General features: G+C 71.5%; 738 protein-coding genes, 8 tRNA genes, 6 rRNA genes, 9 pseudogenes and 2 riboswitches (1 of these 763 running past the window's edge). Of the genes and pseudogenes, 412 read left to right on the top strand and 349 right to left on the bottom strand.

Annotated features, from left to right (window positions below):
- Window positions 1-284: 284 nt before the first annotated feature.
- The gene (locus tag P3T34_RS08560; RefSeq protein ID WP_280665401.1) at window positions 285-1556 is read left to right on the top strand and encodes a hypothetical protein; all 1272 of its coding nucleotides are present in this window, start codon (window positions 285-287) and stop codon (window positions 1554-1556) included.
- 6 nt (window positions 1557-1562) lie between these two features.
- Here P3T34_RS08560 and P3T34_RS08555 read toward each other — a convergent pair whose 3' ends face one another.
- From P3T34_RS08555 to P3T34_RS08530, 6 genes are all read right to left on the bottom strand, one after another.
- The gene (locus P3T34_RS08555; RefSeq protein ID WP_280665400.1) at window positions 1563-2477 is read right to left on the bottom strand and encodes a terpene synthase family protein; all 915 of its coding nucleotides are present in this window, start codon (window positions 2475-2477) and stop codon (window positions 1563-1565) included.
- Between the two features lie 350 nt (window positions 2478-2827).
- On the bottom strand, window positions 2828-3673 hold the full coding sequence (locus P3T34_RS08550) for a helix-turn-helix transcriptional regulator (RefSeq protein ID WP_280665399.1): 846 nt from the start codon (window positions 3671-3673) through the stop codon (window positions 2828-2830).
- A complete protein-coding gene (locus tag P3T34_RS08545; RefSeq protein ID WP_280665398.1) occupies window positions 3670-4206 on the bottom strand; it encodes a DUF6879 family protein in 537 nt (178 codons plus the stop codon). The genes P3T34_RS08550 and P3T34_RS08545 overlap by 4 nt, the downstream gene beginning before the upstream one ends.
- 3 nt (window positions 4207-4209) lie before the next feature.
- Window positions 4210-4416: a hypothetical protein gene (locus P3T34_RS08540; protein ID WP_280665397.1), complete on the bottom strand. Its 207-nt coding sequence runs from the start codon at window positions 4414-4416 to the stop codon at window positions 4210-4212.
- A gap of 169 nt (window positions 4417-4585) precedes the next feature.
- Window positions 4586-4777: a hypothetical protein gene (locus P3T34_RS08535; RefSeq protein WP_280665396.1), complete on the bottom strand. Its 192-nt coding sequence runs from the start codon at window positions 4775-4777 to the stop codon at window positions 4586-4588.
- Between the two features lie 199 nt (window positions 4778-4976).
- The gene (locus tag P3T34_RS08530) at window positions 4977-5852 is read right to left on the bottom strand and encodes a 3-hydroxybutyryl-CoA dehydrogenase (protein ID WP_280665395.1); all 876 of its coding nucleotides are present in this window, start codon (window positions 5850-5852) and stop codon (window positions 4977-4979) included.
- 195 nt (window positions 5853-6047) lie between these two features.
- On the opposite strand from P3T34_RS08530, the gene P3T34_RS08525 reads away from it, so the two are divergent.
- Window positions 6048-6869, top strand: coding sequence for an SDR family oxidoreductase (locus tag P3T34_RS08525; RefSeq protein ID WP_280665394.1), 822 nt, complete (start codon window positions 6048-6050; stop codon window positions 6867-6869).
- A 4-nt stretch (window positions 6870-6873) separates the two neighbouring features.
- Here the strand turns inward: P3T34_RS08525 and P3T34_RS08520 are convergent, their stop codons facing one another.
- From P3T34_RS08520 to P3T34_RS08495, 6 genes are all read right to left on the bottom strand, one after another.
- Complete coding sequence (locus P3T34_RS08520) at window positions 6874-7866, bottom strand: 2-dehydropantoate 2-reductase N-terminal domain-containing protein (RefSeq protein WP_280665393.1); 993 nt, start codon at window positions 7864-7866, stop codon at window positions 6874-6876.
- Between the two features lie 79 nt (window positions 7867-7945).
- Window positions 7946-8851, bottom strand: a complete 906-nt coding sequence (locus P3T34_RS08515) for a polysaccharide deacetylase family protein (protein ID WP_280665392.1) — start codon at window positions 8849-8851, stop codon at window positions 7946-7948.
- Window positions 8852-9001: 150 nt separating this feature from the next.
- Window positions 9002-10576 carry an alpha-amylase family glycosyl hydrolase gene (locus P3T34_RS08510; RefSeq protein WP_280665391.1) on the bottom strand — a complete coding sequence of 525 codons (1575 nt, stop codon included), beginning with the start codon at window positions 10574-10576 and terminating at the stop codon, window positions 9002-9004.
- A 37-nt stretch (window positions 10577-10613) separates the two neighbouring features.
- Window positions 10614-11954 carry a bifunctional GNAT family N-acetyltransferase/ATP-binding protein gene (locus P3T34_RS08505; protein WP_280665390.1) on the bottom strand — a complete coding sequence of 447 codons (1341 nt, stop codon included), beginning with the start codon at window positions 11952-11954 and terminating at the stop codon, window positions 10614-10616.
- Between the two features lie 132 nt (window positions 11955-12086).
- Window positions 12087-12887, bottom strand: coding sequence for a class F sortase (locus tag P3T34_RS08500; protein ID WP_280665389.1), 801 nt, complete (start codon window positions 12885-12887; stop codon window positions 12087-12089).
- A gap of 103 nt (window positions 12888-12990) precedes the next feature.
- A complete protein-coding gene (locus P3T34_RS08495; RefSeq protein WP_280665388.1) occupies window positions 12991-13428 on the bottom strand; it encodes a hypothetical protein in 438 nt (145 codons plus the stop codon).
- A gap of 278 nt (window positions 13429-13706) precedes the next feature.
- Here P3T34_RS08495 and P3T34_RS08490 point away from each other — a divergent pair, with 278 nt between their 5' ends.
- The gene (locus P3T34_RS08490) at window positions 13707-15647 is read left to right on the top strand and encodes a Xaa-Pro dipeptidyl-peptidase (protein ID WP_280665387.1); all 1941 of its coding nucleotides are present in this window, start codon (window positions 13707-13709) and stop codon (window positions 15645-15647) included.
- A gap of 80 nt (window positions 15648-15727) precedes the next feature.
- Here P3T34_RS08490 and P3T34_RS08485 read toward each other — a convergent pair whose 3' ends face one another.
- Window positions 15728-15973: a ferredoxin gene (locus P3T34_RS08485; RefSeq protein ID WP_280665386.1), complete on the bottom strand. Its 246-nt coding sequence runs from the start codon at window positions 15971-15973 to the stop codon at window positions 15728-15730.
- Window positions 15970-17175, bottom strand: a complete 1206-nt coding sequence (locus P3T34_RS08480) for a cytochrome P450 (protein ID WP_280665385.1) — start codon at window positions 17173-17175, stop codon at window positions 15970-15972. Before P3T34_RS08480 ends, P3T34_RS08485 begins: the two co-directional genes overlap by 4 nt.
- A 251-nt stretch (window positions 17176-17426) precedes the next feature.
- Here P3T34_RS08480 and P3T34_RS08475 point away from each other — a divergent pair, with 251 nt between their 5' ends.
- Complete coding sequence (locus P3T34_RS08475; RefSeq protein ID WP_280665384.1) at window positions 17427-18428, top strand: zinc-binding dehydrogenase; 1002 nt, start codon at window positions 17427-17429, stop codon at window positions 18426-18428.
- 7 nt (window positions 18429-18435) lie between these two features.
- Here the strand turns inward: P3T34_RS08475 and P3T34_RS08470 are convergent, their stop codons facing one another.
- Window positions 18436-19860: a pyridoxal-phosphate dependent enzyme gene (locus tag P3T34_RS08470; protein WP_280665383.1), complete on the bottom strand. Its 1425-nt coding sequence runs from the start codon at window positions 19858-19860 to the stop codon at window positions 18436-18438.
- Window positions 19861-19938: 78 nt separating this feature from the next.
- Here P3T34_RS08470 and P3T34_RS08465 point away from each other — a divergent pair, with 78 nt between their 5' ends.
- Window positions 19939-21096, top strand: coding sequence for an alpha/beta fold hydrolase (locus P3T34_RS08465; protein WP_280665382.1), 1158 nt, complete (start codon window positions 19939-19941; stop codon window positions 21094-21096).
- Window positions 21097-21293: 197 nt separating this feature from the next.
- On the opposite strand, the gene P3T34_RS08460 is transcribed toward P3T34_RS08465, so the two are convergent.
- Together P3T34_RS08460 and P3T34_RS08455 are read right to left on the bottom strand one after the other, a co-directional pair.
- Window positions 21294-22706, bottom strand: coding sequence for a HAMP domain-containing sensor histidine kinase (locus P3T34_RS08460; RefSeq protein WP_280665381.1), 1413 nt, complete (start codon window positions 22704-22706; stop codon window positions 21294-21296).
- Window positions 22703-23407 carry a response regulator transcription factor gene (locus P3T34_RS08455; protein ID WP_280665380.1) on the bottom strand — a complete coding sequence of 235 codons (705 nt, stop codon included), beginning with the start codon at window positions 23405-23407 and terminating at the stop codon, window positions 22703-22705. The genes P3T34_RS08460 and P3T34_RS08455 overlap by 4 nt, the downstream gene beginning before the upstream one ends.
- 64 nt (window positions 23408-23471) lie before the next feature.
- Here P3T34_RS08455 and P3T34_RS08450 point away from each other — a divergent pair, with 64 nt between their 5' ends.
- From P3T34_RS08450 to P3T34_RS08440, 3 genes are all read left to right on the top strand, one after another.
- Window positions 23472-24662: a UDP-N-acetylglucosamine--N-acetylmuramyl-(pentapeptide) pyrophosphoryl-undecaprenol N-acetylglucosamine transferase gene (locus P3T34_RS08450; RefSeq protein WP_280665379.1), complete on the top strand. Its 1191-nt coding sequence runs from the start codon at window positions 23472-23474 to the stop codon at window positions 24660-24662.
- Window positions 24659-25666 carry an SDR family NAD(P)-dependent oxidoreductase gene (locus tag P3T34_RS08445; RefSeq protein WP_280665378.1) on the top strand — a complete coding sequence of 336 codons (1008 nt, stop codon included), beginning with the start codon at window positions 24659-24661 and terminating at the stop codon, window positions 25664-25666. Before P3T34_RS08450 ends, P3T34_RS08445 begins: the two co-directional genes overlap by 4 nt.
- Before the next feature lie 65 nt (window positions 25667-25731).
- A complete protein-coding gene (locus P3T34_RS08440) occupies window positions 25732-27756 on the top strand; it encodes a HEAT repeat domain-containing protein (protein WP_280665377.1) in 2025 nt (674 codons plus the stop codon).
- Between the two features lie 10 nt (window positions 27757-27766).
- Here the strand turns inward: P3T34_RS08440 and P3T34_RS39880 are convergent, their stop codons facing one another.
- From P3T34_RS39880 to P3T34_RS08405, 7 genes and pseudogenes are all read right to left on the bottom strand, one after another.
- Window positions 27767-28570 carry a GNAT family N-acetyltransferase gene (locus P3T34_RS39880; RefSeq protein WP_348534641.1) on the bottom strand — a complete coding sequence of 268 codons (804 nt, stop codon included), beginning with the start codon at window positions 28568-28570 and terminating at the stop codon, window positions 27767-27769.
- Between the two features lie 205 nt (window positions 28571-28775).
- Complete coding sequence (locus P3T34_RS08430; RefSeq protein ID WP_280665376.1) at window positions 28776-28946, bottom strand: hypothetical protein; 171 nt, start codon at window positions 28944-28946, stop codon at window positions 28776-28778.
- A complete protein-coding gene (locus P3T34_RS08425; protein ID WP_280665375.1) occupies window positions 28943-29386 on the bottom strand; it encodes an ATP-binding protein in 444 nt (147 codons plus the stop codon). Before P3T34_RS08425 ends, P3T34_RS08430 begins: the two co-directional genes overlap by 4 nt.
- 213 nt (window positions 29387-29599) lie before the next feature.
- Window positions 29600-30146 (bottom strand): annotated as a pseudogene (locus P3T34_RS08420) (HAD domain-containing protein).
- A 14-nt stretch (window positions 30147-30160) separates the two neighbouring features.
- Window positions 30161-30763: a class I SAM-dependent methyltransferase gene (locus P3T34_RS08415; RefSeq protein ID WP_348534750.1), complete on the bottom strand. Its 603-nt coding sequence runs from the start codon at window positions 30761-30763 to the stop codon at window positions 30161-30163.
- A gap of 77 nt (window positions 30764-30840) precedes the next feature.
- Window positions 30841-31731: a phosphotransferase gene (locus P3T34_RS08410; RefSeq protein ID WP_280671897.1), complete on the bottom strand. Its 891-nt coding sequence runs from the start codon at window positions 31729-31731 to the stop codon at window positions 30841-30843.
- A 127-nt stretch (window positions 31732-31858) separates the two neighbouring features.
- Window positions 31859-32608 (bottom strand): hypothetical protein, encoded by a 750-nt coding sequence (locus P3T34_RS08405; protein WP_280665373.1) that lies wholly within the window; start codon window positions 32606-32608, stop codon window positions 31859-31861.
- A 274-nt stretch (window positions 32609-32882) separates the two neighbouring features.
- Between P3T34_RS08405 and P3T34_RS08400 the strand changes: the two genes are divergently transcribed.
- Window positions 32883-33341, top strand: coding sequence for a hypothetical protein (locus P3T34_RS08400; RefSeq protein ID WP_280665372.1), 459 nt, complete (start codon window positions 32883-32885; stop codon window positions 33339-33341).
- 14 nt (window positions 33342-33355) lie between these two features.
- Here P3T34_RS08400 and P3T34_RS08395 read toward each other — a convergent pair whose 3' ends face one another.
- A complete protein-coding gene (locus P3T34_RS08395) occupies window positions 33356-33976 on the bottom strand; it encodes an HAD-IA family hydrolase (RefSeq protein ID WP_280665371.1) in 621 nt (206 codons plus the stop codon).
- Entirely contained in the window at window positions 33973-34962 is a 990-nt protein-coding gene (locus P3T34_RS08390) for a hypothetical protein (protein ID WP_280665370.1), read from the bottom strand. The genes P3T34_RS08395 and P3T34_RS08390 overlap by 4 nt, the downstream gene beginning before the upstream one ends.
- Window positions 34963-35500: 538 nt before the next feature.
- Here P3T34_RS08390 and P3T34_RS08385 point away from each other — a divergent pair.
- Together P3T34_RS08385 and P3T34_RS08380 are read left to right on the top strand one after the other, a co-directional pair.
- Window positions 35501-36499 carry an ATP-binding cassette domain-containing protein gene (locus P3T34_RS08385; RefSeq protein ID WP_280665369.1) on the top strand — a complete coding sequence of 333 codons (999 nt, stop codon included), beginning with the start codon at window positions 35501-35503 and terminating at the stop codon, window positions 36497-36499.
- A complete protein-coding gene (locus tag P3T34_RS08380; RefSeq protein ID WP_280665368.1) occupies window positions 36499-37356 on the top strand; it encodes an ABC transporter permease in 858 nt (285 codons plus the stop codon). The genes P3T34_RS08385 and P3T34_RS08380 overlap by 1 nt, the downstream gene beginning before the upstream one ends.
- 38 nt (window positions 37357-37394) lie before the next feature.
- On the opposite strand, the gene metG is transcribed toward P3T34_RS08380, so the two are convergent.
- The 3 genes from metG to P3T34_RS08365 form a co-directional block, all read right to left on the bottom strand.
- Window positions 37395-39104, bottom strand: coding sequence for a methionine--tRNA ligase (gene metG / locus P3T34_RS08375; protein WP_280665367.1), 1710 nt, complete (start codon window positions 39102-39104; stop codon window positions 37395-37397).
- A gap of 108 nt (window positions 39105-39212) precedes the next feature.
- Window positions 39213-40862: a carboxylesterase family protein gene (locus P3T34_RS08370; protein ID WP_280665366.1), complete on the bottom strand. Its 1650-nt coding sequence runs from the start codon at window positions 40860-40862 to the stop codon at window positions 39213-39215.
- A 79-nt stretch (window positions 40863-40941) separates the two neighbouring features.
- The gene (locus tag P3T34_RS08365; protein ID WP_280665365.1) at window positions 40942-41601 is read right to left on the bottom strand and encodes a response regulator transcription factor; all 660 of its coding nucleotides are present in this window, start codon (window positions 41599-41601) and stop codon (window positions 40942-40944) included.
- 305 nt (window positions 41602-41906) lie between these two features.
- Between P3T34_RS08365 and P3T34_RS08360 the strand changes: the two genes are divergently transcribed.
- Window positions 41907-45014, top strand: a complete 3108-nt coding sequence (locus tag P3T34_RS08360) for a BTAD domain-containing putative transcriptional regulator (protein ID WP_280665364.1) — start codon at window positions 41907-41909, stop codon at window positions 45012-45014.
- On the opposite strand, the gene eccCa (P3T34_RS08355) is transcribed toward P3T34_RS08360, so the two are convergent.
- The 5 genes from eccCa (P3T34_RS08355) to P3T34_RS08335 all read right to left on the bottom strand — a co-directional run bounded on the left by eccCa (P3T34_RS08355) (window position 44994) and on the right by P3T34_RS08335 (window position 67944).
- Complete coding sequence (eccCa, locus tag P3T34_RS08355) at window positions 44994-49019, bottom strand: type VII secretion protein EccCa (protein ID WP_280665363.1); 4026 nt, start codon at window positions 49017-49019, stop codon at window positions 44994-44996. The genes P3T34_RS08360 and eccCa (P3T34_RS08355) overlap by 21 nt on opposite strands.
- Window positions 49019-49525 carry a YbaB/EbfC family nucleoid-associated protein gene (locus tag P3T34_RS08350; protein ID WP_280665362.1) on the bottom strand — a complete coding sequence of 169 codons (507 nt, stop codon included), beginning with the start codon at window positions 49523-49525 and terminating at the stop codon, window positions 49019-49021. Before P3T34_RS08350 ends, eccCa (P3T34_RS08355) begins: the two co-directional genes overlap by 1 nt.
- A gap of 138 nt (window positions 49526-49663) precedes the next feature.
- Window positions 49664-67024, bottom strand: a complete 17361-nt coding sequence (locus P3T34_RS08345; RefSeq protein ID WP_280665361.1) for a hypothetical protein — start codon at window positions 67022-67024, stop codon at window positions 49664-49666.
- Between the two features lie 102 nt (window positions 67025-67126).
- Window positions 67127-67612 (bottom strand): WXG100 family type VII secretion target, encoded by a 486-nt coding sequence (locus P3T34_RS08340; protein WP_280665360.1) that lies wholly within the window; start codon window positions 67610-67612, stop codon window positions 67127-67129.
- An 8-nt stretch (window positions 67613-67620) separates the two neighbouring features.
- The gene (locus tag P3T34_RS08335; protein WP_280665359.1) at window positions 67621-67944 is read right to left on the bottom strand and encodes a WXG100 family type VII secretion target; all 324 of its coding nucleotides are present in this window, start codon (window positions 67942-67944) and stop codon (window positions 67621-67623) included.
- Window positions 67945-68330: 386 nt separating this feature from the next.
- Between P3T34_RS08335 and P3T34_RS08330 the strand changes: the two genes are divergently transcribed.
- The 4 genes from P3T34_RS08330 (at window position 68331) to P3T34_RS08315 (ending at window position 70982) form a co-directional block, all read left to right on the top strand.
- Window positions 68331-68972, top strand: coding sequence for a hypothetical protein (locus P3T34_RS08330; protein WP_280665358.1), 642 nt, complete (start codon window positions 68331-68333; stop codon window positions 68970-68972).
- A gap of 203 nt (window positions 68973-69175) precedes the next feature.
- Window positions 69176-70399, top strand: a complete 1224-nt coding sequence (locus P3T34_RS08325) for a helix-turn-helix transcriptional regulator (RefSeq protein ID WP_280665357.1) — start codon at window positions 69176-69178, stop codon at window positions 70397-70399.
- Between the two features lie 131 nt (window positions 70400-70530).
- On the top strand, window positions 70531-70752 hold the full coding sequence (locus P3T34_RS08320; RefSeq protein WP_280665356.1) for a hypothetical protein: 222 nt from the start codon (window positions 70531-70533) through the stop codon (window positions 70750-70752).
- Window positions 70749-70982, top strand: a complete 234-nt coding sequence (locus tag P3T34_RS08315; protein WP_280665355.1) for a hypothetical protein — start codon at window positions 70749-70751, stop codon at window positions 70980-70982. Before P3T34_RS08320 ends, P3T34_RS08315 begins: the two co-directional genes overlap by 4 nt.
- A 103-nt stretch (window positions 70983-71085) precedes the next feature.
- Here P3T34_RS08315 and P3T34_RS08310 read toward each other — a convergent pair whose 3' ends face one another.
- The 3 genes from P3T34_RS08310 to P3T34_RS08300 all read right to left on the bottom strand — a co-directional run bounded on the left by P3T34_RS08310 (window position 71086) and on the right by P3T34_RS08300 (window position 75584).
- Window positions 71086-71598, bottom strand: coding sequence for a hypothetical protein (locus P3T34_RS08310; protein WP_280665354.1), 513 nt, complete (start codon window positions 71596-71598; stop codon window positions 71086-71088).
- A 93-nt stretch (window positions 71599-71691) separates the two neighbouring features.
- Window positions 71692-74394 carry a right-handed parallel beta-helix repeat-containing protein gene (locus tag P3T34_RS08305; RefSeq protein WP_280665353.1) on the bottom strand — a complete coding sequence of 901 codons (2703 nt, stop codon included), beginning with the start codon at window positions 74392-74394 and terminating at the stop codon, window positions 71692-71694.
- A complete protein-coding gene (locus P3T34_RS08300) occupies window positions 74391-75584 on the bottom strand; it encodes a hypothetical protein (RefSeq protein ID WP_280665352.1) in 1194 nt (397 codons plus the stop codon). The genes P3T34_RS08305 and P3T34_RS08300 overlap by 4 nt, the downstream gene beginning before the upstream one ends.
- A gap of 405 nt (window positions 75585-75989) precedes the next feature.
- Here P3T34_RS08300 and P3T34_RS08295 point away from each other — a divergent pair, with 405 nt between their 5' ends.
- A complete protein-coding gene (locus P3T34_RS08295; RefSeq protein ID WP_280665351.1) occupies window positions 75990-76676 on the top strand; it encodes a response regulator transcription factor in 687 nt (228 codons plus the stop codon).
- Window positions 76677-76729: 53 nt separating this feature from the next.
- Here P3T34_RS08295 and P3T34_RS08290 read toward each other — a convergent pair whose 3' ends face one another.
- From P3T34_RS08290 to P3T34_RS08280, 3 genes are all read right to left on the bottom strand, one after another.
- Window positions 76730-78142 carry an EsaB/YukD family protein gene (locus tag P3T34_RS08290; protein ID WP_280665350.1) on the bottom strand — a complete coding sequence of 471 codons (1413 nt, stop codon included), beginning with the start codon at window positions 78140-78142 and terminating at the stop codon, window positions 76730-76732.
- Window positions 78143-78182: 40 nt separating this feature from the next.
- Window positions 78183-78506, bottom strand: coding sequence for a WXG100 family type VII secretion target (locus P3T34_RS08285; RefSeq protein ID WP_280665349.1), 324 nt, complete (start codon window positions 78504-78506; stop codon window positions 78183-78185).
- 93 nt (window positions 78507-78599) lie between these two features.
- Window positions 78600-78956 carry a WXG100 family type VII secretion target gene (locus P3T34_RS08280; RefSeq protein ID WP_280665348.1) on the bottom strand — a complete coding sequence of 119 codons (357 nt, stop codon included), beginning with the start codon at window positions 78954-78956 and terminating at the stop codon, window positions 78600-78602.
- A gap of 339 nt (window positions 78957-79295) precedes the next feature.
- On the opposite strand from P3T34_RS08280, the gene P3T34_RS08275 reads away from it, so the two are divergent.
- From P3T34_RS08275 to P3T34_RS08265, 3 genes are all read left to right on the top strand, one after another.
- Window positions 79296-79499, top strand: a complete 204-nt coding sequence (locus P3T34_RS08275) for a cold-shock protein (RefSeq protein WP_280665347.1) — start codon at window positions 79296-79298, stop codon at window positions 79497-79499.
- 201 nt (window positions 79500-79700) lie between these two features.
- Window positions 79701-81320 carry a DEAD/DEAH box helicase gene (locus P3T34_RS08270; protein ID WP_280665346.1) on the top strand — a complete coding sequence of 540 codons (1620 nt, stop codon included), beginning with the start codon at window positions 79701-79703 and terminating at the stop codon, window positions 81318-81320.
- Between the two features lie 193 nt (window positions 81321-81513).
- Complete coding sequence (locus tag P3T34_RS08265; RefSeq protein WP_280665345.1) at window positions 81514-81825, top strand: hypothetical protein; 312 nt, start codon at window positions 81514-81516, stop codon at window positions 81823-81825.
- A 44-nt stretch (window positions 81826-81869) separates the two neighbouring features.
- Here P3T34_RS08265 and P3T34_RS08260 read toward each other — a convergent pair whose 3' ends face one another.
- Entirely contained in the window at window positions 81870-82349 is a 480-nt protein-coding gene (locus P3T34_RS08260) for an ATP-binding protein (RefSeq protein WP_280665344.1), read from the bottom strand.
- A 181-nt stretch (window positions 82350-82530) separates the two neighbouring features.
- Window positions 82531-83376, bottom strand: a complete 846-nt coding sequence (locus P3T34_RS08255) for a UbiA family prenyltransferase (protein WP_280665343.1) — start codon at window positions 83374-83376, stop codon at window positions 82531-82533.
- A 79-nt stretch (window positions 83377-83455) separates the two neighbouring features.
- Between P3T34_RS08255 and P3T34_RS08250 the strand changes: the two genes are divergently transcribed.
- From P3T34_RS08250 to P3T34_RS08235, 4 genes are read left to right on the top strand one after another with little or no spacing between them, the layout of a single operon-like run.
- Window positions 83456-84538: a 3-oxoacyl-[acyl-carrier-protein] synthase III C-terminal domain-containing protein gene (locus tag P3T34_RS08250; RefSeq protein WP_280665342.1), complete on the top strand. Its 1083-nt coding sequence runs from the start codon at window positions 83456-83458 to the stop codon at window positions 84536-84538.
- Between the two features lie 9 nt (window positions 84539-84547).
- On the top strand, window positions 84548-85075 hold the full coding sequence (locus P3T34_RS08245) for an isoprenylcysteine carboxylmethyltransferase family protein (RefSeq protein WP_280665341.1): 528 nt from the start codon (window positions 84548-84550) through the stop codon (window positions 85073-85075).
- A 4-nt stretch (window positions 85076-85079) separates the two neighbouring features.
- Window positions 85080-86093 (top strand): NAD(P)/FAD-dependent oxidoreductase, encoded by a 1014-nt coding sequence (locus tag P3T34_RS08240; protein WP_280665340.1) that lies wholly within the window; start codon window positions 85080-85082, stop codon window positions 86091-86093.
- Window positions 86094-86130: 37 nt separating this feature from the next.
- The gene (locus P3T34_RS08235; RefSeq protein ID WP_280665339.1) at window positions 86131-86580 is read left to right on the top strand and encodes a hypothetical protein; all 450 of its coding nucleotides are present in this window, start codon (window positions 86131-86133) and stop codon (window positions 86578-86580) included.
- Window positions 86581-86584: 4 nt separating this feature from the next.
- Here P3T34_RS08235 and P3T34_RS08230 read toward each other — a convergent pair whose 3' ends face one another.
- Both P3T34_RS08230 and P3T34_RS08225 read right to left on the bottom strand, forming a co-directional pair.
- Window positions 86585-87889: an aldehyde dehydrogenase family protein gene (locus P3T34_RS08230; RefSeq protein WP_280665338.1), complete on the bottom strand. Its 1305-nt coding sequence runs from the start codon at window positions 87887-87889 to the stop codon at window positions 86585-86587.
- Window positions 87890-87925: 36 nt separating this feature from the next.
- Window positions 87926-89428, bottom strand: coding sequence for an MFS transporter (locus tag P3T34_RS08225; protein ID WP_280665337.1), 1503 nt, complete (start codon window positions 89426-89428; stop codon window positions 87926-87928).
- A 176-nt stretch (window positions 89429-89604) separates the two neighbouring features.
- Between P3T34_RS08225 and P3T34_RS08220 the strand changes: the two genes are divergently transcribed.
- The 5 genes from P3T34_RS08220 (at window position 89605) to P3T34_RS08200 (ending at window position 96708) form a co-directional block, all read left to right on the top strand.
- Window positions 89605-90030 carry a MarR family transcriptional regulator gene (locus P3T34_RS08220; protein WP_280665336.1) on the top strand — a complete coding sequence of 142 codons (426 nt, stop codon included), beginning with the start codon at window positions 89605-89607 and terminating at the stop codon, window positions 90028-90030.
- 102 nt (window positions 90031-90132) lie between these two features.
- The gene (locus P3T34_RS08215; RefSeq protein ID WP_280665335.1) at window positions 90133-92421 is read left to right on the top strand and encodes a molybdopterin-dependent oxidoreductase; all 2289 of its coding nucleotides are present in this window, start codon (window positions 90133-90135) and stop codon (window positions 92419-92421) included.
- Between the two features lie 65 nt (window positions 92422-92486).
- Window positions 92487-93395: a hypothetical protein gene (locus P3T34_RS08210; RefSeq protein ID WP_280665334.1), complete on the top strand. Its 909-nt coding sequence runs from the start codon at window positions 92487-92489 to the stop codon at window positions 93393-93395.
- Window positions 93396-93457: 62 nt separating this feature from the next.
- Window positions 93458-94870 (top strand): hypothetical protein, encoded by a 1413-nt coding sequence (locus tag P3T34_RS08205; RefSeq protein WP_280665333.1) that lies wholly within the window; start codon window positions 93458-93460, stop codon window positions 94868-94870.
- Entirely contained in the window at window positions 94867-96708 is a 1842-nt protein-coding gene (locus P3T34_RS08200; RefSeq protein ID WP_280665332.1) for an AAA family ATPase, read from the top strand. The genes P3T34_RS08205 and P3T34_RS08200 overlap by 4 nt, the downstream gene beginning before the upstream one ends.
- A gap of 4 nt (window positions 96709-96712) precedes the next feature.
- Here P3T34_RS08200 and P3T34_RS08195 read toward each other — a convergent pair whose 3' ends face one another.
- The 8 genes from P3T34_RS08195 to P3T34_RS08160 all read right to left on the bottom strand — a co-directional run bounded on the left by P3T34_RS08195 (window position 96713) and on the right by P3T34_RS08160 (window position 103459).
- Window positions 96713-98104: an SDR family NAD(P)-dependent oxidoreductase gene (locus P3T34_RS08195; protein ID WP_280671895.1), complete on the bottom strand. Its 1392-nt coding sequence runs from the start codon at window positions 98102-98104 to the stop codon at window positions 96713-96715.
- A gap of 54 nt (window positions 98105-98158) precedes the next feature.
- Window positions 98159-98231 (bottom strand) — tRNA-Arg (locus tag P3T34_RS08190).
- Window positions 98232-98257: 26 nt separating this feature from the next.
- A tRNA-Ala gene (locus P3T34_RS08185) sits at window positions 98258-98330 on the bottom strand.
- 46 nt (window positions 98331-98376) lie between these two features.
- Window positions 98377-98808, bottom strand: a complete 432-nt coding sequence (locus P3T34_RS08180) for a hypothetical protein (protein WP_280665331.1) — start codon at window positions 98806-98808, stop codon at window positions 98377-98379.
- Window positions 98805-99587: a class I SAM-dependent methyltransferase gene (locus tag P3T34_RS08175; protein ID WP_280665330.1), complete on the bottom strand. Its 783-nt coding sequence runs from the start codon at window positions 99585-99587 to the stop codon at window positions 98805-98807. The genes P3T34_RS08180 and P3T34_RS08175 overlap by 4 nt, the downstream gene beginning before the upstream one ends.
- Window positions 99584-100363: a DUF2071 domain-containing protein gene (locus tag P3T34_RS08170; RefSeq protein WP_280665329.1), complete on the bottom strand. Its 780-nt coding sequence runs from the start codon at window positions 100361-100363 to the stop codon at window positions 99584-99586. The genes P3T34_RS08175 and P3T34_RS08170 overlap by 4 nt, the downstream gene beginning before the upstream one ends.
- 265 nt (window positions 100364-100628) lie before the next feature.
- Window positions 100629-101387 carry a DeoR/GlpR family DNA-binding transcription regulator gene (locus P3T34_RS08165; RefSeq protein WP_280665328.1) on the bottom strand — a complete coding sequence of 253 codons (759 nt, stop codon included), beginning with the start codon at window positions 101385-101387 and terminating at the stop codon, window positions 100629-100631.
- 77 nt (window positions 101388-101464) lie between these two features.
- Window positions 101465-103459, bottom strand: coding sequence for a ricin-type beta-trefoil lectin domain protein (locus P3T34_RS08160; RefSeq protein ID WP_280665327.1), 1995 nt, complete (start codon window positions 103457-103459; stop codon window positions 101465-101467).
- Window positions 103460-103911: 452 nt separating this feature from the next.
- Between P3T34_RS08160 and P3T34_RS08155 the strand changes: the two genes are divergently transcribed.
- From P3T34_RS08155 to P3T34_RS08125, 7 genes are all read left to right on the top strand, one after another.
- The gene (locus P3T34_RS08155; protein ID WP_280665326.1) at window positions 103912-105183 is read left to right on the top strand and encodes an extracellular solute-binding protein; all 1272 of its coding nucleotides are present in this window, start codon (window positions 103912-103914) and stop codon (window positions 105181-105183) included.
- 199 nt (window positions 105184-105382) lie between these two features.
- Window positions 105383-106246, top strand: a complete 864-nt coding sequence (locus P3T34_RS08150; RefSeq protein ID WP_280671893.1) for a sugar ABC transporter permease — start codon at window positions 105383-105385, stop codon at window positions 106244-106246.
- A complete protein-coding gene (locus tag P3T34_RS08145) occupies window positions 106246-107091 on the top strand; it encodes a carbohydrate ABC transporter permease (RefSeq protein WP_280665325.1) in 846 nt (281 codons plus the stop codon). The genes P3T34_RS08150 and P3T34_RS08145 overlap by 1 nt, the downstream gene beginning before the upstream one ends.
- A gap of 50 nt (window positions 107092-107141) precedes the next feature.
- On the top strand, window positions 107142-108116 hold the full coding sequence (locus P3T34_RS08140; RefSeq protein ID WP_280665324.1) for an SIS domain-containing protein: 975 nt from the start codon (window positions 107142-107144) through the stop codon (window positions 108114-108116).
- A gap of 118 nt (window positions 108117-108234) precedes the next feature.
- Window positions 108235-109203 carry an ROK family protein gene (locus P3T34_RS08135; protein WP_280665323.1) on the top strand — a complete coding sequence of 323 codons (969 nt, stop codon included), beginning with the start codon at window positions 108235-108237 and terminating at the stop codon, window positions 109201-109203.
- Window positions 109200-110174, top strand: coding sequence for a hexose kinase (locus P3T34_RS08130; protein ID WP_280665322.1), 975 nt, complete (start codon window positions 109200-109202; stop codon window positions 110172-110174). The genes P3T34_RS08135 and P3T34_RS08130 overlap by 4 nt, the downstream gene beginning before the upstream one ends.
- Entirely contained in the window at window positions 110152-110982 is an 831-nt protein-coding gene (locus P3T34_RS08125) for a class II fructose-bisphosphate aldolase (RefSeq protein ID WP_280665321.1), read from the top strand. The genes P3T34_RS08130 and P3T34_RS08125 overlap by 23 nt, the downstream gene beginning before the upstream one ends.
- A 7-nt stretch (window positions 110983-110989) precedes the next feature.
- Here the strand turns inward: P3T34_RS08125 and P3T34_RS08120 are convergent, their stop codons facing one another.
- The 4 genes from P3T34_RS08120 to P3T34_RS08105 all read right to left on the bottom strand — a co-directional run bounded on the left by P3T34_RS08120 (window position 110990) and on the right by P3T34_RS08105 (window position 114324).
- Window positions 110990-111265 (bottom strand): DUF6296 family protein, encoded by a 276-nt coding sequence (locus tag P3T34_RS08120; protein ID WP_280665320.1) that lies wholly within the window; start codon window positions 111263-111265, stop codon window positions 110990-110992.
- Between the two features lie 123 nt (window positions 111266-111388).
- Window positions 111389-112477: a methyltransferase gene (locus P3T34_RS08115; RefSeq protein WP_280665319.1), complete on the bottom strand. Its 1089-nt coding sequence runs from the start codon at window positions 112475-112477 to the stop codon at window positions 111389-111391.
- Complete coding sequence (locus P3T34_RS08110; RefSeq protein ID WP_280665318.1) at window positions 112474-113187, bottom strand: SGNH/GDSL hydrolase family protein; 714 nt, start codon at window positions 113185-113187, stop codon at window positions 112474-112476. Before P3T34_RS08110 ends, P3T34_RS08115 begins: the two co-directional genes overlap by 4 nt.
- A 30-nt stretch (window positions 113188-113217) precedes the next feature.
- Window positions 113218-114324, bottom strand: a complete 1107-nt coding sequence (locus P3T34_RS08105) for an alpha-hydroxy acid oxidase (RefSeq protein WP_280665317.1) — start codon at window positions 114322-114324, stop codon at window positions 113218-113220.
- Between the two features lie 46 nt (window positions 114325-114370).
- On the opposite strand from P3T34_RS08105, the gene P3T34_RS08100 reads away from it, so the two are divergent.
- The 15 genes from P3T34_RS08100 (at window position 114371) to P3T34_RS08030 (ending at window position 129071) form a co-directional block, all read left to right on the top strand.
- Window positions 114371-115687, top strand: coding sequence for a PLP-dependent aminotransferase family protein (locus tag P3T34_RS08100; RefSeq protein ID WP_280665316.1), 1317 nt, complete (start codon window positions 114371-114373; stop codon window positions 115685-115687).
- Window positions 115688-115992: 305 nt separating this feature from the next.
- Window positions 115993-117408, top strand: coding sequence for a class I adenylate-forming enzyme family protein (locus P3T34_RS08095; protein WP_280665315.1), 1416 nt, complete (start codon window positions 115993-115995; stop codon window positions 117406-117408).
- A 103-nt stretch (window positions 117409-117511) separates the two neighbouring features.
- Window positions 117512-117775 (top strand): acyl carrier protein, encoded by a 264-nt coding sequence (locus P3T34_RS08090; RefSeq protein ID WP_280665314.1) that lies wholly within the window; start codon window positions 117512-117514, stop codon window positions 117773-117775.
- Window position 117776: 1 nt separating this feature from the next.
- Complete coding sequence (locus P3T34_RS08085; RefSeq protein ID WP_280665313.1) at window positions 117777-118025, top strand: acyl carrier protein; 249 nt, start codon at window positions 117777-117779, stop codon at window positions 118023-118025.
- Entirely contained in the window at window positions 118018-119139 is a 1122-nt protein-coding gene (locus P3T34_RS08080) for a beta-ketoacyl synthase N-terminal-like domain-containing protein (protein WP_280665312.1), read from the top strand. The genes P3T34_RS08085 and P3T34_RS08080 overlap by 8 nt, the downstream gene beginning before the upstream one ends.
- A 29-nt stretch (window positions 119140-119168) precedes the next feature.
- Window positions 119169-119750 carry a beta-ketoacyl synthase chain length factor gene (locus tag P3T34_RS08075; RefSeq protein ID WP_280665311.1) on the top strand — a complete coding sequence of 194 codons (582 nt, stop codon included), beginning with the start codon at window positions 119169-119171 and terminating at the stop codon, window positions 119748-119750.
- Window positions 119747-121375, top strand: coding sequence for a class I adenylate-forming enzyme family protein (locus P3T34_RS08070; RefSeq protein ID WP_280665310.1), 1629 nt, complete (start codon window positions 119747-119749; stop codon window positions 121373-121375). The genes P3T34_RS08075 and P3T34_RS08070 overlap by 4 nt, the downstream gene beginning before the upstream one ends.
- Complete coding sequence (locus P3T34_RS08065; RefSeq protein WP_280665309.1) at window positions 121372-122667, top strand: beta-ketoacyl-[acyl-carrier-protein] synthase family protein; 1296 nt, start codon at window positions 121372-121374, stop codon at window positions 122665-122667. Before P3T34_RS08070 ends, P3T34_RS08065 begins: the two co-directional genes overlap by 4 nt.
- Window positions 122668-122722: 55 nt before the next feature.
- Window positions 122723-122920, top strand: coding sequence for a hypothetical protein (locus tag P3T34_RS08060; RefSeq protein ID WP_280665308.1), 198 nt, complete (start codon window positions 122723-122725; stop codon window positions 122918-122920).
- Window position 122921: 1 nt separating this feature from the next.
- A complete protein-coding gene (gene hppD / locus P3T34_RS08055; RefSeq protein ID WP_280665307.1) occupies window positions 122922-123809 on the top strand; it encodes a 4-hydroxyphenylpyruvate dioxygenase in 888 nt (295 codons plus the stop codon).
- A 4-nt stretch (window positions 123810-123813) separates the two neighbouring features.
- Complete coding sequence (locus P3T34_RS08050) at window positions 123814-124725, top strand: phytanoyl-CoA dioxygenase family protein (RefSeq protein ID WP_280665306.1); 912 nt, start codon at window positions 123814-123816, stop codon at window positions 124723-124725.
- Window positions 124722-125690, top strand: coding sequence for a thiamine pyrophosphate-dependent dehydrogenase E1 component subunit alpha (locus tag P3T34_RS08045; RefSeq protein WP_280665305.1), 969 nt, complete (start codon window positions 124722-124724; stop codon window positions 125688-125690). Before P3T34_RS08050 ends, P3T34_RS08045 begins: the two co-directional genes overlap by 4 nt.
- Window positions 125687-126652, top strand: coding sequence for a transketolase C-terminal domain-containing protein (locus P3T34_RS08040; protein ID WP_280665304.1), 966 nt, complete (start codon window positions 125687-125689; stop codon window positions 126650-126652). The genes P3T34_RS08045 and P3T34_RS08040 overlap by 4 nt, the downstream gene beginning before the upstream one ends.
- A 26-nt stretch (window positions 126653-126678) precedes the next feature.
- A complete protein-coding gene (locus P3T34_RS08035) occupies window positions 126679-127467 on the top strand; it encodes a DUF3050 domain-containing protein (RefSeq protein ID WP_280665303.1) in 789 nt (262 codons plus the stop codon).
- A gap of 26 nt (window positions 127468-127493) precedes the next feature.
- The gene (locus tag P3T34_RS08030; RefSeq protein ID WP_280665302.1) at window positions 127494-129071 is read left to right on the top strand and encodes an AMP-binding protein; all 1578 of its coding nucleotides are present in this window, start codon (window positions 127494-127496) and stop codon (window positions 129069-129071) included.
- Here the strand turns inward: P3T34_RS08030 and P3T34_RS08025 are convergent.
- Complete coding sequence (locus P3T34_RS08025) at window positions 129049-129876, bottom strand: alpha/beta fold hydrolase (RefSeq protein WP_280665301.1); 828 nt, start codon at window positions 129874-129876, stop codon at window positions 129049-129051. The two genes, P3T34_RS08030 and P3T34_RS08025, sit on opposite strands and share 23 nt — an antisense overlap.
- Before the next feature lie 178 nt (window positions 129877-130054).
- On the opposite strand from P3T34_RS08025, the gene P3T34_RS08020 reads away from it, so the two are divergent.
- On the top strand, window positions 130055-131284 hold the full coding sequence (locus P3T34_RS08020; RefSeq protein WP_280665300.1) for a cytochrome P450: 1230 nt from the start codon (window positions 130055-130057) through the stop codon (window positions 131282-131284).
- Window positions 131285-131665: 381 nt separating this feature from the next.
- Here the strand turns inward: P3T34_RS08020 and P3T34_RS08015 are convergent, their stop codons facing one another.
- The gene (locus P3T34_RS08015) at window positions 131666-132904 is read right to left on the bottom strand and encodes a cytochrome P450 (RefSeq protein ID WP_280665299.1); all 1239 of its coding nucleotides are present in this window, start codon (window positions 132902-132904) and stop codon (window positions 131666-131668) included.
- Window positions 132905-133117: 213 nt separating this feature from the next.
- Here P3T34_RS08015 and P3T34_RS08010 point away from each other — a divergent pair, with 213 nt between their 5' ends.
- From P3T34_RS08010 to P3T34_RS07995, 4 genes are all read left to right on the top strand, one after another.
- The gene (locus tag P3T34_RS08010; RefSeq protein ID WP_280665298.1) at window positions 133118-134068 is read left to right on the top strand and encodes an alpha/beta hydrolase; all 951 of its coding nucleotides are present in this window, start codon (window positions 133118-133120) and stop codon (window positions 134066-134068) included.
- Window positions 134065-135297: a cytochrome P450 gene (locus tag P3T34_RS08005; RefSeq protein ID WP_280665297.1), complete on the top strand. Its 1233-nt coding sequence runs from the start codon at window positions 134065-134067 to the stop codon at window positions 135295-135297. Before P3T34_RS08010 ends, P3T34_RS08005 begins: the two co-directional genes overlap by 4 nt.
- The gene (locus tag P3T34_RS08000) at window positions 135291-136544 is read left to right on the top strand and encodes an MFS transporter (RefSeq protein WP_280665296.1); all 1254 of its coding nucleotides are present in this window, start codon (window positions 135291-135293) and stop codon (window positions 136542-136544) included. Before P3T34_RS08005 ends, P3T34_RS08000 begins: the two co-directional genes overlap by 7 nt.
- A 170-nt stretch (window positions 136545-136714) precedes the next feature.
- On the top strand, window positions 136715-139021 hold the full coding sequence (locus P3T34_RS07995; protein ID WP_280665295.1) for an ATP-binding domain-containing protein: 2307 nt from the start codon (window positions 136715-136717) through the stop codon (window positions 139019-139021).
- A 17-nt stretch (window positions 139022-139038) separates the two neighbouring features.
- On the opposite strand, the gene P3T34_RS07990 is transcribed toward P3T34_RS07995, so the two are convergent.
- Window positions 139039-139692: a 4'-phosphopantetheinyl transferase superfamily protein gene (locus tag P3T34_RS07990; RefSeq protein WP_280665294.1), complete on the bottom strand. Its 654-nt coding sequence runs from the start codon at window positions 139690-139692 to the stop codon at window positions 139039-139041.
- A gap of 163 nt (window positions 139693-139855) precedes the next feature.
- Window positions 139856-140083, bottom strand: a pseudogene (tnpA, locus tag P3T34_RS07985) (IS200/IS605 family transposase); the annotation flags it as partial.
- Between the two features lie 9 nt (window positions 140084-140092).
- On the opposite strand from tnpA, the pseudogene P3T34_RS07980 reads away from it, so the two are divergent.
- Together P3T34_RS07980 and P3T34_RS07975 are read left to right on the top strand one after the other, a co-directional pair.
- Window positions 140093-140317: pseudogene (locus P3T34_RS07980) on the top strand (zinc ribbon domain-containing protein); the annotation flags it as partial.
- 86 nt (window positions 140318-140403) lie between these two features.
- Complete coding sequence (locus tag P3T34_RS07975; RefSeq protein ID WP_280665293.1) at window positions 140404-140646, top strand: hypothetical protein; 243 nt, start codon at window positions 140404-140406, stop codon at window positions 140644-140646.
- A 46-nt stretch (window positions 140647-140692) separates the two neighbouring features.
- Here the strand turns inward: P3T34_RS07975 and P3T34_RS07970 are convergent, their stop codons facing one another.
- From P3T34_RS07970 to mtnB, 9 genes are all read right to left on the bottom strand, one after another.
- Window positions 140693-141121, bottom strand: coding sequence for a hypothetical protein (locus P3T34_RS07970; protein ID WP_280665292.1), 429 nt, complete (start codon window positions 141119-141121; stop codon window positions 140693-140695).
- A gap of 26 nt (window positions 141122-141147) precedes the next feature.
- Complete coding sequence (locus P3T34_RS07965; protein WP_280671891.1) at window positions 141148-143157, bottom strand: galactose oxidase early set domain-containing protein; 2010 nt, start codon at window positions 143155-143157, stop codon at window positions 141148-141150.
- 86 nt (window positions 143158-143243) lie between these two features.
- Window positions 143244-144845, bottom strand: a complete 1602-nt coding sequence (locus P3T34_RS07960; RefSeq protein WP_280665291.1) for a glycosyltransferase family 39 protein — start codon at window positions 144843-144845, stop codon at window positions 143244-143246.
- Window positions 144846-145008: 163 nt separating this feature from the next.
- Window positions 145009-146247 (bottom strand): glycosyltransferase, encoded by a 1239-nt coding sequence (locus P3T34_RS07955; protein WP_280665290.1) that lies wholly within the window; start codon window positions 146245-146247, stop codon window positions 145009-145011.
- A gap of 186 nt (window positions 146248-146433) precedes the next feature.
- On the bottom strand, window positions 146434-147480 hold the full coding sequence (locus P3T34_RS07950) for an inosamine-phosphate amidinotransferase 1 (protein ID WP_280665289.1): 1047 nt from the start codon (window positions 147478-147480) through the stop codon (window positions 146434-146436).
- A 43-nt stretch (window positions 147481-147523) separates the two neighbouring features.
- Window positions 147524-148360 carry an S-methyl-5'-thioadenosine phosphorylase gene (locus P3T34_RS07945; protein ID WP_280665288.1) on the bottom strand — a complete coding sequence of 279 codons (837 nt, stop codon included), beginning with the start codon at window positions 148358-148360 and terminating at the stop codon, window positions 147524-147526.
- Window positions 148357-149052, bottom strand: coding sequence for an acireductone synthase (mtnC, locus tag P3T34_RS07940; protein ID WP_280665287.1), 696 nt, complete (start codon window positions 149050-149052; stop codon window positions 148357-148359). The genes P3T34_RS07945 and mtnC overlap by 4 nt, the downstream gene beginning before the upstream one ends.
- A complete protein-coding gene (locus P3T34_RS07935) occupies window positions 149049-149630 on the bottom strand; it encodes a cupin (RefSeq protein WP_280665286.1) in 582 nt (193 codons plus the stop codon). Before P3T34_RS07935 ends, mtnC begins: the two co-directional genes overlap by 4 nt.
- A 106-nt stretch (window positions 149631-149736) precedes the next feature.
- Window positions 149737-150375 carry a methylthioribulose 1-phosphate dehydratase gene (gene mtnB, locus P3T34_RS07930; protein ID WP_280665285.1) on the bottom strand — a complete coding sequence of 213 codons (639 nt, stop codon included), beginning with the start codon at window positions 150373-150375 and terminating at the stop codon, window positions 149737-149739.
- A 210-nt stretch (window positions 150376-150585) separates the two neighbouring features.
- Between mtnB and P3T34_RS07925 the strand changes: the two genes are divergently transcribed.
- From P3T34_RS07925 to P3T34_RS07910, 4 genes are all read left to right on the top strand, one after another.
- Window positions 150586-151209: a LysE/ArgO family amino acid transporter gene (locus tag P3T34_RS07925; RefSeq protein ID WP_280665284.1), complete on the top strand. Its 624-nt coding sequence runs from the start codon at window positions 150586-150588 to the stop codon at window positions 151207-151209.
- A gap of 35 nt (window positions 151210-151244) precedes the next feature.
- Window positions 151245-151946, top strand: a complete 702-nt coding sequence (locus P3T34_RS07920; protein ID WP_280665283.1) for a type 1 glutamine amidotransferase — start codon at window positions 151245-151247, stop codon at window positions 151944-151946.
- Window positions 151947-152152: 206 nt separating this feature from the next.
- Window positions 152153-153649 carry an FAD-binding protein gene (locus P3T34_RS07915; RefSeq protein ID WP_280665282.1) on the top strand — a complete coding sequence of 499 codons (1497 nt, stop codon included), beginning with the start codon at window positions 152153-152155 and terminating at the stop codon, window positions 153647-153649.
- A gap of 107 nt (window positions 153650-153756) precedes the next feature.
- Window positions 153757-153888 (top strand): hypothetical protein, encoded by a 132-nt coding sequence (locus P3T34_RS07910; RefSeq protein WP_280665281.1) that lies wholly within the window; start codon window positions 153757-153759, stop codon window positions 153886-153888.
- Between the two features lie 19 nt (window positions 153889-153907).
- On the opposite strand, the gene P3T34_RS07905 is transcribed toward P3T34_RS07910, so the two are convergent.
- The 6 genes from P3T34_RS07905 to P3T34_RS07880 form a co-directional block, all read right to left on the bottom strand.
- Complete coding sequence (locus P3T34_RS07905; protein WP_280665280.1) at window positions 153908-154447, bottom strand: DinB family protein; 540 nt, start codon at window positions 154445-154447, stop codon at window positions 153908-153910.
- 123 nt (window positions 154448-154570) lie between these two features.
- Entirely contained in the window at window positions 154571-155287 is a 717-nt protein-coding gene (locus P3T34_RS07900) for a phenylalanine--tRNA ligase beta subunit-related protein (protein WP_280665279.1), read from the bottom strand.
- Window positions 155288-155310: 23 nt separating this feature from the next.
- A complete protein-coding gene (locus P3T34_RS07895) occupies window positions 155311-156246 on the bottom strand; it encodes a class I SAM-dependent methyltransferase (RefSeq protein WP_280665278.1) in 936 nt (311 codons plus the stop codon).
- 32 nt (window positions 156247-156278) lie between these two features.
- Complete coding sequence (locus tag P3T34_RS07890; protein WP_280665277.1) at window positions 156279-157337, bottom strand: diiron oxygenase; 1059 nt, start codon at window positions 157335-157337, stop codon at window positions 156279-156281.
- A 2-nt stretch (window positions 157338-157339) separates the two neighbouring features.
- Entirely contained in the window at window positions 157340-158920 is a 1581-nt protein-coding gene (mtnA, locus tag P3T34_RS07885) for an S-methyl-5-thioribose-1-phosphate isomerase (protein ID WP_280665276.1), read from the bottom strand.
- A 248-nt stretch (window positions 158921-159168) separates the two neighbouring features.
- A complete protein-coding gene (locus P3T34_RS07880; RefSeq protein WP_280665275.1) occupies window positions 159169-160188 on the bottom strand; it encodes a LuxR C-terminal-related transcriptional regulator in 1020 nt (339 codons plus the stop codon).
- A 147-nt stretch (window positions 160189-160335) separates the two neighbouring features.
- On the opposite strand from P3T34_RS07880, the gene P3T34_RS07875 reads away from it, so the two are divergent.
- On the top strand, window positions 160336-161139 hold the full coding sequence (locus tag P3T34_RS07875; RefSeq protein WP_280665274.1) for an aminoglycoside 3'-phosphotransferase: 804 nt from the start codon (window positions 160336-160338) through the stop codon (window positions 161137-161139).
- Between the two features lie 22 nt (window positions 161140-161161).
- Here P3T34_RS07875 and P3T34_RS07870 read toward each other — a convergent pair whose 3' ends face one another.
- The 3 genes from P3T34_RS07870 to P3T34_RS07860 all read right to left on the bottom strand — a co-directional run bounded on the left by P3T34_RS07870 (window position 161162) and on the right by P3T34_RS07860 (window position 162542).
- Window positions 161162-161371: a DUF397 domain-containing protein gene (locus tag P3T34_RS07870; protein ID WP_280665273.1), complete on the bottom strand. Its 210-nt coding sequence runs from the start codon at window positions 161369-161371 to the stop codon at window positions 161162-161164.
- 122 nt (window positions 161372-161493) lie between these two features.
- The gene (locus tag P3T34_RS07865; RefSeq protein WP_280665272.1) at window positions 161494-161700 is read right to left on the bottom strand and encodes a DUF397 domain-containing protein; all 207 of its coding nucleotides are present in this window, start codon (window positions 161698-161700) and stop codon (window positions 161494-161496) included.
- A complete protein-coding gene (locus tag P3T34_RS07860; protein ID WP_280665271.1) occupies window positions 161697-162542 on the bottom strand; it encodes a helix-turn-helix transcriptional regulator in 846 nt (281 codons plus the stop codon). Before P3T34_RS07860 ends, P3T34_RS07865 begins: the two co-directional genes overlap by 4 nt.
- Before the next feature lie 129 nt (window positions 162543-162671).
- Between P3T34_RS07860 and P3T34_RS07855 the strand changes: the two genes are divergently transcribed.
- From P3T34_RS07855 to P3T34_RS07835, 5 genes are all read left to right on the top strand, one after another.
- Window positions 162672-162911, top strand: coding sequence for a hypothetical protein (locus P3T34_RS07855; RefSeq protein ID WP_280665270.1), 240 nt, complete (start codon window positions 162672-162674; stop codon window positions 162909-162911).
- Window positions 162895-163212 (top strand): hypothetical protein, encoded by a 318-nt coding sequence (locus tag P3T34_RS07850; protein WP_280665269.1) that lies wholly within the window; start codon window positions 162895-162897, stop codon window positions 163210-163212. The genes P3T34_RS07855 and P3T34_RS07850 overlap by 17 nt, the downstream gene beginning before the upstream one ends.
- A complete protein-coding gene (locus P3T34_RS07845; RefSeq protein ID WP_280665268.1) occupies window positions 163209-163448 on the top strand; it encodes a hypothetical protein in 240 nt (79 codons plus the stop codon). The genes P3T34_RS07850 and P3T34_RS07845 overlap by 4 nt, the downstream gene beginning before the upstream one ends.
- Before the next feature lie 140 nt (window positions 163449-163588).
- The gene (locus P3T34_RS07840) at window positions 163589-163936 is read left to right on the top strand and encodes a PadR family transcriptional regulator (RefSeq protein WP_280665267.1); all 348 of its coding nucleotides are present in this window, start codon (window positions 163589-163591) and stop codon (window positions 163934-163936) included.
- On the top strand, window positions 163933-164949 hold the full coding sequence (locus tag P3T34_RS07835; RefSeq protein WP_280665266.1) for a hypothetical protein: 1017 nt from the start codon (window positions 163933-163935) through the stop codon (window positions 164947-164949). Before P3T34_RS07840 ends, P3T34_RS07835 begins: the two co-directional genes overlap by 4 nt.
- A 48-nt stretch (window positions 164950-164997) precedes the next feature.
- Here P3T34_RS07835 and P3T34_RS07830 read toward each other — a convergent pair whose 3' ends face one another.
- Window positions 164998-165279, bottom strand: coding sequence for a PASTA domain-containing protein (locus tag P3T34_RS07830; protein ID WP_280665265.1), 282 nt, complete (start codon window positions 165277-165279; stop codon window positions 164998-165000).
- Between the two features lie 464 nt (window positions 165280-165743).
- On the opposite strand from P3T34_RS07830, the gene P3T34_RS07825 reads away from it, so the two are divergent.
- Window positions 165744-166307, top strand: coding sequence for a dihydrofolate reductase family protein (locus P3T34_RS07825; RefSeq protein WP_280665264.1), 564 nt, complete (start codon window positions 165744-165746; stop codon window positions 166305-166307).
- Window positions 166308-166638: 331 nt separating this feature from the next.
- Here P3T34_RS07825 and P3T34_RS07820 read toward each other — a convergent pair whose 3' ends face one another.
- Window positions 166639-167646: an NADP-dependent oxidoreductase gene (locus tag P3T34_RS07820; RefSeq protein WP_280665263.1), complete on the bottom strand. Its 1008-nt coding sequence runs from the start codon at window positions 167644-167646 to the stop codon at window positions 166639-166641.
- A gap of 76 nt (window positions 167647-167722) precedes the next feature.
- The gene (locus tag P3T34_RS07815; protein WP_280665262.1) at window positions 167723-168142 is read right to left on the bottom strand and encodes a hypothetical protein; all 420 of its coding nucleotides are present in this window, start codon (window positions 168140-168142) and stop codon (window positions 167723-167725) included.
- Window positions 168143-168308: 166 nt separating this feature from the next.
- Between P3T34_RS07815 and P3T34_RS07810 the strand changes: the two genes are divergently transcribed.
- The 5 genes from P3T34_RS07810 (at window position 168309) to P3T34_RS07790 (ending at window position 175541) form a co-directional block, all read left to right on the top strand.
- Entirely contained in the window at window positions 168309-169820 is a 1512-nt protein-coding gene (locus tag P3T34_RS07810; RefSeq protein WP_280665261.1) for a tachylectin-related carbohydrate-binding protein, read from the top strand.
- A 68-nt stretch (window positions 169821-169888) separates the two neighbouring features.
- Window positions 169889-170542 (top strand): pyridoxal 5'-phosphate synthase, encoded by a 654-nt coding sequence (locus P3T34_RS07805; RefSeq protein WP_280665260.1) that lies wholly within the window; start codon window positions 169889-169891, stop codon window positions 170540-170542.
- Window positions 170543-170616: 74 nt separating this feature from the next.
- Window positions 170617-172209 carry an MFS transporter gene (locus P3T34_RS07800; RefSeq protein WP_280671889.1) on the top strand — a complete coding sequence of 531 codons (1593 nt, stop codon included), beginning with the start codon at window positions 170617-170619 and terminating at the stop codon, window positions 172207-172209.
- A 125-nt stretch (window positions 172210-172334) separates the two neighbouring features.
- Window positions 172335-173567, top strand: coding sequence for a histidine kinase (locus tag P3T34_RS07795; RefSeq protein ID WP_280665259.1), 1233 nt, complete (start codon window positions 172335-172337; stop codon window positions 173565-173567).
- A 159-nt stretch (window positions 173568-173726) separates the two neighbouring features.
- On the top strand, window positions 173727-175541 hold the full coding sequence (locus tag P3T34_RS07790) for an APC family permease (protein ID WP_280665258.1): 1815 nt from the start codon (window positions 173727-173729) through the stop codon (window positions 175539-175541).
- A 33-nt stretch (window positions 175542-175574) separates the two neighbouring features.
- Here P3T34_RS07790 and P3T34_RS07785 read toward each other — a convergent pair whose 3' ends face one another.
- A complete protein-coding gene (locus P3T34_RS07785; protein WP_280665257.1) occupies window positions 175575-175793 on the bottom strand; it encodes a hypothetical protein in 219 nt (72 codons plus the stop codon).
- A gap of 198 nt (window positions 175794-175991) precedes the next feature.
- Here P3T34_RS07785 and P3T34_RS07780 point away from each other — a divergent pair, with 198 nt between their 5' ends.
- The 3 genes from P3T34_RS07780 (at window position 175992) to P3T34_RS07770 (ending at window position 179662) form a co-directional block, all read left to right on the top strand.
- Entirely contained in the window at window positions 175992-176543 is a 552-nt protein-coding gene (locus P3T34_RS07780; protein ID WP_280665256.1) for a universal stress protein, read from the top strand.
- A gap of 253 nt (window positions 176544-176796) precedes the next feature.
- Window positions 176797-178290, top strand: coding sequence for a hypothetical protein (locus tag P3T34_RS07775; RefSeq protein ID WP_280665255.1), 1494 nt, complete (start codon window positions 176797-176799; stop codon window positions 178288-178290).
- Window positions 178291-178321: 31 nt separating this feature from the next.
- Entirely contained in the window at window positions 178322-179662 is a 1341-nt protein-coding gene (locus P3T34_RS07770) for a DUF2254 domain-containing protein (protein ID WP_280665254.1), read from the top strand.
- Between the two features lie 22 nt (window positions 179663-179684).
- On the opposite strand, the gene kdpC is transcribed toward P3T34_RS07770, so the two are convergent.
- Genes kdpC through kdpF form a run of 4 tightly spaced genes read right to left on the bottom strand, consistent with a single transcriptional unit; the run spans window position 179685 to window position 184232 of the window.
- Window positions 179685-180320, bottom strand: coding sequence for a potassium-transporting ATPase subunit KdpC (gene kdpC, locus P3T34_RS07765; RefSeq protein WP_280665253.1), 636 nt, complete (start codon window positions 180318-180320; stop codon window positions 179685-179687).
- 24 nt (window positions 180321-180344) lie between these two features.
- On the bottom strand, window positions 180345-182480 hold the full coding sequence (gene kdpB / locus P3T34_RS07760) for a potassium-transporting ATPase subunit KdpB (RefSeq protein WP_280665252.1): 2136 nt from the start codon (window positions 182478-182480) through the stop codon (window positions 180345-180347).
- Window positions 182477-184141, bottom strand: coding sequence for a potassium-transporting ATPase subunit KdpA (kdpA, locus tag P3T34_RS07755; protein WP_280665251.1), 1665 nt, complete (start codon window positions 184139-184141; stop codon window positions 182477-182479). Before kdpA ends, kdpB begins: the two co-directional genes overlap by 4 nt.
- A 1-nt stretch (window position 184142) precedes the next feature.
- Window positions 184143-184232 carry a K(+)-transporting ATPase subunit F gene (gene kdpF / locus P3T34_RS07750; RefSeq protein ID WP_280665250.1) on the bottom strand — a complete coding sequence of 30 codons (90 nt, stop codon included), beginning with the start codon at window positions 184230-184232 and terminating at the stop codon, window positions 184143-184145.
- A gap of 238 nt (window positions 184233-184470) precedes the next feature.
- On the opposite strand from kdpF, the gene P3T34_RS07745 reads away from it, so the two are divergent.
- Window positions 184471-185118 carry a TetR/AcrR family transcriptional regulator gene (locus tag P3T34_RS07745; RefSeq protein WP_280665249.1) on the top strand — a complete coding sequence of 216 codons (648 nt, stop codon included), beginning with the start codon at window positions 184471-184473 and terminating at the stop codon, window positions 185116-185118.
- Here the strand turns inward: P3T34_RS07745 and P3T34_RS07740 are convergent.
- The 8 genes and pseudogenes from P3T34_RS07740 to P3T34_RS07705 all read right to left on the bottom strand — a co-directional run bounded on the left by P3T34_RS07740 (window position 185115) and on the right by P3T34_RS07705 (window position 193742).
- Entirely contained in the window at window positions 185115-186290 is a 1176-nt protein-coding gene (locus tag P3T34_RS07740) for an agmatine deiminase family protein (RefSeq protein WP_280665248.1), read from the bottom strand. The two genes, P3T34_RS07745 and P3T34_RS07740, sit on opposite strands and share 4 nt — an antisense overlap.
- 80 nt (window positions 186291-186370) lie before the next feature.
- Entirely contained in the window at window positions 186371-187168 is a 798-nt protein-coding gene (locus tag P3T34_RS07735; protein ID WP_280665247.1) for an ATP-binding cassette domain-containing protein, read from the bottom strand.
- Window positions 187161-188153: an ABC transporter ATP-binding protein gene (locus P3T34_RS07730; protein ID WP_280665246.1), complete on the bottom strand. Its 993-nt coding sequence runs from the start codon at window positions 188151-188153 to the stop codon at window positions 187161-187163. Before P3T34_RS07730 ends, P3T34_RS07735 begins: the two co-directional genes overlap by 8 nt.
- Window positions 188150-189004, bottom strand: coding sequence for an ABC transporter permease (locus P3T34_RS07725; RefSeq protein ID WP_280665245.1), 855 nt, complete (start codon window positions 189002-189004; stop codon window positions 188150-188152). Before P3T34_RS07725 ends, P3T34_RS07730 begins: the two co-directional genes overlap by 4 nt.
- Window positions 189001-189978 (bottom strand): ABC transporter permease, encoded by a 978-nt coding sequence (locus tag P3T34_RS07720; RefSeq protein ID WP_280665244.1) that lies wholly within the window; start codon window positions 189976-189978, stop codon window positions 189001-189003. Before P3T34_RS07720 ends, P3T34_RS07725 begins: the two co-directional genes overlap by 4 nt.
- Window positions 189975-191609: an ABC transporter substrate-binding protein gene (locus P3T34_RS07715; RefSeq protein WP_280665243.1), complete on the bottom strand. Its 1635-nt coding sequence runs from the start codon at window positions 191607-191609 to the stop codon at window positions 189975-189977. Before P3T34_RS07715 ends, P3T34_RS07720 begins: the two co-directional genes overlap by 4 nt.
- Window positions 191606-192637, bottom strand: a complete 1032-nt coding sequence (locus P3T34_RS07710) for an agmatine deiminase family protein (RefSeq protein WP_280665242.1) — start codon at window positions 192635-192637, stop codon at window positions 191606-191608. The genes P3T34_RS07715 and P3T34_RS07710 overlap by 4 nt, the downstream gene beginning before the upstream one ends.
- A gap of 68 nt (window positions 192638-192705) precedes the next feature.
- Window positions 192706-193742 (bottom strand): annotated as a pseudogene (locus tag P3T34_RS07705) (agmatine deiminase family protein).
- A 359-nt stretch (window positions 193743-194101) separates the two neighbouring features.
- Between P3T34_RS07705 and P3T34_RS07700 the strand changes: the two are divergent.
- The 3 genes from P3T34_RS07700 to P3T34_RS07690 are packed head-to-tail and all read left to right on the top strand — an operon-like array spanning window position 194102 to window position 195356.
- Window positions 194102-194674, top strand: a complete 573-nt coding sequence (locus P3T34_RS07700) for a TetR/AcrR family transcriptional regulator (protein ID WP_280665241.1) — start codon at window positions 194102-194104, stop codon at window positions 194672-194674.
- A gap of 50 nt (window positions 194675-194724) precedes the next feature.
- The gene (locus P3T34_RS07695; protein WP_280665240.1) at window positions 194725-194982 is read left to right on the top strand and encodes a hypothetical protein; all 258 of its coding nucleotides are present in this window, start codon (window positions 194725-194727) and stop codon (window positions 194980-194982) included.
- A gap of 5 nt (window positions 194983-194987) precedes the next feature.
- Window positions 194988-195356, top strand: coding sequence for a hypothetical protein (locus P3T34_RS07690; RefSeq protein ID WP_280671887.1), 369 nt, complete (start codon window positions 194988-194990; stop codon window positions 195354-195356).
- 53 nt (window positions 195357-195409) lie between these two features.
- On the opposite strand, the gene P3T34_RS07685 is transcribed toward P3T34_RS07690, so the two are convergent.
- The 4 genes from P3T34_RS07685 to P3T34_RS07670 are packed head-to-tail and all read right to left on the bottom strand — an operon-like array spanning window position 195410 to window position 200169.
- Window positions 195410-197173: an urease subunit alpha gene (locus P3T34_RS07685; RefSeq protein ID WP_280665239.1), complete on the bottom strand. Its 1764-nt coding sequence runs from the start codon at window positions 197171-197173 to the stop codon at window positions 195410-195412.
- Entirely contained in the window at window positions 197170-197886 is a 717-nt protein-coding gene (locus tag P3T34_RS07680) for an urease subunit gamma (protein WP_280665238.1), read from the bottom strand. Before P3T34_RS07680 ends, P3T34_RS07685 begins: the two co-directional genes overlap by 4 nt.
- A gap of 34 nt (window positions 197887-197920) precedes the next feature.
- Window positions 197921-199099 carry an agmatine deiminase family protein gene (locus tag P3T34_RS07675; RefSeq protein ID WP_280665237.1) on the bottom strand — a complete coding sequence of 393 codons (1179 nt, stop codon included), beginning with the start codon at window positions 199097-199099 and terminating at the stop codon, window positions 197921-197923.
- 41 nt (window positions 199100-199140) lie between these two features.
- Window positions 199141-200169 (bottom strand): agmatine deiminase family protein, encoded by a 1029-nt coding sequence (locus P3T34_RS07670; protein ID WP_280665236.1) that lies wholly within the window; start codon window positions 200167-200169, stop codon window positions 199141-199143.
- A gap of 270 nt (window positions 200170-200439) precedes the next feature.
- Here P3T34_RS07670 and P3T34_RS07665 point away from each other — a divergent pair, with 270 nt between their 5' ends.
- The 4 genes from P3T34_RS07665 (at window position 200440) to P3T34_RS07650 (ending at window position 204464) form a co-directional block, all read left to right on the top strand.
- A complete protein-coding gene (locus P3T34_RS07665) occupies window positions 200440-201636 on the top strand; it encodes an agmatine deiminase family protein (RefSeq protein WP_280665235.1) in 1197 nt (398 codons plus the stop codon).
- Between the two features lie 91 nt (window positions 201637-201727).
- Window positions 201728-202354 carry a DUF998 domain-containing protein gene (locus tag P3T34_RS07660; protein ID WP_280665234.1) on the top strand — a complete coding sequence of 209 codons (627 nt, stop codon included), beginning with the start codon at window positions 201728-201730 and terminating at the stop codon, window positions 202352-202354.
- Window positions 202355-202498: 144 nt separating this feature from the next.
- Window positions 202499-204193, top strand: a complete 1695-nt coding sequence (locus P3T34_RS07655; RefSeq protein WP_280665233.1) for a sodium:solute symporter family protein — start codon at window positions 202499-202501, stop codon at window positions 204191-204193.
- A gap of 13 nt (window positions 204194-204206) precedes the next feature.
- Window positions 204207-204464 (top strand): hypothetical protein, encoded by a 258-nt coding sequence (locus P3T34_RS07650; RefSeq protein ID WP_280665232.1) that lies wholly within the window; start codon window positions 204207-204209, stop codon window positions 204462-204464.
- 18 nt (window positions 204465-204482) lie between these two features.
- Here P3T34_RS07650 and P3T34_RS07645 read toward each other — a convergent pair whose 3' ends face one another.
- From P3T34_RS07645 to P3T34_RS07635, 3 genes are all read right to left on the bottom strand, one after another.
- Window positions 204483-205271: a DUF427 domain-containing protein gene (locus P3T34_RS07645; protein WP_280665231.1), complete on the bottom strand. Its 789-nt coding sequence runs from the start codon at window positions 205269-205271 to the stop codon at window positions 204483-204485.
- Between the two features lie 74 nt (window positions 205272-205345).
- Complete coding sequence (locus P3T34_RS07640; RefSeq protein ID WP_280665230.1) at window positions 205346-206545, bottom strand: GDSL-type esterase/lipase family protein; 1200 nt, start codon at window positions 206543-206545, stop codon at window positions 205346-205348.
- A 64-nt stretch (window positions 206546-206609) separates the two neighbouring features.
- Window positions 206610-207179, bottom strand: coding sequence for a TetR/AcrR family transcriptional regulator (locus tag P3T34_RS07635; protein WP_280665229.1), 570 nt, complete (start codon window positions 207177-207179; stop codon window positions 206610-206612).
- A gap of 161 nt (window positions 207180-207340) precedes the next feature.
- On the opposite strand from P3T34_RS07635, the gene P3T34_RS07630 reads away from it, so the two are divergent.
- Window positions 207341-207961: a hypothetical protein gene (locus P3T34_RS07630; RefSeq protein WP_280665228.1), complete on the top strand. Its 621-nt coding sequence runs from the start codon at window positions 207341-207343 to the stop codon at window positions 207959-207961.
- Window positions 207962-208053: 92 nt separating this feature from the next.
- On the opposite strand, the gene P3T34_RS07625 is transcribed toward P3T34_RS07630, so the two are convergent.
- Complete coding sequence (locus P3T34_RS07625; RefSeq protein ID WP_280665227.1) at window positions 208054-209106, bottom strand: NAD(P)-dependent alcohol dehydrogenase; 1053 nt, start codon at window positions 209104-209106, stop codon at window positions 208054-208056.
- 100 nt (window positions 209107-209206) lie between these two features.
- Between P3T34_RS07625 and P3T34_RS07620 the strand changes: the two genes are divergently transcribed.
- Entirely contained in the window at window positions 209207-210064 is an 858-nt protein-coding gene (locus P3T34_RS07620; RefSeq protein ID WP_280665226.1) for a helix-turn-helix transcriptional regulator, read from the top strand.
- Window positions 210065-210071: 7 nt separating this feature from the next.
- Here P3T34_RS07620 and P3T34_RS07615 read toward each other — a convergent pair whose 3' ends face one another.
- Window positions 210072-211415 (bottom strand): chloride channel protein, encoded by a 1344-nt coding sequence (locus tag P3T34_RS07615; RefSeq protein WP_280665225.1) that lies wholly within the window; start codon window positions 211413-211415, stop codon window positions 210072-210074.
- Window positions 211416-211626: 211 nt separating this feature from the next.
- Here P3T34_RS07615 and P3T34_RS07610 point away from each other — a divergent pair, with 211 nt between their 5' ends.
- A complete protein-coding gene (locus tag P3T34_RS07610) occupies window positions 211627-212169 on the top strand; it encodes a gluconokinase (protein WP_280665224.1) in 543 nt (180 codons plus the stop codon).
- Window positions 212170-212194: 25 nt separating this feature from the next.
- Here the strand turns inward: P3T34_RS07610 and P3T34_RS07605 are convergent, their stop codons facing one another.
- On the bottom strand, window positions 212195-213148 hold the full coding sequence (locus P3T34_RS07605) for a DUF389 domain-containing protein (protein WP_280665223.1): 954 nt from the start codon (window positions 213146-213148) through the stop codon (window positions 212195-212197).
- A gap of 287 nt (window positions 213149-213435) precedes the next feature.
- Here P3T34_RS07605 and P3T34_RS07600 point away from each other — a divergent pair, with 287 nt between their 5' ends.
- From P3T34_RS07600 to P3T34_RS07585, 4 genes are all read left to right on the top strand, one after another.
- On the top strand, window positions 213436-214080 hold the full coding sequence (locus tag P3T34_RS07600) for a GAP family protein (protein ID WP_280665222.1): 645 nt from the start codon (window positions 213436-213438) through the stop codon (window positions 214078-214080).
- A gap of 191 nt (window positions 214081-214271) precedes the next feature.
- On the top strand, window positions 214272-215111 hold the full coding sequence (locus P3T34_RS07595; RefSeq protein WP_280665221.1) for an SDR family oxidoreductase: 840 nt from the start codon (window positions 214272-214274) through the stop codon (window positions 215109-215111).
- 104 nt (window positions 215112-215215) lie between these two features.
- Entirely contained in the window at window positions 215216-216694 is a 1479-nt protein-coding gene (locus tag P3T34_RS07590) for a cytochrome ubiquinol oxidase subunit I (protein ID WP_280665220.1), read from the top strand.
- Complete coding sequence (locus P3T34_RS07585) at window positions 216694-217734, top strand: cytochrome d ubiquinol oxidase subunit II (protein ID WP_280665219.1); 1041 nt, start codon at window positions 216694-216696, stop codon at window positions 217732-217734. The genes P3T34_RS07590 and P3T34_RS07585 overlap by 1 nt, the downstream gene beginning before the upstream one ends.
- Here the strand turns inward: P3T34_RS07585 and P3T34_RS07580 are convergent.
- From P3T34_RS07580 to P3T34_RS07570, 3 genes are read right to left on the bottom strand one after another with little or no spacing between them, the layout of a single operon-like run.
- A complete protein-coding gene (locus tag P3T34_RS07580; protein WP_280665218.1) occupies window positions 217731-219311 on the bottom strand; it encodes a GMC family oxidoreductase in 1581 nt (526 codons plus the stop codon). The two genes, P3T34_RS07585 and P3T34_RS07580, sit on opposite strands and share 4 nt — an antisense overlap.
- A gap of 29 nt (window positions 219312-219340) precedes the next feature.
- Window positions 219341-220288, bottom strand: coding sequence for a cyclase family protein (locus P3T34_RS07575; RefSeq protein ID WP_280665217.1), 948 nt, complete (start codon window positions 220286-220288; stop codon window positions 219341-219343).
- A gap of 41 nt (window positions 220289-220329) precedes the next feature.
- The gene (locus P3T34_RS07570; RefSeq protein ID WP_280665216.1) at window positions 220330-222150 is read right to left on the bottom strand and encodes a glycoside hydrolase family 15 protein; all 1821 of its coding nucleotides are present in this window, start codon (window positions 222148-222150) and stop codon (window positions 220330-220332) included.
- 179 nt (window positions 222151-222329) lie between these two features.
- On the opposite strand from P3T34_RS07570, the gene P3T34_RS07565 reads away from it, so the two are divergent.
- Window positions 222330-224096: a cation:proton antiporter gene (locus P3T34_RS07565; RefSeq protein WP_280665215.1), complete on the top strand. Its 1767-nt coding sequence runs from the start codon at window positions 222330-222332 to the stop codon at window positions 224094-224096.
- On the opposite strand, the gene P3T34_RS07560 is transcribed toward P3T34_RS07565, so the two are convergent.
- Window positions 224083-225030: an AfsR/SARP family transcriptional regulator gene (locus tag P3T34_RS07560; RefSeq protein WP_280665214.1), complete on the bottom strand. Its 948-nt coding sequence runs from the start codon at window positions 225028-225030 to the stop codon at window positions 224083-224085. The two genes, P3T34_RS07565 and P3T34_RS07560, sit on opposite strands and share 14 nt — an antisense overlap.
- 301 nt (window positions 225031-225331) lie before the next feature.
- Here P3T34_RS07560 and P3T34_RS07555 point away from each other — a divergent pair, with 301 nt between their 5' ends.
- Window positions 225332-229738: a hypothetical protein gene (locus P3T34_RS07555; RefSeq protein ID WP_280665213.1), complete on the top strand. Its 4407-nt coding sequence runs from the start codon at window positions 225332-225334 to the stop codon at window positions 229736-229738.
- 17 nt (window positions 229739-229755) lie between these two features.
- Window positions 229756-230196 carry a hypothetical protein gene (locus tag P3T34_RS07550; RefSeq protein WP_280665212.1) on the top strand — a complete coding sequence of 147 codons (441 nt, stop codon included), beginning with the start codon at window positions 229756-229758 and terminating at the stop codon, window positions 230194-230196.
- A 92-nt stretch (window positions 230197-230288) separates the two neighbouring features.
- Here P3T34_RS07550 and P3T34_RS07545 read toward each other — a convergent pair whose 3' ends face one another.
- Window positions 230289-230696: a hypothetical protein gene (locus tag P3T34_RS07545; protein ID WP_280665211.1), complete on the bottom strand. Its 408-nt coding sequence runs from the start codon at window positions 230694-230696 to the stop codon at window positions 230289-230291.
- A gap of 224 nt (window positions 230697-230920) precedes the next feature.
- On the opposite strand from P3T34_RS07545, the gene P3T34_RS07540 reads away from it, so the two are divergent.
- Window positions 230921-232792, top strand: a complete 1872-nt coding sequence (locus P3T34_RS07540) for a galactose oxidase early set domain-containing protein (protein WP_280665210.1) — start codon at window positions 230921-230923, stop codon at window positions 232790-232792.
- A gap of 109 nt (window positions 232793-232901) precedes the next feature.
- A complete protein-coding gene (locus P3T34_RS07535) occupies window positions 232902-233804 on the top strand; it encodes an NAD(P)-dependent oxidoreductase (protein WP_280665209.1) in 903 nt (300 codons plus the stop codon).
- A gap of 27 nt (window positions 233805-233831) precedes the next feature.
- On the opposite strand, the gene P3T34_RS07530 is transcribed toward P3T34_RS07535, so the two are convergent.
- Window positions 233832-234233, bottom strand: a complete 402-nt coding sequence (locus tag P3T34_RS07530; RefSeq protein WP_280665208.1) for a tautomerase family protein — start codon at window positions 234231-234233, stop codon at window positions 233832-233834.
- An 82-nt stretch (window positions 234234-234315) separates the two neighbouring features.
- Here P3T34_RS07530 and P3T34_RS07525 point away from each other — a divergent pair, with 82 nt between their 5' ends.
- On the top strand, window positions 234316-234783 hold the full coding sequence (locus P3T34_RS07525) for a helix-turn-helix domain-containing protein (protein ID WP_280665207.1): 468 nt from the start codon (window positions 234316-234318) through the stop codon (window positions 234781-234783).
- A gap of 41 nt (window positions 234784-234824) precedes the next feature.
- On the opposite strand, the gene P3T34_RS07520 is transcribed toward P3T34_RS07525, so the two are convergent.
- The 5 genes from P3T34_RS07520 to P3T34_RS07500 form a co-directional block, all read right to left on the bottom strand.
- Entirely contained in the window at window positions 234825-235292 is a 468-nt protein-coding gene (locus P3T34_RS07520) for an NUDIX domain-containing protein (protein WP_280665206.1), read from the bottom strand.
- Window positions 235279-235443: a hypothetical protein gene (locus P3T34_RS07515; RefSeq protein WP_280665205.1), complete on the bottom strand. Its 165-nt coding sequence runs from the start codon at window positions 235441-235443 to the stop codon at window positions 235279-235281. Before P3T34_RS07515 ends, P3T34_RS07520 begins: the two co-directional genes overlap by 14 nt.
- Window positions 235440-235637: a GNAT family N-acetyltransferase gene (locus tag P3T34_RS07510; protein WP_280671885.1), complete on the bottom strand. Its 198-nt coding sequence runs from the start codon at window positions 235635-235637 to the stop codon at window positions 235440-235442. Before P3T34_RS07510 ends, P3T34_RS07515 begins: the two co-directional genes overlap by 4 nt.
- Before the next feature lie 22 nt (window positions 235638-235659).
- Window positions 235660-236034, bottom strand: coding sequence for a CYTH domain-containing protein (locus P3T34_RS07505; RefSeq protein WP_280671883.1), 375 nt, complete (start codon window positions 236032-236034; stop codon window positions 235660-235662).
- Window positions 236035-236138: 104 nt separating this feature from the next.
- On the bottom strand, window positions 236139-236654 hold the full coding sequence (locus tag P3T34_RS07500; protein ID WP_280665204.1) for an NUDIX hydrolase: 516 nt from the start codon (window positions 236652-236654) through the stop codon (window positions 236139-236141).
- Between the two features lie 250 nt (window positions 236655-236904).
- Between P3T34_RS07500 and P3T34_RS07495 the strand changes: the two genes are divergently transcribed.
- The 4 genes from P3T34_RS07495 to P3T34_RS07480 all read left to right on the top strand — a co-directional run bounded on the left by P3T34_RS07495 (window position 236905) and on the right by P3T34_RS07480 (window position 239772).
- Complete coding sequence (locus tag P3T34_RS07495) at window positions 236905-237105, top strand: hypothetical protein (protein WP_280665203.1); 201 nt, start codon at window positions 236905-236907, stop codon at window positions 237103-237105.
- A 5-nt stretch (window positions 237106-237110) separates the two neighbouring features.
- A complete protein-coding gene (locus tag P3T34_RS07490; RefSeq protein WP_280665202.1) occupies window positions 237111-237650 on the top strand; it encodes a DUF6879 family protein in 540 nt (179 codons plus the stop codon).
- Window positions 237647-238489 carry a helix-turn-helix transcriptional regulator gene (locus tag P3T34_RS07485; protein WP_280665201.1) on the top strand — a complete coding sequence of 281 codons (843 nt, stop codon included), beginning with the start codon at window positions 237647-237649 and terminating at the stop codon, window positions 238487-238489. Before P3T34_RS07490 ends, P3T34_RS07485 begins: the two co-directional genes overlap by 4 nt.
- A 332-nt stretch (window positions 238490-238821) precedes the next feature.
- Window positions 238822-239772: a terpene synthase family protein gene (locus tag P3T34_RS07480; RefSeq protein WP_280665200.1), complete on the top strand. Its 951-nt coding sequence runs from the start codon at window positions 238822-238824 to the stop codon at window positions 239770-239772.
- Window positions 239773-239782: 10 nt separating this feature from the next.
- Here the strand turns inward: P3T34_RS07480 and P3T34_RS07475 are convergent, their stop codons facing one another.
- The 4 genes from P3T34_RS07475 to P3T34_RS07460 all read right to left on the bottom strand — a co-directional run bounded on the left by P3T34_RS07475 (window position 239783) and on the right by P3T34_RS07460 (window position 243743).
- Window positions 239783-240493, bottom strand: a complete 711-nt coding sequence (locus P3T34_RS07475; RefSeq protein WP_280665199.1) for a response regulator transcription factor — start codon at window positions 240491-240493, stop codon at window positions 239783-239785.
- Window positions 240490-241632: a sensor histidine kinase gene (locus P3T34_RS07470; RefSeq protein ID WP_280665198.1), complete on the bottom strand. Its 1143-nt coding sequence runs from the start codon at window positions 241630-241632 to the stop codon at window positions 240490-240492. Before P3T34_RS07470 ends, P3T34_RS07475 begins: the two co-directional genes overlap by 4 nt.
- Window positions 241633-241758: 126 nt before the next feature.
- Complete coding sequence (locus P3T34_RS07465; protein ID WP_280665197.1) at window positions 241759-242478, bottom strand: response regulator transcription factor; 720 nt, start codon at window positions 242476-242478, stop codon at window positions 241759-241761.
- A complete protein-coding gene (locus P3T34_RS07460; RefSeq protein WP_280665196.1) occupies window positions 242475-243743 on the bottom strand; it encodes a histidine kinase in 1269 nt (422 codons plus the stop codon). The genes P3T34_RS07465 and P3T34_RS07460 overlap by 4 nt, the downstream gene beginning before the upstream one ends.
- Window positions 243744-244080: 337 nt before the next feature.
- Here P3T34_RS07460 and P3T34_RS07455 point away from each other — a divergent pair, with 337 nt between their 5' ends.
- The 3 genes from P3T34_RS07455 to P3T34_RS07445 are packed head-to-tail and all read left to right on the top strand — an operon-like array spanning window position 244081 to window position 245779.
- On the top strand, window positions 244081-244623 hold the full coding sequence (locus P3T34_RS07455; RefSeq protein ID WP_280665195.1) for a hypothetical protein: 543 nt from the start codon (window positions 244081-244083) through the stop codon (window positions 244621-244623).
- Window positions 244624-244625: 2 nt separating this feature from the next.
- The gene (locus P3T34_RS07450; protein WP_280665194.1) at window positions 244626-245075 is read left to right on the top strand and encodes a tail fiber domain-containing protein; all 450 of its coding nucleotides are present in this window, start codon (window positions 244626-244628) and stop codon (window positions 245073-245075) included.
- Entirely contained in the window at window positions 245072-245779 is a 708-nt protein-coding gene (locus tag P3T34_RS07445) for a 2OG-Fe(II) oxygenase (RefSeq protein ID WP_280665193.1), read from the top strand. Before P3T34_RS07450 ends, P3T34_RS07445 begins: the two co-directional genes overlap by 4 nt.
- Before the next feature lie 20 nt (window positions 245780-245799).
- On the opposite strand, the gene P3T34_RS07440 is transcribed toward P3T34_RS07445, so the two are convergent.
- The 3 genes from P3T34_RS07440 to P3T34_RS07430 all read right to left on the bottom strand — a co-directional run bounded on the left by P3T34_RS07440 (window position 245800) and on the right by P3T34_RS07430 (window position 250007).
- Entirely contained in the window at window positions 245800-247395 is a 1596-nt protein-coding gene (locus tag P3T34_RS07440) for a serine/threonine-protein kinase (protein ID WP_280665192.1), read from the bottom strand.
- Window positions 247392-247826, bottom strand: a complete 435-nt coding sequence (locus tag P3T34_RS07435) for a hypothetical protein (RefSeq protein WP_280665191.1) — start codon at window positions 247824-247826, stop codon at window positions 247392-247394. The genes P3T34_RS07440 and P3T34_RS07435 overlap by 4 nt, the downstream gene beginning before the upstream one ends.
- Window positions 247827-247985: 159 nt before the next feature.
- Window positions 247986-250007: an N-6 DNA methylase gene (locus tag P3T34_RS07430; RefSeq protein WP_280665190.1), complete on the bottom strand. Its 2022-nt coding sequence runs from the start codon at window positions 250005-250007 to the stop codon at window positions 247986-247988.
- Window positions 250008-250193: 186 nt separating this feature from the next.
- On the opposite strand from P3T34_RS07430, the gene P3T34_RS07425 reads away from it, so the two are divergent.
- The 7 genes from P3T34_RS07425 (at window position 250194) to P3T34_RS07395 (ending at window position 261031) form a co-directional block, all read left to right on the top strand.
- Window positions 250194-250937: a hypothetical protein gene (locus P3T34_RS07425; RefSeq protein WP_280665189.1), complete on the top strand. Its 744-nt coding sequence runs from the start codon at window positions 250194-250196 to the stop codon at window positions 250935-250937.
- Between the two features lie 247 nt (window positions 250938-251184).
- The gene (locus P3T34_RS07420; RefSeq protein WP_280665188.1) at window positions 251185-251976 is read left to right on the top strand and encodes a glycerophosphodiester phosphodiesterase; all 792 of its coding nucleotides are present in this window, start codon (window positions 251185-251187) and stop codon (window positions 251974-251976) included.
- Complete coding sequence (locus P3T34_RS07415) at window positions 251973-253388, top strand: MFS transporter (RefSeq protein ID WP_280665187.1); 1416 nt, start codon at window positions 251973-251975, stop codon at window positions 253386-253388. Before P3T34_RS07420 ends, P3T34_RS07415 begins: the two co-directional genes overlap by 4 nt.
- Before the next feature lie 170 nt (window positions 253389-253558).
- Window positions 253559-254860: a nucleotide disphospho-sugar-binding domain-containing protein gene (locus P3T34_RS07410; RefSeq protein ID WP_280665186.1), complete on the top strand. Its 1302-nt coding sequence runs from the start codon at window positions 253559-253561 to the stop codon at window positions 254858-254860.
- Between the two features lie 219 nt (window positions 254861-255079).
- On the top strand, window positions 255080-256141 hold the full coding sequence (locus P3T34_RS07405; protein ID WP_280665185.1) for a hypothetical protein: 1062 nt from the start codon (window positions 255080-255082) through the stop codon (window positions 256139-256141).
- Window positions 256142-256154: 13 nt separating this feature from the next.
- A complete protein-coding gene (locus P3T34_RS07400; protein WP_280665184.1) occupies window positions 256155-258011 on the top strand; it encodes an HSP90 family protein in 1857 nt (618 codons plus the stop codon).
- On the top strand, window positions 258008-261031 hold the full coding sequence (locus tag P3T34_RS07395; RefSeq protein WP_280665183.1) for a hypothetical protein: 3024 nt from the start codon (window positions 258008-258010) through the stop codon (window positions 261029-261031). Before P3T34_RS07400 ends, P3T34_RS07395 begins: the two co-directional genes overlap by 4 nt.
- 11 nt (window positions 261032-261042) lie before the next feature.
- Here P3T34_RS07395 and P3T34_RS07390 read toward each other — a convergent pair whose 3' ends face one another.
- Window positions 261043-263067 carry a tetratricopeptide repeat protein gene (locus tag P3T34_RS07390; RefSeq protein ID WP_280665182.1) on the bottom strand — a complete coding sequence of 675 codons (2025 nt, stop codon included), beginning with the start codon at window positions 263065-263067 and terminating at the stop codon, window positions 261043-261045.
- Between the two features lie 463 nt (window positions 263068-263530).
- Here P3T34_RS07390 and P3T34_RS07385 point away from each other — a divergent pair, with 463 nt between their 5' ends.
- Window positions 263531-263941 carry a hypothetical protein gene (locus P3T34_RS07385; protein WP_280665181.1) on the top strand — a complete coding sequence of 137 codons (411 nt, stop codon included), beginning with the start codon at window positions 263531-263533 and terminating at the stop codon, window positions 263939-263941.
- A 130-nt stretch (window positions 263942-264071) separates the two neighbouring features.
- Here P3T34_RS07385 and P3T34_RS07380 read toward each other — a convergent pair whose 3' ends face one another.
- The 6 genes from P3T34_RS07380 to P3T34_RS07355 form a co-directional block, all read right to left on the bottom strand.
- Window positions 264072-264869, bottom strand: coding sequence for a maleylpyruvate isomerase family mycothiol-dependent enzyme (locus P3T34_RS07380; RefSeq protein WP_280665180.1), 798 nt, complete (start codon window positions 264867-264869; stop codon window positions 264072-264074).
- A gap of 127 nt (window positions 264870-264996) precedes the next feature.
- On the bottom strand, window positions 264997-267492 hold the full coding sequence (locus tag P3T34_RS07375) for an RICIN domain-containing protein (protein WP_280665179.1): 2496 nt from the start codon (window positions 267490-267492) through the stop codon (window positions 264997-264999).
- A 20-nt stretch (window positions 267493-267512) separates the two neighbouring features.
- A complete protein-coding gene (locus tag P3T34_RS07370) occupies window positions 267513-269492 on the bottom strand; it encodes a hypothetical protein (protein WP_280665178.1) in 1980 nt (659 codons plus the stop codon).
- Between the two features lie 11 nt (window positions 269493-269503).
- Window positions 269504-270352 (bottom strand): carbohydrate ABC transporter permease, encoded by an 849-nt coding sequence (locus P3T34_RS07365; protein WP_280665177.1) that lies wholly within the window; start codon window positions 270350-270352, stop codon window positions 269504-269506.
- The gene (locus P3T34_RS07360; RefSeq protein ID WP_280665176.1) at window positions 270349-271296 is read right to left on the bottom strand and encodes a sugar ABC transporter permease; all 948 of its coding nucleotides are present in this window, start codon (window positions 271294-271296) and stop codon (window positions 270349-270351) included. The genes P3T34_RS07365 and P3T34_RS07360 overlap by 4 nt, the downstream gene beginning before the upstream one ends.
- A 70-nt stretch (window positions 271297-271366) precedes the next feature.
- The gene (locus P3T34_RS07355) at window positions 271367-272695 is read right to left on the bottom strand and encodes an extracellular solute-binding protein (protein ID WP_280665175.1); all 1329 of its coding nucleotides are present in this window, start codon (window positions 272693-272695) and stop codon (window positions 271367-271369) included.
- A 146-nt stretch (window positions 272696-272841) separates the two neighbouring features.
- Between P3T34_RS07355 and P3T34_RS07350 the strand changes: the two genes are divergently transcribed.
- A complete protein-coding gene (locus P3T34_RS07350) occupies window positions 272842-274116 on the top strand; it encodes an ROK family transcriptional regulator (protein ID WP_280665174.1) in 1275 nt (424 codons plus the stop codon).
- 39 nt (window positions 274117-274155) lie between these two features.
- Here P3T34_RS07350 and P3T34_RS07345 read toward each other — a convergent pair.
- From P3T34_RS07345 to P3T34_RS07330, 4 genes and pseudogenes are all read right to left on the bottom strand, one after another.
- Window positions 274156-274284: pseudogene (locus P3T34_RS07345) on the bottom strand (dihydrofolate reductase); the annotation flags it as partial.
- Window positions 274285-274450: 166 nt separating this feature from the next.
- Window positions 274451-275449 carry a hypothetical protein gene (locus tag P3T34_RS07340; RefSeq protein WP_280665172.1) on the bottom strand — a complete coding sequence of 333 codons (999 nt, stop codon included), beginning with the start codon at window positions 275447-275449 and terminating at the stop codon, window positions 274451-274453.
- A gap of 352 nt (window positions 275450-275801) precedes the next feature.
- Window positions 275802-276506 carry a response regulator gene (locus P3T34_RS07335; RefSeq protein WP_280665171.1) on the bottom strand — a complete coding sequence of 235 codons (705 nt, stop codon included), beginning with the start codon at window positions 276504-276506 and terminating at the stop codon, window positions 275802-275804.
- Window positions 276503-278113, bottom strand: a complete 1611-nt coding sequence (locus tag P3T34_RS07330) for a sensor histidine kinase (RefSeq protein WP_280665170.1) — start codon at window positions 278111-278113, stop codon at window positions 276503-276505. The genes P3T34_RS07335 and P3T34_RS07330 overlap by 4 nt, the downstream gene beginning before the upstream one ends.
- 147 nt (window positions 278114-278260) lie before the next feature.
- Between P3T34_RS07330 and P3T34_RS07325 the strand changes: the two genes are divergently transcribed.
- Entirely contained in the window at window positions 278261-279628 is a 1368-nt protein-coding gene (locus P3T34_RS07325; RefSeq protein WP_280665169.1) for a cation:dicarboxylase symporter family transporter, read from the top strand.
- Between the two features lie 21 nt (window positions 279629-279649).
- Here P3T34_RS07325 and P3T34_RS07320 read toward each other — a convergent pair whose 3' ends face one another.
- Window positions 279650-280237, bottom strand: coding sequence for a TetR/AcrR family transcriptional regulator (locus P3T34_RS07320; RefSeq protein ID WP_280665168.1), 588 nt, complete (start codon window positions 280235-280237; stop codon window positions 279650-279652).
- Between the two features lie 179 nt (window positions 280238-280416).
- Here P3T34_RS07320 and P3T34_RS07315 point away from each other — a divergent pair, with 179 nt between their 5' ends.
- Window positions 280417-281382 (top strand): SDR family NAD(P)-dependent oxidoreductase, encoded by a 966-nt coding sequence (locus P3T34_RS07315; RefSeq protein ID WP_280665167.1) that lies wholly within the window; start codon window positions 280417-280419, stop codon window positions 281380-281382.
- A gap of 24 nt (window positions 281383-281406) precedes the next feature.
- On the opposite strand, the gene P3T34_RS07310 is transcribed toward P3T34_RS07315, so the two are convergent.
- The 7 genes from P3T34_RS07310 to P3T34_RS07280 all read right to left on the bottom strand — a co-directional run bounded on the left by P3T34_RS07310 (window position 281407) and on the right by P3T34_RS07280 (window position 288972).
- Window positions 281407-282852 carry an NAD(P)/FAD-dependent oxidoreductase gene (locus tag P3T34_RS07310; RefSeq protein ID WP_280665166.1) on the bottom strand — a complete coding sequence of 482 codons (1446 nt, stop codon included), beginning with the start codon at window positions 282850-282852 and terminating at the stop codon, window positions 281407-281409.
- Complete coding sequence (locus P3T34_RS07305) at window positions 282845-284779, bottom strand: S53 family peptidase (RefSeq protein WP_280665165.1); 1935 nt, start codon at window positions 284777-284779, stop codon at window positions 282845-282847. The genes P3T34_RS07310 and P3T34_RS07305 overlap by 8 nt, the downstream gene beginning before the upstream one ends.
- Window positions 284780-284877: 98 nt before the next feature.
- A complete protein-coding gene (locus tag P3T34_RS07300) occupies window positions 284878-286044 on the bottom strand; it encodes a M23 family metallopeptidase (RefSeq protein WP_280665164.1) in 1167 nt (388 codons plus the stop codon).
- The gene (locus P3T34_RS07295) at window positions 286031-286654 is read right to left on the bottom strand and encodes a hypothetical protein (RefSeq protein ID WP_280665163.1); all 624 of its coding nucleotides are present in this window, start codon (window positions 286652-286654) and stop codon (window positions 286031-286033) included. Before P3T34_RS07295 ends, P3T34_RS07300 begins: the two co-directional genes overlap by 14 nt.
- Window positions 286651-287355 carry a DUF5819 family protein gene (locus P3T34_RS07290; protein WP_280665162.1) on the bottom strand — a complete coding sequence of 235 codons (705 nt, stop codon included), beginning with the start codon at window positions 287353-287355 and terminating at the stop codon, window positions 286651-286653. The genes P3T34_RS07295 and P3T34_RS07290 overlap by 4 nt, the downstream gene beginning before the upstream one ends.
- Before the next feature lie 95 nt (window positions 287356-287450).
- Complete coding sequence (locus tag P3T34_RS07285) at window positions 287451-287855, bottom strand: hypothetical protein (protein WP_280665161.1); 405 nt, start codon at window positions 287853-287855, stop codon at window positions 287451-287453.
- 535 nt (window positions 287856-288390) lie between these two features.
- Complete coding sequence (locus P3T34_RS07280; RefSeq protein WP_280665160.1) at window positions 288391-288972, bottom strand: TetR/AcrR family transcriptional regulator; 582 nt, start codon at window positions 288970-288972, stop codon at window positions 288391-288393.
- 74 nt (window positions 288973-289046) lie between these two features.
- Here P3T34_RS07280 and P3T34_RS07275 point away from each other — a divergent pair, with 74 nt between their 5' ends.
- Entirely contained in the window at window positions 289047-290060 is a 1014-nt protein-coding gene (locus tag P3T34_RS07275; protein WP_280665159.1) for an alcohol dehydrogenase catalytic domain-containing protein, read from the top strand.
- A 248-nt stretch (window positions 290061-290308) separates the two neighbouring features.
- Here P3T34_RS07275 and P3T34_RS07270 read toward each other — a convergent pair whose 3' ends face one another.
- Window positions 290309-292147 carry an FAD-dependent oxidoreductase gene (locus P3T34_RS07270; RefSeq protein ID WP_280665158.1) on the bottom strand — a complete coding sequence of 613 codons (1839 nt, stop codon included), beginning with the start codon at window positions 292145-292147 and terminating at the stop codon, window positions 290309-290311.
- 314 nt (window positions 292148-292461) lie between these two features.
- On the opposite strand from P3T34_RS07270, the gene P3T34_RS07265 reads away from it, so the two are divergent.
- Entirely contained in the window at window positions 292462-292611 is a 150-nt protein-coding gene (locus P3T34_RS07265) for a hypothetical protein (protein ID WP_280672671.1), read from the top strand.
- Window positions 292612-292642: 31 nt separating this feature from the next.
- Complete coding sequence (locus tag P3T34_RS07260) at window positions 292643-292885, top strand: integrase core domain-containing protein (RefSeq protein ID WP_348534640.1); 243 nt, start codon at window positions 292643-292645, stop codon at window positions 292883-292885.
- Window positions 292886-293011: 126 nt separating this feature from the next.
- Here the strand turns inward: P3T34_RS07260 and P3T34_RS07255 are convergent, their stop codons facing one another.
- The gene (locus P3T34_RS07255) at window positions 293012-293776 is read right to left on the bottom strand and encodes a hypothetical protein (RefSeq protein WP_280665157.1); all 765 of its coding nucleotides are present in this window, start codon (window positions 293774-293776) and stop codon (window positions 293012-293014) included.
- 200 nt (window positions 293777-293976) lie between these two features.
- On the opposite strand from P3T34_RS07255, the gene P3T34_RS07250 reads away from it, so the two are divergent.
- The 4 genes from P3T34_RS07250 to P3T34_RS07235 all read left to right on the top strand — a co-directional run bounded on the left by P3T34_RS07250 (window position 293977) and on the right by P3T34_RS07235 (window position 298866).
- Window positions 293977-294555 (top strand): hypothetical protein, encoded by a 579-nt coding sequence (locus tag P3T34_RS07250; RefSeq protein ID WP_280665156.1) that lies wholly within the window; start codon window positions 293977-293979, stop codon window positions 294553-294555.
- A gap of 1026 nt (window positions 294556-295581) precedes the next feature.
- The gene (locus P3T34_RS07245) at window positions 295582-295851 is read left to right on the top strand and encodes a hypothetical protein (RefSeq protein ID WP_280665155.1); all 270 of its coding nucleotides are present in this window, start codon (window positions 295582-295584) and stop codon (window positions 295849-295851) included.
- Entirely contained in the window at window positions 295844-296464 is a 621-nt protein-coding gene (locus tag P3T34_RS07240; protein WP_280665154.1) for a DUF6879 family protein, read from the top strand. The genes P3T34_RS07245 and P3T34_RS07240 overlap by 8 nt, the downstream gene beginning before the upstream one ends.
- Window positions 296465-296673: 209 nt before the next feature.
- On the top strand, window positions 296674-298866 hold the full coding sequence (locus P3T34_RS07235; RefSeq protein WP_280665153.1) for a tetratricopeptide repeat protein: 2193 nt from the start codon (window positions 296674-296676) through the stop codon (window positions 298864-298866).
- An 8-nt stretch (window positions 298867-298874) separates the two neighbouring features.
- Here P3T34_RS07235 and P3T34_RS07230 read toward each other — a convergent pair whose 3' ends face one another.
- Window positions 298875-299741 (bottom strand): formyltransferase family protein, encoded by an 867-nt coding sequence (locus tag P3T34_RS07230; protein WP_280665152.1) that lies wholly within the window; start codon window positions 299739-299741, stop codon window positions 298875-298877.
- Between the two features lie 89 nt (window positions 299742-299830).
- Here P3T34_RS07230 and P3T34_RS07225 point away from each other — a divergent pair, with 89 nt between their 5' ends.
- The 33 genes from P3T34_RS07225 (at window position 299831) to P3T34_RS07065 (ending at window position 360848) form a co-directional block, all read left to right on the top strand.
- The gene (locus tag P3T34_RS07225; RefSeq protein WP_280665151.1) at window positions 299831-300277 is read left to right on the top strand and encodes an NUDIX hydrolase; all 447 of its coding nucleotides are present in this window, start codon (window positions 299831-299833) and stop codon (window positions 300275-300277) included.
- 28 nt (window positions 300278-300305) lie between these two features.
- Window positions 300306-301019, top strand: a complete 714-nt coding sequence (locus P3T34_RS07220; protein WP_280665150.1) for a hypothetical protein — start codon at window positions 300306-300308, stop codon at window positions 301017-301019.
- Window positions 300980-301303 (top strand): hypothetical protein, encoded by a 324-nt coding sequence (locus P3T34_RS07215; RefSeq protein WP_280665149.1) that lies wholly within the window; start codon window positions 300980-300982, stop codon window positions 301301-301303. Before P3T34_RS07220 ends, P3T34_RS07215 begins: the two co-directional genes overlap by 40 nt.
- 63 nt (window positions 301304-301366) lie before the next feature.
- A complete protein-coding gene (gene eccD, locus P3T34_RS07210; protein WP_280665148.1) occupies window positions 301367-302722 on the top strand; it encodes a type VII secretion integral membrane protein EccD in 1356 nt (451 codons plus the stop codon).
- 81 nt (window positions 302723-302803) lie between these two features.
- Complete coding sequence (locus P3T34_RS07205; RefSeq protein ID WP_280665147.1) at window positions 302804-303946, top strand: MinD/ParA family protein; 1143 nt, start codon at window positions 302804-302806, stop codon at window positions 303944-303946.
- Between the two features lie 2 nt (window positions 303947-303948).
- Window positions 303949-307926 carry a type VII secretion protein EccCa gene (gene eccCa, locus P3T34_RS07200; protein ID WP_280665146.1) on the top strand — a complete coding sequence of 1326 codons (3978 nt, stop codon included), beginning with the start codon at window positions 303949-303951 and terminating at the stop codon, window positions 307924-307926.
- Window positions 307927-307966: 40 nt separating this feature from the next.
- Window positions 307967-309385, top strand: a complete 1419-nt coding sequence (locus tag P3T34_RS07195) for a DUF6177 family protein (protein WP_280665145.1) — start codon at window positions 307967-307969, stop codon at window positions 309383-309385.
- A gap of 116 nt (window positions 309386-309501) precedes the next feature.
- Window positions 309502-309834 (top strand): hypothetical protein, encoded by a 333-nt coding sequence (locus P3T34_RS07190; protein ID WP_280665106.1) that lies wholly within the window; start codon window positions 309502-309504, stop codon window positions 309832-309834.
- 71 nt (window positions 309835-309905) lie between these two features.
- A complete protein-coding gene (locus tag P3T34_RS07185; RefSeq protein WP_280665105.1) occupies window positions 309906-310217 on the top strand; it encodes a pore-forming ESAT-6 family protein in 312 nt (103 codons plus the stop codon).
- A gap of 38 nt (window positions 310218-310255) precedes the next feature.
- A complete protein-coding gene (locus P3T34_RS07180; protein WP_280665144.1) occupies window positions 310256-310693 on the top strand; it encodes a DUF6507 family protein in 438 nt (145 codons plus the stop codon).
- Window positions 310690-313461 carry a hypothetical protein gene (locus tag P3T34_RS07175; protein ID WP_280665143.1) on the top strand — a complete coding sequence of 924 codons (2772 nt, stop codon included), beginning with the start codon at window positions 310690-310692 and terminating at the stop codon, window positions 313459-313461. The genes P3T34_RS07180 and P3T34_RS07175 overlap by 4 nt, the downstream gene beginning before the upstream one ends.
- Before the next feature lie 11 nt (window positions 313462-313472).
- Window positions 313473-314324, top strand: coding sequence for an immunity 49 family protein (locus P3T34_RS07170; protein WP_280665142.1), 852 nt, complete (start codon window positions 313473-313475; stop codon window positions 314322-314324).
- 22 nt (window positions 314325-314346) lie between these two features.
- Window positions 314347-315207, top strand: a complete 861-nt coding sequence (locus tag P3T34_RS07165; protein WP_280671881.1) for an immunity 49 family protein — start codon at window positions 314347-314349, stop codon at window positions 315205-315207.
- A 159-nt stretch (window positions 315208-315366) separates the two neighbouring features.
- On the top strand, window positions 315367-316113 hold the full coding sequence (locus P3T34_RS07160; RefSeq protein ID WP_280665141.1) for an immunity 49 family protein: 747 nt from the start codon (window positions 315367-315369) through the stop codon (window positions 316111-316113).
- 410 nt (window positions 316114-316523) lie between these two features.
- Window positions 316524-316979: an HD domain-containing protein gene (locus P3T34_RS07155; protein ID WP_280671879.1), complete on the top strand. Its 456-nt coding sequence runs from the start codon at window positions 316524-316526 to the stop codon at window positions 316977-316979.
- Between the two features lie 169 nt (window positions 316980-317148).
- Complete coding sequence (locus P3T34_RS07150; RefSeq protein WP_280665140.1) at window positions 317149-318015, top strand: immunity 49 family protein; 867 nt, start codon at window positions 317149-317151, stop codon at window positions 318013-318015.
- 45 nt (window positions 318016-318060) lie between these two features.
- Window positions 318061-318912, top strand: a complete 852-nt coding sequence (locus P3T34_RS07145) for an immunity 49 family protein (protein ID WP_280665139.1) — start codon at window positions 318061-318063, stop codon at window positions 318910-318912.
- A gap of 573 nt (window positions 318913-319485) precedes the next feature.
- The gene (eccCa, locus tag P3T34_RS07140; protein WP_280671877.1) at window positions 319486-323415 is read left to right on the top strand and encodes a type VII secretion protein EccCa; all 3930 of its coding nucleotides are present in this window, start codon (window positions 319486-319488) and stop codon (window positions 323413-323415) included.
- Window positions 323416-323525: 110 nt separating this feature from the next.
- Window positions 323526-325004, top strand: a complete 1479-nt coding sequence (gene eccD, locus P3T34_RS07135; protein WP_280665138.1) for a type VII secretion integral membrane protein EccD — start codon at window positions 323526-323528, stop codon at window positions 325002-325004.
- Between the two features lie 10 nt (window positions 325005-325014).
- The gene (eccB, locus tag P3T34_RS07130) at window positions 325015-326367 is read left to right on the top strand and encodes a type VII secretion protein EccB (RefSeq protein WP_280665137.1); all 1353 of its coding nucleotides are present in this window, start codon (window positions 325015-325017) and stop codon (window positions 326365-326367) included.
- Between the two features lie 5 nt (window positions 326368-326372).
- A complete protein-coding gene (locus P3T34_RS07125) occupies window positions 326373-329801 on the top strand; it encodes a hypothetical protein (RefSeq protein WP_280665136.1) in 3429 nt (1142 codons plus the stop codon).
- Window positions 329798-333337 (top strand): right-handed parallel beta-helix repeat-containing protein, encoded by a 3540-nt coding sequence (locus P3T34_RS07120; RefSeq protein ID WP_280665135.1) that lies wholly within the window; start codon window positions 329798-329800, stop codon window positions 333335-333337. The genes P3T34_RS07125 and P3T34_RS07120 overlap by 4 nt, the downstream gene beginning before the upstream one ends.
- A 98-nt stretch (window positions 333338-333435) precedes the next feature.
- Complete coding sequence (locus P3T34_RS07115; protein ID WP_280665134.1) at window positions 333436-333771, top strand: WXG100 family type VII secretion target; 336 nt, start codon at window positions 333436-333438, stop codon at window positions 333769-333771.
- Between the two features lie 77 nt (window positions 333772-333848).
- Window positions 333849-334136 carry a hypothetical protein gene (locus P3T34_RS07110; RefSeq protein ID WP_280665133.1) on the top strand — a complete coding sequence of 96 codons (288 nt, stop codon included), beginning with the start codon at window positions 333849-333851 and terminating at the stop codon, window positions 334134-334136.
- A 6-nt stretch (window positions 334137-334142) separates the two neighbouring features.
- The gene (locus P3T34_RS07105) at window positions 334143-334700 is read left to right on the top strand and encodes a hypothetical protein (RefSeq protein ID WP_280665132.1); all 558 of its coding nucleotides are present in this window, start codon (window positions 334143-334145) and stop codon (window positions 334698-334700) included.
- 166 nt (window positions 334701-334866) lie between these two features.
- The gene (locus P3T34_RS07100) at window positions 334867-337740 is read left to right on the top strand and encodes a hypothetical protein (RefSeq protein ID WP_280665131.1); all 2874 of its coding nucleotides are present in this window, start codon (window positions 334867-334869) and stop codon (window positions 337738-337740) included.
- Window positions 337741-337789: 49 nt separating this feature from the next.
- Entirely contained in the window at window positions 337790-338227 is a 438-nt protein-coding gene (locus tag P3T34_RS07095) for a YbaB/EbfC family nucleoid-associated protein (RefSeq protein WP_280665130.1), read from the top strand.
- A gap of 70 nt (window positions 338228-338297) precedes the next feature.
- Window positions 338298-338672: a hypothetical protein gene (locus tag P3T34_RS07090; protein ID WP_280665129.1), complete on the top strand. Its 375-nt coding sequence runs from the start codon at window positions 338298-338300 to the stop codon at window positions 338670-338672.
- Complete coding sequence (locus P3T34_RS07085) at window positions 338669-355387, top strand: hypothetical protein (protein WP_280665128.1); 16719 nt, start codon at window positions 338669-338671, stop codon at window positions 355385-355387. The genes P3T34_RS07090 and P3T34_RS07085 overlap by 4 nt, the downstream gene beginning before the upstream one ends.
- 212 nt (window positions 355388-355599) lie before the next feature.
- A complete protein-coding gene (locus P3T34_RS07080; protein ID WP_280665127.1) occupies window positions 355600-357084 on the top strand; it encodes a glycosyl hydrolase in 1485 nt (494 codons plus the stop codon).
- Window positions 357085-357246: 162 nt separating this feature from the next.
- Window positions 357247-357990, top strand: a complete 744-nt coding sequence (locus tag P3T34_RS07075; protein ID WP_280665126.1) for a hypothetical protein — start codon at window positions 357247-357249, stop codon at window positions 357988-357990.
- Between the two features lie 96 nt (window positions 357991-358086).
- Window positions 358087-359505 (top strand): glycosyltransferase family 2 protein, encoded by a 1419-nt coding sequence (locus tag P3T34_RS07070; RefSeq protein WP_280665125.1) that lies wholly within the window; start codon window positions 358087-358089, stop codon window positions 359503-359505.
- Window positions 359506-359555: 50 nt separating this feature from the next.
- Window positions 359556-360848, top strand: coding sequence for a hypothetical protein (locus P3T34_RS07065; protein WP_280665124.1), 1293 nt, complete (start codon window positions 359556-359558; stop codon window positions 360846-360848).
- Window positions 360849-360893: 45 nt separating this feature from the next.
- Here the strand turns inward: P3T34_RS07065 and P3T34_RS07060 are convergent, their stop codons facing one another.
- The 3 genes from P3T34_RS07060 to P3T34_RS07050 all read right to left on the bottom strand — a co-directional run bounded on the left by P3T34_RS07060 (window position 360894) and on the right by P3T34_RS07050 (window position 364358).
- The gene (locus P3T34_RS07060; protein ID WP_280665123.1) at window positions 360894-362717 is read right to left on the bottom strand and encodes a hypothetical protein; all 1824 of its coding nucleotides are present in this window, start codon (window positions 362715-362717) and stop codon (window positions 360894-360896) included.
- 403 nt (window positions 362718-363120) lie between these two features.
- Window positions 363121-363369 (bottom strand): hypothetical protein, encoded by a 249-nt coding sequence (locus P3T34_RS07055; protein WP_280665122.1) that lies wholly within the window; start codon window positions 363367-363369, stop codon window positions 363121-363123.
- A 608-nt stretch (window positions 363370-363977) separates the two neighbouring features.
- The gene (locus P3T34_RS07050; protein ID WP_280665121.1) at window positions 363978-364358 is read right to left on the bottom strand and encodes an integrase core domain-containing protein; all 381 of its coding nucleotides are present in this window, start codon (window positions 364356-364358) and stop codon (window positions 363978-363980) included.
- Window positions 364359-364513: 155 nt separating this feature from the next.
- Here P3T34_RS07050 and P3T34_RS07045 point away from each other — a divergent pair, with 155 nt between their 5' ends.
- The gene (locus P3T34_RS07045; RefSeq protein WP_280665120.1) at window positions 364514-365839 is read left to right on the top strand and encodes a deoxyribodipyrimidine photo-lyase; all 1326 of its coding nucleotides are present in this window, start codon (window positions 364514-364516) and stop codon (window positions 365837-365839) included.
- 352 nt (window positions 365840-366191) lie between these two features.
- A complete protein-coding gene (locus tag P3T34_RS07040; protein WP_280665119.1) occupies window positions 366192-367685 on the top strand; it encodes an SDR family oxidoreductase in 1494 nt (497 codons plus the stop codon).
- Between the two features lie 90 nt (window positions 367686-367775).
- On the opposite strand, the gene P3T34_RS07035 is transcribed toward P3T34_RS07040, so the two are convergent.
- Entirely contained in the window at window positions 367776-371540 is a 3765-nt protein-coding gene (locus P3T34_RS07035; protein ID WP_280665118.1) for a CHAT domain-containing protein, read from the bottom strand.
- Window positions 371541-372022: 482 nt separating this feature from the next.
- Between P3T34_RS07035 and P3T34_RS07030 the strand changes: the two genes are divergently transcribed.
- The 5 genes from P3T34_RS07030 (at window position 372023) to P3T34_RS07010 (ending at window position 376477) form a co-directional block, all read left to right on the top strand.
- Entirely contained in the window at window positions 372023-372934 is a 912-nt protein-coding gene (locus P3T34_RS07030; RefSeq protein WP_280665117.1) for a hypothetical protein, read from the top strand.
- 237 nt (window positions 372935-373171) lie between these two features.
- The gene (locus P3T34_RS07025; RefSeq protein WP_280665116.1) at window positions 373172-374269 is read left to right on the top strand and encodes an integrase core domain-containing protein; all 1098 of its coding nucleotides are present in this window, start codon (window positions 373172-373174) and stop codon (window positions 374267-374269) included.
- Between the two features lie 612 nt (window positions 374270-374881).
- Entirely contained in the window at window positions 374882-375304 is a 423-nt protein-coding gene (locus P3T34_RS07020) for an NUDIX hydrolase (RefSeq protein WP_280665115.1), read from the top strand.
- A 6-nt stretch (window positions 375305-375310) separates the two neighbouring features.
- The gene (locus tag P3T34_RS07015) at window positions 375311-375835 is read left to right on the top strand and encodes a helix-turn-helix transcriptional regulator (protein ID WP_280665114.1); all 525 of its coding nucleotides are present in this window, start codon (window positions 375311-375313) and stop codon (window positions 375833-375835) included.
- 54 nt (window positions 375836-375889) lie between these two features.
- Entirely contained in the window at window positions 375890-376477 is a 588-nt protein-coding gene (locus P3T34_RS07010) for a hypothetical protein (RefSeq protein ID WP_280665113.1), read from the top strand.
- Between the two features lie 56 nt (window positions 376478-376533).
- Here the strand turns inward: P3T34_RS07010 and P3T34_RS07005 are convergent, their stop codons facing one another.
- The gene (locus tag P3T34_RS07005; RefSeq protein WP_280665112.1) at window positions 376534-376992 is read right to left on the bottom strand and encodes an ATP-binding protein; all 459 of its coding nucleotides are present in this window, start codon (window positions 376990-376992) and stop codon (window positions 376534-376536) included.
- Window positions 376993-377315: 323 nt separating this feature from the next.
- Here P3T34_RS07005 and P3T34_RS07000 point away from each other — a divergent pair, with 323 nt between their 5' ends.
- The 4 genes from P3T34_RS07000 (at window position 377316) to P3T34_RS06985 (ending at window position 380806) form a co-directional block, all read left to right on the top strand.
- On the top strand, window positions 377316-378758 hold the full coding sequence (locus P3T34_RS07000; RefSeq protein ID WP_280665111.1) for a helix-turn-helix transcriptional regulator: 1443 nt from the start codon (window positions 377316-377318) through the stop codon (window positions 378756-378758).
- 5 nt (window positions 378759-378763) lie between these two features.
- On the top strand, window positions 378764-379474 hold the full coding sequence (locus tag P3T34_RS06995; RefSeq protein ID WP_280665110.1) for a haloacid dehalogenase-like hydrolase: 711 nt from the start codon (window positions 378764-378766) through the stop codon (window positions 379472-379474).
- A gap of 316 nt (window positions 379475-379790) precedes the next feature.
- On the top strand, window positions 379791-380405 hold the full coding sequence (locus P3T34_RS06990) for a hypothetical protein (protein ID WP_280665109.1): 615 nt from the start codon (window positions 379791-379793) through the stop codon (window positions 380403-380405).
- A gap of 233 nt (window positions 380406-380638) precedes the next feature.
- Window positions 380639-380806, top strand: a complete 168-nt coding sequence (locus P3T34_RS06985; protein ID WP_280665108.1) for a hypothetical protein — start codon at window positions 380639-380641, stop codon at window positions 380804-380806.
- Here P3T34_RS06985 and P3T34_RS06980 read toward each other — a convergent pair.
- Window positions 380764-380895: pseudogene (locus P3T34_RS06980) on the bottom strand (transposase); the annotation flags it as partial. The gene P3T34_RS06985 and the pseudogene P3T34_RS06980 overlap by 43 nt on opposite strands.
- Window positions 380886-381233, bottom strand: a complete 348-nt coding sequence (locus P3T34_RS06975) for a hypothetical protein (RefSeq protein ID WP_280665107.1) — start codon at window positions 381231-381233, stop codon at window positions 380886-380888. The pseudogene P3T34_RS06980 and the gene P3T34_RS06975, both read right to left, overlap by 10 nt.
- Window positions 381234-381418: 185 nt before the next feature.
- Between P3T34_RS06975 and P3T34_RS06970 the strand changes: the two are divergent.
- The 9 genes and pseudogenes from P3T34_RS06970 to P3T34_RS06930 all read left to right on the top strand — a co-directional run.
- Window positions 381419-381934, top strand: a pseudogene (locus tag P3T34_RS06970) (DUF6177 family protein); the annotation flags it as partial.
- A 119-nt stretch (window positions 381935-382053) separates the two neighbouring features.
- The gene (locus tag P3T34_RS06965) at window positions 382054-382386 is read left to right on the top strand and encodes a hypothetical protein (protein ID WP_280665106.1); all 333 of its coding nucleotides are present in this window, start codon (window positions 382054-382056) and stop codon (window positions 382384-382386) included.
- 71 nt (window positions 382387-382457) lie between these two features.
- Window positions 382458-382769, top strand: a complete 312-nt coding sequence (locus P3T34_RS06960; RefSeq protein WP_280665105.1) for a pore-forming ESAT-6 family protein — start codon at window positions 382458-382460, stop codon at window positions 382767-382769.
- Window positions 382770-382807: 38 nt separating this feature from the next.
- Window positions 382808-383245 (top strand): DUF6507 family protein, encoded by a 438-nt coding sequence (locus tag P3T34_RS06955; RefSeq protein ID WP_280665104.1) that lies wholly within the window; start codon window positions 382808-382810, stop codon window positions 383243-383245.
- Window positions 383242-385731 (top strand): hypothetical protein, encoded by a 2490-nt coding sequence (locus tag P3T34_RS06950; protein ID WP_280665103.1) that lies wholly within the window; start codon window positions 383242-383244, stop codon window positions 385729-385731. The genes P3T34_RS06955 and P3T34_RS06950 overlap by 4 nt, the downstream gene beginning before the upstream one ends.
- Window positions 385728-386741 (top strand): hypothetical protein, encoded by a 1014-nt coding sequence (locus tag P3T34_RS06945; RefSeq protein WP_280665102.1) that lies wholly within the window; start codon window positions 385728-385730, stop codon window positions 386739-386741. Before P3T34_RS06950 ends, P3T34_RS06945 begins: the two co-directional genes overlap by 4 nt.
- 465 nt (window positions 386742-387206) lie before the next feature.
- The gene (locus P3T34_RS06940; protein ID WP_348534639.1) at window positions 387207-387431 is read left to right on the top strand and encodes a hypothetical protein; all 225 of its coding nucleotides are present in this window, start codon (window positions 387207-387209) and stop codon (window positions 387429-387431) included.
- Window positions 387432-387433: 2 nt separating this feature from the next.
- Window positions 387434-388546 carry an integrase core domain-containing protein gene (locus P3T34_RS06935; RefSeq protein ID WP_280665101.1) on the top strand — a complete coding sequence of 371 codons (1113 nt, stop codon included), beginning with the start codon at window positions 387434-387436 and terminating at the stop codon, window positions 388544-388546.
- 37 nt (window positions 388547-388583) lie between these two features.
- On the top strand, window positions 388584-389711 hold the full coding sequence (locus tag P3T34_RS06930; RefSeq protein WP_280665100.1) for a recombinase family protein: 1128 nt from the start codon (window positions 388584-388586) through the stop codon (window positions 389709-389711).
- Here the strand turns inward: P3T34_RS06930 and P3T34_RS06925 are convergent.
- A tRNA-Leu gene (locus P3T34_RS06925) sits at window positions 389693-389777 on the bottom strand. The two genes, P3T34_RS06930 and P3T34_RS06925, sit on opposite strands and share 19 nt — an antisense overlap.
- Before the next feature lie 449 nt (window positions 389778-390226).
- Here P3T34_RS06925 and P3T34_RS06920 point away from each other — a divergent pair.
- Complete coding sequence (locus tag P3T34_RS06920) at window positions 390227-390766, top strand: ATP-binding protein (protein ID WP_280671876.1); 540 nt, start codon at window positions 390227-390229, stop codon at window positions 390764-390766.
- On the opposite strand, the gene idi is transcribed toward P3T34_RS06920, so the two are convergent.
- Window positions 390738-391367, bottom strand: a complete 630-nt coding sequence (gene idi / locus P3T34_RS06915; protein WP_280665099.1) for an isopentenyl-diphosphate Delta-isomerase — start codon at window positions 391365-391367, stop codon at window positions 390738-390740. The genes P3T34_RS06920 and idi overlap by 29 nt on opposite strands.
- 516 nt (window positions 391368-391883) lie before the next feature.
- Here idi and P3T34_RS06910 point away from each other — a divergent pair.
- From P3T34_RS06910 to P3T34_RS06835, 16 genes are all read left to right on the top strand, one after another.
- Entirely contained in the window at window positions 391884-392639 is a 756-nt protein-coding gene (locus P3T34_RS06910; protein ID WP_280665098.1) for a phosphocholine cytidylyltransferase family protein, read from the top strand.
- Window positions 392627-393688, top strand: a complete 1062-nt coding sequence (locus P3T34_RS06905; RefSeq protein ID WP_280665097.1) for an iron-containing alcohol dehydrogenase family protein — start codon at window positions 392627-392629, stop codon at window positions 393686-393688. Before P3T34_RS06910 ends, P3T34_RS06905 begins: the two co-directional genes overlap by 13 nt.
- A 100-nt stretch (window positions 393689-393788) precedes the next feature.
- Window positions 393789-394526, top strand: coding sequence for a CDP-alcohol phosphatidyltransferase family protein (locus P3T34_RS06900; RefSeq protein ID WP_280671875.1), 738 nt, complete (start codon window positions 393789-393791; stop codon window positions 394524-394526).
- Window positions 394523-395446, top strand: coding sequence for a glycosyltransferase (locus P3T34_RS06895; protein WP_280665096.1), 924 nt, complete (start codon window positions 394523-394525; stop codon window positions 395444-395446). The genes P3T34_RS06900 and P3T34_RS06895 overlap by 4 nt, the downstream gene beginning before the upstream one ends.
- 145 nt (window positions 395447-395591) lie before the next feature.
- Window positions 395592-396515, top strand: a complete 924-nt coding sequence (locus tag P3T34_RS06890) for an ABC transporter permease (protein WP_280665095.1) — start codon at window positions 395592-395594, stop codon at window positions 396513-396515.
- Window positions 396508-397329 carry an ABC transporter ATP-binding protein gene (locus P3T34_RS06885; RefSeq protein ID WP_280665094.1) on the top strand — a complete coding sequence of 274 codons (822 nt, stop codon included), beginning with the start codon at window positions 396508-396510 and terminating at the stop codon, window positions 397327-397329. The genes P3T34_RS06890 and P3T34_RS06885 overlap by 8 nt, the downstream gene beginning before the upstream one ends.
- Window positions 397330-397573: 244 nt before the next feature.
- Window positions 397574-398509 carry a squalene synthase HpnC gene (gene hpnC / locus P3T34_RS06880; protein WP_280665093.1) on the top strand — a complete coding sequence of 312 codons (936 nt, stop codon included), beginning with the start codon at window positions 397574-397576 and terminating at the stop codon, window positions 398507-398509.
- Window positions 398510-398550: 41 nt separating this feature from the next.
- Entirely contained in the window at window positions 398551-399408 is an 858-nt protein-coding gene (hpnD, locus tag P3T34_RS06875; protein WP_280671873.1) for a presqualene diphosphate synthase HpnD, read from the top strand.
- Window positions 399409-399511: 103 nt separating this feature from the next.
- On the top strand, window positions 399512-400930 hold the full coding sequence (hpnE, locus tag P3T34_RS06870; protein ID WP_280665092.1) for a hydroxysqualene dehydroxylase HpnE: 1419 nt from the start codon (window positions 399512-399514) through the stop codon (window positions 400928-400930).
- 152 nt (window positions 400931-401082) lie between these two features.
- Window positions 401083-402105, top strand: coding sequence for a polyprenyl synthetase family protein (locus P3T34_RS06865; RefSeq protein WP_280671871.1), 1023 nt, complete (start codon window positions 401083-401085; stop codon window positions 402103-402105).
- Between the two features lie 7 nt (window positions 402106-402112).
- Window positions 402113-404221 carry a squalene--hopene cyclase gene (shc, locus tag P3T34_RS06860; protein WP_280665091.1) on the top strand — a complete coding sequence of 703 codons (2109 nt, stop codon included), beginning with the start codon at window positions 402113-402115 and terminating at the stop codon, window positions 404219-404221.
- Window positions 404218-404913 (top strand): 1-hydroxy-2-methyl-2-butenyl 4-diphosphate reductase, encoded by a 696-nt coding sequence (locus tag P3T34_RS06855; RefSeq protein ID WP_280665090.1) that lies wholly within the window; start codon window positions 404218-404220, stop codon window positions 404911-404913. Before shc ends, P3T34_RS06855 begins: the two co-directional genes overlap by 4 nt.
- 2 nt (window positions 404914-404915) lie before the next feature.
- Complete coding sequence (gene hpnH, locus P3T34_RS06850; protein WP_280665089.1) at window positions 404916-405944, top strand: adenosyl-hopene transferase HpnH; 1029 nt, start codon at window positions 404916-404918, stop codon at window positions 405942-405944.
- Between the two features lie 132 nt (window positions 405945-406076).
- Window positions 406077-407237 (top strand): flavodoxin-dependent (E)-4-hydroxy-3-methylbut-2-enyl-diphosphate synthase, encoded by a 1161-nt coding sequence (ispG, locus tag P3T34_RS06845; protein WP_280665088.1) that lies wholly within the window; start codon window positions 406077-406079, stop codon window positions 407235-407237.
- A gap of 71 nt (window positions 407238-407308) precedes the next feature.
- Window positions 407309-409231, top strand: a complete 1923-nt coding sequence (gene dxs / locus P3T34_RS06840) for a 1-deoxy-D-xylulose-5-phosphate synthase (protein ID WP_280665087.1) — start codon at window positions 407309-407311, stop codon at window positions 409229-409231.
- Window positions 409221-410621 (top strand): aspartate aminotransferase family protein, encoded by a 1401-nt coding sequence (locus P3T34_RS06835; RefSeq protein WP_280665086.1) that lies wholly within the window; start codon window positions 409221-409223, stop codon window positions 410619-410621. Before dxs ends, P3T34_RS06835 begins: the two co-directional genes overlap by 11 nt.
- A 16-nt stretch (window positions 410622-410637) precedes the next feature.
- Here the strand turns inward: P3T34_RS06835 and P3T34_RS06830 are convergent, their stop codons facing one another.
- The gene (locus P3T34_RS06830) at window positions 410638-410910 is read right to left on the bottom strand and encodes a DUF6343 family protein (protein ID WP_280665085.1); all 273 of its coding nucleotides are present in this window, start codon (window positions 410908-410910) and stop codon (window positions 410638-410640) included.
- Between the two features lie 130 nt (window positions 410911-411040).
- On the opposite strand from P3T34_RS06830, the gene P3T34_RS06825 reads away from it, so the two are divergent.
- Together P3T34_RS06825 and P3T34_RS06820 are read left to right on the top strand one after the other, a co-directional pair.
- Entirely contained in the window at window positions 411041-411286 is a 246-nt protein-coding gene (locus tag P3T34_RS06825; RefSeq protein ID WP_280665084.1) for a hypothetical protein, read from the top strand.
- Between the two features lie 102 nt (window positions 411287-411388).
- A complete protein-coding gene (locus P3T34_RS06820) occupies window positions 411389-411592 on the top strand; it encodes a hypothetical protein (RefSeq protein ID WP_035804446.1) in 204 nt (67 codons plus the stop codon).
- Between the two features lie 54 nt (window positions 411593-411646).
- Here the strand turns inward: P3T34_RS06820 and fabG are convergent, their stop codons facing one another.
- Window positions 411647-412420: a 3-oxoacyl-ACP reductase FabG gene (gene fabG, locus P3T34_RS06815; protein ID WP_280665083.1), complete on the bottom strand. Its 774-nt coding sequence runs from the start codon at window positions 412418-412420 to the stop codon at window positions 411647-411649.
- Window positions 412421-412895: 475 nt separating this feature from the next.
- Between fabG and P3T34_RS06810 the strand changes: the two genes are divergently transcribed.
- On the top strand, window positions 412896-413732 hold the full coding sequence (locus P3T34_RS06810) for a MarR family winged helix-turn-helix transcriptional regulator (RefSeq protein ID WP_280665082.1): 837 nt from the start codon (window positions 412896-412898) through the stop codon (window positions 413730-413732).
- A gap of 78 nt (window positions 413733-413810) precedes the next feature.
- Here the strand turns inward: P3T34_RS06810 and P3T34_RS06805 are convergent, their stop codons facing one another.
- Window positions 413811-414665, bottom strand: a complete 855-nt coding sequence (locus P3T34_RS06805; RefSeq protein ID WP_280665081.1) for an aldo/keto reductase — start codon at window positions 414663-414665, stop codon at window positions 413811-413813.
- A 193-nt stretch (window positions 414666-414858) separates the two neighbouring features.
- On the opposite strand from P3T34_RS06805, the gene P3T34_RS06800 reads away from it, so the two are divergent.
- The 3 genes from P3T34_RS06800 to P3T34_RS06790 all read left to right on the top strand — a co-directional run bounded on the left by P3T34_RS06800 (window position 414859) and on the right by P3T34_RS06790 (window position 416790).
- Window positions 414859-415116, top strand: a complete 258-nt coding sequence (locus tag P3T34_RS06800; RefSeq protein ID WP_280665080.1) for a LapA family protein — start codon at window positions 414859-414861, stop codon at window positions 415114-415116.
- 117 nt (window positions 415117-415233) lie between these two features.
- On the top strand, window positions 415234-416139 hold the full coding sequence (locus tag P3T34_RS06795; RefSeq protein ID WP_280665079.1) for a LysR family transcriptional regulator: 906 nt from the start codon (window positions 415234-415236) through the stop codon (window positions 416137-416139).
- 90 nt (window positions 416140-416229) lie between these two features.
- Window positions 416230-416790, top strand: coding sequence for a cysteine dioxygenase family protein (locus tag P3T34_RS06790; protein ID WP_280665078.1), 561 nt, complete (start codon window positions 416230-416232; stop codon window positions 416788-416790).
- Window positions 416791-416806: 16 nt separating this feature from the next.
- Here the strand turns inward: P3T34_RS06790 and P3T34_RS06785 are convergent, their stop codons facing one another.
- The gene (locus tag P3T34_RS06785; RefSeq protein ID WP_280665077.1) at window positions 416807-418234 is read right to left on the bottom strand and encodes a hypothetical protein; all 1428 of its coding nucleotides are present in this window, start codon (window positions 418232-418234) and stop codon (window positions 416807-416809) included.
- Window positions 418235-418301: 67 nt separating this feature from the next.
- A complete protein-coding gene (locus P3T34_RS06780; protein ID WP_280665076.1) occupies window positions 418302-419102 on the bottom strand; it encodes a TetR/AcrR family transcriptional regulator in 801 nt (266 codons plus the stop codon).
- Window positions 419103-419264: 162 nt separating this feature from the next.
- Between P3T34_RS06780 and P3T34_RS06775 the strand changes: the two genes are divergently transcribed.
- Together P3T34_RS06775 and P3T34_RS06770 are read left to right on the top strand one after the other, a co-directional pair.
- Entirely contained in the window at window positions 419265-419924 is a 660-nt protein-coding gene (locus P3T34_RS06775; protein WP_280671869.1) for a molybdopterin-dependent oxidoreductase, read from the top strand.
- A complete protein-coding gene (locus P3T34_RS06770; RefSeq protein WP_280665075.1) occupies window positions 419908-420546 on the top strand; it encodes a cytochrome b/b6 domain-containing protein in 639 nt (212 codons plus the stop codon). The genes P3T34_RS06775 and P3T34_RS06770 overlap by 17 nt, the downstream gene beginning before the upstream one ends.
- Here P3T34_RS06770 and P3T34_RS06765 read toward each other — a convergent pair.
- On the bottom strand, window positions 420522-421064 hold the full coding sequence (locus P3T34_RS06765; RefSeq protein ID WP_280665074.1) for an NUDIX domain-containing protein: 543 nt from the start codon (window positions 421062-421064) through the stop codon (window positions 420522-420524). The genes P3T34_RS06770 and P3T34_RS06765 overlap by 25 nt on opposite strands.
- Window positions 421065-421129: 65 nt before the next feature.
- Here P3T34_RS06765 and P3T34_RS06760 point away from each other — a divergent pair, with 65 nt between their 5' ends.
- Window positions 421130-422353: a serine hydrolase domain-containing protein gene (locus P3T34_RS06760; protein WP_280665073.1), complete on the top strand. Its 1224-nt coding sequence runs from the start codon at window positions 421130-421132 to the stop codon at window positions 422351-422353.
- A 42-nt stretch (window positions 422354-422395) separates the two neighbouring features.
- Here P3T34_RS06760 and P3T34_RS06755 read toward each other — a convergent pair whose 3' ends face one another.
- From P3T34_RS06755 to P3T34_RS06745, 3 genes are all read right to left on the bottom strand, one after another.
- Window positions 422396-422785 carry a DUF779 domain-containing protein gene (locus tag P3T34_RS06755; RefSeq protein ID WP_280665072.1) on the bottom strand — a complete coding sequence of 130 codons (390 nt, stop codon included), beginning with the start codon at window positions 422783-422785 and terminating at the stop codon, window positions 422396-422398.
- Complete coding sequence (locus P3T34_RS06750) at window positions 422785-424290, bottom strand: aldehyde dehydrogenase family protein (protein WP_280665071.1); 1506 nt, start codon at window positions 424288-424290, stop codon at window positions 422785-422787. Before P3T34_RS06750 ends, P3T34_RS06755 begins: the two co-directional genes overlap by 1 nt.
- A 97-nt stretch (window positions 424291-424387) precedes the next feature.
- Window positions 424388-425341, bottom strand: a complete 954-nt coding sequence (locus P3T34_RS06745; RefSeq protein WP_280665070.1) for a hypothetical protein — start codon at window positions 425339-425341, stop codon at window positions 424388-424390.
- 260 nt (window positions 425342-425601) lie between these two features.
- Here P3T34_RS06745 and P3T34_RS06740 point away from each other — a divergent pair, with 260 nt between their 5' ends.
- The 6 genes from P3T34_RS06740 to P3T34_RS06715 all read left to right on the top strand — a co-directional run bounded on the left by P3T34_RS06740 (window position 425602) and on the right by P3T34_RS06715 (window position 433614).
- Window positions 425602-428559, top strand: a complete 2958-nt coding sequence (locus tag P3T34_RS06740; RefSeq protein ID WP_280665069.1) for an AAA family ATPase — start codon at window positions 425602-425604, stop codon at window positions 428557-428559.
- A 42-nt stretch (window positions 428560-428601) separates the two neighbouring features.
- Window positions 428602-429726 carry an aldose epimerase family protein gene (locus P3T34_RS06735; RefSeq protein ID WP_280665068.1) on the top strand — a complete coding sequence of 375 codons (1125 nt, stop codon included), beginning with the start codon at window positions 428602-428604 and terminating at the stop codon, window positions 429724-429726.
- Window positions 429727-429877: 151 nt separating this feature from the next.
- Window positions 429878-432232 carry a nitrate- and nitrite sensing domain-containing protein gene (locus P3T34_RS06730; protein ID WP_280665067.1) on the top strand — a complete coding sequence of 785 codons (2355 nt, stop codon included), beginning with the start codon at window positions 429878-429880 and terminating at the stop codon, window positions 432230-432232.
- Window positions 432229-432633 (top strand): roadblock/LC7 domain-containing protein, encoded by a 405-nt coding sequence (locus P3T34_RS06725; RefSeq protein WP_280665066.1) that lies wholly within the window; start codon window positions 432229-432231, stop codon window positions 432631-432633. Before P3T34_RS06730 ends, P3T34_RS06725 begins: the two co-directional genes overlap by 4 nt.
- 53 nt (window positions 432634-432686) lie before the next feature.
- Window positions 432687-433037, top strand: coding sequence for a DUF742 domain-containing protein (locus P3T34_RS06720; protein WP_280671867.1), 351 nt, complete (start codon window positions 432687-432689; stop codon window positions 433035-433037).
- Between the two features lie 4 nt (window positions 433038-433041).
- On the top strand, window positions 433042-433614 hold the full coding sequence (locus P3T34_RS06715) for an ATP/GTP-binding protein (protein WP_280665065.1): 573 nt from the start codon (window positions 433042-433044) through the stop codon (window positions 433612-433614).
- Between the two features lie 25 nt (window positions 433615-433639).
- Here P3T34_RS06715 and P3T34_RS06710 read toward each other — a convergent pair whose 3' ends face one another.
- Window positions 433640-434587, bottom strand: a complete 948-nt coding sequence (locus tag P3T34_RS06710) for a helix-turn-helix domain-containing protein (protein WP_280665064.1) — start codon at window positions 434585-434587, stop codon at window positions 433640-433642.
- Window positions 434588-434685: 98 nt separating this feature from the next.
- Here P3T34_RS06710 and P3T34_RS06705 point away from each other — a divergent pair, with 98 nt between their 5' ends.
- Window positions 434686-435717: a saccharopine dehydrogenase NADP-binding domain-containing protein gene (locus P3T34_RS06705; protein WP_280665063.1), complete on the top strand. Its 1032-nt coding sequence runs from the start codon at window positions 434686-434688 to the stop codon at window positions 435715-435717.
- A 17-nt stretch (window positions 435718-435734) separates the two neighbouring features.
- Here P3T34_RS06705 and fahA read toward each other — a convergent pair whose 3' ends face one another.
- Both fahA and P3T34_RS06695 read right to left on the bottom strand, forming a co-directional pair.
- A complete protein-coding gene (gene fahA, locus P3T34_RS06700; protein ID WP_280665062.1) occupies window positions 435735-436958 on the bottom strand; it encodes a fumarylacetoacetase in 1224 nt (407 codons plus the stop codon).
- Window positions 436955-438175, bottom strand: a complete 1221-nt coding sequence (locus P3T34_RS06695) for a cupin domain-containing protein (protein ID WP_280665061.1) — start codon at window positions 438173-438175, stop codon at window positions 436955-436957. The genes fahA and P3T34_RS06695 overlap by 4 nt, the downstream gene beginning before the upstream one ends.
- 363 nt (window positions 438176-438538) lie before the next feature.
- Here P3T34_RS06695 and P3T34_RS06690 point away from each other — a divergent pair, with 363 nt between their 5' ends.
- The 5 genes from P3T34_RS06690 to P3T34_RS06670 all read left to right on the top strand — a co-directional run bounded on the left by P3T34_RS06690 (window position 438539) and on the right by P3T34_RS06670 (window position 444716).
- Window positions 438539-439819, top strand: coding sequence for an extracellular solute-binding protein (locus tag P3T34_RS06690; protein WP_280665060.1), 1281 nt, complete (start codon window positions 438539-438541; stop codon window positions 439817-439819).
- An 87-nt stretch (window positions 439820-439906) separates the two neighbouring features.
- Window positions 439907-440908, top strand: a complete 1002-nt coding sequence (locus tag P3T34_RS06685; RefSeq protein WP_280665059.1) for a sugar ABC transporter permease — start codon at window positions 439907-439909, stop codon at window positions 440906-440908.
- Between the two features lie 26 nt (window positions 440909-440934).
- Complete coding sequence (locus P3T34_RS06680) at window positions 440935-441819, top strand: carbohydrate ABC transporter permease (protein WP_280665058.1); 885 nt, start codon at window positions 440935-440937, stop codon at window positions 441817-441819.
- Between the two features lie 112 nt (window positions 441820-441931).
- Window positions 441932-443662: a glycoside hydrolase family 13 protein gene (locus P3T34_RS06675; protein ID WP_280665057.1), complete on the top strand. Its 1731-nt coding sequence runs from the start codon at window positions 441932-441934 to the stop codon at window positions 443660-443662.
- 1 nt (window position 443663) lies between these two features.
- Window positions 443664-444716, top strand: a complete 1053-nt coding sequence (locus P3T34_RS06670) for a LacI family DNA-binding transcriptional regulator (protein WP_280665056.1) — start codon at window positions 443664-443666, stop codon at window positions 444714-444716.
- Between the two features lie 77 nt (window positions 444717-444793).
- Here the strand turns inward: P3T34_RS06670 and P3T34_RS06665 are convergent, their stop codons facing one another.
- Both P3T34_RS06665 and P3T34_RS06660 read right to left on the bottom strand, forming a co-directional pair.
- Window positions 444794-445978: a transglycosylase family protein gene (locus tag P3T34_RS06665; protein ID WP_280665055.1), complete on the bottom strand. Its 1185-nt coding sequence runs from the start codon at window positions 445976-445978 to the stop codon at window positions 444794-444796.
- A 7-nt stretch (window positions 445979-445985) separates the two neighbouring features.
- Window positions 445986-446189, bottom strand: a riboswitch (cyclic di-AMP (ydaO/yuaA leader).
- Window positions 446190-446659: 470 nt separating this feature from the next.
- Entirely contained in the window at window positions 446660-447664 is a 1005-nt protein-coding gene (locus tag P3T34_RS06660) for a hypothetical protein (protein WP_280665054.1), read from the bottom strand.
- A gap of 474 nt (window positions 447665-448138) precedes the next feature.
- Between P3T34_RS06660 and P3T34_RS06655 the strand changes: the two genes are divergently transcribed.
- Window positions 448139-448375 (top strand): DUF397 domain-containing protein, encoded by a 237-nt coding sequence (locus tag P3T34_RS06655; protein ID WP_035804396.1) that lies wholly within the window; start codon window positions 448139-448141, stop codon window positions 448373-448375.
- Window positions 448376-448541: 166 nt separating this feature from the next.
- Here P3T34_RS06655 and P3T34_RS06650 read toward each other — a convergent pair whose 3' ends face one another.
- On the bottom strand, window positions 448542-449123 hold the full coding sequence (locus P3T34_RS06650) for an ATP-binding protein (protein ID WP_280665053.1): 582 nt from the start codon (window positions 449121-449123) through the stop codon (window positions 448542-448544).
- Between the two features lie 429 nt (window positions 449124-449552).
- On the opposite strand from P3T34_RS06650, the gene P3T34_RS06645 reads away from it, so the two are divergent.
- A complete protein-coding gene (locus P3T34_RS06645; protein WP_280665052.1) occupies window positions 449553-450419 on the top strand; it encodes a helix-turn-helix transcriptional regulator in 867 nt (288 codons plus the stop codon).
- A gap of 56 nt (window positions 450420-450475) precedes the next feature.
- On the opposite strand, the gene P3T34_RS06640 is transcribed toward P3T34_RS06645, so the two are convergent.
- Together P3T34_RS06640 and P3T34_RS06635 are read right to left on the bottom strand one after the other, a co-directional pair.
- On the bottom strand, window positions 450476-451114 hold the full coding sequence (locus P3T34_RS06640; RefSeq protein ID WP_280665051.1) for a TetR/AcrR family transcriptional regulator: 639 nt from the start codon (window positions 451112-451114) through the stop codon (window positions 450476-450478).
- Window positions 451115-451260: 146 nt separating this feature from the next.
- Complete coding sequence (locus P3T34_RS06635; protein WP_280665050.1) at window positions 451261-452826, bottom strand: MFS transporter; 1566 nt, start codon at window positions 452824-452826, stop codon at window positions 451261-451263.
- Window positions 452827-452912: 86 nt separating this feature from the next.
- Here P3T34_RS06635 and P3T34_RS06630 point away from each other — a divergent pair, with 86 nt between their 5' ends.
- The gene (locus P3T34_RS06630; RefSeq protein WP_280665049.1) at window positions 452913-453320 is read left to right on the top strand and encodes a MarR family transcriptional regulator; all 408 of its coding nucleotides are present in this window, start codon (window positions 452913-452915) and stop codon (window positions 453318-453320) included.
- A gap of 16 nt (window positions 453321-453336) precedes the next feature.
- Here P3T34_RS06630 and P3T34_RS06625 read toward each other — a convergent pair whose 3' ends face one another.
- Window positions 453337-454308, bottom strand: coding sequence for a M56 family metallopeptidase (locus P3T34_RS06625; protein ID WP_280665048.1), 972 nt, complete (start codon window positions 454306-454308; stop codon window positions 453337-453339).
- Between the two features lie 124 nt (window positions 454309-454432).
- Complete coding sequence (locus P3T34_RS06620) at window positions 454433-455020, bottom strand: DUF5134 domain-containing protein (RefSeq protein WP_280665047.1); 588 nt, start codon at window positions 455018-455020, stop codon at window positions 454433-454435.
- Window positions 455021-455341: 321 nt separating this feature from the next.
- Between P3T34_RS06620 and P3T34_RS06615 the strand changes: the two genes are divergently transcribed.
- The 6 genes from P3T34_RS06615 (at window position 455342) to rrf (P3T34_RS06590) (ending at window position 464116) form a co-directional block, all read left to right on the top strand.
- Window positions 455342-456733, top strand: coding sequence for a DUF6421 family protein (locus tag P3T34_RS06615; protein WP_280665046.1), 1392 nt, complete (start codon window positions 455342-455344; stop codon window positions 456731-456733).
- The gene (locus tag P3T34_RS06610; protein ID WP_280665045.1) at window positions 456730-457473 is read left to right on the top strand and encodes an SDR family NAD(P)-dependent oxidoreductase; all 744 of its coding nucleotides are present in this window, start codon (window positions 456730-456732) and stop codon (window positions 457471-457473) included. The genes P3T34_RS06615 and P3T34_RS06610 overlap by 4 nt, the downstream gene beginning before the upstream one ends.
- On the top strand, window positions 457470-458543 hold the full coding sequence (locus tag P3T34_RS06605; protein WP_280665044.1) for a low specificity L-threonine aldolase: 1074 nt from the start codon (window positions 457470-457472) through the stop codon (window positions 458541-458543). The genes P3T34_RS06610 and P3T34_RS06605 overlap by 4 nt, the downstream gene beginning before the upstream one ends.
- 438 nt (window positions 458544-458981) lie before the next feature.
- Window positions 458982-460503 (top strand): 16S ribosomal RNA (locus tag P3T34_RS06600).
- A gap of 285 nt (window positions 460504-460788) precedes the next feature.
- Window positions 460789-463909, top strand: a 23S ribosomal RNA gene (locus tag P3T34_RS06595).
- A gap of 90 nt (window positions 463910-463999) precedes the next feature.
- Window positions 464000-464116 (top strand): 5S ribosomal RNA (rrf, locus tag P3T34_RS06590).
- Together the 16S, 23S and 5S rRNA genes form the textbook arrangement of a ribosomal RNA operon.
- Before the next feature lie 129 nt (window positions 464117-464245).
- On the opposite strand, the gene P3T34_RS06585 is transcribed toward rrf (P3T34_RS06590), so the two are convergent.
- The 5 genes from P3T34_RS06585 to P3T34_RS06565 all read right to left on the bottom strand — a co-directional run bounded on the left by P3T34_RS06585 (window position 464246) and on the right by P3T34_RS06565 (window position 467554).
- The gene (locus P3T34_RS06585; RefSeq protein ID WP_280665043.1) at window positions 464246-464620 is read right to left on the bottom strand and encodes a hypothetical protein; all 375 of its coding nucleotides are present in this window, start codon (window positions 464618-464620) and stop codon (window positions 464246-464248) included.
- Window positions 464621-464650: 30 nt separating this feature from the next.
- Window positions 464651-465103, bottom strand: a complete 453-nt coding sequence (locus tag P3T34_RS06580; protein ID WP_280665042.1) for a roadblock/LC7 domain-containing protein — start codon at window positions 465101-465103, stop codon at window positions 464651-464653.
- A gap of 34 nt (window positions 465104-465137) precedes the next feature.
- Window positions 465138-466043 (bottom strand): transcriptional regulator, encoded by a 906-nt coding sequence (locus P3T34_RS06575; protein WP_280665041.1) that lies wholly within the window; start codon window positions 466041-466043, stop codon window positions 465138-465140.
- Window positions 466040-466423 (bottom strand): hypothetical protein, encoded by a 384-nt coding sequence (locus tag P3T34_RS06570; RefSeq protein ID WP_280665040.1) that lies wholly within the window; start codon window positions 466421-466423, stop codon window positions 466040-466042. The genes P3T34_RS06575 and P3T34_RS06570 overlap by 4 nt, the downstream gene beginning before the upstream one ends.
- 351 nt (window positions 466424-466774) lie before the next feature.
- On the bottom strand, window positions 466775-467554 hold the full coding sequence (locus P3T34_RS06565; protein ID WP_280665039.1) for a lysophospholipid acyltransferase family protein: 780 nt from the start codon (window positions 467552-467554) through the stop codon (window positions 466775-466777).
- Between the two features lie 351 nt (window positions 467555-467905).
- Here P3T34_RS06565 and P3T34_RS06560 point away from each other — a divergent pair, with 351 nt between their 5' ends.
- From P3T34_RS06560 to P3T34_RS06530, 7 genes are all read left to right on the top strand, one after another.
- Complete coding sequence (locus P3T34_RS06560) at window positions 467906-468217, top strand: thioredoxin family protein (protein ID WP_280665038.1); 312 nt, start codon at window positions 467906-467908, stop codon at window positions 468215-468217.
- 268 nt (window positions 468218-468485) lie between these two features.
- Window positions 468486-469271 carry an electron transfer flavoprotein subunit beta/FixA family protein gene (locus tag P3T34_RS06555; RefSeq protein WP_280665037.1) on the top strand — a complete coding sequence of 262 codons (786 nt, stop codon included), beginning with the start codon at window positions 468486-468488 and terminating at the stop codon, window positions 469269-469271.
- 41 nt (window positions 469272-469312) lie between these two features.
- A complete protein-coding gene (locus tag P3T34_RS06550; RefSeq protein ID WP_280665036.1) occupies window positions 469313-470275 on the top strand; it encodes an electron transfer flavoprotein subunit alpha/FixB family protein in 963 nt (320 codons plus the stop codon).
- A gap of 91 nt (window positions 470276-470366) precedes the next feature.
- Entirely contained in the window at window positions 470367-471782 is a 1416-nt protein-coding gene (locus P3T34_RS06545) for an acyl-CoA synthetase (protein ID WP_280665035.1), read from the top strand.
- A gap of 70 nt (window positions 471783-471852) precedes the next feature.
- On the top strand, window positions 471853-472800 hold the full coding sequence (locus P3T34_RS06540; RefSeq protein WP_280665034.1) for an ROK family protein: 948 nt from the start codon (window positions 471853-471855) through the stop codon (window positions 472798-472800).
- Window positions 472801-472968: 168 nt separating this feature from the next.
- Window positions 472969-474024 (top strand): NUDIX hydrolase, encoded by a 1056-nt coding sequence (locus P3T34_RS06535; RefSeq protein WP_280665033.1) that lies wholly within the window; start codon window positions 472969-472971, stop codon window positions 474022-474024.
- Between the two features lie 23 nt (window positions 474025-474047).
- Complete coding sequence (locus tag P3T34_RS06530; protein WP_280665032.1) at window positions 474048-474881, top strand: DUF4184 family protein; 834 nt, start codon at window positions 474048-474050, stop codon at window positions 474879-474881.
- On the opposite strand, the gene P3T34_RS06525 is transcribed toward P3T34_RS06530, so the two are convergent.
- Window positions 474851-476224 (bottom strand): dipeptidase, encoded by a 1374-nt coding sequence (locus tag P3T34_RS06525; RefSeq protein WP_280665031.1) that lies wholly within the window; start codon window positions 476222-476224, stop codon window positions 474851-474853. The genes P3T34_RS06530 and P3T34_RS06525 overlap by 31 nt on opposite strands.
- A gap of 359 nt (window positions 476225-476583) precedes the next feature.
- Here P3T34_RS06525 and P3T34_RS06520 point away from each other — a divergent pair, with 359 nt between their 5' ends.
- On the top strand, window positions 476584-477780 hold the full coding sequence (locus P3T34_RS06520) for a geranylgeranyl reductase family protein (RefSeq protein ID WP_280671865.1): 1197 nt from the start codon (window positions 476584-476586) through the stop codon (window positions 477778-477780).
- 13 nt (window positions 477781-477793) lie between these two features.
- Here P3T34_RS06520 and P3T34_RS06515 read toward each other — a convergent pair whose 3' ends face one another.
- Window positions 477794-478774 carry an ArsR family transcriptional regulator gene (locus tag P3T34_RS06515; RefSeq protein ID WP_280665030.1) on the bottom strand — a complete coding sequence of 327 codons (981 nt, stop codon included), beginning with the start codon at window positions 478772-478774 and terminating at the stop codon, window positions 477794-477796.
- Window positions 478775-478844: 70 nt separating this feature from the next.
- On the opposite strand from P3T34_RS06515, the gene P3T34_RS06510 reads away from it, so the two are divergent.
- From P3T34_RS06510 to P3T34_RS06500, 3 genes are all read left to right on the top strand, one after another.
- On the top strand, window positions 478845-480188 hold the full coding sequence (locus P3T34_RS06510) for an MFS transporter (RefSeq protein ID WP_280665029.1): 1344 nt from the start codon (window positions 478845-478847) through the stop codon (window positions 480186-480188).
- 131 nt (window positions 480189-480319) lie between these two features.
- On the top strand, window positions 480320-481090 hold the full coding sequence (locus tag P3T34_RS06505; RefSeq protein ID WP_280665028.1) for an enoyl-CoA hydratase family protein: 771 nt from the start codon (window positions 480320-480322) through the stop codon (window positions 481088-481090).
- Between the two features lie 59 nt (window positions 481091-481149).
- On the top strand, window positions 481150-481908 hold the full coding sequence (locus P3T34_RS06500; RefSeq protein WP_280665027.1) for an acyltransferase: 759 nt from the start codon (window positions 481150-481152) through the stop codon (window positions 481906-481908).
- 63 nt (window positions 481909-481971) lie between these two features.
- Here P3T34_RS06500 and P3T34_RS06495 read toward each other — a convergent pair whose 3' ends face one another.
- The 3 genes from P3T34_RS06495 to P3T34_RS06485 all read right to left on the bottom strand — a co-directional run bounded on the left by P3T34_RS06495 (window position 481972) and on the right by P3T34_RS06485 (window position 484924).
- Window positions 481972-483048 carry a hypothetical protein gene (locus P3T34_RS06495; RefSeq protein WP_280665026.1) on the bottom strand — a complete coding sequence of 359 codons (1077 nt, stop codon included), beginning with the start codon at window positions 483046-483048 and terminating at the stop codon, window positions 481972-481974.
- 128 nt (window positions 483049-483176) lie between these two features.
- Window positions 483177-483683 carry a HutD family protein gene (locus P3T34_RS06490; protein WP_280665025.1) on the bottom strand — a complete coding sequence of 169 codons (507 nt, stop codon included), beginning with the start codon at window positions 483681-483683 and terminating at the stop codon, window positions 483177-483179.
- Between the two features lie 5 nt (window positions 483684-483688).
- Complete coding sequence (locus P3T34_RS06485; protein WP_280665024.1) at window positions 483689-484924, bottom strand: MFS transporter; 1236 nt, start codon at window positions 484922-484924, stop codon at window positions 483689-483691.
- Window positions 484925-485064: 140 nt separating this feature from the next.
- Between P3T34_RS06485 and P3T34_RS06480 the strand changes: the two genes are divergently transcribed.
- The 3 genes from P3T34_RS06480 to P3T34_RS06470 all read left to right on the top strand — a co-directional run bounded on the left by P3T34_RS06480 (window position 485065) and on the right by P3T34_RS06470 (window position 488054).
- Window positions 485065-486252, top strand: a complete 1188-nt coding sequence (locus P3T34_RS06480) for an ROK family protein (RefSeq protein WP_280671863.1) — start codon at window positions 485065-485067, stop codon at window positions 486250-486252.
- Window positions 486253-486381: 129 nt separating this feature from the next.
- Window positions 486382-487485, top strand: coding sequence for a PLP-dependent cysteine synthase family protein (locus P3T34_RS06475; protein WP_280665023.1), 1104 nt, complete (start codon window positions 486382-486384; stop codon window positions 487483-487485).
- Between the two features lie 71 nt (window positions 487486-487556).
- Window positions 487557-488054, top strand: a complete 498-nt coding sequence (locus P3T34_RS06470) for a GNAT family N-acetyltransferase (protein WP_280665022.1) — start codon at window positions 487557-487559, stop codon at window positions 488052-488054.
- 2 nt (window positions 488055-488056) lie between these two features.
- Here the strand turns inward: P3T34_RS06470 and P3T34_RS06465 are convergent, their stop codons facing one another.
- The 6 genes and pseudogenes from P3T34_RS06465 to P3T34_RS06440 all read right to left on the bottom strand — a co-directional run bounded on the left by P3T34_RS06465 (window position 488057) and on the right by P3T34_RS06440 (window position 495289).
- Window positions 488057-488860: a DeoR/GlpR family DNA-binding transcription regulator gene (locus tag P3T34_RS06465; RefSeq protein ID WP_280665021.1), complete on the bottom strand. Its 804-nt coding sequence runs from the start codon at window positions 488858-488860 to the stop codon at window positions 488057-488059.
- Window positions 488861-488988: 128 nt separating this feature from the next.
- On the bottom strand, window positions 488989-491379 hold the full coding sequence (locus P3T34_RS06460) for a right-handed parallel beta-helix repeat-containing protein (protein ID WP_280665020.1): 2391 nt from the start codon (window positions 491377-491379) through the stop codon (window positions 488989-488991).
- 127 nt (window positions 491380-491506) lie between these two features.
- Complete coding sequence (locus tag P3T34_RS06455; protein ID WP_280665019.1) at window positions 491507-492382, bottom strand: MOSC N-terminal beta barrel domain-containing protein; 876 nt, start codon at window positions 492380-492382, stop codon at window positions 491507-491509.
- Between the two features lie 337 nt (window positions 492383-492719).
- Window positions 492720-493202 (bottom strand): annotated as a pseudogene (locus P3T34_RS39875) (DUF6643 family protein); the annotation flags it as partial.
- 325 nt (window positions 493203-493527) lie between these two features.
- Window positions 493528-493968, bottom strand: a complete 441-nt coding sequence (gene mscL / locus P3T34_RS06445) for a large conductance mechanosensitive channel protein MscL (RefSeq protein WP_280665018.1) — start codon at window positions 493966-493968, stop codon at window positions 493528-493530.
- Between the two features lie 136 nt (window positions 493969-494104).
- On the bottom strand, window positions 494105-495289 hold the full coding sequence (locus P3T34_RS06440) for a glycosyltransferase family 4 protein (protein ID WP_280665017.1): 1185 nt from the start codon (window positions 495287-495289) through the stop codon (window positions 494105-494107).
- Window positions 495290-495564: 275 nt separating this feature from the next.
- Here P3T34_RS06440 and P3T34_RS06435 point away from each other — a divergent pair, with 275 nt between their 5' ends.
- Window positions 495565-496350, top strand: coding sequence for a slipin family protein (locus P3T34_RS06435; protein ID WP_280665016.1), 786 nt, complete (start codon window positions 495565-495567; stop codon window positions 496348-496350).
- 75 nt (window positions 496351-496425) lie between these two features.
- A complete protein-coding gene (locus P3T34_RS06430; RefSeq protein WP_280665015.1) occupies window positions 496426-497100 on the top strand; it encodes a thiol:disulfide interchange protein DsbA/DsbL in 675 nt (224 codons plus the stop codon).
- Window positions 497101-497107: 7 nt separating this feature from the next.
- On the opposite strand, the gene P3T34_RS06425 is transcribed toward P3T34_RS06430, so the two are convergent.
- The gene (locus tag P3T34_RS06425) at window positions 497108-498253 is read right to left on the bottom strand and encodes a glycosyltransferase (RefSeq protein ID WP_280671861.1); all 1146 of its coding nucleotides are present in this window, start codon (window positions 498251-498253) and stop codon (window positions 497108-497110) included.
- Between the two features lie 84 nt (window positions 498254-498337).
- On the opposite strand from P3T34_RS06425, the gene P3T34_RS06420 reads away from it, so the two are divergent.
- Window positions 498338-499132, top strand: a complete 795-nt coding sequence (locus P3T34_RS06420; protein ID WP_280665014.1) for an aspartate/glutamate racemase family protein — start codon at window positions 498338-498340, stop codon at window positions 499130-499132.
- On the opposite strand, the gene P3T34_RS06415 is transcribed toward P3T34_RS06420, so the two are convergent.
- Together P3T34_RS06415 and P3T34_RS06410 are read right to left on the bottom strand one after the other, a co-directional pair.
- Complete coding sequence (locus tag P3T34_RS06415) at window positions 499113-500090, bottom strand: polysaccharide deacetylase family protein (RefSeq protein WP_280665013.1); 978 nt, start codon at window positions 500088-500090, stop codon at window positions 499113-499115. The two genes, P3T34_RS06420 and P3T34_RS06415, sit on opposite strands and share 20 nt — an antisense overlap.
- A gap of 186 nt (window positions 500091-500276) precedes the next feature.
- Complete coding sequence (locus P3T34_RS06410; protein ID WP_280665012.1) at window positions 500277-500783, bottom strand: PTS fructose transporter subunit IIA; 507 nt, start codon at window positions 500781-500783, stop codon at window positions 500277-500279.
- 286 nt (window positions 500784-501069) lie between these two features.
- On the opposite strand from P3T34_RS06410, the gene P3T34_RS06405 reads away from it, so the two are divergent.
- The 3 genes from P3T34_RS06405 (at window position 501070) to P3T34_RS06395 (ending at window position 503825) form a co-directional block, all read left to right on the top strand.
- Window positions 501070-501309, top strand: coding sequence for a DUF397 domain-containing protein (locus P3T34_RS06405; protein ID WP_280671859.1), 240 nt, complete (start codon window positions 501070-501072; stop codon window positions 501307-501309).
- Between the two features lie 544 nt (window positions 501310-501853).
- On the top strand, window positions 501854-502348 hold the full coding sequence (locus P3T34_RS06400; RefSeq protein ID WP_280665011.1) for a hypothetical protein: 495 nt from the start codon (window positions 501854-501856) through the stop codon (window positions 502346-502348).
- A gap of 337 nt (window positions 502349-502685) precedes the next feature.
- Complete coding sequence (locus P3T34_RS06395; RefSeq protein WP_280665010.1) at window positions 502686-503825, top strand: acyl-CoA dehydrogenase family protein; 1140 nt, start codon at window positions 502686-502688, stop codon at window positions 503823-503825.
- A gap of 29 nt (window positions 503826-503854) precedes the next feature.
- Here the strand turns inward: P3T34_RS06395 and P3T34_RS06390 are convergent, their stop codons facing one another.
- Entirely contained in the window at window positions 503855-504976 is a 1122-nt protein-coding gene (locus P3T34_RS06390) for an aminoglycoside phosphotransferase family protein (RefSeq protein WP_280665009.1), read from the bottom strand.
- Window positions 504977-505504: 528 nt separating this feature from the next.
- Between P3T34_RS06390 and P3T34_RS06385 the strand changes: the two genes are divergently transcribed.
- On the top strand, window positions 505505-506974 hold the full coding sequence (locus P3T34_RS06385; protein WP_280665008.1) for a hypothetical protein: 1470 nt from the start codon (window positions 505505-505507) through the stop codon (window positions 506972-506974).
- Between the two features lie 10 nt (window positions 506975-506984).
- Here the strand turns inward: P3T34_RS06385 and P3T34_RS06380 are convergent, their stop codons facing one another.
- Complete coding sequence (locus P3T34_RS06380; RefSeq protein WP_280665007.1) at window positions 506985-507158, bottom strand: hypothetical protein; 174 nt, start codon at window positions 507156-507158, stop codon at window positions 506985-506987.
- Window positions 507159-507281: 123 nt separating this feature from the next.
- Window positions 507282-507647 (bottom strand): hypothetical protein, encoded by a 366-nt coding sequence (locus tag P3T34_RS06375; protein ID WP_280665006.1) that lies wholly within the window; start codon window positions 507645-507647, stop codon window positions 507282-507284.
- Window positions 507648-507961: 314 nt separating this feature from the next.
- Between P3T34_RS06375 and P3T34_RS06370 the strand changes: the two genes are divergently transcribed.
- Together P3T34_RS06370 and P3T34_RS06365 are read left to right on the top strand one after the other, a co-directional pair.
- On the top strand, window positions 507962-509431 hold the full coding sequence (locus tag P3T34_RS06370; protein ID WP_280665005.1) for a HEAT repeat domain-containing protein: 1470 nt from the start codon (window positions 507962-507964) through the stop codon (window positions 509429-509431).
- Between the two features lie 182 nt (window positions 509432-509613).
- Entirely contained in the window at window positions 509614-510660 is a 1047-nt protein-coding gene (locus tag P3T34_RS06365; RefSeq protein ID WP_280665004.1) for a helix-turn-helix domain-containing protein, read from the top strand.
- Here P3T34_RS06365 and P3T34_RS06360 read toward each other — a convergent pair.
- The 4 genes from P3T34_RS06360 to P3T34_RS06345 all read right to left on the bottom strand — a co-directional run bounded on the left by P3T34_RS06360 (window position 510651) and on the right by P3T34_RS06345 (window position 514102).
- Window positions 510651-511736 carry a MerR family transcriptional regulator gene (locus P3T34_RS06360; RefSeq protein WP_280665003.1) on the bottom strand — a complete coding sequence of 362 codons (1086 nt, stop codon included), beginning with the start codon at window positions 511734-511736 and terminating at the stop codon, window positions 510651-510653. The genes P3T34_RS06365 and P3T34_RS06360 overlap by 10 nt on opposite strands.
- Before the next feature lie 85 nt (window positions 511737-511821).
- Entirely contained in the window at window positions 511822-512691 is an 870-nt protein-coding gene (locus tag P3T34_RS06355) for a biotin-dependent carboxyltransferase family protein (RefSeq protein WP_280665002.1), read from the bottom strand.
- Window positions 512688-513326, bottom strand: a complete 639-nt coding sequence (gene pxpB / locus P3T34_RS06350; RefSeq protein ID WP_280665001.1) for a 5-oxoprolinase subunit PxpB — start codon at window positions 513324-513326, stop codon at window positions 512688-512690. The genes P3T34_RS06355 and pxpB overlap by 4 nt, the downstream gene beginning before the upstream one ends.
- Entirely contained in the window at window positions 513326-514102 is a 777-nt protein-coding gene (locus P3T34_RS06345; protein ID WP_280665000.1) for a 5-oxoprolinase subunit PxpA, read from the bottom strand. The genes pxpB and P3T34_RS06345 overlap by 1 nt, the downstream gene beginning before the upstream one ends.
- Window positions 514103-514352: 250 nt before the next feature.
- On the opposite strand from P3T34_RS06345, the gene P3T34_RS06340 reads away from it, so the two are divergent.
- The 3 genes from P3T34_RS06340 to P3T34_RS06330 are packed head-to-tail and all read left to right on the top strand — an operon-like array spanning window position 514353 to window position 517191.
- Window positions 514353-515570, top strand: a complete 1218-nt coding sequence (locus tag P3T34_RS06340; protein WP_280664999.1) for a saccharopine dehydrogenase NADP-binding domain-containing protein — start codon at window positions 514353-514355, stop codon at window positions 515568-515570.
- Between the two features lie 32 nt (window positions 515571-515602).
- Window positions 515603-516574 carry a sigma-70 family RNA polymerase sigma factor gene (locus P3T34_RS06335; protein ID WP_280664998.1) on the top strand — a complete coding sequence of 324 codons (972 nt, stop codon included), beginning with the start codon at window positions 515603-515605 and terminating at the stop codon, window positions 516572-516574.
- A 56-nt stretch (window positions 516575-516630) separates the two neighbouring features.
- Entirely contained in the window at window positions 516631-517191 is a 561-nt protein-coding gene (locus tag P3T34_RS06330) for a dihydrofolate reductase family protein (RefSeq protein WP_280664997.1), read from the top strand.
- A gap of 14 nt (window positions 517192-517205) precedes the next feature.
- Here the strand turns inward: P3T34_RS06330 and P3T34_RS06325 are convergent, their stop codons facing one another.
- A complete protein-coding gene (locus P3T34_RS06325) occupies window positions 517206-517784 on the bottom strand; it encodes a TIGR03086 family metal-binding protein (RefSeq protein WP_280664996.1) in 579 nt (192 codons plus the stop codon).
- Window positions 517785-517879: 95 nt separating this feature from the next.
- Between P3T34_RS06325 and P3T34_RS06320 the strand changes: the two genes are divergently transcribed.
- Window positions 517880-518869, top strand: a complete 990-nt coding sequence (locus tag P3T34_RS06320; protein WP_280664995.1) for a YafY family protein — start codon at window positions 517880-517882, stop codon at window positions 518867-518869.
- Window positions 518870-518929: 60 nt separating this feature from the next.
- On the opposite strand, the gene P3T34_RS06315 is transcribed toward P3T34_RS06320, so the two are convergent.
- Window positions 518930-519391, bottom strand: a complete 462-nt coding sequence (locus P3T34_RS06315; protein ID WP_280664994.1) for an SRPBCC family protein — start codon at window positions 519389-519391, stop codon at window positions 518930-518932.
- 336 nt (window positions 519392-519727) lie between these two features.
- Here P3T34_RS06315 and P3T34_RS06310 point away from each other — a divergent pair, with 336 nt between their 5' ends.
- A complete protein-coding gene (locus tag P3T34_RS06310; protein WP_280664993.1) occupies window positions 519728-520924 on the top strand; it encodes a metallophosphoesterase in 1197 nt (398 codons plus the stop codon).
- Between the two features lie 16 nt (window positions 520925-520940).
- On the opposite strand, the gene P3T34_RS06305 is transcribed toward P3T34_RS06310, so the two are convergent.
- Window positions 520941-521423: a hypothetical protein gene (locus P3T34_RS06305; protein ID WP_280671857.1), complete on the bottom strand. Its 483-nt coding sequence runs from the start codon at window positions 521421-521423 to the stop codon at window positions 520941-520943.
- Between the two features lie 281 nt (window positions 521424-521704).
- Here P3T34_RS06305 and P3T34_RS06300 point away from each other — a divergent pair, with 281 nt between their 5' ends.
- The 4 genes from P3T34_RS06300 (at window position 521705) to P3T34_RS06285 (ending at window position 530057) form a co-directional block, all read left to right on the top strand.
- Complete coding sequence (locus tag P3T34_RS06300) at window positions 521705-523228, top strand: hypothetical protein (protein ID WP_280671856.1); 1524 nt, start codon at window positions 521705-521707, stop codon at window positions 523226-523228.
- Between the two features lie 259 nt (window positions 523229-523487).
- Entirely contained in the window at window positions 523488-524363 is an 876-nt protein-coding gene (locus P3T34_RS06295) for a hypothetical protein (RefSeq protein WP_280664992.1), read from the top strand.
- A 113-nt stretch (window positions 524364-524476) separates the two neighbouring features.
- The gene (locus tag P3T34_RS06290; protein WP_280664991.1) at window positions 524477-529048 is read left to right on the top strand and encodes a hypothetical protein; all 4572 of its coding nucleotides are present in this window, start codon (window positions 524477-524479) and stop codon (window positions 529046-529048) included.
- Between the two features lie 145 nt (window positions 529049-529193).
- Window positions 529194-530057, top strand: a complete 864-nt coding sequence (locus P3T34_RS06285; RefSeq protein ID WP_280664990.1) for a class A beta-lactamase-related serine hydrolase — start codon at window positions 529194-529196, stop codon at window positions 530055-530057.
- A gap of 271 nt (window positions 530058-530328) precedes the next feature.
- Here P3T34_RS06285 and P3T34_RS06280 read toward each other — a convergent pair whose 3' ends face one another.
- Window positions 530329-531081 carry a G1 family glutamic endopeptidase gene (locus tag P3T34_RS06280; protein ID WP_280664989.1) on the bottom strand — a complete coding sequence of 251 codons (753 nt, stop codon included), beginning with the start codon at window positions 531079-531081 and terminating at the stop codon, window positions 530329-530331.
- A gap of 376 nt (window positions 531082-531457) precedes the next feature.
- A complete protein-coding gene (locus P3T34_RS06275) occupies window positions 531458-532468 on the bottom strand; it encodes a LysR family transcriptional regulator (protein WP_280664988.1) in 1011 nt (336 codons plus the stop codon).
- Window positions 532469-532588: 120 nt separating this feature from the next.
- Between P3T34_RS06275 and P3T34_RS06270 the strand changes: the two genes are divergently transcribed.
- Window positions 532589-533758, top strand: a complete 1170-nt coding sequence (locus P3T34_RS06270; RefSeq protein ID WP_280664987.1) for an MFS transporter — start codon at window positions 532589-532591, stop codon at window positions 533756-533758.
- Window positions 533755-534042: a hypothetical protein gene (locus tag P3T34_RS06265; protein ID WP_280664986.1), complete on the top strand. Its 288-nt coding sequence runs from the start codon at window positions 533755-533757 to the stop codon at window positions 534040-534042. Before P3T34_RS06270 ends, P3T34_RS06265 begins: the two co-directional genes overlap by 4 nt.
- Window positions 534043-534058: 16 nt before the next feature.
- Here P3T34_RS06265 and P3T34_RS06260 read toward each other — a convergent pair whose 3' ends face one another.
- Entirely contained in the window at window positions 534059-534826 is a 768-nt protein-coding gene (locus P3T34_RS06260; protein ID WP_280664985.1) for an MBL fold metallo-hydrolase, read from the bottom strand.
- 353 nt (window positions 534827-535179) lie between these two features.
- Window positions 535180-535644, bottom strand: a complete 465-nt coding sequence (locus tag P3T34_RS06255) for an ATP-binding protein (protein ID WP_280664984.1) — start codon at window positions 535642-535644, stop codon at window positions 535180-535182.
- A 262-nt stretch (window positions 535645-535906) separates the two neighbouring features.
- On the opposite strand from P3T34_RS06255, the gene P3T34_RS06250 reads away from it, so the two are divergent.
- Together P3T34_RS06250 and P3T34_RS06245 are read left to right on the top strand one after the other, a co-directional pair.
- Window positions 535907-536764 (top strand): helix-turn-helix transcriptional regulator, encoded by an 858-nt coding sequence (locus P3T34_RS06250; RefSeq protein ID WP_280664983.1) that lies wholly within the window; start codon window positions 535907-535909, stop codon window positions 536762-536764.
- Window positions 536765-536791: 27 nt separating this feature from the next.
- Window positions 536792-537001 carry a DUF397 domain-containing protein gene (locus P3T34_RS06245; protein ID WP_280664982.1) on the top strand — a complete coding sequence of 70 codons (210 nt, stop codon included), beginning with the start codon at window positions 536792-536794 and terminating at the stop codon, window positions 536999-537001.
- 8 nt (window positions 537002-537009) lie between these two features.
- Here the strand turns inward: P3T34_RS06245 and P3T34_RS06240 are convergent, their stop codons facing one another.
- On the bottom strand, window positions 537010-537894 hold the full coding sequence (locus P3T34_RS06240) for a hypothetical protein (RefSeq protein ID WP_280664981.1): 885 nt from the start codon (window positions 537892-537894) through the stop codon (window positions 537010-537012).
- A 156-nt stretch (window positions 537895-538050) separates the two neighbouring features.
- Here P3T34_RS06240 and P3T34_RS06235 point away from each other — a divergent pair, with 156 nt between their 5' ends.
- Window positions 538051-539172, top strand: coding sequence for a protein kinase family protein (locus tag P3T34_RS06235; protein WP_280664980.1), 1122 nt, complete (start codon window positions 538051-538053; stop codon window positions 539170-539172).
- A 38-nt stretch (window positions 539173-539210) separates the two neighbouring features.
- Here the strand turns inward: P3T34_RS06235 and P3T34_RS06230 are convergent, their stop codons facing one another.
- The 4 genes from P3T34_RS06230 to P3T34_RS06215 all read right to left on the bottom strand — a co-directional run bounded on the left by P3T34_RS06230 (window position 539211) and on the right by P3T34_RS06215 (window position 545662).
- Window positions 539211-540602, bottom strand: a complete 1392-nt coding sequence (locus P3T34_RS06230; protein WP_280664979.1) for a M1 family metallopeptidase — start codon at window positions 540600-540602, stop codon at window positions 539211-539213.
- A gap of 4 nt (window positions 540603-540606) precedes the next feature.
- Window positions 540607-544512: a Pls/PosA family non-ribosomal peptide synthetase gene (locus P3T34_RS06225; protein ID WP_280664978.1), complete on the bottom strand. Its 3906-nt coding sequence runs from the start codon at window positions 544510-544512 to the stop codon at window positions 540607-540609.
- 334 nt (window positions 544513-544846) lie between these two features.
- Entirely contained in the window at window positions 544847-545242 is a 396-nt protein-coding gene (locus P3T34_RS06220; RefSeq protein ID WP_280664977.1) for an SSI family serine proteinase inhibitor, read from the bottom strand.
- Between the two features lie 42 nt (window positions 545243-545284).
- On the bottom strand, window positions 545285-545662 hold the full coding sequence (locus P3T34_RS06215; protein WP_280664976.1) for a metalloregulator ArsR/SmtB family transcription factor: 378 nt from the start codon (window positions 545660-545662) through the stop codon (window positions 545285-545287).
- Between the two features lie 139 nt (window positions 545663-545801).
- Between P3T34_RS06215 and P3T34_RS06210 the strand changes: the two genes are divergently transcribed.
- On the top strand, window positions 545802-546908 hold the full coding sequence (locus P3T34_RS06210) for an NADH:flavin oxidoreductase/NADH oxidase (protein ID WP_280664975.1): 1107 nt from the start codon (window positions 545802-545804) through the stop codon (window positions 546906-546908).
- 61 nt (window positions 546909-546969) lie between these two features.
- Here the strand turns inward: P3T34_RS06210 and P3T34_RS06205 are convergent, their stop codons facing one another.
- The 9 genes from P3T34_RS06205 to mmuM form a co-directional block, all read right to left on the bottom strand.
- Entirely contained in the window at window positions 546970-547257 is a 288-nt protein-coding gene (locus tag P3T34_RS06205) for a hypothetical protein (RefSeq protein WP_280664974.1), read from the bottom strand.
- A gap of 99 nt (window positions 547258-547356) precedes the next feature.
- Window positions 547357-548157, bottom strand: coding sequence for a rhomboid-like protein (locus P3T34_RS06200; RefSeq protein ID WP_280664973.1), 801 nt, complete (start codon window positions 548155-548157; stop codon window positions 547357-547359).
- 134 nt (window positions 548158-548291) lie between these two features.
- Window positions 548292-549944 carry an alkaline phosphatase family protein gene (locus P3T34_RS06195; protein ID WP_280664972.1) on the bottom strand — a complete coding sequence of 551 codons (1653 nt, stop codon included), beginning with the start codon at window positions 549942-549944 and terminating at the stop codon, window positions 548292-548294.
- A 174-nt stretch (window positions 549945-550118) separates the two neighbouring features.
- Window positions 550119-550640 carry a YbhB/YbcL family Raf kinase inhibitor-like protein gene (locus P3T34_RS06190; RefSeq protein WP_280664971.1) on the bottom strand — a complete coding sequence of 174 codons (522 nt, stop codon included), beginning with the start codon at window positions 550638-550640 and terminating at the stop codon, window positions 550119-550121.
- A gap of 133 nt (window positions 550641-550773) precedes the next feature.
- Window positions 550774-552378, bottom strand: a complete 1605-nt coding sequence (locus P3T34_RS06185; RefSeq protein WP_280664970.1) for a glycerol-3-phosphate dehydrogenase/oxidase — start codon at window positions 552376-552378, stop codon at window positions 550774-550776.
- Window positions 552379-552502: 124 nt separating this feature from the next.
- Window positions 552503-554038, bottom strand: a complete 1536-nt coding sequence (gene glpK / locus P3T34_RS06180) for a glycerol kinase GlpK (protein ID WP_280664969.1) — start codon at window positions 554036-554038, stop codon at window positions 552503-552505.
- A gap of 124 nt (window positions 554039-554162) precedes the next feature.
- Window positions 554163-554882: an MIP/aquaporin family protein gene (locus P3T34_RS06175; protein ID WP_280664968.1), complete on the bottom strand. Its 720-nt coding sequence runs from the start codon at window positions 554880-554882 to the stop codon at window positions 554163-554165.
- 388 nt (window positions 554883-555270) lie between these two features.
- The gene (locus P3T34_RS06170; RefSeq protein WP_280664967.1) at window positions 555271-556035 is read right to left on the bottom strand and encodes an IclR family transcriptional regulator; all 765 of its coding nucleotides are present in this window, start codon (window positions 556033-556035) and stop codon (window positions 555271-555273) included.
- A 129-nt stretch (window positions 556036-556164) separates the two neighbouring features.
- Window positions 556165-557094 (bottom strand): homocysteine S-methyltransferase, encoded by a 930-nt coding sequence (mmuM, locus tag P3T34_RS06165; RefSeq protein ID WP_280671854.1) that lies wholly within the window; start codon window positions 557092-557094, stop codon window positions 556165-556167.
- A gap of 91 nt (window positions 557095-557185) precedes the next feature.
- Here mmuM and P3T34_RS06160 point away from each other — a divergent pair, with 91 nt between their 5' ends.
- The 3 genes from P3T34_RS06160 (at window position 557186) to P3T34_RS06150 (ending at window position 560747) form a co-directional block, all read left to right on the top strand.
- Window positions 557186-558010, top strand: coding sequence for an NUDIX domain-containing protein (locus P3T34_RS06160; RefSeq protein ID WP_280664966.1), 825 nt, complete (start codon window positions 557186-557188; stop codon window positions 558008-558010).
- Between the two features lie 17 nt (window positions 558011-558027).
- Window positions 558028-558576 carry an NUDIX domain-containing protein gene (locus P3T34_RS06155; protein ID WP_280664965.1) on the top strand — a complete coding sequence of 183 codons (549 nt, stop codon included), beginning with the start codon at window positions 558028-558030 and terminating at the stop codon, window positions 558574-558576.
- A gap of 122 nt (window positions 558577-558698) precedes the next feature.
- Entirely contained in the window at window positions 558699-560747 is a 2049-nt protein-coding gene (locus P3T34_RS06150) for an acetoacetate--CoA ligase (protein ID WP_280664964.1), read from the top strand.
- A 51-nt stretch (window positions 560748-560798) separates the two neighbouring features.
- Here the strand turns inward: P3T34_RS06150 and ptsP are convergent, their stop codons facing one another.
- Both ptsP and P3T34_RS06140 read right to left on the bottom strand, forming a co-directional pair.
- A complete protein-coding gene (ptsP, locus tag P3T34_RS06145) occupies window positions 560799-562469 on the bottom strand; it encodes a phosphoenolpyruvate--protein phosphotransferase (protein ID WP_280664963.1) in 1671 nt (556 codons plus the stop codon).
- A gap of 35 nt (window positions 562470-562504) precedes the next feature.
- Window positions 562505-562954: a PTS glucose transporter subunit IIA gene (locus P3T34_RS06140; protein WP_280664962.1), complete on the bottom strand. Its 450-nt coding sequence runs from the start codon at window positions 562952-562954 to the stop codon at window positions 562505-562507.
- A gap of 668 nt (window positions 562955-563622) precedes the next feature.
- Here P3T34_RS06140 and P3T34_RS06135 point away from each other — a divergent pair.
- The 14 genes from P3T34_RS06135 to P3T34_RS06070 all read left to right on the top strand — a co-directional run bounded on the left by P3T34_RS06135 (window position 563623) and on the right by P3T34_RS06070 (window position 579970).
- Window positions 563623-565144: ribosomal RNA gene (locus P3T34_RS06135) — 16S ribosomal RNA — on the top strand.
- A gap of 285 nt (window positions 565145-565429) precedes the next feature.
- Window positions 565430-568550, top strand: a 23S ribosomal RNA gene (locus P3T34_RS06130).
- An 84-nt stretch (window positions 568551-568634) separates the two neighbouring features.
- Window positions 568635-568751: ribosomal RNA gene (gene rrf / locus P3T34_RS06125) — 5S ribosomal RNA — on the top strand.
- A gap of 147 nt (window positions 568752-568898) precedes the next feature.
- Entirely contained in the window at window positions 568899-569510 is a 612-nt protein-coding gene (locus tag P3T34_RS06120) for a CDP-alcohol phosphatidyltransferase family protein (RefSeq protein WP_280664961.1), read from the top strand.
- A gap of 125 nt (window positions 569511-569635) precedes the next feature.
- Window positions 569636-572131, top strand: a complete 2496-nt coding sequence (locus P3T34_RS06115) for a mannose-1-phosphate guanyltransferase (protein ID WP_280664960.1) — start codon at window positions 569636-569638, stop codon at window positions 572129-572131.
- Window positions 572132-572260: 129 nt separating this feature from the next.
- Window positions 572261-573196 (top strand): DUF881 domain-containing protein, encoded by a 936-nt coding sequence (locus P3T34_RS06110; protein ID WP_280664959.1) that lies wholly within the window; start codon window positions 572261-572263, stop codon window positions 573194-573196.
- Window positions 573193-573525: a small basic family protein gene (locus P3T34_RS06105; RefSeq protein ID WP_280664958.1), complete on the top strand. Its 333-nt coding sequence runs from the start codon at window positions 573193-573195 to the stop codon at window positions 573523-573525. The genes P3T34_RS06110 and P3T34_RS06105 overlap by 4 nt, the downstream gene beginning before the upstream one ends.
- 22 nt (window positions 573526-573547) lie before the next feature.
- Window positions 573548-574369, top strand: a complete 822-nt coding sequence (locus P3T34_RS06100; RefSeq protein WP_280664957.1) for a DUF881 domain-containing protein — start codon at window positions 573548-573550, stop codon at window positions 574367-574369.
- A gap of 160 nt (window positions 574370-574529) precedes the next feature.
- A complete protein-coding gene (locus P3T34_RS06095; RefSeq protein ID WP_280671852.1) occupies window positions 574530-575423 on the top strand; it encodes an FHA domain-containing protein in 894 nt (297 codons plus the stop codon).
- Between the two features lie 145 nt (window positions 575424-575568).
- Entirely contained in the window at window positions 575569-576300 is a 732-nt protein-coding gene (locus P3T34_RS06090; protein WP_280671850.1) for a MerR family transcriptional regulator, read from the top strand.
- A gap of 101 nt (window positions 576301-576401) precedes the next feature.
- Window positions 576402-576875: a bifunctional nuclease family protein gene (locus P3T34_RS06085; RefSeq protein ID WP_035792482.1), complete on the top strand. Its 474-nt coding sequence runs from the start codon at window positions 576402-576404 to the stop codon at window positions 576873-576875.
- A 205-nt stretch (window positions 576876-577080) separates the two neighbouring features.
- The gene (locus tag P3T34_RS06080) at window positions 577081-577764 is read left to right on the top strand and encodes a MerR family transcriptional regulator (RefSeq protein ID WP_280664956.1); all 684 of its coding nucleotides are present in this window, start codon (window positions 577081-577083) and stop codon (window positions 577762-577764) included.
- 103 nt (window positions 577765-577867) lie between these two features.
- Window positions 577868-578551, top strand: coding sequence for an ElyC/SanA/YdcF family protein (locus P3T34_RS06075; protein WP_280664955.1), 684 nt, complete (start codon window positions 577868-577870; stop codon window positions 578549-578551).
- 36 nt (window positions 578552-578587) lie between these two features.
- Window positions 578588-579970: a DNA polymerase IV gene (locus P3T34_RS06070; RefSeq protein ID WP_280664954.1), complete on the top strand. Its 1383-nt coding sequence runs from the start codon at window positions 578588-578590 to the stop codon at window positions 579968-579970.
- 67 nt (window positions 579971-580037) lie between these two features.
- Here P3T34_RS06070 and P3T34_RS06065 read toward each other — a convergent pair whose 3' ends face one another.
- Together P3T34_RS06065 and P3T34_RS06060 are read right to left on the bottom strand one after the other, a co-directional pair.
- Window positions 580038-581516 (bottom strand): MFS transporter, encoded by a 1479-nt coding sequence (locus tag P3T34_RS06065; RefSeq protein ID WP_280664953.1) that lies wholly within the window; start codon window positions 581514-581516, stop codon window positions 580038-580040.
- Window positions 581517-581706: 190 nt separating this feature from the next.
- Window positions 581707-582690, bottom strand: a complete 984-nt coding sequence (locus tag P3T34_RS06060; protein WP_280664952.1) for a PRC and DUF2382 domain-containing protein — start codon at window positions 582688-582690, stop codon at window positions 581707-581709.
- A 171-nt stretch (window positions 582691-582861) separates the two neighbouring features.
- Window positions 582862-582967, top strand: a riboswitch (glycine riboswitch).
- A gap of 235 nt (window positions 582968-583202) precedes the next feature.
- On the opposite strand from P3T34_RS06060, the gene gcvP reads away from it, so the two are divergent.
- Window positions 583203-586103 (top strand): aminomethyl-transferring glycine dehydrogenase, encoded by a 2901-nt coding sequence (gene gcvP / locus P3T34_RS06055; protein WP_280664951.1) that lies wholly within the window; start codon window positions 583203-583205, stop codon window positions 586101-586103.
- A gap of 87 nt (window positions 586104-586190) precedes the next feature.
- Here gcvP and P3T34_RS06050 read toward each other — a convergent pair whose 3' ends face one another.
- A complete protein-coding gene (locus P3T34_RS06050) occupies window positions 586191-586382 on the bottom strand; it encodes a DUF5999 family protein (protein WP_280664950.1) in 192 nt (63 codons plus the stop codon).
- 350 nt (window positions 586383-586732) lie between these two features.
- Window positions 586733-587332: a hypothetical protein gene (locus P3T34_RS06045; protein ID WP_280664949.1), complete on the bottom strand. Its 600-nt coding sequence runs from the start codon at window positions 587330-587332 to the stop codon at window positions 586733-586735.
- Between the two features lie 348 nt (window positions 587333-587680).
- Between P3T34_RS06045 and P3T34_RS06040 the strand changes: the two genes are divergently transcribed.
- Together P3T34_RS06040 and P3T34_RS06035 are read left to right on the top strand one after the other, a co-directional pair.
- On the top strand, window positions 587681-589183 hold the full coding sequence (locus P3T34_RS06040) for a glutamate-cysteine ligase family protein (protein WP_280664948.1): 1503 nt from the start codon (window positions 587681-587683) through the stop codon (window positions 589181-589183).
- A 74-nt stretch (window positions 589184-589257) separates the two neighbouring features.
- On the top strand, window positions 589258-590058 hold the full coding sequence (locus tag P3T34_RS06035) for a type II CAAX endopeptidase family protein (protein WP_280664947.1): 801 nt from the start codon (window positions 589258-589260) through the stop codon (window positions 590056-590058).
- 63 nt (window positions 590059-590121) lie between these two features.
- Here P3T34_RS06035 and P3T34_RS06030 read toward each other — a convergent pair whose 3' ends face one another.
- The gene (locus P3T34_RS06030; RefSeq protein ID WP_280664946.1) at window positions 590122-590961 is read right to left on the bottom strand and encodes a PhzF family phenazine biosynthesis protein; all 840 of its coding nucleotides are present in this window, start codon (window positions 590959-590961) and stop codon (window positions 590122-590124) included.
- A 96-nt stretch (window positions 590962-591057) separates the two neighbouring features.
- Complete coding sequence (locus P3T34_RS06025) at window positions 591058-591288, bottom strand: hypothetical protein (RefSeq protein WP_280664945.1); 231 nt, start codon at window positions 591286-591288, stop codon at window positions 591058-591060.
- A gap of 315 nt (window positions 591289-591603) precedes the next feature.
- Between P3T34_RS06025 and P3T34_RS06020 the strand changes: the two genes are divergently transcribed.
- Entirely contained in the window at window positions 591604-591798 is a 195-nt protein-coding gene (locus P3T34_RS06020; RefSeq protein WP_280664944.1) for a hypothetical protein, read from the top strand.
- A 13-nt stretch (window positions 591799-591811) separates the two neighbouring features.
- Here P3T34_RS06020 and P3T34_RS06015 read toward each other — a convergent pair whose 3' ends face one another.
- The 5 genes from P3T34_RS06015 to P3T34_RS05995 all read right to left on the bottom strand — a co-directional run bounded on the left by P3T34_RS06015 (window position 591812) and on the right by P3T34_RS05995 (window position 595411).
- Window positions 591812-592078, bottom strand: coding sequence for a hypothetical protein (locus P3T34_RS06015; protein ID WP_280671848.1), 267 nt, complete (start codon window positions 592076-592078; stop codon window positions 591812-591814).
- A gap of 108 nt (window positions 592079-592186) precedes the next feature.
- Window positions 592187-593500, bottom strand: a complete 1314-nt coding sequence (locus P3T34_RS06010) for an MFS transporter (RefSeq protein ID WP_280664943.1) — start codon at window positions 593498-593500, stop codon at window positions 592187-592189.
- A 123-nt stretch (window positions 593501-593623) separates the two neighbouring features.
- Window positions 593624-594310 carry a dienelactone hydrolase family protein gene (locus P3T34_RS06005; RefSeq protein ID WP_280664942.1) on the bottom strand — a complete coding sequence of 229 codons (687 nt, stop codon included), beginning with the start codon at window positions 594308-594310 and terminating at the stop codon, window positions 593624-593626.
- A 116-nt stretch (window positions 594311-594426) separates the two neighbouring features.
- On the bottom strand, window positions 594427-594585 hold the full coding sequence (locus tag P3T34_RS06000; RefSeq protein WP_280664941.1) for a hypothetical protein: 159 nt from the start codon (window positions 594583-594585) through the stop codon (window positions 594427-594429).
- Between the two features lie 118 nt (window positions 594586-594703).
- Window positions 594704-595411: a pyridoxamine 5'-phosphate oxidase family protein gene (locus P3T34_RS05995; RefSeq protein WP_280664940.1), complete on the bottom strand. Its 708-nt coding sequence runs from the start codon at window positions 595409-595411 to the stop codon at window positions 594704-594706.
- Window positions 595412-595445: 34 nt separating this feature from the next.
- Between P3T34_RS05995 and P3T34_RS05990 the strand changes: the two genes are divergently transcribed.
- Both P3T34_RS05990 and P3T34_RS05985 read left to right on the top strand, forming a co-directional pair.
- On the top strand, window positions 595446-596798 hold the full coding sequence (locus tag P3T34_RS05990; RefSeq protein WP_280664939.1) for an aminotransferase class I/II-fold pyridoxal phosphate-dependent enzyme: 1353 nt from the start codon (window positions 595446-595448) through the stop codon (window positions 596796-596798).
- 192 nt (window positions 596799-596990) lie between these two features.
- Window positions 596991-598169, top strand: a complete 1179-nt coding sequence (locus tag P3T34_RS05985; RefSeq protein WP_280664938.1) for a GDSL-type esterase/lipase family protein — start codon at window positions 596991-596993, stop codon at window positions 598167-598169.
- 33 nt (window positions 598170-598202) lie between these two features.
- On the opposite strand, the gene P3T34_RS05980 is transcribed toward P3T34_RS05985, so the two are convergent.
- Together P3T34_RS05980 and P3T34_RS05975 are read right to left on the bottom strand one after the other, a co-directional pair.
- The gene (locus tag P3T34_RS05980; RefSeq protein ID WP_280671846.1) at window positions 598203-599642 is read right to left on the bottom strand and encodes a glycoside hydrolase family 47 protein; all 1440 of its coding nucleotides are present in this window, start codon (window positions 599640-599642) and stop codon (window positions 598203-598205) included.
- Between the two features lie 94 nt (window positions 599643-599736).
- On the bottom strand, window positions 599737-601095 hold the full coding sequence (locus P3T34_RS05975; protein WP_280664937.1) for an NAD(P)/FAD-dependent oxidoreductase: 1359 nt from the start codon (window positions 601093-601095) through the stop codon (window positions 599737-599739).
- 134 nt (window positions 601096-601229) lie between these two features.
- On the opposite strand from P3T34_RS05975, the gene P3T34_RS05970 reads away from it, so the two are divergent.
- From P3T34_RS05970 to purB, 4 genes are all read left to right on the top strand, one after another.
- Complete coding sequence (locus P3T34_RS05970) at window positions 601230-601997, top strand: HipA family kinase (protein WP_280664936.1); 768 nt, start codon at window positions 601230-601232, stop codon at window positions 601995-601997.
- Window positions 601994-602377 carry a DUF3037 domain-containing protein gene (locus P3T34_RS05965; protein ID WP_280664935.1) on the top strand — a complete coding sequence of 128 codons (384 nt, stop codon included), beginning with the start codon at window positions 601994-601996 and terminating at the stop codon, window positions 602375-602377. Before P3T34_RS05970 ends, P3T34_RS05965 begins: the two co-directional genes overlap by 4 nt.
- Before the next feature lie 65 nt (window positions 602378-602442).
- Entirely contained in the window at window positions 602443-602886 is a 444-nt protein-coding gene (locus P3T34_RS05960; RefSeq protein ID WP_280664934.1) for a MarR family transcriptional regulator, read from the top strand.
- Window positions 602887-602949: 63 nt separating this feature from the next.
- Window positions 602950-604380 carry an adenylosuccinate lyase gene (gene purB / locus P3T34_RS05955; RefSeq protein ID WP_280664933.1) on the top strand — a complete coding sequence of 477 codons (1431 nt, stop codon included), beginning with the start codon at window positions 602950-602952 and terminating at the stop codon, window positions 604378-604380.
- Here the strand turns inward: purB and P3T34_RS05950 are convergent.
- Complete coding sequence (locus P3T34_RS05950) at window positions 604377-605852, bottom strand: MFS transporter (RefSeq protein ID WP_280671844.1); 1476 nt, start codon at window positions 605850-605852, stop codon at window positions 604377-604379. The genes purB and P3T34_RS05950 overlap by 4 nt on opposite strands.
- Before the next feature lie 154 nt (window positions 605853-606006).
- Here P3T34_RS05950 and P3T34_RS05945 point away from each other — a divergent pair, with 154 nt between their 5' ends.
- On the top strand, window positions 606007-607656 hold the full coding sequence (locus P3T34_RS05945) for a SpoIIE family protein phosphatase (RefSeq protein WP_280664932.1): 1650 nt from the start codon (window positions 606007-606009) through the stop codon (window positions 607654-607656).
- Window positions 607657-607660: 4 nt separating this feature from the next.
- Here P3T34_RS05945 and P3T34_RS05940 read toward each other — a convergent pair whose 3' ends face one another.
- Window positions 607661-609145 (bottom strand): MFS transporter, encoded by a 1485-nt coding sequence (locus P3T34_RS05940; protein ID WP_280664931.1) that lies wholly within the window; start codon window positions 609143-609145, stop codon window positions 607661-607663.
- A gap of 107 nt (window positions 609146-609252) precedes the next feature.
- Between P3T34_RS05940 and P3T34_RS05935 the strand changes: the two genes are divergently transcribed.
- Window positions 609253-610224: a YafY family protein gene (locus P3T34_RS05935; protein ID WP_280664930.1), complete on the top strand. Its 972-nt coding sequence runs from the start codon at window positions 609253-609255 to the stop codon at window positions 610222-610224.
- 52 nt (window positions 610225-610276) lie between these two features.
- Entirely contained in the window at window positions 610277-611431 is a 1155-nt protein-coding gene (gene argJ, locus P3T34_RS05930; protein WP_280664929.1) for a bifunctional glutamate N-acetyltransferase/amino-acid acetyltransferase ArgJ, read from the top strand.
- A gap of 82 nt (window positions 611432-611513) precedes the next feature.
- Here the strand turns inward: argJ and P3T34_RS05925 are convergent, their stop codons facing one another.
- The 8 genes from P3T34_RS05925 to P3T34_RS05895 form a co-directional block, all read right to left on the bottom strand.
- Window positions 611514-612347, bottom strand: a complete 834-nt coding sequence (locus tag P3T34_RS05925) for a hypothetical protein (RefSeq protein ID WP_280664928.1) — start codon at window positions 612345-612347, stop codon at window positions 611514-611516.
- A 434-nt stretch (window positions 612348-612781) separates the two neighbouring features.
- Complete coding sequence (locus P3T34_RS05920) at window positions 612782-613033, bottom strand: hypothetical protein (protein WP_280664927.1); 252 nt, start codon at window positions 613031-613033, stop codon at window positions 612782-612784.
- Window positions 613021-613377, bottom strand: coding sequence for a transposase (locus P3T34_RS39870; RefSeq protein WP_348534636.1), 357 nt, complete (start codon window positions 613375-613377; stop codon window positions 613021-613023). Before P3T34_RS39870 ends, P3T34_RS05920 begins: the two co-directional genes overlap by 13 nt.
- A gap of 51 nt (window positions 613378-613428) precedes the next feature.
- Window positions 613429-613674 (bottom strand): hypothetical protein, encoded by a 246-nt coding sequence (locus P3T34_RS39865; RefSeq protein WP_348534635.1) that lies wholly within the window; start codon window positions 613672-613674, stop codon window positions 613429-613431.
- Window positions 613668-614162 carry a winged helix-turn-helix domain-containing protein gene (locus tag P3T34_RS05910; protein ID WP_280664926.1) on the bottom strand — a complete coding sequence of 165 codons (495 nt, stop codon included), beginning with the start codon at window positions 614160-614162 and terminating at the stop codon, window positions 613668-613670. Before P3T34_RS05910 ends, P3T34_RS39865 begins: the two co-directional genes overlap by 7 nt.
- Window positions 614163-614284: 122 nt before the next feature.
- Window positions 614285-614962, bottom strand: coding sequence for a hypothetical protein (locus P3T34_RS05905; RefSeq protein WP_280664925.1), 678 nt, complete (start codon window positions 614960-614962; stop codon window positions 614285-614287).
- A gap of 26 nt (window positions 614963-614988) precedes the next feature.
- A complete protein-coding gene (locus P3T34_RS05900) occupies window positions 614989-615624 on the bottom strand; it encodes a hypothetical protein (RefSeq protein WP_280664924.1) in 636 nt (211 codons plus the stop codon).
- A gap of 589 nt (window positions 615625-616213) precedes the next feature.
- The gene (locus tag P3T34_RS05895; RefSeq protein ID WP_280664923.1) at window positions 616214-622477 is read right to left on the bottom strand and encodes an RHS repeat-associated core domain-containing protein; all 6264 of its coding nucleotides are present in this window, start codon (window positions 622475-622477) and stop codon (window positions 616214-616216) included.
- A gap of 575 nt (window positions 622478-623052) precedes the next feature.
- Here P3T34_RS05895 and P3T34_RS05890 point away from each other — a divergent pair.
- Complete coding sequence (locus tag P3T34_RS05890) at window positions 623053-628032, top strand: LamG-like jellyroll fold domain-containing protein (protein ID WP_280664922.1); 4980 nt, start codon at window positions 623053-623055, stop codon at window positions 628030-628032.
- A 103-nt stretch (window positions 628033-628135) separates the two neighbouring features.
- On the opposite strand, the gene P3T34_RS05885 is transcribed toward P3T34_RS05890, so the two are convergent.
- The 4 genes from P3T34_RS05885 to P3T34_RS05870 are packed head-to-tail and all read right to left on the bottom strand — an operon-like array spanning window position 628136 to window position 630750.
- On the bottom strand, window positions 628136-628774 hold the full coding sequence (locus tag P3T34_RS05885) for a TIGR03086 family metal-binding protein (protein WP_280664921.1): 639 nt from the start codon (window positions 628772-628774) through the stop codon (window positions 628136-628138).
- 11 nt (window positions 628775-628785) lie between these two features.
- On the bottom strand, window positions 628786-629067 hold the full coding sequence (locus tag P3T34_RS05880; RefSeq protein ID WP_280664920.1) for a DUF6158 family protein: 282 nt from the start codon (window positions 629065-629067) through the stop codon (window positions 628786-628788).
- 32 nt (window positions 629068-629099) lie between these two features.
- Entirely contained in the window at window positions 629100-629633 is a 534-nt protein-coding gene (locus P3T34_RS05875; RefSeq protein ID WP_280664919.1) for a hemerythrin domain-containing protein, read from the bottom strand.
- Between the two features lie 55 nt (window positions 629634-629688).
- The gene (locus P3T34_RS05870; RefSeq protein WP_280664918.1) at window positions 629689-630750 is read right to left on the bottom strand and encodes an ATP-dependent DNA ligase; all 1062 of its coding nucleotides are present in this window, start codon (window positions 630748-630750) and stop codon (window positions 629689-629691) included.
- A gap of 61 nt (window positions 630751-630811) precedes the next feature.
- Here P3T34_RS05870 and ligD (P3T34_RS05865) point away from each other — a divergent pair, with 61 nt between their 5' ends.
- Window positions 630812-631819 carry a non-homologous end-joining DNA ligase gene (gene ligD / locus P3T34_RS05865; protein ID WP_280664917.1) on the top strand — a complete coding sequence of 336 codons (1008 nt, stop codon included), beginning with the start codon at window positions 630812-630814 and terminating at the stop codon, window positions 631817-631819.
- Here the strand turns inward: ligD (P3T34_RS05865) and lnt are convergent.
- Window positions 631792-633354, bottom strand: a complete 1563-nt coding sequence (gene lnt, locus P3T34_RS05860; protein ID WP_280664916.1) for an apolipoprotein N-acyltransferase — start codon at window positions 633352-633354, stop codon at window positions 631792-631794. The two genes, ligD (P3T34_RS05865) and lnt, sit on opposite strands and share 28 nt — an antisense overlap.
- 129 nt (window positions 633355-633483) lie before the next feature.
- Here lnt and P3T34_RS05855 point away from each other — a divergent pair, with 129 nt between their 5' ends.
- Both P3T34_RS05855 and P3T34_RS05850 read left to right on the top strand, forming a co-directional pair.
- Complete coding sequence (locus P3T34_RS05855; protein ID WP_280664915.1) at window positions 633484-634002, top strand: histidine kinase; 519 nt, start codon at window positions 633484-633486, stop codon at window positions 634000-634002.
- Window positions 634003-634098: 96 nt separating this feature from the next.
- Window positions 634099-635565 carry a cytosine permease gene (locus P3T34_RS05850; protein WP_280664914.1) on the top strand — a complete coding sequence of 489 codons (1467 nt, stop codon included), beginning with the start codon at window positions 634099-634101 and terminating at the stop codon, window positions 635563-635565.
- On the opposite strand, the gene P3T34_RS05845 is transcribed toward P3T34_RS05850, so the two are convergent.
- The gene (locus P3T34_RS05845; protein WP_280664913.1) at window positions 635566-637350 is read right to left on the bottom strand and encodes a SpoIIE family protein phosphatase; all 1785 of its coding nucleotides are present in this window, start codon (window positions 637348-637350) and stop codon (window positions 635566-635568) included. It lies immediately after the preceding gene.
- Between the two features lie 177 nt (window positions 637351-637527).
- Between P3T34_RS05845 and P3T34_RS05840 the strand changes: the two genes are divergently transcribed.
- The 5 genes from P3T34_RS05840 (at window position 637528) to P3T34_RS05820 (ending at window position 641635) form a co-directional block, all read left to right on the top strand.
- Window positions 637528-637761, top strand: a complete 234-nt coding sequence (locus P3T34_RS05840; protein ID WP_280664912.1) for a hypothetical protein — start codon at window positions 637528-637530, stop codon at window positions 637759-637761.
- 120 nt (window positions 637762-637881) lie between these two features.
- On the top strand, window positions 637882-638181 hold the full coding sequence (locus tag P3T34_RS05835) for an SHOCT domain-containing protein (RefSeq protein WP_280664911.1): 300 nt from the start codon (window positions 637882-637884) through the stop codon (window positions 638179-638181).
- A 165-nt stretch (window positions 638182-638346) separates the two neighbouring features.
- Entirely contained in the window at window positions 638347-639456 is a 1110-nt protein-coding gene (locus P3T34_RS05830) for a substrate-binding domain-containing protein (protein WP_280664910.1), read from the top strand.
- Window positions 639457-639509: 53 nt separating this feature from the next.
- Window positions 639510-640304: an ATP-binding cassette domain-containing protein gene (locus P3T34_RS05825; RefSeq protein WP_280664909.1), complete on the top strand. Its 795-nt coding sequence runs from the start codon at window positions 639510-639512 to the stop codon at window positions 640302-640304.
- 62 nt (window positions 640305-640366) lie between these two features.
- A complete protein-coding gene (locus P3T34_RS05820) occupies window positions 640367-641635 on the top strand; it encodes a sugar ABC transporter permease (protein ID WP_280671842.1) in 1269 nt (422 codons plus the stop codon).
- Between the two features lie 55 nt (window positions 641636-641690).
- Here the strand turns inward: P3T34_RS05820 and P3T34_RS05815 are convergent, their stop codons facing one another.
- From P3T34_RS05815 to P3T34_RS05775, 9 genes are all read right to left on the bottom strand, one after another.
- Window positions 641691-642896 (bottom strand): type III PLP-dependent enzyme, encoded by a 1206-nt coding sequence (locus P3T34_RS05815; protein ID WP_280664908.1) that lies wholly within the window; start codon window positions 642894-642896, stop codon window positions 641691-641693.
- A complete protein-coding gene (locus P3T34_RS05810) occupies window positions 642893-644701 on the bottom strand; it encodes an IucA/IucC family protein (protein ID WP_280664907.1) in 1809 nt (602 codons plus the stop codon). The genes P3T34_RS05815 and P3T34_RS05810 overlap by 4 nt, the downstream gene beginning before the upstream one ends.
- Window positions 644701-645933, bottom strand: a complete 1233-nt coding sequence (locus P3T34_RS05805) for an MFS transporter (RefSeq protein ID WP_280664906.1) — start codon at window positions 645931-645933, stop codon at window positions 644701-644703. The genes P3T34_RS05810 and P3T34_RS05805 overlap by 1 nt, the downstream gene beginning before the upstream one ends.
- Window positions 645930-647654 carry an IucA/IucC family protein gene (locus P3T34_RS05800; protein WP_280664905.1) on the bottom strand — a complete coding sequence of 575 codons (1725 nt, stop codon included), beginning with the start codon at window positions 647652-647654 and terminating at the stop codon, window positions 645930-645932. The genes P3T34_RS05805 and P3T34_RS05800 overlap by 4 nt, the downstream gene beginning before the upstream one ends.
- Window positions 647651-648847 (bottom strand): ATP-grasp domain-containing protein, encoded by a 1197-nt coding sequence (locus P3T34_RS05795; protein ID WP_280664904.1) that lies wholly within the window; start codon window positions 648845-648847, stop codon window positions 647651-647653. Before P3T34_RS05795 ends, P3T34_RS05800 begins: the two co-directional genes overlap by 4 nt.
- Window positions 648848-648888: 41 nt before the next feature.
- Window positions 648889-649899 (bottom strand): iron-siderophore ABC transporter substrate-binding protein, encoded by a 1011-nt coding sequence (locus P3T34_RS05790; RefSeq protein ID WP_280664903.1) that lies wholly within the window; start codon window positions 649897-649899, stop codon window positions 648889-648891.
- 108 nt (window positions 649900-650007) lie between these two features.
- Window positions 650008-650814, bottom strand: a complete 807-nt coding sequence (locus tag P3T34_RS05785) for an ABC transporter ATP-binding protein (protein WP_280664902.1) — start codon at window positions 650812-650814, stop codon at window positions 650008-650010.
- Window positions 650811-651845 carry an iron ABC transporter permease gene (locus tag P3T34_RS05780; protein WP_280664901.1) on the bottom strand — a complete coding sequence of 345 codons (1035 nt, stop codon included), beginning with the start codon at window positions 651843-651845 and terminating at the stop codon, window positions 650811-650813. Before P3T34_RS05780 ends, P3T34_RS05785 begins: the two co-directional genes overlap by 4 nt.
- Window positions 651842-652807 (bottom strand): iron chelate uptake ABC transporter family permease subunit, encoded by a 966-nt coding sequence (locus P3T34_RS05775; RefSeq protein ID WP_280671840.1) that lies wholly within the window; start codon window positions 652805-652807, stop codon window positions 651842-651844. Before P3T34_RS05775 ends, P3T34_RS05780 begins: the two co-directional genes overlap by 4 nt.
- 223 nt (window positions 652808-653030) lie before the next feature.
- On the opposite strand from P3T34_RS05775, the gene P3T34_RS05770 reads away from it, so the two are divergent.
- Window positions 653031-653882: a (2Fe-2S)-binding protein gene (locus P3T34_RS05770; RefSeq protein WP_280664900.1), complete on the top strand. Its 852-nt coding sequence runs from the start codon at window positions 653031-653033 to the stop codon at window positions 653880-653882.
- A gap of 18 nt (window positions 653883-653900) precedes the next feature.
- Here P3T34_RS05770 and P3T34_RS05765 read toward each other — a convergent pair whose 3' ends face one another.
- Both P3T34_RS05765 and P3T34_RS05760 read right to left on the bottom strand, forming a co-directional pair.
- Complete coding sequence (locus P3T34_RS05765; RefSeq protein ID WP_280664899.1) at window positions 653901-654458, bottom strand: GNAT family protein; 558 nt, start codon at window positions 654456-654458, stop codon at window positions 653901-653903.
- Between the two features lie 94 nt (window positions 654459-654552).
- On the bottom strand, window positions 654553-655527 hold the full coding sequence (locus P3T34_RS05760; protein WP_280664898.1) for a LuxR family transcriptional regulator: 975 nt from the start codon (window positions 655525-655527) through the stop codon (window positions 654553-654555).
- Window positions 655528-655872: 345 nt separating this feature from the next.
- Between P3T34_RS05760 and P3T34_RS05755 the strand changes: the two genes are divergently transcribed.
- From P3T34_RS05755 to P3T34_RS05745, 3 genes are all read left to right on the top strand, one after another.
- Complete coding sequence (locus P3T34_RS05755; RefSeq protein WP_280664897.1) at window positions 655873-656055, top strand: hypothetical protein; 183 nt, start codon at window positions 655873-655875, stop codon at window positions 656053-656055.
- A 6-nt stretch (window positions 656056-656061) separates the two neighbouring features.
- Complete coding sequence (locus P3T34_RS05750; RefSeq protein WP_280664896.1) at window positions 656062-656373, top strand: hypothetical protein; 312 nt, start codon at window positions 656062-656064, stop codon at window positions 656371-656373.
- Window positions 656374-656759: 386 nt separating this feature from the next.
- Window positions 656760-658364, top strand: coding sequence for a VCBS repeat-containing protein (locus P3T34_RS05745; protein WP_280664895.1), 1605 nt, complete (start codon window positions 656760-656762; stop codon window positions 658362-658364).
- A 92-nt stretch (window positions 658365-658456) separates the two neighbouring features.
- Here the strand turns inward: P3T34_RS05745 and P3T34_RS05740 are convergent, their stop codons facing one another.
- The 4 genes from P3T34_RS05740 to eccCa (P3T34_RS05725) all read right to left on the bottom strand — a co-directional run bounded on the left by P3T34_RS05740 (window position 658457) and on the right by eccCa (P3T34_RS05725) (window position 665890).
- Window positions 658457-658801, bottom strand: coding sequence for a transcriptional regulator (locus tag P3T34_RS05740; RefSeq protein ID WP_280664894.1), 345 nt, complete (start codon window positions 658799-658801; stop codon window positions 658457-658459).
- Window positions 658798-659433, bottom strand: coding sequence for a hypothetical protein (locus tag P3T34_RS05735; protein ID WP_280664893.1), 636 nt, complete (start codon window positions 659431-659433; stop codon window positions 658798-658800). The genes P3T34_RS05740 and P3T34_RS05735 overlap by 4 nt, the downstream gene beginning before the upstream one ends.
- 43 nt (window positions 659434-659476) lie before the next feature.
- On the bottom strand, window positions 659477-661837 hold the full coding sequence (locus tag P3T34_RS05730) for a hypothetical protein (protein WP_280664892.1): 2361 nt from the start codon (window positions 661835-661837) through the stop codon (window positions 659477-659479).
- Window positions 661838-661933: 96 nt separating this feature from the next.
- A complete protein-coding gene (gene eccCa / locus P3T34_RS05725) occupies window positions 661934-665890 on the bottom strand; it encodes a type VII secretion protein EccCa (RefSeq protein ID WP_280664891.1) in 3957 nt (1318 codons plus the stop codon).
- Window positions 665891-666067: 177 nt separating this feature from the next.
- Here eccCa (P3T34_RS05725) and eccD (P3T34_RS05720) point away from each other — a divergent pair, with 177 nt between their 5' ends.
- The 10 genes from eccD (P3T34_RS05720) (at window position 666068) to P3T34_RS05675 (ending at window position 693739) form a co-directional block, all read left to right on the top strand.
- Complete coding sequence (eccD, locus tag P3T34_RS05720) at window positions 666068-667450, top strand: type VII secretion integral membrane protein EccD (RefSeq protein WP_280664890.1); 1383 nt, start codon at window positions 666068-666070, stop codon at window positions 667448-667450.
- A gap of 53 nt (window positions 667451-667503) precedes the next feature.
- Complete coding sequence (gene eccB, locus P3T34_RS05715; RefSeq protein ID WP_280664889.1) at window positions 667504-668949, top strand: type VII secretion protein EccB; 1446 nt, start codon at window positions 667504-667506, stop codon at window positions 668947-668949.
- An 87-nt stretch (window positions 668950-669036) separates the two neighbouring features.
- Window positions 669037-669375: a hypothetical protein gene (locus P3T34_RS05710; RefSeq protein ID WP_280664888.1), complete on the top strand. Its 339-nt coding sequence runs from the start codon at window positions 669037-669039 to the stop codon at window positions 669373-669375.
- Window positions 669376-669403: 28 nt separating this feature from the next.
- The gene (locus P3T34_RS05705; RefSeq protein ID WP_280664887.1) at window positions 669404-669694 is read left to right on the top strand and encodes a WXG100 family type VII secretion target; all 291 of its coding nucleotides are present in this window, start codon (window positions 669404-669406) and stop codon (window positions 669692-669694) included.
- A gap of 35 nt (window positions 669695-669729) precedes the next feature.
- Window positions 669730-670098 (top strand): hypothetical protein, encoded by a 369-nt coding sequence (locus P3T34_RS05700; RefSeq protein ID WP_280664886.1) that lies wholly within the window; start codon window positions 669730-669732, stop codon window positions 670096-670098.
- A gap of 105 nt (window positions 670099-670203) precedes the next feature.
- A complete protein-coding gene (locus P3T34_RS05695; RefSeq protein ID WP_280664885.1) occupies window positions 670204-672360 on the top strand; it encodes a hypothetical protein in 2157 nt (718 codons plus the stop codon).
- A gap of 148 nt (window positions 672361-672508) precedes the next feature.
- Window positions 672509-672949, top strand: coding sequence for a YbaB/EbfC family nucleoid-associated protein (locus P3T34_RS05690; RefSeq protein ID WP_280664884.1), 441 nt, complete (start codon window positions 672509-672511; stop codon window positions 672947-672949).
- A complete protein-coding gene (locus P3T34_RS05685; RefSeq protein WP_280664883.1) occupies window positions 672942-673241 on the top strand; it encodes a hypothetical protein in 300 nt (99 codons plus the stop codon). The genes P3T34_RS05690 and P3T34_RS05685 overlap by 8 nt, the downstream gene beginning before the upstream one ends.
- Window positions 673242-673275: 34 nt before the next feature.
- Complete coding sequence (locus tag P3T34_RS05680; protein ID WP_280664882.1) at window positions 673276-692973, top strand: EndoU domain-containing protein; 19698 nt, start codon at window positions 673276-673278, stop codon at window positions 692971-692973.
- Window positions 692974-693016: 43 nt separating this feature from the next.
- Complete coding sequence (locus tag P3T34_RS05675) at window positions 693017-693739, top strand: (2Fe-2S)-binding protein (RefSeq protein WP_280664881.1); 723 nt, start codon at window positions 693017-693019, stop codon at window positions 693737-693739.
- A gap of 8 nt (window positions 693740-693747) precedes the next feature.
- On the opposite strand, the gene P3T34_RS05670 is transcribed toward P3T34_RS05675, so the two are convergent.
- Both P3T34_RS05670 and P3T34_RS39860 read right to left on the bottom strand, forming a co-directional pair.
- Window positions 693748-694422, bottom strand: a complete 675-nt coding sequence (locus tag P3T34_RS05670) for an HAD family hydrolase (protein WP_280664880.1) — start codon at window positions 694420-694422, stop codon at window positions 693748-693750.
- Window positions 694423-694433: 11 nt separating this feature from the next.
- Window positions 694434-695771, bottom strand: a complete 1338-nt coding sequence (locus tag P3T34_RS39860; protein WP_348534631.1) for a GNAT family N-acetyltransferase — start codon at window positions 695769-695771, stop codon at window positions 694434-694436.
- Window positions 695772-695922: 151 nt separating this feature from the next.
- Between P3T34_RS39860 and P3T34_RS05655 the strand changes: the two genes are divergently transcribed.
- The 6 genes from P3T34_RS05655 to P3T34_RS05630 all read left to right on the top strand — a co-directional run bounded on the left by P3T34_RS05655 (window position 695923) and on the right by P3T34_RS05630 (window position 704163).
- Window positions 695923-696384: a hypothetical protein gene (locus P3T34_RS05655; RefSeq protein WP_280664879.1), complete on the top strand. Its 462-nt coding sequence runs from the start codon at window positions 695923-695925 to the stop codon at window positions 696382-696384.
- A 139-nt stretch (window positions 696385-696523) separates the two neighbouring features.
- Window positions 696524-697957 (top strand): hypothetical protein, encoded by a 1434-nt coding sequence (locus P3T34_RS05650; RefSeq protein WP_280664878.1) that lies wholly within the window; start codon window positions 696524-696526, stop codon window positions 697955-697957.
- Window positions 697958-698038: 81 nt separating this feature from the next.
- On the top strand, window positions 698039-701428 hold the full coding sequence (locus P3T34_RS05645) for a right-handed parallel beta-helix repeat-containing protein (protein ID WP_280664877.1): 3390 nt from the start codon (window positions 698039-698041) through the stop codon (window positions 701426-701428).
- The gene (locus P3T34_RS05640; protein WP_280664876.1) at window positions 701425-702867 is read left to right on the top strand and encodes a S8 family serine peptidase; all 1443 of its coding nucleotides are present in this window, start codon (window positions 701425-701427) and stop codon (window positions 702865-702867) included. The genes P3T34_RS05645 and P3T34_RS05640 overlap by 4 nt, the downstream gene beginning before the upstream one ends.
- Before the next feature lie 139 nt (window positions 702868-703006).
- Complete coding sequence (locus tag P3T34_RS05635; protein ID WP_280664875.1) at window positions 703007-703426, top strand: hypothetical protein; 420 nt, start codon at window positions 703007-703009, stop codon at window positions 703424-703426.
- A 167-nt stretch (window positions 703427-703593) separates the two neighbouring features.
- Complete coding sequence (locus tag P3T34_RS05630) at window positions 703594-704163, top strand: sigma-70 family RNA polymerase sigma factor (protein ID WP_280664874.1); 570 nt, start codon at window positions 703594-703596, stop codon at window positions 704161-704163.
- A gap of 55 nt (window positions 704164-704218) precedes the next feature.
- Here the strand turns inward: P3T34_RS05630 and P3T34_RS05625 are convergent, their stop codons facing one another.
- Window positions 704219-706192, bottom strand: a complete 1974-nt coding sequence (locus P3T34_RS05625; protein WP_280664873.1) for a BTAD domain-containing putative transcriptional regulator — start codon at window positions 706190-706192, stop codon at window positions 704219-704221.
- Between the two features lie 231 nt (window positions 706193-706423).
- Here P3T34_RS05625 and P3T34_RS05620 point away from each other — a divergent pair, with 231 nt between their 5' ends.
- Entirely contained in the window at window positions 706424-707443 is a 1020-nt protein-coding gene (locus tag P3T34_RS05620; RefSeq protein WP_280664872.1) for a Ku protein, read from the top strand.
- Between the two features lie 46 nt (window positions 707444-707489).
- Here P3T34_RS05620 and P3T34_RS05615 read toward each other — a convergent pair whose 3' ends face one another.
- Window positions 707490-708074 carry a DUF4190 domain-containing protein gene (locus tag P3T34_RS05615; RefSeq protein WP_280664871.1) on the bottom strand — a complete coding sequence of 195 codons (585 nt, stop codon included), beginning with the start codon at window positions 708072-708074 and terminating at the stop codon, window positions 707490-707492.
- A 324-nt stretch (window positions 708075-708398) separates the two neighbouring features.
- Window positions 708399-709295: a non-homologous end-joining DNA ligase gene (gene ligD / locus P3T34_RS05610; RefSeq protein ID WP_280664870.1), complete on the bottom strand. Its 897-nt coding sequence runs from the start codon at window positions 709293-709295 to the stop codon at window positions 708399-708401.
- A gap of 74 nt (window positions 709296-709369) precedes the next feature.
- Here ligD (P3T34_RS05610) and P3T34_RS05605 point away from each other — a divergent pair, with 74 nt between their 5' ends.
- Entirely contained in the window at window positions 709370-710401 is a 1032-nt protein-coding gene (locus tag P3T34_RS05605; RefSeq protein WP_280664869.1) for a PHP domain-containing protein, read from the top strand.
- Window positions 710402-710454: 53 nt separating this feature from the next.
- Here the strand turns inward: P3T34_RS05605 and P3T34_RS05600 are convergent, their stop codons facing one another.
- Window positions 710455-711336, bottom strand: coding sequence for a GNAT family N-acetyltransferase (locus tag P3T34_RS05600; RefSeq protein WP_280664868.1), 882 nt, complete (start codon window positions 711334-711336; stop codon window positions 710455-710457).
- A 275-nt stretch (window positions 711337-711611) separates the two neighbouring features.
- Here P3T34_RS05600 and P3T34_RS05595 point away from each other — a divergent pair, with 275 nt between their 5' ends.
- Both P3T34_RS05595 and P3T34_RS05590 read left to right on the top strand, forming a co-directional pair.
- Window positions 711612-712412, top strand: coding sequence for a DUF4389 domain-containing protein (locus P3T34_RS05595; protein ID WP_280664867.1), 801 nt, complete (start codon window positions 711612-711614; stop codon window positions 712410-712412).
- Between the two features lie 123 nt (window positions 712413-712535).
- The gene (locus P3T34_RS05590; protein ID WP_280664866.1) at window positions 712536-712718 is read left to right on the top strand and encodes a hypothetical protein; all 183 of its coding nucleotides are present in this window, start codon (window positions 712536-712538) and stop codon (window positions 712716-712718) included.
- Window positions 712719-712729: 11 nt separating this feature from the next.
- On the opposite strand, the gene P3T34_RS05585 is transcribed toward P3T34_RS05590, so the two are convergent.
- Both P3T34_RS05585 and P3T34_RS05580 read right to left on the bottom strand, forming a co-directional pair.
- Window positions 712730-713653: an RluA family pseudouridine synthase gene (locus tag P3T34_RS05585; protein WP_280664865.1), complete on the bottom strand. Its 924-nt coding sequence runs from the start codon at window positions 713651-713653 to the stop codon at window positions 712730-712732.
- Window positions 713654-713724: 71 nt separating this feature from the next.
- Window positions 713725-715521: a pentapeptide repeat-containing protein gene (locus tag P3T34_RS05580; RefSeq protein ID WP_280664864.1), complete on the bottom strand. Its 1797-nt coding sequence runs from the start codon at window positions 715519-715521 to the stop codon at window positions 713725-713727.
- Window positions 715522-716250: 729 nt separating this feature from the next.
- Here P3T34_RS05580 and P3T34_RS05575 point away from each other — a divergent pair.
- Entirely contained in the window at window positions 716251-716664 is a 414-nt protein-coding gene (locus tag P3T34_RS05575; protein WP_280664863.1) for a peptidase inhibitor family I36 protein, read from the top strand.
- Between the two features lie 124 nt (window positions 716665-716788).
- On the top strand, window positions 716789-717745 hold the full coding sequence (locus tag P3T34_RS05570; protein WP_280664862.1) for a hypothetical protein: 957 nt from the start codon (window positions 716789-716791) through the stop codon (window positions 717743-717745).
- A 36-nt stretch (window positions 717746-717781) separates the two neighbouring features.
- Here P3T34_RS05570 and P3T34_RS05565 read toward each other — a convergent pair whose 3' ends face one another.
- The gene (locus P3T34_RS05565) at window positions 717782-718807 is read right to left on the bottom strand and encodes a LuxR C-terminal-related transcriptional regulator (protein ID WP_280664861.1); all 1026 of its coding nucleotides are present in this window, start codon (window positions 718805-718807) and stop codon (window positions 717782-717784) included.
- Window positions 718808-719183: 376 nt separating this feature from the next.
- Here P3T34_RS05565 and P3T34_RS05560 point away from each other — a divergent pair, with 376 nt between their 5' ends.
- From P3T34_RS05560 to P3T34_RS05525, 8 genes and pseudogenes are all read left to right on the top strand, one after another.
- Entirely contained in the window at window positions 719184-719381 is a 198-nt protein-coding gene (locus tag P3T34_RS05560; RefSeq protein ID WP_280664860.1) for a hypothetical protein, read from the top strand.
- A gap of 1 nt (window position 719382) precedes the next feature.
- Complete coding sequence (locus P3T34_RS05555) at window positions 719383-719715, top strand: hypothetical protein (RefSeq protein ID WP_280664859.1); 333 nt, start codon at window positions 719383-719385, stop codon at window positions 719713-719715.
- Between the two features lie 261 nt (window positions 719716-719976).
- Window positions 719977-720282 (top strand): annotated as a pseudogene (locus P3T34_RS05550) (transposase); the annotation flags it as partial.
- Window positions 720283-721308: 1026 nt separating this feature from the next.
- A complete protein-coding gene (locus tag P3T34_RS05545; protein ID WP_280664858.1) occupies window positions 721309-721524 on the top strand; it encodes an MbtH family protein in 216 nt (71 codons plus the stop codon).
- Between the two features lie 78 nt (window positions 721525-721602).
- The gene (locus tag P3T34_RS05540; protein ID WP_280664857.1) at window positions 721603-726327 is read left to right on the top strand and encodes a non-ribosomal peptide synthetase; all 4725 of its coding nucleotides are present in this window, start codon (window positions 721603-721605) and stop codon (window positions 726325-726327) included.
- Window positions 726324-729515, top strand: a complete 3192-nt coding sequence (locus tag P3T34_RS05535; protein ID WP_280664856.1) for an amino acid adenylation domain-containing protein — start codon at window positions 726324-726326, stop codon at window positions 729513-729515. Before P3T34_RS05540 ends, P3T34_RS05535 begins: the two co-directional genes overlap by 4 nt.
- Window positions 729512-746269: a non-ribosomal peptide synthase/polyketide synthase gene (locus tag P3T34_RS05530; RefSeq protein ID WP_280664855.1), complete on the top strand. Its 16758-nt coding sequence runs from the start codon at window positions 729512-729514 to the stop codon at window positions 746267-746269. The genes P3T34_RS05535 and P3T34_RS05530 overlap by 4 nt, the downstream gene beginning before the upstream one ends.
- On the top strand, window positions 746259-747569 hold the full coding sequence (locus tag P3T34_RS05525) for an MFS transporter (RefSeq protein ID WP_280664854.1): 1311 nt from the start codon (window positions 746259-746261) through the stop codon (window positions 747567-747569). The genes P3T34_RS05530 and P3T34_RS05525 overlap by 11 nt, the downstream gene beginning before the upstream one ends.
- 9 nt (window positions 747570-747578) lie before the next feature.
- Here the strand turns inward: P3T34_RS05525 and P3T34_RS05520 are convergent, their stop codons facing one another.
- Window positions 747579-749339 carry a lipase family protein gene (locus P3T34_RS05520; protein ID WP_280664853.1) on the bottom strand — a complete coding sequence of 587 codons (1761 nt, stop codon included), beginning with the start codon at window positions 749337-749339 and terminating at the stop codon, window positions 747579-747581.
- A gap of 319 nt (window positions 749340-749658) precedes the next feature.
- On the opposite strand from P3T34_RS05520, the gene P3T34_RS05515 reads away from it, so the two are divergent.
- Entirely contained in the window at window positions 749659-751311 is a 1653-nt protein-coding gene (locus P3T34_RS05515) for an SMI1/KNR4 family protein (protein ID WP_280664852.1), read from the top strand.
- A gap of 70 nt (window positions 751312-751381) precedes the next feature.
- On the opposite strand, the gene P3T34_RS05510 is transcribed toward P3T34_RS05515, so the two are convergent.
- Both P3T34_RS05510 and P3T34_RS05505 read right to left on the bottom strand, forming a co-directional pair.
- Window positions 751382-752155 carry an SAM-dependent methyltransferase gene (locus P3T34_RS05510; RefSeq protein ID WP_280664851.1) on the bottom strand — a complete coding sequence of 258 codons (774 nt, stop codon included), beginning with the start codon at window positions 752153-752155 and terminating at the stop codon, window positions 751382-751384.
- A gap of 165 nt (window positions 752156-752320) precedes the next feature.
- Window positions 752321-752692 carry a VOC family protein gene (locus tag P3T34_RS05505; protein ID WP_280664850.1) on the bottom strand — a complete coding sequence of 124 codons (372 nt, stop codon included), beginning with the start codon at window positions 752690-752692 and terminating at the stop codon, window positions 752321-752323.
- Between the two features lie 250 nt (window positions 752693-752942).
- Between P3T34_RS05505 and P3T34_RS05500 the strand changes: the two genes are divergently transcribed.
- The gene (locus P3T34_RS05500) at window positions 752943-753701 is read left to right on the top strand and encodes a TIGR00266 family protein (RefSeq protein WP_280664849.1); all 759 of its coding nucleotides are present in this window, start codon (window positions 752943-752945) and stop codon (window positions 753699-753701) included.
- Between the two features lie 61 nt (window positions 753702-753762).
- On the opposite strand, the gene P3T34_RS05495 is transcribed toward P3T34_RS05500, so the two are convergent.
- Together P3T34_RS05495 and P3T34_RS05490 are read right to left on the bottom strand one after the other, a co-directional pair.
- Complete coding sequence (locus tag P3T34_RS05495) at window positions 753763-754506, bottom strand: TetR/AcrR family transcriptional regulator (RefSeq protein ID WP_280664848.1); 744 nt, start codon at window positions 754504-754506, stop codon at window positions 753763-753765.
- Between the two features lie 167 nt (window positions 754507-754673).
- Window positions 754674-755087 carry an organic hydroperoxide resistance protein gene (locus P3T34_RS05490; RefSeq protein ID WP_280664847.1) on the bottom strand — a complete coding sequence of 138 codons (414 nt, stop codon included), beginning with the start codon at window positions 755085-755087 and terminating at the stop codon, window positions 754674-754676.
- 113 nt (window positions 755088-755200) lie between these two features.
- Between P3T34_RS05490 and P3T34_RS05485 the strand changes: the two genes are divergently transcribed.
- Both P3T34_RS05485 and P3T34_RS05480 read left to right on the top strand, forming a co-directional pair.
- Entirely contained in the window at window positions 755201-755713 is a 513-nt protein-coding gene (locus P3T34_RS05485; RefSeq protein ID WP_280664846.1) for a MarR family transcriptional regulator, read from the top strand.
- An 86-nt stretch (window positions 755714-755799) separates the two neighbouring features.
- Window positions 755800-757227, top strand: coding sequence for a pyridoxal-dependent decarboxylase (locus P3T34_RS05480; RefSeq protein ID WP_280664845.1), 1428 nt, complete (start codon window positions 755800-755802; stop codon window positions 757225-757227).
- Window positions 757228-757260: 33 nt separating this feature from the next.
- Here the strand turns inward: P3T34_RS05480 and P3T34_RS05475 are convergent, their stop codons facing one another.
- The 7 genes from P3T34_RS05475 to pgm all read right to left on the bottom strand — a co-directional run bounded on the left by P3T34_RS05475 (window position 757261) and on the right by pgm (window position 765465).
- Window positions 757261-757938: a transglycosylase SLT domain-containing protein gene (locus P3T34_RS05475; RefSeq protein ID WP_280664844.1), complete on the bottom strand. Its 678-nt coding sequence runs from the start codon at window positions 757936-757938 to the stop codon at window positions 757261-757263.
- A gap of 75 nt (window positions 757939-758013) precedes the next feature.
- Window positions 758014-758853 (bottom strand): DNA-formamidopyrimidine glycosylase family protein, encoded by an 840-nt coding sequence (locus P3T34_RS05470; protein ID WP_280664843.1) that lies wholly within the window; start codon window positions 758851-758853, stop codon window positions 758014-758016.
- 35 nt (window positions 758854-758888) lie between these two features.
- Window positions 758889-759989: an ABC transporter ATP-binding protein gene (locus P3T34_RS05465; RefSeq protein ID WP_280664842.1), complete on the bottom strand. Its 1101-nt coding sequence runs from the start codon at window positions 759987-759989 to the stop codon at window positions 758889-758891.
- Window positions 759986-761575, bottom strand: a complete 1590-nt coding sequence (locus P3T34_RS05460) for an iron ABC transporter permease (protein WP_280664841.1) — start codon at window positions 761573-761575, stop codon at window positions 759986-759988. The genes P3T34_RS05465 and P3T34_RS05460 overlap by 4 nt, the downstream gene beginning before the upstream one ends.
- A gap of 14 nt (window positions 761576-761589) precedes the next feature.
- Window positions 761590-762642 (bottom strand): extracellular solute-binding protein, encoded by a 1053-nt coding sequence (locus tag P3T34_RS05455; protein ID WP_280664840.1) that lies wholly within the window; start codon window positions 762640-762642, stop codon window positions 761590-761592.
- A 287-nt stretch (window positions 762643-762929) separates the two neighbouring features.
- Window positions 762930-763802: a DUF2785 domain-containing protein gene (locus P3T34_RS05450; RefSeq protein WP_280664839.1), complete on the bottom strand. Its 873-nt coding sequence runs from the start codon at window positions 763800-763802 to the stop codon at window positions 762930-762932.
- A gap of 4 nt (window positions 763803-763806) precedes the next feature.
- The gene (gene pgm / locus P3T34_RS05445; protein ID WP_280664838.1) at window positions 763807-765465 is read right to left on the bottom strand and encodes a phosphoglucomutase (alpha-D-glucose-1,6-bisphosphate-dependent); all 1659 of its coding nucleotides are present in this window, start codon (window positions 765463-765465) and stop codon (window positions 763807-763809) included.
- A 290-nt stretch (window positions 765466-765755) separates the two neighbouring features.
- Between pgm and P3T34_RS05440 the strand changes: the two genes are divergently transcribed.
- Complete coding sequence (locus P3T34_RS05440; protein ID WP_280664837.1) at window positions 765756-766091, top strand: hypothetical protein; 336 nt, start codon at window positions 765756-765758, stop codon at window positions 766089-766091.
- 199 nt (window positions 766092-766290) lie between these two features.
- On the opposite strand, the gene P3T34_RS05435 is transcribed toward P3T34_RS05440, so the two are convergent.
- Window positions 766291-767628: a S53 family peptidase gene (locus P3T34_RS05435; protein ID WP_280664836.1), complete on the bottom strand. Its 1338-nt coding sequence runs from the start codon at window positions 767626-767628 to the stop codon at window positions 766291-766293.
- Between the two features lie 204 nt (window positions 767629-767832).
- On the opposite strand from P3T34_RS05435, the gene P3T34_RS05430 reads away from it, so the two are divergent.
- Window positions 767833-769098, top strand: a complete 1266-nt coding sequence (locus tag P3T34_RS05430) for an aromatic acid exporter family protein (protein WP_280664835.1) — start codon at window positions 767833-767835, stop codon at window positions 769096-769098.
- A 16-nt stretch (window positions 769099-769114) separates the two neighbouring features.
- On the opposite strand, the gene P3T34_RS05425 is transcribed toward P3T34_RS05430, so the two are convergent.
- Together P3T34_RS05425 and P3T34_RS05420 are read right to left on the bottom strand one after the other, a co-directional pair.
- Window positions 769115-769618, bottom strand: coding sequence for a GNAT family N-acetyltransferase (locus tag P3T34_RS05425; RefSeq protein ID WP_280664834.1), 504 nt, complete (start codon window positions 769616-769618; stop codon window positions 769115-769117).
- 250 nt (window positions 769619-769868) lie between these two features.
- Window positions 769869-770816, bottom strand: coding sequence for a GNAT family N-acetyltransferase (locus tag P3T34_RS05420; protein WP_280664833.1), 948 nt, complete (start codon window positions 770814-770816; stop codon window positions 769869-769871).
- A gap of 343 nt (window positions 770817-771159) precedes the next feature.
- Between P3T34_RS05420 and P3T34_RS05415 the strand changes: the two genes are divergently transcribed.
- The 3 genes from P3T34_RS05415 (at window position 771160) to P3T34_RS05405 (ending at window position 774196) form a co-directional block, all read left to right on the top strand.
- Window positions 771160-771251: transfer RNA gene (locus P3T34_RS05415), tRNA-Gln, on the top strand.
- Between the two features lie 322 nt (window positions 771252-771573).
- A complete protein-coding gene (locus P3T34_RS05410; RefSeq protein WP_280664832.1) occupies window positions 771574-773295 on the top strand; it encodes a serine/threonine-protein kinase in 1722 nt (573 codons plus the stop codon).
- A gap of 49 nt (window positions 773296-773344) precedes the next feature.
- Window positions 773345-774196: a hypothetical protein gene (locus P3T34_RS05405; protein ID WP_280664831.1), complete on the top strand. Its 852-nt coding sequence runs from the start codon at window positions 773345-773347 to the stop codon at window positions 774194-774196.
- A gap of 300 nt (window positions 774197-774496) precedes the next feature.
- Here P3T34_RS05405 and gcvH read toward each other — a convergent pair whose 3' ends face one another.
- Together gcvH and P3T34_RS05395 are read right to left on the bottom strand one after the other, a co-directional pair.
- The gene (gene gcvH, locus P3T34_RS05400) at window positions 774497-774877 is read right to left on the bottom strand and encodes a glycine cleavage system protein GcvH (RefSeq protein ID WP_280664830.1); all 381 of its coding nucleotides are present in this window, start codon (window positions 774875-774877) and stop codon (window positions 774497-774499) included.
- 277 nt (window positions 774878-775154) lie between these two features.
- Complete coding sequence (locus P3T34_RS05395) at window positions 775155-775865, bottom strand: tetratricopeptide repeat protein (RefSeq protein ID WP_280664829.1); 711 nt, start codon at window positions 775863-775865, stop codon at window positions 775155-775157.
- 232 nt (window positions 775866-776097) lie between these two features.
- On the opposite strand from P3T34_RS05395, the gene P3T34_RS05390 reads away from it, so the two are divergent.
- On the top strand, window positions 776098-776634 hold the full coding sequence (locus P3T34_RS05390; RefSeq protein WP_280664828.1) for an HAD domain-containing protein: 537 nt from the start codon (window positions 776098-776100) through the stop codon (window positions 776632-776634).
- Window positions 776635-776657: 23 nt separating this feature from the next.
- Here the strand turns inward: P3T34_RS05390 and P3T34_RS05385 are convergent, their stop codons facing one another.
- Together P3T34_RS05385 and P3T34_RS05380 are read right to left on the bottom strand one after the other, a co-directional pair.
- Window positions 776658-777413, bottom strand: coding sequence for a hypothetical protein (locus P3T34_RS05385; RefSeq protein WP_280664827.1), 756 nt, complete (start codon window positions 777411-777413; stop codon window positions 776658-776660).
- A gap of 556 nt (window positions 777414-777969) precedes the next feature.
- Window positions 777970-778233 (bottom strand): Smr/MutS family protein, encoded by a 264-nt coding sequence (locus P3T34_RS05380; protein ID WP_280664826.1) that lies wholly within the window; start codon window positions 778231-778233, stop codon window positions 777970-777972.
- A gap of 340 nt (window positions 778234-778573) precedes the next feature.
- Between P3T34_RS05380 and P3T34_RS05375 the strand changes: the two genes are divergently transcribed.
- The 33 genes from P3T34_RS05375 (at window position 778574) to P3T34_RS05210 (ending at window position 812911) form a co-directional block, all read left to right on the top strand.
- Complete coding sequence (locus tag P3T34_RS05375) at window positions 778574-779293, top strand: alkaline phosphatase family protein (protein WP_280664825.1); 720 nt, start codon at window positions 778574-778576, stop codon at window positions 779291-779293.
- A 94-nt stretch (window positions 779294-779387) separates the two neighbouring features.
- Window positions 779388-781151, top strand: a complete 1764-nt coding sequence (locus P3T34_RS05370) for a recombinase family protein (protein WP_280664824.1) — start codon at window positions 779388-779390, stop codon at window positions 781149-781151.
- A gap of 470 nt (window positions 781152-781621) precedes the next feature.
- On the top strand, window positions 781622-781945 hold the full coding sequence (locus P3T34_RS05365) for a hypothetical protein (RefSeq protein WP_280664823.1): 324 nt from the start codon (window positions 781622-781624) through the stop codon (window positions 781943-781945).
- Window positions 781946-782413: 468 nt separating this feature from the next.
- A tRNA-Ser gene (locus P3T34_RS05360) sits at window positions 782414-782484 on the top strand.
- A 55-nt stretch (window positions 782485-782539) separates the two neighbouring features.
- Window positions 782540-782610, top strand: a tRNA-Ser gene (locus tag P3T34_RS05355).
- 4 nt (window positions 782611-782614) lie between these two features.
- Window positions 782615-782688 (top strand) — tRNA-Leu (locus P3T34_RS05350).
- 1300 nt (window positions 782689-783988) lie between these two features.
- Window positions 783989-784459, top strand: a complete 471-nt coding sequence (locus P3T34_RS05340) for a phage terminase small subunit P27 family (protein WP_280664822.1) — start codon at window positions 783989-783991, stop codon at window positions 784457-784459.
- Window positions 784456-785976 carry a terminase large subunit gene (locus tag P3T34_RS05335; protein ID WP_280664821.1) on the top strand — a complete coding sequence of 507 codons (1521 nt, stop codon included), beginning with the start codon at window positions 784456-784458 and terminating at the stop codon, window positions 785974-785976. The genes P3T34_RS05340 and P3T34_RS05335 overlap by 4 nt, the downstream gene beginning before the upstream one ends.
- A 307-nt stretch (window positions 785977-786283) precedes the next feature.
- Window positions 786284-787393 carry a phage portal protein gene (locus P3T34_RS05330; RefSeq protein ID WP_280664820.1) on the top strand — a complete coding sequence of 370 codons (1110 nt, stop codon included), beginning with the start codon at window positions 786284-786286 and terminating at the stop codon, window positions 787391-787393.
- Window positions 787390-788100, top strand: coding sequence for an HK97 family phage prohead protease (locus P3T34_RS05325; protein WP_348534749.1), 711 nt, complete (start codon window positions 787390-787392; stop codon window positions 788098-788100). The genes P3T34_RS05330 and P3T34_RS05325 overlap by 4 nt, the downstream gene beginning before the upstream one ends.
- A 44-nt stretch (window positions 788101-788144) precedes the next feature.
- Window positions 788145-789485, top strand: coding sequence for a phage major capsid protein (locus P3T34_RS05320; protein WP_280664819.1), 1341 nt, complete (start codon window positions 788145-788147; stop codon window positions 789483-789485).
- A gap of 141 nt (window positions 789486-789626) precedes the next feature.
- Window positions 789627-790511, top strand: a complete 885-nt coding sequence (locus P3T34_RS05315; protein ID WP_280664818.1) for a head-tail connector protein — start codon at window positions 789627-789629, stop codon at window positions 790509-790511.
- A complete protein-coding gene (locus tag P3T34_RS05310) occupies window positions 790511-790978 on the top strand; it encodes a hypothetical protein (protein ID WP_280664817.1) in 468 nt (155 codons plus the stop codon). Before P3T34_RS05315 ends, P3T34_RS05310 begins: the two co-directional genes overlap by 1 nt.
- A 230-nt stretch (window positions 790979-791208) precedes the next feature.
- Complete coding sequence (locus P3T34_RS05305) at window positions 791209-792180, top strand: phage tail tube protein (RefSeq protein WP_280664816.1); 972 nt, start codon at window positions 791209-791211, stop codon at window positions 792178-792180.
- On the top strand, window positions 792177-792605 hold the full coding sequence (locus P3T34_RS05300; protein WP_280664815.1) for a hypothetical protein: 429 nt from the start codon (window positions 792177-792179) through the stop codon (window positions 792603-792605). Before P3T34_RS05305 ends, P3T34_RS05300 begins: the two co-directional genes overlap by 4 nt.
- A gap of 195 nt (window positions 792606-792800) precedes the next feature.
- Window positions 792801-793292, top strand: a complete 492-nt coding sequence (locus P3T34_RS05295) for a hypothetical protein (RefSeq protein WP_280664814.1) — start codon at window positions 792801-792803, stop codon at window positions 793290-793292.
- 145 nt (window positions 793293-793437) lie between these two features.
- The gene (locus tag P3T34_RS05290) at window positions 793438-795744 is read left to right on the top strand and encodes a phage tail tape measure protein (RefSeq protein WP_280664813.1); all 2307 of its coding nucleotides are present in this window, start codon (window positions 793438-793440) and stop codon (window positions 795742-795744) included.
- A 53-nt stretch (window positions 795745-795797) separates the two neighbouring features.
- Window positions 795798-798608, top strand: coding sequence for a hypothetical protein (locus P3T34_RS05285; RefSeq protein WP_280664812.1), 2811 nt, complete (start codon window positions 795798-795800; stop codon window positions 798606-798608).
- A gap of 12 nt (window positions 798609-798620) precedes the next feature.
- Window positions 798621-799154, top strand: coding sequence for a hypothetical protein (locus tag P3T34_RS05280; RefSeq protein WP_280664811.1), 534 nt, complete (start codon window positions 798621-798623; stop codon window positions 799152-799154).
- A gap of 13 nt (window positions 799155-799167) precedes the next feature.
- Entirely contained in the window at window positions 799168-799407 is a 240-nt protein-coding gene (locus P3T34_RS05275; protein ID WP_280664810.1) for a hypothetical protein, read from the top strand.
- A 262-nt stretch (window positions 799408-799669) separates the two neighbouring features.
- A complete protein-coding gene (locus P3T34_RS05270) occupies window positions 799670-799909 on the top strand; it encodes a hypothetical protein (protein ID WP_280664809.1) in 240 nt (79 codons plus the stop codon).
- Window positions 799906-800178 (top strand): hypothetical protein, encoded by a 273-nt coding sequence (locus P3T34_RS05265; RefSeq protein ID WP_280664808.1) that lies wholly within the window; start codon window positions 799906-799908, stop codon window positions 800176-800178. Before P3T34_RS05270 ends, P3T34_RS05265 begins: the two co-directional genes overlap by 4 nt.
- A gap of 221 nt (window positions 800179-800399) precedes the next feature.
- Window positions 800400-802148: a hypothetical protein gene (locus P3T34_RS05260; protein WP_280664807.1), complete on the top strand. Its 1749-nt coding sequence runs from the start codon at window positions 800400-800402 to the stop codon at window positions 802146-802148.
- A 1225-nt stretch (window positions 802149-803373) separates the two neighbouring features.
- On the top strand, window positions 803374-804213 hold the full coding sequence (locus tag P3T34_RS05255) for a hypothetical protein (RefSeq protein ID WP_280664806.1): 840 nt from the start codon (window positions 803374-803376) through the stop codon (window positions 804211-804213).
- 29 nt (window positions 804214-804242) lie between these two features.
- Window positions 804243-805022, top strand: coding sequence for an N-acetylmuramoyl-L-alanine amidase (locus tag P3T34_RS05250; protein WP_280664805.1), 780 nt, complete (start codon window positions 804243-804245; stop codon window positions 805020-805022).
- Window positions 805023-805146: 124 nt separating this feature from the next.
- Window positions 805147-805845: a hypothetical protein gene (locus tag P3T34_RS05245; RefSeq protein WP_280664804.1), complete on the top strand. Its 699-nt coding sequence runs from the start codon at window positions 805147-805149 to the stop codon at window positions 805843-805845.
- A 31-nt stretch (window positions 805846-805876) separates the two neighbouring features.
- Entirely contained in the window at window positions 805877-806110 is a 234-nt protein-coding gene (locus P3T34_RS05240) for a hypothetical protein (RefSeq protein WP_280664803.1), read from the top strand.
- 10 nt (window positions 806111-806120) lie between these two features.
- On the top strand, window positions 806121-806411 hold the full coding sequence (locus P3T34_RS05235; RefSeq protein ID WP_280664802.1) for a hypothetical protein: 291 nt from the start codon (window positions 806121-806123) through the stop codon (window positions 806409-806411).
- A gap of 141 nt (window positions 806412-806552) precedes the next feature.
- Window positions 806553-807083 (top strand): hypothetical protein, encoded by a 531-nt coding sequence (locus tag P3T34_RS05230; protein ID WP_280664801.1) that lies wholly within the window; start codon window positions 806553-806555, stop codon window positions 807081-807083.
- 99 nt (window positions 807084-807182) lie between these two features.
- Complete coding sequence (locus P3T34_RS05225) at window positions 807183-809633, top strand: phage/plasmid primase, P4 family (RefSeq protein WP_280664800.1); 2451 nt, start codon at window positions 807183-807185, stop codon at window positions 809631-809633.
- A gap of 48 nt (window positions 809634-809681) precedes the next feature.
- A complete protein-coding gene (locus tag P3T34_RS05220) occupies window positions 809682-811526 on the top strand; it encodes a DNA polymerase (RefSeq protein ID WP_280664799.1) in 1845 nt (614 codons plus the stop codon).
- 280 nt (window positions 811527-811806) lie between these two features.
- The gene (locus P3T34_RS05215) at window positions 811807-812610 is read left to right on the top strand and encodes a sigma factor (protein WP_280664798.1); all 804 of its coding nucleotides are present in this window, start codon (window positions 811807-811809) and stop codon (window positions 812608-812610) included.
- 61 nt (window positions 812611-812671) lie between these two features.
- Window positions 812672-812911 (top strand): hypothetical protein, encoded by a 240-nt coding sequence (locus P3T34_RS05210; protein WP_280664797.1) that lies wholly within the window; start codon window positions 812672-812674, stop codon window positions 812909-812911.
- Window positions 812912-813135: 224 nt separating this feature from the next.
- On the opposite strand, the gene P3T34_RS05205 is transcribed toward P3T34_RS05210, so the two are convergent.
- Window positions 813136-813330 (bottom strand): DUF397 domain-containing protein, encoded by a 195-nt coding sequence (locus tag P3T34_RS05205; protein WP_280664796.1) that lies wholly within the window; start codon window positions 813328-813330, stop codon window positions 813136-813138.
- The gene (locus tag P3T34_RS05200) at window positions 813323-814156 is read right to left on the bottom strand and encodes a helix-turn-helix transcriptional regulator (protein ID WP_280664795.1); all 834 of its coding nucleotides are present in this window, start codon (window positions 814154-814156) and stop codon (window positions 813323-813325) included. The genes P3T34_RS05205 and P3T34_RS05200 overlap by 8 nt, the downstream gene beginning before the upstream one ends.
- Window positions 814157-814303: 147 nt before the next feature.
- On the opposite strand from P3T34_RS05200, the gene P3T34_RS05195 reads away from it, so the two are divergent.
- The 5 genes from P3T34_RS05195 (at window position 814304) to P3T34_RS05175 (ending at window position 818029) form a co-directional block, all read left to right on the top strand.
- A complete protein-coding gene (locus P3T34_RS05195) occupies window positions 814304-814618 on the top strand; it encodes a hypothetical protein (protein ID WP_280664794.1) in 315 nt (104 codons plus the stop codon).
- Window positions 814619-814998: 380 nt separating this feature from the next.
- The gene (locus P3T34_RS05190; RefSeq protein WP_280664793.1) at window positions 814999-815301 is read left to right on the top strand and encodes a hypothetical protein; all 303 of its coding nucleotides are present in this window, start codon (window positions 814999-815001) and stop codon (window positions 815299-815301) included.
- A gap of 323 nt (window positions 815302-815624) precedes the next feature.
- A complete protein-coding gene (locus tag P3T34_RS05185; protein ID WP_280664792.1) occupies window positions 815625-815876 on the top strand; it encodes a hypothetical protein in 252 nt (83 codons plus the stop codon).
- Window positions 815877-816080: 204 nt separating this feature from the next.
- Window positions 816081-816464 carry a hypothetical protein gene (locus P3T34_RS05180; protein WP_280664791.1) on the top strand — a complete coding sequence of 128 codons (384 nt, stop codon included), beginning with the start codon at window positions 816081-816083 and terminating at the stop codon, window positions 816462-816464.
- 305 nt (window positions 816465-816769) lie between these two features.
- Window positions 816770-818029, top strand: coding sequence for an alkaline phosphatase family protein (locus P3T34_RS05175; protein WP_280664790.1), 1260 nt, complete (start codon window positions 816770-816772; stop codon window positions 818027-818029).
- Window positions 818030-818108: 79 nt separating this feature from the next.
- Here the strand turns inward: P3T34_RS05175 and P3T34_RS05170 are convergent, their stop codons facing one another.
- The 3 genes from P3T34_RS05170 to P3T34_RS05160 form a co-directional block, all read right to left on the bottom strand.
- Window positions 818109-818549: a hypothetical protein gene (locus tag P3T34_RS05170; protein WP_280664789.1), complete on the bottom strand. Its 441-nt coding sequence runs from the start codon at window positions 818547-818549 to the stop codon at window positions 818109-818111.
- A gap of 148 nt (window positions 818550-818697) precedes the next feature.
- Window positions 818698-820365: a WD40 repeat domain-containing protein gene (locus P3T34_RS05165; RefSeq protein WP_280664788.1), complete on the bottom strand. Its 1668-nt coding sequence runs from the start codon at window positions 820363-820365 to the stop codon at window positions 818698-818700.
- A complete protein-coding gene (locus P3T34_RS05160) occupies window positions 820362-822458 on the bottom strand; it encodes a hypothetical protein (protein WP_280664787.1) in 2097 nt (698 codons plus the stop codon). Before P3T34_RS05160 ends, P3T34_RS05165 begins: the two co-directional genes overlap by 4 nt.
- A gap of 180 nt (window positions 822459-822638) precedes the next feature.
- On the opposite strand from P3T34_RS05160, the gene P3T34_RS05155 reads away from it, so the two are divergent.
- A tRNA-Met gene (locus tag P3T34_RS05155) sits at window positions 822639-822712 on the top strand.
- A gap of 50 nt (window positions 822713-822762) precedes the next feature.
- Here the strand turns inward: P3T34_RS05155 and P3T34_RS05150 are convergent.
- A complete protein-coding gene (locus P3T34_RS05150; protein ID WP_280664786.1) occupies window positions 822763-823509 on the bottom strand; it encodes an alpha/beta fold hydrolase in 747 nt (248 codons plus the stop codon).
- Window positions 823510-823675: 166 nt separating this feature from the next.
- On the opposite strand from P3T34_RS05150, the gene P3T34_RS05145 reads away from it, so the two are divergent.
- Window positions 823676-824101 carry a hypothetical protein gene (locus tag P3T34_RS05145; protein WP_280664785.1) on the top strand — a complete coding sequence of 142 codons (426 nt, stop codon included), beginning with the start codon at window positions 823676-823678 and terminating at the stop codon, window positions 824099-824101.
- 69 nt (window positions 824102-824170) lie between these two features.
- Here the strand turns inward: P3T34_RS05145 and P3T34_RS05140 are convergent, their stop codons facing one another.
- The 4 genes from P3T34_RS05140 to P3T34_RS05125 all read right to left on the bottom strand — a co-directional run bounded on the left by P3T34_RS05140 (window position 824171) and on the right by P3T34_RS05125 (window position 828950).
- Window positions 824171-825073: a hypothetical protein gene (locus P3T34_RS05140; RefSeq protein WP_280664784.1), complete on the bottom strand. Its 903-nt coding sequence runs from the start codon at window positions 825071-825073 to the stop codon at window positions 824171-824173.
- 181 nt (window positions 825074-825254) lie between these two features.
- The gene (locus tag P3T34_RS05135; protein WP_280664782.1) at window positions 825255-827912 is read right to left on the bottom strand and encodes a lantibiotic dehydratase; all 2658 of its coding nucleotides are present in this window, start codon (window positions 827910-827912) and stop codon (window positions 825255-825257) included.
- A 442-nt stretch (window positions 827913-828354) separates the two neighbouring features.
- Window positions 828355-828522, bottom strand: coding sequence for a hypothetical protein (locus tag P3T34_RS05130; RefSeq protein WP_280664781.1), 168 nt, complete (start codon window positions 828520-828522; stop codon window positions 828355-828357).
- Window positions 828523-828719: 197 nt separating this feature from the next.
- Window positions 828720-828950 carry a hypothetical protein gene (locus P3T34_RS05125; protein WP_280664780.1) on the bottom strand — a complete coding sequence of 77 codons (231 nt, stop codon included), beginning with the start codon at window positions 828948-828950 and terminating at the stop codon, window positions 828720-828722.
- Between P3T34_RS05125 and P3T34_RS05120 the strand changes: the two genes are divergently transcribed.
- Complete coding sequence (locus tag P3T34_RS05120; protein ID WP_280664779.1) at window positions 828943-829890, top strand: fibronectin type III domain-containing protein; 948 nt, start codon at window positions 828943-828945, stop codon at window positions 829888-829890. The two genes, P3T34_RS05125 and P3T34_RS05120, sit on opposite strands and share 8 nt — an antisense overlap.
- Window positions 829891-829967: 77 nt before the next feature.
- On the opposite strand, the gene P3T34_RS05115 is transcribed toward P3T34_RS05120, so the two are convergent.
- Entirely contained in the window at window positions 829968-830786 is an 819-nt protein-coding gene (locus P3T34_RS05115; protein WP_280664778.1) for a phosphatase PAP2 family protein, read from the bottom strand.
- Between the two features lie 414 nt (window positions 830787-831200).
- On the opposite strand from P3T34_RS05115, the gene P3T34_RS05110 reads away from it, so the two are divergent.
- Together P3T34_RS05110 and P3T34_RS05105 are read left to right on the top strand one after the other, a co-directional pair.
- Window positions 831201-832049, top strand: coding sequence for a serine protease (locus P3T34_RS05110; protein ID WP_280664777.1), 849 nt, complete (start codon window positions 831201-831203; stop codon window positions 832047-832049).
- Window positions 832050-832306: 257 nt separating this feature from the next.
- On the top strand, window positions 832307-834952 hold the full coding sequence (locus P3T34_RS05105) for a hypothetical protein (RefSeq protein WP_280664776.1): 2646 nt from the start codon (window positions 832307-832309) through the stop codon (window positions 834950-834952).
- A gap of 71 nt (window positions 834953-835023) precedes the next feature.
- Here the strand turns inward: P3T34_RS05105 and P3T34_RS05100 are convergent, their stop codons facing one another.
- Window positions 835024-837132, bottom strand: coding sequence for a transglycosylase domain-containing protein (locus tag P3T34_RS05100; RefSeq protein ID WP_280664775.1), 2109 nt, complete (start codon window positions 837130-837132; stop codon window positions 835024-835026).
- Window positions 837133-837874: 742 nt separating this feature from the next.
- On the opposite strand from P3T34_RS05100, the gene P3T34_RS05095 reads away from it, so the two are divergent.
- The gene (locus P3T34_RS05095; protein ID WP_280664774.1) at window positions 837875-838039 is read left to right on the top strand and encodes a hypothetical protein; all 165 of its coding nucleotides are present in this window, start codon (window positions 837875-837877) and stop codon (window positions 838037-838039) included.
- A gap of 95 nt (window positions 838040-838134) precedes the next feature.
- Here P3T34_RS05095 and P3T34_RS05090 read toward each other — a convergent pair whose 3' ends face one another.
- The 3 genes from P3T34_RS05090 to P3T34_RS05080 all read right to left on the bottom strand — a co-directional run bounded on the left by P3T34_RS05090 (window position 838135) and on the right by P3T34_RS05080 (window position 841292).
- A complete protein-coding gene (locus P3T34_RS05090) occupies window positions 838135-839286 on the bottom strand; it encodes a hypothetical protein (protein WP_280664773.1) in 1152 nt (383 codons plus the stop codon).
- Between the two features lie 244 nt (window positions 839287-839530).
- Window positions 839531-840169 (bottom strand): GNAT family N-acetyltransferase, encoded by a 639-nt coding sequence (locus tag P3T34_RS05085; RefSeq protein ID WP_280664772.1) that lies wholly within the window; start codon window positions 840167-840169, stop codon window positions 839531-839533.
- A gap of 127 nt (window positions 840170-840296) precedes the next feature.
- Window positions 840297-841292, bottom strand: a complete 996-nt coding sequence (locus P3T34_RS05080; protein WP_280664771.1) for an RICIN domain-containing protein — start codon at window positions 841290-841292, stop codon at window positions 840297-840299.
- Window positions 841293-841503: 211 nt separating this feature from the next.
- On the opposite strand from P3T34_RS05080, the gene P3T34_RS05075 reads away from it, so the two are divergent.
- The gene (locus P3T34_RS05075; protein WP_280664770.1) at window positions 841504-842445 is read left to right on the top strand and encodes a RimK family alpha-L-glutamate ligase; all 942 of its coding nucleotides are present in this window, start codon (window positions 841504-841506) and stop codon (window positions 842443-842445) included.
- A gap of 74 nt (window positions 842446-842519) precedes the next feature.
- Window positions 842520-843821 carry an MFS transporter gene (locus P3T34_RS05070; RefSeq protein ID WP_280664769.1) on the top strand — a complete coding sequence of 434 codons (1302 nt, stop codon included), beginning with the start codon at window positions 842520-842522 and terminating at the stop codon, window positions 843819-843821.
- On the opposite strand, the gene P3T34_RS05065 is transcribed toward P3T34_RS05070, so the two are convergent.
- Together P3T34_RS05065 and P3T34_RS05060 are read right to left on the bottom strand one after the other, a co-directional pair.
- Complete coding sequence (locus P3T34_RS05065) at window positions 843809-845167, bottom strand: cytochrome P450 (RefSeq protein ID WP_280664768.1); 1359 nt, start codon at window positions 845165-845167, stop codon at window positions 843809-843811. The two genes, P3T34_RS05070 and P3T34_RS05065, sit on opposite strands and share 13 nt — an antisense overlap.
- A 232-nt stretch (window positions 845168-845399) precedes the next feature.
- Window positions 845400-846269 carry a DUF3626 domain-containing protein gene (locus P3T34_RS05060; protein WP_280664767.1) on the bottom strand — a complete coding sequence of 290 codons (870 nt, stop codon included), beginning with the start codon at window positions 846267-846269 and terminating at the stop codon, window positions 845400-845402.
- Between the two features lie 141 nt (window positions 846270-846410).
- Here P3T34_RS05060 and P3T34_RS05055 point away from each other — a divergent pair, with 141 nt between their 5' ends.
- Window positions 846411-846989: a GNAT family protein gene (locus P3T34_RS05055; protein ID WP_280664766.1), complete on the top strand. Its 579-nt coding sequence runs from the start codon at window positions 846411-846413 to the stop codon at window positions 846987-846989.
- A 145-nt stretch (window positions 846990-847134) separates the two neighbouring features.
- Window positions 847135-848451, top strand: coding sequence for a DUF3533 domain-containing protein (locus P3T34_RS05050; RefSeq protein WP_280664765.1), 1317 nt, complete (start codon window positions 847135-847137; stop codon window positions 848449-848451).
- A 124-nt stretch (window positions 848452-848575) separates the two neighbouring features.
- Here P3T34_RS05050 and P3T34_RS05045 read toward each other — a convergent pair whose 3' ends face one another.
- A complete protein-coding gene (locus P3T34_RS05045; RefSeq protein ID WP_280664764.1) occupies window positions 848576-849532 on the bottom strand; it encodes a LysR family transcriptional regulator in 957 nt (318 codons plus the stop codon).
- A gap of 113 nt (window positions 849533-849645) precedes the next feature.
- On the opposite strand from P3T34_RS05045, the gene P3T34_RS05040 reads away from it, so the two are divergent.
- Window positions 849646-850902, top strand: a complete 1257-nt coding sequence (locus tag P3T34_RS05040) for a TDT family transporter (protein ID WP_280664763.1) — start codon at window positions 849646-849648, stop codon at window positions 850900-850902.
- 13 nt (window positions 850903-850915) lie between these two features.
- On the opposite strand, the gene P3T34_RS05035 is transcribed toward P3T34_RS05040, so the two are convergent.
- Together P3T34_RS05035 and P3T34_RS05030 are read right to left on the bottom strand one after the other, a co-directional pair.
- Window positions 850916-851239, bottom strand: a complete 324-nt coding sequence (locus tag P3T34_RS05035; RefSeq protein WP_280664762.1) for a hypothetical protein — start codon at window positions 851237-851239, stop codon at window positions 850916-850918.
- Window positions 851240-851333: 94 nt separating this feature from the next.
- A complete protein-coding gene (locus tag P3T34_RS05030) occupies window positions 851334-851702 on the bottom strand; it encodes an MmcQ/YjbR family DNA-binding protein (protein WP_280671832.1) in 369 nt (122 codons plus the stop codon).
- Between the two features lie 32 nt (window positions 851703-851734).
- Between P3T34_RS05030 and P3T34_RS05025 the strand changes: the two genes are divergently transcribed.
- Together P3T34_RS05025 and P3T34_RS05020 are read left to right on the top strand one after the other, a co-directional pair.
- Window positions 851735-852361, top strand: coding sequence for an HAD domain-containing protein (locus P3T34_RS05025; RefSeq protein ID WP_280664761.1), 627 nt, complete (start codon window positions 851735-851737; stop codon window positions 852359-852361).
- Window positions 852362-852492: 131 nt separating this feature from the next.
- Window positions 852493-853662 carry a serine hydrolase domain-containing protein gene (locus P3T34_RS05020; protein WP_280664760.1) on the top strand — a complete coding sequence of 390 codons (1170 nt, stop codon included), beginning with the start codon at window positions 852493-852495 and terminating at the stop codon, window positions 853660-853662.
- Window positions 853663-854009: 347 nt separating this feature from the next.
- On the opposite strand, the gene P3T34_RS05015 is transcribed toward P3T34_RS05020, so the two are convergent.
- The gene (locus tag P3T34_RS05015; RefSeq protein WP_280664759.1) at window positions 854010-855239 is read right to left on the bottom strand and encodes an FAD-dependent monooxygenase; all 1230 of its coding nucleotides are present in this window, start codon (window positions 855237-855239) and stop codon (window positions 854010-854012) included.
- Window positions 855240-855303: 64 nt separating this feature from the next.
- On the opposite strand from P3T34_RS05015, the gene P3T34_RS05010 reads away from it, so the two are divergent.
- Complete coding sequence (locus P3T34_RS05010; RefSeq protein WP_280664758.1) at window positions 855304-856017, top strand: PadR family transcriptional regulator; 714 nt, start codon at window positions 855304-855306, stop codon at window positions 856015-856017.
- Here the strand turns inward: P3T34_RS05010 and P3T34_RS05005 are convergent.
- The 11 genes from P3T34_RS05005 to P3T34_RS04955 all read right to left on the bottom strand — a co-directional run bounded on the left by P3T34_RS05005 (window position 856006) and on the right by P3T34_RS04955 (window position 867816).
- Window positions 856006-857073 carry a ketoacyl-ACP synthase III family protein gene (locus P3T34_RS05005; RefSeq protein WP_280664757.1) on the bottom strand — a complete coding sequence of 356 codons (1068 nt, stop codon included), beginning with the start codon at window positions 857071-857073 and terminating at the stop codon, window positions 856006-856008. The two genes, P3T34_RS05010 and P3T34_RS05005, sit on opposite strands and share 12 nt — an antisense overlap.
- 4 nt (window positions 857074-857077) lie before the next feature.
- Window positions 857078-858304, bottom strand: coding sequence for a cytochrome P450 (locus P3T34_RS05000; protein ID WP_280664756.1), 1227 nt, complete (start codon window positions 858302-858304; stop codon window positions 857078-857080).
- A complete protein-coding gene (locus tag P3T34_RS04995) occupies window positions 858304-859200 on the bottom strand; it encodes a hypothetical protein (RefSeq protein WP_280664755.1) in 897 nt (298 codons plus the stop codon). Before P3T34_RS04995 ends, P3T34_RS05000 begins: the two co-directional genes overlap by 1 nt.
- Window positions 859197-861971: a PEP/pyruvate-binding domain-containing protein gene (locus P3T34_RS04990; protein WP_280664754.1), complete on the bottom strand. Its 2775-nt coding sequence runs from the start codon at window positions 861969-861971 to the stop codon at window positions 859197-859199. Before P3T34_RS04990 ends, P3T34_RS04995 begins: the two co-directional genes overlap by 4 nt.
- Window positions 861968-862612 (bottom strand): nitroreductase family protein, encoded by a 645-nt coding sequence (locus P3T34_RS04985; RefSeq protein ID WP_280664753.1) that lies wholly within the window; start codon window positions 862610-862612, stop codon window positions 861968-861970. The genes P3T34_RS04990 and P3T34_RS04985 overlap by 4 nt, the downstream gene beginning before the upstream one ends.
- Before the next feature lie 2 nt (window positions 862613-862614).
- On the bottom strand, window positions 862615-863298 hold the full coding sequence (locus P3T34_RS04980; protein WP_280664752.1) for an isoprenylcysteine carboxylmethyltransferase family protein: 684 nt from the start codon (window positions 863296-863298) through the stop codon (window positions 862615-862617).
- Window positions 863295-864215, bottom strand: coding sequence for an AfsA-related hotdog domain-containing protein (locus tag P3T34_RS04975; protein WP_280664751.1), 921 nt, complete (start codon window positions 864213-864215; stop codon window positions 863295-863297). Before P3T34_RS04975 ends, P3T34_RS04980 begins: the two co-directional genes overlap by 4 nt.
- Before the next feature lie 235 nt (window positions 864216-864450).
- Window positions 864451-864984 (bottom strand): NADPH-dependent FMN reductase, encoded by a 534-nt coding sequence (locus tag P3T34_RS04970; RefSeq protein WP_280664750.1) that lies wholly within the window; start codon window positions 864982-864984, stop codon window positions 864451-864453.
- 147 nt (window positions 864985-865131) lie between these two features.
- Window positions 865132-866229 (bottom strand): hypothetical protein, encoded by a 1098-nt coding sequence (locus P3T34_RS04965; RefSeq protein ID WP_280664749.1) that lies wholly within the window; start codon window positions 866227-866229, stop codon window positions 865132-865134.
- A gap of 52 nt (window positions 866230-866281) precedes the next feature.
- On the bottom strand, window positions 866282-866938 hold the full coding sequence (locus tag P3T34_RS04960; RefSeq protein WP_280664748.1) for a hypothetical protein: 657 nt from the start codon (window positions 866936-866938) through the stop codon (window positions 866282-866284).
- A gap of 74 nt (window positions 866939-867012) precedes the next feature.
- The gene (locus tag P3T34_RS04955; protein WP_280664747.1) at window positions 867013-867816 is read right to left on the bottom strand and encodes a metalloregulator ArsR/SmtB family transcription factor; all 804 of its coding nucleotides are present in this window, start codon (window positions 867814-867816) and stop codon (window positions 867013-867015) included.
- A gap of 64 nt (window positions 867817-867880) precedes the next feature.
- Here P3T34_RS04955 and P3T34_RS04950 point away from each other — a divergent pair, with 64 nt between their 5' ends.
- Entirely contained in the window at window positions 867881-869275 is a 1395-nt protein-coding gene (locus P3T34_RS04950; RefSeq protein ID WP_280664746.1) for an MFS transporter, read from the top strand.
- Here P3T34_RS04950 and P3T34_RS04945 read toward each other — a convergent pair.
- The 3 genes from P3T34_RS04945 to P3T34_RS04935 form a co-directional block, all read right to left on the bottom strand.
- Window positions 869239-869820, bottom strand: coding sequence for a dihydrofolate reductase family protein (locus tag P3T34_RS04945; protein ID WP_280664745.1), 582 nt, complete (start codon window positions 869818-869820; stop codon window positions 869239-869241). The genes P3T34_RS04950 and P3T34_RS04945 overlap by 37 nt on opposite strands.
- Window positions 869821-869985: 165 nt before the next feature.
- A complete protein-coding gene (locus P3T34_RS04940) occupies window positions 869986-870222 on the bottom strand; it encodes a hypothetical protein (protein ID WP_280664744.1) in 237 nt (78 codons plus the stop codon).
- Window positions 870223-870459: 237 nt separating this feature from the next.
- Window positions 870460-870762 carry a DUF4193 domain-containing protein gene (locus tag P3T34_RS04935; protein WP_280664743.1) on the bottom strand — a complete coding sequence of 101 codons (303 nt, stop codon included), beginning with the start codon at window positions 870760-870762 and terminating at the stop codon, window positions 870460-870462.
- 447 nt (window positions 870763-871209) lie between these two features.
- On the opposite strand from P3T34_RS04935, the gene P3T34_RS04930 reads away from it, so the two are divergent.
- Complete coding sequence (locus tag P3T34_RS04930) at window positions 871210-871557, top strand: VOC family protein (RefSeq protein ID WP_280664742.1); 348 nt, start codon at window positions 871210-871212, stop codon at window positions 871555-871557.
- Window positions 871558-871582: 25 nt separating this feature from the next.
- Here P3T34_RS04930 and P3T34_RS04925 read toward each other — a convergent pair whose 3' ends face one another.
- The 5 genes from P3T34_RS04925 to P3T34_RS04905 all read right to left on the bottom strand — a co-directional run bounded on the left by P3T34_RS04925 (window position 871583) and on the right by P3T34_RS04905 (window position 878458).
- Window positions 871583-871978, bottom strand: coding sequence for a nuclear transport factor 2 family protein (locus tag P3T34_RS04925; protein WP_280664741.1), 396 nt, complete (start codon window positions 871976-871978; stop codon window positions 871583-871585).
- A gap of 112 nt (window positions 871979-872090) precedes the next feature.
- Window positions 872091-874646 (bottom strand): lysylphosphatidylglycerol synthase transmembrane domain-containing protein, encoded by a 2556-nt coding sequence (locus P3T34_RS04920; RefSeq protein ID WP_280664740.1) that lies wholly within the window; start codon window positions 874644-874646, stop codon window positions 872091-872093.
- 104 nt (window positions 874647-874750) lie between these two features.
- Window positions 874751-875266 (bottom strand): DUF1990 domain-containing protein, encoded by a 516-nt coding sequence (locus P3T34_RS04915; RefSeq protein ID WP_280664739.1) that lies wholly within the window; start codon window positions 875264-875266, stop codon window positions 874751-874753.
- Window positions 875267-875318: 52 nt separating this feature from the next.
- Window positions 875319-876779, bottom strand: a complete 1461-nt coding sequence (locus tag P3T34_RS04910; RefSeq protein WP_280664738.1) for a salicylate synthase — start codon at window positions 876777-876779, stop codon at window positions 875319-875321.
- Between the two features lie 59 nt (window positions 876780-876838).
- Window positions 876839-878458, bottom strand: coding sequence for an AMP-binding protein (locus P3T34_RS04905; RefSeq protein ID WP_280664737.1), 1620 nt, complete (start codon window positions 878456-878458; stop codon window positions 876839-876841).
- A gap of 240 nt (window positions 878459-878698) precedes the next feature.
- On the opposite strand from P3T34_RS04905, the gene P3T34_RS04900 reads away from it, so the two are divergent.
- The 6 genes from P3T34_RS04900 to P3T34_RS04875 are packed head-to-tail and all read left to right on the top strand — an operon-like array spanning window position 878699 to window position 898839.
- A complete protein-coding gene (locus P3T34_RS04900) occupies window positions 878699-889522 on the top strand; it encodes a non-ribosomal peptide synthetase (protein ID WP_280664736.1) in 10824 nt (3607 codons plus the stop codon).
- A complete protein-coding gene (locus P3T34_RS04895; protein ID WP_280664735.1) occupies window positions 889519-895065 on the top strand; it encodes a non-ribosomal peptide synthetase in 5547 nt (1848 codons plus the stop codon). Before P3T34_RS04900 ends, P3T34_RS04895 begins: the two co-directional genes overlap by 4 nt.
- Entirely contained in the window at window positions 895062-896207 is a 1146-nt protein-coding gene (locus P3T34_RS04890; protein ID WP_280664734.1) for a saccharopine dehydrogenase NADP-binding domain-containing protein, read from the top strand. The genes P3T34_RS04895 and P3T34_RS04890 overlap by 4 nt, the downstream gene beginning before the upstream one ends.
- Window positions 896204-897322 (top strand): Gfo/Idh/MocA family oxidoreductase, encoded by a 1119-nt coding sequence (locus P3T34_RS04885; protein ID WP_280664733.1) that lies wholly within the window; start codon window positions 896204-896206, stop codon window positions 897320-897322. The genes P3T34_RS04890 and P3T34_RS04885 overlap by 4 nt, the downstream gene beginning before the upstream one ends.
- Window positions 897319-898071, top strand: a complete 753-nt coding sequence (locus P3T34_RS04880) for an alpha/beta fold hydrolase (RefSeq protein WP_280664732.1) — start codon at window positions 897319-897321, stop codon at window positions 898069-898071. The genes P3T34_RS04885 and P3T34_RS04880 overlap by 4 nt, the downstream gene beginning before the upstream one ends.
- A gap of 60 nt (window positions 898072-898131) precedes the next feature.
- Window positions 898132-898839: a class I SAM-dependent methyltransferase gene (locus P3T34_RS04875; RefSeq protein ID WP_280664731.1), complete on the top strand. Its 708-nt coding sequence runs from the start codon at window positions 898132-898134 to the stop codon at window positions 898837-898839.
- Here the strand turns inward: P3T34_RS04875 and P3T34_RS04870 are convergent.
- The 3 genes from P3T34_RS04870 to P3T34_RS04860 form a co-directional block, all read right to left on the bottom strand.
- Window positions 898808-900115, bottom strand: coding sequence for a cation:proton antiporter (locus P3T34_RS04870; protein ID WP_280664730.1), 1308 nt, complete (start codon window positions 900113-900115; stop codon window positions 898808-898810). The two genes, P3T34_RS04875 and P3T34_RS04870, sit on opposite strands and share 32 nt — an antisense overlap.
- A 140-nt stretch (window positions 900116-900255) precedes the next feature.
- On the bottom strand, window positions 900256-900729 hold the full coding sequence (locus P3T34_RS04865; protein WP_280664729.1) for a hypothetical protein: 474 nt from the start codon (window positions 900727-900729) through the stop codon (window positions 900256-900258).
- Window positions 900730-900814: 85 nt separating this feature from the next.
- Window positions 900815-901273, bottom strand: a complete 459-nt coding sequence (locus tag P3T34_RS04860; RefSeq protein ID WP_280664728.1) for a hypothetical protein — start codon at window positions 901271-901273, stop codon at window positions 900815-900817.
- 320 nt (window positions 901274-901593) lie between these two features.
- Between P3T34_RS04860 and P3T34_RS04855 the strand changes: the two genes are divergently transcribed.
- The 3 genes from P3T34_RS04855 (at window position 901594) to P3T34_RS04845 (ending at window position 905774) form a co-directional block, all read left to right on the top strand.
- On the top strand, window positions 901594-903153 hold the full coding sequence (locus tag P3T34_RS04855) for an NAD(P)/FAD-dependent oxidoreductase (protein ID WP_280664727.1): 1560 nt from the start codon (window positions 901594-901596) through the stop codon (window positions 903151-903153).
- Window positions 903150-905288: a radical SAM protein gene (locus P3T34_RS04850; protein WP_280664726.1), complete on the top strand. Its 2139-nt coding sequence runs from the start codon at window positions 903150-903152 to the stop codon at window positions 905286-905288. Before P3T34_RS04855 ends, P3T34_RS04850 begins: the two co-directional genes overlap by 4 nt.
- A gap of 171 nt (window positions 905289-905459) precedes the next feature.
- Entirely contained in the window at window positions 905460-905774 is a 315-nt protein-coding gene (locus P3T34_RS04845) for a hypothetical protein (RefSeq protein ID WP_280664725.1), read from the top strand.
- A 63-nt stretch (window positions 905775-905837) separates the two neighbouring features.
- Here P3T34_RS04845 and P3T34_RS04840 read toward each other — a convergent pair whose 3' ends face one another.
- Window positions 905838-906440: a sigma-70 family RNA polymerase sigma factor gene (locus P3T34_RS04840; protein WP_280664724.1), complete on the bottom strand. Its 603-nt coding sequence runs from the start codon at window positions 906438-906440 to the stop codon at window positions 905838-905840.
- 85 nt (window positions 906441-906525) lie between these two features.
- Between P3T34_RS04840 and P3T34_RS04835 the strand changes: the two genes are divergently transcribed.
- Window positions 906526-907353, top strand: coding sequence for an alpha/beta fold hydrolase (locus P3T34_RS04835; protein ID WP_280664723.1), 828 nt, complete (start codon window positions 906526-906528; stop codon window positions 907351-907353).
- A 27-nt stretch (window positions 907354-907380) separates the two neighbouring features.
- On the opposite strand, the gene P3T34_RS04830 is transcribed toward P3T34_RS04835, so the two are convergent.
- Together P3T34_RS04830 and P3T34_RS04825 are read right to left on the bottom strand one after the other, a co-directional pair.
- Window positions 907381-907926 (bottom strand): hypothetical protein, encoded by a 546-nt coding sequence (locus P3T34_RS04830; protein ID WP_280664722.1) that lies wholly within the window; start codon window positions 907924-907926, stop codon window positions 907381-907383.
- Window positions 907927-907962: 36 nt separating this feature from the next.
- Window positions 907963-908544 (bottom strand): putative immunity protein, encoded by a 582-nt coding sequence (locus P3T34_RS04825; RefSeq protein ID WP_280664721.1) that lies wholly within the window; start codon window positions 908542-908544, stop codon window positions 907963-907965.
- Between the two features lie 309 nt (window positions 908545-908853).
- Here P3T34_RS04825 and P3T34_RS04820 point away from each other — a divergent pair, with 309 nt between their 5' ends.
- A complete protein-coding gene (locus tag P3T34_RS04820) occupies window positions 908854-909423 on the top strand; it encodes a peptide deformylase (protein WP_280664720.1) in 570 nt (189 codons plus the stop codon).
- Window positions 909424-909441: 18 nt separating this feature from the next.
- Here the strand turns inward: P3T34_RS04820 and P3T34_RS04815 are convergent, their stop codons facing one another.
- The 3 genes from P3T34_RS04815 to P3T34_RS04805 form a co-directional block, all read right to left on the bottom strand.
- On the bottom strand, window positions 909442-909816 hold the full coding sequence (locus P3T34_RS04815) for an ASCH domain-containing protein (protein WP_280664719.1): 375 nt from the start codon (window positions 909814-909816) through the stop codon (window positions 909442-909444).
- Window positions 909817-910122: 306 nt separating this feature from the next.
- Window positions 910123-910542 (bottom strand): nitroreductase family deazaflavin-dependent oxidoreductase, encoded by a 420-nt coding sequence (locus tag P3T34_RS04810; protein ID WP_280664718.1) that lies wholly within the window; start codon window positions 910540-910542, stop codon window positions 910123-910125.
- On the bottom strand, window positions 910542-911165 hold the full coding sequence (locus P3T34_RS04805; protein WP_280664717.1) for an NAD(P)H-binding protein: 624 nt from the start codon (window positions 911163-911165) through the stop codon (window positions 910542-910544). The genes P3T34_RS04810 and P3T34_RS04805 overlap by 1 nt, the downstream gene beginning before the upstream one ends.
- A gap of 103 nt (window positions 911166-911268) precedes the next feature.
- Between P3T34_RS04805 and P3T34_RS04800 the strand changes: the two genes are divergently transcribed.
- Entirely contained in the window at window positions 911269-911619 is a 351-nt protein-coding gene (locus P3T34_RS04800) for a helix-turn-helix domain-containing protein (protein WP_280664716.1), read from the top strand.
- A 21-nt stretch (window positions 911620-911640) separates the two neighbouring features.
- On the opposite strand, the gene P3T34_RS04795 is transcribed toward P3T34_RS04800, so the two are convergent.
- The 4 genes from P3T34_RS04795 to P3T34_RS04780 all read right to left on the bottom strand — a co-directional run bounded on the left by P3T34_RS04795 (window position 911641) and on the right by P3T34_RS04780 (window position 915665).
- Complete coding sequence (locus tag P3T34_RS04795; protein WP_280664715.1) at window positions 911641-912084, bottom strand: GNAT family N-acetyltransferase; 444 nt, start codon at window positions 912082-912084, stop codon at window positions 911641-911643.
- Between the two features lie 67 nt (window positions 912085-912151).
- A complete protein-coding gene (gene efeB, locus P3T34_RS04790) occupies window positions 912152-913438 on the bottom strand; it encodes an iron uptake transporter deferrochelatase/peroxidase subunit (protein WP_280664714.1) in 1287 nt (428 codons plus the stop codon).
- Window positions 913435-914685, bottom strand: coding sequence for an EfeM/EfeO family lipoprotein (locus P3T34_RS04785; RefSeq protein ID WP_280664713.1), 1251 nt, complete (start codon window positions 914683-914685; stop codon window positions 913435-913437). Before P3T34_RS04785 ends, efeB begins: the two co-directional genes overlap by 4 nt.
- Window positions 914686-914777: 92 nt before the next feature.
- The gene (locus P3T34_RS04780) at window positions 914778-915665 is read right to left on the bottom strand and encodes an alkaline phosphatase family protein (RefSeq protein WP_280664712.1); all 888 of its coding nucleotides are present in this window, start codon (window positions 915663-915665) and stop codon (window positions 914778-914780) included.
- 314 nt (window positions 915666-915979) lie between these two features.
- On the opposite strand from P3T34_RS04780, the gene P3T34_RS04775 reads away from it, so the two are divergent.
- A complete protein-coding gene (locus tag P3T34_RS04775) occupies window positions 915980-916597 on the top strand; it encodes a hypothetical protein (protein ID WP_280664711.1) in 618 nt (205 codons plus the stop codon).
- Window positions 916598-916682: 85 nt separating this feature from the next.
- On the opposite strand, the gene P3T34_RS04770 is transcribed toward P3T34_RS04775, so the two are convergent.
- Window positions 916683-916898: an MbtH family protein gene (locus P3T34_RS04770; RefSeq protein ID WP_280664710.1), complete on the bottom strand. Its 216-nt coding sequence runs from the start codon at window positions 916896-916898 to the stop codon at window positions 916683-916685.
- A 194-nt stretch (window positions 916899-917092) separates the two neighbouring features.
- Window positions 917093-918445 carry a SpoIIE family protein phosphatase gene (locus tag P3T34_RS04765; protein ID WP_280664709.1) on the bottom strand — a complete coding sequence of 451 codons (1353 nt, stop codon included), beginning with the start codon at window positions 918443-918445 and terminating at the stop codon, window positions 917093-917095.
- Between the two features lie 257 nt (window positions 918446-918702).
- Here P3T34_RS04765 and P3T34_RS04760 point away from each other — a divergent pair, with 257 nt between their 5' ends.
- Window positions 918703-921588 (top strand): exo-beta-D-glucosaminidase, encoded by a 2886-nt coding sequence (locus P3T34_RS04760; protein WP_280664708.1) that lies wholly within the window; start codon window positions 918703-918705, stop codon window positions 921586-921588.
- Window positions 921589-921647: 59 nt separating this feature from the next.
- On the opposite strand, the gene P3T34_RS04755 is transcribed toward P3T34_RS04760, so the two are convergent.
- Window positions 921648-922746 carry the 3' portion of a hypothetical protein gene (locus tag P3T34_RS04755; RefSeq protein WP_280664707.1) on the bottom strand. The gene runs 254 nt beyond the window's last position, so only the last 1099 of its 1353 coding nucleotides appear in the window; its start codon lies beyond the right edge, outside the window; it ends in the stop codon at window positions 921648-921650.

The raw sequence follows: 922746 nt of genomic DNA, 5'->3' as shown, positions 1-922746 counted from the left end.
GGCACCCGATCGCCCCGCGCACCCGGATAGCCCCAGGTACGCGACGGCACGACACCTCCTGGTGCGCGGTGCCGTGACGCGGTCGGCATCAGCCGCGCGGCGGGGGTGGGCCCGTACAGGGGTCGGGCCCACCCCCGCCGGGCGGCTGATGCCGAAGCACGCGAGCCGGGCCGTCTCAGCTCCAGGAGGGGGGAGCTGAGCCGGCGCCGCTGTGGTGTGACATGGGCGTGATCTGCATCCGCGATGATGTTTGATCTTGCCTCTGCTATCCCGAATGGTTCACCGTGCCCCAGCAGTCCCAGCACCTCTTCCGCACGGCCGGCATCGTGCTCGCCGCCACCCTCGCTGTCACGGCACTGGGTGGCTGCGGTGGCGTCCTCGCTCCGGAGAAGGTCCTGACCGCTGACCAGTTGAAGAGCGAGCTGCTGACCGCACCGGTCGGATCCCGGCCCTACAGCCAGGGCACCCTGGCACCCGGCGGCATCCTGAATCGTGACCAGTTTGTGGGCGGCGTCCCCGGCGATCAGTTCCAGGACACTGAGAAGCGCGACCTCGACGGCGATGGCTTCAAGTACGCCGTCGAGACGAACTGGGATGCGCTGGACGGCACAAACGTCGATGTCTACCTAGTCCAGTTCGCCCGGGACGCGGGGGCGCAGGACTTTGTCAGCTGGGGCTCGGCGAGCGCCGCGATGACGCAGCTGCCGGTCGAATCGCTCGTCGCGGTGCCGGGCATTCCGGGGGCCGAGGCGTACACCGCCGGCGCCCTGGACCAGCTCGGGTACATCCGCAACAGCGCGTGGTTCTCCGTCGGCAACGTCGCGGTCGACCTGCACTACTACACCGACGGCGCTCCCGAGGCCGCAGGACTGAAGCAGCTCTCGCAGGCCCAGTACACCCGGCTGACCAGCCAGGTCACCACCCCCTCGCCGCTGCCGACCTCAGCCCGCACCGCTCCCGCGCCGGTCGCGGCGAACGCGAGCGACCAGAGCCGCCTGGTGAGCGACTTGGTGACTCCGCCCGCCGACTCCCGGCCGTGGCCGGACGACGGCCGGAACGGGCCCACGGGCATCCTGACGCTGCAGCAGTTCGTCACTCGCTTCGCCACCACGGCCAACCAGCCGAAGGTCACCGCCGAGGAGACGACTCGAGGCTTCCAGTACGCGGTCCGCGAGGATTGGGTCGCCTCCGACGGGACTGAGGCGAACGTCCAACTGCTGCAGTTCGCCTCGGTGGCTGGAGCCCAGAGCTTCACCCTCAACGTCCAGGGCGGAACCGGGAACGTCGTTGGCAGCAGCGGCTCGTACGCGATTCCCGACAGCGGTGACGCCCGGGCCTTCGAGCACGCAGGGCTCAACGGCAACGGCAAGGTCTGGACCGAGTCCTATGCCGTGGTCGGCGATATCGCCGTCAACGTCGACCTCTGGGTCCCGGCCAAGGCCGACCGAGCCGCGGCGACGGCTCTGATCCAGCGGCAGTACGCCAAGGTCCTGGCCGACCCGACCATCGCCGCCGCAGCCCAGGCAGCCCCGCCCCTCCCGACCCCGAGCCCCTGACCCTTCTCAGTGGCGGCCGATGACGGTCCGGCGCAGCTGGTGCGCGACCGCGTTCCGTCCCTCCGGCGTGGGCGGTGCGTACCGGGTGCTGGCGGAGGTCCATTCGCGCAGCGCGTGCCGGAATGAGTCGAGGTGCATCGCGAACCGGGCGGTGTCCTCCATCAAACCGTCCCGCGCCGCCGACGGGCGCGCCTCATCCGAGTACTCCCGCAGCGCGCAGCGCAGCCACCAGAAGCGGCCTTCTTCGGCGTGCAGTTGCTCGCGTACTTTCTCCCGGGCGGCGGTGGGCGGCATGCCCTCGCTGCGCGCCAGCGCGTCGAGCGCAGTGAAGGTGTCGCCGGCACCGGCGGCGAGGTCGTTGGCGAGGTACCCGCACGCCGAGAACGCTGCCAACAGCGACTGCACCAGTGGACTCTCCCAGTCCGGCGTGACGACCTGCTGCGCCAACTCCGTCCACATCGCGGCGAGCACCATCCCCCCGTCCGGCGGCCGGATCGTCATGTACTCCCGCAGCGTCGGCACTCGACCCGGCTGCACGAAATCGACCAACTTCCCGTGCGCCGCCTCGATCCAAGCGACCATATGGCCCTGGTACCGGTCCCACCAGTCCCCCGGCATGACCTGCCGCGTCCGCTCGACCAGATCGGCCAGCGCCCGCACAGCGGGATGATCCTCGGGGGTGACCGGCTCACTCTCCTCCACCGTGTCAACCAGACGCCCAACGAACCCGCCCACGTCCAGCGGCGCCGCCTCACGCAACTCCACGTCGAGCACATCGTCCAGCCGCCACGTCAACAACGCCCACTCCACCGCCAGTTGCAACGGCGCCCCCGAAGCCCCCGGCCACGCCCGCAGGCAAAGTCCGACATACCCATGGCCGAGATAGCCGTCCGGCTCCGAGTGAAGCCCGTGCTCCACCATCCACGTCCGGGCCCCAACATGCACATCCGTGTGCCGCCGGTCGGTAGGGATCCCCATCAGGACCCCTCCCCGGTGTGGTCCGCACACGCCACGACGACCCAGGAGAGGCCGTCCACGAGCAGGTGGCCAGCGGACACCAAAGGCGGCCGTGAGCTGCCGCAGCGTACGCATGCCAGTTCGTGTAGCTGGTTGTACGTCAGGATTGTTTCTGCGTACGGCAGCCCGGCGGCGGGCTGCGGCACGGCTACCGCAAGATCTGCCATGGGGGCAACGCTAGGTGAGCGGTTCAACACCTGACGTCGTTGTTTCTCTCTGGTTCTCCGGCCGGTTCCTGTGGTTCGAAACGGTTCTCAGAGAGATCCCAGCGCAGCCCGCGCGCGAGCGATCAGCCGGTGCGCCTCCGCCCGATACACCGCTGACCGCTCCAGGGTCGACCACGCCCGCCCGTACAGCGCGATGTGCTCCGGATCGTCTACCCACAACGACGCGTGCACCGTCTCAACAGTCACACGCTGGTCATCGAAGATCCAGAAACCGTGCTTCAACGTACTGCCGAGGCGGGCGCCAAGCGGGACGATCCCCAGCGCCAGCGTGTCCAGGCCCAGCAGACCGATCAGCCGGTCCAGCTGGGCCGCCATCGCCTCAGCTGGGCATACGAGCTCGTGCAGCACGGCCTCCCAGATCAGCACCTGGTAGCGCCTTCCCGCCTCGTACAGCACATCCTGCCGGCGAAGTCGAGCACGGACGGCCTGCTCAACGTCGGCAGTACCACCGTGCAGCTCTCCGGCCATCGTCAGCACAGCTCGGGCGTAGTCGGCAGTCTGGAGGATGCCTGGTATCACCGTTGCTTCGTAGCCGCGGACCGCCGCCGTCTGCTGGTGGCGGAGGTGCGTGGCCTCCTGGAGCGGCGCGTAGCCAGCCGCGATCTCCCGTTGGACCGACTGATGCTGCGTCTCAAGGCCTCGGAGTTGGATCGCCAGATCTGCAGCCAGCTCGGGCCGACGGGCCGCCGCTGCCCAGTCCTCCAGGTCAGCCACGGTGGCAGTCTGCCTACCAGTCTCCAGTTTCGAGACTTTCGAGTGCGCCGACCAGCCGCAACGGGCGGCGAACTGACGTGCTGTCAGGCCGGTCTCGGCGCGCAGCTCGCGAAGCCGCGCACCGAGCATCTCCCGGGCCCTCTGGTAATCGGTGCTCACATGGTGGACGGTACCGCCCTGGTGAACTCGGCGTGCGGGATGGCGTGATGCCAGGCCGCATCCCGCACCTGGCAGAAACCCAGCACACGAGCGGGGTCTTCAATCAGCTCGATGCCGAGCTGCCGCGAGCCGTCATAGTGGAAGAGCGCCCCAAAGCGTGAGTCGAAGATCCACACGTCGATCCGTGGCAGGCTCAGCCGCTCCGCGTTCGGTCGCCAAAGGTACCGGATGTCCTCGCCGACGGCGAGCGTGAGCGGAGCTCGCGCGAGCAGGTACCGCTCACCATCGGTCGCGGGCTGGCTCACCAGGCGCACCCGCTCGATCCGCCGCCCGGTGTCGATCAGCGCCCGGCGCTGGGCGTACCAGGGGTCGTCGGACTCGTCCGGCCACGACTCTCCACGTAGCCACTGGGCGTATGTCTCAGTGCGCTCGTCAGCCTCGTACGACGGCTGCGACTCCAAGCGCCATGCGGTGTGCTCGAACTCCTCGAAGAGCCGCGACAAAGCCGGTCCGGCCGGCAGCAGGTCGGGCACCAGCTACTGCTTCGGCGCGAAGCGGGTCAGGAGCTCGCGCGGGACGACGACCACTGCATCGGCCTCGCCGAACTTGACCATCTGGGCGAGCTCGTCCGGATCGGTCACGAGTTCACCCTGCACCGCGACCCGATCACCGGGCAGCTCGTACAGAACTGGGCACTCGTTGCGGTCGGACGTGGTGCCGATGAAGCGGAACTCGCGCGCCATGGCGGCCTTCCTCTCTGCTGGTTGAGGCATCAGGATGCCGCACTGGCGCATGGAACGAGGCTGAACCGGTGAAGTGCCGAGACGGAGTGGCCGGAGCGGGTAGCGTCGCCTGGATATCGTCGGCGCCGTCCCCTGCGATCGCGGCACCAGACGCTGAGAGCGGCACCGGTCAGCCCGGTTTTCGTGTCTTCGTAGGGGTCGGCGAATCACCGGTGAAGCCAATGGGGGCTTTGGCTGCCGGCTCGGTCGGATCGCCGAGCAGGCGGAGGGCTGCGGCTTCGGCTTGCCGGAGCAAGGCCGGGCTGGAGCCGTCCAGTTCGATCGTCACGGTGTGGGTGCCGCGGGTTGCCGTGATGCGCATGTCTGCTCCCGGAATGCCGAAAGGCCCAGCCGAAGTCGGCCGGGCCTTTCATGAGTTGGCGCACGTGTGGTGCTGTCGCCATGTTGACACGAGCTGCCGATCACGCGCAAGAAGTCGCTCCGCCCGGGCGCTGGGGGCATTGCGAAGGCCCCGCAGCGGGTGAGTTGACGTCGAGTCAGACGGTCAGTCGGACGGTCGGTCAGGCGGAGGCGGAGGCGGTGTAGTCGTAGAAGCCGCGGCCGGACTTGCGGCCCAGCAGGCCCGCGTCGACCATGCGGGAGAGCAGCGGGGGAGCGGCGTACAGCGCTTCCTTGTACTCGTCGTACATCGAGTCGGCGATCGAGGCGATGGTGTCCAGGCCGATCAGGTCGCACAGGCGCAGCGGGCCCATCGGGTGGGCGCAGCCGGCCTCCATGCCCTTGTCGATGTCGGCGGCGGTGGCGACGCCGGACTCGAACATCCGGACGGCGGAGAGAAGGTAGGGCACCAGGAGGGCGTTGACCACGAAGCCGGCCCGGTCACGGGCGCGGATCGGCTCCTTGCCGAGGACCTGGATGGCGAAGGATTCGACGCGGGCGGTGGTCTCGGCGGAGGTGGTGAGGGTCGGGATGACCTCGACCAGGCGCTGCACGGGGGCGGGGTTGAAGAAGTGCAGGCCGATCACCTGCTCGGGCCGCGAGGTGGACGCGGCGAGCTTGACGATCGGGATCGAGGAGGTGTTGGACGCGATGACGGCGTCGCGGCGCTGCATCACCTGGTCCAGCTTCTGGAAGATCTGGATCTTGATGTCCTCGCGTTCGGCGACCGCCTCGACCGCGAGGTCGCGGTCGGCGAAGTCGGCGAGGTCCGTGGTGAAGGAGAGCCGGGAGAGCGCCTCGTCGCGCTGCTCCTCGGTGAGCTTGCCGCGCTTGACGGCGGTCTCCAGCGAGTTGGTCAGCCGGGTACGGCCGTACTCCAGGGCCTCGCTGCTTGCCTCCGAGACCAGGACGTCCAGTCCGGCCCGGGCGAACACCTCGGCGATGCCCGATCCCATGAGGCCGCAGCCGACCACTCCGACGCGCGCGATGTCGCTCACTCATCTGCCTTTCAAGATTCACTGCCGGGCGGGATCGCCGCCCTTGTCGCTTGACGGTACTACTCCGAGTGGCTGAAGCGCCTACTCGGCCGGAGGTTCGGCCGATCGGATGAGGTGGCCGGGCTTGTCCGTGTGGCCGGGGCGCGGGCGGGACGGGCGGGAGGATGCTGTCGGCCGACACCAAGGGAGCGAGTCATGCGCAGCGGGACGCTGGACGGGCAGGTGGGCCTGGTCACGGGTGGGGGCCGGGGGATCGGACGGGAGATCGCGTTGGGGTTGGCCGCCGAGGGGATGGCGGTGGGGCTGGTCGGCCGCTCGCAGCAGTCCTTGATCGACACGCTGAAGGCGTGCGTGCGGCTGGGGGCCAGGGGAGTGGCGGTGTCGGCCGACGTGGCCCGGCCCGGGGCGGTGCGCGAGGCGGTCCGGGCCATCGAGCGCGACCTGGGGCCGATCGACCTGCTGGTGAACAACGCCGGCCAGATCGACCGGCGCGAGGAGCCGATCTGGGAGGTGGACTCGGCGCAGTGGTGGCAGGTGGTCGAGGTGAACCTGCGCGGGCCGTTCAACCTGATGCGCAGTGTGCTGCCCGGCATGGTGGAGCGCCGGCGCGGCCGGATCCTCAACCTCAACTCCGGCTTTGCGCTGCGCCCCGACGGCCACTACACGGCGTATGCGACGTCCAAGGGCGCGCTGCTGCAGCTCTCCGACAACATCGCCGACTCGCTCGCCGAGCACCATGTGGTGGTGCTGGACATCAGCCCCGGCGCGGTGGCAACCGACATGACGGCCGGGATGCCGATGTTCGCGGGGATGAAGGAGTGGAACAGCATCCCGTACATGGTGGCGGTGGCGGTGGACGCGGCTCGCGGCCGGTTCGACGCGCTGCACGGGCGGTTCATTCACGCGGGGCGGGACAACCTGGAGCTGCTGTGTGCGTGCGCCGAGCAGATCCGGGAGCTGGACGCCCGCACCCTGCGGTTGCGTCCGTACGGGCCCGACGACCCGCTGGGTGGGTGAGAGCTCAGAGCGCGGCCGGCGCGGTGAGCTCCTCCGGCGTCAGGCTCCCGGCGGGGCGGCCGTCGCGGATGAAGGCCGTGGCGAGGTGCTGCAGGCGCTCGTTCAGCGGGGCGGGCACGCCGTGCAGGCGGGCGAGCAGCACGATCTCGCCGTTCAGGAAGTCCGTCTCGATCGAGCCGGCGCCGCGGCTCACGCTCTGCCGGGAGGAGTTGCCGTCGTACTCCACGCCCTCCACCGGGTCGCGCCGCTGGTCGCCGCGCAGTACCTGCTCCTCGGCGGCGGGCAGGTAGTCGATCCCCGCCGCGGTCAGCACCCGCTCGCCCTCGGCGAGGGTGTGCCGGTAGAACTCCATGAGGGGCCCGTCGACGATCGGTCCGGCCAGGGCGTCGATGACGTTCGCCAGGTTGCCGATCAGCTTGCCGTACTTCCAGCGCAGCACGTCCTCCCGCACCGGGGCCCGGAAGTGGGACTTCTCCAGGTCGTCGGCGATCGCGCGGACGGTGTCGTCGGCGCCGGCCGGGTAGCGGCCCAGGGTGAGGATGCCGCTGAGCGGCGCGCCGGGTGCGGCGACGTGCCCGGGCTCCAGGTGGGAGGCGGGCATCCAGAGGCACATCCCGTAGACGCGGCGGAAGCGGCGCAGCGCGAGCCGTTCGCTCTCCACCCCGTTCTGCGCGCAGACCAGCGGCAGCAGGTCGCCGGCCGTGCCGCCGCCGAGCACCGGTTGGCCGGCCCAGGTCTCCAGCAGATCGGCGCTGTGCTGGGTCTTCACCGTCAGGAGCAGGACGTCGTCCGGGTGCAGCGTCAGCTCCTCCGGGCCGCCGACGGCGTGGATGCGCAGCGTGCGGGTGGACTCCGGGGTGCTGAACCGCAGGCCGTCGGCCTGAAGGGCGCTCAGATGGCGGCCTCGCGCGACCAGCACCACCTCGTGCCCGCCCTCGTGCAGCCGCCCGCCCAGGGCGCCGCCGATCGCCCCCGCCCCGATGATCACATAGCGCATGGGGCGAGCCTTTCACGGCCGAACAGCGGAAGGGAAGGGCCGCATGGTGTTCAGGCGTGGGCTCAGTTCAGGCGTGGGCTCAGGACAGCAGCTCGCTGGCGGTCACCGCAGTCAGGCCGCGCTGGCTGAGCGCGTCCAGCAGGTTCGGCAGGGCGTCCACGGTGCCCTGGTGGCCCATGTGCAGGGCGACGATCGAACCGGCCCGGACCGAGCCGAGGATACGGCGCTGGACGACGTCCGCGCCCGGGTCGGAGTAGTCGCGCGGGTCCAGGCCGAAGGAGAGGCAGTGCTCGTAGCCGACCTTGCGGGCCTGCTCCTTGACCGTGGCGGTGGCGTACTGGGCGGCGGAGGGGCGGAACCAGCGGCCGATCGAGCCGGTGAGCTCCTTCAGGTGGTCGGCGCACTCGGCGATCTCGTCGTACGCCTGGTCCGGCGACATGCTGCAGATGTCGAGGTGGTTCTGGGTGTGGTTGCCCAGCTCGTGCCCGCCGTCCAGGATCCGCCGGGCCATCTGCGGCTGCTCCTCCAGCCAGGTGCCGACGGCCAGCACGGTCACCTTGGCGCCGTGCTGCTCGGCGGCCTGCAGGATCGCGGTGGCCAGCTCCGGATCGCCCTGCCCGTGGAAGGTGAGGGCGATCTGCTGGCGGTCGCGCGGGCCGTTGACCACCTCGAACGGGGTGTCATCGGCCAGCGGCACCAGCACCGGGGGCGTGGGCGCCGCGGGGGCGGTGGCCGCCGGCGAGGCCAGCTGGGCGGGCTGGGCCGGTTCGGACGCCTGCAGCCTGGTTAAGGCGGGGGCCACGGTGGGTGCGCCCGGCGCGTCGGGCGCGAGGGGTGGTCGCCCGGGCGCGGCGAAGGACGTGGTCAGCGGTCGGCTCGCGGTGGCGGTGGCCTCCTTCCCGCAGCTGGGAAGGACGGCGCCCGCCGCTGTGAGAGCGGCCAGCTGGGTAGCGGTACGCAGAATCCTGCGGCGGTTGATTGTCATCGTTGGCAGCATAAATACGACATATCAACCGGGCGATTCGGCGAGTGCCCGGGCGAGGGGCTCAGCGGTCCAGTCGGCGCCCGCAGCGGGGGAGCCGGGTTGAGTTCTGCGGCGCCGAGCCAGAGCAGCTCGATCCTTCTTCGGCCTCGCTCACCGCGCCGCCGCCAGTTCGAAGATCCCGTAGGAGAAGCCGGCCGCCCGGACCAGGCCGTCTGCCGCCTCGACCCCGTGCACCGCCAGCGGCAGGAGCGGGAGTTCCAGGGGCAGTTGGGCGGCCGCCCGGCGCGGGTTGACCACCACCAGATGCGTGCCGCCGCGCAGGTGGACGAACGGGTAGTCCTCGTGCAGGACTTCGACGCTGCCGCCCGGCCCGAGCGCGGGGGTGTCGCGGCGCAGCCGGATCAGCCGGCGCACGTGCTGCAGCAGCGAGTCGGGCTCGGCGCGCTGGGCCGCCACGCTGGGACGCCCGGGGTCGGGGTCCAGCGGGAGGTAGAGCTCGGCGGCGGTGGAGAAGCCGGCCCCCGGGCCGTCGTCCCACTGCATGGGGGTGCGCGAGCCCTGCCGCTGCTCGGTGCCGAACTGGCTGCCCTCCTTCTCCGGCAGCCCGGGGACGAAGCGCATGCCGATCTCGTCACCGTAGTAGATCACCGGCAGGGTCGGCCAGGTCAGCAGGAAGGCGAAGGCGGCGGGGAGTTGCTCGTGGGTGCGCGGGCCGCAGGCCAGTCGGGAGAAGTCGTGGTTGGCAGTGGGCAGCGCGATGCAGCCGGTGCCGTCGACGGCGGCCTCGGCCTGCCGCCAGGCGGCCAGGAACTCGGCCGTCGAGCCGCGCCCCTGCGGGTCGAAGAAGCAGGGCTCGCCGTGCGCCCAACTGCCTTGGCTGCCAGTGCCGTTGTCCCAGAGCGAGCGCAGCGCGCGACCGGTGAAGTGCAGGAAGAAGTCGGCGTGCAGTCCGGCCGGGATGGAGACCGCCGGGTCGCCCCACTCGGCGAGCAGCACCCGGTCCGGGTAGTGGGCGTCCAGCCAGTCGCGCAGCTCGCCCCAGAGCCGGCCGGTTTCCAGGTGCCCCGGGTCGTCCTTGACCAGCGAGGAGGCCATGTCGACCCGGAAGCCGGCCACCCCGAGGTCGAACCAGTACCGCATGATCTCGCGCAGCGCCGCCCGGTTGGCGAGCGGTCCGGGCGCGTCGACCGGCTGGCGCCAGGGCTCGGCGGGGTCGGGGCGGGCGTAGCCGAAGTTGAGCGCGGGCTGGATCGGGTAGAAGTTGGCGCGGTAGAAGCCGCCGCGCGCACCCTGGTTGGGGATCCACTCGCCGACCGGCCTGGTGATCCGGTCAGACCAGATGTAGCGGTCGTCGCCGGGGGTCTGTGCGGAGTGCTGGAACCAGGGGTGCCGGTGCGAGGTGTGCCCGGGCACCAGGTCGAGCAGCACCCGGATGCCCCGCGCGCGGGCCGCCTCGACCAGCGCGACGAGGTCCGCGGTGCTGCCGTAGCGCGGGGCGATGCTGAGATAGTCCGCCACGTCGTAGCCGGCGTCGCCGAACTCCGAGGCGAAGCACGGGCTCAGCCACACTGCGGTGACCCCGAGCCAGGCCAGGTGGTCCAGGCGGGCGGTCAGGCCGGGCAGATCGCCGATGCCGTCGCCGTCGGTGTCCGCGAAGCTCTGCGGATACACCTGGTAGAGCACGGCCTCGCGGAGCCAGTCGGGCACGGGCGGTCGGGACGTCATGGCGCCCAGCGTAGGCGCGCCATGAGGGAGTTGTCCGTCAGATCCGGGCGTGGGTGGCGATGTCGGCGGTGAATTCCTCGATCATCGCCGCGCTCACGGTCGGGCGGCAGCGGGCGAGCGTGGCGAGGTAGTCCTCGGTGCTCGCGCCCGCTACCACCTCGCTGCCCGCGCCCGCGCCCGCGCCCGCGCCCGCGCCCGCGCCCGCGCCCGCGCCCGCGACCGCGCCGCCGTGCGCACCGGCCAGGTCGCGTTCGAAGGCGGCCTGGGCGGCGCCGCGGGCGGCGTGCTCGATGTCGGCGGGGGTGAACAGCTCGCTGGCGGCGACCAGCACGTCCACGTCGACATCGGCGCGCTCGGCGGCGTAGCGGCGCCAGATCGCGGCGCGGGCCGCGGCGTCCGGGGTGCCGATCGGCACCAGGTAGTCGAACCGGCCCGGGCGCAGGAAGGCCGGGTCCAGCGACCGCACCGAGTTGGTGGCGCAGACCAGCAGCCGTTCGTCCTGCTCCCGGAAGCCCGGGATGATCTTCAGCAGCTCGTTGGTGATCCCGTGCGCCGCGCTGTCCGGCCGGTCGCCGCGGACCGTGGCGATCTCCTCCACCTCGTCGATGAAGACCAGCACCCGCTCCAACTCGCCGATCCGGGCGAACGCTTCGCGCAGCGCCGCCGCCAGGTTGCCCTGGTCGGCCAGCCGGGAGGGCAGCAGTTCGACGAACGGCCAGCCCAGTCGGGAGGCGATGGCCCGGGCGAAGGTGGTCTTGCCGGTGCCGGGCGGTCCGAACAGGGCGATCGCGCGTGGCGGCCGTACGCCGTGCCGGGCCGCCAGCTCGGGTTCGGCGAGCGGGAGCACGATCCGGCGCTCGATCAGGCTCTTCTCCGCCTCCATCCCGGCCACCGCGTCCCACAGGCCGCTCGGCAGCAGCCGGCCGCCCAGCTCCTCCAGCAGGTCGACCGAGGGCCCGGTCGCGGGCTCGGTCTTCTCGAAGTACGCGGCGGCCGGGCGCCGGGTGTAGCCGGCGTTGCGCAGGCCCTCGCCGAGCAGCTCCTCCTCGGGCAGCACGTACGCGATCCGGCGCACCCGCAGCGCCACCAGCCGGCGCTCAAGCTCGCGCAGCAGGGCGCTCGCCACGCCGAGGCCGCGCCAGCCGGGTGCGATGGCGATCCGCATCACCCAGGCCCGGTCGCCCGCCGTGCAGGCCAGCGCCGCCCCGATCGCGGCGCCGTCGTGCACCGCCACCACCGCCGGCTGGCGCCCGGTCAGCGCGCCGATGCACTCGGCCAGCGAGAACACCGACTCCTGGCCCAGCTCGGCCGTGGTGTCGATCAGGTGGACGACGGTGGCGAGATCGTCCTCGCGGTAGTCGTGGATCAGCCAGTTCATGGGTACCGCCCCTCGCAGCTCGTGGCCCCTGACGCTAAGGGCGGAGCACGTCGCGGGGCGCCCGCCGGGACGGACAACGGCCGGCCCCCAACCGGACGCGGCGGCGCTGGCGCGGTGGCCGGGCGGTAGGCCTCAGGTCGCTCGGAGGGCGGTGAGATGGGCGAAGACGACCACGTTGGCGGTGTAGTCCTTCTTCTTGCGGTCGTACGAGCCGCCGCAGGTGATCAGGCGCAACTGGGCGTCGGGGGTGGGGCCGTAGACGCGGTTGTCGGGGAAGTCGGTCTTGGAGAAGGCCTCGGCACTGTCAACCGTGAACTCGGCGGTGATGCCGTCGTCGCGGGTGATGTCGACCTTGCTGCCCTTGGGCAGGGCGCTGAGGTTCCAGAAGACGGCCGGGGAGGTCTTGGTGTCCACATGGCCCAGGACCAGGGCGGGGCCGCGGTTGCCGGGGACGGTGCCGCCGCGGTACCAGCCGACCAGGTTGATGTTGTCGGGGGGCGGGGCGTTCAGGGTTCCGTCCCGGCCGAGGTCCAGGGAGGTGAACGGGGCGTTCACGCCGATCTGCGGGATGGTCAGGCGCACGGGGTGCGCGTCGGGGGCGGTGCGGGCCTTGACGACGGGCTTGGCACTGCCCGCCGCACTGCTCGCCAGGCTGCCGGGGACGGTCGCCGGGCCCGGGGCGGCCACCGGTCGCTGCGGCAGCACGGTGGCGTTGCCGAGCGACTGGTGGATCATGAACGAGCCGAGGACGCAGGCGCCGACCGCGCCGTAGAGCACGCGGCGCCGCCGGCGGCTCATCGGGTCGGGCGACGCGGCCGGCGCTGCCACCAGGGGTGCGGCCGTGGGCATCGCCGGGAACATGGCGGGGGGCGTGGCGGGGGGCGCGGCCTGGGGGCCGGTTGAGCCGTCGGGTGCCGGAGTCTGCTTGCCCATCGGGGTGCCTCTCTGTGGTCACACGGTCGGGGAAGCGGGTGCGCCCCGCGCGCCGCACCTCCGTGGGGAGGCGTGGCACGCGGGGCGGGGCGACACGGTGGGATCAGACCGGCAGGCCGGACGGCTTGCGGCGGCGCAGCGCCACCGCGCCTACCGCGATGCCGCCGACCAGCAGCGCGGAGCCGGTGGCGAGACCGCCGGTGCCCAGAGCTGCGAAGCCGCCGCCGGTGTGCACGGCGCCGTGCGGCTTCTTGTCGCTCTCCCACTGCTCCTTGCCCTTGGAGTCATCGAGCTTGGAGTCGTCCCACTTCTTGTCATCCGCCTTCTTGTCGTCCGCCTTTTTGGAGTCGTCCCACTTCTTGTCGTCGGCCTTCTTGTCGTCGGCCTTCTTGTCGTCGGTCTTCTTGTCGTCCGTCGTCGAGGTGCTGACCGAGTGGTCGGTCTTGGTGCTCGGGTCGACGTCAGCGTGGGCCAGCGGGGCGGCCATCGTCAGGGCGGCAGCGGCGAGAGTGGCAGCGGCAAGGTGGTGTACACGACGCATGGGGGTGATTCCTTTCGGCGGCGCACCGCGGAGGGCGACGGATCGTCAGCCAGAGGGGATCCAGGTGCGCCTCCCCCACACTCCGTCGCCCAGCGTGTCGACGCGACTTCGGATCGTGCAAACGCGTGACGCTTCGTGGTGGCAAAAGTCGACACGCCATGCCGGTGAGGCAGTATGTCCGGCCGACAACGGCCCGACAACGGCCCGACAACGGTAAATTTTGACGGCATGACGTCAAAAGCCTTCTGACCCCGCGCTCGGCGCCCTACCGTCGTGCCGTGACAATCCGACGCTCCCGCTCTTTAGCGGTACTCGCCGCCCTGCTGCTCGCCTTCGCCGCCGCCCTGGTCGCCCCTGCGGCCGCCAAGGCGAGTCCCGGCCTGCCGCCCTCGGTGCGGCACGGGTCCAGCCAGCCCATCTACTCCTACGCCAATGCCATCCGGGAGACGGTCTGGGTCGACACCGGCCTCGACGACGAGGGCAACGGCAGCAGCGACCGGGTCGCCGCCGACATCATCCGCCCCAGCGAGACCGCCGCGGCGGGCCTGAAGATCCCCGTGATCATGGACGCCAGCCCGTACTACTCCTGCTGCGGGCGCGGCAACGAGAGCCAGGTCAAGACCTACGACGCGCAGGGCAACCCGGTCCAGTTCCCGCTCTACTACGACAACTACTTCGTCCCGCGCGGCTACGCGGTGGTGCTGGTCGACCTGGCCGGGACCAACCGCTCGGACGGCTGCGTGGACGTCGGCGGCCCCTCCGACGTCACCTCGGCCAAAGCCGTCGTCGACTGGCTGAACGGCCGCGCCACCGGCTACAGTTCGCGCGCCGGCGGCAGTCCGGTCACCCCGACCTGGGCCAACGGCTCGGTCGGCATGATCGGCAAGTCCTGGGACGGCACCATCGCCAACGGCGTTGCCGCCACCGGTGTGCAGGGCCTGAAGACCATCGTGCCGATCTCCTCGATCAGCTCCTGGTACGACTACTACCGCTCCGACGGCGCCCCGCTCTACAGCGGCACCCCCGCCGACCTCTCCTCCGAGGTGGAGAGCCCGGGCGCCGCGCCGAACTGCTCGGCCGTGCAGAGCCGACTCGCCGCCGGTTCACCGTCCAACGGCAACTGGAGCCCGCTCTGGCAGGCCCGCGACTACGTCGCGTCGGCGGCGAAGGTGAAGGCCAGCGTCTTCGTGGTGCACGGGATGCAGGACCTGAACGTCCGTGACATCAACTTCTCGCAGTGGTGGTCGGCGCTGGCCTCCACCGGGGTGGACCGCAAGATCTGGCTCTCCCAGACCGGTCACGTCGACCCCTTCGACTACCGGCGCAGCGACTGGGTGGACACCCTGCACGACTGGTTCGACCACTACCTGATGGGCGTGGACAACGGCATCCAGAACGGCCCGGTCGCCGACATCGAGCGCGCGCCCGACAGTTGGGTCCAGGAGCAGACCTGGCCCGCCCCCGGCACGGTCGCCAGCACGCTCAACCTGACGCCGGGCGCGCTGACCACCGGCGCCGGCAGCGGCACCGCGAGCTTCACCGACAACCCCGCGCTGGGCGAGGACAACTGGGCGTCCGAGGCGGACCAGTCGACCTCGGAGAAGACCGTCTTCAGCACCGGCGCGCTCGCCCAGCCGCTGCAGATGTCGGGCCAGGGATCGATCACCCTGAACGTCACGCCGTCGACCAGGAGCGCGCACCTCAGCGCGGTGCTGGTCGACCTCGGGCCGGCCACCATCCGCAACTACAAGGGATCGGCCGAGGGGATCACCACGCTGACCACCCGCTCCTGCTGGGGTGAGAGCACGGCCGGCGACAGTGCCTGCTTCCTGGACACTGCCGCCGACACCGAGCAGGTGGGCTACACGATCTTCAGTCGGGGCTGGGCCGACCTCGGGCACTACGCCGGGCTGAACTCGACCGCCACGCTCACCCCGGGCAAGGCGTACACGATCACCTTCAACCTGGCCGGAACCGACCATGTGGTGCCCGCCGGGCACCGGTTGGCGCTGATCGTGGCCGGTACCGACAACGGGCTGATCAACCCGCCGTCCAGCAAGCCGAAGTTGACCGTCGACCTCGCGCGCTCATCGCTCCGGCTGCCGCTGGTGGGCGGTGCGGGGCAGTTGGCCAGGGGCACCACGTCCGTCGACGGCGGCGCGCCGCTGTATGGCCTGATGAACCGTCAGTCTCCTGCGGTGCGTGACTCGTTGCAGTAGCCGTCACAGTGGAGCCCGGCCCGGGGATCTGGAAGTCCCGGGCCGGGCTCAGCTGTTGGCCGGTGCGCGGTTCGTCCGGTTCACCAACTGGGGGCGATCTGCTCGCCGTTGTCCAGGCGGTGGACGGCCAGCGCCTCCACGGGGCAGAGTTCGGCCGCCTCGGTGACCGCCTCGCGGTCGATGGTGGCCTCCCGCAGGGCGCGGGCGCGGCCGTCCTCGCCCAGCGCCAGCTCGGCGGGAGCGCTGGCGGCGCACAGGCCGGTGCCCACGCAGCGGGTCCGGTCCACCCGGACGACCAGTGCGTCCGGCGCCTGCCGCCCGCTCACCAGGTGACCGGCAGGCTCAGCGGGCTGCGGGTGAGCAGTCCGGTGCGCCACTCGATGTCCTCGGGCTTGACCGCCAGGCGCAGCTCGGGCAGCCGGCGGGCCAGCCGGTGCAGCGCCAACTCCAGCTCCATCCGGGCCAGCCAGGCGCCCAGGCAGTGGTGCGGGCCGGCGCCGAAGGTCAGGCTGGGCGTCGGCAGCGGGGCGAACAGGTCCAGGCTGTCGGCGTCGCCGTAGACCTCGGGGTCCAGGTTGGCGGGCCGGGCGTCGGCGGCCACCACGCTGCCGGCCGGGATCAGCACGCCGCCGATCTCGACGTCCTGGGCGGCCCGGCGCAGCAGCCCGGGCAGTGCGTCGCTGTTGCCGAGCGGGATGGTCCGCAGCAGCTGCTCGGCAGCGGCCGCCGCGGCCTGCTCGCCGGTGCCGATCCGCCGCCAGTCCTCCGGGACCTCGTCCAGCAGGTAGACCAGCGCGTTGCCCAGCGAGGTCATCGTGGTCTCGTGCCCGCCGACCACCAATCCGCAGACCAACGAGACCAGTTGGCGCTCGGTCACCTCGCCGCCCTGGTCGGAGGCCTGCACCAGGCTGCTGACCAGGTCCTCGCCCGGGGACTTGCGGCGCTCGGCGATCAGCTCGGCGGCGAACATGCCGAACTCCATCATCGCCACCTGGACGGCCTGCGGGGGGTAGGCGGTGGTCGAGAGGGCATGGTCGCTCCAGTGGCCCAGCCGCTTGAAGTCCATGCCGTCCAGGCCCATCAGCCGGCTGATCACCGCGATCGGCAGCGGGCGGCTGAAGCCGGCCACCACGTCGGCGGGGCGGCCGGCGTCGGTCAGGTCGTCCAGCAGACCGTCCACGACGGAGGCCACCCACGGGCGCCAGCGCTCGATGGCCCGGGGCGTGAAGGCGCGCTGCACGGTGCGGCGCAGCCGCTGGTGCTCGACGCCGTCCAGGTTGAGTATGCCGTCCGGGTCGTCGAGCAGGTTGGGGGAGTCGGTCAGCGCGGGGGCGTCGGGGGCGTGCAGCAGCGCCCGGTTCAGCCGCGGGTCGGTCAGCACCTGACGGACGTCCGCGTGGCGGCGCACCACCCAGACCGGCGTGCCGGTCGGCAGCGCGGCGAGGACCGGCGGGCCGGGGGCGGTGAACTTCAGGCAGTGCATGGGGATGAGGGCGGAGGCGGCGGTCGCTTCGTCGTCGAGGGGCATCGGGTCTCCTGGTGGTGGCCGGGGCGGATTCGACACGTGCGGTATCTCGGGTGCTACTGACGGTAAACGTCTGACGGCCGCTCAACCAGGGTGCGGAACCAGCCAAATGCTGCGCGCGGGCGCACCCGGCCAGATCTGACGTCCCCGAACCGTAAGACCCTGCCGCTGGCCCACCCGGGGCGACGGGGCGCATCATCGTTACGTTGACCAGGACGTTGACCAGGACTTCTCCCTACCGGAAGGCAACGACGATGCTTGCAGGCCGACTCAACATCAGGACGCGCGTCCTCTCGATGGAGGAGGTGTCCACGCCGCACGCAGGACCGGGCGAGGTGCGGATCAAGGTCGCCGCCGCCGGGGTCTGCCTGTCCGACGTGCACCTCATCGAGGGCAGTCTCACGCCGCTGCGGCTGTCGGGCGACACGGTGACCCTGGGGCACGAGAACGCGGGAACGATCGACGAGGTCGGCGACGGGGTGACGGGCCTGGCGGCCGGGCAGCGGGTGCTGCTGCGAGCCGGGGAGCCGCGCGGCGGCGTCGTCTTCACCCGCGGGGTCGACTACGACGGGGGCTGGGCGGAGTACGCGGTGGCCCGGGCGGACACCGTGGTCCCGATCCCGGACAGCCTGCCGTTCGAGCAGGCCTGCTTCATCCCCGACGCGGTCTCCACCCCCTGGGCGGCGATCACCACCACCGCGCAGACCCGCCCGGCCCAGGCCGTCGGCGTCTGGGGCGTCGGCGGCCTCGGCGCCCACGCGGTCCAGCTGCTGCGGCTGGTCGGGGCGGCTCCCATCGTCGCGGTGGACCCGCTGCCGGCGGCGCGCGAGCGAGCGCTGGCGTTCGGTGCGGACATCGCGCTGGATCCCGCCGATGAGCAGTTCGCCAAGGCCGTGGCGAACGCCACCGGCGGCACCGGGTTGAGCGTCGCCTTCGACTTCGCCGGCGTCCCGCAGGTGCGCGAGCAGGCGATCGGCTGCCTGGGCGAGCTGGGCAAGCTGGTGCTGGTCGGGCTCAGCGACCAACCGATCACGGTGACCGACGGCACCCGCTTCAGCTACCTCGGCCAGCAGATCCTGGGCCACTACGGTTCGCGGGCCGAGCACATCCAGCAGCTGGTGGCGCTCGCCGAGTTGGGCCGCCTGGACCTCTCCCGGTCCGTCAGCGAGATCCTGCCGCTCGCCGAGGCGCCGGAGGCCGTCCGGCGCCTGGCGAGCAAGCAGGGCAACCCGATCCGGATCGTCCTGCGGCCCTGAGCAGCCGTCAGAGCCGGCGCAGCAGCGCCCGCAGCTCGGCCGGGCCGACCAGGCCGACGCCGTACCCGTCGTGCAGCACCACGGCCGTGCCGCAGCCGCGCTCGGTCAGCTCCGCGAGCGCGGTCTCGGCGCGCTCGCCGGTGCCGAACTGCGGGAGCGGGGCGAGGAGATGGTCGCCGACCGGATCGCCCGGCTCGGCCTTGCCGTCGGCCACGGCGGCCTCCAGCTGCTCCAGCGACACCGCGCCGACCAGCTCCGGCGCGGCAGGCTGGCGGCCCGGCCCGATCGGGCACGGACCGACCGACAGGACGGGCTCCGCCCCTTCCGCGTGCCGGGCGCGGAGCGCCTCCAGGGCCTGGCCGACGGTGCGGTGGTGGTGCAGATACGGCAGCGGCCTCGCGCGCAGCTCGGCCGGCAGCGCGTCGCCGACCCGGGCGGCGGACTCGTCCCCGTCCCCGTCGAGGAAGCCCAGGTGCAGCAGCCAGTCGTCGTTGAAGTACTTGGACAGGTACTGCTTGCCGGAGTCCGGCAGGATCACCACCACCAGGTCCTGCGGGGTCAGTCCGGCGGCCACCCGCAGGGCAGCTGCCACCGCCGTGCCGGCCGAGCCACCGGCCAACAGGCCCTCCTCGCGGGCCAGTCGGCGGATCGTCAGCAGCGACTCGCGGTCGCCGACCGACAGGATCTCGTCCACCACGTCCTGGTGGTACGACTGGGGCCAGACGTCCTCGACGGTCTCCGGATGCCGGAAGTGCCCGGCCGCCTCGACGAAGTACGGGCGCCCGTCGCCGCCGCCGTAGACCGAGGCCGCCGGGTCCGCGCCGATCACCCGCACCGCGCCGCCGCTGACCTCCTTGAGGTAGCGCCCGGTGCCGCTGATCGTGCCGCCGGTGCCCACACACGACACCAGGTGGGTGATCCGGCCCTCGGTCTGCCGCCAGATCTCCGGCCCGGTGCTCAGGTAGTGCGCGCTGGGGTTGTTCGCGTTGTTGTACTGCCCGGCCAGCCAGCCGCCCGGCGTCTCCTCGGCGATCCGCGCGGCCACGTTGAACAGGTGCTCGGGATGCTCCGCCGGCAGTCCGCCGCGTCCGACCAACACCTCGGCGCCGTAGGCCCGCAGGGTGGCGACCTTCTCCGCGCTGGCCTTGTCCGAGATGACGAGAATCGCCCGGTACCCCTTGGCCGCGGCCACCATCGCGATCCCGACACCGGTGTTCCCCGACGTGGCCTCGACCACCGTACCGCCGGGCTTCAGCGCCCCGGACTTCTCGGCCTCCTCGATCATGCGCAGGCCGATCCGGTCCTTCACACTGCCGCCGGCACTCAGATACTCCAACTTGGCGTAGACGGCGGCACCCGCCCCCTCAGGCGTGCGCAGGCGCACCAGCGGGGTGTTGCCGATGAGTTCGAGCAGCGACTCGTGAGCTTCCATCGCGCCAGCTTAGTGGTGGCCGCTCGACCTCCTCGGGGGCGGTTCGCGGGGCCTCAGGCGTCCGCAGGTTTTGCCGCCGTGTTCCGCCTGGGAATCGCCGCCACCGCCTCGATGCTGCTCGCCGGGCTGACCCCGACCGGAGCCGCGGCAGGCGTTCCGCTGCCGTCGGTGCCCCGGTTGAGCTGGCAGGCGTGCGCGGACGGCTTCCAGTGCGCGAGTGCCGCGGTGCCGCTGGACTACCGCGACGTGCGGGGCCGGTCCGTGCAGCTCGCGGTCATCCGCCGCCCCGCGACCGACCCGGCCCATCGGATCGGTTCGCTGTTCTTCAACCCCGGCGGTCCGGGCATCCCCGGCACGGAGGCGCTGCCCGCCGTCTACGGGATGTTCCCCGAGCAGGTGCGCGAGCGATTCGACATCGTCAGCTTCGACCCGCGCGGTATCGGCCAGTCCACCGCACCGCAGTGCTTCCCCGACGACGCGACCGAGCAGCGGTTCTTCGCCCAGCTGCCGGCCGGCTACCCGGTCGGCGCGGACCAGCAGGCGAGCTGGGCCGACACGTACGCGCGCTTCGGCCGGCAGTGCGCCGCCAGTGACGGCACGGGCCTGCTGGCCCACCTGTCCACCGCGGACGTCGCCCGCGACATGGACCTGCTGCGCCAAGCCGTCGGCGACAAACAGCTCAGCTACCTGGGCACCTCCTATGGCTCGTACCTGGGCGCCCTGCTGCAGCAGCTGTGGACCGCGCCCTCCACGCGGGGACCACTGCTGACCGGCGGCCTCGCGGGTCAGCGGCCCGAGCAGACCCTCGGCGTCCTGTGCTCCGACACCGCCAACCCCAACCCGCTTGCCGGCGCCGACTATCCGGCGCTGGCCGAGCTCGCCCAGGCACGGTCGGGCGACGTCGGCCCGTACTGGGTCTGGCAGACCGAGCGCTGCGCCGACTGGCCCGCCGACGCCCGGCAGGACCGCTACGCAGGGCCGTGGAACCGTCCGACCTCCGCGCCCATCCTGGTGGTCGCCAACACCGGGGACCCTGCCTGGCCCTACGAAGGCTCCCGCACCATGGCCGACACCCTCGCCCGCGCTCGCCTGCTGACCGTCGACGGCTACGGTCACACGGTCCTCGGCAACCCGAGCACCTGCGCCGCCGGCAGCGAGGAGCGGTACCTGGTGAGCGGTCAGCTGCCGCCACGCGGAACGGTCTGCGAGCCGGACCGCCGGCCCTTCGCCGCCTGAGGCCGTCCACCGGTCCCCTGTCCCACAGACGGGACGCGCCCTGGCACGCCGGCGTCAGGAACAGGTCCAACCTGGTGGCGACCACGTCCTTGGGCGGGGTGAGGCCCAAGTGCCGGTCGCCCGAAGCGGCGTATGGTGCGCGTGATCAGCGGGCCACCCCTGACGGTACGGCGGCACGGTACGGCGAAGTGACGGCCTCAGCGCGCGGCGCCGAGGCCGTGGTCGTCGAAGTGCAGGCGGAAGAGGGCGCCGCCGTCCGGGGCCTGCTCGGCGGTGAGGGTGGCGCTGTGGGCCTGGGCGATCTGGCGGGCCATCGCGAGTCCGAGGCCGGAGCCGGGCAGGGCGCGGGCGGCTGACGCGCGGTAGAAGCGGTCGAAGACGTACGGGAGGTCTTCGGGTGCGATGCCCGGACCGTGGTCGCGGACGGTCAGTTCGAGCGCTTCGAACGGCGAGCCGGTGAGGGTCACCTCGACCGGTCCGCCCGGCGGGCTGAACTTGGCCGCGTTGTCCAGCAGGTTGGAGAGCAGCCGGGCGAGCCGGGCCGGCACGCCCGGCAGCGTGAGGTCGACCGCGTCCGGCGAAACGAGCAGGTCGAAGGCCACCGTGGGCCAGTGGTCGCGGGCCGCCGAGACGCAGTGCTCGACCAGTGCGGCCGGTCGGACCTGCTCCAGCAGCGGCTGCGGCTCCTCGTCGCGTGCCAGCTCGATCAGGTCGTTGACCAGGCCGGTCACCTCGCGCAGCTGGCGGTGCAGCCCGGCGGACGCCCGCTCCCGCTGGGCCGGCGTCAACCGCTCGGCGCGGGCCAGGAGTTCGGCGTTGGTGCGCAGGGCCGTGAGCGGGGTGCGCAGCTCGTGTGAGGCGTCGGCGACCAGGCGGCGCTGGGCCGCGACCGACTGCTCCAGCTCGCCGAGCATGGTGTTGAAGCTGCTCGCCAGTCGGGTCACCTCGTCCTCGCGGCGCCCTGCGGGCGGCCCCGGCGGCAGTTCGATCCGCAGACCGGCGTCGCGGGTCGCCGCGATCCGCTCCGCGGTCGCGGTCAGCCGGGCGACCGGCGCCAGGCCGGTCCTGGCCACCACGTAGCCGAGCGCGCCGGCCAGCAGTACGCCCGCTCCCGCCACCGCCGCCATCAACTCCCCTGCCTGGCGCACACCTTGCTCGACGGAGTCCGAGCGCAGCGCGACCTGGACCGCCTGTCCGTCACCGAACGGCGCGGTGTACATCCGCGCCGGATGCCCGCTGACCTGGATGTTCGTGTAGTACGCGCCGTGTTGGCGGGCAGCGACCTGGCGGGTGGCCGTGGTCACCGGCAGCAGGTACGGCGCGGCCGGGTCGGCGCTCGCGGCGGCCGGCACGATCTGGGTGCACGCGGGCGCGGCGAGGTAGCCGCACTCGCCGTAGGAGACGCCCGGGACGCGGTTGCGGTCCTGCTGCTGCAGCAGGCTGACCTGCTGGACCAGGTGCAGGTCGAGCTGGTGGCGCAGCTCGTAGCGGACGATGGTGAAGGCCGCCGCGCAGACGCCGAGGGCCACCAGGGCGACCGCGGCCGAGCCGGCCAGCGCGAGGCGGGTGCGCAACGGGCGGCGGCGGCGCCAGCGGGCGTGCGCTCTCATGCCGGGTCCAGCCGGTAGCCGACGCCGTGCACCGTGTGCACCAGCCGGGGCTCGCCGCCGGCCTCCAGCTTGCGGCGCAGGTAGCCGATGTAGACGGCGAGCGAGTTGGAGTCCGGGCCGAAGTCGACGCCCCAGACCCGCTCCATGATCACCTCGCGCGGCAGTACCTGTCCCGGGTGCAGCATCAGCAGCTCAAGCAGGGCGAACTCGGTGCGCGAGAACTCCAGAAGTCGGCCGGCCCGACTTCCGGTGCGGGTGGCCGGGTCGATCGTCAGGTCGCCGGCGGCGATCGTGCCGAGTGCGCCGGGCGTCGCGTCGAAGGGGTCGGGGGCGGTGCGCCGGAGCAGGGCGCGCAGCCGGGCGGCCAGCTCGTCCAGGGCGAAGGGCTTGACCAGGTAGTCGTCCGCGCCGGCGTCCAGGCCGTCCACCCGGTCGCTCACCGAGTCGCGGGCGGTGAGCACCAGGACCGGTGTGCGATCGCCGAGTGCGCGCAGCCGGCGGCAGACGGCGAGGCCGTCCAGTACCGGCATCAAGATGTCCAGGACGAGGGCGTCGGGTTGCCAGCGGCTCAGCTCGGAGAGGGCCGCGAGGCCGTCCGGGGCGCCGCGCACCGCGTAGCCCTCGACCGCCAGGCCGTCCTCGACGGCGCCGCGCACCTCCGGGTCGTCGTCCACGACCAGGATCTTCAGCTGGTTGCTCATGGGGACAACCTTCTCAAACTGCGCTATTAGAACTCTCTTAAGTCGGCTGGCCAGGCTGCGGTGCATGCGGACCGAAGAACCGACGACACGACAAGTCGACCTGCCCACCCTTTCGGTGGTGATCGGCGCGGGCGGCACCGGCGGGCACATCTACCCCGGCCTGGCCCTGGCCGAGGCGCTGCGCCGAGCTGAACCGAGAGCGGTGATCTCGTTTGTGGGCACTGCTCGCGGCCTGGAGACCCGACTGATCCCGGAGGCCGGCTACCAGCTGCACACCGTGGACATGATCCCCTTCGACGCAGCCCTCGGCCTGCGCCGCTACCTGCTCCCGGCAGCACTGCTGCGCTCCGGCCGCCAGTGCCAGGAGCTGCTGCGGGCCCAGGGCGCACAGATCGCGGTCGGCATGGGCGGCTACCCGAGCGCCCCGGTGATCGTCGGGGCGCGGCTGGCCGGACTGCCCAGCGTCATCCACGAGTCCAACGCCGTCCCCGGCCGCGCCAACCGCTTCGCCGCCCGGCTCACCCCGCACGTCGCGCTCGCCTTCGACCGGACCAGGGCGCACCTGCCGTCCGGCACCGCGGCCGAGACGGTCGGCATGCCGCTGGTCGGCGCGGTGGCCGGCCTGGACCGCGCCGCGCTGCGGGCCGAGGCGCGCCAGGTGTACGGCGTGCCGCCCGGCGCACGCCTGGTGCTCTTCAACGGTGGCAGCCTCGGCGCGACCCGGTTGACCGAGGCCGCCGTCGAGCTGGCCGCGCGCTGGCGCCACCGCACGGACGTCCGCCTGCTGATCAAGACCGGACCCGCCGCCTACCAGGACGCCTGCGCCCGGCTGGCCCACTCGCCGATCGCCGCGCCCGTCCCCTACCTGGACCGGATGGACCTCGCCTACGCCGCCGCCGACCTGGTGGTCTGCCGAGCCGGCTCGTCGACCGTCGCCGAGCTGTGCACGGTGGGCGTCCCCGCCGTCCTGGTCCCCTACCCGCACGCGCCGCACGACCACCAGACCCACAACGCCCGGGTGCTCTCGGACGCCGGCGCCGGCCTGCTGCTCCCCGACGCCGAGTGCACCGGCGAGCGGCTGGCCGAGCTGACCGAGCCGCTGCTCGCCGACCCCCGACGGCTCGCCGCGATGGGGCGGGCCGCCGACCCCGGCACCCACGCCCGCGCGGCGGACCTGCTCGCGGCCAAGGTGCTGCGGACCATCGGCCGCACCGCCCCTTTCGAAAACCACGCACCAGCATGGAGGAACGCATGAACGCGAACGCGAACGACGAGCAGTACTGGAACGGCCGCAAGGTCCTGGTCACCGGCGCCGAGGGCTTCATCGGCAGCACGCTGGTGGATCTGCTGGTGGCCCGCGGCGCGCAGGTGCGCGCCCTGGTGCACTACAAGCCGTACGCCGAACGCGGCTACCTGGCCCCGTACTTGGCGAGCGGCGAGGTGGAGATGACGGCCGGCGACGTGCGCGACGCGAGCAGGGTGCTGGACGCGGTGGAGGGCTGCGAGACCGTCTTCCACCTCGCCGCGCTGATCGGCATCCCGTACAGCTACCAGGCGCCCGAGGCGTACGTGCAGACCAACGTGGTGGGCACCCAGAACGTCGCCAACGCCTGCCTGCGGCACGGCGCCCGCCTGGTGCACACCTCCACCAGCGAGGTCTACGGCACCGCGATCACCGCTCCGATCAGCGAGCAGCACCCGCTGCAGCCGCAGTCGCCGTACTCCGCCTCGAAGATCGGCGCGGACATGATGGCGCTCTCCTACAGCCACTCCTTCGACCTGCCGGTCTCGGTGGTGCGCCCCTTCAACACCTACGGACCGCGCCAGTCCGCCCGCGCGGTGATCCCCACGATCCTGGCCCAACTGCACTCCGGCGCGGCCGAGATCAGGCTCGGATCCCTCACCCCGACCCGGGACTTCACCTACGTGGGCGACACCGCGGAGGGCTTCCTCGCGGTGGCCGCCAGCGACCGCACGCTGGGCGAGGTGGTCAACCTCGGCACCGGCAGCGAGGTCTCCGTCGGCGAACTGGCTCACGCGCTGATCGCCGCCTCGGGCCGGCAGGCGCAGGTCGTGGTCGACCCGACGCGGCTGCGCCCGTCCGGCAGCGAGGTCGAGCGGCTGCTCTCGGACAACTCCCGGGCGCGCGAACTCGCCGACTGGAAGCCGCGGGTGGAGCTCGCCGAAGGCCTGGCCCGCACCTCGGCCTGGGTCGCCGCCCACCTGCACGCCTTCGCCCCGGACCGCTACCAGGTCTGATCCGGGCTACGCCCGCGTGCGGGCTGGAGCGAATTCGAGCGACAGGACGGCCGGGTTCCTGGACGATGACGGTCGATGACGCGCGGGGCGACGCGGTGGTGAACGGGGTGACGGTGACGGGGATGTCGTTGGAGGCGCTGGACTCCGTGGCGTGGGGCGAGCTTGCGACGGCGTCTCCGAGCGACGGGGTTGAGGACGTACCGCGGACGCTGCGCCTGCTCGCCCTGGCGGGGGCGCAGGCGACGGAGGAGGACTGCTATCCGCTCTACTCCCTCGCCACGGGCGACGGGGCTCGGACGCCGTCCGCAGCGGCAGCCGCCCTGCCGTTCGTCGTCGCGCTCGCCGCCGACCCGGCCATGGGCGCGCGGGTCTCCCTCGTCGAGCTGCTGGTGGTCATGCAGGCACCGGCTCTGACAGACGAGGACTGGACGGGGGCGTGGTCCCTGCTCGCGGATCCCGAGCCGGCGGTGCGGCGGGCGGCGCTGCCCCTGGCAGCCGGGATCGTACGGCTGCTGGAGCGATGGCGGGTGGAGACGGACCCTACGGTACGGCTCCCGCTGCTGCTCGCCCTCGGCGAGGCTGCAGCCGGGGCCGGCAGGGCGGGCGACGGTGTGGACGACGCGCGGGCGGTGCTCGCGGAGGTGCTGGGCGGCGACGATCCGGTGCTGTGGGTCGCGGCCGTGCACGCCTCGGCGGGACTCGACCCGGAGCTGCCGGTCCGGCAGCTGGACCGGCTGATCGCGCTGTTCTCCGATCTCGCGTTGCGGCCACGGTTCGAGGAGGTCTGGTACACCCCGGCCGTCGACGGTCCCTGGACCCGCGAGGACCTGGTCCGGTCGACGGCCTGGCTGCTCGCGCACGACTCCGAGGCTGAACTCTCTTTCGCCGTCCGGCTGGTCGAGACGGCGGACCGCACCGGGGACGCCGCGCTGTGCCGGGAGGCGCTGGACCTGGCGTGGCGGCTCCTCACCAAGCGACGTTCGGCGGAAGCCGCCTTGCTGCCGCTGGCCGGCGGGCTGCTGACCGATCCGGACGGCGCCGTCCGGCTGCGGGCGGCGAACATCCTCGCGGTGCTGGGCCCGCCGGCGGCCCCGTACGCCGACCGGCTCGCCGAACTGCTCGACGACGACGGGGCCGACGAGTACCTCGACGGAACGGTCGGCGAAATCGCCCGTTGGGCACTGGCCCGGATCGGTGACCCGCGCGCCCTGCCGGGCCTGATCGAGCAGCTCCGCGCGCAGGAGGAGGAGCAGGGCCGCGCCTACGTCATCGGTGATCCGCGGCGGCCGGACATCAAGGACGTGCTGATCCCGCTGCGGGCACATGCGGACGTCCTGCTGCCCGCGATGCGGGAGACGGTCCGGCAGGGCGGGGCGCGGGGCGGTGCGACCCGCGGGTTCCTTGAGGTGCTGGAGGCCTGGGGCGAGGACGCCTTGCCGGCCCTGCCCGATCTCCTGCCGCTGCTCGCCGACACCTGGACCTCGATGCACGTGGTCGGCGTGCTGGTGGCGATGGGCCCGGCTGCCGCCGCTGCCGTGCCGGCCCTGCGGACCTGCCAGGTCCTTGACTACCCGGGTAACCACCGGGCGGTCGCTGCGGCCGTCGTGCGCATCGGCGGCGACCGTGCGGCGGCGCTCCGGTTCCTCGGCGACGCGGTCCTGGCGGCCGAGGAGCCCGACTACGGGCCGATCGCGGCCCTGGCCGACTTCGGCCTCGACGCGGCACCCTACGCGGACCGGGTCCGACGCGCCATGGAGAACAGCACGCACTGGCAGCGGCTCACCGCCGCGATCACGCTCTGGTCGATCACGGGCCAGGCCGAAGCGAGCATGCGGGTCCTGGAGGAGTTCGTGCTGCCGATCGCCGACGGCGGTGACGGCTTCCGGTTCTTCCGGGACACGCTCCAAGCCCTGATTCGCATGGGCGAGATCAGCCCGGCGATCCGGGCCGCGCTGCTGAGGGTCCGGCAGTCGGAGCGTCGCCTGTCCGCAGACGGGGGATACCCGAGGATTCTCCGCGACGAGGAACTACGCGGCCTGGTCGAACAGGCCCTCGCGTGTGCGGGTCCCCGCTCGGGCTCGACTCTGTGACTCTGTGGCGCTACGCCTGGTCGAAGGTCCAGACGAAGACCACCTGCTTCTCCTCCGGGCTGCCTCCGGCGCGGCGGTAGGTCGCCCGTGCCGCCGCGTTGTCCTCGCCCGTGATCACCCACATGCCGTAGCAGTTCCGTCCGCGCGCCAGGTCTGCGAGCGCCGACACCAGGGCCCGGCCGACACCGCGCCCGCGGAACGGCTCGTCCACGGCCAGCTCGTACAGGAACATCTCGGTGCCCTTGTCCGGGTCCGTCATCTCGACACCGACCACCATCCCCGCCGGGACGTCATCGACATAGGCGATCAGGAGGTGGTGCCGCTCGTCCGCCAGAAACCTCTCGGTCGCCGCCGGCAGCGGAGGGCCATCGAAGAGATGCCCGGCGTCCTGGACAGCCCCGGCCCGAGTGATGCAGCGGATCTCCATGGGGGGATCGTGCCAGGTCTCGGCGAGCCGCACCGGCTCTGCCTGGGGCCCGGCGTTGCGGAGAACGGACCAGGCGGTGACCGCCGCCGCCTCCGCCGGGCAGCTCAGCTCCGCCCAGGCCGCGACCGCCCAGACCGCCATCACCAACGGAGTGGCCAGCATTCGCGCCGGCCAGCCCGCCGACACCACCGGCATGCCCGGATCGATCGCGACGGTGTTCCAGAGCCTCAACGCCAACCTCACGTTCACCCGTACCGACGACGCGGTGGTCCCGGCCGAGCTGGCGGGCAAGGTGCCGGCGAGCACCAAGGTCATGGTGACCTGCGGCACCGCTGACACCCAGGTGCCATGCTCGACCACCGGGCCGCTGGTCGACGCCCCCGCCACCACCAAACACCCTGGCCCCCGCCGCCCAGCAGGCTATCCACAGCTTCGACCAGCTCTGGCAGTGATCGGGCCCAGCCGGCCCCGAGCGCAAGGACGGCCGGCGAAGCGGCACGGGGAGCGCTCGGCCGACCACGGCCGCTGCGGTGCCAGGACGTCGGCCCCATCGACTTCTCGGTACCCGTGCGCCCGTCCGCGCGGGATTCACTCACGCGGGCAGATCCCGGTCCGGGCAGTGCGCTGCCCCGCACTCGCACCGGGGCCAGTCCGATGCCGTGGGTCGCCGGGAGGCGCGGGCGGCCAATTGCGGGTCGTAGTCGTCCAGTGGGTTGTTGGGCGCCGGCGGCTCGTGGTCGGGCGCGCGGTTCGTGGTGGTCACCGGGCTTCTCCCTCGACGGCCGGGCCGCATTCGCCCCAGACGATCTTCCCCACGTCGAGCCGGGGGCAGCAACCCCAGTGCAGGCAAAGGGACTTCGCCAGGAGCAGGCCACGCCCCGACTCGTCCTCCCCGGTCGCCGCACGAAGCACCGGCGACCGGTCGGCCCGCGCGTCGTGGACCTCGACCCGCAGTCGGACCGCGTCCACCTGGAGGGAGAGCCGCATCAGGCGGCCCCGGGGCGTCCCGTGAAGCACGGCGTTGGTCGTGAGTTCGGAGACCACCAACAGCCCCACGTCGAGGAAGCGGTGGCCGCCGTCGACCTGCGTCAGCAGGTCGGCCAGCATCCGTCGGGCCACCCCCGGCGATCTCCGACTGCGCGGCAGCCAGCAGTTGTTCTCGGCGGCGGGGGAGAGGGGTTGTCTGTCGAGCGATTCGAGCATGGCGAAGCAGCCTTTCAGGTGCAATGACTGATACGCGATCAGGACCGAACAGTGGTCCTGGTGATGGGCAGGCCAAGGCATGAGGATGCCCGGCAACGAGTCGGCATGATCATCTGTGGTGAACGTTGGACTATGCCAAGGTGCAGAGCGGCCCAGCTGGCCGTGCGGCAGTGCCGAGCCGATCTCGGTCCGGTGCCGCGTGGCGGGCCGTCATCAGGCCACCTCCTTCACGGCGGCGGGGTCGGCGGCCCACTCGAGTGCGGCCATGACGTGCTCGGGCTGGATACCGGTGTGCGGGTGGGGCTGGATCAGCAGGGTGGGGTTGCCGAAGGCGGTGCGGTCGGCGGCCCACTGGTGGTCGAGCGGGGTGAAGTCGTCGTCGATCCACACCGCGGGGCCGGTGGCGAGCCAGTCGGCGACGTGGTTGCGCTTCCAGAGGTAGCCGTCGGGGTGGCTGGTGGTGATCGGCAGGTTGGGCAGCTCGATGTGGTCGAAGTCGGGCACGCCCAGCAGCGGGGGCGATGATGCGGCGGGCGTCGAAGCGCCAGCTGGTGCACCAGATGGGGCGGATAAGGCCGGTGCCGATGGCGTCGGCGATCAGCTTGCCGTGGTCGGGGTTGAGCCAGACCGCGAACGGGTCGGGGACGTCGGCGGTGCGGACGAGGTGGCGGGTGCGGGTCGTCGGGGTGCTGCCGTCTGCGGCGGGGAACGGGATGAGGACGCCGTCGATGTCCAGCAGCAGGTACGGGGGTTGGGGCATCGGTGCCTCCCAGGTCAGGAGTTTCGGGGCTTGCATGCGGTGATGAGCAAGGTGGTGGGCCAGGGCGAGTCGGACGGCGCGAAGTGGTGCTGGAGGTCGGTGACTTGCAGGCCTGTGCGGCTGAGCGTCCGGGCCCAGGTCGCCGGGTCGAGTTCCCAGCGCTCGACGGTGGCGGTGCCGCCGCCGGGCAGGGCCATCACCTCGCGGGTTCGGGGGGTGCGGGGGATGACGCCGGTCCGCTGCGGGTGCGGGACGGAGAAGGCCAGGACGCCGCCGGGCGCGAGCCGGCGGGAGGCGGCGTTCAGCAGCGGGGCGGGTTCGGTCAGGCCGATGGCGCCGAAGACCGAGACGATCGCGTCGAGCGGGACACTGCCCCGGGTGAGGTGGCCGAGCGCGGTGCCGAGGTGGAACAGGGCACCGGTGTGGCCGTAATGGGCCAGGGCTCGGCGGATCTGCCCGGCCGAGCTGTCCACGCCGATGATGCGGGCGCCGACGCCGGCGAGGTATGCGGCGTTGTGCCCTGGGCCGCAGCCCAGCTCGATGATCCGGTGCCCGGCAAGGTCGTCGCCTAGGAGTTCGGCGCTGGGGCCGATGCCGGGCAGCTGGGTCCACTCCATGCGGGCCGGTACTTCCAGAGGCCCTGGCGGGGCCTGGGCGAGCCGGGCGGTGGCGTGGGCGTCCCAGAAGCTGCCGGTCACGCTTCCAGCAGTCGAACGGCGGCCTCCAGATGTCCCTTCACGACCTCGATGTAGGCCGGGTCGTCGGCAGGGTTGTTGATCCAGCGGTGGGCCTGTTCCATGAACCACTCGCTGGCCCAGAGGCGGTGCCAGCCGAGCGCCCATGCCTCGGGGGCCAGGCCGCCGCGTTCGGCGAGCGCGTCGCGGTGGCCGCCGGCGGCAACGTACGCCTCGATGAGGCCGCGGAGCCGGGCGGGGTCGGGGGTGTCGATGGTGCCGTGCCAGGAGGCCAGGTCGAGCAGGCTGGGGCCGGTGAACGCGCGGGCGAAGTCCAGCAGGAACCACGCGTCCTGGCTCAGATGGAGGCTGGTGGGGTGGAACTCGGAGTGCACCCAGCCGAACGGTGCGAGCTCCGCGCCCCTCGCGCGCTTGGCACCGGCGGCGGCCAGGACGGTGAGCGACTGGGCGATCTCCTCGGTGCCCTCCAGCCAGCGGCCCGCCTCGCGCAGGCGCCGCAGGTGGGCGAGTGCGAGGGCGGGCAGTGCGGCGAGCGCGTCCTCGTCCATCACCGGCAGCCAGTCGATCGGCTCGGCCTGGTGCAGGGCGACGGCCGCCACGATGCCGTCGGTGTCCCCGGCCTCGCGGACGGGCTCGCCCAGGTCTTCGATGACCATGCCGAGGGTGCCGTCGCGGCTGATGGAGCCGTGGACCTCGGGCACCGGGATGCCTGAGCGGCGGGCGGCCTTGAGGATCTGGTCCTCGGTGGCGAACGGCTCGACGGCGTACTTGTAGATGGCGGTGTCGCCGTCGGGGAAGGTCAGGCGTTCGACGCCGGACATGTCCCAGACCCGCATCTCCTGGCGGGTGGGCTGGCGGCGATGGGTGCTGGTGCAGATGTCGGTGAGGATGGCCGTGACGAGGCTCTTGTCCACGGTGGGGCTCCAGGGCGTTCAGGGGCGATGGTGGTGGGGGCGGGGTTGCCAGGGTCCGGGACGGCGGCGCCTGCCGCCCCGGACCCCTTGGTCAACTCAACTGTCAGGCCGGCGTCACGCGGTGGGAGTAGACCTGGGTGATCCAGTCGCCCCGCAGCTGGGTCAGCTCCCGGTTGAACGCGGCCATGGCGGTGCCGTAGGGGGCGACGACGCCGCCGGACTGGCTGGGCTTGGACTGGCAGCCGTGCACCAGCCGACCGCCCAGCGCGGTGTGGGCCTTGATGCCCTCGATCCGTCGGTGCTCGTTGAACCAGCCGCCGTGGTAGACCTCGTCCAGCATCTCGCCCATGTCGGTGTCCAGGTCGAACACCACCGACGTGGCGGCGGGGAAGAACCAGCACGGGCCGACGTTGGAGATGTGCCCGTCCAGCTCGACCTTGTTGAGGGCCATGAAGACCGCCGCCTCGCGGAGCATCTTCAGGTGCTCGGCGGTGATCTGCGGCAGCCCCAGACCGGCCAAGTGCTCTTCGCGGAAGAGGTAGGCGTACACCTCGTGGGCGATCGTGAGGACCTTCGCCGCGTCGCTGGTGCTGGTGGCATTGGCCTTCACGAAGTCCAGGGCCATCTGCTCCAGCGCGGCCACCTCGGTCTCGTCTGCGTCCAGGATGCCGTTCTTGACGGTCGCCCAGTCGATGACGAGCCAGGTGTTGCTCTCGAAGCGGAAGAAGTACTCCGCGGGGTTGAGGGTGATGCGCTTGCCGTCCACGGCGATGCCGGGCAGGCGGTTCCAGCGCGGGTCGAACGCCTCCGGCAGTTCGACCGTGATCGTTGCGGTGTCGATGGTGGTGGTCACCTGTGTCTCCGTTCCGGGTCGGGCACCCGAGTTGGGGTGCCAGTGCGGCTTGGCCCGGCCGCCCCGGATCGGGGTAATCCTGTCTCGCCCTGGGCGACCTGAAGGCAACAGTGCCGCCCCGGCGAGAGCCGTATCCGCAGCCGGGTTGCGAACCCGCAGCCCGGTTGCGGGTCGGTCTAGACCTGTATCTCGATATGCCTGGTCGGCCGCAGTGAAACAGTGCATCAGCGCGAGGCCCCAACCGCCCGGTCGAGGCACTGGGTAGGGTCGCGGCATGACGGCAGCCAACGCGAAGTGCGAGGCGACACGGCGGGACGCCACACCTTGCCAGAAGGATGCGGTCTGGCGGGTCAGTTACACGGCGAAGCGCCCGGCAGAGACGGCGATGCACCGCCTTTGCTGTCACATGCACCTGGGCCAGATGACTCAGGAGGCGGTGTTCCCGTCCGGCGCGATCTCCATCACGCTTGTCCCGGTGAAGGCAGGGCCTGGCGAGAGCACCTTCAAGGCGTGGGAGCCCACCTCGTACTACTGCGACCGTCACCAACTCGGTCCCCGGCCTGGCGTCGTCCCGACGATGCACTGTGTCCCTGGACAGTGGTTCGGGGTGCTCGGCCCGGACGGCGCCCGCGTCGGCGATGAGTTGGCGTGCGCGGTGCAGGCGATGAACAACGCGTATGCCATGGCCAGATATAGCGGTCAGACGTACGTGGCCGTGCTCCTCGACTCGTGATCAGCGAGGTAGGTTTACCGCAAGGGCACGCCCAGCAGGGCCTCGACCTGCCGTACTGTCTCAGTCGGATCTGTCGCGTGGATGGTGGCGATGCCGAGTTCTTCGGCGGGCGCGAGATTACGGGCCGTGTCGTCCACGAAAACGCAAGCGTCCCCGGGCAGGTCCATCAGGTCGAGCATCGTGCGGTACAGGACCGGGTCGGGCTTGCGGGTCTTGTAGTGCTCGGAGATCAGCACGGTGTCGTACATCCGCTTGATGTCGTAGCCGTCGTAGATGTCGTAGGGCTCGGTGCCGAGGCTGTTGGAGAAGATCCCGACCTTGACCCCGGCGGCCCGTGCGGCTTGGGCCGCTGCGATCACCGACGGCTCCGGGTGCAGGTCCTCCAGGACCCGGCCGAGCAGGTTGGTGCCCTCGATCCCGAGCAGTTCGCCCGTCCGCTCGTTCCACTCCCGCTGAGTGATCGCCCCGCGCTCCAGGTCCGCGTAAAGCGCAGTGCCCTCGGGGTGCTTGGCGATCACCGACAGGAAGGTGCCCTCGGGTAGACCGGCGCGGCGGTCGAAGCCGAGCGCGCAGGCTGCAACGCTGGTGGTCAGCACCCCGCCGAAGTCGAGGATCAGTCCTGTGCGGCGGGTCATGCGGCACTCCCGGCGGTCTTGAGAAGGGTTCGGGTGTCGATCACGTGCTCGCCCAGCGACCGGACGGCAGCGGTGCGATGGGGGCGGAGGCTGCGGTGCAGCTCGGACACGCGGCGCAGGGTCTCGCGGTGCTGGACTTTCTCCACCAGGTCCAGTGCGGCCTGCCCGTCGGCGCACGCGGCCTCGACGTTTTTGGCGCCAGCGTGGGCCTCGGCTCGGGAGATGTAGGCGGTGCAGCGGTGGCGCATCATCTCGTCCGGCAGCCGGTCGATCGCCTGGTCCAGGGAGGGCAAGGCCTCGCGGTAGCGGCCCAGGCGGACCAGGTCGCTGCCCTCGTAGGCGTCGGCCTTGGACAGGTCGAACCAGGCGATCCCGCCCCAGCGTTCGTCGTCCATCGGCCCGGACAGCAGGGTGCGGGCCTCCTGGAGCGAGGAGCCGAAGCCGTGGTCATCGCCGGTCGAGGCGTACATCTCGGAGGCGACCGCGTTCGTCCAGGCCACCATCCGCCGCGAGGCCCCGCGCTCGGCGTGGTCCACTGCGGCGAGCGCGTAGTCCAGCCCGCTGTCCGGGTCGCCGCCGTAGGAGGCGTTGAAGGCACGGCCGCCCAGGACGAGGGCCAGCAGCTCGGGGCTGTCGATCTCCTTGCCGATCTCGTAGCCCAGGTCCATATAGGAGTCCGCCTTCTGGCGGTCGGCCAGGTCCAGGGAGAGCAGGCAGGCCGCCAGGCATGCCATCTCGGCCATGTGCGCGAGCAGCGATGTCCGCAGCTCGGCTGGCTGGTCCTTGGGTCGCAGGGAGAGCACCAGGTCGATCTGGCTGTGCGCCACCGGCACCAGGGTGGCCGCCGGGAAGCTCTTGTAGGAACGGCGGTAGAAGGCGCCGTTGGACCGCAGCTCGTCCACCGTCTCGCGGTCGAGGGTGCCCCGGGACGGCTCGGCCGCTCGCGCTTGGGTATCAGGGGACAGGCCGGCGAGTGCAGTGGTCACGCCAGCAAGGGCACCGAGGTTGAACGTTCGTCGCAGCACAGCATCTGAGCTTTCCGCATCGGGCCTCGCCGTACGTGGCGAAACCGGAGAGGGCCGGTGTGATCTGAGTGACGGCACGTCAACTCCCGCCGTCGGATAGCGCATGTCGAACGCTAGTAGATACGGCGTGGCCAACTCCAGCAGCCCGGCCAGCTTTTCGGCCGTCAGCACGCTGTCGAGGGCGATGGCCCCTCGCTCCACCTGCGAGACCCACGACTCCGAGCGCTCGACCAGGTCGCCAAGGAATGCCTGCGGCCACCCCTTCCGTTTACGAGCCTTTGCGATGCGCGAGCCGATCACCTTGTCGAGCTCTGCCACAGGACAACCCCAAGTCCGTGTCCGAGAAACTACCGACGGCAACCGTACGGCTGGAGTCGTTCTGTTGACAGGGGAACGGCCCGGGATACCTCGACCGAGCGAACCGATCCGGCGGTTGCTCGGGGTGGGGTGGCGGAGGATTGTGGAGGGGTGGTGGTGGGCGCAGGAGTGAGGTGGCGCGGTGGCGACGGCGGAGCGGGCCGGAGTGGTGGGGACGGCGGCGGGTGATGGGGAGCCGGTGATTCGTACCGCCGGGTTGAGCAAGGTGTACCCGAAGGCCGTGGAGCCGGCGGTGGACGGGTTGGATCTGGCGGTGCGGCGCGGGGAGTTGTTCGGGCTGCTGGGGCCGAACGGGGCGGGGAAGACCACGACGGTGGGGATGCTCACCACGCGGGTGGTGCCCACGGCGGGGGCGGCGTGGATCGGGGGGATCGACGTCGTGGCGCGGCCGACGCTGGTCAAGCAGGTGATCGCGGTGGTGTCGCAGCAGAACACCCTGGACCGCTCACTCACCGTGCGGGAGAACCTCTACTTCCACGGGCTGCTCTTCGGCCTGCCCGCCCGCGAGGCCCGCCGCACGGCGGACGCGCTGCTGGAGCGGTTCCACCTGGCGAAGTGGGGCGACGCCTCGGTGTTCGCGCTGTCCGGTGGGATGGCGCAGCGGTTGATGGTGGCGCGGGCGATCTACCACCGTCCGGCCGTCCTGTTCCTGGACGAGCCGACCGCCGGGCTCGACCCGCAGAGCCGGTTGGCGCTCTGGGACATCCTCGGCGAGCTGATCGCCGACGGTCAGACCATCCTGCTCACCACGCACAACATGGAGGAGGCCGACCAGCTCTGCGACCGGGTGGCGATCCTGGACCACGGGCGGGTGCTGGCCCTGGACACCCCGGCCGCGCTCAAGCAGGGCGTCGAGGCCGACACCGTGGTCACCGTCCAGGCGGGCGGGGACCCGGCGGCGCTGGCCGCGCTGCTGTCGCGCGAGATCGCCGGGGTCACGCAGACCCGGCTACGCGGCAGCGGAGTGGAACTGCAGGTCAAGGGCGGCGCGAACCGGCTGCTGCCCCGGGTGCTGAGCGCCGCCGAGGCGGGGGGCTACGAGGTGGCCGATCTGTCGGTCGCCGAGGCCACCCTGGAGACGGTGTTCATCAGTTTGACGGGGAAGGAGCTCAGGGACTGATGACCACTGCCATTACGGTCCAGCCGACCCGCTCGGTGTTCGCCGCCAGCCGCTCCGCGCTCGGCGCGCTGATCAAGCGCGACCTGCTGGTGCTGCGCAAGCACGCCGCCGAGTTCGCGGCGCGCACCATCATGCAGCCGCTGCTGCTGGTGTTCGTGTTCCTGTATGTCTTCCCGACCATCGGACAGGGGGTCGGTGGGGGCGGCGGCAAGGCCGGTGAGTCAAACTTCGCGACGGTGCTGGTGCCCGGGGTGGTGGCGATCACCATCATGTTCCAGGGCATCCAGTCGGTGGCGATCCAGCTCTCCCAGGAGTTCGGCTACACCCGCGAGATCGAGGACCGGGTGCAGGCGCCCTGCCCGCTGTGGCTGGTCGCGGTCGCCCGGGTGCTCTCGGGCGCGACCCAGGGGCTGATCTCGGCGATCCTGGTCTTCCCGATCGCCGCCGTGGTGCACGCGCCCGGCGTCCAGGCGCACCTGTCGGTGCACTGGTGGGTGGTGGTGACCCTGATCCCGCTGGCCTGCCTGGCGATGACCTCGCTGGGGCTGGTGCTCGGGACGACGTTCGAGCCGCGCAACATCGGCCTGATGTTCGGCTTCGTCGTCCTGCCGCTGGTCTTCCTGGGCGGTACGTACTACCAGTGGACCAAGCTGTCGGCGGTCCAGGTCGGCGGCTTCCCGTGGTTGCAGACCCTGGTGCTGGTCAACCCGCTGATCTACATCGCGGAGGGGATGCGGGCCGGGCTGACCGAGGCCTCGCACATGCACCTGTACATCGTCTACCCGGTGCTGATCGGGTTCTGCGTGCTCTTCCTCAGCCTCGGGCTGCGCAACTTCCGCCGCCGGGTGCTCTCCTAGCGAAGTCAGCGAAGGGAGCACCCGACGGCGGCAGCGGCCTACTGGGCGCCGAAGCGCTCGCGCCAGGCGGCCAGGTCGTCGTCGGTGATCTTGGCGAAGAGCACCGGCGGGACGGTGAACGGCGTGCCGGCGGCGACGAAGTCCAGCGCGGCGGCTTGCTCCGCGCTGACCCAGGTCGGCTCGTCCGTCACGCCGGGCGCGAAGACGGCCCGCATCGCGGCGCTGGTGGAGGGGATGAACGGTGCCGAGACGACCCCGTACAGGTGGATCAGGTTCATCGCGGTGCGCAGCGTCAGCGCGGCGCCCGCCTCGTCGGTCTTGATCTCCGTCCAGGGGGCCTTGGACTCCAGGTAGGAGTTGCCCGCGCTCCACAGCGCGCGCAGGGCCTGCGAGGCCTTGCGGAACTGCAGGGCGTCCAGGTGCTGCTGGTACTCGGCGAGCAGGCCGGCGATCTCCTCGCCGAGCCGCTGCTCGGCCTCGCCCGCCGGGTTGCCGACCGGGACGGTGTCGCCGAAGCGCTTGAGGCTGAAGGAGAGCACCCGGTTGACGAAGTTGCCCAGCGTGTCGGCCAGGTCCTTGTTGACCGTGGTGGAGAAGATCTCCCAGCTGAAGCTGGTGTCGTCGGACTCCGGTGCGTTGGCCATCAGGAAGTAGCGCCAGTAGTCGGCGGGCAGCAGCTCGAGCGCGGCGTTGGTGAAGATGCCGTGCTGCTGGCTGGTGGAGAACTTGCCGCCGTAGTAGTTCAGCCAGTTGAAGGCCTTGACGTAGTCGACCTTCTTCCACGGCGCGCGGGTCCCGATGATGGTGGCCGGGAACATCACGGTGTGGAACGGGACGTTGTCCTTGGCCATGAACTCCGTGTAGCGCACGTCGTCCGCCTGGTACCACCAGGACTTCCAGTCGCGGTTGGCCGGGTCCTGGTCGGACCACTCCTTTGTCGCGCCGATGTACTCGATCGGGGCGTCGAACCAGACGTAGAAGACCTTGCCCTCGGCCGCCAGCTCCGGCCAGACGTCGGCCGGGACGGGCACGCCCCAGTCCAGGTCGCGGGTGATCGAGCGGTCGTTGAGGCCCTCGGTCAGCCACTTGCGGGCGATCGAGGAGGCCAGCGTCGGCCAGTCCTTGCCGTGCTCGTCGATCCAGGCCTCGACCTCGCCGGCCAGCTTGGACTGCAGCAGGAAGAGGTGGGTGGTCTCGCGGACCTCCAGCTCGGTGCTGCCGCTGATCGCCGAGCGCGGGTCGATCAGGTCGGTCGGGTCCAGCAGGCGGGTGCAGTTCTCGCACTGGTCGCCGCGGGCCTTGTCGTAGCCGCAGTGCGGGCAGGTGCCCTCGATGTAGCGGTCCGGCAGGAACCGGCCGTCGGCCACCGAGTAGACCTGGCGGATCGAGCGCTCCTCGATGAAGCCGTTGGCCTTCAGCTCGCGCGCGAACTCCTGGGTGATCTCGCGGTTCTGCTGCGAGGAGCTGCGGCCGAAGTAGTCGAAGGAGAGCTCGAAGCCGTCGTAGATCGCCTTCTGCGCGAGGTGCTGCTGCGCGCAGAACTCGTCGACCGGCAGGCCGGCGGCCTTGGCGGCCAGCTCGGCGGGGGTGCCGTGCTCGTCGGTCGCGCAGATGTAGAGCACGTCGTGGCCGCGCTGGCGCAGGTAGCGGGAGTAGACATCCGCCGGGAGCATGGACCCGACCATGTTCCCCAGGTGCTTGATCCCGTTGATGTAGGGAAGCGCGCTGGTGATCAGGTGTCGAGCCATCCTGGGAAGCTCCCATTCCTCTAGGTGTCGCGCGTCGGGCTCCGCACGGAGCGTCGGGCGCTGGTCGGCGGCCGTCGCCGGGGAAAATCGGCGGCCCGCGCGCCGGCGTCACCTGGAAGGGTGCTCGACGCCACGGGCTGTCGTCATTCTATCGGCCATGGCAGGGCAGCCCCTACCGAGTTGTTCAGCCCGCTCGAGCTCGCTCCCGGGCGCGGCGGTGGCGGTCACGTCGAGCGCGGCCATCGGGTGGTCCGCCCAGATCCGCCGGGCGGCCTCCTCGGGGTAGCGGACGACGGCCGGGGCGGCGCCGAAGACGCGGGTGAGCCGCCGCTCGGCGTCGAAGGCGGGCCAGCCGGGGTCGCCGGTGCGGGCGAAGGCGGTCCAGGCCCGCCGGATCGCGGTGCCGAGCGCCTCGGTGCGGGCGCCGGGCGGGTCCGGGTAGAAGGGGTTGGCCTCGCAGAGCCGGTAGTTGCCGAAGACCAGCGGGGTGTCCGCGCCGTGCGGTGCGCCGACGGCCCCGAAGTCGCCGTCGGCCGGCAGGGCGGTGGCGAGCTGGTAGAGATAGGCCGCGCCGCCCGCCCGGGCCTGTGCCTCGGCGAGCTTGAGGGAGGGCATCCGGAAGTACCAGTCGGAGTTGACGTCGTCGAACAGCGCCCCGGCGTCCGCGAGCGGGTGGGCGGCGCGGTAGGCGGCGGCGCCGTCCGGGCCGGGGGCGAAGAGGCTCAGGGAGAGCGCCGCCGCCTCCTCGCTGACCTGGCCGAGCCGATGGCCGGCCGCGGTGCGGAAGGCGAACTCGTCCTTGGTGTGGCCGATCACCAGCGCGATGGAGCGCGCCGCGCCGGCGGCCAGCGCGCTCCACGGGTCGGTGGGCAGCACCGTGCCGTCGACGACGGGGGCGTACGGGGCCAGGGTGCCGATCGCCCGCCCCCAGCGGTGCGCGTGCCGGGAGAACCCGGACGCCAGCCGGCAGCCCGCCGCCACCAGCAGCTGCGGGTCGGTGTCGCGCAGCGCGTCGGCCGTCGGCGCCGCGCCGAGGTCGGCGGCGAGTTCGACGGCGATCTCGCGGGCCAGCGCCGCGCTGAAGAAGGTGCCCGGCACGCTCTGCAGGATCGCCCGGTGCAGCAGTCCGGCGGCTGCGGGCATCGCGAGCAGCGCGGCGATCGATCCGGCGCCGGCGGACTGCCCGAAGACCGTCACCCGCAGCGGGTCGCCGCCGAAGGCCGCGATGTTCTCGCGGACCCAGCGCAGCGCGGCGACCTGGTCGAGCAGGCCACGGTTGGCGGGCACGCCGTCCAGCTGGGCGAAGCCCTCGGCGCCCACCCGGTAGTTGCACGAGACCACCACGGCGTCGCCCTCGCGGGCCAGCCGGGCGCCGTCGTAGGTCGGCACCGAGCAGTCGCCGCTCTGGTAGGCGCCGCCGTGGATCCAGACCAGGACGGGCCGGTCGCCCGCGCCGGGCCCGGGAGTCCAGACGTTGACCGTCAGCCAGCCGTGCTCGTCCGGGGAGCCGGGGGAGGTGGGCGCGCGGGTCGGCGGCGCCGTACCGAACGAGGGTTGCGGCGGCGGCGGACCGAAGGCGGCCGCCTCGCGCACCCCGGACCAGGCCGGCACGGGGACGGGCGCCGCGAACCGCAGCCCGCCGACCGGCGGGAGCGCGTACGGGATGCCGCGGAAGACGGCGACGCCCTCGCCGGCGCGGCCGCGCACGGTGCCGGCCGCAGTGCGGACCTCGGGATCCGGCGGCACGAGCTGGGTCATGGCTGCCCTCTCGGAGCGGTCTGGGCGCGGTGGCCCGGCAGCAGACTGCCCCGAGAGGTACTGGCAAAACCCTAGATATTTAGATGTAGCCCTTGCGCAGGGCGAAGGCGACGGCGTGGGCGCGGTTGCGCAGGTCGAAGCGGGTGGTGATGCCGTGCAGCACGTTCTTCACGGTCCGCTCGGAGTAGCAGAGCCGGCGGGCGATCTCCGCGGTGTCCAGGCCGTCGGCCAGGTGGCGCAGGATCTCGATCTCGCGCTCCGACGGTTCGGCCACCGCCCAGCCCGGGCCCTCGGGCGCGCGGCGCTTCAACCGGCCGACCTGGTTCAGCACCCGGCCCAGCAGGTCGGCCGGCAGGGCGTTCTCCCCCCGCGCGGAGGCCCGCACCGCGCGCAGCAGGCTGTCGGGGTTCGCCTCGTGGCGCCAGACGACGCCGCCGACGCCCCAGGCGACCAGGTCCATCAGCTGGGTCTCGGTGAGCCGGCCGATCACCAGCACCACCCGGCCGGCCCCGCCGTTCGCCAGCCGCCGCAGGCGCGTCGCGGCCGGCTCGTCCAGCTGCTCGTGGACCACCAGGTTCACCGTGTGCTGCGGGCCGCGCTCGTCCTCCGAGAGGAAGACGCCGGGGGCGTGCCGCAGCTGGCCGGCCGTGCCGCTCCTGGTGATGGGGTCGTCGGCGTGGATTCGTACCACGATCGCCGAAGTGCCGACAGGGTGTTCCAGCACCTTGTGCATGATCATGGGCTCCCATCCGATGAGGTCGGGTCGCATCCCGTTCCAGGTCGTCGCCACCGTACCCAGCGGCCGATCAACGCGGAGTCACCGAGCACCGCGCACCGCTCGATGAACCAACGTCCAGGCGTTTAACGGGCGTTGATCGCCTGCGACGAACCAGTCGGCTCAGGCGTCCTGATAGGGGGAAAGAGCCCGGGACGCAGCGGGGTGGAACCCCCGGGAGCTGCGGCTATTCTGATCGATCCGGGGGCGGCGCGCGCATGAAGGCGGGGACGGCAGTGGCGGAAGTGCGGTTCACAGTGCTCGGCCCGATGGGGGTGGATCGCGACGGCGTCGCCCTCGCCACCGGCTCCCCGCAGCAGCAGGCGATGCTCGCCACGCTGCTGCTGCGGCCCGGTCGCAGCGCCGGCATCGGCGAGCTGATCGACGCGCTCTGGGGCGAGGAGCCGCCGCAGGCCGCCACCGCCACTATCCGTACCTACGCCTGGCGCTGGCGGCGGATCCTGGAGCAGGACCGGGAGACCCCACGGTTGCTGGTCTCGGCCGGGGACGGCTACGAGCTGGTGGTGCCGGACGAGATGATCGACGCCCGGCAGGCGGTGTCGCTCACCACGCGGGCCGCCGGCGAGCAGGCGGCCGGCGACCTGGCGGCGGCTGCGGCCCTGCGCGACCAGGCGCTCGGGCTGTGGCGCGGCGAGGCCCTGGTGGGGATCCCCGGCCCGTTCGCCGAGCGCCAGCGCGCCGAGCTCGGTGAGCTGCGCGCCGACCTGCTGGAGGAGCGCTTCGACCTCGACCTCACCCTGGGGCGGGCCGCGCTGGTGGTCCACCAGCTGGCGGAGTTCAGCGCCGCCCAGCCGCTGCGGGAGCGGCCGTACGCGCTGCTGATGCGGGCGCTGTGCCGGATCGGGCGGCGGGCGGACGCGCTGGCGGTGTTCCGCAGTGCGCGCGGCTATCTGGTGGAGGAGCTGGGGATCGAGCCGGGGCCGGAGCTGGTGGACCTGCACCGGCGGATCCTGGCCGGTGACCCCGCGCTCGGCGGGGCGGCGCCGGTCGTGGTCGGCGCCGACGAGCCCGAGCCTGAGTCCGAGCCTGAGCCTGCGGACGCCGCCGACGTGGACATCGAGCCCGAGGACGTCGACGGCCTGACCGCCGAGCCCGTGACCGCCGAGCCGGTCATCGCTGACCAGGCCGTCGCCGTCGAGCAGCCCGCGGTCGCCCCGCGCGCCGAGTCGCCGGCCGGGCCGTCCCAACTGCCGCCCGGCGCGACGGACTTCACCGGCCGGGCGAGCTCGGCGGCAGCGCTCTGCGCGGCGCTCACCGAGACCGGGCGCCAGGCGCTCGCCGTGGTGACCCTGTCCGGCATGGGCGGGGTCGGCAAGAGCACGCTGGCCCTGCACGTCGCCCACCGCGTCCGCGCCGACTTCCCCGGCGGCCAGCTCTACGCCGCCCTGCACGGCTGCGACGGCGTGCCGGCCGACCCCGGCGACGTCCTCGCGGGCTTCCTCACCGCGCTCGGCCACTCCCCGGACTCACTGCCCAGCGGCGTGGAGGGCAGGTCGGCGCTCTTCCGCTCGCTGACGGCCGACCGGCGCCTGCTCGTCGTCCTGGACGACGCCCGGGACGCCGCCCAGGTCGGGCCGCTGCTGCCGGGCTCGGCCGACTGCGCCGTCCTGGTCACCAGCCGCCCCCGGCTGGTCGGCCTGCCGGTCGCCTTCCACACCACCCTGGACGTCTTCGACCCGGTGGACGCGCTGGACCTGCTGGGCCGGGTGATCGGGCCCGACCGGATGGCCGCCGAGCGCGAGGCCGCGCTCAACCTGGTCGGCAGCTGCGGCTTCCTGCCGCTGGCCGTCCGGATCGCCGCCGCCCGGCTCTCCTCCCGGCCGTCCTGGACCGTCCAGACGCTGATGGCCCGGCTGGCCGACGAGCAGCGCCGGATCGACGAGCTGCGGATCGGCGGGCTGGCCGTCGACGCGGTCTTCGAGCTGAGCTACCAGCAGCTGGGCCCGGCCCAGGGCCGCGCGTTCCGGATGCTGGCGGTGTTCGACGGCCCCGATCTCGGGCTGAGCGCCGCGGCCGCCGCGCTGGCGGTCGAGGAGACGGAGGCCGAGGACCTGCTGGAGGCGCTGGTCGACATCGCGCTGCTGGAGTCCCCGGCGCCCGGTCGCTACCGCTACCACGACCTGCTGCGCTCCTTCGCCCGCGGCCGGGCCCGCAGCGAACCCGTCGAGCAGGCACAGGCGTTCGGGCGGCTGCTGGAGTTCCTGCTCGCCACGGCCTGCGAGGCGTTCCAACTGGCGATCCCCGGCGACCCGGTGGCGGGGGTGCTCGGTTCGCTCGGCTCGCCGGGCCTGGGCCTGAGCGACTTCGCCGCGGCGCGCGCCTGGGTCGCCGCCGAGTCGGAGGGCATCGTCGCGCTGGCCGTCCAGGTGGCGCAGGACGCGCTGGCCGAGCAGGGCGGTGCCGGCCGGAGCCCGCAGGGCGCACACCTCCCGCACAGCCCGCAGTCGCGCCGGCTGCGGATGGCCGTCGACCTGCTGATCGCCCTCTGCCCCTTCGAACAGGACGCCTGGTACGGGCGGTTGGCGCCGGCCGCCGACCTGCTGGCGCGCAGCGCCGCGCTGCGCGGCGACACCCAGGCCGAGGGCCGGGCCCGCTTCCTGGCCGGGACCATCGCCCTGCGGGCCACCCGCCTTGAGGAGGCCGAGCGGTCCGAACGCCGTGCCGCCGAGGCCTGCCGGGGTGCGGGCGACGTGGTGATCCTGCGCCAGGCGCTGAACGACCTCGGCCTGATCGCCTACCTGCAGCACCGCTACGACGAGGCGGTCGTCCACTACGACGAGGCGATCATGCTCGCCCGCCAACTGGGCCACCGCTCGGGCGAGGTGGCGACCACGGTGAACGCCGCGCTCGCGCTGGTGCGCAGCGGCCACCCGGCCGAGGCGGTGCCCGCCTGCGAGGGCGTGCTGGCGGACATGCGCCGGATGAACGACCACACCGGCACGGCCTACGCGCTCTATGTGCTGGGCCTGGCGCAGCACGGCCTGGGCCGCTACGAGGAGGCCATCGCCTGGTACGGCGAGTGCCTGGCGGTGTCCGTCGAGGCCTCGATGCTGGACCGCGAGGCGCAGGCCCGCACCCGGCTGGCGGACAGCCTGCGGGCCGTCGGCCGCCTGCCGGAGGCCCGCGAGCAGGCCGAGTCGGCCCTGCGGATCTGCGAGCAGGCCGGCGCCGGCCGCGACCAGGGGCACGCCCTGGTCGCGCTCGGCCGCATCCTGACCGGCCTCGGCGACCGGGAGCACGCCCGGAGCTGCCTGGAGCAGGCGCACACCCTGTTCAGCGACCTCGGCCTGCCGGACGCCGCGGACGTCCGGACCCTCGTGGATGATCTCGCTGCCTCAGGCTTCGTCCGGCGGTAGAGCCAGCTGGATCACCGTGCTGGGGTGCTTGCGGCGCAGCAGGACGCCGCGGCCCGGCGGGCGCAGGGCGGCGCGCTCGTTGCCGAGCAGCACGCCCTCGCGCGGGTCGCCGGAGAGGATCAGCCCCGCGGTGCCCAGCTCGCGCACCCGGCCCAGCAGCGGTTCGGTCAACTGGGTGCGACTGGAGCCGGCCACCCGGCGGGCGGCCACCAGGTGCAGGCCGATCTCGCGGGCCTGCGGGAGGTAGTCCGCCAGCGCCGCCAGCGGCGACTGGCGGTTGCCGCCGACCAGGTCGTAGTCGTCCACCACGAGGTAGAACTCCGGCCCGGTCCACCAGCTGCGCTCGCGCAGCTCGCGGGCCGTCAGCCTGGCCGGGGGCAGCCGCTCGGCCAGCTTGGCACCCACCTGCTCGACGTAGACGCGGGCCGCGTTGGAGTCCCCGGCGTAGGCACCGAGATGGTCCTCGGGGACGCCGCCGAACAGGCCGCGCCGGTAGTCGAAGACCACGAAGCGGGCCTCGGTGGCGGGCTTGCGGGCGGCCAGCTGGGCCATCCACATCCGCAGGAACGCGGACTTGCCGGAGCCAGAGTCGCCGTAGACCAGCAGGTGTGACTCCTCGCCCTCCAGATCCAGGTGGACGGTGGACAGGTCGTCCTCACTGATCCCGATCGCCGTGCCCGTGATCTCCTGCGGGCCTGCCGGGGCCGGGAGTTCGCGGATCTCCAGGCGCTCGGGCAGCATCCGGACGCCCGGTGCGGGAGTGCCCGACCAGCCCGCCGCGATCTTCGCGAGGGCGTCCTGCTGCGCGTCCGCCAGGCCGTCCGCGGTGTCCATCCCGTCCAGGCGGGGCAGCGCCAGCTGGAAGACCAGGCCCTGCGGCGAGAGTCCGCGACCGGCCGGCGCGCCGACCAGCTGACGGGCGGCGCGCCGGTTCAGCTCGGAGTCCGCCGGATCGTTGAGCCGCAGCTCCAGGCGGGCCGAGAAGGCGTCCCGCAGGGCCATCCGCAGATCGGCCCAGCGGTTGGCGGTCAGCACCAGGTGCACGCCGACGCCCAGGCCCCGGCCGGCGATGTCCAGCACCGCCGCGTCGATCCCCTCGATCTCGCCGCGCGCCGCACCCCAGTGGTCGATCACCAGGAAGACATCGGCGGCGCGGGTGCCGGCGGGCAGCTCGCCCGCCTCCCGGCGGCGGCGGAACTCGGCGACCGAGTCGATACCCGACTCCCGGAAGAGCCGTTCGCGTTCGCCGATCAGCTGGGCCACCTCGGCCAGCGCCCGGCGCACCCGCTGCTCGTCGTGCCGGCCGGCCACCCCGCCCACGTGCGGCGCCCGTTCGAAGGGCTGCAGCGTGCCGCCGCCGAAGTCCAGGCAGAGGAACTGGAGTTGGTCGGGGGTGTGGGTGAGCATCGCGGACATCAGCAGTGAGCGCAGGAAGGTGCTCTTGCCGGACTGCGGAGCGCCGACCAGCGCCAGATGGCCGTGCTCCTTGGCGAAGTCCGGTACCAGCGGCTGCTGTTGCTGGCGCAGCGGGATGTCGAGGACGCCGACCGGGATCTTCAGCTCGCCGTGCTGCGGCCACCACTCGGCGCTCAGTCCGCGACCGGGATGCACGGCCACCGGGCCGGTCAGCGCGTCCAGTGGGAGCGCGCCGGGCAGCGGGGGCAGCCAGACCTGGTGCACGGACCGGCCGGTGCGGGCTATTCGCTCGACCAGCACCTGCATCTCGGTCGGCCCGGGCAGCAGCGGGCGAGGCCGCTCGCGGCCCGCCGGCTCGACCACGGCGTCCGGGTCGGGCGCCGTGCGCAGCCCGAAGGCGGCCACCGCCACGCTGCCCGAACCGAGTTCGGCCGCGCGCTGCTCGGCCGTCAGGTGGGCGCCGGAGACATGGGCCACCCTGAACCGTTCGAAGACCGTCTCGGCGACCTTGAGATAGGCCGAGCCGGGGATCGGCGGCAGCCGGTAGGCGTCCGGGGTGCCGATCACCGTACGGGACTCGGCGGCGGAGAAGGTCCGCAGGCAGATCCGGTAGGAGAGGTTGGAGTCCAGACCGCGCAGCCGGCCCTCCTCCAGCCGCTGGGAGGCCAGCAGCAGATGCATGCCCAGGCTGCGGCCGACCCGGCCGATCTGCACGAACAGCTCGATGAAGTCCGGCCTCCCGGTGAGCAGTTCGCCGAACTCGTCGACCACGATCAGCAGGTAGGGCAGCGGCTCCAGCGGCCGGCCGTCGGGCCCGGTCTGGCCGGCCGCCCGGCGCAGCTGGTACTCGCGCACCGAGTCCAGGTTGCCGGCGTCGCGCAACATCCGCTGGCGGCGCTGCTGTTCGCCCTGCAGCGCGTCGCGGACCCGGTCCACCAGCGCCAGATCGTCCACCAGGTTGGTGATCAGGCCTGCCACGTGCGGCAGTTCGGTGACCCCGGCAAAGGTCGCGCCACCCTTGAAGTCGACCAGCACCAGGCTCAGCAGTTCCGGGGAGTGGGTCGTGGTCAGGCCGCTGACCAGGGTGCGCAGCAGCTCGCTCTTTCCCGAGCCGGTGGCGCCGACGACCAGGCCGTGCGGGCCCATGCCGCCCTGCGCCGACTCCTTGAGGTCCAGCGTCAGCGGCCGGCCCTCGCCGTCGAAGCCGATCGGCACGTGCAGCACGGCCTCGTCGTCCGGGGCCACCCAGTGGTCCTCGGGCGTGAAGGTGTCCAGATCCGTCACGCCCAGCAGGGCGGGCAGTGAGACGGTCTGGGCGAGGATCTCCTCGCCCTCGGCGGACAGCCGCAGCGGGGCCAGCGCGCGGGCGATCGCCTCGCACAGCTCGGCCTCCGGCTGGTCGGCCACCGCGTCGGTGACCTGCGCGGCCTGCTCGGCGCGCCGGCCCTCGACGGTGAGCGCGCCGTCCGCCGCGACCTTGACCCGGACGTCGGCCCTGGTCGGCTCGTCCGACTCCTGCTCCACCACGCAGACCACGGTGATCGCGGTGGCCGGCCCGGCCGCCTCCAGCAACTGGGTGGCGATCGCCGAGCGGGCCCAGGCGCTGCGCGGGTCGTAGCGGTCCAGGAAGACCACCAGGCGCTGGCGGGTGTCAGCAGCGCCGCGGTCCGGGGTCAGGCGGCGGCTGGACTGCTGCTCGCGGGCCGCGGTCAGCCGCGCCTGCAGGTGGTCGGCGATGCCCTCGAAGTCCTCGGCGACCAGTGGGACCACGCCCGCCTCGCCGAGGGCGTCGGGCTCGTGGGTGTGCGGGAGCCACTTGGCCCAGGCCCAGTCCTCGCCGGCGGTGGCGACCGCGATCGCCACGTCGTCCGGGGCGTGGCCCACCGCGAGCTGGCAGAGCACGGCCCGGGCCAGCGCCCTGGCCTGCGGCGCGGGGCCGAGCACGCTGACCACGCCGGCCCGGGCGAGGTCGATCACGGCGGGCTGCCGGCCGACCGTCGCCATCGAGCTGATCAGCTGCTCGGCGGCGGTCTTGGCCCGGGCGTCGTACTCCACCGTGGGGTCGTTGCGGGTGGCCAGCCGGATCGGGGTGGCCAGCGGGGCCTTGCCGACGCCCAGGCGCACCTTCAGGAAGTCGGCGTCGCTGCTGCGCCGTTCCCAGACCCGGCGCCGACGAGCAGCTATGGCGCGCAGCCGGTGCGGCGAGGGGTGCTGCCAGGCGGCCACCACGCGCTGATCGGCGGCCACTTGGCGAGCTACCCGGCGGACCTCGATCAGGTGTTCCAGGTAGCGGTCCCGGGCGCGGGTCTTGGCCTTGCGCTGGGTGCCGCGCATCTGCATCCGGACGCCGACGGTGACGCCGATCGAGAGCAGCACGAAGGAGATCCCCAGCAGGATCAGCATCTTCTTGCCGGCCACGATCATGTAGCCGGCCATGCTGACGCTGGAGAGCAGCGGCATCAGCAGCATCACCCAGGAGGCGTTGGAGTCCTTGCCGGCGGGCTGCGGGGGTGCGGACAACACCACCGCATCGGTGGGGAGTTGGGGCGGGTGCACGCGGGCCGGGCGGTGGAAGACGATCCGAGACATCAGACCTCCCGGACGGGGGCGAAGGCGGTGGTCGGGCGCTTCGGGGGCACCAGGGCGGGGGTACTCGAGGTGGGGGCGGCGGACTCCCTGGCGGGTGCGGTTCGGCGGCGGGCGCCGAGGGTGGGCGGCGCGGGGAAGGCCGGCAGGGTCGGCGGGACGGCGGGCCGGGCGGACTGCCGGATGCCGTCCAGGATGCCGTTCAACTGCGAGGTGACGGCGTTCAGTTGCTCGGCGCCCCGGCGCACCGCGCTCTGGTGGGCGCTCTGCACGGCGGCCACCACCAGCTCGGCGAGCCCGTCGGGGTCCTCGGGATCGATCACGGACGAGTCGATCCGCAGGTCCAGCAGCCGGCCGTCGGCCGCGACGGTGGCTGCCACCAGGCCGCCCGCGTCGTGCCCGGTGGCCTGGGTCTGCGTCAGCTCGTGCTGCACGTCGCGCATGTCCGCGTAGAGGTGCTGCGCGCGCTGCCTGAGGGCAGCGAGGTCCGGCTGTCCGGGGTCAGGCATGGGCCGTGCTCTCTTCTCGTACGGGCCGGTGCGGACCACCACCGCACCGGTGGGCCCGCCAGTCGTTCACCGGCCATGATCGCGGCAGGAGGCCGATGCCGCCCAGGTCCCTGTTCGGGGACCCGGGACGGGGACGGGCTAGCTGGTCTCGCAGTTGGTGACCTTCAGGTCGGTGGCCTCGGGGCGCTCGCGCAGCCGCGCGCTCAGGGCGGGGGTGGTGGTGTGCCACAGCGCCCCGGTCGCGTCGAGGGGCTGCAGGCCGAGCGGGTGCAGCAGGTCGGCCTGCTCGGCGCTGCCGCCGGTGCTCACCAGGACGTCCTCGGCGTCCTCGTTGACGGCGACCCGGACTGCGCGCTGCATCAGCGCGTCGGTGATCTGTTGCTGCCGGCCCTGGCTGTCGTCCGGCATCATCGCGTGGATGTGCAGGATCCGGGGCGGTTCGTCGCCGCCCCGGCCGTCGGCCAGCGTGCGCAGTGGGCTGTCGGCGGGGAGGGCTTCGAGGCGGAGGCCGCCCACCTGGTAGCGGAGCAGGCCGCGCGCGCGGCCGTCGTGGGAGGGGTCGCTCTGGTCCCAGGAGACGGCCTCCAGGCGGCCGTTGATCAGATCCAGGGTGGGCAGGAGGGGGACGGGGACGGCCTGCGGTTCGGGCAGCTGTTCCTGCTGCGCGGGTTCGGTGTACTGGTGGGACAGGGCGCGCGGGTCGTCCTCCAGCCGGGCCGGCGGGAGGTAGCCGGCGCCGGTCCGGACGGGCGGTGCAGCGGCGAGCTCTTCCTCGGAGTCGGAACCGTAGTTGGCGTAGTTGGAGTAGTCCGCGTAGCTGTCTGTCGCATAGTTGCTCGTGGAGTAGTCGTCGTAGCCGTAGCTGTCGTTCTCGGTGCTTGGCTGTGCTGGCGTGCTGTCGTAACGGAAGCCGCCGCCGTCGGAGTGGAGTTGGTTGACGACCGCCACCAGACCCTGGCGGACCTGGTCGTTCTTCGGGTTGCGGCCCTGTTCGGCGAGTTCGATGAAGTACTGCGAGACGGCGGACTGCGGGTCCCGTAGCCGGCGGAAGGACTCGGTGACCGTGTCGAGGTGGGTCGGGTCGAGTGGCAGGAGGCCGTTGTCCGACTGGGCGGCGATCAGCTGCGAGAGCCGGTCCGATTCGCCCGCCAGTGCCGCGATCCAGGCGTCCAGCACCGCAGGGGAGGGCGCGGTGGCCGGCGGCCAGGTCGGCAGGTCCGTGAGCGCCCCGGAGTCGGACTGCTGCTGGGCGGCTTCGAGGTCGTCCCGCAGGCCGTCGACCGCGGACTGCCCGACGAAGCCGAGCGTACGGTAGGCGACCTCCGGCGGCAGCTTGCTGCGGGCGCCGGCCCGGGCGGCCTGGTCGGCGAGGGTGCCGAGCAGCGCGTCGTAGCTCTCGATCCGGTCGGCGAGCGCGGCCCAAGTGGGGCCTGCGGTCAGGGCGGTGGCGGTGTCGTGCAGGAGTTGCCGGGCGGCGTCGTCGTGCTCCGAGCCGGTCGCCGGGTGCAGCGGGCGGTCCGTCAGCAGCGGCAGGAACGGGCGGTCCAGGACGCGCAGCAGGTTTGCCGTGCCGTTGGCCATCACCAGGGCGGGCAGGGTGCCTTGGGCGAAGAGCCAGTGGAAGGCGGGCCGGGGCAGGTTGCCGACGTCCAGTAGCAGGACGTCGCCGGGGAGGAGCGCGGTGAGGGTGGTGGTGAGGTCGGGGTCGGTGAGCTTGGTGGTCTGCAGCCAGCGCCGTCCGTCGCTGCTCGGCGCGGCGGTGTTGACGGCGTCGGCCCAGGGCTTGTCGCCCGCGCCGATGACGGCGATGACGGTGGGCGGCGCCTCGGTGGGGAGGGTGGCGTGGAGGCCGTGGGCTGCGTAGCCGAGCAGGGTCCGCACGGGTGTCGCCTCGGCCTGGTGGAGCCCGTAGACCGGCATCAGGTCGACGGCCTGGGCGTCCAGGTGGTCGCGCAGGGCGGTGAGCCCTTGGGCGGCAGGTGAGTTGTGGAGGCCGCTGAGGTCGAAGTCGGTGTTCTCGTGGGCGCGGAACATCGCGCCGGGGGAGAGCAGGGCGTCCTCGATGGGGGGTTCGCCGAGGCCGAGGAAGGCGCCCTGTCCCGGGGTCAGGACCACGGTGGTCGGCTGCTGGCCGGGGCCGGGGCGCAGGATGAACTCGCGGCGGGCGGGCCAGGCGTAGGGCTGCAGGACGAGCAGGGCGTCGGTGTTGAAGTGGTCGAGGACCTTGCTGCGCTGGTCGAGGACGCTCTGCGCGGTGGTGTAGCCGTCGTCGTACTGCGGCGAGAGCCCGTCGAAGGCTCCGGTGATGGCGAGCGCCGACCGGGGCAGGCCGCTGGGCGGTTGGGCGGCCGTCTCGCTGTACGGGTTGAACTCCTCGTCGAGCGGCTGCTTGCGCCAGGGGCCGAGCGCGTCCTGGGGGGCGGAGCGGTCGGGCGCCTCGGTAGGGCCGGGGAGCAGCTGGTCGATCCGGGAGGCGGTGCTCGGCGGGTAGGCGACCACGACCTCGCCTCGGTAGCCGAGATCGCGCAGCGACTTGAGTACGGCGACGGCGGAGGACTGGTGACCCATGCCGGGACCGGCGGAGACGGCGAGGGTGAGGGTGTCCAGGCTGTTGAGGTAGTGCTGGACCTGGGCCAGCTGCTCGGCGGGGTCGAGTTCCAGGACCGGGACGGGCTCGACCGCGAGAGCGGGGGCGGGGGCGGGGGCCTCGAAGGGGTCGAGGACGCTGAGTGCGTCGGAGTCGTCGGACACCTCGCTCGCGGTGTCCGAGCCGACCGAGGAAGACATCACCGCGCCGCTGAAGGTCACCGTCGGGGTGGTGTGGTCTTCGAGGTCGATGGTCTCGATGGTGAAACCGGGGGTGGTGACCGTGGGGCTGGGGGCGGGCGACTCCTCGATCTCGATGGTCTCGACGCTGTACGTGGGCGCGGTGTTGACGGTCAGCGCGGTGACCACCACGGGTGTCGCGGGGGCGCTGGTGGTCTCGGGGGCGTCCAGGTCGATGGTCTCGACGGTGAACGTCAGGATCGGAAGGACCGCCTCGGGCTCCTCGATCTCGATGGTCTCGACCGTGAAGACCGCCGGGGCCGGCAGCGTCGCCGCGGCGGCCGGGGCCGTCACCTGCACGGCGACCGGCGGCCACTGGGTGCCCAGCGGTTCGTCCTTGCTGAAGAAGGTCGCCCGAGGGGCGGTGACCTGCTGCTTCACCTCCTCCTTCGGGATCGAGACCGCGAACGGCACCACCCCGGAGGCCTGCGGGGCCGCCGCCTGCGCCTTCGCGCCGGTGCCGTGGTGGAAGGTGAAGCGGAACTTCACATGGCCGTCGAAGTGGACCAGCGGAATCGGGATCTTGGAGTTCGCGGTCACCCGGCCGCCGGTGGTCTGCTCGCCGCCCTTGCGCCGCCGGTAGCCGCCGCCGAAGGTGAAGATGGCGTTGAACTTGCCCGGCAGCTTGGAGAATTCGGCTCCCAGCTGCGCCATGAACTGTCCGTGCCGGGAGTTCAGCTTGCGCTCGGTGGTGCGTCCGGTGGTCTCGCCGACCAGCGCGACCTCGGCGCCCGGCTCCTCGCGGTGGAACGCGAGGTCGACCACCTCGGCGGTCACCGAGACCCAGGCCGGCCGGCCGTTCACCCGGAAGGTGGCGCTCTTCAGCTCATGGCCGGCCGTCAGCTGCGGCAGGTTCGCCCAGAGCTTCTCGCGGTTGAAGGAATCCATCACCAGGTTGGCGCGCTTGTGCCCGCCGGCCAGCGTCGAATCCCACACACCGGGGTAGTTCCGGCGGCCCTCGGCATCGATCAGACTCCGCAGCGAGCCGACGTCCGGCAGGTCGCGGATCGCGTGGTTCGCCGCGAGGCCCTCGTCCCAGACCTTGGCCGGCGGCACCTGGAGGGTCACCTGCTCGGCGCCGTGCACCGCCTGGACGGCGCGGTCCGTGGCGGTGACCGGCGTACCGGCGGTGAAGTGCGCGTCGGCGGCGTTTGCCACCTTGACGGCGTCGGCGCTCTCGACCAGTGCCTGGAAGCCCACCTTCGCGTAGCCGAAGGCGTGTTCGCGCACGCCGAACGAGGTCTTGGTCATCGCGGGCATCGTGCCGGTGGCCGCGGCGGTGTTGGCCTTGGCCTGGGCGTTCGTCCGGATCCGGTTGAACTGCGCGGCCAGCGCGGCGTCGTAGCGCCGCCGCAGGACGGCGATCTCGGCCTCGGCGCCGACCTGACCGGTCAGTTCCTGGATCTTGGCCTGCAACCAGTCGAGCTTGTGCTGCTGGGCCGGCGTCTCGACGGGGACCCGCTGGTCGACCGTCCGGCCCCACGGCCGCCAGCTGCGGCGGAACTCGAAGTGCAGCAGCGCCACGCCGTCGAAGACGCTGCCGGGCACCTTCGACTTGGTGCCGATGCCGATCCGGCCGGCGCTGACGCTCTCGGCGGTCTGGTCCTGCCCCGAGGTGTGGGTGACCGTGCCGCCGGCCACCACCGCCGCGGGCAGCACGCCGAGCGGGTCGGAGGCGCCGACCACCTGGACGGCGGTGGTCTGCGAGGCGCCCTTGGCGGCCGCCGTCAGGCCGTCCGAGCCGCCGGAGGTGACACCGCTGGTCGCGCCGCTGTTGAACTCGCTGGCCTTGGTGTTGCCGGTGTGCGTCATCTCCTGGACGCTGGCCGTCACGGTGACGCTGCCGTGCTTGAGCGCGATGACCCAGGGCTGGCCGGCCATCAGGGACTTCAGGCGCGGCTGGAGCCGGCCCGCGGTGAACTTCTTCGCCAGCTTGCTCTTGGTCGCGTTCCACGCCTGGGGCGAGCCGAAGACCTGCGTTCCGGTGGCGTCGAGCTGGTCGAGGACGGCGGTGGTGGCGTACTGGTCGCCGGGGGCGCGGAGCAGCGGCACGGTCGCGCTGGCGCTCGTGCCGGTTGTACCGGGGGACGCCTGGGACGCCGGGGGTGCCAGCGGGACGAGCGGTATCGAGCCGACCGGTTGCGGGACGGGCGGCTGCTGGACGGCCGGCGCCTGCGGGGCCGGTGTCTGTGCGGCCGGTGTCACGTTCAGCACGACCGTGGCGGCGTTCAGCACCAGCGAGTTCACGATGCCCGGCGGCGGGCTGTAGTACTGCGTGGGCACCGGCTTCTGCTGCGTCGCCGGGTCGATCGGCAGGTCGCGGATCGGGAAGGCGAACTCGCCACCGCTGTCGGCGGTCAGCGTCTGCGTACCGGTCGGGATGCCGAGCGGGTTGGAGAGCTTGACCTCGACGGTGAACGCGACCCGCCCCTTGAAGAGCGCCGCCGGTTCGACCGTCTTGCTCTTGGAGACCGCGTTGGCGGCGCTGTCCAGCGTGCTGCTGGTCAGGTTGTCCGTGTTGCGCGAGTGACTGGCGGTGGCCGAGATGTGCGGTGCCTTGAGCGCGAGGCCGACCGTCCCGGTCACGGTGCCCAGGTCGTCCGTCATGTCGCCGCTGGTGGCGGAAGACTCGGAGCCGACCTCGAACTCGAAGTCCTTGATCGACTTCAGGTACTCGGTCATCGTCGCCGTGGCCGAGACGATGGTGATCTCCGCGGTGACGCCGCCCGCGCTCACGGTGGTGCCCCAGCGCTTGTCCGCGGTCAGCGCGGGCACCAGCGGGCGCAGCGCGACCGAGTCGAAGTACGGGAGCAGGTCGTGTTCGACCCGGCCCCAGTGGTCGGCGAAGGACGGGCCGAGCGCGGTGTGCAGGGCGTCCAGCACGGCCCGGTCGTCGTGCAGCTTGGTGACGGCGTCGGAGGCGCCGATCTGGCCGTGCGCGCTGACCCGCTCGGGCGGCTGGTAGGCGAGCGGCGCGGGTGCGGTCGCCACGACGGGGGTGGGGGCCGCGAGCAGGGCCGCCGCCTCCGCGCCCGCCCGGGTGAAGATCTGCTGCCCCTCGTCCCCGTCCGCCACCACGTACTGCTCGGCGGAGGACTTGGGCAGCGCCACCACGAACCGCACGTCGGTGTGGCCGGTGACCGCGCCGGTGGCGGACCCGGCCTCGGACACCTGGACGTCCACCCGGGCGGTGGCCAGGTAGGCCACCATCGGCTCGGGGAACTTCGCGCTGGAGACGGTGCTCGACCCCTCGCCCGACCGGGCGCCCTCGCGGTGCCGGTTGGCGTACCCGCCGCCGATCATCGGGATCCCGAGCGAGGTGACCTCGTCGATGGTGTCCTGGTAGCCCACCTGGCCCTGGCCGCCGACCGTGCGCCAGGAGATCATCCGGCTGGCGGTGCCCTCCACCGCCTCGTTGAGCACGTTGAGTTCGGCCTTGTCGATGACCCGCAGGAACGCGAAGCTGCTCAGCTGCGCGGTGGCCGAGACCTGGGCGTCGGGCTTGCGCGGGCGGGTCAGCAGCGGGCTCTGGGCGGGCACGTTGCGGCTCATCGCGGGCAGCAGCGCGGCCACCCGGTCGCGGCTGAAGGAGTAGCGGACGGCCGGGCGCTGCTCCGACCAGTCGTTGGTGCCGAAGAACTCCCCACCCAGGTTGTTGAGCAGTGCGTTCAGGCTGGCGGTCGGCTGCTGCGCGGGGACGGGCAGCGGGCCGGCGAACACGTCGTAGACGACCGCGCTCTCCGGCAGGCCCGCCAGGCCCAGCGGGTCGAGGCCCCAGATCTCCGCCTTCGGCCGCCAGGCGGTGGACTGGGCGGCGACGACCGGCGGCTCGATCTGCAGCGGCGCGGGCGTGCGGGTGGTCGCGTCGAAGGTCTGCGGTGCGCTGACCGGCCTGGCCTCGGCGGCCTCGGTGAGGACCTGGAAGCCCAGCTCGGCGGTGGCCACGGCGGGCGCGGGCCCGGTCGGCACGCTGGTCGCGGTGGTGGCGAGCGCCGGATCGCCGGCGGTGGCCGGGTCCTTGCGGAGGCTGAAGGTCAGCCGGGCCACGCCGTTGAAGATCGCGCCGGGGACCTTCATCTTGACGGCGTTGCCGGCCCGCACCGAGAACTGGTCGATCGACTGCCGGTCACGCCCGTACTGCGCGGTCGCCGAACCGTTGAGCCGTAGTGGCGCCTCGTCGATGCCGGTCTGCTGGGCGGAGAACGGCGTCTGGCCGCTCCAACTGTAGGTGTCGGAGGACGTGATGGTGCGCGTCACGTCCGTTCCGGTGTTGAACTCGCTGGAGTCGGTGTTGCGCAGGTGGGCCAGCGTGGCGACCTGCGCGCTCACCAGGATGGTGCCGCGGCTCTCGCTGAGGGCGACCTCCATCGGTTCCCCGGCCATCATCCCCTTGAGGCTGGTGTGCAGGCTCAACAGGCTGACCTTGCCGAGGAATTCGTCCTTGACGTCGCGCCAGTCGGCGCCGAAGGTACGGGCGCCGAAGGCCTCCAGCGAGGACGACTGGTGGGCGTTGCCGAGCAGCGAGCGGACCCCGCCCTTGGTGCGCCGGCCGTTGGCGTCCACGGTGTAGACGTCCTTGACGACGTCCGAACCGCCGAGGCCCAGGGTCTGCTCGATCCGCAGCGGCGGCAGGTAGTCCTGCATGCCCTTGGGGCGCGGAGCGTGGTCCGCCTCGGCGGCGGGGGTGGCGACCTGCACCGGGAGCACCACGTGCAGTTGCGCGTCCGGGCGTCCGGTGGCGGCGACTTGTGCGCCGACCGGCAGCGCCAGGCCGAACCTGCGCACCTCGGAGAAGTCGAAGTCCAGCCGGATCCCGGCGTTGACGCGCAGCGCGGGCTCGGGGGTCTTGGCGCGGGTGAACATCCGGCCGCTGCTCGCCACCACCCGGCCAGTGATCTTGTCGCGCTGCACGCCGAGTTGGCCGGTCAGGGTGGTCTCGGAGGCGGGCTTGCCCTTGAGGATGAGCCCGCCGCCGAAGCGCGAACGCCCTTCGCGGAATGCACCGGTGGCGTCGAAGGAGTCGCTGCCGTCCTCGAACTCCAGCTTCTTGAAGGTGTCGACGGTGGTGGCGGTGGCGACGGTCGCACTGATCTCGATGTCGCCCTGCCAGCCGCCGACGTCCAGCGGCAGCTTCAGGTTGTCGCCGCGGGTCATCCCGGAGAGCAGCGGCTGAAGCGCGGCCAGGCTCAGCTCGGTCTCCAACTGGGCACGGGCATCCGCCAGTTGGTCCGGGGTGAGGACGCCGGTCAGGCTGTTCAGCAGCTGGACGACGACGAAGTCCTGCGGTCCGACGATGGGCAGCACCCGGTCGGAGGAGCTGAGTTGGCCGTCCACCGTGAGCCGGGTCGGCGGTGCGTAGAGGCCTGGGATGCCGGCCAGGTGGAGGGTGGGGTGCCCGTTCGGATCGTCGCGCAGAAAGGCCTTCACCGGACGGCCGTTGGCCGGACCGGCGGTGCCCAGCAGGGCGTCCTTGGCGGAGCCGCCGTACACCTCGAGGGTGAGGCCGAGCCCGTTGCCGAGCACCTCGGCGAAGAACGCGCGCTCGTCCGGGGTCGAGAGCGTCGCCCAGTCCCGTACCGCGTCCGCGAGTTCGGCCGCCGTCGGAGCCGGGCCTGCGATCGCGAGTGCGTCCGGGCGCAGGCCGGCGAGTGGGGTCGGGTCGTGGTGCTCGACCCAGTCGGCGAGGTGGGCGATCAACAGCGGGCGCAGCGCGAGGAGTTGCTGCGGCTGTGGGTCGTGCCGGAAGTCGGCGAGCACCCCGGCCGGGTCGGAGAGCCAGTGGTAGAGCGGGTCGGTCGGCGCGAGCGCGCCCGAGCCGGAGGCGGCGAGCTGGTTGCGGACGGCCACCGGGTCGCTCACCACGGCGATGTCCATCAGCTCGAACGGGCCTTGTGGGACCAGGACTTCGGGTGAGGACTTGGCCTTCTCGGGTGCCTTGGTCGGTGCCTTCTCCGGCGCCTTGGTCGCGGTCGTGGTTGCGGTCGTGCTGACGACGGCAAGTTGGGTGATGGTGGGCTGGACGGCGGCGGGTTGGGTGGCGACGATGGGCGTCGGGCCGGTCGGTTGCAGTGCCGAGTAGTGCGCGCCGCCGATGCCGCCGGCGTCCGTGCGGTAGAGATGCACGGACGGCAGGCCGACCTGCGGGTCGTAGTCGACGAGCTGGTTGGTCCGTCCGTCCAGCACCACCAGGTTGAGCCCGACCGCACGGGCCGTGACCTGCGGCACCTCGTCGAAGAACTGGGTGGTCCAGAGCGCGGAGTTGCGGATCGCCACGTCGACCATCGCGGACTGCGGCATGGCGCTCAGCAGGGCCGGGTTCAGCAGCTGGGTCGCCGGGCTGCCCGGGGTCAGCTGCAACGGGAGGGTGTAGACCGGCCGTACGAGCAGCAGCCGGTTCCAGGTCTGCCGGGAGCGGGCGCTGGCCGCGCTGATCGCCGCCGCGTCGCCGGAGGCCAGCGTGGCCGAGTCGTGCAGCGCGGTGGCCACCTCGTCGGAGAGCTGCTGGCGAAGCAGCGGTTGGTCCCGGTCGGAGGGCGCCCGGCCGGTGCGGCCGGTGATCTGCCACAGCTCGTCGGTGCGCACGTCGCCCAGCAGGATGTCCAGGTTGCTGCGGCCGGTGCGGTCGATCCCGGCGCGGTAGGCGGCGCCCTGCGGGCCGGTGAACCAGGCCGACGCGGTGTCGCGCAGCCCGGGCTGGTCCAGATCCTGGTGGCCCCAGTCGCCGAGCTGGTGGTGTGCCCCGGTCAGCAGCGAGGTGAAGAAGCAGTCGCCGTCGCCTGCCACGGTGAGGGCCTGGTAGCCGGTGCCACGGATGTCCAGCCCCTGGGCGAAGGTGTTGCGCGGGCGGGAGGCGATGTCGGCGACGCGCTTGACGGTCGGGGCCATCATGACCGCGCCGCTGAACGACACCTCCGCGGCACCTGCGCCTGCACCTGCGGCGGCGCTCGTGCCTGTGCTCGCGCTGGTAACCGGGGGCAGCGCGGAGGCGGAGGTCTGCGGTTCGGTGTCGGTGCTGGCCGTCATGGGCTCGGGACGGGCGGTGGCCCGGCCCGGCGTCGGCAGGAACATCACCCAGGCGCCCGGCCTGCCCTGCTCGTCAGGCAGCAGCCCGAAGCCGGCCTGCGCCAGGTTGTCGGTGACGAGCACGTCGGTCGTCGCCGCCCACACCACATGCCCCGAGCGGTCGGCCACCGACTGGCCGATCGCCAGCCGCTCATCCACGGTCGCGCCGGCCCGGCAGGCCGCCAGGATGATCTGTGCGTCGCCGCCCAGCGCGCCGAGGCTGGGCCGACGGGCCAGCACCTCGCCGAACTCCGGTCCGGCCAGCTCGGAGGTCTGCTGGGCGCCGTCCTCGCCCGTGGTGGAGACGGTCACGGCGACCCCGTTGCCGTGCACGACCGCCGTGTACAGCGGCCGGTCGGTGTCCCACGGGGTCTGCGCGAAAGAGCGGATGTCGTCCCCGGAGAACTGCGTGCGGCCCGGACCGACGGGAGCCAGATGGACGAACTCCGGCTTGCGGGCGTCCAGTCCGGTGAAGCTCAGCTCGGGGTCGAAGAGCCGGCCGATCGCCGAGCTGCTCGGCACGGTGTCGAGCACGCTGCTGATGATCGCGCCCAGCTCCACCGTGCCGCTCGGGAACGCTGGCAGCACGACCGGCAGCTCAGCCGATTGGCCAGTGGTGTCGGGGAGTTCGGAGAGGTCGTCCGGCTGCCGGCTGATCCAGTCCAGCACGTCCAGGTCGCCCCGGCCGAAGATCCGGTGGTGGTCGGCCATCGCGCTGCGCCCGTACCAGTCGCGCACCCGCGCGGCCCCGGCCGCGGACAGCTCCGGGTGCTCGCTCAGCAGGTCGTCCAGCTCCTGCTGTGCGTCGACCCAGGCCTGTTGGCGGCCGGCCTCCGCCGCGAGCTCCTCGGGCACCGCCGACAGCAGGTCCGCGAGGTGCCGCTCGACGGTCGTCAGCGCGCTCTCCACCGCCTCGGGCGCGTAGTTGGCGGCTCGCAGCTGGCCCAACAGGCCAGTGAGCTGCGGGAGTTCGGTGTTCAGACCGGCGGCGATGGCGGCCGAGGCCAGGTGGGCCAGGCCGGCCGAGAACAGGATCCGGCCCGGCAGGCTGTCGGTCAGCTCGGTGATCGTGGCGCCGACCTGCTCGGGTGCCAGCAGCGGGGTGCGCTGCTGGCCGACACCGCCACCGCCACCGACACCGTCACTGCGCAGCGGCTGCCGGTCAGCCAACTTCCTTGCCTCGGAGGCCAGTTCGGTGCTGAGATCGTCGATCTGCGGCTGGCTGAGCTGCTGGTCGGGGCCGTGTGTCGCCTGCCAGTGGTCGATCGCGGTGTTGAGCGCGTCGTCCAGCTGCGGCAGGGCGTCCGCCACCGTGTGGGCGAGCGTCAGGCGGTGGCCGAGGTCGGTGGCGAGGTCGTCCAGGGTGAGCGAGCGCCACTTGGGGTTGCTCTGCAGGGCGGCCGCGCGGAACTCGTGGTGCTGAGCGGTGAGCCAGGGGTCAGAGTGCAGGTCCTGCGGAGTGAGCTGATGGTCGGCCAGGACCTGGTGGAAGCGCTGGTCGACCGCCTGGGCGTGGCTGTGCAGGTCGCTCTGCGCGCTGATGTGCGTGTCAATGTTCTTGACCAGATCCTGGTACAGATAAGGCCAGTTGACGTTCATCTTGCTCACCTCGTACGCGCTCGGCGCGGCGTGCAGGTGCGCGAAGCCGGCCGCGACGCCGGCCAGGAACGAACGCTTGGCCGCATCCCGTACGGGGGCGGGCAGTTGCTCGTGGGCTGGCGAGTCGATGGCCGCCTCCGCGTCCGCGACGGCCTGCGCGATGGCCGCGTCATGCGCGATGGTGTACTCCGCGCGGCCCTGTGCCAGGTTCTTGAGCTGGAGGTACTCGGTGTTCCAGCGGTGCTGCACGGCCTGCGGATCACGCTGGGAGACAGGCGAGTTGAAGGTGCGGGCGAAGGCGCGCTCGGCATCGGACTCGAAGGTGCTGCGGATCGAGTCGAGCTGACTGTTCGTCAACTTGCCGTTGTAGCGCGGGGAGTCCAGTAGCTGGTGGAAGTCGTCCGCGAAGTCGGGGCGGACGGTGTCGAGGTGCTGCTCCTGGGTGATCTTCTCGTGCGCGAGATCGGCGCGGACCTGGGCCGCCGTGCCGGCCTGCTCGGCGGTGTCGAGGTGTTCGGCCGGGGGGAGTTCGCTCGTGAGGTGCTCCGGAGTCGCCGGTTGAACCGGTTCAACCGGCGACTCAACCGGCGACTCAGGCGTCGGCTCCGGTGCGGGCTGCGTGAGGTGCTCGGGGTGCGAGGGCGAAGGGCTGGGCACCGACGACGGCGCGCCCGGGTCCCGGGGCCCCGGGCGGCCCGGGGCGCCCGCCGCCTTGGCGAAGGCGTCCACGCTGGTCTGCTCGCTGCCGAGCCACTTGTCCACGTTGAGACTGCCGTCACCGGCGAGCTTGTCGTGCAGTTCGATCCAGTCGTGCTTGAAGTCCGCGATCTCCTGCGCGAAGCCGGAGCCGGCCGGGTCGCCCGCGTCGATCCCGTACGTGGCCGGGCCACCGAAGGCCTTGTCGAAGGCCTTCCCGGCGTCCCAGAGCGCCCCTTCGAGGTCGCTCTCGTGGGCGACCCGGCGGTCGGCGCCCTTCAGCAGGTCCGAGACGTCCTTGCGGAAGGCCTGGTAGCGGGGGTCCAACTTGTCGTTCACCAGCGGGCGTTCACCGGTCCGCAGGTCGCCGAGGTGCTGGTCCGCGAGTGCGGTGATCTTCGCCGCGTACTCGTCGCCGACCCGGCCGAGGCCCTCGTCGTCGGTGGTCAGGCCGTGGTCGCGGTAGAGCGTGTCGGTCATCGAGTGCAGGCTGTCGTCCAGCTCCTGGTGGAAGCGCAGCCGGTCCTCCAGGGCGTCCGGCTTCAACAGGTCGCCGGGCCGGCCGGGACCGCGCAGGTTCTCCGGCGTCGGCGTCAACTGGTAGCTGTGGTCGGCAAGATGGTCACGGATGGCCGAGCGCAGGTCGCTGTTCAGGCTCTCCTTTGCCTTGGTGACCACCTCGTCCGAGTAGCCGTGGTTCGCTCCCTCGTGGTCCAGCGCCGCATTGGCCTTCGGCAGCACGTCGAAGGTCAGCGAGAAGTGCGCCTGGAGGTCGGCGGTGGCGGCGTCGAGTGCGAGCTCCGCCTTCGGCTGCTCCTCGGAGAGGTAGTCGTGGAAGCCGCTGCCGCTCTGGTGGGCGTCGCCCAGCTTCTTCAGGACGTCGGCCCGGTAGCCGTCCACCGCGTGCGCGGGCAGCGCGCCGCCGGTCCGGGCGTCCGGCCCGGGGCGGTTGTCGCGCAGGGACTTCAGGTGGTCGAGCACATGGTCGGCGTGCTGCTGGACCTTGGCCGCGTAGTCGAAGCGCCCGGGCAGGCTCGCCGCCGGGTCGGCCGCCGGGTCCGCCGGCTCGCCGAGCGGCCGATCAGCTGCTTTGGTCAACTGGTCGGTGGTGTAACGGTCCTTGACCACCTTGACGGTCTCCGGATCGGCCCCCCGCGCGCTCGGGTGCTGGTCGACCTGGGTGTTGGAGCTGTCCTTCAGCTCCGACAGCTCGACCTTGCGGTCGAAGCGGGCGGGCAGCTCGTCCAGCCGGTGCGCGACCTTGTCGGCCCACTCCTGGTGCAGCGCACCGGCCTCGTCCGAGCTGAGCCCGTGCAGGTCGCGGCCGTCCAGCAGGCTGTGGAAGTCCTGCTTCAGCGCGCTGTCCACCTCAGAGAGCACCGAGGCGACGTCGTCCGGGCCGAGCTCGTCGTGGACCAGGCTCGATCCGCCGTCGCCCTCCCACTTCTGGAAGGCGGCGTCGACCTTGTCGGGCAGCGTCTCCAGGTCCCAGTTGCGGCGCTCGGCAAGGGAGATGACGTTCTCGGTGTGGGACATCAGGTTCTGCCGGCCCACGTCGATCAGGTGCTGGGTGGCGGCGTCCGGCGTGGGCTGCGGCCCCGAGTGCCGTCCAGCCGCCCAGCCGCCCGCGTCAAGCTTGCCGCCGGTGGCCACCTGGTCGTAGGCGGCGGCCCAGTCCTGGTGGAACTTCGCCTCCAGGTCGCCGACCGGCCCCTGCTTGCTCAGGCCCGGGTGCTCGTCCGTCATGCTGCGCCAGGCCGCGTGCGACTCCTCACTGACCTTCGGCAGATGCTCGGCGGCGCTGAAGAGCGAGGGCAACGAGCTTTCGACGCCCTTGAGTTCGGAGTCCAGCTTGCCGAGCGCGCCGTCCACCGCCCCCTTGCCGTAGCCCGCGCCGTTCAGCTCGGCGCGCAGGTCGGTGAGCACCGTGTGCAGCTTCACCGCGACCTGGTGCGACACCAGGTCCAGCGCCTCGGGCGAGGGCCGACTGCCGTCCGGTGCACGCCAGTTGGAGGCCGAGTCCAGCGTGGACCCGGTCTTCGGGCCGGCCGAGTCCTCAAAGCGGTAGCGGTCGGGCAGGGTGCTGGAGAGATCGTCGAGGTGCTGCTTCAGCCGGTCGGGCAGCGAGGGCCCGGCGCCGAGCGACTGCGGCTCGCCGGAGAGCTTGTCGAGCAGTGCGCCGGCGTCCTTGGCCGCCGCCGCGGCGGCGGCGCCGTGGGTCTGCGCGGATGGCAGCTCGCCGCCGCGGATGCTGTCCAGTTGCGCGTTGTGCAGGTCGTGCGCGGTCTGCGGCTCGAAGTCGTGCAGCTGCTGGGTGCTGTCCAGCTTGCCGTGCAGCCCCTTCATCAGCTCGTTCTCGATATCGCCCCAGGACTTGCGCACCGCAGAGAGCGCCTTGAGCTGCGCCTTCGCCTCGGCAGCCGGATCGCTGTGCGGCGCATCGCGGAGTTTGCCCAACTCGTCGTTCAGCGCCTGGTGGAAGGCGTCGTCGAGGTTCTTCAGCTGGTCGTTGTGCAGGGCGTCGAGCTCCTGCGGCTTCCACTCCGGGTGGGCGGTGCGCCAGCGGTCCAGCGTCTTGTCAAAGAGGCCCTTGGTGTCGGACAGCAGGTCGTGCGCGGTGGCGTGGAAGTCGCCCAGGCCGCGGACCCCGTAGGCGAGGTTCTCCAGGGTCAGATCCAGGTGGGTCTTTGCGCCGACCAGGTGGAACGGCTTGGACTCCAGCGGGCCGTGGGTCGCGTGGAAGGCGTGGTCCAGCTCGGAGCGGTAGGCGCTCGCGGCCTGCTCGATCGCACCGTCCGAGAGCCCGGCGTCCTTCCAGCCGACCTTGGCCTTGACGACCAGCTTGTCGGACTGGGCCGGCCAGCCCTCCTTGGCCAGGTGCAGCTCGCCGCGCCCGGGGAAGGTGCCGCCCAGCTGCTTGGCGCTCTTGCGGAACGCGTTGTCTGCCTTGCGCCAGTCGGACGGGCGGGTGCCCTCGCCGCCGAGTCCGTCGGTGTGCTCCTCGAAGGCGGCGCGCAGGTCCTGCTCGGCCTTGGCGTAGACCTCCTCGCGGGCGGTCGGGTCGAGCTTCTGCAGGCGCTTGGAGTGGCTGACGTTGCGGTCGAACTTCTGGCGGAACCGGTCGCGGGCCGCGTTGTACTTCTCCTCCAGGGCGAGCTTCTGGTGGTAGTCGGACTGGAGCTGCGTGGTCTTGTCGTGCCAGGCCTTCTGCTGGTCGGGCTCGCTGAAGTGCTCGTCGGGGGCGGTGTGTTCGGGGGCCGTGTGTTCGTGGGTGGGCTCGGCGTGGGTGGGGTCGGGGGCGGGCTGCGCGTGGGCGGGCTCGGCCGTCGCGGGTCGCTCGCCGGGGGCGCCGTCGTGCTCGCCGGGCCGGCCGGCGTCGCCCGCGCTGCCCGTGCCGCGCGCGCCAGCGTCCGCGTGGGTGGTCGTGTGTGGGTCCTCGCCGGGGGCCTTGGCGAGGTCGTTCGAGCTCTGGCCGGTCGGCGGCTTGGCCTCGGCGTCCGGCCGGACCGGGACGGGCTCCTCGGACCGGCTGGAGAGCGGCACCCGCTCGCCGGCACCAGCACCCGCACCAGCACCCGTACCCGCGCCCGCCGCCGGCTCGGCGGCCGCTGCGCCGCCGTCCCGGGTCGGCGCGGCGTCGGCCGAGGTGGCGAGCTTCTCGTTGCCGGTCGGCCGCACGCCGTCGTTGCCCGGTGCGGCCGAGGTCGCCGGCTCCTCCACCGCCTTCGGCGCGTCCGGGGCGGGCTGCGCCGTCCGTCCCGTCCCGGCGTCGCCAGCGCCGCTGACCGCGGTCTGCGTCTGCGGCTTGGCATCAGGCGCCGTGCCCGCAGGTGCTTCGCCGTCCCCGCTCGGCTGGACCGCCGGCCGCTCGTTCGGGCTCGCCGGCGCGGGCCGGGCGCCCTCGGCGGGCGTGCCCGGCTGCGGTCCGTTGTCCAGCCGGGCCGGCACGGGCGTACCGGTCGCCGGAGCGTCGGAGGTGGTGCCGCGCAGGCCGGGCTCGCCCGGCTCGCCGACCGCGGGGGAGTGCGCGCCCGAGCCGGTACCCTCGTCCGCGGGCGTGCGGACGGGCGGCGCCGAGGTCTCCGCCAGCGGCGAACCGTTGCTCTGCGGACCGGACGAGGTCGCCGAAGGGTCCGTCACGACCTCTGCGGGCCCGCTACCGGTGCCGACGGGCTCGTTGACCGGCGCCGGTCGCTCGGTCACCCCCTCCGGCGGGCCCACCGGACGGTTGACGCCGCCGGCCGTCGGCTCGATGACCGGCGCGGGCCGTTCGGTCACGCCCTCCGGCGGCCCGCCCGCGCCCGGTCCGGTGACGGTCTCGCTGCTGGTCGGCGCGTCCGTCACGGGCGCCGGTCGCTCGGGCACGTTCTCCGGCGGCATCGACACCGGCCGGTTGACGCCGTCGATCGGCACGTCCACGCCCGTCGTCGGATGCTCGGTGACCAGCGTGCTGTCCGGGCGCCCGGTGAAGCCGCCGTTCGGGACGTAGCCGCCCGGCTCGCCGCCGAGCACGGGGGTGACCGTCTCCACACCCGCCGGACCATGCACGGCCGGCCCGCCGCCCTCGGTGTGCACCCCGACGTTCGGCGTCGGCTCAGCGGTGTTCCCGAAAGTGTGGTCGCCGAGCTTGGTGATCACCGGTCCGGCGACCTCCGGGGCGTGCATCAGCAGCGGAAGCCCGCCCGCCAGCGCGAGGTTGGTGGCCTCGTTCTTCCAGAAGTCGGGGCTGCTGAAGTCGGTCGGCACGTGGTAGACGGCGTCGCCGATGGCCTGCGAGCCGAGGTCGATGCCCAGCTGGATGCCCGCCTGGCCGATCACGTCGACGACGACGTTGCCGGTGAACTTCACGGCCGACGGCAGGGCCTCGCCGATCGTGCTGCCGACGCTGGAGATGATGTCCACGAAGATGTCCGGCAGGATCTTCGACAGCGCGGCGCCGAGCGCCTCGCCGATCGCGCCGCCGAGGCCAGGGAAGAGCATCAGCGGCAGCGACAGGATGCTGCTGATCAGCCCCGCCAGGCCCTGGGCGTTGGACTGCGCCTCCTCCTGGGCCATCAACTGCACGATGTAGTCGCCGTAGGCGTTGATGTGGTTGCCGATGGCCACCGCCGAGGCGATGGCCGGCTGGAGCTCCAGGTTGTTCAGGTCGGTCCAGGTGTTCTCGACCACCATGTGCCCGTCGCCGGTCCACCGCATGCCGTGCATGGCGGAGTCCATGCCGCTGACCTGCTCCCAGAGCTGGTCGCTGAAGTCGATCCAGGCGTTTCCGAGGTCGTAGATCGGCGAGACGTCGAAATTCGGCTGGTAGTCGCTCAACGCTCATCCACCTTGGGGAACGGGGGTACGGAGGTACGCAGTTACGGAGGTCGGAGGTCGGAGGTCGGAGGTACGGCGGGACGGAGGTACGTGCGGAACGGGTCAGAAGACCTCGGCGATCGAGGTGAACGTCGGGTCGGTGATGTTGGTCGACTCGCCGCCGCCGGTGCCGCCGCCAACACCGTTGTAGGTGTTCCAGATCGCCGTGTCCGAGACGGAACCGGTGAAGTAGAACAGGTCGACGATCGCGTCCTCGGCCGCCAGGTAGTTGTTGCCGGCGGTGTCGAGCGCGGTGGCGACCCGGCCCAGGATGCTGTTCTGCTCGCTGGTCTGGTCGCCGCTCTTGCCGTAGAGCACCGTCAGGCAGGCCTGCAGCCGGTCGAAGAAGTCCTTGGCCTCCTGGGCGGTTTGGCCCGCCCAGCCCAGCTGCAGCGCGTCGAGCGTGGTGAAGATGGTGCTGATGTCCGACCCGATGCCCTGCAGCTGCACCAGCACCTGCTTGCTGAAGTTGAGCAGCAGCTCGGCGTCCACCGAGATGGTGGCGTCGACGCCCGGACCGGCGTAGACGGCGGGGGCTGGCGTGATCACGGCGGCTCCTAGGCTTTGCTGGTCTGGAAGTTGGCGGTGTTGGCCTCCTCGACCTGGACGTACTGGTCGTGGGCCGCGGTCATCCGGGTCACCATCTCGGCCAGCAGGTCGTTGAGGGCCAGCATGTCCTGGGTGAACTCGGCCTGGAAGCTGGCGAAGGACGTCCCGGCCGGACCGGTCCAGCAGCTCTCGGCCTGCTGGAAGATGCCGTTGATGATCGACACCTCGTTGGTGATCGAGTCCTTGCGGGCGCCCACGATCACGATGGCGTCGGCCAGTTGGGCCAGGTCGACCTTGAACTCGGCCGGAGTGATCGTATTGTCGCTGGCCACACTGCGCTCCTCACCGGTCCGGACTGCCCCGTGGCAGCACCCCCGCGCCCGATCGTAGGAGCATGCCCGCCACCAGGGCATTCCCCCTCTTTTGCGCACCCGCCGTCCCCGAACGGGGACTCTCGCCCTGCCCGCGCGCGCCCGCGACAATGGCCTTCAGACCGACCGGCAAATGGTGGGCGGCGTCGCGACGCCCGGGCTGTCGCCTGGACGGCTTCTCCTCAGTCTCCCTCCTTGCCCGGCAACGGGCAGGAGGGGCCCTCAGCTCCGCAGTGGCTCCCTCGTCGGCACCGCCCAGACTCGGCCCGGACGCCGCTCCTTCCTCCACCCACCATTTGCCGGTCGGTCTTAGACCGACTGCTCGCCGGCACCCCCGCGGAGGAACCGTGGCCTCGACACCCCACAACGCGCAGCACGGCCCACCGCGCAACGACGCCACCGACGGGCCCACCGCCGACTCCGGCGGCCCCTCGGGCCCCACGCCCAGCTACGTCCCCGACCCGTACCTGCAGGTGATCTGGGGCGACGCCCCGCTGATCGTCGGCACCACCGGCACCGGCAGCGGAAGCGCCGGCGGTCACCGCAACCACCCCGCCTTCATGGTGGACCTGGAGAGCATCCGGGACGCCGAGAACGGGATCCTGGCCCAGGCCCGCAGCTCGGTGGCCGGCTATATGCACCTCAAGGAGCTGGTCCGCTCCGCGATCGACGGCGGCACCGTCTTCGGCCAGCAGGCCACCGAGACCGTCTCGCACGACAGCAACTCGGTCTACTACGGCGTCTCCAACGGCCCCGGCCCCAGCATCCCCGACACCATCGAGGCCGACGGCCCGGTCCAGCAGGCCGCCAACGCCTACGCGGCCGCGATGAACCCCGTGATGAGCGAGGTGCTGCGCCAGATCGCCGACGCCCTCGAAAGCGTCGGCCAGTACGTGGTGGCCCTCAACGCCGCCGGCCAGCAGTACGCCTCCGCCGACCGCAACTCCTTCTTCCCCGACCCCCCGCCCCCGGTCGTCACCACCACGTAGCCCCGGGCCAACTCCACTGCGCTGACGGGGAAGTCGGCGTCGTCGACCTTTCGGGCCGGCGCAGCGAAGCGAGCGTGACCCTTGCCCGACCCGCATCCGTCGCGTCAGATTCCAACCGGGCGTCAGGCTGCTCTGATCCCTCCCGCCGGACCGGTCAGCGGGCGTACTCTCGGGCGAGGGCCTTGACATCTCAGGAGCGATCGATGACCGAGCTTCCCGCAGAGCTGACGACCGGCGAACGAGTGCGTTATCACCGCGAGCGACGCGGAATGACTCGGCCGGTCCTGGCCGGTCTGGTCGGTCGCTCGACTGAGTGGCTGAAGAAGATCGAGAACGGGGAGCGCCCGCTGCGCAACGTCGGCATGCTGGCACGCCTGGCTCAGGTGCTCCGCTTGGACGATATCGGCGCGCTGACGGGTACTCCCGGCGTGCTCCCGGCCGGATCGTGGGGGAAGCTCTCGCACTCGGCCGTGCCCGAGCTCCGGGAAGCCGTCCACGCTGGCGCGTTCCGTCGCCCGAACGACCTCCCGACCACCCTGGACGAACTCGCCGGCCGCGTCCGGCAGACCTGGAATGTGTGGCACGCCAGCGCCCACAACCGGACCGAGGTCGGCGCGGTGCTCCCCGATCTGCTGCTGACGTGTCACCACACCGCGAGGGGCCGTGAGGGGGCCGAGCGTCGGCAGGCGTACAAGATCCTCGTTGAGGCGTACGCGCTGGCTCAGATGTACGCCGCTCATATCGTGGAGCCCGAGCTGTACTGGGTGCTTGTGGACCGCGCGCGGATGGCTGCTGAAGAGTCCGACGATCCGGTGATGTTGGCCTTCTCAGCGTGGATCGCCGCCAACGGCCTTGCGAGCAGCGGCCACAGCGAGGAGTGCCTTCGGCTGCTGGCCGACGCCGCCGACTCCCTCCGGCCGCTGCTCGAAGACGGCTCGGAATTCCTCCGGGGAACGTTCGGCTCGATCGCGTTGAAGGCTGCGATGACGTCCGCCGAGGACGGCCGCGAAGGGGATGCTTGGCGGTGGTTCGGCGAGGCCGAGCGGACGGCTCAGCTAGCCCCAGGCTACTGGCACCCCTGGAGCGTCTTCGGGATTGCGAACGTGGCCGTCCACGGCGTCACCATGGCGGTTGAGCTGAAGACTCCGGGCTCGGCGCTCCGGCGTGCCTCAGAGGTGGACCCGGAGAGCGTCCCGAGTACTGAACGGCGCTCTCGCCTGTACATCGACGCTGCCCGGTCGGAGTACGCACGCCATGAACCGGCGGGCGCGGTTCACTACTTGAAGCGGGCCTTCGAGGTCTCGCCCGAGGGGGTCCGCTACGTGCCAGCTGGGCGCTCCCTGGTGCTTGAGCTGGCCCGCACCGCGACGGGTCCACTTCGGGCGGACGCCGTGGAGCTGGCCGAGGCGGTGGGGGTCGCGGCTTAGCCTATTCGGGCACTGGTACAGCTTGGGTCCGTCGCTCTGGCCGTTGGCCTCTACCTTCTGATGACTGATCAGGAAGGTAGAGGCCAATGCTCTATGAAGAGGACCGCATCCGGTCCAGGGCTCGGAATCGGGTGTCTGCCAAGGACTCCGCCGCGAACGATCTCCGGGCCGTACTGGAGGCCGCCGGGGTGTCGGTCAGGGTCCAGGGCGGGCCAGCCGTCTTCGAGGAGTCGGGTAAGTCGTGGGTGTCCGTGAGCAGCCTGGAGGAGCACGAGGCCGCAACGGTTGCCGAGCTGCTCCGTCTCGGGCTCGCCGCGAAGGCCGCCGCCACCGCCGAGGCAGTGGTGGCATGAACGAAACCCCGGAGATCGGGGCCGTCGTCGTGGATACCCGGAGCGAGAAGCTGGCGGTCGTGACGGACGTTGACGACGGTCGGCTGACCCTTCGGGAACCGGGCGGGGGCATGCGCGGCGAGTGGGAAGCGGTGAGGCAGCATCTCCGTCCGGCGGACCCGGCCGAGACGCTGCGGGCGCACGTCGCCGAGGCGAACACCACGATCCGGCGAGAGCTGGGCATCCCGTGACCACGAGCTGCAGGGAGCGCCTGCCCGGACGCTCCGGCGGGGGCGCTCCGGCGGGGGCGCCGCCCCGACCCCGGGAGGGGAGGGGCGGCGCTTGGGGGTGGGGTCAGTTGTACTGGATGCCCCACTTGTTGACGTTCGAGCTGAGCGGTGCCACCACGCGGGTGGTGTAGACCTTCGCGGTCGCGCAGTTGGTGTACTGGACCGTCTTGGTGACGTTGGCGTAGGCGGCCTCGTGGAAGAGCATCAGGCGGCCCATGGTGTTGCCCTTGACCGTGGCCGAGTAGCTCCAGGAGTTCGACTCCGTCCACGACTTGGCCACGCTGGCCCCGATGGTGGTGTCCACCTTGGCGAAGATCACGCCCGCGTCCGCGCCGACCGAGACCGAGAAGGTGGCGGTCCAGGTGCTGGTGGACGTCTTGTTGTAGGTGATGGTGACGCCCGGGTCCGCCCAGTCGCTGGAGACGTTGGTGGGCTCCCAGGTGGTGCCCGAGCCGGAGACGCTGTAGAAGTAGCCTCCGTTGCAGATCGGGTGGGCCGACGCCGGTGCCGCTCCGAGTGCGACAACTGCGGTGGTGGCCATGGCCGCTGACGCGAATGCGGCCGCTGTCTTGCGCATGTGCTATCTCCCCGTGGAAATTCAGGCTGATCGCCTGGAGAGGAAGGTAGAGATCATCGGTATCGCGCCGGTATCGCCGGGCGGGGCGGCCGGTTACGCCTCCGTCGGGTTCGGGACGTCGGCCGGGACCAGGGTCAGCAGGTCCTCGGTGGTGGGGGTGTCCAGGTCGGCCACGCGGCGGGCGTGGCGTTCGGTCATCCGCTGGAAGAGCTGGCGGGCGGTGCGACCGTTGCCGAAGCGGTCGTCGCGCGGCACGGCGGCGAAGTAGGCCTCCAGGGCTTGGCAGGTGGGGGCGGGGAGTTCGTAGCGGTGGCGGCGGGCGTTGTCCTCGACGATCTGCACCAGGTCGGCTGCCTCGTAGTCGTCGAAGACCAGGGTCCGGGCGAAGCGCGAGGCCAGGCCGGGGTTGGCGTCGATGAAGCGGCTCATCTCGTCGGGGTAGCCGGCCACGATCACCACCACGTCGTCGCGGTGGTCCTCCATCAGCTTGACCAGGGTGGCGATCGCCTCCAGGCCGAAGTCCGAGCCGCCCTGGCCGGCCGGCACCAGGGCGTACGCCTCGTCGATGAAGAGCACGCCGCCCAGCGCGCGCCGGAAGACCGCGGTGGTCTTCGGCGCGGTGTGGCCGATGTACTCGCCGACCAGGTCGCCGCGGTCGGTCTCCACCAGGTGGCCCTGCGAGAGCAGGCCGAGGGCGGCCAGGATCTTGCCGTAGAGCCTGGCCACGGTGGTCTTGCCGGTGCCGCTGTTGCCGGCGAAGACCAGGTGCCGGCTGAGCGGGGGCGGCGGCAGCCCGGCCTCGGTGCGCCGGCGGACCATCTGCATCAGCTTCACCAGCGTGCCGACGTCGTGCTTGACCCGCTCCAGGCCGACCAGCGCGCGCAGTTCGTCGAGGAGCTCCTCCAAGTCGCCTTCCTGGGAGGTGACTTGGGCGGTGACTTGGGCGGAAGTGGGAGCGAACGGGCTGGGCGCGGCGGCGCGACCCTGCTCGGGCAGCGAGCTGACCTTGACGTCCTCCACCCGGCAGTGCTCGAAGACCGGCGCGGCGTCCTCGGCGAGCTTGAGGTCCTCGTCGGTGGCGTGGATCCGGCAGCCGCGCAGGACGGGCGCGGCGCCCGCGCCGACGTAGAGCGCGGGGTAGCCGGTCGCGGTGATCGCGCAGTCGGCGAACAGGCCGAGGCCGCCGTCGCCGACGTAGACGCCGTTCTTGGCGGCGCGCGCCACCGTGACGGCGCGCAGCCGGGGGCGGGCGCCGGCCCAGAGCACCAGTCCGCTGCCCCCGGTGTCACTGATCTCGCAGTCGCTCAGCCAGGGCGCGGCGCGCTCGCCGATCAGCACGCCGGCCGAGCGGGTGCCGCGGATCCGGGTGTCGACCACCAGCGCCCCGCTGGCCTCGCCCAGCTCCAGGCCGGTGCCGGTGCAGGTGTCCACCTCGCAGTCGTCGATCAGCGGGCGGTGCTCGCCGGTGAGGCTGATCCCGGTGCCGGTGCGGCTGATCCGGCAGCGGCGGGCGGTCAGGTCGCCGCCCTCCACGGTGATCCCGGTCAGCTCGGCCGCTTCGACGGTGGTGTCCTGAGCGTCCAGCAGGGCGTGCTCGGTGACCCGCAGGCCGTGCTGCGGGGTGCCGCGCACCTCGCAGTCGCGCAGCGTGGCGTGTGCGCTGCCGGCCAGGTGGACGGCGGTGAAAGCGGTGTCGGTGATCGTGCAGCCGTGCAGCGCGAGCCGGGCGGTGCAGGCTGTGAAGACGCCGTTGGCGGCTGCCCGGGTGAGCGCGGTGCGCCGCAGTTCGGCGCGGGCGGAGCCGGTGACGGCGAGCGCGCTGTCGGCGCTGTCGCTGATGCTGCCGTCCAGCATCCGCAGCGCCGCCTCGCCGCCGACCAGCACGCCGGCCTTGCCGCTCTCGGCTATCCGGCAGTCGCGCAGCACCAGCACGGCCTGCTCGCCGACCTGGACACCGGTGCCGCCGGTACGCGCGATCTCGCAGCCGATCAGCGTGACGCCGTCCGCCATCACACCGTCGGCACCCTCACTCTCACCCTCACCCTCACCGGCACCGGCACCGGCACCGGCACCGGCACCGACGGCGAGCCGCCCCGCGCGGCCGCTGACGGTCAGGCCCTGGGCGTGGCCGTCGGTCAGCCGGCAGTTGCGCAGCAGCGGGCGGGCGTCGTCCTCGACCCGGACGGCCGCCGCGCTGGTGCCGGTGATCTCACAGTCGGTGTAGCCGCCGCGCGCCGAGGCGCGCACCAGCAGCCCGCTGCCGCGCACCTGGCTGATCCGCAGCCCGCTGACGACCGGCGCGGCGCCGTGCTCGACCAGCAGGCCGATCGCGTCGACGTCGCTGATGCTGCTCTGCTCGACGACGGCCCGGCTGTCGCCCGTCAGGTGCAGGCCGATGGCGCCGGTGGCGCCGAGCTCGCAGTCCCGCACGGTGGGCGCGGCGTCGCCGGAGACCAGCAGCCGGCCGCCGCTGATCCGGCACTGCGTCAGCAGCGTGCTGCCGCCGGTGATGGAGACGGCGGGTTGGTCGGGGTCGCCGCCCTGGACGTCGATGCCGCGGATCTCGCCGGCGCCGCCGAGGACGGTCAGCGCGATGCCGCGCCCGCCGGCCAGCGTGACGGTGCCGGGCCCCTTCTCGGCGACCAGGGTGATGCCGCGGTCCAGCACGATGTTCTCGGCGTAGCGGCCGGGTTGGACCGATATCACCGCGCCCGGCTCGGCGGCACGAACCGCCGAGCCGAGCGTGTGATGCGCCCCCCAGCCTCTGGAGGAGACCCGCAGCAGCCGGGTGCTCACGCGGCGGTGCAGCTGAGCCGGACGGGAGCTGCGGCGTGGTGGGCGTGCTTGGTGGAGGAGGTGTAGTCGATACCGGTGTTGACCATCTTGAGGGTCACGATCCCGGTGCTGACGTTGAACGCCCCCTGGTTGACCCAGCGGCCGCGGTTGTCGACCTGGGACATGTTGAACGTGCCCTGCGGGGTGAAGTTCATGCCGTAGGCGTAGTTCGCACCCCAGAAGAAGTACTGCGTGGGATCGCCGCCGACGTAGGTGATGTCGGAGTTGTCCGGGACGTAGATGGAGAACGCGCAGGTTGCCGAGGTGAACGACTTGCTGAAGTCCCAGCGCCACAGCACGCCCTGGCTCGCGTCGTACTTGTTCGCGTCGCCCGACATCGGCTCGGAGTCGTAACTGCCGTTGCAGCCCTCGCCCTTGTAGCCGCCGTCGCTGGAGGTGAGCCAACCGCCGATGCCCAGCGTGTAGTCGGCGTCCTTGGTGTAGAAGGTGCCGCCGTTGCAGCCGGGGCCGGCCACGGCCGTGTAGCCGGGCTTCGCGGCGAGGGCCTGCGGGGCGGCGGGCATGGCGGCGGGCTGGTTGGCCGGCGCGGCGGCGGGTGCGCCCTGCGGAGCGGCGGCCTGGGCGTTCGGCACGGTCACCGGTTGGCCGGGCTGGCCGCCGAGGGGCAGCGCGCCGCCGACGGCGACCGGCGCTGCGGCGGGCTGCGGCACACCGCCCGGTGGCACCGGCGTGATCGGCGGAGCGGCGACGAGCGAGGGAGCGGCGCCGGCCGGGTGGGTCGGGGCAGCGGGGTGGGCGGACGGCTGGACGGCCGCGGACGCCTTGCCGTCGCCGCTGGCGAGCGCGCCGACCACCAGCGCGCCGAGCCCGGCGACCACGGCGACGGTTGCCCCGATGGCCAGCAGCCGCTTGCCCGAACGTGCCTGGTCGCCCTCGGGGCGGACACCGCCGATGAAGGCGGAGATGAAACCGTGCCGGTCCGCCTCCTCCATCGGCCCGCCCGGAGCCGGAGCCGGAGCCGGAGCCGGGGCGGCGGTGGGCGCGACCGCGGGGGTGTCCGCAGCGGCGGCCGGTGCCGTCTGCTGGACGGGAATCCGCCGGGTCCGGGGGCCGTCCGAGGGGCCGTCCGAGGGGACGGCCGCCGGGGTTCCCGAGGCGGTCGGCTCTGACGATGTTTCCTGCTCGGACACGTGCTCTCCCCATTCGCGGACGGACTCGTTGTGTGGTGGGTCCGTTGCCCCGGACCGGCCAGGGCTTGTGACCCGGAGATTATCGGTGCCAGTGTTTGCGACGGACCGACAATCGTTAAGGCGCGATGAACTCATGACGTTGGTTGGGCTAACAAAATCGCGGCCCGGAGCAGCCGGCCGGCAGCTCGGCGGCGTTCTCGCAGCCTCTCGGCAGCGGTTGCCCGAAGGGGCAAACGCGCTTCCCAAAAGCCCTTCTGATGAACTGTCAGCTCAGTTCGACGGGCTCTTCGGAGGGGCTTTTCGGCTGTCGGAGTGGTCTGCACCTGGTCGAGGCCCGCCGACGTTCGCGTGCGGCATGCTTGCTCTCGCCGGGGGACCGTTCACAGAGCTGGAGGCAGGCTCGTCATGTCCGACGTATCGCAGATCGCCATCATCGAGCACCAGAACCTCGCCCGCTACGGCATGGAGCAGGTGCTGTCGCAGCACCCGGCGTTGCGGGTGGCCGCCACCGTCTGCGAGGTGCGCGAGTTCGCGCTGCCGGCCGGGAGGCTGGACGCCATCGTGTTCGGTCCCGCGCCGCACGCCGACGACACCGCCGAGTCGATCCGGACACTGGCCGCCCTCTCGAACGTCCTGGTCATCTCGGACTTCGCCGGCCCGCACCGGCTGGTCACCGCGATCCGGGCCGGCGCCCTGGGCTGTGTGACCAAGCAGGTCGGCGACCAGGAGTTCGCGCTGGCCGTACGGACGGTTGCGCTGGGCGGTTTCCACGTCTCGCCGGCCCTCGCGCCGCGCCTGCACAGCGAGTTGAACGACCTCGGGCCCTCCGAACACCGGGTGCTGGCGCCGCGTGAGCTGGAGACCGTCCGCTGGCTGGCCGACGGGCTGACGCACGGGCAGATAGCCCGCCGGATGGGCCTGACCGAGGCCACCGTCAGCACCTACGTCAAGCGCATCCGGTCCAAGCTGAACGTCGGCAACAAGGCTGACCTGACCCGTACGGCGATCGAACTCGGCCTGCTGGAGGGCGACTTCGAGCCGTCCACGCCCGGTCGCTCGCCGGCCGGCCGGGTGCTCGCCGCCGCCCGCTGACCGGCCGTCCGCTGACCGGCCGTCCGCTGACCGGTCGGCGCACATCGGGCGGCTCAAAGGTGCCTGCCCATCCCGACCAGGGCGCCGAACACGCCGAAGCCGGCCAGCATCAGCGGGATGCTCAGCGCACCCAGCACGGCCCCGGCGGTGGCGAACCACTCGGGTCGCGGCAGCGCGCGCAGGTCGCGGCGCAGCAGGCGGCGCAGGCCGTAGCCGAGCATCGCCAGGCCCACGGTGGCCAGTGCGGCCGGCACCGTCCAACCGGGCCAGTGCAGGTGCGTGGGGCCGGTCAGCAGCAGGGCGAACAGGCCGGCCGCGCCGGCGGCGGCGCCGGGGACCACCTCGACCACCACCTTGGCCGAACCGGCCCGCAGCAGCAGCGCCACACCCAGGCAGCCGGCGATCGCGGCGCCGTACACCGAGCGCGAGCCGCCCAGCAGGACCAGCGAGCCGCCCAGCACCAGGGCCAGCAGGATGCCCCAGGCCGCGAGCAGCGCCATGGCGGTGCGCACCGCAGCCCGCACCTGCTCGCCCTCGTCCGCGCCCTCGCCGGCATCCGGGCGGCGGCGAAAGGCGGTGGCGACGATCCGCCCGGCCGTCGCGGGGGCCGCGGTGAGCAGCAGGAAGGCGACGATGGCCAGCACGGCCGCGCACTGGTCGGCGTCCGCGCGCAGCGCCGCCAGCAGGCCGGCCGAGCAGGCGCCGATCGCGGCGGCCACCAGCACCGCCAGCGTGGTGACCCCGCTGGCGGCGGCGTAGGCGAGCGCGGCGCCGAGCAGCAGGCCGCCCGCCGCCGCGGCGGCGGCCAGGCCGTCGCCGGTCATCGCCGGATGGGCGCCGGTGGTCAGCGCGGGCGACCAGCGGACCGCCACCAGCGCCCAGCCGGCCACCGCGAGCGCGGGGATCGAGCAGAGCGCGAGGAGCACCCGCACCGCGACCGGAACGGACCACCGCCGCTCGCGGGCGACCCAGGCCAGCAGCGGCGCCAGCAGCCCGCCGGCCGCGGCCACCGCGCCGACCACGGCGGTCGGTACGGCAGTCGGTACGGGCTGCGCGACGGCGAGCGCCAGCACGGCGGCCACCAGCCAGGCCAGGCCGCTGAGCAGCACGGTGGTGGCGCGGCTGACCGCGTTCCACGGCCTGTCCAGGAACTGGCCGGAGGCCTGCGCCACCTGCTCGGCGACGTCCAGCACCAGCGGCTCCTCGAGCTCGCCGGTCAGCAGGTCGCGCAGGTAGAGCACCTGGCCGTCGGCGATGCCGAGTTCGGCCAGCGAGCGCTCCGGCGGGAACGGGCCCCGCAGGCCGGTCGCCAGCGACCAGGCCGGCGGCATGAGGTCGTTCTCCTCCAGCGCGCACAGCTTCGCCAGGTCGTCGACGTAGTCCGTGATGGGCGCTCCGGCCGGAACCGCGAGGTCCAGCTGCCGGCGGTCGCCGACCACGGTGATCCGGCAGTACTCGTCGGCCATGATGTGCGGTCAGATCCTTTCGGGGATACGGGAGTTGGGTCTAGGAGGACTGGTGGCGCCAGGTGGAGACGTTCGCCCACTCCGCGTCGGAGTAGTTGGTGAAGTTGACGTTCATCACCGCCGCGACGTTGCCCAGCACGCCGTCGGGCCCGAACAGGCCCTGCGCGGCGGTGTTCCACTCCTGCTGGAGGATCTCGTAGTCGGCGGCCGCCTCACTGGTGCTCCAGGTGTCCTTCAGTGGACCCAGCAGGGTGATCAGCCGCTGCAGCTCGCCGATGATCTCCTCGGCGGAGGCGTGGATCCGCGGTCCGACCTCGCCCAGCTGCGCGTGGACCAGGATCGATGTGCCGTCGTTGACCGGCATGGCTACTCCTCGGTACTCAGGACTCAAGTCTCAAGGGCGCCAAGGTGATTGGCGCCGAAGGGGAATGCCGAAGGGGAATGCCAGGGGGAGCGCTCAGCCCATCCGGAGCGGCGGCAGCTCGCTCTGCAGCTGGTTGATCTTCTGCATCGCGGAGTCCTCGGACTGGGAGTAGTTGACGTAGGTGCCGCGCAGGCCCTGGGCGATGCCGGTGAGCGCCTGGTGCAGCATGCCGGCGTAGACGTCCCACTCCGCCATGTAGACGTCGAAGGCCTGGTGGGCGCCGCCCTGCCAGTACTGCTCGACATTGGTGCGCACATAGGCCTTCAGCGCGTCCAACTGCTCCTGGATCGTGGTCGCCGTGTTGTCGACCTGGACCGAGGCGATCTGGACCTCTTCGGGGGTGACCCGAAAACCACTGGTCGCCACGCCCGGCTGCCCCTGCTCGGCCATCCGTCTGCCCTCTTCCGTTCCGCTGCCCGCCGTCCGCCTACCTGCGGCCAGCCTGCCAGCGGACGCCGGACGCCCGGCAGTCCCCCGTTCTGATGTCCCAGCCGTCCCCCTCTCCAGCCGCTTCAGGTGGCCGATTTCGACTGAATCTCCCGTCCCGGCCCGCCGCCTGCTACAGTCGTGGTAGTTGCAGTTGTGGTTCCCATGAACTTTGTGTGCGCCTGCTGGTTTGTGACCACCAGGCGCCTTTTTGTTTTTTCCGGCTCTTCCCCGGATGGATCACCGCGGCGACGCGGAGTCCGCACAGTGCGGATTCCGGTCACCCCTTGAAGGAGAATTTCAATGGCTCAGGGCACCGTGAAGTGGTTCAACGCGGAAAAGGGTTTCGGCTTCATCGAGCAGGATGGTGGCGGCGCTGACGTCTTCGCCCACTACTCGAACATCCAGGCCAACGGCTTCCGCGAGCTGCTTGAGGGCCAGAAGGTCGAGTTCGACGTCACGCAGGGCCAGAAGGGCCCGCAGGCCGAGAACATTCGTCCGCTCTAATTTTTCATACTGCATAGGCACCCGCCGCGCAGCAGGGGCCCGCACCGCGCATATGCACGGAGCGGGCCCTCGGCGTTTTCGCCGCCTCGACGGCTCTCGCCTGTCGTGGAGTTCACATTTCTGGCTCGTTCTTGCGATGTCCGCGCGCCCTTGCGCAGCGGAGCCTTCCCGGAGACGTGCCATCCTGAGGAAGGTTTTCGCATGAATCGTTCCACTGGTTCCTCGTACCGACGTTCCGAACCCCGTTCGGGCTCGCGTGGCGATTTCGGTTCGCGCTTCGGCGGCGGCAGCAGCGGCAGCGGCGGTGGCGGGGGCGGCGCACGGCGCCCGTCCGGTCCGTCGAGCCGTCAGCACCGCGCCCCGCAGGGCGAGTTCGCGCTCCCCGTCAGCACCACCCCGGCCCTGCCGGCCGTCGAGACCTTCGACGAGCTGGAGATGCCCCGCGCCCTGCTCTCGACGCTGGCCCGCCAGGGCGTCACCGCGCCGTTCCCGATCCAGGCCGCCACCCTGCCGAACGCGCTGGCCGGGCGCGACGTGCTCGGCCGCGGCCGCACCGGCTCCGGCAAGACCCTCGCCTTCGGCCTGGCCGTGCTGGCCCGGATCGCCGGCGGCCGCGCCGAGCCGCGTCAGCCGCTGGCCCTGGTGCTGGTCCCCACCCGCGAGCTCGCCCAGCAGGTCACCGAGGCGCTCACCCCGTACGCGCACTCCGTGCGGCTGCGGATGGCCACCGTGGTCGGCGGCATGCCGATCAGCCGCCAGGCGCAGGCCCTGAGCCGCGGCGCCGAGGTCGTCGTCGCGACGCCCGGCCGACTCAAGGACCTGATCGAGCGCGGCGACTGCCAGCTCGGCGAGGTCTGCATCACGGTGCTGGACGAGGCCGACCAGATGGCCGACATGGGCTTCCTGCCGCAGGTCACCGAACTGCTGCGACAGGTCGCCCCGGACAGCCAGACGATGCTCTTCTCGGCCACCCTGGACCGCAACGTGGACGCCCTGGTGCGCCGCTTCCTGCGCGACCCGGTCACCCACTCGGTGGACCCCTCGGCGGCCACGGTCAGCACCATGGAGCACCACCTGCTGCACGTGCAGGGCCACGACAAGAACGCGGCCATCGCGCATATCGCCTCGCGCGAGGGCGGCGTGATCATGTTCACCGACACCAAGCACGGCGCCGACCGCCTGGTGCTCGACCTGCTCGCCAGCGGTGTGCGGGCGGCGGCGCTGCACGGCGGCAAGTCCCAGCCGCAGCGCACCCGGACCCTGGAGCAGTTCCGCGCCGGGCAGGTGACCGCGCTGATCGCCACCAACGTCGCCGCCCGCGGCATCCACATCGACGGCCTGGACTTGGTCGTCAACATCGACCCGCCGAGCGACCACAAGGACTACCTGCACCGCGGCGGGCGCACCGCCCGGGCGGGCGAGTCCGGCACGGTCGTCACCCTGGTGCTGCCCAACCAGCGCCGGTCGATGGCCCGGATGATGTCCGTCGCCGGCATCACCCCGCACTCCGCCCAGGTCCGCTCCGGCGACCCGGAGCTGGCCCGGATCACCGGCGCCTGCGTCCCCACCGGCGTGCCCGTGGTGGTCCCGGACCCGGTGGTCGAGCGCCCGCGCCGAGGCCCCGGCGCCGGCCGCAACCGCCGCAGCCGTCCCGCCTACGCCGGGCGCGGTGGCCAGGGCGGTCAGGGTGGTCAGGGCGGCTCGACCAGCGCCGGCGGCTCGACGGGCTCGGTCGGCTCGCGCGGCGGCTCGCAGCGACGCACCGCCTCCACCGGCCGGTCCGAGCGCCCGTCCCGTCCGGAGCGGGCGGACCGCTCGTAACGGTCTGAGCGGTCAGGCGGGTTGCGAGCGCTCGCAACCCGCCCGAGTGCTCGTAACCACCTGTGCGAAGGCGATCCGCTGATCACCCGTCGGATGTATCCGGGCAAACCCGTTCAGACCTCGTCGGCGCTGGGCAGGATCGCTCAGGTGGTCAACCCGGTGGACCACCGCGAGACCCTCGGAAGGGACACCGATGACGGAACTCCTGGTGGAGCTCAACCAGACGCGGATCGACGGCGAGGACATGGCCGTCGTGCTCAGGCTGCTCGGCGACCTCGCGCACGAGGTGGAGCCCGCCCAGCAGCGCGGCAACGAGCACGGGGACAACTGGGTGCTCTACATCCACTGGATGTCCAGCGCGCCGGTCCCGGCGGCGCTGGCGACCGGCCTGCCGCTGGCGGCGGTTCGGATACGCGACTACTTCACCGGCCGGGGCAAGCTCCCGCCCATGCGCGTGGAGCTGCTCGACGCGGACCGGGCGCCGCTGATGCGCATCTCGCCGTGACCCGGTCGGCGGACTGACCGCGCCGACTCCCTGACCGGCGGGCGTCAGTCCCCGGACGGCGGCGCGGCGACCTCCAGCCAGACGGATTTGCCACTCCGGTCCGAGCGCACGGTGACCCCCCAGCGCAGCGACAGGCGGGCCACGGTCACCAGGCCGTGCCCGCCGGGCCGCCCGGGCTGCAGCGGCAGGCGGGGCCGCGGCTGCTCGGGACTGGCATCGGTGACCTCCACCCGCAGCGCGTCCGTGGTGCCGTGCAGCAGCAACTGCTGCGGCCCGCCGGCGTGCTGGCAGGCGTTGGTGACCAGTTCGGAGACCAGCAGCAGGACGTCGTCGGCCATCGCCTGCTGCTCCTCGTCGCCCGCCGGGAGCCAGCCCCAGTCCAGCAGCGCCTGCCGCGCGAAGTCCCGGCAGCGGCCGACCACGCCTCTGGTGCCGAACAGGGCGAGCCGGCGGACCTGGCCGCCGCGCGGTAGCCCGGTGAGCACGGGTCGCGTGCTGGGCGCCTCGGGCCGGCCGGTGCTCATCTGCCCTCACCCGTTCGATTCGACGTGCCGTGCGGCCCGCCAGCGGGGGCCGCGGTACTCATACGGCTGCCCGCCGCACCGGCCTTCAATCGCGCCCGGCCTTCAATCGCGCCCGGCCTTCAATCGCGCGCGGGCCGCCGTTCAGCCGCGCGGGCCGCCGTTCAGCCGCCCGTGCCGCCGTTCAGCTGAGCGTCACCCCGCGCAGCACCAGCAGTGCGACGTCCAGCGCGGCCAGCCCGAGGGCGGCCAGGAACGGGGTGCGCCCACGGGTGGCGGCCGACCCCGTGAGCAGCGCGAGCGCGGCTGCGCCGGCCAGCGTCGCCCAGCCGCCCACCCCGACCCGGCCCGGCGGTCCGAGCACCAGCACCACCGAGGCCGCAAGCAGCGGACCGGCGGCCAGCACCCGGGCCCACCCGCGACCCAGCCGCTGCGGCAACCCGCGCACGCCGGCGCGCAGATCGTCCTCGATGTCGGGCAGCACATTGGCGGCGTGCGCCCCCGTCCCGAGCAGCGCGCCGGCCGCCGTCGCCCAGCCGGCGGGCCAGGGGTGGCCGGGCAGCGCGAGCGTGACGAAGGCGGGCAGCAGGCCGAAGGCGAGCGCGTAGGGCAGCCAGGAGAGCACCGTCCGCTTGACGCCCAGGTTGTACGCCCACGCGGCCGCGACGCCGACCAGATGCGCGCTGCCTGCCGACAGCCCGTTCGCCAGTGACAGCGGCACGCACAGCGCGAGCGCGCCGCCCGCGGCCAGCGCCACCGCGCCCGGGCGCGCCGCGCCGGTGACCAGCGGCTTGTCTCCCCGCCCGGCGGCGACGTCCCGGCGCAGGTCGACCCGGTCGTTGCACCAGCCGATCGACAGCTGCCCGGCGAGCACGGCCGCACCGGCCAGCAGGCTGCCCGCCGCCCCGCGCCCACTGCCCGCCGCCAGCGCGACCGCCACCGCCGTGACGGCGAACGCGGGTGCGGGGTGCGCGGCGAGCAGCAGCCCGCGCGCCGAACCGACCGCCCGCGCGGCCTCGATGCTGTACATCCCGGCATCGTAGATCGGACGAATTGCCGAGCAGCAGCCGATTCCTGACGATTCGTCCGGTCGGCCCTAGGCTGACCTGATGACGCGAATCGCCGCTGTTCAGGGAGTACTCCCGGCACACCGCTATGAGCAGGGCGAGATCGCCGATGCGCTGGCCGCCGTCTGCCTCCCCGACCCCGCCGTTATTGGGGACGCCGCCGACCGGGCGGTGCTGGACCGGGTGCACCGCAGCGCCGCGGTGACCACCCGCCACCTGGCGCTGCCGCTGGAGCGCTACGGCGAACTGAGCGGTTTCGGGCAGGCCAACGACCTGTTCATCGAGGAGGGCCTGCGGCTGGCCGAACAGGTGCTGCTGGCTGCGCTGGACGAGGCCGCACTGCCCGCGCACGCGGTGGACCTGGTGGTCTCCACCTCGGTGACGGGCATCGCCGCGCCCTCGCTGGAGGCCCGGCTGGCCGGCCGGGTGGGACTGCGGCCGGACGTGAAGCGGGTGCCGATCTTCGGCCTGGGCTGCGTGGCGGGCGCGGCGGGTCTGGCCCGGCTGCACGACTACCTCCAGGGCCACCCCGAGCAGGTCGCGGTGCTGCTCTCGGTCGAGCTGTGCTCGCTGACCCTGCAGCGCGGCGACGCCACCACCGCCGGCCTGGTGGCCGGCGCGCTGTTCGGGGACGGCGCGGCCGCGCTGATCGCCGTCGGCCGCGACCACCCGCTCGCCGCCACGGCGGGCGGGCCGACCGTGCAGGCCACCCGCAGCCGGCTCTACCCGGGCACCGAGCGCGCGCTCGGCTGGGACATCGGCGACAGCGGCTTCAAGATCGTGCTCGGCGCCGAACTGCCGGAGCTGGTCCGCCTGCACCTCGGCGAGGAGGTCTCCTCCTTCCTCGCCGAGCACGACCTCAAGCCCTCGGACATCACCGGCTGGGTCTGCCACCCGGGCGGCCCCAAGGTGCTGGAGGCACTGCGCGAGGCACTGGACCTGGACGCCCAGGCGCTGGAGCTCACTTGGCGCTCGCTGGCGCGGGTCGGCAACCTCTCCTCCGCCTCGGTGCTGCACATCCTGCGCGACACCCTGGCGCTGCGCCCGCCACCGCCCGGCACACCCGGGCTGCTGGTGGCGATGGGGCCGGGCTTCTGCTCCGAACTCGTCCTGCTGCGCTGGTAGGCCGGGACGATGACGGCCTACACCGTGCTGATCCTGCTGGTCGCCGTCGAGCGGCTGGCCGAGCTCGTCGTCGCCCGTCGCAACGCCGCCTGGAGTCGGCACAGCGGCGGCGTCGAGTACGGGCGCGGCCACTACCCCGTGATGGTGCTGCTGCACACCGGTCTGCTGGCGGGCTGCCTGGCCGAGGTCCCGCTCGGCGCACGGCCGTTCCTGCCGGCGCTCGGCTGGCCGATGCTGGCGCTGGCGCTCGTCGCCCAGCTGCTGCGCTGGTGGTGCATCCGGACGCTGGGCCCGCGCTGGAACACCCGGGTGATCGTGGTGCCCGCGCTGCCGCTGGTCACGGCCGGGCCGTACCGGCTGCTGAGCCATCCCAACTACCTCGCCGTGCTGGTCGAGGGCGCCGCGCTGCCGCTGGTGCACACCGCCTGGCTGACCGCGACCTGCTTCACGCTGCTCAACCTGCCGCTGCTGGGTGTCCGGCTGCGCTGCGAGAACGCGGCGCTCACCCGCTGCGCCGCCGGGGCGATGAGCGGGTGATCCGGTGATCGACCTGCTGATCGTCGGCGGCGGGCCGGCCGGTCTGGCCACCGCGATCCACGCCGCGCTGGCCGGCCTGGAGGCGGTGGTCCTCGAACCGCGTCCGGCACCGATCGACAAGGCCTGCGGCGAGGGCCTGATGCCCGGCGGGGTGCGGGAGCTGGCCGAGCTGGGGGTCGCCGTCCAGGGCCGTCCGCTGCGTGGCATCCGCTACCTGGACGCCGGCCGCCGGGCCGAGGGCCGGTTCACCGGGGGCGAGGGTCTTGGCGTGCGGCGCACCGACCTGCACCGGGCGCTGTCCGTACGGGCGGCCGGCCTGGGCGTCCCCGTCCTGCCGCTCAAGGCCGGTCCGCTGCGCCAGGACGCCGACACCGTCGGCACGGCCGGCCTGACCGCGCGCTACCTGGTCGCGGCGGACGGCCTGCACTCGCCGATCCGGCGCTCGCTGGGCCTGCGGCTGCCCGACCCGCGCCCGCCCCGGTACGGGCTGCGCCGGCACTTCGCGCTGGAGCCCTGGACGGACTGCGTCGAGGTGCACTGGTCGGCGCGGGCCGAGGCCTATGTCACCCCGCTGGGCCCCGAGTTGCTCGGCGTGGCGGTGCTGACCGCCGACCGCGCGCCCTTCGCCGAGCAGCTGGCCGCCTTCCCCGCGCTGGCCGAACGGCTGCACGCAGCGCCGGCCGGCGCGGTACGCGGCGCCGGGCCGCTGCGCCAGCCCGTCCGGGCCCGGGTGGCCGGGCGGGTCCTGCTGGTCGGCGACGCCGCCGGCTACCTGGACGCGCTCACCGGCGAGGGCGTCTCACTCGCCCTGGCCGCCGCCGCCCGCCTGGTGCACTGCGTGCGCGCCGACCGGCCGCAGGCGTACGAGCGGGCCTGGCGGCAGGTCTCCCGGCGCCACCGGCTGCTGACCGGCTCACTGCTGGCCATCCGCGCCCGGCCGCGCCTCGCGCGGCGGATCGTCCCCGCCGCCGCCCTGCTCCCGCCGGTCTTCGCCGCCCTGGTCAACCAGTTGGGGTGAGACCGGCCCCGGCGGGTACGCGCAGGGAATGAGGCCCGTGAACGCACCCCCCGCGCCCGGTCTGACCGGTCCGACCGGTCTTCGGGTGCTCTCCCTGATCACCGCGGCGGCGCTGGCCGTCGACGCGTATGTGCACGCCGACCTGGCCGCCCGCTACGACCCGATCAGCGCCAGCCTCAGCCAGGGCGACCTGTTCCGGATCGAGGCCGCCGCCGCCTCGCTGGGCGCGCTGCTCATCCTGCTGCGCCCGGCCTCCCGCCTCCTCTGGGCCTACGCCGCGCTGGTGCTGACCAGCGCGCTGGGCGCGATCCTGCTCTACCGCTACGTCGACGTCGGCGCACTCGGCCCGCTGCCCAACATGTACGAGCCGGTCTGGTACCGCGAGAAGGGCTACGCAGCCGTGGCGGAAGGCATCGGCACAGCCGCCGCCCTGGCCGGCCTCACCCTCGCCATCCACCACCGCCACGTCGCCCGCCATCGCCACTGAGGGCTCAGCTGATCGGCTTGTCGAGGATCGCCTTGGTGTGACTGAAGGTGTCGATCGAGTACTCGCCGTGGTAGCGGCCCATGCCGCTCTCGCCGACGCCGCCGAACGGCAGCTCGGGCACCGCCAGGTGGGAGACCGGCAGGCCGAAGGCGAGGGCGCCGGAGGAGGTCTCCTCGGTCAGCCGCTGCTTGGTCTGCTCGGAGTCGGTGAAGGCGTAGAGCGCGAGCGGCTTGTCGCGCTCGTTGACGAAGGCGATTGCCGCGTCCAGGTCGGGCACCGCGATGATCGGCAGGATCGGACCGAAGATCTCCGCCTGCATCACCGGCGACTCGGGGGAGACGTCGGCCAGCACGGTCGGTGCCACATAGCGCTCGGCGCGGTCGTGGCCGCCGCCGGTGACCACCCGGCCGTCTGCGAGCAGCGCGGTGAGCCGGTCGAAGTGCCGCTCGTTGACCACGCGCCCGTACGAAGTGCTGAGCGCCGGGTCCTCGCCGTAGAGGGTGCGGACGGCCTGCGCCAGGTGCGACTCCAGCGCGGTGGCGGTGTCGCCGATGGCGAGGATGTAGTCGGGGGCCACGCAGGTCTGGCCGGCGTTGAGGAACTTGCCGCGGGCGATCCGCTGCGCGGTGGCGGCCAGGTCCACGCCCGGCTCGACCAGCACCGGGCTCTTGCCACCGAGCTCCAGGGTGACCGGGGTGAGGTTCTTGGCGGCGGCGGCCATCACGATCCGGCCGACCGCGCCGTTGCCGGTGTAGAAGATGTGGTCGAAGTGCTGCTCCAGCAGCGCGGTGGTCTCCGGGACCCCGCCCTCGACCACGGTGACGACCTCCGGGTCCAGGTAGCGCGGCAGCAGCTCGGCCATCGCCGCCGAGGTGGCCGGGGTCAGCTCGCTGGGCTTGACGACGGCGGTGTTGCCCGCCGCCAGCGCGCCCACCAGCGGCGCGAGGGCCAGCTGCAGCGGGTAGTTCCACGGCGCGATGATCAGCACCACGCCCAGCGGGTCGCGCACCACCCGGGCCTGGGCCGGCAGGAAGGCGTCCGGGACGGCGGCCGGGCGGGGGCGCAGCCACTCCTCCAGGTGCTGGACGGTGTGGTCCAGCTCGTTCAGGGTGAAGCCGACCTCGCTGCGGTAGGCCTCGGCGGGGCTCTTGCCCAGGTCGGCGAAGAGGGCCTGCTGGAAGGCCTCGGTCTGCTCGGTGAGCAGCGCGCGCAGGGCGCGCAGCTGCTCGAGGCGCCAGGCGAGCGGCTTGGTGCGGCCGGAGGTGTAGGTGGCGCGCAGGCGGGTGACGGTGCTGGTCGGGTCGGTCATCGGGGGCTCCTGGAAGGGGGGTTGGGCGGGGGCGGGTCAGGCCTTGACCGTGACGGCCTCGGCCGGGGCGCTCCCGGCCACCGGGAGGGCGGCTCCGAGCGGGCGGTGGTGCTTGCTCAATCCCACCAGGGCGACGACGGCGGCGAGCAGCAGCGCACCGGCGGCGATCACGAAACTCAGGGTGAACTGGCTCTCGGCGGGCAGCGCGATGCCGAGCTTGGCGTAGCTGATCGTCTTGGAGGCGAGCAGCGAGGTGACCACCGCGCTGGCGATCGAGCTGCCGACGGAGCGCGAGATGGAGTTGATGCCGTTGGCGATGCCGGTCTGGTGCAGCGGCACGCTGGCGGCGATCAGGGCGGGCATCGCGGCGTAGCCGAAGGAGATGGAGATGCCGGTGAGCATGCCCGCGATGATCACGGCGGGGCTGGAGCCGTGGCCCCAGGCCAGCCAGGCGAAGCCGGCCACGCCGACCAGGGCGCCGATCGCCAGGGTGAAGCGGGCACCGATCCGATGCACCAGCTTGCCGCCGAGCGGGGCGGCGGCCAGCGAGATCAGCGCGCTGGGCAGCAGGTACTCCACCGAGGCGCGCAGCACGGAGGCGGTGAAGCCGTAGCCGGCGATCCGCTCGGGCATCTGCACCAGGTAGGAGATGCCGATGAACTGGGCGAAGGAGGCGAAGCCCACGAAGAGGCCGGTCAGGTTGGTGAAGAGCACCTGGCGGTGGACGAACATCCGCATGTCCACCAGCGGGTTGGCGACCCGCAGTTCGACCAGGACCCAGACCGCGGCCATCACGACGGCGCCGACCAGGCACCCGATGGTCCGGCCCGAGCTCCAGCCCCACTCATGGCCCTGCGAGATGCCGAGCAGCAGCAGGACCAGGAAGACCGCGAGGGTGACGGCGCCGAGCACGTCGATCCGTCCGCCGGTGGGCTTGCCGCCGTTGGGGACGAGCAGGGCGACGGCGGCCAGCGCGAGCAGGGTCAGCGCGGTGGAGAACCAGAAGACCAGGTGGTAGTTGGGGTGGCTGCCCTGGGTGAGCAGGCCGGTGGCCACCAGTGAGAGGCCGCTGCCGAACGCCAGGGTGCCGCTGACCAGGGCCATCGCCCCGTGCAGCTTCTCCTGCGGGACCTCGTCGCGGATCACCGAGAGGGCGAGCGGGAAGATCGCGGTGGCGGAGCCCTGCAGGACCCGGGCGATGATCAGCAGGGTCAGCGAGGTGGTGGTGGCCGCAAGGACCGAGCCGATCACCATCACCCCCAGGACGGCGACGAGCGTGCGCTTCTTGCCGAACTGGTCGCCGACCCGGCCGAGCAGTGGCGTGAAGACGGCCGCGGAGAGCAGGGCGGCGGTGGTGACCCAGCTGACGCCGGCGGCGCCGGTGTGCAGCTGCTTCTGGAGCAGGGCGAGGATCGGGACGACCTGGGTCTGCGCCATGGCCACGACCATCGCCGCGAGGCCGAGCGCGAGGATCAGCGGGGTGGCGCCGCGCTCCTTGCTGGTGGATCTGGGTGCGGCGTGGGTCGGTGCGTGACTCATTGCGGTCCTGCGGTCCTTCCGGGAGTGCCCGGCCGGGTGCGGCGCGGGTCTGAAGCTTGAGGCCGGGGCCTGAGGTTTGAGGCTTGAGGGGGTCAATGGTTGATGCACTCAAGCAATGAAATGAAGGTAGTACTCGATCGTTGATGATGTCAAGCAATCTCCCCTACACTGGAGGCATGACCCCCACCACCGCCACGCCCACGCCCCTCCAGCTGATGGACCAGCTCGCCCAGGCCGCCGCGGGCTACTACCGCGCCTTCGCCCGCGTCGCCGCCGAGCGCGGGCTCACCCTGATGCAGGGCAAGATGCTCAGCCTGCTCCGGCAGCCGATGGCCATGCGGCACCTGGCCGAGCTGCTGGCCTGCGACGCCTCCAACGTCACCGGCATAGTCGACCGGCTGGAGGCGCGCGACCTGGTGCGCCGCGAGGTGGACCCGGCCGACCGGCGGATCAAGAACGTGCTGCTGACCGAGGAGGGCGAGCAGACCGTGCGGCAGATCCGCGCCGAGCTGATGTCCAGCCTGACCGGGCTCGAACAGCTGGACGACGACGAGCGGCAGGCCTTCCAGCAGCTGCTCGGACGGGTCTTCCCGGGCGTCTGACCCAGCTCCCGGCTCGCCGGGTCTGCCTGCCGGGTCTGCCTGCCGGGGTTCCCTGCGGCGGCGCCCTGTTGCCGCGCCCGCAGGCCCGCTACCCTCGCACCCATGACCGGGCCATTGATCGCCGCCGAGGGCTTCGAAGCCGTCAGCCACCGCACCTGCCCGCTGTGTGAGGCCACTTGCGGGCTCACCGTCACGCTCGGCCCGGCCCCGGACGGCGGCGGACCGCCCGCGATCTCGGTCCGCGGCGACGAGCAGGACCCGTTCAGTCGCGGCTACCTCTGCCCCAAGGGTGTCGCACTCGGCCAACTGCACAACGACCCCGACCGGTTGCGCACACCGCTGATCCGGCGCGGCGCGACCTGGACGGAGGTCGGCTGGGACGAGGCCTTCGCCGAGGCCGGCCGGCTGCTCGCGCCGGTGGTCCGCGAGCACGGCCGCGACGCCGTCGCGGTCTACCTCGGCAACCCCACCGTGCACAACCACGGCGCCTCGCTCTACACCCGGGTGCTGGTCCAGGCGTTGGGCACCGGCTACCGGTTCAGCGCCAGCACGGTCGACCAGATGCCCAAGCAGGTTGCCTCCGGCTTGATGTACGGCACCGACCTGTCCATCGCGATCCCGGACCTGGACCGCACCGACTACCTGCTGATCCTGGGCGCCAACCCGCTGGTCTCCAACGGCAGTCTGCTCACCGCGCCCGACCTGCCCGGACGGCTGCGCGCGCTGCGCCGGCGCGGTGGGCGGCTGGTGGTCGTGGACCCGCGCCGCACCAGGACCGCCGAAGTCGCCGATGAGCACCTGGAGATCCGTCCGGGCAGCGACGCGCTGCTGCTGGCCGGCCTGGCCCACACCCTGCTCGCGGAGGGGCTGGCCGACCCGGCGCAGGCCACCCCGCACCTCAACGGACTCGCCGAACTCCGGCTCGCCCTGGCTCCGTTCACCCCCGAGGCGGTCGCCGCGGCGACCCGGATCCCAGCCGCGACGATCCGCCGGCTGGCCCGCGAACTCGCCGCCGCCCCCAGCGCCGCCGTCTACGGCCGGATCGGCACCACCACCACGGCCTTCGGCACCGCCGCCAGTTGGCTGGTCGACGTCGTCAACACCCTGACCGGCAACCTGGATCGGCCCGGCGGTGTGCTCTGGCCCGAACCCGCCGCCGGTTCGCCCAACACCACCGGCGAGCCCGGCCGCGGCCGGGGCGTCCGGGTGCCCGGCTCGCGTCGCACCCGGGTGCGCCAACTGGCCAGCGTCTTCGGGGAGTTCCCGGCCGCCGCGCTCGCCGAGGAGATCGACGTACCCGGGCCCGGCCAGCTGCGCGCCCTGATCACCTTCGCGGGCAACCCGGTGCTCTCCACCCCCAACAGCGCCCGACTCGCCGGCGCACTGGCCTCGTTGGAGGCGATGGTCAGCATCGACGCCTACCTCAACGAGACCACCCGGCACGCGCACGTCCTGCTGCCGGCCGCCTCCCCGCTCACCCGCAGCCACTACGACCTGGTCTTCACCGGCTTCGCGATCCGCAACACCGCCAAGTACTCGCCGCCCAGCCTGCCTTTGGCAGCGGGTGAGTTGGACGAGTCCGAGGTGCTGCTCCGGCTGGCCTGCACCGCGTTGGGCGGGGCGCTGAGCCCCGACGAACTGGACGACCTCACCGCCGCCGACACCGCCCGCCGCCTCGCTGCCGACCCCTCCTCCCCGGCGTACGGCCGAGACCCGGTGGAGCTGCTCGCCGCCGTCGCCCACCGGCGGCGCCAGGACCGGCTGCTGGACCTGCAACTGCGCGGCGGACCGTACGGCGACGGCTTCGGCGCCAAGCCGGAGGGCCTGAGCCTGGACGCCCTCGAAGCCGCCCCGCACGGCCTGGACCTCGGCCCACTGCGGCCCCGGCTGCCCGGCGTACTGCGCACCCCCAGCGGCAAGGTGGAACTCGCCCCGCCGCAACTGCTCGCCGAGGCACAGCGGTTGGCCGACCACCTGGCCGAGCTGGCCGCCGCCCCGGCCGACGGCCTGCTGCTGGTGGGCCGACGCCAGCTGCGCTCCAACAACTCCTGGATGCACAACGTCCCGTTGCTGGCCGGCGGCAGCAACCGCTGCACCCTGCAGCTGAATCCGGCCGACGCCGAGCGCCTGGGCATCACCGCGGACGGCCCGGTGACGGTGCGTTCACGGGTGGGCGAGGTCTCGGCGACCGCGGAGATCACCGACACCGTGATGCCCGGCGTGGTCAGCCTGCCGCACGGCTGGGGCCAGGGCGGTCCCGGCACCCGTGGCGCGGTGGCCGCGCGCGAGCCCGGCGTCAACAGCAACCTGCTGACCGACGAGGGCCCGTTGGACCTGCTGTCGGGCACCGCGGTGCTCAACGGCATCCCGGTGGAGGTCCAGGCCGGCTGACCGCTGCGCCGTCCGTCCGCAGGCCCTGGCATCATGACCTGCGGACAGAGGGGGAGCGCGGGATCATGGCACTGGACGAGCCGACGGCCCAGGGTGTGCGGTTTCTGCTGGCGCTGGTCGACGACGAGCTCGCGGGGCACAGTGTCTGCGAGCGCCTGCGGATCAACCCCGCCGGCATGGGCGGACTTGTCCCGAGCGACCCGCGGGTGCGGCGATTGCTGGTGCGGGCCCCGGGCTCGATGCTGCTCTGGATGCTGCAGGGCGACGACCCGGAGGTCAACGCGAGGCTGTACGGCGTGAACCGCCTGCCGCTGGGGCTGCGGCGCGACATCCTGACCGGCGTCTCGTTCGCCGACCCCGCCCCGGCGGCTCGGGTCACGGTGGGTCGGCTCGCCGACGCGTCGAATGCTTTGAATGCTTCGAATGAGGAGTACCAGCAGGCCCTCACGGACCTCGCGCCGGACGGGATCATCGCGCAGCTGTACGAGGCCGGCGGGCGTGCCGGGGGCTCGTTCCGCCGGGCCAGGACGGCGGCCGGCCGGATCCGCAGCGAGCAGTGGCCGGCCGTTCTGCGGGCCCACCAGGACTCCCCGTTCCCCGGCTACGCCCGCTGGGCGCTCTCCCAGCGGATCGACTGCCCGGCGGAGCTGCGCGCGCGGTTCGGGGAGAGCCCCAGGTACCGGCACCGGCTGCGGGAGGCCGGGATCTTCGACGGGCCCGCCGAGTACGTCCAGGCGGCCGCGCCCGCAGCCGAGGTGCTGCGGCTGCTCGGCATCGGCCGCTGGGCCTACCCCGGCCGGCTGGCGCAGGCCGGCGCCGTCCTGCGGCCGCTGGTCCATGCCGACCTTGGCACCCACCTGGAGGCCTGGGCGGTGCTGGCGCAGTTGCTGCCCGACTTCGTCGGCACCCTGCCCGAGCTGATCCGCACAGCCGGCGCCATCGCCGGCCCCGCCCCGCAGAGCACTGCCCGCTGACCCCTGAGCCGGTGTCAGTCGCCTCTGGTACCAATGAGGCGTCGGGATCGAGGGGAGGCGCCATGTCGCACACCGCAGCACCGCAGGCCCACGTGGTCGACCTGACCGACCGCCAGGCGCTGGCGCGTTGGCGGCCGGCGGCGCCCGAGGTGCTGGCCGAGGCGCACCGGCTCAAGGAGGCCGCGCTGCTGGACTTCGGCCTGACCGAGTCCGCCGTCGCCTCCTGGCTCTACACCAAGTGCCATCACCAACTGGCCACCACTGCCGTCGACACCGCCGCCGTGGTGGCCTCGGGGGACGGCAGCTGCCTGCTCCTCTACAACCCGGACTTCTTCCTGGCCATCGGGTTGGACGGGGTCAAGTTCGTGCTCTTCCACGAGGCCAGGCACCTGATCCAGCGCCACCTGCTGGCCGAGCCGGAGCTGCGCGCCGACCCGGTGTTCCGGTTGGCCAACGAGGTGACGATCAACCATGTCGCGCTGACCAGGCTCGGGCGCGGCACCGAACTGCCCAGGTCCGGTGCCGACGGCGAGCCGATCGGCATCGATCCGCGCGACATCCACCACCGCTACCAGGCCGATCTCGCCGAACAGGGGTTGCCGGCGGTGGACTATCCCGCCTTCGTCGACACCGACCAGAGCGTGTACGCCGAGCTCAAACGGATGCGCAACCCGCCGGTGCCGCCCCCGCGCTGCCTGCACCTGGACCCGGACGGCCTGCCGCTGGACCAGGAGGCCATCGACCTGATCGGCTCCTCCGTGCTGCTCAACTCCCTGCTCGCGGCCCGCCGCGGCCACCGGGGCGCCGAGCAGGAGCTGTTGGACCTGATGCATCGCACCGAAGGCGCCTCCGAGCGCACCGCCCGGCTCTGGGGCCGGCTCGGCGCCGGGGTGCTGCGCGGGCAGACCACCCGCACCGGCCGGGTCGACTGGTGGCAGCGCTGGCTGGTGGACGTGCTGGGCAGCCGGCTGAGCGAGGGCGAGCGGCTGGTCTACCCGAAGAAGCGCGGCGCGCTGCTCGCCGCGCTGGGCCACCCCCCGATGCTCTCGCGCCGCGGTCCGGTCCGGCAGAAGGCACTGGTGATCGCCTACGACACCTCGGGTTCGATGCCGCAGAGCGTGATCGACTGGCTGACCGAGCTGGTCGGGCGGATCGACGGCGTCCAGGCGCACTGGCTCTCCTTCGACGCCGTCGTGATGCCCTTCCGCCCCGGCGAGCGGGTCTACGGCGGGGGCGGCACCAGCTTCCAGGCGGTGGCCGACTATGTCGAGGGCAGATCCGCCACCGCCGGGGGCGAGCTCTTCGAGGAGCACGCGGACGCCGTCATCGTGCTCACCGACGGCTACGCCCCGCCCATCACCCCGGCCGAGCCCGACAAGTGGATCTGGTTGATCACCGAGAACGGCACCGACTGGCCCGACCACCACCACCCGCAGATGGCCTGCCACCGCGTCAGCACAGGAGCGACGACATGACCACCACCGCAGCCCCGGCTCGGCCCTGGCGGGCCACCGCGACGTACCCGGCGCCGCCCGAGGGCTGGACGGGCGCCTCCCGGCTGGAGTCCTTCATCGACGCGATGATCGACCTGGGCCAGACCGGCCAGATCTTCGGTGAGCACGGCATCGGGAAGACCGCCACCTTCCACTCCCACCTGGCCCGGGCGCACGCCGACACGGCGTTGGTCGTCGTCCCCGCGGCCAACCTCACGCCCGACGACCTGCTCGCCAACGCCCCCGTTCGGGACGAGGCCACCGGCGCCCTGGTGCTGCGCCAGTTGGTGATGAGCCAGCTCAAACCGGGCCGGCCGTTCGTGCTGCTCATCGACGACTCGCTGCAGGCCGGCGACACCATCCAGTCCCAGCTGATGCAGATCGCCTGCAACTGGACGCTGGGCGAGTACGACCTGCGCGCGCTCGGCTGCGTCGGGGTGTTCCTCGCCGACAACGAGTCGCTGGCCGAGACCAGCGCGCGGCGCAGCGACCTGGCGATCCTGGACCGGATGGTCACCATCAGGATCACCGCCAATGACACCGCCTGGCGGATCGCGCTGGCCGCCCGCCACCCGGACTGGGACCTGCGACCGGTCTTCGCGCTCTGGGCCTCGCTCACCCCGGCGGTGCGCGAGCTGCTCTCCCCGCGCACCCTGGAGCATGTGCTCGCCAACGCGCGCGAGGGGTTCCCGCTGATCTGGGGCCTGCCGCTGGTCAACGGTGAGCGCCTGCGGCTGGCCGAGCCCGATCCGACCGGGCGCCCCGGCCCGGACCGCACGCACGAGATCCTGGACCGCGTCGCCGCCGCGCTCGGCGTCCCCAACCCGTCCCGGATAGCGGACCCGGTGCGGCGCGTCCTGCGGGCCGCGCTGGCCAACCGCTGGGCCGTCCTGCTGCAGGGGCCGCCCGGCTGCGGCAAGACCGAACTGGTGCGCCAGCTGACCCGGGAGAGCCTGGGCCGCGAGCCGCTGTACTTCTCGCTGCCGGTCACCAACGTCGAGGACCTCTGCGCGCCGATCCCCACCTCCGACGGCGCATTGGAGAACCTGCTCGCCGTCAACTTCACCGGTCCTGAGCCCAAGGCGATCATCTGGGACGAGTACAACCGCCCCAAGGACAAGGCCGCCTTCGCCAAACTGATGGAGATCACCCAGGAGTGGTCGATCGCCGGCCACCGGATCGAGGGCCTGCGCGCGCAGATCGCGCTGCAGAACCCGCCCTACCACCTGGGCCGCAAGCTGCAGGTGGCCCGCAACAACATCGCCCAGGCCACCCGCTTCACCGCCTCGTTGGACGTCGACCCCGCCGACATCCCCGCCAACGAATGGCTGATCGCCCGCTACGGACCGGTCGCCGAGACCGTCCTGGACTGGTGGAAGAACGACCTGGACGAGGAGGGCCGCGGCTGGATGAGCAAGCGCACCCTGGAACGCCTGATCAAGCTGCACCAGCGCGAGCTGCCGCTGCAGATGGGCACCGTCTACCTGGGCGACGGCGAGTACGCCCCTGTCTCCCTGACCGCGCTGACCGACCGGCTGGCGAACCGCCCGGCGACCGGGCTGCGCGAGATCGCCGCCGACGCCGCCGGGTGGGAGGCCAGGCTGCGGCGCGCCGCCGAGCTGTCCAGCGAGGGCGGCAATGACACCGACCTGGTCCACCAGGCGATCTCCAACGCCGAGTTGTCCCAGCTGCGCAAGCACCGCAAGGCGGTGATCCGGATGGTCCGCCTGCTGCCGCCGAAGCTGCGCTCGACCTACCTGGTCGGTGCGACGCCGGAGCAGCAGCGGTTCTGGATCGACCTCTTCGGTCAGCTGTCCTGACCGCTCACCAGGCCGCCTGCCGATAGTCCTTGAGGAAGACCCCGGAGACCGGGTCGCCCGCCTCGCCGCGGACGATCGGGTCGTAGACGCGTGCGGCGCCGTCGACGATGTCCAGCGGGGTGCGGAAGCCGCGGGCGGCGATCCGGGCCTTCTTCGGCGCCGGGTTCTCGTCGGTGATCCAGCCGGTGTCGACGGCGCACATGTGCACGCCCTGCTCGGCGAGTTCGGCCGCGCTGGTGCGGGTGAGCATGTTCAGCGCGGCCTTGGCCATGTTGGTGTGCGGGTGGCCCGCGGTCTTGTTGCGCACCGCGAACCGGCCCTCGACGGCCGTCACATTGACGATGTAGCGCCGCGGGTGCGCGGCGGCGAGCAGCAGCGGCAGCAGGCGGTCGCAGAGCAGCGCCGGGGCGAGGGCGTTGACCAGCTGGGTCTCCAGCACCTCGGACGGATCCAGCTCGCCGAGCCGGGCCGACCAGGAGTTGGCGGGGGCCGGGTCCGGCAGCAGCCCGGCCTCGTCCGCTTGACCGCTCACTGCGGCGCCCACTGCGGCACCCACTCCGGAGTCCGGCTGGGCGCCCACCGCGGCGTCCAGCTCGGCGGCGGGCCAGGCGGGCGTCAGCGCGGGCATCGGCCGGAACCCGGGCGCGTGCGAGATGCGGACACCGGGCGGCAGCGCGGCCTGCTCCCCGGCGGCCAGCATCGCGTACGCCTCGGGCGGGCGGCGCAGGGTCTGGGCGGCGTTGTTGACCAGGATGTCGAGCGGTCGCCCCTCGGCGCGCAGGCGCTCGCAGAGGCCGAGCACCTGCCGTGGGTCCCGCAGGTCGATGCCGACCACGGTGAGCCGCTCCAGCCACTGCGCGCTGCCGGGCGCCGCCTGGAAGCGTCGCACGGTGTCATGCGGAAAGCGGCTGGTGACGATCAGTTCGACGCCGTCCCGCAGCATCATCAGGGCCAGCTGGAAGCCGATCTTGACCCGGCCGCCGGTGAGCAGCGCCCGGCGGCCCCGCAGATCGGTGGAGAGCGCCCGGCGGGCGGCGTTGTCGGCGGCGCAGGTGGGGCAGAGCGCGTGGTAGAAGCCGTCGGCCTGACGGTAGGTCGACTTGCAGACATAGCAGCGGCGCGGCCGGACGAACTCCCCGATCGCCTCGCCCGCCGCCGGCAGCAACGCGAGCGGCGCGTCCTCCCGGCGGGCGAGATCCCCGGTGGCGGTCGCCCCGACCAGCACGGCGTCCGCTCCCGCGGCCGCCTCCCGCCGCACCCGCTTGCGCTGCCGCTGCCCTTCGCGCACAAAGGACTCGGCGACCCGCTCGGCCCGCAACCGCGTCGGATCGTCGGCGGGCAACTCCCGCAGCCGGCCGACGGTGCGCGAGAACGCGGCCAGCTCCTCATCCGTCATGTCGACGTGCTGCACCGGCTCTCCCCGTCTACCTGACGACCTGCGTTGGGTCAGTGGTCCCGGCCGGATTCGAACCGGCGTCCACGCCATGCGGATAGCGTTGCGCCTGCCTCTGCGCTACGGGCCCTCGACCTGCGAACAGGCCGATTGCCGCCCGGGCGACCGGATTCGAACCGGCGTACTACCGCATGCCATGCGGCCGCGTCTGCCTCTGCGCTACACCCGGGCAACGCCGTTGATCGTACGGTAGGCGAAACCGCCCCGGCGAACGGCTATCCACCCAGCAGCGTGTGCAGCAGGGCGGTGGCGAAGACCGCCGTGACCCAGGTCCACAGGACGGACAGGGCGAGGTGCCCGGCAGTGCGGAAGCGGTCGCCCCGCCAGATGCGCGGGGAGAAGACCGCGAACTCGAAGAGCCAGCGGGTGCCCCAGAAGAGCGTCTGGCCGGCCAGCAGGGCGGTGCCGAGCGGGGTGCCGGCGAGCAGGGCCGGGGCGAGGAAGAGCGGGAGCAGGCCGAGCAGGACGCAGGTCAGCGCGATGAAGAACAGGTGCACGTAGGAGACTTGGCGGGTCAGCAGGCTGCTGCGGGCCAGGTCGGCGGGCCAGTCGACCAGCCGGGGCAGCACGGCGTGGAAGGCGCCCATGCCGACCAGGGCGGCGCCCACCAGGCGCAGTTGGGTGTCGAGGGTGAGCAACTGGCTCACCGCTGCGGGGCCTTGCTGAAGGCGAACGCGGTGACGAAGGCGGCGATCCGCCGCTCGCCGGTCGCTCGCAGGCGGGCGTGTCCGGCCAGGCGCAGCCATTCGGCGCGCGGCAGGAAGTGCCAGGCGCCGGGGCCGTAGACCGCCGTGTTCGCCGCGTCCCGCAGGTGTTCCACCAGGATCAGAGTGCCGCCCGGGCGCAGCGTGCGGGCGCATTCGGCGAACAGGGCTTCGCGGTCGGCTGGTTGACGCAGTTCGTGGGCGGCGAAGACCAGGAACACGGTGTCCTGGGAGGAGGCCGGCGCGGGCAGCCGCTCCGGGCGGGCGGGTCGGGTGCCGGCGATGGGCGGTACTCGTCTGCGGGCTCGCCTGATCGACCCCTCGGTGGTGAGCGCCGGGTCGTACAGGTCGGCCCGGGACTGCGCCGCGCCGGGGTAGCGGGCGGCGAGCGGCCGGCTCGCCTCGTCGAGGCCGGACGAGACCACGAGATGGTCGCCCGGCCCGTGCGGCAGGAGGTCGGCCAGCCAGCCGAAGGAGTGCAGCTCGGATCGGTCATAGACCCACCAGCTGGCGGCAGTGCTGCTGACCAGCCAGCCGGTGGCGGTCAGCGCGCCGGCGCGGGCCAGGGCGGCCGGCCGGCGGGGGAGTCGGCGGCCCAGCGCCCAGCTGGTGGTGACGGCGAGGCCGCCGGCGAGGTAGCTGGGCCAGTTGTACGCGAAGACCTCACGCACGCCCGAAGGCCGCCGCACCGCCTGACCGCGTGCTGCCTGATCGTCCGTCATCGCTGCGCACCGTTCTCGGCTCGGCGGCGGCCGGCCTCCCAGCCGTAGTCGAGGCCGGCGACATGGAAGGCGTTGGCCAGCAGTGGCTTTGTGTCGGCGAACGGGCCGTGGTCGAAGAACGTCAGCCGGGGCACCTCGACCGCGACCGGAACCGGGTCCCAGCACGCGCGGGTGGCTTTCACCACGATGACGGAGCCGGTCTGCGGCTCGTGGTCGAAGGTGTAGGGCAGCGGGCCGGCGAAGCGTCGTGCGTCCCTGGCATGCGCGAACGGGCTGCCGTCCGGCAGCGGGGCCGGGCCGCCCGCGAGGTCGGCCCGAACGTGGAGATCGGCGCGACCGTCCGCGCTGAGGACCTTGAACTCCAGGGTGCCGTCCACCACCCGGGTGCCGATCCGGGCGTGTCGGTAGTGGTAGCGGGTGAGGGTGTTGCCGCCCAGCTGCATCATCCGGCTGTCCGTGTCGCTGCGCAGGATCTTCAGGCCGCGCATGGTGCGACCGTTCGGCGTCGGGAAGCGGGTGAAGATGCGATAGCCGGTGAGCAGGTAGTCGGCGCCGAACCGGGCGGGCAGGAACGCCGGGCGCAGGGCACGGGTGTCCACCAGGGCGGCCGCGACGAAGCCGTGCTCGGTTCCGGCCGGGTCGGTGTAGGTGTCCAGGGTGAGCCCGGGCGGTAGCAGCGGGGTGAGCACCTGCGGCGGCAGCGCGTAGGTGAGCACCAGGGAGTGCGCGAACCAGGTCCGCATCGGTAGCGGGTGGCGCTGGAGCAGGTACCTCACGCCTCGATCCCCTGGACGGCTCGGCCGGGGGCGGGAAGGGGAGTTCGCCAGGATCTGATCACCGGATCATCCGTTCGCTCGGCATCAACCGAACGGAGCGAACGTCCGGCATGGCCCGGCGCGAGAGCGTGTGTGGCCTCCAGGCCGGTGAGACCTGGAGGCCACCGGCCCAGCCCCCCGCCGGAGTTCCATCATGGCGGATCTTTTGAACATGTTCAACTATTCCTGAGAGGTGCTCGGATCACCCCGCGTCAGGTCCCCCGCGTCACGCCCGTAGGACGTGGACGCCGCGGTCGGTGATGGCCTTTTCCTGGGTCTCGCTGAGGGCGGTGTCGGTGACCAGGTCGTCGATGTCGCTCAGGGGGCAGATCTCGGCGAAGGTGACCCGGCCGATCTTGGTGTTGTCAGCGACGACGACCGAGCGGGCGCTGCTGCGCAGGAAGGCGCGGTCGGTGTGGGCTTCCATCTCGTCGTGGGTGGTGCAGCCCTCGCTCGCGGTCAGGCCGTCGACGCCGATGAAGGCGATGTCCAGGTGGTACTGGCTCAGCATCCGTTCGGCGGCCGGTCCGACCAGTTCGTAGCTGGCCGTGCGGGCGTTGCCGCCGACGACCACCAGGCGGATGTCGGAGCGGACGATCAGGTCGGCGGCGATGTTGACGGCGTTGGTCACGATGGTGAGCCCGCTGCGTTCGGCCAGGACGCGGGCGATCTCGGTGACCGTGGTGCCACCGGTCATGCCGACCACGGCGCCGTCCGGGACGAGGGCGGCGGCGGCCAGCGCGATCCTGCGCTTCTCGGACTGCTGGCGGCCGGCCCGGTGGCGCAGCGGCAGCTCCAGGTTGACCGTCCCGGTCACCGCGCCGCCGCGGGTGCGGTGCAGCAGTCCCTGCTCGTGCAGGGACTGCAGGTCGCGGCGGATCGTCGCGCCCGAGACACTGAGCAGCTCGGTGAGTGCGTGCACATCTGCGCTGCCCTCCTTGGCAATATGGTCAAGGATGCGCGCGGTTCGATCAGCTTTGAGCATGTGGAAAGTCTAGCTCTCGGTCGACGGGGTGGGGTCCGCTGCGAAGACGCATCGCCGCGGACCCCACCCGGAGGGGATCAGGCAGCCGGGGGAGTACTGAAGGGGGCGGCCCAGGTCTGGTTGGTCTGCACGGCGCTCGGTGCGGCGCCGCAGGCGTAGAGGTCGACCGGGGTGCCGCTGGTGGTGGTCGTGCCGCTGTAGACGTCCAGGCACTGGGTGGTGCCGGCCAGCTTCAGATTGCCGTCCCGGTTGTAGGTCCAGGTCTGGTTACCCGGGGCGGAGCCGCAGGGGGCGACGCCGACCCACTGGCCCGACTGGCCGTTGATGGCGCCGGTGGTGGAGCCGCTCTGAGCGGTGAGGCAGAGGTTGGCCGCGCCGCTCTGCATCAGCTGCACCGAGCCGTCGGCATTGCGCTGCCACTGCTGGTTGGAGCCACCGCTGCACGGGTAGACGTCGACCGGATTGCCTGCCGCAGTACCGGAGTTGTAGTTGTCCAGGCAGAGCGAGGCCTTGCTCCAGTCGTCGCGCGAGACGGTGATCTGGCCGCGCGGGGTGACGGTGCCGCAGCCGTTCTGCGGGGTGATCTTCAGCATCGCGTTGTCGTGCGAGCCGATGGTGAGCGGGACGCTGCCGGTGGAGCTGCTGGTGCTGTGCGCCCACAGGTCACGCACGCTGTAGCCGCAACCGGCGCCGCTGAAGCCGAGACTCGACAGGGAGAGCGTGTAGTTGGCGGACGTCGCGCCCTTGTTGAGGACGACGACCGCCCGGCTGCCGTCGGCGAGCGGCTTGACCACGACGTCGATGCCGCTGGTCGCGGCCGGTGTGCCGTCGGCGTTGGCGCCGCCGCCGGAGACCCGGTAGCCGCCGGCGCCCAGCGGGTCCTGGTCGACCGCGATGACCTCGGGATTGCCGAGGATGGCGACCGAGGCGTTCAGGTGCGCCGCCTCGGCGGGGTGGGCGGCGATGTAGGAGGGCTCGAACTTGCGGGCATCGGTGGAGACCACCAGCGGGGCGGCCAGCGCGGAGAAGAGCGCCATCTGGCTGCGCTCCTCGGCGGTGGTCATGCCGTTGTCGCCGATCAGCAGCATGTCGGCGTCGTTCCAGTTGCCCGGGCCCTGGTAGCGGCTGAGCTCAACGGAGTTGTCGAAGCTCTGGTAGGCGCCGATGTTGTAGCCGCCGGGGGCGATCGCCTGGTTCCACGGGTCCTGGCCGTCGCCGTAGGTCCAGATGTCCGGGCCGATCCGCCAGAGCTGGCCGAGGCCGCGCACCGAGTCCATCGAGGCGAACTTGTCCGGGCCGTTGCCCAGGCCTGCCGGGGCGGAGATGTCGAACATGACGTTGGGCGTGGGGGTGCCGGCCTTGTTGGCGTTGGTGACCGCGGTGTTCAGATCGCCGGACATCCGGGCGTCCAGGGTCGGGATGGGCTCCTGGGGGCCGCAGTTGTCGTACTTGAGCTCGTTGACGCCCCAGTAGACGAAGGAGTTGGCGTCGCTCTGCTCGTAACTCTCGCTGCCGTTCGGCAGGTTGGGTGCGGTCGGCGCGGCGGTGCTGCAGGTGTGCGTGCCGGAGGTCTCGTAGATGCCGAACTTGGCGCCCAGGCTGTGCAGGTAGCTGCCGTAGGCGCTCAACTCGTAGTCGAAGCCGGGCTGTTGAGTGGTGTCGCGAACGTCGGTGGCGCCGCCCCAGTTGAGCGCGCCGTGCAGGTAGCCGGAGCTGTTGCGGTACATCCAGCAGTCGTCGACGGTGACCGTCTTGTAGCCCGCGTTGATCAGTCCGGCGTCGGACAGGCCCTTGGCGTTGTCCTCCATGTACTGCTGGAAGGAGTAGGAGAGCTGGTTGGAGTTGTCCAGCGGCGCCTGCGGGGTGCACTGGGCGCGGGCCCAGTTGTTGAAGCCCATCGGCGGGAGCGGGGCGATCGGGGTGTTCGGGGTGGCTGCGGACGAGAAGTTCGCGGCCGGCGCGGTGACGCCGTCGTTGGCGGCGGCCGTACCGGTGCCCAGCAGGCAGCCGGCGGGGATCAGTACGGCGCTGAGAGCCGCGATGAGGGGGGTGCGGAGCATTCGATGTGCCACGGGGGTGGGCTCCTCGGTGCGGGGTGTGGGGGGCTGCGCGATCCGACGTGCGTCACAGGACACGGGCCGGAGAAGGCTCGTCGGCTACCCGGCCGCGGGTAGGTGGGATCTGACGAGTGGATGACATAATCTGCTCATAAAGAGCGCTGCGTCAACAAGAGTGCGCACGCGAATGCGGGGTGAGCACGTCAATGCCCTGGGGATCGTCGGGCGGATCGCGCTCTCGCAACTCTCACAACGGTCCAGTAACGACATCTGGACCTAGGAGTCCAGCTCGTGAATACTTCGCGACGCGGCAGATTGCGTTCGGATCTGCTCAAAACTCGCAAGGTCTGAGCAGAATCACACAGCAGGTGCCAGGCTGACGCACGGCGCCCGGCGAGTCAGACCTGCAACCCTCAGGAGCGGATCCGGTCAGGCGCGGGTCCGCCGGTGCGAAGGCGGTAACGGCAGTGAACAAGCGTGTGCTCAGTTTCGCGGCGGTCTGTGCGGTAGGCACTCTCACGCTCACGGCGTGCGGCAGCAGCGGTGGCGGCGGGGCCTCCGCGGGAGGGACCGTGACCCTCAAGCTGGTCGCGGCCGACTACGGCGACAAGGCGTCCAACAGCTCCACGCTCTACTGGAACGACGTGGCGAAGAACTTCGAGGCCGCCAACCCCAAGATCAAGGTCGACGTCCAGGTCATCAACTGGAACGACATCGACAAGCAGGTCACGACGATGATCCAGAGCGGCAACATGCCGGACATCCTGCAGACCGGCGGCTACGCCGACAAGGTCGCCGACAACCTGCTCTACCCCGTCTCCGACGTCCTCTCCACCAGCACCGCGGGCGACTTCATCGACAGCTTCGCCCAGGCCGGCCAGGTCGGCGGCGTCCAGTACGGCATCCCGTTCGTCTCCTCGGCCCGTGCCCTGTTCTACAACAAGGCGATCTTCGCGCAGGCCGGCATCGCCGCGCCGCCGCAGACCTGGGACGACGTCAAGAACGACGCCGCCCTCATCAAGGCGAAGGTTCCCGGTGTCACCCCCTACGCGTTGCCGCTGGGCCCGGAGGAGGCGCAGGCCGAGAGCATGATCTGGGAGCTGGGCAACGGCGGTGGCCCCACCGACAGTTCGGGCAAGTACACGCTCAACAGCCAGGCGAACATCGACACCTTCAGCTGGCTGAAGGCCAACCTGGTCGACCCGGGCCTGACCTACCCCAACCCGGCCGCCACCGACCGCAAGACCGCCTTCGCCGACTTCGCCGCCGGCAAGGCCGCGATGCTCAACGGCCACCCGTCGCTGATCCAGATGTCCACCGACGGCAAGGTCGACTACGGCGTCGCCCCGATCCCCGGCAGGACCGGCGCGCTCAAGTCCACGCTGGGCGTGGCCGACTGGATGATGGCGTTCAAGAAGAACGGCCACAAGGACCAGATCAAGGCGTTCCTGGACTTCGCGTACTCCGAGCAGAACACGCAGAAGTTCGACGAGACCTACAACCTGATGCCGGTCACCCAGGACACCCTGCAGGCGATGACCAGCAGCGGCAAGCACGCGGACCTGCAGCCGTTCTTCGCGCTGCTGCCGCAGGCCTCCTTCTACCCGCTGGGCGACACCACGTGGGACGCAGTCTCGGCGCAGATCAAGCAGAGCATCGGCACCGCCGTCAGTGGCGACCCGGCCAAGGTCCTCGGCGACCTGCAGAAGAAGGCGCAGGACGCCGTCGCCAACAAGTAGCCGTGTTTGCGGGCGGGAGGGGGTCCGCTCCTCCCGCCCACTCGCTCACACAGCTGTCGCTCACACAGTTGTCGCTCACGCAGCTGTCGTTTACGCAGCCGTCGCACACGCACGGAAGGCACCACCCGTGTCCCATACCTCTACCGCCCCGCAGGCCTCCGCGCCGCCCCGGGGCAAGCCGCCGACCCGGCGCCCGGGCCTGGACCGGCTCGGTCCGCTGCCCTGGATAGCCCCGGCCGTCCTGCTGATCGTGCTCGTGGTCCTGTGGCCCGTCTACGAGATGGTCCACACCTCCTTCCTGCGGATCAGCACCAGCGGGTTCGTCCGCGGCTCGGCCGGCCTGGACAAGTACCGCAAGCTCTTCGCCGAGACCGACCTCGGCCATGTGCTGCTCTCCACGGTGATCTGGACCGTCGCCGTCGTAGGCCTGACTATGGTCCTCTCGCTGGCGCTCGCGCAGCTGTTCAACCAGGAGTTCCCCGGCCGCCGGCTGACCCGCTGGGCGCTGATCGCCCCCTGGGCGGCGTCCGTGCTGATGACCGCCATCGGCTTCAAGTGGATGCTCAACCAGACCGCCGGCGTGCTGAACACCGCGATGACCGACCTCGGCCTGATCAACGGTCCCAAGGACTGGCTCGGCAACCCGTCCACCGCCTGGCCGTGGATGATGTTCGTCGCCGTCTTCGTCTCCCTGCCCTTCACCACCTACACGTTGCTGGCCGGCCTGCAGACCGTCCCCGGCGAGGTCTACGAGGCCGCACGGGTCGACGGCGCGTCCACCTGGCAGACCTACCTGCGGATCACGCTGCCGCTGCTGCGTCCGGCGTTCCTGGTCGGCGTGGTGATCAACCTGATCAACGTCTTCAACTCCTTCCCCGTCATCTGGGGCATGACGCAGGGCGGCCCCGGCAGCCAGACGGCCACCACCACGGTCTTCATGTACCAGCTCAAGGACACCGACATCGGTGAGTCCGCCGCGATGTCGGTGGTCAACTTCGCGCTGGTGGTGCTGATGGTGCTGGTCTTCCTCAAGGTCAGCCGCTGGAACGAGGACGAGAGCTGATGAGCCGTCATATCACTGCGCCAAGGCGCGGCTTGCGTCCGCGCACGGTTGTCGTCGCGGCCACCGCCTGGCTGCTGGCTGTGGTCTTCCTGCTGCCGTACGCCGAGATGGTGATCACCGCGCTGCGGCCCGCCGACGAACTGCGCGACGCGAGCTACCTGCCCCACCACTTCGCCTGGTCCAACTTCATCGACGTGTGGCGCGACTCGACGCTCGGCGACAACCTGCGGGTCACCCTGCTGGTCGCCGGCGGCTCGACGCTGCTGGCGCTGCTGGTCGCGCTGCCCGCCGCGTACTACACCGCTCGGATCAAGTACCGCGGGCGCAAGCTCTTCCTGCTGCTGGTACTGGTCACCCAGATGTTCCAGCCGACCTCGCTGCTGGTCGGGCTGTACCGTGAGTTCTACCAGCTCGACATGCTCAACTCGGTCTGGACGCTGGTCCTTTGCAACGCCGCCTTCAACCTGGCGTTCGCGATCTGGATCCTCACCGCCTATATCTCCTCCATTCCGGTGGAGTTGGAGGAGGCAGCCATGATCGACGGGCTGGGCCGGTTCGGCTCGCTGCGCCGGGTGGTGCTGCCACTGGCGATGCCGGGGGTGGTCACCGCGGTCATCTTCACCTTCATCTCGGCGTGGAACGAGTTCGTGATGGGCCTGACCCTGTCGACCGTGCCGCAGAGCCAGCCGCTCACGGTCGGCATCAACAGCTTCATCGGCGACTACACCGTCCAGTGGAACTACCTCTTCGCCGGCTCGGTCGTCGCCATCGTGCCGGTGGTCGTGCTGTTCGCCTTCATCGAGCGCCAGGTGGTCTCCGGACTGACCGCAGGATCGGTCAAGTAGCCGACCCTGGAAGCCGGTTCCTGTTCATCCCGCCCCGAAGGAGTATCCGCGTGTCCACCACCACACCCTCCCGACCCTCCCGCACACCCTCCCGTACGTCCGTTGAGATCGCCTCCCAGCCCGACTGCTGGCGCCAGGCGGCCGCCTCGCTCGCCGAGCACACCGCCGCCCTGCCGGGTCGCGGCGAGCGGGTCGCGGTCGTCGGCTGCGGCACCTCCTGGTTCATGGCGCAGGCCTACGCGGCGCTGCGCGAGAGCGGCGGCCACGGGCGCACCGACGCCTTCGCCGCCTCGGAGTTCCCCGGGCCGCGCGACTACGACCGGATCCTCGCCATCTCCCGCTCCGGCACCACGACCGAGGTGCTGGAGCTGCTGGGCCTGGCGCGTGCCGCGGGGGTGTCCACCGCCGCGATCACCGCCGACCCGGCGACCCCGATCATGACGGCCGCCGACGAGGTCGCGGTGCTGGACTTCGCGGATGAGGAGTCGGTGGTGCAGACCCGCTTCGCCACCAGTGTGCTCGCCCTGCTGCGGGCGCATCTGGAGGCGGAGGGCGCGCTGCCGGTGGGTGTGCGCTCGATCGCCCGAGCGGCGGAGGACGCCGAACGGGCCGTCGCCCTGCCGCTGGCGGAGGCGGTCCGCGAGGCCGAGCAGTTCACGTTCCTCGGCAGCGGGTGGACGTACGGACTGGCGCTGGAGGCCGGGCTGAAGATGCGCGAGGCGGCCGGCGCATGGACCGAGGCGTACCCGGCTATGGAGTACCGGCACGGGCCGATCAGCATCACCGGACCGGGGCGGGTGGCCTGGATGTTCGGCGCGCTGCCGGTCGGGCTGGCCGACGACATCGCGCGGGTCGGCGGCATCCTGATAGCCGATTCTCATGATGCGGCCGAGGGCCTGGATCCGCTGGCCGACCTGGTGAGGGCCCAGCGCCTGGCGGTCGCGGTGGCCGAGGCGCGCGGCTACGACCCGGACCGTCCGCGCAACCTCACTCGCTCGGTGGTGCTGGATGCACGTCGTGCGTGAGGGCTCTCGTGATGGGGTGGGGATGGCTCGCGTCGTGCGTGAGGGCTCGCATGACGGGACGGGGATGCCAACCATCGTGCGTGAAGGCTCGCACGATGGGATGGGCGCTGCCCGCGTTATGCGTGAGGACTCCCACGACGAGTGCGTGATCGCGTTGGACGTCGGCGGCACCGGGATGAAGGGCGCGCTGCTCGACCGCGCGCTGCGGCCGCTGCTGACGGCGCGCCGCCCCACCCCGCGCGGCGCCGGGCCCGCCGCGGTGGTCGCCGAGATCGCCGCCGCCGTCCGCGAACTCGCCGAGCAGGCAGTGCAGTTGGGGCTGACGGTCCAGCGCGCAGGGTGCGTGGTCCCCGGTATCGTCGACGAGGAGCCGGCCCGCGCGGTCTACTCCGCCAACCTTGGCTGGCGCGACCTCCAGCTCGCCGACCTGCTTCAGGAGCGCACCGGGCTGCCGGTCACCCTGGGCCACGACGTACGGGCCGGCGGCTGGGCCGAGGCCGAGCTCGGGGCCGCGCGCGGGGCGCGCGACGTGCTCTTCGTGGCGATCGGAACGGGCATCGCGGCCGCCGTCATCGCCGACGGCCGGCCGATCCGGGCCGGCGGCTGGGCAGGCGAGTTGGGCCACCTGCTGGTCGAGCCGGACGGCCCGCCGTGCGGCTGCGGCGGGCGCGGCTGCCTGGAGAGCGTGGCCTCCGCGACGGCCGTCGCCGCCGCCTACACCGCCCGCACGGGGCGCGCCGTCGAAGGCGCCGACCAGGTGGCGGCGCTGCTGGCGCAGGGCGACGCCGACGCCCGCGCCGTCTGGGAGCGCGCGACCGAGGCCCTGGCGGCGGCCCTCGCCACCGCCACCACGCTGCTCGCCCCCGAGCTGATCGTGCTCGGCGGCGGCCTCGCCGAGGCGGATGAGTTGCTGCTGGCGCCGGTGCGCGCGAGCCTGGCCCGGCGGCTGACCTTCCAGCGGCGTCCGCGCGTGGTGCGCGCCGCGCTGGGGGACGAGGCCGGCTGTCTGGGCGCGGGACTGTACGCGTGGCAGGCGGAGGCGGCTGAGGTCGGGCCGTCCGGGGCCGGCGAGGTGGCGTTCCGATGATCCTCACGGTCACCCTCAATGCCGCGCTGGACGTCACCTACTTCGTCGACGCCCTGATACCCCACAGCTCGCACCGCGTCGAGGCGCTGCACGAGCGCGCCGGCGGCAAGGGCATCAACGTCGCCCGGGTGCTCGCGGCCCTCGGCCAGCCGGCCGTGGTCACCGGGCTGGCCGGCGGCCCGACGGGCGCGCAGCTGCGCGGCGAGCTGCGCGCGGTCGGCCTGGCGGACGAACTGGTGCCCATCGCGGGCGACTCCCGACGCACCGTCACTGTCGTCTCACGCCTCGACGGTGATGCCACGGTGTTCAACCAGAGCGGTCCGCCCGTCCAGCCGGGGGAGTGGGCGGCCTTCACCGCGCACTACGCCACGCTGGTACGCGAGGCCTCGGTCGTCGTCCTGTCCGGCAGCCTGCCACCGGGCCTGGCGAGCGACGCGTACGCGCAGCTCGTCGCGCTGGCCGCAGCCGCCGGAGCCGCCACGGTGCTGGACACCAGCGGTCCGGCCCTGACCGCCGCGCTCGGCGCCGGACCGGACGTGGTCAAGCCCAACGCCGCCGAACTGGCCGCCGCCACCGGCACCGGCATAGCCGCCGGCAGCAACTCCGCAGCCACCGGCAGCAATTTCGTCGCAGCGGCGGCCGCCCAGCTGCGCGCAGCCGGGGCCCGCGCCGTCGTCGCCTCCTGCGGCCCCGACGGACTGCACGCGATCACCTCGCACGGCAGCTGGCGCGCCACGCCGCCCGAGCAGCTCAGCGGCAATCCGACCGGCGCGGGCGACGCCTGCGTTGCCGCGCTGGCCGCCGGGCTCGCCGCCGGCGCGCCGTGGCCGGACATCCTGCGCGAGGCGGTCGCCCTGTCCGCCGCGGCCGTGCCCTGCCCGGTGGCCGGTGACTTCGACGCCGACACCTATCACCGATTCCGTACCGCCGTCCCCGTGGAGGAAGTCCATGCCGCTCACCCCGACCGATGAGATCGTCCAGGACGCCGCCACGCGGGTGGTGGGCGTCGGGGCGTTCAACGTGGTGCAGATCGAGCACGCCCAGGCCATCGTGGCCGGTGCCGAGGCCGCCGGGCGCCCGGTGATCCTGCAGCTCAGCGAGAACACCGCCCGCTACCACGGCTCGCTGGAGCCGATCGGCCGCGCCGCGCTGGCCATCGCCCGGGCGGCCGCAGTCCCGGTGGCCGTCCACCTGGACCATGCCGAATCGGTCGAGCTCGTCCACCAGGCGGTCGCGCTCGGCTTCACCTCGGTGATGTTCGACGCGGCCACCCTGCCGTACGAGCAGAACGTCGCCGCCACCCGGGAGGTCACCGACTACTGCCACGCCCGCGGCGTCTACGTCGAGGCCGAGCTCGGCGAGGTCGGCGGCAAGGACGGTGCGCACGCCCCCGGTGTGCGCACCGACCCGGACGAGGCGCGTGCCTTTGTCGCGGCCACCGGCGTCGACGCGCTCGCGGTGGCGGTGGGCAGCTCGCACGCGATGCTCACCCGGGACGCCGTCCTGGACTTCGCGCTGATCACCCGCTTGCGCGAGGCCGTGGGCACCCCGCTGGTGCTGCACGGCTCCTCCGGGGTCAGCGACGCCGACCTGACCCGGGCCGTCAACGCCGGGATGACCAAGGTCAATGTGTCCACCCACCTGAACAAGGCGTTCACCCGGGCCGTGCGCGACTACCTCGACACCCACGCCGACGTCGCGGACCCCCGCAAGTACCTCGGCCCCGCCCGCTCCGCCGTCGCCGCGGAGGTGGCGCGCCTGCTCGGCGTGCTGAGCTGACGCACACTCAACTCCCCTCCGCCTCAGTCATATCGGTGAGTTCCGGCCAGGACAGCCGCCGGGCCCGTACGGGCGCGTTCGGGGACTGCTGGCCCCCGCTGGCGAGCATCCGGACGTCGCCGTGCTCGTTGATCTCGGCCCGGATGATCCCCGTCCCGTCCGCGTAGACGGGGTGCCCGCCGGGGCCCTTGGCGCTGGTCGGCCGCATGATGACGACGTCGGGCGGCGTCCGGTCACCGGGCGTGGCGGGGAACGTCAGTGCGTAGCAGTACTCGCCGTCCATGGCAGGCCTCCTCAGCTGTCCCTCCCCAGGATCCCCCGCCATCCGCCGCCCTGCCCCATGGCCGGGCGACGGCGGAGATCGTCACTGAGATGGGGCACGGAGGAGGGCCGAGCCGGGCAGCAGCTAATCGAGGGGCACCGCCTCGATCACGCTCTCGGTGCGGGAGGCGTGGACCGGCGCGGGGTGGACGGAGCTGATCGCGAAGCCCGCGTCCGCCAGCAGGGACCGGTACTGCTCCAAGGTCCGGTCGTGACCGTCGACCATGACCAGCATCAGCAGGTCGATCAGCTTGGCCTGCGCGCTGTACGGGCGGGCCGGGCGGGTCGTGGGTGCCGGCTGGACGTCCTCCAGGTACTCGAAGACCAGCAGTCTGCCCTCGGGCGGCATGGCCTCGCGGACCCGGCGCAGGATGGTGGCGGCGCCCACGTCGTCCCAGTTGTGCAGCACGCGCGAGAGCGTGTAGACGTCGGCGCCCCTCGGCACGGTGTCCGGGTCGAAGAAGCTGCCCGCGACGAAGTCGACCCGGTCCGCGCAGCCGGCCTCGGTCAGCCGGGCGCGGGCCAGGCCGAGCGTCTCGGGCAGTTCGACCAGCACGCCGCGCGCCTCGCGGTGGCGGGCCAGCACCTTGGCGAGCAGCCCGCCCTCGCCGCCGCCGATGTCGACCAGGGTGCCCAGCCGCCCCAGGTCGCATGTGGCGAGCGCGGCGGGGACGGCGGCCGCGCCCATTGCCGTGTGGAAGGTCTCGGCGGCCTGCGGGTGCTCGCCGAGGTAGTCGTAGAAGGGGATGTCGTGCAGCTGCTCGAAGGCGGGCCGACCGGTGCGCAGCGTGTGCATGATCTCGCCGAAGGCGCCGTGCACCTCCTCGCCGAACATCAGGGCGGTGGGCCGGCTGGAGCGCCGGTAGTCCGAACAGAGCAGCCGGGTGGTGGCGGTGAGCGCGTAGGTGCGCGGCGCGGTCTCGCGCAGCAGGTCGCTCGCGCTCAGCGCGCGCAGCGTGCGGTTCAGGGCGCGCGGGTCGGCGCCGCAGGCGGCGGCGAGGTCGTCCGCGGTCCGCGGGCCGTCGGCGAGCAGGTCGGGTACGCCGAGCTTGGCGATCGCGTAGCAGGCCTGGGCGATCCAGCCGCCGGTCAACACCGCGAACAGGGTGGCCCGTTCGGTGAGCCCGGGCTGCTCGACGGGCGTCGGCTCCACCGGAGCCGGCTCGGGCGTCACCGGCCGGCCTCGGCGGTCGAGCCGCCTGCTGCGCGGACCCGCGCGCCGAGCGCGCGCACCGTCTCGGCGGCGGCGATGGCGTGCGAGCGGCGGGTGCCGTGCCGCCCGTCCGCGCTGTACAGGTCGGCGTCCCGCGAGGCCGGGTGGTCGGTCAAGCTGACCTGCACGGTGCCCAGTTGGGCGGCGATCCGCTCGGTGCGGTCGGTGAGGTCGTACAGCCGGGTGCGCAGGCCGGCGCGCAACTCCTCGGGGACGGCGGGGGAGTAGGAGCCGTCGAACATGCTGACGGTGATCACCTGCGCCCCGCCGGCCTGCAGCGCCTCGACGATCGCGCGCAGGTCCGCCTCGATGGCCTCGGGGTCGTAGGAGCGGGAGAGCAGGTTGAAGCCGCCGCAGGCGACCAGCGCGAGATCCGGTCGCAGCTCGAGCGCGGCCGTCAGCTGCTCGGTCCGCACCTGTTCGGCGCGGGTGCTGCGCCGGCCGAGGTTGTGGAAGCTGAACCCGCCCTTCACGGCGGCGAGTTCGGCGGCCACCCGGAAGACCCAGGGGTCGTCCGGGTAGCCGGGGCTGGGCTCGCCCAGCCCCTCGGCGATGCTGTCCCCGACGACGACGAAGCGTCGCCAGGGGTGCCCGGCGAGCAGGGTCGCGGCCTCTCCCTCGCGCAGGCAGTACGGATCGGCGGCTTCGCCGGGTGTCAACGCGATCGGCATGGAGGGTGTGTTCCCTGGTGCGGATGAGGCTCAAACACCGAACTCGGCTTTGGGGGATCGGCTTTCGGCCAGCAGGGTGCGATCCAGCGCGTCGATGGTCGGCCGGCCGCAGAGCTCCATCGCCTCCGTCAGCTCCTCGCGCAGCAGGCCGAGCACCGCGGCCGCGCCCGCCTGTCCGCCGCAGGTCAGCCCCCAGAGCACCGGTCGGCCGAGCAGCGCCGCGTCCGCGCCCAGCGCGAGCACCTTCAGCAGGTCGATCCCGGTGCGGATGCCCCCGTCCACCAGGACGGCGCACTGCCCGGCGACGGCGTCGACGATCTCCGCCAGCACCTCCACACCCGGTACGGCGTGGTCCAGTTGGCGCCCGCCGTGATTGGAGACCACGATGCCCGCCATGCCGTGCGCCACCGCCCGCCGGGCGTCCTCGGCGGTCAGGACGCCCTTGAGCACCAGGGGCAGCGAGGTCTGCTCGCGCAGCCAGGCCAGGTCGGACCAGGTGATCGAGGCGTCGAACTGCTCACGGGAGTGCCGGGCGACGGCGGAGTCGCCGGGCCGGTGGCCATGGGTGGCGGCCATCAGCGCCGGGTCCAGGTTCACCGCCCGGATGTGCTCGGGCAGCGTGAAGCTGTTGCGCTGATCGCGCAGTCGGCGGGCCACCCTGGGAGCATCCACGGTGAGTACCAGGGCGCCGTAGCCGGCGAGTTCGGCCCGCCTGACCAGGTCGAGCAGCGGTTCGCGCCGGCGCAGCCAGTAGAGCTGAAGCCAGCGTGGGCCGCTTCCCGCCTCGGCGATCTCCTCCAGGGTGTGGCTGGCGAACATCGCCGCGATGAAGAGCGCGCCCTGCTCGCCGGCCGCCCGCGCGGTCGCCAGCTCGCCCTGCGGGTGGCAGAGCCGGTGGTAGGCCATCGGCGCGACGCCCAGCGGCAGCGCCAGCGCACTGCCCAGGACCGTGGTCGCCGGGTCGCACCGGGTGACGTCGACCAGGACGGAGGGCCGCAGCCGGACCCGGTCGAGCGCCTCGCGCGCGGTGCGCAGCAGCGACTCGGAGCCGCTCCCGCCGGCCAGGAAGTCCCAGACATCGGTGGGCAGTCGGGCCTGCGCAGGGGCTTCGTACTCGGCTACGGTCAGCGGTTCCATGGCTTTGCCTCTCTGACTCTGTTCTGACTCTGTGGAAAGGACGACCGTGCCGACCAGGGACCGCGTCTGCGCACCGCTCGACCTCGCTTCACTGCACGGCTCGCTCAGCGATCCGCTGCTCGACGCGATGAACTTCCTCAACGAGGTGACCCAGCGCTTCCCCCGTGCGGTCTCCTTCGCGCCCGGCCGCCCGTACGAAGGGCTCTTCGAGACGGCCGGGATCGAGCGCCACCTCAAGGTCTACACCGACTACCTGCGCGAGGAGTTGGGGCAGTCACCGGAGCAGATCAAGACCGCACTCTTCCAGTACGGACGCACCAATGGCCAGATCCACCAGCTGATTGCCCGGACTCTGGAGAACGACGAGGGCATCCGGATCGCTCCCGAGGCGGTGGTGGTGACAGTCGGCTGCCAGGAGGGCATGCTGCTGGCGCTGCGTGCGCTGTTCGCCGGTCCGCGGGACGTCCTGCTGGTCAACTCGCCCTGTTACGTGGGGGCCACCGGCGCCGCCAGGCTGCTGGACATCCCGGTGGAGCCGGTCCGGGAGGGCGCGGCCGGCCTGGATCCGGCGGCGGTGGCGGCCGCCGCGGTGCGGTTGCGGGCGGCCGGCCTGCGGCCGCGGGCGCTGTATCTGGTGCCCGACTTCGGCAACCCGTCCGGGGTGAGCCTCGGCGTGGCGGCCCGGCACCGGCTGCTGGAGGTGGCGGCCGAGCACGATCTGCTGATCCTGGAGGACAACCCGTACGGTTTCTTCGTCCGTGAGGGCGCTCCACGGCCGACGCTGAAGTCGCTGGACACCGAACGCCGGGTGATCCATCTCGGTTCGTTCGCCAAGACCGCCTTCCCCGGCGCCCGGGTCGGGTATCTGCTGGCCGACCAGGAGGTGGCCGACGCCGACGGGCGGCGCAGTCTGTTGGCCGAGCAGCTCTCCAAGATCAAGAGTATGACGACCGTGAACACCCCGGCACTCAGCCAGGCCGTGATCGGCGGCCTGCTGATCGAGAGCGGCTTCCGGCTGCGCGAGACCAACGGCGCGGCCATCGCCTTCTACCGCCGCAACCTCGACGCGCTGCTGCGGGAGCTGGAGGCGCACTTCCCGCCCGAACGCCGGGCCGCGCTGGGGCTGAGCTGGAACCGCCCGGACGGCGGCTTCTTCCTCACCGTCGATGTGGCGTTCCGCGCCGACAACGAGGCGCTGGAGCGCTCGGCGCGCGACTACGGAGTGCTCTGGACGCCGATGGACGCGTTCTATCCGGGGGGCGGAGGTGAACATCAGCTTCGGCTCTCCTGCAGCTACCTGCGGCTTGATCAGATCGCCGACGGGGTCCGCAGGTTCGCCGCTTTCGTGGCCGATGGCCGGTAGCTGAAATAATGGCCGAAAGCAGTCATCATCCACATCAGTTTATGAACTGACTCTCCGCCACCACCAGCCCCAACCCTCCCATCCGGTGCATCGATACCCACGGGCCACACCCCGGAAACAGCTCGCAGATCACGGCGCACCAGCCTCGTGGACCACTCGTCGAGGCCCTGTGCCCGCGCTCGACGAGAGCTCGCATCGTCATCACGAACAGCCTTGACCCGCCCTTGCGGGTGTGGGAATCTCACGGCGCGAGATGGCCATAACCGGCTTCGCACCTGCTGATCGCCCCCTATCCGGGAGACGCGATGTTAGGCACTGCCACCCCCCATCCACCGGGAACCCCGCCGCACGAGGACTGGGTCGACCACTACCTGCTTGCCGGTCCGGCCGACGAATCCTGTCTGCGGCTGGGCCGGACGGTGCACCGCGCAACCCTGCTCGATCTCGTCGACGAGCAGCAGAAACTCTTGTCCCAAGCGGGACTTCGGCGCGGCGGCACGGTGACGCTGTGCCTGCCGCCCTCGCTCGCCTATATCGCCGTCCTGCTCGCTGCCTGGCGCCTCGGTGCCCAAGTCAGCCTGCTGGACCACCGGTTGGCGCAGGCCGAGGTGGATCGTGCGCTGGACCGGCTCGCCCCGCAGGTCGTGGTGGTGGCGGACCGGGTCGGCGGCGCGGCACTGCGCGGCTACAGCGAGGTCACCGCGGTCGCCGCACCGCGACCGGGCGGCCGCCCGGCGGCCGGCGAGCACTGCCTGATCCAGTTGAGCTCCGGCTCGACCGGCCCCAGCAAGGTGATCGCCCGCACCCAGGGCGACCTGGTGCGCGAACTGGAGCGCTACGACCGGCTGGTGGACTATCCGGGCCGTGGCGGGCGGACGGTGCTGCTGGCCTCCGTCGTGCATGTGCTCGGCCTGGTCGGCGGGTTGCTGCAGAGCCTGCACTCCGGCGCCCGACTGGACTTCCCGGAGCGGCTGACCGGCGTCGGCATCCTGGACGCGGTGGCGGCCGACGAGCAGCCGGCCACCCTGCTAGGCGTCCCCTTCCATGCCGAACTGCTGGCCGCCCAGGGCGACTTGCGACGGGTCCCGCAGCTGAGCAGGATGATCGTCGCGGGTGAACTGACCCGGCCGGGCCTCCCGGAGGCCTTCACCGCCCGCTACGGCGTCCCGCTCGGCAGCATGTTCGGGATGACCGAGCTCGGCATGATCGCCACCGATCTGAGTGGCTCCCACTTCCCTGCCGTCGATCCCGCACACGGAATGGAACTGCGAATCCAGGACGGCGAGTTGCTGGTCTCGGCGGCCGCCTCGCCGTACCTTGGGGTGACCGATCCCGCCCGCTGGGCGGACGGCTGGCTGCACACCAGGGACGCCGCCGTCATCGACCCGGCCACCGGCCTGGTGACCCTGCTCGGCAGGCTGGACTCCCAGGTGTCGATCGGCGGTCTCAAGGTCGACCTGACCGAGGTCGAACGCACGGTGGCCGCGCTGCCCGGGGTGGCCGAGGCGGTGATCGTCCACGACGACGGCATCAGCGCCTACCTGGCGCTGGACGGCACCACCGTCGACGCCGTACAGGCCTGCCTGGTCAGGGAGTTGGCCTCCTACAAACGGCCCCGGCGGCTGTATGTGCTGCCCCGGCTGCCCCGCACCACCACCGGCAAGACACTGCGCGACCCGGCCGCCCTGCGCCGCGCCGCGGCCGAGCACCCGGCCGACTGAACCTGCTCCACCCGCCCCACCTGCCCGGACACTCCCACCGGTCGGTGACCCGGGCATCGCACGGCCGTTCACCCACCTACGACGCTACGACGAAGGAGCAGCCGTGAAAGAGGAGATCAGCACGTTCATCGTCCAGTCCCTGCGGGAGATGAACTACGACGTCGACGACGTCACCGACGAGACCGACCTCGGACCCGCAGGCCTCGACCTGGAGTCGCTCGCCCTGGCCGAGTTGACGGTCCAGTTGGAGGACGTCTACGGCATCAAGTTCAGCGACGAGGACATCGAGACGCTGGCGACGCTCAACCTCGGCGAGTTCGCCACCACCCTGGCCGGGCGGCTCGCCGTGTCCAGAGGCCAGAGCTGAGATGGGCCCCACATCGTCGCCCGGCCGCCAGGAGGTGCTCGCGATGCTGGCGACCTTCGGCAACCGGGAACCCCGACAGGTGGACGAGGTCGTCGGCTCCCTCGAACTCACCTGGCTGATCACCGAGGTGGAGCAGCGCTACGCCGTCACGCTCGAGCTGAGCGACGACGATCTCGACCGGATGGGTACCGTGACCGGCGCCACCGAGGTGCTGCGCGAGGCGCTCGCCGGCGGGGCCCGCCATGCATGACCCGAGCTCGCCGCGGCCGCCCGCCCGGGTCGTGGTGGTGACCGGCCTCGACGCGCTCAGCGCGCACGGCCGTGGCGCGGAGCCGGCGAGCCGTCGGATCACCGACGGCGAGGCGGCCTTCGACGAGGTACGGCGGTTCGCCACACAGGGCCGACGGGTGCACCGCGCCGCCCTGCTCCCGGACGCCGGGTCGCTGCTGGATGAACTCACCGGATCGGTCCGACGGGCTTGCGCACAGGCCGAGTTGGACGGCGGCGCACGGGCGGGCTGCCCGCTGCTGCTGGCTGTGCACAGCGACGAGCCCACCCCGCAGGGGCCGCTCTCGCGGGCCGTGGCGGCGAGCTGCGGGCTGCCCGCCGCCACCCGGCTCTACACCACGGCCTGCGTCGCGGGCAGCACGGCCGTTGCCGACGCCGCCGCGCTGATTGCGGCCGGGCGCCTGGAGCGCGTCGTGGTGGCCGCCGGGTATCTGGTGGAGCCGGTGCAGTACGCGCTGTTCGACGCCGGCCGGGCGCTGGCCCGCGACGGCGAGGTGCGCCCGTTCAGTCGGGACCGGCGCGGTGTGCTGCTCGGTGACGGCGTCGCGGCGGTGGTCCTGGAGGCCGAGCAGGCCGCCGCGGCCCGCGGCGTGCCGGCCCTGGCGGTGCTCGCGGGCTGGGGCCGGGCCGGGGACGCCCACCATGTGATCCGGCCGCGCCCGGACGGCGACGGGCTGGTCCGCGCGATCGGCTCCGCGCTGCGCCGGGCCGCGGTCGGCGCCGAGCAGGTCGGCTATGTGAACGCCAACGCCAACGGCACCGCGCTCGGCGACAGCGCCGAAGCCGCCGCCCTGCACCGGGTGTTCGGCGAGCGCGTCGCCGAGCTGCCGGTGAGCTCGACCAAGGGCGCGCACGGCCACGCGCTGGAGGGTTCGGCGCTGCTGGAGCTGGTGGTCACCGTCGGTGCGCTGCGCTCGGGCCGGCTGCCGGTGCAGGCCGGCTACCGCGAGGCCGACCCGCAGTGCCGACTCGACCTGGTGCTCGACCGGCCCCGGCCGAGCGCCGCGCGCTATGCGCTCAGCCTCAACTCGGCGTTCGGCGGCGCCAATACGGCGCTCCTGGTGGGTGCCGCATGAAGCCGGCAGCCGACTGTCGCGCTGATCTCGTGACTGAGGCCGGCGCCAAGGGCCTGGTCGTGCTGGTGAGCGCGCACTGGCCGACCGGCCCGCAGGACACCGTGACCCCCGTGCCCGGGTTCATCCTCTCCGGCTTCAGCCCGCTGGTCGCCGAGGTGGCCGACCGCTGCCTGCGCGAGCGGCCCGCCCGACGCCCCGAGCGCACCGGGGTGCTGCTGGCCAGCGTGCGCGGCGACACGGTGACGCCGGAGCTGGTCGCGGCCGCGCTGGCCGAGGGCCGCCCGGTCGCCCCGCTGCTCTTCTACCAGTCCAACCCCAATGCCGTGGCCGGGCATGTCGCCGCCCGCTGGGGGCTGTGCGGTCCGGTGGTGTGCACGGCTCCGCCCGGCGACGGGCCGCAGTCCGTCCTCGCGGACGCGCTGGGCTGCGCGGCCCTGCTGATCGCGGACGGCGACGCGGACGAGGTCCTGGTCGTGGTGGCCGACCAGGGCCGGGCGGCGGGGGACACCGACCATGCCGTCGCCCTGCTGGTGGGCCCAGCCGAACCAGGTATGACCGCGACCGCGCCCCGAAGACCGATGACCAGTGAAGGAAGGGACCAGCGCTCATGAGCGTCCGTCAGATCCGCGCCAGGCTCGCCGCCGATCCGGAGACCGGCGCCGGGAACGTGCTCCCCGCCCGGATGGCCCTCGGCGTCGGCCTGGACCAGCCGCTGCTGTCCTTCGACACCGAGATCGATGGCATGGCCGCCTGGGAGCCGCTCACCGTAAGGGAGTTGGACCGCCTGGTGCGGGCCCGAGCGGCCGCGCTGGCCGCCGCCGGGATCCGCCCGCGCGACCCGGTGGTGGTGCACGCCGACGCCGCCGCCGACACGGTGCTCGCCTTCCTCGCGCTGACCCGGCTCGGAGCGATCCCCGCGCTGCTCAACCCCCGGCTGGAGCCGGAGAAGGCGGCCCGCTACATCCGGAAGCTGACCGCGGTCGGCCTGCTGGCCGATGAGCGGCACCGCGCCGAACTCGCCGCCCAGGACACCGGCACACCGCTGCTGCCCGATATCGCCACCCTCGGCGCCGCCGACCCGGACGCCGCGCCGCCCGCCTACCGCCACGCTCCCGAGGACCCGGTGGCGATCACCCACTCCTCGGGCACCACCGGCCTGCCCAAGGCGGTGCTGCACTCGCACAGCAGCCTGTACGCGGCGATCCGCTACCGCCTCGCGCTGCCCCGCCCGCAGGGCTCGGACCGGATGCTCAGCGCGCTGCCCGCCGCGCACGCCGCCACCCTGATCGCCCTCAACCTGGCGCTCAGCTCGCAGGCCGAGATCGCCTTCCTGTCCGGCCAGACCGGCTCCGACGTGCTGGCCGCGATCGAACTCCAGCGCCCGCACGGGGTGTTCGGCTTCGCCGCGACCTGGTCGGACCTGGCCAGGCACGACCTGTCCGCGCGCGACCTCTCCTCGGTGGCGCTCTGGTGGAACACCGGGGACTGCGCCCATGAGACGCACATCCGCCACCTGATCGCCCAGGGCAGCCATGAGGCGATGGTGGGCCGCGAGCGCCGACGCGTGCCCGGTTCGGTCTTCGTGGACGGCCTGGGCTCCACCGAGATGGGCCACTCGCACTTCCACCTCACCCACACCTCGGACACCGACCGCTACGGGCGCTGCGTGGGCAAGCCGCACCCGTTTGTCGACTGCGCCGTCCTGGATCCTGCGGGCGAGCCACTGGAGCCGTACCAGGTAGGGGAGTTGGGTACCAGGTCGCCCACCCTGGCGGTGGGTTACTGGAACGACTCGGCGAGCACCTACCGCACCCGGGTGCGCGGCTACTTCCTCACCGGCGACCTGATGTACCGCGACGAGGAGGGCTACTACTACCACGTGGACCGCGCGGTGGACTCGGTCGACCTCGGCGGTGGCCGGCGCCTGCACACCGCGATGTCCGAGGAGCGGGTGCTGGTGGGCTGCCCGGACGTGCTGGACTGCACGGTGGTGGCGGTGCGCGACGGCGAGCGGGTGATCACCGACGTGCTGCTGCAACTCGCCGCCGGCGCCGACCGCGAGCGCGATCGCGGCAAGGAGGTACGGGCCGCACTGGAGGACGCGGTGGCCGCAACGGTGCGCCAGGTGATCGCGGTCGAGGACGCCGCCATCCCGCTCGGGCCCACCGGCAAGGTCCGCAAGGTGCTGCTGCGTGAACGCCACCTGGCGGCCCTCGCCGCCGAGGTCGCCCGGTGAGCGCCGCCGCCCGCCCCGGCGCGGTGGTCACCGGCATCGGCCTGGTGACGCCGCTGGGCCGCAAGCCGGCCGACTTCTACGAGGCGCTGCTGGCCGGCCGCTCCGGGCTGTGCCGCCCGCCGGAGGACCACGCGGTCGGCGGCTGGCTGGAGAGCGCCGGGATCGCCCCCTGGATCGACCCGCTGGAGGTGCTGCCGCGCACCGAGACCAAGGCGGCCGACCGCTTCGTGCTGCTCGCCCTCGCGGCGGCCGACGACGCGCTCGCCGACGCTGGCCTGGTGGTGGGCCGGGATGTGGACCCGCGCCGGGTCGCCGTGGTGGTCTCCACCGGCGGCGGCGGGCTGCAGACCTTCGAGCAGCACTCGCACCGGCGCCTGGAGCGCGGCCGCACCGGCGTCAGCCCGTATCTGCTGCCCGGCATGCTCTCCAATATGGGAGCCGCCCGGATCGCCATCAAGTACGGTATCCGAGGCTACAGTTCGGCCATCGTGACGGCCTGCTCGGCGGGTGCCCAGTCGATCGCCGAGGCGCTGCGGCTGATCCGGGGCGGCGAGGCCGATGTGGTGGTGTGCGGCGCGGCGGAGTCCTCGCTGCACCCGACGATCGCCGCCGCCTTCACCAACGCCCGTGCGCTGTCCAGCGGTTGGCAGGATCCGACGCAGGCCAGCCGGCCCTTCGACCGGCGTCGCAACGGCTTCGTGCTCGGCGAGGGCAGCGCGGTGCTGGTGGTGGAGCGCACCGAGCACGCGGACGCCCGTGGCGCCCGCGGTCATGCCGACCTGCTCGGCTGGGGCGCCTCCACCGACGCCCACCACCCGACCACCCCGCGCCCGGACGGCGAGGGCGCCGTCGACTCCATGCGGGCGGCGCTGGCCTCCGCCGGGCTCGCGCCGGCCGACGTCGACTACGTCAACGCCCATGGCACCGGGACCAGGTTGGGCGATCTGGCGGAGGCCACCGCGCTGCGCGCGGTCTTCGGCGAGCAGGGCCCGGCGGTCAGCTCCACCAAGGGCGCCACCGGGCATCTGCTGGGCGCCGGCGGGGCGGTGGAGGCGGTGGTCGCCGTCCTGGCGCTCTCGGCGGGGGTGGTGCCGCCCACGCTCAACCTGGACGAGCCGGACCCGGCCTGCGAGCTCGACCATGTCCGGGGCACGGCACGGCAGTTGCCCGTACGCGCGGTGCTCTCCAACTCCTTCGCCTTCGGCGGGCACAACGTCAGCCTGGTCTTCGCCGCCCCGAGCAGCAGGGCGGCACGGGACGCCGCCGTGGCCCAGGACCCCCGACTCCCATGACAGCGCACCGCCTGAGACAGCCGGCAGAGCCCCCGCAGAGGACGGTCAACGCAGCATGAGCATCCATCGGATCGACCATGTCGAGTTCCACGTGGCGAACGCCGTCGAGGCGGCCGGCGAGCTGGCCGCAGCCTTCGGATTCCGCACCGGGCGCTGTCCGGGAGCGGCCGCCCTCCCGGCCGGTCGGCAGGCGGTGCTGCTGCACCAGGGGGGACATCCGGCTGCTGTTCATGTCCGCCGAAAAGACCGGTGAGGTGAGTGAACCAGCCGACCCGGTGGCCGAGTTCGTCGCCCGGCACGGCGACGGCGTGGCAGCGATCGCGGTCGGCTGCGACGACGCGGCCGAGTCCTTCCGGACGGCCCTGGCGGCCGGAGCCGTCCCGCTGCGCGACCCGGTGGCCCACCAGGAGGACGGCGTCCGGGTGGTCACCGCGGCGGTGCGCGGCTTCGGCGACGTGGAGTTGAGATTCGTCGAACGCGCGGCCCCGCCGCCTCAGACCGAACCAGCCGGCCTGCTGGTCGAGTTGGACCACGTCGCGATCTGCGTACCGGCCGGTGAGCTGGCCGGCACGGCCCGCTTCATGGAGCAGGCGCTCGGCATGCGGCAGATCTTCACCGAGTACATCCAGGTCGGCGAGCAGGCGATGGACTCGATCGTCGTGCAGAGCCCGTCCGGCGGCGTCACCTTCACGCTGATCGAGCCGGACACCACCCGCGCGCCCGGCCAGATCGACGGTTTCCTGGAGAGCCACCAGGGCGCCGGGGTGCAGCATCTGGCCTTCCGCAGCGAGGACATCGCGCTCGCCGTGGAGACCTTCGAGAAGCAGGGCGTGCGCTTCCTCGACACCCCCGCCGGCTACTACGACCAGCTCCAGCAGCGGCTGGGCGACGGCGCCGTCCCGGTGATCGGTCTTGAGACGCTGCGCCGGCTGAACATCCTGGTCGACCAGGACCACGGCGGCCAGCTCTTCCAGATCTTCACCAGCTCGACCCACCCGCGGCGCACCCTCTTCCTGGAGGTCATCGACCGCCGCGGCGCGCTGACCTTCGGCAGCGCCAACATCAGGGCGCTCTACGAGGCCGTCGAGCGTACCGAGGACCGCTCCGACGCCGGCCAGGTCTCAACGGCAGGAGAAAGGTGAAATCGTGTCGCACCCTGGTGAGTTCACCCTGACCGAGGCGGAGCAGCAGTTGCTCCCCACACCGCAGGACGTCCGCTTCTACGCCGAACACGGCTGGTATCTCTCCCAGCGCCTGCTGAGCGACGAGGACCTGGCGATCCTGGAGTCGGCGAGCGAGCGCTTCTACGCCGGTGAGCGCGACCGCCAACTGCCGCTGCGGCCGCCGCGGTTGGCCGACTGGCAAGGCGCGGACGGCGACGTGCAGCGCCACAACGACTACATCCACTACCAGGACGAGGCGATCGCCCGGGTGCTCTGCCGGCCGCTGCTGGGCGCGGTCGCCGCCCGGCTCGCGCAGGCGCGGGAGATCCGGGTCTTCCAGTCCACCCTGATCCTCAAGCCGCCGCGCCCGCAGGAGCCCAGCAACCTGGTGCCCTGGCACTGCGACCGCCACTACTGGCAGACCTGCAGCTCGGAGCAGATGCTCACCGCGTTCGTGCCCTTCCACCGCTGCGACGAGGAGATGGGCACCATCACCATGGTGGACGGCAGCCACCTGTGGAAGGAGATCGCGGGTGACGACTCCACCCGCCACTTCGCCGACCGCGACCGCCGCGAGCTGGAGGAGATCCTCGCCGAGACCGCCCGCTTCAACGGCACCGAGGTGCGCAAGGTGCCGGTGGTGATCCCGGCGGGGCACGTGAGCTTCCACCACTGCCGCACCTACCACGGCAGCGGCGCCAACGTCTCCGCGCGCCCGCGCCGGGCGATCTCGCTGCACCTGCAGGACGGCGCCAACCAGTGGCGCCCGTACCGCAAGCCCGACGGCACCCAGGTCGTCTACAACCACGACGTCCTGGTGCGCCGGACCGAGGACGACCGGCCCGACTACGCCGACCCGGCGTGGTGCCCGACGCTCTGGCAGGACGCGCGGTGACCACACCCGAAGCTGCGCTGCACTACCGGGGCATGCGCCTGATCCGCTCCTTCGAGGAGCAGGCGCTGGCCCTGGTGAGGTCCGGCGAGATCGTCGGCGGCATCCACCCGTACATCGGGCAGGAGGCGGTCGCCGTCGGCGTCTGCGCCGCGCTGCGCGCCGACGACCAGCTGACCAGCACCCACCGCGGGCACGGCCATGTGCTGGCCAAGGGCGCCGATCCACGGCGGATGCTGGCCGAGTTGGCCGGCCGCGAGAGCGGCCTCAACAAGGGCCGCGGCGGCTCGATGCACGCCGCCGACCTCTCGCTCGGCATCCTGGGCGCCAACGGCATCGTCGGCGCCGGCGCGCCGATCGCGGCCGGCGCCGCCTGGGCGGCGCTGCGGCAGGGCTCCGACCGGGTGGTGGCGACCTTCTTCGGCGATGGCGCACTCAACCAGGGCGTGCTGCTCGAGGCGATGAACCTGGCCGCGCTGTGGCGGCTGCCGGTGCTCTTCGTCTGCGAGAACAACGGCTACGCCACCACGCTGGCGGTGCGCGACGGCGTCGCGGGATCGGCGCTGGGCCGCGCCGCCGCCTTCGGCATCCCCGCCCAGGAGGTGGACGGCATGGACGTCGCGGCCGTGCGCGCCGCCGCCGAGCAGGCGGTGGTCCGCGCGCGCTCCGGCGCCGGGCCGTCCTTCCTGGAGTGCCGGACGTACCGCTTCGAGGGACACCACACCATGGAGCGCCGGGTCAGGGTCAACTACCGCACAGCGGAGGAGATCGACTCCTGGCGGCAGCGCGATCCACTGGAGCTCTGCGGCCTGGATCCCGTGCAGCGCGCGGAAGTCGACCAGGAGATCGCCCAACTGATCGCCGAGGCGGTGCGGTTCGCGCTCGCCGGGGCGCACCCCGACCCGGCCGGCGCGCTCGACCACCTCTACGCCGACGGGCTGCGGCCCAGGGCAGGAGCCCCGCGGTGACCAAGCTCTCCTATGCCAAGGCTCTGAACCGGGCGCTCGCCGACGAGTTGGCCCGCGACCCGGCGGTCTGCGTGTTCGGCGAGGACGTCGGCGCGGGCCTGTCCGGCCTCACCCCCGGCCTGCAGGCCCGATTCGGCGCCGACCGCGTGGTGGACACCCCACTCTCCGAGCAGGCGTTCACCTCGCTGGCGCTGGGCGCGGCGCTGACCGGGATGCGACCGGTGGTGGAGTTCCAGATCCCCTCGCTGCTCTTCCTGGTCTTCGAGCAGATCGCCAACCAGGCACACAAGATCTCACTGATGACGGGTGGTCAGATCGCTGCCCCGGTCACCTATGTGGTGCCGGGCTCGGGCTCGCGCGACGGCTGGGCGGGCCAGCACTCCGACCACCCGTACAGCCTCTTCGCCCACGTCGGGGTCAAGACCCTGCTCCCGGCCACGCCCACCGACGCCTACGGCCTGCTGGTCTCGGCGATCCGCGACCCGGACCCGGTGGTGCTGTTCGCCCCGGCGGGCGCGCTGGGCGTGCGCGAGGACGTCACCACCGAGCTGGCGCCGGTGCCGATCGGCTCGGCCCGGATCCACCGCCCGGGCGAGGACGTCACGGTGGTCGCCGCGGGGCACCTGGTGCACGACGCGCTGGCGGTGGCCGAGGAGTTGGCGGGTGAGATCTCGGTGGAGGTCTTCGACCCGCGCTCCCTCTACCCCTTCGACTGGCCGGCGCTGGCCGCCTCGCTGGCCCGCACCGGACGGCTGGTGGTCATCGACGACTCCAACCGGATGTGCGGCCTGGGCGCCGAGGTGATCGCCACCGTCGCCGAGCAGGGCCACCGGCTGCGCGCCCTGCCGCGCCGGATCACCCGCCCGGACGGCGCCGTCCTCCCGTTCGCCCTCGGCCTGGACCGCGCCGTGCAGCCCGGCCGGGCGCAACTGCGGGACGCCGTACGCGCCGTCCTGTCCTGAACTCCCCATCCGGCAAGGAGAATTCGATGAGCACCAACCGCTACCACTGGGACCGTCAGCACCCCGGACTCGCCGCGCTGCAGCAGGCCATCGACCCGGCCCGCCGTGCCGTCCTCAGCCACCCGATGTACCGGCGGCTGGACAGCCTGGAGGCCGTCCGCGGCTTCCAGCAGACCCACGTCTTCGCGGTCTGGGACTTCATGTCGCTGCTCAAGAGCCTGCAGCGCAGCCTCACCTGCATCTCGCTGCCCTGGGTGCCGAGCGGCCCGACCGCCAGCCGCCGGCTGATCAACGACATCGTGCTGGTGGAGGAGAGCGACGAGTTCGGTGAGGGCTTCATCAGCCACTTCGAGCTCTACCTCGCCGGCATGACGCAGTCCGGGGCGGACACCGCGCCGATCCTCGCCTTCGTGGAGCAGCTGCGCGAGGGCAGGGCGGTGACCGAGGCGCTCAAGCTCGCCGCCGCTCCGCAGGCCGCCGCCGACTTCGTGGCCGTCACCTGGGACATCATCGAGAGCGCCCCGGTGCACTGCCAGGCCGCCGCCTTCGCCTTCGGCCGCGAGGACCTGATCCCGGAGATGTTCCAGCAGGTCATCGGGATCGAGGACGCCCAGGGGCAGTTGGGCAGCTTCAAGGACTACCTGGCCCGGCACATCGAGGTGGACGGCGAGCAGCACACCCCGATGGCGATGCAGATGCTGATCGACCTGTGCGGTGACGACGACGCCAAGTGGTCGGCCTGCGCCGCCACCGTGCGCACCGCGCTGGAGGCCCGGCTCGCCCTGTGGACCGCCATCCACGACTCCATCGCCTGACTCAACTCGCTACAAGGAGTGGCCTGATGACCGTCAACTACGTCGAGCAGACCCTGGAGCTCTTCGCCGCCTGCGGGGAGAAGGAGGCGGTGGTCTGCGGCGAGCGCAGGCTCAGCTACACCGAACTGCGCAGGCTGGTACTGGATCTGGCGTCCGCGCTGCGCCGGCACGGGGTGCGCCCCGGTGCGGGCGTCGCCATGCTGGTGAAGAACCGCCCCGAGTCGATCGCGGTGCAGCTCGCGCTGCACCTGCTGGGCTGCCGCACGGTGTGGATCGCGGGCTACGCGCCCTACCGCGAGCGGGTGGAGTTCATCGAGCTGGCCAAGGTCGAGGTGCTGATCTACGACCCGGAGCGCAGCGGGCGGCTCACCGAGGAACTCACCCGGCGCGAGGAGCCGTTGCAGATCCTCTGCCTCGGCCAGGGCGGGGAGGGCCCCGACCTGCTGGAGCCCGCCCCGCAGGACGAGCCGGAGTTCGTCCGCGCGGCCGACACCCCGGAGCCGTCCTCGCTCTTCTACACCGGCGGCACCAGCGGACAGCCCAAGCTGGTCCACCACGAGCACCGCTTCTTCCTGGCATTGTCGGCCGCCGCCGCGTACTACCGCTCGATCGGCGAGCTGGGCATGCGCCACCTGTCCACCACCGGGTTCGTCCACGTCAGCGGCCAGATGCCGGTGCTGCTGACGCTCTCCGAGGACGGCACGGTCTTCCTGGCCGAGGGCGTGGACCTGGCGTCGTTCCTGGAGACCATCGAGCGCGAGCGGCTCACCAGCGTCTTCATCTCGCCGGCCCGGCTCTCCGAGCTGCTGGACAGCCCGCTGCTGGACGGCGCCGACCTCAGCAGCCTGCGGTACCTCAACTGCGGCGGCGGCCCGATCTCGCCCACCCGGCTCGCTCAGGCGATCGAGCGGCTCGGGCCGGTGATGCGCCCGGTGTACGGGCTGAGCGAGCTGCCGCTGGTCGCCGACCAGCCGTTCATGGCCGCCGACCCGCAGCACCCGCAGCGGCTGGCCTCGGCCGGCAAGCCGTTCGCGGACACCCGGATCGAGATCCGCGGCGAGAAGGACGAGGTGCTCGCCACCGGCGAGGTCGGCGAGGTCTGCGTGGCGGGCTCGCTGGTGATGTCGGGCTACTGGAACCAGCCCGAGTTCACCGCGGAGACCATCACCGGCGGCTTCCTGCACACCGGCGACCTCGGCTACCTGGACGAGGACGGCTACCTCTACCTGGTGGACCGCAAGAAGGACATGGTGGTCACCAGCGTGGGTGCGGCGAACGTCTACACCCGGCCGATCGAGAACGTGCTGACCGCCCACCCGCAGGTCCGCGAGGCGGCGGTGATCGGGGTGCCGGACCCGGGCTGGGGCGAGGTGGTGCACGCCTACGTGGTGACCGTCCCGGGCGCCACCGTCACCGTCGACGAGCTGCGCGAACTGGTCGACCAGGAGCTGAGCGAGCTGCACGCGCCGCGCGGCATCGATTTCGTCGAGTCGCTGCCCCGCACACCGCTGGACAAGGTCGACAAGCTGACGCTGCGGGCCCGGCACTACGACGTGGACCGCGACCCGCAGCGTCGCACGATTACCGACCTGGCACCCCAGTGACCAGCCTGGCCGCCACCAGCGGGCCGATCTCGGCGGCCGGGCCCCGGCGCATCATCAACCGGTGCTCGGTGTCGATCTCGTGACGCTCGATCCGGCCGGTGGTGTAAGGCTGCCAGGCGTCGGCCGAGTTGAGCGGGGCGGTGCGCTCCAGCGCCGCCTTGACGAAGAGCAGGTCACCCCGGAACAGCTCCGGGGTGAACCGCCGGCGCAGCCGCACGTTGTGCAGGAAGACCTGCAGCAGGGCCGCCAGCCGTTCGTCCGGCAGGCTGTCCAGCAGGTGTCCGCGGCCCAGCAGTACGGCCCGGGCGCGCTCCTCGTCCAGCGGGCGGCCGTCGGGGGCGACCAGCCGCTGCGGGTCGCACCCGGCGTTCTCCAGCAGGGTCGTCAGGTACTCGTGGTCGGTGGGCTCCTGCGCCGGGTCGGCCGGGTCGTAGGGGTAGCAGTCGAGCAGGGCGAGCAGCGCGATCCGCTCGCCCTGCGCCTGCAGCCGCCCCGCCATGGTGTGCGCGACGATCCCGCCGAAGGACCAGCCCAACAGGGCGTACGGGCCGTGCGGTTGGACGGCCCGGACCAGATCGAGGAACCGTTCGGCGATCCGCTCCACGGACTCCGGCAGCAGGCCGGGGTCGGCCAGGCCCTCGGCCTGCAGGGCCAGCACCCGCTGCCCGGGCGCCAGGTGCGGGGCAAGCGCCGCGTACTCCCAGGCGATTCCGGCAGCGGGGTGGACACAGAACAGCGGGTCCCCGGAGCCGGGCGAGATCTCGACCAGCGGTTGGAATCCGGGATGGGCCGGCACATTCACCATCAGAACACTCCCTGAACGAGCTGAACGGAACGAGCTGAATCATCGCTTACTCTCCGAGGAGAATGCACCCGAACTCCCGGATGCACAAGGCAGCCGCTCGCGCCCGGATATGTTCCGGATCGCGCTGGCGGCCATTCCCGGTTTTCCCTGAAACGCCGATCCGAATACCAGGTCCACAATGATTCCAGAACCGGTGGAGACGATGGCCGATCTTGAGCCCGATGCTTTTCCCTTCCCGCTGCACCCGGACGAGTTCGGCACCTCCTCGCGCCAGCACCGGCGCCGCCGCGAGGAGTGCCCGCTCGGGGAGGTCACCCTGCCGAGCGGGGACCACGCGCACCTGGTGGTCGCGTACGAGGACGTCGCCCGGGTGCTGCGGGACCGCCGCTTCAGCCGCAACCTGCGCTACCCGGGGGCGCCGCGGATGGTCAGCGAGGCCGACATGTCCGACCACCCGGACGCGATCATCAACCATGACCCGCCGGAGCACGGCCGCTTCCGCCAGGTGATCCAGGGCGCCTTCAGCCCCAGCCAGGAGGCCGTCTGGCGCCCGGTGGTCCAGCGGATCGTGGACGGCCTGCTGGACGCGATCGCCGCCGCCGGGCCGCCCGCCGACCTGGTGGCGGACTTCGCGGCGGTGCTGCCGATCTCGGTGATGTGCGCGCTGATGGGCGTGCCGGCCGAGGACCACCGGCTGTTCCACGACTGGACGGGCGTCTTCTTCGCCACCGACCCGGCCGGCACCGAGGAGCGGCTGCGGGCCAACCGGGAGTTCCTCGGCTATGTCCGGGGCTTCCTGGCCGAGCGGCGCCGCAAGCCCGGCGAGGACCTGGTCGACCTGCTGGTGGCCGCCTGCGACGAGGAGGACCGGCTCTCCGAGGCGGAGCTGATCCAGCTGATCACGGCGCTGCTGATCGGCGGCCACGAGAACACCGCGGCCACCCTGGCCCGGGGCGTCTTCACGCTGCTGCGCTTCCCCGAGCAGTTCGCCGCACTGCGCGCGGACCCGCTGCTGATCGGCCCCGCGGTCGAGGAGGTGCTGCGCTTCGACGTGCCCAGCGAGGGCGCCTTCCTGCGGGTCAGCACCGAGCGGACGGCGCTGTCGGCCGGGAGCGTCGAGGCCGGTCGGGCCGTCCAGGTGTCGATCCCGGGGGCCAACCGGGACCCGCGGCACTTCCCCGATCCCGAGCGCTTCGACCTGCGGCGCTCGCCCAATCCGCACCTCACCTTCGGCCTGGGCGCGCACTTCTGCCCCGGCGCGCCGCTGGCCCGGCTGGAGCTGTCGATCGCGCTGCGCGGCCTGGTGGACCGCTTCCCGGGGCTGCGCCTCGCCATCGCGCCCGAGGACGCCCGGTACGCGCAGGGCGCCCTGATCCACCCGCTGCTGGCGCTCCCGGTGGCCTGGTGACGGGCGCCCGCCCCGGCTCGTGATCGGGCCGGTGAACGGGCGGGTGAACGGCTCGGGCCGGCGGGAGCCGAATCGTCGATTCGGTCCCGCCGGCCCGGCCGAGAGTCCCCGCAGAGCTCCGCACAGCAGCCCAGGGAACTCTTGGGAGGAATTAGTCGCGCTCGGTGACCTCGGCGACGAAGTCCTCGGCCACCTCGGCCACGAAGTCCTCGACGACGTTGCTGCTCTCGGCAACACGCATAGCATGCCTCCATTCGTTGGAACTCTGACAGGGATTTCCGTGGAGCGATTTCAAGGTAGCCGCGAATGGCCGCGCTGCCAAGATGGATGAATCGGACATCGTCATCGGCACAGGCTTGATCGAATGCAGCGGAGGGCTTTTCAGTGCAGCGCCACCGGAAATTGTGCGAAGCCGCGCAGCACCATGCCGCGGCGCACCGGTTCGCCGGCCGGCCGCAGGTGCGGGAACCGGTTCAGCAGCGCCGGGAAGAAGGCCGCCGACTCGATCCGGGCCAGCGGCGCGCCCAGGCAGAAGTGCATCCCGCCGCCGAAGGAGACCGCCGCCGTCCCCGGCCGGGTGATGTCGAAGCGGTCGGGCTCGGGGAACCGCTGCGGGTCCCGGTTGGCGGCTCCCAGCAGCCCGATCACCAGCGTGCCGGCGGCCACCTCGGTGTCCCGGATCGCCAGGTCCCGCCCGGCCACCCGGGCCAGGATCTGGATCGGGGCGTCGTAGCGCAGCGCCTCCTCCACCGCGCCGGGCGCCAACTGCGGTTCGGCGCGCAGCAGGGCGGCCTGCCCGGGGTGGGCCAGGAACGCGGCGGTCCCGTTGACCAGGTGGTTCACCATGGTGTCGACGCCCGCCATGAAGAGCAGCAGCAGGGTCTGCAGCAGCTCGGCCTCGCTGAGCCCGCCGCCCTCCTGCCTACCGCTGTCGTCCCGCACCGCGACCAGCGCCGAGGCGAGGTCCTCGGTGGGCGCCTTGCGGCGGTCGGCGACCAGCGCCGCGAAGTAGTCCATCAGCGTCTCGGCGCCGCGGTCGGCGGCCGCCAACGCGGCTTCGTCCACGGCCAGTTCGACCACCTGCATCATCGCGGACATGGACTGCTGGAGCAGTCCCCAGTCCTGCTCGGGCACGCCGACCAGGGTCCCGATCACCGCGACCGGCAGCGAGCGGGAGAGCAGCGCGTGCAGGTCGAGGGTGCCGCCGTCGGCGCCGGCGTCGGCCAGCTCGTCCAGGGTGGCGTCCGCCAGGCGCACCACCTCCTCGCGCAGCGCGGCCATCCGCCGGGCGGTGAACGCCCCGCTGACCAGCCGGCGCAGCCGGGTGTGGTCGGGCGGGTCGCGGAAGAGCATCGCCTCGATGGTGGCCACCTTGCCGGGCCGCTCGCGCCAGCCGGGGGAGACCCGGTCCATCCAGTCCGGCCCCTGGGCCCGGAAGTCGGGGCTGCGCACCAGCTCCACGCAGTCCTGGTGGCCGGTCAGGAAGATCTGCCCGCGCCGGCTGCGGCAGACCGGCGCCAGCGCGCGCAGTCGGGCGTAGACCGGGTAGGGGTCGGCCTGGCCCTGCGGGGTGGCCAGCCGTGCCAGCAGTTCCTCGGTGGCGCTGTCGTCCTCGCCCATCGGTCAGCCTCCTCGATGTGGGGTTCCCGTGATCGCGCAGGGGTCATTCTGCGGCGGTGGGGCCGGTCGCGTCGAGAGCTGACGATTGATCAATTAAGCCCGGACCGTTGCCTCCGCGTCCATGGTCACCGTAGTGTCCTGGCAGCGGACGGCGCGCGGCAACGATCACTTGCCATACCCCAACTCACCACGCGTACCTCATGGGAGAGCCCGATGCCACTCGATCCACAGGTCCAGGCCCTGCGCGAGCGCCGCGCCGCGGCGGCGACTCCTCCACTGTACGAACTCACCGTCGAGAGCGCCCGCGCCGCCGACCTCGCCGACATCCGCGCCGCCGCCGGAGACCCGGAACCGGTCGCCCAGATCAGCGAGTTGAGGATCCCCGGCCCCGGCGGCGAACTCGACCTGCGGGTCTACCGGCCGGCCGGCGAGGGGCCGCGCCCGGCGCTGCTCTACTTCTTCGGCGGCGGCTGGACGCTGGGCAGCATCGACACCAGCGACGCCATCTGCCGCAGCCTGACCAACGCGGTCGGCTGCACCACCCTGACGGTCGGCTACCGGCTGGCCCCCGAACACCCCTTCCCGGCCGCCGTGCAGGACTGCTGGGCCACCGTGCGCTGGGTGGTCGAGCACGCCGCGAGCCTGGGCATCGACCCGGCCCGGCTGGCCGTCGGCGGCGACAGCGCCGGCGGCAACCTCGCCGCCGCCGTCACGCTGCTCGCCAAGGAGCACGAAGGCCCGGCGCTCGCCCACCAGTTGCTGGTGTATCCCGTCACCGAGCACCTCTGCGACACCCCCTCGCGGCGCGAGAACATCGACCCGCTGCTCTTCAACCGCTACTCGATGGACTGGTACTGGGGCCACTACCTGGCCCGCCCCGAGGACGGCCGCAACCCGCTGGCCTCCCCGCTGCGCGCCGACGACCTCGGCGGACTGCCCGAAGCCACCGTCATCACTGCCGAGTTCGACCCGCTGCGGGACGAGGGCGAGCAGTACGCCGAGCGGCTGCGGGAGTCCGGCGTCGCGGTGGAGGCCACCCGCTACGACGGCATGGCGCACGGCTTCTTCGCGATGTCCGGCGTGCTGGACGGCGGGCGCACGGCGCTCGACCACGCGGCCCGCCGACTGCGGGAAGCCTTCGGTGAAAAGGAGCAGAACCGGTGACCGCGCTCGCCGACGCGCTGGCCGCGCTGAGCACTCCCGAGGGCATCGCCCAGCCGTACCCGCACTACGCGCGGCTGCGCGAGCTCTCCCCGGTGCACCCCACCCCCAGCGGCGTCCTGCTGACCCGCTACGAGGACTGCGTCGCCGTCACCCGCGACCCCGGCTACCACGCGCAGAACGCCGCCTGGATGGACCAGCGCCGACCCGACTGGCGCGAGCACCCCGGGCTGCGGGCCACCACCGAGTCGTTCCTCTTCCTGGACCCGCCGGACCACACCCGGCTGCGCCGCCTGGTCGCCGGCGCCTTCACCCAGCGCCGCGCCGCCGCGCTGCGCACGTACGTCGGCGCGCTCACCGAACGGGTCCTGGACACCATCGCCGCGCAGGGCAAGGACGGCGCCGTCGTCGACCTGCACGAGGTGCTCGCCGCCGGCCTGCCGATCGCGGTGATCGGCAAGGTGCTCGGCGTGCCCGAGGAGGACCAACCCGCCCTGCGCGAGCCCCTGGAGGGCCTGCGGCTCGCGGTGGACGGCGGCGGCAAGGACGCCCACCTGGACGTCATAGACCGCGCCGGAGCAGCCCTGACCGGCTACTTCGGCGAGCTCGCCGCCCGCCGCCGCGCCGACCCGCGCGACGACGTCACCTCCGCCCTGGTCGCCGCCATGGACCCGGGCGCGGACGAACGCCCGCTCACCCAGGACGAGTTGGAGCAGACCCTCACCCTGGTCTTCAGCGCCGCGATCGAGAGCATGGTCGACATGCTGCTCAACGGCGTCGCCGCCCTGCTGGCGCACCCGGAGCAACTGGCGCTGCTGCGCGCCGATCCGGGCCTGATCGGCGGCGCGGTGGAGGAGATGCTGCGCTACGACACACCCGTGCAGGCGATGGCCCGGGTGGCCGGCGAGGACCAGGTGATCGGCGGGGTGCCGCTGCCGGCCGGCCGGCAGGCGGTGCTGATGCTGGGCGCCGCCAACCGCGACCCGGCCGCCTTCCCCGACCCGGACGTCTTCGACATCACCCGCACCGGCGCTTCGGTGCTCTCCTTCGGCGGCGGGGTGCACCACTGCCTGGGCGCGCCGCTGGCCCGGATGCAGGCGGTGGTCTTCTTCCCCGCGTTGCTCGCCCGCTTCCCGCAACTCGCCGCCGCCGGAGCCCCGGTGCGGCGCGGCACGGTGCTGCGCGGCTTCTCCGACTTCCCGGTCACCGTCTCCCCGGCCACCGTGTGCTGAAGCCGACCGCGGACCCGACGACCGAGCAACCACTGCACCGCAACCGCGACTTCAACCTGCTCTGGAGCGGGCAGGCGGTGTCCGCGCTGGGCACCCAGGTGTCCGGCATCTGCTACCCGCTGCTGGTCCTGAGCACCACAGGCTCGGCGGCCAAGGCCGGCCTGGTCGGCGGCGCCACGCTGGTCGGCAGCCTGCTGATGCTGCTGCCCGCCGGGGTGGTGGCCGACCACTACCCTCGCAAGCGGATCATGCTGATCACCTCGGCGCTGCAACTGCTCGCCGTGGCCAGCGTGGTGCCCGCCGTGCTGGCACACCGTATCTGGCTGCCGCACCTGATGGTGGTCGGCATGCTGCAGGGGTGCTCCTCGGCTTTCTTCATGGGGGCCGCGCGCGGCGCGGTGCGCCGGGTGGTGCCCTCGGGCCAACTGCCCGCCGCGATGGCGCTCACCCAGGCCCGCGGCCAGGCCGCCGCGATGATCGGGCCACCGGTCGGCGGCGCGCTCTTCGGCGTGGCGCAGTCCCTCCCGTTCGCCCTGGACGCGCTCTCCTTCGGGGCGATCACCATCACCTCCGCCCTGGTCCGCGGCTCGCTCGACCCCGAGCGCCGACCATCCGACCAGCCGAGCGAGCCGCGCGAACCGTTGCGCCGGATGGTCACCGCCGGCACCCGCTACGTCCTGGCCAACCCCTACCTGCGGATGTACGCACTCTGGGGCGCGGCAGTGAACGCGGTCGCCGCCGGGATGCTGCTGATGGTGATCGTGCTGGCCCGCAGCCGGGGCGCCGACCCGACCGAGGTCGGCGCGATGGTGTCGGTCAACGCCCTGTGCGGGCTGGGCGGTTCACTGCTCGGCCCGCGGCTGGCCGGACTGCTCGGCGGGCGCGCCTGGGTGCTGATCACCTCCTGGCTGCTGCCGGTCTGCGCGGTGGGGATCGCCTTCGCCCCCTGGATCTGGCTGATGGCGGTGCTGGGGGCGGTCAGTACCTTCACCGTGATGCCGGCGGTGATCGTCTTCCAGGTCCGGGCCACCAGGATCACCCCCGACGACCTTCAGGCGCAGACCGGCAATGCCACACAGCTCTTCGGCTCCAGCCTCAGCTGGCTGGCCCCCTCGCTCTTCGGCCTGCTCGCCGACTCCGCCGGCGCGCGCACCGCGATCCTGCTGGCGGGCGCGCTGTACGCGGCCACCGCGGTGTGGCTCCAACGCGACCGCGCTCTGCGCACTTTGGACCAGGAGCCCGCATAACGGACAACGGAGAGGGGGTTACCTGAGATTACCCACTCCTCTCCACTTCCAAGATATAGCGCACCATGGGGCTTGCGGCAAGGCCCTGGTCATGCCGCAGAATCGTTGGCCGAGGCCAGGACCTGCGCAAACGGGAGTCCGAACGCGTGTTGCACGAAAGCGAGTCACCCATGGACCCCACATCGACCAACCCGGGCGACGACGGCGCTCAGCCCTCCGGCGGCTGGCGGGCCGCCGAGCTGCGAGCGGAGAACGCGTACGTCGGTCAGTTGTACGACCGCCTCGAAGCCCAGCGCGAACTCGCGGCCACCCGGCTGCGCGAGCTCCATCTCCAGGACAAGGGCGGCACCCGCCAGTCCCGCATGGAGCGCGACACGCTGGAGATCCACCACACCCACCGGCTGTCGGAGCTGTACGCCGCCGAGTACGGGCTCTGCTTCGGCCGGATCGACAGCGCCGACGGCGAGCGGCGGTACATCGGCCGGATCGCCCTGGCGGACGAGGAGCACGAGCCGCTCCTCACCGACTGGCGGGCGCCGGCCGCGGAGCCGTTCTACCGGGCGACGCCCGCCGCGCCCGGCGGTGTGGCGGGGCGACGGCACCTGCGGTGCAAGGGCCGGACCGTCGTCGACTTCGACGACGACGCCTTCGGCGTGGGCGCCCTGGAGGGCCGGGACAGTTCCGAGCTCAGCGGGGAGGCCGCCCTGCTCGCCTCCCTGACGGCGGCCCGCACCGGGCGGATGGGCGACATCGTCTCCACCATCCAGGCCGAGCAGGACCGGGTCATCCGCTCCGCGCTCGGCGGCGTCCTGGTCGTGCAGGGTGGTCCGGGGACGGGGAAGACGGTGGTCGCCCTGCACCGCGCCGCGTACCTGCTCTACACCCACCGCGACCGGCTGGCCAAGCGCGGCGTGCTGGTCATCGGGCCGAACACGATGTTCCTGCGCTATATCGATCAGGTGCTCCCCGCGCTCGGCGAGAGCGAGGTCGTGCTGAGCAGCATCGGCGAGCTCTACCCGGGCGTGACCGCGACCGACACCGAGCCGTCCGAGGCGGCCGCGGTCAAGGGCGACGCCCGGATGGCGCGGGTCCTCGTCGCCGCACTGGAGGGCCTGCGGCAGCTGCCGGAGGACTCCTTGACCATCACCGTGGGCCGAAGGTCGCCCTACCACGAGGAGTTGGAGATCAGCCGGGCCCTGTGCGAGCGGGCCCACGCCGCCGCGCGCCGGACCGGCGAACCCCACAACCAGGCCCGCCCCGACCTGGTCGAGCGGCTCACCTCCGAGCTGGCCCTGCGGATCGCCAGGGACCGGGGCGGGGAGATGGACCTGGACGACGTGGCGAACCTCGCCGACGCGCTCGTCGACGAGCCTGAGGTGCAGGCGCTGGCCGAGAAGCTGTGGCCGCTGCTGAGCCCGGAGCAGCTGCTCACCGCCCTGCTCGGCTCCCCGGAGCTGCTGGCGAGCGCCATGCCGGACTTCTCCGAGGCCGAACGCGCCGCACTGCTGCGCCGGGGTGAGGACGCCGTCGCCTGGACCACCGCCGACGTGCCGCTGCTCGACGAGGCAGCCGAACTGCTCGGCCCGCTGCCCGGCAGCAGCAGCTCCCGCAAGGCCGAACTCGCGGCCGAGGAAGAGGAGTTGGAATTCGCGAAGGTGGTCCTCGAAGACTTCGGGGTGGGGCTGGTCGAGATGGACGCGCAGATGCTGGTGCGCCAGTACCGCGGTGAGGAGACGCTCCGCCCGCTGGCCGAGCGGGCGGCCGAGGACCGGACCTGGGGCTTCGGGCACGTGATCGTGGACGAGGCACAGGAGCTGTCCCCGATGGCCTGGCGACTGCTGACCCGCCGCTGCCCGGGCCGTTCGATGACCATCGTGGGCGACCTGGCGCAGACCGGCGCGGCGGCCGGGCTGAGCTCCTGGGGCGAGGCGCTCGACGAGTACACGGCGGGACGCTGGCGCACGGTGGAGCTCACCGTCAACTACCGCACCCCGGCCGAGATCATGCAGGTCACCGAGGGCGTCCTGCGGGCGCTCGACCCGGCGCTCACCGCCCCCCGCGCAGTGCGCAGCGGCGGCGTCCGGCCGTGGAGCCTGCGGATCCCCGAGGACGACCGAGGACCGGCGCTACGCGCGGCCGTCGAGGCGGAGATCGCGGCACTGGACGGCGGCCGGATGGCGGTCATCCACGCCCCGCAGTGGCCGGACGAACTGATCGGCGCGCTGGCCGAGTTGGACGGTGTCACGATCGCCGGCGACCCGTCGGCACTGGATTCGCCCGTCGTCCTGATGACGGCCGCCCAGGCCAAGGGACTTGAGTTCGACGCGGTTCTCGTCGTGGAGCCCAGGGAGATCCTCGCGGCGCACTCCCGCGGCGTCAACGACCTCTATGTCGCACTCACCCGCGCGACGAGGAGCCTCGGGGTCATCCACAGCGGGGAGCTGCCGCAGTTGCTTGAGGGCCTGGACCCGCGCTGACCGGGGGGCTTGCGGAGTCAGCCCAGGCCGCGGATCCGGACGCGCGCCGCCGCCGCGCCCGGGCCCGCGGTGGCGACCGCCACCATCAGGCCGTCGAGCACCCCGGCCCCCGCGGCCAGCGGCTCGCCCCCGGGGGCGGCGGTCAGCGTCAGCGTCAGGTCCGCCGTCGGCCAGGCTGCGGGCAGGGCCGAGGGCAGGGCTACCTCGCGCAGCAGGCCGGCGCCGCCACCCAGCCCCTGGCCGAGCGCCTTGGCGAAGGCCTCCTTCTGGGTCCACAGCCAGAGGAACGCCGTGCTCTGCCGCTCCGCCTCCCACCCATCGACCCACGCCGCCTCACCCGGTGGGAACCAGCGGCGGGCCAGCGCCCCGGCCGCGAGCGGACGGAGCGAGCGGAGCGGCTCGACGTCCACGCCGACCGCCAGCTGCTCACTCGCCGCCGCCGCGATCGCCGTCCGGGTGTGGCTGAGACTCACCCGCACCCCGGCCCCGCTCACATACGGTCGCCCGCTCGCCTCCCGCCCGAGCCGCAACCGCTCGACGGGCACCCCGCAGACCTCGGCCGCCAGCCGCAGGGCAAGCGCCCGCGCCGCCTCCCGCTCATCGCCGCCGACCCGTGCGACCAGCACGTCGACCAGTGGTACAAGGGGAGTTGGCGCATCAGTCGGCAGCACCCCGCCAGCTTAGTACGCCGGCGCGGGCCCTCTCCCGGCACTGCGTTCAGTGCCACGGTCTATCTCTGATCTTGGCCAGTGCTCCGCCGTTTGCGGCGGAAGTGAAGGCCGTCCTTGGTCCGGAGGTGCGAAGTGCTGGAGCGCTCTGCGCCTGCGGGGGCGGTCAGCTGGGCCGCTGCTGGCTCTCGATGTACCGGTGGACATCGGTCAGTGGTGCGCCGGCGCAGGACCCTGCGAAGTAGGAGCCGGACCAGAAGTGGCCGCCCCACAGGTTCCGGCGGACGTGGGTGCCGTACTCCTGGCGGAGGTAGCGGGAGCTGACGCCCTTGAGTGAGTTGACCAGCTTGGAGAGCTGGACCTTGGGCGGGTAGTGCACCAGCAGGTGGACGTGGCCCTCTGAACCTCCCAGCGCTGCTCGGCGTGCGGGATCACCACGCCCGGCAGCCGCCAGACACAAGCCCTGTTCGCGTGCAAGAATCTCAGCTGCGGTTGGAGCGGCAACGCCGACTGGAACGCGGCCCGCAACATCCTGCACCTTTACCGGACGGGCCACGCGCTCATCCCGGCTGCCGGAAGGGCAGTCGTCAGGCGCGCCAAGCGCGTCAAGCCCACTGCCGCAAGGTAAGTAGGAATCTCCAGGCCTTGGCCAGGAGAGCACTTCAAGCTCCGAGTTAGGCATCGCATCGGATGTCGGAGGCCGAGGGAGGGCTAGTGGGCGGGCACAAAGTGGTGGGGTCATGGGCACGCTTCACCTTCGATCCGAGCCACTCGGTGGGCCTGTGGGGACTCATGGTCGTGGTGCTGGAGATCATCGCGCTGGCCGTCCTGGTGACGGGGGTGGCGGTGATCAGGTCCACCTCTCGGGCGGCGGGAAAGCCGGTCGACTACCTGCCGGGCCCGCTGATCCTGCTGCTGGGCCTGGCGATCGGCCGACTCGGCTTCTGGCTGATCTGAACCTGAACCCCCCACCATGGGTGGGGGGTTCAGATCACGGCGAAGCTCAGACCCCGGCGTCCCCATGGTCGCAGGCGGTGCCGTCGTGGTTGGTGTCCAGGTGCAGCCGGTCGCGGCCGTGCACGGCGAGCGCGGGGTAGCCGTGCGCGAGCAGCCAGCGGCAGCCGTCGCCCGGGGCGGTGCCCGCGTCGGCGGGCAGGGTCCACGGGACGCAGACGCTGATGTCCCCGTAGGCGTGGTCGCAGCCGTCGGCGCCGGCCTGGATCCGGACCGGCGTGCCGGCGGCCGGCCGGGCCTGCTGCCTCGCCTGCACGGGCAGGCCCTGGGCGAAGTCCATGATGTGCGGGGCGGGCCGCTGCTGCCGGGCCTGGCCGGGCGGCGCGGGGTGCGACTGGGCGCTGCCGGTGGGCAGCGTCAGGGCCACCGCGAGCCCGGCGGCGACGGTGCCGAGCAGCACCATCTTGCTGGTGTTCATGCTGATCTCCTTTCTCCGCAAGGGAGTTACATGAGGTGGACCCACTGCGCGACCGACGGCACACCGTTCGCGTTGACCGTGAAGAGCATGTAGTAGCCGGGCGGGGCGAGGTTCGGGTTGCTGGTCACGTTGAGGTTGACGCTGCCGTCGCTGTTGACGGTCAGCGGCAGGTCCACGAACCGCTGGTTGGGGTCGGAGGAGTGCGTGACGGCGGCCGGGCGGATCAGCTCGGCGCGCACGATCGGCGCGTCCACCGTGATGTGCTGGCTGGACCCGTAGGACCACATGGAGTTGGCCACGCTGGTGATCTGTGGCCGGGCGCCCTGGTAGAGGTAGGGCGGGGTGTAGATCGACACATGCATGTTGAAGGTGCCGTTGCCCGGGTTGTCGCCGACCGTCATCACCCGGCCGTCGGGCAGCAGGAACGAGGCGGAGTGGTAGGTCCGCGGGATCGGGTCGGTGGCCATACCCGGCGTGAAGGTGTTGCTGGCCGGGTCGAACATCGACGCCTCGAAGACCGGGTCCGCCCGGTTGTGCAGGCCGCCGTTGGTCTCGAAGACCTCGCCGTTGGGCAGCAGCACGGTCGAGACGTACATCTTGCCCTGCGCTGCGGTCTCCATGCTGCCGTCCGTCATCGTGCCCTGCGGCAGCAGCGGACCGGGCATGTACATCGGGCTGGCGGCCTTGAGGTCGATGATGTCGGTCTGCCGGCCGGCGTCCACGTTGGAGACGATGTTGCCGCCGCCCACCGTGAGCACCCGCTGGTCCTGGGCCGGCGGCAGCAGCACGCTCATCGACTGGTCGCGGGTGTCCTTGCTCTGCAGCCCGGGGACGCTGGTGATGGTGTTGGCGTTGTAGTCGTAGATCGAGGCGCCGGAGCCGGGGGTGCCGTTGCCGAAGACATGGCTGCCGGTGTAGAAGAGCCGGCCGTCCTGCATCAGCACCATCGAGGGGTACAGGCCCCAGAACGACCAGCTCTGGTGCACCTGCGAGGCCGGCTGCCACGCCTGCGCGGCGGCGGAGTACAGCTCGGTGGTGACGCTGCCGCTGGAGTCGCCGCGCAGGCCGCCGAAGCTGATGATGTCGCCGTCGCCCATCTCGGTGGCCGAGGGGTACCAGTGGCCGTCGTTCATGTCGTTGGTGCGGGTGTAGCTCTCGGTGGCCGGGTCGAAGACGTACCCGCTGGAGAGCCCCTCGTAGCCGTGGCTGCCGTCGGCGGCCGGGTAGGACTTGGTGCCGCCGAGCACCAGCACCCGCCCGTCCGGGAGTTGGACGTGGCCCGAGCAGAACAGGTCGGCGGGCGTGGGGATCTGGGTGAACGAGCCGCTGGCCGGATCGTAGACGGCCGAGGTGAAGGTGCCGGCGGCGAAGGCCATCGGGTCGTTGCCCGAGCCCGCCATCAGCAGCACCTTGCCGTTGTGCAGCACGATGGCGTGCATGCTGCGCACCGGGTTCAGGAACGGCATCACCTGCCAGGAGCCGGTGGTGCAGGCGGCGCCGGCCGTGCAGACGTTGGCGGTGGCGGGCACGGTGGCGTCCGTCATCGTGTAGTCGTCGGTGGTCAGGGTGCCGCTGCCGTAGACCGTGACGCCCCAGGTGATCTGGTCGGTGTTCGGCGGGACCACCGGGGTGCGCACGTTGGCCTGCGCGTACGTGGCGGTGACCGGCAGGGTCTCCAGGTCGGTCCAGTACTGCCAGCCGGTGGCGACATCGTGGCGGAACGCGGTGACCACGGTGTTCGGCGTCGTCGTGGTGTACCAGACGCCCAGGTCGTACTGGTGGTTCGGCGTCACCGCCGGGGCGCAGGACGGGTTCTCCAGCATCATCGCCTTGCGGTCACCGGAGGTGACGTTCGCGACGGTGATCTGCATGGCTCGGCTGCCGCTGTGCGCGGCCGAGGTGACCGAGTAGTTGACGGTGCCGTTGCCCCAGCCGGACTGCTCCCAGCAGACCGGGAAGCCATTGGAGTCCAGCGACTCCAGGCCCGGGTTGGCCAGTAGGTTGACGCCGGCCCAGGCGGGCTGCGCGCCGAGCATCAGGGCCAGCAGCGCGAGCACTGCGGCATAGACGGGCGCCGCGGGGGGTCGGGAGGTGCGTATCACAGGGGGCACTCCTCTCCAGTTCAGTTGATGGTGTGGTCGATGCGGCGGACCTCGATCCGGTCCGCCGCCGTGCTGCCGAAGGAGGCGACGGTGGTGGAGTGGGCGAGGGCCGCGCGCACGGTGGGCAGGGCGCTGGGATCCTGGCGCAGGGTGGGGGTCGAGACGATGTAGTCCAGGCTGCGCCAGCCCTGCGGCAGGGTGGCGGCGACGGCCGGGTCGAGGTCGACCTTGTAGAACCAGATCACCCCGGTGCCCGGGCGGAAGCCGTCGCGCACCAGGTCGAGCCAGAGCGCGTCGTCGACGGTGATCCGGGTGTGCGCCGGGTCGGGGAGGTTCGCGCGGATCCAGCGGGCACAGGCGTCGTACGGCGCGTTGGCGTCGACGGTCAGCGCGGTGCGGTCCCCGGCGTACCAGCGCGGCACCGTCCAGCCGGCCGCGAGGACGGCGGCCAGCGCGAGGACGGCCCAGCGCAGCGGGCGCAGCCCCAGCCGGGGGACGGCGCGCAGCACCTGGCGGGCGAACAGGTGCGCGGCGCCCGCCAGGCTCAGCGCGAGGAAGGGCAGCGCCTGGATCACGTACATCGCCGGGAGGTAGCCCGCGCCCGGCCGCAGCACCACCGCGACCAGCAGCAGGACGGCCAGCGCGGGCGCGCGCAGCCGGCGCGAGCCCACCACCGCCAGGGCGGCGCCGATGCCGCCGAAGATCAGTATTCGGTCGTAGTAGAGCCAGGAGTCCAGCACCTGGCGGGAGCCCGAACCGGGCGTCAGCACCGAACCCGAGCCGACCCGTTGGAGCTGGAAGAGCACCCCGCCGAGCAGCGACACATGGCCCGGGCCGGGCAGCAGTTCGCCCTTGAGCAGCGCGTACAGCGGGTAGCCGAGGACGAGCAGGGCCAGCGCGCTGCCGAAGCCGACCAGCGAGAACTTCCGCGTGCTGCGCCCGCTGTGCTGCCAGAGCAGCAGGACCAGCGCGGGCAGCACCACCGCGATGGTCTCCTTGGAGAGCACCGCCACCCCGGCGCAGCCGCCGGCCGTGACGTGGTGCCACAGGTGCTTGCGCGGCGAGGTGGCCAGAGCAAAGGCCGCGAGTATCCAGAGCACGGCGAAGTTGTCGAGGAAGAGCTCGCGCTGCAGGCCGACCGAGAGCGGGGAGAGCCCGAAGAGCAGCACGGCGAGCGCACCGGCCCAGCGCGGCAGGCCGAGCCGGCGGGCCACCAGGTACAGCAGCAGTGCGCTCGCGGCGGTGACCGGGATCATCGCGACCCGCAGCTCGGCGGTGAACAGGTGGTCGGGCGAGGCGAACAGCCCGGGCAGCCAGGAGAGCACCGCCAACTGCACCCAGCCCAGCGGCGGGTGGTCGTACCAGTAGGTGTAGGGCGCCAGCCCGTGGTGGTGCTGGACGGCCCAGGCCTGGGCCAGGTAGGTGCCCTCGTCGTCGCTGACACCGGGGAAGCCGGAGATGTTCCACCACTGGACGGCGAGGACGGCCGCGGTGGCGCCGACGGCGGTCCAGGTGTCCGGGCGGGCCAGTCGGCGCAGCCGGCCGACCGGGCGCTTCTGCTGCGCCGGCCGGGCTTTCGCGGTGGCGTGCGGCGGTTGGGAGGTGTCCAGGAGCGCGGTCAAGGCGGCGGTTTCCCTTTCCGGGGTGGCCCACTGGCGGCAGGCGTCGAAAATCGGACCGGACGGCTACGGACTACCGTTTTCGGCCACAATGGAGCGTGCGCGATCGATGCTCGGCGGATTCCGGGTCTGGCATGGACCGCCAGGCCATCGGACCGTCAGGCGGTCAGCCCAGGTGTGCGCCGACGTGTCTGGTCAGCTCCCAGGCGCTGTTGCCCCGGTGTTCGCGCCAGACCGCGCGCAGGGCGGCCCCGGCCAGGACCACCTGGTAGAGCGGGCCGCCGGCGATCAGCTTGAGGTAGTGCACGGGCCGCACCGGCAGGTCGTACTGCACGCCGAAGTCGTGCAGGGCGACGGCCTCGAAGGCGAAGGTGGCGAGCGCGGGGACGGCGGGCAGGAAGGAGAGCAGCGCGACCGAGACCGGCAGCTTCACGGTCAGGGCGAGGGCGAGGTCAATCGGGATCACCACACCGGAGAAGGCCTGCAGGAACGGTGTGGTGAGGGTCCACCGGGCGAGCATCCGCTGGCGCAGCGAGGGCAGCCGCTTCCACTCCTTCTTGCGGTAGACCTGCAGGAACCCCTGGTTCCAGCGGGTGCGCTGCTTGAGCAGGCTGTACAGGGTGTCGGGGGTCTCCTCCCGGGTCACCATCGCCGCGTCGTAGGCGACCACCACCTTGGCGCCGCTGCTGGAGAGCCGAACGCCCAGGTCGCAGTCCTCGGCCAGGCAGTCCTGGTCCCAGCCGCCGGCCGCGCGCAGCACCTCGGTGCGGACGAAGACGGTGTTGCCGCCGAGCGGGATGAAGCCCTTGCTCGCGTGCAGGTGCAGCCGGCTGCGGAACCAGAAGAAGTACTCCAGGCAGTTGCGCAGGCTGTACCAGCTGGAGTGGAAGTTGATCAGCTGCACGCCGCCCTGCACCACGGCGGCGCCGCTGGCCCGGAAGGCGTGGTCGACGTGGGCGAGCAGCTCGGGGTGGACCTGGTCCTCGGCGTCGAAGACGCCCACCACCTCGCCCCGGCAGCGCGGTAGCGCGGTGTTCAGCGCTTTTGGCTTGTTCTTGACCTCGTGGGTGTCCGTGACCACCCGCACCCGGTCCGGTCGGCGCTGGGCCAACTCGGCCGCGACCGCGGCCGTCAGCGGGTCGTCGTGACCGACGATGACGAGGATCTCGTACTCGGTGTGGCTGGACTCCAGCAGCCGGTTGACCGTGTGCTCAAGGACGGCCTGCTCATGGCGAGCAGGCACCAGTAAGGAGAACCCCAGGCCGCAGACCCCGTCGGCGACCGCGAAGCTGGTGGCGGCCAGCGTCTCCGGGGTCCGCCAGGCGTGCAGCATCCACCAGAGGGTGAGTGCCGCCATCCAGAAGAGTGTTCCGGACACGACGATCATGAACACAGAAACCGGCATCGTTCCCCCCATCGGCCATCGGCCGACGTCTCACCCCCGGACCAAGACTGGTCCCGCCGAACATTAAATACCTTTAATAAAGCTGATGGTGACGTTTCCTCAGAAATCGGCGACTGTTCGTGGAGGAGATGTGTTTCCGGCCGGTAAACGACGAGTTGGGCCGGCCTGCCGGCCGGCCCTGCTCGCTCAGGAGGAGTAGTCCTCCAGCGAGCCGCGCCGGCGGATGTCGAGCGAGACGCAGTGGAAGCCGCCACTCAGCGTGCGGGCCTGGCGCATCCGCAGCGGTGCGACCTCGATGCCGTACTTCTCGATCTCGCGGATCAGCGGCCCCTGCTGGTCGTTGACGACCGCGAGGTCGGGCCGGACCATCACCAGGTTCATCCCCTGCCAGATCGAGGCGCGCGGATAGGGCCCGACATAGCCGGTGTCGCCCATCTCGGGACACCAGATGACGTCCCAGTTCTTGAAGCAGGCCGGGATCTGCGCCACCGCGATCCGCTCGGGGTTGAGCAGCACCAGGCCGGGCCGCAGCACCGTGATGGTGGTGTCGATATGCGTCCCCTGGTAGGCGTCGCGGACGAAGTGCACCCGGTAGTCGTCGCCGAGCACCTGCTGCAGCCACCGGCCGCCCGACTCGTTGCCGCTGCAGGAGACCAGGTAGACGATGTCCCGGCCGACCCGCAGCACGTTGGCCGCGTCGAAGACCGGCTCCAGGTCGGCCAGCGCCAGGCCCGAGGCGGGGCGGACTCGGTAGGTGTCGTCCAGCAGCCGGGGCTTGGGCGCCGAGATCCAGCGGGCACCGCTTCTGAAGTACTCCAGCAGGATGTCCTTGTAGGCGAGCGGCTCGAAGTAGCGGGTCCGCAGCACCATCGGGGTCTCGATGACGGTCTGCCCCACCGGCAGCAGCACGTCGCGCGGGCAGTAGTTGTACTCGCCGTCGGCCGACCAGTCGGGGGTGGCGAAGCGGGCCGCGTGGTCCGTGACGGCGGGCCGGCGCACCACGACGCCCTCGCCCTGGAGCAGTTCGACGAAGGCCTGCAGGTCCTCGGTGGCCTGCTCGACCACCTGCCTGCGGTACGGGCCGGTGGGGATCTGCTCCTGGGTGTCGTGGTGCTCGCTGTAGTCGAGCGCGAAGAGGCCGCGGTCGGGGGAGGGCACGCGTGCGCCGTCCGCCACACCGACGATCATCTCCTCCAGCGGATCCCACTCGTTGTGCACGTCGACCAGGGACATCGGCAACTTCCTCACGGTGTTGGGTGGGTGGGTGGGTGGGTGGTCAGGGCAGCGGGAAGGGCAGCGTCAGGCCGTCGTGGGCACGGCTGCAGGCGCAGTCGCGCTCGGCGGGCAGGCGCGGGATCACGGCGAGCAGCAGGTGGCGCAGCCGCTCCATGTTGCGGGCGAAGGCCTCGAACACGTCCGCCTGGGTGACGCCCGCGCCGGCCTCCGCGCCCGCGTCGAGGTCGGTGACCAGGGCGATCGAGGTGTAGCAGAGGGCGAGTTCGCGGGCCAGCGCCGCCTCCGGCAGGCCGGTCATATTGACGATCGGCCAGTCGTTGCGCGCGTACCAGCGCGACTCCGCCCGGGTGGAGAAGCGCGGGCCCTCGATGACGACCATCGCGCCGCGCCCGACCACCGAGCTCACCCCGCTCTCCGCGGCCGTCTTGAGCACCGTCTCGCGACCCGCCGCGCAGTACGGGTCGGCGAACGGGACGTGCACCGCGCCCTGGTCGAAGTACGTCTGCACCCGGCCCGAGGTGCGGTCCACCAGCTGGTCGGGGATCACCAGCGTGCCCGGCCCGTAGTCCGGGCGCAGCGAGCCGACCGCGCAGGGGGCCAGCACCTGGCGCACACCCAGCGAGCGCAGCGCCCACAGGTTGGCGCGGTAGTTGATCCGGTGCGGCGGGAACTCGTGGTCCCGGCCGTGCCGCGGCAGGAAGGCGACGCCGCGCCCGCCCACCTCGGTCACCATCAGCGGGCCCGACGGGTCGCCGTACGGGGTCCGCACCGCCACCTCGCGGGCGTCCGGCAGCAGGGAGTAGAGGCCGCTGCCGCCGATCACGCCGATCTCGGGGCTGCTTGCGCTTGTGCTTGCGCTTGCGCTTCCGGTCGTCACTGCGCCTCCAGAGTGGTCAGGTCCAGGCCGTCGAAGCCGCCGACCACCCGGTGGCCCGCCAGCGGCGTCGCGGACCCGTCCGGGCGCCGCACCCCGAGGGTGCGCAGGCCCGCCGCACGGGCGGCGTCCAACTCGCCCTGGTGGTCGGAGCAGAAGAGGATCCCGTCCGGCGCGGCGGCCAGTCGGGCGGCGATCTCCCGGTAGGAGCCGGGCTCGGTCTTGGAGCCGGGGGAGCGGGTGTCGAAGTGCTGGGTGAAGTGCTCGCGGAGGTCGCCGGCGCCGGTGTGCCGGAACCACTCCCGCTGCGCGAGCACCGAGCCGGAGGAGTAGACGTGCAGCGCGGCACCCTGCTCGCGCCAGCGCCGCAGCGCCGGCGGCACGTCCTCGTACACCTGCGAGCTCAACTCCCCGGCGGCGTAGCCCTGTTGCCAGATCAGCCCCTGCAGGGTCTTCAGCGGCGGCGCCTTGACGTCCCGGTCCAGCCAGTCGAGCAGCACCCGGTGGACCTCGTCGAGCGAGGCCGCGGGCCGCCCGGTCCGCTCCCGCACCTCGGCGACCACCGCCGCGACGTCGGGCAGCGGCAGCTCCAGCCAGTCGCGCAACCGCCGGCGCGCGTACGGGAACAGGACGTCCCGTACGTGGGACAGCGAGCTGGTGGTGCCCTCGATGTCCAGCACGACGTGGCCGATCATCGGCGCTCGGCCAGGATCCGGTCCAGCGTGGGGAAGCGCGAGGCGATCGACACCTCGCAGAAGTCGCCGACCCAGCCGTCCGCGCTCTGGAAGAACCGTACGGCCGTGAACTCCGGCTCGCCGCCCATATCGAACCAGTGGGCGGTGCCGGCCGGGACCGACAGCAGGTCGCCCGCCTCGCAGACCACCGCGTGCACCAGCGGGCCGAGGTGCAGGTAGAAGCAGCCGCGGCCGGCGGCGAAGAAGCGCACCTCGTCCTCGGCGTGCCGGTGCTCCTCCAGGAACTTCGACCGGGCGGCGCGCGCCCGCTCGGGCCAGCCCGGGTCGGCGGGGTCCGGGCGCAGCCGCGCGACGTCGATCAGCGTGTAGCCGCCCTCCGCGCCGACCTTGGCGATCTCGGTGCGGTACGCGTCGAGCACCTCGGCGTCGCCCGCGTCGGCCGGCAGGCCGCGTGCGGTGTCCCAGCGCTCGTAGTGGATGCCGTGCTCGGCCAGGGCTGCGCCGATCTCGGCGGGGTCCTCGGTGAGCAGCACGGCCGACTCCGGGTGCTCCTCGTGCATGGTGCGCAGCAGCGTCATCGCGTGGTCCCTCTCATGGCTCGGCGTCTTGGCTCGGCGTCGTGGCTCGGCCTCGTGGCTCGGCGCGCCGGATCAGCGGTGTCGGTGGATCAGCGGTGTCGGTGGATCAGCGGTGTCGGTGGGTGAGCAGGACCAGGTGGCACAGCGCCTCCAGGCATTCGAGCCGGTTGCGCGCCGTCTCCAGATCCGGCCCCCACACGGTGGCGCCGTGATGGGCGATCAGCAGGACGGGCGGCAAGGGCCACCCGGCGCGGCCGGCGTACGCCGCGACATCGGAGCCGATCTGCGGGACGTCCGGCCAGTTCGGGAACACCGGGATGTCCACCGTGCGCGGGTCCTCGACGTCCAGGCCCTTGATCAGCTCGTAGTCGGCCAGCCGCAGCGCCTCCTCGCCGCGCCGGCCCGCCAGCGAGGCCAGCGCGGTGGCGTGCGGCGAGTGGGCGTGGATCACCGCCGCGCAGTCCTTGACCGAGCGGTACAGCGCGGTGTGGATGGCCGTCTCGGCGGACGGCCGCGGGCCGCCGGGATCCACCGGCCGGCCGTCGGCCACCGTGACGGCGACGATGTCCCGGGCAGTGAGCGCGTGCTTGGCGCGGCCGCTCGCGGTGATCAGCGCCCGGCCGCGGTCGCCGGGCGCGAGCACCGAGAGGTTGCCCGAGGTGCCCTCCATCCACCCACGGCCGTAGAGGGCATGCGACATCGACACCAGCTGCGGGGGTGCGGTGGCGGCAGACAGGATGACCACTCCTCAAGATTCGTGCCCGGCACGGTGGTTGGGCCCAGTCCTCAAGAACAACTACCAGGCAACGCGGCCCACCGCACTGGCCGTTAGGTGCCATGGCCAGGGCGGTCACCCGGGCGGCTCGGGAATGGCGATCGCCCGACGGTACGGTCTGATCAAGGGGGAAGCGCCGGTCCGCCAGCCGGTCCGCCAGTCGAGGGGGAGTGGAGTGACGTGAGCGCCGTACCTGTGCTGCAGGGCTTCGCCGTGGGGGCCGGCCTGATCATCGCCATCGGGGCGCAGAACGCCTTCGTGATCCGGCAGGGGCTGCTGCGCAAGCACGTCTTCACGGTCGCGGCGGTCAGCGCGCTCTGCGACGTCACGCTGATCGCGGTCGGCGTCGCGGGAGTGGGCTCGGCCATCGCGGCCAGCCGGACGGTCACCGCGGTGGCCACCTGGGGCGGCGCGCTCTTCCTCGGCTACTACGGCCTGCGGGCGTTCCGCTCGGCCGGCCGGGCCAAGAGCCTGGACGACGTGCAGGGCACCGGGCAGAGCTCCTCGGCCCGCGCGGCGGCCGTCTCGGCACTCGCGCTGAGCCTGCTCAACCCGCACGTCTACCTCGACACCGTGGTGCTGGTCGGCAGCGTCGGGGCCCATCAGGCGGGCTTCGCCCGGGTGTTGTTCGCGCTCGGCGCGATGGCTGCCTCCACACTCTGGTTCTTCGGCATCGCCTACGGCGCCGCGCTGCTCGCCCCGGTCTTCCGCCGGCCCGCCGCCTGGCGGGTCCTGGACGTGCTCGTCGGCTGCATGATGTGGACGGTCGCGGCGGGCCTGCTCATCTCCTACCTGCGGACCTAGCGTCCTCGCGTCCTTCCTTCGAAGGGGTAACTGTGGTGGGAATCCTGATCGTTCAGAACAGCCCCACGGCGCCGGAGGGTGAGATCGGCACCGTGCTGGAGGAGTCCGGGGTGCGCTACGAGGTGGTGCGCGCCTGGCGGCGGCCACTCCCGGACGCGGCCGACTGGGACGCGGTGATCGTGCTGGGCGGCGGACAGCACGCCGCGGACGAGTCGGCGCACCCCTACCTCGCGCCGCAGAAGGCGCTGCTGCGCGAGGCGGTCGCCGCCGGGCGGCCCTGCCTGGGGATCTGCCTGGGCGGCCAGCTGCTGGCACACGCGCTGGGCGCCGAGCTCACCCGGGGAACCAGCACGGAGTTCGGCTTCCAGGCGCTCACCCTGACCGAGGACGGCCGCAGCGACCCGCTGTTCGCCGGACTCGCGCCCGAGCAGCGGATGTTCCAGTGGCACGCGGACTCCTTCACCCTGCCGCCCGGCGCACGGCCCCTGGTGCACGCGGAGCCCGGCGCGGGGGAGCAGGCGTTCCGGGTCGGCCGACGCGGCTACGGCGTGCAGTTCCACCCTGAACTGTCCGAGCACCTGCTCCACCAGTGGCTGGCCGCCGCAGCCACCCCCGAGGAGCGGATACCCCCCGAGGCCCTTGCGAGGGCCATCGCCGACACCGACCGCCACTACCCCGAGTACCGCCGCCAGATCCGCCGCCTGATCGCCAACTTCCTTACCCTGAGCGAACTCTGAGAAGCGTTGTACCGGTCATTTCGTCCGCGCCGGTCCCCGCGTTCTTCCGGGACCGCAGGGTCGAACAGTTGGCCAACATTCATACGTACTCCGGTGTTACTCTCCAGCTGATTTGATCATCGCACGGGCGTCCCGAGCCTCGGCACGGCATGCTGCCCGCACATGGCCGGCCGCGTCCTTGCGACCAAAACAGGGGGGAGAAAACGTTGGAGAAGGAAACCCGCGCGCAGGGGACGTCACGCCGCGCGCTTGTCAGGGGGGCGGCGCTCGGCATCGCGGCGGTCGGCTTCAGTGCGGCCGCCGGGACCTGGGTCGCCGACGCCGACGCCGCGGCGGCGGCCCCGTTCGACCGGGTGCCGCACCTGGACGGTGAGCTCCTCCTCGATGCCGCCAGCAGGGCCGCCGACAGCGTCGACCAGGGGCACATCGTAGCCCGCACGCCGGGTGCGGTCCTGCGGCCCGGCTCCGTCGACGACGTCGCCAAGATGGTCAGGTTCTGCGCGGACCGCGGCATCAAGGTGTCGGCGCGCGGGCAGGGCCACACCACCTACGGGCAGTCGCTCAACGAGAACGGCCTGGTCATCGAGATGCGATGGCTCAGGCAGATCCACCGGGTCGGTCCGCAGGGAGCCGACGTCGACGGCGGCGTGCTGTGGACGGAGCTGATGACGGCCGCGTTCGCCCACGGCCTCACACCACCGGTGTTCACCGGCTACACCGACCTCACCATCGCCGGCACGCTCTCGGTCGGCGGCGCGTCCCCGGGCGCCGGGTCCACCCGCGGCCTGCAGATCGACCACGTCCAGGAGCTGGAGATCGTCACCGGCCGGGGCGAGGTTCTGGTCTGCTCCGGCAGCCAGCACGTCGACCTCTTCAAGGCCGCACTCGGCGGCCTCGGGCAGTGCGGCATCATCGTGCGCGCCAGGCTCGGCCTGGTGCCGGCGCAACCCGCGATGAGGGTTTACCAGTTCACCTACCCGGTCGGCACTGTGCCCGTCGGCGACCTGAGGATCCTCACCGAACGCGGCGAGACACTCGGCGCCTACCTCAGCTGGGCCCTGACCGGGACGTCCTTCGTGGGACGGCTCTTCGTCAGCGCGCCCTTCACGCCCGGCTCCCCGCCCGACGGCCAGCATCTGCTGCGCGGCCTCAGCCAGCCCCCGTCCGCCGCCACCGTCATCGACCTGAGCTACCCGGACTGGGTCACCCAGGTCAACCGGGAAGTCGCCCAGCTGGACGCCGCACTGGACTACGAACACCTGGTCAAACCCTGGTTCGACGTCTGGCTCGGCGACTCGGAGGTCGACCGGTTCGTGCAGGACGTCCTCGCCGGGCTCAGCCCGCACGACTTCGCACCCGGCTCCCTGCTCCTGCTCATCCCCGCGAAACGGACCGGCGTCGACCACCCCGCCTTCAGGGGGCCCCGAGCGGACTCCACCCCGTGGATGTACCTGTTCGACATCCTCGACAACTCCGCCACCCCCGGACCCGATCCGGCATTCACCACCGATCGGCTCCAGCGAAACGCGGAGCTCTACCGCAAGGCCCGCGACGCCGGCGGCTCGCGGTACCCCATCGGAGCGCTCGAATTCACCAAGGCCGACTGGGTCGCCCACTACGGCGACGTGTGGACGGAATTCCAGAACACGAAAACACGCTTCGACCCCCATAACATCCTCAACCCCGGCCCCGGAATATTCTGAAACCGCGCCCGGGACCCGGAAAAATCCGCCCCTGCCCCATGGATCCCGCCTCGTACGGGGTGCCGGCGTACACCGCCGGCCTCGATCGTGCATGACGGCTCGCCAGCTTGGCTGGCGAGCCGTTTCCGCTCGTCCGGGCCGGGACGCCGCCTGCGGCATGCTGCCGACCGGACGCCGCCGAGCGGCTGGTGGACGTCCTGCTCTCGGTCGTCGCCGACGATCGGCAGCGCCCCCGCTGAGTGGTCGGCTCCCGGCGGATCACTCTCCGACGAGGCCGTCCACCGATTCCCGGATGAGGTCGGCGTGGCCGATGTGCCGCGCGTACTCCTCGATCAGGTCGATCAGGATGCGTCGCAGGTTGGGTGACTGGCCGTCGGAGGTCGTGTATCGGCCCAACTGCTCCGGGCCGCCGTGGGTCAGCGCCTCCTCGACCACGGAGCGGGAGCGGGCCACGGCGTCCTGCCAGAGTGCCATCAGCTGCTCGGGGGTGTCCTGGGCGGCTGAGTGCCACTCCCAGTCGGGTTCGGCGTCCCAGTCCACCGTGTCCCAGGGGGCACCCGGGCCTCGCCCGAGCAGCAGCCGGGCGAAATGGGAGTCCTCGACGTTGGCCATGTGCTTGAGCAGGCCGCCCAGGGTCACCGATGAGACGCCGACCGTTGCCCTCATGCCGGCCGCATCCAGCCCGCCGCACTTCCACGCCAAGGTCGCGCGCTGGCGCTCCAGGGAGCCCAGAAGAGCGGAGGTCTCGTCGCCCGCGATGGGAGGTTCCGGGCGCTCTTGTTCATCCGTGTGCGTCATGGGCGGTGAGCGTATCGAAGGGGCCAGCGCCCGGACCAGGGGCGGCGTTCGCGCTGAGCGGCGGCGTTCACCTAAGGGCGCCTAAGGGAGATAAGGATCGGCACGAACGGGGTCTGAGCCCGGTCAGACCACCAGGCGGCTGGTGGTGCGCACGCCCGGGTCGAGCTCGGTGAGCCAGCTGACCAGGTCCGCGCCGGCCCGGAGCAGGGCCTCGTCGTCCATCGGGCCGAGACCGTCGAGGATGAACAGTGCGCGGGTGGTCGAGTCGGTGATCCGGGTGCGGGTGCACTGGCGCCAGTTCCAGCGGCGGCAGGTGACCCCGAGGTCGTCGGCCCAGACCACCTCGCCGGGCTCGGGGGACTCGACCACCGGGCCGCCGTCGGCGGTGGTGTCGAAGCTCTCCGTGCCGGTGGCCCGCAGCAGCCGGGCCGGTCCCTGGTAGTGGTCCAGGTCCTCGCCGCCCAGCGGCAGCACATGGGCGATCGAGACGGCGTTGTAGACGTCGGTGAGGCGGTCGACGCGTGGCAGGCCGCTCTCCAGCCGGCGCAGCAGCGCGTCCACGCTGGGCCGGGTCCGCGAGGGCTTCATCCCGGCGGCCTTGAAGGCCTCGCGCCAGGCGGTGAGTTGCGGGTGGTCCGCGAGCGGCTGCTGCGCCAGCTGCTCGCGCGCGGCCTGCTCGGCCCGTGCCAGCAGCCGCTCGCTGGTCTGGTCGCTGGGCCCCGGCCGCAGTCCCTCGGCGACCACGAGCAGGGCCCGGTAGTCGGGGCGCAGAGCCGAGACCTCGGGTGCGACGGAGGCTGCGGCGAGCCAGTCCTGGACGTTCTCAAGCGTGGAAATCACGCACCCACCCTAGATGATGACGATCAGTCACCGGCAACTCCACCACGCCGACGGGCCTTTCGGTAGACGCCGGTGCCCTCCGTGGTGGGCAGCACCGCGCGGCGGTCGTAGTGCTCGGCCAAGTGCTCGTGGAAGGCGGTGTACTGGGCCTCGTTGGCCGAGATCCTGCGGGCGAAGTACGGGTTGTCGGTGAGGTTCTCCAGGAGCATGTTGTGGGCGACCAGCAGCCCGCCCGGGCGCAGTGCCGGGGTGGTGGCCCGCATGATCGGGTGGTAGATGGCCTTGTCGCGCAGCTCAGGGTCCGCCGCGTCCTTCGGGCCCTCGGCGTCCAGCACGCACAGGTCCACGTCCCGCAGGGTGCGGCCGTACGCGATGGCGTCCCCGGTGACGTACTCGACGCCCTTGGACAGGCCGAGCGCCTCCAGATTGCGCCGCGCCAGGTCCATCGTCTCGGGGTTGATGTCGATCAGCTCGGCGGTGCCGCCGGCCGCGATGATCCCGGGCATCGCCCAGACCGCCCAGTAGCCGTAGTAGGAACCGGGGAAGACGGTCCGGCGCGGGGCGGCGAGGTGCGCCAGCGCGTAGAGCAGCCGGGCCTCCTCGGGGAAGATGTAGGTCGTGAACGGGTGGTGCCGGAAGCCTGCGGACACCTGGGTGAACAGGGCGTCGAACTCCTCGGCGGGGTAGTCGGTGGCGTCGATCAGGCCGGCGGCGTGCAGCTCCCCGAGGATCCGGTCCACGTGGGCCCGGCCGTTGACGGGCAGCCGGGTGGAGAGGTTGAGCTGGTCCTCGGTGAGGCCGATCCGGCCCGGGTCCACCGCGCCCGAGCCCACCCAGGCGCAGTACGCGCTGCGGCTGGTCTCCGCGCGCCGGAACGCCCGGTACTCGGGAAAGGCGCTGAGCGCGTCGTCGATGATGGCGACGGCCGGTCCGCTGACGGCGATCTGGCGAGTGGTCACGGGCTTCGGTCCTCTGCTGTGTGTGGGGGGCGTCAGAGCAGGCCGGCGGCGGCGAACTCCTCGGCCACCTGCGGGATGTCGAGCATGTCCAGGGTGGCGACCAGTCGGACGGTCTGCGCGGCGGCGCTGCGGGCGGACTCCTTCAGCACGGAGTCCGGCAGCACCTCGGCGACGATCTGGCAGGCGGTGTCGGCGTCGAAGCCGTAGCGGCCCAACTCGCCCTGCATGGCGGCGGTGTCGGGGTGCAGGAAGGTGTGGATCAGCTGCGGCACCATCAGCGCCGCGTCGCGCCGTTCGGAGCCGTCCAGTTGGCCCCACAGGTGCTTGAGGAAGATCGAGAAGTAGCGGTGGTGGCGGCCCTCGTCCTGCGCGTGGTCGCGGATCACCTCGCGCACGGCGGGCACCACGTTGCTGTCCTGCGGCAGTTCCGCCAGGCTGCCGGAGATCAGCGTTTCGGAGACGATGACGAACATCAGCTCCATCAGTTGCCGGTGCGCCGCCCCGGCCGTCTCCTGCATCCGCTGTAACCGCCGTAGGAAGTACGGTAGTTCGGGCAGCAGGGGATCGACGCCGGTGCGCCGGCGGACCTGGCGCAGCAGGTCCGCCGAGAAGAGCGCGTGGTAGGCCTCGTCGCAGTAGATCCGGTAGGCGTCGAAGCGCATCTCCTCGGGCAGCCGCAGGCCGACCGAGCCCTGCGCGATGCCCAGCGCCGTCCGGTTGACCACGAGTTGCTCCAGCTTCGTGGTGAAGTCCAGGTAGCGGTAGAGGTGTTGGATCAGCACCTGGTCTAACACCGCCGGGGGGAGCTCCTGGACCGCCTTGTGCTGGGCGAGCGGGACCAACTCCGGTAGGAAGTAGGGGAGATCGACGTCTCCGTCGGCGATCTCGCGCCGCTCCGCGCTGCGCACGCTGGCCCGGGAGTCCCAGCTGCGGAACGGACTCCGATAGGGAGCCTGGGCCTGGTCTTCGGTCTGAGCCGACTCCTGCCCCAGGCCCGGTTCGGGCGCCGCCACCCGCGCGTCCAGCAGCAGCCTTCGCGGACAGTAGGAGAGCGCCGTGCATCCGACGAAGAGCCCGACGATTCCACACATGCTCATTCCCCCAGGACGGTACGTGCGGCGAAGACGGGGACGTTCAGCCGGAGCCGTCCCCCCAGTTCTGCCAACTCGGCGACGACCGCGCAGCCCACCACCGCCGCGCCCGTGCGCTCGACCAGCCGCACCGCCGCCGCCGCGGTGCCCCCGGTCGCCAGCACGTCGTCCACCACCAGGACACGGGCCCCGGCGCCCAGCGCGTCCGCACTCAGTTCGAGGGTGTCCTTGCCGTACTCCAACGCGTAGTCGACGCCGATCACCGGCGGCGGCAGCTTGCCGGGCTTGCGGACGGCGACGAGGCCGCAGCCGGCCGCCCGGGCCACCGCCGTACCCAGCAGGAAGCCGCGCGCCTCGATGCCCGCGACCTGGTCGAACTCCCCGCCGAACCGGGCCAGTACGGCCGCCACCAGGCGGTCCATCAGCCAGGGCTGGGTGTACACCGGCGCGAGGTCCAGGAAGCCCACGCCGGGGATCGGGAAGTCCTCCACCAGCCGGGTGTGCGCGGCGATCCGCTCCGCCAGCGCGTCCGGCTCCTCGGCCCGGACGGCTCCTGGACCCTGTCCCGGCAAGACCGCCCGGACCGGGCCCAGCACCCGCCGGTCGGTGACCACGGCGGTGATCAGCTCGGCCGGGGTGACGTCGAAGGCGGGGTTGTAGACGGCCGCCCCCTCGGGCGCCACCGCCGTGCCCGCCACCGAGGTGACCTCCTCGGCGCCGCGCTCCTCCACCACGATGCCGCTGCCGTCGGCGAGTTGCTCGTCGACGGTGGACTCGGTGGCGACCACCACGAACGGGATCCGGTGGCGGGCCGCCGCGATGGCCAGGGCGTAGGTGCCGATCTTGTTGGCGACGTCGCCGCTGCGCGCGATCCGGTCGGCGCCCACCAGCACGACGTCGACCAGCCCGCCCGCCATCGCGGCGGCCGCCGCCGAGTCCACGCAGATCCGGTACGGGATCCCGGCGTCCGCCAACTCCTTGGCGGTCAGCCGCGATCCCTGCAGCAGCGGCCTGGTCTCGCCCACCAGCACCTGCTCCACCCGGCCGCGGGCGGCGAGTTCGATGATGGCGCCGAGCGCGGTGCCGCCGGCTGCGGTGGCGAAGCGGCCGGTGTTGCAGTGCGTCAGGACGCGCAGCGGCCGGTCCGGGCCGCGCGCCGCCACCAGATCGGCGGCGCGGGTGGCCGCGGCGATGTTGGCCAGCGCGTCGGCCGCCAGGATCGACCGCGCCTCGGCCAGCGCCGCCTCGGGCCCGTCGGGCAGCCTGCCGACGACCTTGGCCACCGCCCAGGAGAGGTTGACGGCGGTCGGCCGGGTCGCGGCGATCCGGGCGGCGTCGCGGCGCACGGCCGCCAGCGCGTGCTCGTCCCAGCCGCCCAGGAGGTCGCGGTGGCGGCGGGCGGAGAGCGCCACGCCGAACGCCCCGGCAATTCCGATGGCCGGGGCACCGCGGACCGCGAGGGTGCGGATGGCGTCGATCACGCCGTCCACCGTGGTGATTTTGATCAGCTGCTCGCGGCGCGGCAGCAGGCGCTGGTCCACGGCGTGGATCTCGCCGTCGTCCCAGGAAATGGAATACCTCAACGAGTCCCCCGCAGAGAGTGTTTGAGCGTTTCCCCCCGACCGTTCTCGATCAATGAGCCAACCATCGCCATGGCCCCGAATTCAACCGCCAACCGGTGCCTGCGGCTGTCCAGAAGCGGCCACGGCGCCCTGCGGCCAGCATGACCGTTGCAGCCCACCCGCTGAGAATGCTTTCTGTTGTCCCCGAGGTGCTGGGCAATTGCGGCAGCACGTTCTACGTAGTGCTGAATCGGTAGGCCAGCCGTCGCTCAGCTCACCAGGGCTTGGACGCTCGGGTGCGGTGACGGCACCAGGCCGAGCTCGGCCGCCCGTACGCCCGCCTGGAACCTGCTCTGGGCGCCGAGTTGCTCCATCACCTGGACGATCAGCCGCCGGAAGGTCCGCTCGGAGACACCCAGCGAGCGAGCGATGGCGATGTCCGTGCGTCCTTCGGAGAGCATCCGGACGATGGTCAGCTCGCGTTCGGAGAGGAACCGCTCGACAGCGGTGGCCTGCTGCGACTCCATCGGCTGGGCGTCCCGCCAGCAGAACGCGAACATCTCGCGCAGTAGCAACACCAGCTCGCTGCCGCGCAGTTCGAGCGCCGTGGGCTCGCCGTTGAGGTCCGCCGAGGAGGTGTAGGCGAGTGCGTCGTCGACCACGAGGAGCCGGAACGGGAGGACCGGTGCGATCCGCACCCCGATCCCCGAGTCGACCAGACCTCGCAGGTGGGGCCGACCGTGCGGCACCCGCATCATCGCGGTGAGATGCACCGAGCGCAGTGCCACGCCCCGTTCCACCGCGCCCTGTTGGCGCAGTCGGCAGCCGGCCAGCTCGGCCGGTGACATCGGCAGGCCCGGGTGCAGGCTGAGGATCTCCCGGCGGGCCCGGTGGACGGCCTCCTCCAGCGCGCCGGTGATCTCCTGCTGCCCGCGCAGCAGCCGCCAGTGGGACGGCGCGTCGCCGCCCGGCCGACCGGAGGCAACGCGCGCACCGAGCACCTCCAGCGCGGCCGACAGCGACTCCTCGAACCGTAACTGGCCTACCAGGTGGTGCTGGTGCGTCTCGATCAGCCGGGTCAGCAGCAGGTCCGGCGAGCCGGCGGCCAGTGCCCCAGCCGGCCCGTGCTCCTTGGCAAGTCCGGCGGCCAGCAGATGCGCGGCCAGTACGGCCGCCTGCTCGCCGGAAACACTGAGAAGATCGGCGATTACTTCGTTGGTCAATGGTTCTCTCGCGTCGATGAGCACCCGCAGCAGCGCTAACTCGCCTGCGTTGATCTCTTCGCGCACGTTCGCCTCCTCTGTGGCGGAACCACTGCCCGGCTCATGCGAATTCGCCAAAAGGCTACGTAGCTTTGTCAAGCCTGACAACCGCGGCCCAGGGCAGCTGCGAACAAAGGTATGGCCCGACGCGGTGGGTGCTGGGAGACTGGTCCGATGATCGCCACATCGCCCCAAGGACCGGTCGAGGTCCCGCAGATCGTCACCGAGGTCGCCGCCGGGCGGCCCGCGCGGGCCGTATGGAAGAACGGGCTCGGCGGCCTGACCTTCCAGCTCGGCGAGGGGGCTGCACGGCAGTTCGTGAAGTGGACACCGGTCGGCAGCGGGATCGACCTGTCGGCCGAAGTGGCGCGGCTGCGCTGGGCGGTGGCGTTCACGGTGGTGCCGGAGGTGCTCGACGAGGGCTCGGACGACACGGGGTCCTGGATCGTCACGGCCGGCCTGCCCGGCCGGATGGCGGTGGACGACCACTGGATACGGGACCCGGAAGCCGCGGTGCGCGCGATCGGCACCGGGTTGCGGGCGATGCACGAGCAAACTCCGGTGGGGGACTGCCCGTTCGACTGGTCCATCGAGACGCGGCTGACGGCGGTGCGGGCCCGGGCGGCAGCGGGGCTGATCGATCCGGCGGACTGGCACGAAGACCTCCGCCACCTCGCCCCGGTCGAGGACGCCCTCGCCGTGCTGGCTTCACCGCCACCGGTCGACCGGCTCGTCGTCTGCCACGGCGACGCCTGCGCCCCCAACACCCTGATCGGCGACGACGGTTCGTACAGCGGCCACGTCGACCTCGGCGCGCTCGGCGTCGCCGACCGCTGGGCCGACCTGGCCATCGCCACCTGGAGCACGCAGTGGAACTACGGCCCGGGATGGGAGGCCTCGCTGCTCGACGCCTACGGGATCGCCCCGGATCCGGAGCGCACCGCGTACTACCGATTGCTGTGGGACATGTCGGACTGAAGGCCCTATGGGGAGTCGCCGGTCAGACGCCCCCGAACTCGCCCGCCTTGATGCCCGCGACGAACGCGGCGAACGCGTCGCTGGGGAAGACCAGCGCCGGGCCGGACGGGTCCTTGGAGTCGCGCACGGGCACGATGCCCGCGAAGCCGTCCGCGACCTCAACGCACTGGCCGCCATTGCCGCTGTAGGTGCTCTTGCGCCATGGTGCGCCGGTCAGGTCCAGGTTGCTCATGCGGGAACTTCCTTCCGGTGGGACAGCACTTCAAGGTGCCCATCTACCCAGCAGCGGACAGACTGAAGCCCCCGCGAGGCCTACGGAGCTTCACGGGGGCCGGTGGAGGCGGGTGTTGTCGGTCAGACGGTCCCGAATTCGCCCGTCTTGACGCCCGCGACGAACGCGGCGAACGCGTCGCTGGTGAGTACCAGGGCCGGGCCGGACGGGTCCTTGGAGTCGCGCACGGGCACGATGCCCGGAAAGCCGTCCGCGACCTCAACGCACTGGCCGCCACTGCCGCTGTAGGTGCTCTTGCGCCACGAGGCGCAAGTCAGGTCAACGCTCATTGTTCGAGTCCCTTCCTCAGGTCGCGGATCATCCGCAGGGAAGCACTACGGGAGAGCGCTTCGGCCTTGAGGCGATCGTATCCGCTGACCAGGCTCGCGACAGAGTCGGTTTGGCGGTCGAGGTAACCGCGTTGCTCGGTCTCGCCGTAGCCGACAACACCGCGATCAGGGAGCGTCAGCAACGTAACAGGGTGGGAGAACGGACGATCCTCCCCCAGCTCTGTCGGCGCGATCTGGATCACGACGTTCGGGTGCTCCGCCAATGCTTCAAGGTGGTGCATCTGAGCAGCCATCACTGTGCGGCCCCCGATTGGACGACGAAGGCAATATTCGTCAACGACGGCATGGACTGCGGGCGGTGGTGTGCGAGCCAGACACCCTTGCCGGGTGAGCAGGAACGCAACGCGTTCGTCCGCTTCGCGCTTGGTGGCTGTGCCCCGGCGGACGTTCCCCGCCTCCCAAGCGGTGGCGTATTCGTTGCACTGGAGGAGTCCGGGGATCACAGCCAGCTCGAACAGTCTGACCGCGGTGGCTTTGGCTTCCAGCGCCGCATACTCCGAGAAGCCCTCAAGTAGTGCGCGGTGCTTGGTGTTCCAGTACAGCAGTTCAAGCGTGCCACCGGTCCCCAGTGCCCTGTCCGCAGCTTGCGCAAAGGGAAGTGTTGGCGGTCGGCGGGCAGTTTCGATGTATGAGACGTAGGTGCCGCTGAACTGGATCAGCCGACCAAGGCCCTTCTGGGAGAGCCCTTTCGCCTCGCGTGACCTGCGGAGTTGTGTTCCGAACGCCTCCTCGGGTGATGACGGAGGGTCAGTCTTTGTTCGGCTCATGTTCGTTCTGTCCATCGCCAACAAACCTCGACTGTCAACGGTTAAGGGCTTCCGATCGTACCGCCGTATGCCGATCCTTGTAACCGAACGACTACACAGGGGAGTCGTAGGGGAGGGGTGTGCCCCGATGGAACGGGAGTTCAGATGTCACAGCTAGGCAAGATCATGGCCGAGAAACGCAAGCAAGCAGCAGACGCCCTAAGCGAGTTGATCGCGGCCCTCGCGTCGGCCGGGGTGGTGCTGCCGTCGGCGGGTGTCGAGTGGCAGTCGGTGCTGACCGGCGAGGTTCTGATCGACCTTGGCAGGGCCAGACCGGATGTGATCACGCTGCTGGCGAAAGTCATCCGGGCGGGCGCGGAGGTGCTGCGTGCTTCCGATTGTTGAGGACGGGGACCAGCGGCGAGCGCGTGAGCACAAGGAGGCGGCAGTTCGGGCGATCCGCTCGCTCGTGGCGGGCCTTGATCTGGCCGGCCTTCCCCAATTCATCTCCCTGGAAGGTGAGATGGCCACCGGTACCCCGTATGGCGGCCATGTCCACGTGGGTGGCGCGAACGCTCGCGTCGTCCAGGCGCTGGCTGACTTCCTGCACGACCACGCCCACTGCACCGGCCGGATCATCTCAGGCGAAATCATGCCCACTCCAGTGGCCGAACTGCCCCCTGTGCGAACGGAACTGAACCCATGAACCACCTCACCCCCGACGACATCCCCCCAACCGGCTCCTACGTCGTCGACCGCAAGTCGCTGCGCATCCTGGTCGTCATGGACAACCGCGCCGGCGAGCTCTACCTCCGCCCGCCCGGCGGCGGCATCGAGATCACCCGCAAGCCCGACCAGATCCGCCCCGCCGACCGCAGTGAAACCCTGCGCGGCCGCGTCGCCAAAGCCAACCTCGACGCCGAACACGGCTGCACCGGCTGACCGGCCCTCACGAGCCGACCGCCGAGTTCGACCTCCCCGGTCGGCCTGGCGATCGGCCGTTCCGGCCTTCCCCGGCGGGAGGCGAGAGGTGGGAGCGGGGCTCTGGACGTCATATGCCGATGAGCGATATATATAGCCACATGACAGAACGCTCCATGCAGGAGCCGACGCTACTCCTGCTCACCGCACTGGCCGACGCCCCACGGCACGGCTACGCACTGATCCAGGAGATCGCCGCGATCTCGGACGGCCGGGTCAAGATGCGCACCGGCACGCTCTACAGCGCGTTGGACCGCCTCCTCCAGCAGGGGCTGATCCGGATCGAGTGCGACGAGGTGATCGACGGCCGCGCGCGCCGGACGTACGCTCTCGCTGACGCCGGGCGGGCCACGCTGGCCGCCGAGGCCGACCGGCTGCGCGCGGTGGTGGCCGAAGCCGACCGTCGTCTGAGCAGCATCCGTCCGACGGCCAGGGGGGCCCTCGCATGAACACCGGCACCACCAGCACCACTTCGCGAGGACTGCGGCTCGCCCTGCGGGCCTACCCCGCCGCCTACCGCGCCGAGCGCGGCGAGGAGATCACCGCCGTCCACGCGGACTCCACCACGGGCGCCGGCCGGCTGGCCACCGCCCGCGAGACTGCCGGCGTCGCCGCGTACGGCCTGCGCGTGCGCACCGGCCTCACCGCCAGCGGCACCGGCGGTCGCCTGCTGGCTACCATCGCGCCGCTGGCCGCCGCCATGGCGCTCGGCCAGCAATTGCACTCCCTGTGGTACCTCCAGCAGGACTGGGACTGGCAGCAGCCCGCGGATCAGTCTCCCATCGTCCACTACCACTTCATGCTGATCGCCTCCGTCATCCCGGCTGTGCTCTGGCTGCTGGTCGTGGCGGCCGGGCTGCTCCGCAAGTGGACCACCGCCCGCGTCCTGGCCGCCCTGGCCGGAGTGGCCGTCATCGCCGCGTGGCTCGCCGAACAGCTCGCCATGAATGGCGGGTGGGAGCCGGGCATGCTGGTGGACGGCACCGACCTGGTCCTCTCGGCCGGACCGGCCGCGGTGTGGGCCCTGCTGGTCTTCGCCGCCCCCGGTGACCTGCTCGACAGCACGATCCCCCGCCGGCCGCGCGCCGCAGCCCTGCCGTTCCTGCTGCTGCTCACGGGCATCGTGCAGGGCAACTTGACCGCCTTCGACCTGCCGCTACAGGACATTGTGACGCTGAGCAACGCCTGCCTGCTGCTGGGCCTACTCTCGCTCGCCTTCCTCCGCTGGGGCCGGTTGCTGCCCACCGCGACCGGACTGACCGTCCTCCCGCTGGCCCTCTGTACCGTCGTGCCCTACTACGGCCCCAAGCTCTTCGTCTGGGAGAACGACACGCTCATCGCCGCGTCCAGTGTGGTCGTCCAGTACCTGCTCGCAGTCACCCTGGTCGCCCTGGTGGCAGCGGCCGCCGTCCGCTACCTGAGGCCCACTCAGGAAGCCCCGAGCCCGCTCGGCCTGGAGTAGCCCCACCCCGCATTCTCCCGACGGCGTCCCGCTTTACCGATCAGCTGCTTACCGATCAGCTGCCCGATCCCCGGCCTCGCCGCCCGGCAGTTCCTTGAACTCGACCACCAGGGAGCCCCGGCGGCGCATCCGGGAGCCGGGGGCGGGGCGCTGGGCAGTGACCACCCACACTCCCGGCCAGGTCAGCGCCCGGACCGGCGGCCCGTCCGGATCGTCACTGGCGATCACCAGGCCCGCCTCCCACGCAACCTCCCGCGCGTGCGTCACGATCAGCCCGACGATGTCGGGAACCGTCACCTCGTCGGCGTTGCTGGGTCCAATCCACGCCATGTCACCCTCCGGCGTCCAGCCTCTCGCTGATCCCCGCCAGAGGGAAGACCGACGGCCGCACCAACTCGACACCGGGCTGGGCAAGGTCCGCCTTCACCTACAGTGCCGTCAAGAGCGCTTCAAGGTCTGTCGTCACCGACGGAGCATGGCCTCTCTCCTTGGCTGTGGGAGAGGTTCGAGCAGGTTCCCGACCCAGCTGGTTCGGCGGATCGTGGCTCGAGCGGTGCCTCCCGGCTTGCACGCTCATCCCCCTGGGTCTGGACGGTCCCTGTCATGGTGGTTCGACAGCGACGCGCAGAGCGCCACTCGTCGAACTCACCAAGGCCTCTTCGAAGTTGGATGGGCAAGACCACTGACTGACTGCCGAGGAGCCTGGCGGGTGCGACGACGTTGCCCGCGAGCCGCGATGAGTCTGCGGCGTCCGGCGGTCGTACAGTCGAACCCGTTACCGAGGAGGACTTCTGATGCGCAGCGTGACCTATTCGATGAACGTCTCACTTGACGGCTACATCGTCGGGCCGGACGGCGACTTCGACTGGACAGCGCCCGACGAGGAGGTCTTTCGCTTCTGGATCGACGAGATTCGAGAGGCCGGCGTCCACCTGTTGGGACGACGGCTGTACGAGACGATGCTGTACTGGGAGACCGCCGACCAGGATCCATCGCTCGACGACTCAATGCGCGAGTGGACCTCGCTCTGGAAGCCGCTCCCGAAGGTGGTGTTCTCGACCACGCTGTCGGCGGTGCAGGGCCATGCCCGCCTGGCCTCCGGCGGCCTGGCGGAGGAGATCGAGCGGTTGCGAGCCGAGCCGGGGGAGGGCGACATCGCGATCGGCGGCGCGACTCTCGCCGCCGAGGCGGCTGCGTCGGATCTGATCGACGAGTACCGGGCCATGGTCCACCCGGTGCTGGTTGGCGGTGGCATTCCGTTCTTTCCCCAGCGCGAGCGCCGGGTGGATCTCGAACTCGTCGAGACCCGCACCTTCAGCTCGAGAGTCGTCTACCTCCGCTACCGCGTGGCGCGTTAGCCGGCTGGTCCAACCCTGGGCTGGCTGCTGATCGCAGCGGTTCGTGGCGAGGTAGTCCTCCTGGGGTTCCAGGCATCGGCCGGTCTTGGCGTTCCGGAGCTGGAAGACACCGGGTGGCAGGTAGCGCGGGCTCGGTGTGGCGGCGTGCGCGCCGGCGGCGGGTGCGGCCAGCAGGGTGAGGCTCGCGGTGAAGAGGGCCGCGAGGAGCTTGCGGCCGGCGTACTGGGTGCTCACCCGTTCAGGCGCCCCCGCTACCGCTATCGCTCACGGCCCGACCCGGCCGGGGGAGTTGCCCGGCCGGGAGCGGCAGTCGAGTCAAGTCAGTTCAGGCTCACGTCAGTTCGAGCACCAGCTTGCCGACGTTCTCGCCGCGGAAGAGCATCTGCAGGGTGGCGGGGAAGTCGTCCACCGTGCCCTGGACCAGGTGCTCCTTGACCTTGATCCGACCGGTGGCGATCCACTGCGCGAGGTCGCGGGCGGCGTCCGCGAAGCGCGGGGCGTAGTCGAAGACCACGAAGCCCTCCATCCGGGCGCGGCGCACCAGCAGCGTCAGGTAGTTCGACGGGCCCTGCACCGCCGTCTCGTTGTTGTACTGGCTGATGGCGCCGCAGATCACCACCCGCGCGTGCATCGCCAGGCGGGTGAGCGCCGCGTCGAGGATGTCGCCGCCGACGTTGTCGAAGTACACGTCGATGCCGTCCGGAGCGTGCGTGCGCAGGGCCTTCCTGACGTCCTCGGAGCGGTAGTCGATCGCCGCGTCGAAGCCGAGTTCGTCGGTCAGCAGGGCGCACTTGTCGGCGCCGCCGGCGATGCCGATGACGCGGCAGCCCTTGACCTTGGCGATCTGGCCGACCATCGTGCCGACGGCGCCCGCGGCCCCGGAGACCACGACCGTCTCGCCCTCCTTGAGCGCGCCGACCTCCAGCAGGCCGAAGTAGGCCGTCATGCCGGGCATGCCCAGCGCGCCGAGGTAGGTCTGGAGCGGGGCGAGGGACGGGTCGACCTTCAGCGCGCCCTTGCCGTCGGACACCACGTACTCCTGGACGCCGAAGCTCCCCACGACGTGGTCGCCGGGCTGGAAACCGGGGTGGTTCGACTCGGTGACCTCGATCACCGAGCCGGCGCGCATCACCTCGCCGAGGCCGACCGGGGGCAGGTAGGACGGACGGTCGTCCAGCCAGCCGCGCATCGCCGGGTCCAGCGAGAGGAAGCGGGTCCGGCCCGCGAAGCGGCCCTCGCCGGGAGCGGTGGCCGGCTCGGTGACGTGCTCCCAGTCCTCCGGCTTGACGTCGCCCACCGGACGGGCGGCGAGACGGACCTGACGGTTCACTCCGGACATGGCTTCTCCTGTGGCTGGCGAGGGGCACTCGGCACGATTCTAAGCAAGCGCTTAGTCATCTGGCCAGGGCCAGGGGTCAGGGGGGTCCTGCACCGGTCGCCGCCTCCAGCAGAGGCCAGCCGTCCAGCTCCACCTCCACCGCCCTCGCGCCCTGCTCTCCCTGCTCGCCCGGCTGCCACCCGCGGGCCAATGCCACATCGAGCAGGGCCCGGACGGCGCCCGGTTCGTGCAGGTTCAGCGAGCCGCCCCGGACGTACCCCACGTCGCCGGAGCCCAGCGGAGCCCCGCCTGGGACGTACCGCCCCGGCCCGTCGGCGAAGACGATGCGCAGCGGGCCGCCGCTGCCGGCCGGCTGCGGGTACAGCGTGAGGGTCTGGCGGCACTCCACGGACCGGTCGCCCTCCGGCACGCGGTCGACGTGGCTGTGGCGGAGCGTCCACAGGTAGGCCCGCCCATCGGCAACCAGCGGGCGGGGCTTCTTCGGATGACGGGCCATGGAGCCGAGGGTACGTGGCCCGGTTCGGCGCTGGCCGGTTCGGTCCAAAGGCGGTTCCGTCCAGCCGAGTTCCCTTCCGATCGAACCGGGTCGAGGCGAGGCTGATACCCGTAGCGCTCGCCGCAGGGCTGAGGACCGCCGCCCGCCCCCGTATTTGGAGTATGAGATGAAACGCCTTGCAGCTGTCGCGCTGACCGTCCTGACCGCGACGGGCGGTGCGCTCCTCGCGCCCGGCGCCGCGTCCGCCGCCACGAGTGCCCCGCCGGTGGTGCGGGTCATGCCGCTCGGCGACTCGATAACCGCCGGCTACCAGAGCTCGACCTGGAACGGCTACCGCGGCCCGCTGTACGACCAGGTGGCCGCCCAGTCCCGGTACCGGGTCAACTTCGTCGGGACGCAGCAGTTCGGCAGCATGGCCGACCCCGACAACGAGGGGCACAGCGGTGCTGTGATCGACCAGATCACCAGCGGCGTGGACGGCTGGCTGACGGCAGATCAACCCGACGTCGTGCTGCTGGACATCGGTGCGAACGACCTCAACAACAACGTGGACCCCACGCACGCGGGGGACCGCCTCGCCACCCTGGTGAACCGGATCTTCGCGGACCGGCCCGCCGTCACGGTGATCATGCAGGGCGTGATCCCGACCTCGCCGGGTCTGCAGACGCTCGCCGCCCAGTACAACGGCCAGGCACGACAGTTGGAGTCCACCGAGCAGGCGGCCGGCCGGCACTTCCGCTTCGTCGACGCGCCCTCCCTGATCCCCGTCGGACAGCCCTCGGCCGAGATGGCCGATGGCCTGCACCCGAATGACGCGGGCTACGTCAAGCTGGCGCAGACCTTCTACGGCGCCTTCGACCAGGCGTTCTCCGCAGACTGGTTCACCGGCGGCTCCGGGGCCGCCACGTCGCCGATGTTCGGTGTCGATGGATCGGGGAATCTCCGCTACTACCAGTACACGGGTGACGGCGGCTCCAACATCAGCTGGACCGGCACGAGCAACAACGTCGTCAGCAACGCTCCGGGGTGGGGGAAGTTCACCCACGTCTTCTCCGGCGGTGGCGGCGTGATCTACGGCATCGACGGCTCCGGCAACCTGTGGTACTTCAACTACACGGGTGACGGAAGTTCCACGGGGGACTGGTCGGCGACGAGCAACAGCATCATCAGCAACGCCCCGGGCTGGGGCAAGTTCACCCAGGTGTTCTCGACCGGCGGCGGCAAGATCTACGGCGTCGACTCCTCCGGAAACCTCTGGTACTACCAGTACACCGGCAATGGCAGCTCCAACTCCGCCTGGTCGAGCACCAGCAACAGCATCGTCAGCAACGCTCCGGGCTGGGGCAAGTTCACCCACATCACGGGTGACCCCACGACCGGCGCCATCTATGGTGTGGATGGTTCCGGGAACCTCTGGTACTACAACTACATCGGCGACGGCAGCTCCAACTCCGCCTGGTCGAGCACCAGCAACAGCGTCATCAGCAACACCCCGGGCTGGGGCAAGTTCAACCAGCTCTTCTCGACCGGCAATGGCGAGATCGAGGGCGTCGACTCCTTCGGGAACCTGTGGTATCTCCAGTACACCGGCAACGGCAGCTCCAACGCGGCCTGGAGCGCCCACAGCAACAGCGTCATCAGCAACGCCCCCGGTTGGAACGGGCTCGCGGCCTTCTGATCCGCGGCCTGCTGAGCCGGTCCGGTCCGCCAGCGGGTGCTGCCTCCCGGGCCGGTAGCGTGGGGTGGGTGAGTGACACGACGCGCAACCGACTCAGGGCCATCCCGGTGTTCGAGGGGCTGGACCCGAAGGGCTTCACCACGGCGGACCTGCCCGCCAACCCGCTGCACGCCGTCGAGGCCTGGATCCTCGCCGCCGCCGAGGCCGGCCAGCGCGATCCGCACGCGATGACCCTGTGCACGGTCGGCGCCGACGGTACGCCATCCAGCCGGGTGCTGATCTGCAAGGACATCGACGAGCAGCGGATCTACTTCGCAAGTCGCTCGGACAGCCGCAAGGGCGTCGAGATCGCCGGGCAGCCCCGGGTCGCCGCGCAGTTCTACTGGCCCACGGTCGGCCGCCAGCTGCGCCTGGTGGGAACCGCCGAGGCGCAGGAACAGGCCGCCAGCGAACGGGACTTCGCCGAACGCACGCGCTCCTCGCAGCTCGCCGCCCTGCTGCACGGCAGCGCCGCCCCCAGCGGACGGGAGGAGATCCTCGCCGAGTACCGGCGGCTCGGCGAGGCCTACCCGCACGAGGTGCCGTACCCGCCGAGCTGGACGCTGTACGGAATCACCGTCACCGAGGCCGAGTTCTGGGAGGCCAGCCCCGACCGGATCCACACCCGGGTCCGCTACCGGCGCGAGGGCGGCAACTGGCAGCAGGAGTACGCCTGGCCGTGAGCGCTGCCGCCAACCGGATGATCTCCCGGCCCGGTTGGCGGGCCGCCCGCAGCGCCGGTGGCAGGCTGGCGGCCATGGATCGCGGCGAGGGGGCGCAGGGCGCCAGGATCGTCCTGCTGACGCTGGGGGCCGGGCAGTTCCTGATGGCGCTGGACAGCTCGGTGATGAACGTCTCGATCGCGACGGTGGCCGCCGACATCGGCACCACGGTGACCGGACTCCAAGGCGCCATCACCGCCTACACGCTGGTGATGGCGATGCTCATGATCACTGGCGGCAAGGTCGGCGCGCTGATCGGCCGCAAGCGGGCCTTCATGATCGGCTGTGTGATCTACGGATGCGGCTCGCTGACGACGGCGCTCGCCCCGAACCTGACCGTCCTGCTGATCGGTTGGTCATTCCTGGAGGGCGTCGGCGCGGCGCTGATCCTGCCGGCGATCGTGGCGCTGGTGGCCGGCAACTTCGCCGCGGAACGACGTCCGGCCGCCTACGGACTGGTCACGGCCGCGGGCGCGGTGGCGATCGCACTCGGGCCCCTGGTCGGGGGCACGGCGACGACCTTCTTCTCCTGGCGCTGGGTGTTCGTCGGCGAGCTCGTGCTGGTGCTGGCCATCCTGCTGCTGGCCCGCCGGGTCGCCGACGCGCCGCCCGGCCTGCGCCCGCGGATCGACGTGATCGGCGCGCTGCTCTCGGCGCTGGGGATCGGCGCCTTCGTCTACGGGGTCCTGCGCTCCAGCGAGTGGGGCTGGTTCCGGCCCAAGCCGGGTGAGCCGTCCTGGTTCTCGCTCTCGCCGGTGGTCTGGCTGATGCTGGCGGGCATCCTGCTGACCTGGCTCTTCTTCGGTTGGGAGCACCGGATGGTGGCGCGGGGCAAGGAGCCGCTGGTCGACCCGGCGCTGCTGCGGAACCGCCAACTGACCGGCGGCCTGACCATGTTCTTCTTCCAGTTCCTGGTGCAGATGGGCGTGTTCTTCGTCGTGCCGCTCTACCTGTCCGTCGCGCTCGGCCTCTCCGCGCTCAGGACGGGCGTGCGGATCCTGCCGCTCTCGGTGGCCCTGCTGGCGGCCGCGGTGCTGATCCCCAAGCTTGTCCCGGACGTCTCGCCGCGGCGCGTGGTGCGGCTCGGGATCTTCTCGATGCTCGTGGGCGCGGTGGTCCTGCTCGCCGCGCTGAAACCGGACTCGGGCGCCGGGGTCGTCACCGTCCCGCTGCTGCTGATCGGCCTCGGCATGGGGGCGCTCGCCTCCCAGCTCGGGTCGGTGACCGTGTCCGCGGTGCCGGACGAGCAGAGCGCCGAGGTCGGCGGGCTGCAGAACACCGTCACCAACCTCGGCGCCTCGATCGGCACGGCGCTCGCCGGATCGATCCTCATCACGGTGCTGACCTCCTCCTTCCTCGCCGGCATCGAGCAGAACCCGGCGGTCCCCGACTCGGTGAAGAGCCAGGCGAGCACCCAACTCATGGGCGGCGTACCGTTTCTGTCGGATGCCCAGCTCACCCGGACGCTCGACCAGGCGGGCGTGGGCGCGGACGTCACCTCCGCGGCGCTGGAGGCGAACGCGACGGCGCGGATCCAGGGCCTGCGGGCCGCGCTCGCGGTCCTCGCCTTCGTCGCGCTGATCGCGCTCTTCTTCAGCCGGCGGATCCCCACCACCCAACCGCGCTGAGTCGCACGGCGGACCGGCTGCGTGACCCGGTTGCGCGATCGGGCAGCCGTACCCCGCCAGGGGACGGGGGTGTCCTAGCCCTGCGGGTCGATGTGCGGCGCTCGCGGGCTCGCTAATGTCCGAATGTGGAGACCTGGATTCGGACCCGCCCCTCGACCATCGGGGCGCTGCTCGACCGCACGCTGATCGACCGCGTGCTGCTCGACCGTGTGTTTTTCGACCGCGTGGTGGCGGGCGCGTTCCTGGCGGCGATGGCCGTCGAGCGGATCGGCGCGGCGTCGCGGCTCGGCATCCCGCTGCCGCTCGCCCTCGCGCTGAGCGCCGTGGTCGCCGGCGCGCTCGCCGTGCGGCGCACCGCGCCGCTGGCGTCGTACCTGGCGGGCTCCGCCGCGCTCGCGGTGGAGGCGCTGTTCGTGCTGCCGAGCCCGGTCTCGCCGTACGCCAACCTGATCGGGCTCTACACCCTCGGCCGGTACGCGAGCCGCGAGCGGTCGCGGCTCGGCCCCGGCATCGTGCTGCTCGGCATGGCCGCGTACTTCGCGGGCGCCGCTCACACCCATCCCATGATCTCCGCCGGGGCGCTCTTCGTCTGGCTGCTGACCTGGGCGCTCGGCTGCGGCGCCGCCCGCCGCCGGGAGGAGCGCGAGGCCGCCCGGCTGCTGCTGCACCGGCGGGTCGCCGACGAGGAACGGGCGCGGATCGCACGGGAGTTGCACGACATGGTCGGCCGCACCGTCAATCTGATGCTGGTCCAGGCCGGCACCGCCCGCCGGGCGCTGCCCCGCGATCCGGGGCAGACCCGCGAGCTGCTGTCCGGCCTGGAGCACTCCGGGCGCGAGGTGCTCGACGAACTGGACCGCGTGCTCGGCCTGCTGCCGTCCGCCGGCTCGACGCCGGACGGCCCGTGGGATCCGCAGCCCGGCCTCGGCGACCTGGCCGGGCTGACCGGACGGCTGGAGCAGACGGGGTCGGTCCAGGTCACTGCCCGGGTCGACCCCGCCGCCGCCCGACTGCCGCGCAGCCTCGACCTGTCCGCCTACCGGATCGTCCAGGAGGCGCTGGCCAACGCCGTGAAGCACGGGCACGCCGACGCCGTCGAGATCACCGTCCGCCACGCCGGGGACGCGCTCGCCATCGACGTCAACGACGACGGGCGGGGCGTCGCCGACGGGTACCGGCCCGGCCGCGGGCTGCTGGGGATAGCCGAGCGGGTCGCGCTGTTCGGCGGCAGCGTGCAGCACGGGGGAGGCGACGCGGGCGGCTTCCGCGTGCGGGTGCTGCTACCGATACCGCGGTCGTCCGGGTGGTCGCCGAAGCCGCCGACGCTCTGCGGCGCACCGGGGTCGCCCGCGCGCTGATGACGCCGCCGAGCACCGGCGGGCCCTGGCGTCCGCCGCGGTGACAGCGGCCCCCGCGGCGGGGCGCGTCGGGCCGGTGCGAGCGGGGGCGCCGGGCAGACTGATCACTGACTGTGCGTCAACCCATGCGTGCGGCAACCACAGCCGGTGAGGTCCCCCATGACGTTCGGCCTGTCGCGTCGCGAGCTCCGGCCCCGGCTGAAGCTGCTGCCCGGCGAGGGCGGCAAGGCCCATCTGACCGCCCTGGAGGGCCTGGCCGCACTGTCGCTCGATGCGCTGAGCTCGGTCGCGTACGGGCCCGAGGCGATCGTCGTGGTGCTGATCGCGGCGGGGACGAACGCGCTGACCGCCGCGCTGCCGATCACCCTGGTCATCACCGCCCTGCTGGCGGTGCTCGTGGTGTCCTACCGCCAGGTGATCGCCGTGCACCCGGACGGCGGCGGCGCGTACGCGGTGGCCAAGAAGGACCTCGGCCCGGCGGTGAGTCTGCTGGCGGCGGCCAGCCTGGTGGTGGACTACGTGCTGACCGTGGCCGTCAGCCTGGCCGCCGGGGCCGCCAGCCTGGGCTCGGCGTACCCCGCGCTCAACGGGCACCTGCTGTCGGTCTGCCTCATCGGGCTGCTGCTGCTCACCCTGGTCAACCTGCGCGGCATCGCGGAGAGCGCCCGGGTGCTGATGCTGCCGACGGTGCTCTTCATCGTCGGCATCCTCGGCATCATCGTGCTGGGGCTGGCGCGCTCGCACCCGCTGGCGACCGTCGGCACCCTCCAGACGGTGCCGGTGACCGAGTCGCTGGGCGTGCTGCTCTTCCTGAAGGCCTTCGCGGCCGGCTGCTCCGCGCTGACGGGCGTGGAGGCGATCGCCAACGGGGTGCCGGCCTTCCGCGAGCCGCGGGTCAAGCGGGCGCAGCACACCGAGCTGATGCTCGGCACGCTGCTCGGGCTGATGCTGGTGGGGCTGTCGATCCTGATCCGCCGCGACCACGTCGCGCCGCGCGGCGGGGTGACGCTGCTGGCCCAGCTCACCGCCGGCGCGTACGGCACCGGGTGGGCGTACTACGCGACCAACGTGCTGGTCGCGCTGGTGCTGGCGCTGGCCGCCAACACCAGCTTCGGCGGGCTCCCGGTGCTGATGAGCCTGCTCGCCCGCGACCACCGCCTGCCGCACCTGTTCGGGCTGCGCGCCGAGCGCCCGGTCTACCGCTACGGCGTGCTGGCGCTGGCGGTGCTCTCGGCGCTGCTGCTGATCGCGGTGCAGGCCGACACCCAGCGGCTGATCCCGCTGTTCGCCATCGGGGTGTTCATCGGCTTCACCATCAGCCAGGTCGGCCTGGTGCGGCACTGGTCGCGCGACCGGCCCCCGGGCTGGCGCCGCCGGGCGCTGGTCAACGGCACGGGGGCGGTGATGACGGCGGTGGCCGCGCTGGTGTTCCTCTTCTCCAAGTTCCTGGAGGGGGCCTGGGTGGTCGTGGTGACGGTGCCGCTGCTGATGCTGCTCTTCGCCCGGGTCCAGCGCTACTACGACGAGGTGGGCATCGAGCTGGGCCTGGGGCTGATCCCCGGACCGCTGGTGCACCGGGCCAGCCTGGTCATCGTCCCGATCGGGGAGGTGAGCAGGCTGACCGCGCACGCGCTCACCGCCGCCCTCGCGCTGGGCGACGACGTGGTGGCGGTGGCGGTGCACGGCGACCCCGTGAAGGCCCAGGCGCTGCGGGAGCGGTGGGCGCAGTGGGATCCGGGCGTGCGCCTGGAGATCATCGACAGCCCGCAGCACTCCCTGGTCCAACCGGTGGTCGACTACGTACGCCGCGAGGCGGAAGGCGGGCGGCAGATCGCGGTGCTGATCCCGGAGGTCGAACCGCTGCACCGCCGCTACCGGATCCTGCAGAACCACCGCGGGATCCTGCTGGCCACCATCCTGCGCGCCCGCACCGACGTGGCGGTCTGCATGCTCCCCTTCCGCCTGCCGATCTGACCCGCCGCCTGCTGAGCCCCGCCTGCTGAGGCACTAGGCCTGGTACTTGCCGGTCTCCCGGTCGCGGTAGATCGCGCCCGACTTGCGCAGCTGCTCCAGGTCCCGCCGTACGGTGCGCGGGTCGGGCTCGACCACGTAGGTCGTGCGGGCGCGCACCCAGTCCCAGTCGCCGCCGCCCTGCCGCATCGCCTGCAGGAGCTGGTCGCGGCGCTCGTTGGCCGAGGTGGGTGCGTCGGGGGTGTTCTCGTTCATGGGGCCCATTCTCGCGCAGGACCGGCGCAGCTCCCAACTCTGCTCCCGCCCGCCGTGCGGCTCAGAGCAGCCCGCCTCCTGTCAAGAACGCATCCGGAACGCCCCGCTGACCGTCAGAGGTGTGTCAACGAGGGGCTGTTCCGTCGCGCGCGTGGCATTGGCTGGATCCAGTCGCAGCCATCGAGGATCGGGACGGACATGGAGCAGGGGAGTCGGCACGCGTCGCAGCGGCGCCGGATCGTCGTCGGAGTGAGCGGATCACTCGGCAGCATCGCGGCTCTGCACCACGCGGTGGCCGAGGCCCGCCGCACCGACGGCGAGGTGCTGGCCGTGCTCGCCTGGGAGCCGGTGGGCGGCGAGTACGGCTACCGCCGCGCGCCCTGCCCGCCGCTGCTCGCGGCCTGGCGCGACGCCGCGGTGGCCCGGTTGCGCGAGGCGCTCGAAGGGGTCGTCGGCGTCGGCTGCGCGGATGTGCCCCTGCATGCCGAGGCCGTCCGCGGCGAGGCCGGCGAGGCCCTGGTCCGCACCGCCGATCGCAGTGACGACCTCCTGGTCGTCGGCGCCGCCGGCACCGGACGGCTGCGCAGGCTGCTGCGCCCCTCGGTGACGGCGCACTGCGTCAAGCGCGCCGAGTGCCCGGTGCTCGTGGTGCCGAAGCCCGCGCTGCAACGCGAGTTGGAGACACTGCAGCGCCGCAACAGCCGGCACCTGCCGATGGTGCCGATCCCCAGCCGCATCGGCCTCCACTAGGGCCTGCCTCACCGGCCGCGCCAAGGATGCGTCAAGACCGCCCCTCCCGGCGCCAAGAGCGCGTCAGGAAAGCCGGGGAGTCGATCTTTGCGGGGATAGCGTCGGCGACAAGGAAACGGCTTCGCCTCGTGGGGGAGACGGGCCGGGACCACGCCGGATGGAACCCTCCATCGGGACCAGCCGGCGGCCAGTATGAGGGAGGGGACGCGCGGCCATGGCAGCGGGTGCATCGGGCAGAACGCTCGTACCGAGGGTGAAGAGTTCGCCGGCGGAGGCGGATTTCGGTACGAGCGGCCCGGCACCCGCGCCGCGCGGCTCCAGGGGGAGGGGGGAGCGGCCGGCCGCCTTCACCCGGGCGTTCTGGACCACCCCGCGCCTGCTCCGCGCACTGACCGCGCTCTGCCTGGTCACCGTCCTGACCACGGCAGCCGTCGCGGCGGCCGTGCTGACCGGAGCCCGGGACGGCATCGACACTGTCGGCCACCAGGCCGCACCGCAGGCCGTCCGGGCCGCCGACCTCTCCTTCGCGCTGAGCGACATGGACGCGCAGGCGGCCGACCTGCTGCTGATCGGCGCGGACCCGGACTTCGCCGCCCTGCGCCAGCAGACCCAGACCACCTATGAGCAGCGCCGCGCGCAGGCGGACGCCGACCTGCAGGGCGCTGCCGAGGCCTCGGCCAACGACCCGGCCGGGCAGCGCGCCGTGCAGAGCGTCTTCGGCGAACTCGGCCAGTACGAAGCGCTGGTGGCCCGCGCCCAGCTCCTGGAGGACCAGGCCAAGGCGCCGGCCGGCAAGCCGTCGGCGGACGCACTGGACGCCTACCGCCAGGCCACCGACCTGCTGCGTCAGCAACTCCTGCCCGCCGCAGGCCAGGTGACCGCCGCCAACGCCGCCACCGTGGACCGCGTCTACGCCGCGCAGCGCGGCGACCTGGCGGCCGGCTGGTGGTGGCTGCTGGTCACCGGCGTGCTCGCCCTGCTGGCCCTCGCCGTCCTGCAGCGCACCCTCGCGGTGCGGTTCCGGCGGGTCCTCAACCCGCCGCTCGCGGCGGTGACCCTGCTGCTGGCGCTGGCCCTCGGCTACGGGCTGAGCCTGGCCTCGCGGGCCGATCAGCACCTGGTGGTCGCCAAGAGCAACGCCTACGACTCGGTGATAGCCCTCAGCCAGGCCCGCGCCGTCGCCTACGACATGAACGCGGACGAGAGCCGCTACCTGATCGACCCGGCCCGCGCGGACAGCTACGAGCAGAGCTTCCTCGACAAGACCCAGTCCATCGTGCGGCTGAAGGGCGCCACCCTGGCCGACTACAACACCGAGCTGGCCCGCGCGGTCGACGCGCACCGGGCCTCCCCGGCCGCCGTGCCCTTCGACGGCTTCCTCGGCGAGGAACTGCGCAACATCACCTTCCCCGGCGAGCAGGCCGCCGCCGACCGGGCCCTGACGACGTTCCAGACCTACCAGGTGGACGACCGCAGGATCCGCGCACTGCGCGACCAGGGGCGTCTCAAGGACGCCGTCACGTTCGACACCGGTACCGCGGCCGGCCAGTCCAACGCCGACTTCGACCGGTTCAGCCAGGCCCTCGGCGATGTCCTGGGGATCAACCAGCGGGCCTTCGACGGCGCGGTCGCCGGCGCCGACGCCGACCTCGGCACCGGGACGGCCGCGATGGGCGCCCTGGCCCTGGCCGCCGCCCTCGCGCTGATCACCCTGGGCGTCCGTCCCCGGCTGCGTGAGTACCGCTGAGGAGGCAGGATCGGTACCAGGAGGCCTGCCCGTGCCCAGATTCGTCTTCGTCCCGGATGCGGACTGGCGGCGGGAGACCCTGCGGACCAACCTCTGGCTGGTCCCGGCGCTCGAGTCGCTGGTCGCGATCCTGCTCTTCATCGTGACCCTGTCGGTGGACCGGGCCGCGTACGACGGCCGCTTCACGCTGCCCACCTGGGTGCTCAGCGGGACGGCCGACGCGGCGCGCCAGATCCTGACCACCATGGCGGCCGCGATCATCACCGTGGTGGGTCTGGTCTTCTCGATCACCATCGTCGCCCTGACGCTGGCCTCCACCCAGTTCGGCCCCCGGATGCTGCGCAACTTCATCCGGGACCGCGGCACCCAGGTCGCCCTGGGCACCTTCGTGGCCACCTTCTTCTACACCATGCTGGTGCTGGTCTCGATCAGCCCGGGGCCGCACGGCGACTTCGTCCCGCACCTGTCGATCACGGTCGCGCTCGGGCTGACGGTGGTCGATCTGGCGGTGCTGATCTACTTCATCAGCCACATCTCCACGATGATCCAGCTGCCCCAGGTGATCGCCGGCATCGCGACCGACCTGGCCCGCGCCATCGAGGCGCAGAGCGGCGAGGACGAGCCGCTGCCGGCCGGCGTCGACGGCGGCCCGGACCGCGAGGAGCTGCTGGCCCGGATGGCCGAGTCCGGCGCGGTGATCCCGACCCCGGCCAGCGGCTACCTCCAGTACATCCGGCACGAGCGGCTGGTCAGGATCGCGGCCGAGACCCACGCCGTGCTCCATCTGCCCTACCGGCCCGGCCACTTCCTGGTCGAGGGGCAGCCGCTGGCGATGGTCTGGCCGGCCGAGCGGGCCGCCGACGTGGCCCACCACCTGCGGCGCGGGCAGGTCACCGGGCCCTATCGGACGCTCACCCAGGACATCTCCTTCGGCGTCGACCAGCTGGTGGAGATCGCCATCCGGGCACTGTCGCAGGCCGTCAACGACACCTTCACGGCGCTGACCTGCATCGACTGGATCGGCGACTGCCTGTGCCGGATCACCACCGGCTGGCACCCGCAGCGCGTCTACCGCGACGCCGACTGGCGGATCCGGGTGATCGCCTACCAGGTGGACTACGACCGGCTGGTCCAGCGGGCCTTCGAGAAGATCCGGCAGTCGGCCGCCGCCATGCCGGCCGTGATGATCCGCCAGCTGGAGGCGCTCTGCAAGGTGATGGAGCAGACCTCGATCCCCGGTCGCCGCCAGGTGCTGCTGGACCAGGGCGCGATGATCTGGCGCTCCTGCGAGGCCACCGTCCCGGAGGCGGCCGACCGCGAGGACGTCCGGCGCCGCTACGAGGCGCTGTGCGTGCTGGGCGCCGAGGAGTGACGCAGTCCGTCGTCCTCGCGGATCAGCCGAGCCGGGCGAGGGCCAGGTTGAGAGTGACCACGTCCACCCGGCCCTGGCCGAGGAAGCCGAGGCTGCGGCCCTGGAGGTGCTGCTGGACGAGCCGGCGGACCGCGCCCGGGTCCAGGCCGCGGGCCCGGGCGACCCGGTCGACCTGCAGGTCGGCGTAGGCGGGCGAGATGGCCGGGTCCAGGCCCGAGGCGGAGCCGGTCAGCGCGTCCGGCGGCACCCGGTCGGGGGCGACCCCGTCGAACGCGGCGATCGCGGCGCGCCGGGCTTTGACGGCCTGGGTCAGCGTGGCGTCGTTGGGGCCGAAGTTGCTCGCGCCGGAGGCCAGCGCGTCGTAGCCGGAGCCGGCCGCCGAGGGGCGCGGCTGGAACCAGCGGGGGTCGGGCCGCGGCTGCTCGTTCGGGTCGGCCGGGTTCTTCTTCGGCAGGTCGAAGGTCTGGCCGAGCAGGCTGGAGCCGACGGTCCGCCCGTTCAGCCTGACCTGCGAGCCGTTGGCCTGCCCTGAGAGGGCCAGCTGGGCGATGCCGGTGATCAGCAGCGGATAGGCCAGCCCGCACAGCACGGTGAAGACCAGCAGCAGGCGCAGCGCGGTGAGGTGCAGCCGGACCAGGGTCGGCAGGTGCCTTGCCATGGTTGTGCCTCCCTTCGGGTCGGTTCAGTGCAGGCCGGGGATGAACTGGACGATCAGGTCGATCAGTTTGATGCCGACGAAGGGCAGGATCAGCCCGCCGACGCCGTAGACGCCGAGGTTGCGGCGCAGCAGCGCGGAGGCCGAGGACGGCTTGTAGCGCACGCCGCGCAGCGCGAGCGGGATCAGGACGACGATGATCAGCGCGTTGAAGACGATCGCCGAGGTGATCGCCGAGGTGGGATTGTGCAGGTGCATGATGTTCAGCTTGCTCAGGCCCGGATAGACGCTGGCGAACATCGCGGGGATGATCGCGAAGTACTTGGCGACGTCGTTGGCGATCGAGAAGGTGGTCAACGCGCCTCGGGTGATCAGCAGTTGCTTGCCGATCTCGACGATCTCGATCAGCTTGGTGGGATTGGAGTCGAGGTCCACCATGTTGCCGGCCTCCTTGGCGGCCGAGGTGCCGGTGTTCATCGCCACCCCCACGTCCGCCTGCGCCAGCGCCGGGGCGTCGTTCGTCCCGTCGCCGGTCATCGCGACCAGCTTGCCGCCGGTCTGCTCGTGGCGGATCAGGGCCATCTTGTCCTCGGGGGTGGCCTCGGCGAGGAAGTCGTCGACGCCCGCCTCGTCCGCGATCGCCCGGGCGGTCAGCGGGTTGTCGCCGGTGATCATGATGGTCCGGATGCCCATCATGCGCAGGTCCTCGAAGCGCTCCCGGATGCCGTGCTTGACCACGTCCTTCAGGTGGATCACGCCCAGCACCTGGGCCGGCTCACCGCTCCGGTGCTGCGCCACCACCAGCGGGGTGCCGCCCGCCGAGGAGATCCCCTCGACCACGTCGGCGACCTCCGGGCCCGAGCTGCCGCCGTTCTCCTGCACCCAGGCGACCACCGACCCGGCCGCGCCCTTGCGGATCCGCCTGCTCTCGCCCTCCTCACTGAGGTCGGCGCCGCTCATCCGGGTCTGCGCGGTGAACTCGATCCACTGGGCGTGGCCGATCTCGTGCTGGGCGCGGGCGCGCAGCCCGTACTTCTCCTTGGCCAGCACCACGATCGAGCGGCCCTCGGGCGTCTCGTCGGCCAGGCTGGACAGCTGCGCCGCGTCCGCCAGCTGCGCCACGTCCGTGCCGCCCACCGGGGTGAACTCGGCGGCCTGCCGGTTGCCGAAGGTGATGGTGCCGGTCTTGTCCAGCAGCAGGGTGGAGACATCGCCGGCCGCCTCCACCGCCCGCCCGGACATCGCCAGGACGTTGCGCTGCACCAGGCGGTCCATGCCCGCGATGCCGATCGCCGACAGCAGCGCGCCGATGGTGGTCGGGATCAGCGCCACCAGCAGGGCGACCAGGACCACGATGGTCTGCTCGGCCCCCGCGTAGGTGGCCATCGGCTGCAGGGTGACGACGGCCAGCAGGAAGACGATGGTCAGCGAGGCGAGCAGGATGTTCAGCGCGATCTCGTTCGGCGTCTTCTGCCGGGCGGCGCCCTCCACCAGGGCGATCATCCGGTCGATGAAGGTCTCGCCGGGCCTGGAGGTGATCTTGACGACGATCCGGTCGGAGAGCACCTTGGTGCCGCCGGTGACGGCCGAGCGGTCGCCGCCGGACTCCCGGATCACCGGCGCGGACTCACCCGTGATCGCCGACTCGTCCACCGAGGCGGCGCCCTCGACCACGTCGCCGTCGCCGGGGATGGTCTGGCCGGCCTCGACGATCACATGGTCGCCGAGCGTCAGCCGCGCGGCCGGCACCACCTCCTCGGCCGGCCGAGGGTCGGCCGGCGACCACGCGCCGACCACCCGGCGGGCCACCGCCTCGGTCTTGGTGCGGCGCAGCGTCTCGGCCTGCGCCTTGCCGCGCCCCTCCGCGACGGCCTCGGCGAGGTTGGCGAAGACCACCGTCAGCCAGAGCCAGACCGTGATCACCCAGGCGAAGACACTGGTGTGGCGGATCGCGGAGTAGGTGGTGAGCAGCGAGCCGACCTCGACCACGAACATCACCGGGTGCTTGACCATCACCCGCGGGTCGAGCTTGCGCAGCGCGTCCGGGACAGCGGCGATCAGCTGACGCGGGTCCAGCAGGCCGCCGGAGACCCGGTGCGCCTCGTGCGGGTGGTCCGGGTGGTGCGGAGGCTGGGCGCCGGGCTGGACGACGGAGTCGGTCATCGGTGCAGGCCTTCCGCGAGCGGCCCGAGAGCCAGGGCAGGGAAGTAGGTGAGGCCGACGACGATCAGCACCACGGCCGACAGCAGGCCGACGAAGAGCGGCCGGTGGGTCGGCAGGGTGCCCGCTGTCGCGGGGACGGGGTGCTGACGGGCCAGCGACCCGGCCAGGGCCAGCACGAAGACCATCGGCAGCAGGCGTCCGAAGAGCATCACCAGGCCGAGCGCGGTGTTCCACCAGGTGCTGGTGACGGTCAGGCCGGCGAAGGCGGAGCCGTTGTTGTTGGCGCACGAGGTGAAGGCGTAGAGCACCTCGGAGAAGCCGTGCGGACCGGTGTTGAGGATGTCCGCGCGCTCGGCGGGGAAGGTCATCGCCACGCCCGTGCCGATCAGCACGATCGCCGGGGTGGTGAGGATGTAGAGCGAGGCGAACTTCATCTCGCGCCCGCCCAGCTTCTTGCCCAGGTACTCCGGCGTGCGCCCGACCATCAGCCCCGCGACGAAGACCGCGACCACCGCCAGCACCAGGATCCCGTACAGCCCGGAGCCGGTGCCGCCGGGGGCGATCTCGCCGAGCATCATGTCGAAGATCGTCACGCCGCCGCCCAGCGGCGTGAGCGAGTCGTGGGCCGCGTTGACCGCGCCGGTGGAGGTCAGCGTCGTCGAGGACGCGAACAGCGACGAGGCCGCGATGCCGAACCGCACCTCCTTGCCCTCCATCGCGGCGCCGGCCGCCTGCAGCGCGGTGCCGCTGTGCCGCCACTCGAAGAAGGTCAGCAGGGAGGCCGAGACGGTCCAGAAGATCCCCATCACCGCGAGGATCGCGTACCCCTGGCGGTGGTCGCCGACCATCGTGCCGAAGGTGCGCGGCAGCGCGAAGGCGATCACCAGCAGCAGGTAGATCTCCAGCCAGTTGGTGAACGGATTGGGGTTCTCGAAGGGGTGGGCGGAGTTGGCGTTGAAGAAGCCGCCGCCGTTGGTGCCCAGTTCCTTGATCACCTCCTGCGAGGCCACCGGCCCGCCGGGCAGGCTCTGCGAGCCGCCGCTCAGGGTGGTGAACTGGCTTGCGGCGTGCAGGTTCTCGATCATGCCCGAGGCCACGAAGACGATCGCGAAGACGATCGAGACGGGCAGCAGCAGCCGCCAGGTCAGCCGCACCAGATCCACCCAGAAGTTGCCGACCCGGTCCGTCAGGTTGCGGCGGAATCCCCGGATCAGCGCCGCCATCACCGCGATGCCCACGGCGGCGGAGAGGAAGTTCTGCACCGCGAGCCCGGCCATCTGCACCAGGTGGCCCATCGTCGACTCACCTGAGTACGACTGCCAGTTGGTGTTGGTGATGAAGGAGGTGGCGGTGTTCCAGGCGGTGGCCGGGGGCACGGCCGGGAAGCCGAGCGAGAGCCAGAGGTGGTTCTGCAGCCGCTGGAAGCCGTAGAGGAAGAGCACCGAGACGGCCGAGAAGGCGAGCACGCAGCGCAGATACGCCATCCAGGTCTGGTCGGCGTCCCCGTTGACGCCGATCAGCCGGTAGACGCCGCGCTCCGCGCGCAGGTGCCTGGCGCTGCTCAGCAGGTGCGCGAGGTAGTCGCCCAGCGGACGGTGCGACAGGGCCAGCGCGGCCACCAGCGCCAGCGCCTGCAGGAACCCCGCGAGGGTGGGGCTCACCTCAGAACCTCTCGGGGTGGATCAGCGCGAGGACCAGGTAGCCGACCAGCAGGGCTGCCACCACCAGGCCCACGATGTTGTCGGCGGTCACAGGCGCTCCACCCCCTTGGCGATCAGGCCGAGGACGGCGAACACCAGAATCGTCAGCCCGATGAAGGTCAGATCGGTCATGCGGGGCTCCACCCAGGGGTCATAGACCGACCAGCACATGGTGGGCGGCGTCGGGGTCGGTCCCCACGATTCTCCGACGGGGTGTCAGCGGGTGCTGAGCTATCCGCCGCCGTTAGGGCGTGCCCTGGGGCGTCAGGGGTCCGCACTAGGGTGGGGCCGTGGCCACCCGTTCTGAGCATTCCCGCCCCCTCGACCTCCCGTCGCAGCCGCCGTCGGAGCCGGCCCGCAAGCCGCGCGTCTCGGCGAAGGGCGAGCAGACCAGGGCCCGCCTGATCGCCGCGGCGCGCAGCCTGCTGGCGGGGGACGGGGACGTCCCGTTCACCACCCGCAACGTGGCCGCGCTCGGCGGGGTGACGCACGGGATGTGCCACTACCACTTCCAGAACCGGACCGACCTGATCGTGGCCGTCGTCGAGTCCATCCGCGGCGAGTGGATCGATCCGATGGAGGAGGCGGTCGGCTCGCCGGGGAGCTTCGCCGAGCGCGCCGAGCGGGTGATCGGGCTGCTGGCGCAGCCGGAGGGCGCCGACCTCTCGCGGCTGCACTCCGCGCTGCACTGGTTCGCGCTGAACGACCCGCGGGTGCGCGAGAGTCTGGAGGCCGAGTACCGGCGGTGGCGGGCCTGCTTCGTCGGCCTCTTCCAGGTGCTCGCGGACGAGCGCGGCGGTGGCCTGGACCCGCGCCCGCTGGGCGAGGCGGCTGCTGCCGCCGCCGACGGCCTGGCCGCCGTCCAGGCGCTGGACGCGACGGTCGAGGCCGGCCCGGTCGTCCGCGCGCTGATCCTGGGCCTGGCCGGTCGGGATTAAACGGAGGTCGACGGCTGCTGCTGGGTCGAGCAGTGGATGCCGCCGCCGCCCGCGGCGATGGCATCGATCGAGAGCTGCACGACCTTGCGCCCGGGGTGCAGGTCGGCCAGCGTCGCCGCCGCCTGGTCGTCGGCGGCCTGGTCGCCGAAGCGCGGCACGACGACCCCGCCGTTGACGACGTAGTAGTTGAGGTAGGTCGCCAGGAAGTCCTTGCTCTGGTTCTGGAGCTTGCTGAAGTCGGGCTCGGCGATCTCGATGACCTTCAGCTTGCGGCCCTTGGCGTCGGTGGCGGAGTTCAGCACCTGCAACGCCTGGTCGGAGGCCTGCGACCAGCTGTCCGGGGGCGTGTCGGCGGCCGGGCGGTGCAGGACGACCACGCCCGGCTCGGTGAACCTGGCCAGGGCGTCGACATGGCAGTCGGTGATGTCCTGCCCGGCGACGCCCGCGAACCAGATCACCCGCTGCACGCCGAGCAGGTCCCTGAGCGCCGCCTCGATCTGGTCGCGGCTCCCGCCCGGGTTGCGGTTCGGGTTGACCAGGGAGCTCTCGGTGGCCATCAGGGTGCCCTCGCCGTCCACCTCGATCGCCCCGCCCTCCGCCGTGATGGGCGCCTGGATCCGGGTGAGGTCGTACTTCGCCAGGAGGTTGCGGGCCACCTGGCTGTCGTTGGCATGCGTCTGCTTGTTCCCCCAGCCGTTGAAGTTGAAGTCGACCCCGGCCAGGCCCCGGGAGCCGGTGACGAAGGTCGGACCGGTGTCGCGGGCCCAGAGGTCGTCCACGGCGAGCTGGACCACCTCGACCGTGGAGCCGCAGCTCTGCTGCGCCTGGTCGCTCTGGTCCGGCCGGGCCATCAGCACGACGGGCTCGAACTGGGCGATGGTCTGGGCCAGTTGGGCGATGTTCTGGCGGACGCTGGGCAGTTGGTCGCCCCACACCTCCTCCAGCGCCGGCCAGGCCATGAAGGTGCGCTCGTGCGGGGACCACTCCGCGGGCATCGCGTACGGCTGCGTGCTCCCCGTGGTGCCGGTTGCTCCGGTCGCCGGGTTGCCGCTCGGCCCGTCCGAGGAACTCGCCGACGACGAGCAGCCGTTGAGCAGTGCCAGCGCGGCGAGGCCCGGGCCGGCGCCCAGCAGCGCCCGGCGCGACAGGTGAGGATTCTGGATGTTCCGCATGCTGAGCGAGAGTAAGGGCCGACCGCCCCCGACCCCGGCACCCCACGCGCCGTCGTTCGGGTGACCATGTGCCGGTCGGTCTACAGCGCCCGGCGGGCCGCGGCGATCCCGTGCGGGTCCCAGCCCGGCAGCGGGACGGAGTCCAACAGCAGCCGGGTGTACGGGTGCTGGGGGTCGGCGAGGACCTGGTCGGTGGGCCCGGCCTCGACGATCCGGCCGTGCCGCATGACGATCACCTGGTCGGTGACGCAGCGCACCACGCCGAGGTCGTGGGTGATGAACAGGTAGCCGATGCCGGTCTGCTCGCGGATGTCGGCGAGCAGGTTGAGGATCTGCGCCTGCACCGAGACGTCCAGCGCGGCCACTGCCTCGTCCAGCACCAGGACGGCGGGTTCGACCGCCAACGCCCGTGCGATCGCGACGCGTTGGCGCTGCCCGCCGGACAGCTGGCGCGGCATCGCCGCCGACTCCCGGGCACCCAGGCTGACCTGGTCGAGCAGTTGATCGATCCGGGTGGCGTGATCGGCGCCGGGGAAGTGCAGTTCGAGCGTCTCGTGCAGCACGTCGCGCACCCGGATGCGCGGATCCAGCGAGAGGAACGGGTCCTGGAAGACCAGCTGGACCTCGCGTGCCCGGCTCAGCCGCTGTGCCCGGCCGCGCCGCCGGGTGATCCGGTCCCGGCCGTGCACCAGCACCTGGCCGGAGTCGGCGCTCTCCAGGCCGACGACGATCCGGGCGGTGGTGGTCTTGCCCGAGCCGGACTCGCCGACGATGCCCAGCGAGCCGCCCTCGGCCAGGCTGAACGACACGTCATCCACCGCCCGCACCCGGCCGTAGGCCCGGTGCAGGGCGCGGACTTCGAGGACGGTCTCACTCATTGGCGGCGTTCCCTTCCAGTCGGTCGCTGTGGTGGCACGCGGTGAGCTGCTTCGGCTCGTCCGCCAACGGCAGCAGGACGGGGGCCTCCCGGCGGCACAGCTCGGTCGCGTACCGGCACCGGGGGGCGAATGCGCAGCCCGTCAACTCCTCGCGCAGACTGGGCGGTTGTCCCTCGATGGCGGCGAGCCTGCGGTGCGGCGTGTCCAGTCGCGGCGTCGAGCCGAGCAGCGCCGCCGTGTACGGGTGGCGCGGCCGGTCGAACAGCGTGGCGGCGGGCCCGGTCTCGGCGATCCGTCCGGCGTACATCACGTACACCCGGTCGCTGATGGCCGCGGCCAGGCCCAGGTCGTGGGTGACGAAGAGCAGCCCGGTGCCGAAGCGCTCGCGCAGGTCGGCCAGCAGGGCCACCACCTCGGCCTGGGTGGTGACGTCCAGTGCGGTGGTCGGCTCGTCGGCCAGGATCAGCGCCGGATCGCCCATCAGAGCGGCCGCGATCATGACGCGCTGCAGCATGCCACCGGACAGCTCGCCCGGGTACTGGCGCAGCGCCCGCTCGCTCAGCCCGACGGCTGCCAGCAGCTCGCCGGCCCGCTCGGTGGCCTCCTCGGGCCGCAGCCCGGCGCCGCGGCGCAGGCTCTCGGTGAGGAAGTCGCCGATCCGGCGCAGCGGGTTGATGGCGGCCCGCGGGTCCTGGAAGATCATCGCCGCCGTGCCGGTCCGCAGCCGGCGCAGCTCGTCCGGGCCCGTGCCCAGCACGTCCTGCCCGGCCACCCGCACCGCCCCCTCGGTGGCCGCGCCCTTGGGCAGCAGGCGCAGCACGCTGCGCGAGGTGAGGGTCTTGCCGGAGCCGGACTCGCCGACCAGGGCGACCGTCTCGCCGGAGCCGACCGTGAGGTCGACGCCGTCCAGCACGGGTCTGGCGGTGTGCGGCAGCCGCAGGCGCAGGGCCTGGATGTCGAGCGTGTTCACGTGTCCCTCGTTCACTGGTCCCTCCGCGCGACCTGGTCGGCCCAGCGCTCGCCGACGACGTTGAAGGCGACGACGGTGAGGATGATCGCGGTGCAGGGCAGGACCGCGGACAGCGGGTAGCCGTGCTGGATGGCGCTCTCGCCGTCGAAGACCATCCGCCCCCAGTCGGGCGTCAGGGCGGGGATGCCCAGGCCGAGGAAGGAGAGGCCGGCCAGGTCGATCAGGGCGTAGCCGAAGTTGATGGTGGACTGCGCGAGGACCACCGGGGCGATGTTGGGGAGCACATGGCGCAGGCAGATCTGCGGGCCGGAGTGGCCCTGCACCCGGTACGCCTCGACGTACGGGCGCTCGCGTTCGGCGAGCACCAGCGAGCGGGTGAGCCGGCTGACGTAGGGCAGGTAGGCGACCGCGAGGGCCAGCACCGGGGCGGTCAGGCCCTCGCCGTAGATCGAGACGATCAGGATCGCCAGCAGCAGGCCGGGGAAGGCGAAGACCAGCTCGGTGCTGCGGGACAGCACCGAGTCGAGCCAGCCGCCGCGCCAGGCCGCGGTGGCGCCGATCGCGACACCCGCCAGGGTGGAGAAGACCACCACGCCCAGCGGACCGAGCAGCGAGGTGCGGGCGCCGGTGATCAGCCGGGAGAGGGTGTCGCGCCCGGAGGCGTCGACGCCCAGCAGGTGGTCACCGGACGGGCCGGCCAGCGCGTTGGAGAGGTCGACGCCGTTGGGGTCGTGCGGGGAGATCCACGGCGCGAGCAGCGCCAGCAGCACGACGGCGGCGACGAAGCCGACGCAGAGCAGCTGCAGCGGTGCGCGCTTGGTGCGGATCCGGCCGAGGCCGGCTCGGCGGACGACGGTGGCGCTCATGCCGTGGACCTCCGGGAGTTGAGAGAGATCCGCGGGTCGACCAGCGGGTGCAGCAGGTCGACGACCAGGTTCACCGTCATGAAGAGCCCGACGATGATCAGCGAGATGGCCTGGACCACGGGGAAGTCCTTGGTGGTGGTGGAGAGTTCGAGCAGCTGGCCGATGCCGCCCACGTTGAACGCGGACTCCACCAGCACGGTGCAGATCAGCAGCGTGGAGATGATCAGGCCGCCGGTGGTGAGCACCGTGCCCAGTGCGTTGCGGAACACATGGCGCAGGATCACCTGATGCTCGGGCACGCCCCGGCTGCGGGCGACGGTGACGTGCTCCTGGCCGAGCACCTCCAGCATCGCGGCGCGGGTGACCCGGGCGAGCATGCCGATCAGATAGAGCGCGAGCGCGACGGCGGGCAGCGTCAGGTGCCACAGCATGTCCGGGAGGCCGCTGCCGGTACCGGCGCTGGGGAACCAGCCCAGCTTGACCGCGAACAGGCCCTGCAGCAGGACCGCGGCCACGAAGGACGGGGTGCCGACCGCGAAGGTGGTGGTGATCAGGATCGCCGAGTCGGTCGCGCCGCCGCGCACCGCCCCGATCCAGCCGAGGGCCAGACCGAAGGCGGCGACCAGGACCAGCGCCATGGCGACCAGCAGCAGGGTGCTGGGCAGCCGGTCGCCGAGCAGGGTGGAGACATTGGTGCGGTACTCGATGGAGCGCCCGAAGTTCCCGTGCAGCACCTGGCCCAGCCAGCGCAGGTACTGCACGGCGAAGGGGTCGTTCAGGTGGTACTGGTCGTTGATCGCCTTCAGCGCCTCGGGCGAGGCGGACCGCCCCGACAGCAGGAAGCTCGCCGCGCTGCCCGGCGCCAGGTACATCGCGCCGAAGATCACGAAGGAGGCGGCGAAGAGCGTGGCGGCCATCTCGGCCAGCCGCCGTACGGCGAATCTCAGGAAGTTCACTGGGCTCAGGAAGTTCATCGGGCGGCCCCCACGTCGGCGGCCCACGGGTAGTAGAGGTAGCAGATGGTGGTCGGCGCGCCGGTGATCCGCTTGTTCAGGAACACGCTGGTGGGCCACTCGGCGACCGGGATCCACAGCACCTGGTCGGCCGCCTTCTGCTGCAGCTGCGCCTCCAGCGCCAGCCGCTTGGCCGGGTCGTAGGTCGCCTGGATCTGCTGGACCAGGCTGTCGTAGCCCGGATCGCTGTAGCTCGCGTAGTTCTGCCCGGCGCCGGTCGAGAAGTTGGTGAGCAGGTCCATCGGGTCGGTGATGGACAGGTAGTAGGTCTCGGGGAACAGGTCGATCCCCTGGCGGGCGGTGGGGTCGGTGAACAGCGCGCTGAAGGCGTCGGGGGCGATGGTCTTCAGCTGGATGTTCAGGCCGATCTGGGTGCCGGCGGCCTGCACGGCGGTGGCCAGCAGCGAGACGTCCTGGCCGATCGAGCTGGTCGCGACGGTCAGTGTCTTGCCAGTCGCACCGGCCTGCTGGATCAGTGCCTTGGCCTGCGCCAGGTCCTGGGTGGCCGAGGGCAGGCCGAACGCGGCCTGCTGGGTCTGGGCCGGGGCGGCGGCCCAGGCGGCCTTGTCGGTGAGCGCGCCGGTGACGGTGCCCACCCCGGCCAGGCCGGTCTTGACGAAGCCGGGGCGGTCCAGCGCCATCGACAGCGCGCGGCGCACCCGGACGTCGCCGAGCGGGCCCTTGAGGTTGGTGATGTTCAGGTTGACGGTGCTCAGGCTCTCGCCGAAGTAGAGCGTGCCGACGCCGCTGCGGCGCAGCCGGTCGTAGCTCTCGGTGGGGATCAGGTAGCCGCCGTCCACCTCGCCGCTGAGCATCGCGTTGGTGCGCGCGGAGGGGTCCTTGAGGAACTGGAAGACCACCTTCTGCGACTTGGCCTTGGTGCCCCAGTAGCCGTCGAAGCGGTCCAGTTCGAGCGACTGGCCCTTGTTCCAACTGCCCAGCTTGTACGGGCCGGTGCAGTCGACGGTCCCGCTGCCCCAGTCCTTGCCCGCCGCCTTGATGGCGGCCTCGCTGGCCACCACACCAGCCGCGGTGGCCATGTACTGCGGGAACTGCGAGTCCGGCGACTTCAGTTTGACGGTGACCTGCAGCGGCCCGGTCTTGCTGATGGAGTCGACGTTCTGGAAGACGGTCGCCCAGGCGGCGGCGTTGTTCGGGTCCATCTGGCGCTGGAGGCTGTAGACGGCGTCGTCGGCCGTCATCACGCTGCCGTCGTGGAAGTGCACGCCGGGGCGCAGGTCGTAGACCCAGGTGGTCGGGTCCGGGTTGGTCGCCTTTTCCGCCAGGCCCGGCTGCTCGGTCAGCTGCGGCGTCCACCGCATCAGGCTTTCGCAGACGTTGGAGAGGATCGTGTTCGACGGGTAGTCGAAGGCGTTGAGGTAGTCCAGGGTGAGCGGCTCGGCGTACAACGCCCAGCTGAAGGAGGCGAGTTGGCCCTTGGCGGCGGGGGTGTTCGCGGACAGCTGGTAGCTCGCGGCGTCGCTGCCGGCCCCGCTGCTCGGCGGACCGGAGCAGGCGGCGACCAGGGTGAAGGCGGCCAGTGCGGCGCCGGCGAGGGCGAGCCGGCGGCTGCTGCGGACTCTGCGGATCATGCGGCGCCTCCTGCTGCTCCTGCTGCGGCTCCTGCGGCCGGGACCTGCTGGGTGATGCAGTGGACGCCGCCACCGCCGTACGCGATCACCCGGGTGCGGACGCCGACCACCTTGCGGCCGGGCAGCGCCTGGGCGAGGACCGCCAGCGCGCCCTCGTCCGCGGGGGTGTCGGCGGTCGGGACGACGACGCCGCCGTTGGCGAGGTAGAAGTTCAGGTAACCGACCTCGGTGCGCTTGCCGTTGACGTCGACGAAGGAGCTCCGCGGCAGGTCGATGATCCGCAGCGAGCGGCCCTGGGCGTCGGTGGCGGCCTCCAGCACGGCGCGGTTGGCGCGCATCCGCTGGTAGTCGGGGTGCGCGGGGTCGCTCGGCAGCTGGACCACCACCGTGCCGGGGGCGACGAACGCGCAGACGCCGTCCACGTGCCCGTCGGTCTCGGTGTCCTCCAGGCCGCCGTACGGCAGCCAGATCACCGTGCTGACGCCGAGTCGGGCGACCAGCTCGGCCTCGATCTCGGCCTTGCTCATCCCCGGGTTGCGGTTGGGGTGCAGCAGGCACTGCTCGGTGGTGATCAGGGTGCCCTCGCCGTCGACGGTGATCGCACCGCCTTCGAGGATCATGTCCGAGCCGATCCGCCGGATCCCGGCGCGCTCCAGCAGCAGGGCGGCGATCCGGTCGTCGGTGTCGTACGGGTGGTGCTTGCCGCCCCAGGCGTTGAAGCGGAAGTCCACACCTGCGCGCTCGCCGTCGGGGCCGAGGACGAAGATCGGACCGGAGTCGCGGAACCACGAGTCGTCGATCGGCAGCTCCACCACCTCGACGCCCTCCCCGCACAGTTCGCGCGCCTCGGCCCCCAGCCCCGGTACGGCGACCATGGTGACCGGCTCGAACTCGGCGATCGCCCGGGCGACTTGCGCGTACTCGCGCTTGGCCTCGTCGTACGTCTCGTCCCACAGCTCGCGCCGGGTCGGCCAGGCCATCAGGCAGCGCTCATGCTCGGTCCACTCGGCCGGCATCCGGAAGGTCATCTGCGTCTCTCTTCTGCTCTCTGGCTGAATATTCAGTCAGTTTGTTGGATATGGCTGAGCTAGGTGGTTCAGGCTGCGGGTGGCACGGCCGGCTGGGACTGCGTGGAGCAGTGGATGCCGCCGCCACCGGCGGCGATGTTGTCGATATCGAGCTGCACGACCGTGCGGCTGGGAAACTCCGCCTGCAGGATCGAGCGGGCTGCGTAGTCCGCGTCCTGGTCGCCGAACTGGGGCACGAAGACCGCGCCGTTGGGTGTGTAGAAGTTGGTGTAGCTCGATAGGAAGTCCTTGCCGGTGCCGCGGATCAAGTTGCGGTCGGGGCCAGGGAGTTCGATGACGGTCAGCGGGCGGCCCTGGGCGTCGGTGGCGCTCTGCAGGACGTTCTTGGCCTCCTGGTACACCTCGACCCAGATCCCGGTGGTGCCCGGTCCGGGCTTGTCGAGGATCACCCGGCCGGGCGCGGTGAAGCGGGCCAGGCAGTCGACGTGGTCGTCCGTGATGTCCTGCCGGCCAGCCCCGCGAGCCAGATGACCTTGTCCATCCCGAGCGTGCCGCGCAGCGCCTGCTCGACCTGGTCCTGCGACATCCCGGGGTTGCGGTTGCTGTTCACCAGCGAGCTCACGGTGGCCAGCAGGGTCCCCTGGCCGTCCGTCTCCAGCGCGCCGCCCTCGCCGGTGAACGGCGCCTGGATGCGGGTGATCCCGCTCCGGGCCAGCAGCGTCGCGGCGACCTGGGCGTCGTTGGCGAAGGCCTGGTAGTAGGGCGTGCCGGTCTTGCCCCAGCCGTTGAAGTTGGTGTCCACGCCCGCGATGGCGCCGGGGCCGGCCAGGAAGGTCGGGCCGAAGTCGCGGATCCACAGGTCGTCGTTGGGGATCTGCAGGAACGTGATGCCCTGCGAGCCGCCGAGGTCGCTGGTGTCGCACAGGTACTGGGCGGACGGGACCTGCGCGGGGCTGACCACCAGCACGACCGGCTCGTAGAGCGAGATCTGCCGGGCAAGGTTGGCGATGTCCCGGCGCACGGCGGGGAGTTGGTTGCCCCAGGCCGCCGTTGGCTCCGGCCAGGCCAGGTAGGTCACGCTGTGTGGATCGGTCTCGGCCGGCATCCGCAGCTTGGCGGTCGTGGGGCCGTCTGCCGCGCGGGCGGTGCCGGGCAGGGTCGCACCGAGGGTCGCACCGAGGGCCATCAACGGCAACGCGGTTGCACCGAACTGGAGGAGGCTGCGCCGAGAGGGATTGGCGATGCCCATGGGGGACTCCTAGTGGGGGAGTAGGAGGGCTGTGATGTCCCGCATCCTGCACCGAACTGAAAATTCAGTCAATACCTTGGGGATTGGATGCCGCCCTGGCTACCGCCGAGTTGGGAGCAGATCCCGCTCTACCGTTGGTGAGCTGGAGGTTTCCCCTGAAATTTCGATCAGGAAATGCGACCAAGTGGCGCGCCGGCCCGGTAGAGTGAGCCCTCGTGTCGGATCGTCGAACAGAAATACTCAGGGCAGCCACCCGCGTCATCGCGCGGCATGGCGTACGCGGGCTGCGCGTGGCCGAGTTGGCAGCCGAAGCGGGCGTCTCGACCTCGCTGATCTACTACCACTTCGCCGACCGGGCCGGCGTACTGCGCCAGACCCTGGAGTTCATCAACGACCGCGCCGACCGCTACACCGCGGAGCGGGACACCGGCGCGGGCCCCCTCGACCCGCGCACGGACCTGGAGCAGGTGCTGCTGCTGGAACTCCAGGACACCCCCGAGGTGCGTGAGAACAGCACCGCCTGGGGCGAGTTGAGAGCGAGCGCGGTCTTCGACCCGGACCTGCGCGAGGAGCTGGCGATGGCCACCCACACCTGGGTGCACGAAACCGCCGACCTCCTCGCCCGCGCCCACCCCACCGGCACCGCCCCCGCCCACGCGGCCGCCGCCGAACGCCTGACCGCCCTCCTGGAGGGCCTCAGCATCCGCTGGCTCAGCGGCTCCCTCCCCCTGGACCACGCCCGCCGCCTCCTCCTGGACGCGATCGACGTGGAACTCCAACGCCCTTGAGAGAATCGGGTGCGTACCCGTATCCGGGGAGTGACGCGAAGGAGTCCCCGATGGCAGACGCCAACATCCGCATCCCCGCCGAAGCGCGCGACCGACTCGCGGAGGTCGCTGCCGCGGAGCACATGTCGCTGCGCGCCTACCTCACCCAGCTCGCTGCCACTCTCCTGACCCCGGCCGAACGGGCCGAGCGCGCGGAGCAGGCCCGACGCAAGCTCGCAGCGTGGAACGGCCACAACCCTGACGCCGATCACACCGCGCAGTTGGATGCCGAGCTCGACCGGCGCATTGCCATGGTCGACAACCGGTGACCGGGCTGCACGTCGTCCTGGACGACACCGCGATGGTCGCGGCCGGCCGCGGCAACCTGCTCGCCTCGCGCCTGATCCACCGTGCCCATGCCGAACCGGGCTGGTACCTGTATGCCCCGGTCTGCGCGCTGGTGGAGGCCGACCGGGCCCGCCCCGGCACGGCCGAGCACCTGGCCGCCATGCCCGCTGTCACCATCCTGGAGCTTGACCTGTCCGCCGCTCGTGCACTGGCCACCGAGCGCACCTGGGCCGAGGCGCACACCGGCTACGCTGCCGCCCCGACTCTGGAGCGTCCGGACGGCGCCATCGTCGCCACGGTCGATCCGGTCCGTTGGAAGGACCGGCCGGTGTGGATCATCGACCTCACCACCTGAGGCTCTGCTGCCGCGCAAAGTCGGCCAGGCTGACTTTGCGCGACAGCAGAGCCTCAGAGGAAGTACAGGCGGCTGAGGGCCACCGACTCTGCCGGGGCGGAGTGCAGGGGGTCGCCGTCGAGCGTGACCAGGCCCGTGCGGGGGTTGACGTCGACCTGGCCGGTGCGGGCGTTGCGGAGCATGTCGCGGGGGCCGATGCCGCGGGTGCCCCGGACCGCGACGCGGCGGCGGCGGGTGGGCAACTGGTCGCCGTTGTCGACGGCGGCTTGGGCGACGAAGGCGACCGAGATGTCGGCGGCCGTAGCGCCGTGGGCGCCGAACTGCGGGCCGAGGACCAGGGGTTCGCAGCGGTCGGTGGAGGCGTTGGGGTCGCCGGTGACACCGTAGGCGGGGAAGCCGCCCTTGAGGACCAGCTGCGGTTTGGCACCGAAGTACTCCGGCCACCACAGCACGATGTCGGCGAGCTTGCCGACCTCGATGGAGCCGACCTCGTGGGCGAGTCCGTGGGCGATGGCGGGGTTGATGGTGAGCTTGGCGATGTAGCGCAGCACCCGCTCGTTGTCGTCCCCGCTCTCCGCAGTGCCGAACGATCCTTCCAGCGGCCCGAGTTCGGCTTTCATCTTGCCGGCCATGGCGAAGGTGCGGCGGACGGTTTCGCCGGCTCGGCCCATGCCCTGGGCGTCGGAGGAGGTGATGCCGATGACGCCGAGGTCGTGCAGGACGCCTTCGGCGGCCATCGTGCCAGCCCGGATGCGGTCGCGGGCCATCGCCGCGTCGCCGGGGAGGTCGAGTTTGAGGTCGTGGGCGGAGACGATCATGCCGAAGTGCTCGGCGAGGGCGTCGCGGCCGAAGGGGAGGGTGGGGTTGGTGGAGGAGCCGATGACGTTGGCGACGCCGGCCATCTTGAGCACGTTGGGGACGTGTCCGCCGCCGCAGCCCTCGATGTGGAAGGCGTGGATGGTGCGGCCCTCCAGGACGGAGAGGGTGTCCTCGACCGACAGGCACTCGTTCAACCCGTCGGTGTGCAGGGCGACTTGGACGTCGTACTGCTCGGCCACCCGTAGCGCGGTGTCCAGGGCGCGGGTGTGCGCGCCCATGTCCTCGTGCACCTTGAAGCCCGAGGCCCCGCCCTCCGCCAACGCCTCCACCAGGGGCGCCGGGTCGGAGGACGAACCCCGGGCCAGGAAACCGATGTTGACCGGCCAGGCGTCGAAGGCGTTGAAGGCATGCCGTAGTGCCCAGGGGGAGTTGACGCCGACGCCCCAGACGGGGCCGAATTCCTGGCCGATGATGGTGGTGACGCCGGCGGCCAGGGAGGCTTCCATGATGCGGGGGGAGAGCAGGTGGACGTGGGTGTCGATGGAGCCGGCGGTGGCGATCATGCCTTCGCCGGAGACGATGGTGGTGCCGGTGCCGACAACCACGTCGACGCCCGAGAGCGTGTCGGGGTTGCCGGCGCGGCCGATCGCGGCGATCCGGCCGTCGATCAGGCCGATGGAGGTCTTGCGGATGCCCTGGACGGCGTCGATGACCAGGACGTTGCTGATCACGATGTCGCAGGTGTCGCGGACGGCGGCGGCTTTGAGGGCCATGCCGTCGCGGGCGGTCTTGCCGAAGCCGGCCAGGAACTCCTCGCCCGGCACCTGCGAGTCGGACTCCACGCGGACGATCAGGCCGGAGTCGCCCAGCCGCACCCGGTCGCCGGTGCGCGGACCGTGGACCGAGATGTAGTCGTGCGGGTCGGTGCTGCCTGCCGGTGCGGCGCCCGGGCGGCCGTGGCAACCGGCGTAGTCGTAACTGCTGTGGCTGCTGCTCATGAGCGCTCCTGGGCCTCAGGGTTGTCAAAGCTGGTCAGGTAGCCGGTGGCACGGGCCTTGGCGAGGGCGGCCTCGCGGGCGCCGGGTGCGTCGAGGGGGCCGTCGACCAGGCCGGCGAAGCCGATGGCGATGCGGTCGCCGCCGATCGGCACCAGCCCGACCTCGACCACGGCGCCGGGGTCGAAGCGCACCGAGGAGCCGGCCGGGACGGCCAGCCGGGTGCCGTAGGCGGCCGAACGGTCGAAGGCCAGCCGGGGGTTGGACTCGAAGAAGTGGAAGTGCGAGGTGACCGAGATTGGCACCGAGGAGGTGTTGTGCACGGACAGCACCACCGTCTCCTCGGTCGGGTCGTAGCCCGCGCCGTCGCCGGGCAGCGCCGCGCCGGGGCCGCCGTCGCCGAGCGAACCGCCGCCCCGGAACGGGTCGTTGACCACCGCAAGGCGGGTGCCGTCGTCGAAGACCGCCTCCACCTGGATCACGGTCACCACATCCGCCACCCCTGGCAGGACATCCTCCGCGCTCAGCACGCTGCGCCCGGCCTCGATGGCCTCGGCCAGGCGGCGCCCGTCGCGGGCGGCCTCGCAGACGGTGTCCGCGATCAGCGCGGTGGCCTCGGGGACGTTGAGTCGAACGCCCCGGGCGCGGCGGGCGCGGGCCAGCTCGGCGGCTGTGAAGATCAGCAGCCGATCCCGTTCGGTGGGGGTGAGTCGCATGATGCCTCATCAGATAAGGGGGAGTTGTGACTGACTAGCCGGCCGGTGTGCCGGGCTGGTCGTGCGTCGAGCAGTGGATCCCGCCACCGCCGGAGGCGATGTTGTCGATCTTCAGCGGCACGATGTCGCGTCCCGGGAAGTGGTCGCGCAGAATCCCCTGCGCCCGGCTGTCCGCGTCGGCGTCGCCGAACCGGGGGAGGAACAGCGACTTGTTGGCGACGTAGAAGTTGATGTACGAGGAGACGAAGGCGTCACCGCGCCCGGTGATCCGGTCGGGGTCCGGCTGCGGCAGCTCGATCACCTGCAGCACGTTGCCCTTGGCGTCGGTGGCGCTCTTGAGCACCTCCTTCGCCTGCGCGGCGGCCTGCGACCAGACGTCGTCGGGCGCACCGGGGAATGGCTGGTCCAGCAGCACGATCCCGGGCGCGGCGAACCGGACCAGGCAGTCGACGTGCGCGTCGGTGATGTCCTTGTCGCGGACGCCGGCGAACCAGATCACCTTGGTGACACCGAGCGCCACCTTGAGGTCGGCCTCGATCTGGTCCCGGCTCCTGCCGGGGTTGCGGCGCTCGTTGACCACCGAGCTCTCGGTGATCATCAGCGTGCCCTGGCCGTCCGTCTCGAACGACCCGCCCTCGGCGACCACGGGTGTCGTGATCCGGTCGATGCCGTACTTGGCCAGAACAGCGCCCGCGAGCTTGGTGTCGTTGCCGTGCTCCTTCTGCTTGTTGCCCCAGCCGCTGAAGTTGAAGTCGACGCCCTTCGGCTTGCCGGAGTCGGCCACGAAGACCGAGATGCTGTCGCGCGCCCACAGGTCGTCGACGGCCAGCGGGACCACCTCCACGCCCGCGCCGCAGGCCCGTTGCGCTGCGTCCTCCTGCCCCGGCCGGGCGAACAGGACGACGGGCTCGTAGCCGCCGATCGCGCGCGCCAGACCAGCGATGTCCTGGCGGACGTCGGGCAGTTGGTCGCCCCAGATCCCGGTGGAGGCCGGCCAGCACATGAAGGTGCGCGCGTGGCTCTCCCACTCGGCGCCGAACACCCGCCCGGGCACGGCCTGTTGGGCCGGCGGCTGCGCAACGCCCGAGCCCGCGGCGGCCGGTGGCTCGTCGTCCTCGGGGTCGGCGGAGCAGGCGGCGGCGCCGAACGCCAGCGCACCGATACCGGCCGCGGAGCGCAGCATCGTTCGACGGGACAGGGAGAAATCGGGCATTGAGCACTCCGGCAGGCAGGGCAGAAAGGAGGAGAACAGGACTACGGCAGCGGTTCGTGCATCGTGGAGCAGTGGATCCCGCCGCCACCGCCCATCAGGCGGTCGACGTCGAGTTGGACGACCTCCCGCCCCGGGAACGCCGCCGCCAGGGCCCGCCTGGCCGCGTCGTCCTTGACCACGTCGCCGAACTGCGCGGCGATCACAGCGCCGTTGACGACATGGAAGTTGAGGTAGGAGTCGACGAACTTGGAGTCCCGCGACCGCACGGTGTCCGGGCCGTCCACCCGGATCACCTGCAGCCGCCGCCCCCGCGCGTCGGTCGCCCCGCTCAGACTGGTGAACTGCTCGCGCGCGTCGCGGGCCCAGACGTCGTTGCGGTCCTGCGGGGGTAGTTGCACCATCACGACACCGGGGCGGATGAAGCGCGAGGTGACGTCGATGTGGTTGTCGGTGATGTCCTTGCCCCGGACGCCGGGGACCCAGATCATCTTCTGCGCGCCGTACGCCTCCAGGACGGCTTCCTCGACCTCGTCCCGGCTCATGCCGCGGTTGCGGTTCTTGTTGACCAGGCTGCTCTCGGTGGCCATCAGAGTGCCGTCGCCGTCGGCCTCGATCGCCCCGCCCTCGCCGACGAACTCCGCCTCGCTGAAGGGGAGTCGGAGCTGCGCGGCGACGGCCCGGGCCACGTCGGCGTCATAGTGGTGGGTCTGCTTGCGGCCCCACCCGTTGAAGTTGAGGCCGACGGTGTCCAGCCCGCCGCGCGCGGTGCGCCGGAACACCGGGGCGATGTCGCGCATCCACAGGTCGTCCGTGGGGATCGAGTCGATCACGGTCGCCCGGGGCCCGCACAGTGACCGCGCCTGCGACGCGCTGTAGTCGTCGGGTGCGCACAGCACGACCTGCTCGTAGCGGGCGATGGTCCGGGCGATCAGCGCGATGTCCTGCTGCACGCCGCCCAGCAGTCGCCGGCCCCAGATCGAGGTGCGCGACGGCCAGGACATCCAGGTCCGCGCGTGCGGGACGTCGTCGCGGTCGACCCAGCTGAGGCGGGGGCTACGGGGGTCATTCATGGGGGTCTCCAGATCGAGTATGACGCGCCGAGGCGATGGGCGGGCCATGTCCGTACTGTGACACTGACTGAAATTTCAGTCAAGGCAGGCTCCATGCGCGCGGACCAATTCTGCGCAGATTATTGACCGAGCGCTTGGTCAGTAATACGTTCCCAGGCACTCGGCAAGGCACCACGAATCAGTGAGGGAGGCCAGGAGATGGACGATCAACTCGAACCGCGCGTCCCGTCCGGCAGATCGACACGGGCACGGGCAGGAGCAGGAGCAGGGGTGGGCATCGACCGCAGGAGCATGCTGGCGATCGCGGGGTTGACCACGGTCGGCGTCGTCTGGGCGGCGAACAGCGGCCCGGCCCAGGTCGCGCGGGCCGACACCCCCGGCTGCCCGACCCCTTCGCCCACCCCGACCCCCACCCCCACCCCCACCGGGACGCCCACCGGCGGCGGGGGGAGCGGCACCCTCGCCGTCCCGCTCGACAGCGTCCCGCACACCCGCACCTGGATGGCCTGGCCCGACAGCACGGCCATCTACGGCAGCAAGCTGGCCGGTATGCAGGCCAACATCGCGCTGATCGCCAGGACCATCGCGAAGTACGAGCCGGTCTACCTCTGCGCCAACGCGGCCAGCGTCTCCAAGGCGCGCTCCGCGTGCGGGTCCTCGGTGACCGTCCTCGGCACGATCCCGGTCGACGACTGCTGGATGCGCGACAGCGGCCCGGTCTTCCGCACCAGCCCGGCGGGCGGCCTCGACGCGATCGGGCTGAACTTCAACGGCTGGGGCAACCACCAGACCCACGCCAACGACGCCCTGGTCGCCGGCCGGGTCGCCTCCTACCTCGGACTGACCTTCACCGCTGCCGGCCTGGTCAGCGAGGGCGGCGCGATCGAGGCCGACGGCGCCGGCACGCTGATGGCGACCAAGAGCAGCATCATCGACCCGAACCGCAACCCGAACCTGAGCCAGGCCCAGATCGAGGCCGCGATGTGCGCCGCGTACGGCGCCTCGAAGGTGATCTGGTTCACCGGGATCTCCGGCCAGGACATCACCAACGACCACGTGGACGCGACCTCGCGCTTCCTGGCCCCCGGCGCGGGCCTGGTCCAGACCCCCAACTCGGCCGACCCGGCGGACCAGTGGTCGAACGACGAGACCCAGCAGTACAACACGCTGTCCTCCTCGACCGACGCGCAGGGCGCGGCGATCCGGGTCACCAAGCTCCAGTCCCCCGACTACAACCTGATCCGTGCGACCAGTCAGAACTTCGTCGACTCCTACGCCAACTACTACGTCTGCAACGGGGCGGTGATCTCCGCCCAGTTCGGCGACTCCACCGCCGACGCCAACGCCAAGGCGGTGCTGACCGCGCTGTTCCCCGGCCGGGTCATCGAGCAGCTCAACATCGACAACCTCGGCAACCAGGGCGGCGGCATCCACTGCGTCACCCAGCCCCAACCGGCAGCTCCGTAGCCCGGCCCGCCACCCTCGGCCGGCGCAGCTCCGGGCGGCCGGTCCCGCGTGTGAAAGGGGTAGGCGGGGGGTGGCGATCTACCGTGGGCGGATGCGACTCATCCCCTGGTGGGCCCTGCTTTCGTCCGGCTGCGCGCCGGTCGTCCTGATCGGTGGCTGGGTGACGACGGGCCTCCTGCGCGGGTCCGACTACAACCCGGTCACCGATACGATCAGCGCCCTCGAGGCCGATGGAGCCCCCGGCCGCTGGCTGATGGTCAGCTCGCTGGCCGCGCTGGGGATCTGCCACCTGGTCACCGCGATCGGCCTGCGCGCCGCCGTGTTCGCCGGCCGGGTCGCGCTGGCGGGTGGGGGAGTGGCGTCGTTCCTGGTGGCGATGTTCCCGCAGCCGCTGCACGGCGGCTCGTTTCGGCACGGCGTGGTGACGGTCCTCGGCTTCTCGCTGCTGTGCGTCTGGCCGTATCTGGCCGCCGTCCGCGGCCGCTCCGCGCCCTGGGGGCTGCGGCCCGTGCCGTCGATCGTGGTGACCCTGCTGATGCTGGCCGGGGCCTGGTGGTTCCTGGTCGCGCTGAACCACCACGGCGCCGCGGGCGTGGCCGAGCGCCTGGTGACGGCCACCCAGGCGCTCTGGCCGTTCGCCGTCGCGGTCTCCTGCGTACGGTTCGCACCGGTGGCCGCTGCCGGTGCGCTCGATCAGCGCAGGCGGCAGCGACGGTGACGGCTGCGGCGAGGGGCGCCGTTCACGCCTGCGCCGACCGGCCCAACGCCACGCCCACGAGCAGGTGACCAGCCGGCCCGGAGTGGCGGGCGCGCTGGTAGGACAGGACACCACAGGCCGGGTGTCCGAGGGGTGGGGTTGGCGATGAACGTCCTAGGCGCCGCGAGCCTGCGACTGGACGCCGGACCGATCGACTACGCCCTGCTCCTCTTCTACTTCGCGCTGGTGCTCGGCATCGGCACCCTCGCCCGCCGCTCGGTCTCCACCAGCCTGGACTTCTTCCTGTCGGGGCGTTCGCTGCCCGCCTGGGTCACCGGCCTGGCGTTCATCTCCGCCAACCTCGGGGCGGTCGAGATCTTCGGGATGACCGCCAACGGCGCGCAGTTCGGCATCCCGACCGTGCACTACTACTGGATCGGCGCCATCCCGGCCATGGTCTTCCTGGGCCTGGTGATGATGCCGTTCTACTACGGCTCCCAGGTGCGCAGCGTCCCGGAGTTCCTGGCGCGGCGCTTCGGCCGGTTCGCCCACCTGGTGAACGCGCTCAGCTTCGCGCTCGCCCAGGTGCTGATCGCCGGGGTGAACCTGTACGCGCTGGCCACCGTGGTCAACGCGCTGCTCGGCTGGCCGCTATGGGTCTCCATCATGGTCGCCGCGGCGATCGTGCTGGCCTACACCTCGCTCGGCGGGCTGTCCGCCGCGGTCTACAACGAGGTGATGCAGTTCTTCGTGATCGTGGCGATGCTGGTCCCGCTCACCCTGGTCGGCCTGCACCGGGTCGGCGGCTGGAGCGGCCTGAGCCACCGGATCCGGGCAGTGAACACCGATGCTGACGCCCAGTTGCACGCCTGGCCGGGCAGCAACCTCACCGGTATCTCCAATGCCACGCTCTCCGTGCTCGGCATCGTCTTCGGCCTGGGCTTCGTGCTCTCCTTCGGCTACTGGACGACGAACTTCGCCGAGGTGCAGCGCGCCCTGGCGGCCCGGAGCATGTCGGCGGCCCGGCGCACCCCGCTGATCGGCGCGTACCCCAAGGCGCTGCTGCCGCTGGTGATCGTGATCCCCGGCATGCTGGCCGCGGTGCTCTCCCCGGAGTTGGCCGCGTACAAGGCCAGCGGGGGGAAGCTGTCCAACGGGGTGACGTACAACAACGCGATCGAGCTGCTGATCCGCGACCTGCTGCCCAACGGCATGCTGGGCGTGGCGATCACCGGGCTGCTGGCCGCCTTCATGGCCGGCATGGCGGCCAACGTCAGCTCGTTCAACACGGTCTTCACGTACGACCTCTGGCAGGCCTACGTGGTCAAGGACCGGCCGGACGCGTACTACCTGCGGGTCGGCCGCACGGCCACCGTGGCCGGCTGCGTGATCGCGATCGGCACCGCGTTCATCGCCAGTGGCTACAACAACATCATGGACTACCTCCAGACGCTGTTCTCCTTCTTCAACGCCCCGCTCTTCGCCACCTTCATCCTGGGCATGTTCTGGAAGCGGACCACCCCGATGGCGGGCGGCATCGGCCTGATCGTCGGCACCGCCTCGGCCGTGACGGTGGACCAGCTCAGCCGGCACCACGTCCTGAGCCTGTCCGGCCAGGGCCCCAGCTTCGTCGCGGCGAGCGCGGCGTTCGTGCTGGACATCACGGTCAGCGTCGCGGTGTCGCTGGTCACCGAGCCCAAGCCGGACAGCGAACTGGTCGGCCTGGTCTGGTCGTTGACCCCGCGGGACACCATCAAGGACGGGGACACCCAGCAGGACGCCGGCTGGTACCGCAACCCGGCCCTGCTCGGGGCGGGGGCACTGCTGATCGCCACCGTCCTCAATGTCGTCTTCTGGTGAGGAAGGCCGTGCCATGACCGACCCGCAGTCCGCGCGCCGCCAGGCGGGGCTCTTCGATCTGCGCTGGATCCTCGCGCTGCTCTTCGGCGTGTACGGCACCGTGCTGACCGTCATGGGCGCCACCGTCACCTCGCGCCACGACCTGGACCGGGCCGGCGGGGTGAACGTCAACCTCTGGGTGGGCATCGCCATACTGCTGGGCGCCGCGGTCTTCGCCGGCTGGGCGCGGCTGCGCCCGATCCAGCTGCCCGAGCCGCCGCCGGACCAGTGAGCCGATCCGACTCCCCACCTACCGCCTCTTCGGGCGCTCGATCCGGTGGCCGTCGATGAAGAGGTCGACCCGCTCGTTGTAGAACGCGATCAGGCCGGCGATGGGCAGCAGTGGCGCGGTGGGGAAGTCGTAGCACCAGGCGACGTCCGGGTGCAGCCGCTCGCCGACCCGGGCGCTCCAGTAGCCGGTGGTCGTCCCCTTGTACGGGCAGGCGGTGACGGTGTCGCTGGGGACCAGACGGGTGAAGTCGACATCGGTGCGGTTGAGGTAGTAGCGCGTCGGCAGACCGGTCTCGAAGACCATCACCGGCGACGAGGACTCGGCGAGCACCGCGCCGTCGCGCTCGACGCGGATCGTACGGGTCGAACGCAGCGCGTCCACCCGCACATACGGGTTGCGCGGGTGGACGAAGACCTGCTCGTCCTCCTCGTACCAGGCGTCGAGGGCGTCCCAGTCGAAGCGCGCCGTCCCGCTGAGAGCGGCGATCGGCGACTCCCGCAGCACCCTGGCCGCGCCCGGCCGATCGGCGCCGCCCGCTCGCAGCCCGTAGCGCTCGACCCTGCCCCGAGGGCTCTCCTGAGGGTCGCCCGCATCGCCCCCGTCCGCCACCAGCAGGTCGGCGCGGACGTCGGCCAGCGGGATGTAGTACTGGGGGTAGTAGGGCACCTCCCAGACGTAGCGGGCCTGTGTCGTGTCCAGGACGGTCTCGCCCGCCAGCACCGCGCGGATCCGCCGCGGCACCGGCTCGACATGGTTGACCTGCGTGTTCACCGCCGGATAGCCCGGCTGCTCCGAGTACTCGCTCACCGCACGCTCCTCACCCAGACAACCGAGAGAACCGGGACAGACGCCGCCGTCCCCTCCAGGGTAGGGCGCGCCGGCTAACGCGGTGCAGGTTCGCCGGAGGGCGGGAAGGGGCCGGCGGCGGTGAAGGCCAGGCCGGCGAAGCGTTCGCCGATGCGGCGGTGGGTCGCGGCGTCCGGGTGGAGCTGGTCGGGCAGCGGGAGGTCGGCGGAGTCGGACGGGCCGTAGAGGCGGTGGCCGTCGAGGTAGTGCAGGTTCGGGTCCTCGGCCGAACGCTGCGCCGTGATCCGGACCAGCTCCTCCCGGATCACGCGCAGGGTCAGCTTCCCGCTCGCGCGCTCCGCCGGATCGCCCGTGGCCCGGAAGAGCAGTCGTCCGGCGCTGAGGGCAGTGAGGTCCGGGGCGCTGGGGCCGGGCGTGTCCTCGTGGATCGGGCACAGGATCGGCGAGACGACAAGCAGCGGTGTGCGGGGGTGGCCCTCGCGGATGGTGTCGAGGAAGCCGTGGACGGCGGGGGTGAAGGCGCGCAGGCGCATCAGGTCGGTGTTGACCAGGTTGATGCCGATCTTGACGCTGATCAGGTCGGCGGGGGTGTCACGCATGGCGCGGGCGGTGAACGGGTCGAGCAGGGCGCTGCCGCCCAGGCCGAGGTTGATCAGTTCCACACCGCCGAGGGCGGCGGCGAGCGCGGGCCAGGTGGTGGACGGGCTCGCGGCGTCGGAGCCGTGGCTGATCGAACTGCCGTGGTGCAGCCAGACTTTGCGGCCCCGGTCCGGTACGGGCTCGACCGGGGCGTCGGTGCGCAGGGCGACGAGTTCGGTGCTCTCGTTGTGCGGCAGCCAGATCTCGACGTCCTTGGTGGCGTCGGGCAGGTCGGTGAAGCGCAGGGTGGCGACCGGGCCGGGCGTGGTGTCGGCGGAGCCGGTGGTCATGTCGATGGTGAGGGTGTTGCCGCCGGTTGCGCCGGCCTGCGCGGCGAGGCGGCCGTCGATGAGCAGGTCGTAGACGCCGTCCGGGCGGGGTGGGGCGCCCAGGTAGACCCGCTTGGTGGGCAGGGTGTCCAGTTCGATGGCGGTCGCGCGGGTCCGGAAGGCCAGCCGTACGCCGGAGGGCTGGGCCTGCGCCATGGCGAGCTGTCCGTCGGAGCACTGGGCGCGGGCCCGGGCGGGCAGCCGGTGCGGCAGCACTCCGCGTGCGGTGCGCTCCAGTTCGAGGGCGCCGCGCAGGATGTCCGCGGTGAACGGCGTGGTGATCCAGTCGAGCTTGATGGTGTGCATGGTCCCCACTTGGTGATCAGAGAGCGGTCCGTGATGCTGGTCCGGGACGCTGGTCCGGGGTGCTTCAGGGCGCGGGCCAGTTCCGCAGCAGGGCGTCGAGCGCGTCCAGGGTGCGTGACCAGGTCTCCTGGGTGTCGGGGGCGCTGTGGCTGAACCCTCCGCCCATCTCCAGCGTCACGTAGCCGTGGAAGACGCTCCCCAGCAGCCGGACCGCGTGGGTCTGGTCCGGCTCCGTCAGGTCGTAGCCGCGCAGGATCGCCCGGGTCATCTGGGCATGCCGGACGCCGGCGCTGGCGGCCGCCGTCTGCGGGTCGAGCCTGAGCTGCGCCGCGGCGTAGCGGCCGGGATGCTCGTGGGCGTAGTCGCGGTAGACGTTGGCCAGGGCGGTCAGGGCGTCCTTGCCGGCCCGCCCGGCCAGTGCGTCGGCGGCCCGGTCGGCGAGTTCCTCCAGGGCGAGCAGGGCGATCCTGGTCTTGAGGTCCTGAGAGCTCTTCAGGTGCGAGTAGAGGCTCGCGACCTTGACGTCGAACCGTCTGGCCAGCGCCGAGGCGGTCACCTGCTCGAAGCCGACCTCGTCGGCCAGTTCCGCCCCCGCCTGGGTGAGGCGTTCCGTGGTCAGTCCTGCGCGTGCCATAGCCTGCCTCTCGTTCGACAGAACTGATTATGTATTTGCCTAATACCTTTAGGCAAATCGACGGCGTTACAGCGGCGGGAAGCGGCGGGAAGCGGGGAAGCAGGGGGGAGAACAGCGCGCCGAGCGCGGGTCCTGGGCGGGCTGCGCGAGAGCATGCCGCTATGGACATCGAAACGCTTGTACGCACCCGCCGCGCGCTGCACGCCGTCGCCGAACTGGTGCTGGCAGGGCCGCAGTTCCGAGCCAGTGGCACGATCAGGCTGCGTGCGGCCCTGGGCGGCTTCGCCACCCGGGCCGAGCCGCACGCGCAGGTCGTCGGGGCGGACCTGGTGGCAGGCGGGCAGCGGCTCTTCCTGGAGCGGGCCACCTGCGCCGATCTGGCGGCGGCGATCGGGGTCACCGGCGGTGCGCCGGCCGGGCTCTACCAGGAGGGCTCCGGCGTCGGCCTTGAGGACGTGATCGAAGCCGATCCGCAGGCCGCGCACCTGATCGCCCAGGGTTTCGCGCTCGGCGACGCCGCGCTGCGCCGGATGTTCGCCGGGGCGGATCCGGTCATCTGGCCCGAGCACTTCGACCTGGGCGTGAGCGTCGGGGCGGTCAACTACGGGGTCTCCCCGGGCGACGACTTCAGCGCCGAGCCGTACGCCTACGTCGGCCCGCACGTCCAGCGGCGGGGGCCGTTCTGGAACGCGCCGTTCGGCGCGGTGGCCAAGATTGGCGAACTCGGCGGCGTGGACGGTGTGCTGGCCTTCTTCGAGCAGGGCCGTCAGCTGACCGCTTGACCGCTTGACCGCATGACCGCCTGAGCAGCCCCGATACGACAAACGCCAGCTCTGCCCCGAAGGGTAGGAGCTGGCGCCGTCGTGATGGTGGATCAGATGGTGGAGGTGTCGATGACGAAGCGGTAGCGGACGTCGCTGGCGACCACCCGCGCATACGCCTCGTTGATCCGGTCGGCGCTGATCAGCTCGATCTCCGTGCCGATGCCGTGCTCCGCGCAGAAGTCGAGCATCTCCTGGGTCTCCGGGAGGCCGCCGATCATCGAGCCGGCCAGCGACCTGCGGCCGCCGATGAGGGCGAAGGGCGAGACCACCGTGGGGTTCTCGGGGACGCCGATCTGGACCAGGGTGCCGTCGGTCTTCAGCAGGCCGAGGTAGGCGTTGAGGTCGAGGTCGGCGGAGACGGTGTTCAGGATCAGGTCGAAGGTCCCCGCGAGGCGCTCGAAGGTCTCCGGGTTGGAGGTGGCGTAGTAGTGGTCCGCGCCGAGCTTGAACCCGTCCTCCTGCTTGCGCAGCGACTGGCTGAGCACGGTGACCTCGGCGCCCTTGGCGTGCGCGAGCTTCACTCCCAGGTGCCCGAGCCCGCCGAGGCCGACCACCGCCACCTTCTTGCCGGGGCCGGCACCCCAGTGGGCGAGCGGGGAGTACAGCGTGATGCCGGCGCAGAGCAGCGGCGCGGCCGCGTCCAGCGGGATGGCGGCGGGGATCCGCAGCGCGTAGCCCTCGTCCACCACCAGCTGGGTGGAGTAGCCGCCGTAGGTGGGCTGCCCGTCACGGCCGGTGCCGTTGTAGGTCATCACCGCGCCGAGCTGGCCGGTGCAGTACTGCTGCAGACCGGCGAGGCAGTTCTCGCACTCACGGCAGGAGTCGACGAAGCAGCCGACGCCGACCCGGTCGCCGACCGCGTGCCGGGTGACGCCGGGGCCGACCTCGGCGACCACACCCGCGATCTCATGGCCGGGGACCATCGGGAAGGTGCCCTCGCCCCAACCGTTGTTGACCTGGTGGATGTCGGAGTGGCAGATGCCCGCGAACGCGACCGCGATCAGGATGTCGTGCTCACCGAGCGCCCGACGGGGGATCGTGGTCCGCTCCAGCGGTGCCTTGGGTGCGGGGGCTGCGTAGGCGGGGACGTTCGTAGTGGTCATGCCGTCCAGCGTGCCTGCTTCCGGTGGTGGTAGCCAGCTCCTCCGTCAACGTACGACCGCCGTTCCTACCACTGGCAGAAGTACCTTCATACTTGCTGCCATGGACCAGCGCACCGAATTGAGCGAGTTCCTGCGCTCGCGCCGCGCCCGGCTGCAGCCGCAGGACGTGGGGATCTCCCACCACGGCGGGCGGCGCCGGGTGCCCGGGCTGCGGCGCGAGGAGCTGGCGCAACTCGCGGGCGTGAGCGTCGCGTACTACACGCGGCTCGAACAGGGGCACGGCGAGAACGTCTCCACCGCCGTGCTGGACGCGATCGCGGGCGCGCTGCGGCTGACCCAGGCCGAGCGCGAGCACCTGAGCCAGCTGACCAAGCCGGTGCAGCGGCGCTCGCGCAACTTCGCGCGCCGGCAGCGGATGCGGCCTGCGCTGCAGCAGCTCCTCGACGCGATGACGGACGTCCCGGCGTACGTCATCGGGCGGCGGATGGACGTGATCGGCTGGAACCGGCTCGCCTGCGCCCTCCTCGGCGACTTCGCCGCGATGCGCCCGGAGCAGCGCAACGTGGCCTGGCAGCTCTTCCTCTGCGCCGACTCCCGCGAGCTGTACGACGACTGGGAGGGCAAGGCCGCCGACGTGGTGGCCGCCCTGCGGGTGGACGCGGGCTACTACCCGGACGATCCCCAACTTGCTTCGCTGGTCGGCGAGTTGTCGATGAAGAGCGAGGACTTCCGACGCCTCTGGGCCGCCCACGACGTCCGGGAGAAGTGCTACGGCGTCAAGCAGCTCCACCACGGCCTGGTCGGCGGGCTGACCCTCACCTACGAGACACTGCTGGTGCCGGCCGATCCGGATCAGATGCTGGTCGTCTACCACGCGGAGCCGGGCTCGCCCTCGGCCGAGTCGCTGCGGCTGCTGGCCAGTTGGACCAGCGACGCGGTCGTGGACGAGCGAGCCTGAAGGACCGTCAGGTCGGCTGCGGGCCCGACGGGGCCGGGACCAGCCGTGAGGCCGTGACGTGGCAGACCACGACCGCCACGATCACCAGCGGCATGACGGTCACGCCGTCCGCCCCCAGCAGCAGGGTGGCCAGCAGGACCGAGGTCATCGGCAGCTTGAGCATCGCCACCGACATCGCCCCCATGCCCATCGCGGCGCCCGCGATGAAGGGGAGTCCCGGCAGGTGCGACAGCGCGAGTCCGCCGGCGGCGCCCAGGAACAGCGCGGGGAAGATCGGCCCGCCGCGGAAGGCCGACAGGCAGACGCAGTAGGCGATGCCCTTGCAGGCGATCAGCAGGGTCAGCGCACCCGCGGTGTAGCCGCTGGTGTGGAGCAGGAGTTGGGGCAGGTCGCTCTGGCCGGAGAACAGCACGTCGGACGAGCCGTGCCCGGTGGCCTCGGCGTAGGCGATGGCGGCGCCCGCCGTGACCAGGCCCATCAGCGGGGTCAGCACCAGCCGCTTGCGGTTCACCTGCGGCTGCAGGCGCAGTGCCAGGCGCTGGATGCCGATGCCGAGGAAGGCCGCTGCGACGCCGATGACCAGCGCCCAGCCGAACTGGCCGACATCGGGCCGGCTCACCGCGGGCAGGCTCGGGATGACCAGCGAGCCGGCGCTGAGCCCGGTCCAGGAGCCGAGGCCGATGAAGATCAGCGATCCGACACCGGCGGCCAGCAGGCCGGGCAGCAGGACGATGCCGAGCATCGGTCCGCCGAGCCCGGACGCCTCCATCAGCAGGAACGCGCCGAGCAGCGGTGAGCCGAGCAGCGCGCTGATGGCGGCGAAGCTGCCGGAGGCCGCCACCACCGCCTGGGTCCTGGCGTCGGCGTCGGGCTTCAGCAGGCGGAAGGCGCAGAGCGCCAGGCCGCCGCCGAGCGCGATCAGCGGGGCCTCCGGTCCGATCACGGCGCCGAGCGCGAGCGAGGCCACCGCCGCCAGCAGGATGCCGGGGAGTTCGGCCACGGTGGCTGCGCCGCCCTTGGTCTTGAGCCCCTCGGCCGGCTGGTGGCCGCCGTTGCCCGGCAGGTACTGGACGGTCAGGGCGACCAGCAGGCCGGCCGTCCCGAGCAGCGGCAGCGGCCACCACGGGGGCGCCCCGACGAAGCCGAGCGACTTCGGCAGGGTGGTGTAGAAGGTCCGCTGGAGCTCGTCGACCAGTTGGAGGAAGCCGTAGGCGCCGGCCGACAGGAAGACGCCCAGCACGGCGGCGATGACGAGGAGTACCAGGTAGCCCTTGGTGCGCAGCGGGCCGAACGGGTCCGCGAGCAGGGCGTCCGCCGCAGCGTCCGCGGTCGGCTCGTTCGTTGACGTCAAGGTGCTCCTCGGTGCCGTCTCGCTGGTGGGTGTCGGCTCTCGGAGCGGACGCGCGCGGCGCGGTGGGAGAGCGGCGACGGTCGGGTGGTGCGGGCCAGTGCCCGGCTTCCGGCTCGATGATGGCAGCAAGCCGCGCTGATCCGCCGCATTCACCGCGGCCCCGGCGCCGGATAACCTGAACGTTCGCGGCCAGCGAGGTGAGGACGGCTCAGTGCAGAGCGACCATGTGGAACCTGTGGCGTACCGGCCGACCGTCATCGTGGTCCTGGGCGTTTCCGGCGCGGGGAAGAGCACGGTGGGTTCGCTGCTGGCGGCGCGCCTCGGATGGCCGTTCGAGGATGCCGACGACCTCCATGCGCCGCAGTCCCGCGCGAGGATGGCCGCCGGCCACCGGCTGACCGACCAGGAGCGCGGGCCCTGGCTGCGGGCGGTCGCGCACTGGATGGACGAGCGGCTGCGCGCGGGCGAGTCGGCGGTGGTGGCCTGCTCCGCGCTCAAGCGGGCCTACCGGGACGTCCTGCGCGACGGGCGCCCGGAGGTCCAGCTGCTCTACCTGCGGGGAAGCCGGGAGCTCATCGCCAAGCGGCTGTCCGAGCGGCACGGGCACTTCTTCCCGGCCGGGCTGCTGGACAGTCAGTTCGCCGACCTGGAGGAGCCGTCGGCGGACGAGCAGCCGTGGGTGGCGCCGCTCACCGACACGCCGGAGGCCATCGTCGGCGCCGTCCTGGAGCGCCTGCGGACCCGCCGCGACTGACCGGGCCGGCTCCGGCGAGCGCGGGTCAGCGGGCGGCCCCCTGGGCCCTGCGGCGGCTGACCCTGCGCCAGAACGCCTTCTGGGTCTTGAGGGTGAGCAGCCCCACCACGATCAGCACCACGATGTTGAGCAGCAGTTGAAACAGCGAACCACGTGCCTCGGTCCAGCTGGAGAACGCGCACGAGACGCCGATGTCGGCAGCCGCCGGGATGGTGGTGACCGAGATGAAGACGCCGAGCAGCGCGCTCGTCCTGGACTGGGTGAGGGAGACGATCCCGACGATGCCGGCCAGTACCGCCACCACGACGGAGAAGAAGTTGGGCGTGTTGATCAGGTTGGAGACGGGCCTGACGCCCAGGTCGAACGCGCGGGGCTGCAGGCCCGCTCCCCGGACCAGCAGAGAGAACAGGAACGTGACGACCACCGCGAGCGAGAAGCCGATCAGCAGGGCGAGCAGGCCCTGCCGGACCCGCACCGCGTTCCGTTTCTCCAGGCCCAGGGCGATGCTGGTGATGGCGCCGTACTCGGGCCCGACGACCATCGCCGCGACGATCAGGATCTGTGAGTTGGTGATGATCCCCACCGACCCGATCAGACCCGCGACGATCAGGTAGAGGTAGAAGCTGGGCAGATAGGTGCCCTCCGCGCGGATGCGTGCCTCGACCTCCTCCCAGACCGGAGCGTGGGCGCGGGGGCCGAGCCGCTGCGCCTCCACCCGGGCCGCCGGCCCGGACAGCGCCATCTCCACCGGATCGACCATGATCGAGCCGCGGCGCTCCACGCCCAGGCTCCGCAGTCGACCCAGCGTCTCGTTCGCTGCGCCGGTCAGCACATCGCACTCGACGGCTTCACCCGCCGGGTTGCGCGCGGCACCGGGGTGGACGAGCAGGTTGAAGACGTAGTGATCGGCCGACAGCAACCCGACCGTCTCGTCGGCCAGTTCGGGCGGAACCACCAGACGCACGTGGATCATGTCCATCCGGCCATCCTCACCCCGGCCGTCCAGCGACCCCGCAGAGCCAACCGGATGTCCACCATACGAGCGACACCGGCTGAGCCGCCCGGGCGCGAGCCGCCCGAGCCGCGCGAGCCGTCGAACGGCCTCGGCCGACGGCATTCGGGGTACGGCCCGCCCTGCCGGCTTGACTCGGCGGACCGGGGCCAACAGAGTCGTGCCGGCAGCACGAACCGCACCTGTCGGCCCCCGACCTCCGCCCGTCGGCAGGTCCCTGTCGTCCGGCGGGCCTTGGGACATGGCAGGCAACGATGATCGCTGACCTTCTCGTCATCGGCACCGCGATCACGCTGGGGCCGCTGCACAACAGCGTCTTCATCCTGCTGCTCTCCGCGGAGCGCGGTGTCCGCAAGGGGCTCGCCTTCATCCTGTCCTGGCTCGCGAGTCTGGTCCTGGTGATCGTCGCGGTGATGCTGCTGACCGGCGGCACGCCTCCGGCGCAGCACGATGCCCCCTCCACGGCCGTCCTGTCGGTGAAGCTGACGCTGGGCCTTGGTTTCGTCCTCTACGGAGAACGCCGACGCCGGCGGCCCAGTCGCCCCCACCGACCGCCCCGGTGGCAGGCGAGGCTGGACGAGGTCTCCGGCTGGACGGCGGCCGGACTCGCGATCCTGCTGCAGCCCTGGGGGATGGTGGGCGCCGGCGCAGCCTCGGCGGTCGACGCGAACCTGTCCTCGGTCGCTGCCACCCTCGCCCTGACGGGGTACTGCGTGCTGGCGACCGCCAGCCTGCTGGTGATGGAGCTGTACACGACGTTCGCACCGGCTGCCGCCGGGGCCCGACTGCGGGGCCTGCGCGATTGGCTGGACGGTCACCAGGAGCAGACGATCGTGACGATCTCGCTGCTCCTGGGCCTCTGGCTGGTCGGCCACAGCATCTACCAGCTCGTCAGCTGAGAGCGGCGCCGACATCGTTAGCCCGGCTGGTGGAGATTCCCTCCCTAAACGGGACGGCGCCGCGTGCCGGTCCGCCCGGCGGGGGTGACCGGTGGTTCCTTTCCTGTTTGGAGGCCGCCGCCCGGCGCTTCGGGGCGGCTGTGGAACAGGCCCGCGAACCCCGCCTCTCAAACGCCGAAGGAGAAGTCGTGGTGGCAGAACGTACCGGTGAGGCCCGCGGAGTGCTCTCCGCCCAGCTCCTCGCCGGGCAGAAAGCACTGGTGACCGGCGCCAATTCGGGCATCGGCAAGGCGACCGCGATCGCCCTCGGCCGGGCCGGGGCGGATGTCGTGGTCAACTACGTGGTCGGCGCGGACCAGGCCGAGGAGGTCGTGGCGCAGATCAAGGGCTTCGGCGTGCGCGCCTACGCGCACGAGGCCGACGTCTCCGACGAGGACCAGGTCGTGGGCATGGTGGCGCGGATGGTCCAGGAGTTCGGCACCATCGACCTCATGGTGGCCAACGCCGGTCTCCAGCGGGACTCGCCCGTCATCGGGATGACGATCGCGCAGTGGCAGAAGGTCATCGACGTCAACCTGACCGGTCAGTTCCTGTGCGCGCGCGAGGCCGCCAAGGAGTTCATGCGGCGCGGGGTCGTGCCGGAGGTCTCCCGGTCGGCGGGGAAGATCATTTGCATGAGCTCGGTGCACCAGATCGTGCCCTGGTCGGGCCATGTGAACTACGCGTCCTCCAAGGGCGGGGTGGGCATGCTGATGCAGACCCTCGCCCAGGAGCTCGCCCCCCACAAGATTCGGGTCAACGCCGTCGCCCCGGGCGCCATCCGCACCCCCATCAACAAGGACGCCTGGGAAACCCCGCAGGCCGAGGCCGACCTGCTGCGGCTCATCCCCTACGGCCGGGTCGGGGACCCGGACGACATCGCCGACGCGGTCGTCGCCCTGGCCTCGGACCTCCTCGACTACGTGGTCGGCGCCACCCTCTACGTCGACGGCGGGATGACCCTCTTCCCCGGCTTCGCCACCGGAGGCTGACCCGGCCCGACGCCGTCGCGCGCCGGCCCCCGGCCCGACGCCCTCGGGCGGGCCGGCTCTCGCTCCACCTCCCGTACGCCGCTGCGCGAACCAGTGAGGCGCTCATGCAACCCACCACCGCCGCCGCCCTCCTGGCGAACGCCCCCGCCCAACTCCTGCCCGCCCGGGAGCTGATGGCCTTCACCCTGGCCTCCCACATCCTGCTGGTCCCGTTCGGCGTGGCGCTGCCCGCCATCACCTTGCTGATGCACTACCGGGGACTGCGCCGGGGCGACGTCGTCGCCCTGAAACTCGCCCGGCGCTGGTCCGCCGTGATGGCCGTGCAGTTCGCCATCGGGGTCGTCACCGGTACCGTCCTCTCCTTCGAGTTCGGCCTGCTGTGGCCCGGCATGATGGGGCGTTGGGGCGACGTGTTCGGGCTCGGGTTCGGCGTCGAGGCCTGGGCGTTCTTCCTGGAGGCCGTGCTGATCGCGATCTACCTCTACGGCTGGCGCCGGCTCAAGCCGTGGACGCACTTCTGGCTGGGCCTGCCCCTGCCGCTGACCGCCCTGATGGGCGCCTTCGGCATCATCGCGGCCAACTCGTGGATGAACACCCCGCGGGGCTTCACCCTCGACGCCGCGGGCAATCCGGTCGATGTCACCGTGCGGCAGGCGATCTTCACACCGATGTTCGGCCCCGAGTACTGGCACTTCGCGGTGGCGATGTTCCTCACCGCCGCGTACGTGGTCGCCGGCGTCTACGCGGTCGGCTGGCTGCGCGGGCGCCGCGACCGCTACCACCGGCTCGGCTTCACCCTGCCGTTCACGGTCGCCGCGATCCTCACCCCGATCCAGTTCGTGCTCGGCGACTCCATCGCGCGCTCGGTCTTCCACAAGCAGCCGGTCAAGTTCGCCGCCCTGGAGATCGTCTGGAACACCGGCACCCACGTGCCGGAGTACATGTTCGGCCGGCTGAACTCCGACGGCACCGTCTCCGGCGGCCTGAAGATCCCCCAACTCGACTCGATCCTGGCCGGGTTCAAGCCCAGCACCCAGGTCACCGGTCTCACCTCGGTGGCAGCCGACGACCGCCCCACCGCCACCCAGGCCACCATCGCCCACTGGGCCTTCGACCTCATGGCCCTCATCGGCAGCGTGCTGATCCTGCTCGCGCTCTGGTACGCCTGGTGCTGGCTGCGCCACCGCGACCTGCCCCGCTCGCGCTGGTTCTTCCGCTGCGCCGCCGTCGCGGGGGCGGCCTGCCTGTTCACCGTGGAGTGCGGCTGGATCGCCACCGAGGTCGGCCGCCAGCCCTGGATCGTCTACTTCAACACGCGGGTCTCCGACGCGGTGACCACCACCAAGTCCGGTTCGCTGTGGACGATGTTCGGCGTCGTCGCGGTGGTGTACGTGGCCGTCTTCGGGTCCTTCCTGGCGGTGCTGCTGAAGATGCGGACCCGCTGGCGGATCGCCGACGCCGCGTCGTCCCCCACCGCTCCGGCGCCGGAGCTCGACACGCCGTACGGCCCGCGCGGTGAGCCGGTGCCCACCGCGGCCGCGCCCGGTGGGAACGGCGAGCGGGCCGACGGGGGCGAGTCCTGATGGCGGACCTGATCGCCTGGGTGCTGGTGCTCGCCGTCGCCGCCTACGCCTGCGCGGGCGGTACCGACTACGGCGCGGGCTTCTGGGACCTGGTGGCCGGGGGAGCGGCCCGGGGCGAGCGCCCCCGCCGGCTGATCGACCACGCGATGGGACCCGTCTGGGAGGTCAACAACGTCTGGCTGGTCTTCGTCCTGATCCTGATGTGGACCGGGTTCCCGACCATGTTCGAGGCCGTCTTCGAGGCCCTGTGGCTGCCGCTGGCCCTCGCCGCCGTCGGCCTGGTGCTGCGCGGCGCGGGCTTCGCGCTGCGCAAGCCCGCCCACCGGCTCTCCCGACGGCGGCTCTACGGTGCGGTGTTCGCGATCTCCTCGCTGCTCACCCCGTTCTTCCTCGGGGCCGTGCTGGGCGGGATCGCCTCGGGCCGGGTCGCGGTCGGCGTCACCGCCTCCGCGGACGCCTGGGCCAACCCCACCTCCGTCCTGACCGGCCTGCTCGCCATCGGCGCGGTCGCTTTCCTTGGCGCCGTCTTCCTGTGCTGCGACGCGCGCCGCTTCGGCGCCGACGACCTCGTCGGCTACTTCCGGCTGCGCGCGCTGCTCGCGCTCGGCGCGATCGTGCTGCTGGCGCTGATCGGCCTGCCGGTCACCCATGGCGACGCGCACTACGTCTGGCACGGGTTCACCGGCGGGCTCGGGCTGCTGTTCGTGCTCCTCGCGCTGGCGAGCGGCATTGTCACCGCCGTGCTGCTGGCGCGCCGCTCCTACCGCTGGTGCCGGTACACCGCCGTGGCGAGCGTGGCGCTCACCGTCTTCGGCTGGGGCTTCGCGCAGCGGCCCTACCTGCTGCCGACGTCCCTGACGGTGGCCCAGGCGGCCGGTGCCTCGACCACCCTGGGCTGGCTGGTGATCGTCACGGTGGTGGCGATCGTCCTGGTGGGACCGGCCGTGGTGCTGCTCTACTGGATGGACACGCACGGCGAGTTGGAGTCCCTCAGCGACGCCGACACCCAGGCCGCGCCGGCCGCTGGCGACAACCTCTAGCGGAGCCGTTCGAGGATGCGGTCGCCGACCCGCAGGGCGTTGGCGATGGCGGTCAGCGACGGGTTCACGGCGCCGATGCTCGGGAAGAAGCTGGTGTCGACCACGTAGAGGTTGTCCAGGTCGTGGGCCTTGCAGTCGACGTCCAGGACCGAGGTGCGGGGGTCCGTGCCGAACCGCACGGTGCCGGCCTGGTGCGCGGTGGCGCCGATCGGCATGCCCTTGTGGAGGTAGAGGCTGTGGTCGAGCAGCCGGTGGGGGTGCATGCCCAGCTGCCCCAGCATGCTCTGCAGCTTGTGCTGCAGCCGCTTCAAACCGATCATGTTGTTCTGCTCGTCGATGCTGAGGTGGATGGCGCCGTCCGAGTCGAGGGTGACCCGGCTGTCCGGCAGCGGCAGGTCCTCGCCGCAGAGCCAGAAGTCGACGGCGTGGTGGGCGAGTACCTCGAACGGCAGGTCGGGTGAGATCTTGCCGGCCCAGCGCGGTGCCTCGCCGTGGATCTGCGCGGCGTCGGACTTCCCGAGCATCTGGATGCCGCCGAGCGGGAACTCGAAGTCGTCCGCGCCGAGGTACCAGTCGTGCAGCGCCAGGGTCTTCTGGAACCGGGTCGGATTGGGCTCCTTGGAGACCGCCATCAGCGCCAGGTTGTTGTGCCGCATGTAGTGGCGGCCGACCATGTCCGAGCTGTTGGCCAAGCCGCCCAGGTGCTGCTCGTTGGCCGAACGCAGTAGCAGTGCGGCCGAGTTGACGGCCCCGCAGGCGACCACCACGAGGTCGGCGGCGAACCGCCCGGTCGAGCCGTCCGCGAGCTCCGTGACCACCGCGGTGACCCGGCGACCGGTCGGATCGGTCTCCAGGCGGCGGACGTTGGCGCCCGTGACCAGCTCGACGTTGGCGTGCTTCAGCGCGGGGTCGACGCAGATCACCTGGGCGTCCGACTTGCCGTTCACCAGGCACGGGAACCCGTCGACCCGGTTGCAGCGGATGCAGACGCTCTCATGGGTGGCCCCGCCCTCGGCGTCCTGGGTGAGGTTGACCCCGATCGGCAGGTGGAAGGGGTGCAGGCCCTGCTTCTCCAGGTCGTCGCTGAGCTGCTGGATGCGGGGCTCGTGCCGCACGGGCGGGTGGGCGTACGGGGCACTGGCCGGTCCCTCGGTGGGGTCCTCGCCGTGCTCGCCGTGCACCAGGTAGAGGTGCTCGGCCTCGGTGTAGTACGGCTCCAGGTCCTCGTAGCGGATCGGCCAGGCCGGCGAGACGCCGTCGTGATGGCGCAGCACACCGAAGTCCTCGGGCCGCAGCCGGAACAGCGCGGCGCCGTAGAACTTGGTGTTGCCACCGACGTAGTAGTTGACCTCCGGCTGGAACGCGCGGCCGTTCGCGTCGTACCAGGACTCGGGAGCGAGGTACTTGCCCTTCACGAAGACGGCCGTGGAGTCCCAGTTGTCGAGCTCGCGGGGCAGGTAGCCGCCGCGCTCCAGGATCAGGACCCGCTTGCCCGAGGGCGCCAACCGATGGGCGAGCGTGCCGCCGCCCGCACCGCTGCCGATGATGATGACGTCGTAGTGCCTGTCGTCAGCCATCTCTCTCCTTATGGGGGTTCAAGGGGATCTCAGAGGATCGCGATCGGATTGACCGGGGAGCCGGTGGCCGTGGGCAGCCGCAGCGGGGCGATCACGCAGAGGAAGGACCACCGGCCGGCGGCTTCGCAGAGCGGCACCAGGTCCTCGAACTGCAGGTAGTCCAGCAGGTGCAGGCCCATCGCGTGGATGCCCAGGACATGCACGGGGAAGTCGACGCCCTCGGTCGTACCGGGGGCGGTGTCGCTGTTGCCGTCGCTGCCCAGCACCGCGACCCGGCGCTGTGCCAGGAACTCCATCGCCGTCGGGTGCAGACCGGCGCGGGCCTGGGCCGTGTTCCACGAGCCGAGCTCGCCCCGGCGGCGGCGGTGGCCCACCCGGACGAAGAGCAGGTCGCCCTCGGTGACCCGGACGCTCTGCGCGGCCTCGGCGGCGCAGAGCTCCTCGCCGGTGACGTGCTCCCCGGGCTCCAGCCACGGCACCCCGCGCAGCCGGGGGATGTCGAGCAGAACGCCCCGTCCCACGATCCCGTCGTGCGCCAGATCGATGGACAGCTCGCTCGCGCCGCCGCTGGTCAGCGTGCTCGCGGGCACACCGCCGTACAGCGTCCCGTCGTAGACGACGTGGCAGAGGGCGTCGATGTGGCTGTCGACGTCGCCGTGCACGTTCATGGCGATCCGGTCGCGCGCGAAGTCCAGCCCGCTCGCTTCGATGGACCCGCGGACGGCGCCCGTCATGAGGTGGTCGCTGGGCTCCGGATTGTCCGGGCCCGGCCGGGTCTCGATCGGCGCGGCCATGGTCACCGTGCGGCCCGACCGGACCTCGCCCACCGCGGCCAGCACCTGCCGGTGAGTGACGGTGGCCAGAGCTCCCTGCGCGGGGCCGCCCGGCCCGCGCTCGCGCCGGACGCGCTCGTACAGCGCGGCGAACTCGGCGGCGGTCAGCGGGGGCGGTGCCGGGCCGGTGCGCGAGGTGGCCATCGGCGGTGCTCCTCTCGGCGGGCGCGCTCGGGGCCGCCCGGTCAGCGGCCCTGCGCGCTGTCGAGCGCCTCGTCGAGGGTGATCGCGGCCATGATCAGCGACAGGTGGGTGAACGCCTGCGGGAAGTTGCCCAGCTGCTCCCCGCTCGGGCCGATCTCCTCGGCGAACAGGCCGACGTGGTTGGCGTAGGTACGCATCTTCTCGAAGGCGTACCGGGCCTGCGGGAGCCTGCCCGCCCGCGCCAGCGCGTCCACGTGCAGGAAGGTGCAGAGGCTGAAGGTGCCCTCGGAGCCGCGCAGGCCGTCCGGTGAGGAGGCCGGGTCGTAGCGGTAGACCAGGCTGTCGGAGACGAGCTTGCGGTCCATCGCGTCCAGCGTGGACAGCCAGGCCGGATCCTTGGGGGCGATGAACCCGACCCTGGGCATCAGCAGCAGCGAGGCGTCCAGGACGTCGCCGTCGTAGTGCTGGACGAAGGCCCGCTCCGACTCGCTCCAGCCGCGCGCCATCGCCTGCTCGAAGATGGCGTCCCGGGCTTCGGTCCACTTCGCGGTGTTGGCCGGCCGGCGGAAGATCTCCGCCGCCTGGAGGGCGTGGTCGAGGGCGACCCAGCACATCACCCGACTGTAGGTGAAGTCCTTGCGCCCGCCGCGCGTCTCCCAGATGCCCTCGTCGGGCCGGTCCCAGTTGTCGCAGAGCCAGTCCAGGGTCTGGGCCAGCGCCTTCCACCCCTGGTAGTTGGCCTGCTGGGCGATGTGGCGGCCCTGGGCGAGCGCGTAGACCGCCTCGCCGTAGATGTCCAGCTGGAGCTGGTCGGCCGCGCCGTTGCCGGCCCGCACCGGGTACGAGCCGCGATAGCCCTCCCAGTGCTCCAGGCTCTCCTCCGGTAGGTCCGGGTCGCCGTCCACCCGGTACATGGTCTGCAGCGGCTCACCCCCGGCGCCCGCCCGCTCGCGCAGCCGGGCGACCAGCCAGTGGATGAAAGCGGTCGCCTCGTCGACGAACCCGAGGTCCAGCATGGCCCGCACCGACAGGGCGCCGTCGCGGACCCAGGTGTAGCGGTAGTCCCAGTTGCGTTCCCCGCCGACCTGCTCGGGCAGGCCCATGGTGGCGGCGGCGATCAGGGCCCCGGTGGGCGCGTAGGTGAGCAGCTTGAGGGTGATGACCGAGCGGTGCACCAGCTCGGGCCAGCGGCCGCGGTAGGTGGAGGTGCGCAGCCACTCGCGCCAGAACTCCACGGTCTCCCAGAGCTGTGCCGTGATGCCGTCGGTCGTGGGGGGCTCTGGCGCCTCGCCGCCCGGCTCGCACACGGTGAACGCGACGCACCCGTGCTCGCCGGCGTTCAGCGTGACCGTCCCCGTCACGTCCTGGCCGTCGCGCTCCAGCGCGAAGGTGCTCTGTACGTACGCGCTGATTCCGGGCGCCCGGAACACGCCGCCCCCGGCACCGAGTTCCAACTGGTGCTCGGCGCGGCCGTAGTCGAAGCGCGGGCGGCAGTCGAGGGTGAACGTCACCGTGCCCCGGACGGCCCGCGCGACGCGGATCATCGTGTGCCGGTCGGTCGCGACAGCAGTCCGGTCCGGCGGCATGTAGTCGAGCACCTCGCCGACGCCGTCCGGCGACATGAACCGGGTGACCAGGACGGCGGTGTCCGGGTAGTAGAGCTGCCGGTAGGTGATGTCGGGGTGCTCGGGCGCCAGCCGGAAGTAGCCGCCCTTGTCGTGGTCCAGCAGGGCGGCGAAGACGCTGGGCGAGTCGAATCTGGGCGCGGCGAACCAGTCGATCACGCCCTGCGCCGAGACGAGGGCGACGGTCTGCAGGTCGCCCACCAGGCCGTGCTCGGCGATGGGTGGGTAGCGGTCCATGGGTTGCTCCGCACTGTCGGGACGCCGTCGGGATGCCCCCTCTGACCACTATCCGGCAGGGCGCGCGGTCGCGCATGGGCTGAGCGGGTTGGGCCCGGCGGGCGAAAAACCGGGGGATTCGAACCCGGATGGACGTGTCCGGTTTGACTCTGCCGACGTGGGCCCGCACGCTCCCGGAGGTGACGACCAATCAGATCCTCGTCGGCGTGGGCCTGACCGTGCTGCTCGCCGTCGGGTCGCAGATTCTGGCGGGTCGGCTGCGCATCCCGGCGCTCATCGTCCTGCTGCCGGTCGGATTCGCCGGCGGCGCGCTGTTCGACGACCTGAACCCGCAGCGGATGCTCGGCGCGGCGTTCTCGCCCCTGGTGTCGCTCGCGGTCGCGGTGATCCTCTACGACGCCGGCCTCGGGCTGGACCTTCGGAAGCTGAAGGGCCACACCCGGCGCGTCGTCGTCCGGCTGATCTGGGTCGGCGTCCTGCTCAGCTGGCTGGCCGGGACGGCCCTCGCGATTCCGCTGCTGGGGATGGACCGGGGGTCGGCCCTGATGCTCGGCGCGATCCTGGTGGTGTCCGGGCCGACGGTGGTCGGGCCGCTGCTCGGCTTCGTGCGGCCCAAGGACCGGCTGCAGCACATCCTGGTGTGGGAGGGCTCGCTGATCGACCCGGTCGGCGGCATCCTGGGCGCGCTCGTCTTCCATCTGGTCGACGCCGGCACCGGGCACCGGTTCGGCACCGGCGCGCTGAAGTTCCTCGGCAGTGTGGGGATCGGGCTGCTCGGGGGCGTCGTCGGGGCCGCCGTGCTGTGGCTGCTGTTCCGGTTCGTGCGGCTCGGCGCGGTGATCGGCACCACGGCGCAACTCGCCGCGGTGATCGGGGTGGCGGCCTTCTGCGACGCGCTGCGCGACGACACCGGGCTGATCGCCGCCGTGGTGATGGGCCTGGCCGTGGCCAACCTGATGAGCTTCGGCGTGCCGGCCCGGCGGGTGTTCTTCGAGACCCTGGTCAGCCTGATCCTCGGCCTGCTCTTCATCTCGATCTCGGCCACCGTGACTCCGCAGTCGCTGAGTCATGTGGCCCTTCCCGCGCTGGCCCTGGCCGCCGTCCTGGTGGTCGTCGTCAGGCCGATGGTCGCTCTGCTCTCGACCCTCGGCACGGACCTGTCCCGGGGTGAGCGGGGCTTCGTCGGGTGGATGGCGCCGCGCGGCATCGTCGCGGCGGCGACCGCGTCGACGTTCTCCGCCAGCCTGGTGGCGAAGGGGATCGGCGGCGCCACCAAGATCCTGCCGGCCACCTTCGTGGTCATCGTCGCGACCGTGACGCTGTACGGGTTCACCGCCGCGGTGGTCGCGCGGCGCCTCGGTGTGGTGCGGCCGTCGCGCTCCCGCCCGCTGCTGGTCGGCGGTGAGCCGTGGGTGGTGGAGCTGGGGCTGGCGCTGCGGTCGGCGGGTCTCGAGGTGCTGATGTGGGCGGGTCTGGAGGAGCAGCGCGAGCGGATCGGTAAGGTCGGCCTGGAGCTGGCGCCGGGGGAACTGCTGGCCGCCGCCACCGGGGAGGGGGCCGAACTGGAGGGCATCACCTCGGTGTTCCTGCTCACGGCCGAGGACGACTTCAACGCCCTGGCGGCGGCCGTGCTGCGGGGGAGCTTGGAGGGGTCGGTGCACCGGGTCGGGGCGCCGCGCGAGAGCGTCGGCGTGGTCGCCCCGTTCCTCGGCGGCGAGGTGCTGTTCGGCACGGAGCTCACCGGGGCGGCGCTGGCCGGCCGGTACCAGGGCGGCGCGGCCGTGGTGGCCCGGCCGGCCGGCCAGCAGGTGCCGGCCCGCTGGGAGACGCTCTTCGTGGTGCGGGGGGATGGCCGGCTGGAGCCGGTCACCCAGGCGCACCGCCCGGTGCCGGGGGAGGGGGACACCGTCGTCCTGCTCTCCCCTTCGCGAGTTACGCCCGGTTGAGGCAGCAGACCCGGCTGATCTGCTGGGCGGCCAGCAGTTCCCGCTCCGCCTCCCGGTAGGCGGCCAGCCGGATCAGCGTCTGGGCCAGGGCCACCCGGACCCGGGCCTCGCCGCTCCGGTCGCCGAGGCGGCGCACCGCCGCCAGTGCCGCGCGCAGCGCGTCCGCCAGGTCGTCCAGCGCGGTCTCGCCGACCCCGCCTCCGACCCCGACGGCGTCCCCGTCCCCGAGCCCCGCGGGTGGGGCCGGCGGGCCGCTCAGCAGGGTGGGGTCGCCGGTCAGGATCCGGTGATGCAACTCCCTTACGGCCGTGGAGGGTTCGACCCCGAGCTCGGCGCGCAGCTCGCGGCGCAGCTGCTGGAAGGCGGCCAGCGCGTCGGCCTGCCGGCCGGCGCCGTACAGGGCGTGCATCAGGTGGCCGTGCAGGTTCTCGGCCCACGGGTGGCGGCGGACCATCGGGCCGAGGTCGGCAATGACCTGGCCGTAGGCGTGCAGTCGCAGCCTCGCCTCGGCGAGCTGTTCGACCGCCTGGAGACGTGCCTCGGACAGCCGATCCGCGCCGGCGGCCTGCCGGGCGCAGGCCCGCAGGCCGACCAGCGGCTCGCCCTGCCACAGGGCCAGCCCCCGGGCCAGCTCCTCGGCCGCCCGGGCCCAGTCGCCGTCCGCCAGTGCCGCCCTACCGCGCCGGGCGGCGTCCTCGAAGTCGTGCAGGTCCAGTTCCCCGGGTCGGACCTCGATCAGGTAGCCGTCCAGCGAGCGCCGGATCCGGGCGGCCCCGCCGTCGCCGAGCAGTCGGCGCAGCCGCATCACGTGGTTGTGCAGTGAGGCCGTGGCCGTGGCCGGCGGCCGCTCGCCCCACAGGGCGGCGACCAACTGCCCGTCCGGCACCGTCCGTCCGGCCTCGGCGAGCAGGACCGCCAGCAGGCTGCGAGTCATCGGCGCCCCGGCGGACAACTTCCCTTCTTGACAGGTCACTGTCACCGGCCCCAGCAGTGTGAACCTCATATCCGTACCCCCGTACGTTCATGCGCCAGCAGCACCACAGTGCCTTGCGGATCCTAGCGAACCGGCGAAAACGCAGGTGACAAGGGGTGGTTAGCACACCGTTACGGGCTGGTGAGTGGGTCGTACCAAGATCTTCCCAAGTCGGGTGAGCGGGCCGCGTCCGGGGACGCAGCCGGTGGACCGGCGCGCCGCGGTGACCCCGCCGCGGCAGTCACTTCCCCAGGGAAACCCTTTGAAAACACGAAACAGAGCGCGCGTACCCATAGCGCTGCTCGGGACGGCGGCCGTACTGGCCGCCTTCGCCCCGGCCGGTCCGGCCTGGGCGAAGACCTCGGACGGCCCGACGGCCGTCCCCGCGGCCGCCGGGCCCGACACCGTGGCGGCGGCTGACCGGGCCGGCGTGCTCGGCAAGGACTGGCAGCACTCCACCGACCGCGCGTGGACCACCTCGGGCGACGCGACCGGATTCCACCTGCTGGTGGCGGATGCCAAGGCCGGCTACACCTGGCGCACGGTGGCCACCCTGGCCGAGCCGGGCCTGGAGACCGACCAGTGGATCGGCAACGCCTGTGTGACCGGTTCGGGCAAGCGCGCGGTCGTCGTCTACGCGCCGCGGTCCTTCACCGACAGCCAGGACCTCTTCGACCGGGGCGGCTTCACCGCCGTGGTCGACCTGGACACCGGGGCGGTCACCAAGCTGCCCGTCAACGCGAGCCTGGCCTACTTCGACCCCGGCTGCGGAGCCGGTGAGACCGCGGTGGTGACCCAGGCCGCCGAGGACGGCACCGGCGCCCAGACCCAGCTGCAGACCGTGGACGCGGCCGCCGGCAAGGTGACAGCCACGGCCACGGTGGACGGGCAGGCCACCTCGGCGGTCCCGGTCGGCGACCGGATCGTCGCGGCGGCCGGGCACCAGCTGCTCGGCATCGCGTCCAACGGGACGGCGACCGCGCTGGCCACCACCAGCGGCACCGCGCTGCGCCTGCACCCGGACGCGGGAGGCGGGGTGAGCTACCTCGACCCGCAGGGCAGTGACGTGACGGCCCGGCAGCTGTCGGCCGGCGACAAGGTCAGCACGCTGGCGCACGGCAAACTCGGGCAGCTGGGGCTGACCGCGGGTGCGCACGGGCAGGTCTTCGTGACCGGGCAGGCGGACTCGGTTGCGAAGCTGCCGTCCGGTCTGAGCCGTAGTCAGGCCCCGGCCCAGGCCCAACTGTCCACCGAGGGAGGGCTGGTGATCAACCAGGCCGCTCCGCTGTCGCTGGCAGCCAAGGTGTCGGATCCGCTGAGCGCACCGGCGGCCGGGGCGCAGCCGGTGCAGATCGCGGCAACCTCGGCGGCCACCGGCAAGGCGGTCAGCTTCACGGTGCCGACGACCGACGCGGTCTCCGGCGGCGCGGGAGCCGCTCCCTCGCCGCTGCTGCCCTATATCGCGGGCGGTGCCCCGGTCGCGGACCGGGCCGCCAAGGCGCTCGCACAGAGCCAGAGTTCAGGCCAGAGCGCGGCCCAGAGCCAGAGTTCAGGCCAGAGCGCGGCGAAGGCCGCCGCCCTCAGCCCGGCGAACGACCCGGTCGACCAGGACCGCTACTGCTCGGTGCCGCGCAACGACCCGGGCAGCATGGTCTACCAGCCCACCCCCAACCAGGTGGAGTGGGCCGCCGACATGGCGATCCGAGGCCTGCTGACCTCGCCCAACATCAGCCGCCCGGCCAACTGGCACCAGTCCGGCCTGCCCGCCTGGTCCCCGCAGACCATGTTCCCGCCGGTGACGCTGACCACCGGCGGCCGGATCCCGGCCCAGGTGCTGCTCGGCATCCTGGCCCAGGAGTCCAACCTGTGGCAGGCCTCCTCGCACGCGGAACCCGGTGAGTACGGCAACCCGCTGGTCGGCAACTTCTACGGGGTCAACATCTACCCCGGCACCAAGGGGTACGACGCCACCAAGATCTGGAAGATCAACTGGGACGGCGCGGACTGCGGCTACGGCATCGGCCAGGCCACCGACGGGATGCGGATCGCCGGCCACGCCAAGCCCGGTGAGGCCCTGCTGCCCGCCAACTCGCAGCGCGCGGTGGCGCTGGACTACGCGACCGGGATCGCCTACTCCGCCGAGATCCTGGCGGAGAAGTGGAACGAGCTGCACCAGCCCGGCAACACCGTCACGCTCAACAACGACGACCCCGCGCGCCCGGAGAACTGGTTCGCCGCCGTCTGGGACTACAACGAAGGCTTCAACTTCCCCGGCGCCGGCGCCGCGAACTGGGGCCTGGGCTGGGCCAACAACCCGGCCAACCCCGACTACCCGGCCGACCGGCCCGCCTTCCTGGACAACAACCAGTACTCGGAGGCCGCGCACCCGCAGTACTGGTCCTACGAGGAGAAGGTGATGGGATGGGGTGCCTTCCCCATCGACACCGGCCGCTCCTACGACGACAACGGTGTGCAGAACAGCGGCAACACGCACGGCTACTCGGCGGCCTACTGGTCCACCGCGGCCAACCGGACGCAGGCGATCCTGCCGCCGCTGGGCACCTTCTGCAACGCCTCCAACGGCTGTGACCCGAACCACCTGACGAAATGCGCCACGCCCGGCTGCTACACCCCGTACTGGTACCACCAGTCCTCCACCGTCTGGAAGAACTGCGCGCTGACCGGCGCCTCGCTGACGCTCAACCAGTGCGGCACCGAGTACCTCACGTACAAGACGGTGCGGCCCGAGCCCGGCAACGCCGATCCGCACCCGGGACCGTGCGACACCGCCGGACTGCCGAGCAACGCGGTGATCGTCGACGAGCTCGCGGACAGCGTGCCGCGCACCCGCTGCGCCACCCGGGGCTGGACCAGCAAGGGCAGCTTCAGCTGGAGCTTCGGTGCGGACGAGAGCAACCACTACGAGGCCAAGGAGGATCTCCAGCAGATCGCCGGCGGCTTCGGCTCGCACTACTGGTTCTCGCACGGCCGCCAGCCCGGTGACTGGAACGACCTGCTGAAGACCACCGGCACCTGGACACCGGTGCTGACGAGCGGGCTGTACCAGGTCGAGGCCTACATGCCGTACCTGGGCAACAAGACCAAGTCCGCGCACTACCAGGTGACCACCCAGAGCGGTCAGGTCTACGACCGGGTGGTGGACCAGAGCGCGGCGATGAACGGCTGGGTCACCGTCGGGTACTTCCCGCTCGGGACCAACGCCAAGGTGGTGCTCACCAACACCACCGACGACACCACCTCGGGTGACACCACGGTGGCCTACAACGCGCTGGCGTTCGTCCCGTACGCCGGGAAGTACGTGCACCGGACGCTGACCGCGGCCTCCGTCTTCGATCCGAACCAGAGCCTGGACAGCAACATCCCGACCGTGATCGACACCCCGCTGCGCGACATGACCACGCTCTACAACTGGGCGATGGAGTGGACCAAGGGCGGCAACGACTGGGACAACCCGGGCTTCAGCCACAACGGCATCCTGGCCAGCCCGCCCTGCCCGGACAAGCAGCACATGGGCCTGAACTGCGCGGGCCCGGCCACCCAGGCCGCCGCCCAGGCCTGGTACAACCAGCTGGTGGCCGGCGGGCACACGCCCACCGCCGACGGCTCGGCGCCGGCGATGTCCGAGCCGGTGTGGATGGGCATGGCCAACCCGCGCCCCGACCCCGCCAAGACGCCGGCCGCGGCCTTCAGCGACCGCAACTCCTACAAGATCAAGTCCGACCTCGACGTCACCTTCGTGGTGGGCGGCGACGGCAAGATCGTCCCGGGCACCCAGCACGTCGACGGCGACACCCTGGTCGGCAACGCGCACCTGCCGAGCTTCGTGGTCAACCTGATCAAGGCGGTCAGCTCCGACTACGGCATCGCGGCCCCGGACCTGCGCTACAACGAGATCGACGCCTACCAGTACAGCGGCGGCAAGACCACCGCGGTCGACCCGCTCGCCGACGGCATCGTGCCCGGCCAGGCGTACCTGCCGCACCTACAGGGAGCCGACATCGACTCCACCGGCACGTGCGCGGAGGTCCGCTACGTGGGCGGAGGTGTGCACGGCTACCGGTCGATGACCGCCCAGCCCAGCACCGACGCCAACTTCCACGCGTGGCTGAACACGGTGGAGGCCGACCCGCGGGTGGAGAGCGGCCTGGGCAACGCGCTGGGCGACATCTACTCGATGTTCTTCAAGAACTCCGGCCCGGACGGCACCAACACCTTCGGCGCCACCATCGGCAACGCGCCGCCGATCTGGCACAGCATCAGCGCGGACTTCTGCGCCGACGGCACGGTCAAGACCACCCAGCAGCACTCGGACGGCGACATGACCCCGGTGGACAGCATCGTCTACCAGAGCTACATGCCCGACCTGTACCTCTACCTGGACGGCAAGCTCGTCGACGGCGCCGGGCACCCGACCAGCCAGCCGATCCACAAGGGCGACTGGAAGGACTTCTCCAACATCCCCGGCGTGAACAGCGACGCGGGCAACGCCTACGGCCAGTGCGACAACTCGCAGCGCGGCAGCGGCGGGAACCCGTGGAACATCGGCATCCCGTTCCCGGTGATCGGCAACGCCCCCGGCGACATCCCCAGCCACGTCGTGCACTGCGACGACCCGCTGACCCCCTTCAACACCACCTACACCCCCTGACCAGGAGGAGAACCCCCATGATCAAGCGCCTCGCGGCCATGCTCTCGCCGCTCGTCCTCGCCGGCGGCATGCTGATCGCCTTCCCCGGCACCAGCCAGGCCGCCACCGACTGCGCCGGGCTGACGCACATCTCCTACGCCGAGCGGTTCAACGACAGCAAGGGTGTGCCGATGGCCACCCTGTACATCTACAACAAGACCTCGGCCGTGATGTCGGACGAGCCGGCCTGCGCGATCCTCTACTCGGAGGGCGCGTACTACGGCCAGGCCAAGTACATGAGCATCACCATCTGCGACAACTACACCGGCGACCCCTGCGTCACCAACCGGGGCACTTTCAAGGACTTCGCGGGCCCGGTGGTGCAGAAGCGCGGTGGCTGCAGCACGGTGACCTACGAGATGAAGAACTCCAAGGGCGTGGTGATCGTCAAGGGGAGCGCCGGGGACCCCTGCGACTGACGCTCCGTTGGCGTATGACAGCTGGCGTATGACGGCGCCCCGCCCCATCCGGGCGGGGCGCCGTCGTACGCCGGGCCGCTACTACTCCCCGGTCAGCCGCCGGGGGTGTTCTCGCCCTGGGTGCAGGCGACATAGAGGGTGAGGTTCGCCGGCTCGTACCGCTTGTGGTCCTCGCTCTGCTGGAACTTGCGGACCGAGACGATCCAGCCGCTGGCGTCGGCGTTGGGCCGGCTCTCCAGCAGGTCGGCCGGCAGCGGGGCGAGGGTGTGGCCGGGCTGCGCGGTCAGGGCGTAGCCGCCGCTGAGGACGCTCTCCTCGGGCGGGCACATCAGCGTGTGCTGGCTGCCGTCGGCCCCGTTCGGGATGACGTCGCCCGTCACGGTCTGCGGCTGGACGGCGCCTCGGGTGGCGGCCGCCGCGCTGGTCGCGCCGGCGGTGCCGACGGTCAGCAGGGCTGTGGCCAGTGCGGCGGCGACCGCTGCGGTACGGATTCTGGACATAGGGGTGCTCCTTCGGTTCGCGCCCGGGTTTCGGCCATCACAGCACGGTCGGCCGCGTTCACCGCAGAGACACGCACGGTGACAGCGTGTCGCGTGGTTCTGAAGCAGCTTCGGCAGTGTCGGCACACGAACTGCTACGGAGAGTGTTGTAGTGGCTGCATAAACCCGTCGGTCGCGCGGCGGGCCGACCTGCCCGCCGCGCGCCGGACCCCCTAGGAGTGCCGATGACACGCAGACCACTGTCGGGACTGCTGGCGGCCTGCGCCGCAGCCCTGGTACTGGCAACCACCACCGTTTCGGCCACGCCCCTGCCCGCCCCGCTCACCGCCGACCGCTTCGGGGACACCGGCGGCCTGCGGATCACCGACGAGCAGGTGCGGGCCGAACTGCGTCCCGGCGAGGTCGAGGCGTTCGGCCGCCCGGCCGCCGAGTCGATGGCGCGCGACCGGCTCGGTCTGCGGGCCGTGCAGACCGACTATCCGCAGACCACCAGGACCAACCGGTTCAACGCGCTGACCGCCTCGCAGGCGCAGCTCAACGCGGCCTTCGACCCCGCGGTCGCGGGCAAGTTCACGGACTACTTCCCCACACCGGAGTTCGGGGCGCACATCGCGCTGCTGCCCACCGGCAAGATCCTCGCGTTCTCCTTCGAGAGCGTCGAGGACAACCCGCAGAAGGAGACCGCGCCCACCGATGTCATCGGCCACCAGAACGCCGGCCGCGCCTACCTGTGGGACCCGTCGAAGGGCAGCGGCCCCGCGGCGTTCAAGGCGGTCCCGCCGCCGGTCGTCGACATGCCGGACGGGACGGGCGAGCCGCGCCCGGCGCCGTTCTTCTGCGCCGGCCACTCCTACCTGTCCAACGGCATGGTCGGCGTCTTCGGCGGCAACCTGGGCGGCAACGGCGGCACCGGCGCCAAGCTCGCCCTGGTCTTCGACCCGTGGACGGAGACCTGGCACCAGCAGCAGGACCTGGCGGTCGGGCGCTGGTACCCGTCCGTGGTCACCGGCGCCGACGGCCGGCTGCTGATCATGTCCGGCCAGTCCGAACTGGGTTGGGGCACTCCGACCCCGCTCATCGAGCGCTTCCCCGCCAAGGGCGTCGACCTCTCCTACACGCCCGGCAGCGTCCCGGACGGCCTCCCGTCGGACCAGTGGAAGACGGACGCCCCATACCGGATGGACTACCCGCACCTCTTCTCGCTGCGGGACGGCAAGGTCTACGGCTTCGGCCGCGACGCCGACCAGCAGTGGACGTTCAACCCCGCCGACGAGTCCCGCGGCAAGCTGCCGGACCGCCCCGACGGCGGACTGCGCAACTACGGCTCCGCCGTCGCCCTGCCGGGCGGCAGCGCCGGCCCCGACTCGGTCCTGATCCTGGGCGGCAACCGCAACGACCGCAACACCTACCGCTTCTCCAACGGCACTTGGACCACCGACACCCAGCGGGCCTTCGGCCGGACCCAGGACGACACGCTGATCCTGCCGAACGGCAACCTGTTCACCGTCAACGGCTCCTACGACATCCGCGACTACGGCAACGGCCCCTACAACCCCAACGCCGACCTCAAGTACCGCCAGACCGAGCTGCGCGACGCCCAGGGCCGCTGGACCCTCGGCCCGGTCCAGCGCCTGCCGCGCGGCTACCACTCCAACGCCGTCCTGCTGCCGGACGGGCGGATCATGGTCACCGGCGACGAACTCCAGCAGATCGCCAACAACCCCGACATCAAGTCGGGCATGAACGGCACCATCGAGATCTACGAACCCCCCTACCTGCACCAGGGCCCGCGCCCGGTGCTCAGCAAGGCGCCCACCCGCGCGCTGGACTACAACTCGAGCTTCAAGGTCAGCAGCAGCACGGCGTCCCAGGTCAGCCGCGCCGTGCTGGTCGCGCCCATCACCTCCACCCACTCGGTGGACACCAGCCAGCGGCACCTGGAGCTTCAGATCACCGGCCGCTCGGGCGACCGGCTGGAGTTGAAGACGCCGCCGTCGGCGCAGGCGGCGCCGCCCGGCTACTACATGCTCTTCCTGCTGGACGCCGCCGGCGTTCCCAGTGAGGCCAAGTTCGTTCACATCGCCCCGGGTTCCTGACCGCGCCCCCGACCCCCTCGTGACCCCTCGGGCAGCCTGCCCGAGGGGTCGCGTCATGCCGCCCTACGGGTACTGGCCGGGTGATCCGTCGGTATGCCAAGCTCTGCCCATGAACTTAGTCTCCGTGGGTTTCATCGGGCTGGGCGTCATGGGCGAGCCGATGGCGCTCAATCTGCTGAAGGCCGGCACCCCGCTGCTGGTCTGGAACCGCACCACCGCCAAGACCCGCACCCTGGCGGCCGCCGGCGCCGAGGTGGCCCCCGACGCGGCGAGCGTGTTCGCCCGCAGCGAGGTCGTCATCCTGATGCTGCTCGACGACCCGGGCGTGGACGCCGTCCTCGGCCGCGGCACGCCGGCCTTCGCCGAGCGCGTCGCCGACCGCACGATCGTCAACATGGGGACGTTCGCGCCGACTTACTCCCAGGAGCTGGCGGCGCAGGTCCGCGCCGCCGGCGGCCGCTACGTCGAGGCGCCGGTCTCCGGATCGAGCACCCAGGCCGCCGCCGGCGAGTTGGTCGGGCTGCTGGCCGGGGAGCCGGAGGTCGTCGCGGCGGTGCGCCCGCTGCTCGAACCGCTGTGCCGCGAGCTCAACTTCTGCGGGCCGGTGCCCAACGGCCTGCTGATGAAGCTGGCGGTCAACACCTTCCTGATCACCCAAGTGACCGGGCTGGCCGAGTCGTTCCAGTTCGCGCGCCGCCAGGGGCTCGATCTCGACCAGCTGGTCTCGGTGCTCGGCGCGGGGCCGCTGGCGAGCCCGACGATGCGGCTGAAGGCGCCCAAGCTGGCCGACGAGGACTTCTCGGTCCAGGCGTCGATCACCGACTCCCAGAAGGTCGCCCGGCTGATCACCGACGCCGCCGCCACGGCCGGCATCGCCGCCCCACTGCTCGACGTCTGCCGAGCGCTCTTCGCCGAGACCGGCCAACTCGGCTACGCGGACGCTGACATGGCCGCCGTCGTCAAGGCCATCGAGGCCCGCGGCCGGGCCGCCGACGGCCCGGCCGATCGCTGAGGCGCCGGGCCGGGTGGGGCGGCGGGGTCAGCGCCAGCGGGCGAGGAGTTCCTCGTCGAGCAGCTGCGCCTGGCCGTTCCCCACCGACCAGTCCGCCGACCCGTTCTCGGTCAGCACCACGAACACGTCCTGCGGCCGCACCCCGACCGCGGCGGCTTCCTCGGCGATGCGTGCGTAGAGCCGCTGCTTGAGCTGCGCGTCGCGGCCGGCGCGGAGCGTGATCTGGACGCAGACGACGTCCTGGCGCGGCACATCGAGGTACTCCGGGTCGAACAGCATCGCGTCGGTCGCCAGCACCTCGATGATCTGGAAGCGGTCACCCTCGGGGATCCCAACTTCCTTGACCAGGGCGCGATGTACGGCGTCGGCGATCGGGCGCCGACTCTCGGCGGGGCGGTCGGAGCTGAGCGAGATGCGGACAAGGGGCATGTCGGTCCTCCTGGCTTTCGAATCGATAGCCAGGAGGTTAGCAAAGCTGGCTTCGTCTTTGAAAGGCAGTTAGAGTGGCGCCGTGCAGTGGAGCGAACAGGACATCAGCAACTGCGGCATCGGCCGAGCGCTTGAGGTGGTCGGCCGCCCCTGGGCCCTGTTGATCGTCCGTGAGGTGTCCCGGGGGCTGGGCCGCTTCGATGAGATCCAGCGCCATCTGGCGGTCTCGGCCGCAGTGCTGTCGCGTCGGCTCGACGAACTGGTCGAGTCGCAGCTGCTGGCCCGCGTCCCCTACCAGGAGGCTGGCCGGCGCACCCGCTACAGCTATCAACTCACGTCGCGCGGCGTGGAGTTGTACCCGATCCTGCTCTCACTCAAGGAGTGGGGAGACCGTCACCGCGCGGACCCCGCCGGCCCGGCGACGGTACATCGGCACGCCGATTGCGGCGGCGATGTGCACGTGGCGCTCGTCTGCGACCGGGGCCACCAGGTGACCGGGCTGGCCGAGGTCGACCTGCGCAGCGGTCCGGGAGCCCGCCCCAGGCCGTAGGAGTCGGGCGACGCAGTCCCAGACGGGCCCACGCAGTCCCCCTACCGGATGACCGGCATCTGCCCGGAGCGCCAGTCGCTGAGCCGCTTTCGGATGCTCGCCACCATGGGCAGGCCGTCCGTCTCTACTGGCGAGAACCAGGCCACCTCGTGCGACTCGTCCGATACCCGCAGCGTCCCACCAGTCGGTCGGCCCAGCAGGCAGATCGAGAACTCCTGGCGCACCTCGCCGTCGTCATAGGCGAAGACGTGGCCCGGGTCCGTGTAGGTCCCTACGATCCCGACGATCTCGACGTCGATGCCGGTCTCCTCCAGAGTCTCCCGGACACCGCAATCGGCCAGGGACTCACCCAGCTCCATCTTGCCGCCGGGCAGTGCCCACATCCCGTTGTCCGTGCGCCGTTGCAGCAGCACCTGGCCGTGCCCGTTGACGACAACCACCGATGCCGCCGGGACAAGGCTGTTCGCCTCAGGCGCCTGCGGGTCGTTCTCGTAGTCACGCCTCGACATGATCAATCTCCCATACGTTGCGGCCCCGGCTCCAGAGCTCCTCGACATGCTCGGCGAAGCGGTAGCGCGGGAGGGCGATCAGGGCAGCGGAGAACTCGGGGGTGTCGGGCGCGCCGCGATCGTAGGAGGTGACGCTGAGAATCCTGCTCACACCGCCGACCGGTAGAAGATCTTCCCCGGGTGGGGCCGCACGCCGAGTGCCTCGTACAGTTCCAGCGCCGGCGGGTTCTCCCGGTCAGCCGTCCACTCCACCCGCGAGCATCCTGCCGCCCGGGCCTCCGCGTGGACCGCTTCCATCAGCTGGCGGGCTACGCCATGGCGGCGATGGCCATCGCGTAAATACAGCTCCTTCAGGTAGAGGCTGGCATCAGCCCCGGCCGCCAGGCCGTAAGAAGCTGACGGACGCCAGGCCGACGACCACCTCGCCGTCGCGGGCGAGTAGCACCGTCGCGGCCGGCCGCGAACCGAACAGCGCGGACCGGACCTGTTCGACCGGCGGCGGCGTGTTCGTCCCGCCGTAGTACTCCTCGACCCGCGTCTCGTGCTCCGGCTTGGACCCGGAGGCCTCATCGACCCGGGCGCCCTTGTACGTCAGGACGGTGCGGGTATCGGTCGCGCCGTGGACGGTGCGGATCCGCAGCTCGCGGTCAGCGCTGGTGAGAGCGCCGACCGGGAGGTCGTAGTAGGTGTCCTGGTAGACCTCGGGGCGCCCGGGGCCGTAGGCCTCCTCCAGTCGGGCCATCACGTCTTCGGGGTTCTGCACCCGGGCCTTGAGCTCGGCCTCGATCGCCACTGCATCTCCTATCGTCAGATGACGCGTTCGCTCTCTTCGGCAACACCTGGTGGTCAGGGCCTTCGGCTGGCGTCCTCCGGGCTGGTGTCCCTCAGTCGGTGCGGTCCCAGGTAGTAGGAAAGCGCTGTGAGTGACGGCCCGTCGGGGATTTCACCGCTGGTCAACAGGCACACGACCTCGGCCTGCGGCAGCCACTCCACCCGGGTGGCCTCGCTGCGGTCGGTAGGGGCGCCGATCAGCTTGCAGCCAGTGGCATGGAAGCACTGGAACCGCATGGTGGAGATCCCCGACAGGGCGTCATATTCGATCAGCGGGACCACGCTGCTCGGCCGCCAGCCGGTCTCTTCCTCGATCTCCCGGCTGATCGCGAGCGCCGGATCCTCGCCGGGCTCCGCCCAGCCAGCCGGCACCTCCCAGCCCCAGCGTCCGGTGATGAAGCGGTGTCGGTACAGCAGGAGGAATTCGCCGTCCTCGTTCGTGACGACCGAGGTCACCGACGGCTTCGGCATCGTGACCACATGATGGTCGACCCGGCCGACACCCGGGATCTCGACGACGTCCAGCCACACCTCGACCCACGGACTGTCGTAGACGCGGCGTCGCCCGTAGCTGTGCCACTCCACGGGGGCCTCCTCATGCGCGTACGAGCTGGCGTTCTGAGGGATGTCGGGCACGCCGCGGTTGCAGGGGACGGCGCCGACGATATCCAGCAGACGCTACCCGCTGTGGCCACTCCGTCTCGGCACTTCGCCGTTTCAGTCCCGCTTCATGCTCCAGCACGGCATCCTGATGCCGCAACCAGCAGAGAGGGAGGGCACGATGAAGCTCAAGTTCCTCGGCACCACTTCTGAAGACGGCAAGTGTCCGACGTTGTACGAGACTCCGACCGGCGACGTCGTCGTCCAGGGTTACCGCCTTGTGGATGAGGAGGCGCTCAGCCAGCTGCGTGACGTGCTGCCCGGGGAGACCTTCGTGGTGGTCCCCCGTGAACTGCTCACCAAGAACGCCCCCAAGGAGTAGATCGCGTGACCGAGTTCATCACCGACGAGCAGTTCGACCACCTCTTCGGCGACGGGTTCCAACACACCGCATGGCGCCTGGAGAGCAGGGCCACGTACGGATCCGACCGAGACGGTGAAGGGTTCCGGCGCTGGGCCCGCGGCGAGGACCCGCTGACTGATCCGGCGCGCCCGTGGTGCCAGAACATCAGGGCGCAGGTTGAAGCTGGGAAGCGGATCGAGAGGGTGCGGATCGCTGACGATCCGATCTCGGCCGGCCAGGCATACCTGTTGGCCGTCGGATGGGCGAACGTGGCCGCTGGGGAGGACATCAGGCATCTGCCACGCCGACTCGCTGCCGACCTGGGAGTGCCGCTGCGCGACTTCTGGCTGTTCGACTCGCGCATCCTGCTGGAGATGCATTTTGACCAGGCCGACAACTACCTCGGCGCGGAGCTGATCGAGGATGTCGCCGAGGTGGCCAGGGCCTGTCAAATCAGGGACGCGGCATGGCATTACGCGGTCCCCCGCGACGAGTTCGCGAAGACGGTACCGTCGGCAGCGTGAGCACCGACTACCAGCGGGCCCGGACGGCCCTCGGCGCGCGGCTGCGCCAACTCCGTGACGACGCCGGACTGTCCGGCCGCGCGCTGGCCGCCGCCGCCGACTGGCCGCACTCCAAAATCTCGAAACTGGAGACGGGACGGCAGACGGCGACCGAGGCCGACCTCACCGCCTGGGCTGAGCACACCGGCCACCCAACGGTGGCAGCCTCTCTGCACGCGGACCTCCGTGGTCTGGAGACTCAGTACCGATCCTGGAAACGCCGCTTGGCGTCCGGCCATCAGGTTGTCCAACATGAGGCCGGCGCGGAAGAGCGCAGCGCCGGTCTCATCCGGGCCTACGAGCCGAACGTCATCCCGGGCATACTCCAGACGCCGGACTACGCGCGCGCGGTCCTGGCCAGTGGGGCTGTGCTCCACCAGTCTCCGGCGGACACCGAGGACGCAGTCCGTGAGCGGATGCGGCGCCAGGATCTGCTGTACGAGCGCGGTCGCCGGTTCCAGTTCATCCTGTGGGAAGGGTCCCTCCACGCCCAGGTGTGCTCTCGTGAGGCTCTGCGCGCCCAACTCGACCGGCTGACCGGGCTCGTGGGCCTCGACACCGTACAGCTCGGCGTCATCCCCTTCTCGGCCACTCTGCCGCTCACGCTGCGGCACGGATTCTGGATCCACGACGACACGCACGTCACGGTAGAGACGATCAACGCGGCGCTGTGGCTGGACAGCGACCACGACGTGGCGCTCTACGCGCGGGCGTGGGCGATGTACGAGCAGGTCGCCCTTGGGGGCGCCGAGGCGCATCGACTGATCGGACGCGCACGGCACGCCCTCGGGAGTACCTGAGAAGCTTCGCGAAGCACAGGCAGCAGCCCGAGAAGCACGGAGAAACATCGCCGGTCAGCGACGAACCGGTGACTTACGGTGCTGGGCATGGCAGATCTTGCGGTAGCCGTGCCGCAGCCCGCCGCCGGGCTGCCGCACGCAGACACGATCCTGACGTACGACCAGCTACACGAACTGGCATGCGTACGCTGCGGCAGCTCAGAGCCGCCTTTGGTGTCCGCTGGCCACCTGCTCGTGGACGGCCTCGCCTGGGTCGTCGTGGCGTGTGCGGACCACGCCGGGGAGGGGTCCTGATGGGGATCCCTACCGACCGTCGGCACACTGATGTGTATGTGGGGGCCCGGACGTGGCTGGTGGAGCATGGGCTTCACTCGGAGCCGGATGTCTATCTCGGGCATGGGTATGTCGGGTTGTGTCTGCGGGCGTGGCCGGGTGCTTCGGGTGCGCCGCTGCAACTGGCGGTGGAGTGGGCGTTGTTGACGTGGCGGCTGGATGACGTGTTGGACAGCGAGTTGCGGGAGGCGGCGCCGCTGGACGTGGGCGGGTTCGTTGGGCGTCTGGTGGACATGGTGGAGGGGAGTGAGCCGGTCACCCCCGAGGATCATCCCGCTGTGCGGGCGCTTGCTGATCTGGTGGAGCGGACGCGGGAGGTGATGCCGGGGGACTGGTGGGGCCGGTATCGAAAGCATCTGGTTGCTTGGGTCGAGGCGGCGCACGGGAAGTTGGTCGGGTTTGTGCAGCCGGGCCGGGTGCCGACGCTGCGGGAGTACATGGTGATCCGACCGCCGGATGGGGGGATGGTGCTGGCCGCGATGTGGACCGAGCTGGCGCAGCAGGTGGTCACCCCGGACTGGAACAGTCCGTTGGTGCAGTCGTTGTTGGCGGCGTTCTCGGCGTGCGGGTACCTGGCCAATGATTTGGCGGCGGGCTCGGGCGACACATTCACCGCGCTGGATGCGCTGGCCCGCACCGAGGGCTTGCCGCCCGACGCCGCTCGGGAGAAGGTGCGCGAGCAACTGCACGCGGAGGAGCGGCGGTTCTGGTGGCTGCGCTGCGCGCTGCGGGAGTACTCCGACGAGGCGCGCCCGTCGATCGCGCGGGACGGCCTGATCGAGGACACCGCCCGGTTCGCGATGCACCTCGACGCGTTCCGGCACGCGCTGCGCGAGTGGACGGCGGCCAGCTCCCGGTATGTGCCGGCGGCGCGGGAGGGGCGGGAGGCGGTCGCGCACCGGCTGCGCCGGACCGTCGTCGGTCGGCATCAGGAGACTGATGGTGGATGACGCGGGAGGGTCAGTTCGCCGATCTGGCCGGGTTGGACGGCTGGGCCGCGACCAGGCCGGACTCGTAGGCGGCGATCACCGCTTGGGCGCGGTCGCGCACGCTCAGCTTGGCGAAGATGCTGGTGATGTAGTTCTTGACCGTGGAGATGCTGATCTCCAGTGCCCGGGCGATCTCGCCGTTGTCCAGCCCGGTGGCGAGCAGGCGCCACACCTCGACCTCGCGGGGCGTCAGCTCGCCCAGGCTCGGGATCGTAGGAGTCGGGCGCCGGGGCGCGGTGACGTAGGTGGAGATCAGCCGGGTCAGCAGGCGCGGTGCCACGGCGGCCTCGCCGGTGCGCACGATGCGTACCGCGGCGAGGAGTTCCTCCGGGGAGACGTCCTTGGGCAGGAACCCGTAGGCACCCGCGCGCAGCGCGGCGACCACGTACTCGTCCAGGTCGAAGGTGCTCAGCGCCAGCACCCGGCACTCGGGCAGCTCCCGGGCGAGTTGCCCGGTTGCCTCGACCCCGTCGAGGACCGGCATCCGGATGTCCATCACCACGACGTCGGGCCGGTGCCGGCGGGCGAGGCCGACCGCCTGCTCGCCGTTCGAAGCCTCGGCCACCACCTCGAACTCCGGGTCGGGGGCCAGGATCAGTGCCAGGCCACGCCGCACCAGCGGCTGGTCATCCGCGATCAGCACCCTGATCCGCTCCCTGATCCGCTCCGGGGATTGCGTCATGCCAGCAGTTCCTCTCCTTCGACCGGGACCAGCGGCAGGCTGGCCGCCACCCGGAAGCCGCCGCCGTCGAGCCGGCCGGCCACCAGGCTGCCGCCCTGCAGCGCGACGCGCTCCCGCATACCGATCAGACCGTACCCGGACCGGCCCGCGGCCCCGGCGGCCGTCCCCACCGGGTCGCCCGCGCCCGCCGGGGTGCCGGCCCCCGGGCCCGTGCCGTCGTCCCGCACTTCGACGGTGATCCGGTCCGGGCGGTACGTCAGTTGGACGTGCACCTGCGCCCGGCTGGCGTGTTTGCGGGCGTTGGTGAGCGACTCCTGGACGATCCGGTAGACCGCGAGGCCGGTGCTCGGCGGCAGCGGCCGCTCCTCGCCGCGGATGGTGAACTCGGTGGGCAGACCGGCCAGTCGGGACTCCTCGACGATGCGGGCCAGGTCGCCGGTGCCGGGCTGCGGCGCCGCGAGCGCCTCCTCCGGCTCGTCGCCGGCCCGCAGCACGTCGAGCAGTTGGCGCATCTCGCGCAGCGCCATCCGCCCGGAGCCCTCCAGAGTGGTCAGCGCGTCGCGCACCACCTCGGTGTCACCGCCGAGGTTGGCCCTGGCGCCACCGGCCATCAGCTGCATGGTGGTGATGTGGTGGGCCACGATGTCGTGCAACTCCCGGGCTATCCGCCGGCGTTCACTGGCCACCGCACGGTCGGCCAGCAGCCGGCGCCGGATCTCCACCTCGCGCTGGTAGCGGTTGAAGACAACGGCCGCGGTGACGACCAGCGCGGCCGCGATCAGGTAGCCCGACAGATCGCCGACCGGCGGGGGCAGCCGCTGTCCCAGGCCCACGAGCGACAGGGCGCAGCAGGCGAGGGCCGCCACCGCGGTCACCGCGCCGCGCTGCGTACGGGCGACGGTGAACAGGGCGACCACCACGGCGGCGCCGAAGTGGTGGGACACCGGGGAGCTCAGATTCACCGTCAGGCCCAGGGCCAGCACGGCTGCCAGCGAGGTCAGCGGGTGGCGACGCTGGGCGAGCAGCGGCAGGGCCGGGAGCACGAGGAGGATCAGCGCGAGCGGTGAGATCGGCTGGTTCGCGTCCAGGCCGCTGAGCGTGTAGCCGGCCAGGTCCAGGATGACCGCCCCGACGGCCACCCTCGCGTCGTTGCGCGAACAGGACCGCGACCAGGACCGCGACCAGGGCCGGGGCCAGGACCGGGCGTCGGCGGTCGGCGAGCGCGGTGCGAGCGGTCGGCTCGTCGGCATGTGGCAGTCCCCTCGTTAGTCGTCGAATCGCACCATACGACCATCGGCTCCCCGCCCCGGGACCACCAGACCGGACTCATATGCGATCACCACCGCGTGGGTCCGGTTCTGCGCGCCCAGCTTGGTCAGCACGTTCCCGACGTGCGTCTTCACCGTCTCCAGACTGACCGCGAGCGATTGCGCGATCTCCGGGTTGGACAGGCCGGTGGCCATCAACCGCAGCACCTCCTCCTCACGCCCCGTCAGCGCCGCCCGGGGCAGCGCCTCGGCGGAGCCCAGCGGGCGGGCGGCGACCATCCGGCGCAGCGCCGCCGGGAAGAGGATCGCCTCTCCCGCCGCCACCACCCGCACCGCCTGGGCGATCTGGCGGACCGGAAGCCGCTTGAGAACGAACCCGCTGGCCCCCGCGCTGAGCGCGGCGGTGACGTAGTCGTCGTTCTCGAAGGTGGTGATCACCACGACCTTCGGCGGTTCGGGCGACTCGGCCAGCAGCTGCCGGGTGGCCTCGATCCCGTTGCGGCGCGGCATCCGCACATCCATCAGGACCACGTCCGGCCGCAGCCGCCGCGCCCGCTCGACCGCCTCGACGCCGTCGGCGGCCTCCCCGACCACCGCGATCCCAGGCTGCGCCGCGAGCAGGGTGCGCAGACCGCTGCGGGTCACCTCGTCGTCGTCCGCGATCACGAGGGTGACGAGGCTGTCGGCGACGGCTTCGCCCGCGTCGGGGCTGGTCATGCCGGCAACCGTACGGGCAGCCGGACCGCCAACCGCCAGTGCTGCGGCCCGTGCGGGCCGGCCTCGAGCTCACCGTGCAGCAGCCGTACGCGCTCGGCCAGCCCGGGCAGGCCGTGCCCGGACGTCGGGAAGGCAGCCGGGCCCGTCCCCGCGCAGGTGCGGTTGACCACGCTGAGCGCCAGCCCGTCCGAGCCGGCCGCCACCCGGACCTCGATCGGACCGCCCGCCCCGTGCCGCAACGCGTTGGTCAGCCCCTCCTGCAGGATCCGGTACGCCGCCCGGGAGAGCGTCCCCTGGACCTGCGCCAACTCGCCCGACAGCTCCGGCTGCACCACCGCCCCGGCGTGCCGCAGGCGGTCGAGCAGCTCGGGCAGGTCGGCCAGGGTCCGGGTCGGCGCCGTCCCCGACTCCTCCTCGCGCAGCACGCCCAGCACGTAGTCTAGGTCCTCCAGCGCGGCCCGGGTCGACTCCTCGATGCTGCGCAGGGCGGCCCGCGCCGCCACCGGGTCGGCCGAGAGCACCTCGCCGGCCACCGCGGCCTGGATCGTGGCCGCTGTCAGCGTGTGCCCGATCGAGTCGTGCAACTCGTGGGCCAGCCGGTTGCGTTCGGCCAGCAGCTGCTCCCGCTGGGCCGCCAGCGCGAGCCGCTCGGCGGACGAGGGCCCCAACAGCCTTGGCGCCAGCCAGCGCAGAGCGTTCGCCACCGCCGCACACACCGCCGGCAGCAGTAGCAGGCAGGCGAGCGCCACCACCCAGCTCCAGCCGCCCGTCACCCGCACCGTCGAGCCGAACAGAGTCACCCGCCCCTCGGCGCCGGTCCAATCCCCGGGCAGGGCCAGGCCCGCGCCGAGCAGCAGCACGCTCACCAGGCCGGCCGTCCACCCGAGTGCCACGTGCAGCAGCAGCCACAGCGGTGTCCGCCAGCGGTCGGCACCGGACGGCGCTGCGGACGGCGCAGCGGGGGCCGGTGCGGCAGGGGCTGGAGCGGCGGGCACGGGATCCGGCAGCGGCACCCTCAGCAGTCGACGGGCGCAGGTGATCAGCACCCGCCGGGTGGTGCGGGCCTGCCCGAGCACGGCGATCAGTGCCGCCCAGACCAGCAGGGTCAGCACAGCCTGAACTCCGTACGGAGCCGATCGCCGGAGCAGCAGCGACGGCAGCATGGCGAACGGCAGCAGCGGAAAGCTCACCAGCGCGCCGCAGGAGGCGAACAGTGCACCCGTGTACGTGGAGCCGCGCAGCAGCGGCCGGATTCCCCTGATCATGATCGTCAGTATGACCGGGCAGCTCATCGGCGGCCTCCCCCGATCGGGGGAGCGTTTTCTCCCGCCTCCCACCTTCCCGCGATGCGCACACCCCACGGTGGTCGGCGCGATCGCTCATCGGTTTGTGTGCGTCGATCATGTTCGTCACCGTGTCGCTGACCGTTCATCAGATGGTGCGAACTCGCGGTTGTCAGCTGGTTGGGCCAGATGGGCGTGTATACGCTCGACCGCGTCGTCCGAAAGGGGCGGCACCCGTTGCGTGTTGCACGCGCCCAGGCGGTTCCGGCCGGCATGCGCCGGCACGGATCACGCTCGGGCGGTTCCCATGGGAGTGGACATGAGTTCTGTACGTCGTAAGACCGTCGCGGTGATGGCCGCGGCTCTGGCATCGCTGGGCGCGGGGAGTGGTGTCGCCGCGTCTGCGACCACCCCGTCGTCCGCGTCCTGCAGCAGCGGGGTGGAATGCCCCAGCCTGAAGCCGACCAGGCTGACGGCCAGCCAGGCCACCTTGAATGTCACCCAGATGCAACTGGAGAACATCAGCGCGATGGCGGCCGACGCGGTGACCGGGGAGCCCATCCGCGGTGCGAAGATCGTGTTCGCCACCATGGGCGGCCGGACCCTGGGGATGGCCTACACCGACGACTCCGGCATCGCCGCGATCGCCGCTCCGGAGGACTTGGGCCCCGGAACGCTCCAGGAGTTGCTGGGCGGCTACGAGGCCGCGCTGGTCGGCGACGGCGTCCACGCCCCGGTCGGGGCCCATGGCGCGATCACCGTCGGCACCGACCAGGGCCCCGGTGTCCCGAACGAGCCGTGCGCCGTCTGCAGTGACCGCGGGCTCAAGCAGGACGTGGTCCCGGTCGACTGGAGCCGGTGAGGATGCGGGTCTTCCGCCGCCGGTCCGGGCCGGCTGACCATGTCGTCCCGGTCCGGCGTTCGGCCTGCGCGCAGGAGAACGGCGCGGTGGAGAACGGCGCGGTGGCCGCGGTCGGCGCGGTCAACGGCTACGCGATCCTGGAGACCGTGGCCGCGCTGCCCGTCAGTACCTGGCGCTACCTCTGGGAGCCCGAGGACGTGCGGCACCTCGGGCCGATGGCCCAGGACTGGCAGGCCGCCTTCGGCTTCAACCAGGACGACACCAGGATCCCCGTCGTCGACGGCCTCGGCGTCACCCTGGTGTGCGTCCAGGCACTGCACCGCCGCGTGGAGGAACTCACGGCCGAGGTCGATCGCCTGCGCGAAGCCGCGAGCACCGGGGGAGCAGGGGGAGCCGGGGCAGTCGGACCTGCGGAACACGAGCCCGCGATCCAGGAGGCAGGACACCGATGACGACAAGGCAGGACACCGTGGCACGACACGACACCGTGACGGGACCGCCCGAGGCGGTGGACCAGCGGTCGCCGCTGTCCAAGGACGCGATCTGGCGGCTCCCGGTGACGGTCTGCCGGATCACCGGGTTCCTGGGCGAGCAGACGGCCGGCGCCCTGCTGGAGCGCGCCATCGCCGCCGCCGGCGACACCCTGAAGCCCTCCCTGATCCGAGACCGGGAGCTGGACCCCGACATCCGCCGCTCCCGCTCGTGCCAGGACTTCGCCGTGCCCGAGTTGCTGGTAGCCATCGATGAGGTGCTGGAGTCGGTCGAGCACACGCTGGGAGTCAACTGCCGGTACACCGAGCCGAGTTACAGCCTCAATGTGCACAACGACGGCGACTTCTACCGGTCGCACCAGGACACCACCACCGAGTTCGCCCCCCGCCGGCTGCTCACCTTCGTGTACTACCTGCATCGCACACCCCGGCCTTTCGAAGGGGGCGCGTTGCGGATGTTCGACGCGGCCCTGCCGCTGCACACCGACACGGCCGGGAAGTGGGAGGAGCGCACCTGGCGCGACTGGGAGCCCGAGCACGACAGCATCGTGTTCTTCCGACCCACCGCCTGGCACGAGGTACGGCCGGTCAGCTGCCCTAGCAGGCAGCACGCGGACAGCCGCTTCGCCGTCAACGGCTGGCTGTGCAGCCCCGATCCAGGCTGAGTGGGCGCTCCGGTCGGCCGTCAGCCGGCCGCGGCCCGGTCCAACCACTCCAGCGTGCGCCGGGATTCGGCGGCGAGCGGGTGGTGGGGGCCGTAGAGCCGCTCGGTGTCCAGGAGCAGCCGGAGCAGCACCGTACGGGCGCCGGTGTGGTCGGCGGTGGCAAGGAGCAGCTGCGCTGTCCGGTGGCGGACCTCCAGTGCGAGCGACGGGTCGGCGGCTGCGTCCCGGTCCAGCTCGGACAGCAGCAGCCGGTACTCGGCGAGCGCCGAGGTGTGGTCGCCGAGCTGGTCGAGGCACTGCGCGGCCTCGACCCGGAAGCGCAGGGCCTGCGGGTCGTTCGGGCCGGCCGAGGCCGCGCGTTGCTCGGCCAGCAGCCGCAACTCGGGCAGCGCGGCCTGGCACTGACCGTCCTCCAGCAGGGTCGTGGCGTACTGCTTGCGCAGCATGTGGACGACGGGTGAACCAGGTCCGTGGACCGCTACGGCGGCGGGCAGCGCGTTGCCGAGCACGCCCACGGCCTGGGTGATCCGGCCCGCGTCCAGCAGGAGTTTGGCCTGCTCGACGGCGGCGGCGACATCGGCCTTGCGGCTGGGCGACAGGGCTGCGGTCGATGGGGCTGCGGGCGGCGGGGCCGCCGCCGACGGTCGCGGAGGCTGCGGCGACGGTCGGGGCAGCGGCGGCGTGCCGTGCCAGGGCGCGTGCGGTTGCCGGAACGGCCGGGTCGGGTCCATCGGCGTGCCGGGGTCCTCGGGGCCGGTCGGGGCCGACCCGGGCAGCAGCGGGGCGAGCGCCCGGTAGACCTCCGCGGCGTCGTCGGGCCGGTCCCGGGGGTCCTTGGCGAGCAGCCGCAGGACCAGTTCCTCCAGCGCCCGCGGCACCTCGGGGCGGATCCGGCGCAGCGGCGGGGGCGGCTCGTGCAGGTGCTGGTGCAGCACGCCGAGGGCCGACGAGTAGGCGAACGGGAGTGTGCCGCTGAGCAGTTCGTGCAGGATCACGCCGAGCGAGTAGAGGTCGGTGCGTGGGCCGACCTCGCGGTCCATGGCCTGTTCCGGCGCCATGTAGGCGGGGCTGCCGATGGGTGAGCCGGTCAGCGTGAGCCGGGTGGTGTCGCTGTTCAGGACGGCGGCGATCCCGAGGTCGAGCACCACCAGGGTGCCGTCGGGGCGGACCATGATGTTGCGCGGCTTGAGGTCGCGGTGCACGGCCGGCACCGCGTGCACGGCGGTCAGGATCGGGCAGAGCTGCGCCGCCACGGCCACGGCCCACGGCCAGGGGTAGGGGTCGTGCTCGGCGAGGTGGTCGGCCAGGTCCGCACCCTGGACGTACTGCATCACCAGGTAGAGGTTATCGCCGTGGCCGGTGGCGTCGTGCACGGTGGCGTCGTGCACGGTGACCAGCCCCGGGTGGTCGACCTGGGCGGTGACCCGGCACTCCCGGGCGAACCGCCGCCGCAGTTCGACGTCCTGCTCCGCCGCGGGCATCCGGTTGGGCTGCAGCAGCTTGACGGCCACCCAGCGGTCGAGGGTGTGGTCGTGGGCCTTCCACACCTGGCCCATGCCGCCCTGCCCGATGAGCGTCGCCAGCTCGTAGCGGCCTGCGACGAGTCGGCCCTTCACGCGCGGTCCTGCTGCTGCAGATAGGCACTCAGTTCGTCGAGCTCGGCCCTGACCTGCCCGATGCGGTCCCGGCGCGCCAGGCCCGGCGCCATGCCGACGGGTCGTCCCACGGGGGCGGTCCGGACGTCGGCCGGGCGAGGAGCCACGTTCGCTCGCCGCGGGCGCAGGTCGGCGGCGGGGAAGTAGGCCGCGACCAGGACCGCCGTCCCGAGCGTGAGCCAAATTCCGGTGGTGGACTGCCAGCTGTTCTCGGCATTGCACCCGGCCAGCACGATCGCGGCGACGGACGCCATCAGCGATGCGCCGAACAACAGCCAGTCACGGACTCGGCGGTGCACGATCGCCAGCCGCAGCATCGGTATCCAGCCGAGCATCCCCAGGCTCAGCACCGGAACGGCGGTGAGCACGATCCGCAGGAGTACGGTCCCCACTCGCGCGCCTCGTCGGCGCTGCGGCGTTGTCGTGACGGGGCCGTACATGGCTCAGCTCCTGGCGGGGGCGGGTGATCGGCGGCGGTTGGCCGGGGTCAGCCTACCGACCCCGGCGCGGCCGATCGTCCGCCGGCAGGCTCGGCCGCTCGTCCGCCGGCGTCAGGACGGGCTGATGCTCCCGTCCGTCAGCCCGTCGTAGAGGCCCTGGACGAGCGACTCGCCGAGCCCGGCGGCCAGCCGCGACGCGTCCTCGAAGGCGGCGACGGCACGGAACCGCTCGCCGTAGCGCCGCTGGTCGGCCAGTGGCAGCCGGGGCACCTGCAGCCGGCGGACGTCCAGCCGGGTTGCGGACGAGGTGAAGCTGCTGGCCTGCCGGGTGTTCGCGGTACCGCGCAGGAACCCGGCGAGGAACCACGGGTCCAGGGTGGCCGGGTCCGGGCGCAGCAGGTACAGGTTGCGGCCCAGCGCCGCGCCCGCTGTGGCCTCGTCGATCACGCGGGCCGCCGTACCCCGGCTGAGCACCGGGATCACCACGTCCCCGACCCGGGTGAGCACCGGCTCCTCATCCTCGCCCTCGGGCAGCGTGCCGGAGGGGGCGCCGCCCGACACGACGTCGTGCTCGGTCAGCACCGGCGGACCGCCGCCCGAGCCGGCTCCGGCGCCGCCGGTGCGCATCAACAGGGCCTCCGTCCTGGCCAGTTCGCCCAGGCTCGTGAGCGCCCAGTGCGCCGGTGCGCGCTGGACGCCGGCCGCCGGAGCCAGCTCCGCGGTGCGGCGCAGGGCGCTGGTCAGGCGGTCGCTCACCTCGCTCAGTGCCGTCTCGCCCGAGCCTGCCGCGCGTACCGGCAGGTGCCGGGCCGGGGTCACGTCCACGTCGTCGTCCAGCAGCTCGACCAGCGGGATGGTCCGGCTGACTCCGGGCTGCTGCGCCGCCGAGCCCTCGCGGTCGAAGGCGTGCCAGTGCTCCAGCACCGTGCTGTACAGCTCCGGCCAGGGCGGATTGTCCCGGCCGTCCGCCCGGTCGGCGACGTTCACCACCAGCAGCCGGTGCGGCTGCGGCGCGTCCGCTGCGGGGCGGCGCAGCACCCACAGGTGCAGCGGGACTCCGTACGGCGGTGCCGCTCCCGCGGGCAGCGCGACGACCGCCCGCAGCGCCCCGCGGCGCAGCAGGTCCGCCCGGATCCGCCGGCCCGACTTGCGGGAGGCGGCGGCGGGCGGCATCAGCAGCACGGCGGTGCCGTTCTCGCGCAGATGGGCCAGGGCGTGCTGCACCCAGGCCAGTTCGGACTCGGTCCGCGGCGGCAGCCCGTACTCCCACCGGGTGTCGTAGGCGAGATCCTCGTGCCCCCAGGAACGGTCGTTGAACGGCGGGTGGCACAGGACGACGTCCGCGTGCAGGCCCGGGTGCGCGTCGGCGCGCAGGCTGTCGCCCACCCTGATCCGCGCGGGGCCGTCGGCATGCAGCGCGAGGCGCAGCGCGGTGAGCGCCGCCAGGTCGGGATCGGCTTCCTGGCCGGCCGCGGTGGCGCCGGGGCCGACGGTGGCGAGCAGGCCGCCGAAGCCGCAGGCCGGGTCCAGCAACAGTTGGGCCGGGCCCGCGAGTTCGGCCATCAGCTCGCAGAGCGGTGCCGGGGTCAGCGTGTACTGGCGGTGCCCGGCTTCCAGGTGACGCCCCAGCAGGAACTCGTACGCCTGGCGGGGACCGAGTTCCTCCGCGAGCTGTGCGGCGCCGCGCAGCAGGGTCGGACGCTCGGTCAGCTCGGGATCCGCGGGCACGGGCACCGCGTGGTCCTCGCCCAGGCGGGAGCGGAGCGCCGCTGCGAGTGCCTGGGGCAACTCGTGGCCGAGGGCGGCGTCCGCGGTGAGCAGCCGCTGCCACTGGGCCGGCCGATCGTGCAGCAGCAGGGTGGCCCCGACCAGGCGCAGGGCGGTCGCCGCTCCGTCCGGATCCCGCTCGACCTGCTGCCAGACCCGCTCGCGCAGCGGCACCTGGTCGAGCTTGCCCTGCTCGCGCAGCCACCGCTCGACCTCGGCCAGCTCGAAGACCGGACTGGCGTCGGTGCCGCCGACCGGCTTGGGGAAGTCGGCATGCCTGCGCCGCCAGTTGCTGACCGCGGCGCGACCGACCCCGGCGAACCGTGCGATCCCGGCGGCGGTGACTTCGGTCCTGCTCTCCGGCACTGAGTGGCTCCTCTGCGGCTTGCGGCTTGCGGCTTGCGGCGGCATGGCGACGTGGCGACGTGACACTGCACCCGATCCTACAACCCGCCTCACACCGTGAACACGTGTTGACGCGGTTCACACGTCATGCTCTTATTGGCGTGCCGCTCACAGAGCTTCAAATGATTGAAAGGTGCACAGCCCGCTATGTCTCAGCAGTCTCGCCGGATCGCCCTGCTCGCCTGCAGCGCCACCGTGATGCTCGGCCTCACCGCCTGCTCCTCCGGGGCCGCGCACCCGTCGGCCGCTGGTTCAGCTGCCCCGCCGGCTGCCGCAGGGGCCCCCGCCAAGTCGCCCGCCGCGGGCACCGACGGTCTGCCCAACGGCAACAAGCTCAACGCGATGCTGCTCCCGGCCGCCGCGATCCCGAGCCAGCTCAAGATCGACGCCAGCGGCACCCGCAGCACCGGCGACGGCTTCAACCCGCCGCTCTCCCCGTCCGCCGCCCCGGCCGGCCATGTCTGCGACGCGCTCAACGCCTCGAATTGGGTCGACGCGGCGGGGATAGCCAGCGCGTCCTTCGCCCAGAACGACTACACGGACGACTCGCAGGACATGTTCGCCCAGGAGCTCGACGCCTTCCGGGGCAACGAGGCGCAGGCGGTCATGGCCGGCCTGAAGCAGGTCCTGACCACGTGTCACACCTACACCAGGGTCCAGAACGGCCAGAACTACACCGTGACCGTCACCCTGAAGAGCCTGCCCGGCGTCGGGGACGAGGCAATACAGGCGGTCGCCACCTCACCGGACTTGGACGGCGGCCAGACGATGGTGGCCGCCCGGGTCGGCAGCGTCGTGGTCACGACGTACGACAACGACCAGAACTCGACCGGAACCGCCGGGGTGGCCCTGACCGAGGCCCTGGTCAAGAACGTCACCGCCGCGCACTGAACGCGGCCCCGATCCGGCGACGCGGCGGCGTTCGCCCGGACCGGGGCCGTACCGACGGCAGGCCCGACGCCCGGAGGGGGGCGCCGGGCCTGCCGCCGTTCCGGTGTCGGCGAACGGCGGGCTGGTTCCGCCCCGCCGCGTACCAGCTGAAGGCGGGGCTACTGCTCACCGGGTTGGGGCGCTACAGTTCCTGCTCCCGCGCTGACCTTGACGTCACCTCCCTCTCGCATGAACCTCGGAGCCCGAGATGCACCCCTTCCTCGACCACCGAGGGCCGCTGGCCTTCGCTCACCGGGGAGGTGCTCTCGGCCATCCCGAGAACTCGCTCGCCGCGTTCTCGGCGGCCGTCGCCCTCGGCTACCGCTACCTGGAGACGGATGTGCACGTCACCGCGGACGGCGTGCTGGTGGCCTTCCACGACTCCCGCCTCGACCGGGTCACCGACCGGGCCGGAACCGTCGGCGAACTGCCCTGGCGCACGGTCAGCGAGGCCCGGATCGGTGGCACCGAGCCCATCCCGCTGCTGGAGGACCTGCTCGGTGAGTTCCCCCGAGCCCGTTTCAACATCGACGTCAAGGCCGCCCCGGTTGTCGGGCCGCTGGTCGACGTGATCCGCCGCACCGGCGCGTGGGACCGCGTCTGCGTCGGCGGATTCTCCGACACCCGCCTCGCCGCCGTCCGCGCCGCCGCCGGCCCCCGGCTGGCCACCTCGCTCGGCCCGCGCGAGGTGGCGCGGCTGCGGCTGCGCTCGCTGGCCGGGCCGCTGCTGCCGGGCCGAGCGGCGTCGTGGTCCGGGGTGTGCGCGCAGGTTCCGGAGCGGCACCGGGGCGTGCGGGTGGTCGACGGGGCCTTCGTGCGCGCCGCCCACCGCGCCGGCCTGCAGGTTCACGTCTGGACCGTGGACGACCCCGCACGGATACGGGCTCTCCTCGACCTGGGTGTGGATGGCATCATGGCCGATCGAATCGACGTCCTGCGCGACGTCCTCGCGGAGCGCGGCTGCTGGACCGACGGAAGCACGGTGATAGGAACCCAATGAACACCGCGACCCACCTGCCTGACCACCCGGCGGCAGCCACCGACACCCGCGCCCTGCGCCGGATGCAGTTCGGCTGGTACATCAACGACTGGGCCAACGCCGCCTTTTCGGCCACGGTACTGACGGTGTTCCTCGGCCCGTACCTCACCTCCATCGCCAAGAACGCAGCCGATGCGGGCGGCAACATCCACCCGCTGGGCCTGACGGTGCGCGCGGGGTCGTTCTTCCCCTACACGGTCTCCTTCTCCGTGCTGCTCTCGGTCGCGGTGATGCTGCTGGTCGGCACGGTCGCCGACCGTACCGGGCGGCACAAGGAGTTGATGTGCGGCTTCGCGTACGTCGGCGCGGTCGCCACCATGGGGATGTTCTTCCTCAGCGGGAACCGCTACCTGCTCGGCGCCGCACTGCTGGTGATCGCCAACATCGCGTACGCGGTGTCGGTCGCGCTCTCCTACGCCTTCCTGCCGGGCCTGGCCAGCGCCGACGAGCGCGACTCGGTCTCCTCCAAGGGCTGGGCCTACGGCTACGCGGGCGGCGGACTGCTGCTGATCGCCAACCTGGCGCTGTTCGAGGGCCACGACGCGCTCGGCCTGTCCTCCGGCACCGCGGTGCGGATCTGCCTGGCCTCGGCCGGTCTGTGGTGGGCGCTGTTCACCCTCGTCCCGCTGGTGCGGCTGCCCTCCCGAGCCGGTGCGGCCCCCGCCCGCGCCACGTCCGACCGCACCGAGTCCGGCACCGAGTCCGGCACCGGGTCCGACGGCCGGCCCGCCGCCGGTAGCCTGCGCGAACTCGCCCGCACCCTGCGCGGCATGCGCCGCTACCCGCTCACCCTGCTCTTCCTTGCCGCCTTCCTCTGCTACAACGACGGCATCCAGACCGTCGTCTCGCAGGCCTCCCTCTTCGGCAGCGAAGAGCTCGGCATGGGCCAGACCACACTGGTCGCCGCCGTCCTGCTGGTCCAGATCGTGGCGATCGGCGGCGCGCTGCTCCTCGGCCGCATCGCCCGCCGGTACGGCGCCAAGCGGACCGTCCTCGGCTCCCTGGTCGGCTGGGTGATCACCCTCGCCCTGGGGTACTTGATGCCCGCCCACCAACCCGCCTGGTTCTTCGCGCTGGCCGCCATGATCGGGCTGGTGCTCGGCGGCAGCCAGGCGCTCTCCCGCTCGCTGTTCTCGCACCTGATCCCGGCCGGCCGCGAGGCCGAGTACTTCAGCGTCTACAAGATCAGTGACCGCGGCACCAGCTGGATGGGACCGCTGGTCTTCGGCCTCGCCTACCAGGTCACCGGCAGCTACCGCTCGGCGATCATCTCGCTGCTGGTGTTCTTCGTCATCGGCTTCGCCGTGCTGGCGAAGGTCCCCGTCCGCCGCGCCATCGAGGCCGTCGGCAACCCGGTCCCCGAGCGCCTCTGACGCACCCCGTCCCCGAGCGCCTCTGACGCACCCCGTCCCCGAGCGCCTCTGACGCCCCCGTCCGACCACACCGAGTTGTCAACCCGGCTAGCCTGAACAGCGGGCCGGGTGCGCAGAAACGACCACGGGGGTGCGCACGGACCGGCCGACGACGCAATGGGGGGTTCCACATGTCCAGAATCATCACCACCGCCATGCCCGCGCACGGGCACACCGCGCCACTGCTGGCGATCACCGCCGACCTGGTCGCACGCGGGCACGAGGTGGTCTTCCTCGGCGGGGCGCGGTTCGCCGAGGCCGCCGAGCAGACCGGGGCGCGGTTCGTCGCCCTGCCGCCGGAGGCGGACTTCGACGACCGCCGGATCAACGACCACTTCCCGGGCCGGGCCGAACTGCCGCCCGGGCCGCAGCGGATGGTCTTCGATGCTCGGCACATCTTCATCGACCCGGTCCCCGCGCAGTACCGGGCGCTGCGCGCGCTGCTGGCCGAGTTCCCGGCCACGGTCGTGCTCGGCGACTGCTTCTTCCACGGCGCGGTGGCCCTGGCACTGGCCCACCCGCGCGGCGAGCGGCCGGCCGTGGTGAGCATCGGGGTGGCCCCGCCGATGCTGCAGAGCGTCGACACCGCACCCTTCGGGCTCGCCCTGCCGCCCCAGGCAGGACCGGAAGGGCTGGCCCGCAACCGCGAGTTGAACGCCGAGGCGGTGCGGCGCGGCGAGCCGCTCCGGCGGTACGCGGCCGAGGTCTTCGCCGGTGTCGGGGCTGAACTGCCGCCGGGGTCACGGGCGGACGCCGCCGTGACCGGGCCCGACCACTACCTGCAGCTGACCGTCCCGGGGTTCGACTACCCGCGCAGCGACGCGCCGGCCTCGCTGCGGTACATCGGCGCGCTGCCGCTGCCGAGCCGGGGCGAGGCGGAACTGCCGGTGTGGTGGCCGGACTTGAAGGAGGACCGGCCGGTCGTGGTGGTCACCCAGGGCACCCTGGCCAACGACGACCTGACCGAGCTGCTGGTCCCCGCGGTGCGGGCGCTGGCCGACCGCCCCGACCTGCTGGTGGTCGCCGCCACCGTCCGCCCGGACGGTCCCGAGCTGCTGGCCGAGGCGCTCGGCGGCCTGCCGGCCAACGTCCGGGCCGCCGGCTACCTGCCGTTCGACCGGCTGCTGCCGCACGCCGATGTGCTGATCAGCAACGGCGGCTACGGCGGCGTCCACACGGCGCTGGCCTTCGGGGTGCCGCTGGTGGTCGCCGGCGGCAGCGAGGACAAGCCCGAGGTGGCCGCCCGGGTGGCCTGGCGCGGCGTCGGCATCGACCTGCGCACCGGACGTCCGGGCGAACCGGAGCTGCGCGAGGCCGTCGACCGGGTCCTGGCCGACCCGACCTACCGCGCCAACGCCGCCGACCTGGCCGCCGAACTCGCGGCCCACCAGCCGCTGACGGCGATCGCCGAACTGGTCGACTCACTCGGCTGACCGAGGCGGGCACCCGCCGCCGCTGCCCGCTGCCACCGGCGGTGGTGGCGGCGGCGAGGGGCCCGAGCAGGGTGGAGCTGATGCATCGACCCTGGCCACGACCGTGTTCCGCGCACTGTGGAGGCGAGGAAAACGCGGTGTCACCTCGTCGGCGCAATCAGATAATCTGCGGCTGCCGATCGAGCGATCTCGCGCTGTTCGGCCGCTGGAAGGAAACTCGTGTCCAACCTCTCGTTGCTGACGCCTGCCGCGATCGCGTTCGCGGTGGTCCTGCGTGCCGCCTCGAAGCGCCGTGCGTCCCCGAGCTCGCCCGCCGCGCGTCCCGCTGGGCCGGCGCCGGTCTCGCTCGACCACGACCACGGCGACCCGGAACTCACCGCGCTGCGCACGGCGGTGACGCGCGGGGACTGGGACGGCGTCGCCGCGGTCCTGCAGCCGTGCCGGGACCGGGGGGACCACGCCCGGCTGACCTCGCTGGTCACCTGCGTCCAGGACATGCCCGGCAACCTCCTGCTGGACATCGGGCGCAGCCGGTCCGATGACCCGCTGGCGCGGACCGTCTCCGGGGCACGGCACGTCGCGTGGGCGTGGGAGGCGCGGTCCCGTGCGCAGGCCTCGCGGGTCAGCCGGGAGCAGTTCGACCTGTTCCACGAGCGGTTGCGCGGCGCCGAGGAGCACCTGTACGCCGCCGTCGAGCTGGACCCGGACTCCGCCGCCCCCTGGACCTTCCTGACCACCGCGTCCCGAGGGCTCGAGCACGGGCACGACGTGACGCGGCGACGGTTCGAGGCCGGGGTACGCCGGGCGCCGACGCACGTGGCGCTGCACTCGGCGCTGCTCCAGCAGGTGTGCGCGAAGTGGAGCGGCTCCCACGAGGAGATGCACGGCTTCGCCCGGGAGTCGCTGGCGAAGGCCCCGCCCGGCAGCGGCCTAGGCATGCTGACCGCGGAGGCACACATCGAGCACTGGCTCGACCTGCCCTCGCCGGACGATGCCGCCTACATGCGCAGCCCCGAGGTGGTCGAGGAGCTCCGGCAGGCCGCGGCCGCGTCCGTGCTGCACCCGGACTACTCGCCCACCGAGTCGCCGTACCCCGCGCTCAACACCTTCGCCCTGGCGTTCTGGCTGGCAGGCGACCTGGCGAGCGCCCGGCAGCTGTTCGAGCGCATCGGTGACCACGCGACCCGCTTTCCCTGGGCCTACTGCGGCAACCCCGGTCAGGTGTTCGCCAAGGCGCGCCAGGAATGCAAGAAGGCCAAGCCGGCCAAGACGGCGAAGTAGGAGAGAAGCCCAAGTGACCACCAACCAGCCGGGCCACACGTTCCAGGTCGACCTGCGCGGCCTCGTCGACCTGCTCTCCCACCACCTCTACTCCTCTCCCAGGGTCTACCTGCGGGAGCTGATGCAGAACGCCGTCGACGCGATCACGGCGCGCCGACTGCTCGACCCCACCGCCCCCGCACGGATCACGATCCGCACCGGCGTGGACGGCGGCATCACCGTCGAGGACTCCGGGGTGGGGCTCACCGAGGCCGACGTCCACACCTTCCTGGCCACGATCGGCCGCTCCTCCAAGCGCAACGCCGCAGGGGACCTCGACCTCGCGGCCGAACGGGCCGACTTCATCGGCCAGTTCGGCATCGGCCTGCTCGCCTGCTTCGTCGTCGCCGACGAGATCCGGGTGGTCTCGCGCAGCGCCAAGGAGCCGAACGCGTCCGCCGTCGAGTGGCGCGGCCAGAGCGACGGCACGTACAGCATCCGGACGCTGCCCGCCGGTTCGGTCGCGCGGCCCGGAACGACGGTCACGCTGAGCCCGCGGGCCGACGGCAGCGAGTGGCTGGAGCCCGGCACGGTCCTGCAACTGGCCAAGCACTTCGGGTCGTTGCTGAAGTACGAGGTCGAGGTCGTGGACCGCCACGGCGATGTGAGCCGGGTGAACGACACGCCGCCGGTGTGGGAGCGTTCGTACCGCTCGCCCGCCGCCCGCCGCGAGGCGCTGGCCGCGTACGGCAAGGCCGTCTTCGACTTCACCCCGCTGGACACCATCGACCTGGACATCCCGCTGGTCGGGCTCAAGGGCGTGGCCTGCGTGCTGCCGACACCCGCGCACCCGACCAGGCGATCCGGCCACCGGGTGCACCTCAAGGGCATGCTGCTGTCCGACCAGGCCACCGAACTGGTCCCGGACTGGGCCTTCTTCGTGGCCTGCGTGGTGGACACCACCGGTCTGCGCCCCACCGCGTCGCGCGAGGCGCTGTACGCGGACGAGACGCTGGCCGCCGTCCGCGACGCGATCGGCGAGCGCGTGCGGCAGTGGCTGACCGAACTGGCCGCCTCCGACCTGGCACTGCTGCGGCGCTTCCTGGACGTCCACCACCTGGCCGTCAAGGCGATGGCCCGGTACGACGACGAACTGCTCGCCCTGCTGCTGCCGTGGCTGCCGTTCGAGACCACGGACGGCACGGTCAGCCTGGACGAGTTCTCCCGCGCGCACCCGGTGGTGCTGGTGACCCAGACCGTGGAGGAGTTCCGGCAGGTCGCGCCGATCGCCGCCGCCGCCGGACTCGGCGTGGTCAACGGCGGCTACGTCTACGACCGCGAACTGGTGCACCAGCTCCCGCGGGTCCGGCCCGGGACCACCGTGACCGACCTGGACCCGGAGACCGTCACCGCGCACCTCGACAGCGTCGACCCGGCCGCTGAGCTGGCCGCCGCGCCGTTCCTGGCCCGCGCCCGCGTGGTCGCGGACCGGCTCGACACCGACGTGACGCTGCGCGCCTTCCAGCCCGTCGGCGTGCCCGCGATGCTGGTGGACAACCGGGAGGCGCGGCACGAGCGCCGCCGAGCGGAGCTGTCCGCCGGGGCGGACGACCTGTGGGCCGGTATCCTCGGTTCGCTCAACTCGTCCGCGCCGCGCGCCCAGTTGATCCTCAACTACCTCAACCCGCTGATCCGCAAGCTGTCCGAGCTGGCGGCCACGGCGGACCCGCAGCTGTCCGAGACGGCGATCGAGGCGTTGTACGGCCAGGCGCTGCTGCTCTCCAGGCGGCCGCTGCGTCCCTCGGACCACGCGCTGCTCAACCGCTCGTTCCTCGGCCTGCTCGAATTCGCGGCCCAGGCGGCCGGCACCAACAAGGAGGAGTCGCGGTGACGACCACACCCAGCACTCGCGACGAGTTCTTCGCGGCGCTGCACGAGAACCAGAACCGGCCCAAGGGGCGGGCCACCGCGGCGATCGCGGAGGAACTCGTCGACGCCGCCGAGGGATTCGGCGACCCCGAGGTTACCGTCTCCACCCTGGTCGAGCTGATGCGCGCCTACTACGGCAGCGGGGAGGTGGTGAAGTTCCCCGTCGCCTTCGCCCGGCTGCTGCAGCTGTGGGACGCGGACCAGAAGACGTTCGACGAGCACGAGGCCCACCGGCTGTTCTGGTACTTCAAGTGGGTCGCCTCCGGCCTGCTGTCCACGCCCGACGTGCCGCTGGCGTCCATCCGCGGCTGGATCGCCGAGATGCGGCGCCGCTACCAGGCCGCCGGGCACGACCTGCAGCCGGTCCACGCCCAGGAGTACCACCTGGCAGCGCAGTTGGGCGAGAACGAGCAGCTGGCCTACGAGTTGTGGGCGACCCGGGGCCGCACGGGGTTCAGCGACTGCGCGGCCTGCGAGGCCAGGCAGCGGGCCGTCCACCACCTCCGTCGCGGCGAGGACGAGCGCGGGCTCGCGGAGCTGCAGCCGACCTTCGACGGCAACCACACCTGCGATGACGAGCCGCACAGCAGCCAGGCCCTGGCCCTGCTGCCGCTGCTGCGGCTCGGGCGGTTCGACGAGGCCCGTGCCGCACACCTCACCGGCTACCGCAAGGTCCGCGGCCAGGAGGCCGAGCTCGTCCCGCTCGGCCGGCACCTGATGTTCTGTGCGCTGACCGGCAACGAGGCCCGCGGCCTGGAACTGCTGGCGCAGAACCGCGCGTCGTTCGGGTTCATGGGCGCACCGGCCGACCGCCTGCAGTTCCTCACCGCCGTCGAGGCGCTGCTGTCGCGGCTGGTCGAGACCGGGCACGGCGCGCTGCCGTGCCCGGGACCGCTGGGAACGGAGTGGACCGCGGCGGCGCTGCGGGACGACGTCGCGGTGCAGGCCGGCGAGCTGGCAGCGCGCTTCGACGCCCGCAACGGCAACGACACGGTCTCCACCCGGCGCCAGGAGCAGCTGGCCCTGCGTCCGCTGGTGGCACAGCTCAACCTGGGCGTGCAGACCTCGGTCCTGGCCCGGCCCACCGAGGCCGCGGCCACCGATGCTCCGTCGACCGACACCTCGTCCTCCGGCGTCCCCGCCGCGGGCTCGACGGAGCTGCCCGAGGACTTCGCCGAACTCCTCGCCGAGGCACGCCGCCTGGACCGCAGCGGCCACCCCCGGGGGAAGGCGCTGTGGGACGCGGTCATCGAGCGCGCCGAGGGCGCGGACGCTGCGGCCGCCGACGAGTTCGTCCGCGGCGAGATCGCCTCGGAGCTGGCGCAGCGCGCCGCGCAGCGCGACGACTGGGCCGCCTGTGCCGCGCGCCTCGGCGAGGCGGTGGAGCTCTACGCGAAGGCCGGGCAGGAGGCCTGGAAGATCGCCGCCGAGGCGCGGGTCGCCTGGTGTGCCACAGTGCGCGAGGACGACGACGCCGCTGCCGTAGCCGCGGCCGAGGCGGCCTGGCCGCTCCTCGACGAGCTGCTGCCCCGCGTCGAGGCGCTCCCGGCGGACGGCCTGGACACCGAGGAGCAGCGCCGCGAACTGCTGAGCCGGCAGCTGGTGGTGCGGCACTGCCGCGTCTTCACCGCCCGGCACGCCATGCGCCACGCCACCGGGCCGGAGCAGCACGCCCGGTGGAGCGGGACGTTCACCACGGAGGCGCAGGGCCTGATCGACTGGGGTGCCGAGGACGGCTTGACCCAGACCGCGGTGGTCCACGAGGTGCTCGCCGAGTTCCGGTCCACCCACGGCGCCGCGGTCGAGGGCGAGGCCAACGCACGCCGCGCCGTCGAGATCTTCGAGGAGCAGGACTGGCGGTGGCGGATACCTCGGGCCCGGCTGCTGCTGGCGCTGGCGCTCGGCGAGCAGGACCGCCACGCCGAGGCGATGGGCGAACTCGAACGAGCCCTTGCGCAGGCCCCGGCGGACCTCCCCGCCGAGGAGCTGACCCCGCTGCACCGGATGCTCGGCGGCATGGCGCTGAGCACCCGGCAGTACCAGACGGCCGTGCGCGCTCTCTCGGAGGCGGCGGCCCGGTTGGACCGCGAGGGCCAGGCGCTGGACGCCCGGGGCACCCGACTCCAACTGGGCCGGGCGCTGTGCGCGCAGGGCTCGGTCGGCGACGGCGTGGCCGTCCTGGAGTCGCTGCTCGACCCGGCAGGACCGGCCGGACAGGCAGAACCGGCCGGACCCGGCGCACCGGAGCACGCGGACGGAGCCGGCACGGACCGGGAACCGTCGCAGTCCGAGCAGTTGACCGCCCAGATCCGGGCCGATCTGGCCGGCGCCCTGCTCTCGCTGGGCGAGCCTCGGGACGCCGCGGTGCAGTACCTGCACCTGGCGGACATCGCCGAAAGGTGGCCGGAGAAGGGGCTGCTGACCTCCGCGGCGGCCGGAGCCGCGGGCGCGTTGGCGCTGGCGGGCAACTGGGACGGCGCGAAGGCGGCCCTGGAGCGCGCGCTCGAGTCCAACCGCGCGGCGCCGGCCCTGCCGGACCTCACCGATGCCCTGCGCACCCTCGCGGTCGAAGCGGTCGACGCACGCGGTGCAGACGCTGCGGGCGAGGCGCTCGGCTACCTGGCCGAGGCCGATCGGTTGCGCGAGGAGTTCCCGGACGCCGCGCGCGAGCAGTTCCGCAGCGTGGACGTCGACCTCGCGCAATGCCTGCACATCCGCGGCCGGGTGCACGCCGCCACGGGCCGGTCGGAGGAGGCGCTGGCAGCGTTCGAGCAGACCATCGCCGTCTACGACCGCGCGGGGCACGCGACGAGCCCGCCGCGCTTCGAAGCGCTGAGGATGGCCGCTCTGATGGAGGGCCGGGCGCTGGAGCGCACCACGGCGGCACGGATCCGCCTGGACAAGGCCGCCGCCGAAGCGGACGCAGCCGGCCTGCCGGAGGCCGCATCCACCCTGCGCCGCCTGCGGAACGGCTTGCAGTAACACAGGGCAGCTCAGTCCAGGCGGTGGCGCAGTTCGGGCTCGTCGCGGTGGCCGAGGGCCTCCATCAGGGCCAGGGCGGAACGAAGGTGGGCGAGGCCCTGCGCGGTGCGCCCGGTGGCGAGCAGGGTGTCGCCGAGGTAGCGCAGGCTCTCGGCCTCGTGGATCCGGTCGCCGATCGACTGGGCGGCGCTTACCGCCTCGGTGAAGGCGGCCAGTGCCTGTTCGTGCTCGCCCAAGCCGAGTTGGGCCCTTCCGAGGCCCTGCAGCACGGGGGGCAGGGCATAGGACATCCCGTGCTCCCGCGCGACAGCCAGGCTCTCCTGGTTGCGCGTGACGGCTTCGGCATGGGAGCCGAGCTGGTGGAGGACGCCGGCGAGGTGGTTGAGCGTGGAGGCGATCCCGAAGGGGTTGCTGCTCTTCTCCCGGGCGGTGAGGGCCTGTTCGTGGGTCGCCACGGCCTCGAGCAGTCGTCCCTGCTGTTCGAGGGCTCTGGCCTTGAGGTCGAGCATCGTTCCGATGCGGCGCTGGTCGTCCAGGTCCTCGAAGATCTGCAGCGCCTCGTCGCAGTACCGGTGGGTGTCGTCGTACCGGGCGGTGTGCAGGTGGACGGCGGCCAGCCCCACCAGCACCCGCCCGACGCACTCCGGGCCGAGGGAGCGTCGTGCGCTGTCCAGGGCGGTGAGGTGCGCCGTGATGGACTCGGACCAGTACATCCCCTGCTCGAAGAAGGGCATCAGCAGGACGGTGGCCTGCCAGACGAACCGGTCGTCCTGCTCGTCCTCCAGTTGGGCGGCCCGGTGGATGAGCGCGAGCAGGTTCGGGTGCTCCCGGGTGCACCAGGCCAGGGCGTCGGCGCGGTCCTCGAACACGGCGGGCAGGGCGGTCGGTTCGGGCAGGGCGGTCGGCAGGGCGGTCGGCTGGGGGCGTGGCAGATAGGGGGCGACGAGGGCGATGGCCGCGTCGAGCGCGCGCAGGTACCAGGCCATGGCTCCCCGCAGCTGTTGCGGCTCGGGAGGGGAGGCGGCGGCGTGCTCGGCGGCGTACAGGCGCACCAGGTCGTGCAGGTGGTAGCGGGGGCCCGTGCGGACCAGGAGCAGGTTCCGGTCCGCCAACCGGCTCAGGGCGTCCTGCGCCGCGGTGTCGGACACCCCGAGCGCCGAGGCTGCGGCCGGGGCGACGATGTCGGAGCCGGGCCAGCCGCCGAGCAGCAGGAAGGTGCGCAGGGCCAGCGGGTCCGCACGCAGCAGGTCGAGGCTGGTGTCCAGGGTGACCCGGACGGACAGGTCCTCGGTGACGAGACCGTCCAGGCGCCGGGCCGCGTCAGCGAGTCCGCGGGTGATCGAGAGGGGATCGCTGCCGGGGGCGGCGAGGCGGGCGGCCATGATGCGGATGGCCAGCGGGAGCCCGCCGCAGTGGTCGAGGATCGCGCTGACGGTCTCCGCGGCGGGGCGGACGGCTTCGGCGGCGGTACGGCCGCGCACACCCCCCAGGAGTTCCCGGCCCTCGGCCGCGGGCAGCGGCGACAGCACCAGGTGCCGGGCTCCCTCGATGCCACCGAGGAACTGACGACTCGTCACCAGTACCGCGCAGGAGGATCCCGCGGGAAGCAGGGGCCGGATCTGCGGGGTGTCCCGTGCGTCGTCCAGCACGATGAGCAGGGCCCGGTCCGCGACCAGGGAACGGAAGAGGGCGGCCTGCTCGTCCAGATCGGCCGGCATCCCGGCGGTCGGGCCCTGCAGGGCGCGCAGGATCCGGGCCAGTAGTGCGGTGGGTGCTTCGGGGGTCCGCTCGGTGCCCTTGAGGGAGAGGAAGAGCTGTCCGTCCGGGTAGTACGCACGGACCAGGTGCGCACAATGGGTGACCAGCGCGGTCTTGCCGATGCCGCCCATCCCGGAGACCGCGACGACCGGTGGTGCGGTGACCGGGTGAGCCTCGGTGCGCATCCGCCCGAGCAGGCCGCGGATCACCGACACCTCCTCCCGACGGCCGACGAAGTCGCCTACGTCACGGGGGAGTTGGGACGGCGGCGAAAGCACGGCCCGAGTCGCTCCGGCGCTCTGCCCGGTTGCGGGGCCGGACGGTCCGCCCGGTGCTGTACCGGGTGCTGCGCCCGGTTCCGGCGGGAGCCGGAGCGCTCTGCTGAGCAGTGTCACCGAGCCCCGCCGGGGTTGGGAGCGACCCGACTCCAGGGCCCTGATGGCCCGGACGCTCACGCCCGAGCGCTCGGACAGCTCCTCCTGGGTCAGCCCGAGTTCCGCCCTGGTCTCCCGCACCAGTTTCCCGAATGACACGACTGCCCGCCCCTGCTAGCCCGCCTGCGTGCCGGTCAGGCTACCCGACCGGCACAACTGCCGGTTCTGCACCGGAAACAGCCGCCGCAACCGCCTGTCACCCACGGACTCCCACTGGTTGATTGGAGCCATGCCCGGGAAGGGCCGGCCGCACTGATGGGCCGACAGGGGTCGGAACGACTCCTGTGTCTTGCTTCTAGGAGAGAACATGCACAAGAGGATGCGCAGGATCGCCGCCGTCGCGGTACCGGTCCTGTTCGCGGGTGCGGCTGTCGTCGGGTCCACGGGCACCGCGAACGCCATCGGCGCCCCGAACCCCACCAAGTGCTCGTCCGCCAAGGGCGTGCAGGTCTGCTGGTGGAGCGGTACCGCCACTGCGCAGATCTGCGACACGGCGGCCGACGGCAACACGCCCTACATGTGGGCCTACTCGACGATCCCGACCGAGCGGAAGTACGTGGCGGTCGGCTACGACGGGTTCGGGAACAACTCCTGCACCTGGGCCTATCCCCCGAGTGACTTCGACAACGGGGGCCTGATCAGCTTCGTGGCCGTCAATGAGACGGCGAGCGGCACGAAGCTGAGCCCCACGGGCCCTACCGTGACGGTCGCCTGGTAGGTCGGGGCAGCGCCTGGGTGCAGGCGTTCGCCGGGCCGCTTTCGCCGGCCCGGCGCCGCTACGGGGGTGCGGCGCCGGGCAGCTCACACCTGCAGGTGGAGTGGTTGAGAGCGGCCCCCTCGGCTACGTCCTACTCCTCCGGCTCCCAGGCGCGGAGCAGGTCGAGCAGCCCTGCGTCTCCGTCAACGTGCAAGGAGTCGGCCGGGATGCGGTCGTACAAGTAGAGGACCAACTCACTGGCCGTGCCATGGACGGAGGCGCCGGCTGCGTCCGAGTCCTCGCCGGTCGCGGCGGTGGGCGCGGGGATGCGGGTGGTGCGTGCGCCGTCGCCGTCGACCGTGAGGCGCCAGGAGCGGCCCTCGGCGGCGTGGAAGTCGAAGGCCGTGGGCTTGTGCGGCCAGGCGCTGGGCGTCGCGCAGACGGTGAACAGGAACTCCTCCACACCGTCGAGTGCCACCTCGACCGGCAGCGGCTGCGGGGCGCCCCCGGTGAGCTGGGCGTCGTAGGTGTGCGCCGCGGTCTCCTGGGCCCGGTGCCGGGCGACTCCGCCGGAGGTCCGCGGCGTCTGCAGGGCACTCCACCACGCCCAGCAGCCGGCGTCCGGGCCCGCCTCCCGCAGGGCGCTCAGCAGCAGCTGCGTCGACGCGGTCAGCCAGGCCAGCAGGGCCTCACGCTCCCGCGGCACTTCCAGGGCGGCGCGCGCAGCGGTGGCCTCGGCCGGGGGAGCGTCGGCAGGCCCCGCGCCGACGATGGCGGCCCAGAAGCGGTCTCCCCCACCCAGGTGCTTCACCAGGTCGAACAGTGTCCACTCGGGGCAGGTCGGCACCTGTACGTCGAGACTGGGCGCGGCGGCGACCGCGGCGCGGAAGGCGGTCGACCGTTCATCGATCAGTCGCAGCAGGTCAGGGAGCTCAAGAGTCTTTTCCACGCCGGATGTCTATCACCTGGCTCCGGTCATAGGACAGCGATTTTCGCAGTCGCTGCCTGATCTCGCGCCCCGGCGGGAGCGAATCCCGCCGGGGCGCTCAGCCTTCTCAACTACAGCTTGCACAAGGTCAGTTGATGCTCCAGTGCTGGAGCGCCGAGCCGGTGTCGGCCTGCTGGGTGACCAGCGAGCCGTCGGCGGTGGAGGCGGTGGTCAGCAGCAGACCGCTCTTCTGGGAGGTGAGGGTGTTTCCGCCGCTCACCGCGGTCACCAGCCAGCGCTGGTTGGTGCCGCCGGTGCAGGTCCACTGGATGACCTGGGCACCGGCGGAGGTGGAGCCGCCGCTGACGTCCAGGCAGAGGCCCGACTGGCCGTTGGTGATCTGGTAGGAGCCGTCGGGCTGCTGGGTGAAGACCCAGTTCTGGTTGCTGCCGCCGTTGGCGGCCCAGGTGATGAGTTGGGTGCCGGCGGTGACGGAGTGGTTGGGGTCGTCCAGCGCCTGGCCCGCGATGGTCAGCGTGTGGGTGCCGTTCAGGGCAGGGGTGACCGACCAGGTGAAGGTGGTCGAGGTGGAGGCGGTGCCCGACGAGGCGGTGACCGTGACCTTCGTGGTCCCGGCCGTGGTGGGTGTGCCGGAGACCAGGCCGGAGGGGCTGATCGACAGGCCCGCCGGGAGCGTGGTCGCGCTGAAGGTGAGCGCCTTGCCGGCCGAGTCGGTACCGGTCAGCTGGAGCGAGAGCGCGCTGCCGGCCTTGCTGGACTGGTTGCCCGGGTTGACCACCGTGACGGTCTCGGCCGCGGTGCCGGTGGGCGTGAAGGTGAGGGTCTGCTCGGCGGCTGTGCGCGCACCGCCGACCGCACTGCCCGTGGTGTCGGTCCAGCTGCGGGTGGGAGTGGTCTCGGCGAGGCGGCTGCTGTCCGAGGAGAGTCCGAGCACCAGGCCGCTGTACCGGTTGACCAGGCGGAAGCCGCCCGCCGTCGAGCTGCCGGCCGTCGAGCTTCCGGGCAGCAGGAACCACTGCTGGCCCACCGACGGGCCGCCCGAACCCGCCGCCGTGACAGTCGGCTTGGCACCCCAGGCGCGGCCGGCGGTGTGGGCGGAGTCGACGCCCAGCAGCTTCCTGGTACCGGAGTTGACGACCTGGTAGGAGCCGTCGCCGTTCGCTGTGAAGTTCCAGCCCTCCAGGGCCGATCCGGTGGGCGCGGCCAGCGAAGTGGTGGCGGAGCCGCCGGAGGCCTGGGCGAGGACTCGGCCGCCTGCGCTGGCGATCCGGTAGGTCTTGCTGGTGTCCACCGGCGCGGCCGGGGACGGGGAGTCGATGGTGATGCTGGTGTACTCGCCGTTGGAGCCGTTCGCGCAGGACCAGGCGCAGTAGGAGCGGAAGGTCTTGCCCACGACGGTGTTGTTCGTCCGGTTGGCGCCGTCCAGGAACCAGCGGTACCAGGAGGCGGTGTGGTAGCTGCCGGTGTCGCCGAGCAGGGACCACTTCTGGGTGGCGAGGTCGGCGGTGGCGTAGAACTGCTGCGGCGCCGAGCCGCTCTGGTCGACACCCTGCGGCTCGCCGATGTACAGGCCCAGGTAGGCGTCGTAGGTGACGTCCATGACGAACAGCGGTGAGGTGGCCGGCATCTGACCGGCCGCGATCTGCTGCTCGGCGGTCCCGGTGTTCGCCGGGTTGTACTCGGCCGAGGGCGGGGTGTAGCCGGTGCTGTTGGAGGAGTCGACGGGCACCATGTTGCTTTCCAGGCCGCCCTGGCCGGGCTGGGACCAGGAGCCGTCGTACCACTTCTGCCAGGAGCCGGGAGCCATCTTCGAGGCGATCGGCGCGCGCGCCGCGTGCTCGTAGAAGGCCTTCCAGCCACCGCTCTTGTCGATCACGCGGGAGCCGTAGAAGACGTAGAAGTAGCCGGAGGCGGTGTCCACGAACAGCCGCTGGTCACCGTCGCCGTAGTAGTAGGTCTGGCCGGGGAACTGCGTGGTGTCGCCGCGCTGGGTGCTGTACGGCGAGGTGATGGCGTGGTCCTTGATGGTCCAGGTGTGGCCCTGGTCGGTGGAGACCGCGTAGTCGATGGCGTCGTAGTGCAGGCCGTCGTTGAACGGCGAGGGGGTGAACTCGTTGTGCACCAGGCCGTACCAGTCGCCGGTGTCGGGGTCGACCCAGGTGCCGACCAGGTCGCAGTAGTTCTTCTGGGCGTAGCTGGTGTTGCCCACCGAGTAGGTCGCGTCCAGGCCGGTGGGGCTGTTGTTGCAGCGCCAGGTGGTGTCGTTGTTCTTGTCGTCGGCGTTGGCGGGGTTGACCGCGTTGTCCAGCGAGCTGTCCGCGGTGGCGGAGTCGAAGTCGCTGCCGGTGAAGAAGCTCCAGGAGCGGTTGTCGGTGGCGCCGTAGAGGGCGTCGGACTCCTGGTAGTGGAAGGTGCCGTCCTTGTCGAGGTACGGCGCGGCCGGGCTGTCGGAGATGTTGCCGAACGGCACGGGCGTGCCGACGCTGACGCCGTACCCGGTGCTGGACACGCCGGTGGAAGTGCCGGCGGGTGCGGCGGCCGCCGGGCCGGCGGCGAGGCCGGCCAGGCTCAGGGCCGCGCTGGTGAGGAGCGCGACCAGGGCGGTGCGGGGTGGGGGAAACACGGATTCTCCTTAGGGTGGAGTCAGTGCCAGTCCACGACCAGCCAGCCGCGGTGCGGCAGGTCCTGGTCGAGGCTCAGCCCGCTGCGGTGCTCGGTGATGCGGGCCGAGGTCGGGGGGAGGAGCGGGGCCAGCAGGGTGGCGCCGGGGGCCTCGGGAGCGGCCGGCAGCGCGATCCGCGGCCGGGCCGGGTCGGCGCTGCCGTTGGCCACGGCGAGCAGCCAGCCGCGCTCGGAGTGGGACAGGTGCGGAATCAGGTGGGGGCCGCCGCTCACCAGGGGCAGGGTGGGTCGCTCGCCCTCCAGGAAGCGGACCATGGCGTGCAGCAGGCGCTGGCCGTCGTCGTCGTACGGCAGCAGCTGGGGTGCGGTCGCGGCCAGCACCGCGACGCGGCCGCCGAGTTCGTTGCGGAACACGAACCGGCCCGGTCCCCAGTACTTCTGACTCGACGTCAGAATGCTGGTCCAGGGCTCGGCCCCGGGGGCGAGGGACAGCAGGGCCAGCGCCGGTTGGACGTTGACGCTCAGGTACGCGTCCTCCCGCGCCACGTGTTCCAGCGCGTACGGGCCGGCCGGGTCGGCGCTCTCGCGCTCGACGAGCTCGCATCTGGTGATCCCCAGCAGGTGGCCGAAGCCCCGCCGGGTGAGCACCTCGGCGGCCGTTCCGTCCAGCAGCAGTCCGCCCGCCAGCATCCGCTCGACCTCGGAGTCCTCGAAGGCCCAGGCGAGTTGGCCGAAGACCGCCTGCACGGGGGCGTGGTCGGCGGTGACCGGGACGCCGTAGCGCAGCAGATGGTCGGCGGCGGGGCCGGCGTCGACGGCGAGTTCGGCGAGTTCGCCACCGGTCCTGGTGCGCACGTGCGCGGCCGCGTGCCGGGGGACCGGCAGGCCGACCCCGTGGGTGCGTGGTGAGCGCGGCTGGCGCTGCGCGACCCAGTCGAGGGCGGGGCGGGTGCGGCGCAGCAGGTCGGCGACGCGCGGGAAGCGCTGGGCGCGGCCGGACTGCATGGGGTGGACGTTGAGGAACATCGCGTCGGATCCGGCGAGTTGGGCGGTGACCAGCTCGGACCAGCTCTGGGTGTCGGACTTGGACCAGGCGGTGTGCGGCCAGTTCTCGATCTCGGGTTCGCTGGTGGCGTGCGCCGGTCGCAGGGCCCGCTGGGCCTCCAGCATCCAGACGGAGAAGCTGAGTTCGCGTCCGGGTGCGTCACCGTAGCGGGCGAAGTGCGGGCGGTGGGCGACCCGGCCGTCGATGCTCAGCGCCTGGAACAGGGCCGGCCAGTCGCGGCCCTCCACCGAGTGGACGCCGAGTTCGGAGCTCATCAGGCCGAGCTGGACGCGTCCGCCGGACTGGGCGCCGACCGCATCGGCGACCAGCTCGGCGGTCTCCAACTGGGCGGTGCGCCAGACCTGTTGCAGCAGCGCTCGCCAGGGGTGGGGTTCCCCCGGGGAGGTGATGGCGGTCACCAGCCGCTCACGGGAGACCCGCCGTCCGACCACCGCCGCGAACCGGTCCAGCATCAGCGGTTCGAAGCCGCCGCCCCAGTGCAGTGGGGCGTGGTTGTGGTAGCGGAAGTCGTCCTCCAGCCACAGGACCCGCAGGTCCAGGGTGGCGTAGCGGGCGTACTGGCCGGCCAGCCAGCTGCGCCAGCGCGGGCAGGCGAAGGAGGCCTGGGCGGCGGCGGCGGTGCCCTGGGGGTCGACCATGGGGGCGAAGCCGAGCCGGTCGGCGCGGCCGCGGTCGGCGTGGCCTGCGGTGACCCAGGGGTTGAGGCTGACGTCGAGGCCGGCCTCGCGCAGGATCGCGGTCGCGGTCGCCGCGGTCTCGAACAGGAGGTCCTCGGCGGGGCCGGTCGGGTGGCCCGTGTAGAACTCCTCGGCGCCGAGCAGCAGCACCACCTCGTCGACGCCGGCCTCGCCGCAGAACTTGGCCAGCTCCCTCGCGTGTTGGGCGGCTTCCGGGGTGGGGTGGAGCTGGAAGCGCAGGTGGTACCTCGCGGACACGCGGGGGCTCCTCACTTGGTGCTGCCGGCGGTCAGGCCGGAGCGCCAGAAGCGTTGCAGGGACAGGAAGAGGACGACCAGCGGGATCGCGGAGATCGCGGCTGCGGTGATCACGATGTTGAACGGCACGGCGCTGGGCCCGATCCCGCGTTGGGCCTGCCAGCCGACGATGCCGACGGTGACCGGCTGGAGGTGGTCGTTGGCCAGCATCAGCACCGGCAGCAGGTAGTTGGTCCAGATCGCGACGAACTGGAAGAGGAAGATGGTCACCAGGGCCGGGGACATCACCCGCAGCGCGATGGTGGCGAAGATCCGGAACTCGCCGGCGCCGTCGATCCGTCCGGCCTCGATGATCTCGTCGGGGACCGAGGAGCCGGCGTAGATCCGGGCCAGGTAGACGCCGAACGGGCTGACCATGCTGGGTAGCAGCACCGCCCAGTAGGTGTTGACCAGGTGGATCTGCGAGAACATCAGGTAGAGCGGCACGGCGAGCAGCGGCTGCGGGACCAGCACCGCGGCGAGGATCGAGTTGAAGGTCAACTCACGGCCGCGGAAGCGGTACTTGGCCAGGGTGTAGCCGGCCAGCGCGGCGATCAGGGTGCTGACCGTCGCGCCGCCGACGGCGTAGAGCGCGCTGTTGGCCAGCCACTGCCAGTAGATGCCGCCCTGCTGGGCGAAGACCTGGTGGACGTTGTCGAAGAGCGCGAAGCGGGCGAACCAGAATCCGTTGCCGCTGAACAGGTCGGCGTTGGTCTTGGTGGAGGAGACCAGCAGCCACCAGACCGGTGCCAGGAAGTAGACCGAGGTGATCAGCAGGACGCCCAGGATCAGCCAGCGGGAGAGTGATTGACGGATGGTCACAGAGCGGCTCCCTTGCGCTGGACCAGCTTGAGGAAGCCGAAGGACAGGACGAAGGCGAGCAGCGCGAGGATCACCGATTCGGCCGCGGCGGCGTTGAAGTTGTTGGCGTTCACGGCGTCGTAGGCGGCGTAGATGGGGGTGTAGGTGCTGGGCAGGTTGGGGGCGACGTTGTGCAGGATGGCGGGCTCGTTGTAGAGCTGGGCGGTGCCGATGATGGAGAAGACGGTGGTCAGCACCAGTGCCGGGCGGACCAGCGGCACCTTGATCCGCCAGGCGATGCCGAAGGCCGAGCAGCCGTCCATGGTGGCCGCCTCGCTCAGCTCGGCGGGGATGGCCTGCAGGGCGGAGTAGATGATCAGCATGTTGTAGCCGGTCCAGCCCCAGGTCAGCATGTTGCCGATGGTGGGCGCCAGCATGGCGTTCGAGGTCAGGTCCAGGTGCAGGCCGAGGTGGCGGGCGGCGGCGCTGATCGGGCTCAGCCCGGGTGCGACGAGGTAGGACCACATGATGGCGCCGACCACGCCGGGCAGCGCGTAGGGCAGGAAGAAGGCCAGTCGGAAGAACCGCTTGAAGAGCGTCGTCTTCGCGTCAAGCAGCAGCGCCAGGCCGAGCGCGAACAGCAGCATCAGCGGCACCTGCACCAGGCCGATCAGCAGCACCCGCAGCAGCGAGCCGCGGAAGTCCGCATCGCCCAGTGCGGTGGCGTAGTTGGACAGCCCAGCGAAGACCTGGGTGGGTGCGGTCAGGCCCAGACCCGAGCGGTGCATCCGGAACAGGCTCTGGTAGACGGTGTAGCCGATCGGGGCCAGGTAGAGCGCCGCGAACGGCACCAGGAACGGGGCCAGGAAGAGGGCGACGGGACGCCCTCGCCTGCGGCGACCGGGGCGGGCGGCGCCGGTGGCCTTGCTCCTGCCGGCTGCCCGCTCGCGCAGAGCGGTGGTCATGGATGTACTGCCTTTCCGGGGGGCGAGCGCGGGGCGGACGCGGGGGCGGGCGCGGTGGTTCGACGGCCGGTCAGCTGCCCGAGACGCTCAGGCCCTGCTGCTTCATGCCGGCCACCGTCTTGGTCTGCACGCCGGCGAGCATGTTCGCCAGCGTGGTGCCGCCGGTGCCGGCCTGGCCGAGACCGTCACCGAGGTCGGTGGAGGTCTGGGTCATGGTCGGGCCCCACTGCCAGTCGGTGTTGATGTGCGAGGTCTCGGCCTTGAACACGTCGAAGATGGTCTGTCCGCCGTAGAAGGGGTCCGGTGCGGAGAGCGTCGCGTTGGACAGGCCCGAGGTGGCGGCCGGATAGATGCCGGTGACCTTGATCAGGTTGCTGACACTGTCCGCGTCGGTGCTCATCCAAGTGGCGAACTCGGTGGCCTCCTTGGCGTGGCCGCAGCCCTTGAGGATCGCGGTGGCGGAGCCGCCGTCGTTCCCGTACACCGGGTTGGCGGCGTCCCAGACCGGCATCGGTGCGACGGCCCACTGGCCCGCGCCGTCCTTGACGCTGCTGGCGATGATCGGCGCGTCCCAGACCGCGTTGACGTCGGAGAGCACCTTGCCGGCGGCCATGTCGCTGTAGAGCGAGGGGTCGTAGCTCGGGTCGGTCTTGAGCAGCTTCTTGTCCAGCAGGCCCTGCCAGTAGCCAGCCACCTTCTGGTTGCCGGCGCTGTTGACGCTCACCTGCCACTGGTCGCCGGACGTGCCGAACCAGCCCGCGCCGGCCTGCCAGGCCAGGCCCGCGTAGTTGTAGGCGTCGTTGCCGAAGTCGCCGAGGTAGACGCTCGGGTCGGCGGCGTGCACCTTGGCGGCGTCGGCCGCGTACTCGTCCCAGGTGACCGGCGCGGTGGTGATGCCGTACTTGGCGAACAGGTCCTTGCGGTACATCAGCGCCATCGGCGCGGTGTCCACCGGGATGCCGTAGGTCTGGCCGCCGATCGTCACCTGCTTCCAGGTCCAGTGGGCGAACTGCGCCTGGGCGGTGGCGGCGAACTTCGTCACGTCCGTCAGCGCGCCGGCGGCGGCGAAGCTGGGCAGCGTCTCGTAGCCGACCTGCGCCAGGCAGGGGGCGTTGCCCGCCTTGGCAGCGGTGAGCATCTTCGTGTAGCCGCCCTTGGAGCCGGAGGCGGTCTTGTCGAAGGTGACCTGGATGTTCGGGTGGGTCCGGTTGAACGCGGCCACCGACTGGTCGTAACCCGGCGCCCAGCCCCAGAAGTCCAGCTTCACGACGCCGCCGGAGGAGCCGGCCGCAGCCGCCGAGTCGTTCGCACCGGAGCCGCTGGAGGAGCAGCCGCTGGCGACCATCGCAGCGGCGAGGGCCACGGTGGCGGCGGCCAGGGAGCGGGATCTTGCCTTCACGGACGTCTCCTGGAGTTTCGTGGGGGGAGCGGCACTGTTTCGATCAGGTTCGATCAAAAACCGAGCATGGCGGATTCGTTCGGCTATTGTTTGAACTAACTCTGGGCAAGTCAATAGGCTGGTCTGCACGGATGAGAGGAGTCCTGGTGAAACAGGCGCTGCAGGGCACGGGCGTACGCGAGCTGGCCATGGCACGCCCGGCCGTCGCGCGGGACCGGTCCGCGTCCCGGCGGGCGAACCTGAGCATGGTGCTGCGGCTGCTGCGCGACGAGGGCCCGCGCTCCCGGGCCCGGATCGCCGAGGACACCGGCCTGCCCAAAGCCACGGTCTCCCACCTGATCGCCGAACTGCTCGACGGCGGCCTGGTCCGGGAGGGCGAGGCCGAACGCGACCGAAGCGCGGTGGGCCGGCCCGGCCAAGCGGTCGACGTGGACGGCAGCGGCGTCCACGGACTGGGCGCCGAGCTCAACGTGGACTACATCAGCCTGCTCGCCCTCAACCTGCGCGGCGAGGTCACCTTCGAGCGCCGCACACCGCTGGACGTACGCGCACTCGGCCCCGAGACGGCACTGGACGCGGTGGCCCAGCTGGCCGCCGAAGGGATGGCCGCAGTACGCGGCGCGGGCGGCCGCATCGTCGGCATCACCCTGGCCACCCCCGGCGCCGTCGACATGGACGCGGGGGTCGTCAAGTACGCGTCCAACATCGGCTGGCGCGAAGTCCCGGCGCTCGCCGGCCTGCACGAGCGGCTCGGCCCCGACACCCCGCAGCTGCATCTGGAGAACGACGCCAAGCTCGGCGCCCTGGCCGAATACGTGTCGGCCTCCGCCGACAACGTGCGCGACCTGGTCTACGTCACCGGCCAGACCGGCGTGGGCGTCGGCATCATCGCCGGCGGCCAACTCCTGCGCGGCACCGGCGGATACGCGGGCGAGGTCGGGCACCTGCGCCTGGTCCCCTCGGACGAGCCCTGCGCCTGCGGGCGGCGCGGCTGCTGGGAGACCATGGTCGGGCGGGAGGCGCTGCTGCGCTACGCCGCCGACCCGGCGGACCTGGTCCGCGACCCGACGATCGACCTCGGCCGGCGCCTGGCCGAGCTGCGCAACCGCGCGCACGCCGGCGACTCGCGCACCCTGGAGGCGCTCAGCCGGATCGCCGACCACCTGGCGCCCGGCCTCGCCCTGCTGGCGGACATCCTCAACCCCCGACTCCTGGTGCTGGGCGGCCACTTCGCCTACTTCGGCGAGCACCTGATCGACGCGGTGACCGCTCAGGTGCACCAGCAGGTGATGGCCCCCGACGCCGGCGGCAGCGAGATCGTCCTCTCCCGCCTCGGCCTGGCGAGCACAGCGCAGGGCGGCGCGCTGCTGGCACTGGACGCTGTGTACCAGGACCCGACGGCGGCGATGACGGGCACGTAGGCCTGCCACCGCCAAAGCCCTTCAGGCTCGGGCGCGGAGCTACGGGCGGGTGAAGGTCAGATGGGTGATGCCGCTGGGTGTCGTCACCGACTCGACCTGAAACCGCTGCTCCAGCCCTTCCAGCCCGTCCCACAGCCGCTCACCGCGGCCCAGGACGATCGGGACGAGCACGCTGAAGTTGTGCACTCGAACACGCGACATGACACTCACGTCCCTCACCCGGACTCCATGGTCGAACCGAGCCTAGACGCGCCCACTGACGTTGAGCCCCGCGCCACAACGTGGCGCCCGCCCCGACCAAGGTCGGGGCGGGCGCCGCTGTTCCCGGTGGCCGTCAGCCCGAGATCGCGCAGCCGCCGGCCGCGTTGCTCCAGGTCGGCTGCATCGCGAAGGAGCCGGTGGGCAGCGATACGGCGGCGAGGTTCTGCCAGGCGCAGAGGTCGCCGTCCTCCTCGCCGTCCGAGGCCACCCAGCCGCTGGACGGCTGCGGGTCGGTCATCGTCTCGGCGTACTCGTGGCCCTCGACGATGCTGAACCCGTCGAGCTGGCTCGACACCGAGCCCGCGCCGCAGCCGGAGCCCGCGTCGAGCACGTACGGCATGTTGGTGTACGAGACGTTGCCGTCGTAGTCGTGCCAGGCGCAGAAGCCGGAGTTGGGGAACCCGTCGGGCTGGGTGCCGCTCGGGCTCATCACGACGATCTGCACGTCCGGGCCGGAGACCCCGAAGTGCGCGGCGCCCGCGTCCGCCTCTGCGGCGATGTCGGCCTGGGCCGCCGAGCCGGGCGCCGCCGAGGAGTCGTCCACCCAGGTGCCGCCGAGCACCGGGCCGCCGAAGGACGGGCCGGAGCCGGAGTTGTCGGTGTACTGCGAGGTGACGGTGGACCAGTTGTCCTGCGAGGTGCCCAGGCCGTTGAACAGGTTGGTCTCGTACTGCTGGACGCCGTTGGAGTCGCTGTCCCACTGGTTGCCCCAGAAGACGAGGTAGACCGACACCTGATGTTGGACCGGGCCACCGTTGTAGCTCAGGTTGCCTGCGGCGGCCGGTGCGGTGCGGCTGGTGTGCGCGGTCCACTTGGCGCCCTTGGCACCCTTCATCGGGACCACGCCGTGCCGGCCGTGGGTCTGCACATGGACGAGCTTGCCGTGCGAGAGCACGACGTGGTTCGCGGCGCCGAGGTCGGCGGCGGCCGGGGCCGCGGTGCTGGTGGTGGCGGTGCCGACCAGGCCGGCCAGGGCCAGTGCGGCCACGGCGGCGGTGTTGCGCAGCTTCCAGGACCGGCCGCGGCTGGTGGCGGTGGTGGCGGGGGTACGGTCTTCGCGCGAGTTGCGCATACCGAGCTCCTTTTGATGCTGTGGGGGACAAAAGGGGCCTTGCTGCCCGGTCCGGGTCCGGTCGAGGTCGTCGATCGGGGAAGGCGGGCCCGGCGATGGGGGGTGCCGGGCCGGGCGCCGTCGGGGCCGCTTGACCGATGCTCATCAAAGCGTATGAGAAGATCCTCAACAAGCTCTCAGGAAGCAACAGTTGGGAGATTTGACGAACCGTTGACCTAAGCGGCCAGTCGCTGGTCAGGGCCGGTGGCGGCCCGCGATCCCGGCCGGATCCGCATGGCCCGAGGTTGGGCGGCCTGCGCGGTTGCTGGGAGCGGGCTGGGAGTACGGCCGCGCGCGCCGCCGTCTCTCCGGCCTATTTCCGTGCCTGGTAGCAGAGTTCGGGCCGTCCGACCTGTCCGTAGCGTGGTTCGCGGACAGCCAGGCCGGTGTCCACCAGGTGTTCCAGGTAGCGGCGCGCGGTGATCCGCGAGACGCCCGCCGCCGCGCCCGCGGCGGCGGCCGAGAGGCTACCGTCCGCCTCCCGCAACACCGTTGCGACGGCCTCCAGGGTGGGCGCGCTCAGGCCCTTCGGCAGGGTGTTGCGCTCGGAGGTCCGCAGCACGGCGAAGGCCTGGTCCACCTCGTCCTGCCCGGTGGCCTCGCCGGCCCGGGCCAGCGACTCGCGGTAGCGGGCGTAGCGGTCCAGGCGCTCGTGCAGGGTGGCGGCGGCGAACGGCTTGAGCAGGTACTGCACCACGCCCGCCGAGACCGCCTGGCGGACCGTCGCCAGCTCGCGGGCCGAGGTCACGGCGATGATGTCGGTGCTGTGCCCGGCGGCCCGCAGGGTGCGGCAGAGCTGGAGGCCGTGGCCGTCCGGCAGGTGGAGGTCGAGCAGGGTGAGGTCCACCGGTCGGCCCGCGGCCCGGGCGCTCTCCAGGAAGCGCAGTGCCTCGGCCGCCGAGTGCGCCGTACCGGCGGTTCGAAAGCCCGGCGCGCGGCTGACGTGCAGCGCGTGAGCCTCAGCCGCCACCGGGTCGTCCTCGACCACCAGCACGTCGATCGTCGCGGGCCGGGTCACCGCAGCGCCCCCGTAGGTTGCAGGGGGAGCCGGACCGTCAGTACGGCTCCCCGCTCACGTCCGACCTCCACGGCGCCGCCGTTGCGGCGGGCCGCCTGGGCGACCAGCGCGAGGCCGAGGCCGTGCCCACGCGCCTGCTTGGTGGACCAGCCGCGCCGGAACACCTCGTCCACCTCGCCCGGCTCGATCCCCGCTCCGGTGTCGGCGACCCGCAGCAGCAGCCGGCCGGCCTCGATCCGCGCGGTCACCGTCACCTCGGGCGGCCCCGGGTGCGCGGCGGAGTTGGCGATCGCGGCGTCCATGGCGTTGTCGATCAGGTTGCCGAGTATCGTCACCAGGTCGCGGGCGGGCAGCTCGGGCGGCAGGACGCCGTCGTCGATGCGGCTGTCCTCGGTGAGCGTCAACTCCACGCCGCGCTCGGCCGCTTCGGCGGTCTTGCCGAGCAGCAGGGCGGCCAGCACCGGTTCGCTGACGGCGGCCACCACGCGGTCGGTGAGTCGTTGGGCGAGTTCGAGTTCGGCGGTGGCGAACTCCACGGCCTCGCGGTAGCGGCCCAGTTCGACCAGGACGACCACCGCGTGCAGCCGGTTCGCTGCCTCGTGAGCCTGCGCGCCGAGCGCCTCGGAGAAGCCCCGGACGGAGTCCAACTCGCCGTTCAGTGACTGAAGTTCAGTGTGGTCGCGCAGTGTGACCACGGTGCCGAGGCCGGGTCCGGGGCCGATTGGCGAGGTGTTGAGAACCACCACGCGGTCCGCCGTGAGGTGCAGCTCGTCATGCGCCGGATCGGCGTCCAGCACCGACCGGGTCAGCGCCTCGGGCAGCGCGAGGTCGGCGAACTGCCGTCCCTCCGCCGGGCCTTCGAGGCCGAGCAGCTCGCGGGCCGCGTCGTTGCAGAGCAGCACCGTGCCTGCCCGGTCGAGCAGGATCAGGCCCTCCCGGACCGAGTGCAGCGTCGCCTGGTGGTAGTCGTAGAGGTGGCTCAGCTCGGTGGCGCCCATGCCGTGGGTGTGCCGGCGCAGCCGCGCGTTGGCCAGGTAGCTGCCGAGGCCGCCGAGCGCGAGCGCGGCCAGCGCGACCCCGGCCAGCATGAGCAGCGGGCCGTGCAGCTGCCGGCTGATCGACTGCACCCTGATGCCGACGCTGACCAGCGCGATCACCCGCCCCCGGTCGTCCTGGACCGGGGTGACCACCCGCACCGACCGGCCGAGGGTGCCGGTGTAGGTCTCCCGGACGGTCCCGCCGGCCAGCGCCTGCTCGATGTGGCCGAGGAAGGGCCGGCCGATCTGCGCCGGGTCGGGATGGGTCCAGCGCACCCCGTGCGTGTCCATCACCGTGACGAAGGCGACGCCCGCGTCCGCGCACACCCGCTGCGCGTAGGGCTGGAGCACCGCGGTGGGGTCCGGTCCGGTGACGGCCTGCCGGACGGTGGGGGAGTCCGCGACCGCGTACGCGGTGGCGGAGACCTGGCCGAAGGCCGCGTCCTGGGCGCGCTCGGCGACCGTCAGGTACGCCAGGACCGCGCTGCCGGCGACCACGGCGGCGACGATCACGATCTGGACGGCGAAGAGCCGCCCGGCCAGGCTGCGCGGCAGTCGACGGATGGGCATGCCAGCCAGTGTGCCCCCGTCGTGAACTCCGCCAACTCCGCCGTGAACTCTATGAACGCAAACGTGACGCCCATCACCTCCAGCGCCGATAGTCGGAGCGGCCCGCCCACCGGGGCCACCAGGACTGCAAGGCAAAGGAGCCGACGCATGGCGATCACCGCAACCGACCGGAAGAGACCGGCCGACCGCACGCACTACCTCTATCTCGCCGTGCTTGCGGCGGTCCTGGCCGGCATCGTGCTCGGCCTGGCGGCGCCGTCGTTCGCCGTCCAGCTCAAGCCGGTCGGGACGGGCTTCGTCAACCTGATCAAGATGATGATCAGCCCGGTGATCTTCTGCACCATCGTGCTGGGCGTCGGCTCGGTCAGCAAGGCCGCCAAGGTCGGCCGGGTGGGCGGCCTGGCACTCGGCTACTTCCTGGTGATGTCCACCGTCGCGCTCGGCCTCGGCCTGGTGGTCGGCAACCTGCTGGAGCCGGGCTCGGGGCTGCACCTGACCCAGGCGCTCGCCAAGGCCGGCCATGCCCAGGTGGTGGCGGGCCAGCAGAGCACCACCGACTTCCTGCTCGGCATCATCCCGACCAGCCTGGTCTCCGCGCTCACCCAGGGCCAGGTGCTGCAGACCCTGCTGGTCGCGCTGCTCTGCGGCTTCGCGCTCCAGGCGCTGGGTGCCGCCGGCGCGCCCGTGCTGCGCGGCGTGGAGCATCTGCAGCGGCTGGTCTTCCGCGTGATGTCGATGATCATGTGGGTGGCCCCGATCGGCGCCTTCGGCGCGATGGCGGCGGTGGTCGGAGCGACCGGCACCGCGGCGCTCAAGAGCCTGGCCGTCATCATGATCGGCTTCTACCTGACCTGCGCGATCTTCGTGCTCGTGGTGCTCGGCCTGCTGCTGCGCCTGGTCGCCGGCGTCAACGTCCTCGCGCTGCTGCGCTACCTGAGCCGCGAGCTGCTGCTGATCCTCTCCACCTCCTCCTCCGAGAGCGCGCTGCCGCGGTTGATCGCCAAGATGGAGCACCTCGGCGTCAGCCGTCCGGTGGTGGGCATCACCGTGCCGACCGGCTACAGCTTCAACCTGGACGGCACCGCCATCTACCTGACGATGTCCTCGATCTTCATCTCGCAGGCGATGGACAGGCCGCTCTCGCTCGGCCAGCAGCTCTCCCTGCTGATCTTCATGGTGATCGCCAGCAAGGGCGCCGCCGGCGTCACCGGCGCCGGCCTCGCCACCCTGGCCGGCGGCCTCCAGTCGCACCGGCCCGAACTCGTGGACGGCGTCGGCCTGATCGTCGGCATCGACCGCTTCATGTCCGAGGCCCGCGCGCTGACCAACTTCGCCGGGAACGCGGTGGCCACCGTCCTGATCGGCCACTGGACCGGCGAACTCGACCACGCCCGGGCGAGCGAGGTCCTGGCCGGGCGGCTCCCGTTCGACGAGACCGTCCTCGCCGACCCCGCCGACCACCCGGCCGCCATCCCCGAGCAGCAGCCGCAGGTGGGGCAGCGGACCCCCGGGTAACCGGGCCTATGTGCCGCGTCTTCAGCAGGCGTTCGCGGCCGCGTGGTAGCGCAGGCCGTCCATGAGGAGGTCGAGGAGGCGTCCCATCCGGGCTCGGTGCTCCGGCGTCGTGGCGGCCAGCGACAGGCCGCTCAGGCTGAACAGCACGTCCTCCGGCTCGGCGTCGGAGCGCAGCAGGCCGGCCGTCGCGCCGGCTTGCAGCAGCTCGGTTATGGCGGTGGTCAGCATCGACCGGCTGTGCGAGAAGGGGTCGCCACCGGAGGCGATGAGGGCGCGCAGTGCGTCGGCCATCCCGCGCTTGGTCGTCATGTAGTCGACGAAGCTGTCCATCCAGGCGCGCAGCGCCTCGTCCGGCTGGTGGGTCGTCAGGAGCTCTGCGGCGGCGGCGCAGAGCTTCGCCAGTTCGCTGCGATAGGCCGCTTCCACCAGCTCCTCGCGGGTGGCGAAGTGACGGTAGAGGGTGCCGATGCCCACGCCGGCCTGCTTGGCGATCGCGTCGAGCGTCACCTCGGGGCCGCCCTGGGCGAAGGCCCGTACGGCCACCTCCAGCAGTCGCTCGCGATTGCGGCGCGCATCGGCGCGGAGCGGCCTGGGGTCGGCGGGGGGCATGGAGCTTCCTCCTTCTGACTCGGCGCGCGGCCGGAGCCTGCTTGCAAACGGAGTCTCCTCCGCTTAGTCTCGAGATATGCGGAGGGGCCTCCGGTTTCCACTCTACAGGTCCCGCTACAGGCCCCCTCGCCTCAGCTCCGGGCCCTCAGCCATGGGCCCTCGGTCAGACGGGAACGACCATGACTGCCAACACTCCCCTCGCACGCATCACCACCCCCTTCGGCGCCGAGTCCACGGCTGCCGAGGTCATCTCGGGCGTCGACCTGACCGGCCGTCGCGCCGTCGTCACCGGTGGAGCCTCCGGGATCGGCGTCGAGACCGCGCGCGCCCTCGCCTCGGCCGGTGCACAGGTCACCCTCGCGGTCCGGGACGTCGCCGCCGGAGCCCGCACCGCAGAGGGCATCGGTGCAACGACCGGCAACCGGGACGTCCGCGTCGCACCCCTGGACCTTGCCGACCAGTCCTCCGTCGCGGCGTTCGTCGCCGCCTGGGACGGGCCGCTGGACATCCTGGTCAACAACGCCGGGGTGATGGCGTCCCCCGAACTCCGCACCCCGGAGGGCTGGGAACTCCAGTTCGCCACCAACCACTTGGGGCACTTCGCGCTGGCCACCGGACTGCACGGCGCGCTCGCCCGGGCCGCCGGTGGCGCGCGCGTCGTGGCCGTCAGCTCCAGCGCCCACCACCGCTCGCCCGTGGTCTTCGAGGACATCCACTTCCGCGAGCGCCCCTACGAGCCCTGGTCCGCCTACGGCCAGTCCAAGACCGCCAACGTGCTGTTCGCGGTCGAAGCCGCCAAGCGCTGGGCCGCGGACCGCATCACCGTCAACGCGCTGATGCCCGGCGGGATCCGCACCAACCTCCAGCGCCACGTCTCCGACGAGGAACTCGCCCGGCTGCGCGCCCAGGCCGCCGGCGGCGCGGAGCTGAAGTGGAAGACGCCCGAGCAGGGCGCCGCGACCTCTGTCCTGCTCGCCGCCTCCCCCCTCGTGGAGGGCGTCACCGGACACTACTTCGAGGACTGCAACGAGGCCGTCCGCGGCGAGCTCGGAGCACGCACCGGCGTGGCGGCGTACGCCCTGGACCCCGAGGCGGCCGCGCTGCTCTGGCAGGTGTCGCACGACACCCTGGCTTCGCGCGACTGACGGCCACCGTGTGAACGGTCCGTTTTATGCGGCGAGGCCACGGGACGGCGGGCGGCGGTGCAGGTGCCGCAGTGCCGAGCGGGCGGCGCCGTAACCGCACATGCCGTGCACGCCGGCCCCCGGGGGAGTGGCGGCGGAGCAGAGGTAGACACCGGGAATTCCGGTGCTGTACGGATCGAGGGCCGGGCGGGGGCGCAGCGCGAGCTGTCGAGCGGTGTTGGCACCGGTGAGGATGTCGCCGGCGACGTAGTTGGGGTTGCCGGCTGCCAACTGCTCGACGCCCTGCGAGACGGTGGCGACGGTTCGCTCGCGGGTGCCCGGCGCGAAGCGTTCGATCTGGTCGAGCACCGCCTCGGTGGCGTCCCCCGACCAGCCGTTCGGCACATGGGCGTAGGCCCAGACGGGTCGCAGCGTGCCGACTGAGCGGGTGGGGTCGGCCAGGTACTGCTGGGCGACCAGGACGAACGGCCGCTGCGGCATCCGGCCGGCGGCGATCTGCCGTTCGGCGTGGGCGATCTCCTCGATCGTGCCGCCCAGGTGCACCGTGCCGGCGCGGCGGCAGCTCTCGTTGCGCCAGGGGATCCCGCCCTCCACCGCCAGGTCGAGCTTGAACGCGCCCGGGCCGTACTGCCACCGGGCGTAGCCGCGCGCCACGCGCGCGGGCAGCCGGTCCCCGCAGACGGCCAGCGCGTCGTGCGGCGCGAGGTCGAGCAGGATCGCGTCGGCGGGAGGGAGTTCGGCCAGCGAGCGGACCCGGACGCCGGTCTGCACGGTACCGCCCAGTTCGGCCAGGCGGGCGGCCAGCGCGTCGGTGACGGCCCGCGATCCGCCCCGAGCGACCGGCCAGCCCCACCGGTGCCCGGCGGCGACGAGCATCAGCCCGATCGCGGCGCTGCCGGTGCTGGTGAGGGGCCGGATGGCGTGCGCGGCGGTGCCGGCGAACAGCGCGCGGGCCGCCGGGGTGCGCCAGGCCGTCCGGGCGAGGGCCTCGGCCGGCCACGCCGCCCGCACCGCGAACCGTGCCAACTGCACCGGGTGGGCGGGCAGATGGAGGGGCGGCTGGAACAGGTCCGCGGCCAGGGCGTCGAAGTTCTCGGCCAGCGGCCCGAAGACGCGCCGCCAGGCCGGTCCGTCCGCACCCAGACCTGCGGCGGTCTCCTCCAACGACCGGTGCATGGCGGCGGCACTGCCGTCGTCGAAGGGGTGGGCCAGGTCGATCTGCGGCCGACACCACCGCAGACCGTGGCGCTCCAGCCCGAGCGAGCGCAGGAAGGGGGAGCCGGCGCCCATCGGGTGGACCGCGGAGCAGTGGTCGTGCAGCAGGCCGGGCAGGGTGAGTTCGCTGGTCCGGGTGCCGCCGCCGATGGTGGCCGCCTGCTCCAGCACGGTGACCGCCACGCCCTCCTGCGCCAGGGCGACGGCGGCGGCCAGCCCGTTCGGGCCGGCCCCGACGACGACGGCCTCAGCCACGGGTGGCGAACCGGCGCAGGTAGTCGGCGCTCGGCGAGCCGAGACCGGTGGCCGCGTCGTAACCGGGCGTGGCCGGCAGCCCGTGGTCGTGGCCCAGGGTGTAGAGGAGGTAGCGCAGGTCGCCGGCGGCCGCGCCCTCGTCCTGAACGACCGTCAGCGGGCGGGAACCTGCGGCCTTGGGCTGGTCCGTGACGTCGTGGAAGACCCCGGTGCCGGCCATCGAGTACAGCAGGGGGTTGGCGAAGCCGAAGGCGCGGCCCTGCTCCTGCTCGGCGTCGGCCTGGATCGCCGCGAACCCGGGGGTGGCGGCGGAGGTGCCGCCGTAGCCGACCAGTTGGAAGGCGCCGTCGACGGTGTAGCCGATCAGCACGGGCATCGCGCCGTCGCCGGCCAGCGCCACGTCGGGGGCGACCCGGTGGCCGCCGGCGAGGTGGTCCGGGACGTGGCCCTTCTGGTACCAGGGCTGCGGGAAGTCGCTGGGGCCACCACCGCCGCCGAAGGCGAAGACCCCGGGCACCGGCGCCCAGTCGCCCGTGCCGTTCGGACGGATCGACAGGGCGTCGCCCATGCTGGTCTCCCAGGCGTAGTTGCCTGCCTTGTCGGTGGCCAGCGAGGTCGCGCCGACCGATGTCACCCACGGGTCGCCGCTGGGGAATTCGGCCTGCGCCTGGGTGGTCTGCGGATCGCAGTTCACGCCGGTGTCGGCGGCGGCGGGCGAGGCGTCGCCGCAGTCGCCGGCGGCGAAGTAGACGCCGATGCCCTCGGCGGCGGCCTGCTGGAAGAGCATGTCCCAGGCGGCGACCAGGCCCGGGGTGAGGTGTCCGGGCTGGGCGTGGATGATCTCGGCCCAGGAGTTGGAGATCAGGTCGGCTGCGTGGGTGTCGATGATGGAGGCCTCGGCGTCCATCAGGTCGCCGTCGAGGCAGGAGTCGGCGCCGGCGTAGAGCACGTTGGCGTCCGGTGCGTAGGCGTGTGCCATCTCCACGTCCAGGGCCTGTTCCCCGGCCCAGGAGGCGGGCGGTGCGCAGGCCGAGCTGATCTGCCAGGCCTTGGGGTCGACGTGCTCGCTGTACTGGCCAGGACGGAAGGGGTGGTCGCCGGTCGCGGCGGCGAAGCGGTTGGCGTCCGCGGCCATGGTGGGCGAGCCGTAGGCGTCGACGACGGCGACGGTGCGCCCCTGGCCGGTGGCGCCCTTGGGCGCGGCTCCGTAGGCGCGCCGCAGCTGGGTGGGCGTGTAGGGGCAGGTGGTGTACGGGACCGGCTGCCCGTAGGCGGGGGGCTGGCCGGTCGCGGGCTGCTGGCCGAAGTAGGCGGAGCAGTGGGCGTCGGCGTTGGTGGCCGGCGTCGTGCTCCGGTGCGCGGTCGGGCTCGCACCGGTCGGCGCGGACAGCCCGTCCAGGGCCACCACGTCCCCTGCCAGCGCGGCGGGTGTGCTGGCGTTCCGGGCGGGGGCCTGGGCGGGGCCCCAGGCGGTGCTGTACCGGTGGATGCTGGTGCCCAGCGCGGTGTTCATCGCCGCTGCGGGGCCGGTCACTTGCAGGTAGTGCGTGGTGTCGGCGGTGATCTTCAGACCGGCTTTGGTGAGCCAGCCGACGACGTCGCGGCGCTGGGCCGCGGTGAGGCCGAAGCGCTGCTGGTACTGGGCCGGGGTGAGGAAGTGCCCGTAGTCGTGGCTCTTCGGGTCGGTGGTGTCGCGCAGGAAGGCGGCGAGCCCCGCCGGGTCCCGGGTGCCGAGGTAGAGCCGGGCGGTCAGGGTCTGCGCGGCCGGTACGGCGCCGAGGTCGTGGTCGGCGGTGGCGTAGGCGGGCTGGGAGCCGTCCAGGACCGCACGGGGTGCGGAAGGGGCGTCCTCGGCCTGCGCGGTGCCCGCCATGGCCAGCAGGATCGCGGTGGCCAGTGCGGCCGTGGTGGTGGGGCGACGTCTCACGAGGGAGCGCTTTCTGTGCAGCGTGGGACCGCCCCGCGGCCGGTGCACGGCGCGGGACGGGAACGGGAGTTGGAAGAGGGGGAGGGGGAGCGGGCGGGTCAGCCGCGGACGGTGCGGCCTCGGTACAGCCCCCCGGTGACGCCGGTGAAGCGCAGGTCCAGGCCTTGGCCGTCGCGCTCGGCGTGCAGGTGCAGATGGGGTTCGCTGGTGTTGCCGGAGTTGCCGACCTCGCCGAGCAGACAGCCGGCCTCGATCTGCTGACCCTCCGTCACAGCGACCGTGCCGGGGCGCAGATGAGCGAGTTTGACGATGGCGTCGCCGGTGTCGATGAAGACATGGTTGCCGTACAGCGGCCCGTACCGGATGACCCCGGGCTGCTGGTCCTCGAACCCGTCGACGGCGGCCACGACCCGGCCCGCGCAGGGGGCGTAGAGCTTCTCCCCGTAGCAGTGGTACGACTCCAGGTGCTGCGAACGCCCCCGGGTGCCGCCCGGCCCGACGCGTACCAGGTCGACGGCGCCGCGCTGTTCCGCGATGCCGAAGTGGTGGTTCAGGCCGCGGCCGCCGCCCTGGGCGACGTACCAGCTGCCGCGCAACGGGAACCGCAGGGGGACTGCGGTGGTCTCCCGCCAGCGGTGCCGACGGGCTCTGACCAGGGACACCGCATTCGCGACCAACAGGACGGCTGTGAAGGTGGGCCCAGTGAGGTCGTGGCCGGTCGGCAGCCCCGGCAGCCGGTAGGCCGAGGCCAGCGTCACCAGTGCGGAGAGCTCCAACGGGCGCCGGAACCACCAGGTTTCGGCCGCCGCCATGCTCCAACCCTCCAGGAGCAGCAGGCCGAAGGCGGTGGTGAGGGCCGCGTCGATCCAACCGGTGAGGTCGGACGCGGTCCAGCTGGAGAAGACCGACCAGCCGAAGAGCAGCAGCCAGAAGGCCCTGCCGCACCAGCGCAGCAGGCCGATCGGCAGCTCCCGGCGCCCGGCCGTGGCCGGGGCTATTCGCAGGGCGGTCAGCCGCCCGTCGGCGTCCAGTTGCACCCAGGCCAGGACCCGCCCGGCCGGTCCGGTGACGGCGAGACCCGCGCGGGTGTCGACCACCTCCCGGACGCCGCCGACCCTGGCCCGGGTGGCCTCCGCGATCGACCGCAGGCGGTCCGCGCCGACCGCGGCCAGCACCTGGGGGGCCAGCTCCGGCCACTGCGCCGGGTCTGCGATCAGGAAGGTCTTCAGTGCGGCGGCCTGGGCCTGCCGGTCAGGCGCTGGCATGGTGCTGCTCCTTGGTCGTGGGTACCAGGTCGAGGCCGGCCGTCGGCCGAATCCGTTGCGCGACAGTGTCCTTGAGCCGTGCCGCCCACCGGTAGAGGGCCCGGTAGTCCTCGTCGCGCAGGCAGGCGCAGTCGGCGCCGATCATCAGCAGCCCGAAGCAGACCAGGCCCATGCAGGCCATGATCCCCAGGTGCATCGCCTCGATCGCCAGCGTGTTGGTCTTGCGCACCCAGGGCCGGGCGGAGAGCACAGCGAACGGGAACGCCAGCTCGGTGAAGATGGTGAAGTAGCAGATCGCGGTGCCCAGGAAGGCGCTGCTCATCAGGTGGGCATAGGTGGTGGACATCTCGAAGCCGGAGAGCCGACTGATGTAGTACATCGCCGCGCCGTCCTGCCAGACCTTGCCGGTGGTCTTCCAATAGCCCGCCGTCAGGTAGAGCATGCAGGTCTGGAAGACGACAAGGTAGGCCGCCAGGTTGTAGTCCGCCAGGCAGTACATGACGGTGGCGAGGCCGATCACGATGCGCAGCAGGGACAGGCCGATCAGCCGACGTTCGTGGCAGGCCAGCCGGAGCACCAGGGCGTCCAGCCGAGCGGTCACCCGGTTCACTGCGCCACCCCCGGAACGTAGTCGAGCCAGGACGTCTCCAGCTCCGCGTCGATCGGCTCGTCGGGTTGCGGACTCGCGTACCGGGCGGAGAAGGGCACGATCGGCCTGTTCTTGAAAGTCGCCTTCACCGCGATGATCTCGTCGTTCGGATAGAGCGTCGCGGCGCGGGAGGAGAAAAAGCGCTGCATTTCCAGGAAATTGGTCGCAAAGGATTTGTCCAGATCGGTCTGGGCAGCGGCCTGCTGATCCGTGGGGAGCTTCTTGATATCGCTCGCCTGCTGCGTGTACTTCTGCGCGTTCTCGTCGAATGCGAGGAGCACGCCGGGCAGTTTCGTCGGATTGATCCGGAAGTTCTGCGGAGCCCGGTCGATGGCGTCCTCGATCTCCACCGGAGAGGTTTCGACCACGGAGCCGGCCGGCGTCTTCACCCGGGCCTCCAGATATACCAGGGAGGTGCTGTCCCCGGGGGTCGGGCCGAACAACTGCCAGTCCTGGGAGAAATACGGCTCCAGGATCCGGGACGCCGCTGCGGCTACCCGGTTGCGCGCAGGGGAGGCGGGGGCGTTGTAGACGACGCACGCGGCGGTGAACACGACGACGGGGACCAGCGCGGCGAGGACCAGCGCGCGGACCCGCGCCGGCACCGGTGCCACGGCCGTTACCATGGCCTCTCCACGGGCTGGGGTGTTGGTTTCGCTCATGACTGGGTGTGCTCGCTCCGTGCGGCTCGGGACCGCGCCCGGCGGCATTAGTGGTGCCGCCGGGCGCGGATGGTGGTGCTACCTCAGGGAGCGGTTCAGCCCTGGTAGTCGAACTGCGCGTCGCCCGTGATGACCCCGTGCGCCTGCGGGGCCGTCACCGGGCCGCCGCTGGAGGAGGACGAGGACTCCGAGGAGGACGACTCCGAGGAGGACTTGACCTTGCTGACCACCTTGGTGGTCACCTTGGCCACCTGCACCGTCGCCTTGTACGTGGCGTAGGTGGCGTTGACGACCTTGGCGGCCTGGGTCGCCTCGTTCACGACGGCGTGCCAGAACTGCGGCTGCGCACCGGCGTCGCTGAGCACGGTCGCGGAGGCCAGCGACTGGGTGGCCGCCACCTGCTGCTGCGGCAGCGCGTCGGCCGAGGCCGGCGTCACGGCGACGCCGGCAAACCCGGTGAGCGGGCGGCGCAGGGGTGAGCCGACGGCAAGGCTGCGCAACGCTCCCGTGCGCGGGGGCGCGGGGGCGCGGGGGCGCGGGGTGAGGCAGCGGGCAGCGGCGACCTGCACGGGCCGGGGCGGGTGCGGTCCGCCGGAACACGACTGCGCGGGCACGCGGGCGCGTCCCGCTGTCAGTGACAGCCCGGATGCCGGCCGACGCGGCCGTCCGCTCCGGTGGGGGAATGACCACCTACCGGCCGCGCGACAGCTCAAGGCGGCGTGAGGACGAGTCCCGTCGAACTGGCGGTGGTCACCAAACGGCGCGTACACATGCTGGGTCCCCCTACTTGCCGCACGACTTCAGGACCCCGTTGCACCTGAAGCGGCTGCAGCACAAGAACGTACACATGGTTGCCAGGCGTGTAACCAGCTTTCGGAAGCGATTGGAAAGTCACGCCGTTCGGCGGGGGTCGTTCGACGGGGCCGCGGGAAGCCGAGGGCTCACCGCCACCGAGGTCGGCGACATCACCCGCTTCCCCTCCGCGCGCAAACTCGCCGGCTGGGCCGGTCGGTTGGCGAGTGGTTCAAGCCCCCCTCAGGAGACCACGGCGGCCCGGAGGAGCGCGGGCAGAGTCGAGCGCAGGGCGGTCAGGGCGATGGTGTCGCCTGCGGTGCGGTCCAGAAGCAGGGCGCCTTCGAGGGCGGCCAGCAGGACCTGGGCCAGGGTCCGTGCTGATTCGGGCGGGTGTCCCTCGGAGCGCAGCTGTGCGGCGATCGCGTCGGTCCAGGCCGCGAACTGGCCGGCCGCCGCACGGCGGACCGCCTCACCGGCGGTGGGCGATTCGACGGCGACCGGGGCGATGGGGCAGCCCTCGAGGCCGCCGGTGGCGTCCATCGTCGATGCCAGGTGGGAGATGAACCGGTCGAGACCGCCAGCGGTGCCCAGGGCGGTCAGGGCCGTGGAGAGCGCCCTGGTGATGTCCTGCCCGGCCTGCATGATCACCGCCAGCGCCACCTCCTCCTTTCCGCCTGGAAAGTGGTGATAGAGGGAGCCCGCCACGGTTCCGCTGGTGTCGAGGAGTTGCTTCACGCCGGTGGAGGCGTAGCCCTGCCGCTTGAACAGCACGCCGGCTGTGGCGAGCAGTCGGCTCCGCGCGTCCGGATCGTCCCTGGCCATCTTGACACCCCTTTCTAGAGCGATCATTCTAGCGCTTACCGTCGAGCTAGAACGATCGCTCTAGAGGGAGTTCCGTGCAGGCACTGTGGTACGTCCGACCAGGCACGTTGGAATGGCGCGAGCAGTCGGCGCCGGTGATCGCGACGCCCGAGGCTGCGATCGTGCGGCCGATCGCGGTGGCCACCTGCGACCTGGACGCACTCATCGTGGGTGGCCGGACACCAGCTGCCGGACCGTTTCCGGTCGGCCACGAATTCGTCGCCGAGGTGGTCGAGGTGGGCCCGCAGGTACGGCGGGTTCAGCCGGGCGACCGGGTGAGCGTGCCGTACCAGATCAGCTGTGGCCACTGCGCGCGCTGTGTGGCCGGACAGACCGGCCGGTGCCGCAGTGTCCCGCCCGGCTCCGGCTACGGACTGGGGGCGATGAGCGACGGGTTGACCTGGGGCGGCGCGGTCGCCGATGCGGTCCTGGTGCCGTACGCGGACGCCATGTGCCTGTCGGTCCCGACCACTGTGGACCCGGGCGCGTTGGCAGGGCTGTCGGACAACCTCGTCGACGGCTGGCGCACCGTCGCCCCGCATCTGCCTGGCGCGGCCGAGCCGCGGGTGCTGGTCTTCGGCGTCAACTCGGTCGGGCTGTACGCCGCCGGGGTGGCGGCGGCCCTGGGCGCACAGGTCACCTACGTTGACCCGGACCCGGGACGTTGCACGATCGCGGAGCGCCTTGGTGCGCGCGTGCTGTGCGAACAGCCGGCGTCGCGCTATCCGGGCCACCCGGTCGTCGTGCACACCATGGGGACCGGGGACGGGCTGCGTTCGGCGCTGCGCTCGACGGCATCGGGCGGCGTCTGCACCGACACCGGCATCTTCTTCGGCAATTCGGTGGAGTTTCCCCTCCTGGAGATGTACGCGAAGGGAGCGACGTTCACCACCGGCCGGGCGGACACCCGGGCGGCGATGCCCGCAGTGCTGGACCTGATCACCACCGGCCGGCTGGACCCATCGGCGTTCGTCACCCGAACCGCCCCCTGGGACCAGGCGCCGGCCGCCTGGGCCGACCACCACGGCCGCCTGGTCCTCACCCACTGAACGCCGACCGACCGGAACAAGGACAAGGACAAGGTGCGGGGCACAAATGGCGCGCCTCACGTGGAGGTTGTCCAGGTGGGTCGACTCGCGTTCAACATCGGAAGGGTCGTCGGGGCCGCCGAGGCCGGCGAAATCACCCACATCTACCTGCAACCGCAGCCGCCCGGCGAGGCCCTCCGCGTACTGATCCAGCACGCGACAACCGACCTGGAGGAAACCCTGACAGTGCACGGGGCTGGGCACGCCGTTCAGCGGGGGTGGACCTCCAGGAAGGCGCGGACCGCGGACTCCAGGGCGCCCTCGATCCAGGCCGGCTTCAGGCTGGTGTGCTCGCCGGCGAAGTGCACCCGGCCCTCCACCGTGCGGGTGGCGGGGTGCAGTTCGTGCAGCTGGCCCGGGGTGAAGATGACCGCCTCGCCCAGCGCGTAGCGGGCCCTGGCCCAGGACTGGCTGACGCCCACACCGGCGTACGAGGTGCGGACGACCGGACCGAACAGCCGCTCCATGTCGTCCAGGGCGAACGCGACCCGCTCGCCCTCGGTGAGGGAGTCCCAGCGCATGGCGTCGTCGGACCAGCTGTACGAGGCCAGCACCACGCCGCCCGGCGATCCGGCCGGGGCGTGCGAGGGCAGGTAGGTGTTGCGGCTGGGGCTGTCGGAGGTGCAGCCCGCGCCGGTGAAGCCGTTCGGGCCCTGCTCCCAGAAGCGGGTCTTGAACTCCAGCAGCACCTTGGTGGCGGAGTCGTAGTGCAGCTCGTCGACGGCCCGGCGCTTGGGGTAGGACATCAGCGGTTCGACGGTGCAGAAGCGCAGTGCGCTGAACGGGATGGTGACGATCGCGTAGTCGCCCTCGAAGCACTCGGTGGGCTGGATCGGTGCGCCGTCGCAGGAGTCCTCGGTGCCGCTCTCGGCGGTGGTCTCGATGCGGACCCCGCTGTCGCTCTGGACGAGGCGGGTCATCCGCCGGCCCATCCGGATGTCGTTCCTGAGCGGCGCGGCCAGGGCCTCGGTCAGGACGTCGAAGCCGCCGACCAGTTCCCAGTAGCGGTTGGTCGGCGTGATCGCCGCGTGGTCCATCAGGGTCGGGACGAGGGAGTAGTGGAGCCGGGAGGTGAGGTTCTCCAGGGTGCCCGCCGCCTGGATCTGCGCCAGGTCCCAGCCGGCCTCCTCGACCAGGTAGCGGTGGGTGGAGTAGTCGTCGTACTTCTGGAAGATGGTCGCCCAGGCGTCGATCTGGTCGTTGATGCTCGCGTCGCCGGAGACGGTCACCGGCTTGAGCGCCTCGTTGAGCGCGTCCGCCATGACGGTGCCGGTGCTCGCGCCGAACGTGCCGTTCACCCGCTGCGGCGTCGCGGCGTAGGCGTCCCGGGTGGTGGTGAGTCCGTTGACGCGGATCAGTCGCTTTCCGCCGGACGCCGGGGGCGTGAAGGTGTGGTCGTCGGGGCCGTTGCTCCAGGTCTCGCCGGTGAAGGCCCGGTAGGTGACCGGCGGTATGGTGCCGGTGGGTTCGGCGCCCGGTGCCACATCGGCGTTGTAGAAGAGCTGGCGCTTGAGCCCGAGCTTGTCCGCGAGCGCGCGGACCAGCGGGTGGAAGTCCGGCAGCCGCATCGCGCCGGCCTCGGCGTACAGGGCCTTGTCCTTGAAGCCGCGGAAGGTCTTCACCCGGCCGCCCACCCGGCTCCCGTTGGCCTCGATGACGACCACCTCGTGCCCGGCCCTCTTCAGGAGTGTGGCGGCGGTCAGTCCGGCCACCCCGGCGCCGACTATCAGAATCTTCTTGCGCGTTGCGCGAGGCGGGAGTTGGCCGTCTATCAGGATCCGCAGGTACTCCAGCTTCAGGTCCTCGCCCTGGTCGCCGACCAGCAGGAGTTTGCGAGCCAGGTCCCGGCTGACCGCCGGGTCGATCCCGTGGGATTGGTCGGCACTCGGCGGGTTGCTGGACGGGCCCCCGGTGAAGCCGGTGGCTCCCGCCACGGCGGCTCCCGCGACCGCGACCCCCGCGACGGCCGAGCCGAGGAAGCTGCGCCGGGCGACTACGGACGGGCCGCTCTCCGGTGAATCGCTGTTCTTGGTGGGCGAGTTCGGCATAAAAGCTCCTGAGACGGAATCAACATTCGTCGGACGAGATCCAACCCCGCCGAATTGATTCGGGCACGTGCCAACCCTTCAATTCACCCAAACGGGTGAAGAAACCCGATTCCCGCCTTGGTTCGGCTCGCCCAGTGACAGGAGCTCAGCCGGACGCGCGATCCACCCGCCGCGTCCGGGAGTGCAAGCGCCGCTCGCTCTGCCTCGTACGAGAACTGTGCTTCCCTGCTTGGCGTTTGCCACTCCACGGCTCGGGTAGCTCTGTGTGCGGTGACCGCTCGCGCGAGAGCGGGGCGAGCCAGGCGGCCGGGGCGATGCCGGACACACGGGCGTTGCGGCCATTGCGACTCGCCACCGAGGGCGCGGTCGACGCCCGCGCCGTGCTGGCGCTGCTGGAGGGCCGACTGCGGGACGCCGGCGTGGCCTTCCTCCCCCCGGTGGAGATCCTCAAGAGCGCACCGTGAGTTCCCCGGATGAACCGCCCACTGCGAACGGGTGATCGGGAGCATCCGGCGTGAGGCCCTGGACCATGTCCTCACCATGAACCAGGCCCACGCCCGGCATGTCCTGGCCGCCTACCAGCGGCACTACAACGAGCACCGCCCCCACCGGGCCCGCAACCAACTACCGCCCGGCGCCCATGAGCAGACCACCGTCGTAGATGACCTCGAAGGCCGCAGACTCCTGCGCAACCGCATCCTCGGCGGCGTCATCAACGAGTACCGATACGCCGCTTGACCAGCGGCGATGGCTTTCCGAGCCTCACAGGATCACCTGCCAGTACTCATCGGGCGACACCAACTGCCCCCACTGGGGCCTGTCCGGCCGATCTTGCCGGACTGGCCCTATCTGCTGAGGGGAGGGTCAACTGTGCGTGCACCACAGCAGGACCTGGACGCAGCTGGGTGAGGCGGTCGCGGTCGCGGTCGCGGTCGGGCTGGGCCGGTTGGAGGTCGGCTCTGCCGAGGGAGTCGGCGCGGGACTGTGCGAGTCAGTGCGGCCGGGTGCGGTCGCACCGCTCGTCGAGTGGGTCGACGGGCCGGCCGACGCGGAGTGTTCCGCGGTGTGGCTTGCCGAGGCCGAGGCCGAGGCCGAGGCCGAGGCCGCGGGCGAACTGGGCGCAGGGTGCTTGGTCGGCGACGCGCTGGGTGATGGACCGGCGGTCTCGGGGTCGGCGTCGTCCGTCGGCGCGGCCTGACTGGCGGAGGGCGAGGTGGCCGGCGCGACCACGCCGTGCGACCCGCCGGACTGCAGCGCCACCGCGCTGACACCGGCGACCGCCAGGCCGACAGCGACGACACCGAGCGCGGCCTGCCACGCCTTCAGCCTGCTCCGCTGGGGCTGGGTCGGGGTGTTGTCGACCTCCTCGGCAGCCAGTCCCTCGGCTATCGCCACGGCGGGCATCGGCACGGTGGGCGCGGGGGCGTCGGGCGCAGGCGCGTCAGACGTGGGAACTGGCGCTTCGGAGGCCTCCGCTTCGGAGGCTGACGCATCGGGGACGGGCGCGTCGGACTCCTGCGTGGCCGGCTCTGGTTGCTGCGCCTCGGGTGTGGCGGCGCCTTCCACGGACTCGACGTCGGCGGAGCTGGGCGAGCCCGCAGCGGCGGGCTTTGCAGGTGGAGTGTCCATGCGATCTTTCCGTAGCTGGCGCGCCACCACATCGGGCTGGTGGTTTGCTTCGATGGCACACGGAACCGTGTGTTCAGGGAGCTTATTGATCAAGCTGTGGAGAAGGCGGACTCGATTGGTGAGACTGCTGAAAAGATCGCACGCACCAGATGTGTCGACTGCTAGCGGTTCAGTTGCACCAGAAGAGGAACTGGGTGCAGGTGGCCGTTGGTGACGGCGTTGGCGTCGGCGTTGGCGTCGGTTTCGGTTTCGGCTTCGATGTCGGTGAGGGCGGGGCCGACGAGGGCGAAGCGGTTCCCGGGTGGGTGCTGGTGCCGCCCGGCCCGGGCGTGGTCGCCGACGGCTGGGCGGCCGGGCTCGAAGCCCCGGGGCTTGCGGACGCGCTGGCGGAGCCGGACGCGGAGTGGGAGGAACTCGGGCGAGTGCTGCCGGCCCGCGGCGCTCCCGCCGTCGGCTGCCCGACCACCTGTACGGAGGTGGCACTCGCGCTCGCTCCGTCCGTCGGCCCGGGCAGCCCCGCGTCGGGAGCGGAGGCCGGAACCGTGGCGCCGTCCGAGTGGCCCGAGGACATCGCCACCGTGCCCAGGCCGCCCCCGGCCACCAGACCGACCACCGACAGCACCAGCGCGCTGCGCCGCCGGCCCGAGCTGCGCCGCTTGCCGCGCCGCCGGTCGACCGCCCGACCTGGCAATACTGGTGCAATTGCGAGCGGCTGCTCGACCTGCCAGGGCTCCTCGAGCGGCGGTTCGAGCAGCGGCCGGACAGGCAATTGGCCATGAGACCGAGTCGGCGGCATGGCTGCCATGGGTGTACCGATAGCGCCGCAACCAGGGCAGGACAGCACGCCGTTGAGATGGCGTCGACAGAACTCGCAGTAGTCCATGCGATCTTTCCGTAGGTGCCGCGTCACCGGATCCAGTGACATCGCGCGGGCGGCGGTACGTACCGTCGCGTGCAGGAGCGTAGGCAGCTCCCTCGCCCGGGCAACAGGCGTGCCCTGTGATGCTTCTGGAGAGATCACGTGGACCTGCCAAGCCCAGGAGCTGTCCGGCCGATCTTGATAGTGAGCCTTCGGATGCTATTCCGGGGACATCCCGCGGTGCGTGCCGCAGGATGGCGCAGTGTGAATCCCGCGCTGCTCGGCCTCGCCGTGAACCCCGCCCTCCCGTCCCACCTGGTCGACCGGCTGATCGACACGGCGGACGAGGAGCTCTGCGCCTGCCGAGAATGTCATCCACGCAGCTCAAGGACATGCTCGGCGGTTGCGGCAGCGCGGCGAGCACGCCGGCGCCCTGCCCTCTGGCCCATCGGATCATGCCGCGCACAGATGTCGCACCGCACAGCTTGGCGCAGGCCGTGAGGCCCAGCAGTATCGGCAGCGGATGGGTGACGAGGTGCTTCGCGCGTGGATCGGGGACCATGCGAATGGCGTCCACCAGCGAAGCGAGCGCTCCCGGGAGGAGCAACTCATCTTCCGTAAGGGTGAGTTCGACCGTGCCGAGGTCGCCGGGAAGGGTGCTGGTGGGACAGAATGGCATGCGGGCACGGTTCCTTTGATCGCGCGGCATCGACTCCACGCGATCAACGAGGGCCGTGCCCTTCGGCTACGCGGGCACAGGGGTTCGACAGTCTCGCATCGTGAGCACGCATCAGCCCTGGGTGAGTGTCGCGAGAGCTGGTGGTTGACTCGCCGATCGAGCGTGATTCGGCCAAGGTTGCTGACGTCGATCACTGAACATTGACGTTGAGTCAGATCAATTTGTACGCTACGTAGCCGCATCGTCACGCGAACTTCTGGAGGAGCGATGGGTCAGCCCTGGGACGCGGATCCCGACGCCGTGCTGACCCGGCGCTTGGGCAAGTCGCCGGCTGAGCTGGGTACGACTGGAGGGCGGGACGGGTGTCCCGACATTTGGGAGCTTGATAATGGCGACATCGCTGTTGTCGGACGCGACCTGACTGCGACTTACAAGGCTCGACTCCCTCAGGACCTGGTTGTCGGCGAGGGGGAGCGCCTCGTGGTCATTCCTCGGATCACCCTCCTCGCCGCGAAGGCGGACCTGCCGGATGCGTGACCCACTCGGCGATGCGCCAGGTGACCGGCTCACTCTCGATGTCTACCGAGATGATTTCCGGAAGCGGGACTTCGCGGTCGACGGCTATGACTCGTGGAAGCTGGAGCGCCGCCAGCATTTCCAGGAGCCTGAGGACGCCAGCTGGCGCGCCTACGTCGAAGGAGACTGTGCGCAGGCGCTGCAGCTGATCGAGGCCAGGCGCGATGACCTGCTCCAGCTCTCCCGCCTGGCCGCTGATCACGAGTGCCGCTTGCTGCGGGTGCGCGTCGTCGAGTTCCCGGTCACCCCCTATCTGGCCTGGGAACTGCAGCTGCTGCGCCTGCGTGCCGAGTGCGGGGAGCTCATCCGCGTCGTCGGCCCTGAGCTGATCGCCCCGTATGAACTGGACGGGCAGCTGCCGGAGCTCATTACCCTGGGCCCGGATACCGTCTACGACATCTCGTACGACGCGGCCGGTCTTGCCGATGGCGCGACGCGCTACACGGATCGCGTGGTCAGGGCGCGGGTCGTGCAGTTCGTCGCCCGCCTGTATGACCAAGGCGAGGACGTCGGCAGTTTCATGGCCCGTGAGGCGGCCAATCTGTCGCCGGCCCGGCTGTCAGCGGAGCGCTGAGAGTGGTGCGGGAGGCACCACAGGGGTCGCCTGGCGATACCAGTTCATCGATGTCGGGGTCGGCCGGGAACGTCGTGCAGGCCCGAGACATACGGGGAACGATCCACTTCCATGCGGCACCGCAGCCTGTCCAGCGCAGTGAGCCTGTTCCGTGGCAGCTGCCCACGGACCTGCGTGGCTTCGTCAACCGGGTAGCGGAGCAGGAAACCATGGACCGCCTGCTGGCCGAGCATCCGCCCGCGGCCCAGGTGCTGGTGATCACCGGCACTGCAGGGGTCGGTAAGACCTCCCTGGCCTTGCACTGGGCGCACGCCGTCCGAAGGCACTTCCCGGACGGGCAGCTGTACGCGAACCTGCACGGCTACGACCCGCAGGCGCCGGTGGCGCCCGCGCAGGTACTCGAGCGCTTCCTGCGGGCCCTGGATGTACCTGCTGCCGCGATTCCCGCCGATCCCGATGCGATGGCGTCGACCTATCGATCTCTGGTAGCGGGCCGCCGGACGCTGATCGTTCTCGACAACGCTTCAAGTGCGGCCCAGGTTCGCCCGCTGTTGCCTGGAGCACCGGGATGTCTGGTCGTGGTGACCAGCCGTCATCGGCTCTCGGGTCTCAGCGTGCGGGAGGGGGCTCGGCACCTGACAGTGGAGGTACTGGCGGAGCATGATGCTGTCGAGCTCCTACGAGCGGTGACGGCCGACTATCGCAGCGGGGACGATCCGGAAGAGCTCGTGCAGCTGGCGCGGCTGTGTGCGCGACTGCCGTTGGCCCTGCGCATCGCGGCCGAACGGGCAGTCGGCCGACCGTGGATGCTGCTGGACCACCTGATCCAGGACCTGCGGGACGAATCCAGCCTGTGGGACGCGCTGTCCAGTGAGGACGAGGAGGAGTCGGAAGCCGTTCGTTCGGTCTTCGCCTGGTCCTATCGCGCCCTGCCCGCCGACGCCGCACGGCTGTTCCGCATGCTCGGACTGCATCCCACCGGCGAGTTCAGCGTCGCGGCTGCCGCAGCCCTCGTCGCCACCGGTCCTCGGCAGGCGCGCCGCCTGTTGGACGGACTCGTCGCGGCCCACATGGTCGACCAGACAGCGCCGGACCGCTACAGGTTCCACGATCTGCTGCGTGCCTACGCCATCGACCAGGCGCGCACCGAGCAGGAGCCACAGGAGAGCGAGCTGGCGGTTCAGCGGGTGTTGGCCTGGTACCTCCACGCGGCGGACGCGGCCCAGGCGAGCATTGCTCCCCACGAGCCGCGGGTACCGTTGGAGCCTCTCGACCCCGGGGTCGAACCCGCGGCCTTCAACGACGAAGCGGCCGCGATGCAGTGGTTCGAGGTGGAGAGCGAGAATCTCGCGGCTGCCACCCGGACTGCAACCACCATGGGCCTGGACAAGTGCGCCTGGCAGCTCGCCATCGTCCTGCGTGCCTTCTACATGATCCGTAATCCGTTTCACGACTGGCTCGCAACCTCGCAGCTGGGTCTGGAGGCTGCCCGGCGCGACGGTGACCGGCACGCGCAGGCGGAGCTGCACGAAAGCCTCGGCATGGCCTATGCCCAGTCCCATCGCCTTGACCAGGCAGCCGAGCAGTATCACGCGGCGCTGACCATCCGTCGAGAGCTTGACGATTCCGTCGGCGAGGCATTGACCCTCAACGGATTCGGCCTGCTACAGCTGCGCCGGCACCAACTGCTGGGCGCGCAGGACGCCCTCGAAAAGGCGCATGCCTTGTTCGAGGATCTTGATGACACCTACTGGGAGCCGCGAACAGCGGTCAACGTCGCCGAGGTCCAGGCGGCGCTCGGTCGACCCGCCGAGGCCGAGCACCTGGTCCACGCCGGCTTGGAGACGTTCCGTGAGAAGGGCGACCGCTGGGCCGAGGGAAACGCGCTGCGGATCCTCAGCCTGATCCAGACCGAAACCGGGCACGAGAGCGAGGCGCTGGACACTGCCCAGAGGGCCGTCGACCTCGCACTGGACCTGAACAGTGCCGTCGCAGAGGGCCACTGGCTGACTCAGCTCGGACACGCCCAACGCGCCGCCGGCCGACCGGCTGATGCTCTCGTCTCCTACCACCGCGCAGCCGTCCTCCAACGGCGCCTCGGGGACCGCAGCCGCGAGGCCCTGGCCTGGGACGGCACCGGACAGGCGTACCTCGAACTCGGCCGCGCGCAGGAAGCGAGCGACTTCCACCGCCGCGCGCTGGCCGTGCACCGTGAGCTCGGTGACCGGTGGCAGCACGCCGCGGCTCTTTGCTGCCTCGGGGAGGCGCTGGACGCCAGTGACGCGTCTGCCGACGTGGAGCAGTACAGACGCGAAGCGCTGACATTGCTCGGCGACTTCACAGACCCGGGCGCACTACGCCTGCGCGAACGCATCACGAACGCGCTGGGCGAAGGCGCCTGAATTTCCCGTCAGCTTGCAGATAGCCAGGCATCCCGCGCTGGCACGGGGACCGACTCCACGATCCACAGCGGACCGTCCTCGCACTCCATCCGCACCCCGTCACCAGGCTCGGTACGGGACTTGAGGACGGATACCCAGCGACCGTTGACAACGGCAAGGGGGCCGGGGACCGGGAACCGCCCGAACCGGAAGGTACGGACGAGATTGTGGACGTCGTGGCGGCTCGCCGACCAGTCGATGACCGCGCTCTGCGGCCCCATCATTCCCTCATAGCTCGCACCTTCCGCGCCCTGCACAGTGCCGATGCAGCCTCTGACAGCCAACTCCAGTGCTTCCGGGAGCAGCTCACGGGAAAGAGCCTGGATCTGCTCGAAGACACTGTCACCATCCAGGTCGCCCGGCAGCCCAATACCTCCGCGCTGGACCAGGATCTTCCCCGTGTCGAAGGACTCGTCCATCCAGTGAACCGTCACACCCGTCTCCGCATCACCATGTCGCACCGCCCAGTGGATAGGCATCGGCCCACGATGGCGCGGCAGCAGCGAGGGATGAACGTTCAGCACACCGAGGCGCGGAACACGCAGGACCTCAGCCGACAGCTTCCAGGGGAACCCGTTGCACACCACCAGGTCCGGCTGGACACCAGCCAACGCACGGGCCAGGCCGGCGAGGCTACGCGGAAGCAACAGGTCCGGGCCCGGCGGCAGCTGCGCCAGGATACTGCCGATCGCTGCTCCCGCCGCGGACGCGGCCTGCCCGCCCGGCCTTTGCGGGGCGGCGTACACGTACGCGACGGGATGATGGCCCGCCGCGACGCAAGGGCCATGGAGGTCGGCGAATCCCTCCGCGCCATAGGACATCAGAACGACCCGCAAGGGATCCGGCACTGTTCCTCCCAGAAGCCAAGTCCGTTGCTGGTGCAGCGTACTTGCTTCGTGGGGTGTTACGTTCGGAAAGACGCCGGATGCCCGTCCGCCAGAAGGAAGCGATGAGCGATTCCCCGTACGTGCCGCGTGTGTTCCCGATTTCCGTCAAGGGCGTTGTGCTGGACGGGGAAGGCAGGGTGCTGCTGCTGAAGAACGAGCGGGAGGAATGGGAGCTGCCAGGGGGAAAGCTGGAGCTGGGGGAGGAGCCTGCGGCCTGCGTGGTGCGGGAGGTTCACGAGGAGAGCGGCTGGGAGATCGGCGCTGGGCCGCTGCTGGATGTGTGGATGTACGAGCCGGTCCCTGGTCGGCATGTCTTCATCGTCACGTACGGCTGCAGGAGGCTCGGCCCGGAGACGGTACCGGCGGTCAGCAACGAGCACAAGGAGGTCGGACTCTTCGCCAGGGATGAGGTAGGCAGCCTCGTGATGCCGCAGGGCTACAAGGATTCGATCTCGCGCTGGTACGCGTATGAGGGCTTGATCTGAGCCCGAACTGGTCTGAAGGGGTCCCTGCATGCCCTGCTCGACCTGGATCGACGACACCGTCGACCTCCTGAGCACCGCCGCCGGCCTCACGTCGAGCACGGGTGCCACCCTCAACGCCGAGGACCCGAAGAGGACGATCAAGCAGCGCGACGCGAAACTCGCCACCCACCGCGCCGCCCTCGAAGCGGGCGCCGACCCCGTCCTCGTCACCGGCGGGATCACCGAAAATCAGGCGACCCGCGCGAAAGCCGAAGTCGCACTCCGCACCGCGCAGTCCGCCCGCCGGGCCCAGCCCACCCGCGACGACATCGCCGCACTCGTCCGAGCCAACACCGACCTCGTCACCGTCCTCACCCGCACCGAGCCGGCGGAACGCGCCGACCTCTACCGGCAGTTGGGACTGGTGCTCACGTACGATTCCGGAAAACAAAAATTGCCCGGTGTCGCCGTACTCCTGGCTGACGGAGGCGTAGCGGTCATCTGGGAAGACGGTGACTTCGATCGCGCTGGTCCCGGCCGTCCCGGTGAGGACTTCGCCTCCCGGTATCCCTGCGATGGGTCGTTCTGGCCTCACACTGACCCCAGCCTCGGCCCTCACATGGCACCCCGGCAGGCCCGTTCTGGCACCAAGAGGATGTGCTTTGGGTGGAGGCATGCTTTATGTTTCACAGGAAAGTTCACGGGGGAGACAGCGGGCGGCGAATGGCACGGGATTACGACAGTCAGTTGCTGGAGTCGGTAGCGGTGCGCCGGCGCAGGTTGCGGGATGCGCTGCTGTTCGGGACGCAGCGGGTGCGGCGGACGGCGGACGAGCGGTTCGGGAAGGTGTTCGCGGGGATCGCGATCACGGCCGTGCTGTGTGCCGGGTGCGTCGGCTGGTCGTTCCTCCAGAGCACGCTGGCGAAGCAGAAGCAGCAGCAGCCAGTTCAGGCGCCGCAGTATCCGGCGGAGCCGTCGCGGTCGCCGGCCTCGTCGGTGCCCCCTTCGCTGTCCCCGTCGAAGGCCCCTGAGCCGGTCCATTCGTAGAGGCTTTGTGGAAAGGGCGTCGGCCCGAGAGGACGCAAAGGTCGCAATGATAGGTTCCTGCAAGTGGTGAGCACAGCAACGACGTCCCCGGCCCGGCTGAGCAGGGTGACCCTGATCGGGGAGCGGCGCCAGGCCGATGTGGTCCTGCCCTCCGACACGGCGATCGGTCTCTTGCTCCCGGACATTCTGCAACTGTTGGACGATCAGGCCGCGTCCCGTCCGACGACCCGCCAGTTGGTGACGTCGGACGGTTCCGCGTTGCCGCAGGACAGCACCCTGGACTCGGCGGGGGTGGCTGACGGCGCCGTCCTGCGTCTGGTCCGGACGCACTTTGCTCCGCCCGCCCCGGTCGTGCACGATGTCGTCGACCTGGTGGCCGACGATCTCGATCTGCGCGCCTGGCGCTGGCGTCCGGCGACCCGCCGGGGCATCGCGGGGGTGGCGACCGTCGCCTTCGCGGTCGCGGCCGCCCTGTTGGCCCGTCACGAGTTCCCCCTGGACGCGTTGGCCGGTGGGCTGGCGGTGGTCGCGCTTGTCCTGGCGTCGGCTGGGGCATTGGTCACCCGGATCGGCCAGGGCAACCGGGGTCTGGCCACCGCGCTGCTGCTCGCCTCCGGCGGGCTCGGCCTCCTCGGCGCTTGGAATGCCGCCGACGCCTTCCACTGGGCGGCGCCGCTGCGGCTGGCCGCCGTAGCCGGCGCGCTGGTCGTCACGGTCGCGATGCTCGGCTTCTTCTCCCCGCTGGGCCGTGGCGGCCTGATCGGTGCGGTGGCCGTCACCGCGATCACCGCCGTGTGGGAGGGCGTTGTCGCCTTCCACACGGATCCAGCCCGGGTGGGCGCCCTCACGGCGGTGTTCTCCATGGTGCTGCTCGGACTGCTGCCGCGGCTCGCTCTGATGGCCTCGGGCCTGACCGCGCTGGACGACCGCCGTTCGAGCGGGGCGTCGGTCAGCCGGCACGAGGTGGGTACGGCGCTGGCCGCGACGCACCTCGGCCTGGCGCTGGCGACGATCGCGACCGCGACCTCGGCCGCAGCCGGGGGCTGGCTGCTGACCATGGCCGTGAAGCCGACGGCATGGACGGTGGTGCTACCGTCGCTCGTCGTGGTGGTGCTGCTGTCGCGGGCGCGGGCGTTCCCGCTGGTCGCCGAGGTGGTGGCGCTGCTGGCCGCCGCCGGGGTGCTGATGGTGCGTCTGGTTGTGCTGTGGAGCGGGCACGGTGGTGGTGCCGGGGCGCTGGCCGTCCTGTGTGTCGCCGCGCTGCTGCCGCTGATCGCGCTGGCCGTGCAGCCGCCGGACCACACGCAGGTGCGGCTGCGGCGGTTGGCCGACCTGGTGGAGTCCATCGGGATGGTGGGACTGTTCCCGCTGGCCGTCGGGGTGTTCGGGGTGTACGGGCAACTGCTCAACAAGTTCTGAGCCGGGCTCAGCCGGTCTCAAGAGTCAACGCAGGCGCTCCGGGCGGGGCGGTAGGTCGGACGTGGAGGGGCAGCGGTAGGCATGTCGAACGGGGAGAACTGGCAGGGGGATGTCCTGCGCGATCTGCGGGCGCAGCTCGACGAGCCCACCTGGAGTGCGGTCCCGCCCGACCCGGTGCTCGCCGCTCCCGTCGAACCGCTGGGCCAGGTGCCCGCCCAGGTCGACGACCGAATCGCGGCGGCCCAGTACCCCGCGGCGGCCCGTGGGGCGTCCCCAGAGCAGCAGCAGGTGACCGCGCGTCGGACGCCCGACTCCCTCCCCACCGTCGAGCGGCGCCTCGCCGCCCTGGGCCGCAAGCCGCGCGGCGGTGAGGCGTTCGCGGCCAAGGTGGCCCGCGCGATCTGGAAGAACGTGTCCTCGTCCGCCTCCCGCGAGGTCGCCGAGATCACGAAGATCGCCGAGGTCCTCCAGCGGCCGGTGACCACCGGCCGCCAGATCGCCGTCACCTCGATCCGCGGCGGCGCCGGCAAGTCGACGGTCGCGGCCCTGCTCGGCACCACGTACGCGCACTACCGCCAGGACCCGGTCCTGTTCGTGGAGGCCGACCCGGCGCTCGGCTCGCTGCCGATCCGGCTCGGCGCCGAGACGGTGCGCTGGACCGCCAGCGACGTCGCCGAGATCGTGAAGCCGCAGATGTCGCTGCTCGACGTCACCGGCTACCTGGTTCAACTGCGGAACAACTCCTGGCTGCTGCCGGGCAGTCAGGGCCAGATCGGCGCGATGCTCGACCCCCGGGGCTATCAGCGGGTGATGGTGGCGCTGCGCCGCTACTTCGGCGTCACCGTCGTCGACTGCCCGACGCTGCCCACCGACCTGGCCCGAGTCGCGCTCTCCGCCGCCCAGGCCCGGGTGCTGGTCACTCCGGCGACCCTGGACGGCGTGGCGAGCACCCAGGCAGTCCTGCAGTGGATGCGAGGCCTGCCCGCGCACGTCATCGTCGGCACAGTGGTCGTGCTCGCCGAACTGACCCCGCACACGGGCCTCGACGTTGAAGCGACGGTGCGCGCCCTGCGCTCCACCGGGACGACCGTCCACGTCCTCCCGTACGACCGCCACCTCGCGGCCGGCGGCGCCATACGCACCGACCTGCTCGCCCGCGCGACCCGGGCGACCGCCACCCAGCTCGCCGCGGACGTCTTCCGGCTCTCCCAGAATCGCCACTGACGATGAGTACCCGACTGATCCACCGCCCGGCCCGGACGGTCCGGCCCCCGGCCACCCCCGAGGCCCGCACCATTGAGGCCCCGCCGAACCTTCCCGAGGGGAAGTCGGGCAACATCGCGATGTCGCTGATGCCGATGGTCGGCCTGATGTCGTCTGTGATCATGATGACGTTCGTCCGCAACAGCCAGTTCGCCGGCCTCGGCGCGATCCTCCTACTCGTCACTGTTGTCGGCTCGGTCGGCATGGCCTTCTCGCAGCGAGGCAAGGCCCAGCGCACCCGCCGCACCCAGCGCGAGGCCTACCTCGCCTACTTGGAGGACCTGCGCGAGCAACTCGCCGTCGAGGAGCGCTCCCGCGCGGACCACGCCGACGTGCTCAACCCGCCGCCGCACGCCCTGTACGACATCGTGCGCGACCCGGCCCGGCTGTGGGAGCGCCGCCGGACCGACGGCGACTTCCTGCAGGTGCGCGTCGGCACCGGCGAGATGCCGGTGCGCGACCTTCGGATCGGCCAGCAGAGCTCGTCCGCGATGACGCCGCCGGACCGCTTCATGCTCAACGAGGCCTCCGCCCTCACCACCCGCTTCCGCACCGGCACCGAACTCCCGCTGACCGTCCCGCTCGACCGGGTCGGCGACATCAGCGTCATCGGGCCGCGCGAGGACTGCCTGCGGGTCGCCCGCGCCCTGCTGATACAGACCACCGCTCTGCACGCGCCCGACGACGTCGCCGTCGCACTGGCCGTGCCGGGCGAACGGCTCACCGACTGGGAGTGGGCCAAGTGGCTGCCGCACCTGCTCGACACCGAGCAGTTCGACGGGCCCGTCGCCGCCCGCCGAATCGCCCCCTCGGTGCCGCAGCTCGCCCGTCAGCTCGGCCTCGAACTGCGCCGCCGCGCCTCCTACGCGGCCGAGATACGCCGCGGCCTGTCCGGCGCGGACGCGCTGTCGATGACGTCCCGACTGCTGGTCGTCTCCGACGGGCACGGCGAGGACGCCGGCGACCTGCCACGCCCCGACGACGCGGTCGGCCTGCGCGAGATGGGCGTCACCGTGCTGCACCTGCTCGAACGGCGGGTCCAGGAACCCGGGCAGATCGGCGTGCGGATCACCGTCGAGGGCGACCAGGTGCTCATCGAGGACTTGCGCCAGGAGCAGCCGATCAGCGCCCACGGCACGGTGGACGAGGTCGGCACCGCCTTCGCCGAGGGCCTGGCCCGGATGCTCGCCCCGCTGCGGCTGTCCGCCGAGTCCCTGGTCGACGCCCCGCTGAGCGGGCCGGTCGACTTCGCCGGCCTGCTGGGCATCGACGACGTCGCCCGCCTCGACCTCGACCGGTTGTGGGCGCCGCGCGGCGAACGCGCCTTCCTGCGGGTGCCGATCGGCATCAGCGACACCCACGAGCCGGTGCTGCTCGACCTGAAGGAGTCCTCCGAGCTGGGCATGGGCCCGCACGGCCTGTGCGTCGGCGCCACCGGCTCCGGCAAGTCCGAACTGCTGCGAACCCTGGTGCTCGCCCTGGTCGCCACCCACCCACCGGAGGACCTCGCGCTGGTCCTCGTCGACTACAAGGGCGGCGCGACCTTCGCCCCGTTCGCGAACCTGCCGCACGTCGCCGGCGTCATCACCAACCTGGAGAACCAGGCCGGCCTGGTCGAGCGCGTCCACGCCTCGCTCGCGGGCGAGGTCAAGCGCCGCCAGCAGGCCCTCAAGGACGCCGGGAACATCGCCGACATCGGATCCTACGCGGTGCTGCGCGCCGAGCGCCGGCCCGACCTGGACCCGCTGCCGCACCTGTTCGTCGTCATCGACGAGTTCGGCGAACTCATCACCGCCAAGCCCGAATTCATCGACCTGTTCCTGTCCATCGGCCGGATCGGCCGCTCCATCGGCGTGCACCTGCTGCTGTCCAGCCAGCGCATCGAGGGTGGCAGCCTGCGAGGCCTGGACACCTACCTGTCCTATCGGCTTGGCCTGCGCACCTTCTCCGCCGACGAGTCCCGGAACGTCCTGGACACCACGGACGCCTTCCACCTCCCTCCGCTGCCCGGCTTCGGCTTCCTCAAGGTCGACACCAGCCACTACGAGCGGTTCAAGGCCAGCTACGTCTCCGGTGCCTACCGCGGCCCGGTCCAGCGCGCCGAGGAGGAGGACGCCGGGCCGCTCGCCCTCGAGTACGGCACCTTCAACTCCCCGGCCGGGCCGGAGAACCAGGACGATCAGGAACCGGCCGCCCGGCGCCGCACCACCGGCCCGACCGAACTCGGCGTCGTCGTCGGCCAGCTGGAGCACGCCGCCGAGCAGGTCCGCCGGATCTGGCTGCCGCCGCTGCCCGTCGCGATCGCCCTCGACACCGTCGCCGGTCCGCTGGACGTCGGTGCGCGCGGCATGCAGCTCACCGGCCGGCGCGGCAGGCTCCAGGTGCCGATCGGCCTGCTCGACGACCCGACCCGGCAGTGGCAGGGCCACTGGTTCCTGGATCTGACCGTCGCCGGCGGCCACGCCGCCGTCATCGGCGGCCCGCAGTCCGGCAAGACCACCCTGCTGCGCACCCTGGTCCTCTCGCTCGCGCTGACCCACACCCCGCGGGAGGTCGGCGTCTACGGCCTCGACCTGGTCGGCGGCGGCCTCCAGGCGCTGGCCGGCCTTCCGCACGTCGGCGGCATCGCGGGCCGCGCCGACCGCGAGCGCGCCGTCCGGACCGTCGAGGAGGTCCGGGCCATGCTCGCCGCCCGTGAGGACCTCTTCCGCGACCACACCATCGACTCCGTCGAGCAACTGCGCACCCTGCACGCCGCGGGCCGGCTGCCGCAGCTCGCCTCGGCCGAGATCGTCCTGGTCATCGACGGCTTCGGCGCGCTGCGCGACGACTTCGAGGACCTGGACGACGCCGTCGCCGACATCCTCAAGCGAGGCGGCGGCTACGGCATCCACGTCGTGGCGGGCATGCTCCGCTGGAACGACGTCCGGATCGCTGTGCAGTCGAACTTCGGCACCCGGGTGGAGCTGCGCCTCAACGACCCCACCGAGTCCAGTATCGAGCGCAAGCTCGCCCAGACCCTCTCGCCCGACGAGCCCGGCCGCGTCCTGACCGACGGCAGACTCTTCGCCCAGGTCGCGCTGCCCCGGCTGGACGGCCTCGCCGACAACGCCGAACTCGGCGCCGTGCTGGAGCGCACCGCCCGGACGGTCCGCGCCACCTGGAGCGGCGAAGTGGCGCAGCCGGTGCGGGTGTTGCCGCAGGTCCTGGAGCCGCACCTGCTGCCGGGGCCGGTCGCCGAGCCCAAGCGGGTGCCGATCGGGCTGGACCAGACGGCGCTGGCGCCCGTCCTGCTCGACCTCTTCGCCCACGACCAGCATCTGCTGGTGATGGGCGACAGCGAGTGCGGCAAGTCGAACCTGCTGAAGACGATCGCCGGCGGGTTGATCGAGCGCCACGGCGACGACGAGCTGGTCTTCGCCGTCATGGACCCGCGGCGCAGCCTGCGTGGGGTGATCCCCGAGGAGTACAACGGCGGCTACGCCTACAACGCCCGGATGTGCGCGGGCCTCGCCGCCGCCGTCTGCGGCGAGCTGGAGCGGCGCCTGCCCGACGAGAACGCGCCGCTGGAGGACCTGGAGCCCGGCCGCTGGAGGGGCGGCGGCCCGCGGATCGTCGTGCTCGTCGACGACTACGACGTGCTCACCACCGCCGGGCAGGTCCCGCTCGCGCCGTTCCTGCCCTACCTCCCCTCGGCGGCGGACATCGGCCTGCACTTCGTCCTGACCCGCCGGGTCGCGGGCGCCTCACGCGGCATGTACGAGCCACTCGTCCAGGGCCTGCGCGAGTCGGGGGCCACGGCGGTGCTGATGGCGGGCGACCGTGGCGAGGGCCAGCTGTTCCCCGGCGTGTACGCCTCCCAACAGCCTGCGGGGCGTGGTGTGCTCATCCGCCGCGGCCAGGCGAGCCGCCTGATCCAGACCGTCTACACGCCCGAGTAGCGAGACTCAACGTCAACGACCCGAAGGACCTCACGACCACATGACCAAGGACGTCATAGCCCTCACCGCGCGGATGCCCGACGCCTGGGTGGTGCTCGCCGGCCTGCTCTCCGGTGGCCCCGACAAGCTCCTGGACGCGACGGGCGAGGGCGCGGTCGTCCGACTCCTCGACGAGCAGGGTCGGCCCCTGGTCTCGGTCGAGGCACCGCTGCTGGTGCAGGTTCCCGGCGAGGCGGAGCGGCTGCTCGGGGCGACCCCGCCGCGCGTCCCGTACTGGTGGACCGAGGCCCGCGCCTCCACCGGCGTCCCCGACGCCGAGAAGCTCGCCGGGACCTTCGCGGCCCGAGTCGCCGACCTGGCCGAGGGCACCGTCTGGCCGCCGCAGGCCGCGCGGTCGATCGCCGTCGTGCAGACCTCCGGGATCAGCGCCGCGCCCACGCCCGCCGCCGCGCAGCCCGCCGTCGACGTGCTGACCGAGAAGGTCGCCGTGGTCATCATGGACCGCCCGGTGGTCGCCATGACGTCCTGGCTCTCCGACGCCTTCCGGGCCGCCGCCGCCTCCAACCGCGGCCTGCAGATCGTCAGCCCGGCCGCAACGACGCTCTCTCCTGCGGTGCGGGCGCACCTGCCGGGCTGGCCGTCGCGCTGGGTCGTGCAGGACGAGCGGGACGGCTACTTCGACGGGATCTCGGGCGCGGTGCTGCGCTGGCAGGAGGGCATGTTCGCCACGGTGATCCCGGCGGACGCGACGGTGCAGGACCCGCGCACTCCGGTGTCCGCCTCGTTCAGGGATGTCTCGGCCACTGGCGAACGGCAGCTGGCCGTCACCTTCCGTACCGTCCACCCCGCGGACGACCGGCTTGTCCTCGGCGGCGCCCTGGAGACGGTCTGGCGCGAACTCACCGGCGAGCCGCCGGCGGGCTGGGGTACCGCCGAACCCGCCAACCTGCCCTGGTCGCCCGGCCGGTTGACCGACCTGGCGTACTCCCGGGCACCCGAGCCGACCTGGTTCGTGGTGGTCGGCAGCCCCGAGCGCCCCGGCCTGGCCACGCTGAAGGTGACCCGCACCGAGGCGGGTGTCGAGGAGGACGTGACCCTGGCCTTCGGCTACGGGGCTGACGAGGAGGTGCCGTTGGATGTCCTGCCGAGGATGGCCGAGGCGCTGGCGACCCGTCACCGTCTCCAGTCGATGCTGCTGCAACTTCGCCGGGCCCGCCGTGACCTTGCGGTGCCTCCTCGTCTCGAAGGGCCGGGTGTGCCGTTGGCGTTCGTGCTGGGTGCGGAGGAGGTCCGGGCGATGCCGGACGACCGCGCCCGCCGGACGCCGTTGTCGGAGCCTGCTGTCAGACTGGGTCCGAAGGCGAGGCCGGCCTTCTACTACCGGTTCCCGGGGGATCCGTCGGACCTGTCGGGGTGGACGGACTTCGAGCGCCTGATGCGGCATCTGAAGGATGCGTGAGGGTCTTGTCGATGTGTCACGCCTTCGTCACACCCTGGTGATTCTGGCTTGCGTCGGGGATATAGGTTGATTGAAATAGACATACGTACGGTTAGTCGGGCGAACGGGGGAGCGGTATGAAGTTCGACATGGGGGCTCAGGCGCTGCAGACGCTGATGTCGGGGTCGCGGGATTCCAGTGGCGATCTGGGCGCGCTGGTCAAGCAGTTGGTGGCGGCCGCGGAGCCGCTGGAGGGCAAGTTCAACGGCCAGGGCAAGATCGCCTTCGACTCGTTCAAGTCGCGGGCGGACGAGATCGCGGGCGAGCTGAACTCGTCGCTGTCGGCGATCCTGGGCGGTCAGTCGGGCATGGAGCAGGCCTTCGGCACGGGTGACCAGGAGCAGGGCCAGAACGCGAAGACGCAGATGTCGCAGGCGAACTTCGACGCGGCCCGCTTCGGCGCCCGCTGACCTGCGCCTTCGCAGGCCTGGGCTTTGGGCGACCTTCATTTCGGGCTTTTCAACGGGGAGTGTGATCTGTCATGACCGGTGGTACGGACCGTCGTTCCTACGACCAGGGCGCGTCGGCGGAGGCGCAGAGCAACATCCAGGTGGTCATCGGCCGTCTGGAGCAGGTGATGGCCGCGCGCGATGCGCAGGTCAAGGCCGTCATGTCGAACTTCCAGGCGGATGGCGTCTCGGACGCGTATCACGGCAAGGAGCTGCGCTGGCAGAGCGCGTCGGGTGAGGTGAAGAACATCATCCACCTGCTGCGCACGACGTTGGAGCAGAACGACGGCACCGCGCAGCAGACGCTGGCGCGTGCGAAGTCCGCGGTCGACAACATCGGCTGAGCGGCCGGTAGGCACTGGCGACAACGGGGGAGCTGGAGATGGCGGGTTCGAGTGGTTGGGACATCCAGCCGCAGGGCGTGCAGGGGCAGTTGAAGATCGTCGGCGGGCATGCGGATGATCTGTCGACGGCGCTGAACACACTGGTGTCGGATATGCAGGCGGCGGCCCAGGCGGCGGGGACCGCGGTGCCGGGTTCGCAGGCGACGGTGAACATCCAGGGTCCGGTGCCGGTGGGAGCCGCGCCTTTGTCGCACGGTGCGCTGGGTCCGGTGGCGGCGGCGTTGTCGCAGTATCTGGAAGGTCGTCAGGGGGAGTTGAAGTCGATGGCCGAGCGGATCGAGGCGTGTCTGACGGGTGCGGTGAAGGCGACCAACGCCTACCTCGACGGTGACCTGACGGCGGCGAAGAACGCGCAGGACGCGGCGAAGAGCGTGAACCTTCAGGCGTTGGGGATCCAGCCGGAGGCCGCGAAGTGAGCAACGATCCGGTCAATCCGGCGGAGGTGCCGGTCTTCACCGGCCACCTGGCGACGCTGGATGTGAAGGTCAAGTCGATCTCGACGGACGGGGCGGCGATCGCCACCGCGGCCGGGGACGTCCACTCCAGTTTCGGCGGTCTCTCGGCGTTCTACCAGGCGCCCGAGGCGGACCAGTTGTTCGCGACCACGAAGCCGGTCTCCGACCTCGGCCTGAAGCTGAGCGGCGACATCTGCACCATCGCCGGCGCTCTGGGCACCTACTCCAGGGACGCCGCTCCGCTGGTCAAGAGGCTTGATGACCTGAAGCGTGAGGCGGAAGCGTTCCAGGCCAAGGCCGACAGTGACCACAAGTGGCGCGAGGACGGCGGGAAGGTCAACGAGAACAACAATCGGCGCAATGAGATCGCCGATGTCTGGACGCAGTTCCAGGCGGTCGAGCGGACCGCCTACGCCACCATCGTGGCGCTGGTCGGCGGGAAGCCGCTGAAGGTCAACGACGGTTCCAACGGCGCGGACATGTACGGCTATGACGCGAAGGCGCTCAAGGATTCGCAGCACCTGCCGTGGGGTGACGCGGTCGACAAGTCGGTTCCGTGGTGGAAGGTGTGGGACCACGCCTACGACTTCGGCAAGGGTGTGATCGTCGACGGTGTGTGGGGGACGATCAAGGGTCTGGGCACGCTGGTGGGCGTGAATGGCTGGGGCGCGGCGGGGCAGGCCTGGACGGGTCTGGCGAAGCTTGCGACGGGTCTGGCCATCACCACTATCCCCGGGGTGGGGCCGCTGTTCTTCATGGTCCCCGACAAGCAGTTGCCTTCCTGGTTGCGTGATTCGCGTACCGCGATGAAGGAGACGGGTAAGGCGTTGTTGGCGTGGGACGAGTGGGGTCACAACCCGTCCCGGGCCGCGGGCGCGGTCACGTTCAATGTGCTGACCACGATTTTCACCGGCGGTGAGGCAGGGGGTGTGGAGGGCGCGGGCAAGGCGGGTGCGGTCGCGAAGACGTTGTCGGTGGCGGGCAAGGTCGGCAGGGCCATCGACCCGATGACGTATGTGTTCAAGGGTGCGGGTTTCGGGATCTCGAAGGTCAGCGATGTGATGTCGGGCCTGAAGGGCATCACCGACGTCAAGATCCCGGAGATCAACGTCGACGGCGCGTTCGCGTTGCCCGAGGGTGCGGTCCACCTCCCGGACGGGGGGATCAGGCTCCCCGAGGGCGCGGCGATTCCCGAGGGCGCGATCAGGACTGCCGACGGCGGCATCAAGGTGCCGGAGGGTACTGTCGAACTGCCGCCCGGTACGGTCAAGTTGGATTTGGGTGGCAGGACGGAGTTCCTGGATCCGCACGGCAACGTCTACGACCACAACGGCAACGTCCTGCAGCGCGGGACCCAGGCCCCGCACGACGGCGCCAACCTCCCGACCGGCGACCACCCCCCGGTCAAGCTCGACACACCCGTCAAGGTCCGCACCCCCGAACTCGTCGGCGTCGGCGCCCGCGACGGCGATCGGGCCGTCCACCTCGGCTCCGACCTCTCCCACCCCCACGACATCCCCGGCCACACCCCCGGCGGCCATGCCCCGGACCACACCCCCGGCGGCCACGCCCCCGAGGGCCCCCGCAACGACCTCAACACCCCCCGCACCGGACACGACACCCCGACCACGGGCGGCCACGACCACCCGACCACAGCCGGCCACGACGGTGGCTCGACAGGTGGGCACAACCACCCGGGCACTGGCGGCCACGACACCGGCTCGACGGGCGGACACGATCACCCTGGTACTGGTGGGCACGATGCAGGCTCTATCGGAGGCCACGACGGCCAGCCGGGCCCCAACAGCGCGGAGCGCGCCGCGCAGCACGCTGAGTACGAGGCCGCCCGCGAGAAGCCGGCCGACGAGCGCACCCCCGCCGAACGGGCCGCCATCACCCGCGAACACGTCCGACTGGCCAACGACGATCCGGCCTGGCGCGCGGAGCACTACGATGCGACCTTCCGCCGTCTCCGCTCTCGAAAGCTTGTCGACGGCCAGATTCTGCCGAAGCTCACCAAGGATCCCCTCGGCGGTTGGATGAACGCCGACCATCTGCCGTTCGCATCTGCGGAGAAGTTCGAGCACGACAGCCTGGTGAGGGGGCGGGACACGGCTCACCCTAATGACCTCCCACATCTCGACGACGTTTCGGCCAAGCGTTCGGCCGGCATGGCTCTGACGGCCGCCGACAAGGCTTTCAAGGACAATGAGACGGCTGAGCTCGCCCGAAGGCTCGCTGATGCGCAAGAGCACTTCGACAAAACGGTCGGTGTGGGAGTCTCGAACAACTCCAAGCTCGGCGAGGCGCTCGGCGAGGAGGCCGCACGCCGGCACATGCTCCTTCAGCCGGAATTCGAGGGAGCCAAGGAGATCACCGACCTCCCCGAGACGGCCAACGGTTCGAAGCGGTTCGACCAACTCTGGCGCGACAAGGACGGGCACCTGATAATCGTCGAGGCGAAGGGCCCTAAGGCGACGCTGGACTGGCGCCTGGGCAACGGTCCTGAGGACCAGATGACGAAGGTTAAGCAGGGAACCCTCGAGTATGTCAGGACAATCGCTGCCGATATGGACGATCGGGCTCTGGTCACGCCCAAGGATGGCGAGTATGCGGAGGAGATTCGGAAGGCGATCGAGGACGGTACTCTGCGATATGTTCTCGTCCAGGCTATAGAGAACAACGGTGAGTATGCTGGGGCCGAGCTCAGCTACCTCAAAATCTTCTAAGGAGAAGCGCATTGGTCTCGATCGTCCCCCGTCACCCTTTCCCCACGGGGAACGCGGAAGAGGGCATCGCCGTGCTCCAGAGAAATTCGCAGCGGCTGATCGACCGGCTGGAAGCGGGTTCTGCCGATCTGGGTGATGCGCTGCGCCTGACCGTCACCTTGGCGAAGTCGCACTGCTTGTTGGACACGGAGGCGTCGCATCTGCCCACGTGGGAGTCCTGGGTAAACGCGATGCAGGTGGGCTCCGCCGTGTTCGCCGTCGCGACCACGACCGACGAGCACGTGCAGTGCCGTATTGCGGACAAGGACCGGACGCTCCAAGCTACCGGCGCGCGTCCATACGTGAACCCGGAGTCCTGGCTCACGGCCCTGTACCTGGCGGTGGTATGCCGTGAGAAGCAGAGGATCACGGCCCTGTGTCAGGTGCCGTTGTCCCTGTTGCGGGAATCCGGTTCGCACTTCGCCGAGCTCGAATTCGCCTGGATCGATGCGCTCCAGACCTACTGGCTCGGAGGCCCTGACCTCGTCTCAAAGTTGAGGGTCGCCATTGACGCCACCGATCCGGAGACCGTTGCCGACCCGGAGACTGTGGCTCACCTGGTCTACCCGCCGATGGAACTGTTCCACCGCTTCATCCGCGGGGACCACGCCAGCTTCAACCGGGCCCTCACCGACGCCCTTGAGTGGCACAAGCGGTACTGGAGCCAGGACGGTCGGGCCGTCCAGGCCTCGGGCCTCGTCGCCCTTGCCCCGCTCGCCATGGCGTGCCTCGCCTATGACACAGGCACCCCCATCGAGGTCCAGTCCGAGTACCTGCCCATCGCCCTCCTCGAGCGCGACTGGTGCGGCGAGTTCCCCACCTAGGATGAGCCCGCACCAGGTGACAATGCGCGTCCCGCGCCATGACTTCGGCACGGCCAGCGCGGACCAGGCCATGGCACCGGTCGTCGAGTCCGCCAACGAGGCCGTTGACGGCATCGAGACCTCCGAGTACGACCGCGCGGACGCGGTCGATATGACGCTCGCTGCCGCGGACTGGCGCTGTGTGAAGGACCCCCGGGTCGGTGCTCTCGCAAGCTGGGAGGCCTGGGTCCTGGCGATGCAGACCGGGGCCGCCCTGTTTGCGGCCGGTACGGCGCAGGAGGGCCCGGTGGAATGCCGGGTCGGGACCGAGGGCGAGGTGCGTAAACTTCCCGCGACCGGCCCGCAGAACTACCTGCACGCGGGCAGCTGGCTGACCGCCTTCTACCTCGCGGTGATCTGCCGTGAGGACGATCGGATCAACCAACTCGCTCAGGTCCCGTTGGAGTTCCTGCGCGCGTCCGGGATGGAGTTCGACGACTACGTCTACGACGGGATCCGGGCCCTCCAGCTTGCCTGGTCCGGCGAGCCCCAGACCTGGGACTCCCTCGTGGCCGCGATCCAGGGCACTGCCCCGGAGAACGCGCGGATCGCCAGCAACGAGCTGATGCTGAAGATCCTCTACCCGCCGATGGAGCTCTTCCAGCTCTACCTGCGTCGGGGGACCGCGTCGTTCAACCAGTCTTTGGTCAACGCCCTGACCTGGCACAAGGAGTACTGGACCGCGAACAAGGGCCGCTCCCTCAGCGCCACCGGGCTGGTCGCCCTCGCTCCGCTTGGCATGGCTTGCCTGGCCCACGACGCCGACATGCCGATCGATGTCGAGTCGGAGTACCTGCCGCACCACCTGCTCCGCCGCACCTGGGTCGGCGAGTTCCCGACGTAGGCCCGGCCCGCGGCACCGTCCCAACACCCCGTCCGGAGAAATGCCTTGGTATCGGTCGTCCCCAGCCATCTCGTGCCCGCGCCCGACGCCAAGGCTTTCGCTGGTCGACTCAGTGAGGGAGTCGCCCGCCGCGTCGACCGTCTCGAACGATCGGCGGACATGATCGACTTCGCGTTCAGTACCGCTCTCCTCGCGTTGCAGGCTCACGTCGTGGCCGACCCGGACGCGGAGCGGCTGGAGACCTGGAAGGCCACGGTCACCGCGATGCAGCTTGGCTCGGCGCTGTTCGCCGCGTCCGGTGCGAGCGAGGGCACCGTCGAGTGCTTCATCGACGACAGGATGCGGACCCTCCCGGCAATCGGCCCGCAGCCGTACGCGAACGCGGGAAACTGGTTGAGCGCGTTCTGGCTCGCCGTCGTCTGCCGTGAGCGCGGGCGGATGACGCAGTTGTGCGAGATCCCGCTGGAGCGCCTGCGCTCGCCGGAAGGTGTGTACGACGAGTTCGTCTACCACTGGATCGACGTCCAACAGACCTACTGGCTCCGCCGGGCAGGACTGCTGGAGAAGCTCGTCACCGCGTTCGAGTCGTCGGAACCTGAGTCTGCGCGCAATACCCCGCTCGACGCGCTGCAGGGCGTGATGTCTCCGCCGATCAGCCTCTTCTACCACTTCGTGCGCAAGCAGGAGGACCAGTTCGGCCCGGCCTTGGTCAAGGCATTGGACCTGCACAAGGCGTACTGGACCGTGGATGAGGAGCGGGCCGTTGACATCGATGGCGCACTCGCCCTGGGCCCGCTTGCCATGGCGTGCCTAGCCCTCGACGGAAGGCTCCCGATCGATGTGAAGTCGCCGCTCATTCCCAAGTACCTTCTCACGCACGACTGGTTGGGCGAATTTCCTACGTGATGACGCGTCATGGCTTCCCTGGCGACGGCTCTGCCGAAGCCGGGGCGTCGATCGTCGCGGCCTTCGGTGGCCGATCTGGAAGATCGTGCCGCCTTGGGTCGCTGAAGGACGGCGAGTACGCCGCGAAGCCCAAGGACGCCATCCAGAACAAGACCCTTCGGTACCTCCTCGTTCAGGCTCGCGAGAACGCGGTCAGTAAACTGGCGCCGAGCTCGTGTGATTGAAGCTATTTGACGCACTCGAAGAAGGAGATCGCGTTGGCCCCGGTTATCAGCCGCCATCCTGTTCCCGCAGGGAACGCGGAAGCCGGCCTCGCCATGCTCCAGGAGGACGCCGAGCGGCGGATCGACAAGGCTGAGACGGACTCCACCGTTCTGGGGGATGTTCTGGGTACTGCGCTCAGAATTGCCATGCCCTATCTGACGTCGGACGAGGTGGAGTCGATCGCCCGCCGTGCTCACGCGGCTCAGGTCGACAAGGCCGGGCGCCCGTATGTGGAGCACCTTGCCGCTGTGGCCAACGGCGTGGCCGAGCGCGGCGGCAGCTCGGAGCAGATCGCTGCCGCGTGGCTGCACGACGCCGTGGAGGACGACGCGCTCTCGGAGGACTGGCTCGCCGGGGCCGCTTTGTCCCCCATGACGAAGGACATTGTGCTGGCGCTGACCAAGCGGCCCGGCGAGACCCTGGAGGACTACACAGCACGGGTCCTGGCCACTCCTGGCGCCCTGCTGGTCAAGGAGGCGGACGTGGCGAACAATGCCGATCCGGCCCGACTGGCCGTCCTCGACCCGGTGACCCGCGACCGCCTCACCGCCAAATACGCCCGCATGCGCCGCCTCCTCGGGCTGATCGCGCCCGCCAACTGATGGCACGTCATACGCGGCCGTCGCACGGTGGAGCCGGGGAGAGTTCGGCCGTCCGATCTGGTGAGCGGGGCCGTGCGCCGGTTCGCTTTGGTGATCCGGATCCTCGACCGGCGCGGCCTGGGCTGGTTCAGTGCTTGAGTATTTCCACATCTAGCCGAAGGGAAAGCTGATGACAACGCGCATTCCGCGCCATGACTTCCGCACGGACAACGCGACTGTGGCCATGGCGCCGGTCATCGCTTCTGCCGAACTGGCAATCGAAGGACTTGAGACGTCCGAGGATGACCGTGCTGACGCGTTGGACCTCGCGCTCGCGGCGGCTGAGTGGCACTGCGTGGAGGACCCCCGGGCGGGCATGAACGAGACCTGGCACGCGTGGGTCCTGGCTATGCAGGTCGGGCCCGCGCTGTTTGCCGCCGGCACGGCGCAGGAAGGCCCGATGGCGTGCCGGGTCGGCACCGAGGGCGAGGTGCGCAGGCTCCCCGCGACCGGGCCACAGGACTACCTGCACCCCGCAAACTGGCTGACTGCCTTCTACCTCGCGGTGATCTGCCGCGAGGACGACCGGATAGAACAACTCGCACAGATTCCCGTGGAGTTCCTGCGCGCGTCCGGTGCCGAGATGGACGACTACGTCTACGAGTGGATCGAGGCCCTCCAGCATGCCTGGTCCGGCCGAGCCCAGACCTGGGACTCCCTGGTCGCCGCTGTTCGCGGCACCAGCTCCGAGAATGCGCGGATCGCCAGCACCGAGCTGATGTTGAAGATTCTCTACCCGCCGCTGGAACTCTTCCAGCACTACCTGCGTCGGCAGAGCCAGGCCTTCAATGAGTCCCTGGTGACCGCTCTGAGCTGGCACAAGGACTATTGGACCGGGAACGAGGCCCGCTCCCTCAGCTGCGACGGCCTGGTGGCGCTGGCCCCGCTTGCCATGGCGTGCCTGGCCTACGACGCCGGCATGCCGATCGAGGTCGAGTCGGAGTACCTCCCGCACCACCTGCTCCGTCGTACCTGGGTCGGTGAGTTCCCGACGTAAGCCCGGCCCGCGCCACCGTCCCAACACCCCATCCGGAGAAACGCGTTGGTCTCGATCGTCTCCCGCCATCCTTTTCCCATGGGGAACGCGGCAGCGGGCCTCGCCTTCCTCCAGGAGGACGCCCAGGAGTTGATCGACGGGCTGGAGGCGGACTCCACCGATCTGGGTGATGCCCTGAGCGTCACGGTCACCTTGGCCACTTCGCGCTGTCTGGTGGACCCGTTGGGGTCGAAGCTCCCCACGTGGGAGTCCTGGGTGACTGCGATGCAGGTCGGCTCGGCGGTGTTCGTGGCAGCGACCACGGCCGAGGACCACGTGGTGTGCCGGATCGCGGACAAGGACCGTACGCTCGCGGCGACCGGCCTGCCGTCGTACGTGCACCCGGAAACCTGGCTCACCGCTTTCTATTTCGCGGTGGTGTGCCGGGAGCGGGACAGGATCACCGCCCTGTGCCGTGTGCCGATGTCGCTTCTGAGGGAGAGTGTTTCGCGCTTCCAGGAGTACCACCTCCTCTGGATCGACGTTCTCCAGACCTACTGGCTCGGCGGCCCCGATTTCAGCAGGAAGTTGGTCGCCGCGATCGACGCCACGGACCCGGAGCTCGTCGCCGACCCGGAGACTGTGGCGCACCTGGTCTACCCGCCGATGGAAATGCTCCACCGTCTGGCGCGCGAGGACAGTGACGGTTTCAACCGCGCCTTGACCGACGCTCTTGAACAGCACAAGCGGTACTGGAGCCAGGGTGACCGGGCTATCCAGGCCTCGGGCCTTGTCGCCCTCGCCCCGCTCGCCATGGCCTGCTTTGCCCATGACACCGGCTTCCCCGTCGAGGTCGAGTCCGAGTACCTGCCCGGCGCCCTCCTGGGCCGCAACTGGTGCGGCGAGTTCCCCACCTGAGATGAGCCGGTATCAGGTGGCAACGCGCCGGTCGCCAACCTGGGAAACGGTGACTCGGAAGACAGGGCGCTGATCGTCGCGGCCGTGGAGACACGGGGCTCCGGTGGCACCTCGACGTCGTGCGACGGGGCCACATGACCGCCGGCCGGCGACGGCGTACCGGGTGCCCGCTGCCCCGACGAGTCCGGAACGTGGTGTCGTCGCCTGAGGGAGAAAGCGAAGCAGGGCACCCCTGGAGTTGGACGGAGTGGAGACCGGAGCTGGCCATTCGTCAAAATCCCTTGGTCAGCGGCTGAAAAGACTGGCCGTCGGTCCAACTCGCCGGAAAGACTTGGCCTGTTCGGGCGAACCAGCCCCGAAAGCGTGCGGCCTGGCCGCATGCCGGAGCGATGCGGAAAGCGAGCGTTGCGCCATGCAGGCGGCACCCGTCCGGACGGCCCCGAACCAGCGGGCTTCGCAACCGGGTTCTGCCACGGTCGAATCCCCAGTCCCGGCCGCAGTCGACGGCGGAGAGCTGACAGAGTCTTGAGCACCGTTCAGGTCAAGCGCAGCCCCCGGGCCGAGGGCCCGGCCATGCCCGAGGGCGAGGTGGAGCTGGCCGAGCCGCCCGTGCTGGGCGAGCCCGCCTCGGCAGATCTCGGTTCCGCGCTCCTCTACCTGCCGATGGGTCTCGGCGTCGGCGCCATGATGCTGATGTTCTCGATGCGCAGCGCCGGGCCGAGCACCTACATGATGTCCGGGATGATGGGCGTGGCCATGGTCAGCATGACGCTGACCCAGCTCGGCCGCTCGGGCGGCGAGCGCCGCCGCCGGATGCACGCCGAGCGCCGCGACTACTTGCGCTATCTGGGCCAGAAGCGACGCCAGGCGCGCCAGGCGGCGGACGCGCAGCGGGCCGCGCTGCTCTGGGACAACCCCGACCCGGCCCGGCTGACCGCCTTCGTGCAGGGCCCGCGCCTGTGGGAGCGCCGGCCCGGGCACGAGGACTTCGCCCGGGTGCGGATCGGGCTCGGACCGCGCCGCGCGGCCCTGGAGTTCCTGCCCCCGCAGACCCGCCCGGTGGAGGACCTGGAACCGCTCGCGGCGGTCTCGCTGCGCCGCTTCACCAAGGCCCACCAGGTGCTGCCCCGGCTGCCGATCCCGGTCTCGCTGCGCCGGTTCACCGCCGTCGAACTGGCCGGCTCCGGCGCCGACGCGCTCGCGCTGGCCCGCGCCGTCATCTGCCAACTGGTCGCCCTGCACTCGCCGGAGGAGCTGCGCGTGGCGCTGCTCGGCGGGCCCGCGGCGCAGGCCGAGTGGGACTGGCTCAAGTGGCTGCCGCACAACAGCCACCGCGGCGAGGAGGACGACGCGGGGCCGCTGCGGCTGGCCGCCGACGACCACGACGCGCTGCTGGACCTGCTCGGCTCCGAGGTGCGCGACCGGCCCGACCACGACCCGGGCGCCTCGCCGAGCACCGCCGAGCCCTACGTCGTCATCCTCGCCCAGGGCCTGCGGCTGCCGGACTCCTCCCGGCTGCTGACCGGCGGCCTGCGCAACGTGCTGCTGCTGGACGCCACCGGCGCGATGACCGGCGGACCCATGGTGCTCCGGCTGACCCTGCGCGAGGGCATGGTGGAGTTTCCCAGTGGGGAGGCCACCGTCACCGCCGAGGCGGACGCGCTGAGCGCCGCCGGGGCGCAGACCCTCGCCCGCACCCTGGCCCCGTTCCGCACCGGCGGCAGCGTGGACCTGGCCGACCGGGCGCTGGAGTCCGACCTCGACCTCTCGGCGCTGCTCGGCATCCGCGACCCGCACGGCTTCGACGTGGCTGCCAAGTGGCGTCCGCGCCTGGAGCAGTCGGCCCGGCTCAAGGTGCCGCTCGGCGTCACCGACGAGGGCGAGGTCGTCGAGCTGGACCTGAAGGAGTCGGCGCAGGGCGGCATGGGCCCGCACGGACTGCTGATCGGGGCCACCGGATCCGGCAAGAGCGAGCTGCTGCGCACCCTGGTCACCGGCCTGGCCGTCACCCACTCCTCCGAGGTGCTCAACCTGGTGCTGGTGGACTTCAAGGGTGGCGCCACCTTCCTCGGCATGGACCGGCTGCCGCACACCTCCGCCGTCATCACCAACCTGGCCGACGAGATCCACCTGGTCGACCGGATGCGCGACTCCATCAACGGCGAGATGATCCGCCGTCAGGAGCTGCTGCGCACCGCCGGGTACTCCTCCCTCTACGAGTACGAGAAGGCGCGCGGCGGCGGCGCGGACCTGGCGCCACTGCCTTCGCTGCTCGTCATCGTCGACGAGTTCTCCGAACTGCTGGCCAGCAAGCCCGAGTTCGTCGACCTCTTCGTCTCTATCGGCCGCCTCGGGCGCAGCCTCGGCGTGCACCTGCTGCTGGCCTCGCAGCGGCTGGACGAGAGCCGCATCCACAAGGTGGAGGGCCACCTCTCCTACCGGCTGGCCCTGCGGACCTTCTCCGCCATGGAGTCCCGTTCGGTGATCGGCGTGGCCAGTGCCTACGAGCTGCCCTCCGCTCCCGGCAACGGCTTCCTCAAGATCGACACCACCAATCTGGTCCGGTTCAAGGCCGCCTACGTCTCCGGCCCCGCCCCGGAGCGGATGGTGGGTATCGCCACCGAGAGCGCCGGGGCCGACGCCGGACTCGAGGTCGTCCCGTTCGCCCTGGCCCGGCAGGGCCGGCTGCTCTCCGAGCGGATCGCGGAGCTGACCGCCGCCCGCGAGCAGCAACAGGAGCGGCCCGCCGTGAGCACCGAGCCGGCCGAGCCCGGCGAGAGTCTGCTCGAACTGCTGGTCGGACGGCTGGAGGAGGCCGGTCCGCCCGCCCGCCAGGTCTGGCTCGCCCCGCTCAACTCCTCGCCGAGCCTGGACGAACTACTGCCCGGCATCGTCCCGGATCCGGCCCGCGGCATGTCCGCGCCGGGACCGGCCGGCACCGGCTCGCTGCGGGTCGCCCTCGGCATGGTGGACCGCCCGTTCGAGCAGCTGCGCGAGCTGCTGGTGGCCGACCTCTCCGGCGCCGACGGCCACATCGGCCTGGTCGGCGCCCCGCAGACCGGCAAGTCGACGCTGCTGCGCACGCTGATCCTCTCGCTGGCGCTGACGCACACCCCCGAGGAGATCCAGTTCTACTGCCTGGACTTCGGCGGCGGCGGCCTCGCCTCCACCTCCGGGCTGCCGCACGTCGGCTCGGTGGCCTCCCGGCTCGACCGGGACCGGGTGCTGCGCACCGTCGCCGAACTCAGCCAGCTGCTCGAACGCCGTGAGCAGGCCTTCGCCGACCTGGGCCTGGAATCCATGACCGCCTACCGCGCGCAGCGCGCCCGGGGCGGCGTCGAGGACGCCTACGGCGACGTCTTCCTGGTCGTGGACGGCTGGTTCACACTGCGTCAGGACTACGAGGACCTGGAGCCCAAGGTCATCGAGCTGGCCGCGCGCGGCCTCTCCTTCGGCATCCACGTGGTCGCCTCCGCCGTGCGCTGGTCCGAGCTGCGGCCCCGGCTGCGCGACCTGCTCGGCACCAAGCTCGAGCTGCGGCTCGGCGACCCGATGGAGTCCGAGGTCGGCTCGCGGGTCGCCCAGGCAGTCCCGCACCGTCCCGGCCGCGGCATCACCTCCGCCAGCCACCATTTCCTCTCCGCCCTGCCCCGGCTGGACGGCTCCGTCACCACCGCCGATCTCACCGAGGCCACCAAGGCGGCCGTCGCCGAGATCGACACCTTCTGGACCGGTCCTGCCGCCCCCGGCGTGCGACTGCTGCCCACCCGCCTGCCGGTCGCCCAACTGCCCTCTCCCGAGGGCGACCTGAAGATCGCCCTCGGCTGGGACGAGCAGCGCCTTGAGCCCGTCTGGCACGACTTCTCCGCCCAGGCCCACCTGATGGTCTTCGGCGACGGCGAGACCGGCAAGACCAACGCGCTGCGCCTGGTCATCCGCGCCCTCACCGAGCGGTACACCCCCGACCAGGCCCGGATCATGGTGGCCGACCCCGGCCGCGGCCTGCTGGCCAGCACCCCGGAGGAGTACCGGGTCGGTTACGCCGTCGAACGCGACGCGCTGGCCGCGCTCGCCACCAACGCGGCCGTCTCCATGAACAAGCGGGTGCCGGGCCCGGAGATCACCCCCGAGCAACTGGCCCGCCGCGACTGGTGGCAGGGCCCGCGGCTCTTCGTGGTGGTCGACGACTACGACCTCTTCGGCGGCGCGGCGGGCACTCCCTCGCCGCTCGCGCCGCTGCTGCCGCTGCTGGCCCAAGGCCCGCACATCGGCATGCACCTGGTGGTGTCCCGCAGTACCTCCGGCGCGATGAGGGCGATGTCCGACCCGCTGCTGCGCCGCATGTGGGAGTTGGGCAACCCGGCGCTGCTCTTCTCCTACCCCAAGGAGGAAGGCAAGTTCATCGGCGAGGCGAAGCCCCGCACGCTGCCCGCCGGGCGCGCCCAGCTGGTCACCCGGCGTTCGGTGCGACTGGTGCAGACGGGCCTGGTGGAGGGCCGATGACGACCACGCAGCTGCAGCCGCCACCGCCGGCCCGCCGCCACCCGCTGCACCGCCTCAGGGCGCTGACCCGCCTCCGAGCCCCGCACCTCCGACGTCCGAACGGGAGCACCATGCCGTCAACCGCAACCGCGCCGACGCTCACCGGCACGGAGGTCTGCCGGCTCACGGTGGTCGGACCCGGCGGCAGCGCCGACCTGGCCGTGCCGGTGGCCACCCCCGTCTCCGCGCTGCTGCCGGTGCTGCTCCGTCAGCTCGGCACCCCCGCCCCCACCGCCGCGCCGGTGCCCACCCAGAACGGGGCAGCAGCCCCGGCCCCCGTCCCCGCCGCCACCGTCGAGCCGGGCACCGCCTGGGTGCTCCAGCGCCTCGGCGAGGACCCGCTGGACCCGGACGGCACCGTCGAGAGCCACCGGCTGCGCCACGGCGAGACGCTGCACCTGCGCCCCGCCGACGATCCGCTGCCCGCGCTGCACTTCGACGACCTCGCCGACGGCGTGGCCCACGTGGTGAACGCCCGTCCCGGACGCTGGGAGCCGCAGACCACCCGCAGGCTCGCGCTGGCCCTGGCCGTCCTCGCGCTGCTGGCCCTGGCCGTCGGACTGCTCGGCGGCGGCCCCGGCACCACCACCGCGCTGGGTGCGGGCGCCACAGCCGTGCTGCTCGCCGCGGCGGCCGCCGCGGCCACGCTCAGCCGTGACCGCGCCGCCGCCGGGGCCCGCTCGGTGGCCACCGTGGCCGGCCTCGGTGCGCTCGCCTTCGGCGGCCTGGCCGGGCTGGTCTTCCGGCAGGGACCGCACGGCGGCTACGCCCCGGGCCTGCCCGGCGTGCTGACCTCCGCCGCCTGTGTCACCGTGCTCGCCGCCGTCCTGCTGGCTCTGCACGTACTGCCCCCGCAGCTGACCGGCACCGCCCTGCTCACCGCCGTGGCCGCCGCCGTCGGCGCCGCATTGATGCAGGCCGCGCACTGGCACGGCGCGCAGGCTGCCGGAATCGTCGCGGGCTGGCTCTTCGTGATCGGACACTTCGGCCCGCGGCTGGCCCTGCGCGCTGCCCGGCTGCGGGTGCCGGCGCTGCCGCACAACGCCGACGAACTGCAGCAGGACCTCGACCCCGAGCCGCAGGAGCGGGTCGAGCGGCGGGTCGGCTTCGCCAACGCCTGCCTGGACGTGCTCAGTCTCGGCTCCGGCCTCGTCTACGCCGCCGGCTTCTGGTATCTGACGCGTGATCACGGCTGGATCGGCTGGGTGCTGCCGCTGGTTCTGGCCGCCGCCGTGCTGCTGCGCGCCCGCAGCCTGGGCCGCACCCTCCAACGGTTGCCCACGGTGCTCTCCGCCGCCTTCGGCCTGGCCGTACTGCTGCTGGTGCGGGCCGTGCCCGGCGGCTCAGGCCACCGGCTGGCCCTGCTCGCCGTGCTGCTGGTGGCCGCCGCCGCGCTGCTGCTGGCCGCGCTGCGGCTGCCCACCGCCCGCCTGCTGCCGATCTGGGGCCACGCGGGCGACCTGCTGGAGACGGTCACCACCGTGGCGCTGCTGCCGCTGCTGCTGGAGACCCTGCACGCCTACAGCTACTTCCGCTCGCTGGCCGGCTGAGGAGCGGAGCATGCAGACCCGACGCGACCACCTGCAGGCCTACCAGTTCGCCATGGGCCGCCTCTCCACCGCACTGCTCACCGGCGACTCCAGCCGTGGCGACCGGCCGGGCCGCCGCGCCGCCCTGGGCACCGTGCTGGGCACCGGGGCGGCGCTGCTGCTCTGCGCCGGGTTCACCGTCTACGGCCTGATCTCGCCTCCTGAGAACGACAGTTGGCGCACCTCGGGCGCCATCGTGATGGAGCAGCAGACCGGCACCCGCTACCTCTACCTCGGCGGCACGCTGCGCCCGGTCCGCAACTACGCCTCCGCGCTGCTGATCCTCGGGAAGGGCGCCGCCCTGCGCGAGGTCTCCGCCAAGGACCTGGGCGGCACCCCCCACGGCGCTCTGGTCGGCATCGCCGGAGCGCCCGACAGCCTGCCCGCCCCCACCGCGCTCACCGGCGCCGTCTGGACCCGCTGCCTGGCCCCGACCGGGGTGGGTGCGACCGGGACCGCCACCGGGGCCGAGCGCGTCGACTTCGCCCCGAGCGCGCACAGCACCACGCTGCCCGCCGACCGCCAACTGCTGCTCACCGGCCCGGACGGACGCCGCTCGCTGCTCTGGCGCGGCGTGCTGTACCCGGTACCCAGCGCCGCCACCCTGATCGCCCTCGGCCTGGACGGCGACCAGCCGCACGCCGCCCCCACGGACTGGCTCGCCGCCCTGCCCGAGGGCACCCCGCTGGCGGCCGCCCCGATCGCGGGCAGCGGCTCCCCGGCCGCCGTCGTCGCGGGCGGGCCCACCGTCGTCGGCCAGCTCTTCCGTACCGGCGCCGCCGGAGCCGACCGCGCGTATGTGATGACCAGCACCGGCGTCGCCCCGATCGGCCTGACCGAGGCGGCCCTGCTCGCCGCCCAGCCCGGTGCGCCGAGCACCCGTCAGGTCACCGCCGCCGAACTGGCCGCCGCCCCCGTCTCCTCCACGGCTCCCGGCGCGGACCTTCCCGAGGTGCTGAACGCCGCCGAGGGCGCCACCGGCACCACCGCTCCCTGCCTGCGCCAGCAGGCGCACGGCACGCAGCTCAGTACGGAGGTGGTCGAGGCCCCCGCCGACGCCGACCCCCGGCCTGTCCGACTTCCGTCCGACGCAGGCGTGCTGGCGGTGGACCAGGACCAGCTGACCCGGCGGCAGACCAACCCGCAGACCTACCTGATCAGCGACCAGGGCGTGGCCTTCCCGCTCGGCGACACGCAGGCCCAGGCCACCCTCGGCCTCGGCAGCGCCGCGCCCGTTCCGCTGCCCGCCGCACTGCTCGCCCTCCTGCCGCAAGGGCCGGTGCTCTCCACCGCCTCGGCCCGGCTCAGCGTCCAGGGCGGGTGAGCCCGATGATCCCGATGAGCTCCGGCACGGCGGCCCTCCGCACCCAGACCCCGCCGCTGCTGGCGCTCCGGCTCCGGCAGGCCGGCGACGCCATGCTGATCCACGCCAAGGGTGGCGCCGACCCGCAGGCCCTCGCCTTCGCGCAGCGGCTGGCCCCCGACACCCAGAACACCCTGGTCGTGGTGGACCTGCCCTTCGGTGCGCTGGAGCCGCACTGGCAGCAGCTGGCCCGGCTGCTCGACCGCCTGCCCGGCAAGGGCCTGCGGCTGGTCTTCGGCCGGGCCACCCCGCAGGAGTCGCGCGCCGTCGGCCAGTTGCTGGCCGAGCGGCTCCAGCGCACCGTGCTCGCCCCCGACGGCGAACTGCTGCCCACCGCCCACGGCGGCCTCTTCATCCCCGCCGACTACGGCGCCGGCTGGCTGCGGATGCGGCCCGGCCACCCCCTGGAACGCGACTCGCTGCGCTTTCCCAAGCCCATGTGGGATTTCTCCACCAGCGACCGGCCCTGGGAGTGCAGCCCCTACGGCGTGGTCGAGGCCGTGCCCAGCGGCGTCTGGGTGCGCAGCGCCCGCCCCAGCCCGCCGCTGGCCGGCTGGCGCCGCCTGGTGGACCGGGTGCCGAGCCACCCGCAGTTGATGAACGTCGTCCTGGGCAGCCCCGGCGGCCCGGCCGTTCCGCTCGACGACATCGTCCGGGTCTGGGACACCGTCATGCACTCGGTGCGCTCCTGGGTCCGCTTCATCCACTTCGGCCCGGTGGCGCTGCCCGAGGGCGGAGTCAGCGTCGGCCAGGAGCTGGCCGACGCGATCGGCCGGCAGGTCGTCCTCTACGCCGGGATGCCCACGATCGAGTCCGGCGACGGCTCGGTCGGCGGCGGCCCGGTCCGGATCATGGGCCTGCGCGGTGACGGCTCGCCCGGCTGGTCGCCGTTCGCCGCCGAACTCGTCTACTCCCCGCGCGGCGCCGCCGCCCAGGCCCCGCCGCCCGGCCTGGTCCGCATCCGGCACCCGCTCACCGAGGTCCACCAACTCGGCCCCGGCCTCTACCAGTACGCCGCCGACGCGGTGCTCGAGGTGATCTCCTCCGGCCTCTGGATCCGGCCCGCCGAGGACCCGGCCGGCGCTGACGACGTCCGCCGCCTGCCCTGCGCTCCCGGCCACCCGGTCATCCTCTACGACCGCAGCACACCCGCCACCGCCGAGCGGATGCGCGCCCTGGCCCAGGACATGCTCTGGCGGCTCGACCCCGAGAGCCGCGAGGCGTTCCGGGTCGCCCCCGCGGACGCTCCCGGCCTGACGGCCGCCGCCGACGACCACGCCTGGACCGTGCCACCCACCGCCGAGGACTGGCGCGCGGTCGCCGCCGCGCGGGCCGCCGAGCGGCGCCCGCTGCACGAGGCCCCCTGGATCCCCCGCGCCGTCGCCGCCGCCCCGGCGGCCGCGCCGTCCGCCCCCGCCGGTGGGATGGCGCTGGGCGACACCCTTGACGCGCCGTCGCCTGCCGGCCCCCGGACGATGCCCACCACCGCCCCGGCCCAGACCCCGTTCCCGCTGCGGCTCCGCACCGAGTCGGACGCCGCCACTCCCGGCAGCGCCCTCGCCGCCGCCCTCGGCGCCCTCTCCTCCGACGGCGCCGTGCTGCCGCCCGCGCCCCCCATGGAGACCGACGCCACCGGGACGGCGGCGGCAGGCCCGCACCACGCCCCGGCCCGAGCGGACGACCCCGCCGGCCCCCGTCCTGGCACGCCCGCGCGGTCCGCGGGGTCGGGCGGCGGCGACCGCGTTCACGAGCCTCGGCCGACCGGACCGCAGACGCCGACAGTGCTGCCGCCGGCCGGGGACGGCCCCTCCCGGGAGCGCCTCAAGGGTGTCTCCCGCGTCGCGGCGGCCCTCGCCGGACGACTTGCGGGCAGCGGCCCCCAGCCGGATTCCGGGCAGCCGGGCGCGGACACGCGTGAGCCCGGTGCCGCCCGGCAGGGCGAGCCGGACGGCGGGCGTGCCGATGCCCCTGGCACGCCGCCGCAGCCCGACCTCCGGGCCAAGGAGCGGGTGAACCCTCCAGCGCCCTTGTCCCACCATGGGGTTGCCCCCCTCGCGGCTGCGGGCCCGGACCTCCCGCTCCCCGCTGGTGGCGCACCCGCCGGTCCCGACACGGTGATCGGCGGCGGCGAACCCGCCCCGCGGCTCGCGCCGGAGCCCCCGACGCGGACCGAGAACGGCGACGGGGTCGCCGAACCCCCGCCGACCGGCCGGCAGGCCCCCGGCGCCATCCCCGCGCCCGTCCCCGGCCCCTCACCGAGTCCGCCCGGAGCCGGTCATACCCGTCCGTTGCCGCGCCTGGTCGAGGCCGAGTCGCCGCCCCCCGTTTCACTGCCGGCCCTTGCGCCGCCCCCCGTTCCCTCGCCGGGTGACACCCCGGCTGAGCCGGCCGCCCCGTCCGCCCCGGCGCCCGCCCCGATGGCGGTGCCCAGGATCCGGATGGAGTCCGGGGCGGTGCCTGAGAGCGTGGCCGTACCGCCACCCGTGCCGGTGCCCGCGCAGGCGGCCCCGGCGCAGCCGGTGGCCGGGGTGCGGGTGCAGACGGCACCCGGGCAGGCGGCCGCCGTGGTGCCGCCCGCGCGCGGGCTGGAGCAGGAGCGGGCGTGGGTGCGGCGTACGTTCAGCGCGCGGTACAACGCCATCGCCGGGACGGTCTCGCGGGTCATGTCCGAGTCGCCGGGCCTGCGCGGAGCCTCGCGCAGCGACGCCGCCGACGCGCTGACCGACCTGGTCGCCGTCCGGCTCTACCTCTCCGGAGACAGCACGGCCGTGGACGACGCCGTCCGCGCCGCCACGACGGGCCCGCACGTGCCGCTGGCCCGCTGCGTCACCGCCGGGCTGCGGCGGCTTCCCTCCTACCGGGGACCGGCCCTGCTGCGCACCCGCCTCACCGCCGCCGAGCGCGCCTGGTACGCGGACGGCCGCACCGCGATCGAGTGGGCCTTCTGCACCGGCTGGACCGCGCCCCCGCCCGCCCCGGCCGGCGGCACCGACTTCCTGATCTGGTCCATGACCGCCCGCCGCACCGCTCTGCTCGACCCGTCCGCGCCGGACCGGGTGCTGTTCCTGCCCGGCACCGCCTTCAAGGTGCTGCGCACCGACGAGTCGGGGGACCGCCCGGTGGTGCTGTTGCGCGAGCTCTCCCCGGCCGAGGCCGCCGCCGACCCGGACGCGGGGGCCGCCGCACTCGCGGACCCGGCCGCCCGGCGGCTGCCGCTGGACGAGATCGCCCTCGACAGTCTCGAACGCTCCGTCACGGCCCTGGGACTGGAGAGCCGTTCGGAGACCTCCAGGACGCCCGGTGTCCTCGGCAACCCCCCGGGCCTGCTGATCGCCCGGGACCGCCTGCGGCCCACCACCGACCGGGGCCAGGCCCCTGAGGGAGCAGCACGATGAGCCGTCACATCCTGGCGGTCTCGCCCGACCGCCCCGGCGCCTACCGGACCATCGCCGCCGCCCTGGCCGCCGCCCAGGACGGCACACTGATCACCCTGGCCCCCGGCCGGTACGAGGAGTCGCTGCTGATCACCCGTCCGGTGACGCTGGCCGCCGACCCCGCCGGCGCGGCGCAGATCCACAGCGCCTCCGGCAGCACCGTGGTGCTGGACGCCGAGGCGGTGCAGCTCACCGGGCTGCTGCTCTCCGGCGCGGACCGGGAGGCCCCGGTGCTGGACGTGCGGCGCGGCCAGGCCGCGCTGGACGGCTGCCGGGTCTCCGGCGAGGCCTGGGCCGCCGTACTGGCCTGGCAGCAGGGCCGACTGGCCCTGCGCGACTGCACGGTGACCAACGCTCAGGGTGCCGGCATCGTGGTCACCTCCGGCGGCGGCAACGTCATGGAGCGCTCGCGGGTGACCGACGTCGGCTCCTCCGCCGTGGTCGTGGCCGAGCAGGGGCGGCTCACCGTCCGGGACTGCACCTTCTCCGGCGCGCGGGGCAACGGCATCTGCGTCAACGGCGAGGGCGCGGCCGTGGTCGAGTGCAGCCGGATCGAGCGAAGCGGCAAGCCCGCCGTCGCGGTCGAGCAGCAGGGCCGCGCCGAGCTGCGCCAGGTGACCGTGGCCGACAGCGTCCACCTGGACGCCTACCTCGCCAGCAGCGCCGCGATCAGCCTGCTGGACTGCGTCTTCACCGGCTCGGCCGGGCAGTCGGTGCACGTCGGCGCCGGGGCGGCGCCGCTGCTGCGCGGCTGCGTGATCAGCGGGGCGGGCGTGGGCGGCGTGCGGGTGGCCGCCGACGCCCGCGCCGTGCTGGACCAGTGCCGGATCGAGGGCACCCCGATCGGCCTGCTGGTCGAGGCCGCCGGTGCGGCCGAGGCGGTCGGCCTGACCGTGCGCGAGGCCGCGGCCGTCGCGGTGCGTGCCCAGGGCCGGGTGACGCTCAGCCTGAACGGCGGCGAGATCGCCGTCCCGGCCGGCGCGCTCGGCGTGGAGCTGGACGGCGAGGTGACCGCGCGGCTGCGCGAGGTACAGCTGAGCGCGGTCGGCGGCACGCCGCTGACGCTGGCCGGCGGTGCCAAGGCCGAGTTCCTCTCCGGTTCGGTGCACGGCGGCGAGACACTGGTCGGCGCGGACAGCGAACTGCGGGTATCTGAGAGCGAGTTCGCGGGCTCCGACGCGGACGGCATCCGGGTCGCCGGCGGCACGCTGACCGCCGCCGGCTGCCGGATCAGCGGAGCCCGGCGCAACGGCGTGCACGTGCAGGCCTCCGGCCGGGCCGAACTGGGTGGCTGCCGGGTCTTCGACAACGGTGCGGACGGCGTGCGCTGCAACACCGACGCGCCGGTGCGGGTGCACGACTGCGAGATCCGCGACAACGGCGGCAGCCCGGTGCACGAGCTGAAGCCGGGCGGCCCGGTCACCGTGGAGCGGCTGGACACCGGCGGCCGGCCCGGCGAGGCGCAGGGCGCCGACGGCACGAAAGCCGACGGCGCGTCGGGCGGTTCGGCCGCCGGGGCCCCGGGCGCACCCGGGAACCTGCGGCACACCGGAACCGGGCCGCTGGCGGACCTGGACGCGCTGGTCGGCCTGGAGTCGGTCAAGCGCGAGGTCACCGGCCTGATCAACGTCAACAAGATGGCCCAGCGGCGGCAGGAGATGGGCCTGCCGATGCCGCCGATGAGCCGCCACCTGGTCTTCGCCGGACCGCCCGGCACCGGCAAGACGACGGTGGCCCGGCTCTACGGCGCCGTCCTGGCCGAGCTCGGCATCCTCAGCAAGGGCCACATCGTGGAGGTGGCCCGCGCCGACCTGGTCGCCCAGATCATCGGCGGCACCGCGATCAAGACCACCGAGGTCTTCCAGAAGGCGCTCGGCGGCGTGCTCTTCATCGACGAGGCGTACACCCTGACCAACCAGGGCCGGGGCACCGGGCCGGACTTCGGCCAGGAGGCGGTCGAGACGCTGATGAAGCTGATGGAGGACCACCGCGACGAGATCGTGGTGATCGTGGCCGGGTACTCGGCGCAGATGGACCAGTTCCTGGCGTCCAACCCCGGCATGGCCTCCCGCTTCGCCCGCAGCGTGGCGTTCCCCAACTACAGCCCGGACGAGCTGGTGACCATCGTCCGGGGGCTGTGCGACAAGCACTACTACGAGCTCGACGAGAGCGCGCTGGAGGCGTTGGTCCGCTACTTCGACCTGGTGCCCAAGGGGGCGACCTTCGGCAACGGGCGGGTGGCCCGGCAGGTGTTCGAGGAGATGATCAGCGGTCAGGCCTCCCGGCTGGCCTCCGGGCCGCCGCAGGACGACAGCGAGCTGAGCCGGCTGACCGGCGCGGACGTGCTGGTCGCCCCGGTGCAGCAGAGTCCCGCGCCGCCGACCGCCGCCACCCCGTCGGCGCAGCCCACCGCGAAGGCGAAGGCCCCGGCCGCCGTGCCGCAGCCCCAACCCGGCGCTTCGCAGCAGCCGGTGGGCTCGCGACCGGCGACCCCGCAGTCCGAGGCCGCCGCGCCGCAGCCCACGCCCCAGCCGCAGGGCCGGCCCAGGACCCCGGCCACCGCCGCAGCTGCCCCGGCGACGGCCCCGACGGAGCCGCTGCCCGGCCTGCGCGCCCTCTCCGAGCTCACCGGCCTGGACAACGCCCGCCAGATCCTGGCCACCCGGCTGGAGGGCCTGACCCGGCTGCACGCGGCAGGCCGCTCCACCGAGGGCCTGGCCCACGCGGTGTTCCAGGGCCCGCCAGGCAGCGGACGCCGGGCCCTGGCCCAGGCGTACGCCCGCTGCCTGGCCGAGCTGGACCTGCTGCCGCACGGCGCCCTGCGCCGGATCGAGATGTCCGCCATCCCGGTGCGCTGGGCGCAGCAGCCGCTGCATCGGCTGGCCGCCGCGCTGACCGAGGCGGAGGGCGGCATGCTGGCCGTGGCCTGGGACGCCGCCTTCGACCGGCGGCCCGCCGAGCACCGGGGGGCCGTGCTGGACGCGCTGGCCCAGCTCGCGGTGCGGGACCACGGGGCCGTGCTGGTGCTCTGCGGCAGCGGCCCCGAGCTGACCCGGGTGCTCTCCGGGCACACCGAGCTGGCCGAGACCTTCGCCGAGTACGTCGAGCTGGACCCGTACACCCCCGACCAGGCAGTGGAGCTGGTGGAGCGTCGGCTGCGCGCCTTCGGCTTCCGGCTGGGGGAGGAGGCGGCCCGGAGACTCGCCGCTGAGCAGCAGTTGAACCCGGCCCCCGGCGGCGCCTACGAGTTGCACCGGCTGGCCGAGCGGCTGACCGCCGCCGCCAGCTCACGGACCGTCGCCGTGGACGAGCTGGCGGAACTGCTGGAGGCGCACCCGGCCGCCGCCCGGCCGTCACCGCAGCGTCACCCGGATGAACCCCCAACTACCAATGGTCAGAGCATGGTTGACCCACAGGCGGGGCAGCAGGCCGCTCCGCAGGCCCAAGCCCCCGAGACGGCCTACCGGGCCGGGGCCGCACCGCTGGTGCGCTCCTGACGCTCCCACCGGCTGACCCCGTACCGACCGACCCGTACCGACCGACCGACACCGTACCCACCGGCCCAGCGCCGACCTAGCAGAGAAGGACCACCGACATGGCACTGACCTCAGTCGAACTCCAGGGAATGACCGCCGCCCAGGGCACCTTCCAGACCGCCCTGGACGAGGCCACCAGCTCCTATGCCCAGATGGACGGCCAGATCGAGGGCCTGCAGGCCAGCTGGAGCGGCGACGCCGCCAACGTCTACACCCGGGCCATGCAGCAGTGGCTGGAGGACTTCAACACGGTCAACGGGGCCCTCCGCACCATGCTGGAGAAGCTGTCGTCCAACACCAACGTCTACGCCAACACCCACGAGAACACCCAGCAGATCGCGCAGCAGGTGGCCCAGAACATCTCCTCCGGCGCGGTCGGCCTGCCCGGCTTCTGAGCCACCCCCGCTCAACTCCGCTCTGCCGTACCGGAACTGACAGACCTCCGCCCCTCTCACCACCAGGAGCCCGTGCCATGGCCACCTACACCGTCCAGATGGAGCAGGTCGACTTCATCGTCGGCGAGATGAACTCCATCACCCAGAAGATCAACCAGACCCTGGCCGACCTCGACAACCAGTCGAAGGTCAACCTGGCCGAGTGGACCAGCGACGCCCAGGAGACCTACGCCCAGGTCAAGCTCCAGTGGGACACCGCAGCAGCGGACATGACCGCCAAGGCCGCCGCCGCCACCCAGATGCTCGGCAACATCAACGAGTACTACTCCAACGGGGAACGCCAGGGCGTTCAGCTCTGGGGCTGATCCGCGATGCCGGCCACGCGGAACCAGCCGCAACCCCCCGCCCACCAAGCCCAGCAGTACAACGGTGGGACCACTCTGACGCCTGGTCAGGGGACCTTCGACAACCCGGACCCGTTCGCCGTGCCGCCGGTGCCCGGCCACGACGGCAGCGGCTCCGGTACCACGGTCAACACCTCGGCGCTGGACGTCTTCGCGGGCAACATCGACCTGCTGATCACGCCCACGAAGACGGCCTCGACCACGCTGGGCGAGGTGAGCATCGCGCCGGGCGCGTTTTACCACGCCAACAAGATCCGGGTCGACGTCAACGGCGCGAACGGTGACGACGGGCTCAAGGCCAAGTACCTGCTGGTGCTCGCCGACCTCGGCCAGGGGCTGGCCGATCTGCGGGACGGGATCAAGCAGTTGAGCCACACGTACACGACCGTCGAGGACGCCAGCCACATGACGGCGACCGACCTCGCGACCGCGATGAACCTCTCCCAGGCCGACTTCACCTCGCTCATCACCGACGGTGGCGGCTCGGGGACGACGAGCGGCCCCGGCCCCGGCCCCGGTAGCTGAGAGCCCGAGCCTCCCGGTGCCGGCACCCCGCCAGGTGTCAGCACCGGGAGGCAGGCCCCGGCCGCCGCACAGCACAGCCCAGCACAGACGGAACAGAACAGAACAGAACAGAACAGGGCGGCAGGCGGTCCGCTGGCGGCCGACACGGAGGGGAGACGAGGGAACCATGGCTGACGACTACAGCGGCAACGGCTTCAACCAGGGCGGTGACGGCGCGGTCTTCGGCGATCCGGGCTCCGATCCGGGGTCGGTCTCCGACTACGACACCTGGGACTGGAAGCAGATCGAGGCCGCCATCAACGGCATGTCCGCAGGCGTGGACGACTCCGGCAACCAGTCGCACGCCCTCTCGGTCTCCGACCCGAACTCGCTGAACAAGGCAGCCAGCGCCTTCTACGCCGTGCAGGTCACCCTCTCCGAGATCGCGGACAGCCTGGCCGCCCAGGCCAAGGCGCTGGCCGGGCCCGACGGGCCGTGGAAGGGCGACGCGGCCGACTCGTTCATGAACATGATGACCACCTTCTCCCGGCAGGTGAAGGCCACCGCCGACGTGCTCTCCGGCGGCGCCACCGGCACCCACTCCATCCCGCAGCAGCTCGCCGACAACGCGGTGAACCTGCTGAACGCCAAGAACAAGATCGTCGAGATCGACAACTGGTATGCCAACCAGGCGATCCTGATGGGCGTCCACCCGATGAGCAACGGGCTGATCCCGATCAGCCAGAAGCCCCAGCTGGTGACGATGATGACCAACGACATGCGGGCCGTGCTCAAGAGCCTGGCAGGGGAGTACCAGGTCACCATCGACTCGGTGCGCTCGCCGCAGCCGATCACCTCGCCGGGCGACAACAACCCGGCCAACCTCCCGGACACCACCCCGGCCCCCCTTCCCGACCCGGGCATCAGCGACTCCGGCCTGCAGCCTGCCGACATGAGCGCCCTTCAGTCCGGCCAGGAGCCCGCCCTCTCCCCCTTCCCCGGCGACCTGTCCACGGGCAACGGCTCCGGCCTGCCCTTCGGCGGCGCGGACCCCGCCCAGATGGATGCCGCGCTCAACCCCGCGGGGGGCCTGGGCGATCCGTCGGCGTTCCCCGGTGGTACGGGCACCGGCGGGCTGGGCGGCCTGGGTGATCCGTCGGCGTTCCCCGGTGGTACGGGCACCGGCGGGCTGGGCGGTCTGGGTGATCCGTCGACGTTCCCCGGCGGCACCGGCGTGGGCACCGGCACCGGTGGGCTGCCGCTGGACGGCTTCACGCCGAGCCCCTTCCCGATCAGCACCTCCACCAAGGGGGCCGGTCAGGTCGGCGAAGGCGAGTTGACCAACCCGCTGACCAGCGGCGCGGGCGAGTCCTTCCCCGGCGAACTGGGCACCGGCGGCGTCGGCGGGCTCGGCGCCCCCGCGTCCTTCCCGGGCGGCCTCTCCACCGAGTCCGGACTCCCCGAAGGGACGGGCCTCGGCTCCGGCCTGGGCGACGGGCTCGGCTCCGGGCTCGGTGACGGCGTCGGCGGTCTCGGGGCTCCCGGTTCGGGTGAGAGCCTGGGCGCCGGTGGTGCGGGTGAGGGCATGCCGTACATGCCGGGTATGGGTGGTGGCGCGGGTCAGGGCCAGGGGCAGAACAACGAGCGCAGCGACGCCTCCGGCCTGCTCAGCGGCGACGCCAAGCCCTGGTCCGGCTCCACCGACGTGGGCGGCGGGGAGGCGGGTTCGCCGCTCGGCGCACTGACCGGCGGCCCGGGCCTGGACGGCCTGGGCGACGGGATCGGAGGCCTCGGCGAGCTCGGAGCCGGGAACGGCGTCGGCGCTCTCGGGGCTCCCGGTTCGGGTGAGAGCCTGGGCGCCGGTGGTGCGGGTGAGGGCATGCCGTACATGCCGGGTATGGGTGGTGGCGCGGGTCAGGGCCAGGGGCAGAACAACGAGCGCAGCGACGCCTCCGGCCTGCTCAGCGGCGACTCCGAGCCCTGGTCCGGCCTGCCCGAGGCGGGGGAGGAGGCCGGCACGCTGCTCGGCGCGGCGGCCGGCGGCCCCGGTCTGCACGGCCTGGGCACGGACCCGTTCACCGCGCTGCCCGCAGGTGAGCAGCTCTCCGAGGACCCGGCAACCGCTGCCGCACTGCCTGATGACGGCTGGTCAGCCGCCGGTGCGGGTGCGGGTGCGGGTGCGGGCGAGGATGGCATGCCCTACATGCCGGGTATGGGTGGTGGCGCAGGTCAGGGTCAGGGGCAGAACAACGAGCGCAGCGACGCCTCCGGCCTGCTGGAGGGCGAGGGCGAGCCATGGGAGGGCGCGCCGGCCGCCACCGGCGAGGCCGGCTCCCCGCAGGGCGCGGCGGCCGGAGCCGGCGGCCTGGAGCTGGGCGCCGAGGCCGCCGTGGCCGAGGCCGTGCTGCTGGCGGAGGCCGCGGCCCTGGCTGCCCGGCAGCACCAGCACCGGCACGACGACCCGGTGGCCGCAGTGCCGCCGGCCCTCGCCGGTGAGGCCGTGGCCTGGGGGGAGGAGCCCGCAGCGGCCGAACCTCCGTCCGGGGCCACCGCGTTGACGCAGGCGGAGGTCGATCCCGCCGCTCTGGCCGGTGAGCCCGTGCCCGCCGCTCTGGCCGGTGGGCCCGGCTCCGGCGCCGGGGAGGAGGTCGCCGCCTGGGACGTCGGCGGCGACACCCTGGTGCCGCTGCTCTGGGGACTGGTCGGCCCCGACGAGGAGCGCGATGTGCTCTCCTCCGGCTACGCCACCGCCGAGGACGGCACCTGGGGCGCCCAAGCCGCCGTCGCCCCTGCCGGGGACGCCGAGGAGGAGCAGGAGGAGGGCCCCACCTGGACCACCTGGCGTCCGGACCGGACCCCCGCGCCGGGTGGTCTGACGGCCGCCGCGATCGCCGCGACCGGTGCGCTCTCCGCCCGCTCCACCGACGAGGTCCCCGAGGAGGACCCGGAGGAGGAGACCGAGGAGGAGCCGGGGGAGCAGCCGCAGCGCCGCAGCATCGCGGACCTGCTGGTCCAGGACGGTGACACCTGGGGCGACATCGACTCGGCGGCGGTCCTCTGAGCCCCCGTGCGACCACCCCCGCGAGCCCCATCGGAACGGAAGGACCGGCATGAGCACCCCGTACGACCAGGAGATCGAGGACCTGCTGGCCCTCTACCAGCGCCAGCGCGAGGCGGCCGCCGAGACCCGGCGGCAGATCAACGAGGTGACCGGTGTCGGCCTCGCGCCCCGGCAGAGCGTCAAGGCCACGGTGACCGCCCAGGGCGAGGTCACCGCGATCGAGTTCCCCACCGGGGCCTGGCGCCGGATGGCCCCGAAGGAGCTCTCCGAGGCTCTGCTCGCCGCCCTCTCCCAGGCCAGGGCCAAGGCCCTGGAGCAGGTGGCCGAGCTGACCGAACTGAACCTGCCGTCCGGGGTCGGCGTCGCCGACCTGATCCAGGGCCGGGTGGACCCCACCGCACTGCTGCCCGAGCAGCCGGGCATGCCCGACCAGGTGCGTGAGTACATCGAGAACGGCCGGTCGGAGGGCCTGCGCCGCCCGGGCTGAGCCGGCGTCGACCCGACCCGTCCCGGCGGCGGGTCGATCGGAGGACCACAGGAGAGGAATGGGGACGGCTATGGACAACGGACGATTCTCGGTCGACACCGACGGGCTGCACCGGCAGCTGCCGTACGTGCGGCAGCTGGCGGAGCACATCCGCTCGGTGGGCAGCAACCTGGAGGCCCGCCTCTCCGCGCTGGGCGAGCCCTGGGGCGACGACGCCAGCGGCCAGGAGTTCTGGAACCAGTACGACAACCCGCACCACGAGCTGCTGGAGGGCATCAGCGGCGTCGGCCAGGTGCTGGACAGCACCGCGGACGGTATCCAGACCATGGCGCTGCGCTTCACCCAGCTGGAGGAGGAGAACATCGCCGCCGCCCGCCAGCTGCACACCCCCGACCAGCCGGATGTCCCGACCGGTGGATCGAGGACGGAGCACGAGCACCTGTGAGTATCGACCTGCCCCCCGAGCTGGGCTGGGTGGCCCGTCTGGCCGTCGGCCAGGCATGGCCCAAGGGCGACGAGGACAAGATGATCGCGCTGGGCGCGGCATGGAACGACGCCGCCCGGCAGCTGGTGAACCTCAGCGCGACCATCGACCCCGCCACCAGCGGCGTGCTCAACAGCATCGGGGGGCAGGTGGCGGACCAGTTCCACGACTTCACCACGCAGCTCCAGTCCAGCCTGCCCGACATGGCCGACGCGGCCGGCCAGATGGGCGAGCTCGGCCACAACACCGGCGTGCAGCTGGAGTACTCCAAGTACATGATTCTGGCCCAACTGGTCTGGCTGGCATACGAGTTGGTTCAGCTCGCGTTCTGGGCCCCGGAGGCGGTGCCGGCCGCGATCACCGCGGCCCGGCTGATCGTGCAGATGATCCTGAAACGGCTGCTCCAGTCCGTGGTCATGGGCGTCGGCTTCATGGTCGGCATGGACGTGGCCATCCAGACCATCCAGTTCCTCAAGGGGGACCGCACCAAGTGGGACGCCTCGCTCACCCTCTCGGCGGTGGAGAGCGGCGCCATCTCCGGCGGCATCGGCGGCATCCTGCACGGCGTGGGCGGTGCTTTCGCGCCGAAGTTCACCGGCTCGCTCATCGGCAAGGGCACCATCGGCGCGGTCACCGGCGTGGTCAGCACGGCCACCATGGACGGGATCTTCGGCGGCGAGGGCGACTGGGGCGCGACGCTCAGCTCCAGCATCATCGGCGCGATGGGCGGGGGCGGTGGCCGCCGCCGTTTCGGCGGGGGCGAGGAGCACGAGCACATCGACGGGGACATCAAGCTCCCGTCCATGCCCGACCTGAACCTGGACCTCACCTCGGACCTGAAGTCGGGCCTGCCAGGGGAGGAGGGCTTCGGCGAGAAGGGACTGCCCGGCCTGGAGCACGAGACCGGGCCGGAGGTCACAGGGCAGCACAGCGCCGAGCAGCACGGCACGGCGACGAACGGCACGGCGACGAACGGCACGGCGACGAACGGCACGGCGACGAAGGGGGCCGGTCGCGGCTTGGGACAGACCGCTCCGACCACTGTGGGGACCGGCAACGGGCAGGTCCACCTGGTTACCGAGGGCAGTGGCAGTGGCAGCGGCAGGGGCACTGAAGAGGAAACGGCGTCGGAGCATGCTCCGGGCCGCCCGGTCGAGGGCTCCACCGGCACTGTGCGGTCGGTGACCAGCGGCGAGCAGGGCACCGTCACGGTCGGGCAGCCCGGCCGGACGACGGTCGACCTGCCGACCAGCACGGTGCGCACGGGCGAGGAAGGCCTGGGACAGCAGGGCGTCGGTCAGCGGGTCACCACCGAGAGCGGCACCGGTGTCCGGCAGGAGGCCGGCGGCGCTGAGCAGACCGAGAACGCGGGTGCGCCGCGCGTCAGCACCGAGGCCGGCGCGGGCGTGCGGGAGCCGGTCAACGAGACGCCGGTCAACGAGACGCCGGTCAACGAGACGCCGGTCAACAGGGCGCCGGTCAACGAGACGCCGGTCAACAGGGCGCCGGTCAACGAGGCACCGCTGCCCAGCACTTCGGGGCGGGGCATCGCCACGGGCACGACTTCCACCGGTGCGGGCGAGCAGCGTCCGGCCCCCGCCGAGTCCACGGCCCCCACGCCCACGCGGACGGGAAACGGAAGCGTCACCCAGCAGCCAGGTGCGGCGCAGGCGTCTCCCCAGGGCGTCTCGCCCCGCGCGCCGCGCCCCGTCACCACCTCGACGGACACCCCCGCCACAGGTGTGCACACGGAGACCCCCGCCCGCCCTGTGCCCACCACCGAGTCGGGGGAAGCGGGGGCCGTGGGCGGCCGTCCTGACACCCCGTCGGGCAGCGGGAGGACGACGGACGGACAGCAGGGCGCTGCCGCGGCGGCTGCGCATGCGGGTCAGGGGGAGGGCCAGGTCCCGCGTCCGCTGGATCCGCCGCGCGGTCCCGGCGAGGTGCCCCCGCCGCGGTTGGATCGGTCGCCGCGGTTTGTGGTGCGGTCGGGGTTCTCGGTGCGTCGGTTCGAGGTGGGTGGGCAGCGGTTCGTTGATCTGTCGGTGCGGGTGGCGTTGCGTGGTGGGGGTGGTTCGTTGGACGGGGATGCGACGTGGTCGCGGGTGGGGCACGGGGTGCGGGAGTTCTTCAATGATCCTGGGCATGTGTTGCCTGGTGGTGAGCGGTTGCATGTGACGGTGGAGCGGGTGGGGCCGGGGGATGCGCCGGATCTGACGGTGGATCTGGTGGCGCGTGGTGCGGGGATGGATCAGCACTCGTGGGAGGTGGGGGCGGAGCCTGAGGCGTATGCGCATGAGATCGCGCATCAGTTGGGTCTGCGGGACGAGTATCGGGATGTGTCGGGTCCGCAGCGTGCGCATGTGCCGGGGAGTCTGTTGGGTGATTTCCGTCAGCCTGCGGTCGGGGGGTTGGCGCAGTCGGGGTTGCGTGGTCGTCATCTCGCGTTGCTGGGTGCGTTGGTGGGTGGTGACGACGCTCCGGGGGGTGCGGTCGGCGCGGGTTCGGTGGGTGTGGGTGGGGTTTCTCCGCGGGGGCCGCAGCCGGGGCGGGGCGGCGAGGTCGACGGTGACGGGGAGTCGACGGATGTCACGCAGCAGGCGGAGGGGAGCCAGGCCGGCGCCGCCCCGCAGCCGCGTCCATTGAGTGCGCAGGACGATCCGGCGTGGCAGCAGGCCCGTGAGCAGGCCGCGGTGGTCCAGCGTCAGCACACCTGGGTCGACCCCGTCTCCGACCCCACCCGCATCCCCCTCCCACCCAGCGAGCCGCACACTCCCGTGCAGGAGCACAGCCCCGAGCCCTTGGCCTCGCTTCCGCGCGCCGAGGAGCCGCCCCCGGTGGTGCCGGAGGTGGAGCCCGCGGAGGTGCCGTCGCACACGCCTGCTCAGGAGCAGGTGGTGCCATCGGTCTCCCGTGTCGATGATCAGGCGACTGTGGTGCCGTCGCACGCCCCTGCCCGGGAGCAGGTGGTGGTTCCTGACCGTGGTGCGGAGTCGTCCGCGTCGGTCACCCGGGTGGACGACCCGGCCGCCGTCACGCCCGAGCCGTCCCGGACGACGCCGGCGGTGGAGCCGCCGTCCGGCAGGGGCTCGCATGTGGTGGACGGAACCACCCCGGTCCGGCAACCGCGTCAGGCCGACCCCTCGGCCACGCCGAGCCGCGAGGACGCCGCCGCCGCGCTGGCCGCGCCGCGCCCGCCACGCGGCGGGCGTCCTCAGGTGCCGGGCGACTCGATGGAGCTGACGCCGCCCCGGCCCGGCCGCACGAGGGTGGATACGGAGAGCTCCGGGAACGGCCGCTCGCTCTTCCGCTGGAAGCGCCCGGCCCGTACGGAGCAGACGGGGCAGTCCAGCCGCGCCGAGTCCAGCAGCGCGGCCACCCGCCGTCCCGCCGACCCGTCCGACACCCGCACGCCCACCACCCACGGCACGCCCACCACCCACGACCCCCGCACCCCCGCGCCTGTCCGTCGTGCCCCCGTCCGCCATGTGCCCGACCCCAACTGGGACGGCCACCGACTCCACGACCCGGCCTTCGCCCCGGCCAGGCGTCCCGCGCCGGACGCCGAGCGCCGGCCGCCCACGCGGATCGCGACCCATCAGCAGCTCGGCGCATCCGACCTGGTGGTCAGCCTGCACGGCCGGGACCGGGACATCGTCCGGCAGATCGAGAGGCACGTCGGCGCCACCTTCGGCGACGACGCGGCCGGCCGGACCATCGCGGACGCGTTCTTCGGCGGGTCGGCGCTCAAGCCCCGGCTCTCGGCTCTCTCCCGGGGCGACGCGTGGGAGGCACCGTTCAAGGCGGGGCCGTGGTCCGGCAAGCTCAAGATGCGCGTCCGCGTGGACGAGACGCTCTACCTGGCCGAGACGACGAAGCCGGTGGAGTTCGAGGGCGGCGCCGAGCAGCACATGACCGTGGGCCGCACTCGCGAGCGGCGCAACCGCTACCTCGCCAACCTCTCCGGCAAGTTCAAGTGGAAGAACGGCGACTTCACCCCCCAGGTCGGCTACGTCTACGACCGGCTCAACACCAAGCTGCGCGGTGACGGGGCCCGCACCATCGCCCGTGGCAAGACCACCGAGGAGGGCTCGCTCTTCGGCGCCAACTTCCGTCTGGAGCTGGACTTCTCGGACGTCACCCGGCTGGGCGAGCTGAAGCACCTGCCGGGGAACCACCGGGTGCCGGTGGACATCTCGGCGACCGTGGCCGTGCCGCGCCTGGAGACCGGGGACCGGCACGGTGCGGCGCCCGTCCCGGACCGGCTCTTCGCCCCGCCGGACCGGGTCGTGAACACGCAGCGGCTGGGCGGCTCGGACATCGTGTTGGACGTGTCGGCCAGGCAGACCCACCCGACGACCCATCAGGAGATCAAGGGCGTCGACGCGGTGCTGCACCAGCTGGACACCGAGGGGCGGCGGGTCTTCGGGAACGACTTCTGGCAGAACACGGTGCGCCCGGAGCTGAAGTCCCAGATCGACCTGGGCGGGCTGCACCAGGACCTCAAGGGGATGATGGCGGGCGACCGGCTGCGGATCGAGGTGCCGGCCAACTTCCTCGGCTGGACCAAGGCGGTGGTCGAGGTGGGCGCGCACGTCCAGACCATGGAGCACCGGCGCAACACCGGCACCACCGAGTTCAACGTCGGCACCGGCGTTTCCCGTTCGCAGCGCCGCCAGGTGCACCGGGGCCATCTGGGGCAGATCCCGGTGGTCGGCAACGTGATGAAGTACCTGCCGGGCATGTTCGGTTTCACCGGCTCCCAGCAGCGCGGCCGGGAGCGGGTGGAGATCGGCGGTTCCTCCCACGACGTCACGGTGACCACCAAGCTCAAGGCCCCCGGCGCGGTCTTCAGCGGGACCAGCGGACTCGACTTCCACTTCGTGCGGGTGGAGAACCTGCACGAGGACCGGGTCGGCGGCGCCACCGCCGAGGTGGACTTCACCGCGCTGGTCGAGCAGAGCGAGGCGCACGAGGTGCAGCCGGCGCCGCACGGCGGGCCCGATCCGACCCGCTTCACCGCCACCGGGGTCAGGACCCCGATGCCCCGGCTGACCCGGAACCCGGGCGACCCGGTCGCGCAGCCCCCGCACTCGGTCTGGGGCGGCCCGGACGCGCACCACCCGCCGGCCGTCCCCTACGGCCTGCGCGACACGGTGACCACCCGCGACCTGGCCGATGTCTCCGCCCTCCACGACCGGCTGGACACCATCGGCCGCCAGCACTTCCCCGACGTGTGGGAGGACGTCCGCGAGGAGGTCATCGACACCTTCGGCCACGCCATGGTCTCCGCCCACCTGCCCTCGATGACCCGTGGACTGCCCCTGGAGACAGGGAAGTTGGGGGAGACGCTGCTGCGGCACGGGCTGCACGTGTCGGCCACGGCGCGCATGGTCGAGATGGAGTACAAGCGGCTGGACACCAAGGCCGAGCTGAACGCGGTCGCCGAGACCGGCACGGCCGAGGCCGACCGCACCATCTTCTCCCGCACCTGGGCCGGTGGCGGGGTCGGCGGCGGCGAGGCGGTGCTGCACCAGGTCATGGCCAAGGACGGTTCGGGCCAGTCCGGTTCGGGTGAGACCGGCGCCGGCCAGGACGCCGGCGGAGGTCACACCGAGACGGCCCCGCAGATGGAGACCGCCGAGGCACTGGACATCCAGGGCAGCTACGCCCAGCAGCGCCGTACCCGGATCGGCTGGCGGTCCGGCCAGGCCGGCAAGGTCTACGCGAACGGCAAGTACGGCCAGCCGCAGGCCCTGTTCAACTCCCGGGTGGAGATCGACCTCCGGTTCAGCCGGCAGGGCGACCCGGTCCGGGAGCACACGGAGCCGCTGAACGCCGAGTTCAGCATGGACGCCCGGGATACCAACGCCGCCCAGGCGGACGCCCACGGAGAGGCGGTGTTCACCCGGCCGCAGCCCGCCGCGGCCGGGCCGGCGGCCCACCCCCCGGCGCCGCCCGCCCCGTTCCTGCCCCGCCCCGCCCCGGCGACCCCGCACGACCCCCCGCCCCGGATCGCCGACCGGGGCGCGATGGGCGCCTCCGACGTGCTGCACAGCCTCGGCCCGCAGGACACCCGGCTGCTCGACCAGGTCGAGCAGCAGTTGCGGACCCGGCTCGGAAACCCCCTGCCGGACGAGCTGCACCAGCAACTGCGGGAACAGCTCGACCCGTTCGCGCTGAAGGGCCAGCTCTCCCGGCTCACCCGCGGCGGCCGGATCGTCGTCAAGGTGGACGCCGGCGGCTGGTCGGGCAGCATCTCGGTGGGGGCCCGGATGGGCCGCATGACGCACACCGAGAACGTCGACAAGTTCGAGTTCGAGCTCGGCAGCCAGCAGCGCTCCACCGTGGGCATCGTGCGCGACCAGCGGGTCCGGCACATCGTCGGCATCCCGCTCAAGTTCAAGCTGCCGCACACCACCGTCAACCTCTCCTACAACCGGCTCTACGACTTCTCGGACAGTATGACCACCGAGGGTTCGGGCTCAACGGTCAGCCGGGGCAAGACGGTTGAGGAGGCCGGTCTCTTCACCGGCCCGGCCGACTTCAGCGTCGACGTCAATCTGAGCCATCACCTGCAACGCTTCGACCACCAGTTCCCGGTCACCCTGCCCGACACCGTGGTGGCCGTGCCGCTGCGCGACGCCCCCGACCCCGCCGCGGTCGCACCCGCCCCCGGCACCGCCGTGCCGGACCGGATCCGGCAGAGCCACCGGCTCGGCTCCTCCGACATCGTCACCGACGTGCACCTGCTCCAGCCCGCCCCCCACGCCCCGGCGCCCGGCGCCGCCCACGCCGGTGGCGGCGGCGCCGGCGCGGCGCCGCCCGTCCCGGTGGGTCGTAACCGCGAGGTCGTCGAGCGGTCGGTCGACCGGCTGAACACCACCGGCCGGGCCACCCTGGGCGGCGACTGGGCGGGCATGCGCCAGAAGATCGTCGACCTGATCCAGAGCGACGGGCTTGTGCCCGCTCTCAAGCCCGCCATGTCCGGCGGCGAGATCGTGCTGCGCCACGGGCGCAGCGAGATCCGGATCAGCTCCGACGTCAGCAGGCTGGAGGTGACCGGCAAGACCGGCACGACCGAGTTCAACACCGGCACCGGCACCCAGCGCACCTTCGCCGAGCACGACGACCACGGCGGCTCCGGCAGCCCGGGCAACGTGGTCAACGCCGGCATCCTGGGCACCTCCAACCCGTTCCCCGACGGCACCTCCGTCCTGGCCGGCGGCGCCGTGGTGCACTCCTGGGGCCACGACGAGCACCTGGCGTCCGTCGGCTCCGCCTCGACCGGTATGACCTCCAAGAGCAAGAACCCCGCGGTGAGCGCGCAGGGCGAGGCCCGGCTGGTCTTCACCATGACCCGCAGGCCGCTGATCCGGCTCGGGCACAGCGAGCGGATCGTGCCGGAGCCGGCCTCCGCCGACTTCCGGCGGCGGGTCACCGACCCTGCCGACCCCAACCGGGTCTACAACAAGCCAGCGGCTCACGGGAATCCGGCGGAGGTGCACGCGCCGGTCTTCAGCATCGAGGGCGGTCGCCCGCTGCCCCCGCGCTCGCTCGGCGGTGTGCCGCACGCCTTCGCCCAGAGCGTGCGCAGCGTCGTCTACGGCGACCGCAGCCACACCATCCGCACCCTGCGCCGCCTGGTCGCGCCCCGGCGCGCCCAGGCCTCCCTCGAAGTGGGCTTCCACGCCACCCTGCTGGAGTCCGAGGCCCGCCCGCTGCGGACCGGCGAGCCCCCCGCCTTCGTGGCCCGCCCCGCCGCGGCCGAGGCCGCACAGCGCAACGCCTTCGAACAGGCGGAGCGCACCCGGCTCCAGGGCCAGCCGGGCGGCAGCAACCCGCCCGGCCCGCCGGTGACGGTGCGGGTGCCCCCGGAGCGGGTGTGGACCGAGGGCCTGCGCGACGTGGACGTCACCCGCTGGATCGGCGACTCCTCCGGCATCGGCGACATCATCCGGATGCGCGGCCCGCGCTTCTTCGGCGGTGGCACCTGGCGGCGGCTGGGCGTGGTCGCCCAACAGGGCCTCGGCCACAGCGGGCTCTCCGCCGGCTTCAACGCCTCCACGCGCGGCGACGACATCACCACGCCCACCGCCGGGCGGCTGCGGCTGCTCACCAACCGGGCCCAGATCCGGGCCTCGGTACGGGTGTTGAACCTCGAGTACCAGTCCACCGACCGCAACGTCGAGCTGAGCCCGGCCGGCGAGGTCTCCGGCACCACCCGCCACACCGCGCTGAGCTGGCACAATTCCGGCGGCCAGCTGCAGATCGGCGCCGAGGGCAGCGCGGGCTCGGCCGAGGCCACCGGACTGCTGACCGGCGGCTACCAGCACCGCAAGCGCGCGGGTGCGCTGCTGGAGCAGGGCGGCCGCGTCATCGCCAGCGGCAAGTTCAACACGCCGATGGCCCGGTTCACCGGTTACGCCGAGGTCACCGTCACCTTCGTGGACGGCGGCCGCCAGGTGCAGGAGCGCGGTGTCGTCCCGGTCACCATCGACATCCCCGAGAACGAGACCGGCACGGCCCAGCGCGGCCCGGGCGACACCATGCTCTTCTCCGACGACCGGCGGGACGGCAGGGCGCCGGCGCCGGTGGTGCCGGTGGTTCCCCGGGGGCGGCCCGCCGACGTCACCGCCGACGTCAACGGGCGGAACGGCGGCGGTCCCTCCACGCGGACGCGGCCGCGTCCCCTGGCCTCCCCCGCATCCTCAGGAGGGCAGCGCAGCAGGAGACTTGAGACCTTCCTGGAGGAGGAGGACCCGGACGACGGGACCCTGTTCGGCAGCTCCTTCGGCAACGGCAGGGGCGGATCGCTCGGGACGCCCCGCCGCTACGACCGGTTCCTGCGCCCTTCCGACGCGGGGTCCTCCTCCGCCGCCGAGTCCTCCACGTCCCGCTCGGCCCGCACACAGACGCCGAGGACGACGCCCCGGGAAACGCCCACGACGGTGCCGAGGACAGGCGGGGGAGAGCAGCAGCGTCCGGTACGGGGCACGGGCCTCGGCACGGGCCTGGGTGCGAACGGCAGCCAGGACGGCACGACTCCCCGACTGACCCCTCGTCAGGCCGAGAAGGCGCCGATGCGCCCCACCGAGCCGCTGCCGCAGCTCCGGCCGCTGCCGGGCGAGCACCACACGCCGCCGCTGCCGCTGCACGCCGACGTCCTGGAGCCTCAGGGCGCGCTCCACCCGACCGTCCTCCCGACCACGGCCGGCTCCGCCGCCGACCTGCCGCCCGCTCCGGTCCGGGACGACACGACCCGGCCCCAGCCGTCCCTGACCGTGCGTCCGCCCGAAGCCGACATACCCCAGCGCCTCGCCGCCCCCACCCCGGCGCCGCTGCGGGAACCCGAGCGGGCCCAGATCCTCGCGCTGGGACTCGACTCGATCGAGGAGCCCGCGATCCGACCCCTGGGCTCGGTACTGGGCACCGTCGAGCCGCCGCGTCTCCCGGCGGTGCCGCACGACTCCGCGTCCGTGACGCCGACCCCTGGGCTCACCCCCGAGCAGCACCCGGTGGTCCGGACGGTCGAACCACAGCCTGTGGTGGCGCGGCCGGACAGTTCCGAGGCGTTGACCGTGCCGCGGCACCCCTCCGAGGAGGGCAACGCCCGGACCCGGCCGCCCCTCACCACCGAAGCGGACGCGGGCGCGCGTGAGCCGGTCCGCGAGGAGTCGCTGCCGAGTGACGCGGACCGCCGCGTCGTGACGCCCGCGGTGACGACCGAGGCGGTCGACGGCCAGCGGCCGTCGCCCGTCGAGTCCTCCTCCGTCCCTGACGCGACACCGCCCGCGCCGAGCGCCCCGACCGTCCTGCCGGAGGACCCCGCGCGTACGGGCGGCGCCCCGCAGCACGGCGCGGGGAACTCCGCGCAGGGCGTCTCGCCACGAGCGCCGCTCCCGGGGACGCAGGCCCCTACGCCGCATCCGGTGGGGGACAGGCAGCCCTCGCGGTTGGATCGGTCGCCGTCGCATGGCTCCGAGTTGGACGAATCGTCGTCGCCGGTCGACGCGCACGGCGAGGATGCCTCGCTGCTGCCGACCCGCCCGACGCCCGTGCTGGACCCGGCGACGCCGACCTTCTCCAGCGCTGCGCGTGCGCTGGACCCCGAGGGCAGCGGCAGTGGTTCGACCGATCACCACGAGGATCCGGCCTCCTCCTCGCCGACGCGTCCGACCGTCGAGAACACTCCCGAGCCGCCCGAGCCGAGCCGCCTGCCGGAGCACGTGGTCGATGCCGCGTCCAGCAGCGCGCCGCGACCTCCCACGCTCCCCGTGGACCGGCCGATCCGCCCCGCGCACGCCGACGCCCCCGAACCGTTCCAGCGGGAGGGCGACCCCACCGGCCGTCCGTTCAACCCGGCGCCGCCGCGCAACGCCCGGATCGGCGACTACTTCGGTCAGCGCCGCCAACTCCGCGACCCGTCGCTCGACCCGGCGCGCGACAGCGCCCTTGTCCGGGACACCCTCGTCCGGGTCGACACCACCGGCAGCGACGCCGACGAGCACCCGACCCGGCCCCAGCCACCCCAGCCGCCCCAGCCCCAGCGTCCGACGCACGCCCAGGCCGCCGATGCGCTCGGCGGTATGCAACCGCCCCGCGACCCGGGCAACCCCCGGCAGCCGGCCGACCGCATCGAGATGACCCGCCCAAGCGAGCAGCGCCGCCGGCCCACCGCGTCGCGTTCGCGTTTCACCGGCTGGTTCACCCGGAGCGCGCCGCGCCGACAGGGTGCCGACGACACGACTCCGCCGCCCGCCCCGCTCCGCCGCCCGGCTGACGACCCGACCGCCACCGATGCCCGGCCCATCAACGCCAGACCCATCACGACAAGGCCCACCGACCCCGCGCCCACCGACCTCACCGCGCCCCGTCGCCCCCGGCACGACGCACCGGCCCAGCCGCCCGCCCCGCCGGCCCGGCCACGCGACCCGAACTGGACCGGCCACCCGCTCTACGACCCCGCCTTCGCCGACCGCACCCCCGTGCCGCCCGGTGACCGGCGCCGGCCGCCCGCCCGGATGGCCGACAAGCAGCAGCTGGGCGCGTCCGACCTGGTGGTCAGCCTGCGCGGTCGGGACCGCCAGATCGTCCGCCGGATCGAGGCGGCGGTCGGCGACGCCCTGGGCGACCACGACGCGGGGCGGACCATCGCGGACGCGTTCTTCGGCGGCGGCGCACTCAAGCCCCGACTGTCCGCGCTCTCGCGCGGCGACGCCTGGGAAGCCCCGTTCAAGGCGGGCGGCTTCATCGGCACGCTCAAGATGCAGGTCCGGGTGGAGGATTCGCTCTATCTCTCGGACGCTCCCAAGCTGGAGTTCGAGGGCGGCGCCGAGCACCAGCTGGTGCTCGGCCGGATCAAGGAGCGGCGACACCGCTGGCTGGCCGGCCTCAGCACCAAGTTCAGCTGGGGCAAGGCGAACTACACCCCCCAGATCGGCTATGTGCACGACCGCCTGAAGCTGGGGCAGCGCAACGACGGCGCCCGCACCATCGCCCGTGGCAAGACCACCGAGGCCGCCTCCCTGTTCGGCACGCGGATGCACCTCACCCTGGACTTCTCCGACGTCACCCGCCTCGGGCAGCACCTGCCCATGGCGAACCGCCGCCCCGAGCTGGACATCGTGACCACGGTGGCGGTGCCGCACGGCGAGACCCGGGGGCCGGGGGCGAACGGGGCACTCCCGCCGACGGCCACGCACTTCCTGGTGCCGCAGCGGGTGGCGGACAGCCACCGCCTGGGCAGTTCCGACATCGTCCTGGACGTCTCGGCCACCCGCCGCGACGGCGCCGGTGCGATCACCAGCAAGGGCGTCGAGTCGGTGCTGCGCGATCTGGACGCCGAGGGCGTCCGGCTCTACGGCAACCGGCGCTGGCACTCCACGGTGCGCCCCGAGCTGGGGGCGGAGCTGGACCTCGGCGGTCTGCACCAGGACCTCAAGGGGATGATGTCGGGCCAGCCGCTGCGGATCGAGATCCCGGGCGGGTTCTTCAGCCGGACCAAGGCCGTGGTGGAGATCGGCGCGTCGGTGCAGAGCATGGAGCATGTCCGCAACACCGGCACCACCGAGTTCAACGTCGGTACCGGAGTGGTGCGTTCGGGCCACGAGCAGACGACGCGCGGCCACCTGGGCCAGGTGCCGATGCTGGTCAACGTCACCCGGTTCATTCCCGGCATGCTCGGCTTCAGCGGCTCCCAGCAGCGCGGCCGGGAGCGGATCGAGATCTCCGGCTCCGGCCAGGACGTCACCGTCACCACCAAGCTGAAGACTCCCGGCGCGGTGTTCACCGGCGAGAGCGCTCTGCGGGTGCGGCTCAGCCGGGTGCGCGGTACCACCGAGCTCGACCACGCGGTCGTCCCCAGTGCGGTGGACTTCACCACCCTGGTCGAGCAGCAGGAGGCCCGGCCTGCCCCGGCCGCCTCGCCGACCGCCGCCGGTGCGGTGAACCCCAACCGGTTCGTCGCCGCAGCGCCGCCACAGCCACGGCGGTTCACCCCGTTCAACGCGGGCGACACGGTGGCCCGGCCGCCGGACACGGTCTGGGGCCCGGACCCGGCCAACCCGCAGGCGGGCCACGGTCTGCCGGACACGGTGACCACGCGCGACCTGGGCAGCGTGGCGCGGCTGCGCCAGCAGATCGACGCCATCGGCCGGACCGAGTACGCGGACATCTGGGAGGACGTCAGGGAGGAGGTGCTCGACACCTTCGGCCACACCCTGGTCTCCGCCCACCTGACCTCGATGACGCGTGGACTCAGCCTGGAGACACCGGAGTTGAAGGCGGTGCTGGGGCGCCACGGGCTCCAGGTGTCGGCCACCGCCCGGGTCACCCGGATGGCCTTCAAGCGGGAGGACGCGGCCGCCGAGCTGAACGCGGTCGCCGAGACCGGCTCCTCCCAGGCGCATCGCACGATCTTCTCCCGCACTTGGGCGCTGGGCACCGTCGGCGGCGGCGAGGCCAACATGCAGCCGCACGTGGGGGGCGAGACCGGCCACCCCGCCGACCACGGCGGCACCAGCACCACCGGCGCCACCGACCCCGCGGGCCCCGCGAACGCCGGCGGTGCGGAAGCGGCCTCGGGCGGCGGCCACGAGGCGGCGCAGCCGCATCTGGCCGACCTCCAGGGCAGCTACTCCGCCCAGCACCGGAGCCGGGTCGGCTGGCGCTCCGGCTCGGCCGGCAAGGTCTACGCCAACGGCAAGTACCAGCAGCCGCAGGCGCTCTTCGACTCCGACGTCACCGTCGACGTCCGGTTCACCCGCAACGACGTGGTGCGGGCGCCGCTGTCGGTGCCGCTGGAGGCGGAGTTCAGCATGGACTCCCGCGACACCCTCCAGCACGTGGTGACCGCGCCGGGCACCGCCGAGTTCCGCCCCCCGGCAGCCCCGGCAGCCCCGGCAGCCCCGGCAGCCCCGGCAGCCCCGGCCCCGGGACCGGCCGCCGCCGGGCACGCCGTCCCGGTCACGGCCCCGGCTCCAGCCCCCGCGCGGGTCCCGTTCAAGACCCGTCCCGCGCTCGCGCAGCCGCTCCAACCACCGCGCCGGTTCACCGACCGGGGCGCGATGGGCGCCTCCGACGTGCTGCACAGCCTCGGCCCCCAGGACACCCGGCTGTTCGACCAGGTCGAGCAGCAGCTGCGGACCGGTCTCGGCGTCACCCGGCTCCCCGACGACCTGCGCCAGCAACTGCGGCAGAAGCTCGACCCGTTCGCGCTCAAGGGTCAGCTCTCGCGGATCACGCGCGGCGGCCGGATCGAGATCGAGGTGGACACCGCCGGGTGGAAGGGCACCGTCGTGGTCGGCGCGCGACTGGGCGCGATGAACCACACCGAGAGCGTCAAGAGCTTCGAGTTCGAGCTCGGCAGTCAGCAGCGCTCCACCGCTGGCATCGTCCGCGACACCCGGGTGCGCCACACCCTGGGCCTGCCGTTCAAGTTCAAGCTCCCGCACGCCACCCTCAACGCCGCCTACAACCGGCTCTACGACTTCTCGCAGAGCATGACCACCGACGGGTCCGGCGCAACGGTCAGCCGTGGCAAGACCGTTGAGCCCGCCGCCCTGTTCACCGGCCCGGTCCACTTCGACGTGGACTTCAACCTGCGCAACGGCGACCGCGCCTTCGCCCCCGGCGCCGCAGGTCCGGTGACCCTGAACCATGCGGTGGTGGCCGTGCCCGAGCGCGACGGCCGCGTCCCCGGCGCGGTGGACCCGGCACCCCGGACGGCGGTGCCCGACCGCATCACGCAGAGCTTCCGACTCGGCTCCTCCGACATCGTCACCGACGTCTTCCCGGTCCACGAGGACCCGGCCGACCTGGCCGCCCGGCAGGCCAGGCAGCCGGCCCCGGCTCCGGCCGCTGCTCAGGGCCACGCCCCCGCCCACGCCCCCAACCCGCCCGCCCCGCCCGCTCCCACCCGGGGCCGCGCCGGCATCGACGAGACCCTGCGCCGCATCGACGACCAGGGCCGGTCGGTCCTCGGCGGCGACTGGGAGGGCATGCGCGAGAAGATCGCCGACTACATCGCCGACGACGGGCTGGTCCCCTCGCTCAAGCCCGCCATGTCCGGCGGCGACATCGTGCTGCGCCACGGCCGCAGCGAAGTCCGGATCAGCGCCTCGGTCAGCACGCTGCGGGTCATCGGCGACACCGGCACCACCGAGTTCAACACCGGCACGGCCGGGCAGCGCAGTTTCGCCGAGCATGACGACCACGGCGGCGCCGGCAGCCCCGGCAACGTCGTCAACGTCAACGCCCTGGGTACCACCAACCCGCTGCCGGACGGCGCCGCCCTCGTCGGCGGTGGCGGCGTCAGCCGGGGCTGGGGCGACGACCGGCACCAGACCACCATCGGCTCCGCCTCCAGCGGCATGACCTCCAAGAGCAAGCAGGACGCCGTCAACGCCGAAGGCCGCGCCCGGCTGGTCCTCACCATGACCAGGCGGCCGCTGCTCAGCGGCCACAACAGCGAGCGCGTCGTGCTGGAGCCGATGTCGGAGCGGTTCAAGGCGCAGGTGCGGGCCAACACCGCGGCCGCCCCGCCGCCGCCGAACGGCCGGCGCGCCCCCGTCCTCACCGACCGGACCGCCTTCAGCTACGAGAACCGGCCCGCGGGCACGCCCGCCCCCGGCGTCGGCGACGTCTTCAAGCGCCAGGTGCGCAGCCTCGTCCACGGCGACCGCAGCAGCACCGTCCGGTCCATCCGGCGCGCCTTCGCCCCCCGGCGCGGCGCGGCCTCCGTGGACTTCGGGTTCACCGCCACCCTCCAGAAGTCCGAGGCCCACGACCTGCAGCGGCACGAGCCGCCGGCCTTCCAGGCCCGGCCCGACGCCGCGCAGCAGGCCCGCATCGACCAGTTCCGCCAGCGCCAGGAGCGGGACAGGCTGCTCGGCGGCGGGCCCGCCCCGGCGCCGGTCCCGGTCCGGGTGCCACCCGCGCGGGTGTGGACCGAGGGCTTGCGCGACGTCGATGTCACCCGCTGGATCGCGGACTCCTCCGGCATCTCCGACATCATCCGGGCGCGCGGCCCCCAGTTCTTCGGCAAGGGCACCTGGCGCCGGCTCGGCGACGTGGCACAGCAGAGCCTCGGCCACAGCGGGCTCTCGGCCGGCCTCGGCCCGGCCACCCGGGGCGACGGCATCACCACCCCCGTCGCCGGCCACCGGCTCTTCGTGAACAAGGCCCAGATCCGGGCCTCGGTCGAGTTGTTGAACCTGGAGTACCAGGCCAGCGACGGCAAGGTCGAACTCAGCCCGGCCGGCGAGGTCTCCGGCGTCTCGCGGCACACCCACCTGACGTGGACCACCACCGGCGTCCAGGGCAGCCTCGGCGCCCAGGCCACCGCCGACTCGGCGGAGGCCCAGGTCCTGGTCAACGGCGGCTACCAGTATCGCCGGCGCGGCGGCACGCTGCTGGAGGAGGGGGGCAGGGTCGTCGCCAGCGGCAAGTTCAACACACCGATGGCCCGCTTCACCGGCTACGCCCGGGTCACCGTCACCTTCGTGGACGGCGACCGCCAGGTCCAGGAGCACGGCGTCATCCCGGTCACCGTGGACATCCCGGAGAGCGAGACCGGCGCAGCCGTCCGCGGCGACGGCGGCACGTACGTGTTCAGCAAGGCCGCCCCGGGCGGCGAGCAGGTGGGCGGCGAGGACTCCGACGACGGCAGCGAGCGCGGCTTCCACGGCGGCCGGTCGGACGACGGACGCAGCCCCTACCGGTACGGCCCGCCCGGGTCCGTACCGCGCCCCGCGCTCAGCTTCGACGCCTCCTTCCAGAGCGGCAGCCGGCAGATCGAGGACGTGCAGGGCGGCACGGTCCAGGGCGCGGCGGCGCGGATCGCCTCGCTCAGCCTGGAGCGGCACGACGCCGGTGCCCCGCTGCCCCGGATCACCGTCTCCAGCCGCGCCGTCGTCCTGGAGGGCGGCCTGCCGCACTTCGGCCGCTCCCTCGTGCTCGGCGACCGCCAGGGCCGCACCCTCGCCAGAGCGGTCCGCGAGGCACTGGCCCTGGAGCTGGCCGACCGTCAAGAGGGAAGCACCACAACCTCGTTGAACCCGGATGCCATTCCCATCGAAGTCACCCTGAACGAGGAGCACGACGGCGCCGAAGGCAGCACCGAGGGCGCCTCCATCCGCGTCTACCTCCCCCTGCCCCCGGACCCCACCGCCTGACCCCGCGCCCTGCCGGCGTTGCGTGGAGCAGCGACGGGCGCCCGCTCCGCGGTCGCCTCGCCGCCGGCCACTGCGTCAGTCGGTCGGCAGCCCAGCCGAGTTGGCGGCGCCCGGCCGTGGCCTGGCCTCCGTCAACGACCTCGCCAACGGAGTTCAGCTACGGTACGACAAGATGTTCACCCACTCGGGAGGGCCGAAAGGGAGTATGCGGGATGCTGGGGCACAGCGGGCTTGGGGATCGGCAGGGCGAATCCACGCTTCGGCCGGACTGGCGCAAGCCCTCCTGGAAGCGCCACGACTCCCACCTGCGGATCGGGGCCTTCGCCGCCACCGTCGTCCTGGTGGCCGGTCTGCTGATCGCGGGCTCCCGGTCCGACGCGGGGCCCGCCCCGGCTTCCGTGCCCGATCCGCGGCTGATCAGCTCGGCCCTCACCGATCGCGATCCGAAGGCCACCGCGAACGCCCAGGCCGTCTACGGGACCCTCGTCGGCCTTGAGAACGCCGCCCGCGGCGGCACCCCTCGGGGCACCATCCTGGGCCAGCACGAGGAACTGCACAACGAGCGGCTCAACCCCGAGTACGGCGACCGCCCGGGGCTCAAGCAGCCGGGCTACTACTACCAGCGGACCGCCGACCTCACCGGTCGCCTCGCCGGGTTCGTCGAAGCCGACCTGGGCCCCGGTTACGGCCAGTCGGGATGGGGGGCCGGAGACCCGCGCAGCTACTCCAGCGGAAAGTGGCCGACGTGCCGACCCGGCTGGCAGTACACCGATGACGTGGTGGACCTGCTGGAGGGGGTCTGGGACGGTCTGCCGCGGCCGGCCGACGGGAGCTACTACACGGGCGGCACCCAGCAGAACTGCGACGGCTCGACCACCACGCTGCCCGAGAACGGCGGCGCCCCGGCGGGAGTCGTCGGGCTCTCCTTCCACGAGCCCTACCCCGGCAGCGCGGTGAAGTCCTTCGACGAGGTGCAGTGCAGCCAGTCCCCGGCCGCGCACGACCCTGGCTGGTTCGACCGGGTCATCGACTGGCACGACAACACTCCCGAGTACCAGGCGCTGCTCGGCGATCTCTCCTACCTGGCCGACCACCTGTCCTATCTGTCCGACCACGGCGTACCGGTGCTGTTCAGGCCGTATCACGAGATGAACGCACCGAGTTGCGCCACCGGCTTCTGGTGGGCGGACCAATCGCCGGAGAAGTTCAAGGCGCTGTGGCGAATCATGTACAACTACCTCGTCAACACCCGGGGCCTGCACAATCTGATCTTCGTCTGGTCGCCGGCGGCCTGGAACGGGGTGACGGGCACCGATCCGGCCGCCTACTACCCCGGCGGCCAGTACGTGGACGTGGTCGGTGTCGACGACTACAGCAGTACTCCTGCGACGGTGGCCAAGCAGTCGGTCTGGACCGCCCAGTGGTACAAGGGCCTTGAGCCCTACCGGAAGCCGCGCATGCTCGCCGAGTCGTTCTACGTCCCGGTCAACCAGGCCCAGCGGGACACTCTGAGTCGAACGCCCTGGGTGATCTGGTCGGTCTGGGGCCAGGCGATCACCGCGGACAACGCGACCGAGCCGCGCGAGCGCAACACCCAGGGGGACCTGATGCTGAGTTTCCGCTCCCCACTGGCCATCACGGGCGGCGGCAGGGCGCAGGGTTCGACCTTCGACTGGCGTCGGCTCCACCAGAGTTAGCACAACCGGGGTAGCACACCAGGGGCCGCGTTTGAAATGATGCTTCTGGTCTAATCTGACCATCCAACATATCGACGACAGCTCCTTGAGGTGAGTGCGATCATCGGGGGAAACCGGAACGATTCCGGTATTGGGTCCAGCGGCGCTGCCGAGGTTCCCACGTTGTACCGGGTCGCGGCCTATGTCGCACTCGGCTGGGCAGGCATCCTGATGGTGCGCGCTCTGTGGAACTGCTTCGCCGATGTCGGCGTCGCCAACTTCCTTCTCGGCATCGTGTACTACGGCTCGACCGACAAGGCCGGCCAGGCGGAGACCTCCAGCCTCAGCTACGCGGTGTTCTACGGCATCGGCGCCTTCTTCATCCTGCGCGGCAGCCACTGGGCCCGTGGTCTGGTGTGCGGTGTCGCGCTGGTCGAGGGGTACAACCGGCTGCGCAGCCTGACCGGGGCTCTCTTCGATCACGCCCAGAAGGGCTGGTTCACCAGTAGCACCCGCGGCGAGCTCCTGCTGGCCACCTTCGCGCTCGGGTTGATCGTCAGCGTCGCTCTGGTGCTGATGCTGACCCGCCGGGTCGGTGTCCATGTGCCATGGCAACCTCCGGTCAGCGCCTGGACGGTCGCCGCTCAGCAGGCGATTGCCGGCCAGCAGGCCATGGCCGGCCCGCAGGCCGCCGCCGGAAACCCTTATGGGGCAGCACCGTTGCCGCAGCAGACCCATCCCTACGGTCTCGCCGCCACTCCCCATCCGTATCAGCACCAGGCGAACCCGTATCAGCAGCAGGCCACGCACCAGCAGCCGCAGCCGGCTGACCAGCCCTGGCCGTACGGCGCCGCGCCCGGCGAGTTCCCGCAGCCCCCCCAGCCGAAGCCAGGTCCCTCGGACCTGCCGCCGCAGCCGCAGCGCTGACCGACCGCCGGCGGCTACCGCAGCACAGGACCTCGAAGCGGTCTGGCCGGCAGCCGGACCGCTTCGAGCCGTTCAGAGGAAGGCAGAACCAACGGCATGTCCAGGAGTACCGACAAGCTGGCCCGCCGGATCTCCACCTGGCGACCCGGCCTGGTGCCGTTCGTCCTGCCGTTCCTCGCGTTGCTCTGCTTCGGGCTGTGGACGTACCGGCCGAACCACACCCCGCTCGGCTGGATCCTCACCGTCATATGGTCGGTTCCGGCGGTCGGCGTCCTGGTGGGCCTGCAAGGTGCGCTGCTGCTCCGCCGCCGCATCCGGCGCAGGCATGAGATGGCTCCCGCGGCCGAGGTGTCCGAGGACTTGCTGATCGTGCTGGTGCCGACCATCGGGCGGCACGACACCTACCCGGCGCTGGAGCGCTCGGTGCAGTCGTACGTCGCTCACCTGCCGGTGTACTTCTCGCAGCTCAGGGTGGACGTCCTCACCGAGGAAGGCTGCGAGGCCGGTGCGCGGATCGACGCCCTGGCCGTCACCGATCCCCGGATCAGGATCGTCACCGTGCCGAAGGCGTACGTCACCGCCAACGGCACCCGCTTCAAGGCCCGCGCCAACCACTACGCGCACGAGCTGCGGATCGCCGAGGACGAGGCCCGCGACGAGGTGTGGGTGCTGCACATGGACGACGACACCGGTGTCGGTCCCGACACCGCGGAGACGCTCGCCCAGTTCATCAACCGGCAGCGCCGGTCCCACCCGGACGAGGCCAAGCACATGGCCCAGGGGATTCTCACCTATCCGCGCGAACTGGCTGTCAACCGCTTCACCTGGCTCGCCGACGCGGTCCGCCCGGCCGACGACATAGCTCGCTTCCGGGCGCTCACCGGGACCGGGACCCCGATCGCCGGCGTGCACGGCGAGCTGCTCCTGCTCCGGGCGTCGATCGAGGCGACCATCGGCTGGGACTTCGGCCCGAAGGCGATCGTCGAGGACGCCCAACTGGCGCTCACCTTCTGCCGTCGTTACCCGGGACGCAGCGACTGGTTCAACGGCCGCTGCTACGGGGCCTCTCCGGCCGGTGTCCGGGACTTCGTCAAGCAGCGGGAACGCTGGTCCTGGGGTCTGGTGGCGCTCTGCTTCAACCGCAGTCTCCCGCTGCGCCACCGCTGGTTCCTGGCGCTGTGTGTGTCCACCTGGATCATCGGCCCGTTGCAGCACATCGCGATGGTGTTGGCCTTCGCCTGGCTGAGCGACAGCCTGAACACCTCTCCGGTGGCCCAGTCCGTCGTGCTGCTCTGGGCGTTGAACTTCGGCTACGTCATCTGGATGTACTGGGAAGGTCTCCGGCTGAACGGGCTGGTCTCCGCCGGTGGGCGGCGGCGCTGGTGGGAGCCGATGGCGGTGATCGCACTGATCCCGGTGTTCTCGATGCTGGAGGGCTTCGGCGGGTTCTGCGGCTTCCTGAAGTTCGTCCGCGGCGAGGAGAACAAGTTCGTGGTGATCGCCAAGCCCGTCTGACCCCGCGCCGCTCACCCGTCCGACCTCGACTCCCAGGAATGCCCGACGCCATGAACAGTTCCCGCCGCCCCTGGCTCGCCGTCGTCCCGCTCGGTGTGTTGTCCGTCGTCGTCGCCGCCCCGCTGGCCTTCGGCAGCCAGCCGCTGCACTGGGTGTCGGGCTCACCGATACCGCGGCTGGGAGGCGCCACCCCCACGGCCACTACCAGCCCGGTGCCGGAGTTCGCCGACCCGGTGCTCAATGCCGCGGACCCGGTGACCCCCACAGCGAGCAGCAGCGCCACCGCGGTGCCGACCGTGGCACATCCCTGGCAGCCCGGGATGCCGCAGTGGGGCGTCCAGGTGTACTGGGAGGACATGCCCTCCGACGGGGAGGCCGAGGTCCGCGGCAAGGCTCGTCGGATCGCCGACTACCTGGTCGGCCTCGGGGCCAACGCGGTGGCGTTGTCCTTTCCCGTCTACGTCGACGCCATCGACTCGAACAGCCTGCACACCGGGCCGAAGACCCCTGCCCCGGCCAGGCTGCAGATGGCGCTGGACACCTTCCACCAGGCCGGACTGCGGGTCACCCTTCGTCCGATCATCGATGAGCGAAGCCTGCTCCCGCAGTGGCGAGGCGCGCTCGCCCCGGCCGACAAGGGCGCCTGGTTCGCCTCGTACGACAGCCTCCTGACGCAGTACGCCGACGTTGCCAGGGCTTCCTCGGCGACCACCCTGGTGGTCGGTACCGAGCTGGTCTCCCTGGAGAGCGCTTCGGACTGGGCGCCGCTGATCGCGGACATGCGCAAGCACTTCCCCGGCGAACTGGTCTACGACACCAACTGGGACCACTACGTCGCCGACAACATCCCGGTGCCGGCGGACCAGATCCAGGTGGACGCCTACTTCCCGGTCGACGTGCCGGACACCGCGAGCGTCGGGCAGATCGTGGCCGGGTGGGACCAGTGGCTCGACCGCAAGCACACCGGTGACCTGTCCGACACCCTGCTCGCGGAGGCCGGGATCGGCGCGGAGAACGGCGCCTTCCAGAGCCCGGGCGACTTCTACCGCTTCGGCACGGTCAATCCCCAGGTGCAGGCGACCTGGTACACCGCCGTGTGCCAGGTCGCGCAGCAGCGGAAGCTGGGCGGCGTCTACTGGTGGTCGGTCAACTTCCACACCGACCCGTCGATCCCGCCGGCCGCGGACCACTCCCGGCTGGACTTCGCCGGACGCCCGCTGAGTGAGCAGGCCATCAGGTCCTGCTTCGCCGGGAGCTACCAGCTGCCGGGCGCCACCCAGCCGACCGCCGCGAGCGTCCCGGGAAGCGGCGGGACCACCGCCACCACGCCACGCAGGCACTGAGCGCGCGAGGCGCCGGCCGCCAGGGCCGGCCAGGGCTGGTGGGACTCAGCCCGCGGTCCTGGCCGGCAGCCGTACCTGCTGCTCCAGCCAGGGGGCGATCAGCGCCTGCCCGTCCGTGGTGAGCCGAGTGCCGTCGACGCCGGCGTAGAACGGACGCCCCTGCGGGGTGCCCTGGCGGCAGGCGTCCACCGGGCAGAGCTCGGCGTTGAGGTCGACCAGCTTGACCTTGCCCTGGTGGGTGTCGGCGAACTCCTTGATGCGCTGGTTGTAGCAGGCCGTACCGATCGGGTCGGCGGCGCTGTTGTCCAGGCGCTCGTTCAGCACGAAGACCGTGGCCTTCGGCACCACCGAATCGATCAGCCCGAGGGCGCTGTCCAGCCGCGCCAGGTACTGCTGGCGGTACTCGGGGGCGCAGGCGGTCTGCTGCTGGCCTGCGACCGTACGCGCCGCCGCGTCCCGCCCGAGGTGCAACAGGACGGCGTCCGGCTCGGTGGCGGTCAGGCTGTCCCGCCACTCCTGCTGCCAGCCGTCGCACCCGGCGTGCCCGTCCGCGGCGGACAGCACGCCGCAGCCGCTGAGTGCGGTGGCGACGCCGTTCGCACCGTTCAGTGTTCCCCCGGAGCGGTTGAGGGCGGTGGCGAAGTCACCGGCCAGCCCGTCCCCCAACCCGAGGACCAGCTCCGGCCCGTGCGGGCGCAACATCTGGGCGGCCCTGGCGGGCAGCCAGTACGCGCCGACGCCGATCACCAGGCATCCGGCCAGCAACAGGGGTATCGCTCGCACCGTGCGCCAAGGCTTGGCGGCGGCTCGCCCGGTCGGGTAGTACACGCAGATCGCGGTCAGCCAGCCGAACCCGATGCCCACGACCACCAGTCCGTACCAGGCGAAATGCGGCCAGCCATGGTGCAGCAGCCAGAACAGGAGCGGGCCGATGAGCAGCACGATGTAGCCGATCCGGCCGAACTCGACCAGCAACGGCCGGCTGAACGCGGAGCGGAGCGGCCCCCGGCCGACGGTCAGGACCAGGGCCAGAGCGGCCGCCGACAGCGCGGTGGCGGCGGTAACCAACAGTTCGGCGGTGGCCGCCGGCACCAGGTGCCGCGCCCACGACTCGGCGTCGGCACCCGACCGCAGGCCCACCGCCACCAGCCCGAAGAGCAGCACGGCCCCGGCCAGGCTCCAGCCCGCAGCCGCCAGGATCCCGCAGTCGGACTGGCGGCTCCCGCGGCGGCGCAGCACGATAGTCGCGCAGCTGGCGGCCAGCGCGCCGAGCAGCAGGTCGAGCAGGCGCTCGGCGCCGGCGAAGAACACGGCGTGGGCGGCGAGCCGCCGCCAGGTCGCGGAAGGCAGCACGAACGGCGTGGCAAGGAGCATCGCCGTCGCCAGCCCGAGGGCCAACGCCAGTGCCCGCAGCGACCGGCGCAGCAGAACCAGCACGATCGCCAGCAACAGCGGCCAGCACAGCGCGATCTGGCCCACGACGCTGAGCGGCCATAGGGCCCCGAAGGGCGCGGGCGCCCAGGAGCCGTCGTAGGCCGCCCGGGGCAGGCTCCCCTGGACGTGGAACTGCGCCCAATCGGCGCCCTGCAGGAGGACCGCCGGCACCAGGGTGCGGAACACCTTGGCGAGCGGGAGGCCACCCATCAGGCTCGCGGCGGCCAGTGCCGCGCCTAGGCCGATCAGCAGGACCAGCGCGTACTGCTTCACCAGGCGCTGCCAGCGCCGGCCCAGCGCCAGACGTCCGGTCATCAGCTGTTCGCGCAACACCGAGAACGTGACCAGGAAGCCGGTCGTGACGAGCAGCAGGTCGACCGCGGGGACCGACCGGCCGGCCGGCACCCCCCCGGCAACGGCCAACAGGCCCAGCACGGCCAGTCCTTGCAGGCCGATCACCGCTGGGGCCCGGTACGAGGCCGACGTCGAGTCAGGTGACCATGGTTTCACGGCCGTCGACGTCTGGGGTGTCTGAGGCGCGAGCCCGGTTGCCGGTGTCCCGGCGGGCGAACCGGCGGCGAGAGCGGCCCGCAGGGCCGGGACGCGGCTGGACCTGGGCTCGTCACCAGACCGGGCCTGAGGCAGCGTCCCCACCTGGTGTCCCTCGGAACCGGATTCGGGTGAACTTGGATCGGCCAGCCTGAACTCAGCCATCTATGGTCCCTGTCCGCCCCTGTTGTCCAGCACCAATTCCCCTGCGGCAGGCCCAGCTTCGTCCGCGGTAGGGGATGCCGTCGAGCGGCAGCCGCAATCCATCCGCCACTCAACCAGTCATTCTTTATACCAAATGGACGCGCTTCCTATCTTCGCGGGTGCTGTGCCCTGTGCCGCCTGCGGCTGTTGGTGCAACCGGACACGGTGCTGCGTTGGCATCGGGACCTGATGAAGCAGCGTCACGCTCGCGCCTGCCGGCCCAGACGACCAGGAGCTGGTAGGCGCGCGCGTTCGCGTTGTTGGCCAGGTCCTTCAGGTCGCCCAGCTCGGACACCTCGACCGGTCCGGCGAGCAGGCGGCGCATCAGGTCCATCGCTTCCGGATCCTGCCGCTATGCCGGGAGGTCGCCGGCGGCCTGCGCCGGCGGGGTGTACTGCTGCCGGATCTGCTCCGCGTTGACGCGGTGGCGCTCCAGGGTCTCGTTGACCAGCGACTCGCAGGCGTCCTCGTCTGGGACCAGGCCGGCAGCATGGTCGACGTCCTGCGCGACGCCAAGCCGGAGACCAGCGGCAGACCTACGCCGCCCTCGGCCTGCGCTGTCAGTACGATCACGCGCAACGCAAAATGCAGGTCAGGATTGCTCCTGACCTGCATTCCCTGGCCAACGATGTTGGCCAGTGGGTTGTGTCCGAGGCCGGACACAGACCGTGAGCCGACGACGGTCGGGGGTGCTGAGGGAGCTGGATCTGGGTGCTCCCCGATGATCGCAGGACTACCAACAGTGATCGAAGTCCAGCTGACTTGAGTGATCATTCTGCCAGCGCCGTGTGGTGGCGTTAGGGGCGACTCCGATTCACTCCTTCGAGTGATGGTAAATCGCATGATGCTGACCCCCGGCTTCAGCCGGGGGAGGAACGAAACTCCCGCGTAGCGGGTCAGCGATAGCCAGACCTGTGCCGCTTGAAAAGTCATCGCCGCTGGTCAAGCGGCGTAGCAGTACTCGTTGATCAGGCCGCCGAGGATTCGGCTGCGCAGTATTCTGCGACTGTCGAGGCCCTGTTCGGTGGCGGGTTGTTCACGGGCGCCGGGCGGTAGTTGGTTGTGGGCCTGGTGCGGGCGGTGCTCGTTGTAGTGCCGCTGATAGGCGGCCAGGACGCGCCCGGCGTGGGCCTCGTTGAGGATGAGGACGTGGTCGAGCGTTTCGCGCCGGATGGTGCCGATGATCCTCTCGCAGTGGGCGTTCATCCGAGGAGCCCGTGGCGTGCTCGTGATCACGTCCAGTTCTTCAGCCTCGAAGACGGCGTCGAAGGCGTCGCTGTACTTGCTGTCGCGGTCGCGCAGCAGGAAGCGTAGGGAATCCATGCGCAGGCCCAGGTCAGCGGTGAGATTCCGTGCCTGTTGCAGGGCCCATTCCCCAGGCTCGCGCCGACCCGGGTACCCGACACCTTTGTCCAGCCGACCGCACACCGGCCGCTCGACCGCTCGCCCAGCCGTACCTACCAGCTCCGAGGCCCCCGATGACCGTCTCCGTCGCCCTGTTCACCCAGGACCTCCGCCTGCACGACAACCCCGTCCTGCACGCCGCCCGCGCCGCCGCCGACCAGGTCGTCCCGGTGTTCGTGGTGGATACCGCGGTCGAGGCCGCGGGCTTCGCCACCGCCAACCGGCGGGCCTTCCTCGCCGGCTGCCTCGCCGACCTGGACGCGTCGCTGCGCCGGATCGGCTCCCGGCTGGTGGTGCGCCACGGCAACGCCGCCGAGCAGACCGCCCGGATCGCGCAGGAGACCGGCGCGGCCAGCGTGCACCTCGCGGTCGGCGTCAGCGCGTTCGCCCAGCGCCGTGAGGCCCGTTTGCGCGAGCTGCTCGGCGGTCGACTGCACGTCCACGACGCCGTGCTGACCGTGGTACCGGCCGGCCAGGTCACCCCGGCCGGGAAGGACCACTACGCGGTCTTCACCCCGTACCACCGCGCCTGGCAGCGCGTCCCTCGCCGCGCCGTGCTGTCCGCCCCCCGGACGCTCCACACCCCGCAGACCGTGCACGGCGATGATCTGCCCACGGCCCCGGCGGCCTCGCCCGCGCTGCCGCCAGGCGGGGAGACGGCCGGCCGGGCGCGGTGGTCGAGGTGGGACCTCGACGACTACGCCTACGTGCACGACGCGCTCGCCGCCGACGGCACCTCCCGGCTCTCCCCGTACCTGCACTTCGGCTGCCTGTCCGCCGGCGAGCTGGCAGCGCGCGCGACGCGACGCGGCGGGGACGGCGCGGAGGCCTTCGTCCGGCAGCTCGCCTGGCGGGACTTCCACCACCAGGTGCTCGCCGCCCGGCCCGACAGCGCGTACCGGGACTACCGCACCCGGCACGACTCGTGGCACCACGACGAGCGCGAGGCCGCGGCCTGGCGGCAGGGCCGCACCGGCTACCCGATCATCGACGCCGGGATGCGTCAACTCGCCCACGAGGGCTGGATGCACAACCGGGCCAGGCTGCTCACGGCCTGCTTCCTCGCCAAGTCGCTCCACCTGGACTGGCGGATCGGCGCCCGCCACTTCCTGTCCCTGCTGGTGGACGGAGACGTGGCGAACAACCAGCTGAACTGGCAGTGGGTGGCCGGTACCGGGACGGACACCCGCCCGAACCGGATCCTCAACCCGCTGGTCCAGGCCGACCGCTACGACCCGGACGGCGACTACGTGCGCCGCTGGGTGCCGGAGCTCGCCCATGTGCCGGGCCGGGCCGCGCACCGGCCCTGGCTGCTTGCCGACCGCCACGGCTACCCGGACCCGATCATCGCCCCGGATGCGCTCACCGACCGGCTGCGGCACGCCCGCGGCCTGGACTGAGCCCCGGGCCGAGACCGCCCCGCCCCGTGCTCAGGACCGGGCGACCCGCAGGGCCCAGGTGCTCGGCGGGGCCTGGTCGGTGCGGTCCACCGCGGCGGCGCGCAGCGGGGCCGGCCGGCGCTGCCAGTCGTACGGCACCCTGACGTTCGCGGGGAGGACCGCCGCGAACGGCCCGGCCGCCGCCGGCGCGCCGGAGCGGCTGTTCCTGACCGGAAACCGGCCGGATTGGTCGGCGGAATCGCCAATCCGCCCGGTTGCGGGCTCCGAATGCCGTGCGAGAGTCTGGGTCCACCGAGTACCCGGGAACCTGGCAGTGCCCGGCGGCCTGCGGCCACCGGGAGGAGGAGCGGGCATGAACCATCAGCCTCACACCCCGCCGCGGTGCCTGGTGACCGGTGCCACCGGCTACATCGGCGGCCGCCTGGTGCCCGAACTGCTCGCGGCCGGCCACGCGGTGCGCTGCCTGGTCCGCGACGCCGGCCGGCTGCGCGACCAGCCGTGGCGGGCGAAGGTCGAGACCACCACCGGTGACGTCACCCGGCCTGACACGCTCTCCGGCGCCTTCGACGGGGTGGATGTGGCCTACTACCTCATCCACTCGCTGGGCACCGGGCCCGGCTTCGAGGAGACCGACCGCGCGGCTGCCCGCGCGTTCGGCGAGGCCGCAGCCGCGGCCGGCGTGGGCCGCATCGTCTACCTGGGCGGGCTGATCCCTCGCGGCGTGCCCGAACAGGAGCTCTCCCCGCACCTGCGCTCGCGCGCCGAGGTCGGCCGCGCGCTGCGGCGCAGTGGCGTGCCCACCGCCGAGCTGCGCGCCGCGGTGATCATCGGATCCGGCAGCGCGTCGTTCGAGATGCTGCGCTACCTCACCGAGCGGCTGCCGGTGATGGTCACCCCGAGCTGGGTGGGGACCCGGATTCAGCCGATCGCTGTACGCGACGTGCTGCGATACCTGGTCGGCGCGGCCCAGCTGCCACCCGAGGTCAACCGGACCTTCGACCTCGGCGGGCCCGAGGTCCTCACCTACCAGGGCATGATGCGGCGCTACGCCCGGGTCGCGGGGCTGCACCGACGCGTCATCGTCCCGGTGCCAGTGCTCACGCCACGGCTGTCCAGCCACTGGGTGGGCCTGGTCACCCCGGTGCCGAACGCCATCGCCCGGCCGCTGGTCGAGTCGCTGCGGCACGAGGTCGTGTGCGGCGAGCACGACATCGCCCGCTGGGTGCCCGATCCGGCGGACGGCCTGACCGGCTTCGACCGGGCGGTGGCGCTCGCCCTGCGCCGGATCCGCGAAGCCGAGGTGGTCACCCGCTGGTCCTCGGCCTCACTTCCCGGCGCGCCCAGCGACCCTCTGCCCACCGACCCCGACTGGGCGGGCGGCAGCCTCTACCAGGACATCCAGGAACGCGCCGTCAAGGCATCCCCGTCCGCCGTCTGGCAGATCGTCGAGGGCATCGGGGGCGACAACGGCTGGTACTCCTTCCCGCTCGCCTGGGCGCTGCGCGGCTGGCTGGACCGGTTGGTGGGTGGTGTCGGCCTGCGCCGTGGGCGGCGTGACCCAGCGCGGCTGCGGGTCGGCGACGCGCTGGACTTCTGGCGGGTCGAGGAGATCGAACCGGGGCGGCTGCTGCGACTGCGCGCCGAGATGCGACTGCCTGGCCTGGCGTGGCTGGAGCTGTCGGTCACCCCGGACGGCGAGGGCGGCACGCACTACCGCCAGCGGGCGCTGTTCCACCCGCACGGACTGGCCGGCCACGCCTACTGGTGGTCGGTCGCACCCTTCCACTCGGTCGTCTTTGGCGGGATGGCCCGCAACATCACCGAGCATGCCCAGGCAGCCTCCTGAGGTGCCGTCCGGCCGGGGCCCGATCGACTGAGCAGCGCCGGTACCGTCACACCGTGACCGGGGGGCCTACACCGACAACTGTGCGTTCGGCTATGCGCCGCTGTGGACGAGTGCCGCCCACAGATCGGGGTGGTCGGGGTATTCGGCGCGCAGGTCCCGGGTGACGTAGTGCAAGGCAGTGGCGGCGTGGTCGGCAGTGGGTGTGGCGGGCAGACAGCGATAGAAGGCGGCTGCGGCGGTGACGGCGAGATGGTCGCTCAGCGGCCAGAGGCTGGCGATGACGTGCCGGTATCCGGCCATCTGGAAGGCAGAGGCGAGATGAAGGGCTTCGTCGGCCAGCCCGGTTCCGCCGTGCGCTGTGGAGCAGGCGGACAGGTAGGCCAACTCGGCGTCGGCGAGATGGAGTCGGATGATGTCAGGCAGGCGCAGGGTGTCGTCGTGCAGGCGCAGCCCACTGTTGGAAGGGATGGCAAGGTCGGCGTGGGCGTGGCACGCGAAGTGCGCCCAAGTGGCCTTGGGTAGTTCGGCCCGAACGCGCGCGATAGTGGCGCCTTGGTCGGCCAGGGGTGGGATACCGGGGTGGAGGGAGTGCAGAGTGGCGGCTTCGGCGGCGGTGCCGGGTAGGTCGGGCAGGTCGGGGGTGTGGGTGAGCGCGACGGTGAGCTGGCGTCGGGCCGTGGCCGGTGGCCTCGCGCGGGTGTGGGCGAGGGCGCGCAGGGTGGGGGTGTAGGAGGACACGACCTTGTCGAGGGCGCCGGGTTGGCCGGGATGGCCGGCCGCGTGCAGAGGGAACAGGCCGAGCAGGCCGGTTGGCAGCCACCACACTCGCGGCGGCTTGCCGGTCTCGCCGACTGCGGGAAGAGCGTCGAGCACGGGTTTGACGATGGCGTCCCATAACCAGCTAAGGACATCGGTCAGCACACGTTGTCGGCGCAGGATCCCTGACAGCGACCCGCTGTCATGAGTGGCTGCCAGCAGCTCCCTCGCGTGGGCATACACGTCATCAAAGACGAGGTCCGGCAATGCGATGCCCTCGGGGTCGGTGTCGCTGGTGATGACGACCGCGTCACCTCGGAGCCTGCTGACGTTGACTAACACCACGGCGCCGCCGGAGGCGGTCGGCCGCAGATCTTCGAGGCGGGGTGGCCGCAGGAATTTTTCGTAGCCGGGGTATTGGCGAATCTGGGTGATCAGCTCGTCGTATTCGGCCCAGATCCGTTGCCGGTTCTCGATCTTGTCGATGGCGCTGTGGCGGCTGGCGCTGCCTGTGGTCGCGTTGAGCTGGTCTCGGACGCGCTGGAACCGCGTGGCCAACTCGGGGTGGGCCTGGCTGAGGTTGGTGAGGTCGGTTCGCGTGTCCATCTGGGCGGCGAGCAGGACGCCCCGGCCCAGTTCGGCGGCTTCGACCGCGCCGGCGGGGTCATCAAGCGCACAGTGAGCGGCCACCGCGTCCCATACGAGGCCCGATTGCTCGCCGAGGCGACGCTCCTGGTCTGTCCACGTGCCCTCGCGGGTTGCGACCAGTGGCAACATCTCGACCGCGGCGTCGAACAGGTCCAGCGCGATGGCGTGCTCGTTCAGCGCCTGCGCCAATCGGCCGATGTTGTGTGTCGCTGAGATCCGAGCGTGCGGCGAGGCTGTCGTCGCTGAGATGGCCTGGGCCGCAAGTGCACGCAGAGTCTGTCGGTTGATCCCTTGCCCAGAGCGCTCGCACCGCGCCCAGTAGACGCGGCCGAGGTTGGCCAGGGACGTGGCTCGATAGGGATGGTCTGCGGGGGAGGCGTCGAGTGCGTTCTCCGCCAGTTCGACCGCCCGATCCAAATCCGCCGCTGTGCCGGCAAGCTCGAACCGGGCCGAGTATGGGCTGGCGAGATTGCCCAGGAGCCATGGTCGATCGGGGTGGCCTGCGGGGGTGGCGGCAAGCGCCTGCTCGCCCAACTCGATCGCCCGATCCAGATCCGCCGCTGCGCCCACATGCGTGAAGCGCACCTGATAGGCGGTGGCGAGGTTGGCCATTGGCCCTGGTCGATCGGGGTGGCCTGCGGGGATGAGGTCGACTGCCTGTTCTGTGAGTTCGATCCCCTGGGCCAGGTCCGCTATCGCGCTGAAATGCCTGAAGCGCGTCAAGTAGGTGCCGCCGAGGTTGGCCAACAGCGACGGCCGATCAGGGTGATCTGTGGGGGTGGCATCGAGTGCCTGCTCTGTCAGCTCGATCGACCGATCCAGATCCGCCGCCACCCCGAGACGATCGAACCGACTCTGATGCGCTCGGCCCAGATCAGACAGGTGCATAGCTCGATACGGGTGGTCTGTGGAGATTGCGTCGACCAACTGCCCACCCACCTCGATCGCCCGTTCCAGGTCCGACTCCGCACCGAAGCGGTCGAATCGCCTCTTGTGGACGAGCTCGAGATTGGCCAGCCGCGACGCTCGGCGAGGGTGGTCCGGGGGCGTGGCGTCGAGTGCCTGCTCTGTCAGCTCGATCGCCCGGTCCAGGTCCGCCGCCGCGCCGTCTCGGTCGTACCACCTCAGGCAGGCGAGTCCGAGATCGGACAGGACCGTCGCTTGACGTGGGTGGCCTGCGGGGGTGGCGGCAAGCGCCTGCTCGCCCAGCTCGATCGCCCGATCCAGATCCGCACCCACGCCGAGGCGCTCGAACCGCTCCCGATAGGTGGCGGCGAGATCGGACAGGACTCCCGGTCGATCGGCATGGTCTTCGGGCGCGGCGTCGATTGCCTGCTCTGCCAGCTTGATCGCCCGATCCAAGTCCGCCACCGTACCCACGCGTTCGAACCGCCTCCGATACGCGGCGCCGAGGTTGGCAAGGTGCCACGCGCGCTGCGAGTGGTCTGCAGGGGTGACGGCGAGCGCCTGCTCACGCGCTTCGATCGCCCGCTCCAAGTCCCCCATCACGCCTACACGGTCGAACCACGCCAGGTAGGCGTCGCCGAGCTTGGCCAGGTGTCCTGCTCGTTCGGGGTGGTCTGGGGGCGCGGCGTCGAGCGCTTGCTCTGTGAGCTCGATTGCCCTGTCCAAGTCCGCCGCTGTGCCAACGCGCTCGAACCGCCTTCGGTAGGCGAGGCCGAGATTGGCCAGCCGCACTGCCTGATGCGGGTGGTCTGCGGGGGCGTCAAGTGCCTGCTCTGTCAGCTCGATCGCCCGGTCCAGGTCCTCCATCACGCCGGCACGCTCGAACCGAACAAGGCAAGCGCGGCCAAGCTCAGCCAGGTGTCCCGCCCGTTCGGGGTGGCCGGGGGGCGCCGTGTCGAGCGCAAGGCCGCCCAACTCGATCGCCCTGTCCAAGTCCCCGTCCAAGCCGAGGCACTGAAATCGCCTGAGGTAGGCGGCGCCGAGGTTGCCAACGCGCCACCCTCGTGCGGGGTGATCGGCCGCAGTGGCTGGCAGGACGGCGGTGAGGAGGATGATGGCGGCCTCAGCCAGCATGATGTCGGCGTTGGAGGCCGCCTCGTCCACCAGGTCGGCGGCGAGCGCGGCTTGCTGGTCAGCATCGGCTTCCGGCCCGAGAAGGGTGTGCATGGCACCGGGGATCGCACCGGGACTGCCGACCAGCGGCGAGCAGAAGACGACAGCGCGAGCGAGATCTGACAGGCGATCGGAACTATTCGGAGCTACGACATAGCGCAGGAAGAAGAGCCATCCCAAGGCTTGGTGGGCCACCGCCAGCCGCCAGCCGTCCTCAGGGTCCGGGCGCGATTTGGCCTGCGGCTGCGCGGCGCGCCACAGTTCATCGGCCTCAGCCAGAGCCACCTCGTCCAGTACGGTGTCGGCTTGCCTCGTCTTCCTGCAGGCATCGACCCGCCGGAGCACCTGCTGCGCAATGTCGTCGAACGACACGTCGAGCCCCCTCGAGCGGTGTTCAGATCGCGGTTCCCACCAAGCCCCAAAGATGACAGTATCGCTATCCGTGGCCTGCGGACGACCCTGCGTTTCCCAACGGCCACCGAAGCGCGAGAAGGGAGGGGCGCGTTGGATCCGGAGGAACGGGCCACGCTTACGATGGTGTGCGCCGAGATAACGGAGCTACGAGCCGAGAGCGCCCACCAATCTGAGCCCCGCCAGCGACTGCTGGCGGAGATCGAGACTCGGGCCAGACAACGGCAACCGATCACGGATCTGCTGCGCCAAGTGCTCGGTGTCAGCAACCAAGAGTTGCGATCGCTCAGCAGTGGCCTTCCCGGTACCGGCCCTGGGCAGGCCGACGAGGAAGTCTTCGGCTGCCCCGACAGCGCTTGTGACCGGTTGTGCACCACCACCCCGGCCGGACCTGTCCCCCGGTGTCCGCTCACCGGCCAGCCAATGGCCCGGCGGTAGCAATTGTGGGCACCTTCTTCCAGGAATTAGCCAAGCAGCTCGCCGAGCGATGGCTGACGCTGTTGCTCCTGCCCGGCGTTCTGCTCGCCGCCGCTGCGGCCACCGCAGTCCAGTTAGGACACCGGCACGCCCTGGACTACGCCCGGCTCGAACGTGCTGCCTCCAAGACCGCTGCAGTAATCGCCCAGCAGTCCATCGGCAGCCAGGCGCTGCTAGCCATCATTGTGCTGTTGGCGTCCACCGGCATCGGCCTAGCCGTCCAGTCCCTTGCGTGCGTCACCCGGAGGGTCTGGCTAGGTCCATGGCTCCCACCACTCGCGGCGCCGCAGCGCTGGCAGGCCGCCCGCCGACGCGCCCGCTGGCGCCGACGCCTTGACCACCGGCGCGCCCTTGAACACGCCTACCCGCGCCCGTCCCGCACCCCCGATCAGCAGCGCGCCATCGACGCCGCTGCCGATAGGACAAACCGCATCGCCTGGGCAGAACCGGGCCGGCCGACCTGGATGGGGGACCGCGTCCACTCCCTGGAGCAAATCGCCCTGCACCGTCACGGCCTGGACCTCGCCTTCGCCTGGCCCCGGTTGTGGCTGGTGCTGCCCGACACCCCCCGCTCCGATATCACGGCCGCAAACGCCGCATTCGCCTCCGCGGCGGCCGTCGCCACCTGGGCCTGGCCATACCTGCTCCTAGGCATCCTGTGGTGGCCCGCCGCACTGGCTGGCGTCGGCCTCGGCGTCACCGGCTGGGCCCGGGCCCGCTCGGCACTCAACGACCTCACGATCCTGTCCGAGTCGGCCATCGATCTCCACGGCCGCGCCCTCGCCATCGCCATCGGTGTTGCAGCCCCCACCACGACCGGTCCACTCACCATCCCCGAAGGCGAACAGATCACCGCCCTCACCCGCAAAGGACGCTAAATCCGCAAACCGTGTCGGCGTGTGTAACTAGCCGTTGCTCTATCGAACTTCGTGGGCGTGAGTTCGAGTCTGCCAACTCGGTCGGGTGATTCTCTGATCAGCAGGGCATGAAAGTGGGGCCTCCCGCACAGCTCGTGGGTGTCGAATCCAGCCGAGCAACAGGAGGCCTGCGCCTGCCGAGAATGTCATCCATGCAGTTCAAGGACTTGGTCGGCGGTTGCGGCAGGATGATCACTCGTGTTGCTTCGCCTGGCATACCTGACTGTCACCAACGCGTTCGCCGCCCTGCGGCTGTTGCCGATGAGCGACCGGGACAAGGATGTGGAGATTCTCGCCCTGCGCCATCAGCTCACTGTCCTTGAGCGGCAGCTCGGTGGGGACACGGCGAGGTTCGCTCCGGAGGACCGCGTCTTCCTCGCGGCGCTCCTCGCCCCGTTACCGCGCGAGGTGCTGCGCCGCCTGCGGCTGTTGATCCAACCGGACACCGTGCTGCGCTGGCATCGCGACCTGATGAAGCAGCGTCACGCTCGCACCTGCCAACCGAAGCGGCCTGGTCGTCCGCCCACCATCCGCTCGATCCGCGTGCTGATCCTGCGTCTGGTTCGGGAGAATCCGTCCTGGGGGTACCGGCGTGTGCACGGCGAACTCGCCGCCCTGGGCATCAAGGTAGCCGCGTCTACCGTCTGGGAGATACTCAAAGCCGAGGGCCTCGACCCGGCACCCGACCGCAGCGCCACCACCTGGGCCGACTTCCTGCGCTCCCAGGCCGACGCCCTCCTGGCGTGCGACTTCATCGAGACCGCCACCCTGACCGGCCAACGCCAGTACATCCTCGCGGTCATCGAACACGCCACCCGCCGAATCCGCATCCTGGGAACCACCGCACATCCCACCGCCCACTGGGTCAGCCAGGCCGCCCGAAACCTCGTCATGGACATCGAGGACACCGGAGCCACCGTCAACTACCTGATCCGCGACCGGGACGCGAAGTTCCCGGCCCTCTTCGACCAAATCCTGGGCGACGCCGGCATCCAGGTCGTGCTCTCCGGCATCCGCATGCCGCGGATGAACTCCATCATGGAGCGCTGGGTACAGACCTGCCGCCACGAACTCCTGGACCGGACCCTGATCTGGAACGAACGCCACCTACGCCACGCCCTGCGCGAGTTCGAGCACCACCACAACGGGCACCGGCCCCACCAGGCCATGAACCAGGCAGCGCCCCTGCGCGCGGTCCCCGAACCGATCACCGATCCCAGGCGAATCGCCCGCCTGGACATACGCCGACACGACCGGCTCGGCGGAGTGATCCACGAGTACCGGCATGCCGCTTGACCTGGCCGGATGAGATAGTCGGCAGGCGCACAGCTCGGCCAGCACGGCGGCGCCGTCGACCAGGGTGCTCACCCCACCGCTCTGGGCAACTTGGGAGCACGCGAGCAGCAGCAGGCGAGGAGGGGCGGGAGTGCCGGACCCCTCGGTGTGCGGCAGCACCTCGCCGCTCCCCAGGCCGGCGAAGCCCGGCCGATCGGCATGGCGGCCAGTGTCGCGAATGACGGTCAGGCCGTCCGGCTCGCTGTCCCGATGCGGGGTCATCGCCATCACCGACCGTGCGAATTTCACCACCGCCGAGCGATCTCCCAGCCCGTCGAGAGTGACGAGCCCGTCCCGCTGGAGCCGCTCCCGGACCCGGCGCACCAGCCCAACTCGGCGTCGGTCCTCGAAGCTTGCGCGGAAGATCCCAGTAGAGCGTTGCGCTGAACCCGGCATCGGCTTCCTTTCGCCTCGGCATGGTGATGAGGGGCACCGAGGACTCTCGGGGAGGCAGCCGGTGACCGTAAAGTGACTGGTTGTCAACCAGGTCAATCGAGGCTCGACCGGCAGTGACGCCATGTCAGCTGCTAGGTTCGAAGAGCCACTGGCTGTCGCCGCACTGCGAAGGAAGCCATGAACGACACCCCGTACGTCCCGCGCACCTTCCCTATCTCCGTCAAGGGCGTCGTGCTCGATCAGCAGAACCGAGTGCTGCTGCTCAAGAACGAGCGCGAGGAGTGGGAACTGCCCGGCGGAAAGCTCGAACTCGGCGAGGAACCGGCGGCCTGCGCCGCCCGTGAGGTCCAGGAGGAGAGCGGCTGGAACGTCGAAGCCGGCCCGCTGCTCGACGTCTGGATGTACCAGCCGATCCCCGACCGCCACGTCTTCATCGTGACCTACGGCTGCCACCGACTCGGCCCGGACCAAGCGCCGGTACTCAGCGCCGAGCACAAGGAGATCGGCCTCTTCCACCGCAAGCAGGTGGCGGAACTGGTGATGCCGCAGGGCTACAAGGACTCTGTCGCCCGCTGGTACGCCGACCAGGGTCTCGGCTGAGCCGAGATGCCGGCGCCCGACTACACCGCGCCCACGACCGCAAGCGCCGCGACGCTCTGGCGCTGGGCCACCCCGCAGGCCGAGCGCGTGCTGGAACGGCGCCGGCTCGGCGAGATCCTCAAGTACCACCGCGCGGTCAACGGCCTCTCGCAGACCGCGCTCGGAGCCGCCCTCGGCTACGACAAGACGTACATCTCGCTGCTCGAGAACGGTCGCCGCACCATTCTCGACCTGCCCTCGCTGCGTCACATCGCCCGGACCCTTGGCCTGCCGGCACACGCCCTGGGCGCCACCGATCCGGCCGACGCCGATTTCGCCGCCGTGCTGCAGTTCGCGGACTCCACGGTGCGCCTCGCCGAGATCGCCAGGCAGAGCGGCAATGCCACCGAAGCGGTGAAGGAGCTCTGGCCCCTGGTAGCCCGGCTGGAGGCGCGCACCGCTGACAGCCACCCTGAGCGAGCCGTCCTGGCGCTGCTCGCCCGAGCGCGGGTGGGGCTGGGCGTGGCACTGGGGCATGTCCTTCCGGAATAACGACTGGCTACGGCGGCCCGCTGGACCGGCACTGGTGTTTCGCTGGCCCGCCGTTTGGACGACCGCTCCTTCCACGCCTACGCCCTGCGGATGCACGGCAACGAGCTCCGGAAGGCAGGGCTGCACGAAGCCGCCCTCGATCGGCTTCGTGCAGCCCGATCGATCGCTTCGACACCGGCGGACCGGGCCGCCGCACTCGCGCTCCTGGCCAGGGCCGCCGGCGCCGCGAACCGTCCGGCTCTCTTCGACGAGGTCATCGAGGAGAGCGGCAGGCTGCTCGACCAGGCGCCACAGGGCACGCTGTTCAACGCCTTTGCGCTGCACGAGATCAAGCTGCGTGGACTCGTAGCGACCAACCGCACGCGGCAGGCCGCCGAGCTGACCGACAACGCGCCGGAGCCCACCGCGCACACCACAGCCCAGTGGCGCATCATCGAGCACATCACCGCCGGACGAGTACTGCTGCTGCGCGGCGATTCGGACGCGGCGCAGGAGCGGCTGACGGCCGGCCTCGCAGGGGCTCAGGCCCATCGGCTGCCGCACCAGCTCCAGCGGGTGCTCCGCGTCAGCAGCTCGTTGCCCGACCTGCGCGACCAGGCCGCGTTGGCACTGCGCGATCTCGAAGTGGAGATGGCGACCTGACCTCTGGTCGGCCTGAGCGAGAAACAATGGAGTGACGGCAAGTTGGAGAATCGTCTTCATGCGGCATCGGTCTTCGGGACGGCCCAGACAACCTTGCCGCCCGGTGCCGGGTGCCAGCCCCACGCCGCACTGAGCTGCTCGACCAGCAGGAGACCGCGCCCGTCCTCGGCGAGGTCGTCGACCTGGCGATGACGGGGCATGCCGGGCGACTCGTCGAAGACCTCGATCAGCAGCTCACCGGCCACCAGCTGGGCGACCAGCCTGATGGCGCCGGCGCCGACGGATGCCGTGACGGCGTTGACGACGAGTTCGGTGAGGATCAGCTCGGCGTTGTCCTGGCCGGTGGAGGTCAGGTGAGTTGCGAAGTAGTGCCTCAGCTGGGCGCGTGCGGTCCGGGCGGCCTTGGTCGTGACGGGCAACTCGCAGCGAAGGACGTTGTCAGTGCTGTCCGGAAGGTCGATCGGGACGAGGTCGGGGACGACTCCCAGACCGTGGGTCGTTCGGGACGACGGCATGGCTACACCTCCTCTGTGGAACGGGAGTTGTGCGGTGCCTGACCTGGCCGCCGACGGATTCGGCGTCAACAGGAGGTGGGGTCGTCACAATCTGTCCCCCAGACGTCGCTGACAGCAGTAGGGTGCTTCGAGAGCGGTTGCCGGCGCACATCACGGCGCGGATATCACTGCTGTGATACGGGGTCGGAAGCCCCGATCGGCGGCGTGGATGAGACCCGGCGAAGCGGATGGGAGAGGCATTGGCCGACGAACGGTGCGGCAGGTGCGGGTGCCGACTCAGCCGGTACAACCCCGGGAGCACGCTGTGCGGACCGTGCGAACGCGTGGCTGCGGCGCCCGTGCCGACGCGGCTTCAGATCCCTGACCGAGTCTGGCTGGACCCGGCGGTGCGCGACGCGCTCGCCCGGTGGGATTTCGGTCAACTCAGCAGGAGGGTCCGGGAATCCGCCTCCCTGCGGCAGGAGGATCTGGCCGCGATGACCGGGCTGAGCCAGGGCTACCTGTCGATGCTGGAGGCCGGCAGCCGCCGCCTGATCAACATCGACAAGGTCCTGGACTTCCTCGTCGGCCTCGGGGTGCCGGCGGACCTGATTAGCCTTCCCCGGCGGGCCGCAAGGGGGACCGAACCCAGCCAGGTGTTCGTGCCGGTGCCCGGCGAGGAGAGTGCGGAAGACCTCCTCGACCCCAGCTTGCCCTGGACCGGCAGTCGTATGGTGGCAGCACTGCACAACGCGGCATTAGGGAAGCCCATGGACCGCCGCCGGTTTCTCGCGCTGTCAGGTACGGCCCTGACCGCGCACATCCACCACTGGGGTATCGCCTACCTGGAGCCATTGCGCCGAGCCGAGAGCGGCGGTCAGGTCACCAATGAGCTGATCACGCACCTCCGGGGCACCGCCGACCAACTGCGGCACATGGACGCCAGCGGCGGCAGTGGGAGGCTCGCTGATCTCGCCCGCGCCCATCTCTCAATGATCGAAGGGATGTTGCGGCACGGAAGCTATGACGAGCCGACCGGCCGTAGGCTCGTCGCCATTGCCGCCGACACCGCCACGCAGCTCGGCTGGTTCCACTTCGACGCCGGCCGTCATGCCGCAGCTCAGCAAGCCCTCCTGGGAGCGCTGCGGGCGGCGCAAGCTTCCGGAGATCCGCGGCTCGGCGCGGGGGCGTTGTCCTACCTCGCGATCCAGAGCTATTCGAACGGTGACCCCCGAGATGCCGTCGGTGCGATGCAGGCGGCTCGCGAGAAGGTCAAGGCCGTCAACTCCCCGTTGCTGAAGGCCATGCTCCTCACGCGTCAGGCTCGCGGTCATGCCAAGCTGGGTGAGCGGGAAGCGTGCCTTCGGGCGCTCGGGACGGCGGCCGAGCTCGCTGCAGCGGGCCCCTCGGAGGAGGATCCCGACTGGCTCTACTGGATCAACGAGGGTGAAATCGCCGGGCAGGCAGGTAGTTGCCAGCTCGACCTTGACGATCCACGACAGGCCGCAGTGAACTTCGAGCAGGCCCATGCCGTCCTGAACCCGGGGGAACGCCGGACACGCGCGCTGTTCGAGGCGCGAGCTGCGTCGGCCTACCTGCGTAGCGGTGAGCGCGAGGCGGGGTACGCGGCCGTCGAGAATGTGCTGGAGCTGGCTGCCGGCGTTCAGTCGCCCCGCCTGTACGAGCACCTCGGTCGCACTGCCGACGATCTGCGTTCCTACAGCAGTGGGTCGCGGACACAAGAGCTGATCGAGCGCTCGACAGAGCTGCTCGCGGAGAGGAGTTGATCCTGTTGGCCGAGTCGCTCGTGCTCTGGGATATCGACCGGACGCTGCTCTACGTCGGCGAGATCGACCGCCGCGTCTACCGTGACGCCTTCGCCCGCGTCGTCGGCCGGCCGGCCGAGCGGCTGCCTGCCCGGGGCACCGGGGTCACGATGCCGCTGGCCGTCCGCCAGCTCCTGCGCGAGAACGGCGTGCCCGAGTTGGACGTCGACACGCTGGCGGAGCGCGTCATCGACCTGCTGCCCGAGCTGTTGGCCGACCGCATGGCGGAGATGCGCGCTGAAGGTCAGCTCATGGCTGGCGCGGTCGGTGCCCTGCAGGCCGTGCATCGGACCGCCGCTCTCATGCCGACGGTGCTCACGGGGAATCTGCGCCCCAACGCCGAAATCAAGCTCAAGGCGTTCGAGTTGAACGGCTACGTGGAAATCGCGATCGGCGCTTTCGCCTCGGACGACGCCCACCGGCCGGCACTCGTAGCAGTGGCACAGCGACGGGCGGGAATGATGTACCGGACGGAGTTCACAATCGCCAACACGGTGATCATCGGCGATTCCCTGGAGGACATTCGAACGGGCCTTCAGGGAGGAGCAAGGGTGATCGGTGTCGCGTCTGGAACGACCAGCGCGCATGAGCTTGCCGCTGCCGGAGCCGACGCTGTCCTGGGCGACCTGAAGGATGCCGATCTCCTTCTCGAGAACATTGCGGCGCTGGTGGCCTGAAGGCTGGCATGACGACTCGCCCCTGCCGAACAATGCCAGAATTCCCCTGGACGGACCGTTAGTTCGGATGTCCTGTCCTCCGCACTCGTGAACTCGTCGGCGACGTGCTGGCCTTGCGGCCGAGGTGGGCAGTAGACCCGTACCTGGGAGTGAGCAGCCTCGGTCGGGTCGGCTGGACAGCTTGTCTGACTTTGCACTCTCCCGTGTGAGAGAGATCGCGTTCGCGATCTTTCTCGGTGTGCAATGGAACCCGCACCGGCGCTGAGGCGCGGCGCAGGTTCTTCGTGAACAGAGCGACGGGTGGGGTGTGTGCAACATGGAACTGATTCGGGAAAGCAGCCGAGGGTCCATCGTGCGGCTGACCGTCGGCCTGATCGGCCTCGTCGGTCTGGCTGGGTGTTCGAGCAACGGAGTGCCCAGCCATCAGGTCTCCGCGCATGCCGGCCCTCCGGCGATGACTGCCGGCGTGGCTGCAAGTCCGAGTTCTCCGGCGCCGTCCGCCGCGCCGTCGTGGACCGGGGTACCCGCGCCGCCTGAGGCGCTCGCAGCCTACGACGCGATGATGCGCGACGTCACAGCGGTGGCCGCGACCTCGGACTACAAGGACCCGCGTCTCGCCGCGCATATGACTGCTCAGGCGCTCTCCTTCTGGACGACGACCCTGGCCGACCAACAGGCCAAGGGCCTCGTAAGCCGCGCCGCGCCACAGTGGAGCCCTCGGGTGACCAAGGTGAGCCCGGACGAGTGCCCCGACCGGGTGGAGGTCGCCGACTGCCTGGACGACAGCGCCTGGCTGAAGTACAAGCCGGACGGGACAGTTGCCGACGACGTCGCGGGCGGCAAGCACGCCTCTGCGGCAGCCATCGTCCGTAAGCCTGACGGCTTGTGGGTAGTGGACCAGCAGGTGATCGGAGCGATCGGCACATGCTGAGACGACACCGTGCTGTTCTCACCATGTGCTGCCTGCTGGGGTTCGCGGTCGGAGCGCCGCAGGCAGCGGCTGACGGGACGCTGGGAACCTCGGGCTCCGCGTCGTGCGCCCAGGGGCAGTGCCAGTTGGCTGCGTCGGCGTCCTCGGCGACGTCAGGGCAGCCGGGGGCACCGGCCCCCGACACGACGGCTGGTGGAACTGCGGGCGGCCGGCCTGTCTGCGCGAGCAAGCCGGTGACCGGCGTGCTGACGCTCGGGGACGGGCATCAAGGCCAGTGGTACGAACTCGACTGCGGCGGAACCCTTCCACAGGGGAACTTCGGCTCGACGCCGTTGACGGGTGGTCCGCTGTGGTCGGACAACGACAGCACCATCTCGTCCACCCCGGGCAAGCGCCGCTGACGCTTACGGGCCAGTTGCGGCTCGAACGTCCCCTCCTGATCCCGAGGCACCGAGATCTCGACGGACCCCACCTCGGTGATCACAGTCTTGGTCGAGGACGATCAAGCAGCGCGACGCCAAACTCGCCACCCACCGCGCCGCCCTCGAAGCGGGCGCCGACCCCGTCCTCGTGACCGGCTGGATCACCGAAAATCAGGCGACCCGCGCGAAAGCCGAAGCCGCACTCCGCACCGCGCAATCCGCACGCCGGGCCCAGCACGCCCACGACGACATCGCCGCCCTCGTCCGAGCCAACACCGACCTCGTCACCGTCCTCACCCGCACCGAGCCGGCGGAACGCGCCGACCTCTACCGGCAGTTGGGACTGGTGCTCACGTACGATTCCGGAAAACCAAAGGTGCTGGTTGAGATGAATCTCAACCAGCACCTTGCGGGAACCCGTGGGCTCACAGTAAGTGTCCGAGGGGGGACACAGACCGTTACCCCACGGCGATCAGGGGTGCTGGGGGAGTTGGACATGGATATCCGCTAACACTTGGAACGGGGTGTCGATGCCCGGGTGCGGCGCTGGTGAGATTCCGTGTGACCAACTCGGTGGTGAGGTGGGCGGCTGAGCGGCAGTTGGCCGACACCTTCCGTACCGTCCACCCCGCGGACGAGCGGCTGGTGCTCGGTGGCGCCCTGGAGCGGTCTGGCGTGAGGTGACCGGGCCTGGCCACGCTGAAGGTGACCCGCACCGAGGCGGGTGTCGAGGAGGACGTGACCCTGGCCTTCGGCTACGGGGCTGACGAGGAGGTGCCGTTGGATGTCCTGCCGAGGATGGCCGAGGCGCTGGCGACCCGTCACCGTCTTCAGTCGATGCTGCTGCAACTTCGCCGGGCCCGCCGTGACCTTGCGGTGCCTCCTCGTCTCGAAGGGCCGGGTGTGCCGTTGGCGTTCGTGCTGGGTGCGGAGGAGGTCCGGGCGATGCCGGACGACCGCGCTCGCCGGACGCCGTTGTCGGAGCCTGCTGTCAGACTGGGTCCGAAGGCGAGGCCGGCCTTCTACTACCGGTTCCCGGGGGATCCGTCGGACCTGTCGGGGTGGACGGACTTCGAGCGCCTGATGCGGCATCTGAAGGATGCGTGAGGGTCTTGTCGATGTGTCACGCCTTCGTCACACCCTGGTGGTTCTGGCTTGCGTCGGGGGGGATATAGGTTGATAGAAATAGACATACGTACGATTAGTCGGGCGAACGGGGGAGCGGTATGAAGTTCGACATGGGGGCGCAGGCGCTGCAGACGCTGATGTCGGGGTCGCGGGACTCCAGTGGCGATCTGGGCGCGCTGGTCAAGCAGTTGGTGGCGGCCGCGGAGCCGCTGGAGGGCAAGTTCAACGGCCAGGGCAAGATCGCCTTCGACTCGTTCAAGTCGCGGGCGGACGAGATCGCGGGCGAGCTGAACTCGTCGCTGTCGGCGATCCTGGGCGGTCAGTCGGGCATGGAGCAGGCCTTCGGCACGGGTGATCAGGAGCAGGGCCAGAACGCGAAGACGCAGATGTCGCAGGCGAACTTCGACGCGGCCCGCTTCGGCGCCCGCTGACCTGCGCCTTCGCAGGCCTGGGCTTTGGGCGACCTTCATTTCGGGCTTTTCAACGGGGAGTGTGATCTGTCATGACCGGTGGTACGGACCGTCGTTCCTACGACCAGGGCGCGTCGGCGGAGGCGCAGAGCAACATCCAGGTGGTCATCGGCCGTCTGGAGCAGGTGATGGCCGCGCGCGATGCGCAGGTCAAGGCCGTCATGTCGAACTTCCAGGCGGATGGCGTCTCGGACGCGTATCACGGCAAGGAGCTGCGCTGGCAGAGCGCGTCGGGTGAGGTGAAGAACATCATCCACCTGCTGCGCACGACGTTGGAGCAGAACGACGGCACCGCGCAGCAGACGCTGGCGCGTGCGAAGTCCGCGGTCGACAACATCGGCTGAGCGGCCGGTAGGCACTGGCGACAACGGGGGAGCTGGAGATGGCGGGTTCGGGTGGTTGGGACATCCAGCCGCAGGGCGTGCAAGGGCAGTTGAAGATCGTCGGCGGGCATGCGGATGATCTGTCGACGGCGCTGAACACACTGGTGTCGGATATGCAGGCGGCGGCCCAGGCGGCGGGGACCGCGGTGCCGGGTTCGCAGGCGACGGTGAACATCCAGGGTCCGGTGCCGGTGGGAGCCGCGCCTTTGTCGCACGGTGCGCTGGGTCCGGTGGCGGCGGCGTTGTCGCAGTATCTGGATGGTCGTCAGGGGGAGTTGAAGTCGATGGCCGAGCGGATCGAGGCGTGTCTGACGGGTGCGGTGAAGGCGACCAACGCCTACCTCGACGGTGACCTGGCGGCGGCGAAGAACGCGCAGGACGCGGCGAAGAGCGTGAACCTTCAGGCGTTGGGGATCGCGCCGGAGGGGGCGAAGTGAGCAACGATCCGGTCAATCCGGCGGAGGTGCCGGTCTTCACCGGCCACCTGGCGACGCTGGATGTGAAGGTCAAGTCGATCTCGACGGACGGGGCGGCGATCGCCACCGCGGCCGGGGACGTCCACTCCAGTTTCGGCGGTCTGTCGGCGTTCTACCAGGCGCCCGAGGCGGACCAGTTGTTCGCGACCACGAAGCCGGTCTCCGACCTCGGCCTGAAGCTGAGCGGCGACATCTGCACCATCGCGGGGGCGTTGGGCGCCTACTCGAGGGACGCCGCTCCGCTGGTCAAGAGGCTTGATGACCTGAAGCGTGAGGCGGAAGCGTTCCAGGCCAAGGCCGACAGTGACCACAAGTGGCGCGAGGACGGCGGGAAGGTCAACGAGAACAACAATCGGCGCAACGAGATCGCCGATGTCTGGACGCAGTTCCAGGCGGTCGAGCGGACCGCCTACGCCGCCATCGTGGCGCTGGTCGGCGGGAAGCCGCTGAAGGTCAACGACGGTTCCAACGGCGCGGACATGTACGGCTATGACGCGAAGGCGCTCAAGGATTCGCAGCACCTGCCGTGGGGTGACGCGGTCGACAAGTCGGTTCCGTGGTGGAAGGTGTGGGACCACGCCTACGACTTCGGCAAGGGTGTGATCGTCGACGGTGTGTGGGGGACGATCAAGGGTCTGGGCACGCTGGTGGGCGTGAATGGCTGGGGCGCGGCGGGGCAGGCCTGGACGGGTCTGGCGAAGCTTGCGACGGGTCTGGCCATCACCACTATCCCCGGGGTGGGGCCGCTGTTCTTCATGGTCCCCGACAAGCAGTTGCCTTCCTGGTTGCGTGATTCGCGTACCGCGATGAAGGAGACGGGTAAGGCGTTGTTGGCGTGGGACGAGTGGGGTCACAACCCGTCCCGGGCCGCGGGCGCGGTCACGTTCAATGTGCTGACCACGATTTTCACCGGCGGTGAGGCAGGGGGTGTGGAGGGCGCGGGGAAGGCCGGCGCGGTGGCCAAGACGTTGTCGGTGGCGGGAAAGGTCGGCAAGGTCATCGACCCGATGACGTATGTGTTCAAGGGTGCGGGTTTCGGGATCTCGAAGGTCAGCGATGTGATGTCGGGCCTGAAGGGCATCACCGACATCAAGATCCCGGAGATCAACGTCGACGGCGCGTTCGCGTTGCCCGAGGGTGCGGTCCACCTCCCGGACGGGGGTATCAGGCTCCCCGAGGGCACGGCGGTCCCCGAGGGCGCGATCAGGACTGCCGACGGCGGTATCAAGGTGCCGGAGGGTACTGTCGAACTGCCGCCCGGTACGGTGAAGTTGGATTTGGGTGGCAGGACGGAGTTTCTGGATCCGCACGGCAACGTCTACGACCACGACGGCAACGTGCTGCAGCGCGGGACGCAGGCTCCGCACGAGGGTGCCAACCTCCCGGCCGGCGACCATCCTCCGGTCAAACTCGACACCCCGGTCAAGGTCCGTACCCCCGAACTGGTCGGCGTCGGCGCCCGCGACGGCGACCGCGCCGTCAACCTCGGCTCCGACCTCTCCCACCCCCACGACATCCCCGACCACACCCCCACCACCCACACCCCGGACCACACCCCCGGCGGCCACGCCCCCGAGGGCCCCAGGGCCAGTCACGAACCCCCCGGCGGCGCCAACCACGGCAACCACGGCGGCCCCGGCCACACCACCGCCGGCCACGACGGCGGCCCCGGCCACACCACCGGTGGCCACGACAGCCACCCAACCCCGGGTGGCCACGACAGCCACCCGGGCCTGGGCGGCCATCAGGAGCCGCCGAGTCCTGCTGCCCACGGCTGGGACCACCCGTCCACCGAAGAGCCGAGGCCCTTCGAGCGTGGGGGTGCGACGGAGCAGGAGATCCGCGACGTCATGCGCGGCTCCAAGGTGAAGCCGGGCGACCTCGACAAGGCCTTGGCCAACCTGGCGGACCACCCTGCGGGCCAGGAGATGGCGGACATGATCGGGTCCGGCCGGTTCAAGGGCATGACGAACTTCGACCAGGTCGTTTCCAGCTTCAGCCAGAAGAACGCGATGTCGGGCGGAGTCGAGCAGCTTCGGCTGGCCGACCGGCTGCAGCGGAACGGCGTCACGGACATCAGTTTCGAGATCAAGAAGGAGACCGAAATCAAGCCTGGGGTCATGACCGGGCCGCGGACCGACATGGACGTGATGGCCCGCGACACGGACGGGACCGTTTACGGGTACCAGTTCAAGGAGATCGCGAATCCCATGAAAGTCGCCAACAAGATGTGGCAGAACATGGGGCAGCTTGCTGACTCCGGAGCCGATGTCAAGGTCTTCGTCGTCGATACCAAGGGAAGCATGGCGGATATGCTGGCATCGGGTATCGAGAAGGACCTCACCAGGATTCACAACGAGCAAGGTGTGATTGTTGTGCTTCGCGTCGAGGACGGCACGCTCATGTATCCGCCCGGCGCCCGATTCATGCCAGGAGGCCAGCCTTGATTGCCAGCACACCCGTTGCGCGGTGGAACTGGGGAGAGTCCGGCCGTCCGGCCGACCTGGTGAGTGAGGCCGTCCACCGGTTCGCCCAGGCGGTCAGGGTCCTCGACCAGCACCGCCTGGGCACTCCGCACGAAGGACGGGTGGCCGTGGCGGTCCCTGAGCGGGGCCACCGGGGCTACCTCCTCAAGACGGACCTCCGGGTCGGTGCGATCGCCGAGGAGGGGGCGGGGGCCACCGAGGAACTGGTGGCGCAGATCAAGACGCGTCTTACCCCGAGTGAGATCGGCGCTGTGGAACTGTTCGCTTCATGCGACGGAATGGTGGACACCGACTGCGGCGCGCAGGCGACGGAGGGAATGTTCACCCTCTCCGTCGAGGTGTCCGAAGGCTTCTTCAACGTGGGCCTTACGGCATTCTCCGACGCCTGGATGCCGTTCGATTTGCGAGGGCGCGGCCAGGAGTCGGTATTCGCGGCGAACGGACCCCGCCTCGCCTCGGCCCTGGCGGAGCTTTCCGAGGCGCTGGACACAGAAGTCGATCCCGACGACCCGACCTGGTTCAGCGTTCCCACGGAATCGGGCGCCCGGAACCACTACGAGGACGACGACGGCACTCCCTCCGACGTGTGGGGACGCTTCGAGATCCCCTACCGGAACGGGATCTTCAGCCAGACGCCGAAATTCACGGCCGGGTACGGGCGACAGGCGTCCGGTCCCGTCCAGTACGTGCCGGTGGTCGGTGAATCGGGGGTATTGGGATACCTGTGGGCGTCGGACGCCGAGAGTGCGGCGAGCTTCGAGGCATGCGACGCCGTGGATCTCGACGGCTATCGGGCCGGCCTGGTCTGGCTGGACCGGTTGCAGAAGGCCTACGACCGAGGCCTGCTCCCGACGGCTGCGCTGGCGGAGCTGATGGCGTACCCCGATGACGCCGAGGCCGGACAGGCGGGCTCATCCGAACCGATCGACGTGGACGAGTTCTGGAAGGTTCGTGAACTGGCACAGTCCTGACAGCTCGTACGCCTGGACCGGGCTCAGCTGCTTCAGGATCCTCTCGGAGGGCGGACGCCACCGGTCTGGGTGATGCCCTGAGCAGCACGGTCGTCCTGGTCGCCTCGCGCTGCCCGGTGGACCCGCTGGGGTCCAAGCTCCCCGCGTGGGAGTCCCGGGTGAACGCGATGCAGGTCGGCTCGGCGGTGTTCGCGCTGACGACCATGAGTCCGCCCCGCGCTCGCGGGGATTCAGGTAGGACGGATCCCGGCGAGCGCGGGACCGATGCGGAGTAGAACGCGTCCGCGAAGTAGGCCTTGGAGCAATTCGGTTGGAGCAGGTGCGGCACTCCAGAATGTAGATCCTGTCGGGCTCGGAAAGTCATCGCTGCAGGTGGCAGCGGAGGCCCGATCTCGGCTGGCACCATGTCCCGGTGATCGTCTCGCTGCTGTACAAGGTGGTCCGCCGGCTGGTGTCCGTCCCGGGGTGGTTCTGCGCCGTGACACAGCGAAGGACGCCGCGCTGCTCGTGCTCCGGCACGAGAATGCGGTGCTGCGCCGTCAGATCGCCGGCCCGGTCCGCTACGAGCCGGAGGATCGATTCTGGCTGGCGGCGCTGTCGCGCCTGATACCCCTGAAGGGTGTATTTACTGCCGCTACGGTTGCTGAGCTGCGGCTTTGCGAGCGGGCGGCTTCTGGGCATGATCGCTGACCGTGGCTCTTCGTCTGCTCTACTTGATCTTCTGCCGGGTGCTGGGCTGGCTGGCCCTGTTGGGTCGTTCCTCCGCCGTGAAGAATGCCGAGATCCTGGCTCTGCGCCACGAGGTCGCCATTCTGCGTCGGCAGGCGGGGAGACCGCGGATGTCCTGGGCGGACCGGGCCGTGCTCTCCGCACTGGCCCGCCAGCTACCGCCGATGTTGCGTCGGCAGCGGCTTGTCACACCGGGCACGCTACTGGCCTGGCACCGGCGTTTGGTGCGGTGGAAGTGGCGCCAACCACCAGCCAAACCCGGCCGGCCTCCGCTGCCCGAAGAGACCGTCAAGCTCATCCAGCGCCTCGCGACGGAGAACCCGACCTGGGGATACGTCAGGATCCAGGGCGAGCTGCGGCGGCTCGGCCACCGGGTCGCCGCAGCCACCATCCGCCGAGTCCTGCGCCGCCTGGGCCTGCCGCCCGCACCACAGCGCGTCGGTCGGCAGAGCTGGCGGACCTTCCTGCAGACGCAGGCTCACACGCTCCTTGCCTGCGACTTCATGCACGTGGACGCTGTCTTCCTCCAGCGCCTCTATGTCTTCTTCGTCATGGAGATCAACACCCGGCGGGTCCACGTCCTCGGCGTCACAGCACACCCGACGGGGGAGTGGGTGGCTCAGCTCGCCCGGAACCTGCTGATGGACCTGGGCGACAGAGCTAGCGATTTCCGGTTCCTCATCCGCGACCGTGACGCGAAGTTCACCGCCGCCTTCGACGCCGTCCTCGCCGGCAACGGCACGACCGTGATCCCGACCCCGCCGCAGAGCCCGCGCTCGAATGCCTTCGCGGAACGGTGGATACGCACCGTGCGCGCCGAATGCACCGACCGTCTGCTCATCGCCGGCGAGCGGCACCTGCGCGCCGTGCTCGACGAGTACACGGAGCACTACAACGCCGGCCGGGCCCACCGCGGCCTGGATCTGCGCGCCCCCAACGACGAACCGAACGTCATCCCCATGCCTGCCACCGTTGTCAGGCGCCGCCGAGTACTCGGCGGACTCATCAACGAATACCACGCCACCCCGCTCAGGCCTCCCTGCGGCCCGGAGGAAACGTCCAGCTCAGCGGCCTGATCGGAGTTTTGACACCCTTCAGGCCGATGGCAAGCGCTTGCACGGGCTGGCGCCCGACCCGGTCACCGCCCTGATCGTCTGGCGGATCTTCTGTGAATTCCTCGCGGGCAAGGGGTTCTTCGCCATCGCCGAGGGCCTGACCGCCGACGGCATCCCCTGTCCCTCGGCCCACGATCCCGCCCGCAACCGGCACCGCAGCGGAGTCGCGTGGGCCAAGTCCGCCGTCCGAGCCATCCTCACCAATCCCCGCTACACGGGCCGTCAGGTCTGGAACAAGCAGCGCAAGGAAGAGACCCTCCTCGACATCGAGGACGTCACCCTCGGCTACACCACCACCCTGCGCTGGAACACCCAGGACAAGTGGATCGTCTCCGACAAGATCGTCCACACCCCACTCGTCGACGACGAGACCTTCGCCCAGGCCCAGGACATCATCGCCTCCCACGCCCGGACCAGCCCAGCCGTCGGAGTGAAGCGCACCACCAGGCTCTACCTGCTGCGCGGGACCTTCATCCACTCCGGCTGCGACCGGAAGATGGAGAGCCACTGGGCCCACGACGAGGCGTACTACCGCTGCCGCTTCCCCGAGCAGTACGCCCTCGCCAACCGTATCGAGCACCCCCGCAACGTCTACCTGCGCGAGAGGGACATCCTGGGCCCGCTCGACCACTGGCTCGCCAAGATCTTCGCCCCGCACCGGATCGACGACACCATCGACCTCATGACCACCGCCGCCGGCGTCACGTCGACCACGGACCCCACCCTCAACGCCGAGCACGCGAAGAAGACGATCAAGCAGTGTGACGCGAAACTCGCCACCCACCGCGCCGCCCTTGAAGCTGGCGCCGACCCAGTCCTCGTCACCGGCTGGATCACCGAGACCCAGGCGACCCGCGCCCGAGCCGAAGCCGAACTCCGCACCGCGCAGTCCGCACGTCGGGCCCAGCCGACGCGCGACGACATCGCCGCACTCGTCCGAGCCAACACCGACCTCGTCACCGTCCTCACCCGTACCGAGCCGGCGGAACGCGCCGATCTCTATCAGAAGTTGGGACTGGTGTTGACGTACGATTCCGGAAAACAGAAAGTGCTGGTCGAGATGAATCTCAACCAGCACTTCGATGATCCCCGTGGGGTATCAGTCTGTGTCCGAGGGGGGACTTGAACCCCCACGCCCGATAAAGGGCACTAGCACCTCAAGCTAGCGCGTCTGCCATTCCGCCACCCGGACAGGGTGTGTGCCTTGGGGGGTTTGTGCTGTCCCCTTGGCGACAGAGAGAACATTACCAGGCAATCGGAGTGCTCTTCACCTGCGTTTGTGCTGGTCGGGTCCGGCGGGGGCCGAGGTCTGGGGGTGGTGGGTGGCGGGGGCCGACGTTGGGGGAGCCGCGCTTGGAGGAACCTCTGGGAGTGTGAACGGTCCTGGAACGTCGGCTGAAGAAGTTCGGAAGTAGATCGGCCAAAGTCCGTCAAGGTACGTCGGGATCGATCCGGCGGGGGCAAGTTCCTCGTCCCCTCGCGGTGGTTCAGGTGGCTCTCCTAGCCTCTGGAGACCAAGGGGAGCCCTGAACGGAACGCCCCGTTCCCGAAAGGTCGGCCGGCGCCGGCGACGCCTCCCGAGTCCTGCACGAAGGGTGGCACGACGTGGATCAGAGCAGCGGGGCGTGGCCGGCGCCGACGATGTCGGGGTCTCCCGGCGGGCTGGAGGAGGCCGGAAAGGGCCTCTGGCGGATCGTCGCGGCCGCCCAGGAGTCCTCGGTCCCCCAGGTCAGACACGCGGTGCGGGACCTGTTGCGCGCGCAGGGCATCACCGGCCCGTGCTACCAGGATGTGACCGACGGACTGCTGCTGATCGTCTCCGAGCTGGTGACCAACGCGGTCACCCATGCCGCCCTGCTCTCGCCTCAGGTGACCACCGAGGTGGTGATTCGGGACGGTCAGGTGCGGGTCGCGGTGGAGGACGGGCACCCGTACCGGCCCAAGGCCGTCCAGAGCGACCATGGGCAGACCGGCGGCCGCGGGCTGATGCTGGTCAAGAGCATCGCGCTGGACGCGGGCGGGTCCTGCGACGTGGAGCGCACCGGTGACGGTGGCAAGGTCATCTGGGCCTCGCTGCCGCTGCCACCGCCCGTCGAGGCGGCCTCGGTGGCCTCGGTGGACGGCGGCAGCGGCACTCCGGAGCCCGGACGGTCTACCAGTCCCGTCCGGCGATCTCCCTGATCCCGGGCAGAGCGGCCTCGAACACCGTGCTGAACCAGACCGAGAACGGTCGCTGCGCCTGAAGCTCCTTGAGCTCCTGGGCGCTGACGAACCGGGTGTCGTCGACCTCGCTCGAGTCCGGCCGCAGCTCGGCGGTGACCAGGCCGACGAAGAGGTGGTTCCATTCGCGCTCGATCAGCCCGGAGGCCTCGTCCGGCAGGTCGTAGCGGACCGTGCCGGCCTCGCAGAGCAGCGCGGGGGCCGCGCCCAGCTCCTCGGCCGTGCGCCGGGCGGCAGCCGCGAACGGGGACTCGCCGGGGTAGGGGTGGCCGCAGCAGGTGTTCGACCAGACACCGGGGGAGTGGTACTTGCTCAGTGCCCGGCGCTGCAGCAGCAGGCGCCCCTGCTGGTCGAAGAGGAAGACCGAGAACGCCCGGTGCAGGTGCCCCGGCTGCTGGTGAGCCCAGAGCTTCTCCGCGGTGCCGATGGTGTTTCCGGCGTCGTCCACCAGCTCCAGCAGGATCTCCTCATCAGCAACCACAGCATCAGCAACCACAGTGGTGTCAGCGGCACTGTCAACAGCGGTGCCAGCGGCAGGCTGGGTCGGTCGGCTCTCGGGCATAGGGCGCCTCTTTCGGCACGGGGACCGGCGCCGCCACCCGGGTGGGCCACCCGAGACGGCCCCCCCGGTCCAGCGGACGGCAGAACGCCCGTCGGTGCGAGCTGCTCCGCGCACCGGTGGGCGTCGGCGACCCAGTCTGCCGTATGGCCGCACCGGCTGGAGGGATTCGCCGCACTGGCCACGGTGTCAGCGGTGTCCGTGCTACTGGGCCCACTGGCCCGGCTCCCGCCAGTACGGGCGGCGTTCGGGCTGGTCGCGGCCGTCGCCTACCATCGCATACGACACGACGACCGCCCGCGCAGCGGGCCCGGGAGGCCGGACGTCGGGCGGGCGGGGGCCCCGATGCCTGCTGACCGGCACGACCGGACCAGCGCACCCAGCACAACCCAGCGCACCCAGCACAACCCAGCGCGCCCAGCACACCGCCGCACGACCCAGCACACACAGCGCACCGCAGCACCGCAGCACCGCCCCACCCGCCCCGTCCGACGCACCCGACGAATCAGGAGACCCCGCATGATCGGCCTCGTTCTGGCGGCCGGAGCCGGCCGCCGGCTCCGCCCGTACACCGACACCCTCCCCAAGGCGTTGGTCCCCGTGGACGGCGAGAAGACCGTGCTGGACCTCACGCTCGGCAACTTCGCCGAGGTCGGCCTGCGCGAGGCCGCGATCGTGGTCGGCTACCGCAAGGAGGCCGTCTACGACCGCAAGGACGCGCTGGAGCAGAAGTACGGGGTCAAGCTCACCCTGGTCGAGAACGACAAGGCCGAGGAGTGGAACAACGCCTACTCCCTCTGGTGCGCCCGCGAGCTCTTCGGCCAGGGCCTGCTGCTCGCCAACGGCGACACCGTGCACCCGGCCTCGGTGCAGCGCACCATGCTGGACGGCAACGACCGGCTGATCGCCGAGGGCCGTGCCCCGGGCATCCTGCTCGCGCTGGACACGGTCAAGAAGCTGGCCGACGAGGAGATGAAGGTCATCGTCGACCCCACCACCGGGGTGCGCCGGATCACCAAGCTGATGGAACCGGCGGACGCCACCGGCGAGTACATCGGCCTCACGGTGATCAACCCCTCCGCCGCCGCCGACCTCACCGACGCGCTGCGCACCACCTTCGAGCGCGACCCGCAGCTCTACTACGAGGACGGCTACCAGGAGATGGCCGACCGCGGCCTGCGGATCGACGTGCAGCCGATCGGCGACGTCTCCTGGGTCGAGGTCGACAACCACGAGGACCTGGCCAAGGCCCGGGAGATCGCGTGCCAGTACTGACCCGGCTGATCCCCTCGCCGCTCTTCGTCGAGGTCCGCCGGGGTGCGCTGGACTCGCTGGCCGGCATCCTCGCCGACCAGCGGCTCTCCAGCGCCGGCCGGATCGCGGTGGCGATCAGCAACGGCTCCGGCACGGTGCTGCGCGAGCGCCTGGAGCCGCAACTGCCGGGCGCCGACTGGTACGAGGCCGGCGACGGCACGTTGGACGGCGCGGTCCGGCTCGCGGAGGCGATGCGGGGCGGGCACTACGACGTCCTGGTCGGCATGGGGGGCGGTAAGATCATCGACGCCGCCAAGTACGCCGCCGCGCGTGTCGGGCTGCCCGTGGTCGCCGTGGCCACCAACCTGGCCCACGACGGCATCTGCTCCCCTGTGTCGACTCTCGACAACGACGCGGGGCGCGGTTCCTACGGCGTACCCGGCCCGATCGGCATCGTGGTCGACCTGGACGTGATCCAGAAGGCCCCGAGGCGATTCGTGGCGGCCGGCATAGGCGACGTGATCTCCAACATCTCGGCCTGTGCCGACTGGGAACTCTCACACCGGGAGACCGGTGAACCGGTGGACGGGCTGGCGGTCGCGATGGCCCGCTCGGCCGGTGAGAACCTGCTGCGCCACCCGGGGACCCTGGAAGATCCAGACCTCCTGACGGCGCTGGCCGAAGCCCTGGTACTGTCCGGCATCGCGATGAACATCGCAGGCAGTACACGACCTTCGTCGGGTGCCTGCCACGAGATCTCGCACGCCCTGGATGTGCTGTATCCCAAGCGTTCCGCCCAGCACGGCGAGCAGGTCGGCCTCGGTGCCGCCTTCGCGAGCTTCCTGCGGGGCGAGCGCGAGTTGACCGCCCTGATCGTCGATCGCCTGACCGCCCACGGGCTGCCGGTGACCGCTGATCAGATCGGTTTCACCGAGGCGGAATTCACCCAGGCGGTGCACTACGCTCCGAATACCCGCCCGGGCCGCTTCACCATCCTTGAGCACCTCGACCTCTCCCCTTCAGCGATCAGGGACGCGTACGCCGACTATGTCCAAGCCGTCAACAGCTGAGCCCCACCAGGCCGCCGAACGCCCCACCGAACGTCCCGCGGTCGACCTCACGGTCCGCCCCTCGATCGAGGAGCTGCGCGCCGTCATCCACCCCGAGGGCATGCTCCAGCGCCGCAGTGCCGAGCACTGGGCGGGCCGGCTCTACATGCGGCGGATCTCGCTGAGAATCACCCGCGTCCTCTCGACGGTCACCGCGATCACGCCCAACGGCCTGACCTACCTGATGATGTTCACGGGTGTGCTGGCCGGGGCCGCCCTGGTGATCCCGGGCCTCGCGGGAGCGATCGCCGGAGCGCTGCTGATCCAGCTCTACCTGCTGCTCGACTGCGTGGACGGCGAGGTGGCCCGCTGGCGCCGGCAGACCTCGCTGACCGGCGTGTACCTGGACCGGGTCGGCCACTACATGTCCGAGGCGGCGCTGCTCACCGGCGCCGGCCTGCGGGCCGCCGACCTGCTGCACAAGCACGGCAGCAGCTCGCACTGGGAGTGGGCCTTCCTCGGCACGCTGGCGGCGCTCGGTGCGATCCTGATCAAGTCGGAGACCGACCTGGTGGACGTGGCCAGGGCCCGCAGCGGGATGACCGCCGTCGAGGACAGCGCCGCGGTGCCGCGGGCCGCGGGGGTCGCCAAGGCCCGCAAGGCGGCGGCCTTCCTGAAGTTCCACCGGCTGGTCGGCGCGGTCGAGTGCTCGCTCTTCCTGCTCGCCGCCGGCATCGCCGACCAGGTCCACGGCGACCTCTTCTTCACCCGGCTCGCGGTCGTCGTGCTGGCGGCCATCGCCATGCTGCAGACCGTCCTCCACCTGCTCAGCATCGTCCTCTCCAGCAGGCTGCGATGACCGAGCAGGCTCCGACCGCGGAGCAGGCCGCCACCAGCGCCGACGGGTTCCGGCTCGGCGCGGTCATCATCACGATGGGCAACCGCCCGGACGAGCTGAACGCCCTGATCGACTCCGTGATCGACCAGGAGGGCCCGGACGTCGAGCTCGCCGTGGTCGGCAACGGCGCCCCGCTGCCGCCGCTGCCCAGCGATGTACGCACCGTCGAGCTGCCGGAGAACCTCGGCATCCCGGGTGGCCGCAACGTCGGCATCGAGCTCTTCGGCCCCAACGGCCGGGACGTCGACGCGGTGCTCTTCCTGGACGACGACGGGCTGCTGCCCAACCTGGACTCGGCCCGCCTGCTGCGCGAGGCCTTCACCGCCGATCCGGGCCTGGGCATCGTCAGCTTCCGGATCGCCGACCCCGAGACCGGCGAGACCCAGCGCCGGCACGTCCCGCGGCTGCGGGCCGGCGAGCCGCTGCACTCGTCGCGGGTGACCACCTTCCTGGGCGGGGCCAGTGCCGTGCGGACCGCGGTGTTCGAGCAGGCCGGCCAGCTGCCCGCGGAGTTCTTCTACGCGCACGAGGAGACCGACCTCGCGTGGCGGGCACTGGACGCCGGCTGGTCGATCGACTACCGCGCCGACATCGTGCTGCACCACCCCGCCACCTCGCCCGCCCGGCACGCCACGTACTTCCACAATGTGGCCCGCAACCGGGTGTGGCTCGCCCGACGGAACCTTCCGGCCCTGTTGGTGCCTCTCTATCTGTGCACCTGGTTGCTGCTCACTCTCGCCCGCCGTCCCTCGGGGTCGGCTTTCAAGGCCTGGTGGGCGGGTTTCCGGGCGGGTTGGCGTACACCATGCGGTGAGCGACGGCCCATGCGATGGCGTACTGTATGGCGATTGACCCGGTTGGGCAGACCGCCGGTCATCTGATCGCACCGGCTGACGGGATCCTGTACAGGCTTCCCGTCGGCCAAACCTCCCCCGTGATCCGCAGGGATCTTCCAGTCGAAAGACCGGCGCCTGCCCCCGGCCAGCAGCCGGACTTCCGAATCCGTGAAGGACGAATGTGTCGACAGTGAGTGAAACGATCAACCTCTCCGCCCCGGGAGGTGTTGATGCCGGACTGAGCCAGAAGCAGCTCGCGGACAAGTACGGGCTGAAGGTCAGCGGCGCCCGGCCCGGACTGGTGGCCTACACCAAGCAGCTCTGGCAGCGCCGGCACTTCATCGTGGCCTTCGCGACCGCCCGCCTGGTCGCGCAGTACACCACGGCGAAGCTGGGCCAGGTCTGGCAGGTCGTGACTCCGCTGCTGAACTGCGCCGTGTTCTACCTGGTCTTCGGTCTGATCCTGGCCGGCAACAAGGTGCCGCACTACATTCCGTGGCTCTGCACCGGTGTGTTCATCTTCCAGTTCACCCAGAGCGCTGTGCAGTCCGGCACCCGGGCCATCTCGGACAACCTCTGGCTGATCCGGGCGCTGCACTTCCCGCGGGCCTGCCTGCCGATCGCCTTCACCGTGATCCAGCTCCAGCAGCTGCTGATCTCGATGGTCGTGCTGGTCGCCATCGTGCTCGGCTTCGGCATGCCGATAAGCGCCAGCTGGCTGCTGGTCATCCCGATTCTGATCATGCAGGCGGCGTTCAACACCGGCCTGTCGCTGATCATGGCCCGGATCGGCTCCAAGACCAGTGACATGTCCCAGCTCATGCCGTTCATCCTGCGGACCTGGATGTACCTCTCCGGCGTGATGTACAGCATCTCGGGCAACAGCGCCCGCTGGCCGTCGTACGTCAAGCTGATCATGACGATAAACCCGGCCTCGGTGTACATGGAGCTGGTCCGGAACGCGCTGCTGCCGTCCGTCTACAGCCCCAGCACGCACAACCACCAGTCGCTCGGACACCACCTCTGGTACTACGCCGCCGGCTGGGCCGTGGTGCTGTTCGTTCTGGGGTATGTCTACTTCTGGAAGTCCGAGGAGGAGTACGGCCGTGGCTGAGACCATCACCGACCGTGCGGCGCGCGACGCCCAGGCAGTCGCCAACGCCAAGCAGCACCGCATCCCCACCGTCGTCGTGGACGATGTGCACATCGTCTACAAGGTGCACGGCGCCGCGGCCGGCAAGGGCAGCGCCACCTCCGCGCTCAACCGGCTGATCGCCAAGAAGCGCTCGCCCGCCATCACCGAGGTGCACGCGGTGCGCGGCATCAGCTTCACGGCCTACAAGGGCGAGGCCGTCGGCCTGATCGGTTCCAACGGCTCGGGCAAGTCCACGATGCTCTCCGCGATCGCCGGCCTGCTGCCGACCGAGCGTGGCGGCATCTACACCGACGGCCAGCCCTCGCTGCTGGGCGTGAACGCGGCGCTGATGGACGACCTCACCGGTGAGCGCAACGTGGTGCTCGGCTGCCTCGCGATGGGGATGTCCCCGGCCGAGGTCAAGGCGCGCTACCAGGAGATCGTCGACTTCTCGGGCATCAACGAGAAGGGCGAGTTCATCAACCTGCCGATGCGCACCTACTCGTCCGGCATGGCGGCCCGCCTGCGGTTCTCCATCGCGGCGGCCAAGACGCACGACGTGCTGCTGATCGACGAGGCGCTCTCCACCGGCGACCAGGCGTTCCAGCGCCGCAGCGAGGCCCGGATCCGCGAGCTGCGCAAGGAGGCCGGCACGGTCTTCCTGGTCAGCCACAACAACAACGCGATCCGGGACACCTGCGAGCGGACCATCTGGATCGAGACCGGCGAGCTCATCATGGACGGCCCCACCGACGAGGTGGTCGGCATGTACGAGCGCGGCGAGCGTCCCTGAGGCGCCCACTGCGGGACAGGGCCGGTGTCCGGACGCGAGGCGTCCCGGGCACCGGCCCTGCCGTGTGCGCCGCGCGGGTGAGCACCCCCGGCGCGCCGGGACCCGGTCTTCCAGCACGCTGCCACGGCTGGCAGGCTGGGCCCGAAGCCGTCGGGCCCGCTGCTGCGGGTGCACGGCTCGGGGGCGCGTGTCCGAATCGGTTTCATGGTCAACAGCGGTGTAGAACGGGGGAGTGACGGTTCCAATGGCTTCGACGCATTCAGAAAGCCGGTCGGCGGGGGACACCCTGGACAAGGCGGCCCGGGAGAACTTCCCGGTCGCTCCCGCTTTCCTGCCCGCCGCCTGGCGGGACGACCTGATGGCCGTCTACGGTTTCGCCCGGCTGGTCGACGACGCGGGGGACGGGGACCTGGCCGATCCGGCCGGGACAGCCGTGCTGCTGGGTGCCGCCGCCCGTTCGGAGCAGTCCGATGAAGTGAGTTTCCGACTGGGTCTGCTGGACGGCCTGGAGCGGGACCTGGACCGCGCCTTCGAGGCCGCGCTGCCCGGTTCCACGGCCGAGCAGCCGCATCACCCGCTGCTGCGCGCCCTGGTCCCGCTGGTCGGCGGCCACGCGCTCACGCCCGATCCGTTCCGCCGCCTGATCGAGGCGAACCGGGTGGACCAGACCGTCGCCCGCTACGCGAGCTTCGAGGACCTGATCGGCTACTGCACACTGTCCGCCGACCCGGTCGGCCGCCTGGTGCTGGCCATCGCCGACGTCTCGACGCCGGAGCGCGTGCAGCTCTCCGACCAGGTCTGCAGCGCGCTGCAGGTGATCGAGCACCTGCAGGACGTCGCGGAGGACCTGGCCCGCGGCCGGATCTACCTGCCCACCGAGGACATGGCGCGGTTCGGCGTCACCGAGGACGACCTCGCCGCCCCCACCGCCGCGCCCAGGGTGCGTGAGCTGGTGGCCTTCGAGGCGGCCCGGGCGCGGACCCTGCTCGACCGCGGCGCTCCGCTGGTGGGTACGGTTCGGGGAAGGCTCCGACTGCTCCTGGCAGGATTCACCGCGGGCGGTTACGCGGCCCTGACGGCCATCGAGGCCGCCGGGTACGACGTCCTGGCCCAGCAGCCGAAGCCCGACAAGCGCCGCCTCGCGTTGAAGGCGGCGGCCATTTTCGCGAAGGGAAGGTGAGCGCCCGAGTGGCGGCATCACCACTGGCGTCGGCGCAGGTCATGGCGGCGTACCGGTACTGCGAGGCGGTCACCGCCCTGCAGGCCCGCAATTTCAGCTACGGCATCCGGCTGCTCCCGGAGCCCAAGCGACTGGCGATGTCCGCGCTCTACGCGCTGGCCCGCCGGGTCGATGACATCGGCGACGGCGAACTGCCCCCCGAGCGCAAGACCGAGCAGCTGAGCGCCACCCGCGCCCTGCTGGACGAGGTCCGGGCCGGCGAGGTCACCGAGGAGGACACCGACCCGATCAAGGTCGCGCTGGCCGACGCGGCCCGGCGCTTCCCGATCCCGCTGGACGCCTTCGACGAGCTGATCGACGGCGTCGAGATGGACCTGCGCGGCGCCGAGTACGCCACCTTCGAGGACCTCAAGGTCTACTGCCGCTGCGTCGCGGGCTCGATCGGGCGGCTCTCGCTGGGCGTGTACGGCTGCGAGGACCCCAAGCGCGGGGCCGAGTACGCCGACACCCTGGGCCTGGCCCTGCAGCTCACCAACATCCTGCGCGACCTTCGCGAGGACGCCGTCAACGGCCGGACCTACCTGCCGTCCGAGGACCTCGCCCGGTTCGGCTGCGAGCAGGGCTTCGCGCTGCCCGCGCCGCCGCTGGGCGCCGACTTCACCGGCCTGGTGGCCTTCCAGGCCGAGCGTGCCCAGGGGTACTTCGAGGAGGGCCTGCGGCTGCTCCCGATGCTGGACCGCCGCAGCCGCGCCTGCACCGCCGCGATGGCGGGGATCTACCACCGCCTGCTCGGCCGGATCGCCGCCGACCCGGAGTCGGTGCTGCGCGGCAGGGTCTCGCTGCCCGGTTGGGAGAAGGCGTACGTCGCGCTCTCCGGCCTGGCCGGAGGCCGTTCTTGAGTCACACGCACACACCGTCACCTGCTGTCAGCGGGGAATCACGCAGCATCATGTGCGTGTTGTCCCTGGGGACGGAGTGCACCACGAGCTGCGCGGAGGGCCGATGACCGGGCGGACACAGACTCGCATCCGCTCCGCCGTGGTGGTCGGTGGCGGCCTGGCCGGCCTGACGGCGGCGCTGCGGCTGGCCGAGGCGGGCCTTCGGGTCACCCTGCTGGAGAGCAGGCCGCGCCTGGGCGGGCTGGCGTTCTCGTTCCGGCGCGGTGAGCTGGTGGTCGACAACGGCCAGCACGTCTTCCTGCGCTGCTGCACCGCCTATCGCGGCCTGATCGAGCGCCTGGGCGCCGGCGCCCAGGTGGCGATCCAGCCCAGGCTGGACGTGCCGGTGCTCGCGGTGGTGGGCGGGCGGCAACGGCTCGGTCGGCTGCGCCGCGCCGCGCTGCCGGTGCCGCTGCACCTGGCCGCCAGCCTGGCGACGTACCCGCACCTGTCCGCGCCGGACCGGCTGCGGGTGGTGCGCGGCGCGCTCGCGCTGCAGCGGCTCGACCTGGCCGATCCGGCGCTGGACGCGACGTCCTTCGGCGACTGGCTGCGCGCGCACGGGCAGAACGCCCGCACCATCGAGGCCCTCTGGGACCTGGTCGGCATCGCCACCCTGAACGCCCGGGCCGACCAGGTCTCGCTGGCGCTGGCCGCGATGGTCTTCAAGACCGGCCTGCTCTCCGACCCGGGCGCCTCGGACATCGGCATCGCCGCCGTCCCGCTGGGCGCCGTGCACCACGACGCCGCCTTGGCCGAGCTCGCCCGCGCCGAGGTCAAGGTGCTGCTGCGGTCCAAGGCGGTGGAGCTGAAGACCGTCTCCACCGAGGAGGGTCCGCAGCACGCGGTCCGGTTGGAGGGCGGTGAGCTGCTGACGGCCGACGTGGTGGTGCTGGCCGGCGCGCAGGACGCGGCCGCCGCGCTGCTGCCGGCCGACGCGATCGAGGGCCAGGCCCGGCTGACCGAGCTGGGCACCGCCCCGATCCTCAATGTGCACGTGGTCTACGACCGCCAGGTGCTGCGCCGCCCGTTCTTCGCCGCGCTCGGCTCTCCCGTGCAGTGGGTCTTCGACCGCACCGCGCACTCGGGCCTGGCGCAGACCCGGCCGGGAGCGCAGTACCTCGCGCTCTCGCAGTCCGCGGTGCACGACGAGATCGAGCTGCCGGTCGCCGAGCTGCGGGCCCGCTACCTGCCGGAGCTGGAGCGCCTGCTGCCGGCCGCCCGCGGCGCCGAGGTGCTGGACTTCTTCGTGACCCGCGAGCGCACCGCGACCTTCGACCCGGCGCCGGGCACCGCCGCGCTGCGGCCCTCCGCCCGCACCCGCGTGCCGGGCCTGCTGCTGGCCGGTTCGTGGACGGCCACCGGCTGGCCCGCGACGATGGAGAGCGCCGTGCGCAGCGGTCACGCCGCCGCCGACGCCGCTCTCGCGGAGGCCGGGGCCCGCGTCCCGGTGGACCGCGGCGACGGACGGTGGCCCCGATGACCGTCCGCGGCCCGGGTGACGACGTTCCACCAGGCGCCGATCGTCCGACAGAGACCAGCACCACAGCTCAGGGAGAGGGAACGTACGTGGAGGCACGCCTCAGCACGGCCGCGAGACCGACCGATTCGGCCGGCCCCGCATCGGTAGCGGAGCTGCTGGCCAGCGGCCGCAGGCTCTGCACCCCGCCGCTGCGCGCGGCGGTGGCCCGGCTGGCGCCGCCGATGGACGCGGTCGCCGCCTACCACTTCGGTTGGACCGACCGCGACGGCAAGCCCGCCGCGGGTGACGGCGGCAAGGCGGTGCGCCCGGCGCTCGCGCTGCTCTCCGCGCAGGCCGTGGGCGCCCCGCTGCAGGCCGGGGTGCCCGGCGGCGTCGCCGTTGAACTGGTGCACAACTTCTCCCTCCTGCATGATGATCTGATGGACGGTGACGAGACTCGCAGGCACCGGGCCACCGCCTGGACGGTCTTCGGTCCGGCCCAGGCGATCCTGGTCGGCGACGCGCTGGCCACCCTCGGCACCGAGGTGCTGCTCGATGCCGGCCTGAGTGGCGACGCCACCCCCGCCGACGCCGCGCGCGCCGTGCGCCTGCTGACCACCGCGACCCGCAAGCTGATCGACGGCCAGGCCCAGGACCTCTCCTTCGAGCACCGCGACGTCGTCACCGTCGAGGAGTGCCTGGAGATGGAGGGCAACAAGACCGGCGCCCTGCTCGCCGCCGCCTCCGCGATCGGCGCCGTGCTGGCCGGTGCGGACGACCGTACGGCCGACGCCCTGGAGCGCTACGGCTACCACCTCGGGCTCGCCTTCCAGGCCGTCGACGACCTGCTCGGCATCTGGGGCGCCACCGAGGTGACCGGCAAGCCGCACTGGGGCGACCTGCGCCAGCGCAAGAAGTCGCTGCCGGTGGCCGCCGCGCTCGCCGAGGGCGGCGCCGCCTCGCGCAGGCTCGCCGAACTGCTCGCCGACCCCGAGGGGCGCGGCGAGGAGACCGAGGAGGTGCTGGCCGGTCGGGCCGCACTGATCGAGCAGGCCGGCGGGCGGTCCTGGACCCAGGACGAGGCCCGTCGCCGTCACAAGACCGCCCTCGCCGCTCTGGACGAGGTGCCGATGACCGGCGAGGTGCGCGAGCACTTCGTCGCACTCGCCGAATTCGTGGTGGTACGAGAGAGGTGACGTCAAGTTGACAGCAACCGCGGACGGCCGGCTCGACCCTGAGTACGATTCCGAGCCGGTCGCGGTGGAGGAGCGGCCACCGGTGGACGCCCTGACCCAGGTGGTCCTGGCAGCCGGTGGTGGCTCGTGGGAAGTCACGGGGTCGGACCTAAACCGACCACCTGATGATTCACCCCCGGACCGTGCGGCGATCGACGACACCCTGCGCCGCGCCACCGCTCACCTGCTGTCCCTCCAGGATTCCGAGGGCTGGTGGAAGGGCAACCTGGAGACCAACGTCACCATGGATGCCGAGGACTTGTTACTGCGTCAGTTCCTGGGCATCCGCACCGAGGCCCAGACCAGCGCCACCGCCGAGTGGATCCGCTCCCAGCAGCGTGAGGACGGGACGTGGAGCACCTTCCACGGTGGGCCACCGGAGATCTCCACCACCGTTGAGGCGTATGTCGCGCTGCGCCTGGCGGGGGACCGGCCCGAGGCCCCGCACATGCTGTCCGCGGCCCGCTTCGTCCGGGAGTCCGGCGGGATCGCGGCGACCCGCGTCTTCACTCGGATCTGGCTCGCACTCTTCGGCTGGTGGCCGTGGGAGCGGTTGCCGGAAATGCCCCCCGAGATCATGTTCCTGCCCAAGTGGCTGCCGCTGAACATCTACGCGTTCGGCTGCTGGGCCCGGCAGACCATCGTGCCACTGACCGTCGTCTCCGCCCATCGGCCGGTGCGGCCGGCCCCCTTCACGCTCACCGAGCTGCACACCGATCCCGGCAATCCGTTCCCGCTGCGCCCGCTCGCGCCGCCCGCCAGCTGGGACGGGCTCTTCGAGCGGCTGGACCTGGTGCTGCACGCCTACCACAAGCGGGCGGTGCGCCCGCTGCGCCGGCTGGCACTCAGTCACGCCGGGCGGTGGATCGTCGAGCGCCAGGAGGCCGACGGCTGCTGGGGCGGCATCCAGCCGCCCGCCGTCTACTCGCTGATCGCCCTGCACCTGCTCGGCTACGAGCTGGAACACCCCGTCATGCAGGCCGGCCTGGCCGCCTTCGAGCGCTTCACCGTGCACACCGAGGACGGCAAGCGCTGGATGGAGGCCTGCCAGTCGCCGGTCTGGGACACCTGCCTGGCGACCATCGCGCTGGCCGACGCGGGCCTGCCGCCCGACCATCCGGCGCTGGTGAAGGCCACCGACTGGATGCTCGGGGAGGAGATCACCCGGCGCGGTGACTGGTCCGTCCAGAGACCGGGCCTCGCCCCGGGCGGCTGGGCCTTCGAGTTCGAGAACGACACCTATCCCGACATCGACGACACCGCCGAGGTGGTGCTGGCGCTGCGCCGGGTCGCCCACCCCGATCCGCAGCGGGTGGCGGGCGCGGTCAACCGGGGCGTCGAGTGGAACCTCGGCATGCAGTCCAAGAACGGTGCCTGGGGCGCCTTCGACGTGGACAACACCAGCACGCTCCCCAATAAGCTGCCGTTCTGCGACTTCGGCGAGGTGGTCGACCCGCCCTCGGCCGATGTCACCGCCCATGTGGTGGAGATGCTCGCCGAGGTCGGCAAGGCGGACGACCCGCGTACCCGGCGCGGGGTGGAGTGGCTGCTTCGCAACCAGGAGGCCGAGGGTTCCTGGTTCGGCCGATGGGGTACCAACTACATCTACGGCACCGGCTCGGTGCTGCCCGCCCTGGTCGCCGCCCAGGTGCCGCTCGGCGATCCGGCGATCCGCCGTGCGGTGCGCTGGTTGGAGGAGCGGCAGAACCCGGACGGCGGTTGGGGCGAGGACATGCGCTCCTACGAGGACCCGGAGCAGTGGTCCGGTCGCGGCGAGTCGACCGCCTCGCAGACGGCCTGGGCGCTGATGGCGCTGCTGGCGGCCGGCGAGGGGCCCGGTGGCCGGTACGCGCCCGAGGGCGGCGGGGGCACCGCGGCCGTCGAGCGCGGGGTGCGCTGGCTGGCGGCCACCCAGTTGCCGGAGGGCAGTTGGGACGAACCGCAGTTCACCGGGACGGGCTTCCCATGGGACTTCTCGATCAACTATCACCTGTACCGGCTGGTGTTCCCGGTCACCGCACTCGGCCGCTACCTGCACGGCAACCCCGTGCTCGGCGCAGACAGGAGGCTGAGGTGAACCCGCTGCTGGTGTGCTGCGCGCTGGCGCCCGAGGAGTGGGCGCTGCGCGGCGGCGACTGGGCGGGTGCGCTGGGCGGCGCACCCGTGCTGGCCCGTACCGGGATGGGCCCCGAGCGGGCCGCCCACGCCGCCCGCGCGCTCTTCGCGCCGGCCGTGCCGGCCTATGGCGCGGTGCTGGTCGCCGGGTTCTGCGCGGCGGTGGCGCCCGGGTTCGCGCCGGGCGACCTGGTGGTGGCCGAGGAGGTGCGGGCCGGTTCGGGCCGCACACTCGCCGTCGACTCGCCGCAGCCGCTGGTCGATGCCCTGCGCCTGCTGGGCCTCACCGTCCACCGCGGTCCGCTGTACTCGGCCGACCACGTGGTGCGCGGCGCCGAGCGCCGGGAGCTGTACCGCGCCGGCTCGGTGGCGGTGGACATGGAGTCCGCCGCGATCCTCGCCGCACTGCCCGCCGCGCTGCCGGTGGCCGTGCTGCGGGTGGTGGTCGACACCCCCGAGCGCGAACTGCTGCGCCCGGGCACCCTCCCCGCCGGCCTGCGGGCCTGGCGGGCCCTGCGCGCCGCGGTGCCGGCCATGATCGGCTGGCACCGCGCCGTCGCCGGACCAGCGGCTCGCGCTTCGATACCCGAGCCGTCCGACCTTCTGCCGTTGACCCACTCTTCACTGCCGACGCTCCCTCAGGAGGCGAGCTAGTCATGGCCATGCCGCTGCGCCAGACCGTGCGGGTCAGTACGTACCTCATGCAGCAGAAGCTCATCAAGCGGCGGGAGAAGTTCCCGCTGATCGTCGAGCTGGAACCGCTCTTCGCCTGCAACCTCGCCTGCGAGGGCTGCGGGAAGATCCAGCACCCGGCCGGGGTGCTCAAGCAGCGGATGCCGGTCGCCCAGGCGGTCGGCGCGGTGCTCGAATCGGGCGCGCCGATGGTCTCCATCGCCGGCGGCGAGCCGCTGATGCACCCTCAGATCGACGAGATCGTACGGCAGTTGGTGGAGAAGAAGAAGTACGTCTTCCTATGCACAAACGCACTGCTGATGCGGAAGAAGCTGGAGAAGTTCACTCCTTCGCCGTACTTCACGTTCACCGTGCACATCGACGGCCTGCGCGAGCGGCACGATGAGTCGGTGGCCAAGGAGGGCACCTTCGACGAGGCGGTGGCCGCCATCAAGGAGGCCAAGCGGAGGGGGTTCCGGGTCACCACCAACAGCACGTTCTTCAACACGGACACCCCGCAGACCATCATCGAGGTGCTCGACTACCTCAATGACGAGCTCAAGGTCGACGAGATGATGATCTCGCCGGCCTACGCCTATGAGAAGGCCCCCGACCAGGAGCACTTCCTGGGCGTCGAACAGACCAGGGAGCTGTTCCGCAAGGCGTTCGCCGGTGGCAACCGCCGCCGGTGGCGGCTCAACCACAGCCCGCTCTTCCTGGACTTCCTGGAGGGCAAGGTCGACTTCGAGTGCACCGCCTGGGGCATTCCCAACTACTCGCTCTTCGGCTGGCAGCGCCCCTGCTACCTGATGGCGGACGGGTACGTCCCGACGTACCGGGAGTTGATCGAGAAGACCGACTGGGCCAAGTACGGCCGCGGCAGGGACCCGCGCTGCGAGAACTGCATGGCGCACTGCGGGTACGAGCCGACGGCGGTGCTGGCCACCATGGGTTCGCTCAAGGAGTCGCTGCGTGCTGCCCGCGAGACGGTGGGCGGAAACCGGGGGCACTGAGGGTGGCCCAGCCCGGCGCGCGCTCACTGCACGCGCCGGGCGCGCCCCTGATCGCGCTACCCAGCACGACGGGAACGGTCCGAGGCCGGACCATGGCACCAAGACGACGAGCACCCTGAGGATGAGCCACTCATGACCGCGATCTCACTTGGTATTCCGTCCCTGCCGCTCAAGCCGCTTGCCACCCGCCGGCACTCCCGGCAGATCATGGTGGGCTCTGTTCCGGTCGGTGGTGACGCGCCGGTGTCGGTGCAGTCGATGACCACGACGGTGACGGCCGACATCAATGCGACGCTGCAGCAGATCGCGGAGCTGACGGCCTCGGGCTGCCAGATCGTGCGGGTGGCGGTGCCGACCCAGGACGACGCGGACGCGCTGCCGGTGATCGCCAAGAAGTCGGGCATCCCGGTGATCGCGGACATCCACTTCCAGCCGAAGTACGTGTTCGCGGCGATCGAGGCGGGTTGCGCGGCGGTGCGGGTGAACCCTGGCAATATCAAGCAGTTCGACGACAAGGTCGGCGAGATCGCCAAGGCCGCCAGGGACGCGGGTGTGCCGATCCGGATCGGTGTGAACGCGGGGTCGTTGGACAAGCGGCTGCTGGAGAAGTACGGGCGGGCGACGCCCGAGGCGCTGGTGGAGTCGGCGCTGTGGGAGTGCTCGTTGTTCGAGGAGCACGACTTCCGGGACATCAAGATCTCGGTGAAGCACAACGACCCGGTCGTGATGATCAATGCCTACCGGCAGCTCGCGGCGGCCTGCGACTATCCGCTGCACCTGGGCGTGACCGAGGCAGGGCCGGCGTTCCAGGGCACCATCAAGTCGGCGGTGGCGTTCGGCGCGCTGCTGGCGGAGGGTATCGGGGACACCATCCGGGTCTCGCTGTCGGCGCCGCCGGCCGAGGAGGTCAAGGTCGGCAACCAGATCCTGGAGTCGCTGAACCTGCGTCAGCGCGGTCTGGAGATCGTGTCGTGCCCGTCCTGCGGGCGGGCGCAGGTGGATGTCTACAAGCTGGCGGAGGAGGTCACCGCCGGGCTCGAGGGCATGGAGGTGCCGCTGCGGGTGGCGGTGATGGGCTGTGTCGTGAACGGTCCGGGTGAGGCCCGTGAGGCGGACCTCGGGGTGGCGTCGGGCAACGGCAAGGGGCAGATCTTCGTGAAGGGCGAGGTGATCAAGACGGTTCCGGAGTCGAAGATCGTCGAGACCCTGATCGAGGAGGCGCTCAAGCTCGCCGAGCAGATGCAGGCCGAGGGAGGTCCGACAGGCGCACCCGCGGTGATCGCGGCAGGCTGATCACAGGACGTTCCGTCAGTACCGCATCGACCCAAGAGAACGACCCAAGAGATCGACCAAGAGGTGGAGCCATGTCACTCCTGTCGTCCGTCCAGGGACCAGCCGACCTCAAGCGGCTGCCGGCCAACCGGCTGCCGCAGCTGGCCCAGGAGATCCGGGAGTTCCTGATCGAGTCGGTCACCCGGACCGGCGGCCATCTGGGACCCAACCTCGGGGTCGTCGAACTCACCATCGCGCTGCATCGAGTCTTCGACTCCCCGAACGACCGGATCCTGTGGGACACCGGGCATCAGACCTATGTGCACAAGCTGCTCACCGGCCGTCAGGACTTCAGCCGGCTGCGGTCCAGGGGCGGCCTGTCCGGCTACCCCTCGCGGGCCGAGTCCGAGCACGACGTGATCGAGAACTCGCACGCCTCCACGGTGCTCGGCTACGCCGACGGCATCGCCAAGGCCCACCAGATCCAGGGCCGCACCGACCGGCAGACCGTCGCGGTGATCGGCGACGGCGCGCTCACCGGCGGCCTGGCCTGGGAGGCGCTGAACAACATCGCGGAGGCCCAGGACCGTCCGCTGGTCATCGTGGTCAACGACAACGAGCGCTCCTACGCCAAGACCATCGGCGGTCTGGCCAACCACCTCGCCACGCTGCGCACCACCCAGGGCTACGAGCGCTTCCTGGCCTGGGGCAAGGAGGCGCTGCAGCGCACCCCGGTGGTCGGGCAGCCGATCTTCGAGGCGCTGCACGGCGCCAAGAAGGGGTTCAAGGACTCCTTCGCGCCGCAGGGCATGTTCGAGGACCTCGGGCTGAAGTACGTCGGCCCGATCGACGGCCACGACATCGCCGCCGTCGAGTCCGCGCTGCGCCGCGCGCGCGGCTTCGGCGGGCCGGTCATCGTGCACTGCCTGACCGTCAAGGGCCGCGGCTACCGGCCCGCCGAGCTGGACGAGGCGGACCGCTTCCACGCGGTCGGTGCGATGGACCCGTACACCTGCCTGCCGGTCTCGCCGGCCGGCGGCACCTCCTGGACGTCGGTCTTCGGCGACGAGCTGCTCGCGGTCGGCGGCTTGCGCCCGGACGTGGTGGCGATCACCGCCGCGATGCTCCAGCCGGTCGGTCTGGCGCCGTTCGCCAAGGCCTACCCAGCGCGGACCTTCGACGTCGGGATCGCCGAGCAGCACGCGGTGGCCAGCGCCGCGGGCCTGGCCACCGCCGGGCTGCACCCGGTGGTCGCGGTCTACGCGACCTTCCTCAACCGGGCCTTCGACCAGGTGCTGATGGACGTCGCGCTGCACCGGCTCGGCGTCACCTTCGTGCTCGACCGGGCCGGGGTGACCGGCAACGACGGCGCGTCCCACAACGGCATGTGGGACATGTCGATCCTGCAGGTCGTCCCGGGCCTGCGGCTGGCCGCGCCGCGTGACGCCGAGCAGTTGCGCGCCCAGCTGCGCGAGGCGCTGGAGGTGGCGGACGCGCCGACCGTGGTCCGCTTCCCCAAGGGCGAGGTCGGGCCGGTCGTCCCGGCCATCGAACAGGTCGGCGGCATCGACGTGCTGCAGCGCACCGTCGTTCCCGGCCGCAGCGGCCAGGACATCCTGCTGGTCTCGGTCGGCACCATGGCGGCGGCCTGCCTGGACGCTGCGGCGCTGCTCACCGCGGACGGCTTCGCCACCACCGTCGTCGACCCGCGCTGGGTCAAGCCGGTGGACCCCGAGCTGCCCAAGCTGGCCGCCGAGCACCGCCTGGTGGTCACCGTCGAGGACAACGGCCGGGCCGGCGGCGTCGGTGCGGCGATCGCCCAGGCGCTGCGCGACGCCGAGGTCGACACCCCGCTGCGCGACCTGGGGCTCGCCCAGGAGTTCCTCTCGCACGCCTCGCGCGGCGAGATCATGGAGGAGGCCGGCCTGACCGGGACGGGCATCGCCGCCGAGACGGCCGTCTTCGCCAAGCACCTGCTGCCTACCCGAGGAGTGAACGAGCCCCGTGCCAGCTGACCACCCGGCCGCCGGCCTCGACCTCGCCGCCCTGCTCTCCGAGCGCGGCGGCGAGCGCTACGAGCTGCACAGCCGCTACCTCAACCCGCAGCTCCCGCGGATGCTGCACACCATCGGCTTCGACAAGACGTACGACCGGGCGAGCGGCGCGTACTTCTACGACGACGAGGGCCACGAGTACCTCGACATGCTGGCCGGCTTCGGCATCTTCGCGCTGGGGCGCCACCACCCGGTGGTGCGCGACGCGATCCGGCAGGTGATGGAGCTCGACCTGCCCGACCTCACCCGCTTCGACTGCCCGCCGCTGCCCGGCCTGCTGGCCGAGCAGCTGATCGCGCGCACGCCCGGCCTGGACCGGGTCTTCTTCGGCAACAGCGGCACCGAGGCGGTCGAGACGGCGCTGAAGTTCGCCCGCTACGCGACCGGTCGGCGCCGGGTGCTCTACTGCGACCACGCCTTCCACGGCCTCACCGCCGGCTCGCTCTCGGTCAACGGCGAGAGCGGCTTCCGCAAGGGCTTCGACCCGCTGCTGCCGGACACCGCGATCCCGCTCGGCGATCTCGGCGCGCTCACCCGCGAGCTGCGCAAGGGGGACGTCGCCGCGCTGATCGTCGAGCCGATCCAGGGCAAGGGCGTGCAGGCGGCCCCGCCCGGCTGGCTGCGCGCGGCCCAGGCGCTGCTGCACGAGCACAAGGCGCTGCTGATCTGCGACGAGGTGCAGACCGGCATCGGCCGCACCGGCGCCTTCTTCGCCTACCAGGACGAGGAGGGCGTGCTGCCCGACCTGGTCTGCGCGGCCAAGGCGCTCTCCGGCGGCTATGTGCCGATCGGCGCCACGATCGGCAAGAGCTGGATCTTCGAGAAGGTCTACTCCTCGATGGACCGGGTGCTGGTGCACTCTGCCAGCTTCGGCTCCAACGCCCAGGCGATGGCCGCCGGGCTCGCCACGCTGCATGTCATGCGGGACGAGCAGGTGGTCGAGAACGCCCGCCGGGTCGGCGACCTGTTCCGCGCACGGTTGGCCGCGCTGGTCGACCGCTACGAGCTGCTGGCCGATGTCCGAGGCCGCGGACTGATGATCGGCATCGAGTTCGGCCGCCCCAAGTCGCTGAAGCTGCGCACCGGTTGGACGGCGCTGCAGGCCGCCCGCAAGGGGCTCTTCGCGCAGATGGTGGTGGTCCCGCTGCTCCAGCGCCACCGGATCCTGACCCAGGTCTCCGGTGACCAGCTCGAAGTGATCAAGCTGATCCCGCCGCTGATCATCACCGAGCGCGAGGTGGACCGCTTTGTCGAGGCCTTCACCGAGGTGATGGACGACGCGCACCGCGGCAGCGGCCTGATGTGGGACTTCGGGCGGACCCTGGTCAAGCAGGCCGTCGGCGGCCGCTGATCGGCCGGTCTGAGGCTCACAGTTCGACCTGGCGGCGCCGGATCACCACCCAGAGGTCGATGGCGGCCACCACGGTGAGGACGAAGCAGACGATCGCGAAGCCGACCAGGGTGCCCCGGCTGGGCACGCTGGTCGGCTTCGCCATGGCCGCGAAGACCGCGAAGGCGGCGGTGATCAACGCGAAGAACGGGGTGAAGATCACCGAGAGCAGAAAGCGCAGTTTCAGGTCGCTGCGCGCGAAACGCGGCTCGGTGCCGCTGCGCCAGCGGCGGGGTGTGGTCGCTCGCATGCCCGTCCACCTCCCTCGGGCCGGCTGAGGGGACGAATCCAGGCTACGCCGGGCGCTACCCTCGGGGGAACGGCCCCGCAAGGGGAGCAGGCAGCCCCTCGGTGGGGGGCGCACAGAAGTGAGGACCGGCGTGAGCATCGCGGTGTGCACCATCTGCACCGGCACCGGACGACTGGCCGGTCTGCAGTGCCGGACCTGCAAGGGCACCGGCACCACCGAACGCGACGGTGGAGGGAACTGCTTCCTCTGCAAGGGCACCGGGACCTACACCCGCTACCGGGTGTCGGCGGACGGCAGCAAGCAGGCGTACCGCGAGGAGCCCTGCCGGACCTGCGACGGCACCGGTTCGATGGCCGGCCACGGCAACGACGGCTGACCGACCGCTGACCGGGGGCGGTCCGGCTGCTGGGACACCCTTTCTGATGCGGCATCAAGACGCTACGGTGGACGTACTCTTCGTACCCGATGCGAGGTCGTCATGGTCGCCACCGTCACCTACTCCCGGTACTGCGCACACTGCGGCGCCCCGGTCTCCGAGGGGCCGGAGGGCGGGTACGTCTGCGGTGCCTGCTTCCACGTGGTGGAGCCGGTCGGCGCGGACGAGGCGCGCAAGGCCCGCCGGGCCGAGCGCGCCGCGATGGTCGCCGAGGCAGCCCGGCTGCGCGCGCTCGCACAGTCGTAGGCCCGGCCGTCCGGCGCTGGTGCGCGGACGACCGGGCCTTGGTGCGCCCGCGCTCTAGTCGAGCGGTCCGCCGGCGACGTAGATGACCTGGCCGGAGACGAAGCCCGCACCCTCGCTGGTGAGGAACGAGATGGTGTGGGCGATGTCCTCGGGGTAGCCGACCCGGTTGACCGGGATCTGGGTGGCCGCGGCCTGCTTGAAGGCCTCGAACTCCATGCCGACCCGGGCCGCGGTGGCGGCGGTCATGTCGGTGGCGATGAAGCCGGGGGCGACCGCGTTGGCGGTGATGCCGAACTTGCCCAGCTCGATGGCCAGCGTCTTGGTGAAGCCCTGCAGCCCGGCCTTGGCGGCCGAGTAGTTGGCCTGGCCGCGGTTGCCCTGGGCGGAGGACGACGAGAGGTTGACGATCCGGCCGAAGCCCGCGTCCACCATGTGCTTCTGCACCGCACGCGTCATCAGGAAGGCGCCGCGCAGGTGCACGTTCATGACGAGGTCCCAGTCGGCCTCGGACATCTTGAACAGCAGGTTGTCGCGGAGCACGCCGGCGTTGTTCACCAGGACGACCGGGGCGCCGAGTTCGGCGGCGATCCGGTCGACGGCCGCCTGCACCTGGGCGGCGTCCGAGACGTCCGCGCCGACCGCGAGCGCCCGGCCGCCGGCCGCGACGATCCGGTCGACGGTGTCCTTGCCCGCCGACTCCTCCAGGTCGACCACCGCGACGGCGTACCCGTCGGCGGCCAGCCGCAGGGCCGTCGCGGCGCCGATGCCGCGGGCCGCGCCGGTGACGACGGCGACCCTGGGAGTGCTGCTCTGCTCGGTCTCGGTCATGGGAATCACTGTCCCTCTCGCTTGTGAACAGGGGTTAGGAGAGCGCTGCCCGGTCACCCTACCGGCGGGTAGGATGGACGGCCAGAGTAGGCCTGCCGCAGCCGGCAGGGTTCGTACACCCGAGTTCTCAGGGTTCGTACAGGCGGGTGTCGGGGTCTCAGGCACGGGACGAAATACCACAAGTCGCCCGAACATCCGTCTACTATCCGCCCCTGCCTGCCGCAACACAGCAAGCGTTTGTATAGTGTGCGCCAGCAGCCGTCGGCTGCACGGCGGAGCTCCCCTCGATTCGGGTCGAAACCACTGCGGTTGGTGACGATCTGCCACCGGGGGAGACCAGCACGCCGCTACTGCCCCGCCCGGGTGTCCCACAGCACGCCGGGTGTGACATCAGGACGGATTCATGGTGCTGGGGGAGATCCCGACGACCCGTGTACCCGGACGACTTCAGCAGTCGCCCGGACACCTCATCCGCGTGGCCCAGCAGGTGCACACCCGGCTGTGGTCCGAACACGTGGGGGCCGAACTGACGGCTCCTCAGTTCGCTGTCCTGCTCACGCTCGCGCTCGAACCAGGCGCCGACCAGCGCACGGTGGGGGAGCGGGCGTCGCTGGACAAAGCGACGATGGCCGAGATGGTCGCTCGGCTGGTGCGGCGCGGTCTGGTGCTGCGCCGCCGCGACCCGGCTGACGGCCGGCGCAAGCTGCTCGCGCTCTCGCAGAACGGCGCACAGGCGGTCCGTGAGGCCACCGGCGGCGTGGTGCGCGTGCAGCGGACCCTCTTCGAGCCGCTGGCACCCGAGGAGCAGCTCGAACTCGTCCGGGTGCTGGCCAAGATAGCCAGGCTGGAGCCGGCCGCGGTGGCCGCGCTCAGCGACGCCCGGCCGCTGCTGGACGCCCAGCGGGCGGTCGGCTACCTGATCAGGGTCGGCCAGCAGGTGCACACCAAGCTCTGGTCCGAGCATGTCGGGGCCGACCTGACAGCGCCCCAGTACGCCGTGCTGGACGCGCTGGAGACCGAGCCGGGCGCCGACCAGCGCACGGTGGGCGAGCTGGCGTCGCTGGACAAGGCGACGATGGCCGAGATGGTCAGCCGGCTGGTGCGGCGCGGCCTGGTGCTGCGCCGTCGTGACCCCTCGGACGGGCGGCGCAACCTGCTCTCGCTCTCGCCGACCGGTCAGGAGCTGCTGCACAGCTCCTCCGCCGCGGTGGCGCAGGTGCAGCGTCAGCTGCTCTCGCCGCTGGAGGAGGTCGATCACGAGAAGGCGCTGGTGCTGCTCGCGAAGGCGGCCCGGCTGTCGCCGGAGGCGTAACGATTCGCCACCTTTTTGGTGGAGATATTGAGGGGGTCCCCACCGGGTGGTGGGGACCCCCTCAGCTGTGACCGGAGGTCAGTTCCAGTCGAAGCCCTGCGGGTCCGGGCCGATCCGCTCGCCGGTCTCGACGGCGGCCAGGGCTGCCAGGTCGGTCGAGTCCAGCACGAAGCCGGTCACGTCCAGGTTCTCCTTGATCCGCGAGGGGGTCACGGACTTCGGGATGGCGATCACGCCGCTCTGCAGGTGCCAGCGGAGCACCACCTGGGCCACCGAGCGGCCGTGCTTCTCGGCGATGGCGGTCAGCGCCGGGTGGGTCAGCAGGTCCTTGCCCTGGCCCAGCGGGCTCCATGCCTCGGTGGCGATGCCGTGCTCGGCGTGGAAGGCGCGCAGCTCGTGCTGCGGGAAGAACGGGTGCAGCTCGACCTGGTTCAGCGCCGGGACCACCGAGCTGGTGTCGAAGAGCCGGGTCAGCTGCTCCTGGCCGAAGTTGGAGACGCCGATCGCCTTGACCCGGCCGTCGGCCAGCAGCTGCTCGAAGGCATGCCAGACGTTGGCGTAGCTGCCGTGCATCGGGCGCGGCCAGTGGATCAGGTAGAGGTCCACGTACTCCAGGCCCAGCTTGCCGAGGGAGTCGTCGAAGGCGCGCAGTACGGCGTCGCGGCCGGCCTCGCCGGACCAGTCGGCCTTGCCGCTGTTCCACAGCTTGGTGGTGATGAAGAGTTCCTCGCGGGCCACGCCGGCCTGCTGGATGCCCGCGCCGGTGCCGACCTCGTTCTCGTACACCGCGGCGGTGTCGATGCTGCGGTAGCCGGTCTCGATGGCGGTGCGGACGGCGAGGGTCGCCGCGTCGTCCGGGACCTGCCAGACGCCGAAGCCGAGCTGCGGGATCCGTACGCCGTTGTTCAGGGTGACGGTGGGAATGGTGCTCACGAGAAGGAGTGCCCCTCTGATGTTGTCGAGTGTTTCCGGAAGGTGAACCTCCGCTGTGCCGGGAGTGTTCCCAGTTGCGCGGGTAAGACCGACCACTAGGTGTCACTCGTGCGGGGGAGCTGATTGCCCTGTCCGGCCCAGCGCGGCGCGTACCGCCGAAGCGGTGGGCGGGCCCGGCCCGCAGACTTCCCCTGTGACCAAGAACCGGGACAGCTCATCCTTCGCGGGCCAGAAGAAGAACAGCGAGATCGGGGGCATCCCCACGCGGGTCATCACCGGTGTGGTGATCGCGGCGCTGGTGCTCTGGTTCCTGCTCGCCAACCTGAACAGCGTGAAGATCCAGTTCTGGCTCTTCACGGTCACCACGCCGTTGTGGATCGCGCTGGCCGGCACGCTGCTGGTCGGCGGGGTGGTCGGCTATCTGCTCAAGGGACGGCGCATCAACGGCTAGCAGGCGTCGGGCAGGGGTCGGGCAGGGGTTGGCAGGGCGGCCGGGTTGCTGGGACTCTGATGATCGGTTGAGCCGATGGTGTGTCCCGTCAGCCAAAGTTCTGCTTATGATTCAGCGATGTTGGACACCCGGCACATCCGGACCTTCCACGAAGTGGTGAACACCGGCTCGTACACCGGCGCGGCCCGGGTGCTCGGCTACACGCAGCCGGCCGTCACTCAGCAGATCAAGGCGCTGGAGCGGGACGTCGGGGTGCCGCTCTTCGCGCGGGCCGGGCGGCGGATGCGGCTGACCGAGGCCGGCGAGACGCTCGCCCGGCACGCCGAGGTGATCCTCGGCAATCTGGGGGCCGCACAGCAGCAGTTACGGGCGCTGTCCCGGCTGCGGGCGGGTCAGGTCCGGGTCTGCGCCTTCCCCAGCGCCAATGCCACGCTGATCCCCGACGCGATGGCCCGGCTGCTGACCCAGCACCCCGGCGTCCGGGTCGAACTCCTGGAGGCGGAGCCGCCGGAGTCGCTGAACCGCCTGCTGGCCGGCGAGTGCGACATCGCGCTCGCCTTCCGCTACCCCGGGATGCGGGCCGAGGTGCCGCCCGAGCTGGTCGAGATCCCGCTGATGGAGGACCTGCTGACGGTGCTGCTGCCGGTCGGCCACCAGCTGGCCCGCCGGCACGCGGTGCGGCTGACCGAGCTCACCGGTGCCCGGTGGATCGCGGGCTGTCCGCGCTGTCGGGCCAACTTCCTGCACGTCTGCGCGGAGGAGGGCTTCCAGCCGGACATCGTCTTCACCACCGATGACAACCTGGCCATCCAGAGCCTGGTGGCGGCCGGGGTCGGCCTGGCGGTGGTCCCCTCGCTGGTGCTCTCCTTCCTCTGCCACGCCAAGGTCACCGGGCGGGCGCTGGAGCCGCATGTGCGGCGCCAGGTCTCGGCGTACGTGCTGCGCGAGCACCTGCCGCTGCCGGCCACCGAGCTGGTGCTGAACGAGCTGCGGGCGGTCGCCGGTGCGCGGTTGGGCTGCTGACGCTCCATCAGGTGTCCATAAGCGGGCCTAGGGGGAGGCGAAGAATCCCTCCTTGGACGGATCGGCTTGGTCGGCCGCAGGCTGGTCGGTATGACCGTGCAGACTGTTTCCGCCCGCACCACGGTGCTGACCGACGCGCTTGTCTCCGAGATCCGGGAGGTCGTGGCCCACGGGCTCGACCCCGAGCTGACCGCCCACCTGGTCGGCGAGCGGCTTCGGCCCTACCTCGGCAGAGCCGAGCTGCTGACCGAGCAGCAGGTCGAGGGCGACCCCGACAGCTACCGGCAGCACGTGCTGCACGCCGAGCCGGACGGGAGCTTCTCGGTGGTCGCGCTGGTCTGGCTGCCCGGGCAGCGCACCTCGATCCATGACCATGTCTCCTGGTGCGTCGCCGGGGTCCACCAGGGGCGGGAGACCGAGCGCCGCTACCGGCTGGTGCCGGATGGCTCGGCCGCACGGCTGACCGCGACCGAGGACGTGGACAACCCGCAGGGTTCGGTCTGCGGGTTCGCGCCGCCCGGGGACATCCACCGGGTGCAGAACGGGTGCAGCTCGACGGCGATCTCGATCCATGTGTACGGGGCGGACGTGGTGCGGCTGGGCACCAGCATCCGGCGGGTGTACCGGCTGCCGGACGGCGCTCTCGACTAGGACGGGCGTGCCCTGGCTAGGAGAACGGGTCCCACGCGGGCGCGGGCGGCATCGGCCGCTCCGCGCCCGTCGTCGTGTCCGGCTGGGGGGCGAAGGGGTCGAAGTCCGGGGGCGGGATGTTGACCGGGGTGCCCTTGCTGCGGGGCTGCTCGGGTGCGGGTGCCGGGGCCACTGCGGGTGCGGACGCCGGCGGCTGGGCGTCGGTGGTGCGGGTGACGGTGCCGAAGGGGTCCAGGGGCTGATCCGCCGTCACCGTGCCGAACGGGTCGAGCGGTTGCCGGGCCGGGGCGGGCTCGGGGATGGGTGCGGGCGCAGGAGCGGGCGCGGCTGCGGGGGGAAGGACCGGCGGGGCCGGTACCGCCGTCTTGAGGGCCGGCCCCACCCCGTCCCAGCCGATCTCGATGCTCTGCAGCAGCTGCGCGAAGACCTCGGTGTACAGCGCCCAGTCCTCGCCCTGCGCGGTTCCCAGCTGCACGGTCAGCACCGACTCGCCGTCCGGCAGCGGCAGGAAGGCCTGCACCACGGACGTCACCAGCCAGCGCCGCGCGCCGTCCTGGGCGAGCACGCCGGGCACCGCCGCCGTCCGCCCCTGGACCAGGACCGCGGCCGGTCCCGACGGCAGGATCACCGTCCAGACCTCGGCCTGCGGACGGGAGTTGGCGAGCTCGCCGGCCAACTCGGCGATCGTGCCGGGGGCGTGGTGGAGTGCGACCACGAGCGAGGCGTTGCTCGGCCGGCCCTCGATCCGCACCGCCGCGACGCCCGCGTAGAGCACCCCGGCCGCTTCGGCCGGATCGGCCAGCGTGGCGCCGACCACGGCCCAGTCCCGCCGTGCGGTGCTGTCGGCGCCGGCGAACAGCTCGTCGGCGACCTCGGCGAGCTGCTCGGCCAGCGCCGCGCCGTCGCCGCGCGCGGTGAGCGCGTGGAAGGCCGGCGGGACGGCCAGCCGGACCTGCACCCCCTGGCCGGTGGGCAGTTCGGCGGGCGTCAGGGTCTGCCGGCCGGCGGCGAGGCGGGCCAGCGGGGCGGCGAACTCGGGGCGCAGCGGGGCACCCGAGGGCTCGGCGCTGACGGGGAGCTGGAAGGCGGCGGCGTCCGGCGGGCCGACCACGCCGCGGACGGGCGCGTGGCCGTAGCGGGCGAGCAGTCGTTCGACGGTCGTCGCCGTGGTCGGGGCAGCGGGCCTGGCCGAGCCGCCGGAGACCAGGGTGCCGAGGCCGCGCACCGCGAGCCGGCCGGGCCCGGAGAGGGTCAGCCAGTGGTCGAAGAGCGCGGGGGCGCGGTCGGCGTCCGAGGGCTCGCGGAAGCCGGTGAGCGCGGCGAGCGGCTGACGGGTGGCGCCCGGGCCGAGCAGGGCGTCCGCCAGCGCGTCCACGCTCGCCGAGATCCGCTCGGCGGCGGCCGCTGCCGCCGTACCGCCGTCGGCGTAGCCGTCCTGCGTCATGGTCCGGAGCCCCCCGTTCTGCCGTGCTCGACTGTGCTGCGGCGTTCCCCCGCCGGTGACTTTTCTATCAGACGGGCTCGGGCTCGCCGCCCAGCACCAGCAGGCCGACGGCTTCGGCCAGTCCGGGGGCCGCCAGCAGCCCGGCCATCCCCTGCACCAGCTTGCCGGTGGGGCTGCCCGCGCGTTCGGCGGCGAGGAAGCCGACCAGGGCCTGCGCCAGCTCCGGCTCTCGCGAGGCCGTCACCACCAGGGCCGCCACGAAGTCCTGGACGAGCCGCAGTTGGAGCTCCTCGCGGGGTTGGCGCCGCCGGTCGGCCAGCCACTCCAGCGCGCTGATCTCGGCGTTGGCGATCCACACCCGTACGGTCAGCCGCAGGGCCGTGCTGGGCCGCTCCAGGGCCAGGTGGGAGAGGATCTGGTCGTGCGCGGCTCGCCGGACCTCGTCGATCACGGCGTTGGTGCCCGGGCTGGCGGCCACCGAGCCGCCGCGCAGCAGGGCCTCGAAGCCGGGGCCGTGGCTCTCCACGAAGTCCAGGTAGCGGCCCATCACCCGGTGCAGCCGCTCGGAGAGCGGACCGGCGGGGGGCTCCTCGAAGCGGCCGGCCAGCTCCTGGCCGGCCCGCCGCAGCGACTCCTCGTAGATCGCCTGCTTGCCCGGGAAGTAGTGGTAGACCAGCGGGCGGGAGGCGCCGGCCGCGGCGGCGATGTCGTCGATCGACACCTCCTCCGGCGGCCGGGAGCTGAACAGCTCCAGCGCGACGGCGATCAGCTGCTCGCGCCGCTCGTCCACGCTCAACCTGCGCCGTTGCGGGGTCCGGGGGGCCGTAGCGGGCGTACGGGGAGCCGTTGCGGGCGTACGGGAAGCCATAGCTGCACACCTTAGACGGCTGGGGCGACGGTCAGAGATGACGAAAGTCTGACGGTAACCCCCCAGGGGTGTCCGGTGGGGTCCGAGCGTGGCCAGAATGGGCCTGTGAACGAGACTCCGCCCAGCAGAGGCACCCCGGTCGGTCGGCGGCTCGTGCTGGGCATGCTCGGCCTGGGCGCGGCCGGGGTCGTGGCCGGGCCCGTCCTGCAGCGGGCGGTGGGCTCGGTGCTGTCCGCGGTCTCCCGGCAGGACCCGACGGGCCTGACCGCCCTGCTGCCCGACTCGGGCGGCTTCCAGTACTACTCGGTCACCGGTGCCGTCCCCGCGCCCAAGGACTACCAGCTGACCGTCGGCGGCCTGGTCGACAAACCCGGCAGCTACGCGCTGGCCGACCTGCAGGCGCTGCCGCAGCACCGGATCGTGCACGATGTGCAGTGCGTGACCGGCTGGCGGGTGCCCGGCACGCCCTTCGAGGGTGTCCGGCTGGCCGATCTGCTGGACGCGGCGGGCGTGCGCCCGGGGGCCACCGCGGTGAAGTTCAGCTGCTTCGACGGCGAGTACACCGAGAGCCTCACGCTGGACCAGGCCCGCCGGGACGACGTGCTGGTCGCGCTGAAGATGCAGGACAAGCCGGTCACCCACGACCACGGCGGCCCGGTGCGGCTGTATGTCGCGCCGATGTACTTCTACAAGTCGGCCAAGTGGCTCTCGGGTATCACCGTGACCTCAAGCGTCGAGCCCGGCTACTGGGAGAACTACGGCTATGACGTCGACGCCTGGGTGGGCAAGTCGAACGGACGCGACGATGCCCCGACCAGCTGAGCCGCCGAGCGGTCCGGACGGCCGGCTGCCGCGCTTCACACCGGCCGAGCGCTGGGCGCACCGGGTCACCGCCACGCTGATGATGACCTGCGTGATCACCGCGGCCTTCCTCTACCTGCCGCAGCTCGCGGTGCTGGTGGGGCGGCGCCGGCTGCTGGTCGTGGTGCACGAGTGGGCCGGGCTGATGCTGCCGGTGCCGGTGCTGGTCGGCCTCGCCTCGCGGGCACTGCGCCGCGATCTGGGGCGGCTCAACCGTTTCGCGCCGTACGACGCGGACTGGCTGCGGGCCGCCCTGCGCCGGCGCTACCGGCGCCGGGCGGGCAAGTTCAACGCCGGGCAGAAGCTCTTCGCGGGCTGGATCGCGGGGGCCACCCTGGTGATGCTGGGGACCGGGCTGCTGATGTGGTTCACCCATCTGTCCTCGCTGACCTGGCGGGTCGGGGCGAGCTTCGTCCACGACTGGCTGGCGCTGGCGGTCGGCGTGGTGGTCGCCGGGCACATCTGGATGGCGGCCAGGGATCCCCAGGCGCGGCTGGGGATGCGCACGGGGAGCGTGGATCCGCTCTGGGCGCGGGCCGAGCACCCGGACTGGGATCCCTACGAGGAGGGCGGGGGCGCGTAGTCCCAGGACGAGCCCGCCGGGCGCTCGAGGTAGCGGCGGTAGGCCTCGCGTCCGTCGGGGACGACGTCCCAGACGTGCAGGCGCTCGGCGACCTCGTCGTCGGTGAGCCAGTCGTACCAGTCGATCTCCGAGACCTGCGGCGAGACCGGGCCGGTCCAGCGGGCCTGGTGGACATCGCAGAACCAGGAATAGGACCCCTGTTCGAAGAGGAACTTGAAAAGGGGCTCCAGGCGTACGCCGGTGACCCCGAGTTCCTCCTCGGCCTCCCGGATCGCCGCCTCCGTGTAGGTCTCACCGGCGCCCACCACGCCCCCGACGAAGACGTCGTACGCCCCCGGCGCGAAGAGCTTGTCGGGCGACCGCCGGTGGACGAAAATCCGGCCCTCGGCGTTTCGGACCAGCACCATCACGCAGCGATGGGTCAGCCCTTGGCGGTAGACCTCACCGCGGGTGGCCGTGCCGATGACCTCGTCCTGCTGGTCGACGATGTTCAGCAGTTCATCCGAAGGATCGCTCATGATGATCAGACTAAGGTTCGAGGGGCGGGTGGGTATGGAAATGAACCGAGTCGAGGCGGCGCGCTGTGGTGGAGATCTGGGGCGAGACGGCCGAGGGGTACGAGCCCGTTCGGGAGGCGTTCGCCCGCAACTTCCGCGACTACGGTGAGCTCGGCGCCGCCTTCGCCCTGTATGTGCGCGGGCGCAAGGTGGTTGACGTATGGGGCGGCGACGCGCGTCCCGAGGTGGGCGGGCGCCCGGCTCCGGCGGTCGCCTGGACGGCCGACACCGCGCAGCTGCTGCGCTCGGTCACCAAGGGGCTGACGGCGGCCAGTGCCCTGCTGCTGGCCCAGCGCGGGCAACTCGACCTGGACGCGCCGGTGGCCGCGTACTGGCCGGAGTTCAAGGCGGCCGGCAAGGAGCGGGTGCCGGTGCGCTGGCTGCTCTCGCACCGGGCCGGGCTGCCCGCGCTGGACGTCCCGCTGCGGGTGGAGGACGTGCTGGCCTGGGAGCCGGCCGTCGCGGCGGTGGCGGCGCAGGCGCCGGCCTGGGAGCCGGGCAGCGCGCACGGCTACCACCCTTACACCTTCGGCTGGTTGGTCGGCGAGGTGGTCCGCCGGGTGAGCGGACGCACCGTCGGCCGGTACTTCGCGGAGGAGATCGCCCGGCCGCTCGGCCTGGATCTGTGGATCGGGCTGCCGGCCGAGGCCGCGCCGCGGGTCGGGAAGCTGGTGGACCTGCCGATGCCGCCGGCCGCCGTCCAGGCCGGTCCGAGCGGGCTGCGGCTGCGGCCCAAGCAGTCGGTGGTCGACGCCTACCAGAACCCGGCCACGCTCACCGCGCGCGCCTTCGCCGTCGTGCGCCCGACCCTGGACCTGAACGACCCGGCGGCCCAGGCGGCCGAGATCCCGGGCGCGAACGGCATCGGCACGGCCCGTTCGGTGGCCCGCTTCTACGCCGCGCTGATCGGCGCCGCCGACCGGCACGGGCGCCCCGGCGAGGTGCTGCCGGCGCTCTTCGACGGGCCGACGCTGGCCGAGGCGGGCGGGCCGGCCTCGGACGGGCCGGACCGCGTGCTGATCGTCAACTCCCGGTTCGGGCACGGTTTCTTCCGGCACGGGCCGACCTCGCCGATGTCCTCGCCGGCCGCCTTCGGCCACCCGGGGCGGGGTGGCTCGCTGGGCTTCGCGGACCCGTCGCTCGGCATCGGCTTCGGCTATGTGACCAACGGGATGCAGCCGGGGGTGACCGGCGACATCCGCTCGCGCAGCCTGATCGCGGCGGTCCGGGGCTGCCTGCCGCCGAGCTGACGCGTGGGCCCCGGCACCAGCGTGCCGGGGCCCACGTCAGGGTCAGCGCGGGCCGAGCGCGGCCGCCTCCTCGTCGGTCAGCAGCCGTGAGCGGGTCAGGAAGCGCTTGCCGGTCGGCGACTCCACCGAGAAGCCGCTGCCCCGCCCCGGCACCACGTCGATGGTCAGGTGGGTGTGCGACCAGTAGGCGAACTGGTCGCGCCCCATCCAGACCTGGACCGGCGCCAGTCCCCGCACCGCCAGCTCACCCACCAGCACGTCGCTGTCCGAGGTCAGGAACTCCCCGGCGGGGTAGCACATCGGCGCCGACCCGTCGCAGCAGCCGCCGGACTGGTGGAACATCAGCGGGCCGTGCTCGGCGGTCAGCTCCCGCAGCAGCTCGGCGGCGGCCTCGGTCACCGCCACCTGGGAGACCGGCGTCGGCGGCGTCATCAGAAGAAGCCCTGCGCCTTGGTCGAGTAGCTGACCAGCAGGTTCTTGGTCTGCTGGTAGTGCTGCAGGGCCATCTGGTGGGTCTCCCGGCCGAAGCCGGAGTTCTTGTAGCCGCCAAAGGCTGCATGCGCAGGGTAGGCGTGGTAGCAGTTGGTCCACACCCGGCCGGCCTGGATGGCCCGGCCGGCCCGGTAGGCGTTGGAGCCGTCCCGGCTCCAGACCCCGGCGCCCAGCCCGTAGAGCGTGTCGTTGGCGATCGCGATGCCGTCCGCGAAGTCCTCGAAGCGGGTCACCGCGAGCACCGGCCCGAAGATCTCCTCCTGGAAGATCCGCATGCTGTTGTCGCCCTCGAAGACGGTGGGCGCGACGTAGTAGCCGCCCGAGAGGTCGCCGCCGAGGTCGACCCGCTCGCCGCCGGCCAGCACCTTGGCGCCCTCGGCCTGGCCGATCTCGATGTAGGAGAGGATCTTCTCCAGCTGGTCGTTGCTGGCCTGGGCGCCGACCATGGTGTCGGTGTCCAGCGGGTTGCCCTGGCGCATCGCCCGGACCCGGTCCAGGCCGTCGGCGAGCAGGCGGTCGTAGATCGGGGCCTGGATCAGCGCCCGGCTGGGACAGGTGCAGACCTCGCCCTGGTTGAGGGCGAACATCGCGAAGCCCTCCAGCGCCTTGTCGTAGAAGTCGTCCCGCTCGGCGGCGACGTCCGCGAAGAAGAGGTTGGGGCTCTTGCCGCCCAGCTCCAGGGTGACCGGGATCAGGTTGCCGCTGGCGTACTGCATGATCAGCCGGCCGGTGGTGGTCTCGCCGGTGAAGGAGATCTTGCGGATCCGGCTGCTGGAGGCCAGCGGCTTGCCGGCCTCGACGCCGAAGCCGTTGACCACGTTGACGACGCCCGGCGGCAGCAGGTCGGCGATCAGCTCCATCAGGACCATGATCGAGGCCGGGGTCTGCTCGGCGGGCTTGAGCACCACGGCGTTGCCGGCCGCCAGGGCCGGCGAGAGCTTCCAGATCGCCATCAGCAGCGGGAAGTTCCACGGGATGATCTGGCCGACCACGCCCAGCGGCTCGTGGAAGTGGTAGGCGACGGTGTCCTCGTCGATCTGCGAGAGGCCGCCCTCCTGGGCCCGGATCGCACCCGCGTAGTAGCGCAGGTGGTCGATGGCGAGCGGGAGGTCGGCGGCCAGCGTCTCGCGCACCGGCTTGCCGTTCTCCCAGCTCTCCGCGACGGCGAGCAGTTCGAGGTTGGCCTCGATCCGGTCGGCTATCCGGCTCAGCACCAGGGCGCGTGCGGCCGGGGCGGTCTGCCCCCACTCGGGCGCGGCCGCGTGCGCGGCGTCCAGGGCCAGCTCGATGTCCTCGGCGGTTCCGCGAGCCACCTCGCAGAACACCTGGCCGGTGACCGGGGTGGGGTTCTCGAAGTACTGGCCGCGGACCGGGGGGACCCAGGCCCCGCCGATCCAGTTCTCGTAGCGGGACTTGTAGGTCGTGGGGGGCTGAAAGATCGTCAAGTCTCTTCTCCCATATGCCTTGCGGGTGGGCCGGGTGGCGCGCGTTCGACACCCTAGCCGCGCTCGGCGCGATCGGCTACGGTACGTGGAGGGATGGTCACGCTGCCCGGTAACGGCCGGTGCTGCCCTCCCAGTCGAGGTAGCCGGTCAGCCAGGCGGTCAGTCCGTCGGCGTAGCGCTGGGCTGTTCGGCGCTCGTCCGGCCCGAGCTCCAGATCCCGGTAGGTGCGGGGTAGTTCGTCGACGATCCGGGTGTAGCGCTGGGCCATCACCTGGGCCTCGGCGAGCACTGCCGCGCCGGCCTCCGGCAGCGAGCAGCCGCGCTCGCGTTGGACGATCATCACCAGGTTGTTGACGTCGCCGCGCAGCGCCTCCTGCGGGAACGAGCGTACGTCGTTGGTCAGCGAGGGGATGTCGGCGGCGAGTTGGCGCAGCTGTCTGAGCTGCGGGCAGTGGAAGGCGGCGGGGGTCACCTCGAAGCGGCCGACCCGCTCCACCATGTCGAGCACCGTCTCCATCGCGGCGGTTCCCCGACGCAGGATCAGATAGCCGTCACGGTCCGGTGGTTGGCCGCCGAGTCGACCGGCCGCCTCGGCCGGGTGGCTGGCGAAGTACCACTCCCAGTTGTAGGTGGCACGGGCTCGCCAGCGGTCCGACATGCCTTCGGTGATCCGCCGCCAGAGGTTCTCGAAGGCCTCCGTGCAGGGCGATCGGCGGGGCGTGGGGCGGCGCCCGTGCAGCACGCCGGTCAGTTCGTCGCAGATGGCGGCCACCTCGCCGGGGCGGCGTCCGAGGGGCCCGTCGAACTGGTCGTCGAAGAGGAAGTAGAACCCCATCAGATCGGTGACGAGGGAGAGTTCCTCGGGCGCGCAGTCGGGGTAGCTGAGAGAGGCCAGACCGGGCACGTCCCAACGGGCGTACCCCGCGCGGTCGAGCCGGCTGCCGAGCATCGCGTACGTGGCGAGCCAGTGCGCGTGCCGGGTCTCGGCATTGTCCCGATGCGGGCTTAGCCGCGGCGGGGACGGCAGCTGAAGTGTGATGGCATCGGACATCGGACTCCCGGGGAGGAGAGGGCCGGCTGGGTGGGTGGTGCCGTTGACGCTGTGTGCTGTGACAGGATCCACTGAGCCCTGGTGGGGCGGCGGAGGTTCTGGTCACACCATCAGATGGCATGACTGTCGCAGCAATTGCCCCCGTCACATGAGCTTGAACCCTGATGAACGCCCCGGCCTGCGCGAATGGGGAACACGGCGGCCGCCGCAGCGCTACTCTCGCTCCAGGATCGCGGAGCGGTGAGGCGGAGGGACCGACAGTGACCGAACAGGGGCACGAGCGGGTGGTACGCGACGAGCAGCCGGAGGGCGCCGAGTCGGCCCTACCGCGGTTGTACGAGCGTGACCACGCCATCCGGGCGGCGAAGCTCGCCATCGACACACTGTGCCTGGACTTCGCGGCCGGCGGCATCCAAATCGGCACACTGCTGCTCTACAGCGCCCAGGCCGGCCTGGGGAAGACCGCGATGCTCCAGCAGGTGCGCAGGCTGGCCCTGCTGCGCGGCGACTGCACGGTGATGAACGCCCGCGGTGGCGAGCGGCGCAGCAAGGAGCCGTTCTCCGTGGTGCGCCAACTGCTCCAACCCGCACTGCTGCGGCTGTCGTCCGAGCAGCAGCGCGAGGTGTTCGGCATCTGGTACGAGACGGCCGGCCCGGCCGTCGGCCTGGTCAAGGGAACCGGCGAGCTGGACCCGCAGAGCGTGCTGGCCGGCCTGGACTACGTGGTGACCCAACTCGCCCAGCTCAAGGCGCCGCTGGTCATGATCGTGGACGACCTGCAGTGGGCCGACGAGGAGTCGCGGGGCTGGCTGGAGGGCTTCGCCCTGCGCGCGCCGGAGCTGCCCGTGCTGCTGGCGATCGCCTGGCGCTCGGACGAACTGCCCGAGCAGGCGCATGAGTTCCGCGCGCTGGTGGCCGCCAACTCGCACCGCCACGTGGAGTTCCAGGGCCTCCAGCCGCAGGCCATCGAGAAGTTGGTCCGGGCGGCCTACCCGGACACCGCGGAGGACTACTTCTGCCGGCAGGTCTGGGCCGTCACCGCGGGCAGCCCCTACCTCACCCAAGCGCTGCTGGCCAAGGTCCGCGAGCGCGGCATCGAGCCGGTCGAGGAGTCCGTCGCGCTGCTGCACGACCTGGCCGCCGAGGCCAAGGGCATGACCCGCGAACTCTGGCTCGCCAAACTCGGCGTGAGCACCCTGACCTTCGCGCACGCGGCCTCGATCCTCGGCACCCAGATCCTGCCGGGCGTGGCGGCCCGGATCGCGGGCCAGTCCCCGACGATCGCCGCCGAGGCGATCTCCGAGCTGCGCAAGCAGCAGGTGCTGAGCGGCCCCGCCGAGGGACCGCTGGAGTTCGTCCACCCGCTGGTCGCCACCTCGATCTACAAGTCGATCCGGTCGGGGACGCGCAGGGCGATGCACGGCAAGGCGGCGGTCGAGGTGGAGAACGCCGGCCGGCCGCTGACCGAAGCCTCCCGCCACCTGCTGGAGACCCATCCGGAGGGCGACCCGGAGGTCGTCGTCAAGCTGCGCCGGGCGGCCAAGGAGCACCTCGCCGTCGGCGCCCCGGTCGCCGCCAAGCGCTGCCTGGAACGCGCCCTGGAGGAGCCGCCGGAGGACGAGGACAAGGCCGAGGTCATCTACGAGCTGGGCTGCTCGGCGCTGTTGACCGACCCGGCCACCACCGTGCGCCAACTGCGCCGCGCGCTGGAGACCGACGGGCTCTCGGACGACCTGCGGGTGGACGCCACCTTCCGGCTCTCCGAGGTGCTCGCGCACAGCGGGCAGTTGGTGGAGGCGGCCGACCTCACGCTCACCGAGGCGCAGCGGACGGCGCCGGGCCCCGGCCGGATCCGCCTTGAGGTGGCGCACTTCATCTGGGCGGCCTTCCAGCGCGAGGAGCAGGACGGCCCGGGCCGTTCACGCCGACTGGCCCAGCTGCAGGAGAGCCTGCCGGGCGACGACATCTACGCACGGGCCGCCCGCGCGCTGCGCGCCTGGGACCTGACGCTGCAGGGCGCACCCGCCGCCGAGGTGCTGGCGCTGGTCGACTCCGCTCTGGAGGACGGCAAACTGCCGCCCGGTCTGGACTGGACGAGCAGCACCTGGGGTCTGGAACTGCCCGCGATCATCGGTCTCACCTACGTCTACACCGACCACCTGGACCGCGCCGAGAAGCTCTTCGAGGACGCCATCCCGGCCTTCGAGGTGGCCGGTTGGGGCGGCGGCCACCTCGGCTTCGCGCACTTCCTGATGGGCCTGGCGCGGTTCCGCCGCGGCGCGCTCGCCGAGGCGGAGGAGTTCCTGCGCAGCGCTCTGCGGATCGCCCGCCGGCTGGGGCCCGGCCTGCCGCTGCAGTGGGACGCCGTCGGGGTGCTGGTCGACACGCTGCTCGCCCGCGGCAAGGTCGAGGACGCCTGCAAGGTGGCCCAGGACTACGCCTTCGCGCCGCCGTACCACCCGACCGCGATGGTGCTGCCGGACGCCCCGACGCTCTACGGCAAGCTGCTGCTGGCCCAGGAGGATCGCGAGGGCGCGGCCGACGTCTTGCGCGGGGTGGGCGCGCAACTGGCCGACCGCGGCTGGCACAACACCATCTGGGCGCCCTGGGTCGGCCATCTGGCGATCGCCGTGCATCCGCAGGACCCGGTCGAGGCACGCGAGTTGGCCGAGCAGAACCTGGCGCTGGCGGAGCGCTTCGGGGTCGCCTCGGCGGTCGGCACCGCGCTGCGCACGGCGGCCGCGGTGGCCGAGGGTCAGCGCGCGGTGGAGCTGCTCGAGGAGTCCGTCCAGCAGCTCGGCCGCTCCCCGGTCGGCTATGAACACGCCTACGCGCTGGTCGACTTGGGCGCCGCACTGCGCCGGGCCGGCCGACTGGCGGACGCCACCGAGCAGTTGCACCAGGGGATGGAGCTGGCGGTGGAGTGCAACGCCGACGGCCTGGTGAAGCGGGCCCGCGACGAGCTCAAGGCCTCGGGTCTGCGCCCCAACCGCCTGCGCACCACCAGCAAGGACGCGCTCAGCCACGGCGAGTGGGAGGTCGCCGAGATGTCCGTCAGCGGGCTGACCGCACTGGAGATCTCCGAGGGCCTCTGCGTCCCGCTGAGCCTGGTCCACCGCCGACTGGCGGCGGTCCACCGCAAGACCGGCACCAACCGCGAGGGACTGGCCGCCGCACTGGGTCTGCAGAGGAACCGCCCGGAGGGCGCCGAAGGCTAGGCTGACGGACAAACCGCACATATCCAGACGAGGAGCAGGCAGATGGCCCTGACGTCCCAGCAAGGAGCAGGCCCGGCAGCGCCCGTGGAGGTCTCGCACGCCCCGCTGGAGTCCGGCGGAGCGGGCGCCGCCATCGAGCGCTGGACGCTGCGGGCCGGGGCCGTCGAGGTCACCGTCCTCAGCCTCGGCGCCACCCTGCACACCGTCCGGACCCCGGACCGGCACGGGGAGGTGGCCCAGGTGCTGCTGGCCTCCGAGGCGCTGGGCCAGATCCTCGGCCCGGCCCGGCACTTCGGTGCCACCGTCGGTCGCTACGCCAACCGGATCGCCGACAGCCGGATCACCCTGGACGGCATCGAGTACCGGCTCGCCCCGACCGGCAACGGCGTCACCCTGCACGGCGGCCCGGACGGCTTCGCCAACCGGATGTGGGCGACCGCACCCGCGGCGGACGGCGACCGCGCGGGCGTCCGGCTGCGGCTGCACAGCGCCGACGGCGACCAGGGCTTCCCCGGCGCGCTGGACGTCGAGGTGGACTACCTGCTGGCCCCGAGCGGCGAGTTGAGCATCGAGTACCGCGCCGTCACCACCCGCCCGACGGTGGTCAACCTGACCAACCACGCCTACTTCAACCTGGCCGGCGAGGGCAGCGGCGACGTCCTGGGCCACCTGCTCACGCTGGACGCCGACGCCTACACCCCGGTCGACGAGCGGCAGATCCCCTACGGCCCGTACGAGCCGGTGGCCGGCACCCCGTTCGACTTCACCACCGCCACGCCGATCGGCAAGGGCATCAGCGACGGCCACCCGCAGCTGGCCGGCCCCGGCGGCTACGACCACAACTGGGTGCTGCGCCCCCGCTCGGCCGACGGCCGCCCGACCCGCGCGGCGCTGCTGGAGGATCCGGTCTCCGGGCGCGTGCTCGAGGTGCTGACCACCGAGCCCGGACTGCAGGTCTACACCGCCAACACCTTCCAGGGCGCGGTGACCGGCGACAGCGGTGTGCCGTACGGGCCGTTCGCGGGAGTGGCACTGGAGACCCAGCACCACCCCGACTCTCCGCACAATCCGGCCTATCCCTCCACACTGCTGCGACCTGCGGAGGAGTTCAGGTCGGTCACCGTGCTGCGCTTCAGCCGCCGTTTCCCCACCGGCAACGCGGTATGACTAGTATCACTGCTTCAGAGGTCCGGCCCCATGCGGTCGGCCGCGCCAGGCCGCCGCCCCTCCTGAGGAGAACCCCCTGCGCGCGCGTAAAGCCTCCCCCCACAGGCGTTCGCGGCTCTCCCTGCGAACAGCGCTGCTCCTGCTGGCCGTCGTGCCCAGCGTCGCGCTCGCCGCGCTCTGGGCCGTCACCACCGGACAGACCATGGTCGCCTTCCACCGGCAGGCGGCCCAGGGCCTGCTCGCCCAGAAGGCGGGCCAGCCCTCCAACATCGTGTACTACAACCTGCAGGAGGAGCGCCGGCTCAGCGCCGAGCAGCTCGCCCAACCAGGCAGCGTCACCGACGCGTTGACCAACCAGCGCCGGCTGACCGACGACGCGGTGCGCACCTTCCTGTCGCTCTCCGCCGTGGACTCCTCCGGCGCGCCCACCGAGATCCGCGACGCGGTCACCGCGGCCCGCCAGGCGATGGCCGAACTCCCGCAGCGCCGCGCCGCGGTCGACCAGGGCATCGCCGACCAGCAGACCACCTTCACCTACTACACCGACCTGATCACCGTCGACCTGCAGCTCTTCACCGCGCTCAGCCACGTCGACAACGGCCAGGTCACCTATATCTCGCGCGCGCTGGTCCAGAGCTTCTGGGCCAAGGAGATGATCGCCCGTGAGGACGCCCTGCTGGCCCGCGGCTGGCCCTCCGGCAAGCTCAGCACCGCCGACTTCCAGCAGGTCCAGCAGTCCATCAACGCGCAGTCGCTGCTCTTCACCGTCGATGTCGCGCCGTATCTGACGCCCAGCGAGTCGGCCACCTGGAAGCAGCTCACCACCGGCGCCGCCTGGCAGGCCAAGGCGGCCGTCGAGCAGGAGCTGCTGCGCCCGACCGCGGCCGACGCCGACGGCAATGTGCCGCTGCCGCCCGACGAGGCCCAGTGGCGCCAGGCGATCGACCTGACCACCCCGCAGCTGGTCGCCCTGATGCAGAGCCGCACCGACGACGTGGTCACCACCGGCAAGGACAGCGTGCTCTCGCTGCTCCTCACCGTCGTGCTGACCAGCTTCGTCGGCCTGATCGCGGTCATCGCGGTGATCATCACCAGCTGGCGGCTGGTCCGCTCGATGCGCCGGCGGATCCGCGACCTGCAGCAGCAGGCCGAGGAGTTGGAGCGCACCCTGCCCGAGGTCGTGGAGCGCCTGGGGCGCGGCGAGCAGGTCGACGTGGAGGCCGAGAGCCGGCCGATCGTCGCCGACCGCGACGGGCGCGGCGGCGACGAGCTCGGCCGGCTGGGCAGCGCGCTCAACCTGGCCCGCACCAGCGCGCTGCAGACCGCCGTCCGGCAGGCCGAGCAGCACCGCGGCTTCGAGCGGCTGCTGCAGCGCATCGCCCGCCGCACCCAGCTGCTGATCGGCCTCCAGCTCAAGAAGCTCGACGAGTTGGAGCGCCGGCACGAGGACCCCGAGGTGCTGCAGGGCCTCTTCGACCTCGACCATCTGACGGCCCGGCTGCGCCGCTACGAGGAGAACCTGGTGATCCTGGCCGGCGGCCAGCCGCAGCGCCGCTGGCGCAAGCCCGTACCGCTGCTGGACGTGCTGCGCGCGGCGCAGGGCGAGGTGCAGGACTACAAGCGGATCATGCTCGACGTCGAGGGCAGCCCGTGGATCTCCGAGCGGGCCGTGGGCCCGGTGGTGCACGTGCTCGCCGAGCTGATGGAGAACGCGGCCGCCTTCTCCAAGCCGCCGCTGCCGGTGGAGGTCCGGGCCGCCCTGGTCGGGCGCGGCCTGGCGATCGAGATCGAGGACCGCGGCATCGGCATGGAGCCCGAGCAGTACGAGCGCGCCAACGAGCTGATCCGCCGGCCGCCCCGGATGGACGTGCTGGAGCAGGCCGACGACGTCCGGCTCGGCCTCTACGTGGTCGCCCGGCTGGCGGAGGGCCTGGGCCTGCGGGTGGAGTTCCGCCCCTCGGCCTTCGGCGGCACCCGGGCGGTCGTGCTGATCCCGGCCGAGCTGGTCACCGACGGCGAGCGCGTCGAACCGGCCCCCGAGCAGCAGCCGGTCGAGCCGCTCGCGCTGCCGGCCCGTACGCGTGGGCGCGCGCTGTCCGCCGCCGTGGTCACTGCGGTGATCACGGACGTGGCTCCGCCGGCCTCGCAGCTCGCCTCGGAGACCGCCTTGGAGCCCGCTTTGGAGCCCACCGCCGTGCGGCCCGAGCTGACGGCCGCCCCGCAGCCCCGGCCTGCCCGCACCGAGGACCACGGCCACCCCGCCGAGGACCCCGAGCAGCCGCTGCCGCAGCGCGTGCGCCAGGCCAGCCTGGTCGCCGAGCTGCGCACCCCGCAGCCGCCGGCCGCCCCCGCCGCCCCGACCGGGCGTCAGGACGGCGCCCCCACCCGCTCCGGCGCGGCGATCGGCGCCTTCCAGCGCCAGTCCCGGGCCGCCCGCACCCCCGCTGACAGCTCCGGCGAGCCGACTCCCACCCCCCACGCCCCTACGACGGAAGACCGGTCATGACGCGCACCATCGCCACTCACCAGGATCTGGACTGGCTGCTGGACGGACTCGTCGATTCGGTGGTCGGCACCCGCCACGCGGTCCTGCTCTCCGACGACGGCCTGGTGGTCAGCCACTCCCGCGACATCGAGCGCGCCGATGCCGAGCGGCTCGCCGCGGTGGCCACCGGCCAGCAGAGCCTGGCGCGCGGTGTCGGCCAGCTCTTCGACGGCGGCCAGGTGCACCAGGTGATCGTCGAACTGGCCGACCTCTGGCTCTTCGTCACCGCGGCCGGCCAGGGCACCCACCTGGCGGTGATCGCCTCCCAGGACGTCGACGCCGAGGTGATGTCGGTGGCCATGCACACCCTGGTCCAGCAGGTCGGGCAGAAGCTCGGCACCGCGATCCGGGGCGGCCTGTAGTGACGGCCCCGCACTGGAGCGAGGACGAGGCGCAGGACGACGGCTCGGAGTCGATGGTCCGCCCGTACACCATCACCCGCGGCCGTACCGCGCCCGAGCGGGACGACCTCACCCTGATCACCGTGCTGACCACCGTTCAGGATGCCCCGGACTCCGCCCGCCCGGGCGGGCGCGGGCTGCAGCCGGAGCACCGGGTGATCCTGGACCGCTGCCGGCAGCCCGCGGCCGTCGCCGAGGTGGCGGCCGACCTGGACCTGCCGGTCTCGGTCACCAAGATCCTGCTGGGCGACCTGATCGCCCAGGGCCTGCTGCTGGCCCGTGCCCCCCTCTCGGTGGCCCGGGCCGGCGGCGGCATGGACATCGGTCTGCTGACCGCCGTACGTGACGGACTCCGGAGACTGTGAAGAGATGACCAGCACTCAGGCGGCCCCCGCCGCCGTCAAGATCCTGATCGCGGGCGGCTTCGGGGTCGGCAAGACCACCCTGGTCGGTACCGTCAGCGAGGTCGCCCCGCTGCGCACCGAGGAGTACCTGACCCGGGCCAGCGTCGGGGTCGACGACCTGGACGGCGTGGACGACAAGGACACCACCACCGTCGCGCTGGACTTCGGGCGGATCACCATCAGCCCCGAGCTGGTGGTCTACCTGTTCGGCACCCCGGGCCAGGAGCGCTTCTGGTTCATGTGGAACGACCTGGTGAACGGCGCGCTGGGCGGGATCGTCATCGCCGACACCCGGCGGCTGGAGAGCAGCTTCGCCTCGATCGACTTCTTCGAGAGCCGGGGCATCCCGTTCGTGGTGGCGATCAACTGCTTCCACGGGCGCAACACCCGCAGCCCGCAGGAGATCCGCGCCGCGCTCGACCTCGATCCGCAGGTGCCGCTGCTGCTCGGGGACGTCCGCGAGCGCGAGTTCGGCCGCGACCTGCTGCTCGCGCTCGTCGACCACCTGATGAACCTGCCGGCCCTGCAGCCCGCGTAGCCGTTGCAGCTCAGGCCGTTGCAGCTCAGGCCGGTCCGGCGCTGCGGAACGAGCGGCGGTAGGTGTCGGGTGGGACGCCGACGGTTCGTTTGAACTGGCGCCGCAGGGTGGTGGCGGTGCCCATGCCGGTGGCGAGGGCGACCGCCTCGATGGTCTCGTCGGTGCCTTCCAGCAGTTCCTGGGCGCGGCGGACGCGTTGGGTCAGCAGCCACTGGAGCGGGGTCTGCCCGGTCACCGACCGGAACTGGCGTCCGAGATTGCGCGGACTGGTGTTCGCTCTGCGCGCCATGTCGACCACGGTCAGCGGTTGGTCCAGCCGCTGCTGGACCCAGCCGAGCAGCTGGGCGAGCCCGTGGTCGCCCCTGACCTGCAGCGGCGTGGACACGAACTGGGCCTGGCCGCCGGCCCGGTGCGGTGACATGACGAGGCGCCGGGCGACCGAGTTGGCGATGGCGGCGCCATGGTCGAGGTGGACCAGGTGCAGGCAGAGATCCACGGCGGCGGCCTTGCCCGCGGCGGTGAGCACGCTGCCGTTGTCCGTGTAGAGCACGTCCGGGTCGACGACGGCGCGTGGGTGGCGTGCACTCAGCTCCGCGGCGTGGGCCCAGTGGGTGGTGGCTCGTCGACCGTCCAGCAGGCCCGCAGCGCCGAGCAGGAACGCTCCCGTGCACAGCGAGGCGACCCGGGCACCGGACGCGTGGGCCGCCCGCACGGCAGCGATCAGCTCGGCCGGCGGCGGCTCGTCGATGTCGGCGCAGGCGGGGACGATCACGGTGTCGGCGCCGACCAGGCGCTCAAGACCGTGGTCGGGCTCGACCGTGAACGGGCCGACCCGTACCGGAGCGGGCCCGCAGAGCAGGACGTCGTACCAGTCCTCCACGGCCTCCCGCGGAGGGTTGCCGAAGATCTCGTACGCCACTCCCAGTTCGAAGTGCAGCAGGTTTCCGGCGGCCAGCAGGGCGACAGTTGGCATGTCCGAAAGTGTACGGGTGATGTCGTTACGGACTATCACGGTCGGGCCCGGTCGGCGCCGAGACTGGGTGCATCAGAAGATCGAGAACGGGGAGAACGATGCGCACAACGGCTGCTGTGGTGGTCTACGGGGCGACAGGGCACACCGGTCGCTTCATCGTGGCCGAACTGCGCAGGCGCGGTTTCGCCACCGTCGTCTCCGGCCGGGACGCGGGTCGGCTGGCGGAACTGGCGGCCCAGTGGCCGGAGGTGACGGTGCGCCCGGCGGCCGTGGACGACGCGAGCGCACTGGACCGGGCCCTCGCCGGTGCGGCGGCTGTCATCAACTGCGCCGGACCGTTCGCGGTGACCGGAGGCCGGGTCGTCGAGGCGGCGCTGCGCGCGGGGATCCCGTACGTCGACGTGGCGGCGGAGATCGAGGCGAATGCCGCGATGTTCACCGACCACGCGCAGGCGGCCCGGGTGGCGGGCACCCCGGTGGTGCCGGCGATGGCGTTCTACGGCGGGCTGGGCGATTTGCTGGTGACCGCGGCGATGGGGGAGTGGACGGCGGCGGACGCGGTGCACGTCGCGTACGGGTTGAGCGGCTGGCATCCGACGGCGGGCACTCGGGTGGCCGGTCAGGTGTCCCATCAGCGTCGCGCGGGCCGTCGGGTGCGGTTCGCGGACGGCGCGCTGCAGTACCACGACGACCCGGCCGTGGTGCAGGACTGGCTCTTTCCGGCGCCGCTGGGCCGGCGGGCGGTGATCGCGGAGTTCACCATGGCCGATGTCGTGACCGTCCCCAGCCACCTGGCCGTGCCGGAGGTCCGCACCTATATGAGCGTCGAGGCCGCGCGGGACCTGGCCGAGGAGGGCACGCCGGAGCCGGCGCCGGTCGACGCCCTGGGGCGCTCGGAGCAGACCTTCGTCGTCGACGTCGTGGTCCGCGCGGGCGGTGTCGAGCGCCGCGCCACGGCCCGTGGCCAGGACATCTACGCGGTCACCGCGCCCCTGGCGGTGGAGGCCGTCCGACGCATCCTGGACGGGCGGACGCGGACCACGGGCGTGGCCTCGGCCGGCGCGATGTTCGACGCGGTGGACTTCCTGCGGGCGCTGGCCCCTGACGTGTCCGTCGAGCTTTCCGACTGACCAGCGCCCGCAGGAACTCAGCCCCGGACGGTGCCGGTGACCTCGCCGAAGCCGATCCGCACGCCGTCCGCGCCGGGGGCGGTAGCCCGCAGCGTGACGGTGTCGCCGTCCTCGAGGAAGGTGCGCGCGGAGCCGTCAGGCAGCGTCAGCGGGTCGCGCCCGTTCCAGGTCAGCTCGATCAGCGAGCCGCGCTGGTCGGCCTCGGTGCCGGAGACGGTGCCGGAGGCGTAGAGATCGCCGGTGCGCAGCGAGGCGCCGTTGACCGTCATATGCGCCAGCATCTGCGCGGGCGACCAGTAGAGGCCGGCGAACGGCGGGCGCGAGACGGTGTGCCCGTTGAGCTCCACCTCGATCGCCAGGTCCAGGCCCCAGGACTGCTTCTCCGCCAGGTACGGCAGCGGCTCGGGCAGCTGGGCGGGGGTGTCGACCCGGGCGGCCTCCAGCGCCGCCAGCGGGACCACCCAGGCGGAGATCGAGGTCGCGAAGGACTTGCCGAGGAAGGGGCCCAGCGGCACGTACTCCCAGGCCTGGATGTCGCGGGCGCTCCAGTCGTTGACCAGCACCGCGCCGAAGACGTGCTCGGCGAAGTCGTCGACGCCCACCGCCTCGCCGAGCGCGGAGCCCGCGCCGACGATGAAGCCGACCTCGGCCTCGATGTCCAGCTTCACGGACGGGCCGAAGACCGGCGCCGGGTCGCCGGGCGCCTTGCGCTGGCCGCTGGGGCGGCGCACCTCGGTGCCCGACACCACGACGGTGCCGGCCCGGCCGTGGTAACCCACCGGCAGGTGCTTCCAGTTGGGCAGCAGCGCCTCGCCGTCGGGGCGGAACATCCGGCCCAGGTTGGTCGCGTGGTTCTCCGAGGCGTAGAAGTCGACGTAGTCGGCGACCTCGATCGGCAGCCGCAGCTGCACCTCGTCGATCCGGTGCAGGTTGGCCTCCACCAGGCGGCGCTCGTCCTCGGTGGTCAGCAGCGTGGTGACCCGCTCACGGACGTAGGCCCACTCGGCCGGGCCGCGGCGCAGGAAGGCGTTGAGCGAGCCGGTGGCCAGGTCGGCGCCGAGCGGGGTGCCCGCCCAGATCGCCGCCAGGTCCAGCACATGCGCGCCGATCGCGACGCCGACCCGCGGCTCGCCCACGGGGTGCCCGCCGCGCAGCGGCGTGAAGACGCCGTAGGGCAGGTTCTGCACCGGGAAGTCGGAACCCGCGGGAACCGGGACCCAGGTCTGAAGGGCCGTCGTCACTTGCTGCCACCGTCCTGCGGGCCGCGCCCGCTCCAGCTCCATGCGTACCTGCCGTCGTCGCTCGCTCGGCCGCCCTCGGCGATCTCCAGCGGGCGGAAGGTGTCCACCATCACCGCCAGCTCGTCGAAGAACTCCGCGCCGATGCTGCGCTCGTAGGCGCCCGGCTGCGGGCCGTGGGTGTGGCCGCCGGGGTGCAGCGAGATCGAGCCCTGGCCGATGCCGGAGCCCTTGCGGGCCTCGTAGTCGCCGCCGCAGTAGAACATCACCTCGTCGCTGTCCACGTTGGAGTGGTAGTACGGGACGGGGATCGACAGCGGGTGGTAGTCCACCTTGCGCGGCACGAAGTTGCAGATCACGAAGTTGTTGCCCTCGAAGACCTGGTGGGCCGGCGGCGGCTGGTGGATCCGGCCGGTGATCGGCTCGTAGTCGCTGATGTTGAAGGCGTACGGGTAGAGGCAGCCGTCCCAGCCGACCACGTCGAACGGGTGGGTGGGGGTCACGAAGACCGTCCCGGCCACGCCCTCGCTGCCGTTGCCGCGGTGCTTGACGTAGATCTCGTGATCACCGCTCTCGTCGCAGAGCAGTGGTCCGACCGGGCCGCGCAGGTCGCGCTCGCAGAACGGCGCGTGCTCAAGGAGCTGCCCGAACTTGGAGAGGTAGCGCTTGGCGGGCGTGATGTGGCTGTTGGCCTCGATCGCGTAGAGCCGCAGCGGCTGCTCGCCGCTGGGCACCCAGCGGTGGGTGGTGGCGCGCGGGATGACGAGGTAGTCGCCCTGCCCGGCCTCGATCGCCCCGAAGACCGTCTCCAGCGTGCCGCTGCCGGACTCCACGTAGACGCACTCGTCGCCTATGGCATTGCGGTAGAGCGGCGAGGGCAGCCCGGCGGCGACGTAGGCGATCCGGACGTCGGCGTTGGCCAGGATCACCCGGCGGCCGCGCACGGCGTCCGTCTGGCGCCACTCCTCCCCGGGGAAGAGGTCGTGCAGCTTGAAGTGGAAGGGCTTCAGCGGGTGGTTCGGCTCGGGCTTGCCCTGCGGCAGGGCCCAGATGCGGCTGTCGACCAGCGCGGACGGAATGGCGCGGTGGTAGAGCAGTGAGGAGTCGGAGGAGAAGCCCTCCTCACCCATCAGCTCCTCGTAGTAGAGGCCGCCGTCCTCGTTCCGGTGCTGGGTGTGCCTTTTGGGCGGCACCGTGCCGACGGTGCGGTAGTACGCCATTGTGCGCCTCCTGAGCGACTGACCACCCTGGACTGCGCCGGCCAGGGCTTCGCCCGCCCAAGGGTTGCGGGCGGACAGGACAATCCCATGGCCAGCGGGCCTGTGGTGTCAAGGACCAGCCCGGCCGATGGGCCGCGCAGCCCTCAGGACGCGCGTCGGCAACTCTGAGGACACGCGGATGTAACGATCGCCCTGATCTTTCAGAAACTTGCTGCAAGGACTTTCAGCCACGATTGCATCGCTGTTACGTTCCTCGACAAGCCCGACGGCCCAGGTCCCTCCCGGGCGCGAGTCGGCGCAGGACGGCCATTATGCGCGTCCACTCACCACCCCCGGGCACCCCCACCCCCTCTAGGAGTTCTCATGCGGCGTGGCATCGCGGCCTCTGCCCTCGTTGCGGCCCTCGCGGTCTCTCTCGCGGCTTGCGGCAGCAGCGGCTCCAGCTCGTCCACTGCGGCCAACGGCCCGGTCACCATCACCTACTGGGACACGTCGAACGCCACCAACGAGGCGCCGACCTACCAGGACGTGGCCAAGAAGTTCGAGGCGGCCAACCCGAACATCAAGGTCAACTTCGTCAACGTGCCGTTCGACTCGGCGCAGAACAAGCTGCAGACCGCCATGGGCAGCAAGGGCGCCCCGGACGTCTTCCGCTCCGACGTCGGCTGGACCGCCGCCTTCGCCAAGGCCGGCTACCTCACCCCGCTGGACGGCACCCCGGCGCTGGCCGACTCCGCCGCCTTCCAGCCCAGCCTGCTCAAGCAGGCCAGCTACCAGGGCAAGACCTACGGCGTCCCGCTGGTCACCGACACCCTCGGCCTGCTCTACAACAAGGCGCTCTTCGCCAAGGCCGGCATCACCGCCGCCCCCACCACCTGGGACGCGTTGAAGGCCGACGCCGCCACGGTGAAGGCCAAGACCGGCGTGGACGGCTTCGAGATGCGGGCCGGCGACGGCTACTACGCGATGCCGCTGCTCTTCGGCGAGGGCACCGACATGGTGAACGCCGCCGCCAAGAAGATCACCGTCAACTCGCCGCAGGCCGCCGCAGCCGTCGAGACCTACAAGTCGCTCTTCACCTCGCCCGGCACCGTCAAGGCCGACCTGACCTCCGACGGCTACGCGCACATGATGGACGCCTTCAACACCGGCAAGGTCGCCGCCATCATCAACGGCCCCTGGGAGATCACCAACATCTACCAGGGCTCGGCGTTCACCGACAAGGCCAACCTCGGCATCGCCGCCGTCCCGGCCGGCTCGGCCGGCAAGCCCGGCGCCCCGACCGGCGGCCACAACATCGACGTCTACGCCGGCTCGGACGCCGCCCACCAGGCCGCCGCCGAGAAGTTCGCCGCCTTCATGACCTCGGCCGCCAGCCAGACCGAGATCGCGCAGAAGAACTCCACGCTGCCGACCCGGTCCGACGCCTACACCCCCGCGCTGACCGCCGACCCGGGCATCGCCGGCTTCCAGGCGATCCTGCCGGTCGCCCAGCCGCGCCCCGAACTGCCGGAGTACAGCTCGCTGTTCACCTCGATCGGGACCAACCTCGGCAAGATCCTGCAGAACCAGGAGAGCACCCAGGCCGGTCTGGACGCCACCGCGAGCGACTACGCGAAGCTCCTGCCGGACTTCACCAAGTAGTCCTGCTCAGCCACCCCGAACGCGCCGCCCGGCCCGCAACCGCCTTGCGGGCCGGGCGGCGACCCCGCTCAGAGAAGGTGTCAACACATGGCAGTCGCCGTCCAGGGCGCGCCCAGCACGGGCGGCCGTGACCGCGAACCGCGTCCCGGCCTGGCCACCCGCGTCAAGCGCTCGTACAGCACGTACTGGTACGCCTACGCGATGGCCGCGCCGGTCGTCCTGGTGCTCGGCGTCCTGGTCGGCTACCCGCTGGCCCGCGGCGTCTACCTGACCCTGACCGACGCCACCAGCCTCAACACCGGCCACACGGTGGGCGTCAACCACATCCCCGACACCTTCAAGTTCGTCGGCCTGCACAACTACGCCGACGTGCTCTGGGGCGACAGCAGCTACGACCGCTTCTGGTCGCATTTCATCTGGACCATCGCCTGGACGGTCATCTGCGTCACCCTGACCTACGGTCTGGGCCTGGCGATGGCCCTGCTGATGCACCAGAAGCTGCGCGGACGCACCGCCTACCGGCTGCTGCTGATCCTGCCCTGGGCCGTGCCGACCTTCGTGACCGTCTTCTCCTGGCGCCTGCTGCTGGCCGACAACGGCATGGTCAACGTCCTGCTCGGCTCGCTGCACCTGCCGCAACCCAGCTGGCTGGAGGACCCGTTGGCGCAGAAGGCCGCCGCGATCCTGGTCAACACCTGGTGCGGCGTGCCGTTCATGATGGTCTCGCTGCTCGGCGGCCTCCAGTCGATCCCCGCCGAGCTGTACGAGGCGGCCGAGATGGACGGCGCGAGCCCCTGGCAGCGCTTCCGCTTCGTCACCCTGCCGGGGCTGCGCGCGGTCAGCAGCACCGTCATCCTGCTCGGCGTGATCTGGACCTTCAACCAGTTCGTCATCATCTTCCTGCTGTTCGGCCAGAACGCGCCGGACGTGCAGATCCTGGTGACCTGGGCCTACCAGCTGGGCTTCGGCCAACAGCCGCGCGACTACGCCCAGTCGGCGAGCTACGGGATCATCCTGCTCTCCATCCTGATCGTCTTCACCGCCTTCTACCAGCGCTGGCTCAAGCGCAACGACCAGGGCGTCATCTGATGGCCGCCGACCTCCGAGGGGCACTAATGAGCACCACCGACCTCCCCGCCAAGGCCGCCGCCCCGCGCGCCCGGGTCCGCGGGCGCGGCGAGACCAGCCGGACCGCCGCCGTCCTCTCGCACGGCGCGCTGATCCTGGCCTCGCTGGTCGCCGTCCTGCCGGTGCTCTACCTCTTCTTCATCGCGCTCGGCCCGGACAAGATGGACTACCTGCACCCGGGCGGCATCTTCGCCAAGGCGACGCTGTCCAACTTCGGCTTCGTGCTGGGCCACACCGACTTCTTCAAGTGGCTGGGCGCCTCGCTGATCGTCGCCGGCGGCACCACGGTGCTCGGCGTGATGATCGCCGCCAGCACCGGCTACGCGGTCTCCCGGATGCGCTTCCCGGGGCTGCGCCCGCTGATGTGGTCACTGCTGATCACCCAGATGTTCCCGGTCGCGGTGCTGATGGTGCCGCTGTACTACCTGCTGGCCGAGCTCAACCTGCTGGACTCCTACCTCGGCCTGATCCTGGTGTACTGCACCACCGCCGTGCCGTACAGCGCCTGGCTGCTCAAGGGCTACTTCGACACCATCCCGGTGGAGATCGACGAGGCCGGCCGGGTTGACGGGCTCACGCCGTTCGGCACCTTCTGGCGGCTGATCCTGCCGCTGGCCCGCCCGGGCCTGGCGGTGGCCGCCTTCTACACCTTCCTCACCGCCTGGGCCGAAGTGCCCTTCGCCTCCACCTTCATGAGCGCCGACCACGCGACCCTCGCGGTGGGTCTGACCAGCTTCGTCAGCCAGTACGAGAGCCAGTGGAACCTGATGGCCGCCACCTCCGTGCTGATCGCCATCCCGGTCTCGGTGGTCTTCTACCTGGTGCAGAAGCACCTCGTCACCGGACTGACCGCGGGCGCGGCGAAGTCCTGATCGGACCTCGCTGACGCGTCGTCAGTTGACACCAGTACTCTGCCTGTTGCCGCGCCCCGGCCGCCGTCGCCACGGCGGCCGGGGCGACACCTAGTCCCCAAGGGATCCGTCCATGACCCAGAACCTGGCCGACACCTCCCGGCCCACCGCCGCCGCCCCCGACCGCGCCGCCACCTCCGGCCCGGCGGCGGCGAACTCCGGTGAGCCGAAAGGCTGGTGGCGGGACGCGGTGATCTACCAGGTGTACCCGCGCAGCTTCGCCGACTCCAACGGCGACGGGATGGGCGACCTGCCGGGTGTCCGCAGCCGGCTGCCCTACCTGCGCGAGCTGGGCGTGGACGCGGTCTGGCTCTCCCCCTTCTACGCCTCCCCGCAGGCCGACGCCGGCTACGACGTGGCCGACTACCGCGCGGTGGACCCGATGTTCGGCACCCTGCTGGACGCCGACGCGCTGATCCGCGACGCGCACGCGCAGGACTTGCGGATCATCGTGGACCTGGTCCCCAACCACTCCTCCGACCAGCACGAGTGGTTCCAGCGCGCGCTGCGCGAGGGCCCGGGCAGCGCGCTGCGCGAGCGCTACCACTTCCGACCCGGCAAGGGTGAGAACGGCGAACTCCCGCCCAACGACTGGGAGTCCCTCTTCGGCGGCCCGGCCTGGACCCGCACTACCGACCCGGACGGTACCCCCGGCGACTGGTATCTGCACCTGTTCGCCCCCGAGCAGCCCGACTTCGACTGGGACCACCCGGCGGTCGGCGACGAGTTCCGCTCGATCCTGCGCTTCTGGCTGGACATGGGCGTCGACGGGTTCCGGATCGACGTCGCCCACGGCCTGGTGAAGGCCCCCGGCCTGCCCGACCTCGGCAGCCACGACCAGCTCAAGCTGCTGGGCAACGACGTGATGCCGTTCTTCGACCAGGACGGCGTGCACGAGATCTACCGCGCCTGGCGCCGGATCCTGGACGAGTACCCGGGCGAGCGGATCGCGGTGGCCGAGGCCTGGACCCCCACCGTCCAGCGCACCGCCCACTACGTGCGCCCCGACGAACTGCACCAGGCCTTCAACTTCCAGTACCTGGGCACCTCCTGGGACGCCGAGGAGCTGCGCGAGGTGATCGACTCCTCGCTCTCGGCGATGCGCCCGGTCGACGCCCCGGCCACCTGGGTGCTCTCCAACCACGACGTCACCCGGCACGCCACCCGCTTCGCCAACCCGCCCGGCGGCACCCAGATCCGCGAGCGCGGCGACCGCGAGCTCGGCCTGCGCCGGGCCCGCGCCGCCACCCTGCTGATGCTCGCGCTGCCCGGCTCCGCCTACCTCTACCAGGGCGAGGAGCTCGGCCTGCCGGACGTCACCGACCTGCCCGACGAGGCCCGCCAGGACCCGTCCTTCTTCCGCGCCAGCGGCCAGGACGGCTTCCGCGACGGCTGCCGCGTCCCGCTGCCGTGGTCCGGCGAGCAGGCCCCGTACGGCTTCGGCCCGAGCGCGGGCGGCCCCAGCTGGCTGCCGCAGCCGGCCGAGTGGGCGGGCCTGAGCGTCGAGGCGCAGACCGGCGACCCGACCTCCACCCTGGAGCTCTACCGCAGCGCCCTGGCGCTGCGCCGCGAGCACCCGGCGCTCGGCGCGGGCCGCGAGGTCGACTGGCTGGACGCTCCGGCCGGGGTGCTGGTGTTCCGCCGCGACGCACCGAGCGGCGGCTTCGTCTGCACCGTGAACACCGGCTCCGCGCCGGTCCGGATGGCGGCTCCCGGCCGTATCCTGCTGGCCTCCGCCGAGGCTGCCGCGGTGGATGGTGAGACGGTCCTGGCAGCGAACAGCACCATTTGGTGGGCGGTCTGACATGGTTGCAATAGGCTCTGGGCTCGTGACTACGGCGCGACTTTCGGATATCGCGGCGCAGGCGGGGGTCAGTGAGGCCACCGTTTCCCGCGTCCTCAACGGCAAGGCAGGCGTCTCCGCCGCGATGCGGCAGACCGTGCTGGCCGCCCTCGACGTGCTCGGCTACGAGCGGCCCACCCGCCTGCGCCAGCGCAGCGCCGGCCTGATCGGGCTGATCACCCCGGAGCTGAGCAACCCGATCTTCCCCGCGCTGGCCCAGGTGATCGAGCAGGTGCTCAGCCGGCACGGCTACACGCCCGTGCTCTGCACCCAGACCCCGGGCGGCTCCACCGAGGACGAACTGGTGGAGATGCTGGTCGAGCGGGGGGTCGCCGGCATCGTCTTCGTCTCGGGCCTGCATGCCGACTCCACCGCCGACCACGACCGGTACGCCAAGCTGACCGGCCGCCAGGTGCCGTTCGTGCTGATCAACGGCTACAGCGAGAAGATCTCCGCGCCGTTCATCTCGCCGGACGACCGCGCGGCGATGTGGATGGCCGTCCAGCACCTGGCCGAACTCGGCCATGAGCGCATCGGGTTGGCGGTCGGCCAACGCCGCTACGTGCCCGTGCTGCGCAAGATCGAGGGCTTCACGGCGGCCATGCAGGCCGTGCTCGGCAAGACGCCCGAGGAGGCCGAGGCGCTGGTGCACCACACCCTCTTCAGCGTGGAGGGCGGCCACTCGGCGGCCGGCGCGCTGCTGGACCGCGGCTGCACGGCGATCATCTGCGGCAGCGACATGATGGCGCTCGGCGCGATCCGCGCGGTGCGCCAGCGCGGGCTGAGCGTGCCGGGGGACGTCTCGGTGGTCGGCTTCGACGACTCGCCGTTGATAGCTTTCACCGAGCCGCCGCTCACCACCATCCGCCAGCCGGTCGAGGCGATGGCCACCGCGGCCGTGGACGCCCTGCTGGAGGAGGTCGGCGGCAACCCGGCCCAGCGTGCCGAGTTCATGTTCCAGCCCGAGCTGGTGATGCGCGGCTCCACCGGGGCCAACCCGCACCGCACGGGCTGAGCGGAGCACATACGGCGGTGGCCCGCCTCCCCCTCGACGAGGGGGAGGCGGGCCACCGCCGTATGTCAGGCGAAGGGTCAGACCCGGCCGGCGAAGTCCGGCGCCCAGTTGGCGATGGTCTCCATGTGGACACCGACGCTCGGGTTGGCGGCCTCGACGTAGGAGCCGTTGCCCACGTAGATGCCGACGTGGTAGACGCCGGAGTCGGCGCCGTTGTTCGACCAGAAGAGCAGGTCGCCGGGCTGCAGCGCGTCCAGCGAGACGTGCGTGCTGGCGGCGGCCTGGTCGGCGGCCACGCGCGGGATGGAGATCCCGGCCTGGGCCAGCGCGGCCTGGGTCAGACCGGAGCAGTCCCAGCCGCCGTTGCCGGTGCCGCCGTAGATGTACGCCTGGCCGACCTTGGACTCGGCGAACGCGACCGCGGCGGCCATGCTGCCGGTGGCCGCCGGGGCGGGGGTCTTGGCGCTGGTGGTGGTCGCCGCGGTGGCGGGGGCCGGGGTCTGCGCCGGGGCGGTGGTGCCCGAGTTGTCCGAGTGGCCCCAGTTGCCGTGGCTCCACGAGGCGGTCGCGGTGGAGCCGCCGAGCGAGAGCTTCTGGCCCGGGTAGATGGTGTCGGGGCCGTGCGTCAGGACCGACTTGTTGAGCTCGTAGAGGTGCTCCCAGCCGCCCTGGACGTCGTGGCTCTGGGCGATGCTGGAGAGCCAGTCGCCGGCCGCCACGGTGTAGCTGCTGTCGGCGCCCGCAGCGGCGTCCTGGTGCCAGCCGGAGTGCTGCGAGGCGGTGTTCTGGCCGGAGGCGGCCGGAGCGGCGGTGGCGGGGGCCGGAGCGGCCGGGGCCGGGGTCGCGGCGGCCGGCGCGGACGTCCCGGTGTTGATGGCGGGGGCCGGGCCGCCGGCGGTCAGGCCGGCCTGGATCGAGCAGACCGGCCAGGCGCCGGGGCCCTGAGAGGCCAGCACCTTCTCGGCGACGGCGATCTGCTGGTCCTTCGTCGCCTGGTTCGCCTCGGGGGCGTACTGGGTGCCACCGAAGGCGGCCCAGGTGGAGGACGTGAACTGGAGGCCGCCGTAGAAGCCGTTGCCCGTGTTGATGCTCCAGTCGCCGCTGCTCTCGCACTGGGCGACCTTGTCCCAGGTGGAGACGGTCGCGGCGGAGGCGGTGGTGGCGGTGATGCACGGGAGGCTGAGACCGAGGCCGACCAGGCCGGTGGCGGCGATGACGCGGCGGGTACGGGTCGAGCTCTTCGAACTGGTGATGGGCAGCATGAAGTCGCGTTCCTCTCCTACGCCTACGAGGTGAGCTGTCGGATTCGGGCTGGAGTTGCCCGGCCGTGCTGAGCACGGCTTCACCCCTAGCTCCGGGTGTCTCGGTCCGAGGACCGTTCCCGGGGCGGCTTACCTGGTTCCCCCGCTCCTGCCGTGGTGCTTGTTGTGCGGTGCCAGCGGGCCCGGTGGCAGGATTCGGCGTCCGGATTGCTGGGTCCGTGTGACCACGAACGGGAGCACGTTAGACAGACTTAAGTTGAAACCGCAAACACCTGTGACACCGGTCACACCAGTCCCAGTGGCCCCTCAAGATCACCCCGGGAGATCAACTGACAGGGCGTCGGTGTCCAGGGTGGGGGCGGATGCTCCGATGGCGAACAATCAGGCGTTCGAGTAAGGGAATTGCCGGTGGTTCAGCTCGGTCGACAGCTGACATCGTGTCCGGCCGGGGGAGTGGCTGACCCGGAATCGGGAGTGCGGCGCCGACCGGCCGAGCGGCCGCGGACGGGACCAAAGACCCCCCGGCCGAAGGTCACGCCGAGGTCACGCCCGGGTCGCCCTGACGCCCCGCCGGGGGTGCGGACATGCCTGTGGGCCGGTCCTCCGTCGCGCGGATGACCGACCCACAGTTCTTACGGGGCGAAAGATTCTGTCCCTTTCGCCCCACTTGACCCCTATGCCCTACTCGCCCTGCTGTTCCTGCCAGTCCTGCTGCTCCTGCTGCTGGTTCCGCTGCTCCTGGGCCGCTTCGGCCTCGGCCGCAGCCGTCCCGACCGCGCCGAGGTAGCCGGCGGCCACCAGCTGACCGATGGTCGGGTAGCCGCCCAGCGCCTCGGCGCTCGGGCAGCCGGTCTCCTCGCCGGCCGCGCGCAGCAGTTCGGCGTCCACCTCCGGGCCGATCACCAGCGCGGCCAGGGCGGGGCGCTGCGAGCCGGTGGCCCGCAGGTGCTCGACCGCCGCGGCCACCGCGCCGGGGACGTCCAGGGCGGCCGCCACCACGGGCACCGCGAGGCGGGCGGCCAGCAGCACACCGGTGATCTCGGCCGCCGCGGCCGCCTCCTCGCCGCCGGCGGTGGTCAGCACCACGCCGTCGGCCGCGGTGGCGATGGCGAACAGCCTGGCCCGGTCGGCGCGGGCGAGGCCGGCCTCGGAGAGCCGTACGTGCACCGCCTCGGCGAGCAGCGGGTGCGGGCCGAGCACGTCGGTCACCCGTGCACCGGTCTCGGCGGCCAGCTTGTGCAGGTCAGTCAGGCACTCGTGCGGGCCGGTCAGCAGCGGGACCAGCACCGGAGCGGGCAGTCCGGCCTCGGCGGCGTTCGCGATCAGCTGGGCCACGCTCGGCATCGGCCGGTCGGTCGGCTCCAGATTGAAACTGACGAAGCCGCTGAGGGCTTCGGCGTCCAGGTCCGCGTGCTCGGCCGGCGTGGCGTCGTCCGCGTCGGGCGCCTCGGCGGCGCTCAGGACGCCGGCGGCGACGGAGATGCCCGGCTGCTCGCCGCGGATCACCGAGAGGATCTCCTCCACCACGGCGACCGCCTCGGGCGTGGCCGCGGCCGGAACGGCGAGCACCAGCCCCGGCGCGCCGACCGGCACCTCGGGCCGTTCGGGCCGACGGTGGCGCCCCCGCGCACGGGAGCCTGGAGTGCGGACGGGCAGTGGTACGCCCGGGGTGGCAGCAGTGCTCATGGCGGAGATCGTAGGACATTCCATCGCGCATTCCGCAGGCGGCTGGCACCACAGCGGTGCAGACCTTCGTCAACTGCCGGACAAACAGGATATATCGCCTCAAATGTCCTATGCGCCATGAGGGTTGTGACGGTGCGTGAGCAATTCGCTGCACGGTTGATCATTCGACTGGGGATCCGGCCCCGCTCCCGCCGTCCGATGCAGGCTTCGCGATCAACGGCCGGTCACCAGCCGGTGTCTGAATAGGGATCATATGTCCGCTTACGCACCGTCAAGCGAACCCGGGGTGGCGACGATTGTCACGTCCAGTACAAGCGCGTGCACGCGCAAAATCGCATGCCGATGCACGTGCACTGGAGTTATCATCACGACAAGTGAGGCATCAGCCCTGCCCGCACGAGCCGGAAGGCGGCCGGCGGTCGGAGCGGTCGGGCGCCGAGCGGTACGAGCACTCCAGGCTCTTGGGAGATTTCTATGCACCACACGTACAACGGCATGGCGGCTGCGGACCTCGATGGCGTGGTCTGGCAGAAGAGCCAGTACAGCAACTCGAAGGGGAACTGCGTAGAGCTCGCGGCGCTCCCGAGCGGCGAGGTCGCCATGCGCAACTCCCGCTTCCCGGACAGCCCGGCACTCATCTACACGCGCGCCGAGATCGCGGCGTTGCTGCTCGGGGTGAAGGACGGGGAGTTCGACCACCTGGTCGGCTGAGCGTGCCGGTCGGTGCCGTGCCGTCGTGGGGGCCTGTGCCGCGGCGGCGTTCGGCGTTGCCGGGCACCGGGGGCAGTGCCGCCGGGGGCGCGGGGGGTGCCGGTGCTGCCGGGAAACAGCTGAACGCCGCGCGGAGGCGCGGCGTTCGGTGTGCAACAGGGTCTCGCTAGGCCGAGCGGCGGTGGCGCCCGGGTGCTGAGAGGTCCAAGGAGTGCCCTGCCGGGCCGTCCACCGCCTCATCAGCCTCGAAGAGCGCCCAGACCACCTTCCCGGCCCCGGCCAGCGGGTGCCAGCCCCAGGAGCGGCTGAAGGAGTCCACCAGGTGCAGACCCCGCCCCGACTCGGCCACCCAGTCGGCCTCCCGGGTCACCGGGCCGTCGCTGCTGGGGTCGCTCACCGCGCAGACCAGCTGGGGGGAGCGGTGCACCAGGCTGATCCGGATCGGCAGCCGGCTGTCCAGGCACTGCTCGGGCCCGGGTTGGCTCGGGAACAGGTGCCGGGCGCCGCCGCCGCCGACCACCGGGGAGCTCCGCAGCTCCGCCGCGGTGGGATCGCCGATCGCGTGCCGCAGCGCGTTGGTGACCAACTCCGAGGCCACCAGGGCGACATCGTCGAAGAGGTCGCTGAGTCCCCACTGCTGGAGGGTGGTTCGAGCGAAGTCACGGGCGGTTCTGACCGCCTCGTAGCGAGGCGCGAGCGTACAGGTGACGACGTCGGGATCGACCGCCAAGGCCGTACCGGTGCCCATGAAGAGCTCCTCCCATAAGGGGGCGGACACGGCTGGACCCGGCGGGGTCATGCCGGTCACCTCCGACTCGCTCGGCCGCTGTGCCTTCGCCATGGTCGATCACGCCCGCACAACGATGCCGGACACGCGGGAACGCGCCCGGCTGCTGTGCGGAACCGCGCGTGGGGTCGACGGCGAAGCCCGCGGACTGTCTCAGGGGTTGTGCAGGTGCACGTGCACCATCGTGCTCTGCGCTCACGGCAGATGCAAGAGTCGATTCACGTGCAGTCGCACTATTGGCATATGCAGAAGCCGGATGCACGTGCATCTGAGCGTGCTGATGGATGTGCCGATGCAGAATTGATAGATCCATCTGTCACTACAGGCACTGTGAGCGCCCGTTTGATGGCAGACTGTGCGCTGTTTTCCCGAGGCGGAGGTTTCCACGGCATGACCACAGTTCAGCCCGGCGGCGGCTCGATGGTGCGCCGGATCCTCCTGGGCTCCCAGCTGCGCAGACTGCGCGAGAGCCGCGGCATCACCCGCGAGGACGCGGGCTATGCCATCCGCGCCTCCGAGTCCAAGATCAGTCGCATGGAGCTCGGCCGCGTCAGCTTCAAGGAGCGCGACGTCGCCGACCTGCTCAGCCTCTACGGTGTCGAGGACGGCGGCGAGCGCGAGTCGCTGCTCGGCCTGGTCCGCGAGGCCAACAAGTCCGGCTGGTGGCACAGTTTCAACGACGTGCTGCCGGGCTGGTTCCAGACCTATGTCGGCCTGGAGGAGGCGGCGGCGCTGATCCGCACCTACGAGGTGCAGTTCATCCCTGGCCTGCTGCAGGCCGAGGAGTACGCCCGTGCCGTCTTCGGGCAGAGCCGCCCGGTGCTCAGCGAGGAGGAGATCGACCGGATGGTCGGCCTCCGGCTGCGCCGCCAGCGGCTGCTGACGGACGGTCAGGGACCGCGCCTTTGGGCCGTGATCGACGAGGCGGCGCTGCGCCGCCCGGTCGGCGGGCCCAAGGTGATGCGAGCCCAGCTCCAGTACCTGATCGACGTCGCGGAGCAGCCCAACGTGGTGATCCAGGTGATGCCGTTCCGCTTCGGCGCGCACGCGGGGGAGAGCGGTGCGTTCAGCATCCTGCGCTTCCCCGAGCAGGACCTCGCCGACGTGGTCTACCTCGAGCAACTCACCAGCGCGCTCTACCTGGACAAGCGCGACGACGTGGACGCCTATGTGCAGGTCATGGAGCGGCTCTGCGTCGACAGCCTGACCCCGGAGCGCACCGTCGACCTGCTCAACTCAATCCTCGCCGAGTCCTGAGGCCGTCTCCCGCGGGTCGTGGCTGCGGTCGTGGGCTGCGGTCGCGGGCTACGGGCTTAGGGCCAGGGCGTCAGCTGCCGACGGGCCGGTGCCTGCGGCTGCGGCGGCGTGCCCAACTCCCAGGCCAGCCCGTAGCGGGCGAACAGATCAGCCCGGATCGGCGGCAGCGGCGTCTGCGCGCCCGGCAGCAGCACGCCGATGCAGGCGCCCATCAACACACTGCGCAGCAGCGCGTGTTCGGCCGCCGGGTCGGCCACGCCCCACCCCGCGAGGACGTCCTGCAGGATCGCGCCGAGCTGCTGCTGCTCCGGGTCCTGCACGAAGGAGCCGGTGTCGGGATCCAGGATCAGCGCGAGGTGCGAGCGCATCACCCGAGGGTGGTCCAGCGCGAGGTTGAGCACCGCGTCGATCACACAGGCGAGCCGGCTCTGCGGCGTCGCGTCGGGGGCCAGCCGGTCCAGCTCCTCGGCCAGCCGCAGGTGCATCAGGCGGTGGGTGGCCGCCTGCATCAGCAGCCGTTTGCCCTCGAAGTAGTACGACACCAGCCCGCGGGCGAGCCCGGCCTCCTCGGCTATGTCGGCCAGCGTGGTCGCCGCGTATCCGCGCCGGTCCACCAGATCGACGGTGGCGCGCATGATGCGCACCCGGGAGCGACGGCGCATCTCCTCGTTGACCGAATCCCCGCGAGGTGCCATCGTGTCAGCTCCGTACGTTGGTTGACCCACGCCAATATACGGACCGGGCCCAGTCCGTCGATGCCGTTTGCCCGAGCCGGGAGCAGGCTTCGACCGGCGCCCTCCGGGCAGCGCGGGGGGCTGCCCGGCGGACGCCGACCCGGTGTTCAGACCAGTTCGGTCGCCGACTCCGCTACCGGCTTCAGCGGCGCGGCGTCCCGGCCGTAGTCGTAGTCCGGTACCGCGTGACCCCGCACCGGGTGACCCGGCAGGCCGGCTGCCCGGCGGCGGTCCAGGACGGCGCCGGTGGCCGTGACGACCAGGCCGACCAGCGCGACCGCGGCGACCAGCAGCACCGCGGGACGGTAGCCGGCCAACTGGGCCTGCGGGTCACTCCCGCCGTGGCTGCCGGCGGTGATCACGGCGGTGACGACGGCCAGCACCAGCGCGCCGCCCACCTGGCCGGCGGTGTTGACCAGCCCCGAGGCCAGGCCCTGCTCGTCGTCGTGCACCCCGTCGGTGGCCGCGATGTTCGCGGACGGGAAGGCCAGCGCGAAGCCGACGCCCAGCAGCAGCATGGTCGGCAGCACCAGCGGGACGAAGGAGCTGTGCGGGCCCATCCGCAGGAAGAGCAGGTAGCCCGCGGTCAGCGCGAGGGTCCCGGCCGGGAGCAGCCTGCTGGTCCCGAAGCGGTCCACGATGGCGCCCATCCGCGGGGCCGAGAGTGCGACCAGCGCGCCGGTCGGCAGGAAGGCGAAGGCCATCTCCAGGGCCGACCAGCCGAGCAGCCGCTGCAGGTAGAGGGTGGCGATGAACTGGAAGCCCGCGTAGCTGCCCATCAGGGTGAACGCGCCCACGTTGGCCCGGGCGACGCTGCCGTTGCGGAAGATCCCCAGCCGCACCAGCGGGTGTGCGGTGCGGGACTCGATCAGCAGGAAGGCGGCGGCCAGCGCGGCCACCAGGACCAGCGAGCCGATCGTGCGCAGGCTCGCCCACCCGGCGCTCTGCGCCTCGGTCACGGTGAAGACGAGCAGCAGCAGCGCGCCGGTGCCGGTGATCGCCCCGGCCACGTCGTAGCCGCCCGAGCCGCGCTCGGCGTCACCGGAGCGGGGGAGCAGCCGCAGCGCGAAGACCAGCGCGATCAGCGCGATCGGGACGGGCATCAGGAAGGTCCAGCGCCAGCCGGCCGAGGTGAGCAGGCCGCTGAGCACCAGCCCGAGGGAGAAGCCGCTCGCGCCGCAGGTGGTGTAGATCGACAGGGCGCGGTTGCGGGCCGGGCCCTCGGCGAAGGTGGTGGTGATGATGGAGAGCCCGGCCGGGGCGGTGAAGGCGGCGGCGACGCCCTTCAGGAAGCGCGCGCCGATCAGCAGCGCGCCGTTGTCGACCAGGCCGCCGAGCAGCGAGGCGGCGGCGAAGACGGCCAGCGCGACCAGGAAGACCCGCCGCCGGCCCAGCAGGTCGGCAGCCCGTCCACCGAGCAGTAGCAAGCCGCCGTAGCCCAGGACATAGCCGCTCACCACCCATTGCAGGGCGGAGGTGGAGAGCTTCAGGTCGGTGCCGATGGAGGGCAGTGCGACGCCGACCATCGAGACGTCCAGCGCGTCGAGGAAGAGGGCGGCGCAGAGCACGATGAGGGCGCCCCAGAGCCGTGGGCTCCAGTGCTCCTGAGCGGATGGGGAGTCAGCGGCTGCTGCGGGGCGGATGGTTGGTCCGTCGGACCGGGCTGTGGTCATGGGCAGAGATTACATGCACGTGCACTCAATGCAAGTAGATATAATGTGGACGCATATAGTTCCTGTGCATGTGCTAGGCTGCGAACGTGTCCACACTCGACCCGGCCGAGACGGCCTCCCTGGTCTCCGAATGGCGCGACCTGCTGGCCCGCCACGCGGCCACCACCTGCGCTCTCGATCGCGAGCTGGGCGAGCAGTACGGCCTGGGCATGAGCGAGTTCGAGGTGTTGGAGCGGCTCGCCGAGGCGCCGCAGGAGCAGAGCGGCCGACGCGTCCAGGAGCTCGCCGAGACGGTGCACCTGAGTCAGAGCGCGCTCTCCCGGCTGATCGGCAGGCTGGAGAAGGCCGGGCTGGTCGAGCGGGTGATGTGCGAGTTGGACCGCCGCGGGATCTATGTCTCGCTCTCAGTCGCCGGCCGGGAGCGCTACGAGGCTGCCCGGCCACTGCACCGCGCGGTGCTGGTACGGACCTTGACGGATCGTCAGGAGCACTGAAGGCGAGGCAACGCGGTCAGTGCGTGTGGTGCAGCCGCTGCACCAGGGCGCTGATCCCGGGCGCCGCCGCGAGCAGGACCACCGCGGCGGGGGCCGCCAGCGCGACCACCGTCAACTGCAGCCGCCGTGAGACCGTCAGCCGGGGTTCGCCCGCAAGCAGCCGGTCCACCCGGCGCGGGGCCTGGGCCAGCTGGCCGGGGCAGCTGAGCCCGAACACCCCGCGCTCGGTGTTGAGTTCGACCATCGCCAGCGCCGTGGTGAGCCGGCCGTGCCGGCGGGCGGCCCGGTCGTCCGCCGCCAGCTCCACCAACTCGCCCACCTGGTCCCGGAAGGCGCTGAACACCCCGACCCGGGGGAAGCCCGCCGCCAGCGCCTGCGCGCACTGCGAGAGCCAGTGGTGCCGGGCCCGGACATGGCCGCGCTCGTGGCTCAGCACGGCCGCCAACTCCCGGGCCGTCAGCCGCTGCAGCGCACCCGTGGTGACCACCAGCCGGGCGCCCGGGCCCGGCAGTGACCAGGCCTCCGGTCGCAGGTTCTCCAGGACCACCAACCGCTCGCGCTCGGTGCGCAGTCGACCGATGCCGGCGGGCAACTCCGGTGCCCGGTGGGCCAGCTCGGCGTGCCGGTGGCCGCGCAGCGCCCGCGCCGAGCGGATCTCCCGGGTCAGCGAGAGCGCCGTGCGCAGCCCGCCCAGCGCCAGCAGGGCGGCGCAGAACCGGCCCCAGCCCTCCGCCCCGGCCAGCCCGTAGGCGGCCTCCACCCCGTGCGGGGCGCCGGTGAAGAAGAGTGCCCGTACCTCCGGCAGCGCCGCCGAGACGGCCAGCAGCAGGCTGAGCACGCAGCAGAGCAGGACGGCCACGACCAGGCACTGCCAGACCAGCAGCGCCAGCACCGGTTCGCGCTCGGCCCAGCGGGCCCGGGCCAGCACGACCGGGCCGGCGGTGGAGAGCAGCACACCGAGCAGCAGCAGGCCGAGCAGGGCCGTCATGGCAGGGGCTCCCCCGGGGAGAGAAGGCGCGACAGTACGCTGAGGGTCAACCTAGGCGCTGCACGGGCGGCGTGGAACCGCTTCACCGCCGCAGTGACCAACGCCACGCGGCCGGCCGGCCCGGCTACATGCTCAGCAGCATGGCGAACATCCCGACACCCATCGCGAGCCGGCACGCCTGGGGCAGATCGCCGCCCTGCAGCACTCCGTGGGTGCTGCGCCCGCTCGGCCCGCCGGGTCCGTTCACGGTGAACAGCCGGCTGCCCGTCCAGAGCGCGTAGCAACCGAAGTAGAGCAGCAGCAACCCGGTGACCAGCGGCACGCCCGGCGACGCCGGGTCCATCGCCATGCCCGGCTGCTGTCGCCCACCCCCCATCGCCAGCACCATGTAGACCATCGCGAGCGCTCCCACGGCGTGGTGCAGCCGGTGCGCCCGCAGGGCGGCCGTCCCGCCGCCCGCTGCGGCCAACAGGGAGACGGCGGCGAGCAGTCCGAAGAGCCCGGCCCAGAGCGGCGGCGGCAGCCGGTCGCCCGCCGCGATCATGACCGCCATGCCGAGGCCCATCGCGGCCTCCGCCGCGGCCGACTCGTAGTCGGACTCGTGAAGGGACCTCCGGCCCGGCTCGGCGCCACGCATCCGGACCAGGCACAGCACGCCGGTGGCGGCCGTCACCATCACCAGCAACCAGCTGAGAACGGCTGCCCCGTGCATCGGCCCCCCCTGTGCGCCGCTCGACTGCGGGTCAAGTACCAAGCGGATACCGACCACGATCAGTGCTCAGCGGCCCGGAGAGCAGGGCGCGTACGGGGGCGTACGGAAGTGCGCGTGGCCGTGCAGTGCCCGTCGCACGCCTGGCGGGAGGCCGGACCAGCGGGTTCACTCGGAGGGGGACTTGACGTCGATCCTTCCGGAAGGCTTCCGGGCAGATGGCACAGGACGTGTAGATTTTCTCACAGGACCCCACTTGAACAGGAGAACCTTTCGTCCTTATCGTGTCCTTGATTCAGTTACTCCTGTCGAGGTAGGTCTCCCATGCAGAATCTTTCGCCGAGGCTCGCTGCGGCGGCCCCCCCGTTCTCCGCCGAGCACCCGGCCTGGCAGCGGTTGAAGCAGGCTGTCGAGGCCCTGCGCCCGCTGCAGTCCAAGGACGGCTCGATCGACCTGGCCGCCGTCCAGCGCCACGCCGTCGACCCGCTGCTCGCCACCGTCCTGGAGTCCATCGCGGAGCTCGCGCCGCACTTCCCGCACGACGCGGCCTACCTGGAGGCCGTCCAGGCGGACCTGCGCAAGTGGGCCGACACCGGCTACCGCGAGCCCGACTTCCTGGACTCGCTGCTCGCCTTCCAGCCCGCTGCCGAGCGGATCGACGGGCTCGACCACCTGGTGGTCTTCCCGATGTACACGCAGAACGGCAACCCGGACCGCAACCTGGAGGCCGTCCTGCTGAGCGTGGTCTGGCCGGAGTGGCTGGCCGAGCTGGAGCGCACCCGCTTCGACAACCCGATGTTCGTCCCGATCACCTTCACGGACTTCACGGCCGGCTACGACACCAACTCCGCGGTGCTCTTCCCCGAGACCGTCGCCGTCCGCAAGGCCCCCGAGCGGTTCACCTGGGGCGGCATCTTCTGCGACCGCGAGGCCGCCCGCTTCCGCGCCGTCTCCGCCTCCGCCGTCGACATCCTCGGCCTGGAGATCCCCGCCGACGCCGCCGCGCTGATCGCCGACCAGGAGCGCGCGCAGCAGACCTTCGTGCTCTGGGACCTGGTGCACGACCGCACCCACAGCCACGGCGACCTGCCGTTCGACCCCTTCATGATCAAGCAGCGCAGCCCGTTCTGGATGTACGGCCTGGAGGAGCTGCGCTGCGACCTGACCGCCTTCAAGGAGGCCGTCCGCCTGGAGGCCGAGGGCTACACCCAGGGCCGCGACGTCCAGTACGCGATCCTCTTCGACCGGATGTTCCGCTTCACCGTCACCGGTGACCGGGTGCGCAACTACGACGGCCTCGGCGGCCAGCTGCTCTTCGCCTACCTGCACAAGCACGACGCGCTGCGCTGGCGCGACAACCGCCTGAGCATCGACTGGGACGTCGTCGCCGACGTCACCAACGCGCTCTGCGGCGAGATCGAGGACCTCTACCGCGCGGGCATCGACCGGCCCAAGACCGCGCACTGGATCGCCGCTTACGAGCTGGTCGCCCGCTACCTGACCCCGCACCCGGCCTCCACCTGGGCCAAGGGTCCCGCGGCCCTTCCGCTCGACGCCGCCAACGGCAAGGCGCTGAACAAGGCGCTCTGCGACGCCGTGCTGCCGGACGAGTTTCCGCTCAGCATGTTCTTCGAAGCACTCAACAAGAAACTGAGCGGCGTCATCGCCGCCACCGCCGGCATCACCGGCGCCGGCATCCAGGGAGCTGCGGCATGAACCACCTCGACGGCAAGATCATCGCGGTCGCCGGAGCCAGTGGCCCGGCCGGCCAGGCCACTCTGCGCCGCCTCGCGGCCGGCGGCGCGACCGTGATCGGCGCCGACATCGACCAGCGGCGCCTGGACGCGGCGGTCGAGGCGGTACGGGTCGGCGTGCCCGGCGCCAAGATCAGCGGCCAGGTCATCGACCTGCTCGACCCGCAGGAGGTCCACGACTGGGCCGACCACCTGGAGGCCGAGCACGGCCGGGTCGACGGCATGCTCCACCTGGTCGGCGGCTGGCGGGGCAGCAAGACCTTCCACGAGTCGCGCATCGACGACTGGGACTTCCTGCACGACACCGTGGTCCGCACCCTGCAGCACACCTCGCTCGCCTTCCAGCCCGCGCTGCTGCGCAGCGAGGCCGGCCGCTTCGCGATGATCTCCGCTTCTGCTGCTCACAAGCCCACCGCCGGCGGCGCCGCCTACGCGGCCGCCAAGGCCGCCACCGAGGCCTGGACCCTGGCGATGGCCGACTCCTTCGTGAAGGAGACCACCCAGGCGGACGGCACCCCGACAGCTGCGGCTGTCATTCTGGTGATCAAGGCCCTGCTCTCCCCTGAGATGCGGGCCGAGAAGCCGGAGGCCAAGTTCACCGGCTACACCGCAACCGCCGACCTGGCCGACACCCTGGCGGACCTCTGGTCCCGCCCCGCGGCAGAACTGAACGGACAGCACCAGTGGCTGACAGCCCGATGACCCAACCCACGGACGCCCAGCGCCGGCACGACCCCGCCGTCCGCGGTTTCGCCAGCGACAACTACGCCGGGGTCCACCCGGAGATCCTCGCCGCGATAGCGCTCGCCAACGACGGGCACCAGGTCGCGTACGGCGAGGACCAGTACACCGAGCACCTGCAGAGCGTCTTCCAGGCGCACTTCGGCCCGCAGGCCGAGGCGTACCCCGTCTTCAACGGCACCGGCGCCAACGTGGTGGCCCTGCAGGCCCTGCTCCCGCGCTGGGGCGCGGTGATCGCGGCCGGCAGCGCGCACATCAACGTCGACGAGTGCGGCGCGCCGGAGAAGGTCGCCGGCATCAAGCTCCTCACCATCCCCACCGAGGACGGCAAGCTCACCCCCCAGCTGATCGACCAGCAGGCCTGGGGCTGGGGCGACGAGCACCGCGCGCAGCCGCTGGCGGTCTCGATCACCCAGAGCACCGAGCTCGGCACCCTCTACACGGCGGACGAGGTCAAGGCGATCTGCGAGCACGCCCATGAGCGCGGCATGCTCGTGCACATGGACGGCTCGCGCCTGGCCAACGCCGCCGCCTCGCTGGGCGTGCCGTTCCGCGAGTTCACCACCGACGCCGGGGTGGACGTGCTCTCCTTCGGCGGGACCAAGAACGGCCTGCTGTTCGGCGAGGTCGTGGTGGTGCTCAACCCGGAGAAGGTCCGGAACATCAAGTACCTGCGCAAGATGTCGATGCAGCTCGCGTCGAAGATGCGCTTCGTCTCGGTCCAGTTCGAGGCCCTGCTCACCGGGGACCTCTGGCTGCGCAACGCCGGCCACGCCAACGCCATGGCCGCCCGCCTGGCGGAGGCGGTGCGCGGCATCGACGGCGTGACGCTCGTCCGCCCGGTGCAGTCCAACGCCGTCTTCGCGCTGCTCCCGCGTGAGGTCAGCGAGCGGCTGCAGAAGCGCTACCGCTTCTACTTCTGGGACGAGCACACCGGAGAGGTCCGCTGGATGGCGGCCTTCGACACCACTGAGGCGGACATCGACGCCTTCGCCGCCGCGATCGCGGAGGAGATGGGACGCACGGCCTAGGGCCGTTGTACCCGTCCTGACCTGCCGATCGTCCCTCCCCGGGCTCCCGGGGAGGGACGATTTGCTTGTGGCGGGGGAATCCCCGTACAGTTCCGGAGTCGCACCGAGAGGGGCGGCAAAGCGGGTCAGGAAAGCGAAACTCCGGTAAAACGGAGTGAAACAAATCTGATAAGCTGAGCGAAGAACGAAACGAAGTACTGAACGAAGCGCTCGGAGATACTGCGAAGGCAGTTCGAAGAAAGCGTCCGTTCCTTGAGAACTCAACAGCGTGCCAAAAGTCAACGCCAGATATGTTGACATCCCCGGCCTTGATCTTCGGATCGGGGTTGGAGATTCCTTTTGAAGTAATACACAGCGAGGACGCAGTGCACGTGGCCACCCTATTCCGGTGGTTGTCGTGCCGCTCAACGCGGGTGTGGGTCGGATTACCGACAGACATTCACGGAGAGTTTGATCCTGGCTCAGGACGAACGCTGGCGGCGTGCTTAACACATGCAAGTCGAACGATGAAGCCTTCGGGTGGATTAGTGGCGAACGGGTGAGTAACACGTGGGAAATCTGCCCTGCACTCTGGGACAAGCCTTGGAAACGAGGTCTAATACCGGATATGACCTGTCCTCGCATGGGGATGGGTGGAAAGCTCCGGCGGTGCAGGATGATCCCGCGGCCTATCAGCTTGTTGGTGGGGTAATGGCCTACCAAGGCGACGACGGGTAGCCGGCCTGAGAGGGCGACCGGCCACACTGGGACTGAGACACGGCCCAGACTCCTACGGGAGGCAGCAGTGGGGAATATTGCACAATGGGCGAAAGCCTGATGCAGCGACGCCGCGTGAGGGATGAAGGCCTTCGGGTCGTAAACCTCTTTCAGCAGGGAAGAAGCGCAAGTGACGGTACCTGCAGAAGAAGCACCGGCTAACTACGTGCCAGCAGCCGCGGTAATACGTAGGGTGCGAGCGTTGTCCGGAATTATTGGGCGTAAAGAGCTCGTAGGCGGCTTGTCGCGTCGGATGTGAAAGCCCGGGGCTTAACCCCGGGTCTGCATTCGATACGGGCAGGCTAGAGTGTGGTAGGGGAGATCGGAATTCCTGGTGTAGCGGTGAAATGCGCAGATATCAGGAGGAACACCGGTGGCGAAGGCGGATCTCTGGGCCATTACTGACGCTGAGGAGCGAAAGCGTGGGGAGCGAACAGGATTAGATACCCTGGTAGTCCACGCCGTAAACGGTGGGAACTAGGTGTTGGCGACATTCCACGTCGTCGGTGCCGCAGCTAACGCATTAAGTTCCCCGCCTGGGGAGTACGGCCGCAAGGCTAAAACTCAAAGGAATTGACGGGGGCCCGCACAAGCAGCGGAGCATGTGGCTTAATTCGACGCAACGCGAAGAACCTTACCAAGGCTTGACATATGCCGGAAACGGCCAGAGATGGTCGCCCCCTTGTGGTCGGTATACAGGTGGTGCATGGTTGTCGTCAGCTCGTGTCGTGAGATGTTGGGTTAAGTCCCGCAACGAGCGCAACCCTTGTTCTGTGTTGCCAGCATGCCTTTCGGGGTGATGGGGACTCACAGGAGACTGCCGGGGTCAACTCGGAGGAAGGTGGGGACGACGTCAAATCATCATGCCCCTTATGTCTTGGGCTGCACACGTGCTACAATGGTCGGTACAAAGGGCTGCGATGCCGCGAGGCGGAGCGAATCCCAAAAAGCCGGCCTCAGTTCGGATTGGGGTCTGCAACTCGACCCCATGAAGTTGGAGTTGCTAGTAATCGCAGATCAGCATGCTGCGGTGAATACGTTCCCGGGCCTTGTACACACCGCCCGTCACGTCACGAAAGTCGGTAACACCCGAAGCCGGTGGCCTAACCCGTAAGGGGAGGAGCCGTCGAAGGTGGGACCAGCGATTGGGACGAAGTCGTAACAAGGTAGCCGTACCGGAAGGTGCGGCTGGATCACCTCCTTTCTAAGGAGCACACGGCCGATTGTGAGCACCTGTCTCGCACGGTCAGCTCATGGGTGGAACGTTGACTATTCGGCACACACGGTTGGTTGATACCAGTACTGCACTTCGGTGCGTGGAACGTATCGGCGGGTCGGGTGTGTCGGGCACGTTGTTGGGTCCTGAGGGAGCGGCCGGTTATGGTCGTTGCTTCAGTGCCGGTCCCACGGACACTGCTCGAGTCTTCGAGTTGTGTAGGTGGGTGTCTGGTCGTTGTTTGAGAACTGCACAGTGGACGCGAGCATCTGTGGCCAAGTTTTTAAGGGCGCACGGTGGATGCCTTGGCACTAGGAACCGATGAAGGACGTGGGAGGCCACGATAGTCCCCGGGGAGCCGTCAACCAGGCTTTGATCCGGGGGTTTCCGAATGGGGAAACCCGGCAGTCGTCATGGGCTGTCACCCGTACCTGAATATATAGGGTATGTGGAGGGAACGAGGGGAAGTGAAACATCTCAGTACCCTCAGGAAGAGAAAACAACCGTGATTCCGGGAGTAGTGGCGAGCGAAACCGGATGAGGCTAAACCGTATTGGTGTGATACCCGGCAGGGGTTGCCAATGCGGGGTCGTGGGAAAGTTCTTCAGTCGTCTGCCGGCGGCTGGGTGAGTCAGAAACCGTATGGATAGTCGAAGGACATGCGAAAGGTCCGGCGTAGAGGGTAAGACCCCCGTAGACGAAATCTGTGCGGCTCACTTGAGCTTCTCCCAAGTAGCACGGAGCCCGAGAAATTCCGTGTGAATCTGGCGGGACCACCCGCTAAGCCTAAATATTCCCTAGTGACCGATAGCGGATAGTACCGTGAGGGAATGGTGAAAAGTACCGCGGGAGCGGAGTGAAATAGTACCTGAAACCGTGTGCCTACAAGCCGTGGGAGCGTCGGACACCAGCTTGCTGTGTGTCTCGTGACTGCGTGCCTTTTGAAGAATGAGCCTGCGAGTTTGCGGTGTGTAGCGAGGTTAACCCGTGTGGGGTAGCCGTAGCGAAAGCGAGTCCGAATAGGGCGTTTGAGTTGCACGCCCAAGACCCGAAGCGGAGTGATCTAGCCATGGGCAGGTTGAAGCGGAGGTAAGACTTCGTGGAGGACCGAACCCACCAGGGTTGAAAACCTGGGGGATGACCTGTGGTTAGGGGTGAAAGGCCAATCAAACTCCGTGATAGCTGGTTCTCCCCGAAATGCATTTAGGTGCAGCGTCACGTGTTTCTTGCCGGAGGTAGAGCACTGGATAGGCGATGGGCCTCACCGGGTTACTGACCTTAGCCAAACTCCGAATGCCGGTAAGTGAGAGCGTGGCAGTGAGACTGTGGGGGATAAGCTCCATGGTCGAGAGGGAAACAGCCCAGAACACCGACTAAGGTCCCTAAGCGTGTGCTAAGTGGGAAAGGATGTGGAGTCGCACAGACAACCAGGAGGTTGGCTTAGAAGCAGCCATCCTTGAAAGAGTGCGTAATAGCTCACTGGTCAAGTGATTCCGCGCCGACAATGTAGCGGGGCTCAAGCACACCACCGAAGTCGTGTCATTGCAGCAATAGGGCCAACGCCTGCTGTGATGGGTAGGGGAGCGTCGTGTGCCGGGTGAAGCAGCGGAGGAATCCAGTTGTGGACGGTTCACGAGTGAGAATGCAGGCATGAGTAGCGATACAAGAGTGGGAAACTCTTGCGCCGATTGACCAAGGGTTCCTGGGTCAAGCTGATCTGCCCAGGGTAAGTCGGGACCTAAGGCGAGGCCGACAGGCGTAGTCGATGGACAACGGGTTGATATTCCCGTACCCGCTTTGAAGCGCCAACGTCGAACCAGATGATGCTAAGCCCGTGAAGCCGGCCTGGAGTCTTCGGACGAAGGGACGTGGTGGAGCCGGTGGCCCAAGTCTGTAGTAGGTGAGCGATGGGGTGACGCAGGAAGGTAGTCCAGCCCGGGCGGTGGTTGTCCCGGGGTAAGGGTGTAGGCCGAGTGATAGGCAAATCCGTCACTCATTAAGGCTGAGACCTGATGCCGAGCCGATTGTGGTGAAGTGGATGATCCTATGCTGTCGAGAAAAGCCTCTAGCGAGTTTCATGGCGGCCCGTACCCCAAACCGACTCAGGTGGTCAGGTAGAGAATACCGAGGCGTTCGGGTGAACTATGGTTAAGGAACTCGGCAAAATGCCCCCGTAACTTCGGGAGAAGGGGGGCCATTCCTGGTGATGAGTCTTGCACTCTGAGCTGGGGGTGGCCGCAGAGACCAGCGAGAAGCGACTGTTTACTAAAAACACAGGTCCGTGCGAAGCCGTAAGGCGATGTATACGGACTGACGCCTGCCCGGTGCTGGAACGTTAAGGGGACCGGTTAGTCCGACTTCGGTCGGGCGAAGCTGAGAACTTAAGCGCCAGTAAACGGCGGTGGTAACTATAACCATCCTAAGGTAGCGAAATTCCTTGTCGGGTAAGTTCCGACCTGCACGAATGGCGTAACGACTTCTCGACTGTCTCAACCATAGGCCCGGTGAAATTGCATTACGAGTAAAGATGCTCGTTTCGCGCAGCAGGACGGAAAGACCCCGGGACCTTTACTATAGCTTGATATTGGTGTTCGGTTCGGCTTGTGTAGGATAGGTGGGAGACTTTGAAGCGGCAACGCCAGTTGTCGTGGAGTCGACGTTGAAATACCACTCTGGTCGTGCTGGATGTCTAACCTGGGTCCGTGATCCGGATCAGGGACAGTGTCTGGTGGGTAGTTTAACTGGGGCGGTTGCCTCCTAAAGAGTAACGGAGGCGCCCAAAGGTTCCCTCAGCCTGGTTGGCAATCAGGTGTTGAGTGTAAGTGCACAAGGGAGCTTGACTGTGAGACCGACGGGTCGAGCAGGTGCGAAAGCAGGGACTAGTGATCCGGCGGTGGCTTGTGGAAGCGCCGTCGCTCAACGGATAAAAGGTACCCCGGGGATAACAGGCTGATCTTCCCCAAGAGTCCATATCGACGGGATGGTTTGGCACCTCGATGTCGGCTCGTCGCATCCTGGGGCTGGAGTAGGTCCCAAGGGTTGGGCTGTTCGCCCATTAAAGCGGTACGCGAGCTGGGTTTAGAACGTCGTGAGACAGTTCGGTCCCTATCCGCTGTGCGCGTAGGAATATTGAGAAGGGCTGTCCCTAGTACGAGAGGACCGGGACGGACGAACCTCTGGTGTGCCAGTTGTCCTGCCAAGGGCATGGCTGGTTGGCTACGTTCGGGAGGGATAACCGCTGAAAGCATCTAAGCGGGAAGCCTGCTTCGAGATGAGTATTCCCACCTCCTTGAGAGGGTAAGGCTCCCAGTAGACGACTGGGTTGATAGGCCGGATGTGGAAGCCCAGTAATGGGTGGAGCTGACCGGTACTAATAGGCCGAGGGCTTGTCCTCAGTTGCTCGCGTCCACTGTGTTGTTCTGAAACAACGACCCCATATCCCCGCTTGGTCGGGGGTGTGGTGCGGTTGACAGTTTCATAGTGTTTCGGTGGTCATAGCGTGAGGGAAACGCCCGGTTACATTCCGAACCCGGAAGCTAAGCCTCACAGCGCCGATGGTACTGCAGGGGGGACCCTGTGGGAGAGTAGGACGCCGCCGAACAATCTTTGAATACCAGATAACCCCCATCCGATTCCTCGGACGGGGGTTATCTGCGTTTATGGAGCAGTTGAACGGCTGGAGGGGCCTGCAAACCCGCGGGTTGCAAAGCCCCTCCAGCCGGCAGGGCCCTCAGACCTCCAGGTCGGCCTCGATGCGTGCCAGCTGGTGGCGGGCCATGGCGAGGTTCGCCCGGCGCTTGTCGAGGGCCAGGTAGAGGAACAGTCCCTTGCCGGAGCGTGAGGTCAGCGGCCTGATCAGGTGGTACTGGGTGCTCAGGGAGATCAGGATGTCCTCGATGCCGTCGCTCAGTCCGAGCATCTCCATCGTGCGCATCTTGGCGCGCACGACGTCGGTGTTGCCGGCCGCGGCGACCGTCAGGTCCAGTCCGCCCGGGCCGTCCACGGTGCCCAGGGCCATTCCGCTGTTGTAGTCCACGAGTGCTGCCCCGATGGCGCCCTCCACGGTGTTCATGGTCTGTCGGAGTGCGCCGTCAACGTCTGCCATGTCAATTCCTTGTTCGCTGGTGATGGTTCGTCAGAGTGATGGGTGGTCATGCGGGAGGGGCGGGGGCGGAGTCGGGCCGGCCAGTAGGCGGCCGATGCGCTCGGCGGACCGCCGGGATTCCAGGTGCAGGCGCCCGACGTTGACGTCCGGGTGGGAGAGCACGGTGAGCACGCAGACGGGACCTGCCGCATACGTCGCCACATAGCCGTGCTCGCCGCGCACCAGCGACTCCCGGAACTCGCCCTGGCCGGTGGCATCGGCCAGGCGTTGGGCCAGCCCGAGCGACGCTGCCGTCATCGCGGCCAGCCCCTCGGGTTCGGTGTCGTGGGTGTCATGGGCCATCAGCAGGCCGTCCAGGCTGGCCACCAGACCGCCTGCCAGATGCGGGACCCGGGTCTTCAGGGCGCGGAGTTCGGCCAGCAACTCAGTCTCCAGGGCGATGGGTTGCCTCCTTCCGGTGCGCTGCTTCAGCGCCCGCCTCATGGCCATGAGGCCGTGGCCGCGGACGGAGAGGAAGTCAAAGTCGAGCCTCCAGTGCGTTTCGGACCCGGGTCAGCAGGGCGATGTCCGGGTTGTCGGCGAACAGCGGATGAGCCGCCGCCCGCTGCGGATCGGGGGAGTCGGCCCGGCGGCGCAGTGCGGCGCCGGGGGTGCGGCGCTGGAGCGGAACAGCGGCCGACTCGTGGAGTGGTTCGGTGGGTGGTTCGGTGGGTGGAGTGGCGACGACCCCGAGGGCGGCCAGCCGGCGCACCTCGACCGTCGTGGAGAAGGCGGAGCGGCCCAGCAGCCGTGCGAGGTCCGCCGGAGTTCTTCGGCCGTCGGCGTGCCGCAGCAGTTCACGCTGGCGCGGGGTGGTCCGGCTCCGGCAGCCGGTGGCGGACAGCGCAGGCACCACCGGCGCACTGTCCAGCTGCGGGCAGGGCCAGATCCGCTCCAGCAGGTCCCGACGCCGTACCGTCTCGCGCCGTAGCAGCCGGGCGCTCACCCGGCTCACCGGTCCGAGCCAGTGCCGCACCCCGGGTTCGAAGGAGGCGGCCGGGGACCGCGCGCCCAGCGTGAAGAAGGCGGCGTCGTGCAACGCGCCGAGGTGGCAGAGTTCCAGCTCACCCTGCGTCAGCTGGCCCTGCTCGACGAGCATCCGGCCGACCCGGTGCTCGCGGCCGAAGGCACTCAGCGATGCCCGCCAGGCGTCCGGTGGTATTCGGCCGCACCGGGTCAGCAAGGTGTCCAGGCCGGTGGCCAGCTCGCTCTCGGCGTGCACGACGATGCCGGCCTCCAGATAGACCGCTCCGCTCTCGCAGCGCAGCGCGCCGGTGGCGTGCAGCGCGGCCAGCCGTTCGACCTTCTCGCCCAGAGGTTCCACCAGAGATTCCACCGGGGACTGCCCGAGGCACTGACGCGTGTACGGCCTGTCAGTACTCATCCGAGGACCAGCTCCTCGGCGATCGCCTGCAGGCGGAAGCGCGCGACGGCCAGGTTGCCGTCGGCCCGGGCGAGCCAGAGGTGCAGGGCGAGTCTGCTGTCGAAGACGGTGCCGACGAAGCAGAGCAGGTGGTAGCTGCTGCGCGAGGTGACGATGATGTCCCGCACGGGAGTGCGGGGATCCGAGGGGTCGGCGAAGGTGGGGCTTTCGGCGGCGGCCCGGGCCAGGTCGGTCGCCTCCGCGGCCGTCCCCTCGTGGTCTCCGGTGGGGCTGTCCCCACTGGTCCCGAGCGTCAGGCCGCTGCTCCAGTCGATGAGGCTCACGCCGCGCGCGCCGGCGATCGTCATCGCCTCGGACAGGCATTCGTCGATACCCGGCACACGGGCTCCTTCAGGGGTTGCGGCGGCAGGTCACAGCACACGGCTCTGCTACGCCGAGTCGCGGTCACGACACGGAAGGCTATCGACGCCGGGATGGTGAAACGAAAATGTCATCGGCATATTCGCTATCGCAGCGAAGCTTTTCGGCCATGGTCACGCGTAGTCCCGAGATGGAAACCCGCTGTAAGGGCGAAAGGGGCGACAAGGCCCGGATCGCCCACCTGGCTAAGGACGTTGGCTGATTCACGACGGTTTCGGACCGGTGTCCGCCCAAGCAGAAGCCCCGGACGGCTACGGTGCGTCCGGGGCTTCTGGTGATGCTGAGCCGATTCCGACCGGCGGCTAGCCCTGCTAGCTCTGCGCTGCCGCCGCCGCGCGGCGGGCCGCCTTGGCGGCCGCCTCCTGCTCGTCCTCGGCCTCCGCGACCTCCAGGGTGGGGGCGGTGCCGCCGAGGTGGGCCGGCATCCACCAGGTGTCGTCCGGTCCGGTCGGCTTGCCCGGGTACATCTGCTGCGCCTGGTCGAGCATCTCGGTCATCGCCGCCCGCAGTCGCCGGGTGACCATCACCGGCTTGTCCTCGGGCTGCAGGTGGATCGGCTCGCCGATCATGATGATCACCGGGACGTGCCGCTTGGTCAGCGTCTTGGGCCGGCCCTTGGTCCAGAGCTGCTGGGTGCCCCAGAGGATCACCGGGAGCAGCGGGGTGCCGGAGTCGGCGGCCATCCGGGCCGCGCCGGTCTTGAACTTCTTGAGCGTGAAGGAGCGGGAGATGGTGGCCTCGGGGAAGACGCCGACCACCTCGCCCGCCCGCAGCGCGCGCACCGCCGCCTCGTACGCGGGCTGGCCGTCCGTCCGGTCGACCGGGATGTGCTTCATGCCGCGCATCAGCGGGCCGGAGATGCGGTGCTTGAAGACGTCGTCCTTGGCCATGAAGCGGGTCTTGCGCTTGCTGCCGCGCACCATGCCGAGGCCCGCGAAGAGGAAGTCGAGGTAGCTGATGTGATTGCTGACCAGGACGGCGCCGCCGGTCGCCGGGACGTTCTCGGCACCGATGATCTGGATCTTGCAGTCCAGTGCACGAAAGACGGTCAGCGCGGTCCGAATCACCGGCGGGTATACGAACTCTGCCACGATCAGCCCTACTTCTTCCCACGGGCGCGAGCCCGGTGCGGCGGCACCCGCGCGTTCGTGGTGGACCGGGCTCGGAGCGCGGCACGCCGCGGCTGCCACGGGTGATTCTCCGACGATCGTCCCTCGAATGAGTGCCATCTGTCACCTGCGCGGCCCTGGGTGGAGGGAGACGGTGGTCACATCCGTGTCACTCGGGGTGCGGCGGCGGCCAGGGTGGTGCTATCGGGCGGCCGGTGCGCCGCAGCGGGTGCCGCACACTGGACGCACCACCGGCTGGCCGGTGTGCGTTGCGGCGCTCGCCCGGCGCGATGGAGGCTGCGCGCGCCGCGGGCGTGCGGGAGAGGCGATGCCGTGCTGCTGTCCGCCGCCGACCTGGGCGAGGGGGCCGGGCTGGGGGAGCGCGCGACGCTCGTCCAGTTCTCGACCGCCTTCTGCCAGCCCTGCCGGGCGACCCGCCGGATCCTGGCCGAGGTCGCCGCGATGGTCGAGGGAGTCGCGCACGTCGAGATCGACGCCGAGCGCCGGCTGGAGTTGGTCCGCCGGCTGGAGATCCTGCGCACGCCCACCGTCCTGGTGCTGGACGCCTCCGGCCGGGTGGTCCGCCGGGCCTCGGGGCAGCCGCGCCGGGCGGACGTGATCGCCGCGCTGGGGGAGGCATTCTGAACAGCGGTTTCCCGGTGGGTTGCGGCACCCGGGAGGCCGAGAGCTTCGTCACAATGATCAGGCGGTGAAGCGCCCCGTTATTGCGGGAAGATGTGGGCGACCGGTATTTAGATACTGACGAGTAACCAGAGCGGGATACTGCCGAGTATGCTGCGGAAGTGCCGGTCGGGCAGCAGGAATGCGCTGCCCGAAGCGGGAGGCGTCTGCGTGCGCGCCCGTACGTTGCACCGCCGCAGCCGCCGGACGAGACCAGTACAGGAGACAGGCCGTGAGCTTGAGGATCGTTGTCTGTGTGAAGTACGTGCCCGACGCGACCGGTGACCGTCGCTTCGCGGACGACACCACCACCGACCGGGAGGCCGTCGACGGCCTGCTGTCGGAGCTGGACGAGTACGGCGTGGAGCAGGCGCTCCGGATCGCCGAGGCTTCGGGTGACGCCGAGGTGACCGTCCTCACCGTCGGCCCCGACGACGCCAAGGACGCGCTGAAGAAGGCGCTGTCGATGGGCGCCGACAAGGCCGTCCACGTGAACGACGAGGACATCCACGGCACCGACGTGATCGGTACCTCCGCGATTGTCGCCAAGGCCCTGGAGAAGACCGGTTTCGACCTGGTCATCTGCGGTATGGCCTCCACCGACGGCACCATGGGCGTGCTGCCGGCCCTGCTGGCCGAGCGCCTGGGCCTGCCGCAGGTCACCCTGCTCTCCGAGGTCTCGGTCGAGGGAGGCACCGTCAAGGGCCGCCGCGACGGCGACGCCGCGACCGAGCTGGTCGAGGCCGCGCTGCCGGCCGTCGTCTCGGTGACCGACCAGTCGGGCGAGGCCCGCTACCCGTCCTTCAAGGGCATCATGGCCGCCAAGAAGAAGCCGGTTCAGTCCTACGACCTGGACGACCTGGGCATCGAGGCGGACGAGGTCGGCCTGGGCGGTTCCTGGACCGCCGTGGAGACCATCACCGAGCGCCCGGCCCGCACCGCCGGGACGATCGTCAAGGACGAGGGCGAGGGCGGCAAGGCGCTCGCGGGCTACCTCGCCGACCAGAAGTTCATCTGACCCGCCGTCCGGACCTCACGCTCAATCAGGAGTAACGAATCATGGCTGAAATCCTGGTTCTCGTGGACCACGCCGACGGTGTGATCCGCAAGCCCGCCCTCGAACTGCTGACCCTGGCCCGCCGCATCGGCGAGCCCTCGGCCGTCGTGCTCGGTGCCGGCGCCGCCGCCGCCGACATCGCGGCCAAGGCCGGCGAGTTCGGCGCGGCCAAGGTGTACGTCGCCGACGCCGCCGAGTTCTCCGACTACCTCGTCGTCCCCAAGGTCGACGCGCTGACCCAGATCGCCAAGGCGGCCGACGCCGCCGCGGTCCTGGTCACCTCGTCCGGTGAGGGCAAGGAGATCGCGGCCCGCGTCGCGCTGCGCCTGGGCTCGGGCATCATCACCGACGCCGTCGACCTGGAGGCCGGCGACGGCGGCCCGGTCGCCACCCAGTCGGTCTTCGCCGCCTCGTTCCAGGTGAAGTCGCGGGTGTCGCACGGCGCCCCGGTCATCACCGTCAAGCCGAACGCGGTCGGCCCCGAGGCCGCCCCGGCCGCCGGTGCGGTCGAGAACGTCACCGTCGCCTTCACCGGCAACGCCGCCAAGGTCACCTCGCGCACCGCGCGGGTCTCCTCGGGCCGCCCCGAGCTGACCGAGGCCGCCATCGTGGTCTCCGGCGGCCGCGGTGTCGGTGCCGCCGAGGGCTTCAGCGTGGTCGAGGCGCTGGCCGACTCGCTCGGTGCCGCCGTCGGCGCCTCGCGCGCCGCCGTCGACGCCGGCTGGTACCCGCACAGCAACCAGGTCGGCCAGACCGGCAAGCAGGTCTCCCCGCAGCTGTACGTCGCGGCGGGCATCTCCGGCGCGATCCAGCACCGGGCCGGCATGCAGACGTCCAAGACGATCGTCGCGATCAACAAGGACGCCGAGGCGCCGATCTTCGAGCTGGTCGACTACGGCGTGGTCGGCGACCTCTTCGAGGTGCTGCCGCAGCTGACCGCCGAGGTCAAGGCGCGCAAGGGCTGACAGCCCAGGCGCGGTATCCGCAGGGCGTGACCCTCCTTCTGTAAGGAGGGTCACGCCCTGCGGCGTTCCCACCCGTCGTAGAGTGCCGACCGTGGAACTCTTGACGGCACTTCAGGGCGGGTACGGCGACGCCGCCGACGCGCTGCGGATCGACGGTCGGGCGCTCTCCCGCGAGCGGCTGCTCGGGGCAGCCTCGGCAGTGGCCGGCCGGGCGGCGGGAGCCTCGGCGCTCGCCGTGGTGGCCCGGCCGACGCCGCACACCGTGGTCGCGCTGGTCGGCGGGCTGCTGGCCGGCGTGCCGGTCGTCCCGATCCCGCCGGACGCCGGGCCCAAGGAGCGCGACCACATCCTGCGCGACTCCGGCGCCGACCTGCTGGCCGTCCCGGTCGGCGAGGCGGCGGACGAGCTCGCGGGGGCCGTCGCGACGCTGCCGGTGGACGTCGACGAGACCACCGCCGCGCGCCGGCCCGAGCCGGCGCCGCAGAGCACCGGACTGGTGATCTACACCTCCGGCACCACCGGGCCGCCCAAGGGCGTCGTGCTCTCCCGCGCGGCGCTGGCCGCCGGGATCGACGCGCTGGCCGCCGCCTGGGACTGGACGGCGGAGGACACCCTGGTGCACGGGCTGCCACTGTTCCACGTGCACGGCCTGGTGCTCGGCCTGCTGGGCGCGCTGCGCACCGGCAGCCGCCTGGTGCACACCGGACGGCCCACCCCGGCGGGCTACGCCGAGGCGGGCGGCAGCCTCTACTTCGGCGTCCCCACCGTCTGGTCGCGGATCGCTGCCGACGAGGAGTCGGCGCGGGCGCTGAGCGGGGCCCGGCTGCTGGTCTCGGGCAGCGCGCCGCTGCCCGTCCCGGTCTTCCAGCGGCTGGCCGCCGTCACCGGCCATGCGCCGATCGAGCGTTACGGCATGACGGAGACGCTGATCACGCTCAGCACCCGGGTGGACGGCGAGCGCCGGCCCGGCAGCGTCGGCCTCCCGCTGGACGGTGTGCGCACCCGGCTGGTCGGCGAGGACGGCAGCACCGCGGTGCCCGGCGACGGCGAGAGCGTCGGGGAGCTCCAGGTCAGCGGGCCGACCCTGTTCGACGGCTACCTCGGCCGTCCGGAGGCGAACGCCGAGGCCTGGACGCCGGACGGCTGGTTCCGCACCGGCGACGTGGCCACCATCGGCCCGGACGGCTTCCACCGGATCGTCGGCCGCGCCTCGGTGGACCTGATCAAGAGCGGCGGCTTCAAGATCGGCGCCGGCGAGGTCGAGGCCGCGCTGCGCGACCACCCCGCCGTGCTGGACGCCGCCGTGGTCGGCGCCCCGGACCCGGACCTCGGCCAGCTGGTGGTGGCCTATGTGATCCCCGACGGCCCGGTGACCGGCGACCAGCTGACGGCGTTCGTCGCCGAGCGGCTCTCCGTCCACAAACGCCCGCGCCGGGTGGTGCTGGTCGACGAGCTGCCGCGCAACGCGCTCGGCAAGGTGCTGAAGAAGCGCCTGCTGGAGGGCTGACGGAGCCTGTTCGGCGGCCCTACCCAGGTAGGGTCGGCGGGCTGGGCAACCCGAGCTGGAGGGCAGGCGGATGAAGACCGGTCAGGCGCTGGTGGCGGCAATCGACATCGGCGGGACCAAGATCGCCGGGGCACTGGTGGGCGCCGACGACGGCTCGCTGCACCACCGCACCCAGCGCCCGACACCGGCCGGGGCGGACGGCGTGAGCGTCTTCGCGGCGGTCGCGGCCGTGCTGGCCGAACTGGCGGCGGGACCGGACTGGGAGCGCGTCGAGCTGGTGGGCCTGGGCAGCGCGGGCCCGGTGGACGCGGTGCGCGGGCTCGTCAGCCCGGTGAACATCCCCGGCTGGCGCGACTTCCCGGTGGTGGCCCGGGTGGGCGGGCTGTCCGGCGGGCGGCCGGTCGTGCTGACCGGCGACGGCGTGGCGATGACCGCCGCCGAGCACTGGCTCGGCGCGGCCCGCGGCTTCGACAACGCGCTGTGCATGGTGGTCTCCACCGGCGTCGGCGGCGGCCTGGTGCTGGGCGGGGCGCTCTACCCCGGGCCGTCCGGAAACGCGGGCCACATCGGCCACATCAGCGTGGACCTGGACGGCGACCCGTGCCCGTGCGGCGGCCGCGGCTGCCTGGAGGGCCTGGCCAGCGGGACGGCGATCGCCCGGCACGCGCTGGCGGCAGGCTGGCGGCCCGCGGACGGCGCCGCCGGCGGCACAGCCGTTGCGGTGGCGGCCGCGGGCCGAGCGGGCGATCCGCTGGCGCTGGCCGCCTTCGACCGGGCCGGGCAGGCGCTGGCGGCGGGCATCGCGGCCACCGCGACGCTGGTCGAGCTGGACGTGGTGGTGATCGGCGGCGGCGTCGCGCAGGCGGGGGAGCTGCTGTTCGGGCCGCTGCGGACGCGCCTGGCGCAGTACGCCACGCTCGGCTACGTCCAGGGGCTGCGGGTACGCCCGGCGGAGCTGGCCACCGACGCCGGGCTGGTCGGCGCCGCGGCCGCGGCGCTGCGGGCGACCGCGCGCTAGGTCGGATCGGCAGGCTTGAGGGGTCGGCCGGAGCGGGTACCACCTGCTGTGGTGCCGGACCGCCGGTGCGTCGGGTGCCTCCGGTCAGGCCGGGTCTCCCGCGCGCCGAGCGGTCCGCGGACCACCCGGCGCGAACGGCGCCGGGGACATCGGAGGTCAGGGGAACTCGTGATCGTCTGGGTCAACGGGACATTCGGTGCGGGCAAGACCAGCACCTGCCGGGAGCTGGTCGAGCTGCTGCCCGGAAGCACGCTCTACGATCCCGAACAGGTCGGCTACGCGCTGCGCCAGCTGCTGCCCACGCAACGGCTGGCGCAGGTGAAGGACTTCCAGGACCTGCCGTCCTGGCGCCGGCTGGTGCCGGAGGTGGCGACCGCGCTGCTGACCGAGGTGCCCGGGCCGCTGGTGGTGCCGATGACCTTGCTGCGGGAGGACTACCGCGACGAGATCTTCGGCAGCCTGGCGGCCCGCGGCCTGCCGGTGCACCACTTCGTGCTGCACGCTGAGGAAACGATCCTGCGGGAGCGCATCGCGCTCAGCGAGGAGGTCCCGGGCGACGCCGAGGCCAGCGAGCGGGTCCGCCGCTGGCGGCTGGCCCACCTGCCCGCCTACCGGGCCGCGCAGCCCTGGCTGCACCGGGACGCCCACGTCGTACGGACCGACGGCCGCACACCGCGCCAGGTGGCGCAGACGCTGCTCGCGCTGGTCGGCCAGGGGGCGGCCCGCTGCCCGATCGTCCAGCAGGCACCCGGCGCCGGGGACACCGTCGCGGCAGCGGTGCTGCTCTTCGACGAGCAGGAGCGGGTGCTGCTGGTGGACCCGGTCTACAAGCCGGCCTGGGAGTTCCCCGGCGGCGTGGTCGAGCTCGGCGAGGCGCCGACCCGGGCGGCCGTGCGTGAGGCGGAGGAGGAGCTCGGCCTGCGGCTGGACCCGGGCGCGCTGCGGCTGCTGGCGGTGGACTGGGAGCCGCGCACCGGCCAGCGGCGCGGCGGGATGCGCGTGGTCTACGACGGCGGCCGGCTCACGCCCGCCCAGGTCGAGGCCTTGCGGCTGCCGCCGGACGAGCTGCGCGCCTGGCGCTTCGTCACTCTGGCCGAGGCCGAGCGGCTGCTGACGGAGGGCCGGTTCCGCCGGCTGGCCGGAGCCCTCGACGCCCGTGAACGCAAGGAGGCGCGCTACCTGGAGGCCGGCCGCCCGGCGGCCTGCGGCCTGGGCGAGGTCTAGGTGAAATGAGGCACGATGGACGGGTGCCCTTCACCTTCAGCCACCCCGCCGCCGTCCTGCCGCTGCTGCGCGGGGTGCGCGGGCGCGGGCCGCTGATCGCCTCGGCGCTGGTCGCCGGGTCGATGGCGCCCGACCTGCCGTACTTCGCCGAGTCCTGGCTGCCCGGGGTGTACGGGCAGGGCGCGCTGACGCACCGCTGGTGGGCGGTGGCGACGGTGGACGTCGCGCTCGCGGGCGCGCTGCTGGCGGGCTGGCACGGGGTGCTGCGGGCGCCGCTGCTCGCGGCGCTGCCCGAGCCGTGGGGCGCGGCCGCCGATGCCGCCACCGCGCGGCGCGGGCAGCGGCGCGGGCGGCGGCCCGGGCAGTGGCCCGGCGGCGGCGAGGCGGCCGCGTTCGTGCTGTCCGCCGCCGTCGGGGCGGCCACCCATGTGGGCTGGGACGCCTTCACCCACCAGGGCCGGGCCGGGGTGCGGCTGCTGCCGGCGCTGAACCGGGAGGTTGCGGGGGTGCCGCTGTACGCCGTGCTGCAGTACGGGACCTCGGCGGCGGCGCTGGCCGTGCTGGGCCGCCACCTGGCGCGCGAACTGCCCCGCCCGGCAGCCCCGCCGCAGCCCGCGCCGGGGCGCCGGGCGGCGCGGATCGTGCTCGGCGCCGGCGCCGTGCTCGGGGCCGGTGAGCGGGTCGCCAGGTCGGCGCGGGCCCGCGCGACCGGTCAGCGGTGGAACGTGATCGCCGACCTCTGCTTCGGTGCCGGCGCCGGAGCAGCGGTCGGCGCGACCGCGCTGTCCCTGCTGCCCCGCCCGCTGCTGCCCCGGCGCCCGACCGGTCAGGCCCGCTCGCTCCAGGCCTTGGCGTAGCCGCGCAGGAAGAGTGCCTCGGAGAGTGTCATCAGCTCCAGCTCGGCCGGGTCCAGGCTCTCGTTGACCGCGTGGATCTGGGTGGTCGGCTCCTCCACACCGATCAGCACGATCTCCGCCTGCGGGTAGAGCGTGCGCAGCGTGTTGCAGAGCGGGATCGAGCCGCCCATCCCGGAGACCGCCATCTCGACCCCGTACGCCTCGTGCATCGCCGCGCCTAGCGCCTCGTACGCCAGTCCGCTGGTGTCGGCGCGGAACGGCTCGCCGCTCGCCAGCCGGTTGAGGGTGACCCGCACGCCCCACGGCGCGGCCGCCTCCAGGTGGGCGACCAGCGCGTCCTGCGCGGTGGTCGTCGCCATGCCCGGCGGGATCCGCAGGCTGACCACGGCCTTGGCGCGGGCCTGCACCGAGGAGGTGGCGCCCACCGTGGGGGGTACGTCCATCCCGATCACGGTCGCCGCCGGGCGTGCCCAGAGCCGGTCCGCGACGCCGCCGGTGCCGATCAGCCGCACGCCGTCCAGCACCTTGGCGTCCGCGCCGAACCGCTCCTGCGGGTACGCCACGCCCGGCCAACTCTGGTCGCACTCCAGGCCCTTGATCGTGGTGGCGCCGTGCTCGTCGTGCAGCGTGGCGAGGATCCGGATCAGCGCGAGCAGCGCGTCCGGGGCGGCGCCGCCGAACTGGCCCGAGTGCAGGTTGCCCGCCAGCGTGGCGACCTCGATCTCGACCTCGGTGATCCCGCGCAGCGTCGCGGTGGCGGTCGGCAGGCCGGCCGCGAAGTTGCCGACGTCGCCGACCACGATCACGTCGGCCGCCAGCAGCTCGGGGTTGGCCAGCGCGTACTGCTCCAGACCGCCGGTGCCCTGCTCCTCCGAGCCCTCGACGATCATCTTCAGCCCGACCGGCAGGGCGTCGCCGTAGGTGGCACGCAGGGCCCGCAGCGCCGTCAGGTGCATCAGGATGTTGCCCTTGCAGTCCGCCGCGCCGCGCCCGTACCAGCGGCCGTCACGCTCCGTCAGCTCGAAGGGCGGCGTCTGCCAGGCGGCCTCGTCCAGCGGCGGCTGCACATCGTAGTGCGAGTAGAGCAGCACGGTCGGGGCGCCGGCCGGGCCTGCCAGCTCGGCGTAGACCGACTGGGTGCCGTCGGGGGTGTCCAGCACCTGAACATTCGTCAGCCCGTCGGCGGCGAAGGCCTCGGCGACCCAGCGGGCCGCCGCCTGGCACTCCTCCACCGGGAACACGCGCGGGTCGGCGACCGAGCGGTACGCCACCAGCTCGGCCAGCTCCGCTTGCGCACGGGGCATCAGGGAACGGACGGCGGCGGCGAGCTCCTGCGAGGTCATGGGGGTCTCCGTAGGGGTGGATGACGGCATCCCGGCGAGCATAAGACCGACCGGCACATGGTGGGCGGCGTCGCGACGCCCGGACTCTCGCCTGGACGGCTTCTCCTCAGTCGCCAATGCTCCGCAGTGGCTCCCTCGTCGGCACCGCCCAGACTCGGCCCGGACGCCGCTCCTTCCTCCACCCACCATGTGACGGTCGGTCTCGGCGGCGCGGAGCGGGCAGGTTTGGTGGCGGGGCGCCACCAGCGGTGGAGGGCCGCCTAGGATTGCTCGACGTGACAGTTTCCGGAAGCCCACGCGACCCCAGCCTGCCCGTCGAGCCGAGCCTGCCCGGCACGCCCGCGGCGACCCCCGATCCGTTGGACGGCGTCGTCGATCCGCTGGACGGCGTCTGGGACGTCGTGGTGGTGGGCGCCGGACCGGCCGGCTCCTCGGCCGCGCACGCCGCGGCCACCCACGGCCGCCGGGTGCTGCTGCTCGACAAGGCCGAGCACCCGCGCTACAAGACCTGCGGCGGCGGCATCATCGGCCCGTCCCGGGACAGCCTCCCGCCGGCTTTCAAGATCCCCTTCCAGGACCGCGTGCACGCCGTCACCTTCGCGCTGGACGGGCGGTTCACCCGCACCCGGCGCTCGAAGCGGATGCTGTTCGGGCTGGTCAACCGCAACGAGTTCGACCTGCGCCTGGTCGAGGCGGCGCAGCAGGCCGGCGCGGTGCTGGTGACCGGGGTGACGGTGACCGGCGTCGACCCGCAGGGCGGCCAGGACCGCCGCACCGTCGCCGTCACGCTGGCCGACGGGCGCAAGGTGCAGGCCCGCGCGGTGGTCGGCGCGGACGGCAGCGCCAGCCGGATCGCCCGGCACGTCGGGGTGGCGTTCGATCAGATCGACCTCGGCCTCGAGGCGGAGATCCCGGTCCCCGAGCGGGTCGCCCAGGCCTGGGCGGGCCGGATCCACCTGGACTGGGGGCCGCTGCCCGGCAGCTACGGCTGGGTCTTCCCGAAGACCGACTCGGGCTCGCTGACGGTCGGGGTGATCTCGGCGCGCGGCGACGGGGAGCGGACCAAGCAGTACCTGGCCGACTACATCCGCCGGCTCGGCCTGGCCGGCTTCACCCCGTCCGTCGAGTCCGGCCACCTGACCCGCTGCCGCACCGAGGACTCGCCGCTCTCCCGCGGCCGGGTGCTGGTGGCCGGCGACGCGGCCGGGCTGCTGGAGCCGTGGACCCGCGAGGGCATCTCGTACGCGCTGCGCTCGGGCCGCCTGGCGGGGGAGTGGGCCGCCCAGGTGGCCGAGGCGGGCAGCCCGACCGAGGTGCGGCGCCAGGCGCTCAACTACGCCTTCGCGATCAAGGCCGGCCTGGGGGTGGAGATGCGGGCGGGCCGGGTGATGCTGGAGGCCTTCGAGCGGCGCCCGCACCTGTTCCACGCGGCGGTCTGCCTGGTCGCCCCCGCCTGGCGGGCGTTCGCCCGGACCACCCAGGGGCAGACCACCTTCGCGCAGATCATGCGCCAGTACGCCGCCGCCCGCCGGCTGGCCGCCCTGGCCTCGCGCTGACCCGCGGCTGCGCCTACCGGTACAGCTCGTCGCCGAGCGGGCTGCGCAGGTAGAGCACGGCGCGGCCGTGGCGGGCGCTGGTGACCAGGCGGGTCTGCCGCAGGACGGCCAGGTGCTGGCTCACCGCACCGGCGGTGACGCCCAGGCGCAGGGCCAACTCGGTGGTGGAGACCGGTTCGTGGAGCATCGCCAGGAGCCGGGCCTTGGGGGCGCCCAGCAGCTGTTCGAGGGCACGGGTGGTCGGCGGCGGGTCGAGCGCGTCCGCCATGGTGCCCTGGCCGCGGGCTGGGTAGGTGATGGCCGGCGGTTGGTCGGCGCCGATCGAGGTGACCGCGCCGCTGGCGAAGCAGCTGGGCAGGAAGACCAGGCCACGGCGGTCCACCCGGACGTCCGCGTCCCGGGCCGTCCAGTTCCGGCGGATCGCCAGGACGCCGTCCGCCCAGTGCAGTCGCGGGTCCAGCTCGGCGAACATCGCGCCCGCGCCCTGCTGGGCCAGCGTGCGGGCGCGGTGCACGACATCGGCCGCCAGGACGGAGCGGGCGCGCGGCCACCAGCCGGGCGCCAGGCAGCGCTCCCAGTACTCCTCGATCGCGTCGCAGATCGCCGCGAGCAGCCGCTGCGGATCCTCCAGCCCCGCTGCCAGCGGGAGCGGCAGCGCCCGGTCGTGCGGCAGGAAGGTCTGCTCCAGCTCTGCGCGCAGCAGCTCGGGGGCGGTGGCCCGGACGGTCGCCAGCTCAGCCCGGAACGCGGGGAAGGGGCTGGTCGGGCGCGGGGTGAGGAAGTCCGGCAGGTACCGGTTGGAGGAGACCAGCGAGCGCAGCAGCTCGCTGTCCAGGCGTTCGAAGTCCGGCCGGATCCGCCGGAACCACGGCTGCTGGGCCGGATAGATCCCGGGGTGCGTCCACATCCGGATGCTCAGCACCGCCTCGTGCAGCGGTGAGCAGGCGAAAGAGGCCGAGGCGAGATCGGCGAGGCTGAGGTGAAAACGGTGCATAGCGGCCTTTCGATTCAGCCGCAGCCTAAATCAGTTCTCCCAGGGGAGGTTGGCGCGCTGTGATCTCGTCATGACGACGACAACTGAGGCGCTGTCCGCCGCGCCCTCTTCCGAAGAGTTTCCCGATCAGGCCTCAGAACAGCCCTCCCGGGCCTCCCGACTGCTGCCCCGCGACCCGGTGCTGCGGCTGCTGACCTGGACGACCCTGGTCAACTGCCTGGGCAACGGGCTCTTCCTGACCGTCAGCACGCTCTACTTCACCCGGATCCTCGGCTACGGCGTCGGCGCGGTCGGCCTGGTGCTCACCGGGGCCGGGCTGTGCGGGGTGCTGGCGAGCATCCCGGCCGGGCGGGCCGCCGACCGGCTGGGCAGCAAGCCGGTGTTGATCGCCCTGGTCGCGCTGGAGGCGGTGGGGACGGTCGGGTACGTCCTGGTGGGCGGCAGTTTCCTGGCGTTCGCGGTGCTGACCTGCCTGGTGACGACCGTCGACCGCGGCGCCTCCGCCGCGCGCGGTGCGCTCTACGCCGAGGTGCTGGCGCCCGACCAGCGGGTGGCCGGCCGGGCCTACCTGCGGGCGGTCACCAACGTGGCGATGGGCGTCGGCTCGGTGCTCGCCGCGCTCACCCTGCAGGCCGACAGCCGGGCCGCCTACACCGCCACCATCGTTGCCGACGCGGTCTCCTATGCCGTGGTGGCGTTGGTGATGCTGCGCCTGCCCCGCACCGCACGCGCGTCGGCCGCACGGGAGACGGCCGACCGCCGGTCCACCACCGGGGAGCGGGCCGAGCGGGCCGAGCAGGCCGAGCGGCGCAACCCGGCGCTGCGCAACCTGCCCTTCCTGACGGTCACCGGCCTGAACGCGGTGCTCACCCTCCAGTTCGCGATGCTGGAGATCGGTGTGCCGCTGTGGATCGTCAAGGACACCGCCGCGCCCCGGGCCCTGGTCGCCGCGACGCTGGTGGTCAACACCGTGCTGGTGGTGCTCTTCCAGGTCCGGGCCACCCGCGGCACCGAGCTGCCGGGCGCCGCCGCCCGTGCCTGCGCCCGCGGCGGCCTGCTGCTGGCCGCCTCCTGTGCCGTCCTCGGCCTGGCCCATGGCCTGTCGGCGGTGCTCGCCTCGGCCGTCCTGGTCGCGGGCGTGGCGCTCCAGGCCGGTGGTGAGGTGCTCAGCCAGGCCGGCGGCTGGGCGCTGAGCTACGACCTCGCCGGTGACGGCGCCCACGGCTCGTACCAAGGGGTCTTCAACACCGGCGTGTCCGCCGCCATGATGATCGGCCCGGCGCTGGTCACGCTCGCCGTCGTCGGGCACGGGCTGCTGGGCTGGCTCCTGCTCGGGCTGCTCTTCGCCGCCACCGGCGCCGCCATGAGCCCCGCCGTCCACTGGGCCGCTCGCCGCACCGCCGCTGCCGCCTGAGGCCGCCGGCGCGCACCACCGCGGCCGGACGGAATTTCGAGTACTGGTCGGCGAGGCGGTCGGCGTGTCAGAGTCTTCCCCAGCCGTCCGACCCACCCTCATATCGGATTCCGGAAAGCAGGTCCACCACGATGACCAGCGCAGCACCCCTCGTCCGCGTCACCACCGCGGGAGTCGTCACCACCCTTGAGCTCGACTCACCGCACAACCGCAACGCGCTCTCCACCCGGCTGATGGCCGAGCTGGAGCAGGGGCTCGCCGAGGCGGCCAAGGATCCGGCGGTGCGGGTGGTGGTGCTCGGGCACACCGGCAAAGTGTTCTGCGCGGGAGCGGACCTGTCCGAGGCGACCGGGGCCGACCCGACGGTGGGGCCGCGCGGGCTGGTCGACATCCAGCGGGCGATCATCGACTGCCCCAAGCCGGTGATCGCGTACGTCAACGGGCATGTCCGGGCCGGCGGGCTCGGGTTGGTCGGCTCGGCCGACCTGGCGGTGGCCGGTCCTGCGTCCACCTTCGCGTTCACCGAGTCGCGCCTGGGCCTGGCGCCCGCGGTGATCTCGCTGCCGCTGCGGCCCAAGCTGGAGCCGCGCGCGGCCGCCCGCTACTACCTGACCGGGGAGACCTTCGACGCCGCCGAGGCGGCCCGGATCGGCCTGGTCACGCTGGCCGCCGAGGAGCCGGAGGTGGCGCTGGCCGAGCTGCTGGCCGCGCTGCGGCTGGCCTCCCCGCAGGGGCTCGCGGAGTCCAAGCGGCTGGTCAACGCGGATGTCCTGCGCTCCTTCGAGCAGGACGCCGAGGCCCGGGTGGAGCTGTCCGCCCGGCTGTTCGGCTCCGACGAGGCGCAGCAGGGCATGCGCGCCTTCCTGGACCGCCGGCCGGCCCCCTGGGCGGCGGCCGAGTAGCAGTGTGACCTTGCTCGCCCGAGCGGCCGTCGGGGGAGCGCGGCGGATACGGTGAGCGCATGCCGATCACTGCCACCGTGCTCTCCGCCGTCCGCTCGCGTGCCCGCCGGGTGGCGGGGCGGGTGGTGCACCGCGGGTGGCGCTGGGTGCAGGAGAGCGGTGCGGTGTCCAACCAGAACCCCGGCCCGTACCGCTTCCACACCCTGGGGGACGGCAGCAAGTTGGCGTTCCCGCTGGGGACGGTCTTCAACGAGCAGTCGATCGCGATCGGGCCGTTCTGCATCATCGGCGAGCGGGTCACCATATCGGCGGGTTTTCTGCCCGGTCTCGACCTCGGCCCCGAGCCGGTGGTGCGGATCGGCGGCGGGTGCGTGATCGGCCGGGGCAGCCACCTGGTGGGCCATCAGTCGATCGTGCTCGGCGACGACGTCTGGACCGGTCCCAACGTCTACATCAGCGACCAGGCCCATGAGTACCGCGACACCAGTCGGCCGATCGGCAAGCAGTGGCCGCGCAACGAGCCGGTGGAGATCGGTTCGGGCAGCTGGATCGGCACGGGCGCGGTGATCCTGCCCGGCGCGCGGCTGGGGCGCAACGTGGTGGTGGCAGCCGGCTCGGTGGTCCGCGGCGAGATCCCCGACCACAGCGTGGTGGCCGGCGCCCCGGCCAAGGTGGTGCGCAGCTACAGCGAGATCGAGGGCTGGCAGCCGCCGTTCCGCTACGACCCGCCCCGCCCGCTCCCGGAGGGCGTCACCGCCGAGCAGCTGCGCGCGCTGGTGGGCTGGGACCTGCATGTGCCGACGGACGAGCCGTCCTGAACGGCACGGGCGGGGAACGTCGGACCGGCCGACTTTCCCCGCCCGCGCCGGCTCCGACTGCTCCTACTGCTCCTGCGTGAGCGAGTTCCAGAGCGTCACCGAGCGGTCCGGCACCACGATGCGGTCCTCGTGCGCACTGCCGTCGGCGATGCTGACGATCCGGTACCTGCCCTGGTGGAAGACCCAGTACGTGCTCACCCCGTCGACCCGCTGGCGGTCGGGCATCGCCAGGATGCAGCTGATCCGGTTGATGCCGGAGAAGCAGCTGAAGTCGGAGATCCGGGTGTCGGGCACCTCCAGCACGTCCGTGTGCTGGGTGCCGTCGGCGATCGAGATCACCCGGTACAGCTGGTCGCCGTTGATGGTGTGGAACAGCCAGAACCAGCTCTTGCCGTTCTTGCGCTGCATGTCGGGGTAGGGCAGGAAGGTGTCGACCGGCTGTCCGGGCTCGGTCTGGTCCTGGTCGGGCAGCCGGCCCTCGCCGAGCGCGCGCAGCGTGGTGACGGACGGGCTGAAGGCGTACACGGCGCCCTCGGTCCGCACGAACTGCTGGTAGCTCAGCATGACGGGCTTGCTGCCGTCCTGGTCCCAGACGATCGTGCCGGCCTGCCCGACCATCGCGTCCGGGCCGGGTTCCTTGGCACGGGGGGCGGCGATGGTGAGCACCGCGTGGATCCTGTCCTCGGACTTGTTGTTGCCGAAGACCCAGCGCGAGGGGTGGTTCTGCCCGGTGTCGCCGAGGTCGGCGGCGCGCTCCACCGGTCCCTGCTGGAAGGCGCCCAGCGTGGTGTTCTTGGGCGCGTCCGGGTACGGCTTGCGGTCGGTGAGCTTCCACAGGCCCTGGTAGGTGAAGCTGATGCCGAGCCAGGTGGCCTTCAGCCCCGTCGGGTCGCCGCCGGAGCGCTGACGGGCGTCGCTGAAGGCCTTGTTGAAGGTGGCGACCTGTCTGGTGGTGGCGATCCGCGGGGTCAGCCGCTGCAGCCAGCTGCGCGCTCTGATGCCGTCCTCGAACTTGAGGAAGAGCAGGACCATCTGGTCCTTCTTGAATCCGGCGATCACATCGCCCTGGATGTCGTCGTTCTCGCGCAGCGGGAGATCGGTCTTCGCAGGGGTCAGGGAAGTCGGGGTTTGCGTGGTCATGGGTGCTCCAGCCGTAGGAACTCCGCGATTGCGGAGCGTCACCACGACTGCACGATACGTATTCGAACAAAGCGCGCAGGACAGCGCATGCGCGTCGTGCTCCGCAACGCTCCGTAGCGAAGGGTGGGCTAGTCGAGGGGTGGCGGGCCGACGGTCAGCACCACGGCGTGCCGCACCTGCGCGGTGTCGGGGTGGGTGAGCTGGACGGCGTCGTGGCCGGCCAGGGCGACGACCAGGGCCACCGCGCCGGGAGCCGGGCTCACCAGCACCGCGCCGGCGCCGCTGAGCTCGACCGTCACGGGCAGCCCGTGCGCCGCCATGACGTTGAGCGCGGTGACCGGCCCATCGATCAGCCGCCCGGTGGTGGGCAGTTCGCCGGGGAAGGGGAACGGGTGCAGCGGCGGGACGGGGGCGGGCGGCCGGTCGCCCACCGTCAGCTCCAGGCCCGCGCCCTCGACCACGGTGAGCACCCGGTCAAGGCCGGGGAAGGTCGAGAACGGCCCGTCCGCCGCCACCTCGGCCAGGCTCACCCGCCAGGATCCGTCGGGCGCGGCGGCTACCTCGCGGGTGAGCCCACCTCCGTTGCGCCAGGGGGTGGTTGAGCGGTCGGCGGCGGGGAGCTGGTGCAGGGTCACGCGGGTCAGGCTATCGCTGACGGGCCCGAACGGCGCGGCCGGTGCGCCAGCGTGGCCAGCAGCGCCGCGCCCGCGCCGGCCGCGGCGACCGTGGTCAGCGCGAGCGGCAGGCTCGCCGCGTCCGCGAGGAAGCCGATCACCGGCGGCCCGATCAGCATGCCGCCGTACCCCAGCATCGAGGCGGTGGCCACCCCGCGCGGCCCGCCCTGCTGGCCGGCCCGGGCGATGGCGAGCGGAAAGAGGTTGGCGAGCCCCAGTCCGACCAGCACGAACCCGCCCAGCACCAGCGGCACCGAGGGCGACAGTGCCGCGATCAGCATCCCGACGCAGGCGGTCAGCCCGCCGGCCGCCATCAGCCGGGCCGGTCCGAAGCGGACGGCCAGCCAGGTGCCGCTCAGCCGCCCGGTGGTCATCGCGAGCGCGTATGCCGCGTAGCCGAAGGCCGCCAGGCCCGCGCCCGCGTGCACGTCGTCGGTCAGGTGGAGGGTGGCCCAGTCGGCGAGCGCGCCCTCGCCGTAGGAGCTGAAGAGCGCGGTCAGCCCGAGCAGCAGGACCAGGAAGCGGGCCGGCACCACCGTGGCGGCGGCGGCGCCGACGGTGGCCCCGGCGGTGGCGGTGACGGGCCCGGCCTTGGGCTGGCGCAGCAGCACCGTCCCGGCGGCCGCGGTGACGGCGGCGCCCAGCGCCCCGCTCAGCGCCAGCGCCCAGCTCGCGGTCAGCGTGTCGGCGAGCAGCCCGCCGACCGCCGCGCCCAGCAGCCCGCCGAGGCTGTAGCCCGCGTGGAAGCTCGGCATGACCGGGCGTCGCAGCTCGGCGACCAGCTCGACGGCGGCGCTGTTCATCGCGACGTTGGCCGAGCCGTACCCGGCGCCGAAGAGCACCAGCACCGCGCCGAGGGTGGGCACCGAGTGGGTGTGCGGCGGCAGCAGCACGGCCGCGCTGAGCAGGCCGAGCGAGACGACGGTGACCCGGCGGCTGCCGTAGCGCACGCAGAGCCGGCCGACCAGCGGCATCGCGGCCACCGCGCCCGCCGAGATGCAGAGCAGCGCCAGGCCGAGCGCGGAGTGCGAGGCGTGCACCTGGGCCCGGATGTCGGGGATACGGACCACCCAGGCGGCGAAGAGGAAGCCGTCGACGGCGAAGATCGCGGTCAGCGCGATCCGGGCGGCGGACAGTCGGCGGGCGGGAGGGGTGCGGGCTTCCGAGCGAGTGGGGCGTGGTGTTTTGTTTAGGAGCGGCACAAAGTCACAATAGAGGAGTGCCGCACACTCCTTCAAGCCCCGGGCCCACGGCTGCCGCCGCCCACGCGCGGTTCACCGCCGACTCGCAGCCCACCGTCGCCGAGCCCGCCCGCCGTCCCGCGCCGGACCGCGGGCGCACGCTGCTCGGCCCCGCCCTGACGCTGATCCACACCGGCCGAACGCCCACCCGCTCCGCGCTCACCGCCGAGCTCGACGTCACCCGCGCCACCGCCGGCGCCGTCGCCGCCGAGCTCGCCGCCCTCGGCCTGGTCACCGTCGACCCGCACCCGATCGGCACCGGCCGCGGCCGCCCCTCGCACCGGCTCGGCATCACCCCCGACGGCCCGCTCGTGCTGGCCGCCCAACTGCACGCGGACGGGCTCAGCGTCGCGCTCGCCGGCCTCGGCGGCGTCCTCGGCGAGCCCGTGCACCACCCGCTGCCCGCCGACACCGGCCCCGAGCAGGTGCTCCGCGCGATCGCCGAAGCCGGCGCCGCGCTGATCCGCGGCACCCGCCGCCGCTGCCTGGGCGCCGCCCTGGCGCTGCCGCACCCCGTCACCGAACCGGACGGCACCGCGCTCGCCGCCCTGCACTTCGGCTGGCCCAGCGGCACCCCGGTCGGCGCGCTCTTCGCCGAGCTGCTCGCCGAGCAACTGGCCGCCGCCGACCTCGGCCCGCGGGTGCGCCACCCGCTGCCCACCGCCGTCGCCAACGACGCCAACCTCGCCGCCCTCGCCGAGTACCGCCACGGCGCCGGCCGGGACGCCCGCCACCTGCTGCTCGTCACCGCCGGCCATCGCGGTGTCGGCGGCGCCCTGGTGGTCGACGGCCGCCTGCACACCGGTAGCGCCGGGCTCGCCCTGGAGGTCGGCCACCTGACCGTCGACCGCTGCGGCCGCGACTGCCCGTGCGGCAACCGCGGCTGCCTCAATGTGGAGACCGACCCGCAGGCGCTGCTCGCCGCCGCCGACCGCACGCCCGCCCCCGGTGTCCCGCTGCTCGCCCAGGCGCAGGCCGTCATCCGCGCGGCCGACCACGACCCGCGCGCCCGCGAGGCCGTCGACCAGGTGGCCAAGCTGCTCGCGATCGGCCTGGCCGGCCTGGCCAACATCCTCAACCCCGACCGCATCGTCCTCAGCGGCCTGCACCGCGAGCTGCTGGCCGCCGCCCCCGACCGGTTGCGCGCCATCGTCGCCGACCGCAGCCTGTGGGGCCGGGTCTGCCAAGTCCGCATCGTCGCAGCCGAACTGGAGCACGCCGAGCTGGTCGGCGCGGCGGAGTTGGCCTGGCAGCCGTACCTGGCGGACCCCCAACTGGCGGCGCGCTGACAACTACTGCGTAGACCGTGCTGTTCTCGTGGATTCGGGTAAGCGGGAGACGTGAGGGGGCAGTGCGATAAGGGGGGCCTAGGGGTGCACTAAAAGTTACTTATCGTAGTAATTTGTTACGATGAGTTCATGAAGACCCTGGATGTTGACCGCACTGATGCCTCCTACCGAGCCTGGCTCAAGGAGGCCGTCCGCAAGGTGCAGGCCGACGCCAACCGCTCGGCCGACACCCACCTGCTGCGCTTCCCGCTGCCCGAAGCCTGGGGCATCGACCTCTATCTGAAGGACGAGTCGACCCACCCGACCGGCAGCCTCAAGCACCGGCTGGCCCGCTCGCTCTTCCTCTACGGGCTCTGCAACGGCTGGATCCGGCCCGGCAAGCCGGTGATCGAGGCGTCCAGCGGCTCCACCGCCGTCTCGGAGGCGTACTTCGCGGCGCTGATCGGGGTGCCGTTCATCGCGGTGATGGCCAAGTCCACCAGTCAGGCGAAGATCGACCTGATCGAGTTCCACGGCGGAACCTGTCACCTGGTGGACGATCCGTGCGAGGTGTACGAGGTGTCGATGCGGCTCGCCGCGGAGACCGGCGGGCACTACATGGACCAGTTCACCTACGCCGAGCGGGCCACCGACTGGCGAGGCAACAACAACATCGCCGAGTCGATATTCGCCCAGCTGAGCCTGGAGCCGCACCCGGAGCCGGCCTGGATCGTGGCCACCGCCGGCACCGGCGGCACCTCGGCCACCATCGCCCGCTATGTGCACTACCAGCAGTTCGACACCCGGATCTGCGTCGCCGACCCGGAGAACTCGGTCTTCTTCGACGGCTGGCTGAAGCACGACCCGGACGCCACCTCCGCGCACGGCTCGCGGATCGAGGGGATCGGCCGCCAGCGGATGGAGCCGAGCTTCGTGCCCGGCGCGATCGACCGGATGATGAAGGTCCCGGACGCCGCCTCGATCGCCGCCACCCGGGTGCTGGAGCGGGTGCTGGGCAAGAAGGCCGGCGCCTCCAGCGGCACCGGGCTGTGGAGCGCGCTGAAGATCGTCGCGGAGCTGCGGGCGGCGGGTGAGCACGGCAGCGTGGTCACGCTGATCTGCGACCCGGGCGACCGCTACCTCGACAAGTACTACTCGGACGAGTGGCTCGCCGAGCAGGGCCTGGACATCGCGCCGTACTGCGCGGAGCTGGAGGCCTTCCTGGCGGAGAAGGAGGGCCCCTGGTCCGCGTAGCCATGCCGGGTCCAGCGGACTGGCGAAAGCGAAATAGCCAGTGAGCAGGGCGGTGTGATAGTCACTCTGCCATGGATGATCTTCTGACTGAGCGCCTGATCCTGCACCCCCTCACCATCGCCGAGGCGCAGCGGGTGGCCGCGGGCGAGGCCGGCCCGGACGACAGCTGGGCCGCCGACTACCCGGCCGAGGGCGAGCGGGTCGGCGCCCGGATGTTCGTCAAGGGCCACGCCGCCGTCGGCGGCGACACCCACCCCTTCGGCGGCTACGAGATCCGTCACCGCACGGGCGGCCAGGCCATCGGCGGCATCGGCTTCCACGGCGCCCCCGACGAGGACGGCGCGGTCGCGATCGGCTACGGCCTGGCCGAGTCGGCCCGTGGCCAGGGCTACGCGACCGAGGCCGTTCGCGGCATCCTGGCCGCGGCCGGCGGCTGGGGCGTGCGCAGGATCCTGGGCGACACCACCCACGACAACGTCCCCTCGCAGCGCGTGATGCTGGCCGCCGGCCTGGCCTTCACGCACGAGGACGAGGAGCTCAAGTACTACGCCGCGGAGCTGGCACAGTAACCTCAGGCCCCGGCCAGCACCAGCTCGCGGACGTACTCGCGCGCCGTCTCGGCCGCGTCGGCCGGGAGCATCGCGTCGGTCACCCAGGTGTCCACCTCGGCCAGTTCCGCGAAGGTCGACAGGCCGACGGTGGCCCACTTGGTGTGGTCGGCGACGACCACCACGCGGCGGGCGGAGGCCACGAAGTTCCGGTTGGTCTCCGCCTCGGCGAGGTTCGGGGTGGAGAGCCCGGCCTCCGGCGAGAGCCCGTGGGTGCCCAGGAACAGCAGGTCGAAGTGGAGCGAGCGGATCGCCCGGTCGGCGACCGGCCCGACCAGCGAGTCGGAGGGCGTGCGCACCCCGCCGGTCAGCACCACCGTGCTGCCGACCCCCTCGCCCTGCTGCTTGGCCCGCTCGAAGACGTCGGCGACCCGGACCGAGTTGGTCACCACCGTGAGCTGCCCGACCTGGGTGAGGTGCTGGGCCAGCGCGAAGGTGGTGGTCCCGCCGGAGAGCGCGATCGCGCTGCCGGGCGTCACCAGGGCGGCCGCCGCGCGGGCGATCTCCTCCTTGGCGGTGAGCTCCAGCGAGGACTTCGCCTCGAATCCGGGCTCGTGGGTGCGGGCCTCCTCGACCGGCACCGCCCCGCCGTGCACCTTCTCGATCGCGCCGATCTTCGCCAGCGCGTCCAGGTCGCGGCGGATCGTCATGTCCGATACGTTCAGCCGCCGGGTCAGTTCGTTGACCCGCACGCCGCCACGCCGGCGCACCTCGTCCAGGATCATCGCCCGGCGCTGCTCGGCTAGCAGGTTGCTGTTGTCGGCCACGTACGCCGTCCCGCCTCTCAGTGATCCAACTTTTCTCTCCATCCTGCCACGCCTGGAGCGGGCCGTGGCCACCGTTGGCGGACGGATTGCCTCACGAACCGCCGCGGCGACCAACCCGGGGGCGCTGGTCAGGAGTTCCGCGGCAGCGGCAGATCGGCGGGAACCAGCAGCTGGAGCTCGTGCGTGGAGGGGTCGGGCAGCTGTGCGACGCGCATCGCGTGGCGCTCCACCATGGTCTCGAAGACCTGGCGCGCGGTGCGGCCGTTGCCGAAGTTCGGGCCCCGATGCAGGGTCGCGAAGTGGCCGAGCAGCGCCTCGGCGGTGCTGTCGGCGAGCTCGTACTCGTGCTCCGCGCACTGGGTGCGGGCGATCTCCAGCAGCTCGGCGTCCGAGTAGTCGGGGAACGCGACGGTGCGTGAGAACCGGGACGAGACACCGGGGTTGGCGGAGAGGAAGCGCTCCATCTCGGCGGTGTAGCCGGCCACGATCACCACCACCTCGTCGCGGTGGTCCTCCATCAGCTTCACCAGGGTGTCGATCGCCTCCCGCCCGAAGTCCCGCGCGCCGTCCTCGGGGGCCAGCGCGTAGGCCTCGTCGATGAACAGCACCCCGCCCCTGGCCTGGTCGAACGCGGCCTGGGTGCGGATCGCGGTGGAGCCGATGTGCTCGCCGACCAGGTCGACCCGGGCGACCTCCACCAGGTGCCCGCGCTGCAGCACCCCGAGGGAGGCGAGGATCTCGCCGTACAGCCGGGCCACCGTGGTCTTGCCGGTGCCGGGGGAGCCCGTGAAGACCAGGTGCCGGCGCAGCGAGGGCGCCTTGAGCCCGGCCTGCCGGCGGCGGCGGCCGACCGCGATCAGGTCGATCAAGGTGCGCACCTCCTGCTTGACGGTGGCCAGGCCGATCAGCGCGTCCAGCTCGGCCAGCGCCTCGTCGGCCGGGCGGCAGTCCGGGATCGGCGCGATCTGGGCCAGCGGGGCGAGGGCCGGCGCGGTGGTCAACTGGGCGGTGCGCGGCGCAGGGACGCTCTCGGCGGACGGTGCGCTCGGCGCGATGTCGTCCGAGGTGCAGGCCTCCACCACCGGGCCCGGTTCGGAGAACTCGAAGCCCGCGCGGGCGTTCTGCTCGGCCCGGCAGCGGGTGAGCGCGCTGCGGCAGCCGTCGATGATGTGGAAGCCGAAGCCGTTGCCCTGGGTCACCCGGCAGTCCTCGAAGCTGCCGCGCCCCTGCGCCGAGACATACACGGCGGCCTCCGCGCTGCCGCGCACCACGCAGTCGCGCAGCACCGGGTCGGCGCCCTTGGTGACGATCACTCCGGTCGCCACGTCGGAGATCTCACAGCCTGTCAGCACCCCGCCGCTGCCGTGGTCGCGGAACCACAGGCCGGTCCCGGCCTCCTGGACCCGGCAGCGGTCCAGCGCGACCGAGGCGCCCGAGCTGACCGAGACCGCCGAGCTGCGGATCCGACTGAACGAGGTGTCCGTCACGGTGGCCCGGGAGTCCCGGTCCAGCACGAAGAGGGCGTCCGGAAGATCGTGCAGCGAGCAGTCGGCCAGGGTGAGTTGGGCTCCGTCGCTGACCCAGATCGCCGGGTAGTCGCCGGTGCTGTCCTCGATCTCGCAGCCGGTCGCCTCGGCCCGGGTGCCCGGGTCCCAGACCGAGAGGGCGCCGCGGCCGAACGCCCGGATGTTGGTCTGCTCCAGCGTCAGCAGCGAGCGGCCGCGCAGGTCGGCGGCGTTCTCCGGCAGGTCGTGCAGGCGGCAGCCGACCAGGGTCAACTCGGCCTCGGTGTCCAGCGTCAGGCCGTTGCCGGTGACCCGGTGGATCTCGCACTCGGTCAGCCGCCCGGCCGCCTTGGCCTCGGCCTGCACGCCGCTGCCGCGGATCTCGTAGATCTCGCAGCCGGTCAGTTCGGCCCGGCTGCCCGCGTCGGTGAGCAGCACCCCGGCGCCGGCCGCGTGGTGCAGGCGGCAGCGGGTCAACCGGGCGCTCGCGCCGCCCAGGACGGCGAGCCCGGCCTGCCCGGCGGCGGAGACCTCGCAGTCCTCGAAGACGGCGCTCGCTCCGCCGCGCAGCCGCAGGCCCAGGCCCGCGGGGTTGGCCACCACGCAGCCGGTCAGCGTGGGGCCGGCCCGGCCGTCCACCTCGACGCCGACCGCGGAGTGGGTGTCCACCCGGCAGCCGCTCAGCTGGGCGGCTGCCTCCGGGCCGGTGATCAGCACGGCGGCGGCCGAGCTGTCGTAGCCCTCGATCACCAGGTCGCGCACGGTGGCGGCGGCGGTGATGGTGAGCGCGACGCCGGACGGCGGGTCCAGACGCACCGTGCCGGGGCCCTCGGCGGGCAGCAGGGTGACGGGCTTGTCCAGCAGGACGTTCTCCCGGAACACCCCGGGGCGCAGGGTGAGGGTGTCGCCCGGTTCGGCGGCGGCGAGCGCCTCGGCGAGCGTCTCGTACTCCCCGGCCCGGCGCCGCCAGCGCGAGCCGCTGTCCTGCGTGACCCGGACCCTGTGCTCACCCATGACGATCCGTCGTCCTCGCCCTCTGCTGCTCGCTCTCCGCCACCGTAGTCGGCCCACCGTAGCGCGCTCGGAGCGGCCGTCGCGCCAGTGGATCTTCCCTGGGAGCGAGCTGAATGCGCGGGTGCGGCTACCCGGCGGGGAGCCGGTCGCCGCGTTCCAGGACGGTGACCTGGTCACCCACCCGGACGGTGCCCAGGACGTCGCCGCTCACTCCGTGGGGGCGTTCGGGGATCAGGTTGACGCCGAAGGCCGCCTTCTTGTCCAGCCGATGATGCCTGGCCAGCGAGGCGAGCGGCTCGGGGCCCTTGCGCTCGCCGGTCTCCTGGTCGGTGGTGGTGATCACGCAGCGGCCGCAGAGTTTGACGGCGCGGAAGGTGAGCTCGCCGACCTGGACCCGCCGCCAGCCGTCCTCCTCCCAGGCCTCGGTGCCGTCGACCACCAGGTTGGGGCGGAAGCGCTCCATCGGCAGCGCCATGCCGCCCCCGTCCGCCATCCAGGAGTTGAGCACCTCCAGCGAGGCGAGCGTGGTGGCCAGCAGCGGGAATCCGTCGGCCATGCTGACGGTGTCCCCGGGGGAGGCGAAGTCGGGTTTGACGGGCCGGGCCCGCGGGTCGTCCAGGTGCAGCAACCGGACGTGCTCCAGGCGGCCGGCCAGCCGCTCGGCGAACCAGAGCTGCGCCTTCTCCTCCGCTTCGGCGGCGGCGAACCGGGTGCCGAAGATGATGCCCTCGACCGCCTGCGCGCCGGCCGGGACCGACGGCGCCGGCACCCGCAGCTGATCGCCCCCGGGGGAGGTCACCAGCAGCGCGCCGTCCTCGGCCAGGTCGGTGCGGAACTGGCCGAGCGAGGGCTCGTCCCGCTGGGTGATCGCCAGGCCGGTCCGGTCGGCGAGCATCCAGCGCCGGTCTCCGGTCAGACCCCACGGTTCGACGGTGGCGGTCGCCGGGCTCAGCCGGTACATCGACTTGACGGGGTAGCGGTGCAGACCGGTGAGGATGGGCATGGCGCCATTTTGCCAGCGCCCGGCGGTCGGACAGTCCGGGGGGTACGCGCACGGGCCGCCCGGGACACCGTGGTGCGGTGTCCCGGGCGGCCCGTGGATGACCGAAATCCCCCTGGAAATCCCCTCGGATCCCTTTCGGTCAGTAGCCCTGCCCCTGCTGGGGCTGCGCCTGCTGGCCGTACTGCTGCTGGTGCGCGTACTGCTGCTGGCCCTGCTGACCGAACTGGCTCTGCCCGAACTGCCCCTGGCCGAGCTGCCCTTGGCCGAACTGGCCCTGTCCGAACTGCCCCTGCGCGTACTGCTGCTGCTGGGGCTGCGCCTGCTGTCCGGCCTGCGGGCCGCCCTGCTGGCCGGGCTGCTGGAAGAACTGCGGCGGCGGCACCGGGCGGACGGGGGCCACCGGAGCGGCCGGCGACGGCCGGAATCCGCTCTGGGAGTCCCAGCCCTGCGGCGCGGGGTAGCCCTGCTGCGGCTGCTGGGCGGGCACCCGCGGGCCTGGCAGGTACGGCTGGCCGCCGTAGCCCGGGACGGGGGGCTGCGGCGTGGCGTACGACGGTGTCGCGTACGCGGGACCGCTGCTGGGGCCGGGGCCGAGTGCCAACCGGGCGGGCGGCAGGGCCGGCAGCAGGCTGGTGCTCTCCAGCGGAGAGCTGTAGCCGGAGACCGGTTGGTGAGGGGCCGGGGGCAGTGCCGCCGGCACGTTGATCGGCGCGATCTGGGGGACTCCGCGCTCTGCGACCAGGCTGTCGTAGATGGGCGTGCCCGACGAAAAGGACGGAGCGTAGTAGCCGACTCCGTCGTAGGAGCGGGGCGAGGTCATGGGGCATACCGTAAGCCCAGAATGTGCCACTTGAGGAGTGTGGGAGGGGGGGAGTTCGAGTGTTTACACAGTCTTCGCTCTCGCAATGCTCCCAAACCGCGGAAATTCGGGCATTTCGCGGACGGTTTCAGGCCGTTCATGCTCCGGATGCGAGCTGTTCGGGCGCTGAGGACACCGTCAGGGACGGCTGAGCCCCCCGCATTTCGGGGGGCTCGCCGTGGCCTATCCTGAGCACGTCACCGCCGACGGAAGGGCTCTGCCCTGCTCGCGGGCGGGTGTGTCCGGTTCGGATCGGGCCGGTTCGGGGCTGCTTGCTCCGCCGCTGCTACTTGCTCTGCAGCGCCTGGGCGGGGAAGCCGGGCAGCGGCGCCAGCTCCGAGGTGCAGTGCGAGCAGCGCGCCGCCGCGGCCGGGATCCGGCTCAGGCACTGCGGGCAGTCGATCTTCGGCTGCTCGTTCTTCGGTGGCTCGAAGCGGGCCTGCAGCTTGCCGACCGGCAGGACGACGGCGAAGTAGATCACCGTGGCGATCAGCAGGAAGCTGATCAGCGCGTTGAGGAACGCGCCGTACGGGAACGCGGTGCCGCCGACCTCGAAGGTCTTCTGGGTGAAGTCGCCGATGGTGCCGGTGGCGACCCCGATCAGCGGCGTGAGGAACGCCGTGACGAACCCGGTGACGACGGCGGTGAACGCCGCGCCGATGACGATACCGACTGCCAGGTCTACTACGTTTCCGCGCAGCAGAAAGCTGCGGAAGCCCTTGAACACGGCTCTGAACTCCAGATGGATCGACGGAGGGTGAAGACCTCACCCCCTTGGTCCGCCATCCTGGCCACAGCGGAGCGGCGCGGTCCAACCCGCCTCACCCGCTTCGGCTAACCCGGAAACCAAAGTTGACGCTGAGTCAGATCATCCGTGCACGCACCTGCGCGGCCAGCGTGCGCGGGGAGCTCAAGGAGCGCTCGTAGAAGTCGACCATCTGCCCGGTGACCTGGTGCAGCGTGAAGTTGGTCAGGAAACGGGCCCGGGCGGCCTGCACCCGGCCGACCGAGCCGGCCGGATCGGCCAGCACGGCGCTCAGCGCGGCGGCCAGCTCCTGCGGCGCCTCCGGCGGCACCAGGACGGCGTAGTCCGCCGAGCGCACCGTCTCGCGCAGGGCCGGCACGTCCGAGCAGACCAGCGGGACGCCGACGCCCATCGCCTCCACGGCGGCGCTGCCCAGGCCCTCCCAGCGCGAGGGCACGGCGAACACGTCGGCGGCGGCCATCAGATCGGGGACGTCGCCGCGCACCCCGAGGAACCGCACCTGCCCCAGCATCCCCGGGGCCGCGGCGAGTTCGTGCAGCCGCGGGCTCTGCGGCCCGGTGCTCCCGGCCAGCAGCAGGACGGCGCCGGGCGCGCCGCGCAACACCTGCGGCCAGGCCGCGAGCAGCACGTCGAGCCCCTTCTGGTACACCTGGCGCGCGGCCGCCAGCACGACCGGGGTGTCCGGCGCCAACCCCAGCGCCTCGCGCACCGCGACTCTGCGCTCCGGCGTCACGGTGCCCAGCAGCTCCGGGTCGCGTCCGTGCGGCACCACGTCGATCCGACCGGCCGGGATCCGCAGCCGGCTCGCCATAGCCCCGGCCACGTGCCTGGTCAGCGCGTGGAAGCGGCGGGTGCCCTGGGCGGTGGCGGCGTCCATCGCCTGCGCGGTGCGCACCCGCCAGGGCCGCAGCCCGAGCGCGTGCAGGTGCTCGGGGTCGTAGGCGGAGCTGACCAGGCTGGAGACCACCGGTGTGCGGGCGGCCAGCGCCGCGGCCCGGCCCAGCACGTCCGCCTCGTGGAGCGTGGTGTGCACCAGGTCCGGGCGCCGCTCGCGGACCAGGGCGTGCAGGGCGGCGGCGGTGCGGCCGCGGCCGCGGTGGTGCACGCCGAAGACGGTGGCGCCGGCGGCCGTCAGCTCGGGTTGGAAGCCGCCCGGGGACGGCGTCAGATAGGCGACGTCGAGCTTGATGCCCGATCGCACCAACTGCGGTGCCAGCGCCAGCAGTCCCTGCTCGGCGCCGCCCACCCGGTCGAGACCGTCGATCACGTAGAGCACATGCATCCGACTCAATCCCCCTGACGCGAGACGTGGTCGGCCTCCCATGCCGACCCGCGCCCGGGCCCTAGCATCGCAGCCCGGGCGGCTCACCCGCCAGGGAATCCACGGCAGGAGCGCCGGGCCTGCTCGGGCCGGTCCCGGACTGGTTATCAAAGTCCTTGCCCCACCCTGTTGTTGGCGCAGCTGCGGGCGCATACTGGCCCGGCGCGGGATGCGTCCGCACGACAGGACCCGCAGGGCCCGGTGTGGGCGCGCCGCCGAGGGGCGGGCGAGGAACCATGCCGGTGGTCGCGGGACTGGTCGTGCTGGCCGTGGTGTTCTGGCTCGTCACCGGGGTCAAGGTGGTCCAGCAGTACGAGCGGGGAGTGGTGTTCCGGCTCGGCCGGGTGCGCAGCCAGGCCAAGGATCCGGGGCTGATCCTGCTGGTGCCGGTGGTCGACCGGCTGCGCAAGGTCAATGTGCAGATCATCACCATGCCGGTGCCGGCCCAGGATGGCATCACCCGCGACAACGTCTCGGTGCGGGTGGACGCGGTGGTCTACTTCCGGGTGATCGACCCGATCCGGGCCTCCGTCGACGTGCAGAACTACACCTTCGCGATGTCCCAGGTGGCCCAGACCTCACTGCGCTCGATCATCGGCAAGAGCGAGCTGGACGACCTGCTCTCCGGCCGGGAGAACCTGCACCGGGGTCTGGAGTTGATGCTGGAGAGCCCGGCGACGGACTGGGGCGTGCACATCGACCGGGTGGAGATCAAGGACGTCGCGCTGCCCGACTCGATGAAGCGCTCGATGGCCCGGCAGGCCGAGGCGGACCGCGAGCGGCGGGCCCGCATCATCACCGCCGACGGCGAGTTCCAGGCCGCGGGCAAGCTCGCCGAGGCGGCCCGCACGATGGACGCCACGCCGTCGGCGATGCAGCTGCGGCTGCTGCAGACCGTGGTCGAGGTGGCGGCGGAGAAGAACTCCACGCTGGTGCTGCCCTTCCCGGTGGAGCTGCTGCGGTTCTTCGAGCGGGCCGCGGAGCGCGAGACGGCCGCCGTGCCCGCCCCCCGTACGGAGTAACGCGCGCTGCGCCGATCGGGCGACTTGGTGGGGCACAAGTGGCCAGCGGGGCAGCCGTGCTGACACGGTGTCGGCATGAGGTCCGTCCAGCGTGCCGCCGTCCTTCTCCTCTCCGCCGGTCTCACCCTCGGGGTGGCCACCGCGCCCGGGGCGGTGGCCACCGCGCCGGTGCCCCGCGACGGCGCGCCGTACGAGCGGCTGCAGCATCCGCAACCGGTCCGCGACCCGGCGGTCCGCGAGGTCGTCGAGGTCTTCTGGTACGGCTGCTACCACTCCCAGCTGCTTGAGCAGCCGCTGGAGGCCTGGGCCGCCCGCCAGCCGTCCGACGTGGTGCTGCGGCGGCTGCCCGCGGTGTGGCCGGGGGAGAGCGACCAGACCGTCGAGCGCGGCCACGCCCGCCTCTACTTCACCCTGGAGCGGCTCGGCGAGGTGGACCGGCTGCAGCTCGCGGTCTTCCACGCCGTGCGCGACGAGGGGCGCGACCTCACCACCGAGGACGGCGCCGCCGGCTGGGCCGCCCTGCAGGGAGTGGACCCGCAGCGCTTCCGGACGGCCTACGAGTCCGACGAGGTCGGCCGGGAGACCGCGCAGGCGCCCGCGGACCTGGCCCGTTACGAGACCGCCGAGCTGCCCACCGTCGTCGTCCAGGGCACCTACCGCACGGGGCCGACCCTGGCCGGCGGGGTAGAGGCGATGCCCGCCGTGCTCGACGACCTCCTCAAGCAGGTCCAGCCGGCCGCCAAGCACTGAGCAGGCGTCAGTAAGTGCGCCCTTTCCAGGCGGCGCCGCGGCCGCGCCAGTGCTGGACGGCCGAGTCGACCGTCATCAGCAGGTAGAGCAGCGCGGTGAAGGGCAGTAGGGCCGCCGCGGGGGCCGGCCGGTCGTAGTAGCGGGTCATCGGCAGATACGTCCCGGCCATCAGGGCCCAGGCCGCGGCCCCGACGGCCAGCAGCGGCCAGTCCCCGCCCACCAGGCCGGCCAGCACGGCGACCGCCGGGACCAGATAGACCACCGCCAGGCCGAGCACGGTGCCGAGCAGCAGCGCCGGCGAGTGCCGCAACTGGGCGTACGCGCTGCGCGAGACCATCCGCCAGAGCGGCGCCAGGCCCGGGTAGGGGCGCACGCTGTCCACCCGCAGCGCCGCCGGGCGCTCGGCCAGTCCCAGCCAGGTCCGCCCACCGGTGCGCTTGACCGCGCGGGCCAGTGACACATCGTCGATCACAGCTCCGCGGATCGCCTCGATCCCCCCGGCGCGCTCCAGCGCGTCACGGCGCACCAGGGAGCATCCGCCGGCGGCCGCCGCCGTCCGCGCGCCGGGGCGGTTGCTCCGGCGGAAGGGGTACAGCTGGGCGAAGAAGTACACGAACGCCGGCACGATCAGCCGCTCCCAGCCGGTCTCGGTGCGCAACCTGGCCATCTGGGAGACCAGGTCGAGCCGGTGCGTCTCGGCGGCGGCCACCAGGGCGGCGAGCGTGTCGGGGCCATGGCTGATGTCGGCGTCGGTGAGCAGCAGGTACTCCACCGGGCCCGCCTGCTCGACGCCGTGCCGCACCGCCCAGAGCTTGCCGGTCCACCCCGGCGGCAGCGGCGGGGGCGTGCAGACGGTCAGCGGGAGCCCGCCGCCGCTCAGCCGCCCGGCGACCCGCGCCGTCCCGTCCGAGCTGTGGTCGTCCACCAGGATCACCCGGGCCGCCCCCGGGTAGCGCTGCGCCAGCAGCCCCGGCAGGCTCAGCGGCAGCACCTCGGCCTCGTCCCGGGCCGGCACCACCACCGCCACCGACGGCCACCGCGCCGGCTCACGCCGCTCGGGCAGCCGGATGTCGGTCCGCCAGAAGAAGCCTTGGCAGCCCGCCAGCCAGAGCCAGCACAGCAGGGACAGCACACTCACCCACAGCAGCACCATCACGGTGGCAGTCTGTCGCAGCCGAGCCGCCGCCGGGGCCGCGACGCCGCCCACCATGTGCTGGTTGGTCTAAGGTCGACTCTCGTGAAGATCGCACTGCTGGACTCTGGAATCGGGCTGCTCCCGGCGGCCGCCGCGTTGCGCGCCCTGCGCCCGGACGTCGACCTGGTGATCACCAACGACCCGGACGGCATGCCCTGGGGCCCGCGGACCCCCGCCGACATCACCGAGCACGCGCTGGCCTGCGCACGGGCTGCCGCCGCGCACCGGCCGGACGCCCTGGTGGTGGCCTGCAACACCGCCTCGGTGCACGCGCTGGAGGCGCTGCGCGCGGAGCTGGAGCCCGGGCTGCCCGTGATCGGCACCGTCCCGGCGATCAAGCCGGCCGCCGCCAACGGCGGGAAGGTGGCGATCTGGGCCACCCCGGCGACCACCGGCAGCGCCTACCAGCGCGGCCTGATCAGCGAGTTCGCGAGCGGCGCCGAGGTCACCGAGGTCCCCTGCCCGGGCCTCGCCGACGCCGTCGAGCGGGCCGACGACGCGGCGATCGACGCGGCGGTCAAGGCGGCGGCGGCGCTCACCCCGCCCGGCACCGAGACGGTCGTGCTGGGCTGCACGCACTACGAACTGGTGGCCGAGCGGATCCGCGCGGCCGTCGCCCCGGACCCGGCCGCCCCGCTGGCGCTGTACGGCTCGGCCGAAGCCGTCGCCGCCCAGGCGCTGCGCCGCGTCGCCGCCGGTCCGGGCGCGGGCGCCGCCCTGGGCAGCGGAAGCCTGACCGTCCTGCTGAGCGGCCGCCCGGGCACCCTGCCGGCCGCGGCCGAGCACTACCCGCAGGGCCGCGCCCTGCTGACCACCCTCACCCGCGCCAGCGGCTGAGCGCCGGGTCGAGGCCGGAGAGCACGGTGTCGAAGTGGTCCCGGCCGCCGGCCGCGTCCACCCGCAGTCGGCTGACCAGCAGGGCCTGCTCGGGCAGCCGCCGGCTCAGCCGGTGGTCGGTGAGGAAGCCCAGCCGGTAGCCGAGCTCGCGCAGCACCTCCGCCGCCCGCGGCTCGTAGCCGCCGCCGGGGTAGGCGAAGGCGGTCGGGGCGGTCCCCAGCCAGCCGGTCAGCGCCTGGTGCGCCGAGGCGATCTCGGTGCGGACCGTCGCGTCGTCGCAGCGCCGCAGCTCGGCGGCGCCCAGGCTCTGGCTGCCGATCGCCACCCGAGCGGCCGCCAGCACCCGCAGGTCCTGCGGGGTCAGCCGCTGCTGGCGCGGCGGGCGGGCGCCGGTGCTGACCCGCAGCTCGTGCAGGCTGCGCCGGCGGTCCGGGTCGGGCAGCGCGGCGAGCTGGGCCAGCCGGCGGGCCTGGCCGTCGGCCGTCAGCGCCCGCGCCTGGCCGCCGTGCGCGGTGAGGAAGGCCGCCTCCTGGCGCCAGCAGGGCAGCTCGGTGCCGATCAGCTCGGTGACCACGAAGGCCACCGCCGGCAGCCCGCGGGCCTCCAACGCGGGCAGCGCGTGCTCCAGCACCCCGCGGTCGGCGTCGTCGAAGGTGATCAGCACGCTGCGCGGCGGCAGCGGCCGCCGCTGCGCCACGGCCTGCTCCAGGGTCCGCAGCGAGATCGGTGTCGCCGTCCGGCAGAGCCGGTCCAGTTGCGCGCCGAAGCGCCGGCGGTCGGTCACCCGGCGGTAGGCGAGCACCGCGAGGCGGCGTGCCGCGTGGGCGCGGAAGAGCGGCTGGGCGGGGGAGTAGCGCAGCCAGTGGTTCAGCCGTCCGGACGGGCCGCCGGCCGCTGACGCCGAGTGGTCGGTCAACGGCCCGGTCGGTGACTTCGGCGTGCTGTCCGGTCGCGGCACGGTTCCCTCCAGGCACGGCCGGACTGATCCGGCATGAGATCGCTTGACGCAGTCAAGACGCGCACGCTCGACGAATGGTTGTATGCCGGATGGACAGGTCAGTGGCATGAGCCAGCGGCGACGAGTGCACAGATCGTAGCCGAAGGAAAGCGCTGCGTGTTGGGTGGTCCGCCTGCGTGCAGGCTCTCAGACCTTGCCCTGCCGGTAGGTCTCCTCGGCGGCGTCCAGCACGGCCGCCAGGTCGCCGCCGGCCGAGGCGGTGAGCACCGCGGCCACCGCGCCCTCCACGAACGGGGCGTCGGCGAAGCGGACCGGGAACGGCAGGCCGTGCTCGTCCGCCGTCGCCAGCAGCGCCTGCACGGTGTGCACGGCGGCCGGCAGGTCGGCCAGCACCGCGACGCCGTGGCCCTGGTCCACCCGGCGGGCGGCCGCCGCGATCAGCAGCGCGCTGCTGCCCAGTCCGTCGCCGGGGTGGCCGCCGGTGGCCGCGACCGGTGCGGGGTCGTCGGTGGGCACCAGCGTGCGGGCCAGATCGGCGACGTCCTCGGCCAGATCCCGGCTCTGCGAGACCAGCACCACGCCGACCCGCCCCAGCGCCGCCGAGCGCACCGGCGTCTGGCTCGGCACCCGTACGGCCGAGGGCGCGTCGAGGATCGGGATGACCTCCGCATCGGTACTGTCCCGGTGGCCCATCGGCTGCTCCAGCTCTCTTCGGTGGAACCGGTCGCCCCAGGGGCACCGGCGCTGCCCACCGCCACTCTCGCAAACCGCGCCGCCCGCGTCCCGCGCCCGCGCCGGTCCGGGCGGCACTTCCGCAAAGCGCGTCGGACCGACCGGCAAGGGGTGGGTGGACCGTCCTCCGAGCGGAGGAGTCCCGGCCAAACGCACTACAGGTCCGGTCGGGGCCCGGATACCCTGGCCCTCCGGATCGTCGGGAGGAGCAACAACAGTGACAGCCGATATCGGTGCCAGCGAGACTGTGAACGCCTCGGAGGCGCTGCCCAGTTCGCGAAAGCCCCAACTGGACGTGACCGACGCCACCTGGCTCTCCAGCAGCCAGGGCGACGGGAAGTCCGGCGATGTGCAGATCGCCTTCGTGGACGGCTACATCGCCATGCGGGACGGCCGGTTCCCCGACGGGCCGGTGCTGGTCTTCACGCCGGCCGAGTGGCGGGCCTTCGTGCTCGGCGCGCGTGACGGCGAGTTCGATCTGACGTAACGCCAGCTGCTTGGAGAGGCAGACAGACAGACGCCGTGCCGACCGCCCCCACGCGGTCGTGCACGGCGTCTGCTGTGTGACCCGGCTCGCGAAGCCGGGCCGCCTCCCGCGGTTTCCCCGATGCAGGCCCCGGAGGACCGGCAGTCGCCGGGAGGTCGGCAGCGGAGCCAGTGGCTCGGCTGCCGTGCCCGGGATCCGAACGCCCCCACGCGTCGGTGTCCCGGGCTGGTCCGCGAGCGCGAACGGGTCGGGGAACCCGCGAACCAGGCTTGGGTGAAGGTGTTGCCAAGGGTGCTGACCAGGCGGGTGCTGCCAGGTCATGCAGCGGCTGGGTACCACGAGGTGCGATGGGAGGAAGGGCGCACATAGGTACGCCACAGCAGACCACCCCCACGTGGAAGACGCCCACAGCAGCTGCCGTACATCCGCGACCGTAGCCCGGACGGTTGCTCAGAGTCAACATTCGTCTCGGAGCGTGGAGCTTGCGGGGGCCGACGGGGCGCCCGGTGCCGGTGTGGGGAGCGGGTGCACGTACGATGGCGACATGTCTTTTCTCCGCCGACGTTCCGGCACCCCAGCGGGCCCGGACTTCGACGTACTCGCGATGGATCCGGGCGACTGGCCCGGCCACTTCGGCGCCGCGATCATGAGTGGTCCGGACGGCAGCTGCCAGGGGATCTTCCTCCGGTACGACCTGTTCGGCGGCCGCGGCCCGGCGATGTTCATCGGAAACCTGCCCGAGGGCTCACCGGCCCGCGACACCGAGGACGGCGTGCCGTTCGAGGTCAGACAGCTGCTGGCGGCGCTGGAGAACGACGAGCCGGTGGAGCTGGTCTCGGCCGAGGACTTCCCGGTGATGCTCGGCGACGACCTGCTGATCGTCAAGAAGGTCAAGGTGTCCGAAGAGCGGGTGTTCTGCGCCCAGTTCGACCGCAGCGACAGCGTGCAGGTCACCATCGCCTCCTGGGACCGGCCGATCGCCGACGACCTCTACCAGCTGCTGAAGCCGCTGCCGGCGGACCTCTTCCAGCAGGGCTGACAGGGGCTGTTTCCAGCCGTTCTGCGTCGCGGGCGCCGCTGCCGGTGCCCGCGACGGCGCTTGACGCTATCGATCAACACTTCGTACAGTCACCAGCATGTCGCCTCGCCGCCCGCTGCTGATCCTCTCCGCGCCTTCGGCCGGGAGTGCGCGCTGCGGCTGTCCCGGTCTGCGGCGTACCGCCGGCGCGGTCTGTCCGTAGGACGCGCCCCTGGCGCCGGCCCCGGTGTCCCCCTCTTCCCGGTCGGCCGTGCCTGCCGTTCGCACGCTCCCCACAGCTCGCGCAGCCGACGACGGCTGCCGCGCGTCCCCAAGCCGGCCGCCCGGAGGCAGCGCCATGAGTCCCGTCACCGATGACACGTCACCCCTGGACGCCGCGATCGCCGGCCTGCCCCGGGTGGTGGATCTGCTGACCGCCCGCGCCGAGGAGCACGACCGGGACGCGACCTTCCCGTACCAGGGGATCGAGGCGGTCCACGAGGCCGGGCTGCTCGCCCTGACGGTGCATCAACGCTACGGCGGCCCCGGCGGAACGCTCGCCGACACCGTCCGGGTGCTGGCCGAACTCGGGCGCGGGGACGCCTCGGTGGCCCTGGTCACCGCCTTCACGCTGTTGCTCCACGCCGAGCAGGGACGCAACCTCGGTTGGCCGGCGTCGGTCTACCGCCGGCTGCTCAACGAGTCGCGGCGCGGCCCGGCGCTGGTCAACACGCTCTGGGCGGATCCCGCCGAGGGCCCCGCCGCCGTGGCCCGCCGCGACGGCGACGGCTGGCTGCTGACCGGCCGCAAGACCGGCTGCACCGGCGCGGAGGCGCTGGCCTGGATGGCCGTGCGGGCGCGGACCGACGAGCCGCAGCCGCGCACCGGCACCTTCCTGGTACGCGGGGAGAGCGCCGGGGTGCAGGTGGACCCGGTCTGGGACCAGGTGGGCCTGCGGGCCAGCGCGGGGCACGATGTGCTCTTCGACCGGGTGTCGGTGCCGGCCGAGGCGGTCGTCGACCTGCGCGCCGAGCCGGACGCCGAGGCCGACGCGGTCGGCACCGCCTGGCGGGATCTGGCGCTGGCGGCGGTCCAGCTCGGCGTGGGCCGGGCGGCGCGGGACTGGCTGGTGCGCTTTCTCCAGCTCGGCGGGGGTGCGCCGGGTACCCGGTCGTGCCGGCAGGCTGCCGTGGGCGAGTTGGAGAGCGCGCTGATCGGCGCCGAGGAGTTGCTGACCGGCCTGGCGGCCCGGATCGACGCCGGGGACCGGCAGGCCGCCGACCGGACCGGCCCGGTCCATCTGCTGGTTACCCGGGCCGTGGTGGAGTCGGTCCAGCAGGCCGTCGCGCTTGCCGGCAGTGCGGGTCTGAGTCGGCGCCACCCCCTGGAGCGCTACCTGCGGGACGCGCTGAGCGGGCGGCTGCACGGCCCGTCGCAGGAGTCGGTGCTGCGGGCGGCCGGGGGCGCCGCGCTGGACGGGTGCCGTCCGCGCGGCTAGCCGGTCGGTCTGGCCCCACGCTCCCGTGCTCAGCGCGTCCCCACCGCGGCCCGGACCGCGCGGCGGGCCAGCGCGGCGTCGTCGTAGAGGCGGCGGATCAGGATCCGCTGCTCCTCGCCGGCCCCGGGCACGTCGTACAGCCGCAGCTCGCGCATCAGCACCAGCACCAGGTTGACCAGGAACGCGTCCCGGGCCAGCGTGCCGCCGGCCTGGGCGAGTTGGCTGATCTGGCGGCGCGCCGCGGTGTCGCCGGAGAGCACGCTCCAGAGCACCGCCAGGTCGTAGCCGGGCAGGTACCAGCCGGCCTGCTCCCAGTCGACCAGCACCGGGCCGGAGGGCGCGAGCAGGATGTTGGAGAGCAGCGCGTCGCCGTGGCAGAGCTGCTGCGGCATGTGCGACAGGCCGTGCAGCAGCTGGCGCAGGTCGCCGGCGTCCCGGTCGGTGAGCTGGCCGACCGAGTGGTAGCGGGCGGTCTCCCAGTGGTAGTCCAGCGGCTGCTGGAAGACGTCGGCGGGCGGGCGCCACAGGTTGAGCGCGCGCACCGCGCCGAGCATCGCGCGGACCTCACCGGGCGTGGGGGAGTTGGCCGGATGCCGCTCCAGGGCGGCCGGGCGGCCGGGGATCCGCTCCATCACCAGGACGCAGCGGTCGTGGTCGGCGGCGACCAGGCGGGGCATCCGGACCGGCGGGCGGTGCCGGACGAAGGCCCGGTAGACCGCCACCTCGCGGTGGAACTGCTCGACCAGGACGGCCCGCCGCTCGCTCTGCGCGGCCTGCGGGGAGAGGCACTTGGCGACCACCGCGGTGCGCCCGATCAGCCCGGTGATGAGGATGTGCCGGCTGTCCTCGCGCAGCACCTGGCGCGCGGAGAACGCGGGACATATCCGCGTGACGTGGGCGAGCGCCGCCCGGACCGACGGGGTGGCCAGCGCGGCGGTGTCGGCCCGCTCGATCAGGGGGGCGGTCTGCGGGGCGCGGGGGCGCAGCAGGCGCTCGGCTCCGGCGCGCGGGGCGAACCCGGGTGCCTCGATGCGCCCCGCGGGACGGGCGGGAAGTACCGGCTTCGGCCCGGGCCGGCGGACCGCCACGGACGGCGGGCGCTGGGCGGGGCCGGTCCGGGGCGCGGTGGGGGAAGTCGCTGTGGGGTACATGGGGTGGTGGAGATCCCTTCCTTGCCGGTGGCATATGTCAACCAGTGCGGATGCCACTGGTCTTCTGCGTCTTCTGCGCGGAACTGAGGTGCGGCCTGCGACGTCTGCCGGTGCTTGGGGGGCGTGCTCCGGCGTACAGCGGTGGAGGACGGCGCGCGGGTGGGTCGGCCGGCGGTCGTCCGTCCTCCGGGAGGTGTGCTCGGTGCCGGCCCGGTCCGTCCCCGCCGGTCCGCGCACCCCTGGGGAAATGCGTCGGACCGCCGGAGCGGAAGGGCTCTGCGCCAGTCGCGCCACCCGGTCGCGCCACCCCCTTCGCCGGGCCGCCGGAGCGGTCGGCGGACGGCCCGGAGGGTCAGCCCTGGCCCGTCGTTCCGGCCCTGTGGACCGGGTGGGGTTGGTGCACCTCTATCTGAGCTTGCCTAGCCGGTAGCTAGACAGCTGGCGAGCCCTGGCGAAGCCTGGCGAATGCTCGCGTGGCACATGACAGCGCATTAGTCTCGAACCAGCCGAGGAGCCTGGGGGCTTGACGTGAGCAGGGAACCCAACGCCCGACTGGCCGACCTGTTCGCCCTGACCGGATGGTCCAAGGGCGAGCTGGCCCGGCTGGTCAACCGCCGGGGTGCCGCGATGGGGCAGCAGCAGCTGTCCACCGACACCTCGCGGGTGCGCCGCTGGATAGAGCAGGGGGAGATCCCGCGCGATCCGGTGCCGCGGGTGCTGGCAGCCGTGTTCACCGAGAGGCTCGGCCGTGTCGTCTCCATCGAGGATCTCGGTCTGGCGCGACACCGGCGACTCGGGGCGGGCACAGCGCAGTACGGAGCGCCCCCGGAGCCGGAGCGGACGGCTGAGATCCTCACCGAGTTCACGGGAATGGACCTCATGCTCAACCGACGCGGACTGGCCAGTGCGGGCACCGCACTGCCCGGCGGCTCCGTCATCCCCGAATCCCTCTACGACTGGCTCAACGGGAACAGCGTCGCCCACGCGGCCGCCCGGCCCGGGCCCCGGCAGGTGATCACCGGTTCGATCGCCCGCCCGGTGGTGGACGTCTACGAGCCGGGCCCGGTGGGCCCGGAGGAGGTCGATGCGCTGGAGCGCTCCGTCGACGTGTTCCGCTCGTGGGACGCCTCACGCGGCGGCGGGCTGCAGCGCAAGGCAGTGATCGGCCAACTGAACGAGGTGGGCGGCCTGCTGACCCATCGTCATCCGCTCGAGCTGGAGCGGCGGTTGTGGATCATCGCGGCCAATCTGGCGGTGCTGGCCGGCTGGATGTCGCACGACGTCGGCCTGGAGCCCACCGCCCAGCGGTACTTCGTGATCGCCGCGCAGGCGGCCAAGGAGGCCGGTGACCGGCCGCGGGCAGGTGAGGCGATCTCCCGCGCCGCCCGCCAGCTGCTGCACCACGGCCGGGCCGACGAGGCCCTGGATCTGATGCGGCTGGCCCAGGCCGACGGCAAGCAGCGCAGCCAGCCCCGGACCAGGGCGATGCTCAACACGGTGGAGGCCTGGGCACAGGCCTCGCTGGGGCGCTCACAGGAGGTCGGGCAGCTGCTCGGCGAGGCCGAGGAGCTCTTCGTCCAGGAGTGCGCGGAGCCGGCGCCGAGCTGGATGCAGCTCTTCAACGAGTCGGAGCTGCACGGGATGCAGTTCCTGGTCTACCGGACGCTGGCCGAGCACGATCCGGGGGCCGCGCGGCTGGCCCGGCAGCACGCGGTGGAGGCGATGCGGCTGCGGGCGAAGAAGGGGCAGGAGCGCTCCACCGTGCTGGACCTGCTGACGCTCGCCTCGGTCTACTGGATCGCGGGGGAGCCGGAGGAGGCGCAGGTGCAGGCCAAGCTGGCGCTGGCCGCGATCGGCGACACCTCCTCGCACCGCACCTGGGACCGGCTGCGCGAGATGTACCGGCTGACCGGGCGCTACCAGGGGATGGCGCAGGTGGCGGAGCTGCGGGAGGAGATCAGGGCGGCGGTGCCGCCGGCCCGCCGCCCCCCTGAGTGACCGCCTGCGCTCAGACCGCGCCGTTCTTGGTGTGCACCTGGTCCCAGGCCTCGCTGACGAAGCGCTCGCGCTCGGTCAGGCTCAGGTCGGGGAAGTAGTCCTTCAGGCGCTCGACCACGACGGCCTCGGGCTCGTGGCACTCGTGCAGCAGGAACGCGGCCTTGTGCAGGATCTTGCTGTCCATGATGGAGTCCTCCCTCGCGCACGTCCGCCCTGTGCCGACGATGCGGCCACAGCATATGTGCGCCGCCTCGCAAGCATGTGCACGGGGGCGACGCCCGGCAGGTGGCAGGGGGTGCGGGCAGGCTCAGCCGGCCCGCAGCAGCATCCGCAGCGAGACGACGTGGCCGTCCGGCCCCAGCGCCGGACGGCCCGAGCAGCGCACCGCGACGGCGGCCTCCTCGTGCCGGCCGACCCGCACCACGCCGTCCAGCGCGCGGCCGTGCACCAGGGCCTCGGTGACCATCCGGCACAGCGCCGGGCGGTCCTGCGGGACCAGGAGGGAAGGGAGTTGATCGAGGGTCAGCGGACCGAGGCCCGGCTCGCGGTCGAGCAACCGGTAGGCGGCGGGCGACCAGTGCACCGTGTCGGCCATCAGGTCCCACTCGGCGGAGGCGACCTGGACGGGGGAGGTGCGGGCGCCGGCCGGAGCGGTGGTCTGGAGGTGACTCATCGGCCGTCCCACAGGGTGAGGGTGGTGGGTGGTGTGCTGCGTCACGACTCTTCCACACCCTCACCGACGGTGAGGGGTGATTGACGGAAAAGTTGGCAACTTCCCTCTGGCATATGCCGAGCGAGAGGTCCGGAGCCCGCCGCGCGGTCCCCGGCCTGTTCGAGACGGATCCGTACGGACTGTGTGCGTATGGGCCTTTCAGACGGTAACCTACGGTGATTCCGGCGCCCGGGCGCCCGCCCCAGCGTGACCACCAGACCCCCGGCGACGGAAATCCCGTTGCCACTACGACCGCCGCAACGGATGCTGACCTCATGTTCGAGCCCGTGATAGCCCCCAGTGCCAGCCTCCTCGGCCTCCTCCAGCGAGGCCGCGGCGACGGGCAGCTGCATGCGCTTGCCGCGGACCGGGACGAAGCGATCGCTGCCCTTGAGGAGTGCGTCACCAGCGACCCGCGGGCCGACTGGCAGGTCGAGAGCCGCTCCCTCTACTACGCACGCGTCTACATGGACCTCGAGGCGCCGCTCGGCGGCCTGGAGAGCCACCTGAACCACCCCGAGGACCTCCTTGACCCGGACGAGAGCCGCACCGGCCTCGCCCTGGCCGTGCTCGGCCACCTCGCCGCCTACGGGCGCCGTGACGCTCTGCTGCTGCTGCGCCAGTACGCCGCCAGCGGCGGCAACTGGGCCTGGGCGCTGGACGAGCTGGCGCTGCGCGACGACGACCAGGCGCTGCTCGCCCTGGCCCCCGCCGTGCTGAACCGCTTCCCGGCCGGCCCCGAGGGCGAGGCCGCGCTGCGGGCTGCCGTCCGCGCCGCGTACGAGCCCCGGCCGTGGCGGCTGTGGGCCGCGCACCACCCGCGGATCGCCGCCGCCAGTGAGCAGTCCCCCTTCGACCTCTGGCAGCGCCAGCTGGGCCGCAGCGAGGTCACCCCCGGCTGGAGCGTGGCCGACGTCCTGGCCTGGGCCGACCACCGGCCGACCGGCGGCGGGCCCGAGCAGGTCGAGCTCGACGACCCCCGCCGCGACCCGGCCGCCGTCGACCGCCGCTCCGCCGCGGCCGCCCGCTGCCTGGCCGCCGTCGCCCGCCCCGAGGACCGCGGGACGCTGCTGGACGCGGCCCGCAGCGGCGCCGAGGGCGCCCGCCGGGCCGCCCTGCGCCACCTGGTCGACCAGGACGACCCGGCCGTCCCCGAGCTGATCGAGGCGGCCGCCGCCGACGCGGACGACCGGATCGTCCGGGCCGCGCTGGAGACCCTGGGCCGGATGCGCGGCTCGCGCGCGCTGGAGCACGCCCGCCGCTGGGCCGACCCGGCCACCGGCGGCGACGACAGCGCGCTCGGCGAGGCCGCCGTGCTGCTGCTGGCCGACATCGGCGAGGCCGGCGACGCCGCCTCGGTGGTGGCCGGGCTGCGCCGCTGGATCATGGTGCACGGGGTGTCGGGACCGGGTATCGGCACGCTGGTCGACGGTGCGGGGCGGCTGGCCGCCGCCGCTGCCGTCCCGGCCCTGCGCCTGGTCTACGGCGAGGCCGGCTCCTCCGAGCTGCGGGGCAGAGCCGCCAGGGCGCTCGCCGTCACCGACCGCTTCTTCGCCTCGGGCCCGGCCGTCGAGTGCCTGTGGGACTGCGAGGAGAGCACCCGCGAGCTGGCCGCCCGCCACGTGGTGACCACCGGTGACGCCCGGGTGCTGGAGCGGCTGCGCCGACTGGCAGCCGACCCGGCCGAGGAGGCCGAGGTGCACGCCGCCGTACGCGGCCGGCTGACCTCGCGGGACCGGGGTTAGGGCTTTCCGGGCGGGCGATGCACGGTGGGTCGACCAGCTGGTCGACCCACCGTCGGTGATCGCCGGGTAGGGGTCCCCCGTCCCTGCCGGACCGTGCGCAGGGCCTCCCCGTCGGTCGCAAGAACAGTCTCGCCTCGGTCCGTACAGGTGTCATTGGCGTGGAGTGCAAGGTTCTTGACACCATGCGCACAGCGGACCGAAGGGGCGGGATGGACAGGGTCGAGTTGCGCACGGCGGACGTGCCGCAAGGTGAGCGGTTCGAGTGGTGGTGCGAGCTGGTGGACCAGGACCTCGCGCCCACGCACATCGTCAGTGAGCATCGGGGGGATTTCCAGGCGTCGGCCGTCGGGTGGGAGCTCGGGCCGGTGAGCGTGTCGGGATTCTCCTGTCCGAGACTGCGCTCCGAGCGCACGCCCGAGTTGATCCGGCAGTCGGACCCCGAGATGTGGGAGCTGGGGTACGTGGTCGACGGGGCCATGGTCATGGAGCAGGACCGCAGCCGGGCCCAGGTCCAGGCGGGCGACCTGCTGCTGTACGACACCTCCCGGCCGCTCACGGCGCAGGTGGTGACCGACCGCAACCGCGTCACCATCCTGCACCTGCCGAAAGCGGCGCTGCCGCTGCCGGAACGCTCGCTGCGGCAGCTGCTGTCCCGCAGGCTTCCCGCGCACGGGAGCGGGGCCCTGCTCGCGGAGTTCCTCCGGGGACTGACGGGTGAGAGGTGGACCGGGTTGGAGGCCGAGCACCTCGGCTCGACCGCGACCCAGCTCGCCTCGGCGTTCCTCGCCGGCATGGCGGACCGGGAGGGGCTGCTGCCACCGGAGACCCGGCAGACCGTCCTCCTACGTGAGGTGAAGACCTTCATCGGAGAACACCTGGCGGACCCTCGGTTGTCGCCGCAGACGGTCGCGGACGCGCACTGCATCTCGTTGCGCTACCTGCACCACCTGTTCCAGGAGGAGCAGCAGACCGTCAGCGCCTTCATCCGGGAGCTGCGGCTGGACCGGTGCCGAACGGACCTGGCACAGCCCGGACTTGCGAAGCACGCCGTCGGGACGATCGGCGCGCGGTGGGGCTTCGCGGACGCGGCGGCGTTCAGCCGGGCGTTCAAGGCGGCCTACGGGGTGCCCCCGGGTGAGTACCGCAGGCGGGCCGGGGCCCGGGGGCATCACCGCGGACGGCCGATCGGTCCCAGCGCCCGATCGGCTCTGGCGTCCGCTCACTCCTGACGTTCGACGACGTCGGCGACCGCGCAGGCGATGTTGTCCGGCCCGCCGGCCCGGTTGGCCAGTGCGATCAGCTGCTGGACGGCCTGCTCGGGCTCGCTGATCGTGCTCAGCGCGGTGTGCAGCCGGTCGGTGGGGACCACCGCCGACAGGCCGTCGGAGCAGAGCAGGTAGCGGTCCCCGGCGCGCGCGGTGTGCAGCGAGAGGTCGGGGCGACCGGCGCCGGAGCCGTCCAGGGCGCGCCGCAGCAGCGAGCGCTGCGGGTGGGACGCTGCCTCGTCCGCGCTCAACCTGCCCTCGTCGATCAGGGATTGGACGTGGGTGTGGTCATGGGTGATCTGGTACAGCTCGCCGTCGCGCAGCAGGTAGGCGCGCGAGTCGCCGATGTGCACCAGCGCGAGCTGTGAGCCGGACCAGAGCAGCGCGGTCAGCGTGGTGCCGGGCTCGCCTTCCGCGGGGGCCGCTTCGCGCAGGTCGGTCATGGTCTGCTGGACGGCCTGTTCCAGGGCGTTGAGCAGCTCGCCGGGGGACAGGCCCTCGGCGGGCAGCTCGGCGTCCAGGCGCTTGAGCGCGTCGATCGCCGTCGTGCTCGCCCAGTCGGCGCCCGCGCCGCCGAAGCCGTCGGCCACCGCGAGCAGCCGGGGCCCGGCGTGTGCCGCGTCCTCGTTGCGGGCGCGGACCAGTCCGATGTGGGAGCCGGCGGCGTAGCGGATGGCCAGGGCAGGGGTGGTGTTCGTCATGGTGACCTTCCGGTCGGACAGGTGGTCGACGAGGAAGTCGGCGAGGTCCTGGCGGGCCATGGTGTCGGCCATCACCCGCGACCAGTAGGCGGCCACCTCTTCGGCGGCCTGCCCGGGCGGCAGTTCGCAGACCAGCCGGATCCGAGCCAGCGGCATGCCGAGCCGGCGAAGCCAGGCGACCAGCCGGGCGCGCTCCAACTGCTCCGGGTGGTAGAACCGGTAGCCGGAGCTCGGGTCCACCTCGGCCGGTCGCAGCAGCCCCAGCTCGTCGTACAGCCGCAGCGCCTTCGGCGACAGCCGGGACGCGCGGGCGAAAGCCCCGATCGTCAGCAGCTCCACGGGCCGCCCCTCCTCTTCGTACCGGACGGGTCGTCCGGTACGACCGATGCTGGGCCTTCCCCCCGGGGGAAGGTCAACCCCGGCCCTACCGGGGCCCGCTGACCACCGTGAACCGTACCGGCGTGCCCGGTCTGACCTGCGCGGCGGCGTCCAGGTCGGCCTCCGGGACGACGCCGAGCACGGGGTAGCCGCCGGTCGTCGGGTGGTCGGCCAGGAAGACCACCGGCTGCCCGTCCGGCGGGACCTGGACCGCGCCCAGCACCATCCCCTCGCTCTCCAACTCGCCGTGCCGCGCGCGCGGCAGCCGAGGGCCCTCGGTGCGCAGGGCGACCCGGTTGCTGGCCGTGCCGACCCGGTAGTGCGCGGCGGCCAGCGCCAGCGGCGTCCGCGCCTCGAACCAGTCGGCGCGCGGGCCCAGTTGCAGCCGCAGCACCAGGGTGCCCGGCACCGCGGGCAGCGGGACCAGCGCGGGCAGCCGGTCCGCGGTCCCCGCGGTGCCCACCGGCAGCCGGTCGCCCGCGCGCAGCGGCGCCGGGCCGAGCCCCGAGAGCACGTCGGCCGACCGACTGCCCAGCACCGGCTCCACCGCGATCCCGCCGCGCACCGCCAGGTAGCCGCGCACCCCGGCCACCGCCGCGCCCACCTCGAGCAGCGCCCCCGCCGGCACCGGCACCGCCGTGCCCCAGGCCGCCGGGCGCCCGGCCACCGTGATCGGCGCGGGCGCTCCGGTCACCGCCACCAGCAGCGGCCCGTCCACCGCCCGCAGCGCGACCCCGCCCAGCGTGGTCTCCAGCGTCGCCGCGCCCGCCGGATTGCCCACCAGGCGGTTCGCCGCCCGGTGCGCGGCGGCGTCCAGCGCGCCGGCGCGCGGCACGCCCAGGTGCGCCACGCCGCGCCGTCCCAGGTCCTGAACGGTGGTCAGCGGCCCGGGCCGCACCACCAGCAGCGCGCTCACAGCCGGGCCCGGGTCGGCACGAAGCGCACCCGCGTGCCCGGGGCGAGCAGCGCGGCCGGGTCGCGGCGCTCGTCCCACAGCGTGGCGGCGGTGCGTCCCAGCAGCTGCCAGCCGCCCGGGGAGGAGCGCGGGTAGACCCCGGTGTACGGGCCGGCCAGCGCGACCGAGCCGACCGGCACCGACGGGCGCGGGGTGGCCCGGCGCGGCACGGCGTAGCGCTGCGGCAGCCCCGTCAGATACCCGAAGCCGGGCGCGAAGCCGCAGAACGCCACCCGGTACTCGGTGCCGCTGTGGATCGCCACCGCCTGCTCCTCGCCGACCCCCCAGAGCGCCGCCACCTCGGCCAGGTCGGCGCCGTCGTAGACCGTCGCCAGCTCGACCAGCGGCCCGGACGCCGGCTGCGCGCCGGTCACCGTCCAGCCGCGCAGGGTGCGGGCGAGCGGCGCGGGGGCCGCCACCCCGTCCAGCAGGACGGTCCGCGCGGCCGGCACGATCTCCGCCACCTCGCCGAGCCGACCCGCCGAGCGCTCCGTCAGCAGCCGGGCGTAGAGCGCGGCCACCTGTTCGGGCGTGTCGACCTCAAGCAGCAGGGCGCGCCCGCCCACCGGACGCACGCCTACGCCGCCCGTCGCCATCAGGTGAACGCCTCGACCCGGATGCCGGCCGAGGCCAGCGCCCCGCGCACCCGCCAGGCGAGCTGCGCCGCGCCGGGCGTGTCGCCGTGTACGCACAGCGAACGGGCGTCCACCGCGACCGGCTCGCCGCCCACCGCGGTGACCAGCCCGTCGCGCGCCATCCCCACCGCCCGCGCGATCACCGCCTCCGGATCGTGCACCACCGCCTCCGGGTCGCGGCGCGGCACCAGCGTCCCGGCCCAGGTGTAGGCGCGGTCGGCGAAGGCCTCGGTCACCACCGGCAGCCCGACGCCCTCGGCGACCGTCAGCAGCCGCGAGCCGGGCAGGCCGAGCACCGGCAGCGGCCCGTCGCAGATTGCTCCGGCCCGCAGCACCCCCGCGACCACCGCCTCGGCCTGCTCGCTGTCCGACACCACCCGGTTGTAGAGCGCGCCGTGCGGTTTGACGTAGCTCACCCGCGAGCCGGCGGCGCGGGCGAAGACCTGCAACGCGCCGATCTGGTAGGCGATCTCGTCGGCCAGCTCCTCCGGTGGCACGTCCATCGCGCGGCGCCCGAAGCCGGCCAGGTCGCGATAGGAGACCTGGGCTCCGATCCGCACGCCGCGCTCGGCCGCCAGCGCGCAGACCCGGCGCATCGTCGAGGGGTCGCCGGCATGGAAACCGCAGGCCACATTGGCGCTGGTGACGACGGACAGCAGCGCCTCGTCGTCGGTCAGCGTCCATCGTCCGAACCCCTCGCCGAGGTCCGCATTGAGATCGATCACCGCGCCGGTCACGGCCGTCTGCCTCCCAGAAGTGATAGGTCCTGTCGGGATCGTAGGGCTTCACCCGTGGGCCGGTCGCCGGGGACCGCCACCTCGCGGGGCGCACCCGGCCGCGCCCTCCCCCGTCCGGCCGAACGCGCCGGGCCTCGGCGCCACCGGTGCGGGGCTGGTGCGGGGCTGCTGGGGGACTGAGCAGCGTTGACAGCGGGCCGGTGGCCTCCTAGCCTGGCCGCCACCCATTACCGGCCGGTAGGAACCCCAGATGCGCGCCGAACGCCCGTATGACCTCGTCCTGTTCGGCGCCACCGGGTTCACCGGAGCGCTGACGGCCGAGTACCTCGCGCAGCACGCGCCGGCCGGCTGCCGCTGGGCGCTGGCCGGCCGCAACCGGGCGAAGTTGGAGGCGCTGCGCGGGCGGCTGGCGAAGCTGGCACCCGGCTGCGCCGACCTGCCGCTGCTCGACGCGGATGCGGCGGACCCGGCCTCGCTGCGCGCGGTCGCCGAGTCGGCCCGGGTGGTCATCACCACGGTCGGGCCCTACCTGCGCTACGGGCAGCCGCTGGTCGCCGCGTGCGCGGAGGCGGGCACCGACTACGTCGACCTCACCGGCGAGCCCGAGTTCGTCGACCGGATGTACCTGCTGCACCACCGGCGGGCCGCCGAGACCGGTGCTCGGCTGGTGCACGCCTGCGGGTTCGACTCCGTCCCGCACGACCTCGGCGTGCTCTACACGCTCGGCCGGCTGGCCGAACTGGACGCGCCGAAGGACGCGCCTATCGAGGTTGAGGGCTTTGTGCGGGCCGGCGGCACCTTCTCCGGTGGCACCTTCGCCTCCGCCCTCACCGCCGCCTCGCGCCCGCGCGCGATGGCGCGGGCCGCCAAGGAGCGGCGCGCCGCCGACCCGCAGCCGACCGGACGCCGGATCAGCACCTCGGGCGGGCGGCCGCGCTGGTCGCGCGAGGCGCGGGCCTGGGTGCTGCCGCTGCCCACCATCGACGCCCAGGTGATCGGCCGTTCGGCCGCCGCGCTGCCCGAGTACGGCACGGCGTTCCGCTACGGCCACTACGCCGCCGTCAAGCGCCTGCCGATCGCGCTGTCCAGCACGGCGGGGCTTGCGTTGCTCGTCATCGCGGCCCAACTGCCCCTGCTGCGCCGGGCGCTGACCGCGTTCCGCAAGCCGGGGGAGGGGCCGGGCGCCGAGCAGCGCGCCAACTCGTGGTTCACCGTCAGGTTCGTCGCCGAGCAGGGCGGGCAGCGGGTGTTCACCGAGGTCTTGGGCGGTGACCCCGGCTACACCGAGACCGCCAAGATGCTCGCCGAATCCGCCCTCTGCCTGGCCTTCGACGAACTCCCGCCCACCGCGGGCCAGGTCACCACGGCCGCGGCGATGGGCCCCACGCTGATCGACCGCCTCTCGGCGGCCGGCCTGCGCTTCACCACCCTGACCGCCGCCCCGACCGCCGCCCCGGCGCGGGGCTGAGCTCACAGCACCTCGGGCGGCATGATGGACCGGTGGACTTCGAGCCGTACCGGGGCGAACTGACGGCGTACTGCTACCGGATGCTGGGCTCCTACCAGGACGCCGAGGACCTGGTGCAGGAGTCGCTGCTGCGCGCGTGGAAGGCGCGGGAGCGGTACGAGCCGGGCCGCGCGTCGGTGCGGACCTGGCTGTACCGGATCGCGACCAACGTGTGCCTGACCGCGCTGGAGGGCCGCGCGCGGCGTCCGCTGCCGTCCGGACTCGGCGCGCCGGGTGAGGACCCGGGGGTACCACTCGTGCCGGCCCCGGACATTCCCTGGCTGGAGCCGTTCCCCGATGCCCGCTTCGACCTGGAGCTGCGCGCCGACCTGCGGCTCGCCTGGGTGGCGGCGGTCCAGCTGCTGCCGGCCCGGCAGCGGGCCGTCCTCGTGCTGCGTACGGTGCTCGGCTTCAGCGCCGCCGAGGTCGCCGGTCAGTTGGAGACCACGGTCGCGGCGGTCAACAGCACCCTGCAACGCGCGCGGGCGACACTCGCCGGCGCCGCCGGGCGCACCGAGCTCACCGAACTGACCGAGCCGGACAGTCCCGAGGAGCGCGAGCTGGTCCAGCGCTACGCCCGCGCCTTCGAGGCGGCCGATGTCCCGGCGCTGGTACGGCTGCTGGCCGAGGACGCGATCCTCGAAATGCCGCCCGTCCCACTGTGGTACCTCGGCCGCCGGGACTACGGCAGGTTCATGGACCAGGTGTTCGAGAGGCGCGGCCGAGGCTGGGCCACCCGGCAGCTCACCGCCAACGGCCAGCCCGCGCTCGCCACGTACCTGCCCGAGACGGGGACAGCGGACGCCTTCCGACTCCACAGCCTGCAGGTCTTCACCGTTCGCGGCGACCGGATCACGCGCAACGTGGTCTTCGCCGATCCACGACTGCTGAAGGCCCTCGGTCTTCCCGCGCGGACTTCCTGCGAAAAGCGGACTTCCTGCGAAAAGCTGCGCCAGGAGCGATGAGTCCGGTCGATGTCGCCGGTACGTACTGGTGAACACCACACCGAAGGAGACTCGTCATGAGCGTCATCGTCATCGCGTTCACCACCCTGGACGGGGTCGTCTCCGACCCCGACGGCTCCGCCGGCACGCCGGAGGGCGGCTGGATGTTCCGGTTCGGCCGAGAGGAGATCGACGGCGACAAGTTCCGGATCGGGAGCACGCTGGAGAAGGGCATCCTGCTCCAGGGACGGGGGACCTGGCAGCACTTCGCGCAGCTCTGGCCGCACCGCGAGGGCCCGTTCGCGGCGCAGATGAACGCCGTCCCGAAGCTGGTCGCCACCCGCACCCTGACCGACACCTCGGCCTGGGCGAACTCCCGCCCCCTCGACGGCGAACTTGTCGACGCCGTCAAGCACGAGGACCGCGACGTGGTCGTGATGGGCAGTCTCAGTATCGTGCGCCGGCTGATGGCCGAGGACCTGGTCGACGAGTACCGGCTGATGACCTTCCCCACCGTCCTCGGCGCGGGCCGGCGGCTCTTCCCAGCCGACGGCCCGCACACGAATCTGGAGTGCCTCTCGGCGGAGCAGGTCGGCAACCTCGTCCTCACCCGCCACCGCAGAGCCGCCGCCCGCTGACCCTGCACGGGTCCTCAGGCCGCCCGACCCACCGCCCGACCCAGCCAGCCTGCCAGGCGGGCGTAGGCGTCCGCGTCGGCCGGCACCTCCTGCAGCGGACCGAAGGGCAGCCCCTCGCGGCTCCGTTCGGCCGGGATCACCTTCTCGGCGATGCCCAGGGAGACGAGTGCCAGCTCCTGGTCCAGGGCAGTGTCCGGGGCGACCACCTGGGTGATGTCCCAGGTGTGGGTGGCGGCCTCCATCACATAGCCGCCCAGCGCCATCCGGCCGGGCATCGCGCCCCAGGGGACCTCCACGATCCGGTCGAGCGTGGCGTCGTCGGCCCAGGCGGCGGTCGCGCGGGCCCGGGCCCGGCCGAGGGCGCCCGACCAGTCGGTGTCGTCGATCTCGCCGACTGCGGGGGACACATCCAGGGCGCGGCCGCCCTCGCCCACGTACGCGATCCGGTGGATCCCGCCGATGACGTGGCCGAGCAGCGCCCGGAGGTCGTACTCGGTGCACGGGGTGGAGCGGCTGAGGTCGGCGGGGGTGATCCCGGCGAAGACCTTCTCCAGCTGGTCGAGGGTGCGGATGTAGAGGGGGCGCGGGTCCATCGGAGCAACTCCTGTTGTGCGCAGCGGCGTTCTTCCTTGCGAGGGACACTCTTCCGGCAAAACCTGACAACCAGCGTCAGGTTTAATGGGATCTCGTGAAGTCCGACCGACTGCTGTCGATCCTGTTGCTGCTCCAGACCCGCGGCCAGGTGCCCGCAACCGAGCTGGCCGAGCGCCTGGAGGTCTCCGTGCGCACCATTTACCGGGACGTGGAGGCGCTGTCGGCGGCCGGCGTCCCGGTCTGGGCCGAGCGCGGCCGTCACGGCGGGATCAACCTGCTGCCCGGCTACCGGACGGACGTCACCGGGCTGACCAGCGACGAGGCTCGCGCGCTGTTCGTCCTCTCCACCCAGGGCTCGCACGAGGCGCTCGGCCTCGGGGACGCCATCGCCTCGGCGCTGCGCAAGGTGATGGCCGCCCTGCCGGCGCCACACCGGCCGGCGGCCGAGCGCACCAGCGAGCGGATCCTGATCGACCCGGCGCGCTGGATGCAGCAGCCGGTCGACTCGGCGGCCCTGGGCGAGCTGCAACAGGCCGTCTTCACCGACCGCCGACTCTCGCTGACGTACCGTCACAGCGGTGCCGGCGAGCCGAGCGAGTACACCGTCGACCCGTACGGGCTGGTGAGCAAGGCCGGCGTCTGGTATCTGGTGGCCGACCTGGACGGCGATCCGCGCCTGTTCCGGGTGGACCGGGTGCTGGCTGCCGCCGTCAGCGACGATCCGGTGTGTCACCGGCCCGGGCTCGGTCTCGCGGAGGTGTGGACGGTGCTCCGCGACCAGGTCGAGCGGATGCCCGAAGGCGTACGGATACTCGTCCGGGTCCGCCGCAGCCGCCTCGACATGCTGCTGCGCATCCACGGCTCCCGGATGGCCGCTCCGCCCGCTTCCGCTTCCGCTTCTGGTGCCGGCGACGGTGAGTGGGTGGAACTCACTTTCGCCTTCCCGGTCGTCCGGGCCGCCCGCACCTTGCTCTCGTTCGGCAGGGACGTCGAGATCCTCGCCCCGCCCGAGGCGCGCGCCGAACTCGCCCACGCCGCAGCGGAGGTCACGCAGCTGTATGGCCGGCCGGGCCGAGCCGGCTGAGCAAGCCGCTCCGGCATCCGTTCGGCCATCCGTTCGGCGACGCCCGTGGGCCCGCCGGCCTCAGTTGCCGCGGCCCAGCCGCCGGGCCAGCACTCGGCCGCGCTCGGCCTGGACCGCTCCGGCCTTCCCGGCCGCATAGTGGAGCAAGCCGAACGGCGTGTACAGCCGCAGTCGATCGACCACCAGGGAGCCGCCGTCGTCCCGAGCGGTGACGGCGAAGCGGTAGTCCATCCGCACACCGCCAGGACTGATCACCTCGCCGCTGACCGTCGCCTCATCGGGCAGCCGGGCGTCCTCGGTGCGCAGGCTGACCTGGATGACGTTGTCGTGCCGGACCAGTCCGAGGAATCGGAAGCGCTCGACGGCCACGTAGTGCGTGACCCCGCCCTCGCACCGCACGTCCCGCACGTCCACGAGCAGCGGGGAGAGCCCGATGTAGTTCTCGGGGGCCGCCAGGTGGGCAAGCACAGCGGCGGGCGTCGCCGCGATGTCGTAGCTGTGGCTCAGTTCGGTGCTGGGCACGTCCAACTCCCCTGTCCAGTCCGGCTCCGGCCGCCATCCTGGACCGGGAACGATCGGTGGATGATCGCACCATCCTGCCGGGATCCGCCAGGCTGTCGCGCTATCGCTCTGTCGCGCTATTGCTTTATCGCTCTATCGCTCGAAGCTCCGCGGCGGGGCAACGAGACCCGGACGATTCCCACGGCCGACGGGTGCCGGATGATGGGGACAACGGACGTGAGGGGCAGGGCAGTGACAGACAGCGAATCCATCGGGTCGGAGTCGGACCTTCGGTCGAACGGTAGGGGGCCCGAGACCGTCGTTGCCGTCGCCCGGTCCGAGGCCGGGGAGGTGCCCGTGCCGCGTGCGGAGACCCCGGGCGAGAGCGCGAGGCCCCGGCGCTCGCTGGGCCGGCGGCTGGCCGTGATTGTCGTGATCCTTGTGGTGCTGTGCCTGCCGCCCTGGTGGACGCTGTTCGCCTCTGGTGTCGACTGGCCGTTCCCGGTCCTCCTGGCCGGCACGGTCGTCCTCGCCGTGTGGTTGGTCTCCTTCCCCTTCCTGATGGTCGCGGGCCACGGGGCACGGCGGAGCGACCGGGCCGCGCGCGTCGCGGACACCTCGCTCGGGGTGGTCTGGGTGCTGTTCACCTGGTCGGTGCTGGGTGGCTTGGTGGACCTCGTGCTGAGCGGGCTGGACATTGGCGGTGCCGGTCGGGCCAGGGCGGTGGCCGTGGCCGTCGCGGTGGTCTCGGCCGGGCTGCTGGCCTGGGGCCACTACGAGGCGATGCGTGTGCCCCGGGTGAAGCGGCTGGACGTCCACGTCCCGCGGCTCGGCGGTGGCCTGGACGGGACCCGGGTCGTGGTGCTGGCCGACACCCACTACGGGCCGATCGACCGGGCGAACTGGTCGGCGCGCGTTGCCGAGGCGGTCAACGCGCTCGACGCGGACGTCGTGGTCCACGCCGGCGACATCGCCGACGGCACCCCCGCCCAGCGCCGGGAGCAGTCCGCGCCGCTCGGAACGATCCGGTCGCGGCTGGCCAAGGTCTACGTCACGGGGAACCACGAGTACGGCAGCGAGGCCCAAGGCTGGCTGGACCGGATGGCGGACCTGGGCTGGGAACCGCTGCACAACCGCCATGTGGTGGTGGAGCGCGGCGGGGACGCCCTCGTGCTCGCGGGCGTAGACGACGTGACGGCGGAGTCCTCCGGTCTGGCCGGACACCGCGCGAACCTGCTCGGCGCGCTGGCGGGGGCGGACCCGGCCCGACCGGTCCTGCTCGTCGCCCACCAGCCCAAGTACGTCCCGCAGGCCGCTGCCGCCGGCATCGACCTGCAGATCTCCGGGCACACCCACGGCGGCCAGATCTGGCCGTTCAACTTCCTGGTGCGACTGGACCAGCCCGTGGTGCACGGCCTGAGCCGGCACGGCGAGCGGACCCAGCTCTACACCAGCCGGGGCACCGGCTTCTGGGGGCCGCCCTTCCGGGTCTTCGCACCGAGCGAGATCACCCTGCTCACGCTGCGCTCGGGCGGTACGTCGCCCGCGGCGTAGCGCTCCGGGGCTTCCGTCACCACGGACGGCCTCCGGAGCCCTGCACCGTCGCCTCCAGGCGGCGGATGCCGCGCAGGACGATCAGCAGGGGGATCGCACCCAGGACGCCGAAGGACATGTCGACGCAGCTCCAGAAGAACGGAATGCCGCGCACCGGTCCGCAGAGCAGCGCGAGCGGGATGATCCCGGCGCAGGCGCCCAGGGCCCACTGGATGACCCAGACGTTGCGCACCGGATCGCGCAGTGGCCCCCAGAAGGCGCCGGCGATCACCAGGTGGGCGAAGGCCAGCCAGTCGGTCCCGTAGGCGAGGAACGGGTAGCGCGCGTCGGTGTCGGCGACTCCGGTGCGGATCCGCTCGATCCAGGAGAGCAGCGGGGGCGGGGTCGGCAGGTGGTGCGCGGCGGCGGCGAGCCAGCCGGTCTCGGCGCGCAGCGGGAAGGCCGTCAGGCCGCTCAGCACCAGGCAGACGACGAAGATCCGCAGCCAGCGGCGGACCATCCGCAGGGTCGCGTCCCCGCCCAGCTCCCCGCCCAGCTCCCTGCCCAGATCCCTGTCCAGCTCGCTGCCCAGCTCCTCGCCCGTCTGGTCGCCGTTCGCGCCGGTCCGCGCACTCGGTCCCCATGCGGCAGCAGACATCGCACAGCCCCCCCATCACCCCCGGCGATCAGCACCGGCTGAGGCAGACTCTAGACCTGATTTTGAACACGTTCAAACGCCTCCGGGAGCTCCCGTTTCGGACCTGTCGCTCCGGGGCCCTAATCTTGTGCACCGTGACCGTCATCGCTGATCAGCCCGCCGAGCGCGAGCTCAGGCCGCCTACCGCAGGCGTCCGCCCCGCGCCCGGCCCGGCGGCCGACGAGGGGCTGGCCCGCCGTCTCAAGGCGCTCGCCTGCACCGCACCGCTGCACGACCTCGACAACCGCAAGGTCAACCTGGCCGGTGAGTACGGCGGCTACGCGATGGCGGAGGTCGGCCTGGCCGCCATCGACCTGGTCACCCTGCACATGGACTTCGACACCGGCGCCGACCGCGAGATAGTCCTCGCCCGCCTGCTGCCCCGGGTCGCCGCGCAGAGCCCGGCCCGTCCGGCCGCCGAGCACCAGCGGGTGGCCCGCTGGGTGCTGGAGTCGCTGATCAACGTCGGCAGCGTCGACCGCGGCTTCCGCGCGGTCTACGGCACCTTCGCCGCCGACGGCGCGTACGTCCGGCGCGACTACGACTTCAAGCTGATCGAGGAGGTCCCGGGTCCGGACGGCGGGGTCTACCTGCGCACCACCGACGAGGCGGTCAACGTCCTGGTCGGCGCGCTGGACACCGACGTGACCTCAGCCCAGATCGCCGCCGAGGTCAAGCTGGAGGTGCTGATCCGCCGCGGCCGCCTGGCCGACGCCCAACTCGCCGCCGAGCAGGCCCGCTACCGCACCGTCCAGTACGCCGAGACGCTGCGCAAGGTGCTGGACGCGACCCGGCGCAACGTGCGCGCCGTCGACTGGATGCAGGCCGTCCCCGACCTGATCGACGAGGCGCTCGACCACATCGCCGACCGCTACCGGCACGAGAACGCGATCCTCACCAACATCCGCCGCGCCCGCGACGAGGCCGAGGAGCCGTCCCACAAGCGGCAGGCGGCGGAGCTGGTCGACATCGTCAAGGACTGCATCCGCCGGCACACCCAGTTGCAGGCCCGGCTGCTGGAGGCCGGCCCGCTGTTCCGCGCCGAGCAGGACCGGCAGGCCTTCGCCGCCCCGGCCGCGCGCTCCGGCATCGACCTGTACGGGCACCTGCTCGCGCCGGTGCTGCGGCTGCCGATCGAGCAGGCGATCCGGCCCACCGACGCGTTCTTCGCGCACGGCGCCGGCCTGCGCCACCCCACCGCCGTCCGGATCTGCGACCTGGTCGACCTGCTGCTCACCCCGCCGGTCGAGCGGGAGAACCTGGGCGCCGAGCTGCCGGACCCGGACCTGGTCGCCACCCCGGACGGCAGCCGGTTCTCCGAGGCGCAGCTGGAGGCCGCGATGGAGCTGCTCGACCTGCCGGCCGATGCCCCGCGGCGGCTCTCCGGCCTGCTCGCCGAGGCTCGTCGGCAGGATGCCGAACTGCCGTACCTGGTCGCGCTGCTCGCCGTGCACGCCGCCAGCCCGCCGGTCGGCACCGCCTACCGCCAGGGCGAGCAGCGGCTGCTCTTCGCTGTGGACGACGGCGCCACGCTCGCCGATCCGGAGTTCGGCGGCGCGGACCTGATCGTCGGCAGCGCACTGCTGGACGCCGCCGGGATGGCCGCGGACCGCAAGGACGCACGATGAGAGCGGACACGCATGATGAGGGCGGAGCGCGACGAGAATTGGCGCGCACGATGAGAGCGGACACGCGCGATGAGGGCAGAGCGCGATGAGTAGAGGCGCGCACGATGAGAGCGGACACGCGCGATGAGGGCAGAGCGCGATGAGTAGAGGCGCGCACGATGAGAGCAGACGCGCGCGATGAGTGACGGCGCATGCTATGAGAGCGGCCACGCACGATGAGCGCCGCCAGGACCACCAACAGCACTGAGGAGCAGCACCCGTGACGACCCCGCACGACGCGTCCTGGACCGCCGCCGAGGCCGAGCCCGCCCCGGCGGCGCTCAGCGCGGGCGACGTCGCCGACGCCGCCCGGCTGGTCTCCTTCGGCCTGCAGTCCAAGCTGCTGCCCGCCCGCGACGCCGAGTACACCGAGCTGGTCCGCCGCTACCGCGAGGACCCGGCCTTCGCCCGGCTCGCCGACGCCGTCGCCACCGGGCTGAACCTGGTCGTCCTGGAGGTCTCCCCGCGCGCCGGTATGGCGATGGCGGCGGCCGAGGACTCGGTGTTCGCGGTCAAGATGGGCGACTACTCGCGCCGCGCCGCCTCCGAGACCACCGACCGCTTCCTGCACGGCCTGGCCCACCTGGCCGTGGCCGCGATGGCCTTCCCGCGCCCCGAGGATCTGGCCGACGAGGGCTACCTCGGCCGGATCACCGTCAACGGCGTCGACGCCTTCGTCCGCCAGGCCTGCCGCCGACTTGAGGAGCAGGCCGAGCTGAGTGGCGACAACACCGACCCCAGCAGTGACGCGCCCGGCCTGGAGGCGGCCTGGCGGGTCTGGGCCCGGCGCTCCACCACCGGCGCCACCAAGGACGCCCGCCGGCTGGCCGGCTCCACCATCGGCATCACCGGCAAGGCGGTGGCCTTCCTGGTCGACTCCGGCTTCCTGCAGAAGGCCTCGGACGACGCCGGCGGCACCTACCGCACCACCGCCCGCTACCAGCTCCAGGTCCGCGACCTGGCCGGCAGCGCCGCGATGGGCGAGCTGCTCGACCTCGGCGTCGTCCCGGTCACCGACGGCAGCGCCACCCTGCTGCCCGCCGACCACAGCGACGAACTGGTCGCCGACGCCGGCCTGCCGTTCCACTCCCTCTGACACTCCTTCTGAAACTCCCGCTGACCGTCCCCTCCGACTCCGCTCCCGACTTCCCTCCTCTCCCGACTTCCTCACCGACTCCCCTCCAACCAACCCCCTGCTGAAGGCGATTCATGTACGAGCTCAACCGGGTCCGCCTCTACTCCATCGGACCGGCCGGCGCCCGCTACGCCGACACGGTGCTGGACCTGCGCGGAGTCGGCGAGCCGGTGGCCAATCCGGCCCCGCAGCAGCCGGGCCTGTTCGGTGAGGAGCCCGAGGGCCCGCAGCGCCGGCCCGCGCCGGCCGGCGTGCTCTTCCTGGAGAACGGCGGCGGCAAGTCCGTCCTGCTCAAGCTGATCTTCTCGGTGATGCTGCCGGGCCACCGCAACACCCTGGGCGGCGCCAGCTCCGGCGTGCTGCGCAAGTTCCTGCTGGCCGACGACTGCGGCCATGTCGCGCTGGAGTGGCAGCACACGTTGACCGGCGAGCTGATCGTGGTCGGCAAGGTCAGCGAGTGGCGTGGGCGCCAAGTCTCCTCCGACCCGCGCAAGTTCGCCGAGACCTGGTACTCCTTCCGGCCGGGCCCTGGCCTCACCCTGGACGCGCTGCCGGTCGCCGAGCGGCCCGCGCTGGGCGGCGAGCAGCGCACCCGCGGCCGCCGCCGCACCATGAAGGGCTTCCGCGACGCGCTCACCGAGGCCGGCAAGGCCTACCCGTACCTCGACCTCACCTTCGAGGACGGCCACGAGCGCTGGACCGAGCACCTCGGGGACCTCGGCCTGGACCCCGAACTCTTCCGCTACCAGCGGGAGATGAATGCGGACGAGGGCGAGGCGGCCGGCCTCTTCGCGGTCAAGCACGACTCCGACTTCACCGACCTGCTGCTGCGCGCCGTCACCGACACCCGGGACACCGACGGCCTCGCCGACCTGGTGCACGGCTTCGCCGCCAAGCTCGGCCGGCGCGCCGAGCTCACCGCCGAGCGCGACTTCACGGCCGGCTCGCTCGACCTGCTGCAGCGGATCGTGGACGCCACCGCCGCCCGCGAGTCCGTCCGCGAGACCCACCGCGCCGCCGAGCGCCGCACCCGCCGGCTCGCCCAGGCCCTGGCCGCCCGGGCCGGTGCCGAGCGCGAGCGGGCCCAGGACCTGGCCATCGAGGTGGCCGCCGCCGCGAGCGCGGTGACCGCCGCCGAGGCGGACCGCACCCGGCACTCGCTGATCACCGCCGAGCTGACCCACCGGCACGCCACCCTCGGCCTGGCCGCCGCCACCGCCGAGGCGGCGGGCCTGCGCCGCGAGCTGCTCGACGCGCGCACCCTGCACTCCGCCTGGCAGGCCGCCGAGGTCGTGCTGCGCCACCGCGCCGCCGCCGACCGGGCGGCCAGGGTCGCCGCCGCCATCCGCGAGGCCGAGCTGGACGCCGCCCCGGCGCTGGCCGCCCGCGCGCAGGCCGCCGGGGCCCTGGCGCACGCGCTGGAGGCCGCCGCCGGTACGGCCGAGGAGCGCGCCGAGACCGAGGAGGCGCGCGCCGCCGAGCTCCAGGAGGACGGCTCCCGGGTGCAGGCCGACGGTCTGGCCGCGGCCACCGCCGCCCAGAAGGCCCGCAGCGAGGCCGACCACCTGCGCCAGCGCCTCGCCGAGGTCGAGCAGGAGACCCAGGCGGCCGTCCAGGCCGGCTGGATCGACGCCGGCACCGAGGAGCCCGACCCGGCCCGCGCCGCGCTGCACGCCTCCGACGCCGAGCGGGCCGCCACCACCGCCCTCGACCAGGCCCGCGCCGCCGCCGAGCAGGCGACCGCCCGGACCCGCGAGGCGGCCGCGCAGGAGGGCCGCGCCGAACTCGCCGCCGCCCGCGCCAGCGACGCCCGGACGGCCGCCCAGCGCGCGCTGGGCGGCGAGCAGCGCACCGCCGCTCAACTGGCCGCCGAGCCGCGGCTGGCCGAGCTGCTCTCGCTGGCGCCGTACCAGGGCGGCAGCGACGCTGAGAGTGGCAACTCGTCACGAGAGCTCACTCCCGTCCTGCTGGACGCCGCCGCCGAGGACCTGCGCGAGCTTCTCGACAGCTCGGTCGCATCAGCCGAGCGCACTCTCTTCGACCTGCGCACCGCCGCCGCCGACGACTCGCGGATCCTGGCCGCACTCGGCGACGGCGGCCTGCTGCCGCCCGGCCCGGACGTACTGGCCACCGTCGAGTACCTCGGCGAGCACGGCATCCCGGCGCTGCCCGGCTGGCGCTACCTCGCCCAGTCTGTCGACCCGGCCGACCACGAGGCGATCCTGGCCGCCCGCCCCGAACTGGTCGACGGCGTGGTGGTCACCGACCCGAGCTCGCTGGAGCGCGCCCGCGAGGCCCTGCAGGCCGCCGCCCTGCTGCCGCGCTCGACCGTCGCGGTCGGCACCGCCGCCTCGCTGATCGCCCCGATCACCGCCGAGCCCGCGTTCTTCCTCGTCCCGCCGAACCCGGCCATGCACGACGAGAGCGCCGCCGACGACGAGCGCCGCGAGCTGCGCAGCCGCGCCACCGCCCGCGAGGAGCACATCCGCGAGCTGGCCGCCCGGCTCGGCGGCGACCGCGCGCTCGCCGCCCGGCTCGCCTCCTGGCACGCCCAGTGCCCGCCCGGGACGCTGGCCGAGCTGGCCGCCGCAGCCGTCGCCGCGGCCCAGGCCGCCGAGCTCGCCACCGCCCAGCTGGCCGCCGCCCGCGCCGAGCACAGCGAGGCCGAGGCCGACCGGGCCACCGTCGCCGCCGTTCACGAGGAGCGCCGGGAGGCCGCCCAGCGCGCCCGCCGCCGCGCCGACGCGCTGGCCGGCCTCGCCTTCCGGCTGCGCGAGCGGGCGGGTTGGACGCGCGCCCTGCGCGAACTCGCCGAGGACGTCGCCGAGTGCGAGCGCCGCCAGGCCGGCTGCGCCGAGCGCGCCCGGGCCTGCGACGAGGACCGCCGGGCCGCCCAGCGCGCCGCCGACGACGCCCGCCGCACCGCGCGCACGCTGCGCGCCGAGCGCGCCGAGCTCTCCGGCACGGTGGCCGCCACCGACGAGCTGCCCACCGCCTCGCTGCCCGCCCTGCGCGAGGCCTACCGGGCCGCCGCCCAGCTCTACGAGAAGGTCGGCGTCGGCGCCGACCTGCGCGCCGAGCAGGCCCGCGCGGAGAGCGACGAGACGGCCGCCCAGGCCGAACTCGACCGGCTCACCAACAAGGTCCGCACCCGCGCTGAGGAGCTGCTCTCCAGTCCCGACGGCGCCGACGGCCCGGCCCGGCAGGCTGCCGCCGCGCGCGCCGAGGAGCTGGTCGCCACCATCGAGGCCCGCTCCGCGACCGCCAGCGAGCAGCTCGGCCGGCTGCGCGGCGAGGTCGAGCGCTCGGCCCCCGCGAGCGGCGAGGCGCACACCGAGCTGCCCGAGGAGCTGGTCCCGGCCGACCCCGAGCACGCCCAGCAGCTGCTGCGCGGCGCCACCAGTCGGCTCGCCGAGCGGCGCGAGCTGGTGGAGAACGCCCGGATCGAGCACGCCGACCTGCTGCGCACCCTGGAGTCCGCGCAGTCCTCGGCCGCCGACTTCGACGAGGCCGCCGCCCAGCTGCGCGACGGCCTGCGCGACCACACGCCGGACGAGAGCGAGCAGCGCGCCGAGCCCTACCTCGACAGCCTGGCCGAGGCCCGCTCGGTCGCCACCGAGACCCGCCGCACCCTGCGCACCGCCGCCGCCGAGCTGACCGCAGCCGAACTCGCCGTCCGCGACGCCTGCGACGCGCTGGTGCGGCACGCCAACGCGGCCCGCTACGAGGCCGTCCGCACCCCCGCCCGCCAGCAGATCCGCGAGCTGCCGGCCGCCGCGCTGCCCGACCACGCCGGCGCCTGGGCCGACGCCTTCGCACCGCGGCTGCGGGTGCTGTCCGACGAGCTCGAACAGCTGGAACGCAACCGCGGCGGCATCGTCGACCGCTTGCGCGGCCTGGTGGAGAGCGCGCTCGGCACGCTGCGCGCCGCCCAGCGGCTCTCCCGGCTGCCGGAGGGCCTGGGGGAGTGGTCCGGGCAGGAGTTCCTGCGGATCCGCTTCGAGGACCCGGACCAGACGCTGCTGGTCGAGCGCCTGGGCGAGGTGATCGACGAGGCCACCCGGGCAGCCGTCAGGAAGAACAGCGACCTGCGCCGGGACGGCATGTCGCTGCTGCTGCGCGGTGTGGCGGCGGCGATCGGGCCCAAGGGCGTCAGCGTGGAGATCCTCAAGCCGGACGCGGTGCTGCGCGCCGAACGGGTGAGCGTGGGTCAGATGTCGGACGTCTTCTCCGGTGGCCAGCTGCTCACCGCGGCGATCGCGCTCTACTGCACGATGGCCGCGCTGCGCGCCAACGACCGCGGCCAGTCGCAGCTGCGGCACGCCGGCACGCTCTTCCTCGACAACCCGATCGGCCGGGCCAACGCCACCTACCTGCTGGAGCTCCAGCGCGCGGTGGCGGACGCCCTCGGCGTCCAACTCATCTACACCACCGGCCTGTTCGACACCACCGCGCTCGCCGAGTTCCCGCTGGTGATCCGGCTGCGCAACGACGCGGACCTGCGGGCGGGCCTGAAGTACATCTCGGTCGAGGAGCACCTGCGCCCCGGCCTGCCCACCGCCCAGGACCCGGACGGCCCGGCGATCCACGGCGAGATCACCGCGACCCGGATGTTCAAGCGCCCGGCGGAGGTGCCGACTTCCTGACCCGGTAACCCGTACGGATCACCCGCGCCCGGGGCGGGCGCATGCCCTGCTCGCCACACCTCAAGGTGCTGCCCTGCAGCGGGCTGGTTACGCTGCCGAAACGGCCCGGCAGACCCGCTCAGCGGCATCACGAGGGGACCCACCCATGACGACCGACCCGGTTACCCCGGTTACCCCGGTGACCCCGGTGGCCTTGGCGCGGCGGATCGCCGCCCGCCCCGAGCGGGTGCTGTCCGTCGTCGCCGGCCCGCTGGACGGCCCACCGGCCGTCCTGCGCAACGCCGACGTCCCGCACCAGGCGGCCAGCACCATGAAGGTGGCCGTGCTCGCCGCCCTGTACGCGAGCGGACTGGATCTGGACGCCGAAATCCCGGTGGTCAACCGCTTCGCCTCGGCCGTCGGCGGCGGTTTCTCCAACGATCCCGACTGGGACAGCGACCCGGAGCCCTGGCGGCTGCTCGACTCCGGTACGGCCCCGCTGCGCTGGCTCGCCGAGCGCATGATCACCCACTCCTCGAACCTGGCCACCAACCTCTGCCTGGCCCAGGTCGGCCATGACGCGGTGGCCGAGGTGTGGCGGCGGGCCGGCGCGAGCCGCAGCGCGAGCCCGCGCGGCATCGAGGACCACCGCGCCCGGGCAGCCGGAGTGGACAACCAGGTCACCGCGCTCGACCTGGCCAGGCTGCTGCGATCCCTGTCACCGGAGCTGCTCGACCTGCTGGAACGCAACACCTGGCGGGTCGACTTGGCGGCCGGCCTGCCGCCCGGCACCCGCATCGCCTTCAAGAACGGCTGGATCCCCGGGGTCCGCCACAGCGCGGGCGTCGTCCGCCCGCCGGACGCCGCGCCGTACGTGATCGCCGTCTGCTACACCGGTCCGCTGGCGACCGGCCACGACGAACACGACCCGGCCGCCGGCCTGTTGGCCCGCATCTCCGCCCGCGCCTGGGCCCGCCGCCGCGAGCCGGCCGCCTTGCTCGCCCAGTCGGTGGGTCAGAACGGCTGGTAGGCAAGGAAGTTGCGGTCGAGCGTGATCACCCCGCTTCGGCCGATGGGCCGTTGGCGTCCTTCCGTACCGCTAGGCTCGATCGCGCTGTGCAGTTGACCGCTAACAGAAGGTGTCACACCGAGGCGCTACACCGCCGAGACCCTGGATGCCCTTCGCCACGACGGCGGCTCAGCAGGCCGAGGCCTGACGCCTGGCGGCTGGCGCCTGATGTGGACGGGCCCGGGCCTGCGAGGGGCGCTCGCAGGCCCGGGCCCGGTCATCGACGTGCGGATCAGGCGTGCAGCCAGCTGATGCTGAAACTGCCGCTGCCCAGTGCCGAGTTCTTGGTCAGCAGGGTGTTCCTGCGCTCGATGCTGGTGGCGTTGGCGGTGCCCGCGCTCGCGAATGCGACGCCGTTGGCCGTCAGGTTGGTGAAGTTGACCGACCCGAAGCCCGCGACCTGCGGGATGTTGCTGCCGAGGTCCTCCAGGATGGCCTCGGCGGAGGACAGGGCGTAACTGCCGGTCTCGTGGTAGGTCTTGGACCAGCCCTGGGTGGTGTCGGACTCGGTGAGGGTGAATGTGGTGCCGCTGACCGACACGGTCGCGTCGATGTGGTCGCCGGCCTTGACCGTCTCGGTGAAGTAGATCGAGTTCGCCGGGTACATCTCGACCCATGGGAAGTAGCCGGCGACGCCGTTGGTGCAGTCCTGGTCGAAACCTATCTGCTCGACGCTGCTCGAGCTCCAGCCGTCGATGCCGATCCACGGCGAGACCGCGCTGTTGCGGGTGGCCGAGCAGTTGAGCGTCGGGACTGTCCAGCTGCCGGTGACCGAGGTGTAGGTCTCACCGGTCATCGCGTAGCCGCCCCAGATCTGGTTGGCGTGCTGGACGGGCTGAGCGTGCAGGGCGTGGTCGTAGTGCGTGGGCGCTGCGGGAGCTGCGGGAGCGGCGGTGGCCGGGCCGGCCGCGCCGAGCGCCGCCGTCAGCAGCAGCGGGGTGATCGTGGCCAGGGCGGTGATTGCACGGCGTCCGTGAATCTTCATGGGGGTCCCCTGTCGCGTTGTGGTGGGGTTGAGATGCGCTTTTCGGGCACAGCGAAGCCCGCTCGGAATTCGTGGGGGTGCGAGCGATCGTTTGCTGAGGCCCGGTGCGGGAATGTCCGGAAACCCTTGAAATATTAAGGATCTATTCACTGGCATACAAGAGTGAATAATCCATATCTTTGGAGTTATGGGTCGGTGCTATGGGCCGGAAACCGTCAGGTTTGCGCCCAGTCACCCCGCCCTGACCTGGGCATATATCAGTCCGCTTCGGCGCGATCCCGGCAATTGCGTCGAAGTCGTGCGAATTCCCGCAGACCTGCCGAAAGGCGCCCGGGATCGCACGCCCGCTGTCACGAGCCGCTGTCACGAGCGGAGGTCAGGCGCCTGAATAGCGCGAGTTCCGCCGCCCGTCCTGCCGGGCGCCGTGAATCACGACGTCCCGCTGCGCCCGCCACCACGGCGCCGCATGCCGGCGCGAGAGGACGAGTTCCCCGTAGCCGGCCACCAGGGTGCGGGCCAACTCCGCGGCGCAGTGCGCGAGCGGGGAGGTCCCGGGCCAGGCCAGCAGCACCCGGCGGCGCAGCGGCGCGCCGAGCGGTTCGAGGACGGCCTCGCCGCTCGCCGCCACGATCGTCGGATAGCTGCCGCACACCAGCCCGTCGGCGACCGCCTCCAACGCGATCTTCTGGTCGGAGGTGTAGCAGCCGACCCGCGGCGAGAACCCGGCCCGCAGGCAGGTGGCGAGGAAGTACTCGTGCCACCCGTCGTCCTCGGGCAGCGGCAGCACCCAGTCGTCCCCGGCCAGTTCCGCCAACTCGACCAGCCGGTTCCCGGCGAGCGGGTGGGTGCTCCGGACGATGACGAACTTCGGCTCGGCCGCCAGCAGTTGCGTGCTGGCGACGGACTCGGGCAGCACCAGCGGATGGCCGGGGATCTCGTGCAGGATCGCCGCGTCGACCTCGGCCCGGTCGAGCATGGTGATGATCGCCGACCTGGGCATCCCGCTGAGGCTGACGATCCGGCACCCGTTGAACCGCCGCTGGACCGCCTGGGCCAGCAGCACCGTGGTGAACGCGCTGGACACGCCGGCGATCCGTACGTCCTGCGTCGACTTGGCCTGCGCCGCCAGTGACCAGGACGCCTGGCACAGTTCCTCGAACTGCTCCAGGATCCCCCGCGACCGCGCAACAACCTCCCGCCCCAAGGGAGTCGGCGTCACCCCGGCACTCCCGCGCTCGAACAGCCGACCACCGAAGGCCTGCTCGATGCGCGCCAACTGCGCCGTCAGCGCCGGCTGCGCGATCCGCAGTGCCGCCGCGGCCCTGGAGATGCTCCCCACCTCGGATACGGCCAGCACGACCTCAAGATGCCGTCGCTCGATCCGCATCCCGCCAAACTAGTGGGCGGCCCGGCAAATAACGAGGCTCACGGCATGAGTACTTCATGAACACCTCAACCCGGCTCGCCGCGCCGGGATCACGCCGGACCGCGCCGGACCGCGCCGGACATGGGTCAACTCACCACGGCGGGTTCGTCGTTGATCCGCCTGCTGCCCGGGGCCCACCGCCCGTTGTTCGCCGACCGGCGCTTCTGCCGCCTGCTGCCCGTGTTCACGCTGTCCGACCTCGGGGAGGGGATGAGCACCGTCGCGGTCGCCTGGCTCGCCCTGGCGCTGGCCCCCGCCTCCGCGCCGGGCGTGCTGGTGGGCGCCGCGGTGGCCGCCTACATCCTGCCCGGCGTCCTGGGCGCGCTGGCCCTGGGCCGTTGGATGCGCCGACTGCCCGCGCGGCAACTCCTGGTGGTCGACGGGTGGTTGCGCGCCGTCCTGCTCGGCGCGGTCCCCGTCGCCTGGGCAGCCGGGGCGCTCACACCGGTGCTGTACGTCAGCCTGCTGGCCGGGTCGTCGCTGCTGCACGCCTGGGGCAAGGCCGGCAAGTACGCCCTGTTCGCGCCCTTGCTGCCCGACGACCAGCGGTTGGCCGCGAACACCGTGCTGAGCACCAGCGTCTGGACGTCCGTCATCGTCGGTCCCGCGCCGGCCGGGGTGCTGGCCGACGCCGTCTCCCCGGCTCTGATCATCGGACTGGACGCCCTCACCTTCGCCGTGCTGGCCCTCCAGGCCGGCGCCGTACCGCTGCCGCCCTCCTCCTTTTCCTCCTCCGCCTCGCGCCACGCGGCGGGTGGGAGTACCCGCCAGGGGATCGGAATACTCCTGCGGCAGCGCGAACTACTCGGCCTGCTGGCCGTCACCTGGTTCTTCAACCTCTTCTTCGGACCGGTCGAGGTGGCGCTTCCCCTCTTCGTCACCCACGACCTACACGCCGGCTCCGGGCTCCTCGGGTGCTACTGGGCGGCTTTCGGCGCCGGTGGCGTCCTCGGAGCCTTCGGCCTGGACCTGGCCCGACGCCTGCTCCTGTGGCCGGTCATGCTCGGCATCATCGCCGGCCACGGACTCGCCCTGCTGCCCTTCGCCCTGCACACCAACGCAGCCGCCGCCTCACTGGCCGGCTTCGCCGCGGCCGGGATCGTCTACGGCCCGTACTCCGCCCTCTCCTTCACCCTCGTGCAGGACCGCACTCCCGCCGACTCCCTCACCACCGTCCTCGCCGCCGCGGCCGCCGCCGTCCTCGTACTCCACGCCCGGCGACGACGGCCGGCGGGCAGTATGGGTCCATGACAGCCGCGCAGGGACAGCCCCCGACCGCCAGCCACACCGTGACCGCGAGCACCGACGGTGTGTCACGCACGTACAGCTGGGAGGAGGACGCGCGGATCAGCGTCCGGAGCTTCGGTGCCGAGCTCGTCATCGAGGCGAACGCCGCCGGCCTGCGCACCCTCGCCGGCCACCTCCTGACGCTCGCCCAGGACGGCACCCCGGACGGCAGCCACCTGCATCTGGAGGAGAGCAACGGGCTCGAGGACGGTTCGGTCAGCCTGGTCCTGGAACGGAACGACGAGTAGCTCCGCGTGCTCCGTCTCAGAGCTCCAGGCGGTCGCCCGGGCGCGGCAGGTGCAGCTGAGCGGTGGTGGCCGTCTGCTCGAAGGCCTTCAGCAGCGTGTCGGCGCCCTCGGTGAAGTGGCCCCAGTGCTCGAAGTGCAGCGGGATCACCTGGGATGCGCCGAGGATCCCGGCCGCGGTGGCGGCGTGTTCGCTGGTCAGGGTGAGCGGCCCGTCGGCGACCGGGGTCCGGGCGGCGCCGGCGAAGAGCAGCGCGATGTCGACGGGTCCGAGGCGGTCGGCGATCCGCTGGACCACCGCGAGCGAGGCGTTGTCGCCGCTGACGTACACGGACGGCAGCCCCTCACCGGTCAGCACGAAGCCGGTGACCTCGCCGACCAGATGCTCGCTCCCGTCCGGCCCGTGCTGCGCGGGCACACCGGTGACCCGCAGCAACCCGCCATCCGGGCGCGGCAGTTCGACGCTCTCCCAGTTCGCCAGCGCGCGGACGGCGCCGCCGAGCCGCTGCTGCGCGGAGGCGGTGCTCAGTACCACGGCGGCGCCGGCCAGGTAGTCGCGGCCCGCCCGGTCGAGGTTGTCGGGGTGCTGGTCGTGCGAGAGCAGTACGGCGTCCACCGCGCCGACCTGGTCCGCTGTCAGCGCCGGCCCCGCGTTCTTCACCAGCACCCGCGCCCCGATCGGGTACTCGCCGGGCGGGTCGAAGGTGGGGTCGGTCAGGAGCCGCAGCCCACCGATCTCCAGCACAGCACTCGGGCCACCGATGTACTGCACGGCGAATCGACTCATCATGTTCCCCCTGAATACCAGTGCATTTGTCACGCTAGATCTCGATCCAGTACCGCCGTGCGGGGCCGTGTTCGGTGTCCCACACGCCTTCGACGCCCGGGTGGCCAGGCTCCGCCAACGTCGGCGGATCCGACTTCTCCGTCAACTGTGCCACCCAGGCTGCGAACCCGGTTGGCGAGTCGACCCCGTCAGACGGCCCCAGCCCGAATCCGTCATTGCTGGGCGCTTTACGGAGCGTACGCGGACGCGGAGAGCTCGCTCTGCTTCGAACGGGCGCTGCAGCAGGGCCGGAGCGCAGTGGGACCCTGGGGCGCGCGGCCGGCGGTTCGCAACCGCTGCCGCAACCGCTGCCGCTACCGCTGTAGCGCGGACTGGCTCAGCGGTAGCTGCTCCGGGATCCCGCCCGCCGGGGCCAGTACGGACCAGACCTGCTTCCCAAGGCCCTGACGCGGTGCCCAGCCCCAGTCGGCGGACAGCTGGTCCACCAGCAGCAACCCGCGCCCGGACTCACCCTGCGGCGCGGGACTCAGTCGGGGCGCTCTGTTGTCGGCGTCCTCCACCCCGATCCAGAGCCGGTCGCGGCCCGCCTCGAAGCTCACCCGAACCAACTGGCCGCGCCGCGTGCCATGCACCAGCGCGTTGGTGACCAGCTCAGATAGCACCAACTCCCCGTGTTCGGTGAAGCGTTCGCCGTCCTGCATGCGCGCCAGCAGCTCCCGCAGCAACTGCCGGGCGATCCCCGGCGAGCGGTTGCTGCGCGGCAGCCAGCAGCTTTCCTGGAGGGTGGGTGCGAGCGGCTTGCGCTGCGACTCGGACATGGCAGAGCTCCCTCGGGTACCGGGCCACCGACAGGGATCGAGCAGAGTGCGCTCGCATGACGGCCGACAGCGAGCATGGGAATGCCCGAGTGACGGGCCATCAGCATCACTGATCGTGGCGTAGTGGCCTACTGTCGGTAAGCATGCGCCTCTTGCAGTGCAACTCGCAACCGAAACAGTTGCAACCATGCAATATTGGCTCCAGTAGACCCTGACGCCTCGTCAGCGGGGAGACTGAGCAAAATCAAGAGAGGAACCGACCATGTCCGAGGAACCCAGGCCGACTGTGCGCGGGCGCCGTCTCGGCTCTGAACTCCGTCGACTGCGCGACTCCGTGAACAAGACGACCGAGGACGCCGCACAGGCGCTCAAGTGCTCCCGCGCGAAGATCAGCCGGATAGAGACGGGCGCATCCGGCATCCGCAGGCTCGATCTCGGCATCCTGCTGGATCTCTACGGCGTCACCGAACAGCGCGATCGTGACTCCCTCGAAGCACTGGCGCGTGACAGCAGGAAGCGTGGCTGGTGGCACGACTACGGCGACACGATCCCGCCGGCCTACGCCGACTTCCTCGGCCTCGAAGGGGATGCCCGCTACATCCGCACGTGGCAACCCCTCGTCGTACCAGGGCTGTTGCAGACGGAGGGGTACGCCCGCGCCCTGCTGGAGGCTAATCCGGCCGCTGTCCGCCCGGAACGTATCGACCAGTTGGTCAGAGTGCGGATGGAACGGAAGGACGTTCTCTCGAAATCGGACCCGGCCCGCTTCTGGGCGATCATCTGGGAGCCGGCGCTCCGTTGCCCGGTCGGCGGCAGGGACGTTCAGCGCGCCCAGTTGGATCAGCTCACGAAGGCGGCACAGCTCCCCAACGTCACGCTCCAGGTCGTACCGATGGACGTCGGTGCTACCGCAGGGGCATGCGGTGCGTTCGTGATGTTCGGTTTCACTGACTCGCCGACCCCCGGAGCTGTGTTCCTGGAGACGCTGACGAGCAGCCACTACCTTGAACAGGAAGCCGAGTTGGACGGGTACGGGCTCGTCTTCGAGTACCTTCGCTCGGCGGCACTCAGCCCCGCGAAGTCGCTGGATATGATCTCCAGCATCGCGGCAGAGCCGTGAGTGCAAGATCGGACAAGGGGTGAGCACATGACCGTGCCGGAGACCGACGTTCAGGACTGGTACAAGAGCAGCTACAGCGCTCAGGCGAACGACTGCGTGGAGACCGGGCGCACCGCCGTCGGTGGAATGGCCGTCCGTGACTCCAAGGACCCGCACGGCCCCGCGCTCGCCTTTCCCGCGGCCGCGTGGTCGGCGTTCGTCGTCGGCGTCAAGGCGGGTGGGTTCCCGCTCGGCTGAGGTGGTGGCTAGACGCTGCCGATGCTGCGGGTGAGCTCCAGGGCGAGTACGCGGTCGATCGAGGCGAAGGTCTCGAAGCGGGCACCGTCGGCCAGGTCCGCGGTCGCTTCGACCTGGGCGAGGAGGGCGAGGACGGCGGGGCTGTCGAGGTCGCGGGTGAACGCAGCCTGGGCCTGGCGCTGCAGCTCCGGGGGTACCGGCTGCGACGGGGACCGCGCCCACTCGGCGACCCGGTGTCGCCAGCGCAGGACCGTCTGTTCCGCGTCGGCGAGCACCGCCCGGGTGAGCGTTATGGGCTGCGCGTACGGCTGGGTGAGGAGCGCCAGGCGCAGGGCGGACGGGTCGGTGTCGCCGTTGGCGAGCCCGCCGGCGTCGCCAGCGCTGTCGGCTCCGTCGAGCGCACCGCTCACCGCGCCCACCCGCACCTGCACGCCTGCCGTCGTGAGGTCCTGGACGTCGGCGCCGTCCGCGATCACGTGGACGTCGGGTGCGCCGCCGAGCGGAGCCGAGTCCAGCGGGGGGTGGACGCCGAGCGCGGTGATCGCACGGTTGAGGACCTTCGCCTGCTCCGGTGCGAGGGCCGGGCCGGCGAGCACATGGAACAGCTGCAGCCCCTCCGCCTCCACGGTGCGCTGCAGGATGTCGGCCGTCACCAGCGCCCGCAGATCGCTCGCGGCGACCACACCCCCGGGACAGGCCAGCACCAGCGCCACCCGCAGCAGGCCCACCCGCGCGGGCCGGACGTCGGCGAGCCGACCGCCGCTGCGCCCGTCGGCGAGCCGCACGACGGCGTGACCGCCCGCAGCTGCCCTGGGGACCGCCTCGAGAGGGCGGCCGAGGATGCCGCGATCGTCCGGGCGACCCTGGGAGCGGGAGCCGCTCACTCCGGTCACGCGCATCACCTCCTCGGCTCAGTGTCCGCCGAAGGGCGAGGAGTGACAACCGAGCGTCGGCGGGTCGCCGCGGGCGCGAAATCACTGGCGGTCGGCTCTGATCAACGTCAGAGTGGGCCGGTTGGACCGGCCCGTTACCCCGAGGAGCCCGCACCCATGACCCACCCGGACTCGGCCCCGCACTCGGCCCCGCATCCCGCCCCGGAGTCGCTGCTCAGCACGCGGACGGCGGCCCACCTGGCAGCCTCCACCCACCTCGCCCTGCTGAGCGATCGACGCCTGGTGGAGCTGCTGGCTGGAGCAACTCCCCTGGGGAAGGGGATCGGTGGGTCCTCGGCGCGGTTGGAGGTCGCGGGTCTTCCGGTCTTCGTCAAGCAGATCCCGGTCACCGAGCTGGAGTTGCGCCCGGAGAACCTCAGGTCCACGGCCAACGTCTTCGAGCTGCCGGGCTTCTACCAGTACGGCGTGGGCTCGGCGGGCTTCGGCGTCTGGCGCGAGCTGGCCGTGCACCTCATGACGACCAACTGGGTGCTCGGGAACGGCTACCAGGGCTTTCCGCTGCTGCACCACTGGCGGCTGCTGCCGGGCCGACCGATGGCCACTACCGCCGAAGTCGACGCGAAGGCCCACGACTTGGCGGGCCTCGTCGACTACTGGGACGGCTCGCCGGCCGTCCGCCGCCGGCTGGAGGGCCTGCGCGACGCCACCGCGAGCCTGGTGCTCTTCCTTGAGTACGTGCCGCAGACGCTCGGCAGCTGGCTGGCCGCCCAGCAGCCTGACGCCTACCCGCAGGTGGACGAGGCGGTGGCAGCCGGTGTCGCCTTCATGCGCGGCCAGGGCCTGGTCCACTTCGACGCGCACTTCGAGAACATCCTGACCGACGGCCGGCGGCTGTACTTCACGGACTTCGGCCTCGCCCTCAGTTCCGGCTTCGAACTGTCCATCGAGGAACGTGAGTTCCTCACCCTGCACGAGGACTACGACTGCGCCCTGACGGGGGCCCATCTGGTCAACCGCCACCTGGCCAAGCGCTTCGGCGCAAGCACCGCAAGCACCGGCGGGCAGTTGCCCCCGTTCGTCCGTGACTGGGCCGAGGGCAGGCGGCCCGAAGGACTCCCCGCCCCCGCCGCCGCGACCCTCACCCGGCACGCCGCGACGGCCGTCGTGATGGGCGAGTTCCGCCACCGCCTGGTCGAGGTGTCCAAGCGGACGCCCTACCCGGCAGTGGAGCTGCGCCGCAGCTGCGCCAGGAACTGCCCTGCGGGTAGCAGCACTTAGGTGCCAGCACCTAAGACCTAACGAGTGCTCTCGAAAAGCTACCGCCAGGCCGGCCAGGCCGGCACCCGGAAGCCCCTGCCGCCCCCAGGCAGCGGCGGCAGCTCCGGCCGGTACAGCCAGGCGTCGAACAGCTCCGTCAGCGACTGCTCCGTGTACCGCTGCGCGTGCGCGGTGAAGTCCGCGGTGCTGACCACCCCGTCACGCCGCCCGGTCGCCCAGTCCCGCAGCATCCGGTGGAACGCGTCGTCGCCCAGCGCGGTACGCAGCGCGTGCACGGTCAGGCCGCCGCGCTCGTAGAGCCGGTCGTCGAACATCAACTTGCGCCCGGGGTCGGCCAGTCGCATGTCCTGCGGCAGCGTGCTCAGCAGCCGGTGGGCGTCGGCGGCGTGCGCCTGCGCGCTGCGGCCGCCCGACCGCTCGGCCCAGAGCCACTCCGCGTACTTGGCGAAGCCCTCGTTGAGCCAGATGTGCCGCCAGTCCGCGACGGTGACGCTGTTGCCGAACCACTGGTGGGCCAACTCGTGGGCCACCAGCCGCTCGGAGCCGCGCACGCCGTCCAGGTGGTTGGTGCCGAAGACGGCCATGGCCTGCGCCTCGACCGGGACGTCGAGCTCCTCGTCCGCGATCACCACCACGTACTCGCTGAAGGGGTACGGGCCGAACAGCTCCTCGAACAGGTGCATCATCTGCGGCTGGCGCCCGAAGTCGGCGGCGAAGCGCGCCGTCAGGCCGGCCGGCACATAGCCGCTCTGCGGGACGGTGCCCGGGTCCTGATCGCCGAACAGCACCCGCTCGTACGCGCCGATCGCGATCCCCACCAGGTAGCTGGAGGTGGGCGCCGGCTGGTCGTAGACCCAGGTGGTACTGCTGGCCCGGGTGGTCCGGGTGAGCAGCCGCCCGCCCGCCACCACCGCGTACGGCGACGGCGTGGTCAGCGAGATCAGGTACGAGGCCTTGTCGGCCGGCCGGTCGTTGCACGGGTACCAGGACGGCGCGCCGACCGGCTGGCTGGCGACCAGCGCGCCGTCCGTCAGCTCCTCCCAGCCGAGCCCGCCCCACTGGCTGCGCACCGGCTTCGGGTTGCCGCTGTAGTGCACCTCGATGGTGAACGCCGCGCCCGCCGTGACCGCCCGGGCCGGCCGGATCCGCAGTTTGCCGGCCCGGTGGGTGTAGTGCGTGGCCTTGCCGTCCACCAGCACCCGGCCGATCCGGAAGTCCGCCAGGTCGAGCGCGAACTCGCGCAGCGGCTCGGGACCGGCCAGCGCGCTTATCCGGGCGGTGCCGCCGAGCCGGTTGGGGCCGGGGCGGTAGTCGAGGGTCAGTTCGTAGCGGTGCACGCGGTAGCGCGGATCGCCGCTGGCCGGGAAGTAGGGATCGACCTGCTTGGGGGAGCTCAACGCTTCGTCCGCTTCCTGTGCCGTACCGAGCATCTGGCTATGCCTGCCAGGCTTCGATCGGATTGCCCAGCCACCGGGTGTCGGCCGGGACGGACTCCGCGCGCATCACCAGCGAGGCCGGCCCGAGCGTGCTGCGGGCCCCGATGGTGCTGCCGGGCAGCACGATTCCACCCGGGCCCAGCGTGGCGCCCTCGCGGAGGATCACAGTATCCATGCGCATGATCCGGTCGTGGAAGAGGTGGGTCTGCAGCACGCAGCCGCGGTTGATGGTGACGCCGTCGCCCAGCGTGACCAGGTCGGCCTCCGGCAGCCAGTAGCTCTCGCACCACACGCCGCGCCCGATCTTCGCGCCGAGCGCGCGCAGCCAGACGTTGAGCACCGGGGTGCCCGGCACGGCGCCGATCAGCCATGGCACGGCGAGCACCTCGACGAAGGTGTCGGCCAGCTCGTTGCGCCAGACGAAGCCGCTCCACAGCGGGTGCTCGACGGCCCGGAACCGGCCGACCAGCAGCCACTTGGCCGCCGCCGAGACCACACAGGCGACGAGGCCCGCGCCCAGCAGCACGACACCGCCCAGCAGCGCCACCAACCACGCCGAGCCCGCGGAGCCCGCCGAGCCCGCCGAACCCAGCGAGCCCACCGCGCACAGGGCGCCCAGGGTCAGCACGGCGAGCGCGGCCGAGCAGAACACCGGCAGCAGCCGGCAGAGCTCGACCAGGCCGCGCGCCCAGAGCAGCCGGGCCGGCGGGTCGTAGGTCAGGCTCTGGTCGCCGGTGGCGGCCGCGCGCGGCAGCTTCATCGGGGGCATCCCGAGGTACGAGCTGCCCTTCTTGGCCTTCTTCGGGGTCGCGGACAGCACGCCGACCAGCCCGCGGTCGGGGACGGCCCGGCCGGGCGCGGTCATCCCGGAGTTGCCGAGGAAGGCCCGGCGGCCGATCTCGGCCCGGCCGATCCGCAGCCAGCCGCCACCCAGCTCGTACGGGGCGATCAGGGTGTCGTCGGCGAGGAAGGCGCCGTCGCCGACGGTGGTCAGGCTGGGCAGTGCGAGGACGGTGGAGACCTCGGCGCCGACGCCGACCTTCATGCCGAGCAGGCGCAGCCAGACCGGCGTGATCAGCCCGGCGTAGAGCGGGAAGAGCACCTCGCGCGAGAGGTCCATCAGCTGGCTGACCGTCCAGGCCTGCCAGGCGGTGCGCCCGTACAGCGGGTGGTAGCCGGTGCGCAGGCCCAGGCTCAGCAGGCGGACGGCGGCCAGCACCAGCAGCGCGTAGCTGAAGCCGTAAGCGAGAGCAGCAGGCGCAACAGAGAGCAGTGCTCCGGTTACCGCCGAGCCCAGCCCCTCGCCGGGCCGCACGAAGAGGCTCGCCACCAGCAGCGCGGGCAGCGCGGCCAGCACCGGCAGCAGTGTCAGGACGATCTCGGTGGCCCCGTAGACGGCCGCCCAGCGCCTCGGACGCGGCGGACGCCGCTTGGGCCAGCCGCGCTCGGCCTTGCCCAGCTTCGCCGCCGGAGCGCCCGCCCAGCGCTGCCCGGTCGGCACCTGCCCGGTGACGCCCGATCCCGGCGCGATCTCCGCGCCCTTGCCGACCCGGGCCCCCGGGAACAGCGTGCTGCGGGTGCCGACCACGGCGCCCGGGCCGATCTTGACCGTGCCGATCTCCAGCCGGTCGCCGTCCAGCCAGTAGCCGGACAGGTCCACCTCGGCCTCGACCGCGCAGCCCCGACCCAGCTTGAGCAGCCCGGTCACCGGCGGCAGCGCGTGCAGGTCCACCTCGGGCCCGACCTTGGCGCCCAACGCCTGCGCATAGCGCAGCAGCCACGCGCCGGAGAGCGAGGTGGCGCCGCTGGCCTCCACCAGCCGCTCGGCGGCCCACAGCCGCAGGTGCACACCCCCGCCGCGCGGGTAGCTGCCGGCCTTCACTCCGCGCAGCAGCAGCCGCGCGCCCCCGGCGCCGATCGCCAGCCGCCCGGGCGGGCTGAACAGCAGCACCGCGCCGGCGCCCACCACCCACCACGAGGCGGTCGGCGCCCATGGATAGGAGCCGAACCAGCCCAGCACGTTGCCCAGCGCCAGCAGCCCCACCGTCCAGCGCAGCCCGACCAGCGTGAACAGCGGCAGCAGCAGGAGCAGCTGCACCACCTTGGCGCGCAGCGGCGTGCGCGCGATCGTCCGGGTGGAGCCGTCGCCCTGGGCGGAGCGCTCCAGCAGCCGGGCCAGCTTGCGCAGCACCGGCTGCTGGTAGATGTCCAGCACGGCGGCGGACGGGTAGCGGGTGCGCAGCAGCGTGGTCAGCCGGGCGGCGGCCAGACTGCCGCCGCCGATCGCGAAGAAGTCCTCCTGCGCGCTGGTCACCGGCACGCCCAGGATCTCGCTCCACTGCTCGGCCAGCCACGCCTCGGTGCCGTAGAGCTGCTCGGCCGGGCCCTTGGTCTGCAGGCCGGGCAGCGGCCAGGGCAGCGCGTCGCGGTCGACCTTGCCGGAGGTACGGGTCGGCAGCTCCTCGACCGGCGCGAGCAGCGGGACGAGGGCCGCGGGCAGCTCCTCGCGCAGCCGCTTGACGGCGGCCGCCTGGTCCCAGCCGTCCTGGGTGACCAGGTAGCCGACCAGCAGCTGGTTGCCGCCGCGCGCGGTGCGCACCGCGGCGGCGGCGCCCGCCACGCCGGGCAGCGCCTGCAGCGCCGCGTCGACCTCGCCCAGCTCGATCCGCCGCCCGCCGAGCTTGATCTGCTCGTCGCCGCGGCCCAGGAAGACCAGGCCCTCGGGCTCGGCCCGGACCAGGTCGCCGCTGCGGTAGGCGCGCTCCCAGCCCAGCGACTCCAGCGGCGCGTACTTCTCGGCGTCCTTGGCCGGGTCCAGGTAGCGGGCCAGCCCGACGCCGCCGATCACCAGCTGTCCGCTGTCGCCCATCGCGACGGGCCGCCCGGCCTCGTCGACGACGGCCAGCTCCCAGCCGTCCAGCGGCAGGCCGATCCGCACCGGGCCCTCGCCGGTCAGCAGCGCACCGCAGGCGACCACGGTCGCCTCGGTCGGGCCGTACGTGTTCCAGACCTCGCGGCCCTCGGTGACCAGCCGCTCGACCAGCTCCGGCGGGCAGGCCTCGCCGCCGAAGATCAGCAGCCGGACGTCGCCCAGCGTCTCGGCGGGCCACAGCGCGGCCAGCGTCGGCACGGTGGAGACCACGGTGATCTCCTGCTCGGCCAGCCACGGGCCGAGGTCGGCGCCGCTGCGCACCTGCGAGCGGGGGACGGGCACCAGGCAGGCGCCGTAGCGCCAGGCCAGCCACATCTCCTCGCAGGAGGCGTCGAAGGCCACCGAGAGCCCGGCCATCACCCGGTCGCCCGGGCCGATCGGCTCGTCCTGGAGGAACATCGCGGCCTCGGCGTCCACGAAGGCGGCGGCGTTGCGATGGCTGACGGCGACGCCCTTGGGCTTGCCGGTCGAGCCGGAGGTGAAGATGATCCAGGCGTCCTGCTCGGGCCCGGGACGCCCCGCGGGGGCCGAACCCTCGCGGGTGGCGGTGAGCGAGCGCCCGGCGCCGAGCACGGCGCGCACCTCGGCCTCGCCGAAGACCAGCTCGGCGCGCTCGTCCGGGTCCTCGGCGTCCACCGGCACGTACGCGGCGCCGACGGCCAGCACGGCCAGGATCGACACATACAGGTCGTTGGTGCCGGACGGGACGCGGATGCCGACCCGGTCGCCCAGGCCGACGCCGGCCGCGGCCAGCTTGCGGCGCAGCCCGTCGATCTCGGCGGCCAGCGCGCGGTAGCTGAGCACGGTGCTGCCGTCGTCCAGCGCGGGCTCCTGCGGGTGGTCGCGGACGGCGGCGTCCAGGATGTCCACCAGCGTGCGCGGCGCGGGCGCCGGGCGGCCGCCGAAGAGGGCGGGCAGGGCGGGTGCGCCGCTCGGCTCCTCGCGGTCGCCCGGCGTGCTGGTCTGCGTCATCACTGCCATACGGTCCTTCGTCCCTCGGTCCCCCACCACGACCGGCGTGGACGCCTCACGACCTGCGGTATCCGCATGCTCCGGCGCTCTGCTCCGGTCCTGAGCACAACAACCTGATCGATGGTACTCCGGTTCTGAGCTGGGACGATGGCCGATCATGGCGCCAACTGGGCGTTTCTTGATGGAAACTGACAGATCATCAGTTTCTACGATCCTGCCCAGCAAGGGATGCTGACGGACCGTCAGTCGAGTTGACGACCCGTCAGTTCAAAAGTCGACGATGTGACTCAGCTCACACCGATCAGTGCCCCAGGGCCCGGAATCCTCAGAATCCTCAGAACCCGAAGACCGCCGCGGTCCTGGTGTGCAGGCCGCAGCTGTTCGCGAAGGTGTGCTGCCACTGCACGCGGCGCCCCGCCCAGCTGCCCGTGGCACTGGCGGTGACCGGCTGGTACAGCTGGTTGCAGAACGTCCCGGTGGTGCCGGTGAGCCTGTCCGGATCGCCGTTCGCCCGGTCCAGCGCGTCGCAGGCGTCCTGGGCCTTGGGGTGGCTGCCCAGGGCAGGGTGGCAGATCAGCTCGACCCGCCGGTCGCCGCGGGTGCCGCCGTCCTGGATGGCCAGGGTCAGCCGCCAGGGCGGACCGGCCGGCAGCGCCTGCACGGGGGTGGGGAAGGAGAGCACGGCGAACACGGCGGCGGCCAGTGCCGCGCGGATACGGAAGGAAACCATGGGTCAGAAGTAGCACCGCCGTGCCCACCACGCCCAAGGTCGTCACCCCATCGTGGGCGTTTCGGCCAACTCGCCCGGCGCGCGGGCCTCTTCGCCGGCCGCCCCGCTCAACACGCTGTCCAGCAGGCCCGGGAAGAGCGCCGCCAGCTCGCCGCTGCGCAGCACGCTCATCCGCGACGTCCCGCGCCGGTGCTGACGGATCACCCCGGCCTCGCGCAGCACCCGGAAGTGGTGCGTGCTGGTCGACTTGCTGACCGGCAGGCCGAACGCGATGCAGGACATCTCGCAGTGCCCGGCGGCGAGTTCGCGTACGATCCGCAGCCGTACCGGGTCCGCCAGCGCGTGCAGCACGGTCGCCAGGCGGATCTCTGCGGGCGCCGGCTCGGGGAGGGCGCTGTCGGCTTCGGTCTCGGAGGTCACGGTCTCATCGTACGACAGCGCTCGTAGTATGACGCTTCTCGTAGTACGGTAAATCTCGTACTTGGCAGTGCAGCCCTGCTGCCAACCCTTCTGCCAACCCTGCTGCCAGCACCTTCTGCCATGCCTTCGAGGAGTCGTCGTGAGTGCCCTGTTCTCGTCCCTCACCCTGCGCGAGCTGACCATTCCCAACCGCGCCTGGATGGCGCCGATGTGCATGTACTCGGCCGCCGCCGAAGGCCCCGAGACCGGCGTCGCCACCGACTTCCACCTCACCCACCTGGCCTCCCGGGCGGCCGGCGGCGCCGGCCTGGTGATGACCGAGGCCACCGCCGTGCTGCCGGAGGGCCGGATCAGTGCCCACGACCTCGGCCTGTGGAACGAGCGCCAGCAGCAGGCGCTGACCAAGGTCACCGCCGCGATCCGCGGCTACGGCGCGGTCGCCGCGATCCAGCTCGCCCACGCCGGCCGCAAGGCCTCCTGCAACCCGCCGCTGCTCGGCGGCACCCCGGTCACCGTCGCGGACGGCGGCTGGCAGACGGTCGGCCCGAGCGCCGAGCCCTTCGGTGGCAACCCGGCCCCGCACGAGCTCACCGTCGAGGAGATCGCCGAGGTCGTCCAGGCCTTCGCCGACGCCGCCCGCCGGGCCCTGGCGGCCGGCTTCCAGGTCGTCGAGGTGCACGGCGCGCACGGCTACCTGGTGCACTCCTTCCTCTCCCCGGTCTCCAACCGCCGCACCGACGCGTACGGCGGCTCCTTCGAGAACCGCACCCGCTTCGCCCTGGAGGTGGTCCGCGCGGTGCGCGCGGTGTGGCCGCAGGAGCTGCCGGTCCTCTTCCGCACCTCGGCCACCGACTGGCTGACCGAGAACCCCGAGGACGGCCGCGACGGTTGGACCGGCGCCGACACCGTCCGCCTCGCCAAGGAGCTGGCCGCGGCCGGCGTCGACCTGCTGGACGTCTCCACCGGCGGCCTGGTGCCGGACGCCAGGATCCCGGCCGCCCCCGGCTTCCAGGTCCCGTTCGCCACCGAGGTCCGCCAGGCCACCGGCCTGCCGACCGGCGCCGTCGGCCTGATCACCGACCCGAGCCAGGCCGAGCAGATCCTCACCAGCGGCGAGGCCGACGTGGTCCTGCTCGGCCGCGAGCTCCTGCGCAACCCGTACTGGCCGCACCGCGCCGCAATCGAGCTGGGCGCCGACACCAACTGGCCCACCCAGTACGGCTGGGCGATCGCGCGCCGCGGCTGACGTTGACAGCGGGCGGCTCCACACCACCCGGAGCCGCCCGTCAGCGCCGCGCGCCCGAGCGTCAGCGCCGCGAGCCGCGCGCCCGACTCTGGGCTATCGGCGAGTCGCGGCCCGGTCCGCGCCGGCGCTGCTCGGCGATCTGCCGGGAGACCATGATGTCCAACAGGCAGTAGGCGATGGCGAACACGCCGACTCCGCTGGCCATCAGCCCGGGCGTCAGCACCCAGCTGTGCGCGAACGAGGCCAGCGCCGTGATGGTCAGCAAGACCAGCGTGAGCGCAAGAAAGAGCACCGCCCGTACGGCGGCTGAGCGCACCTCGTCCGCCATCCGGCGGCGTGCAGCGGGCATCGTCGGCGACCCCCCAGGTCCGGGCGGGGTGTCTCCAGCGCACCCCGCCCAGTTCTGCCCAGGCGGGCCCCGGGCAAACCGTCGACTTCAACTCCCCGTCTATTGCCCGTGATTCGCCAGGAATCGGTGCGGCGCAGCGCTGCTGGGGGAGTCCACCCGGGGCAGCACCGGCACCCGGACCCAGCGGCCGTTCGTCCGGGCGCGGACGCTGCGGGACCGGCTCAGCGGGTACAGCAGCGTGCCGATCGCCACCGCCAGGCAGTGTCCGAGGTCGGTGAAGGTGTGGCTCTCCACGTACTGCGAGATGAACCAGGCGGCCAGCGCCGCGAATCCGAGCAGCCGCCACCTCAGCGCCAGCCGGTAGCAGAGCAGCGCGGCCACGCACCAGGTGCCGTAGCTGACGCCCACGTCGACCGTGCGGGCGATCGAGGGGGCGAGATGCCCGTGCGCGACCTGGTACTCGATCCAGATCGCGGTCAGCAGCGTCGCGCCGATGTGCCCGGCCAGGAAGGCGCCGACGAACCGCGCCGTGCCCAGCCAGCGTTCGGCCGGCCCGAGCACCAGCAGCGCGGTGATGGTCAGGGTGAGCAGGTCGGAGGCGTTGGTCCACATCGCCGAGGCGAAGAGCACCGTCACCGGGTCGTGGCTCAGCCCGGAGAGGTTGGTCGAATGCACCCGCAGCACCGACTCGCCCAGCTTGTTCGGCAGGCCGGCCAGCATCCAGGAGTGCAGCGCGACCAGCACCCAGAGCGTGGCGGTGGCGGGATTGGCGCTGGCCCACACCCAGGAGGCGCGCGCCGCGGATCTCAACTGCCGCCCGCCCGGCCACTGGTAGTGGATCGCCATCCAGCCGCAGAAGACGACGAGGACGACGAAGGACTCGATCCACCTGGTGGGCATGTTGTTCCGAGCTGCCGGTGACGGGGGACGCGCAGAATCTTACTCGACGTGAGGAAGTCGTCGCGCTGTGCTTGCCCGGGCCCGGGCGCGCGCACGGCTACGCGTACGCACGACCCGGGCTGGCGGGGGTCGAATCAGCGTACCGGCAGCGTCTGAGTGTTCTCTTTACGGACGGCCTGCAGGGCCCGCGGGTCCAGGCCCAGCAGGCGCAGGATGGTCGGCGCGATCTGCTTGGTCTGCACCTGTGCGGAGTCCCGCACGCCACCGGGCGTCCCCGCGCCCGAGACGACCAGCGGCACGTCCAGGTCGTCCGCGTGCGCGCCACCGTGCTCGGCGACCTTGCCGGTGCCACCGGTGTAGACGACGCCGTACTGGGCGATCCCGAAGACGTCAGGCACCCGCGCGTCACCGGGCTTCACGCCGAAGTAGTCGGCTGCGGCCTCCCCGGCGTAGACCTTGCTCAGCCCGCCGTGGGTGAAGGCCTTGGGTGCGCCGTTGACGTCCGTCCCGGTGCCGCTCTGCGCCAGCAGGTAGTTCTGGGCGAAGGAGGTGGCCGCCGCGGAGCGGTCGTTCAGCCACAGCAGCACGCCGTCGTCGTCCACCGAGTGCGCCACCAGGTCGCCCGCAGTCGGGTGCAGCTTCTTCCACGCGGCGTTCAGGCCGTCCAGCAGCGGACCGTCATTGACCCGGGTGAGCGCGGCGGGGTCGGTGGGCGACTGGCCGTGCTTGGCGGAGAGGATGATCGTGGTGTCCGAGGCCAGGTGGTCCTTGTGCAGCTCGGCGGTCAGCGCGCCGATCTCCATGTTGACGAAGTCGAGGTTCTTGGCCAGCAGCGGGCTGGGGACGTCCTTGGCGGTGTAGCCACCCGGCAGCCCCTCGGAGCTGGGCAGCTTCTGCGCGGTGGAGACCGACTGGAAGTTGAGACCGAAGATCGCGGGGGTGCCGACCCGCTGGCTGCGGCTGTGGTCGTAGCCGTCGATCTCGTTGAGCACGGCCTGCACCTTGTAGCCGTCGTACTGCTCGGTGGCCTTGTTGTCGGTGGTCCAGTCGTTGCCCGCCGGGTAGCCGAGCGCGTCGCTGTTGATCTCGGGGGTGAAGAGATCCTGGATGCCGTCGCCGGACGGGCCGTTGAGGATGTCGTACGCGGCGTGCTTGTCGGACCACGCGGTCCGCAGGCCGGCCGAGCGGGCCACCTCGAAGATGGTGTTGACCTGTAGATACGAGTGCGGGTACACGGGCTTGCAGGTGTGCGGGTCGACCGGCAGGGTGCTCGGGTTGATCAGCGAGGCCGGGTCGCCGGTCATCGACAGGATGCTGCCCGGCAGGTTCGCCAGGCCCTGGCCCGCGTCGATGGAGGCCTTGTTCTTGTCCAGGTCCTCGGTGAGGTCCACCTCCACGCCCGGCTTGACGCCCGCGCAGTGGGTGGTGCCGGCCGGGAGCAGCGCGGCGTTGTACGTGTCGTCGTAGTAGACGCCGGTGGTGCCGGGGCCGCCGCCGGTCGCCTGGGCGACCATGCCGGGGAAGGAGTCGGACGGCGTCGTGGTCTTGGCATCGGTGTACTCCACGCCGCCGCCGACCAGTTGGGCCAGCGCCGAGTGCGGGTGCAGCGAGGTGTACCAGGCCAGGTCCGACTGGTGCAGCCCGTCGACGGAGATCAGCAGCACGTGCTTGGCGGGCGCCCGGTGGCCGGCGCCCGCCGTGGCGGCGGTCGCCTGCGCGGTGGTGGCGCCGGCCAGGGCCACGGCGATGCCGAGAACGGCGGCACGTCGAACGGAACGTCGAGTCACGAGGTCTCCCGAGAGCTGCTGGGGCGGATCGGTGCACGCGCCATGATGGGCGCGGCCCGTGTACCACCGGCGGCAGCCGACTGAACACCTCGCGAAGACCGGGCCGACAGGACGAGGGCCGAGAGGACGAGGACCGGCGGGACGAGGCCTCACCTCGCCCCGCCGGCAGGCCGGTTACTCGTTCTCGTACGTCGCGATGATGCTCGCCCGGCCCACCGCCAGGAAACCCAGCGTGCCGCTGACCGCGGCCGGCGAGGTATCCGCGTCCAGGCCCAGCTTGTCCACGCTCAGCGCGTGCACGGTGAACGCATAGCGGTGCGGGCCGTGCCCGGCCGGCGGGGCGGCACCGCCGAAGTTCTTGCTGCCGTAGTCGTTGCGCGCGTGGATCGCCCCGGCCGGCAGTCCGGGGAAGTCGCCGCTGCCGACGCCGGCCGGCAATGCGGTGACGTCCGCGGGCAGGTCGAAGAGCACCCAGTGCCACCAGCCGCAACCGGTCGGGGCGTCCGGGTCGAAGCAGGTGACGGCGAAGCTCCTGGTCTCCGCCGGGAAGCCCTCCCAGCGCAGCTGCGGAGAGAGGTCGCCGCCCGCCAGCACCTGCGCCTGGGACAGCGTCCCGCCGTCCGGCACGTCGTCGCTGTGCAGGGTGAACGAGGGGACCGGGCGCAGGAACTCGTGCGGAAGGGGTGGCCTGGGCATGCTGATGAGCCTCCTCAAGAAGGGGAATCCTGCCCCGAGCCTAGGCCCTGCCCTTAGGCCCTGCCCCAATGCCCTGGCACACGTCAAGGGCGGGCATCCCCCCGGGACGCCCGCCCTTGACGTGCCGTCAGCCTCAGCCCTGCGTGCGCCCGGCGCGCTTGGCCAGGAAGTCCGCCACCTGCTGCTCGATCTGCGGGGTGTCGAACCCGCGCACCGTCATCGTGGTGCGCCGGCGCAGCACGTCGTCGGTGGTGTAGGCCCACTCGCTGTCGGCCGCGAACGCGACCTGCGCCCAGACGTCCGGGCCGTCCGGGTGAATCGGCTCACCGAGCGCGGGGTCGTCGGCGATCATCTTGGCGATCTCGAAGGAGAGCGTGCCGTAGTGGCTGGCCAGGTGCCTGGCCACCAGCGGCTCCATCCGCGAGCCGGGCTCGCGGTCGATCAGCAGCCGGTGCGCGACGGCGTTCGGCGCGCCGATGCCGGGCAGCGGGACGGTGGCCGGGATCGGCGACATGTCCTCGGAGAGCCCGGTGCCGCGCACATGCGCGAGCTTCTCCAGCACGGTGCGCCCGATGTGCCGGTAGGTGGTCCACTTGCCGCCGGCCACCGACAGCATGCCGCCGCGGCCCTCGGTCACCACGGTCTCGCGCTTGGCGGCGGCGGTGTCGCCGGGGCCGCCGGGCAGCACCCGCAGGCCGGCGAAGGAGTAGGTGATCAGGTCGCGGTCGAGGTGCTCGTCCTTGATCGCGTGGCCGGCCTCGTCCATGATCTGGTCGATGTCGGCGTCGGTGGCCCGGACGTCCTTCGGGTCGCCGGTGTACTCCTCGTCCGTGGTCCCGAGCAGGACGTGGTCCTCCCACGGGATGGCGAACGAGACGCGGTACTTGTCGATCGGGATGGTCAGCGCGGCGCGCCACGGCGTGCGGCGCTTGACGACCACGTGTGCACCCTTGGACAGCCGGATGCTGGGCGCGGCGCCCTTGTCCTCCATCGCCCGCAGGTGGTCGACCCACGGGCCGGTGGCGTTCAGCACCAGCCGCGCGTTGACGCCGAACTCGCTGCCGTCCAGCCGGTCCTTCAGCTCGGCGCCGGTCACCCGGGTGCCGGTGAAGCGCAGGCCGGTGACCTCGGCGTGGTTGAGCACCACGGCGCCCGCGTCGACGGCGGCGCGCACCGTCATCACGGCCATCCGCGAGTCGTTCATCTGGTGGTCGCCGTAGACCGCGACCGAGCGCAGGCCCTCGGTGCGCAGCGCCGGCACCTGCTGGGCGGCGTGCGCGGCGGTGGAGACCCGGCCCATGCCGTCGCGGAAGGCGGAGAGCGCGGAGTAGAGGAAGACGCCGGCGCCGAGCTTGGGGGCGCTGTGCGGGCCGCCCTTGTAGACCGGCACGAAGAAGGTCAGCGGGTTGACCAGGTGCGGGGCCACGTCGGTGGCCAGCGCCCGGCGCTCCTTGTGGTTCTCGGCCACCAGCTTGACCGCGCCGGTCTGCAGGTAGCGCAGGCCGCCGTGGACCAGCTTGGAGGAGGCGCTGGAGGTGGCGCCCGCGAAGTCGCCCGCGTCCACCATGGCGACCTTGAGGCCGGCCTGCGAGGCGGTCCAGGCGACCGCTGTGCCGAGGATGCCGCCCCCGATCACCAGCAGGTCGTAGGTGGCCTTGCCCAGCAGCTCACGGGTCTCGGCGCGGGAAGCGGTGCGGCCGGGGGTGCGCTCGGCGCCCAGGGTCGGGATGGTTGCCATGGTGTGTGTTTACGGCGCTCGGTGCGGGCGGGCGCCGTTTCTCCTCTCGATGTGCGGTACGGCCTCCTCAGAGGCCGGGGAACACGCCGGCCGGGGCGTCGGAGCGCCCCGGCCGGCGGACGTCTCAGCTCTCGTCGTCCTCCTCGACCCAGCCCATGGTCCGCTCGACGGCCTTGAGCCACTTCTTGTACTCGCGCTCGCGGGTGGCGTCGTCCATCCGGGGCGTCCACTCGGCGGCGCGGTGCCAGTTGGCCCGCAGGGTGTCCAGGTCGGGCCAGAAGCCGACCGCGAGGCCGGCCGCGTAGGCGGCGCCGAGCGCGGTGGTCTCGGCCACGTACGGGCGCTCGACCGGGGCGTTCAGGACGTCGGCGATGTTCTGCATCAGCAGGTTGTTGGAGGTCATGCCGCCGTCGACCTTGAGTGCCTTCAGCTCGACGCCGGAGTCCTTCTCCATGGCGTCCATGACCTCGCGGGTCTGCCAGGCGGTGGCCTCCAGCACGGCGCGGGCCAGGTGGCCCTTGGTCACGTAGCGGGTCAGGCCGGCGATCACGCCGCGGGCGTCGGAGCGCCAGTACGGGGCGAACAGGCCGGAGAAGGCCGGCACGAAGTAGGCGCCGCCGTTGTCCTCGACGGTGTTGGCCAGCGTCTCGATCTCGGCCGCGGTGGAGATGATGCCGAGCTGGTCGCGCAGCCACTGCACCAGCGAGCCGGTGACGGCGATCGAGCCCTCCAGGGCGTAGACCGGCTTCTGGTCGCCGATCCGGTAGCCGACCGTGGTCAGCAGCCCGTTGTAGGAGTGGACCACCGTCTCGCCGGTGTTGAGCAGCAGGAAGGTGCCGGTGCCGTACGTGCTCTTGGCCTCGCCCTTGTCGAAGCAGGTCTGGCCGAACAGCGCGGCCTGCTGGTCGCCGAGCGCCGAGGCGACCGGGACGCCCGCCAGGTCGCCCACCGCGTGGCCGTAGACCTCGGCGGAGGAGCGGATCTCCGGCAGCACGTTGAGCGGCACGCCCATCGAGTCGGCGATCTTCTCGTCCCACGCCAGCGTGTTCAGGTTCATCAGCATGGTGCGCGAGGCGTTGGTGACGTCGGTGACGTGCTTGCCGCCGTCGACGCCGCCGGTGAGGTTCCAGATCACCCAGGTGTCCATGGTGCCGAACAGGATGTCGCCGGCCGCGGCGCGCTCACGCAGGCCCTCGACGTTGTCCAGCAGCCAGCGGATCTTGGGGCCGGCGAAGTAGCTGGCCAGCGGGAGGCCGGTCTCGCGGCGGAAGCGGTCCTGGCCCACGTTGCGGCCGAGCTCGCGGCAGAGGCCCTCGGTGCGGGTGTCCTGCCACACCAGCGCGTTGTGGACCGGCTCGCCGGTGTTCTTGTCCCACAGCACGGTGGTCTCGCGCTGGTTGGTGATACCGATCGCGCGGATGTCGTCCTTGGTCAGGCCGGCCTTCTCCAGCGCGCCGCGGACCACCGACTGCACCCGGGTCCAGATCTCCGCGGCGTCGTGCTCCACCCAGCCCGGCTGCGGGAAGATCTGGCTGTGCTCCTGCTGGTCGACGGCCACGATCCGGCCGTCGGCACCGAAGATGATGCAGCGGCTGGACGTGGTGCCCTGGTCGATCGCGGCGATGTAGTTGCCGGTGAGCTCGGTGTTGCCCGTGGTCATGATGTCCTCGGCTCGTGTGAGGGAAGTTGAGGGGGAGAGGGGACGGTGCGGCTGACGCAGTCTCAGTCCCCGCGCCCGGGTGAGGCGCAAACCCCGCCCGGGCGCCGATCGGTCGAGCGACCGGTCAGAAGCAGAGCTTGTACAGCAGGCCGGAGAGCAGGCCGCCGATGACCGGGCCGGCCACCGGGATCCAGGCGTACTTCCAGTCGGAGCCGCCCTTGTTCGGGATCGGCAGCAGCGAGTGCACGATGCGCGGGCCGAGGTCGCGGACCGGGTTGATGGCGTAGCCGGTGGGGCCGCCGAGCGAGAGACCGATGCCGACCACGGTGAAGGCGGTGATCAGCACGCCGATGCCGGACAGGCCGACACCCTTGCTCAGACCCTGGGTGAGGATCGCCATGCAGAGCACCATGGTGGCGATGACCTCGGTGAGCAGGTTCTGGATCGGGTTCCGGATCTCGGGACCGGTCGAGAAGATGCCGAGCGTGGGCTCCTCGTTGGCCTGGAACTGGCCGAGGTAGACCACCCAGACGAGGACGGCGCCGATCATCGCGCCGAGCAGCTGGGAGCCGAGGTAGAGCGGGACCTGGCTCCAGTCGCCGCTCTTGACGGCGAGGGCCAGCGTGACGGCCGGGTTGAGGTGGGCACCCGACTTCGTCGCGACCATGTAGGCGGCGATCATGACCGCGAAGCCCCAGCCGAAGGTGATCGCCAGCCAGCCGGCGTTCTGGGCCTTGGACTTCTTGAGCGTGACGGCGGCGCAGACGCCCCCGCCGAGGAGTATCAGCGCGGCGGTGCCGAGCGTTTCGCCGACGAAGATGTCGCCGTTCGAGAAGGCGGACACAAAGACTCCTTTGTCCGTATGGCCGATGCCTTGTGGGTCGAGCCCGTGGCAGGCGGGTGGGGGATCGCCACGGTGGGGGAGAACCGTGGCGGGGCGGGCGTCCCGTCCCTGGGAGGGGTCCCTGCGGTTGGGGGTGGCGACCGGCGGGCGGAGGACCTTCCGTGGGGTGAGGTCTCCGCGGCCACCGTTCGACATTGTCGACCGCTATGCGGAAGCTTTCCCTGGTATGGGCCCCCACGTCAAGGCCGGTGACCGCCCTGTGACCAGGCCCTCTCGGCGGAGGATGCCGACGAGTGGGAATTACCTGCCCAAACCAGCCTGATAGCGGGCAAAACACGGACGGCCGGGCAGCAGTGCCGCCCGGCCGTCCACAGTGCTTCGCAGGGTCTCAGAACCGCCCGGCGCCCAGGTCGCGGGAGATCGCCCGCGCGGCGCTGCGCACCGAGGCCACCAGCTGCGGGCGGACGAAGCCGTCCTCGCAGACCCGCTCGACCGCACCGCTGATGCAGACCGCGCCGACCGGGTTGCGCCGGCGGTCCTGGATCAGCGCGCCGATCGAGGCCACACCCTCCCAGGTCTCCTCGATCGCGTCCGCCCAGCCGCGCTCGCGGATCAGCGCGCACTCGGCATCGATGTCACCCAGATCGGTCAGCGTGCGCGGGGTGTACGCCTCCAGCGGGCCCTCGCCCAACTCGCCGCGGGCCACCGGGTCGTAGGCCAGCAGCACCTTGCCCAGCGCGGTGCTGTGCAGCGGGTGCATGCTGCCGACCTCCAGCACCTGGCGGGTGTCGTCGGGGCGGAAGACGTGGTGCACGATCAGCACGCCGCGCTGGTGCAGCACGCCGAGGTAGACGGTCTCACCGCTGGCCCGGGCCAGGTCGTCGGCCCAGACCAGGGCGCGGGCGCGCAGCTCGTGGACGTCCAGGTAGCTCTGGCCCAGCCGCAGCAGCTCGGCGCCGAGCTGGTACTTGCCGCTCTCCGGGTCCTGCTCGACGAAGCCCTCCATCTGGAGCGTGCGCAGGATGCCGTGCGCGGTGCCCTTGGCGAGGTCGAGCGAGGTGGCCACCTCGGACAGGCCCAGCCGCCGCTCGCCGCCGGCCAGCAGGCGCATGATCGCGGCGGCTCGGGAGAGCGACTGGATCGGGCCGGGCATGGGGACCTCCACTGACGGGCGGTCGACAATGTCGCACAGGTAGTGATGATGTCGACTGCGAGGGCATCGACCCGAGTCTGCCAGGCCGACCCCCGCGCACGCACGTCGCCTGCCGTTTCCCGGCTTCTTTCACCCTGCTCGGGTACTGTCCACGCCGATCTCCGCCGCCAGCGCGGCGATCTGATCGGGCCCCACCCGGCAGCACCCGCCCACCAGCCGCGCCCCGTCCGCCACCCACCCGCGGGCCGCGCCGGCCGGCGCGGTCGGCGCGCCGAACCAGGCGCGCGCCTGCGGATCCCAGCCCTCACCGCTGTTCGGGTAGGCCACCACCGGCTTCCCGGTGACCCGCGCCGCGATCCGCACCGCCGGCCCGACGTCCTCAGGGGCGCAGCAGTTCACTCCGACGGCCACCACCTCCGCCGCCTCGGCCGCCACCGCGAACGCCTCCGCCAGCGGCTGGCCGGCCCTGGTCCGGGTGCCCGCGATGCTGTACGACAGCCAGGCCGGCACCCCGAGACCGCGCACGCAGCGCACCAGCGCCTCGGCCTCCACCAGGTCCGGCACGGTCTCCAGCGCCAGCACATCCGGCCCGGCGGCGGCCAGCACCTCGATCCGCGGCCGGTGGAACCGCTCCAGGGCGGCCACCGTGAGCCCGTAGCGGCCGCGGTACTCCGACCCGTCCGCCAGCACCGCCCCGTACGGACCGACCGACGCCGCCACCCAGCGCGCGCGCCCCGTCGCACGCTCCCCGGCCGCCTCGCGCGCCAGTCGCACGCTGGACGCCAGCAGCCGCGCCGCCCCGGCCCGGTCGACGCCGCGCCGCGCGAACCCCTCGAAGCTCGCCTGGTAGCTGCCCGTGATCACCACCTCGGCGCCCGCCGCGTAGTACGCCCGATGGGCCGCCACCAGCGCCTGCGGGGCGTCCGCCAACAGCCGCGCCGACCACAGCTCGTCCGCCAGGTCGTACCCGGCCGCGGCCAGCTGGTTCGACAACCCGCCGTCCAGCACCAGCGGCCCGCCCAGCAGGGCCCGCGCGAACCCGCTCTCCGACACCGGCATCACCACACCACCGCCTCCCAGCTCCCCCTCCCGAAACTCTAGGTCCTGCTAGGTTGCCCTCGGGACGAGAACAACCTGAGCAAGGGGCGCCATGTCCGATCACGAGCCCACCGACCACGAGCCCACCCTCGACGCTCCCGACGAGAGCGCCTTCCTCGCCGCCTACGACCCGCGCGCCTTCACCCCGGTCGCCGTGACGGTCGACGTGGTCGCCCTGACACTCCGTCAGGGAGCCCTGCACGTCCTGCTGGTGGAGCGCGGCGCCCCGCCGTACCAGGGCCGCTGGGCACTGCCCGGCGGCTTCCTGCGCGCCGGGCAGGAGGACCTGCCGACCGCCGCCGCCCGCGAGCTGGCCGAGGAGACCGGCCTGGCCGCCGAGGACGCCGCCCTCGGCCGAGTGCACCTCGAACAGCTCGGCACCTACGGCGCACCCGGGCGCGACCCGCGGATGCACGTGGTCTCGGTCGCCTACCTCGCCTTCGCCCCCGACCTGCCCGACCCGCAGGCCGGCAGCGACGCCGCCGCGGCCGCCTGGCACCCCGTCCCCTCCCATGAGGCCGCCGCGCCGCCCGTCGAGCTGGCCTTCGACCACGCCCGGATCCTCGCCGACGCCCTCGACCGGGCCCGCGCCAAGCTCGAGTACACCCCGCTCGCCACCGCCTTCCTGCCACCGGACTTCACCATCCCGGAGCTGCGCGCGGTCTACGAGGCCGTCTGGGACGACAAGCTGCACCCCGGCAACTTCCACCGCAAGGTGCTCTCCGTCCCCGGCTTCGTCGAGAGCACCGGCGCCACCACCGAACGCGGCGGCAGCCGCGGCGGCCCGCGCGCCCGCACCTACCGCGCCGGCGCGGCCCGACTCCTGCACCCCGCCCTGCTGCGCCCCGACTCGACCCAGCCATCCACTCGGACCTGACGGCTACCATCCACCCCATGAGCACTCACGAGGCCCAGGTCGCCAAATCCCCTGGTGCGCACTGCCACTGGTGCGGCACCGCCTACCCGGCCGGGACGACGGCCTGGCCGCGCACCTGCCCCGGCTGCGGTGAGATCAGCTACCGCAACCCGCTGCCGGTGACCGTCGCCCTGCTCCCGGTCAACCGCCCCGACGGCGGCCAGAGCCTGGTGGTGATCCGCCGCACCATCGAGCCCGGCTACGGCCTGCTCGCCCTGCCCGGCGGCTATGTCGACTACGGCGAGAGCTGGCAGCAGGCCGCCGTCCGCGAACTGCGCGAGGAGACCGGCATCCACGCCCGCGCGGACCAGGTCGCGCTGGTGGCCACCGACTCGGACAACGCCGGCGGCTTCCTCTGCCTCTTCGCCCTGCTGCCCGCCCAGGACCGCGCCGACCTGCCGCCGTCGAAGCCCACCGACGAGACCGAGGGCTGGCAGCTCATCGACACCCCCGTCGAGCTGGCCTTCCCCTTCCACACCCGGGTCACCAAATCCTGGTTCGACGGGGACTACGCCCACCTGGCCTGACGCCCGTACCCCCCTGGCGCACCCGACGATCACATGGCAGGGTCTTGCACCGTCAGTACGCAATGGACGGGCCGCGCCACCAGCGCCCACCCCGCCCTCACCTCGGCCGGGAGACCACCACCGTGAGCACCCCACCCCAGGACCAGAACCACCCGGACGCCCCGGCGCCCGGCGAGCCGCTCTGGCGCCCCGACCCCGCCGCGGCCGCCGGCACCCGGCTGGTCGCGTTCCAGGCCTGGGCCGCCGAACACCACGGCGCGCCGGCCGCCCCGCTGGCCCCGGTGGCCGACGACGCCACCGCCGCCGAGCGCTACGCCGCCCTGCACAGCTGGTCCACCGAGGACCTCGACCGCTTCTGGACCGCCGTCACCGACTGGTTCGACGTGCGCTTCTCCACCCCGCCGCAGGCCGTCCTCGCCGACCCGGCGATGCCCGGCGCCCGCTGGTTCCCCGGCGCCCGCCTCAACTACGCCGAGCACGCGCTGCGCTTCGCCGAGGACCCGGCGCACGCCGACCGCCCCGCGATCCTGCACCTCGACGAGACCACCGACGAGCCGATCGCGCTGAGTTGGGCCGAGCTGCGCCGCCAGGTCGGCGCGCTCACCGCCCAGCTGCGCGCCCTGGGCATCGGCCCCGGCGACCGGGTCGCCGCCTACCTCCCCAACATCCCGCAGGCCATCACCGCGCTGCTCGCCACCGCGGCCGTCGGCGCGATCTGGACCTCCTGCGCCCCCGACTTCGGCGCCCGCAGCGTGCTGGACCGCTTCCAGCAGATCGAGCCCGCCGTCCTGTTCGCCGTCGACGGCTACCGCTACGGCGGCAAGGCCCACGACCGCACCGACGTGGTCGCCGAGCTGCGCCGCGAACTGCCCACCCTGCGCGCCGTCGTGCACGTCCCGCTGCTCGGCTCGCCGGCCCCCGAGGGCGCCCTGCACTGGGACGACCTCACCGCCGGCGACGCCGAGCCGGTCTTCGAGCAACTCCCGTTCGAGCACCCGCTCTGGGTGCTCTACTCCTCCGGCACCACCGGCCTGCCCAAGGCCATCGTGCAGAGCCAGGGCGGAATTCTCGTCGAGCATCTCAAGCAGACCGGCCTGCACCTGGACCTGGGCCCCGAGGACCGCTTCCTCTGGTACACCTCCACCGGCTGGATGATGTGGAACTTCCTGGTCGCCGGCCTGCTGGTCGGCGCCACCGTGGTCACCTACGACGGCAGCCCGGGCCACCCCGACACCGGCGCGCTCTGGCAGGTCGCCGCCCGCAGCCGCGCCACCGTGCTCGGCACCTCGGCCGCGTACGTGATCGCCAGCCGCAAGGCCGAGCTGCACCCGGGCCGCGACCTCGACCTCAGCGCCGTCCGCTGCCTGGGCACCACCGGCTCCCCGCTGCCGCCCGACGGCTTCCGCTGGATCTACGACGAGGTCAAGCCGGACGTCTGGCTCGCCTCGGTCAGCGGCGGCACGGACGTCTGCAGCTGCTTCGTCGGCGGCGTCCCCACCCTCCCGGTGTACCTCGGCGAGATCCAGGCCCCCTGCCTCGGCGCGGCCGTCGAGTCCTGGGACGTCCAGGGCAAGCCGCACACCGACGAGGTCGGCGAGCTGGTGGTCACCAAGCCGCTCCCCTCGATGCCCACCGGCTTCTGGAACGACCCCGACGGCGTCCGCTACCACGACAGCTACTTCGAGATGTTCCCCGGCACCTGGCGCCACGGCGACTGGATCACCGCCACCTCGCGCGGCACGGTGATCATCCACGGCCGCTCCGACTCCACCCTCAACCGCCAGGGCGTCCGGATGGGCTCCTCCGACATCTACGAGGTGGTCGAGCGCCTCCCCGAGATCACCGAGTCCCTGGTGATCGGCCTGGAGGAGGCCGAGGGCGCCTACTGGATGCCGCTCTTCGTCGTCCTCGCCCCCGGCGCCACCCTCGACGACGAGCTGCGCGCCCGGATCCACACCGCGCTGCGCACCGAGCTCTCGCCGCGCCACGTCCCCGACGAGGTCATCGCCGTCACCGGCCTCCCGCACACCCTCACCGGCAAGCGCATCGAGGTCCCGGTCAAGCGCCTGCTCTCCGGCACTCCGCTCGACCAGGCCGTCAACCCCGGCTCCGTCGACAACCTCGACCACCTGCGCTTCTTCGAGCAGCTGGGCCGCGACCGCCGCAGCTGACACCAAGGAGGGCGTCCCCCACCCGGGGAACGCCCTCCTCGCCCCTTCCCCCTACTCCCCGGACAGCACGTGCTGCGCCGCGGCGCGCGCCTCGTCCGCGCCGTCCGTGGCACGGGCCGCCTCGGCCGCCCGCCGGCACTGCGCCAGCGTGTACTTCGCCAGCGACGCCCGCACGTACGGAATCGACGCCGCGCCCATCGACAGGCTGGTCACGCCAAGACCGGTCAGCACACAGGCCAGCAGCGGATCGGCGGCCGCCTCGCCGCAGACACCGCAGCTGCGCCCGGTCGCCTGCGCCGCGTCGGCGGCAGCCGCGATCAGGTCGAGCAGCGCCGGCTGCCACGGGTCCTGCAGCCGCGCCAGCGAGCCGACCTGGCGGTCCGCCGCAAAGGTGTACTGCGCAAGGTCGTTGGTCCCCAACGACAGGAACTCGACCTCCTGCAGGATCGAGCGCGCCCGCAGCGCGGCCGACGGGATCTCCACCATCGCCCCGAACTTCGCCTGCAGCCCCGCCTTGCGGCAGGCGTCCGCGAACGCCCGGGCGTCCACCCGGTCGGCCACCATCGGCGCCATCACCTCCAAGTGGACGGGCAGGCCCTCGGCCGCCCTGGCCAGCGCCCGCAGCTGGGTGTCCAGCACCTCGGGGTGCTCAAGCAGCGTGCGCAGCCCGCGCACGCCCAGCGCCGGGTTCGGCTCGTCGGCCGGCGTCAGGAAGTCCAGCGGTTTGTCCGCCCCGGCATCCAGTGCCCGGACCACCACCCGGCCCTCGGGGAACGCCTCCAGCACCTTCCGGTACGCCTGGACCTGCTGCTCCTCGCCCGGTGCCTTGGCCGAGTCGTCCAGGAAGAGGAACTCGGTCCGGAACAGCCCGACGCCCTCCGCCCCCGCAGCCAGCGCGGCCGGCACGTCGCCGGGCCCGCCGACGTTGGCCAGCAGCGGCACCCGGTGCCCGTCCGAGGTCTGCCCCGGACCGGACGAGGAGGCCAGCGCGGCCTTGCGCTCGGCGGCGGCCCGCCGCAGCTCGGCCTGCTTCTGCTCGCCCGGCTCGATCAGCACCTCGCCGCTGCTGCCGTCGACCGCGACCACCACACCCTCGGCCACACTGGTCGCACCGGGCAGCGCGACCACGGCCGGCACACCCATCGCCCGCGCGAGGATGGCGCTGTGGCTGGTCGGCCCGCCCTCCTCGGTGACGAAGCCGAGCACCAGCGCCGGGTCCAGCAGCGCGGTGTCGGCCGGCGCCAGGTCCCGGGCGAAGAGCACGTACGGCTCGTCGCTGTCCGGCACGCCCGGCATCGGCACACCGAGCAGCCGCGCGACGATCCGGTTGCGGACGTCGTCCAGGTCGGCCACCCGGCCCGCCAGGTACTCGCCCGCCGAGGCCAGCAGGGCGCGGTAGGCGGCAAAGGCGTCGTAGACGCCGCGCTCGGCGCTGCTGCCCACGGTGATCCTGCGCCGCACGTCCGCCATCAGCTCGGGGTCCTGGGCCATCAGGGCCTGCGCCTCCAGCACCCCTTGGGCCTCGCCGCCGGCCAGATTGCCGCGCGCGATCAGATCGGCTGCCACCGCGTCCACGGCCTGCTGGGCGCGGGCCTGCTCACGCGGCGCGTCCGCGGTCGGAATCTGCGTGGCCGGCGGCTCCAGCACCGCGGTGCCCATGTGCCGTACCTGGCCGATCGCCACCCCGTGGCTGACACCTACGCCGCGCAGCGTCCTGTCCATGCTTCAGTCCTGTCGTTGCTTCGAGGGGGTTGTTCTCAGTTCCAGGTGAACAGCGTGCCGCCACTGGCGACGTCACCGGCCTCGGCGACATCGCCCAGCGCATCCACCGCCGCCTCCAGCGCGACGATCGGCGAGATCGGCGACTTGCCCGCGGCCTCGACCGCGGCGGGGTCCCACTTGATCACCGGCTGGCCGCGCTTCACCTGGTCGCCCTTGCTCACCAGCACCTCGAAGCCCTCGCCGTTGAGCTGCACGGTGTCGATGCCGAGGTGGGTGAGCACCCCGTGGCCGTCCTCGTCCATCACGACGAACGCGTGCGGGTGCATCGAGACGACCAGGCCGTCCACCGGGGCGACGGCCGACGTGGGCTCACGCACCGGGTCGATGGCGGTACCGGGACCCACCATCGCGCCGGAGAAGACGGGGTCGGGCACGGCGGCGAGCCCAACGGCGCGGCCGGTCAGCGGCGACGTCACAGTGGTCATGGAGGAGCCTCCCAGGTGCGGAGTACAGCGAGGTCTGAAGCCTAAATCATGCCAACTTTGGACATCTCGGGACAGAAGCAGCACAGCTCCCGGTCGGTCGCACCCGACGAGCGGTACTCGCCTCGCCGTCGGTCACGGACCCGACTCCGGGCCGGTCAGACCGTTTCGGATCCCAAGTGGTCTAGTCCTCTTGCCGGACGCGCCGCACTCTACGGCATCCGAGTGAGCCCGACGATTGCCCCCGACCCCCTCCCGCACGGGCCCCACCCCCCACACCGACACGACGGCCGCCACGCTCGATTAGGCGCACCGCCACAGAGGGGCTATCGTTACTCAGGTCGCCGCGAGGTGATGGTGAATACAGCGAGTCAGCAACGTGAAGTCCGAGTGAAATCGGAATGAAACAAGTCTGATACGCTGAGGACACGAAGAACGAAGCGCCCGGAGATACTGCGAAGGCAGTTCGAAGGAAGTGTCCGTTCCTTGAGAACTCAACAGCGTGCCAAAAGTCAACGCCAGATATGTTGACATCCCCGGCCTTGATCTTCGGATCGGGGTTGGAGATTCCTTTTGAAGTAATACACAGCGAGGACGCAGTGCACGTGACCGCCCTATTCCGGTGGTTGTCGTGCCGCTCAACGCGGGTGTCACCCGATTACGGGTATACATTCACGGAGAGTTTGATCCTGGCTCAGGACGAACGCTGGCGGCGTGCTTAACACATGCAAGTCGAACGATGAAGCCTTCGGGTGGATTAGTGGCGAACGGGTGAGTAACACGTGGGAAATCTGCCCTGCACTCTGGGACAAGCCTTGGAAACGAGGTCTAATACCGGATATGACCTGTCCTCGCATGGGGGTGGGTGGAAAGCTCCGGCGGTGCAGGATGATCCCGCGGCCTATCAGCTTGTTGGTGGGGTAATGGCCTACCAAGGCGACGACGGGTAGCCGGCCTGAGAGGGCGACCGGCCACACTGGGACTGAGACACGGCCCAGACTCCTACGGGAGGCAGCAGTGGGGAATATTGCACAATGGGCGAAAGCCTGATGCAGCGACGCCGCGTGAGGGATGAAGGCCTTCGGGTCGTAAACCTCTTTCAGCAGGGAAGAAGCGCAAGTGACGGTACCTGCAGAAGAAGCACCGGCTAACTACGTGCCAGCAGCCGCGGTAATACGTAGGGTGCGAGCGTTGTCCGGAATTATTGGGCGTAAAGAGCTCGTAGGCGGCTTGTCGCGTCGGATGTGAAAGCCCGGGGCTTAACCCCGGGTCTGCATTCGATACGGGCAGGCTAGAGTGTGGTAGGGGAGATCGGAATTCCTGGTGTAGCGGTGAAATGCGCAGATATCAGGAGGAACACCGGTGGCGAAGGCGGATCTCTGGGCCATTACTGACGCTGAGGAGCGAAAGCGTGGGGAGCGAACAGGATTAGATACCCTGGTAGTCCACGCCGTAAACGGTGGGAACTAGGTGTTGGCGACATTCCACGTCGTCGGTGCCGCAGCTAACGCATTAAGTTCCCCGCCTGGGGAGTACGGCCGCAAGGCTAAAACTCAAAGGAATTGACGGGGGCCCGCACAAGCAGCGGAGCATGTGGCTTAATTCGACGCAACGCGAAGAACCTTACCAAGGCTTGACATATGCCGGAAACGGCCAGAGATGGTCGCCCCCTTGTGGTCGGTATACAGGTGGTGCATGGTTGTCGTCAGCTCGTGTCGTGAGATGTTGGGTTAAGTCCCGCAACGAGCGCAACCCTTGTTCTGTGTTGCCAGCATGCCTTTCGGGGTGATGGGGACTCACAGGAGACTGCCGGGGTCAACTCGGAGGAAGGTGGGGACGACGTCAAATCATCATGCCCCTTATGTCTTGGGCTGCACACGTGCTACAATGGTCGGTACAAAGGGCTGCGATGCCGCGAGGCGGAGCGAATCCCAAAAAGCCGGCCTCAGTTCGGATTGGGGTCTGCAACTCGACCCCATGAAGTTGGAGTTGCTAGTAATCGCAGATCAGCATGCTGCGGTGAATACGTTCCCGGGCCTTGTACACACCGCCCGTCACGTCACGAAAGTCGGTAACACCCGAAGCCGGTGGCCTAACCCGTAAGGGGAGGAGCCGTCGAAGGTGGGACCAGCGATTGGGACGAAGTCGTAACAAGGTAGCCGTACCGGAAGGTGCGGCTGGATCACCTCCTTTCTAAGGAGCACACGGCCGATTGTGAGCAAATGTCTCGCACGGTCAGCTCATGGGTGGAACGTTGACTATTCGGCACACACGGTTGCTCTTTGCGAGTACTGCGTTTCGGCGCGTGGAAAGCATGGTTGCGGTCGGGTGTGTCGGGCACGTTGTTGGGTCCTGAGGGAGCGGCCGGTTATGGTCGTTGCTTCAGTGCCGGTCCCACGGACACTGCCCTGTCAAGGGGTTGTGTAGGTGGGTGTCTGGTCGTTGTTTGAGAACTGCACAGTGGACGCGAGCATCTGTGGCCAAGTTTTTAAGGGCGCACGGTGGATGCCTTGGCACTAGGAACCGATGAAGGACGTGGGAGGCCACGATAGTCCCCGGGGAGCCGTCAACCAGGCTTTGATCCGGGGGTTTCCGAATGGGGAAACCCGGCAGTCGTCATGGGCTGTCACCCGTACCTGAATATATAGGGTATGTGGAGGGAACGAGGGGAAGTGAAACATCTCAGTACCCTCAGGAAGAGAAAACAACCGTGATTCCGGGAGTAGTGGCGAGCGAAACCGGATGAGGCTAAACCGTATTGGTGTGATACCCGGCAGGGGTTGCCAATGCGGGGTCGTGGGAAAGTTCTTCAGTCGTCTGCCGGCGGCTGGGTGAGTCAGAAACCGTATGGATAGTCGAAGGACATGCGAAAGGTCCGGCGTAGAGGGTAAGACCCCCGTAGACGAAATCTGTGCGGCTCACTTGAGCTTCTCCCAAGTAGCACGGAGCCCGAGAAATTCCGTGTGAATCTGGCGGGACCACCCGCTAAGCCTAAATATTCCCTAGTGACCGATAGCGGATAGTACCGTGAGGGAATGGTGAAAAGTACCGCGGGAGCGGAGTGAAATAGTACCTGAAACCGTGTGCCTACAAGCCGTGGGAGCGTCGGACACCAGCTTGCTGTGTGTCTCGTGACTGCGTGCCTTTTGAAGAATGAGCCTGCGAGTTTGCGGTGTGTAGCGAGGTTAACCCGTGTGGGGTAGCCGTAGCGAAAGCGAGTCCGAATAGGGCGTTTGAGTTGCACGCCCAAGACCCGAAGCGGAGTGATCTAGCCATGGGCAGGTTGAAGCGGAGGTAAGACTTCGTGGAGGACCGAACCCACCAGGGTTGAAAACCTGGGGGATGACCTGTGGTTAGGGGTGAAAGGCCAATCAAACTCCGTGATAGCTGGTTCTCCCCGAAATGCATTTAGGTGCAGCGTCACGTGTTTCTTGCCGGAGGTAGAGCACTGGATAGGCGATGGGCCTCACCGGGTTACTGACCTTAGCCAAACTCCGAATGCCGGTAAGTGAGAGCGTGGCAGTGAGACTGTGGGGGATAAGCTCCATGGTCGAGAGGGAAACAGCCCAGAACACCGACTAAGGTCCCTAAGCGTGTGCTAAGTGGGAAAGGATGTGGAGTCGCACAGACAACCAGGAGGTTGGCTTAGAAGCAGCCATCCTTGAAAGAGTGCGTAATAGCTCACTGGTCAAGTGATTCCGCGCCGACAATGTAGCGGGGCTCAAGCACACCACCGAAGTCGTGTCATTGCAGCAATACCTCCAACGGGGGCTGTGATGGGTAGGGGAGCGTCGTGTGCCGGGTGAAGCAGCGGAGGAATCCAGTTGTGGACGGTTCACGAGTGAGAATGCAGGCATGAGTAGCGATACAAGAGTGGGAAACTCTTGCGCCGATTGACCAAGGGTTCCTGGGTCAAGCTGATCTGCCCAGGGTAAGTCGGGACCTAAGGCGAGGCCGACAGGCGTAGTCGATGGACAACGGGTTGATATTCCCGTACCCGCTTTGAAGCGCCAACGTCGAACCAGATGATGCTAAGCCCGCGAAGCCGGCCTGGAGTCTTCGGACGAAGGGACGTGGTGGAGCCGGTGACCCAAGTCTGTAGTAGGTGAGCGATGGGGTGACGCAGGAAGGTAGTCCAGCCCGGGCGGTGGTTGTCCCGGGGTAAGGGTGTAGGCCGAGTGATAGGCAAATCCGTCACTCATTAAGGCTGAGACCTGATGCCGAGCCGATTGTGGTGAAGTGGATGATCCTATGCTGTCGAGAAAAGCCTCTAGCGAGTTTCATGGCGGCCCGTACCCCAAACCGACTCAGGTGGTCAGGTAGAGAATACCGAGGCGTTCGGGTGAACTATGGTTAAGGAACTCGGCAAAATGCCCCCGTAACTTCGGGAGAAGGGGGGCCATTCCTGGTGATGAGTCTTGCACTCTGAGCTGGGGGTGGCCGCAGAGACCAGCGAGAAGCGACTGTTTACTAAAAACACAGGTCCGTGCGAAGCCGTAAGGCGATGTATACGGACTGACGCCTGCCCGGTGCTGGAACGTTAAGGGGACCGGTTAGTCTAGTTTCGACTAGGCGAAGCTGAGAACTTAAGCGCCAGTAAACGGCGGTGGTAACTATAACCATCCTAAGGTAGCGAAATTCCTTGTCGGGTAAGTTCCGACCTGCACGAATGGCGTAACGACTTCTCGACTGTCTCAACCATAGGCCCGGTGAAATTGCATTACGAGTAAAGATGCTCGTTTCGCGCAGCAGGACGGAAAGACCCCGGGACCTTTACTATAGCTTGATATTGGTGTTCGGTTCGGCTTGTGTAGGATAGGTGGGAGACTTTGAAGCGGCAACGCCAGTTGTCGTGGAGTCGACGTTGAAATACCACTCTGGTCGTGCTGGATGTCTAACCTGGGTCCGTGATCCGGATCAGGGACAGTGTCTGGTGGGTAGTTTAACTGGGGCGGTTGCCTCCTAAAGAGTAACGGAGGCGCCCAAAGGTTCCCTCAGCCTGGTTGGCAATCAGGTGTTGAGTGTAAGTGCACAAGGGAGCTTGACTGTGAGACCGACGGGTCGAGCAGGTGCGAAAGCAGGGACTAGTGATCCGGCGGTGGCTTGTGGAAGCGCCGTCGCTCAACGGATAAAAGGTACCCCGGGGATAACAGGCTGATCTTCCCCAAGAGTCCATATCGACGGGATGGTTTGGCACCTCGATGTCGGCTCGTCGCATCCTGGGGCTGGAGTAGGTCCCAAGGGTTGGGCTGTTCGCCCATTAAAGCGGTACGCGAGCTGGGTTTAGAACGTCGTGAGACAGTTCGGTCCCTATCCGCTGTGCGCGTAGGAATATTGAGAAGGGCTGTCCCTAGTACGAGAGGACCGGGACGGACGAACCTCTGGTGTGCCAGTTGTCCTGCCAAGGGCATGGCTGGTTGGCTACGTTCGGGAGGGATAACCGCTGAAAGCATCTAAGCGGGAAGCCTGCTTCGAGATGAGTATTCCCACCTCCTTGAGAGGGTAAGGCTCCCAGTAGACGACTGGGTTGATAGGCCGGATGTGGAAGCCCAGTAATGGGTGGAGCTGACCGGTACTAATAGGCCGAGGGCTTGTCCTCAGTTGCTCGCGTCCACTGTGTTGTTCTGAAACAACGACCCCGTCCCATGGCCATGGGGCGGTGCGGTTGACAGTTTCATAGTGTTTCGGTGGTCATAGCGTGAGGGAAACGCCCGGTTACATTCCGAACCCGGAAGCTAAGCCTCACAGCGCCGATGGTACTGCAGGGGGGACCCTGTGGGAGAGTAGGACGCCGCCGAACAATCTTTGAATACCAGTGAAGCCCCTTTCGAATCCGAAAGGGGCTTCACTGCGTTGTGCTGTCGCACGTGAGGCTGTCGCCCGCACCGGCGGCGGCCGGGTAAAGTCAGCCGAGCACCTTACGTCGTACCGGACAGGAGGCCCCCGGGTGGAGGTCCAGGAGACGCGCGTCCAGACCGACCGCGTCCTCACCATCCCCAACCTGCTGAGCATGGCCCGCCTGGTCGGCGTTCCCGTGTTCCTCTGGCTGATCCTCTGGCCGCAGTTCGGCGGGCCCAACCACGACGGTTGGGCCGTAGCGATTCTGATGGCCAGTGGCGTCAGCGACTACCTCGACGGGAAGCTCGCCCGGAGGTGGGGTCAGGTCAGCCGGCTCGGCCAGCTGCTGGACCCGGCGGCGGACCGGCTTTACGTGGTCTCCACACTGGTCGGCCTGACGTGGCGGGAGATCCTGCCCTGGTGGGTGACCGCGATCCTGGTGGCCCGTGAGGCGTTCGTCCTCGGCGTGCTGTTGATCCTGCGTCGGCACGACTACGGTCCGCTGCAGGTCACCTTTCTCGGCAAGGCGGCCACCTTCAATCTGATGTACGCCTTTCCGCTTCTGCTGCTGGGGCAGGGCGAGGGCTGGTTCCACTCCACGACCGCCGCTGTCAGCTGGGCGTTCATCTGGTGGGGAACCGTCCTCTACTGGTGGGCCGGCATCCTCTATGCCGTGCAGGCGCGGCAGATCATCAAGGCCGACGCCGTGGTGATTGGCTGACGCACTGTAACCGCGGCCCAGTTAAACGGTCCATCCGCGCGTCGGATCATTTCTGCCGGGTAGAGGTCTCCTGGAACGGTTTGATGGACGACGAGTCCATTGCCGCGAAGGAGGACGCACCCGCAATGAAAGCCGTTGTGATGGCAGGAGGCGAGGGAACTCGTCTCCGACCGATGACTTCGAGTATGCCGAAGCCGCTGCTACCCGTGGCCAACAGGCCGATCATGGAGCACGTGCTGAGATTGCTCAAGCGGCACGGCCTCACCGACACCGTCATCACTGTTCAGTTCCTGGCGTCCCTGGTCAAGAACTACTTCGGTGATGGCGAGGATCTGGGGATGAACCTCACCTACGCCAACGAGGAGGTCCCGCTCGGCACCGCCGGCTGCGTCAAGAACGCCGAGGACGCACTGCGCGACGACTCCTTTCTGGTGATCTCAGGGGACGCGCTCACTGATTTCGATCTTTCCGATCTGATCGCTTTTCACCGTCGCAAGGGTGCGCTCGTCACCGTCTGTCTCACCAGAGTTCCCGACCCGTTGGAATTCGGAATCACGATCGTCGATGACGAGGGCCGGGTCGAGCGCTTCCTGGAGAAGCCCACCTGGGGTCAGGTCTTCTCCGACACGGTGAACACCGGCATCTATGTCATGGAGCCCGAGGTCTTCGACTACGTGGCCGCCGGGCAGTCGGTGGACTGGTCGAGTGACGTCTTCCCGCAGCTCCTCAAGGAGGGCAAGCCCGTCTACGGCTATGTGGCCGAGGGCTACTGGGAGGACGTCGGCACACACGAGAGCTATGGCAAGGCCCAGGCGGACGTGCTGGACGGCAAGGTCGACGTCGAGCTGGACGGCTTCGAGATCTCTCCGGGGGTCTGGGTGGCCGAGGGCGCCGAGGTCGATCCGGAGGCGATCCTGCGCGGTCCGCTCTACATCGGCGACTACGCCAAGGTCGAGGCCGGCGTCGAGTTGCGCGAGCACACCGTGCTGGGCAGCAACGTGGTCGTCAAGCGCGGGGCGTTTCTGCACAAGGCCGTGATCCACGACAACGTCTACATCGGGCCGCAGACCAATCTGCGGGGCTGTGTGGTCGGCAAGAACACCGACGTGATGCGCGCGGCCCGGATCGAGGACGGCGCGGTGATCGGGGACGAGTGCCTGATCGGCGAGGAGTCGATCATCGCGGGCGGCGTCCGGGTCTATCCGTTCAAGACCATCGAGGCCGGCGCCTTCGTCAACACGTCGGTGATCTGGGAGTCCCGGGGGCAGGAGCACCTGTTCGGGGCGCGCGGGGTGTCCGGCATCCTCAACGTCGAGATCACCCCGGAGCTGGCCGTGCGGCTGGCCGGCGCGTATGCGACGACATTGAAGAAGGGCGCCACCGTCACCATCGCGCGTGACCACTCACGCGGTGCCCGTGCGCTCAAACGGGCGATGATCTCGGCGCTGCAGACCAGCGCCATCGACGTCCGGGACCTGGAGAACGTCCCGCTGCCGGTGGCCCGCCAGCACACCGCGCGAGGCAGCGCCGGCGGCATCTTCCTGCGTACCACGCCGGGGGTGCCGGACTCGCTGGACATCCTCTTCTTCGACGAGCGCGGCGCCGACCTCTCCCAGGCCGGCCAGCGCAAGCTCGACCGGGTCTACGCACGGCAGGAGTACCGGCGGGCCTTCCCGGGCGAGATCGGCGACCTGACCTTCCCGTCCAGCGTGTTCGACTCCTACGCGGGCAATCTGCTGCGGGCGATCGACACCACCGGGGTGCGGGAGGCCGGGCTCAAGGTGGTGGTGGACACCGCGCACGGCAGCGCCGGTCTGGTTCTGCCGAGCATCCTGGGGCGCCTGGGCGTGGAGGCGCTGACGGTCAGCGGTGGGATGGACGAGGCCAGGCCCACCGAGGACGCCGAGGAGCGACGCGCCGGGCTGGCCCGGCTGGGCGCCCTGGTGGCGTCCTCCAGGGCGGCCTTCGGGGTGCGCTTCGACCCGGTCGGCGAGCGGGTGTCCTTTGTGGACGAGCTCGGTCGGGTGATCGAGGACGACCGGGCGCTGCTGGTGCTGCTGGACCTGGTGGCGGCCGAGCGCCGCAGCGGCCAGGTGGCGCTGCCGGTGACCACCACGCGGATCGCCGAGCAGGTGGCGGCCTACCACGGCACCCAGGTCTGCTGGACGTCCACCTCGCCGGACGACCTGGCCAAGGCGGCTGCCTCCGAGGAGACGATCTTCGGTGGTGACGGGCGCGGCGGGTTCGTCGTTCCCGAGTTCAGCGGCCTGCTGGACGGCGCCGCCGCGTTCGTCCGGCTGGTCGGGCTGGTTGCCCGCACTCAGCTGACCCTGAGCCAGATCGACGCGCGGATCCCGCATGCCCACATGCAGCGGCGTGACATCGCCACGCCGTGGGCGGCCAAGGGCATGGTGATGCGCTCGGTGGTCGAGGCGGCCGGGAGCCGGCGCCTGGACACCACGGACGGTGTCCGGGTCGTCGAGCCCGACGGGCGCTGGACGCTGGTGCTGCCGGACCCGGCGGAGGCGATCACCCACCTGTGGGCCGAGGGGCCGGACGATGAGGCGACCCAGGGCCTGCTGGACGAGTGGGCCGGGGTGGTGAACGGCGCCGGACGCTAGTCGGCCGGGTACCGCAGGTCGGCCGGGCACCCCCAATGGGGTCGTCCGGCCGACCGTCCGTTCTGGGGCTGGGAACGGCGGCCGGGGGCTGTTCACGGGCTGCTGCGGGGCCATGGGACGATGTGGCGCATGTCAGCGCAGCGACCGCCGAGCGACCCGGAGGGACGGTTCTCCCGTCCGGACGCCTCGATGTCCTTGCTGACCAGCGTGATGGACCACAGCCTGGACGAGGGGTACGCGGAGGCCGCCGCGGCTCGCGGCGCTGTGGGCAGCAGTCGGATACCCAGCAGCACCAAGGGGCGACTGGTGCTGGCGCTGGGCCTCGCACTGGTGACCGCGGTGGTGACGATCAGCGCGGTCGACGCGAACGAGGACCGTCCGACGCTGGCGAAGGAGCATGACGCGCTCGTCCAGCGGGTCACCGACGAGACCACTGCGGCCGACACGTTGCAGCACCAGGTGGAGTCCCTGCGCGACCAGGTGGACCAGGCCCAGCAGCGAGCTCTGAAGTCGGCCGGTGGGGACGGGGGGCTGGCGGTCCTCGCCGGCTCGGTCGGCACGGGAGCGCTCCGCGGACCCGGCCTGAAACTGGTGATCGACGACGCGGCGGGCACCGACAACGCCAGCGCTGTCGACCCGCGCACCGCCGACGGCTTCAGTGGCGGGCGGCTGCACGACCGGGATCTCCAGCTGGTCGTCAACGGACTCTGGCAGGCCGGCGCCGAAGCGGTCTCGATCAACGGCCAGCGGTTGACCGCGCTCTCCGCGATCCGCGCCGCCGGGGACGCCATCCTGGTGGACAACCGGCCGCTGGTGCCGCCCTACACGGTGCTCTCCATCGGTGACTCCCGGAAGTTGACCGCGGATTTCCAGAACGGGGTGGACGGCCAGTACCTGCGGGTCCTGCAGACCAGCTACGGCATCAAGTACAGCGTCGCCGCCCAGCACTCCTTGGACCTGCCGGCCGCGGTGGGCTTCACGCTGCGGCTGGCCCAGCCCGACGTCGTCCTGCCGTCTCCGTCCGTCTCTCCCGGCCCTTCTTCGACAGGAGCATCAACACCGTGATCGCCATACTGGGCCTTGTGGCCGGCGTCGTCGTAGGGCTGTTCGCGCAACCGGAAGTGCCGAGCGCGGTCGTCCCCTACCTGCCGATCGCTGTGGTGGCGGCGCTGGACGCGGTGTTCGGCGGGGTGCGGGCGATGCTGGACGGGAAATTCGACGACAAGGTCTTCGTGGTCTCCTTCCTCTCCAACGTGGTGGTGGCGGCACTGATCGTGTTCCTGGGTGACCAGCTCGGGGTGGGCTCGCAGCTGTCGACCGGTGTGGTCGTGGTGCTCGGGATCCGGATCTTCTCCAACGCGGCCGCCATCCGGCGCCATGTGTTCCGGGCCTGAGACCGGGGACGGAGTGCCGCAGATGACCAAGGAAGCGATGGAGCAGCAACAGGACGAGCAGGAGACCGAGAAGGAGGTCTCCGAGCCCGCTGCTGAGCGCGTTCCCACTCCCGTGCCGGCGTCCGACGGACGTCGGCGGCTCCGGGCCGCGCTCTGGCCGCCGAGGCTGTCCCGCGGGCAGCTGGTGGTCGCGCTGCTGCTCTTCTCGCTCGGCCTGGGCCTGGCCATCCAGGTGCGCTCGACCAACGACCACAGCGCACTGCGCGGTGCTCGCCAGGACGATCTGGTCCGGATCCTGGACGAGTTGGACAGCCGCCAGCAGCGCCTTCAGCAGGAGAAGGCCCAACTCGACCAGTCCTACGCCCAGTTGGAGAGCAGCTCGAACCAGGCAAAGGAGGCCGAGCAGCAGACCCGCCAGAAGGAAGCGGAACTTGGCGTGCTGGCAGGTACGGTGAAGGCGACCGGACCGGGGATCGTACTGACGGTCGATGACCCGCAGGGGCAGGTCAAGGCGGATATGCTGCTCGACACCCTGCAGGAACTCCGAGCGGCGGGGGCGGAGGCGATTCAGATCAACGATGTCCGTGTGGTGGCCGACACCTACTTCACCGACGCGCCGTCAGGCGGTGTCCAGATCGATGGCAAGGGCGTGACGCAGCCGTACCGCTTCACGGTGATCGGCAACGCGCAGGATCTGACGCCGGCCCTGAACATCCCCGGCGGCATCGTGCGCACGCTGGAGCGTGAGCAGGTCGGTACGTCGATCACGGAGCAGCAGAAGGTGACCGTGGACGCGCTGGCCGCGCCCCGGCCGCCGCAGTACGGCAAGCCGGCGGCGCAGTGACGGGCCGCTTGTCTCGGCTGACGGTTCGTCGGCCCCATGGCCTCTCACCTGCGAGTGGCCCCCGGTGCCAAGTGCACAGAGCGCGTCGGCCACACTGTTCAGTACCACTCCCGCAGTCCCGGCCCGATGCCGGGCCCGCAGCCTGTCCGAGGTTCTCACCCTGCCCCGCGGGCGGGTCTGTTTCACGCAAGGGGATTCGCCCGTGAGTCTGTTCTCGAAGCTGTTCGGTCGCAACAAGCGCAGTGCTGCGGCGGTGGAGATGCCCACCGCGCGCCACCGCCGGGATGAGGAGGGCCCCGGCTCGGTGCCGGGCATGAGGAGCCCGTCGCAGGACGGCTACCAGGCGGTCGGCGACCGTCCGCTGTTCCGTGAGGGGGGCTACGGCGCGTCGGTTGACCCCTCGGGTTCGCCGCGCATAGGTTTCCAGTCAGGACCCTCAACCTCTGGTGGAGGGTTTGCCCCGGATCCCTACGCCGGGCATGTCCCAGCGGGACTGCCGCGCCAGGAGGCTGCGAACATGACCGGCCCGATCGTCTGCGTTCGGTGCGGCAACCCGAACCCGGCCACCGCCCGGTTCTGCAACAACTGCGGCTCACCGCTGCGCAGTCCCGGCTCGCCGGAGCTGCCCGCCGAGACCACCTCCACCATCTCGATCTCCGGCCTGGAGTCGTACGACCCGCACGCGACCAGCACCGGCGCCACGCCGGCGCTGTCCTCCGAGGTGCTGGCCGCGATCGACGCGCTGCCGCCGGGTTCCGCGCTGCTGATCGTGCAGCGCGGTCCCAACTCGGGAAGCCGCTTCCTGCTGGACGCGGACATCACCACGGCGGGCCGGCACCCGCAGGGCGACATCTTCCTCGACGACGTCACCGTCTCGCGCCGGCACGTGGAGTTCCGCCGCCAGCCCGGTGGCTTCTCGGTGGCCGACGTGGGCAGCCTGAACGGGACGTACGTCAACCGTGAGCGGATCGACGAGGTTGGTCTGAACAACGGCGACGAGGTGCAGATCGGCAAGTACCGGCTGGTGTTCTTCGCGGGACCGCACCGCTACTAGGGCATGTCCGCGGTCCGGGCCCAGGCGGGCCCGGACCGCAGGTCCGGTCGCACTCAAGGCGGGGGTCCCTCACCACGACGTCGTCAGGAGAGCCCGAGTGACCGCGAATCAGACCGTGACCCAACCCAGGCAGGCCCCCGGGACGCTGCGGCGCTCCGGCGAGCGCCGCGGGCAGGAACTGCTCAGCATCGGGGCGGTGCTCGCCTTCCTGCGCGACGACTTCCCCGAAGTCACCATCTCGAAGATCCGCTTCCTGGAGGCGGAGGGCCTCGTCGAGCCGCAGCGCACTCCCTCGGGCTACCGGAAGTTCGGGCCCTCGGACGTCGAGCGGCTGGCCTATGTGCTGCGGATGCAGCGCGACCACTACCTTCCGCTGCGGGTGATCCGCGAGCACCTGGACGCCATCGAGCGGGGTGAGGCGCCCCCGGCGCTGCCCGTCGCCGAGGCCCGTCCCGGACCGCTGGAGGAGGCCGACCGCGAGTTGGTCGCCGCCGCCGTCGCGCCGTCCGGGGTGCGGCTGGGCCGGGCCGAGCTGCTGGCGGCGGCCGGCGCCCAGGAGCGGGACCTGGTCGAGTGGGAGTCCTACGGCCTGGTGGTCGCAGGCGCGGACGGCGGCTACGACGCGGAGACCCTGCAGATCGCCCGGCTGGTCGCGGAGCTCGGCCGGTTCGGTCTTGAGCCGCGCCACCTTCGTCAGGTGAAGGCCGCCGCGGAGCGCGAGATCGCGCTGGTGGACCAGGTGGTGGCCCCGCTGCGCCGGCACCGCAATCCGCAGACCCGGGCGCACGCCGAGACCACGGCCCGCGAGCTGGCCACCCTGGCGGTCCGCCTGCACGCCACGATGGTCCAGGCGGGGTTGCGGGTACGGCCGCAGTAGCGGCAGCGCGGGCACCCCGAACGGCTGCGCACTGGCCTCAGCAGGCCGCGTCGGGGAGGGCCGCGCTTTCATATCTGGTGGAGGGGCCATAGGGTTGCCTTGTGAATGAGCTCGACGTTGTAGGTGTCCGGGTGGAGATGCCCTCCAACCAGCCGATCGTCCTGCTGCGCGAAGTGGGGGGTGATCGGTATCTGCCGATTTGGATCGGCCCTGGTGAGGCGACGGCGATCGCCTTCGCCCAGCAGGGCATGACGCCGGTGCGGCCGCTGACGCACGACCTCTTCAAGGATGTGCTGGAGGCGCTCGGCCAGCAGCTGACCGAGGTCCGGATCACCGACCTGCGCGAGGGAGTGTTCTACGCCGAGCTGGTCTTCACCGGTGGTGTGGAGGTGAGCGCGCGCCCCTCGGACGCGATAGCGCTGGCGCTGCGTACCGGTACGCCGATCTACGGTGCCGAGGAGGTGCTCGCCGAGGCGGGGATCGCCATCCCGGACGAGCAGGAGGACGAGGTGGAGAAGTTCCGCGAGTTCCTCGACCAGGTCTCGCCGGAGGATTTCGGCGGCAACGCCCAGTAAGGCAACGCCCAGTAATGTGCGCCGTTTTGCCAAAACTGTTCGGTCCTACCCACACTGGGGGCACGCGAAACCACTCTCTGGAGTGACACGGTTTCGCCAGCCCGGCGTGGCGATCGTTGACGCGTCTCGGACGACTGCCTACCGTCAGGGGTGGCCTACCGGGATGCACTCCCGGCACCCGGGGAACGACTGGACGGAGGTTGGCATGAGCAGCACCGGCGATGGAGCGGCCGTGGGAGGCCCGTGCGCCCTCCACATGCCGCGCGGCAACCGTACGCCGATCGGCCGTTCCTGGGAGCAGCCCGAGCCCGAAGTGGTGGCCGAGCTGCCGCGGGTCGGCCGGTTTCCGGCCGTCCAGGCCGGCCAGCCCGCCATCGAGCGGATCACCCCCTCATCTGCGCTGCTGGGCTACCGCGGGCCGACGGCCTGCGCCGCGGCCGGTATCACCTACCGTCAGCTGGACTACTGGGCGCGTACCGGCCTGTTGGAGCCCAGTGTCCGCACGGCCGGTCCGGTGGGCGCGCAGCGGCTCTACAGCTTCCGCGACGTCCTGGTCCTCAAGATTGTCAAGCGGCTGCTGGACGCCGGGGTGTCGCTGCAGAACATCCGAGTGGCCGTCACCCATCTGCGGTCCAGTGAGCAGTCCGACCTGGCCGGGTTGACCCTGATGAGCGACGGCGCGACGGTCTACGAGTGCACCTCGCCGCAGCAGGTGGTCGATCTGCTGAAGGGCGGTCAGGGCATCTTCGGCATCGCCGTCGGCGCGGTCTGGCAGGAGTTGGACGCCACCTTGGGGCGCTTGCACGCGGAGCGCACCGACACCGGCGAGACGCTGCTGGGCAACGACCCGGCGGACGAGCTGGCCCAGCGGCGCAACCGGGCTGTCTGAAGCAGCGGAGTGTCCTTGGCAGGGCCCCGGGCGGGGAACCGCTCGGGGCCCTGCCGTCGTCCGCCTTCGTGAGTGGATCACCGGGATCCTCGGGGGAGGGCGTATGCGGGCGGTGGCACGGCTGGTGGCCGGGCGGCGCGGACAGCGGCGGGCGTTCCAGGCGCTGGTGCTCTTCTGCGCCGTCGCGCTTGCCCCCACGGCCTGGCTGTACGGCAGCCAGGGCAGCCGGATCCGGACCGTCGCCGATGCCCCGACCGAGCCGGTGGCCGTGGTGTTCGGCGCCGGGGAGGTGAACGGGGTGGCCTCGGACTACCTGGCGCACCGCCTGGACGTCGCGCTGGCGCTCTACCGGGCGCACAAGGTGCAGGCGATCCTGGTGACCGGTGACAACAGCCGGAAGGGCTACGACGAGCCGGGCGTGATGTACACGTACCTGGTGGCCCGGGGCGTGCCCGCGGTGCGGGTGGTGCGGGACGACGCCGGCTTCGACACCTGGGACTCCTGCACCCGGGCCCGGCGGATCTTCGGCGTCGACCGCGCGGTGCTGGTCAGCCAGGACTACCACGTGCGCCGGGCGCTGGCGGACTGCCGGGCGGCCGGGATCGACGCCTACGCCGTCGGCGCCGCCGAGACGCACGACGCCACCTGGTACTACGGCAACCTGCGGGAGATCCCGGGAGCGGGCGAGGCGGCGCTGGACGCGCTGTTCCACCCCGACCCGGCGCTGCTGGGCCGGCCGGAGAGCGGTGTGGCGCGGGCGCTGGCGGACGCGGCACGACAGGACTGACCGGGTTCTGTCGGACCCGTGCGCGATGATCGCAGCGTGCGGACAATGCCGAGCATCATCCATCTCGACATGGACGCCTTCTTCGCCTCGGTGGAGCAGGCGGCCAAGCCGAGCCTGCGCGGCAAGCCGGTGATCGTCGGCGGTCTGGGCGGCCGAGGGGTGGTCTCCACCTGCTCGTACGAGGCGCGGGTCTTTGGTGTGCACTCCGCGATGGCGATGGCCACCGCGCGCCGGCTCTGCCCGAACGCGGCGTTCCTGGTGCCGCGGTTCACCGCCTACCGCAGCCTGAGCGAGCAGGTGATGACGATGGTGCGCCGGCTCTCGCCGCTGATGGAGCAGCTCAGCGTGGATGAGGCGTACGTCGACCTGGAGGCCGGTCCGTACGGTCCCGCGCTGGAGGCGGCGGGGGCGGGCGAGGCGGTCGAGCTGATCCGGGCGATCGCCCAGGACCTGCGGGCCGACATCAAGGAGCGGACCGGCCTGACCGCCTCGGTGGGGGCGGCCGGCTCCAAGCTGATGGCGAAGATCGCCTCGGAGCAGGCCAAGCCGGACGGGCTGGTGCTGGTGATACCGGGCCAGGAGCGCACGGTGCTCGGTCCGATGTCGGTGCGGGCGCTGCCGGGCGTGGGCCCGGCCACCGAGCAGGTGCTGCGCCGGGTGGGCCTGAACACCGTCGCCGACATCGCCGAGCTGCCGCAGAAGGAGCTGGTGCAGCTGCTCGGCAAGGCGCACGGGGTCGGGGTCTCGCTGATGGCGCGCGGGCTGGATGAGCGTCCGGTGGTGCCGGACCGGGACGCCAAGTCGGTCTCGGTGGAGGACACCTTCGCGGTCGACCTGGCCGACCGGGCGGTGGTGCTGCGCGAGCTGGACGTGCTGGCCGCGCGGTGCGTGCACCGGCTCAAGGCGGCGGGGCGCTCGGGGCGGACGGTGGTGCTCAAGGTGCGCCGCTTCGACTTCAGCACGCTGACCCGCTCGGAGACGCTGCGCGGTCCCACCGACGACGAGCGGGTGATCATGGGGACGGCGCGCCGGCTGCTCTCCCAGGTCGACATCACGGGCGGGATCCGGCTGCTGGGGGTCGGTGTCTCGCAGCTGGCCGAGTTCACCCAGGAGGACCTGTTCGCGCAGGCTGCGGCCGAGGCGCAGGAGGAGGCGGCGGAGGCGGAGCCGTCGGCGGGCGAGGGGCCGCCGGAGCCGGCGGCAGCGCCCGAGGCGGCGTCCGCGCACCGGATGTGGCTGCCTGGCCAGGACGTGACGCACCAGGGCTTCGGCCCCGGCTGGGTGCAGGGCAGCGGGGTCGGCCGGGTCACCGTACGGTTCGAGACGCCGGACAGCGCGCCGGGCCGGGTGCGGACCTTCCTGGTGGACGATCCGCTGCTGGCGCCCTCCGACCCGCTGCCGTTGCGCCCGCCGTCCTGAGGGCCGGCACAGCACTGCGGCGCCACCCGGTGGTCCGGGGGGCGCCGCAGTGGGGGAGTGCTGTTGGTCAGGCGCCGGTCGTGACCGGCTCGCGGTCGGCCTGGCCCGCGGCGGCCGGGGCGGCCGGGCGGATCTGGCGGATCGCGAAGGGGACGGCGGCGGCGACCAGGCAGACCACCGCGGCGACCCAGTAGGCGTGCTTGTAGGCGTCCAGGGTCGGGATCTGGATCGGCAGCGGGATCGGCAGCTTCATGGTGTCGCCGGTCAGGATCGCGCCCATCACCGCGGTGCCGATGGCGCCGCCGACGGTGCGCAGCACCGCGTTCATGCCGTTGGCGATGCCGCTCTGCTCGGCCGGGACGGCGCCGTTGATGTAGGCGGGCATCGCGGCGTAGGCCATGCCCACGCCGAGGCCGAAGACCGCCGAGGCGAGGTAGATGTTCCACTGCTGGCTGTGCTGGAGGGCCAGGAAGATCATCGAGGCCGAACCGAACACGCCGCCGAGCACCAGCGGCAGGCGCGGACCGCGCCGGGCGATGAGCAGGGCGCCGAGCGGGGCGGCGACCATCGAGCCGAGGGCGGAGGGCAGCAGCATGACGCCGGCGTGCAGCACGGTGGCGGTGAAGCCGTAGTGCGCGATCTTCTCGGGCGTCTGGGTGAAGTTGCTGATCACCAGGAACGAGCCGTACATCCCGAAGCCGATGAGCAGGCCGGAGATGTTGGTGAACGCGACGGCCGGGCGGGCCATCATCTTCATGTCGACCAGCGGGTGGCTGACCCGGGTCTCGATGATGCCCCAGATCAGGGCGATCACGGCGGCCACGGCGAACAGGCCGAGGGTCTTGTTGGAGGTCCAGCCCCACTCGTTGCCCTGGCTGACGGCGATCAGCAGCGCGGAGAGCCAGCCGGCCAGGGTGATCGCTCCGAGCGGGTCGGCGCCGCCGGCCTTGTCGACCACCGGGTCCTTGGGGACGCGCAGGGCGACCAGGGCGAGCGCGATCAGACCGAAGACCAGGCCCATCCAGAAGATGGACTTGTAGTTCCAGTGCTCCAGCAGCAGGCCGGTGGCCACCAGGCCCAGGCCGCTGCCGACGCCCATGCTGGCGCTGATCGCGGCGACGCCGCCGGTGACCTTCTGCTTGGGCAGCTCGTCGCGCACGATGCTGATGGCCAGCGGCAGCACGCCACCGCCGGCGCCCTGCAGCACGCGGGCGACCACGAGCCAGGTGAAGGAGTGGGTGCACACCGCGAGGCCGGAGCCGAGCACCAGGCCGCCGAGCGAGATGAGCAGCATCGGCTTGCGGCCGCGCAGGTCGCCGAAGCGGCCGAGCAGCGGCGTGAGGACGGCGGCGGAGAGCAGGTTGGCCGTCATCAGCCAGGTGATGGTGGAGCCGTGGACGTTCAGCTCCCGGGCCAGCGACGGCAGGATCGGGACAACCGCCGTCTGCACCACGCTGAACGCCAGCATCGCCAGTACCAGGGCGGGGAGCACCCGGGAGGTGCTCTGCTTCTCGGCCGTCGCGGTGGGCTGTGGTGCCTCACTCACGGTGAATCCTCCAGTGCATGTGCTTCGAGCGAGCTGCTTGAAGCTGGTGAAAGTCAATGAACTGAAGTAACCATGCCGAGAATGCTTCACCATGTCAAATATCTACCGGTGAATCTTCTCCCCCCAGGGAACGGACATGCCACGGCCCGGACCTGACGGTGCAGGTCCGGGCCGTGGCGGTGGCTTTCGGCTAGGTGGGGCCGCCGTCGTGGATCTCCACCTGCTCGCGCCGCAGCTCGTCGCGGACCACCTCTTCCTCGGTGTACCGCTCGACCATCAGCCGCACCCGCTCCATCGGCGCGACGTACTTGCGGACGACCGGACGCTCCTCGTGCAGCGTCACCTCCTCCACCGCCTCGAGGATCTCCTGCTCGGAGAGGGCGGCCTGCTCGGCCTCGCCGACCGGCACCCGCTCCACCCGGACCCGCTCGCGGACCACCGGCACCCGGCGCTCCACCGCCTCGGTCACCACGTACTTGCGCAGGCGTGCGGTGCCGATCACGTGCCACTCGTTGGTGATCTCCAGACGCTCCTCGCGCAGCGTCAGCTCGACCGGGCCGGGTGGCGGCATGGTGGCCCGGCTGTGGGTGGCGTCGGTGGCAACGGCCGCCGTGGTGGCGGCCTTTGGTGCGGTGGCGTGCACGGGGTCGGGGGTGGTCGTCCGGCTCTGGCTGACCGGCTTGTCCAGGCCGACGGTGGGCGGCGGGGCCGTGGCCGAGGCGGCGTGCGACGTCGAGGTGGCGTTCGCCAGCGGGCGGGCCATGGTGGTCGCGGCCCCCGCCGGGACGGCGCCGAAGTCGAGATCCTCCTGCTTGCGCCGGCCGGCGGCCACGGGCTCGGCGCTCGCCGGGCGGGCGGCGCCGGGGGAGTCCAGGCCGTAGTAGCGGTAGAGCTGGAGCTCCTGGGCGGGTGACAGGTGCTGACCGACGCCGAAGTCCGGGGAGTCCTTGATCAGCGACTTGTCGTAGGGGACCCGGAGTTCCTCGCCGGAGAACTCGCTGGTGGTCAGCGGGACGAAGGCGTCCCGCCCGAAGATCCCGGTCCGCACGGCGGCCCACTCCGGCTCGCCGGTCGCGTCGTCGAGGTAGACCTCGTCCACCGTGCCGATCTTGTCGCCGTTGCGGTCGACGGCCTTGTGGCCGATCAGGTCTCGGGGGTCGATGTCGGTATGCACGCTATTCCTCCTGTGGGCTGCTACGGCCTCCGTTCACACCAAAAGCCATGAACCGGACAGCGGCGAGCGGAGCGCCGCCGTCCGGGCGTGAACTGGGCTGTTCAGGTGAGTGGTCTCGCTCACCTCAGCGGTGATCGAATGCGTCTCCGCTGGTACCCTGGGCGCGACCGCCGAACCCGCTCGGGAGAGTCCTCGCCCCTCGAAAAGGAGGGGATCGAGGCGCCGAAGGAGCAACTCCTCCCCGGAATCTCTCAGGCATCCGTACCGTGTGGGATAGGTCACTCTGGAAAGAAGGGCAGGACCGCCGGCGAGGGAGCCGACGGCCACCACCCTCACCGACGGTGCAAGCCGACGGGGCGACCGCCCCGCGCGGGCGAAGCTCTCAGGTCCCGATGACAGAGGGGGAGGCCTGTCGGGCTCGTCCGTCCCAGGGTCGATCCGCTGCGCGCAGCGGCGACGGCCTACCGGCGTGCGTGCCCCCGCCGGTCCGTGACCAGGAGGCCTCGACCACCATGAATGCCCAGCCGACCGCCGGTCGCCCCCACAGCTCCGCCACGCTCAGCGAGCTCGAGCAGGCCAGCCCCTTCGAGTCGCGCCACATCGGCCCCGACAGTGCCGCGCAGGCCAAGATGCTGGCGCACGTGGGCTACAGCTCGCTCGACGACCTCTCCGCCGCCGCGGTGCCCGAGGCGATCCGCAGCATCACCGGTCTTGACCTGCCCGACGGCCGCAGCGAGGCCCAGGTCCTCGCCGAGCTGCGCGAGTTGGCCGGCCGCAACCAGGTGCTCACGCCGATGATCGGCCTGGGCTACTACGGCACCTTCACGCCGCCGGTGATCCTGCGCAACGTCATGGAGAACCCGTCCTGGTACACGGCCTACACGCCGTACCAGCCGGAGATCTCGCAGGGCCGCCTGGAGGCGCTGCTCAACTTCCAGACCGTGGTCTCCGACCTGACCGGTCTGGACACCTCCGGCTCCTCGCTGCTCGACGAGGGCACCGCCGCCGCCGAGGCGATGGCGCTGGCCCGCCGGGTCACCAAGGTCAAGGGCGGTGTCTTCCTGGTCGACGCCGACACGCTGCCGCAGACCATCGCGGTGATCCAGACCCGCGCGGAGCCGACCGGTGTCGAGGTCGTCGTCGCGGACCTGTCCGGCGGCATCCCGGCCGAGATCGCCGAGCGCGGCGTCTTCGGCATGCTGCTCCAGTACCCCGGCGCCTCGGGCGCGGTGCGCGACCTGAGCGCCGTGATAGAGCAGGCGCACGGCCTGGGCGCGGTCGTCGCGGTCGCCGCCGACCTGCTGGCGCTGACCCTGCTCAAGTCCCCGGGTTCGCTGGGCGCCGACATCGCCTGCGGCACCTCGCAGCGCTTCGGCGTCCCGATGGGCTTCGGCGGCCCGCACGCCGGCTACCTGGCCGTGCGCGCCGAGTACGCCCGCAACCTGCCCGGCCGCCTGGTCGGCGTCTCGGTCGACGCCGACGGCAACCGCGCCTACCGGCTGGCCCTGCAGACCCGCGAGCAGCACATCCGTCGCGAGAAGGCCACCAGCAACATCTGTACCGCCCAGGTGCTGCTCGCCGTGATGGCCTCGATGTACGCCGTCTACCACGGCCCGGACGGCCTGGCCGACATCGCCCGCCGCACCCACCGCTACGCCGCCGCGCTCGCGGCCGGCCTGCGCGCGGGCGGCGTCGAGCTGCTGCACGGCGAGTTCTTCGACACCGTCACCGCCCGCGTCCCGGGCCGCGCCGCCGAGGTGGTGGCCGCCGCCCGCGAGGCCGGCGTCAACCTCTACCAGGACGGCGCCGACCTGGTCTCGGTCTCCTGCGACGAGACCACCACCCGCGAGCACCTGGACGCGGTGTGGAGCGCGTTCGGCGTGATCGGCGCCGAGGTGGACGAGAGCGCCGACGTGCTGCCCGCCGCGCTGCTGCGCGAGGACGAGTACCTCACCCACCCGGTCTTCCACAGCCACCGCTCGGAGACCTCGATGCTGCGCTACCTGCGCCGCCTCTCGGACCGGGACTACGCGCTGGACCGCGGCATGATCCCGCTGGGCTCGTGCACCATGAAGCTCAACGCCACCACCGAGATGGAGGCGGTCACCTGGCCGGAGTTCGGCCAGCTGCACCCCTTCGCCCCGATCGAGCAGGCGCAGGGCTACCTGACGCTGATCCGCGAGCTGGAGCAGCAGCTCGTCGAGGTCACCGGCTACGACGCGGTCTCCATCCAGCCGAACGCCGGTTCGCAGGGCGAGCTGGCCGGCCTGCTGGCCGTCCGCGCCTACCACCACGCCAACGGCGACACCCAGCGTGACGTCTGCCTGATCCCGGCCTCGGCGCACGGCACCAACGCGGCCTCCGCCGCGATGGCCGGCATGCGGGTGGTCGTGGTCAAGACGCTGACCGACGGCGACGTGGACGTCGAGGACCTGCAGTCCAAGATCGAGAAGCACCGCGACGAGCTCGCGGTGCTGATGGTCACCTACCCGTCCACCCACGGCGTGTTCGAGACCCAGATCACCGACATCTGCGCGGCCGTGCACGAGGCCGGCGGCCAGGTGTACGTGGACGGCGCCAACCTGAACGCGCTGGTCGGCCTCGCCAAGCCGGGCAAGTTCGGCGCGGACGTCTCGCACCTGAACCTGCACAAGACCTTCTGCATCCCGCACGGCGGCGGCGGCCCGGGCGTCGGCCCGGTCGCGGTGCGCGCGCACCTCGCGCCGTACCTGCCCAACCACCCGCTGCAGAGCGAGGCGGGCCCGGCCACCGGCGTCGGCCCGATCTCGGCGGCGCCGTGGGGCTCGGCCGCGATCCTGCCGATCTCCTGGGCGTACGTCCGGCTGATGGGCGGCGAGGGCCTCAAGCGCGCGACCCAGGTCGCGGTGCTGAACGCCAACTACATCGCCAAGCGGCTCGCGCCGTCGTTCCCGGTGCTCTACACCGGCCCGGGCGGACTGGTCGCGCACGAGTGCATCATCGACCTGCGCCCGCTCACCAAGGCGACCGGCGTGACCGTGGACGACATCGCCAAGCGTCTGATCGACTACGGCTTCCACGCGCCGACGATGTCCTTCCCGGTGGCCGGCACGCTGATGATCGAGCCGACCGAGTCCGAGGACCTGCACGAGATCGACCGGTTCTGCGCCGCGATGATCGAGATCCGCGCGGAGATCGAGAAGGTCGGCAGCGGCGAGTGGGACGCGGTCGACAACCCGCTGCACCACGCTCCGCACACCGCCGCCACGATGGCCGGCGACTGGGCGCACGGCTACTCGCGTCAGGAGGCGGTCTTCCCGGCGGGTGTGAACCCGGCGGACAAGTACTGGCCGCCGGTGAGCCGGATCGACGGCGCCTACGGTGACCGCAACCTGGTCTGCTCGTGCCCGCCGATGGACGAGTACGACGCCTGAGTGGTCCGGCAGGCATGACGTGGGCCCGGCGGAAGTCCTTCCGCCGGGCCCACGGTGCGTTCGGGGAGGCTGGGGCCTGTCCGGGCGCTAGGCGGCGATCGCCAGCGGGCGGTGGGGTGCGATCACCCGGCCGTCGGGCAGCAGCTCGCCGGTGTCCTCGAAGAGCAGGACGCCGTTGCAGAGCAGGCTCCAGCCCTGCTCGGGGTGACGGGCGACCGGGATGGCCGCTTCCCGGTCGGCGGACTCGGCCGACGGGCACTCAGGTCGGTGCTGGCACATCTTCGTACCTCGCTCTGTTCGCGATCCTCGCCCCCGCAGCGGCGCCGTGCCCCAGGGGGCCGCGTTGCCGTGCCGATGATCGGATCCTGTCCGGCCGGCCCAGGTGTGAGTCGGCAATTCAGTGGGTAGGAAGTCTGTCCTTCCACGCTGGTTCCCAGTGTCGGTGTCCTGGGGCGATCCCGCAGCGGTTTGGTGACTTGCGCCACAACTCCGGGGCAGAGATCACCCATTCAGATGGTCTGCGGGGCCTTGGGATGACGAACGGGCCACCCGGTCGGTGATCCGACCGGATGGCCCTGGGTAGCCCGTTCGGGCAGTGCGCCAGAAGTCAGTGCAGACCGTTGAGTGCGCTAGAAGGCCGGGACGGCGGCCAGCGGTGCGGCGGCGGCGACCGTGGTCGTGGTGGGCCGGGCGAGCAGCGCGAGCAGTTCGGCGGCGGGGTAGGCGCGGTGGGCGGTGACGCCGAGCGGTGCCGGCGCCAGGGGGATCAGCAGATCACCGTCCGGTGCGGTGTCGGTGGAGTGCAGCCAGAGCGCGGTGGCGTAGTGGCCGGGCATCGACAGCAGCCGGGGCTGGTGGCGGGAGCGCAGCGGGTGGGCCAGCTGCCAGGCCTGTGCGAGCGCCTGCACGGTGGAGTCCAGGTAGGGGCCGGCGGCGAAGTGCGAGAAGGTGTGGCCCTCCGCGGCCCGCACCACCTCGGCGGCGGCCACCACCTCGCCGCCGTGCTTGATCAGGAATCGCCAGCCCGTCCGCGGCGCCGAGTCCAGCGCGCGCGTCGTGCCGGCTCCTGGCGGCAGCTGGTGCACGGCCAGGGGATGGGCCGGCAGCAGGGGGCCGGTGGGACTGCGCAGCGGGCCGGCCCCCGACTGCCGCAGCGCGGCGTCGGAGGTCAGCGCGGCCAGGACGGCGCGCAGGGCACTGGGCGGGGGCTGGGGCGTTTGCAGGGTCATGGCTGGTCGCCTCTCCGTGCGAGATCGGCGTGCGAATGCGGCATACCGGCGTGGCGCGACAGGGCCGGGTCCGGTTGGGCGTGATCGCGTGGCTGGGCGCGGGAGTGGACTCCGCGGCACGCAAGGGGGCCGGGCCGGCTCGGGGCCGGATCGGCTTGCAGCGCGCAGTCTACTCGAACAAGTGCGCAGGGTGACCTGTTTATCACCTTCCGTTCGGACCGGCAAGTCGGGGAACGGCTGACGCATCGTCAGCTCCCGTGTGGTGCACGGCATTCACCCGCATCGGGTATCGATCTTCCGGCTGGGCATGATGCATGCACGGTGGATCCGGCCGAGGAGGGCACACCCATGGGGGAGAAGGTCGTCGCGAGTCGTGCGGACCTGTCGGACCGGCAGCAGTACCGGCGCAAGCTGCAGTCCTGCCTGGAGGCACTGGAGCGGATGCTGCGCGAGGGCCGGTTCGACCGCCCGAGGGCCATGATGGGTTTGGAGATCGAACTGAACCTGGCCGACGAGCAGGGCCTGCCGGTGATGCGCAACACCCAGGTGCTGGGTGCGATCGGTTCCAGCGACTTCCAGACCGAGCTGGGGCAGTTCAACATCGAGGTCAACATCGCCCCGCACCGGCTGACCGGCCATGTCTTCGAGGAACTGCGCGAGGAGATCGACACCGGACTGCGCTATGCCGACCGGCAGGCCGCCGCGGCCGGGGCCCGGATCGTCATGGTCGGAGTGCTGCCGACGCTGGGCGTCGAGCACACCGGCCTGGACGCGATGTCGCACAACAACCGCTACACCCTGCTCAGCGACCAGATCATGGCCGCCCGCGGCGAGGACATCGCGCTGGACATCGAGGGCGTCGAGCATCTGATGCTCGATTCGGTGTCGATGGTGGCCGAGGCCGCGGCGACCTCCTTGCAACTGCACCTGCAGGTCACCCCCGACCGCTTCGCCTCGGTCTGGAACGCGGCCCAGACGATCTCCTCCGTGCAGGTGGCGCTCGGGGCCAACTCGCCGTTCCTGTTCGGGCGGGAGCTGTGGCGGGAGACCCGGCCGGTGCTCTTCCAGCAGGCCTGCGACACCCGTTCGGCCGAGCTCAAGGCGCAGGGCGTACGGCCCATCACCTGGTTCGGCGAGCGCTGGGTGGACTCGGCGCTGGAGCTCTTCGCCGAGAACCTGCGCTACTTCCCCGCGCTGCTGCCGATCTGCGACGACGAGGACCCGATCAAGGTGCTGGCCTCCGGCGGGGTCCCGCAGCTCGCCGAGCTGCGCCTGCACAACGGCACCATCTACCGCTGGAACCGCCCGGTGTACGACGTCGCCGGCGGGGTCGCGCACCTGCGGGTGGAGAACCGCTGCCTGCCGGCCGGCCCGACGGTGGCCGACACCCTGGCCAACGCCGCCTTCTACTACGGGCTGGTCCGCGCGCTGGGCGAGCAGCCCCGGCCGGTCTGGAACCGGTTGCCCTTCGACCGGGCGGACCGCAACTTCGAGACCGCCGCCCGCTACGGCATCGAGGCGTCGCTGGCCTGGCCCCGGCAGGGACGGGCGGGCCGCGGCGGGCTGACCGAGCTGCCGGTGGTCGACCTGGTGCTCGGCGAGCTGCTGCCGCTGGCCCACCAGGGCCTGGACGAGTGGGGCGTGCAGCCGGCCGACCGGGACCGCTACCTGGGCATCATCGAGCAGCGCTGCCTGCGCCGCACCAACGGCGCGTCCTGGCAGGCGGCCACCGTGCACCTGCTGCGCGAGCGGTACGGGATGGACCGCGCGGCCGCGCTGGCCAGCATGACGCGCCGCTATATGGAGTACTCGCGCAGCGGGGAGCCGGTGCACAGCTGGCCGGTGGCGTGAGGTGGCGTGAGGTGGTCTGAGGTCGCCAAGGCCGTACAGGGGCGTCTCATCCCGGTGTGACAGGATCATCGGCCATGACGATCGCACCGACCGAGCACCCCGCGGACGCCCAGCCGTGTCCCCCGTCGCGCAGACTGCTCGGGATCGAGCTGCTCATCGTCCTCGGGCTCTCGCTGGGCGCCAGCGGGCTCGGCGCGGTGATCAGCTTTGTCGACTCGGCGACCAGGAAGACGGCGCTCGCCCAGCAGATCGCGCCGCTCAACTCCTCCTTCGCGCCGGGTCGACCGTGGATCGACCTGGCCTGGCAGCTCTACTACATCGGCCGCGGCCTGATGCCCGTGGTGCTGGTCGGGTACCTGCTGGTGCGCGAGGGCAGTTCGCTGCGCGCCATCGGCTTCGACCTGCGACGCAAGCTCAGCGATCTGGGGCGCGGAGCGACAGTGGCCGCGGTGATCGGCGGCTCGGGGCTCGCGCTCTACCTCGGCTCGCGGGCGGCCGGCTTCAACCTCACCGTCGTCCCCTCCGGCCTGCCGGACGTCTGGTGGCGGATCCCGGTGCTGATCGCCTCGGCGTGCCAGAACGCCGTGCTCGAAGAAGTGGTCGTGCTCGGCTACCTGGTCCGCCGACTGGGCCAGCGCGGTTGGGGATGGCCCGCCACGGTGGCCGCCAGCTCGGTGCTGCGCGGCTCGTACCACCTGTACCAGGGGGTCGGCGGGCTGGTCGGCAATATGGTGATGGGCGCCGTCTTCTGCCTGCTGTACCGCCGTTGGGGGCGGGTGATGCCGCTGGTGGTGGCCCACGCGCTGATCGACACGGTGGCCTTCGTCGGCTACGTGCTGCTGGCCGGGCACGTCAGCTGGCTGCCCACCGGCTGACGTCCGGCGGGGTGACGTCCGGCGGGGTGACGACTGGCGGGGTGACGACCGGCGGCCGGCGGCTCAGGGGGTGCTGTGCAGGATCCCGTCCACCACGGTGACGGCGTGGCCGGAGAGCAGCACCCGGTCCCCGTGCAGCCGGCAGCGGATCAGGCCGCCGCGGGGCGAGGCCTGGTAGCCCGTCAGGGTGTCGTCGAGGCGGTCGAGCCGCTCGGCCCAGAACGGCGCCAGCGCGGTGTGCGCGCTGCCGGTGACCGGGTCCTCGGCGACACCGGCGGCGGGCGCGAAGTAGCGGGAGACGAAGTCGTAGCCGCCCGAGGGGTCCTCGGCGCGGGCGGTGACCGCGATGCCGCCGGTGTCCTGGCGGGTGATGCCGGCGAAGTCGGGGGCGAGCCCGCGCACGGAGTGCTCGCTGCGCAGCAGCACCAGCAGGACGTCCAGCGGTCCGGTCGTCCAGCAGCCGGTGACGCGCGAGCCGAGCGCCTCCTCCAGGCCGGCCGGGATCTCGGCGGGCAGCAGGGGGGCGGCGGGGAAGTCCAGGCAGACGGTGCCGTCGCCCGGGGCGGTGGTGGTCAGCACCCCGCTGAGGGTGGTGAAGCGGGCCGGGCCGCTGTCGATCAGGCCCTCGGAGCGCAGCGCGTGTGCGGTGGCCAGCGTGCCGTGGCCGCAGAGCGCTACCTCGGTCATCGGGGTGAACCAGCGCAGTGCCCACTCGGCTCCGACCTGGGCGGCCTGCTCGGCGGGCAGCGGACGGACGAACGCGGTCTCCGAATGCTTCATCTCGCGTGCCACCTGGCGCATCCACTGCTCGGCGGGCCACTCCGGCCCCTCCAGCAGGCAGACGGCGGCCGGGTTCCCGGCGAAGGGGCGCTCGGTGAACGCGTCGATGATTTTGATCCGCATCCGCTGAGCTTAGACCGACCGGCAAATGGTGAGTGGGCGGGGAGCGGCCGCTCCCCGCCGATCCGGCAACCGGCAGGGGCCAGTCGGCTCCGGGGCCTAGAAGAAGTCGCCGTCGATGATCTCCTCGCGCTCGACGATCTCCTCGCGGCCACCGCCGAACAGGCCGTCGAAGAGGCCCGGACGCTCGATGATCTGCTCGCGCTCGATGATCCGCTCGCGACCGAAGCGGTCGCGCTCCACGATCTGCTCGCGCTCGATGATCTCCTCGCCGCCGAAGAGGCCGCGGTCGCGCTCGATGAACTCCTCGCGCTCATAGAACTCGCGCACGATGTCTCCCTGTCTAGGTGCGTGTTGCTGACGATCCGACACGCGAGACCATAACGCACCCGGCTGAGGGCCTTCGCGGCACCTCGGCTCCGGCGGCCGGCCGCTGTCGATCATGGATCGGGCAGGTCACGGCCGTACTGGCCGAACGGGTGACAGGTTCCATGGGATGGGTGCAACGAACTGGCGCACGAGCCGTGCGTGCCGTACATCTGGCGCTGCTTCGTCAACGAAGTACCAATCCTCTGTTGCCTCTGGAGAACTGACCCTGCCGGTGACCATCTGGACGCTCAAGGTCGGATCTTCTACCCCGGCGGGATGACCCTCGATCAGGCCAGCACCTCCACCCACATCGAGCTCGTGCCCACCTGGATCCGGCTCGTACCGCAGCCCGGCTACTCGGTCGGCGTCCATGTGAACGGCGCGGAGGTCAGCCCCGAGACGCTGCTGGCCTACACCACCCCGGCCGAGGTCATCGCCAACGGCCGGCCGACTCCATGTTCGGCGCGCTGACCCCGAGGTTCGACTACATCCCCTCCTGATCCGGGCGGGAGCCGCCCGGCTCACCGGCCGGGCGGTATCCGATGGGAGTGAGCGGGCGGATCCGCGCGCTGTCGAAGAGATCCAGCGCCCTGGGCAGTGGGCCGGCGTCGTGGTGGTGCAGCGCGGACCAGAAGAGGTCGCCGGGCAGGGCGTCCTCGGGTGCGTAGACGCGGTAGGTGTAGCGGCGGCCGTCGACGCCGGCCAGCTCGACCAGCCAGCAGGCGTCGACTGGTGCTGACGCATCGTCAATAGTGAAGCAGAGAACGGCTCTTGGCAACGGGTCTCCCTCCCGGAGTGGTGCAACGCCGCTTGGTTGGACCAGCGTTGCGTACGGAAGGTTGCGCGCGCGGCGAAACGTTCAGGCTGCGCCGACCGAGACCTTGGCCGGGACGGCAGCGGCCGGTGCGGGGGTCGGGGCCGGGGTCGGGGCCGGCGGCGAGCTGCGGGCAAGCCGGCGGACCTCGGGGACGGTCAGCACCAGCAGCGAGAGCAGCGTCATCAGCCCCGCGCACGCCCACAGTGCTCCGTCCAGCCCGAGCCCGCCGGCCAGCGGGCCCGCCACCGCCGTGCCGACCGGGGCCAGCGCCACCGAGCCGCACCAGTCGTAGGCCGCCACCCGGGAGAACTTCTCGGCCGGGATCTCCTGCTGGAGCGCGATCATCCAGCAGACCCCGAAGAGCGTCCCGCCGGTCCCGGAGGCGAACATCGCCCAGGCCAGCACGGGCAGCGGCGCCCCGGCGGCCAGCGCGCCGGCCGGTAGCGCGAAGAGCAGCACGCCGACGTTGCCGGCCAGCAGGATCCGGCGCGGCTGCCAGCGCACCATCAGCAGCCCGCTGGCCACCAGCCCCGCGCCCATCGCGGCGTTCGCCAGCCCCCAGGGCCCGGCCCCGCCGAGCCGCTGATCGGCGGCGATCGGCCCGAGGACCGACTCGGCGGCGAACAGGCAGGCGTTCACCACGCCGTACTGGACCACCACCGTCCACAACCAGCGCCGCGAGGTGAACTCGTGCCAGCCGTCCCGCAGGTCGGCCAGCATGCCGGGACCCGCCTCGCGCCGGGGCGGCGGCGCGCTCGGGCGCAAGAAGAGCCGCAGCGCGCCCGCCGCCGCGAAGCAGAGCGCGTCCAGCGCGAGCACCCAGCCCGGTCCGACCGCCGCCACCAGCGCGCCACCGAGGGCCGCGCCGCCGATCAGTGAGGAGTTCAGCGCGGTGCGGAACAGCGCGAACGCGCGCGGGGCCTGCCGCTGGTCGACCGACTCCATGATCACGCCCTCGGCCGCGGGCGCGAAGAACGCCTGGCCCACCCCGCCCGCCCCGGAGAGCAGCACCAGCTGCCACAGCTGCACCGAGCCGGCCAGCACCAGCGCGGCCAGCGCGCCCTGGGAGAGCGCGTTGCCGACGTTGGCGGCCACCATCACCCGGTGCCGGGGCAGCCGGTCGGCCACCGCGCCGCCGATCAGCAGGAAGACCAGGGTGGCCAGCAGCCGGGCGCCGGTGACGTATCCGATCTGGCTCGCCCCGCCGCCCAGGTGCAGCACCGCGAAGGCGGTGGCGATCGGTGCGCCGGCGTTGCCGAGGCCGCTGACCACCGTCGCGCCGGTCTGGATCAGGTAGCTGCGCCCGGCCCAGCCGAAGCGACGGGTCGTCGGGTCTTCGTCGGTTCGGTTCGCCACCCGTTCGACTATGACGGGGGCACAGGTCTGTGTCCACGGTGCGAACGACCTTGGATCAGGCCCGCCCCCGATCATCGGCGGGCAGGAGTGCGCTGCTCGCAGGGGTCGGGGCAGGTGCTCCGGTCAGCCGAGGTGGCCGCGCAGGAAGCTGAGAGTCCGCCGCCAGGCGATGCGGGCCTGCAGCGCGTCGTAGTCGCCGTGCGGATTCTCGTCGTTCATGAAGCCGTGTCCGGCAGGGTAGAAGTGGAACTCGGGGCGCAGGTCGGTGGCTTCGCCGATCCGGATCGCCGCCTCGTCCACGGCGGCCGTGGCGAGTTGGTCGTCGTGCTCGCCGAAGTGGCCGAGGACGTGCGCCGTCAGGCCGCGGTAGTCGTAGTCGGGATCGGCGGGCAGCCCGTAGAAGGGGACCACGGCGGCCACCCGGTCGCCCTCCCGCGCGGCCAGCTCCAGGGCGAGGCCGGCGCCGGCGCAGAAGCCGGCCACCGCCACCGCGTCGCCCTGCAGCTCCGGCTGGTCGAGCAGGAAGTCGACGGCGGCGTGCAGGTCGCGGACCTGCCCGGCCGGGTCGGTCGCGGCGCCGCCGGGGTCGGGAGCGCCGTCCTCGTCGTGCAGCGCGGGTGCGAGGGCGACGAAACCCTCGGCGGCGAACCGCTCGATCAGGTCGGCGACCCGGCTGGTGGGCCCCCACCACTCCTGGATGATCAGCAGGCCGGGCCCCTGCCCGCTCGGCGGGAGCGCCAGGTACCCGTGGGCCCGGCCTCCGTCGCCGGGAAAGGTGACATGGTGCCGGGCGGCGGCGGAGTCGGCCATCGGGAGCTTCTCCTGGTGAGCCGCGAGCGCGGCGGAGCGGCGCCGCGCACAGCGCGAGCGGCCGGGCCTGGCGGCCCGCGGGGACGATGCTATGCGGGCGGGGAGGTGAGTGTCCGTCAGTCCGGATCGCCCGTCGGCGTGTCGTGGATCACGTCCGGGGCGGTAGGAGAAAGGTCCTGCGGGCAGCCGCTTGCCCGCAGGGCGTTGCGGCGCAGCAGCTGGGTGCGGGCGCCGGCGTCGAGCAGGGCGGGCCCCTCCTGCCCGTCGGCGGGCAAGGAGGGCGGGTGGGGACCAGCAGCGGCCCCTCGGCGGAGTTGGCGGCCGGCAGGCCGAAGTCGCGCCCGGCCAGCCAGTCGCGCCACTCGGCCTCGCTGCCGCGATCCCAGGAGCGGATCAGCACCCGGGCTCCTGGGACGTGAAGTCCTTGAGGTAGTCCGGGACTTCGGGGTTGCTCCCGGGGTGCGGAACGGGCTCGCCGTAGACGGTGGTGACGGGGACGACGCCCGACCAGTACGGCAGCTCGAGGTCCTCCTCGTCGTCGTTGGCGAGGTCCGCGCGGACCTTGGCGGAGACCTCGTCCAGCACCAGCCGGATCACCGCGGTCTGGGCCAGCTCCTTGGTGTTGCCGGGGCGGCAGTCCGCGGAGCGGCCGGGCACCGCCTGCTCGACCAGCGCGTTGAGCGCGATCGTCCGCTCCTGCGGGTCGGTCACCTGGTGGGCGACGCCGTGCGCCACCACGGAACGGAAGTTGACGGAGTGGTTGAAGGCGGACTTGGCCAGCACCAGGCCGTCCACCTGGGTCACCGTCACGCAGACCGGCATGCCCTCGTCGGCCCCGGCGCCGCGCAGCGGGCGGCTGCCGGTGGAGCCGTGCAGATAGAGCCGGTCGTCGACCCGGGCGAAGATGGTCGGCAGGACAACCGGGGCGCCGTCGGCGATGAAGCCGAGGTGGCAGACCCATGCGCTGTCCAGTACGGCGTGGATCTCCTCGCGCTCCCAGCTGGCCCGCTCCTTGTAGCGGGTGGGCGTGGTGCGCGCGGTGCGGGCGTACTGGGCGGCGGCGTCCGGTGCTGCGGCGCTCGCCGAGGATTCGGTCGACATGACAACCTCTATGTACTAGTGCATACTGGTGTTTGTGCTAGGAGAGTATCGGATTCAGGGACGTCGCGCCACGGAGATCGCCGCCGATGTCGAGCGAGCGGTGGCCGCCGGTGAGCTGCGCCCCGGCGAGGCGCTGCCCCCGCTGCGCGAGCTGGCCGGCGAGCTCGGGGTCAACCCCAACACCGTGGCCGCCGCCTACCGCCTGCTGCGCGACCGGGGCGTGATCGAGACCGCCGGACGCAAGGGCAGTCGGATCCGCTCCCGGCCCACCACCGCGCCGCGCGATCAGCTGCGGGTGCCCGTCCCGCCCGGTGCGCGCAACCTGGCCACCGGCAACCCCGACCCGGCGCTGCTGCCGGCCCTCGCCCCGGCGGTGGCGGCGGCCGCCACCGCGCTCGACCGCGACCCCGTGCTGTACGGCCACCCGGCCGCCGAGCCGCAGCTGCTCGCGCTGGCCGGCGCGGCGTTCCGCGGCGACGGCCTGGCGGACGGCGGGCTCGCGGTGACCGCCGGCGCCCTGGACGCCATCGACCGGATCCTCGCCACCCAGCTGCGCCCCGGCGACCTGGTGGCCGTCGAGGACCCGGGCTGGGGCAGTCTGCTCGACCTGCTGGCCGCACACGGGCTGCGGGCCGTCCCGGTCGCCCTGGACGACAGCGGTCCGCACCCGGCGGCGCTGGCGGCGGCGCTGGCGGCCGGCGCCCGGGCGCTGATCGTCACCAACCGGGCGCAGAACCCGACCGGCGCCGCGCTCACCGCGGAGCGCGCGGCCGAGCTGCGGACGGTGCTGGCGCAGTACCCGGCGACCCTGCTGATCGAGGACGACCACGGGCACGGCATCGTCGACCTGCCCTTCCAGGCACTCTCCTGCGATCAGGACCGACGCACCGTCACCACCCGCTGGGTGGTGATCCGTTCGATGGCCAAGGCGTTCGGCCCCGATCTGCGGCTGGCCGTGCTGATCGGCGATCAGGACACCGTGGACCGGCTGCTCGGACGCCAGCGGCTGGACACCGGCTGGGTGAGCCACCTGCTCCAGCGCACCGCGGCCGAGCTGTGGCAGAGCGACGCGGCGCCGGTGGCGCGGGTCGCCGGCGCCTACCGGGAGCGCCGGGAGGCCCTGATCGACGCGCTGGCCGGGTACGGCGTCGCCGCCCGGGGGGTGAGCGGGGTGAACGTCTGGATCCCGGTGCCGGACGAGACCGGCGCGGTGCTGGGTCTGGCGCAGCGCGGCTGGGTGGTGGGAGCGGGTGCCCGGTTCCGCCTCCAGTCGCCGCCCGGACTGCGGGTCACCGTGGCCGGGCTGGAGAACGCCGAGGTGCCGCAGCTGGCCGCCGCCATCGCCGAGGTGCTCGGTTCCGCGGCTGCGACCTCGCGCCTTGTCTGAAGAGGCGGCGGCTGCGGCGGCGGAGTGACTCAGCTGAACCGGCCGGTAACAAAGCGAGAAAAGTGCTGCAGATACCTAGCGGTAACAACCGCGGGCATGTCACATTCTCAGCGCCACCGGCCGGCGGCTCACCCTCACTCGTAGCGCCTCCCTACCCCACACCAGGGCGGCGCTGATCGCAGGAGTTCCGCCGTGCTCGAAACCTTCAGCAGCACCACGCGCGTTTTCGGGTCCAGCAGAGTGCTGGCCGGCCTGCTTGCCCTTCCGCTCTGCGCCACCAGCCTGCTGGCGCTCTCCGTCCCGGCCCAGGCCGCCTCGCTTCCCACGGCGAGCGTCAGCATGGGCGACAGCTACATCTCCGGGGAGGCGGGCCGCTGGCAGGGCAACAGCGACACCGCCGACGGCAGCCGGGACGGCACCGACCGCTCCTGGAACGGCAGTTCGTACGACCCGGCCGAGATCTACGGATCGACCTATGCCAGCGGGTGCGACCGCTCGGACTCGGCCGAGGTCCGCAGCGCCACCGGCATCGCCCAGAACCAGATCAACCTGGCCTGCTCCGGCGCCACCACGGCCAACGTGTTCACGGCCGCTGACGGCGGTCAGGGCCTCAAGGGCGAGGCCCCGCAGGCCGACCAGCTGGCCACCGTCGCGAAGCAGTACAAGGTCACGCTGATCACGCTCTCGATCGGCGGCAACGACCTCGGCTTCTCGGACGTGATCACCACCTGCGCCAAGGACTACATCTTCTGGGGCTCCAGCTGCCAGAGCGACGAGCAGTCCGCCATCGACGCCGCCATGCCCGCCGCGATGGCGGGCGTGGGCAAGTCGATCGACGAGATCCGCTCGGTGATGGCCGCGGACGGCTACCCGGCCTCGTCCTACCGGATCGTGCTGCAGTCCTACCCCTCGCCGATCGCGCGCAGCGCGGAGAACCGCTACGCCGAGAGCGGCTGGGACCGGGTCGACGTCGGCGGCTGCCCGTTCGGGAACGCCGACTCGGACTGGGCCCGGGACTCCATGGTGCCGGAGGTCGCCGGCAAGCTGGCCGCGGTCGCGGCCGACCGCGGGGTGCAGTTCATGGACCTGCAGGACGTACTGCAGGGCCACGAGGTCTGCTCCACCGCTGACCAGATGGCCGCCCCCGGCGTCGCGCCGTCCGCCGTCACCAGCGAGTGGGCGCGCTTCGTCGACGAGGGCCTGTCGTCCTCGCAGGGCACCACCCAGGAGTCGATGCACCCGAACTACTACGGCCAGCTCGCCCTGGGCCGCTGCCTGACCCTGATGTACGGCCAGACCAGCGGCAACTACGCCTGCCGCAACACGCCCGGCCAGGACGCCTCGGGGATGTACCTGAGCCCCGTCTCCTGACCTGCCACTCCCTGCGGCGCCGCCCGCCCCACCTCACCGGGGGCGGACGGCGCCGCGCAGGACCTTGCCCTCGGTGGAGAGCAGGCCGTTGCGGTAGTCGAAGCGCGGTGTGTTGGCGAAGATCAGATAGACGTACTTGAGGTTCTCGGCGAAGAAGTACCCCGGGGTGAGGTCGCCCAGCCTGATCGGCGAGCTGCTGACGTCCTCGGCCACCGTGTAGCCGCCCGGCACCCGCAGGTGCGTGCGCAGACCGTCGAACCAGCGGTACGCGCAGTGCTTGTACTCCTCGTCGCCGGTCAGCCGCCACAGGTCGAACGCCGAGTTGGCGTACTCCGGGCGCAGGTCGTCGCGGACCGAGGTGAGCGCGCCGCTCGCGAAGTCCAGCTCCTCGGGCAGTACGGGGTGGCGCTCCAGCACCGCCGTCCATGAGCGGAAGTAGGCGCGGGCGGTGGCCAGGTCGCCGCCCTTGCCGAGCAGTCCGGCGTAGAACGCGGCCAGCTCCGACTGGCCGTACCCGAGCACCGTGCCGTCGGTGGCGCTGACCTGCTGGAACCAGGGCAGCCCGGCCCGCAGGACCAGCTGGTGGCGCAGCACCGCGTCGGTCAGCAGGCGGTACCAGTCGGTGAGTTCACGGTCGCCGAGCAGCTCGCCGCCGCCTTGCAGGTACTCGTAGAAGGAGTCCACCGGCGGGTTGGGCGCGCAGGAGGTGGTGTCCAGCCACTGGCCGGTCTCGGTGTGCAGGCTGGTGCCCAGCAGGTCCAGCGCGGAGCGGCGCTCCAGCACCGCGCGGTAGGCGCGCTTGGCCGCCTGGTAGTAGCGGCTGTCGCCGGTCAGCTCGGAGAGCAGGCCGAACTCCAGGATGTTGCTGCCGATCTCGGCCAGCGGCGGGGCGGTGCCCGACACCGCGCCGGTGCGCAGGTTCACGTGGGTGTACGGGATGCCGGTGGGCGAGGCGGTGAAGGCCGGCAGCAGCCGGTCGGTCAGCTCGCGGCAGCGGGCCAGCAGGCGCTCCCGACCGGTGCACAGATAGCCTGCGAGCAGCCCTCCGACCAGTCGGATCACCGCTTCGAAGACGTGCACCTCGGCGTCGACGGCCGGGTCCAGGTGCGCCTCGATCCAGTCGGCGACCCGGGCGACCTCGGCGTCCTGTTCCATCAGGTACAGGGTGTCCAGCGCCTCGAGGGCGGAGAGGCCGAAGGTCTGGCCGTCGGCGAAGAAGTCGTTGTGCCCGCAGGAGAGCGGCCGGACCTCGTCGTAGCCCCAGGCCGCGCGCCGGTACCCCTCCCAGGCGTGCAGGAACTCCTCCCGCACCTGGCGGGCCACCTCGGCGTCGGGCGGCAGCCGGTACGGGGCGGCGGCTGCGGCGGCGGAGGCTCGGCCGGTGGAGCCGGGCAGCACGGACGCGACCGCCGCCGCACCGAGGACGGCGCGGCGGCGGGGGAGCGGGACGGGGCGTGCGGGCAGGGGGCGCATGGGCACCGGACGGTAGCCGTCCGCTCCGGCCGTCGACCGGTCGGCTCACCGAGGGGAGGTGCCGAACCCCACCTTCGGCTCAGTGGTCAGTGGCTCAGTGCTTGGACAGCAGCTCCTGGGCGCGCTCGCGGCACTGCTCCTTGGTGAGGTACGCGCCGGTGTACTCGAAGTCCTGCAGCCGGGCGGGCTGGCGGGCCAGGAAGCCGGTCCGCACGAAGTCGTCGCCCGCGGTCGCGTTGAGCAGCCAGTTGGCGCCCACCCGGAACTTCGAGGCATTGGTCCGCATCGCCATCAAGTGGTAGCCGCGAGCGACCAGTTGGGCCGGCACGCCGGTCATCTCCACGTGGACCGGCTTGGAGACGGCGTCCTTGCCGCCGAGGTCCACCACCAGGCCCATATCCTTGTGGAAGTACGGCTGCAGCGGCTGGTTGCGCAGCGTGGCGACCAGGTTGTCGGCCACCCGCTTGCCCTGGCGGGCCGAGTGCTGGGCGGTCGGCGGGCAGACCGCGCCGTCGTCCTTGGACAGGTCCGGCACCGCCGCCGCGTCGCCCAGCGCGAACACGCCCTCGAACTGCGGCACCCGCAGCTCGGCGGTGACCGCGATCCGCCCGCGTACGGTCTCCGCGTCCAGGGTGCCGATCAGTGGGCTGGCCGCGACCCCGGCCGTCCAGATCAGGGTGCGCGAGGGGAGCACCCGTCCGTCGGTGAACTTCACCGACTCCGGGCCGACTTCGGCCACCGAGACGCCGAGCGAGACCTCGATGCCGCGCCTGCGCAGCACCTGCAGCGCCCGGTTGCCGAGGTGGTCGCCGAGCTCGGGCATCAGCTTGGGCGCGATGTCGATCAGGTGCCACTTCATCAGCCGCGGGTCCAGCCGCGGGTAGCGCTTCAGCGCGGCGGTGGTCAGCCGCTGCAGGCAGGCGGCCGTCTCGGTGCCCGCGTAGCCGCCGCCGACCACCACGAACTGCAGCCGCGACTCGCGCTCGTGCTGGTCCAGGGTGGCGGAGGCCAGGTCGAGTTGGGCGATCACGTGGTCGCGTACGTAGGTCGCCTCGGCCAGCGTCTTCATGCCCCGGGCGTAGTCGCTCAGGCCGGGGATGTCGAAGGTGCGGGTGACGCTGCCGGGAGCCAGCACCAGGTAGTCGTAGCGCTCGGCGACCACCTCGTCGGTGATCTTGCGGATCACGCAGACCTTGGCCCGCGGATCCACCCCGATCGCACCGCCGGGGATGATGTCGGTCCGGCGCAGTGTGCGGCGCAGCGAGACCGCGACCGACTGCGGGGTGAGCACCCCGGCGGCCACATGCGGCAGCAGGGGGAGGTAGAGCTGGTAGCTGAACGGGGCGACCAGCGTGATCTGCGCCTCCGTGGGGGCGAGCTTGCGCTCCAGCCGACGGGCGCACTCCAGTCCGGCGAATCCGCCGCCCACCACCAGGATCCGAGGTCGTTCCATGACGTGTGCCTCACAATGCCGGTCCGGTGCCGGCCGGGCGCTGATGGTCTGTCCCTCCGGCCGCTTGCTCGCCACCCTGGCACGGGTGCAGGGGCCCCGCCACCGCAACACTGCCGATGGGTAGGGTGGGGCGCGTGCTCCGAGAGGTAACGGCGATCCGGTATGTGACGCCACTGCGAGAAGGCGGCTCGATGCCGGGCCTGGTGGAGGCCGACGACCACCGGCTCTACGCGCTGAAGTGGTCCGGCGCGGCGCAGGGCCGCAAGGCGCTGGTCGCCGAGGTGCTGGCCGGCGAGCTGGCGCGCGGTCTCGGCCTGCCGGTGCCCGAGCTGGTGCGGGTCGAGCTGGATCCGGTGCTGGCGCGCAGCGAGCCCGAGCAGCAGATCCAGGAGCAGATGCGGGCCAGCGGCGGGCTGAACGTGGGCCTGGCCTTCGTCAGCGGCGCGCTCAACTTCGACCCGCTCTGCTTCGAGGTGGACGGCGAACTGGCCGGGCGGGTGCTCTGGTTCGACGCGCTGATCGGCAACGTCGACCGCTCCTGGCGCAACCCCAATCTGCTGGTCGAAGGCGGCCGGCTGGTGCTGATCGACCACGGCGCGAGCCTGATCTTCCACCACAGCTGGTCCGGCGCGGCCAACTGGACCCGGCGTCCGTACGACGCCGGGGACCACGCGCTCGCGCGGTTCGCCCCCGACCTCGTGGCCGCCGACCGGGCGCTCGCCCCGCTGGCCACCGCCGAGCTGTTCGCGGCGGCCGCGGCGCTGGTCCCCGACGAGTTCCTGATCGACGAGCCGGGCTTCGACAGCCCGGACGCCGTACGGGCCGGCTATGTCGCGCAGCTGTCGGCACGGGTGGCCGGGCCGCGCGACTGGCTCCCCGTGCCGAGCGAGGTGGCGCTGTGAGCGAGCTGCACGACTACGAGTACGCGGTGATCCGCGCGGTGCCGCGGGTGGAGCGCGGCGAGTGCGTCAACGTCGGCGTGCTGCTGTACTGCCGGCAGGCCGTCCGGCTGGAGGCCAGGACGCTGCTGGTGCCGCAGAAGCTGCTGGCGCTGGACCCGGCGGTGGACCTGGCCGGGGTGGCCCGGGCGCTGCGCGGCATCGAGGGGATCTGCGCGGGCGGTGCGGCGGCCGGGCCGGCCGCGCAGGACAGCGCGGGCAAGCGGTTCCGCTGGCTGACCGCGCCGCGCAGCGCCGTCGTCCAGCCCGGACCGGTGCACACCGGGCTCACCGATGACGCGGTGGCCGAGGTGGAGCGGCTCTTCGAGCAGCTGGTCCGGTAGCTGCCGCGGTAGCTGCGCGCGGTGGAAAATGGAGTCATTAAAGCTTTTATGCGTACCCTGATCGCATGGCTCCGATGACGACCGCCGCCGCACCGAATGTGACCACCGCCGAGCTCATGGAGGCGGTGGCCGCCGTGGGCGCCGCGTACTTCCTGGACTTCGCCGCGAGCGCGGGCCGGCACGGGCTGAGCTCCTCGCAGGCCAAGGCGCTGGCCGTGGTGCTGGAGCCGGTCCCGATGCGGGCGCTGGCCGGGAAGCTCGGCTGCGACGCCTCGAACGTCACCGGCATCGTCGACCGGCTGGAGGCGCTCGGCTACGCCCGCCGGGAGGCGGCCGCCGCGGACCGCCGGGTGAAGATCGTCGCGATCACCGAGCCGGGCGCCGAGGTGCTGCGCGCGATCCGGGCCGACATGAACCGCACCCACCAGGCCTTTGACGCGCTCGGCCCCGAGCAGCGCACCGCCCTCAACGACCTGTGCCGCCAGGTGCTCCCGCTGCTGGCGGCCTGACACCGCCCGTCGGGCCCACCGCGGGGCCGGAGTCGCTGACCTCGGCTGTTAGGCTTCCGAAGCGTGAGCGCGAAGCCCCAGATCCCCAATGTCCTGGCCTCCCGGTACGCTTCGGCGACCCTGGCCCAGCTGTGGTCCCCCGAGCACAAGGTGGTTCTCGAACGCCACCTGTGGCTCGCCGTCCTCAAGGCCCAGCAGGATCTCGGGATCGCCGTCCCCGAGACCGCCGTCGCCGACTACGAGCGGGTGCTCGACCAGGTCGACCTGGAGTCGATCGCCCGCCGTGAGCGGATCACCCGGCACGACGTGAAGGCCCGCATCGAGGAGTTCAGCGACCTCGCCGGCCACGAGCAGATCCACAAGGGGATGACCTCCCGGGATCTGACCGAGAACGTCGAGCAGCTGCAGATCCGGCAGTCCCTCGAGCACGTGCGGGACCGCACGGTCGCCGTCCTGGTCCGGCTGGCCCGGCTGGCCGCGCAGCACGCCGAACTGGTGATGGCCGGCCGCTCGCACAACGTCGCCGCGCAGGCCACCACGCTCGGCAAGCGCTTCGCCACCACCGCGGACGAGCTGCTGGTCGCCTTCGCCCGACTGGAGGAGCTGATCGCCCGCTACCCGCTGCGCGGGATCAAGGGCCCGGTCGGCACCGCCCAGGACATGCTCGACCTGCTCGGCGGGGACGCCGAGAAGCTCGCCGAGCTGGAGCAGCGGGTGGCCGGCCACCTGGGCTTCGACAACGTGCTGACCAGCGTCGGCCAGGTCTACCCGCGCTCGCTGGACTTCGAGGTGCTCTCCGCGCTCGTCCAGCTCTCGGCCGCGCCCTCCAGCCTGGCCAAGACGATCCGGCTGATGGCCGGGCACGAGCTGGTCACCGAGGGCTTCAAGGAGGGCCAGGTCGGCTCCTCCGCGATGCCGCACAAGATGAACACCCGCTCCTGCGAGCGCGTCAACGGCCTGGCCGTCATCCTGCGCGGCTACGCCTCGATGACCGCCGAGCTGGGCGGCGACCAGTGGAACGAGGGCGACGTCTCCTGCTCGGTGGTGCGCCGGGTGGCCCTGCCGGACGCCTTCTTCGCCTTCGACGGCCTGCTGGAGACCTTCCTGACCGTCCTTGACGAGTTCGGCGCCTTCCCCGCCGTGATCGAGGCCGAACTCGACCGCTACCTGCCGTTCCTGGCCACCACCAAGGTGCTGATGGGCGCGGTGCGCGCGGGCGTCGGCCGGGAGGCCGGGCACGAGGTCATCAAGGAGCACGCGGTCGCCTCCGCCCTGGCGATGCGGGCCGGCGCGCGGCACAACGAGCTGCTCGACCGGCTGGCCGCCGACGAGCGGATGCCGCTTGACCGGGCGCAGCTGGACGCGCTGCTCGCCGACCGGCTCTCCTTCACCGGCGCGGCCGGGGCCCAGGTGGCCGAGGTGGTCCGCCGCGTCGAGCTGGTCGCCGCGAGCCACCCCGAGGCCGCCAAGTACGCGCCCGGCGACATCCTCTAAGAGGTAGGTTCCGGCCCCGCCGGTGACCCGTGTCCCGGGTCCACCGGCGGGGCCGTCGTGCCGCAGTACCAGGAGGTGTCCGGCTCGGCCTCGACGGCCGGACGGCGGCCCGGCACGGTGGCCGCCGCGAGCAGCCCGGCGCCCGCCAGCAGGCCCGCGCAGATCAGCATCGCGGTGCGGAAGGCGGAGTCCACCGCCGTCGGCTGCCGGTACTGCTCGCCGCTCAGCCCGGCCAGCAGCGGCAGCGCCGCCACCGCTAGCAGCCCGGCCGCGCGGGCGGCCGCGTTGTTGACGCCGCTGGCGATCCCGGCCCGCCGGACGTCCACGGCCGCCAGCACGGTCGCGGTCAGCGGGGCGACCAGCAGCGTCAGCCCGATGCCGAAGACCAGCGCGGCGGGCAGCACGTCCGCCCAGTACGAGGCGCCGGCGCCGATCCGCAGCATCAGCAGCACGCCGGCCGCGCAGACCAGCGGCCCCGCGGTGAGCGGAACCCGCGGGCCGATCCGGGTGGCCAGCCGGCCCGCGCGGGCGGAGAAGAGCAGCATCAGCACGGTGACCGGCGCGAAGGCGACCCCGGCGACCAGCGGCTCGAAGCCCGCCACCGTCTGCAGCTGCACCTGCAGGAAGAAGAACACCCCGCCCAGCGCCCCGTAGACGCCCAGCGTCACCAGGTTGACGGTGGTGAACAGCCGCGACTCGAAGAGCTCCAGCGGAAGCATCGGCTGCGGGCTGCGTTGCTCGACGCGGACGAACGCCCAGCCGAGCAGCAGCCCGGCTGCGCCCGCCACCCAGACCCCCGCGGACGCCCCGCCCCCGGCGGCGGTCAGCGCGTACGTCACCCCGCCGAGCGCCAGCGCGGCGAGCACGGCGCCGGGGACGTCGAAGCGGCCGGTCGCCTGCTCGTCGCGGCTCTCGGGCACATGGCGCAGGGTCACCAGCGCGACCACGGCGGCCACCGGCAGGTTGATCACGAAGATCCAGCGCCAGCCCGGCCCGGTCACCAGCCAGCCGCCCAGGATCGGGCCGATCGCGGTGGCCACCCCGCCCAGGCCCGACCAGGCGCCGACGGCGGCGGAGCGGTCGTCCGGGTGGAAGGTGGCCTGCAGCAGCGCGAGCGACCCCGGGGTGAGCAGCGCGCCGCCGATGCCCTGCAGGGCGCGGGCGGCGATCAGCACGCCGACGGTGGGGGCGAGCGCGCAGAGCCCGGAGGCGGCGGCGAACCAGCAGACGCCGATCACGAAGACCCGGCGGCGCCCGTAGCGGTCGCCGAGCGAGCCGCCGAGCAGGATCAGGCCCGCCAGGGTGAGCAGGTAGGCGTTGAGCGTCCACTGCAGGGCGGCCAGCGAGGCCCCGAGGTCGGCGCCGATCCGCGGCAGCGCGACGTTGACGACCGTCCCGTCGAGCATCGCCATGCCGGAGCCGGCCGCGGCGGCCGCCACCACCCAGTGGCCCTGACGGCTGCTCAGGCGCATGCTGCCGGCCGGGGTGGCGTCGGTCCGTCGGATGTTCACGTCCCGATCCTGCGCGACTTGGCGGCGCGGCGCTACCCGCTGGGCCGGATCACCGCTCCGCGGTGCGGCTGCGAGCCGGGCGGGAGCGGCGGTCGCGGGGTACGTTCTGGGTGTGATGAGTGAGGTGCCCGCCCCGCATGTCGACCCGCTGGAGGCGATGGCGGCGACCGGGATCGGATGCTTCGAGTGGGATCCGGCCACCGGCCGGTTCACCCTGGACGCCGGCGGCCTGGCCGTCTTCGACCTGCGCCCCAGCGAGTACGACGGCACCGCCGCCGACCTCGCCCAGCGGATTCCGGTGGAGTACGAGACCCAGCTGTTCTCGCTGGTCGAGGACATCATCGCGGGACGCAGCGACTCCTACAGCAGCTACTTCAAGATCCAGCGGCGGGACGGCACGCTGCGCTGGACGCACACCCAGGGCCAGGTGGTGCACGATCCCGGCCGCCCCGGGATCCGGGTGGTGGGCGTGGTGCGCGACGCCACCCGGGAGCTGACGCACTCGGCGCTGCGGCTGCTGGCCGAGGACGACCGCCGCCGCCAGGAGGACGAGCTGCGCGAGGTGGCCCAGGCGCTGGGCGAGGCGCTCACCGTCGAGGACGTGGTGGGCGTGCTGACCGGCGATCAGAGCATGCGGCGCCTGGGCGTCCAGGGCATCACGCTGGGCGTGGTGGACCAGGGGCGGGTGCGGCTGGTCGGCGCGGTGGGGGAGGTGAACGTGCGGGTGCGCGAGGTGCAGCGGGCCCGGCTGTCCGAGCCCTGGCCGCTGAACGACGCGGTGCGCAGCGGCGAGCCGCTCTTCTTCACCTCCCGCTCGGTCTTCCTGCGCCACTACCCGGTGCTGACCCCGTACGTGGGCGACAGCCACGCCACGGCGGCGGCCTTCCTGCCGCTGATCGCGCAGGGTCGCCCGATCGGCGCGATCGCGCTGGTCTACGAGGGCAAGCGGGGTTTCAGCAGCGAGGACCGCACCCTGCTGACCGCGCTGTCCAGCGCCATCGCGCAGTCCCTGCAGCGGGCGATGCTGGTGGACCAGTCCCGGGAGATCGCGGCCGGGCTGCAGAGCGCGATGCTGCCGCGCCGGCTGCCGTCGGTGCCCGGTGGCAAGCTGGCGGTGCGCTACCGGACGGCCCGGGTGGGGACCTGGATCGGCGGCGACTGGTACGACGCGGTGCCGCTGGCGGGCGGCGCGGTGGGCGTGGCGATCGGCGACGTCCAGGGCCACGACACCGAGGCGGCCGCGGTGATGGGGCAGCTGCGGATCGCGATGACGGCGTACGCGGCCGAGGGGCACAGCAGCGAGAGCGTGCTGAAGCGGGCCTCGGCCTTCCTGACGGAGCTGCACGCGGACCGGTTCGCCACCTGCCTGTACGCGCAGGTGTCGATGGCCACCGGCGAGGTACGGGCCGCGAACGCCGGGCATCTGCCGCCGCTGGTGCGCCATGCCGACGGCACGGTGGAGCGGATCGAGGTGGCCGGCGGGCCGCCACTGGGCCTGCCGGCCGAGTGGGGCCCGGTGACGTACCCGCGGACGACGTTCCGGCTCGCCGCCGGGGACACCCTGCTGCTCTACAGCGACGGCCTGGTCGAGCGGCCCGGCGAGGACCTCGACCAGGGCCTGGACCGGCTCGCCGAGGTCTTCGCGGCCGGGCCCACCCGGCTGTCCAAGCTCGCCGACCACGTCCGCGACACGCTGAGCGAGCGGCTGGACGCCGAGGACGACGCGGCGCTGCTCCTGCTGCACCGGGACGCCGGGCCGCACTGAGGGGCTAGTCGGCGTCCTGGTCACTGTGCGGGCGGGACTTCGGCGGCAGCGCGAGCAGCAGGACGAAGAGCAGCAGCAGGCCGCCGGCCACCCACCACATGGCGTGGGTGAAGGCGTCGGTGAAGACCGCGCTCACCGGCTGGTGCGCCAGGTCGGCGTGGTCGACCACGCTGAAGAAGGCCACCGAGACCAGGCCGAGGCCCAGCGCATTGCCCAGCTGCTGGGTGGTGTTGATCAGACCGGAGGCGGAGCCGGAGTGCTCGCGCGGCACCTCGGAGAGCACCGCGTCGGTCAGCGGCGCGACGATCAGGCCCATGCCGGTGCCCATCACGACGAGCGGCAGCGCCATCTGCCACGGGTGGATGCCGGCGCCGTACCGGTTGGCCTCGGCGAGGTAGAGCAGCACTCCGGAGGCCATCACCAGCGACCCGGCCTGCAGCACCTTGCGCCCGAAGCGCGGGACCAGCTTGGCGACCGAGAGCCCCGCGGCGGCGGACACCGCGATCGAGAACGGGATGCCGGTGGTTCCGGCGCGCAGCGGGCTCCAGCCCAGGCCGAGCTGCATGTACAGGGTCCAGACCAGGAAGAAGATGCCGCAGACCACTCCGAAGGTCAGCTGCACGCCGACGCCGGCCGCGAAGCTGCGCACCTTGAAGAGCGAGAGCTCGACCAGCGGGGAGCCGTCCCGGCGGGTCTTGATCCGCTCGTAGCGGACGAAGAGCGCGAGGACCAGCGGGGAGCAGGCCATCGACACGAACCCCCACAGCGGCCAGCCCGACTCGCGTCCCTGGGTGAGCGGGTAGAGCAGCATCAGCAGCCCGAGGCCGGCCAGGGCCATGCCGACCAGGTCCAGCCGCAGCGCCTTGGGCGCGCGGGACTCGGTGACGTAGCGGTGGCCGAGCAGCAGTCCGGCGATGCCGACCGGGAGGTTGATCAGGAAGATCGGCCGCCACTCCAGGCCGAACAGGTTCCACTCGGTCAGCAGCGCGCCGAGCAGCGGGCCGGAGACCGCGCCCAGGCCGATCATCGCACCGAAGAGTCCGAAGACCTTGCCCCGCTCGTGCGCGGGGAAGGTGACATGGATGATCGCCAGGACCTGCGGGACCATCAGCGCGGCCGTGGCGCCCTGCAGGATCCGGGTGGCGACCAGAACGGCCGGGTCGCCGGCCAGGCCGCAGAGCGCGGAGGCGAGGGTGAAGCCGGCGACGCCGATCAGGAAGATCCGCTTGCGGCCGTAGATGTCGCCGAGCCGGCCGCCGGTGATCAGGCCGATGGCGAAGGCGAGCGCATAGCCGCCGGTGACCCACTGGATCGCGCTGAACGAGGCGCCGAGGTGGTGCTGGATGCTCGGGACGGCGATGTTGACGATGGTGACGTCGACCAGGTCCATGAAGGACGCGGTCATCACCACGGCCAGGGCGATCCAGCGGCGGCGGTCGCCGGCCGCGAGCGCCGGTTCGGCGGGGGCTATCGGGATGGTGGCGGTCATTGGGTGCGGCCTTTCCGGGGCGGGGGGTCGGCTCCGACGGTTCGGGGTCCGACGGTAGACCCCATCTAGGACAGTTCCTGTCCCAGATGGCCGCGATACTGGACCGTATGACCGACACCCCCGCACGTCTGCTGAATCTGCTCTCGCTGCTCCAGACACCGCGCGAATGGCCGGGCAGCGAGCTGGCCGAACGGCTCCAGGTCAGCCCGCGCACCATCCGGCGCGACATCGAGCGGCTGCGGGACCTGGGCTATCCGGTGCAGGCGACGCTGGGCGCGGTCGGCGGCTACCGGCTGGCGGCCGGCGCCGCGATGCCGCCGCTGCTGCTGGACGACGAGGAGGCGGTGGCCATCGCGGTCGGCCTGCGGACGGCGGCGGGGGCGGCGGTCACCGGGATCGAGGAGGCCTCGGTGCGTGCGCTGGCCAAGTTGGAGCAGGTGCTGCCGGCGCGGCTGCGCCGCCGGGTGGGGACGCTGAACGCGGCGACCGTCCCGCTGGCCGGCGGCGGGCCGCGGGTGGACCCAGAGCATCTGACGGTACTGGCCGCGGCGGTGACCGGGCGGGAGCGGGTGCGCTTCGACTACCGGGCGGGCGACGGCGCCGCCAGTCGGCGGCTGGTCGAGCCGCACCGCCTGGTGGCGGCCGGGCGCCGCTGGTACCTGGTCGCCTTCGACAACGACCGGGACGACTGGCGGATCTTCCGGGTGGACCGGCTGAGCGACCCGCGCTCGACCGGTGTGCGGGCGGTGCCGCGCACCCTCCCGGCGGACGACGCGGCGGAGTTCGTCAGCCGCAAGCTGCAGAGCCGCGCCCGTACCTACCGTGCGGTGGCGGTCCTGGAGCTGCCCCGGGTGGAGGCCGAGCGCCGGTTGGGCGGCGCCGCGGCGGCCCTGCAGCTGGAGGAACTCGACGAGGGGCGCTGCGTGCTGCGCACCGAGGCTGACGCGTTGGAGTGGCTGGCCGCGCGGCTGCTGATGCTCGGGTGCGAGTTCACCGTCCAGGAGCCCCCGGAACTGGCCTGGCATCTAAGGGAGTTGGGGGAGCGGGCGATCCGGGCGGTGGTGGCCCCGACCTTGTGATATATGCTGAGCGACGCATATATATGCAGGACTTTATGGGAGGGGATACGTCATGGAGCTGCCAGTACCGAAGGGGTTTCGTTCCTGGACGGCGAATATGGGCCTCAAGGATCGCGAGGACGACTTCGCTGCGGTCTTCTCGGAGGTTCCGGCGGTGTCGGCCGCCGTCTTCACCAAGTCCCGGTTTGCCGGGCCCAGCGTCGTACTGAGTCGCACCGATGCAGGACGTCAGGATGCTCGCGGGATGATAGTGATCTCTCGTAATGCCAATGTGGCCACCGGACCTGACGGTGCCCGGCACGCCGAGGAGGTGCGCCGGCTGGTGGCGCGGCGGGCCGGCCTCGCCGCCGAGCAGCTGGTGATCGGCTCGACCGGGGTGATCGGGCGGCCCTATCCGATCGAGTCGATCCGAGCCGGCATCGCCGACCTCCAGGAGCCGGCCCCGGCAGCCGACTTCGAGGCCGCCGCCCGCGCCATCATGACCACCGACACCCGCTCCAAGTGCGTCCGGCTGACCTGCGGGGACGCGGTGCTGGTCGGGATCGCCAAGGGCGTCGGGATGATCGAGCCGAACATGGCCACCCTGCTGACCTTCTTCTTCACCGACGCCGAGCTGCCGGCCGGTGAACTGGACGCGCTGTTCCGCCGGGTGATGGACCGCACGTTCAACGCGCTGAGCATCGACACCGACACCTCCACCAGCGACAGCGCCGCGGTCTTCGCCAACGGCCTGGCCGGGCCGGTGGATCCGGCCCGCTTCGAGGAGGTGCTCCACGAGGCGGCGCTGACCCTGGTGCGCGACATCGCCTCCGACGGCGAGGGAGCCTCCAAGCTCATCGAGGTGCGGGTGACCGGGGCCCGGGACACGGCGCAGGCCAAGCGGGTGGGCAAGGCGGTGGTCAACTCACCGCTGGTGAAGACCTCCGTCTACGGCGCCGACCCGAACTGGGGCCGGGTGGCGATGGCGATCGGCAAGCTGGACGACGACACCGATCTCGACCCGCGCAGGACCACCATCCACTACGGCGACCTGGAGATGTTCCCGACCGAGCCGACCGAGCAGCTGCTGGCGGCCGCGCGGCTGGAGCTGTCCGCGCCGCAGGTGCTGATCCGGATCGATCTCGGCCTGGCGGACGGGGAGTTCACCGTCTACGGCTGCGACCTGACGCCCGGCTATGTGGAGCTCAACTCCGGCTACACGACCTGAGACGGCCCGCACAAAACCCGCAGCCACCGGCGGAGAGCCGGTGGCTGCGGGGTGGTACGGGGGTGGTGCGGGGTGCTGCGGGTCAGCTCTTGGCGGACCGGCGGCGAGCGAAGACGACCGAGCCGGCGCCGAGCACCAGCAGACCGGCCGCTCCGGCCGCGACCTCGGCCAGCGCCGAGCCGTTGGTGCCGGTGAAGGCCAGGCCCTTCGTGGTGGTGGAGGCCGGGGTGCTCGGGCTAGCCGTCGGCGCGGTTGCCACGGTGGAAGCCGACGCCGACGCCGACGCCGACGGCGATGCGGGCGGCGTGGTCTTCGGGCCGGCCGGCGCAGGCTTGGTCGGGTTCACCGGCGGCGGGGAGGACGGGGTCGACGTGCAGGCGGTGCCGCCGTTCCACGCGGTGATCAGAGCGTGCGGGAACACCGCGTTGGGGTACTTGGGCAGCGGCCCGGCGATGCCGTCGTGCTTGACGCCCGTGCCGTAGAGGTCGATCTGGCCGTAGCACTTGGGCGTGTTGCTGCTGACGTCGAGCGTCGCCTTCGGGTTCTTGTTGTCGAGCGTCGTGGTGTCCCAGCCGAGGAAGGTCTGGTTGCCGGAGGTTGCCCAGCTTGATCCCTCGGTGCTGTACGAGGCGAGCGAGATCGGGTACTCGCACCCGTCGGACGTCTCGCCCGTGAGGCGGACGACGAACTTCGTGGCCATGTCGTGCAGATGGCCTGCCTGCGACCAGGTCTGGCCGCCGTCGTTCGAGTGCGACTGCGTCCAGCTCTGGCCGCCGTCGGTCGAGTACTCGATGCCGACCGACGAGCACGGGCCCGAAGCCTCGGCCTGGGCGGGGGTGATGGTGAGGAGCGGAGCGGCGATGGCTATACCGGCGGCTGCGAGCGCCGGAAGCGTCCTGCGAAGAGATCGGTGCACTGAGCGTTGCTCCCTGGGAACGTGGTAGGTGCTGATCCTGAGGCAAGCCGGTCCAGCGCTTCGAAGCGCGACCGATGCAGTACCTCAAGACCGTGAGACGGTACATGACTGAGCTGGCGTCACTCCGACCGGGTGGTGTGGTGAGCTGGCACAACGCGATGGCATGACGCGAGCCGCCGGACGGTCTGGGCCCTGGTCGCGGCCGGACCGGAGCCCCCGTGTCTCCTGAGTGCACGCTGGCCGTGCGGATGTGGTGTCTTGCGGGTGCTGTGCAGCACAAGGACTGAGAAAGAAGTCCCGATGCCCCAAGGCGACCGTTTCCGGGGTGATGGCCTCGGTGATGGAGTCGACGGCGAGTTGGTCGGTGCCCTAGCTACTGAGCTTCAACTCGTGATGTCGGCCCAGGGTCTCGCCGTGCTGCCAGGACGGCTGCTCTACGATCCTGTGCTTGCCAGGCGTGAGGCGACGAGCGTCACGAAGCGCTGGAGGACGGCGAACGGCAGCGTTTGCGTTGCGTCGAAGTAGACCTCTGCCGGCTTCTCCTCCTCGGGTGCGTAGGCAAGCACTGTCACGGCGGTCGGCCCTGGAGCCGGTGAAGCAGGCATAGAAGAGGCTCCGCCCGGAAGCATGCGGGCCTCGCTGAGGCAGAACAGATCACGGTCGTAGTCCCAGGTCAGCAGAGACATGGCGATGATGCTGCCACACCTGGCGCCGTCAGCGGTCGGGCATTTGCATCACCGCAACGGTCAGGGGCCAGATCCATGCTCAGGCCAGTGCCGGCGAGACAGCCGTCGATGACCTCCGGCCGATACTGGAGCATCTTGAGTTTGCGTTTCACCGCGCGGGTGACCTGGCTGAGGTCGGCGGCGGCCAGGTTGCCGATGTCGCATTTGACCAGCGACCAGACGCCCTCCTGCGGATTGAGGTCCGGGGCATATGTCGGCAGTTGGAACACGGTGAGCCAGTCGGTGTTGGCCTCGAAGAACTCCCGCAGCGGCGCGACCAGGTGCATGCGCAGGTAGTCCCACACGAGGACGATCGGGCCGCCGAGCTGTGCGCGGGCGCGGAGGACCAGGTCGCGCTAGTCCTTCCAGCCGAAGCCCTTCGGTTCGTCCTTGCGGCCCCGGTACTCGCGGATCGCGTAAATCAGGCGGGACCGCTCGCCGGGTTTGTAGCAGGTCATCCCCGCCATGGAGACTCGGCCCGAACCACGTCCGCGCACATGGACGACCGGGGTACTGCCTTGGCGGCCCCAAGTCCTGGCGCGCGGCGGCGTCATCGACTGGCCGGCTTCATCCTCGAAGACCACCCAGGCATTGTTCACCACCGCGGTGCTCTTACCCGCGGCCAGACCTCCCGCTTCCACAGCTCCACCGCGCTGTCATCGCGCTCGATCGCACGTCGGGCGGGCTTCTGCCAGGACCAGCCGTGCCGCCTCAGCAGCCGCCACGTCCCCTCCACGGTGTACGACACGTGGAACAGGCGGCCGATCATCGTCTTCACCCGGGCCAGCGTCCACCGCTGGTCGGTCCACCCGTGGGCCAGCGGGCCGCGCTCCAACTCCCGCTCCAGTCTGGCTATCTGTATGTCCGACAGTCGAGGCCGGCCGGGCGACCCCTTCGACGCCACCCCGGCCAGGTCCTCCTCGCGCCACTGGCGCCGCCAGCGTTCCACCGACCGCTCCGAGACCCGCAACAAAGCAGCGATCGCCCGATTCTTCTCCCCGCCCTCGAAGCACGCCACGGCCCGCAGCCGGACCCGCTCCCGCGCGGCCCTCTCAGCGTCAGTCAAGCCACCACCCTGCGGATATCTCACCCCACCAGGACTACCGAAGCCACCTGCGCGCTGTCCGGCGAACAACCCGACATCACCTGATTAAGTTCAGTAGCTTCTAGCTAGTACATCGGCCATGAAATAGGCAGGACTTACAGATTGTTTCACGAAGTGGGGTAGCCAGTTGCTGCGATCTCATCGACTACCGCTTCAAGTGAGCACTCAGGGTTCAGCGCCACGACCATTTCTGGTGTAATCCTGGCTAGCTGCAGGATTTTGCCGACTGCGTCGATGGCCAAGGGCGGGGAACTGACCGAAAGGGTTTCCACATAGGCCGACGGATCCGGGTCCGTTAGGAAGCCGAACAGCATGACTGAGCCATCCGGGCAAGTGTCGCCAGAATCTGACGGGAAGCCGATATCGCCCGTTCTCCACTTCGCCTCGCCTGCTGGCAGCCACGCACAGCACGTTACGAGCGGAACGCCATCGTGCAGAAACTCTGGCAGGTCGGCGAGGATCTCCGAATATGCCTCTGGAATAAACTCCAGCATGCCCGGCCAGGGCGCTACTGGCGTAGATGAGTACGGGCTCATTTCAGATTCGTGATCAAATCCCAAGATTATTACGCCATACGGACCGAAGGCAACTAGATAGCCGTCCCCTCCACCATTTTCCATCGTTGCGATATCGATCCCCAGGGCCCACTCTTGCTCGAAAGCGTAGTCCTGCCTGAGGGGATCTGGTGCGCTAACGATGATATCCAACACGGATAGAGCCACGCAGATCCGTCTGAGCGCATCCGCAGCCGGCAGGAATTTCGCCACGTCAATCATGGTCTTCATAGTCGGCACAACCCCTCAATTCTATTCTAGTTATCGACCAGCAGCCCGCTGGCCATCTCCGCAACCGCCTTGCCCATCCACTCCGATCGACTAGCCGGCGCCTGGCCCGTTACTACGACAAAGGCACCTGCGGCATGTGCTGTTTTCACAAGAATCTGACGCCATGCCACCCCTTCGTGCTGGTATGCAAATTCTACAGATTCCATTTCCGGAGTCGATGCGTGAGATACAACAGTCTGACCGGGCGTGGCCAAGCTATACAATGGTGCGAGCTCATCGCCGGATACAGGGCCCTGGATGAAGATCAGCTCTGACTCCTGACCCCAAAGCAGGAATGGCGGACTCTCACCCGGAGGAGGAGATTCAAGCGTAAAACCAGTCGGCCAGGGAATCGAATACTGAGAGGTCTGGATCAGCCAGTGCGATTGGTACGGCACAGGCAGCACGTCGGCGACCGGAATCGCGGAATCGGCACCAGCTGGCACCGTCGAGCCATCGTCGGAACCACTGAAAACGGCACGCCGCTCAGATCCATCGCGCAAATGCCTGACGACCTCAATGTCCACCGTCCCCGCAGGGCTCTTTATAAGGTCGGCAGAAAACGGTGGCAATGGCGTAACGGCCACACCAAATCCCACTACGCGTGCATACGTATGGGCCATCTCATCCCCTTGTCGGCTGTTTTCCTATATACGACAAACTAATTAATTCTGACGCCTGGACTCAGTCGGCTCGCTGTGGAGCTTACGGCCTGGAGGACAACCTTGGCGTGACTGGGTACTGTCGCCAAACACGCAACCCTGCGGTAGCGGTTCAGTGTGAAGCTATCGAAACGGTCCGAGACCACCCGGGGTCGGCTCCAGGCGCTGGCAGCTGCCGAGGATGCAGCGTAGGGAAGAGCTGGCATCTGATCCAACTGACGATCCCCCCAGTAGCTGCGTGGCTTCCGGAACTGAGCTTCGCACGGTCATGTCAACCTTGTCGATCCTCCTGTCGATGCCTCGATGCCCCGGTGCCTCCTCTACTAGGGCTCGAGAGGGCAGCTAGGGCCCGAACGGGGCTAGTCACGGTTGCGTCTGCCGCCGCGACCAGCCCACGCTCGGTGCAATCAGTTTGAGTTCTTCGCTAGGAAGCCGATGTTAATTGAAAATATCTTAGACATGGAGACGGTCAAATCATTCCGTGGCAACTCGGGCGATTTCGAGTCTATAGCATGCCTGGCATTTGGCCTGTCTGGCACCAGACTTGTGCTCAGAACCAGTCTTCAATTCCTCTAACTGCAGAGGAGGCGATGTTGCTGCCTATCAAGCCGCCGACTATTCCTCCGACTATTCCTCCGACAAGGGTTCCGACCACCGGAACCATGGTGCCAATGGCAGCCCCTGCCTCAGCACCGTAGGCGGCTCCCGCAAGGCCTCCTGCAATACCCGCCGAGTCATTGACTGCAGTTTTGACCTTTTGGCCTTGCGGTGCGTCTTCGACGTCTTTAGCGGCAAATCCGACTGCCACGGCGACACCTAGCATTCCGAAAGCACCTCGAATGCTGATCGAACCGGCGTCTGAGCCTGCCGCCGCATCCCTGGCGGCTTGTCGGTCCAACCAGTTTTGATTGCGGTTTAGCCTGCGCTGGGACGGCGGGTTGGGGCTACCACAAGCATACCTCTCCCGACATGACATTCCGGGAGAGGGTCGCCCACGGTCCTGTGCACTGCTATTACATGCCCAGCCTTCTGCACACAGGTTCTTATCGGACAGGTTCCCACCCTTGGAACGAGGATAGTTCCGATGGCCGGCTGCGACATCCTTCGGATCAGAGAAATTGTAGCCGCAGCGCCAGCAGTCCCACGTTCCGTCCGCACTCTGGTCGCGCCTCAGGATATCGGCAGATCGCCCCTTCCACGAGCTGACTGGCTTGTATTCTGTGCCGTCAACTTTAGCCGCAGCGATCAGATCTTCGTCTGTCGCGTTCTCGCCATCGCTCAGAACCCTGTCTCCCAAGTCCGGATCGCGCGACAACCCTGTCGGGTCTGCGCCAGTTACCGGATCGTTGCCGGCATAGTCGTAGCCGTTAACTTGAGTTGGGTCGTTGGCTTGGAAGTCGGAGTCGTTGCTGAGGAAGCGGCCGGAGACGGGATCGTAGACGCGGGCGCCGAGGGTTTCGAGGCCGGTGGTGGTGTCGTTGTGGCCGTTGATGTAGCCGTTGTCGCCGGGCCAGGTGGTGGGGGTGGTGCCGCGGGTTTGGCCGAAGGGGAGGTATTGGCGGCGGGTGACGGCTTGGGTGGTGGCGTCGATGGTGAGTTGGTCGGTGCCCTGGCGGTCGGGGGCGAGGTAGTCGACGGTGTTGCTGCTGGTGCGCAGCGCGGTGGTCTTGCCGCCGATGGTGTAGGAGCGGGTGCCGGTGACGGTGGTTCCGGTCAGGACGAGTTGGGTGTCGCCGGCGTAGAGGGTGGTGCTGGCGGGGTCGCGGCGCAGGAGCTGGTTGCCGTCGGCGTCGTAGACGTAGGTGGTGAGGCCTGCGGCGGTGGTGTCGCTGGCGAGTTTGCCCTGGTTGTTCCAGGTGAGGGTCTGGTTGCCGAGGGCGCCGCCGTTGATGGTGCTGGTGTTGCCGGCCGCGTCGTAGGTGTAGGTGGCGGTGTTGGCGGTGGCGCCGGGGCCGGTGGCGGTGGTGTTGGTCAGGGTGTGGGGCTGGTCGGTGCTGGATCCGGCGGTGGGGTACTGGTAGGTGGTGGTGGTGTCGTTGGTGGTGTTGCCGGTGGTGTCGTGGTCGGTCTGGGTGGTGCGGTTACCGGCCGCGTCGTAGGTCCAGGACTGCCAGTAGGGGGCGATGGGGCCGCCGACGGTGGCGCTGCTGCCGGTGCTGGGGGTGGCGGTGCAGTTGTCGGTGGCGGTCCAGGCCTGCTGGGCGCGGGCGGCGTAGTCGTAACTGAAGCACTGGGTGTCGGTGGTGGTGTCGGCGTTCTGCTTGTCGGTGGTGGAGACGAGCAGGCCGGCGCCCTTGGAGACAGTGGCGTTGGTGTAGCTGTAGCTGAGGTCGTCGATGGTGCCGGAGACGGTGGAGGCGCTGGTCTGGATGTCGGTGATGTCGCGGGTCTGCGGGTCGTAGGTGTAGCTGGCGGTGGCGAAGTTGCCGGAGGTGCCGAAGGAGTACTGCACGGGCTGGCCGTACTCGTCGTAGCCCACCGCGCGGACGTAGTCGCCGCTGCCGGAGCTCATCGTGGTGGGCTCACCGAACTGGTCGTACTGGTAGGACAGGTTCTCGGCGGGCAGGCCGCCCTCTGCGGGGTCGTTCTGGTTGGTGAGGCGGCCGGTGAGGCTGTAGCCGTAGCTGGTGATGTATCCGGCGGTGGGGACCAGGGCGGTGCCCTCGCCGGTGAGGTTGATGCGGTTGGCGGCGGGTTTGCCGAGGTTGTTGTAGGCCAGGACGGTATTGGTGTAGGTGTCGCCGTTCGAGTAGGAGGTGGTGGCGGTGGGCAGGCCCTTCTTCAGCGTGTCGTACGTCCAGGCGGCCAGCTTGTTGGAGGCGGAGAGCGTCTGGGTGGTGCTGGTGTCGTAACTGGCGGTCTTGCGGCCGTCGAGGTCGTAGGTGTACGTGGTCTGCTTGCCGCGCGCGTCGGTCGAGGCGGTGAGCTGTCCGGCGGCGTCGTAGGTGCTCTGGCCGTGGCCGGTGTCGGGGTCGTAGGCGTCGGTCTGCTGGCCGAGCAGGTCGTAGTTCCACGACCAGGTGTTGCCGGCCGGGTCGGTCTCGGTGGCCTGCTTGCCAGCGGGGGTGTAGGTGTACTTGGTGTCGGTGTAGTCGGCGGCCGGGTCGTTGACGTAGTCGGTCGGCATGCCGGTCTTGTACTGGATCAGGTCGGTCTGCTGGCCGCGTGCGTCGGTGACGACGGTGGTGGGGGTCTGGCCGGCCGGGGGGACGGTGGTGGTGAAGTTGCCGCCGTAGCTGGTGGTGGTCTGCCAGGTCTGGGTGCCCAGCGCGTAGGCGATGGCGGCGGTCTTGCGTCCGGCCTGGTCGTAGCTGTAGCCGGTCTCGGAGGGGACCTGGCCGACCTGCGCCTGCACGTAAGTGGTCGAGACGGCACCGGAGTTGTAGTACGGGTCGGTGGTCTCGGACTGCCAGCCGTCGGTGTTGTACATCGTGTCGGTGATGGTCCGCCCGCCATCCACGGTCTGCGTCTGCGTCTCACGGGACCGCAGCATCGCGTCGTAGAGGGCTTCGGTCAGGCGGTAGGAGTCGTCGTCGTTGAGGGTGTAGGTGTCGACGACGGAGGGGCCGCTGTTGGAGACGGTGTAGGTGTACTTGAGGTTGGGTGGGCTGGGTGCGCTCTGGCCGGGCTGGTAGACGGCGGTGAGGCGGCCCAGTGCGTCGTACTGCTGGGTGGTGACGTAGCCGGCCGGGTCGGTCTTGACGAGCGGCAGGTCGCGCAGCGGGTCGTAGCTGGTGGTGGTGGTGTGGCTGAGCGGGTCGGTGACCGCGACCGAGGTGGGTTCGGCGCCGGTGGCCGGGGTGTAGGCGGTGGCGGTCTTACGGGCCAGTGCGTCGTAGGCGGCGGTGGGTCGGCCGTACTGGTCGACGGTGGTGGTCTGCATGGTCGTGTAGACGGGGGTCGAGCCGGTGTAGGACGTCGCGTGCTGGGTCATGGTCGCGTCGCCGATGGTGGGCGGGGCGCCGAGGGTGGTGGAGGAGTCGTAGAAGGTGAGGTCGTCGCTGACCGCGTTGGCGGGCAGGGTGGGGGTGGTGGTGCAGTTGACGGAGACGGTCTTGGATTCGGCGGTCTTGTCGAGGATCCAGGCGGTGGTGTTGTCGGCGTAGCTGACGGTGGTGCAGAGGTCGTCGGTGGTGGTGGAGGTGTCGCCCTGGTCGTTGGTGGCGGTGACGCGGCCGTAGGCGTCGTGGGTGTAGTCGGTCTCGGTGGTGCGGGTGGTGCCTGCGGCGAGTGGGGTGTAGGTCTTGGTGTCGGCGGTGCCGGTCAGGAACGCCTGCTGGGCGGGCAGTCCGCCGGTCAGGGTGTGGGTGGCGGTGGCTGGCGACGTCCAGGGGTCGGTGATGGTGTCGGTGACGGTGGCGGAGCCGTTGAACTCCTGCGTCTCGTACGTCGATCCGGCGAACTGGTCGGAGTCGGTGACGGCCGGGTCGCCGCGGGAGTCGGAGACGGTGGCGGTGCGGGTGCCGGAGTTCGGCAGGGTGTCGCCGTTCATGCCCCGGAAGTAGGTGTACTGGGTGCGGGTGACCGGGTCGGGGGCGGTGCCGGTGGAGACGGTCATGCCCTGGTAGCCGCGCCACTGGTCCCAGGTGCGCTGGGCGGTGGGGGTGAGCGGGTTGTCGTTGTAGTGCCAGGCGGGGTTGCCGACCGGGGTGTAGCTGGTGACCACGGTGTCGTTGGCGGAGCCGCCGGTGGGGTCCTGCTCGGTGACGGCGGTGACGATGAACTTGTTGAACCAGTCCAGCATCGGCGTGGTCTGCCCGGTGGGTGTCCAGTAGTCCGGGAAGCAGAGCGAGCCGTTCTGCGAGGCGTCCGAGGGCGTGCCGCCGGCGCAGGCCGCGCTGGAGTAGCCGACCGTGATGTTCTCGCCGGTCTCGGTGGTGATGCCGGTCAGGCGCTGGCGGGTGAGCGGCGGGTAGCCGTTGGTGACATTCACCCGATTCGACAGCGGCCGGCCGGTGAAGACCACCGGCGGCATGGTGATGGCGCTGCTCGAACCGCCTGCGCTGGTGTCCTGGCCGGTGTGGGTGATGGAGTTCAGCCACAGCGAGGGCGTGGTGGAGTCACCGGTGGCGGGGAAGGAGTACGTCATCGCCCAGGAGTCGACGGGGGTGAGCGTGGAGCCGACCAGCGCCGAGGTCTGCACCCCGGTCAGCTCCTCCTGGGACCAGAACGTCGGCGACTGCGTCTGGCAGGCCGCGCCACTGGCGCAGTTCAGGTCGTAGGGGACGTCGGGGAAGTTCGCCGCCGTCGAACTGTTCAGCGTCGAGGGGTCGCAGCCGGTGGGGGAGGTGTTGCAGCGCCCGTTGACGGTGAAGGACACCTGGCCGGCGGGCTGGGTGGCGTAGACCTGGCCGGCCCGCTGGCCGTACTGGATCTTGGAGAGGTAGCCGCCGCGGGTGTAGGAGGCGCTGGCGGTGGTGGTGAGGTCGGGCGCGTAGGAGCCCTGCTCGGTGGTGTAGAAGTACGAGACCGCGTCCTGGTGGGTGTCCACGACGTAGTCGAGGTTCCACCGGTAGGCCTGCTGGCAGGAGGAGTTGGCGAAGGTCGCGTTGTAGCAGGGCTGCCCTGCGGCGGTGGCGTACACCGGTTCGGTCCACACCGAGTTCGTCGCCGCGTTGCCCGACACCCAGCCCGGCAGCTGGTTCATACCGAAGTAGTACTGCGTGCCGTCGGTCGTCGTGACCCGGAAGTACTCCCCGCCCTGCGCGCCGTTCGCGGCACCGGTCAAGTAGTCGATGCGGTCGCCCGAGTCGCCTTGGGCGCGGTAGGTGCCGGTGGTGTCGTCCTTGATGAGGGTGGTGGTGTTGCCATCGAACGACAGGGTGAGGGTGTTGCTGTTGGACCAGCAGTTGTCGCCGGTCTGGGTGGGGCCGGCCGGGTTCTGGCTGCACGAGGCGTAGGACCGCTCGATGAAGGACTGCGGCAGCTGCCAGCCGTCACCCACCAGTGAGGCCTGGTTGTTCGTGGAGGACGTCAGCCCGTCCACGCCCTGCGAGTCGTAGGACAGGCCCAGCTTCGGCTCCAGCCCGCCCGGCACCGCGGGGGTGGGCAGCTGGTAGGACCAGTTGAACGCGTCCGCGGACCCGCCGGCCTGCCAGGAGCCGGACGGCTTCAGGCTGGTGGCCGTGAAATCACCGCCGCCCCCGCCCGAACCCGAGCCGCTCGCGGCTGCCGCCAGCACCATCGGCGCCGCCGCCGCCCTGACCGCGAACGCGCTCGCCCCCGCCGCCTTACCGCTCTGCGCGGTGGTCTGCGTGGCGGCCGGTGGGACCGCGAGGTCCGCCTCCAGACTCTGGCCCTTGACGTCGTTGTGGAAAGCGACCGGCGTCTCCACACGGCACGTGGCCACACTCGGTGTCGTCAGCGCACACGCCGGCAACTCCACCAGCGACAGCCGCGAGGCCCAGTCGCCACCGAAGGCGTCCTGGAACTGACCGTACGACAGCGCCACATGCGCCGCCCCCGACACCGCCCCGGCGTCACCGCGTTGCACCGACCACAAAACGCCGTTCACCCCGGCAGCCGAAGCAGCCGCACGCGGCGCCACCGTCACCTGCACACTCGACGGCGAGGCAGCCGCCAGCGCGGACGGGCTCAACGGAACCCCCTGCGCACGCCCCACCGCCTGCCCCACCCGCACCGGCAGCGAACCGGCCTGCACCGCAGCACTCGCCTTGGCCCCTGGGGCCGCTAGCACCGCGGCCGCACTGCCCGACGGCCAGACGGTCTTCGTCGGCTGCCACTTCGGCATCGGTTTCGGCTGCTGGTAGTGGTCCTTCACCGCCGCCACCGGTATCGACTTGTCGTGCGCCACAGCTGGCGCCGGATGCACCCCGGCGGCCAAAGCCACCGGCGCCGCCACCACGCTCCCAGCCGTCAACGCACCCGCCACCAGAGCGACCAGGGAGGCACGCGCCGATCCACGCAGACTTCCCGCCCACGTCGCTGTATCGCGTTTCCCGGTCCGGCCCATGCCGAATACCACAGTCCCCGCCCCTCGCCATCACAATGCCCGATGATCATGCCAGTCAGGGCGCGACGGTATCAGAGAAGAGAAGTCGGGAAAACAATTTCCGAGTCGCCCTCGCAGATCTATTCAGCCAGCCAGCAAATGCGGTCAAGTGGACTTTTGGCCCTAAGGGTGACAAGGCGTCAGGGGTCACCTCATACCCTCGCTGACCTGCTGGTTTTGGCGACAATCGCGCCAGATGGTGCCATATCGGACGCACCTTGCCCCCTGATTTACCGGCACCGTAGTGTCTCGACCTGCCGCTACTGCGACCCGTCGCAGCAGGGGCTTTGCAAATATCTAGCAAAGAGGATTTCGTGTCCAGCAAAAGCACTAAAAAGATCGGATATTCTCCGGTTGGTAAAAAGGCGACAGCATTCGTGGCCGCGGGAGTACTCGCCGCCACCGTGCTCGGCGCGGCTCCGGCCGCGTTCGCCGCCACCCCGGGCTCGCCCGCAGGAGCGCCTACCCGCCATACGGCGCCCGCAGTGCCCGCGCCGCCCTCGGCACCCACCCCCGAGCAGCCGACCAATCTGTCCGCGATGGAGAGCGGGCAGGGGCCCACGGTGGCGGAGAAGGCGGCCATGGTCGCCGCTGCCGCCCAGGCGCACACGAGCGGCAAGCCGGTCGTGGTGGACGCGCTGACCACCGAGAGCCAGCAGGTGGTGGCGCAGCCCAAGGGCGGGTTCGCGCTGACGGGTAGTCCGAAGCCGGTGCGGACGAAGGAGTCGGGCGTCTGGAAGCCCGTCGACACGACGCTGCGCAAGGGCGCGGACGGCATGCTGTCGCCGGTGGCGACCGCGTACGGCTCGGTGCGGTTCTCCGGTGGCGGTAGGGCTCCGCTGGCGGTGACGTCCTCCGGTGGCGCCAGCTACTCGGTCTCCTGGCCGACCGCGCTGCCGACGCCGACTGTCAGCGGCGGCACGGCGACGTACGCGGAGGTCCTGCCGGGCGTCGACCTGACGGTGTCGGCCACCGTGAGCGGCGGCTTCAGTGACGTACTGGTCGTCAAGAACGCTCAGGCCGCGAAGAATCCGGCGCTGGCCGGGCTCAAACTGGCCGCGCAGGTGGCCGGTGGCAAGCTGGCCGCCGCCAAGGCGCAGGACGGGGTCGCGGTCACCGGCGGCGCGGACGGCGCGGTGCTGGAGTCGGCCACGCCGATGATGTGGGACTCCAACACGACCCTGCCCGCCGCCGCTGCTCCGCAGGCCAAGAGCGCGGCGCGCGCAGGCGCCCTGACTCAGAGTCAGGCGGTGACTGCCAAGGTCGCCCCCGATGCCTCGGATGCCGCCCATCCCGGCGCCGCCGCCCGCATCGCCGTCGTCGCCACCAAGGCCGATGCCCACTCGCTGACCCTGATCCCCGACGCCAAGTTCCTCACCAACGCCGCTGCGGCGTTCCCCGAGTTCATCGACCCGACGTTCAACTGGCACCCCGCGTCGGCTAATTCACCCGCCTTCGACGAGGTGAAGCAGGGCTCGCCCTGCAACGGCAGCTCACTCTTCAACAACACCGGCTCCGCCGGCGACGGCGGGCAGCTCGGTGTCGGCGTCAACGGCTGGAGCACGTGTCAGGGCATCATGCGGACCTTCTACCAGTGGTCGCTGCCGACGGTGATCTGGGGAGCGGACATCAGCTCCGCGACGGTGAATGCCACCAAGGTCTACTCCGCGTCCTGCAGTGAGAATCCGACCGTCTCCCTGCACTGGGCGGGCGGCATCGGCTCTGGTACGGACTGGAACAACCAGCCCGGCTATGGCGGTGATATCTCCAGCGCCCAGTTCGGCCCCTCCTACAACGCCAACTTCTGCCCGGGTAACGGCTCGGTCACCCACGGGCTGGACGTCACGTCCCCGATCGCGCAGTCCGCGTCCGGGCACTGGGGCCAGTTCACCGCGGCCCTGACCGAGGACTCCTACGAGTCCTCCCGGAACGACCTGGGCTTCTCCCGGTTCTCCGACAACCCGAGCCTGCAGATCTTCTACAACCTGCACCCCAACACCCCCGGCGCCAGCGACCTTTCGGCCGTCACCGGAGCGGACAACGCGGGCTGCGCCACCAGCACTCCGTACCCGTACATCGGCAAGACCATCGCCTCCAACACCCCCGTCCTGAACGCCCACATCTCCGACCCCGACGGCGACGCGCTGCAGGCCAACTTCAAGTACTGGGTGGATGGTTCCTCCACCAGCGCCAGCGGCCTGTCCGGTGACAATCTCGCCAACGGCAGCACGGCGGCTTACTCCCTGCCCTCCTCCTTCATCTCCTCGCTGAGCAACGGCAAGACCGTCGACTGGCAGACCCAGGTCACCGACGGTGAGGCCTGGTCCGGCTGGTCCCCGGTCTGCCACTTCACCGCCGAGCCCACCGGCCCGGACAACCCCACCGTCCAACCCAACCCCACCTACCCCAACACCGACAAGGGCGGCAAGACCGGAGCCCCCGCCGGTACCAACGCGACGTTCGTCATCAACGGCTCCACCACTGGTGCGGCTGCGGCGAAGTTCATCTACGGCCTCGACCAGCAGCCCGCCACCAGCAACACGCCGGCCAACCAGACGATCGCGGCCACCAACAACGCGGCCAGCGTCAGCGTCACGCCGCAGTCGGCGGGTCCGCACACGCTGTGGGTCGCCGCCGTTGACTCTGCCAACGACCTGTCAGGCATGAACGCCTACCGCTTCATGGCCGCCGGTCACGCCAACACCACCTGCGCCAGCCTTGCGGCCTGCTTCAACAACACCGCGATCAGTGCCGACGCGAACATGAGCGGCGGCGCGGCGGACGGATTCTCCAGCTTCTCCGCCACCGACCTGGCCAACGCCGGCTGGACCTCCGGCGGCAAGGTCACCGTCAACGGGGCGCCCTTCACCCTTCCCGCGTTCGGCAGCGGCCAGCTGGACAATGTGCTGGCCGCCAACCAGACCATCACCGTCAACGCCGCGGCTCCTGCCAGTAGCGGCAGCGCGCTGATGTTCCTGGCGACCTCCACCAACGCGAACCTCGCGGCCCCAGGCGCCGTCAATAACGAGGCGGCACCCTACGTGCCGGCCGGCACCGGAGTGTCGGGCACGTACTGCTTCGACTCCACCAACCCGTCGGCGTACTGCCCTGCCAGCGGCGTGATCAAGTACACCGACAACTCCACCCAGCCCTACTCCCTCGTTGCCCCGGACTGGATCACCGGACCCGTCTCGCTGGCGGCGATGAGCCTTCCGCACGAGAACAGGCCGTCCGGGCAGGTCGCGGCGAGCCCGAAGATCTACCCGTTCTCGATCCCGCTGACCCGCGGCAAGACCGTCGCCTCGGTTACCCTGCCCGACGTGGGGAACCAGGCAGGTATCCAGGGCCTGCACATCTTCGGACTGTCCACCCGCAACACCACCACCGGCACTGCCGAGGCGAACGGCGCCACCGCGGCCGCACCCAACGGCCAGTCCTGGACCGGCGCCTGGGGCAGCCCGACGGTGGCCGACTACACGATCGTCGCCGGTCAGAGCAACGGCAACCAGACGTTCCGTACGGAGATCACGCCGTCGATGTCCGGCAATACCGTGCGCATCAAGCTCGACAACGCGATGGGCATGTACCCCCTGGTGATCGGACACGCCACCGTCGCCGCCGCCAACACCTTCGTCTCCGCCGCTGTCCCGGGCGGTGCCACCACGGACCTGAAGTTCGGGGGGAGCCAGGGTGTGACGGTGCCGGAAGGCGGCATGGTCTACAGCGATCCGCTGCCCTTCAACGTCCAGGCACAGCAGTTCCTGCTGGTCTCCTTCGACGTCACCAACACGATGTCCTACATGCCGATGAACCCGGCCTCCAACACCTCCTACGGGTTCATCTCCGCACCCGGGTCCGGTGACCACGCCGCCGACACCGCCGACACCGCCTTCTCCGTCGCCGGTGCCACAGCCGGGTCGGCCTACACCGACTTCCTCACCGATGTCGACGTCACCACCACCGGCGTGCCCACTCAGGCCGTCCTGGGCGACGGCCTGGTCGACCCCGGACAGCCCAACACGACCCAGGTCACCGCGACCGCCGCCGTCCACCTGGCCGCAGACCTGGCACAGGCCAGCCCCTCCACCACCAACCCCTACGGCACGGTCGACGAGGGCATCCAGGCGAACCAGATCATGACGGACACTCCGGCCGGAACTGTCAACGCATCGGCGCTCTCCCGCATCGACCGCGACATTCTCGACCAACCCGGACTGAACGCAGTCGTCCTGCAGCAGGGCCTTGAGGACATCCTGCACGGCCAGAGCTCCGACAACCTCACCGGCAACGGCTACACCCAGCTGCTGACCTATCTCCAGGCCTCGGGCGTCAACGTCATCGCCGTCGGCCTCACTCCCTGCGACGGCTACGCCGGTGATGGCGCCACCGGTGCCAACGACCCGTGCACCAGCAGCATCGACAAGTACCGCACCACCATCAACACCTGGCTCAACAGCTACCCCCTCGGTCTGGCCCCGTGGAGCACCCCCGCTCTCAACTACATCGACCCGGACCAGCTCCTCGGCACCCCCGACACCACCAACATCGGCGAGGTCAAGCTCACCCCGAACGCAGCCTTCGACACCGACAACGCGAACCTCAACAGTTCCGGCTACGGCGCGATCGCCTCCGGCGTCCTCGGAGCACAGGACACCTGGCCTCTGAACGATGGGAACTCCAGCCCCACCGGGACTGACACAGCCTCCAACACCGGCAACGCCTACCTGGCCGCCAACCCCGCCGTGGGCCAGAACCCCGTCACACTCAACGGCGGCGCCAGTTGGGTCGCCGACCCCACCCAGGGCACCGGCACCGTCCTCAACCTCGACGGGACCAGCGGCTACGCCGCCAGCAGCGGACCTGTCGTCAACACAAGCGGCAGCTTCACCGTGTCCGCCTGGGTCAACCTCAGCTCCACGCCGACCTCGAACGCCACCATCGTCGCTCAGAACGGGAGCCAGGCCGCCAGCTTCGCCATCCAGTACGACGTGACCCAGGGGGCCTACTGCTTCGACTTCACCTCCAGTGACACGGCTAACGCCACCGTGGTGGGAACGCCCGCCTGCTTCGCCACCAACAACGGCCTCGTCCCGGGTGACTGGACCAACGTGGTCGTCAGCTACAACGCCACCACCAAGACCGCCGAACTCTACGACGACGGTATGGGGATCTTCGCCAGCGAGTTCGGCGTCACCCCCTGGTCCGCCAACGGCACCCTCACCATCGGCTCGGGCCAGGTCAACGGTGTCCAGACCGGCTTCTTCCCCGGCAAGGTCAGCGATGTCCAGGTCTGGAACTACGCCTTGAGTGACAACCAGGTAGGTGCCCTCGACCCGCAGGTCACCCCGATCCACTGATCGCCCCGGCCTGCGCAAGCCAGGCCATGACCGAAGCGGTGGCCCCGCCGCCCGACAGAGCTGTCGGGCGGCGGGGCCACCGTCGTTGTAACTGGGCGGGGGTCTACCAGGTGAACTCCGGGTCGACCTCGGAGCAGGTGCCGACGTCGCGGCCGAGCAGGGCCAGCAGGCGGGTCTGCGGGTCGGCGTCGGGGGCCGAGGTGAGGGCCGGGCCGAAGCGGCCGGTGCCGGCCGGGTGCTCTGCGAGTCGGTTCGCCTCGTGCAGGGCGAACTCCACCAGCTCGGGCGCCAGATGGGTGTCACCGCCGGTGGCCCGGGCCAGGTCCCAGGTGTGCACGGTGGTGTCCAGGATCAGCTCCGCGCAGTAGTCGAGCCCGCTGCGGTCGCCGCGCGCGAGGTGGACGGTCCGGTCGAGCGCGCCCGGCACGGCGAAGGCCTCGCGGGCCGCGTTGGCGGCGGCCGTCCAGCCGTCCGCCGGCCGGCTCAGCCCGCCGCCCAGCACGTCGCCGTGGAAACGGTCGCCCACCTCGGTCAGGGTCGCGCCCATCAGCAGTTCGGGTACCCACAGTTGTTCGGCGGTCAGGTGGTTGACCAGGTCGTACACCGACCAGGCGACGCACGGCGTGGGCACCGACCACTGGTTGGCGGCCACCAGGTGCACCCGGCGGCCGAACGAGGCGAGCGCCTCGTTGTAGAGCCGCAGCACCTCGCGCTGCAGCCGGGTGGTGGTCTCGGGCGTCATCGCGCGCCGCCTCAGTGCGGGGCCGCTTCGGCCCGGGCGGCGGCCTCCCGGGCACGGGCGCCGGCCCGGGTGCGTCCGGCCGTCACCATCCGGATCGGGAAGCGCCGGATGTACTCGGCCTCCAGCTCCGCGGTCCGCTCGGTGTGCCGCCGCAGGGCGTCGTCGGAGCCGTACAGGAAGGTCTCGTGCCTGGTCCGGTGCAGCTGCTCCAGCTCGTGCAGCAGGCGGTCGCCCATGAGGTCGCCGGCCGCGATCCCCTGATGAGTGCCGGGCGGGAAGTCGGAGATTCGCATGGCTGTGCCTCCTCGGTGCCGATCGTCCTCGTCTACCGGGTGCCCCCGGGGGAGTCCTGGAAACCGCTGGGGCTCGAAGACGGGCGAGGGGCCGTCTCGCGGACCGCGAGCAGCTGGGTGCCGATGTCCTGGAGCGCCTTGCGGCTCACCGCGCCCCGGACCAGCGGGAACCACTCGCGCTCCTCCTCCTCGATGCGCCGGCTGACGGTGTCGATCAGCTCGACGATCCGGGCGTCGCGCGCCGCGCGGACCTCGGGCGGCTCGCCGTCCGGCGGCTGGGCGGAGAGCTCCTCGCAGAGCTGGTCCGCGGTGCGGTGCTGCTGGTAGCTGCGCAGCACCTCGTGCTCGGGGTCGCTCAGCAGGGCCCGCAGCCGCGGGTACAGCACCTCGTCCTCCAGATACGTGTGGACGGTGAGGAGGTGCACGATCCGGTCGGCGAGGTCGGCCCCGGCCGCGTGGTCGGCGCCGCCGGCGTCCCGCTGTGCCAGATATGCCCGGTAGGCCCCGAAAAGCCGGAGGATCTCCTTGCGGTCCTCCTTGAGCAGCACGATCGCGTCGTTGGACATCCGCGCTCACCTCATCGGTCATGCCCCCTGGTAACGATGGTGCCAAATCCGCGCCCTAGCTGCCGAGCAGCTGAGCCAGGTCGTAGCCGACCGGCTCCTCCAGCTGGCGGTAGTCGCAGCTCTGCGGGGTCCGGTCCGGGCGCCAGCGCCGGAACCGGGTGGTGTGCCGGAACCGGGTGCCCTCCATGTGGTCGTAGGCGACCTCGCAGACCAGCTCCGGGCGCAGCGGCACCCACGAGGCGTCCTTGCCGCCGCTCCAGCGGCTGGGCGCGCCGGGCAGCCGGGCGCTCTCGTGCGCGGCCTCCTCGGTCCAGGCCGCCCACGGGTGCCCGCCCGGATCGGCCATCCGCAGCGGGGCCAGCTCCTCGGTCAGCTCACGCCGGCGGGCCGCGGTGAACGAGGAGCAGACGCCGACGTGCTGCAGTACGCCCGCCGCGTCGTACAGGCCCAGCAGCAGCGAGCCGGCGCCGGAGCCGTCCTTGTGCTCGCGGTAGCCGGCCACCACGCAGTCGGCGGTCCGGCCGTGCTTGATCTTGAACATCGAGCGCACTCCGGGCCGGTACGGCTGGTCGAGTGGTTTCGCCACGATCCCGTCCAGTCCGGCGCCCTCGAAGCGGGTGAACCAGCTCCGGGCGAGCTCCCGGTCGGTGGTCGCCGGGGCGGTGTGCACGGGCGGGCGCGCCGTGGCCAGGGCCGCCTCCAGCGCGGCGCGCCGGGCGGCCAGCGGCTGGTCGGCCAGCGAGGCGTCGCCGAGCGCCAGCAGGTCGAAGGCGATGTACGAGGCGGGGGTGCGTTCGGCCAGCGTGCGCACCCGGGAGGCCGCCGGGTGGATCCGCTCCTGCAGCTCCTCGAAGTGCAGCCGCCCGTCGTGCGCGATCACGATCTCGCCGTCCAGCACGCACCGTTCGGGCAGCTCGGCGCGCAGCACCTCCACCAGCTCGGGGAAGTAGCGGGTCAGCGACTTGCCGGTCCGGCTGGCCAGCTCCACCGCCTCGCCGTCACGGAAGACGAGCGCGCGGAAGCCGTCCCACTTGGCCTCGTACTGCATGCCCGCGGGGATGTCGTCCACCGCCTTGGCCAGCATCGGCTCGACCGGCGGCATCAGAGGGAGGTCCATGCTCCGATGGTGCGGCGCCGCACGCCGCGCCGCCCGCCGGGCTCGCGCCTACGGTGGATGCATGGCTGAAGTGGTGGAGCTGGAGGTCGGCGGGCGGGCCGTACGGATCTCGAACCCGGGCAAGGTGTACTACCCCGTGCCGGGGTTCACCAAGTTGGACGTCGCCCAGTACTACCAGGCCGTCGCGGAGGCGGCGCTGCGCGGGCTGCGGGAGCGGCCGACCACCCTGCAGCGGTTCCCGGACGGCGTCGAAGGCGAGTTCTTCTACCAGAAGCGGGCGCCCAAGAACCTGCCGGACTGGATCCCCACCGCGCGGATCGCCTTCCCCAGCGGCCGCTTCGCCGACGAGATCTGCCCGACCGAGCCGGCCGCCGTCCTGTGGGCGGCCAACCTCGGCTGCCTGACCTTCCACCCCTGGCCGGTCCGCCGCGCCGACACCGACCGCCCCGACGAGCTGCGCCTGGACCTCGACCCGCAGCCCGGCACCGACTTCCGCGACGCCGTCCGGGCGGCCCACGAGCTGCGCGCGGTGCTCGGCGAGCACGGCCTGCGCGGCTGGCCCAAGACCTCCGGCGGCCGCGGCCTGCACGTCTACGTCCCGATCCGGCCGGACTGGACGTACCCCGAGGTGCGCGGGTGCGCGATCGCGCTCGGCCGGGAGCTGGAGCGGCGGCTGCCGCAGGCCGTCACCACCGCCTGGTGGAAGGAGGAGCGCGGCGAGAAGGTCTTCGTCGACTACAACCAGATGGCCCGCGACCGCACCATCGCCTCCGCCTACTCGCTGCGGGCCAGGCCTGAGGCCACCGTCTCGACGCCGCTGGGCTGGGAGGAGCTGGACGACGCCGGGCCGCAGGACTTCACGCTGCGCACCGTGCCGCCGCGGCTGGCCGCGCTCGGCGATCCCTACGCCGAGCTGGCCGAGCACGCCTTCGGCCTGGGGTCGGTGCTGGAGCTGGCGGCGCGTCAGGCCCACGACGAGGGGCTCGGGGAGCTGCCGTACCCGCCCGACCACCCGAAGGCGCCGGGCGAGCCGCCGCGGGTTCAGCCCAGCCGGGCGCGCAGGAGCTGACGCCTTCTCGGCGCCCGGTCGTCGGCCGGCCCGCCGGGCAGGCGCCGGCCCGGGTGTCGCGCGCAGGCCGCAGCGCACGCGCTGACCAGGACGGCTGTCCACGGCACGACGTCGCCCAGCCGGTCGTACCAGGTGCGCCAGCGCGGGTCGGGCAGCGCCAGCCGGACGGTGAGGGCGCCGGTGCGCCCGGTGCCGTAGCGGGCGAGTTGGCGGCCCTGGGCGTCGAAGGCCACCGAGACGCCGCTCAGCGCCGCCTGGACGACCGGGCGCCCGGTCTCGGCGGCGCGCAGTGCGGCCAGCGAGGCGTGCTGGTCGGGGGCCGAGGTGTGCTGGAAGCTGGAGGTCGCCGACTGGTAGACGATCAGCTGGGCGCCCTGGTCGGCCGCGGTGCGGGCCATGTCCGGGAAGGCCGACTCGAAGCAGATCAGCACCCCGAGCGGCAGCGGGCGACCGGCCTGGTCGGTGGGGTGCAGCAGGTGGAAGTCGGCGCCTGGGGTGCGGTTCTCACCGGCCGCCCGGCTGATCCCGGCGATCCAGCCGAGCAGCGGGCGCAGCGGGATGTACTCCCCGAACGGCACCAGGCGCATCTTGGCGTAGCGCGCCCGGATGCCGTCGGGGCCGATCAGCACGGCGTCCTTGGAGATGTGCCCGTCGGCCTTGCGGGCGTCCTCGTTGACGATCAGTTGCGCGCCGGCGTCGGCGGACAGCGCGCGCAGCCGGCCCAGGGTGGCCGGGTCGCGGGCCAGGTCGGTGCCGACGCTGCTCTCGCCCCAGACGATCAGATCCGGATGGCCGGCGGTCAGGTCGGCGGTGATCCTGGCGGAGGCGTCCAGCCGGGCGGCGGGGTCCGCGACGATGCCGGGCTGCACCAGGGCGACGGTCTCGGTGCGGACCGGGCTGGGCCCGGCGCGCAGCGCGAAGAGCGCCGGTCCGGCCAGCAGGACCAGCGCGCCGCTGACCGCGCCGACGGCCCGTACCGCCGTGCGGTCGGCCAGCAGGATGATCAGCACACCGGTGTTGACCGCCACCACGGCGGCGCTGAGCAGCCAGACCCCGCCGAGCGAGGCCAGCGCGAGCACCGTGGGATGGCGCCACTGGGTGGCCCCGAGCAGCGCCCACGGCCCGCCGAGCGCCTGCCAGGAGCGCGCGAACTCGCTGACCACCCAGGCGGACGGGATCACCGCCAGCGCCGCCGCGGCCCGCCCCGGCGTGAGCGGCGGGCGCAGCAGCGTCCAGACCGCGAGGCCCACCCCGCCCTGCAGCGCGCCGAACAGCGCCGCGATCAGCAGCAGGCCCGGGCCGACGGTGGGGACCAGCCAGTACATCGCGGCCAGCACGAATCCGGCGCCGAACCACCAGCCGCGCACACCGGCCTCCCGGGCGCTGGGCGCGCGCTGCATCAGCAGCAGCCCCGGCACCAGCGCGACCCAGGCCAGCGCCTCCAGGTCGAGCGGTGGGAAGGAGAGCACGGGGAGCGTGCCCGCGGCCAGTGCGCCGTACCGGACAGGGTCGGAGAAGGCGGCTCGCAGCGACATGATCCGATTGTCGGGCGCGCAGGGCCTTGATCACTACGGTGCGGACGCACCCGATCGATCGTGTCGCACCGGTCGCGGACAGACCCTAGGGTGCTCGGTGTACTGCCAGGCACGTCGAGAGGCCGTCCGATGCCGGAGTCCCACACCATGCTGTTCGTCACCTTCCGTGACCAGGCGAGCGTCCGCGCCGCGTACGAGGAGGTGAAGGAGCTGCACGGGGTCCGCCAGGCGGCGGTGCTGGAACGGTCGGCGGACGGGCTGCTCGACGTGCCCGAGAGCTGGGTGCGCGGGGCCGGCGCGACGACGGTGGCCGGCGGGCTTGTCGGCGGCCTGGTCGGGCTGATCGGAGGTCCGATCGGCGTCTTCCTCGGCTGGACGGCGGGCACCATGCTGGGCGGCGCGGCCGAGATCCAGCACTTCCAGGACGCCGCCGAGGGGCTGATGGTCTACAGCCGCGGGCTCACCGAGGGCGGCAGCCTGCTGATCGCCGAGCTGCGCGAGCACAGCCCCGACGCCGTCGACGCGATCGCCCTGCGGCACGGCGGCACCGTCGTGCGCCGTCCGGCCGAGGAGGTGGCGGCGGAGGTGCAGGCGGCCCAGACGGCGGCGGAGGAGGCGGTCCGCAGCGAACAGCAGGGGGACGTCTGAGCTGGAGAAACGTACGGGAGGGCGGCGGATCGGCCGGTGTAAATCAGACATTCGGCTGGTTTCGCCCATGCCTGTGCGCACGTCACGCTGGCACGCATGAACAAAAGCTCCACGGCGGACGGTCCAAGCCACAGCCTCATCGAGCAGCACGGTGTCGACACCATCCCCGACGCGGAGCGCACCAGCACCCCACGGGACGTGTTGAGCATCCTGATCGGCTCCAACCTGGCGTTCGGCGTGGTCGTCTTCGGCTGGCTCCCGGTCTCCTTCGGGCTCTCCTTCTGGGCCAGCTGCACCTCGCTGATCCTGGGCACCGCGGTGGGCATCGTGCTGGTCGCGCCGCTGGCGCTGGTCTCGCTGCGCACCGCCACCAACCTGTCGACCAGCAGCGGTGCGCACTTCGGGGTGCGCGGGCGGCTGATCGGCTCGGTGGTGGGCCTGCTGCTCTCGCTCGGCTACACCGCGCTCGCCCTGTGGGTGGGCGGCGACGTGGTGGTCGGCGCGCTGAACCGGATGATCGGCCTGCCGGCCCACGGCCCGGCGTACGTGGTCACCTACACCGTGCTGGCCACGCTCAGCGCGACCTTCGCGGTCTTCGGCTACCAGCTGCTGCTGAAGCTGGAGAAGTGGCTGATGTGGAGCATGTCGGTGCTCCTGGTGCTGGGCCTGTTCGCCTTCCTGCCGCACTTCAACGCCTCCACGCACGGCCACTACCTGCTGGGCGGCTTCTGGCAGACCTGGCTGCTGGCCGTGGTCTCGGCCGGGCTGAGCGGCCCGATCGCCTTCATCACCCTGCTCGGCGACTACACCCGGTACGTCTCGCCGGTGCGCCACTCCAGCCGCAAGGTGCTCTGGGCGACCTGCGGCGGGCTCTTCCTCGGCCTGCTGATCCCGCAGCTGTTCGGCACCTTCACCGCCGTCGCCACCGGCGCGGGCGACAACTACGTGAGCGGGCTGCTGGCCGGCGCACCGGCCTGGTTCCTGCTGCCGCTGCTGCTCAACGGGCTGATGGGCAGCGCGGGCAACTCCGGTCTGATGCTCTACAGCATGGGCCTGGACCTGGACGCGATCCTGCCGCGCGCCACCCGCCTGCAGGCCACCTATGTGGTGGCCGGGATGGCGACCCTGCTGGTGTTCCTCGGCCACTTCGTCTGGAGCGCGCAGGACGCGGTGACCTCCTTCGTGCTGGTGCTCACCGCGATCGGCACCCCGTGGGCGGTGATCACCCTGATCGGCTTCCGGCGCTGCCGGGGCGACTACGACCGGCCCTCGCTGCAGGTGCTGAACCAGCGCACCCGCGGCGGAATCTACTGGTACCGCGCGGGCTGGAACGTCCCCGCCACTGTCGCCTGGGTGCTGGGCGGGGTGGTCGGGCTCTGCTCGGTCGACACGCCCGTCTACCAGGGCCCGCTGCTGGGGCTGACCGGCGGGATCGACGTGAGCTTCCTGCTCTCGGGCGCCGTGGCGGCGCTGGTCTACCTGGGCCTCTCGCACCGCTCGCGCGGGCGGTCCGGCGGCACGCCGCTGCCGGTGGCACCGGAGGTGGAGCTCACCCGGGGCTGATCACCCGGGGCTGATCAGCCGGGCGGCGAGGACGGCGACGTCGTCCTCGCCGTGGCCGGCCGCCAGGGCGGTCAGCGCGGTGTCGATCAGGTGCTCCAGCGGGTCGGCCGGGTCCAGGGCCAGTGCGGCGAAGCCGGCCAGTGACTCCTCGATGTCGGTGCCGCGCCGCTCGACCAGGCCGTCGGTGTACAGCAGCAGGGTCGAGCCAGGCGCGTACGGCATGGTCAGCTGCAGGTAGCCGCCGCAGCCCGTCCCCAGCGGCGGGCCGACCGGCACGTCCAGCAGCCGACCGGCCCGGCCCGGCTCCAGCTGGAGCGGCGGCAGGTGGCCGGCGCTGGCGAAGGAGGAGGTTCCGGCGGCGGGGTCGATCAGCACCAGCAGGCAGGTGGCCACCCGCTCCACCTCCAGCGCCTCGACGATCCGCTCGGCCTCGCGCAGGATCTCGTCCGGCCGGCGTCCCTGCAGGGCCAGCGCGCGCAGCAGCGTGCGGTACTCGCTCATGGTCGCCGCGGCGTCCAGGCCGTGGCCCATCACGTCGCCCACCACCAGCAGGGTCGAGCCGCCGGGCAGGGCCACCGTGTCGTACCAGTCGCCGCCCACCTCGGCGCTGGCGCCGGCCGGCAGATAGCGGCTGGCGCACTCGACGTCCGGGTGCGGGGTCATCGGCTCGGCGAGCAGGGCGCGCTGCAGGGCCAGCGCGGTCTCGTGTTCGTGGGCGTAGCGCTGCGCGTTGCTGATGCTGGCGGCGGCGCGCCGGGCCAGCTCGGCGACCAGCTCCACCTCGTCGGGGGTGAAGCCGGGGGAGTCGCCGGCCCGTACCAGGACGACCACGCCCACCACCTGGCCGCGCGCGGTGAGCGGCACGAAGACCGCCGAGTGCAGGCCGAGGCGGCGGTAGCGGGCCGCCCGGGCGGCGTCCGAGATGCCCTGGCGCAGCTCCTCGTCGGTGGGGAAGTTGAACAGCACCGGCTGCTGCTCGGCCAGGCAGCGCGCCGCGGCGGCGGAGGGCTGCGCGGTGAACTGGAAGCCCGGCCCGCCGATTTGCCGGCCCGCCTTGACCATCGCGCCGGTGGTGCTCAGCGCCAGCCGGCGCATCCGCAGCGGGGCGGGCGGGCGGGCGCCGGCCGGTGGTCCGTCCGTCTCCAGGACGTCGACGACGGCGAGGTCGGCCAGCCGCGGCACCAGCAGGCGGGTCAGCTCCTTGCAGGTCTGGTCCACGTCCAGAGTGGTGCCGATCCGGGTGGCCGCCTCGTCGAGCAGCGCCAGCCGGGTGCTGGCGCGGGCGAGCGCCTGGCGGATCCGGCGGTCCTCGGTGATCTCCAGGACCATCGCCACCACGCCCACCACCTCGCCGTCGGGGCCCTCGAGGCGGTGGTAGGCGTTGTGCCACCAGCGCGGTTCGGTGGCCGGGCCGGAGGCGGTGGTGCCTTCGACGGTGTGCACCCGCGGCTCGCCGTCGGCCAGTACCGAGCGCAGCGCCGTCTCGGCGGCCGCCACGTCTATGCCGGGGACGACGTCCTCCAGGCACTTGCCGAGGTGGTCGGCGGCGGCCACGCCGTTGATCTCGGCCAGCGTCCGGTTGACGTAGCGGTAGCGCAGTTCGGGGTCGAGGACGGCGATGCCCAGGCTCGCCCGGTCCAGGATCTGGCGGACCAGGTGGTAGTCACCGAGCATCGGGAGCAGCCCGGCCGCCAGCTCCGCGGTGCCGAGCGCCGCCAGCAGGGCCTGTGCCTCCTGATCGCCGAGCACGGTCGGGGCGGGAGTCCGCGGCTCGTCCTGGGCCATCGTCCCTCCTGCCGAGCTCGGCGGGCGGCGTGCGGCCGCACGCCGTTCATTTCTCCGATCATCGCACCGAAGCTGCGGGTGTTCCTCTGGTCGGGGTGCCCGCCGCTGGACACCGGCCGCTGCTCCGTACGGACGCAGAACGTGCAGGGCGGGGCGGCTCGCCACAGGCTTGGCTGCATGAACAGCACCAGCAGCCCGCGCGACGTCCTGGTCGAGGTCGCGGAGTTCCGCACGGACAGCCGCTACCGCCTTGTGCACCTGAAGGGGGTGGGATGGGAGCCGCTGGCTCCCGAGGAGTTCGAGCCGCGCCTCAAGCAGCTCTTCCCCGGCATCGACCTCGACGACCCGCACCAGGTCCACTGGGCCGACCGCCCGGGAGAGTGGCCGCGCTGGCACGCGGGCGAGGCATAGAACACAGGGTTCACGAACTTCTCATCCGGCTGAGCGTCGCCGGTCAGAGCCCCGGAGCACACTGGAGGTGCTGCGGAGACGTGCCCGCCCCCGCAGTGGACTTCGAGGAGGCGGCGCGCCATGTTCGTGCGATTCCACCACCATGCCGGCTTGATGGGCGGCTGGGGAGGCTGGGGCTTCGGCCTGCTGGCGCTCGGCGTCCTGCTCCTGATCGCCATCGTCGTGCTGATCGCGCTCGTCTACCGGCGCCAGGGCGCCCGCCAGGCGAATTCCGGCTCCTCCCCGATGCACTGGTCGCCGCCCGACGCGGGCCGCAGAGGGCCCGACGCGGCTCGGATCCTCAGTGAGCGCTACGCCCGGGGGGAGATCGACGACGAGGAGTACCAGCGCCGGCTGAACCTGCTGCGCGGGCCGGAGTAAGACCGACCGGTCTAATGCCCGGTCAACCCTCGGCGCCCGGCTGCTCGGCCGGGCGCCGAGGGCTGCGGGGGACCGGCACGCACATTCGGCCGAGCACCGGTGGCAGGAACCGACGGGGCGTCAGAGACTCGGAGCCCGGGGGGCCCGACGTCTGGAGGCGTTCCCTTGAAGCTCGGCCTTTCTCGTGCCGCCATCGCGGCCACGGTGGTTTCCCTCGCCCTCGTCACCGCCTCGTGCAGCAGCGCGAAGCAGTCCTCCTCCGGCGGCTCGACCGCCTCGGGCGGATCGTCCACCGCGGCGATCAAGATCGGGCTGCTGCTGCCGGAGACCAAGACCACCCGCTACGAGCAGTTCGACAAGCCGCTGATCGAGGCGCAGATCAAGTCCCTGGACCCGAACGCGCAGATCGACTACTACAACGCGAACCAGGACGCGACCACCCAGCAGACCCAGGTGGACACCGCCCTGACCAAGGGCGACAAGGTGCTGATCGTGGACGCGGTGGACGCCAAGGCGATCCAGTCCTCCGTGCAGAAGGCGCATGACGCGGGCGTCAAGGTGGTCGCCTACGACCGGCTGGCGCAGGGGCCGGTGGACGCCTATGTCTCGTTCGACAACGTCAAGGTCGGCGAGCTGCAGGGGTCGGCGCTGGTGGCCGCGGTCGGCAGCAAGGCCTCCACCGGCAAGATCATCATGATCAATGGCTCGCCGACCGACCCGAACGCCGCGCAGTTCAAGCAGGGCGCGCACAGCGCGATCGACGGCAAGCTCACCATCGGCAAGGAGTACGACACCCCGAACTGGGACCCCAACAACGCCAACCAGGAGGCCGCCGCGGGTATCACCGCGATCGGCGGGCCCAACGTGGTGGGCGTCTACTCCGCCAACGACGGCATGGCGGCCGGCATCGCCACCGCGCTGAGCGCGGCGAACCTGAAGGTGCCGCTGACTGGGCAGGACGCCCAGCTGGACGCGGTGCAGCGGATCCTGGTGGACACCCAGACGATGTCCATCTACAAGCCGTACAAGCCGGAGGCCGACACCGCCGGGACGATGGCGGTCGCGCTGGCCCAGGGCCAGCCGGTGCCCGCCTCCGCGACGCCGACCACCGCGACCAGCGGCAGCGGGCAGTCGGTGCCCTCGGAGCTGATCACCCCGATCGTGCTGACCAAGGACAACATCAAGACCACGGTGGTCGCCGACGGCCTCTACACGGTGGCCGAGATCTGCACGCCGCAGTACGCCTCGGCCTGCACCGCCGCCGGCCTTCAGTAGTCCGTTCCCCCTCAGTAGTCCGTTCCCCCGGTCGGACAAGGGAGTTGGTACCCGTGACAGTCCCATCCACGGCAGCCGGGCCGGTCCTGGCACTGCGCGGGATCTCCAAGCGGTTCGGTGCCGTCCAGGCGCTCACCGACATCGAGTTGGAGGTCCCGGCGGGCCAGGTGGTCGCCCTGGTGGGCGACAACGGCGCCGGCAAGTCCACGCTGGTCAAGTCGGTCGCCGGGGTGAACCAACCGGACGAGGGCGTCATCGAGTGGATGGGGCGGCCGGTGGCCATCCACCGGCCGCAGGACGCCCAGCAGCTCGGCATCGCCACCGTCTACCAGGACCTGGCGCTCTGCGACAACCTGGACGTGGTGGGCAACCTCTTCCTCGGCCGGGAGATCCGGCGCTTCGGCGTGCTCGACGAGGTCGAGATGGAGAAGCGCTCGCGGGAGCTGCTCAGCACGCTCTCGATCCGGATCCCCAGCGTGCGGATCCCGATGGCCTCGCTCTCCGGCGGGCAGCGGCAGACCGTCGCCATCGCCCGCTCGCTGATCGGCGAGCCCAAGGTCGTCATCCTCGACGAACCCACCGCGGCCCTCGGCGTGGAGCAGACCGCGCAGGTCCTCGACCTGGTGGAGCGGTTGCGCGACCGGGGCCTCGGGGTGATCCTGATCAGCCACAACATGGCCGACGTGATGGCCGTCGCGGACCAGGTCGCGGTGCTGCGCCTGGGCCGCAACAACGGCGTCTTCGACCGGCGCTCGACCAGCCAGGAAGAGATCATCTCCGCCATCACCGGCGCCACGGACAACGCCGTGACCCGCCGTCAGGCCCGTGGCACGGAGGGCAACGAGTGAGCAGCGACCACAACACCCCGGGGGACGACGGGTTCCACCGCGCCGACCTGCCCGAGGACCACATGTCCACCGGCGGCGTCAACGCCCCCGTCCCGGTGGCGCCGGGGGCGGCGCCGGTCGTCGACCCGCGGCTGATCGTCCGCGAGCACGGCGTGGCCGGCTACCTGGGCGAGTTCCGCCGCCGGATCGGCAGCGGCGAGCTGGGCTCGTTGCCCGTGGTGCTCGCGCTGATCGTCATCTGGGCCGTCTTCGGCAGCCTGAACAGCAGCTTCCTGTCGGCGCAGAACCTCTCCAACCTCTCGCAGCAGATCGTCGGCACCGGCATGATCGCGATCGGTGTCGTCTTCGTGCTGCTGCTGGGCGAGATCGACCTCTCGGTCGGCTCGGTCAGCGGCCTGTGCGCGGCGATCTACGCGGTGCTGGAGGTCACGCACGGCGTCAACCAGTGGGTCGCGCTGCTGGCGGCGCTGGTCGGCGGCGCGGTGGTCGGTCTGATCCAGGGCCTGTTCTTCGCCAAGGTCGGCGTGCCGGCCTTCGTGGTCACCCTGGCCGGAAACCTGGCCTGGAACGGCGTGATGCTGCAGATCCTGGGCGCCAACGGCACGGTCAACCTCTCCGGCCACGACATCGTCTCGCGGCTCTACAGCACCATCTACGGGCAGCAGATCGCGGCCTACGGGCTGGCCGCGGTCGGTGTGCTGCTCTTCCTCGGATCGATGCTCTTCGACGCCAACCGGCGCCGGCGCGCGGGCGTGCCGTTCCGGCCGCCGGCCGACATCGCGGTGCGCACCGTGCTGCTCGCGGCGGTCTCCTTCGTGGTGGCGTACACGCTCAACCAGTACAAGGGCCTGCCGCTGGCGCTGCTGGTCTTCCTGATCTTCATCGTGGTGCTGGACTTCGTGCTGCGCCGCACCACCTACGGGCGGCGGATCTTCGCGCTGGGCGGCAATATCGAGGGCGCCCGGCGAGCCGGTATCAACGTCTCCTGGACCCGGATCTCGGTCTTCATGATCTGCTCGACCATGGCGGCGGTCGGCGGTCTCTTCCTGGCTGCGCAGATCCAGTCGGCCAGTCAGACCTCCGGCGGCGGCAACCTGCTGATGAACAGCATCGCGGCGGCCGTCATCGGCGGCACCAGCCTCTTCGGCGGGCGCGGCAAGACCTGGTCGGCGCTGCTCGGTGCGCTGGTGATCGGCTCGATCCAGTCGGGCATGAACATCCAGGGGCTGAGCAACGCGATCCAGTTCATCGTCACCGGCGCGGTGCTGCTGGCGGCCGTGGTGATCGACTCGCTCTCCCGTCGCACCCAGCGGGCGGCCGGGCGCGCGTAGCCCTCGGTCAGTGACGACAGAGCCCCCGGCGCTCGGTGCGCCGGGGGCTCTGTCGTCACTCGGGCCGGTCCAGGTAGTGGAAGCCCGGGTGGGGGTGCATCAGGAAGTCGTGGTGCGAGATGTTCCAGGCGTACGCGCCGGCCAGGTGGAAGACCACCCGGTCGCCCGCGCGCAGGGCGGCCACCGGGGCGCGGTGCGCGAGGACGTCCTTGGGCGTGCAGAGCTGGCCGGCCAGGGTGGCCCGGCCGCTGCGCACCCGCGGGCGGGGCCAGGGGTGCGGCCAGGCGTCGACCGGCAGGACGGCGAAGGGCTGGTCGTGCCCGCGGGTGGCGGGGGTGCGCAGGTGGTGGGTGCCGCCGCGGACCACCGCGAACTCCTCGCCGTGGCTGTGCTTCACCTCCAGCACCTCCGTCGCGTACCAGCCGCAGTACGCGCTCAGGGCGCGGCCCGGTTCGATCCGCAGCCGCAGGCCGGGGTGGCGCTCCAGCAGTCCGGCCAGGCCCGCGCCGAACGCGGACCAGTCGAAGCGCGCGGACGGGTCCGCGTAGTCGACGGCCATCCCGCCGCCGACGTTGACCTCGGGTTTGGCAATCTGGTGACGATTCGTCAGTTCGGCGGCCCAGTCGATGATCCGGGCCGCCACGGCGAGCTGCTCGGGGGCGTCCAGGCCGCTCGCCAGGTGGGCGTGCACGCCGCGCAGCCGCAGTTGGCGAAAGCGCGGCTCGGCGAGCAGCCGGGCGCAGCGCTCGACCTGTTCGGGGTCCAGGCCGAACGGTGTGGGCCGACCGCCCATCGCCAGCGCGACGCCGTCCAGCGCGCCCGAGCCGATCGGCAGGTTGACCCGCAGCAGCACGTCGACCACCACGTCGGGGGTCGGTGCCAACAGGGCCGCCAGCCGGTGCAGTTCCTGCTCGCTCTCCAGGTGCCAGCGGTGCACGCCCAGGCGCAGCGCGACGGTCATCTCCTCGGCTGTCTTGCCCGGGCCGCCGAAGGCCAGCCGGGCGCCCGGGACGGCGGCCGCGACATGGGCCAACTCGCCTCCGGAGGAGACCTCGTAGCCGTCCACCGCGTTATGCAGGGCGCTCAGTAGCGGCGGCGCCGGGTTGGCCTTGGCGGCGTAGTACAGCTCGACCCGCTCGGGCAGCGCCGCCCGTACGGCGGCCGCGTGGCGGCTCAGTGCCGCGAGGTCGTAGAGGTAGGCGGGCAGGGCGTCGGGGGCCAGCGCCCGGGCGCGGGCCAGGACGGCGGGGGTGGGGTTCACCGGGCGCTCCGGGTGCTCCGGGCGATCTGGGTGCTCCGCGCGGGGGTGCGGGTGGGCAGGTGGGCGGGGGCGGCGATCCGGCTGTGCAGCCGTCCCGGCGCGGGGGTGCGGGGGGCCTGGGCGGGCACGTCGGTGGCGAACGGCGAGGGCAGTCGGACGTAGTCGGCCTCGCGGTCGGCCTTGCGTTCCCAGCGGGTCAGCAGGTTGGCCTTGGCCGGCAGTGGCACGCCCGCGAGCAGCGCGCTGAGCCGCGGCGGGCAGCCGTGCTCGTCGGCGTAGCCCTGCAGGGTCGAGCGGACCAGCTCCCAGAGCTCCGCTTCGAGCTGCGGGGCCTGGTCGGCGAGGGCGGCCAGCAGCTCGGAGACGTGGTTGACCAGCAGGCAGTAGACCACCCGGTCCCAGCCGCGCTGCGCGTCGTAGCCGATCGGGCCGGCCACCTCGGGCGGCAACTGGGCCAGCAGCGCGGCGTTGCGCTCCGGGACGAGCTTGGTGCCCTCCAGGTCGCGGAAGAGCACCTGGGCCGGCCGGCCGGCGGCGTCCACTCCGATCAGCACGTTCTGCAGGTGCGGCTCCAGCACCACGCCGTGGTCGAAGTAGGCGGCCAGCACCGGCGGCAGGAGCAGCCGCAGGTAGCCCGCCCACCAGCCGAGCAGCTCCTGCGGGCCGGCGCCCGCCAGCAGCCGGGAGATGTGCGCGGAGCTGGTCGGGTACTCGTCGGCGACGGCGGCTGCCAGCAGCGGGGTGAGCCCCGGGCGCAGCCGGGCCGTCAGGTCCTCGCGGACGATCAGGCCGAAGCCCTCGAAGAGCGTGGTGTCCGGGGTGCCGTCCGGGCCCGGCAGGGCCAGGGTGCGGAAGGCCGGCTCGCGCAGCATCGCGGCTGCCGGGAAGCGCTCGGCCAGATCGGCGAGCGCGGGCTCGAGGAGGCGGGTCAGCTCGACGGCGCCGGTGAGCTCGTAAGCGGCGTTCTTGCGCAGGCAGTTGGTGATCCGCACATTCAGGCTGAACTTGAGGAAGGCGCCCGCGCCGTGCAGGGTGCGGACGGAGGCGGTGGCGGCGAACCGCGGTCCGCCGGTGCCCAGGTCGAGCACGTCGCCGCGCTCGATCGCGGCCAGCAGGGCGGGGTTGTCGCGCAGCAGCTCGTACTGCCATGGGTGCGCGGGCAACAGGCGGTAGCCGGGCGGGAGTTCGCTGCTGCTCAGGAGGCCGTCCAGCAGGGCGGTGGCGGCCGGGTCGGTGCTCTGTTCGGCGAGCAGGTGCTCGCGCACCGCGAGGTAGCGCAGTGCGAAGACGGCCCGGGCCTCCGGCGCGTAAGCGGCCCAGGCCTCCGGGCCGGCCGAGCGGGACTTGGGCGCGGGGTGGAAGCGGTGGCCGAGCAGCAGCGCCTGCTCGGACTCCAGATAGCGCTCGGCGCCGGGTGCCGGACGGCCGGCCAGCGCGGTCGCGATGCCCTGGTGGCTGGAGGCCAGCTGGGCCAGGAACTCCTTGTTGCCCACCCCGGTGCGCAGCGTCAGCTCGCCCTGGGCGTGCTCGGCCAGCTCGCGCCAGTCCAACTCGCGCCAGCCGTCCGCGACTTCCTCGTAGACCGGGCCGCGGAAGCGGTGTGCGCCGAGCAGCGAGGTGCGGCGCAGCGCCACCCGCAGCAGCACCCCGCGCCGGGGCAGCCGGATCAGCAGCCGACCGGCCGTGACGGCCGTCTGGCGCTCGGGCCCGGAGACCTCGCGCAGCAGGCAGTTGAGCAGGGTGTGCGCCACCGCCTCGTCAGGGGTGGGCAGTTCGCGGGGCGCGGGCAGCGGGAGAGCGGACATCAGCGGCTCCAACGGGAGTGGGCGAGCAGACGGGGGACGGTGGTGGCCAGTGCGGTGACCAGCGCGGTGACCAGCGCGGCGGCGGTGCCGACCAGGACGGGTGCGGCCGCGCCGTAGCCGGCGTTGACCAGCATGGCGACCACGCCGGCGGCCACCGCGCCGCCCTTGGAGATGAGTTCGAGGGTGCCGAACATCCGGCCGGGCGGTCGGCCGCGGGCCGCGTCGGCGGCCAGCACCGACAGGCAGACCAGGCCGAGCGTGAGACCCGCGCCGAGCACCGCGCGGGCCAGCACGAACGCGGCCAGCGAGTGCGCCGGGCCGTGCCCGGCCAGGCCTGCCGCGACGAGCGCGAAGCCGAGCGCGAGACCGGTGTGCGGCCGGTGCGCGAAGGCGCTGTGCACGCGCGAGGCGAAGAGCAGGTAGCACAGGTGCGGCAAGGCGAAGAGCAGGCCGGAGACGGTCGGGTCGACCCCCGGCAGGCGCTGGTCGACCAGCGCGATCAGATAGGGGAAGGAGATGATGGTGGCGAAGACGAATGCGAACTCGTAGAGGTAGAGCGGGCGTAGGGAGATCGGGACGGGAGCGACTGCTGGTGTGGTGGGCGCCGCGTCGCTGCGCGGGGCGGCGTCGAGGGGGCGGCCCGGTTCGGGCAGCCGGGCCAGCAGGGCGGCTGCGGCGAGCGGGAGCACGGCCATCAGCAGGTACTGGCGGTGCGGGGATATCCAGGGGGAGAGCGCGCCGACCAGGATCGGCGCGGCCACCAGCGAGGCCCGGGCGCTGCCCTGCATCAGGGTGAGTGCCTTGGAGAGTCGCGGGCCTTCGAGCGCGGCGGCCAGGTAGCCGTTGGTTGCGGCGAAGGTGCCGCCGAGGAAGCCCTGCAGGACCAGCGCGAGCGCGAAGGACCACAGGCTGCCGGCCGCTCCGGCGAGCAGGAACGAGACGCTGAGCCCGAGTTGGGCGCGCAGCAGCAGGCGCTTGCGGCCGAAGCGGTCGGCCAGTCGGCCCCAGAGCGGTGCGCCCAGCGCGCTGAAGACCGTGGGCATGATGTAGAGCAGTCCGGCCCACGAGCCGTGCGGGTCGCCGAGCCCGGGCAGGATCGCCGTCAGGTAGGGCGGCAGGCCGAGCGCGGCGAAGGAGGCGACGAAGTAGCAGGCCGCGACGGCGTGCACCTGGCTGCGCTCCAGGCCCGCCGAGCGGGGTAGCGCCGGCGCCAGTGCGGTAGCGGTCCTCATGTGCCGCTCATGAGCAGGTAGTTGGGTCCGGTGGTGTAGTGCTTGTTGACGTCGGTCGCGCCCGAACGCTCCTTGCTGAGCAGTGTGCCGGCGGTGACCATCGCCTTGACCGGCAGCCGGTCGGCGGTCAGCAGTGCGGCGCGCAGTGGGTCGCCGGCCGGGCCGAGCCGGTCCAGTGCCTCGGTCAGCCGGGCGCGCAGCAGGCCCAGGGTGTGCTCAAGCGGTGACCGGCCGGGCTCGGCCAGCGCGAAGGCGAGCGAGGCGGTGCACAGGTGGCCGGTGATGGTGGCGAACAGGTCGGTGAGCGCCCGGTCTTCCGTGCCGAAGATCCGCGCGTCGTCGAACTCCTGCACTGCCAGGGACTGTTGGCCCAGCCTGGCGAGCGCGCGCGGAGTGTGGACGCGTAGGCCGTCGTTGTCCTTGTAGAGCAGTCGCATGCGGGTGCGGCCCTCGTGCCGGTCGAGCACCAGGGAGGTGTTCTGCTGGTGCGACTCCAGCGCGATCCCGTAGCCGAAGAGGGTGGTCTGCCAGTCGAGCAGCAGGGTGAGCAGGTCGTCGTAGAGGGCGATCGGATCGCCCGCGTGGAACCGGTCGGCGAGGTGGTCGAGGACCAGCCGGCCGGACGGTGCGGGGGCGGCCAGCGCGGCCAGCGGAAGCGTCACCGAGTCTGCCAGGCAGGCCGGTTGGCGCCGGGCCAGGACCGCCAGGAGTTCGTGGTCGGCGTGCGCGTAGCACTGCTCGTCGGCCAGCAGGATGCTGGGCCGGAAGCGGGGTTCGCGCTCGATCACCGCGGCCAGCAGCCGCTGTCCGGCCGCGCCGTCGCGCAGCGTGCCGGGCTTGATGGTGCGGCGGTTGCGCAGGCCCAATGTGGCGGTGGCCAGGGGGAGTTTGAGGTGGACGGCGGGGTCCGCGGCCACTGCGACGGTGCGGGTGGAGAGCGTCGGGACGACCTCCAGGTACGGGCGCTCGGCGAGCACCGCCCTGCCTGTCAGGCCCGCCTGCGCCAGGGCCTGGGTGAGCGGCGTGCCGACCGACAAGGGGTGGACGGGGATGGTGAGGTGGTCGCCGCCGAGCCGGCTCAGGCCCAGGGTGGCGGGGGTCGGCCACCAGTCGGGTAGCGGCGCGTCGCCGTGAACGGTCAGCGCACCCTGCGGTACGGCGAGCCAGCGTAGTTCGAAGGACGGGTGGAACTCGGGTGTGTAGCCTACCACTTGGTCGTCGGTCAGGCCGGATCGGCCGCGCGCGGTCGGGTAGACCGGGTGATCGAGGAAGGCGGCCAGGGTGTCGAAGGCGAGGCTGTCGCCCAGACCCGTCCAGTCGGCGGGGTCCGAGCCGTAGCGCTTGGCCAACTGCTCGTGCACGTCGGGCTGGTGCCCCTCGTGCAGCAGCATGGTGGCCAGGGTCTGCCGGCACTCCTCGGCGAAGGCGAGGTGGCCGGGCCGGTCGGCCGGGTCGGCCGCTGTTGCCAGCGCGGCCAGCATGGCGTCCAGGTCGGTCAGTTGGACTCCGTCCACCTCCAGCAGCGGGCGCCGCACGGCGTACTCGCACTGGAAGCCGTCGGGGGCCACCGCCAGCGCGAAGACGGCTGTCGGCCGGGCGTCCAGGCGCAGCCAGCGGCCGTCCGCCCGATCCACGGGGGTGCTGCGGGTGCGCAGGCCGAGTACGTCCTCGCGGAGCAGGGCGCCGAGCACCCGCAGTGCCAACGCGTCGTGGGGGGTCACGGGGTGATCTCCCAGCTGTGGGCAGCGATGAAGTCGGCTACCGCGAAGTCGACTTGGGCTTGGTCCGGGCCGATCGCCCAGACCACGCCCAGGTAGTCCCGGTTGGTGCGGTAGCGCTCGTGCCGTTCGCCGACCGGGCGCAGCGGGCGGTAGGCCAGCCGTCTGCCGGCGGTCTCGGCGTCGAACGGGCCCGGCGCGGCCGTCAGGGTGCCGGCGCGGTCGGCGCAGACCGCCTCGTTGCGGGCCCGGCGGTCGGTGCGCGGTGTGAAGTCGGGCAGCGGCCGGCCGAGATGGGCGGCGAGCACGTGCTCGAAGAACGGGATCTGCAGGATCTCGGCCAGCATCAGATCGCACTGGTCGCCGATGGCACGGTAGTTGACCTCGATCAGGCGCACCCGGCCGTCCGCCTGAAGGACGAACTCGGTGTGGCAGGCGCCCAGGCCCACACCGAGCGCGTCCAGTTGGTCGAGCACCTGATCCAGCACGGCCGGCGGGTAGGCGGGGACGAACTCCAGTACCTCCTCGATGAAGTGCGGCGGCGGTGAGAGCCGGGTGCGGAAGCCACCGAGCGCCTGGCGGCGCCGCCCGTCGCCGAGCGTCTCCAGGGTGTGCAGGTCGCCGGTCAGGAACTCCTCGACGACCAGCGTTGCGCCGGGCCTGCGGCGGCTGATCTCCTGGTGGCGCAGGGCCAGTTCGGCCGCGTCGGCGACCAGGGCGACGTCCTCGCTGGCCACCCCCTCGCGCGGCTTGAGGACGCAGGGGAAGGGCGGGTCGGCCAGCGTGGCCGGGTGCCGGCCGGGTGCCAACTCGGTGGACCAGACGGTGTCCTGGCCCGTTGCGGCCAGGTGGCGGCGCAGTTCGGCCTTGTTCTTGGCCCGCAGGGTCGCCCGCCAGTCCTTGGCCGGCAGCCCGAAGTACCCGGCGGCCAGCGCGGTCTGGGTCTGCAGGTGGTCGCTGTTGCTGAAGAGCGCGTCCGGCGGGTGGTGGCCGGAGACCAGCCCGACCACCTCTCGGAAGTCCCGTACCTCGCAGGCCAGTACCTCGGGTGGGGAGGGCAGTTCGGCGTAGGCGCTGCGGTGCGCGGCGACCTGGTCGGTCAGGACGGTGACATCGAGGCCGAGCCGGGCCGCGGCCGGCAGGAAGCCCTGGGTGACCGAGTCGGTCGGGTTGAGGGCGAGCAGGTAGAGCCGCATGGTGGTCCTCCTCCAGCGGTGGGCGTGGGCATGGGCATGGGTTACTGCGGGGCCGGGACCCCGGCGGCCTTGGCGATGTCACCGAGCATCTGGTCGGCGGCCTGCACGCCGATGCCCGACATCCAGGTCTCGTCCGGGACGTTGAAGACGTGGTTGTTCCGCACCGCGTTCAGGCTCTTCCAGACCGGGGTGGACTGGACCTGGCTCTGCTGGGTCTTGCTGGGGTCGTCCGCGACGGTGACGAAGACCAGGTCGGCGTCGGCCTTGTCGATCTGCTCGGCGCTGACGTCCAGCATCGAGCCGTCCACGTCCTGCGAGGCCGGGCGGCCCAGGCCCACGTCCTGAAGTACGGTGCCGCTGAAGGAGGCCTTCTGGTAGAGCCGGGTCGGGCCGGCCACGAAGCGCACCACCGAGGCGGTCGGCATCCTGCCGCCGTCCTTGGCCTTGATCTCGGCGCCGAGCCTGGCGGCCCGGGCCTGGTAGTCGGCCAGCGCCTTGGTGGCCTCGGCCTCCTTGCCGAGCGCCTGCGCGTAGAGGGCCAGGTTGGCCTTCCACGGGTAGCCGGTGGTCTCGGCGAGGACGGTCGGCGCTATCGCGTTGAGCTGGGCGTAGACCTTCTCGTGGCGGACCTTGGAGGAGAGGATCAGGTCGGGCTTGAGGGAGGCGATCAGCTCCAGGTTGGGCTCGGCCATCGGGCCGACGTCCTTGGTGCCGCCGAGCGCGCCCTTGAGGTAGCTCGGGAAGCCGCCCTCGGTCTTCATATGCGGGGAGACCGCGCCGACCGGGGTGATCCCGAGCAGGGTGACATCGTCCAACTCGCCGCTGTCCAGCACCACGACGCGCTGCGGGCGGGTCTTGATCTCGGCGGTGCCCATCGCGTGCTTGACGCTGCGCGGGAAGCCGGCGCCGGCGTCGGCGACGGCCTGGTGGGAGCTCGCGGCGGTGCCGGCTGCGGTGCCGGTTGAGCCGCCGCAGCCGGTGAGCAGGGCGGCGCTGACGGCCGCGGTGAGCAGAGCGGCGGGCAGGCGGAGGGTGGTGGTGCGCTGGTTCACGGGGGGTCTCTCTGCGTGGTGGTGGGTGGTGGCGGGTACGGAATCAGGGCAGGGCGAGGCAGCGGCGGGGCCTTGGGGCGGCCGGGCCGGTGTGCCGGGGTTGGTGGGTCAGACGGTGGCGGGGCGCCTGGCGCGGGCGCGCGGGACGACCAGCGGGGTGCCGGTCTCCGGGTCGGGGACGACCTGGCAGCGGACCTGGAAGACGGCCTCCACCAGCTCGGCGTCCAGCACCTCGGCGGGCGGTCCGGCGGCGGCCAGTCGGCCCTCGTGCAGCACGACCAGGTGGTCGGCGTAGCGGGCCGCCTGGCCGAGGTCGTGCAGCACCATGACCGTCGTGCGGCCAGCCTCGGCGTTCAAGTCCGCTACGAGGTCCAGGACTTCGAGCTGATGGCGGAGGTCGAGGAAGGTGGTCGGCTCGTCCAGCAGCAGCAGTTCGGTGTCCTGGGCCAGTGCCAGGGCGATCCAGGCGCGCTGGCGCTGGCCGCCGGAGAGCCGGTCCACCTGCTGGTCGCGCAGCTCGGCCGTCCCGGTGCGGGTCAGCGCCTCCTCCACGGCGGTCTGATCGGTGGCCGACCACGGGCTGAGCATGCGCTGGTGCGGGTAGCGGCCCAGGCGCACCAGCGACTCCACGGTGATCGCCTCGGGGGTGACCGGCTGCTGCGGGAGCAGTCCCAGCCGCTTGGCCAGCGCCCGCGCGGGCATCCGGTGCACGTCCGCGCCGTCCAGGGTGACCGTCCCGGCGGCCGGGGTGAGCAGCCGGGCCAGGCCGCGCAGCAGCGTGGACTTGCCGCAGGCGTTCGGACCGACGATCGCGGTGACCGCGCCACCGGGCAGCGTGAGGTCGAGGCCGTCGACCACTGTGCGGCGGCCATAGCGCAAGGCCAGTCCCTGGGCGGCGAGTTGGTTGGTGGTCAACGGGAGCTCCAGTCGGCTTGGCGGATCATCAGGACCAGCAGCCACGGCGCGCCGAGCGTGGCGGTCATCGCGCCGACCGGCAGGCCGTGCACTGGCAGCAGGTGCAGCACGATCAGGTCGGCGCCCAGCAGCAGGACGGCTCCGCTGAGCGCGGTCAGGGCCAGCGTGCCGTGGGTCGGCGGTCCGGCCAGCAGCCGCACCAGGTGCGGGACGGCCAGTGCGACGAACCCGACCGGTCCGCTGAGCGCGGCTGCCAGCGAGGCCAACACGACGCTCAGCAGCAGGAGTTGCAGCCGGGCGCGAGAGGGGCGCAGGCCCAGCGCGGCGGCCGGGTCGTCGCCCAGGTCGAGCACCGAGAGCCGGCGGGTCAGCAGGAACGCGGCGACCAGCGCCGGCCCCACGGCGGCAGCGCCGGCCCGGATCTCGGGCCAGGTGCTGCCGTACAGCGAGCCGGTGGTCCACTGCAGGGCGGAGGAGGCGAGCTCGGCGGGGAATCGGACGATCATCAGATTGACCGCCGCCGCCAGTCCGGCCTGCACCGCCAGCCCGACCAGCACCAGTCGGCCGACCGCGACCCGTGAGCGCCAGGAGAACGCCCCGAGCGCCAGTGCGGCGAGCAGTCCGCCGCCCAACGCGGCCAGTGGGGTGAGGAGTTGGGAGGCTCCGGTGGCGAGCAGCAGTACCGCGCCGAACGAGGCGCCGCCGGTCACCCCGATCACGTCGGGCGAGGCGAGCGGGTTGCGCAGCAGCCGTTGCAGCAGCGACCCGGAGACGGCCAGCGCGGCTCCGGCGAGCAGCGCCGCCAGCACGCGCGGCGCCCGGAACTGCTGGACGACCAGCACATCGCCCGCGTCGCCGAGGCCGACCAGGGCGCGTAGCGCCGTGCCGGGGGCCATCGGCACCTGCCCGCAGGCCAGGCCGATCGCGGTCAGCGCCAGCAGGGCGGCGAGTGCCAGCGCGCAGAGCAGCAGGGTGCGGCGGCGCGCGCGGGCCCTGCTGCCGGTGACCCGAGGGAGGGTCAGGGTGGTCATCGGGCCGCCTTTCGGGCCAGCACCGCGAGCAGGGGGGCGCCGAGGAAGGCCGTGACGATGCCGACCTCCAGCTCGGAGGGCCGGACCACCACGCGGCCCAGCACATCGGCGGCCAGCAGCAGAATCGGACCGCCGATCAGGGCGCCGGGCAGCAGCCAGCGGTGGTCGTTGCCGAGCAGCAGGCGCACCAGGTGCGGTGCGGCCAGCCCGACGAAGGCCACCGGCCCGGCCACCGCGACGGCGCCCGCCGCCAGCAGGATGACGGCCAGTCCGCCGGCGACCCGGATCCGGGTGACCGGGACGCCGAGCGCGGCGGCGGTCTCGTCGCCGAGTGCCAGCGCGTTGAGCGAGGGCGCCAGGGCGAACGCGAGGACCAGGCCCAGCACGATCAACGGCAGGATCGGGGCGAGGACTTCGAACCCGCGACCGTTCAGCGAGCCGGCCAGCCAGAAGCGCGCCTCGTCCAACGTACGGCGGCTGGCGAGCATCAGCGCCGACGTCCAGGAGGTCAGCACGGCGGCCAGTACGGTGCCGCCGAGCGCGAGCCGGGTCGGGTCCAGCTCGCCGCCGCGGCGGGCCATCGCCTGGGCGGCGAGGGCGGCCCCGGCGGCTCCGGCGATCGCGAACCACACGTACTCGACGGGTCGGGTGAGGTGCAGGGCGTAGATCGCGGTGACCACGGCGAAGCCGGCGCCCGCGTTGATGCCGAGCGTGGTCGGCGAGGCGAGCGGGTTGCGGGTGACGCCCTGGGCGACCGTCCCGGCCACTGCGAGCGCGGCGCCGACCGCCAGTCCGATCACCGTGCGCGGCAACCGGAGTCCGGTGACCACCTCGGCGTCGCGTCCGTGGGCGCTGCCGGTGAGGGCGTCCAGCACGGTGGAGAGCGGGAGTGGGCGGGATCCGAGAGCCAGGCTCAGGAGCAGGCAGAGCGTCAGCAGGCAGAGCCCGGCAGCCAGCAGCAGGGAACGCCGGACTGTCGGAGATCGCCTCGTCGGGGCGGTGGAGGCCGGTGGATCGATTCTCAGCACGAGCCAGAGCTTAGGTTAGGCATACCTAAGTAAGTCAAGTTTCGCCCAAGAGATCAATCGCACTCCAGTGATGATCGAGTGGCGCCTGACTGGCTATAAGGTGAGGCTCACCTTAGTAATCCTTGGCTGCTGTTGGCTGTGCTGCGGGAGGGACCACATGCTCGACGCTCAGGCGATCCCGGCTCGTTCCGGGGAGCCGCTCGTGGGCGGCTACCGACGTCTGGCCGATGTCTGCGAGGCGCTGCGGTTCTCGGTGCTGGAGGCCGGGCAGCCGGCGCCGTCGGCCGATCAGGGCTGGTGCTCCGTCGCCGAACTGGCGCAGTGCCGGGACCGGCTGGTCGAGGCGGAGGCGCGGCGGATCAGTGCCCGGTACGGCTGCGCGGTGCCGGGGCATGTGGCCGCGTCGCGGCTGCTGCACCACTACCTCTGGTCGGCCTGCCTGCTGATCAGCGGCCCCTGGTACCTCGATCGCCGGGTGCCGAGGCTGCGTCCGGCGGACATCTGGATCGAAGCGGCGACCGGCGACCTCGCCGTCCGGCCGGGCCGGCTCACCCGGATGGCGGGAGACCGGGTGGGTGAGTTGCGATGGTCCGGCGATGGCGAGGTGTCCTCCGAGGAGGAGTTGCGCGCGGAGTTGCGAGCGGCGGTGGTGGCCCATGCGGCGCCGGTGCTGGAGGCGTTCCGCCCGGCCGTCAAGCGCGGGGACCGGGCGCTCTGGGGCATGGTGACCGACGATCTGGTCTCCGGGATCTGGTACCTGGGCCGGATGCTCGGGGAGGAGGAACGGGCGGTGGCGGCCGCCTGCGCCGTACTGCCCGGCGCCACCCCGCCGCTCCCCGGCGCCGCCGCCTTCCGCCGCCTCCCGGCCGACGCCCCCGCTGCCGACCCTGGCCCGCTGACCCGCACCCGGCTCGGCTGCTGCCTCTACTACACGATCCGGCCGGCCGACACCTGCCTGACCTGCCCACGCCTCACCGACACCGAACGCCTGCGCCGCCTGGCGGTGTGAGGGGGAATCAGCGGGGCATCAGCGGGGGCTCGGGGGAGGGTTCACCACGCCGAGACCGTCCCACTCCGTGTCGAGGATGCCGAACACCTCGGAGTCCCGCCAGCCGTCCCGGAGCAGCGCGGTGTGTCGGTGCCGCCCCTCGTACGTCATGCCGAGCCTGCCCAGCAGTCGGGACGACGCGAGGTTGCGCGGGTCGCAGGTTGCGTGGATGCGGTGGAGTCCCAGGTCCTCGAACCCGCGCGAGAGGAGCTGGTGCCCGATCGCTGTGCCCACGCCGCGACCCCAGACCCGCGGGTGCACGATGTAGGTGATCTCGCCCTGGCGGTGGCTGTGACTGCGGATGTGCAGCTCACCCATGCCGACGACGTCGTCCTCGATGCAGGCGGCGTAGGCGAACCTGCGCTGAGGAGCGTCTGACCAGGCGTCAACAGCGGCTTGGACGAACGCGTGCGTCTGCTCCTGGCTGTTCGGCCCCCACGGCTGGTAGCGGCAGGCCTGCTCCAGGCCGGCCCAGGAGTGCACCGCCTGGCGGTCGTCCAGCGCGAGCTTGCGCAAGGTCACTGCGGATCGACTCACCGGGAGATCGTGCCAGATTTCGGCGGGCCCTGCCACCGGCCCGCGCTCGTTGGCGTACGAGGATCCGGTGTCCTGCACGGGCACATGGGCGAGGTCAGAGCCAGCCGAGCTGGGCGGCTTTGATGCCGGCTTCGAAGCGGCTGGTGGCGCCGAGGCGTTCCATGACGGAGGCCATGTGGCGGCTGACGGTGCGGGCGGAGATGCCCAGGCGTTGTCCGGCGGCTTCGTCGGTGAGGCCGGTGCCGAGGAGGCGCAGGAGTGCGCGTTCGGTGTCGGTCAGGCCGGTGTTGGGGTCTTCGGCGCGGGTGGCGCCGAGGGGGACGGCGGTGGCCCAGGCCTGTTCGAAGAGGCCGGCCAAGGCGCCCACGATGCCTGGTTCGGTGACGTGGAGCGCGCCTTTGCGGGTGTCGGCGGGGTCGATGGGGACCAGGGCCTGGGCGCGGTCGACAATGACCAGTCGTTGGGGCAGGACGGGTGCGGTGCGCACTTCGCTGCCCAGGCTCAGCAGCCATTGGGCGTAGGCGGTGGTGTGGGGGTCGTTGCGGGTGGCGTCCTGGTAGAGGGATTTGACGGTGACGCCGCGGGCGATCGCGGCGGCGTTGCCTTCGCGGCCGGCGGCCAGGTCCTCGGGGCGCTGGGCGGCGCCGGGGTGGACGCCGACGCACTCGGTGGCCGCGTTGCGCATGAGGATGTCCAGCCGGTTCTGGATGGCGTCCATGCCGAGCAGGCGTTCGCCGTAGCCGGAGCGGGAGTCGGCGCGTTCGGCGACCAGGCGGGTGACGGCGGCGCGGGAGAAGGCGAGCTGGGCTTGGCGCGCTGCCAGGTCGGCCTCCTGACGCGCCAGTACGTCGGCCAGGCCGACTTCCGGGGAGACGGCGCGGAGCTGGCCGGGATGCTCGCTGGAGGTGCGTACGAGCATGAGGTGGGTGAGTTCGTCCAGGCAGTCATGGACCTGACCGGGGGTCAGGCCGGTGAGGTCCGCGAGCTGGCCGACGCCGTGGCCGGGGTGGTCGAGCATGGCCCGGTAGACGGCCGCTGCGGTGGTGGTCAGGCCCAGTGCTTCCAGCATCGTGTCGGGTCCTCGTGACGGCGGCACGCCCCCCGTGGTCGCGCCTGACGGGGTCATGGTCGCAGCCGCCCGGCGTTGCATCAAGATTCGCACCGCTGCTTTGCAGGCGGCCGCAGGTCAGGCGCACCGGCAGCAGTCCGACGTGGCCATGACAATATGTCGGGATCTCGCCAGGCGAGTTGGTGACGCCGTGAACTCCTTCCGGAGGCGTTGTTCTGCGGCGAAGCTGTTCATCGCCAGCAGGGAACGGAAACGGGCCCAACGGCGACCGGAGCAAGCGCCACCGCGGGGTGCGAAATCCGGGACAAGACACCCGTCGCTTCCACCCGAAAGGGAATCATCGCCATGATCCGCACCCGCATCGCCCAGGCCGCCGCGGTCGCCGCCCTCGCCATCGGCACCGTCGCCCTGATGTCCTCCGCCGCCGTCGCCCAGCCCGCCAACGCCGCCGCCGCGATCACCGCCCAGGCCGCCGCCGCGACCACGCCCACCGCGACGGTCACTCCGGGCAACGGCACCTGGGGCTGACCTCGGATGGACATCGTCTACGCCTCCTTGATGCGCCGCCAGGCGGCTGATGACAGGCCTCATGGGGCCGAGGTCGGCGAGGTGGTGGACGTCCTGTGGGCACACGCGGCCCCTGAGGACCGCCTCGAACACGCCGGCGGCGGCATCGAACCCAACCGGGTCGACCTCCTCCTCTTCTTCCTCCCCTGCGACGGTGCTGACAAGGACGGCAGCGCCGAACGGCGCGCCGCCGCACTCCTGCACCGCAGCCACCAAGGTTCACCGCTCATGCAACGCCGCTACCTTCCGCCGGTGGAGCCAGTCGCCACCCGGCTCTGACGGCCGCCCCGTGACCGCTGTCCTGCAGGACAGCGTCCCCCGCACCTCCCGAGCCGAGCCGAGCCGCCACCGCGGCCGCTGTCGAGGGCTGCTCCTGCAGGGCAGCCGCAACTCCAGCCGCCCCGACCCGGTCCCTCTGCTTCACGTTTCCGCACTCACCGCCAGGCACCGGCCATCCCTGTGCCGTCACGCGACCGCCGTACCTGCAGGACGGCCGTCGCCAACGCCTCCACCATCAACCGAAGGACTCCACTGCCATGAGCATCAAGATCTCTCCTCGTGCCGGCTCCCGCACCGCGACCCTCGCCGCCATCGCGGTGGCCGCCGGCCTGATCGTCGCCGGGCCCGCCTCAGCCGACACCGGCAGCTACTACAGCAGCGGGAGCATGACCCCGACCTCCACCGGAACGCTGGGCACCGGGGTCGGCGCGAAGCTGACCGGCGCTCAGATGGTCACCCGCGCCCTGGACTGGGTCTCCCACAAGGTGACCTACAACCAGGGACAGTCCTTCTCCGACGCCGAGGTCGGCGGCCCCTACCGCACCGACTGCGGTGGCCTGGTCGACATGGCCTGGCAGCTGACCAGCAGCCCGGCGGTCACCAACCCCTCCCCGGGCATCGACGCCTCCACCTACAGCACCAAGCTGACCAGCTGGTCCCAGCTGCAGCCCGGCGACGCACTCGCTGTCGCCGGACAGCACATCAACCTCTTCGCCGGTTGGATCAACCAGTCCGCCGGCACCTTCAACTACATCGCCGAGGACAACTCCAGCGTCCTCACCGGCGAATACGCCGCCAGTACCAGCGACAGCTCCATCGACGGCTACGCCAAGAGCTCCTACGAACTCCTGCGCTCCAAGAACCTCGCCCCTGCCATCCCCGCCGGATTCAACGTCACCGCCAACGCCCAGCAGAGCGGCAGCACGGTCAACCTGACCTCCACCGTCACCGCCAACGGCTTCATCAACTACCTCAACTACACCATCACCGGGCCGAACGGATACAACCAGACCTTCCGCGCCGGCGGCGGACCCACCAGCCCCAATACCACCGGGTACGCCTACTCCTGGAGCACCGCCGCCCTGGCCGCCGGCAGCTACTCCGTCCAGCCCGTCGCCAACGAGATCGACAACGCCAACCACACCTACGCCGCGATCGGTGTCACCGTCGGCAATTCGACAGGGATGGCCCGCCTGGCCGCGGGTGATTTCCTCGGTGATGGCCATATCGACATCGCTGGCATCGATGCCAACAACAACCTGAAGCTCTACACCAACGACGGTACGGGCCACTTGGCTGACAGCGGTATCTACATGCTGGGCAACACTGGTCAGTGGTCCGGTTTCAAGCAGATCACTGCGGGTGATTTCCTGGGTGACGGTCACATTGACATCGCTGGCATCGATGCCAACAACAACCTGAAGCTCTACACCAACGACGGTACGGGCCACTTGGCTGACAGCGGTATCTACATGCTGGGCAACACTGGTCAGTGGTCCGGTTTCAAGCAGATCACTGCGGGTGATTTCCTGGGTGACGGTCACATTGACATCGCTGGCATCGATGCCAACAACAACCTGAAGCTCTACACCAACGACGGTACGGGCCACTTGGCTGACAGCGGTATCTACATGCTGGGCAACACTGGTCAGTGGTCCGGTTTCAAGCAGATCACTGCGGGTGATTTCCTCGGTGACGGTCACATTGACATCGCTGGCATCGATGCCAACAACAACCTGAAGCTCTACACCAACGACGGTACCGGCCACCTCGCCGACAGCGGTATCTACATGCTCGGTAACACCGGTCTGTGGTCCGGCTTCCGCAGCGTGGTCGCCGGTGATTTCCTCGGTGACGGCCACATTGACATCGCTGGCATCGATGCCAATAACAACCTCAAGCTCTACACCAACGACGGCACCGGCCACCTCGCTGACAGTGGTATTTACATGCTTGGCAACACGGGTCAGTGGTCCGGCTTCGGCTCCTGACCGCCACCGCTCTCTCCCGTGGCCTGCGGATCCCGATCGGGGATCCGCAGGCCACGGCGTTTGGGTGTCGTGGTCGCGGGCCCCTGCGATTGTCACGGCACAGGCATCTCCTGCTCGATCTGGTGGATGAGGCGTTTGAGGTGGGTGACTTCGTCCTGGAGGGCCTCGCTGCCGGCGGGCGTGAGGGAGAGCCAGGTGCGGGGGCGTTTGCCCTCGTAGCCCTTCTCGATGTGGATCAGTCCGGCCTTCTCCAGGACGGCCAGGTGCTGGCTGAGGTTTCCGGCGGTGAGACCGAGTGCCGTGCGCAGGAAGCCGAACTCGACACGGCGTGCCTGGTGGGCGACCGTGAGGATGCCGAGGCGGATGCGCTGGTGGACCACGTCGTCGAGGCTGTTGACGGGGTGCTGATCGGGTTCGGTGGTGGGCTCGGTGGTCATGACGCGTCGCGCTGACGGGGCAGCTGGGTCAGGGCGAAGCCGAGGGCGCCGAGCAGGAGGAACACGCCGGGGACGGCCAGGCGGGGCAGGGTCGACCAGGGTGAGGTGGGGGCGATTCCCGCCCAGCCGGTGGAGATCGGCGCCAGTTCGATTGCCAGGTAGGCCAGGGCGACGAGCAGCAGGGCGCGGCTGCGTTTCACCCAGGACAGCACCAGCAGCGGCAGTCCGACGGATGCGGCCGCTCCGGTGAACCGTTCGAGGAACTGGGTCGGCCCGGCGGCGGGGTCGAGGTGCAGGCCCCAGAAGTCGAGCGGGGCGCCGGGCGGCGGCGTCCCGTGCCGGCCGGCCCAGAACTCGGTGGCGGCCATCAGGGCGACGAGGGCGATCCCGGCGAGGACGTAGGGCCGGATCGGGGTTCCGACGCCGCGGTTGTTGGAGCGGCGGATGTAGAAGAACGCGGTCGCGGCGTAGGCGAGGGTGACCCCGAGCGTCCAGTAGAGGGGTGACCCTTGCTTGGTGAGGGTGCAGCTCGTGGGGAGGGCGCCTGCCGAGCCGGGAATGGGGGGCAGGCGGTGATGGTCTGGATGCTGAAGGTGAGGCGGTTGACGAGGATCCCGCACCAATTGGGACAAGGGACTTGACTGAAGACGCTGCGGGAGCGTGAAGCCTGAGGCGTCAAGCGGGGGCGACGCCGGGGGTGAGGAGTTGGCGGGACGGGTGGGGGAGGGGGCGGCGTTCGGCGGGGGCGAGGGCGTCGCGGCGGGCGAGCCAGCCGAGCAGGCGATCGAGGGCGAGCTGGTCGCGGACGGCGGGGTGCTGCTCGGCGGACTCCGGTGCGCTGGGGCCCAGTTCGCGCAGCAGCACCCGGGTGGGGTGCTCGGGGGTGGAGCCCGGGGTGACGGCCAGGACGGAGAAGCGGGTGCCCGGTGCGAAGACCACCTCGGGCTCCGCGCCGAGCGCTGCGAAGACCGCGGTGCGGCGGCCGGTCACGGACCACGCGGCGAACTCGATGGGTGTGCCCAACTCGACGTCGAGGGCGGGGAATCCGGAGAGTGGCGCGGGCTCGGTGAGGGTGGCCCCCGGGGTGTAGTGGCGCAGCTCGTCAGGGCCGGCGTGGGCGCCGAGCAGGACGGCGCCGTGGTGACTGGGGAAGCGGCGCAGTCCGGAGGACAGGCAGGCCAGCACCGGGGTGAGCGGTCCGGGGGCGGAGTTCCTTGCGGCGAGGGCGAGTTCGGCGCGTGAGCCCGGGGCGTCGGCGTCGAGGTGGTGCAGCAGGACGGCGACCAGGTCGGGTTTGAGGTCGTCGTGCAAGGAGGAGCGCAGGGAGGGGAGCCGGGTCGCGGCCTGGTCGGCGCGGCTTGCGAGGCGCTGGAAGCGTTCGCCGAGGAGGGACTTGACGGCGGTGCGCTCGGCGGGGGTGCTGGTGCGCGGCGCTGTGGCGGTGGGGGAGGCGGGGATGGGGAGGGTGGGGGGAGCGGGGGGAGTGGGGAGGGAAGGAGTGGGCAGGGCGGGGGGTGAGGGTTCGGGTTCGGGCGCAGGTGTGGGTTCGGGGGCCGGCGGAGGGGTGGGGATGGTTGCGGGGGCAGCGGGGAGCGGCTCGGGGTCCGTCCAGTCGAGCTTGTGCAGCCGGGCGCTGAAGCGGGCGATGGCCTCGGACGCCGGGTCGGCGATGCTGCCGACGACCAGCAGCCCGAGCCGGGCGTCGCCGAACTTGGGTATCCCGCCCAGGAGTTCACCCAGCTCCTCCCACACCTCGGAGCCGACCGGCAGGTCCCGCGTGCCGACGATCAGCAGCGGTCGGCCGGGGTCGGCGGCGAGCAGCCGGGGCGCCGAGTCCTGCGGGTCGTCCGGGCGCAGCCAGAGCCCGGCCGGTACGGCCTCCAGTTGCCAGCCCGGCATGGCGGTGAAGCGGGCCGGTCCGCACGGGATCCAGCGCTCGGGCCGGTTGCGCCACGCGGTGGGGACCACCTGTTGGCGGTCGACGCAGGCGGTCAGCTCGACGAGGAAGGGCTCCCAGCCGAGGCTGCCGTCGGCGTGGAGCAGCCGGGACGACCGGCCGTCCACGGTCCGCATCGGCAGGCCGACCGCGACCCGGACGTCCCGGCGCAGCTGGTCGGCGAGTTCGGCGGCCAGCGCGATCAGCTCCACCGGGCCGGCCCAGGGGGCGCTGAGCAGCGGAGCGCCGCCGTGCGCGGACAAGTGGCGTGCGGCGGTGGCGAGTTGGTGGGCTGGTAGCAGTGGGTCGGTCGGATGGCCGACGACCAGGGCGTAGCTGCCCGGTGCGGCGGACACGGCCTCAAGTGCGGTGGAGTGGAAGCCCGGTGCGGGATCCGAGGCCCGCAGCCAGTATCCGGAGGGCAGTCGGGAGACCAAGGGGCCGTCTGGGCCGAGGAGTTCGGTCCAGTCCGGCTCGGCGTCCGGCCGCCTGGGCGGCTCGTTGGAGGGGAGAGAGGCCGGGGGAGTGGCCGGCGTCGGCAGCGCAGAGGGATGTGCCGAGGGATGCGCCGACGGGTGCGGCAACGGCCAGCGTGCGCCCAGCTGTTCGGCCGGCCTGCCGGGCGGGCAGCGCCACCAGGAGCCGGTCGCCAGCAGCGTGCCGTCCGGCTGGATCGAGACCGGGCCGTCCGGCGCGACGACCGGCAGCCCGGCCAGCTCCGCGACGCGCTCGGCCCCCCGGGGGCCGCCGTCCGCACCGGGGGCGGCCAGCCCGGACGCGGCCAGCACCAGCAGGCCGGCGCCCCTGGTGGCCGCGACCCGGGCGAGCTCCGGCAGCTGCTCGCGCAGCACCGGCGCCGCGTCGGCCGCCGCGGCCACCAGGACGAGGGCATCCGGGTCGGCCCGCAGCCGGCCGAGCGCCGCCGTCAGCCCGTCGTCGTCCTGGCCGCTGATGACGAAGTGCGGGCCCACCGCGCGCAGCGTCGCGGGGACGGGGGCTCGCCCGCGCCCCCGTCCCAGTGACCGCAGGGTCCGCAGCGGCGATCGGGATGCCGGGGCGCCGGCGGGCTCCCCGGTGACGTGCGGGGTCGACGCGGGCATCGCCTGCCTCCACTGCTCGATGACGGGTCGGTTGGGGGCATGGCGCTGGAACCGCCGGACCCCACCGGGAACTACGTCCCGCGCGCCGCGCCCGGTTCACTCCGCCTTGGCGAGCTGCCCGGTCTGCACCTGCACGGTCCGGCGCCGGGTGATGTGCAGACCGCGCCCGGCCGGGAACTGCCGGGGCTTGACGTTGCCGAACAGGAACCCCTCGCTGGGCGGGCAGGAGAGCAGCACCGCAGGGGTGTTGATCTCCTGGAGCTTGCGCAGCAGCGGGTCGCTCATCGCCCGCCCGATGCCGTTGGCGCCGCGCGCCACGATCAGGTGCAGGCCCAGCTCGGTGCCCTGCGCCAGGTGGTCGAAGAGCGCGGCGAACGGGTGGTTGACGCCGGAGACGGCGACCAGGTCGTAGTCGTCGACCACGATGAACAGCTCCGGGCCCTGCCACCAGTCGCGCAGCTTCAGCTGGGCGGGCGAGATGTCCGCGCCCGGCACCCGGTTCTGCATCGCGCGCGCCGCGCCGTCCACGATCTGGCGCAGCACGTCCACCCCGACCGCGTACCCGAGCCGGTAGTCCTCCGGCACCGCCTCGTAGAGCTCGCGCCGGTAGTCGACCAGCATGATCCTGGCCTGGTCGGGGGTGTAGCCGGTGGTGACGGCGGCGGTGACCAGGCGCAGCAGGTTGGTCTTGCCGCTCTCGCTGTCGCCGACCACCATGAGGTGCGGCGACTCCTCGAAGTCGTGCCAGAGCGGGGCGATCGCGGTGTCCTCCAGGCCGATCGGGATCCGCAGCCGGCCCTCGGGGGCGGGCAGCGTGGCGGCGTCCAGCATCAGCGGGAGCATCCGGACCTCGGGCGCGCGCGGGCCGGTCCAGTGGTCGGCGATGGCGTCCACCAGGTCGGCGACGCCCTCGCCGAGGTCGTCGGTGCTGCCGGAGCCGTCCATCCGGGGCAGCGCGGTCAGGAAGTGCAGTTGCTCGTCCGTCAGGCCGCGCCCGGGGACCTTGGGCACCTTGGCGGCGGCGCGCATGTTGATGACGGAGTCGACCGGGTCGCCCAGCCGCAGTTCGAAGCGGGTGCCGAGCAGGTCGCGCAGCGCGCCGGTGATCTCGCCCCAACGCGTCGTGCCGACGATCAGGTGGATGCCGTAGTTGAGGCCGCGCTGGGCGATCAGGGTCAGCACCGGCGCGAGGTCGGTGAACTCCTGGCGGATGGTGTTCCAGCCGTCGATCACCAGGAAGACGTCACCGTGCGGGTCGTCGGTGAGCTCGCCGGCTGCCCGCTGACGCCGGAAGGAGTCGATCGAGTCGATGCCCAGCTCGGCGAAGCGCTGCTCGCGCCGGTTCAGGATGCCGTTGATCTCGGCGACGGTCCGCAGCACCCGCTCGGGGTCGTGCCGCCCGGTGATGCCGCCCATGTGCGGCAGGCCGCGCAGCGAGGAGAGCGCGCCGCCGCCGAAGTCCAGGCAGTAGAACTGGACTTCGCGCGGGGTGTGGGTGAGCGCAAGCCCGGTGATCAGGGTGCGCAGCAGGGTGCTCTTGCCGCTCTGCGGACCGCCGGCGATGCCGACGTGGCCGCCGGCCGCCGAGAGGTCGGCCACCATCAGGTCGCGCAGCTGGTGGAAGGGCCGGTCGATCAGGCCGACCGGGACGGTGAGGGTGCCGCGCCCGGCGCCCTCGGTGGTCAGGCCGCGCTCGGGGTGCGGGGCGAGCGGCGGCAGCAGCTCGTCCAGCGTGGGCGGCACCCCCAGCGGCGGGAGCCAGACCCGGTAGGCCGGCGGGCCCGCGTCGTAGAGCTTGCTCGCCGCGATCTCCAGCAGCGAGCCGCTCTCCTCGACGGCCGGCTCCACCTCCTCGATGAGCGGACGGTGCCGGGGCAGCACGTACTCGGTGCCGTACGCGACGACCTGGCCGGCGATCGCCGCCTGCTGGGCCGGGCGGCGGCGCGGGCGGTAGGGGCCGGAGACGTAGGCGGCCTTGAAGCGGGTCAGGGTGGAGGTGTCGCTGCGCAGGAAGCCGTTGCCGGGCTGCGAGGGCAGCTGGTAGGCGTCCGGCACGCCGAGCACGCCGCGGCTCTCCATGGCGGAGAAGGTGCGCAGGCCGATCCGGTAGGACAGGTGCGACTCCAGGGCGTTCATCCGGCCCTCGTCCAACCGCTGCGAGGCGAGCAGCAGATGCACCCCGAGGGAGCGGCCGAGTCGGCCGATCATGATGAACAGCTCCATGAAGTCCCGGTGTGCGGCCAGCAGTTCGCTGAACTCGTCGACCACCACGAAGAGTGTCGGCAGTGGGTCGAGCGCCGTGCCGGCGGCTCGTGCGCTCTCGTACTCCAGGAGCGAGGAGTAGTTGCCGGCCGAGCGCAGCAGCTCCTGGCGGCGCACCAGCTCACCGTGCAGGGTGTCGCGCATCCGGTCCACCAGGGAGGCCTCGTCGGCCAGGTTGGTGATCACCGCCGAGGTGTGCGGCAGCGCGTCCAGGCCGAGGAAGGTCGCGCCGCCCTTGAAGTCGACCAGGACGAAGTTCAGCACCTCGGAGGAGTGCGTGATCGCCAGCGCCAGCACCAGGGTCCGCAGCAGCTCGGACTTGCCCGAGCCGGTGGCGCCGATCAGCATGCCGTGCGGGCCCATGCCGCCCTGCGCGGACTCCTTGATGTCCAGGTCCACCGGCTTGCCGTCGGCGCCCAGGCCCAGCGGCACCCGCAGCTTGTTGTGCTGGGTCCGCTGCGCCCAGTGCTGCGCCACGTCGTGCTGGCGCAGGTCGCGGATGCCCAGCAGGGCGGTCAGGTCGAAGTCGGTGGCCAGCGGCTCGCCGGCGTCCGCCGAGTCGCCGATCCGGTAGGGCGCCATCAGCGCGGCCAGCCGGGTCGCGGCCGGCAGCGCGAGCTGGTCGGGCCGGCCGAGGTCGGTGAACTCGTCCTTGCGGTTGCGGTCGGCGCCGACCATCGCCAGCCGCCCGTCCGCGATCCGCAGCCGCAGGGTGACCCGGGACGCCTTCCACTCCAGCGCCTCGCCGAGGTCGATCAGGATCGCGTTGCGGTAGCCGGCCTGCGCGGGGCGCCCGATGCCCGACGCGGGAGGGCCGTCCAGCACGATCACGGTGAACGGCTCGTCGCGGCCCGGGACGGTGTCCCGCTCGTACGGCGGACGGGCGGCGAACTCCTCACCGAGCAGCTGCTCGGCCTGCGCCAGCGTGCTCGCCACCAGGCGCAGCGCGCCCGCGCCGTCCGTCTCGGTCGGGTGCAGGGCGTGCGGCAGCCACTTCGCCCACTCCCAGGAGGCCCGGCGCGGGCCGTCGGTCACCACGGCGATCCGCAGTTCGTCCGGGGCGTGCAGCAGGGCCAGCCCCGCGAGCACCGAGCGGACCAGCGAACGGGCCTGCTCGGGGTCGTCCTCCGAACGCACCAGCAGGTGGGCGAAGCCGCGCAGGTGGATCGCGATCGGCTGGTCGTCGAGCGTGCCGTAGGCGTGGATGAAGCGGCGCAGCGCGTGCGCGCAGAGCGGCTCCAGGTCCTCCACCGGCTTGGTGGACATCGGCGCCAGCTTGGTGGCGATGCGCTGCTGGCCGAGCCCGATCCGGACGTCGCTGAAGTCGGGGTGCGCCGCGCGCCGCTCCCACAGCCGCGAGGTGCGCACCAGCGTCCACAGCTCGCCGGGGGCCGGGTGCCGCCAGGCCAGCGCCTCCTGCTGGCCGACGATGGTCTTGCGGGCCTGCTTGCGCATCTGGGAGAGGTAGCGCAGGTAGTCCCGGCGCTCGGCGCGCACCTGCTGCTTGCGGTCGCTGGAGCCGCGGATCAACGAGGTGAGCAGCATGCCCACCGCCGACAGTGCCATCATGCCGCCGCCGATGTACGTCATCGCGCCGCCGCCCTGGCCGCTCGGACGCAGGAACATGAAGACCATCGACAGTGAGCCCAGCGCCATCGGCGCCATGCTGACCATGCTGGACATGCCGCTCTGCGATTCCGGCAGGACGGGCGGCTCCTGCAACTGCATCTCCCCGTCCGGCATTTCCGGCCCGGGGCGCCGGGGCGTGCGGTTGACCAGGACCACGCTCAACTGAAGGCTCCTCACCTCACGACACAGCTGGGGACTGCCGCCCCCTCGGAGGACGGTTCGGCGGGCGCGCGGGGTTCACCGGCCGACCGGTGAACTCAATTCGCCACCGCGCCCGTTCAGCCGGGTGGGGTGCGCCGGCACCCCACCACCGGATCAGCAGCGGGAGAGTGAGGACGCGTGCACACCAGTGCCGTCGCGGGGTTGTGCCGCCTGAGGTTCCAGGCACCTGGCTCGGCCTTCGAGTTGGCCGTCCCGGCCGATGTACCGCTGGCCGACCTGCTGCCCGCCGTGATCGGCTACGCCGGTCCCGAGCTGGATGAGCAGGGCCTGGACCACGGCGGCTGGGTGCTGCAGAACCTCGGCGGCGACCCGCTGGACGAGGAGCTCACCGCCGAGGTGCTCGGCCTGCACGACGGCGACGAGCTCTACCTTCGCCCGCGCCGGGCCGCGTTGCCGCCGGTGCACTTCGACGACCTGGTGGACGGCGTCGCCACCGGCATGCAGGAGCGCGGCGACTCCTGGCGGCCGCTGCTGACGCACCACCTGGCCGTCGGTCTCGGCCTGGTCGCGCTGCTCGGCGGCGTCCTGCTGCTCGCGCTGCCCGGCTCCCAGCAGCTGCGCGAGGCGGCGGCCGCCGTCACCGGTCTGCTGCTGCTGCTCGGTGCGGCCAGCGCCTCGCGCGCGATGGCCGACGCCGGGGTCGGCACGGCGCTGGCCGCGGCCGCCGTCCCGTACCTGGCGCTGGCGGGCGTGCTGCTGCCGTCCGGTCCGGCGGGCGACGAGCTGACGGGGGCGCGGCTGCTCGCGGGGTCCTCGGCGGCGGCGGGCGCGGCGGTGCTCGGGCTGGCGGCGGTGGCCTGCTCGGCGCCGCTCTTCCTGGCGCTGGTGCTGCTGGCGCTGCTGGGCGTGCTGGCCGGGGTGCTCGCGCTGACGGGGCAGTCGCCGGAGCAGGCGGCGGCGCTGGTGGCGGTGGTCGTGGTGCTGTTCGGCGCGTTCGTCCCGTCGCTGGCCTTCCGGCTGTCGGGTCTGCGGCTGCCCGCGCTGCCGCGCAACGCCGACGAACTGCAGGAGGGCATCGAGCCCTTCGAGGCGACCGGCGTCCTGGAGCGCAGCCGGTTGGCCGACGACTACCTGACCGCGTTCTACCTGACGGTCGGGGCGGCCTGCGCGGGCTGCCTCACGCTGCTCGCCTTCGGCCCGGGGTGGGCGCCGGGCGCGCTGTCCGCGGCGCTCGGCGTGCTGCTCCTGCTGCACAGCCGGGCGATCGGCAGCATCACGCAGCGGCTCGCGGTGCTGCTGCCCGGCGCGTACGGGCTGGCGCTGCTGACCGCCCGGCTGACGCTCGGCGCGTCCACCGGCGGGCGGCTGCTGGTGCTGGCCGGGCTGCTCGCGGTGGCGACGGCGCTGCTGGTGGTTGCCTGGACCGTGCCCGGGCGCCGGCTGCTGCCGTACTGGGGACGGGCCGCCGACCTGCTGCACACGCTGACCGCGGTCACCCTGCTGCCGCTGAGCCTGCTGGTGCTCGGCGTTTACCACATGCTGCGCGCCATGAACGGCTGAGCACGCCCCGACCGAACTCTCTACGACCAGTTCGATGACCAGGAGGAAACCGGATGCAGTCCCGACGCGACCAGGTGCAGGCGCACCTGTTCGTGATGAGCAGGCTCGCCTCCGGCATGCTGCGGGCCGAGCCCGACGCGCCGGACACCCCCACCAGCCGCACCACCCGCGGCGCGCTGACCGGGCTCGCGCTGGCGGTGCTGATCGGCCTGGGGACCACCGTCTACGGGGTGATGAAGCCCGGCGGCAACACCGGTTGGGCCAAGTCCGGCACGCTGGTGGTGGTCAACGAGACCGGTGCGCGCTTCCTCTACGCGGGCGGCCTGCTGCACCCCGTGCTGAACGAGACCAGCGCCAAGCTGCTGGCGGGCGATCAGCTGACGGTCGACCAGGTCGGCCAGGCTTCGCTGTCCGGGGCGCCGCGCGGCGGGCCGGTCGGCATCCTCGGCGCGCCGGACGGGCTGCCGCCCGCCGCCGGGCTGGGCGCCGGAGCCTGGCTGGCCTGCGGGACGCTGCAGCCGACGGCGGCCGGCGGCCTCGCGCCGAGCCTGAGCCTGCTGGTCGGGCCGCGCCAGGAAGGCGGCGCGCTCGCCCCCGGCCAGGGCCTGCTGGTCGGCGCGCCGGACGGCTCGGTGCAGCTGCTCTGGCACGGGCAGCGGCTGCGCGCCGACACCAAGGACGGCGCGCTGGACGCGCTGGGCTACGGCGGCACCACGCCCTTCGCGGTCACCGCCGGGTTCCTCGACTCGCTCCCCGCCGGCCCCGATCTGGCCTCCCCCGACATCCCCGGGCGCGGTGCGCCCGGCCCGGTGCTGGCCGGCCGCCCGAGCCGGGTCGGCCAGCTCTTCCAGGCCCCCGGCGGCGCGCACTACGTGCTGACCCAGGCCGGCCTGGTGCCGCTCACCGACACGCAGTTCGCCCTGTTGCGCGGCGACCTGCGCACCCAGCGCGACGCCTATGCGGGCGCGGCGACGGGGCCCGCCGCGATCGGCCCGGACGACCTCGCCGCGCACACCGCCCCCGGCAACGGCTTCGCGAGCACCCTGCCGTCCGCGCCGCCCGCGCTGCTGGCACCCGGGCCCGCCCAGGCCGTCTGCGCCGACCTGCACGTGGGCTCCGGCGCGCCGGCCGCCTCGGTGACCGTGCTGGACGCGGCCACCGCGTCGGCCGCCCAGCCGCCCGCCGCCCAGCCCGGGGTGTCCGTCTCCTGCACCACCGCCGACCGGATCGCGGTGCACCCCGGCGGCGGCGCGCTGGTGCGCGCGCTCTCGGGCGCGGGGACGGGCAGCACCGACTACCTGGTGACCGACGCCGGCGTGAAGTACCCGCTGGCCTCGGCCGCGGTGGTGAAGCAGCTCGGCTACGCGGCCGTCAGCCCGGCGGCGGTCCCCGACGGCCTGCTCGCCCTGCTGCCCACCGGCCCGAGCCTGGACCCGGCGCCGCTGGCGAGCGGCGGCGTGGTGGTGACGGCGGTCGCAGGAACTGCCCCTTGTGGCTGAACCGGGCGGCCGGACGGGCCCGTTGAACCAGATGACGCGAGTACGGGCCTGCGACGTGCGGCCCGGCGGACCGAGGAGGGAGCACCGGTGTCCACACCAGTGTTGAACAAGGACGACGCGGCGATCCAGCAGGCCATGCAGGGGCTGGACTCGAAGATCTCGGAGATGATGACCTCCGCCCTGACGGTCGAGCGGATCAACGCCGAGATCAACGCCGGCTACATCTCCGGCGCGAGCAGCAAGTTCCAGCAGAACATCGAGGACTGGATCACGCGCTACAAGGTGGTCATGAACGCCTTCGAGAAGCTGATGGAGAGCACCGGCTCGGCCAACCAGGTCCTCAACCAGGCCGAGGAGGAGGCCGGGTTGATCGGCGGCAACTGGGGCGCCTCGGACCCTGTCTTCAAGGCTCTCAGCGGCAACTGACGGCGCACGGACCGAAAGGAACACTCCCATGGCAGACCTCACGCTCCACCACGAGACCATCAACCAGGCCGTCCAGGAACTCCAGGCGGCGGGCAACACGATGCGCAACGACATGGACCACCTGGTCCAGGTCCTGACCCCGCTGCAGGAGCACTTCCAGGGTGCGGCGGCGACGGCGTTCACGGACTTCCTCGCCGCGGTGAACCAGAACGAGACGCAGATGACCGAGGACATCGCGGCCGCCGCGTCGTGCCTGGGCACCATGCACGAGACCATGGTGACCGCCGACAACCAGGCTGCCGCCGGTTACTCGCACTGAGTGGCTGAGCGACTGAGCGAAAGGAGGCGGCGCGGATGGGCAGCGGCACCATCTCGATGACCGACCAGGGTCTCAAGGACTTCTCCGCGACCCTCAAGGAATTCCGGAGCGAGCTCGCCAAGCAGATCCAGCTGCTCAGCAGCGACGTCCTGTTGGCGGGGAACACCAGCAGCGTCATCACCGAGGTCACGGGCTTGATCAACACGTACAAGGTCTTCTGCGACGACCTCGGCACGGCTCTGGGCACGGTGGACTCGACGCTGGGCAAGATCTATATGGACCTGCAGATGGCCAGCCAGAAACTGAACAACGCCGATGACGAACTCACCGCAGCACAGATGATGACCGTGCTTCAGGACGTGCTGGGTGGCGTGACGCCCCCGGCGCCGGCTCCGCCCGCCTAAGACCGGTCGGTCTAAGGCAGCGCCGGGTGGGGTGTCGTAGCAGGCGCACTCCACCCGGCGCATCCTCGTCGTCCCCTTACCGAACAAGTTCACCGGGAGTCAGTTTTGGCAGGGCCGTACAGCTGGGAGAACATCCTCAGGACGTTCGCCGGGTCGACGAACAGTGACGCTGTCATCGACCGCGGCGACGCCGCAGGCCCGAAGGTCGCCACCTGGGTCGGCACCCCGTCCGTCAAGACCGGGTACACCGCCAAGGCGAACCGCGACTTCGACCTCTGGGCCGAGTGGAAGTTCACCGTAGGCAAAACGCCGTGCAGCACCGTCGTCGGTATCGACCTGCCCTGGAGCATGTGGGATCCCACGGACGGCTCGAACTCTCCATGGTCCAATTTCTGCAACGCGTCGGGGACGATCATCGGCCCGCTGTTGGGGAACTGGCCGGTGGGGAACGGAACCGTCGACGGCAACAGCTTCATCAACGCGGCCGCCCTGATGGACCAGACGGACAGCTGGTTGAACGACCAGATCGCGCTCGCCGACGGATGGGCCAGTACGGTCGACGGGGACGACACCGACTTCCAGGGCAGCGCGGCCGGTCGGCTCAGAGAGGCCCTGCTCGGCATCAAGGGTGAGTTCCAGCAGATCTACCTTCAGATGGGGGACTACACCAAGGGGAGCGCCGGTCCGATCTCGCAGGCCATCAGCACGGCCTCCAGCGATCTCTGGTCCACCCTCTCGGGTATCTCGAATGCCGTGGACGCCTGGAAGGGATGGGTCGCAACAGACAAGATCACCATGGGCGGGTGGACGATCCAGCCGCCGAAGCTCTACTCCCATGCGTCGCCGTACACCTCCCTGCTGGAGTCGTTCCAGACGATGATGTCGGTGCTCACGCTGACGACCGACCCCACCACCCCCGCGGGTAAGACTGGAACGTTCTCGGGCGGGGTCGCCCCTGACAACGCCTCCGCCTTCATGACGGCGCTGGACAAGGCGGCCAAGGCCAAATGGCTCGGATATGTGAGCACTGACCTCGAGAAGCCGGCCAACGACCATGTGACCACCTACCTGGCGAAGGGCTACAGCGACGCCGCCAAGCTGATGCCCAAGCTCATCCAGCCCACCATGGTGCTGCCGACCGATCCTCCGGTCGATCCCCCCGGCGCAGTCCCTCCCCCCGGTACGAGCGGTCCCAAGGACGGCGGGGGCGGGACCGTGCCGCCACCGCCGCCGTCGTCCAAGAACGATGTCACCCCGCCGGGCCCGCCCAAGGTCAGCGGTGGTGGCGTCGGTATCGGCGGTGGTGGCGGTGGCATCGGCATCGGTGGTGGGCCCGGCAGCCAGGTCCCGCTGCTGGGCAAGGACGGCAAGCAGCTGGTCGACAAGAGCGGCAAGCCCGAGTTCGTACCGGCGGGCACCACGGTCAACGACAAGGGCGAGCTGATCGGGCCCGACGGCAAGCCGCTGCTGGGTCCGGACGGGAAGCCGCGGTACGTGCCGGTGGGCACCACGGTCGGCCAGGCGGCCCTGTCGCCGTCCGGTCCTGTGCTCAGGCTTCCGGTCGGCTCGAAGCTCAACGCAGACGGTACGGTGACCGGCCCCGACGGCAAGCCGCTGCTGGATGTGAACGGCAACCCGGTGGTGCTCGCCAAGGGCGACACCATCAGCCCGGACGGCAGCGTCCTCGATGCGAACGGCAAGCCGGTCTCCGAGACGGACCAGCTGTTGAGCGACGAGGAGCACGCCTTCGCCGCTCCGCCCGGCAGCGTGCAGACCGGCGGCGGTGGCGGTGGCGGGACGGGTGGGTACCTCGGCCCGCCGATCACCGTCGGCGGACTGGGCGGCGTGGGCGGGCTGGGCGGCTACGGCGGCGGCTCGTCCGGCGGCTCCGGCTCCGCGCTGCTGTCGACCGGTGGTGGCTCTACGGCTGTGGGGCCCACGTTCGGGGTCGGCGGCCGGGTCGCCAGCGGCGACGTCGGGGGCGGTGCGCTGTCCGCGGAACCGACGACCGGTTCCGCCGCGGAGGAGCAGGCCGCGGCCGCCGCGAGCGCCGCCGAGGAGGCCCAGCTGACCGGCCAGTCGGTGGCGACCACCGGCGGTGCGGGCGGCGAGATGATGCCGCCGATGGGCGGCGCCGGCATGGGCGGCGCGGGTGCGCAGGGGCAGGGCGGCCAGGACCGTCAGCGCACCACCTGGCTGGCCGAGGACGAGGAGGTCTGGGGCACCGAGTCCGGCGCGGTGAGCGGTGTGATCGGCCGCTGAGAGCGTGTGTGCGCAGGTCGTCACGCCGGGAACCGAACCTCCGGGGCCCGTCCGTCCGTAGAGGGAAGTGACGACCTGTACGCCGATCTGCCGCGGGCCCTGCTTCCAGGGCCCGCGGCAGATCGCAGACACGATGGAGGTGCCCGCGATGACGACCCCGTTCGCGGAGCAGATCGAGCAGGCGATGGCCGACCTGCAGGAGCAGCAGACCAGGATGGCCGAGGTGGCCAAGGAACTCGCGGCGGCCACCGCCTCGGTGACCTCCAAGGACCGGATGGTCACCGCGAAGGTCGGTGCGCAGGGCCAGGTGATCTCGCTGACCTTCCACACCACCGCCTACCGCTCGATGGCGCCCGCCCAGCTGTCCGGCATCCTCACCGACGTGCTGAACGAGGCGCGCGCCGAGATCGGCGATCGGGTCATGGAGTCGATGAGTTCGTTCCGCGGGATCGGCGAGGCGCTGCGGACCTCGATGACCGGCGGCACCGAACTGGACGAGCTGCTGGCCCCGTTGCGCTCGATGCGCCCCGGCTTCGCCGAGGAGGAGGAGCGGCGCAAGCGCACCCGGCAGGAGGAGTTCCGTGGCTGAGCAGCTGGTGGCGCTGGCGGACCTCAAGAAGTCCTTCGCGGACTTCGGCAGCATGTCGGACACCATCGACAGGATGCGCAAGAACGTCGACCAGATCACCGCGTACAACAAGGGCTCGGCCGGCAGTGACGAAATCGGTCAGACCTACCACAGCCAGGTCGACAAGCCGACCAGTGACCTGAGCGATCTGCTCAAGCAGGTCCGCGACACCGTGGACAACCTCGGTCAGCAGGGCAAGAACACCTCCGATCTGCTCAACAACGCCGATGAGAACGCAAAGAACCAGGCCTAGCCTGATTCTGACGTAACGTCAGGAGTGCAGCACCATGTCGATCGAGCTCCCCGAGGGACTGGCCAAGCTCTTCGGGGTGGTGACCGGCATGACGTGGCCCGAGGCCGACGAGGACAAGCTGCGCACGGCAGGTGACGACTACCTGGCGATTGCCACGGACATCCCGGTACTCAAGGGCTACATCGACGAACTGGTGAACGTCTGCCTGACCCAGTTCGACGGGCAGGCGCGCGACGCCTTCGTCCTGGAGATGCGGCGGTTCACCGGCGAGAGCGGCGGGACCGACTACCTGGGCTCGGCCGCCACGATGGCCAAGCAGCTGGGCGACTATGCCCACCAGACGGCGAACCAGGTCGAGTACACCAAGTGGATGATGATCGCCCAAATGGTGCAGCTCGCGGTCGAGATCGCCTGGGCGATCGCGGCGATTCCGATCACCTTCGGCGCCTCGCTCGCGACGATCTTCGCCGAAGAGGTGCTGGTCAGCCAGATCATCAAGCGGGTCTTCTACTGGCTGCTCAGGCAGCTCCTCCTGCACGAGTTCCTGAGCATCACGGGCGGCGTGCTGCTCGACGTGATCATCCAGACCATCCAGATCGCCGACGGCCACAAGAGCAGCTGGGACTGGAAGTCCACGCTGCAGGCCGTCGAGTTCGGCGCGATCAACGGCCTGTTCGCCGGGCCGCTGGAGCTGTTGGGCTTCGGGTTCGGCAAGCTCTTCGGGAAGCTCCTGGGCAAGGGCATCGGCGACCTGCTGCAGAACGACCTCAAGAGCCTGGGGCGCGGGTTGGAGGGGATGGAGAAGAACCTCACGAAGAACGTCCTCGGGGACCTGGCGAAGAGCGGGGCGACGTCCCTCGGGAAGGGCCTGATCGGCGGCGCTGTCAAGGACGGCTTCAAGGAGGTCACCAAGGGCGCGCTGGAGGGCGCGGCGGACGGTGTGGGCAAGAAGGTCGCCAAGTTCACCGCTGAGATGGGCGAAACCTTCGAGCGGAACCTGGGCGACCTGGTCGGCGCTGATGTCGCGAGGCAGGCCGGGCAGGACTTCGCCAGGACGCTCGCCAAGGACTCGGCGCGCTACGCCGTCGACCAGGCGACCATCACCAAGCTGCTGCGCAGCGTCCTCGGGGACGTGACGCATGAGGAGGAGCTGTCGATCAGGGCCCTGGCGGAGCAGGCGATGGCCACCGCCGAGCACCTCGGGGTGCAGAACGGCCTCCAGATCCTCTACAAGCTCGGCGAGGGGATCGGCGGCTACCTCAAGGGCGGCTTGCACAACTTCCTGACCTCGGGCTTCAACGGCCTGATCTTCGACGGCGACGGGTTCACGGTCAGCGCCGGGTCCTTCTACGCGGGCGTCATCATGGGGTTCATCGGCCACGGCGGCCACCTGGCGGTCGAGCCGCTGAGGATCAAGTTCGCCGACCAGGTGAAGAAGTGGGATGCGCAGTCCGAGAAGACCAGTGACGACAAGTACTACGGTCCGCTCCACCCGCGGGTCCTGCTGGCGCTGTTGGCGAACTTCACCGGCCACCCCACCTCGCTGCTGATCCCGCGGCCGCCTGGGCCCCGGGCCCGCGCGGAGCTGGGAATCGACGTGCCGACGCCCCGTACGACGCAGTCCTCGGGCCCCGCAACGTCCGGGGACGAGATATCCGACCCGGCGCCCCCGTACGAGCCCGGCGAGCTGCCGCCCGCGTACCGGGACCTGCCGCCCGCCTACACGCCCGTCGACCCGAACGAGTCGCTCGACTTCCCGGTCCTCACCCCGGTGCGGACCACTGGCACCGGCTACACCGGTACGCCGCAGCGGGAGGAGGTCGACCCCGCGCAGGAGCCGACGCCGACGCAGGCCGCGACGTTCGGCGGGAGGGAGCAGCAGACCCCTCGTCCCACCCAGGAGCGCACGGACCGGTCCACGCTCGTCCCCGACCCTCCGTTGCCCCGGCGCGCCGAGTCGAAGGACGCCCCCGCTCCCCGCGAGGAGCCGCCGACGCCGCGCAGCCATGTGGGCGACCCGCTCGGGGGGCCGGGCGCCGACACCGCGGCCGGCGGCCACGACCGCCCGCAGGACGGCCCGCACGACCGCGGCGCAGCCGCGCCCTTCGGGTCCGAGGCAGCCCACGAGGGCCCCGCGGGCGGGTCCGGTCCGGCGGATCCGGAGCGGGTCGCCGAGCTGGTCGTCGCACTGTCGGTGCAGCGCGGTTCCGGGGTTCACTGGCTGGAGGACCCGGGGGCGAACGCCGAGGAGCGGGCGCGGATCGCGCAGGCGGTCGAGCGCTTCCCGGTCGACGAGCGGTTCTTCACCGTGGCCGGTCACTCCGATCGTGCCGACGGGCAACTGGTGTGGAACGGCAGGTCGGTGACGCCGGCCGAGTTCGCGGGGGCGCTGGCCGGGAGGTACGGCAAGGAGGGCGGCTGGGACGACAGCAAGCCGCTGCAGTTCGCCACATGCAACATCGGGCGCGGGGGTGAGCAGTCGTTCGCGGCGCAGACCGTGCGCGAGCTGCGCAGGCTGCTGCCGGACGCCACCATCGAGGCGTTCGCGCCGGACACCGTCCTGTACTTCCTGCCGAAGGCGGCCGACGGGCAGGCGGCCGGGGCGGGGCAGGGCGAGCTGCTGGTCAGTTCGAAGGTCGGCTTCGACGCGTCCGGCAGGCCGAGGTTCGCGCCGGGCGGCCACTGGCTCCAGTTGACGGTGGCGCACGGCTCGGACCAGGTGCGGGTGGAGGAGCACAGTGGCCATCTGGTGGTCGACGGCGGCGCGTTGCCGCGCTCCGAGCCGGCTCCGGAAGGCTATGTCCCGCGCGAGAGCGAACCGGTGATCGAGACCCAGGCCGCCCAGCTGGACGACATCCCGGGCGCCGTGAAGTTCGGGGCCGAGGAGCCAGGGGAGTTCGGCCCGGCGGGGCGGCGGATCGTCGTCCAGGGGGACGGCCTGTGCCTGCTGAACTCGGTGGCTGTCAGTACCCCGGGCGGCGTCGAGCGGTTGCTCGGACCGGCCGGCCGGGCGCCCAGGGTGTCGGACGCGCACGCGCTGCGTGACGCCGTGCTCGACTACCTGGACCGTGCGCCGCTGGCCGACCCCGGCTCCACCGACCGCACGCTGCCGCGCGAGGTCGGGCTCGCCTACCGCGAGAGCACCTTGCCGCAGGTGCGGGAGAGCCTGGACCGGCTCAACTCCGAGGAGCTGCGGGACGACCTCGCCGAGCGCGGGGTGGACGCGATCCCGCATCACGTGCTGGTGCCGGCGCGCGTGCTGCACGACGCATACGTGAACGAGCGCACGCGGGAGAACGCCGAGGCGACCGGTGACGAGGGGCAGGCCCGACGGCAGGCCGAGGCGGAGTCGGCCTGGGGGTTCCCGAACAGGGCCAAGCGGCAGGAGGCGATCGACTACCTCTGGGCGCGGAGCCAGTCGCCGCAGGAGGCCGAGCACCTCCTGCGGGAGCAGTATGTCCAGGCCCGGGTGACCGAGCGGCTCCAGGGCGAGGGCGAGGGCGAGGGCGAGGGCCGGGGCGAGGGCGCGATCGATCCGGCGGCGGTTCGAGGTGAGATCGAGGGGCAGCTCGGCTGGAACTTCAGCGAGCACCAGTCGCTCTCCCCCGCCCGTCAGTTCGCCTACCTGCGCGAGCGGGGCGTCGCGATCGGCCTGGACGGGCTGAACCGCGAGCAGCTGGTCGACATCCAGGCCTGGGACCGGGTGCAGCGCGACCGGCCGTTCGACGAGCGGGAGTTCGCCGACCTGCGGCAGAAGGTCGGCAGCTGGCAGGAGTCCTGGGACGGGACGGCGGGGGAGGCGTTCCCGCCGCTGCTCGCGCACGCGCTCGGGCTGCGGCTGCGGGTGGTCGTCGACGACCACCCGGGCTCGCCGAGGACGCGCGACGTCTTCGGCCCGGCCGGCGGCGACACGGTCACGGTCTTCCACAACGGCCGTGACCACTACGACGGCAGCGGGGAGCACCTCGCGCGCCTCCCACGCCCGTTCGGCCGCCCCGAGGAGATCGCCCCGGCGGACGTCCGGAGCGCGCCGGTGCGGATCACGGGGGACAAGCGGCTCTCGGCCTCCGACCTGCTGGTCGCTCTGCACCTCGACCACAGCGCGGTGCAGGCGACGTTCACCGAGCACTTCACCACGGTGCTGCACGGCGACGCCCGGGCCGCCCGCACGCTCGCCGACCAGTTGTTCGACTCCGCCACCCTGCGGCCGAAGATCTCCGCGCTCTCCCGCGGCGAACTCTGGGAGGTGCCGTTCTCGGCCGACGGCTGGTCCGGGAAGGTCGCGGTGCGGGTCGACGTCGACTCGCTCACCTTCCAGGGCTCACACCCGAAGATGGAGTTCGAGAACGGCTCCGAGCAGCAGTCGGCCGTCGGCTTCTCCGGGGACACCCGCAAGCAGCTCAACGCGGGCTTCCAGGCGAAGTTCAAGTTCTCGGGCGGCGACCTCACCGAGGCGCTCTCCTACCAGCACGACTGGACGCGCGGCGACACCCGGGTGGACGCCGGCCGGACCATCGCCCGCGCCAAGACCGCCGAGCCCGCCTCGGTCTTCGAGGCCAAGCTGAAGCTCACCGCCACCTTCTCCGAACTCTCCTCCAACGGCGTGAAGTTCGAGCCCGCGGGCAAGGGCTTCGACGAGCACCTGGAGTTCACCGCGACGGTCGCGGTGCCGACCCGCGACACCCTCGACGCCGAGGGCGCGCCGCCGGAGCTCACCCAGCGGTTCACCACCCCGCAGCGGGTGCTCGACCGCGGGAGCCTGGGCGGCTCGGACGTCGTCACCGACGTCTGGACCGACCACCGCTCGGGCGACCCGAGCGCGCGCGGCATGGGCGAGATCGTCGCCCGGATGGAGGACGACGGCAAGGAGTACTTCGGCGACCTGTGGCCCAAGCTCAAGGCGGCGATCCTCTCCGAGGTGGGCGTGTCCGGGCTGCAGCAGGACCTCAAGGGGCTGATGGCCGGCGAGGCGACCAGGATCGAGGTGAGCGACGCCCTGGGGGTGCGGCACGCCTGGATCGACCTCACCGCCTCCGTCCGCGGGGACCTGGAGCATGTCGGCAACACCGAGACGACCGAGTTCAACGTCGGTACCGGGAGCTACCGTTCGAAGGCGGCCCAGCAGACCGACAGCGACACCGTCAAGCTGCCGCTGCCCTCGGGCAACTTCACCGGCAGCAAGCCCGGCATCGCCGGGGGCGCCGGCGGAGCCTCGCGCTCGCGCGATCTGGTGCACATCACCGGCAGCAGCCACGAGTCGACGGTCACGACCAAGGTGAAGGCTCCGGGCGCGATCTTCGACGGCACCGCCGTGCTGCGGATCGGGTTCCACAAGAGCGGGCCGCTGGGGAGCGACCCGGGCCCGGAGCACGACTACGACCTGCGCTTCCGCACGCTGGTCGAGCAGGCCGAGGCGGTCAGGGTCCCCGGGCCCGGCGAGGAGCTCCCGCCCGCCCTGACGCGTCCGCGCAGGTACGCGGTCGGCAGCACGATCCCCAGCCCGCCCGCAAGCGTCTGGTCCGCACCGGGGCACGACGGCGGCGGCCTCACGGACACCGTGACGGTCCGCGACCTGCCGGACGTCAGGGAGCTGCACCGCACCCTGGACGGCATCGGCGAGCAGCAGCTGGGCGCAGCCGGCTGGCGACAGGTCCGGGACCACGTCCTGGCCACCTTCAGCCACGCCCAGGTGGCCGCCCGCCTCACCGCGATGACCCGCGGCCTGCCGCTGGAGACGCCCGCACTGACCGCGGGCCCGGGCAGGAGCATCAAGATCTCGGCCACCGCCCGGGTGGTGGAGATGGAGTTCAAGCGCGAGCAGGACAAGGCCGAGCTCAACTCCGTCAGTGAGACCAGCACCTTCAGCTCCGACCGCCGCCTGCTGTCGGACACCACGTCCCTCCAGGGGCAGGGCGGCGGCAACGCCACGATCGGCAGGCAGCTCGTCAACGGTGTCCCGTTCAAGGACTCGGTCGACCTCACCGGCTCCCTCAGCCGCCAGGTCCGCGATCGCAGCGGCACCCGCGACGGCAGCTCGGGCAAGGTCTACGCGAGCGGCAAGTACCTCAGCCCGCAGGCGGTCTTCGACGCGCGGGTGCGGCTGGACCTGAAGCTCACCGTCCACGGCAACGAGCTCCCGGAGCCCACCCGGGTGGCGCTCGACGCCGAGCTCAGCCTCGACAAGCGGGAGACCGGCGAGCTCACCGTGCCCGACACCGGGAGCGGCGTCTTCGACGGGACGGTGCACGGACAGCCGCGCACGCCCAAGCAGCCCGACGTGCTGCACGACGCCCCCGAGCGGCTGGCGAACGGGGCGCTGGGCGCCTCGCACGTGGTGCACAGCCTCGGTGGCCACGACACCCGCGTGCTGAAGGCGATCACCGCCCGCCTGCGGGACCAGAACGGCGGCGCCGAACTCCCCGAAGACCTCGGGCGGCGCCTCCAGGAGCGCTTCGACCCGGTCGCGCTCAAGACCCAGCTCTCCAAGCTCACCCGGGGCGGGGCGATCTCCGAGCGCGTCTCGGTCGGCGGCTGGCACGGTGAGGTGAGCGTCACCGCCAAGCTCCGCGATCTCGAACACGTCGAGACGGTCAAGGAGTTCGAGTTCGAGCTGGGCACCCAGCTGCGCGCCTCGGCGGGGACCACCCAGGACGTACGGACCCGCTGGAGCGCCACCGGCGGCGGGAAGTTCAAGATCTCGCACGCCGACATCGGCGTCGTCTACACCCGCAACTGGGACCGCTCCAAGGGCCTGACGGTCGACAGCGTCGGCGGCTCGGCCAGCCGGGGCAAGAGCGTCGAGGCGGCCGCGCTGTTCAAGGGCACGGCCGACTTCACCGTGCACTACAACCTGAAGAAGTTCGGCCGCTCGCTCGCCGACGCGGAGCCCGTGGTGTCCGTGGAGGCGGCCGTGGTGGCCGTCCCGCTGCGGGAGGCGCCCCTGCGCTCGACGGGGGCGCCGGCGCCGCTGGCGAGGCACCTGCCCGTGCCGCAGCGGATCGAACGGACCTACCGGCTGGGCTCCTCCGACATCGTCACCGACGTCTTCCCGATCGGGCAGCGCCCGGGCGCCGAGGAGTCGCTGGAGCAGACCGTGGCCTCGCTCTCCTCCGTCGGGAGGGGGACCCTGGGCGGGGACTGGTCCGGGATGGAGAAGAAGATCATCGCCGCGCTGGCGGTCGACCGGCTGCAACCGCAGCTCAAGGCGATGATGGCGGGCCACGAGATCGTGCTGACCCACGGACGCAGCCGGGTGCGGATCTCGGCCCACGTCTCCAGCCTGACGCACACCGGTGAGAGCGCGAAGAGCGAGTTCAACAGCGGTACCAGCGTGCAGCGTTCCTTCGCCGAGACGGACGGATCCACCACCCGGGGCACGGGGAACACCGTCACCGGCTCGCTGCTCGCCACCTCCGACCCGATCGGCATCGGGCCTGCCGTGGTGGGCGGCGTCAGCGGCACCCGCTCCTGGGGAAGCGACACGGTCGACGTCAAGGCGACCAGCGTCAACGCGGGCATGTCCACGAAGTCCAAGCTGCTCGGCGCCACGTACGCCGGTACGGCGAGCCTGACGGTCCGGATGGAGCGGCGGGCCCTGGTGCCGCTGGGCGACCAGGAGCGGATTCTTAGGCCGGCCGGGAGCGGTGCCGACGGCGCGGCCGGGTGGTTCGGGGCCAGGGTGCGCGAGGCGCGGCTGCTCGGCACCCCCTCGCGCGGTCTCAGCGTCGTCAAGGTCGGCTTCCACACGCTGGTGGAGCACAGTGCCGAGGCCGAGACGGAGAAGCCCGGGCAGTTCACGGCGGTCACCAAGGACCGCCTGGGGGACGCACCGCTGGCCGACCGGCCGACCGAGCCGATCGACGTGCGTAAGCCGCCCGTCGAGGTGTTCACCCACGGGCTGCAGGACACCGACGTGCTGCGCTGGGTCGGCGACGTCGCCGGCGTCAAGGCCCTCCTGGCCCGGCACGGGCTGGAGTTCGACGGCAATGAGCTGGGACACAGCCAGCTCTCCGGCCGCCTCGGGGCGGCGACCCGCGGCGTGTCGATCGGCACGCCGTCGTCCGGGCGCCGCCTGCTGACCTCCACACCGAGCGTCGACGCCGAACTGCGGGTGGTGGGCCTGGAGTACAAGGGCACGGACGGCGCTGCCGAGCTGAGCCCGGCCAACGAGACGTCCACCGTCGGGCAGCACACCCAGCTGCACTTCGGCCTGACGGGCGGCCAGCTGCAGGTGGGCGCCAAGCTGGACGTCGGGCCCGGGACGGAGGGCACGTTCCAGCTCAGCCTCGGGGGGCAGCACCAGGGGCGCACCGGGCTGGCGGACAGCACCGCGGGCCGGACCATGTCGAATGCCAAGTTCGGTACGAAGATGGCCCGTTACGAAGGCCATGCGCTGGTCACGCTGACCATCCGGGACGGTGACGGGGATCCCGTGGTCGAGAAGGCCGTGATCCCGATCGAGATCGACATCCCCGAGTCGCACACCACCGCTGTGCAGGTGCCGGCCAACCGGACCACGTTCTTCCACCCGGACGAGGAGCCGACGCCGCCACCGGCCGCCGAAACGCCGGCCGACACCACGCCTGTCGTGCCGACGCCGCCGCTCCCCGAGCATGCCGCATCGGAGACTGCGGACGTCATCACGCAGACGCTCTCCGGTCCCCCGACCGGCGCGGACGAGGCGGCCCGCGAGGCCGAGTTGACGCGCCTGCTGGACGACGCTCCCGCGCCGCCGCCGCACGACTCCCCGATCGACCCGGCCCCGGACGCCCGGAGCGCCGTGGACGAGGCGGCCCGCGAGGCCGAGCTGACGCGCCTGCTGGACGACGCTCCCGCGCTGCCGCCGCACGACTCCCCGATCGACCTGGCCCCGGACGCGCCGCACACCCCGCTGCACTCGCCGGCCGACCCGATCGAGCACCGGGCCGGCGAACTCCGCCGCCTGGCACGCGAGGCGGGGATGTCGCGCGAGGAGCGGCAGACCCATGCCCGGGCCGTCCGGGAGGCCACCGACGCGCACGACTGGCAGGCGGCCGCCCGGCACCTGGGCGAGTTCCGGCAGGCGGTGGAGCAGCGGCTGCTCGATCAGCGCTACGACGGCTTCCGCTCCCACGCGGACGGCGGATTCGACCGCCTCGGCGAGCTGGGCGCCGACCGCTCCCAGTGGCAGCAGCGCGTGGACGCGGTCGAGCAGGCCCGGCGCGGCGCCGATCCCGAGGTGTTGGACAGCCACCTGCGGGAGTACACGGCCTACGTCGAGGAGCACCTGCCGGCGCGGGCCCTCACCGGCGAGGACGCACCGCGACCGTTCGACCCGCGGGTCGAGGAGCTGCGCCGACGCCTCACCACCACCGACGACCCCGCCGAACGGACCCGGCTGAGCGAGCAGTTGGCGAAGCTGCGGGAGGAGGGCGAGCTGCGCGAGCGCCAGGTCGCGCTCAGCTCGACCGACGGCCCCGACAGCGAGGAGGCCGTGCTGCGCCGCCGCCTGCTCTCCAGCGACGACCCCGACCAGCAGGCCGCCCTCCGGCAGGAATTGGCCCAGCACCAGGAACTCCGCGAGCTGGAAAGGCAGTTCGACCGTCTCAAGAACGAACCCGCGACGCCGCCCGTCACGGACGAGGAACTGCAGAGGCGCCTGGCCGCGCTCAGCTCGACCGACGGCCCCGACAGCGAGGAGGCCGAGCTCCGACGCCGTCTGCTCAGCACCGACGACCCTGAGGAAAAGACCTATCTTCAGCAGCAGTTGGCCGATCACCTGGAGTTCCGCGCCTTCGAGCGACAGCTCGACCGGCTGAAGAACGACGACCCGCAGGCCGCCCCGGACCCGGACGCGGAGCTGCGCCTGCGCCTCGACACCCTGGCCGACCAGCCCGACGACCCGCGCGCCACCGAACTGCACCAGCGCATCGACCAGGCCCGGACCGAAGCGGAATCCCGCGCCGTGCTGGACGAGTTGGACGACTACCGTGAGCAGCAGCGGCTCCAGCGCCGCCTCGACCGGCTCGGGCCCGGATCGGCCAATGCCCCGGACCCCGGCGCGGACCGGGACGCGGAGCTGCGCCGGCGCCTCGACGCCCTGGCCGACCGGCCGGACGACCCGCGGGCCACCGAGCTGCGCCGCGCCGCCCTCGACGCCACCACACCCGCCGAGAGCCGGCGCGCCCACGACCTGCTCGCCGCACACGAGCAGCAGCGGGAGGCGGACCGGCAGGAGCAGCTGCGGGCCGACCGACAGGAGCTTGACGCGCTGCACGAGAAGCTCGCCGAGCACCTGGCAGGCGACGACTGGGGAGCCATCGCCGAGACCAACGGCCGGATCGAGCAGGTGCGGCAGCGCCTGACCGCGCGCCAGACGCTGGACGAGCGGACGAGTGAGCTGCGCGAGGAGTGGGGCCAGCCGCTGGCGCGCCCGGAGGACGCCGAGCGTCTGAACCGGATCACCGAGAACGCGCTGTCCACCCCCGACCTGCTGCCGGACGACGCCGGGAACCGGGTCCCGGAGAACGCCGACGAGCTGCTCGACCTGCCGGTACCCGTAGACGAGACCCCGGCGCCCCGGCTGCCGGAGCCCGCGGTCCAGCCGATCCCCCGTGCCGACCGTGCCGACCGTGGCCCCGACCCCGATCCCCTGCCGAGCCCTCGAATCCGGCGTGAACCCGGTTCGGATCAGCAGCAGTTGATGGCGGATCCGCGATCCCACGAGCACGCGGACGCGGAGCGCACGACCGGCGCGGACACGGACACGGACACGGACCGGAACACCGTTGACCTCGATGCGACCGCGATCCCCGGCACCGGTGACCTGGAGGCACTGCTGGCCGAGCGGACGCCCGACACCACCGAGGTCGTCGAGGTCACCCAGACCACCGACACCACCGACACCACCGACACCACCGACACCACCGACACCACCGACACCACCGACACCACCGACACCACCGACACCACCAACACCACCAACACCACCGACACCACCGACACCACCGACACCACCGACACCACCGACGTCGCGGATCAGGAGCAGCCCACCCTGCCCCCCATCACTCCGGACCAATGGCAGTCCCGCCGCGCCGGCGCACTGGGAGCGCGGCGCGATACCGAGAGCGGCTTCCGGCCGTCGTCCGAGGCGTCTGCCTGGCAGCCCGGGCTGCTGGCCGGGCGCAGTGTGGTGGTCAGCAACACGGTCCGTCGGATCCAGGCGGATGACGGTCGCTGGGTGCGTCTGATCTCCTTCGAGCTGCCGGTGCGGCTGGGTGACGGGATGTCGCCCGAGCGGCTGGGCGAGTTCCAGGAGCGGGTGAGCTCGTTGCTCGACGAGCACTTGAACGCCGGGCTGCTTCTGCCGCGCTCGGGTGACCAGGTGCATTTCGAGGCGGGGTTCACGCCGGCTCCCGGTCACGCTCGGGCGATCGAGCTCACCGGCCCGGACGGCGGCGGTCGTACCGCCGCACCGAAGCGGGCCGACCAGTTCCACTTCGATGTGGAGCACAGTGACGCGGAGTTGCTGCACGAACTGCTGCACTATGCGGGCCTGCACGACGAGTACCCGTGGGCGTCAAGGTCGGAGGGGGGAGTCGGGCAGGCGTCCGATGGCTTGATGGCGAGCGTCGAGCAGTTGCCTTCCCTCGTGTTGACCGATCAGCAGCTTGAGGTGATCGAGCGGGTCAGCGATGACGGCACGCTGCTGCGCGACCATCCGTTGACGGCGCCGGAGCACCCGGATGCGGGCGTCGATGTCCTGCCGCCGGATGAGCCGCTGACCCACCCTGGCGCTCAGGCGCCGCTGAATCCGAACCGGAACACGGGCCCGGCGGGCTACAGGCCCGCGCCGCTCACAACTGGCCTGACCACTCTCATGGGCGGGCTCGACCTCCCGCAGCCGTTGGCGCCGCGCCTGGGGGAGCGGGACTACGTCGACTACGTCGAGCGGAGCAACGAGACCCCTCGCCCGCTGGCTTTCGTGATCCACACGATGGCCCCGCACACCCAGCTGGACCAGTTCCCCGCCGTTGTGGAGAGCCTGATCGAGGGGCTTCCCCCGAGCTGGCGGGAGCGGATCGTCATCGTGGTCGGCCTCAACGCCAAGTACGACGTGCCGGAGGGCGCCGACGGCAAGAAGGTGAGGCTGACAGCTGCGGTGAAGAAGGCACTCGAGGCCGCTGCCACGGCGCAGATCACGGCGTCGATAGCTCAGGCCCAGGCTCAGCTGGACAGCAACCGACCCGCTCACTGGCCCCGGGTGGAGCTGGTCGCGCAGACCCCCTTCACCGGGGACTTCCCCTTCGGGACCATGCGCAACGAGATCCTGCGGCACGATGTGAACCGGGAGGCGATCGCCGGCCTGTCCGCCGACTACCACCCGTATGTCGCCATCCAGGACTACGACGCGGGCAGTCGGCGCGTCCCGGGCGACCTGCACATCTTCGAGTACTTCGAGCGGCAGCTCGACCCCCGTCCGGACGACCCGCAGGGCGTGGTCATACGGCCGTTGATGATGGCGGGTGGCTACCGGGTGCCCGGCCGGGAGGACGTCGAGGAGCGTGCGCTGCTGATCCGGGACATCAGGGCGCGCCTCCTGCCGTCCGAGACGGCTCTGCTGGCGGAACTGGACGATCCGGCAAGGGCGCAGAGGTTCATCGACCACCTGCAGCGGTTGGTGGAGGACGACATGCTCGCGCGGGTGGGCCAGGCCCGTCAGCATCCGCAGCTGCCGTATGCCCCTGAGCCCAACCTGATCGTCGATGGTGCTGCCGTCCTGCTGTCGTACGACGACCCGGACTACAAGTACAAGGACAAGGAGAACGGCACGGCCGCGCTCAGGTTCGGCCTGGGCCAGGCCGAGTACGAAGGGCTCGGCCGCTCGCTGAACCGTCTCAACGCGTGGGAGTCGGGCCAGTCCTACGAGTCCGACCTGTTGGCCCTGCCGGAGCACGTGGAGGTCCTCACGGACCGGGAGTGGCACGACGAAGACCTGGCACTGACCCGTGGACGGGACGAACTCGTCGAGCACGTACGGACGGAGACGGAGAACAACCGGATGCGGCACCGCGGTCAAGCCTTCTTGGTGGACTACCGGGACGCGGTGGTGCTCACCGACCTCTCCCGCCTCGGAGTCGATCTGATCCGCCAGGACGAGGGGGGACGGACGAGCCTGCTGCAGGACCACCGTGCGTTGACGACCGTGAAGAACCGTCTCTTCAGCGCCGACGAGGGGAACAACTCCAGGGGGGCCCTGCGCGGTACCAGGACCACCGATTACCGCGAGACCTACTACCCCGGGGACTTCTGGGACTACCAGCAGACCGAGAACCGCCGGCTCGGCCACACCCAGGATGCCGCGAACGCCCTGCCGCGGGAGTTGGCGGACGGGATCGGCGGCCGCCCGCACCAGCAGCTCGCGGCCGGTATCTCGGCTCGGCTGGGCGGGGAGTTCAGCGACGTCACGGCCGGCGTTCCGCCCGAGCAGCGGGCGTTGGTCGGGCAGGGATTGACCCGGTCCGTGCCGAGGATCGAGCTGGGCCGCAGTTTCGAGTACCTGCTCTTTCAGCCGCCGCGCCTGGCCGAGGAGGTCCGGGAGCAGCAGCGGTCCGCCGTTCAGCGACTGGGCGGTACCGTGTCCGGCCCGGAGCGCTCGTACGGGCTCCACGACTTCTACCGTGTCCTGCTGGAGCGCGTGCGCCGGGAGGGGACCTTCCCCAACGAAGCCGTGTCGGGTGGTACTCCGCAGGAGCGCCGTGCGCAGTTCCGGGAGCTCGCTCAGGAGAACCGCAGGAGGCGTGCGGCACTCAGGTTCGAGTCCGGCCAGGGACCCCGTGCGGAGTATCAGCGGCGCAACGAGTCGGCGCTCCGGCTGCGCGACGAAGCGGAGCCCCTGCTCGCCAAGGTCGCTGCCGAGCCGAAGGGCAAGGGCAAGGAGAAGTCGCCGGAGAAGATCCAGGCAGAAGCGCTGGAGAAGCAGGCGAAGAAGGAGCACGCCGAGGCGGACAAGGCCAGGAGGAAGGGTCTCGACCTTGAGCGCAGGGCGATGGAGCATGACACCGCCGCGTTGTATGCGGATGCCGGGGCGCTCTACCAGAACGCCGAGGCGGGTCGCGCCGGGGCGGCCGGGCTTCGCGCGGCGGGTCAGGAGGCGGACGCGCGTGGCCTGGAGTACCGGGCCGCGCTCAGCGAGACGCGGGCGCGCCGTCTGGAGATGAGGGCGGTGCGTCAGGAGTTGCTGAGCTGGTCGCTGGCGAATCTCGACCAGGTCACCGAGGAGGTGTCGCGGGCGGGGGTTCAGCTGCCGGTCCTGCTCGACCTGCTCGGAGCGGGCACGAGTTGGCGCCGCCGGGTGGCGGAGGGTGTGGTCGGGGAGAGCGAGGTCTGGGCGGCCGGTGACGTGGCGGCACGGCTCGCCGCCACGATGCGGGGAGGGCCGGTGGTCGTCGACCTGCCGGGCCGTGGGCAGCGTCAGGTGATGCCTTTCATCGCGGCGGACGGTGACTGCCTCTACAACTCCGTTCTGCTGTCGCGGGATGGCACTGTGCCCTCGCCGGCCCGTGCCGCCGAGCTCCGTGCCCATGTGGCCGATTGGATGGAGGCGCGCCGCGTGGAGGTCACGCAGTGGCTGGCGCCGACGGTTCCCGTGGGAAGGGCGGATGCCGCGTTCCAGGAGCTGGCCAGGACGATCCGGACGCCCGGTGAGTGGGCCGCCGACTCCGGTGACCTGGTGATGCCGATCATGGCCTCGGCCTTGGGCATCAGCCTTGTCGTCGAGCAGCCTGACCGGCCGGGGGTGGCGTCCCAGCACTTCCTGCCGCTCGACCGGCTGGCGTCCGGTGACCTGAACGGTCTGGCGGAGGTCCGTGTGCGGTACCACCGCAACCACTACGACCTCCTCGACCGGGAGCAGCCGTCCCCCGAATCGGCCATGGAGAAGCGCGGGCGCGAGGACTCCGACGAGGAGATGGCGGACGATCAGGACCGGTCGAGCCGCCCCCGCTACGACCACCAGCAGGACGCGGCCCACGCACCGACCCAACCCGCCTACGCGCCCCCGCCCACCCGTGCTGCGCCCGCAGCGCCGTCCACCGCACCGTCCGCCGCGCCCGCGCAGACGGCCGGTCCCGTCCGGCCGCTCTCCGAGCGCGTCCACGTCGCGCCGGTCACGGACGCGACCCGCGCAGCGGGGGCCAACCGGGCCCCGTTCTTCCGGCGGATGTTCGACGTGCAGCGCTTCGAGCGGCCGGACGGTGAGACCGAGACCCGGCTGGTGCTGCGGATCCGCCTCGTCCAGAACGACGCCTCGGGGAGCCCGCTGACGGCGGACCAGATCACCGCTGCCAGGACGCAGGAGACCGCCGCGCTCCAGCAGCGGGCCCAGCGCGGGCTGGACACCTACTACAACACCGGCGCCCGGCTTCCCAACGGCGATCTGCTCCGGGTGGAGGTGGAGTTCGTCGAACCCGGCGCGCCGGTGGCGGCCCCCGTCGCGGGTGGCGCGATCACCCACCACGAGGTCAGCCTTCAGGCCACCGTCCCCCGCCCCGAGTCCGTGCACTGGGGGCTTGATCTGAGCGAGGTCGTGCTGGCCCACGAGATGGGGCACCTGCTCGGCTTCCACGACGAGTACCGGGAGGCCGAGTTCCGGGGACGGGTGGTCTATGACGACGGCGGCCTGATGGGTGCGTTCACCGAGGACACCCGGGGGCGCCCGTCGATGGACGAGAACGCCGCGCCGGCGTACCGGGACTGGATCGGGCGGCAGTGGATCCCGCCGCGCCAGCTGCGCCAGCTCGGGGCGAGCGTCGACGCCGCTCTGGGCAGCGCCACCCGCAGGTCCGAGGGCGGCACGGTGTTCACCACCGCCGACGACCTGATGTCCCGCCGGGATCGGCTCCCGTCCCGCGCGCACTTCTCGCTGGAGACCCGGCGCGAGGTGCTCTACGGTGCCGAGCGTCGCGATGACGGCGCCGGCGGCCACCTGCCGCCGACCCGGCTGGCCGACCGGCCGCGCCCGCGCCTGATCGGCACGGTCCACGCGAACGGCACCTACCGGGCCGACGACGGCGCGCCCGGCACCAGCCGGCCGGTGCCGCCGCCCCCGCGCGCACCGCGGAGCCAGGAGGCGCTGGACCTGGCCATCCACCAGCCCATCCACCAGCCCAGCCGCCAGCCCGGCCGCCCTGCTCAGCCGCCCGCCGAGCCCGCTCGGCCCGGCCGGATGATGTTCCCCGAGCACTGGTCGGCGGACGACGCCGTCTACGCCGCCGAGCAGGCGTACCAACACGCCCTGCGCCAGGGCGCGGTGGTGCCGGCTCCCGGTCAGGTGGGCGTCCACCACTGGGTCGGCGAGTACGCGGGCGTCCGGATCGAGGGCGAGCTGCGGCTCGGCCGGTTCACCGGCTTCCGCCCCGCTGACAACCAACTCGACGCGTCCGGCGCGGAGTTGCCGGCCCCGCGCTACCTGCCGAGGGACACCCGCGCGCTCGCCGGCCGGCCGCAGTTCGGCCGCCGGGTGGAGGACGTCGCCCGCTACGGCGACCGCCGCACCCGCACCGGCGTCTACCACGCACCCAGCCAGCGGATCGAGCACTTCCACGGGCTGCGGATCCAGCCGCAGGGCCAGCCGCACGCCAACGGCACCTACCGGGCCACCGTGCACTTCCTGGAACCGCAGTTGCGGCCCGACGACCCGATGCGCGTCCTCCCGAGCCGCTGGCGCCTGCACGAGGACGGCACCGACCACACGATGTTCCCGCAGGCGTGGAGCTCGGACGAGGTGCTGCACCGGGTGGCGGATGCGCACGCCTCGGCGGTGGCCCGGGGGACGATCAGCTCGGCGGACCCGGACAACCACCGCTGGGTGGGCGAGAGCGGGGGCGTGCGGATCGAGGGCCTGGTCCGCGACGGCCAGCACGCGGTCTACCGGCCCACCCTCGCCCAGCCCGAGCCGCCGCACGCGAGCTGGCCGACCCGGGCGGCGCAGCAGCCGGTCGGTCGGACGGCGAGCGTGGAGCTGGCCGTCGACCCGGCGCGCGGCATCACGCTGGCCGCCGAGCACGTGCTCTTCCCGAGTGGGGACCGGGGGATCGTCCTGACGGCGCGGGTGCACCTGCCCGCGGCGCCCGGCACCCTTCCGCACATGGTCGACGCCGTGGCCCGACGGATGCAGGACACCGTCGACCAGTACTACAACTCCCTGGCACGGGTGGACGGACAGCCGCTGGTGCGGGTGGCGGTCGCCGTGGTGCCCACCGCCGCGCAGGCGCACCAGTCGCTCGATGTCCCGCCGGTGGCACCGTCCGACGTGGAGCTCCAGGCCGCCCTGCTCAACCGCGTCCTCGGTGTGCACCCCGTCGCAGGCGATCTCGCGCTGCTCGCCGGGCGGTTGCCCGAGCCGGCCGGCCGGGGAGCCTGGCTGCCCACGACCGGCGACTCGTCCGCGACGGCAGCGACCGCGCTGCGCCACGCCCTGGACGCCGCCCACCCGTTGGACGGGCCGACGACGCTGCGCGAGCCCGACCCCACGGCCTCCGGTGCCTCCGCGGAGCCGGTGACCACCGGGATGGCGGACCAGAGGGCGCGCGTGGCCGCGCTGCTCGACCCGAGCGCACCGCGCACCAGCTCCACGGCCGGCTTCCCGGCGCACTGGAGGCCGGAGGAGTTGCAGTTCGCCGCGGTCGAGGTCGTCCAGCAGGCCGTCGCCGCCGGGACCGTGGTCAGTGGTCCGGGCCCGGTCGTCGTGAGTGGCGAGTTCGCCGGGCTGCGGATGGACGTCACGGTCGAGGGCGGCGTGATCGTCGACTACGTCCCCACACCCGAACCGGCGAAGGACGGCGGCGACGACATGATGGACGTCGACTCCCCGGAGCCTGAGCCGACGTTGGACGCGGACGGCGATGTCGAGATGGGCTTGAGCCCGACGGGCCCGACGCGCCCGTACCAGGCCGAACCCGAACCCGAACCCGAGTACAGGTCCGAGTCCAGGTCCGAGTCCGACAAGATCGTGGACATCCTGTCGGGCAGGCCGACCAAGCGGCAGCGCACTCCCGCCTACGAGCGGACCGATGGGGTGCTGGCCGACCGCGGTCTGAAGCCCGCGCCCGAGCACCAGCCGGCTCTGGACGCGCACATCGCGACACTCGGTACGACGAAGTTCCACCTCGTCACCAGCGAACTGCTGGAGCGGATCAACCCGTACACCGAGAGTGCGGACGGCGGCAGCCTGCACCACTGCCTGGAAGCCACCGAGGCCCTGCGCTCGACCCACTACGGCACGACGCGCGTGTCCGCCCGTCCGCTGCGGGCCGTCGCGGAGGAGCGCGCCGCGTGGACCCTGCTCAAGAGCCACGGCCTGCCGCTCGCCCACGGTGAGGGCCGGCAGGCCATCGAGGAACTGGTCGACCGGGTGCGCGAGTCCGGCCCTGGCACCTTCGCCACCGTCCTGCTCGCCCGCCCGGGCGAAGAGGGCCACGTGCTGGCCCTGATCCACGGCGAGGACGGCATCCTGCGCTGGGCCGACGCGAGCACCCACGAGGTCGCCGAACTCGGCCTGGGTGAACTCCCGCGCGACCTCACCGAGGACACCCGGGTCTGGGCGGCGACCACGGACCGCAACGGCAACTCGCTGCCCGGCCGGATCGACCGCGAGCTGCTGGGGTCGGAAGCCCCGGTCTTCGGCGCGAACAAGAATCGGACGCGCAAGGCAGGCGAGGAAATCACGTCGACCACGCCTGCCACCTCCGAACCGCTCCCCAAGGAGCAGGAGCCGGCCAAGGTCGAGCCGGTCAAGGTCGAGCAAGCCAAGGAGGAGCCGGTCAAGGAAGGGCCACCCGAGGTCGAGGTCATGTTGAATTCGTTGGTCCCCATCGTTGCGGGGGGCACGGATCCGACGAAGACCTATGCTGCTGCCTTTCTGAAGCTGGACGACGGGAAGGAGTGGAAATCCGGCCGTCATAACAACGGGGACAAAAATGATGCCTCGGATGAGAGGTACATCCCGGAGGGCAGGAGGTATGCGGAGGGCAGGGCGTACAAGGACGCGGCCGTCTGGAAGGTTGACGGCAAGAGCTACCAGGTGAATGACGCCGAGCCGCATCTCGTCCACAGGTTGCGTGGGTTCATGGACAGCCAGAAGTACCGGGCGGGCAGCCCCGTGTCCGGCGCGCTGGGGCTCATGTCCAACCGCGGGACGTGTGACAGCTGCAAGCATGTCGTGGGGGAGTTCGCGCGGGAGTACACCAATATTCGGATTTACGTGAGCTACTTCACTGGTAAGTCCGTTGGGACGGTTTCCAAAAGCGAGCGGGGAGGCGTGTCCATTGACTACGGCTGGACCGAGATGAACGACTTGGCCGTCTCGATTCCGAGCAAGAGCCATCAGAAGGTCGTCTACCGGGACCGGAAGTTCGGACTCGGGCCCGACACGCCGGAGAGTCTCAAGGCCGAGGCCGCCGTCAAGGCCGAGGCGGCCAAGGCTGCCAAGGCGGCCAGGGAGGCTGCCGCAGCCAAGGCTGCCGCCCCCGCCAGGGCCGTCGAAACCATCAACAGGGAACTCAATGCCCGAGTGGTGAAGCTGCTCAATGAATTTGCCGCCACCTACAAGGGCAAGTCGACCAACACCTTCTCCATGGACTTCAAGAAGTACATGAGTGGGCAGCCCCTCCCGTGGAAGGCCGGCAAGGAGGTGCTCGCCGCCATCGAGACCTGGTACGAGGAGGCGACGCGGCCGGTCATCACGGGCTCATAGCCGGACCAGTCCGTCGCGGCGGGGAGCCTGCGAAGATCGCGGCATGGTGAGTGGAGTGAACGAGATCGCGGCGCTCGGGCCGTTCTTCGCCTTCGAGGTGCACGAGGGCGACGGGCCCGCCCGGGCGCCCTGGCGGGAGATGGCCGAACTGGTCGACGACCCGGCCGTGTTGGCGGGGCGGGCCGCCGACGTGCGCGGTCATCTCGCGGGCGGGCGGCCGGTCGAGAGCGTGGAACTGCGGGTGGCCGCTTCGGTGATGCACCTGGGGCTGACCGCCCGACTGGCCTCGCCAGCTCTGGCGGTGGCCACCCGCTACGGCGCGGTGCTGCCGCTCGACCTGCGGGAGGCCAGGTGGCAGCCGGTCCCCGGGGGCATGTTCCCGCTCTCGCTGCCGCGTCGCACCCTGGTCCCGGTGGCCGACCCGGCCGAACTCGCGGCCGCGCTGGGCGTCGAGCTGCTCGACGGCCCGTGCCGTGCCATGGTGGAGGCCACCCTGCCGCTCTGCCCGTCCCCGCAGATCCTATGGGGCAACGTGGCCTCCGCCGTGCACGGGGCTGCGGTCGCCCTCGCCAACTCCCGCCCGCAGCTGGCCGGTCGGGCCCGCCTGCTGGCCGGGCTCGTGCTGGCGCAGCCGCAACTGCGCGACACCTGCACGGGGGTGGGCGACGGCGGCCCGTTCCGCCGCCGCAGCTGCTGCCTCATCTACCGCGCCGCACCCGGCGGCGCCGGGGCGCTGTGCGGCGACTGCGTGCTGCGGCGCGGCTGAGCAGGTCCTCAAGAGGGCGAGCCGGACTCCCGGAGCAGGAGGGCGACGGCCTCGGTGACCTGGTCGACCGTGTGGTCAGGGGGAGCCTCGGTGGCGGGCCACGGGCGGTCGCGGCGGATCCAGACGGTCCGCAGGCCCGCTGCCCGGCCCCCACCCACATCCGCGGTGATGCTGTCCCCGACCATCCACCCGGCGCGCGGCGGCCGACCGGCGCCGAAGCCGCAGCGCTCGGCCGCCAGGGCGAAGATCCGCGGGTCGGGCTTGCGCAGGCCCTCGGCCTGCGAGATGCACCAGCCGTCCAGCAGCGGGGGCAGCCCGGTGTGCCGCAGGGCGCCGAGCTGCATCTCGTGGTTCCCGTTGGTCACCACGCCGACCCGCCAGCGCGCCGCCCGCAGCCGCGCCAGCGCCGCCAGGACCGCCGGCTCGCAGCGCATCAACTCCGCGTGCCGGCGCCGGTACTGCGCCCACAACACCTCGACGGAGGCGGCCAGGCCGAAGCGGGCCCGTACGGCGGTGAAGAACTCGCCCTTGGGCCGCAGGCCGTCCGCGTCGAGTGCGGTCAGCCAGCACACCGCGCCGGGGTCGAGCCCGTGCCGGGAGGCGAACTCCGTTGCCCAGCGGGCGAACGCGGCGCTGCGGTCGGCGAGCGTGTTGTCCAGATCGAAGAGTGCGAGACGTTCCACCGGCCCGGCCGTCAACGGTCGGCCCGGGTGAGGCGGAACCGGGCCAGCCGCAGGCCGGGGACGGGTTCCACGACAGCGGTGGGGGAGAAGCCCAGACCTTTGTAGAGCGTTACGGCCGGGAGGTTGTCGGCGCCGGTGCTGACCAGGGCGTCGCCGTCGGGGGCCAGTTCGGTCAGCAGGTGGCGCAGCAGGCGGGAGGCCAGGCCGCGGCGGAACCAGTCGGGATCGACGCAGACCCGGTCGATGTCGATGTCGCCGGCCCGCTCGCCCGCGAGCTGCTGCCAGGCGACGAAGGCGACCAGCCGGCCTTCCGGCGTCCTCGCGCCGAGCCAGCGCAACCGCCCTGCGCCGGAGCGCAGTTCCGGCAGGCTCTCGCGCAGGGCGGGGATGTCGTCGAAGCCGATCAGCTCTGCCTCGACGGCGTACGCGCGCCGCCCGACCCGGTGCACCGCGAGCGCGGTCGCCTCGTGCGTCAGGTCGAGCTCGACCAGTGACGGCGCGCGGGCGGGAAGTTCCGGCGCGGTCGGCGAGTTCGTCGTCCTGGTGAAGACATGGGAGCGGCCGATGGCGGTGAAGCCGCGACGGGCGTACCAGTGGCGGGGCCAGTCGTCGGCGTCGGCGACCAGGAAGAGCAGGCCGTGGTCGGCGATGTCCCGGCGGGCGGCGGTGAGCAGTGCGTCCGCGTAGCCGCGGCGGGTGTGGGTGTCGCTGGTGACGACCTCTTCGAGCTGGCCGATCCCGTCCTCCGGGTCGAGGTAGAGGTCGGCCCAGCTGGCGATGACGCCCTCCTCATCGCGGACGGCGAGGAAGCGGACCTGGTCCGCGCCGTGCAGCCGAGCCGCCCGGCGATCGGCGAGCTGTCGGAGTACGGCGTCGGGGGCCTGCGGCATCCAGCGGCGCAACTGGCCGAGGACGGCGGGCCGCAGCTCGGCGAGGCTGACGGGGTGCGCGGCCGCCGGGTGCACGGCTGGGTGCGCGACTGGCGGCACGGTGGGATGCGTGAGCGCAGGACCCGTCATCACCAGCTCCACGTCGTGCTCGTAACCCGCCGCCGTGAGGGCGGGTGCGCAGGCGGTGGCCACGGCGTCGTCGAGGACCGAGATCCGGCGGTGTCGCAGGTGGCCGAGGCCGGCATCGGCGAGCGCGGGGAGCTCGCGCAGGCCGGCCGGCGACGGCATGGACGTGATGACCACCTGGTTGTGCTCGTGCGACGCCTCGTACGCCGGGTCAAGTACCAGCACGCCGCCCGGGACCTCGACCGTCTCGGCCGCCTGCCGCCGGGCGAATGACGCGCGGAACGCCGCGATGCGCTGGAGGTCGCCGGTCGATGCGGCTGGCGTGGCTGACATGCGGTCAGCGTAGGGGAGCAGGGCAGTTGACGCCGGATCTTTTCCCGGCGGTGCCGGCCCGCCAGGTGAACGCCGGGGCGGGTCCGGCCCGTTCTGGCTGTGTGAGGACGCCCCAGCGGACGAGTGGGGCGGGGAACGACAGGAGTGCGCGATGGCCCAGGCGGAACACGGATTCGAGCTCGCCGCGGTGTTCGACACCGTGGACCCGGTGACGGGCCCGGGCTTCGCCGCGGACCACCCGCGCATCACCGACCCGGCCGAGCGGACCGCCCTGCTCGACTACCTGCGGGCCGGGCCGGCCGTGCTGATGACCCCGATGCTGATGGACGACGTCCTGGAGCCGTCGCGCCTGGGCCGGGTGCCGATGAGCTACCGCACCGACGGGGTCTGGATCTGGACGGACACCATCACCTACTACCTGGAGGAGTACGGGCTCGCCCCCGAGCCGGGCCTGCTGGCGCACCTCCGGCAGCGGGTACGCGCGGGCGTCGGCCCGAGCGCCGACGCGGACGCGGACGTGCTGGAGCGCGCGGTGGCCTTCATCCTCACGCCGCCGCCGGAGGAGGAGGCCGAGCCGGTCTGGACCCTCGGCGGCTCCGACGAAACGCTCTGACTGACTCCGCTCGCGCCCCGGTGAACCCCGGGGCCCGCGCCGCCCGTCACACCGGGTGGATGCGTTCGTCGACCGGCCCGGTGGGGTCCGGCCGGGCGTGTTCCGTGGTGGACAGTCGTCGAAGGGCCAGGGGACCAAGGTGGGCAAGGACCGGCACGGAAAGAACGGGCGATCTGGCGGAGCGGGCGAGCCGGAGGCCGGCGGGTACCAGCTGCCCGCGGTTGCCTGGGCGGTGGAGGAGTTGGAGCCGCCGACCGCCGAGGAGGCGCCGGCCGCACCGGTGGCGAAGGCACCTGCCGCGCGCGAGAGCCGGGCACCCGCGATCGGATCCGAGGCTGAGCCCTCGGCCGAGCACGAGCCCAAGCCCGAGGCCGAGCACGAGCCCGAGGCCGAACCGGACAGCGCCGCCGATGGTGGCGCCGCCGACGGTGGCGACACCGCCGCGCTTGCCGCAGCCACCGGGCTGCTGGCCACCACCCCGGCGTCCAAGGCCACCGCGGCCGCCGGCCAGGGCGGCACGTCCTCCCGGCCCGGCCGGATCTCCAAGCCGATGATCGCCGCCGCGGCGACCGCCGGTGTCGTCCTGATCGGCCTGCCGCTGATCCTCTCCCACCTCGGCGGGGGCGGCTCGCACGGCGGCCCGCTGGGCTCGGGGCCGGCCGGCTACACGCAGCAGAGCGGCGGCGGCGACGGATTCGTCCCGAAGGCCGACGCGCACGGTGACATCGGCCCCGGCCCGCAGGCGCCGGGTCAGCCGGGCCAGCCGGGCCAGCCGCCGCAGGGCGGCACCGGCGGAGCGGACGGCGGCACGACGGGCGGTGGCGGCACCGGCGGCGTGGCGGGCGCAGCAGCGCTTGCCGGGGCCGGCGCCGGTGCCGGCACGGGGTCCGGAGCGGGAGCGCCGGTCGGGTCGTCCCACGGTGGCGGATCGGGCGGGGCCGCCCAGCCGCAGCAGCCGGGCCAACCGCAGACCCAGCCCCAGCCGCCCGCCCAGCCGCAGCAGCCCGCGCCCCAGCAGCCCGCCCCGCCGGCCGCGGCGGCCAAGGCCGCGCCCCCGGCGGCGCCCAGCTACGCGGGCGTGGCCGGTCCGTTCTGCAGCAACGCCGGCACCACCTTCCAGCAGAACGGCTGGTTCGACCAGGGCCAGGCCGGCTGGGTGGTCAACTCCGGTGGCGGCTACGCGGGCAGCGGCTGCAACGGCAACTTCACCTCGATGCCGATGTCCGGCGCGGCCAACAAGGACGCCGGCAACTCGGTGGTCTGGACCTTCAACACCGGGTCGGTCAGCAGCGGCAGTTGCACGATCTCGGTCTACGTTCCGGACGACGGCGACATCAAGGCCGTCGGCGGGGCCCCGGCCTACTACACCGTGCAGAACGGCAGCGGCTCCGCCGGTTCGTTCAACGTCAACCAGGTGGGCAACCGCGGCTCCTGGGTCAGCGCCGGGACGTTCCCGGTGAGCAACGGCAAGATCGCCGTGACCATGCACGACCGCGGGCAGGACTGGACGGACACCGCCAAGACCTACGCCCATGACGCGGCCTCCGCCGTCCGGGCGAACTGCACGGGCTGACCGATCACCACCCGGAACACCTGATCACCACCCGGAACACCCTGATCAGCTGATCACCACCGACGAAGGGGAACAACGAGCATGACGCGCCATGTGCTGACGGTCTGTGCGGAGCAGCGGGACGGCGGCTACCGCACGATCGGGGAGGCCCTGGAGGCGGCACGCAGCGGAGCGGTGATCAGCGTCCGGCCGGGCAGGTACGAGGAGAACCTGGTGATCACCAAGATGGTGACCATCACCGCCGAGGACGTGCGCGGCAGCGTCCGGATCTCCCCCCGGCGCGGCGCGGTGGTCCAAGTGGTCGCCGAGGCCGTGCAGTTGACCGGACTGGTGCTGCAGGGGCAGGACGAGGAGCTGCCGGCCATCGACGTCCCGCGCGGGCAGGCGGCGCTGGAGGACTGCGAGGTGGTCGGTAACTCGTGGACGGCCGTGCTGACCCGCCAGCAGGGCGCGCTCGCGATGCGCGGCTGCCGGGTGGTCAACCCGGTCGGGGCGGGCATCGTGGAGACCTCCACCGGTGCCAGCGTGATCGAGGACTGCGTGATCGAGCACCTGGGCACCTCCGCCGTGGTGATCGGCGAGCGGGCCAACCCGGTGGTGCGCAACTGCGTCATGCGCGACGCGCGCGGCAACGGCGTCTGCGCCAACGGCGAGGCGCGCGGGGTGATCGAGGACTGCGAGATCTCGGCGACCGACAAGCCGGCCGTCGCACTGGAGGAGAACAGCTCGACGCGCGTTCTGCGTACCGCCGTCCGGGACACCGCGGTCGGCGTCTACGTCAGCTCCTCGGCTCGGGTGACGCTGGAGGACTGCACGATCACCGGCACCCAGGGCCACGCCGTGGTGCTGGCCGCCGGGACCGACCCGGTGCTGCGCCGCTGCCGCACCGCCCGCAGCACCGGCCACGGCCTGCACATCGGCGGCCGCTCGCGCGGCACCTTCGAGGAGTGCGAGGTGAACGGGGCCGATGGCACCGGCATCTGGGTGGGGGAGTCCGCGAGCCCCTCGCTGACCCGCACCGCCGTCCGGGACTGCGGCGACGCCGGCGTCGAGCTGGTCGGCGAGAGCGCCGCCGAGTTCGACCGCGTGGAGATCCGCGACGTGGCCGGCCCGGGGGTGAGCATCCGGGAGGGGGCCAACCCGCTGCTGCGCCGACTCAACGTGGTCGACGCGCGCGGCCACGGCGTGGAGGTGCTGGCCGACGGGCGCGGCCGGCTGGAGGCGTCCGAGATCACCTCGGCCGGCCTGGCGGGGGTGCGGATCGCCGACGGCGGCAACACCTACCTGGGCGGGACGACGGTGCGCGGCTCGGGCGGGGCCGGCGTCTCGGTCGGAGCGGAGGGCATCGGCGCGCTGCGCGACTGCGACGTGATCGACTCCGGCGCCGAGGGCCTACTGGTCGAGCACGGTGGCGAGTTGACGGCCACCCGCACGTTGGCGCGCGGCAGCCGCCGGCACGGCGCGCTGCTGGCGGACGGCAGCCGGGCCGCCCTGAACACCTGCGAGCTGACGGACAACACCCTGGACGGCATCCGGATCGAGTCCGTCGAGGCGGTCCGGATCACCGACTGCACGGTGACCGGCAACCGGGGCGCCGGGCTGCGCCAGACGAAGCCCAGCAACCGGCTGGCGGTGGAGAACCTGACCAGCGCGGAGAACGCGAGCACCGACGCGCACGGCAGCGCGACCGCGCAGGCCGAGCCCGGCGGGTCGGGCGGGTCGGGCTCGGAGCAGGGGGAGGGGCAGGAGCAGAGCGGCGAGCAGGCCGGCGCGGTCGAGGAGCCCAAGGGCCCGCTGGCGGTGCTGGAGTCGCTGGTCGGTCTGGAGGGCGTCAAGGAGCAGGTGGCCACCCTGGTCAACCTCAACAAGCTGGCCAAGCGCCGCGAGCAGGCCGGGATGCCGGCCCTGCCGATGAGCCGGCACCTGATCTTCGCCGGGCCGCCCGGTACTGGCAAGACCACGGTGGCCCGGCTCTACGGCGCCGTGCTGGCCGAACTCGGCGTGCTGCGCAGCGGCCACCTCACCGAGGTGGCCCGGGTCGACCTGGTGGCCGCGATCATCGGCGGCACGGCGATCAAGACCACCGAGGTCTTCATGCAGGCGCTGGGCGGCGTGCTCTTCATCGACGAGGCGTACGCGCTGTCGGCCGGCTCCAACGGCGGCAGCGGACCGGACTTCGGCCGGGAGGCGATCGACACCCTGGTCAAGCTGATGGAGGACCACCGCGACGACATCGTGGTCGTGGTGGCCGGCTACTCCGAGGAGATGCAGGGCTTCCTGTCCTCCAACCCGGGCCTGGCCTCGCGCTTCAGCCGCACCGTCGAGTTCCAGAACTACGCGCCGGCCGAGCTGACCACCATCGTGGAGCGGGCAGCCGACGCGCACGGCTACGAACTGGCCGACGGCACCCGCGACGCGCTGGCCGAGCTCTTCGAACGGATGCCCAAGGGCGCCGACTTCGGCAACGGCCGGGCCGCCCGCAAGGTCTTCGAGGAGATGGTCGACCGGCAGGCCTCCCGGCTGGCGCAGGTCGCGGAGCTGGGCGACGCGGACCTCGCGGTGCTGATGCCGCAGGACGTCGGCGCGGAGGCCGCCGCCGCCGTGGCCGCCGCGCTCGCCGAGCTGGCGGGCGAGGCGCCGGCCGCGGCCCGCACCGAACTGCTCGACGAGCTGCGCTCGATGGTCGGCCTGCCCGCCGCCAAGGAGCAGGTGGAGGACCTGGTCAACCTGATCAAGCAGGTGCGCCGGCGCGAGGAGGCCGGCCTGCCGACCGCCAAGATCAGCCACCACCTGGTCTTCGCGGGCCCGCCCGGCACCGGCAAGACCACGGTGGCCCGGCTCTACGGCCGGCTGCTGGCCGAGCTCGGCGTGCTGCCGGGCGGCCAGTTGATCGAGACCGCCCGGTCCGACCTGGTCGGCCGCTTCGTCGGCCACACCGCGCAGCTCACCAAGGAGGCCTTCGAACGGGCCCGCGGCGGCGTGCTCTTCATCGACGAGGCGTACACCCTCACCCCGCGCGGCGGCAGCGGCAACGACTTCGGCCAGGAGGCCGTGGACACGCTGATGAAGCTGATGGAGGACCACCGCGACGAGGTCGTGGTGATCGTCGCCGGGTACGAGGAGGAGATGCAGGGCTTCCTGGCCTCCAACCCCGGCCTGGCCTCGCGCTTCTCCCGCCAGATCGCCTTCGAGCACTACGCGGACGACGAGTTGGTGACGATCGTGCGACTGCAGGCCGAGTCGGCCGGTTACGTCTGCGCGCCCGAGACGCTGGCGGCGCTGCACACGCTCTTCGGGGAGCTCCCGCGCGACCGCACGTTCGGCAACGGCCGCACGGCCCGGCAGACCCTGGAGAGCATGATCACCCGGCAGGCCGGGCGGCTCAGCAGGCTGGAGATCGACGACCTGTCCGAGCTCAGCCTGCTGCTCCCGCAGGACATCCCGGTGCAGCGCACGGGCAGTGCGGCATGACCGGTCCCCGGCGCCTGACCGGCCCCCGGCGCCTGACTGACCCGCGGCGCCTGACCGGGCCCGGGCCCGGGCCGGGCGCGGTCGCCGCACTGCTCTGCGGCCTGCTGCTGGTGCCGCTGGCCCCCGGGCTCGCGTCGGCCGACTCGCCCGCGCCGACCCTCACCCCGGGTGCGGAGGTGCCGGCCCTGCGCGTCGGCGAACCGCTCTCGTCGGGTCAGCCCGCCCAGCCGGGCGGCCAGCTGGCGGGCGGCCAGCCGGCGGGTGGCGCGCAGGCCGGTGCCGAGCCGTCCTCGCTGCCGACCGTCGGGCAGACCAACCCCAACGTCCAGCAGCAGGGCTGCCTGCCCGCCTCGGCCAGCCGCACCGACCGCACCCCCTGGGCGCAGACCTTTCTGCGCCCGGACGCCGCCTGGCCGCTCAGCCAGGGCGCGGGGGTGACGGTGGCGGTGGTCGGCTCCGGCGTTGACGGGGCCTCGGGGGTGTTCGACAGCCGGCTCGCCCTCGGGCCGCGCGAGTACGGGCCGGGCGACTCCGGCCGTGACTGCGTCGGGCACGGCACCTTCCTGGCCGGACTGGTCGCCGCCCGGCGCCAGGACGGCCTCGGCTTCGCCGGGATCGCTCCGCAGGCCCGGATCCTCGCGGTGGCCGTCACCGACGACAGCGGCGTCACCGGTGCCGACCAGCTCGCTCCCGGCATCCGCGCGGCCGTCGACGGCGGCGCCCGGGTGATCGACGTGGCGGTGCCGCTGCCGACCGGCAGCGCCGCGCTCTCCGCGGCGCTGCAGTACGCCGACGCCAAGGGCGCGCTGGTGATCGCACCCGCCGCCCCGGATGCCTCCGCTGCGCCCTCCGCCGCCGGCTCGGCGGCGCCCGCCGCCCCGGTGCCGACCGAGCAGGACGTCCTGTCGGTCGGCGACCTCGGCCCCGGCGGCACGGTGCCGTCCGCCCGCTCCGGCACGGGACGGGTCGACCTGGTCGCCCCCGGCGACTCGGTGATGAGCGTCGGCCCCGGCGGCGTGGGCTACTTCACCGGCTCCGGGCCGAGCTTCGCCGCCGCCCTGGTGGCCGGGACGGCCGCCCTGGTGCTCGGCTACCGGCCGGACCTGACGAGGGACCAGCTGGCCCACCGGCTGGAGGCCACCGCCTACCACCCCGGCACCGCGCTGCCCGACGCCGTCCTCGGCTACGGCACGGTCGACCCGGTGGCCGCCGTCAGCGCGCTGCTCCCCGAGGAGCACGGCGTCGCCCAACGCCCGCGGCCGGGCGCCGCGTCGATCGTGATGCCTCCCGCGGCGTCCGGCTCGGCCGGGCAGCAGGCGGCGGCGGTCGCGGGCGGCGCGCTGGGGCTGGCGGTACTGGTCGGCGCCGCCGGGCTGGTGCTGCCGCGCGGACGGCGCAGGGGGTGGCGGCCGGGCACACCGCCGGAGCCGGCGGACTGAGGCGGCCCGGTGAACCCCTGGCGTGAACCTGGTGCACGTTGTGCACGTTCTACCCGTAGCGGTAACTCGGGCGGCATGGGGAGACGGTGGTCATTCGTGGGCTCGGCGTGGGGCTCGGAGCTGGAGCGGGGCGGCAGGCGTGCCGTCCGAAGATGACCAGCGCGCCGAGCGCGAACGGAAGGCCCGCAGGCTGATCTCCCACCTGCTGGACGAGCAGCCGTCGGCTGACTCCTCCTCGGCCGAGCTCTGGCTCGACGAGCTCCGGCCCGACGAGCTGGACTTCGGCGGCGGGCTCGCCGTGCCCGCCGCCCGGGCGGCCGAGGTGATCGCGGCGGCTGAGTCGCTGGCCCGGCGTGGGGTCGGCCGGGGACAGCTCGGCGTGCCGCCCGCCGAGTTGCGCCGACTGGCCCAGGCGCTGGTGGTGGACCAGCACCCGTCGGCGGCCGGCTGGACGCCGGCGGAGCGCCGCTCGGCGGCGCACTGGGTGGCGCTGCTGATCGAGCGCTACGGCGAGGACGGCGTGCAGCGGCTGCTGCTCGCACTGACGATCCGCCTCTGAAACCTCCCGGGCCGGACTTTTGGCGAACGTTGGCGAAGCGTTGGTGCACCGTTGGCGGCGCCCGACACGATTCCAGCGTCAGGCCAAGGGAGTCGCCGATCGTCGCGCGCTTGCCCTTGGGCTCCCCAGCTGCGGTTCGAGCCGGCGTGAAGCAAAGAGCGGTGACCATGCAGACCCTCAACACATCCACCAGCACCACCGGGGCGGCGTCCGTCGCACCGCGGGCCACCCTCGACCCCGAGGTACTGGCCGAGATCCACCGCCTGCACGGCCCCTACCTGCTGCGCGCGCTGCTGCGGGTGACCAGCGGCGACCGCGGCAAGGCCGAGGACATCCTGCAGGAGACGCTGCTGCGTGCGTGGCAGCACCCCGAGGCGATCTCGCGCGGCGCGCAGCAGAGCCGTCCGTGGCTCTTCACGGTCGCGCGGCGGATCGCCATCGACCACTTCCGGATGGCCGCCGCCCGGGCCCAGGAGGTCGCCGACGAGGCGCCCGAGGAGCGCACAGCCGTCGGCGACCCGTTCGACGACGTGCTGGCCGCCAGGGACATGGAGCTCCTGCTCGCCGAGCTCCAGCCCCACCACCGCGACGTGCTGGTGGAGTTGCATCTCAACGACCGCTCGGTGGCGGACACCGCGGTGCTGCTCGGCGTGCCGGCCGGGACGGTCAAGTCCCGTAACTTCTACGCGCTTCGGGCGCTGCGGCCGGTCCTCGCCGCCCGCGCCGCCACGGCCTGAGTCGCTGCCGCCCGCGCCGCCGCGGCCTGAGCCGCCGCGGTCAGGTTCGAGCAGCTCACCCCGGCGGTCCCAGCCCGCTCAGCACCGCGCACAACTCGGCCATCCGCAGCGCGTGTTCGGGATCACCCTGACCGGCCGCCCGGTAGTGCTCCAGCAGCCGGGTGCCGGCTGCCCGATGCGCCTCGGCCCCGCGGGCGGCGCTCAACTCCTCGCTGTAGAGCCGGATCAGGTCCGGTCGCCGGTAGCGGCCGGGCGCGCTCTCGACGAGCAGGTGGTAGGCGGCCAGCGTTCCGAGCGCCTGCCGCCCGGTCCGCAGGCAGCTGTCGAGCAGCGCGGCCGCCGCACCCGCGTCCACCTCGTCCCCCGGATGGACCGCCAGCAGTGGCAGCAACCTGGCTGCGTCTATCGGAAGTTGACAGTACGTCAGAAAAAGTCCGGTCCGCACGCCCGCGACACCCGGGGTGTCCAGCAGCAGCAGCCGGTTCCGCTCGTCGTGCAACTCGGCCACCAGGTCGGCCAGCGACCAGGCGGGGCGGGCGGCGAGCTTGGCGGCGACGATCCGCAGCGCCAGCGGCAGGTGGTCGCAGAGCGCCACCAGCCGTTCGGCCGCCGCTCGTTCGGCTCGGACCCGGTCGGGGGCGAGCACCCGCTCCAGCAGGTGCAGCGCGTCCGCGGTGGACAGCGGCTCCAGGCGCAGGATGGTCGCCCCCTCGGTGACCACCAGCTCCTCCAGTGTGCTGCGGCTGGTGACCACGGTGGCGCAGCCAGGACCGGCCGGCAGCAGTTCGGAGACCTCGCGCGAGCAGTGGGCGTTGTCGAGCACCACCAGCAGTCGCCGCCGCGCGGTCTGCTCCCGGTAGAGCGCGGCCCGGGCCGCCGGGTCGCGGGGGATCGCGTCCGGTGCCACGCCCAGCGCGCGCAGAAACCCGCTGAGCACGTCGTCCGGATCGGCCGGTCCGGCCGGGTCGAAGCCGCGCAGGTCGACGAAGAGTTGCCCGTCGGGGAAGCCGGCGGCCGCGCCGTGCGCCCAGTGCACGGCGGTGGCCGTCTTGCCCACGCCGGCCGGGCCGATCAGCACGGCGAGCCCGTTGCCGACCCGCTCGGCCCCGCACTCCTGGTCCAGCCACCCGGACTCGGCCCCGCGGCCGACGAAGCCCAGCGGCTGCCGGGGCAGCGACCGGACGGGAGGCGCGGCGGTGGGAGGTGCGTCGACGGGAGGTACGTCGGCGGGGGAGGCCTGCGCGGCGTCGGCGTCTGCCGGCTCAGTCGTGAGTACGGCCGGCTCGGTGGTCAGCACGGCAGGCTCGGTGGTGAGGACGGCGGCCAGCGCCGCCTGCAGGGCGGGCCCCGGCGGCATCCCCAGCTCCTCGTCCAGCCTGCGGCGCGTGTGGTGGTAGGCGTTCACCGCGGCCGACGACCGTCCGGCCTGGTGCAGGCAGCGCACCAGTACCGCCGCCGTCTGCTCGCGCAGCTCGTCGGAGCGCACCTGCTGCTCCAGGGCCGCGATCGCCGCGCCCCCCTCGCCGAGCCGCAGCAGGCACTGCGCCCAGCCGGTGAGGGCCCCGATCCTGCCCTCGTCCAGCCGCTCGGCCAGCGAGCGGCGCAGCGCCGTGTCGGGCAGGTCGGCCAGCGCCGAGCCGCCCCACAGGCCGAGTGCCCGCTCGTACAGCGCGGCCGCCTCGGCCGGGTCGTCGAGCCCGGCGGCCCGGGCGGCCAGCTCCTCGAAGCGCCGCGCATCCACCAATCGGGCGTCCCCGGTCAGCAGGTATCCGGGCGCCCGGGTGTGCAGGACGAACGGGGTGCCGTCCAGCACCTTGCGCAGCGCCGCGACGTGCCCTTGCAGTGCGGCCCGGGCCTGCGCGGGAGCCTCCTCGCCCCAGAGCATCCCGAAGAACCGCTCCACCGCGACGCTGCGGCCGAGTTCGAGCGCGAGCAGGGCCAGCACCGCGCGCCGCTTGGCGCCGGCCACCTCGGCGAGGCCGCCGTCCGGCCGCCTCAGCTCGACCGGACCGAGCAGGCGTATGCCCATGCCGATGCGCCCCCTAATCCCACCCACAGCCGCCGCGTGGCACGACAGGTCCGCAGTCTAAGCCAGCCCGCCGGGCCCACCCCGCCCGCCCGGCTGCTCCTTCCGGCCCTGTGACCAGCGCCGGGACGCAAACGAGAGCACCATGGAAAGCCGGAGGCAGGCCGCCGAGCCCGGAGTGCATGGGCGGCGGCCCGGCGAGCGCGAGCGCGGAATCCTGGAGGTGGCACGGCGATGGCCAGACCGATCTGGACGGGCACGCTGAGTTTCGGACTGGTCGCCGTGCCGGTCGGCCTCTACTCGGCCACCGAGGACCACGCCATCCACTTCCGCCAGTTGCAGCGCGGGACCTCCGACCGGGTCCGCAACCAGCGGGTCAACGAGCGCACCGGCAAAGAGGTCGCCTACGCCGACATCGTCAAGGGCTTCGAGCTGGCCGACGGCGAGTACGTGGTGGTCGAGCCGGAGGAGCTGGAGCGGATCTCGCCCGGGCGCTCCAAGTCGATCGCGATCACCGGATTCGTGGACCTCGGCGAGATCGACCCGATCTTCTTCGACAAGACCTACTACCTCGGTCCGCGCGGCAAGGAGTTCACCCAGGTCTACGGCCTGCTGCACCGCGCCCTGACCGAGACCGGCCGGGCCGGGCTGGCGAACTTCGTGATGCGCGGCAAGCAGTACCTGGCCGCGGTCCGGGCCGAGGGCGACGTGCTGGTCCTGCAGACCATGCACTACGCCGACGAGGTCCGCGACCCGCACCGCGAGATCGACAGCCTGCCCGAGAAGGTCGAGCCCACCGAGCGCGAGCTCGCCGTGGCCCGCCAGCTGATCGAGGCGCTCAGCGCCGACTGGGACCCGAACGAGTACCAGGACAGCTTCGCCGCCCAGGTGCGCGAGCTGGTCGAGGCGAAGCTCGAGGGCAAGGAGATCGTCACGGCCGAGGCGGCGCCGGACTCGACCAACGTGGTGGACCTGATGGAGGTCCTGGAACGCAGCCTCCAGCAGGCCGCCGTCGCCCACCCGGCCGACCCCGCAGGCCCGTCCGAGGCAGAGGCCGAGCCCAGGGCCAAGCGCGGGGCCGAGCGCGAGCCCGCCGCGCCGTCGGACTTGTCCGAGCTCAGCAAGGCCGAGCTCTACCGGCTTGCCACCGAACGCGCCATCCCCCGCCGCTCCAGCATGACCCGCGACGAACTCCAGCAGGCCCTAGAAGCCACCCAACCCGCCAAGCCCCGCCGCCTGCGCGCCGTCTCCTGACGGCGGGCCGGCTGCGAGGCTTCGCGGGGTGTGCGGGGTGCGGTGACTAGTTGACCGTCTTGCCGCAGGCCGAGTCGACCTTGTTGGCGTCCGCCGTCATGCGGTCCGTCAGGTCGCTGCTCGGGGCGGTCCCGTTGGTGAGGCTGTCGAGCAGCTGCTGGTAGTCGCCGGCCAGCGCCTGGATGGACGTGCGCGCGGCCGAGTTGCCGGCCTTGCCGGCGTCGCCGTTCAGCTGGGTCACGACGTTCTGGAGGTCGGCCTTCATGGCGGCCGGGTCGTTCCCGTCCGCGTTGAGCTTGTCCGCGGAGGAGGTGACCGACGCGGTGGCCGACAGGCAGCCGGCGTCCGTTGCCTTGAGCACGTGCGGAACGAGGAGGGCGATCGGGACGATCCACAGGAGCGCCAGCAGGATACCGATCCAGGACATGACCTTGCCCTTGCCGGCCTTCTTCGAACGGACCAGGCCGACAATGCCGAAGATCAGCGCGAGGGGAATGCCGCCGAGGATTCCGAAGACCAGCGCCGCGACGGCGAAGCCGTTCTTGCCCTGCTCCGGGACGGGCGCGACCCAGCCGTACGGCTGCTGCTGTGACTGGGCCTCAGGGGCGTTCTGCTGGTCCGGTATGGACACGTTGAATCCTTAGGGGACGGGGCTTCAGGTGTTTTCACCTGACGAGCGCAAGCCCTAGGAATATCGGAGTTCGCCAGCTCTCCGCAAATCTATAACGGCCCAGATCAGGGCCCCAATAGCGGACAGAACGCCCATCTCGCCTCCGTGCTGCGGAAAAGAGAGCGAATCGTGACGTCGGCCGCCTGGGTGGGGCTGCTTTCGCCGAGCTGTCTGACGGACAAACGGAATTCGTACGGACGGGTATCGGTAAGCACTCTCATTTACTTGAGTAATCGTCAGATAATGGCAGCTGGTGGAGATATGACTTTCCGTGCCGAATAGGGACTACCCTGGCAGTTCGCCGGCTGCTGCCGGGTCGGTCAGCTGTGCCTGGAGGTCGCCGTCGGCGGCGACCCGGGCGGCGACCTGGGCGGGCGTGTAGGCCAGCTGCTCCGGGTGTTCGCAGCTGCCGACCTCCGCCCAGGTCAACGGGGTCGAGACGCCCGGTTCGGCGCCGGCCCGCAGCGAGTAGGCGGCGGCGGTGGTCTTGGCGCTGTTGTTCTGCGACCAGTCGACGAAGACCCGCCCGGGGCGCAGCTGCTTGGCCATCTTGTCGACGACCAGCTCGGGGCGGGCCAGGCGCAGCCGGCGGGCCAGCTCGCGGGCGTAGTCGCCGACCTGGTCGGCGGGCGTCTCGACCAGCGGGACGGTCAGGTGCAGGCCCTTGCTGCCGGTGGTCTTCGGCCAGACCCGCAGTCCGTCCCCGGCCAGCAGCTCGCGCGCGGCCAGTGCGACCGCGCAGCACTCCACGACGGTGGTCCCCGGTCCGGGGTCCAGGTCGACGATCAGGCGGTCGTGGGTCTGCGGGGTGCCGCGCCACTGCGGGACGTGGATCTCCAGGCAGCCGAGGTTGGCCGCCCACAGCAGGGTGGGCAGGTCGGCGACCACGACTTGGCGCAGCGTCTCGTCGCGGTGCACGACGTCCAGGCTCGCCACCCAGTCCGGCGCCCCCGGCGGCACCCGCTTGGCCCAGAACCGCTCGCCCTCCACCCCCTCGGGCAGTCGCAGGAAGCTGGCCGCCCGGCCGCGCAGATGCGCCACCATGACCGGCCCGACCTGCGCGTAGTAGTGCAGGACGGCGGCCTTGGTGAAGCCGCTGCGGGGGTAGAGGACGCGGTCCAGGTGGGTCAGTCGCAGGCGGCGGCCCTCGACCTCGGTGACGGTGGCGTTGGGGTCGGGCATGTCTCCATCGAACTGCGCGCGGGCCCGGCGCGCAGTTCGATGGAGGCAGTTCGATGGAGACGGAGGCGAGAGCCATGGACCCGATCGCCGCGCTGGACCGGATCGCCTACCTGCTGGAGCGCGAGCACGCCTCGACCTACCGCGTGCAGGCCTTCCGCAAGGCCGCCGAGCTGCTGGCCGAGCTGCGGGCCGAGCACAGCGAGCTGCCGCGCACAGCCGTGGGGCTGACCGCGCTGCCCGGGATCGGCCCGAAGACCGCCGCCGTGGTGACCGAGGCGCTGGCCGGCCGCACTCCGCGCTATCTGGCCGAGCTGGAGGAGCGGGCGGGCGGGCCGCTGGCCGAGCTGGACGAGGCGGGCCGCCGGCTCTACGAGGCGCTGCGCGGCGACTGCCATCTGCACTCCGACTGGTCCGACGGCGGCAGCCCGATCGAGGCGATGGCCCGGACCGCCCGCGAGCTTGGCCACGACTGGGCGGTGCTGACCGACCACTCGCCGCGGCTCACCGTGGCGAACGGTCTCAGCGCGGACCGGCTGCGCGAGCAGCTCGCCGTGGTCACCGAGCTCAACGAGCGGCTGGCGCCCTTCCGGCTGCTCACCGGTATCGAGTGCGACATCCTGGACGACGGCTCGCTCGACCAGCAGGAGGACCTGCTGGCGCAACTCGACGTGGTGGTCGCCTCGGTGCACTCCAAGCTGCGGATGCCGGCCGCCGCCATGACCCGGCGGCTGACCGCCGCCGTCGCCAACCCGCTGGTGGACGTGCTCGGCCACTGCACGGGCCGGCTGATCGCGGCGGACAAGCCGCGCCCGGAGTCGGAGTTCGACGCCGCCGCGGTCTTCGCGGCCTGCGCCGAGCACCGGACGGCCGTGGAGATCAACTGCAGCCCCAAGCGGCTGGACCCGCCGTCCCGGCTGCTGCTCCAGGCCGAGCAGGCCGGCTGCCTCTTCGCGATCGACACCGACGCCCACGCGCCGGGCCAGCTGAGCTGGCAACCGTACGGCTGCGCCCGCGCGGCGCGGGCCGGCATCCCGGCGGAGCGGGTGGTCACCAGCTGGAGCGCCGGTCGGCTGCTGGCCTGGACGGCTGCCGAGCCGGACGGGTGAGGGCTCGGACTTCGGGGTGCCCACCCGGTCGAACCGCTGACCGGCACGCCGTTCTAGAGATCGAGCTGGTACTCCAGCGAGCGGTGGGTCGGCAGGTAGCCGAAGGCGTCGTTGATCCGGCGCATCGGGGTGTTGCTGTCGGCGGTGTCGGCGAGCAGGCCGCCGAGTCGGGGGTGGCGCCGGTGCGCGTGCTCGATCGAGGCGGCCTTCATCCAGCGGCCCAGGCCGCGCCCGCGGTGCTCGGGCAGCACGCCGGTGCCGTAGTGCTGCCCGTCGCCGCTGCCGCCGCCGGGCACGACCAGCTCGGTGAAGCCGACGATCGTTCCGTCCAGCGCGTCCACGGCGGCCACCGTGTGCAGCAGGTCGCCGCGCCGCTCGACGGCGTCGGCGGCGGCCCGCACCCGCTCCACGTCCCAGCTGACCGTGCCGTAGTCGGTGTCGTCCATCGGCATGTCGTCCATCGCCCGCCGCGAGTCGGCGAAGCTCTGCGCGAGCAGGTCGGGCACGATCCCGTCCCAGGACGTCAACAGGTAGCCGGGGTGCGGCTGTTCGACGAGCGCGGCCAGCGCGGCCGGGTGCACCTGGTCCAGCTCGAGGCGCGCGAAGGTCAGCGCCAGCACCTTGCGCATCCCGCGGGCGCGCAGGAAGTAGTCGCCGGGGGTGTCGGCCTCGGCCTGGGTGATCAGGCTGCGCCGACCGGCTATCCGGGCGGCGGTGACGGCCTCCTCCAGCAGCCGGCTGCCCACGCCGCCGCGCCGCTCCGCCGGGTGGACGCGCAGCTCCAGCTCGGCCAGGTGGTCCTGCCCCGGCCGGGTGAAGATCCGCAGGAACGCCGCCCCGAGCGGATTGCCGGCGGCGTCAGAGGCCAGCCAGGCCAGCCGGTGGCCGGCGGAGCTGTGCTCGGGGTCGGTCAGCGGGGTGATCCGGATCGGCAAGAGGAGACTCCATCACGCAAAAGGGACAGTCCGTCCGAACCCAACCACCGCGCCCTGCGCGCCCGCAAGCCCTTTCTGTCGATACGTCAGCCATGACCAGGAAGAACGCCGGTGCGCGGCCACCGGCAACCCGTTATCGTCATCATGACGTCAACTCGCGCGCCACCTGGACGGCCCTGAAATCAGGCCGGTGCGCGCCGGAGCTGCCAGCGTGGTGCTTGGACGGCTTGGATGAACGGCGGCCGTGGCGGTGGATCCGAGCGGAGGAAGAGCCGATGACTGCTGGCGGCGGGTGGAGCGTGCCGATCGCGACCGGGCCGGTGGAGTGGCTGCCGGTGCTCGACATCCCCGAGCCGGCACGCCAGCGCCGGCTCACCGTGCTGCTGCGGGTGCTCCTGCTGGTCCCGCACTTCGTGGTGCTCTTCGTGCTGTCCTTCGTGGCCTTCTTCGCGGCCGTCGTCGGCTGGTTCGCCGCGCTCTTCACCGGCCGGCTGCCGGTACCGATCGCCGACTTCCTGGCGGGCTACGTCGGCTACCACACCCGGGTGCTCGCCAGCTCGATGCTGCTGGTCGACCGCTACCCGCCGTTCGCGCTGCGCGCCCCGGCGGGCTACCCCGTGCAGATCGAGCTGCGCCCGGGGCGGCTGAACCGGCTGGCGGTGCTGTTCCGGATCATCCTGATGATCCCCGCGGTGATCATCGAGAGCCTGGCGACCAGCGGGTGGTGCGTGGTGGCGCTGGTGATCTGGCTGGTGGTGCTGATCGCGGGCCGGATGCCGCGACCGCTGTTCGAGGCGAGTGCCGCCACCGCGCGCTATGCGATGCGACTGAGCGCCTACACGCTGATGCTGACCTCGGCCTATCCCAAGGCCCTGTTCGGCGACGGCGAGCCGGCCTTGTCCGGGCATGAGAGACCGACCTACTCGGCGACCCAGCCGCTGCGGCTCAGCACCGCGGGCGCCGCGCTGCTGGTGCTGTTCCTGGTGCTCGGCCTGGCGAGCAACGCCGTCGAGTCCCTGACGAGCAATGACAACAACTCCGGTTCGGCGTCCCGGATCACTCATCAACTACCGTAAAGAAAATAGAAGTTGGTGAAGCTCATGGGGTCCGGTCGGACCCCTTCCCAGGTACCGTGGCAATCGGTCCGCCGGTCCGCAGCAGCGCGGCCGGTTTCCGTGTGCCGCGAGAGGGAGCTCAGCATGCACCATCCCGTGACCCAAGGCGCTCCCCAACTGGCCCGTCGCACGGTGGTCTGCGTCGTCGCCCTGGTCGGCGTGGTGGCCCTCCAGATCGGGTTCGACGCCTGCGCGCACGCGCACTCCGGCTCCGGCGCTGCGGGCGCCGCGCACACCATCGTGGTCAAGGGTCAGGACAGGCCTTAGAGGATCCAGCCTTAGGAGATCCAGGCGCCCAGGGTGCGCCGGCTGCGGAAGCTGCGCTCCTCGCCCGTCACCGGGTCGGTGAACTCCAGTCGCCTGGCCAGTAGTTGCAGCGGACTGCCGAAGTCGTCCAGTGGCGTCTCGGCCAGCACCACCGGGTACACCGGATCGCCGAGCAGCGGGATGCCCAGGCTGCTCATGTGCAGGCGCAACTGGTGGGTGCGCCCGGTGTGCGGGACCAGCCGGTAGCGGCCCAGCCCGCCGCGGTGCTCGATCAACTCGACCAGGCTCTCGCTGTTGGGTTCCCCCGCCACCTCCTGGGCGGCGATCACCCCGCGCTCCTTGACGATCCGGCTGCGCACGGTCCTCGGCAGCGCGAGCTCGGGGCGGTAGGGCGCGATCGCCTCGTACTCCTTGCGGACCAGGCGGTCATGGAAGAGCATCTGGTAGGCGCCGCGGTGCTCGGGCGTGATGACGAACATCGCCAGCCCCGCGGTCAGCCGGTCAAGCCGGTGGGCGGGGCTGAGCTCCGGCAGCTCCAGATCGCGGCGCAGCCGGGCGAGCGCGGTCTCGGTCACGTGCCGGCCGCGCGGCATGGTGGCCAGGAAGTGCGGCTTGTCCACCACCAGCAGCCGCTCGTCGCGGTAGAGCACGTCGATCCCGAACGGCACCGGGACCTCGTCCGGCAGGTCCCGGTGGAACCACACATAGGCGTGCGGCCGAAACGCCGCAGCCGGCGCGATCGGCCCGTCCACGCCGACGAACCGCCCCTCCCGCAGCATCACGTCCACCTGCTCGCCCAGCCGCTCGGGGAAGTGGTCCAGCAGATAGCCGCGCACCGTCGACCACGGGCCGTCGGCGGGCAGCCGCAAGCGCACCGGGTCGATCCCCGATCGCTGCGGCAGGGGGGAGGGGGGAAGCTCTGTCTTGCGTCTCATCTGGACAGACAGCTTACGACGCTGCTGTTCTGCTCGGGTTCCGCCGGTTGCTGCTCGGGTTCCGCCCGGTTTCAGTTCCGGGTGAAGGTGCGGGTGGCGGCGGCCGCGATGGCGATGCCCAGGGTCCAGCCCAGGACGGTCAGCACGGCGGTGACCACCTCCGGGAGGCCGTGGTACTGCCAGACGTCGGGCTCGCCGAAGTGGATCACCGGGATCAGGTGGTCGGCGGCATAGAGCACCGGGTTGAAGACCGAGGTGTCCTCGGCGCTGACGTGCTCGGGCCGGACCTGGTCGAAGTAGAGGCTGCTGGCCGCCAGCAGACCCGCCGCCCAGCCGACCGCGCGCAGCGGGCGGTAGCCGTAGCCGACCAGCAGGTCGATCACATAGCCGGGTATCCGGCGGCGCCACGGCAGCTTGCCGCGCAGCGCCCGCTGCTTGGCCAGCAGCACGGTCCTGGCCTCGCCGTCGTTGCCCAGCGAGCGGTAGTAGGAGGCCAGTTGCTCGTACGGCTGGGCGCGGAAGCCGCCGATCAGGTCGTCCGAGCGGCGGGCCTGGCGCTTGAGCAGCAGCACCCGCTGCTCGGACTCGATGTAGGCGCTGAACGGTCCGTAGGTGAACCCGTCGAGGTTCAACCGCTCCGGCCAGGAGGAGAGTTGGTCGCGGACGCCGCCCTCGGCGGAGGCCGCGTAGAGGTTCAGCAGGGCCTTGGGGCAGTCCATGCCGACCAGTTCGAGGTGGCCGGTGATCCGGACGCCGGAGAGCCGGATCTCGCCCTCGGTCCGGAAGTCGTCGCCCAGGTGCAGGCTGCCCTCGACGACCATCCGGTCGGCGAGCAGCGCGGGTTGCTCCGGGGTGGGGGCGAGGGTGGCGCCGCCGAGGTCGAGGCCCTTGCCGAAGCGCGCTCCCGGCAGGCGGACCGTGCCGATCGCGGTGAAGCACTGCTGCTGCTGGGCCTGTTGGCCCTCGGCCGCCTGCTGCTCCGCCTCCCGCTGCTCGGCCGCCTGCTTCCCGGCCCGCTCCTGCCCGGCCTTGCGCGCGGAGGGCAGGTAGGGCCGCAGGTCGGCCTCGCTGGCGACGGTGAGCGAGTCGCCGTGCAGCGCCGAGCCGCCGCGGCCGTCCAGCGTCGCGCCCTTCAGCAGCAGCGAACTGCCGATGTGCGCACCGGGCAGGCGCAGTTCGCCCTCGCTCCGCAGGCCCTGGGCCAGCAGGCTTCGGCCGACCCGGATGCCACCGGCGTTGAGCGAGTGGCCGCCGAGGGTCCGGTTGGACAACTCGGCTTCGATCAGCGTGACCTGGCCGCTGATCTGCGCGTTGATCAGGTCGAACGAGCCGGTCACCACGGTGCGGTTGGCCAGCAGGCTGCCGTCGATCCGGATGCCGTCGGCGTGTATGGCCTGGCCGCCGCCGGCCACTACCGTGTCGCGCAGGTCCAGCGTGCCGCGCACCTGGGCACCGTACGCGCTGAGCGTGGTCAGCCACGAGCCCCGCAGGTCGATCGACTCGGTGGTGGCGCCGTCGAGGTCGATCGGCCCCTCGAACCGGCACTTGCGCAGTAGCAGGAGTGAGCTGACCTGCCCGTGGTCGATCCGCAGCGGACCGGTGATCCGCGCTCCGACCAGCCGCACCGCCGCCACCGCACCCGGCGCGGCGGGGCAGGCGCCGAGCAGCAGCGCGGCGATCACCTCGCCGCGCACCGTGCGCGCGGACGGCCAGTGCCCGGCCTCGGCCGGCGCGTCGGCGCCGGGATCGCCGGTCCGCAGATCAACCGTCGCACCCTGCGGGAAGGCGTCCCAGACCCGGCGTTCGGCGGTGGTGAGCCGACCGAGCCGACTCGGCACGGAGGCTTGGGGTATGGACGCACGACTCATGCGGATCATCCTGCCGCACCAGGGCGCCGCGCTGCCACCAAGTCCGCAACCTGGTCAACACGGCGTCCTGCTGCGCACCTTCACCGACCGCGTCGCCTTCACGACCGATGCGAGGTGCGCGATTCCCGTGAAGGAGCTTCGAGGTTGGGCGCTGGGCGGAGGCCGGCTGGTCCCTCTCACGGCGGCCGAGGTCTTCGATGCGCACTGCACGGATGCCGAGACCGGTGAGCCTCTGCCGCCCGAGCGCGGCGGAACGAGCTATAACACAATCAGTGCCTGCAATAACACGATCATGGGCCTGTCCAGCTGTAACACAATAACGTGCGAACTTGCGGAAACAGCCGCTTCGAGTGCCGGTTTCGGCCAGCTCAGGGCGGCGGGGAATTCCATTGCAGCGGTAACACGATCATCATCCTCATCTAATAACGAACCGATAACGCGCGGCAATGCTTTCGGTGGGAGATGTCCGAGTTTGCCTGGCCCGACGAGCTGCCGGGCGACCGGAAAATAGGCCGCAAATCGGGCGGTATCGCCATGCTCCGGTGTTCCTCGGACAGCGTTGACGGCCTATTCGGGCGTCGCGCAGACTCTTTCTTGTGACCAGCGCCAAGGCGAAGAGAAACTCTCCGGAATCGTGGATGGAATTCCTTGCACGATTCCAGGTGGTTAGGTCGCCCGAGCTCTGCCGGCCGCAGAACGAGAAATTCTCCACGACAGAAGAGGATCCCGATGAACATCCGCAGGAAGCTTTCCGCCGCCGCCGTGAGTGTTGCCGCACTCGGCTCCGTGCTCGTCGGACTGGGAGCGTCGCCGGCCTCGGCGAGCCCGGGTGGGTGCGTGTGGGGCACCGACAACTGCATTTACTACCACTCGAACTTCACCGGTGGTTTCAACGGCGATGGCGGTCACGACAACTACCTCGCGGCCTGGTACTACGAGGGCTGCGCCGGCGGTAACTGCGACGGTGACGGCCAGGCCGTCAAGAACAACGCCGGCAGCATGTACAACATGAACCCGAACACCGTCCGGATCTTCTACAACTCCAACTGGAGCGGCCCGTACTTCGACATCTCGGGCTACACGGAGGCGAGCCTGGTCGGCACCGTGGTCTACAACCAGAACGCGTCGCAGTCCTTCCTCTAGAGCTGCGCCCCCAGCGGGCCTCTGCTTACGGCCAGGTCAGCCACTGGCTGGCCTGGCCGTAGCGCCGTACGCCCTCCCCCTCGGTTTCACGACCTGTCCGCCACCCGCAAAGGAAGTCCTGGGCATGGCCCCCGTCCGTCCGTCTGAACTCCGGTCGGCTGCCGCGCTGTTCGCGGTGGTCGGCGTACTGACCGCAGGTTGCTCGGTGTCCACCACAGCGCCGGCGAAACCCGTGCCGGCCCATGCGGCCGCCCCCGCGTCGCCGGTGGCCCGCCCGCCGGTCGGGGTGATCCCGGTCGTCGACAGCACGGTCGGCAGGTCGATGCCGATCGAGGCGTATCTGTTCACCGCGGAACAGCTTGAGCAGGTGACCGCCGCGCGGGACAAGCTGACCGTGCAGTGCATGCAGCGCTTCGGCCTTTCGTACACGCCGGCTCCCCAGCCACAGCCTCGGCAGGGCGGCCAGGCGGCGCACCGGTACGACGTGGTTGATCCCGCCGACGGGTACCGGGTGCCGCAATCCGCCCCTGCCCCTGCCGCGTCCACCCCGCCGGCGCGCCTGGCGCCCGAGGAGATCACCGTGCTGGCCGGCGACGTCCCCGGCAACTCGAAGCCGATCACCACGTTCCACGGCCTGCCGATCCCCAAGGGTGGCTGCCTCGGTGCGGCCGACGCGAAGCTGACCGCGCAGGGCGGCTCGATGACCGACTCTCCGCAGGCGGTCGACATCAACTTCGACGACTACCAGCACTCGATGACGGACGATCGGCTGCGAGCCGTCTTCAGCCAGTGGTCGGACTGCATGAAGGCCAAGGGCTACGCGTACCCGACACCGAACGACGCGACGAACGACAAGCGGTGGAAGGGCACGACCACGGCGTCCGCCGCGGAGATCGCGACCGCCACCGCGGATGCGCAGTGCCGGCAGCAGACCAACGTCATCGGCACCTGGTTCACCGTGGAGAGCGCCTACGAGGACCAGGCGATCCAGGCGAACCTCGGCCGGCTGAACCAGGTGAAGCAGGGCATCGCCGCTGTGGTCGGGAACGCGGCCACCGTCAACGCGGGCGGCGGGCTTTAAGGCTGCTCGATCTGAGTCGCTCGCGGGCACGGCGTCCTATAACCAGCCTCTCTTGGCGGCCTTGATGCCGGCTTCGAAGCGTGAACCGGCTTCGAGACGGGACATCAGGTCGGCCATCATCCGGCGGACGGTGCGCAGCGAGACGCCCAGTCGCTTGCCCGCGGCTTCGTCGGTCAGGCCGGCGGCGAGCATGGTGAGCAGTTCACGCTCGGTGTCGGTCAGGCCGGTCGCCGGCTCCACCGGGTTGCCGACCACCAGTGGCGCGGCGTTGCTCCAGGTGTGTTCGAACAGTTGGGACAGCGAGGCGATGATGCCCGGTGCCGTGACGAGCACGGCACCGGCGCGCGGATTGGCCGGCTCCAACGGCACGATGGCGATCCGGCCGTCGCCCAGCCACAGCCGCTGATCCAGGACCGGCACGGTCCGGATGTGTGCGCCGCGGGCCGCCATCGCCCGGGCGTAGCTCAGAGTCGCGGTGTCGTTGTGGATCGCGGTCTGGTAGAGCGAGCGCATGCGCACCCCGCGGGCCACCACCTCCTCGTCCAAGGGCCTGGCGGCATCCAGCATCTCGGCCGGGAACGCGGTGCCGGGGAGCATGCTGTCCACGGTCTCTTTGATGGAGTACGCCAACCGCTCGAACCGGGCTTGGATGACGTCCAGGCCGACCAGGTGCTCAAGCTCCTGGGTCGTACCGCCGGCGGACACCCTGGCGGCGATCAGGGCGGTGATCTGGTCGCGTTTGGCCTCGACCTGGCGGCGCTGTTCGGCGAGTTGCTCCTCCTGGCGGCGTAGCAGGAGCTCAAGGCCGGCCTCTGCGGCAACGGGCACCAGACGCTGCGGATCCTCCATGGAGGCCCTGATCAGGGCCAGGTCCGCCAGTGCGGTCAGGCAGCTCCCGACCTCGTCCGCGGTGACCCCCAGCAGGGCTGCCAGGTCGTCAACTCCCGCATCGGGTACGGCATGCATCGCCTGCCACACCCGTGCGGCGCCTTGCTCCAGTCCGAGACCGACGAGCGTGGCCGTCTCGACCATTCTTGGTGCGCCCATACGTCCCCCGTGCATCTGCGCTCCCCGTGCATCTGCGACTTGGCGAGATCCCCGCTGCGTCTTGATGCGATCCTCCAGGATCAGCGTATCTCGCACGTATCTCGGGCCCTCCCGCGTGGTGAGTCCGATCAACCGCGTGTGCTGCCCATGCGGGCGACGCACCGCGGCGCCTGCCGCCGGCCAACGCCCTTGCGCCCACAGGGAGGTGGTCTGCACCGCTGCTGGCACCAAGCTGCCAGCGGGGATGCTGCCAGCACGCACCCGTTCCGGCGCAGGTCGGCGGCTGCGATGGTTCTTTCAGCCGGCCCCGGGAGTGGCCCGATGGATACCGGCAGACCGGGCCGCCCGGTCCAGAACCATCACCTGTCTGACGCCTCTGGGGGATACCGCCATGTCGAAAACGGCCCGCACCGCTCGCCGCACCGCCGCCGCCCTGGCCCTGGCCGCGCTCCTGGCCGTCGGTGCCGGCGCCTGGAACGGCACGCCGAGTGACGCCGGTACCGCTCGCCCCGCCGCTGCTGCTGCCGCCGCGACGGACTCGGTCGCCCCTGGCCTGCCGTGCAGCCTGTGCTGGGTCGCGGGGGCGTGACGTGGAGATGGTCCTGATCCGGCTGACGGGTCCGTCGCCGTCGCCCGCCGACCGGACCCAGCAGCCCGAGTACCTGGTGCCCACCCTGGCGACCGACGTCATCTGGGCCAACGCGGTGCCGGACGACCGGTTGGAATACGTGCACGCCCGTGCCGGTCCGCACGCCGGGACCATCGATCTGGCCCTGTTCCATCGCGCCGACCCGCGCCGGGCACCGAGCGGCGCCATGGCCCTCGCCCTGTGCAACCGGGCCATCGTCAACTCCCCTTCCCTGCGGGCATGGACGGCCCGTCCGTTGCCGCCTCCCGACTTCCGGGCGGGCGCGCACCCCTGATGGCGCCCGGCCCAAGGCCTTGACGAGGCCTGAGCCGGCTCACCGGACAACCACTGTGGCCCGCCGCGATCCGGCGGGCCCGGAGTGCCAGCTGCCCGCAGGTACGCGCGGGCCCGATGCCGCGGCCGATCGCGAGGTGACGGGGCATCCGGTGCTCCATCACCTTCATGGGGGAACAGCATGATCGATTCATCACGGCCGGCGGCCGCCGCCGGCAGTGGCTGGCCGACGCGAGGCAGCGGTGGTGCGGTCGCGCCCTGGCTGCTGGACGACGAGGTGTGGGCACTGATCGAGCCGCTGCTGCCGCCGTGGCCGGCCCGCGCACCGGGTCCTCGGCCGGTGGCCGACCGGCTCTGTCTGCAGGGCATCCTGTTCGTGCTCAGCACCGGTATCACCTGGCAGCAACTGCCGCGGGAACTCGGCTTCGGCTCCGGGCAGACCTGCTGGCGCCGACTGTGCCGGTGGAGCGAGGCAGGCGTCTTCGGCAAGGTCCACCATGTTCTGCTGAGCCGGCCGCAGATCGTCCGGCGGATCGACTGGACGCGCGTCTCGGCGGCTGTCTCCAGCCCGCCGCCCGGCCGCTCGGCGGCGGGCTGGCCCAGCGCGCGGACCGAGTGGAACAGGGCGCCGGGGCAGCCGCGGTCGCAGTCGCAGTCGCAGTCGCAGCCGCGGTCGCAGTCGAGCGGCCGCGCGGCGGGAGCGTGGGGCGTTCGGCGCGAACAGGCCGGGCGGCCGGCACGAGCGGCCATGCCCAGTCATTACTGACCTGCGTACGTACGGGAGCCGGCTGCACACGAGGGACCCGAGCTGGTGTCAGCAACCAGCTCGGGTCCCTCGCGTGCAGCCGGCTCACGTACTGACACCGGTACCCGCCCCCGACAGGGAGCGGAATGGCGTGCTCCGATCCGGCGATCGAGTAGCGGCGGGCCGGGAGATCACGGATCGATGCAACCAATCATCAGGTTCGAAGCGTTCCTAGTCGTTGAGCGGTGCGAGAGCCGCCGGCCCGCCCCTCCTCGAGGCGGGCCCCGCCCAGCGATGGAGTGAGACCTTGCCCCAGCAGGCCTCTTTACGACCTGTCCGACGGCCCCGGGCCGGAGCGCCGGCCACTGCCGCCACCGCTACCGTGGTCGCCACGGTGCCGTCCCTGCTGCCGAGTTGGACCTTGGGCCCGCGTGCGACACACGCCGCTGGGACAAGCATTCCCTCCTCGAGACCGGACCTGGAAACCCCTCACCAGGACACCTCTCTGAAGTTGCGGACTCCGTAGGCTCATCGTCTCCGGACGTCGTTCGCTGCGCTCGTGCGGTTCTCCCCGAACGCAAACCGGAGTTGTGACTGACGGATGGTCAGTGACCTTTCGTACATTGACAGTTATCGCGCCGAGATCCTAGGTTGAAGGCTCCGCAAAGGCGCTGACGTAACGTCAGACAGGCGACTATTGCCGGGCCGTGCGCACTGCGCAGGCCGGCTCCCGTCCGGTTTCCGAGATTCTTCCCACCGCTGAATGCGCGGCCGCTACCGCCTGCCCGGCGGACATCGGTCGGTGATCGCTGCCGCATTCCCGTCAGCAGAAATCGAAAAGGTGAAGCCATGGCCAATCCATTTGAGAACGACGACGCCCAGTACTGCGTTCTGGTCAACGACGAGGGACAGCACTCGCTCTGGCCCGCGGCGCTTGAGGTGCCGGCCGGCTGGGTGGCGCGGTTCGGCCCGTCGCCGCGCGAGGAGTGCCTCGGCTACGTCGAGGAGCACTGGACCGACATGCGCCCGCTCAGCCTGGTCCGCGAGATGGACGCGTTGTCCTGACACACGCGTGTCGTAACGGACGCGTGCACTGACGCACGGAGTTCACCGACCGAGAACCCCTGGGGTGAGAGAAAAGCCATGCCCGCGCACGAGTCGGCCCTGGTGCCGCTTTCCCGAGCACAGCACGGAATCTGGCTGGCCCAACAGCTGGATCCGACGAGCAGCGCCTACAATCTGGCTCAGTACACCGACATCCGAGGGCCGTTGACGCTTTCGGTGCTCGACCGGGCGGTCCGGCGACTGGTCGGTGAGGTGGAGACCGCACACGTGCGGCTGCGGCCGGACGGGGTCAGCGCACTGCAGGTGCCGCACGACGGACCGAGCCGGCCCTTGGACTCGGTCGACCTGAGCGGCGAGCGGCTGCCGCGGGAGGCCGCCGAGCGCTGGATGCGCGAGGCGGTCGAGCGGCCGGTCGACCTGCTGGCCGGGCCGCTGTTTTGCACCGCCGTGCTCCGGCTCGCGCCCGACTGGCACTTCCTCTACGTGGGCGGCCACCACATCATCACGGACGGCTTCAGCGGCTCCCTGGTGAGCGCCCGGATCGCGGAGCTCTACACCGCGCTGGAACGCGGCGAGCAGCCCGCCGCCCACTCCTTCGGCACCCTCACCCAGCTGCTGGAGCAGGACGCCGCCTATCGGGCCTCGGAGCGCTTCGAGGAGGACCGGGCGTACTGGCAGGCGCACTTGAGCGACCTGCCCCGGCCCGTCGCGCTGTCCGGTCGGCCGACCGGCTCGATGCTGATGAGCGGGGCGGCCGGCGCGACCCGGCGGACGGGGAGGATCGGCGCCGCGCAGACGGCCGCCGTGCACGCGGCGGCCCGCCGGGCCGGGACCGCCCTGCCCGCGCTGGCGGTCGCCGCGGTGGCCGCCTACATCCAGCGGATGACCGGCGAGTCGAGTGTGGTGCTCGGCCTGCCGGTGACCGCGCGGAGCAACGCGGTGCTGCGCGGCACCCCCGGCATGGTGTCCAACATCGTGCCGTTGCGCCTGGAGGTCGGCGCGGACCTGCGCTGGACCGAGCTGGTGCGAGCCGCCTCGGCCGAGATGAAGCGGGCGCTGCGCCACCAGCGCTACCTCCATCAGGACATGCGCGCCGAACTGGACATCCGTGACGAACTGGGCCGCACCGAGGGCCTGTTCGCGACCCAGGTCAACATCCTGCCGGCCGGCAGCGGGCTGCGGTTCGGTGCCGCCACCGGCACCCAGATCTACCTGGCCGGGCCGGTCGACGACCTGTCCGTCGTGCTCCAGGACCACGGTACCGAGGGCCTGATGCTGGAGGTCGAGGCCAACGCGTCGCGCTACCCGGCTGCTGAGGTGGCCGGCCACCAGCAGCGGCTCGCCGCCTTCCTGTGCGCGGCCGCTGCGGATCCCGAACGCACCGTCGGCCGCACCGAGTTGCTGACGCCGGCCGAGCGCCGCTGGGTGCTGGTCCAGGGCAGGGCCACCTCGCACCGCGAGGATCCGACGGCGACCACGCTCACCGAGCGGTTCGCCGCCCAGGTGGCGCGCACGCCGGACGCGACCGCGCTGAGCTCCGACGGTATCCGGTACAGCTACCGGGAGTTGGACCTGCGAGCCAACCGCCTGGCGCACCGGCTGCTCGCGTCGGGGGTGGCGGCCGAGACGCCCGTGGTGCTGCTGCAGGAGCGCACCCCGGACCTGGTGGTCTCGATGCTGGCCGTGATCAAGGCGGGCGGCGTCTACCTGCCGCTGGACACCCGGCACCCGGTGCAGCGGCTGCGGACCACGGCGCGCGACAGCGGCGCGCTGCTGGTGCTCTGCGACGCCGGCACCCTGGAGCTCGCTGAGCAGCTGGAGCTGCCCGTGGTCGCGGTCGACGCTCCGCGGACCTGGCAGGACGCGCCGGCCACCGAGCCGGCCGTGACCTGCCGGCCGGCCCAGCTGGCGTACGTGATGTACACCTCCGGCTCCACCGGCACGCCCAAGGGCGTCGCCATCTCGCACGAGGACATCCTGGGGCTGGCGCTGGACGCCGTCTGGGACGGTGAGGCGCACCGGCGGGTGCTGTTCCACTCGCCCGCCGCCTTCGACCTGGCGACCTACGAGGTGTGGGTGCCGCTGCTGAACGGCGGCCAGGTCGTCGTCGCGCCGCCCGGCGAACTGGACATCCCCACCCTCGGTGCCGCGCTCGCGCGGCACCGGGTGACCGCGCTCTGGCTCACCGCCGGGCTGCTGCGGCTGGTGGCCGAGGAGGACCCGGGGTGCCTGGCCGGGCTCCGGGAGCTCTGGGCGGGCGGCGACGTGGTGCCCGCCGCGACGGTGCGCCGGCTGCGCGAGGCCTGCCCGGCGCTGGTGGTCGTCGACGGCTACGGTCCGACCGAGGCGACGACCTTCATCACCTACCACCGGCTGGCCGCCACCGACCCGGTGCCCGACCCGGTGCCGATCGGCCGGCCGTTCCAGGGGATGCGCTGCTACGTGCTGGACGAGCGGCTGCGGCCCGTCCCGCCGGGCAGCGTCGGCGAGTTGTACGCCGGCGGCATCGGCCTGGCGCGCGGCTACGTCCGGCACCCGGGTCGTACGGCCGAGCGCTTTGTGGCGGACCCGTTCGCCGGGGGAGCCGCGGGAGCCGGGGGAGGGGCGCGGATGTACCGCACCGGGGACCTGGTGCGCTGGAACGGCGGCGGCGAGCTGGAGTTCGTCGGGCGCAGCGACGACCAGGTGAAGATCCGCGGTTTCCGGATCGAGCCGGGCGAGATCGAGTCCGCGCTGGCCGACTGCCCCGGTGTCGGCCAGGTGGCGGTGGACATCCGCACCGGGCCGCGCGGGGACAAGCGCATCGTCGCCTATCTGGTGGCGCAGACCCCCGAGCAGGCACTGCGGGCCCATGCGGCCGCCACCCTGCCGTCCTACATGGTGCCCGCGGCCTTTGTGCGGCTCGACGCGCTGCCGCTGACCGGCAACGGGAAGGTGGACCGCCGTGCCCTGCCCGCACCGGACTTCGGCGCGCTGGAGGTCGCCGGGCAGGCCCCGGCGACTGCGACCGAGGCGAGCCTGTGCGCGCTGTTCGCCGACGTCCTCGGCCTCGCCTCGGTGGGCGCGGACGGCGGGTTCTTCGAGCTCGGCGGGGACAGCATCATGGCGATCCAGCTGGCCGGCCGGGCCCGGTCGGCCGGCCTGGTGTTCACGCCCCGGGAGGTCTTCGAGCACGGCACGCCGGCCGCGCTGGCCCGGGTCTGCCGCACCGAGCAGGCGGAGCCGGCCCGGGAGCGCGACCCGGACGCCGGCATCGGCCCGGTCCCGGCCACCCCGATCGTCCACCACCTGCGCGCCCTCGGCGGGCCGATCGACGGCTACCACCAGTCCGTGGTGCTGCGCAGCCCGGCCGGTCTGGACGAGCCGACGCTGCACCGGGCGGTGCAGTACCTGCTGGACCGGCACGACGCGCTGCGCCTGCGGCTGGGGCCCGGACAGGCCCTGGGGCCGGTCCGGGACGGCGACTGGCAGCTGTCGGTCGCCCAGCGCGGCGAGGTGTCCGGCAAGGCGTGCGTGAGCCGGGTCGACGTCGAGGGCTCCGGCGCCGCGACGGCGGACCTGGTGCGTGAGGCCCGGCTCCGGGCCGCGCGCGAACTGGCGCCGCAGGACGGCGCGTTGGTCCGCGTGGTCTGGCTGGACCGCGGCCCCGACCTGCCGGGTCGGCTGGTGCTGGTGCTGCACCACCTCTGCGTGGACGGCGTCTCCTGGCGGATCCTGGTGCCCGAACTGGTCGCCGCGTACCAGGCGGAGAGCGCCGGCGCCGCGCCGCGCCTGGACCCGGTCGGCACCCCGCTCAAGGAGTGGGCCGAGCAGCTGGCGGCCGCCGCCGACCAGCCCGGGACGGTCGCCGAACTCGCCTACTGGCAGCAGGAGTCGGCCGGCGACGAGCCGCTGCTGGGCCGCGGCCGGCCGGACCCGGCGCGCGATGTCGTCGCCACGGAGGCCCGGCTGACCCGCACCCTGGCGCCCGAGCTGGCCGAGCCGCTGCTGACCACCGTGCCGGCAGCCTTCTACACCGGCACCACCGAGGTGCTGCTCGCCGGCCTGGCGCTGGCGGTGACCGACTGGCGCGAGCGGCACGGCCGCCCGGACGGCCCGGTCCGGGTGGACCTGGAGGGCCACGGCCGCCAGGGCGAGCGGTACGGCGCCGACCTGACCCGTACGGTCGGCTGGTTCACCGCGCTGTATCCGGTGCGGCTGGTCACCGGCGCCGCGCAGACGGCCGGCGCCTGGGCGGCGGGCCCGGCGGCCGGCGCGCTGATCAAGCGGGTCAAGGAGCAGCTGCGGGCGGTGCCCGGGCACGGTCTCGGCTACGGCCTGCTGCGCCACCTCAACCCGCGGACCGGGCCGCTGCTCGCCGCCGCGCCGACCCCGCAGATCTGCTTCAACTACCTCGGCCGCACATCCCAGATGGAGGCCGACTGGTCGGTGGCCGTCGAGGACGGCGCGCTCGCCGGCGGCGGCGATCCGCTGATGCCGCTCGGCCACCTGCTGGAGATCGACGCGGTCGCCCAGGAGGGGCCGCACGGCAGCGAGTTGAGCGTCAGCTGGCGCTGGCCACGCGCACTCCTCGAGGAGCACGAGGTGGCAGACCTGGCCGACACCTGGCAGCGGGCGCTGGAGGTGCTGGTGCGCCATGGGCAATCGCCCCGGGCGGGCGGGCACACCCCGTCGGACCTGGCGCTGGTGGAGCTGGCGCAGGAGGAGATCGAGGGCTTCGAGGCGGACTTCGCCGCCGACGCGGCCCGGGGCGACGAGTGGGACCAGGACGGGGACGAGGACGCATGGGGGACCGGCCGGTGAGCAAGAACGCGATCGAGGACATCCTGCCCGTCACGCCCGTCCAGGAGGGGCTGCTCTTCCACGCGCTGTACGACGAGAGCTCGGCCGACGTCTACACCGCGCAGTTCGTCTTCGAGCTGCACGGACCGCTGGACCATGCGGCATTGCGGGCCGCCGCGCAGGCCGTGGTCCGCCGTCACCCGGCGCTGCGCAGCGCGTTCCGCCAGCGCCCCACGGGCGAGTGGGTGCAGGTGGTGGCGACCGACGCGCCGCTGCTCTGGCGGGAGTTGGACCTGAGCGCGCTGCCCTCGGCGGAGCGCGGTGCGCGGCTGGAGCGGCTGCTCGCCGACGACCGCACCCACCGCTTCGAGCTCGGCCGGCCCCGGCTCGTCCGGTTCAGCCTGCTGCGCCTGGACCAGGAGCGGCACGTGCTGGTCCTGATGAACCACCACCTGGTGCTGGACGGCTGGTCCACCGCGCAGCTGATGGGCGAGCTGTTCACGCTGTACGCACGCGGCGAAGCAGGCGAAGCGGCCGGTGCGCTGCCCGCCGTCCGCCCGTACCGGGACTTCCTCGGCTGGCTGGGCAAGCAGGACCGGCAGCAGGCGCTCGACGCCTGGCGCTCCGCGCTCGCCGGGGTCGAGGAGCCCACGCTGCTGGCCGGGCAGCAGCACGCCGCCGTGGCCCAGCGGCCCGAGCGGGTCGAGCTGGAGTTCTCCGCCGAGCAGACCCAGGCGCTGCTCGGCACGGCCCGCAGCCACGGGCTGACCCTCAACTCGCTGGTGCAGGGCGCCTGGGGCATCCTGCTCGGCACCCTCACCGGCCGCTCGGACGTGCTGTTCGGCGCCGCCGTCTCCGGCCGTCCGGCGGAGCTCGCGGGGGCCGAGGAGATCGTCGGGCTGCTGATCAACACCGTCCCGGTCCGGGTGCGCCTGGACCGCAACGAGACGGTGGCCGAACTGCTCACGACCGTGCAGGCCGAGCAGGCGGCGCTGACCCCGTACCACCACACCGCCCTCACCGACCTGCATGCCGTCACCGGCCAGAGCGCCCTCTTCGACACCCTCCTGGTCTTCGAGAACTACCCCGTGGACCTGGCGGCGATGCGGCTGCCCGGCGGTCCGGCCGTTGCCGACGTCCAGGTCTGGGACTCCGCCCACTACCCGCTGCGCCTGCTCGTGGTGCCGGGGACCCGGCTGCAGATCACCCTCGACTACCGGCCCGACCTGCTCGACCGAGCGGCGGTGGAGCGGATCGCGCAGCGCCTGCACCGCCTGCTGCCCGCCATGGCGGCGGACCCACGGCGCCCGGTCGCCCGTCTCGACCTGCTCACGGCCGACGAGCGCGAGCTGCTGGAGAGCTGGAACAGCACCGCGCACCCACTTCCTGACCTTCCCGATACGACGCTGCCCGACACCACGCTGCCCGTACTCATCGAGCGGCAGGCCGCCCGCACCCCCGACGCGACGGCCCTGGACGGCCCGGGCGGCAGCCGGACGTACGCGCAACTCAGCGCCGACGTCAACCAGTTGGCGCACCTGCTGGCCGAGCTGGGCGCGGGCCCGGAGACCACGGTCGGCGTCGCCCTGCCGCGTTCGGCGGACCTCCTGCTCGCGCTGCTGGCCGTGCTGAAGAGCGGCGCGGCCTACCTGCCGCTCGATCCCGACTACCCGCCCTCACGCACCGCCGACATCCTCGCCGACGCCGCGCCGCTGCTGGTGCTGACCAGCGCGGCGCTGGCCGCCGCGGTGCCCGCCCACCTTCCGGCGCTGGTCCTGGATGACGAGCAGGTCCAAGCCCGGCTGCGCGCGCAGCCGCGGACCGACCCGGCCTTCGGCCGACCGCACGGCGGCTCGCCGGCCTATGTCATCTACACTTCCGGCTCCACCGGCCGCCCCAAGGGCGTCGTGGTCGAGCACCGCGCGATCGTCAACCGGCTGCTGTGGATGCAGGACCGGTACCGGCTGGACGCCACCGACCGGGTGCTGCAGAAGACCCCAGCCGGCTTCGACGTGTCGGTGTGGGAGTTCTTCTGGCCGCTGATCAGCGGTGCGGCCGTGGTGGTCGCCCCGCCGGGCGCGCACCGCGAGCCCGACCGGCTGGCCCGGCTGATCCAGGACGCCGGCGTGACCACCGCGCACTTCGTTCCCTCGATGCTGCGCGCCTTCGTGGACGAGCTGGCGACCAAGGCCTGCACCAGCCTGCGCCGGGTCTTCAGCAGCGGCGAAGCACTGCCCGCCGAGCTGGTCGGCGACTTCCACGCCGTCTGCGCCGCACCGCTGTTCAACCTCTACGGGCCCACCGAGGCGGCGGTCGACGTCACGCACTGGAGCTGCCCCGCGCAGGGCACACCGGCGGCCGTACCGATCGGGCGTCCGGTCTGGAACACCCGGATCCACGTCCTGGACGCGGCGCTGCGCCCGGTGCCCCCGGGGGTCGTCGGCGAGCTCTACCTGGCCGGCGTCCAGCTCGCTCGCGGCTACCTGGAGCGGCGCGGCCTGACGGCGGAACGTTTCGTCGCCGACCCGTACGGCCCCCCCGGCACCCGGATGTACCGCACCGGGGACCTCGGGGCCTGGGATCAGGACGGCTGCCTGCGCTACGCCGGCCGGACCGACCACCAGGTCAAGATCCGCGGGCAGCGGATCGAGCTGGGCGAGATCGAGGCGGCGCTGGGCCGCCACCCCGGCGTCGCCCAGGCGGCGGTGACCGCGCTGGACTCCCGGCTGACGGCGTACGTACGGCCGGTGGGCCAGGCCGAGGGACTGGCAGCGACGCTCACGCGGTACCTCGCCGAGCACCTCCCGGCCGGCTGGGTGCCGACGGCCTTTGTGCTGCTGGAGGAGTGGCCGCTGACGCCCAGCGGCAAGCTGGACCGCAAGGCGCTGCCGCGCCCCGAGCTCACCGGCTCCGCCGCCGGCCGCGCACCGCGCACCCCGCAGGAGGAGCTGCTCTGCGGGCTGTTCGCCGAGGTGCTCGGCGTCGACCGCGTCACCATCGACGACGACTTCTTCCACCTGGGCGGGCACTCCCTGGTCGCCGCCCGGGTGATCAGTCGGATCCGTACCGCGCTGGAAGTGGACCTGCCGCTCAGCGCCCTGTTCGAACACCCCACCGTGGCGCGCCTCGCCGAGGCCGCCGCCGCACAGTCCGGCATCCCCAAGCGCCCCACTCTGCGCCGGATGCCGCGTCCCGAGGAGGACGAGTGATCCCGCTTTCGTACGGACAGCGCCGGCTCTGGTTCCTGAACCGCCTGGAGGGCGGGGGCGCGCACTACAACATGCCGCTGGCGCTGCGGCTGACCGGCGAGCTGGACACCGCTGCGCTGGCGGCCGCGCTGAACGATGTGGTGGAGCGGCACGAGAGCCTGCGCACGGTCTTCCCCGAGCGTGACGGTGAGCCGCGTCAGCGCATCGTGCCGATGGCGCGGGTGGCGCTGTCGCTGGCGGAACAGGAGTGCGGCGAAGAGGAGTTGGCTGCTCGTCTGGCGGCGGAGGCGGAGTATGCCTTCGACCTCACCAGTGAGCTGCCGCTGCGGCCGGTGCTGTTCGCGCTGGCGCCCGAGGTGCATGTGCTGCTGCTGGTGCTGCACCATGTGGCGGGTGACGGCTGGTCGTTGGCGCCGTTGGCGCGGGATGTGTCGAGGGCGTATGCGGCGCGGGTGGCCGGCGGGGTTCCGGATTGGGAGCCGCTGCCGGTGCAGTACGCGGACTATGCGCTGTGGCAGCGTGAGTTGCTGGGTGAGGAGAGTGACCTGCAGAGTCTGATGACACGTCAGGTCGAGTTCTGGCGCGGGGCGTTGGCGGGCCTTCCGGAGGAGGTGTCGCTGCCGGGGGACCGGCTGCGGCCCGCGGTCGCCGGGGGAGCGGGCGGGAGTGTGCCGTTCGTGGTGCCCGCCGAGGTGCATGCTTCGGTGGTGCGGCTGGCCCGGGAGTGCGGGGCGAGCGTGTTCATGGTGGTGCAGGCGGCGCTGGCCGCTCTGCTGACCCGACTGGGTGCGGGCGAGGACGTGCCGATCGGCTCGCCGATGGCGGGTCGCAGCGAGGAGGCGTTGGAGGAGGCGGTCGGGTTCTTCGTCAACACCCTTGTGCTGCGCACCGATGTGTCGGGCGACCCGACGTTCCGGGAGCTGCTCGGCCGAGTGCGGCAGGGCGACCTGGCCGCGTTCGCACATCAGGACGTCCCGTTCGAGCGGTTGGTCGAGGCGGTGAACCCGCCGCGTTCGATGGGCCGCCACCCGCTGTTCCAGGTGATGCTGGCGTTCCAGAACACCGCGCTGCCCGATCTCGATCTGGCGGACCTGCGGGTGGCGGTGGAGCCCGTGGCGCGATCGGTGGCGAAGTTCGACCTGTCGGTCGATGTGGCGGAGCGTTTTGAGGCCGGCGCGCCGGCGGGTATCGAGGGGTGCGTCGACTACGCCGGTGAGCTGTACGACCGGGAGACGGCTGTCGCCTTCGCGGGCCGGCTGGCCGAATTCCTGGCTGCGGTGGCCGCTGAACCGGATCACCGGATCGGCCACTTCGACCTGGTGACAGTGGATGAGCGCGAGTTGGTGCTGCATCGGTGGAATGACACGGCGCGTCCCGTTCCGGAGGGGTTGATCCATGAGCACTTCGAGCGGCAGGTTGGTGTGGCGCCGGATGCGGTGGCTGTGGCTTGTGAGGGCACCGAGTTGTCGTATGCGGAGTTGAACGCGCGGGCGAATCGCCTGGCGAGGTTGCTGATTGCGCAGGGCGCGGGCCCGGAGCGGTTTGTGGCGCTGGCGTTGCCGCGCAGTGAGTTGATGCTGGTGGCGTTGCTGGCGGTGTTGAAGTCGGGCGCGGCCTATCTGCCGGTGGACCCTGAGTACCCGGCTGACCGGATCGCCTACATGGTGGAGGACGCGGCGCCGGCGTTGGTGCTGACGGTCTCCGCGGTGGCGGGCCGGTTGGCGCTGGGTGACCGGGCGGTGGTGGTGCTGGATGACGCCGGTGTCGAGGCGGAGTTGGCGTTGTGGTCGGACGCTGATGTGGACGACTTCGAGCGGGCCGTGCCGTTGCTGCCTGATCATCCCGCGTATCTGATCTACACGTCGGGTTCGACGGGTCGTCCGAAGGGTGTGGTGATTGCGCACGGTGGTATTCCGAGTCTCGCGCACGCGAAGGTGGAGTGGTATGCGACGACGGTGGAGAGTCGGGTGTTGCAGTTCTCGTCGTTGAGTTTCGACAGTCATGTCTCCGAGGTGTGGGCGGCGTTGCTCGGTGGTGGCCGGTTGGTGGTTGCGCCGTTGGAGCGGATGATGCCGGGTGAGCCGTTGGTGGAGTTGGTGGCGGAGCAGGGTATTACGCATATCGACTTGCCGCCGGCGGGTTTGGCGGTGATGCCGGAGGGTTCGCTGCCGGATGGTGGGACGTTGATTGTCGGGGGTGAGGCGAGTTCTCCGGCGTTGGTGGAGCGGTGGTGGCGCGGTCGGCGGATGATCAACTCGTATGGGCCGACCGAGGCGACGGTGTGCGCGAGTATGAGCGATCCGATCTCCAGCGCGGCGATTCCGCCGATTGGTCGGCCGGTGTGGAACAAGCGGGTCTATGTGCTGGATGCGGGTTTGCGGTTGGTGCCGCCGGGTGTGGTGGGTGAGTTGTATGTGGCGGGTGAGGGTCTGGCGCGGGGGTATCTGGGTCGGCCGGGGCTGACGGCGGAGCGTTTTGTGGCGTGCCCGTTCGCGTCGGGTGAGCGGATGTATCGCACCGGTGATTTGGTGCGGTGGGGTGTGGATGGGCAGTTGGTGTTCCTGGGTCGGGCGGACAGCCAGGTGAAGGTGCGTGGTTTCCGGATCGAGTTGGGTGAGGTGGAGGCTGCGATCTACGCGCTGTCGGGGGTGGCGCAGGCGGTGGTGGTGCTGCATGGGGACGCGGTGGGGGAGCGGCGTCTGGTGGCGTATGTGGTCACTGTGAGCGAGACCGTGGCGGGGTTGCGGGAGCGGTTGGGTCGGGTGCTGCCGGATTACATGGTTCCGTCGGCGTTTGTGCTGGTGGAGGCGTTGCCGTTGATGCCGAACGGGAAGGTGGATCGGCGGGCGTTGCCGGAGCCGGAGTTCGCGGCGGTGGGGGCCGGTCGTGGTCCGCGCAGCCCGCGGGAGGAGATCCTGTGCGGGCTGTTCGCCGAGGTGCTGGGCGTTGACCGGGTCGGGATCGACGACGGGTTCTTCGAGTTGGGTGGGCATTCGCTGCTGGCGACCCGTCTGGCGAGTCGGGTGCGCTCGGTGCTGGGAGTGGAGTTGCCGCTGCGTGCGCTGTTCGAGGCCCCGACGGTCGCTGCCCTGGCCACGGCCCTGGAGGGTGAGGAAGCCAGTGCCCGGCCGGCGTTGCGGCCGGTGGTGCGTCCCGAGCGGTTGCCGGTCTCCTTCGCGCAGCGGCGGTTGTGGTTCCTGAACCGCCTCGAACCGGACAGCGGTGCCTACAACATGCCGCTCGTCCTGCGGCTGACCGGCGAGTTGGACACCGCCGCGCTGGCCGCCGCGCTGAACGACGTGCTGGAGCGGCACGAGAGCCTGCGCACGGTCTTCCCCGAACGTGACGGCGAGCCGCATCAGTTCGTCCTGCCGATGGCGCGGGTGGCGCTGTCGCTGGCGGAGCAGGACTGCACCGAGGAGGAGTTGACCGCGCGGCTGGCCGCCGAGGCGGGGTGCGCCTTCGACCTCACCAGTGAACTGCCGCTCCGGCCGGTGCTGTTCGCGCTGGCGCCCGAGGTGCATGTGCTGGTGTTGGTGCTGCACCATGTGGCGGGTGACGGCTGGTCGTTGGCGCCGCTGGCCCGCGACGTCTCGACCGCCTACACCGCCCGGACCACCGGCACCGCCCCCGTCTGGCAGCCGCTGCCCGTGCAGTACGCGGACTATGCGTTGTGGCAGCGTGAGTTGCTGGGTGAGGAGAGTGACCCGCAGAGTCTGATGGAACGTCAGGTCGATTTCTGGCGTGGGATCTTGGTCGATCTTCCGGAGGAGGTGTCGCTGCCGGGGGACCGGCTGCGGCCCGCGGTAGCCGGGGGTGCGGGCGGGAGTGTGCCGTTCGCGGTGCCCGCCGAGGTGCACGCTTCGGTGGTGCGGCTGGCCCGGGAGTGCGGGGCGAGCGTGTTCATGGTGGTGCAGGCGGCGCTGGCCGCGCTGCTGACCCGCCTCGGTGCCGGAGAGGACATCCCGATCGGCTCCCCGATCGCCGGCCGCACCGACGACGCCCTCGAAGACGCCGTCGGGTTCTTCGTCAACACCCTTGTACTGCGCACCGATGTCTCGGGCGACCCGACCTTCCGGGACCTCGTGGCCCGGGTGCGGCAGGCCGACCTTTCGGCCTTCGCCCATCAGGACGTCCCGTTCGAACGCCTGGTCGAGGTGCTGAACCCGCCGCGTTCGATGGGCCGCCACCCGCTGTTCCAGGTGATGCTGGCGTTCCAAAGCACTGCTCTGCCCGAACTCGACCTGCCGGGCCTGCGGGTGGCGGCGGAGCCGGTGGAGCGCTGGGCGGCGAAGTTCGACCTGTCGCTCGATGTGGCCGAGCGTTTCGAGGCCGGCGCGCCGGCGGGTATCGAGGGCTGCGTCGACTACGCCGGTGAGCTGTACGACCGGGAGACGGCTGTCGCCTTCGCGGACCGCCTGTCCGCCCTGCTGGCCGCGCTGACCGCCCAACCGGACCACACCATCGGCCGGTTCGACCTCGCCGACGACGCCGAACGCCACCTCGTGCGCGACGAGTGGAACGACACCGCACACCCCGTCCCGGCCGGCACCCTGACGTCCTTCATCGAGGCCCAGGCGGACCGCACCCCCGACGCGCCGGCCCTGCTGTTCGGCGACACGGTGCTCAGCCACCGCGAACTGTCCGCTCGGGCCAACCGCCTGGCCCGCCACCTGGTCGGCCTCGGCGCCGGCCCCGAGCGCACCGTGGCCGTCGCGCTGCCCCGCTCACCCGAGCTGGTGGTCGCGCTGCTCGCGGTGCTGAAGTCGGGCGCGGCCTACCTGCCGGTCGACCCCGACTACCCGGCCGACCGGATCGCCTACATGCTGCAGGACGCCGCGCCGGTGGCCGTCCTCACCTGCCGCGAGCTGGCCGGCGTCCTGCCTGCCACTGTTCCAACGGCCGGGGGTCGCCGCCTGGTGCTGGACGACCCGGCCGAGGCCGCCACGTACGCACACCACCAGGACCACCACCTCGGCGACCAGGAGCGGACCGCGCCGCTGCTGCCCGCCCACCCCGCCTACCTGATCTACACCTCCGGATCGACCGGCCGCCCCAAGGGCGTCGCCGTCCCGCACGACGCGATCGTCAACCGCCTGCTCTGGATGCGCGAGCAGTACGGCATCGGCCCCGCCGACCGGGTGCTGCAGAAAACCCCGTCGAGTTTCGACGTCTCGGTCTGGGAGTTCTTCCTGCCGCTGCTCTCCGGCGCCGCCCTGGTGGTGGCCCCGCCCGGCGCCCACCGCGAGCCGGCCCGGCTCGCCGCGGAGATCCGGCGCCACGGCGTCACCCTCACGCACTTCGTGCCGTCGATGCTGCACGCCTTCGTCGCCGAGCCCGCCGCCGCCGGCTGCACCAGCCTTCGGCATGTGGTGTGCAGCGGCGAGGCCCTCCCCACCGACCTGCTGTCCCGCTACCGCCACGTTCTGGGGGCCGACCTCCACAACCTCTACGGCCCGACCGAGGCGGCCGTCGACGTCACCTACCACCGGGCGGCCGACCGCGAGAACGGAGGCACCGTGCCGATCGGCCGGCCGGTGTGGAACACCCGGGTCTTCGTCCTGGACCGCGACCTGCGGCCGCTGCCGCCCGGCGTGGCCGGCGAGCTCTACCTGGCCGGCGACCAGCTCGCGCGCGGCTACGCCGGCCGGCCCGCGCTGACCGCCGAGCGCTTCGTCGCCAACCCGTTCACCCCCGGCACCCGGATGTACCGCACCGGCGACCTCGTGCGCTGGAACCGGGACGGCGCCCTGGTCTTCCTCGGCCGCGCCGACCACCAGGTGAAGCTGCGCGGCCTGCGCATCGAACTGGACGAGATCGCCACCGTGCTCGCCGGCGCCCCCGGCGTCTCCTGGGCGACCGCCCTGGTGCACGAGCGCGCCGAGGGCGACCAGTTCCTCGCCGCGTACCTGGTCTCCGACGGCAGCTGCGCCGAGGCGGAACTGCGGGCGCACCTGGCCGCCGCGCTGCCGGACTACATGGTGCCGTCGGTCTTCGTGCCGATCGACGAGGTGCCGCTGTCGCCCAGCGGCAAGCTGGACCGCAAGGCGCTGCCCGTCCCCGTTCCGATGACCGGCACCCCGCACCGGGCGCCCGCCGGCGCGACGGAGGAGATCCTATGCGGCGTCTTCGCCGACCTGCTCGGACTCGACACCGTGGGCGTGGACGACAACTTCTTCGAGCTCGGCGGCCACTCCCTCCTCGCCACCCGACTCGTCAGCCGCATCCGCACCGTCCTCGGCACCGAAGTCGACCTGCGCGCCGTCTTCGAAGCCCCCACCGTCGCCGCCCTCGCCGGCTGCCTCACGCAGGACGCCATCACCCGCCCGGCCCTGGCAGCCGTCACCCGCCCCGAGGTCATCCCGCTCTCGCACGCCCAGCAGCGCCTCTGGTTCCTCGCCCAACTCGAAGACCAACTCGAAGGCCCCAGCGCCACCTACAACATCCCAGCCGCCTGCCGCCTCTCCGGTCCCCTCGACCGCGACGCTCTGCGCCTCGCCCTGGGCGACGTCGTCACCCGCCACGAACTCCTGCGCACCATCTACCCGTTCGGCAACGGGCAGCCCCAGCAGGAGATCCTGGCGGGCTCGACCGTCGACCTGCCGCTCATCACGATCGACACCACCCCCGCCGCACTGGCCGAGGCCCTCGCCGCCGAGGACTCCCGCGGGTTCGACCTGAGCACCGAACTCCCGCTGCGCGCCACGCTCTTCGCGATCGACGCGGAGGAGCACGTCCTCCTGCTGACACTGCATCACATCGCGGGAGACGGCTGGTCCTTGATGCCGCTGGCCCGTGACCTCTCCACCGCCTACTCCGCACGCTGCGAAGGCCGCGCCCCCACCTGGGAGCCGCTGCCGATCCAGTATGCCGACTACACCCTCTGGCAGCGCCGACTGCTCGGCGACGCCACCGACCCCGACAGCCGCCTGAGCGAGCAACTGGACTACTGGCGCCAGGCGTTGGCCGACCTGCCCGACGAGCTCACGCTCCCCGCCGACCGCCCCCGGCCGGCCGTCGCCACCCACCAGGGCGCCACCGTCCCCGTAGCCATCCCCGCGCACACCCACGAGCAGCTCGCCAAACTCACCCGCACCCACGGCGCCACCCTCTTCATGGGCCTGAACGCCGCCCTCGCCACCCTGCTCTCCCGCCTCGGCGCCGGTACCGACATCCCCATCGGCACACCCATCGCCGGACGCACCGACGAAGCCACCCATGACCTGATCGGCTTCTTCGTCAACACCCTCGTCACCCGCACCGACCTGAGCGGCAACCCGACCTTCGGCGACCTGCTCCAGCAGACCCGCGACACCCTGCTGGCTGCCTACGGCCACCAGGACCTCCCCTTCGACCACCTCGTGGAGGCTCTCAACCCCACCCGCTCGCTCGCCCGCCACCCCCTCTTCCAGACCCTCCTCATCCTCCAGAACACCACCGTCCCCAGCCTTGAACTCACCGGGCTGACGGCACGGCCCGAGGCCATCGGCACCGCGACCGCCAGGTTCGACCTCGCCTTCGACCTCTCGGAGCAGTTCGACCCCGAAACAGGCCCCGCCGGCATCACCGGCACCCTCACCTACGCCACCGACCTCTTCGACCCCGAGACCGCCGCGCAGCTCGCCCATCGCTTCACCGAGCTGCTGCACACGCTCACCGCCACGCCCGACCGCCCGGTCACCCGCGCCGACATCCTCACCGCGGACGAGCGCCGGACGCTGCTGGGGAGTTGGAACGACACCGCCCGCGAGCTGCCCGAGGCCACGCTGCCCGAGCTGTTCCAGGCCCAGGCCGCCCGCACGCCCAACGCGGTCGCGGTGGCCTTCGACGGAGACGATCTGACCTATCGTCAGCTGAACGCCCGGGCCAACCGGTTGGCCCGGCTGCTGGTGCTGGAGCGCGGGGTGCGGGCGGAGTCACTGGTCGCCGTCGCGATGGACCGGTCCGCCGACCTGGTGGTCACGCTGCTGGCCGTCCTCAAGGCCGGCGGAGCGTACCTGCCGATCGACCCGGACTACCCGGCCGCCCGCATCGCGCACACACTCACCGACGCCGCACCCCTCCTGACGATCACCCGGCAGAACTCCCTGCCGGGCGCCGAGGGACCGCTGCTGGCACTGGACGACCCACGCACCCTGGCCGCGCTGGAGCAGACCGACAGCCACGACCTCACGGACGCCGAACGCTGCCGGCCGCTGCGCCCTGCGCACCCCGCGTACGTCATCTACACCTCGGGATCCACCGGCCGCCCCAAGGGCGTTGTGGTGTCGCACCGGGCCCTGGCCAACTTCCTGACCGACCTGGGCACCCGGTTCCCGCTGACCGAGCGGGACCGGTGGATGGCGGTGACCACCGTCGCCTTCGACATCGCCGCACTGGAGCTGTACCTGCCGCTGATCAGCGGCGCCCGCGTCGTCCTGGCCGACCGCCCGACCGTGCTCGACCCCGCAGCGCTGACCACACTGCTGCACGACGCCGGCGCCACCATCATGCAGGCCACCCCCTCGCTGTGGCAGGCGCTGCTGGCTCAGTCGGCCGGCAGTTCAACCAGCCTTCCCCCGCTGCGCGTTCTGGTCGGCGGCGAGGCGCTGCCCGCCCCGCTGGCCGCCGCCCTGCGGCCCATCGGCGAGACCACCAACCTCTACGGCCCCACCGAGACGACCATCTGGTCCACCACCCACCGACTCGATCGGCCATCGATCACGGGCAACCCCTCCATCGGCCGACCCATCGCCAACACTCGCGCGTACGTGCTGGACAGCGCTCTGCGCCCCGTCCCCACCGGCGTGGCCGGCGACCTCTACCTCGCCGGCCACGGTCTGGCCCGCGGCTACCTCAACCGGCCCGCCCTCACCGCCGAACGCTTCATCGCCTGCCCCTTCGGCGCACCGGGCGACCAGATGTACCGCACCGGCGACCTCGCCCGCTGGCGGGCGGACGGCACGCTCGACTACCTCGGCCGCACCGACCACCAGATCAAGATCCGCGGCTTCCGCGTCGAACTCGGCGACATCGAGGCCGCCCTCACCACCCACCCGACCGTCACCCAGGCCACCGTCCTCCTCCGCGAGGACACCCCCGGAGACTCCCGACTCGTCGGCTATGCCACCGCCGCCACCGAGGTCGACCCGGCCGAACTCCGCGCACACCTACGGCAGATGGTGCCCGACTACATGGTCCCCTCGGCCATTGTCGTGCTGGCCGCCTTCCCACTGACCGACAACGGCAAGCTCGACCGCAAGGCCCTCCCCGCGCCCGACTACGCCCTCCGCGGTGGCGGGCGGGGACCCGCCAGCGCGCGGGAGGAGATCCTCTGCGGCGTCTTCGCCGATGTGCTCGGAGTCGACCAAGTCGGGGTCGACGACAGCTTCTTCGAGCTGGGCGGACACTCGCTGCTGGCAACCCGCCTGGTGAGCAAGGTGCGTGCGGTGCTCGGGGTCGAACTGCCGCTGCGCGCACTGTTCGAGGCGCCGACCGTCGCCGCTCTGGCCACCGCCCTGGAAGGCGAGCAAGCCGGTGCCCGGCCCGCACTGCTGCCGGCCGTCCGCCCCGAACACCTGCCGGTCTCCTTCGCCCAGCGCCGACTCTGGTTCCTCAACCGGCTCGCTCCGGACAGCGGCGCCTACAACATGCCGCTGGCGCTGCGACTGACCGGAAAGCTGGACCGGCCCGCGCTGATCGCGGCACTGGCGGACGTGGTGGAGCGGCACGAGAGCCTGCGCACGGTCTTCCCCGAGCACGACGGCGAGCCGGAGCAGGCGGTGCGAAGCGCCGCCGCGGCCACCGTCCCGCTGGACCTACGGGAGATCGGCGCGGCGCAGCTGCCGGCTGCACTGCACGCGGCCGTCCACCAGGGCTTCGACCTCTCGACCGAACTGCCGCTGCGGGTCCACCTGTTCGACATCGGGACGGACGTCAATGTGCTGCTCCTTGTGCTGCACCATGTGGCGGGTGACGGCTGGTCGCTGGCCCCGCTGGCCCGCGACGTCTCGACCGCCTACGCCGCCCGGACCGCCGGCACAGCACCCGCCTGGCAGCCGCTGCCGGTGCAGTACGCGGACTACGCGCTGTGGCAGCGCGAACTCCTCGGCGAGGAGTCCGACCCGGACAGCGTGCTGGCCCGCCAGGTCGACTACTGGAGCAAGGCCCTGGCCGGCCTGCCCGACGAGGTGACCCTGCCCGGCGACCGCCTGCGACCCGTCGGCACCGAAGGCGGGGGCGCGAGCGTGCCGTTCACCCTGCCCGCCCCGGCACACGCGACCCTGGTGCGGCTGGCCCGGGAGTGCGGCGCGAGCGTGTTCATGGTGGTGCAGGCGGCGCTGGCCGGCCTGCTGGCCCGACTCGGCGCCGGAGAGGACATCCCGATCGGCTCCCCGATCGCCGGCCGCACCGACGAAGCCCTCGAAGACGCCGTCGGGTTCTTCGTCAACACCCTCGTCCTGCGGACCGACGCCTCCGGCAATCCCACCTTCCGCGAACTCGTGGCCCGGGTACGGGATACCGACCTGGCGGCCTTCGCGCACCAGGACCTCCCCTTCGAACGGGTGGTGGAGGCACTCAACCCGCCGCGTTCGATGGGGCGCCACCCGCTCTTCCAGATCATGCTGGCGTTCCAGAACACCGCCCTGCCCACCCTCGGTCTCCCCGAACTCGCGGTCACGGCAGAGCTCCTGGGCCGCGCCACCGCGAAGTTCGATCTCTCGCTCGACGTCACGGAAGGCTTCGAGGCCGGTACTCCCGCCGGTCTCAACGGCATCCTCGACTACTCCACCGACCTCTACGACCAGCACACCGCTGCCTCCTTCGTAGGTCGGCTGGCCGCCTTCCTCACCGCGGTCGGCACCGAACCCGACCACCCCATCGGCCACTTCGACCTCGTCACGCCGGCGGAGCGCGAGCTTGTCCTGCAGCGGTGGAACGACACGGCGCGACCCGTCCCACCGGGGCTGATCCATGAGCACTTCGAGCGGCAGGTCCGGTCGGCGCCGGACGCCATCGCGGTCGCCTATGAGGGCACCGAGTTGTCGTATGCGGAGTTGAACGCGCGGGCGAATCGCCTGGCGAGGTTGCTGATCGCGCAGGGCGCCGGTCCGGAGCGGTTTGTGGCGCTGGCGTTGCCGCGCAGTGAGTTGATGCTGGTGGCGTTGCTGGCGGTGTTGAAGTCGGGTGCGGCATATCTCCCCGTCGACCCCGAGTATCCGGCCGACCGGATCGCCTACATGCTGGACGACGCCGCGCCGGCCCTGGTGCTGACGGTCTCCGCCGTGGCCGACCAGCTGCCTCCGGGCGATCGGACGGTGGTGGTACTGGACCGGGCTGGCGTCCTGGCCGAGTTGGCCGTTCAGTCCGAGGCCGACGTCGCGGATGTCGAGCGGGCCCGCCCGCTGCTGGCGGCGCACCCCGCCTACCTGATCTACACCTCCGGCTCCACCGGTCGTCCGAAGGGTGTGGTGATTGCGCACGGTGGTATTCCGAGTCTCGCGCACGCGAAGGTGGAGTGGTATGCGACGACGGTGGAGAGTCGGGTGTTGCAGTTCTCGTCGTTGAGTTTCGACAGTCATGTCTCCGAGGTGTGGGCGGCGTTGCTCGGTGGTGGCCGGTTGGTGGTTGCGCCGTTGGAGCGGATGATGCCGGGTGAGCCGTTGGTGGAGTTGGTGGCGGAGCAGGGTATTACGCATATCGACTTGCCGCCGGCGGGTTTGGCGGTGATGCCGGAGGGTTCGCTGCCGGATGGTGGGACGTTGATTGTCGGGGGTGAGGCGAGTTCTCCGGCGTTGGTGGAGCGGTGGTGGCGCGGTCGGCGGATGATCAACTCGTATGGGCCGACCGAGGCGACGGTGTGCGCGAGTATGAGCGATCCGATCTCCAGCGCGGCGATTCCGCCGATTGGTCGGCCGGTGTGGAACAAGCGGGTCTATGTGCTGGATGCGGGTCTGCGGTTGGTGCCGCCGGGTGTGGTGGGTGAGTTGTATGTGGCGGGTGAGGGTCTGGCGCGGGGGTATCTGGGTCGGCCGGGGCTGACGGCGGAGCGTTTCGTCGCCGACCCGTTCACCCCCGGTGCCCGGATGTATCGCACCGGTGATTTGGTGCGGTGGGGTGTGGATGGGCAGTTGGTGTTCCTGGGTCGGGCGGACAGCCAGGTGAAGGTGCGTGGTTTCCGGATCGAGTTGGGTGAGGTGGAGGCTGCGATCTACGCGCTGTCGGGGGTGGCGCAGGCGGTGGTGGTGCTGCATGAGGACGCGGTGGGGGAGCGGCGTCTGGTGGCGTATGTGGTCACTGCGAGCGAGACCGTGGCGGGGTTGCGGGAGCGGTTGGGTCGGGTGCTGCCGGATTACATGGTTCCGTCGGCGTTTGTGCTGGTGGAGGCGTTGCCGTTGATGCCGAACGGGAAGGTGGATCGGCGGGCGTTGCCGGAGCCGGAGTTCGCGGCGGTGGGGGCCGGTCGTGGTCCGCGCAGCCCGCGGGAGGAGATCCTGTGCGGGCTGTTCGCCGAGGTGCTGGGCGTTGACCGGGTCGGGATCGACGACGGGTTCTTCGAGTTGGGTGGGCATTCGCTGCTGGCGACCCGTCTGGCGAGTCGGGTGCGCTCGGTGCTGGGAGTGGAGTTGCCGCTGCGTGCGCTGTTCGAGGCCCCGACGGTCGCTGCCCTGGCCACGGCCCTGGAGGGTGAGGAAGCCAGTGCCCGGCCGGCGTTGCGGCCGGTGGTGCGTCCCGAGCGGTTGCCGGTCTCCTTCGCGCAGCGGCGGTTGTGGTTCCTCAACCGCCTCGAACCGGACAGCGGCGCCTACAACATGCCGCTCGTCCTGCGGCTGACCGGCGAGCTGGACACCGCCGCGCTGGCCGCCGCGCTGAACGACGTGCTGGAGCGCCACGAGAGCCTGCGCACGCTCTTCCCGGAGGTCGCGGGCGAGCCCGAGCAGGTCGTCCTCCCCACCGACGTCGTACGGATCGAGCTTCCCCTCCTCGACCTGTCCGCCGCTGCTGCTGCTGCTGCCGCGTCGCTGGACCAGTTGGTGGCCGCGGAGACGACCCGTCCGTTCGACCTGACAGCGCAAGCCCCGCTGCGGGCCCGGGTGTTCCGGACCGCCGACGACGAGCACGTGCTGCTCCTGGTGGCCCACCACATCGTCAGCGACGGCTGGTCGACCGCACCGCTGGTGCGCGACCTCACCGCCGCCTACACGGCCCGCCGAGGGGGCGGCGCCCCGCAGTGGGCCGAACTCCCCGTGCAGTACGCGGACTACACGCTGTGGCAGCGCGAGCTGCTCGGCGACGAGTCCGACCCGGACAGCCTGACGGCACATCAACTCGCTTACTGGCAGCAGGAACTAGACGGCCTTCCGGATGAACTTCCGCTGCCGGCGGACCGCCCGCGCCCGGCCTACCCGAGTGGCGAGGGCGGTACGGTGCCGGTGCGGATCGAGGCCGAACTGCACGCGCGGATCGTCGAGTTGGCCCGCCGGACGCACACCACCGCCTTCATGGTCCTGCAGGCCGCGATGGCCGGCTGGCTGAGCGCGCTGGGTGGCGGCGAGGACGTCCCGATCGGCACCCCGGTGGCCGGCCGCACCGACGAGGCGGTCCACGACCTGGTGGGGTTCTTCGTGAACACGCTGGTACTGCGTACCGATCTGTCGGGCGACCCGACGTTCCGGGAACTGCTCGGCCGGGTGCGGGAGGCCGACCTGACGGCCTTCGCGCACCAGGACCTCCCGTTCGAACGGCTGGTTGAGGTGCTGAACCCGCGGCGTGTGATGGCACGGCATCCGCTCTTCCAGGTGATGCTCGCGCTGCAGAACACCGCGTCGGCTCGGATCGAGCTCGACGGCCTGACGGCCCGGCCGGTCCAGGTGACCGGCGCGGCTGCGAAGTTCGACCTGTCGCTGACCCTCGCCGAGCGCTTCGGCGACGGGGATGGTGTTCTCGGTCTCGACGGTCTCGACGGTGAACTCGACTACTCGGCGGACTTGTTCGACCGCGAATCGGCGGAGTTCCTGGCGGTCTCGTTCGTGCGGTTCCTGGGTTCGGTGGTGGCTGTGCCCGATCGGCGGGTCGGTGGGGTGGAGCTGCTGTCGGCGCCGGACCGCGCCGAGGTACTGCGGCAGGGTGCGGGTTCGGAGGTGGCGATGCCGGAGGGAGAGTCCTTGGGCTCGCTGTTCGCGGCGCGGGCGGCGGCGACGCCGGATGCGGTGGCCGTGATCGGCTGGGGTGTCGAGCTCTCGTACAGTGAACTGGCGCTTCAAGCCCATGAGTTGGCTGGTCGGTTGATGGAGATGGGTGCGCGGCCCGGGGCCCGGGTGGCCCTGCTGCTGCCCCGCTCGGTGGACTGGGTGCTCGCTCAGCTCGCGGTCACCCTGACCGGAGCCGCCTGGCTGCCCTTGGACCCGGGCCTGCCTTCCGGCCGGATCGCCGCTGTGCTGGAGGAGGCCACCCCGGCGCTGGTAGTCGCGGTGGACGCGACGGCGGACCTGCTCCCGCCGGGCCTGCCGAAGCTGCTGCTGGACAGGGCCCCCGAACCGCCCTACGCGCCGGTGCACCTGCCGGTGCCAGTGCCGGTGCCAGTGCCGGGCTCTGAGGCGGCCTACGTCATCTACACCTCCGGCTCGACCGGCCGTCCCAAGGGCGTGCTGGTGTCGCAGCGCGCGGTGGCCAACCAGCTGCTGTGGATGGCCGATCGCTTCCCCATCGGCGACGGCGACCGTGTCCTGGCCCGCACCTCGCCCGGCTTCGACGCCGCCGTCTGGGAGACCTGGCTGCCCCTGCTCACCGGCGCGACGGTGGTCCTCGTCGACGACCGGACCGCGAAGGATCCCGAGCAGCTGGTCCGCGCGTTGAGCGAACTGCGAGTCACCGTGGCCCAGTTCGTCCCCACCCTGCTCGCCGCACTCCTCGAGGCACCGCAGGCCCACCAGGTCTCCGGTCTGCGGCGGGTGTTCGTGGGCGGCGAGGCCTTTCCGGCCCAACTCGCCGACCAAGTACGCCAGATCTGGGGTGTCGAACCGGTCAACCTCTACGGACCGACCGAGACGACCATCCAGATCACCGCCGGCACAGCCGGCACACCCGCTAGCCTCTCCGGTGCTCTGGTGCCGATCGGCCGACCGGTCCGGAACACCGGCCTGTACGTGCTGGACGCCGGTCTGCGGCTGGTGCTGCCGGGTGTGGTGGGCGAGTTGTACGTGGCGGGCGAAAGCCTGGCCCGCGGCTACCTCGCCCGCCCCGACCTGACCGCCGAACGCTTCGTCGCCAACCCGTTCACCCCGGGTACCCGCATGTACCGCACCGGTGACCTGGTGCGGTGGGGTGCGGACGGGCAGCTGCTCTTCGTCGGCCGCGCCGACCGGCAGGTGAAGGTGCGCGGCTTCCGGATCGAACTCGGCGAGATCGAGCACGTGCTGGCCGGACATCCGGACGTCAGTCGGGTCGCCGTCGTGGTGCGCGAGGCCGCCGAGGGGGACGAGGGGGCACCCCCGGCCGGAGGCTGGGGGAGTGTGGTCGCCTACGTCGTCCCCACGGGCGAGGCGTTCGACCCGGACCGGCTGCGGGCCCACGCCCTCGCGCTGCTGCCCGGGTACATGATCCCCTCGGCCTTCGTCCGACTCGACACCCTGCCCGTCACCCGCAACGGCAAGCTCGACATCCACGCTCTCCCCGCCCCGGGCATCGAGCGGACGGCCCCGGGCCGGGTGCCGGCCGATCCGCAGGAGATCGTGCTCTGCGCCCTCTTCGCCGATGTGCTCGGCGTGCCGGAGGTCGGCCCGGACGATGACTTCTTCGCCCTCGGCGGCCACTCCCTGCTGGCCGTCCGGCTGATGAGCGCCGTCCAGCGGACCTTCGGTGCCGGGCTCGACCTGCGCGCGCTCTTCGAGACGCCGACCGCGGCGGGACTCAGCGCCCGGCTCGGCCGGCAGTCGGACGGTCAGCGCTCGGACGGCCGGCAGTCGGACGGCGATCCGCTCGACCTGCTGCTGCCGCTGCGCGCCCGTGGCACCGCGGCACCGCTGTTCTGCGTGCACCCGGTGATGGGCCTCAGCTGGGGCTACGCAGCCCTGCTGAGCCGGCTGGACCCGCAGCGACCGCTGTACGGGCTCCAGGCGAACGGCATCCGCCGGCCGGACGCCCGCCCGGCCTCCATCAGGGCGATGGCGCGGGAGTACGTCGCGCGGATCCGCGAGGTGCAGCCCTCGGGCCCGTACCACCTGCTCGGCTGGTCACTGGGTGGCACGGTCGCCCATGCCATGGCCGAACTGCTCCAGCGTGACGGCGAGCAGGTGGCGTTCCTGGCGCTGCTCGACTCCTACCCGACCGCCGTCGCACCGCACCCGGACGCCCGCGACGCGGAGGCGGTGGACGAGGTACTGGCCGCGCTGCTGCCCGCCGCGGGGCCCGCCGTACACGAGCTGGTGGAGCAGGGCGCCGACCGGCAGCAGATCCTGGCCCTGCTGCGCGAGGAGCACGCGCGACGGCTCCAGGTGGACGAGCAGGAGGTGGCCGCAGTGCTGGACACAGCGGTGCACAGCAGCCGCCTGGTGCTCGACCACGTGCCCGGCACGGTGGACGGCGACCTCGTCTTCGTCACGGCGACCGCCGGTCGCCCCGCCGACGCGCCGACCGCGCGCGCCGCCTGGCAGGCGCACCTGACCGGCGAGATCCACGAGTACCGCGTCGACTGCCGGCACGCCGAGCTGCTCGGGCCGGAGGGCCTGGCCGGGCTCGGCCGGATGCTCACCGAGAGGCTCGGCCATGACGCGTGACCTGACAGACCGTGACCCGACAGACCGGCATGTCGTGGCCGGCGACCCGACGGACGGCCGACGGGGCATCAGGCCGCTGCTGGCCGACCGGAACGTCCGCTGGTTCCTGCTGGGACAACTCGTCTCGGTGCTCGGTGACACGATGCTCTGGCTGGTGGCCGGGATCTGGGTCAAGGAGCTGACCGGGAGCAACTCGGCGGCCGCGCTCGCCTTCTTCCTGGTGATCGTCGGCACGCTCTGTGCCCCGCTCGGCGGCATGGTCGCCGACCGCTACCGCCGGCGCCGGCTGCTCCTGGTGCTCAACCTGGCGACCGCCGCCGTGCTCCCGGTGCTGCTGCTGGTCCACAGCAGCGGCCGGGTCTGGCTGGTCTACCTGGTGATGCTGCTCTACGGCCTGTCCAACAGCTTCCTCGATCCCGCGCAGGCCGGCCTGCTGCGCGTGCTGGTCCCCGAGGAGCGGCTGGGCGACGCCAACGGCCTGCTGCAGACCGCCAAGCAGTCGCTGCGGCTGGTCTCCCCGCTGGCCGGGGCCGGACTGTTCGCCGCGCTCGGCGCCCATGCCGTGGTGCTGGTGGACACCGGTACCTTTCTGGTCGCGGCGGCCACCCTGCTGGCTGTGCGACTGCACGAGGATGCGCCGTCGTCCAGCGGCAGCGGGTGGCGCACCGACATCACCGAGGGCATCCGGCATCTGGCGAACACTCTCGTGCTGCGGCAGCTCAGCATCGGCTGCGCGCTGACCATGGTGGGGATGGGCCTGGCCGAGACGGTCGGGCTCGCCGTGGTCGGTGACGGGCTGGGGCGGCCGCCGGCCTTCCTCGGCGTGCTGCTGGTCGGCCAGGGGGCCGGAGCGGTGCTGGCCGGGCTGACCGCAGGCCGGATCGCCCGGCGGATCGGGGACGGCCCGCTGGTCGCCGCGGGCATGGCCTCCTTCGGGCTCGGCGCGCTGCTGCAGACCGTGCCGTCGGTGGCCGTGGTGGCGACCGGCATGGTGCTGTGCGGGGCCAGCATGCCGTGGATCGCGATCGGGCTGACCACGATCGGTTTCCGCCACACGCCGCCGGAGCTGGTCGGGCGGGTCTACGCCGGGTTCACCCTCATCATGACGGTGCCGCAGGTGCTGGCGATGGCCGTCGGCGCCGCACTGATCGCCGCGGTGGACTTCAGGGTGGTGCTGGTGGGAATGGCGGTCACAGTGGCCGCGGCCGCCGGGTACCTCTTCACCCGCCCCGAGCAGCGGTGGGCGAAGGTGGACGACGAGGCGGTGCGTGAAGCCGTGAGTGAGACGGAACCGGTGTGACCAGCTGAGCTACCAGGCGGACTCCGGGGTGACCGGGAGCGGGTCGGCGCACGAGCTCGGGGCGGGCCGGCCGGCCACCCGGTCGGCCAGCCAGGCGATCGCGGCCGGTCCCGACTCCACCGAGCCGTCGTGCGACACCCCGCGCATCCAGTCGGTGGTGACCGCCGTCCCCGCCGCGCAGTAGCGCTGGACCAGCCCGGCGGTGTACTTGGGCAGGAGCAGCGGGTCGCTCAGTCCCTGCGCGAGGAAGACGGGGACGCCCGGTGTCATCAGCGGGGCCCGGTTCTCCGCCAATGCCTGCCGCCAGGCGGGATCCGACTGCGGCGGGTGGGAGAAGAACGTGCCCAGCATGGTGAGTTCGACCAGCCGGGGCAGCAGCAGCCACGGCTCGCTGTCGCAGATGGCCTGCGAGGTCTCCGGCAGGCGCAGTCGCGCGGCGTCGGACAGCAGTGCGCTCGGCGCGGTGGCGGGGTACGCCCGGGCGTAACTGCGGACCACCATCGAGCCGACCCACCAGGAGCCCACCGAATCCGGTGCCTGGTCCTGGAGCAGCAGGCTCACGTTGGCCGCGGGTGCGGAGGCGGCGACCCCGGCCAGGTGCAGCTCGGGGGTGTAGGCGGCGGCGAGTTGGGCCGCGGCCAGTGCGACGCCGCCGCCCTGGGACGCGCCGAAGATCGTCAGCTGGTCGCCGGCGCCGGTGCCGGGCATGGACCGGGCGGCGCGGGCGATGTTCAGCGCGTCGCGACCCTCGCCGACCAGCACGAAGTAGGCCTCGCCGTCGTCGGGGCCCGCGGTGCCGCCCGCCCCGGCGTAGTCCGAGGCGGTCACCACCCAGCCCCGGTCGAGGGCGTGGTTGATCCAGGTCATGCTCTGCAGCGGGAGGTCGCGGCGCGAGGGCGCGCACTGCGGGTCGAGGCCGACGGTGCCGTGCGTCCAGTCCAGGATCGGCCGCCCTTGCGGGCTGCCCTGGGAGGGCGTCCACACCATGCCGGAGGAGACGGTGGGCCGCCCGTCCTTGTCCTGCGACCAGTAGAGGACTCGCCGGCCGCTGCCGTGCGCGGACGCTGCCAGGACGGGTTCGGTGCGGATCACCGTGCCCGGGGCGGCCGGCGCCGACCCGGACGGTGGCCGGTAGAAATCGGCCACGCTCCGCTGGCCCTGTTGGAAGCCGGCGGCGACCGTGACCGTGGCCGCGTACCCGCCGACCGCGACGATCAGCACCACGACCTGCGCGGCCAAGGCGGTCCGCCGGACCCAGCGACGGCGCGCCCGGGACGGCCGCCCGGCCCGCGCCCGGTGCGCAGCCAGCTCCAGCCGCACCCCGCGCGCCACCAGCGAGAGTCCGGCCACCAGCAGGAAGACCACCGAGCAGAGCGCGAGGTCGGTGCCGAGGCGGTACGGCAGCGTCAGGGTCACGACACCCGCGAACGCTAACCACAACACCACCGGCAGGGACATCGCGAGCGGATCGTCCCGGGCCGGGCCGGCGAGGAGCTCGCAGAGCGCGACGACGATCCAGAACCCGCCCATCCACCACCACGACACCGCGACCGGCATCGCCAGACCGGCCAACCCCAGCAGGCCGAGCGCACCGACCAGCGCGGCCTCGATCGCCGCCCACCACCTCTGCGGCGCCGCCGCCGCCCGCACCTGCGCCCCGGCCGCCACCACCAGCATCGCCCCCGCCATGACCGCGTGATCGACCAGCAGCCACACCCCCAGCGGCGTGGACAGCAGGGCAGCCGCTACCACCAGCAGCACGCCCTGCACCCACCACAGCGTCCCGTCGGCGGACAGCCGCCGCCCGCGAACATCGTCTGACGATCCGTCAGAATCGCCTGGTGACTGCTGTTTCGGCTCTTCCGGCTCTTTCGGCTCGCCTCTCGTCACGAGACGAAGGCTAAGGTCGCGGGGCGTGCGCCGCGCGGACGCAAGGACACGCAGGGTGCCAGGTTCGGCCGAACGGGCGGCCTTCGCTCGTCAGCGGATCGTCGCCCCCGAGCCCGTTGTCGGCGCAGCCGGATAGGCTCGGCGCCCGATGTGCCCGGCGTGCCACTGCAGCGCTGGGACTGCTGGCGAAGGAGGAGCTGTGCCAGGGTCTGACGGTGGGAGCGCGGCTTGTCCGGGCCGGATCTGCCCTGCGGCGGTGCTGGCGCCGGCGTCCCTGGCTGTCGAGGACGTCGTGGCCGCGGCCCGCAGGGCGCTGGGACCGGGCGGCGCCGGCGACGGTCTGCGCGGGCAGGTGGCCGGGGTGGCCGGGGTGGCCGGGGTGGCCGGGGTGGCGCGCTGGGCGGTGGTGGGACGGGCGGTGGTGGGACGGGCTCTGTGTCACCTCCTGACGCACGGCTTCTGGGAGCGCCCGGCCGTCGCGCGCGCCATCGTGGAGCTGGCGCCGGACCACGCCGCCTCGGGTGCCGGGCAGTTGGCGGGGTATCTCGCCTGCCCGGCAGCGGATCCGAGCGCGCAGGGGGCGTTCTACCAGGAGCAGCCGCCGGATGACGCCGAGCTCCTGTGCACGGCGGTGGCGATGGCGGTCATGGATCGCTCGCATCTCGATGCCGCCGTTGAGGCGTATCGCGCGGCACGCCCGTTCGCCACCGCGAAGTTGAGTGCGGATTACGCCGGCCTGGGAGCGGCGCAGCGGGACGAAGCCGTGCTGCGGCTGCGGGATGTCGTGGCGACCGCGCCGGCCCTCCGGTTGGTGGCCGACGAGGCGGTGCGGGCTCTGCTGCGGCTGGAGCGGCTCGAGGACGTCCTCGCGGTGCTCCGGACGTGTGCCGAGCGCGGGGAGTTTCCGGCACGCCTGGTGCGTCCGCTGCACACGGCCGCACCGCGGGTGCTGCCGGCCCTGGTCGACAGCGAGCTGCGGGCCCTGGAGCAGAGCCCGGACTGGCGGCTGGCCTACCGGCCGGAGGACCCCAAGGCCGACCTGAACCGGGTGGCGGACGTGGTGGGCCAGGTGATGGCCTGCGGGCCGGCCTACCGGGATCGCCTTGCTCACGTGCTGTGGGGTCTGGTGCGCTCCACGGCCCTCGGAGCGGGCCCGCGGTGGCGGGCGGCGTACCAGCTCGGCCTGGTCGAGCCCTCCCAGCGGGACGACGCGCTGCGGTTCCTGGCCGACGCCGGTGTGCAGGATCCGCTGGCTCCCCGGCTGCGCGTACCGCCGCGAACGGCGGACGAACTCGCGGCTGCGCACGCCGCGGTGGCCGGCGCGTGGCAGCGCATCGAACGCGAACTCGCCGAGCGCTTCCCCGCCTTCCCGGTGTCCTTGGGCGCTCCGGCGACGATGGACGAGATCACCGCGTGCGAGGCCGAGCTCGACGACCGGTTGCCCGTCGACTTCGTCGCCTCGTGCCTGGTCCACCGCAGCATCACCTTCGGCGATCTCGTGGCGGGGATGCCGAACCAGCAGGACGTCACCGAGCTTGCGGCGCACCGGGAATGGCTGGGCGAGGAGTGGAGCAGTGATCGGCCCGACCCGGTCGGCGCCGCGATCCGCGGCGACCACGGCTGGAGACGGGGCTGGATCCCCGTCTCCATCGACGACGACAGCAGCACCGCGCTGGATCTGGACCCGGCTCCGGCCGGACGCCACGGACAGGTGATCGGCCTGGACAACCTGATCCCCGTCGACGTCGTGGCGAACAGCTGGCAGGAGCTGCTGGAGCGCTTCGCGGCGAATCTGGAGGGCGGCCGCTATGTGCTGGACCGGTACGGCTGCCTTGAGTTGCGGCAGGCCTGAGTTGCGGCTGCCCTGAGCTGCGGCAGCCGTGAGTTGCGGCAGCCGTGATTCAAAGCACCCGTAACGGTGTTCAGGCCTGCTTGCGCCCGACGCCCGCGTACATCCAGCGGGTGCTCTGCTCGGTGGGGCCCTCCGGGCGCCAGAGCGGGACGAAGTCGACGCCCGGCTCCAGCAGTTCCCAGCCGTCGAAGAACGTCTCGACGTGCGCGCGGCCGCGCAGGTTGATGCCCGAGGAGGTCTTCTCCCAGGTCCGCGCGGCAGCCGCGGCACGCTCGGGGTTGCCCTCGTGGGTGCTGTTGGAGAGGACCAGGTAACTGCCCGGCGCGACCCGGGCGAACACCTTGTCCAGCGCCGCGCGGGCCTCCTCGTCGCTGACGAAGTGCAGGACGGCGACCAGCAGGATGGCGACCGGCTGCTCGAAGTCGATCAGGGCGCGCAGCTCGGGGCGGTCCAGCAGCTCGTCCAACTCGCGGACGTCCCCGGTCAGTACGGTGGTCGAGCGGTTGTCGGCGAGCAGCGCACGGCCGTGCGTGAGGACGATCGGGTCGTTGTCGACGTAGACCACGCGGGCGTCCGGCTGGATCTCCTGGGCCGCCTCGTGCACATTGCCCGGCGAGGGCAGGCCGGCCCCGATGTCGATGAACTGGCGGATCCCCTCCCGCGCGCACATCCGCACCGCGCGCTGCAGGAAGGCGCGGTTCTCGCGGGCGGCGGCCGGGATGTCGGCCGAGACGCTGATGGCGTGCTCGGCGGCCGCACGGTCGGGCGGGAAGTTGTCCTTGCCGCCGAGCCAGTAGTCGTAGATCCGGGCGGGGTGCGGGCGATCAGCCTGAAGACCCGTCATGTCCCGCTCGTTACCCCGCTGCTGCACGCGTCCCCCTATGTTGCCCCGACCACCCGCGGTGCGGTGGGGGGAAGCATAGCGGCAGCCTCGGACAGTCAGGTGGACGGGTGGGGTCCGGTTGCCGCCCGGACCCCTCGCCCGGACCCCTCGCCGGACGCCCGGGAGTCAGCTCTCCTGGAGCACCGAGAGGATGTTCCCCGCCGGGTCGGTGAACCACGCGATGAGCGGGCCGCCGCCGCGGAAGATCCCCTTCTCGTCCGCGGGCAGGTTGGGGTAGCGCTCGAACTGCACGCCGCGCGAGGCGAGTTCGTCGACGGCCTGGTCGATGTCGGCGACCGGGAAGTTGAGGATCGTGAACGACGCCGGGGTGTGCCCGGGCTTCGGGTAGGCGAGTACCTCGCCGCCGCCGGCCAGGTGCAGGTGGAGCATCCCGTGCTCCTCCGAGACGTTCAGTCCCAGGGTCTCGCCGTAGAACTGCTTGGCCCGCTGGAGGTCGTCCACGGAGAAACCGCTGAACGCCTTGGTGTTGCCGAACATGGATCGTCCTTTCAGTCGCCGTGCTCCGTCGCCGTTCTCCGTCACCGTCACGCGGCTTTCCGCGAGGTGGGAACCGGTCGGATCCCAACGATCGTCTTCGAATCCGGCGCGGGATCGGTGCAGGCGCGCAGGGCGGCCCCCGCCCTGGTCGGCTGCGGGATCCAGCGGTACCGTGCGGCCGGTGGACGGCGACGGACCGTTCGAACCCCGGCTGCGATCGGCCGGGTCAGTTGGGGGAGGGACCGAGAACATGCAGGCAGTGGTCAAGGGCAGCACGATGCCGGTGCTGGAGATCGAACTCGCGCCGGGGGAGACGGTGATCTCCACCCACGGGGAGCTCTCCTGGATGTCGTCCAACATGCAGATGTCGCAGACCACGAACACCGGTGGGCCCGGTGGCGGCGGGTTCATGGGGGCGATCAAGCGCGCGGTGGGCGGCGGCGGCATATTCCTCACGCAGTACCAGGCGCAGGGCGGCCCCGCACTGGTGGCCTTCGCGGCCAAGGTGCCCGGCCACATCATCCCGGTGGACATCACGCCGGGTCGCGGTGTGCTGGTGCACCGCCACGGCTGGGTCTGCGGCACGCCCGGGATCAGCCCGACGGTCGGTCTGCAGCAGTCCTTCCGCGGCGGACTGTGGGGCGGCGAGGGCTTCATCCTCCAGCGCCTGCAGGGGCAGGGCCGCGCCTGGATCGAGCTGTCCGGCGAGCTGACCCAGTACACCCTCGGGCCCGGCCAGACGATGCTGGTCCACCCCGGCCACGTGGGGATGTTCGAGGAGCAGGTGCAGTTCACCATCACCAGGGTGCCGGGCATCGCCAACAAGATCTTCGGCGGCGACGGCTACCACCTGGTGGCGCTGACCGGCCCCGGCCAGATCTGGCTGCAGAGCATGCCGCTGTCCGGCCTGGCCCACGCGCTGGAGCCGTACCTGGCCCGTGACGCGGCCTCGGCCGGCGCGGAGGGCGCGGGGATCGGCGGCATCGTGGGCGGGATCCTGCGCGGCTGACGCTCGCCCGGACCACGGCGCGGAGCCTGCCGAGGGCTCCGCGCCGTCCGATGGCCCGCCGCTAGGGCGTACGGGTCCCGGGGTGTCCGAGGCCGTTGAGCATCGCCCGGACGCCCGCCCGGTACATCTGCTCGCCCGCGCTCTCGTCCGGCACGGCGATGCCCCAGCCGGGCAGCGGCGTGCGCAGGACGTCCGCCAGCTCCAGCCCGACCATGCCGTGCATGACGCACCAGAGCAGGTATGCCGTGCGGGTGGCATCGGCGGTCCCGACGCCTGCGGGCTCGGTGCCCGCGAGCGCGGTGCCTTCGGTCCCGGTGCCTTCCGTCTCGGTGCCTGCGAGCTCGCGGACGGCGTCGATCAGCGGCGCGAAGGCGCCCTGCAGGGCCTCGGCGCGCAGCGGCTGCGCGGGCTCGAAGTCCGGCACCGGACGGTCGAACATGAACGCGTAGCGGGGTGGGACCGCCAGTGCGAAGGACCGGTAGGCCATCGCCAGCGCCAGCAGGTGGCCGAGCGGATCGCCGCCGCCGGTGCGCGGCACCGCGCGGAACGCCTCGCCGAGCATCGCGAAGGTCCGCCGGTAGAGAGCCTCCAGCACCCCGGCCAGGCCACCGAACCGGGTGTAGACGCTGATCGCGGAGGTCCCGGCGGCCTGGGCGATCCGCTGGACGGTCAGCTCGGCGAGGCCGTGCTCGCCCGCCACCCGCAGCGCGGCCAGCACCAGCCGCTCGCGCAGCTCCTCGGAGTCGACGCTCGCCGCTGCGAAACCGGAACCAGAGCCCGAACCAGAACCGGAACCACGGACCATCCGCTGCCTCGCTCTCTCCGCTCGCCGTCGCTGCGCGGCCACTGTGGCAGACGTAGCTGAGTGCACGCTGAGCGGACAGCGCGACAGCGCAACGGCGGGCGCCCGGCAGGCCGATCGGCCGCCGGACGCCCGCCGTCGCGTGCGTACGTGCGTTTGTGCGTGCGTGATTACTCGATGACGAGCGAGACCGGGATGTTGCCCCGGGTGGCCTTGGAGTACGGGCAGAAGGCGTGCGCCTGCTCGACCAGGGCGTGGCCGGCCTCGTTGTTGAGCTCCTCCGGGAGCTCGACGCGCAGGGTGACGGCGAGGCCGAAGCCGCCGTCCTCCTCCTTGCCGATGCTGACCTCGGCGGTGACCGAGGCGTCCTTGGTCTCCACCTTCTGCATCCGGCCGACCGCGCCCAGCGCGCTGGCGAAGCAGGCGGCGTAGCCGGCGGCGAACAGCTGCTCGGGGTTGGTGCCCTCGCCGTTGCCGCCCAGGGCCTGCGGGAAGGCGAGCTGGAGGTCGAGTCGGCCGTCCGAGCTCACCGTGCGGCCTTCGCGGCCGTTGGCGGTGGCGGCGGCGGTGTAGAGCGCGTCCATCGAGAACCATCCTCTGGAGTGGGTGCGGGGTGTTGTCCGTGCTGTGCTTCCGTGCTTCAACGCAATAGTTGCACACAACTGAGTTGTGCGCAATCAAGTTGTACTCTGGAGTCATGGCCCACACGACATCGCAGTCCCCGGAAACCTCCCCGGAGCAGCTCCTGCCGCCGCCCGGTACAGACCTGCTCCAGCTCGACCTCCAGGTCTGCTTCGCGCTGCACGCCACCTCCCGCGCCTTCGACCGGGTCTACCGGCGGCTGCTGCGCGACACGGGCCTCACCTATCCGCAGTACCTGGCGATGATGGCGCTCTGGGAGCACGGTGCGATGCCCGTCAAGCAGCTCGGCGAGCTGCTCCGGCTGGACTCCGGCACCCTCTCCCCGCTGCTCAAGCGACTGGACGCCGCCGGGCTGGTCCAGCGCGAGCGCAGCCCGCACGACGAGCGCTCGGTGATCGTCCGCCCGACCGGGGAGGGCGCGGCCCTGCGCGCCCAGGCCGAGCGGATCCCGTTGGAGATCATCGCCGCCAGCGGCCTCAGTGCCGCCGACGCGGTCGAACTGCGCTCCAGGCTCGAACAGTTGACCCACGCCCTGGACGCCGCAGCCGACGCCGGCCCGGAGGCCTGACCAGTCCACTTGCCCCCAAGTGGACCGGGACACCGGCGTACCCGCCGACTAGCTTCGAGTCGACCCCGACGACAGGAAGCACCCGCATGCACCCGCTGCTCACCGCCGATCTCGCGCGCCTGCCCGCCCTGTTGGAGACGGTCCGCCGGCACGCCGTCGCCGCCCTGGACGGGATCGAAGAACGCCCGGTGCTGCCCGCGTACAAGACCGCAGCACAGGCCCCGGTCGCGGCCCCGGTCGCGCTGCCGCAGCAGGGCGTCGGCTTCGAGCAGACCCTGGCCGATTTCGCCTCCCGCTGGGAACCCGGCTTCTCGGCCAGCGCCGGACCGCGCTACCTCGGCTTCGTCACCGGCGGCGCCACCCCGGCCGCGCTGGCCGGGGACTGGCTCACCTCGACCTACGACCAGAACTCCAACTCCGTGCTGGACCCGGCCGGGCAGGACTTCGAACGGGAGACGGTCGGCTGGCTCCGCGACCTCTTCGGCCTCGGTGCCGACCACCAGGGCGCCTTCGTCAGCGGTGCCACCATGTCCAACGCCACCGGACTGGCGATCGCCCGCGAGTGGCTGGGCGAGCGCCTGGGCGTCTCGGTCGCCGACGACGGCGTCGGCGCGCTCGGCCGGGTCCGGGTGCTCTCCGGCAGCCCGCACTCCAGTATCGCCAAGGGACTTGCCGTGCTGGGCCTCGGGCGCAACGCGCTGGTTCGGGTGCCCACGTTGCCCGAGCGGGAGGCCGTCGACCTGGTGGCCCTGGAGCAGGCGCTGCGCGCGAGTGAGGGCCCGTGCATCGTGGTGGCCAACGCGGGCACGGTCAACACCGTCGACTTCGACGACCTGCGCGCGATCGCGGCGCTGAAGGAGCGGTACGACTTCTGGCTGCACACCGACGCCGCCTTCGGCGCCTTCGCCGCGCTCTCACCCCGGCACGCCGAGCTCGTCGACGGGCTCGACCTGGCCGACTCGGTCTGCGTCGACCTGCACAAGTGGCTCAATGTGCCCTACGACAGCGCCGTCCAGTTCACCCGCCGCCACGACCTGCAGGCGAGGGTGTTCCAGAACGCCGCCGCCTACCTCGGACCTTCCCCAGCCTCCGGCCGGGGGGTCCCCCACGGCGAGCAGCCCGACCTGGTCCACCTCACCCCGGAGAACTCCCGCCGACTGCGCGCGCTGTCCGCCTGGTTCACCCTGAGCGCCTACGGGCGCCAGGGGCAGCAGGAGATCGTCGAACGGTGCGTCAGCTGCGCCCGCTCCCTGGGCGAGGCCATCACCGCGACGCCGGGACTGCGCCTGCTCGCCCCCGTCCGGCTCAACGTCGTCTGCTTCACGCTCGCCGAGCGGCCCACCGCCGAGCGCCTCGCGGACCTCGCGGAGTCGGTCCGTGAGACCGTCTTCCTGACCCCGACCGTCTACGCCGGCACCCCCGCCCTGCGCGCCGCCTTCAGCAACTGGCGCACCGGCGAGCCGGACGTCCGCCTGATCGCGGCGGCCCTGGCCCGCGCACTGCCGCTGGGCTAGCGGATCCCGGCGACCCGGGTTCTGGAGGATGTTTCAGCCCTGCACTGCCGCGCCCGCCTTCGCCCAGTTGCCGTGCAGCTGGTCGAGGTAGGAGCGGGCGGCGGCGCCCGGCGAGGTGCCGCGCGCGAAGAGCAGCATGTTGCCCGGGCCGGTGTTGTAGCCCAGCGCCATCAACTCGTCCTCGGTGTACGGCGCGGACCGGTGCGCCGGCAGCTGGGCTGCCAGGTCGTGCAGGTACCAGGCCGCCGCCTCGACGGCGAGGTTGCGGTCGTCGGGCAGTTCCTCCCAGTTCCGGCCGGCGAAGTCGCGGCCCTGCTTGGTCTCGTCGAACGCGGCCCGGTGCATATTGGCGACCCCGAAGGCGGCGTCGGGCTTGAGCTGCTGCCAGGCGCGTTCCACCGCGGGGTCGTGCGGCTTGTAGGACTCGTTGTAGAGGATGGCCATCAGCAGCTGCGGGTCGATCCCCGCCTGGCCGGCGTACTTGCGCACCGGTGCGGCGAGTTGCGCCGGGTCGTACGCGCCGCTCGCGGCGGATGCGGACGCGGAAGGGGACGGCCCGGTGGGGGAGGGCGACTGGGAGGTGCCCGGCCGCGACTGCGCCGGAGCCGGGCCCGTGCCCGCGCCGTGCCCGCCGCCGCGCACCAGGAACCAGACGACCAGCACAGTGGCCAGTACGGCCGCCGCCCGCCCATACCTCCGGGGTCCACCCATCACACGCCCGCCTCCCTCGCCGTCCGTCGCTTGTCATACTGCCTGATCGGCCTCCCCCCGCGCCGGTGCTCCACCTCAGCCGCCCGGCACGGGCCCGTGCTGGCAGTTCGGACACCAGTACGTCACCCGCTGCTGGGGCGGCGCGCCGCGCTGCGCCGTCCGGACGACGGTGGCGCAGCGCAGGCAGGGGCGCCCGCCGCGACCGTAGACCCAGTTGCGCTCCCGGACGCGGGCCGCCCGGGGCTCACCGGTGGTCAGGTCGACGGTGGTCAGATCGACGGTGGTCAGATGACCCGGGCGCAGCCGGTTGAACATCAGCAGCGTCCTCGCCCAGTCGAGCAGCTGGTCCGGCGCCGGAACCTCGCGCACAGGCGTCCACGGGGTGACCGACCCCAGGAAGCACAGCTCGGTGGCGTAGATGTTGCCGATGCCCGCGAGGTTGCGCTGGTCGAGCAGAGCCTCGGCGATCGGGCGGGCGGGGTCGGCGGTCAGCCTGCGCAGCGCCAGCGCGGCATCCCAGTCCGGGCCGAGCAGATCCGGACCGAGATGGCCGACCACGGCCGACTCGTCCCGGGTGCGCAGCAGTTGGACGACCGGCAGGCGGTAGCCCACGGCGGTGTGCTGCGCGGTGCCGAGGACGGCCCGGATCTGCCACCCGGGCCCGCCCGTCCACCGCTGTCCGGCGCCGTAGACCTGCCAGCGACCGTCCATCCGCAGGTGGGTGTGGAGTGTCAGGCCGCCCGCCAGCCGGGTGAGCAGGTGTTTGCCGCGCGCGGTCGTCTCCAGGACCTGGCGTCCGGTCAGGTCGGCCGTGGCGTGCGCCGGGACCCGCAGGTCGGCCACGGTCAGGGTCCGGCCGGCCAGCGCTTCGTGGAGCTCGGCGGCGGTGCGAAAGACGGAGTCACCCTCGGGCATGGCCCTAGCATGCGCCCGGGGCGGGCGTGGCGGCGTCAGGCGAGCTGGCGGTCGTCGAGCCGGGGGGCCGGGGTGGCGGCGTCGGGTGTGGTCGGCCAGGCGGTGACTGGGCCGCGGGCGCGTAGGGCGACCTTGCTGCCGACCTCCCAGACCTCCGCGTCGGTCAGCCGGGCGGTGATCTCGCCTGGTCCCGCCGAGCCGTCGAGCGCGCAGCGGACCACCGCGTCGTGGCCGTGGTAGCGGCACTCGGTGACGACGGCGGTCAACACGCCCTCCTGGTCGGCCGGGTGGACCTCGATCTGCTCGGGTCGGAGCAGCACCGTCAGGTCACGACTCCCGCTGGCAACCCCGTCGTGCAGCGCCAGCGTGCCCAGGGCGGTTCGCACCTCGCCCGTGGCGGCGGGCGTGCCGGGCAGCAGGTTGGCCTCGCCGACGAAGGCGGCGAGGCCCGCGTCGGCGGGCCGCTGGTACAGCTCGCGCGGGGTGGCGCACTGGGCGATCCGTCCGTCGCGGACCACCGCCACCAGGTCGGCCATCGACAGGGCCTCGTCCTGGTCGTGCGTGACCAGGACGGCGGTGGCCCCGAACTCCCGCAGGATCGCCTGCACATCGGCCCGGATGCTGGCGCGCAGCCCCGCGTCCAGCGCGGAGAAGGGCTCGTCGAGAAGGACGATCTCCGGCCGGATGGCGAGGGCGCGGGCCAGCGCGACGCGCTGCTGCTGCCCGCCGGAGAGCTGGTGCGGATAGCGGTCCGGCAGGCCCGCAAGTCCGACCCGCTCCAGCAGTTCGCCGACCGCCGCGGTGTGCCGGCGAGCTCGGCCGGGCAGCCCGAAGGCGACGTTGCCGACCACCGTCAGGTGCGGGAACAGGCCGCCGTCCTGCGGGACGTAGCCGATCTTCCGCCGCTCGGGCGGGAGTTGGCGCCGTCCGTCGTCCACCAGCTTGCCGCCGAGGCTGACCGCGCCGGAGTCGGCCCGCTCGAAGCCGGCGATCACCCGCAGCAGCGTGGTTTTGCCGCTGCCGGAGGGCCCGAGCACGGCGGCCAGTGAGCCCGCCGGGATGTCGAGGTCCACGCCGTGCAGCACGCCTTGGCGGCCGTAGGACTTGACCACACCGCTCAGCTTGAGACTGGTCACGAGGCTTGCTCCTGTCGTGCTCGGACGCGGTCGAACCAGCGGCCCAGCAGGTAGCTGGGCACGGCGGCGATCGCCACCATCAGGGCCGCGTAGGGTGCCGCGGCGCCGTAGGCGAGGTCGGATTCGTACTCCCAGAACCGGGTGGCGAGGGTGTGCACACCGGTCGGGACCAGGATCAGGGTCGCCGTCAGCTCGGTGACCACGGAGAGGAAGACCAGGCAGAAGCCCGCCGCCAGCCCGGGGGCCACCAGCGGCAGGGTGACCCGCAGTGCCACCGACCAGCGGGAGCGGCCGAGCGAGCGGCCGATCTCCTCCAGGCCGACCGGCGCCGAGGCCACCGAGGACCGCAGCGCGACCAGCGCCAGCGGGAAGAACATGATCGCGTACCCGACGACCAGCAGCGCCGGGCTCTGGTAGAGCGAGAAGACGTAGCGGATGCCGAAGAACACCAGCCCCAGCGCGATCGCCAGCCCCGGCAGGCCCTGCACCAGGTAGGTGCTGCGCTCCAGCAGGACCGACAGCCGGCTGCGGTGGCGCACCGAGAGCAGCGCCACCGGCAGTGCCAGCGCCGTGGTCAGCGCGGCGGCGGCCAGCGCGTACAGCCCGCTCTGCTCGGCCGCGTCGAGCACCGAGGCGGGCGGCAGGGTGGTCGAACCCCCGACGACGCACCAGTACGCGAGGGTCCCCACCGGCAGCGCCAGCGCGAGCGCGCTCAGCGCGGCCAGCCCCAGACCGATCGCGAGCCCGGCCGGCAGCGAGGGCCGGGCCAGGCGCGGGGCGCGGACGGCGACCCGCCGGGCCACCCGTCCGCCGCCGCCGGCCGCGTACTCGGCGAGCAGCACCGCGAGGCTGAGCACCACCAGGACCAGCGAGAGCGCGCAGGCCGCCGGGCCGTCGAAGCCCTGCAGGTACTCGGTGAAGATCTCGGTGGTGAAGGTCTGGAAGCGCAGCACCTCGAACGCGCCGTACTCCGCGAGCAGCGCGAGTGCGACCACCAGGCAGCCGCCGAGCAGGGCCGGCCGGATCTGGCGCAGGGTCACCTCGCGGAAGGCCTGCCACGGGGTGCGGCCCAGGCTGCGGGCCTGCTCCTCCAGCCCCGCGTCACCGGCCCGCAGGGCGGCGGCGACCGGCAGGTACACCAGCGGGTAGAGCGAGAGGGTCATCACGATCACGGCCCCGGTCAGCCCGTGGGCGAACGGTACCCAGGAGGACCAGGCGTAACCGACGACGAAGTCCGGCACCGCCACCGGCAGCACCAGCAGGACCGAGAAGATCCGACGGCCCGGCAGTGCCACCCGCTCCACGCAGTACGCGGCGGCGGTGCCGAGCAGCGCGCAGCCGGCCGTCACGATCACGGCCAACTCAACGGTGTTGCACAGCAGGTCCCAGGTGAGTCGGCGGAACATCAGCCCGCCGACGGTGGACCAGCCGGCCTGCCCGGCCTGGAGCAGCAGGAAGCCGAGCGGCAGCAGGAGCAGTGCCGCGACCACGACCGAGAGTGCGGTCAGCAGCCAGGGCAGCCGGCGGCCGGCCCGGGGCGGCCGGTCGGCCGCCCGGGGTCCGGCGATGGTGGAGGCGCTTGGCATGATCGGACGCCGTCCTAGAGGAGCTGGGCCTGCTGGAGCAGGCTGACCGCCTGGGAGCCGTCGCCGAGGTCGGAGACGGTGAGGTGCGTCGGCTTCAACTGGTCCAGCGGGGTCTCCGGCTGGGCGGTGGTCACCCCCGAGCCGATCGGGTACTCGAAGCTGTCACTGGTGGCGATGATCTGCTGCCCCTCGGCCGAGCCGAGGAAGGCGATGAACTGCTGGGCGGCGGCCTGGTGTTTGCTGGAGGCGAGGATCCCGGCCCCGGAGACGTCCAGCACATAGCCGGGGTCCTGCGGCGCGAAGGCGGCGATCGCGGAGTTCATCACGCCCTTGTTCTCGGCCTTCAACCGGTACCAGTAGTACTGGTCGATGACGCCGATGGCGGCCTTGCCGCTGTTCACCGTCGAGGTGACGTTCTCGTTGCCCGGGTACAGGTTCGAGCCGGCGTTGTTCTTCAGCGCGGTGAGCCAGGTCTTGGTGTAGTCGGCGCCGTGGGCCTTGATCAGCGAGGTCACGATGGGCTGGAAGTCGGTCTCGCCCTGCGCGAGGGCCAGCTTGCCCTTCCACTGCGGGTCGGACAACTGCGTGATCGAGGTGGGGAGTTGGGCAGGGGTGACCAGCTTGGTGTTGTAGATCAGCACGCTGACCCGGGCGGAGACACCGATCCAGTCGCCCTGCGGCGAGTCGTACTGCGCGGGCACCTGCGCCAGTGCGGCCTTGTCCACCGGTGCCAGCATGTTCTTGCCCTGGAGCTTCATCAGCGCCGGCGAGTTCTCGGTGTAGAACAGGTCGGCGGGGGCGTGCGAGCCCTCCTGCTCGATCTGGTTGGCGAGCACGTCCTCGTCGTCACTGCGGACGCTGACCTTGATGCCGGTCTTCTTGGTGAACGCGGCCACCAGGGCGTCGGTGGTCTGCTCGTGCTGCCCGTTGTAGAGCGTCAGGGTCTGCGCGCCGGCCGAGCCCGCCGATCCGGACGAGCCGGAGGAGCCGGAGCAACCGGTCAGGACGGCGGCTGCGAGGGTCGCGACCGCGATCAGGCCGACGGATCTCATGGCAGGACGTCGCATGGGGGATTGCCTTTCGGAAGCAGGCACGGCAAAGCCGGCATGCCCTGAGCTACAACGGAGGGTTGCGCCGCCTCCGGACCGGATATCGGACCGGGGCAGCGCAGCTAAGGTATACCTAAGTCCTGAGAACGAGAACACCGCCCCCGGTTGCTTTGCGTGCTCTTTGCGGCCGTCGCCCTGGCGGCTCACGGGAACCACAGGAACTGCCGCTGCTCGCACGTCAGTCGCCGATCGGTGGAGGCGGCGAGTACGACGCGCTGCGGCCCGTGGGCCCGGACCTGCGGTTGCTACCCGAGCCAGCTGTACGGCAGGCGCAGGAGGTCGGTGACCCGGGCGGCGACCAGCTCGGCGTGTGGGGGGATGCCGCCGTCGGCCAGACCGCGGGTCAGGTGCAGGTGGAGCGACTGCAGGGTGGCGAAGGTGTTGAAGGCCCACGGGGGCACCGCGCCGGGGCCGCCGCCTTCGAGGGCGGTGGTCAGCACGGAGAGCCAACGGGTGGCCTGGTCGACGGTCAGGTCGGGGGCCTGGTCGGGGGCCAGAGCGGGGGACAGGGCGGGGGACAGGGCGGGCTTCGGACCAGGGGTGAGCAGGATGAGGGTGATCGCGCGGGCCAGCCGGGCGTCCTCCAGCTGCGCGTAGCGGTAGTCGGCGTGCGGAGCCGTCATCCGGTGGGCGCACAGCTCAAGGAGGTCGGGGCGGCGGGCCGGCAGGGCCTGGGCGAAGGCCGCGGCCGCGTCGGCGCCGTGGGCGACGGCGTGCAGCCAGCCGAGCGTGTCGTCCCGGCCGCGGGTGTCGCGCTCGGCGGGAAACCAGGCGGCGAAGGCGGCGTACCAGCGCTCCGCCGGCTGCGGCGCCGTGCCCAGCGCGATGGAGCGCGTCAGCACGCAGCGCAGGATCAGCGGAGCGAAGGTGCGGGCCTGGATCTCGGGGTGCTGGAGGCGCGTCGCCGCCGCGTCGCCGAACCCGACCAGGATCTCGTCCAGCTGCCCGTCCCGGATCCAGCGTGCGGCGGCGGTGTAGGCGTGCTCGTCCCGGACCACGGGATCGGGGGAGACGAGCATCGCCGACAACTCGTCGCCGAGTCGGGCGAGGGGGACGCCGCCGGGGAAGGGGAAGTCCTCGGCGGCGAGCGCCGGCCAGTCCACGAGATCCTTGGTCACCGCGTCAGCCTGCCACCCCAAGTACCTGTCCCACCAGTGCTTTTGCCTCCTCCTGGACCTGGCTGAGGTGGTCGGGGCCGTGGAAGCTCTCGGCGTAGATCTTGTAGACGTCCTCGGTGCCGGAGGGGCGGGCGGCGAACCAGGCGTTCTCGGTGCAGACCTTGAGGCCGCCGATCGCCGCGCCGTTGCCGGGGGCCTTGGTGAGGACGGCGGTGATCGGCTCGCCGGCCAGCTCGTCGGCCTTGACCTGGTCGGCGCTCAACTTGCCCAGCAGCGCCTTCTGTTCGCGGCTCGCCGGGGCGTCCACCCGGGCGTACGCGGGGGCGCCGAAGCGCTCGGCGAGGCCGGCGTAGTGCTCGGAGGGGGTGCGACCGGTGACGGCGGTGATCTCGGAGGCCAGCAGGGCGAGCAGGATGCCGTCCTTGTCCGTGGTCCACACCTTGCCGTCGCGGCGCAGGAAGGAGGCGCCGGCCGACTCCTCGCCGCCGAAGGCGACGTCCCCGCTGAGCAGCCCGTCGACGAACCACTTGAAGCCGACCGGGACTTCGACCAGTTCGCGGCCCAGGTCGGCGGCGACCCGGTCGATCATCGAGGAGGAGACCAGGGTCTTGCCGATCGCGGCGCCGGCCGGCCAGTCGGCGCGGTGGCGGTAGAGGTAGTCGATCGCCACCGCCAGGTAGTGGTTGGGGTTCATCAGCCCGGCGTCCGGGGTGACGATGCCGTGCCGGTCGGCGTCGGCGTCGTTGCCGGTGGCGATGGTGTACTCGCTGCGGCGGCCGATCAGCGAGGCCATCGCGTAGGGGGAGGAGCAGTCCATCCGGATCTTGCCGTCCCAGTCGAGCGTCATGAACCGCCAGGTGGGATCGGTGAGCGGGTTGACCACCGTCAGGTCGAGCCGGTGGGTCTCGGCGATTCGGCCCCAGTAGGCGACGGACGCGCCGCCGAGCGGGTCGGCGCCGATCCGCACGCCGGCCGCGCGTACGGCGTCCAGGTCCAGGACGGATGGCAGGTCGTCGGTGTAGCGGGCCAGGAAGTCGTAGCGGCCGGTGGTCTCGGCGCGCAGAGCGCGCTCGTACGGGATCCGGCGCACGTCGGTCAGGCCCGCCCCGATCAGCGCGTTGGCACGGTCCTGGATCCACCCGGTGGCGTCCGAGCCGGCCGGACCGCCGTGCGGCGGGTTGTACTTGAAGCCGCCGTCCGCCGGGGGGTTGTGCGACGGGGTGACCACGATGCCGTCCGCCGCGCCGCCCGGGCGGCTGCGGTCGCGGTCGCGGTTGTGGGTGAGGATCGCGTGCGAGACGGCGGGCGTCGGGGTGTAGCCGTCCGCGCTGTCGACCAGCACGGTGACGCCGTTGGCGGCGAGCACCTCCAGCGCGGTGGCGCGGGCGGGCTCGGAGAGGGCATGGGTGTCCACGCCGAGGAAGAGCGGCCCGTCGGTGCCCTGGGCGCGGCGGTAGTCGCAGATCGCCTGGGTGGTCGCGGCGATGTGGTCCTCGTTGAAGGCGAGGTCCAGGGCGGAGCCGCGGTGCCCGGAGGTGCCGAAGGCGACCCGCTGGTCCGGCTCGGCCGGGTCGGGGCGCAGCGTGTAGTAGGCCGTCACCAGCCTGGCCACGTCCACCAGATCGTCTGCTCCGGCCGGCTCGCCGGCTCGTGCGTGCACCATCGTCGTCGCGTCCTTTGCTCGTCATTGCCGGGACCGCTCCGAGGCTACCGGTGAGCGTCGGGTGTTCGCGGTCGGTGGACCGTCCGCGAACACCAGCGTCGCCTCCAAATGATCAAAGAAATCATCCAAATATGGGACATGTGCCCATATTTTCTTCACTGCAAGCTCATATCTTCCTCAATTCGCATACCTAGGACTTGATCCACCGATGACCTCGCCATAAGATTATTTCTAGTGCAGCTGGGGGAGCTGTGCGAGAAGAATTGACAGTTGTTCCAATTGGAGAAAATATGAATCGCATTGCCAAGCTTGCCGCAGTGGCAAGCTCAATCGCCTTCGCCGCGACCCTGGCCCTGCCGGCTTCGGCCCAGGCGGCATCGAATGGCGGATGTGACATCATCAATTCGTACGGGGGAAATGCGGGCAGGATTCACTTCACCTGTTACACCGCCACTGCGCGCCGCCTGGACATCAATGTGAAGTGCAGCACCCCGGCCCTCCCCTGGGTCGGTGACTATGCAATCGGCTACCGAGACCCGTCGGCTTACGCTGGAAACCACAATGGGATTCTGAACTGCCATCTTCCGATGGAATATGCCGGCGGTATTAACTGGAATTTCTTCTAAAGAGAGCTTGCGGCCGGATATCTCGGTGGCCTGCCAGTTCACTGGTGGGCCACCGCGGTTTTTGAGGCTACCGGCAGGGCCCAGTGTTGTGGCTCTGTTCGTTCGTTTTGATCCACGCGGGAAATTTTCTGACCTGTGGTGATGTCTCCGGACACGCAGAGCCGCCCGCGACGGATCGCGGGCGGCTCCGGACAGATCGTCAGTGCTGGTGCGCCAGGGTGCGGACGAGCTTGCCGGCGTCCACCGTGCCGACGCCGGTGGCCTGGTCGTAGCCCGGGCCGGCGGTGTAGCCGCCGGTGCCGGTGGAGCCCGTCGTCACGTCGACGATGCCGGCGGAGTGCTGGGCGTACAGCCGGTAGAGGTCGTTGTCGATCTGGCCGAGCCGGTGCCCGGCGGCCTGGTCGGCCAGCGCGACGACGGCGGCGAACAGCGGGGAGGACTCGCTGGTGCCCGCGCCGTCGGCGGTCCAGCCGGTGTTGGCCGGGTCGAAGCTGGAGTAGAGCCAGAGCGCGCCGTTCGGCGAGCCCGCCATGCTGACGTCCGGGGTGCCGCGCTGGTCGCCGACCACCGAGCGGACCACGTCCTGGTAGCCCGGGCGGGCGAAGACCTTGGACCGCTCGCCGCCGCTGCCCGACCAGGCGGTGTCCGGCGCGGTGCGCTGGCCCTGGTCGTTCAGCTGGAGCTCGGTGCCGCCGACCGCGGTGACCAGCGGGTCGCCGGCCGGCCAGGCGGCGTCCAGCTTGGTCGAGTCGCCGCCGCCGTCGCCGGAGCTCGCGGTGAGGGTGACGCCGTGCTGGGCCGCGTTGGTGAAGGCGTAGCGCAGCGTGGTGAGGCTGGTGTAGTCGCCCACGTCGAAGCCGGGGAACTCGGCCTCGCTGGTGGCCCAGCTCATCGACACGACGTCCGCCTGACCGGCGTTCACCAGGTGGTTGATGCCGCTCATCATCTCGGGGATGCCGACCGGGCCCTCGGTCTCGGAGACGCCGGTCTCCAGCAGCACGATGTTCGCGCCGGGTGCGACCGCGTGGGCGGCCTCGACGTCCAGAGTGGTCTCGCCGGCCCAGCCGTCCATGTCCGCGTTGGTCGGGTCGAAGGCCGGGACCTGACCCCACTTCACCACCTGGACCTGGGTGCCGGGCAGGCCGTACTGCGCGTCGTAGACGTCCAGGTCGTGCTGGATGGTCGGCGAGCCGTACGAGTCGACGATCACGATGGTCCGGCCCTTGCCGGTGATCCCCGCGCTGTAGAGCGGGTTGAGGTCGTAGGCCGTCCGGTACTGCAGCGGCGAGTAGCAGGCGCGCTGAAGCTGGGTCAGGCAGGTGCTGGTGGGCAGCGGCGCGGGGAGCACCGGGTCGCCGGTGGAGGCCGTGTGCCGCAGTCGGGCCGCCGTCCGGATGGTGGGAGCGGCTGCCGTGGACGAGACGCGCGGCGCCGCGCCGGAGCGGGTCGCCGAGGCGGTCGGGGCGGCGGCCAGCGACAGGGCGGATCCGATCAGGGCTGCGGCGGCGGGCAGGACGAGCAGGCGGCGCAGTGGCATGGGAGTCCTTGAGGTAGGCCCGATATCAGCTGGTGTGATCATGACAGCGCGCAGTGTGGCGAGGCAATGACCGTCACATGACCCGTCACGGCCGACCGACGCCTTTCGGCCACCGGCGGTCCGCTGTCCGATATCTGACGGCTCATCCGGGTGCGTGATGCGGCGTTGGCGATGACGGGGTGCTCGCGCGGGAAGAAGGGGAGGATGCCTGGTCTCCGCGCAACCGCTACCGCCGCCGCCCTGCCTGAAGAGCTCCGCCGCCGGCTCAATGAGCCGGTCGTCGTGCAGACGGTGCGCGCGACGGTCGCCGCGACGCTCTCCTATGTCGTCGCGGTGCACGTGAGCAGCGAGCCGGCGCCGCTGACCGCGCCGCTCACCGCGCTGCTGGTCGTCCAGGTGACCCTGTACTCGACGCTCACCACCAGCATCCGCCGGGTGAACTCCGTCGTGGTCGGGGTGCTGATCGCCGTCGGCTTCAGCTCGGTGGTGGGTCTTTCCTGGTGGAGCCTGGGGCTGATCATCCTGGCGTCGCTGACGATCGGTCGGTTCGTGCGGGTGGACGAGTTCGTCAACGAGGTCGCGATCAGCGCCATGCTGGTGCTCGGCGTCACCCGGTTGGCCTCGCAGGCCTGGGACCGGGTGCTGGAGACCCTGATCGGGGCGGGCGTCGGCCTGCTCTTCAACTTCCTGTTCGCGCCGCCGGTCTGGGTGGACACCGCCGGCGAGTCGATCGAGGACCTGGCCCGGCGGGCCCGGCACCTGCTGCTGCGGATCGGCGAGGAGCTGAGCGGCCACACCCCCGTGGAGCGCGCCGCCGCCCGGCTGCACGAGGCGCGCCGACTGGACCAGGCCATCGCCGACGTGGACGGCGCGCTGCGGCAGGCCGAGGACAGCCTGCGGCTGAACCCGCGGATCTCCGAGGGCCTGGTCTCCCGGCTGGTGCTGCGTACCGGGCTCGACACCCTGGAGATCTGCGTGGTCGTGGTGCGGGTGCTGGCCCGCTCGCTCACCGACCTGGCCAAGCGGCGAGAGGAGGGCGAGGAGCTCTTTCCGCCGGAGGTGGCGGTGGCCCTTGAGGAGCTGCTGGCGCACATCGGGGGAGCGCTGGTCAGCTTCGCGGTGCTGGTGACCACGCAGGTGAGCAGCAATGCGGCGGAGGCGGAGAACCGGCTGGCGGCGGAGCTCACCGCCGCCTGGGCCAAGCGGGAGAAGGTCGCGCAGCTGCTGTTGCGGCGGGTTCAGGAGCACCCGAAGGCTTGGCAGTTGCACGGATCGCTGCTGGCCGAGATCGACCGGATCCTGGACGAGCTGGACTTGGACCACCGCTCGCGGCGCCTGATGGAGGAGCTGGACCGGGCCTCGGTGGCCAATCGCGAGCGCTTCACCGGGATGGGCCGGCTGCGCCGCTTCGCCCGCGGCGAGCGCCTGCGGCGGCGGGGCGGGCGAGGCGCGCGGGGCGTGCGGAGCTGAGGGGGTGAGAGCGGGTTCAGGCCGGGCGGGTCAGGTCCAGTTCGTAGACCTGGCCGACCAGATCGACGCCGAAGCTGTGGTGCGGCTCCTCCTCGACGAGTTGGAAGCCGGCCGCCAGGTAGATCCGGCGGGCCGCCACCAGCGGGTCGTTGGTCCAGAGCCGGATCCGCCGGTAGCCCACGGACCGGGCGAACCGCACGCACTGCTCCACCAGCCGGGCGCCGAGCCGCTGCCCGCGGGCGACGGGGTCGACCAGCAGGATGCGCAGCTTGGCGGTGGCCTCGTCCTCGCCCACGCAGAGGACGCAGCCCACCCGGCGGCCGTCCGACTCGGCGATCCAGCCGGCGTCGCGCTCCGGATCGCGGTCGGTGGCGAAGTCGGCCACGATCGTGGCGACGAGCGCCTCGAAGCTGCCGTCCCAGCCGAACTCGGCCGCGTACTGCTCCCCGTGGGCCATCACCATCCAGCCCAGGTCGCCCGGCTCGCCGATCGGACGGATCACCGCCTGCTCCATGCCCATCCTTGCCTCCGCCACTGGAACGACTTCCGGGTTCACGGGCGGAGGTTAGCAAGATCAGCGGAGAGCTACTCTCAGCTGACTCCCAGCTTGCTGGCGCGGGTTCGCGATGCCGGTCGGCAGGCGTCTTGCGAGGGTGCTCTCACGATGCATCTTGCGAGTTAACTCTCGTAACGATTCTGCGAGTTCGCTCTCGTAAGGGCTCGTGAGAGACAACTCTCGTCATGCCTCCTGCGAGGTCGCTCTCATAAGGTCAGGCCCACGTCATCAGGAGCTCGCGCTCGAATACGTCGTATCCGGCCCGGGCGAACGCCGCCGCCATCGGGACGTTGCCGACGTCCGTGGAGGCCCTGATGCACTCGGGTGCGGTGGTGGCCAGCACCCGGGTGCCCTCGGCGAGGATGTCGTCGATGTACCCGCGACCGCGGTGCGCGGGCAGCACGCCGATGTACGCGATGATCGGCCGGTACTGGTTCCGGGCGGCGATCACCAGGCCCACCGGCTCACCGGTCTCCGGCAGGATCGCCACCCGCCACCAGTCGCGCGGGCTGCTGTAGCCCGCGAACTCGTCGTCGTACTGCGACTGCGCGGTCTGCCGCGCGGTCATCCGGCTCAGGTCGTCCAGGCTGTAGACGTCCAGCGTGTCGGTCAGCAGCTCGCTGAGCAGGTCGACCAGCTCCGCCTCGCCGTCGACCGGGCGGAACGCCAGCCGCCCGGTGGGCGCGGGGACTGGCGTGCCGGACGTCCACTGCAGGCGCAGCCGTTCGACGAACAGCCTGGCCCCCAGCTCCTCCAGCACGCCGAACCGGCCTTCGACGGCGCTGCGCACCGCCGGGTCCGCACGCCAGTCGGCAGGCAGGAAGCGGCTGTACTTGGGCGGCGCGCTGCCCACCGGGACGACCGCGGCCAGCGCGGTGCGCAACAGCGCGGCACCGATGGCGTCCTGGCCGGGCAGGTAGTCGAAGATGTCGAGCAGCAGGGGTGCGGTCCCCTGCGGGCGGCACCACCAGGCCACCCGCGCGAGCAGTCTGCCCTCGGCATCGAGGGCGACCCACGACCATGCGGCACGGCGGGACCCGGAGGCCAGGTCCGCGACCACTTCGTGGTTGAAAACGTAGTCGAGCCGATTGAAGAGTTCGACCTCCTCCGGTCCGCTGATCGGACGGAAGGCCAGGTCGAGGCTGGTCGGTACTGCGGTCAAGGCGTGCTCCGATGAGAGGTGCGCCGGGCCGCTCCGGGGTCAGCGCTGCCGCGCACCCCGGGAGGGTCCGAACGCGATGGTCCTGCTGGTCATCTGCTGGCCCTCCTTTCGGTCTTGTCCTGTCGAGTCATGGATCCGACACGAAGTTCTATCGGGAGTACGGGCTGATGGCAACGCATTTGTCGAGGGCGTCCATCCAGTTTGCGGATGCGCCCCGGACACCGGAGCCGAGGCCGGAACAGAGGTCGGAGCAGGGTCAGGACGGGGTCAGCTCGGCGTCAGGGCGGTGCTGGATAGTCATCGGTGTGAGGAGGGGCCCACCGAAGGCGGGCCCGCCGAGCAAGGAGAGGTGCCCGGAGTGGTTGATCGGGGGCCGGGGCTCTGGTCCCGGTCGGGTCCTTGAGGCCCACGCAGGTTCGAATCCTGCCTTCTCCGCCCAGCGCAACCACGACGGGCGTCGCCCCTGCCCCGCCCCTGCCCCCGCCCCCGTCCTCGCCGTGCTGTGTCCGGCGCCGGCGCCGGCGCCGGACCCGTGTCGGATCCCTGCCGACCAAGCCTCGCCGCCCGCCCGCCTGCCCGACCCTGCGGGCGGCAGTGGTGTACGAATCACCCGAACCGTGACCCGCCGACCGGGAACTCGGGTCAGACCGGCGCACGTCGATGACTGCGGCAGGTACTACTGTGCGGTCGGCGATCGGCGGCGCCGGTCGCGCGGCAGTCCGGAGCAGAGCGGCAGCGACAGAAGGAATCAGCGGCGATGAACGGCAACGACGCACCCCGCAGACCGGGGCCCTGGGAGCTGCCCGGCTACGTCCACGACCGGGAGCTCGGTGCGGGAGCGAGCGGCCGGGTCGTGCTGGCCCGCCACGAGGCGACCGGCACGCCCGTCGCGATCAAGTACCTCAGCCAGGCCGTGGCGGGCCGCGAGGCATTCCGAGCCGAGGCCGCCCTGCTCGGCGATCTGCGCTCGCCGTACGTCGCCCAGCTCTACGAGTACGTCGAGAGCGGCCGCGGCGCCGCGATCGTGATGGAGCTGGTGGACGGCGTCGCGCTGCGCACCCTGCTCCAGCAGGAGGGCGCCACCGGACCGGAGGCGGCGCTGGTGGTGCTCAAGGGTTCGCTGCTCGGGCTGGCGGCGGCGCACGCCGCAGGCGTCGTCCACCGCGACTACAAGCCGGCCAACGTGCTGGTGGCGGCGGACGGTTCGTCCAAGCTGGTCGACTTCGGCGTCGCGGTGCGCAGCGGTGACCAGGGCACGATATCCGGCACTCCGGCCTACATGGCGCCCGAGCAGTGGGCCGGTCAGCCGGCCTCCCCGGCCGCCGACGTGTACGCCGCGACCGTGACGTTCTTCGAGTGCCTGACCGGCGCCAAGCCCTACGGCGGCACCACACTGGTCGAGTTGGCCCTGCAGCACACCGAGGCGCCGATTCCCGACGAGCTGGCGCCGGACCAGGTGCGCCCGCTGATCCGCAAGGGGCTGGCCAAGACGCCGCAGGGCCGTCCGTCCAGCGCGGCGGAGCTGGTGGTCGAGCTGGAGGCGGTGGCGGCGGCCGCGTACGGCGAGGACTGGGAGGAGCGCGGGCAGCGCAAACTCGCCGCCCTGGTCGCGCTGTTGCCGCTGCTGCTGCCCTCGGCGGGCGGCGGCGCGGGTGCGGGCGGCACGGCGCTGGCCACCACCGTGCTGGGTGCGGGCGCGGACGCCGGCTACGACCTGGAGCCGGCGGGGTATGCGGAGGGCGAGCGGTTCGGCGGCCGGAACAAGCTGACCGCGGGCATCACGGCGGCGGTGCTGCTCACCGCCGCGGTGGGCGGGATCGCGGTGGCGAGCGAGCTCAGCTCGAACGGGAGCAGCGTGGTCTCCGGGGCCGGGCCGGTCCCGGTGCTGACCACGATCGTGACGCCGGGGGTGGCCGCGGCGGCGACGTCGCTGCCTACGCTGCCCGTGCCGTCCGATTCGACCTCGGCATCGGCGTCGGCGTCGGCCTCGCCGTCACCGTCGCCCTCCGCCTCGGCCTCACCCTCCACCGTGCCGAGCGCGACCGTCGCCGCGCCTCCCGGTCCGAGCGCGCCGGGGCCCACCACGGCTGCGGGCACGCCGTCCCAGCCGTCCACCCCCACCGGCGCTCCCTCGACGTCTGCCGCGCCGAGCCCCTCGTCGACCCTGCGGGTGGTACGGCTCGCGGTGGGCACGCCGAGCTGCTCCGGCGCCTACGGGATCAGCGTCCCCGTCACGGTCGTGACCACGGGGACAGGGACAGGCGAGTTGACGCTGTCGTGGATCGACGTCAATGCCACGGGCCAGGTGAGCAGCATCGCCACCGGCACCCTCGCGCTGCCGCTCCGCGGCAGGGGCACCTCGGTGAGCCACTTCTTCGGCCACGCGGACTCCGCCACCTACTGGGGACTCCAGGTCAGCGGGCTCTCGGCGTCCGGCTCCAACAAGATCGTCTCGATCCGCTGCAACCCGCCCGGCTGAGCGCACCGGCCCTCGCACTCACCCGACGACCTCGCACCAGGGAACCTCCATGACGACCCCGCAGCAGCCCCCGACGCCCGCCGAGCCGAACCCCGACCGTACGTTCCGCCTGGGCCGGGTACCCGACGTCACGGTCGCACTGCCCGACCCCGACGACAGCGCGACCCTGCTCGACGACACGGCCTGGCCGACCCCCGCCATCCCGGTCATCACCGTCAGCCTCGCCAAGCGCGCACCGGACGAGGCGCCGGCCGCCGCCGACACGATCGTGCTCCCGGCGGCCCCAACCGAGCTGCCGAACGAGCCCGACGTGGCCGCTGAGGTGCCCGTCGAAGAGCCCGGCGAGCACACCATGCCGCACCCAGCCCCGGACGAGCTGCGGCGCTTCGGCCCGGGCGTCCCGGCCCTCGCCGTCCCGGTCCCCGCTCTCGCCGCCGCCGTCTGGCACGGCGACGCCACCCTCGCCGACGGTTCGGACGCCGCGCCCGCCCCCACCGCACGGCGCCGCCGCCGGGCGCTCGGCGGCTGGCTGCTCCCGGCCGCCGTCCTGCTGGCCGTCCTCGCCTTCCTGGCCTGGCAGCGCTACGCACCGGCCGTCCAGGTGACCGGCGTCGCCGTGCACACCGACCCGGCCGGCCCCGGATGCAACGGCACCGCCGTGGTCACCGGCACCCTGCAGACCGACGGCGGGACCGGTACCGTCCGCTACCGCTGGGAGCGCAGCGACGGCACCCTCTCCGACGACCTGTCCCAGCCGATCGCCAAGGGCAGCAAGCACACGGACGTCGTCCTGCGCTGGACCTTCGACGGCCACGGGAGCATGCGGGCCACCGCCACCCTCGACGTCCTCTCCCCGCAGTCCCTGTCGGCGGCCACCACCTTCACCTACACCTGCCAGTAGCAACTGCCGTACGGCTCACCGCCCGAGGAGCCGTAACCCCTCCCGGCGGCCCGCCCCAGACCAAGATCACTTGGCCGACATCGACGGACCGCTCCTCCCCTTCGGCGCGCCGTCGTATCCCGCGTATCCGACCTGTCCGTCGCAGCGAAAGGGACCCGGTGTCCCGAGGTGTTGGGGTACACGTCCTCTACATGCCCCTCTCCAAGGCGGCCCAGGCTGCCCATCGCAACGGGAAACGTCGAGGCTGCCACCTCCGATGGTGTGACAGCCTCCCTGGTGCCAAGTACCGCTACACCGCGATCACTGCTGCCCCTTGATCATGGCGGCATACGCGGCTTCGTCCATCAGGCTGTTGAGCGCGGCCGCGTCGGTCACCTGCATCTTGAAGAACCAGCCGGCCCCCATGGGGTCTTCGTTGATCTTGCCCGGCTCGTCGGCCAAGGACTCGTTGATCTCAGTAACCGTGCCGGCCACCGGCATCATGATCTCGCTCGCCGCCTTGACTGACTCGATCACAGCCGCTTCATCGCCCTTCGCAAGCTCGGCTCCGACCTCGGGCAGCTGGATGAACACGATGTCCCCAAGATGGCCCTGGGCGAAATCCGTGATGCCGACCGTGACCACCCCGTCGGCCTCCACTCGCAGCCACTCGTGCTCCACGGTGTACTTGACCTGCGACATGTCTATCCTCATATCTCGTAGTCGCGCCATCGACCAGTCTCCAGCCGTGCTGGCGAGTTGACGGTCAGTCAAGCACGATCGGCCTGTCAGGCGGATCGCTATTGAGCAAGCCTCCCCATAACGGGGTCCGCTGCCCCGCCCGTCCATGCACGCGGGGCAGAGCACATACGGGACAGTCCAATGGGTGTGTCACTGGGGGCCCAAGAGCCCATTCCGGTGACGGGCTGACCGAGAAGTTTCTTGAGCGATCTGCCAGCGCATGCCGCCGCGTGAGCCTTCACCAGGACGACGTCTCCTGGCTGGACGCGCGACTTGACGTAGGCGGCGGCGGGGGCGTCCACTCGGCTGAACATACCGGCACTACGCAGGGACCGGTGGAAGGTTCGTGACAGGTCCACTGGCCGCTCCACTGGCGCGGCACCACGCCGTCTGCCGCCGTTGTGTCGGCCTGGCCGATCAGCAGTTCCACCCGGGCGAGTGCTGCCTGCGTGGACTCGACCAGCCCGGCGTCTCCCTTGACGATCCGCAGCCGCAGCGCTTCTTGGAGATGGGCCTGGGCACCCGCGAGGTCGCCGCGCTCCATCAGGTGCTTGCCGGTGTGCTGAAGCGCAAAGTCCACAAGTTCCGGGTGCTGGCTTCGCGCGGTGCTCAGGGCACTGCGGTAGAGCGCATCCGCAGTCTGTACGTCACCGGCGTAGCGGTGAGCGTCGCCGAGGTTGAGCCCGGTAGCGACGACTGCTCGGGTGTTGCCAATCGCTGCGGCTAGGTCGAGCGACTGCCGGAGAAACGTACGGGCCTCGTCGTGGTTGCCCAGGCTCATCTGGCCGATACCGATCCACCTGGTCAGGACCCGAGTCCGGGCGAGATCGGACCCCGTGGGCAAGGCTCGCAGCTCCGCGCGGAGTTGGTCGACCGCAGTGGTCAGCTCGTTCCGGTCGATGGGGACCATCCGCAAGCCCTCGTCCTGGTTGATGAGGTGCTGGAGCACTAGACCTTCCCTCGTTCGGTTCTGCTCAGCGTGGCACTACAGCTGGTCGGTCTGCTGGCGTAAGTAGGTCGTCGCGGGCCAACTCGACACCACGTCTCGGCTCGCTCCACGCTCGCGAACGCCACCGGGGTCTACGAGCAGGAACGGGGGGCACGGCCGCTACCGGATTGGGCGGTCTTCCCGCCCCAGACCAAGATCACTTGGCTCGTCCCGGAGCGGCTACCGTGGAGGCATGACCGGCTCCACGCAGCGCCCCCTGCTCTTCGTCGACGTCGACGGGCCGCTCCTTCCCTTCTGCGCGCCGTCGTATCCCGCGTATCCGACCTATTCGTCGTGCCGCAAGGGACCCGAACCGGAGTGGGCCGACGCGAATCCGCTACTGGTCAGGATCAATCCCGAGCATGGGCTCCGACTGGCGGCGCTGCCGTGCGAACTTGTCTGGGCCACCGCCTGGATGGAGGACGCCAATGAGTTCATCGCCCCGCTGATCGGCCTGCCGGAGCTGCCGGTGGTGAGCTGGCCGGACTCGGTGGATGAGGACGAGCAGACCTGGCGGGCCGGCCTGCACTGGAAGACCCGCGCGCTGCTCGACTGGGCGGCCGGCCGGCCGTTCGCCTGGATCGACGACGAGACCACCGACAACGACCGCGCCTGGGTCCGTGCGCACTACCCGGCACAGGCCCTGCTGCACCACGTCGACCCGTGCCGGGGTCTGACCGACGCGGACTTCGCCGCCCTCGACACCTGGCTGAGCGCACACGGCCAGTGACGTACGCGCTGAAGCTGCCGGGCTCAGGGCTGGTTGCCGGTGGGGGTGGGAGGGGGGAAGGAGGCTGGATCCTCGGTTTCGTCGTAGGTCTTCGGATTCACCCGCGTCCACCCTTCGCCGGGGTGGACTACGACGCCGCCGACGTAGACAGCCTGGTAGTGGGAGAAGTCCGCCCCCGACTGGTCGGCCTTCTCCGCCTGGGCCGTGAGCTGGAACTGCTTGCCGCCGTTGTCGATGTTCTCCGTGACCGTTCCGTACGTGGTGGCCACCGTCATCTGGAAGCTGAACCTGCAGTAGTGCTGGTGAGTTGTGACGTAGACCGCGAGCGTTCTGGTCTCTCCGGGCGCCAGCGAGATGGTGTTCTGCTGAAAGAAGTTGCCGCTGTATTCGCCGCCTTGGGACACCTGGGCGTAGGTGATCGGACTGTCCAGGTCGAAGCCGAGGCTGATGGTGGGGTCAAGACCGGCCGGCGGGTTGTAGAAGTCGGTTCCGGTGAGCGGTGGTTGGCACTGCTTGAGGATGTGCATGCCGGTGATAGTCACGGTCTTGGTGGCAGCGCCCATCAGGGTGGCGCCGATGAAGCCGCTGTCGGTCGGGACGGCGCTGCCGGCCGGGAGCAGTGCCGCCAGACCCTTGGAGTCGAACTTGTCCACCTTGGCGAGTTGGCTCGGGCTGAGCTGAACACTGCCCTGGGCGACGAAGCTCTCGTTCGGGTCGGTGTTCAGCGGGGCGACTTGTTCGATCTTGACCGGGGTTGACGGGTTTCGGTCCGGACTCATGGGCAACCTGATCAAGAGCGCGCTTCCGCCGCCAATCAGCACCAAGGCGCCGGCGGCCGCCAACGCGATGCGCTTCCTCTTCCCCGTGGGGTGCGGGGGCGCGGGTGGGCCGAGGAAATAGTTGTTCTGGGGGCCACTGCCGAGCGAGACCGCGGCTGGGCCGTGGAAGTGGTTTCCCGATACCCCACCCGCGTCTGATTCGCCCGCTACGGGGTCCGTCATCGCCGCTCCCATAGATGAACTGACAATACGTCAGACCCTACTATGACGGTCACGTCCGAACTGAACGGGCGGGGGCGTGTGCCCGCCGTTGCGGCTCTGGCATGTCCGTGTCCGGAAAAAGGCCTGGTCATGGGCCTGTTCACCGGTCGCGGGCGGGGCTAGCATTCCGGGTCACGGCAGCCCTCCACCCCCCAAGAGCGGGGCTGCCCGGCAGGCCGGCTGTGCACCGGTTGTGCCGCGGCCGGGACCGGTCGACCGCCCCGCCCTAGGTCCCGGCCGCCCACCCTTCCCCGCTCACCCCTCCCGCTCACCCCTCCCGCTCGCCCCCTCCTGCTCACCCCTGCCGTTCGGGGGTGGCGAAGTGGACCAGGATGCGGCCGGTGTTGGTCTGGTCGGCCTCCACGCGCAGGTAGAGCTTCCTGATGTGGCGCTGGGCGAGGAGGGCGAGCACCCGCTTCTTCAGCTGGCCGGTGCCCTTGCCGGGGATGATCTCGACGACCGGTTCGCCGGTGCGCAGCGCCTTGAAGAGCACTTCGCGCAGGGCGAGTTCGATGTCGCGGTTGTTGCGGAAGACCGGGTGCAGGTCCAGGGTCAGCAAGGTCGGACTCCAGGGGGCGCGGTGGGCGGTCGGGATGGCGGGACGATGGGCAGCCTACGCGGGGTGGGAGGCGCGGGATCGGGGTGCCGTGGAGAGCGGCAGCATGGTTTCCGGGCAAGCTAATTGACGGATCGTCAACAAGATGATGCCCTGGTGGGTGCTCGCCGTTGCTCGCCGTTTTGTTGTCTGCGCGTCATGTGCCGTACAGCGAACTTGTGCAGACAAGTTACGCGGCCCTGCAGCACCCTTCTCGGTAGTCGTGACCCACGAACGCCGCATGCGGCCGCCGCCTCCGTGCGTGTCGGCGGCTCTGTCGACGGCGCTGACGAAAGGTCCCCGCATGTCACCGATCTCCCGCCGGACTCTGCTCGGTTCGGCTGCCGCCCTCGGTGCCGGCAGCGCGCTCGGCGTGCTTCCCGGTTCGGTCCGCCGCGCGATGGCGGCGAGCACCGGCAGCGGTTCGCTCTCCTCGGTCAAGCACGTCGTGATCCTGATGCAGGAGAACCGCTCGTTCGACCACTACTACGGCACCCTGCAGGGTGTCCGCGGCTTCGGCGACACCTCGCTGCTGCGCTTCCCCAAGAGCTCGACCGTGTGGAACCAGTCGACCAAGGGCTCCGCCGGCGGCGGCACCATCCTGCAGCCGTGGCACCTGAACACCGCCACCACCGACGCCCAGCAGGTCGGCGACCTGGACCACGGGTGGTCCGGGACGCACGGCGCGTGGAACGGCGGGCTGTACAACAACTGGATCCCGGAGAAGACCGGGTTCACCATGGGCTACTACAACCGCGCGGACATCCCGTTCCACTACGGCCTGGCGGACGCGTTCACCATCTGCGACCAGTACTTCTGCTCGGTCCAGGGCCCGACCAACCCGAACCGGCTCTACCAGTGGACCGGCATGATCGACCCGCTGGGTACCGCCGGCGGCCCGGTCACCGACAACAGCGAGGCGGGCTACTCCTGGGCCACCTACCCGGAGATGCTGCAGGACGCGGGCGTCTCGTGGCGGGTCTACCAGGAGGCCGACAACTTCGACGACAACCCGTTCGGGTAGTTCGCCTAAGAGAAGTTGCCGCCGGGCTCAGCGGTCGGCATGGCTTGTGCTCCCTAACTAGTGACCCTCAGACCTAGTTAGGCAGGTAACACCCGTGGCTACCAACGCATTTGGACTCTCCGCCGACGAGACCGCCGCCCCTGTGACCCCGTACGACGGGTGTGGGAAGTGCCTGCTGGGCGTGCGCCGTCTGTCCCGCGTGAAGGGCTCAACTAGCAGTCCCACCAAGCAGCGTGACCAAATCCTGAAGGCCGCTGGCGAAGAAGGCGCGCACATCATCGGGTGGGCGGATGACTGGGAGGTCTCCGGCGCTTCCGACCCTCACACCCGTCCCCAGCTCGGCCCGTGGCTGGCCGGGAAGCGTGGGCCGTACGACGGGCTTGCAGCGTCCGCTGTGGACCGTATCGGCCGTGACGTGGCCGAGGGGCTGAACCTGGCCCGGGAGAACGCGAAGGCGGGTCGAAGGCTTCTGACGGCTGACCACCCGGGGTGGTGGAACCTGAGTGATGTCAATGACGAACTGAACTTCAATATCAAGCTTCTCGGTGCGCAGATAGAACACCGCAACATCAAAAAGCGGAACCAAGACGAATCGACCCGTGCGCGCGATGCCGGAAAGATCGCCAATCAGTGCAGCTACGGATACCAGCACATCCGGCGGTCGGGTGGAAAGGTCGAAGGCCGGGAATTCGAGCCGACGTCGTGCAAGGAAATCAGGAAGACGGCTAAGCGCATCCTTGCCGACAAGACGGGGAAGATCACCCCATGGACCGAAGCGCGGCGGATGACCCGCGCAGGAATCCTGTCCCCGATGGACTGGCGGGCGGTTCAGCATGGGCGGGAACCAAAGGGGCTAGCGTGGTCGGCTAAGGGCCTCATTGTGATTCTCACCAGTGAGGCCGCTCTGGGCTATCTCATGCACGCTAAGCGGCCCGTTCTCGGCGCGGACGGAAAGCCGGTCAAGGTCGGCCCGGCACTGTGGGACCGCGCGACGCATGAGGCCCTGGTTAAGAAGTGCGCAGCGAAGCCCGCCAGTGTGCCTAGGCGTCGCGCCCCGAAGTCGATTAACCGGCTTACCGGTGTGGGCGTTTGTGGGCAGTGCCGAGAGCCGTTGCAGCGTTCCGGCACTGTCGGGCCGAAGGGAAAGACGGAACCGGCGTACGCGTGCACCGGTCGAAGCAAGGGACTTCCGCAATCCGCCAACTGCCGACCCGCGCCGATCATCGGTGTTCGTCGCCTCGATTCCGAGACAGAGGTTTGGTTCCTGGCGCGCTACGGGTCCGGTCAGCTCATGGAGCGCGTTTACGACTCGGGGACGGCATACGCCTCTCAAATCAAGGAACTTGAGGCGAACCGGGCCCGTCTGCGCGCCGACCGTGACGCCGGACTGTACGACTCTGCCGACGACTCCGAATGGTTCCGCACTCGGTATGTCGGTATGGGCGAGGAAATCGAGAAGCTGAAGAAGCTTCCCGAGCGTCCCGCCGGGTGGCACAACGTGCCGACCGGAAAGACCGTGGCGGACGAGTGGCACGCCGGGGACGACGTCGCCAAGCGGGAAATGCTTGAAGAGCACGGTGTGCGGGTCGAGTTGTTCCCGCGCTCCGCCAAGAAGCAGATCGTGATTACGGCTGAGATTCCCGACAGCCCGGGTGCCGAGCTGGTCACTGGCGAAGCCGACCACCAGGACGCGACGGCCGTGCCGACTGGCGAAGCCGACCAGGACGTGACCGGCGACCAGGACGTGACGGCCGTGCCGAGCCCGCAGGCGGCCACTCAGGCGCCGGACGGCATCACAGAGCCCGTCACGGTCCTCTCGTTGGCTAGCGAGCCGCTAGACCCCGCCCTAGCCGCGTAGCGGCCCTCTGAGCCCCGTCTGACCCGTCACCAGGTTGGGCGGGGCTTCGCCGTTTCCGCACGCGGAGTCTCGCTGGAGCCCTACGCTGCTGGACATGAGCATGCGACCTGCCGAACCCCCATCCCCGGGCACTCCGCCGCCTGGATCTGTCCTCTCGACCCGACTACGGGCAGCGCTGGAAACAGGAGAGCCGAAAACCATTCAGGCTGCACTTCAGGCCGACCTGAACGAACCCGGAGTGCCTGCCGCCGAGTTGGCCGCCGCCCAATGGATCCGAGACGACTTGGATCAAACCTGGGCAGGAATCAACGGGATGCAATGGTGACTCCCTGACAGCCCCTCACGGCCGGACAGCAGCACTAGAGCCCCTGGAGAGCCCCGGATGGTCCATGGAGACCGCCGGGGCTCCCCCGTGCCCGCAGACTGCCGTTCTAGGGCATCCTGTCGGCTCGCGCCGGTAGCCTTGCCTCATGACTGACACAGGGTTCCTTGCCTGGCTCTCGGAGACCGCAGAAGCAACCGCACTGCTCAAGTGCGTTCAGTGCAAGTCGAGTTTCTGGGCGTGCCCCGAGTGCGTGAACACCATCCGCATTGACCCCGAAACCAACCTTCCGCCGGATGTGGTCGTGGTGAACGGAGAAGCGGTCTACACCCCCGATTTCACGCCGGAAGCTATGGCACGGAGCGTGAAGCAACCGGCGTGCGACAACTGCATCCAGGAACGCAACGATTCCGGCACGTGGCCGGAGCGCGTTCCCACTTCTGTGGAACGGCACCGCCGGAGCCACTTCTAGCCGTCCCCTCGGAGCCCGTCCGGAGATCATTCCGGGCGGGCCCCTTTTTTTGCCTACTCATTCGAACACTTGTGCGATACCGAGAGTTGCCAAGGATGCACTTAGGGTCACAAAGCTTGAATCAGCGTGGACATGCCGACAGGGCAAGCGGCAAGCCGGGCAGCGCCGAACGTCATTCCGTCAGTCCTCGACACCCCCTCTGACCTGGTCTTTATGACGGTATGACGGTTCTAGACGATTTCAGGTTTCCCTATGGTCCATCTAAGGAAAGCCAGAACGGCACTGCCGAACGTCATATCGTCATGCCCCCCGTGCTGGCCGGTCGGCAACGACTGTGCTCCCTAGTGGGTGAGCCCACCAATGCAGCGCGTTCGCCGAGATCGGCAACGACTGTGCTCCCTAGTGGGTGAGCCCCCGTGCGGCGAACGCCGGTCCTCTCTCCGCCGAGCGAACCGCACAGGGTGCAACCACCTTTCGGCTAACTGGAAAGCCGCCCGGCAGCTAGTCGGGTAATGCGGGTTCGAGTCCCGCAAGGTGCGCGAGGGTCGCACCCTTTACATGCGAACGCACGACGACGGTTGAGCCTCGCGTGTAGGTCTCTTAGTTCAGCGGCCTAGAACTCTGGCGTGAAGCCGGTAACGTCGGTTCGAATCCGGCAGAGACTACCTTGCCCATCTAGCCCAATCGGCAGAGGCGACGCGCTTAGAACGCGTAGGTTCCCGGTTCAAATCCGGGGATGGGCACCGAGCATCGACTAAGTTAGTCGATGCCTTCATGGATCTGGTGAACACTCTGACTGCCGTCTGCATCGACTGTCAGGCGCCAGCCACGCATCACGGGCGTTGCGCTGAACACTTCGCGCTCTACGAAGCCCGTCCCACCATGCAAGCTCGGCGAACTCGCCGTGAAGCGATAGCGGCAGGCAATAACGCTGCTGCTGACCTTCGCGCCGAGATGCGCCGTTCCGGTTGGGTGAAGTGCGCTGTGTGCCCATCCCACATTCTTCCATCTGCCGCCGATGTGGACCACATACGTCCGCTCGCGCTAGGTGGCGAAGATACCGCCGAGAATGTTCAGATCCTCTGCCGACCGTGCCATAAGGCGAAGACTCGGCGGGATTTCAATTTCTCCAATCCACCGTTCTAGGGGGCTGATATGACGTCTCCGGTTCTCCCTGCCGGTCCTGTTGGCCTTTCCTGCGGAGCGTGCGGAAGTCCTGCTGTGTGCCAGTGGAAACGTCGCCCGACGACTGCCGAGCTAGCTGCCATTGTGGCAGCGAATACGTTCAGCACCGCGCCGACGGCAGCCAACACGACCATTCTGGTAATGGCATGTGCGACCCATGCGATCACTGCTGATCTCGCTTCGCGGATTCATCAGAATACGTGCGTCGCGCCGCCGACCTGTGGTTGTACGCCGGAACCATCGACGGCCAACAGTTCGCCTAATCCCGGCGTTGCTGTGGCGTTGCCTACAGGCTGGTAAGGGCGGTGTGATGCCTTCTCGTCCGTGCCTCGAATGCGGCACGCTAACGACCAATTCGAGCCGTTGTGATCTGCACGAACGCGAATTCAATTCGCTGTGGAATCGGCAGCGTGGCAGCGCGACGGCGCGTGGTTACGGATATCGATGGGTTCAGCTTCGTAATTCGATTCTGGCTGACTACATTGCCGCCCACGGTGGTTACTGCAATGGATATCAGGTCGATATCCACTATGTAGATACCACTCAACTAACAGTAGATCACATCGTGCCAAAGGCTCGCGGCGGGACTGATGACCGCAGCAATCTGCAAGTGCTGTGCCGAGCGTGCAATTCCAGGAAGCGCGACCGGCGCTAGCCGCCAGGACTGCATAAGTATGTGGTCCGGGGGGTGGGTTATTCATTAGGCGAGCTAACCGTCCGGACCCGGCCCCCATGCCCCCACACACCGCTGCGAAATTATGACCGGGGGGGTGTCCGTATGAATATGCATACATTCGGGGGCTCCCGAAGAGCATCGACTAAGTTAGTCGATGCCCCATCGGAAACGGGGGTTCTGCCATGGTTGCCGGTCGCCCGCCGGTTCCGGCCGAGCGCAAGCGCAAGCTTGGCAACCCCGGACAGCGCACCCTGCCGGATCTTGAGTCCGTAGAGTCCGTGGACGCCGTTCTAGCGGCTCCACCGGCCCATCTCGGCCCCGAGGGTCGCGCCATGTGGGATCACGTCGTCAGTGGCGCCGTATGGCTTGCCGAGACCGACCGCCCGCCCCTCGTGATGCTGTGCGAGAAGGTAGACCGCCGTGCCGACTTCCGGCAGCTTCTCGCTGAAAGCTCGGCGGTGCTCTATACCGACAAGGGTTACGCCTACGCTCACCCTGTCGTCGGAATGCTTTCCACAATTGAAACCGAAATAGGCAAGCTCTTCTCGGTGCTCGGGCTAACTCCGACCGACCGAACCCGAATGGGAGTAGCGGAAGTAAAAGCCCGCAACGCATTTGAGGAGATGCTAGCTCGCCGTAATCCCCGGGAGTGAGTTTGGATGAGCCCCGGTGGCTTACGCGCGTCCCTGCCGAGCAAATCGCAGCTGGCGACGGCGCTGATTTCACGGAATTTGCCGAGCAATTCCTACGGGTTACTAAAGACTCGATCGGCGGGGACGCTGGCAGCCTGATACGGCTTCGCCCGTGGCAGACTCGCCTAGTTGGCGAATTGCTCGCACGGCGCCCGGATGGGTTCCTTCGGCATCGACAGGCGCTCATCGGGATGCCTCGCAAGCAAGGAAAGAGTGCCCTAGCGGCCGGAATTGCTATCTTCGGGCTCGCTTTTGGTCCGCGCGGTGGTGAGGTCTACTCGATAGCCGCCGACAAGGAACAGGCGAGAATTGTTTTCGGCACTGCCCGGAAAATGATCGAGCTAGAGCCGCAATTCGCGAATATGTTTCGGGTCTACCGAGACGCAATTGAGCTTCCGGCGACGGGTTCCGTCTACCGGGTGTTGAGTGCCGAGGCATTCACAAAGGAAGGGCTGAATCCGCACCTAACGATTGCGGATGAAGTCCATGCACAGCCAACCCGTGAGCTTTGGGACGTAATGTCTCTGGCTTCCGGTGCACGCCGTGAGCCGCTTATGGTCGGCATTACCACGGCCGGTGTCCGCACCGACTCGACCGGCGGAGACTCCCTGTGTTATGGGATGTTTCAGTACGGCTGCCAAGTGGCTTCCGGTGAAGTTGTTGACCCTGCCTTCTTTTTCTCCTGGTGGGGTGCCCCGGACGAAGCTGACCACCGCTCGCCGGATTCATGGGCGACTGCCAATCCCGGCCTAGGCGACATTGTCAGCCTTGAGGATTTCCAATCTTCTGTTCTGCGAACGCCGGAATCTGAATTTAGGACGAAGCGCCTTAATCAGTGGGTCGCGACGGCTCAGGCTTGGCTTCCGGCCGGTACGTGGGACGCTTGCGCTGACCCCGCCGTGACGATCCCGGATGGCTCAGACGTCGTTTTGGGATTTGACGGCAGCTTCAATAATGACAGCACGGCTTTGGTAGTCGTCCGCCCCGCTGTGGGCGAGAATCCGCCGCATGTTGATGTGGTAGCTGCATGGGAGAAGCCGACCGGCGTAGGGAATGACTGGGCAGTCCCGATCATCGACGTTGAAGCCGAGATCCGGGAAGCCTGCCGACGCTGGCAAGTGCGAGAAATCGTGTGTGACCCTTACCGCTGGGCCAGGACCTATCAGGTTCTGGAGTCAGAGGGTCTGCCGGTGGTCGAATTCCCTCAGTCTCCGGCTCGAATGATCCCGGCGACGACGAGATTTTATGAGGCCGTGCTGAATAGGTCTCTCACTCACTCAGGTGACCAGCGCCTAGCGCGGCACCTTTCCAATTGTGCGATCCGCACCGATTCACGCGGCTCTCGCCTTTCCAAGGATTCCAAAGGCTCGCCCCGAAAGATTGACCTAGCAATTGCTGCGGTCATGGGGCTAGAGCGGGCTTCGTTCGAGCCGGAATCCGATCCCATTCCGCAATTCTTTTCCTGGGCTGATCTGTAGGAGGGTCACTGATGAAATCTCACGACCCCCGAAAGGTTCGCCAAGCAATTGCCGACGCTGCCGACCTCGCAGGAATTGCGTGCCTGTTCACGGCAGCCTGGTCCTGGAATGAGCTTGCGGGACTAATAGTGACCGGGGTCGGTCTGGTTGTCCTAGGGTGGCTGATCGATCGTTGAGCCTCCTAAGACGGGCCTTTGAGCGGCGCGCTTACATCCCATCCGGCGCCGGTGATCCTTGGGCAATCCCGTCGAATGGAAGTCTCGCAGCAGTCACGAACGCTGGCGTCCCGGTTACGGACGATTCGGCAATGCAGCTTATTGCCGTTTCGGCATGCGTGCGCATTCTCAGTGACGCTGTGGCGGGACTCCCGTTTGATGCTGTGCGGTCCGAGGGAGCCGTCAGGAAGACCCTAGAACCCCCTCCCCCTATTGTCTCCGACCCTTTCGGCGGGGAGAACGACACCCGGCGTCCCACACGGCGCCTAGGGCTCTCACAATGCATGGTGTCACTTCTCCTACGGGGGAACGCGTACCTGCTGGTCTTGTCCCGGGATGCACGGGGACGACCGAACCGCCTTCGCGTCATTCACCCGGACCGTGTTCGCTGCGAATTCGACAGCACTGGTGAGCGTTCATATCAGATCGACCGGAAGCCGGTCGATGCCTTCGACATTGTGCACATCATCGGGCTCTCGTACCCCGAGTCCGCTACCGGCATGAGCGTAATTGCCTATGCCCGGAACGCTATCGGGCTCGGCCTCGCCGCTGAGCAATTCGGCTCGCGATTCTTCGCCAAGGGGGCACACCTTACCGGTGTCGTTGAGGTTCCCGGCGATCTCGATAAGGAACGCGCCCGGGGTCTCAAGGAGAGCTTTACCGCCTCCCATGGCGGCCTGGAGAACTCACACACCGTCGGAATTTTGAGCGGTGGAGCTTCCTGGAGGGCCATTTCTGTCACGCCTGATGATGCCCAATTCCTGGGTACGAGGGCGGCGCAGAATCTCGACATGGCAACGCTCTTTGGTGTGCCTCCGCACATGCTCGGCCAAGTAGATAAAACCACATCTTGGGGAACCGGCATTGAACAGCAAAGTCTAGGATTCCTGGCCTACACGCTAGGTCCGTGGCTTGGCCGTTTCGAGGATGCTTGGTCCGCCATGCTGCCCGCTCCGCAGACTGCCCGATTCAACACGGACGCACTATTGCGTACGGATGCCGCTGGCCGATACGCGGTCTATGGTGCCGCTCGCTCTGCCGCAATTCTCACGACGAATGAGATCCGGGCGCTTGAGAATTACGCCCCGATTGATGGTGGCGACGATATCGCGGCCCCTCTGAATTCCAATGTAAAGCCAATGAAGGATATGCAGGCCGGTAAGTCTCAACCGACCGCCGACGCTCTGGGGGCGGTACTCTGAACGACTTCTCCACGCGCGCTGGACAGACAGGCGCAATCGAAACCCGCAGCACCGCATTCCGGGACGTTCAGCTCACGTCGATTGCCAACGGGACTGGCGGGGAAACCCTGACCTTCACCGGATATGCGAGTGTCACTGACACGCCGTACACGGTGGCTGACTACATGGGTGAGTACTCGGAGGTGATTCGGCGCGGTGCGTTCGCTCGCACGCTCGCCGAAGGCGCCGATGTGCCATTCAAGCTCAACCATGATGGCATGACCCTCGCGAGGACTGGCAGCGGCACTATGCGGCTCGCCGAGGACTCGACCGGGCTGCATGTCGAAGCGGACCTAGACCCCAGGCAGAGCGTCGTCAGGGACCTTCAGATTGCCATGGATCGCAAAGACGTTGACGAGATGTCTTTTGGATTTCGGGTCCGTCAGCAGGAGTGGAGCCCGGACTATACCCAGCGGGACATCACGGATTTGGATCTACACAAGGGGGATGTCTCCGTTGTGAATTTTGGCGCCAATCCGGCGACTGCTGGCGCCACCATGCGAAGCCTCGACCTGATCGAGGCTCTTCGCGCACTGAACCCCCGAGCGGACATCACTCGGGCGGTAATGCGCGAACTAGGCGAAGCGCCGGAGGGTGCCGACACCCCGACGGAAGCCGCCCTAGCTCTCTTCTCGGCCCGCTTGCGCGCGCTGAATCTCTCACACTGAGCATCGACTAACTTAGTCGATGCCCTGTACCCATAGGGGAATTCTTGAATAAGCGCGACCTAGTCGCCGACCTCCTAGCCAAGCGCGCGGCCCTTAGTGCGGAACTGGTCAAGCTGATTGATGCTGCCAAGTCCGAAAGTCGCGCGCTTGCCGATTCCGAGTCGGCCCGATTTGATGAGATTGAGACCGAGGTTCGAGAGATCGACTCTCGGGCGACCGAGCTAGACGCGCAGATTCGCGCGGACGACGCTGCCGCCGAGATGACCCGGCGATATGCCCCCTCGGTCAAGGTGACCAGCGAGCCGGAGATCTACCGTAGCGGCCCGCGCGGCCGGTCGTACTTCCGAGATCTGCACCTAGCCAGGAACAAGGCTGATCGAGACGCGATCGACCGCCTTTCCCGGAATGACCGGGGTCGCGCTGCCGACCTGGAGAAGCGCGCTATCTCCACCGCGAACGGCGCCGGGGGGGAATTCGTGCCCCCCGAGTGGCTAGAGGATGCGTTTATTCGCTTCGCTCGCCCGGGTCGGATTACGGCCAACCTGGTCCCGAACATGGACCTACCGGCTGGCACCGACAGCATTAACATTCCCAAGGTGCAGACTGGTACTGCGACTGCCCAGCAGACCACGCAGAACACCGCCGTTCAGCAGACTGACCTAACCACCGCGAGCGTTTCGAGCGGCGTCACCACCATTGCCGGTGGCCAGACGGTATCTCTTCAGCTGATCGAGCAGAGTCCGCTAAACGTGGATGACCTGGTACTCCAGGATCTAGCAGCCGATTACGCCGTGAAGCTGAATACTATGGTTCTAAGTGGCACGGGTTCGAATGGTCAGCCGACCGGCATTTTCACTCTCGTCGGGACCAACACGGTAGCCTTCACCTCCGCGACCCCGACTCTCGGCGCGCTGTACAGCAAGCTTGCCGGAGCGATTCAGCTAGTCCACACGAAGCGCTTCCTGCCGCCCGACACCATCGTGATGCACCCGGTGCGTTGGGCATGGATCGTTGCTCAGCTTGACGGCCAGAACCGTCCGCTAGTCGTCCCGTCCGCCGGTGGCCCGATGAACGCCATGGGCAACGCGGATGGTGTGGTCTCTCAGGGTTTCGTGGGTTCCATCATGGGGCTTCCGGTTTACGTGGATGCCACGATTCCGACCAATGGTGGCGCGGGCACCAATCAGGATGTGATTCTGGTCGGTCGCCTTGCCGACCTGATTCTGTGGGAGTCCAACATTCGGGCCGAGGCATTCCCTCAGACTTACGCCAACCAGCTGAGTGTGTTCGTTCGACTCTACAACTACATGTCATTCCAGGCTGGCCGATTCCCGCAGAGTCTGTCCGTGATCGGCGGGACCGGTCTTGCCGCCCCCAGCTTCTAGCCGAGCCCGGCGACAGGGCATCAACTAATTTAGTCGATGCCCTGTCGTCACTCTCCGTACTTTCCGCGGGGGCTCAGAATCGGGACAGAAACGGACATAGGTTCCGCCGGCCGAGCCCGCGGGATATACAGAGAGTGATAAATGACCCTGATCTACTACGTCGGCCAAGACGTAGGGCTTACCGCCACGGTCACGGACGACACGGGAAACCCCGCCAGCGGCCCCGTGGCGGCCTCTCTGGCTGTCACGGACCCCACTGGGGCCACCAGTACCCCGGCAGTCAGTTCGGCCGGTAGCGGGGCGTACAGCGCCGTTGTGGTCGGTGTATCGACCCCGGGCGTCTGGCTCTACCGCTGGACTGCAACCGGTACGGGTGTCGGCTTCGCCAGCGAGGGACAGTTTCAAGTTCGCCCGGTTGGCGCCGAACAGCTAGTAGACCTAGCGAGCGTGAAAGCGCATCTCAACATCCCGACGACTGACACCCGGCAGGATGACGAATTGCAAGGGTTCATTCTCGCGGCTGCCGATATCGCCCGGGATCACTGCGGCCCCCTCGTCCCCGAGACGCATACCGAATTCTTCAGTGGTGGAGTTCCCACCATTTCCCCTGACTGGCTCCCGGTCTCCAAGGTTCTCAGCTGCACCGAGTACTACGGGCTAGCCGCATTCACGCTCACGGAACAGCCTCTCGGCTCCCAAATGAACGCCTTCGCCTTTACGGTGGATTACGCAACCGGAGAGATTTCCCGCCGGACCATCGGTGGCGAATCCGCGCTCTTCGCCTTCGGCAGCAAGAACGTCCGGCTTGTGTACACGGCTGGAATCGGCACGGTGCCGTACTCGGTCCGGCTCGGCGTTCTAGAGCTTGTCCGGCACCTCTGGCAGCTCACGCAGCAGGGCGGGCGGCCACGATTCGGCGGCTCTGGATACGACGGGGACGTGCAGGCCATTCCCACCGGCTTTGCGCTGCCTACACGCGTTGTAGAGCTCTGGCAGGGCTACCGACGACCCCCGGGGATTGCATAGTGACCGTTCCTTCTTCGACCGCAACGGCCGTCCGAGCATGGCTTTACGGGCAGCTCTCAGCCCAGCTCGCACCCGACCCACTCAGTAAGACGTCATCGCTACTGGTCTGCTATGACGAACCGGGCCCCGAACAGCCGGACGACATCGTTGCAATCGGCAAGGTATCCAGGCAGTTGAGCCTAGGTGCCATGGTTGGCGGTGGCGGCGCCGGATGGATTGATGAACGGTATTCCGTGGAAATCACGATCGACGTGTACCGGGGTGGCGACGACTCGCAAGGGGCCTACAGTCGCGCTGCTGTCCTCTGTGACGCCATTTGCTCTATCGTCCGGTCGGATCTCACGCTCGGCGGGAACGTCATCACGGCTCGCCCGCTTTCCTCGACCCATGAAGTTGCCTGGGAAGAGAATCATGCCGGGCGACAGGCCACTACCACGCTCGAAGTTGAGTGTTTCCAGCGCATCTGACCCCTTCGACTAACTTAGTCGATGCCCCTTGAAGGATCGCATTTGCCTGCTTTCACCTACACGGGCGGGGATGAGCGGTATTACCCATCCCTTTCTGTGACCGTAACGCCGGGTCTGACGGTCGAGCTTGACGAGATGCCGAATGACGGTCGCTGGCGACCGGTTGAGATTCAGGCGTCCGAGGCTTCTGACTTCCACCCGACCAACCTAGGAATCTAACCGGGGGTCTCTTGTCCGCACGCCCATCACACCTAACACTAACCGGAATCACGAAGGAATCGGCCTTTGGTGTTCCGGCTCCCGCGAGCTTCTTCATTCCGACCACGGGCGCCCCGACGCCTAAGGACGTCGTGAAGCTTGTTGAAGACAAGGGCCTTCGCGGTGCAATGGCCGAGCTCTACGACGAGATTCCTACCGTCAAGAGTTCCACCTTCGATTTCTCCGGTGACGCCTACCCGGACATTCTCGGCTTCATGGTCACTGGAGTTCTCGGCGACCTGACCACCACGGGCGCGGCAGCCCCGTACAGCCACGCTGCCAGCCTCTATAACGCGAACGACGGCCAGCCCCCGTCTTACACCCTGACTGACTTCTACGCGGTCAATACGCGGCAGTATCCCGGCTCGAAGTTCAGTGACCTGGAAATCAAGTTCAATGCCGATGGGCTGATCACGTACAGCGCGAAGGCGGTTGGGCTTGCGTCCATTCCGACGACTGCCCCGACGCCTTCGTTTACGTCGGTGCAGCCGCTTGCCGCATGGACTGGCGCCGTTCAGATCGGTGGCTCGCCGTTCCATGCGCTCATGGATGGCAGCATTTCGATTAAGCGCTCGGTCGCGATCATCCCGACCGTTGACGGCTCGCAGAGCCCGCACGCACTGTGGTCCGGCCCGGTGACTGTCTCCGGAAAGATGACCCTTGTCATGGAAGATGAGTCGCAGCTGACGAACTTCCTGACCACTGCGACTACCTCACTCGATTTCACCTTTCAGGCCGGAACGGGCGCGTCTCTGGTCTCCCTGAAGCTGCACATGTCGAGCGTCATTTACGGGCAGGCCGACATTTCGCGTGGCAAGGAATATGTCGAGATCGGAGTGACCTTCAACGCGAAGGCAAACGCCACCGACGTAGGCGCATCGGGTGGCTATTCCCCAATCAAGGTAACCCTTCAGAACTCCGTAGTGGCAGGTACTTACAAGTGACTCAGCACGTAACCCTTCCGTCCGGCGCGACCGCAGATATTCGCGATGTTGCCGACGTGACCGAGCGCCAGCGACGGCCTATCAAGCGGACTCAGGCCGAGCTAGCCGCGCGTCCGGCATTCGTTGGCGCGGTCAAGACCGCCGAGCTTGCAGGCGACTCCCTGACCCCGGAACAGGAGGCAGACATTGCCGCCGGTATGGGTGACAGCTTCGAACTTGTCGAGTCCCTAAATGACTTCCTGGTGGCCGCCATGGTGCGGGGCTGGTCCTACGGATTCCCGGTCTCTGCTGACGCCGTTCAGGACCTACCCGGGCGGGATCTAGACGCGCTGCGGGCAGTGTGCTCCCCGTACCTGAAGGATCTTCTACCGAGCTTCGAGCCGACCCCGGATGCTGATTCCCCTATCGTGCCCTCCGGCGTCTAGGTTACGCGCTAGAGGGGTCATTTCAGTACTCGGCCGAAGATCTGCCAACCGACGAATATCGGACGTGGCGGCTTTGTACTCTGCTGCACTGCCGCCCGTCCGAGCTTGAGAGCGAACCGGCCGTCCGACTCGACTGGATTCTAGCCGTCGATGACACTGTGACGCGTGCTCGCCGGGCCGTTGAGGAGAAGGCCAATGGGTGATTCGGAAATCACCGGAAGCGTTACCGGCATCGAGGGTGCGAATAGCGAACTAGAAGCCATGCGCAAGCGCGTTGATAAGGCTTCCCAAGCGGCTATCCGGAAAGTTCAGAGCACCACTAAGGCATCCATCAAAAGCGGGATGCGTGGCCGACCCCGATGGGACCGGCGTGGCCGCTCGAAGATCTATGCCATGGGCGTCAATCTCAACCTGAGCCCTCACGTCGTGAGCAAGCAGGGCGGTCCTGGGACCTTCGCCGGTGCGCTTTTCAAGAGCATTCGGTCTAGTAAGAAGGCGCGCAATACCGGCACAGGGGAATTCAGTGGAGTCGTTTTCAGCGGTGGTGCTGGCGGACCGCAGAACCTCTATAAGAAACGCGTAGAGGCGAAGTTCCCTTATTTCGCCCCCGGCGTGAACAAGGCTCAGCCGAAGTTCGCAAAGGTCTGGGAAGACGCGTGGAAGAAGGCTACAAAAACTGGGGGGTAACTGAGTGGGGGCTCTTCCTCCGGTATTCATTGAATTTGTAGGACACGCCGGGGGCCTTCACTCGACCATTAGCAGCGTCAAGAGCGCTCTAGAGGACGTAAAGGCCAAGGGTGGGGGCAGCCTGGCCCAACTCGGCGCCATATCCATGGTGGCCCTAAAGGCAGTCGGCGAAGCAGCCATAGGCACCGCCGAGAAGACCATCGAAATGGCGGCAGATTTCCAGACCGCCATGACTCGTGTTCAGACAGGCGCGGGCGAATCCGCGCGGAACATGAAGATGGTTGGCGACGGGGTTTTGAACATGGCTGGCCAGGTGGGAATGTCCACCGAGCAGCTAACCACTGGCCTCTATACCGTCGAATCCGCCGGTTACCACGGCGCCGACGCGCTCAACGTTCTGAAGGTCTCGGCACAGGGTGCCCGGGTCGGTGCGGCCGAGTTGGGGCCGGTTACCGACGCAGTGACTACCGCCCTAAATGCGTATTCACTGAAGGCAACTGATGCCACCGGAGTGATGAACGCGCTGGTGGCCACCGAGGCAGCCGGAAAAACAAACATGGAAGCTCTCGCGGGCTCCATGAGTTCCATTCTTCCGGTTGCTTCCGCCGCTCACGTCGGCCTAAACGAGATCCTCGGCGCCATGGCAACCATGACGTCTCAGGGTACTTCTGCGGACGTCGCCGCGACCTACCTCCGGCAGACGATCGGGCAGCTTTCAAACCCTTCCGCGAAGGCCGCGCAGGAAATGGCCGGGCTCGGATTGAACGCAACCCAGGTCGCGCAGGATCTCGGAAAGAAGGGCCTAGCGGCCACCCTGGGCGAGCTTACCGACGCAATCCAAAGCAAGATGGGGCCCGCTGGAACCGTCATCATTGAGACGCTTCGCAAGGCGTCGGCAAACACCACCCAGTACCAAAAGGCTTTGGCGAATCTGAAGCCTGCCGAACAGACGTATATCGGTGCACTGGCAACAATGGTCGGTGGCACCAAATCCATGATGGGCGCGTTGCAGCTTACCGGCGACCACATGGAGACCTTCAAGGAAAACACCGCTTCCATTGCCGAGCACGTCAAGGCTGGCGGTAAGTCCGTCGAAGGTTGGGCGGACGTTCAGAAGACTTTCAATCAGCGAATTGCCGAGGCGCGGGCAACTATCGAAGCTCTCGGAATTCGCATCGGAACGGCGCTCATGCCGTACGCCGAGAAGATGATTGATGTCTTCATGCGGGGCGTTACATGGCTGGAGAAGCACCGACAGGTTGTGATCCTTCTCGGGGCGGCTATCGGCGGGGTCCTGGTGGTCGGTCTTGCTGCTGCGACGGCTTCGGCACTGGCATTCGCTGGCGCCGTTCTCGCCAACCCGGTTACTTGGCTGGTGGTAGGCGTAATGGCGCTGGCCGCTGGACTTGTGTATCTCGTGACGCACTGGCGCGAGGTGTATTCGTGGGTTGAGACCAAGACGCCCGGGGTCGTGAAGGCATTCCGGGAAGGGTGGGCCGTAGCAATGGCCGCCTTCCGCGTGGTCTGGGACGTATCCGTAAAGGCCGTCAAGGAAGCCGCCGAGTGGCTGGATAAGAACGTCTTGAAATGGGTCATGGCGCGAATCAGGGAACTGGTCTCGTGGTGGAAGGACCATTCAGCAGAGATCTCGGCATTCTGGAAACTTCTCTGTGAAGAGACGAAGGTCCTGGCACAGGTTCTCTTCGACTGGCTGAAAGACGCAATCGCGATCGTGGTTGACGTGCTCTCTACCGGCTGGAAAGTCCTACTCGCGGTAGTGAAATTCGTGTGGACGAATATCTCAAACGCCGTCGAACTCGGAATGCACTTCGTCGAGAATATCATCGCCGTTGTCCTCGACGTCGTCACCGGCCACTGGGGCAAGGCCCTGTCGGACGTGTGGCGCCTGATCTCGCAGGCATTCACGGACATCGTGAACTTCCTGGGCGGGCTGGTTTCGAGCTTCGGCACGCTGCTATGGGACGCCGGTGGCGCACTCATTCAGGGTCTCGTAAAGGGCATCGAAGCCGGTGGCAGTGCAGTCCTGAGCGCGCTTAAGGGTGTCGCAAAGGGCGCCTTGAACGGCGTGAAGTCATTTCTAGGTATCAACTCGCCGTCGAAGGTTTTCGCGGACGAGATCGGCCAGTGGATTCCCCATGGAATCGCGGCAGGCGTTGCGGCTCACGCTGGCGTCGCCACGGGCGCCGTAGGGGGCCTAGCGGCCAGCCTGACGGGTCAGCTGGGCAGCCCGACACTTGCGGGCCTAGAGCCAGCCTTCGCGGGCCCCCTGGGGGCAGCTGACGCCAGCGGGACGACGGGTCAGCAGATCACCGTTCACGTCACCGTGAATGGCTCTGTGATGGCAGACCAGGATCTAGCCAACACCATTCAACGCGTCATGCTCCAGAACGGAGCGCGCAACACCAGCACGTATGCGCCGTTCCGGCGCTAAGAGCATCGACTAAGTTAGTCGATGCTCCCGAGTGACCCGAGGGGGCTTCACGCATGGCGGTAAATCCGAACTGGCCGAACGTCGAACACGCATGGGGCCCCCTCTGGACTGCCAATGGCGGCGCGATTCCCGCCGATCACATGGTGAACGTTGTACGGCGGACCATGAAGGCCGTAGGGGTGCAGCGCGGCAGGCAGTATGAGCTAGATCAGGTTCAGGCGGGAACCCTATCGGCAACCCTCTCGAACACGGATGGCTTTCTCGATCCGAGCAACTCCGCCGGTCCCTGGTATGGCAATATCTCACCGTTTCAGCCGCTCCGAATTCGGATGCAATACCCACCCACGGCCAATTTGCTAGCCCAGGGAATTGCCACCGGGACCGATGGAACTTACGTCTTCTCGACTACCGACCCTTCCCAGGGGGCTTCGGTGGGGTCGGCTTCCGCCTTCGAAGGCGGGACTGTCTTTCAGTTCAATGTTCCCAGTGCCACCATGCCGGGCCCTGGGTCGCTGATCTGCTACACGAATACCGCGAGTGTCATCCCCGGTGCCCAATACACCATGCAAATGCAGATCCGAAATACCTACCTCAACACGTCGGTGCAGGTATGGCCATTCATTGGCTGGTACGGCTCCACGCCGGGCATGGGAATGTCTACTTTCGCGACCGGGGCAACCTACACGCTCACCGGCGCACACTTCGGCGCCTGGACTCAGGCTTGGGCTACTGCCACAGCTCCAATCGGGGCATGCGGCATGGTCGTTGGGCTCATGGCGGCATCGACGCCCGGCGCGAGTGTGAATATCCAGGTGGACGGCTGGCAGCTAGAGCTAGGCGCCACGCCGAGCACATTCACGGTACCCGGGATTACCTACCCGCTGTATGCCGGATTCGTTGAACGCTGGCCTTCCGCATGGACTGAGGGTGGCAGCTACGGCGTTGTCCAGCCCACGGGGGTTGACGCTTTTGCGCTGCTGAGTCAGCGACTCTTGCGCGCCCCGCTAACCGAAGAGATCTACCGGCGAAGCCCGCGATTCCTGTACGCGCTGGACGATCCCCAGAACGTGACAGCCTTCGCGGACTCTACCGGGAATAACCCGGCTGCCCCGATCGGGGTTTCCACGTATGGCGCGGGCAGTCTCACATCCGGCAACAAGATTGCGGCGACTTCCCCGAGTGGGATCTATACGGGCTCAACGGGTAGCGTCGTGTCGATTGCCAATGCAAACCCGGGATCGAACGTGATCGGTGCCGCGAACTTCATTAGCCTTTCGTCCATCGGAATCAAGGGACCGGCTACCCCAAGTTCGTTCACGCGAATGATTGCCTTTCGATACACGGGGCCGACGCCGACGGCTGCCGCTCAAATGTGGTCGTGCATGGATGGGAAGCCCGGCGGGTCTGGCTCCCGCATCGACCTGTACCTATTCACCAATGGTGAACCGGTATTCCATATCGAGGGGCCGACCGGGCAGGCCACGACAGTCTATTTCGACGGCGCTACCAATTGCGCCGACGGCAATTGGCACCTTCTGATCTTCGGCCTGAATGCGTCTAATGGAACCGCAATGGCATCCCAGGATGGTGCCGTCGCACAGACCTTTATCACGTCGGGAAATGTGACCCCTACCGGTCTCATCTCCGACAATGTCGGCGCGTTCGTGGACCCCGCAGTAGGCCACGGAACCGCGTACAACTTTCAAGGGGATATCTCCTACGTCTGTGAGTGGCCGGGGCTCTTCTCGGACGCTGACATCACGGCGGTTTACACGGCCTGGCGGAACGCTTTCGCCGGAGACTCGACCGACCAGCGATACGCGCGCATTCTCGGGTGGGCCGGATACACGGGTGCGACCAACATTCAGACCGGTCTCACGACTGCCATGGGACCGGCACAGGTGGACGGACAGGATGCACTGTCCGCGCTCGAAGAAGTGACCGCCACCGAGAATGGAGCACACTTCGTAGACCGCTCCGGGGCAGTCGTCTTCAAGAGCCGGTCTGACCGGTACAACTCGACAACCGCCACGTATGTTTTCGGGGAACGGGCCGATCTAGGGGAATTCCCTTACGAGGAATTGACTCTCGATTACGACTCAACGCACCTTGCAAATCTCGTCACGGTCACCCAGCCATCGACCAGCCAGACGTTTACGGCAAGTGACCTGTATTCCCAGCAGGTCTACTTTCCTCGAACGATGACCAGGACGGTAAACAGCGCCTCACCGTTTGAGTGCCAGGATGCCGCGAATTACCTCCTGAGCAGGTACCACAACCCGCTTTCCCGTGTGACCGGTGTCAAGCTCCATCCGTCGGCTCATCCAGCGCTGTGGCCCGCCTGCCTGGCAATGGAGCTAGGAACCCGAATCCGCATCATGCGGCGACCGTTCGGGGCTCCGCCGATTCAGCTTGACGCCTTCGTGGAGCACCTGGATTGGCAGTTCGATGACCAGGGAGAAGCCTGGCTAACGCTCCAATGCTCGCCGGTCGATAAGACGCCATACGGGCTCTTCGGTGCCTGGCGCTCGGCCATCTACGGGGCCACCCAGCCGGTTGGGACGTGGGGCTTTCCGGTCGCCCCGATGCGCGGCGACAACTCGCAGCAGCTAGCCGCAATCATCGGCCACGGGCAACAGGTTGTGATCGAGCCCGGCACTCCGAATGCCGAGACCTTCACGGTTGATCACATTGGCGCGACGACGCCGGGGAGTTGGTCGTACGGCGTGATCGTCATGACTGCCCCCTCAGCCATTGCGCACCCGGTCGGCGCTGTCATCTGCGAAGCACTTCCCGGGAGTGTGACCGACCCGACCGCATGGGATTCCGCCGACCATTTCGACTCATCTGCATTCGCCTACTAGACGGGAGGCCGATTGAGCAACCTACCCATACCCATTCCCGCGAGTGCCGTCCCCGGGCAGTTCATTACCGGGGCACTGTGGAACGCGAATGTCTTCAACGGCTTGACTTACCTTCTCAATCCTCCGATATTCGTCGGGACGCAAGCGGTATCGCAGGCACTTCCTAACTCATCGTGGACGCCTATTAGCTTCGATACGACGGTTATCGACACCTATAGCGGCCACAGCAACACGGTTAACCCCAGCCGGTACACGGCGCAGGTCGCCGGGTGGTACACCATCTGCGGCAACTTCGTGACAGTCCCGAACAACACCAGCATTCGAGCGGCGCAAATCCAGGTCAACGGGAATCCCATCCCCGGAATGAGCAACTATTCCATTGCCCTAAACGGGTTCGAGACTTCGGCTCTCACGGCTCCCCGAGATGTCTATCTCAACGTGAATGACTACGTGGAGCTTTCCGGTTGGCAGGGGTCCGGCGCCGCACTGGGAGGCGCTACCGGAACTATGCGCTCTTCCCTCTATTGCCGCTTCTCGCACGCCTAACCGAAGGGTCGCCATGCCCCCACCTGACCCGCTCGCGGTAGTCATCTCGGCGCGCGAGATTTACGACGAAATCGTCGGCATGCGTGACGACGTCCGCACGCTGACTCAGACGAACGTCACTGTTCATACTCAGCTGACCGACCACGAAGAGCGCCTAAGGGGTCTAGAGCGCTGGAAATACGGGCTGCCGATCGCTGCCTTTTCCGGCGCTCTAGCGACCGGCGCGGCCCTTTTCTCGTCCATGCGCAAGTAGGCCCCGTTTGTCACTCTCTGTATATCCCGCGGTTATGCCGGCATCGGGTGAAGCCGGGCCGAAACGGACATCACGACCACTGCGGAAAGTACGGAGAGTAGCCGCTCTCAGTCGGCAACGTCTGTGCTCCCTAGGGGGCGAAGAAGGAGAAACCCTGTCCCTAACTGACCTACCCCCGACCCCGCCGAAGAGCCGCGTAGACCGGGCCCTAGAAGCCGTTCCCCGGGCTCTCGCCCATAAGGCGCACATCCTGTTTCTCGGAGTGCTCGGCGTCTGGCTAATCGCCGTCCCGCTAATCCCCGGCACCGGCTCTTTTCGGCCGTCCGCATTCTCCGAGCTGATCGGCGGAAACTGGACGAACATTGCAAGTGCCATCGGCGCGTGCATTGCTGCGGGTGCTGCCACTGCTGCCCACGGTGAGGCACGAAAGAACCGGCATATGGCCGAGCGAATTCACCACCTGCTGACCGAGCTTCACCTAGAAAAGGAGAGCGCCGAATGATCGGCCCCATTTCCGGCAAGGTAACTGCCAGCACCGTAGCGACCGGCATTTCTACGCTGGTCTTCTCGATCGTCGCGCCGCACATTTGGCACGGCACCATCACGCCGGACATTGAAGGTCTCATTGAGTCCGTGATCACTGCGGCAGTGACCTTCGTGGCTGGCTACGTGGCCAAGCACGGCATCGCGGCTGCCGTCGAGAGGGACGTGAAGGCTGCCGTCCCGGTCCGTCCGTCGACCCCCTCGGGCCCCGAGTCCCACCTAGCGTGATCTCAACTCGCGTCACTTGAACGAGGATTGACGTGTAGTCAGGTGATCTGACGATCCGCGCAACATTGCAGGCCCCCGCTTCGGCGGGGGCCTTTTTGCGTTTGGGCATCGACTAAGTTAGTCGAAGGTCCGAACGCGTGTCCGCTTGCCGACGGGACGTCAGGGGCGTACAGTTGTGCCCACAGCACGGCAACGGGCCGAGCGGGGTAGGGGGAGAGAACATGAGCGCCAACAACCTGGTAAGCGTCAAGGGCGGCAAGGTTCACGCCCCCTGGGGTGCAGGTCTCGGCGCCAATTTCCCGTCGTGCCGTGAACTCTCGCAGCACAGCGGCTCCGTGGAGTACAAGAGCACCGGCAAGCCGGTTGACTGCAAGTCGTGCCTTAAGGGCCTTGTGCCTTCCGGGATCGACACCACTGCTGTGGAAAAGAAGATCGAAGGCGAGACCCCCGAGACCGCCGTAGCTGGAGAGGAAGAAATGCCGAAGGCTGAGAACCTGGCGCCCGCCGTCTATCGAGTGCTGCACTTCGAGCACTTGGCCGAGACTCACGCTCTGTCCAATGTGAGCCCCGGACGCTCGGGTGTTCCGCACTTGCTGCCGAAGGGGTCGGAGACTTCCGTCTGCGGCAAGAATGCTCCGTATGTTCAGCGCCCGATCACCCCGGGCGACGACACGAAGATCTGCCAGGCGTGCGGGAAGAAGGCGCCCGGTCGCCCGTTTCCCACTCGTGAGGTACTCGCAACCATCCCCGGGTTGAACTACACCCCGAAGAGCAAGGAAGCCGACATGCCGACAAAGGATGAGACCGTGACCGAGACCACCGTAGAGACCCCGGCTGAGACCGAGAGCGCAGAGGCCGAGATCCCGGCGGCCATCCTGTCGGATCTCCGCTCCGAGGAGTTCGAAAAGAAGCTCGCCGCGCTCACCCCGGCTCAGCGGGAAAAGGCCGAGCAGATCATCGCGAACATGGAAGTGATGATCCGTAAGGCCGTTGCGGGCGACGACGTGAAGAGCTTCGCTTCGGATACTGAGAAGCTGATCGGCAAGGCTGCTACGGGTGTCCGTGTGCAGCTCCGTGCGGCGCTGAAGAAGGCTGCCGCCGCGAAGGCCCCTGAGACCGCACCCGCCGTGATTGAGGGCACGGTCACGCTCGCCAGCGAGCAGGTTCCGGGCTGGCAGAAGATCGAGGGAATGAAGACCCTCGTTGACCGGAACACCAGCGCTATTGCCGCTAGGTACGCTGCGGTAAAGGAAACCGCGAAGCTTGCCCGCGAGCTTGCCGATCGGGTGATCGAGCAGCGCACGTTGGTCTCACTTCCCACTGGCGAGCCGGACCTGAAGGGACGTCGCCAGGAGAGCCGAGACAGCTTCTCAGCCACCTTCGATGAGTCCGCAGAGGAGATCATCGCGAACGCGAAGGCGACAGCAGCAGCGAGCGGGCGCGCGTTCACCGAAGACGAAGAAGCCGAAATCCGCCGGGACCTGGCTGGCCTGAAGAAGTCCACGCAGAACCAAATCACGAACAACGCAATGCCGACTTACGTTCGCGCTCTGGATCACAGCCCGGAGGAAGCCGCAAAGTACGCAAAGATTCTTGAGGCGAACCCCGAGCTGAGCGCGGCGGAAGCCGTCCACAAGTTCTACGACTTCAAGTGGTCGCTTAATGTCGAGCTGACCAGTGGAACCGGTCCGGTGGCTGTCGGCTCCGGCGACGAAGAGCCCGAAGATGGTGACGGCGCCGACGGTGGCCAGGAAGACGAGTCGGACGAGTCCGCCGAAGCTCCGGAATTCGTGGCCCTGACGCAGGCAACCAAGGCTATCGACAAGATCGACCTTAAGAAGGCCGAGAAGCGGCGGACGCACAAGCTGACGAAGGAAGCGCGGGAAGCTTTGGCGAAGGAACTCGCGGAACTCGCCGACAAGGCGAACCGGCTTCGGCTGATCCTTGAGACCCCCGAAACCGAGAGCTGAGCCCGCAACCGGCCCCGTACCTAGCGAAAGGTGCGGGGCCGGTTCTCTAGGGAGACCCATGTTTGAGGCAGTAGCACGCAGACTGAATGGGCCGGGCGGATTCTCGAAGCCTGCCGCCACCGCAGACGAAGGGGCGGGACTTCTACTGATCATGCTTCGCGCCGACGGGTGGACGGGAAATGAGTCCGCGCTATTAGAGCAGCTGGCCGCCGGAGAGCCCGTGATTCACGGGAACTTCGAGTATCAGGTGACCGGCGTTTCGAGCATCGACTAGCTTAGTCGATGCCCAGGGAAGGGGAATAGCAGTGACCGAGAAGCAAAGCCCATGGAGCGTCCCACAGCAGACTGCGTGGTTCGTGGTCTGGGATGCCGCTCGCCGGTGCGACACCATGCCCGAGTTTCTGACATGGATCGAGGAAAAGTCCGGCGGTCTCTCACTGTCATGGGAGATGACCCTAGGGGACGCGCAAGCCCAGCAAGAAGCCCCCTAGCCGTCCTGTAGCGGCCCGTGCAGTACCCGCCCGGCTAGATGGTCGGGCGGGCCCCTCGAAGGCTGGGAGAGAGTCTGTGGATCACCGAGAGAACGCAGATCTAGACCGTCACATCCCCGAGAATTGGGATGATGGCAGCGAGTGCCCCGAAGACGACCGAAGTGTGTGTTTCGACTGTGGGGAGCCTGCCACCTTCCGCGCAGTCCGACAGACGGAGAATGGGAGCGGACGAAGCAAGGTAGATGAGTACGCCTGTGACGCGCATCTCCCCGAGGCGCTGCGGTCCTTCGATCGGCTCGTTTTCGGAGTTGGGTCGGTCACCGTGTGGAATGTGGACGAGGGGGCGGACACGTGATGACTGAGAAGTCCGCACGCATCGTATATTCAGTCCTTCCCCAGGGGGGTCGGTTCGCCGTGCGCCGACGTGGCCCCAAGGGTGGCGTTCGGACCGTTGGTGTCTGGGAACATCGGGACGTAGCCGAACGCGTGGCGGCTACGTTGAACGACGCTTCCCCGTACGAAGCCTGAGAGGCCCCCTAGGCCCCCTAGGCGCCCTGTAGCGGCCCTCTGAGCCCCGTCTGACCCCTGTGGTCCGGCGGGGCTTCTTCATGCCCGCAGACGGGCGCACAGGGCTTCTGGGAGGCATCGACTAAGTTAGTTGATGCTTCGAGTCCCGTCGGCAACGACTGTGCTCCCTGGTGGATGACAGATCATCCATCCGAGGGGGTGCCCACTTGGGCAAGGTTCGCACGATTCAGCGTGGCGGAAGCCGCTTCTACATTTCCCCGATAGACGGCGCCGTGAAGCTGCCCGGCGTCACGTCGGTTATCAATATGTTGCCGAAGCCATTCCTGAGTTTCTGGGCAGCGAAGATGACCGCTGAGCTAGCCGTAGACTCGCTGCCGGTCATTCAGCGGATGGCCGAGCTAGACCGAGATGGGGCAATCGACTATCTCAAGGGTGCCTCTAGGCGCTACACCAAGATTCGCGCGAACATCGGCTCTGACGCTCACGACCTTTTCGAGCGCATGATCCGAGGTGAGGCAATCGGCCACGTTCACCCCGACGTAGAGCCGTACCGGGCGCACTTTGCCGACTTCCTGGCCACGGTCAACCCCGAGCTAATCCATGCTGAAGACGTGGCGTGGTCTGACGAATATCAGTATGCCGGGTCATTTGATGCGATCCTGCGCGTCTGGCTAGATGTCGAAGGCATCCCGACCCCTGATCGCTCCGGCGAGCCGCACGTCTTCATGTGCGACTGGAAAACCTCGAAGGACACTCACGCCGAAGTCGCGTTGCAGCTCTCGGCCTACGCGCATGCCGACCGCATGATCTCGCCGAACGGCACCAGTGATCCTATGCCGCATGTGGATGCTGGCGCCGTTCTCCATATCACCCCGGATGGCTGGTCATTCATCCCGGTTCGAATCGACTGGGAAGTGTTCTCGTTTTTCCTCTCTCTCCGTCGCATTTTCGATTGGGACCGTGATGTCAGCAAGACCGTGCTAGGTCGGGCAATCGCCCGTTCTGCGAAGCGGCTTGTGACCGGCACCCAGCGGCGCGGCAAGTAATCCCCAACCCTTCTGCAAAAGGATTTCCCTTGGCACGTTTCTCCGGCGCTGACTGGATTGGCCCGACCCCGAATCTCTACCCGGGCGGGATGGTGGAGCATCGCGGCCTAGTGCTGCACATTCAGGATGGGACCGAGTCCGGTTCCGAGGCATGGTTCACCAATCCTGAGTCTCAGGCTTCCGCGCACTTCCTGAACCCGAAGACCGGCAATCTCCGTCAGCTGGTCGATACCGAAGATGCCGCGTGGGCTGAGATGGCAGGCAATCGGCACTGGGTTTCCATTGAGAACGAGGGAACCCCGCCGGACGCGCTAACCCCCTCTCAGATCGAGAATGCGGCCCGTCTGCTGGCGTGGCTGCACTCGACCTACGGCATCCCTCTCCAGAGCACTGATGACCCCAACGGGACCGGCGTTGGCTGGCACGGAATGGGTGGCGATTCTTGGGGTGGTCACTTCGGCTGCCCCGGCGACCCGATCAAGAATCAGCGTCCGGAGATCATCGCGCGTGCGGCTCAGCTGACCGGTCAGCCTGCCCCCGCTCCGGCCCCCGCTCCGGCGCCTGCCCCGTCCGGCCCGGCGTGGCCCGGCGAGTACCTGAGCCTGCGGTCTCCGATGCTCCATGACGGCAACGTGCAGACGTGGCAGCAGCGCATGAAGGACCGGGGTTGGAACATCACCGCAGACGGCTGGTACGGCCCGGCAAGTGCCAACGTCTGCAAGGCATTTCAGTCTGAGAAGGGGCTGACCGCAGACGGTGTGGTTGGGCCGGTCACCTGGTCTGCCGCGTGGACTTCGCCGGTCACCTAAGACCCAACTAGCAAGGCTCCCTAGCGGCTTCGGCTGCCGGGGGGCCTTCGCTGTTTTCGGCAACGACTGTGCTCCCTGGGGGATGAGAAAGAGCGCAAGCTCAGTGCCTACCACGGGAGTTGATTTGGCCCTACGCATCTTCGAGACCGACCCGGACGCACGGCCGAAGGCCCGACAGACCTTCAGTGATGACACGGTGGGCCGATTCCATTCCGGCATCTCCGTCGATGGTCTCCCGAAGGCAATCAGCGAGTGGCGAGTGACCACCGGAGATCCGGAGGTAGCCGCCGCAATCGCCGAGCTATTCGGCGGAACTCCGGAAGAGACCGATTCCACTTCCGAGAACTTCATTCAGATTCTCACCGAGAAGGGTTCCGTGCTTGCCGTCCTGGATGGCCCGGAAGCCATCTACGCGGACATGAAGCTCTGGAATCGGAATAAGTTGGTTCATCACTGTGATGGTGTCCAGCACCTTTCCCCAGAGGAAAAGAAGGGGCGTCCGTGCGGCTGCCCCGAGCTGTTCGCCGAGCGCAAGCAGGCAGCCAACGACTTTATGGGTCCTGCCCCCTCGATCTCCGTCACTTTCCGGCTCGCCGACGACACCGAGCTAGGCAAATTCCGTTTCCAAACCGGTAGTTGGTCGATGGCTGAGGTGCTGCACGAGTACGACGCTGCCCTTTCCCGCATCGACGGTCCGGCACTCTGCGAGCTGACCCTAGAGCATGTCGAGTATGAGACGAAGAAGGGTCGGCACGTGAGCTACTTCAAGCCCGTGATCCGAGTCATTAAGTCTCACAGTGACGCGATTGCCGACCCCCGCTAACCAACCCTTCGACTAACTTAGGTGATGCTCCATGGCTTTCTATCTTGTGACCCGCACTGACGCTGCGGACATCGGCGAGTATGACGCTGCGATCGTCCGGGCGTCCGGCCGTCGGCAGGCTCTAGAGCTTGTCACGAAGGCATCCGACGAGGGTTACGCACTGTTCCCCGGCTTCAAGGCGGACGGCTCGAATGCCCGCGCCGAGAAGCTGACCGACGGGCGCGAGACCCCGCACGCCGTTCTCATGACTTCCTTCCTGGGCTAAGGGGATACGAATGGGCAAGAGGGGCGTTGTTGCCGACTACGCCGGGGATGAGCTTTACCCCGGCGATCTGATCACCTACGCGGCCCGTCAGGGCAACCGAGTTCGGATGGCTGACGCGATCGTGCGGCGCGTCAGTACGCGGCTTCTAGATGGCAGGCTCCGGCCGATGCTGCTAGTCCAGCCGACCGGCCAGGAATCCGGCTTTGTGAAGCGCCGGACGCTTCGCAAGGAATGGATTGCCGCCGAGCACGTGCGGCTAGTCACCCCGGATGTTGCCGACGTGGCGCCGGACTTCGACTAAGGCCAATGGGCCGGATGGTACCTACCCGGGTACTGTCCGGCCCTTTCTCATTTGAGGGAGCAAGAATGCACATTGATCCGCTATGGGTAGTCGTCGGCCAACTGCTGGCCATTCAATGGAAGTTGGGCGGGAGGCGCCCCCGTGGCTAATCGAAACAAGGCCAAGGGAACCGCATGGGAAAGCGCCGTGCGGGATTTCCTGAATCAGCGCCTAGGACTTCTCAACGACGCTGGCGTGTTCGCAGACCCGTTCTCGGCGTTGAACATCCGGCGACCGGCCCAGGAGGGAGCGGCTGACGTCGGGGACGTGTGGGCCGTTCCCTTCGTGCTTGAGTGCAAGGACGTGGCATCACCGGCCGTCCCAACTTTCCTACGGCAAGCGCGAGTTGAGGCCATGCATGCCGGATACCCTTACGGGGTCGCGGTATTGAAGACCCGGGGCAAGGGCACTGCCTTCGGCCGAGTGTGCTTCGACGTGCCTACGTGGACACGTGCACGCCTGATGCTCAATCTCAACTCTCGTGAGATGTGCGGGAGTTACGGATTCACGCTCTCAACTCGGGGGCTGGATACGGGGCGTTGGTACTTCACGGTCCGGCTCTCCGACTTCGCCCGCCTGCTGGTGGATCTCCGAGCAGCCTTCGGGTTCACGACCTTTGGTTACTTTCTGTAGGTTCCGCGGCGCCTGCAATGTCCGTTTCGGCCCGGGTTCACCCGATGCCGGCATAACCGCGGGATATACGGAGAGTGATATTGGCAACCGTTGTGCTCCATGGTGGGCAACGGAGGGAAAACAATGCTTTTTACTGACGTGCTCGCGCACTTCCGCAACTTGGGCCAGGAGCCGGACGGCGGATACATCGCGCTGTGTCCTGCCCATGCGGACACGCGACCGTCGTTGAGGATTTGGGGAGGAGAGAACGGCACTGTTCGTGTCACGTGCCGCTCGGGCTGTTCGTTCGCCGATGTGGTGAAAGCCGCCGGTCTCCGGCAGCGAGACATGTTCAACGCCACCGGTCCCGGGCTGACTGTGTCCTCCGTGGCGCCGTCGCCGGTCGGTGTCGGACCCATAGCCGCACTGCGGACGTACGTGGACGCCACGTCGGCCCAGCTCGGTTCCTTTGGCGACCCGGCAGCCGACTACGCGCGGCAGTACCTCGCTGATCGCTTCGGGCTTACCTTTGAGGCTGCCGCCGAGCTGGAACTAGGCGTAGACGCCGGAGGAACTGCCCACCAATTCGCCTACCGGACACGGGCGTTCAGCGACTATCCGCGTCTCACGGTGCCCTTCACCGGCTTTGACGGCGTGGTGCGGGCCCTTCAGGGGCGAGACCTATCCGGGAAGTGCCCCGGACGCTGGGTCTCCCTACAGAACCCCGAAGGGGCTAGGTGGGCTGCCTACGGCTTTTTCAGGGGCTCAGGGGGCTACGGGGTCACCCTGATCACGGAAGGGCCCTCAGATGCCCTCACGGCCGTTGCGTGCGGCTATGACGTCGTCTTCGTGCGGGGGGCCTCTCTCGCCAGCATGCCGGAGCTTGCCGCCGAGCTAGCCGCTGGTCTCCGGCACACTCAAGTGATCGTTGCCGGGGACAACGACTCCGCCGGACAAGGCTTCACGCGTCGGCTCACAGAAGCCTTGCGCGCCAACGGAGTTGAGGTCTTCGCGCTTCAACTCCCGCACGCTCGCGACGACTTGACGGCATGGCGTGCACGTGACCCCGAGGGCTTCCCGTCGGCCCTTCACCGCGCCGTGAACATGGCTCAGTACAGCGAGGAAGCGCAACGGCTCGCAGCAGAAGCCGAGTTGAGCGACCGTACGGGCGCCGACGCCGTGACCCGCGACGAAGGCCAGGAAGCCGCGCGAGTGCTCGCCGGACTCATGGAGCGGTACGGGTCGAGTGATGCCATGAATGCGCATGCACTGGTGGCGTGGTGCGATGACCGAATCAGGTTCGCCCCGGGGCTCGGCTTCTTCGTGTGGACCGGTCGAGTCTGGGAACGATCAGAAGTCAAGATCCGGCAAGAGATTCACCGGATGGGGGCAGCTCTCGTACTGGCCGGGAAGCTTCGGGAAGCGCATCCCTACACGATGACCACTCGAATTGAAGCGATGCTGACCGAGCTTCGTTCGGTGCCGAGCGTCCACATGAAATCTTCCGACTTCGATGCACAACCGCACCTTCTGAGTTTCAGGAACGGCACGGTGGACCTTCGGACTGGCCGCATGCACCGGCATCGACAGGAAGACCTGCTGACCTACTGCCTAGATGTGGACTACCGGCCGGATGCGCGCGCCGACAGGTGGGAACGTTTTCTCGCCGAGATCTTCCCGAAGAACCACGAGCTTGCCGAGTACATGCGCCGACTTGTCGGATACGGCATCACTGGCGCCGTTGACGAACAGTGCTTCGCGGTTTTCTGGGGTGAGGGCGCGAACGGAAAATCTGTATTGACCGACACCTTGACGGCCGTCTTCCGCAGCATTACCAAAACAACTCCATTCGCAACTTTTGAGGAAAAGCAGAGCGGCGGGATCCCGAATGATGTGGCCGCATTGCGCGGCGCCCGGCTGGTCATGGCCAGCGAAGGTGAAGCGGGACGCCCGATGTCCGAAGCCGTGCTCAAGCGCGTCACCGGGAAGGACATGATCAGCGCGAGATTTCTTCGCCAGGAGTTTTTCGAGTTCAAGCCGACATTTCTTTTGGCGCTGGCAACGAACCATAAGCCCAAATTCAAATCTCAGGACGAAGGGCTGTGGCGACGCGTGAAGCTGATTCCGTTCCTGCGCTTCTTTCCACTCCATGAACGCGAGTACGACCTAGACGAAAAGCTCTTGAAGGAACGGGAAGGCATTGCCGCATGGGCCGTCCGTGGCGCCGTCGAATGGTACGCCGAGGGACTGAAGGACCCGAGCGTCATTCAGCACGCAACGCGAGAGTACAGGGAAACCAGTGACGCTCTCGCAGGCTTCTTTCCGGGAGTCCTGGAACCGGCGGACGCATCATTCGCAATGAGCGGAACGGACGCGTTCAACCGGTATCTCGGCTGGTGTGAAGACGAGAACCTTCCCGCCAAAGAACGATGGACGCGGCGAGCGTTCTATGACGCGATGGAAGAGCGCGGGATCGGTCGAACGAAGAAGATGAATGGCATTTCGCTGAGCGGGATTCGGCTGGCGACGCTCGACCCTGCCGCCGCCGGATCCAGCAACTTCTACAAGTAGCGCGCGGGGGCTTCGACTAACTTAGTCGAAGCCCCTTCGGGGGGAGACATGAAGACGTACTGCCAGACGCTGGCCGGGGACCTAGTAAGCGTGCATGTCCCGCAAACCCCAGAGGACTTGCGGCAGTTCACGGACTGGGCCGAGCAAGCCGCCCGGCGCGGCCCCCTCGGGCTCGATACCGAGACAACAGGCTTGGACATCTATGCCCCACGCTTCCGGTTGCGCACGGTCCAGTTCGGGGATGCGCACACAGCGTGGGTCATCCATTGGGAGCTGGGTGCTGAGTTCCAACGCGCCGCCCGATGCGTACTTGACAACGCGCACGCGTTCATGATTCACAACGCGCCGTATGACTGGCAAGTCCTAGACAGGCACGCCGGTTTGCCGATCGAAGCTCTCGCACCACGGACGACAGATACCCGCATCCTGGCCAAGCTCATCGACCCGAGAGAGCGGAAGGAGGGTGGCCTAGGCTCGGCCCTAAAGCCCCTGAGTGCCAAGCACATCGACCCGTCGGCGCCGGACACCCAAGAGGGTCTGACGGCAGTCTTCAACTCGCTTGGCTTCACCAAAGAAACCGGCTGGGCCGGAATCAGCATCCATCATCCAACTTACAATCTCTACGCCGGACTTGATGCCATCCTTGCCGCACGACTCGCGCCGAAGCTCCGAACTGAGCTTGCCCGGTTGGACGTTCGGGAGACGCTAGTTCCCTATGAGCATGAACTAGCCCGAATCTGCTCGATCATGACGCGCGCCGGTATGGTCCTCGATATCGAATACACCGAGACACTGAGCGGCCAACTCGGCGAACAGGCCGAGAAGTTCGCGCGTGTTGCCGCCCGGTACGGCGTGACTAGCGTCAACTCAGGGGCGCAGATCTCCGAAGCGCTAGGTGCCATGGGCGAGACCCTGACGGAGCGAACTGACAACGGGGCGTTGAAAGTTGATAAGAACGTCCTGCTGCCGCTCGCCGACTTGGACGAGGATTGGCAGCGCATCGGCGTACGGGAGCCAAACCCGTTGGCGGACGCGGTACTTCGGAGCAAGCGCGCCGGACGCTGGCGCACAACCTACGCCGAGCGGTTCCTACGCGAAGTCGATTCGAGCGGCCGGATCCACGCGGCCCTAGACACCCTGCAAGCCCGAACGGGCCGCATGGCCGCCGGACTTGCCGCACAGACCCTCCCAAGTGGCGACTTCGAGATCCGTCGGAGCATTCTCGCCGACGAAGGCCACGTGTTCATCAGTACGGACTTTCAAGCGATCGAACTACGGGTTTTGGCTGCTCTCGCCGATGTGAAGCGAATGCGCGAAGCAATCGCCGCCGGAGAGGACTTGCACGGGTTCACGGCCGGTCTCATCTACGGCGCCGACTACACGCCAAAGCATCGGAAGCTAGCCAAGGCTGGTGGACTGGGAAAGGTTTACGGCGGTGGCGCCGACGCCCTTTCCCAGCAGACCGGAGCGCCAATTGAGGACGTGCGTCGAATGCTTGCCGCATACGATCGGGTCTACCCCGAGGTCAAGCGGGCTTCGCGTCGCTGGCAGCGGGAAGCCTTTCAGAACGGCATGGTAGCAATCTCGCCAGTCGGCAGGCGCTTGCCGCTCGATCGGGACCGAAGTTACGCGATCGTGAATTACCTATGCCAGAGCACCGCGAGGGATGTTCTCGGGCAATCAGTCCTCAATATGGAAGCGGCCGGATTGCTGCCCTACCTCCGCTTCCTGATTCATGACGAGACGCTGGCGTCGGCCCCGAAGGGTGAGGCGAAGGAGGTAGCGCGCGAGATCGAGAAGTGCATGACGTTCCCCTTGTTCGGAGTTCCGATTGAGGCGAAGGCGGAGATCGGCGGCCGGTCGTGGGGGTCGCTCTATGGCGCCGACTTCTGACGGACCATCACCTAAGTTAGTCGATGCTCTCCAGGATGTTGAAGGTTGAAATGCTCATGCGGAAAAGGGCGCGTTAGCGGTCGTTCTCATAAAGCCTTGCTGACTGTCAGTGCGTGGGCGTAGGTTCTCCTTCTGCGCCCCGAACATGCGGTCGAAAGTGGCCTTGACCAGCACGAATGCGGGCAACGTAGATCAACAACCACATACCGGCGGGACGGGGCGTCAGACGGCAACGTCTGTGCTCCCTGGTGGGAAAGAACTACGAACTATGGGGGATGCAATGCTGACCGAGGAGACCCTAACTGCTGCGAAATCCAACAACCTTGGTGCCATCACGACCGTGATCGAGGAGACCGAACCTCTGGTCATGGCGGCAGCACTTCGCCACGCGACGATCAGCGGTCGAGTGGACGAAGAACTCAGGAAGGATCTCGCGCAGACTGGGCGCCTGGCAGTCTGGGAGGGCATCGGCCGGTGGGAGGGATCGGGAACGGTCTCGTTCCTGGCCTTCATTGAACGCACGGTCCACGGGGCCATCATGGATGCACGATGGGCCGAGACGCGTAGCGGTGTGGGACGTCGTCCCGCGAAGGACTTTCAGACGGCGCTGCGGATCGCCGGGGGAGACCCGTACAAGGCTCAGAAGGTGGCCACGCAGGCCGAACACATGGGTGCCGACAAGATGTCCCCAGAGACGGCCTACGCGGCCCGTATGGCGTGGCAGGGAGTCGCCTCACTAGATCTGCCGATACCTGGCCAGAATGGTTCATCGACCCCGGAAACGGTCGGGTCGCTACTGCCCAGCACTGTCGGCATCCCCGAAGATCTGATACAGGCCAGTGACATTGTCACGGCACGCCAGCGGGTCATCCGGGAATCCGTTCACCGGGCGCTGGACATCATCCCGAAGCGACGCCGGTTCGTCCTCAAGGCCACATTCGGAATCGATCCCGTCCCGCTGTACGGGGCGGACTGTGACGGCGACATAGCCGCTGAGTTGGGGATCACGAAGCTATCCGTTCAACAGGCTCGGTCTCGCGCCATGAAGCAGTTTGAAGACGTGTACGTCCAAGGGGCAGCGTAGACCGAGTGATCAAAACGACGCTTCGACTAATCTAGTCGAAGCTCAGTCCGGGAGAGAAAGAATGGCCACCGACCTACTGACGCGTACCAGTTGGACTCAGGGTGCGCTGCACGTCCGGCCGTCCAAGCGAGTCGAAATGATCGACTCGGCGAAGGGCGAAGAAGAAGCCAAGGGCCTTTGGCTCATGTGGGCCGGTCTCATCACGAAAGCCGGATGGGCCGAGCGATTCGGCGTTTCCATGAAGCACATGGGCTACGGCAACTACGGCATCTACCTGACCGACCGCACGAAGTCTGAATAACCAGAAGGCGCCTACCGGCTATCGGTAGGCGCCTTTCGTCGTATCTGACCGTTACGACCCAAGCGGAGGGAAGGGTTCCAATATCACTCTCTGTATGCCGAAATCGATGCCGGCGTCGGAATTTGGGATACGGAAAGTAATAATCCGGCCGAGCTCACGCGGGCTGGCGGCAGGCATGGGACAGCCCCGGCAAGCGCATCGGCCTACCGGGGCCGTGAGGGCTCTCAGGCGGTCCCGAAGTCGCCTGCCTGGACTCCGGACACGAATGCCTGCCAAGCGTCGGCAGAGAAGGTCAGAAAGCCTCCCTCGGGGTCCTTCGAGTCCCGAACCGGCATTACGCCGGGCATGCCGTCGGCGACCTCGACACACTCACCCCCACCACCGGAATACGTGCTCTTGCGCCAAGCCAACTCACCCATGTTCAAGTTCCTCTCTGATTTTGCGGATCAGTGCCAGTGAAGCAGCTCGGGAGAGTGCCTCGACTGCGAGTTGATCGTAGTCGCTGGCCCAACTCTCCACTGTCTCACTATCCCTCTCCAGGTAGCCGCGTTGAAGGGTCTCTGTGTAGCCGAGCACTACTCGCCCCGGGAGAGTGAGGAGGGTCACAGGGTGGTTCAGGGGGTGGGCTTCCGCGAGTGAGTCAGGGGCAATCTGAATCGTCGTCTTGGGTCGCTGGTACAGCTCTTCGAGGTGCCGAAGCTGCCGGACCATCACGCCGCGCCCGCCGATCGGACGGCGCAGGCACACCTCATCCATGATCGAGTGAAGCGACGGCGCCGGGGTGGCGTGCAAGATCCGCTGTCGGTCCATCAGGAAGCGAACGCGCCCGTCGGCCTGGTCCTGAGTCGCCTTTCCGCGCTGGACGTAGCCGGACTCCAGTGCAGCTGCGTACTCCTCCGTCTGCAACAGGCCCGGGATGATCCGGGTCTGAAAGAACCGGAGTGTCTTCGCGTGTGCCTCCTTCGCCACGTACTCAGGGAAGCCTTCGAGGAACGCCTGATTCTTGACTGCCTGCCACAAGATTTGGAAAGTCAGTCCGGTGCCGAAGACCGCGTCAGCCCTGATTGCGAACTTACGTCCGGGTGACTTCGCGGCAGTTTCTAGGCCGGAGATGTGGCCGCCGGAGCACCCCATGCGGTCCCCGAGCTGATCTTGAGTCCACCCCTTCTCGTTCCGTGACCTGCGAAGTTGGTCCCCGAAGGCCGCAAGGGGGGATTTGCTGGGGTCTAGACGCTTCAAGTTCACTGACTCTCCCTCAACTTACCTTTCAGATTCTGAAAGTTGCGAAGCTTCCGGCTACCCGAGATGGTAGACCCCCCTCGGTAGTCAGCCGACTACGGAGGGGCTGAGCGTACACAAGTCCTGGCGACCGTGAGGGGGTGAACTCCCGCAGTGGAAGGCGAAGTTGAGACCGAAGAGCAGCGTATGGCTCGGGAGCTACGCGACTGGGCCGAGAGAACCCTTGACCAGCTTGACGACGCATTCAAGGTGGCCGAGCTACCGTCCCTGCTGGGCGTCCGGATCATCACGCTTCGCCGTGAAGGCGTCCATGTCGAACTGGGCGGTTGCAACATTCGGACGGTTCAAGCGCTCACGGCGTTCATCTTGGCGCATGCCCGCTGCATGGGTCGGGTCCAGCGAGGCGAGATCGTGCCCTCTGGGCTGGCCGAACTGCCCGCTGTGCGAATGGAGTTGGGCGACGAATGAGCCTGACTGACCCGCCCCCGCATAGGGGCCTGACGATCCACACCTACCGAATCACCAGTAACGGCCAGCGAGTTGAGCTCGCGAAAGCCGAATACGGCCCCGAGATCCCGTGTGGCCGCCCGTTCTCCGGCACGTGGCCGGTATGCCAATGCCCGCGCTGTATGCGGAAGTTGAGCGAAGATGCATCGGAGGATGTGGCGTGACCGACCCCATGCAGATACCCCGGTACGGCCCCTACGGGTCCATCATCGGCGCCCGCCGAGCCCGCGCCGGACTGGGACCACCCCACCCGCACTACCGGGTACTCGTCCCTGTCGGGCAGTCGCCCGACGCAGACCACCGACAAGCCGAACAGCCCAGCCGTGAAGGGAAGTTGCTCGATGCCCGCTAAGCCCCCCACCCTTGCCGCCGTGATCGCGCTGTCCACCGCCCGGCGTGACAGGACGCCCGGCAGTAGCCTCAATCGCCCGTTCAACCGGCTCGGATCGCTGGCCGATCTCGCCGCCCTCGGCCGGAAGCTCGACCACCAGGTGACCCGTCGCGGTGGCGCCACGGTTGCCGAGTTGGACGCCACACTCGCCACCATGCGGGCCGTTCACGACCGGATCACGTCCGAGCTGGGCAAGACGCTCGGTGCTTCGTCCCGTCAGAGCGCCTACCGGCGGAAGAGCCGCGCGGCCTAACCCCCTAAGACCCCCGCCCCGGGACGGTAGCTCGCACAGTGCTCGCGAGATCACCGGACGCCGGGGCGGGTCCTGCAAGTGCACGACAGTCCGGGGATGGTCCCTGGGCTGGCACAGCGTCAGGAGGAAACACCAATGCCCGAGATGCAGTGTCCCGGCGGTTGCAGTGGCGGCCAGAAGCAAGAGTCCAAGGTTTCGGTGGTCGTCAACCCCGACGGGAGTCAGTCCAGCGTCAGCGAGACCATTGTCGTTCAGTGCTCGACGTGCGGGGGCACGGGCAAAGTCAGCTACTGATCATGCCTACAGGTGGGGATACTGATCGCATGAGCGAAGAGAGCGAACAGCCCACCGGCCCGGGGTTTGCACAGTTCCGCATGGCGTGCCCCAACTGCGACGGCGGAATCACCGTGAAATCTCGGATGGCTACGCAGTCAGTCATGGGACGCGACGGCAAGCCGATCGTTGCCGCCGGGACGGCCTACGTGCGCCAGAAGTGCCGAGACTGCAACGGGGACGGCTGGCTCCCGCTCGGGTCGGGTGAGTGGAAGGGCCGACCGAAGCCGACCGCCGAGTGACCGACGCGCGACCAGAGCCCCGCCCGGATCAGCCGGATCATTTCCGGTCCGGGCGGGGCTTCGGCGTCCGCCCCCGGACCTGACGGCTAGACAGATCATCCGGGCGGGCCGTACCGTTCGACCCACAACAAAAAAGCGACCCCGGCGAGTGCTGGTAACACTCGACCGGGGTCTGTGCCGAACAGCTAAAGGGAGCTGAACGACATGACCCACCTTAGCGCCTGGGCTTTCGCCTGGGCCATTGCCCTCTGTGCTGCGGCACTGGTGGCCTGCCTGATCACAAGCGAGCCGAAGAAGGCCGCCGAGCCTGAGCCCATCCGGGTAGTGCTCCGCAGCACTCAGCTCGGATCCTACGAACTGCCTAAGCCCCGAGACTGGGAAGCGCTGGCCGAGATTCCGGCCCACATCGCGAAGCGCTCCGAACCCCTGTGGGGGGACGAAACGGAGCTAGTCCGGGGACACATCCGACACGAGGAACGCCAACGCCGAGCCCGTGCCTTCGCCGCACAGCTCGATCTGCCAGACCCCGTGTACTGGCTCAGCGACGCCACCGACAGCGCCGGATGCCTCACTGGGGAGGTGGCGTGATGACCGAGCCCCTGATGCCCCCGGCAGTCCGCTGCATGCGCTGCCAGGAAGACGCCACGCCGCTTCCGGTGCGGGTCGGTGTCGTGCCGACCGGTAGCGGCCCCGCGCGGCCCATCTGGGCATGCCTGAGCTGTGCCCCGGCTGTGCGCCGCCTGCTGCTCGGCATGTAGGCCCCTGAGCCCCGTCCGGCCACCAACCGGGCGGGGCTTCGCTCGGCCCCTCTCGAACTTCCTGTTAGGGAACTAGCCGCTCGCGTAGTACCGCTATCAGAAGTCCGTCGTAACTCTCGACAGAGGAACCGCCCGTTGGCCTGGTTCACCCAGTTCCAGAACGCCTCGACCAGCGACCCGCTCTACGTCAACGGCATGGCCCGGGTCGGCTCGATCAACTCGGCGATCACCGCGGACATCGCCGCCGGCACCTTCCCCACCGTCTCCTGGGTGGTCTCGCCCACCGCGCAGTCCGAGCACCCGGCTTCTCGGCCGGCCGACGGCGCGGACTTCGTCAGCGGCGTGCTGTCCGCGATCGCGAGCGACCAGGCGACCTGGGACTCGACCGTGGTCTTCTACAACTTCGACGAGAACGACGGCTTCTTCGACCACGTCCCGCCGCCCACCGCCCCCTCCGGCACGGCGGCCGAGTTCATCAGCGGCGCGCCGATCGGCATGGGCCCGCGCGTGCCGATGACCGTGATCTCGCCGTGGACCACCGGTGGGCGGGTCTGCTCGGAGGTCTTCGACCACACCTCGCCGCTGCGGTTCGCCGAGCTGGTCACGGGTGTCCAGTGCAGCAACATCTCGGCCTGGCGCCGCCAGGTCAGCGGTGACCTCACCAGCGCCTTCAACTTCGGCAGCAGCCCGGTGGCGTTCCCGACCAACCTGCCCAGCACCGCCGCACTGGTGGCCGCCGCGAACAAGCAGGAGTCGCTGCCGGCGCCCAAGATCCCCGCCGCCGGCGCGCTGCCGGCCCAGGAGTCCGGCGACCGTCCCGCGCAGGCCGTCGGGTACGCCTTCGACACCACCTCCTGGACGGACACCTCGACCGGGCGGATCTGGTTCAAGACCGTCTCGACGGGCGCGCTGGGCGCCGCCTTCACGGCCTACACCGTCAACGACCGGACGTACGCCGCCTGGCCGTACACCTGCGCGTCCGGCGGCTCGATCTCGGACTACTTCTCCGCCAAGACGTACGGCGCGGGCCTGTACGACATCGACCTGCACGGCCCGGACGGCTACCTGCGCGGTTTCCAGGGCAACGTGCTGACCTGGTCGAACACCAAGCTGGCGCACCCGGAGGCGTACGTCGTCGACAACAAGAACGGCGCGACCCTCACCCTGACGCTGACCAACGCGGGCTCGGTGGCGGCGGTCTTCACCATCAAGCCGAACGCCGCCTACCTGGCCCCGGCGGGCGGCGCCTCCACCCAGGTGACCATCCCGGCGGGCGGCTCCACCAGCACCACCCTGCAGGCCACCAGCGCGGGACGCTACGACTTCACGGTCACCGCCAACACCGGTGACACCTTCGCCCGCCGCTTCGCGGGCCGGCTCTACGCCCAGGCGTAGTCCGTAAAGGGCCGTAAAGGGCAACGAGGGGGCGGGCGCGCCGGCGCCCGCCCCCGTCAGCGCAGTCGGCTCAGTTGGCTCAGTTGGAGCAGACCTGCGCGGTGTACTGGATGTCGTTGGTGACCGCGATGGTGCCCAGCGAGCACATGTACTGACTGGGCGCCACCCGCAGGTACGGCGTGAAGTTCTGGGTCGCGATGTCGTTGGCGACCGCCCCGGGGTCGTAGTTGACGCCCTCCCCGATCACGGCTTCGAGGTGGTAGGCGCCGTATTTCGACGTCACCCGGGTCCAGTTGCCCGAGCAGGCCGCGGACCAGCGCATCTCGACCAGGCCCACCACCGCGCCGTTGTAGTCGTAGATGTTCGTGGAGGCGACGGTGGAGCCGTTGGGGCAGTCGGTGGCGGGGTTGCCGTTGCCGCCGCTGTCGGTGGCGGAGGCGCTCGGCGCCCCGCCCACCAGTGCGGCGCCGATCATCGCCGCACTCGCCAGGATCGTCGCGGCCTTGTGTCCGATGCGCATGTCGTGTCCTCCTCGATCGACGGTCCACGGGGTTGTGGTCCACCACCGGTCTACCGAGGTGGCGCAGGGTCCCGCACCGGTCCGGACGGGCCTCGTACAACCCCGTACACCCCGTCAGCGGCACGGCCTGCTCAGCCGCACGGCCTGCTCAGCGACACGGCGGGTCGAAGGGCTGGTCGGGGATGAACCGGGCCCACTCGGCGGGGGTGATCGGGTCGCCGGTGTTCGCGCAGATCCAGGCGGCGACGGAGCCGGGGTCGGTGTTCCACAGCTGCACGGTGTCGGCGCTGCCGCCGCCGGCCAGGGTGTGCCCGTCGGGGCTGAACGCGACGCTGAACAGCCCGCCCGCCGCCGTCTGGAGGGTGGCGAGCAGAGCCGGTTTGCCAGGACGGCCCCGGGCCCCCGACGGGAAGCCCAGCTGCCAGAGCCAGATGCTGCCGTCCACGCTGCTGACCGCGAGCAGGTCGCTCGCGGGACTGAAGGCCAGTTCGTAGACCTCGCCGACCGGGCCGACGAGCGGGGTGGCGATCACTGCCGGCGCCAGCGGCCTTGTGAGGTCGACCAGTTGGACGGAGTAGTCGGCGGTGCCGAAGGCCAGCAGCCGGCCGTCGGGGCTGAAGGTGGTGGCGTAGGCGGCGCCCCGCAGTCCGGTCACCGTGGTGAGCAGCCGCGGGTGCGCGTGGTCGCGGACGCTCCAGAGATAGCCCTTGGCGTCCCCGCCGGCCACGGCCAGCAGCTGCCCGTCCGGGCTGAACCGCACGCCGAAGGCCGCCCCGCTGGGTCCGGTCAGGGCCGCCACCACGACGGGGTGGGCCCGGTCGGAGAGGTCGAGCAGATGGACCGAGCCGTCGTCGCTGGAGACGGCCGCCGTGCTGCCGTCGCGGCTGAGCGCGATCGCCTCGATCGTCGCGTGCGCGACCGGCAGCGGGCTCCCCAGGGCGCGGGGGTGGGCGGGGTCGGTGACGTCCCAGCAGCGGATCGTGCCGTCGGTGGCGCCGCCGAGCTCGGTGGCGCCGTCGGGGGTGAGCGCCGAGGCGCCGGCGAGCGGGGCGTTGCCCGGCCCGTCGCCCAGGACCGGCGGGGCGGCGCGCAGCGGGTGCACCGGATCGGCGGTGTCCCACAGGCTCAGGCTGCCGTCGCCGGCCCCGACCAGCAGCCGGCTGCCCGCCGCGTCGAAGGAGACGGAGAAGACCTGCTGGGTGCTGCCGGTCAGCATCGGTCCTGGCAGGTTCCAGGTCCGGACGATGCCGTCGCCCGCCAGGGTCTGCAGGGTGTGGTCGTCGCGGTAGACGGCCGCGGTGACGGGGGCCGGGTGCGGCAGGGTGCCGATCAGCCGCCGCGACGGGAGAGCCCACTGCCAGCTCAGGGTGTCGGAGCTGCCGGCGGTCAGGGTGGTGCCGTCGGGGCTGAAGGCGACGGTGTTGATCCAGCTCGCCGGCCCGGTCAGCGGCGTCCCCAGCACGCTGGGATGCGCGGGATCCGTGATGTCCCAGGTGTAGACGGCGTGGTCGGCCGCCGTGCCCGCGGCCAGGGTGCGGCTGTCGGGTGAGATCGCGATCGCGAAGATCTCACCGGTGGGGCCGCTGAGGGTCGCCAGCGGGGACGGCGGGGACGGTGGGGACGGCGCGGACGGCGGGCTCGCGTCGGACAACGGCGTGTCGGACAGCTGCGCGTCGGACAGCTGCCAGAGGCGTACGGTGCCGTCGTCGCCCGCCGCGGCCAGCACGCGCCCGTCGGCGGCGAAGGTGACGCTCTTGACGGCCTTGCGGGCGCCGGCCAGCCTGCTGGGCAGCGCGTCGGCACCCCGGGGGCTCAACCGCCAGAGGTAGGTGTCGGCGTCGGCGGCCCCTGCGGCGAGGAGCCCGTCGTTCGGACTGAAGGCGAGCGTGAGACGCGGCTGGCGCCTGCGGCGGGCAGCGCCAGCGCGACGGGGTGCCCGGGGTCCGTGACGCGCCAGGCCGACACCGTGCCGTCCTGATCGGCCGCGGCGAGCAGGGTCGCGTCGCTGCTGAGGGCGAGGGCCGCGACGGCGTGGCCGGTCGTCAGACGGGTGCCGAGCAGCGCGGGTGGGCCGTCCGCCGTGGTCCGCCACAACTGCACCTGCCCGTCGCCGGTGCCCATCGCCAGCAGGGTGCCGGCCGAGGCCAGCACCGCGGCGGTCGCCTGCGACGCACGGGTCCTGCGGGGCACCGGGGTCGCGGAGGACTGCAGGACGGCCGAGCGGGCCTCCGGTGTGGGGGCGGCCCGGAAGGCGGCGAGGGCGAGTTGGGCGGCGAGGGCCGGGTCCTTGGCGCGCAGTCGGTCGGCCGTCCCCGCGATCTGCCGGGACAGCGCGAGCTGCGTCTCGCGGTTGGCGCCCGCCGTGACCTGGCGGGCGTACAGCGCCGTGCCGGCGGCGACCAGGACGAGCACCACCAGGGCGCTGACCAGTTGGTAGGCGCGGCGAAGGCGCCGGCGTTCGGTGGCCGCGCGGGCGTCGCGGGCGGCGGTGGAGGCGGCGAGGAACTCCCGTTCGAGCGGGTTGAGCGCCTCGGACGGACCGGGTTCCAGCGCCCACTCCAGCGCGCCGGCCAGGGCGCCACCGCGGTAGAGGCCCTCGGCGGGGCGGCCGTCCGCGCGCCAGCCGCGGGCGGCGGTGGTGAGCCTGCCGTGCAGGTGGTGGCCCGCGCGGTCCTCCGCCAGCCAGTCGGCCAGCCGGGGCCAGGCGGCCAGCAGTGCCTCGTGGCCGATCTCCGCCGTGTGCGGGCCGGTGGTGAGCAGCCGGTGGGTGACGAAGACGTCCAGGACCTCGGCCACCTCGTCCGCCTCGGCTGCCGGGCGGCCCTCGACCAGCTCGTCGAAGGTGACGCGCCGACGGGTGTCCGCCGTGCTGTCGTCGGTCCGCACCAGCCTCAGGAACAGCCGGCGGGCCGCCTGTCGCTGCGCCACCGTCAAGGACTGGTAGGCCAGTTCGGCCGTTGTGGCGATGGCGCCGTGCACGCCGCCGGCGGCCCGGTAGTGCGCCACGCCGATCTCGGCGGCCGGCGGATCGGAGCGCCGGGCCAGCTCGACGATGGTGTGCAGCGTGTGCGACAGCAGCGGCAGGGCGGCCGGCTCCCGCGCGGTGTCGCGCAGCAGCAGCTCGACCAGTCCGCTCTCCAGGGCGAGCCCGGCCGACCGCGCGGGCTCGACGATCACCTCGTGCAGCTGCGCCTCGGTCATCGGCTCCACGACGAGCTGCGCCCGCTGGAGCAGGGCGGCCAGCTGCGGGTAGCGCAGCGCGTGGCCGTAGAAGTCGGCGCGCAGGCCGACCACCACCGGTGCCTGGCGCTCCAGCAGCGCGGCCAGGAAGGCGACCCGTTCGTCCTCGTCCGGGCAGAGCGTGAAGAGTTCCTCCAGCTGGTCGACCACCACCACGGCGTCGTCGGCGACGGACCGCGCGCGCTGCAGCCACTGCCGCAGGGGATCCGTTCCCGGCGTGATCAGCACCGCCGACTCCACCGCCGACTCCAACGCCGCGAGCAGGCCGGCCCGCAGCAGCGAGGACTTGCCCGACCCGGACGGTCCCACCACGACCAGCGTCGCGCCCTGCGCCCGGGCCCCCTGCGCTCGGGCCCCCTGCGCCCGGCAGCGGTCCAGCTCGCTCAGCAGCCTGGTGGTGAGCTCCTGGCGGCCGAAGAAGGTGGCCGCGTCCCCGCTCTCGAACGCGCGCAGGCCCCGGTAGGGGTTCCAGATCGGCGCCGCGCTCGCCCCAGCCCGGGCGCGCAGCCCCGCCAGGGCCTCGAACCAGACCTCCCGTGCTGCGCCGGCCGGCACCCCCAGCGCGGCCAGCAGCTGCTGGAACTGTGTACGCACCGAGAGTTGGGGCAGATGCCGTCCGGCGCAGTACCCGGCGACGGTGTTGAAGCCGAGGCCGCATTCGCCGGCCAACTGGCGGTAGGACTTGCCGGACGCCCTGCGCAGCGCGTCCAGCTCCCGGGCGAACTCTGCCGGCGTCTCGATTGGCCACCCCCCGTGTGCACGGCTCGACCAAGGTAGCGGGACCGACTGGCCATGGGTAGACGGCGATTTCGCGCTGTGCGTCCGGTGCCGTACAGTCGGGTCTACCGACGCGGGGTGGAGCAGCTCGGTAGCTCGCTGGGCTCATAACCCAGAGGTCGCAGGTTCAAATCCTGTCCCCGCTACTGACCCGATAGGCCCGGTGCACCCAGTGCACCGGGCCTAACGGCGTTTGTCAGCGCAGGTGGTCGGCGATCGCGTGCAGGACCGACTCCTGCTCCGGGACGAGGTAGAAGTGCCCGCCGGGGAAGGTGTCCAGGGTGAAGCCGCCGCTGGTGTGCTCGGCCCAGCCGCGGACCTCCTCGGTGGAGGCCATCCGGTCGGCGTCGCCGACGAACGCGTGCACGGGGCAGCTGAGGGCGGGGCCCGGGGTGTAGTGGTAGGTCTCGGCGGCCTTGTAGTCGCTGCGGACCGAGGGCAGCACCAGCTCCCGCATGTCGTCGTCGCCGAGCACCGCGAGCTCGGTGCCGCCGAGCGAGTTCAGCTCGGCGATCAGCTCCTCGTCGGTGCCCCGGTGGACCGTTCCGCGGCGCGGGTGGGAGGGGGCGGGCCGACCGGAGGCGAAGAGCGCCAGCGGCACGACGCCGGCCTGCTCGAAGCGCCGGGCCACCTCAAAGGCGAGGATCGCGCCCAGGCTGTGCCCGAACAGGGCGACCGGTCCGGCGGTGGTGTCCAGCAGGAGTTCGGACAGCTGGTCCGCGAGCTCGTCGATGGAGTCGATCAGCGGCTCGGCCCGGCGGTCCTGCCGGCCGGGGTACTGGACGGCCAGCACGTCGTGGGTGGGCGCCAGGGCCCGCGCGTACGGGAAGAAGAAGGTCGCCGAGCCGCCCGCGTGCGGCAGGCAGACGAGTGTGGTCGCGGGGTCGGGGGCGGGGTTGTAGCGGCGGATCCAGCGTTTCTGGTCGGTCTCGATGGCAGTCACGGGTGGCTGGGTTTCCTTCCGGTGCGTCGCTCGGTGTTGCTGCTGTTCCGTACTAACAGCCTTGGATTGCAAGCCTGTTCGAGTTTCGAGGGTGGAGTATCCCGGTCCGGGGGACGCTGCGGTCGTCCTCCTGACCGGTCTGCGGCGGCCGCTGTACGGTGACCTGATGACACCGGACGAGACCCTGCGCGCGCTGGCCGCCCTGGAGGCGGCCTGGCGGCGCGACGAGCTGGCCGTGACCGCGCTGGCCCGGCGCGGCCCGGGTGAAGTCGCGCTGCCGATCCTGGTCGCCGAGTACGGGGAGCAGGTCCTCGGCTTCCTGGTGGCCCTGGCCTTCGGCGTCCGCGAGGGGATGGAACCGCAGGCGCTGGACGCCGTCATGGAGGAGATCCGGGGGGACGTGACCGCCCGGATGTGCCATGTGCTCGGCCAGACCCTGAAGAGCTGGGCCGCCAACGCCTCTGACGAGGCGTCAGCTGACATCGCCCGTGCGGTCCTCACCGGCATCCTCAATTTCACCGAGAACGCCGGCGAGGACGATGTACTGCCGCTGCTCGCCCGGCTGCGGGCCAGTGCGCTGGAGAGCACCTGAGGACACCTCAGGGCCGGGCGCCCAGGCTTCCGCTGAGCCCGGGCGCCCTGGCTCAGCGGGCGCTAGGGCTCAGCGGGTGCCCGGGGCGAACCGCAGCACCGTGAAGCCGCAGCCGTGCAGGGCCTCCGCCACGGCCTCGGCGTCCGCGCCGACCGGCTGCCACGGCTCGGCGCGCAGCCCGGTCAGCTGGCGCAGGGCGCTCTGCAGGGCGGGTTCGCGCCCGGCCAGGGCGCCCAGCCACTCGGCGGTCCCGACCTCGTCCTCCCACCCGGCGAGCTCGACGTCGGCGACCGCGATGGGGGCCGCCGCGGCGCTGGGCCAGCTCTCCTGGCGGTCGCGCAACTGGTGGGTGACGGCCAGCGCGTGCACCGTCGTGGCCAGCGCCGCGAAGGCGGCAGCGTCTCCGGCCGTCGCCTCCACCGCGCGTCCCAGCACCCAATCCGGCGCTCCCGGGGCCGGGCAGCGGCGGACCACCGCGTGGAACGCGGAGCCGTCCGGCGTCAGCGGGTAGACGTTCAGTCGGGCCCGCACGCCCAGGCGGGCGGTGACCGCCGACCACCAGTGCCGCGCCTGCGGGTGCTGCGCCCAGTGCTCCTCGGGCAGTTCGGTACCGGCCGAGCAGCTCGGCAGCACCGGCTCGGCGGCCCGCCGCAGCGCGCGGCCCCAGGCGTGGCCCGGGTCCGCGCCCACCACCACGCCGGGATCCCCGGCGCCCAGCCGCAGTTCGGCCGCCCGGCAGACCGCGTCGAGCCGGGCCAGGTCGACCTGTGTCGCGCCGGCGAACAGGGTGCCGCCCGCGACCGGGCAGCAGACCAGCGCGGCGGGTGGATGCGGTAGTTCGCCAGGCTGCGGCGCGGCCAGGACGCCGACCTTCTCCGCGAGGGCCGCCGCGCGGCACAGGGCTTCGGTGAGGGTGCGCGGCGCGGCCACCACCGTCTGCTCGTCGGTCGGAATGAACTGGGCTGTTGTCATGGGGTCTGCTCCACAGGGTCGATGACGGCGGCCGCCTCGCTGCGCCAGTCGTACCCGGTGGTCACCGGGACGGCCTGGTCCACCGGGGACGCGGCCAGAGGAAGTTGGTGCCCGTTCGGCGCACCACGTGATCGGGGTGCCCGCGGCGGGGGTGGCGCGGGGGCCCTCATCGCGGGGGCCCTCATGACGGGCGCCCGGTGCGGTAGGTCTCCAGGACGAGTTCGACGGCCTGGTGGGGCCGGTCGCGGCCGCCGGGGGCGGGGAGCGCCTCCTCGAACACCGCGCCGTCGGGGTGGCGGGAGAGCCACTTGCCCAGCGAGCGCAGGTGCAGGGCGTTGCCGAGATCGACGAACTGCGGCTTGGGGGCCGGTAGATGGGATGACTGCCGGTCGGCAGGACCGGCCTCGGCCGCGTGCAGGAAGAGCTGCTCGGGCAGGTCGAGCAAGGTACGCCAGCGGGCCGCGGTCGCGGCGGGGACCGGCCGGTCGGCGGCCAGCTCGGCACGCAGCTCGCGGACCACGCCGGCCGCCAACTGCCAGCGGCGCCGGTCCAGTACGACATGCCGGTGGCGCAGCCGGGGCAGCCGCACCACCTGCCCGCCGGGCGCCTGGCAGGTGTGGCGCGGGACCAGCGCGCGGAAGTCGACCACGCCGTGCGGGTGGTCGGACAGGAATGGGGCGATCCGCTGCGGCAGCAGGATCGGCGCGAGGAACCCGTCGTACAGCACGTCGAGCAACTCGCCGGTGGCGCGCAGCCGCAGCCGGACCTGGTCGCTCGACTCGTCGTGCACGAGGTCGAGTTCGGACTCCCCGATGGAGGCCCAGCGGCGGTCGGGGCCGATCTCGTCGGCGACCAGCAACGGGTGCAGATTGGCGTTGAAGCCACCCACCGGGCGGACTTGGGCGGCCTTGGCCCGCTCACCCAGCCCGCGGTGGATCTGCCGGGCCACCGCGGCGGCGGCCGCCGGGTCCAGGGCGTCCAGGAAGCGGCTGCTGAACCGGCCCCAGCCGCCGTAGACGTGGTTGACGCAGAGCAGCCCGTCGGCGCTGTCGCGCTGGAGGAAGTACGAGTAGCTGAGCGGGCGTTCCAGCGCCCAGCGGGGCAGCCGGTCGCCGAGCCCGGCGACCAGGTCGACGGGCAGCACCAGGTCGGCGGCGGCGCCGTGCGCGCCGTCGCGGCGCACCGCCTCGCCGACGGCGGCGACCACCGTGGCGCGCAGCGCTGCCAGTTCGGTGCCGCCGGTGGGCAACTCGCCCTGCTCTCCCGGCAGGAGAGCGGCCAGCCGACCGGCCTCCTGCCAGCAGAGCGCGACCTCGGCGCCGAACTCCCAGGGGTGCCGGCAGACGCCGCCGGGCCCGTAGCGCGCCACAAAGCGGTCGCGGGTGATCCGCCGCACCAGGTGGCCCAGGTCGAAGACCTCGGCCAGCGCGGTCAGTTCGCCCAGCGCCTGGTGGTCGGCCGGTCCGAGCAGGCCGTCAAGGCGCAGCGGCAGGGGTGCCACCACGTCCTCGAAGAGCACGGCCGGCGCGACGTCCGGCGGCAGCGGGCGACCGGCCTCGGCCAGCACGGCGCCCCAGCAGCTGGCCAGTTCGGTCAGCAGCGCCGGTCGCCGCGCGGGCGCCGTCGTGGCGAACTCCGCTGTCCGGCGGGCGATCTCCTCGATCCGCTCGGCCGGCCCGCGGTCCTCGGGCCGGGTCCGCAGCCAGCGCGCGAGGTGCGCCAACGGGTTGTCGTCCTGCGGGTCCACTGGATCGGTGGGCACCAGCAGGCCGGCGCTGGTCAGTTGGACCAGGAAGGCCGCGGTCGCCGGGCCGCCCCGGGCGGCGCCCAGCGCGGCGTCCAGCCGGTCGGCCAGCGGAGCGAGCGCCGCGGGTGGCTCGCAGAGCGCGGCGACCAGCTCCAGCGGTTCGCTGGCGGCGAGTTCGACCTCGTCCTCGTCGGTGACCAGGTAGCTCCCGTCGGCGAGCACCACCCGGCTGCGGGCGTAGGCCGCGCGGCCGCCGCTGATCTGCCCGGTGCTGGTCATCCGGTGCGGCAGCCGGGCGCTGCGGCGCGGGTCGTCCAGCAGTGCCTGGGACAGCGCGCTCACCAGCGTCCGGTTGGCCTTCACCACGGCGGTCAGCGGCTCGGTGAGCAGTCCGGCCTCGCCCCAGTGCGGGGTGGCGCGCGGCGGGGCCAGCTCCGTCAGCGGGCCCCAGCCGACGGCGGTGAACCAGGACAGCGGACTGGTCTTGGTGCTGGCCCGCAGCGCGTAGCGCAGCACGCTCGGCTCCTCCTTGCGCGCCCTGCGGTCGTCCGCCCCGGTGGCCGCGCGCTCGACCGCGCGCAGCAGGTCGGGGCTGGTCAGGGCGATCGCCCGGGCGAACGCCGGCTCGCGGCAGAGCGCCGCGAGCGCGGCCCGCTCGGCCGCCAGCGCGGTGGCGCCGGAACCGTCCAGGGCGCTGAGCAGGGCGCTGCGGCGGCCGCGCAGGGCCAGCCAGGCAGCCAGCCGGGGGACCCGGGCGGGGAGGTCGCCGAGCCGGCTGAGCAGGGCCGGGCGGGGCTCGCGTCCGTTGTGCAGGGCGCGGCGCAGCGGCAGGACCACGTCGCGGTGGAAGGCCTGCTGATGGGTGCTCCGGCTGGCGTACAGGTCCTCGCCGAGCTGCGGCAGCAGCGCGGCGACCTGCGCCTCCAGCGCGGCCAGGCAGGCCAGTTGGGTGCGGAAGGCCGCCGCGGCAGGGCTCTGGGCGGGCTGGTGCAGCACGCTCGCGCGCGCGAGGGCGTACGGCGCCGACCGGACGGCGTAGCCGTCGGTGTCGGCGCCGCTGTCGGCGGCGCTGGGCCTTGCGGTGTGCGGCATGGTTCCCCCTGGGGTGGTGAATGAGGTGCGGGGGCGTGGTGGCCAGGGTGCGGGCCGCCTGATGATGAGGGCGAGCCCTTGAGCGTGACTCGACGCGGACTGCAGCGCGCCACCGGTGGGCTGCTTGCTCGCAAGATCGAGTTTTCTCCCAAGGATCTTGACGTGGCGTCACCAAGGGCTGAAGAGTGTCCCCCACATTCACCGACGCACAGGGGGCTATGCGGTTATGCGCAAAAACAGTTGGATATCCAGAGGGGGGCGGGTCGCGGTCACGGCGGTGGCTGCTGCCCTGCTCAGCCCGCTTCATCCGGCTGCGGCAGCTCCGGTGGCCGCTGAGTCACCAGTGGTGCAAGCACATGTGACCGGCCGCCAGGTGGAGTTGACGGACCGTCACACGGATTCCTCGCGGACGTTCGCCAACCCGGGACGGTACGTTCACCTATCAGTCGTATGTGCGGCCGCAGTGGGTGAAGCGCGGTAGCTCGTGGGTTGCGTTGGATGCGACGCTGAAGCGCAGTTCGGGTGGGTACTCGCCGGTGGCGAGCTCTTCGCCGCTGGTGCTGTCGGCGGGTGGTAGTGGTCCGTTGGCCACGATGACGGTGGACGGCAAGCAGCTCGCGTTGAGCTGGCCGGCGCCGCTGCCCGCGCCCGTCGTCGCAGGTGAGGTGGCGACGTACCCGAATGTGCTGCCCAGTGGTGTCGACCTTCAGGTGAGTGCCACGCAGGCCGGTGGGTTCCAGGAGGTTTTGGTCGTCAAGAACGCCGTCGCTGCGGCGGATCCGGGGCTGAGCGCGCTCACCCTCGCGATCAAGAGACCACGTACGTCACCAGCAGCCTGCCGACCTTCTCGGCCAACGCGACGGACCCCGACGGCGACCCCGTCCAGCTGAACTTCCAGGTGCTGAGCGGTTCGACCGTGGTGGCGTCTGGCACCTCGGCGTCCGTCAACTCCGGTACCCCGGCGAGCTGGACGCCTTCGACGGCGCTGGCGGACGGTGCGTACACCTGGAAGGTCCAGGCCACCGACGGGATGCTCACCGGTGCTTGGTCGGCCGCGCAGCCGGTGACCTTCTCCACCGCCCCGGCCACGCCGACCGTGACCGTTACCGGCTACCCCGCCAACACGTGGACCGCGCCGCAGAGCGGCTCGACCACCGTCACCTTCGCCGACAGTTCTGCCAGTGCAGCGAGTTACACCTACCAGCTGGACGGCGGCACCCCGGTGACGGTGACCGGTGCCGGCGTGCAGCTCACGCCCGCTCCGGGCTGGCACACGCTGGCGGTCTCCGCGAGCAGGGCCGGCGGGGCCGCCTCGTCGACCGCGAGCTACGGCTTCGGTGTCGGCGCGGGCGTGCTGACCGGTCCGGTAGACGGGTCGAGTGGTGACGGGACGGCGGTCGCGCTGACCGCGAGCTCGGCGCCGGGCCTGACCAGCGTCCGCTACCAGTACCGCACGGTCACCTCGGGCGCGTTCGCCGACCTCCCTGTGGGCACCGTGACGTCGGCCGGCTCGCCGATCAGCGCCTGGCCGCTGGCGACCAACCCCGACGGCTCAAGCCCCGCGCTGGTCTGGAACGCCTCTTTGAGCGTGCAGACCAACGGGCTGCTGCAGGTCCAGGCGGTCTTCACCGACGCCAACGGCCTCACCAGCACCTCCGCCCCGGCCGGCTACACCATGACCCGTCCGAGCCCGCCGGGCCTGCCCACCCAGCTCAATGCGACGGCGCTGAACGGCGGTGCGCAGGTCACCTGGGCGCCGCCCGCCACCGGCGCCGCCTACGTCACCGGCTACACCGTCACGGCCAGCAATGGCGGCTTCACCTTCGGCTCGCCCGTCACGGTGGCCGCCAATGCCCCGTTGACCGCCACGTTCGGCAATATGAGCAATGGCGCTTCCTACACGGTCACGGTGGTCGCCAACAGCCCCTACGGCACCAGCGCGCCCGTCAGCGTGACGGTCACCCCGTCCGCGAGCTGATCCCACCCGGCCAGACCGCGACGGCCCGGAGCGCAGCAGAGCTCCGGGCCGTCGCGCGTTCGCACACGGCGACCCGATCACCCAGACCTGTGGCCCGAGGGGAAGTCCACGGTCCCGGCGACGTCGTCCTCCGGCGCCGCACCCTGCTGTGGCATCCGGACAGGTTCCGCTGGCGACGTCCCGGCGTAGACGGGCCGTCCTTGCAGGATGCGCTGGACCAGGAAGGCGGCACCCAGGGTGACCAGACCGCCGACCGCGTCCAGGACGTAGTGCTGGGCCGCCGCGATGATGACCGTGAAGGTCGCCACCGGGTACAGGATGCCCAGGATCTTCACCCACTTGCGCTGAGCCAGGTGGGCGATCGCCAGGGCGCACCAGACCGCCCAGCCGATGTGCAGGGACGGCATCGCGGCGAACTCGTTCGTCATCGAGCCGGACAGGCCCGCCACTCCGCTGCAGGTCTGCTCGCCCCAGGTGTGGTGGACGCAGAACGTGTCGATGAACCGGGTCGGGTCGAGCAAGCGCGGTGGGGCGACGGCATAGAGGTAGAAGCCGATCAGGGCCACGCCGTTCATCGCGAACATCACGGTGCGGATCGCGCGGTAGCGGTCGGGGAACTTGATGTAGACCCAGATGAAGACCGCTATCGTGACGATGAAGTGGAGCGTCGCGTAGTAGTAGTAGTTCATCCCAACGATCAGCCAGTCGATCTTGGCGATCGTGTGGTTGAGCCAATGCTCGATGTCGATGTGGAGCGCGTGCTCCAGACTCAGGATGTCCCGGCCCCGGCGGTACGGGGCCTGGCCCCCGGTGCTCGCCGCGTTCTGCGTCACCCGGTAGCAGAAGTAGCCGATGCCGATGAGCGCGACCTCGATCCACAGGGTGGGGCGGTTCATCGGTCGCAGGCGGGCCGGCAGGATCGGGCCGATCTTCGATAATCCGCGTTTCGCGCTCGTTCCTGCGACGGTCGCTGCGCCGTTCGTCCCGTTCTCGGTGCCAGTGCCTCGTTTTGTGGACCCGGATTGTTGGTCAAGCTGTTGTGTCGTCGTCATGATCGCAAATGCTAGCCCCGATCAACTACGCGTCGTTGGTGGTCGATCGAGGTCACCTTCGCCGAGGCCTGCGACCTGCTGGCGCGACCTCCCCGCCATCCCCGCCATCCCCGCAACCGCCACCGGCAAGAAGGCCACCACCCTCCCGCGGGCTCGTCAATTAGAGCGTATACGCCCGATTCCTCTGAGTCGGAGCCGTCCTGCGAGTGGTTCAAATGGTACAAATCCTCACAAAGATGAGCTCCGATGGAGGATTCAATGAACCTCAAAAACCTGATGGTCACACTTGGTGTCGCCGCTCTCCTCGGCATCACCGGTGGCACACCCCATGTCGCGGCGGCGGTGGGGCCGCACGGCGACGGCCCGCATGCGCGCATCATCGGCGGCGGGAAAGTGGCACCAGGGGACTTTCCCGCCACCGTCTCAGCAGTGGCCAGTACCGTCTTCGACGGCACGTACTCCTGCAGTGGCGCTCTCATCTCCCCGCACTGGGTTGTGACGGCGGCCCACTGTATCGACGGGTTCTACGGTCTCGGTCCAGGTTGGACGGACGTCCACGTCGGATCGATCGACCGCGAGGACGGACAGAGCCGAAGGGTCGTCGAGATGTTCCAACACCCCCACTACCGTGGCGGCGAGAAGGGCGGGCCCTTCGATGTCGGCCTGCTCAAACTCGACCGCGATGTGGTGACCGTCGCCCCGGCCGTGATCGGCCCCGAGATCGCGGCATCCGCCGTTCCGTTCCCGGCCACGCTGACTGGATGGGGGCGGACGTGCAATCCGGCTGACGGTCGCCTCAACTGCCCTGATCTTCCCTTGGATCTAAAGTACTTGGACACTCAGGTGATCGAGCCGGTCCACTGCTCCGAACCGGGCAGGCACTTCGATGCCCATGTCGAGCTGTGCACCGAGAGCGAGCCGAACTCCTCACCCTGCGTGGGGGATTCGGGAGGCCCACTGTGGAAGCTGTTGGAGGATCGCCGCCTCCTTCTGATCGGAACCGTCAGCCGCGGGAGTGGGCCGGAATGCGGCTTCCGGGACACGATCATGAGCAATCTCACTTCTCCTGGCATCAGGACATGGATCAACGACGTCACCGGCGTCTAGAGCGCCAAGATCAACCACTCGTCGATCCCGCCCCACCCCACCCCACCCCGACCGCGACGGCCCGGAGCGCAAGCAGCGCTCCGGGCCGTCGCGCGTGCGCAGAGCTTCCGTGCGGGATGACTTGAGCGGGCCAGGTCAGGAACGGTGGGCCGACATTTTTCGCAAGATCGACTTTCTTCTCGCGGAGATTGACGAGATGTCAGCCGAGGCAGAAGAGTGTCCCCACATCCATCCACCACACAGGGGGTCATGCGGTTATGCGCAGAAACAGTTGGATATCCAGAGGGGGGCGGGTCGCCGTCACGGCGGTAGCCGCCGCCCTGCTCAGCCCGCTTCACCCGGCTGCGGCGGCTGCGGCAGCTCCGGCCGCCCCGACGGCTGCTGCCGTCGCCGACTCGCCGGTCGCGCAGGCTCGCGCGACCGGCCGTCAGGTGGAGTTGACGGACCGTCACACCGATTCCTCGCGGACGTTCGCCAACCCGAACGGCACATTCACCTACCAGTCCTACGTGCGGCCGCAGTGGGTGAAGCGTGGCAACTCCTGGGTCTCCCTTGATGCCACGCTGAAGCGCGGCTCGGACGGGTACTCGCCGGTGGCGAGCAGTTCGCCGCTGGTGCTGTCGGCGGGTGGTAGTGGTCCGCTGGCCACGATGACGGTGGATGGCAAGCAGCTCGCGCTGAGCTGGCCCACGCCGCTGCCCGCACCCGTCGTCGCAGGTGACGTGGCGACGTACCCGAATGTGCTGCCCAGCGGCGTGGACCTCCAGGTGAGCGCCACTCAGGACGGCGGCATCCAGGAGGTGCTGGTCGTCAAGAACGCCACCGCTGCGGCGGATCCGGCGTTGAGCGCGCTCACCCTCGCCACCAAGACCAGCCCCGGCCTCGCGGTGAGTGCCGACGCAAGTGGCAACGTGGCCGTGAAGGACGCCACGGGCCGCGCGCTGTTCAGCGCACCCACGCCGATGATGTGGGACTCCCGCAGCACCGGCACGGCCGTCAAGTCCGCTGCCACGAACACCGTTTCGGATGTCCACGGCCCCGGCGCCGGGGCGCGGGTGGCGCCCATTCGCACCACAGTCCACGGCTCGGACCTCGCGCTGGTGCCCGACCACGCCATGCTGGCCGACCCGGGCGCGAAGTACCCGATCTTCCTCGACCCGGCCGTCCACCCGGTGAGCACCGGCACGCAGGCCTACGCCCCGGTCCAGCAGGCCTTCCCGAGCACCACCCAGTACAACGCGGGCGGCAGCAGCTACGGCGTCGGCTACCAGGGCTTCCAGGCCCCGACCGGCATCGAGCGGGTCTTCTACCAGCTGGCCGTCCCCAGCTCCATCTACGGCGCGACCGTGCTCAACGCCCAGGTCGACGCCACCGAGGTCTTCGCCTCGGCCTGCTCCATCACCACGCAGGTGAACGCCTACTGGAGCGGCGCGATCAACTCCGGCACCGACTGGAACAACCAGCCCTCGCTGATCCAGCAGGAGAGCTCGAGCTTCTTCAACCTCGGCTGCGGATCCCCTGAAACCGGTGCCTTCGACTTCACCAGCCTGACCGCCAGCGCCGCCAGCGGCCACTGGGCGAACATGACCATCGGCCTGGTCAACGCGAGTGAGACCAACGACATCAACTTCGTCCGGTTCGCGACCAACCCGTCGCTGTCGATCACTTACGACAACGCGCCCGGCACCCCGGGCTCGCTCGGGGTCACCCCGAGCAACACCAGCAACGGGACCATGTACGTCACCAGCAGCCGGCCGACTTTCTCGGCCACCGCGACGGACCCCGACGGCGACCCCGTCCAGCTGAACTTCCAGGTCCTGAGCGGTACCACGGTGGTGGCCTCGGGCACCTCGTCTGTCAACTCCGGTACCCCGGCGACCTGGACGCCTTCGACGGCGCTGGCGGACGGTGCGTACACCTGGAAGGTCCAGGCCACCGACGGGACGCTCAGCAGCGGCTGGTCGGCTGCGCAGCCGGTGACGTTCTCCACCACGCCGGCCATTCCGACGGTGACCGTCTCGGGCTACCCCGCCAACACCTGGACCGCGGCGCAGAGCGGCTCGACCGCCGTCACCTTCGCCGACAGCTCTGTCAGTGTGGCGAGTTACACCTACCGGTTGGACGGCGGCACCCCGGTGACGGTGACCGGTAGCGGCTCCGGCGCCACCGTGCAGCTCACCTTCGCCGCCGGCTGGCACACCCTCGCGTACTCCGCGACCAGCACCGGCGGGTCGGTCTCGCCGACCGCGAGTTACGGCTTCGGTGTCGGCGCGGCTGCGCTGACCGGTCCGGTGGACGGGTCGAGCGGTGATGGCACGGCCGTCGCGCTCACCGCGACCTCGGCGCCGGGCCTGACCAGCGTCCGCTATCAGTACCGCCTCGGCACCTCGGGCGCGTTCACCGACCTGCCCGTGGCAAACGTGACGTCGGCCGGTACGCCGATCAGCGCCTGGCCGCTGGCGACCAACTCCGACGGCTCAAGCCCCGCACTCGTCTGGAACGCTGCCCTCAGCGTGCAGAGCAACGGGCTGCTGCAGGTCCAGGCGCTCTTCACCGACGCCAACGGGCTCACCAGCACCTCCGCCCCGGCCGGGTACACCATGACCCGCCCGAACGCGCCGAGTGTGCCCACCCAAGTCAACGTGACGCCGCTCAGCGGCGCGGCGAAGGTCACCTGGGCGCCGCCGGCCACCGGCGCCGCGTACGTCACCAGCTACACCGTCACGGCCAGCAATGGTGGCTTCACCTTCGGCACGCCCGCCACGGTGGCCGCCAATGCCCCGCTGACCGTCACGTTCGGCAACATGACCAACGGTGGGACCTACCCGATCACCGTGGTCGCCAACAGCCCCTACGGCAGCAGCCCTTCGGTCACTGTGACCGCCTACCCGACCGCCGGCTGATCCCACCCGGCCAGACCACGACGGCCCGGAGCGCAGCAGCGCTCCGGGCCGTCGTGCCTGTGCGGGGAGTGTCACGGGGAGGGCGACGCGCCCGGGCCGCTCGACGGGTTCTGCGCCGGCGCCGAGGGCAGCGAGATGGGGGGGAAGGTCCCGGCGGGCGTCCCGTCGAGAGCGCCACTCATCGCCGCCTGCCAGAACGGTCCGGCGACCTGGGCACCGAAGGCCTGGGAGATCCGGCTGCCGCCCAACTGCTGTCCCTGCAGCGGCTCCTGGTTGGCGGTGTCGCTGACCACCGTGGCGCCCACCAGCTCGGGGGTGTAGCCGATGAACCAGAGCTGCTTGCCGTCGTTGGTGGTACCGGTCTTGCCCGCGTCGTCACGGCCGCTCAGACCGATGCCGTTGGCGGTACCGCCGTCCTGCACCACGCCCTTGAGCATCGCGGTGATGGTGTCCGCGGTGGTCGGCGACATCACCTGCGAGCAACTGGCCGTCGGGATCGGCAGGTTCTTGCCGCCCGGGCCGGTCACCGAGGTGATCACGGCCGGCGTGCAGTAGGTGCCGTGCGCGGCGAACGTGGCGTATGCGGCGGCCATCTGCATGGGTGTGAGGCTGTTGACGCCCAGGGTCATCGACGGGACCACCTGCAGCGCGGTGCCGCCGGACTGCTGGGTGATGCCGAGCCTGTTGGCCATCTGCGTCGTGGCGCACAGGCCGACATCGCCCTCCAGGCTGGCGAAGTAGGTGTTGATGGAGGCCGCCAGCGCGGTCGGCATGTCGAAGGTGCCGTTCTCGCTCGGGCTGTCGTTGTGGACCGTGTCGTGCCCGAAGGTGCCGCCCTTGCAGTCCTTCATCTTGGGCCAGTCGATGCTGTACGGCGTCGTGTAGCTCTGCGCGGGCGTCATGCCGCCCTCCAACGCGGCGGCGGCCACGATCGCCTTGAAGGTCGAGCCGGTCGGGAACCCGAGGCCGCCGCCCATCGCCTTGTTGACGTTCAGGTTGATCGTGGTCTGGTTGTCGCCGACGCCGTACGGGCGGCTCTGGCCCATCGCGACGACCTTGCCGGTGCCCGGCTGCAGCATGGTCATCACGGCGGCGGGCTTGTCACTGGCGTTGGCGTTGCTGGTGAGCGACGCGTCCAGCGCCTGCTGGGCCTTGGGGTCGAGCGTGGTGTGGATCTGCAGGCCGCCGCGGTTCCACAGCGCCAGCCGCTCGGCGGAGCTGGCGCCGAACGCCGGGTCGCTGAGCACGACCTTCTTCACGTAGTCGCAGAAGAAGCCCTCGCCCTGCTTGGCCGTGATGCAGCCCTGCTGGGGCCGGCTGACGGACAGCGAGATCGGGGTGGCGATGGCCTGGTCGGCCTGGGCCTGGGTGATGTGCCCGTACTGGGCCATCTTCTTCAGGACGGTGTCGCGCTTCTCCTTGGCCGCCTGCGGGTGGAGGATCGGGTCCAGCGAGGTGGGGGACTGGACGAGACCGGCCAGCATGGCCGCCTGGGGCAGGGTCAGGTCCTTGGCGTGGACGCTGAAGTACCGCTCGGAGGCTGCCTCGATGCCGTACGCCTGCTCACCGAAGAAGGTGATGTTGAGGTAGTTGGTGAGGATCTGGTCCTTGGTCAGCGTCTGCTCGACGTCGATCGCGTACCGCATCTCCTGGATCTTGCGGCCCATCGTCTGCCGCTGCGCCACCTGGACGGCGGCGGTGTCGTCGCCGGCCTCGTCCACGAAGACGTTCTTCACGTACTGCTGGGTCAGGGTCGAGGCACCCTGTGCGGTACCGCCGGAAGACGAGTCCTTGTTCAGGGCCCGCGCGACGCCCTTGAGGTCGATCGCGCCGTGCTGGTAGAAGCGGTTGTCCTCGATGTCCACCTGAGCGGTCTTCATGATCGGGGCTATCTGATCACTCGGCACGACGGTGCGGTCGCGGTCGTACGCGGTGGCTATCAGGTTGTTCGACGCGTCGTAGATCGAGGACGCCTGCGAGAGCGGCAGAACCTTGAAGTTGTCCGGCAGACTGTCGAAACTGTCGGCCGCGGCCTTTGCGCTGAGGCCCAGGCTCCCGACGAACGGAAGAGCGACACCGGCCAGCACTACACCGGCCGTTCCGCTCACAAGGAGGAAACGTGCACCCAGGAGGGTCTTGCCCACCGGGCCAGAGTTGGTGGAGGAATTCTTCGACGCCATGCCCTCGACCCTATGAGCCCAACCCTCACGAAAGGTCCCGATGTTCCGGCTCCCGTGTAACAACCAGGCTACAAAATGCCCACGGCCAGCACGTTACCGCTGCTGAGCCGCGCGGTTCGTGTACGGTCCTTGCGCCCGCCGGGCGGTGACCACCGGTTAGCCGACGTCAGCCCCGGTCGGCCGCCGCAGCCGCCGGCGCGACCCGCGCCACTGCCCTCTGCCCTCTGCCCTCTGCCCTCCGTCGCCGACCGCCTGATGGGGGCTCTGGTATGTCATATGGTACTGGCCATGACGGAAAGAGAAGCGGGACCAGCCGGTTGCTTTTCGGTCGATACGCGGCTCCAGCAGGTCGGTGAGCTCTTCGCGAGCTACCCGGGCTCCTGGTGGATCGCCGGCGGGTGGGCGGTGGACCTGCACGTCGGACGAGTGCGGCGAGCCCACGCGGATGTGGACGTGTTGGTGCTGGCGCGGGAGTTGGAGCAGTTTTCGGACGCCTTCGCCGACCGTGGCCTGGTGGTCACCGACCGGCGCACCGGCGAGCGGCGGCCGTGGGCATATCCGCAGGAGGTGGAGCCCGGCCGGGAGACCCTCGGCCTGGCGGACGGGCCGCCTGGACTCGAGGTCCTGGTGGGCGCGGCGGAGGGGGCGGACTGGGTGTTCCACCGGGGTCGGCGCAGTCGGCGTCCGCTGGCCGAGCTCACCCGCCGGGGGCCCGGCGGGCTGCCGTACCTTTCACCCCGAGGTGGTGCTGCTGTTCAAGGCCCGGGATGGCCGGGACAAGGACGAACTGGACTTCCGCGCCCTGGCTCCGCTGCTCACCGCTGACCAACGCGCTTGGCTGGCACCCCGGTTGAGCCGTCCGGGCGACGAGCCGCATCGCTGGGCGGCGGAACTCGTCGTCCAGTAGGGTCGGTTGCTGCCGCAGTTCGATGCGTGCCGGTACGCACGCGAAAGGACAGTCGCCTCGTGCGAGGCGACTGTCCTGATGGGACGCCGGTTGCGTTACGGCGAGGTGAGGATGTCGAGCTTGTTCGTGGCGTCGTCCACGAAGTAGACGGCTCGGTCCTCGGGCCTGGTGTCGTGGTCCTGGGGGCGGACGGCGAGGCCGAAGAGTGCGCCGGCGCCCGGCGGGGTGCCGGAGGCGTCGAGCTGGCGTACCTCGACCTGGTCGCCGTGCGGGGAGGTCTCCACGAGGTTGCCGTCGCCCGCGTTGACCGTGAGGATGTCGCCGCCGGGGGCCACCACCAGGCCGAGCGGCCCGTTCAGGTTCCCGTCGCAGCTGACGGTCCGTCCGGTGCCGGCCGAGTCGCGACGCTTCAGCGCGTCGGGGATCGCGGCGATCCGGTTGCCGGCCGAGTCGGCGACGTAGAGCGTCCCCTTGGGGGAGAGGCCGACTCCGGTCGGCCCGACCACCAGGGCGACGGGGTCGGTGCGCTCACCGAATCCCGAGCCGATCTCCGTGCTGGACACCAGGCGCGGCGGCTGGTCGTCCCGCTCCTGCTGCAGGGTGAGCCGCAGCACGGTGCCCTCGTTCACGGTCGCACCGCCGCCGGCGACCGTGTCGTTGAGCACGTTGGTGACGAAGAGGTCGCTGCGCCGCCCGTCGCTCACCGACGTCATGTCCCACGGCCCGTTGATGCCGTTGCCGGCCAGCGTCTCGCGCACGGTGCCGTGGCTGTCGAGCACCAGCAGGCAGCCGGCCTGCGCGGTGTCGGACATCCCGTCCGTGGTCGGCAGGCTGCCGACCACCACCCAGCCGCCGGGCAGGATGGTGAGCGCGGTGGTCAGTCCGACGCCGCCGGGGCACGGGCCGGGCAGCTTCGTCGGGTCGATCTGGGCGAACTGCTGCACGTCGCCGGTCGGGCTGATCTGCACCAGCGTGGTGCCGGTGCCCTGCAGGTTCCCGGCATTGTTGAAGTTGCTGACCAGGACGTGACCCCGGTGCAGCTCACCGATGCTCTGCGGGACCGCCACGGTGCCGTAGGGGTTCTGATCACCGTTGCCGGGGATCGTCGACGCGATCGTCGACACCGTGTGCAGGGGGCCCGTGAACGTATCGCGGGCGTCGGCGGTGGGGGCCGCGACGGCTGCCGCCGCGGATCCGAGCAACAGGGACGCGGCTGCTGCCAGCCCTGTTTTCACGCGTGCTCTCACGTACTGTCTCCTCGTCTGGAACGCCTACCGGGACCGAACGGACCCCGACACCGCCCGCAGCCACTGGTCACCAGTCACCAGTCACCAGCCGCCGGCCACGGCCTGGTTCGTCACGGGCAGTACTCATTCGAACCGGGTGGCCACGGAACCGCCACCCTTCGTAGGCCGATCAGCACGTGGTGTAGTCGACCCGCTCGCGGGCGTCAGCATCAGCAGTCGAGCGGGCCGCTGAGCGCCCCGACGGTCAGCGGGGCTCGGTGGAGCGGTAGACGAAGCCGGCCAGCGGCGCCCGGACGGCCCAGCCGAGCGACTCGTACAGCGCCCGACCCTCGATGCTGGCGCCGAGCACGCCGAGGGTGGCGCCCTGGGCGAGCGCGGTGTTGGCGAGGCTGCGCATCACGACGGTGCCCAGGCCCCGGCGCTGGTGGTCCGGCTCGGTGACGATCTGGTCGATCACGGCGGCCGCGCCGACCGTGGCGACCTGGCCGCGGGCGGCGGCGGACCCGTCGGCCGCCGTCACGCGCACCCGGGTGACGCCGCGACTGGTGTCCGCCGTGAGGGTGTAGCCGACGGGGGCGCGGGTGGCTCCGGGGCGGAGGTCGGTGCTCATCAGGAAGACGGGCTCGCTGGGCGTCCAGTCGGGGCTCAACCAGCCGCCGAGCGTCTCCGGTGGGACGAACGCCTTGATCCAGGTGCCCGGCGTGCTGACCGACCCGGCGAGTGCGCGGACGGTGCTCTCGTCGGCGGTCGGAAGTACGTGCCGGGTCACGTGGTTCGGCAGTCCGACCTCGATCCGCAGCCCCCATGGCTCCTCGACGGGCGCCGGGGTCCCCCGCGAGACGGACCATCCGGCCACCCAGGCGCGCGCCAGTTCTGCCACCATGCCGACCCCTCGTACCGAGACCGTGTAATAGATCCTATCTGCTATCACACCTTACATGTTGAGATGGCATTCAACAGGCGCGCGCCCCCGATGTTCAAGCCCCACCGCCGAGGTCGGACCCCCGCCGTCAGGCCGCCGACTTCCCGGTCGGGACGGTCCAGCGGGCGGGCGTCCCCGAGCAGCTGCCGGCGGTCAGCGTGCCGCCGGAGGCCCGGAAGCACTTCTTGCCGGTCTGGATGTCCGAGATGGTCCCGCTGGGATTGGCCGACCACTGCTGGGTCGGCCCGCCGGTGCACGGCTTGAGCAGCAGATTGCTGCCGGACATGTCGGCGCACAGCCCGTTGCGCTGCAGGAAGGTGCCGTCGAAGCTGAACCGCTGCTCGGCTGCCCCGGAACAGGCGGCCATCGCCAACCGGACGCCGCTGCTCGCGCTGTTGTGCGGGTCGTCGATGCAGGTGGCCGTCGAGGCGTTCTTGTACGGACCGACGGTGATGGTCGGCGTGGCGCCGCCGTAGCAGCCGCCGGTCGCCGTGTTGAAGATCGGGGTGGAGTCGTACGGCTCGCCGGCCGGCGGGTCGATGACCACCGGTTCCATCGAGGGGGTGTTGTCCGCGGTGTAGTTGGTCAGCGCGTTCTCGCACTCGATGGCCTTCATCGGGCTGCCGCCCTTGCCGCCGAGCCAGAGGTCGAAGTGTGCGAGCTTCGGCCCGCCGTTGGGGCCCTTGCCGCTCCAGTCGGCGCTGCACTCGTCGCAGCCGTCCTCCATCACGAAGTACTTGCGCACCCGGGGGACCCAGATCCTGGTGCCCGGCGCGATCTCGGCCTTGGAGCTGGCGAAGGTGATCGGGTCGGCGTAGGTGCCGGTGCCGCCGGCGGTGCTGTGCAGCGTGGGGTAGGAGATGGCGCCGCCCGGTGGCGTGTTGTCCCACCAGCCGTAGAAGGTCAGGAAGGTCTGCTGGGTCGCGGCGGCCGGGCGCGCGGCGGGGCGGGCGGACGAGCGGGCGGAGGAATGGGGGTCGGGGCCGGCCGAGGCGCTGGGCGCTCCGGCCAGCAGGGCGGCGACGGTCATGATCAGGGCGGTGCAGGCGGTGGCGACGGTCGTCGTCAGCGTGCCTCTGCGCATGGATGGGCCTCCAAGTCGTCGGGTGTCCAGGCTGGCCAACTGCCTTGACGTAGCAGCGTCGTGGCCATGAGGGGTGCGCGTCAATAGTTGTTAGGAAGTTTTCCTAACAGATCTTTCGGGCGCGCCGCCATTCAGCGCAATCGCTGCGCACCCCTGGTCCCTGCTGGCAGGATCGGACCTTCGTGGGTAGGCAACGGAGAGGAGTCCGGACGTGGCTGTGAGCGATGCCCCGACAGTGCGGCCAGGCAGTGACCGGGCCGCCGCCGAATGCTGGCTGCTGCTGGGTACCGGGCTGAACGGGAACCGGATCATCGGCGAACTCACCGCCGCCTTCGAGCAGGCCCTGCCCGGTCGCTACGCCGTCCGGCGTACGGACGAACTGCTGCTCGGCATCGAGGGCGGCCGCCTGACGCTGCGTGATCTCGACGGCTGCCCGCTGGCCGCGCCGGCCGTCGCCTACGCCCGGATGTCGACCCCGCGGCTCAGCACCGACCGCGAAATGACGCTGCTGCGCCACCTGGTGGCGCTGGGCACGGTGCTGCTCAACCCGATGGACGCGGTGCTGGCCTGCGTGAACAAGTTCTGGCAGCTGCAGCAGCTGGCCATGGCGGGCCTGCCCGTCCCCGACACCCGCAGCTACGCCGACGCCGTGCTGACCGACGTGATCCGCGCCGGGGTGCCCGAGCCGTGCGTGGTGAAGTCGGTGCGCGGTCAGCGCGGCCGGCAGGTCTTCCTGGCGCCCGACGCCGGGATGCTGCTGGATGTCCACGGCAGTCTCAGCGAGGAGTCGCCCTACCTGTTCCAGCGTTACGTGTCGTACTCGCACGGCCGCGACCTGCGGGTGGTGGTGGTCGACGGCCGGGCGGTCAGCGCCCAGGTCCGCTCGGCCGCCGACGGCGGGCTCAAGTCGAATGTCGCGCTCGGCGGGACGTCCGTGCTCTGCCCGGGCCTGCACCCCGACGGCGAGGCGCTGGCCGTGCGGGCCGCCGAGGCGCTGGGGCTGGCGGTGGCCGGGGTGGACCTGCTCTTCGAGGCGGACGGCGGCTTCACGGTCTGCGAGGTCAACGCCAACGTCGGCTGGCGCGAGCACATGAGTGAGGTCAGCCCGGCCATCGTGGCCGCCTGCGCGGCCAGGTTGAGCGCCGGCGCGTAACCGGTCGCCAGGCCGCTGGACCGCTCGGCGGCCAGGCGGTGTCGTACCAACCAGCGCTGAGGAGAACGTCGGCCTTGGAGGCTTCACCCGCGCGAGGGCTGTTCCTCGGTCCGCTGCGCCGACGCAACTACCGGCTCTTCGCGATCGGCCAGGCGGCCTCGAACACCGGTACCTGGATGCAGAAGATGGCGCAGGACTGGCTCGTCCTGCGGCTGTCGGACGGCGACGGCACAGTGCTCGGCATCACCACCGCCCTGCAGCTGCTGCCGCTGCTGCTGCTCGGCGCGTGCGGGGGAGTGCTCGCCGACCGCTTCCCCAAGCGTCGGCTGCTGCTGATGACCCAGGCGGTCCTCGCGGTGCTCGCGCTGGTCCCGGCGCTGCTGGCGGCGACCGGCACCGCCACCCTGGGCGCCGTCTACGCGCTCTCCCTCGTGCTGGGCCTGACCATGGTGGTCGACAAGCCGACCTTGCAGGCCTTCATCGCCGAGGCGGTCGAACCGACCGACCTACAGAACGCGCTGGCCCTGAACAGCACCGTGCTCAACCTCGCCCGGATGGTCGGCCCCGCGCTGGCCGGTCCGATCATCAGCGTCTTCGGCGTCGGTCCTGCCTTCGTCCTCAACTCCCTCTCGTACGTGGTGGTGCTGGCCACCCTGCTGCGGATGGACACCCGCGAGCTGCGCCCGACCCCGGTCGTCGCGCGTGCCAAAGGGCAGGTGCGGGCGGGGCTGCGGCATGTGCGCAACCGTCCCGACCTCGGCCTGACGCTGGTGCTGGTGGGCTTTGTCGCCGGATTCGGGATGAACTTCCAGATCACCACGGCGCTGATGGTCACCAAGGTCTTCCACAGCCGGGCCGCCGCGTTCGGACTCGGCTCCGCCGCGCTCGCCGTCGGCGCCGTGGCCGGTTCGCTGCTCGCCGCCCAGGCTCGCCGCTGCGGGTGGCGGCGGTTGGTGGGCGCGGGGCTGGCGTTCGGCGTGCTGGAGGCGGTGACGGGTCTGATGCCCGACTTCTCGACGTTCGTCCTGATGCTGGTGCCGACCGGAACGCTGCTGCTGGTCTTCATGACGGCTGCCAAGGCCCGGCTCCAACTCGCCGTCGCCCCCGAGATGCGCGGCCGGGTGATAGGCCTCTACATGCTCGCCTCGCTGGGGACCACCCCGCTGGCGGCGCCGTGCGTCGGCTGGATCTCGCAGACGGCCGGCCCGCGGGCCGGGCTGGTGCTCGGTGGCGTCGTGTCGGCGCTCGCCGCGCTGGTGGTGGGCCTGCTGCTCGGCCGCCGGGCGGCGGCCGAGCCCACGACGCTCCCGGGTCAGCTGGTGCCGGCGGACGCCGAGCGGCTGACCGGTGCGGCGGCGAGGAGTCAGGACGGCTGACGGTCCATGAGCGGGGTCGCGTACGGGGTCGCGTGCGGAGCTGCATGAGGCATCGTGAGAGGCATTGCGAGAGAGCTCCCTTCTGCTGAGAGCGCACTCTCGTCGCGAGTGGGCTTCTGCGTCGGCTGTGGGGTGAAGCGGACCGGCAGCAAGAGCGGCCCGTGGATGATCCCCGCCGGGATCCAGGCCACCTCTCCCTCGGGGTCGGTCAGGGCCAGGTCGGGCAGCCGGCGCAGCAGGGTGCCCAGCGCGATGACCCCCTCCAGCCGGGCGAGCGGAGCGCCGATGCAGTGGTGGATGCCGTGCCCGAACGAGAGGTGGCGGGCCGCCGGGCGGGTGACGTCCAGCGGCTGCTGCCCGGTTCCGCCCTCGACGTCGTGGCCCACCGAGGTCAGCGAGATCACCACGACGTCGCCGGTGCGGATGTCGGCGCCGCCGAGCGTCAGGTCGCCGGACGCGAAGCGCAGCGGCGTGGTGTCCACGGGCGCGTCATGGCGCAGGAACTCCTCCACCGCGCCCGCCAGCAGCGCCGGGTCCCGGCGCAGCAGTTCGGCCTGCTCGGGCTCGCGCAGCAGCCGCAGCGCCGCGTTGGCCAGCAGGTTGGCTGTGGTGTCGTGTCCGGCCACCACCAACAGCACGGCGGTGCCCAGCAGTTCCTCCTCGGAGAGCCGGCCGTCCACCTCGTCGTGCACCGCGACCAGCGCCGACAGCAGGTCCTCGCCGGGGTTGCGGCGCTTGTCGGCCAGCAGCTCGGCCAGGTAGCGGTTGAGGTTGGTCGCCCCCTCGCGCTGCTTCTCCGGCGGGTTGCCGAGGGCCTGCTGCGACCAGTGCCGGAACTGGTCGCGGTGCTCCTCCGGGACGCCGAGCAGCTCGGAGATCACCGTCATCGGCAGCGGACCGGTGAAGCTCTCCACCAGGTCGGTGCTGCCCAAGGGCGCTATGCCGTCGAGCAGTTCGTCGGTGATCTGCTGGATCCGCGGGCCCAGGGCGGCCATCCGCCGGGCACTGAACGCGCCGGCGACGAGCTTGCGCAGCCGGGTGTGGTGCGGCGGGTCGGCGGTCAGCATGTTGCCGCCCAGGCCGACGCCGGTGCGGTTGCGGGTGTAGCCGACGGCGTCCAGGTGGGCCTGCGCGGGTTCCGGGTCCTTGCCGAGCAGCGGGTGGGTGAAAGCCTCGCGGGCCAGGTCGTGCGAGACCACCAGCCAGCCGCTCAGGCCGCTGGGCATCCGCACCCGGTGGATCGGCCCCGCCTCGCGCAACCGCGCGTACTCGGCGTGGGCGTCGGCTTTGAACGACGGGGAGCCGATCAGCACAGGCTGGTGGGCAGCTGTCGAGCCGTCAGGCACGGTCACACCTCCGGGGTCACGGCCGCCCGCCCCGGGCCCCGTCGGCACGGTCGGCGCACGACCGACACCGAACGTACTGCAACGATGCACGACGCAACAGGGAGATCCTCCTGTCTCTGACGTCACGTCATGCAAGCTCACTTTCATGTCGCATCATGCGAGTCGGGTCGCATCGTGCTGGGTCAGGTCGCGTTGCGTCAGGTCGGTTTGCGTCAGGTCGGGTTGCGTTGCGTCATGGCGTTGCCACGTCGGCCCGGGCGGGTGAGCCGAAGCGGGCCAGGTAGTGCCAGACCTTCTTGAGCGCCTGCTGGTCGTAGCGGCCGGTGCGCGCCGCGTCGCCGATGATCCGCGGGTCGATCAGGCCGGCCACCGCGATCTCGGCGCCCAGTTCCACGTACTGCGGGCCGCGGAAGTCCGGGTGACGTCGCAGCCGGTCGACGGTCAGCACCAGCCCCGGGTGCCACTCCAGCGGGCAGCGCAGCCGGCGGGCCGCGTCCTCCACCGCCGTGCCGCGGTAGGCCGGGTCGAGGACCAGCGCCTCGATGTCGCGGTCGAGCACGACCGGTCCGTGCACCTGCGCCTCGATGTAGTCGTCGAGGGCGTCCTGCTGGTCGGCCTCGGCCAGGGCGATCAGCGGCATGGCGGTCGCGACACCGAAGTCGGTGGGCTCGCGGAAGCTGTCCGGGTAGCAGAACGTGCTGCGCGCGAGCGCCTCGGCGGTGAGCCGGAAGTGCGCGGACCCGAACCGCGGGGCCGCGCCGAGCGGTTGGCGGCGGAAGTCCAGCGCACCGTAGACCGGTCGCAGGTGGGCGGGAGCGCGGTCGTACGCGCCGTCGAAGAGCCGGCTCTCCCAGAGCCAGCGCTCGCCGCCGGGGTGGGCGGTCAGGCCGCCGTTACTGGTGCCGGTGGTGAACTGCGAGCGGTAGACGCCGTCCTCGGCCATCGCCCGTAGGATCGGCCGCTCTCCCACCAGTCGGTCCGGGTGGAAGTTGAGCGTGATCCGCAGCCCGCCGTCCACCGGCGCCCCGCTGGACAGCGAGGCGACATGGCGCAGGGCGTGATCGTGGGGGGAGTCGGCGGCGTCGGCGGAGGCTGCGTTCATCGGCGAAGTCTGCCGCAGGCCGGGCCCGCCGCGCAGCGGGTTTTTCTGACAACATCACCGGCTGGGAGCGTTGCGGGCTGGGTGCATCACTGGCTGGGACCAGCGCCGGCGAAGCGGAACAGCAGCAGGGGGAGTCACGCCATGAATGACCGGAGCGCGATCGTTGCCGCACGCCCACCCGAGCTGCTGGTGCGGCTGCTGCGGCCGCAGGACGGCGAAGCCCTCGCGGCGCTGCTCGACGCGAGCCGTCTCCATCTGCGGGAGTCGCTGCCGACCACGGAGGCGGACTACTTCACCGCGGAGGGGCAGCGGCGGCGGATCGTCCGGGCGCTGGCCGAGCACGAGGCCGGCCGGGTGTGGCCGGGCGTCATCGTGCACGACGGCGCGGTGGTCGGCCGGATCTCGCTGAACAGCATCACGCTGGGCGCGCTGCGGTCGGCGTTCGTCAGCTACTGGCTGGGAGCGGACCACCTACGCCGGGGATTGGCCACCCGGGCCGTGGGACTGCTGCTGGAGCACGCCTTCGACTCCCTGCTGCTGCACCGGGTGGACGCCTTCACCCGGCCGGCCAACGAGGCCTCGCGCAGAGTCCTGGAGCGCAACGGCTTCGAGCAGGTCGGCCTGGCCCGCCGACACACCCATGTCGGCGGCCGCTGGCACGACGAGCTGCTGCTCCAGAAGCTGGCGCCGTGGGACGACGGCGTCACGCTGCATCCGTAGCGAGACGTTGGGGATCCCGGCCGCTGGTGCTGGTGCTGGTGCTGGTGCTGGTGCCGGCACTGATGCTGCTGGGTGAGGCGGCGTCGGGTGGCGGTGGCGGCGCGGTGGGCGTCCGAAAAGTCGTAAATCGGCTACTTTGGGCGCCATGTCTTCCAACCACCCCGAACGCCGGACGACCGCGTGGCGGGTGCTGAGCACCCCGAAGATCTGGGCGTTCCCCGCCGTGCTGATCAGCCTGGTGGTGCTGCTGCTCGCGCTGGTGTACATGGGCGGGATCCTCAACCCGAACGGCAATCTGCGCCGGCTGCCGATCGGACTGGTCAACGCCGACCAGGGCGTCGTGGTGGCCGGGCAGCGGACCGATCTGGGGGCGCGGACCACCGCTGGCATCGCCGCCGTCTCGCAGCACCAGATCTCCTGGCGCAGCCTGGACGAGGCCGCCGCGATGGACGAGTTGACGTCCGGCAAGCTCTACGGGGTGCTCCGGGTGGACGCCGGCTTCACCCAGGCCGTCCTCGCGCTCGGCACCTCGGGGATGCCGAAACCGGCGCGCCCGACGATGACGGTGCTCACCAACCCCGGCGCGGGCAGCCTGGCCTCCTCGCTCGCCAGCTCGATCTCCCAAGCCGCCGCGCACGCCGCCTCGTTGCAGATCGGCGGACAGCTGACCGCGGCCCTGCCGCAGGGCGGCGCCGCCGCGAGCAACGCCGAACGGCTCCAACTGGCCGACCCGGTAACGGTGGTGGTCGCCGTCGGCCACCCGATCGGAGCCCACAGCGGTCTGGGTCTGACCGCCTTCTACTACGCGCTGCTGCTGGTGCTGGCGGGCTTCCTGGGCGCCACCGTGATCGGCAACTCCGTTGACGTGGCGCTCGGTTACGCGGCGAGCGAGCTCGGGCCGTGGCGCCGCCAGCGGCCCACCGTGCCGATCAGCCGGACCCAGACGCTCGCCATCACGATGGTCATGTCGGTCGGGATCGCGGTGCTGACCTCCAGCCTGATCATGCTCGGCTGCGTCGCGATCCTCGGTATGGACGCCTCGCACCTGCCGTTGCTCTGGATCTTCTCCGTCTGCGCCTCGGCCGCGGTCGGACTCGGTGCGCAGGCGCTGCTCGCCGCGTTCGGCGGGATCGGGCAGCTGATCGCCATGTTCGTCTTCATCGCCCTCGCGCTGCCCTCGTCCGGGGCGACCGTCCCGCTACAGGCGTTGCCGACCTTCTACCGGGTGCTGTCCGAGTTCGAGCCGATGCGCCAACTCGCTGGTGGTGTAAGGGCGATCCTCTACTTTGACGCGCGGGCCGACGCCGGTCTGACCCGTGCCTGGGTCATGATCGCGGTGGGGGTGGCGGTCGCGCTGGTCTTCGGCTTCGCGATGACCACCTACTACGACCGCAAGGGCCTGCACCGCATCGTGCCCGAGCACGCACCGGAGCCCGAGCCCAACCCCGAGCCGACCGACTGAGCCGACCGACTGGTCCAACTGACTGAGCCGACCGACTGGTCCGACCGACTGGCCCGACCGACTGGCCCGACCGACCGGGCCGACCGACTGGCCCGACCGACTGGCCCGACCGACTGGGCCGCCGCTACTTCGGCGGCGGGCCGGGAGCACGGTGGCGGACGGCGTGCGCGACCAGGTCGCGGACCGCCCCGGCGGGCGGGGTGCTCGGGCCGAGCCAGATCGCGCGCAGCACCCGGGTCAGGTCGAGCCCAGCTACCGGGACCTGGTGCAGGCGACGACTGGTCAGGTCGTCGGCGACGGCCAGCTCGCTGAGCACGGCCGGCCCGGCGCCGGCCAGCACGGCGGCGCGGACGGCCGCGGTCGTCGACAGCGCCATCACCGGCGGCCCCTGGACGGCCTCGGGCCCGAGCGCCGCGTTCAGGGCCGCCGCCAGGACGTCCCGGGTGCCCGAACCGTGCTCGCGGCTGACCAGTGGGGTCCGGTTGAGTTCCTCGGCGGTGACCGGTCGCCGCCGGCGCGCCCAGGGGTGGTCGTGACGCACCACCAGGGTGAGGACGTCGTGCGCCACCACCCGGCTGCGGACGTCGCGCGGGGTGCTCGGACCTTCGACGAAGCCCAGGTCCGCCTGGCCATGGCGGACCTGGTCGATCACGGTGTCGCTGTTCGCCGCGATCAGCACCACCTCGGCCGCCGGCTGCCCGCTGCGCTGCGCGGCCGCCTGCAGCGACACCAGCCAGCCGGGCAGCAGGTGCTCGGCGATGGTGAGGCTGGCGCTGACCCGCAGCCGGGTGCGCCGGTCCTGGCGCAGCGCGGCGAGCCCGAGCTCGACCTCGGCGGCGACGTCAAGCAGGCGCGAGGCCCATTCCGCCGCGACCACACCCGCGGGCGTCAGGGTTGAGCCCTGCGGTGTGCGCAGCACCAGCGGCACGCCGGTCTGCGCCTCGACCGAGGTGATCCGCGCCGACACCGCCTGCTGGGTGACGCCCAGCTCGCGCGCGGCGGCGTTCAGGCTGCCGCTGCGCGCGACGGCGAGCAGCACCTCCAGGGCGCGCAACTCGGGCATCCGTGGGCTCAGGACCATGCACCCACCCTAACCTGCGGTGACAAGGCCGCCTTGTACCCCTGCAAGGAGGTGGGCACTACTGCGGAGCGTCGCACCCGAGCAGCATGAAATTCATGACTAGCATGCTGCCGGTGACCACCCCCCGTGACACTCCGGAAGGCCCCGAGCCCACCGGGTCCGCAAGGCCGTCCGGGCCTGCCAAGCCGTCCGGGTCCGCTCTGCCCTCCGGGTCTGTCCTGCCCTCCGGGTCCGCTGACACCCCTGTGCACGCGCTGGCGCGCTGGGGCCTGCTGCGCGACCTCGACCACCCGCGCCAGCTGCTGTCGAACATCACCCCGAACTGGTACGCCTCGGTGATGGGCACTGGCATCGTCGCCGTCGCGGGCGCCTCGCTGCCCCAGCAGGTCCCCGGACTGCGGGTGGCGGCGACGGTGATGTGGGGTCTGGCCGCGTTCCTGCTGGTCGCGCTCAGCGTCGTCACCGTCCTGCACTGGGCACGCCACCGCAAGACCGCCCGCGGACACGCGCTCGACCCGGTGATGGCCAACTTCTACGGCGCCCCGCCGATGGCGATGCTCACCGTCGGCGCCGGCACGCTGCTGCTGGGCCGGGACGTGATCGGCCTGCGCGCGGCGGTTGACGTGGACTGGGCGCTCTGGCTGGTCGGCACGGCGGCCGGTCTGGTCTGCGCGGCGGCCGTCCCGTACCTGGCCTTCACCCGGCACGACCTCCGCCCGGACAGCGCCTTCGGCGGCTGGCTGATGCCGGTGGTGCCACCGATGGTGTCCGCTTCCACCGGGGCGCTGCTGCTCCCCTTCGTCCCCGCGGGCCAGACCCGGCTGTCGATGCTGCTCTGCTGCTACGCGATGTTCGGCCTCAGCCTGCTGGCCTCGATCATTGTCATTACGCTGATCTGGTACCGGCTGGCCATCCACAAGACCGGACCGGTGCGCATGGTGCCGACGCTGTGGATCGTGCTGGGCCCGCTCGGCCAGTCGATCACCGCCGCCAACCTGCTGGGCGGCGTCGCGCACCTGGCGCTGCCCGCGCCCTACTCGACCGCGCTGCAGGCCTTCGGCATCGTCTACGGCGTCCCGGCCTGGGGCTTCGCGTTCCTGTGGGCCTGCCTGGCCGGTGCCGTCACCCTGCGCGCGGTGCGGGCGGGCCTGCCGTTCTCGCTGACCTGGTGGTCGTTCACCTTCCCGGTCGGCACCTGCGTCACCGGCACCACCGGCATCGCTCTGCACTCCGGTTCGGACCTGTTCAGGGCCGCCGCCGGGCTGCTCTACGTGGCGCTGGTCCTGGCCTGGCTCCTGGTCGCCGTCCGGACGGCCAAGGGCAGCCTGCGCGGACAGCTCTTCCTGCCCGCCGGAGTCCCGGCCCGCTGAGCACCCGTCACGTTCACGGGTGGTGGTGCGAGGGGGACGGGGACGGGCTGCTGTCGAAGCTCGGGCTCGGGCTCGGGGTGTGGTGGTGCTGGTGGTGCTCGTGTCCGTGCCCGTGCGGGTGTTCAGTGCTGCCGCCGTCGCTCCATGCGCTGGACTGCGCGCGCCGCTGTAGGTCGTCCTGCTCCGGCAGCCAGTCGAGCCTCCCCGGACGTCCGGGGGGCTGCCCCGATCCGGCCGACCGCCGTCCGGCCCGTACGGCCAGCACGATGCTCAGCACGACGACGCCGGGCACCCCGACGAAGACCAGGGCGAAGAACCCCACGAAGAGCAGACCCATGTCGTTTCCTTCTTCCCCCCGCACCAGACCCGACCGGGCCCGGTGACCGCTCGGCCGACACCGTACTCGACGGGGCGGACGCCCCGCTCGCCAGTCAGGTGCGGGCACCCGGCCAGTCGAGGATGAGCTGCTGGCGGCGCGGGAGTTGGGCGACGATCAGGTCGTAGGAGTCCTCGATCATCTCCCGGAGCAGCCGCTGCGGAACCGAGCCGTCGATGGTCACCGTGTTCCAGTGCCGCTTGTTGAGGTGCCACCCGCCAGTGATCGCCGGATACTGCGCCCGCAGCCGCACGGCCACCTCAGGGTCGCACTTCAGGCTCACCCGCAGCGGCACACCGTCCAGCGCGCTGAGCGCGAAGATCTTCCCGCCGACCTTGAACACCGAGGTCTCCGGATTGAACGGGAAGGTCTCCTCGGCCCCGTTGAGTTCCAGGCAGGCGGCTTTGAGCGCATCGGGCGTCATGATCAGCGTCATGGTGGACAGTCTGCCGGGGTGTGGTGCTGCGCAACTGGATTGGGGTGGTGGTCGTCTGGATGGGGGACGGGTGGGTTGTCTGGTGGGTGGGAGTACTTGTGTCGAAGCCGCTGCTGTTCCTTGATGTCGACGGGGTGCTCAACCCGGCTGATCCGCGTCCGGCGGCGGACTTCGATGTGCATACGCTCTGCGGGTTCAGGGTCCTGCTGTCGCGTCGACACGGGGAGTGGCTACGGGAGTTGGCGGAGGTGTACGAGCTCTGCTGGGCCACCACGTGGGAGGAGGACGCCAATGTTCACATCGCGCCGGTGCTGGGATTGCCGGTGCTGCCGGTGGTCCGGTTTGCCGGGTATCGGCGGCAGCCGGGGGATCCTCGGGTCCGGTTGATGGAGTTGTTCTCCGGGGCCAAGTGGGTGCCGTTGCTGCGGTATGCGGACGGGCGGCCGTTTGCGTGGGTCGACGATGTCATGCCGTTTCGGCTGGTGCGTAACTCGCTGGTGCGGCGGGATCGGCTGCTGATGGCGATCGATGGCGGGCAGGGGCTCGAACGGCACCACGTGGAACGGCTGTTGGCGAAACCGCCGCGGCGTGGACGGGTGCGGGAGCTGGCAGGACGGGGGCGAGGCGGGTCGGGGAACCGTCCGTGAGGGTGTGGGTGAACGTCGCGGCCAACGCCGCGGCGGGCCGTGACACCGATGGCTGGCTCGTCGCGCTGGTCTTCGGCGGGGGCTGATAGAGATGGGGGGGTCGGCCGGGGTAGCGGGAAGCGTGGCGCGCGATGGCGTCGATTGACGGGGAGCGTCTGCTGGCGGTGGTCTCCGAGCATGTGGGCGGTGGGCGTGTGCCCGGCGCGGTGGTGGGTGTGGTGTGCGGCGGGCAGCGGTTCGTCGGGAGCGTCGGCGCGCCGGCTGTCGACGGCGCGGTCCCGCTGGCGGCGGATGCGGTCTTCCGGATCTCCTCGCTGACCAAGCCGCTGGCGGCGGCGCTGACGCTGATGCTCGTCGAGGACGGGGAGTTGGCGCTCGACGCGCCGATCGAGCGGTGGATTCCCGAGCTCGGCGGCCGGCGGGTGCTGCGGCGCCTGGACGGGCCGGTCGAGGACACCGTCCCGGCGGATCGTCCGATCACGGTGGACGACCTGCTGACACTGCGGATGGGCTTCGGTTTCGTCTTCGACTCGCCGTGCCCGGTCTTCGAGCGCGCCGCGGCGGCGGGCCTCGGCCTGGGGCCGCCGGATCCGTCCGTCCCACTGGGCCCGGACGCGTGGGTGGCGCGGTTCGCCGAACTGCCGCTGATGCACCAGCCCGGGGCCGAGTGGATGTACGAGTTCGGCTACGGCGTGCTCGGCGTACTGCTGGCGCGGGTCGGCGGACAGCCGCTGGACCGGTTGCTGCGCGAGCGGCTGCTCGACCCGCTGGGGATGGTGGACACCGGTTTCGAGGTGCCGGCCGGGGCGCGTGCTCGGCTGGTCACCTGCTACACGCCCGGTGATGATGGCTTGGAGGTGTTCGACGGCGCGCGGGACAGCCGGTGGCACCGGCGGCCGGCGTTCCCGGACGCGCGCGGTGGACTCGTCTCGACCGCCCCCGACTACCTGCGGTTCGCGCGCCTGCTGCTGGACGGCGGGCGGTACGACGGGGGGCGCCTGCTCTCGGAGCGGTCGGTCGCGCTGATGACCACCGACCGGCTCGGCGCCGGGCGGGCGCGGTCGCGCTCGGAGGAGGCCTTCCTCAGCGCCGGCGCCGGCTGGGGCTACGGCGTCGAGGTCACCCCCACGCGGTACGGCTGGGGCGGCGGGCTCGGGTCCACCTGGTACACGTACCCGGGGCTCGATACAGCCGCCGTACTGCTGACCCAGTGCCTACCGCCGCCCGAGCCGCTGGTCGGCGCGTTCTGGTCGGCGCTGGGCGCCATGATCGGCGTGCGTGGGCGGCCCGCAGGAACGTGACCTGGTCCGGGGTCAGGTCGGTGGCGTCGCGTCGTATGGGCTTGCTGTCCGACGCGCCGTTCTCGCGCAGGAAGCAGACGCTGCTTCGGGTGCCCGCCGTCCAGCTCTTCGCGGTCGGCGGATAGATGGAGCGGGGGCGGTGCCGTACGGGCCGTAGACGCCGTAGGGGGGTTGCGGGGCGTGCGGCGCGCCGGCTGTCGCGGGGGGTGGGGCCCAGGGGTCGGGGGTGGCGGCTTCGGGTGTGACGGCGTCGTTCGTGGTTATGCGGTCTCGCCCCGTTGCGCGTTGCCGCGCGGATGTTCGATCTGGGGGACTCTGGCGGAGCAGGGCAAGTGGCTTTGTGGCGATCAGGCGGAGACCGGGGCGTCCCAGTCGATCCGGTGGTCGAACATCCAGGCCGACTTCTCCGGCTTCACCAGCTTGCCGACCGCCCGCAGCACCAGGCCGTTGACGACGCGGCCGACCGGGCCGGCGGCCTTGCTGCTGTTCTTGCGGGTGGTCTCGGTGATGATCTTCTCGACGCGCGGGCGGCGCAACTCCTCGTACCGGGCGAACGCCTGGTCGTGCGGCAGGTCGCGTAGGCAGCGGGCCAGTTGGACGGCGCTCTCGATGGCGAGCGAGGCTCCCTGGCCGGAGCTGGAGGAGGGCGCGTGGGCCGCGTCGCCGACCAGGACCAGCCGGCCCCGGTGCCAGGTGGGCACTCTCGGCATGTTCTCCATCGGGCCGACCACCAGCAGGTCGGCCGGGTCGGTGGCCGCGATCAACTGCCCGGCCGGCGTGCGGTCTTCGGCGAAGGTCGCGCGCAGGATCGGCAACCACTCGGCGGGTGTGGTCAGTTGGGCCTCGGCGGTGGTGATCGGTTCGCGGTGCGGCAGGTTGGCGAACCAGACGGCCGGCGACTCGTCGAAGATCTGGTAGCCGAAGAAAGCGTGCTTGCCGAAGCTCATGTTCATCTTGCCGCCCGTGGACGGCAGGTGGTGCCGGTGCACCAGGCCGCCGAGGCTCAGTAGGCCGGCGTACCGGGGGCCGGGCGCGGCCGGGTCGATCAAGGTGCGCACGGTTGAGCGGATGCCGTCCGTGCCGATCAGGATGTCGGCGCTCGCCCGCGTCCCGTCGGCGAAGTGGGCGGTCGCGCCGTCGGCGGTCTCGTCCGCGCCGACCAGGCGCTTGCCGTGCTCGATGCGGACGCCGCGGCGGGCGGCCTCGTCGTAGAGCGCGCGGTAGAGGTCGGCGCGCAAGAGGAACCGCATCGGTGGCACTCCGGGCGGGTTGCCGAACTCGGCGAGTCGGCGGCCGGCCCAGTCCTGCAGCACGATGCCGGTCATCGGGAGGCCGATCGGCCGGACCAGGTCGCCGAGGCCGATCGCGTCCAGGGCGTCCAGGCCGTTGGGGGCGAGGCTCAGTCCGGCGCCGACGGCTTCGGCGGTGCGGGGGTAGGCCTCGTGGACGGTGGCCTCGATCCCGGCCTTCTGCAGGGCCATCGCGGCGATCGGGCCGGCGATGCCGCCGCCGATGACCAGCGCGCTATGGGTCTTCTGGGTGCTGAGGATGTGGGTGCTACGGGTCTGGGTGTCCATGTGGAAATAGTTGCACTGCAACTAGTCTCTGGTCAACTAGTTCCGCCGCGGATAGAATCTCGCCATGAGCACCCACCGCAGCTCCCCGCTCGCGCTGACCGTCCTGGCCCTGCTGCACTACAAGCCGCTGCACCCCTACGGCCTGCAGCGGTTGGTCAAGGAGTGGGGCAAGGACCTGGTCGTCAACGTGGGGCAGCGCGCGAGCCTGTACCGCACGATCGACCGGCTGCAGGAGGCGGGCCTGGTCGCCGTCCGGGAGACCGGGCGCGACCAGGCCTACCCCGAGCGGACCGTCTACGAGGTCACCGACGCCGGGCGCGAGGTCGCCCGGGAGTGGCTGGTCGACATGCTGGCGGTGCCCAAGCAGGAGTTCCCGCAGTTCCCGGTGGCGCTGTCGAATCTGCTGATGCTGACGCCGGTCGAGATCACCGCAGCTCTGGAGCGGCGGGTGCAGGCCATGGTGGAGAAGATCATCGCGCTGGAGGCGATGCAGAACGACGAGCGCGCGCAGGGCCTGCCCAGGGTCAGCCTGCTGGAGGTCGAGTACCTGCGCGCCGTGTCCGAGGCCGAGGTGCGCTGGCTGCGCTCGGTGGTCGAGGACCTCCGCTCGGGCCGGCTGTCCTGGTCGGCGGAGGAACTCGGCGCCGCGGCAGACGCAGGCGCGGGTGCAGGCATGGGCGAAGGCGCGGGCGAAGGCACGGGCGCAGACGCAGACGCAGACGCAGGCGCAGGCACGGGCGGTGGCGCGGCGGAAGGCGCGGTGGGTTCAGCCCGCTGAGGCGGCGGCCTGCGCCCAGGAGGGGAGTCGTTCGATCTCGACCACCGCGCACGCAATCGAGGTGCCACCGTTGCCCAGCATCAGGACCCGTTCCCCGGGCGACAGTTGACCCGTCGTCAGCAGATGGTCGAGGCCCGCGAGATGGTCGCCGGTGCCCAAGTGCCCCACCCCGCGCCCGAAGTCGAGTAGTCCGCGCGCGGGATCGATGCCCAGTGGCTGCAGGACGGCACGCAGATATCCGGCGGTGCCGGAGAACACATGGGTGGCGCGGGCGACGTCCTGCGGGCGGATGCCCGCCTCCGCCAGGGTGTGGGCGGCCAGTTGGGTGCGGGCGGCCGCGAGGTCCCGCAGCAGGGCGACGAAGCCGGTCGGATCGCTGCGCCGCAGGTGCGCGAAGCGCTCGCCGAGTCGGGCCGGCCGGCCCAGCGTCGGCTCGGGCGGGAAGAGCGGGACACCGCTGCGGTACAGCTCCTCCAGGTGCGGCACGGAGGAGGAGTTGACGGCCAGCAGCCGGGCGAAGCCGCCCGCGCGCGAGAGCACCACGGCGGTGCCGGCGTCGCCCAGCACCGAGGGCCGGTCGGTCCCCGCGCCGGCGGTGTAGCGCCAGCGGTCCACCAGCGGGGTCCCGAAGTTGTCCGCGCCGGTGATCAGCGCTGCCACCTGTCCGGCGGAGGCCAGGTAGCACGCGGCCAGCTCCAGGCCGGTGAGGATGCCGCAGCAGCCCTGGCGGATCTCCAGCGAGGGGGCGCTGCCGCCCGCAACCTGCCGTTGGACGTAGCCGTGGGCGGGCCACGCGTCCGGGCCCTGGTGCAGTACGGACGCGTGCAGCAGCAGCGCGAGCTCCTCGCCACGGTGCCCGGACCGCTCCAGCGCCTGGCGGGCGGCGCGCACCGCCAGCTCGGGTGCGGACAGCTCGCCGGCCACGGCGACCGACTGCCAGCCGCCGCGCTCGGCCTCGGCCGCGTCGAAGAGCCCGCCGGCCACGGCCTGCGCGACCGGCATGCGCGGCGGCAGGAAGACGCCGGTGGCCGCGAGGAAGACGCCGTCGGTGCGCATCGCCTCAGCCCCGCGCCCGCAGGCCGCTCCAGCGCACCGGCAGCTGCTCGGGGCCGCGGATGAACATGCCCTGGCGCCAGCGCGGGCCCCGCGCCGGCGCGTCCACCCGCAGCCCGTCGAAGCGTTCGAGCAGCGCGCTCAGGCCGATCCGCAGCTCCGCGCGGGCCAGGTCGGCGCCCAGGCAGTAGTGGCGCCCGTGGCCGAAGGCCAGGTGCGGGTTGTCGGCCCGGTCGGGGTCGAAGGCGGTGGGCTGCGCGAAGCGCTCCGCGTCCAGGTTGGCCGCGTCGGTGAGCGGGACGACCACCTCGCCGGCCCGCAGCGGGGTGCTCCCGAGCACCAGGTCCTCGGTCACCACATGCGGCGCCCCGCCGGTGGCGACCAGCGAGCTGAGCCGCAGCAGCTCCTCCAACGCGGCCGGGAGCGCCCCTGGTTGGGCGCGCAGACGGTCGGCGAGGCCGGGGCCCTGCTCGCCGAAGAGGACGAGCGCGCACATCGCCAGCTGGTTGCTGGTGGTCTCGTAGCCCGCCATCAGCAGCCCGGCGCCGAAGACCACCACCTCCGCCCGGCTCAGCCGCCGCTCCTCGGGGGCGCTGAGCAGGGCCGTCAGCATGTCCGCGCCCGGCGTGCCGGCCGCGATCTCCCGCTCGCGGCGCTCCACCAGCTCGGAGAAGTACTCCCGGGCCTCCTGGTGCGCGGTGGCCACCTGCGGCGCGGTGAACCGGGTGGTGGACATCATCCGGTCCACCCGGGGGCGCAGCCACGGCTCGTCCTCGGGCGGCACGCCGAGCAGCCCGGTGATCGCGCGCAGTGCGAAGGGAACCGTGAACTCCTCGACCAGGTCCGTTGGTTGGGGCAGTGTGACCAGCCGGTCCAGGGCTTGCTCGGCCAGTCGGCGCAGCTCGGGCTCCAGCCGCCGCGCGGCCCGGGCGGTGAACAGCGCGCGGACGGCCTGGCGTCGCCGGGTGTGCAGCGGCGGGTCGCTGGCGGCCAGCGCGAGCGACTCCGAGCTGCGCGCGAAGAGCGGGTGGCCGGGGAAGGAGGCGCGGCTGAACCGGTCGTCGCTCAGCACCGTGCGCACCTCCGCCCAGCGGGCCACCAACTGGGCGGGCAGGCCGCTGGGCAGGGTGACGGGGGTGAGACCGGGCGTCCGCGCCAGCTGCTCGTGCGCGGTCGGCGCGCCGATGCCCGGCCCTTGCGGGAAGGGGAAGGGGCATCGCGGGGGAGTACGCATCACGCGGCCTTTCCGAGGAGTCCGAGCAGCAGGAAGACGGCGAAGTCGCCGAGCAGGAAGAGCGCCGCCGCGCCGGCCGGCCAGCGCACGGCGCGCCCGGGCCAGAACCGGCGCGCGCCGAAGAGCACCGCGCCGGCCGGCAGCAGCACCAGCCAGCCCCAGCCGTGCCCCGCCCACGGCCGCAGCACCGCCAGGGCGAGCAGCACGGCGGCGCCCGCCGCCGCCACCGACCGCACCGCGGTGCCCTGCGCGCCGTAGCGGGTGCTGTAGCTGTGCTCACCCGGCTGCGGCGAGCGAGTGGTCTTGCGGGCGAACTCCAGGTGCAGGAACGCGGCGACGGCGGTCAGCAGCGGCGCCAGCAGCTGCCCGTCCGGCCGCAGCCCGGCCCGCGCGAGCACCGCCGCGTACAGGTAGCAGTTCAGCAGCAGCTGGACGGGCAGGCCCAGCAGCGCGCTGAGCGTGACCCGCTGCGGCGCGGGCCAGCGCCAGAGCAGCTCCAGCGCCAGCAGCAGCGCCGCGTAGAGCAGCACGGCGGCAAGCACCGTGGCGGCGCCCGGGCCGACCGCCAGGGCGAGCAGCAGCGCCACCGCCGAGCCCGCCCCGAGCAGCACGCCCAGATCGGCCACCGCGACCGCGCCGCTGGGCAGCGGGCGGCGCGGATTGTGCACCCGGTCGTACCGCAGGTCGCGCAGGTCGTCGACGGCCCGCATCAGCAGCAGCGCCAGCACGAACGCGGCGACGGCCGGCACGGTGGCCGGCCCCGGGCGCCAGCTCCCGATCCGGTGGTCGGCGCGGGCGAACAGGGCGCTCAGGCCCAGCGCCCAGAGCAGCGCGTACGGCAGGTAGAAGGCGGGCGGCCAACTGCCCCGCACATACCGGCCGAGCCGGCGGATCACGGCTGCTCGTCCGGGGATTGCCCGAGCAGCCGCACGGTGCCCTCGGTGGCGTCCAGTTCCACCCAGGCGCCGTCCGGGATCAGCGTGGTGGCGCCCGCGACGGCCACCACGGTCGGCACCCCGAGCAGCCTGCCGGTGATCGCGGTATGCGACAGCAGCGTGCCGCGCTCGACCACCAGGCCCTTGGCCGCCGTCATCAGGAACAGCCAGCCGGGGTCGGTCTCACGGGCGACCAGGATCCGGTCCGCGAGCACCTCGGTGGCCTCGGCCGGGTCCAGCACGACGCGGGCGCGACCGCGCACCACGCCCCGGCTGGAGGGCAGTCCGCGCAGCACCTGCTCGGCCGCGCCGCTCGCCGGCGCGGCCGCCGCCGCCCACGGCCGGGGGACGGCGGGCAGCGCGCCGGCGTCGGTCAGCTGGCGCGACGGCGGGGCGGGGAGCGCCGCGCAGCGCTCCCGTTCGGCGCGCCGCTGGGCGGCGAGCTCGCGCAGCCCGCCGCTGGGCCGGGTGCCGTCGACCGCGCCGAGCACCTCCTCCACCGTCAGGTCGAACACGTCCTCGACGGCGTCCAGTTGGGCCGCCTCGGCCAGTGCGGTGCCCATCCGCAGCAGGAGTTGCCGACTGATGCCGTACAGCTCGGTGCGGCAGAAGCGGGTGTCCTCACGGACCTTGACGAAGCGTCGCATCAGGGCCGCCAGCGCCCGCACGATCGCGCGGCGCAGCGGCTGCGGGCAGGCCAGGCGCAGCTCCTGCTCCGCCTGGCGGCGCACCTGGCGCTCCTCGGCGACGGACGCCTCGACGGAGTAGCCCTGCCGGACGAACGGCCTGACCTGCTCCAGCACCGTCCAGGGCTGCTGGCGGGGCGTCGGCTGCTCCAACTTGAGGTCGCCGGGGGCCCGGTCGCCGTAGCGCGCGAGGTGCAGCTCGGCGGCGCGGGCCGGTCCTGGTCCGTAGTGGCCGGTGGTGAGCTGCTGCCACAACTGCCGGTCGGGGACGGTCCCCAGCAGGTCCGCTCGGGCCGCCGGGTGGGCGGCCAGGCACTCGCCCAGCGCCACGGCTGAGCGCAGCGCGGCGAGCGAGCGGTTCTGCGGACCGCCCGAGAGCAGGCCGAGCAGCAGCGCGTGGTCCTGCTGGCCGGCCCAGCGCCGTAGCAGGCCGTCCAGGCCGACGGCCGCCGCGCCCAGGAAGACGCTGTTGGTCAGGGTGACCCCCCAGCGGGTGGCGACCTCGGCCCAGAGTCGCCGGTAGAAGACCACCAGCTCCTCGGGAGTGTGTGCGTCGATCGCCGTGGCGTCCGCCCGAACGGTGTCCCACCAGCGCAGGAACTCCCGCACGGCGCGCGGGTGCTGGGACATCCAGGTGAGCAGGCCCGGCACCGCGCGCAGGTTCCGCAGGGTCCGCGGCCGGGAGTGCTCGGGCGGGTGGGGGTCCGCCGCCAGACCCATCCCGTGCTCCCACCAGCCGCGGATGATCCCGAAGGCGGGCAGCTGCTGGTGCAGCGCGTACCAGGCGTCCAGCCGGTAGAACACCCGGCCGTCCAACAGGCCCACCATCCGGTGCAGTTGGTGGTCGGCGCGGCGCAGGCGGCGTTCGGGGACGCCCATGCGGCGGTACAGGTCGGTGAAGATGACGCGGTAGAACTCCTCGGCGACCGAGAAGGTCAGCGCGCCGGACACCCCGGGGTAGCTCTCGGTGATGTTGTGGTTGCTCCACTGGACGGTCCGCGCGGGCGTGGCGGCCGGCGAGGCGGCCGGCGAGGCGGTCTTGGACACGGTCTCGGACGCGGTCTCGGACACGACGAGGGGGCGGGACTGCACGATGTGCAGCGCGCCGTCGGGGGTGAAGGTGCCCTCGATGTCCTGCGGACCGCCGAAATGACGCTCGATCAGCTCGGCGTGGCGGGTGACCAGGCGCAGTTGCCCCTCGTCCAGTACGGGCGCCAGCGCGAGGGCGGCCGGTACCTCGGCGATCGCGGGGCGGCCCGGGTCGGCGGCGGTGGGGGCGACCATCATCCTTGTCTTGCGGGTGAGTTGGGAGCTCGTTGTGCCGTCGGAGCGGTCCACGAAGAAGTGGTCCACGTCCGCCTTCTCCTGCACGACGCCCTCGCCGATGCCGTGCGCGGCGGCCACCAGGTGCCGGTGCCCGCCGTCGCGCGGGTCGCGGGTGAAGACCACGAACGACCTGGCGCCCAGGGCCATCTGCTGCACGCCCACGGCTATCCGGGCGGCTGCCGGGTCGCCGCCGCGACGCAGCCGGTAGAGCACCGCTTCCGGGTTCCAGGCGGAGCGCCAGCAGTCCGTCACCCGCGCCGCGAGCTGCTCGCGAGGGACGTACAGGAAACTGTCGCTCATCCCGGCGAACGGGTCGCCCTCGGCGTCCTCGCCCGGGTCGTCGGGCCCCGCGACGGCGCAGGCCCGCACCGCCGCCAGGCCCTCGGGGCCGATGACCTGGTCGAAGGCGGTCAGCAGCTGCGCGACGAGCGCGGGCTCGGCGGCGAGCCCGGCGGCGGCGCTCAGCGCGGCCCGGCTCCAGCCGCGCACGGCGGCCGGGTCGGCCGGGTCCGGGGGCGGGGGCAGTGCGGCGCGCACCGCGCGGGTGGCGGTGTCGAAGGCGGTGGCGGGCAGGCAGTACAGCGGCGGGACGGGCAGGCCGGCCGCGCGCATCGACTCCAGCCGGGCGAACTTGCCGCCGGTCAGGGCCGCGTCCAGCAGGCCGGGGCCGGTGAGCACGGCGGGTATGGCGGGGGGTGTCGGTGGGGCGTTCGTGGTCATCGCTGCTCCCAGCCGTCGAGGTGAAGCAGGCTCTCCAGTGGGAGCCGCGGCGCCGGGCGGTAACTCCCGCGCAGGCTGTGGGCGGTGGGGATCAGCGCGGCCTGGCGGACGGTCGGCGGCAGGCCGAGCACCTCGGCCATCTCCTGCTCGAGACCCAGATGGACGGTGGTCCAGCAGGTGGCCAGCCCGCGCGAGCGGGCGGCCAGCGCGTAACTCCAGGCGGCCGGCAGCACCGAGGCCCAGAGGGAGGCCTGGTTGCCGGTGGGCAGCTCGGCGTGCTCCAGCTCGACGCAGGGGAGAACCAGCACCGGCACCCGGTGCAGCCGGTCGGCCAACTTCTGCCCACTGCTGAGCAAGTCGCGCTCCTGGGTGGGGAGTTCGGCGAGCCGCTGGAGGGCCTGGTGGTGCCGCAGGCGGAACGCCGTCCGGTAGACCTCAGCCACCGCGGCGCGCCGCTCGGGGTCGGCGACCACGATCCACCGCCAGGACTGCCGATTGCCGCCGGTGGGGGCCTGCAGGGCCAGCCGCAGGCACTCCTTGACCGACTCCAGGGCGAGCGGGCGCTCCAGGTCCAGGCCGCGGCGCACCGCGCGGGTGGTGGAGAGCAGTTCGTCGGGGCTCAGGGTGGTGGGCGTTGACATCGTCACCACACTCCCGGGATCAGCCGCGGACGGCCCTCGGCATACCGGCGCCAGGCCGCAATGGCCGACAACTCCCGTTCCTCGACCAGGATTCGGCGGGTCAGCGCGACCACCAGGACAACCAGCAGCAGGGCGCCGGCCCAGTTGAGGAAGCAGAGCACCAGCCCCAGGTGGGCCAGCAGCATGCCCAGGTAGGCGGGGTGGCGGATCACCCGGTACGGGCCGCTGCGCACGATCGCGTCCTCGCCGCGGCGGATCACATGGTGGGAGTAGAAGCGGCCCAGGTGCCGGATCGCCACCGTGCGCAGCAGCACGCCGGCCACCCAGAGCAGGGCCGGTGCCAGCAGCCACCAGGACAGCCGATGCCACACCGTCGGCACCAGCAGGGCGCCGGCCACGGTGGCGAACCGGGACAGGCCGTAGTGCAGCAGGGTCGCCACCTCGCTCGGCGCCCGGTCCGGCTTGCGGAAGCTGATCGGGGTCTCGGCCAGCAGCCAGAGCAGGTTGGCCGCGATCAGCAGGGTGGCGGCCAACTCCAGTGGCCGGGTGGTGGCGTGGCGACCGTGCAGCACCAGGGCGATGAGGTTGATGACGACGCCGGTGGTGAAGAGGCCGGGTGTGATCAGCCAGCCGGCGCCGGCCGCCCTGGCAGGTCGACCGGTTCCGCCGGCCGCGATGCCGCTCATCGGGTCCGCCCCGCGGCGCGCGTGCGCTCCCGCAGCCGCTGGTACGCGGCGCCGGACACGCCGCAGACCACCAGGGTCAGCCGGCCCACCGGCTCCTCGCTCTCGCCGGAGAGCAGCTCGATGTCGAAGGTGCCGCGCCCGACCCGCGGTGGCGAGCTCGGCCCGTGCAGCTGTAGTGGTGGCTCGCGGTCCAGGCCGATCGGCAGCTCGAAGCTCAGCTGCTGCAGGATCAGCTGCGTGCCGACCGGCCAGTGGTGCACCAGGTGCCAGGCCGCGGTGACGAACTGGCGTGCGATCTCGACGAGTTCCTCGATGCCCCAGCCGTCGCCGGCGCGCTGGCGCAGGTAGTGGCCGGCGTGTGGTGCCACCGCTGCTGCGCGCATCCAGCCGTCGCCGATGACCGGCGTGCCGAGCATCACGTTCTCCCGGTCCACGCGGTGCACCGGGCGCTGCTGGACGGGCTCGCTGGGTGCCTGGCCGTAGCGTGCCGGCCGGCTGACCGGTGACGGCGGGCGCGGGCGGCGCCACTGCTCGGTGAGCTGGAAGAGGCCGTCCGCCACGGCCGAGCCCTGCTGGGTCCCGGTCACCTCCCAGCCGCCGCCGAGAGCGGCCGGCGCCGGCTCGCAGTCCAGCAGGATCGGCTCGCCGTCCAGCTCGGCCATCTTGGCGAAGCCGATCTCGGCCCGCAGCCGCCGACCTGTCAGCGAGTCCACCGGGTCACCCAACTCGCCTTCCAAGGCGTCCAGTTGCGCCGCCAACAGGAGCATCGCCGGGAGGTGGTCCAGCGGGTGGTCGAAGAAGAACGGGTGGGCCTGGTCCACCTCGAGCAGGCAGCACGAGCGCCCGCCGCCCAGCTCGCGCGAGGGCAGGACGGTTCGGGGGCGGATTGCCGAGGGTACGGTCTGAAGGCTGGTCACGCGTCTCCCCTTCTGTCGGCGTCGAGGCGTCGGGCCGCAATTCCCCCAGATCGAGACCCGGTCGTATCGACCGGAGCCGGTATTCGAGCAAAGCCGGCTGACCACCTGATGACGTGGCCCTGACATGGGGAGGGGAGGAGGAGTGTCCGATCAGAGAATCCTGTCACTGGATCCTGTCACTCACGGTGACTGGCGGCGGCCTCGTTCAGTGCTACCGGCCGGAGCCCTGCATCGGCTATGCGCCGGCCAGCAGGGTGAGGGCCTCGGCGAGGCGTTCGCGCGCCGCGGGGTCGGTGATCACGCCGTCCGCGCCGACCGCCGCGCGGTCCACCGGGATCCGCACGCAGGCCGCGTCGACCACGGTCGCACCGGTGTAGCCGAGCACCGCGCGCAGGGTGGCCTCGGCGCCCTCGCCGCGGCCGGGGGCGGCCGCGTTGATCCAGGCGGCCGGCTTGTCGCTGATCTCGGTGCCGCCGACCGTCCAGTCCAGCAGGTTCTTGAAGGCGCCCGGCAGGGTGCCCGCGTACTCCGGGGTGCAGATCAGCAGGGCGCCGGCCGCGGCGATCGCGGCGCGCAACTCGGCGACCGGGGCCGGGAGCGGGTCGGTGTCGTCATCGGGGTTGAAGTGCGGCAGCTCGCCCAGGCCCCGGTAGTGGACGGTGGCCAGGTGGGCCGGGGCGACGGCCTCGGCGGTGCGCAGGATCGTCTCGTTGGAGGAGCCGGTTCGCAGGCTTCCGGAGATCAGCAGGATGTGAGGGCTCGTCAGCATCGGATCACCATACCGGCTTGACGTGGGAGGCGGTGTGTCGCAAAGTCAGTTTGAGAATCAAATCAAGGGAGCCCCCTATGCAGCAGGACAAGCTCGCCCGACACCCCTCGGGCCGGCCGCCGGCTGCGAGTTGACCGACTGTAACGGTCAACGTCCGTGATTCAGGCCGGAGTTCCTGGCGGCGATGGACCGGGCGTCGTCGAAGGCGGCGGCCGGGTCGGGGTGCCTGGTCCAGGGCGCGGCGCCGCACCACGGACCGATTCGCCGGAACTGCTCCAAGGCGGCGTCGTGCCGGCCGGCCAGCAGTAGGTGGTGCGCGAGCAGGTGGCGCAGCCGGGGCAGCCGCTCGTCGTCGTCGGGGACGTCGTGCAGCGCCCGGGCGACCGTGTCCAGCGGGGCCCGCGCGGCGGGCGAGGCGAGCAGGGCGGCGGCGCCCGGGCGCTTCTCCAACTCCTCCAGCGCGTGCAGGTGGATGCCGGGCAGCGCGCTGCCCGGCGGGGCGTGGCGCACGGCGTGCGCGGTGAAGTCCAGCATCAGCTGGTCCGAGCCCGACCACTTGGCGCACCAGTACTGCATGGCCTGCCAGTGGCCCGTGTAGTGGTGCGGCGCCCGGGCGGTGAGCTCTTCCCAGAGCGGCCCGAACCGCTCGGGGGAGTAGCCCATCGCGCGGGCGGCGGTGATCATGACCACCCAGGGGCCGGGGTCGTGCGCATCGAGCAGGGCGGCCCGCCGGGCCGCCTCGAACGCGGCCGGCAGCAGCTCCTTGAAGCGGGCCATCCGGTCGGCCGGGACGCGGCTCGCGTACTCGCTGCCGCGGATCTCCCACGCGCGGTGCAGCAGCAGTTGGGCCTCGACGGTGGCCGCGGCGCAGTTGCCGGGCTGGGCCATCCGCCACTCCTCCAACCAGGTGTCGCCGCTGCAGGCGATCTCCAGTAGGAGCTCCTGGCGCGACCAGCACTCGTCCCAGTCCTGGCCGGCGCCTGCCGCGTAGGCGGCTGCCTGGCGCCAGTCGCCCTCCCAGGCGCTGTCGGCGATCGCCTGCATCTCCTTGAGTCGCAGCGCGGGCGGCGGGGGGCCCGGGCGGGCGGCGTTCAGCTGCTCGCGGGGAACGAGCCCGTACGGGACCGGGTCGAACAGCTCGAAGACGGGGTGTATGGCGCGGCGGTGGGTCGTCAGGTTCCTGACGACCCCGACCAGGAAGGCGCCGACCGCCACGGCGAAGATGAAGTTCACGGTGGTGATCATCCTTCGGCGGGGTCGCGCCGGGCAACCGCGCGCCCCGGCGTACGTCCGGGCTCTAGCGTTCGCCGACCGTCAGTTCCAGGTAGAGGTACTCGTCCAGCAGCTTGGCCAGGGAGACGGCGGGGCGGCCGACCAGCTCGGGGAGCGCCTCCTGGGTAGTGCCCGCCTCGGTCAGTACGGCCTGCGCCCAGGCGCGCCCCAGGCGCAGGTGGCGGCCGAAGGCGGCGGCGTCCCGGGTGCCGTGCAGGCTCTGCGCGATCGCCGCGTCCCAGGGCATCACGGACTGCGGGCGCAGCGCGTAGAGCGCCTTGGCGGCCGCCGTCGGTCCCAGGGTGCGCACCGCCTTGCCGCCCGAGACCTGGATAGCGGCGAGCGGGCCGAAGGCCGACGCCAACAGGTCGATCTGACTGTCCGTCAACTCTGCAAGTCCCCCCGAGGGCAGCGCTGCGCCGTGCTGCTGCCACCAGAGCGCGAGCTGCTCATCGTAGCGGTCGGGCTCGCCCTCGCGGGGATAGCGGATGCGGCAGCCCCAGGAGTTGAGCCAGCGCAGCAGCGCCGTGCGGTGCTCGCCGCGGGCCAGGTCGAGACCGGGGCGGGTCGACTCCAGCAGGCGCAGCCAGCTGGAGTCGACGTTGGCGTAGCCGTTGAAGACCGCTGCGGTGGAACGGAGTTCGGCTGTCCCCGGCCGGGTGGGTGTGGTCCTGAGCTGCAACGCCTCGCCGTTCTCTGGTGAGTTGACGCCTGCGGGTACGGGTGGTCCCGCGCGCCGGGTGTCGACTGAGCCTCTCATACGGGCGGGCGGGCGCAGTACTCGGCGGTGTCCGTGAAGGCCAGTCGGCTGCGGAGCTGCGCCGCGCCCAAGTCGGACAGCTGGACCGCGCGTTGGCGCGGTCTGCGGAGCAGCCAGCCCGCCTCGGTCATGGCGCTGAGCAGGTCGGCTCCCAGTCGGCCGGCCAGGTGGTGGCGCCGCTCGCTCCAGTCGACGCAGAAGTGCAGCAGCGGTCGGCGCTCGGAGCCGCGGCAGCTCAGCCGCTCGGGAGCGACGCCGAGCGCGGCGAAGACCTCGGGGGCGGCCGGGCCGAGCGCGTAGGGAGCGGGGACAGGCTTGGTGCCCGTCCCGGCGCCCGCCGCGGTGCCCGCCGCGTCGCCGGGCTCGGTGTCGACGGCCGTCAGCGCGCCGTGCTCGACGAGCGCCCGGGTGAGGGCCACCCCGAGCCGGCCGGCCAGGTGGTCGTAGCAGGTCCGCGCGGTGCGCAGTGCGGCGCCGCGGTTCACCTGGCGCAGAGAGCGCACGGGCTGCGCCGGCGCGAGCGCGGCGAGCGCCTCCAGCACGACCGCGACCTGCGGCGAGGCCAGCCGGTAGTAGCGGTGCCGGCCGGAGCGCTCGACCGCGAGCAGCCCGGCGGCGCTGAGGCGCGACAGCTGCGCGCTGACCGCCTGGGCGCTGACACCGGCCTCGGCTGCCAGCTCGCCGGCCGGCAGCATGCGACCGTCGGCCAGCGCCGCCAGCACTCTGGCACGGGTGGGATCGGCGAACAGCCGTGCGGCGTGGGCGATGTCCGAGTCCCCGGCGGGTGTGGTGCGGTTCATCCGCTCATCCTCCCGCAACGACACTTCCGGCGGGGTGGAAGTGTTTCGCTGCCACGGTGGGCCGATGAACATACGAGTGCTGTTGGTGATGTGTGCGGGCATGTTCCTGGTGCTGCTGGACATCACCGTCGTCAACGTCGCCCTGCCGAGCATCGAGGCCGCCCTGCACGCGGGGACGGCCGGCGCGCAGTGGGTGGTCGACGGCTATGCGGTGGCGATCGCCGCGCTGCTGCTCACCAGCGGCGCACTCGGCGACCGGCTCGGGCACCGCCGGCTCGTGCTGATCGGACTGGTGCTCTTCTGCGCCGCCTCGATCGGCTGCGGGCTCGCCCCGGGGATCGGGCTGCTGATCGCCGCCCGCGCGGCGCAGGGCGCCGCCGCGGCCCTGCTGCTGCCCGGGTGCATGGCGGTGATCACCGACGCGCACCCCGAGCCCGCGGCGCGGGCCCGGGCGCTGGGGGTGTGGGCGGGTCTGTCGTCACTGGCCCTGCCCGCCGGGCCGCTGCTGGGCGGGCTGCTGGTCTCGACCGCCGGGTGGCGCTGGGTGTTCCTGATCAATCCGGTGGTCATCGCGGCCGCGGTCGTCGGTGTGCTGGCCTGGGTGCCGGCCCGGCCGGGCCGGCGGCCCGCGGGGGGCTTCGATGTCGGCGGCGCGATCGGCGCCGCGATCACGCTGGCCGCGGTCGTCTCCACCGTGATCGCCCTGGGGCACGGAGCAGCGCCGGTGGTGGTCGCTGCCGCCGGGGCGGTCGCGGTGCTCGCCGCCGTCGCGAGCTGGGCGCACGCCCGCCGGACACCCGAGCCGCTCGTCCCGCCCGAGCTGCTGCGCCGCAGGACCTTCGCGGGCGCCAACGCCGCCGCGCCCTGCATGAACCTGGCCTCCAACGGAACGCTCTTCGTCACCACCCTCTACCTGCAGGCCGTGCTCGGACGCAGTGCGATCAGCGCCGGGTGCATGCTGCTGCCGATGTTCGTCCCGATCGCGATCCTCTCGCCGGTGGCCGGCCGGCTCACCGCGCGCCACGGCTCGCGGCTGCCGATGATCGCGGGCGCCGTCGTCTCCGGCCTCGGCGAGCTCTGCCTGCTGCTGGTCTCCCCGCACAGCGGCTACGCCGCGCTGGTGCCGATGATGCTCGGCATCGGGATCGGCAATGGCCTGTTCACCGCGCCTGTGGTGGCGGCCGCCGTCGGATCGGTGCCGGCGGACCGCTCCGGGCTGGCGAGCGGCGTCATCAACACCGTCCGGCAGGCCGGCACCGCGCTCGGCGTCGCGGTCTTCGGCGCCGTCGCGGGCTCGACCGGTGACCCCGACGGCTTTGTGGCCGGCCTGCACCGGCTCGCCGTCGTGGGCGGCCTGCTCTGGCTGCTCGCGCTGGCGCTGACGCTGCTGACCATCCCGAGCCGCACCGAGGCCGGTCGGTCCTACGGCCTGTCCGGGCCCTGGTCGGCCCGCCGGTAGCGCAGCAGCACGACGCCGTTGCCGAAGGTGCGGGTGTCCATCAGTTGCAGGTCGGCGTGGGTGTCCGACGGCTGGAAGAGCGGCTTGCCCCGGCCGATCAGGACGGGGTGCACATAGACCCGGTACTCGTCGATCAGGTCGAGCCGCCGGAAGGAGGCGATCAGGTCGGCGCCGCTGAGGGCCAGGTCGCCGCCCGGCTGCGCCTTGAGCGCCGCGACCTCGTGTGCGACGACGTCCCGCTGGATGGTGGTGTTCCAGTCGGCCCGCTCCAGCGTGCGGGAGTACACGATCTTGGGCTTCTCCCGCCAGATGCCGGCGAACTCGACCGTCGGCCCGGAGGCGGTGGGATCGGAGTCGGCGGTGGGCCAGAAGTCGGCCATCAGCTGGTGGGTGACCCGGCCGCTCAGGAACGCGCCCATCGGGCGGAGCCAGTCGTTGAAGTGCTGGTGCAGCTCCTCGTCGACCCGGTGCCAGTCGATCTCGCGGTTCGGTCCCTCGATGAATCCGTCGAGGGACACTCCCATCGTGAGTACGATCTTTCGCATTGCGGTCCTCATCTCACCGTGCGTCGTTGGCCTCACCATGCGCCATGGGCCTCACCATGCGCCATGGGTCTCACCATGCGCCATGGGTCTCATGGTGCGTCATGGCTCTCACTGTGCACTATGGGTCTCACCGTGCACCGCTGGTCTTACGGTGCGCCGTCGGTCTCAGTGGCCGAGGAATCCGGCCACGTCGGAGCCGAGGTTCGCGATCTTGGTGAGGTCCCCGAGGTCGGTGACGGCCCCGACCGGGATGCTGTACGTGTGCTCCTGGTGCGAGGGGGCCGGGTAGGCCGAGGGGTTCGTCCCGACGGCGGCGGCGGTCGCGGCGGCGGCCAGTACGGCGGCGGCGCCGAGCAGGGCGCCGGCGAAGCAGAGTCGGACGATTCGGGTGGGAGCGCGCATCGGGGCCTCCGGGTTTCCAGGAGCGAGGGTGTGTCGCCCTGATCAACCGTCAGGATGCGTGGTGGTCACGGGTGCGGGCCGATCAGTTGCGGGCCGATCAGTTGCGGACCGATGAGTTGCGGGCCGACCGGTTCGCTGAGCCCGCCGCGCCTGTGCCGGGCACCGATGGTGCCCGGCACCACCGGCGCCCGCCGGGCGCTCAGGCCCGACGGCAGTTCACTCAGGCCTGACGGCAGGTCACTCGCAGTCGCGGCAGACCGGCTTGCCGTCCTTGTCCTCGCGCGCGAGCTGGCTGCGGTGGTAGACCAGGTAGCACTTCGAGCAGGTGAACTCGTCCGGCTGGGTGGGGAGTACGCGGACGCTGAGCTCCTCGCCCGAGAGGTCCGCGCCGGGCAGTTCGAGCCCCTCGGCCGAGTCGAACTCGTCGACGTCGACGTTGGAGGCCGACTTGTCGGTGCGCCGGCTCTTCAGCTCCTCGATGCTGTCGTCCGAGGACTCGTCGTCACTGTTCTTGCGCGGGGCGTCGTAGTCGGTTGCCACACGTGGTCCCTTCTCGTCAGGTCGTGCTGGTGGAGTGGAGCTCGTCGATGCTGCAGGCAGCCGTGGGCGCCGGTGGCCGTGACAGGGCACGGCCACCGGCGCCCTCCGGCGTAGCTGCCGGTCGACGGGGTGGTTGTGGGTCTTCCTACCGGTCCGAGGCCGGGATGGGCGGTTGGATCGGCGCGGGGTTCACCCTGACAGGCACGGTCCTACCGCCACCTGGCTGACCGGTGACTCGGTTGAGGGTACGCCGTCCCGGCTACGCGTGTTCGCCGCTCCGCATGCGCGGCATCGAGGCAGCCTCCGAGCCCCCGGGTCCGGTGGGTCCGGTAGCCGGCTGCTGCGGGTCCCCCGGGCGGGGCGGAGGCCGCGTGGCGCACGGCCCCGGCGTTGACCAGCGGCTGCCGGTGGCAGAGCGGGACCGTAGAGTCGAAGCTGGGAGGAATCATGATCAACGGAGCGCATGTCGTCCTCTACAGCCAGGACGCCGAGGCCGACCGGGCCTTCCTTGGCGACGTCCTCGGATTCTCCGCGGTCGACGCGGGCGGCGGCTGGCTGATCTTCAAGCTGCCACCGGCCGAGGTGGCGGTGCACCCCACCGCCGACCGTCCCCAGCACGAGTTCTACCTGCTGTGCGACGACCTGGAGGCGACTCTCGCCGCGGTCGCCGCCAAGGGCTTCGTGGTGGCGCCGATCGACGAGCAGCGCTGGGGGCGGCTCTCCTCGATCACCCTGCCCAGCGGGGCGCAGCAGCCGATCTACCAGCCGCTGCACCCCGTCGCCCACGGCGGTTGAACGGGCGGCCGGCCGGCCGCCGTGGTCAGCGGGCGCTGCCGAGGTCCCGGTCCGCCTCGGCGCCGACCAGCATGAGGGTGGTCTCCTCGATCCGGCGGAACCGTCCGTCGGGGGCGAACTCGCCGAAGACGTACACCTCCATGCGGACGGTGGAGCCGTCCTTCTTGGTGACGTCGACGAGGTGGCGGTCGGCGTAGCGAGTGCCGTCGGTCAGCTCCTCCAGGACCTCGACCTGCCCCGAGAGCACCACCTCGCGCAGGTGGGCGATGTGTGCGGCGAACTGCGCGCGGTCGTCCCAGCGGCCGTCGGTGCGCTGGCGGTAGTCGGGGGCGAAGTGCCGGTCGAGGGCCTCGTCGAGCGGAACCCCGGGGGCGAGGAGCAGGTCGTGGAGAGCGGCGGCGATGTCGGTGTTGGCGCCCATGAGGGTGTCTCCTGTCGAAGAAATGCGTGCTCGCTGCACGCTTATAACTGCGACGGTACCATCACTTGCGTGCGCAGCGCACGCTTCTGTGTGTTGCGGAGATGCCGGAATGTCAGAGTGATTTGCGTCGCTGGAGCCAGACGAAGGCGAGCCAACCGGGGAGTACCGGCAGCCAGAACGTCAGCAGGCGGAACAGCAGGACCGCGGGAATCGCCGTCGCCTCGGACATTCCGGTGGTCTGCTCCAGTGCGAGCGGCAGCGTCGTCTCCACGCCGCCCACTCCGCCGGGGGTGGGGATGGCGGATCCCAGAGCGCCACCGACCAGGTTGGCGATGGCCACGCCGGCGAAGCTCGGATGCTGTCCGAGAGCCAGGGTGCAGCCGTACAGGCAGGCCAGGGTGGTCAGGGAGACCAGGAGTTGCCCCGCGATCCCGATGGCCAGTTTGCGCGGGTTCTGCAGCAGGTCCAGCAGCCGCGGCACCACTCCCGTGAGCAGGGGCTGCAGCCGGGCGGCGATCCACCGGCGCAGCGGCGGTATGCCGGTGGCCGCAAGCGCGAGCACGGCCGCGGCCAGCAGACCGACGACGAGCGCGGGCGAGGCCGACAGCGGCGAGGCGTACCGGGTGCTGGCGAGGAAGCCGAAGAGGATCACCAGCAGGACGTGCAGCGCCAGGCCGACCGCTTGGGTGGCGCCGACGCTGGAAATCGCTTGGCGCGGTGGGATGCCCGCGCGCTGCAGGAAGCGCGTGTTGATCGCCACCGGGCCCACACCGCTGGGGGAGAAGAGGCTGACGAACGAGCCGGCCAGCTGCACCAGCGCGGCCCGGCGGGTGTTCAGCCGCTCGGGGACGAATCCCACCATGGCCATGGTGGCGGCCAGGTAGCTGCCGGCCGAGGCGAGTGCGGCGAGGGCGACCCAGCCGGCCTGCGCCTGCGCGAGGGCGGTGAGGGGGTTGGTGGTCTTGCTGGAGAGTTCGAGCAGCAGGACGTAGCCGGCGGCCGCGCTGCCGAGCACGGTGATCAGGGTGCGGGGCCGCAGCCGTTCCAGGCGCACCGCCTCCACGGGTGCCTGGGGGTGGGCGCGCAGGATCTCCTCGCGGATCTGCGAGAGCAGGTCCGGTGTGGGAGGGGCGGGCGTGGGAGATGCTGGCTCGGCCGGGCGGCGTTGGTGCTGGAGCTTGAGCGCCGCCCGGGTGCTTCGGGACAGGACGATCGGCTGGAGCAGGGGCACGGCCGAGGCGGCCTTGTCCGGTCCGAGCACCTGGCAGGCGGAGGCGACGGCGCGCTGCGGGCCGACGCGCAGGGCGACGGTGGTGAGGAGTTGGGCGAGGTCCATGCTCAGCGCGAGGTCGCCGGCCGCGATGTCGCCGCCCTCCAGGTTCACCAGGTGTACGGCGCCGTGGTCGTCGACGAGCAACGAGGTGGGGACCAGGGTGCGGTGGGCGAGCTGCCGGGTGTGCAGCAGCTTCAGCTGCTGCCAGGTGTCGGCGAGCAGCGTGTCCGTGAGTTCGGCGTCGGCGAGTTGGTCCAGCGTGCGTCCGGTGAGTTGCTCGTACACCACCAGGGCCGCGTCCGGGCCGAGTTCGGCGGTGGCCAGCAGTCGCCGGGTGCGCACGCCGGCTGCTCGGGCGGCGTAGGAGAGCAGTGATTCCCGTTCGAGCGAGCGGCGTAGCGACAGCAGGTTGCGGCGTTGGGGCGCGGTGTGCAGTCGCAGTCGGAGCCACGTGGAGCGGAAGAAGCCGGATGCCGATATCTCGCGGTCCAGCACCATGACGTCCAGCTCGGGTCGGCCGTCCGTCTGCTGCACCAGGTAGCGGCGTGGCTCCCGTGGCGGTGTGTCGGGGACAGCGGACGCGGCTGCCGGTGTGAAGCCGACCTGGCGAAGGCCGTTGAGCAGGTCCTCGGTGGTGTGGCGAACGTTCGGTGAGCCGAGCAGGTAGGTCGTGCCGTGCGCGACGGTCCAGCCGATCAGCAGCGCGAGCACGATGGACAGTGCGCTGGCGGAGCCGCTGACCAGCGCGGCCAGTCCGTTCAGCGACAGCGCGACCGCCAGGGCCGACCGCCAGCGGGGCCGTTTCGTCACCCCGCCCGCGGTCATGTAGGCGAGGACCGGAGCGAGATAGCCGGAACCCGGCTCGGTCACCCCGGTCCCTCCGACCGGATGGATCAGCGCGGCGACGACGGCGTGCGGAGCGAGATCGGCGACCCACAGGTCGACGGCCAACGACGTTCCGTACGCCAGTACCGCGGCGAGCACGCCGTCGGCGGCCCGTCGGCCGTCCCTGCGCATCAGTCGTTCGGCGGCGAAGAGCACCGGCACCAGCAGCACCGCGGCGGTGGAGAAGGCCCCGGCGGCAGCCACCAGGACGTGCGGAAGGTGACCGGCTCCCTCGGCCGCGTCGGTGTCCAGGCCGCCGGCGGTGCTCCGCGCGACGTCGGTGACCAGCAAGGCCATGCCGATCAGCGACAGTCCGAGGACGAAGCGGATCAGCGCCTCGGGTCGGCGCACCCGGGCCGGCAGCAGCGGCTCGTCCTGGAGGACGCCAGCGGTGCCAGCAGCAGTGCCAGCGGTGCCGACGGTGCGGACGGTGCTCCAAGCGTGCTCGCCCGCCGCGCCCTCGGTATCCGGGACCTGCCCGCTGTCGCTCTCCTGCATCACCCTGGCCACGCGGAATAGTCCCACGGGTTCGGTGGGGATACTGCGCCGCCCCCGCGCCGCCCCCGCGCCGCCCCCGAGCCGGTCCGGGGGCGGCGCGGTAGCCGAGTGGCCGCTCAGAGCCGGGCGGCCACTCGGCGCAGGACGTGACCGCAGCGCCGGGCGTAGAGCTGCTGGAACACCGGGACGAGCGGACCGGCGGCGCGGGTGTACCAGCGGGCCGGGCGGCTGAAGGCGGTGACGGTGAACCAGACCTGCCCGTCCGGCGCCAGTTCCACCAGGAACGCCTCCTCGCCGCACTCCGGGTGGCCGGGCAGCGTGCCGTACGCGAAACCGAGCCGGGTCGGCTCGTCGAGCGTCCACACCACCGTGCACGAGCCGGCCGGACCGAGCCCGGCCCGCCCGAGCAGCACCCGCACCGTGACGCCCGGCGCCGCCCGTCGCGCGCTCGCCGTGAGGCGCACCCCGACGGCGCGGTGCATCCGCCAGGTCAGCACGCTCTCACCGGCCGCCGCGAACGCCTCCCGGCCCGTACCCAGCCGGGTGCGGTAGCGCAGGTGCTGGTAGCCGGCGGGCAGTTGGCCGCTGTCGTCCGCCGTCGCGCCGACCTCGGGATAGCTCAAGCCACTCATCGTGGACCCGCATGCCGCACGGTCGTTCGCTGAAGTCCCATACCGAGCGAACCTACCCGCGGCTCGGCGCGTCACCGCCACCGGGTTGCGCGAGCGCGGGTGCGCGGTTGACTGCGCTCGCGCCGGCTGCCGTGTCAACTGTGGTGTCCACTGTGGTGTCAACTGCCGTGTCGGCGGCCGGGACCAGGTAGCCCGCGATGCTGCGGAGCTTCTCGCAGGTCTCCTCCAGTTCGCGTTCGGGGACGGACTGGCCCATGATGCCCGCCCCGGCCCGCAGCCAGGTGCGTCCGGCCTGTTCGAAGACGGCGCGCAGGACAAGGGCGGCGTCGAGTGCGCCGTCGGCGTCGACGGTGAGGACGGCGCCGCCGTACATCTGGCGGGGCACGGGTTCGAGCCGCTGGGCTTCGGCCACGGCGGCTGGTTTGGGCACGCCGGACACCGTGATCGCGGGGAAGAGCGCGGCGAAGGCGTCCCAGCAGTCGAGGCCGGGCGAGAGCCGGCCCGACAGGCGCGAGGCCAGGTGCTGCACGGTGCCGCGCTCCTCGACGACCATGTGCTCGTCGATCACGACGGTGCCGGGGTCGCAGACTGTGCCGAGTTCGCCCTGCGCGGCGGCCACCGAGATCTGGTGCTCCTGGATCTCCTTCGGGTCCGCCAGCAGCTCCTCGCGCAGCCTCCGGTTCTCGGCGGCGGACGCGGTGCGGGCGCGGGTGCCGGCCAGCGGCTGGGTCCGCACCCAGCCGTCGGCAGAGACCGTCGCTACCATCTCGGGGCTGAAGCCGGCCGCCCGCAGGCCCCCGAGGTCGATCAGGAAGGAGCGGGTGGGCGTGTTGTGGCGGCGGCCGAGGGTGAAGGTGTCGAGCAGGTCGATCCGGCCGGGTACCGGGACCACCCGGCTTAGCACGAGCTTGTCGTAGGCTCCCGCAGCGATCTCGGCGACCGTCTCGGCCACCAGCTCGCGGTAGCGCTCGCCGTCGACGCCGAGGTCGAGACCGGGTACCCCGCCGCTGGGCTCCGGCCGGTCCGGCGGCTCGGCCAGCAGGGCCGCGAGCCGCGCGGACGCGTCCGGGCGGGTGGTGCGCAGCAGCGCGCGGCCCGCCGTGATGCGTACCTCGTCGCGCGGAACGAACAGGTGCAGGAGGGGGGTTGGCGCGCCGGGCGGCCGTCGGCCGGCCTGCGCGACGGCGAGCTCGAAGGCCGCCCAGCCGTAGGCGCGCCAGCCCCGCAGGGGCAACGCGGCCAGCAGCTCGGCGACCACGCGCAGGGGTTGGGCGTGCCAGGCGATGCTGCGGTGGTCGCTGCCGCAGGTGTAGTGCACGTGGTGCTGGTCGACCACGATCTCCGCGACCGCGCCCGCGCAGAAGGTCCAGGTGGCGCCTGCCTCGTAGAGGAGGTGGACGTCCCGGTGGTGGGCTCGCGCCAGCCGTGCGGCGGTGAGCAACGGGTCGTGCGGTGCGTCGACCTCGGCCTCCCGGTAGGACTGCCGCGGGATCACGCTTCGTCGCTCGCTCACTGCGCTCTCTTCTGCTTTCTCTTCTTCCGGGCTTTGTGACGTCGTGACTTCGTTATGCGTCAGCACTCTCGAGAGCCGATCTGTGCGGCGGTCTGCGCGGTCATCTGCGCAGCCATCTGTGCGGCGATCCGCGCCGTGAGGTCACGCTTGTCGACCTTGCCGGCGCCGGTACGCGGGAGGGCGTCCAGGATCTCCAGCCGGTCCGGCAGCTTGTAGGCGGCCAGTCCCAGACCGCGCAGGAAGGCCGTCAGTTCGTCCAGCGCGGGCGGCCGGCCTGCGGGCACCACGTACGCGCAGGTCCGCTCGCCGAGCAGCCCGTCCGGCATGCCCACCAGGGCGGCCTGGGCGACCAGCGGGTGCGCGGCGAGGTGCTCCTCGACCTCGGCGGCCGGCACCTTCTCGCCCCCTCGGTTGACGACGTCCTTGACCCGCCCCTCGACGACCAGGTGGCCGGTCGGGGTGATCCGTACCAGGTCGCCGGTCCGGTAGTAGCCGTCCGCGGTGAAGGCGGTGGCGTTGTACTCGGGCGCCCGGTAGTAGCCGCGCACCGTGTACGGGCCGCGCACCAGCAACTGGCCCACCTCGCCCGGCGCGACCTCCCGATCGTCGGCATCCACCACCCGGAGCTCGTCCGCCGGCGACAGCGGGCGGCCCTGGGTGGAGAGCACGATCTCCTCGGGATCGTCCGCCCGGGTGAAGCAGAGCAGCCCCTCGGCCATGCCGAAGACCTGCTGCAGTCGGCAGCCCAACTCGGGCCCGACCCGGGCGGCTTGGGACCGGTGCAACCGGGCGCCGCCGACCTGCAGCAGGCGCAGACTCGACAGGTCCGCGTCGCTCCAGGCGGCCTCGGCCAGCCAGAGCGCGAGCAGCGGCGGGGTGAGCGCGGCGACGGTCACCCGCTCCCGCTCGATCAGCTCGAAGGCCTGGTCCGGGGCGGCGTCCGAAGCCAGCACGACCGTGCCGCCGACGGCGAGTGTCCCCAGGACGCCCGGGCAGCCGAGTGCGAAGTTGTGCGCGGCGGGCAGTGCCGTCAGATAGACGCTGTGCTCGTCGAGCCCGCAGACGGCGGCGCTCTCCCGGATGTTGTAGAGGTAGTCCCGGTGCGTCCGCGGAATGAGTTTCGGCGCCCCGGTGGTCCCGCCGGAAAGCAGCAGCAGTGCCACGTCGGTTGGCCGGGGTCCGGGGCGGTCCGGACGCCCCGGGCGCCCAGCCGTGCTGAGGTGCGCAGTGCCGAGGTCCGCAGTGATGAGATCGTCTGCGATCAGGAGGTGGCGCAGCCCGGGATTTCCCTCGCGGACGGCTTCGCCCAGCGAATGGAATTCGAATCCGGCATGCCGGCGAGGGGCGGCGTAAGCAACCGCCCCGGTCATCTTACACAGATGATCGATCTCGCTCCGCCGATGAGCCGACAGCGCGAGCACGGGAATCACTCCCAGTCGGAATAGCGCGAAAATAAGAACAATAAACTCGGCGCTATTGGGCAGTTGGACGATGAACCGGTCGCCCGCCCTGATGCCCAGCGCCGCCAGCCGCCCGGCCAGTGCATCGGCGGAGCGGTCGAGTTCGGCGTAGCTGGTCACCCGCCCGGCGGCGACCAGCGCCGGCTGGTCGGGGCGGTGGCGGGCCTGCGATCGCAGGGTGGAATCCAGTGTCTCGGCGTCGTGAGCGTCGTGATTCATGCCGGAATTCATCACAATAATCCGAATGTTCTACGAATGGCTTCGATGTGACTCGGAGTGCGGTCGGGTGCCCGGCCGGTTTTCCTTGCCCCCGCCACACTCTAGCGCCATCGGGGATTCCCCTCGGACCGGAGCGCGCTTTGCCAATGCCCGTCATCTTGGTGTACTAGTTCTGGGGCGCACTAATCCATGAACTGAAGCAGCGGACAACACCGTTGCGGTCCTAGCGATGGGCTATGCATGCTTTCACCGGGGTATGGGATTTCGGCGGCTGGGCATGGCGCGGAGCCGTCCGTCGAGCAATCACCGACAGCGGACGAAATCAGGTTTTCGGTCGCCGCCCTGCTCTCCCGCAGACCGCAGGATCTGCAGGAGAGCGACAACCTCGCCGAGCTCGGAATGGACTCGATCCGGACGATGAGCATGGCGGGCTGGTTCCGCCGGCGGGGCGTCCCGGTCACCTTCCTTGAGCTGGTCGACCGTCCGACCATCGCGCAGTGGTCGGCGCTGGTCGGCTCGCGCCTGCCCGAGCAGCGGGCGCCCGAGGACGCCGCGCCACCGGAGGCCGCCGGGAGCCGCGCGACCGCGCCGGGCCTCGATCCGGACGCGCCCTTCCCGCTGACCCCGGTCCAGCACGCCTACTGGATCGGCCGGCGCGACGACCAGATCCTCGGATCGGTGGGCTGCCACGCCTACTTCGAGTTCGACGGCTCCAGCCTCGACCCGGAGCGGCTGGAAGCCGCGGTGCGCACGGTGATCGCCCGCCACGGCATGCTGCGCGCCGTGTTCCTGGACGACGGCACCCAGCGGATCGCACCAGGCGGCAACTGGCCCGGGCTGACGGTGCACGACCTGCGCCACCCCTTGGAGCGGCCGACGGTCGAGCGGTTGGCCTCGGTCCGCGACGCCCTCTCGCACCGCAGGCTGCGGGTCGAGCTCGGCGAGGTGCTGGACGTGCAGCTCTCGCTGCTGCCGGGCGGGGCCACCCGGCTCCATCTGAACGTCGACCTGCTGGTCGCGGACGTCGAGAGCATCAGGATTCTGCTGGCCGACCTGGCCCACGCCTACAGCTCACCCGAACACCCCTGGGTCCACCAGGACTGCCCAGAACAGCCCTGGGCTGTCGACGACTTCGGGTTCGCGCACTACCTGGCCGACCAGGCGGGCCGCCGCGCCGAGGCCCGCGAGCAGGCGCGGACGTACTGGCAGGGCCGCCTCGCCGACCTCCCCGACGGACCGGTGCTCCCGCTGGCCTGCGACCCGGCCGATCTCGGACCGCCCCGGTTCACGCGCCGCCGCCACCGCCTGGAGCCGGACGCCTGGCAGCGCTTCAGCCGCCGCGCCCGGCAGGGCGGGACGACTCCGGCGATGGCGCTAGCCGCCGCCTACGCCGAGGTGCTCGGATCGTTCAGCGAGAGCCCGCGCTTCCTGCTCAGCCTGCCGCTGTTCGACCGCGACAGCGGCCACCCCGCCGTCTGCGACATGGTGGCCGACTTCACCAATCTGCTGCTGGTCACCGTGGACCTGACGGCCGGCTCCTCGTTCCTGGAGCGCGCCCGTTTCCTCCAGGAGGAGTTCAGGGCCGGTGCCGCCCACAGCGCGTACTCCGGCGTCGAGGTGCTGCGCGACCTTGCCCGGGAGCGTCCGGACGAGCCGCGGCGGGCGCCAGTGGTGTTCGCCTGCACCCTGGGGGAGGAGCTGGCCGGTGACGAAGTGCGGTCGGTGCTGGGCGAGTTGGGATGGATGATCTCGCAGACCCCGCAGGTCTGGCTGGACCACCAGGTGTACGAGTCCGGGGGCGGCGTAGAGCTGTGCTGGGACTCGGTCGACGAACTCTTCCCGCCCGAGCTGGTCGTCGACATGTTCGCCTGCTACCGGGAGTTGATCGACCGTCAGGCCTCGGCTGACGCCGACTGGTCCGCCCCGGCGCGGCCGGCCCTGCCCGCCCGGCAGCGGTCCGTGCGGGAGCGCGTCAACGCCACCGCCGCACCCCGTTCGGGCCGCCTGCTGCACGAGGGCTTCTTCGCCCGTGCGGCACAAGTACCGGACGCCCCGGCGCTGTTGTGGGGTACGGACTCGGCGGTCGGCTACGGCTCGCTGGCCCGACGCGCGCTCGGCGTGGCGGCGGCCCTGCTCGCTCGCGGGCTGCGTCCGGGCGAGCCCGTCGCGGTCTCGGCCGCCCGGGGCGCCGACCAGGTCGCGGCGGTGCTCGGCGTGCTCGCCGCGGGCGGCGCGTACGTCCCCGTGGGGATCGACCAGCCCGCCCGGCGTCGGCGGCGCATCCTGGAACGGGCCGGCCTGCGGCTGCTGCTCGCCGAGATGCCCGCCCCGGCCGACCTGCCGCCGGGAGTGCAGGTCCTCGACCTCGGGTCGGCGGTGGAGCACCCGCCGCTGGCCGAGCCCGTCCCGGTGAGCGCGGAGGCCCCCGCCTACGTGATCTTCACCTCGGGCACGACCGGCGAGCCGAAGGGCGTCCAGGTCTCCCATGGCGCGGCCGTGAACACCGTGGAGGACATCAACGAGCGCTTCTCGGTCGGCCCGTCCGACCGCGTACTCGCCGTGTCCGCACTCGACTTCGACCTGTCGGTCTACGACCTCTTCGGCCTCCTCGCCGCAGGTGGCGCCGTCGTGCTGCCGGACGAGTCGCAGCGGCGCGACCCCGGTGCCTGGGCGGAGCTGATCACGCGCCACCGGGTGACAGTGTGGAACTCCGTCCCGGTCCTGCTCGACATGCTGCTCACGGCGAGTGCGGCGAGTACGGCGAGTACGGCGACGGTGGTTGATGGGCTGCGGCTGGCCCTGGTGTCGGGCGACTGGATCGGCCTCGACCTGCCGGGCCGGCTGGCGACGCAGAGTGGGAGCCGCTTCGTCGCCCTCGGCGGGGCGACCGAGGCGGCCATCTGGTCGAACTACTACGAGGTGACCGAGGTACCCGCGAGCTGGACCTCCGTGCCGTACGGGTTCCCGCTGCGCAACCAGCGTTTCCGCGTGGTCGGACCGGACGGCCTCGACCGCCCCGACCGGGTGGCCGGCGAGCTGTGGATCGGCGGTGCGGGCGTGGCGCTCGGCTACCTCGGTGACGCCGGGCTGACGGCGGCGAAGTTCGTCACCCACGAGGGTGAACGCTGGTATCGGACCGGTGACCGGGGGCGCTACTGGCCGGACGGCACCCTGGAGTTCCTGGGGCGGATCGACCAGCAGCTCAAGATCCGCGGGGTGCGGACCGAGCCGGGCGAGATCGAGTCGGCACTCCGCTCGCACCCGGCGATCGGCCACTGCACGGTCGCCGCGGTCGGCGAGGACCGGGCCAAGCGCCTGCTGGCGGTGATCACGGCCAGTCCTGTCTCCGTCCCCGCCCTTGCGGCAGCGCCGAGCGACGTGCCGCTGTCGGCCGAACCGCATGGCGCGGAGGCTCAGTTGGTGGAATGGGTGCTCGCCCGCCTGGCCGCCGACGAGGCGGGCATCACCGCCGAGCCGGCCCCGCTCGCCGAGCTGGCCCGCCGTTGGGGCGCACCAGAGGAGTGGCAACCGCTGCTCCGACTCTGGTTCGACTGGCTCGCCGCCCGCGACGTCCTCACCGTCGAGCGGGACGGCTACGCGGCGGGCCCCAAGCTGGCCGCCGTCTGCGCCGACGCCGGCACCCCTGACGATCAACTCGCCCCGGTGGCACGGCGGTTGCGCCAGCGGCTCGGCGACCTGGCCGCCGTCGCCCGCGGCGAGCTCGACCCCCTGGTCCTGCTCGACGACCCCGTGCTCGCTCCCGAGGCGCTCGCGGCCGTCGCACCTGGCGCGCAGCTCGCGGTGGTCGCCCTCCTCTCCGAACTCCCGGCCGGGAGCGGCGTGTTGGAGATCGCCGTGCTCGGCGCGAGCGGCGGCCGCACCGCGCTGGGGCTGGCCGCCCGAGCCGGCGAGCACCGCTACACCCTGCTCGACGAGTCCGCCGCCCGGCTCGGTGCGGCCGCGGAGCTGCTCACCGACACCCCCGGCCGGTTCGCCTACCACCGCCTGCCGACCGGCCTGCTGCCGGCCGAACTGCTGAGCCGGTTCGACGTGGTGGTGGCGGACAACTCCCTGCACGGCTACGCCGATTCGGCGACCGGCGCGCAGCTCGCGGTCCTGCTGCTCGCGCCGGGCGGCCTGCTGCTGGCGCTGGAGCGGACCGTACTCCCGCCGCTCGCCCTGATCGCTGCTGCTCTCCCGACCCGCGGCTTCACCCGGCTCGACCCCGTACGCCGGGCGCGGCGCACCCCGCTGCTGCCGGCCGGGGAGTGGCGGCAGGTGCTGGCCGACGCGGGCCTGCGCCCCGCCGGGTCCGGCGCGTCCGGCGCCGACCGTATGGACGGGCAGGTGCTGCTGCGCGCCACCAGGACCGCCGAGGCGGGCCTGCCGACCGAGCAGGCGATCCGCGAGTGGCTGGCCGCCCGGCTGCCGGCCGCGATGATCCCCGACCACCTGTTCGGCGCGACAGCGCTGCCGATCACCGCCAACGGCAAGGTGGACCGCGCGGCCCTGCTGCGCCTGCTGCCCACCTCCAGCACGGTGCCGGCCGGGCCGGCCGTCGGCGAGCCGCCGTCCGGCCCGCTGGAGAGCGCGATCGCCGCCGCCTGGTGCGAGGTGCTCGGACTGACCGGGGTCGGGCGCGAGCAGAACTTCTTCGGCCTCGGCGGTGACTCGCTGCTGGCGACCCGCCTGGTGCGGCGGCTGCGCGAGTCCGGTCTTGAGCTGGACCTGGCCGCGGTGTTCTCGTCCCCCGTACTGAAGGACCTCGCAGCAGCGGCCGCAACCCAGCCGTCGACCCGCCCGCCGAGCCCAGCCGCCGACGCGGTCACCGCCGATCCCGAGCACCGCCACGACCCCTTCCCGCCCACCGACGTCCAGCGCGCGTACTGGACCGGCCGAGCGGTGGGGCTGCCGCTGGGCGGCGTGGGAGCGCACTACTACACGGAGTTCGACGGCACCGGACTCGACCTCGCCCGCCTGGAGGCGGCCTGGAACCAGCTGATCGCGCGGCACGAGATGCTGCGCGCGGTCTTCGACGAGCACGGCGAGCAGCGCATCCTCGCCGAGGTCCCGCACGTGCCGATCCCGGTCGGGTACGCGGCGCGGGACGAGGCCGAGGAGGCGCTGGCCGCGTTCCGCGCGGCCATGTCCCACCAGGTCCGCGACCCTGCCCGCTGGCCCCTGGTCGACCTGCGCGCACTGGTCTACGAGCGCGACGGCGAGCAGCGCGTGCGGCTGGGGGTGAGCCTGGAGAACATCGTGCTGGACGGCCGCAGCATGATGATCGTCCTTGCCGAGCTCGAGCAGCTCTACCACGCGCCGGACGCCGTGCTGCGGCCCGTCGACGGCCTGTCGTTCCGCGACTACCTGCTGCGGCCGGTGCCCGCCGCCGAGTCGGACACGGCGCGACGCTACTGGCAGGACCGGCTCGCCGACCTGCCGCCCGCGCCCCGGCTGCCGCTCGCCGCCCACCCGTCCGAGGTGGGTACCCCGCGCTTCGTACGGCGGTCCGGGCTGCTGCCGGCCGACCGCTGGCAGGCCGTCACCAGCCGCGCCCGGGCGTACGGGCTGACGCCCTCGGCCGTGCTGCTCGCCTGCTACGCCGAGGTGCTCGGACGCTGGAGCAGCAGCCCCGAACTCACCGTCAACCTCACGCTGTTCGACCGGCAGGACGTCCACCCGGGCGTCGACGACATCGTGGGCGACTTCACCTCGCTGCTGCTGGTCGCCTACCAGCCCGAGCCGGGCGCCGGGTTCCTCGACCGGGCCCGGGCCCTGCAGCAGCGCCTCGGGCAGGACCTGAGCCACCGGGCCTGGTCGGCGGTCCGGGTGGTGCGCGAGCTGGCCAGGGCCTCGGGCACGCCGGACCAGGGCATGCCGGACCAGGGCATGCCGGTGGTGTTCACCAGCGCGCTGGGTACGCCGCGCGCGCTGTCGCTCGACCTCGCCGACTGGCTGCTGCCCCGGGTCTGGGGCGTCTCGCAGACCCCGCAGACCTGGCTCGACAACCAGGTCTACGACTCGGCGCGCGGCCTGCACTACGACTGGGACGCGGTGGAGCAACTGCTGCCCGCCGACGTGCTGGACGCGATGTTCGCCGCCTACGGTGATCTGCTGGACCGGCTTGCCGAGTCCGACTGGACCGCCGGTGTCCCGGACCTGCTGCCCGCCGCGCAGCTCGCCGTCCGGACCCGCGTCAACGCCACCTCGGGGCCGCTCGCGCGCACCGCGCTGCACGAGCGCTTCTTCGCGCACGCCCGCCAGGCGCCGGACCGGACGGCCTGCGTATGGGCCGGCGGCCGCCTCGGCTACGGCGAACTCGCTCTGCGGGCACGGCAGATCGCCGGGCTGCTGCACGCGCACGGCATCCGTCCTGGCTGCGCGGTGGCGGTGCACCTGCCCAAGGGGCCGGAGCAACTCGCGGCTGTGCTGGGCGTGTTGGCGGCGGGCGCGGCGTATGTGCCGATCGGGGTGGACCAGCCGGCCGCGCGCCGGGAGCGGCTCTACTCGGGTGCCGGGGTCGACTGCGTGCTGACCACGACGGCCCGCCTTGAGCAGGCCCCCGAGGGCGTCACCGTGCTGTCCGTCGGCGATGCCGCAGGCCACGACGGGTACGGCCCGGTGGAGTTGGGGGGTGAGGCGTTGGCGTATGTCATCTTCACTTCGGGTTCGACGGGTGAGCCGAAGGGTGTGGAGATCGCGCATCAGTCGGCGTTGAACACCGTCACGGACGTCAGTGAGCGTTTTGGGGTGGGTGCGGAGGATCGGGTGTTGGCGGTGTCGGCGTTGGATTTCGATCTTTCGGTGTTCGACATCTTCGGTCCGTTGTCGGTGGGTGGCTCTGTGGTGTTGATCGGGGAGGGTGAACGGCGGGATGCGCAGCGGTGGTTGGAGTTGATCGTTGAGCATCGGGTGTCGGTGTGGAACAGCGTGCCGATGCTGTTGGAGATGTTGTTGGCGGCTGCGCGGGGTCCGGTGCCGGGGTTGCGGTTGGCGTTGGTGTCGGGTGACTGGGTGGGGTTGGACCTGAAGGAGCGGTTGCCGGGGTGTCGGTTGGTGGCGCTGGGTGGGGCGACGGAGGCGTCGATCTGGTCCAATGCGTGGGAGGTTGAGGGGGTGCCGGCCGGGTGGCCGTCGATTCCGTATGGGTTTCCGTTGCGTAATCAGTGGTTCCGGGTGGTGGGTTCGCAGGGCCGGGATTGTCCGGACTGGGTGCCTGGTGAGTTGTGGATCGGTGGGGCGGGGGTGGCGCTGGGGTATCGGGGTGATCCGGTGCGTACGGCGGAGAAGTTCGTGGAGTACGGGGGTGGTCGGTGGTATCGGACGGGGGATCTGGGTCGCTACCGTCCGGATGGCAGGCTGGAGTTCCTGGGTCGTACCGACCATCAGCTGAAGGTCAGCGGTCATCGGATCGAGTTGGGTGAGATCGAGGCGGCTCTCGCCGCTCACCCCGCTGTACGCCAGGCCGTGGTGACCGCCGACGACAGTGCCCAGCGGCGGCGCCTGGTGGCGCACGCCGTGCCGAAGGAAGGCTCGGCCACCGCGCGGGAGCTGCTCGCCTTCCTCGCCGAGCGCCTGCCCAGGCACGCGGTGCCGCACACCGTCACGCTCTGGGACGCGCTCCCGCTGACCGCCAACGGCAAGGTGGACCGGTCCGCGCTCGCCGCCGCCCCGGTCGCCCCGGTCGCGACGACCGGCGGCGAGGCTCCCCGCACGCCCGCCGAGCGGCTGGTGTGCACAGTCTGGGCCGAGGCGCTGGGCGTGCCCGAGCCCTCGCGGGACAGTGACTTCTTCGCCCTGGGCGGCGACTCGCTGCTCGCCACCAAGGTGGTGGCCCGGCTGCGCGCGGCGGGTGCGGCGCAGGCCGCGATCAGCGGACTCTTCACCGCGCCGTTGCTCGCCGACTTCGCCGCCACGCTGGCGTTGCAGGCGCCGCCCGTCCCGTCCGCCGCCATCGAGGCCGATCCGGCGGCCCGCCACCAGCCGTTCCCGCCCACCGAACTGCAACGCGCCTACTGGGTCGGGCGGTCGGCGGCCTTCACCCTCGGCGGCGTGGGCTCCTACTACTACTGCGAGTTCGACGAGAGCGGGCTCGACCTCGCCCGCCTGGAGGCGGCCTGGGACCGGCTGATCGCCCGCCACGAGATGCTGCGCGCGGTCTTCGACGAGGACGGCAGCCAGCGGATCCTGCCCGAGGTGCCAGGCCTGGCCATCCCGGTGCTCGACGCCCCCGAGGCCGGGCCGGACGCGCTGCGTGAGGAGCTGTCCCACCGGATCCTCGACCCCTCGCGCTGGCCGCTGTTCGACGTACGCGCCGTCCGCCACGGGGACGGCCGTGCGCGGGTCTGCGTAGGGCTCGACTACCTGCTCGTCGACGGACTGAGCATGATGATCCTCTTCTCCGAACTCGACCTGCTCTACCGTGACCCGCAGGCCCAACTCCCGCCGATCGGCGTGTCCTTCCGCGACTACGTCTGCCAGCTCGCGCCCTCCCCGGCCGACGCCGAGCGTTCGCTCGACCACTGGCGCGGGCGGGTTCCCACGCTGCCGCCGCCCCCCGCGCTACCGCTGGCGGTGGACCCGGCCGCCGTCGCCCGCCCCCGCTTCGTACGGCGCGAGAGCCGGCTGGCCCCCGAGCAGTGGCAGGCGCTCCAGGCGCGGGCTCGGCAGCACGGGTTCACCCCGTCCGCCGTGCTGCTCGCGTGCTACGCGCAGGTGCTCGCCACCTGGAGCGCGCAGCCGGAACTGACCGTCGCGCTCACCCTCTTCGACCGCCGGGACGTGCACCCCGACATCGACCGGGTGCTCGGCGACTTCACCTCCCTGCTGCCGGTGGCCCACCAGCCCGTCCCCGCCGAGTCGTTCGAGTCCGCGGTCCGACGTCTGCAGGACCGGCTGTGGCGCGACCTGGACCACCGGGGTGCGCCGATCCTGGGACTGCTGCGCGAGGCCGCGGGCTCCGACGGTGCCGCCGAGGCCTCGCTGCCGGTGGTCTTCACCAGCGCCCTGGGCGTGGACGACGCACTCAGCAGCGCGCTGCGCCGACCGGTGTGGAGCGTGTCGCAGACCCCGCAGGTCTGGCTCGACGAGCAGGTGATGGTCCGCGACGGCGGCCTGCAACTCAGCTGGGACGCGGTCGAGGAGCTGTTCCCCGGCGGGTTGCTGGACGCGATGTTCGCCGCCCACGGTGAGCTGCTCGACCGGGTCTGCCGCGCGGACTGGTCCGAGCAGCTGGCCGTGCTGCCGCCCCCGGACCAGCGCTCGGTGCGCGCGCGGGTCAACGCCACCGTCGGGCCGCTGCCGACCGGGCTGCTGCACGCGGGCTTCTTCGAGCGGGCCGCCGCCGAACCCGGCCGCTGCGCTCTGCGTTGGGGAACTGAAGAGCAGCTGGACCATGGCCAGTTGACCTATGGCCGGCTGGCCGACCGCGCGCTGCGGATCGCCGCCATGCTGCGCGCGCGAGGTGTGCGATCGGGCGAACCGGTGGCGGTGTCGCTGCCGAAGGGCCCCGACCAGATCGCCGCCGTCCTGGGGGTGCTCGCCGCCGGGGCGGCCTACCTGCCGATCGGCCCGGACCAGCCGGCCGCCCGCCGGGAGCGGATGCTCGCATCCGGCGGCGTGCGGATCACGCTGTCGGAGCCGGGCGCGGCCGACGGGTACCAACCCTTGGACGCGCCGGTGGAGTTGGGGGGTGAGGCGTTGGCGTATGTCATCTTCACTTCGGGTTCGACGGGTGAGCCGAAGGGTGTGGAGATCGCGCATCAGTCGGCGTTGAACACCGTCACGGACGTCAGTGAGCGTTTTGGGGTGGGTGCGGAGGATCGGGTGTTGGCGGTGTCGGCGTTGGATTTCGATCTTTCGGTGTTCGACATCTTCGGTCCGTTGTCGGTGGGTGGCTCTGTGGTGTTGATCGGGGAGGGTGAACGGCGGGATGCGCAGCGGTGGTTGGAGTTGATCGTTGAGCATCGGGTGTCGGTGTGGAACAGCGTGCCGATGCTGTTGGAGATGTTGTTGGCGGCTGCGCGGGGTCCGGTGCCGGGGTTGCGGTTGGCGTTGGTGTCGGGTGACTGGGTGGGGTTGGACCTGAAGGAGCGGTTGCCGGGGTGTCGGTTGGTGGCGCTGGGTGGGGCGACGGAGGCGTCGATCTGGTCCAATGCGTGGGAGGTTGAGGGGGTGCCGGCCGGGTGGCCGTCGATTCCGTATGGGTTTCCGTTGCGTAATCAGTGGTTCCGGGTGGTGGGTTCGCAGGGCCGGGATTGTCCGGACTGGGTGCCTGGTGAGTTGTGGATCGGTGGGGCGGGGGTGGCGCTGGGGTATCGGGGTGATCCGGTGCGTACGGCGGAGAAGTTCGTGGAGTACGGGGGTGGTCGGTGGTATCGGACGGGGGATCTGGGTCGCTACCGTCCGGATGGCAGGCTGGAGTTCCTGGGTCGTACCGACCATCAGCTGAAGGTCAGCGGTCATCGGATCGAGTTGGGTGAGATCGAGGCGGCCCTCACCGCCCACCCCGCCGTACGCCAGGCCGTGGTGGTGCCGGTCGGCGAGCGCGGCGGCTACCGGCTGCACGCCTTCGTCACCACGGAGGACACGGAGGACACCACCGACGGCCACGCCGGCGTGCAGGCGCCCGAGCTACTGGCCTCCCTGGTCGACCGGTTGCCGCCGTACGCCCGCCCGTCCGGCCTCACCCTGCTCGACGGGCTCCCGCTGACCGCCAACGGCAAAGTCGACCGCAGCGCGCTCAGACCACCACCACCGACCGCACCGGAGGCCGCCGCCGGGCAGGGCGCGCAGGCGCCGCGCGGCCCGGTCGAGACCGCGCTCGCCGAGCTCTGGGGCGAGCTGCTGGGCCGGCCCGCCGTACCGCGCGACGCGGGCTTCTTCGCCCTGGGCGGCGACAGCCTACAGGCGACACGGCTGGTCCAGCGGGTGCGCGAGCGGTTCGGCTGCGAGCTGTCCCTGCGTCAACTACTCAGCGAGCCCACGGTCGCAGGACTTGCGACGTTCATCGAGCGCCAGCGCCTCGCTTTCGAGGCCGAAGACACGGAGGAGGGCGAGCTGTGACGGTAGTTGAGCTCATTGGTGAACTTGAGAACATCGGCGTGCGGTTGTGGGAGGAGGACGGCCTGCTGCGCTACCGGGCGCCGCGCCATGTGATGACCGAGGAGCGGCTCGCGCGCCTGCGGCAGCACAAGCCGGCCGTGCTCGAAGAGCTGCGGCGAGGCGCGGCCGGGCCCCGGCTGACAGCCGACCCGGCGGCCCGGTACGAGCCGTTCCCGCTGACCGACGTGCAGTCGGCGTACCTGCTCGGCCGCAGCAGCGCCTACGAGTACGGGGGCGTCGGCTGCCAGGCGTACCTGGAGGTGCGCTTCCCGGCCTGCGATCCGCAGCAAGTAGCGGATGCCTGGCGTGAGTTGGTGGACCGGCACGACGCCCTGCGGACAGTCGTGCACCCGGACGGCTACCAGCAGGTGCTGGCGCGGGTGCCCGAGCTGCCCGTCGAGATCGCGGATCTGCGGGGCGCCGACGAGGCCGCCCTGCGCCACCAGGTCGAGCGCACCCGCGCCGCTCTCGCCACCCGCGACTACCGTCCCGAGCAGTGGCCGCTGCACGACCTGCGAGTGACCCGGACCGATCACGACCTGCTGGTCCATCTCTCGATCGACCTGCTGATCTGCGACTACGCCAGTGTCCAGCTGCTGCTGGGCGAGTTGGAGCAGCTCTGCCTGCGACCGGGCAGCGCGGCGGCGCCCGAGCCGACCGTGCGCTACCGGGACTACCTGACGGCCGAACGGCGGCTGCGCGAGGGCCGGTTCGAGCGCGATCGCGCGTACTGGTGGAACCGGTTGGACGCCGACGCCCCCGACGCGCTGGCACCCGCACCGGCGCTGCCGGTCCGCGAGCGCGGCGGGGCAGGAGGAGTGGCGGGGGAGATGCCGCGCTTCGAGCGGCTGCAGTCCCGACTGGACGGGCCCGCCTGGCAGGAGCTGCGCCGCCGGGCGGCCGCGCACGATGTGACGCCCACCGTCGCCGTGCTCGCGGCGTACGCGGAGGTGATCGGCCGATGGAGCGGCAGCTCCCGGTTCACCCTGGACCTGCCGATGTTCAACCGGCTGCCGCTGCACCCGGAGGCCGGCCGGCTGGTCGGTGACTTCACCTCGGTCGAACTGCTGAGCGTGGACTGGTCGGCGGGCGGCTCCTTCGCCTCCCGCGCGGCGGCCACCCAGGCGCAGCTGTGGCAGGACCTGGACCACCGGATGTGCTCGGGCGTCGAGGTGCTGCGCGAGCTCGCCCGGCGGCGCGGCCAGGACGCCGCGCTGATGCCGGTGGTGTTCACCAGCACCGTGGGCCTCGGCGACGGGGAGTCCGGGCCGGCCGAGGAGCTGCCCCGGCTGCGCGAGGGCGAGATCGTCCTCGGGTCCAGCCGCACCCCGCACGTGTGGATCGACTGCCAGGTGATGGAGCACCAGGACACCCTGTTGCTCGGCTGGGACGTCCGGCGGGACGTCTTCCCCGACGGCCTGGCCGAGGCCGCCTTCGCCGCCTTCGAGGCCGCCGTGCTCCGGCTGGCCACCTCCGACCCGGCCTGGCAGGCGCCCTCCGTGGTGGAGCTGCCGGCCGTCCAGCGTTCGCGGCGCGCGGAGGCCAACCGGACGGACCGCCCGCTGCCCGAGCAGCCGCTGCACGCCGCCGTGCTCGCCCAGGCACTCGCCACCCCCGACCGGACGGCCGTGATCGCCGGCGCCACCGAGCTGACCTATCGTCAACTCCTCTCCAGGGCAACCGCAGTGGCCGAGGCGCTGGCTGCCGAGGGCGACCCGGCGGGCCAGGTCGTCGCCGTGGTGATGGACAAGGGCTGGGAGCAGGTGGTCGCCGTCCTCGCGACCCTGCTGGCCGGCGCCGCCTACCTGCCGATCGACACCGACCAGCCCGCCGCCCGCCGCAACGCCATGCTGGCCGGCGCCGGGGTCCGGACGGTGCTCACCCAGCCGTGGTCGGCGGCCGACCTGCCGGCCGGTCTGCGCGTCCTGACGGTCGACGCGGCGGCGGAGCCGGCGGGACCGGCGCCGACCCCCGCGACCGCGCCGGACGACCTCGCATATGTGATCTACACCTCGGGCTCCACCGGGACCCCCAAGGGCGTGATGATCAGCCACCGGGCCGCGCTGAACACCGTCCTGGACGTCAACGACCGGTACGGCGTCGGCCCGCAGGACCGTGTGCTCGGCCTCGCCGCCCTCGGCTTCGACCTCTCGGTGTACGACGTCTTCGGCCCGCTCTCCCGCGGCGGCTGCCTGGTGCTGCCCGACGCCGGGCGCCGCGCCGACCCCGCGCACTGGGCGGAGCTGATCGCCCGGCACCGGGTCACCCTGTGGAACTCCGTCCCCGCCCAGCTGCAGCTGCTGGACACCTACCTGAGCGCTGACGCGGGCGCCGACCTGTCCTCGCTGCGCCTCGCGCTGCTCTCCGGCGACTGGATCCCCGTCCCGCTGGCTCAGCGCATGGCCGGCCGCTTGCCAGGCTGCGAGCTGGTCGGCCTCGGCGGTGCGACCGAGGCGGCGATCTGGTCGATCGCCCACCCGATCGACCCGCGGCGGCTCACCGCGCCCAGTGTCCCGTACGGCAGGCCGCTGGCCAACCAGGGCTGGCACGTCCTGGACGCCGCGCTGCTCGACTGCCCCGACCTCGTCCCGGGCGAGCTGTACATCACCGGAGCGGGCCTGGCCCTCGGCTACCTCGGCGACCCGACCAGGACCGCCGAGCGCTTCCGCGTCCACCCCCGCGACGGCGCGCGAATGTACCGCACCGGCGACCTCGGGCGCTATCTCCCGGACGGCGCCATCGAGTTGCTGGGGCGGGTGGACGACCAGGTGAAGATCCGCGGCCACCGGGTCGAGCCGGCCGAACTCGCCGCGGCCGTCGAGGCGCACCCCGCGGTGGCGTCGGCGGTGGCCCTGGTCTGCGGCGACGATCCGGCGCACCGGCGGCTGGCGGCCTTCGCCACCACCGTGCGCACCGACCCGCCGCTGCCGCAGGCCCCGGCGGCCGTCGTCCGCGCCGCAGGGGAGGCGGCGGCCATCGCCGGCGCGGCGGTCGACCGCGAGCAGCTGGCCGGCTTCCTGGCGCTCACCGACGAGGTCGCACTCGCCGCCATCGCCCGTACGCTGCGCGCCGCCGGACTCTTCGCCGACCCGGCCGCCGCCCACACCGCCGCGGAGGCCGCGGCCGCGCTCGGCGCGCACGCCCGGCACACCCGGGCGGTCCGCCGCTGGCTGCGCGCGCTCACCCGCGCGGGCCGGCTGCGCCACGATCCGGCCACCGGCCGCTACAGCGGGCTGCCGGCCACCGACCCGGTGGACCCGGAGCAGGGCTGGCAGCGCGTCGAGGAGTTGGGCCGCCGGCTGGACTACGGCGCCGACCTGCTGCGCCTGGTGCGCACCAGCAGCGAGCACCTGCCCGAGCTGCTGCGCGGCGAGGAGGACCCGCTCGAACTGCTCTTCCCGCAGGGCAACCTGGACGTGGCCGAGGCCGCGTACCGGGACAACCTGGTGAGCCGCACGCTCAACCAGGTCGCCGTGGCCGGCCTGCGCGAGCTGGCCGCCTCGCACGCGGCGCCCGGTCCGCTGCGGATCCTGGAGGTCGGCGCGGGTGTCGGGGGCACCAGCACCGACCTGATCCCGGCGCTCGCCGGCTTCGAGGTGGACTACCTCTTCACCGACATCTCGCAGTTCTTCCTGGGCGAGGCCCGCAAGCGCTTCGAGCCCTACCCCTGGGTACGCTACGGGCTCTTCGACGTCAACGCGGACGCCGCCGGGCAGGGCCTGGCGGCCAACGGCTTCGACGTGATCCTCTGCGCCAACGTCCTGCACAACGCCAAGGACGCCGCGCTGGCGCTGAGCCGGCTGCGCGAGCTGCTGGCGCCGGGCGGGTGGCTGGTGTTCATGGAGGCCACCGTGGAACGCCACCCGCTGCTGGTGTCGATGGAGTTCGTCGACGGGCTGAGCGGCGGCTTCACCGACCTGCGGGAGGCGGCCGACCAGACCTTCCTGACCCACCACCAGTGGACCGGGCTGCTCGAACAGGCCGGCGCCGACCTGCAGTTCTGCTTCCCCGCGCCGGACGACGTGCTGGCCCAGGCCGGGCAGCAGCTGTTCTTCTCCCGGGTGAAGACCGATCGGGCCCGGCTGACCCACGGCGAGCTGACCCGCCATCTCGCCGACCTGCTGCCCGAGCACATGCTGCCGGCCCACCTGGAGATCCTGGACGCCTTCCCGCTCACCCCCAACGGCAAGATCGACCGGGCGCTGCTGCGCGGACGGCTGCCCGAGCCCGCCGCGCCCGGCCGCCAGGCGGTCGCGGTCGCGTCGGCGGAGCCGGCCGACGAGCTCGAACGCCGGATCGCCGCGCTCTGGGGCGAGGTGCTGGAGCGCACCGGAGTCGGCCGGGACGACGACTTCTTCAAGCTCGGCGGCGATTCGCTGCTGGTGGCCCGACTGGTCGGACGGCTCAGGGAGAGCGAACCGGCGGCCGCCGGGGTGGAGTGGGAGCAGCTGCTGCGCCAGATGCTGCAGCGCCCGACCGTGGCGGCGCTCGCGGGCTTCCTGCGCGGCGCGGCCGCCGCCGGCCCGCCGGCCCGGGGCGACGACCGCCCGGGCGCGCCGACCCTGCTGCGCGCGGGCCGGACGGACGCGCCGACCACCGTCCTGGTGCACGACGGGAGCGGCACGCTGCTGCCGTACCAGGCCCTGCTGGAGGAGTACCGCAGGCGGCCCGCGACCGGCTCGCTGATCGGGCTTGAGGCCGGCTCCCCGGCCCGCTACCTGGAGTCGGACCCGGCGCTGCTGATCAGCCGGCTGGGCGGGGAGTACGCCCGGCAGCTGCTGGCCGGGGACGAGCGGCGCTTCCAGGTGGTCGGCTACTGCATGGGCGGGCTGATCGCCACGGAGGTGGCCAGAGCGCTCGCCGAGGGCGGGGCCGAGGTCGAGCAGCTGACCGTTATCAGCTGCTACCGGCCCGCCTTCGAGGTGCACGAGGACCTGCTTGCCGAGTACACCTTCGCGCTCTCGCTGGGCGTGGACCCGGGTGCGGTCGGCTTCCCGGCGGACGCGGCGGCGCTGGGCCGGGCCATCGACACCGTGCTCGCGAGCACGCCAGGGCGGCTCGGCGCCGGTGCGCTGGCCGCCCTCGGCGGCGACTCGGCGGCGGTCGGCGAGGCCTTCGCCCGGCTGGCCGGGCGCTCTCCCGAGGAGCGGCTGGCGGCCATCGCGCAGGCCGCCGAGCTGCTGCCGACGGCTGGTGGCGGCGGCCACCGATCGCCGCTGGACCGCGGCCAACTCGCCCGGCAGTACCAGATCTTCCGGCACAGCCTGTTCGCGGTCACCCGCTACCGGCCGGACCCCTACGTCGGGGACATCACCTTCCTGCGGCACACCGGGACATACGGCTTCCTGCCCGGTTTGCAGGAGGACATGAGCGCCTACTGGCAGCGCGTCTGCCTGGGCGAGCTGCGCGTGCGGGACATCGCCGGCGACCACTTCGGGTGCATGGCCGGCTCGCGGGCGGCGGCGGTGCGCGGGCTGCTGGAGCTCGGCGGTGGCGCCGCGTGAGCGGGTCCGGGCCGGTCGGGGTGCTGGGCGCCTCGGGCGTGGTCGGCCGGGCCGCGGCGGCCGCGCTGGGCGGGCACGGGGTCCGGCGGCTGCGCCTGGGCGGGCGGCGGGTCGACGCGTTGGCGGCGGTCGCCTCCCAGCTGGCCACCAGCTCGGTCGAGACGGTCGAGACGGTCGCGGTGGATCTGGCGGACGCCGCGAGCCTGGCGGCGTTCTGCGCGGGCTGCGCGGTCGTGCTGAACTGCGCGGGGCCGTCGTACGAGGTGCGGGGGCGGGTCGCCCTGGCGGCGCTCGCCGCCGGGGCCGACTATGTGGACGTCGCGGGCGACGACCCGGCGTACGAGCAGCTGCGCGGCACGGACCTGGCGGCGCTCGGGCGCAGCGCGGTGCTGTCGGCGGGCATGCTGCCGGGGCTGTCCGGGCTGCTGCCGCGCTGGCTCTGCGAGCAACGGCCCGGCGCCGGCGGGCGGTTGACGGTGTGGGCGGGCGGTCTTGAGCGGTGCAGCCGGACCGTGGCGGCCGACCTGGTGCTCTCACTTGGTACTGGCGGCGATCCGGCCGAGGTGCTGCTCCCATTTGGCGAGTCGCGGGCGGCCTGGCGCGCGGGCCGCCGGGTCAGCCGGGCGCTGTGCGCCCAGGACGCGGCCCAACTGCCCTTCTTCCCCGCCCCGGTGGCCCTGCACCCCTACCTGAGCACGGAGTCCGAGCGGCTCGCCCTGGCGCTGGGCCTGGACGAACTCGACTGGTACAACGTGTTCCCGGGCCACCGGGTGCCGGCCGTGCTCGCGGCCCTGGCCGGTGGCGGGGCCCCGCTCCAGGATGCCGCCGACCGGCTGGTCACCGCGGCCGAGTTGGACCTGGCGGGCCACCGACCGTACTACCGCATGGTGTTCGCGCTGGAGTCGCCGGCCGGGGCGGTCACCGCCGTGCTCGGCACCGGCGACAGCTACCGGCTCACCGCCGCCGTCGGCGCGCTGGCGGTGGCCGCCACGCTGGCCGGCGAGGTCCCGGCCGGGCTGCACTTCGCGGCCGAGGTGCTGGACCCCGAGACGACCGTCGGCCGGGCCGCCGCAACGGCCGGGGCGACCCTGGACGTCTCCTACGGACCGGTCGAACTCGCCACCTCCGTAGGTGCGTTGTGACCGGGTCGGCGCCGGGCGCGCTGCGCACGGTGGTCTGCGGAACGGTGTTCGGCCGGTTCTACCTGGAGGCCCTGCGGACCGCCCCGCCGGCGTCGCCCTTCGAGCTGACGGGGGTGCTGGCCGGCGGCGGTGCGCGCTCGCGCGCCTGCGCGGCGGAGTACGGCGTGCCGTACTACACGCGGGTCGACCAGCTCCCCGAGGACACCGACGTGGCCTGCGTGGTGGTCCGCTCGGCGGTGGCAGGCGGTCCGGGCGGCGAGTTGGCGCAGGCGCTGCTCGCGCGGGGCGTGCACGTGCTCCAGGAGCAGCCGGCCCACCCGGACGAGGTCGCGGCCTGCCTGCGCCTGGCGCGTACGTACGGCGTGCGCTACCGGCTCAACTCCTTCTACCCGCACGTGGAACCGGTGCGCCGCTTCCTGGCCGCCGCCCGGTCACTGCGGGCCCTGCGGACCGTCCAGTTCGTGGATGCCGCGTGTTCGAGCCAGGTGCTCTTCCCCCTGCTGGACATCCTCGGGCGGGCGCTGGGCGGGCTCGGCCCGTGGGCGTTCACCGATCCGGCGCCGGTCGCCGAGGTGCGGGCCGCCACCGGCGTGCCGGTGCCCTTCCGGCTGGTGCACGGGGTGATCGCCGGGGTGCCGCTCACCCTGCGGGTGCAGAACCAGCTCGACCCGGGCGACCCCGACAACCACGCGCACCTGCTGCACCGCGTCTCGCTGGGCACCGACGCCGGCACGCTCACGCTCGCCGACACCCACGGCCCGGTGCTGTGGAGCCCGCGGCTGCACGTCGGCCGGGACGCGGACGGGCAGCTCGCGCTGGACGGCCCCGGCACCGGGCACCTGGACCAGCCGACCACCACCCTGCTGGGCGCCGAGCAGCCGCAGCCGTTCCGCCGCACCTTCGGCGAACTCTGGCCGGCCGCCGTCCGCCTGGCGCTGGACGAGCTGCGCGCGGCGATCGCCGAGGACGGCCAGGCGTCACCAGGCGGCCAGTACACCCTGACGGTCAGCCGGATGTGGCTGGACCTGACGACCCGTCTCGGCAGGCCCGAGCTGATCAGCGGAACGCACACCCCGCCCGTCCACCCCGCCGACCTGACCATGGAGCCCGCATGACCTCCAGCCCCTGGCTGCGCTGCTACCGGCCCCGCCCGGCCGCCACCGTACGGCTGGTCTGCTTCCCGCACGCGGGCAGCGGCGCCGGAGCGTTCCGCGGCTGGCCCGAGCTGCTGCCGCCGTGGATCGAGCTGCTGGCCGTCCAGTACCCCGGCCGGGAGGACCGGTTCACCGAACCGCTGCTCACCGACCTGAGCGCGACGGCCGACGCGCTCGCGGACGAGCTGGCCGGCCTCGACGACCGTCCGCTCGCGCTGTTCGGCCACAGCATGGGCGCCGCCCTCGCGCACGAGGTGGCGCTGCGCTCGGCCGACCGCGGCCGGCCCGAGCCCGTCCACCTGGTCGTCTCCGCACGCGAGCCGGTCGAGCACGTAGTCGCCGGGACGGTCCACCTGGGCGGCGACGAGGCCCTGCGGGCGGAGCTCGCGCGGCTGGGCGGCAGCAGCCGGCTGCTGCTCGCGGACGCCGAGCTGTGGCAGCTGCTGGCGCCGGTGATCCGGGCCGACTACCAGCTCATCGAGACCTACCGCCCGGCGCCCGGCCGGCTGCTCGGCTGCCCGGTGACCGCGTTCGCCGCCGAGCACGACACCGAGCTGACCCTCGACCAGGCCCGGGACTGGGCCCACTGCACCACCGGCCCGTTCGCGCTGCGGACCTTCCCCGGCGACCACTTCTACCTGGTGCCGCACCGCGAGCGCGTGCTGGCGGCGCTCGCCGCCTGCCTGCTCCCGGTGCCGGCTGCCCGCTGATCCCGCCTGTCGGCTTCTTCACGTCTTCACGTCTTCACGTTCACGGAGGAATGCGCAAAAGTGATCGACTACTACTCTCCCACCGCCGAGTTCTACGACCTGGTCGGAGTGCAGCGCTGGACGCAGAGCGATCCGCTGCTCGCGGCGGCGCTCGCCGGGACCGACACGGGCCACGGGCCGGTGCTGGACCTCGGCGCCGGCACCGGCCGCTCGACCGAGGTCATCGCGCGGACCCTGCCGCAGGCCCGGATCCTGGCCGTCGAGCCGTCACCCGCGATGCGGACCGCGCTGACCAGCCGGGTGGTCCGGGACGAGGACCTGCGCGGCCGGGTCACCGTGGTGGCCGGCAGCGCGCAGGACGTGGAGCTGCCGGACCGGCTCTCGGCCGCGGTGATCTGCGGAGTGCTCGGCTACCTGGACCGGGCCGAACGCGCCGAGTTCTGGAGCCGGCTCACCTCGCGGCTGCCGGCCGGTGCGCCGATCGTGGTGGAGCTGATGGCCGTCCGGACCCCGCAGACCGTCGCCCCGATGCGGATCGCCCGCCAGCGGCTCGGCGAGCAGGAGTACGAGGCCTGGCTCTCCGGTGAGCCGTGCGGTCCGGAGCAGATGCGCTGGTCCGCCACCTGGCGGGTGCTGCGCGGCGGTGCCGTGGTGCGCGAGATCGACGTCACCCACGAGTGGTACACCTTCGGCATCGAGGACCTGGCCGCCGAGACCGGTCTGACGGCCAAGCAGATCACGCCCGAGCTCGGCGTTCTGCTGCTCTGAGCGCACGGGGCACCGCAGGGCGGCCCGCCGCTCCCGGCTCCGACCCCGGCTCCGATCCCGGTCCCGATCTCGGGACCGGGATGCCGAGCAGTGAGAGCAGCGGGCCGGTCAGCATGGTGGTGATGAGTGCCATCAGCACCAGGACGGTGTAGAGGTGGCGTCCGATCAGCCCGGCGCTCCAGCCGGTGTTCAGGGCGATCAGCTCGGTCAGTCCCCGGGTGTTGAGCAGGGTCCCGACGATCAGGGACTCCCGCCGGCCCAGCCCGCCGATCCGGGCCGCCACCGCCCCGCCCGCGAGCTTGCCGGCGGTCGCCAGCACCACGACGACGCCGAGGATCAGCCAGTCCCGACCGGACAGTTGGCCGATCCTCACCGTCAGGCCGGTGACCACGAAGAAGAGCGGCAGCAGGGCCGAGCCGGCCCGTTCCACCGAGTGCCGCAGCTGGGGGTCGGGCGATCCGTCCGGGTCGCGCGGCATCAGCACCCCGATGGCCAGCGCGCCGAAGACGGCGTGCAGGCCGAGCTGGGAGGTGCACCGCGCGGAGAGCATCAGCACCGCGATGACCACGGGCGCCAGATCGCGTCCGGCCGGTCGGGCCCGGCGCATCCACCGGCGCAGCGCCGGCCGCACGACCAGGACCAGCGCCAGCAGATAGCCGGCGAAGGCGAGCGGCACGGACCCGGACTGGTGGCCGGTGGTGGCGGCAGCGACCGCGGCGGCGAGCAGCAACCACCCGATCGCGTCGGTGATTCCGGCGGAGGCCATCGCCGTCACCCCGGGCGTGCTCGCGGTGAGCGCGCGCTCCCGGATGATGCCGGCCAGCACCGGGACCGCCGTGATCGACAGCGCCACGGCGACGAACAGGATGGCCGGGCCGGGTCGGACCCCCGCCGCGCTGCCGAGCAGCTTCGCGTCCGACAGTGCCCACCCCAGCGCCCCGCCCAGCAGCAGCGGCACCCCGAGGCTGCCCGCCGACACCAGCAGGACGGTGCGTCCGCGACGGTGCAGGGTGTGCAGGTCGAGCTCGTAGCCGACGGAGAACAGGAAGAGTACGAGGCCGAGTTGCGCGATGACGGTGAGGAACGGCAGGACGTCGGGCGGGAACAGCAGCCGGGTGAGCCGGCCCGGCAGCAGCCCGAGCGCCACACCCATGACCAACTGCCCTACCACGAGGGGTTGTCCGAGCCGCCGGCAGAGTGGCGCGGCGAGTGCGCTCAAGGCGGTGATCGCCCCGGTGGCCAGGATCGCCTCCGCGGCCAGGTGTTCGGTGTTCACCTGATCCTCCCAAGCCGAACTGATGGTCCATCAGCTTACTGTCACAGCCGACGTATCGACCCCTCGCGGCACATAACTGCGGCGGGCCGGGCCGCCGTTGAGGCTGCGACCCGGCCCGCCCTAGTGAACGCGCCGCCGTGCTAACTCTGGCGGACGACCGTGAACGGGTACTTCACCGTGCCGTCGGGGGTCGGAGCGGTGACCTCGCCACGGATGGTGCTGACCTCGCTCGTGCCGGTGTCACAGCTGATGGCCGTGCTGTGGAACTGCTCGGTGTCCACGCCGGTGGCCGGGCCGGCGATCAGGTCGGAGTTGTTCCACTTGATTCCGCCGGCGGTGAGCTCGAAGGTGCCCTTGCCGTGGCCCGTCCAGCCCTCGACGGTCCAGTTCGTCTCGGCCGACTGGGGCGCGGCGAACGAGACGTTGATGGTGTCGCCGGGGGCTTGGTCGAAGGTGCCCGCGAAGGCCCCGTTGAAGTCCTGGTCCATAGCGCCGCAGGCGGGGGCGCGGAGCTGTGCCGGCTGGAGGGCCACGGCGGGGGAGGCTGCCACGAGGGCGCCGGTGAGGGCGGTGGCGCACGCGAGGGGCAGCGCGAGCCGTCGGATCGACATCATGGGAAACGCCTTTCGATGGAGTGCACAGTGCAGCTGGTGAGGTGAGGCGATAGGCCGTCCGCTCCGCGCGGACGGCCGCCCGGGACTACTGGCGGTTGATCGTGAACGGGATCTCCGCCTTGCCGGAGTCGACGAGGCCGGCGATCGTGGTGACCTGGCTGTCGCCGTTGGCACACGTGACACTCACGCTGCGGAAGATCTCCTGGTCCACGCCGGTGAGAGTGCCGTCGACGGTGTTGGAGTTCGTCCACTCCGGCCCGGTCGCGCTGAGCTCGTACTCGCCCTTGCCGGAGCCGTTCCAGCCCGGGACGGACCACTGCGTGGCGACCGACTTGGGCGCGGTGAAGGTGACCGAGAGCGTGGCGGCGGGGTTGTTGTCGAAGATGCCCGCGAACGTCCCTGCGACGTCCGAGGCCGACGCGCCACAGGCGTCGGCACGGTGCGAGGCCGGGGCGAGGGCCACGGCGGGGGAGGCCGCGACCAGGGCAGCGGTGAGGGTGGTGGTGCACAGGACGGACATCACGAGCCGTCGGGTCGAGATCATGGAAGACGACGCCTTTCTGCGTGGACGAACACTTCAGCGAATGCTCACGCAAAGGTCGCCCATCCAGCGCCTGGAATTCAAACGACGTGCGCGAACAGTCAGAACTATAGCCGTAGTTGACCATGCATCATGATCAATCACTTCATCCATTCGCGTGAACTCGCGGAGGTTTAGTCTCTGTTCTCACTCTGCGAACGAACTCCTATTTCTGTACGACCATCACCAGTTCACCCGTATGGCCCAGTGGCAAGTGGGAAACCAGTCGGCTCGGCCTCTAGGGTGAGCGCCGTTCTGGTGATGACAATCCAATGGAGTGCCCCATGGAGTTGTGTTCAACTGACGCTACGGTACTGGTCATCGGCGGTGGCCCGGCCGGCTCCCTCGCTGCGGCCCTGCTCGCCCGCTCGGGCGTGGACGTGCTGCTCCTGGAGAAGGAGGTGTTTCCGCGCTATCACATCGGAGAGGCCCTGGCCTCGTCCTGCCGGGCGGTCCTGGAGCTCGCCGGCGCCGTGCAGGAGGTCGATGATTTCGGTTTCATGAGCAAGCACGGCGGTCTCTTCCGCTGGGGCACCGAGAAGGACTGGTGCGCGGACTGGACCAAGATGTTCGGGCCCGAAGTACGGTCCTGGTCGGTCGACCGCTCGGAATTCGACCACCTCCTGCTGAAGAACGCCGCCAAGCAGGGCGCCCGGGTGGTCGAGAACGCCGCCGTCAAGCGGATCGTGTTCGACGGCGACCGGCCGGTCGCCGCCGAGTGGGTGAGCGGCGACGCCCCCGAGGAGCTGCGCACCACCCGCTTCGACTTCGTCGTCGACGCCTCGGGGCGCGCCGGGGTGCTCACGGCGCAGCACTTCAGGAACCGCACGCGGCACGAGGTGTTCCGCAACGTCGCGATCTGGGGCTACTGGGACGGCGAGGAGCTGCTGCCGGGCACCCCGCAGGGCGGCAGCAACATCATCTCCTCCCCGGACGGCTGGTACTGGGTCATCCCGCTGCGGGGCGGCCGCCGCAGCGTCGGATTCGTCATGCACGAGACCGCCTTCCGTGAGCGGCGCCGGGCGCACGACTCGCTGGAAGGCCTGCTCACCGAGCTCGTCGACGAGTCCGACACGCTCCGCACCCTGCTGGCCGGTGACACCCGGATCTCCGACGCGAAGGTCGAGCAGGACTACTCCTACGTCTCGGCCGACTTCTGCGGCCCCGGGTACTTCGTGGCCGGCGACGCGGCCTGCTTCCTCGACCCGCTGCTCTCCAGCGGGGTGCACCTAGCCTCGTACAGCGCGCTGCTCGCCGCCGCCTCGATCGTCGCGGTGCTGGACGGCGAGGTCCAGGAGAGCGAGGCGAGCGCGTTCTACGAGTCGCTCTACCGTCATGCGTACAGCCGGATGCTCGCCATGGTGGCCCGCATGTACGACCAGTACCAGGGCCAGGCCGGCTACTTCTGGCTCGCGCAGCGGCTGACCGGCCTGCCCACCGCGCCGGTCGGCCGGCCCAGCAACTCGGCCTTCGTCGAGATCGTCGCCGGCGTCTCGGACCTCTTCGACGCCAAGCACGGCCGGGGCCCCGAGCAGGCGGAAGTGGCGAGTGCCACCGCCACCGACGCCGACACCGCTACGGACACCGCCACGGACACCGCCACCGACGAGGACCGTCTCGGCCTGGTCGAGATCATGCCGCGCGACCTCTGGGACGACGGCTCGCAGCTGCGGCTGGTCACTTCACCGCGCCTGGGCCTGCGGCGCGAGGAGCCCGCCGCCGTCGGCGGACGGCTGCGCCCGCCGCGCCCCGCCGAGTCCGAGCGCGTCGAGTCCGAGCGCGTCGAGTCCGAGCCCGTGGCCGCGCCCGGCCTGGACGCGTCCGGCCTGAGCGTGACCAGGTGACGGCGGCCATCGGCACCCCGTCCCCCCGAGCGGCAGCCGCCCGCACCCGCCAGGTGCATCTGGTGGACCTGACCGCGATCGCGGGCGCCAACTACAGCCCGACGCTGGGCTATCTGCAGGCGGCCGCCCAGGCCGACCCGGAGGTCGCAGCCGGCTGCACGTTCGTCCGGCACGCCCTGCTGTCCCGGGGCCCGGCCTTCGAGCAGGTCTGCGAGCAGGTGCTGGCGGCACTGGACGACCCGCTGGTGGTGGCCTTCACGGTCTACTTCTGGAACCGGGCCAAGTCCGTCGAGCTCGCCCGGCGCGTCAAGCAGGCCTGGCCCGGCTGCCACATCGTGATGGGCGGCAACGACGTCAGCTACCAGCAGGACGCGCTCTTCGCCGAGGCGCCGTGGACGGACGTCCTGGTGCACGGGGACGGCGAGTTCCGCTTCGTCGAGCTGCTGCGCTCACTGCTGCGCGGCCGCGACGGTCTCGACGGCCGCGACGACCGGGACGGCCTCGACGGCCTCGACGGTCTCGCGTCGATCGACGGCCTCAGCTACTGGGCCGGCGCCGGGGCGCACCGCCGGCTCGTCACCACCAAGGCCGCCGACCGCATCGCCGACCTGTCCGCCGTGCCCTCACCGATCTCCGTCTACTCGGACGCCGAACTGGCCGCGACCTCCCTGCTGGTCTACGAGACCAACCGGGGCTGCCCGTACGGCTGCGCGTTCTGCTACTGGGGCGGTGCGACCAACTCCAAGGTCCGCCAGTTCCCGATGGAGCGGATCGAGGCGGACCTGGACCGGATCATCCGGCTGGCCGGTCCGCACATGATGCTGGCCCTGGCGGATGCCAACTTCGGCATCCTGCCCCGGGACGTCGACATCGCCCGGATGCTGGTGGACACCTGCGAGCGGTACGGCAAGCGGGTCGACTTCTTCGTCACCTGGGCGAAGAACTGCAACAAGCGGATCGTGCAGATGGCCGGCCTGCTGCGCGACGGCGGGCTGCTGGCTCCGGTGACGCTGTCGGCGCAGTCCTTCAGCGCGGATGCCCTCGAACTGGCCAACCGGTCGAACATCAGGGTGGACAACTTCCGCAAGCTGCAAGCCGAGTTCCGCGACCTGGGCATCCCCACCTACACCGATCTGATCTGGGGGATGCCCGGCGAGACCTACGACAGCTTCCTCACCGGTACGGAGGAGGTGCTGACCGCGGGCGGAGCGCCGATCATCTTCCCGCTGCTGCTGCTGAACAACACCGACTACACCCGGGAGAAGTTCAGGCAGGACCAGAAGGTCGTGGTCCGCCACCTGCCGGTCGACGTCAGCGACCCCGAGCTGACCGGCGACACCGTGGTGAGCCACGCGACGATGACCGAACAGGAGTGGCTGCGCGGACTGGAGTTCAGGTTCTGCCTGTACCTCTTCCAGAAGTCCCTGCTGCGCTGCACTCTTCGTCTGCTGCACGCGAGCGGCGGCGTCCGGATGGTCGACCTGTGCGAGCTGCTGCGCGACTTCCTCTTCGAGCGGGAGCACGACCCGGTGGCCGGTGCCATCGCCCGCAACTACCGGGACTCCTGGTCGCAACCCGACCGGATGGACCGGGAGTTGATCGAGGGCGAGCTCAATATCGCCGTCGGCAGCGGTGAGTTGTACGGCCGCCAGGAGACCCACTACGAGGCGATCCTGCACCGCCTGGTACGCGACCCCGACACTCTGGCGCGCTTCCTGGACGAGGCGGTCGCGGTGCTGCTCCGGTCACTGCCCGAGGAGTGCCGACCGCAGGGCGAATCCCTGCGGGCCGCACGGGAGTTGGATCTGGCCGCGGGGGCGGTCTTCCGCGCGATGGCCACCGGGGTGGCCGAGCCGCTGGACTTCCGGCTGCCGGCCGACCTGATGCGCCTGCTCAGGGACGCTGGCGACCTGCCGCCCGAGCTCGACTGCCCGCAGGACGGCGAGATCACCGGCCGGATCAGCGCGGCGCCGGTCTTCCTGCAGGACTTCCACCCGAGCTACTCGTTCAGCCGGTTCGTGGTCCTGGTCTGGCGCGGCCTGGTCTCCCCCCTGCGGGAGGCCGCCGTCGACTGGACGGTCGGCAGGGTGTCGACTCCATCATGCCTGGTCGCAGACCTGGGCGGTAGGACGTAGCGCACGCATTTCCGCCCTTGTCCGCGCACCCGGGACCCCGCAGACTCGACGACATCCACTTCCCCGGCTCACGCGCCGGCGCCCCCACCGGGCCCCGGCGCGTACATCGGGCTGCCCCGCCACCGGCGGGTACCGGCCGCCGGGGGAGTGCTGGAACGAGGGGGTTTTGTGATGGATCAGGAAATCGTGCTGCGAGCGAGGGTGAAGCTGCTCAGCTGCAATCGGCGGGTGTTGCGCGGGCCGGACGCGTTGTGGGTGTACCGGACGCTGACACAGGTCAGCCCCGAGGTCTACGGATCGAAGCTCGCCTATGTGCTGGTGGAGGCCAGCCGCTCGCCCCAGGTTCGCGAACTGCCTGCCTATCGACGGGAGTTGCTGGAGGAGGCGGTGGCGGTGGCCGGGGCCCTGGACACCGCCAATCCGTTCCGCGCCAAGATGCTCAGCCGAGCGATCGAGGCGCTACGACAGGAGCCGACCGCGCCGTAGGCGTTGGGCGGGTCGCGGGGGACCGGGGGGCCGGGGGTGGCGCCCCGGTCCCCCGCGGGCAGTTCACTCTTCGCGCCTGAATCGGTCGCGCTGGAGCCGGCGGGCGAGGGCGCGCCGCATGGCGGCCGGTGCGGTGGTGGCGACCCTCGCGGGGACGTCGAGACCGCGGCTGATCTCGTCGTAGGCGTCCCGGTAGCCGCCGGGCAGCTCCGCCTGGTGCAGCATCAGGTCCTGCTCGACGAGGCGCCGCAGCTCGTCGACGCTCTGCGGCGTGAAGCGCTTCTTCCCCCGGGCAACGGCGTTGAGGTAGCGGGTGCAGCGGGCGGTGTCGTCGCAGCTCTCGGAGATCTCCTCGGCGAGGCCCCACAGGCGGCCTTCGAGCCAGGGCGCGTCGTGCTGGTCGAGCGAGAGTCCCATCGGGGGCAGCGGGTCGCCCGCCTTGTACTTCGTCACCTGCTTGGACACGGCGGGCTGACTCAGGTCGGTGAGCTGGGCGATCCTCTCCTGGGTCCAGCCGAAGTCGGCGAACAGCTTGATCATCTCGGTGCGCAGCTTCCGCATCTCCTCACCCGCGCGGATGACGTCGTTCATCTCGGCGAGCATCCGTCCGGCCTGCTCCTCGGTCAGCGTCTCGGGCTCCTGCTGCGTGTGCTCGTCGCGTGCCATAGCTAGGTTATACACCCGGTTCCATCCCGATTCTGCCAGTCATAACCCAGTTGTATAACCAGGTTATGACTGTCAGGATGCAGCCATGCCCACCTTCTCCGCACCTGACGGAACCCGGCTCGCCTACCGCGTGATCGGAACCGGCGACCCGCTCGTCTGCCTCCCGGGAGGCCCCACCGACTCCCGCTACCTCGGCGACCTCGGCGGCCTGTCCAAGCACCGCAGGCTGATCGTCCCGGACCTGCGCGGCACCGGCCGGTCCGCGATTCCCCAGGACACCGCCTCCTACCGCTGCGATCGCCTGGTCGACGACGTCGAGGCGCTGCGCGAACACCTCGGACTTCCCCGGCTGGACCTGCTCGGCCACTCCGCCGGTGCGAACATCGCAGCGCAGTACACGGCCCGGTACCCGCAGCACATCGCCAAGCTCGCCCTGATCGGCCCCAGCACGAGAGCCGTCGGCATAGCGGTCACCGCGGAGACACGACGTGAGCTCGCCGGGCTCCGGAAGGCCGAGCCGTGGTTCCCGGCGGCGTTCGCCGCCCTGCAAGCGCTCACCGCGGGCACGGGCGGCGACGCGGACGCCGTCGCCTCCTTCTTCTACGGCCACTGGGACACCGCGGCACAGCACCACCACGCAGCCAGCCGGCCCACCAACCCCGAGGCGGTCACCCTCTTCGCGGCCGACGGCGCCTTCACCCCCCACGCCACACGCGCGGGGCTCGCCACCTGTACGGCCCCCGCCCTGCTGCTCGCCGGAGAGTTCGACCTGAACAGCCCCCCGCAGTCAGTTGCCGAGTACGCCGAGCTGCTCCCCACCGCCACTCTCGTCGTGCAACCGGGAGCCGGCCACTACCCCTGGCTCGACGATGCGGACCAATTCACGGCGACCATGGCGGCATTCCTGGCTTGAGGCCGTTTCCCGGCCTCCATCATCCGGTCACCGGGTCGGGGCGATGGATGCGGCGAAGGCGGCGAGGACGGTGAAGTCGCCCTCCCGCAGGCCGATCCGGGGATTGACGTGGTGGAGAAGAGCGGGCGCGTGGTGGCCGTCGGCCACATGGGCGTGATCCGCATCGCTCTGCTCGTCGTCCACCCAGGCGAACGGCCGGCCGTCGGCATACGCGACCAAGGGCTCGGACTTCCAGTGCACCCCGTCCGGACGCTCTCTGTGCAGGGCGTCGCCGAAGTCGACAAAGGGCAGTTCCGGCAGCCCGAGCACCGGGCCGATCCACCGGTTCGCCTCACTCATCCAGGTCGTGGCCCAGCACAGCTCGTAGTCGAGCGCCAGCAGCGCCCGTCCGTGGTCAGGGTTGAGCCACACCCGCAGCGGCGTCCGCCTGCCATGCGCTGTGCCCAACTCGGCGGCGGCGCTGGTGTCTCGCGGGATGCGGAGGGTCGTATATCCCTCGGGTCGCCTCTCGGGCTTCGCCGCGTAGGGATTCAGGGGCCCGTCGACATCGAGGAAGAGCAACGGTCGCCTCATGACACTCTCTCCGTTCCGTTCCCGCCGCCGATCGTCCTAGGGGACATCCTGGCCGCAGACGACGCAGCCTCCCTCGCCCAAACAGCGGCTGCGGAGGGTCTGATCCAGGTCGCGCAACAGTTCCCCGACACGTCCTCCTCCGGGCGGTGCGGCAGGGTAGCGGCTGAGCACATCAACGACGACTGGTGACGCGTGCCGGCAAGCCTGCTCAATGTGATCAGCACCGGCCTTCCGATCATTGCCCGCAACAAGTTCAGCCACACACGCCGCGTGGGCCGCTGCCCCCAGAATGTGCTTCACCTGGTGGGCGTCGGCCAGTGGATGGAGGTACGCAGCGGCTGCTGCGGACATCGCCGCCCGCGCCGCGTTGCTCGCCGCCGCGGTATCTGCCTCTCGGGCCGCCTTGTGTGCCGCCCACCCGGTATCGCGCAGTGCCTTCCCGCGTTCGCCACCTCGGGCGAACGTCCATGCGGCATCCACGGCGTCGCGAGGCCGCGAGTCGGCTGGGTGTGCTCTCTCGAAGATCTCAAGGACCTCCTGCGCGCTCTGGGCTGCATAGCGGGTGACCTCACGAAGGTCCTGCTTGCTCAGATTGATCTCGCTGGTGCCATTCGCCATAGCGACCATCCTCACCTACCGCACTGGATGGTTCCATTCAGTTACTCGGCCGCTCGGGACCACTGTCCTGGATCGGCCAACCCTCATGAGGGGGGGCCGTCCCCGCCGACCTGGACCCGGCGGTGTGGGCACCGAGACGTCCATGACCGCCGAGGCGGCGCCGCTGCGGACCGCCCCGAGGCGGCGCGAGGAGGGCGCGATGCGCGTCTTCTCCTGGACGACGTCCTCACCCGCCCTCCATGCCCGGTACCGTCTGGAATGGCGGTTTCGGGCCAGACCCGAACGCGACACGACTCAAGGGGAGTTCAGGTGATCCAGGTGCGGCCCAGCGAGCAGATGCGTGACCTTGGAGTGGTGCAGTACGGCGCCCCCGTCCTCGCCGAGCCCGCCCGCCCCTTCGACCTGCCGGCCGAGCGGGAGGCCGCCGAGCAGGTCATCGAGCAGCTTTTCACCTCGATGGAGCGCATCGGGCAGGTTCACCCCTTCGCCAAGGGCATGGGCATCGCGGCACCGCAGATCGGCATCGGCCGGGCCGCCGCGATCGTCCAGCCTGCCGAGACCGGCACTCCGGCGATCGTCCTGCTAAACCCCCGCATCACCGACCGCTCCAACGAGGCGGACGAGCAGTTCGAGGGCTGCCTGTCCTTCTTCGACGTGCGTGGCCTGGTGCCCCGCCCGCTGCGGATCACCGTGGAGACCACCACGCTGGACGGCCAGCCAGTGGTCACCACGTACGAACGCGGGCTCGCCCGGTTGGTCCACCACGAGATCGACCACCTCGACGGACTCCTCTACACCGCCCGGATGCGCACCGGCGTTGACCCCATCCCCGTCGAGCAGTATCGGCAGACTGGCCGCGCATGGGCCTACGAGCAGTAGCAGGATGCCAACTACCGCTCAGCTCTCGGAAGTCACTACATGCACCTCCAACGTGATCACCCCAAGTGACTCTTTCGTCTCGTCATAGATTGATCTGATCGCGGTCAGCAGCTCTTCCCTGGACTCAGGTACCCCGCTGATCGCGGCCACGTCTTCGTGATCGAGCATCTCTTCGAAGGAGGCGTACCGGCTGACTCTGGTGACCCGGGTCAGGACGTGCGCTCCCTCTGCCTGGAAGCGGATCAGCTGCCCGGGTGCCAGATCGCGACGGTTGGGATAGGTGACCCGAACCTCGACTGTCTTGGCTCCGGAGGCAACCAGATCGAGGTATGGGCGACGTAGGTGCATCACGCGGACAGCCGACTGGGGCGGCTTCTGGCTATCGAAGGTCACGCCCCCATCATGGCAACCCGCCCGCGTACCTGTTGCGTACGCCGCCATTCCCGAGACGCCTCCGAATGGGCACGGAAGAATAACGGATTCCGGGATTTCCTGAGACACCCCGGCAGGGGGCTCCTTCACGAGCTGAGCAGCCGTCAGCTCACTCCTAATGAGTCACCCAGGGCGCTGAGACAGCTGAACTGTTCCTAATCTGGGCGTCCTCGCCGAAGCACCGCAGGCGCGGCGGCCCGGGGAAACAGTGACAGTCACAGTTTCGCGTGTGGCGCAGGGGAGTTGGCGCTCCTTGGGACGTTGCGGTCAGCGGGCGGGTTCCAGGAGGACGATGGGGATTTCGCGGGTGGTCTGCTGCTGGTAGGCCGCGTACTGGGGCGTGGCTGCGACCATCAGGTGCCACAGCTGTGGGCGCTCTGCCTCGGTGGCGGGGCGGGCGTGTGCGGCGAAGGTGTCCGTGCCCACCTGCACGGTGACGGACGGGTCGGCGAGCAGGTTGAGGTACCAGGCCGGGTGGTGGTCCGCGCCGTTGTTGGAGGCCGCCAGGACGTAGCGGTCGCTGTCGTGTTGGTAGACCAGGGCGGTGCGGCGCAGTTCGCCGGTGCGCCGGCCTCGGGTGGTCAGCAGCAGGTCGTTCACGTCCGGTCGGGGTCGGCCTCCGGTCTCCTGGAAGCGGCGAATGTGCTCGGCGACCCAGGCGTTGGGGCTGTCGTGGAGAACGGGCATCATGCCTCCCGGACGGTGAGGGCGGCACGGTGGTGGCGGGGCGCATCGACCTCGTCGAGCAGGGCGATGGCGAAGTCCGCTGGCGTGATCCGGCTGGCCGGGTCGCCGTGCTCGGCGAGCTGGTAGCGGCCGGTGACCGGGCCAGCGTGGTCGAAGTCGCCTGCGGGGGCCACGTATGCCCAGTCGAGGGTGCAGCTTCGAAGCTCGTCGAGGCCTGCCGCGTGGCCGAGATAGAAGGGTCGGTACTCGTTCGGGTAGCCGGGCTCGTCCATCAGCGGGGCACCGGACGCTCCGGGCATGATCGATGCGAGGCCGACCGTCACCAGGCGGTGCACGCCGGCCTTCGCCAGGCCGGCCGTCAGGGCGCGGGACGACGCGGTGAAGAAGTCGTGCGGCGGAACGGACAGGTCCACGGCGGCGTTGACGGCGGCATCGTGTCCGGCGGCCACCTGCTCGATGCTCGCCGCATCCGTGACATCGCCCGCCACCGCCCGCGCCCCGGCCAACTCGCCGTGGCCTGCGGGGTCACGCACCACGGCGGTGACCTGGTGGCCGCGCCGGCTCGCCTCGGCGACGGCCTGCCGCCCGATCCGGCCACCCGCACCGAAGACCACGATGTTCATGAGGAATCGCCTCTCACCAGGGCCGGAGCACCTGTGCCCCAGCCGGTTCGCCGACCATATCGGGGGCAGCGGTTACCAGTTGGATACCGGCTATCGTGAGGCCATGAGGGAACCGCTGCCCGCCGACATGTTCGATGAACTGTGCCCGTCCTCGCTCAATCCGATCCGGTTCGGTGACAAGTGGGCGGCGCTGGTCATCCGCTGCCTTGAGCACGGACCGCGCCGCTTCTCCGAGTTGCGGGTGCCGCTGGGCCGCGTCACCCCCAAGGTCCTCACCCAGTCACTGCGGTCCCTTGAACGCGACGGCCTGGTCAAGCGCACCGTCTACGCCGAGGCCACCCCGCATGTCGAGTACGAGCTGACTCCGCTGGGCCGCAGCATGCTCGAACCCATGGCGGCCGCCTGCGCGTGGGCGGAGGAGCACTGGGACGAACTGCTCAGCGCCCGTGAGTAGGGCTGTTGCGGGCGACCGCGGTCACTGCTTGCCCAGGAGCATCCACTTCTCCACCGTGGCCAGCGGCGCGAATCCGACCTTGGCGTAGACCTCGTGGGCGTCCGCGGTGGCCAGCATGACGCGGCGCAGGTCGTAGCCGGCGAGGTGGTCGCGGACGGCGGCGGCCAGCGCCGTGCCCAGCCCCCGGCCGCGCGCGGCGGGGGCGATGTAGACGTCGCAGAGCCAGGCGAAGGTGGCCCGGTCGGTGACCACCCGGGCGTAGCCGAGTTGGGCGCCGCCCTCGCCCGTGCCGGGGCTCGCGTAGAGGCCGAAGTTGAGCGAACCGGCGATCGCCTGGTCCTGCTTGTCGCGGGTGACGCCGAGTGCCCAGTAGGCGTCGAGCGAGAGCCAGCGGTGGATCAGCTCGGCGTCGAGGCGGGCGGGGTCGGTGGAGATCTCGTAGCCGTCCGGCAGTGTGGTGTCCATCGCGTGATCCAAGCAGTTCGCCCTGGCCGGCGGCGAGCGGATATCGGCGGGTTCGGGCGAACTGCAGTCAGGCGAACAGTGCCGAGCCGAACCACTGGTCGGGGCCGGTCACTCCGGGGAGCGCGAAGAAGTAGCCGCCGCCGGTCGGTGAGATGTAGTCCACCAGCGGCTCGCCGGCCAGCCGCTGCTGGACGACCTGGAACTGCCGGGCCACGTCCTGCTGGTAGCAGCAGAAGATCAGCCCGACGTTCAGGTTGCCGTCCAGGTCGAGACCGCGGTCGTAGTTGTAACCCCGGCGCAGGATCCGCTGGTTGTCGGTCTCGGTGGTGCGCGGGTTGGACAGCCGGATGTGCGCGGTCATCGGGATCAGCAGGCCCTGCGGGTCGGCGCCGTAGTCGGGTATGTCGCTCTCCACCGTGCCGTCCAGCGGAGCGCCGGAGTCGCGGCGCCGGCCGAGCATCTGCTCCTGCTCGTGCAGCGAGACCCGGTCCCAGAACTCCACGAGCATCCGGATGATGCGCACCACCTGGTACGAGCCGCCCTCCACCCAGGCCGGCTCGCCGGCCGCCGCACCGCCGTGCGTCCAGAGCACGGCGTTCGCGACGGCCGGGTCGGTTGCGTCGGGGTTGGCGATGCCGTCCTTGAAGCCCAGCTGGTTGCGCGGGGTCCCGGACGGGCGCGGGGCGGCGTGGAAGCCGTCCACCTTCCACTTCGGTTGCATCCCGCTGCGCGTGTGCCGGGTGATGTCGCGCAGGGCGTGCATCACGGTGTCGCGCGAGTCGGCGCAGATCTGCAGCGAGAGGTCGCCGTGCAGCTCGGTCGAGCCGACCATGTCGTCGTCGGGGAAGACCGGCATCTCGACCAGCTTGGAGGGCTTGCGCGCGGCCAGCCCGTAGCGGTCGTCGAAGAGCGAGGCGCCGACGCCCACGGTGACGGTCAGCCCGTCGGCGGGCAGCACCGGGCCGAGCGTGGCGCTGTCGGTGGGCGGCGAGGCAAGGTCGGTGGCGGGCACCGGGCCCCCGGCGGTCAGCGTGCTGATCCGGTCGGTCAGCGTCCGCAGCAGCGCTTGGAGTGCGGCCCGGTCGGGCGCGATGACGTCGAAGGAGACGAAGGTCGCGGCCGCCTGCGGGGGAGTGCTGATGCCTGCCTGGTGCGGCCCGTAGAACGGGATCACCCGGTCGGAGGGGCTGCTGACGGGCTCGCCGGCGGCGGCCGCGAGCGCGCCGGCCAGCGCGCCCGCGCCGACGGTGGCGCCGACGGTGGCGCCGAGCGCGGCGCCGCGCAGGAAGGCCCGCCGCCGCAGCGGCTGGACGGGGCAGGAGTGGCCGGCGTCGGGCTCGGTGGGCGTGCTCATGCGTGGTTCCTCGGGGTCAGCAGGTTGGGCAGGAACGCCAGTTGCTCCAGGAGTGCGCCGAGGTCACCGTTGAGGTGCTCGCGCTGGGCGGGGGTGAGCCGGGCCGGCGGGGTCCAACTGCCGTCGGGCGCCCGGGTGGCGCGTACTTCGGCCTGCAGGGCGGGGAGTTGGCGGTTCAGCTGGTCGAGCAGCGCGCCGTCCAGCGGGCGGATCACCGGGGCGAGCACGCTCAGCACCTCCTCGGTGCCCTGGATGTTGGCGTCCACGGTGGCCAGCGTGCTGCCGCTGCCGTAGTCGGCGATGCCGTTGACCTGGAACTGCAGGGCGTTCTCCAGGATCTCGTGGGCGCGCAGCGGCAGGGTGCCCGGGTCGGTGTCCTCGCTGGGGAAGTCCTGGATCAGTCCGGCGGCGTCCGAGACGAGCTGCTTGCTGGTCGCGCGCAGCCGGTCGGCGCTCCAGCCGTGCCACAGGCCGTACTCCAGGGCGAAGAAGCCGGTCCAGTCCGGCGTGTCGACGCCCTGCGGCCGGCCGTTGGCCATGCCGTTGAGCGCGTCGTCGAAGTCGCCGAAGGAGTTGTAGGCGGCGCCGAGGCGCTCGTAGTCCAGGTGGGCAGTGAGCCAGTCGGTGCGGGCGGCGGCCAGATTGCCGTGGGCCACGTCGGCGTCCACCGTGCGGGCTGCGGCGAGCAGTTGGGGCAACGCGCCCTGCACGTAGGCGCGGTAGGCGGTGACCGGGCCGCTCAGCTGGAGGTCGGACATCGGCAGGTAGCCGGCCACCGCACCGGACGCGCTGCCGGTGACCGTGACCGGGCTGGAGGTGGCGACCGGCCCGCTGGAGAAGACGCAGCGGACGGCGTACCGGCCGCCGGTCAGGGTGGTGTCCAGCGGCAGCGTCTTGCCGGGGCCGAGCCAGCTGATCTCGGCGTAGGCGAGCCGTGCGTCGGCCGAGACCAGGTACACCGTGGCGAACACCCCGGAGGTGTTGGTGACGGTGAACTCAATGGGACCGGAAGGGAGTTGAGCGGGCGGCGTGCCGCATCCCGTGGTGCTGATCCGGAGCGTGCCGCCGGGCGGCGCGGCGCTGCTGCCGGCCGGCGCGGAGGCGATCAGGGCGCCGGCACTCAGCACGACCAGCCCGGCCAGGCCCGCGAGCCGCTGCCGCTTGCGGGCGGCCTTGCGGGAGAGCGTCTGGGGGTGGGTGCGGGCGTCGGTACGGGCGTCGGGCTCGGAGGGGACGGGCTCCGCCATGGCTTGGGGGTTCCTTCGCTCGGGCCGGGCGCCCCGGCCCGAGCACGCTGCTCGGACCGGGGCGCTCTGTACGGTCGCTGGGCGGCGGGGTGTCAGCCCCAGATGTCGGTGATCGGCGCGGCGGTGCTGCTCGCCCCGACCGGGTTCAGCCCGTACATCGACTCCAGGGTGGAGAGCACGTTGTAGTGGTTGATCGTCTCGGTGTACTGGCCGCTCTGGACACCCGCGCCGAAGAAGATGGTCGGGACCTGGTTGCTCTCGGTGTAGTCGTCCTCGTCCCAGGTGACGACCAGCAGGCTGTTGTTCTGCTGCGCCCAGGTCGCGTAGGCGGCCATCTTGCTCTGCAGCCAGGAGTCACCCTGGGCGATGGTGCCGTCGTGCATGTCGTCGTTGAGGTTCGGGATCACGAACGACAGGGTCGGCAGGTTCGCGTAGTTCGACGAGCTCGGGAACGCGGTGAACGGGACCGAGTCGGCGGCCGGCACGTTGCTGAAGTTGACCCACGGGGAGTGCTTGCGGGCGTAGGCCCCCGAGGTGCAGCTGGTCGAGCCGGTCTTCGGCAGGCCCTCCGAGTAGCCCTTGAAGGTCTTGCCGGAGGCCAGCAGCTCGGAGCCGAGGTTCGCGGTGTTGCCCTTGTTGACGGGACAGGCGTCGGAGCTGAGACCGAAGGTGCTGCCGCCGAAGAGCGCCATGTAGTTGGGCTCGCTGGGGTGTGAGACGCCGAACGAGGAGGTCATCAACGCGCCCTGGTCGGCGAGGGAGTTGATGTAGGGGGCGTCGGTGTTGCCGATGATGTCGTCGAAGGAGTGGTTCTCCTCCATGACGACCACGACGTGTGCGTAGGTGGGGACGGCGCTGACGCTGGCCTTCGCGGCGGGGGCGGCGACGGCGGTGGCGGGCGAGTAGAGCGCCGTGGACAGTGCGACGGCGGTTGCCACGGCGGCGATGGACAGCCCGGCAAGACGCGACCTCGTACGCATGGGGACTCCAGTCAGACACGAGCCGGGTTCGGTTGCCGGCTCACGGGGGACGTGCGAGCCCGCCGCGTCGGCCTCGTAGCGGAGGCCACTGGCTGACGTGGCGGCGACCGGGCATGGACATGCCCGGTTTCGGTGCCGGGAGAAAGTATCCCGCGCGGCAGGCGCCTTTGAGTTGTCGGTGAACTGGCGAGATTGTGAACTTCGTGCGGAGAGGGAGCGCCAGAACGCTGGGCCGAACCGGCGGACGTCCCCGGTTCATGCGATGGTCACCGCGCTGCGGTGTGGCCGCCGGACGGGTGAGATGATCGCGTGCAGTGAAGGATGTGAGTGCTGTGGACCAGGGTGGCGGCGGGCTGTACGACAATTCGGACGAGCACCGCTACGAGGACGAGCACCGCTACGAGGACGAGCACCGCTACGAGGACGAGCACCGCTACGAGGTGCTGGCCGCCGATCCGGACGTCTGGAACACCATCGAGGCGTGTGCGGCGCGGGCGGGGGCGGGGTTGCCCAGCGCCCGGCAGTTCCTCGCGCCTCTGCTGGAGTCGCCGATCATCGGGCGCGGAGTCGAGCGGGGCATGCGGCGCGGGCGGGAGCGGGCGCTGCTGCGGGGGCTGTCGACCGGGGCGTCCCGGACAGCCGAGTTCCAACTGCCGGTCGGGCGAGCCATCGTGGCGACGCTCTGCTCGTTGGCGCGGATGCGGCAGCGGGTGCGGTCGGTGCAGCAGCACGCCGACGGCTGCACGATCACCGCGGAGGTGCCGTCCGACTGGCGGGCCTTCGGGGGAGTGCTGGCGGTGACCGTGCGGCGGACCGCGAGCGGGGTGAGCGTGCTGGCCGAGGCGCACACGCCGGGGCAGTTGATCGACTGGGGCGCGAGCAGGAAGGCGGTCGCCACCGTGCTGGCGGACATCCCGGTGCTGCTGGCGTAGCCCGAACGCCGCTGAGCCCGAACGCCGCTGAGCCCGGGCGATCAGCCCGGGCCCCGCGGCGCTGCGGCTGCTGCGACCGCTACTGCTACTGCGTGTCGGCCATCGCCCGGATGAGGCTGGCCGGGCGCATGTCCGTCCAGTTGGTCTCCACGTACTCCAGGCAGAGCGGGCGGGTGTCGGGACCGAACGCGACGGTCCAGCCGGCCGGGACCTCGGCGAAGGCCGGCCACAGCGAGTGCTGGTTCTCGTCGTTCACCAGCACCAGGTAGGTGCCGTCCGCGTCCTCGAACGGGTTCGCCATCGGGGAGTTCCTCTCATCACGGTTTCGCAGGTTCGCGCTCGGTACGGCGGGCGCTGCACAGCTCGGCGCCTGGCGTGCTCACCGTCCGACCATGATCGACTGTGACGAACAGCAGGTCGCCGCCGAACGTCGCCGGGGTGAACTTGTCCAGCAGAATCGTCGTCCGCGCGGCGTACGGCGTACGGCGGGGGCGGTCAGCGCGGTCGGACCCGCGCTGCCAGCAGGGCGATGTCGTCGTCGACGGCCGGGTGCGCCAGGCCGTGCAGGACGGCGTCGAGCAGGTCGTCCAGGTCACCGGCAGCCGGTGGGCGCAGCGCCGCGAGCCGGTCGAGCGAGGCGTCGATGTCCTCGCCGCGCCGCTCCACCAGGCCGTCGGTGTACAGCAGCAGCACCTGCTCGGGGCGCAGCTCGCGGGTGCACTGCTCGTAGCCGCCCAGCCCGGTGCCGAGCGGCGGGCCGGTGGGCACGGAGATCAGCTCGGTCGCCCCGTCTGCACCGATCAGCGCGGGCGGCAGGTGGCCGGCGCTGGAGAACGTCCAGCGGCTCCGCCCGGGGTCGGCGAGGGCGAGCAGGCAGGTGGCCGGCCGGGCCGACTCGTGCTCGGAGATGATGGTGTCCAGCTGGCGCAGGATCCGGTGCGGGGGCAGGTCCATGGCGGCCACATACCGCAGCGTGGAGCGGTAGTTGCTCATGTCGACGGCGGCCTCGACGCCGTGGCCCATGACGTCCCCCATCACCAGCAGGGTGCGCCCGAACGGCAGCCGGACCGTCTCGTACCAGTCGCCGCCGACCATCGAGGTGGTTCCGCACGGCAGGTAGCGCGAGGCGAGTTGGAGGTTGGGGTGCGGGTTGCCGGGCTCGGAGAGCAGCGCGCGCTGCAGCTGCAAGGCGATGCCCTGCGAGCGGGTGTAGCGGTGGGCGTTGTCGATGCCGATCGCGGCCCGGCAGGCCAGGTCCTCCACCAGGACGACATCGTCGTCGGTGAACGCGGAGGACGAGCCGCCCACCCGCCCCAGCGACAGCACGCCGACCAGATGTCCGCGCGCGGTGAGTGGTACGACCAGCACCGAGTCGATGCCCGCGGCCCGGTAGGCGGCCAGCGTCCGGGGGTCGGCGGCCGAGCGGCTCAGCTCCTCGTCGGAGAGCAGGTTGCCGATCACCGCCTTTCCGGTCTCCAGGCAACGCGCCGGCGACGAGCCCTCCAGGTGCCGGACGGACTCGCCGGGCGCCGCGAGGGCTCCAAGGCGGGGCAGCAGTGCGGGGGTGGCGGCCATGCCAGTGCGCCTCAGGCGCGGTACGGCGGTGTGGGTGGCGCCGCGGCGGTCCAGCAGGGCCTCCGGCAGCACGTCGACGGTGGCCAGGTCCGCCAGCCGGGGGACGGCGAAGTCGGCCAGCTCGGCGCAGGTGGTGTCGACGTCGAGGGTGGTGCCAAGGCGGTCGGCGGCGGCGTCCAGCAAGGCGAGGCGGGCGCGGGCCTGCTCCAGCTCGTGCAACTGGAGGCGCTGCGTCTCGGTGGCCTCGTCCGGGCTCGTAGCCTCGGGGCGCACTGCTTCCTCCTTGATCGCCGGTCGGCCTGGCACACACTGCCCATCGTCACGCGTTGCGGTCCGGGCCGCCACGTCCATCCAGTGTGCCCTGACGCTCCTGGGTCCGAACCCGTCGTCCCGGAACCCGTTGACCGCGGTGCCCGGGGTCAGTAGCTTCTTACGCCAGTAAGTAAAGTTTCCTAACTTAGTCCGCTCCGGTATCCCCCTGCTCCCGTATCCCCGCTCCCGTATCCCCCGCTCCCGTCCAAGGAGTACAGATGGCACCTCGAAGCAGTGTGCTGACGACCGCCGCGCTGGCCCTGGGGGTCATGGCGCTGGTCGTCCAGCAGTCCGGCGCCGCCCCCATGGCGCCTGCTCGCGGCGGCACACCTCTCACGTCGCCCCTCGCGCCGCTCACCGCCTCCACCGCCGCGTTCCAGGATCCGCCCACCGGCTCCAGTGCGGTCTCCGACCTCGGCGCCGCCACCGGCTGGAAGGTGCTGACCAGCGCCACCGCCACCCAGTCCGGCCGGCTGATCTCCACTCCCGGCTTCAGCACCGCCGGCTGGCTGAGCGTCGCCGACGACGGTGGCGGGGCGCCCGGTACCGAGATCAACGCGCTGCTCCAGAACGGCAGTTGCCCGAACGTCTTCAGCTCCACCACGATGAAGACCTGCTTCGGGCAGCTGACGAAGATCGGCGCGGACACCCTCGCGCAGTTCTCCGTACCCTGGTGGTATCGCACCGACTTCACGGCGCCGCCGGCCGGTCAGGACGCCACGTTGGTGCTCAACGGCGTGATCGGCGCGGCCGACGTCTGGGTGAACGGTACCGAGGTGGCCGCCTCGACCACCGTCACCGGCGGCTACGCCCGCAATGCCTTCGACGTGACCAGGCTGCTGGTCCCCGGCGCCAACTCGCTGGCGATCGAGATGCACCCGAACAACCCGGCGACCATGCTCACCGTCGACAATGTCGACTGGTCGCAGATCCCGCCGGACAACAACACCGGCATCCAGTTCCCCGTTCAGCTGCAGACCGGCGGCCCGCTGGTCGCCGGCAACGCGCACGTCGACCAGAACACGGCCACGGACCTGGGCAGTTCGGCGCTGACCGTGAAGACCGACGTCACCAACACCTCCACCGCCGCGCAGAGCGGCACGGTCAGCGCGAGCGTCACCCCGCCGGGCGGCGGCGCGCCGATCACCGTCAGCCAGAGCGTCACGGTGGCGGCCGGCGCGACCCGGACGGTCAGCTTCGCGCCGCCCGCCTACCCCGCTCTGACGATCACCTCCCCGCAGATCTGGTGGCCGTACCAGCTGGGCGCGCAGCCGCTCTACACGCTGGCCACCTCGGTCGCCCAGGGCGGCGCCGTCCTCAACTCCACCAGTGAGACCTTCGGCATCCGCACCGTCGGCTCCTCGCTGGTCGGTGCCTCGAAAGCGGCGCCGGCCGGTGTGCGCGCATTCAAGATCAACAACGTCCCGCTGGTGATCCGCGGCGGCGGCTGGGACCCGGACCTCTTCCTGCGCTACGACCCGGCGGACACCGCCAAGCAGATCGGCCTGATGCGGGCGATGGGCGTCAACACGGTACGCCTGGAAGGCCACTTCATGCCGGCCGACTGGTACCAGCAGATGGACGCGGCGGGCATCCTGGTCAACGCCGGCTACCAGTGCTGCGACTTCTGGGAGAACACCAGCTACACCGGCGCCGAGCAGGCGCAGTACCAGCTGACCGCACAGTCGCTCGGCCGGACGCTGCGCAACCACCCCTCGGTGTTCAGCTTCCAGTGGAGCGACAACGCCCCGACCGCCACCCAGGAGACGCTGGCGCTCAAGGGCTTCGCGGCGGCCGACTTCAGCGTCCCGTTCATCTCCTCCGCCGAGTACAACTCCAGCCCCCAGCTCGGGACTTCCGGCGAGAAGGAGGGCCCGTACGACTGGGTGCCGCCGAACTACTGGTACGACACCGCGCACTACGACAGCAGTGACTCCACGCTGACCAACGCGGGCGGCGCCTGGGGCTTCGACAGCGAGCAGAGCTCGGGCAACACCGTGCCGACGATGGACTCGATCAACCGCTTCCTGTCACCCGCCGACCAGAGTGCGCTCTGGAAGAACCCGAGCGCCAACCAGTACCACGACAACTACGAGGGCACCTCGCACACCAACTACCACTTCGGCACCAACTACAACATGGACACCGCAATCACCAACCGCTACGGCGCCTGGACGAGCCTGAGCCAGTACGTCGAGGAGGCGCAGGTCCAGAACTACGAGTCCACCCGCGCCCAGTTCGAGGCCTACCTCGACCACTCGACCAACGCCACCGCACCCTCGACCGGGACCTTCTACTGGCAGCTGAACAAGGGCTGGCCCACCCTGCTCTGGTCGCTCTACAACAACGACGGCGACCAGGCCGGCGCGTACTTCGGCGCCCAGAAGGCCAACCGGCCGCTGCACGCGCTCTACGCCCTGGACACCGACACGGTGACCCTCGACAACCTCGGCGGCGCGGCGCAGACCGGGGTGAGCGTGGAGGCCAAGGTCTACAGCACCGCCGGTGCGCTGCTGGACGACAGGACCGCGAGCAACCTCGCCCTGGGCTCGCAGCAGGTGCTCAACTCCGTGCTCAAGCCGACCCTGCCGAGCGCGGCGGGCACGGTCTACTTCGTCGAGCTGCTGGTGCGCCGCAACGGCGCGGTGGTGGACCGCAACGTCTACTGGAACTCCACCACACCGGACGTCACCAACTGGGCGAAGAGCATCGGCCAGCCGCAGTCCACCATGACCTCGTACGCCAATCTGAAGGCCCTGCAGAGCCTGCCGCGGGCCGCTGTCTCGGCTACCGCGACGACCACCGACCAGCCCGGCCCGAGCGGTTCCGACCGGCTGGTCACGGTGACCGTCACCAACGACTCGACCACCCCGACGGTGGGTTTCTTCCTCCGCGCGGACATCCGGCGCGGGACGGCCGCCGGCGCCGAACTGCCCGGGGACAACGAGCTGCAGTCCTCGATCTGGAGCGACAACGACGTCACCCTCTGGCCCGGCGAGTCCGAGACCCTGACGGCGACCTACAAGTCGGCCGACCTGAAGGGCGCGACGCCGGTGGTGAGCGTCTCCGGCTGGAACATGCCCAAGATCGACGTGGTCGGCTAGTCACCGAGCTGCGGTAGAGGGTGGCCGTGGGGAGTCCCACGGCCACCCTCACCGTGGCGTCAGCCCGTTCGGACCGTGCTTGCGGTATCCATGTCCGTCGTCCCGCCGTTGGCAGTCGGGTACACCTGGAACCGCAGGGTGGAGATGGCCTGCGGGACGTTGTACACGACCTGGAAGTACTGGTAGCCGGTGCTGGAGCTCACGTTGTAGGCGGTGCACACGTTCGTGTTGGACGCACCGAGACCCCACAGGCAGAACGTCCCGCTGGCGCCCCCGGACTGCGACGACAGCCACACCGAGGCCGTGTACGACGCGCCGACCGTGGCGCTGACGGGGATGTCCTGGTAGACCGAGCCGCCGGCGGTGTTGGTGTTGAACGCCAGGTACCCGGTGCCGTCATGGGCCGGAGCCGGGGCGCCGGTGGCCGTGTTGTAGTTCACCATGTTCACGATCGCACCGGGCGGCCCGAGCCGCTGCCAGCCGGTCGTGTTCTGCTCGAACGACCCGGCGGTCAGCAGTTGGGGGTACCCGGTGGACAGGACGCAGCCGTTGGCGCCGTTGCTCCACAGCGGCTGAACGGCGAAGGTTCCCGCGGAGGTGCCGATGTTCGAGAGGCCCGACCAGGCGCACTTGTCGCCGATCTCGTTGCCGCCCGCGTCGTACCAGGCGTTGAGCATCGGGTCGGTGATGGCCTCGGCGAGCTCGTGGCCCTCGACGATGCTGACGCCGTCGAGGAGGCCGCCCGAGCCGTTCACCATGTCCGCGCCGCAGCCGGAGCCGGCGTCGGTCATGTACGGCAGGTCCGTGTAGGTCACGTTCGGCAGCGACGCGACGGCGCCGTGGTACGCGCACCACTGGCTGCCGAAGCCGGGGGTCGAGTGGCCGGTCGGGGTGGCCACCACGATCTGGACGTTCACCGAGGTGCCGGTGCCGAAGTGGTTGGCCGCGGCTGCCGCCTCGGCCTGGATCTGGGCGTCGCTCGGACTGGCGGGGACCGCCGCCGGGTCCGACCAGGTCGCGGCCAGCAGGCCGGGAGCCGAGTCGGCGCCGTACTGGTCGACGGTGGCGAGCCACGGGGTGCCGCCGACCGAGGAGAGGAACCGGTTCAGATAGTTCTGCTCGCCGCTCGGGTCCGAACCCCAGCCCCAGTAGTCCACG

It is taken from the genome of Kitasatospora sp. MAP12-44 (assembly GCF_029892095.1).
Taxonomy (GTDB): domain Bacteria; phylum Actinomycetota; class Actinomycetes; order Streptomycetales; family Streptomycetaceae; genus Kitasatospora.
Note: the sequence above shows the minus strand (reverse complement) of the source record. Positions and strands in the feature narration are given on the sequence as shown.

Coding starts and splice junctions, on each gene's coding strand:
- P3T34_RS07575 (WP_280665217.1), bottom strand. CDS start 220,288: ATGGCCACCTCGCGCACCGGCCCGGCACCGCCCCCGCTGACCGCCGCC.
- P3T34_RS04860 (WP_280664728.1), bottom strand. CDS start 901,273: ATGATCTCGACCCGACGGCTCGTGATGTCCGTCCTGTGCACCACCACC.
- P3T34_RS08265 (WP_280665345.1), top strand. CDS start 81,514: ATGACGGAACTCCTGGTGGAGCTCAACCAGACGCGGATCGACGGCGAG.
- P3T34_RS07875 (WP_280665274.1), top strand. CDS start 160,336: ATGATCGCCACATCGCCCCAAGGACCGGTCGAGGTCCCGCAGATCGTC.
- P3T34_RS04930 (WP_280664742.1), top strand. CDS start 871,210: ATGATCAACGGAGCGCATGTCGTCCTCTACAGCCAGGACGCCGAGGCC.
- P3T34_RS07460 (WP_280665196.1), bottom strand. CDS start 243,743: ATGATCAGGGGAATCCGGCCGCTGCTGCGCGGCTCCACGTACACGGGT.
- P3T34_RS07120 (WP_280665135.1), top strand. CDS start 329,798: ATGAGCCGTCACATCCTGGCGGTCTCGCCCGACCGCCCCGGCGCCTAC.
- P3T34_RS08205 (WP_280665333.1), top strand. CDS start 93,458: ATGTCGCACACCGCAGCACCGCAGGCCCACGTGGTCGACCTGACCGAC.
- P3T34_RS06190 (WP_280664971.1), bottom strand. CDS start 550,640: ATGCCCAGGCCACCCCTTCCGCACGAGTTCCTGCGCCCGGTCCCCTCG.
- P3T34_RS06640 (WP_280665051.1), bottom strand. CDS start 451,114: ATGGCACCTCGCGGGGATTCGGTCAACGAGGAGATGCGCCGTCGCTCC.
- P3T34_RS06900 (WP_280671875.1), top strand. CDS start 393,789: ATGCTCCAGCGCCGCAGTGCCGAGCACTGGGCGGGCCGGCTCTACATG.
- P3T34_RS08495 (WP_280665388.1), bottom strand. CDS start 13,428: ATGCGTCGTGTACACCACCTTGCCGCTGCCACTCTCGCCGCTGCCGCC.
- P3T34_RS07740 (WP_280665248.1), bottom strand. CDS start 186,290: ATGCGGAACATCCAGAATCCTCACCTGTCGCGCCGGGCGCTGCTGGGC.
- P3T34_RS06965 (WP_280665106.1), top strand. CDS start 382,054: ATGAAGTTCGACATGGGGGCGCAGGCGCTGCAGACGCTGATGTCGGGG.
- P3T34_RS05845 (WP_280664913.1), bottom strand. CDS start 637,350: ATGGCCCAGGACGAGCCGCGGACTCCCGCCCCGACCGTGCTCGGCGAT.
- hpnE (WP_280665092.1), top strand. CDS start 399,512: ATGACCGGGCGGACACAGACTCGCATCCGCTCCGCCGTGGTGGTCGGT.
- P3T34_RS07865 (WP_280665272.1), bottom strand. CDS start 161,700: ATGAGCGTTGACCTGACTTGCGCCTCGTGGCGCAAGAGCACCTACAGC.
- P3T34_RS07790 (WP_280665258.1), top strand. CDS start 173,727: ATGACGTTCGGCCTGTCGCGTCGCGAGCTCCGGCCCCGGCTGAAGCTG.
- P3T34_RS05005 (WP_280664757.1), bottom strand. CDS start 857,073: ATGCGCACCGACGGCGTCTTCCTCGCGGCCACCGGCGTCTTCCTGCCG.
- P3T34_RS07590 (WP_280665220.1), top strand. CDS start 215,216: ATGCAACCCACCACCGCCGCCGCCCTCCTGGCGAACGCCCCCGCCCAA.
- P3T34_RS07715 (WP_280665243.1), bottom strand. CDS start 191,609: ATGATCCGCAGAGTCCGCAGCAGCCGCCGGCTCGCCCTCGCCGGCGCC.
- P3T34_RS06475 (WP_280665023.1), top strand. CDS start 486,382: ATGAAGACCCTGGATGTTGACCGCACTGATGCCTCCTACCGAGCCTGG.
- P3T34_RS07280 (WP_280665160.1), bottom strand. CDS start 288,972: ATGGCCAGGGACGATCCGGACGCGCGGAGCCGACTGCTCGCCACAGCC.
- P3T34_RS06020 (WP_280664944.1), top strand. CDS start 591,604: ATGACCCTCGATCAGGCCAGCACCTCCACCCACATCGAGCTCGTGCCC.
- P3T34_RS06510 (WP_280665029.1), top strand. CDS start 478,845: ATGACGACGACAACTGAGGCGCTGTCCGCCGCGCCCTCTTCCGAAGAG.
- P3T34_RS05575 (WP_280664863.1), top strand. CDS start 716,251: ATGAACATCCGCAGGAAGCTTTCCGCCGCCGCCGTGAGTGTTGCCGCA.
- P3T34_RS08295 (WP_280665351.1), top strand. CDS start 75,990: ATGTCCGACGTATCGCAGATCGCCATCATCGAGCACCAGAACCTCGCC.
- P3T34_RS06285 (WP_280664990.1), top strand. CDS start 529,194: ATGACGACCGACCCGGTTACCCCGGTTACCCCGGTGACCCCGGTGGCC.
- P3T34_RS05425 (WP_280664834.1), bottom strand. CDS start 769,618: ATGGGCATGGAGCAGGCGGTGATCCGTCCGATCGGCGAGCCGGGCGAC.
- P3T34_RS08125 (WP_280665321.1), top strand. CDS start 110,152: ATGCCGCTCACCCCGACCGATGAGATCGTCCAGGACGCCGCCACGCGG.
- P3T34_RS07680 (WP_280665238.1), bottom strand. CDS start 197,886: ATGCGACTCACCCCCACCGAACGGGATCGGCTGCTGATCTTCACAGCC.
- P3T34_RS08440 (WP_280665377.1), top strand. CDS start 25,732: ATGACGGTCGATGACGCGCGGGGCGACGCGGTGGTGAACGGGGTGACG.
- mtnC (WP_280665287.1), bottom strand. CDS start 149,052: ATGATCGGCCACGTCGTGCTGGACATCGAGGGCACCACCAGCTCGCTG.
- P3T34_RS07065 (WP_280665124.1), top strand. CDS start 359,556: ATGAACAGTTCCCGCCGCCCCTGGCTCGCCGTCGTCCCGCTCGGTGTG.
- P3T34_RS08110 (WP_280665318.1), bottom strand. CDS start 113,187: ATGCCGATCGCGTTGACACCCGGCGAAGCCGCCGATCCGTACTGCCTG.
- P3T34_RS05690 (WP_280664884.1), top strand. CDS start 672,509: ATGACGACCCCGTTCGCGGAGCAGATCGAGCAGGCGATGGCCGACCTG.
- P3T34_RS08380 (WP_280665368.1), top strand. CDS start 36,499: ATGACCACTGCCATTACGGTCCAGCCGACCCGCTCGGTGTTCGCCGCC.
- P3T34_RS05780 (WP_280664901.1), bottom strand. CDS start 651,845: ATGACCACCCTGACCCTCCCTCGGGTCACCGGCAGCAGGGCCCGCGCG.
- P3T34_RS06775 (WP_280671869.1), top strand. CDS start 419,265: ATGCTCGGCCTGGGCGCGGCCGGGGTCGTGGCCGGGCCCGTCCTGCAG.
- P3T34_RS07830 (WP_280665265.1), bottom strand. CDS start 165,279: ATGGCGTGGATTGGACCCAGCAACGCCGACGAGGTGACGGTTCCCGAC.
- P3T34_RS05215 (WP_280664798.1), top strand. CDS start 811,807: ATGCTGACCGAGGAGACCCTAACTGCTGCGAAATCCAACAACCTTGGT.
- P3T34_RS07505 (WP_280671883.1), bottom strand. CDS start 236,034: ATGGCCCGACTGGAGGAGGCCTACGGCCCCGGGCGCCCCGAGGTCTAC.
- P3T34_RS07125 (WP_280665136.1), top strand. CDS start 326,373: ATGATCCCGATGAGCTCCGGCACGGCGGCCCTCCGCACCCAGACCCCG.
- P3T34_RS07605 (WP_280665223.1), bottom strand. CDS start 213,148: ATGGACATGATCCACGTGCGTCTGGTGGTTCCGCCCGAACTGGCCGAC.
- P3T34_RS08515 (WP_280665392.1), bottom strand. CDS start 8,851: ATGACAATCAACCGCCGCAGGATTCTGCGTACCGCTACCCAGCTGGCC.
- P3T34_RS06045 (WP_280664949.1), bottom strand. CDS start 587,332: ATGACCCTGCAAACGCCCCAGCCCCCGCCCAGTGCCCTGCGCGCCGTC.
- eccCa (WP_280665146.1), top strand. CDS start 303,949: ATGAGTACCCGACTGATCCACCGCCCGGCCCGGACGGTCCGGCCCCCG.
- P3T34_RS06525 (WP_280665031.1), bottom strand. CDS start 476,224: ATGACCTCGCAGGAGCTCGCCGCCGCCGTCCGTTCCCTGATGCCCCGT.
- P3T34_RS06325 (WP_280664996.1), bottom strand. CDS start 517,784: ATGGACCCGCGCCCCCTCTACATCCGCACCCTCGACCAGCTGGAGAAG.
- P3T34_RS07890 (WP_280665277.1), bottom strand. CDS start 157,337: ATGTGTGGAATCGTCGGGCTCTTCGTCGGATGCACGGCGCTCTCCTAC.
- P3T34_RS04880 (WP_280664732.1), top strand. CDS start 897,319: ATGACCTCCAGCCCCTGGCTGCGCTGCTACCGGCCCCGCCCGGCCGCC.
- P3T34_RS07095 (WP_280665130.1), top strand. CDS start 337,790: ATGAGCACCCCGTACGACCAGGAGATCGAGGACCTGCTGGCCCTCTAC.
- P3T34_RS07165 (WP_280671881.1), top strand. CDS start 314,347: ATGCGCGTCCCGCGCCATGACTTCGGCACGGCCAGCGCGGACCAGGCC.
- P3T34_RS05235 (WP_280664802.1), top strand. CDS start 806,121: ATGGGCAAGAGGGGCGTTGTTGCCGACTACGCCGGGGATGAGCTTTAC.
- P3T34_RS06200 (WP_280664973.1), bottom strand. CDS start 548,157: ATGCCCACCAGGTGGATCGAGTCCTTCGTCGTCCTCGTCGTCTTCTGC.
- P3T34_RS06375 (WP_280665006.1), bottom strand. CDS start 507,647: ATGAGTCACCTCCAGACCACCGCTCCGGCCGGCGCCCGCACCTCCCCC.
- P3T34_RS07420 (WP_280665188.1), top strand. CDS start 251,185: ATGCACCCCTTCCTCGACCACCGAGGGCCGCTGGCCTTCGCTCACCGG.
- P3T34_RS08200 (WP_280665332.1), top strand. CDS start 94,867: ATGACCACCACCGCAGCCCCGGCTCGGCCCTGGCGGGCCACCGCGACG.
- eccB (WP_280664889.1), top strand. CDS start 667,504: ATGCAGTCCCGACGCGACCAGGTGCAGGCGCACCTGTTCGTGATGAGC.
- P3T34_RS05620 (WP_280664872.1), top strand. CDS start 706,424: ATGGCCAGACCGATCTGGACGGGCACGCTGAGTTTCGGACTGGTCGCC.
- P3T34_RS04955 (WP_280664747.1), bottom strand. CDS start 867,816: ATGAACCGCACCACACCCGCCGGGGACTCGGACATCGCCCACGCCGCA.
- P3T34_RS05905 (WP_280664925.1), bottom strand. CDS start 614,962: ATGAAGACCATGATTGACGTGGCGAAATTCCTGCCGGCTGCGGATGCG.
- P3T34_RS04830 (WP_280664722.1), bottom strand. CDS start 907,926: ATGAGGCGACCGTTGCTCTTCCTCGATGTCGACGGGCCCCTGAATCCC.
- P3T34_RS05030 (WP_280671832.1), bottom strand. CDS start 851,702: ATGACGCCCGATGCGCTCAAAGCCGCCTGCCTGGAACTCAACGGGGCC.
- P3T34_RS05995 (WP_280664940.1), bottom strand. CDS start 595,411: ATGTCGACCGAATCCTCGGCGAGCGCCGCAGCACCGGACGCCGCCGCC.
- P3T34_RS08105 (WP_280665317.1), bottom strand. CDS start 114,324: ATGGAACCGCTGACCGTAGCCGAGTACGAAGCCCCTGCGCAGGCCCGA.
- P3T34_RS06635 (WP_280665050.1), bottom strand. CDS start 452,826: ATGACCACAGCCCGGTCCGACGGACCAACCATCCGCCCCGCAGCAGCC.
- P3T34_RS06040 (WP_280664948.1), top strand. CDS start 587,681: ATGGGGGAGAAGGTCGTCGCGAGTCGTGCGGACCTGTCGGACCGGCAG.
- P3T34_RS06185 (WP_280664970.1), bottom strand. CDS start 552,378: ATGGCAACCATCCCGACCCTGGGCGCCGAGCGCACCCCCGGCCGCACC.
- P3T34_RS07255 (WP_280665157.1), bottom strand. CDS start 293,776: ATGGACACTCCACCTGCAAAGCCCGCCGCTGCGGGCTCGCCCAGCTCC.
- P3T34_RS05375 (WP_280664825.1), top strand. CDS start 778,574: ATGTCACCGATCTCCCGCCGGACTCTGCTCGGTTCGGCTGCCGCCCTC.
- P3T34_RS05480 (WP_280664845.1), top strand. CDS start 755,800: ATGCACCCGCTGCTCACCGCCGATCTCGCGCGCCTGCCCGCCCTGTTG.
- P3T34_RS06365 (WP_280665004.1), top strand. CDS start 509,614: ATGCGCACAGCGGACCGAAGGGGCGGGATGGACAGGGTCGAGTTGCGC.
- P3T34_RS08275 (WP_280665347.1), top strand. CDS start 79,296: ATGGCTCAGGGCACCGTGAAGTGGTTCAACGCGGAAAAGGGTTTCGGC.
- P3T34_RS06620 (WP_280665047.1), bottom strand. CDS start 455,020: ATGCACGGGGCAGCCGTTCTCAGCTGGTTGCTGGTGATGGTGACGGCC.
- P3T34_RS05640 (WP_280664876.1), top strand. CDS start 701,425: ATGACCGGTCCCCGGCGCCTGACCGGCCCCCGGCGCCTGACTGACCCG.
- P3T34_RS07045 (WP_280665120.1), top strand. CDS start 364,514: ATGACCGTCTCCGTCGCCCTGTTCACCCAGGACCTCCGCCTGCACGAC.
- P3T34_RS06155 (WP_280664965.1), top strand. CDS start 558,028: ATGAGCACTCACGAGGCCCAGGTCGCCAAATCCCCTGGTGCGCACTGC.
- P3T34_RS08030 (WP_280665302.1), top strand. CDS start 127,494: ATGACCGTCAACTACGTCGAGCAGACCCTGGAGCTCTTCGCCGCCTGC.
- P3T34_RS07935 (WP_280665286.1), bottom strand. CDS start 149,630: ATGACGCTGCTGCGCACCATGCACGAGGAGCACCCGGAGTCGGCCGTG.
- P3T34_RS06435 (WP_280665016.1), top strand. CDS start 495,565: ATGCCGGTGGTCGCGGGACTGGTCGTGCTGGCCGTGGTGTTCTGGCTC.
- P3T34_RS07650 (WP_280665232.1), top strand. CDS start 204,207: ATGACCGACCCGCAGTCCGCGCGCCGCCAGGCGGGGCTCTTCGATCTG.
- P3T34_RS06440 (WP_280665017.1), bottom strand. CDS start 495,289: ATGCATGTGCTCTACGTGATCGACGGTCTCGACCGGGTGGGCGGCGCC.
- P3T34_RS08400 (WP_280665372.1), top strand. CDS start 32,883: ATGACGGCAGCCAACGCGAAGTGCGAGGCGACACGGCGGGACGCCACA.
- P3T34_RS06650 (WP_280665053.1), bottom strand. CDS start 449,123: ATGGGCACCGGTACGGCCTTGGCGGTCGATCCCGACGTCGTCACCTGT.
- P3T34_RS04785 (WP_280664713.1), bottom strand. CDS start 914,685: ATGGCGGAGCCCGTCCCCTCCGAGCCCGACGCCCGTACCGACGCCCGC.
- P3T34_RS05115 (WP_280664778.1), bottom strand. CDS start 830,786: ATGAACCGCCCCACCCTGTGGATCGAGGTCGCGCTCATCGGCATCGGC.
- P3T34_RS07300 (WP_280665164.1), bottom strand. CDS start 286,044: ATGCCAGCGCCTGACCGGCAGGCCCAGGCCGCCGCACTGAAGACCTTC.
- hpnC (WP_280665093.1), top strand. CDS start 397,574: ATGGCTTCGACGCATTCAGAAAGCCGGTCGGCGGGGGACACCCTGGAC.
- P3T34_RS05820 (WP_280671842.1), top strand. CDS start 640,367: ATGTCCACCGGCGGCGTCAACGCCCCCGTCCCGGTGGCGCCGGGGGCG.
- P3T34_RS07195 (WP_280665145.1), top strand. CDS start 307,967: ATGACCAAGGACGTCATAGCCCTCACCGCGCGGATGCCCGACGCCTGG.
- P3T34_RS04970 (WP_280664750.1), bottom strand. CDS start 864,984: ATGCTGACGAGCCCTCACATCCTGCTGATCTCCGGAAGCCTGCGAACC.
- hpnH (WP_280665089.1), top strand. CDS start 404,916: ATGGCCATGCCGCTGCGCCAGACCGTGCGGGTCAGTACGTACCTCATG.
- P3T34_RS05220 (WP_280664799.1), top strand. CDS start 809,682: ATGAAGACGTACTGCCAGACGCTGGCCGGGGACCTAGTAAGCGTGCAT.
- P3T34_RS05275 (WP_280664810.1), top strand. CDS start 799,168: ATGCCCCCACCTGACCCGCTCGCGGTAGTCATCTCGGCGCGCGAGATT.
- P3T34_RS06910 (WP_280665098.1), top strand. CDS start 391,884: ATGATCGGCCTCGTTCTGGCGGCCGGAGCCGGCCGCCGGCTCCGCCCG.
- P3T34_RS06050 (WP_280664950.1), bottom strand. CDS start 586,382: ATGTGCCAGCACCGACCTGAGTGCCCGTCGGCCGAGTCCGCCGACCGG.
- P3T34_RS06220 (WP_280664977.1), bottom strand. CDS start 545,242: ATGGTTTCCTTCCGTATCCGCGCGGCACTGGCCGCCGCCGTGTTCGCC.
- glpK (WP_280664969.1), bottom strand. CDS start 554,038: ATGACCACGGGCAACACCGAGCTCACCGGCAACTACATCGCCGCGATC.
- P3T34_RS08035 (WP_280665303.1), top strand. CDS start 126,679: ATGAGCACCAACCGCTACCACTGGGACCGTCAGCACCCCGGACTCGCC.
- P3T34_RS08415 (WP_348534750.1), bottom strand. CDS start 30,763: ATGGAGTGGACCCAGCTGCCCGGCATCGGCCCCAGCGCCGAACTCCTA.
- P3T34_RS07050 (WP_280665121.1), bottom strand. CDS start 364,358: ATGGATTCCCTACGCTTCCTGCTGCGCGACCGCGACAGCAAGTACAGC.
- P3T34_RS08290 (WP_280665350.1), bottom strand. CDS start 78,142: ATGGCCGACGAGTACTGCCGGATCACCGTGGTCGGCGACCGCCGGCAG.
- dxs (WP_280665087.1), top strand. CDS start 407,309: ATGTCACTCCTGTCGTCCGTCCAGGGACCAGCCGACCTCAAGCGGCTG.
- P3T34_RS06430 (WP_280665015.1), top strand. CDS start 496,426: ATGAGGTCCGTCCAGCGTGCCGCCGTCCTTCTCCTCTCCGCCGGTCTC.
- P3T34_RS06100 (WP_280664957.1), top strand. CDS start 573,548: ATGACCAAGGAAGCGATGGAGCAGCAACAGGACGAGCAGGAGACCGAG.
- P3T34_RS05730 (WP_280664892.1), bottom strand. CDS start 661,837: ATGCCCGCGTCGACCCCGCACGTCACCGGGGAGCCCGCCGGCGCCCCG.
- P3T34_RS05680 (WP_280664882.1), top strand. CDS start 673,276: ATGTCGATCGAGCTCCCCGAGGGACTGGCCAAGCTCTTCGGGGTGGTG.
- P3T34_RS04990 (WP_280664754.1), bottom strand. CDS start 861,971: ATGACCACGAACGCCCCACCGACACCCCCCGCCATACCCGCCGTGCTC.
- P3T34_RS07235 (WP_280665153.1), top strand. CDS start 296,674: ATGGACCGCCTGCTGGCCGAGCATCCGCCCGCGGCCCAGGTGCTGGTG.
- P3T34_RS07415 (WP_280665187.1), top strand. CDS start 251,973: ATGAACACCGCGACCCACCTGCCTGACCACCCGGCGGCAGCCACCGAC.
- P3T34_RS05295 (WP_280664814.1), top strand. CDS start 792,801: ATGGGTGATTCGGAAATCACCGGAAGCGTTACCGGCATCGAGGGTGCG.
- P3T34_RS08015 (WP_280665299.1), bottom strand. CDS start 132,904: ATGGGCGAGGACGACAGCGCCACCGAGGAACTGCTGGCACGGCTGGCC.
- P3T34_RS05460 (WP_280664841.1), bottom strand. CDS start 761,575: ATGCCAAGCGCCTCCACCATCGCCGGACCCCGGGCGGCCGACCGGCCG.
- eccCa (WP_280665363.1), bottom strand. CDS start 49,019: ATGTCTCGGATCGTCTTCCACCGCCCGGCCCGCGTGCACCCGCCCCAA.
- P3T34_RS04915 (WP_280664739.1), bottom strand. CDS start 875,266: ATGAGTGGCTTGAGCTATCCCGAGGTCGGCGCGACGGCGGACGACAGC.
- P3T34_RS05850 (WP_280664914.1), top strand. CDS start 634,099: ATGAACAAAAGCTCCACGGCGGACGGTCCAAGCCACAGCCTCATCGAG.
- P3T34_RS06710 (WP_280665064.1), bottom strand. CDS start 434,587: ATGCCAACTGTCGCCCTGCTGGCCGCCGGAAACCTGCTGCACTTCGAA.
- P3T34_RS07110 (WP_280665133.1), top strand. CDS start 333,849: ATGGCCACCTACACCGTCCAGATGGAGCAGGTCGACTTCATCGTCGGC.
- P3T34_RS06395 (WP_280665010.1), top strand. CDS start 502,686: ATGAGTCCCGTCACCGATGACACGTCACCCCTGGACGCCGCGATCGCC.
- P3T34_RS06540 (WP_280665034.1), top strand. CDS start 471,853: ATGAAGACCGGTCAGGCGCTGGTGGCGGCAATCGACATCGGCGGGACC.
- P3T34_RS04810 (WP_280664718.1), bottom strand. CDS start 910,542: ATGCCCGTTCTCCACGACAGCCCCAACGCCTGGGTCGCCGAGCACATT.
- P3T34_RS07475 (WP_280665199.1), bottom strand. CDS start 240,493: ATGACGCAATCCCCGGAGCGGATCAGGGAGCGGATCAGGGTGCTGATC.
- P3T34_RS08505 (WP_280665390.1), bottom strand. CDS start 11,954: ATGAACTGGCTGATCCACGACTACCGCGAGGACGATCTCGCCACCGTC.
- P3T34_RS06500 (WP_280665027.1), top strand. CDS start 481,150: ATGCCGATCACTGCCACCGTGCTCTCCGCCGTCCGCTCGCGTGCCCGC.
- argJ (WP_280664929.1), top strand. CDS start 610,277: ATGGAGCTGCCAGTACCGAAGGGGTTTCGTTCCTGGACGGCGAATATG.
- P3T34_RS06770 (WP_280665075.1), top strand. CDS start 419,908: ATGCCCCGACCAGCTGAGCCGCCGAGCGGTCCGGACGGCCGGCTGCCG.
- P3T34_RS06265 (WP_280664986.1), top strand. CDS start 533,755: ATGACAGCCGCGCAGGGACAGCCCCCGACCGCCAGCCACACCGTGACC.
- P3T34_RS05190 (WP_280664793.1), top strand. CDS start 814,999: ATGCCCGCTAAGCCCCCCACCCTTGCCGCCGTGATCGCGCTGTCCACC.
- P3T34_RS05285 (WP_280664812.1), top strand. CDS start 795,798: ATGGCGGTAAATCCGAACTGGCCGAACGTCGAACACGCATGGGGCCCC.
- P3T34_RS05570 (WP_280664862.1), top strand. CDS start 716,789: ATGGCCCCCGTCCGTCCGTCTGAACTCCGGTCGGCTGCCGCGCTGTTC.
- P3T34_RS07205 (WP_280665147.1), top strand. CDS start 302,804: ATGTCGAACGGGGAGAACTGGCAGGGGGATGTCCTGCGCGATCTGCGG.
- P3T34_RS04900 (WP_280664736.1), top strand. CDS start 878,699: ATGCTTTCACCGGGGTATGGGATTTCGGCGGCTGGGCATGGCGCGGAG.
- P3T34_RS05935 (WP_280664930.1), top strand. CDS start 609,253: ATGACCGACACCCCCGCACGTCTGCTGAATCTGCTCTCGCTGCTCCAG.
- P3T34_RS05795 (WP_280664904.1), bottom strand. CDS start 648,847: ATGCGGCTCTACCTGCTCGCCCTCAACCCGACCGACTCGGTCACCCAG.
- P3T34_RS08130 (WP_280665322.1), top strand. CDS start 109,200: ATGATCCTCACGGTCACCCTCAATGCCGCGCTGGACGTCACCTACTTC.
- P3T34_RS07105 (WP_280665132.1), top strand. CDS start 334,143: ATGCCGGCCACGCGGAACCAGCCGCAACCCCCCGCCCACCAAGCCCAG.
- P3T34_RS05470 (WP_280664843.1), bottom strand. CDS start 758,853: ATGCCCGAGGGTGACTCCGTCTTTCGCACCGCCGCCGAGCTCCACGAA.
- P3T34_RS06340 (WP_280664999.1), top strand. CDS start 514,353: ATGCGCGCCGAACGCCCGTATGACCTCGTCCTGTTCGGCGCCACCGGG.
- P3T34_RS08350 (WP_280665362.1), bottom strand. CDS start 49,525: ATGCCTGACCCCGGACAGCCGGACCTCGCTGCCCTCAGGCAGCGCGCG.
- P3T34_RS05655 (WP_280664879.1), top strand. CDS start 695,923: ATGGCCCAGGCGGAACACGGATTCGAGCTCGCCGCGGTGTTCGACACC.
- P3T34_RS05760 (WP_280664898.1), bottom strand. CDS start 655,527: ATGCTGGAAGCACTGGGCCTGACCACCACCGCAGCGGCCGTCTACCGG.
- P3T34_RS06290 (WP_280664991.1), top strand. CDS start 524,477: ATGTACGAGCTCAACCGGGTCCGCCTCTACTCCATCGGACCGGCCGGC.
- P3T34_RS07800 (WP_280671889.1), top strand. CDS start 170,617: ATGGATCGCGGCGAGGGGGCGCAGGGCGCCAGGATCGTCCTGCTGACG.
- P3T34_RS06610 (WP_280665045.1), top strand. CDS start 456,730: ATGAACCACCTCGACGGCAAGATCATCGCGGTCGCCGGAGCCAGTGGC.
- P3T34_RS06275 (WP_280664988.1), bottom strand. CDS start 532,468: ATGCGGATCGAGCGACGGCATCTTGAGGTCGTGCTGGCCGTATCCGAG.
- P3T34_RS08480 (WP_280665385.1), bottom strand. CDS start 17,175: ATGCCCCTCGACGACGAAGCGACCGCCGCCTCCGCCCTCATCCCCATG.
- P3T34_RS08450 (WP_280665379.1), top strand. CDS start 23,472: ATGCGGACCGAAGAACCGACGACACGACAAGTCGACCTGCCCACCCTT.
- P3T34_RS07675 (WP_280665237.1), bottom strand. CDS start 199,099: ATGCCCGATTTCTCCCTGTCCCGTCGAACGATGCTGCGCTCCGCGGCC.
- P3T34_RS07570 (WP_280665216.1), bottom strand. CDS start 222,150: ATGGACCGCTACCCACCCATCGCCGAGCACGGCCTGGTGGGCGACCTG.
- P3T34_RS06170 (WP_280664967.1), bottom strand. CDS start 556,035: ATGCCCGGCCCGATCCAGTCGCTCTCCCGAGCCGCCGCGATCATGCGC.
- P3T34_RS06720 (WP_280671867.1), top strand. CDS start 432,687: ATGGTCCGCCCGTACACCATCACCCGCGGCCGTACCGCGCCCGAGCGG.
- P3T34_RS08460 (WP_280665381.1), bottom strand. CDS start 22,706: ATGAGAGCGCACGCCCGCTGGCGCCGCCGCCGCCCGTTGCGCACCCGC.
- P3T34_RS07015 (WP_280665114.1), top strand. CDS start 375,311: ATGCCGGCGCCCGACTACACCGCGCCCACGACCGCAAGCGCCGCGACG.
- ligD (WP_280664870.1), bottom strand. CDS start 709,295: ATGCCCGACCCCAACGCCACCGTCACCGAGGTCGAGGGCCGCCGCCTG.
- P3T34_RS07640 (WP_280665230.1), bottom strand. CDS start 206,545: ATGCACACCATCAAGCTCGACTGGATCACCACGCCGTTCACCGCGGAC.
- P3T34_RS07710 (WP_280665242.1), bottom strand. CDS start 192,637: ATGACCTTCCGGATGCCGGCCGAGTGGACCGAGCATGAGCGCTGCCTG.
- P3T34_RS06260 (WP_280664985.1), bottom strand. CDS start 534,826: ATGAGTCGATTCGCCGTGCAGTACATCGGTGGCCCGAGTGCTGTGCTG.
- P3T34_RS05950 (WP_280671844.1), bottom strand. CDS start 605,852: ATGCGCCTGAGCAGCCGTCAGGGCCACTGGGTGGTGGCGGCCGCCGCG.
- P3T34_RS05980 (WP_280671846.1), bottom strand. CDS start 599,642: ATGCGCCCCCTGCCCGCACGCCCCGTCCCGCTCCCCCGCCGCCGCGCC.
- P3T34_RS06625 (WP_280665048.1), bottom strand. CDS start 454,308: ATGACGGCCCTGCTCGGCCTGCTGCTGCTCGGTGTGCTGCTCTCCACC.
- P3T34_RS06410 (WP_280665012.1), bottom strand. CDS start 500,783: ATGGGCCACCGGGACAGTACCGATGCGGAGGTCATCCCGATCCTCGAC.
- P3T34_RS07005 (WP_280665112.1), bottom strand. CDS start 376,992: ATGCCGTCGTCCCGAACGACCCACGGTCTGGGAGTCGTCCCCGACCTC.
- P3T34_RS06305 (WP_280671857.1), bottom strand. CDS start 521,423: ATGGTCCGCCGCTGGCTGCGGATCTTCGTCGTCTGCCTGGTGCTGAGC.
- P3T34_RS07535 (WP_280665209.1), top strand. CDS start 232,902: ATGAACTTAGTCTCCGTGGGTTTCATCGGGCTGGGCGTCATGGGCGAG.
- P3T34_RS04835 (WP_280664723.1), top strand. CDS start 906,526: ATGCCCACCTTCTCCGCACCTGACGGAACCCGGCTCGCCTACCGCGTG.
- P3T34_RS05340 (WP_280664822.1), top strand. CDS start 783,989: ATGGTTGCCGGTCGCCCGCCGGTTCCGGCCGAGCGCAAGCGCAAGCTT.
- P3T34_RS06140 (WP_280664962.1), bottom strand. CDS start 562,954: ATGACCACTGTGACGTCGCCGCTGACCGGCCGCGCCGTTGGGCTCGCC.
- P3T34_RS07965 (WP_280671891.1), bottom strand. CDS start 143,157: ATGCTCGGCGCGCAGCCCGCCTGGGCCGGCGTCAACCTACTGGCCAAC.
- P3T34_RS05100 (WP_280664775.1), bottom strand. CDS start 837,132: ATGGCGTCGAAGAATTCCTCCACCAACTCTGGCCCGGTGGGCAAGACC.
- P3T34_RS06895 (WP_280665096.1), top strand. CDS start 394,523: ATGACCGAGCAGGCTCCGACCGCGGAGCAGGCCGCCACCAGCGCCGAC.
- P3T34_RS05835 (WP_280664911.1), top strand. CDS start 637,882: ATGTTCGTGCGATTCCACCACCATGCCGGCTTGATGGGCGGCTGGGGA.
- P3T34_RS05605 (WP_280664869.1), top strand. CDS start 709,370: ATGGACCCGATCGCCGCGCTGGACCGGATCGCCTACCTGCTGGAGCGC.
- P3T34_RS06780 (WP_280665076.1), bottom strand. CDS start 419,102: ATGGCTTCCCGTACGCCCGCAACGGCTCCCCGTACGCCCGCTACGGCC.
- P3T34_RS05975 (WP_280664937.1), bottom strand. CDS start 601,095: ATGGAACGACCTCGGATCCTGGTGGTGGGCGGCGGATTCGCCGGACTG.
- P3T34_RS08120 (WP_280665320.1), bottom strand. CDS start 111,265: ATGGACGGCGAGTACTGCTACGCACTGACGTTCCCCGCCACGCCCGGT.
- P3T34_RS08370 (WP_280665366.1), bottom strand. CDS start 40,862: ATGACCCAGCTCGTGCCGCCGGATCCCGAGGTCCGCACTGCGGCCGGC.
- P3T34_RS08535 (WP_280665396.1), bottom strand. CDS start 4,777: ATGCGCATCACGGCAACCCGCGGCACCCACACCGTGACGATCGAACTG.
- P3T34_RS07780 (WP_280665256.1), top strand. CDS start 175,992: ATGGAGCAGGGGAGTCGGCACGCGTCGCAGCGGCGCCGGATCGTCGTC.
- P3T34_RS05135 (WP_280664782.1), bottom strand. CDS start 827,912: ATGCCGCACACCGCAAGGCCCAGCGCCGCCGACAGCGGCGCCGACACC.
- P3T34_RS05960 (WP_280664934.1), top strand. CDS start 602,443: ATGGCTCCGATGACGACCGCCGCCGCACCGAATGTGACCACCGCCGAG.
- P3T34_RS07445 (WP_280665193.1), top strand. CDS start 245,072: ATGACGACAAGGCAGGACACCGTGGCACGACACGACACCGTGACGGGA.
- P3T34_RS06400 (WP_280665011.1), top strand. CDS start 501,854: ATGTCTTTTCTCCGCCGACGTTCCGGCACCCCAGCGGGCCCGGACTTC.
- P3T34_RS06380 (WP_280665007.1), bottom strand. CDS start 507,158: ATGGACAGCAAGATCCTGCACAAGGCCGCGTTCCTGCTGCACGAGTGC.
- P3T34_RS06685 (WP_280665059.1), top strand. CDS start 439,907: ATGGCAGTCGCCGTCCAGGGCGCGCCCAGCACGGGCGGCCGTGACCGC.
- P3T34_RS04840 (WP_280664724.1), bottom strand. CDS start 906,440: ATGGCACGCGACGAGCACACGCAGCAGGAGCCCGAGACGCTGACCGAG.
- P3T34_RS06680 (WP_280665058.1), top strand. CDS start 440,935: ATGAGCACCACCGACCTCCCCGCCAAGGCCGCCGCCCCGCGCGCCCGG.
- P3T34_RS05085 (WP_280664772.1), bottom strand. CDS start 840,169: ATGGTGGCAGAACTGGCGCGCGCCTGGGTGGCCGGATGGTCCGTCTCG.
- P3T34_RS04925 (WP_280664741.1), bottom strand. CDS start 871,978: ATGGGCGCCAACACCGACATCGCCGCCGCTCTCCACGACCTGCTCCTC.
- P3T34_RS04865 (WP_280664729.1), bottom strand. CDS start 900,729: ATGATGTCGATCCGACGGCTCGCGCTGCCCCTCGCGTGCGCCACCGCC.
- P3T34_RS08070 (WP_280665310.1), top strand. CDS start 119,747: ATGAGCGTCCGTCAGATCCGCGCCAGGCTCGCCGCCGATCCGGAGACC.
- P3T34_RS04940 (WP_280664744.1), bottom strand. CDS start 870,222: ATGCGCGCTCCCACCCGAATCGTCCGACTCTGCTTCGCCGGCGCCCTG.
- P3T34_RS08010 (WP_280665298.1), top strand. CDS start 133,118: ATGCCACTCGATCCACAGGTCCAGGCCCTGCGCGAGCGCCGCGCCGCG.
- P3T34_RS05510 (WP_280664851.1), bottom strand. CDS start 752,155: ATGACGGGTCTTCAGGCTGATCGCCCGCACCCCGCCCGGATCTACGAC.
- P3T34_RS06250 (WP_280664983.1), top strand. CDS start 535,907: ATGTCCGAGGAACCCAGGCCGACTGTGCGCGGGCGCCGTCTCGGCTCT.
- P3T34_RS08165 (WP_280665328.1), bottom strand. CDS start 101,387: ATGCTCAAAGCTGATCGAACCGCGCGCATCCTTGACCATATTGCCAAG.
- P3T34_RS05390 (WP_280664828.1), top strand. CDS start 776,098: ATGACCGGCTCCACGCAGCGCCCCCTGCTCTTCGTCGACGTCGACGGG.
- P3T34_RS05900 (WP_280664924.1), bottom strand. CDS start 615,624: ATGGCCCATACGTATGCACGCGTAGTGGGATTTGGTGTGGCCGTTACG.
- P3T34_RS08095 (WP_280665315.1), top strand. CDS start 115,993: ATGTTAGGCACTGCCACCCCCCATCCACCGGGAACCCCGCCGCACGAG.
- P3T34_RS07950 (WP_280665289.1), bottom strand. CDS start 147,480: ATGTCCCTGGTCGACGTGCACAACGAGTGGGATCCGCTGGAGGAGATG.
- P3T34_RS05010 (WP_280664758.1), top strand. CDS start 855,304: ATGAGCACCCACCGCAGCTCCCCGCTCGCGCTGACCGTCCTGGCCCTG.
- P3T34_RS08285 (WP_280665349.1), bottom strand. CDS start 78,506: ATGCCGGTCAACGACGGCACATCGATCCTGGTCCACGCGCAGCTGGGC.
- P3T34_RS06550 (WP_280665036.1), top strand. CDS start 469,313: ATGGCTGAAATCCTGGTTCTCGTGGACCACGCCGACGGTGTGATCCGC.
- P3T34_RS06270 (WP_280664987.1), top strand. CDS start 532,589: ATGGGTCAACTCACCACGGCGGGTTCGTCGTTGATCCGCCTGCTGCCC.
- P3T34_RS08255 (WP_280665343.1), bottom strand. CDS start 83,376: ATGTACAGCATCGAGGCCGCGCGGGCGGTCGGTTCGGCGCGCGGGCTG.
- P3T34_RS06745 (WP_280665070.1), bottom strand. CDS start 425,341: ATGTCCGATGCCATCACACTTCAGCTGCCGTCCCCGCCGCGGCTAAGC.
- P3T34_RS06615 (WP_280665046.1), top strand. CDS start 455,342: ATGCAGAATCTTTCGCCGAGGCTCGCTGCGGCGGCCCCCCCGTTCTCC.
- P3T34_RS05630 (WP_280664874.1), top strand. CDS start 703,594: ATGCAGACCCTCAACACATCCACCAGCACCACCGGGGCGGCGTCCGTC.
- P3T34_RS06830 (WP_280665085.1), bottom strand. CDS start 410,910: ATGCGAGCGACCACACCCCGCCGCTGGCGCAGCGGCACCGAGCCGCGT.
- P3T34_RS06675 (WP_280665057.1), top strand. CDS start 441,932: ATGACCCAGAACCTGGCCGACACCTCCCGGCCCACCGCCGCCGCCCCC.
- P3T34_RS07695 (WP_280665240.1), top strand. CDS start 194,725: ATGGCAGACGCCAACATCCGCATCCCCGCCGAAGCGCGCGACCGACTC.
- P3T34_RS08360 (WP_280665364.1), top strand. CDS start 41,907: ATGGGGGTGGATCGCGACGGCGTCGCCCTCGCCACCGGCTCCCCGCAG.
- P3T34_RS06575 (WP_280665041.1), bottom strand. CDS start 466,043: ATGAGTACTGACAGGCCGTACACGCGTCAGTGCCTCGGGCAGTCCCCG.
- P3T34_RS05940 (WP_280664931.1), bottom strand. CDS start 609,145: ATGACCGCCACCATCCCGATAGCCCCCGCCGAACCGGCGCTCGCGGCC.
- P3T34_RS07090 (WP_280665129.1), top strand. CDS start 338,298: ATGGACAACGGACGATTCTCGGTCGACACCGACGGGCTGCACCGGCAG.
- P3T34_RS05385 (WP_280664827.1), bottom strand. CDS start 777,413: ATGAGTCCGGACCGAAACCCGTCAACCCCGGTCAAGATCGAACAAGTC.
- P3T34_RS05020 (WP_280664760.1), top strand. CDS start 852,493: ATGGCGTCGATTGACGGGGAGCGTCTGCTGGCGGTGGTCTCCGAGCAT.
- P3T34_RS06765 (WP_280665074.1), bottom strand. CDS start 421,064: ATGAGCGATCCTTCGGATGAACTGCTGAACATCGTCGACCAGCAGGAC.
- P3T34_RS05525 (WP_280664854.1), top strand. CDS start 746,259: ATGACGCGTGACCTGACAGACCGTGACCCGACAGACCGGCATGTCGTG.
- P3T34_RS04845 (WP_280664725.1), top strand. CDS start 905,460: ATGGATCAGGAAATCGTGCTGCGAGCGAGGGTGAAGCTGCTCAGCTGC.
- P3T34_RS05170 (WP_280664789.1), bottom strand. CDS start 818,549: ATGCGCATCGGACACAAGGCCGCGACGATCCTGGCGAGTGCGGCGATG.
- P3T34_RS08520 (WP_280665393.1), bottom strand. CDS start 7,866: ATGCGCTATGTGATCATCGGGGCGGGGGCGATCGGCGGCGCCCTGGGC.
- P3T34_RS07410 (WP_280665186.1), top strand. CDS start 253,559: ATGTCCAGAATCATCACCACCGCCATGCCCGCGCACGGGCACACCGCG.
- P3T34_RS07155 (WP_280671879.1), top strand. CDS start 316,524: ATGCCCTATCTGACGTCGGACGAGGTGGAGTCGATCGCCCGCCGTGCT.
- P3T34_RS05810 (WP_280664907.1), bottom strand. CDS start 644,701: ATGTCCGCTCTCCCGCTGCCCGCGCCCCGCGAACTGCCCACCCCTGAC.
- P3T34_RS05045 (WP_280664764.1), bottom strand. CDS start 849,532: ATGGTCCTGAGCCCACGGATGCCCGAGTTGCGCGCCCTGGAGGTGCTG.
- P3T34_RS07635 (WP_280665229.1), bottom strand. CDS start 207,179: ATGGCACGCGCAGGACTGACCACGGAACGCCTCACCCAGGCGGGGGCG.
- P3T34_RS06460 (WP_280665020.1), bottom strand. CDS start 491,379: ATGGGTGAGCACAGGGTCCGGGTCACGCAGGACAGCGGCTCGCGCTGG.
- P3T34_RS06425 (WP_280671861.1), bottom strand. CDS start 498,253: ATGGTGCTGCTGTGGGTGAGTGTGCTGTCCCTGCTGTGCTGGCTCTGG.
- P3T34_RS06330 (WP_280664997.1), top strand. CDS start 516,631: ATGAGCGTCATCGTCATCGCGTTCACCACCCTGGACGGGGTCGTCTCC.
- P3T34_RS05265 (WP_280664808.1), top strand. CDS start 799,906: ATGATCGGCCCCATTTCCGGCAAGGTAACTGCCAGCACCGTAGCGACC.
- P3T34_RS06695 (WP_280665061.1), bottom strand. CDS start 438,175: ATGGCGTACTACCGCACCGTCGGCACGGTGCCGCCCAAAAGGCACACC.
- P3T34_RS08260 (WP_280665344.1), bottom strand. CDS start 82,349: ATGAGCACCGGCCGGCCCGAGGCGCCCAGCACGCGACCCGTGCTCACC.
- P3T34_RS07630 (WP_280665228.1), top strand. CDS start 207,341: ATGGACATCGAAACGCTTGTACGCACCCGCCGCGCGCTGCACGCCGTC.
- P3T34_RS05595 (WP_280664867.1), top strand. CDS start 711,612: ATGACTGCTGGCGGCGGGTGGAGCGTGCCGATCGCGACCGGGCCGGTG.
- P3T34_RS07820 (WP_280665263.1), bottom strand. CDS start 167,646: ATGTCCGGAGTGAACCGTCAGGTCCGTCTCGCCGCCCGTCCGGTGGGC.
- P3T34_RS07040 (WP_280665119.1), top strand. CDS start 366,192: ATGAACCATCAGCCTCACACCCCGCCGCGGTGCCTGGTGACCGGTGCC.
- P3T34_RS07190 (WP_280665106.1), top strand. CDS start 309,502: ATGAAGTTCGACATGGGGGCTCAGGCGCTGCAGACGCTGATGTCGGGG.
- P3T34_RS07180 (WP_280665144.1), top strand. CDS start 310,256: ATGGCGGGTTCGAGTGGTTGGGACATCCAGCCGCAGGGCGTGCAGGGG.
- P3T34_RS06230 (WP_280664979.1), bottom strand. CDS start 540,602: ATGCTCGGTACGGCACAGGAAGCGGACGAAGCGTTGAGCTCCCCCAAG.
- P3T34_RS07465 (WP_280665197.1), bottom strand. CDS start 242,478: ATGACCAGCCCCGACGCGGGCGAAGCCGTCGCCGACAGCCTCGTCACC.
- P3T34_RS06655 (WP_035804396.1), top strand. CDS start 448,139: ATGCACCACACGTACAACGGCATGGCGGCTGCGGACCTCGATGGCGTG.
- P3T34_RS06495 (WP_280665026.1), bottom strand. CDS start 483,048: ATGACCACGCAAACCCCGACTTCCCTGACCCCTGCGAAGACCGATCTC.
- P3T34_RS05410 (WP_280664832.1), top strand. CDS start 771,574: ATGAACGGCAACGACGCACCCCGCAGACCGGGGCCCTGGGAGCTGCCC.
- P3T34_RS07070 (WP_280665125.1), top strand. CDS start 358,087: ATGTCCAGGAGTACCGACAAGCTGGCCCGCCGGATCTCCACCTGGCGA.
- P3T34_RS05885 (WP_280664921.1), bottom strand. CDS start 628,774: ATGACGCCCGAGACCACCACCCGGCTGCAGCGCGAGGTGCTGCGGCTC.
- P3T34_RS07585 (WP_280665219.1), top strand. CDS start 216,694: ATGGCGGACCTGATCGCCTGGGTGCTGGTGCTCGCCGTCGCCGCCTAC.
- P3T34_RS08315 (WP_280665355.1), top strand. CDS start 70,749: ATGAACGAAACCCCGGAGATCGGGGCCGTCGTCGTGGATACCCGGAGC.
- P3T34_RS05645 (WP_280664877.1), top strand. CDS start 698,039: ATGACGCGCCATGTGCTGACGGTCTGTGCGGAGCAGCGGGACGGCGGC.
- P3T34_RS05120 (WP_280664779.1), top strand. CDS start 828,943: ATGCTCACCGGTGCTTGGTCGGCCGCGCAGCCGGTGACCTTCTCCACC.
- P3T34_RS08175 (WP_280665330.1), bottom strand. CDS start 99,587: ATGACGGACGATCAGGCAGCACGCGGTCAGGCGGTGCGGCGGCCTTCG.
- P3T34_RS04855 (WP_280664727.1), top strand. CDS start 901,594: ATGGAGTTGTGTTCAACTGACGCTACGGTACTGGTCATCGGCGGTGGC.
- ispG (WP_280665088.1), top strand. CDS start 406,077: ATGACCGCGATCTCACTTGGTATTCCGTCCCTGCCGCTCAAGCCGCTT.
- P3T34_RS05870 (WP_280664918.1), bottom strand. CDS start 630,750: ATGGACCTCCCTCTGATGCCGCCGGTCGAGCCGATGCTGGCCAAGGCG.
- P3T34_RS08445 (WP_280665378.1), top strand. CDS start 24,659: ATGAACGCGAACGCGAACGACGAGCAGTACTGGAACGGCCGCAAGGTC.
- P3T34_RS05745 (WP_280664895.1), top strand. CDS start 656,760: ATGACCCCGACCTCCACCGGAACGCTGGGCACCGGGGTCGGCGCGAAG.
- P3T34_RS08250 (WP_280665342.1), top strand. CDS start 83,456: ATGACGCGAATCGCCGCTGTTCAGGGAGTACTCCCGGCACACCGCTAT.
- P3T34_RS05920 (WP_280664927.1), bottom strand. CDS start 613,033: ATGTCTCTGCTGACCTGGGACTACGACCGTGATCTGTTCTGCCTCAGC.
- P3T34_RS05140 (WP_280664784.1), bottom strand. CDS start 825,073: ATGACAACAGCCCAGTTCATTCCGACCGACGAGCAGACGGTGGTGGCC.
- P3T34_RS04795 (WP_280664715.1), bottom strand. CDS start 912,084: ATGGACACCACACTGCCGGACGGCTACGAGATCTCCACCGACCCCGCC.
- P3T34_RS05055 (WP_280664766.1), top strand. CDS start 846,411: ATGAATGACCGGAGCGCGATCGTTGCCGCACGCCCACCCGAGCTGCTG.
- P3T34_RS07835 (WP_280665266.1), top strand. CDS start 163,933: ATGAACACCGGCACCACCAGCACCACTTCGCGAGGACTGCGGCTCGCC.
- P3T34_RS08500 (WP_280665389.1), bottom strand. CDS start 12,887: ATGGGCAAGCAGACTCCGGCACCCGACGGCTCAACCGGCCCCCAGGCC.
- P3T34_RS06785 (WP_280665077.1), bottom strand. CDS start 418,234: ATGACGCAGGACGGCTACGCCGACGGCGGTACGGCGGCAGCGGCCGCC.
- P3T34_RS07330 (WP_280665170.1), bottom strand. CDS start 278,113: ATGCCCATCCGTCGACTGCCGCGCAGCCTGGCCGGGCGGCTCTTCGCC.
- P3T34_RS08245 (WP_280665341.1), top strand. CDS start 84,548: ATGACGGCCTACACCGTGCTGATCCTGCTGGTCGCCGTCGAGCGGCTG.
- hpnD (WP_280671873.1), top strand. CDS start 398,551: ATGGCGGCGTACCGGTACTGCGAGGCGGTCACCGCCCTGCAGGCCCGC.
- P3T34_RS07540 (WP_280665210.1), top strand. CDS start 230,921: ATGACACGCAGACCACTGTCGGGACTGCTGGCGGCCTGCGCCGCAGCC.
- P3T34_RS08225 (WP_280665337.1), bottom strand. CDS start 89,428: ATGAGTCACGCACCGACCCACGCCGCACCCAGATCCACCAGCAAGGAG.
- P3T34_RS07905 (WP_280665280.1), bottom strand. CDS start 154,447: ATGACGCACACGGATGAACAAGAGCGCCCGGAACCTCCCATCGCGGGC.
- idi (WP_280665099.1), bottom strand. CDS start 391,367: ATGCCCGAGAGCCGACCGACCCAGCCTGCCGCTGGCACCGCTGTTGAC.
- P3T34_RS06160 (WP_280664966.1), top strand. CDS start 557,186: ATGTCCGATCACGAGCCCACCGACCACGAGCCCACCCTCGACGCTCCC.
- P3T34_RS08220 (WP_280665336.1), top strand. CDS start 89,605: ATGACCCCCACCACCGCCACGCCCACGCCCCTCCAGCTGATGGACCAG.
- P3T34_RS05505 (WP_280664850.1), bottom strand. CDS start 752,692: ATGTTCGGCAACACCAAGGCGTTCAGCGGTTTCTCCGTGGACGACCTC.
- P3T34_RS05405 (WP_280664831.1), top strand. CDS start 773,345: ATGACGACCCCGCAGCAGCCCCCGACGCCCGCCGAGCCGAACCCCGAC.
- P3T34_RS08470 (WP_280665383.1), bottom strand. CDS start 19,860: ATGGAAGCTCACGAGTCGCTGCTCGAACTCATCGGCAACACCCCGCTG.
- P3T34_RS06690 (WP_280665060.1), top strand. CDS start 438,539: ATGCGGCGTGGCATCGCGGCCTCTGCCCTCGTTGCGGCCCTCGCGGTC.
- P3T34_RS06820 (WP_035804446.1), top strand. CDS start 411,389: ATGGTCGCCACCGTCACCTACTCCCGGTACTGCGCACACTGCGGCGCC.
- P3T34_RS07265 (WP_280672671.1), top strand. CDS start 292,462: ATGCCGGACACACGGGCGTTGCGGCCATTGCGACTCGCCACCGAGGGC.
- P3T34_RS04950 (WP_280664746.1), top strand. CDS start 867,881: ATGAACATACGAGTGCTGTTGGTGATGTGTGCGGGCATGTTCCTGGTG.
- P3T34_RS07735 (WP_280665247.1), bottom strand. CDS start 187,168: ATGAGTGAGACCGTCCTCGAAGTCCGCGCCCTGCACCGGGCCTACGGC.
- P3T34_RS07455 (WP_280665195.1), top strand. CDS start 244,081: ATGAGTTCTGTACGTCGTAAGACCGTCGCGGTGATGGCCGCGGCTCTG.
- P3T34_RS06205 (WP_280664974.1), bottom strand. CDS start 547,257: ATGCCCGCTGCACGCCGCCGGATGGCGGACGAGGTGCGCTCAGCCGCC.
- metG (WP_280665367.1), bottom strand. CDS start 39,104: ATGGCTCGACACCTGATCACCAGCGCGCTTCCCTACATCAACGGGATC.
- P3T34_RS07530 (WP_280665208.1), bottom strand. CDS start 234,233: ATGCCCCTTGTCCGCATCTCGCTCAGCTCCGACCGCCCCGCCGAGAGT.
- P3T34_RS05840 (WP_280664912.1), top strand. CDS start 637,528: ATGAACAGCACCAGCAGCCCGCGCGACGTCCTGGTCGAGGTCGCGGAG.
- P3T34_RS07150 (WP_280665140.1), top strand. CDS start 317,149: ATGACAACGCGCATTCCGCGCCATGACTTCCGCACGGACAACGCGACT.
- P3T34_RS06660 (WP_280665054.1), bottom strand. CDS start 447,664: ATGAGCACTGCTGCCACCCCGGGCGTACCACTGCCCGTCCGCACTCCA.
- ptsP (WP_280664963.1), bottom strand. CDS start 562,469: ATGGACAGGACGCTGCGCGGCGTAGGTGTCAGCCACGGGGTGGCGATC.
- P3T34_RS06280 (WP_280664989.1), bottom strand. CDS start 531,081: ATGAAGATTCACGGACGCCGTGCAATCACCGCCCTGGCCACGATCACC.
- P3T34_RS06030 (WP_280664946.1), bottom strand. CDS start 590,961: ATGCGGATCAAAATCATCGACGCGTTCACCGAGCGCCCCTTCGCCGGG.
- P3T34_RS08280 (WP_280665348.1), bottom strand. CDS start 78,956: ATGGCCGAGCAGGGGCAGCCGGGCGTGGCGACCAGTGGTTTTCGGGTC.
- P3T34_RS07785 (WP_280665257.1), bottom strand. CDS start 175,793: ATGAACGAGAACACCCCCGACGCACCCACCTCGGCCAACGAGCGCCGC.
- P3T34_RS06255 (WP_280664984.1), bottom strand. CDS start 535,644: ATGTCCGAGTCGCAGCGCAAGCCGCTCGCACCCACCCTCCAGGAAAGC.
- P3T34_RS05560 (WP_280664860.1), top strand. CDS start 719,184: ATGTCGAAAACGGCCCGCACCGCTCGCCGCACCGCCGCCGCCCTGGCC.
- P3T34_RS05770 (WP_280664900.1), top strand. CDS start 653,031: ATGCTCGACGCTCAGGCGATCCCGGCTCGTTCCGGGGAGCCGCTCGTG.
- P3T34_RS05945 (WP_280664932.1), top strand. CDS start 606,007: ATGAGTGAGGTGCCCGCCCCGCATGTCGACCCGCTGGAGGCGATGGCG.
- efeB (WP_280664714.1), bottom strand. CDS start 913,438: ATGAGCACGCCCACCGAGCCCGACGCCGGCCACTCCTGCCCCGTCCAG.
- P3T34_RS07855 (WP_280665270.1), top strand. CDS start 162,672: ATGTCACAGCTAGGCAAGATCATGGCCGAGAAACGCAAGCAAGCAGCA.
- P3T34_RS05495 (WP_280664848.1), bottom strand. CDS start 754,506: ATGGTCCGTGGTTCCGGTTCTGGTTCGGGCTCTGGTTCCGGTTTCGCA.
- P3T34_RS08310 (WP_280665354.1), bottom strand. CDS start 71,598: ATGCGCAAGACAGCGGCCGCATTCGCGTCAGCGGCCATGGCCACCACC.
- P3T34_RS07315 (WP_280665167.1), top strand. CDS start 280,417: ATGACTGCCAACACTCCCCTCGCACGCATCACCACCCCCTTCGGCGCC.
- P3T34_RS05485 (WP_280664846.1), top strand. CDS start 755,201: ATGGCCCACACGACATCGCAGTCCCCGGAAACCTCCCCGGAGCAGCTC.
- P3T34_RS06605 (WP_280665044.1), top strand. CDS start 457,470: ATGACCCAACCCACGGACGCCCAGCGCCGGCACGACCCCGCCGTCCGC.
- P3T34_RS06115 (WP_280664960.1), top strand. CDS start 569,636: ATGAAAGCCGTTGTGATGGCAGGAGGCGAGGGAACTCGTCTCCGACCG.
- fabG (WP_280665083.1), bottom strand. CDS start 412,420: ATGACCGAGACCGAGCAGAGCAGCACTCCCAGGGTCGCCGTCGTCACC.
- P3T34_RS07080 (WP_280665127.1), top strand. CDS start 355,600: ATGCTGGGGCACAGCGGGCTTGGGGATCGGCAGGGCGAATCCACGCTT.
- P3T34_RS07240 (WP_280665154.1), top strand. CDS start 295,844: ATGCGTGACCCACTCGGCGATGCGCCAGGTGACCGGCTCACTCTCGAT.
- P3T34_RS06955 (WP_280665104.1), top strand. CDS start 382,808: ATGGCGGGTTCGGGTGGTTGGGACATCCAGCCGCAGGGCGTGCAAGGG.
- P3T34_RS06755 (WP_280665072.1), bottom strand. CDS start 422,785: ATGACGCCGCCGACGCCGGTCTCCCAGGTGGCGGTGACCGAGGCCGCC.
- P3T34_RS07725 (WP_280665245.1), bottom strand. CDS start 189,004: ATGAGCGCCACCGTCGTCCGCCGAGCCGGCCTCGGCCGGATCCGCACC.
- P3T34_RS05440 (WP_280664837.1), top strand. CDS start 765,756: ATGAATCGCATTGCCAAGCTTGCCGCAGTGGCAAGCTCAATCGCCTTC.
- P3T34_RS05805 (WP_280664906.1), bottom strand. CDS start 645,933: ATGAGGACCGCTACCGCACTGGCGCCGGCGCTACCCCGCTCGGCGGGC.
- P3T34_RS07625 (WP_280665227.1), bottom strand. CDS start 209,106: ATGACCACTACGAACGTCCCCGCCTACGCAGCCCCCGCACCCAAGGCA.
- P3T34_RS07290 (WP_280665162.1), bottom strand. CDS start 287,355: ATGAGCGAAACCAACACCCCAGCCCGTGGAGAGGCCATGGTAACGGCC.
- P3T34_RS04825 (WP_280664721.1), bottom strand. CDS start 908,544: ATGGCGAATGGCACCAGCGAGATCAATCTGAGCAAGCAGGACCTTCGT.
- P3T34_RS06670 (WP_280665056.1), top strand. CDS start 443,664: ATGGTTGCAATAGGCTCTGGGCTCGTGACTACGGCGCGACTTTCGGAT.
- P3T34_RS05705 (WP_280664887.1), top strand. CDS start 669,404: ATGGCAGACCTCACGCTCCACCACGAGACCATCAACCAGGCCGTCCAG.
- P3T34_RS07955 (WP_280665290.1), bottom strand. CDS start 146,247: ATGCCGGTTTCTGTGTTCATGATCGTCGTGTCCGGAACACTCTTCTGG.
- lnt (WP_280664916.1), bottom strand. CDS start 633,354: ATGTCGCTGCGAGCCGCCTTCTCCGACCCTGTCCGGTACGGCGCACTG.
- P3T34_RS08510 (WP_280665391.1), bottom strand. CDS start 10,576: ATGACGTCCCGACCGCCCGTGCCCGACTGGCTCCGCGAGGCCGTGCTC.
- P3T34_RS07320 (WP_280665168.1), bottom strand. CDS start 280,237: ATGCCCCCCGCCGACCCCAGGCCGCTCCGCGCCGATGCGCGCCGCAAT.
- P3T34_RS07670 (WP_280665236.1), bottom strand. CDS start 200,169: ATGAATGACCCCCGTAGCCCCCGCCTCAGCTGGGTCGACCGCGACGAC.
- P3T34_RS08365 (WP_280665365.1), bottom strand. CDS start 41,601: ATGATCATGCACAAGGTGCTGGAACACCCTGTCGGCACTTCGGCGATC.
- P3T34_RS07185 (WP_280665105.1), top strand. CDS start 309,906: ATGACCGGTGGTACGGACCGTCGTTCCTACGACCAGGGCGCGTCGGCG.
- P3T34_RS07870 (WP_280665273.1), bottom strand. CDS start 161,371: ATGAGCAACCTGGACCTGACCGGCGCACCATGGCGCAAGAGCACCTAC.
- P3T34_RS05110 (WP_280664777.1), top strand. CDS start 831,201: ATGAACCTCAAAAACCTGATGGTCACACTTGGTGTCGCCGCTCTCCTC.
- P3T34_RS06790 (WP_280665078.1), top strand. CDS start 416,230: ATGACCGTGCAGACTGTTTCCGCCCGCACCACGGTGCTGACCGACGCG.
- P3T34_RS08270 (WP_280665346.1), top strand. CDS start 79,701: ATGAATCGTTCCACTGGTTCCTCGTACCGACGTTCCGAACCCCGTTCG.
- P3T34_RS07720 (WP_280665244.1), bottom strand. CDS start 189,978: ATGAACTTCCTGAGCCCAGTGAACTTCCTGAGATTCGCCGTACGGCGG.
- P3T34_RS06470 (WP_280665022.1), top strand. CDS start 487,557: ATGGATGATCTTCTGACTGAGCGCCTGATCCTGCACCCCCTCACCATC.
- P3T34_RS08210 (WP_280665334.1), top strand. CDS start 92,487: ATGGCACTGGACGAGCCGACGGCCCAGGGTGTGCGGTTTCTGCTGGCG.
- P3T34_RS06035 (WP_280664947.1), top strand. CDS start 589,258: ATGACGATCGCACCGACCGAGCACCCCGCGGACGCCCAGCCGTGTCCC.
- P3T34_RS05545 (WP_280664858.1), top strand. CDS start 721,309: ATGGCCAATCCATTTGAGAACGACGACGCCCAGTACTGCGTTCTGGTC.
- P3T34_RS05260 (WP_280664807.1), top strand. CDS start 800,400: ATGAGCGCCAACAACCTGGTAAGCGTCAAGGGCGGCAAGGTTCACGCC.
- P3T34_RS05080 (WP_280664771.1), bottom strand. CDS start 841,292: ATGCGCAGAGGCACGCTGACGACGACCGTCGCCACCGCCTGCACCGCC.
- P3T34_RS07325 (WP_280665169.1), top strand. CDS start 278,261: ATGGCGATCACCGCAACCGACCGGAAGAGACCGGCCGACCGCACGCAC.
- P3T34_RS05430 (WP_280664835.1), top strand. CDS start 767,833: ATGCCTGGTCTCCGCGCAACCGCTACCGCCGCCGCCCTGCCTGAAGAG.
- ligD (WP_280664917.1), top strand. CDS start 630,812: ATGGCTGAAGTGGTGGAGCTGGAGGTCGGCGGGCGGGCCGTACGGATC.
- P3T34_RS07655 (WP_280665233.1), top strand. CDS start 202,499: ATGAACGTCCTAGGCGCCGCGAGCCTGCGACTGGACGCCGGACCGATC.
- P3T34_RS04805 (WP_280664717.1), bottom strand. CDS start 911,165: ATGAACATCGTGGTCTTCGGTGCGGGTGGCCGGATCGGGCGGCAGGCC.
- P3T34_RS05500 (WP_280664849.1), top strand. CDS start 752,943: ATGCAGGCAGTGGTCAAGGGCAGCACGATGCCGGTGCTGGAGATCGAA.
- P3T34_RS05490 (WP_280664847.1), bottom strand. CDS start 755,087: ATGGACGCGCTCTACACCGCCGCCGCCACCGCCAACGGCCGCGAAGGC.
- P3T34_RS04965 (WP_280664749.1), bottom strand. CDS start 866,229: ATGATCACCACCGTGAACTTCATCTTCGCCGTGGCGGTCGGCGCCTTC.
- P3T34_RS05315 (WP_280664818.1), top strand. CDS start 789,627: ATGACCCTGATCTACTACGTCGGCCAAGACGTAGGGCTTACCGCCACG.
- P3T34_RS05580 (WP_280664864.1), bottom strand. CDS start 715,521: ATGAGTCGTGCGTCCATACCCCAAGCCTCCGTGCCGAGTCGGCTCGGT.
- P3T34_RS39860 (WP_348534631.1), bottom strand. CDS start 695,771: ATGTCAGCCACGCCAGCCGCATCGACCGGCGACCTCCAGCGCATCGCG.
- P3T34_RS07660 (WP_280665234.1), top strand. CDS start 201,728: ATGCGACTCATCCCCTGGTGGGCCCTGCTTTCGTCCGGCTGCGCGCCG.
- gcvP (WP_280664951.1), top strand. CDS start 583,203: ATGAATGCCCAGCCGACCGCCGGTCGCCCCCACAGCTCCGCCACGCTC.
- gcvH (WP_280664830.1), bottom strand. CDS start 774,877: ATGTCGCAGGTCAAGTACACCGTGGAGCACGAGTGGCTGCGAGTGGAG.
- pxpB (WP_280665001.1), bottom strand. CDS start 513,326: ATGGCGACGGGCGGCGTAGGCGTGCGTCCGGTGGGCGGGCGCGCCCTG.
- P3T34_RS05750 (WP_280664896.1), top strand. CDS start 656,062: ATGGACATCGTCTACGCCTCCTTGATGCGCCGCCAGGCGGCTGATGAC.
- P3T34_RS05855 (WP_280664915.1), top strand. CDS start 633,484: ATGCCGGAGTCCCACACCATGCTGTTCGTCACCTTCCGTGACCAGGCG.
- P3T34_RS07620 (WP_280665226.1), top strand. CDS start 209,207: ATGGACCAGCGCACCGAATTGAGCGAGTTCCTGCGCTCGCGCCGCGCC.
- P3T34_RS05875 (WP_280664919.1), bottom strand. CDS start 629,633: ATGTCCAACGACGCGATCGTGCTGCTCAAGGAGGACCGCAAGGAGATC.
- P3T34_RS05590 (WP_280664866.1), top strand. CDS start 712,536: ATGCACCATCCCGTGACCCAAGGCGCTCCCCAACTGGCCCGTCGCACG.
- P3T34_RS05210 (WP_280664797.1), top strand. CDS start 812,672: ATGGCCACCGACCTACTGACGCGTACCAGTTGGACTCAGGGTGCGCTG.
- P3T34_RS08455 (WP_280665380.1), bottom strand. CDS start 23,407: ATGAGCAACCAGCTGAAGATCCTGGTCGTGGACGACGACCCGGAGGTG.
- eccCa (WP_280671877.1), top strand. CDS start 319,486: ATGCCCGAGGGCGAGGTGGAGCTGGCCGAGCCGCCCGTGCTGGGCGAG.
- P3T34_RS07360 (WP_280665176.1), bottom strand. CDS start 271,296: ATGACCACCGCTCTGCGCGAGCGGGCAGCCGGCAGGAGCAAGGCCACC.
- P3T34_RS06920 (WP_280671876.1), top strand. CDS start 390,227: ATGTCGGGGTCTCCCGGCGGGCTGGAGGAGGCCGGAAAGGGCCTCTGG.
- P3T34_RS07385 (WP_280665181.1), top strand. CDS start 263,531: ATGCACAAGAGGATGCGCAGGATCGCCGCCGTCGCGGTACCGGTCCTG.
- P3T34_RS04945 (WP_280664745.1), bottom strand. CDS start 869,820: ATGCGAAAGATCGTACTCACGATGGGAGTGTCCCTCGACGGATTCATC.
- P3T34_RS05330 (WP_280664820.1), top strand. CDS start 786,284: ATGCAGCTTATTGCCGTTTCGGCATGCGTGCGCATTCTCAGTGACGCT.
- P3T34_RS07845 (WP_280665268.1), top strand. CDS start 163,209: ATGAACCACCTCACCCCCGACGACATCCCCCCAACCGGCTCCTACGTC.
- P3T34_RS08085 (WP_280665313.1), top strand. CDS start 117,777: ATGGGCCCCACATCGTCGCCCGGCCGCCAGGAGGTGCTCGCGATGCTG.
- P3T34_RS07115 (WP_280665134.1), top strand. CDS start 333,436: ATGGCACTGACCTCAGTCGAACTCCAGGGAATGACCGCCGCCCAGGGC.
- P3T34_RS07840 (WP_280665267.1), top strand. CDS start 163,589: ATGACAGAACGCTCCATGCAGGAGCCGACGCTACTCCTGCTCACCGCA.
- P3T34_RS06370 (WP_280665005.1), top strand. CDS start 507,962: ATGTTCGAGCCCGTGATAGCCCCCAGTGCCAGCCTCCTCGGCCTCCTC.
- P3T34_RS06455 (WP_280665019.1), bottom strand. CDS start 492,382: ATGCCCATCCTCACCGGTCTGCACCGCTACCCCGTCAAGTCGATGTAC.
- P3T34_RS05060 (WP_280664767.1), bottom strand. CDS start 846,269: ATGAACGCAGCCTCCGCCGACGCCGCCGACTCCCCCCACGATCACGCC.
- pgm (WP_280664838.1), bottom strand. CDS start 765,465: ATGGTGCACGCACGAGCCGGCGAGCCGGCCGGAGCAGACGATCTGGTG.
- P3T34_RS05185 (WP_280664792.1), top strand. CDS start 815,625: ATGAGCGAAGAGAGCGAACAGCCCACCGGCCCGGGGTTTGCACAGTTC.
- P3T34_RS06645 (WP_280665052.1), top strand. CDS start 449,553: ATGACCACAGTTCAGCCCGGCGGCGGCTCGATGGTGCGCCGGATCCTC.
- kdpC (WP_280665253.1), bottom strand. CDS start 180,320: ATGGCAAGGCACCTGCCGACCCTGGTCCGGCTGCACCTCACCGCGCTG.
- P3T34_RS05625 (WP_280664873.1), bottom strand. CDS start 706,192: ATGGGCATACGCCTGCTCGGTCCGGTCGAGCTGAGGCGGCCGGACGGC.
- P3T34_RS08145 (WP_280665325.1), top strand. CDS start 106,246: ATGAGCCGTCATATCACTGCGCCAAGGCGCGGCTTGCGTCCGCGCACG.
- P3T34_RS06585 (WP_280665043.1), bottom strand. CDS start 464,620: ATGGCAGACGTTGACGGCGCACTCCGACAGACCATGAACACCGTGGAG.
- P3T34_RS08425 (WP_280665375.1), bottom strand. CDS start 29,386: ATGCTCGAATCGCTCGACAGACAACCCCTCTCCCCCGCCGCCGAGAAC.
- P3T34_RS07270 (WP_280665158.1), bottom strand. CDS start 292,147: ATGCCGAACTCGCCCACCAAGAACAGCGATTCACCGGAGAGCGGCCCG.
- P3T34_RS08395 (WP_280665371.1), bottom strand. CDS start 33,976: ATGACCCGCCGCACAGGACTGATCCTCGACTTCGGCGGGGTGCTGACC.
- P3T34_RS07810 (WP_280665261.1), top strand. CDS start 168,309: ATGAAACGCCTTGCAGCTGTCGCGCTGACCGTCCTGACCGCGACGGGC.
- P3T34_RS07160 (WP_280665141.1), top strand. CDS start 315,367: ATGATCGACTTCGCGTTCAGTACCGCTCTCCTCGCGTTGCAGGCTCAC.
- P3T34_RS05565 (WP_280664861.1), bottom strand. CDS start 718,807: ATGCACGGGGGACGTATGGGCGCACCAAGAATGGTCGAGACGGCCACG.
- P3T34_RS06110 (WP_280664959.1), top strand. CDS start 572,261: ATGTCAGCGCAGCGACCGCCGAGCGACCCGGAGGGACGGTTCTCCCGT.
- kdpB (WP_280665252.1), bottom strand. CDS start 182,480: ATGACCGACTCCGTCGTCCAGCCCGGCGCCCAGCCTCCGCACCACCCG.
- P3T34_RS08195 (WP_280671895.1), bottom strand. CDS start 98,104: ATGACGGATGAGGAGCTGGCCGCGTTCTCGCGCACCGTCGGCCGGCTG.
- P3T34_RS07225 (WP_280665151.1), top strand. CDS start 299,831: ATGCCCGTCCGCCAGAAGGAAGCGATGAGCGATTCCCCGTACGTGCCG.
- P3T34_RS06725 (WP_280665066.1), top strand. CDS start 432,229: ATGACGCGCACCATCGCCACTCACCAGGATCTGGACTGGCTGCTGGAC.
- P3T34_RS04760 (WP_280664708.1), top strand. CDS start 918,703: ATGGCACCTCGAAGCAGTGTGCTGACGACCGCCGCGCTGGCCCTGGGG.
- P3T34_RS04800 (WP_280664716.1), top strand. CDS start 911,269: ATGAGGGAACCGCTGCCCGCCGACATGTTCGATGAACTGTGCCCGTCC.
- P3T34_RS08475 (WP_280665384.1), top strand. CDS start 17,427: ATGCTTGCAGGCCGACTCAACATCAGGACGCGCGTCCTCTCGATGGAG.
- P3T34_RS07020 (WP_280665115.1), top strand. CDS start 374,882: ATGAACGACACCCCGTACGTCCCGCGCACCTTCCCTATCTCCGTCAAG.
- eccB (WP_280665137.1), top strand. CDS start 325,015: ATGCAGACCCGACGCGACCACCTGCAGGCCTACCAGTTCGCCATGGGC.
- P3T34_RS05755 (WP_280664897.1), top strand. CDS start 655,873: ATGATCCGCACCCGCATCGCCCAGGCCGCCGCGGTCGCCGCCCTCGCC.
- P3T34_RS05880 (WP_280664920.1), bottom strand. CDS start 629,067: ATGCGAATCTCCGACTTCCCGCCCGGCACTCATCAGGGGATCGCGGCC.
- P3T34_RS04905 (WP_280664737.1), bottom strand. CDS start 878,458: ATGAATCACGACGCTCACGACGCCGAGACACTGGATTCCACCCTGCGA.
- P3T34_RS05105 (WP_280664776.1), top strand. CDS start 832,307: ATGCGCAGAAACAGTTGGATATCCAGAGGGGGGCGGGTCGCCGTCACG.
- P3T34_RS05145 (WP_280664785.1), top strand. CDS start 823,676: ATGACACCGGACGAGACCCTGCGCGCGCTGGCCGCCCTGGAGGCGGCC.
- P3T34_RS06005 (WP_280664942.1), bottom strand. CDS start 594,310: ATGGCCGACTCCGCCGCCGCCCGGCACCATGTCACCTTTCCCGGCGAC.
- P3T34_RS05475 (WP_280664844.1), bottom strand. CDS start 757,938: ATGGGTGGACCCCGGAGGTATGGGCGGGCGGCGGCCGTACTGGCCACT.
- P3T34_RS07600 (WP_280665222.1), top strand. CDS start 213,436: ATGATCGCTGACCTTCTCGTCATCGGCACCGCGATCACGCTGGGGCCG.
- P3T34_RS06715 (WP_280665065.1), top strand. CDS start 433,042: ATGACCAGCACTCAGGCGGCCCCCGCCGCCGTCAAGATCCTGATCGCG.
- P3T34_RS06225 (WP_280664978.1), bottom strand. CDS start 544,512: ATGACGCAGACCAGCACGCCGGGCGACCGCGAGGAGCCGAGCGGCGCA.
- P3T34_RS06075 (WP_280664955.1), top strand. CDS start 577,868: ATGCGGGCGGTGGCACGGCTGGTGGCCGGGCGGCGCGGACAGCGGCGG.
- P3T34_RS04980 (WP_280664752.1), bottom strand. CDS start 863,298: ATGAGCGGCATCGCGGCCGGCGGAACCGGTCGACCTGCCAGGGCGGCC.
- P3T34_RS05435 (WP_280664836.1), bottom strand. CDS start 767,628: ATGCCACTGCGCCGCCTGCTCGTCCTGCCCGCCGCCGCAGCCCTGATC.
- P3T34_RS08080 (WP_280665312.1), top strand. CDS start 118,018: ATGCATGACCCGAGCTCGCCGCGGCCGCCCGCCCGGGTCGTGGTGGTG.
- P3T34_RS04780 (WP_280664712.1), bottom strand. CDS start 915,665: ATGCGTACGAGGTCGCGTCTTGCCGGGCTGTCCATCGCCGCCGTGGCA.
- P3T34_RS07545 (WP_280665211.1), bottom strand. CDS start 230,696: ATGTCCAGAATCCGTACCGCAGCGGTCGCCGCCGCACTGGCCACAGCC.
- P3T34_RS08060 (WP_280665308.1), top strand. CDS start 122,723: ATGAGCATCCATCGGATCGACCATGTCGAGTTCCACGTGGCGAACGCC.
- P3T34_RS05180 (WP_280664791.1), top strand. CDS start 816,081: ATGACCCACCTTAGCGCCTGGGCTTTCGCCTGGGCCATTGCCCTCTGT.
- P3T34_RS06080 (WP_280664956.1), top strand. CDS start 577,081: ATGAGCAGCACCGGCGATGGAGCGGCCGTGGGAGGCCCGTGCGCCCTC.
- P3T34_RS07450 (WP_280665194.1), top strand. CDS start 244,626: ATGCGGGTCTTCCGCCGCCGGTCCGGGCCGGCTGACCATGTCGTCCCG.
- P3T34_RS07425 (WP_280665189.1), top strand. CDS start 250,194: ATGTCTCAGCAGTCTCGCCGGATCGCCCTGCTCGCCTGCAGCGCCACC.
- P3T34_RS05205 (WP_280664796.1), bottom strand. CDS start 813,330: ATGGGTGAGTTGGCTTGGCGCAAGAGCACGTATTCCGGTGGTGGGGGT.
- P3T34_RS06960 (WP_280665105.1), top strand. CDS start 382,458: ATGACCGGTGGTACGGACCGTCGTTCCTACGACCAGGGCGCGTCGGCG.
- P3T34_RS07860 (WP_280665271.1), bottom strand. CDS start 162,542: ATGGACAGAACGAACATGAGCCGAACAAAGACTGACCCTCCGTCATCA.
- P3T34_RS05540 (WP_280664857.1), top strand. CDS start 721,603: ATGCCCGCGCACGAGTCGGCCCTGGTGCCGCTTTCCCGAGCACAGCAC.
- P3T34_RS05740 (WP_280664894.1), bottom strand. CDS start 658,801: ATGACCACCGAGCCCACCACCGAACCCGATCAGCACCCCGTCAACAGC.
- P3T34_RS08525 (WP_280665394.1), top strand. CDS start 6,048: ATGCGCAGCGGGACGCTGGACGGGCAGGTGGGCCTGGTCACGGGTGGG.
- eccD (WP_280665138.1), top strand. CDS start 323,526: ATGCCGTCAACCGCAACCGCGCCGACGCTCACCGGCACGGAGGTCTGC.
- P3T34_RS08020 (WP_280665300.1), top strand. CDS start 130,055: ATGATTCCAGAACCGGTGGAGACGATGGCCGATCTTGAGCCCGATGCT.
- P3T34_RS07970 (WP_280665292.1), bottom strand. CDS start 141,121: ATGAACACCAGCAAGATGGTGCTGCTCGGCACCGTCGCCGCCGGGCTC.
- P3T34_RS06990 (WP_280665109.1), top strand. CDS start 379,791: ATGGAACTGATTCGGGAAAGCAGCCGAGGGTCCATCGTGCGGCTGACC.
- P3T34_RS07245 (WP_280665155.1), top strand. CDS start 295,582: ATGGGTCAGCCCTGGGACGCGGATCCCGACGCCGTGCTGACCCGGCGC.
- P3T34_RS05240 (WP_280664803.1), top strand. CDS start 805,877: ATGGCTTTCTATCTTGTGACCCGCACTGACGCTGCGGACATCGGCGAG.
- P3T34_RS04985 (WP_280664753.1), bottom strand. CDS start 862,612: ATGTCAACGCCCACCACCCTGAGCCCCGACGAACTGCTCTCCACCACC.
- P3T34_RS08215 (WP_280665335.1), top strand. CDS start 90,133: ATGACCGGGCCATTGATCGCCGCCGAGGGCTTCGAAGCCGTCAGCCAC.
- P3T34_RS07495 (WP_280665203.1), top strand. CDS start 236,905: ATGAAGCTCAAGTTCCTCGGCACCACTTCTGAAGACGGCAAGTGTCCG.
- P3T34_RS05015 (WP_280664759.1), bottom strand. CDS start 855,239: ATGGACACCCAGACCCGTAGCACCCACATCCTCAGCACCCAGAAGACC.
- P3T34_RS08230 (WP_280665338.1), bottom strand. CDS start 87,889: ATGACCGACCCGACCAGCACCGTCACCCGCCTGCGCGCCACCTACACC.
- P3T34_RS06390 (WP_280665009.1), bottom strand. CDS start 504,976: ATGTACCCCACAGCGACTTCCCCCACCGCGCCCCGGACCGGCCCCGCC.
- P3T34_RS05675 (WP_280664881.1), top strand. CDS start 693,017: ATGGTGAGTGGAGTGAACGAGATCGCGGCGCTCGGGCCGTTCTTCGCC.
- P3T34_RS07215 (WP_280665149.1), top strand. CDS start 300,980: ATGGCACGGGATTACGACAGTCAGTTGCTGGAGTCGGTAGCGGTGCGC.
- P3T34_RS05585 (WP_280664865.1), bottom strand. CDS start 713,653: ATGAGACGCAAGACAGAGCTTCCCCCCTCCCCCCTGCCGCAGCGATCG.
- P3T34_RS08325 (WP_280665357.1), top strand. CDS start 69,176: ATGACCGAGCTTCCCGCAGAGCTGACGACCGGCGAACGAGTGCGTTAT.
- P3T34_RS04770 (WP_280664710.1), bottom strand. CDS start 916,898: ATGGCGAACCCGTTCGAGGACGCGGACGGCACCTACCTGGTGCTGGTG.
- P3T34_RS06580 (WP_280665042.1), bottom strand. CDS start 465,103: ATGAGGCGGGCGCTGAAGCAGCGCACCGGAAGGAGGCAACCCATCGCC.
- P3T34_RS07580 (WP_280665218.1), bottom strand. CDS start 219,311: ATGGCTGACGACAGGCACTACGACGTCATCATCATCGGCAGCGGTGCG.
- P3T34_RS07685 (WP_280665239.1), bottom strand. CDS start 197,173: ATGAGCAGCAGCCACAGCAGTTACGACTACGCCGGTTGCCACGGCCGC.
- P3T34_RS06705 (WP_280665063.1), top strand. CDS start 434,686: ATGCGCACAACGGCTGCTGTGGTGGTCTACGGGGCGACAGGGCACACC.
- P3T34_RS07550 (WP_280665212.1), top strand. CDS start 229,756: ATGATCAAGCGCCTCGCGGCCATGCTCTCGCCGCTCGTCCTCGCCGGC.
- P3T34_RS06665 (WP_280665055.1), bottom strand. CDS start 445,978: ATGCTGCCCATCACCAGTTCGAAGAGCTCGACCCGTACCCGCCGCGTC.
- P3T34_RS05225 (WP_280664800.1), top strand. CDS start 807,183: ATGGTGGGCAACGGAGGGAAAACAATGCTTTTTACTGACGTGCTCGCG.
- P3T34_RS08540 (WP_280665397.1), bottom strand. CDS start 4,416: ATGGCGCGCGAGTTCCGCTTCATCGGCACCACGTCCGACCGCAACGAG.
- P3T34_RS05365 (WP_280664823.1), top strand. CDS start 781,622: ATGACTGACACAGGGTTCCTTGCCTGGCTCTCGGAGACCGCAGAAGCA.
- P3T34_RS07220 (WP_280665150.1), top strand. CDS start 300,306: ATGCCCTGCTCGACCTGGATCGACGACACCGTCGACCTCCTGAGCACC.
- P3T34_RS07100 (WP_280665131.1), top strand. CDS start 334,867: ATGGCTGACGACTACAGCGGCAACGGCTTCAACCAGGGCGGTGACGGC.
- P3T34_RS06515 (WP_280665030.1), bottom strand. CDS start 478,774: ATGCACCGTTTTCACCTCAGCCTCGCCGATCTCGCCTCGGCCTCTTTC.
- mmuM (WP_280671854.1), bottom strand. CDS start 557,094: ATGCCGGTGTCGGAGAGCGGGTTCGCGCGGGCCCTGCTGGGCGGGCCG.
- P3T34_RS08555 (WP_280665400.1), bottom strand. CDS start 2,477: ATGGTGGAGCACGGGCTTCACTCGGAGCCGGACGGCTATCTCGGCCAT.
- P3T34_RS06245 (WP_280664982.1), top strand. CDS start 536,792: ATGACCGTGCCGGAGACCGACGTTCAGGACTGGTACAAGAGCAGCTAC.
- P3T34_RS07055 (WP_280665122.1), bottom strand. CDS start 363,369: ATGGACCTGATGCGCCGCCTGCTCGCCGGACCGGTCGAGGTGTCCGAG.
- P3T34_RS05050 (WP_280664765.1), top strand. CDS start 847,135: ATGTCTTCCAACCACCCCGAACGCCGGACGACCGCGTGGCGGGTGCTG.
- P3T34_RS07560 (WP_280665214.1), bottom strand. CDS start 225,030: ATGACTCGCAGCCTGCTGGCGGTCCTGCTCGCCGAGGCCGGACGGACG.
- P3T34_RS08025 (WP_280665301.1), bottom strand. CDS start 129,876: ATGGTGAATGTGCCGGCCCATCCCGGATTCCAACCGCTGGTCGAGATC.
- P3T34_RS05700 (WP_280664886.1), top strand. CDS start 669,730: ATGGGCAGCGGCACCATCTCGATGACCGACCAGGGTCTCAAGGACTTC.
- P3T34_RS07340 (WP_280665172.1), bottom strand. CDS start 275,449: ATGCGCAACTCGCGCGAAGACCGTACCCCCGCCACCACCGCCACCAGC.
- P3T34_RS08135 (WP_280665323.1), top strand. CDS start 108,235: ATGCGTGAGGACTCCCACGACGAGTGCGTGATCGCGTTGGACGTCGGC.
- P3T34_RS06735 (WP_280665068.1), top strand. CDS start 428,602: ATGGCCCTGACGTCCCAGCAAGGAGCAGGCCCGGCAGCGCCCGTGGAG.
- P3T34_RS07995 (WP_280665295.1), top strand. CDS start 136,715: ATGGACCCCACATCGACCAACCCGGGCGACGACGGCGCTCAGCCCTCC.
- P3T34_RS07520 (WP_280665206.1), bottom strand. CDS start 235,292: ATGTCGAGGCGTGACTACGAGAACGACCCGCAGGCGCCTGAGGCGAAC.
- P3T34_RS05000 (WP_280664756.1), bottom strand. CDS start 858,304: ATGCGTACTCCCCCGCGATGCCCCTTCCCCTTCCCGCAAGGGCCGGGC.
- P3T34_RS05290 (WP_280664813.1), top strand. CDS start 793,438: ATGGTGGCCCTAAAGGCAGTCGGCGAAGCAGCCATAGGCACCGCCGAG.
- P3T34_RS06235 (WP_280664980.1), top strand. CDS start 538,051: ATGACCCACCCGGACTCGGCCCCGCACTCGGCCCCGCATCCCGCCCCG.
- P3T34_RS05455 (WP_280664840.1), bottom strand. CDS start 762,642: ATGCGACGTCCTGCCATGAGATCCGTCGGCCTGATCGCGGTCGCGACC.
- P3T34_RS07815 (WP_280665262.1), bottom strand. CDS start 168,142: ATGGCCCGTCATCCGAAGAAGCCCCGCCCGCTGGTTGCCGATGGGCGG.
- P3T34_RS05035 (WP_280664762.1), bottom strand. CDS start 851,239: ATGGGTCTGCTCTTCGTGGGGTTCTTCGCCCTGGTCTTCGTCGGGGTG.
- P3T34_RS06795 (WP_280665079.1), top strand. CDS start 415,234: ATGTTGGACACCCGGCACATCCGGACCTTCCACGAAGTGGTGAACACC.
- P3T34_RS07825 (WP_280665264.1), top strand. CDS start 165,744: ATGCGCAGCGTGACCTATTCGATGAACGTCTCACTTGACGGCTACATC.
- P3T34_RS06505 (WP_280665028.1), top strand. CDS start 480,320: ATGACCAGCGCAGCACCCCTCGTCCGCGTCACCACCGCGGGAGTCGTC.